The sequence below is a fragment of the Desulfuromonas svalbardensis genome (assembly GCF_055389415.1).
Genome location: NZ_AP042416.1, coordinates 1,843,171 through 2,765,916, shown reverse-complemented (window position 1 = coordinate 2,765,916; position 922,746 = coordinate 1,843,171). Strand labels below are relative to the sequence as shown.

General features: G+C 44.4%; 801 protein-coding genes, 11 tRNA genes, 1 other RNA gene, 7 pseudogenes, 2 riboswitches and 1 other annotated feature (2 of these 823 cut by a window edge). Of the genes and pseudogenes, 428 read left to right on the top strand and 392 right to left on the bottom strand.

The window, feature by feature from the left end; genetic code table 11:
- From miaA to ACZ5KY_RS12395, 13 genes are all read left to right on the top strand, one after another.
- Nucleotides 1-301, top strand: the 3' end of a protein-coding gene (miaA, locus tag ACZ5KY_RS12455) for a tRNA (adenosine(37)-N6)-dimethylallyltransferase MiaA (protein WP_464244218.1). The gene continues 629 nt to the left of window position 1, outside the view; only the last 301 of its 930 coding nucleotides appear in the window; the start codon falls outside the window, past its left edge; its stop codon occupies nt 299-301.
- 19 nt (nt 302-320) lie between these two features.
- Nucleotides 321-554, top strand: coding sequence for an RNA chaperone Hfq (hfq, locus tag ACZ5KY_RS12450; protein ID WP_464244217.1), 234 nt, complete (start codon nt 321-323; stop codon nt 552-554).
- 84 nt (nt 555-638) lie between these two features.
- Nucleotides 639-1,931: a DUF512 domain-containing protein gene (locus tag ACZ5KY_RS12445; RefSeq protein WP_464244216.1), complete on the top strand. Its 1,293-nt coding sequence runs from the start codon at nt 639-641 to the stop codon at nt 1,929-1,931.
- Nucleotides 1,932-1,965: 34 nt separating this feature from the next.
- Nucleotides 1,966-2,748, top strand: coding sequence for a tetratricopeptide repeat protein (locus ACZ5KY_RS12440; RefSeq protein WP_464244215.1), 783 nt, complete (start codon nt 1,966-1,968; stop codon nt 2,746-2,748).
- Nucleotides 2,749-2,752: 4 nt separating this feature from the next.
- Nucleotides 2,753-3,085 carry a CxxCxxCC domain-containing protein gene (locus ACZ5KY_RS12435; RefSeq protein ID WP_464244214.1) on the top strand — a complete coding sequence of 111 codons (333 nt, stop codon included), beginning with the start codon at nt 2,753-2,755 and terminating at the stop codon, nt 3,083-3,085.
- An 89-nt stretch (nt 3,086-3,174) separates the two neighbouring features.
- Nucleotides 3,175-5,535 (top strand): AsmA family protein, encoded by a 2,361-nt coding sequence (locus tag ACZ5KY_RS12430; protein WP_464244213.1) that lies wholly within the window; start codon nt 3,175-3,177, stop codon nt 5,533-5,535.
- Nucleotides 5,536-5,573: 38 nt separating this feature from the next.
- Entirely contained in the window at nt 5,574-5,897 is a 324-nt protein-coding gene (locus ACZ5KY_RS12425; protein ID WP_464244212.1) for a PilZ domain-containing protein, read from the top strand.
- Between the two features lie 231 nt (nt 5,898-6,128).
- Nucleotides 6,129-6,896, top strand: a complete 768-nt coding sequence (locus ACZ5KY_RS12420) for a TlyA family RNA methyltransferase (RefSeq protein ID WP_464244211.1) — start codon at nt 6,129-6,131, stop codon at nt 6,894-6,896.
- Nucleotides 6,893-8,017: a metallophosphoesterase family protein gene (locus ACZ5KY_RS12415; RefSeq protein ID WP_464244210.1), complete on the top strand. Its 1,125-nt coding sequence runs from the start codon at nt 6,893-6,895 to the stop codon at nt 8,015-8,017. The genes ACZ5KY_RS12420 and ACZ5KY_RS12415 overlap by 4 nt, the downstream gene beginning before the upstream one ends.
- A complete protein-coding gene (locus ACZ5KY_RS12410; RefSeq protein ID WP_464244209.1) occupies nt 8,014-10,224 on the top strand; it encodes an ATP-binding protein in 2,211 nt (736 codons plus the stop codon). The genes ACZ5KY_RS12415 and ACZ5KY_RS12410 overlap by 4 nt, the downstream gene beginning before the upstream one ends.
- Complete coding sequence (locus tag ACZ5KY_RS12405; RefSeq protein WP_464244669.1) at nt 10,202-10,546, top strand: histidine triad nucleotide-binding protein; 345 nt, start codon at nt 10,202-10,204, stop codon at nt 10,544-10,546. The genes ACZ5KY_RS12410 and ACZ5KY_RS12405 overlap by 23 nt, the downstream gene beginning before the upstream one ends.
- Before the next feature lie 63 nt (nt 10,547-10,609).
- Nucleotides 10,610-12,058: an HD domain-containing protein gene (locus tag ACZ5KY_RS12400; protein WP_464244208.1), complete on the top strand. Its 1,449-nt coding sequence runs from the start codon at nt 10,610-10,612 to the stop codon at nt 12,056-12,058.
- Nucleotides 12,048-13,085, top strand: a complete 1,038-nt coding sequence (locus ACZ5KY_RS12395) for a polysaccharide deacetylase family protein (RefSeq protein WP_464244207.1) — start codon at nt 12,048-12,050, stop codon at nt 13,083-13,085. Before ACZ5KY_RS12400 ends, ACZ5KY_RS12395 begins: the two co-directional genes overlap by 11 nt.
- Here ACZ5KY_RS12395 and ACZ5KY_RS12390 read toward each other — a convergent pair whose 3' ends face one another.
- Nucleotides 13,086-14,051, bottom strand: a complete 966-nt coding sequence (locus tag ACZ5KY_RS12390; protein WP_464244206.1) for a glucosaminidase domain-containing protein — start codon at nt 14,049-14,051, stop codon at nt 13,086-13,088. It abuts the gene before it with no gap.
- Nucleotides 14,052-14,418: 367 nt separating this feature from the next.
- Between ACZ5KY_RS12390 and pheA the strand changes: the two genes are divergently transcribed.
- The 12 genes from pheA to ACZ5KY_RS12330 all read left to right on the top strand — a co-directional run bounded on the left by pheA (nt 14,419) and on the right by ACZ5KY_RS12330 (nt 25,318).
- On the top strand, nt 14,419-15,489 hold the full coding sequence (pheA, locus tag ACZ5KY_RS12385; RefSeq protein WP_464244205.1) for a prephenate dehydratase: 1,071 nt from the start codon (nt 14,419-14,421) through the stop codon (nt 15,487-15,489).
- A 9-nt stretch (nt 15,490-15,498) separates the two neighbouring features.
- On the top strand, nt 15,499-16,389 hold the full coding sequence (locus ACZ5KY_RS12380; RefSeq protein WP_464244204.1) for a prephenate dehydrogenase: 891 nt from the start codon (nt 15,499-15,501) through the stop codon (nt 16,387-16,389).
- Nucleotides 16,390-16,392: 3 nt separating this feature from the next.
- Nucleotides 16,393-17,688, top strand: a complete 1,296-nt coding sequence (aroA, locus tag ACZ5KY_RS12375; protein ID WP_464244203.1) for a 3-phosphoshikimate 1-carboxyvinyltransferase — start codon at nt 16,393-16,395, stop codon at nt 17,686-17,688.
- Between the two features lie 11 nt (nt 17,689-17,699).
- The gene (cmk, locus tag ACZ5KY_RS12370) at nt 17,700-18,371 is read left to right on the top strand and encodes a (d)CMP kinase (RefSeq protein WP_464244202.1); all 672 of its coding nucleotides are present in this window, start codon (nt 17,700-17,702) and stop codon (nt 18,369-18,371) included.
- Between the two features lie 52 nt (nt 18,372-18,423).
- Nucleotides 18,424-19,263, top strand: a complete 840-nt coding sequence (ispH, locus tag ACZ5KY_RS12365) for a 4-hydroxy-3-methylbut-2-enyl diphosphate reductase (RefSeq protein WP_464244668.1) — start codon at nt 18,424-18,426, stop codon at nt 19,261-19,263.
- A 100-nt stretch (nt 19,264-19,363) separates the two neighbouring features.
- Nucleotides 19,364-21,109 carry a 30S ribosomal protein S1 gene (locus ACZ5KY_RS12360; protein ID WP_464244201.1) on the top strand — a complete coding sequence of 582 codons (1,746 nt, stop codon included), beginning with the start codon at nt 19,364-19,366 and terminating at the stop codon, nt 21,107-21,109.
- A gap of 178 nt (nt 21,110-21,287) precedes the next feature.
- Nucleotides 21,288-22,064, top strand: coding sequence for a signal peptide peptidase SppA (sppA, locus tag ACZ5KY_RS12355; RefSeq protein ID WP_464244200.1), 777 nt, complete (start codon nt 21,288-21,290; stop codon nt 22,062-22,064).
- A gap of 10 nt (nt 22,065-22,074) precedes the next feature.
- Nucleotides 22,075-22,356 carry an integration host factor subunit beta gene (locus ACZ5KY_RS12350; protein WP_464244199.1) on the top strand — a complete coding sequence of 94 codons (282 nt, stop codon included), beginning with the start codon at nt 22,075-22,077 and terminating at the stop codon, nt 22,354-22,356.
- 9 nt (nt 22,357-22,365) lie between these two features.
- Entirely contained in the window at nt 22,366-22,755 is a 390-nt protein-coding gene (locus tag ACZ5KY_RS12345) for a hotdog domain-containing protein (RefSeq protein WP_464244198.1), read from the top strand.
- 235 nt (nt 22,756-22,990) lie between these two features.
- The gene (locus tag ACZ5KY_RS12340; RefSeq protein WP_464244197.1) at nt 22,991-23,944 is read left to right on the top strand and encodes an RluA family pseudouridine synthase; all 954 of its coding nucleotides are present in this window, start codon (nt 22,991-22,993) and stop codon (nt 23,942-23,944) included.
- Nucleotides 23,925-24,704 (top strand): prolipoprotein diacylglyceryl transferase, encoded by a 780-nt coding sequence (gene lgt, locus ACZ5KY_RS12335; RefSeq protein WP_464244667.1) that lies wholly within the window; start codon nt 23,925-23,927, stop codon nt 24,702-24,704. The genes ACZ5KY_RS12340 and lgt overlap by 20 nt, the downstream gene beginning before the upstream one ends.
- Nucleotides 24,701-25,318, top strand: a complete 618-nt coding sequence (locus ACZ5KY_RS12330; RefSeq protein ID WP_464244196.1) for an HAD family hydrolase — start codon at nt 24,701-24,703, stop codon at nt 25,316-25,318. The genes lgt and ACZ5KY_RS12330 overlap by 4 nt, the downstream gene beginning before the upstream one ends.
- Before the next feature lie 13 nt (nt 25,319-25,331).
- Here ACZ5KY_RS12330 and ACZ5KY_RS12325 read toward each other — a convergent pair whose 3' ends face one another.
- From ACZ5KY_RS12325 to ACZ5KY_RS12295, 7 genes are all read right to left on the bottom strand, one after another.
- Nucleotides 25,332-25,769, bottom strand: coding sequence for an ATP-binding protein (locus ACZ5KY_RS12325; protein ID WP_464244195.1), 438 nt, complete (start codon nt 25,767-25,769; stop codon nt 25,332-25,334).
- Between the two features lie 76 nt (nt 25,770-25,845).
- On the bottom strand, nt 25,846-26,181 hold the full coding sequence (locus ACZ5KY_RS12320; protein WP_464244194.1) for an STAS domain-containing protein: 336 nt from the start codon (nt 26,179-26,181) through the stop codon (nt 25,846-25,848).
- Between the two features lie 36 nt (nt 26,182-26,217).
- Nucleotides 26,218-29,427, bottom strand: coding sequence for a sodium:solute symporter family transporter (locus tag ACZ5KY_RS12315; RefSeq protein WP_464244193.1), 3,210 nt, complete (start codon nt 29,425-29,427; stop codon nt 26,218-26,220).
- Entirely contained in the window at nt 29,427-29,663 is a 237-nt protein-coding gene (locus ACZ5KY_RS12310) for a hypothetical protein (RefSeq protein WP_464244192.1), read from the bottom strand. The genes ACZ5KY_RS12315 and ACZ5KY_RS12310 overlap by 1 nt, the downstream gene beginning before the upstream one ends.
- 488 nt (nt 29,664-30,151) lie before the next feature.
- Complete coding sequence (locus ACZ5KY_RS12305; RefSeq protein WP_464244191.1) at nt 30,152-30,592, bottom strand: response regulator receiver protein; 441 nt, start codon at nt 30,590-30,592, stop codon at nt 30,152-30,154.
- Nucleotides 30,593-30,671: 79 nt separating this feature from the next.
- Nucleotides 30,672-30,905 (bottom strand): hypothetical protein, encoded by a 234-nt coding sequence (locus tag ACZ5KY_RS12300; RefSeq protein WP_464244190.1) that lies wholly within the window; start codon nt 30,903-30,905, stop codon nt 30,672-30,674.
- A 60-nt stretch (nt 30,906-30,965) separates the two neighbouring features.
- The gene (locus ACZ5KY_RS12295; protein WP_464244189.1) at nt 30,966-31,178 is read right to left on the bottom strand and encodes a hypothetical protein; all 213 of its coding nucleotides are present in this window, start codon (nt 31,176-31,178) and stop codon (nt 30,966-30,968) included.
- 1,000 nt (nt 31,179-32,178) lie between these two features.
- Between ACZ5KY_RS12295 and ACZ5KY_RS12290 the strand changes: the two genes are divergently transcribed.
- Nucleotides 32,179-32,376: a cold-shock protein gene (locus tag ACZ5KY_RS12290; protein ID WP_464244188.1), complete on the top strand. Its 198-nt coding sequence runs from the start codon at nt 32,179-32,181 to the stop codon at nt 32,374-32,376.
- A 442-nt stretch (nt 32,377-32,818) separates the two neighbouring features.
- On the opposite strand, the gene ACZ5KY_RS12285 is transcribed toward ACZ5KY_RS12290, so the two are convergent.
- The 6 genes from ACZ5KY_RS12285 to gap (ACZ5KY_RS12260) all read right to left on the bottom strand — a co-directional run bounded on the left by ACZ5KY_RS12285 (nt 32,819) and on the right by gap (ACZ5KY_RS12260) (nt 37,035).
- Entirely contained in the window at nt 32,819-33,097 is a 279-nt protein-coding gene (locus ACZ5KY_RS12285) for a phage integrase central domain-containing protein (RefSeq protein WP_464244666.1), read from the bottom strand.
- Between the two features lie 285 nt (nt 33,098-33,382).
- Nucleotides 33,383-33,469, bottom strand: a tRNA-Leu gene (locus tag ACZ5KY_RS12280).
- A 68-nt stretch (nt 33,470-33,537) separates the two neighbouring features.
- Nucleotides 33,538-33,849, bottom strand: a complete 312-nt coding sequence (gene secG / locus ACZ5KY_RS12275; protein ID WP_464244187.1) for a preprotein translocase subunit SecG — start codon at nt 33,847-33,849, stop codon at nt 33,538-33,540.
- 152 nt (nt 33,850-34,001) lie between these two features.
- On the bottom strand, nt 34,002-34,778 hold the full coding sequence (tpiA, locus tag ACZ5KY_RS12270) for a triose-phosphate isomerase (RefSeq protein ID WP_464244186.1): 777 nt from the start codon (nt 34,776-34,778) through the stop codon (nt 34,002-34,004).
- A 7-nt stretch (nt 34,779-34,785) separates the two neighbouring features.
- Nucleotides 34,786-35,991: a phosphoglycerate kinase gene (locus tag ACZ5KY_RS12265; protein ID WP_464244185.1), complete on the bottom strand. Its 1,206-nt coding sequence runs from the start codon at nt 35,989-35,991 to the stop codon at nt 34,786-34,788.
- Nucleotides 35,992-36,033: 42 nt separating this feature from the next.
- Nucleotides 36,034-37,035, bottom strand: a complete 1,002-nt coding sequence (gap, locus tag ACZ5KY_RS12260; RefSeq protein WP_464244184.1) for a type I glyceraldehyde-3-phosphate dehydrogenase — start codon at nt 37,033-37,035, stop codon at nt 36,034-36,036.
- A 520-nt stretch (nt 37,036-37,555) separates the two neighbouring features.
- Between gap (ACZ5KY_RS12260) and ACZ5KY_RS12255 the strand changes: the two genes are divergently transcribed.
- The 6 genes from ACZ5KY_RS12255 (at nt 37,556) to ACZ5KY_RS12230 (ending at nt 45,009) form a co-directional block, all read left to right on the top strand.
- Entirely contained in the window at nt 37,556-38,329 is a 774-nt protein-coding gene (locus ACZ5KY_RS12255; RefSeq protein ID WP_464244183.1) for an MBL fold metallo-hydrolase, read from the top strand.
- Between the two features lie 90 nt (nt 38,330-38,419).
- Nucleotides 38,420-41,413, top strand: a complete 2,994-nt coding sequence (locus tag ACZ5KY_RS12250) for an AIR synthase-related protein (RefSeq protein ID WP_464244182.1) — start codon at nt 38,420-38,422, stop codon at nt 41,411-41,413.
- Nucleotide 41,414: 1 nt separating this feature from the next.
- Nucleotides 41,415-42,239 carry a phosphoribosylformylglycinamidine synthase subunit PurQ gene (locus ACZ5KY_RS12245; protein ID WP_464244181.1) on the top strand — a complete coding sequence of 275 codons (825 nt, stop codon included), beginning with the start codon at nt 41,415-41,417 and terminating at the stop codon, nt 42,237-42,239.
- 33 nt (nt 42,240-42,272) lie between these two features.
- Nucleotides 42,273-43,685, top strand: coding sequence for an amidophosphoribosyltransferase (gene purF / locus ACZ5KY_RS12240; protein WP_464244180.1), 1,413 nt, complete (start codon nt 42,273-42,275; stop codon nt 43,683-43,685).
- Nucleotides 43,686-43,707: 22 nt separating this feature from the next.
- Entirely contained in the window at nt 43,708-44,265 is a 558-nt protein-coding gene (pyrE, locus tag ACZ5KY_RS12235; protein ID WP_464244179.1) for an orotate phosphoribosyltransferase, read from the top strand.
- 63 nt (nt 44,266-44,328) lie between these two features.
- Entirely contained in the window at nt 44,329-45,009 is a 681-nt protein-coding gene (locus ACZ5KY_RS12230) for a GIN domain-containing protein (RefSeq protein ID WP_464244178.1), read from the top strand.
- A gap of 66 nt (nt 45,010-45,075) precedes the next feature.
- Here the strand turns inward: ACZ5KY_RS12230 and ACZ5KY_RS12225 are convergent, their stop codons facing one another.
- The 8 genes from ACZ5KY_RS12225 to tmk all read right to left on the bottom strand — a co-directional run bounded on the left by ACZ5KY_RS12225 (nt 45,076) and on the right by tmk (nt 53,861).
- On the bottom strand, nt 45,076-45,510 hold the full coding sequence (locus tag ACZ5KY_RS12225; RefSeq protein ID WP_464244177.1) for a hypothetical protein: 435 nt from the start codon (nt 45,508-45,510) through the stop codon (nt 45,076-45,078).
- Nucleotides 45,511-45,618: 108 nt separating this feature from the next.
- Nucleotides 45,619-46,554, bottom strand: a complete 936-nt coding sequence (hflC, locus tag ACZ5KY_RS12220; RefSeq protein WP_464244176.1) for a protease modulator HflC — start codon at nt 46,552-46,554, stop codon at nt 45,619-45,621.
- Complete coding sequence (hflK, locus tag ACZ5KY_RS12215; RefSeq protein WP_464244175.1) at nt 46,551-47,582, bottom strand: FtsH protease activity modulator HflK; 1,032 nt, start codon at nt 47,580-47,582, stop codon at nt 46,551-46,553. The genes hflC and hflK overlap by 4 nt, the downstream gene beginning before the upstream one ends.
- A gap of 41 nt (nt 47,583-47,623) precedes the next feature.
- Nucleotides 47,624-49,003, bottom strand: coding sequence for a TatD family hydrolase (locus ACZ5KY_RS12210; protein ID WP_464244174.1), 1,380 nt, complete (start codon nt 49,001-49,003; stop codon nt 47,624-47,626).
- Nucleotides 49,004-49,089: 86 nt separating this feature from the next.
- Nucleotides 49,090-50,619 carry a methionine--tRNA ligase gene (metG, locus tag ACZ5KY_RS12205; protein WP_464244173.1) on the bottom strand — a complete coding sequence of 510 codons (1,530 nt, stop codon included), beginning with the start codon at nt 50,617-50,619 and terminating at the stop codon, nt 49,090-49,092.
- 11 nt (nt 50,620-50,630) lie between these two features.
- Nucleotides 50,631-52,016: a PSP1 domain-containing protein gene (locus ACZ5KY_RS12200; RefSeq protein WP_464244172.1), complete on the bottom strand. Its 1,386-nt coding sequence runs from the start codon at nt 52,014-52,016 to the stop codon at nt 50,631-50,633.
- Between the two features lie 208 nt (nt 52,017-52,224).
- Nucleotides 52,225-53,190, bottom strand: a complete 966-nt coding sequence (gene holB, locus ACZ5KY_RS12195; protein ID WP_464244171.1) for a DNA polymerase III subunit delta' — start codon at nt 53,188-53,190, stop codon at nt 52,225-52,227.
- Between the two features lie 5 nt (nt 53,191-53,195).
- Complete coding sequence (gene tmk, locus ACZ5KY_RS12190; protein WP_464244170.1) at nt 53,196-53,861, bottom strand: dTMP kinase; 666 nt, start codon at nt 53,859-53,861, stop codon at nt 53,196-53,198.
- A gap of 255 nt (nt 53,862-54,116) precedes the next feature.
- Between tmk and rnc the strand changes: the two genes are divergently transcribed.
- From rnc to holA, 8 genes are all read left to right on the top strand, one after another.
- The gene (gene rnc / locus ACZ5KY_RS12185; protein WP_464244169.1) at nt 54,117-54,836 is read left to right on the top strand and encodes a ribonuclease III; all 720 of its coding nucleotides are present in this window, start codon (nt 54,117-54,119) and stop codon (nt 54,834-54,836) included.
- 26 nt (nt 54,837-54,862) lie between these two features.
- Entirely contained in the window at nt 54,863-55,786 is a 924-nt protein-coding gene (gene era / locus ACZ5KY_RS12180; protein WP_464244168.1) for a GTPase Era, read from the top strand.
- Nucleotides 55,787-55,828: 42 nt separating this feature from the next.
- The gene (der, locus tag ACZ5KY_RS12175; protein ID WP_464244167.1) at nt 55,829-57,142 is read left to right on the top strand and encodes a ribosome biogenesis GTPase Der; all 1,314 of its coding nucleotides are present in this window, start codon (nt 55,829-55,831) and stop codon (nt 57,140-57,142) included.
- A gap of 58 nt (nt 57,143-57,200) precedes the next feature.
- Complete coding sequence (locus ACZ5KY_RS12170) at nt 57,201-57,578, top strand: response regulator transcription factor (RefSeq protein WP_464244665.1); 378 nt, start codon at nt 57,201-57,203, stop codon at nt 57,576-57,578.
- Between the two features lie 125 nt (nt 57,579-57,703).
- Nucleotides 57,704-57,922, top strand: a complete 219-nt coding sequence (infA, locus tag ACZ5KY_RS12165) for a translation initiation factor IF-1 (protein WP_464244166.1) — start codon at nt 57,704-57,706, stop codon at nt 57,920-57,922.
- Between the two features lie 165 nt (nt 57,923-58,087).
- Nucleotides 58,088-60,640 carry a leucine--tRNA ligase gene (gene leuS, locus ACZ5KY_RS12160; RefSeq protein WP_464244165.1) on the top strand — a complete coding sequence of 851 codons (2,553 nt, stop codon included), beginning with the start codon at nt 58,088-58,090 and terminating at the stop codon, nt 60,638-60,640.
- Nucleotides 60,637-61,152 carry an LPS-assembly lipoprotein LptE gene (locus ACZ5KY_RS12155; protein ID WP_464244164.1) on the top strand — a complete coding sequence of 172 codons (516 nt, stop codon included), beginning with the start codon at nt 60,637-60,639 and terminating at the stop codon, nt 61,150-61,152. The genes leuS and ACZ5KY_RS12155 overlap by 4 nt, the downstream gene beginning before the upstream one ends.
- A gap of 11 nt (nt 61,153-61,163) precedes the next feature.
- Entirely contained in the window at nt 61,164-62,159 is a 996-nt protein-coding gene (gene holA / locus ACZ5KY_RS12150) for a DNA polymerase III subunit delta (protein WP_464244163.1), read from the top strand.
- Between the two features lie 56 nt (nt 62,160-62,215).
- Here holA and rpsT read toward each other — a convergent pair whose 3' ends face one another.
- A complete protein-coding gene (gene rpsT, locus ACZ5KY_RS12145) occupies nt 62,216-62,479 on the bottom strand; it encodes a 30S ribosomal protein S20 (RefSeq protein ID WP_464244162.1) in 264 nt (87 codons plus the stop codon).
- 201 nt (nt 62,480-62,680) lie between these two features.
- Between rpsT and murJ the strand changes: the two genes are divergently transcribed.
- Nucleotides 62,681-64,243: a murein biosynthesis integral membrane protein MurJ gene (gene murJ / locus ACZ5KY_RS12140; protein ID WP_464244161.1), complete on the top strand. Its 1,563-nt coding sequence runs from the start codon at nt 62,681-62,683 to the stop codon at nt 64,241-64,243.
- Between the two features lie 21 nt (nt 64,244-64,264).
- Here murJ and ACZ5KY_RS12135 read toward each other — a convergent pair whose 3' ends face one another.
- Together ACZ5KY_RS12135 and ACZ5KY_RS12130 are read right to left on the bottom strand one after the other, a co-directional pair.
- Nucleotides 64,265-64,744, bottom strand: coding sequence for a tRNA (cytidine(34)-2'-O)-methyltransferase (locus tag ACZ5KY_RS12135; RefSeq protein ID WP_464244160.1), 480 nt, complete (start codon nt 64,742-64,744; stop codon nt 64,265-64,267).
- On the bottom strand, nt 64,741-65,640 hold the full coding sequence (locus tag ACZ5KY_RS12130; protein ID WP_464244159.1) for a lysophospholipid acyltransferase family protein: 900 nt from the start codon (nt 65,638-65,640) through the stop codon (nt 64,741-64,743). Before ACZ5KY_RS12130 ends, ACZ5KY_RS12135 begins: the two co-directional genes overlap by 4 nt.
- A 130-nt stretch (nt 65,641-65,770) precedes the next feature.
- Between ACZ5KY_RS12130 and ACZ5KY_RS12125 the strand changes: the two genes are divergently transcribed.
- Nucleotides 65,771-67,213 (top strand): Rqc2 family fibronectin-binding protein, encoded by a 1,443-nt coding sequence (locus ACZ5KY_RS12125; protein WP_464244158.1) that lies wholly within the window; start codon nt 65,771-65,773, stop codon nt 67,211-67,213.
- Nucleotides 67,214-67,307: 94 nt separating this feature from the next.
- Here the strand turns inward: ACZ5KY_RS12125 and hcp are convergent, their stop codons facing one another.
- Nucleotides 67,308-68,936 (bottom strand): hydroxylamine reductase, encoded by a 1,629-nt coding sequence (gene hcp, locus ACZ5KY_RS12120; protein ID WP_464244664.1) that lies wholly within the window; start codon nt 68,934-68,936, stop codon nt 67,308-67,310.
- A 223-nt stretch (nt 68,937-69,159) separates the two neighbouring features.
- Here hcp and ACZ5KY_RS12115 point away from each other — a divergent pair.
- The 3 genes from ACZ5KY_RS12115 (at nt 69,160) to ACZ5KY_RS12105 (ending at nt 69,828) form a co-directional block, all read left to right on the top strand.
- A tRNA-Leu gene (locus ACZ5KY_RS12115) sits at nt 69,160-69,246 on the top strand.
- Between the two features lie 119 nt (nt 69,247-69,365).
- Nucleotides 69,366-69,677, top strand: coding sequence for an MTH1187 family thiamine-binding protein (locus tag ACZ5KY_RS12110; RefSeq protein WP_464244157.1), 312 nt, complete (start codon nt 69,366-69,368; stop codon nt 69,675-69,677).
- 77 nt (nt 69,678-69,754) lie between these two features.
- A tRNA-Cys gene (locus tag ACZ5KY_RS12105) sits at nt 69,755-69,828 on the top strand.
- 95 nt (nt 69,829-69,923) lie between these two features.
- Here the strand turns inward: ACZ5KY_RS12105 and ACZ5KY_RS12100 are convergent.
- Nucleotides 69,924-72,284, bottom strand: coding sequence for a putative bifunctional diguanylate cyclase/phosphodiesterase (locus ACZ5KY_RS12100; RefSeq protein WP_464244156.1), 2,361 nt, complete (start codon nt 72,282-72,284; stop codon nt 69,924-69,926).
- A 214-nt stretch (nt 72,285-72,498) separates the two neighbouring features.
- Here ACZ5KY_RS12100 and ACZ5KY_RS12095 point away from each other — a divergent pair, with 214 nt between their 5' ends.
- From ACZ5KY_RS12095 to ACZ5KY_RS12075, 5 genes are all read left to right on the top strand, one after another.
- On the top strand, nt 72,499-73,317 hold the full coding sequence (locus tag ACZ5KY_RS12095; RefSeq protein WP_464244155.1) for a sulfite exporter TauE/SafE family protein: 819 nt from the start codon (nt 72,499-72,501) through the stop codon (nt 73,315-73,317).
- A 26-nt stretch (nt 73,318-73,343) separates the two neighbouring features.
- Nucleotides 73,344-74,159: an AmmeMemoRadiSam system protein B gene (amrB, locus tag ACZ5KY_RS12090; RefSeq protein WP_464244154.1), complete on the top strand. Its 816-nt coding sequence runs from the start codon at nt 73,344-73,346 to the stop codon at nt 74,157-74,159.
- A 125-nt stretch (nt 74,160-74,284) separates the two neighbouring features.
- On the top strand, nt 74,285-75,679 hold the full coding sequence (gene gltX, locus ACZ5KY_RS12085; RefSeq protein WP_464244153.1) for a glutamate--tRNA ligase: 1,395 nt from the start codon (nt 74,285-74,287) through the stop codon (nt 75,677-75,679).
- A 97-nt stretch (nt 75,680-75,776) separates the two neighbouring features.
- A complete protein-coding gene (locus ACZ5KY_RS12080; protein WP_464244152.1) occupies nt 75,777-76,133 on the top strand; it encodes a translation initiation factor Sui1 in 357 nt (118 codons plus the stop codon).
- Nucleotides 76,134-76,160: 27 nt separating this feature from the next.
- A complete protein-coding gene (locus ACZ5KY_RS12075) occupies nt 76,161-77,414 on the top strand; it encodes a BaiN/RdsA family NAD(P)/FAD-dependent oxidoreductase (RefSeq protein ID WP_464244151.1) in 1,254 nt (417 codons plus the stop codon).
- A 34-nt stretch (nt 77,415-77,448) separates the two neighbouring features.
- Here ACZ5KY_RS12075 and ACZ5KY_RS12070 read toward each other — a convergent pair whose 3' ends face one another.
- Entirely contained in the window at nt 77,449-77,967 is a 519-nt protein-coding gene (locus ACZ5KY_RS12070) for a hypothetical protein (protein ID WP_464244150.1), read from the bottom strand.
- Nucleotides 77,968-78,056: 89 nt separating this feature from the next.
- Here ACZ5KY_RS12070 and ACZ5KY_RS12065 point away from each other — a divergent pair, with 89 nt between their 5' ends.
- On the top strand, nt 78,057-78,290 hold the full coding sequence (locus ACZ5KY_RS12065) for a hypothetical protein (protein WP_464244149.1): 234 nt from the start codon (nt 78,057-78,059) through the stop codon (nt 78,288-78,290).
- Nucleotides 78,291-78,361: 71 nt separating this feature from the next.
- Here the strand turns inward: ACZ5KY_RS12065 and ACZ5KY_RS12060 are convergent, their stop codons facing one another.
- From ACZ5KY_RS12060 to ACZ5KY_RS12050, 3 genes are all read right to left on the bottom strand, one after another.
- Nucleotides 78,362-79,084, bottom strand: coding sequence for a hypothetical protein (locus tag ACZ5KY_RS12060; protein WP_464244148.1), 723 nt, complete (start codon nt 79,082-79,084; stop codon nt 78,362-78,364).
- Nucleotides 79,085-79,163: 79 nt separating this feature from the next.
- Complete coding sequence (locus ACZ5KY_RS12055) at nt 79,164-85,994, bottom strand: beta-ketoacyl synthase N-terminal-like domain-containing protein (RefSeq protein WP_464244147.1); 6,831 nt, start codon at nt 85,992-85,994, stop codon at nt 79,164-79,166.
- 105 nt (nt 85,995-86,099) lie between these two features.
- A complete protein-coding gene (locus ACZ5KY_RS12050; RefSeq protein WP_464244146.1) occupies nt 86,100-87,245 on the bottom strand; it encodes a TlpA disulfide reductase family protein in 1,146 nt (381 codons plus the stop codon).
- Nucleotides 87,246-87,420: 175 nt separating this feature from the next.
- Between ACZ5KY_RS12050 and tpx the strand changes: the two genes are divergently transcribed.
- Both tpx and ACZ5KY_RS12040 read left to right on the top strand, forming a co-directional pair.
- Complete coding sequence (gene tpx / locus ACZ5KY_RS12045) at nt 87,421-87,939, top strand: thiol peroxidase (RefSeq protein ID WP_464244145.1); 519 nt, start codon at nt 87,421-87,423, stop codon at nt 87,937-87,939.
- A 79-nt stretch (nt 87,940-88,018) separates the two neighbouring features.
- A tRNA-Val gene (locus ACZ5KY_RS12040) sits at nt 88,019-88,094 on the top strand.
- 629 nt (nt 88,095-88,723) lie between these two features.
- Here ACZ5KY_RS12040 and ACZ5KY_RS12035 read toward each other — a convergent pair.
- Nucleotides 88,724-88,870, bottom strand: coding sequence for a hypothetical protein (locus ACZ5KY_RS12035; RefSeq protein WP_464244144.1), 147 nt, complete (start codon nt 88,868-88,870; stop codon nt 88,724-88,726).
- Between the two features lie 718 nt (nt 88,871-89,588).
- On the opposite strand from ACZ5KY_RS12035, the gene ACZ5KY_RS12030 reads away from it, so the two are divergent.
- The 27 genes from ACZ5KY_RS12030 (at nt 89,589) to ACZ5KY_RS11900 (ending at nt 125,935) form a co-directional block, all read left to right on the top strand.
- Nucleotides 89,589-90,284, top strand: a complete 696-nt coding sequence (locus ACZ5KY_RS12030) for a PEP-CTERM/exosortase system-associated acyltransferase (protein ID WP_464244143.1) — start codon at nt 89,589-89,591, stop codon at nt 90,282-90,284.
- A 54-nt stretch (nt 90,285-90,338) separates the two neighbouring features.
- Nucleotides 90,339-92,984 (top strand): XrtA/PEP-CTERM system TPR-repeat protein PrsT, encoded by a 2,646-nt coding sequence (prsT, locus tag ACZ5KY_RS12025; RefSeq protein ID WP_464244142.1) that lies wholly within the window; start codon nt 90,339-90,341, stop codon nt 92,982-92,984.
- Between the two features lie 20 nt (nt 92,985-93,004).
- Nucleotides 93,005-94,366: a TIGR03013 family XrtA/PEP-CTERM system glycosyltransferase gene (locus tag ACZ5KY_RS12020; RefSeq protein WP_464244141.1), complete on the top strand. Its 1,362-nt coding sequence runs from the start codon at nt 93,005-93,007 to the stop codon at nt 94,364-94,366.
- Nucleotides 94,367-95,194, top strand: a complete 828-nt coding sequence (locus ACZ5KY_RS12015; RefSeq protein ID WP_464244140.1) for a polysaccharide biosynthesis/export family protein — start codon at nt 94,367-94,369, stop codon at nt 95,192-95,194.
- 64 nt (nt 95,195-95,258) lie between these two features.
- Nucleotides 95,259-96,863 (top strand): XrtA system polysaccharide chain length determinant, encoded by a 1,605-nt coding sequence (locus ACZ5KY_RS12010; RefSeq protein ID WP_464244139.1) that lies wholly within the window; start codon nt 95,259-95,261, stop codon nt 96,861-96,863.
- A gap of 13 nt (nt 96,864-96,876) precedes the next feature.
- Nucleotides 96,877-97,752 carry an XrtA-associated tyrosine autokinase gene (locus tag ACZ5KY_RS12005; RefSeq protein WP_464244138.1) on the top strand — a complete coding sequence of 292 codons (876 nt, stop codon included), beginning with the start codon at nt 96,877-96,879 and terminating at the stop codon, nt 97,750-97,752.
- A 21-nt stretch (nt 97,753-97,773) separates the two neighbouring features.
- On the top strand, nt 97,774-99,024 hold the full coding sequence (locus ACZ5KY_RS12000; RefSeq protein ID WP_464244137.1) for a TIGR03016 family PEP-CTERM system-associated outer membrane protein: 1,251 nt from the start codon (nt 97,774-97,776) through the stop codon (nt 99,022-99,024).
- A gap of 51 nt (nt 99,025-99,075) precedes the next feature.
- Nucleotides 99,076-100,128, top strand: coding sequence for an XrtA/PEP-CTERM system-associated ATPase (locus ACZ5KY_RS11995; RefSeq protein ID WP_464244136.1), 1,053 nt, complete (start codon nt 99,076-99,078; stop codon nt 100,126-100,128).
- Entirely contained in the window at nt 100,125-101,039 is a 915-nt protein-coding gene (locus ACZ5KY_RS11990; RefSeq protein ID WP_464244135.1) for an XrtA system polysaccharide deacetylase, read from the top strand. The genes ACZ5KY_RS11995 and ACZ5KY_RS11990 overlap by 4 nt, the downstream gene beginning before the upstream one ends.
- Nucleotides 101,040-101,199: 160 nt before the next feature.
- Nucleotides 101,200-102,252 carry a FemAB family XrtA/PEP-CTERM system-associated protein gene (locus ACZ5KY_RS11985; RefSeq protein WP_464244134.1) on the top strand — a complete coding sequence of 351 codons (1,053 nt, stop codon included), beginning with the start codon at nt 101,200-101,202 and terminating at the stop codon, nt 102,250-102,252.
- Entirely contained in the window at nt 102,249-103,472 is a 1,224-nt protein-coding gene (locus ACZ5KY_RS11980) for a TIGR03087 family PEP-CTERM/XrtA system glycosyltransferase (protein WP_464244133.1), read from the top strand. Before ACZ5KY_RS11985 ends, ACZ5KY_RS11980 begins: the two co-directional genes overlap by 4 nt.
- 60 nt (nt 103,473-103,532) lie before the next feature.
- Nucleotides 103,533-104,780, top strand: a complete 1,248-nt coding sequence (locus ACZ5KY_RS11975; protein ID WP_464244132.1) for a TIGR04063 family PEP-CTERM/XrtA system glycosyltransferase — start codon at nt 103,533-103,535, stop codon at nt 104,778-104,780.
- The gene (locus ACZ5KY_RS11970; protein ID WP_464244131.1) at nt 104,777-105,937 is read left to right on the top strand and encodes a glycosyltransferase; all 1,161 of its coding nucleotides are present in this window, start codon (nt 104,777-104,779) and stop codon (nt 105,935-105,937) included. Before ACZ5KY_RS11975 ends, ACZ5KY_RS11970 begins: the two co-directional genes overlap by 4 nt.
- A gap of 76 nt (nt 105,938-106,013) precedes the next feature.
- The gene (locus ACZ5KY_RS11965) at nt 106,014-107,258 is read left to right on the top strand and encodes a carboxylate--amine ligase (protein WP_464244130.1); all 1,245 of its coding nucleotides are present in this window, start codon (nt 106,014-106,016) and stop codon (nt 107,256-107,258) included.
- 35 nt (nt 107,259-107,293) lie between these two features.
- On the top strand, nt 107,294-108,301 hold the full coding sequence (locus ACZ5KY_RS11960; RefSeq protein WP_464244129.1) for a polysaccharide deacetylase family protein: 1,008 nt from the start codon (nt 107,294-107,296) through the stop codon (nt 108,299-108,301).
- A gap of 56 nt (nt 108,302-108,357) precedes the next feature.
- The gene (locus ACZ5KY_RS11955; protein WP_464244128.1) at nt 108,358-109,737 is read left to right on the top strand and encodes a phenylacetate--CoA ligase family protein; all 1,380 of its coding nucleotides are present in this window, start codon (nt 108,358-108,360) and stop codon (nt 109,735-109,737) included.
- 21 nt (nt 109,738-109,758) lie between these two features.
- Nucleotides 109,759-111,819: a hypothetical protein gene (locus tag ACZ5KY_RS11950; RefSeq protein WP_464244127.1), complete on the top strand. Its 2,061-nt coding sequence runs from the start codon at nt 109,759-109,761 to the stop codon at nt 111,817-111,819.
- A gap of 186 nt (nt 111,820-112,005) precedes the next feature.
- Nucleotides 112,006-112,782, top strand: a complete 777-nt coding sequence (locus tag ACZ5KY_RS11945; protein WP_464244663.1) for a M55 family metallopeptidase — start codon at nt 112,006-112,008, stop codon at nt 112,780-112,782.
- A 91-nt stretch (nt 112,783-112,873) separates the two neighbouring features.
- The gene (locus tag ACZ5KY_RS11940) at nt 112,874-114,424 is read left to right on the top strand and encodes an oligosaccharide flippase family protein (protein ID WP_464244126.1); all 1,551 of its coding nucleotides are present in this window, start codon (nt 112,874-112,876) and stop codon (nt 114,422-114,424) included.
- Nucleotides 114,425-114,497: 73 nt separating this feature from the next.
- On the top strand, nt 114,498-116,378 hold the full coding sequence (locus ACZ5KY_RS11935; protein WP_464244125.1) for an asparagine synthetase B family protein: 1,881 nt from the start codon (nt 114,498-114,500) through the stop codon (nt 116,376-116,378).
- A gap of 2 nt (nt 116,379-116,380) precedes the next feature.
- Complete coding sequence (locus ACZ5KY_RS11930) at nt 116,381-117,898, top strand: hypothetical protein (protein WP_464244124.1); 1,518 nt, start codon at nt 116,381-116,383, stop codon at nt 117,896-117,898.
- A gap of 56 nt (nt 117,899-117,954) precedes the next feature.
- A complete protein-coding gene (locus ACZ5KY_RS11925) occupies nt 117,955-119,730 on the top strand; it encodes an asparagine synthase-related protein (RefSeq protein WP_464244123.1) in 1,776 nt (591 codons plus the stop codon).
- Nucleotides 119,731-119,820: 90 nt separating this feature from the next.
- Nucleotides 119,821-121,098 (top strand): glycosyltransferase family 4 protein, encoded by a 1,278-nt coding sequence (locus ACZ5KY_RS11920; RefSeq protein WP_464244122.1) that lies wholly within the window; start codon nt 119,821-119,823, stop codon nt 121,096-121,098.
- A 9-nt stretch (nt 121,099-121,107) separates the two neighbouring features.
- Entirely contained in the window at nt 121,108-122,553 is a 1,446-nt protein-coding gene (locus tag ACZ5KY_RS11915) for an asparagine synthase-related protein (RefSeq protein WP_464244121.1), read from the top strand.
- A 249-nt stretch (nt 122,554-122,802) separates the two neighbouring features.
- Entirely contained in the window at nt 122,803-124,185 is a 1,383-nt protein-coding gene (locus tag ACZ5KY_RS11910) for an O-antigen ligase family protein (RefSeq protein WP_464244120.1), read from the top strand.
- Complete coding sequence (locus ACZ5KY_RS11905) at nt 124,172-125,287, top strand: glycosyltransferase (RefSeq protein WP_464244119.1); 1,116 nt, start codon at nt 124,172-124,174, stop codon at nt 125,285-125,287. Before ACZ5KY_RS11910 ends, ACZ5KY_RS11905 begins: the two co-directional genes overlap by 14 nt.
- A 66-nt stretch (nt 125,288-125,353) precedes the next feature.
- Entirely contained in the window at nt 125,354-125,935 is a 582-nt protein-coding gene (locus ACZ5KY_RS11900; RefSeq protein WP_464244118.1) for a tetratricopeptide repeat protein, read from the top strand.
- A gap of 50 nt (nt 125,936-125,985) precedes the next feature.
- Here ACZ5KY_RS11900 and ACZ5KY_RS11895 read toward each other — a convergent pair whose 3' ends face one another.
- Complete coding sequence (locus ACZ5KY_RS11895) at nt 125,986-127,086, bottom strand: CapA family protein (protein WP_464244117.1); 1,101 nt, start codon at nt 127,084-127,086, stop codon at nt 125,986-125,988.
- Entirely contained in the window at nt 127,064-128,392 is a 1,329-nt protein-coding gene (locus ACZ5KY_RS11890; RefSeq protein WP_464244116.1) for a VanZ family protein, read from the bottom strand. Before ACZ5KY_RS11890 ends, ACZ5KY_RS11895 begins: the two co-directional genes overlap by 23 nt.
- Nucleotides 128,393-128,617: 225 nt before the next feature.
- On the opposite strand from ACZ5KY_RS11890, the gene wecB reads away from it, so the two are divergent.
- The 8 genes from wecB (at nt 128,618) to ACZ5KY_RS11850 (ending at nt 138,316) form a co-directional block, all read left to right on the top strand.
- Entirely contained in the window at nt 128,618-129,727 is a 1,110-nt protein-coding gene (gene wecB, locus ACZ5KY_RS11885; RefSeq protein ID WP_464244115.1) for a non-hydrolyzing UDP-N-acetylglucosamine 2-epimerase, read from the top strand.
- A gap of 30 nt (nt 129,728-129,757) precedes the next feature.
- On the top strand, nt 129,758-130,594 hold the full coding sequence (xrtA, locus tag ACZ5KY_RS11880) for an exosortase A (protein WP_464244114.1): 837 nt from the start codon (nt 129,758-129,760) through the stop codon (nt 130,592-130,594).
- Complete coding sequence (locus ACZ5KY_RS11875) at nt 130,591-131,220, top strand: exosortase C-terminal domain/associated protein EpsI (RefSeq protein WP_464244113.1); 630 nt, start codon at nt 130,591-130,593, stop codon at nt 131,218-131,220. The genes xrtA and ACZ5KY_RS11875 overlap by 4 nt, the downstream gene beginning before the upstream one ends.
- A 252-nt stretch (nt 131,221-131,472) precedes the next feature.
- Nucleotides 131,473-133,581 carry an XrtA/PEP-CTERM system histidine kinase PrsK gene (gene prsK / locus ACZ5KY_RS11870; protein ID WP_464244112.1) on the top strand — a complete coding sequence of 703 codons (2,109 nt, stop codon included), beginning with the start codon at nt 131,473-131,475 and terminating at the stop codon, nt 133,579-133,581.
- Nucleotides 133,566-134,948: a PEP-CTERM-box response regulator transcription factor gene (prsR, locus tag ACZ5KY_RS11865; protein ID WP_464244111.1), complete on the top strand. Its 1,383-nt coding sequence runs from the start codon at nt 133,566-133,568 to the stop codon at nt 134,946-134,948. Before prsK ends, prsR begins: the two co-directional genes overlap by 16 nt.
- Nucleotides 134,945-135,670 (top strand): tyrosine-protein phosphatase, encoded by a 726-nt coding sequence (locus ACZ5KY_RS11860; RefSeq protein ID WP_464244110.1) that lies wholly within the window; start codon nt 134,945-134,947, stop codon nt 135,668-135,670. The genes prsR and ACZ5KY_RS11860 overlap by 4 nt, the downstream gene beginning before the upstream one ends.
- A 100-nt stretch (nt 135,671-135,770) precedes the next feature.
- Nucleotides 135,771-137,087 carry a nucleotide sugar dehydrogenase gene (locus ACZ5KY_RS11855; RefSeq protein WP_464244109.1) on the top strand — a complete coding sequence of 439 codons (1,317 nt, stop codon included), beginning with the start codon at nt 135,771-135,773 and terminating at the stop codon, nt 137,085-137,087.
- Nucleotides 137,088-137,290: 203 nt separating this feature from the next.
- Nucleotides 137,291-138,316 (top strand): SDR family oxidoreductase, encoded by a 1,026-nt coding sequence (locus ACZ5KY_RS11850; protein ID WP_464244662.1) that lies wholly within the window; start codon nt 137,291-137,293, stop codon nt 138,314-138,316.
- 60 nt (nt 138,317-138,376) lie between these two features.
- On the opposite strand, the pseudogene ACZ5KY_RS11845 reads toward ACZ5KY_RS11850, so the two are convergent.
- Nucleotides 138,377-138,505: pseudogene (locus ACZ5KY_RS11845) on the bottom strand (IS3 family transposase); the annotation flags it as partial.
- A gap of 349 nt (nt 138,506-138,854) precedes the next feature.
- Between ACZ5KY_RS11845 and ACZ5KY_RS11840 the strand changes: the two are divergent.
- Nucleotides 138,855-139,919, top strand: coding sequence for a PEP-CTERM sorting domain-containing protein (locus ACZ5KY_RS11840; RefSeq protein ID WP_464244108.1), 1,065 nt, complete (start codon nt 138,855-138,857; stop codon nt 139,917-139,919).
- A 101-nt stretch (nt 139,920-140,020) separates the two neighbouring features.
- Here ACZ5KY_RS11840 and ACZ5KY_RS11835 read toward each other — a convergent pair whose 3' ends face one another.
- Nucleotides 140,021-140,722, bottom strand: coding sequence for a CAAX prenyl protease-related protein (locus ACZ5KY_RS11835; protein ID WP_464244107.1), 702 nt, complete (start codon nt 140,720-140,722; stop codon nt 140,021-140,023).
- Between the two features lie 398 nt (nt 140,723-141,120).
- On the opposite strand from ACZ5KY_RS11835, the gene ACZ5KY_RS11830 reads away from it, so the two are divergent.
- From ACZ5KY_RS11830 to ACZ5KY_RS11805, 6 genes are all read left to right on the top strand, one after another.
- Nucleotides 141,121-141,846 carry a PEP-CTERM/exosortase system-associated acyltransferase gene (locus tag ACZ5KY_RS11830; RefSeq protein ID WP_464244106.1) on the top strand — a complete coding sequence of 242 codons (726 nt, stop codon included), beginning with the start codon at nt 141,121-141,123 and terminating at the stop codon, nt 141,844-141,846.
- On the top strand, nt 141,833-142,714 hold the full coding sequence (locus ACZ5KY_RS11825; RefSeq protein ID WP_464244105.1) for a ThiF family adenylyltransferase: 882 nt from the start codon (nt 141,833-141,835) through the stop codon (nt 142,712-142,714). Before ACZ5KY_RS11830 ends, ACZ5KY_RS11825 begins: the two co-directional genes overlap by 14 nt.
- The gene (locus ACZ5KY_RS11820; protein WP_464244104.1) at nt 142,714-143,493 is read left to right on the top strand and encodes an outer membrane lipoprotein-sorting protein; all 780 of its coding nucleotides are present in this window, start codon (nt 142,714-142,716) and stop codon (nt 143,491-143,493) included. The genes ACZ5KY_RS11825 and ACZ5KY_RS11820 overlap by 1 nt, the downstream gene beginning before the upstream one ends.
- Nucleotides 143,494-143,497: 4 nt before the next feature.
- Nucleotides 143,498-145,066, top strand: a complete 1,569-nt coding sequence (locus ACZ5KY_RS11815; RefSeq protein ID WP_464244103.1) for a DUF1302 family protein — start codon at nt 143,498-143,500, stop codon at nt 145,064-145,066.
- Between the two features lie 76 nt (nt 145,067-145,142).
- Nucleotides 145,143-147,434, top strand: coding sequence for an efflux RND transporter permease subunit (locus ACZ5KY_RS11810; protein WP_464244102.1), 2,292 nt, complete (start codon nt 145,143-145,145; stop codon nt 147,432-147,434).
- Nucleotides 147,435-147,460: 26 nt separating this feature from the next.
- Nucleotides 147,461-148,525: a nitroreductase family protein gene (locus ACZ5KY_RS11805; RefSeq protein WP_464244101.1), complete on the top strand. Its 1,065-nt coding sequence runs from the start codon at nt 147,461-147,463 to the stop codon at nt 148,523-148,525.
- Between the two features lie 102 nt (nt 148,526-148,627).
- On the opposite strand, the gene ACZ5KY_RS11800 is transcribed toward ACZ5KY_RS11805, so the two are convergent.
- Nucleotides 148,628-149,374, bottom strand: coding sequence for a PEP-CTERM sorting domain-containing protein (locus ACZ5KY_RS11800; protein WP_464244100.1), 747 nt, complete (start codon nt 149,372-149,374; stop codon nt 148,628-148,630).
- Nucleotides 149,375-150,066: 692 nt separating this feature from the next.
- Between ACZ5KY_RS11800 and ACZ5KY_RS11795 the strand changes: the two genes are divergently transcribed.
- The 3 genes from ACZ5KY_RS11795 to ACZ5KY_RS11785 all read left to right on the top strand — a co-directional run bounded on the left by ACZ5KY_RS11795 (nt 150,067) and on the right by ACZ5KY_RS11785 (nt 152,932).
- A complete protein-coding gene (locus ACZ5KY_RS11795; RefSeq protein ID WP_464244099.1) occupies nt 150,067-150,270 on the top strand; it encodes a GSU3473 family protein in 204 nt (67 codons plus the stop codon).
- Between the two features lie 447 nt (nt 150,271-150,717).
- Complete coding sequence (locus tag ACZ5KY_RS11790; protein WP_464244098.1) at nt 150,718-152,169, top strand: mannose-1-phosphate guanylyltransferase/mannose-6-phosphate isomerase; 1,452 nt, start codon at nt 150,718-150,720, stop codon at nt 152,167-152,169.
- A gap of 448 nt (nt 152,170-152,617) precedes the next feature.
- Complete coding sequence (locus ACZ5KY_RS11785; protein ID WP_464244097.1) at nt 152,618-152,932, top strand: hypothetical protein; 315 nt, start codon at nt 152,618-152,620, stop codon at nt 152,930-152,932.
- Between the two features lie 175 nt (nt 152,933-153,107).
- On the opposite strand, the gene ACZ5KY_RS11780 is transcribed toward ACZ5KY_RS11785, so the two are convergent.
- From ACZ5KY_RS11780 to ACZ5KY_RS11770, 3 genes are read right to left on the bottom strand one after another with little or no spacing between them, the layout of a single operon-like run.
- Nucleotides 153,108-153,620 carry a tetratricopeptide repeat protein gene (locus ACZ5KY_RS11780; RefSeq protein ID WP_464244096.1) on the bottom strand — a complete coding sequence of 171 codons (513 nt, stop codon included), beginning with the start codon at nt 153,618-153,620 and terminating at the stop codon, nt 153,108-153,110.
- A 36-nt stretch (nt 153,621-153,656) separates the two neighbouring features.
- Nucleotides 153,657-154,466 carry a ParB/RepB/Spo0J family partition protein gene (locus ACZ5KY_RS11775; RefSeq protein ID WP_464244095.1) on the bottom strand — a complete coding sequence of 270 codons (810 nt, stop codon included), beginning with the start codon at nt 154,464-154,466 and terminating at the stop codon, nt 153,657-153,659.
- Nucleotides 154,467-154,493: 27 nt separating this feature from the next.
- Nucleotides 154,494-155,144, bottom strand: coding sequence for a CAAX prenyl protease-related protein (locus ACZ5KY_RS11770; protein WP_464244094.1), 651 nt, complete (start codon nt 155,142-155,144; stop codon nt 154,494-154,496).
- 454 nt (nt 155,145-155,598) lie between these two features.
- Here ACZ5KY_RS11770 and ACZ5KY_RS11765 point away from each other — a divergent pair, with 454 nt between their 5' ends.
- From ACZ5KY_RS11765 to ACZ5KY_RS11735, 7 genes are all read left to right on the top strand, one after another.
- The gene (locus ACZ5KY_RS11765) at nt 155,599-155,937 is read left to right on the top strand and encodes a P-II family nitrogen regulator (RefSeq protein WP_464244093.1); all 339 of its coding nucleotides are present in this window, start codon (nt 155,599-155,601) and stop codon (nt 155,935-155,937) included.
- Nucleotides 155,938-156,022: 85 nt separating this feature from the next.
- A complete protein-coding gene (gene glnA / locus ACZ5KY_RS11760; RefSeq protein WP_464244092.1) occupies nt 156,023-157,432 on the top strand; it encodes a type I glutamate--ammonia ligase in 1,410 nt (469 codons plus the stop codon).
- A gap of 123 nt (nt 157,433-157,555) precedes the next feature.
- Complete coding sequence (locus ACZ5KY_RS11755; RefSeq protein ID WP_464244091.1) at nt 157,556-158,062, top strand: metallophosphoesterase family protein; 507 nt, start codon at nt 157,556-157,558, stop codon at nt 158,060-158,062.
- A 79-nt stretch (nt 158,063-158,141) separates the two neighbouring features.
- On the top strand, nt 158,142-158,633 hold the full coding sequence (locus tag ACZ5KY_RS11750) for a LapA family protein (protein ID WP_464244090.1): 492 nt from the start codon (nt 158,142-158,144) through the stop codon (nt 158,631-158,633).
- A gap of 29 nt (nt 158,634-158,662) precedes the next feature.
- Nucleotides 158,663-159,292: a MotA/TolQ/ExbB proton channel family protein gene (locus ACZ5KY_RS11745; protein WP_464244089.1), complete on the top strand. Its 630-nt coding sequence runs from the start codon at nt 158,663-158,665 to the stop codon at nt 159,290-159,292.
- A 35-nt stretch (nt 159,293-159,327) separates the two neighbouring features.
- Complete coding sequence (locus ACZ5KY_RS11740) at nt 159,328-159,741, top strand: ExbD/TolR family protein (RefSeq protein ID WP_464244088.1); 414 nt, start codon at nt 159,328-159,330, stop codon at nt 159,739-159,741.
- Nucleotides 159,742-159,786: 45 nt separating this feature from the next.
- Nucleotides 159,787-160,875 (top strand): 6-phosphofructokinase, encoded by a 1,089-nt coding sequence (locus ACZ5KY_RS11735; RefSeq protein WP_464244087.1) that lies wholly within the window; start codon nt 159,787-159,789, stop codon nt 160,873-160,875.
- On the opposite strand, the gene ACZ5KY_RS11730 is transcribed toward ACZ5KY_RS11735, so the two are convergent.
- Nucleotides 160,852-161,823: a cation diffusion facilitator family transporter gene (locus ACZ5KY_RS11730; protein ID WP_464244086.1), complete on the bottom strand. Its 972-nt coding sequence runs from the start codon at nt 161,821-161,823 to the stop codon at nt 160,852-160,854. The two genes, ACZ5KY_RS11735 and ACZ5KY_RS11730, sit on opposite strands and share 24 nt — an antisense overlap.
- Nucleotides 161,824-161,837: 14 nt before the next feature.
- Complete coding sequence (locus tag ACZ5KY_RS11725; protein ID WP_464244085.1) at nt 161,838-162,323, bottom strand: hypothetical protein; 486 nt, start codon at nt 162,321-162,323, stop codon at nt 161,838-161,840.
- 87 nt (nt 162,324-162,410) lie between these two features.
- Between ACZ5KY_RS11725 and ACZ5KY_RS11720 the strand changes: the two genes are divergently transcribed.
- From ACZ5KY_RS11720 to ACZ5KY_RS11710, 3 genes are read left to right on the top strand one after another with little or no spacing between them, the layout of a single operon-like run.
- Entirely contained in the window at nt 162,411-162,590 is a 180-nt protein-coding gene (locus ACZ5KY_RS11720; RefSeq protein WP_464244084.1) for a DNA gyrase inhibitor YacG, read from the top strand.
- A 32-nt stretch (nt 162,591-162,622) separates the two neighbouring features.
- Nucleotides 162,623-162,994: a 6-carboxytetrahydropterin synthase QueD gene (gene queD, locus ACZ5KY_RS11715; RefSeq protein ID WP_464244083.1), complete on the top strand. Its 372-nt coding sequence runs from the start codon at nt 162,623-162,625 to the stop codon at nt 162,992-162,994.
- 49 nt (nt 162,995-163,043) lie between these two features.
- Nucleotides 163,044-163,727 (top strand): 7-carboxy-7-deazaguanine synthase QueE, encoded by a 684-nt coding sequence (locus ACZ5KY_RS11710; RefSeq protein WP_464244082.1) that lies wholly within the window; start codon nt 163,044-163,046, stop codon nt 163,725-163,727.
- 18 nt (nt 163,728-163,745) lie between these two features.
- On the opposite strand, the gene coaD is transcribed toward ACZ5KY_RS11710, so the two are convergent.
- From coaD to yhbY, 3 genes are read right to left on the bottom strand one after another with little or no spacing between them, the layout of a single operon-like run.
- Complete coding sequence (gene coaD / locus ACZ5KY_RS11705) at nt 163,746-164,228, bottom strand: pantetheine-phosphate adenylyltransferase (RefSeq protein WP_464244081.1); 483 nt, start codon at nt 164,226-164,228, stop codon at nt 163,746-163,748.
- 15 nt (nt 164,229-164,243) lie between these two features.
- Nucleotides 164,244-164,807, bottom strand: coding sequence for a 16S rRNA (guanine(966)-N(2))-methyltransferase RsmD (gene rsmD, locus ACZ5KY_RS11700; RefSeq protein ID WP_464244080.1), 564 nt, complete (start codon nt 164,805-164,807; stop codon nt 164,244-164,246).
- A 12-nt stretch (nt 164,808-164,819) separates the two neighbouring features.
- On the bottom strand, nt 164,820-165,128 hold the full coding sequence (yhbY, locus tag ACZ5KY_RS11695; RefSeq protein WP_464244079.1) for a ribosome assembly RNA-binding protein YhbY: 309 nt from the start codon (nt 165,126-165,128) through the stop codon (nt 164,820-164,822).
- Between the two features lie 206 nt (nt 165,129-165,334).
- Here yhbY and ACZ5KY_RS11690 point away from each other — a divergent pair, with 206 nt between their 5' ends.
- The 4 genes from ACZ5KY_RS11690 (at nt 165,335) to ACZ5KY_RS11675 (ending at nt 169,647) form a co-directional block, all read left to right on the top strand.
- Nucleotides 165,335-166,480: an acetoin utilization protein AcuC gene (locus ACZ5KY_RS11690; RefSeq protein ID WP_464244078.1), complete on the top strand. Its 1,146-nt coding sequence runs from the start codon at nt 165,335-165,337 to the stop codon at nt 166,478-166,480.
- Between the two features lies 1 nt (nt 166,481).
- Nucleotides 166,482-167,327, top strand: a complete 846-nt coding sequence (locus tag ACZ5KY_RS11685) for a hypothetical protein (protein ID WP_464244077.1) — start codon at nt 166,482-166,484, stop codon at nt 167,325-167,327.
- Nucleotides 167,328-167,518: 191 nt separating this feature from the next.
- A complete protein-coding gene (locus ACZ5KY_RS11680) occupies nt 167,519-168,805 on the top strand; it encodes an OmpP1/FadL family transporter (protein WP_464244076.1) in 1,287 nt (428 codons plus the stop codon).
- Between the two features lie 80 nt (nt 168,806-168,885).
- The gene (locus tag ACZ5KY_RS11675; RefSeq protein ID WP_464244075.1) at nt 168,886-169,647 is read left to right on the top strand and encodes an RNA methyltransferase; all 762 of its coding nucleotides are present in this window, start codon (nt 168,886-168,888) and stop codon (nt 169,645-169,647) included.
- Here the strand turns inward: ACZ5KY_RS11675 and ACZ5KY_RS11670 are convergent.
- Nucleotides 169,644-170,819: a multidrug effflux MFS transporter gene (locus ACZ5KY_RS11670; RefSeq protein ID WP_464244074.1), complete on the bottom strand. Its 1,176-nt coding sequence runs from the start codon at nt 170,817-170,819 to the stop codon at nt 169,644-169,646. The two genes, ACZ5KY_RS11675 and ACZ5KY_RS11670, sit on opposite strands and share 4 nt — an antisense overlap.
- 707 nt (nt 170,820-171,526) lie before the next feature.
- Between ACZ5KY_RS11670 and ACZ5KY_RS11665 the strand changes: the two genes are divergently transcribed.
- The 3 genes from ACZ5KY_RS11665 to ACZ5KY_RS11655 all read left to right on the top strand — a co-directional run bounded on the left by ACZ5KY_RS11665 (nt 171,527) and on the right by ACZ5KY_RS11655 (nt 173,085).
- Nucleotides 171,527-172,102: a cupin domain-containing protein gene (locus ACZ5KY_RS11665; RefSeq protein WP_464244073.1), complete on the top strand. Its 576-nt coding sequence runs from the start codon at nt 171,527-171,529 to the stop codon at nt 172,100-172,102.
- Between the two features lie 10 nt (nt 172,103-172,112).
- Nucleotides 172,113-172,679 carry a helix-turn-helix domain-containing protein gene (locus ACZ5KY_RS11660; protein WP_464244072.1) on the top strand — a complete coding sequence of 189 codons (567 nt, stop codon included), beginning with the start codon at nt 172,113-172,115 and terminating at the stop codon, nt 172,677-172,679.
- A 130-nt stretch (nt 172,680-172,809) separates the two neighbouring features.
- Nucleotides 172,810-173,085, top strand: coding sequence for an HU family DNA-binding protein (locus ACZ5KY_RS11655; protein ID WP_464244071.1), 276 nt, complete (start codon nt 172,810-172,812; stop codon nt 173,083-173,085).
- A gap of 51 nt (nt 173,086-173,136) precedes the next feature.
- Here ACZ5KY_RS11655 and ACZ5KY_RS11650 read toward each other — a convergent pair whose 3' ends face one another.
- The 3 genes from ACZ5KY_RS11650 to ACZ5KY_RS11640 are packed head-to-tail and all read right to left on the bottom strand — an operon-like array spanning nt 173,137 to nt 176,006.
- A complete protein-coding gene (locus ACZ5KY_RS11650; protein ID WP_464244070.1) occupies nt 173,137-174,285 on the bottom strand; it encodes a beta-ketoacyl-ACP synthase III in 1,149 nt (382 codons plus the stop codon).
- 8 nt (nt 174,286-174,293) lie between these two features.
- The gene (locus ACZ5KY_RS11645; protein WP_464244069.1) at nt 174,294-175,601 is read right to left on the bottom strand and encodes a B12-binding domain-containing radical SAM protein; all 1,308 of its coding nucleotides are present in this window, start codon (nt 175,599-175,601) and stop codon (nt 174,294-174,296) included.
- Nucleotides 175,602-175,604: 3 nt separating this feature from the next.
- Entirely contained in the window at nt 175,605-176,006 is a 402-nt protein-coding gene (locus tag ACZ5KY_RS11640) for a pyridoxamine 5'-phosphate oxidase family protein (protein ID WP_464244068.1), read from the bottom strand.
- A gap of 123 nt (nt 176,007-176,129) precedes the next feature.
- Here ACZ5KY_RS11640 and ACZ5KY_RS11635 point away from each other — a divergent pair, with 123 nt between their 5' ends.
- Entirely contained in the window at nt 176,130-176,549 is a 420-nt protein-coding gene (locus ACZ5KY_RS11635; protein ID WP_464244067.1) for an acyl-CoA thioesterase, read from the top strand.
- An 89-nt stretch (nt 176,550-176,638) separates the two neighbouring features.
- Here the strand turns inward: ACZ5KY_RS11635 and ACZ5KY_RS11630 are convergent, their stop codons facing one another.
- Nucleotides 176,639-178,864 carry a vitamin B12-dependent ribonucleotide reductase gene (locus tag ACZ5KY_RS11630; RefSeq protein WP_464244066.1) on the bottom strand — a complete coding sequence of 742 codons (2,226 nt, stop codon included), beginning with the start codon at nt 178,862-178,864 and terminating at the stop codon, nt 176,639-176,641.
- Between the two features lie 246 nt (nt 178,865-179,110).
- Between ACZ5KY_RS11630 and ACZ5KY_RS11625 the strand changes: the two genes are divergently transcribed.
- The 9 genes from ACZ5KY_RS11625 (at nt 179,111) to ACZ5KY_RS11585 (ending at nt 187,064) form a co-directional block, all read left to right on the top strand.
- Nucleotides 179,111-180,292: an aminotransferase class V-fold PLP-dependent enzyme gene (locus ACZ5KY_RS11625; RefSeq protein ID WP_464244065.1), complete on the top strand. Its 1,182-nt coding sequence runs from the start codon at nt 179,111-179,113 to the stop codon at nt 180,290-180,292.
- 27 nt (nt 180,293-180,319) lie between these two features.
- On the top strand, nt 180,320-181,642 hold the full coding sequence (locus ACZ5KY_RS11620) for a PhoH family protein (RefSeq protein WP_464244064.1): 1,323 nt from the start codon (nt 180,320-180,322) through the stop codon (nt 181,640-181,642).
- Between the two features lie 27 nt (nt 181,643-181,669).
- Nucleotides 181,670-182,713 carry a tRNA (adenosine(37)-N6)-threonylcarbamoyltransferase complex transferase subunit TsaD gene (gene tsaD / locus ACZ5KY_RS11615; protein WP_464244063.1) on the top strand — a complete coding sequence of 348 codons (1,044 nt, stop codon included), beginning with the start codon at nt 181,670-181,672 and terminating at the stop codon, nt 182,711-182,713.
- A 6-nt stretch (nt 182,714-182,719) separates the two neighbouring features.
- Nucleotides 182,720-183,211, top strand: coding sequence for a DUF2062 domain-containing protein (locus ACZ5KY_RS11610; protein WP_464244062.1), 492 nt, complete (start codon nt 182,720-182,722; stop codon nt 183,209-183,211).
- Nucleotides 183,208-184,023, top strand: coding sequence for a 16S rRNA (adenine(1518)-N(6)/adenine(1519)-N(6))-dimethyltransferase RsmA (gene rsmA / locus ACZ5KY_RS11605; protein ID WP_464244061.1), 816 nt, complete (start codon nt 183,208-183,210; stop codon nt 184,021-184,023). Before ACZ5KY_RS11610 ends, rsmA begins: the two co-directional genes overlap by 4 nt.
- Nucleotides 184,024-184,033: 10 nt before the next feature.
- The gene (locus ACZ5KY_RS11600) at nt 184,034-184,927 is read left to right on the top strand and encodes a peptidylprolyl isomerase (RefSeq protein WP_464244060.1); all 894 of its coding nucleotides are present in this window, start codon (nt 184,034-184,036) and stop codon (nt 184,925-184,927) included.
- Between the two features lie 154 nt (nt 184,928-185,081).
- Nucleotides 185,082-186,386: a tRNA nucleotidyltransferase/poly(A) polymerase family protein gene (locus ACZ5KY_RS11595; protein WP_464244059.1), complete on the top strand. Its 1,305-nt coding sequence runs from the start codon at nt 185,082-185,084 to the stop codon at nt 186,384-186,386.
- Nucleotides 186,387-186,424: 38 nt separating this feature from the next.
- Nucleotides 186,425-186,499, top strand: a tRNA-Gly gene (locus tag ACZ5KY_RS11590).
- A 109-nt stretch (nt 186,500-186,608) separates the two neighbouring features.
- A complete protein-coding gene (locus ACZ5KY_RS11585) occupies nt 186,609-187,064 on the top strand; it encodes a DUF4124 domain-containing protein (protein WP_464244058.1) in 456 nt (151 codons plus the stop codon).
- A gap of 109 nt (nt 187,065-187,173) precedes the next feature.
- Here the strand turns inward: ACZ5KY_RS11585 and ACZ5KY_RS11580 are convergent, their stop codons facing one another.
- Nucleotides 187,174-187,365, bottom strand: a complete 192-nt coding sequence (locus tag ACZ5KY_RS11580) for a YqaE/Pmp3 family membrane protein (RefSeq protein WP_464244057.1) — start codon at nt 187,363-187,365, stop codon at nt 187,174-187,176.
- A gap of 574 nt (nt 187,366-187,939) precedes the next feature.
- Here ACZ5KY_RS11580 and ACZ5KY_RS11575 point away from each other — a divergent pair.
- Entirely contained in the window at nt 187,940-188,704 is a 765-nt protein-coding gene (locus tag ACZ5KY_RS11575) for a porin family protein (RefSeq protein WP_464244056.1), read from the top strand.
- Nucleotides 188,705-188,708: 4 nt separating this feature from the next.
- Here the strand turns inward: ACZ5KY_RS11575 and ald are convergent, their stop codons facing one another.
- The 3 genes from ald to ACZ5KY_RS11560 form a co-directional block, all read right to left on the bottom strand.
- Nucleotides 188,709-189,833, bottom strand: coding sequence for an alanine dehydrogenase (gene ald / locus ACZ5KY_RS11570; RefSeq protein WP_464244055.1), 1,125 nt, complete (start codon nt 189,831-189,833; stop codon nt 188,709-188,711).
- Between the two features lie 157 nt (nt 189,834-189,990).
- A complete protein-coding gene (gene msrA, locus ACZ5KY_RS11565) occupies nt 189,991-190,581 on the bottom strand; it encodes a peptide-methionine (S)-S-oxide reductase MsrA (RefSeq protein ID WP_464244054.1) in 591 nt (196 codons plus the stop codon).
- 23 nt (nt 190,582-190,604) lie between these two features.
- Nucleotides 190,605-191,198 carry a MarC family protein gene (locus tag ACZ5KY_RS11560; protein ID WP_464244053.1) on the bottom strand — a complete coding sequence of 198 codons (594 nt, stop codon included), beginning with the start codon at nt 191,196-191,198 and terminating at the stop codon, nt 190,605-190,607.
- Nucleotides 191,199-191,546: 348 nt separating this feature from the next.
- Here ACZ5KY_RS11560 and ACZ5KY_RS11555 point away from each other — a divergent pair, with 348 nt between their 5' ends.
- From ACZ5KY_RS11555 to ACZ5KY_RS11540, 4 genes are read left to right on the top strand one after another with little or no spacing between them, the layout of a single operon-like run.
- Nucleotides 191,547-192,680: a M20 family metallopeptidase gene (locus ACZ5KY_RS11555; RefSeq protein ID WP_464244052.1), complete on the top strand. Its 1,134-nt coding sequence runs from the start codon at nt 191,547-191,549 to the stop codon at nt 192,678-192,680.
- Nucleotides 192,625-193,536 (top strand): ATP-grasp domain-containing protein, encoded by a 912-nt coding sequence (locus ACZ5KY_RS11550; RefSeq protein ID WP_464244051.1) that lies wholly within the window; start codon nt 192,625-192,627, stop codon nt 193,534-193,536. Before ACZ5KY_RS11555 ends, ACZ5KY_RS11550 begins: the two co-directional genes overlap by 56 nt.
- Entirely contained in the window at nt 193,527-194,849 is a 1,323-nt protein-coding gene (locus tag ACZ5KY_RS11545; RefSeq protein WP_464244050.1) for an ATP-grasp domain-containing protein, read from the top strand. Before ACZ5KY_RS11550 ends, ACZ5KY_RS11545 begins: the two co-directional genes overlap by 10 nt.
- Before the next feature lie 23 nt (nt 194,850-194,872).
- On the top strand, nt 194,873-197,464 hold the full coding sequence (locus ACZ5KY_RS11540) for a M14 family zinc carboxypeptidase (protein ID WP_464244049.1): 2,592 nt from the start codon (nt 194,873-194,875) through the stop codon (nt 197,462-197,464).
- Nucleotides 197,465-197,597: 133 nt separating this feature from the next.
- Here ACZ5KY_RS11540 and ACZ5KY_RS11535 read toward each other — a convergent pair whose 3' ends face one another.
- The 16 genes from ACZ5KY_RS11535 to ACZ5KY_RS11460 all read right to left on the bottom strand — a co-directional run bounded on the left by ACZ5KY_RS11535 (nt 197,598) and on the right by ACZ5KY_RS11460 (nt 209,185).
- Complete coding sequence (locus ACZ5KY_RS11535) at nt 197,598-198,080, bottom strand: hypothetical protein (protein ID WP_464244048.1); 483 nt, start codon at nt 198,078-198,080, stop codon at nt 197,598-197,600.
- Between the two features lie 393 nt (nt 198,081-198,473).
- Nucleotides 198,474-199,625, bottom strand: a complete 1,152-nt coding sequence (locus tag ACZ5KY_RS11530) for an ammonium transporter (RefSeq protein ID WP_464244047.1) — start codon at nt 199,623-199,625, stop codon at nt 198,474-198,476.
- Nucleotides 199,626-200,138: 513 nt separating this feature from the next.
- Nucleotides 200,139-201,050 (bottom strand): glycine betaine ABC transporter substrate-binding protein, encoded by a 912-nt coding sequence (locus ACZ5KY_RS11525; RefSeq protein ID WP_464244046.1) that lies wholly within the window; start codon nt 201,048-201,050, stop codon nt 200,139-200,141.
- A 453-nt stretch (nt 201,051-201,503) separates the two neighbouring features.
- Complete coding sequence (locus ACZ5KY_RS11520; RefSeq protein ID WP_464244045.1) at nt 201,504-201,833, bottom strand: DMT family transporter; 330 nt, start codon at nt 201,831-201,833, stop codon at nt 201,504-201,506.
- A gap of 747 nt (nt 201,834-202,580) precedes the next feature.
- Nucleotides 202,581-202,760, bottom strand: coding sequence for a hypothetical protein (locus ACZ5KY_RS11515; protein WP_464244044.1), 180 nt, complete (start codon nt 202,758-202,760; stop codon nt 202,581-202,583).
- Between the two features lie 277 nt (nt 202,761-203,037).
- The gene (locus ACZ5KY_RS11510; RefSeq protein ID WP_464244043.1) at nt 203,038-203,472 is read right to left on the bottom strand and encodes a DUF3465 domain-containing protein; all 435 of its coding nucleotides are present in this window, start codon (nt 203,470-203,472) and stop codon (nt 203,038-203,040) included.
- A 148-nt stretch (nt 203,473-203,620) separates the two neighbouring features.
- A complete protein-coding gene (locus ACZ5KY_RS11505; RefSeq protein ID WP_464244042.1) occupies nt 203,621-203,902 on the bottom strand; it encodes a hypothetical protein in 282 nt (93 codons plus the stop codon).
- A 53-nt stretch (nt 203,903-203,955) separates the two neighbouring features.
- Nucleotides 203,956-204,399, bottom strand: a complete 444-nt coding sequence (locus tag ACZ5KY_RS11500) for a hypothetical protein (protein ID WP_464244041.1) — start codon at nt 204,397-204,399, stop codon at nt 203,956-203,958.
- Between the two features lie 125 nt (nt 204,400-204,524).
- Nucleotides 204,525-204,929, bottom strand: a complete 405-nt coding sequence (locus tag ACZ5KY_RS11495; protein WP_464244040.1) for a hypothetical protein — start codon at nt 204,927-204,929, stop codon at nt 204,525-204,527.
- Nucleotides 204,930-205,032: 103 nt separating this feature from the next.
- On the bottom strand, nt 205,033-205,437 hold the full coding sequence (locus tag ACZ5KY_RS11490; protein ID WP_464244039.1) for a DUF1294 domain-containing protein: 405 nt from the start codon (nt 205,435-205,437) through the stop codon (nt 205,033-205,035).
- Nucleotides 205,438-205,539: 102 nt separating this feature from the next.
- A complete protein-coding gene (locus ACZ5KY_RS11485) occupies nt 205,540-205,791 on the bottom strand; it encodes a GlsB/YeaQ/YmgE family stress response membrane protein (RefSeq protein ID WP_464244038.1) in 252 nt (83 codons plus the stop codon).
- A gap of 95 nt (nt 205,792-205,886) precedes the next feature.
- Entirely contained in the window at nt 205,887-206,588 is a 702-nt protein-coding gene (aqpZ, locus tag ACZ5KY_RS11480) for an aquaporin Z (RefSeq protein WP_464244037.1), read from the bottom strand.
- Between the two features lie 145 nt (nt 206,589-206,733).
- Nucleotides 206,734-207,090 carry a TM2 domain-containing protein gene (locus tag ACZ5KY_RS11475; protein WP_464244036.1) on the bottom strand — a complete coding sequence of 119 codons (357 nt, stop codon included), beginning with the start codon at nt 207,088-207,090 and terminating at the stop codon, nt 206,734-206,736.
- A 543-nt stretch (nt 207,091-207,633) separates the two neighbouring features.
- Complete coding sequence (locus ACZ5KY_RS11470; protein WP_464244035.1) at nt 207,634-208,020, bottom strand: hypothetical protein; 387 nt, start codon at nt 208,018-208,020, stop codon at nt 207,634-207,636.
- 148 nt (nt 208,021-208,168) lie between these two features.
- A complete protein-coding gene (locus ACZ5KY_RS11465; protein ID WP_464244034.1) occupies nt 208,169-208,516 on the bottom strand; it encodes a n-acetylglutamate synthase in 348 nt (115 codons plus the stop codon).
- Between the two features lie 123 nt (nt 208,517-208,639).
- On the bottom strand, nt 208,640-209,185 hold the full coding sequence (locus ACZ5KY_RS11460) for a hypothetical protein (protein ID WP_464244033.1): 546 nt from the start codon (nt 209,183-209,185) through the stop codon (nt 208,640-208,642).
- 747 nt (nt 209,186-209,932) lie between these two features.
- Here ACZ5KY_RS11460 and fabG (ACZ5KY_RS11455) point away from each other — a divergent pair.
- The 47 genes from fabG (ACZ5KY_RS11455) (at nt 209,933) to ACZ5KY_RS11225 (ending at nt 257,507) form a co-directional block, all read left to right on the top strand.
- The gene (gene fabG, locus ACZ5KY_RS11455) at nt 209,933-210,667 is read left to right on the top strand and encodes a 3-oxoacyl-ACP reductase FabG (protein ID WP_464244032.1); all 735 of its coding nucleotides are present in this window, start codon (nt 209,933-209,935) and stop codon (nt 210,665-210,667) included.
- Nucleotides 210,668-210,776: 109 nt separating this feature from the next.
- Entirely contained in the window at nt 210,777-211,022 is a 246-nt protein-coding gene (locus ACZ5KY_RS11450; RefSeq protein WP_464244031.1) for a hypothetical protein, read from the top strand.
- Between the two features lie 586 nt (nt 211,023-211,608).
- Entirely contained in the window at nt 211,609-212,850 is a 1,242-nt protein-coding gene (locus tag ACZ5KY_RS11445) for a beta-ketoacyl-[acyl-carrier-protein] synthase family protein (RefSeq protein ID WP_464244030.1), read from the top strand.
- Complete coding sequence (locus tag ACZ5KY_RS11440; RefSeq protein ID WP_464244029.1) at nt 212,851-214,359, top strand: phytoene desaturase family protein; 1,509 nt, start codon at nt 212,851-212,853, stop codon at nt 214,357-214,359.
- A complete protein-coding gene (locus ACZ5KY_RS11435) occupies nt 214,338-215,639 on the top strand; it encodes a beta-ketoacyl-[acyl-carrier-protein] synthase family protein (RefSeq protein ID WP_464244028.1) in 1,302 nt (433 codons plus the stop codon). The genes ACZ5KY_RS11440 and ACZ5KY_RS11435 overlap by 22 nt, the downstream gene beginning before the upstream one ends.
- Nucleotides 215,632-215,886 (top strand): phosphopantetheine-binding protein, encoded by a 255-nt coding sequence (locus ACZ5KY_RS11430; protein WP_464244027.1) that lies wholly within the window; start codon nt 215,632-215,634, stop codon nt 215,884-215,886. Before ACZ5KY_RS11435 ends, ACZ5KY_RS11430 begins: the two co-directional genes overlap by 8 nt.
- A gap of 16 nt (nt 215,887-215,902) precedes the next feature.
- Nucleotides 215,903-216,682, top strand: a complete 780-nt coding sequence (locus tag ACZ5KY_RS11425; RefSeq protein ID WP_464244026.1) for a lysophospholipid acyltransferase family protein — start codon at nt 215,903-215,905, stop codon at nt 216,680-216,682.
- A gap of 3 nt (nt 216,683-216,685) precedes the next feature.
- Nucleotides 216,686-217,990 carry a phenylacetate--CoA ligase family protein gene (locus tag ACZ5KY_RS11420; RefSeq protein ID WP_464244025.1) on the top strand — a complete coding sequence of 435 codons (1,305 nt, stop codon included), beginning with the start codon at nt 216,686-216,688 and terminating at the stop codon, nt 217,988-217,990.
- A gap of 22 nt (nt 217,991-218,012) precedes the next feature.
- Nucleotides 218,013-219,605, top strand: coding sequence for an HAL/PAL/TAL family ammonia-lyase (locus ACZ5KY_RS11415; protein WP_464244024.1), 1,593 nt, complete (start codon nt 218,013-218,015; stop codon nt 219,603-219,605).
- 1 nt (nt 219,606) lies between these two features.
- The gene (locus tag ACZ5KY_RS11410; RefSeq protein WP_464244023.1) at nt 219,607-220,086 is read left to right on the top strand and encodes a hotdog family protein; all 480 of its coding nucleotides are present in this window, start codon (nt 219,607-219,609) and stop codon (nt 220,084-220,086) included.
- Nucleotides 220,074-220,721 carry a LolA family protein gene (locus ACZ5KY_RS11405; protein WP_464244022.1) on the top strand — a complete coding sequence of 216 codons (648 nt, stop codon included), beginning with the start codon at nt 220,074-220,076 and terminating at the stop codon, nt 220,719-220,721. Before ACZ5KY_RS11410 ends, ACZ5KY_RS11405 begins: the two co-directional genes overlap by 13 nt.
- Nucleotides 220,722-223,136, top strand: a complete 2,415-nt coding sequence (locus ACZ5KY_RS11400) for an MMPL family transporter (protein WP_464244021.1) — start codon at nt 220,722-220,724, stop codon at nt 223,134-223,136.
- A complete protein-coding gene (locus ACZ5KY_RS11395) occupies nt 223,133-223,849 on the top strand; it encodes a hypothetical protein (protein WP_464244020.1) in 717 nt (238 codons plus the stop codon). The genes ACZ5KY_RS11400 and ACZ5KY_RS11395 overlap by 4 nt, the downstream gene beginning before the upstream one ends.
- Nucleotides 223,846-224,226 (top strand): ApeI family dehydratase, encoded by a 381-nt coding sequence (locus ACZ5KY_RS11390; protein ID WP_464244019.1) that lies wholly within the window; start codon nt 223,846-223,848, stop codon nt 224,224-224,226. Before ACZ5KY_RS11395 ends, ACZ5KY_RS11390 begins: the two co-directional genes overlap by 4 nt.
- Nucleotides 224,223-224,681 (top strand): acyl-CoA thioesterase, encoded by a 459-nt coding sequence (locus ACZ5KY_RS11385; protein WP_464244018.1) that lies wholly within the window; start codon nt 224,223-224,225, stop codon nt 224,679-224,681. Before ACZ5KY_RS11390 ends, ACZ5KY_RS11385 begins: the two co-directional genes overlap by 4 nt.
- The gene (locus tag ACZ5KY_RS11380) at nt 224,681-225,820 is read left to right on the top strand and encodes a beta-ketoacyl-[acyl-carrier-protein] synthase family protein (protein ID WP_464244017.1); all 1,140 of its coding nucleotides are present in this window, start codon (nt 224,681-224,683) and stop codon (nt 225,818-225,820) included. The genes ACZ5KY_RS11385 and ACZ5KY_RS11380 overlap by 1 nt, the downstream gene beginning before the upstream one ends.
- Nucleotides 225,817-226,515, top strand: coding sequence for a beta-ketoacyl synthase N-terminal-like domain-containing protein (locus ACZ5KY_RS11375; protein ID WP_464244016.1), 699 nt, complete (start codon nt 225,817-225,819; stop codon nt 226,513-226,515). The genes ACZ5KY_RS11380 and ACZ5KY_RS11375 overlap by 4 nt, the downstream gene beginning before the upstream one ends.
- A 36-nt stretch (nt 226,516-226,551) precedes the next feature.
- Nucleotides 226,552-227,820 carry a B12-binding domain-containing radical SAM protein gene (locus ACZ5KY_RS11370; RefSeq protein WP_464244014.1) on the top strand — a complete coding sequence of 423 codons (1,269 nt, stop codon included), beginning with the start codon at nt 226,552-226,554 and terminating at the stop codon, nt 227,818-227,820.
- Complete coding sequence (locus ACZ5KY_RS11365) at nt 227,820-229,199, top strand: lipid biosynthesis B12-binding/radical SAM protein (protein ID WP_464244013.1); 1,380 nt, start codon at nt 227,820-227,822, stop codon at nt 229,197-229,199. The genes ACZ5KY_RS11370 and ACZ5KY_RS11365 overlap by 1 nt, the downstream gene beginning before the upstream one ends.
- Nucleotides 229,192-230,667 carry a B12-binding domain-containing radical SAM protein gene (locus tag ACZ5KY_RS11360; protein ID WP_464244012.1) on the top strand — a complete coding sequence of 492 codons (1,476 nt, stop codon included), beginning with the start codon at nt 229,192-229,194 and terminating at the stop codon, nt 230,665-230,667. Before ACZ5KY_RS11365 ends, ACZ5KY_RS11360 begins: the two co-directional genes overlap by 8 nt.
- Nucleotides 230,654-231,850, top strand: coding sequence for a DUF2062 domain-containing protein (locus tag ACZ5KY_RS11355; RefSeq protein WP_464244011.1), 1,197 nt, complete (start codon nt 230,654-230,656; stop codon nt 231,848-231,850). The genes ACZ5KY_RS11360 and ACZ5KY_RS11355 overlap by 14 nt, the downstream gene beginning before the upstream one ends.
- A complete protein-coding gene (locus tag ACZ5KY_RS11350; protein WP_464244010.1) occupies nt 231,847-232,752 on the top strand; it encodes an LpxL/LpxP family acyltransferase in 906 nt (301 codons plus the stop codon). Before ACZ5KY_RS11355 ends, ACZ5KY_RS11350 begins: the two co-directional genes overlap by 4 nt.
- Nucleotides 232,753-232,791: 39 nt before the next feature.
- Nucleotides 232,792-233,046 carry a phosphopantetheine-binding protein gene (locus ACZ5KY_RS11345; protein ID WP_464244009.1) on the top strand — a complete coding sequence of 85 codons (255 nt, stop codon included), beginning with the start codon at nt 232,792-232,794 and terminating at the stop codon, nt 233,044-233,046.
- 1 nt (nt 233,047) lies between these two features.
- The gene (locus tag ACZ5KY_RS11340) at nt 233,048-234,238 is read left to right on the top strand and encodes a beta-ketoacyl-[acyl-carrier-protein] synthase family protein (RefSeq protein WP_464244008.1); all 1,191 of its coding nucleotides are present in this window, start codon (nt 233,048-233,050) and stop codon (nt 234,236-234,238) included.
- Nucleotides 234,235-235,341, top strand: coding sequence for a beta-ketoacyl synthase N-terminal-like domain-containing protein (locus tag ACZ5KY_RS11335; protein ID WP_464244007.1), 1,107 nt, complete (start codon nt 234,235-234,237; stop codon nt 235,339-235,341). The genes ACZ5KY_RS11340 and ACZ5KY_RS11335 overlap by 4 nt, the downstream gene beginning before the upstream one ends.
- A complete protein-coding gene (locus ACZ5KY_RS11330; RefSeq protein ID WP_464244006.1) occupies nt 235,334-235,768 on the top strand; it encodes a DarG family dialkylresorcinol biosynthesis protein in 435 nt (144 codons plus the stop codon). The genes ACZ5KY_RS11335 and ACZ5KY_RS11330 overlap by 8 nt, the downstream gene beginning before the upstream one ends.
- A 32-nt stretch (nt 235,769-235,800) precedes the next feature.
- A complete protein-coding gene (gene darH / locus ACZ5KY_RS11325) occupies nt 235,801-236,850 on the top strand; it encodes a BtrH-related acyltransferase DarH (protein WP_464244005.1) in 1,050 nt (349 codons plus the stop codon).
- Nucleotides 236,847-237,596 (top strand): ABC transporter ATP-binding protein, encoded by a 750-nt coding sequence (locus ACZ5KY_RS11320; RefSeq protein WP_464244004.1) that lies wholly within the window; start codon nt 236,847-236,849, stop codon nt 237,594-237,596. The genes darH and ACZ5KY_RS11320 overlap by 4 nt, the downstream gene beginning before the upstream one ends.
- The gene (locus tag ACZ5KY_RS11315) at nt 237,597-238,940 is read left to right on the top strand and encodes an ABC transporter permease (RefSeq protein ID WP_464244003.1); all 1,344 of its coding nucleotides are present in this window, start codon (nt 237,597-237,599) and stop codon (nt 238,938-238,940) included.
- Nucleotides 238,941-238,969: 29 nt separating this feature from the next.
- A complete protein-coding gene (locus ACZ5KY_RS11310; RefSeq protein WP_464244002.1) occupies nt 238,970-239,236 on the top strand; it encodes a phosphopantetheine-binding protein in 267 nt (88 codons plus the stop codon).
- Between the two features lie 304 nt (nt 239,237-239,540).
- A complete protein-coding gene (locus ACZ5KY_RS11305; protein ID WP_464244001.1) occupies nt 239,541-241,229 on the top strand; it encodes a Na/Pi cotransporter family protein in 1,689 nt (562 codons plus the stop codon).
- A 282-nt stretch (nt 241,230-241,511) separates the two neighbouring features.
- Nucleotides 241,512-243,290: an indolepyruvate ferredoxin oxidoreductase subunit alpha gene (iorA, locus tag ACZ5KY_RS11300; protein ID WP_464244000.1), complete on the top strand. Its 1,779-nt coding sequence runs from the start codon at nt 241,512-241,514 to the stop codon at nt 243,288-243,290.
- The gene (locus tag ACZ5KY_RS11295; RefSeq protein ID WP_464243999.1) at nt 243,283-243,858 is read left to right on the top strand and encodes an indolepyruvate oxidoreductase subunit beta; all 576 of its coding nucleotides are present in this window, start codon (nt 243,283-243,285) and stop codon (nt 243,856-243,858) included. Before iorA ends, ACZ5KY_RS11295 begins: the two co-directional genes overlap by 8 nt.
- Nucleotides 243,859-243,886: 28 nt before the next feature.
- Nucleotides 243,887-245,182, top strand: a complete 1,296-nt coding sequence (locus ACZ5KY_RS11290; protein WP_464243998.1) for a phenylacetate--CoA ligase family protein — start codon at nt 243,887-243,889, stop codon at nt 245,180-245,182.
- Between the two features lie 36 nt (nt 245,183-245,218).
- On the top strand, nt 245,219-245,650 hold the full coding sequence (locus ACZ5KY_RS11285) for an ACT domain-containing protein (RefSeq protein ID WP_464243997.1): 432 nt from the start codon (nt 245,219-245,221) through the stop codon (nt 245,648-245,650).
- A gap of 23 nt (nt 245,651-245,673) precedes the next feature.
- Nucleotides 245,674-246,993 carry a phenylacetate--CoA ligase family protein gene (locus ACZ5KY_RS11280; RefSeq protein ID WP_464243996.1) on the top strand — a complete coding sequence of 440 codons (1,320 nt, stop codon included), beginning with the start codon at nt 245,674-245,676 and terminating at the stop codon, nt 246,991-246,993.
- Nucleotides 246,994-247,048: 55 nt separating this feature from the next.
- Nucleotides 247,049-247,125, top strand: a tRNA-Pro gene (locus ACZ5KY_RS11275).
- Between the two features lie 146 nt (nt 247,126-247,271).
- Nucleotides 247,272-248,030: a M48 family metallopeptidase gene (locus tag ACZ5KY_RS11270; protein ID WP_464243995.1), complete on the top strand. Its 759-nt coding sequence runs from the start codon at nt 247,272-247,274 to the stop codon at nt 248,028-248,030.
- A gap of 23 nt (nt 248,031-248,053) precedes the next feature.
- The gene (locus tag ACZ5KY_RS11265; RefSeq protein WP_464243994.1) at nt 248,054-248,803 is read left to right on the top strand and encodes a DUF4197 domain-containing protein; all 750 of its coding nucleotides are present in this window, start codon (nt 248,054-248,056) and stop codon (nt 248,801-248,803) included.
- 211 nt (nt 248,804-249,014) lie between these two features.
- A complete protein-coding gene (locus ACZ5KY_RS11260) occupies nt 249,015-249,383 on the top strand; it encodes a response regulator (protein WP_464243993.1) in 369 nt (122 codons plus the stop codon).
- Nucleotides 249,383-249,919, top strand: a complete 537-nt coding sequence (locus tag ACZ5KY_RS11255; RefSeq protein ID WP_464243992.1) for a hypothetical protein — start codon at nt 249,383-249,385, stop codon at nt 249,917-249,919. The genes ACZ5KY_RS11260 and ACZ5KY_RS11255 overlap by 1 nt, the downstream gene beginning before the upstream one ends.
- 49 nt (nt 249,920-249,968) lie before the next feature.
- Nucleotides 249,969-250,850, top strand: a complete 882-nt coding sequence (locus ACZ5KY_RS11250; protein WP_464243991.1) for a c-type heme family protein — start codon at nt 249,969-249,971, stop codon at nt 250,848-250,850.
- 34 nt (nt 250,851-250,884) lie between these two features.
- Complete coding sequence (locus ACZ5KY_RS11245; RefSeq protein ID WP_464243990.1) at nt 250,885-252,180, top strand: response regulator; 1,296 nt, start codon at nt 250,885-250,887, stop codon at nt 252,178-252,180.
- A gap of 39 nt (nt 252,181-252,219) precedes the next feature.
- Nucleotides 252,220-253,047 carry a chemotaxis protein CheW gene (locus ACZ5KY_RS11240; RefSeq protein ID WP_464243989.1) on the top strand — a complete coding sequence of 276 codons (828 nt, stop codon included), beginning with the start codon at nt 252,220-252,222 and terminating at the stop codon, nt 253,045-253,047.
- Nucleotides 253,047-255,293 carry a hybrid sensor histidine kinase/response regulator gene (locus tag ACZ5KY_RS11235; protein ID WP_464243988.1) on the top strand — a complete coding sequence of 749 codons (2,247 nt, stop codon included), beginning with the start codon at nt 253,047-253,049 and terminating at the stop codon, nt 255,291-255,293. The genes ACZ5KY_RS11240 and ACZ5KY_RS11235 overlap by 1 nt, the downstream gene beginning before the upstream one ends.
- Before the next feature lie 38 nt (nt 255,294-255,331).
- Nucleotides 255,332-257,155 carry a methyl-accepting chemotaxis protein gene (locus ACZ5KY_RS11230; RefSeq protein ID WP_464243987.1) on the top strand — a complete coding sequence of 608 codons (1,824 nt, stop codon included), beginning with the start codon at nt 255,332-255,334 and terminating at the stop codon, nt 257,153-257,155.
- A 28-nt stretch (nt 257,156-257,183) separates the two neighbouring features.
- The gene (locus tag ACZ5KY_RS11225; RefSeq protein WP_464243986.1) at nt 257,184-257,507 is read left to right on the top strand and encodes a c-type cytochrome; all 324 of its coding nucleotides are present in this window, start codon (nt 257,184-257,186) and stop codon (nt 257,505-257,507) included.
- A gap of 76 nt (nt 257,508-257,583) precedes the next feature.
- Here ACZ5KY_RS11225 and ACZ5KY_RS11220 read toward each other — a convergent pair whose 3' ends face one another.
- Entirely contained in the window at nt 257,584-259,440 is a 1,857-nt protein-coding gene (locus ACZ5KY_RS11220) for an AMP-dependent synthetase/ligase (RefSeq protein WP_464243985.1), read from the bottom strand.
- 257 nt (nt 259,441-259,697) lie between these two features.
- Here ACZ5KY_RS11220 and ACZ5KY_RS11215 point away from each other — a divergent pair.
- From ACZ5KY_RS11215 to ACZ5KY_RS11150, 14 genes are all read left to right on the top strand, one after another.
- Nucleotides 259,698-259,772 (top strand) — tRNA-Val (locus tag ACZ5KY_RS11215).
- A gap of 72 nt (nt 259,773-259,844) precedes the next feature.
- Entirely contained in the window at nt 259,845-261,761 is a 1,917-nt protein-coding gene (gene thrS, locus ACZ5KY_RS11210) for a threonine--tRNA ligase (RefSeq protein ID WP_464243984.1), read from the top strand.
- An 11-nt stretch (nt 261,762-261,772) separates the two neighbouring features.
- On the top strand, nt 261,773-262,288 hold the full coding sequence (gene infC, locus ACZ5KY_RS11205; protein ID WP_464244661.1) for a translation initiation factor IF-3: 516 nt from the start codon (nt 261,773-261,775) through the stop codon (nt 262,286-262,288).
- Between the two features lie 55 nt (nt 262,289-262,343).
- Nucleotides 262,344-262,541: a 50S ribosomal protein L35 gene (gene rpmI, locus ACZ5KY_RS11200; protein WP_464243983.1), complete on the top strand. Its 198-nt coding sequence runs from the start codon at nt 262,344-262,346 to the stop codon at nt 262,539-262,541.
- Between the two features lie 122 nt (nt 262,542-262,663).
- Nucleotides 262,664-263,020 carry a 50S ribosomal protein L20 gene (rplT, locus tag ACZ5KY_RS11195; RefSeq protein WP_464243982.1) on the top strand — a complete coding sequence of 119 codons (357 nt, stop codon included), beginning with the start codon at nt 262,664-262,666 and terminating at the stop codon, nt 263,018-263,020.
- Between the two features lie 165 nt (nt 263,021-263,185).
- Nucleotides 263,186-264,202: a phenylalanine--tRNA ligase subunit alpha gene (gene pheS / locus ACZ5KY_RS11190; RefSeq protein WP_464243981.1), complete on the top strand. Its 1,017-nt coding sequence runs from the start codon at nt 263,186-263,188 to the stop codon at nt 264,200-264,202.
- Between the two features lie 87 nt (nt 264,203-264,289).
- Complete coding sequence (gene pheT / locus ACZ5KY_RS11185; protein ID WP_464243980.1) at nt 264,290-266,707, top strand: phenylalanine--tRNA ligase subunit beta; 2,418 nt, start codon at nt 264,290-264,292, stop codon at nt 266,705-266,707.
- A gap of 80 nt (nt 266,708-266,787) precedes the next feature.
- Complete coding sequence (locus ACZ5KY_RS11180; RefSeq protein ID WP_464243979.1) at nt 266,788-267,069, top strand: integration host factor subunit alpha; 282 nt, start codon at nt 266,788-266,790, stop codon at nt 267,067-267,069.
- 27 nt (nt 267,070-267,096) lie between these two features.
- The gene (locus ACZ5KY_RS11175; RefSeq protein WP_464243978.1) at nt 267,097-267,438 is read left to right on the top strand and encodes a MerR family transcriptional regulator; all 342 of its coding nucleotides are present in this window, start codon (nt 267,097-267,099) and stop codon (nt 267,436-267,438) included.
- Nucleotides 267,439-267,469: 31 nt separating this feature from the next.
- The gene (locus tag ACZ5KY_RS11170; protein ID WP_464243977.1) at nt 267,470-268,123 is read left to right on the top strand and encodes a protein-L-isoaspartate(D-aspartate) O-methyltransferase; all 654 of its coding nucleotides are present in this window, start codon (nt 267,470-267,472) and stop codon (nt 268,121-268,123) included.
- Nucleotides 268,117-268,713, top strand: coding sequence for a YqaA family protein (locus ACZ5KY_RS11165; protein ID WP_464243976.1), 597 nt, complete (start codon nt 268,117-268,119; stop codon nt 268,711-268,713). Before ACZ5KY_RS11170 ends, ACZ5KY_RS11165 begins: the two co-directional genes overlap by 7 nt.
- Nucleotides 268,714-268,738: 25 nt before the next feature.
- Complete coding sequence (locus ACZ5KY_RS11160) at nt 268,739-269,473, top strand: peptidoglycan DD-metalloendopeptidase family protein (RefSeq protein WP_464243975.1); 735 nt, start codon at nt 268,739-268,741, stop codon at nt 269,471-269,473.
- Between the two features lie 72 nt (nt 269,474-269,545).
- A complete protein-coding gene (locus ACZ5KY_RS11155; RefSeq protein ID WP_464243974.1) occupies nt 269,546-270,406 on the top strand; it encodes a sigma-70 family RNA polymerase sigma factor in 861 nt (286 codons plus the stop codon).
- Between the two features lie 38 nt (nt 270,407-270,444).
- Nucleotides 270,445-270,960, top strand: coding sequence for an adenine phosphoribosyltransferase (locus ACZ5KY_RS11150; RefSeq protein ID WP_464243973.1), 516 nt, complete (start codon nt 270,445-270,447; stop codon nt 270,958-270,960).
- A 71-nt stretch (nt 270,961-271,031) separates the two neighbouring features.
- On the opposite strand, the gene ACZ5KY_RS11145 is transcribed toward ACZ5KY_RS11150, so the two are convergent.
- A tRNA-Arg gene (locus ACZ5KY_RS11145) sits at nt 271,032-271,108 on the bottom strand.
- Nucleotides 271,109-271,212: 104 nt separating this feature from the next.
- Between ACZ5KY_RS11145 and ACZ5KY_RS11140 the strand changes: the two genes are divergently transcribed.
- From ACZ5KY_RS11140 to ACZ5KY_RS11130, 3 genes are read left to right on the top strand one after another with little or no spacing between them, the layout of a single operon-like run.
- Complete coding sequence (locus tag ACZ5KY_RS11140) at nt 271,213-271,704, top strand: YehS family protein (RefSeq protein WP_464243972.1); 492 nt, start codon at nt 271,213-271,215, stop codon at nt 271,702-271,704.
- Nucleotides 271,697-272,149 (top strand): PaaI family thioesterase, encoded by a 453-nt coding sequence (locus tag ACZ5KY_RS11135; protein WP_464243971.1) that lies wholly within the window; start codon nt 271,697-271,699, stop codon nt 272,147-272,149. The genes ACZ5KY_RS11140 and ACZ5KY_RS11135 overlap by 8 nt, the downstream gene beginning before the upstream one ends.
- Complete coding sequence (locus tag ACZ5KY_RS11130; protein WP_464243970.1) at nt 272,146-273,645, top strand: DNA recombination protein RmuC; 1,500 nt, start codon at nt 272,146-272,148, stop codon at nt 273,643-273,645. The genes ACZ5KY_RS11135 and ACZ5KY_RS11130 overlap by 4 nt, the downstream gene beginning before the upstream one ends.
- Before the next feature lie 12 nt (nt 273,646-273,657).
- Here the strand turns inward: ACZ5KY_RS11130 and ACZ5KY_RS11125 are convergent, their stop codons facing one another.
- From ACZ5KY_RS11125 to ACZ5KY_RS11095, 7 genes are all read right to left on the bottom strand, one after another.
- Nucleotides 273,658-274,245 (bottom strand): LURP-one-related family protein, encoded by a 588-nt coding sequence (locus ACZ5KY_RS11125; protein WP_464243969.1) that lies wholly within the window; start codon nt 274,243-274,245, stop codon nt 273,658-273,660.
- A gap of 46 nt (nt 274,246-274,291) precedes the next feature.
- Nucleotides 274,292-275,143 carry a damage-control phosphatase ARMT1 family protein gene (locus tag ACZ5KY_RS11120; RefSeq protein WP_464243968.1) on the bottom strand — a complete coding sequence of 284 codons (852 nt, stop codon included), beginning with the start codon at nt 275,141-275,143 and terminating at the stop codon, nt 274,292-274,294.
- Nucleotides 275,144-275,223: 80 nt separating this feature from the next.
- Entirely contained in the window at nt 275,224-281,886 is a 6,663-nt protein-coding gene (locus ACZ5KY_RS11115) for an SDR family NAD(P)-dependent oxidoreductase (protein WP_464244660.1), read from the bottom strand.
- A 52-nt stretch (nt 281,887-281,938) separates the two neighbouring features.
- Nucleotides 281,939-283,591: a PfaD family polyunsaturated fatty acid/polyketide biosynthesis protein gene (locus tag ACZ5KY_RS11110; protein ID WP_464243967.1), complete on the bottom strand. Its 1,653-nt coding sequence runs from the start codon at nt 283,589-283,591 to the stop codon at nt 281,939-281,941.
- Between the two features lie 165 nt (nt 283,592-283,756).
- Nucleotides 283,757-284,305 (bottom strand): NADH peroxidase, encoded by a 549-nt coding sequence (locus ACZ5KY_RS11105; protein WP_464243966.1) that lies wholly within the window; start codon nt 284,303-284,305, stop codon nt 283,757-283,759.
- 106 nt (nt 284,306-284,411) lie between these two features.
- A complete protein-coding gene (locus tag ACZ5KY_RS11100; protein WP_464243965.1) occupies nt 284,412-284,786 on the bottom strand; it encodes a protein-export chaperone SecB in 375 nt (124 codons plus the stop codon).
- A 105-nt stretch (nt 284,787-284,891) separates the two neighbouring features.
- A complete protein-coding gene (locus ACZ5KY_RS11095) occupies nt 284,892-285,155 on the bottom strand; it encodes a hypothetical protein (protein ID WP_464243964.1) in 264 nt (87 codons plus the stop codon).
- Between the two features lie 150 nt (nt 285,156-285,305).
- On the opposite strand from ACZ5KY_RS11095, the gene lepA reads away from it, so the two are divergent.
- The 10 genes from lepA to mutM all read left to right on the top strand — a co-directional run bounded on the left by lepA (nt 285,306) and on the right by mutM (nt 299,358).
- On the top strand, nt 285,306-287,105 hold the full coding sequence (lepA, locus tag ACZ5KY_RS11090) for a translation elongation factor 4 (protein ID WP_464243963.1): 1,800 nt from the start codon (nt 285,306-285,308) through the stop codon (nt 287,103-287,105).
- A 5-nt stretch (nt 287,106-287,110) separates the two neighbouring features.
- Entirely contained in the window at nt 287,111-287,785 is a 675-nt protein-coding gene (gene lepB / locus ACZ5KY_RS11085; RefSeq protein ID WP_464243962.1) for a signal peptidase I, read from the top strand.
- Between the two features lie 146 nt (nt 287,786-287,931).
- Nucleotides 287,932-290,547, top strand: coding sequence for a DNA mismatch repair protein MutS (gene mutS, locus ACZ5KY_RS11080; protein ID WP_464243961.1), 2,616 nt, complete (start codon nt 287,932-287,934; stop codon nt 290,545-290,547).
- A gap of 23 nt (nt 290,548-290,570) precedes the next feature.
- Entirely contained in the window at nt 290,571-292,301 is a 1,731-nt protein-coding gene (locus tag ACZ5KY_RS11075; RefSeq protein ID WP_464243960.1) for an N-acetylmuramoyl-L-alanine amidase, read from the top strand.
- A gap of 3 nt (nt 292,302-292,304) precedes the next feature.
- Nucleotides 292,305-294,986: a [protein-PII] uridylyltransferase gene (gene glnD, locus ACZ5KY_RS11070; RefSeq protein ID WP_464243959.1), complete on the top strand. Its 2,682-nt coding sequence runs from the start codon at nt 292,305-292,307 to the stop codon at nt 294,984-294,986.
- Nucleotides 294,979-295,893, top strand: coding sequence for a site-specific tyrosine recombinase XerD (gene xerD, locus ACZ5KY_RS11065; protein WP_464243958.1), 915 nt, complete (start codon nt 294,979-294,981; stop codon nt 295,891-295,893). The genes glnD and xerD overlap by 8 nt, the downstream gene beginning before the upstream one ends.
- A 35-nt stretch (nt 295,894-295,928) precedes the next feature.
- Complete coding sequence (locus ACZ5KY_RS11060; protein WP_464243957.1) at nt 295,929-297,149, top strand: cofactor-independent phosphoglycerate mutase; 1,221 nt, start codon at nt 295,929-295,931, stop codon at nt 297,147-297,149.
- A 15-nt stretch (nt 297,150-297,164) separates the two neighbouring features.
- Nucleotides 297,165-297,998, top strand: coding sequence for an ABC transporter permease (locus ACZ5KY_RS11055; RefSeq protein ID WP_464243956.1), 834 nt, complete (start codon nt 297,165-297,167; stop codon nt 297,996-297,998).
- The gene (locus tag ACZ5KY_RS11050) at nt 297,995-298,522 is read left to right on the top strand and encodes a YchJ family metal-binding protein (RefSeq protein WP_464243955.1); all 528 of its coding nucleotides are present in this window, start codon (nt 297,995-297,997) and stop codon (nt 298,520-298,522) included. The genes ACZ5KY_RS11055 and ACZ5KY_RS11050 overlap by 4 nt, the downstream gene beginning before the upstream one ends.
- Nucleotides 298,523-298,533: 11 nt before the next feature.
- Entirely contained in the window at nt 298,534-299,358 is an 825-nt protein-coding gene (mutM, locus tag ACZ5KY_RS11045) for a bifunctional DNA-formamidopyrimidine glycosylase/DNA-(apurinic or apyrimidinic site) lyase (protein WP_464243954.1), read from the top strand.
- An 8-nt stretch (nt 299,359-299,366) separates the two neighbouring features.
- On the opposite strand, the gene ACZ5KY_RS11040 is transcribed toward mutM, so the two are convergent.
- Nucleotides 299,367-299,831: a type IV pilin protein gene (locus ACZ5KY_RS11040; RefSeq protein WP_464243953.1), complete on the bottom strand. Its 465-nt coding sequence runs from the start codon at nt 299,829-299,831 to the stop codon at nt 299,367-299,369.
- Nucleotides 299,818-300,375, bottom strand: coding sequence for a hypothetical protein (locus tag ACZ5KY_RS11035; protein ID WP_464243952.1), 558 nt, complete (start codon nt 300,373-300,375; stop codon nt 299,818-299,820). Before ACZ5KY_RS11035 ends, ACZ5KY_RS11040 begins: the two co-directional genes overlap by 14 nt.
- A 299-nt stretch (nt 300,376-300,674) precedes the next feature.
- Here ACZ5KY_RS11035 and pyrR point away from each other — a divergent pair, with 299 nt between their 5' ends.
- The 10 genes from pyrR (at nt 300,675) to ACZ5KY_RS10985 (ending at nt 313,889) form a co-directional block, all read left to right on the top strand.
- On the top strand, nt 300,675-301,211 hold the full coding sequence (gene pyrR, locus ACZ5KY_RS11030) for a bifunctional pyr operon transcriptional regulator/uracil phosphoribosyltransferase PyrR (protein ID WP_464243951.1): 537 nt from the start codon (nt 300,675-300,677) through the stop codon (nt 301,209-301,211).
- Between the two features lie 63 nt (nt 301,212-301,274).
- Nucleotides 301,275-302,207 carry an aspartate carbamoyltransferase catalytic subunit gene (locus ACZ5KY_RS11025; RefSeq protein WP_464243950.1) on the top strand — a complete coding sequence of 311 codons (933 nt, stop codon included), beginning with the start codon at nt 301,275-301,277 and terminating at the stop codon, nt 302,205-302,207.
- A gap of 60 nt (nt 302,208-302,267) precedes the next feature.
- Nucleotides 302,268-303,545: a dihydroorotase gene (locus ACZ5KY_RS11020; protein ID WP_464243949.1), complete on the top strand. Its 1,278-nt coding sequence runs from the start codon at nt 302,268-302,270 to the stop codon at nt 303,543-303,545.
- Nucleotides 303,546-303,602: 57 nt separating this feature from the next.
- On the top strand, nt 303,603-304,733 hold the full coding sequence (gene carA, locus ACZ5KY_RS11015) for a glutamine-hydrolyzing carbamoyl-phosphate synthase small subunit (protein WP_464243948.1): 1,131 nt from the start codon (nt 303,603-303,605) through the stop codon (nt 304,731-304,733).
- Nucleotides 304,734-304,743: 10 nt separating this feature from the next.
- Nucleotides 304,744-307,995 carry a carbamoyl-phosphate synthase large subunit gene (carB, locus tag ACZ5KY_RS11010; protein ID WP_464243947.1) on the top strand — a complete coding sequence of 1,084 codons (3,252 nt, stop codon included), beginning with the start codon at nt 304,744-304,746 and terminating at the stop codon, nt 307,993-307,995.
- Between the two features lie 93 nt (nt 307,996-308,088).
- A complete protein-coding gene (greA, locus tag ACZ5KY_RS11005) occupies nt 308,089-308,565 on the top strand; it encodes a transcription elongation factor GreA (RefSeq protein ID WP_464243946.1) in 477 nt (158 codons plus the stop codon).
- A 13-nt stretch (nt 308,566-308,578) separates the two neighbouring features.
- The gene (locus ACZ5KY_RS11000; RefSeq protein ID WP_464243945.1) at nt 308,579-308,782 is read left to right on the top strand and encodes a DUF1858 domain-containing protein; all 204 of its coding nucleotides are present in this window, start codon (nt 308,579-308,581) and stop codon (nt 308,780-308,782) included.
- A gap of 21 nt (nt 308,783-308,803) precedes the next feature.
- Nucleotides 308,804-310,924 (top strand): ATP-dependent DNA helicase RecG, encoded by a 2,121-nt coding sequence (gene recG / locus ACZ5KY_RS10995; RefSeq protein ID WP_464243944.1) that lies wholly within the window; start codon nt 308,804-308,806, stop codon nt 310,922-310,924.
- 20 nt (nt 310,925-310,944) lie between these two features.
- Nucleotides 310,945-312,180, top strand: a complete 1,236-nt coding sequence (locus ACZ5KY_RS10990) for an allantoate amidohydrolase (RefSeq protein WP_464243943.1) — start codon at nt 310,945-310,947, stop codon at nt 312,178-312,180.
- Between the two features lie 164 nt (nt 312,181-312,344).
- Nucleotides 312,345-313,889, top strand: a complete 1,545-nt coding sequence (locus ACZ5KY_RS10985) for a sensor domain-containing diguanylate cyclase (RefSeq protein WP_464243942.1) — start codon at nt 312,345-312,347, stop codon at nt 313,887-313,889.
- 26 nt (nt 313,890-313,915) lie between these two features.
- On the opposite strand, the gene ACZ5KY_RS10980 is transcribed toward ACZ5KY_RS10985, so the two are convergent.
- From ACZ5KY_RS10980 to ACZ5KY_RS10960, 5 genes are all read right to left on the bottom strand, one after another.
- Nucleotides 313,916-314,344 (bottom strand): bacteriohemerythrin, encoded by a 429-nt coding sequence (locus tag ACZ5KY_RS10980; RefSeq protein WP_464243941.1) that lies wholly within the window; start codon nt 314,342-314,344, stop codon nt 313,916-313,918.
- A 28-nt stretch (nt 314,345-314,372) separates the two neighbouring features.
- On the bottom strand, nt 314,373-315,878 hold the full coding sequence (locus tag ACZ5KY_RS10975; protein ID WP_464243940.1) for a dihydrolipoyl dehydrogenase family protein: 1,506 nt from the start codon (nt 315,876-315,878) through the stop codon (nt 314,373-314,375).
- A 50-nt stretch (nt 315,879-315,928) separates the two neighbouring features.
- Nucleotides 315,929-316,489 (bottom strand): methyltransferase family protein, encoded by a 561-nt coding sequence (locus tag ACZ5KY_RS10970; RefSeq protein WP_464243939.1) that lies wholly within the window; start codon nt 316,487-316,489, stop codon nt 315,929-315,931.
- A gap of 35 nt (nt 316,490-316,524) precedes the next feature.
- On the bottom strand, nt 316,525-316,902 hold the full coding sequence (locus ACZ5KY_RS10965; protein ID WP_464243938.1) for a DUF423 domain-containing protein: 378 nt from the start codon (nt 316,900-316,902) through the stop codon (nt 316,525-316,527).
- An 82-nt stretch (nt 316,903-316,984) separates the two neighbouring features.
- A complete protein-coding gene (locus tag ACZ5KY_RS10960) occupies nt 316,985-317,392 on the bottom strand; it encodes an LEA/WHy family protein (RefSeq protein ID WP_464243937.1) in 408 nt (135 codons plus the stop codon).
- 246 nt (nt 317,393-317,638) lie between these two features.
- Here ACZ5KY_RS10960 and ACZ5KY_RS10955 point away from each other — a divergent pair, with 246 nt between their 5' ends.
- A complete protein-coding gene (locus ACZ5KY_RS10955; RefSeq protein ID WP_464243936.1) occupies nt 317,639-318,193 on the top strand; it encodes a hypothetical protein in 555 nt (184 codons plus the stop codon).
- 6 nt (nt 318,194-318,199) lie between these two features.
- Nucleotides 318,200-319,363 carry a methyltransferase gene (locus ACZ5KY_RS10950; protein ID WP_464243935.1) on the top strand — a complete coding sequence of 388 codons (1,164 nt, stop codon included), beginning with the start codon at nt 318,200-318,202 and terminating at the stop codon, nt 319,361-319,363.
- A 17-nt stretch (nt 319,364-319,380) separates the two neighbouring features.
- Here the strand turns inward: ACZ5KY_RS10950 and ACZ5KY_RS10945 are convergent, their stop codons facing one another.
- The 3 genes from ACZ5KY_RS10945 to ACZ5KY_RS10935 all read right to left on the bottom strand — a co-directional run bounded on the left by ACZ5KY_RS10945 (nt 319,381) and on the right by ACZ5KY_RS10935 (nt 321,406).
- Entirely contained in the window at nt 319,381-320,301 is a 921-nt protein-coding gene (locus tag ACZ5KY_RS10945) for an MBL fold metallo-hydrolase (protein WP_464243934.1), read from the bottom strand.
- A gap of 18 nt (nt 320,302-320,319) precedes the next feature.
- Complete coding sequence (gene trhA, locus ACZ5KY_RS10940; RefSeq protein WP_464243933.1) at nt 320,320-320,976, bottom strand: PAQR family membrane homeostasis protein TrhA; 657 nt, start codon at nt 320,974-320,976, stop codon at nt 320,320-320,322.
- 85 nt (nt 320,977-321,061) lie between these two features.
- Entirely contained in the window at nt 321,062-321,406 is a 345-nt protein-coding gene (locus ACZ5KY_RS10935; RefSeq protein ID WP_464243932.1) for a hypothetical protein, read from the bottom strand.
- A 250-nt stretch (nt 321,407-321,656) separates the two neighbouring features.
- Here ACZ5KY_RS10935 and ACZ5KY_RS10930 point away from each other — a divergent pair, with 250 nt between their 5' ends.
- Nucleotides 321,657-324,239 (top strand): amino acid permease, encoded by a 2,583-nt coding sequence (locus tag ACZ5KY_RS10930; protein ID WP_464243931.1) that lies wholly within the window; start codon nt 321,657-321,659, stop codon nt 324,237-324,239.
- Here the strand turns inward: ACZ5KY_RS10930 and ACZ5KY_RS10925 are convergent.
- The gene (locus tag ACZ5KY_RS10925; protein ID WP_464243930.1) at nt 324,236-324,739 is read right to left on the bottom strand and encodes an MgtC/SapB family protein; all 504 of its coding nucleotides are present in this window, start codon (nt 324,737-324,739) and stop codon (nt 324,236-324,238) included. The two genes, ACZ5KY_RS10930 and ACZ5KY_RS10925, sit on opposite strands and share 4 nt — an antisense overlap.
- Nucleotides 324,740-325,019: 280 nt before the next feature.
- Here ACZ5KY_RS10925 and gdhA (ACZ5KY_RS10920) point away from each other — a divergent pair, with 280 nt between their 5' ends.
- Together gdhA (ACZ5KY_RS10920) and ACZ5KY_RS10915 are read left to right on the top strand one after the other, a co-directional pair.
- A complete protein-coding gene (gene gdhA / locus ACZ5KY_RS10920; protein WP_464243929.1) occupies nt 325,020-326,366 on the top strand; it encodes an NADP-specific glutamate dehydrogenase in 1,347 nt (448 codons plus the stop codon).
- 21 nt (nt 326,367-326,387) lie between these two features.
- Nucleotides 326,388-326,855 carry a PaaI family thioesterase gene (locus tag ACZ5KY_RS10915; RefSeq protein WP_464243928.1) on the top strand — a complete coding sequence of 156 codons (468 nt, stop codon included), beginning with the start codon at nt 326,388-326,390 and terminating at the stop codon, nt 326,853-326,855.
- 51 nt (nt 326,856-326,906) lie between these two features.
- Here ACZ5KY_RS10915 and ACZ5KY_RS10910 read toward each other — a convergent pair whose 3' ends face one another.
- Both ACZ5KY_RS10910 and ACZ5KY_RS10905 read right to left on the bottom strand, forming a co-directional pair.
- Nucleotides 326,907-327,335 carry a DUF4079 family protein gene (locus tag ACZ5KY_RS10910; protein ID WP_464243927.1) on the bottom strand — a complete coding sequence of 143 codons (429 nt, stop codon included), beginning with the start codon at nt 327,333-327,335 and terminating at the stop codon, nt 326,907-326,909.
- A gap of 106 nt (nt 327,336-327,441) precedes the next feature.
- Nucleotides 327,442-329,937 carry a mechanosensitive ion channel domain-containing protein gene (locus tag ACZ5KY_RS10905; RefSeq protein WP_464243926.1) on the bottom strand — a complete coding sequence of 832 codons (2,496 nt, stop codon included), beginning with the start codon at nt 329,935-329,937 and terminating at the stop codon, nt 327,442-327,444.
- 250 nt (nt 329,938-330,187) lie between these two features.
- Here ACZ5KY_RS10905 and ACZ5KY_RS10900 point away from each other — a divergent pair, with 250 nt between their 5' ends.
- Entirely contained in the window at nt 330,188-330,853 is a 666-nt protein-coding gene (locus ACZ5KY_RS10900) for a DUF3313 domain-containing protein (protein WP_464243925.1), read from the top strand.
- A 75-nt stretch (nt 330,854-330,928) separates the two neighbouring features.
- Here ACZ5KY_RS10900 and ACZ5KY_RS10895 read toward each other — a convergent pair whose 3' ends face one another.
- Together ACZ5KY_RS10895 and ACZ5KY_RS10890 are read right to left on the bottom strand one after the other, a co-directional pair.
- Nucleotides 330,929-332,560: an RNA-binding domain-containing protein gene (locus ACZ5KY_RS10895; RefSeq protein WP_464243924.1), complete on the bottom strand. Its 1,632-nt coding sequence runs from the start codon at nt 332,558-332,560 to the stop codon at nt 330,929-330,931.
- 8 nt (nt 332,561-332,568) lie between these two features.
- Nucleotides 332,569-334,476 (bottom strand): PP2C family protein-serine/threonine phosphatase, encoded by a 1,908-nt coding sequence (locus tag ACZ5KY_RS10890; RefSeq protein ID WP_464243923.1) that lies wholly within the window; start codon nt 334,474-334,476, stop codon nt 332,569-332,571.
- Between the two features lie 372 nt (nt 334,477-334,848).
- On the opposite strand from ACZ5KY_RS10890, the gene ACZ5KY_RS10885 reads away from it, so the two are divergent.
- From ACZ5KY_RS10885 to ACZ5KY_RS10855, 7 genes are all read left to right on the top strand, one after another.
- Nucleotides 334,849-336,480 carry an efflux transporter outer membrane subunit gene (locus tag ACZ5KY_RS10885; protein WP_464244659.1) on the top strand — a complete coding sequence of 544 codons (1,632 nt, stop codon included), beginning with the start codon at nt 334,849-334,851 and terminating at the stop codon, nt 336,478-336,480.
- Nucleotides 336,481-336,552: 72 nt separating this feature from the next.
- Nucleotides 336,553-337,656: an efflux RND transporter periplasmic adaptor subunit gene (locus tag ACZ5KY_RS10880; protein WP_464243922.1), complete on the top strand. Its 1,104-nt coding sequence runs from the start codon at nt 336,553-336,555 to the stop codon at nt 337,654-337,656.
- Between the two features lie 21 nt (nt 337,657-337,677).
- Nucleotides 337,678-340,782, top strand: a complete 3,105-nt coding sequence (locus tag ACZ5KY_RS10875) for an efflux RND transporter permease subunit (protein WP_464243921.1) — start codon at nt 337,678-337,680, stop codon at nt 340,780-340,782.
- 132 nt (nt 340,783-340,914) lie between these two features.
- A complete protein-coding gene (locus tag ACZ5KY_RS10870; RefSeq protein ID WP_464243920.1) occupies nt 340,915-341,586 on the top strand; it encodes a potassium channel family protein in 672 nt (223 codons plus the stop codon).
- A gap of 62 nt (nt 341,587-341,648) precedes the next feature.
- On the top strand, nt 341,649-342,908 hold the full coding sequence (locus ACZ5KY_RS10865; protein ID WP_464243919.1) for a hypothetical protein: 1,260 nt from the start codon (nt 341,649-341,651) through the stop codon (nt 342,906-342,908).
- 588 nt (nt 342,909-343,496) lie between these two features.
- The gene (locus tag ACZ5KY_RS10860) at nt 343,497-344,288 is read left to right on the top strand and encodes a TOBE domain-containing protein (protein WP_464243918.1); all 792 of its coding nucleotides are present in this window, start codon (nt 343,497-343,499) and stop codon (nt 344,286-344,288) included.
- A 36-nt stretch (nt 344,289-344,324) separates the two neighbouring features.
- A complete protein-coding gene (locus ACZ5KY_RS10855) occupies nt 344,325-345,686 on the top strand; it encodes an MFS transporter (RefSeq protein WP_464243917.1) in 1,362 nt (453 codons plus the stop codon).
- A gap of 31 nt (nt 345,687-345,717) precedes the next feature.
- Here the strand turns inward: ACZ5KY_RS10855 and ACZ5KY_RS10850 are convergent, their stop codons facing one another.
- Both ACZ5KY_RS10850 and ACZ5KY_RS10845 read right to left on the bottom strand, forming a co-directional pair.
- Complete coding sequence (locus tag ACZ5KY_RS10850) at nt 345,718-346,329, bottom strand: transposase (protein ID WP_464243916.1); 612 nt, start codon at nt 346,327-346,329, stop codon at nt 345,718-345,720.
- 61 nt (nt 346,330-346,390) lie between these two features.
- Nucleotides 346,391-347,464, bottom strand: coding sequence for a PTS sugar transporter subunit IIC (locus ACZ5KY_RS10845; RefSeq protein ID WP_464243915.1), 1,074 nt, complete (start codon nt 347,462-347,464; stop codon nt 346,391-346,393).
- A 480-nt stretch (nt 347,465-347,944) separates the two neighbouring features.
- Between ACZ5KY_RS10845 and ACZ5KY_RS10840 the strand changes: the two genes are divergently transcribed.
- The 6 genes from ACZ5KY_RS10840 (at nt 347,945) to ACZ5KY_RS10815 (ending at nt 357,758) form a co-directional block, all read left to right on the top strand.
- The gene (locus tag ACZ5KY_RS10840; protein WP_464243914.1) at nt 347,945-348,508 is read left to right on the top strand and encodes a TetR/AcrR family transcriptional regulator; all 564 of its coding nucleotides are present in this window, start codon (nt 347,945-347,947) and stop codon (nt 348,506-348,508) included.
- A 508-nt stretch (nt 348,509-349,016) separates the two neighbouring features.
- Nucleotides 349,017-350,519, top strand: a complete 1,503-nt coding sequence (locus ACZ5KY_RS10835) for a methyl-accepting chemotaxis protein (RefSeq protein WP_464243913.1) — start codon at nt 349,017-349,019, stop codon at nt 350,517-350,519.
- A gap of 455 nt (nt 350,520-350,974) precedes the next feature.
- Nucleotides 350,975-352,390: a Wadjet anti-phage system protein JetA family protein gene (locus ACZ5KY_RS10830; RefSeq protein WP_464243912.1), complete on the top strand. Its 1,416-nt coding sequence runs from the start codon at nt 350,975-350,977 to the stop codon at nt 352,388-352,390.
- 2 nt (nt 352,391-352,392) lie between these two features.
- Nucleotides 352,393-352,944: a DUF4194 domain-containing protein gene (locus ACZ5KY_RS10825; RefSeq protein ID WP_464243911.1), complete on the top strand. Its 552-nt coding sequence runs from the start codon at nt 352,393-352,395 to the stop codon at nt 352,942-352,944.
- Between the two features lie 133 nt (nt 352,945-353,077).
- Entirely contained in the window at nt 353,078-356,527 is a 3,450-nt protein-coding gene (locus tag ACZ5KY_RS10820; RefSeq protein ID WP_464243910.1) for an SbcC/MukB-like Walker B domain-containing protein, read from the top strand.
- Nucleotide 356,528: 1 nt separating this feature from the next.
- A complete protein-coding gene (locus tag ACZ5KY_RS10815; RefSeq protein ID WP_464243909.1) occupies nt 356,529-357,758 on the top strand; it encodes a Wadjet anti-phage system protein JetD domain-containing protein in 1,230 nt (409 codons plus the stop codon).
- 522 nt (nt 357,759-358,280) lie between these two features.
- On the opposite strand, the gene ACZ5KY_RS10810 is transcribed toward ACZ5KY_RS10815, so the two are convergent.
- The 13 genes from ACZ5KY_RS10810 to ACZ5KY_RS10750 all read right to left on the bottom strand — a co-directional run bounded on the left by ACZ5KY_RS10810 (nt 358,281) and on the right by ACZ5KY_RS10750 (nt 374,655).
- Complete coding sequence (locus tag ACZ5KY_RS10810) at nt 358,281-359,381, bottom strand: DUF2971 domain-containing protein (protein ID WP_464243908.1); 1,101 nt, start codon at nt 359,379-359,381, stop codon at nt 358,281-358,283.
- 199 nt (nt 359,382-359,580) lie between these two features.
- The gene (locus tag ACZ5KY_RS10805) at nt 359,581-360,759 is read right to left on the bottom strand and encodes a DUF6602 domain-containing protein (RefSeq protein ID WP_464243907.1); all 1,179 of its coding nucleotides are present in this window, start codon (nt 360,757-360,759) and stop codon (nt 359,581-359,583) included.
- 193 nt (nt 360,760-360,952) lie between these two features.
- Nucleotides 360,953-361,516, bottom strand: a complete 564-nt coding sequence (locus ACZ5KY_RS10800; protein WP_464243906.1) for a hypothetical protein — start codon at nt 361,514-361,516, stop codon at nt 360,953-360,955.
- A 20-nt stretch (nt 361,517-361,536) separates the two neighbouring features.
- Nucleotides 361,537-362,424 carry a DUF4747 family protein gene (locus tag ACZ5KY_RS10795; protein WP_464243905.1) on the bottom strand — a complete coding sequence of 296 codons (888 nt, stop codon included), beginning with the start codon at nt 362,422-362,424 and terminating at the stop codon, nt 361,537-361,539.
- 609 nt (nt 362,425-363,033) lie between these two features.
- Complete coding sequence (locus ACZ5KY_RS10790) at nt 363,034-364,164, bottom strand: nuclease-related domain-containing protein (RefSeq protein WP_464243904.1); 1,131 nt, start codon at nt 364,162-364,164, stop codon at nt 363,034-363,036.
- A 507-nt stretch (nt 364,165-364,671) separates the two neighbouring features.
- Nucleotides 364,672-365,023, bottom strand: a transfer-messenger RNA (tmRNA) gene (ssrA, locus tag ACZ5KY_RS10785).
- 78 nt (nt 365,024-365,101) lie between these two features.
- Nucleotides 365,102-365,554, bottom strand: coding sequence for an SsrA-binding protein SmpB (gene smpB / locus ACZ5KY_RS10780; RefSeq protein ID WP_464243903.1), 453 nt, complete (start codon nt 365,552-365,554; stop codon nt 365,102-365,104).
- Between the two features lie 30 nt (nt 365,555-365,584).
- Complete coding sequence (locus ACZ5KY_RS10775) at nt 365,585-366,118, bottom strand: SoxR reducing system RseC family protein (RefSeq protein WP_464243902.1); 534 nt, start codon at nt 366,116-366,118, stop codon at nt 365,585-365,587.
- A gap of 14 nt (nt 366,119-366,132) precedes the next feature.
- On the bottom strand, nt 366,133-367,434 hold the full coding sequence (locus ACZ5KY_RS10770) for an amidohydrolase family protein (protein ID WP_464243901.1): 1,302 nt from the start codon (nt 367,432-367,434) through the stop codon (nt 366,133-366,135).
- Between the two features lie 3 nt (nt 367,435-367,437).
- Entirely contained in the window at nt 367,438-368,289 is an 852-nt protein-coding gene (panC, locus tag ACZ5KY_RS10765; RefSeq protein ID WP_464243900.1) for a pantoate--beta-alanine ligase, read from the bottom strand.
- A 173-nt stretch (nt 368,290-368,462) separates the two neighbouring features.
- Nucleotides 368,463-369,278: a 3-methyl-2-oxobutanoate hydroxymethyltransferase gene (gene panB, locus ACZ5KY_RS10760; RefSeq protein ID WP_464243899.1), complete on the bottom strand. Its 816-nt coding sequence runs from the start codon at nt 369,276-369,278 to the stop codon at nt 368,463-368,465.
- 185 nt (nt 369,279-369,463) lie between these two features.
- Entirely contained in the window at nt 369,464-374,203 is a 4,740-nt protein-coding gene (locus ACZ5KY_RS10755; protein WP_464243898.1) for an NAD-glutamate dehydrogenase domain-containing protein, read from the bottom strand.
- Between the two features lie 374 nt (nt 374,204-374,577).
- Nucleotides 374,578-374,655: transfer RNA gene (locus tag ACZ5KY_RS10750), tRNA-Glu, on the bottom strand.
- A gap of 257 nt (nt 374,656-374,912) precedes the next feature.
- Between ACZ5KY_RS10750 and ACZ5KY_RS10745 the strand changes: the two genes are divergently transcribed.
- Nucleotides 374,913-375,287, top strand: coding sequence for a PilZ domain-containing protein (locus ACZ5KY_RS10745; protein ID WP_464243897.1), 375 nt, complete (start codon nt 374,913-374,915; stop codon nt 375,285-375,287).
- An 83-nt stretch (nt 375,288-375,370) separates the two neighbouring features.
- On the opposite strand, the gene ACZ5KY_RS10740 is transcribed toward ACZ5KY_RS10745, so the two are convergent.
- Nucleotides 375,371-376,180 (bottom strand): hypothetical protein, encoded by an 810-nt coding sequence (locus ACZ5KY_RS10740; RefSeq protein WP_464243896.1) that lies wholly within the window; start codon nt 376,178-376,180, stop codon nt 375,371-375,373.
- 188 nt (nt 376,181-376,368) lie between these two features.
- On the opposite strand from ACZ5KY_RS10740, the gene ACZ5KY_RS10735 reads away from it, so the two are divergent.
- From ACZ5KY_RS10735 to ACZ5KY_RS10710, 6 genes are all read left to right on the top strand, one after another.
- On the top strand, nt 376,369-376,785 hold the full coding sequence (locus ACZ5KY_RS10735) for a hypothetical protein (RefSeq protein ID WP_464243895.1): 417 nt from the start codon (nt 376,369-376,371) through the stop codon (nt 376,783-376,785).
- Nucleotides 376,775-377,818: a 3-oxoacyl-ACP synthase III gene (locus tag ACZ5KY_RS10730; protein WP_464243894.1), complete on the top strand. Its 1,044-nt coding sequence runs from the start codon at nt 376,775-376,777 to the stop codon at nt 377,816-377,818. Before ACZ5KY_RS10735 ends, ACZ5KY_RS10730 begins: the two co-directional genes overlap by 11 nt.
- A complete protein-coding gene (locus ACZ5KY_RS10725; protein WP_464243893.1) occupies nt 377,812-378,702 on the top strand; it encodes an alpha/beta fold hydrolase in 891 nt (296 codons plus the stop codon). Before ACZ5KY_RS10730 ends, ACZ5KY_RS10725 begins: the two co-directional genes overlap by 7 nt.
- Nucleotides 378,703-378,706: 4 nt before the next feature.
- On the top strand, nt 378,707-380,374 hold the full coding sequence (locus ACZ5KY_RS10720; RefSeq protein ID WP_464243892.1) for a fatty acid CoA ligase family protein: 1,668 nt from the start codon (nt 378,707-378,709) through the stop codon (nt 380,372-380,374).
- On the top strand, nt 380,371-381,375 hold the full coding sequence (locus tag ACZ5KY_RS10715) for an NAD-dependent epimerase/dehydratase family protein (RefSeq protein WP_464243891.1): 1,005 nt from the start codon (nt 380,371-380,373) through the stop codon (nt 381,373-381,375). The genes ACZ5KY_RS10720 and ACZ5KY_RS10715 overlap by 4 nt, the downstream gene beginning before the upstream one ends.
- A 225-nt stretch (nt 381,376-381,600) precedes the next feature.
- Nucleotides 381,601-381,819, top strand: a complete 219-nt coding sequence (locus ACZ5KY_RS10710; RefSeq protein WP_464243890.1) for a DUF2835 family protein — start codon at nt 381,601-381,603, stop codon at nt 381,817-381,819.
- A gap of 156 nt (nt 381,820-381,975) precedes the next feature.
- Here ACZ5KY_RS10710 and ACZ5KY_RS10705 read toward each other — a convergent pair whose 3' ends face one another.
- Both ACZ5KY_RS10705 and ACZ5KY_RS10700 read right to left on the bottom strand, forming a co-directional pair.
- On the bottom strand, nt 381,976-383,262 hold the full coding sequence (locus ACZ5KY_RS10705; protein ID WP_464243889.1) for a hypothetical protein: 1,287 nt from the start codon (nt 383,260-383,262) through the stop codon (nt 381,976-381,978).
- Nucleotides 383,263-383,289: 27 nt separating this feature from the next.
- Nucleotides 383,290-384,684: a sigma-54-dependent transcriptional regulator gene (locus ACZ5KY_RS10700; protein WP_464243888.1), complete on the bottom strand. Its 1,395-nt coding sequence runs from the start codon at nt 384,682-384,684 to the stop codon at nt 383,290-383,292.
- Nucleotides 384,685-385,063: 379 nt separating this feature from the next.
- On the opposite strand from ACZ5KY_RS10700, the gene ACZ5KY_RS10695 reads away from it, so the two are divergent.
- The 18 genes from ACZ5KY_RS10695 (at nt 385,064) to ACZ5KY_RS10610 (ending at nt 407,778) form a co-directional block, all read left to right on the top strand.
- A complete protein-coding gene (locus tag ACZ5KY_RS10695; RefSeq protein ID WP_464243887.1) occupies nt 385,064-386,056 on the top strand; it encodes a 6-bladed beta-propeller in 993 nt (330 codons plus the stop codon).
- A 77-nt stretch (nt 386,057-386,133) separates the two neighbouring features.
- Nucleotides 386,134-386,913 carry a cytochrome c3 family protein gene (locus tag ACZ5KY_RS10690; protein ID WP_464243886.1) on the top strand — a complete coding sequence of 260 codons (780 nt, stop codon included), beginning with the start codon at nt 386,134-386,136 and terminating at the stop codon, nt 386,911-386,913.
- Between the two features lie 54 nt (nt 386,914-386,967).
- A complete protein-coding gene (locus ACZ5KY_RS10685; RefSeq protein WP_464243885.1) occupies nt 386,968-387,858 on the top strand; it encodes a cytochrome C in 891 nt (296 codons plus the stop codon).
- A 78-nt stretch (nt 387,859-387,936) separates the two neighbouring features.
- Nucleotides 387,937-389,955 carry a hypothetical protein gene (locus tag ACZ5KY_RS10680; protein WP_464243884.1) on the top strand — a complete coding sequence of 673 codons (2,019 nt, stop codon included), beginning with the start codon at nt 387,937-387,939 and terminating at the stop codon, nt 389,953-389,955.
- A 106-nt stretch (nt 389,956-390,061) separates the two neighbouring features.
- Nucleotides 390,062-390,631, top strand: a complete 570-nt coding sequence (locus ACZ5KY_RS10675; RefSeq protein ID WP_464243883.1) for a hypothetical protein — start codon at nt 390,062-390,064, stop codon at nt 390,629-390,631.
- Nucleotides 390,632-390,635: 4 nt separating this feature from the next.
- Complete coding sequence (locus ACZ5KY_RS10670) at nt 390,636-392,123, top strand: hypothetical protein (RefSeq protein WP_464243882.1); 1,488 nt, start codon at nt 390,636-390,638, stop codon at nt 392,121-392,123.
- 1 nt (nt 392,124) lies between these two features.
- Nucleotides 392,125-392,733, top strand: coding sequence for a hypothetical protein (locus ACZ5KY_RS10665; RefSeq protein ID WP_464243881.1), 609 nt, complete (start codon nt 392,125-392,127; stop codon nt 392,731-392,733).
- Nucleotides 392,715-394,337, top strand: a complete 1,623-nt coding sequence (locus ACZ5KY_RS10660) for a peptidyl-prolyl cis-trans isomerase (RefSeq protein WP_464243880.1) — start codon at nt 392,715-392,717, stop codon at nt 394,335-394,337. Before ACZ5KY_RS10665 ends, ACZ5KY_RS10660 begins: the two co-directional genes overlap by 19 nt.
- A gap of 2 nt (nt 394,338-394,339) precedes the next feature.
- Complete coding sequence (locus tag ACZ5KY_RS10655) at nt 394,340-396,268, top strand: cytochrome c3 family protein (protein WP_464243879.1); 1,929 nt, start codon at nt 394,340-394,342, stop codon at nt 396,266-396,268.
- Nucleotides 396,265-397,440, top strand: coding sequence for a cytochrome c3 family protein (locus tag ACZ5KY_RS10650; RefSeq protein WP_464243878.1), 1,176 nt, complete (start codon nt 396,265-396,267; stop codon nt 397,438-397,440). Before ACZ5KY_RS10655 ends, ACZ5KY_RS10650 begins: the two co-directional genes overlap by 4 nt.
- A 31-nt stretch (nt 397,441-397,471) precedes the next feature.
- Nucleotides 397,472-398,374 carry an NHL repeat-containing protein gene (locus tag ACZ5KY_RS10645; RefSeq protein WP_464243877.1) on the top strand — a complete coding sequence of 301 codons (903 nt, stop codon included), beginning with the start codon at nt 397,472-397,474 and terminating at the stop codon, nt 398,372-398,374.
- Between the two features lie 14 nt (nt 398,375-398,388).
- Nucleotides 398,389-399,507, top strand: coding sequence for a cytochrome c3 family protein (locus ACZ5KY_RS10640; RefSeq protein ID WP_464243876.1), 1,119 nt, complete (start codon nt 398,389-398,391; stop codon nt 399,505-399,507).
- A gap of 25 nt (nt 399,508-399,532) precedes the next feature.
- Nucleotides 399,533-400,924, top strand: a complete 1,392-nt coding sequence (locus ACZ5KY_RS10635) for a YncE family protein (RefSeq protein WP_464243875.1) — start codon at nt 399,533-399,535, stop codon at nt 400,922-400,924.
- Nucleotides 400,925-400,926: 2 nt separating this feature from the next.
- Complete coding sequence (locus tag ACZ5KY_RS10630; RefSeq protein WP_464243874.1) at nt 400,927-402,117, top strand: cytochrome c3 family protein; 1,191 nt, start codon at nt 400,927-400,929, stop codon at nt 402,115-402,117.
- A 17-nt stretch (nt 402,118-402,134) separates the two neighbouring features.
- Complete coding sequence (locus tag ACZ5KY_RS10625) at nt 402,135-402,707, top strand: methyl-accepting chemotaxis protein (protein WP_464243873.1); 573 nt, start codon at nt 402,135-402,137, stop codon at nt 402,705-402,707.
- Between the two features lie 218 nt (nt 402,708-402,925).
- Nucleotides 402,926-404,176 carry a cytochrome c3 family protein gene (locus tag ACZ5KY_RS10620; protein ID WP_464243872.1) on the top strand — a complete coding sequence of 417 codons (1,251 nt, stop codon included), beginning with the start codon at nt 402,926-402,928 and terminating at the stop codon, nt 404,174-404,176.
- Nucleotides 404,177-404,279: 103 nt separating this feature from the next.
- Nucleotides 404,280-405,401: a PAS domain-containing protein gene (locus tag ACZ5KY_RS10615; protein ID WP_464243871.1), complete on the top strand. Its 1,122-nt coding sequence runs from the start codon at nt 404,280-404,282 to the stop codon at nt 405,399-405,401.
- A 259-nt stretch (nt 405,402-405,660) separates the two neighbouring features.
- Nucleotides 405,661-407,778 carry a CHASE4 domain-containing protein gene (locus tag ACZ5KY_RS10610; protein WP_464243870.1) on the top strand — a complete coding sequence of 706 codons (2,118 nt, stop codon included), beginning with the start codon at nt 405,661-405,663 and terminating at the stop codon, nt 407,776-407,778.
- A 7-nt stretch (nt 407,779-407,785) separates the two neighbouring features.
- Here the strand turns inward: ACZ5KY_RS10610 and ACZ5KY_RS10605 are convergent, their stop codons facing one another.
- Nucleotides 407,786-408,742: a class I SAM-dependent methyltransferase gene (locus ACZ5KY_RS10605; RefSeq protein WP_464243869.1), complete on the bottom strand. Its 957-nt coding sequence runs from the start codon at nt 408,740-408,742 to the stop codon at nt 407,786-407,788.
- A 119-nt stretch (nt 408,743-408,861) separates the two neighbouring features.
- Here ACZ5KY_RS10605 and ACZ5KY_RS10600 point away from each other — a divergent pair, with 119 nt between their 5' ends.
- Nucleotides 408,862-410,412: a B12-binding domain-containing radical SAM protein gene (locus ACZ5KY_RS10600; protein ID WP_464244658.1), complete on the top strand. Its 1,551-nt coding sequence runs from the start codon at nt 408,862-408,864 to the stop codon at nt 410,410-410,412.
- Here the strand turns inward: ACZ5KY_RS10600 and ACZ5KY_RS10595 are convergent.
- The 7 genes from ACZ5KY_RS10595 to ACZ5KY_RS10565 all read right to left on the bottom strand — a co-directional run bounded on the left by ACZ5KY_RS10595 (nt 410,409) and on the right by ACZ5KY_RS10565 (nt 416,921).
- Nucleotides 410,409-410,669, bottom strand: coding sequence for a hypothetical protein (locus ACZ5KY_RS10595; RefSeq protein ID WP_464243868.1), 261 nt, complete (start codon nt 410,667-410,669; stop codon nt 410,409-410,411). The two genes, ACZ5KY_RS10600 and ACZ5KY_RS10595, sit on opposite strands and share 4 nt — an antisense overlap.
- Complete coding sequence (locus ACZ5KY_RS10590; RefSeq protein ID WP_464243867.1) at nt 410,659-413,079, bottom strand: TRAP transporter fused permease subunit; 2,421 nt, start codon at nt 413,077-413,079, stop codon at nt 410,659-410,661. The genes ACZ5KY_RS10595 and ACZ5KY_RS10590 overlap by 11 nt, the downstream gene beginning before the upstream one ends.
- A 107-nt stretch (nt 413,080-413,186) precedes the next feature.
- Nucleotides 413,187-414,170 carry a TAXI family TRAP transporter solute-binding subunit gene (locus ACZ5KY_RS10585; protein ID WP_464243866.1) on the bottom strand — a complete coding sequence of 328 codons (984 nt, stop codon included), beginning with the start codon at nt 414,168-414,170 and terminating at the stop codon, nt 413,187-413,189.
- Nucleotides 414,171-414,793: 623 nt separating this feature from the next.
- On the bottom strand, nt 414,794-415,342 hold the full coding sequence (locus ACZ5KY_RS10580; RefSeq protein WP_464243865.1) for a SprT family zinc-dependent metalloprotease: 549 nt from the start codon (nt 415,340-415,342) through the stop codon (nt 414,794-414,796).
- A gap of 2 nt (nt 415,343-415,344) precedes the next feature.
- The gene (locus ACZ5KY_RS10575; RefSeq protein ID WP_464243864.1) at nt 415,345-415,974 is read right to left on the bottom strand and encodes a 3'-5' exonuclease; all 630 of its coding nucleotides are present in this window, start codon (nt 415,972-415,974) and stop codon (nt 415,345-415,347) included.
- A 116-nt stretch (nt 415,975-416,090) separates the two neighbouring features.
- Entirely contained in the window at nt 416,091-416,291 is a 201-nt protein-coding gene (locus tag ACZ5KY_RS10570; RefSeq protein WP_464243863.1) for a cold-shock protein, read from the bottom strand.
- Nucleotides 416,292-416,441: 150 nt separating this feature from the next.
- Nucleotides 416,442-416,921 (bottom strand): transcription elongation factor GreAB, encoded by a 480-nt coding sequence (locus ACZ5KY_RS10565; protein WP_464243862.1) that lies wholly within the window; start codon nt 416,919-416,921, stop codon nt 416,442-416,444.
- Nucleotides 416,922-417,041: 120 nt separating this feature from the next.
- Between ACZ5KY_RS10565 and ACZ5KY_RS10560 the strand changes: the two genes are divergently transcribed.
- Nucleotides 417,042-417,524, top strand: a complete 483-nt coding sequence (locus ACZ5KY_RS10560) for an FKBP-type peptidyl-prolyl cis-trans isomerase (RefSeq protein WP_464243861.1) — start codon at nt 417,042-417,044, stop codon at nt 417,522-417,524.
- An 83-nt stretch (nt 417,525-417,607) separates the two neighbouring features.
- Here the strand turns inward: ACZ5KY_RS10560 and ACZ5KY_RS10555 are convergent, their stop codons facing one another.
- Nucleotides 417,608-418,252 (bottom strand): YiaD family glycine zipper/OmpA-like lipoprotein, encoded by a 645-nt coding sequence (locus ACZ5KY_RS10555; RefSeq protein ID WP_464243860.1) that lies wholly within the window; start codon nt 418,250-418,252, stop codon nt 417,608-417,610.
- A gap of 230 nt (nt 418,253-418,482) precedes the next feature.
- On the opposite strand from ACZ5KY_RS10555, the gene ACZ5KY_RS10550 reads away from it, so the two are divergent.
- From ACZ5KY_RS10550 to ACZ5KY_RS10540, 3 genes are all read left to right on the top strand, one after another.
- Nucleotides 418,483-418,557, top strand: a tRNA-Gly gene (locus ACZ5KY_RS10550).
- Nucleotides 418,558-418,635: 78 nt separating this feature from the next.
- Complete coding sequence (locus tag ACZ5KY_RS10545; RefSeq protein ID WP_464243858.1) at nt 418,636-418,848, top strand: VF530 family protein; 213 nt, start codon at nt 418,636-418,638, stop codon at nt 418,846-418,848.
- A gap of 55 nt (nt 418,849-418,903) precedes the next feature.
- Nucleotides 418,904-419,173, top strand: a complete 270-nt coding sequence (locus tag ACZ5KY_RS10540) for a CxxCxxCC domain-containing protein (protein ID WP_464243857.1) — start codon at nt 418,904-418,906, stop codon at nt 419,171-419,173.
- A 24-nt stretch (nt 419,174-419,197) separates the two neighbouring features.
- Here ACZ5KY_RS10540 and ACZ5KY_RS10535 read toward each other — a convergent pair whose 3' ends face one another.
- Both ACZ5KY_RS10535 and rpsA read right to left on the bottom strand, forming a co-directional pair.
- The gene (locus tag ACZ5KY_RS10535) at nt 419,198-420,595 is read right to left on the bottom strand and encodes a DEAD/DEAH box helicase (protein ID WP_464243856.1); all 1,398 of its coding nucleotides are present in this window, start codon (nt 420,593-420,595) and stop codon (nt 419,198-419,200) included.
- Between the two features lie 43 nt (nt 420,596-420,638).
- Nucleotides 420,639-421,829, bottom strand: a complete 1,191-nt coding sequence (rpsA, locus tag ACZ5KY_RS10530; RefSeq protein WP_464243855.1) for a 30S ribosomal protein S1 — start codon at nt 421,827-421,829, stop codon at nt 420,639-420,641.
- 164 nt (nt 421,830-421,993) lie between these two features.
- On the opposite strand from rpsA, the gene ACZ5KY_RS10525 reads away from it, so the two are divergent.
- Complete coding sequence (locus ACZ5KY_RS10525) at nt 421,994-422,638, top strand: GDSL-type esterase/lipase family protein (RefSeq protein ID WP_464243854.1); 645 nt, start codon at nt 421,994-421,996, stop codon at nt 422,636-422,638.
- Nucleotides 422,639-422,669: 31 nt separating this feature from the next.
- Here the strand turns inward: ACZ5KY_RS10525 and ACZ5KY_RS10520 are convergent, their stop codons facing one another.
- Nucleotides 422,670-424,628 carry a CHASE4 domain-containing protein gene (locus ACZ5KY_RS10520; RefSeq protein WP_464243853.1) on the bottom strand — a complete coding sequence of 653 codons (1,959 nt, stop codon included), beginning with the start codon at nt 424,626-424,628 and terminating at the stop codon, nt 422,670-422,672.
- Nucleotides 424,629-425,309: 681 nt separating this feature from the next.
- Here ACZ5KY_RS10520 and ACZ5KY_RS10515 point away from each other — a divergent pair.
- Nucleotides 425,310-426,485 carry an ATP-grasp domain-containing protein gene (locus tag ACZ5KY_RS10515; RefSeq protein WP_464243852.1) on the top strand — a complete coding sequence of 392 codons (1,176 nt, stop codon included), beginning with the start codon at nt 425,310-425,312 and terminating at the stop codon, nt 426,483-426,485.
- Nucleotides 426,486-426,565: 80 nt separating this feature from the next.
- Here ACZ5KY_RS10515 and mtaB read toward each other — a convergent pair whose 3' ends face one another.
- From mtaB to ACZ5KY_RS10460, 11 genes are all read right to left on the bottom strand, one after another.
- Nucleotides 426,566-427,867 (bottom strand): tRNA (N(6)-L-threonylcarbamoyladenosine(37)-C(2))-methylthiotransferase MtaB, encoded by a 1,302-nt coding sequence (mtaB, locus tag ACZ5KY_RS10510; RefSeq protein WP_464243851.1) that lies wholly within the window; start codon nt 427,865-427,867, stop codon nt 426,566-426,568.
- Nucleotides 427,864-428,895, bottom strand: a complete 1,032-nt coding sequence (gene mnmA, locus ACZ5KY_RS10505) for a tRNA 2-thiouridine(34) synthase MnmA (RefSeq protein ID WP_464243850.1) — start codon at nt 428,893-428,895, stop codon at nt 427,864-427,866. The genes mtaB and mnmA overlap by 4 nt, the downstream gene beginning before the upstream one ends.
- A gap of 96 nt (nt 428,896-428,991) precedes the next feature.
- Nucleotides 428,992-430,677 carry a cysteine desulfurase NifS gene (gene nifS, locus ACZ5KY_RS10500; RefSeq protein ID WP_464243849.1) on the bottom strand — a complete coding sequence of 562 codons (1,686 nt, stop codon included), beginning with the start codon at nt 430,675-430,677 and terminating at the stop codon, nt 428,992-428,994.
- Nucleotide 430,678: 1 nt separating this feature from the next.
- On the bottom strand, nt 430,679-431,389 hold the full coding sequence (cysE, locus tag ACZ5KY_RS10495) for a serine O-acetyltransferase (protein WP_464244657.1): 711 nt from the start codon (nt 431,387-431,389) through the stop codon (nt 430,679-430,681).
- Between the two features lie 130 nt (nt 431,390-431,519).
- The gene (gene ilvA, locus ACZ5KY_RS10490; protein ID WP_464243848.1) at nt 431,520-433,037 is read right to left on the bottom strand and encodes a threonine ammonia-lyase, biosynthetic; all 1,518 of its coding nucleotides are present in this window, start codon (nt 433,035-433,037) and stop codon (nt 431,520-431,522) included.
- A 124-nt stretch (nt 433,038-433,161) separates the two neighbouring features.
- On the bottom strand, nt 433,162-434,958 hold the full coding sequence (locus ACZ5KY_RS10485) for a methyl-accepting chemotaxis protein (protein ID WP_464243847.1): 1,797 nt from the start codon (nt 434,956-434,958) through the stop codon (nt 433,162-433,164).
- A gap of 28 nt (nt 434,959-434,986) precedes the next feature.
- Nucleotides 434,987-435,400 carry a hypothetical protein gene (locus tag ACZ5KY_RS10480; RefSeq protein WP_464243846.1) on the bottom strand — a complete coding sequence of 138 codons (414 nt, stop codon included), beginning with the start codon at nt 435,398-435,400 and terminating at the stop codon, nt 434,987-434,989.
- A gap of 218 nt (nt 435,401-435,618) precedes the next feature.
- Nucleotides 435,619-436,119 carry a chemotaxis protein CheW gene (locus ACZ5KY_RS10475; RefSeq protein WP_464243845.1) on the bottom strand — a complete coding sequence of 167 codons (501 nt, stop codon included), beginning with the start codon at nt 436,117-436,119 and terminating at the stop codon, nt 435,619-435,621.
- 43 nt (nt 436,120-436,162) lie between these two features.
- Nucleotides 436,163-437,944, bottom strand: coding sequence for a methyl-accepting chemotaxis protein (locus tag ACZ5KY_RS10470; RefSeq protein WP_464243844.1), 1,782 nt, complete (start codon nt 437,942-437,944; stop codon nt 436,163-436,165).
- A gap of 336 nt (nt 437,945-438,280) precedes the next feature.
- Nucleotides 438,281-439,696, bottom strand: a complete 1,416-nt coding sequence (locus ACZ5KY_RS10465; RefSeq protein ID WP_464243843.1) for a sigma-54-dependent transcriptional regulator — start codon at nt 439,694-439,696, stop codon at nt 438,281-438,283.
- Nucleotides 439,693-442,602, bottom strand: a complete 2,910-nt coding sequence (locus ACZ5KY_RS10460) for a Cache 3/Cache 2 fusion domain-containing protein (protein ID WP_464243842.1) — start codon at nt 442,600-442,602, stop codon at nt 439,693-439,695. Before ACZ5KY_RS10460 ends, ACZ5KY_RS10465 begins: the two co-directional genes overlap by 4 nt.
- Before the next feature lie 198 nt (nt 442,603-442,800).
- Here ACZ5KY_RS10460 and ACZ5KY_RS10455 point away from each other — a divergent pair, with 198 nt between their 5' ends.
- The gene (locus ACZ5KY_RS10455; RefSeq protein WP_464243841.1) at nt 442,801-444,414 is read left to right on the top strand and encodes a fumarate hydratase; all 1,614 of its coding nucleotides are present in this window, start codon (nt 442,801-442,803) and stop codon (nt 444,412-444,414) included.
- A 78-nt stretch (nt 444,415-444,492) separates the two neighbouring features.
- Here ACZ5KY_RS10455 and recQ read toward each other — a convergent pair whose 3' ends face one another.
- The 20 genes from recQ to ACZ5KY_RS10355 all read right to left on the bottom strand — a co-directional run bounded on the left by recQ (nt 444,493) and on the right by ACZ5KY_RS10355 (nt 462,660).
- Entirely contained in the window at nt 444,493-446,295 is a 1,803-nt protein-coding gene (recQ, locus tag ACZ5KY_RS10450; protein ID WP_464243840.1) for a DNA helicase RecQ, read from the bottom strand.
- Nucleotides 446,296-446,417: 122 nt separating this feature from the next.
- The gene (locus ACZ5KY_RS10445) at nt 446,418-447,947 is read right to left on the bottom strand and encodes a SulP family inorganic anion transporter (RefSeq protein WP_464243839.1); all 1,530 of its coding nucleotides are present in this window, start codon (nt 447,945-447,947) and stop codon (nt 446,418-446,420) included.
- 178 nt (nt 447,948-448,125) lie between these two features.
- Nucleotides 448,126-449,436 (bottom strand): homoserine dehydrogenase, encoded by a 1,311-nt coding sequence (locus tag ACZ5KY_RS10440; RefSeq protein WP_464243838.1) that lies wholly within the window; start codon nt 449,434-449,436, stop codon nt 448,126-448,128.
- A gap of 12 nt (nt 449,437-449,448) precedes the next feature.
- Nucleotides 449,449-449,913 carry a transcription antitermination factor NusB gene (gene nusB, locus ACZ5KY_RS10435; protein WP_464243837.1) on the bottom strand — a complete coding sequence of 155 codons (465 nt, stop codon included), beginning with the start codon at nt 449,911-449,913 and terminating at the stop codon, nt 449,449-449,451.
- A complete protein-coding gene (gene ribH, locus ACZ5KY_RS10430; protein WP_464243836.1) occupies nt 449,913-450,383 on the bottom strand; it encodes a 6,7-dimethyl-8-ribityllumazine synthase in 471 nt (156 codons plus the stop codon). Before ribH ends, nusB begins: the two co-directional genes overlap by 1 nt.
- Before the next feature lie 28 nt (nt 450,384-450,411).
- A complete protein-coding gene (locus ACZ5KY_RS10425) occupies nt 450,412-451,617 on the bottom strand; it encodes a bifunctional 3,4-dihydroxy-2-butanone-4-phosphate synthase/GTP cyclohydrolase II (RefSeq protein ID WP_464243835.1) in 1,206 nt (401 codons plus the stop codon).
- Between the two features lie 63 nt (nt 451,618-451,680).
- Nucleotides 451,681-452,328 (bottom strand): riboflavin synthase, encoded by a 648-nt coding sequence (locus tag ACZ5KY_RS10420; RefSeq protein WP_464243834.1) that lies wholly within the window; start codon nt 452,326-452,328, stop codon nt 451,681-451,683.
- Complete coding sequence (ribD, locus tag ACZ5KY_RS10415; protein WP_464243833.1) at nt 452,313-453,455, bottom strand: bifunctional diaminohydroxyphosphoribosylaminopyrimidine deaminase/5-amino-6-(5-phosphoribosylamino)uracil reductase RibD; 1,143 nt, start codon at nt 453,453-453,455, stop codon at nt 452,313-452,315. The genes ACZ5KY_RS10420 and ribD overlap by 16 nt, the downstream gene beginning before the upstream one ends.
- 7 nt (nt 453,456-453,462) lie before the next feature.
- Nucleotides 453,463-453,939, bottom strand: coding sequence for a transcriptional regulator NrdR (gene nrdR / locus ACZ5KY_RS10410; RefSeq protein ID WP_464243832.1), 477 nt, complete (start codon nt 453,937-453,939; stop codon nt 453,463-453,465).
- A 55-nt stretch (nt 453,940-453,994) separates the two neighbouring features.
- Nucleotides 453,995-454,441 (bottom strand): deoxycytidylate deaminase, encoded by a 447-nt coding sequence (locus tag ACZ5KY_RS10405; protein WP_464243831.1) that lies wholly within the window; start codon nt 454,439-454,441, stop codon nt 453,995-453,997.
- Between the two features lies 1 nt (nt 454,442).
- On the bottom strand, nt 454,443-455,690 hold the full coding sequence (glyA, locus tag ACZ5KY_RS10400) for a serine hydroxymethyltransferase (protein ID WP_464243830.1): 1,248 nt from the start codon (nt 455,688-455,690) through the stop codon (nt 454,443-454,445).
- A gap of 133 nt (nt 455,691-455,823) precedes the next feature.
- The gene (rpiB, locus tag ACZ5KY_RS10395; RefSeq protein ID WP_464243829.1) at nt 455,824-456,273 is read right to left on the bottom strand and encodes a ribose 5-phosphate isomerase B; all 450 of its coding nucleotides are present in this window, start codon (nt 456,271-456,273) and stop codon (nt 455,824-455,826) included.
- Nucleotides 456,274-456,283: 10 nt separating this feature from the next.
- Nucleotides 456,284-457,516, bottom strand: a complete 1,233-nt coding sequence (fabF, locus tag ACZ5KY_RS10390; protein WP_464243828.1) for a beta-ketoacyl-ACP synthase II — start codon at nt 457,514-457,516, stop codon at nt 456,284-456,286.
- A gap of 171 nt (nt 457,517-457,687) precedes the next feature.
- Nucleotides 457,688-457,921, bottom strand: a complete 234-nt coding sequence (gene acpP / locus ACZ5KY_RS10385; protein WP_464243827.1) for an acyl carrier protein — start codon at nt 457,919-457,921, stop codon at nt 457,688-457,690.
- A gap of 83 nt (nt 457,922-458,004) precedes the next feature.
- A complete protein-coding gene (fabG, locus tag ACZ5KY_RS10380) occupies nt 458,005-458,745 on the bottom strand; it encodes a 3-oxoacyl-[acyl-carrier-protein] reductase (RefSeq protein ID WP_464243826.1) in 741 nt (246 codons plus the stop codon).
- Between the two features lie 28 nt (nt 458,746-458,773).
- Nucleotides 458,774-459,688: an ACP S-malonyltransferase gene (fabD, locus tag ACZ5KY_RS10375; RefSeq protein WP_464243825.1), complete on the bottom strand. Its 915-nt coding sequence runs from the start codon at nt 459,686-459,688 to the stop codon at nt 458,774-458,776.
- 52 nt (nt 459,689-459,740) lie between these two features.
- Nucleotides 459,741-460,721 (bottom strand): beta-ketoacyl-ACP synthase III, encoded by a 981-nt coding sequence (locus tag ACZ5KY_RS10370; protein WP_464243824.1) that lies wholly within the window; start codon nt 460,719-460,721, stop codon nt 459,741-459,743.
- 31 nt (nt 460,722-460,752) lie between these two features.
- Nucleotides 460,753-461,784: a phosphate acyltransferase PlsX gene (gene plsX / locus ACZ5KY_RS10365; protein WP_464244656.1), complete on the bottom strand. Its 1,032-nt coding sequence runs from the start codon at nt 461,782-461,784 to the stop codon at nt 460,753-460,755.
- 18 nt (nt 461,785-461,802) lie between these two features.
- Nucleotides 461,803-461,982, bottom strand: coding sequence for a 50S ribosomal protein L32 (rpmF, locus tag ACZ5KY_RS10360; RefSeq protein ID WP_464243823.1), 180 nt, complete (start codon nt 461,980-461,982; stop codon nt 461,803-461,805).
- A gap of 132 nt (nt 461,983-462,114) precedes the next feature.
- Nucleotides 462,115-462,660: a YceD family protein gene (locus tag ACZ5KY_RS10355; protein ID WP_464243822.1), complete on the bottom strand. Its 546-nt coding sequence runs from the start codon at nt 462,658-462,660 to the stop codon at nt 462,115-462,117.
- 552 nt (nt 462,661-463,212) lie between these two features.
- Between ACZ5KY_RS10355 and ACZ5KY_RS10350 the strand changes: the two genes are divergently transcribed.
- Nucleotides 463,213-463,608, top strand: a complete 396-nt coding sequence (locus tag ACZ5KY_RS10350) for an FxsA family protein (RefSeq protein ID WP_464243821.1) — start codon at nt 463,213-463,215, stop codon at nt 463,606-463,608.
- An 18-nt stretch (nt 463,609-463,626) separates the two neighbouring features.
- Here ACZ5KY_RS10350 and ACZ5KY_RS10345 read toward each other — a convergent pair whose 3' ends face one another.
- The 5 genes from ACZ5KY_RS10345 to rfaD all read right to left on the bottom strand — a co-directional run bounded on the left by ACZ5KY_RS10345 (nt 463,627) and on the right by rfaD (nt 472,889).
- Nucleotides 463,627-464,253 (bottom strand): class I SAM-dependent methyltransferase, encoded by a 627-nt coding sequence (locus tag ACZ5KY_RS10345; RefSeq protein ID WP_464243820.1) that lies wholly within the window; start codon nt 464,251-464,253, stop codon nt 463,627-463,629.
- Nucleotides 464,254-464,293: 40 nt separating this feature from the next.
- Nucleotides 464,294-467,689 (bottom strand): UvrD-helicase domain-containing protein, encoded by a 3,396-nt coding sequence (locus ACZ5KY_RS10340; RefSeq protein ID WP_464243819.1) that lies wholly within the window; start codon nt 467,687-467,689, stop codon nt 464,294-464,296.
- Nucleotides 467,689-470,367, bottom strand: a complete 2,679-nt coding sequence (locus ACZ5KY_RS10335) for a PD-(D/E)XK nuclease family protein (RefSeq protein ID WP_464243818.1) — start codon at nt 470,365-470,367, stop codon at nt 467,689-467,691. Before ACZ5KY_RS10335 ends, ACZ5KY_RS10340 begins: the two co-directional genes overlap by 1 nt.
- A gap of 49 nt (nt 470,368-470,416) precedes the next feature.
- Nucleotides 470,417-471,811 carry a PQQ-dependent sugar dehydrogenase gene (locus ACZ5KY_RS10330; protein ID WP_464243817.1) on the bottom strand — a complete coding sequence of 465 codons (1,395 nt, stop codon included), beginning with the start codon at nt 471,809-471,811 and terminating at the stop codon, nt 470,417-470,419.
- A gap of 82 nt (nt 471,812-471,893) precedes the next feature.
- A complete protein-coding gene (gene rfaD / locus ACZ5KY_RS10325; protein WP_464243816.1) occupies nt 471,894-472,889 on the bottom strand; it encodes an ADP-glyceromanno-heptose 6-epimerase in 996 nt (331 codons plus the stop codon).
- A 600-nt stretch (nt 472,890-473,489) separates the two neighbouring features.
- Here rfaD and ACZ5KY_RS10320 point away from each other — a divergent pair.
- The 3 genes from ACZ5KY_RS10320 (at nt 473,490) to ACZ5KY_RS10310 (ending at nt 477,824) form a co-directional block, all read left to right on the top strand.
- Nucleotides 473,490-475,772, top strand: a complete 2,283-nt coding sequence (locus ACZ5KY_RS10320; protein WP_464243815.1) for an NADP-dependent malic enzyme — start codon at nt 473,490-473,492, stop codon at nt 475,770-475,772.
- 171 nt (nt 475,773-475,943) lie between these two features.
- Nucleotides 475,944-477,335 carry a threonine synthase gene (gene thrC / locus ACZ5KY_RS10315; RefSeq protein WP_464243814.1) on the top strand — a complete coding sequence of 464 codons (1,392 nt, stop codon included), beginning with the start codon at nt 475,944-475,946 and terminating at the stop codon, nt 477,333-477,335.
- A gap of 66 nt (nt 477,336-477,401) precedes the next feature.
- The gene (locus ACZ5KY_RS10310) at nt 477,402-477,824 is read left to right on the top strand and encodes a hypothetical protein (protein WP_464243813.1); all 423 of its coding nucleotides are present in this window, start codon (nt 477,402-477,404) and stop codon (nt 477,822-477,824) included.
- Between the two features lie 27 nt (nt 477,825-477,851).
- On the opposite strand, the gene gloB is transcribed toward ACZ5KY_RS10310, so the two are convergent.
- Both gloB and ACZ5KY_RS10300 read right to left on the bottom strand, forming a co-directional pair.
- The gene (gene gloB, locus ACZ5KY_RS10305; protein ID WP_464243812.1) at nt 477,852-478,637 is read right to left on the bottom strand and encodes a hydroxyacylglutathione hydrolase; all 786 of its coding nucleotides are present in this window, start codon (nt 478,635-478,637) and stop codon (nt 477,852-477,854) included.
- Between the two features lie 47 nt (nt 478,638-478,684).
- Nucleotides 478,685-478,963, bottom strand: a complete 279-nt coding sequence (locus tag ACZ5KY_RS10300) for a YciI family protein (RefSeq protein WP_464243811.1) — start codon at nt 478,961-478,963, stop codon at nt 478,685-478,687.
- Nucleotides 478,964-479,264: 301 nt separating this feature from the next.
- Here ACZ5KY_RS10300 and ACZ5KY_RS10295 point away from each other — a divergent pair.
- The 4 genes and pseudogenes from ACZ5KY_RS10295 to ACZ5KY_RS10280 form a co-directional block, all read left to right on the top strand.
- Nucleotides 479,265-479,426 (top strand): annotated as a pseudogene (locus ACZ5KY_RS10295) (hypothetical protein); the annotation flags it as partial.
- On the top strand, nt 479,402-479,542 hold the full coding sequence (locus ACZ5KY_RS10290) for a hypothetical protein (protein ID WP_464243810.1): 141 nt from the start codon (nt 479,402-479,404) through the stop codon (nt 479,540-479,542). The pseudogene ACZ5KY_RS10295 and the gene ACZ5KY_RS10290, both read left to right, overlap by 25 nt.
- A gap of 129 nt (nt 479,543-479,671) precedes the next feature.
- Nucleotides 479,672-480,085, top strand: a complete 414-nt coding sequence (locus tag ACZ5KY_RS10285; protein WP_464243809.1) for a transposase — start codon at nt 479,672-479,674, stop codon at nt 480,083-480,085.
- Nucleotides 480,086-480,466: 381 nt separating this feature from the next.
- On the top strand, nt 480,467-480,637 hold the full coding sequence (locus ACZ5KY_RS10280) for a hypothetical protein (protein WP_464243808.1): 171 nt from the start codon (nt 480,467-480,469) through the stop codon (nt 480,635-480,637).
- A 63-nt stretch (nt 480,638-480,700) separates the two neighbouring features.
- On the opposite strand, the gene ACZ5KY_RS10275 is transcribed toward ACZ5KY_RS10280, so the two are convergent.
- Genes ACZ5KY_RS10275 through ACZ5KY_RS10255 form a run of 5 tightly spaced genes read right to left on the bottom strand, consistent with a single transcriptional unit; the run spans nt 480,701 to nt 486,799 of the window.
- Nucleotides 480,701-481,144, bottom strand: a complete 444-nt coding sequence (locus tag ACZ5KY_RS10275; RefSeq protein WP_464243807.1) for a pilus assembly FimT family protein — start codon at nt 481,142-481,144, stop codon at nt 480,701-480,703.
- Nucleotides 481,145-481,187: 43 nt separating this feature from the next.
- Nucleotides 481,188-484,943 carry a pilus assembly protein gene (locus ACZ5KY_RS10270; RefSeq protein ID WP_464243806.1) on the bottom strand — a complete coding sequence of 1,252 codons (3,756 nt, stop codon included), beginning with the start codon at nt 484,941-484,943 and terminating at the stop codon, nt 481,188-481,190.
- 33 nt (nt 484,944-484,976) lie between these two features.
- On the bottom strand, nt 484,977-485,504 hold the full coding sequence (locus ACZ5KY_RS10265; protein WP_464243805.1) for a pilus assembly PilX family protein: 528 nt from the start codon (nt 485,502-485,504) through the stop codon (nt 484,977-484,979).
- A gap of 13 nt (nt 485,505-485,517) precedes the next feature.
- On the bottom strand, nt 485,518-486,360 hold the full coding sequence (locus tag ACZ5KY_RS10260; protein WP_464243804.1) for a PilW family protein: 843 nt from the start codon (nt 486,358-486,360) through the stop codon (nt 485,518-485,520).
- A gap of 19 nt (nt 486,361-486,379) precedes the next feature.
- Entirely contained in the window at nt 486,380-486,799 is a 420-nt protein-coding gene (locus tag ACZ5KY_RS10255; protein WP_464243803.1) for a type IV pilus modification PilV family protein, read from the bottom strand.
- 698 nt (nt 486,800-487,497) lie between these two features.
- On the opposite strand from ACZ5KY_RS10255, the gene ACZ5KY_RS10250 reads away from it, so the two are divergent.
- From ACZ5KY_RS10250 to ACZ5KY_RS10185, 14 genes are all read left to right on the top strand, one after another.
- A complete protein-coding gene (locus ACZ5KY_RS10250) occupies nt 487,498-488,445 on the top strand; it encodes a transposase (protein ID WP_464243802.1) in 948 nt (315 codons plus the stop codon).
- A 317-nt stretch (nt 488,446-488,762) separates the two neighbouring features.
- The gene (locus ACZ5KY_RS10245; RefSeq protein WP_464243801.1) at nt 488,763-489,836 is read left to right on the top strand and encodes an Ig-like domain-containing domain; all 1,074 of its coding nucleotides are present in this window, start codon (nt 488,763-488,765) and stop codon (nt 489,834-489,836) included.
- Nucleotides 489,837-489,980: 144 nt separating this feature from the next.
- Nucleotides 489,981-490,568, top strand: a complete 588-nt coding sequence (locus tag ACZ5KY_RS10240; protein WP_464243800.1) for a sulfite exporter TauE/SafE family protein — start codon at nt 489,981-489,983, stop codon at nt 490,566-490,568.
- Entirely contained in the window at nt 490,486-490,824 is a 339-nt protein-coding gene (locus ACZ5KY_RS10235; protein WP_464243799.1) for a TSUP family transporter, read from the top strand. The genes ACZ5KY_RS10240 and ACZ5KY_RS10235 overlap by 83 nt, the downstream gene beginning before the upstream one ends.
- 395 nt (nt 490,825-491,219) lie before the next feature.
- Nucleotides 491,220-492,215: a YhdH/YhfP family quinone oxidoreductase gene (locus tag ACZ5KY_RS10230; protein ID WP_464243798.1), complete on the top strand. Its 996-nt coding sequence runs from the start codon at nt 491,220-491,222 to the stop codon at nt 492,213-492,215.
- 89 nt (nt 492,216-492,304) lie between these two features.
- Complete coding sequence (locus ACZ5KY_RS10225) at nt 492,305-493,993, top strand: PAS domain S-box protein (RefSeq protein WP_464243797.1); 1,689 nt, start codon at nt 492,305-492,307, stop codon at nt 493,991-493,993.
- A 26-nt stretch (nt 493,994-494,019) separates the two neighbouring features.
- The gene (locus ACZ5KY_RS10220; RefSeq protein ID WP_464243796.1) at nt 494,020-495,435 is read left to right on the top strand and encodes a flavocytochrome c; all 1,416 of its coding nucleotides are present in this window, start codon (nt 494,020-494,022) and stop codon (nt 495,433-495,435) included.
- A gap of 353 nt (nt 495,436-495,788) precedes the next feature.
- The gene (locus ACZ5KY_RS10215) at nt 495,789-497,321 is read left to right on the top strand and encodes a flavocytochrome c (protein ID WP_464243795.1); all 1,533 of its coding nucleotides are present in this window, start codon (nt 495,789-495,791) and stop codon (nt 497,319-497,321) included.
- 28 nt (nt 497,322-497,349) lie between these two features.
- Complete coding sequence (locus ACZ5KY_RS10210) at nt 497,350-497,739, top strand: cytochrome c3 family protein (RefSeq protein ID WP_464243794.1); 390 nt, start codon at nt 497,350-497,352, stop codon at nt 497,737-497,739.
- A 72-nt stretch (nt 497,740-497,811) separates the two neighbouring features.
- Complete coding sequence (locus ACZ5KY_RS10205; RefSeq protein WP_464243793.1) at nt 497,812-497,985, top strand: Sec-independent protein translocase subunit TatA/TatB; 174 nt, start codon at nt 497,812-497,814, stop codon at nt 497,983-497,985.
- Nucleotides 497,986-498,015: 30 nt separating this feature from the next.
- A complete protein-coding gene (locus ACZ5KY_RS10200; RefSeq protein ID WP_464243792.1) occupies nt 498,016-498,261 on the top strand; it encodes a twin-arginine translocase TatA/TatE family subunit in 246 nt (81 codons plus the stop codon).
- Entirely contained in the window at nt 498,251-498,997 is a 747-nt protein-coding gene (tatC, locus tag ACZ5KY_RS10195; RefSeq protein WP_464243791.1) for a twin-arginine translocase subunit TatC, read from the top strand. Before ACZ5KY_RS10200 ends, tatC begins: the two co-directional genes overlap by 11 nt.
- Nucleotides 498,998-499,434: 437 nt before the next feature.
- The gene (locus ACZ5KY_RS10190; RefSeq protein WP_464243790.1) at nt 499,435-500,784 is read left to right on the top strand and encodes a DUF1015 domain-containing protein; all 1,350 of its coding nucleotides are present in this window, start codon (nt 499,435-499,437) and stop codon (nt 500,782-500,784) included.
- A 21-nt stretch (nt 500,785-500,805) separates the two neighbouring features.
- A complete protein-coding gene (locus ACZ5KY_RS10185; protein WP_464243789.1) occupies nt 500,806-501,198 on the top strand; it encodes a YkgJ family cysteine cluster protein in 393 nt (130 codons plus the stop codon).
- Here the strand turns inward: ACZ5KY_RS10185 and acnA are convergent, their stop codons facing one another.
- On the bottom strand, nt 501,199-503,847 hold the full coding sequence (acnA, locus tag ACZ5KY_RS10180; protein WP_464243788.1) for an aconitate hydratase AcnA: 2,649 nt from the start codon (nt 503,845-503,847) through the stop codon (nt 501,199-501,201).
- Between the two features lie 109 nt (nt 503,848-503,956).
- Here acnA and ACZ5KY_RS10175 point away from each other — a divergent pair, with 109 nt between their 5' ends.
- A complete protein-coding gene (locus tag ACZ5KY_RS10175) occupies nt 503,957-504,247 on the top strand; it encodes a J domain-containing protein (protein WP_464243787.1) in 291 nt (96 codons plus the stop codon).
- A 32-nt stretch (nt 504,248-504,279) separates the two neighbouring features.
- On the top strand, nt 504,280-504,828 hold the full coding sequence (locus ACZ5KY_RS10170) for a Tll0287-like domain-containing protein (protein WP_464243786.1): 549 nt from the start codon (nt 504,280-504,282) through the stop codon (nt 504,826-504,828).
- On the opposite strand, the gene ACZ5KY_RS10165 is transcribed toward ACZ5KY_RS10170, so the two are convergent.
- The 30 genes from ACZ5KY_RS10165 to rpsB all read right to left on the bottom strand — a co-directional run bounded on the left by ACZ5KY_RS10165 (nt 504,825) and on the right by rpsB (nt 536,049).
- The gene (locus tag ACZ5KY_RS10165) at nt 504,825-506,459 is read right to left on the bottom strand and encodes an ABC-F family ATP-binding cassette domain-containing protein (RefSeq protein WP_464243785.1); all 1,635 of its coding nucleotides are present in this window, start codon (nt 506,457-506,459) and stop codon (nt 504,825-504,827) included. The genes ACZ5KY_RS10170 and ACZ5KY_RS10165 overlap by 4 nt on opposite strands.
- A 45-nt stretch (nt 506,460-506,504) precedes the next feature.
- Complete coding sequence (locus ACZ5KY_RS10160; RefSeq protein WP_464243784.1) at nt 506,505-507,374, bottom strand: precorrin-2 dehydrogenase/sirohydrochlorin ferrochelatase family protein; 870 nt, start codon at nt 507,372-507,374, stop codon at nt 506,505-506,507.
- 85 nt (nt 507,375-507,459) lie between these two features.
- Entirely contained in the window at nt 507,460-508,302 is an 843-nt protein-coding gene (locus tag ACZ5KY_RS10155) for an HDOD domain-containing protein (RefSeq protein WP_464243783.1), read from the bottom strand.
- Nucleotides 508,303-508,326: 24 nt separating this feature from the next.
- Entirely contained in the window at nt 508,327-510,162 is a 1,836-nt protein-coding gene (locus tag ACZ5KY_RS10150; protein ID WP_464243782.1) for a methyl-accepting chemotaxis protein, read from the bottom strand.
- A 72-nt stretch (nt 510,163-510,234) separates the two neighbouring features.
- The gene (locus ACZ5KY_RS10145) at nt 510,235-510,735 is read right to left on the bottom strand and encodes a chemotaxis protein CheW (RefSeq protein ID WP_464243781.1); all 501 of its coding nucleotides are present in this window, start codon (nt 510,733-510,735) and stop codon (nt 510,235-510,237) included.
- A 147-nt stretch (nt 510,736-510,882) separates the two neighbouring features.
- Nucleotides 510,883-511,920, bottom strand: coding sequence for an N-acetyl-gamma-glutamyl-phosphate reductase (gene argC / locus ACZ5KY_RS10140; protein ID WP_464244655.1), 1,038 nt, complete (start codon nt 511,918-511,920; stop codon nt 510,883-510,885).
- A gap of 79 nt (nt 511,921-511,999) precedes the next feature.
- On the bottom strand, nt 512,000-512,392 hold the full coding sequence (gene rpsI / locus ACZ5KY_RS10135; RefSeq protein ID WP_464243780.1) for a 30S ribosomal protein S9: 393 nt from the start codon (nt 512,390-512,392) through the stop codon (nt 512,000-512,002).
- Nucleotides 512,393-512,416: 24 nt separating this feature from the next.
- Nucleotides 512,417-512,845 carry a 50S ribosomal protein L13 gene (gene rplM / locus ACZ5KY_RS10130; RefSeq protein ID WP_464243779.1) on the bottom strand — a complete coding sequence of 143 codons (429 nt, stop codon included), beginning with the start codon at nt 512,843-512,845 and terminating at the stop codon, nt 512,417-512,419.
- 91 nt (nt 512,846-512,936) lie between these two features.
- Entirely contained in the window at nt 512,937-513,683 is a 747-nt protein-coding gene (gene truA, locus ACZ5KY_RS10125; protein ID WP_464243778.1) for a tRNA pseudouridine(38-40) synthase TruA, read from the bottom strand.
- A 43-nt stretch (nt 513,684-513,726) separates the two neighbouring features.
- Complete coding sequence (locus ACZ5KY_RS10120; protein ID WP_464243777.1) at nt 513,727-514,737, bottom strand: aspartate-semialdehyde dehydrogenase; 1,011 nt, start codon at nt 514,735-514,737, stop codon at nt 513,727-513,729.
- A 93-nt stretch (nt 514,738-514,830) separates the two neighbouring features.
- Complete coding sequence (gene asd, locus ACZ5KY_RS10115; protein WP_464243776.1) at nt 514,831-515,928, bottom strand: aspartate-semialdehyde dehydrogenase; 1,098 nt, start codon at nt 515,926-515,928, stop codon at nt 514,831-514,833.
- 44 nt (nt 515,929-515,972) lie between these two features.
- A complete protein-coding gene (gene leuB, locus ACZ5KY_RS10110; RefSeq protein WP_464243775.1) occupies nt 515,973-517,064 on the bottom strand; it encodes a 3-isopropylmalate dehydrogenase in 1,092 nt (363 codons plus the stop codon).
- A gap of 267 nt (nt 517,065-517,331) precedes the next feature.
- Nucleotides 517,332-517,862, bottom strand: coding sequence for a 3-isopropylmalate dehydratase small subunit (locus ACZ5KY_RS10105; RefSeq protein WP_464243774.1), 531 nt, complete (start codon nt 517,860-517,862; stop codon nt 517,332-517,334).
- Between the two features lie 23 nt (nt 517,863-517,885).
- Nucleotides 517,886-519,166, bottom strand: coding sequence for a 3-isopropylmalate dehydratase large subunit (locus tag ACZ5KY_RS10100; protein WP_464243773.1), 1,281 nt, complete (start codon nt 519,164-519,166; stop codon nt 517,886-517,888).
- 154 nt (nt 519,167-519,320) lie between these two features.
- A complete protein-coding gene (locus tag ACZ5KY_RS10095) occupies nt 519,321-520,859 on the bottom strand; it encodes a 2-isopropylmalate synthase (RefSeq protein ID WP_464243772.1) in 1,539 nt (512 codons plus the stop codon).
- A gap of 179 nt (nt 520,860-521,038) precedes the next feature.
- Nucleotides 521,039-521,265, bottom strand: a binding site (T-box leader).
- 101 nt (nt 521,266-521,366) lie between these two features.
- Complete coding sequence (gene pssA / locus ACZ5KY_RS10090) at nt 521,367-522,125, bottom strand: CDP-diacylglycerol--serine O-phosphatidyltransferase (RefSeq protein WP_464243771.1); 759 nt, start codon at nt 522,123-522,125, stop codon at nt 521,367-521,369.
- Nucleotides 522,122-522,766: a phosphatidylserine decarboxylase family protein gene (locus ACZ5KY_RS10085; RefSeq protein WP_464243770.1), complete on the bottom strand. Its 645-nt coding sequence runs from the start codon at nt 522,764-522,766 to the stop codon at nt 522,122-522,124. The genes pssA and ACZ5KY_RS10085 overlap by 4 nt, the downstream gene beginning before the upstream one ends.
- 175 nt (nt 522,767-522,941) lie before the next feature.
- Nucleotides 522,942-523,439, bottom strand: coding sequence for an acetolactate synthase small subunit (ilvN, locus tag ACZ5KY_RS10080; protein WP_464243769.1), 498 nt, complete (start codon nt 523,437-523,439; stop codon nt 522,942-522,944).
- A gap of 119 nt (nt 523,440-523,558) precedes the next feature.
- Nucleotides 523,559-525,253, bottom strand: a complete 1,695-nt coding sequence (gene ilvB, locus ACZ5KY_RS10075) for a biosynthetic-type acetolactate synthase large subunit (protein WP_464243768.1) — start codon at nt 525,251-525,253, stop codon at nt 523,559-523,561.
- Between the two features lie 72 nt (nt 525,254-525,325).
- Nucleotides 525,326-527,176 (bottom strand): dihydroxy-acid dehydratase, encoded by a 1,851-nt coding sequence (gene ilvD, locus ACZ5KY_RS10070; protein WP_464243767.1) that lies wholly within the window; start codon nt 527,174-527,176, stop codon nt 525,326-525,328.
- 179 nt (nt 527,177-527,355) lie between these two features.
- Complete coding sequence (locus ACZ5KY_RS10065; RefSeq protein WP_464243766.1) at nt 527,356-527,568, bottom strand: DUF465 domain-containing protein; 213 nt, start codon at nt 527,566-527,568, stop codon at nt 527,356-527,358.
- 231 nt (nt 527,569-527,799) lie between these two features.
- Entirely contained in the window at nt 527,800-528,504 is a 705-nt protein-coding gene (gene tsaB / locus ACZ5KY_RS10060) for a tRNA (adenosine(37)-N6)-threonylcarbamoyltransferase complex dimerization subunit type 1 TsaB (RefSeq protein ID WP_464243765.1), read from the bottom strand.
- A complete protein-coding gene (rseP, locus tag ACZ5KY_RS10055) occupies nt 528,504-529,817 on the bottom strand; it encodes an RIP metalloprotease RseP (protein ID WP_464243764.1) in 1,314 nt (437 codons plus the stop codon). The genes tsaB and rseP overlap by 1 nt, the downstream gene beginning before the upstream one ends.
- A 14-nt stretch (nt 529,818-529,831) precedes the next feature.
- Nucleotides 529,832-531,007, bottom strand: a complete 1,176-nt coding sequence (locus ACZ5KY_RS10050) for a 1-deoxy-D-xylulose-5-phosphate reductoisomerase (RefSeq protein WP_464243763.1) — start codon at nt 531,005-531,007, stop codon at nt 529,832-529,834.
- Entirely contained in the window at nt 531,007-531,765 is a 759-nt protein-coding gene (locus ACZ5KY_RS10045; protein WP_464243762.1) for a phosphatidate cytidylyltransferase, read from the bottom strand. Before ACZ5KY_RS10045 ends, ACZ5KY_RS10050 begins: the two co-directional genes overlap by 1 nt.
- A 40-nt stretch (nt 531,766-531,805) precedes the next feature.
- On the bottom strand, nt 531,806-532,561 hold the full coding sequence (locus ACZ5KY_RS10040) for an isoprenyl transferase (RefSeq protein WP_464243761.1): 756 nt from the start codon (nt 532,559-532,561) through the stop codon (nt 531,806-531,808).
- A 228-nt stretch (nt 532,562-532,789) separates the two neighbouring features.
- Nucleotides 532,790-533,347: a ribosome recycling factor gene (frr, locus tag ACZ5KY_RS10035; protein ID WP_464243760.1), complete on the bottom strand. Its 558-nt coding sequence runs from the start codon at nt 533,345-533,347 to the stop codon at nt 532,790-532,792.
- A 4-nt stretch (nt 533,348-533,351) separates the two neighbouring features.
- A complete protein-coding gene (gene pyrH / locus ACZ5KY_RS10030; RefSeq protein WP_464243759.1) occupies nt 533,352-534,077 on the bottom strand; it encodes a UMP kinase in 726 nt (241 codons plus the stop codon).
- A 24-nt stretch (nt 534,078-534,101) separates the two neighbouring features.
- Complete coding sequence (gene tsf, locus ACZ5KY_RS10025; RefSeq protein WP_464243758.1) at nt 534,102-535,013, bottom strand: translation elongation factor Ts; 912 nt, start codon at nt 535,011-535,013, stop codon at nt 534,102-534,104.
- Between the two features lie 133 nt (nt 535,014-535,146).
- Complete coding sequence (gene rpsB / locus ACZ5KY_RS10020; RefSeq protein WP_464243757.1) at nt 535,147-536,049, bottom strand: 30S ribosomal protein S2; 903 nt, start codon at nt 536,047-536,049, stop codon at nt 535,147-535,149.
- 215 nt (nt 536,050-536,264) lie between these two features.
- Between rpsB and lptF the strand changes: the two genes are divergently transcribed.
- Together lptF and lptG are read left to right on the top strand one after the other, a co-directional pair.
- Nucleotides 536,265-537,446 carry an LPS export ABC transporter permease LptF gene (gene lptF / locus ACZ5KY_RS10015; protein WP_464243756.1) on the top strand — a complete coding sequence of 394 codons (1,182 nt, stop codon included), beginning with the start codon at nt 536,265-536,267 and terminating at the stop codon, nt 537,444-537,446.
- A 4-nt stretch (nt 537,447-537,450) separates the two neighbouring features.
- Complete coding sequence (gene lptG / locus ACZ5KY_RS10010) at nt 537,451-538,533, top strand: LPS export ABC transporter permease LptG (RefSeq protein WP_464243755.1); 1,083 nt, start codon at nt 537,451-537,453, stop codon at nt 538,531-538,533.
- Nucleotides 538,534-538,551: 18 nt separating this feature from the next.
- Here the strand turns inward: lptG and recJ are convergent, their stop codons facing one another.
- From recJ to ACZ5KY_RS09965, 9 genes are all read right to left on the bottom strand, one after another.
- Entirely contained in the window at nt 538,552-540,276 is a 1,725-nt protein-coding gene (recJ, locus tag ACZ5KY_RS10005) for a single-stranded-DNA-specific exonuclease RecJ (RefSeq protein WP_464243754.1), read from the bottom strand.
- 72 nt (nt 540,277-540,348) lie between these two features.
- Nucleotides 540,349-540,924: a tetratricopeptide repeat protein gene (locus tag ACZ5KY_RS10000; RefSeq protein ID WP_464243753.1), complete on the bottom strand. Its 576-nt coding sequence runs from the start codon at nt 540,922-540,924 to the stop codon at nt 540,349-540,351.
- Nucleotides 540,925-540,949: 25 nt separating this feature from the next.
- Entirely contained in the window at nt 540,950-541,864 is a 915-nt protein-coding gene (gene secF, locus ACZ5KY_RS09995) for a protein translocase subunit SecF (RefSeq protein ID WP_464243752.1), read from the bottom strand.
- A gap of 9 nt (nt 541,865-541,873) precedes the next feature.
- A complete protein-coding gene (secD, locus tag ACZ5KY_RS09990) occupies nt 541,874-543,472 on the bottom strand; it encodes a protein translocase subunit SecD (RefSeq protein WP_464243751.1) in 1,599 nt (532 codons plus the stop codon).
- 77 nt (nt 543,473-543,549) lie between these two features.
- A complete protein-coding gene (gene yajC, locus ACZ5KY_RS09985; RefSeq protein WP_464243750.1) occupies nt 543,550-543,861 on the bottom strand; it encodes a preprotein translocase subunit YajC in 312 nt (103 codons plus the stop codon).
- 87 nt (nt 543,862-543,948) lie between these two features.
- Nucleotides 543,949-545,079, bottom strand: a complete 1,131-nt coding sequence (tgt, locus tag ACZ5KY_RS09980) for a tRNA guanosine(34) transglycosylase Tgt (RefSeq protein WP_464243749.1) — start codon at nt 545,077-545,079, stop codon at nt 543,949-543,951.
- Between the two features lie 13 nt (nt 545,080-545,092).
- Nucleotides 545,093-546,184, bottom strand: a complete 1,092-nt coding sequence (gene queA / locus ACZ5KY_RS09975; RefSeq protein ID WP_464243748.1) for a tRNA preQ1(34) S-adenosylmethionine ribosyltransferase-isomerase QueA — start codon at nt 546,182-546,184, stop codon at nt 545,093-545,095.
- A gap of 60 nt (nt 546,185-546,244) precedes the next feature.
- Entirely contained in the window at nt 546,245-546,439 is a 195-nt protein-coding gene (locus ACZ5KY_RS09970) for a DUF2065 domain-containing protein (protein ID WP_464243747.1), read from the bottom strand.
- Nucleotides 546,440-546,519: 80 nt separating this feature from the next.
- Nucleotides 546,520-547,824, bottom strand: a complete 1,305-nt coding sequence (locus ACZ5KY_RS09965; RefSeq protein ID WP_464244654.1) for an aminotransferase class I/II-fold pyridoxal phosphate-dependent enzyme — start codon at nt 547,822-547,824, stop codon at nt 546,520-546,522.
- A 192-nt stretch (nt 547,825-548,016) separates the two neighbouring features.
- Between ACZ5KY_RS09965 and ACZ5KY_RS09960 the strand changes: the two genes are divergently transcribed.
- Nucleotides 548,017-548,919 (top strand): AEC family transporter, encoded by a 903-nt coding sequence (locus ACZ5KY_RS09960; RefSeq protein WP_464243746.1) that lies wholly within the window; start codon nt 548,017-548,019, stop codon nt 548,917-548,919.
- Nucleotide 548,920: 1 nt separating this feature from the next.
- On the opposite strand, the gene ACZ5KY_RS09955 is transcribed toward ACZ5KY_RS09960, so the two are convergent.
- The 12 genes from ACZ5KY_RS09955 to ACZ5KY_RS09900 all read right to left on the bottom strand — a co-directional run bounded on the left by ACZ5KY_RS09955 (nt 548,921) and on the right by ACZ5KY_RS09900 (nt 559,570).
- Entirely contained in the window at nt 548,921-550,192 is a 1,272-nt protein-coding gene (locus ACZ5KY_RS09955; RefSeq protein WP_464243745.1) for a TRAP transporter large permease, read from the bottom strand.
- Complete coding sequence (locus tag ACZ5KY_RS09950) at nt 550,186-550,689, bottom strand: TRAP transporter small permease (protein WP_464243744.1); 504 nt, start codon at nt 550,687-550,689, stop codon at nt 550,186-550,188. The genes ACZ5KY_RS09955 and ACZ5KY_RS09950 overlap by 7 nt, the downstream gene beginning before the upstream one ends.
- A gap of 6 nt (nt 550,690-550,695) precedes the next feature.
- Nucleotides 550,696-551,706, bottom strand: coding sequence for a TRAP transporter substrate-binding protein (locus ACZ5KY_RS09945; RefSeq protein ID WP_464243743.1), 1,011 nt, complete (start codon nt 551,704-551,706; stop codon nt 550,696-550,698).
- A gap of 22 nt (nt 551,707-551,728) precedes the next feature.
- Nucleotides 551,729-552,565, bottom strand: a complete 837-nt coding sequence (locus ACZ5KY_RS09940) for a TRAP transporter TatT component family protein (RefSeq protein ID WP_464243742.1) — start codon at nt 552,563-552,565, stop codon at nt 551,729-551,731.
- A 141-nt stretch (nt 552,566-552,706) separates the two neighbouring features.
- Complete coding sequence (locus ACZ5KY_RS09935; RefSeq protein ID WP_464243741.1) at nt 552,707-553,390, bottom strand: 4'-phosphopantetheinyl transferase family protein; 684 nt, start codon at nt 553,388-553,390, stop codon at nt 552,707-552,709.
- 181 nt (nt 553,391-553,571) lie between these two features.
- Entirely contained in the window at nt 553,572-554,015 is a 444-nt protein-coding gene (locus tag ACZ5KY_RS09930) for a YaiI/YqxD family protein (RefSeq protein ID WP_464243740.1), read from the bottom strand.
- Between the two features lie 36 nt (nt 554,016-554,051).
- A complete protein-coding gene (locus tag ACZ5KY_RS09925; RefSeq protein ID WP_464243739.1) occupies nt 554,052-554,531 on the bottom strand; it encodes an alpha/beta hydrolase in 480 nt (159 codons plus the stop codon).
- A gap of 26 nt (nt 554,532-554,557) precedes the next feature.
- Complete coding sequence (locus ACZ5KY_RS09920) at nt 554,558-554,908, bottom strand: DsrE family protein (RefSeq protein WP_464243738.1); 351 nt, start codon at nt 554,906-554,908, stop codon at nt 554,558-554,560.
- 41 nt (nt 554,909-554,949) lie between these two features.
- Entirely contained in the window at nt 554,950-556,044 is a 1,095-nt protein-coding gene (locus ACZ5KY_RS09915; RefSeq protein WP_464243737.1) for an AAA family ATPase, read from the bottom strand.
- 552 nt (nt 556,045-556,596) lie between these two features.
- Nucleotides 556,597-557,154, bottom strand: coding sequence for a YfiR family protein (locus ACZ5KY_RS09910; RefSeq protein WP_464243736.1), 558 nt, complete (start codon nt 557,152-557,154; stop codon nt 556,597-556,599).
- 17 nt (nt 557,155-557,171) lie between these two features.
- Nucleotides 557,172-559,241 carry a TonB-dependent receptor plug domain-containing protein gene (locus ACZ5KY_RS09905; protein WP_464243735.1) on the bottom strand — a complete coding sequence of 690 codons (2,070 nt, stop codon included), beginning with the start codon at nt 559,239-559,241 and terminating at the stop codon, nt 557,172-557,174.
- 107 nt (nt 559,242-559,348) lie between these two features.
- The gene (locus tag ACZ5KY_RS09900) at nt 559,349-559,570 is read right to left on the bottom strand and encodes a hypothetical protein (protein ID WP_464243734.1); all 222 of its coding nucleotides are present in this window, start codon (nt 559,568-559,570) and stop codon (nt 559,349-559,351) included.
- A gap of 48 nt (nt 559,571-559,618) precedes the next feature.
- On the opposite strand from ACZ5KY_RS09900, the pseudogene ACZ5KY_RS09895 reads away from it, so the two are divergent.
- From ACZ5KY_RS09895 to ACZ5KY_RS09880, 4 genes and pseudogenes are all read left to right on the top strand, one after another.
- Nucleotides 559,619-559,711: pseudogene (locus ACZ5KY_RS09895) on the top strand (transposase); the annotation flags it as partial.
- Between the two features lie 87 nt (nt 559,712-559,798).
- Nucleotides 559,799-559,996 carry a transposase gene (locus ACZ5KY_RS09890; RefSeq protein ID WP_464243733.1) on the top strand — a complete coding sequence of 66 codons (198 nt, stop codon included), beginning with the start codon at nt 559,799-559,801 and terminating at the stop codon, nt 559,994-559,996.
- An 805-nt stretch (nt 559,997-560,801) separates the two neighbouring features.
- On the top strand, nt 560,802-560,990 hold the full coding sequence (locus ACZ5KY_RS09885; RefSeq protein ID WP_464243732.1) for a hypothetical protein: 189 nt from the start codon (nt 560,802-560,804) through the stop codon (nt 560,988-560,990).
- A 264-nt stretch (nt 560,991-561,254) separates the two neighbouring features.
- Nucleotides 561,255-561,383 carry a hypothetical protein gene (locus ACZ5KY_RS09880; RefSeq protein ID WP_464243731.1) on the top strand — a complete coding sequence of 43 codons (129 nt, stop codon included), beginning with the start codon at nt 561,255-561,257 and terminating at the stop codon, nt 561,381-561,383.
- A gap of 284 nt (nt 561,384-561,667) precedes the next feature.
- Here the strand turns inward: ACZ5KY_RS09880 and ACZ5KY_RS09875 are convergent, their stop codons facing one another.
- Nucleotides 561,668-562,171 carry a BCAM0308 family protein gene (locus ACZ5KY_RS09875; protein ID WP_464243730.1) on the bottom strand — a complete coding sequence of 168 codons (504 nt, stop codon included), beginning with the start codon at nt 562,169-562,171 and terminating at the stop codon, nt 561,668-561,670.
- A gap of 177 nt (nt 562,172-562,348) precedes the next feature.
- Here ACZ5KY_RS09875 and ACZ5KY_RS09870 point away from each other — a divergent pair, with 177 nt between their 5' ends.
- The 26 genes from ACZ5KY_RS09870 (at nt 562,349) to ACZ5KY_RS09745 (ending at nt 593,375) form a co-directional block, all read left to right on the top strand.
- Nucleotides 562,349-563,209 (top strand): EamA family transporter, encoded by an 861-nt coding sequence (locus ACZ5KY_RS09870; protein ID WP_464243729.1) that lies wholly within the window; start codon nt 562,349-562,351, stop codon nt 563,207-563,209.
- 183 nt (nt 563,210-563,392) lie between these two features.
- Nucleotides 563,393-564,682: an Hsp70 family protein gene (locus tag ACZ5KY_RS09865; RefSeq protein WP_464243728.1), complete on the top strand. Its 1,290-nt coding sequence runs from the start codon at nt 563,393-563,395 to the stop codon at nt 564,680-564,682.
- A gap of 219 nt (nt 564,683-564,901) precedes the next feature.
- Nucleotides 564,902-565,591 carry a DUF1722 domain-containing protein gene (locus ACZ5KY_RS09860; RefSeq protein WP_464243727.1) on the top strand — a complete coding sequence of 230 codons (690 nt, stop codon included), beginning with the start codon at nt 564,902-564,904 and terminating at the stop codon, nt 565,589-565,591.
- Between the two features lie 84 nt (nt 565,592-565,675).
- Nucleotides 565,676-566,779, top strand: coding sequence for a DNA polymerase IV (gene dinB, locus ACZ5KY_RS09855; RefSeq protein WP_464243726.1), 1,104 nt, complete (start codon nt 565,676-565,678; stop codon nt 566,777-566,779).
- Nucleotides 566,780-566,998: 219 nt separating this feature from the next.
- Complete coding sequence (locus ACZ5KY_RS09850; protein WP_464243725.1) at nt 566,999-567,727, top strand: hypothetical protein; 729 nt, start codon at nt 566,999-567,001, stop codon at nt 567,725-567,727.
- A gap of 448 nt (nt 567,728-568,175) precedes the next feature.
- Nucleotides 568,176-569,156: a cache domain-containing protein gene (locus tag ACZ5KY_RS09845; protein ID WP_464243724.1), complete on the top strand. Its 981-nt coding sequence runs from the start codon at nt 568,176-568,178 to the stop codon at nt 569,154-569,156.
- Nucleotides 569,157-569,231: 75 nt separating this feature from the next.
- On the top strand, nt 569,232-570,929 hold the full coding sequence (locus ACZ5KY_RS09840; protein WP_464243723.1) for a sensor domain-containing protein: 1,698 nt from the start codon (nt 569,232-569,234) through the stop codon (nt 570,927-570,929).
- A 327-nt stretch (nt 570,930-571,256) separates the two neighbouring features.
- The gene (locus ACZ5KY_RS09835; protein WP_464243722.1) at nt 571,257-573,233 is read left to right on the top strand and encodes a sigma-54-dependent Fis family transcriptional regulator; all 1,977 of its coding nucleotides are present in this window, start codon (nt 571,257-571,259) and stop codon (nt 573,231-573,233) included.
- Between the two features lie 482 nt (nt 573,234-573,715).
- Entirely contained in the window at nt 573,716-574,474 is a 759-nt protein-coding gene (locus tag ACZ5KY_RS09830; RefSeq protein WP_464243721.1) for a TorF family putative porin, read from the top strand.
- A gap of 83 nt (nt 574,475-574,557) precedes the next feature.
- Nucleotides 574,558-575,679: an ABC transporter substrate-binding protein gene (locus ACZ5KY_RS09825; RefSeq protein WP_464243720.1), complete on the top strand. Its 1,122-nt coding sequence runs from the start codon at nt 574,558-574,560 to the stop codon at nt 575,677-575,679.
- A 110-nt stretch (nt 575,680-575,789) separates the two neighbouring features.
- A complete protein-coding gene (gene eutB / locus ACZ5KY_RS09820; RefSeq protein WP_464243719.1) occupies nt 575,790-578,048 on the top strand; it encodes an ethanolamine ammonia-lyase subunit EutB in 2,259 nt (752 codons plus the stop codon).
- 194 nt (nt 578,049-578,242) lie between these two features.
- The gene (locus ACZ5KY_RS09815) at nt 578,243-579,052 is read left to right on the top strand and encodes a hypothetical protein (protein ID WP_464243718.1); all 810 of its coding nucleotides are present in this window, start codon (nt 578,243-578,245) and stop codon (nt 579,050-579,052) included.
- A gap of 2 nt (nt 579,053-579,054) precedes the next feature.
- Entirely contained in the window at nt 579,055-579,831 is a 777-nt protein-coding gene (locus ACZ5KY_RS09810) for an ABC transporter ATP-binding protein (RefSeq protein WP_464243717.1), read from the top strand.
- Complete coding sequence (locus tag ACZ5KY_RS09805; protein ID WP_464243716.1) at nt 579,800-580,861, top strand: ABC transporter substrate-binding protein; 1,062 nt, start codon at nt 579,800-579,802, stop codon at nt 580,859-580,861. The genes ACZ5KY_RS09810 and ACZ5KY_RS09805 overlap by 32 nt, the downstream gene beginning before the upstream one ends.
- Nucleotides 580,851-581,906, top strand: a complete 1,056-nt coding sequence (locus ACZ5KY_RS09800) for a FecCD family ABC transporter permease (protein WP_464243715.1) — start codon at nt 580,851-580,853, stop codon at nt 581,904-581,906. Before ACZ5KY_RS09805 ends, ACZ5KY_RS09800 begins: the two co-directional genes overlap by 11 nt.
- An 88-nt stretch (nt 581,907-581,994) precedes the next feature.
- A complete protein-coding gene (locus ACZ5KY_RS09795; RefSeq protein ID WP_464243714.1) occupies nt 581,995-583,053 on the top strand; it encodes an AAA family ATPase in 1,059 nt (352 codons plus the stop codon).
- A gap of 17 nt (nt 583,054-583,070) precedes the next feature.
- Nucleotides 583,071-583,937 carry a DUF58 domain-containing protein gene (locus ACZ5KY_RS09790; protein ID WP_464243713.1) on the top strand — a complete coding sequence of 289 codons (867 nt, stop codon included), beginning with the start codon at nt 583,071-583,073 and terminating at the stop codon, nt 583,935-583,937.
- 34 nt (nt 583,938-583,971) lie between these two features.
- Nucleotides 583,972-585,675 carry a hypothetical protein gene (locus ACZ5KY_RS09785; protein ID WP_464243712.1) on the top strand — a complete coding sequence of 568 codons (1,704 nt, stop codon included), beginning with the start codon at nt 583,972-583,974 and terminating at the stop codon, nt 585,673-585,675.
- Nucleotides 585,675-586,784: a vWA domain-containing protein gene (locus tag ACZ5KY_RS09780; protein ID WP_464243711.1), complete on the top strand. Its 1,110-nt coding sequence runs from the start codon at nt 585,675-585,677 to the stop codon at nt 586,782-586,784. The genes ACZ5KY_RS09785 and ACZ5KY_RS09780 overlap by 1 nt, the downstream gene beginning before the upstream one ends.
- Before the next feature lie 29 nt (nt 586,785-586,813).
- Nucleotides 586,814-587,617 carry a hypothetical protein gene (locus tag ACZ5KY_RS09775; RefSeq protein ID WP_464243710.1) on the top strand — a complete coding sequence of 268 codons (804 nt, stop codon included), beginning with the start codon at nt 586,814-586,816 and terminating at the stop codon, nt 587,615-587,617.
- A gap of 12 nt (nt 587,618-587,629) precedes the next feature.
- Complete coding sequence (locus ACZ5KY_RS09770; RefSeq protein ID WP_464243709.1) at nt 587,630-588,637, top strand: VWA domain-containing protein; 1,008 nt, start codon at nt 587,630-587,632, stop codon at nt 588,635-588,637.
- 445 nt (nt 588,638-589,082) lie between these two features.
- Nucleotides 589,083-590,813, top strand: a complete 1,731-nt coding sequence (locus tag ACZ5KY_RS09765) for an aldehyde ferredoxin oxidoreductase family protein (RefSeq protein WP_464243708.1) — start codon at nt 589,083-589,085, stop codon at nt 590,811-590,813.
- 79 nt (nt 590,814-590,892) lie between these two features.
- A complete protein-coding gene (locus ACZ5KY_RS09760; protein ID WP_464243707.1) occupies nt 590,893-591,120 on the top strand; it encodes a MoaD/ThiS family protein in 228 nt (75 codons plus the stop codon).
- A 1-nt stretch (nt 591,121) separates the two neighbouring features.
- Nucleotides 591,122-591,940, top strand: a complete 819-nt coding sequence (locus tag ACZ5KY_RS09755) for a HesA/MoeB/ThiF family protein (RefSeq protein WP_464243706.1) — start codon at nt 591,122-591,124, stop codon at nt 591,938-591,940.
- 61 nt (nt 591,941-592,001) lie between these two features.
- Nucleotides 592,002-592,982, top strand: coding sequence for a GTP 3',8-cyclase MoaA (gene moaA, locus ACZ5KY_RS09750; protein WP_464243705.1), 981 nt, complete (start codon nt 592,002-592,004; stop codon nt 592,980-592,982).
- Nucleotides 592,983-593,009: 27 nt separating this feature from the next.
- Nucleotides 593,010-593,375 carry a molybdenum cofactor biosynthesis protein MoaE gene (locus ACZ5KY_RS09745; protein ID WP_464243704.1) on the top strand — a complete coding sequence of 122 codons (366 nt, stop codon included), beginning with the start codon at nt 593,010-593,012 and terminating at the stop codon, nt 593,373-593,375.
- Nucleotides 593,376-593,567: 192 nt separating this feature from the next.
- Here ACZ5KY_RS09745 and ACZ5KY_RS09740 read toward each other — a convergent pair whose 3' ends face one another.
- The 7 genes from ACZ5KY_RS09740 to citC are packed head-to-tail and all read right to left on the bottom strand — an operon-like array spanning nt 593,568 to nt 599,024.
- Nucleotides 593,568-594,407: a triphosphoribosyl-dephospho-CoA synthase gene (locus ACZ5KY_RS09740; RefSeq protein WP_464243703.1), complete on the bottom strand. Its 840-nt coding sequence runs from the start codon at nt 594,405-594,407 to the stop codon at nt 593,568-593,570.
- Nucleotides 594,349-594,894: a citrate lyase holo-[acyl-carrier protein] synthase gene (gene citX / locus ACZ5KY_RS09735; protein WP_464243702.1), complete on the bottom strand. Its 546-nt coding sequence runs from the start codon at nt 594,892-594,894 to the stop codon at nt 594,349-594,351. The genes ACZ5KY_RS09740 and citX overlap by 59 nt, the downstream gene beginning before the upstream one ends.
- Entirely contained in the window at nt 594,824-596,362 is a 1,539-nt protein-coding gene (gene citF / locus ACZ5KY_RS09730; RefSeq protein WP_464243701.1) for a citrate lyase subunit alpha, read from the bottom strand. Before citF ends, citX begins: the two co-directional genes overlap by 71 nt.
- Nucleotides 596,349-597,275, bottom strand: a complete 927-nt coding sequence (locus ACZ5KY_RS09725; RefSeq protein ID WP_464243700.1) for an HpcH/HpaI aldolase/citrate lyase family protein — start codon at nt 597,273-597,275, stop codon at nt 596,349-596,351. Before ACZ5KY_RS09725 ends, citF begins: the two co-directional genes overlap by 14 nt.
- Nucleotides 597,268-597,747 (bottom strand): PPC domain-containing DNA-binding protein, encoded by a 480-nt coding sequence (locus ACZ5KY_RS09720; protein WP_464243699.1) that lies wholly within the window; start codon nt 597,745-597,747, stop codon nt 597,268-597,270. The genes ACZ5KY_RS09725 and ACZ5KY_RS09720 overlap by 8 nt, the downstream gene beginning before the upstream one ends.
- Complete coding sequence (gene citD, locus ACZ5KY_RS09715) at nt 597,748-598,011, bottom strand: citrate lyase acyl carrier protein (protein ID WP_464243698.1); 264 nt, start codon at nt 598,009-598,011, stop codon at nt 597,748-597,750. It lies immediately after the preceding gene.
- Entirely contained in the window at nt 598,011-599,024 is a 1,014-nt protein-coding gene (gene citC / locus ACZ5KY_RS09710) for a [citrate (pro-3S)-lyase] ligase (protein ID WP_464243697.1), read from the bottom strand. The genes citD and citC overlap by 1 nt, the downstream gene beginning before the upstream one ends.
- Nucleotides 599,025-599,567: 543 nt before the next feature.
- Between citC and ACZ5KY_RS09705 the strand changes: the two genes are divergently transcribed.
- Nucleotides 599,568-600,905 (top strand): aldehyde dehydrogenase family protein, encoded by a 1,338-nt coding sequence (locus ACZ5KY_RS09705; RefSeq protein WP_464243696.1) that lies wholly within the window; start codon nt 599,568-599,570, stop codon nt 600,903-600,905.
- Between the two features lie 90 nt (nt 600,906-600,995).
- On the opposite strand, the gene ACZ5KY_RS09700 is transcribed toward ACZ5KY_RS09705, so the two are convergent.
- Entirely contained in the window at nt 600,996-601,238 is a 243-nt protein-coding gene (locus tag ACZ5KY_RS09700; RefSeq protein ID WP_464243695.1) for a DUF6868 family protein, read from the bottom strand.
- 475 nt (nt 601,239-601,713) lie between these two features.
- On the opposite strand from ACZ5KY_RS09700, the gene ACZ5KY_RS09695 reads away from it, so the two are divergent.
- Genes ACZ5KY_RS09695 through ACZ5KY_RS09685 form a run of 3 tightly spaced genes read left to right on the top strand, consistent with a single transcriptional unit; the run spans nt 601,714 to nt 603,055 of the window.
- Nucleotides 601,714-602,211: a DsrE family protein gene (locus ACZ5KY_RS09695; RefSeq protein WP_464243694.1), complete on the top strand. Its 498-nt coding sequence runs from the start codon at nt 601,714-601,716 to the stop codon at nt 602,209-602,211.
- 41 nt (nt 602,212-602,252) lie between these two features.
- Nucleotides 602,253-602,750 (top strand): DsrE family protein, encoded by a 498-nt coding sequence (locus ACZ5KY_RS09690; protein ID WP_464243693.1) that lies wholly within the window; start codon nt 602,253-602,255, stop codon nt 602,748-602,750.
- A gap of 44 nt (nt 602,751-602,794) precedes the next feature.
- Nucleotides 602,795-603,055, top strand: a complete 261-nt coding sequence (locus ACZ5KY_RS09685) for a GGDEF domain-containing protein (RefSeq protein WP_464243692.1) — start codon at nt 602,795-602,797, stop codon at nt 603,053-603,055.
- Nucleotides 603,056-603,210: 155 nt separating this feature from the next.
- On the opposite strand, the gene ACZ5KY_RS09680 is transcribed toward ACZ5KY_RS09685, so the two are convergent.
- The 3 genes from ACZ5KY_RS09680 to ACZ5KY_RS09670 form a co-directional block, all read right to left on the bottom strand.
- Nucleotides 603,211-603,645 carry a hypothetical protein gene (locus tag ACZ5KY_RS09680; protein ID WP_464243691.1) on the bottom strand — a complete coding sequence of 145 codons (435 nt, stop codon included), beginning with the start codon at nt 603,643-603,645 and terminating at the stop codon, nt 603,211-603,213.
- Nucleotides 603,646-603,810: 165 nt separating this feature from the next.
- Nucleotides 603,811-605,535, bottom strand: coding sequence for a hypothetical protein (locus ACZ5KY_RS09675; protein WP_464243690.1), 1,725 nt, complete (start codon nt 605,533-605,535; stop codon nt 603,811-603,813).
- 125 nt (nt 605,536-605,660) lie between these two features.
- On the bottom strand, nt 605,661-606,545 hold the full coding sequence (locus ACZ5KY_RS09670) for a LysR family transcriptional regulator (protein ID WP_464243689.1): 885 nt from the start codon (nt 606,543-606,545) through the stop codon (nt 605,661-605,663).
- Nucleotides 606,546-606,669: 124 nt separating this feature from the next.
- Here ACZ5KY_RS09670 and ACZ5KY_RS09665 point away from each other — a divergent pair, with 124 nt between their 5' ends.
- From ACZ5KY_RS09665 to ablB, 6 genes are all read left to right on the top strand, one after another.
- The gene (locus tag ACZ5KY_RS09665; protein WP_464243688.1) at nt 606,670-607,602 is read left to right on the top strand and encodes a YeiH family protein; all 933 of its coding nucleotides are present in this window, start codon (nt 606,670-606,672) and stop codon (nt 607,600-607,602) included.
- A gap of 138 nt (nt 607,603-607,740) precedes the next feature.
- Nucleotides 607,741-608,094, top strand: coding sequence for a VanZ family protein (locus tag ACZ5KY_RS09660; RefSeq protein ID WP_464243687.1), 354 nt, complete (start codon nt 607,741-607,743; stop codon nt 608,092-608,094).
- 147 nt (nt 608,095-608,241) lie between these two features.
- A complete protein-coding gene (locus ACZ5KY_RS09655) occupies nt 608,242-608,796 on the top strand; it encodes a MarR family winged helix-turn-helix transcriptional regulator (protein WP_464243686.1) in 555 nt (184 codons plus the stop codon).
- Nucleotides 608,797-608,926: 130 nt separating this feature from the next.
- Nucleotides 608,927-609,085 (top strand): hypothetical protein, encoded by a 159-nt coding sequence (locus tag ACZ5KY_RS09650; RefSeq protein WP_464243685.1) that lies wholly within the window; start codon nt 608,927-608,929, stop codon nt 609,083-609,085.
- A gap of 21 nt (nt 609,086-609,106) precedes the next feature.
- Nucleotides 609,107-610,426: a lysine 2,3-aminomutase gene (gene kamA, locus ACZ5KY_RS09645; protein ID WP_464243684.1), complete on the top strand. Its 1,320-nt coding sequence runs from the start codon at nt 609,107-609,109 to the stop codon at nt 610,424-610,426.
- Nucleotides 610,416-611,270 (top strand): putative beta-lysine N-acetyltransferase, encoded by an 855-nt coding sequence (gene ablB, locus ACZ5KY_RS09640; RefSeq protein ID WP_464243683.1) that lies wholly within the window; start codon nt 610,416-610,418, stop codon nt 611,268-611,270. Before kamA ends, ablB begins: the two co-directional genes overlap by 11 nt.
- A 331-nt stretch (nt 611,271-611,601) precedes the next feature.
- Here ablB and ACZ5KY_RS09635 read toward each other — a convergent pair whose 3' ends face one another.
- Together ACZ5KY_RS09635 and ACZ5KY_RS09630 are read right to left on the bottom strand one after the other, a co-directional pair.
- Nucleotides 611,602-612,567: a DUF808 domain-containing protein gene (locus tag ACZ5KY_RS09635; protein ID WP_464243682.1), complete on the bottom strand. Its 966-nt coding sequence runs from the start codon at nt 612,565-612,567 to the stop codon at nt 611,602-611,604.
- A 61-nt stretch (nt 612,568-612,628) separates the two neighbouring features.
- Nucleotides 612,629-613,204 (bottom strand): DUF2284 domain-containing protein, encoded by a 576-nt coding sequence (locus tag ACZ5KY_RS09630; RefSeq protein WP_464243681.1) that lies wholly within the window; start codon nt 613,202-613,204, stop codon nt 612,629-612,631.
- Between the two features lie 646 nt (nt 613,205-613,850).
- On the opposite strand from ACZ5KY_RS09630, the gene ACZ5KY_RS09625 reads away from it, so the two are divergent.
- Nucleotides 613,851-615,491 (top strand): hypothetical protein, encoded by a 1,641-nt coding sequence (locus ACZ5KY_RS09625; protein ID WP_464243680.1) that lies wholly within the window; start codon nt 613,851-613,853, stop codon nt 615,489-615,491.
- 128 nt (nt 615,492-615,619) lie between these two features.
- On the opposite strand, the gene ACZ5KY_RS09620 is transcribed toward ACZ5KY_RS09625, so the two are convergent.
- The 3 genes from ACZ5KY_RS09620 to ACZ5KY_RS09610 are packed head-to-tail and all read right to left on the bottom strand — an operon-like array spanning nt 615,620 to nt 618,616.
- Complete coding sequence (locus tag ACZ5KY_RS09620; RefSeq protein ID WP_464243679.1) at nt 615,620-616,894, bottom strand: phosphatidylglycerol lysyltransferase domain-containing protein; 1,275 nt, start codon at nt 616,892-616,894, stop codon at nt 615,620-615,622.
- Nucleotides 616,895-616,936: 42 nt separating this feature from the next.
- On the bottom strand, nt 616,937-617,686 hold the full coding sequence (locus tag ACZ5KY_RS09615) for a lysophospholipid acyltransferase family protein (RefSeq protein ID WP_464243678.1): 750 nt from the start codon (nt 617,684-617,686) through the stop codon (nt 616,937-616,939).
- 36 nt (nt 617,687-617,722) lie between these two features.
- Nucleotides 617,723-618,616: a CPBP family intramembrane glutamic endopeptidase gene (locus ACZ5KY_RS09610; protein WP_464243677.1), complete on the bottom strand. Its 894-nt coding sequence runs from the start codon at nt 618,614-618,616 to the stop codon at nt 617,723-617,725.
- Nucleotides 618,617-619,944: 1,328 nt separating this feature from the next.
- Here ACZ5KY_RS09610 and ACZ5KY_RS09605 point away from each other — a divergent pair.
- From ACZ5KY_RS09605 to ACZ5KY_RS09595, 3 genes are all read left to right on the top strand, one after another.
- On the top strand, nt 619,945-620,211 hold the full coding sequence (locus ACZ5KY_RS09605) for a DUF211 domain-containing protein (RefSeq protein ID WP_464243676.1): 267 nt from the start codon (nt 619,945-619,947) through the stop codon (nt 620,209-620,211).
- Nucleotides 620,212-620,309: 98 nt separating this feature from the next.
- Nucleotides 620,310-620,900 carry a VIT1/CCC1 transporter family protein gene (locus ACZ5KY_RS09600; RefSeq protein WP_464243675.1) on the top strand — a complete coding sequence of 197 codons (591 nt, stop codon included), beginning with the start codon at nt 620,310-620,312 and terminating at the stop codon, nt 620,898-620,900.
- A 348-nt stretch (nt 620,901-621,248) separates the two neighbouring features.
- Entirely contained in the window at nt 621,249-621,656 is a 408-nt protein-coding gene (locus ACZ5KY_RS09595; RefSeq protein ID WP_464243674.1) for an exosortase system-associated protein, TIGR04073 family, read from the top strand.
- A gap of 268 nt (nt 621,657-621,924) precedes the next feature.
- Here the strand turns inward: ACZ5KY_RS09595 and ACZ5KY_RS09590 are convergent, their stop codons facing one another.
- The 7 genes from ACZ5KY_RS09590 to ACZ5KY_RS09560 form a co-directional block, all read right to left on the bottom strand.
- The gene (locus ACZ5KY_RS09590) at nt 621,925-622,323 is read right to left on the bottom strand and encodes a hypothetical protein (protein WP_464243673.1); all 399 of its coding nucleotides are present in this window, start codon (nt 622,321-622,323) and stop codon (nt 621,925-621,927) included.
- Nucleotides 622,324-622,415: 92 nt separating this feature from the next.
- The gene (locus tag ACZ5KY_RS09585; protein WP_464243672.1) at nt 622,416-623,609 is read right to left on the bottom strand and encodes an ImmA/IrrE family metallo-endopeptidase; all 1,194 of its coding nucleotides are present in this window, start codon (nt 623,607-623,609) and stop codon (nt 622,416-622,418) included.
- 9 nt (nt 623,610-623,618) lie between these two features.
- Entirely contained in the window at nt 623,619-623,957 is a 339-nt protein-coding gene (locus ACZ5KY_RS09580) for a type II toxin-antitoxin system HigB family toxin (RefSeq protein WP_464243671.1), read from the bottom strand.
- Nucleotides 623,958-624,089: 132 nt separating this feature from the next.
- On the bottom strand, nt 624,090-627,200 hold the full coding sequence (locus ACZ5KY_RS09575) for an efflux RND transporter permease subunit (protein WP_464243670.1): 3,111 nt from the start codon (nt 627,198-627,200) through the stop codon (nt 624,090-624,092).
- Between the two features lie 12 nt (nt 627,201-627,212).
- Nucleotides 627,213-628,856, bottom strand: coding sequence for an efflux RND transporter periplasmic adaptor subunit (locus ACZ5KY_RS09570; protein WP_464243668.1), 1,644 nt, complete (start codon nt 628,854-628,856; stop codon nt 627,213-627,215).
- A 4-nt stretch (nt 628,857-628,860) separates the two neighbouring features.
- A complete protein-coding gene (locus ACZ5KY_RS09565; RefSeq protein ID WP_464243667.1) occupies nt 628,861-630,207 on the bottom strand; it encodes a TolC family protein in 1,347 nt (448 codons plus the stop codon).
- Between the two features lie 77 nt (nt 630,208-630,284).
- Nucleotides 630,285-630,710, bottom strand: coding sequence for a hypothetical protein (locus ACZ5KY_RS09560; protein WP_464243666.1), 426 nt, complete (start codon nt 630,708-630,710; stop codon nt 630,285-630,287).
- A gap of 323 nt (nt 630,711-631,033) precedes the next feature.
- Nucleotides 631,034-631,175: riboswitch (cobalamin riboswitch) on the top strand.
- A 103-nt stretch (nt 631,176-631,278) separates the two neighbouring features.
- Here ACZ5KY_RS09560 and cobC point away from each other — a divergent pair.
- From cobC to cobA, 21 genes are all read left to right on the top strand, one after another.
- The gene (gene cobC / locus ACZ5KY_RS09555; protein WP_464243665.1) at nt 631,279-631,872 is read left to right on the top strand and encodes an alpha-ribazole phosphatase; all 594 of its coding nucleotides are present in this window, start codon (nt 631,279-631,281) and stop codon (nt 631,870-631,872) included.
- Nucleotides 631,865-632,431, top strand: coding sequence for a bifunctional adenosylcobinamide kinase/adenosylcobinamide-phosphate guanylyltransferase (cobU, locus tag ACZ5KY_RS09550; RefSeq protein ID WP_464243664.1), 567 nt, complete (start codon nt 631,865-631,867; stop codon nt 632,429-632,431). Before cobC ends, cobU begins: the two co-directional genes overlap by 8 nt.
- The gene (cobT, locus tag ACZ5KY_RS09545; RefSeq protein ID WP_464243663.1) at nt 632,428-633,510 is read left to right on the top strand and encodes a nicotinate-nucleotide--dimethylbenzimidazole phosphoribosyltransferase; all 1,083 of its coding nucleotides are present in this window, start codon (nt 632,428-632,430) and stop codon (nt 633,508-633,510) included. Before cobU ends, cobT begins: the two co-directional genes overlap by 4 nt.
- A gap of 42 nt (nt 633,511-633,552) precedes the next feature.
- Nucleotides 633,553-634,860 (top strand): phosphomethylpyrimidine synthase ThiC, encoded by a 1,308-nt coding sequence (thiC, locus tag ACZ5KY_RS09540; protein WP_464243662.1) that lies wholly within the window; start codon nt 633,553-633,555, stop codon nt 634,858-634,860.
- A gap of 1,219 nt (nt 634,861-636,079) precedes the next feature.
- On the top strand, nt 636,080-636,838 hold the full coding sequence (gene cobS, locus ACZ5KY_RS09535; protein ID WP_464243661.1) for an adenosylcobinamide-GDP ribazoletransferase: 759 nt from the start codon (nt 636,080-636,082) through the stop codon (nt 636,836-636,838).
- Nucleotides 636,835-639,444 carry a cobyric acid synthase gene (locus ACZ5KY_RS09530; protein WP_464243660.1) on the top strand — a complete coding sequence of 870 codons (2,610 nt, stop codon included), beginning with the start codon at nt 636,835-636,837 and terminating at the stop codon, nt 639,442-639,444. The genes cobS and ACZ5KY_RS09530 overlap by 4 nt, the downstream gene beginning before the upstream one ends.
- A complete protein-coding gene (gene cbiB, locus ACZ5KY_RS09525) occupies nt 639,441-640,397 on the top strand; it encodes an adenosylcobinamide-phosphate synthase CbiB (protein WP_464243659.1) in 957 nt (318 codons plus the stop codon). Before ACZ5KY_RS09530 ends, cbiB begins: the two co-directional genes overlap by 4 nt.
- Nucleotides 640,398-641,031: 634 nt before the next feature.
- A complete protein-coding gene (locus tag ACZ5KY_RS09520; RefSeq protein WP_464243658.1) occupies nt 641,032-641,703 on the top strand; it encodes a precorrin-8X methylmutase in 672 nt (223 codons plus the stop codon).
- A gap of 3 nt (nt 641,704-641,706) precedes the next feature.
- Nucleotides 641,707-642,564 (top strand): sirohydrochlorin cobaltochelatase, encoded by an 858-nt coding sequence (locus ACZ5KY_RS09515; RefSeq protein WP_464243657.1) that lies wholly within the window; start codon nt 641,707-641,709, stop codon nt 642,562-642,564.
- A gap of 7 nt (nt 642,565-642,571) precedes the next feature.
- On the top strand, nt 642,572-643,813 hold the full coding sequence (locus ACZ5KY_RS09510) for a nucleoside recognition protein (protein WP_464243656.1): 1,242 nt from the start codon (nt 642,572-642,574) through the stop codon (nt 643,811-643,813).
- Between the two features lie 62 nt (nt 643,814-643,875).
- Nucleotides 643,876-644,634: a precorrin-2 C(20)-methyltransferase gene (gene cobI, locus ACZ5KY_RS09505; protein WP_464243655.1), complete on the top strand. Its 759-nt coding sequence runs from the start codon at nt 643,876-643,878 to the stop codon at nt 644,632-644,634.
- A gap of 4 nt (nt 644,635-644,638) precedes the next feature.
- On the top strand, nt 644,639-645,709 hold the full coding sequence (gene cbiD, locus ACZ5KY_RS09500) for a cobalt-precorrin-5B (C(1))-methyltransferase CbiD (RefSeq protein WP_464243654.1): 1,071 nt from the start codon (nt 644,639-644,641) through the stop codon (nt 645,707-645,709).
- Entirely contained in the window at nt 645,700-646,365 is a 666-nt protein-coding gene (gene cbiE / locus ACZ5KY_RS09495) for a precorrin-6y C5,15-methyltransferase (decarboxylating) subunit CbiE (protein WP_464243653.1), read from the top strand. The genes cbiD and cbiE overlap by 10 nt, the downstream gene beginning before the upstream one ends.
- Nucleotides 646,362-647,081, top strand: coding sequence for a precorrin-2 C(20)-methyltransferase (gene cobI / locus ACZ5KY_RS09490; protein WP_464243652.1), 720 nt, complete (start codon nt 646,362-646,364; stop codon nt 647,079-647,081). The genes cbiE and cobI (ACZ5KY_RS09490) overlap by 4 nt, the downstream gene beginning before the upstream one ends.
- A gap of 1,726 nt (nt 647,082-648,807) precedes the next feature.
- Nucleotides 648,808-649,326 (top strand): cob(I)yrinic acid a,c-diamide adenosyltransferase, encoded by a 519-nt coding sequence (locus tag ACZ5KY_RS09485; protein WP_464243651.1) that lies wholly within the window; start codon nt 648,808-648,810, stop codon nt 649,324-649,326.
- The gene (locus ACZ5KY_RS09480) at nt 649,323-650,756 is read left to right on the top strand and encodes a cobyrinate a,c-diamide synthase (protein ID WP_464243650.1); all 1,434 of its coding nucleotides are present in this window, start codon (nt 649,323-649,325) and stop codon (nt 650,754-650,756) included. The genes ACZ5KY_RS09485 and ACZ5KY_RS09480 overlap by 4 nt, the downstream gene beginning before the upstream one ends.
- A 1,196-nt stretch (nt 650,757-651,952) precedes the next feature.
- Nucleotides 651,953-652,735, top strand: a complete 783-nt coding sequence (gene cobM / locus ACZ5KY_RS09475; RefSeq protein ID WP_464243649.1) for a precorrin-4 C(11)-methyltransferase — start codon at nt 651,953-651,955, stop codon at nt 652,733-652,735.
- A complete protein-coding gene (locus ACZ5KY_RS09470) occupies nt 652,735-653,514 on the top strand; it encodes a cobalamin biosynthesis protein (RefSeq protein WP_464243648.1) in 780 nt (259 codons plus the stop codon). The genes cobM and ACZ5KY_RS09470 overlap by 1 nt, the downstream gene beginning before the upstream one ends.
- The gene (gene cobJ / locus ACZ5KY_RS09465) at nt 653,436-654,224 is read left to right on the top strand and encodes a precorrin-3B C(17)-methyltransferase (protein WP_464244653.1); all 789 of its coding nucleotides are present in this window, start codon (nt 653,436-653,438) and stop codon (nt 654,222-654,224) included. Before ACZ5KY_RS09470 ends, cobJ begins: the two co-directional genes overlap by 79 nt.
- The gene (cobK, locus tag ACZ5KY_RS09460; RefSeq protein WP_464243647.1) at nt 654,221-655,036 is read left to right on the top strand and encodes a precorrin-6A reductase; all 816 of its coding nucleotides are present in this window, start codon (nt 654,221-654,223) and stop codon (nt 655,034-655,036) included. Before cobJ ends, cobK begins: the two co-directional genes overlap by 4 nt.
- Nucleotides 655,037-655,094: 58 nt before the next feature.
- Nucleotides 655,095-656,645 carry a uroporphyrinogen-III C-methyltransferase gene (cobA, locus tag ACZ5KY_RS09455; RefSeq protein WP_464243646.1) on the top strand — a complete coding sequence of 517 codons (1,551 nt, stop codon included), beginning with the start codon at nt 655,095-655,097 and terminating at the stop codon, nt 656,643-656,645.
- Nucleotides 656,646-657,234: 589 nt separating this feature from the next.
- On the opposite strand, the gene ACZ5KY_RS09450 is transcribed toward cobA, so the two are convergent.
- The 7 genes from ACZ5KY_RS09450 to ACZ5KY_RS09420 form a co-directional block, all read right to left on the bottom strand.
- Nucleotides 657,235-658,293, bottom strand: coding sequence for a hypothetical protein (locus ACZ5KY_RS09450; protein ID WP_464243645.1), 1,059 nt, complete (start codon nt 658,291-658,293; stop codon nt 657,235-657,237).
- Between the two features lie 304 nt (nt 658,294-658,597).
- The gene (locus ACZ5KY_RS09445; RefSeq protein ID WP_464243644.1) at nt 658,598-662,863 is read right to left on the bottom strand and encodes an NACHT domain-containing protein; all 4,266 of its coding nucleotides are present in this window, start codon (nt 662,861-662,863) and stop codon (nt 658,598-658,600) included.
- A gap of 616 nt (nt 662,864-663,479) precedes the next feature.
- Nucleotides 663,480-664,766 carry an IS110 family RNA-guided transposase gene (locus tag ACZ5KY_RS09440; RefSeq protein ID WP_464243272.1) on the bottom strand — a complete coding sequence of 429 codons (1,287 nt, stop codon included), beginning with the start codon at nt 664,764-664,766 and terminating at the stop codon, nt 663,480-663,482.
- 757 nt (nt 664,767-665,523) lie between these two features.
- Nucleotides 665,524-666,810: an IS110 family RNA-guided transposase gene (locus ACZ5KY_RS09435; RefSeq protein WP_464243272.1), complete on the bottom strand. Its 1,287-nt coding sequence runs from the start codon at nt 666,808-666,810 to the stop codon at nt 665,524-665,526.
- A gap of 438 nt (nt 666,811-667,248) precedes the next feature.
- Nucleotides 667,249-667,911 carry a cytochrome c biogenesis CcdA family protein gene (locus ACZ5KY_RS09430; protein WP_464243643.1) on the bottom strand — a complete coding sequence of 221 codons (663 nt, stop codon included), beginning with the start codon at nt 667,909-667,911 and terminating at the stop codon, nt 667,249-667,251.
- A gap of 1 nt (nt 667,912) precedes the next feature.
- Nucleotides 667,913-668,332, bottom strand: a complete 420-nt coding sequence (locus ACZ5KY_RS09425) for a thioredoxin family protein (protein ID WP_464243642.1) — start codon at nt 668,330-668,332, stop codon at nt 667,913-667,915.
- Between the two features lie 451 nt (nt 668,333-668,783).
- Nucleotides 668,784-669,746 (bottom strand): esterase/lipase family protein, encoded by a 963-nt coding sequence (locus ACZ5KY_RS09420; protein ID WP_464243641.1) that lies wholly within the window; start codon nt 669,744-669,746, stop codon nt 668,784-668,786.
- A 365-nt stretch (nt 669,747-670,111) separates the two neighbouring features.
- Here ACZ5KY_RS09420 and ACZ5KY_RS09415 point away from each other — a divergent pair, with 365 nt between their 5' ends.
- The 3 genes from ACZ5KY_RS09415 (at nt 670,112) to ACZ5KY_RS09405 (ending at nt 673,454) form a co-directional block, all read left to right on the top strand.
- The gene (locus ACZ5KY_RS09415; RefSeq protein ID WP_464243640.1) at nt 670,112-671,023 is read left to right on the top strand and encodes a lipopolysaccharide kinase InaA family protein; all 912 of its coding nucleotides are present in this window, start codon (nt 670,112-670,114) and stop codon (nt 671,021-671,023) included.
- A gap of 592 nt (nt 671,024-671,615) precedes the next feature.
- Nucleotides 671,616-672,023, top strand: coding sequence for a tRNA (N6-threonylcarbamoyladenosine(37)-N6)-methyltransferase TrmO (tsaA, locus tag ACZ5KY_RS09410; protein ID WP_464243639.1), 408 nt, complete (start codon nt 671,616-671,618; stop codon nt 672,021-672,023).
- 144 nt (nt 672,024-672,167) lie between these two features.
- Nucleotides 672,168-673,454: an IS110 family RNA-guided transposase gene (locus tag ACZ5KY_RS09405; RefSeq protein ID WP_464243272.1), complete on the top strand. Its 1,287-nt coding sequence runs from the start codon at nt 672,168-672,170 to the stop codon at nt 673,452-673,454.
- Between the two features lie 352 nt (nt 673,455-673,806).
- Here ACZ5KY_RS09405 and ftsH read toward each other — a convergent pair whose 3' ends face one another.
- The 3 genes from ftsH to ACZ5KY_RS09390 form a co-directional block, all read right to left on the bottom strand.
- Entirely contained in the window at nt 673,807-675,687 is a 1,881-nt protein-coding gene (ftsH, locus tag ACZ5KY_RS09400) for an ATP-dependent zinc metalloprotease FtsH (RefSeq protein WP_464243638.1), read from the bottom strand.
- A gap of 585 nt (nt 675,688-676,272) precedes the next feature.
- Nucleotides 676,273-676,674 (bottom strand): TIGR04076 family protein, encoded by a 402-nt coding sequence (locus tag ACZ5KY_RS09395; RefSeq protein ID WP_464243637.1) that lies wholly within the window; start codon nt 676,672-676,674, stop codon nt 676,273-676,275.
- Between the two features lie 172 nt (nt 676,675-676,846).
- On the bottom strand, nt 676,847-677,689 hold the full coding sequence (locus tag ACZ5KY_RS09390) for an RNA polymerase sigma factor (RefSeq protein ID WP_464243636.1): 843 nt from the start codon (nt 677,687-677,689) through the stop codon (nt 676,847-676,849).
- Between the two features lie 554 nt (nt 677,690-678,243).
- Between ACZ5KY_RS09390 and ACZ5KY_RS09385 the strand changes: the two are divergent.
- Both ACZ5KY_RS09385 and ACZ5KY_RS09380 read left to right on the top strand, forming a co-directional pair.
- Nucleotides 678,244-678,693 (top strand): annotated as a pseudogene (locus tag ACZ5KY_RS09385) (hypothetical protein); the annotation flags it as partial.
- Entirely contained in the window at nt 678,682-680,115 is a 1,434-nt protein-coding gene (locus ACZ5KY_RS09380; RefSeq protein WP_464244652.1) for an RHS repeat domain-containing protein, read from the top strand. The pseudogene ACZ5KY_RS09385 and the gene ACZ5KY_RS09380, both read left to right, overlap by 12 nt.
- Nucleotides 680,116-680,830: 715 nt before the next feature.
- Here ACZ5KY_RS09380 and ACZ5KY_RS09375 read toward each other — a convergent pair.
- Nucleotides 680,831-682,117: an IS110 family RNA-guided transposase gene (locus ACZ5KY_RS09375; protein WP_464243272.1), complete on the bottom strand. Its 1,287-nt coding sequence runs from the start codon at nt 682,115-682,117 to the stop codon at nt 680,831-680,833.
- Between the two features lie 172 nt (nt 682,118-682,289).
- Here ACZ5KY_RS09375 and ACZ5KY_RS09370 point away from each other — a divergent pair, with 172 nt between their 5' ends.
- The 4 genes from ACZ5KY_RS09370 (at nt 682,290) to ACZ5KY_RS09355 (ending at nt 685,730) form a co-directional block, all read left to right on the top strand.
- Nucleotides 682,290-682,712, top strand: a complete 423-nt coding sequence (locus ACZ5KY_RS09370) for a transposase (protein ID WP_464243635.1) — start codon at nt 682,290-682,292, stop codon at nt 682,710-682,712.
- A gap of 132 nt (nt 682,713-682,844) precedes the next feature.
- Entirely contained in the window at nt 682,845-683,282 is a 438-nt protein-coding gene (locus ACZ5KY_RS09365) for a hypothetical protein (RefSeq protein ID WP_464243634.1), read from the top strand.
- Nucleotides 683,283-683,529: 247 nt separating this feature from the next.
- Complete coding sequence (locus tag ACZ5KY_RS09360; RefSeq protein ID WP_464243633.1) at nt 683,530-684,807, top strand: Fic family protein; 1,278 nt, start codon at nt 683,530-683,532, stop codon at nt 684,805-684,807.
- 608 nt (nt 684,808-685,415) lie between these two features.
- A complete protein-coding gene (locus ACZ5KY_RS09355; RefSeq protein WP_464243632.1) occupies nt 685,416-685,730 on the top strand; it encodes a hypothetical protein in 315 nt (104 codons plus the stop codon).
- Nucleotides 685,731-686,037: 307 nt separating this feature from the next.
- On the opposite strand, the gene ACZ5KY_RS09350 is transcribed toward ACZ5KY_RS09355, so the two are convergent.
- Complete coding sequence (locus ACZ5KY_RS09350) at nt 686,038-687,780, bottom strand: SLC13 family permease (protein WP_464243631.1); 1,743 nt, start codon at nt 687,778-687,780, stop codon at nt 686,038-686,040.
- 185 nt (nt 687,781-687,965) lie between these two features.
- On the opposite strand from ACZ5KY_RS09350, the gene ACZ5KY_RS09345 reads away from it, so the two are divergent.
- Both ACZ5KY_RS09345 and ACZ5KY_RS09340 read left to right on the top strand, forming a co-directional pair.
- A complete protein-coding gene (locus tag ACZ5KY_RS09345) occupies nt 687,966-688,121 on the top strand; it encodes a hypothetical protein (RefSeq protein WP_464243630.1) in 156 nt (51 codons plus the stop codon).
- A 247-nt stretch (nt 688,122-688,368) separates the two neighbouring features.
- Nucleotides 688,369-691,596 carry a PAS domain S-box protein gene (locus ACZ5KY_RS09340; RefSeq protein ID WP_464243629.1) on the top strand — a complete coding sequence of 1,076 codons (3,228 nt, stop codon included), beginning with the start codon at nt 688,369-688,371 and terminating at the stop codon, nt 691,594-691,596.
- Between the two features lie 100 nt (nt 691,597-691,696).
- On the opposite strand, the gene ACZ5KY_RS09335 is transcribed toward ACZ5KY_RS09340, so the two are convergent.
- The 3 genes from ACZ5KY_RS09335 to ACZ5KY_RS09325 all read right to left on the bottom strand — a co-directional run bounded on the left by ACZ5KY_RS09335 (nt 691,697) and on the right by ACZ5KY_RS09325 (nt 695,884).
- On the bottom strand, nt 691,697-692,374 hold the full coding sequence (locus tag ACZ5KY_RS09335; protein WP_464243628.1) for a spermine/spermidine synthase domain-containing protein: 678 nt from the start codon (nt 692,372-692,374) through the stop codon (nt 691,697-691,699).
- 378 nt (nt 692,375-692,752) lie between these two features.
- Nucleotides 692,753-693,070, bottom strand: a complete 318-nt coding sequence (locus ACZ5KY_RS09330) for a cupin domain-containing protein (RefSeq protein WP_464243627.1) — start codon at nt 693,068-693,070, stop codon at nt 692,753-692,755.
- Between the two features lie 183 nt (nt 693,071-693,253).
- On the bottom strand, nt 693,254-695,884 hold the full coding sequence (locus ACZ5KY_RS09325; RefSeq protein WP_464243626.1) for a c-type cytochrome: 2,631 nt from the start codon (nt 695,882-695,884) through the stop codon (nt 693,254-693,256).
- 733 nt (nt 695,885-696,617) lie between these two features.
- On the opposite strand from ACZ5KY_RS09325, the gene ccsA reads away from it, so the two are divergent.
- From ccsA to ACZ5KY_RS09300, 5 genes are all read left to right on the top strand, one after another.
- Nucleotides 696,618-697,415 carry a cytochrome c biogenesis protein CcsA gene (gene ccsA, locus ACZ5KY_RS09320; protein WP_464243625.1) on the top strand — a complete coding sequence of 266 codons (798 nt, stop codon included), beginning with the start codon at nt 696,618-696,620 and terminating at the stop codon, nt 697,413-697,415.
- Nucleotides 697,416-697,433: 18 nt separating this feature from the next.
- Nucleotides 697,434-698,474 (top strand): cytochrome c biogenesis ResB family protein, encoded by a 1,041-nt coding sequence (locus ACZ5KY_RS09315; protein WP_464243624.1) that lies wholly within the window; start codon nt 697,434-697,436, stop codon nt 698,472-698,474.
- Between the two features lie 404 nt (nt 698,475-698,878).
- Complete coding sequence (locus tag ACZ5KY_RS09310) at nt 698,879-709,315, top strand: beta strand repeat-containing protein (RefSeq protein ID WP_464243623.1); 10,437 nt, start codon at nt 698,879-698,881, stop codon at nt 709,313-709,315.
- 26 nt (nt 709,316-709,341) lie between these two features.
- On the top strand, nt 709,342-709,596 hold the full coding sequence (locus tag ACZ5KY_RS09305; RefSeq protein WP_464243622.1) for a hypothetical protein: 255 nt from the start codon (nt 709,342-709,344) through the stop codon (nt 709,594-709,596).
- 199 nt (nt 709,597-709,795) lie between these two features.
- On the top strand, nt 709,796-710,098 hold the full coding sequence (locus tag ACZ5KY_RS09300; RefSeq protein WP_464243621.1) for a hypothetical protein: 303 nt from the start codon (nt 709,796-709,798) through the stop codon (nt 710,096-710,098).
- A gap of 44 nt (nt 710,099-710,142) precedes the next feature.
- On the opposite strand, the gene ACZ5KY_RS09295 is transcribed toward ACZ5KY_RS09300, so the two are convergent.
- A complete protein-coding gene (locus ACZ5KY_RS09295) occupies nt 710,143-710,547 on the bottom strand; it encodes a UPF0158 family protein (protein WP_464243620.1) in 405 nt (134 codons plus the stop codon).
- Between the two features lie 693 nt (nt 710,548-711,240).
- Between ACZ5KY_RS09295 and ACZ5KY_RS09290 the strand changes: the two genes are divergently transcribed.
- The 5 genes from ACZ5KY_RS09290 (at nt 711,241) to ACZ5KY_RS09270 (ending at nt 717,400) form a co-directional block, all read left to right on the top strand.
- Entirely contained in the window at nt 711,241-712,029 is a 789-nt protein-coding gene (locus tag ACZ5KY_RS09290; protein ID WP_464243619.1) for a hypothetical protein, read from the top strand.
- Between the two features lie 229 nt (nt 712,030-712,258).
- Nucleotides 712,259-713,071 (top strand): polysaccharide deacetylase family protein, encoded by an 813-nt coding sequence (locus tag ACZ5KY_RS09285; RefSeq protein ID WP_464243618.1) that lies wholly within the window; start codon nt 712,259-712,261, stop codon nt 713,069-713,071.
- A 429-nt stretch (nt 713,072-713,500) separates the two neighbouring features.
- Nucleotides 713,501-714,280, top strand: coding sequence for a hypothetical protein (locus ACZ5KY_RS09280; protein ID WP_464243617.1), 780 nt, complete (start codon nt 713,501-713,503; stop codon nt 714,278-714,280).
- Nucleotides 714,281-714,430: 150 nt separating this feature from the next.
- Nucleotides 714,431-715,210, top strand: coding sequence for a hypothetical protein (locus ACZ5KY_RS09275; protein ID WP_464243616.1), 780 nt, complete (start codon nt 714,431-714,433; stop codon nt 715,208-715,210).
- A gap of 108 nt (nt 715,211-715,318) precedes the next feature.
- On the top strand, nt 715,319-717,400 hold the full coding sequence (locus ACZ5KY_RS09270) for a M3 family metallopeptidase (RefSeq protein ID WP_464243615.1): 2,082 nt from the start codon (nt 715,319-715,321) through the stop codon (nt 717,398-717,400).
- Nucleotides 717,401-717,493: 93 nt separating this feature from the next.
- On the opposite strand, the gene ACZ5KY_RS09265 is transcribed toward ACZ5KY_RS09270, so the two are convergent.
- Both ACZ5KY_RS09265 and ACZ5KY_RS09260 read right to left on the bottom strand, forming a co-directional pair.
- The gene (locus ACZ5KY_RS09265) at nt 717,494-719,407 is read right to left on the bottom strand and encodes a TRAP transporter permease (protein ID WP_464243614.1); all 1,914 of its coding nucleotides are present in this window, start codon (nt 719,405-719,407) and stop codon (nt 717,494-717,496) included.
- Nucleotides 719,408-719,464: 57 nt separating this feature from the next.
- On the bottom strand, nt 719,465-720,487 hold the full coding sequence (locus ACZ5KY_RS09260; protein WP_464243613.1) for a TAXI family TRAP transporter solute-binding subunit: 1,023 nt from the start codon (nt 720,485-720,487) through the stop codon (nt 719,465-719,467).
- Nucleotides 720,488-720,761: 274 nt separating this feature from the next.
- Between ACZ5KY_RS09260 and ACZ5KY_RS09255 the strand changes: the two genes are divergently transcribed.
- Together ACZ5KY_RS09255 and budA are read left to right on the top strand one after the other, a co-directional pair.
- Complete coding sequence (locus ACZ5KY_RS09255) at nt 720,762-722,147, top strand: sodium:solute symporter family protein (RefSeq protein ID WP_464243612.1); 1,386 nt, start codon at nt 720,762-720,764, stop codon at nt 722,145-722,147.
- Between the two features lie 42 nt (nt 722,148-722,189).
- Nucleotides 722,190-722,966: an acetolactate decarboxylase gene (budA, locus tag ACZ5KY_RS09250; RefSeq protein ID WP_464243611.1), complete on the top strand. Its 777-nt coding sequence runs from the start codon at nt 722,190-722,192 to the stop codon at nt 722,964-722,966.
- A gap of 1 nt (nt 722,967) precedes the next feature.
- On the opposite strand, the gene codB is transcribed toward budA, so the two are convergent.
- The gene (gene codB, locus ACZ5KY_RS09245) at nt 722,968-724,236 is read right to left on the bottom strand and encodes a cytosine permease (RefSeq protein ID WP_464243610.1); all 1,269 of its coding nucleotides are present in this window, start codon (nt 724,234-724,236) and stop codon (nt 722,968-722,970) included.
- Between the two features lie 264 nt (nt 724,237-724,500).
- Here codB and ACZ5KY_RS09240 point away from each other — a divergent pair, with 264 nt between their 5' ends.
- The 9 genes from ACZ5KY_RS09240 to ACZ5KY_RS09200 all read left to right on the top strand — a co-directional run bounded on the left by ACZ5KY_RS09240 (nt 724,501) and on the right by ACZ5KY_RS09200 (nt 735,991).
- On the top strand, nt 724,501-726,315 hold the full coding sequence (locus ACZ5KY_RS09240; RefSeq protein WP_464243609.1) for a bifunctional metallophosphatase/5'-nucleotidase: 1,815 nt from the start codon (nt 724,501-724,503) through the stop codon (nt 726,313-726,315).
- Between the two features lie 117 nt (nt 726,316-726,432).
- Nucleotides 726,433-727,671: a NupC/NupG family nucleoside CNT transporter gene (locus tag ACZ5KY_RS09235; RefSeq protein WP_464243608.1), complete on the top strand. Its 1,239-nt coding sequence runs from the start codon at nt 726,433-726,435 to the stop codon at nt 727,669-727,671.
- A 19-nt stretch (nt 727,672-727,690) separates the two neighbouring features.
- Entirely contained in the window at nt 727,691-728,254 is a 564-nt protein-coding gene (locus ACZ5KY_RS09230) for a nucleoside deaminase (protein WP_464243607.1), read from the top strand.
- Nucleotides 728,255-728,290: 36 nt separating this feature from the next.
- Nucleotides 728,291-728,752 carry a cupin domain-containing protein gene (locus ACZ5KY_RS09225; protein WP_464243606.1) on the top strand — a complete coding sequence of 154 codons (462 nt, stop codon included), beginning with the start codon at nt 728,291-728,293 and terminating at the stop codon, nt 728,750-728,752.
- Nucleotides 728,753-728,786: 34 nt separating this feature from the next.
- Nucleotides 728,787-729,224: a nucleoside deaminase gene (locus ACZ5KY_RS09220; protein WP_464243605.1), complete on the top strand. Its 438-nt coding sequence runs from the start codon at nt 728,787-728,789 to the stop codon at nt 729,222-729,224.
- 188 nt (nt 729,225-729,412) lie between these two features.
- Nucleotides 729,413-733,519 (top strand): response regulator, encoded by a 4,107-nt coding sequence (locus ACZ5KY_RS09215; protein WP_464243604.1) that lies wholly within the window; start codon nt 729,413-729,415, stop codon nt 733,517-733,519.
- A gap of 1 nt (nt 733,520) precedes the next feature.
- A complete protein-coding gene (locus ACZ5KY_RS09210; RefSeq protein WP_464243603.1) occupies nt 733,521-734,363 on the top strand; it encodes a CheR family methyltransferase in 843 nt (280 codons plus the stop codon).
- A gap of 58 nt (nt 734,364-734,421) precedes the next feature.
- Nucleotides 734,422-735,003, top strand: coding sequence for a chemotaxis protein CheB (locus ACZ5KY_RS09205; protein WP_464243602.1), 582 nt, complete (start codon nt 734,422-734,424; stop codon nt 735,001-735,003).
- A 4-nt stretch (nt 735,004-735,007) separates the two neighbouring features.
- Nucleotides 735,008-735,991, top strand: a complete 984-nt coding sequence (locus ACZ5KY_RS09200; RefSeq protein WP_464243601.1) for a GGDEF domain-containing response regulator — start codon at nt 735,008-735,010, stop codon at nt 735,989-735,991.
- A 257-nt stretch (nt 735,992-736,248) separates the two neighbouring features.
- On the opposite strand, the gene ACZ5KY_RS09195 is transcribed toward ACZ5KY_RS09200, so the two are convergent.
- Nucleotides 736,249-739,890: an autotransporter family protein gene (locus tag ACZ5KY_RS09195; RefSeq protein WP_464243600.1), complete on the bottom strand. Its 3,642-nt coding sequence runs from the start codon at nt 739,888-739,890 to the stop codon at nt 736,249-736,251.
- A 184-nt stretch (nt 739,891-740,074) separates the two neighbouring features.
- On the opposite strand from ACZ5KY_RS09195, the gene ACZ5KY_RS09190 reads away from it, so the two are divergent.
- The 3 genes from ACZ5KY_RS09190 to ACZ5KY_RS09180 all read left to right on the top strand — a co-directional run bounded on the left by ACZ5KY_RS09190 (nt 740,075) and on the right by ACZ5KY_RS09180 (nt 741,872).
- Nucleotides 740,075-740,434: a hypothetical protein gene (locus tag ACZ5KY_RS09190; protein WP_464243599.1), complete on the top strand. Its 360-nt coding sequence runs from the start codon at nt 740,075-740,077 to the stop codon at nt 740,432-740,434.
- Between the two features lie 78 nt (nt 740,435-740,512).
- Nucleotides 740,513-740,674, top strand: a complete 162-nt coding sequence (locus tag ACZ5KY_RS09185) for a hypothetical protein (RefSeq protein ID WP_464243598.1) — start codon at nt 740,513-740,515, stop codon at nt 740,672-740,674.
- A 172-nt stretch (nt 740,675-740,846) separates the two neighbouring features.
- On the top strand, nt 740,847-741,872 hold the full coding sequence (locus ACZ5KY_RS09180; RefSeq protein WP_464243597.1) for a GGDEF domain-containing protein: 1,026 nt from the start codon (nt 740,847-740,849) through the stop codon (nt 741,870-741,872).
- Between the two features lie 163 nt (nt 741,873-742,035).
- On the opposite strand, the gene ACZ5KY_RS09175 is transcribed toward ACZ5KY_RS09180, so the two are convergent.
- A complete protein-coding gene (locus ACZ5KY_RS09175) occupies nt 742,036-742,677 on the bottom strand; it encodes a TetR family transcriptional regulator C-terminal domain-containing protein (RefSeq protein ID WP_464243596.1) in 642 nt (213 codons plus the stop codon).
- 128 nt (nt 742,678-742,805) lie between these two features.
- On the opposite strand from ACZ5KY_RS09175, the gene ACZ5KY_RS09170 reads away from it, so the two are divergent.
- Both ACZ5KY_RS09170 and ACZ5KY_RS09165 read left to right on the top strand, forming a co-directional pair.
- Complete coding sequence (locus ACZ5KY_RS09170) at nt 742,806-743,774, top strand: DMT family transporter (RefSeq protein ID WP_464243595.1); 969 nt, start codon at nt 742,806-742,808, stop codon at nt 743,772-743,774.
- A 69-nt stretch (nt 743,775-743,843) separates the two neighbouring features.
- Nucleotides 743,844-745,079, top strand: coding sequence for a cytochrome c3 family protein (locus tag ACZ5KY_RS09165; RefSeq protein WP_464243594.1), 1,236 nt, complete (start codon nt 743,844-743,846; stop codon nt 745,077-745,079).
- A gap of 382 nt (nt 745,080-745,461) precedes the next feature.
- Here ACZ5KY_RS09165 and ACZ5KY_RS09160 read toward each other — a convergent pair whose 3' ends face one another.
- From ACZ5KY_RS09160 to rsxA, 7 genes are all read right to left on the bottom strand, one after another.
- Complete coding sequence (locus tag ACZ5KY_RS09160; RefSeq protein ID WP_464243593.1) at nt 745,462-747,399, bottom strand: sensor domain-containing diguanylate cyclase; 1,938 nt, start codon at nt 747,397-747,399, stop codon at nt 745,462-745,464.
- 839 nt (nt 747,400-748,238) lie between these two features.
- Nucleotides 748,239-748,832, bottom strand: a complete 594-nt coding sequence (gene rsxE, locus ACZ5KY_RS09155) for an electron transport complex subunit RsxE (RefSeq protein ID WP_464243592.1) — start codon at nt 748,830-748,832, stop codon at nt 748,239-748,241.
- A complete protein-coding gene (locus ACZ5KY_RS09150; protein WP_464243591.1) occupies nt 748,829-749,434 on the bottom strand; it encodes an RnfABCDGE type electron transport complex subunit G in 606 nt (201 codons plus the stop codon). Before ACZ5KY_RS09150 ends, rsxE begins: the two co-directional genes overlap by 4 nt.
- Nucleotides 749,435-749,447: 13 nt before the next feature.
- Nucleotides 749,448-750,437: an RnfABCDGE type electron transport complex subunit D gene (locus ACZ5KY_RS09145; protein WP_464243590.1), complete on the bottom strand. Its 990-nt coding sequence runs from the start codon at nt 750,435-750,437 to the stop codon at nt 749,448-749,450.
- 1 nt (nt 750,438) lies between these two features.
- A complete protein-coding gene (gene rsxC, locus ACZ5KY_RS09140) occupies nt 750,439-751,755 on the bottom strand; it encodes an electron transport complex subunit RsxC (protein WP_464243589.1) in 1,317 nt (438 codons plus the stop codon).
- Nucleotides 751,755-752,693 (bottom strand): RnfABCDGE type electron transport complex subunit B, encoded by a 939-nt coding sequence (locus ACZ5KY_RS09135; RefSeq protein ID WP_464243588.1) that lies wholly within the window; start codon nt 752,691-752,693, stop codon nt 751,755-751,757. The genes rsxC and ACZ5KY_RS09135 overlap by 1 nt, the downstream gene beginning before the upstream one ends.
- 216 nt (nt 752,694-752,909) lie before the next feature.
- Nucleotides 752,910-753,491 (bottom strand): electron transport complex subunit RsxA, encoded by a 582-nt coding sequence (gene rsxA / locus ACZ5KY_RS09130; RefSeq protein WP_464243587.1) that lies wholly within the window; start codon nt 753,489-753,491, stop codon nt 752,910-752,912.
- Between the two features lie 452 nt (nt 753,492-753,943).
- Here rsxA and ACZ5KY_RS09125 point away from each other — a divergent pair, with 452 nt between their 5' ends.
- Nucleotides 753,944-754,441 carry a hypothetical protein gene (locus ACZ5KY_RS09125; protein WP_464243586.1) on the top strand — a complete coding sequence of 166 codons (498 nt, stop codon included), beginning with the start codon at nt 753,944-753,946 and terminating at the stop codon, nt 754,439-754,441.
- A gap of 191 nt (nt 754,442-754,632) precedes the next feature.
- Here ACZ5KY_RS09125 and ACZ5KY_RS09120 read toward each other — a convergent pair whose 3' ends face one another.
- Nucleotides 754,633-756,207 (bottom strand): HDOD domain-containing protein, encoded by a 1,575-nt coding sequence (locus tag ACZ5KY_RS09120; protein WP_464243585.1) that lies wholly within the window; start codon nt 756,205-756,207, stop codon nt 754,633-754,635.
- A gap of 509 nt (nt 756,208-756,716) precedes the next feature.
- Here ACZ5KY_RS09120 and gdhA (ACZ5KY_RS09115) point away from each other — a divergent pair.
- The 6 genes from gdhA (ACZ5KY_RS09115) to ACZ5KY_RS09090 all read left to right on the top strand — a co-directional run bounded on the left by gdhA (ACZ5KY_RS09115) (nt 756,717) and on the right by ACZ5KY_RS09090 (nt 765,754).
- On the top strand, nt 756,717-758,066 hold the full coding sequence (gdhA, locus tag ACZ5KY_RS09115) for an NADP-specific glutamate dehydrogenase (protein WP_464243584.1): 1,350 nt from the start codon (nt 756,717-756,719) through the stop codon (nt 758,064-758,066).
- A 448-nt stretch (nt 758,067-758,514) separates the two neighbouring features.
- Nucleotides 758,515-760,128, top strand: coding sequence for a DUF3300 domain-containing protein (locus ACZ5KY_RS09110; protein ID WP_464243583.1), 1,614 nt, complete (start codon nt 758,515-758,517; stop codon nt 760,126-760,128).
- Between the two features lie 40 nt (nt 760,129-760,168).
- A complete protein-coding gene (locus tag ACZ5KY_RS09105; RefSeq protein WP_464243582.1) occupies nt 760,169-761,161 on the top strand; it encodes a DUF2950 domain-containing protein in 993 nt (330 codons plus the stop codon).
- 433 nt (nt 761,162-761,594) lie between these two features.
- Nucleotides 761,595-762,962 (top strand): methyl-accepting chemotaxis protein, encoded by a 1,368-nt coding sequence (locus tag ACZ5KY_RS09100; protein WP_464243581.1) that lies wholly within the window; start codon nt 761,595-761,597, stop codon nt 762,960-762,962.
- Between the two features lie 155 nt (nt 762,963-763,117).
- On the top strand, nt 763,118-763,699 hold the full coding sequence (locus tag ACZ5KY_RS09095) for a TetR/AcrR family transcriptional regulator (protein WP_464243580.1): 582 nt from the start codon (nt 763,118-763,120) through the stop codon (nt 763,697-763,699).
- Nucleotides 763,700-764,614: 915 nt separating this feature from the next.
- Nucleotides 764,615-765,754 (top strand): IS30 family transposase, encoded by a 1,140-nt coding sequence (locus ACZ5KY_RS09090; protein ID WP_464243579.1) that lies wholly within the window; start codon nt 764,615-764,617, stop codon nt 765,752-765,754.
- Nucleotides 765,755-766,137: 383 nt separating this feature from the next.
- On the opposite strand, the gene ACZ5KY_RS09085 is transcribed toward ACZ5KY_RS09090, so the two are convergent.
- The 18 genes from ACZ5KY_RS09085 to ACZ5KY_RS09000 form a co-directional block, all read right to left on the bottom strand.
- On the bottom strand, nt 766,138-766,479 hold the full coding sequence (locus ACZ5KY_RS09085; protein WP_464243578.1) for a YkgJ family cysteine cluster protein: 342 nt from the start codon (nt 766,477-766,479) through the stop codon (nt 766,138-766,140).
- A 1,029-nt stretch (nt 766,480-767,508) separates the two neighbouring features.
- Entirely contained in the window at nt 767,509-768,528 is a 1,020-nt protein-coding gene (locus ACZ5KY_RS09080) for a BsuBI/PstI family type II restriction endonuclease (RefSeq protein WP_464243577.1), read from the bottom strand.
- Nucleotides 768,521-769,522 carry a DNA cytosine methyltransferase gene (locus ACZ5KY_RS09075; RefSeq protein WP_464243576.1) on the bottom strand — a complete coding sequence of 334 codons (1,002 nt, stop codon included), beginning with the start codon at nt 769,520-769,522 and terminating at the stop codon, nt 768,521-768,523. The genes ACZ5KY_RS09080 and ACZ5KY_RS09075 overlap by 8 nt, the downstream gene beginning before the upstream one ends.
- Before the next feature lie 283 nt (nt 769,523-769,805).
- Nucleotides 769,806-769,880, bottom strand: a tRNA-Gly gene (locus ACZ5KY_RS09070).
- A 78-nt stretch (nt 769,881-769,958) separates the two neighbouring features.
- Nucleotides 769,959-771,368 carry a sodium:solute symporter family protein gene (locus ACZ5KY_RS09065; RefSeq protein ID WP_464243575.1) on the bottom strand — a complete coding sequence of 470 codons (1,410 nt, stop codon included), beginning with the start codon at nt 771,366-771,368 and terminating at the stop codon, nt 769,959-769,961.
- 187 nt (nt 771,369-771,555) lie between these two features.
- Nucleotides 771,556-772,839, bottom strand: coding sequence for a glutamate-1-semialdehyde 2,1-aminomutase (gene hemL / locus ACZ5KY_RS09060; RefSeq protein ID WP_464243574.1), 1,284 nt, complete (start codon nt 772,837-772,839; stop codon nt 771,556-771,558).
- Nucleotides 772,840-772,914: 75 nt separating this feature from the next.
- Nucleotides 772,915-774,003 (bottom strand): type I glyceraldehyde-3-phosphate dehydrogenase, encoded by a 1,089-nt coding sequence (gap, locus tag ACZ5KY_RS09055; RefSeq protein WP_464243573.1) that lies wholly within the window; start codon nt 774,001-774,003, stop codon nt 772,915-772,917.
- Between the two features lie 119 nt (nt 774,004-774,122).
- The gene (locus tag ACZ5KY_RS09050) at nt 774,123-774,275 is read right to left on the bottom strand and encodes a plasmid mobilization protein (protein WP_464243572.1); all 153 of its coding nucleotides are present in this window, start codon (nt 774,273-774,275) and stop codon (nt 774,123-774,125) included.
- Between the two features lie 14 nt (nt 774,276-774,289).
- Nucleotides 774,290-774,613 (bottom strand): carboxymuconolactone decarboxylase family protein, encoded by a 324-nt coding sequence (locus ACZ5KY_RS09045; protein WP_464243571.1) that lies wholly within the window; start codon nt 774,611-774,613, stop codon nt 774,290-774,292.
- An 87-nt stretch (nt 774,614-774,700) separates the two neighbouring features.
- Nucleotides 774,701-776,545: an aldehyde ferredoxin oxidoreductase C-terminal domain-containing protein gene (locus ACZ5KY_RS09040; protein ID WP_464243570.1), complete on the bottom strand. Its 1,845-nt coding sequence runs from the start codon at nt 776,543-776,545 to the stop codon at nt 774,701-774,703.
- A gap of 168 nt (nt 776,546-776,713) precedes the next feature.
- Nucleotides 776,714-776,938, bottom strand: coding sequence for a MoaD/ThiS family protein (locus ACZ5KY_RS09035; RefSeq protein ID WP_464243569.1), 225 nt, complete (start codon nt 776,936-776,938; stop codon nt 776,714-776,716).
- Nucleotides 776,939-777,029: 91 nt separating this feature from the next.
- Complete coding sequence (locus tag ACZ5KY_RS09030; RefSeq protein WP_464243568.1) at nt 777,030-780,053, bottom strand: NAD-glutamate dehydrogenase domain-containing protein; 3,024 nt, start codon at nt 780,051-780,053, stop codon at nt 777,030-777,032.
- Between the two features lie 639 nt (nt 780,054-780,692).
- Complete coding sequence (locus ACZ5KY_RS09025; RefSeq protein WP_464243567.1) at nt 780,693-782,453, bottom strand: sigma-54 interaction domain-containing protein; 1,761 nt, start codon at nt 782,451-782,453, stop codon at nt 780,693-780,695.
- 655 nt (nt 782,454-783,108) lie between these two features.
- Entirely contained in the window at nt 783,109-784,602 is a 1,494-nt protein-coding gene (locus tag ACZ5KY_RS09020; protein WP_464243566.1) for a Na+/H+ antiporter NhaC family protein, read from the bottom strand.
- Between the two features lie 196 nt (nt 784,603-784,798).
- The gene (locus ACZ5KY_RS09015) at nt 784,799-785,524 is read right to left on the bottom strand and encodes a TorF family putative porin (protein WP_464243565.1); all 726 of its coding nucleotides are present in this window, start codon (nt 785,522-785,524) and stop codon (nt 784,799-784,801) included.
- A gap of 32 nt (nt 785,525-785,556) precedes the next feature.
- A complete protein-coding gene (locus ACZ5KY_RS09010; protein ID WP_464243564.1) occupies nt 785,557-786,084 on the bottom strand; it encodes a 4Fe-4S dicluster domain-containing protein in 528 nt (175 codons plus the stop codon).
- An 18-nt stretch (nt 786,085-786,102) separates the two neighbouring features.
- Complete coding sequence (locus ACZ5KY_RS09005) at nt 786,103-787,866, bottom strand: aldehyde ferredoxin oxidoreductase family protein (protein ID WP_464243563.1); 1,764 nt, start codon at nt 787,864-787,866, stop codon at nt 786,103-786,105.
- Nucleotides 787,867-787,942: 76 nt separating this feature from the next.
- Complete coding sequence (locus ACZ5KY_RS09000) at nt 787,943-789,307, bottom strand: putrescine aminotransferase (protein WP_464243562.1); 1,365 nt, start codon at nt 789,305-789,307, stop codon at nt 787,943-787,945.
- 1,088 nt (nt 789,308-790,395) lie between these two features.
- Here ACZ5KY_RS09000 and ACZ5KY_RS08995 point away from each other — a divergent pair.
- The 3 genes from ACZ5KY_RS08995 (at nt 790,396) to ACZ5KY_RS08985 (ending at nt 793,697) form a co-directional block, all read left to right on the top strand.
- Entirely contained in the window at nt 790,396-790,662 is a 267-nt protein-coding gene (locus tag ACZ5KY_RS08995; protein WP_464243561.1) for a hypothetical protein, read from the top strand.
- A gap of 337 nt (nt 790,663-790,999) precedes the next feature.
- Nucleotides 791,000-792,340 carry a 4-aminobutyrate--2-oxoglutarate transaminase gene (gabT, locus tag ACZ5KY_RS08990; protein ID WP_464243560.1) on the top strand — a complete coding sequence of 447 codons (1,341 nt, stop codon included), beginning with the start codon at nt 791,000-791,002 and terminating at the stop codon, nt 792,338-792,340.
- 166 nt (nt 792,341-792,506) lie between these two features.
- Entirely contained in the window at nt 792,507-793,697 is a 1,191-nt protein-coding gene (locus ACZ5KY_RS08985; protein ID WP_464243559.1) for a sigma-54 interaction domain-containing protein, read from the top strand.
- Nucleotides 793,698-793,946: 249 nt separating this feature from the next.
- Here the strand turns inward: ACZ5KY_RS08985 and pgsA are convergent, their stop codons facing one another.
- Nucleotides 793,947-794,534, bottom strand: a complete 588-nt coding sequence (gene pgsA, locus ACZ5KY_RS08980) for a CDP-diacylglycerol--glycerol-3-phosphate 3-phosphatidyltransferase (protein WP_464243558.1) — start codon at nt 794,532-794,534, stop codon at nt 793,947-793,949.
- Nucleotides 794,535-795,131, bottom strand: coding sequence for a transglycosylase SLT domain-containing protein (locus ACZ5KY_RS08975; RefSeq protein ID WP_464243557.1), 597 nt, complete (start codon nt 795,129-795,131; stop codon nt 794,535-794,537).
- Nucleotides 795,132-795,303: 172 nt separating this feature from the next.
- On the opposite strand from ACZ5KY_RS08975, the gene nadB reads away from it, so the two are divergent.
- From nadB to ACZ5KY_RS08950, 5 genes are all read left to right on the top strand, one after another.
- Nucleotides 795,304-796,902: an L-aspartate oxidase gene (gene nadB, locus ACZ5KY_RS08970; protein ID WP_464243556.1), complete on the top strand. Its 1,599-nt coding sequence runs from the start codon at nt 795,304-795,306 to the stop codon at nt 796,900-796,902.
- A 25-nt stretch (nt 796,903-796,927) separates the two neighbouring features.
- Nucleotides 796,928-797,200, top strand: coding sequence for a chorismate mutase (locus ACZ5KY_RS08965; RefSeq protein ID WP_464243555.1), 273 nt, complete (start codon nt 796,928-796,930; stop codon nt 797,198-797,200).
- A 2-nt stretch (nt 797,201-797,202) separates the two neighbouring features.
- Nucleotides 797,203-797,412: a hypothetical protein gene (locus tag ACZ5KY_RS08960; RefSeq protein WP_464243554.1), complete on the top strand. Its 210-nt coding sequence runs from the start codon at nt 797,203-797,205 to the stop codon at nt 797,410-797,412.
- Between the two features lie 107 nt (nt 797,413-797,519).
- Nucleotides 797,520-797,948, top strand: coding sequence for a thioredoxin family protein (locus ACZ5KY_RS08955; RefSeq protein WP_464243553.1), 429 nt, complete (start codon nt 797,520-797,522; stop codon nt 797,946-797,948).
- Nucleotides 797,948-798,649: a cytochrome c biogenesis CcdA family protein gene (locus ACZ5KY_RS08950; protein WP_464243552.1), complete on the top strand. Its 702-nt coding sequence runs from the start codon at nt 797,948-797,950 to the stop codon at nt 798,647-798,649. The genes ACZ5KY_RS08955 and ACZ5KY_RS08950 overlap by 1 nt, the downstream gene beginning before the upstream one ends.
- Nucleotides 798,650-798,678: 29 nt before the next feature.
- Here ACZ5KY_RS08950 and ACZ5KY_RS08945 read toward each other — a convergent pair whose 3' ends face one another.
- The 3 genes and pseudogenes from ACZ5KY_RS08945 to ACZ5KY_RS08935 form a co-directional block, all read right to left on the bottom strand.
- Nucleotides 798,679-799,065 (bottom strand): DUF302 domain-containing protein, encoded by a 387-nt coding sequence (locus ACZ5KY_RS08945; protein WP_464243551.1) that lies wholly within the window; start codon nt 799,063-799,065, stop codon nt 798,679-798,681.
- 82 nt (nt 799,066-799,147) lie between these two features.
- Nucleotides 799,148-799,321 (bottom strand): annotated as a pseudogene (locus tag ACZ5KY_RS08940) (SelT/SelW/SelH family protein); the annotation flags it as partial.
- Nucleotides 799,322-799,482: 161 nt separating this feature from the next.
- Nucleotides 799,483-801,855 carry a multicopper oxidase domain-containing protein gene (locus ACZ5KY_RS08935; RefSeq protein ID WP_464243550.1) on the bottom strand — a complete coding sequence of 791 codons (2,373 nt, stop codon included), beginning with the start codon at nt 801,853-801,855 and terminating at the stop codon, nt 799,483-799,485.
- 200 nt (nt 801,856-802,055) lie between these two features.
- Between ACZ5KY_RS08935 and ACZ5KY_RS08930 the strand changes: the two genes are divergently transcribed.
- The 3 genes from ACZ5KY_RS08930 (at nt 802,056) to ACZ5KY_RS08920 (ending at nt 805,084) form a co-directional block, all read left to right on the top strand.
- Nucleotides 802,056-802,643 (top strand): DUF2238 domain-containing protein, encoded by a 588-nt coding sequence (locus ACZ5KY_RS08930; protein WP_464243549.1) that lies wholly within the window; start codon nt 802,056-802,058, stop codon nt 802,641-802,643.
- 34 nt (nt 802,644-802,677) lie between these two features.
- Nucleotides 802,678-803,511: a nitroreductase family protein gene (locus ACZ5KY_RS08925; protein WP_464243548.1), complete on the top strand. Its 834-nt coding sequence runs from the start codon at nt 802,678-802,680 to the stop codon at nt 803,509-803,511.
- Between the two features lie 742 nt (nt 803,512-804,253).
- Nucleotides 804,254-805,084, top strand: coding sequence for a nitroreductase family protein (locus ACZ5KY_RS08920; protein ID WP_464243547.1), 831 nt, complete (start codon nt 804,254-804,256; stop codon nt 805,082-805,084).
- A 243-nt stretch (nt 805,085-805,327) separates the two neighbouring features.
- Here the strand turns inward: ACZ5KY_RS08920 and ACZ5KY_RS08915 are convergent, their stop codons facing one another.
- The 4 genes from ACZ5KY_RS08915 to ACZ5KY_RS08900 all read right to left on the bottom strand — a co-directional run bounded on the left by ACZ5KY_RS08915 (nt 805,328) and on the right by ACZ5KY_RS08900 (nt 811,622).
- The gene (locus ACZ5KY_RS08915; protein ID WP_464243546.1) at nt 805,328-807,649 is read right to left on the bottom strand and encodes a putative bifunctional diguanylate cyclase/phosphodiesterase; all 2,322 of its coding nucleotides are present in this window, start codon (nt 807,647-807,649) and stop codon (nt 805,328-805,330) included.
- A gap of 502 nt (nt 807,650-808,151) precedes the next feature.
- On the bottom strand, nt 808,152-808,592 hold the full coding sequence (locus tag ACZ5KY_RS08910; protein ID WP_464243545.1) for a CBS domain-containing protein: 441 nt from the start codon (nt 808,590-808,592) through the stop codon (nt 808,152-808,154).
- Entirely contained in the window at nt 808,582-809,805 is a 1,224-nt protein-coding gene (locus ACZ5KY_RS08905) for a cation:proton antiporter (protein WP_464243544.1), read from the bottom strand. Before ACZ5KY_RS08905 ends, ACZ5KY_RS08910 begins: the two co-directional genes overlap by 11 nt.
- Nucleotides 809,806-810,143: 338 nt before the next feature.
- Nucleotides 810,144-811,622: a protein adenylyltransferase SelO gene (locus ACZ5KY_RS08900; protein WP_464243543.1), complete on the bottom strand. Its 1,479-nt coding sequence runs from the start codon at nt 811,620-811,622 to the stop codon at nt 810,144-810,146.
- 374 nt (nt 811,623-811,996) lie between these two features.
- Between ACZ5KY_RS08900 and upp the strand changes: the two genes are divergently transcribed.
- Together upp and ACZ5KY_RS08890 are read left to right on the top strand one after the other, a co-directional pair.
- Complete coding sequence (gene upp, locus ACZ5KY_RS08895) at nt 811,997-812,623, top strand: uracil phosphoribosyltransferase (RefSeq protein WP_464243542.1); 627 nt, start codon at nt 811,997-811,999, stop codon at nt 812,621-812,623.
- A 188-nt stretch (nt 812,624-812,811) separates the two neighbouring features.
- Nucleotides 812,812-814,068, top strand: coding sequence for a uracil-xanthine permease family protein (locus ACZ5KY_RS08890; RefSeq protein ID WP_464243541.1), 1,257 nt, complete (start codon nt 812,812-812,814; stop codon nt 814,066-814,068).
- 11 nt (nt 814,069-814,079) lie between these two features.
- On the opposite strand, the gene ACZ5KY_RS08885 is transcribed toward ACZ5KY_RS08890, so the two are convergent.
- Complete coding sequence (locus ACZ5KY_RS08885) at nt 814,080-814,655, bottom strand: pentapeptide repeat-containing protein (protein WP_464243540.1); 576 nt, start codon at nt 814,653-814,655, stop codon at nt 814,080-814,082.
- A 695-nt stretch (nt 814,656-815,350) separates the two neighbouring features.
- Here ACZ5KY_RS08885 and ACZ5KY_RS08880 point away from each other — a divergent pair.
- On the top strand, nt 815,351-816,553 hold the full coding sequence (locus ACZ5KY_RS08880) for a DUF2846 domain-containing protein (protein ID WP_464243539.1): 1,203 nt from the start codon (nt 815,351-815,353) through the stop codon (nt 816,551-816,553).
- 1,472 nt (nt 816,554-818,025) lie between these two features.
- On the opposite strand, the gene ACZ5KY_RS08875 is transcribed toward ACZ5KY_RS08880, so the two are convergent.
- From ACZ5KY_RS08875 to ACZ5KY_RS08850, 6 genes are all read right to left on the bottom strand, one after another.
- Nucleotides 818,026-818,355 (bottom strand): hypothetical protein, encoded by a 330-nt coding sequence (locus ACZ5KY_RS08875; RefSeq protein WP_464243538.1) that lies wholly within the window; start codon nt 818,353-818,355, stop codon nt 818,026-818,028.
- A 743-nt stretch (nt 818,356-819,098) separates the two neighbouring features.
- Nucleotides 819,099-819,836 carry a TorF family putative porin gene (locus ACZ5KY_RS08870; RefSeq protein WP_464243537.1) on the bottom strand — a complete coding sequence of 246 codons (738 nt, stop codon included), beginning with the start codon at nt 819,834-819,836 and terminating at the stop codon, nt 819,099-819,101.
- 125 nt (nt 819,837-819,961) lie between these two features.
- On the bottom strand, nt 819,962-821,272 hold the full coding sequence (locus ACZ5KY_RS08865; protein ID WP_464243536.1) for an ammonium transporter: 1,311 nt from the start codon (nt 821,270-821,272) through the stop codon (nt 819,962-819,964).
- Nucleotides 821,273-821,328: 56 nt separating this feature from the next.
- Nucleotides 821,329-821,667, bottom strand: coding sequence for a P-II family nitrogen regulator (locus ACZ5KY_RS08860; RefSeq protein WP_464243535.1), 339 nt, complete (start codon nt 821,665-821,667; stop codon nt 821,329-821,331).
- Nucleotides 821,668-822,054: 387 nt separating this feature from the next.
- Nucleotides 822,055-823,638: an ATP-binding protein gene (locus ACZ5KY_RS08855; protein ID WP_464243534.1), complete on the bottom strand. Its 1,584-nt coding sequence runs from the start codon at nt 823,636-823,638 to the stop codon at nt 822,055-822,057.
- 86 nt (nt 823,639-823,724) lie between these two features.
- Complete coding sequence (locus ACZ5KY_RS08850; protein ID WP_464243533.1) at nt 823,725-824,288, bottom strand: ANTAR domain-containing response regulator; 564 nt, start codon at nt 824,286-824,288, stop codon at nt 823,725-823,727.
- Between the two features lie 231 nt (nt 824,289-824,519).
- Here ACZ5KY_RS08850 and ACZ5KY_RS08845 point away from each other — a divergent pair, with 231 nt between their 5' ends.
- Nucleotides 824,520-825,341: a potassium channel family protein gene (locus ACZ5KY_RS08845; protein WP_464243532.1), complete on the top strand. Its 822-nt coding sequence runs from the start codon at nt 824,520-824,522 to the stop codon at nt 825,339-825,341.
- 44 nt (nt 825,342-825,385) lie between these two features.
- Nucleotides 825,386-826,135, top strand: a complete 750-nt coding sequence (locus tag ACZ5KY_RS08840) for a cytochrome c biogenesis CcdA family protein (protein WP_464243531.1) — start codon at nt 825,386-825,388, stop codon at nt 826,133-826,135.
- A gap of 90 nt (nt 826,136-826,225) precedes the next feature.
- Here the strand turns inward: ACZ5KY_RS08840 and ACZ5KY_RS08835 are convergent, their stop codons facing one another.
- The 25 genes from ACZ5KY_RS08835 to ACZ5KY_RS08715 all read right to left on the bottom strand — a co-directional run bounded on the left by ACZ5KY_RS08835 (nt 826,226) and on the right by ACZ5KY_RS08715 (nt 849,276).
- Nucleotides 826,226-827,422 (bottom strand): FprA family A-type flavoprotein, encoded by a 1,197-nt coding sequence (locus ACZ5KY_RS08835; RefSeq protein ID WP_464243530.1) that lies wholly within the window; start codon nt 827,420-827,422, stop codon nt 826,226-826,228.
- Nucleotides 827,419-828,483 (bottom strand): hypothetical protein, encoded by a 1,065-nt coding sequence (locus tag ACZ5KY_RS08830; RefSeq protein WP_464243529.1) that lies wholly within the window; start codon nt 828,481-828,483, stop codon nt 827,419-827,421. The genes ACZ5KY_RS08835 and ACZ5KY_RS08830 overlap by 4 nt, the downstream gene beginning before the upstream one ends.
- Complete coding sequence (locus tag ACZ5KY_RS08825) at nt 828,480-830,228, bottom strand: cytochrome ubiquinol oxidase subunit I (protein ID WP_464243528.1); 1,749 nt, start codon at nt 830,226-830,228, stop codon at nt 828,480-828,482. The genes ACZ5KY_RS08830 and ACZ5KY_RS08825 overlap by 4 nt, the downstream gene beginning before the upstream one ends.
- A 131-nt stretch (nt 830,229-830,359) precedes the next feature.
- Nucleotides 830,360-830,740, bottom strand: coding sequence for a hypothetical protein (locus ACZ5KY_RS08820; RefSeq protein ID WP_464243527.1), 381 nt, complete (start codon nt 830,738-830,740; stop codon nt 830,360-830,362).
- Nucleotides 830,741-830,755: 15 nt separating this feature from the next.
- Nucleotides 830,756-831,370 (bottom strand): L-threonylcarbamoyladenylate synthase, encoded by a 615-nt coding sequence (locus ACZ5KY_RS08815; protein ID WP_464243526.1) that lies wholly within the window; start codon nt 831,368-831,370, stop codon nt 830,756-830,758.
- Nucleotides 831,367-831,651, bottom strand: a complete 285-nt coding sequence (locus ACZ5KY_RS08810; RefSeq protein ID WP_464243525.1) for a YbeD family protein — start codon at nt 831,649-831,651, stop codon at nt 831,367-831,369. The genes ACZ5KY_RS08815 and ACZ5KY_RS08810 overlap by 4 nt, the downstream gene beginning before the upstream one ends.
- Nucleotides 831,639-832,103: a dUTP diphosphatase gene (dut, locus tag ACZ5KY_RS08805; protein WP_464243524.1), complete on the bottom strand. Its 465-nt coding sequence runs from the start codon at nt 832,101-832,103 to the stop codon at nt 831,639-831,641. The genes ACZ5KY_RS08810 and dut overlap by 13 nt, the downstream gene beginning before the upstream one ends.
- Before the next feature lie 233 nt (nt 832,104-832,336).
- Nucleotides 832,337-834,433, bottom strand: a complete 2,097-nt coding sequence (gene pnp, locus ACZ5KY_RS08800; protein WP_464243523.1) for a polyribonucleotide nucleotidyltransferase — start codon at nt 834,431-834,433, stop codon at nt 832,337-832,339.
- Between the two features lie 212 nt (nt 834,434-834,645).
- Nucleotides 834,646-834,912, bottom strand: a complete 267-nt coding sequence (gene rpsO, locus ACZ5KY_RS08795) for a 30S ribosomal protein S15 (RefSeq protein WP_464243522.1) — start codon at nt 834,910-834,912, stop codon at nt 834,646-834,648.
- A gap of 116 nt (nt 834,913-835,028) precedes the next feature.
- Nucleotides 835,029-835,928, bottom strand: coding sequence for a tRNA pseudouridine(55) synthase TruB (gene truB, locus ACZ5KY_RS08790; protein ID WP_464243521.1), 900 nt, complete (start codon nt 835,926-835,928; stop codon nt 835,029-835,031).
- 5 nt (nt 835,929-835,933) lie between these two features.
- Nucleotides 835,934-836,893: a DHH family phosphoesterase gene (locus ACZ5KY_RS08785; protein ID WP_464243520.1), complete on the bottom strand. Its 960-nt coding sequence runs from the start codon at nt 836,891-836,893 to the stop codon at nt 835,934-835,936.
- Complete coding sequence (rbfA, locus tag ACZ5KY_RS08780) at nt 836,883-837,239, bottom strand: 30S ribosome-binding factor RbfA (RefSeq protein WP_464243519.1); 357 nt, start codon at nt 837,237-837,239, stop codon at nt 836,883-836,885. Before rbfA ends, ACZ5KY_RS08785 begins: the two co-directional genes overlap by 11 nt.
- A 127-nt stretch (nt 837,240-837,366) precedes the next feature.
- Nucleotides 837,367-840,228 carry a translation initiation factor IF-2 gene (infB, locus tag ACZ5KY_RS08775; RefSeq protein ID WP_464243518.1) on the bottom strand — a complete coding sequence of 954 codons (2,862 nt, stop codon included), beginning with the start codon at nt 840,226-840,228 and terminating at the stop codon, nt 837,367-837,369.
- The gene (locus ACZ5KY_RS08770; protein WP_464243517.1) at nt 840,228-840,824 is read right to left on the bottom strand and encodes a DUF448 domain-containing protein; all 597 of its coding nucleotides are present in this window, start codon (nt 840,822-840,824) and stop codon (nt 840,228-840,230) included. Before ACZ5KY_RS08770 ends, infB begins: the two co-directional genes overlap by 1 nt.
- A gap of 30 nt (nt 840,825-840,854) precedes the next feature.
- Nucleotides 840,855-842,135: a transcription termination factor NusA gene (gene nusA / locus ACZ5KY_RS08765; RefSeq protein WP_464243516.1), complete on the bottom strand. Its 1,281-nt coding sequence runs from the start codon at nt 842,133-842,135 to the stop codon at nt 840,855-840,857.
- A gap of 94 nt (nt 842,136-842,229) precedes the next feature.
- Complete coding sequence (locus ACZ5KY_RS08760) at nt 842,230-842,718, bottom strand: LSm family protein (protein ID WP_464243515.1); 489 nt, start codon at nt 842,716-842,718, stop codon at nt 842,230-842,232.
- Between the two features lie 142 nt (nt 842,719-842,860).
- Nucleotides 842,861-844,162, bottom strand: coding sequence for a class I SAM-dependent RNA methyltransferase (locus ACZ5KY_RS08755; protein ID WP_464243514.1), 1,302 nt, complete (start codon nt 844,160-844,162; stop codon nt 842,861-842,863).
- Nucleotides 844,159-844,485, bottom strand: coding sequence for a hypothetical protein (locus ACZ5KY_RS08750; RefSeq protein ID WP_464243513.1), 327 nt, complete (start codon nt 844,483-844,485; stop codon nt 844,159-844,161). The genes ACZ5KY_RS08755 and ACZ5KY_RS08750 overlap by 4 nt, the downstream gene beginning before the upstream one ends.
- Nucleotides 844,485-845,318 carry an RNA methyltransferase gene (locus ACZ5KY_RS08745; RefSeq protein WP_464243512.1) on the bottom strand — a complete coding sequence of 278 codons (834 nt, stop codon included), beginning with the start codon at nt 845,316-845,318 and terminating at the stop codon, nt 844,485-844,487. Before ACZ5KY_RS08745 ends, ACZ5KY_RS08750 begins: the two co-directional genes overlap by 1 nt.
- Entirely contained in the window at nt 845,311-846,075 is a 765-nt protein-coding gene (locus tag ACZ5KY_RS08740) for an RsmE family RNA methyltransferase (protein ID WP_464243511.1), read from the bottom strand. The genes ACZ5KY_RS08745 and ACZ5KY_RS08740 overlap by 8 nt, the downstream gene beginning before the upstream one ends.
- A complete protein-coding gene (locus ACZ5KY_RS08735; protein WP_464243510.1) occupies nt 846,056-846,472 on the bottom strand; it encodes a DNA polymerase III subunit chi in 417 nt (138 codons plus the stop codon). The genes ACZ5KY_RS08740 and ACZ5KY_RS08735 overlap by 20 nt, the downstream gene beginning before the upstream one ends.
- 133 nt (nt 846,473-846,605) lie before the next feature.
- Nucleotides 846,606-847,160 (bottom strand): 2-oxoacid:acceptor oxidoreductase family protein, encoded by a 555-nt coding sequence (locus ACZ5KY_RS08730; RefSeq protein ID WP_464243509.1) that lies wholly within the window; start codon nt 847,158-847,160, stop codon nt 846,606-846,608.
- A gap of 57 nt (nt 847,161-847,217) precedes the next feature.
- Complete coding sequence (locus ACZ5KY_RS08725) at nt 847,218-847,958, bottom strand: thiamine pyrophosphate-dependent enzyme (RefSeq protein WP_464244651.1); 741 nt, start codon at nt 847,956-847,958, stop codon at nt 847,218-847,220.
- A 14-nt stretch (nt 847,959-847,972) separates the two neighbouring features.
- Nucleotides 847,973-849,037, bottom strand: coding sequence for a 3-methyl-2-oxobutanoate dehydrogenase subunit VorB (locus tag ACZ5KY_RS08720; RefSeq protein WP_464243508.1), 1,065 nt, complete (start codon nt 849,035-849,037; stop codon nt 847,973-847,975).
- A gap of 17 nt (nt 849,038-849,054) precedes the next feature.
- The gene (locus tag ACZ5KY_RS08715; protein ID WP_464243507.1) at nt 849,055-849,276 is read right to left on the bottom strand and encodes a 4Fe-4S dicluster domain-containing protein; all 222 of its coding nucleotides are present in this window, start codon (nt 849,274-849,276) and stop codon (nt 849,055-849,057) included.
- Nucleotides 849,277-849,540: 264 nt separating this feature from the next.
- On the opposite strand from ACZ5KY_RS08715, the gene ACZ5KY_RS08710 reads away from it, so the two are divergent.
- Entirely contained in the window at nt 849,541-850,326 is a 786-nt protein-coding gene (locus ACZ5KY_RS08710; protein WP_464243506.1) for an acyl-CoA dehydratase activase, read from the top strand.
- A gap of 16 nt (nt 850,327-850,342) precedes the next feature.
- Nucleotides 850,343-851,491, top strand: coding sequence for a double-cubane-cluster-containing anaerobic reductase (locus ACZ5KY_RS08705; protein ID WP_464243505.1), 1,149 nt, complete (start codon nt 850,343-850,345; stop codon nt 851,489-851,491).
- Between the two features lie 383 nt (nt 851,492-851,874).
- Here ACZ5KY_RS08705 and ACZ5KY_RS08700 read toward each other — a convergent pair whose 3' ends face one another.
- From ACZ5KY_RS08700 to ACZ5KY_RS08655, 10 genes are all read right to left on the bottom strand, one after another.
- Nucleotides 851,875-853,749, bottom strand: coding sequence for a TonB-dependent receptor plug domain-containing protein (locus ACZ5KY_RS08700; protein WP_464243504.1), 1,875 nt, complete (start codon nt 853,747-853,749; stop codon nt 851,875-851,877).
- Nucleotides 853,750-853,870: 121 nt separating this feature from the next.
- Nucleotides 853,871-854,054: riboswitch (cobalamin riboswitch) on the bottom strand.
- Nucleotides 854,055-854,249: 195 nt separating this feature from the next.
- Nucleotides 854,250-854,828: a rubrerythrin gene (gene rbr / locus ACZ5KY_RS08695; protein WP_464243503.1), complete on the bottom strand. Its 579-nt coding sequence runs from the start codon at nt 854,826-854,828 to the stop codon at nt 854,250-854,252.
- Nucleotides 854,829-854,887: 59 nt separating this feature from the next.
- On the bottom strand, nt 854,888-856,345 hold the full coding sequence (locus ACZ5KY_RS08690; protein ID WP_464243502.1) for a catalase: 1,458 nt from the start codon (nt 856,343-856,345) through the stop codon (nt 854,888-854,890).
- Between the two features lie 145 nt (nt 856,346-856,490).
- Nucleotides 856,491-856,928, bottom strand: coding sequence for a Fur family transcriptional regulator (locus ACZ5KY_RS08685; protein WP_464243501.1), 438 nt, complete (start codon nt 856,926-856,928; stop codon nt 856,491-856,493).
- A gap of 118 nt (nt 856,929-857,046) precedes the next feature.
- Nucleotides 857,047-857,250: a 2-hydroxymuconate tautomerase family protein gene (locus ACZ5KY_RS08680; protein ID WP_464243500.1), complete on the bottom strand. Its 204-nt coding sequence runs from the start codon at nt 857,248-857,250 to the stop codon at nt 857,047-857,049.
- Between the two features lie 228 nt (nt 857,251-857,478).
- Entirely contained in the window at nt 857,479-858,186 is a 708-nt protein-coding gene (locus ACZ5KY_RS08675) for a hypothetical protein (RefSeq protein ID WP_464243499.1), read from the bottom strand.
- A gap of 118 nt (nt 858,187-858,304) precedes the next feature.
- Complete coding sequence (locus ACZ5KY_RS08670) at nt 858,305-859,678, bottom strand: alginate export family protein (RefSeq protein ID WP_464243498.1); 1,374 nt, start codon at nt 859,676-859,678, stop codon at nt 858,305-858,307.
- A gap of 184 nt (nt 859,679-859,862) precedes the next feature.
- Nucleotides 859,863-861,335: a cytochrome c3 family protein gene (locus ACZ5KY_RS08665; protein ID WP_464243497.1), complete on the bottom strand. Its 1,473-nt coding sequence runs from the start codon at nt 861,333-861,335 to the stop codon at nt 859,863-859,865.
- A 381-nt stretch (nt 861,336-861,716) separates the two neighbouring features.
- Complete coding sequence (locus ACZ5KY_RS08660; protein ID WP_464243496.1) at nt 861,717-862,979, bottom strand: acetate/propionate family kinase; 1,263 nt, start codon at nt 862,977-862,979, stop codon at nt 861,717-861,719.
- A 115-nt stretch (nt 862,980-863,094) separates the two neighbouring features.
- Nucleotides 863,095-863,982 (bottom strand): AraC family transcriptional regulator, encoded by an 888-nt coding sequence (locus ACZ5KY_RS08655; protein ID WP_464243495.1) that lies wholly within the window; start codon nt 863,980-863,982, stop codon nt 863,095-863,097.
- A gap of 215 nt (nt 863,983-864,197) precedes the next feature.
- Between ACZ5KY_RS08655 and ACZ5KY_RS08650 the strand changes: the two genes are divergently transcribed.
- Nucleotides 864,198-865,370 (top strand): iron-containing alcohol dehydrogenase, encoded by a 1,173-nt coding sequence (locus ACZ5KY_RS08650; protein ID WP_464243494.1) that lies wholly within the window; start codon nt 864,198-864,200, stop codon nt 865,368-865,370.
- A gap of 69 nt (nt 865,371-865,439) precedes the next feature.
- Here ACZ5KY_RS08650 and ACZ5KY_RS08645 read toward each other — a convergent pair whose 3' ends face one another.
- The gene (locus tag ACZ5KY_RS08645) at nt 865,440-865,811 is read right to left on the bottom strand and encodes a winged helix-turn-helix transcriptional regulator (RefSeq protein WP_464243493.1); all 372 of its coding nucleotides are present in this window, start codon (nt 865,809-865,811) and stop codon (nt 865,440-865,442) included.
- Between the two features lie 190 nt (nt 865,812-866,001).
- Here ACZ5KY_RS08645 and ACZ5KY_RS08640 point away from each other — a divergent pair, with 190 nt between their 5' ends.
- Together ACZ5KY_RS08640 and ACZ5KY_RS08635 are read left to right on the top strand one after the other, a co-directional pair.
- Nucleotides 866,002-867,102 carry an NADH:flavin oxidoreductase gene (locus tag ACZ5KY_RS08640; RefSeq protein WP_464243492.1) on the top strand — a complete coding sequence of 367 codons (1,101 nt, stop codon included), beginning with the start codon at nt 866,002-866,004 and terminating at the stop codon, nt 867,100-867,102.
- Nucleotides 867,103-867,105: 3 nt separating this feature from the next.
- Nucleotides 867,106-867,396 (top strand): putative quinol monooxygenase, encoded by a 291-nt coding sequence (locus ACZ5KY_RS08635; protein WP_464243491.1) that lies wholly within the window; start codon nt 867,106-867,108, stop codon nt 867,394-867,396.
- A 192-nt stretch (nt 867,397-867,588) separates the two neighbouring features.
- Here the strand turns inward: ACZ5KY_RS08635 and thiE are convergent, their stop codons facing one another.
- Nucleotides 867,589-868,215 (bottom strand): thiamine phosphate synthase, encoded by a 627-nt coding sequence (gene thiE, locus ACZ5KY_RS08630; protein ID WP_464243490.1) that lies wholly within the window; start codon nt 868,213-868,215, stop codon nt 867,589-867,591.
- 8 nt (nt 868,216-868,223) lie between these two features.
- Entirely contained in the window at nt 868,224-869,021 is a 798-nt protein-coding gene (thiM, locus tag ACZ5KY_RS08625) for a hydroxyethylthiazole kinase (RefSeq protein ID WP_464243489.1), read from the bottom strand.
- A gap of 422 nt (nt 869,022-869,443) precedes the next feature.
- Here thiM and ACZ5KY_RS08620 point away from each other — a divergent pair.
- Nucleotides 869,444-869,608: pseudogene (locus ACZ5KY_RS08620) on the top strand (putative quinol monooxygenase); the annotation flags it as partial.
- A 183-nt stretch (nt 869,609-869,791) separates the two neighbouring features.
- Here the strand turns inward: ACZ5KY_RS08620 and ACZ5KY_RS08615 are convergent.
- The 6 genes and pseudogenes from ACZ5KY_RS08615 to ACZ5KY_RS08590 all read right to left on the bottom strand — a co-directional run bounded on the left by ACZ5KY_RS08615 (nt 869,792) and on the right by ACZ5KY_RS08590 (nt 874,647).
- Nucleotides 869,792-870,079, bottom strand: coding sequence for a DUF503 domain-containing protein (locus ACZ5KY_RS08615; protein WP_464243488.1), 288 nt, complete (start codon nt 870,077-870,079; stop codon nt 869,792-869,794).
- A 315-nt stretch (nt 870,080-870,394) separates the two neighbouring features.
- Nucleotides 870,395-870,541 (bottom strand): annotated as a pseudogene (locus tag ACZ5KY_RS08610) (transposase); the annotation flags it as partial.
- 193 nt (nt 870,542-870,734) lie between these two features.
- Nucleotides 870,735-871,958, bottom strand: a complete 1,224-nt coding sequence (locus ACZ5KY_RS08605) for a CynX/NimT family MFS transporter (RefSeq protein ID WP_464243487.1) — start codon at nt 871,956-871,958, stop codon at nt 870,735-870,737.
- Nucleotides 871,900-873,056, bottom strand: a protein-coding gene (locus tag ACZ5KY_RS08600; protein WP_464242671.1) for an IS3 family transposase whose coding sequence is annotated in 2 segments (ribosomal slippage) — nt 871,900-872,807 and nt 872,807-873,056 — 1,158 coding nt in all. Because the reading frame shifts where the segments join, the coding sequence is not laid out codon by codon here. Before ACZ5KY_RS08600 ends, ACZ5KY_RS08605 begins: the two co-directional genes overlap by 59 nt.
- A 110-nt stretch (nt 873,057-873,166) precedes the next feature.
- Entirely contained in the window at nt 873,167-873,826 is a 660-nt protein-coding gene (locus ACZ5KY_RS08595; RefSeq protein ID WP_464243486.1) for a FadR/GntR family transcriptional regulator, read from the bottom strand.
- Nucleotides 873,827-873,945: 119 nt separating this feature from the next.
- Complete coding sequence (locus ACZ5KY_RS08590) at nt 873,946-874,647, bottom strand: START domain-containing protein (protein ID WP_464243485.1); 702 nt, start codon at nt 874,645-874,647, stop codon at nt 873,946-873,948.
- A gap of 844 nt (nt 874,648-875,491) precedes the next feature.
- On the opposite strand from ACZ5KY_RS08590, the gene ACZ5KY_RS08585 reads away from it, so the two are divergent.
- The 3 genes from ACZ5KY_RS08585 to ACZ5KY_RS08575 all read left to right on the top strand — a co-directional run bounded on the left by ACZ5KY_RS08585 (nt 875,492) and on the right by ACZ5KY_RS08575 (nt 877,788).
- The gene (locus ACZ5KY_RS08585) at nt 875,492-875,692 is read left to right on the top strand and encodes a hypothetical protein (protein WP_464243484.1); all 201 of its coding nucleotides are present in this window, start codon (nt 875,492-875,494) and stop codon (nt 875,690-875,692) included.
- A gap of 150 nt (nt 875,693-875,842) precedes the next feature.
- Complete coding sequence (locus ACZ5KY_RS08580) at nt 875,843-876,265, top strand: choice-of-anchor F family protein (protein WP_464244650.1); 423 nt, start codon at nt 875,843-875,845, stop codon at nt 876,263-876,265.
- 197 nt (nt 876,266-876,462) lie between these two features.
- The gene (locus ACZ5KY_RS08575; RefSeq protein ID WP_464243483.1) at nt 876,463-877,788 is read left to right on the top strand and encodes an anaerobic C4-dicarboxylate transporter; all 1,326 of its coding nucleotides are present in this window, start codon (nt 876,463-876,465) and stop codon (nt 877,786-877,788) included.
- Nucleotides 877,789-877,851: 63 nt separating this feature from the next.
- Here the strand turns inward: ACZ5KY_RS08575 and ACZ5KY_RS08570 are convergent, their stop codons facing one another.
- The 21 genes from ACZ5KY_RS08570 to ACZ5KY_RS08470 all read right to left on the bottom strand — a co-directional run bounded on the left by ACZ5KY_RS08570 (nt 877,852) and on the right by ACZ5KY_RS08470 (nt 903,624).
- Nucleotides 877,852-878,559, bottom strand: a complete 708-nt coding sequence (locus ACZ5KY_RS08570; RefSeq protein WP_464243482.1) for a response regulator — start codon at nt 878,557-878,559, stop codon at nt 877,852-877,854.
- Nucleotides 878,556-880,211: an ATP-binding protein gene (locus tag ACZ5KY_RS08565; RefSeq protein WP_464243481.1), complete on the bottom strand. Its 1,656-nt coding sequence runs from the start codon at nt 880,209-880,211 to the stop codon at nt 878,556-878,558. The genes ACZ5KY_RS08570 and ACZ5KY_RS08565 overlap by 4 nt, the downstream gene beginning before the upstream one ends.
- 22 nt (nt 880,212-880,233) lie before the next feature.
- A complete protein-coding gene (locus tag ACZ5KY_RS08560) occupies nt 880,234-881,451 on the bottom strand; it encodes a GGDEF domain-containing protein (protein ID WP_464243480.1) in 1,218 nt (405 codons plus the stop codon).
- 133 nt (nt 881,452-881,584) lie between these two features.
- Nucleotides 881,585-882,451: a thiamine pyrophosphate-dependent enzyme gene (locus tag ACZ5KY_RS08555; protein WP_464243479.1), complete on the bottom strand. Its 867-nt coding sequence runs from the start codon at nt 882,449-882,451 to the stop codon at nt 881,585-881,587.
- Nucleotides 882,448-884,154 (bottom strand): 2-oxoacid:acceptor oxidoreductase subunit alpha, encoded by a 1,707-nt coding sequence (locus ACZ5KY_RS08550; protein ID WP_464243478.1) that lies wholly within the window; start codon nt 884,152-884,154, stop codon nt 882,448-882,450. Before ACZ5KY_RS08550 ends, ACZ5KY_RS08555 begins: the two co-directional genes overlap by 4 nt.
- Nucleotides 884,155-884,248: 94 nt before the next feature.
- Nucleotides 884,249-884,449 (bottom strand): DUF362 domain-containing protein, encoded by a 201-nt coding sequence (locus tag ACZ5KY_RS08545; protein ID WP_464243477.1) that lies wholly within the window; start codon nt 884,447-884,449, stop codon nt 884,249-884,251.
- A gap of 283 nt (nt 884,450-884,732) precedes the next feature.
- Complete coding sequence (locus ACZ5KY_RS08540) at nt 884,733-886,772, bottom strand: bifunctional diguanylate cyclase/phosphodiesterase (RefSeq protein ID WP_464243476.1); 2,040 nt, start codon at nt 886,770-886,772, stop codon at nt 884,733-884,735.
- Nucleotides 886,772-887,344: a YfiR family protein gene (locus tag ACZ5KY_RS08535; RefSeq protein WP_464243475.1), complete on the bottom strand. Its 573-nt coding sequence runs from the start codon at nt 887,342-887,344 to the stop codon at nt 886,772-886,774. Before ACZ5KY_RS08535 ends, ACZ5KY_RS08540 begins: the two co-directional genes overlap by 1 nt.
- Nucleotides 887,345-887,394: 50 nt before the next feature.
- Nucleotides 887,395-889,407: a TonB-dependent receptor plug domain-containing protein gene (locus ACZ5KY_RS08530; protein ID WP_464243474.1), complete on the bottom strand. Its 2,013-nt coding sequence runs from the start codon at nt 889,405-889,407 to the stop codon at nt 887,395-887,397.
- A 374-nt stretch (nt 889,408-889,781) separates the two neighbouring features.
- Complete coding sequence (locus tag ACZ5KY_RS08525; protein WP_464243473.1) at nt 889,782-890,987, bottom strand: porin; 1,206 nt, start codon at nt 890,985-890,987, stop codon at nt 889,782-889,784.
- 397 nt (nt 890,988-891,384) lie between these two features.
- Nucleotides 891,385-891,726, bottom strand: coding sequence for a DUF6172 family protein (locus ACZ5KY_RS08520; protein WP_464243472.1), 342 nt, complete (start codon nt 891,724-891,726; stop codon nt 891,385-891,387).
- A gap of 173 nt (nt 891,727-891,899) precedes the next feature.
- Nucleotides 891,900-893,153 carry a M48 family metallopeptidase gene (locus ACZ5KY_RS08515; RefSeq protein ID WP_464243471.1) on the bottom strand — a complete coding sequence of 418 codons (1,254 nt, stop codon included), beginning with the start codon at nt 893,151-893,153 and terminating at the stop codon, nt 891,900-891,902.
- A gap of 92 nt (nt 893,154-893,245) precedes the next feature.
- Nucleotides 893,246-894,607, bottom strand: coding sequence for a type II toxin-antitoxin system HipA family toxin YjjJ (gene yjjJ / locus ACZ5KY_RS08510; RefSeq protein WP_464243470.1), 1,362 nt, complete (start codon nt 894,605-894,607; stop codon nt 893,246-893,248).
- 222 nt (nt 894,608-894,829) lie between these two features.
- Nucleotides 894,830-895,063, bottom strand: coding sequence for a hypothetical protein (locus ACZ5KY_RS08505; protein WP_464243469.1), 234 nt, complete (start codon nt 895,061-895,063; stop codon nt 894,830-894,832).
- A 114-nt stretch (nt 895,064-895,177) separates the two neighbouring features.
- On the bottom strand, nt 895,178-896,056 hold the full coding sequence (locus ACZ5KY_RS08500) for a hypothetical protein (protein ID WP_464243468.1): 879 nt from the start codon (nt 896,054-896,056) through the stop codon (nt 895,178-895,180).
- A gap of 110 nt (nt 896,057-896,166) precedes the next feature.
- On the bottom strand, nt 896,167-896,733 hold the full coding sequence (locus tag ACZ5KY_RS08495) for a hypothetical protein (protein ID WP_464243467.1): 567 nt from the start codon (nt 896,731-896,733) through the stop codon (nt 896,167-896,169).
- Nucleotides 896,734-898,132: 1,399 nt separating this feature from the next.
- Nucleotides 898,133-898,609, bottom strand: a complete 477-nt coding sequence (locus ACZ5KY_RS08490; RefSeq protein WP_464243466.1) for a MaoC family dehydratase — start codon at nt 898,607-898,609, stop codon at nt 898,133-898,135.
- Nucleotides 898,610-898,617: 8 nt separating this feature from the next.
- Complete coding sequence (locus ACZ5KY_RS08485) at nt 898,618-899,592, bottom strand: ABC transporter permease (RefSeq protein ID WP_464243465.1); 975 nt, start codon at nt 899,590-899,592, stop codon at nt 898,618-898,620.
- A gap of 8 nt (nt 899,593-899,600) precedes the next feature.
- Entirely contained in the window at nt 899,601-901,226 is a 1,626-nt protein-coding gene (locus tag ACZ5KY_RS08480; protein WP_464243464.1) for a peptide-binding protein, read from the bottom strand.
- A complete protein-coding gene (locus ACZ5KY_RS08475; RefSeq protein ID WP_464243463.1) occupies nt 901,223-902,002 on the bottom strand; it encodes a hypothetical protein in 780 nt (259 codons plus the stop codon). Before ACZ5KY_RS08475 ends, ACZ5KY_RS08480 begins: the two co-directional genes overlap by 4 nt.
- Nucleotides 901,999-903,624 (bottom strand): tetratricopeptide repeat protein, encoded by a 1,626-nt coding sequence (locus ACZ5KY_RS08470; protein WP_464243462.1) that lies wholly within the window; start codon nt 903,622-903,624, stop codon nt 901,999-902,001. Before ACZ5KY_RS08470 ends, ACZ5KY_RS08475 begins: the two co-directional genes overlap by 4 nt.
- A gap of 574 nt (nt 903,625-904,198) precedes the next feature.
- On the opposite strand from ACZ5KY_RS08470, the gene ACZ5KY_RS08465 reads away from it, so the two are divergent.
- A complete protein-coding gene (locus tag ACZ5KY_RS08465; protein ID WP_464243461.1) occupies nt 904,199-905,395 on the top strand; it encodes a pyridoxal phosphate-dependent aminotransferase in 1,197 nt (398 codons plus the stop codon).
- 99 nt (nt 905,396-905,494) lie between these two features.
- On the opposite strand, the gene ahcY is transcribed toward ACZ5KY_RS08465, so the two are convergent.
- From ahcY to ACZ5KY_RS08360, 21 genes are all read right to left on the bottom strand, one after another.
- Complete coding sequence (gene ahcY, locus ACZ5KY_RS08460; protein WP_464243460.1) at nt 905,495-906,925, bottom strand: adenosylhomocysteinase; 1,431 nt, start codon at nt 906,923-906,925, stop codon at nt 905,495-905,497.
- Nucleotides 906,922-908,022, bottom strand: coding sequence for a TIGR04283 family arsenosugar biosynthesis glycosyltransferase (locus ACZ5KY_RS08455; protein WP_464243459.1), 1,101 nt, complete (start codon nt 908,020-908,022; stop codon nt 906,922-906,924). Before ACZ5KY_RS08455 ends, ahcY begins: the two co-directional genes overlap by 4 nt.
- A gap of 96 nt (nt 908,023-908,118) precedes the next feature.
- Entirely contained in the window at nt 908,119-909,288 is a 1,170-nt protein-coding gene (metK, locus tag ACZ5KY_RS08450) for a methionine adenosyltransferase (RefSeq protein ID WP_464243458.1), read from the bottom strand.
- Between the two features lie 205 nt (nt 909,289-909,493).
- Nucleotides 909,494-911,284, bottom strand: coding sequence for a phosphoenolpyruvate--protein phosphotransferase (ptsP, locus tag ACZ5KY_RS08445; protein ID WP_464243457.1), 1,791 nt, complete (start codon nt 911,282-911,284; stop codon nt 909,494-909,496).
- Complete coding sequence (locus ACZ5KY_RS08440) at nt 911,262-911,528, bottom strand: HPr family phosphocarrier protein (protein WP_464243456.1); 267 nt, start codon at nt 911,526-911,528, stop codon at nt 911,262-911,264. The genes ptsP and ACZ5KY_RS08440 overlap by 23 nt, the downstream gene beginning before the upstream one ends.
- A 40-nt stretch (nt 911,529-911,568) precedes the next feature.
- On the bottom strand, nt 911,569-912,333 hold the full coding sequence (locus ACZ5KY_RS08435; protein ID WP_464243455.1) for a PTS system mannose/fructose/sorbose family transporter subunit IID: 765 nt from the start codon (nt 912,331-912,333) through the stop codon (nt 911,569-911,571).
- A complete protein-coding gene (locus tag ACZ5KY_RS08430; protein ID WP_464243454.1) occupies nt 912,333-913,034 on the bottom strand; it encodes a PTS sugar transporter subunit IIC in 702 nt (233 codons plus the stop codon). The genes ACZ5KY_RS08435 and ACZ5KY_RS08430 overlap by 1 nt, the downstream gene beginning before the upstream one ends.
- A 1-nt stretch (nt 913,035) precedes the next feature.
- On the bottom strand, nt 913,036-913,515 hold the full coding sequence (locus tag ACZ5KY_RS08425; protein WP_464243453.1) for a PTS sugar transporter subunit IIB: 480 nt from the start codon (nt 913,513-913,515) through the stop codon (nt 913,036-913,038).
- Nucleotides 913,515-913,925 carry a PTS sugar transporter subunit IIA gene (locus ACZ5KY_RS08420; RefSeq protein WP_464243452.1) on the bottom strand — a complete coding sequence of 137 codons (411 nt, stop codon included), beginning with the start codon at nt 913,923-913,925 and terminating at the stop codon, nt 913,515-913,517. Before ACZ5KY_RS08420 ends, ACZ5KY_RS08425 begins: the two co-directional genes overlap by 1 nt.
- Nucleotides 913,922-914,785 carry an RNase adapter RapZ gene (gene rapZ / locus ACZ5KY_RS08415; RefSeq protein ID WP_464243451.1) on the bottom strand — a complete coding sequence of 288 codons (864 nt, stop codon included), beginning with the start codon at nt 914,783-914,785 and terminating at the stop codon, nt 913,922-913,924. Before rapZ ends, ACZ5KY_RS08420 begins: the two co-directional genes overlap by 4 nt.
- Nucleotides 914,786-914,788: 3 nt before the next feature.
- A complete protein-coding gene (hprK, locus tag ACZ5KY_RS08410; protein ID WP_464243450.1) occupies nt 914,789-915,763 on the bottom strand; it encodes an HPr(Ser) kinase/phosphatase in 975 nt (324 codons plus the stop codon).
- Between the two features lie 45 nt (nt 915,764-915,808).
- Nucleotides 915,809-916,267: a PTS sugar transporter subunit IIA gene (locus tag ACZ5KY_RS08405; protein ID WP_464243449.1), complete on the bottom strand. Its 459-nt coding sequence runs from the start codon at nt 916,265-916,267 to the stop codon at nt 915,809-915,811.
- A gap of 57 nt (nt 916,268-916,324) precedes the next feature.
- Nucleotides 916,325-916,873, bottom strand: a complete 549-nt coding sequence (gene hpf / locus ACZ5KY_RS08400; RefSeq protein ID WP_464243448.1) for a ribosome hibernation-promoting factor, HPF/YfiA family — start codon at nt 916,871-916,873, stop codon at nt 916,325-916,327.
- A gap of 30 nt (nt 916,874-916,903) precedes the next feature.
- On the bottom strand, nt 916,904-918,352 hold the full coding sequence (gene rpoN, locus ACZ5KY_RS08395; protein ID WP_464243447.1) for an RNA polymerase factor sigma-54: 1,449 nt from the start codon (nt 918,350-918,352) through the stop codon (nt 916,904-916,906).
- Nucleotides 918,353-918,430: 78 nt separating this feature from the next.
- Nucleotides 918,431-919,159 (bottom strand): LPS export ABC transporter ATP-binding protein, encoded by a 729-nt coding sequence (gene lptB / locus ACZ5KY_RS08390; protein ID WP_464243446.1) that lies wholly within the window; start codon nt 919,157-919,159, stop codon nt 918,431-918,433.
- On the bottom strand, nt 919,156-919,641 hold the full coding sequence (gene lptA / locus ACZ5KY_RS08385) for a lipopolysaccharide transport periplasmic protein LptA (protein ID WP_464243445.1): 486 nt from the start codon (nt 919,639-919,641) through the stop codon (nt 919,156-919,158). Before lptA ends, lptB begins: the two co-directional genes overlap by 4 nt.
- On the bottom strand, nt 919,641-920,231 hold the full coding sequence (gene lptC, locus ACZ5KY_RS08380) for an LPS export ABC transporter periplasmic protein LptC (RefSeq protein WP_464243444.1): 591 nt from the start codon (nt 920,229-920,231) through the stop codon (nt 919,641-919,643). The genes lptA and lptC overlap by 1 nt, the downstream gene beginning before the upstream one ends.
- Nucleotides 920,232-920,279: 48 nt before the next feature.
- Nucleotides 920,280-920,795: a KdsC family phosphatase gene (locus tag ACZ5KY_RS08375; RefSeq protein WP_464243443.1), complete on the bottom strand. Its 516-nt coding sequence runs from the start codon at nt 920,793-920,795 to the stop codon at nt 920,280-920,282.
- Nucleotides 920,792-921,772 carry a KpsF/GutQ family sugar-phosphate isomerase gene (locus ACZ5KY_RS08370; RefSeq protein ID WP_464243442.1) on the bottom strand — a complete coding sequence of 327 codons (981 nt, stop codon included), beginning with the start codon at nt 921,770-921,772 and terminating at the stop codon, nt 920,792-920,794. Before ACZ5KY_RS08370 ends, ACZ5KY_RS08375 begins: the two co-directional genes overlap by 4 nt.
- Nucleotides 921,769-922,593 carry a 3-deoxy-8-phosphooctulonate synthase gene (gene kdsA, locus ACZ5KY_RS08365; RefSeq protein ID WP_464243441.1) on the bottom strand — a complete coding sequence of 275 codons (825 nt, stop codon included), beginning with the start codon at nt 922,591-922,593 and terminating at the stop codon, nt 921,769-921,771. Before kdsA ends, ACZ5KY_RS08370 begins: the two co-directional genes overlap by 4 nt.
- Nucleotides 922,590-922,746, bottom strand: partial view of a CTP synthase gene (locus ACZ5KY_RS08360; protein WP_464243440.1) — the final stretch only. It continues 1,451 nt past the right edge of the window; the window shows 157 of its 1,608 coding nt (coding positions 1,452-1,608); its start codon lies off the right edge, out of view; it ends in the stop codon at nt 922,590-922,592. Before ACZ5KY_RS08360 ends, kdsA begins: the two co-directional genes overlap by 4 nt.

The following is a 922,746-nucleotide window of genomic DNA, read 5'->3' as shown; positions in this document are numbered from 1 at the left end:
AAATCATCGAGTCAATGCGATGGTGACATCAGGTCTTATTGAAGAGACTCAGCAATTGCTTGCTAGAGGATATGGTGCAGATTTAAAATCAATGAAGACGATTGGTTATCGGCAGATTGTGGCTCATCTGTGTGAAGGGTTATCCCTCGATGACGCAATTAGTTGGATACAGCGGGATTCTAGACGTTATGCAAAACGTCAGATGACGTGGTTCCGTAAAGATAAATCGGTAAATTGGGTTGATTACAACGATGATTTTGTTAGTATTTTGAAATGGATTGATAGATTTTTATTTAATTGAAATGAAGGAGTAAGGGAATATGGCGAAAACACCATTTAACATTCAAGATCAATATCTCAATCAGGCACGTAAGGAACGCGTAAAGATCAATGTTGTTATGATGTCTGGTGAACAACTGCAGGGTTATATCAAATCATTTGATAATTTTTGTGTTCTTATCGAAGGTGGAAGTGATTTTCTACTTTATAAACATGCAATTTCTACCATAACGTCAGCTGACGGTCTGTTTAAATTACATGGCGGGCGCGATTAGCGGTCTGATTCATAACAAATATTTATTGCACATAACAGGTCCTCGGCTGAAATTCAGTGGGGACCTGTCTTTTTTAGGATTATTATGCTTGAAATTGAAGCCGTTACACCCGGTAGTATTGCTGAAGAGCTAGATCTTGAAGCGGGTGATTCAGTCGTGTCGATAAATGGTGAGTCCATCTCTGATCAAATTGATTATCAATTACAAGCTCATGGTGAAGAGTTTGTGATTGATATAGTTAAAAGAGATGGTGAATTATGGGAACTCGATTTTGAGCGCGATGAAGATGATCCGATCGGTCTCGAATTTGCTCATCCACAACCGCGGCAATGTTCGAATAATTGTCAATTTTGCTTTGTTCGTCAGTTACCTAAGGGGTTAAGGAAAAGCTTATACGTTCGTGATGACGATTATCGGTTTTCGTATCTGTATGGAGCCTATATCAGTTTAACGAATTTGACAGAAGAAGATATTACACGCATTCTGAAACAAAAATTGTCGCCACTGTATGTTTCTATTCATGCAACAGATGTTAAAAAACGCAGTGAATTACTAGGTCGTGAACTTCCCCCTGTGTTACCGATACTGCAACGTTTGATTGATGGTGGTATTCAGCTTCATACTCAGATTGTGCTCTGTCCTCAGCATAATGATCATGATTATTTAGACCAAAGTATTGATGATTTGGTTCATCTTTATCCAGGTGTGTTATCTTTAGCTATTGTTCCTGTTGGTTTAACTGGGTACCGTGAAGGGCTTGCTCCTTTACGTGCTTTTACAACGACAGAAGCTCGTGACGTACTGATCACAATTCATGAATATCAAGTGATTTTTATGCAGAAGTATGGCACCCGTTTTGTTTTTGCAGCGGATGAGTTGTACCTCAAGTCAGAAACTCCATTTCCCCCTCTTGAGTCATATGAAGATCTTGCTTTGCTTGAAAATGGGGTGGGGTTGGTTCCGTTATTTCGTCGTGATAGCATTGATGTTGTCAACGAAGCAGGTAGTTTTAAAGGCCTCACCGCAACCCTCGTAACGGGTGTTTCTTCTCTTGCTGAAGTTGAACAATTTGTCGCAGCTCTGAATGAAAAAACTGGGGCTGAATTGCAGGTGAAGGTGATCTCTAACCATTTTTTTGGTGGAGATGTGACGGTTACAGGACTCCTGGCTGGTTGTGATATTGTTGACCAATTGTCTGGTATTAAGCTTGGGGCAGCACTTATTTTGCCTGATGTGATCTGTCGTGAAGGTGATGAAGTTCTGCTAGACGATATGAGTTTGGAGCAGATTTCTGATCGACTCAATGTTGATATCGCTAAAGTTCCTGCCTCACCGTGGGGAGTGTTGGAGTTTCTTGAATGTTTAGCACAGTCCTAGTTGGGGGTGTGCATCGGTTGATGGAGAGGTAAGAATGGAATCAGCAGCACAAGTTATAGATCGTTCAATATTATTGTTAGAACGCGGAGAGTCAAATTCGGCAGTGAAACACTTAACAACTGCATATAGTAGTTATCCAGAAAATGATGAAATTTTGGTGTTACTCACTGAAGCTTTATCGGAAACGGGTCGTTCTAAACAGGCTCTTGACCTTTTATTGAAGCGTTCGGCAGCTGATAGCGTTAGTGATGATGTGTTGTTTGCTCTTGGAGATGAGTATTTTGCTGCCAATGAATTTGGACAAGCGCAGTCCTATTACAAGCAATTGCTTCTACGTACTGATGCTGCAGCGGAAGCATGGGTCCGGATCGGTTTGATCTTGGTTGCTGAGGGGGAGAATGAAGAAGCAAAAATTTGTTTTCTGAAATCACTAGACCTTGATGATGATACATTGAGTGCGCTCAATTCGTTGGGTGACCTTGCACTTGAAGCGGATGATCTTAACGAGGCAAAAAGTTGGTTTCATCGCGCCCTAAAAGTTGATGGTGAGGATCCTGAGGCTGCGAGTAATTTAGCCGAAGTATATTATGATGAAGGTGATTTGGAGCAATCTAAATTATTTGCACAGCAGTCTATTCAGTTTGATCCATGTTTTGCACCGGCATGGTTAACGCTTGGCTATGTTGCTTTTGACAGTGATGATGAAGATCAGGTTCGTCATTGTTTTAAGAAGTTTTTAGAACTAGAACATAGTGACGCAGCAGCGGATATTATTGTTGAAGTTAAAGCGGTTTTGACGGCGTTGAAAGATTCTTAACAGTATGTTTGTTGACAAAAACGGGTATGAAGAATGGGAAAAGAGATGCCGGCGTTGCGGTCAATGTTGTTATGAAAAGATTGAGTACCGGGGTAAATATTATCTCACCGATATTCCATGTAAGTATTTGAATGAAAAAATAAATTTATGCCAGATCTATCCACAGCGGTGTCAATTGAAAGATGGTTGTGTCGCACTTACTCCTGAAATTGTTAAAATGGGTGTGTTGCCACAGCAGTGTGCTTATGTCGAATTTATGAAATCATACACTGGTCCCCTAAGTTGGCAAAGTTTGCCTGCCAACATACTTAAATCATTCAAACGCGATCATGAATAAAAAATCAGCGGAATCTTGCTATTATATTAGACATTTGGCATAATTAAATCCTTCTATATAGTTTAGTTTGAACTGGAAAGTGAGGGGAGATGCCAACCAAGGTTCGTCGATATGTGAGTCTTTTTGTTCTTGGATCTTTCCTTGTTTTGATTACTTTGTTTGTTTTGGCACGTCTTGTCATTACACCTGAACGTATAAAAACTGTTTTTGTTCCTGTTGTTGAACGTTATTTTCACTGTGATATAAATCTTGAATCGGTTGATGTAAGTCTCTTTTCAGGTGTATCTCTGTCCAATCTTGAATTGCTGAATAACGTTGATGGTGCAATGATTCTTGCCGCCGATAAAGTCGTTTTACGTTATCAGATCTTACCATTGTTTGTTCAGCGGATTGTCATTGATGAAATTCGTTTGGAACATCCACGTGTTAATGTTGAACGCTATCCGGGTGGTAGCATTAATCTCTACGATTTCTTTACTCAAAAAAGAACAGCGGAAGAACATGCTTCTTTTGCTGATGATCTTCCTTCAGATATGAATATTCTTATCTCTCATCTGTATATTCAGCGAGGAGAGGTGTTGTTTAAAGATTACAGCTTTGGTTCGGCTCCCCATCGATACAAATTGACCGATTTTGATCTTCACTTAACCAATTTCTCCCTTAATAATGATTTTTCTTTTGAATTATGGGGCAAGATTAACGATGCCCCGGTTGATGCCGAAGGAACTGTTAACTTAAATCAACAACGCTACGATCTCGATTTTGTTATTGATCATCTAGAGATGGTTCCGTTTCAACCTTATTATCGCAGTGAGATCAATGGTCGTATTGATGACTTAATTCTTAGTATGGATGCTCGTCTTAATATTGATCGTAATTCACTTGCTTCGACGGGTGATCTTCAGCTTCGGCAACTTGATTATTCCTCAGCAACGTATTCTGATCTCTCCATACAGGCTAAGGAAGTTGATCTTGAGTTTGATGTTTTATTCAGTCAACAGCAGAAGATGACAATTAAAAAACTTCATTTAGATTATGATGGTATGCAAGCTAATATTGATGGTGATTTGGCCATTGTGGAAGAAACTCCTGATATTGATCTTCATGTTACCATACCGAAATTGTCACTTAGGAAAAGTCACGCGCTATTACCTCGCGACTTTGCTACGTCCTTTTCGGGTTATGATATTGCTGGCGATGTTAACCTTGATCTTGTATTACGTGGCCATAGTTTCGACTTTAAAAAAATTATTCAGCAATCAACAATAACTCTAGATTCTGTTCAAGCAAGTATTGATAATCTTCGTCCTTCGATTACAGGGACAATTAAGACCTCTGGTGATACATTTGTTGCAGATGATTTATCCCTTGTTTTGGGTGATAATACTCTTCATCTCAACTTAGTAAGCAACGATATTTGGGCTCTCCGGCCAATGATTGAAGTTGAGGTTGGCGCAGAAACTTTTGATTTTAACACCACCACAACTCGGTTACGTTCTGACTTTGGTGAGGCAGGGAATCGTACCGAAGATTTTACATTAACATCGCGTGAGTTGACTGAACCTAGTGCTGTAAAGTTACCCTTTGATGTCGTTGGAGCGTTATCAATTGATAGTGTTAAAGTGGGAAATATTGATTATTCCACTTTGAAAAGTCAGTTTTCTTTGCGCAACAATATCTTTCAGTATGATTCACTCTCGTGTGCTGTTGCTGACGGTACGCTTGATTCAAGTGGTCACGTTGATCTGACGCAACAAGGTTATGCTTATGGTGGACATGTAACGGGCCGTGGTCTACAGCTAGAAGGGTTGTCGAAAGCCTTCGACACAAGCATGATGGGTTCTGTTTCTGGAGTTTTAGCTGTTTCTGTTGATTACAGTGGTGCTGGAACGCAAAAGCTCCGTGTTCAACAGAATCTTTCCGGTTCTGGTACCTTTGAAATTGAAAATGGTGATATGTCTGGTACTGCGTTGATGGATGAGCTGTCGGTTTTTTTTGGTCTTTCTGAATTTCAAATTTTCCGTTTTTCTGAAGGGCGTGGAACCTTTAAACTTAAGACAGGTGGACAGATTCATTACGATGCTCAATTTCTTGGCAGTCGTTCACGGATTCATCCTAAGGGGACATGGCAGTATCGTGGAGCTTTGGCGGCGCAAGTGGCGGTTTATTTATCCCCTGAATTGGCTGCAGAGTTGGGTTCTAACCCTCAATTAATCCCATATTTACAGGAGCGTGACGGTTGGAGCCTTGTGCCCCTGTCTGTCACTGGGAGCTTAGATGCGCCCCATGTCAATATCAATATCGAGAAAGCCAGTGGTTCTGTTTTGCAGCATGTTGGCGATGTTGTTATTGATGAGCTGAAAGAGCGTGTTGAAGGTGAGGCTGATCTCTCGACAGGCAATGCTGAGGTCGAATTGATTGAATCGGTTGAGGGGCTATTGGATAAATAGTTTGGTTTTAGCTACCCAAATAATGGAGATATAGAATTATGGTTGATAAACGTAGAAAGTTGAGGATTACTAAAAGAATTCGGGTCATGTATGGTCCAGAATTTCCGTCTAAGGTTGGCTTTACTTCTGATATCTCTGAATCTGGTTTGTGTCTTAAGTCGTTTGTCGTTTTTAAGCCAGGCACGGTATTGCTTCTAGAAATTGAAGCGCCGAGTGGTGAATTAATTCGACTTGAAGGTCGTGTCCATTGGGCACGGAAAGTTCCGCCTAACCTTCTACGTAAGGTGAAACACGCTGGAATGGGCGTTAAAATCATTAATTTCACTAATGGTCGTGAAGTTTTTTTAAGTCTTTTCCGTTGAATCGTGAATAATCCGTGTGTTTCTGCCTGCCATGATAATTTTCTTTCTATTACTATTTCAATATATCAAAATAATACCCCCCCTCTCGCTTAATTAACCACACTACGAATACATTAATTAACATTCTACCGTTGTGACCTGTTGCTGGTTATAGCTTAGCTGTGCTATTTTATTCTGGATTATACGTCGGTTATCTTTTATTTTTCTCTTTATAAATGAAGTTTTTAATATATGTCACCATTCAAAGAACGCTTAGATAAGTTGTTGGTTGATCGCGGATTATGTTTATCACGTGAACGAGCTCGGGCCATGATTATGGCTGGTAAAGTTCTTGTTTTCGATCGTGTGATTGATAAAGCTGGGACTAAAGTTGATTGTGAAGCCGAGATCCGTTTGCGCGGCGCGGATATCCCCTATGTTTCTCGTGGTGGGTTAAAGCTTGCTGGTGGTTTAGCAGCATTCACGTTAGACGTTGTTGGTCGTATTGCTATTGATGTTGGTGCTTCAACGGGTGGCTTTACAGATTGTCTGTTGCAGCAGGGTGTTAAAAAAGTTTATGCGGTTGATGTTGGCTACGGTCAATTGGCTTGGAAGTTACGAGAAGATGAGCGTGTTATTAATCTTGAACGGACAAATATTCGTGATTTGACTGTTGAACAACTTGATGAACGGCCAAGCTTAGCTGTAATCGATGCATCATTTATCTCTCTTGACAAGGTGTTGCCACCAACATTGTCTCTCCTAGATGTTAATAGTGACATTGTTGCTTTGATTAAGCCACAATTTGAAGTGGGTAAGGGGATGGTTGGTAAGGGGGGGGTTGTTCGTGACCCGAATCAACACAATGAGGTCATTGAAAAGATAAAAATATTAGCTGAGAAGCTAGGTTGTCGGGTCGGATCTGTTGCAGATAGTTCTCTATTGGGGCCAAAAGGCAATCGAGAGTTTCTTATTCATCTTATATATCGTAGTGATATTACCGAGATTATAACGAAGTGATAAAGATTTTACATACATCAGATATTGATCTAGGTGCATTGCCTTCCTTTGCCAATGACTTTAGTGACAAGCATCATCATCACCGACTGGCGACATTTAATGCTCTCATTGACTTAGCTCTTGAGCGTCAGGTCGACCTTTTTGTTGTTTTAGATCATTTGTTTTTTGGTGCAAACCCTGATTCTGAATGGCTTGATGCAGTACAGGCTGGACTGCTACGGCTTGAGGAGCAGGGAATTACAGTTTTACTCTATCGTGGAAACAATGATGCGGTTGGCGAACAGGTTGTCGATGGTTTGGAGCGTTATTACGTTTCACAAAACGGGACTACACCAATAGAGCTGGTTATTGGTGCTGAAACGGTCAATCTGCATCTTTTGAATCTGCCGCTATCAAGTGAGACGACACCATCAAGTACGATACCATGTGAATCGCTGGTTTCTTATCGTATTGGTATCTTGTTAAAGGCTGTTTCAGGTGCAAATTTCTCAAACCCGTACTATGATTTTTTGATTCATCATAAAGAATCAATTCAAGCTTTAAATCATCATTATGTTGCCGTAGGGTGTCGTCACCCCTCTGAATTGGTGGATGATGGTAAAGTTCTTGCTTTTTGCCCAGGTTCGCCACAGGCAGTCGATTTTTCGGAAAAAGGGCCTCGGTACTGTGCGCTCGTTATTTTGGATCAACACCGGGTCGAAGTTGAAAAAATTGAAATACAACAATCATTGTTTGATTATGCCTGCATTGATATCTCTGAGTATTTCGATGAAAGGGATATTTGTGCTGCGGTGGTTGCTCTGGCTCAGGAAGGCCTAGTCTTACAGGTCGAACTAATTGGTCATATCGAATATCCATTAACGCTGAGTCGCATTGTGAGCCAATGTCAAAATATGTTTACCTATTTGGACATTGTTGACCATACCTCATTGCTTAATAGCCGTTATTTGAAATCAATGGCAAAAGAAAATACAGTACGAGGAAAGTTGGCACAAAGATTTATAGCTATGAATGCAAGTACCAATGATGTTGATCAGCAGAGGATTTATGAACTTGCATTACGTGATCTTTTGCACCGGTTTAACGCAGTTCAAGGCGAAAATAGTGGGGCAGGATTATGATTCTTCGCAGCCTCGAATTGAAAAATTTCGGCTTATTTAACGACAAATCCTACGAATTTCGTCGCGGTATGAATCTAGTCATTGGCCCCAATGAAGCTGGTAAGTCGACAATGATGGAATCAGTTCCTGCGATCCTCTTTGGTTGTAATGAAAAAAAACGGTTTCAGCCTTGGGGGCAAAGTGAACCAACCTGTGCAGCCTTGATTTTAGAGAATCAGCGGAATAATGTTTTAATCGAGCGTAATATTAATAACGATCATGTCGAGTTAAGGCAATCTGATGACATGTATCAACAGCAAGATCATTTTATTGCTACGGTTGCAGTAGGAGAACACTCGCCGCAGCAATTAGAGTATCGCGAGTATTTAGCTAAGACGTTAGGGATTCACGATGAAATGCTTTTTCGTGCGTCATTATTTGTTGGTCAAGGAGATTTCCCTTCCAGTGCTAAACAGATTGAACAGCAAATAAGGATTCTCTTGTCGGGCTTTATTCACGGTGACTGTGATCTCGTTCGGCAATCACTTCAGGATGATTATCTGGCCATTACATGTGAAGATCCATGGAATGGTTTAAAGGCATCGCCACGTGAACTTGATGTCGTAAATGAGTTGTTGAGTGATCTTGATGTAAAACGTGAACAAATAAATCAGTGGTTGCTTGAATCAAAACAGGTGAAACAGCAGATCGTTGAACTTGAACAAAATCTAGACCGCGATCGAAGTGATTATGAAAGTGGTATTGAGTATTTAGTTTGGATTCAGCAACAGTGGGACGATGATGGTTCTGCGCATAAAACTACCGTAAGTTTATCTGATTCTGGTGACAGTGGAAATGATAACCACCCATTGATTACTGAATGCAAGCAGTTAGAAAAAACATTAACAGATGCTGGGTTGCCGGCTGAAATACCTGAAGATTTACCTCGCTTACTCTCTAGTGCTGATGATATTCGTTGTGATTTAATTTCCCTTCAGCAGGAGGTAACTCCATTTCGTAAAGAGTTAATGGAGACCTCTTTACCATGTTGGAAAAAGTCTCTCCTTGCTACCTTGGTACCACTGCTTGTTATCGTCGTTTTATGGGATTTTTCTCCTGATAAACACACACTCTTTATTGCACTGTTTAGTCTCCTTTGTGTGGCATTGTGGGGATCATTTTTATTCCGTTACCGGCAACAGCGGTTGACACAATTACTGGTTCAAGAAAAAATAGATCAGGTGGAATTAAAACGCACTGAGGACCGCTCACGTTTAGAAGCTCTCGATGAAGAATTCGAAAGCCATGGTTTATCAAGTTCAGCAATTGAACTTGTTAAAATGAAAAAGATACTCGAAGCGCATGAACATATATTAGTTCGATTAAGTGAAATTCGCTATCAACTTCATCAAGGCGTTACGGCTGACACGAGTGTCGCCAATACCTCCGGTATGTCAGATTGTGGTGAACAGGAGGAATGTTGTGATGTGCGCCATTTAACACCTAGCGATATTCCTGAGGCGGAGGCGAAACTTGCTGATCTGAAAAACACGATACATAGTGATGAAGCTGAATTACTTTCTTTGCTTCGCACAGGAGCAGTGTTGCAATGCCGCATAGATGACTGTGGTAAATTAGATGTAAGTGAGGTGCAACTTCGAACTCGTGTTGCTGAACTTGAGGAAAAAAAGCAAGTTTTGAGTTGTGCTAATCAGGTTTTAAATGAAGCAATTGAAGAATTTCATAGAGTAAACTTAACGAAATTAGAAAAAGAGATGGGATGCTATTTAAGTAAAGCAACCCTTGGTAAGTACCGTAGTGTGAAGATACATGATGATTTTTCAGTCTCCCTAGCAGGCATTGGTCGGAGTAGTGATTGGGTTCCTTTATCAAGTCTAAGTCGTGGTACCATTGATGTTGCTTGTCTTGCTATTCGTTTATCGGTAACCAGATATATAACTCACAACGAATATTTGCCTTTTTTTCTAGATGATGCTCTGGTTAATTTGGATTCTTCACGGCTAGTCGATACCATTGATGCGTTGGAACGAATGAGTGAAGATCATCAAATTATTATGTTTACCCACGATGAACGGTTGTATAAATTAGCAGGAAGGCGTCTCTGGCATGTGATCTCGCTTGGTGAACAACCAAAGCGAAAGACGAAGAAACGAAAGGAAAACCGTGATTATGGAAATGAACTTGGTGGACAGCTGTCTCTTTTGTAAAATCATCAGAGGTGAAATTCCTGCAGAAATTGTTTATGACGACGATAAGGTTCTTGTGTTTAAAGATATTGATCCACAGGCTCCAGTTCATCTACTGATCATTCCCCGCAACCATATATCTCGAATTAATGATATTGGGCTCGATGATGCCTTGCTTATCGGTCATATCCACCTTGTTGCCGTTGAACTGGCAAAGAAATTTACCATTAGTGACTCAGGCTTTCGCTTAGTAAATAATTGTAATGACGATGGGGGACAAGCTGTTGATCACCTCCATTTCCATCTGCTTGGTGGCAGAAAAATGCAATGGCCACCAGGTTAAAATGTTCGCTACGTTGAGTTGTTTATTCGTCCAGTTTACTGTTGTGTAATGAGGTAATAGATCATGTTGTGTGATGAAAATAATCGAAAAATGCAAAAGTTGATGGATGAAATTTCAGAGCTTTTGGTTACACATCATGGAGGCGGTTTTTCCGACGATGCCCTTGAAAACGGCATTATTAAGTTGAACGGGGCTTTTAAATTAGCTAAAGAATCTCATTCTGCACAAGTTAGAAAGTCTGGTGAACCTTATTTGTTTCACCCTCTTAGGGTCTCTCATCTCGCCGCACGACACTGGATGGGGTTTTCCTCTATTATTGCAGCATTACTGCATGATGTTGTTGAAGATACTCCCGTTACTATTGAGGAAGTAGAGGATGAATTCGGTACTGAAGTGGCTTTGTTGGTTAAAGGGCTGACAAAGGTTGAAGATTCAGAACTCAGTCGTGAAGCGCTTAAAGAAGAGACTTATCGTAATCAGATCTTGATGGCGATAAAAGATATTCGTGTCTTGTGTTTGAAGTTCTGGGATAGAATCGATAATTTGCGTACTATTGATGCATTAAAACCACAAAAGCAAGCCTTGATCGCCGATGAAACACGTAAGGTATATATTCCGCTAGCGCGCCATTTAGGCATGGGAAAAGTTGCCGATGAACTCGATGCCCTGTCACTGTCGGTCCTTTATCCTCGCCGAGCATCTCGATACCGCCGAATCCTGGAAGAGGTTAAGCGTCGCTCTGAACCTGCGTTAAAACAACTTCGTTTGGATATTGTGACCGAATTTAGCCGTCACAAGTTGAATATTGTTTTGAACGATACATGGAGATCATTTTCCCTAGAAGGAACCCAACGGGTTACGCGCGGCGTAAGTGCTCTTTATACGCTCGATATTCTTGTTGATTCATCTATGGATGCTTATATGGCTCTAGGTTTGATTCACCGTCTGTATTGTCCGATTACTGGTAAATTACGTGATCATCTCAATGCACCATCTCAGCACGGTTATCAGGCGATTAAAACGACAATTCAGGCAGGAGAGTATCGTTTGCGAGTGCGAATCACGACACGAAAACTTGATCGATTTAATCAGTCTGGAGTTTTAGCACCTGGTTTTGAATTTAGAAAAGAGAACTTTGATGGCTTGATGCGCAGTCTCTTAGATGGTGAATCTGTCTTTGATGTGGATCGTTTGCGTCTGGCGTCGGCCACGATTCAGGTTTATACACCAAATGGTGATTCAAGAATGCTTCCTGAGGGAAGTTGTGCCCTAGATTTCGCTTTTGAAATTCATGAGGACCTTGGTCTCTACGCATATCGAGCACGAATTAATGGTCAAACTCGGTTACTCAAGACATCGTTGATGGATGGCGATCAGGTTAAAATAGAGAAAGTTTCATCACTGGCAGTGTTGCCAAAATGGTTAGACTGGGCGATTACACCCAAAGCCCGTAATTCAATTAGACGATGTTTGAGAACTAATTTTAGGGAAAATAAGAGTGATGAAGACTAGAACTTTATTGATAGGTTTGTGGTGTTTGCTGTTGATGATTTCGAGCATCAGTTACGGTTGGGCGGCCCAGCATGCAAGTGTTTTTGTTTATCACCGTTTTGGTGATTCCCGTTATCCGTCTACTAATATTGAACTCCCAGTATTTAAGCAACAACTGGAGTATTTAAAGCAGAACCACTATGTTGTTTTACCTTTAGGTGACATTGTTGATCGGCTCAAACGTGGTGAAGAACTACCCAATAAGTGTGTTGCCATTACTGTGGATGATGGTTATTTAACCTTTTTGACTGGTGCAATACCATTACTCAAACAGTATGGTTTTCCATCAACGCTCTTTATCAATACCGATTCTGTTGGCGGTAAGAGTTATTTAAGTTGGGCACAATTGCGACAACTACATCAAGAGGGTGTTGAAATCGGTAACCATTCAGCATCACACCCCTATTTTGTTTCCACAGAGGTGAATGAGCCTCTTACTTGGTATGCTAATTCGCTCGCTGATATAACAAAGGCTTCGGATGCTTTTTCTGATCACCTTGACTTTAAACCGCAGCTGTTTGCCTATCCCTATGGTGAGTATTCGCCACAACTTGAACACTTAGTTGAAAAGTTAGGCTTTAAGGCAGCGGTAGCCCAGCAGTCTGGTGCCATGACAAAAGATTTATCCTTTTATAGTTTACCTCGATTTCCCATGGGTGGGCCATTCGCCACGTTTAATGGTTTTAAAAGTAAGTTGTCCATGTTGCCAATGCCCGTGATTGTACAGCAGCCTAAAGGCCCTGTAGTGCAGGAACAAAATCCACCGGAATTAACGTTTGCGTTGCAGCATCAAGAGATTGATTTGAACAGCTTACGCTGCTATGTACAGGGGCAGGATCCCGTTTCTGTTGAAGAGATTGACGGCGGTCTGTTCCGAGTCGTAGCAAAACAGCCGCTGGGTGGCAGGCGTAATAAATATACAATTACGGCGCAAAGCCGTGATGGTCGTTCCTGGTATTGGTTTAGTCATTTGTGGGTCAGGCCATAATCAAAGATAATCATGGATTCTGCGATGGTCAGCCGAAATTTTCTTTGACGGTTTACGAATTGAAGCATCAGCAACAAATGCCACTTTATTTCTTAGTTCAAGTTGCGCCAGTTGAGACAATTGATTGTAATTGATCATTGTTTGTATCTCAGTAACGTACGCGTCACGTCGTGTGGAGTAGCTCAATAAGCCTTCCGCTAAATAGAAGCCCTGTAGTGGCTGTTGTTTGCTGCGCATCGTTTCACGGGATGCGCGTAGCCCGGAATAAGCATTATGAGTGTTTAAGTTGTTGATGTAAGATTGTATTGAATCGCTTAATGACGAAAACTTTTTGACTTCATATGTTTCCCCTGCAGGCCGACCTTTTGGCACGATGCCTGTCCCTGGGGTAAATGTCCATTCGCCAAAAATATTATTCGCTTGTTGCGCAAAGCGTGACGTGCCGTATGCGGATTCATTTGCTGCCTGAGCTAAAACTAAAGCAGTTGGTATCATGTCAACGCGACTTAATAGCTGTTTACGGTGCTCGCTATTGTTTAGTGGGTCGTGGCTAAAGCGATACTCTTTCATTAAACGCTTAATCCAGTCTTTGTTGCGAGTAGAGAGAGTTTGCTCTTTGTCATATTGGGCGAGTAATTGTTTTAACTGTTCGCGTTGTTGGAGTACTTTTTCGTTTTGTGTTAATACCATTGGCAGTAAACTGAGGAAAAATAAGTGTTTTTTTTGTTTTACATTGGGCACAGTTGATAAATCAGCAGGGAAGTTGTGCACTGTAATGTCGGGAACGCCCTGGTCCAGTGTCGTCCACCTGTAGTCTAGTTGGTCAAATACCAGCTGAATTTGTGAATATGAAGTAGGTTTAACGGTTTGCGGATGATTTGCTGATGTTGAATCCTGAATATTGCAACCACAGAGAAGCATTGTGAATAAGCAGATCATTACTTGTAAACGTTGTGAGTATGTCATGGTCTTCAACTTTATTTTAGGTTGTAACAAGGCAGTGTTTTACCTGTTATATGGGTGCCGATTTCAAAGCGAATTAAGATATCATAAGTTTTCTTTTAATGCAACATGTTGAATGTCCGTCATAATTCGTTTGATCTGATTACTAACAATATGTCTCAAAATGTAGCGTGGACTGTCTTTAAGTGTGGGATAGATTTGACAGTATGAAACATTGTTTTGGTGCTTAGATTGCAATTCTTCGACTGATAGGGTAAATTCACGCCTTTGTATCTTTAGAAATTGTTCGACAACGATGAAATGATAGTTCCTACTGCTTTAACGTAAGCATGTCGATATATCTCAGTTTAGATGAACAGGAGAAGGTGTGATGTCAGATGAATTAAAGCCATTACGTGAGAAAATTGATACTCTCGATGATCAAATTCTTGATCTTCTCAATGAGCGAGCTCAGGTTGTTATCGATGTAGGTAAAACCAAGAAAAATAACAAAAAATCTTTTTACGTTCCAAGCCGTGAACAGGCAATTTATGAGCGGCTAAGGAGTCAAAGCCCGGGACCTTTTCCCGTCGATGCTATTCAGCGGGTTTTTAGAGAGATTATTTCTGCCTCACTTTCTCTTGAACAACCAATGAAGGTCGCTTTTCTTGGGCCACAAGCAACCTTTACCCATGTTGCGGCTATGCAGCAATTTGGATTGTCTGCTCAACTTATTCCACAAAAGAGTATTCCCGCTGTTTTTGAAGAGGTAGCACGTGGTCGTGCTTCTTATGGGGTTGTTCCTGTTGAGAATTCTAATGAGGGGGTTGTGACCCATACGTTGGATATGTTTATGGAGTCTGAGCTGAAAATCAATGCAGAGATTTTACAAGAGATCTCGCATGATCTGCTGTCAATGTCCGCCAATATGGCCGATATTGAACGCGTCTATTCTCATCCTCAGGCGCTAGCCCAGTGCCGAAAGTGGCTGGATGAAAATTTGCCAGATGTTCCGTTGATTGATGTAGCCAGCACTGCTGCTGCTGCACAACTTGCTGCTGGAGATCGAAGTGCTGCGGCAATTGCCAGTGCGATGGCGGGGGCTCAGTATGACCTGCGCCAAGTCAAAGCTAATATTGCTGATAATTCGAGTAACTTTACCCGTTTTCTCGTTATCAGTAACCAATTGCCTGAGCCTGGTGAGCGTGACAAGACCAGTATCATGTTTTGTATTAAAGATGAGCCCGGTATTTTGTTAAGAATGTTGGAACCTTTCAGTCAGCGTGGAATTAATCTCTCTAAAATTGAGAGTCGACCGTTAAAGAAAAGGGCTTGGGAGTATATTTTCTTTCTTGATATTGAAGGTCATATTGAAAACGAAAATGTCCATGATGCCGTGGAACAACTCGCCAATTATTGCCAATTTATTAAGGTTTTGGGTTCCTACCCGAAGACTATATGAGTTTAAGTCATGTCTGATATGATTGTAAAAAGTATAGCGATTATTGGCGTTGGATTGATCGGTGGTTCTTTTGCTTTGGCCTTAAAGAAATCCAAAGCGGTTGAAACAATTTTTGGTTGGGATGCCAATCATGAAAACCTAGCGCTAGCTGAGAAGCTTGGTATTATCGATAGTGCGAGCCTAAGTCTTGCTGACGCGGTAAAAGATGCTGATGTTGTCCTGTTAGCTGTTCCTGTTGGCAGCATGCAAGTCGTTGCTCGTTCCGTTTTGACTCATATGAAATCGGGTAGTATTTTGACCGATACGGGTAGTGTTAAACAAACCGTTGTTGATTCCCTCGAACCTTTGGCGATTGATTCCAATGTTCTTTTTGTCGGAGGACACCCCATTTCAGGTACCGAGCGTAGTGGTGCTGCTGCGGCATTTAAAGAGCTCTATCAAGATAAAAGGTGTATTTTAACACCGACACCTAATACCAATAGCACTGCACTGGCAATTGTCGAACGACTTTGGTGTGCTGTGGGGTCTGACGTGGTTAAGATGGATGTTGTCAAGCACGATCGCATTCTTGCGGCGATAAGCCATCTACCTCATATGATAGCTTATTCGTTAGTGAACTCTGTAAGCTCTTATGATCGTTATCCTGAAAATATTCTCGATTTTTCTGCTGGAGGATTTCGTGATTTTACTCGAATCGCATCATCCGATCCTGTGATGTGGCGAGATATAGCACTGACTAATCGTGAATCTTTGCTTGAGATGATTACCCAGTTTGAACAGTTTCTAGCTGAGTTAAAGCAGGATATCGACCAGGGTGATATGGAGCGCTTGTTTACGTTTTTTCAGCAATCGAAAATTAGTCGCGATGCGATTTTACACCCTGATCCAAAGGAACAGTAAGTTATGACTTTACAATCAAAAGTTGTTACGTCCAGCCAAGGTTTGCGTGGGGAGATAACTGTCCCAGGTGATAAGTCTATTTCACATCGCTCTATTATGTTTGGTGCTTTGGCACAAGGTAAAACCCATGTAACTGGGTTTCTTCAAGGTGAAGATAATCTGTCTACATTGAACGCCTTTAAGTCGATGGGGGTCACGATTGATCAACATAGCAACGGTGAATTAACAATTCATGGCTGTGGATTGCACGGTTTGAAGGAACCGTCAGATGTTTTAGATTGTGGTAACTCGGGCACAACGATTCGATTAATGTCGGGGTTGTTGGCTGGACAATCATTTTTTTCAGTATTAACTGGTGATCAGTATTTACGTAAGCGGCCTATGGGACGAGTGGTTAACCCTTTAGCGCAAATGGGGGCTAAAATTTCAGGTCGTGAAAATGGTCAATGTGCTCCACTCGCAATTCAGGGCCAAGCTTTAACTGCAATTGATTACACTTCTCCTGTGGCAAGTGCTCAGGTTAAGTCAGCGATTTTATTAGCGGGTTTATATGCCGACGGTGTGACTACCGTTAACGAGCCTCATTTGTCACGTGATCACTCTGAACGTATGTTGCGCCATTTTGGTGTTGAGGTGAACTCTTTTCCGGGTGGAGCTTCTGTTGCAGGGGGGCAAACTCTGCAAGCGCAAGATCTTTTAGTTCCGGGTGATATCTCGTCTGCTGCGTTTTTCATGGTGGCGGCGTTGATTGTACCGAATTCAGAGTTACTCATTCGCAATGTGGGCATCAATCCAAGCCGCTCGGGAATTATTGATATTTTACAAGCGATGAATGGTTCTGTTGAGTTGGTTGATCAACGTGAGATGGCGGGAGAACCTGTTGCTGACATCCTCGTCAAAAGTAGTCAACTTAAAGGGATTGAAATTGGCGGTGAATTTGTACCGCGCGCCATTGACGAATTTCCTGTTATCAGTATTGCGGCTGCTTGCGCAGAGGGGACAACCGTTTTTCGCGATGCTCGTGAGTTGCGTGTTAAAGAGACGGATCGAATTGCGGCAATGGAGACTGTCTTACGTGTGTTGGGTGTGTGCGTTGAAAGCCATGATGATGGCATGACGATTCAAGGCTGTGAGCAATTCAGTGGTGGCCGAGTGAACTCTTGTGGCGATCACCGCATTGCTATGAGCTCAGCAATCGCCGCATTACGTGCTAAAGAGTCTCTCACCATCGATGACACTCAGTGTACGGCAACCTCGTTCCCAATTTTTTGGGATTTACTCGATCAAACGAGAGTTTAAATTAAATATTTATGTCAAAAAATCTTATCATAGCAATTGATGGCCCTTCGGGAGCAGGCAAGAGCACATTGAGCCGTTTGCTTTCAGGGCGATTGAATTATATCAATATTGACACGGGCGCAATGTATCGTACCGTTGCTCTTGCAGTAGATCGTGCAGGTATTGATCTGGGGGATCGTTACGCTTTAGATCAATTGTGTCAAAGTTTAGATATCCATTTTAAACGCGATGGTGAAACTGAGACAGTATGGCTTGGTGACGAAGATGTTTCTACTTTGATTCGCACTCCTGAAATGAGCTTACTGACTTCACGGGTTTCAGCCTGTCGAGAAGTGCGTGCAGCGATGCTGACCTTGCAGCGTCAAATGGGTGAGGATGGTGGCGTTGTTTTGGAAGGTCGTGATATTGGCAGCGTCGTATTTCCGAATGCTCAGGTGAAGTTTTATCTTAGTGCCAGTGCGCAGGCGCGCGGGACACGACGTTACGACGAACTACGCCAAAATGGAGTAGAGGTCGACTTGAAACAGACTATCGCTGAAGTGATTCAACGTGATGTTGCGGATACCAGTCGCGAAAATGCACCACTGATTCAAGCGGATGATGCGATTGTTGTTGATTCAACCTCAATGTCGATTGATCAGGTTCTTGAATTTATGCTGGCAAAAATCGAGGGACACCTATAGCTCTAGCTTATAGCTGAATGGGTGTTGGCTGAACAACATAGGAAGTGCAGTGATGGAAATTGTTCTCGCTAATAGCGCAGGGTTTTGTTTTGGGGTGAAACGCGCGGTAAATATGGCCTTTAAGGCCGCAGATGCCTCTGAGAGAATTTGTTCTCTTGGCCCACTCATTCATTCACCGCAACTAGTTGAAAAACTAGAGGATGAAGGGATTCAAGTTGTTCACTCTGTTGATGAGATGACCGATGAAACGGTGATTATTCGTTCTCATGGAATAACGCGCAGTGAAGAAGATTCACTGACCCAACAAAAACTTACCGTTGTCGATGCGACGTGCCCATTTGTTAAAAAAGCGCAACAGTACGCGGCCCTTTTAGGTGAGGGGGGGTATACCGTTGTTATTGTCGGTGAGCAAGAGCATCCCGAGGTTCAGGGGATTGTTTCCTATGTTGGTGATGCTCAAACCTCAGTCGTTGCAAATGCTGAAGAAGCGCAAAAAATTCCAGGGCAAAAGAAAATGGGCTTAGTCGCTCAAACAACACAATCTTTTGAAAATTTTAGTGAAATTGCCGATATTTTGCTGGCTAAATGCAAAGAGCTGCGCGTGTTTAATACCATTTGTGATGCAACAGTCGTAAGGCAAAATGAGGCACGGGAAATTGCTCGTCGTGTCGATGTCATGCTTGTCCTCGGTGGTCGCAATAGTGCAAATACCACGCGTTTAGCTCAGATCTGTTCTGAAATTCAACCGAAAACATATCATATTGAAACAGCAGCTGGCATTGATCCACAATGGGTAGTTGGTTTGACTTCAATTGGGATTACGGCTGGAGCATCGACACCAGAGTGGATAATTCGCGAAGTAATGGAAAGACTGCGGGAAATCGCAAAATAATGTTTGTTTTTTTTATCGTCTGTGCTACGGTTCGGCTCCACGGCTCGGACTGTGGGCGTCTTAAGTGCTAGACGTAATTTTCTAGGGGGTACTTTGGTTAATGTCTGAAAACAACGAAACAAGTAACGAAGATGAGCTCGAATTTATGCAAGATGAATTCGGAGCAGAGTTTGACGAAGAGTTTGACGCTGAGAGCTTCGAAGAGATGTTCGAAAACAGCGCACAAGGAAACTTGGCTGTTGGCGATGTAGTTGAAGGCACAGTTGTTCAGGTTAATCCTGATTCAGTTGTCGTTGACGTAGGCTACAAATCTGAAGGGGTTATCCCTTTGTCTGAATTTTCTGTCGATGGCTCGTCTGTAGAATTGAATATCGGTGACAAAATTGATGTTCTCTTTGAGCGTGCTGAGAATGAAAGTGGCCTTATCGGGCTTTCAAAAGAAAAAGCAGACCGTCAGAAGGTCTGGAATGCGCTTGAAGAAGATGCGGTTGTTGAAGGTCGCATTGTTTCACGCATTAAAGGTGGTCTTTCTGTTGATATCGGTGTTAATGCATTCCTGCCCGGTTCACAGGTTGATTTACGCCCAGTTCGTAACCTTGATAAACTCATTGGTGAAACTTTTGAGTTCAAGATTATTAAACTTAATAAGCGTCGCGGAAATATCGTACTTTCCCGTCGTGTGTTGCTAGAAAATGAGCGTGAAAGCCAACGTTCTGATACACTCAAAACTCTCGAAGAAAATCAGATTGTTGAAGGTGTTGTGAAGAACTTGACTGATTACGGTGCATTTATTGATCTAGGCGGCATCGATGGTTTGTTACATATTACTGATATGTCATGGGGTCGTGTTTCCCATCCTTCCGATATTCTCGCGGTAGGTGATAGTATCAGTGTTAAGGTTCTCAAGTTTGACCGTGAAAAAGAGCGTGTCAGCTTAGGCCTCAAGCAAATCACTCCTGATCCTTGGTTAAGTGTTCAGGAAAAATATCCAGCTAAGGACCGTGTAACAGGTAAGGTAGTAAGCCTGACTGATTACGGTGCATTTATTGAACTTGAAGAGGGCGTTGAAGGCCTGATTCACGTTTCAGAGATGAGCTGGACAAAACGTATCAAGCATCCAAACAAGATTCTTTCGATTGGTGATGAAGTCGAAACAATCGTTCTAGCTATGGATACTGATAATCGTCGCATCTCTTTAGGTTTGAAGCAAGTTGAGCCTAATCCATGGGAAGTGATCGGTGAGAAGTTCCCTGCTGGTACAATTATCGAAGGTCAAGTTAAGAACATTACTGACTTTGGTATCTTTGTTGGTGTTGATGAAGGCATTGACGGCCTTGTCCATATTTCAGATCTTTCTTGGACAAAGCGCATCAAGCATCCTTCTGAACTGTACAAAAAAGGTGATCTCGTTAAGGCTGTTGTTTTGAATATCGATCGCGACAATGAGCGTTTCTCGCTTGGTGTTAAGCAGTTGAGTCAAGATCCTTGGCAGATTATCCCTGAGCAATATGCACCAGGCACTATCATTCGCGGTAAGGTAACTTCTGTGACTGAGTTCGGCATCTTCCTTGAGGTTGAAGAGGGTGTTGAAGGTCTGATTCATGTTTCAGAGATCAGCAAAGACAAAGTTGATTCACCAAAAGATTTCGCTAAAATTGGTGAAGAACTCGAAGCTGTTGTTCTGCATGTAGATACAAATGAGCATAAAATTGCTTTATCAATCAAGCACTTGTCTGAACGTAAAGAGAAGGCTGAAGTTGATGCATTTATTGGTGCTCAGAAAAAAGCAACATCAAGCTTAGGTGACCTACTTCAAGGTGCATTTGGTAGTTCTGACCAAGAATAGTTAATCCTTTGTTCTAATCAGCCCCTGCTATATTTGTAGCAGGGGCTTTTTTGTCAGGTTTATGATGAAAAAACGACCATTTATAATTGCACTCTTAGTCTTATTGTTTATTTTTTCTGCTTTTGTCGGACTGATGAAGTTTCCATCTATATTGACTTCGGGTGCTACTTCGTTTTCGATGGGTAACAAAGTTGGTGTTATTGAGCTTCGTGGCGCGATTACAGATTCTAAGAACACTATTGAACAGTTGATTGTTTTTGCTACGGACGATTCGATTAAGGCAATTGTGCTCCGTGTAGATTCTCCTGGTGGTGGTGTTGGTCCATCTCAAGAGATTTATTCAGAGGTTGCTCGAATCACTCAAGATAAACCTATTATTGTTTCAATGGGTTCTGTCGCTGCATCGGGTGGTTATTACGTTGCTGCTCCAGCAAATAAGATTTACGCAAATCCTGGCACGATTACGGGTAGTATTGGTGTCATCATGGAGTTTACTAACGTTTTAGACTTGATGGATAAAATTGGGCTTAAAACACGCGTTGTTAAGAGTGGAACTCATAAAGATATAGGTTCATCTGTGCGTGATATGACTTCAGAAGAGCAAGCATTGCTCCAGGGGTTAATCGATGATGTTCATTCGCAGTTTGTTGCCGCAGTGAGTGAAGGTCGTGATCTCTCTGAAGGGGAAGTTCGTAAGCTTGCAGATGGACGAATTTTTACAGGTAGACAAGCGCTACAGGTAGGGTTAATTGATGAACTGGGTGGTTTAAGGGTTGCCATTACAGAGGCTGCTCGACAGGGTGGAATCGTTGGTGAACCAAACATTGTTTACCCCGAAGAACCATCGGTCAGTTTAATTGATTATTTTGTTGGAACGACACTTTCTAAGGTGGAACAATACATGATGACAAACCATACATCGGGTTTGCAAGTGATGTGGTCACCAGCCAACTAAGGGTATTTATATGACTAAAAGTCAGTTGATTGAAAAGTTAATGGATGAAGATTCTCAGTTGAATAAAAAAGAATCTGAGCTAATTGTGAATACGATTTTTGATAGTATTAGTAATGCTTTGGTTCGTGGCGATCGTGTTGAAATTAGAGGGTTTGGATCCTTTTCGATTCGCGAGCGCGAAGCACGTCAAGCTCGCAATCCTAAAAGTGGTAATTTGATTGATATACCTTCAAAAAAGACCCCCTTCTTTAAAACGGGTAAAGAGTTGCGTGAACGCGTAGATATCTGCTAGGGAGTCATTATGACTATTAGCTCAAATACACACTTAAGTATCTCTTCTGAGCTTGTTGGTGAAATTCAACAGCTTCAACAAGGTCAATCAGTCATTAAACTCGTAACGTTACCTTCTATGGTTGCTGATGACTTCGGATTGGTACACGGAGGTTTTATCTTTGGCCTTGCAGATTATGCTGCAATGCTTGCGGTGAATGAACCCACTGTGGTACTCGGCTCCGCTGATTCACGCTTTATTGCACCAGTTAAGGCCGGTGATGCACCCATCGCAACTGCGATTGTTATTGAACAGAAGGGTAAAAAATATACTGTTGAATGCATGGTTAAGGTTAATGATAAACCCGTTTATTCGGGGACATTCACCTGCTTTGTTGTCGATAAGCATGTATTGAGTTAACTATCATATGCGATAGTATTGATTAAGGCCTCATGTGAACGATGAGGCCTTTTTACGTTTGTCAGGCTGACGAACTTCACATGGACCTACTGCGAAAAAGCCTGACTTGGTCCATATTCCCGACAATTTTCGACAAATAGGCCAGCTATTCGCTCTCAAATTCTCGAAAATCTGGACTCAAGCAGTCTATTTCTCGCTACGGCCTGTCAAGTCCGACAGCCTGCTAGGTTTCTAAATGGATGTTGCTAAACATAAAAATATAGTGATACGTCTTACCGTTTCAAGTCAAGTTCAGCGTATCGATCAAACTATTTCAGATCAATGTCATGAGTTGTCACCAACATTGACACGAAAGATCATTGATGTTGGCGGTGTTCATCTTAATGGCCGACGAGTGCGAATGTGTAACTTGTCTGTAGGTGAAGGCGATAAAATTGAAATATTTATTGATGGATTAGAACTTAAATACTATCGTCTTTCTGATAAAGATATTATCTATCAAGATGATTATATCATTACCATCAATAAGCCAACGCAGATTGATTCACAACCCACCCCAGCACGTTATAAGGGAACTCTTTATGAGGCGTTGTTGCTGTGGCTGCAAGATCCTTTTCGCTTACATTTGAAGCCAACCCTAGGTATGGTACAACGATTGGATCGTGATACTTCAGGTGTTATGATTTTTTCAATTCACCAACGTGCTCATAAAGCGTTGACAGCTCTTTTTACCCAACGTCAGGCAAAAAAAAAATATTTAGCATTGGTGTGTGGTCAATTAGCCGACGACGAGGGTGAATTCACTTCCACACTGGCTAGAAATAGAGCTACCAATAAGATGAAAACGGTTGAAAAGGGCGGTAAACTTGCTATAACACGCTATTGTTCGTTACATCGATTTGAAAAATTTACTTTGGTTGAGGTCGATATTCCAACCGGTCGAATGCATCAGATTCGTGTCCATTTCTCCGAGGCAGGTCATCCACTAGTTGGTGATGATCGTTATGGTTATGATGCCTCGATTCTTGATGTTGCCGTGACTCGAACGATGCTACATTCATGGGAGCTCGAATGTGACCACCCTGTTACAAAAAAGAAAATGAATTTCAAAGTTTCTCCTCCTCACGATTTCATGCAGCTTCTTACTCTTTTAGGATGGCAAGGTCATGTTGACTTATCCTCACATTGATTCCATAGCTTTTCAGGTAGGTCCCCTAGCAGTTCGGTGGTACGGTTTGATGTATCTGTTCGGATTTATGTGTGCTTACCTTTTAATTTTACGTTTAACAAAAAAAAGTGAGCTTAATATTAATTCTGATACTGTCGCCGATTTGCTTTTCTCTTGTGTATTGGGTGTTGTTTTAGGCGGTCGAATTGGTTATACCCTGTTTTACAATTTGAATTACTATTGGCATCATCCTATCGAAGTCTTTTATGTTTGGCAGGGTGGTATGAGCTTTCATGGTGGGTTGCTCGGCGTTATTGTTGCTGCGTCGTTGTTTTGTCGTAAGCGCCAACTTCCGATGGGCAAGCTTGCTGATATTCTTGTGATTTCATCTTGCTGTGGTTTGTTTTTTGGTCGTATAGGTAACTTTATTAATGGCGAACTGTGGGGTAGGGTGTCAGATGTCCCTTGGGCAATGATTTTTCCTGGTGCAGGGCCGTATCCTCGTCATCCTAGTCAACTTTATGAGGCTCTTCTTGAGGGGCCTATTTTGTTGATAATTTTGTTACTGATCAATCGTCAGCGTTTTAAACCGTGGACAGTCTTTTTCTCCTTTATCTCTTGCTATGCTTTGTTTCGGTTTATTGTTGAATTTTTCCGCCAGCCTGATGCGCACCTTGGAATTTTATCAACGGGTGTCACCATGGGGCAGATGCTCTCGTTACCCATGTTAGTGGTTGGAGTAGTCGGAGCTATACTCCTTAATCGAAAGAGGTCACTGTGATAGGGAAGATAAGGGCAGTTGTATTTGATTGTGATGGGGTGATGTTTGATAGTCAGCAAGCTAATCTGGCATTTTATAATCAAATTTTTCGACACTTTGGTGTTGCAGATGTAACTCCTGATCAGCATGAGCGAGTAAAGGTATGTCATACTGCTTCAAGTCCTCAGGTTTTTGAGATTCTGTTAGGTCCTGAGCGCATTGATGAAGCGATCACTTACGCCACGACTGTAGACTATTCACAATTTATTCCTCAATTGCTGCCTGAGCCAGGTCTTTTGACTGTTCTTGAACGGTTAGCTGTGAGTTATCCACTAGCGATAGCGACAAACCGTGGCTCAAGTATGGTTAAAATACTCGAATACTTTAACCTGAGCCATTATTTCACCCATGTTGTAACACATCTTGATGTTGAACGACCTAAACCAAATCCTGATATACTCTTTGAGGCTGCTAAACGGTTAGGACATTCACCTGATAATCTTCTTTTTATCGGTGATTCAGAGTTTGACAAACAAGCAGCACAGGGATCAGGGTGCCAGTTTGTGTCATATAAGTGGGATGGTGGGGTGAGAATTGGTCACCATCTAGACTTATTGAAACTTTTGAATGTTTAGAATAGCTGTTGTTTTAGGAACTGATGTCCAGTTCAAAAGATTTATTCATCTCTAAAACATGACCATGATCGCATCGAGTATAACTGACACTATCCATCAAACTATGAATTAAGAATATTCCTCGTCCGTGATCTTTTGTCGGGTCAGGTTCAATAATGTTGACTTCACGAATATCAAACCCTTGTCCTTGATCGTAAACTTTTATACAAAGATTGTTTTGCGAAACATTAATTGTAATGTGTACTTCTTTGTTAGGATCATTTTGATTTGCATGCTTGATCGCATTCGCCATCGCTTCTGTTAAAACAAGATTAATATGATATGCAAGCTCATCACGGTTGTCTTTAAAATTTTTAAGTGTGTAAGCAATATCTTCCCCGATCTTGCCAATGAGGCCGAGGTATCGAGTTTGATTAGGGACTTTGATGTCCATCTCAAGCTGATTTTTCATGATCTATACTCCTGTTGTCAGCTGCAGTGGCGGACGAAATGACCACGTGGTACTTATACCGCCCTAAGAGGTTTTTCTAGTAGCTTGCTTGTGCGTCGTCTGAGTTTGGGAAGATTTCAAAAACTCGATGCAGTCGCGTTAATTCAAACATCGATTTCACTTGTGTTTGAAGACCACACAGTTTAAGAACTCCTTCGCGAGAACTGGCATTCTTAAAACCTGAGACGAGTGCACCTAAACCTGATGAATCAATGAAACGTACTTGCGCAAGATCAATGATGATTTTTACTTTACCCTCTTCAAAAAGGGTTAGAAGTTGTACTTTTAATTCATTACTATTGTGAGCATCTAAGCGTTCTTCTACAATTTTCAATGTAACAATCTCTCCATGTTCTTCCATAATGACATTCATGCTTACTCTCCTTGTGTTAAACTTTCTAATTGTATTTTATTCGTCAATTTTCAAAACAACCATGGTGACATCATCGTTAAAATGTCTTCTTCCTTGAAACATACGCGCTAAACTCATTGTTTGGTCAATAATTTCCTGCGCACTAAGTGATGCGTTCTCTAGAATAGCATTTTTCAACTGATCCATACCAAACAACTCTTCATTGTTGTTCTCAGCTTCAACAATACCATCGGTATACATGACGAGAATATCACCAGGATAAAGTTGGCAGTGTTGCTCCTCAAACGTAACGTCCGTTTGAATCCCAAGTATTAGCCCTTCAGCATCGAGTTCTTCAAATGATTTATCGTGGTGACGTAATATGAGTGGATGGTTATGTCCAGCATTACCGTAAGTAATTTGATTCTTTTCTAAATCATATTGTAGATAAAACATTGTAATAAACAATTCTGCTTTACTTAAATCGTCATGTAAAAATCGATTTAAAGCATCGAGAATTGAAGTTGGTGAGGGGAGTTGTCTTGCTCGAGCTTGAATAAAAGTTCGTGCTTCGGCCATAAGTAGTGCCGCACCAATGTTGTGGCCCGAAACATCAGCAACAATAATATCAAACTCTGGCGGTTGGATGATGAAATCATAGTAATCACCACCGATCTGTTTCGCTGGAACACAAATTGCTGCAATATCGTGTTTTGCCAACTCTGGCATTTTTCCGGGCAATAAACCAAGTTGAATCGATTCGGCAATGTGTAACTCTTTTTCCTGTTCACTGGCCTCAATTAACTGCATTGTTTGATTGGCATTGCGCCAGGCAATGCCGATTTGAGCTGCTAGGTTTTTATAAAGTTCAATAAATTCGCTCGTATAAATACCCTTAGCGTAGCGTGAATAAGACGAAAGAACTCCGATAGGTTGACCCTCTACCGTTATTGGTGCATGGGCAAAAGATTTAATCCCTTCCTTGCGGATAATCTCCATTGATACTGGCTTGTCAATGCAGTCTGAATCGTTGGCAAGTACGACTTTGTTATGAATATATGTTGTGCCGATACAGGTTTCTTCATTGATCTCTCTGTTCGCATGAGATAAAAAGTCGGTATCAATACCCTTGAAATTTCGGACATCTAGCGTATTAGCTTGATCGTTATAGATTCGGATGGCGCATAAGTCGAAGCGAAATTGTCGATAAAGAAGATCAAGGATATTATCGAAAATAGAATCCAAGTCTGATCCGCTAGAAACGGTATGGGCCGCTTCATAAAGAACCGTAAGTTGTTCACGACTTGCATCACGGCTTAAGCTAACTGTACCAAAGATGTTGAATACATCTTCCATTTTACTGCCACGGGCTGAAAGATAGTTTTCAATAATAATGCGAGCTGCCGCTGCGCCAACAGAAGCCGCTAATGTTTTCTCAGTGAAAAGCTTTAAATCTGGTATTTCAAATTCTGACAAGCTTCCTTTTTCATCAATTGCTCTATCGCCTAAATAGCCAGAAATCGCTGAATTTGCCTGTTTTTCACCAATAAATTTAGTCATTAAATCGACAAATTCCATGATGGTTGGTGCTTTACTTATGCGTGTTCTGTTTTGTGGGGTTTGTTTCCATGTTGATACTTCAACAAAACGTAGTGCTTGGTCTGCTTCACTCGCCGAAGGTGTCGTAATAATTGAAATAGTGAGAAATGATCCAAGGTTGAAAAATAAGGTCCAAAATAGTGAATGGGACCAAATATCTAAGGTGTTTAAATAAAACAGAGCGGTTGGGCGGAGACTTTCAATTCCAAATGGCCCTTCTGTGATAACACTTAACGAAATCCATCCCGTATCAACAAATGTTGGCACAATGAGGGTGTAAAACCACAGTACAAAACCTAAGATAAGGCCAACGGCAGCACCACGGTGAGTGGCTCGATTCCAATATAATCCACCCAGTAAAGCAGGAGCAAATTGAGTTGCCGCCATGAATGAGATCAAGCCGATGTTGATAAGGGCTGCCGATTCACCCAGTGTCCGATAATAAAAATAACCAAGGTAAATAATTGAAACGATTGCTACGCGTTTAATGTTAAGCAGTAATCCAGAAATGTCGGCCATTTTAAAATTACAACGTAAGATAATTGGCATGACCAGATTATTTAATACCATGGTTGCCGAGGCAACAGCCTCAAGCATGACCATCCCTGCTGCAGCAGAAAAACCACCAATGAACACCATTACAGCAAGAGCATGCTGGCCCGAGGCAAGGGGCAAGCTTAATACGTAGTAATCAGCAAGGGTTGTATCACCATTGAACGTAATGATGCCACCAAGAGCAATGGGTAAAACAAACAGATTCAATAGAAACAAATAGGCAGGAAATGCCCACATGGCAGTTTTAATGTGATTAGGATCTGAATTTTCGATGACCATTACATGAAATTGTCGGGGTAAAAACATGATCGCCATCATCGACATGAACGTCATCGAGAACCAACGTGTTCCACTACCACATTCGGCTGGAATAAGGAGTAGGTGTTGTTTTTCAGGAAAGCGCGCTGAAAATTGACTGAAAATATCGATAAATCCGTCAAAGAGTCCATAGGTAACAAAGATTCCAATGGCTAGAAAGGCAAAGAGTTTAACAATAGATTCTAGCGCCACAACTGCCATGAGTCCTTCATGGTGTTCCGTGCTGTCGAGCCGCATGGCACCAAAAAGAATGCAAAATACGGCCAATATAAGAGCGACAATGAATGTTGTATCAATAAACTGTGGCCCAAACGGCACGATAGATTGTATCGGTGATGAGGCTTTTTCTGGTAACCCTGCTAATATATTGAAGGTATAAGCGATTGCTTTTAACTGTAGCGCGATATAGGGGACAATACCTAACACCGCAAAAATAGTGACGATGCTACCAAGGTAGGTCGATTTACCGTAGCGACTCGAAATGAAGTCGGCAATACTGACAATGTTTTGCTGTTTGCTGATTATGATAATTTTTCGCAGTAAAAACCACCAAGAAAAACAGATCAATGTTGGGCCAAGGTAGATGGTCAAAAAATCTAAACCAGAGGTTGCAGCACGTCCTACGCTGCCATAGTAGGTCCATGATGTACAATATACAGCAAGTGTAAGCGAATAGATGTGCGGGTTTGAAACAATACTACGGCCTGCTTTTCGCCTCTTGAGTGCATAGAATGCAAAGGAAAAAAGGATGGCAAAGTAGATAATGGTTGTGACGCTTATTTGTTGCAAGGACATCAGTCAACCCCCGAACTGTGATCAGAATCATTATCTTCAATGGTGCGGGTAAAAATGTAAATGACAGCAATAGAAATCGGCCAGCCGAAGAACAGGTAGATAACGAGTAGGGGGACCCCTAGGAATGTTTCTACTCGATTGAAAATTTGTAGAAATGGAAAGTTGAGCATGACAACGCCAAGGAAGAAAAAAATCAACCAAATTTGCCGTTGTTGAGTTGTGGATTCATTCGACATAACACCTCCAAACTCTTGCACTATCTTGATTAGCCACAGTATAAGGTACAATGTTCGGGGTGTCGATAGCTGTATACGGATTGTTGTAAATTAAATGGTTTGATTCTTAAGGAGGAGTGGGGTGTTTGTCTTTGAGTTGATTTAAATTGATCGTAATCTCGACCTGTCTGCTGTGACTCGAAAGCGTAAACACAGAAAAACTTGTGTAAACATGGCCTTTTTTGTGTATGTAACGTTTGGTTTCGAAGGCGAGTTTCGAATGTTGGGCCGTAAGTAACTTAAGTTGTTTTTGTTGGTTTTAATCCTCCGGCGATGATCTCCACGGAACGGAAGGATGGTCAGTCCTTCTTGGATATTTTGTTCTGCCTATATCGCCATGACTGGATTTTAAAAAGTATCGATCCAGTATGAAGCGTAGATTGAAAAAAACGGCAACCTATTGGAGGTCGCCGCACAATTCATTGCAAAATATTTAAGTCTATCAAAAACTACCCTGCCCCAAACACTGGAGCCAATCGTTGCCATATCCCTTGTGACCGTTTCAGGCTGGCCTCTTTGCCACACTGTAGGGCCAATTGTAATTCCTGAACATCTTCCTGGTCATGAGGTTCCAAAGCATGATAAAAGATTCCCGCCGCCCGTGCTTGACGTAAAAAACCTTCTGAAGCCGAATCGGCGAGCAAGATGATTTTGATATTCTTCTGTAGATGACGAAAGATCGGGATCACGTCAAGGACGTTACTGCCATCAAAGGTGGCACCAACAATCAAGATTGCCGGTTTTTGCTGACGCAACACCTCGATCGACTCAGACACACTGTTAACCTGATAGGGGGTGCAGTCAGCATTACGCACCGCATTATGTAATAACGATGACGATGATGATGACGTATCATGTTCCGTATTGTAAGCAATCATGACTGGGAACATAGCGCTCCTCCTATCTTAAAAGAACCCCCTTGGTCAACATTTTGTCTGCTGACCAAAGGAGGATAGTTAACGATTGTTCTTAGTTACTTTTTTGCTCGGCAACCTCTTTTGGGCTGGCAACCGCTTTAACAATACCCATCATAACCATCACTGCAGGAACCAGTTGCGCTACCACGATCAGAGCACAAAAACCGAGGAAAGCCCAGACGATGAACCCGCTGTTGTCAACACGGCCTGCTGTTGAAGCCAAAGCAGGAGAAGAAGCGAGAAGAGTAAACAGAGCGGTTAAGGTGATGTTTTTAAGAGCTTTCATGGTTGTGGTCCCTTTCAAATTGTTTAAAAAAATATGAGTATGAATCGTTCAATCAAATAATTAGTGGTTTTCAGCGTGACCAAATACACCCTTGATCATTCCAAATCCCATAATAAAAGCTGGAATCAGTTGGGCTACAACGATCAAGCCGCAGAAGCCAAGGAACAACCATGTGATCAAACCACTGTTTTCACCCTGTTGACCTGCGAATGCTGGAGCTGCAGTAAGAGCGAGAAGTAACAGGCTTGTGGTAATCTTAGTAAGTGATTTCATGGCGTCCTCCGAAATATGTGTTTTTGATGCTTCGTTGTTGCGTTCTTGTCTTTCTTATATAGCGAGAGTTGTGCCAAGAAATGATTTGTCGATAAATAAAAAGATAACTAGCTGATATTGTACAGTTTTTTATGGGGTTCGTGAGCAGGTCTAGTCAGTGGTGAGTGTGATAAACGTATGAAAAAATTATTCAGAAGATTATAAGAAAGAGGACAAATAAAGAGTGGAAAAAGAGGAAAGCTCAATTTTATCAGTAGGTTAAGCAGTAATAGATAAAATATACGCTAAATATATTTTACATATTCATTTTATGTACAGGGATGCTCCATAGTAAATATCGGTCAATCGATCCAGTTACTCAAGCTTTCAGCATAATATCAGGCTGTGTGGCAATAACACCGATCATATAATCTCGATTGTTCCTCAATTTTAAATTCTTCTGGATACCGTTTACTGCTCAAAGTGTTGAACATATCAGTTATTGTGATTATTTCACTATCAGGTGTCTGCAATACTAGGGGTGTCCAGTTTTCTTCACCAAATTGTTGTACTGAAATTCGACTAAACAGACATTGTCGGCCTTGGTCACGTTTGAAAAGTATTCAGATAGATATGCGACCTTTATTGATACAATATTTGATATACCGATCGATAGAACGTGCTAGCTGAAAACAGCATCAGGTAATAGTACTGTGGTTTTAAGTTTTCTTCCCGCATCTATTTACACCATCTATACATTCTTAATCACAGCAGAGAAGCCTAAGCTGGCAACGAATTGACATAATTTTCAGAAGTTGAAAACAAGATTGCATTAATTTTGCTGTCTGTGGTATAAGTATCAAATATATGTTTGTGCAGAGATAATTTGTTAGACGAGATTTGTAATTAATCAGTCACGAATATGCTATGTAAACCTCTTTCGGTTTCGTGGTTTTTTATTTTTACGTAGATATGGTTTGCACAACAAAAAGCATTCCCGCAGGGGAGCATGGAGTTTAAAATGGCTGAAGGTACAGTAAAGTGGTTCAATGATGCAAAAGGTTTTGGTTTTATCGAGCAAGAGAGTGGAGATGATTTGTTCGTTCATCATTCTGAAATCCAAGGCGAGGGCTTTAAATCTCTAGCCGAGGGAGACCGTGTAATTTTTGATATTACTCAAGGTCAAAAAGGTCCTCAAGCATCAAATGTCCGCAAATAAATAGAAAAAGTTTCTAAATCGCTGACAACTCAAGAGCCCTACGGTTTATCCGTAGGGCTCTTTTGCGTTTAGTTCAATGGCTCAATCGTAACATCGAAGATATTAGATGGTTCGCATCTCAATTGTCATAAAAATGAGATGAAGTCTCGACAGGGACGTCGTCTACAAATCCATCCCCTAACTTCGTCTAAGGCCTGCCATTTCCTCCCGCTTCATGTTGCTAAGTTCTTACAATCGAGTACCTCCGATTTCGGGATCGGTAGCGCGGGAGATTTTCTCACGTAGTGAACTATTGATTTTGCTGGAGAAGAAATAGCGATGATGATCGCTAACAAGCGCCGTATCTAGGTTTTCATGTTTTGCGGGTTAGTAGCCTGGTATCCATTACTTGATTGAGAAGTTTATGGATACAGACAATGCTAAAGCTGAGGTGTTGTCAGGTTCAATATGGATGGCTACAGACATCACGTTGCAACGCTGATTTAGGGCGGTGGGCGTTATCGAGTGAGCGCATTGATACTCGTTCAAGGGTCGCGTCAATATCGTTAGCTGTGAGGTCGCTCAGGGCGTTATCGCTAATAAGTTGATAGAGGTCAAGCTCCATGCGGCGCATTAAGCGCTCGCCGTGTTTCTCGGACCAGTTGGGTCGTTGCTCTTGATGCCACGCGATTGCGACGGCTTTAAATGTTTGAGCTTGATCGTGATGAGATTTTTTATCGATAGATGGGGCGATGTCTTGAGCGAGGAGGGCTCGTTCTTGCTATGCTTGGTTCGTGCATCGCGCAGCCTAACGTCAGGATGCTTGCCGGGGCTAAGGTTTTTGGTTTACCGTCAAAGCGATAATGATACCGCTATAAATTGCCGCCAGCAGGGGTGATGAGGAGGTACGGCCCTTTGCCGTCGGTAATTGTATGTTTCGCCTGTTACAGGCTAACGACTATGAAAACAAAAAAGCCCTTGAAAATCAAGGGCTTTGTTTGTGTATGTTACGTATGTTGTTTTCGTTTGGTGCCGAAGGCGAGAATCGAACTCGCACGACGGTTAAGTCACACGCCCCTCAAGCGTGCGTGTCTACCAGTTCCACCACTTCGGCATTAACGAAATGCATTTATACGTATTGAAGCGCTACATGTCAATAGTGAATTGACGTAAGTTTCGCTTTTATTCTGCTGCTGCAGGAGCTGGGGCTTGTTCCTGAGTTTGTACTGCTTGAACTTGGTCAGGCATGAGGCTATCAGAGCCTGGCTTACCGTAAAAATAGGTAAGGGATAGGCTGGTAAGCATGAAAATAAATGCTGCACTTGTTGTCAGCTTGCTCATGAAACTGCGACCACCTGAAGCACCAAATACGGTCTGGCTTGCGCCACCACCAAATGAAGCACCGGCATCAGCACCTTTGCCTGCTTGCAGCAAAACGATAACGATCAGGGCAATACAAACAATAACGTGTAGTGTTAGTAGAAAAGTAACCATTTGTTGCGGTTTCTCCTAGTTTTGCTTTGATTCAGAGAATCAAGGTCTATGGTTCAATGATTATTTTTTGCTGTACCAAATAACAGCGCTGAAATATAGCATAGGTTTATCAGTATTGCCAAGAGCTGATTTCTTGTTTTAGTTTCATGATGTTAGTTTTGTACCACTTTTAGTGGTTTCGGGTAGTTAGCAATGGCGATAAAGTCACTTGCCGTCAAACTAGCACCGCCAACTAATGCTCCATCAATGTCTGCTTCGGCCATCAGTTCACCAATGTTGCTTGGTTTAACACTGCCGCCATAAATGATACGGGTAGCTTCAGCGATCTCATGGCTAAATAAGCCACTGAGTAGGCCTCGAATAAAAGCATGAACCTCAGCGGCTTCTTCACTTGTTGCCGTTTTCCCAGTGCCAATGGCCCAGATAGGTTCGTAAGCAATGACAAGCTTCTCTGCTTGCGCTGGGGTGATCTCATTGAGTGCCAGACTGAGTTGACTGGTGATTACGTCGAACATTTCATTGCTTTCGCGTTGCTTTAAGGTTTCGCCAAGGCAAACAATCGCGGTTAAGCCAGAGTTGATCGCGGCATGGGTTTTGGCATTAACAAAGTTGTCGGTTTCCCCGAAAAATTGGCGACGTTCAGAGTGGCCGAGGATGACATAACTGCATCCTGCATCGGCGAGGAGTGGTGCCGAAACTTCCCCTGTGAATGCACCTGAGTCAACACAGTGACAGTTTTGTCCTGCTACTTGAATGGAGCTTGAGGCACAAATCTGTGTGACGCTTGCAAGTGCTGTAAAAACGGGCGCAATGACAATATCGGTGTTCGTTGTATTGCCAAGCTCTGCTTTTAAGTCCTCAGCGAGTTGAGTTGCTTCGGCGATGGTGTTATTTAGTTTCCAGTTTCCTGCAATAAGTGGCTTACGCATTTTATATTTATTCTCCTGACACATTCTTGTCGGTTAAGGCGGCGATTCCGGGAAGGATTTTACCTTCTAAAAATTCGAGTGAAGCTCCACCTCCGGTCGAAATATGAGTCATCTTGTCGTTTAGTCCTGCTTTGTTGACGGCAGCAACGGAGTCTCCTCCGCCAATGATTGAAATTGCTGTTGACTCTGCGAGAGCTTCGGCAACGGTAAATGTTCCTTTGGCAAAGGTTGGGAATTCAAACACGCCCATAGGGCCGTTCCAGACGACGGTGGCGGCAGAACTCATCACTTCAGCATACCGTTGGGCTGTTTTAGGGCCAATATCAAGCGCCATGTGGTCTGCGGGGAAGTTGTCATTATTGCAACAGCTTGGAGTCGCATCTTTCGAAAACTGTTTTGCAATAATATGATCTTCTGGCAGTAGTAGGTCGACACCCTGATCTTTAGCTTTTTTAAGCAATGATAATGCTAGCTCAAGTTGATCTTCTTCAACAAGGGATGTTCCAATGCAGTAACCCTGTGCCTTAAGGAAGGTATAGGCCATTCCACCACCGATAAGGAGTGAGTCGACCTTATCAATGAGTTTGTTGATGACAGTAATTTTATCACTGACTTTTGCACCACCGAGCACGGCGACGAAGGGTCGTTTTGGTGTGTCGAGTGCTTTACCAAGATATTGTAACTCTTTGGCCATTAAATAACCTGCTGCCGCACTCGCAACGTATTGGGTGATCCCTTCGGTTGATGCGTGGGCGCGATGCGCCGTGCCAAAAGCATCGTTAACATAAATGTCTGCGAGTTTTGCTAGCTTTTCACTGAACTGTGGATCGTTTTTTTCTTCTTGTTGATGAAAGCGAACATTTTCTAGCAAGATCACATCACCATTGTTCATTAAGTCAATCAACGCTTCAACTTCACTGCCAATACATTCTGTTGCCATGGTGACAGGCTGTTGTAGTAATTTTGAGAGAAAGGGTGCAATAGGAGCTAGGCTCAAGCTGGCAACATTTTTACCCTTAGGGCGGCCCAAGTGTGATGCAAGGATAAGTTTTCCACCTTGAGCTAAGATATAACGAATAGTTGGTAACGCTGCAATAATGCGTGTGTCGTCGGTAATGTTTTGTTCGTCATCTAAGGGGACGTTGAAGTCTACACGACAAAAAATTCGTTTACCTTGAAGGTCGAGATCACTAATGGAGATTTTGTTGAGCATTACTGACTCCTATTTGTAACAAAATTCATAAGGTGTTGGTTTTTAGCCTTTAGCGATCAGTGCAATGAGATCGACAATCCGTTCAGAATAACCCCATTCATTGTCGTACCATAACAATACCTTTACTAAGGTACCATCAATAACGTTGGTGGAAAGGGCATCAAAAATAACTGAAGATGAATCACCGTTGAAGTCACAGGAAACCAAGGGTTCATCGCTGTATTTAAGGACGCCGATAAGCTTTGAATTGGCGGCATTACGCATTGTTTGATTTATCTCATCTACCGACGTGGCTTTTTTTGTCACTATCACAAGATCGATGAGTGAGACATTAGGTGTTGGTACGCGGATAGATAGACCTGTTAGTTTACCTTGTAGTTCAGGGATAACGATACCAACAGCTTTGGTTGCGCCTGTTGTGGTTGGAATCATTGACAACGAAGCTGCACGACTACGACGCAGATCTGCGTGGGGTAGGTCGAGAATCTTCTGATCATTGGTGTAGGAGTGGACTGTTGTCATGCTGCCGTGAACAATGCCAAACTCTTCGTTAATGAGCTTAGCAACAGGTGCTAGGCAATTCGTGGTACATGATGCATTGGAGATGATGTGGTGTTGGTCTGGATCATAATCAGAGAAGTTGACCCCTTTAACCACTGTAATGTCCGAGTTTTTCCCAGGTGCGCTAATTACGACTTTTTTCGCGCCCGCTTCGAGATGTTTGGCTGCTTGTTCACGCTCACGAAATAGTCCTGTAGATTCAAGGACAATATCAATCCCCAGTTCTTTCCATGGTAAGTTGATAGGATCTTTTTCACAGGTAACTTTGATCTGCGACCCATTAACAATTATGTGCTGATCATCTGAATCAACATTGGCAGAAAAAGTACCGTGAACCGAGTCATATTTAAGCAGGTGAGCCATTGTTGCAGCATCGGTTAAGTCGTTGATCGCAACTATATCAAATTCAGTATTGCCCAGTGCTGCCCTGAGCACGTTGCGGCCAATGCGTCCAAAACCGTTAATAGCAACCTTTATAGCCATGGTGGTTCTCCTTAATGACAATTACATTACAATTTGAGCGATAGGTTCATAAATAGGTGTTTACAGGTGTTGCAATTATTCCCAACACCCCGGAATCATATAAAGTTGGATAATTTTCGTCAAGAAACTTAATCAGTTTATAATGATTTGGCTGCCGATCTGTGGAATTATTCAATTAAATTAAGGAATTATTGCTTGATTTTCCTTGATTGATAGGTTGCTTTTCAGGTATACCCTGAGCAAATTTAATCTATGCTTTTATATGGATTTGTCCTAAGTTAAATTTAGCCATTAGGCGCCTCGACCTAGCAGTCTGTCTGACTTGACGGGCCGTAGCGAGAAATAGACTGTTTGAGACTAGATTTTCGAGAGGTTGAGAGCGAATAGCTGGTCTATTTGTCGAAAATAATCGGGAATATGGGCCAAATCAGGTTGTTTCGCAGTAGGTTTATGTTACGTTTGACAGTCTGCTAAAGCTTTGTTTGAGGTTATATTACTACTCGTTCACTGGGGAATTTTGTTGCGTATTTGTCAATTGGCCAGTGGGAGTAAAGGGAACTCAATCTATATAGAAACTGAAAAGACCCGTATCCTCGTTGATGCTGGTCTTTCTGCGTTGCAGATCAGTAAGCGCTTGGCCGAGATAGGGGTCGCCGCTGAAACACTCAGCGCTGTTTTTGTGACTCATGAGCATTCAGATCATAGTCGAGGCCTTGGACCGTTATCACGACGCTATGATTTACCCATTTATCTTCATTGCGATACACATGAAGCGTTACCTAAAATTGGTTCGATATCGGAACGATTTTTTGAGATCGGTGAATCCTTCACATTTCAAGATGTTGAAGTGATACCGTTTCCGATTACTCATGATGCGATTGCGCCCGTTGGTTTTACCTTTGAAAGTGGTGAAGGTAAGATCGGTGTCGCAACGGATTTGGGTATTGCGACACGATTGGTTCAGAATCGTCTGCGTCAATGTAGTGCGTTGGTGCTAGAGACGAACCATGATGAAGAGATGTTGCGCGATGGACCTTATCCTTGGGAACTAAAGCAGCGTATCCGCAGTCATCATGGCCATTTATCAAACAACGAAGGTGCAGCTTTGTTTGATGAAGTGAAGTGGGCAGGGTTGCAGGCTGTTTTTTTAGCTCATTTGAGTGAAACAAACAATACTCCTCAGCTTGCACAACAGAGTATCGAGTCGGTATTGTCGCGCCAGAACGTTTGCCAACCACAACTTATTGTTGGCGAGCCCAAGCACGTGAGTCAGTGTTTTGATTTGGGTGTTTAAGTGCGTTTATAAAAGTAACCGCTTAATTCATAGATTCATTATTTGATATGTACGTAGGTTCGAAATTCACTTCCTTGTTAAGGAGAAATTATGGCCAGCAGGACTGCCAGTAGAATTGTCGTCGCTCTAAAAGACGGTGTTCGTGATGCCCGTGGTGAACGGGTTCGTCGTGAAATTCTAGAGTATCTCAAGATTAAACTCGATAGTGTTCGCACCATCGACATCTATACCGTTGATAGCGATTTGAGTGATGACGAGCTACTTGCCGCCGCTCAGGGGCCATTTAGTGACCCGGTTATTCAACAGTTTACCATCAATCAGCCCCTTGCTGATGATTTTGATCTACTGATTGAAGTTGGTTTTCGCCCTGGGGTAACAGATAATGCAGGTCGGACTGCTCGTGAAGCCATTCAGTATTTGACGGGTCGCTGCTTTGCCGATGAAGAAGGTGTTTATACTTCGGTACAGTATCTGCTCAAAGGTGATCTGGATAAGGCGACTGCTGAAAAAATTGCTGCCGATTTCCTTGCTAATGGCCTGATTCAGCGCTGGAGCATAGTTGGTCGTGATGAGTTTGATGTCAGCAAAGGGTTACCTGCTCAACCACCACGCGTTGTTAGTAGTGCAATACCTGAGATTCGTGAGATTAATTTAGAGGTCAGTGATAAAGAGCTGATGCAGATTAGCCGCGATGGCATGTTGGCGCTAAATCTCGAAGAGATGCTAGAGATCAAAGCGTTTATCGCTGATCCTGAAGTGCAAAAAAAACGTGCTGCTGCGGGAGTGACTAGTCAGCTGACTGATGCTGAGCTTGAAGCTCTCGCTCAAACATGGAGTGAGCACTGTAAGCATAAGATCTTCTCAGCGAAGATCAATTATGAAGATGAAACAGGGGAGAAAGAGACCATCGATTCTCTGTTTAAGACATTTATCGTTGGCGCAACCAGAGATATCCGCGCTGCAAAAGGCGATAAAGATATCTGCCTATCTGTATTTAAAGATAATGCAGGAGTTGTCAAGTTTACCGACGACTGGAGTATGGTCTACAAAGTAGAAACCCATAATTCACCCAGTGCTCTCGATCCTTACGGCGGAGCATTGACAGGTATTGTTGGTTGTAATCGTGATCCGTTTGGTACGGGTCGTGGTGCTCGTCTTATCTTTAATACCGATGTCTTTTGTTTTGCATCACCATTTTATGATAAGCCACTACCTCCGCGCTTACTTCATCCACGGCGTATTTTTGATGGCGTGGTCGAGGGTGTCGAGCACGGTGGCAACAAGAGTGGTATTCCAACCGTGAATGGTTCATTGGTTTTTGATGATCGTTTTGCTGGTAAGCCTTTGGTTTATTGCGGCTGTGCGGCATTGATGCCTGCTCAACTTCATGGTCGTCCAGGCCACGAAAAGAAGGCTGAAGTTGGTGACCATATTGTGATGGTTGGTGGTCGTGTTGGTAAAGATGGTATCCACGGTGCAACGTTTTCATCCGAAGAACTAAACGAAGATTCACCAGTAACAGCGGTACAGATTGGTGATCCAATCACCCAACGGCGCATGTTCGATTTTCTTCTCATTACCCGTGATCGTGGTTTATACAGCGCGATTACAGATAATGGTGCGGGTGGATTATCGTCATCTGTAGGTGAGATGGCTGAAGATACCGGTGGTTTCGAAATGCACCTTGATCGAATTCCGCTAAAATATGCAGGACTACAGCCGTGGGAGATTTTGATCTCTGAAGCGCAAGAGCGGATGACCATCGCGGTGCCGCCTGAACATTTAGAAGAGTTTTTAGCGCTATCTCGTGAGATGGATGTTGAATCGACGGATTTAGGTACCTTTACCGATTCAGGTTACTACCACTGCCTGTACGAAGGTAAATCAGCAACTTATTTACCGATGGAGTTTTTGCATGAGGGGACACCTCAAATGCAAATTCCTGCCAAGTGGGAAATTAAGACCCATGCCGAGCCTACTATCGATGAGTTACCAAGTGCTGCTGCTGCACTGGAAACGTTGCTCGGTAGTTTAAATGTGTGCTCTAAAGAATGTGTTGTTCGTCGTTTTGATCACGAAGTTCAAGGCGCAACGGTACAAAAACCACTCACAGGTGTCGATAATGACGGTCCAGCCGATGGTTCCGTAGTGCGACCACTGTTTGATTCCTTTGCCGGTATTTCAACTGCACATGGTATCTGTCCCCGTTACAGCGACATTGATACCTACCACATGATGGCTTGTGCTATTGATGAGTCGTTACGTAACTATGTTTCTGTTGGTGGTAATGTTGATCATGTTGCTGGGCTTGATAACTTCTGCTGGTGTGATCCTGTCGAAAGTGACCGGACTCCAGACGGACAATATAAAGCAGCTCAACTGGTTCGAGCCAACAAGGCATTGTACGATTACTGTCTTGCGTTCGGTGTGCCACTGATCTCTGGTAAAGATTCGATGAAGAATGACTATCAGATTGGTGATACAAAAATCTCCATTCCGCCTACCGTACTGTTCTCGGTCATCGGAAAAGTTGAAGATATTCGCAAGACCATCAGTATGGACGTTAAGCGTGCTGGGGATAAAGTTTATCTGCTCGGTGAAACAAAAGCTGAATTGGGTGCATCAGAACTCTTTACTCAATTAGGCTTTGTTGGTAATGCCGTGCCAACTGTCGATGCACCAACGGCGTTGCTACGTTATCGCAGCCTAAATCGTGCCCAGCAGGGGTGTTTGATCGCATCGTGTCATGACCTCTCCGATGGTGGCTTAGGTGTTGCCGCAGCCGAAACAGCCTTTGCCGGTGGTTTTGGTGTTCAAATTGATCTACGTCAGGTTCGTTGCCAAGGCAATTTAAGTGATATTGAAATCTTATATTCTGAATCACAAAGTCGTTTACTGGTCACCGTTTCTGAAGAGAATGCTGCGGAGTTCGAAAAGTTGTTTGCTGGTCAACAAGTGAGTTTACTTGGTGAAGTGACCGCTAAACCATCATTGCAGGTGACCGGAATAGACGGTACCGTCATTATTGACCGAGAAAATTCAGTCTTAAAAGAAGCTTGGCAAGCACCTTTGAGGGAGATGTAATATGACACAACAAGTTCGGGCAATTGTCATTTCTGGTAACGGAACTAACTGCGAACGCGAAGTTGCCAATGCATGTTTGTTGGCTGGAGCTGATGTCGCCGATATTGTACATATCTCACGTCTACTCGCTGGTGAAGTGAACCTTAACGACTACCATTTCCTCAATTTCGCTGGTGGCTTTCTCGATGGTGATGACCTCGGTAGTGCCAAAGCGGGCGCTAATCGCCTGCGGCATGCCGCTGTTACCAATAGTGAACAAACCCTTGCTGATCAAATCCTTGAGTTTGTTGCTTCAGGAAAATTGGTGATGGGTGTGTGTAATGGCTTCCAATTAATGGTCAAGATGGGCTTGTTGCCAGCACTCGACGGTGATCAGCGTCAAAACACAACCTTGACCTTTAATGACGGTGGTCGTTTTGAAGATCGCTGGACGTATCTCAAGGTCGATACCGATTCCCCGTGTGTTTTCACCCGAGGCCTTGAAGGGATTTATCTTCCTGTTCGTCATGGTGAAGGAAAATTTGTTACTGAGTCGGATACATTATTGCAACAGCTTGAAGACCAACACCTCAGTGTCTTAAAATATTGTGAAGCGGATTACCAAAATACTACGATGGAATATCCACTCAACCCTAACGGCTCCACAGCAGCAATTGCAGGTCTTTGTGACCAGACAGGGCGTATCTTCGGCTTAATGCCACACCCTGAGGCCTATGTCCATCGTACCCACCATCCACGGTGGACACGAGAAGAACTTCCAGAAGAGGGTATGGGCTTATGGCTATACCAAAATGCAATCACGTTCATTCGCGAGAATTTGCTTTAGTAAGTAAAAAATCCTTAGGGAGAGAAGAGCTTTATGTTGGATAAGTTTGAAGATGAATGTGGTGTTTTTGGAATCTATGGTCACCCTGAAGCGGCCAACCTAACTTACCTTGGCCTGTATGCGTTACAGCATCGTGGTCAAGAAAGTTGTGGCATTGTTGCCTCCGATGGCACTGCTTTACGTGCTTACCGTAAAATGGGGTTAGTTTCCGATGCGTTCAAAAACAACGCTGTATTTGATCAATTACCGGGTAGAAATGCCATTGGTCATGTGCGCTATTCAACTGCTGGCGGCAACGATATAAAAAACTGTCAGCCAATTATGGTTGATTATGTTCGTGGCAGTATTGCTGTGGCGCACAACGGTAACCTTGTTAACGCTCAAGAGTTGCGGAATGAATTAGAGCGCTTGGGATCAATCTTCTCAACGATAGCTGATACTGAAGTCATTATTCACCTGTTGGCGCGTGCTCAAAGCGACAGTTTGGCCGATCGAGTTATTGATGCTTTAAAGCGAGTACGTGGTGCCTATAGTTTGGTCTTTTTGACCGAAACTCGCATGGTTGCCGTACGCGATCCAAACGGTTTTAGACCGCTTATCTTAGGTATTGTTGACGGTGCTTATGTTGTGGCATCTGAAACCTGCGCCCTCGATCTGATCGAAGCAGAATTTGTTCGTGAGCTTGATCCTGGTGAGATGATCGTTGTTGATAAAGATGGGCTCCATTCATACCATCCTTTTGAAGTAGTAAAACCTTCACCATGTATCTTTGAATATGTTTATTTTGCACGTCCTGACAGCACAATCTTTGGTCGCGAAGTGTATGGTGTGCGTAAAGAGTCTGGTAGGCAGTTGGCGCGTGAATATCCTGTTGAAGCCGATGTGGTTGTCGCCATCCCTGATTCAGGAGTTCCAGCCGCCATCGGTTACGCGGAGGAATCTGGTATTCCGTTTGAGCTAGGGTTGATTCGTAACCATTATGTTGGGCGTACTTTTATTGAGCCACAACAATCCATTCGTCACTTCGGTGTTAAAATTAAACTTAACCCTGTTCGAGGAGTGATTGAAGGAAAACGAGTGGTCGTGGTTGATGATTCCGTCGTCCGCGGAACAACAGCACGTAAGATCATTAAAATGATTCGTAATGCTGGTGCTAAGGAAGTCCATTTAAGGATCTCTAGCCCACCAACCAGTCACCCTTGTTATTACGGTATAGACACGCCGACACGTACCGAGCTGATTGCTTCATCGCATAGCATTGAAGAAATTAATCGTTATGTGACCTCAGATACTTTGGGTTACCTTTCACAAGAGGGACTCCATAAGGCGACGGGTGGTTGTGATGGTGGCAGCTGTGAAGGGCAATTCTGTACCGCATGTTTCAGTGGCGACTATCCGGTCAAGTTTCCCCGTTTGAAGTCGGATAAGCAGCTCGGACTTTTTTAGAACAGATTTAAGGAGTGATGTAATGATAGATCAAGAACGTGCAGAATTGATGGAAATTATTCGCGAATTGTCCTATGAACAACGAGAAGTCACCCTCGCATCGGGCCGTAAAAGCAATTTTTATTTTGATGGCAAACAGACAACTCTTCACCCACGTGGATCCGTTCTCGTTGGCCGCGCTTTCTATGCTGCTTTGAAAAACTTTTCTGATGACGTTGACGGTGTTGGTGGTTTAACCCTCGGTGCTGATCCGATTGCTACGGCAACATCAATGATTAGTTCTCTTGAAGGTGAAGCTGTACCTGCTTTTATTATCCGTAAGGAGCCTAAAGGTCATGGTACTGGACAGTGGCTTGAAGGTCGCAAAAATGTACCTCCCGGATCAAAAGTTGTCATTGTTGAAGATGTTGTCACAACAGGTGGCTCATCTATAAAAGCGATTGAGCGTGCTGAAGCTGAAGGTCTGGTTGTCCTTGGTGTGATTACGCTGGTTGACCGCGAAGAGGGTGGACGTGAGGCCTTTGAGGAATTGAATGTTCCCTTTTTTGCTATTTTTACCAAAACTCAAGTCGCTGGGTAAACACTTATTTTGTTTAGGTTGGTTAGTTTTTTTGGACCAAACGCCATAATAAGGGATTCGCTGATGACACAGGTTAATGCTAAACGACAATCTCTGACGATTGTAATAGCTATAGCATTTAGCATGGTTCTCTTTTTTTATTCATTTGGTCATTGTGAATGTTACGAAGGGGATGGCGATACGGCCCAAGTGTCGCGAACACTGAATGTTTTTGATAAAATAAAGGTGGACGGAGCCTATACCGTTACTGTTAAACGAGGCGAGTTAGCTCAATGTTTGTTGCGGGGTGATAGAAATTTATTATACCGTGTTATGACTCAGGTTGAGAATGGCCAACTGATGATTCGCAATGATGGTTCATTAAGGATGAAGCAACCTTTGGAAATTGAACTCCAATTGCCAAAATTGATTGAGTTTTCTGCAAATGGGGCTCATGAAATCACGATTGTTGGAATAGAAGAGGACGTTTTTTCGCTTATTCTTAATGGCGCAAACCTTGCGAAGGTTACCGGTCAAGTTGGCGCATTACAGTTGCAGCTTGATGGTTCGTCAATTTTACAAGGTGAGAATTTACACGCATCCTCTATTGATATCGTGGCGACGGGAACTACTTTGGCACAGGTTAGTGTTGAGAATTCGTTAACGGTTAAAGCGACAGGTATTTCAGATGTAATCTATTCTGGCGAACCTTCATCTGTTGTTGTTGAATTGTCGGGACTGGCAGAACTGACCACTGATAAGTAAATATTTTTATGAAATTTAAAGGGGGAGGGTGTGAGTCAACAGACTATTGTTGAGCATCCTCCTTTTTTATTGGTGTACACCGGTATTTAAAAATTCACTTTCAAGCCGCCACCCTTGTTCTGTTTTGAGCATTACATACTTTTTATGATAAGAAAGACGGTCGCCTGCCTTAAATTGACCATATTGTAACAATTGGCCCATGAGCTTAAAACTCGATTCAATAGCTCCAATCGGTGATTCAGCAGCTTCTTGACCAATCTCCTCAGAAATTGATTCTAAACTTTTTCGAAAAACAAGATCATAGCTCACTTCAGCAATATATCGGCCATCTGATTGCATAAGACCATTGATTTTCTTGAAATTTTTAAATAGAAATATTTTTTCGCCACCATCTTTCAACGCAACTTTAGCTATCTGTATTTTTATTTCAGCGTCATTTGGTGCAGAGTTGCAGGCTGTTAAGCCGAAGACCAAGAGGCATATGAGCAAGATGTTTCGCATAAGATCCTTTCAATTATCGGTTTTTTGTTGGCGCTAAAAAAAGGGTGATGTCAATTACTTAAAATGTAAAGGCGGTGCATGATTGCACCGCCTTTTGGGTGTCGATTGCTACTTTTTAAGCGTTGTTTGTTGTAGATAATTAAAGTAGTCATTGTCTGTCGATAAAATAAGTCGACTGTTTTGACCAATTGTTTTCTGGTATGACTCAAGGGTTCTTAGGAAACGGTAAAAATCAGGTTCTTGATTGTAGGCTGCAGCATAAATTGCGGTCGCTTCTGCATCAGCATTACCGCGAACCTCTTCAGCCAAACGATACGATTCTGAACTGATTTTCTTCAATTCTTTTTGCATCTGGCCAAGGATATCCGCTTTTTCTCCTTCCCCTTCGGAGCGATACTGAGCAGCCACTTTGTTACGCTCAGAGATCATCCGCTCATAGACCCGCTTTCGAACTTGTTCAACGTAGTTGATCCGTTTGAATTGAATATCGATGAGTTCTATCCCATATTCAGGAGAACTTAATTGTGCTTGGGCTAATAGGTCATCTAACACTCGGTCGCGACCGACGAGTTCACGGTCTAAACTTGATGCAGCATCATCTGCGGCATTGTCTTGTTGATCCGTTGGTTCTTGATAATCATCGCCACGAACAAGTTCAGTCAGTAGGTGTCCTGAAACGGCATCTCTCACAACGGAGTCAATAATATCATCGAGCCGGCTTTGGGCACCACGTTCGGTTGCCACGGTTGTGAAAAATAGCAGGGGATCGACAATCCGCCAGCGTGCTGTGGTATCAACCCAAATATATTTTTTATCACTCGTCGGAATTTGATTCGGATCCGCGTCCCAATTCAAAATTTGCTTGGAGAAGCGGTTCACATCTTGAATCACTGGAATTTTAAAGTGAATGCCAGCAGTGTAAATTTTGCCAACCGGTTTACCGAACTCTGTAACAAGAGCTTGTTCCGCTTCGTTAACGACAAAAAAAGCACTTTGCCCGATGAGAATTATCAGGACAATGATTGGTAGAATCAATCTTTTCATCGTGCACCTCCAGTCACAACATCTTTACGCAGTGGCAAGAGGGGTAATACTCCTGCATTCTTGCTATCAATGACATAGAGTTCTTCGATCTGAGGTAGAACTTTATCCATGGTTTCTAAGAATAATCTTTGTCGTGTTACTTCAGGTGATTTTTTGTACTCGGTGACCATGGCATTAAAGCGCTCGGCTTCACCACGGGCACGGTTTACCCGTTGCAATGCATAACCTTCCGCTTCAAGAATGCGACTGCTGGCAACGCCTCGAGCTTTAGGAACTTCACGGTTGTATTGTTCGCGTGCTTGAAAAATGAGACTCTCTTTTTGTTGTTCCGCTTCGTTAACTTCGTTAAAAGCTGCTTTAACTTGTTCTGGTGGATTAACATCTTGGAATTTGACGGTTACAATTCGAATGCCGATATCGTAACTATTTAAGATATCTTGTAGGCCATCTTCAACTTTGAGTGCTAAATCCGCACGCTCAGTGGTCAACACTTGCGCGACATTTGAGTTGCCAATCACTCGGCGCACGACAGCTTCAGAGAGATCACGGATCGTTGCTCTTGGATCAGCGATATTAAAGAGAAACTTTTCAGGGTCAATGATTTGATATTGAACAATCCATTCTACATCACTGACATTCAAATCGCCGGTAAGGGTCAACGATTCTTCGCTAAAATTTTGGGTGCTGTAGTTACTCCGTATGCCTGCATTCTCTGTGCGGAAGCCGAACTCCTCCTTGAGTACGCGGCCTGTTTTAACAAGATAAACTTGGTCGATCCCAAACGGTAGCTTCATATGTAGCCCAGGTGCTGCTGTGCCAATTGATTTACCCAAGCGTAGTAAGACACCTGTCTCTTCGGTGTCAACCTCATAAAAAGCACTTTTACCGCCAATAAGTAACAATACAGCGACAACAATGAGGATAATTAATTTTTTTGGCGGGCCACCGTTACTTTTAATCTTTTTTGCCGCCAAGCGAAATGCTTGTTCGAGGGGATCCTGTCGAGGTTCCCATGGACTTTGTGACATAAAGTGTACTCCTTGTTATGTGAATGAATGTACGTTCTGTATTAACCGACCTCATTATAAATACGTTGTCTAAATTCAACCCCGAGTTCGGTTGCAATCTGCTCACAGGCTTCAATGTCAATACCAGGAACTGTAACGGCAGAAGCAATGACCTCCGGGATATACCGTGGAGCTAAGCGGATAAACTCTTTAACCGCTGCATAACTGTCAGGGCCATAACTAGATTGGCAAATTTGTTGGTAGTGTTGAGCATCTGGAGCATTGAGTGATATTGAAACTTCATCAATCAAACCCTCTAGTTCAGGTAAAATATTACGTTGATGGACAAGGTTCGCTTGACCATCAGTATTAATGCGAACAATGGTGTTTTGTTTTTTTAGCCAAGTTGATAGCTGCTTAATGAGATCTAAACGTAGTAGTGGCTCACCGTAACCACAAAAGACAACTTCTTCATAGAGAGTTGGGTCACCTATCGCTGCAATGACCTCCTCAAAATCAGGTTCATGATCAAGTTTTAGTTGATGACCTTTGACGTTGAAATCACGAAATTTGGCACAGAAGGTACAGCTGTTGGTGCAACGGTTGGTGATGTTCAAATACAGCGAATTGCGAATTCGGTAGGCAATTTTGCTCGCTTGGTCAACCTGACCAACACCGAATAGCTTATGAGCATTTAAACTTGTTATTCGCGCGATATCAGTTAGCGTTAGTCCTTTGATCTCAGCAATTTTTTCTGCTGTTTTAACGACATACGCTGGCTCATTGCGCTTTCCACGCCAACTTTGTGGAGCAAGGTAAGGGCAGTCGGTTTCAACGAGAATATGTTCGGTAGGAATTTGACGAATGATCTCTCTTATCTCTTCGTTTTTTGGATAGGTAATTGTTCCTGTAAACGACAGATAAAAACCCATATCAATGCAGCGCTTTGCCATCGCTAGGTCACCGCTAAAACAGTGAAGGACTCCGCCTAATTTTTGCGCATTTTCTTCATCTAATATTTGCATGACATCATCATGAGCTTCACGATCGTGAACGACAATCGGCAAATTACACTGATGTGCCAGTTGAATCTGTTGGCGAAATGCACGATGTTGTTGGTCATGAGGACAACGGTTACGATAGTAATCAAGGCCAATCTCACCAATTGCGACCACTTTTTTTTCTTGTGCAAGAAGGCCGAGTTTTATGAGTGTTTCTGGTGTTAGTTGCGCTGCATCATGAGGATGAACCCCTACTGTTGCATAGAGATTCGGGTGAGTATGACTCAGGTCAACGCTGGCTTGTGAGCTTTCAAGGTCACAGCCAACCGTTATAATGGTTTCAACACCATGATCTTTGGCGTTTTTGATAACGGTATTGAGGTCATCTTTGAAACGTTCACCATCTAGGTGTGCGTGGGTATCTATGAGAGTCGGGGACATGCTGTACTCCTGAAAATAATAAGGACGCCATCGCGTCCTTATTATTTATCGTGTATTTATATTTCTTCAAATTCAATTTTGCCGAACTATTCTTCAATACGTGGGAACATTGGTGCGGCTTTTTCGATGGTGACGCCGGCTTTTAATCCGCCCCATTGGTCTTGATTGTTTAATGCTAAATTTTGTCCATCTTGACCAAGAATATTAAGAATTTGTGTCGCTGTATCAGGCATAAATGGGCCGACGAGCAGGCCAACAATTCGAATTCCTTCTAGTAAATTATACATTACCCCGCCGAGTTGTTCCTTTTTGTCCGCATCTTTTGCTAGAGCCCATGGTGCCGTATCATCGATATATTTGTTGGCACTGCGAATAAGTTCCCAAATACTCAGTAATGATTTATTGAAGGCTAAATCATTCATCTGCTTGTCAATAATATCAATTTTCTCAGGAAATTGATTGATGAAATTCTGATCAAATTCGGTTGCTTCACAAGGCTCAGGCAATACTCCGTTAAAATATTTGCTGAGCATCGCTGTGGTTCGGCTGACTAAGTTACCTAGGTCATTAGCTAAGTCAGAATTGATGCGATGCACCAAAGATGTGTGTGAAAAGTCTCCATCAAGACCAAAAGGAACTTCACGCAGCAAAAAATAGCGGATAGGGTCTACACCATATTTATCAATCAACATATTGGGTTCGACGACATTCTGCATGCTTTTACTCATTTTTTTTCCTTCAACTGTCCACCAGCCGTGAGCAAAAACTTTTTCAGGTAACGGTAATCCGGCGGCCATAAGGAAGGTCGGCCAGTAAACGGTATGGAAACGTAGAATATCCTTACCAATAACATGAACGCTTGCTGGCCAAAATTCAGCAAATTTCCCCTCTTTATCATCTGGGTAGCCTAAGGCGGTAATATAGTTATTAAGTGCATCAAACCATACGTAGACCACATGTTTATCGTTGTTGGGTACAGGAATACCCCATGAAAAACTTGTTCGTGAAATGGATAGGTCACGGAGTCCTTCACGGATGAAACTCAACACTTCATTGCGCCGCGAACGGGGTTGAATGAATTCTGGATTATTTTCGATATGGTCAAGTAATTGTTGCTGGTATTTACTCATGCGGAAGAAGTAAGACTCTTCCTTCAGCTTATCGGTAGGGCGACCACAATCGGGACAGCAGCCGTCAATCAGATTTGTTTCAGTCCAAAATGTTTCGCATGGTGTGCAGTACCAGTCCTCATAGGAGCCGAGGTAGATATCGCCAGTAGCTTCAATTTCAGAGAATATTTTTTGAACACCTTCTTTATGGCGCTGCTGTGTGGTGCGAATAAAGTCAGTATTGTTGATGTTGAGTTTTTCCCATAGGGCAGCAAAGCGTTGCATGACGCGGTCAGCAAGTTCTATAGGAGTTTCGCTGTTTGCTAATGCTGCTTTTTCAACTTTTTGTCCATGTTCATCTGTACCCGTTAGGAAAAAGACATCGTATCCACGAGCTTTTTTATAGCGTGCCAAAACGTCACAAGCGAGAGTTGTATAAGCGTGACCAATATGTGGAACATCATTGACATAATAAATAGGGGTAGTGATGTAAAATTTCTTGTTCATGGATGCTCCTGCTATGGTTTACGTGGTGGCCGACGACGGTTGCGGCTACGACGTTTAATTGATTTTGTTTCTCCATTTTCATCGAGTGCTGGTTGAGCACCTTCTTGATTAAGCTGTGTTGAACCTGTTTTCTCTTGTCCTTGGTCGCGGTTTTGATTTCTTTCTGTTGGTGACTGAGGCTTTTTGTTTGTCCGTTGTCTTTGCGGGCGCTGTGGTCTTTGTGGCCGATCTGTTTGGCCATCCTGAACGTGTTGCCCATCTTTTTGGGGACGTGTAGGACGTTGAGCTGCTGTAGGTTTGTTATCTACCGCAGCTTTAGCTGGACGAGTATTTGCAGGTTTATTGCGATTGGGCCGTTGTTGACGCGGCTCGTTCGTTTTACCCGCAGCATTTTCCTCATGGGACTTCGTCCCTTTTTGTGCACGATTAGGTCGATTGTCGCCCCTGGTTTGACTTTTAGGATTGTTTCTTGATGTTTTTGGGTTTCCTGATGAGCGCTTATCGTCACTTTTCGTAGCGTTCGATTCAGTTTGGCCGGATTTTGCTTGAGGGCACTTACAGCTGGATAGTTTACTCATCGGGATGTTGGTGATCACTTTCCCTTCAGAACGTACTGTCACTGTTTGTGCTAGTGTTTGTGATGAAAGAACTTCTGCAGCTTTACCTTCAACAGAAACTTTTGTTCCTTGCTTAGGTAAATTTTTAGACATCGTGCAGTAGTTTTCATATTCATAGCCTAGACAACACAAAAGACGACCACATTGGCCCGAAATCTTGGTTGGATTAAGTGCCAGCCCTTGCTGCTTAGCCATTCGAACCGAAACAGGGTGGAAGTCTGTTAGAAAGGTACAACAGCAGAGTTCGCGGCCACAGATTCCAATACCGCCGATTAATTTCGCTTCGTCACGCACACCAATTTGGCGCATCTCAATACGCGTGTGAAAATATTGGGCGAGATCTTTAACGAGTTCACGGAAATCAACACGACCATCTGCCGTAAAATAAAAAATTATTTTAGAACCATCAAAGAGATATTCGGCTTTGACGAGTTTCATGGGCATTTTTCGTTGGCGAATGCGCGCGAAACAATAATCGAGCGCTTCATTCTCCTTCGATGCACTAATTCGCGCCATGTTGATATCGGATTCAGTTGCGATGCGAAGAACTTTTTTTAAATCTGAAGGGAGCTCCGATTTTTGGACAATACGTGCCTCACGAACGATTGTTCCGAGCGCACGGCCTCGTGTTGTTTCAACAACAACTTCGTCGTTTAAGGCGAAATCCTGATCGTTAGTGTCAAAATCGTATTGTTTTCCAGCCGAACGAAATTTTACGGTAACGAGAGTTTTTCTCTCATCGTTCTCTGGTGTTTCAAGTGTTATATTTTCTGTTGTCATAGCGTATTAGTTCGCTTTGTATTGAATAGAATAATGTTGTGTGAAAAAGTGCGTTTTTATAGATACTACACACTGTCAAATAATACAGGTCTTATCTGACCATAATGGATAATTGTTTAATCTAACGTATTCATTGCTGACAGGCAACGTCTTAGTGGCTGCCTATGGTTTTTCTTTGAATGTCGTAGTTTTATATGTATGGACGACGTTAATCCGTTAAGCGTGTCAGTAGAACTTCGAGTGCTAGTTGTCGGTTAACGTTGCGTAGGAAATGTTTTTGACATTCTAGAATTGCAGTCAACTTTCTCTGGATAGAGAGATGAGTTTCTTTTTCAGCTTGTTTACGTAGGTGGTGTTCCATGTCTATGTTGGTCATAAGTGTTGGAGACGCTTGGTGGACGAGGAGAAATAGGTCACGGTAGCAACTTAGTAGGATCCAAATTAAGTCATCGTGCTGTTCTTTGTCTGCCGCAAGCTTTTCGGCAAACTCAAGCATTGGTACAATGCTTGCTGAGGAAAGGGCAGTGATTGTTTTGAAGATGTCGATCCGTTGTTGAAGGAAAAACTCTCGGTCACTACCGAGGGCTTTTTTGAGGCTTCCTTCAGAGAGGGCGGCAATGATCTGACTTTCACCTTCATCGATATTTTGATCAATTAGAATGGTGCTGATTAGGGTTTGGTCTAGCCGTGCAAATGGCAGCTTTTGACAGCGTGAGCGAATTGTTTCCATCACCTTGTCTGGGTGAGCACTGATGAGGATTAGCAAAACGTCTACTCTTGGTTCCTCTAACGTTTTGAGTAGGGCGTTGCCCGCCGCAGGGTTAAGCTTCTCAGCATCATCGATTAAGCAGATACGGCGAGGTGCTTCTAGGGGCGGGTGGGACAACTCTGTTTGCAGTTGGCGTATTTGTTCAATCTTTATTTGAGCACCGTCTGGCTCAATAATGTGGAGATCGGGGTGATTATTATGGGCTAAGCGCTGGCACGCGGCACATGTGCCACATCCTGATTGTTGGTCGCAAAATATTAACCGTGCGAGTGCCGTTGCCATGAGTCGCTTACCAATTCCTTCAGCTCCGGTAAAGAGATACGCATGGGCAAGTCGCTTCGATGTCCACGCTTGTGCCAACTGTTTTTTTTGACGATCATGGCCGAGTATGTTGATAAAGGGCATCGTGGTTATTTAACGCTTAGACGAGTGTTTAAGAGGGGAAGCAGGGTTGAAGAAATACGGTGATATACTTCATCAAAATCTCCCGTTGCATCTATGACTTTAATTCGATCGCTTTGTTGTTGGCTAAATAGCAGGTACGCATCGCGAATGCGTTGATGAAATTTAAGAGATTCTTGTTCAAATCGGTCTTCGTCCAGTGTTTCACTCTGGGCGTTGCGGTTGCGAGCGCGTCCGAGTCCATCCTGCACAGGTAGATCAAGCAGTAGTGTTACATCGGGGGTAGTCCCCTGACAGGCGTAGTGGTTGAGTTGATTGATGATTTCCAGATCAAGATGTCGACCATAGCCCTGATAGGCTAACGTGGCATCACAAAAACGATCACATAGAACAATTTTGCCTTGATCCAGGGCAGGGCGAACCACTTGAGACATGTGTTGGGCACGGGCTGCCGTATAGAGGAGGAGCTCGGTCTCTGGCACCATTGAATCGTTTTTTGAGTCAAGAAGAATAGATCGAATTTTATCTGAAATTTGACATCCCCCCGGTTCACGGGTAACAACAATGTCAAGGTTCTGTTGCCGTAAGGCTTCAGCCAGGCGGGTGATTTGAGTTGTTTTCCCACATCCTTCAATCCCTTCAAAGGTGACGAATAGTCCAGTATTTTCTTCCATGTTTTCCTCTTGAATCTATATTTTGATAGCCTGTTTCTGTTAGGGCAAGGCATGGCATCGTATGATGTCAGATGAAGTTAACGTAGTGTCTTTGAGATTTGTTCACCTATTATAGTGACGGAAACGTCTGACGCAAGGGAAATCAAGCACAGGTTAAGTGTTGTTGTCATGTTAACATGCCATTGCTTTGCTGGTGGAAATCGCGTAGTATTATATGTTTGGTGTTGTTTTTGAAGGATGTCACGGAGAATTCTCGTGGATTATGAAAAATTATTAGATGCGTTGCAGCAACGTATCGGTTATCAGTTTCAAGCAATTGAGCTATTAAACAATGCGTTGACTCATAAATCATTTGCAAATGAGCAATTACGTGATCCCACTGCGTGTAATGAACGTAAAGAGTTTTTGGGTGATGCCGTTTTAGATTTAGTTATGGCCGATGTATTGTACCATAATTATCCAGAGCTTCCAGAAGGTGAATTGTCTCGCATTCGATCTGAGTTAGTTAGTGCTACGGCATTAGCACGAGTTGCTCGTCATTTGAATTTGGGGAGCTGTTTGCGTTTAGGCCGAGGTGAATATAAAAGCGGTGGTCAAGATAAGGATAACTTGCTTGCGGATGCACTGGAGGCTGTTTTTGGTGCAATATTCCTCGATTCCGGATGGGGGTCAGCTCGAAGCGTCCTTGATGCACTGTTTCAGGGTGGTGTGGTTCAGGTCGCTGGGCGTAAATCGCAGGATTTTAAGACACGTTTTCAAGAACTGGCACAGGCTCGTTATTCGCAAGCGCCAATTTATGACTTAGTTGAGGTCACGGGGCCGGATCATCAACGTGAATATACAGTTTCTGTCGTGTGTGATGGACAACTTCTTGGACAGGGGCACGGTAGTAGTAAAAAAGCTGCTCAGCAGCAAGCCGCACGTGTGGCACTTATTGCGCTAGAGGTCGAAATGCCCTCAAGCGAAATATTGTAAATATTAATAGATGAAGATCATCATGCATGGTCAACGGAGAACTAGATAGCGTGGAAGTAACTAAAGAATTTAAATCAGGTTTTGTATCGATCATTGGTCGTCCTAATGTAGGAAAATCGACGTTACTTAATCAGATCCTTGGACAAAAAATTGCTATAACAGCGAACAAACCACAGACAACGAGAAATCGTATTCTTGGTATCCATACCACCAACGATGCCCAAGTGTTGTTCCTTGATACCCCTGGTATTCATAAAGCGACAGGCAAGCTTAATAAATATATGGTTGACCAGGCCCTATCTGCATGTCGTGGGGTTGATGCGGTTCTTTTTTTAGTTGAGGCCACAGACCGAGTTGGCGGTGGCGATGATTATATTCTCGACCTACTCGCTCAGAGTGAATTGCCGATTTATTTGGTGATAAATAAGGTTGATTTGGTAGCAAAAGACAAATTGTTGCCGTTAATCCAGGCGTACTCAGAGCGCTTTAAGTTTCAGGAGATCATCCCAGCAGCAGCAGCGACAGGAGAAGGGGTTGAGCGCATTACCTCCTTAGTGACTCAATGTCTGCCTACTGGACCGATGTACTATCCAGAAGATATGGTTACTGATTTGCCCGAGCGCTTTATTGTCGCAGAGATGATACGAGAACAAATTCTACATCGGATTCACCAAGAGGTTCCCTATGGTGTTGCGGTGCAGGTCGAAACGTTTGAAGAGCGGCCAGGGAAAAATCTCGTCGCAATTCAGGCTGTTATTTATGTCGGTCGCGATGCTCATAAACGTATTTTGGTTGGCAAGGGCGGTAGTATGATTCGAACCCTTGGCCAAGAATCGCGGCGTGAAATTGAAACCTTTTTAGGTACACGTGTTTTTCTTGAGCTATTTATTAAAGTAAAGAAAAACTGGATGGATTCAGATCGCATGATGCGCGAGTTTGGTTACGAGTAGGTCGATTGCACTCCAAAAAAAATAAGGAAAATGGTGAAATAAATGTCCGTTGTTGCAATTGTTGGCCGGCCAAATGTCGGCAAATCGACCCTGTTTAATCGAATTATCGGTCAGCGAAAAGCGATCGTAGAAGATTTCCCCGGTGTTACTCGTGATCGTAATTATGCAGATGTAACGCGCTACACAACACCTTTTACATTGATTGATACCGGTGGATTTGAGCCGGTCAGTGAAGAGCGAATGTTAGTCCAAATGCGTGAACAGTCACAGTTAGCTATCGAAGAAGCTGATGTGATTTTATTTGTTCTGGATGCGCGTGAAGGGCTCACTCCTTCAGATCAAGAAGTTGCTGGAATGTTGCGTCGTATTAAGAAGCCAATCTTTTTTGTCGTTAACAAGGTTGATGGTGAGCGTCAGGAAGAGGAGGCTATTGAGTTTTATGGCTTAGGGATCGAAGAATATTTTCCTGTTTCGGCCGAACATGGACGCGGTATCAGCGATCTGATGGATCAGGTTGTTGGTCTTCTTCCGCCAGCTTTTGTCGATGATCCGGCAAGTGGTGAAGTTCGTTTAGCTGTTATTGGTCGTCCTAATGTGGGCAAATCATCCATTGTTAATAAAATGCTCGGTTATGATCGTGTTGTTGCTAACCCGGTAGCGGGGACTACACGCGATAGCATTGACACTCCCTTTATATACAATACAAAGCCCTATACCTTGATTGATACAGCTGGGATTCGACGCAAGGGACGCGTAAGCCAAAAGTTAGAAAAATATTCGATCATTCAGGCATTAAAAGGGATGGATCGTGCTCATGTTGTCCTGCTTGTTATTGATGCGGAAGAGGGGATAACCGAACAAGATTTAACCATTGCAGGATATGCGTTTGATCGGGGCCGTGCTATTATTCTGGTGGTCAACAAATGGGATACAGTGATTAAAGATAATCACACCTTGAAAAAATTTACCGAAGAAGTTCGGATGCAGTTCAAATTTCTCCCTTTTGCGCCGGTAATGTTTGTTTCGGCTTTAACGGGACAACGCGTTGGTAAGATTATGGACACTGTTGAGGATGTTGCCGAGCACTTTAATCGTAAGGTGAGTACGTCGCAATTGAATCAGGTGATGAATGCTGCTGAGATGGGCCATCAACCCGCTCTTTACCATGGGAAACGGGTTAAGTTTTTCTATATTACCCAAACGGCTGTGCGGCCACCAACTTTTACTATTTTTGTTAATAAAGAAAAAGGGGTTCACTTTTCTTATCGTCGCTATATGGCGAATAAAATTCGAGAACCGTTTAAGTTTACCGGTTGTCCAATAAGAATTAATTACCGCGATCGCGAAAGAAGATGATTTAGGTTATGGGGTAGTTGTTTTGGGGTTGTTGCCATCCAATTAGCTAGGAGCTGCTATCATGAGTAAAAAGGTTTTGATTGTTGAGGACGAGGAAAGTTTGTTGAAGTTAGCGACGATTCTTATCACCTCACAAGGCCATGAAGTGATTGCTGTCTCTTCTGGGGCACAGGCTCTTGATGCTCTAGCAAAGGAGCGAGTTGATCTTGTTCTGCTGGATGTCATGTTGCCTGAACTCGATGGATTTGAAGTGTGTCGGCGGATTAAGCAAGCATCAGAAACAAAATCGTTGCCAGTTATTATGCTCACGGCGAAGAAAAATCAAGTTGACCTTGATCTCGGTGATGAGGTTGGTGCCGATTGGTATATAACAAAACCTTTTAAGTCAGCGAATGTTATTGAAACGGTTGAGCGGTTTCTTAATGCCAACAATTAGTACTTAGCTTTGCTAACGTTGTGTTTCGTTGACAAAAGTTGTTGTTTGGTGGTATATCCCATGCGACATTGAAGGTCACGTAACTTAATTTTTTACCTATATTTACATTTACACTGGAGGTTCTTTTGTCCAAGGAAGAAGCAATTGAAGTTGAGGGTACTGTCATTGAGCCGTTACCCAATGCCATGTTCCGCGTTAAGCTAGATAATGATCATGTCGTTCTTGCTCATATCTCTGGGAAAATGCGTAAGTTTTATATTCGTATTCTCCCTGGTGACCGAGTTACGGTCGAGTTGTCACCTTATGATCTAACACGTGGTCGCATTACTTATCGCGAAAAATAATGTAGCTGCACCCATTTAACGTACAAAAGATATTCTCCTTGTCGAGCCAATCAATACTGATTGGCTCAACACGTTGTGTATATAAAAAAGGCAAACCGGCTGTTGGCCGGTTTTTTCATTTTGAGTGCTTGAAGCTTACGATGATTTATACTGTATGGAGGCACCATGGAAGAACGTTATGACCCTATTGCCATTGAATTAGCGTGGCAAAAATCGTGGAATGATTCAAAAAGATTCTCTGTTTCTGAGCAATCAGAAAAAGAGAAATACTATCTCCTAGAAATGTTTCCATACCCCTCTGGGCGAATTCATATGGGTCATGTACGTAACTATTCCATTGGTGACGTGGTTGCCCGTTTTAAGCGTCTTCAAGGTTTTAACGTTCTACATCCAATGGGTTGGGATGCTTTCGGTATGCCCGCAGAAAATGCTGCGATTCAACACGGAATTCATCCCGCTAAATGGACCGTAGAAAACATTGCTAACATGCGTCTTCAATTGAAGCGGATGGGCTTATCCTACGATTGGGATCGTGAATTTGCTACCTGTGATGTCGATTATTATAAATGGGAACAGCAGATCTTTTTAAAGATGCTTGAAAAAGGTTTGGCCTACAAAAAAAGCTCGACAGTTAACTGGTGCCCCGAGTGTCAAACTGTCTTAGCCAATGAGCAAGTTGAAGATGATGGTTGCTGGCGTTGTAGCACTCCAGTTGTCGATAAAGAGTTAGATCAGTGGTTTTTCAAAATCACTGAATACGCCGAAGAACTACTCGATTATACTGACAAATTACCCGGTTGGCCTGAGTCGGTGTTGACCATGCAACGTAATTGGATCGGTCGTAGTATTGGTTGTGAAATTGAGTTCCCGCTTGAAAAGACCCTTGAGAAAATCAAGGTGTTTACGACCCGCCAAGATACTTTGTATGGTGCGACTTTTATGAGTTTAGCTCCAGAGCATCCTAAAGCGCTTGAGTTGACAACCGATGACCGTCGGGCTGACGTTGAAGCATTTATTGCTAAGGTTCGTAGTCAGGACAAAAAGAAGCGTACGAGCGAAGATTATGAAAAAGAAGGTGTCTTTACCGGGGCGTATTGTATTAACCCTGTGACGCGTTGCAAAATGCCGATCTTTCTCGCAAACTTTGTTCTGATGGATTATGGAACTGGCGCTGTTATGGCGGTTCCAACACACGATCAACGTGATTTTGAATTTGCTAAGAAGTATGATCTGGATATGGTGGTTGTTATTCAACCCAAAGATCAGATTCTCGATCCAGAATCCATGACAGAAGCATGGACGGGTTGTGGTTTAATGATTAATTCTGACCGATTTGATGGTCAGGAGAATGACGCCGCTAAAGAGGGTATTGCTGATTATCTCGCTACTGAAGGGATTGGTGACAAAACCGTCAATTACCGTATCCGTGATTGGGGCGTTTCGCGCCAACGTTATTGGGGTAACCCGATCCCTGTCATGTACTGTGATCAATGTGGCGTGGTTCCTGTCCCTGAAAAAGATCTTCCAGTTGTTTTACCAACAGATGTCGTGTTTACAGGAGAGGGTGGTAGCCCCCTTGAAAAACATAAAGAATTTTATTCCGTAACGTGTCCTCAATGTGGTCAAGCTGCACGACGTGAGACAGATACCTTTGATACGTTTGTACAAAGTTCTTGGTATTTTGCCCGTTATGCTTGCCCTAATTTCGCTTCAGGACCCATTGACCGCGCTGCCGCTGAATATTGGCTGCCTGTAGATCAATATATCGGTGGTGTAGAGCACGCGGTAATGCATCTTCTTTATGCTCGCTTCTTTACCAAAGTGATGCGTGATCTTGGTTATATGAATGTCGATGAGCCATTCACTAACTTGTTAACACAAGGGATGGTATGTAAAGAGACACAGTCGTGCCCAGAACACGGCTGGTTGTATCCTGAAGATGTTGTAGATGGTAAATGTGTTAAGTGCCAACAGCCAGCGACAATTGGTCGTACTGAAAAGATGAGTAAGTCGAAGATGAATGTGGTTGATCCCGATCATCTTATCGCCAAATATGGTGCTGATACCGCTCGCTTGTTCTCGCTATTTGCTGCACCACCTGAAAAAGATCTTGAGTGGAATGAGCAAAGTGTAGAAGGTTGTTATCGTTTCTTAAATCGCGTATGGCGCGCTGTTTACGATAATCATGCTTTGATTAGTAGCCATCCTGAGGTGGAAACCGAGGGAGAAGCGCGCAACTTACGTCGGATGACACATCGTACCATTAAAAAAGTCACTGAAGATATCGATGGTCGGTTCCACTTCAACACTGCGATCTCGGCGGTTATGGAGTTGGTCAATGCGATTTATGTTTTTGAAGCCAAAAATAAATATCCGGGTGCATTATGTGAAGCACTAGAGACGGTTGTAAAGCTCTTGGCTCCATTCGTACCGCATATCACTGAGGAATTATGGCTTAGCATGGGTAACACGACTGATCTTGAAACTGTCGGTTGGCCAGCTCATGATGAAAAGGCTCTTGTTGAAGACGAAAATTTAATCGTCATTCAAGTAAATGGTAAAGTTCGTGCTAAAATTACGGTGCCTGCAACTGCCGATAAGGCAACGGTTGAAGCTGCCGCCTTGGCTGATGAAACTATTGTGCGTCAGATTGCAGATAAAACGGTACGCAAGGTGATTGTCGTTCCCGGTAAACTTGTAAACGTGGTGGTGGGATGAAAAAATTAACGCTTGGTTTGTGTCTAGTTGTTTTGACGTTATTGTCAGCCTGTGGGTATCATATTTCTGGTCGTGGTGAAAACTTGCCGGATGATATTCAGAGTATTTTCGTGGTGCCGTTTACGAATAAGACAACGGAACCATTTATTGAAAATCAACTGACCAATGAGGTACGCGATCAGTTCTCTCGTCGTCGTACCTTAGAAGTGGTTGCCGATGAAGAGTTGGCAGATACCATCATGTCAGGTGTCATAACGAGTTATCGCACCCGTTCTGTTTCGTATGATGAAAATGACGATATCACCGAATATCGTGTCGCGATGACGGTTGACGCTAAACTTGTGCGAACCAACGGTGAAGATGTGATCTGGCAGGGTGTTGTAACATGGCAGGAAGAGTTTTTTGCCAGTGATGACCGTGCTGAACAAGATTATCGCGAAACAGAAACTCAGGAGGATGTGAGTCGTCGTTTAGCACAAGAGGTCTATAACCGTCTTACCGATAATTTTTAGTTGCGGATATTATGACACCAATCGAACTTCATAAAGCGATTACAGCAAAGAAGCTTCCCTCCTTAATTTATTTATATGGTGAGGAAGCTTTTCTGTTGGATGAAAGCCTCAATCGTTTGATTACAGCTGTCGTTGATGAGAGTGCGCGTGATTTTAACTTTCTGGTTGTTTCTGGTAAGGATGTTGACCCGACAAGCTTAATGGATACGGCACGCACTTTCCCTGTGTTTGCTTCGCAACGAATGATTGTTGTTAAGCAGGCTCAACAGCTCTCAGCGGCACAACTTGAAATATTGAGCCATTATATTGCTAATCCGGTTCCAGAGTGCTGCGTGGTGTTTTGTGCTGATAAAATTGATAAGCGGAAAAAGTTTTTTCAGACATTCAAAAAAAAGGGTGAATTAGTTGAGTTTAAGCCCCTTTACGCAAATAAAATTCCAGCATTTGTTCGTGACCGTGTTCGTCAGATGGATAAACAGTTCAGTGAGGATGGCCTTGAATTGTTCTGTAAGCGAGTTGGAACAAATTTAAGTGAAATTATCACTGAACTAAACAAGGTCTGTAGCTATTGTGGTGATGCTCGGTTAATTGATTCACCCGATGTTGCTGCGGTTGTCTCCGATGCGCGTATTGATAGTGTCTTTGATTTAACCGATGCGATTGGCGAAAAGGATTTATCACGCACCTTGGTGCTTTTAGAGCGCCTTCAAGAAGAGGGTGAGGCGCCCTTGAAGATTCTTGCAATGATCACTCGTCATTTTCGTCAATTATGGAAAACTCGCTCTTTACTAGAGCAAAATGCTTCGCAGCAAGATATTGCACGAACCGTAAAGATTAATCCTTATTTTGTGCAGCAGATAGTTCGTCAATCTAAAAAATTCAGTTTAACCCATTATCCACCTGCCTTTGAGCTGTTTATCCGCCTAGATTTAGCACTTAAGTCTAGCGGGGCGCATCCGCAAGCTTTGCTGCAACAAATGGCGATGGATCTGGTTCGGTTGTCATAAAACAAAAAAAAGGAGCCAAAGGCTCCTTTTTTATTTTATCAATTTAGTTGTTCGATTTAGCCTAGAGTGTTAACTAGCTTTGTCAAACGACCAATTTTACGACTTGCTGTAGATTTATGGATAACACCTTTAGTTGAAACTTTGTCAATAAAAGGGACCGCTTTAGTTAAGGCAGCTGTTGCTGCTTCTTTGTTGCCTTCGGCAACAGCTAAACGAACAGCTTTAACGTGATTACGCATTGCAGTACGAGTTTGAACGTTGCGAGTATTGCGAATGATGTTTTGCTTGTTACGTTTAATTGCAGACTTGTGATTTGCCATTGTTTTTCTCCGTTGTATGTTAAATGTTTAGTATCTATTTTGTTAGTGCGAAACAGGTTATATCATCGTCATCGTGTTAAGTCAAACTTAGCTTTTCCTAATTGTTCTGCGTATATGTCTGTTATTGCAGAACTTATTATCAATATTGGATGTATTAAAATAAAATAATCCCTATTGTGCTCATTATGGTGCGAGAAAAGAATGTCAGATCGTAAAAAAATAACTGCTGCTGCTGCAGTATTGAGTAGCGCAACGTTAATGAGTCGCTTTGCGGGCCTAGCACGCGATATCGTTATTGCGTCTATTTTTGGTGCAGGATTTGGTAGTGATGCTTTTTTTATGGCGTTTACTATTCCGAATTTGTTGCGCCGTTTTTTTGCTGAGGGTTCATTGACCGCGGCTTTTGTGCCGACCTTTACGCAGGTTCGCGATCAACAAGGGGAGATCGAAGCACAGCGCATTGTCAGGATTTGCTGGAGTTTGCTTCTAGTTGTAATGATCGCAGTGACCGTGTGTGGGATGTTTGCTTCACCGTGGCTCGTTAAAATGATTGGTGGTGGATTTTCGAGCGTACCGGGTAAAATTGAATTAACCATCCATCTGACACGTTTGATGTTTCCCTATATCTTTTTTGTCAGTTTATTATCGTTACTAACGGGTGTGTTAAATGTTTATGGACATTATTTTATCCCTGCCTTTTCACCGTTAATTCTTAATCTCTCAATGATCATTGGTGCGGTGGTATTGCATCAACAGTTAGCCATTCCTGTAGAGTCCCTTGCTTGGGGGGTTCTTATCGGTGGCTTTTTGCAGTTAATGATGACGTTACCCGTTATGCGTCGTTACGGTTTTAATCTCAAGTTGTGTTTCCAGTGGCGAGATGCAGTCGTGCAACGGATTGCCCGTCTGATGATTCCAGGTATTTTCGGTGTAGCGATATATCAAATCAATGTTGTGGTAACACGTTTATTATCATCGTTTCTGGAACAGGGAAGTGTTTCTTATCTTTACTATGGTCAGAGATTGTTCGAGTTCCCTCAAGGGATTTTCGTTGTCTCACTTGCTCAAGCTGTTCTGCCAACCATGAGTCGTCAAGCTGCACAGGGGCAAATGGATGAGGTCAAGAAATCGTTACGATATGCCTTAAGTTTAATTGTCTTAATTACGGTTCCTGCTGCGGCAGGGTTAGTTGTTTGTGCAAGTCCGATCTATAGTCAATTATTCATGAATGGTGCATTTAGTTTTACCGATGTGAATCAAACCGCCTTAGCTCTTGCAGCCTACGCACCGGGGTTGTTATTCGTTGGTATTAGTCGGGTTGTTGTGCCGACGTTTTATGCTATGAATGATACCAAAACACCTGTTTGGGTATCGTTTTGGACACTTATCGTCAATGTCGCCTTGGGCTTAATTTTGATGAATTATTATCAACATATTGGTTTAGCGTTTGCCCTGACACTTTCATCTATATTTAACGCGATTGTTTTGCTGTATATATTGCAGCGTCGTCTCGGTGGGATGGCTCTCGGTAGCATAGCTGTGATCTGCGGCAAGGTACTTGTGGCAACGGCAGTTATGGCCAGCATTGTCCATTATGTTTTAGCTTGGGGACATTGGCAGCTCGGTTTAACGGCTGCCAATCTTTGCATCCTTATTGGGGCGATCTGCTGTGGAATGATCGCCTACTTGATCTGTTGTTACCTTGTTAAGATAAAAGAGGTTCACGACGTTGTTGCTTTAGTTAAAAAGCGACTCAATCGCTAAGTTCTATTATGTATTGAGCTGTTATTCGCCATCAAGTGCGCCAATCTGACGTAACGCTTCATACAAGACAATTCCTGCTGAGGTTGATAGGTTTAAACTTCGCACTGCTGTCCCAGATAATGGGATACGCAGACAAAAATCAGGATTATCTTTGAGTAACTCCTTTGGCAGTCCCTTGGTCTCCTTACCAAAAACAATAAAGTCATTGGCTGTAAAATCGGCCTGCGTATAGGATTTTTTGGCTGTCTTTGTTGTGTACCACCAACGCCCATCGGGAAAGGATTGCTGCAATTGATCTAAACTGTCCCAGCGATGAAGTGAAACGTGGGGCCAGTAGTCTAATCCAGCTCTTTTTAAGTAGCGATCATCAAGAGAGAAACCTAGTTTGCCAACAAGGTGCAAGTGGGTTCCCGTTCCTGCGCATAACCGAGCAATGTTCCCAGTATTAGGGGGGATTTCTGGCTCAACAAGTACAATGTTAAATGGGGGGGTAGAGATCATTTTTTTTCGGCCGATTTCCGCCAGCGGCGATGAACCCAAAACCATTGGGTTGGATGTTTGCGAACAGCTTCTTCGATGATGTCAGTAAGTTTCTGAGTGCACTGTTGAATCGATTCAGGGGATGATTTTTCAGTGAAAACTTGTGGCTTCTCAATGACGACCCGATAGCTAAAATCATCATTTCGATAAATGAAAATAGGGACAATTGGTGTTTTATTTTTTAGTGCAATTTGAGGAATGATAGGCGTTGCGTAAGCTGGGCGATTAAAGAAATTTACAATGACCGCTTGTTTTTTTGATATGTGCTGATCAAGTAATAGACCGACAAAATGGTTGTTTGCCAATGATTTTATGATTCGTCGCGCCCCTTTTTTACTATCAATGCAGTGTGCACCATTTGCTTCTCTTTGTTTTAGGAAAAATTGATCAACATAAGGATTACGAATTGTTTTAGCAACAAAATCACATGAAAAGCCAAGTTTTTGGATAACAAAAGATCCTATTTCCCAAAATCCGATGTGGGCCGACAATAAGAACGCACCCGAGTTGTTTTCCTTTAGTTGATCAAGGTGTTCTTGTCCTTCAATGGTAAAGTTTTCTTCAAGGTCTTGCTGTGTGCTAAATTTATCGAGACGCAGCATCTCCATGCCGCTGATTCCTAAGTGCTCAAAGTTAAGTCGAATTTGTTGTTTGATCCACACCTTGTCTTGATCAGGATAGGCACGTTGAAGATTGTCAAAAGCTGTTTTTACCCGTTTCGGTTGCACGAATTGACTTAATCGACCTAACACACGGCCTAATTTAAGGGCCGGTATGCGTGGTAAGGTGCGAGCAATTGCCGCAAGAGTGAAAAAGGGAATTGCTTCAATAATATTGATTAGTTTTTGTTTTTGCATGATACCCTTTATTGAAAATTGAATTGCGGGATACTAGCATGGTCAAATTGTTTCAGGCAAGAGTACTAACATGCTCTTTTAAATAACATTGTGATGTGCCTGTAATTAAAAGTGTTTTTGGAGATTAATGATGGATTATCTTTTTCTACAGACCCTTGTCGCTCAGTTGCAGTCACAATTGCAAGGTTCTCTGATCAACAAAGTATATCAACCTGATCGTGATCTGTTAATTTTAAAATTATGGAATGGTCGAATTGAACAACGGCTACTTATTGGTGTCGGTGGTATTGGACCGAGAATCCATTTAACGACAGAGAGTCATCGCAACCCCATGCGCCCGCCACGATTTTGTCAATTGCTTCGTGCAAGGCTAAAGCGACTCGTGCGCATTGAGATAGATCCTGCGGATCGAATTGTACGACTGAGTTTTGTTGGACCTGAAGATGAATGTTATATTTTGGTTGCTGAACTGTTTGGTCGTGAAGGGAATGTCATTCTAATTGATCACAATAATAATGTGGTCGATAGTCTCTTTCGCACTAAGAAGGACTGTGTCCGCCCATTAATTGTTGGTCAGCCGTATGTTTCACCTGAACTTCGTGACGGAACTCAATTTGCGCGCAGCACTGACTTTGTTCCACCACAGGGTGATGTGGCCGAGTGGCCTAATCTTTCATTGCTAGCTGAACAACATTTCGATGGGATTGCCGCTGCCATACACCATAAACATGGCGTTGATGGACATGCCGCTCTGCGGAAGGCCGTTTCGACGGCATTGAAGCGATTAAATAAGCGACTCAAGCATATAGATCAACAAATTGATCAGTGTCTTAATTGTGAAGAGGAAAAACAGTCGGGTGATTTGCTTCTGGCAAATCTTCATGTAATGAAGCGTGGTATGGAAGTAGTTGAAGTGCTCGATTACTACCAAGACCCGCCAATCATGACCACCCTTGCACTGCTACCTGCAAAAACACCACAGGAGAATGCCGCACTCTATTTCAAGAGGTATCGAAAAGGGAAGCGTGGACTCGATCATTGCCAACGTCGACTTGAGCAAACACAGATGGAAATTGAGAGTTTAGAACAGATCTCTCAGCAGCTTGATGATCAGGTAACTAGCGCTGATAGTGATATGATTCGTGAAGAGCTGATTGAATCAGGCTGGTATAAACCCGCGACGGCTTTACAACGTGACACGCGCCATCAAAAAGCTGTGACATTGGTCAACCGTGTCCAGTCACCAAATGGTTGGGAAATTGTTTGGGGACGAAATAATAAAACCAACGATTATGTGTCAAAAACACTTTTGAAGTCGCGCGATCTTTGGTTCCACGCACACAAAATACCGGGTTGTCATCTGGTTATTAAAAGTGATGGTGCCGACGTGCCAATGGAGGATCAGCTATTTGCTGCGTCACTGTGCGCTGCCCATTCGCGAGCAGCGAAGGATACTCGAGTGGATGTTATGGTAACGGAAGGTAAGCATGTTAAACGGATCAAAGGGGCGCCATTAGGATTGGTGCGCGTTGAAACGTATCGGGTATTGCAGGTTGTGCCAGTTAATAACTGATATGAAATGGTTGATATTCGTTGTTAAAGGAACAAAAAGTGGTTCGGGTGTTGTTGCCCCGAACCACTTTTTTTGCTTGTGAACGATCAAGCTGTTAACTCAACATTTTTGCCATATCGCTATCGACATCACCAATGGGGGTAAGGTTGAAGTTTTCAACCAAGAAGTTAAGCACATTTGGTGAAATAAACGCCGGTAGCGACGGGCCGATTCTCATATCCTTGAGACCGAGTGACAGCAGTGACAGTAAAACAACTACTGCTTTCTGCTCGTACCACGATAGTACAATAGATAGCGGCAGGTCGTTAATCTCGCACTCGAATGCTTCTGCTAGAGCCTCTGCAATCTTAATCACTGAATAAGCATCGTTACACTGGCCAACATCGAGCAAACGTGGGATACCGTCGATATCCCCTAAATCTAGTTTATTAAAGCGATACTTACCGCAGGCTAAGGTTAGGATGATCGTGTCCTGAGGAAGCTTTTGAGCAAGCTGGGTGTAGTAGTCGCGACCTGACATGGCACCATCGCAGCCACCGATGACAAAAAAGCGCTTTATCGCCCCCGACTTTACTCCGGCGATCACTTTGTCAGCGAGGCCAAGAACGGCATGGTGACCACAGCCAGTGAGAATCTCTTTGACAGGGTTTTCAATAAAACCATCGCATTCAAGAGCTTTCTCAATCACCTCTGAAAAATCCCAACTATCGATATGCTTCACACCCGGCCAGCGGACTCGGCCCCAGGTGAACAGCCGGTCCTGATAAACATCGCCCGGACGTTGAATGCAATTGGTGTTAAAGATCATTGCCCCGTGAAAGTAGGGGAACTCTTTTTGTTGGTCCTGCCATGCACCACCATAGTTGGCAACGAGATGCGGGTATTTTTTTAAACCAGGATAGCCATGAGCTGGGAGCATTTCAACGTGGGTGTAGATGTTGATCCCTTTACCTTCGGTTTGCTTAAGTAGCTCTTCGAGCATTTTAAGATCGTGGCCGGAGACCAAAATTGCTTTTCCCGCCTTTGTGCCAATACTTACCGGTGTAGGAACTGGAGGTTGGTAGGCATCGCAATGAGCTTTGTTAAGTAGCCCAGAGGTCTTGATATTCATCTGACCACATTCCATTGCCAATCCAATGTAGTCGGTCAGGCTAAGGGAGTCATCTACCATTGCCGCAAGAGCTTTGTGGAAGAACGCATAGATGTCATTATCATCTTGACCGAGGATGTGGGCATGGTCAGCGTAAGCGGCCATCCCTTTGCAGCCATACAATAATGTGTCGCGCATAGATTGAATATCTGGGTCAACCTCAGGATTAAGAACAGGGTGAAGTTTACCTTGATTAATCATGTTAGCTGTAGATGTTGCTAGTTCCCAGTCTAGAGCAGCAGCGGGGACCCCCTCAGGTTGGCTCGTACCAGTCTTATCGAAAAGCATTTTAGCTCGATCACGCATGGCAACTGTTTTTTGCACAACTTTAGCGAGGTTCTCCGTGTCAAAGTCGACATTTGTCACCGTGGTAAAGAGTCCCTCAATCATGTGTATATCGATCTCATTGTCTGCGGCACCTTGCTGACGTGCCAGATCAGCCCAAAACGCCATCCCTTTGAGTCCCCAGACTATCAGGTCTTGCAGGGCTGAAGCCTCAGGTGTTTTACCGCATACGCCCATCGTGGTGCAGGCAGTTCCTCTGGAAGTTTGTTCACACTGGTAGCAAAACATTTCCTGTTCCATTTGTGACTCCTTTTAAGATGGGCAGTGTAAATTGGGGTGGGGTGACTGTTGTTATGTAATTACAAACATTATTTCACTCTAACAGCAAAGGTAAGGTTGTCAAACTTGGCTGGCGGTCAAATATAAACGTACAAAGGGTCGTAATTGATTGCAGTTGTCGAAATTATGTTTGCAATTCATGAGTCCGTTTGATATAAATCCACCACTTCAAGCCGAAGTGGTGGAATTGGTAGACACGCATGATTCAGGTTCATGTGCTTGAAAGGGCATGGGAGTTCGAGTCTCCCCTTCGGCACCAATATTTAAAAGGGCTGCAAACAACTGTTTGCAGCCCTTTTTTATTTACCTTGGTATGAATTAAGCTATGATGGCATCATTGTATGCTCAGCGTTTAATTTTTTGTTTATGGGGGGTCATATGGCCGTTGTACAAATTAGTTGCACGCCAATTGGTGAAGGTACTGGTGGGATTTCAAAGTTTGTTGCTGGATGTTTGAAGTTAGTCGAACAGTCTGGTTTGAAGTACCAATTAACTCCCATGGGAACGATTCTCGAAGGGGATTTGGATGCTATTTTTTCTCTGGTTCAACAGATGCATGAATCACCCTTTAATGCTGGGGCACAGCGGGTCTCTACGTTGATTAAAATCGACGATCGGCGCGATAAAGAACACACTATGGATAGTAAACTTCGTTCTGTTGCGAATCAGCTAGGTAAAGAGAATAATTGATACTTTTATCTTGACAGTGCAGGGCCCAATTTGATACCAATAGCGGGCCTTGACGAGAGGAATTAATACAACGTCATGGCCCCGTCGCCAAGTGGTAAGGCAGAGGCCTGCAAAGCCTTTATCCCCAGTTCGAATCTGGGCGGGGCCTCCAAATAAAAAAGGGTTAGCGATTTATCGCTAACCCTTTTTCTTTTCTGTTTTCCCGTTACAGTTCACTATTATGAATCCGCAGCTACGGGCAATAATCTATTCGTCTAAAATGGTCTCAATTTGGTTTGAAACAGGGTTCCTTTGGTCTTTTAAGTTGTTGAGAAGTGTACTAATCTCATCCGCAGGTACAGGCATACTATATAAATATCCCTGAACTTCATCGCATTGATGCTCTTTTAAAAATGCCATCTGACCTAATGTTTCAACCCCTTCACCAATAATATTCAAGTTAAGCGTTTTGCCCATTTGAATAATTGAAGCAGTAATTGCCGCATACTTTTCACTTTGTTCAACATCTAAAATAAATGATCGATCTATCTTGAGTGAGTGCACAGGGAAGCGCTTTAGGTAGGCTAATGATGAGTACCCGGTACCGAAGTCATCAATTGATAGGTGGATGCCTAGTTTGCGTATCTCTTTTAAAATTGAGCTAGCAGCATCAGGGTTTTGCATCAAAACAGATTCAGTAACTTCGACCTCTAATAATTCTGGATCAAGCCCTGTTGAAGCTAAAACATTTTTGAGTTGCCCAACTAGTTCTCTGTTTTGTAATTGATGACCTGATACATTGACGGCAACTCGGATAGGGGGAAGTCCTTGTTGTTGCCATTTTTGGCTCTGAGTACAGGCTTCATAAAGAACCCATTCCGTCAAATCACCAATAACACCTGATTCCTCAGCCATCGGAATAAAATCACCTGGGGCGACTTGACCAAGGGTGGGATGATTCCAGCGCAGTAGTACTTCAACAGAGTTAAAGCGTCCTGTTTTAATTTTCACTTTGGGTTGGTAATGAAGTTTGAGTTCCTTTTTGTTAAGAGCTTGGTGTAGACCGTTAATCATCAGCAGACGATTTTTTATATCGTTGTTCATTTCATCACTGTAGAACGTGACATTGTTGCCACCCTGAGTTTTAACGCTGTACATGGCATTACTGGATTTGTTAATCATCTCTTCGACGGTTGCAGCATCTCTAGGATAGATGCTTAGTCCAATACTTGCCGTAATGAAAATTTCGTGATTGTCGATTGTAAGAGGTGCGGCCAGTCGTTTTCTAAGTTTTGCGATTACTTGATTAACCGCATCGGGGCCATCAATATTAACCAGTAAAACGACAAATTGATTGCCGGCTAAACGTCCTACAATATCAGTCTCACGAACAGAATTGAGCAATCGTTGACTAAATGTATGTAAAAGGGTATCGCCACTTTCGATACTAAGAGTCTCGTTGATCACTTTAAGGTGATCAACTGAAACGATAGCCAGGGCAATTTGTTGATGTGATCGTCGAGCCATTAGGGTTAAATGTTTGGCTTTTTCCGTGAACCCGTGGCGATTGATTAGATCTGTCAGTCGGTCATGATTAGCAATGTGGTGAAGTTGTTGCTCGCTTTCAATCTGTTTTGAAAGATCACGACAAATCGCCCAATGAAGAGGGTCGCGACCCTTTGTATCACTACTGATACGACAATCTACGTGTACTGTTTCACCTGAACGGGTACGTAAATGGAAAATTGCTGGGTCAAATGTTTCCCCAACACCGAGTAGGCACGTTTTTCTACCCCACAGAGCGAGGTCGTCAGAGTGAATGATGTGCTCAATGGAGTGCACCTCTTTACTGTCCTCAATACTAAGACGCACCCTAGCAGATTTATTCATGAATTGAATTTTGTTTGATTCATCAAAGGCAATGATCAGGTCTTGAGCGTTCTCCATGAAACGGTGTAAACGGTTTTCTTTGATGAAAACTTCCTGTGATTCTTGGCGTATTATTTTGTTAAAATAATATCCTAAGATTGTGGCAGTAATATTTAAAATAGTTACCCATAACCATAATAATGTTAAATAGCTGCCGTTATGCTTGTAATGTGAATAAAAAATATTGAGATCTATAGAGGTCAAAACATCGTGGTATCCAGCCCACAATACTGAGCCAAAAAGCAAACTACTCAACCCAACTGTTAGTGCCATATAGCGTCGTAATGTGAGGAGAAAAGATGATTCGAGTGCGACGATTAAATATATCTGCCATAACCAACTGGAGCCTCCTCCTGTTTGATGGATTAGAATCGTTGCAAAAATCAGGTCAGCACAGATTTGAACCCCTCGTAAATAAGCAGCTCGGTGTGTACGAGAATTGATCAGTTGAGATAGGAAGTTGAACAAAATGATGGATAGAATTGTACCAGAGAGACTTTTTATTTGAATGGTCGATAAATGCTGATCTGGTGCGGTATAATGCAAAAATACGGCAGAAAATAAGCCATAGATTGTGATCATTAATAGTATTAACCAGCGCACCTTAATAATGAGTTGTATTCGTTGCCATTGATTTGAAAAAGATACAGGTTTAGCATCAAACTGTTTAAAGTTACCTTCCTTGCTAAAGCTTGTCATTGAATGTGTTTTTCCATTTCCGTATGTTAATCTGTGGAGTTTGTATCATTAGGATGCTGGCTTGATGTCAACTCTAGTCGCTGAATATTTTAATTTATGCTACATAATGTGAAGTTGTTTGTAAATAGTTATTGTGTTTTGAATGGGGCAAGAATGTGCAAAGAGTCGTTGCTTTTGTTCGATAATGGTTCGTGTTGAAGTGGAGAATATTCTTTTGGAGTTTCTGACTTTTGAATTATTGATTAGCTTTATTGTTTTTGGTTGCTGTGCCGGAGGTTTAGCCGGGCTTTTGGGGATTGGTGGCGGTGTTATTTTAGTTCCGTTGCTTATGTGGCGTTTTCAGCTTGCTGGTTTTGATCCGCAATATATTGTTCATTGTGCTTTTGCGACAAGTTTAGCCATTATCATTCCAACTGCTGTGAGTAATACCATTGGTCATCATAGACAGGGAAATGTCAGGCGGAATCATGTCCTTTATTTAGCTTTGGGTGCAGTCGTTGGTGCCTGCGTTGGCGCATTTTGCGCATCATTGTTGACTGGTCCTGTGTTGACATTAGCATTTGGAGTGATGCAAATGGCCGTTGCCATTAAACTCCTGACCGGTGCGTCAAAACCTTCTAGCGATGCACTACGAGATCAGGCTGTGCTATTGCTATTCGTTGGCTTTATCGGTGGCACTTTTTCCTCTTTTTTTGGTGTGGGTGGTGGAGTGATTGCCGTTCCGCTTATGGTGATTCTCTTACATTTTCCTATCCATCTTGCGGTAGGGAATTCTACTGCCTTAATTGTTATGTCATCGTTAATCGGAACCTGTGCCTATATTTTTATGGGTTGGCAGATCAAAACAATCGAAGAAGGTTTTTTAGGGTTTGTTTATTTTCCTGCGGTTTTACTCGTCGTCCCTTTCTCTATATTTGGAGCACGAATCGGAGTTCGTATCGGACAATTTTGTTCCCATGCTAAAATGGTTAAGGTGTTTTCTGTGTTATTGATTTGTGTTGGTGTTAAAATGATCTGGTCCTCTTTTGCGTAATAACTAAAATTATGGAGGGGTGTACGATGCATGAATTGGATGAACGTAAACCTGTTGTTGCGGGACAGTTTTATCCCGATAACCCACAACTTCTGCGAACTCAAATTGATGGTTTTCTTACTGACAGTCAGTCTTGTAAACCAGCTCTTGGTTTGATGGCTCCCCACGCAGGGTATCTCTATTCTGGATCGATTGCTGGCGCAACATTTTCCACTGTTGAAATACCCGATAGCGTTATTTTGATTGGCCCGAATCATCAAGGGGTCGGGGAACCTTGTGGGGTTTATTCAAGTGGGTCGTGGCAAACTCCTCTTGGTTCAGTGTTTGTTGATAACGAGTTAGCTGAAACCATTATCGACAGTGATCCACTGTTTGTTGCCGACACAGTTTCCCATTGTTACGAACATTCGCTTGAAGTGATGTTGCCATTTCTGAGTGTTTTAAATCCTCAGGTTAAGATCGTTCCGATTAGTTTGCGTCCTCATCCTTATCATTTGCTCGAACAATTGGCTCATGCCTTGGGCCGTGTTATCACGGCGACTAAACAGTCGGTATTAATTGTGGCTAGTTCAGACATGACCCACTATGAATCTGTTGATCATGCCGCTAAGAAAGACTCTTACGCACTCGATGCAGTCCTTAATTTGAATGCTAAAGAACTCTACCAACGGGTAACAAACTCACACATAACTATGTGTGGAATGCCTGCGGTAGCGGTGATGTTATTAGCAACGAAATTAATTGGTGCGCAACATGCCGAATTGATCCGCTATGGTCATTCTGGTGAAGTGACGGAGGATCAAACAAACGTCGTTGGCTATGCTGGCGTCGTTGTTCGTTAATAGTCAATTTGGTAGACAGTTTATAAAAACAATTACTTCTTGTTACCCACCCCTGTTTGCAGTATAAAACCAAGGTCGTCATCGTGACGGCGCACTTTGCTATTTGCTTAATGGAGAAGAGATAAATGTCCGATTTACGTGTCCGTTTTGCCCCAAGTCCCACTGGCTATTTGCATATCGGTGGTGCTCGCACTGCTTTGTTTAATTACCTTCTCGCACGCAAAGAGCAGGGCACGTATATTTTACGGATTGAAGATACCGATGTGGAACGCTCAACGCAGGAATCAGTTGATGCTATTTTACAGGCGATGGATTGGTTGGGCCTATCTTACGATGAGGGTCCATTTTATCAAACGGAACGTTTTGATCTATACAAGCAGAAGGTTCAACAGTTGCTTGATGAAGGCAAAGCCTACAAGTGTTATTGCACTGCTGATGAGTTGACACAGAAGCGTGAAGCAGCCATGGCTCGCGGAGATAAACCTCAATATGATGGAACCTGTCGTGACCTTGCACCACGCGAGGATGATGCTCCCTATGTGATCCGTTTTAAATCGCAACGTGATGGTGCCACCAGCTTTAACGATCGAATTAAGGGAACCATCACCTTTGAGAATAAAGAGCTTGATGATATGATCATCCAGCGTACCGATGGCACGCCAACCTACAATTTTGTGGTGGTTATCGATGATGCTGAAATGGGTTTGACGCAAGTGATTCGCGGTGACGATCATGTTAATAATACACCTCGTCAAATACAAATATATAATGCCCTTGGTTATCCATTACCTGAGTTTGCTCATGTGCCAATGATTCTCGGTGCTGATAAAAAACGGTTATCAAAGCGGCATGGCGCTACCTCGGTAATGGATTATCGTGTAATGGGCTTCCTGCCTGAAGCGATGGTTAATTACTTAGTGCGCCTCGGTTGGTCGTGTGGCGATGAAGAGATCTTCTCAATGGACGATCTGATCGAAAAGTTTAGCCTTGATAATGTTGGCCGTTCCGCCGGTGTTTTTAATCCTGAAAAACTTTTATGGCTTAACGAGCATTATATTAAAACAGGTGATCCTCAACGTTTAGGTACGTTGTTAAAAGAGTATCTCGAAAAAGACGGTATTCAGGTTTCTGCTGATATTGATTGTGCCGAAGTGGTGAAATCTCTCCAAGATCGTAGTAAGACGATGGTAGAGATGGCTGAAAAAGCAGCATTCTATTTTTCTGACTCCCTCGTGTTTGATGAAAAAGCCCAAGCTAAATTTATTACTGTTGAGCAAAAAGAGGCTTTTCAATCGTTACGGTGCCAATTAAGCCAGTGCCCATTCACCTTAGAAGGTGTAGAGGTGGCATTTAAGGCTGTCCTTGAAGAAACAGGGCTTAAGTTTGGCAAGGTTGGTCAGCCGACACGTGTGGCTCTCTCTGGTGGTACCAGCGCACCTGGTATTTTTGAGGTGATGCTTGTCCTTGGTCGCGATCGTTGTCTTACCCGGTTAGATAACGTTTTGGCTATGATCGGTTAAATTTTCTAGTTTTCAATGTCTTATTACGCCGCCTACAATTGTGGGCGGCGTTTTTGTCTGTACCGATTTACATCTGAATAGTGGAGGTACTGTCATCATGAAAAAAGGGGATGCTCGCTTAGTTTATTCATGCGACCAGGGGGAAATGTGCCCCCAGTGTCAGAAACCAATAGCTCAGTGCAGTTGTAAAAAGAAATCAGTACCTGTTCCTAAAGATTCAGTGGTGCGGGTAGGGCGTGAAACCAAGGGACGTAAGGGCAAGGGGGTAACTCTTGTTACTGGAATTCCTTTAGCTGAAGCCGAATTGAAGGTTTATGCGCAAAGCTTAAAGAAAAAATGTGGCAGTGGTGGCACGCTCAAACAAGGTACCATTGAAATTCAAGGCGATCACCGTGATACATTGATCCCCCTTTTATTAAAAGAGGGCTGGGTTGTTAAGCGAACAGGTGGTTAACACCTCGCAAAATTTAAGGAATTTATGATGGAAAAGCGCAAAGTGATCGTTGTTGGTGCAGGTGCTGCGGGAATGATGGCTGCAGGTCAAGCGGCACTAGCAGGTGCTGAAACGGTATTGTTGGAGAAAATGAGACGTCCTGGGTTAAAGCTGGCGATAACAGGTAAGGGGCGGTGCAATCTTACAAACATTGCTGAAATACCAGAATTTATAAGTCACTTTGGTAAAAACGGTCGTTTTTTGCGTCAATGTTTTCATCAGTTTTTTAATACTGAATTGACACAGTTTTTTGAAGAAAAAGGGTTGCCACTCACCAAGGAACGTGGCGGAAGAATATTTCCTACTCGTGGTAAGGCTCAAGAAGTTGTTGCGCTGTTTGTAGCTTGGTTGATAAAATGTGGAGTTCGTACTCAATATAATTGTTCAATTACCCGCTTATTAGTTGCCGATGGTCGAGTGTGCGGCGTTGTGTGTAATGGCAAAGAGATTCATGCCGATGCTGTCATTTTAGCAACGGGTGGAGCATGCTATCCGGCGACAGGGTCAACTGGCGATGGCTATCCTATGAGTGAGATGGTTGGTCACAGTATCGTCGATGTACGCCCAGCTCTCGTTCCTCTCGTTACCGCAGGAGCAGTTACGTCAAGCATGGCTGACCTCAATTTACGCAATATTGGTGTAAGGTTAATCGTCGATGGCAAGAAAAAAGAGGATGCCTTTGGTGAACTGGTCTTTAGCGCCTTCGGTGTTACAGGACCTGTTATCTTAACTCTTAGTGGCGTTGCTGTGGATGCTTTACGTGCTGATAAAAAGGTTGAATTACTGCTTGATCTAAAGCCCGCACTGGATGATAAAAAACTCGATGCGAGATTGCTACGTGATTTTTCTAAGCGCGACAAAGAGCCCTTAACCAGTATTTTACGTGGACTATTACCTCGTGAGATGATTCCCGTATGCCTTGATATGACAGGTGTCGCAGGAGATCGTTTAGGTCATAGCGTTTCAGCGGTTGAACGCAAAAAAATACGTTTGTGGCTGAAGAGCTTTCCACTGACAGTTACTGGATATCGACCAATGAAAGAGGCTATTGTTACGGCAGGTGGTGTGAGCGTAAAAGAGGTTGATCCACGCACTATGGAATCACGCAAGGTAGCAGGGCTGTATTTAGTTGGTGAATTACTCGATATCCAAGCCAATACGGGTGGCTATAACTTACAAGCAGCCTTTTCAACAGGATGGCTAGCAGGTAGAAGTGCCAGCGCAGTTGTTATGGTTGAATAAATAGTATTTCAGTTTGAATGGGTAGGGGGCGAACTTAATGGACCTCTTGTTTCGCGTACCATTTGGTTACTTTTTCCAGTAAATCTTTATAAAGTCGAATTTCACTCATCTCTATTCCTCCCGCTTGTGACGATGTCTGGACTTGTTGCACACCTTCAGGGAGTCCACCATATTCTTGTTGGCAGCAGGCGTTAATAAGAGTGTTAATTCGCCATAAAAATCCATTACTGCCCTCGATTGCTTGTATCTTTTGCAGTATTTCGTATGTGACGCGGGTTTCAATCTCTTTTTGATAACGCAATGCATGAAATACGAAAATTATCGATAATATAAAAAGAATATAAACAACTCCAATACCGAATCCTTTGAGATACGGTACAAGTTCAGCGAGGAACAGTACAAAACCAATGATGAAAAATGAACCTGCAAGAAATAATGATCGGTAAGTGTGTTTTGCTTGCTGATGCATGACTATATCATAGTCAATCTCGTTGAGATTAATATGGGTTGCAAGTTCTATATAGTGTGTCTCAGTTTCATTGAGATTTAACATAATGTTCCTAAAAATTGACAGTAATCGCTAAAGTTCGTTAGACTCTTCGATATGTTATGAATTGTTGTGAACTATTAAATGAGGTTGCTATGAAATGTTACTCTGTTGTTGCTGTGATTATGTTGGTCGTTCTTGTTTATGCCTTCTCTGCGTTAGTACCGTTACCATGGTACCTGTATCTTATTTTTGTAGCGATTTTTATTATCGTTTATCTCGGTGATAAGTTCTCTTGCCAGTTTATGAAAATACCTCATCTCTTTCGTCGAAGCCTCTGCCAGAATAAGAAACATAAAGATGGAAAGTTAGGTGGTAAACGTATCTGATGTTGTATGTAAAATTACCGCTAGAAAAGCTGGTTAACGAGCCTTTCTAGCGGTTTATTTAAAATCTAAGATTAACGCTGATGACATGCTCGGCACTTTGTTGGGCCAGTTTTTTCATCGGCATGACATTTACGACAGAGTGCGTGAAACTCTTTTTTTGTTTTTTCAATTTTCCCCGGTGGTGTCGTTGGGTGACAGACATCACAACTATACATCTCAACATGCTGACTGTGGGGAACGAATACATCGCCAAATTCGTTTTGTAGGCTCAGTGTCAAAATAGAAGTTGTAGGCAAAGATGTGTCCACTTCTGCGATCTCGGTTACAACACTCTCTACTTGATCCATTGCACTTACAATCACTTCAGGTGAAGCAGTATCACAACCTTCTGTGGTAGTCATTGGACAATCAGGTGTTCCAGCTTTATCGCAACTTTGTGCAGCAGCTTTTGGACAATCAGGTGTTCCAGCTTTATCGCAACCTTGAGCCGCAGCCTTTAGACAATCAGGTGTTCCAGCTTTATCGCAACTTTGTGCAGCAGCTTTTGGGCAGTCAGGGGTTCCAGCCTTTGGACAACCGTTCACTGCCATCGTGGCGCACTCTTCTGGAGTTGAATTGCATTCTTCGTTGGTCATAGGGCAATTTGCGGAGGCTGTAGACTCTTCTGGAACTGAGACACTGATTGTTAATGCCTTACTAAGTGATGCATCGTGTTGATCTTGTGGCGTTTCGTTCGATCCACATGCGGATAGTGACACTATTAATACTGAGAGGATTACGAGATAACGGTACATTTCTTTCTCCTGTAGTCAATGTGTAATGATTTGTTAAATCAGTATGTTATCGTTCAGAGTTAATGTTAAATATTGATTTTTACTGAATCATCTTCAAGCCGAATTGATTCATTTGGTAAATCAATTTCCCATCAACACTTAAATATCCATTGGCAACAATCGATTTATTTTGATCATCAATTTTAGTCACAACAGCCTCAATGGTGACGAGCTGGTTGGCAGGGATAATCTGACCACGATACATCCAATTGTGCTTTAAGTTCAAGGTGATTGGCTCAAAGTGGGTCATTTCAGAGGACCCCCAACGCTCAATCGCGATATATTTAAGCAGTTGTTGGTAGGATTCTAGTCCTAAAGAACCCGGGCAAACAGGATCTTGGTAAAAGTGTGCTTCAAAGAACCACTCTTTAGGATTCACTTTTTTTGTTCCGCGGATAAATCCTAATCCATCAGGACCTCCATTGGCAACGTACAGGGCAATATCATCAACCATGTGTAGCTTTTGTTTGGGATACGGAGCATGCATCGGATAAGGGCAACTGATTGCGTTATCGATCTCCTCGATGCTTGGTTGGTATTGTTTCGCATCACGGATACCAATTTGATTCGAAAGAGCCTGCTCAGTAAAGAAACCGAACACCGTATCACCTTGATAAACTGGGCCCTGAGCATCGCAGACACAAAAGTCGTAACTCTGGATAATCATGCCACCACTACTTGAAACACGAGTCAGTTTGACCGTTGTTGTTAAGGTGCCACTGCCAGGTGTGACCGCACGATGTTGTACGGCTTTTCCATCCAGATTACGGAAACACAGATCGATGTCGCTGGTGAGTGCTGAACCAACAAATGCAGCCATCCAGCCACAGGGTTGAAGAGCAATCTCTAGCAATACGCTGAATGGCATGTAGGGGTGACGTTCTGCATCAAAATACCATCCATCTTTTGGAACGTCATATTGAGCTTCGACGGTTCCACCCGCCACCATTTTCCACGCCTCAGCCTGAATATCAGTAACGCGATCAAGAAATTGAAAAGGTGGTCGTGGTAGTCGTGCTAAACGACGTCCCTGATCAAAGATGCGGTAGGGTTCACCAAAAGCATCGGATGGATTACCACTCGAATAAGCGAGAATACTGTCGTAATCGTACAGAGCGGGTTTAGCAGTGGTCGCTGTCGCAGTGGATGTATTAACTATGTTCGTGGCGACAGAACGTGATTGCCAGCGTGAAATCAATTTTTCACGAGTTAAACCACTGATTTGTACCGACATGTCAATGATCTCAACAATTGGCTTACCATCTGCGTACATCAAGGCATCTACGATGGCGAATGGTTCAGGGTGATAGCCTAACTCTTTGATGGTGACTTCGTAGGTGACTGTTTGAGTTTTTTCTGTCACCTGACCACGGCATTTAAGTTGACTGTCGATTCCCGGTACTGGCTCCCAAGCCGCTTCCCCTTTTTCGCTCACCCAACCCATACGCATTAAATAGATACGTAATGTATGCAGGCAGCATTCGTACATTAATGTGCCTGGCATCACGTTATCATCGCAGAAATGACAGGTAAGGAACCAATCGTCTGGGTGAATATCCATCTCAGCACGAACCTGACCTAAGCCAAAGCGTCCAGCTCCAGGGAGGATGGCGGTAACGCGATCAACCAGTTCCATGTGTCCACTGGGGAGCGTATAGGGTGTCTGGACTTGAAGTGGCTCAAACAGCGGGCCAAAGCATTGTGTGAGTTGTCCTTGACGCAATGCGCTCACCTGTTGGGCGTTGTAGTGCTCTTCAACCATCGGCACAAAGTCGATCCAGTCACTCGGTCGCTTACCTTGCTTGGGCATCAGGTCAAATTTTGTATGGATAATCCCTTTACCCGCATCAAGTTCCTCTTGGGTAAAGAAACCGGCACAGCCGTCGCGCATAGTCATCAGTGGAACACCGTTAACGGTACTGTCAAATTGAAAGCGAAACAGCCATGTGTCGCCTTGACGGAAAAACCGTTCAATGCGGATATCGTAGCGAATAATGTCGCCGGGTTGTGGCAGAGCACTATGGAATTTAACGACAGCATCAAGCAGGCGATAGACGGCCTTCCCTTTACTGTGAAAATCGATCCCAAGATATCCCGATAGGAACAGGTCAGCTTGTCCCGCCTCAACAGCAACACAGGTTGGAATACGACCCCCATCGAGATACCATCGGTCAGAGGTCACATCGTGTTCGGTGATGATGCGACCGTGACTCATGGAACATGGTTCGCCTTCAACGCTCATGATCCGGTCGACCAACATCAATGGTTCATCAGGTAAACGGACGCGGGTAGGGTATTGATCGATCTCAGCGAATTTAGGCCCCAAAACGTTTGCAATGGAGCCAATTGCAAACTCCATGCAACGTTCTCGGTCGAACGCAACAGGTTCGGTCGGCATCACTGGAACTACTGGTGTCGTAATGGCTGGTTGCACTGGTTTTGTCGTAGAATGGGGTAGGTGGCCCAGCAACTCTTTTTGCAGGGCGATATTACGCTCCATCAGTTGTCTGATGTTATCTGAAAGCTGTAAAAATTGATCATGCGCAGCATTGTGATGTTGTTGTGTGACCTGCATCGTTTGCATAAGGGGATCACGCAACGGTTGCGGCGTAACTTCAGTGACCTGTTGAGCTTGTATCGGGCTCGGCTCAGGGATGTCGAAGGAGTTAGGGCTCGGCTTTGGTGTTTCAGGCAGCGTAAACTGAGGCTGACCATTGTGTAGGCAGATCGGCTTAAAGCTAGAGTCCGAAGGAGCTTGAGGTGTCGACTCAACATAAAGCGGCGCTGGATCACACGCAATTCCTTCAGAGATTAATTGGCCGACAAGTCGCGCTAACGTTGTGACGGCAGACTGTCCCTCGATGCACGTTGGTCGTACAACATGAGGACGGTCACCAAGAATTCGTGAGATCATGCGGCTACATGAGTTGCCGCTGCCTGTTTCGACGAAAATGCGTACGCCATCATCGTAAGCGTTGTTAATCACTCGTGTGAAATCGATGGTATCCGTTGCCTGAGCAAGAATCGCATCGGCGCAGCGCTCAGTGCTTGGGGTGTAAACGTGTCCTGATGCACAACTATAAAAACGGATTCCACTTGGAACCGTGGTCGGAAATAGGTGCAGATCCCGATAGGGTTTACTGACGATGGTCGGTACGGGGCAGTGCACCGTGGTGACACCGTGTAGTTCGATAAAAGGAGTACTTAATTGATTAACGATATCCATAACAGCGGAGCGGTTGCCGCCAATGATGCACTCTTCTGGGGTATTAACAATAAGTAGGTAAACCTGCTCTTTACCGTCTAACGCTTTCCGAACCGTTTCAGCACACACGGGAACAATGCCTAAACACCAATCAATCGGCATCTCATCACTGAACCCCCACAGTTTACGTGCTGCATGGCATGGCCCGGCGAGATCGGTGGTGAAAAGTGATGAGGCTTCGATCCGTTCCAGCATCTCATCGCGTTGATTCCACGCCTTAAGTGAAAACAGACTGGATGATTCGCCCAAACTGTAGCCGATAGCTGCTTGTGGCTTAATGCCCAAGCTTTGTGCCGTATCACTTAACGCGGTACACAGTGCTACATGAGCGATGATCATCGCATTATGATCATCTTCAATTTTCTCACGCGAAACATTCGACCAAAAAATATGTGGTTGATATTGATCTTTTAAACGCAAGTTTTGTCGATGTTGTGCTTCGAAAATTGCCGGATATTGACGGCCAAGCTGTTGTCCCATCGCTGGAAAATGGTTTCCTGATCCTGAAAAAACAAAGGCGACTTCACTTTTGCCATCGTTTGCATGACCGATAGGATGAGGTGCATAAAAAACTTTATCGCGTGCGCAAGCGGGTAGGGTTGCACCACCGCGGCCGTCTAATCTTTGCTCTGAGTTGTTTTGTAGATGTTGGGTCGCAAAAAAGATCTGTTGTTGCAACTCTTTCTGGTGTTCACAAATAAATGACAGTGCAAGACACGGTGACTTAGGGTGGTGGCACTCTTTGGCCCAGCTTGATTCCTGTTGGACAAAATCATCGTCAATCTTGCGGTTCAAAAATGTTGTTAGCGCTTTGAGCTGTTGCTGTAACTGTTCTGCCGTGTGACCAAAACAATTAAATAGATGACTATGTTCTTCACGTGCAGGGAAACGGCTGGGTAGCGGAGTCTTCTCGCTACTCCATTGGCTCAAAAGAGTCTGGTTGCACATTCCCCCTGTGCCAAAACTGCTGATTAAGGCGCGCCGAGGTCCAACCTGTCGATTGTGTAGCCAATATTGATTGGTGGCTTGATCAGGATGAGCGGTTGTCGAGGTGTTGGGTAGCACACAGTGATGCAAGGCGAGAGCTGCTTGGACAATTGAAACCAAGCTGCTGGCTTCACCGCTATGACCTAACGTGCCACTACTGTTGGCAATGTGACAATCAGGTGCAACATGTTTTTCGAGTGTCTGTTGATAAGCTTTAACGCGATGTTTTGGTGCGCTGATATCAACATAGCCAATAGCGTCACCAGTGATCGTGTTCTGAGAATAGAGGTGTTTAATGCCACGTTCTACGGCATCGTCAGCAACATCGAGCAAGTTGGGGCTAGCGTTGGTGGTGCTGGTGGTTGCATCAATGAGAGCATAGATAGTATCGCCATCCTTCTCAGCAGCAGAAAGAGGCTTTAATATGAGGGCACAGGCTCCTTCAGCAATGGCGTCGTGTCGGCCAAGTTTGTGTTGACTGAGCTGTGCGCGGAGATCACCCGGCATATCCACGGAACCAACAATTGCCTGATGTATCTCACCTTTGCGTAGGGCAGAAACAGCCGTATGTAGGGCTTGAATTCCTGAGTTTTCCTCACTAGCGAGAGTATAGCTTGGCCCACCAACTTTAAATTCACGTGCAATTCGACTAGCGACAACGCTGCCAAGTGCCCCCATCGTACGGTTGGCGGTAAGGGGCGTACTGATGGCATCTTGTAACTGTTGTTGCCATTGTTCAAGTTGTTGATCGTCAAGATCAAGTTGTTGATCTTTGGCCCATTGTTTAACTTTATTCGGCATGTCCCAACGTAGGCTAAAGCTTGTGGCATTCAGATCCAGACCGTTGCCAATAAAAACACCACTGTGGGTGTGATCAGCTTTTGATAAACCAGAATTCTCAAGCGCGGCTGCTGCACTTTGCAGCATTAGGGCTTGTCGAGGGAGCATCTCTTTTAATTCCGTTGGTGGAATCCTGAATTTCCCCGGTGCGATCTTGACCTGATTGAGGTAGTGGCCTCGAAACTGGCTGGAACCAACCTCCCGCTTAAACCACCGGCTTTGTGATGCTTGATACCACGTTGCTGGCGTGTCAAACGCAAGGGGCGGAGTGTTGCCGAGAATGTGTTGGCGAAACTCTGTTAGAGACGACCATTTACCCAGTTGGATATCCATGCCGATGATAGCAATCGGTTCAACATCATTGATGGTGTTATTATTAAAGGGTAGTTCAACTTGGCTGCTAGTTCTGGTGTTGGCTGTTGGTTGCTCTGTACACTCTTCGAGTAACAAGTGAGCATTGATACCACCAAAGCCAAATGCACTGACTGCGGCACGGCGAGGACGATCAGCGGGAGCGTCCCACTGGCGAGCCTTATTGAGCACTTGAAAAGGACTGCTTTCCATCCCAAGTTGAGCGGATGAATGCTCAAAACCTGCTGTTGGTGGCAAGGTTTTATTCTTTAAGGCTAGAATTGTTTTAATCACAGCAGCGGAGCCGGCTGCTGTGAGAAGATGGCCAATGTTAGATTTAACCGAACCTAAAACACACGAGTGGTCTTTTGTCGAGTCGGCCCAAAGTTGTTTTAAACTGTCAAATTCGACCGCATCGCCTACAGGTGTTCCCGTTGCATGGCACTCAATATGGTCAATCTCTTCTGGCTTCCAGCCTGCTTGTTGATAGGCCGAACGCATGGCTCGCAGTTGCCCCTCAGACATCGGTGCTAAAAGGCTGCCACCAATATCATTAGATAAACCGATGCCGGCAATTTCAGCGTAGATATGGTCACCATCGCGGCGCGCGTCTTCAGTACGCTTTAACAGCATTATTCCAGCACCTTCGCCAACCACTAAACCGTTACCGCTGTGATTAAATGGCGAACAAACACCTGTCGGTGATAGGGCATGGAGTTGTGAAAAACCCATTTGAGTATATTGCGAATCAGGACGTGCTACGCCACCGGTGAGCATGGCATCAGCGCGACCAGATTGTAATTCATCGACGGCCAGTTTGATCGCATAAAGTGACGAAGCACAGGCGGCATCGAGGGTAAAACAGCGGCCACCAAGCCCGAGAGCCTTTGCCAGTACAGCGGCAGGTAATCCCGTCATGAAACGGTTAATTGGGGCTGTTTTGTCGCACGGAAGTTCAGTAGCTGATAGCTGCTCGTCAAATGTTCTACCAAGATACTCTTGTGCTAGTTGCGATGTTGTTTCACTTGGCAACGCTAAATTGCCGATGATAACACCCATCCGATCATGATTAACGCTGCCCAGTTTGGAGTCTTCGTATGCTTGACACCCTGCATGGAGAAGCAATTGAAAGATGGGGTCGAGGCTTTGAACCGTTTTAGCGTCAATTTTTAATTTGCTATAAGGAAGTTCAGCTTCTGCACTGTCGACAAAACAGCCACGTTTAGAATAAACACAGTCTATTTTACCTTCAGAACGATGATAAACATCTTCTACTGGAAGGCGCCAGCGACCCACGGGCGGGGTACTTGAGGTGCAATGAGCCGCTTCAATGATTTTCCAAAATTCGGATACATTGGCTGCTTGGGGGAAAATACCACCAATTCCAACAATTGAGATAGAGGGTGCTGTTTTATTTTGTTTGTACATGGGGATCCAAAAAAAGCCAGTTAATGAATATAGTAGCAAAGGGGTGAATTTACGCTGCAAACCCTGCTTTATACTACAAAATAGCGCCGAATAAAACCACTCAATCTATTTGAGATGATTGTTCAACTCAAGCATCTCCATTAATATTTCACCTTGAGAAATGCTGTCGTAAATTATAGAGGTAGACATTGTTGCAGAGGTGATTGCATCAATGTCGGGATTAAATGGTTGTGGGTACTTCAGGTTGCGGCCAATGAGTTGTTTTTTCAGTTTTTTCATATCTTCGACATTCCATGACACATTGCCTTTTTTGGTAATATCCAAAGGTACAATATCTATAATCTCACCAATTTCGTTAAAGATGTAGATGAGTTTGACATCGTGGCACACGTCACATACGGGGGTGCGATTAACTACATGTGCATACAGTATCTTTGACTGTTTATCTTTGAAAATACGCGCCTTGTAGACATGGTCAAATGAGTCAAGGTTGATCGGTGTGAAACTAGTGACGCGACCCAGTTGACGGAATGCATGGTAGGCCTGATCCTTAAGTGCTTCGGTAGAATCTGGTTCAGGTTCTGGTGGTTGTTCCGCTATTTTTTCTTGAACAAACTCACTCATCTCATCTTCAGTCATCTCCATAATGTCAACTAACTGAGAATAAATTTTACGATATCTGTGGTTGGTGCCACTGTGCGTTGCACAAACAACTCCAGTTGAATGATCATCGGCATTTGACTGTCTTTGGCGAACAAATACTGAGAAAGGGGAGACCTTGCCGCCAATTGTTCGCCATATTGTAAAATTTGTGTCGGCAAATACTGGAAATGGAATGTTGTGGGTTGATTTAAAGGTGTTCACTTCGCTCGCTAAGTTACCAACAGCGATAGCAATTATTTTGATTTTTTCTCTATTCTCTCGATGTTTTTCAATACGAGCGTAGAGCTTATTATAACTTGGAGCTTGCTCAATACAGTGGGGACAGTGAACGTTGAAAAATTCAATCAATAACACCTCGGCTTTAATTTGACTCGGAGTAAATGGTTGTCCTGCTTCGATACCGAGGTAAGTTGAGTCACTAACTGAGTCAGGCGCTGGAAGGATGATTTCAGGAAAAGTATCTCCCGAACGAATCACTCTTTTATTTAATGCAAATGCCGATGTGTTGAGTACTGTTAAGATAAGAAGAGAAAGTATCACATTGGTCACTGTTATCTTTATGTCAGAAAGATCTGCATTATTTTTCATAGTATACTGTTCTCCTTACGATGCTAAATGATGATTTTTAATACTCTAACATGATGTTTTTTTTTAAGCGATTTCAGATTGCAACTTGACAAAGGAAAGTTTTCGGTTAGAATGGTGACTAAATTGGTTATATATGAATCGTGAGTACTTAAACATAACTTTGAGGGGAATCGAAATGTCTGAAAAAAGAACTGGTGTCATCACATTTAAGGGAAATGGTGTAACTCTTGTTGGTCCTGACGTAAAGGTTGGTTCAAGTGCACCAGAATTTACTGTAGTAGACAATGGCCTGCAGCCTGTGACGTTGGCAACGGCGACTGGCAAAGTACAGTTGATTGCGGTTGTGCCGTCGATTGATACCGGTGTTTGCGATACGATGACACGTAAGTTTAATCAAGATGCTGCATCACTTCCCGAAGAGGTTGCTGTCTACACGATTAGTCTAGATCTGCCTTTTGCCCAGTCACGCTGGTGCGGTAATGCAGGGATTGAACGTGTTCAAACATTGTCAGACTACCAAGAGCGTTCTTTTGGCTTAGCATATGGGTTATTGATTGATGAGTTGAAGCTGTTGGCTCGTGCCGTTTACGTCATTGATCAGCAGGGAAAAGTCGCTTATCGTGAAATCGTTACTGAAGTGACTGCAGAGCCAGATTATGAAGCTGCTTTGAATGCCGTTAAGGCTCTACTGTAGGTTCGGTATTTATTTTTTACAATGTCGAATTTAAATATTGACAGTACCAATGGAAATTGATAAAAACACCTCACTGTTTGGGCGAATAGCTCAGCTGGGAGAGCATCGGTCTTACACACCGAGGGTCACAGGTTCGAGCCCTGTTTCGCCCACCAAACAATTCAAAGGGTTAGCTGATATTTCAGCTAACCCTTTTTTGGTTGTGCCCAAACGGTGCCCACCCTTTTTTGGGTCTACACCAAAGAACTTCTTGCTACTTTCTCAATACATTGAATAGCAAAAGATTCTAAAATTACAGCAATCTGTAGAGCTATATGTGCTGACTCTTCTTCCCTTTCATTTTTCTCTTTATGTCTAGTAACCAACCAATTATAGAATTGATTAATATCGTTGTAACGACTCCTGTACCAAATACAAGTTGCATCACTTCACTCCCTGTAACTTGCCGATACTCCCCCTTAAAACAACCCAGCCTGATGACCTTTACTCTCTTGCTTAAAGCCATCCCAGTTGCCATAAATTAGTTCAGTGCAGTCGCTTCGTTTAGCGGCACCACCGACAGTGTATTAATAAGCTACTTCGACCACTGCCAAATCCTTTAGTAGTTCGCGGATCTCGGGGTGAGCGTTGATGCTGATGATCATTTTGCCTTTAATTGACTTAGATAACATTGCTGATTTCTCATATTCTGACCATGAGAACTCTACTGCGTATCCTTCCGTTGGCAATAGGGAGGGTCGCAATAAAAGAGGGTATGAGGTCTGTCGTATTTCTACACTACTTTTTACCATGACAGATGTTCGATTGTTGTGCTGGCTAATCGGTAGTGAGCATCGGCTAAATCTTGTTCAAGGGTAAATATATTTAACCGTGGTCTGCTGGTTGTTGCTGTGCCAAAACTTTGGCCGTCTATTTCATCAGCTGAATTCAATATCACGTAGTTCCTATCTGGTCGTTAATTCATCCTCAGGTAACCATTCCACCAGTTCTTCTATTTTTCATCCAAAAAATAAACAAATTTTTCCCAAATTTCCGATCGTTGTATTCGTCTCTTTTGGGTTGGTTATACGCGATAAGGTTGATAAGTGAATGCTATTTTCTTGCGCAATTTCACACTTTAACTCTATGGAGGTACTTATGGGAATTTGTCTAACAACAGACGAATTGGCTTCAATATTACATTACGAATCTCGTTATATCCGCAGTGCTCTAAAGAGCACATAGGGTTATCAAAGGGATTCATTACATCCGTCCGTTTGGGCGGCGAAGATTCTTTATATTTGGGCTGCTATTGAAAAAAAAATGGTTAAAGCTACTGTGAAGCAAAAGCCAACCATTCCAATGGCTAATGGAGGTATCTGTTCTAAGTAGAATCCTAGGTCAAACAAACTGGGGGGGGGGTACTTATGACTTGAATTCAGGCCTGACTAATTATTTGACTGGCAATTTTTTTTTGGACTGATGTTTAAAATAATTCTCTGTATTTTCAATGAGGTAGTCAATTTAACCAATAAATTTAAAAACATGTTCAGTCCAGTTTCCATTAATAAAGTTGCGGTATCGACTTTAGTTGCTAACCTTATTAGACACAGCTTAAGATCGTGCTGACGGTTATGATTATTCATAGATTATATTGTGTGGGAATAATTATGGTTCATTTTAGCTTTGAGAGGGTGAATAGAGATGATCCGCGGATGGAGGAACTGTTCCGTTTACGTTATCGAGTCTATTGCACAGAGTGTGGTTTTGAGACGGATGAAGATCATCCTGATGGTCTTGAGTTTGACGAATATGATCAGTACGCCAAACATTTTTGCGCTGTCGTTGTGGAAACAGGCCAGATTATTGGCACTGTACGTATTGTTTTAAATTCCCATCTAGGTCTACCAATTAATAAACATTGTGTCATTGATGATGAAAAACTTTTTTCTGGTGATCCTAAAAAGATTGGTGAGATTTCCCGTTTGGCGATCAGTAAAGAATTTAGACGGCGTGAAATCGATAAGGCTATCTACGCACAACGTGATGTCGATCGGGGTGATATAAAGCGTTTGCATAAAGAACGGCGCGCATTTGAGGGTCTTATTGTGGCTGGACTTTATCAGTGTGTTTATCATGAAAGCGTTGCGTTGGGGTTAACCCATTGGTATGCCGTCATGGCTAAGGGACTGTGTGGACTGTTGAGGCGATGGGGAATTTCTTGGGTGAGAGTTGGTGAACAGGTTGAATATCATGGTCTTCGTGGCCCCTATATGGCGGTAATTGTTGAAATCGAGGAACAGGTATCCAGTCTTAACCCTCTTCTGTTGAAAAAACCGCTGGGTTGGGTAGATCGCTTATTTTGAACGCCAATCTTATAGTTTATTTGAGTTAAATTAAACGGAGAATTTATGTCTTTTATGACAAATACACTCAAATTAGTAATTGTTTTACTGCTCCTTGTTGGCTGTCAGGAACAAAGTAAAGAAGTTCTGGTTCATGATGGCATGGAGATGGTGACACAAGGTAACTCGTTGGGAGCCATCGTCCTTTTTAGTAATGCTCTAGATAAAGACCCCAATTATATCACTGCTCGTCATCAGCTTGGTTTGGCTTATCACCAGAGCGGTAAGCTCGAAAAGTCTGAAAGGGAGCTGCAAAAAGTTCGCTTGCAAAGTCCTGATAATGGAGTGGTTTTGTTAGATATCGCTTCTCTATATTTTGATATGCGTAAAATTGACGACGCTGAAGTGACAATTAGTCAGTTCTTAAAGAAACATTCTAAAAGCACAAGATCTCAAGAGTATCTTGGTCGTATACTTGATACACGCGGTGATTTAAATGGTGCTGAACTTCTTTTCGATGAAGCCATTGAGCTTGACGGAAAAAATATTGATGCACGATTGGCTCTGGCACAGAATTATATGAAACAGGGTCGGAATAGTGATGCCCGTGTGTTGTTGATTGAAGCGACTGAAGATTTTCCGAAAAGAAAAGATGCGTATTATATGTTAGCCGCTCTTGAGATGCATGAAGGGCGTAATGTTGACGCTTTGAAGGCATTTCAGCAAGTGGTAATTATTGATGCAAATGATGTCGGTGCATTGTCTATGGCCGGTATGCTGGCTCTTAATATGGGAAATAGTGCAGAAGCCCAGCGAGCTGTTGATGAAATGTCCAAGCGGTTTCCAGAGCATCCATTAACATCGCGGCTGATTGGAATGGTTGCCTATACCCTTGGCGATTTTGAAAACTCCACCGTTAAATTACGCATCTCTTTAAGAGAGATGCCTGATCTGATTAGTTACTACTGCCTCGGTTTGGCCGAGTATAAATTGGGTCACTTTGAATTGGCTTTAAGTCAGTTTAGAAACGTTCTTGATATCTATCCTGGCCATAGTCAAGCTCGGCTGATGAGTGGATTGACCTTGCTGCGACAAAATCGTTTAGACGATTGTATTCGTCAGATCACTCAGGTTTTGGCACAGAATGATAAGATTGCTATGGCGCATAACGTGGTTGGTAATGCTTACCTTGCCAAAGGTGAGTTTGATAAAGCCATGAGTCACATTGACCGAGCAATCGAGCTTGATCCGGGACTTGCGGATGCACATATAAAAAAAGGGTTATTTAACCTATCTAACGGGAATAATGCGGGTGCTGAAATCGAACTGGAAATGGCTGTGGCCGCAGCACCAGATTCGTTAAATAATCGCTTATTGCTTGCTTCACTTAATTTACGCCAACAGAATTATCGCAATGCTCTTGAGATACTGCAAGAGGGGTTAGACGGTAGTGAGCAGGATGCACTGTTATATAATTATATGGCAGCCGCATATATGGCGCAGAAACAGGTAACTGAAGCAATTGACGCCCTGAGCAGGGCGAAGCAGATTAAACCGGACTATCTCACACCCTATTTTAACTTGGTCAACTATTATTTATCTAACCAGCAGCGTGATAAGGCAATTGAAGAATATCGATCTATTCTCAAAATTTCCCCAGAAAATGTCAAAGCATTAATTTCATTAGCCGTATTGCAAGAGATTGACGGCGATGCTCAAGCGGCAAGTGCTGGTTATGAGGCCGCTCGCAATACAGCTGCCCCTGAAGGATTTTTGGCTTTAGCTGCGTATTTGTCGCGCAGCAACCAGCCTGATGAGGCCGCTAGAGTTGTCAAGGCCGCATATCTCGCACACCCAAAACACCCTGCTATTCTTGAAACTCATGGTAAGTTTTTGCTTAAAAAACAAGATTATGCCAATGCCGTAAAAATATTTAAATCTTTGAGTAACGTCAATCCAGATACAGGCTCACTGTTGTTGGCCGAAACGTGGCTAGCTAGCGGTGAGCGAGATAGGGCCGTGGCTGTGGCCCAAAAGCTGATTGATGAGCGGCCAGAAACCGTTGACGGTTATATGTTGAAAGCTGCAATTTATCAGCGCTTGGGAGAGGTTCAACTTGCAGAGGATGCGCTAAAACAAGGTATCGGATCTGTTAAGGATGCTCCAGTTCTTTCTTTGGCCCTTGGTAAAATTTATTCCAGAAATCAGAACACTACTCAGGCGTTGGCAACCTTCTCTGCTCTTCACAATGACTACCCAGAGTTTGTCCCAGGCATCTTTGCTCTCGGTGCCTATTATGATCATCAAGGAGATAAGCGCAAGGCTGTCGAGCTTTATCGTGAATCTTTGGCTAAAGATGAGAACTACACCGCTGCTTTGAATAATTTGGCTTATCTTTATTCTGATAATTATGGCTCAACTGAAGAGGGCCTCTTGTTAGCAATTAAGGCTTTTCGTAACGAACCTGGAAACCCTGGAATTCTCGATACTCTCGGATTGGCACTGTTGAAGAATTTACGCTATGAAGAGGCCGTCAATGTGTTGAATAAGGCTGTAGCAATGTTGCCAAAGGTTGCCATGGTTCATCTTCACCATGGGCAGGCGTTATTAGCTGCAGGGAAAACTGATGAGGCCCATGATGCGCTGGAACAGGCTGCCGATTTAGGTTTTGGGCCAGAAGTTGTTCAAGCGCAGCGACTACTTAAGGATATTGAACGCTAGATTAACGGACGGATGATGCGATGCGAAAACTGACTTCATTTATTATCTTCGTTGACCTGGCACTCGCTGCTGTTGCGTTGGTGCTCGGCAATTTGATTCGTTTCGATGGTGTTTGCACTGTCGCGACGGTATCTGGTTCCTTCGGTCTGCGCTTGCTGGCATTTGTATTGATTGTTGTGTTTTCATCCTATTTTTGTGAAATGTACCGCTGGGATGAGCCCCATGATAAGTATGATTTAGCTGCACGAATTGCTGTCGCTATTATGCTGGCTTTTTTTATCCTCTCTGCATCCTACTACCTTTTTCCTATCGCGATGATTAGTCGTGGTGTGTTGTCTTATTCGTTGCTATTTTTTGGTGGTCTACAGTTTATCGTTCATCTTGGGTTTATGTCTTTGATGAAACGACCGAACTTCGCAACACGCATACTTATTCTTGGTGCTGGCCCCTTGGCGGAATCGGTTGAAGAATTTTTGCAATTGCATACAGGAACCTACTCTCTTGCTGGATTTGTCCGCCTTGAAAAGGGCCTGTGCACCGTTTCAGATGACAAGATTATTGGCACGGATGATGATATTAATTCATTGATCAAACAGCATGGGATCGGTCGACTCGTCGTGGCGGTAACTGAGCGTCGCGGTGTGTTGCCAGTTCAAAATTTATTGCGCTGCAAATTTAGCGGTGTTGACATCATTGATGCCGCTAGCTTTTGTGAGGACACCACGCGCAAGTTGCCTGTCGAAAACATAAACCCAAGTTGGTTCATTTATTCGGATGGTTTTCGTATCACCCCTTTTTATCATTTCATCAAACGGACGTTAGATATCACCCTTTCAATCGTTGGTATGATTCTTTTGCTACCTGTTTGGCCTATTGTTGCCCTCCTTGTTCGTTACGATTCAGCCGGCCCGGTTTTTTATCGTCAAATTCGCGTCGGCGAACGGGAGGTCCCCTTTACGATCTACAAGTTTCGTACGATGCGGCAGGATGCAGAGAAAGAAACTGGAGCTGTCTGGGCAAGTGAAAATGACGTGCGTATTACTAAAATCGGCAAGTTTTTACGTAAAACTCGATTGGATGAATTCCCTCAGTTCTATAACGTTCTGAAAGGGGATATGAGTCTGGTTGGTCCGCGTCCTGAACGACCAGAGTTTGTCGAACAACTAAACGACAAAGTTCCCTATTACACCGCACGCCATTTCATGAAACCCGGAGTCACAGGGTGGGCACAAATTTGCTATCCCTATGGTGCTTCGGATGACGATGCACTGGAAAAGCTACGTTATGACCTTTATTACATTAAAAACTACACCATTCTCTTTGATTTTCTCATCATTCTGGAGACAATCAAGGTCGTACTCTTTGGTCGAGGAGGTAGATAAATGAAACGAATGCTCTTGTGTCTGTGTGTGTTAGGGCTGTTTTTCGTGAGTGTTGCTTGGAGTACAGATTATGTCATTGGTGATGGTGATACCTTGACTGTCGCTGTCTGGGGTGTCCCTGAACTGAGTGGTAGCGTCATTGTTCGCCCCGATGGGAAAATTACTTTACCGGCTGCCGGTGATGTCGTCGCTACCGATTTTACCCCGAGTCAATTAGGTCAAGAATTGACCCGCATCCTCGGAGATTACGTTAAGACCCCCATTGTGACTGTTACGGTGATGGGGATAACCAATAACCGCATCTATATCTCGGGTAGTGGGGTGCCGTCACAGGTTATTATTTTACCTGGGCGCACCACCCTTTTTAAACTTATGTGTGGGGTTGCAGGCATTGTTAATGCCGATTTGCAACGAGCTTCACTCATGCGTGACGGTAAAAAGTTGGATGTCGATATCTATGACCTTTTTATTGACGGTAACATTGAGTCGGACGTTAATCTGATGTCCGACGATATCCTGCTTTTCCCTAGCAACGAGCTGAATAAAGTTTATGTCGTCGGTGCAGTCAATACCCCTCAGGCGATCATGTATCGTGATGGCTTGCGAATCCTCGATGTCATTCTTGAATCGGGTGGTTTTACCAAATTTGCTAAAGCCAGCGCGGTATTGATTCTGCGTAAAAAATTCGATGAACAGGGCAATGAGTTAAGTGATGATCGCGTGCGTATTAAACTTAATTTGGATGACTTGATGAATGATGGAGAGTTGGAGCACAACATTACTCTTCAGCGCGGAGATTATGTTCTGGTCCGAGAAGGGATGTTTTGAGTGTTATTTTTAACGGCTGAATGTCTAACGGTGAATTTTAACATCTATATATGACAGGTGTTCAATGGACTCTACAACGATTCAGGTAAAAAAATATCTTCATCTACTTTATTGCCGACGCTATATCTTTGTGATTGTTGCGACGACAACAGCAGTGTTGATTGTTTTCGGTAGTTTTTTTTCTGTCAAACAGTATGAGGCAGAAAGCACGGTTTTCATCGAAGCAAATGTATTGAATAGGCTGATGAAAGGGCTAACCGTGTCACCGTCGATGGATGATCGCATTCGAGTCCTGCGTTATCATATGCTCAGCAGAGATATTATCTCGCGTGTTTTGAAAAAGTTGGATAAGGATGTCGTGGCCGGTAGTACTGAGGCTTTTGAAGGCTTGGTTCGCTATTGTCGAGAAACAACAATAATCAATATTAAAGGGAAAGATCTTTTCTTTGTTTCCTTTTTGAATTCAGATCCTCAGTTTGCCAAAGATTATATTAATACCTTGGTGACAACTTACGTTGAAGAAAACATATCAGCTAAACGTAAAGAATCTTTTGGTGCTGGAAACTTTCTTGCTGAACAGGTTGATTTTTATAAAAAAAAGCTAGATAGGCTTGAAAGTGACATTAATAATTATCGTCGAAAAACAGGAATATTTTCTACTGTAACCGAGGAATCAATTTTTGATGAGATCAAAGACAGTGATCTCAAAATCAAAGGTATAAAAGTTCAAATCAATGAGTTGATCGCTAGGATTAAAGCCATGAACGAACAGTTGGTCGTGATGGAATCTATGGAGGATTCAAATGGCAGTTCATTTGATAACTTGATGGGGGGATCAAACGATGAGATGCGGATCGATGCGTTAATGGATCATCTACAAGATATGTTGCTTGTCTACAACGATCAATATCCAGGCGTAATCAAGATTAAGGAACAGATATCTGAGCTTGAGAAACGTCAAATGTTGGCGCCCGATGAAATAGTCGTTGATACAGAGGGGGCCTATAATCCATTTGAAAATCCTATATTTGTCGATTTGAAAATGCGCTTGAATACCACTCAGTCCGATCTTAAGGCATTACAGGCTCAGGAGAGTGAATTACAAGAACAGATTAATCGTAATAAGCACATTTTGGAAAACTTTCCTCAGGATAAAAAGATTCTGGCTGACATGGAGCGCGAACGCAATATGAATCGAAATGTGTATGAAACGTTGATTGCACGTGTCGGGATTGCTGAGGTGTCAAAACAGATGGAAGTGGCAGATAAAGCGACAACATTTCGAATTCTTGATCCAGCAATTTTACCAACTTTTCCGGTGGGAACCAAGCGTTTAATGAAGATGATTTTGGGTCTTTTTGTCGGCATTGGTGCGGGAGTTGGTGCTGTGGTGCTGCGGGATAAGTTGGATGATACCGTCAAAGACGCCGATGCAATTAGAGCTCTAGGAATAACGGTATTGGCAGAAATCCCTCTTATGTACAACGACGAAGAAAGACAACGAGATAAAAAAAAGGATCGCTTCGTTTATTCCTATGCGGGGATCTGTCTCTTTTTCATCGTCACTATGATTGGTCACGATCTGCTTGGAATGACGTTGTTGGATAGTTTTATCGCCAACACTCAGCTCGATACGCTGGTTTCTGACCTTGTACAGCGTTTACACTAGAAGGGATTGAAATATGAGTCGCATCGAAAAAGCCATCGAATTGGCAGCGAAAAATCGCGAATCGGCAGTTTCTGTCTCACCAGAGGAGATGACCACTGAGTCATTAGCCTCAGGTTTTGAACCATGTCAAGATGGGGACGATGAACCATCCAACCATTATAACGCCGACCATGAAATTTTCGCTACAGTGCCGTTTCCGATTGTGCGTAATCCCTTTCTTGTTACGGCTAACGGTAAGACTGATTCAACTTCGGAGCTGTATCGCAAACTTAAATCGGCCATCGTTAAACTTGCACAGTTAGAACGTTTTGATAAATCGTTGATGGTTACCAGTGCCATTGGTGGTGAGGGTAAAACTCTTACCGCTTTAAATCTTGCGATCACTTTGGCACAAGAATTTGATCATACAGTGCTACTGATTGAGGCCGATATTCGTCGCCCTACCATTCTAAAGTATTTGGAAATGGAGTCATCAGCAGGGCTGACTGATTGTGCCTTAGACGGCCTTGATGTTAGCGAAGTGCTGGTCAAAACGGGTATTGGGAAACTGTCAGTTCTTCCTGCTGGGCGTATGGTCTCGAACCCTGTAGAGCTCTTCTCCTCTGACCGCATGCAGAATTTGCTTGTTGAAATTAAGAACCGCTACCCTGACCGTTATGTGATTGTCGACACCACACCATTGTTGCCTTTTGCCGAACCTCAGTTTATCGCCAGTGTCGTTGGTGGGGTGCTGTTCGTTGTTAGGGAGGGATATACCTCAATGGACAAAGTGACTCGCGCTCTTAGCCTACTGAAAAATTATAACTTACTTGGTGTCGTCTGTAATGGTGTGAACCAGATTCACAGTGGCGGCAAGAATGGTTATTACGGATATTACGGTTATAAGTAAGCCGTTCGGAAGGGGATTCATATGAATAATGTGAAGATCATTTTTGCTCTGTTGATCGTCAGTATGTTGTTGTCATCGGTGGCTTGGGGGGAGCTTCATATTGTTCCAACGTTGTCTCTACGCGAAGAATATAACGATAATATATTTTTAGAACGTGATAAGGAGAGTGACTTTATTACGTTTGTTCAACCGTCTTTGTTGTTCGATTGGAACACCAAACTCTTTGATTTGTCACTTGATCTTGGTCTTGTTTATGAGAAATACCTGCACCATAGCGATGAGGATGACCTTCGCCCCAGCTCAGGTTCGCAACTGGAATCGATTTTTAGCTTGTATCGTGATGTGCTTTTTTTGCGCGTATCAGATACCTACGAGCGCGTACCGATTGATGATAGTGAAAAAGGGGGGGTGGGGAATCAGTTAGTTAACCTTACCGATAGTAATCGACTCATGGTCAACCCTTACTTATTGTTTAAACCCTTACGTACTCTGCAAGCTCGTTTTGACTATAAATATGAAAATATTTGGTATCAGGATGATGCTGGTGATGATGCAGAATATCACCATTATATCGCAACACTCACTCAAGAATTAAGTCCCCGAATTAGTGCTAACCTTGGTGGTGGCTACACTCAGTATCGCCCTCGAAATGCTAGCCAATCATTGTTAGATGATAGCGGTGAACAGGAATATGATCGCAGTTATATCAGCCTCGGTTTGCTTTGGCAGATCAACGAACGACTCGCTATGCGTGGTGAAGTTGGCTCCACTTGGTTGGATTACGAATTTAGTGAGGATTATGATTCCCCTATGTATGGTGCTCAGATCGACTATCAACTCTCACGTGTTTTCACCCTCGGTGCCGCTTATCGGGATGATATTTCAGCGAGTGTCGAGGAAGGTGCAAAGCACGATCAGAAATATTCAGCTTATTTGAGCTACTCTGATCGATCTACCGTCAAGCTTGGGATCTTCCAGAGTCGTGATAAATACCTTGAGACTGATAGGCGAGATGATTCATGGGGGGTGACTCTGAACGGTGAAACTCCTTTGACCAATAAAAAAGGGTTGATCTGGCTTTTGAGCTATACCGATTACGAAGAACAGGATCTGCGTGATTATGATCGCATTGGCGGTCGCATTGAATTTTATCACCAGCTGCGAACTGGCCGATTATCTTGCGGTTATACCTATAACCGCAGTAATTCGAGTCTAAATGATGAGGACTACAACAATAATATTGTTTTTATTCAGCTCGCATTGACGTGGTAGTGAAAACAGGTTTTCCAACTTTTTAATCAAACTCAAATCATGGATTTGTAGATGTATGAAACTTATTTTGGTCTCAACACTAAACCTTTTGAACTGGTGCCTAACCCACTGTTTTTATTTAACAGTCATTCACATAAAAAGGCGATCAGTTATTTGCAGTACGGTTTGCAGGAGCGAGTTGGTTTCATTCTGTTAGCTGGGGAAGTTGGTTCAGGTAAAACTACGATTATTCGTGACATTATTAAGAACCTTGATGAGGACATTGTATTATCGCAAGTCATTAACACCAGTGGTACAGCCACCGATATTTTGGCGATGATTAACGATGATTTTGGCCTCGTCGTCGAAGGCAAAGACAAGGTGGCCCTTCTGCGTGATCTCAATGATTACCTTGTTACTCTCTATTCTGCTGGCAAACGGGCGGTGATCATCATTGATGAAGCTCAAAATCTTTCACCAGTAGTCCTTGAGGAGGTTCGTCTTCTCTCAAATCTCGAAGCAGAAAATGCAAAGTTGGTGCAAATTATTCTCGTCGGCCAGCCTGAGTTACAAAAGATTATAACGCAACCCGAACTGCGGCAATTGCGCCAGCGTATCAGTATCCATTGTCAGCTTGAACCGTTAACTAGAGAAGAAACAGAGGACTATGTCTATCATCGTTTGGCTACGGCGGGAAATCGTACTGCGGTAAGTTGGCATGAAGGAACATTTGATAGCCTTTACGCCTATAGCGGCGGAATCCCACGCTTGCTCAATGTGTTTTGTGATTTTGCATTATTGTGTGCCTTCGTAGAGAAAACTCGTGAGCTAACGGTGGAGATGATCAACGAGGTTATTGGTGATCTCTCTTGGAAACAGCAACAACCCGTAGCCGATAGAGGATGTGAAAAGAATAACGATGGCGATGACTGGGTTGTTCGCCACCTTGATGGTCAACAGAAACTATTGCAGCAGTTGTTAGACCAAAATAAACAGAATACTCAGTGTCTAGATGTTGGCTTATCGCGAATTCATCGCCAGTTAAATCAGTTGCTTGTGGCTGTTAATCAAGTGGGGGATTTGTCCCGCAAAAAGGGATCATTGCGCAACGGAGGCAATAGATGAGAAATCCTGTTTTGAATAGTGATGAGACTGTTCAGGTCAATATGCTGAGCATTGATGTTGAGGATTACTTTCAGGTCTCCGCATTTGAAGATGTCTCACCACCAGATAAATGGGATAACTTTGAGTCACGCGTGGTTGCGAATACTGAGCGTATTCTTCAGGTGTTGGAGAGTGCGGATGTTCGCGCGACCTTTTTTGTCCTCGGATGGGTTGCTAAGCGTTGTCCCGACCTTGTTCGTAAAATTGCTGGCGCGGGGCATGAAGTGGCAAGCCATGGTTATGGTCATCAGCGCGTTGGTCATCTCGAACGTGCTGAGTTTCGTCATGATATCCAACAATCGAAACAGATCCTTGAAGATTTGGTCGGTTGTGAAGTCCTTGGTTATCGTGCGCCAAGTTATTCTATTTCGCAACAAACTCCTTGGGCATTCGATGAGTTGTTGGAGGCTGGTTATAGCTATGATTCGAGCATTTTCCCGGTCAAACACGACTTTTATGGCATGTCAGAATGGCCACGTTTTGCTGGATTAGCGGTAAAGGGGATAACTGGTCAGTGGCAGCCAGCTAAACCAGACCAACTCAATTCAGAGCAACAAGCTCTGATGGAGTTACCTATAACGACTCTGCGTCTAGCGGGGAAAAATTTACCGATCTCTGGTGGTGGTTATTTCCGTTTGCTTCCTTATACGATGAGTCGATGGGGGTTGAAGAGAATAAATCGCGTTGATCGCCAACCGTTTGTTTTTTATCTACATCCGTGGGAGTTCGATCCAAATCAACCTCGGATGATTGGCGCTCGGGTGAAGAGTCGTTTTCGCCATTATCTCAATCTGCATAAAACCGAAAGTCGCTTTAAACGGCTATTGGAAGATTTTCAGTTCGTTCCGATTCGCAAAGGCTTGGAATTGTAACGAGTCGCCATCACCTTTGATTGGTCAGAGCGTATATGGCTGTAAGCGTTGAATCCACTCATCTTTTGTGATTGAGCGCTCTTTGGGTAAGACAACTGACTGTAAAACAGAGGCGGTGATCGTTGAAATGATCATACCTTTACAACAAGGTTGAATAACCATGGAAATTCGACTTGCTACCGATACGGATAAAAATGCGTGGGATACCTATGTGTTGCAGCATCCAGATGGTCTAGCGTATCAATTATACGCATGGCGTCTGGCCGTTAAGCAAGCATACGGATATGAGGCCCATTATCTGTTGGCTGAAAAGGATCACCGCATTTGTGGTGTGTTGCCCTTGGTGGATTTTAGAATTCCGTTTTTTGGGACGAAGCTGATTTCGCTTCCATACTGTGATGCTGGTGGGATTCTCGCAGATTCTGATGATATTGAACTCCAGCTGTTGGATGCTGTTTTAGATTTAACCAAACAAACTGGTATGAAATGTCAGATTCGTTCAACACAGCCTTTGTCAATTGGTCGTGAGAATACAACCGACAAAGTTCGCATGCTTTTGACGCTTCCGGAAAATTCTGATGTGTTTTTGGCGAATCTTAGATCTAAATTGCGTAATAAAATTAAAAAACCATTGAAACATGGCTATCGGGTCGAAATTGGTTCTTCAGGGTTGATAGAACCATTTTATTCGATCTTTGCTAAAAATATGCATGAGCTTGGATCTCCAGTTCATGGTCGAAATTGGATTGAAGCCATTGTCTCTGAATATGGTGAAAAGGTTCGGATTGGCGTTGTTTTTACTCCCGATAGAATACCTGTGGCAGCGGGAATGATTCTACTCCATCCAACGACTGTTTCAAATCCATGGGCTTCATCGTTGCGTGAGTACAGTCATATGAAACCCAATATGTTGTTATATTCGACTCTTTTATCTTTTGCTGCTGATAATGGATATCACCAGTTTGATTTTGGTAGATCTTCACTCGGAGGGGGTACCTACCTGTTCAAAGAGCAGTGGGGAGCACAACCCAGTAAATTGTATTGGTATGACGATATCTCTAACGACTGTTTGGCGAAAAAGATAGATCCAGCAAAGAATTGCCCTAGCGATCATAACGGATACAGGTCGATGGCAGTACAACTCTGGCAGAAGTTTCCTGTATCCAGTGCAAATTGGCTTGGACCTCGAATAAGGAAATATATTTCGTTATGAAAAAGGATCTTTTATTTATCGTACATCGCATTCCGTTCCCCCCTGATAAAGGGGATAAAATTCGTACGTATCACATGCTGCGATATTTGGCTGAGCGTTATCGGGTGACGGTGGTCTGTATGGTCGATGATCCTGATGATCTCCAGCATATCGAGACATTACGGACTTTAGTCCATCACGTTCATTATCGTGTCAGGACGACAAAGATGATGAAATTGTGGGCCCTTAGCGCTCTATTTACTGGCAAGCCTTTTACCTTACAGTGCTTTTATTCCAAAGGCCTACAACGGGAGATCGACACTTATTTGGATCAATATGATCCTGTGTCAATACTCTGTTTTTGTTCCTCTTCAGCCGAATATATTTTTCGATCACGCCATAGCTTAGAAACGTTACAACAAAAAGTATTGCTCAATGATTTAATCGATGTTGATTCTAAAAAATGGGGCGACTATGCAGAAAAACATCGTGGGTTGATGCACTGGATCTATCGTCGTGAAGAAAAACTGTTGTTACCTTGTGAGCAACGCATTGTCGATTCTTTTGATCGAACTTTTTTAGTGAGTGAAGCTGAAAAAAAGATTCTATCTTCACAATTTTGCGTGGATAAGGTTGAAGCGATCTCAAATGGCGTTGATCTCGACTATTTTTCGCCATCGAATGTTTCGAATGCGCAGTACCCGACGGCCCCGTGCAAACTTGTTTTTACTGGAGCGATGGATTATTGGCCGAATGTGGAAGGGGCGGTTTGGTTCGCTGAAAAGGTATTTCCCCTAGTAAAAAAAGAATTTTCTGACGCGGTGTTTTGTGTTGCGGGAAGAAACCCAACAGCTGCCGTTCTGGAGCTAAAAAAGATCACTGGCATTGAGGTGACTGGAACCGTTGCCGATATGCGCAATCATCTGTCTACGGCGACCATTTGCGTTGTACCGTTGTTGATCGCCCGTGGCATTCAAAACAAAGTACTAGAGGGGATGGCGATGCAGAAGCCGGTTGTTGCGACAACGGGCGCTGCCACTGGGATTAAAGCCATTGATGGCGAGGAGATTGTTGTCGCTGACGATGAAATGACCATGGCGCAGGAGATTATTTCCCTGCTCAAGGATGAAGTAAGACAACGACGCCTTGGTGATAAGGCTAGAGCCTATGTAGAACGGGAACACTCTTGGGGGTCACACCTTTGTCGGTTAACTGAGTTGATCGAGAAGGGTAACGTCTAGTTTTGTTTTAATCATTAAGTCTAATTCAGCATGAATAATATTTGTAAAGGGAGTTGTTGAATGACGAAAATTCTCCATATCCTCGATCACAGTCTTCCGCTTCACAGCGGTTATACCTTCCGTAGTCAAAACCTTTTTCGTGAGCAACAAAAAATGGGTTTTGATCCTGTTATTTTAACTTCTCCTAAACATGAAGAAAATTTGTGTGATGAATGCCCTGAAAAAGAGGAGATCAATCATTTCACTTATTATCGTAGCGGTGTTTCTCGGCGTATCCCTGTTCCGTTGATGAGTGAGGTGTGGTTGATGATTGTTTTGTATCAACGCCTTCTTCACGTAGCACAACTTGAAAAACCAGATATTATCCATGCCCATTCGCCGATTCTCAATGCTATTCCAGCACTTTTAATTGGTCGAAAACTTAAGATTCCAGTGGTCTATGAAATTCGTGCTTTTTGGGAAGATGCCGCAGTCGATCATGGTACGACCAGCGAAGGTTCGTTACGTTATAAATTGACGAAAAAGGGTGAAACCTTCGTGTGTAATAAGGTCGATCATGTCGCCATTCTTTGTAATGGCTTAAAAGATGATCTGGTTCAGCGCGGTATTCCCGTGGCAAAGATCACCGCTGTTTTTAATGGCGTTAACCCCGACGATTTTCGACCCTGTGCCGTTGATGATGAATATTTGCGTGAGTGGGGGCTGGCGGGTAAGAAAGTGGTTGGCTTTATCGGTTCTTTTTATCGCTACGAAGGGCTCGATCTGTTGGTCAAAGCGTTTAAACAAGTCGCTGAACAGATGGACGATACGGTACTGCTCCTCGTCGGTGGTGGTGAGATGGAGGGGGAGTTGCATGCCCTTATTGCCAGCCTAGGTTTATCTGATCGCGTTATTATGCCAGGTCGAATTCCCCATGAGCGAGTTCCCGGCGCTTATGCGATGATCGATGTTTTGGCTTATCCACGTCATTCCATGCGTCTGACAGAATTGGTAACCCCCCTTAAGCCTCTAGAGGCGATGGCGATGGGAAAGGTGTTGGTCGCGAGCGATGTTGGTGGGCATAAAGAGCTGATCACAGATGGTGAAACTGGGGTTCTGTTTAAAGCTGGTGATGAGGTGGCGCTTGCTAATTCGTTGGTTGATCTATTGAGCGATCAAGCTAAGTGTGATTGTTTACAGAAGCACGCCATGGGTTGGGTGAAAGAGCAGCATAGTTGGGGAAAAACCACTCAAGTTTATCGCGAGATTTACGCTGATATTTCTGGCAATCTTTCCCATGATTCTGATGAATCGGGTATCTGCCGATGAAAGTTCTCTCCTTTTCATACTGTTTTCCCAGTGAATCGAACCCAACATGGGGGATGTTTGTCTATCAACGTTTAGCGGCGTTACGGGAGCTGGAAAATCTCAAAGTCTGTTCACCTGTACCGTGGTTTCCAGTATTGAAATCCAATGTTGGTGAACCGAATTCCCAACAATGGCAACGGTTGGACGTTTATCGACCCCGTTTTTTTTATTTTCCTGGCGTGTTTAAAAATACCGATGCGTCCTTTTACGCACGCGGATTAACAGGGTGGCTGAAAGAACTCTGTATGACGTGGCTGCCCGATGTTCTTGATGCCCATTTTGTCTGGCCAGACGGCGTTGGTGTGGCGTTATTAGCGCAACAGCTTGGCATTCCGTATGTGATCACCTTGCGCGGTAAACTGTATGAATGCCTCAAGGTGCCTGCACAAACTCGCCAATGCGCTCAGGCGTTACAGGGTGCTGCTGCTGTGATCAGTGTTTCATCACGCATGGCTAAAGAGGCTGAGATGTTAGGTGTGGACCCGCAACGTTTGCATGTCATTGTTAATGGGGTAGACCGCAATCATTTCAGGCCACGAGATAAGAGAGTTTGTCGTAATCAGTTGGGGCTGCCGCAGGAGGGGAAATTATTGGTGACGGTTGCTCACCTTGGGCATCGCAAAGGCCATCATGAAATGATCCAAGCACTTGCAGGACTCGCTAATGATGTTACGCTTATTATAGTTGGTGGTGAGGCTCAAGGTGGAACGATTGACGGATTACAGGATCTTGCTCGTAATTTTGGCGTTGAAGATCAACTGATATTAACTGGGCCACAGCCCTACGCTAAAATTCCACTCTATTTTTCTGCTGCCGATGCCAGTGTATTAGCTTCATATCGAGAAGGCTGTCCGAATGCTGTGCTTGAAAGCCTTGCCTCGGGTACGCCTGTTATCGCAACAGATGTCGGTGCGGTGGCAGATATCTTGCCGCACAGTGTAGGACGTATTGTGCCAGCTGAAAAAGTGGAACCCTTACGTGATGCGATTACTGATGTGCTTAATCAACAATGGAATGCAGAGTCAATTGTTTGTGCCAGTGGTGTTAAAAGTTGGTTTCACGTTGCCCAAGAGGTTCAGAATGTATTTAAAGGATTAGACCTACCGAACGATAGTTAGCTGTTACCTCGTGATGATCTTGTGTTGATTAACTCTGTTTATGACAAACACGTGAATGAGAGGGGATGTATCAGGTATGAAGCAAGTTAAATCAATTAACCATAAACGTTGTCAAACTGATCGTAACCGACGTGTGCTTGCCATTGTTGGCGACACGCAAGTTGGACTGTGGGTAGTACGGAGTTTGGCACGTAATGGTTTAGAGGTTCATGCCATCGTGAATACTGGTCATGGTCAGTCGGCACACAGCCGTTATTCAACAAGTGCGTGGTTGTTAGATAATAATCCCTCCTTGCCAGGTTTTGCTGACGAAATTCTTCAACTCGCCAACCAACTTGATGTTGGCTCCATTATGCCCGTTTCAGAGGGGTTTCATAATGGTTTGATCTCTATTCGTGATCGCCTTGATCTCGCGAATATCCATCTTTTTTCTCCGAGTCGTGAGACTTTCGATAAAGCGACGGATAAAGATTATGTTCATCAACTGTGTTTAGAACTCAATATCCCTGTCGCTAAAGGGATGTGCCTCGATGAACTCATGGAGAAGGGCCCAGAATTAACGCTAACGTATCCATTGGTGTTACGTACCCGAAAACAGAATGTACGCTCGGGGAAAGTTCCCGTAAAAGCGGCTTATGCACGAAACCTTCAGGAGTTGTTGAACTGGCATCGTCAGTTTGAAAGTTTTGCCAATAATGTTCTTGTGCAGGAATATCATCCCGGTGCTGAAGAGCATGTGCAAATACTGATGCACGATGGTGAGATGTTTATGACTGGCGATTATATCGGTGAACATCATATGCCGCTGGCTGGTGGTGTTACCGTACAGCGGGTCAGTTGTCATCATCAAGAGGTGATCGATGATACGGTCAAAATCTTGAAGGCTCTTAACTGGCAAGGAATTGCTGGAGTTCAGTTCCATTTTGACCCTGAAACGGGTCGTTATATTTTTCTCGAAATCAATCCACGCTTTAGTGGTGGATTGCCCACCGTTGTCATGGCTGGATTTGAAGCTCCGTTTAATCTTTGGCAAAGCCATTTTGAACCAGAACATTTATGTCGAACCCCTTATCAGCTTGGATTACGTTCCCGAATTTTAGGTGGTGATGCCAATTGGTTTTTGGGCCAGTTGCGTCAGGATGAATTACCGCCCGGGCAACAACATCTAAGCAAAATTAAAGCCGCGTTGACCCTGCTATGGCACTGTGGCCCGTGGACCAAAGATGATTCATTTATGCTGGTTGATTTAAAACCATTTCTTGTCGATTTTAAGCAAATGTTAAAAAAACTTGGAGCACGTGGACACGAGATTGTTAACTGAGTCGCTATTAAGCTGAATAGAATAAATGGGGTGCTATGAAGCCCGGTATTTTTATTACATTTGATGTTGAGTGCAGCATGGGGGGCGCATGGAATGATCCGTCAATTCGTCCAATTCCGCCCCGCTTGGGGATGATGGGCGAATATGGGCCAAATCAGTTTGGTGTTCCACTCATCTGTGACGTTCTAAAACGGTCAGATCTTAAGGCCACATTTTTTCTTGAGCCGTTCAATGAAGATCTTGGTTATCCACATGAGACCGAACCGGTCGCCCGTTTTTTGACGAATCACGGGCAGGATGTTCAACTTCATATTCATCCTAACCATGTTCATTATGGCCAGTACCTTCGCGGTGAGCCTTATCAACGAACCGATCAGATGGCCGATTTAAGTCGTGATCAACAAAAAGAGGTTATTGTTGCTGGCGCTGATCTTTTAGAGTCGTGGACGGGTTCGCGACCGATCGCTTTTCGCGCTGGAAATATGGGCGCATCAGAAGAGACCTTAGCCGCTCTTATCGATGCAGGCCTTTGGATCGACAGTAGTTATACCTTTCCCTATGTCGGTGGCCAGTGCCGTTTTATGGAGCGAGAACATTATAATGGTTCGAAGTGGTATGGCGATGTTTTGGAGGTTGCTTTGTCGGCGTATCAACAACCTAATATCCCCGGTCTCCATCCTGCAAAGCCTGTCGACCTGATGGGGTCTTCATTTGAAGAATGTCGCGATGCGGTGAAAATGATTTGTGATGCAGGTGGTGATGCCGTGGTGATTTTACACAGCTTTAGCCTGTTTAAGGTGCGTGATAAACAATACAACAACGGTAAGTTGAATAACGTGGTGTTACGTCGTTTTGAAAAATTTTGTCAGTGGCTTGATGATAACCGAACAGAATATCCCTCAAGAACGTTTACCGAGTTGGGCCAACTTGTTCGTGACAAAAAATACCAACCTAAAGCGGTGCCACCGTGCCGAATCAATAAGCCTGTTCGCGCATTAACGAGGAAGTTTGTTCAAGGGATCAACAATTTTTATTGGTTTTAGATCCCTTGAACTGCCGTTGAAACTTTTGGGTCTATGGATTTTATTGAGAGGTTTTTATGCACTCTATCATCGCCAGAAATATTTTCCATCTACAAGAGAACCTTCTCGGTCGTCCGAGTTTTAAAATTCTTGACGAATTGCTCACGTCTGAAACTCAGTCACAGGAGCAGATGCGGCAATTGCAGCTCGGGCGATTACAGCAAACGATCCGTTCAGCCTATATCCATAGCCCCTATTGGTATCAATTGATGAAGTCGGCACAGATCCTTCCCGCGTCCATCACCTCACTTGATGACCTGAAGCGCTTCCCCTTGTTAACGAAAGATACCATTCGTACTCAACGTGAAAAAATGGTTTGGAAGGGGGCAGGCAAACGGATTCAATTGGTTCGTACCAGTGGATCCACCAATGAAGCCCTCGAATTCTACACCTCGTCGACCCGTGAAGCACACATCAATGCCGCCCGTATGCGGGGGCATCAATGGCTTGGTGTTCGCCGTGGGGAAAAAGAACTCTACTACTGGGGCTCACCTATTGAACTGAATAAGCAGGATCGAATTAAACGGGTGCGTGATTGGTTGATTAATGATGGCCTGACTAATGGCTTCGAAGTGACCTCAGAGCGCCTGAAAGGTTATTACGATCAGTGGCAGGCGTGGCAACCGAAATGTATGTTTGGTTACCCAAGCACCCTTGCTCTGACGGTGACGATGGCAGAATCTTTGGGGCTCGATTTGAAACGGTTGAATCAGCGTGGTCTTGAGGTGATTGTGACCACCAGTGAGATGCTTTCTGATGTCGATCGTCAATTGATATCCAATGGCTTTGGTGTGCCAGTTTACGATTCTTATGGTTTGCGTGAGGCTGGTTTGATTGGTCATGAATGCAAGCATGGCACGATGCACTGTATGGATGAACAGGTACTTCTTGAAACGATCGATCCCGTGACCCTTAAACCGACTGACGGTGAAGGGGAACTGGTGGTGACGAATCTTGTTAGCCCAGCTTTTCCAATCATCCGTTACCGTACTGGCGATATCGTCACCCTGTCGAATCGTTCATGTGATTGTGGCAGAAATCTTTCCTCAATAAAGATAAGTGGTGGTCGCGCTGTTGAGTTCATTGTGACCAAAGCGGGGAAATGGGTGGTTGGTTATTCATTTATCTATATTGCTCGTTCGGTCAAAGGGATTGTCAAATTTCAAGTGGTACAGGAAGAGATTGGCACCATTCTCATTCGCCTTGTCGTCAACGATCAGTTTCCGCCTGATGGTCTCAATCAGGTTAAGGAAAAAGCCGCCCAGCGCCTTGGTGGTGATGACCACATTGACGTTGAATTGGTTGAAGAGATCAAGCCAGCGAAATCTGGAAAATATCGCCCTGTCATCAGTAAGGTTGCTGAAGCGTTGTATCAGGACAGAAATTTTGAAGTGTAGCAACTAAAAGGTTGAGATTTTATGAGTGTGCGTTTTCAACGACATATCTTCGCCGTAAACTTTATGCTGCTGTTGTTTTTTGTCGGGTTTTATCCCGCAAACAGTTGGTGCGCCATTGAACCGTCGCAAGTGTTAGTTCTTTACAACGCTGACTGGACGGAAGATCTGCCACTGACTGAAACAGGGCAGGATTCAAAAGAGATTGCCGATTATTATGTACGTATGCATACTGATCCCAATAGTGGTGAAAAACCCTATATTCTTGGGCTTAGTTGTCAGCATGGGATTAAAGTTATTGACGAAGTTTGTCATTTAAATCAGCACCATTTACAGGAGAACAGTGACGATAATCGAGCTGGCGTTGAATTAATTAAACGGCGTTGGTTGGTTGATTCCGCAACTCTTGAAAGTGAACTTATAGATAGTCGTTTAGTAGAATTTACGCTACCAGGTGGCTCAGATGATTGGAATGTTGAAACACTTCAACTTTGGCTCGAACCAGAGAGTGGTTCCAGACTTATCATAGTGAAAGACGGTTTAATCGAGGTATCTGGTCAGGTAAGCGGTAACTACGGTAACGATTGGACCATACGTTTGAACGCAAGGTCCTTTTCCGCTGGCAGAGTAAAGGTTCAAGCCTCCTGTGAAACAGTTGATGGTAAAAAGTCGACATGGGCGACAATCTATACCGACATTGATAATGTGACGTTCAGTCGCACCGGCAGTGATGGGCGACGCGACGATCAAAACTACCGTGAAGATATCGAATTACCACTTAAGGCTTTTCTTGAAAATCCCGACAATTCACGTCCTGATGGTACCTTACTTAAAGATCATATCCTTTTTATTGTTGTCGCCTATGGCCTGCCACGAACGGCCACTTCCCCCTATGGTATTGCCTGCGGAGTTACCGAAAAGCTGAATGATTTTGGGTCAATTATCGATTTTGGTCAACGTCTTCAGCTCCTTTATTATGATGTCGAAAAGGTGATGGGTGTGCAACCAAAACCATATCGATTTGTGGCTAAGGGACCGTTTACCCCATTTTTCTTTCGAGCACCACAAGCGTGGCCTCTCTTTGGTAAAGCAAATCCGTTTGTCCATCGGCAATTGTATCAGAATGACAAAAAATCATTTGTAAATTTGCAAGATCCACCGCTGTTTAGCCAACAAAATAGAAGAAAAGATAGCGATCATCATTTATATTTTGTCATGCGTATTGATGCACCTGATCCATTACAAGCACGTGGTTTGATTGATCGTGCGGTCTATGCGTCAAAGTTCGCTGGCCCGCAAATGGGAATGTCATCAGAGGTGTCACAAGCGCAACAAAAAAAACAAGTTGGTAAATCTAAAGTTGGCCAGTGGCTTTGGCAAAAGGGTTTTCACCACCTTTATAATACTGGCAGAAGTAAATGCTCCTTAGAGCTTTTCCATTTAGCACCATCTGAAACCTACTTTAATCGTGACCCTGTCTATCTCCCCGGAGGGATAGGGGGAACAGTGATTTCGCACAATGGTTGGAATCGGGGTGAAATGTTGCACGATCTATCACGTGGTGTAACAGCAACGATTGGTGCCGCTAGAGTTTATAGTGGCGCCCCGCATATTCATAATAAAAGTTGGTGGGATGATGAAATTCTCTATCCATATCTAATTCAAGGTAGAAGCCTCGGTGAAGTTTTTTTGATGAATCAAGTCCACCTCGGGTGGATTGCAACGTTCGTTGGTGATCCGCTTTATCGCTTGCCGATCATTCCTGTTAATGATGTTTCAGTACCTATGTTTGATGAGACTTTGGCTGTTCGTGTTTGGACTAAAAAGGGTGAAAACAATGAAAAAGAGGCTTGGTTGATGGTCAACCTTGTCAGCACTCCTGATGTCCCAGAAACAGCTCAGTTACGAGCTAAACTGGCTGATGTAAATACTGTTGTTTGTCCGACTTTTGAATCACAACCTTACGGATATTTGGGGCTAGTTACTGAGGTTTGTGGCCGGACTTGGCAGTTGGAGCTCATTGATCCATATGGAAATCGTTGTGTGAGGGATGTGTTAATTCAGTGCGACAACAGTACTCATTAAATTGGCTTTTCGTGGATAGTGACTGATGTTGTACGAAATAATTCAAAAATTAGGTTAAAGCCCTTTTAATAGTTTGATTATCGGTTAGCTTTAATAGAACAGGATAATTTTTTTATGGTGGCACCACAGCTATTGATTTTAAGAATGATTTATTTATTGAATTGGTAAGGTGGGAATTTGAAATTTATGATCGCGGTTGACTGTGAAGGTGCTGCCTGTGTTGTCGGTGAACCGGGGAGATCACTTAGCCATTCGAATAACATGGTGTTTGCGAGGGAGCAAGCGACCCGTGAGACGAATGCCGCTGTTCGAGCCCTTTTTGATGTCGGTGCCGAAAAGGTTGTTGTTTGGGACAGTCATGGAGATGGTGCAAATATTCTCTTTGATCAATTAGACCAACGCTGCGAAATACTACTAGGGGTGGGGTTTAATCGTCGCTTCCCTGAGCTTGATGAAACCTATTCTGGGGTATTGATGATCGGTTATCACGCCATGTCAGGAACCGCAAATGGGGTTCTAGCGCACACTTACAGCTCCGATGCTTATCATGCTATTCGCGTCAATGGTATAGAGGTTGGTGAGATTGCACTTGATGCGGCGGTGGCTGGTGAACTAAATGTGCCGCTTATTTTTGTCGCCAGCGATGATAAGGGCTGTGCAGAAGCAACCCAATTTATACCTTGGGTTAAAACAGTAGAGACTAAAAGAGGTTTGGGGCGTCATTGTGCCTTTAGCAAACATCCACAGGTCGTTGAAAAACAGATCTATGAAACGGTGTGCTTAGCGGTTGATGCGCTGACTGAGATGAAGCCCTTTCTGTTTAACAATCCAATACAGATTGAGATTGAATTTGAACAATTTATCCAACTAATCAAGGCGCGAATTCGTCGGCCAAGGTGGCGTTTGTCAGGAATGAAAACGCTCAGATCTTTGTTGCCGAATATGCTGGAATGGAAATGTTGATAAAGGATGAACAGGTCGTTTTGTGGACGTTTAAGTTCTGAAAGAATTGAATTTTTGACCTCATGAAAAGCATCAGGAAACCAAATTTATAATGACTAGTGCAAAAGTTATTACACGTAATCTGTTTGCCAACTGGATTGGCCATGGAAGTAACCTTGTGGTTATGTTCTTCCTGTCGCCGTTTATTGTCCACACTCTGGGAGCCACTCAGTATGGTATTTGGCAAATTTTAACCGTTTTAACTGGCTATATGGGGATTCTCGATCTGGGAGTTAGGGCAAGTACTGGACGATATATTATCCTTTATCTTGGCAAGAAAGATTTTGATAAAGTCGACGAAACGATTCGTACTGGCTTGGGGATGTATACCGCTATTGGCGGATTGATTTTGTTTTCGGGGTGCATTCTTGGAGCATTTTTCCCCGTATTTTTTCCTTCGGTGCCGCAGGACTACCGTTTAACTGTGGCCATACTTTTGCCAGTTTTAGCGGTAAATATCTGGATTTCAGCTGTTCGCACTGTACTCTCAAGTGTGTTGTCAGCCCATGACCGTTTTGATCTTGCACGTGGTTCAGATTTGGTGATGCTGGCGGTAAGGACCCTTGGGACGATTTTCGCTTTGATTTGGGGTTTTGGTCTGGTGGGACTGGCTGTGGCAGTTATTGGCTGTAACATTGTTGGTTTAGTCATTAATTTTTTTCTGGCTCGACGCGTTCATCATGGCCTGTGTTTATGGCCACTGTTATTTAAGCGGGAGCGCATTAGTGAACTGTATCGATATGGCCTCGGGGCTTTCGCTATCGCTATTTGTGGCAAGATCATTGGCCAAACCGACTTAATCCTTGTTGGCAATTTGATCAACCTTGAGGCGGTTGCCATATACAGTGTTGGGGCGATGTTGCTCTATTACTCCGACACTCTTCTGGGTCAGATTACCACGACCCTGTTCCCCCCACTGCAAAGGGCGATCGCATCGGGTGAGATGGATTCGGCACGCCGACTTGTTTTTAGACAGGTTCGTTTATCCATGGTTTTAGGCCTGCTAATGTATGTCGGTTATTTAGTTTTTTGTGAGTCTTTTATAAAATTGTGGATGTTTCATCCCGATGTTTTTCCTCTTAAGGCAGTGAATACTGCGGCACAGGTGATGGCGATACTTTCCTGTTCCAAATTGTTGACTCTGTTTGGTTTTGGTAGCAGGACGGTTCTCGCAGCAACGGGGCATATTGGTTTTGCGGCCAAAATGACGGTTGTTGAGTCACTCACGAATTTAGTGCTTTCCGTTGTTTTTGTCGTTGTTTTCGACCTTGGTCTTGCTGGAGTAGCCTTAGGTACTCTGGTTGCTCGTCTTTTAACCACTACGGCCGTATTGCCGCTGTATGCGTGTAAGAAAATGGGGATAAATATTTGGTATTTTATCTCTGATATTGGTGGGCGAGGGGTTGTTGCAGGAATGTGTTTTTTCGTGGCGGCATTGAGTGTCCAGCGACTCTTACCGAGTAGCAATTGGCTGGAATTTTTTATACAGGTTGCCATCGCGGTGGTGTTGTATTGCCCAATCGCTCTTTTGTTTCTTGTGCCGAGTGATGATAGGAAAATTATCTTCGGTAAATTTCGAAGTACTGCTGAGGGGAATTTTTGAAGCAATAAAGTTGTCTCGGTTTTTGTTTTTATAGGGATGCCATATTTTATAAAAAGAGGTGGAGGTTCTTTGTATGAAGATAGCCGCTTGTTTCTCTAATTCGTCCGTTGATTGTCGCAATGCTGTTGCTAGTATGGCTCGCTCCATGAGCCTTACTGATGATCAACTGGCTGAAGTCACCGTTGTCTCTGGTGGTGCTATCGGTTATGTCACGGGCACCGAACTCTTTTCTGCAATCCCACTTCAGAGAAAAAACAAACATGGGAATATCCTATTACTAAGTGGTGTTCCGATTTATCTGGATGGCTGCCTTAATACAAAACTGGATGAGGTGTTATCGGGTGATTATCATCATGCGGCTCGGGAACTACAATCTTTGGATGGTGCCTTTGTTGCGCTTTTTTGGGATGCTGAAAACAATACACTGGTGATCGTCAATGATTGTCTTGGCATTCAGCCCCACTACATTTTTAGCAATAACGATGTGGTGGTGTTGGCTACCGAGTTAAAGGCTTTTCCCGCCAGTGGCTTTGTTGATGTCGAACTGGATACGGTGGGATGGGGGGCTTTTGTTTCCCTTGGTTTTAATATTGGCGACCACACTCAACTAGCAGGCGTACGACTTGTCGATGCCGCAACTGTAATGGTCATCGATGCAAAGACTGGTTCTATTGATGCTAATCAATATTGGTCTCTCCCTAAACCTCGGCCTGAAATGACTCTGGAAGATGTTGATATCCCAGAGATGTTGCGAATCCTCCAGCGTGAGATCGAATGTTATGCAGAGCATTCTCGTCAGGGAACTGTTTTACTCAGTGGCGGGTTTGATTCCCGCCTTATTCTGACCCTACTCAAACGGCTCAATATTGATTGTAAGGCGATGACGTTAGAGCACCCAGAGTTTGGTTTTGGTATTGATGGCAAAATCGCGCTGCGAATTGCTGAAAAGTTAAACTGTCACGATGTTTCTCGCGTTTATCCCGCTAAAAATTATTATTCATCGCCAGAATATCTTCGCTACCTCGTCATGGAGGAAGTTTCCATCCCGAGTATGCTCCTGTATATGAGCACTAACGTTTCTGCGGCACTTAAGCCAGAGATGAAAGCGGTATGGGAAGGTTTAGGCCCTGGGTTTGCCTTTGCAGCATCTTATCCTGTCGCCGGTGGTTTCACCCCCTATCTTAAAGATCGATGTAACGACCGAGATTCACTACACTGGCAAGCGGTCTTTTCCATTTTTTCTCCAGCAATTGGCCAGAAAATGTATGAGGACTTTCAACAGAAACTTACCTCTGAGATGGGTAAGTTTACTGATGATGATTTTGGTACGGCCCGCTTTCAGATGAACACCCAGATGAGGCGTTATCTCGCGCCAAGCCCTACGACTGTTTATACCAATACTGTTTTGCCTTTTACTCCAGGGCTGAGCAAAGACCTATGGAATCTGGCTGGAGAAATTCCTCTCAGTGTGACAGCCGATATGAAATTATATCTCCACCTTTACAAGCATTACCTCCCTGAAGCGATAACTGTACCCATCTGTTCCGGTGGTAAGTTGCTGAGCCGTAAATCCTTTTCGCCTGAACTTTGGCTTCGGGAGCACTATAACTCGCTCGGACACAAGTGTCGTTATTATTGGCATCGTTTACCTCGAGTACCTGTAGCAGGGCCATTACTCGAAAAATGGGGACTAGTTTCACCTTCCACTCGTGAACACAATGCAATGCTCGACATGGTGGTTAGCATGGTTTCACCAGATCATCCTGATCTTAATTCTGATGCGGTAAGAACGTTGCAGCAGGCGGTTGCTCCATATAGTTGGGAGACGCGGTTAGCCCGTCGAATGTTGTTTTATTGGCAAACATGGCGCTGGGTAATGGAGGGGACGTTGACGACCTCAAATGCAGAGACTTTTCTTACACAGAATATCTCTCGTGAAGATGTGGGTAATTAAAGATGAAATTAAATCTAAAACCTGTAGCTAAATGGCCAAAGCTTGCCTGGGTTGCACGATTTACCCCGTTAATCGACACCATTACCGTTTTTCATGGACCCTACGTTGAAGCGAATGATCAATGGTGTGTCGAGGCTGTTTGGGCTGGTGATTATACTCATGGAGATTTCGATAAAACCGATCTGATCTTTGGTAGTGGTATCCGCTGTCGTGAGAATCATGTTTTTTTTGTCAGCTCTGGCACGACCTTAGATCGCCTGTGGCACTATCGTCGTGGTGATATATGGTATGTCGCCAATTCGTTCCCAGCGCTTTTGGCGACGGCAGGTATATCAATTGACGCACTGCCTAGCTCTTGCGTTCGAAATATCGATTCAATTATGCGCGGAGTTGCCGATTATGAACGGCAAATGCCGTGCGATGATGGCGATCTCTCAGTCGTTTATTTTAATAATCTATTATGGGATGGAAAGCAGTTGAGTGAGGTCGATAAGGTCGATACCGCGCCAACTTTTGACTGCTATGAAACTTATTCAAATTATCTGCTGAACAGTGCCGATACCTTGGCTGAAAATATGTACGCGCCTGAGCGTTCAAATCGTATTACACCCTTAGTTACTGTTTCTAAAGGATATGATTCCTCAGCTGCAGCCGTTATTTCACGTCGTGTTGGCTGTAAACAGGCGGTAACGCTCAAGCAGTCAACAAGTATCTGGCGCGGGTCAGATTCTGGCGAAGAGGTGGCACGTGCGCTTGGTTTAGAGTGTGCTAGCTACAACCGCACTGCCAATATTTATCCTCTCGAACAGACCATTTGGTCCGTTTCAGGACGGGCAGGAATTCTCAATTGGACTCTGTTTGATTATCCTGAACCGCTGAGTCTTTTTTTTACTGCGCCATACGGTGACAAGATGTGGAGTCGTACCCGTTGGAGTCGCCGTGATCCTTTTGTTTTTACTGGTCTTTCCCTTGGTGGACTTGGTGAGTTTCGTCTTTTTAAGGGGATATTTCATTGTCCACTCCCCTTTTTTGGGATGCGCCATCTCGAAGAGCTGTGGGATATAACCGCTTCTGAAGAAATGAAGCCATGGTCGATCGAAGGGGATTACGATCGACCGATTCCGCGTAGATTAGTTGAGGAGGCTGGTGTTCCACGTGCTGCATTCGGTCAGCGAAAAAAGAATACTTCGCATGACGAGGCATTGCTCTGGCCCTATTCACCAGATGCTGTGGCATCGTTTCAACGCTTTTTGATCGCACAGGGAGTGCCGCCATCAAGGCGAGCGCTTATATGGCTGCGGCGCCATGGTGCTAACCTTGCTCACCTTGTTGAGGCCAACTTGCCTCGGTCTCTTACGCAAACGGTACGGCGGCGACGTAAAGACGCTATGTCCACATCTGCTGAGCTTCTGTTTCGATGGTCCAATAGTGAGCTGAGTCAAACATATGGGGCTGCACTCGTTGAATCACTTCCTGACTTTATAGCTGAAGCAGATCCTCAGGATACTGTTGAGAAGTGATCTGATCCGTTGAGAGATGTTCACGTTGAAAATTTATTATTGATGAGGTTGTCTGTATGTCAAAGATTTGTGGCTTGATTTCAGAAAATCACAGTGACCAGCTCGCAACGATGTTTGAATCGATGTACGAGACATCGTGGCAATCATGCTACCAACGTAAAGATACTCAGTTGAGTCATGTGGCAGGGTTAGGTCATTTTGGCATTGGTGCTGTCAATCGACAGCACCAACCCCTTATTGATGCCGAAACCACTGTCTCAGCTGTTTTCTGTGGCAAAATCTTTGATTATGACGCTGAGCGCCGATCTCTTGCTGAACTGGGAGCTGTCTTCCAATATCAATGCAATGACGGTGAGTTTTTACGTTCCTTGGTGACCCGTAGGGATATTTCAGAACTTCGGAATGTAAATGGGATTTTCTCACTGGCGGTGTGGAACCCTTTAGAGCATCAATTGCTATTGACTGGAGACCGCTACGGTTTTCGGCCGCTATATTATTATCACGACAAGCAGCACGGAATGTTGGCTTTTGCTTCCGATTTGAGCGCTATTTTGGCGACCGAGTTACCCACTCTCAAGGTAAATTGGCGTGCCGTCAACTCGTTTCTTCATCTTGGTCATACCCTTGGCAATGAAACCTTATTTGAAGGAATTTATCGATTACAGCCAGCGGAAGTCTTAGTTTTTCAAAACAACAGTGTGCACCTCTCTCGGTACTGGAGTCCGAAGGAGGTGGTTGTTCGAGAGGAGATGACACTGGATGAGGCGATTGATGGTTGTATTGATCTGTTTCGCCAATCGATTCAGCGTCGTATTCAGGCAGTAGATTCAGAGCACATGCTGCTATTAAGTGGCGGCCAGGATTCACGTCATATTGCTGCAGAACTTAAACATCAAGGTCTAGATTTTACCGCTTATACGACGACTGGGTTTAAACCCTCCGTTGAAGATAAGGTTCTGGCAAAAGATTTGGCTGATACTCTTGGCATTCCCCATGTTTTTGTTCCGCTGCCCAAAGAGGGATTTTTAAGTCGCTATTGGCCTCGTGCTCACGACCAAGTTGATTATGAGGTGGATCTTCACGAATGGATTTTGCCATTGGTTGACGCACTGCCAAGTAAACCGCATATCAATTTTGATGGCATTCTCGGTGATGTTTGTTTGGCCTCTGTCTATTTGAACCATCAAGATTATCAACTTGCTAGAAGTGGTCAACTTAATCAGTTGGTTCGCGGTTTAGTAGATCGGGAACATTGGCCACCGATATTTCACCCCTCCATTACGAAGCATCTTGATCGTGAGGTTCTCTATGATTCGCTTAGGGAACAATTTCAGCAATTTGAAGGTCATCCTAACTTGATCAGCTTAACCTATATGACGATGCGCACAACACGAGCGATCAGTTTGTTTGCCTTTAAAATGGTTTTGCCTAAAGCTGAGAGTTTTTATCCTTTTGCTGATAATGACTTCTTTGATTTCGCTATGAGTATCCCGCCAGAACTGAAATTAGACGGTAAATTGCACCGGATGATTTTAGACCGAGCGTATCCCGAATTGCGCACTGTTTTAACGACAAAAGAGATCAATCGTGGCGATTACCACCTCGACGAGATCAATTACCTTAGACAGAAACGCCAGTATTTATATCAGGGTCTAAGGCAGATGGCGCAGGGGAAATTATGGATCTATAACCGCCGCAAGGCACTTCCTCGTATTCTTAAAGACATTGGTAAAGTATCTATTGGTCGCGACGATAAATTCTTCCTTTGCAACCCAGCTAATGCGGTGATGAGTGAATGGTTTGATCGCTACTTTCCCGATGGCGTGGAATAAGGATCGTTTAAAAACGTTTATTGGTGGATTAAAGTAAAGCGTTGAACACTCAAATCTAGATTGTCGACAGAAGAGGAGAGTCTTGTGAAAATGAAAATATTGCACATATCGGCCTTGCCAGTTTGGCCTCTCCAGGGAAAAGGGGGGATGCCTTCGCTGCGAGAAACACTGTGTGGTCATGTACGGGGTGGGCACGAGGTATTACTTGTTTTGCCACAATATAATATCATTGGTGATCATGCTAACTTCGTGACTGTCCGCGATGATGAGGGCTACAACGTTATCCTGATGCCATGCCGATGGGCCCCTGCTCTTGCCATGGTGCGTCGTTTTGCGCGACGGTTAGGGGGAGGGAAAGAACTTCCTTATCTGTTGCGTTGGCTGCTTAATTTGACCTTATGTTTGTTTTTGACCCTGAGTTTGACCCTTACTGCACTTCGGTTGCGTTTTGTTGAAAAGCGTCATTTCGATCTGGTCTATGCGCACAATCAATATGCATCCTTAGCTGGTTGGATGTTAGGTAAACTTTTTAGTGCGCCGAACGTTACCCGCCTCTACGGAACCTTCTTAGCTGATTTAATCAAAAAACCACTCGTTTGGTTACGTTATCCCGTTGCCTCAGCCGGTTATCTTGTTCCCCATTCATTATTGATCTGTGCCAACGACGGTACCAGGGGAGATGAGGTTGCTGACAAATTAAACATTGATATGTCAAAATTTCGCTTTTGGCAAAACGGTGTAGACCTGCCAACTCAGCCACCGAATACCACTCGTTCTGACATTGTCAAAAGTTTTGGCAGCATTGGGTTAAGAGAAGAGTGCACATGGATTATCACCTGTTCGAGATTGAGTTACTGGAAGCGTATTGATCGTATGCTTCATGCATTGAAATCTGTTTGTGAAAAAGGGTGTGATTGTCAGCTTTTAGTCGCGGGCGATGGCCCTGAACGTGAACGTTTAACTAAGCTTTCAATAGAGCTTGGTGTTGCTGAGAATGTAATCTGGCTTGGTGCGGTTCAACATGATCAGATCTGGGAATTGATGAACGTTGCCGATGTGTTCATGATTACCAATGACGTTACGAACCGCTGCAACCCGCTTTATGAAGCGATGTCTGCCGCATTACCCATTGTCTCAGTCAGTGATCCCTCCACCGCCGATCTCCTTAACCATGGCGATAACGCTCTGTTGGCTGATAAGGAAGACTTCAAAACTTTGGCTGATAATTTGTATCTGGTTTGTCAGGATACTTCTTTAGCTTCAAACCTACGCTTGGCACAACAATCATACTCAGAGTCTTTTAGGTCTTGGACTGAAAGAATGGAAACTGAAGTGATAGAACTCGAACGTCTTGTGATGGATTCATAGGGGGCGACAATGAAAAAAATGGGAAAAAATGACGTCATTCGCAGCCGAAACTTTGGCGGCGTAAGTCCATATTATTTTACCGATGAATCAGGGTCAACGTTCGTTGCAGATAATTTTACTGAGATTGTACCGAACATTCATGAACATCAAAGAGTTATTGATCCAGTCGCTGTATTGGAATTGTTCTGCTTCAATTATGTTTTGGGTGATCGGACGATATTGAAAAATCTTTATCGGATGCCATGGCATTCCGAGTTGTCTTCCAATGGTGAGGTGTTACGGAAAAACCCGATAAGACATGGGTATGTATTACAAGAACCCAAAGATATCGCCACTGACTTGATCTCTTGCCTTAAAAAAGAACTTCTCACTTATATCAATGGACGAAATAAGGTGTTTTTGCTCCTGTCAGGAGGATTTGACAGCAGAATATCAGCGGGTGTTTTAAAAGAAATTGAGAAAGAGAACAACTTAGAAGTGATTGCTCTGACTTGGGGCGATAAAGATTCAAGAGATGTGGTGTACAGCTCTGAAATTGCAAAAATAATGGAATGGCAATGGATTCACCTTGAATATAGTGCTGATGATTTGTGGAACAATATGGAGATTGCCAGTACTTGGGGTGGTGGAGAGGTTGCTGCCGTCCATTACCACGCGATGGATAAAATCAAGACGGTCGTGGATCACTCGGATTTAATTATCGCTTCAAGTTGGGGAGATAGTATCGGTCGTGCGGAGTTTAGTGGGAAACATTTACCCCGATTATCACGGCCGAAAATCGAAAACAAACATTTCTTGGTCAAAAGATCCATTGCTAACGATTGTATGCAAGCAGCACAAAATGATATGGCACTCGCTTGGGCTTCTGAACCAGATCAATCAGAAACCATAATGAATGAACTTCACATGCAAGAGAATTATATGCGGAGAATGATTGGGCATGCCATGAATTATTTAGGTAATTTTTGTACTGTCGAGCAATCGTTTACAGCAGATGAAACCGTTGCCAAAATGTGGTCTCTAAACCCAGTGTGTCGAACAAATGGGGTCTATTTTGAAGTGTTTAAGAGACTTAATCATCAATTGTATGATTTTCCGTGGGCAAGAACGGGTATCGCTCCAAGTGGTCGAATTGACGAAAGACCATTTTTGAAGAAAAAATATCATTCGTGGGGTGCGTGGATGAGGACAGACCTGAAGCCACAACTTAAAGGTCTTATTCTCGATGGTGGTTTGAAAAATTTAGGCATATTCAATATGGGACAAGTCGAATCCGTTTTTAGTTTATGGACGAAAGAGAGTTTAGACTCCTTAAATTACAATGAAACCATCTTGAAACTCGGCTTAATGGAGATGGTGCGGAGAAATTACCATGTAAAACATGTCGGTGATGTGACCACTTTGTCAGATAGGGTTTTTTCGAAGGCCTATTATTGTGCAAAGAAATATCGTTAATTTAGTTGTGGTGTGATTTACATTCTTAAATTCTTATGTATCCTTAATGTTAGCGGGCTGTCGAACCTTACAAGAACCCACTGTGAAACAATAGAAATTGGCCCATATTCCCGTCCATTTTCGACAAATAGATTCACTCTTCGCTCTCAATGGTCGAAAATCTGGTTTCAAGCCAACTGTTTTGCTACGGCTCGTTAAGCCGACAGACTGTTCGTCATTCTCATTATTGAATTGATAGAAAGTTGAGCTATGTCATTGAGGACTCTGGGATTTTCTTTATTGTTCCTATATTTTGCTGGTGGTGCACTGATCAACCCACTTCTTGGTATTCTTGGTTACATGGTGCACTACATCATTGGGCCAGAAAAACAATGGTGGCATGCCCCATTGAACCCCCTTGGTATCCGTTACTCCCTGATGTTTGCTGCACTAACGGCGGTAAGTATCGTATTAAATCGGCATAAATTAAGATTCAAAAAATTGTTTGTTCGGCAAGAGGTATTAGCATTAATGCTACTGTTTCTGATTTGGGTTCTTACCTTATTAAATCCCGAAACGGTTAATCGTTATGCCTTTACAGATCACCCTTCGATCAAACTAACAAAAGTGATGATCTTTTGTTTAATGATGACGCACGTAGTGACGACACCTAAGAACTTAGATAAGGTTTTATGGCTTTTTGTTTTGTGCGCTTTGCTTTTGGGTCTTCAAGCCTATGGAATTCCCCGTAGTGCTTTTGTTGGTGGGCGGTTAGATGGCAGAGTTGGTGGTTCTGATTTTCTTGATTCAAATGCTCTGGCTGCATTTATGGTGGCATCAACAGTAATAACCGGTACGGTTCTTATGCGCTCTGCGTGGGCAGGCAAGATTTTATGTGCTCTTTCCGCCATTTTCTCCATGAACACGATCGTTTTGTGTCGCAGCCGAGGAGCTGTTTTGGCCTTGGTCGGTGCTGGGCTTGCTATTATTCTCGGTGCGCCGCGTCATCTTAGGTCGCGGTTGGTCGTTGCTATGGTCATCGCTATGGTTGGGATGATGTACGTGTCTGATGCTCAATTCTTGCATCGTATAGCCAGTATATCTAAGCATGCAGGGGCTGTTGTGGCTGGAGCAGAAGCAAGTGATCGTTCCACCATGATGCGTATCGAAGCATGGCGGGGGGGCATTCAGATGTTTAAAGATCACCCTCTTGGTGTGGGGCCAGGAAATTTTAACCAATATATCGGTTTATATTCATCAGATATTCAAGGGCTATCGCCCCATAGTACCTATATTCAGGTTATAGCAGAACTTGGATTGTTGGGGTTGATTCTACTCTTGGCCCTTTTTGCTAATGCATTGTTGACGATCTTAAAAGTTTTACGTACTTCAAATGAATTACCTGATGCAGATCGCTCAATTTTACAGTGGTCATGTTGTGGCTTAGGCGCTGTTATTGTTGGATATGCCACCTGTGGACTGACCGCCCACCTGATGTATTATGAAGCTTTCTGGTGGTTTCTTTTATTGCCGAGCTGTTTGGAACGGGCCAGTGAGAATGCCCACGAAGATGCACTTCTTTTATCGACCGCCCCTGAGGTATTGGTCGATGAATTCACAGCAAATAATTGGCAGGAAAATGATGACATATAAACAAAATAGGGAAATTCACGTATTGCATGTTGTGCCAGGTCTTGGTGCTGGAGGTATGGAATTGGCTATGGCGAGGGTCATTACTGGGTTACATAATGATGGATTTAGGCATTCTATTGCCTGCCTGAAAGGTGAGGCAGATATTGCTGGTCATCTGCCTAGCGAAACTAAAATTCATTATTTTCATAGCCGACCCAACGAGCCTCAACTGCCCTTTAGACTGGCAAAACTGGTGCGAGAGATCCAACCAGATGTCATTCATTCGCGTAATTGGGGAGCTTGGCCCGAGATGTGTTTAGCTCGTTTGTTCGCTACTTGGCCGCCTGTCCCTTTTATCTTCAGTTTTCATGGCCTTGGCAAAGCTGGATATATGCCTTGGCGGCGGCGGGTGGCATCTAAGGCGATGGTGCATTGTACGACGCAACTCTTTACTGTTAGTCGACAGTCGCGAGATTTGATGGTGGCACATTGGGGTTGGCCAAAAAGTCGTACTGCCGTTATTCCCAATGGTGTTGATACCTCGAAATTTTTCCCTGTCAAGAAACCTCACAACGCTAAACTCATGATCGGTTCGGTAGGGAACTTGAGAACAGTCAAAAATCACGCTCTCATCATCAACGCTTGTGCCAGACTTGTGCAAGAGGGGGTCGATTTAGAAATCCACATTGCAGGTGAGGGCAATCAGCGAGAACCATTGACACAACTGGCTGCAACGCTAGGTTTGTCTGATCGACTTTTTCTCTTAGGGAAAATAACTGAAATTCCAGAGTTTTTGAATAAACTCGATATATTTGTACTCTCCAGTGACTCTGAACAACACCCGAATGCGTTGAATGAAGCGATGGCTTGTGGTGTTTCTTCAATTGCTACACGAGTTGGTTGTGTTGACGACCTTTTAGATGGTGGCCGATGGGGTAAAATTATTGAACCAGCGGATGTGGATGGACTTGTCAGCTCGATTCGTGAGCTAGCTAACGATGAATTTCTTCGGCAGAATTTCGCTGATTTAGGACTAAAACAGGTTCGGGACTCTTACAGCCTCGAAGTGATGCTCAAGCATTACAAGCAGCTATATCAACAAACCGCCGTAAAAGATGCATAATGTTTTTTACATGTAACGTCATTTAACAGTTATTTTTATGAAGAATTTTGTTACAGAGGAATTGATGTGATTCTTGAAAATAAAAAATTCAATTATAATTTAAATGAGCTTCTTTTCTATCTGTCGATAGTTTTAATACTATTATGTGCAGTTCCTGTTAAAGCACAACAGACTAGTCGAGCCTTGAGGTGTTATCAGTATTCACAAGAATTGATAAAACAGCAAAAATATTCAGATGCTGATGTGTTTTTAACTCAAGGGATTACGAAATACCCAAGGTCAGAAAAATTATTACTTTTGCGGGCAACAAATAGAGCCAATAATTTAGGGAAAATTCACGAAGCGATCAATGACTATAGCCTTATCCTGAGGATGAATCCTAAAAACTATAAAATTTTTTTTAGAAGAGGTGTCTGGTTATACAAATTAGGCCAATATGCTCTTGCTTTGAAAGATTTTAATAGAACGATCTCTCTTAAACCTAAATATAGCAAGGCGTATCTGGAACGGGCAAAAGTCTACGCACTTTGGGGTGATCACAAAAGGGCGAAAATGGATCTAAATATTTTGGTTAAAATCAATCCGTCATACAAAAAAGCAGCGGATATACTTTATTCAAAAATTATTCAAGGTCGACGTGATCTGTAACCTGAGTGTTATCAATCTCTTGGTTTTTATCGTAGATTGAATGGTTTGATTCAATTTGCCCCATTTATCCCCTGTGAAAATAATTTTATAAGCTTGCGAAAATGTCCAGACCGAATACGGCGAATTTTTGTCCATTGGAGTTGAGAAAGAATTGGTTTAATGGTGCGAACGAGAAAGGCTTCTCGTTGGTAGTTGCGAGGTGTGACTCCGTGGGCTAGCCGATGGTTCACATTGGTGAGACAACGGTCGCCCCAGCCTGATTTTTCGACAATAAGGGTCGCTCCGTTATTAAAAATAGGAATTTGTTGAGTGCTTAGGAGGCTGTGTTTATCAAATTCTGCAACGAGAATACAACCGGTGCGCTCAAAACGATTCCAGTTTAGCGCATCACCGTTCTGCCAATAAACGGGATTAGCGAAAAAGTTTCCTAGAGAATAAACGATAGAAGCATTGCGATATTGTTCTAAACCTTGGAGAACGTGGGGGTGGTGTCCCGCCACCATAACGGCCCCAGCATCAATGAATGCGTGAGATTGTTCTATTTGTTTCATTGAGGGGATGCGAAAACGCTCATCACCCCAATGTGGAGTAACGATGACATGGTCATACTGTTTTTCTAACTCCGTAATTTGCTGACATAGCTCAGCTTGATCCAATTTTGCAACACCACTTGATTCCTTGTTCGCAAATTGATTCATACCGCTTGACGGATCGACTGCCGCGATAAATGCCACAGTTACCCCATTGATTTCAAACGTCGCTGCTTTTGAAGCTTCATGATAGTTTAATCCAGCACCAAAGTATGGAATGGCTAAGTCATTTAGTCGTTCGGTGAGTTGCTTAAACCCTTCATCCTTGCCGTCGAAACAATGGTTGTTACCGAGTGTAACTAAGTTGATGCCACTGCCCTTGATACTTTTAATTTGCTCAACAGAGCTGAATACACGGGGTTCTGTCTTAACATTGTCTTCGCTTGGCAGGGTGCATTCGAGATTGGCCAAGACAATGTCGGCGTCAGCAAAAATATCTAGTATCTCATCTGATAGCGTTTCAAGTCCTCGTTGCGGTTCATTACTATCTGGCTTTGCTGTGAGTAGCAGGTCACCAACGACTGCAATCTTGATTCGTTTATTTAATTTTTGAAAAGTCATATCTCAATGTGTCATTTCTTGGAATTTTAGTTCCTAAGTATCCACCTATCATGAAGCAATAAATATCGGTCATTGATGGGGTTCTGTTGATCAGGAAAAGTTGTCCACCTTCTTGAAGTACTCCGATTATTACGCCTGTTATCAAGGCAAAATAAATTTTATTTTTATGACTATCGAAGATGTCATAACGTAACCGTAACAGGTAAATCAAAATTCCTGACAAGGTGATGTTCTGCACAAAAAGACGGGCGTGCTCCATGGTTGCTCCCATTGCATAATGATAAAGTGGGAGCAGTTCTTTTAGGCTGTCCGGCAGTTTTTGTTTTACTGATTGCAATTCCCAGTGAAAATTGAACGGGGTCCAGCCAAGGTAAAGCATATAGCTAATAATGGAGAGTATGGCTAAGTTTAAAATGGTTTTTCTAGAGATGCGTGTGATCACAATCGGGCCAGTTATGACAAGCAAAAAAGAGCCTACATTGCTTGAAATTATGTTGGCTATGTTGATAGTCCGGGTTGCGATCATTGGCTTCATCAGTTCCATACACAGTGCTAAAAGAGCGGTCATACAAGCGATTTTAACCCAGCGGCGCTGATGCTGTTGCGCCCCATTCCAAAAAGATAGCATTAAGCTGAGCAGGTGAAACGTTTGCATCTTAACCATGACCCACCAATGCCATGGATGCTGAGAAAAACCATCGAGTAAATCAAAATGTGATCGTTTTAGACTTCGCCAAATTTGAGATAGCTTAATTGTTGGTAGAAAGGGTGACAGGGTATCAGCAAACAGCAGCATGATAAGGAGCAAGGTAAAGATATCGAGAGGCCAATGCTGCCATCGATCTGTTAACCATGTTGCTGCGCGGTAAAAATATTTTTGACCAAAGATGATGCCAGATAAAGCTCCGACCAATCCGCTAGTACTGTTTAATAGCCAATCTGAGGCACTCGGTACCCTGTTTACAATAAACGTTTGTAAACATTCAATTCCAAGACTTAACCCCCCACAAACAATGAGCACGATAAAGATTGTTGTCTTACGTGAAGTTCTGTTTGTCAGCGTGATATGTGTCGCGAGCAGAAAACCCAATGGTATGTACAAGGCTAAGTTACTGACAAAATCCGAACCGCTTATTCTTCTATGGGAATTAAATGGCCAGTCTGACCAAAAATCACGTTGAAATGTATGTTCAAGATTGATTGATTCAACCCAAGTAAACGGCATCAGGCTGGCATAAATTAGCAGGGCGCTATAAAGCAGGATTAATATAATCAGAAATCTGCTATTTGAGGTCGTTTCCTGCATAGCGTAAATACTTCTTCCTTGGCTGTATGGGGAAATATGAATTTATCATATTGAAAGGATCTTAACAATAATCACGATTGATATCTCCCTTTTGTTACCGTGAGACCACATGTTTAACGATTGAGATCGTCCTGCGCCACTTGTGGATCAAATATTGTTTGGTATACTTTTATTTCATTAAATTAATGTTTCTGATGTCTCGATTGAATTGCCATGGAGGGGTTTTTGAAAATTATCAATGTTGTTGGTGCTCGCCCAAATTTTATGAAAATGGCTCCGATTATCGAGGCTATGAATCAATATCCCGATAAAATTGAACACACGTTAGTCCATACAGGACAGCACTATGATGAAAAAATGAGTCAATCATTTTTTGTCGATCTTGGTATGCCTAAGCCGGATATTAATCTTGAAGTTGGTTCTGGTTCTCATGCTGAGCAGACAGCTAAAATTATGATCGAATTCGAGAAAGTTTGCCTGCAACAGATGCCTGATTTAGTGGTTGTTGTTGGTGATGTGAATTCAACTATGGCGTGTACAATTACGGCGAAAAAACTTGGGATTAAAGTTGCTCATGTCGAAGCGGGGTTACGCTCACGAGATATGTCAATGCCTGAGGAGATCAATCGTTTGTGTACCGATGTCCTCTGTGACTACCTTTTTACGACCGATCACTTTGCTGACGAGAATTTGTCGGCTGAAGGTGTGAGTAACGATAAGGTTTTTTTTGTGGGCAATGTCATGATTGATACGCTTATGAAGCATCGCGCTATGGCAGCTGAGTCTACATATGGTGAGAAGTTAGGATTACAGCGTGGAGAATATGCCACTTTAACCATGCATCGTCCTGGAAATGTCGACAACAAGCAGGTATTACAAGGGATACTTGAAGCGTTAAAAGAGATTTCTCACCGTTTACCCATCGTTTTTCCGATCCATCCAAGAACAAGAAAAATGGCAGAACAGTTCGGGTTATCGGATTTTTTCACTAATGGTGAAAAGATTGAAGGGATCTGGATAACGGAGCCTTTAGGGTATCTCGATTTTCTTAATTTGAATATGAATGCCAAATTGGTCCTTACCGATAGTGGTGGATTGCAAGAGGAGACCACTGTCCTCGGAATCCCCTGTATTACAATGCGACCCAATACTGAGCGGCCAATCACCTGTGAGGTTGGCTCCAACATTATGGTTGGCAACAGTAAGGAAAAGATTTTAAGCGCAGCATTTGATGTTTTAGATGGTCATGAGGCACAGGGTGGTATTCCTGAAAAATGGGATGGAAAATCTGCCAAACGTATCATTAACGTATTGATCGATTCCTTTGAAAATTAAGAGGTTTTGTTGACGCTCCGGAGGATATAGATGCTGCATGATTATCTACAGGAAAATCGCTGGCACCTATTAGCGTTACTGCCGTTACTGGTATTGACCTATTGGTCCGTTGTACCGGATATGGTGTCCGATTGGAATAATGACCCCAATTATTCTCATGGATTTTTAGTGCCAGTGGTGTCTGTTTATATGGTGTGGCAAAAATGGCCCGAATTGAAACAATTAAAAGTTAATCCATCCAGTGCTGGTTTGGTCCTTGTGTTGGGTAGTTTAATGTTATTGATTTTTGGCTTTGCAGGGACTGAATATTTCACCATGCGGTCATCCTTGGTTTTTTTGTTGGCTGGCATCATCTTATTTTGGTTCGGGTGGGTAATCTTTAAGCAGCTATTGCTCCCCGTGGCGTTTCTCCTGTTTATGGTACCGCTTCCATATATTATTTACGATGCCATGGCTTTCCCTCTCAAACTGTTAGTGGCAAAATTTTCAGTTGTAGCTCTTAAGCTTTGCGGTGTTTCCGTCTTGAGAGAGGGTAATATCATTATGTTTCCGCAAACAGTGCTGGAAGTTGCTGATGCGTGCAGTGGTTTACGTTCGCTGATGTCTCTTTTAGCACTGGCTGTCGCCTATGCCGTGTTTTCCCATACCTCGACAATTAAACGTGTTGTGATCATCTTGTCGGCAATTCCAATCGCGATTGCGACAAATATGTTTCGAGTGATCGTAACCGGTATCCTAGCCCAGTTTTACGGTGCCGCTGCAGCTCAAGGGTTTTTCCATGAATTTGCCGGAATGACTGTTTTTGCAATTGCGATGGTTCTCCTTTTTTTACTCGGCGCGCTTTTGAATAGGGTTCGGTCGTTATGAAAAAGTTTCGATTTTATCTCGTATATATCGCGTTAGCATGTGCGGCGTTCTTTATTTCGTTTCATAAAGATATCTATGAACCCGTTGCAAAACCTCTTTCTGAGATTCCACAGAGTATTGCTAAATGGTCGATGGTTGATGAAGCACGTTTTAGTGAAGCAGTACTCCAACAACTGCGACCTACAGATTATCTTTATCGAGTCTATGCGGCTGACAACCAGAATTCTGTTTCACTTTATCTGGGCTATCACGGTGGCGGCCCGGAAAGTGGATCGATTCATTCACCAAAACATTGTCTTCCCGGGAGTGGTTGGTTGATGATCTCAGAACAGATAAAAACGTTCACAGTTGGTGCTGGTGATCTCCCTATTGTTGAAGCTATTTATCAGAAAGACGGACAACGAGAATTGTTTTTATATTGGTTTCAGGTGAAGGGAAAAGTTTTAACAAACGAATATCGATTGAAGTTCGCAGAAATTTCAAATTCAATTTTCTATAATCGTCGTGATTCGGCATTTATTCGAATATCAGTGCCGCATCGCGAAGGTGATGTCACTGCATCAAAATTAGGGGAAATGTTTTTTAAGGATTTTTATCCATATATTAAAGAAGTGTTACCACAGTAGTTACAGGTGTTTGTCTCGCAGGCTGTCGGACTTGACGGGCCGTAGCGAGAGATAGACGACTTAAGACCAGATTTTCGAGAATTTGAGAGCGAATAGTTGGCCTATTTGTCGAAAATTATCGGGAATATGGGCCAAGTCAGGCTAGTTCGCAGTAGGTCCATGTTAAATCCGACAGTCTGCTAGTGAAGTTATGTTGTTCTTGATTGATCTGTGTAGTGAACTTTAACCAGTGTATTTTGAGGCACTTTATTTATGGTGCAATTGACACTCTCTCTCTTTTCAATCGTTGCAGTTTTGCTGTATGTCGGGATTTTGTTGTTTCGAAAACAGTGGCGTGTGTCTCTTTTCGCTCAAATTATTGGTTTGGTTGCCTGTCTTGTTCTTGAATTTTGTGATTTGAAGGCCTTACTCGAACCTGAATTGCTTTTGGATTGGAAACAATTTGCCTTGGTGACTGAGGCGTGTTTGCCATTTTTCTGGTTACTCTTTGCATTGACTTTTGCGCGAGAGGGAGGGTGGCAGGGGCTATCAAAAACGTTACGAATTTTGTTGTTGATCAGCCCTGTGTTTATCCTCGTTTCTACTGTACCCATATCTGAGGTCTTTTATTCTCCAGATTTCGGTGACGAAAAACTCCTTTTCCTCGGCTCATGGGGGTACTTTTTTTATGTGACGCTTGTCGCTGCATTGGTCCTGATTCTTTTTTTAATGGAGCAAACGCTAAGGTCTTTATCGCGTCCAGATCGTTGGCGCGTCAAGTTTGAAGTGATTGGTGTCGGTGTATTGTTGGTGGTATTGGTGATTTACTATAGCCAATCGTTATTTTACCGATCCCTTGATATGAACCTTTTACCCGTGCGTTCGCTTAGTTTGCTACTTGGTGTCGCCCTTATGGCTTACAGCCGATTTCGTCGTGGAGAAGTTGAGGTGCGTATCCGGGTTTCCCGTGATATTGCCTATCGTTCAGTTGTCATATTAGCCATGGGTTTCTATTTAGTTGTGCTTGGTTTGTTTGGTGCAGGGATTCGTTACATTAATTTCGTTGGCCACCGAGTTTTTTTTGTTTCATTGGCTGTTGCATTAGGGGTTTTTTTTGTCATCATTTTACTGTCTGGACGAATACGACGTTGTATTCGGGTCTTTTTGCATAAAAATTTTTATCAGCACAAATATGACTACCGCAAAGAATGGAGCGAGTTTACCGCAAAGTTGGAGTCGGCAAAAAGTCGTGAAACTTTAGAACAGGGGATTCTTGATTTTTTTGCAGACACCTTTTTCTTGCAAGGGGCGGCCCTTTTTTTACGTGATCAAGAGAGTGGTCAGTATTACTGTTCTGCGTCGTTTGAAAATAAGATCAGGACTCTTCCCCTGACAGCCGATCATCCACTACTGGCAAAAATGTGTGATTGTGATTGGGTTGTTGAACTCAATGAAGGTGATGCAGCATTGTTGAAAGGAGATTGGGCACAATTAAGTCAAATGAAGTGCTCCTTTCTTGTGCCATTACGTTTTGAGCAAAGCCTTGAAGGCTTCATCGCACTTGGAAGTCGTAATTATGCGAAGGAAGCATTGACCTATGAGGACTTTGATCTGATGAAAATTTTAGCCCATCAGACGATTAGCGTATTGCTGAGCCGAAAGCTTTATACGGATCTACTCGTTGCGAATGAAATGGCCGTTATCGGCCGTGTATCAACATTTGTTATCCATGATTTAAAGAACTTAGTCTCTGGTTTGGCAATGGTGGTTGATAATTCACGCGATTATATTGATGACCCTGAATTTCGTGTCGATATGTTCGAGACTCTCGAAAATACGGTAGAGAACATGAAGGGGATGATTAGTCGCTTGCAGAATGTTAAGCAACAACCGCAACTAGAGATGAACAATATTGACTTATTTGAAGTCGCTAAGTCAGCGATCAACTCCTGTGGAAATGGTGAGGTGGTCCTATCTGGTGATACGGTGCAGATACGTGGTGATAAGTCTGAAGTTCGAGGGGTGTTACTCAATCTTTTACATAATGCTCGAGAAGCCTCGGCAGTAGGACAACCGATTGCTGTTGAAGTAGGTCGCAATGGCTTAGCTTTTGTGAGGGTTGCTGATAGTGGCAAAGGGATGAGTGCGGATTTTATTGAACATCGTTTATTCAAGCCCTTTGAAACGACAAAAAAACAAGGGGTAGGAATTGGGTTGTATCAGTGTCAGCAAATAATTAAAGCTCACGGTGGGCGAATTGATGTTCAAAGTTCACGTGGTAAAGGATCGATTTTTACCGTTTGGTTACCGTTAACGCAAAATGATAGTGATGAGAGAGCTGATGCCAATTCGGAAAAGAGGGCCGAGTGGAAAAATTGTTGATCGTTGATGATAGCCCCGAAATTCGTAAGCAGCTTAAATGGGGACTAGGTAAACAATATAAGGTGTTGCTCGCAGAGGATGTTACTGAGGCTGTGAAGCTTTTTGACGTTCATTGTCCAAAAGTGATGACGATAGATTTAGGGCTGCCACCTGATGTCGATGGCGCAACAGAGGGGTTGCGCTGTTTGGAGAAAATACTTGCCAAGCGCCCAGAGACGAAGGTTATTGTTTTGTCTGGCAATGAGGACCGAGTTAATGCTCTCAAGGCGGTGCAACTTGGTGCCTATGATTTTTATCGTAAACCGATCGACCTTGCTGAGCTAAAGATCATTCTAGAACGTGCATTTCATCTTACATCCCTCGAAGCCGAAAATCGCCAATTGCAGAAGACGACATCACGCCAACAAGGGGTGATGAGTGGTATTTTTGGTCACTGCCCAGAGATGGAGAAAGTTTTTACCACGATTCGCAAGGTGGCCTCAGCCGATATCCCAATCATGGTTCTGGGAGAAAATGGCACCGGTAAGGAGTTGGTTGCAAGGGCGATTCACGACCTGAGCTTACGTAAAAATGGACCCTTTATCCCCATAAATTGTGGAGCGATACCGGAGAATCTACTCGAAGCCGAACTTTTTGGTCATGAAAAAGGGGCTTTTACCGGAGCTGCTGCCCGTGTTCAGGGGAAGGTTGAATTTGCCCATGGTGGAACACTATTTCTCGATGAAATTGGCGAGTTGCCGTTGCTCCTTCAGGTGAAGCTGTTGCGATTTTTTCAGGAAAAGACGATTCAACGAGTAGGGGGACGTGAAGATATTGAAATTGATGCCCGTATTGTCGCTGCCACCAACGTTAATATCGAAGAGGCGATTGCTGACGGACGCTTTCGTGAGGATCTTTATTATCGCATCAGTGTGATCTCTCTTGGCTTACCACCATTACGCGAACGAAGAGACGATATTCGACTGTTGGCTAATCTTTTTCTTGGCCGTTATTCCAGTGATTTTGGCAAGAAAATTAGGGGATTTAGTCCTGCGGCAGAACAGGCTATGAATAGTTACCTTTGGCCTGGAAATGTTCGTGAACTGGAGAACAAGATTAAACGCGCAATCCTGATGGCTGATAGTTCAATTTTGAATCCAACCGATCTTGGTTTTGTTGTCAGTAAGCAAGAAGAGGTCGATACCCTCGATGACAAAAGCGTGATGACTCTTAAGGAGGGGAGGGATCGACTTGAGCGGAACATGCTGCTCGTAGCTTTAAAACGTCATGATGGTGTTGTGGTAAAGGCGGCGGAAGAACTCGATGTCAGTCGGCCGACGTTTTACGACTTGATGAAAAAACACGCATTACCAAAGGTTCACAAATGATTGATTATCATTGCCATATATTACCGGGATTAGATGATGGTTGTCGTGATATCGATGAAGCTGTAGAGATGGCCATTCTACTCGTTGACGCTGGATTTACATGTGTCCATTGTACGCCACATTGCATTAGCGGTTTATTCGATTACCCTGTTGAGCTGATTAAAGATGCCGTATGTGGTTTACAGGATGTCCTAAATGATGCTGGGATCCCACTACGGCTTAAAGTCGGAATGGAGTACTACGTGGATGAATTGTTTTTCGATCGTCTCGAAAATCCACTGACCCTCGGTGACTCCAATCTGTTGTTGTTTGAAATTTCTCCAACGGCTAGTTTTAATTTACTAAAAGAGGCTATTTTTCAAATTAGACGCCGGGGATTTATCCCATTATTGGCCCATCCTGAGCGTTACCCCACGATGATGCCTGGTAGAAAGTCTGCGGGTTTTCTACGACGTTTTATCTACAATTCAAAGTCTACTGATACGCTATTTTCTGAAGAATTCCCCCCGATAGTGAAAGAAATTATCGACATGGGATGTTTACTCCAAGGGAATTTCGGTAGTTTTAGCGGAGTATACGGACAGGAGGTGCAGCGCGTCGCGAATTTGCATCAAAAACAGGATCATTATAAATACTTTGGTAGTGATGGCCATCGTGTCCGGCAATTGAGAAAGTCTTTGTGCGGAATAGAGCAGGTGTGGCAGTTCGACAATATAGCGTAAATCAAATAGAGATTAGTACTATGAATACCCACGTGGGAGGAGTTGTCATTACTTTTCGGCTACAAATTGACGTATTTAACATCAAAAGGGGAGATCTATCATGGTTACTGTGGAGAAAATTCTATCGAAAGAGGCAAAAATAGCTGTTGTCGGTCTAGGTTATGTTGGGCTACCGCTTGCTGTAGCTTTTAGTAAATATTGTTACACCATTGGGTTCGACATCGACAAACGTAAGGTAGAGCAACTCGAAAATAACCACGATACGACGGGGGAAGTGAGTAATGAACAGCTGTCTGAAAGCTGTATTCACTATATAACCGATGCCAGTCGGTTGTCAGAGGCAACTTTTTTCATTGTTACCGTTCCCACACCCATTGATATTAATAATAACCCTGATCTTACACCAGTACGCTCTTCGTCAATTACTATCGGCAAACATCTGCGCGCAGGCAGTATTGTTGTTTACGAATCAACGGTTTACCCTGGTGTTACTGAAGAAGTTTGCGTCCCCTTGTTGGAAGAATATTCGGGCCTTAAGTGTGGAAGTGATTTCACCGTTGGTTATTCGCCCGAACGGATTAACCCCGGCGATAAAGTTCATACCGTTGACAAGATCACCAAGGTTGTTTCTGGGCAAGATGATATAACACTGGAAACGGTTGCTAAGGTTTACGAATTGGTTGTTCATGCCGGTGTTTATCGAGCGAGTTCGATTCAGGTTGCCGAAGCCGCTAAAGTGATCGAGAATACTCAGCGTGACCTCAATATCGCCTTGATGAATGAGCTATCCATTATCTTTGATAAACTCAACATTTCGACCACAGATGTTCTGGCTGCAGCAGGAACTAAATGGAACTTTCTTCCCTTTACTCCCGGATTGGTTGGTGGCCACTGCATCGGGGTAGATCCTTATTATCTGACCCATAAAGCTGAGCAAATTGGCTATCATCCGCAGGTTATTCTGGCTGGTCGTCGGATTAATGATGGTATGGGCAAGTATGTGGCAGAGAACACCGTGAAGAAGATGATTCAAGTTGGAAAAATGGTAAAAGGAGCCAGAGTTTTGGTCTTAGGGTTAACATTTAAAGAGAATGTCCCAGATATTCGCAATACCAAGGTGATTGATGTTATTAACGAACTAAAAGATTACGATGTTGAGGTCATTGTTCATGACCCTGTTGCTGATCCTGCTGAGGCACAACATGAGTATGGTATTCAGCTTACAGAATTGACCGATGTTGGTTTGGTCGATGCGATTGTTTTGGCCGTGGCGCATAATGATTATAAGAAAATGACATTGCAGGAACTCAAGTCCTTTTGTGACCAAAGAAAAGGCAACAGTGTGTTGATTGACGTTAAGGGCGCTGTTGAACCACAAAAAGCAAAAGAACTTGGTTTTGTTTATTGGTCACTATAGTCATTTTGTAATGCTAGCAGTCTGTCGGGCTTGACGGGCCGTAGCGAGAAACAGCTGGCTTGAGACCAGATTTTCGACCATTTGAGAGCGAATAGTGAGCCTATTTGTCGAAAATGGACGGTAATATGGGCCAAGTCCAGCTGATTCGTAGCAGGTTCTTGTCAAGTCCGACAGCCTGCTAGTTATTTTTGTGAGTGAACATGATGATAGAAAACTATATTCAACGTAAAAAAGAACTTCAATCGAGTCCAAAAATATGGCTGGTAACAGGTTGTGCTGGTTTTATTGGCTCTAACCTTATCGAGCAGTTGTTGCTTCTTGATCAAAGGGTTGTTGGTTTAGATAATTTTTCAACTGGCTATCAACACAACCTTGATGAGGTTGAGCGTTTAGTTTCTGTGGCGCAGTGGCAACGATTCTCTTTCGTTGAAGGTGATATTTGCGATCTCTCACGTTGTAAGCAAGTCTGTGAAGGGGTCGATTATGTATTACATCAAGCTGCGCTTGGCTCTGTGCCACGATCTATCAGTGATCCAATCATTACAAATCAAAACAACATTAGTGGTTTTCTTAATATGTTAGTTGCCGCTCGTGATGCAAACGTTGAAAGTTTTACTTACGCATCTTCAAGTGCTATTTATGGTGACCACCCCGGATTACCCAAGGTTGAAGATGACATTGGTACACCACTTTCACCTTACGCGATCACTAAATACGTTGATGAACTCTATGCGAGGGTTTTTGCTGATAACTATGGGTTCAAATCGATTGGTTTGCGTTACTTTAATGTGTTCGGTAAACGACAGGATCCTCAAGGAGCCTATGCTGCAGTGATTCCGAAGTGGATCGATGCGATGATCACAAAATCTCCTATTTTTATTAATGGTGATGGTGATACGAGTCGTGATTTTTGTTTTGTTGATAATGCAGTTCAGGCCAATCTGTTGGCTGCTTTAGCTGATGGTGAAGCAAAAAATCAGGCATATAATGTTGCTTTTGGCGGTCGAACGTCTCTCAATGATCTTTATGATATCTTAAAATCATCATTGGCACGCCACGGTACGAATTACACTCAACAGCCGGTCTATCGAGAGTTTCGCTCAGGCGATGTGAGACATTCTCAGGCGGATATCAGTAAGGCAAAGCGTCTTTTTGGTTATGATCCGAAACATTCTGTTACTGAGGGGATCGTGAAGACAATGAGATGGTATTACAAAGAAAAGGGGTAAGACGCTCATAGCGATTGTTATTATAATTTGTCCCGTCCTAAAATAGATTGACGGGTTTTACTAAGCCACCTCCACCTTGGAGGTGGCTTTTTTATGTACTTCTTCTTGAGTTTTCATATTAAGGCTCAAGTGTGGCCTTATACGATTATAAGTCTCGACTGATTCTTTGACCAAACATTTCAATTCATTCGGTAATCCCCCTGTAAAGAAAATCGACAAATGAGTCGGAATGGTAAACAGATCAATAGACATATTAAATACCAAGCTTAGATTGTCATTTAGAGCATGGCGTGCCAGTGGTGTGGAAATGATAGCAAGGATAACTGTGCCAGACATTGGTAGTTGCCTGATATTTAACAGTTATATGTTGATTGTCAGCAGTAGAGGGTATAAAGGAAGTAGCATTATTTTCCACATACAGCCTGTTTGTCCGCTACTGCCAAATGGTGGAATGTTTTTTGCAGAGTTAGTGTATTAAGGTTCCCAGATGGAGCCCCATCAATGTTAGCTGGCTGAATGATATAGGGGAGGTACTGTTATGAAAAAAATTCTACTCATGACCTTGTTGTTTTTCTTTTTAACTGGCAACCTGTTTGCACTGCAGTTGCCGCCTGCATTTCCTGATCCTGGCTTGTTCCCGGGTACCGCTATACCCACCGCTATACAATATGGCGATTTTTATTCCTACTCCCTGCCGTTACTTGATTATATGGATAACGGAGTTCCATACAGTGCCTCTGATGACTGGTATGTCGGATCTCCGAATCCTCAGAGTGATGCAATTATCATTTACACTAACGCAAATGATATTAACGAAATTAACCCTGCAGGGATGGATCAGGCTTATGATGCTCCGACTGAATCATTGGACAATTCATCGTATTATATGACACAGGCAGATGACCCTTCTTATCCGAATGGCAACCAGGCCTATACTTTTTCTGAAGAGTTTCTCGGCGACAGCGAAGAGTATTGGGATTCTACCCTGTCATCATTAACAACTTTTCTTGATGGCTCGGATCTGACTTTCTTTTTCAATAATAACCAGAAAGGCAGCACCGATATCGACGGGAATCCTCTGCAGAACCTCTTTGGTTGGGGTCAGGTGCAGATAAGTGATAGTAACAATCAGGCCCCAACAATCTATTTTGATTTTACCGACGTAAATACAGGTAACGATGTGACCCAGTATGCCAATACCTCTGGCGCTGGACCTGAGAATCCTTATGTGTCATACGGTGATCCAGGCAGCTTTGTTCTTTCCGGTGGAGACCTGTGTGTCAGTGCCGATGGCACCACAATTCACCCTGGCCCGTGCACCGTAGGTGAGACAGTCCTAGACCACAATCTGGGATTTAACACCGCAGCTTATGCCCTCAATTCACCCGAACTAGATGCGTTTCTGGCTAATTGGACCATCGGTTCGCTATACGATACATTCAGTGTGGATATGAGTCTGGAATTTTTAAACGATGGTCCGGAACAGTTGTTTATTTTGAGAACAACCGCTGAGGATCACCAGGTTGTGCCCGAACCGTCCACATTTATCCTTCTTGGTAGTGGTCTTATTGGTCTTGTTTGGTTTGGTCGAAAGCGTAAATAAAACTAGCGGATTTAATACTAAATTTTGAGGCGGGGTCATATGACCCCGCCTTTTTTGTTGAAACCCGTTCCTTTTTTAATTTTAGTTGTTTTAATATTTAATTACCAAAATTGCCATTGTCCAGTTTCTAGTACGTAAATGCCCAAAGCTAGATTCGCTACCGCATGGCTAAGGATACATTGGGCAATACTTCGAGTGCGGTAGAGGAGCAAATTGAAGAGTGCCCCTGCCATCATGCCGGCAATAATTAGATGGTGTTCGAGACCGAAGAGTACGGTTGTTGCGATGAAGGAAAACCAGGTGAAACGTCCGATGGCAACCTTTGTGAACTCCTGATCGATGATATAGCGAAGTAAAAAGGATCGCCAGAATAGTTCCTCCATGATGGGTACGATCACTACCGCACCAGCAAGGCGTACAATAATCATCGCCAAGCGGATTTGATTGTCTTCCATAATCCTAGGATCGAAGCCATTGGGATTTCCTTGAGTTGTGAAGATCCCATCCAGATTAATCCATAAAACAAAAATTATCAGACCCGATAAAAGACTTAACAGAGTGTGTCGCCACTTTTTGAGATCTGAAAGTTTAATCTCATTGTAGTGGCTAGCCAGCACGGTCAGTGTTAACCCGACAACAATCACCTTGATTGGATAGAGGTAAAGTAAATGACCCTCATTGATAGTGATTAGGTTTTTTTCCAATAGAAAGCGTGCTGCTCCTTCAACGGCAATGAATCCCATGAACAGGGCAAATGGTAAAATGCGTATCCAACTGGTGGAGCGATAATTTCTCTTTTCCATGATGTTAGTTACGCCTCCATTGCTTTGATCGAACAATTAGTTATGTGTATGCGATGCGTTGTTACTATTTATGCGTACGTCTTTGACGTTGGTGAAATCTTATTATATTAAATCATGTTTAATTGTCAACGTGAGTGCAAGTGAAAAGCTGAGTAACGAAGATTGATAACAGAACTGTCGAAATATTTTACAGTCAATCGTCTGGTGATAAGCCGAGGACTTAAGTAGCTGAATATAGAACATTTGTTGATGGTATGAAAATTGCTTTATTATAATTAAGTGTTGATTTTTTAGCCATTAATAAGTCGTAAGTTTGGTTGATGATTGAGCGATATTAAGAATATGCTACGCTTTATCTTAACTATTGAATCTGTAGATTTCTTTTGTAAGGAGAACCTATGGACACCATTGAATTTAAAAAAATTAAACAAAATGATGCCTCGTATGTGGACGTTTTAGCATTAAGGTATAAAGTTTATTGTGATGAGCGTGGTTTTGAGCGACCCAGTGATCACTTGAATGGCCTTGAGACGGATCAATATGATGCGCATTCTATCCATTTTGCTGCAATTGTAAAACATACTCAGCAGGTGGTAGGTACCGTTCGGTTGATTCTATATTCGGGGAAAGGCTTCCCTGTCGAGAATTTTTTTGTGTTGACGAACAACCATACCAATTTGAAACGGGAAAAGATGGGTGAGCTTTCACGTCTGGCTCTTTCCCGCATTTATCACGATCAATTTCAGGATAATTCGCATGTTCGATTAAAACTTAACCGGAGTAAAGTGCTCAACGGACTTTTTCATTGTGTTGCTAAAGAGTGTGTTGAACTGGGTATTTCGCATCTATATGCCGCGATGGCAAAGGGGTTATTTGTTTTGTTGGCTCGTCAGAAGGTGACCTTCTTACCAATTGGTCCCGAAAAAGATCATCACGGTTTACGTGCCCCATTTCTTGGTACGGTTAAAGATATTATTAACCAAAATCCCGCTTTTCTTCGGGGCTGTGATGAACAGGTAAAAAATTACGCCCTTGCAACAAGGGTTCGCACGATGGCAGAGGTGTTTAGGTTACGATATACGCGTCAAATAAAGAAAGTAGGTAGCGAGTATGGTCGCATCTGATCTGTTGATTAATAATGAATTTTCCAGAAACATTGGTTTGCTCAGTATCGATCAACAGCGTCAACTGTTGAATTCTCGCGTTGCTGTTGTCGGTGCTGGTGGCGTTGGTGGTTTACATATTCTGACGTTGGCTCGTTTAGGTGTTGGCGCATTTCATATTGCTGATCCTGATACCTTCGAAGCGGCTAATATTAGTCGTCAGTTTGGTGCCTCACAAAAAACTCTGGGCCGTAATAAGGCCGTCGTTCTGGCCGAAATGGTTCAGGATATTAATCCTCACGCTGAGGTTGTCATTTTTTCCGAAGGGATCAGCGCGGATAATGCCGATAAATTTCTTGCTAACTGTCAGGTGCTCGTCGATGGTATTGATTTTTTTGCTTTAGAGGTTCGTCGTCTCCTTTTTTGTCGAGCCCGCGAGAAAGGGATCTATGCAATCACCTGTGCGCCACTCGGCTTTGGTAGTACCCTCCAGGTTTTTGCTCCAAATGGAATGAGTTTCGACGAATATTTTGCCACCAGTGATAAGCTTACTTTTACACAAAATCTAGCAGCATTTGCCGCAGGATTAGCTCCTAGCCCATACCACATCACTTACATGGATCTCGATAAAGTTGATATCAAAAATCAAAAGGGTCCTGCTGTTGCCCCTGCCTGTACGTTGGCTGCATCGTTATTATCAACTGAAGTCGTGAAGATCATCACCGGTTCTCAAAAAGTTCGTGCTGTACCCCATTATATTCAGATCGATATGTATCGGCGTAAACTTAAAAAAAGCTATTTGTTATGGGGAGGTAAAAATCCGCTGCAACGGTTCAAAACATGGATGATTTATCGCCAATTTTGTAAACGATTGGAGGATCATCAGTGATGAAAAAACGCCATATTGCTATTTTTATTCATCTGTTGTTCAGTTTCATGTTCGCAACACAAGGCAGTGCTGCACCGCTACTTCCTGATGAGGTTGCTTGGCATGTTTATCATCGCGACGTCGGTCGTGATATGCACATGGTTGGCTCTATGGAGCTGATTAGTGCTAGAGGACAGAAACGGTTGCGTGAGTATATGAGCTTACGGCTAGATCATCAGGACGGTCGTAAGGTGATGATCCGCTTTACTGCCCCAGCTGATATCGCTGGAACGAGTTTTTTGGTGATAGAGACAGATGGATCACAGAACACAGAACAACATCTTTATTTTCCAGCACTAAAAAGAACACGGCGAATTGTGACCAGCCAACAGGGGCGAAGCTTTGTCAATTCTGATTTTACCTATGAAGATATGCAGCGACAGCCATTGGAAAACTGGACCTATCAACTCGATGCTCCGAGTGAATATTTAGGGCGATGTTGCTATGTGTTGATTAGCGAGCCACGTCCTTCTACCGATACGCAATACTCACGTATCATTTCATTGATTGATGTAGAGACTTTTACGCCATTAAAGATCGATTTTTATGACGATAAAAATCGTTACAGCAAGAGGTATCAGGTTGGAAAACTCGCACTAATTGATGGAATCATTACTGAGATGGAGGTGACTATGGAAGATCTGTTGTCAGCGCATACGACCAATTTAGTAACGAAGCAAGTTCGTTACAACAGTAATTTGCCCGATACGTTGTTTACGATTCGAAATCTAGAGCAATAACATCATGAAAAATCGCCATTTTGACAGAAAATTGTTGTCACCATTAGGTCTTTTGTTTTTAAGCCTGTGGTTATTGATTTTGCCTGCCTCACTGGGATTTTGTGCGGAGTTTCTCACAGTAGATACCATTTATACTCCAGACCAAACTATCCCTGATAATGACGAACATATTTCAGCGTTAAGCGTTGGCGGTCAAGAATCCTCTCCGTTTTTTTGTGATCAACCGTCAGAGACGATACAACTGCTAGGATTTTCAGATTTGGCGATGGCTCCAGTAAGAGCATTGGCCGTCGGCGGCCAAATTGTTGGTTTTGCTGCCTATGATCTTAAAAATGAATCCTACGAAGATCAAAGGTTGAGTCGTTTACGCAGTCGATTACACGTTCAGCACGATAGCCGTTTACAGCAGGGACTAAAATTACAAGGAAGGGTTGCGCTTGAGTGGGATCTCTTGGATAGCGACAATAGCTACGTCGGCAGCGACAATGATCTTAATCTGTATGAAGCCTACCTCAAGCTCCGTGGGGATAGTTGGGATTTTTCTCTTGGTCGCCAGCGTGTAAGGTGGGGGAAAAGTGATCAACTCTCTCCTCTCGATAGCATCAATCCGGATGATATGCGTCAGTTTATAACGATTGACCTAGAAGAACGGAAAATCCCCTCATGGTTAGCTCGGTTGCGATTCCATGGGTCAAAGTTCAGTATCGAATCGATCTTTATGCCGTGGTTTGAAAAATCTGAATTGGATTATTTTGATTCAGATTGGGCTTTGTATCGAAATTTACGACAAACGATTGCCCAGAATCCACACTTGCCGCAGTCGATCAAAGACTATGCACTCGGCCTTGGTGTCAATGAACATGAACCGTCAGATTCACTTGGCAACGGCTCAGTTGCGGTGCGGTTATCGTGGCAAGCCTCTCGGAGCGATTTTGCCTTGAGTTATCGCTATGGCTGGGAATCTCTACCAACAATTCGTAGTTTCCCAGTAAAAAATATCATTTTTTCAGGTGATCCACAGAGTCGTCCAACTGATTTCCTGAGCAGTGCTGATCTTAGCGATGAAGCGGTCGATGCTCACTATAAGCGGCAACAAATTGTTGGTTTTGAATGGGAAACTGTTTTTGATTTAATCGGTTTTCGTGGTGAAGTTGCTTATTTCGACCATGTCTCCTTACTTAGTTCTGATTTAACCTCAATCAGTAAAGAGGTGGTGCATGCCGTAGTTGGGATCGATTACACCAGTGTCGATGAATGGTATTTCAATCTGCAAACCTCCTGGTACCGTATCCTTTCTTATGAAGGTCGTATCCTCTATTTTGATCAAGATAACGTGTCACTGCTTGGTGAAGTGAGTAAAACGCTTTGGCGTGGCAATCTCGAATTGTCAACACGGTACAATTATACCCTCTCCGATGGTGGTTATTACCTCCAACCCGCAGCAACATTGAAATATTTCGCCAATATTGAATGTGAAGTTGGGGTGATGGTCTTCGGTGGTGATGGTGAGACAATGCTGGGTTCGCATGATCAGGCTGACCAGTTTTATGCAAAGGTTAAGTTGACCTTTTAATGGAAAACTTAAGCCATTTGTTTCGTGATATACGGTGTAAAGATCTTGTCTGTTGTCGAAAATACAGGTGGGTTTTATGATCAAGAGACTTGTTGGTAAAAATTGTGATCTTATCTTTCGTCGGCCATTTTGGTATCTATCAGCGCTCTTTTTTCTGACGCTTTTCTTTGGCTATTTCTACGTTACCCTACCGATAGAAACTTCTGTTGAATCATTGATCATCGATAATGATCCTGACCTTGTTTTTTACGAAAAGTATAAAGAGCAATTCGGTGAAGATGAAGTTTTGGTTATTGGTTTTTCCGCCGAAGATGTTTTTGATCCACAAGTTGTTCGTTTTATCATAGAACAAACGGCTCGATTAGAAGAGCTTGATGGCGTCGTCGATGTCTTAAGCTTAACGAACGTAGAAGATTTTGTTGGCTCAGAATATGACTTCATCGTCCAGCCCCTTGTCGCAGAGCCTCCCCGTAACGAGCAACAAAAAGATGCACTATTACAGCGTGCTCTGGCGAGTAGTTTAGTTCGAGATAACTTGTTCAATCGTTCGTCAACAGCGGCGTTATTTCTTGTGCGCCCTGATAGTCGACCCGAAAACCCTGCCTTTGATCAACAATTTGTCCAAAGTATTGAAGAAATTTTTCGTACTCTTGATCCCCCTTGGGGTAATTTTGAATATCATATTGCAGGATGGCTGGCGACGGATGTAAATTTAAGTCGCTTTATGACTCGTGATTTAATGGTCTTTATGCCATTAACCTTCACCTTACTGATTGTTTTTGTCAGTGTTGCGTTACGTAATCGGTGGTCGATCCTTTTGGCAATGATTAACATCAGCGTCTGTCTGATTTGGACTCTGGCTTTTCTAAACCTGATCGGTGGAGCAATTAGCCCGATTACATCGATTCTACCTCCGCTGATCATGGCGCTTGCTGTCTCAGATAGTATCCATATCTTCAATGAATTTCTTAAACGGGATAGAAGTCAATTGCCGTTGATAGATGTCATGAAGGACACGTTAGTTGCTCTTTCAGTGCCGTGTTTTTTGACGAGCTTTACAACCGCTATTGGATTTGCATCTTTAGCTGTAAGTGATGTTCCTCCAATCCGCTTTTTCGGGCTAGCAGCGGCAGGTGGGATGATGGCTGAATTTGTCCTGTCGATGACGCTAGTTCCATTAGGCCTTTATTTTTTGCGTAATAAAATCGGTCTAAAAACACCCTCCGTTAAACACACCTCAATATTACATAATAGACTTGAACGGTTTGCTCGCAGGGTCCCTGAGCACCGTGCATTGATTTTGTTCACGACTTCTATATTGATTTTGATTTCGATTGTTGGTGCTTTGCGGATCAATGTTGAAACGAACTTGCTTGAATATTTTAAAAAAGAGAGTTTTGTTTATCAAGATTCAAGGTTTATTGATCTTCAACTCGGAGGGGTTGAAACCCTTGAAATATCGCTTCAATCTTCAGAGCCAGATCTGATATTAGAACCACAAGCCTTAGAACTTTTACAAAATATTGAAGATTATTTGCAACGGCAACCTATTGTTAGTCAGGTTACGTCGATCGGTAATTTTTTACGGGAGATGAATAAGGCCTTTCACCAAGAGGATAAAGCCTATTTCCGCTTGCCAGACAATCGCGCCATGGCTGCTCAATATCTACTCTTATATGACGGTGATGAAATTGATAACTTTATCGATTCTCAACGAAGTTGGGCGCGAATTTCTGCCAGGATTACCGAGCATAGCTCAAGTGCTGTTGAGCAATATATCAACAGTACGCAGCGTTATCTTGATGAAATCACCTCTGGCACACCTTATCAAGCGAGGGTCACAGGTAAAACATTGATCGCGAATAAGTTGATCAGTTTTATTGTTAATAGCCAAGTTCAGAGCTTATCGCTGGCCTTTTTATTGATATTTATTTTGATGTTTGCGATTTTCCGTTCATTCAAACTTGGCGTGCTGGCTATGGTTCCCAATATTCTACCGATCCTTTTTAACTTTGCAATTATGGGGTTTTGTGGAATCCCTTTAAATAGTGCCACGGCGATCATTGCCGCTGTTGCGATTGGTATTGCCGTCGACGATACCATTCACTTTATTTGTGAATATCAGGATCAGCGCAATAATAATCACTCCGTTAATCAAGCCGTACAGCAGGCTATCATTATTAAGGGCTCGCCGATCATTACAACTTCTCTGATCATGACGGGTGGCTTTGGCATCTTACTTTTTGCCAGTTTTGTCCCAACCATTCAATTTGGCTTTTTGAGTGCGTTGATTATGCTTTTTGCTGTAGTCAGTGATCTATTCGTATTGCCAGGATTACTACTGAAGTTTGATCACAAAGTGGAATAAAGAACTTTTATTTATGAGGTGTTTCAATGGACTTACGACTGCAAACCATTTTGCAACACGCTATTATGGCGCCATCCGGTGATAATTGTCAGCCATGGAAGTTTTTAGTTAAAGATATGGTGATCGATTTGTATAATGTTCCAGACCGCGACACCTCCCTATACAATCTTAAACAGCGAGCTTCATTGATCTCTCATGGCGCGTTACTCGAAAATATTCACATCGCGGCACCGCACGTAGGGCTACGCAGTAACGTTGACCTTTTTCCTGATCCTGAGAAACCAGATCATGTTGCTCGTATTGATTTTACAGAGGTTGAGACAAGAGAGGAGCCATCACCGTACTTCCAAGTGATTTCAGAACGACACACCAACCGAGAAAAATATTTACCAGTCAACATCTCCGACAACCAAATCAAGGTGTGGCAAGAGCTTGCTCAACGTGATGGAGAAAAAATCTGGCTGTGTTGTCAAAAAAAACAGATTGCTGATCTTGCCAGTCTGCTCTCTTTGAATGATCGTCTGGTCTTTGAAGTACCCGAACTGCATCGTTTCCTATTTGAGCAAATTCGCTGGAGTGATAACGATGCGATTAAAACGGGTGACGGTCTTGATATTAAGACTTTGGGACTCAATGCAATGGATAAGGTAGCTTTTCACTTTTTAAAGCATCATGGCTTGGTTGCCGCACTGAATAAAGTTGGTTTCTCAAGAATTATACAGATGAAGGCAGGGCAATTACTCAAGACAGCATCAGCCATCGTCATTCTAGCCATACCAAGTTCAACACCACAGGACTATGTGCAGGGGGGCCAATTGTGGCAACGTTTACTCTTGCAGTTTGCCAGTGAGGGTTTAACCGCACAGCCTATTGCAGGTCTGGCGTGCCTAATGCAAGCCGCAGATGAGGGTTTATTAGCTGGCAAGGTATCTAAAGTGCAACGTGATCTGTTAAACCAGACAAGGGGTGAACTTTTAAAGATCGCCGGTTGTGATCAATCGGTACCACTTCTTGCTATGTTTCGAATTGGTAAGGGGGCTCAGGTTACCCGCGCATTGAGAATGCCATTGGAAACATTTCTTTTAAATTAACCATAGGTTAATTTCTCCCTCTTTTTGCACTGTATTTTCGTGACTCACAGACAAAGGGCGAGCCCTCTGGCTCGCCCTTTGTTTCATTCATTTTTTCACCCACTATGCTTGATTTTTTTTACGCCGAGCCATGAAACCAAGACCGAGTAAACCACCACCAAGAAGGAGGAAGGTTGAAGGCTCAGGAACAACCGCTACACGGAATTGACCATTGTTAGAGATAATTAGATCCTGAATATTACCAACCACATCTTCGGTAACAAGAGACGCGTTTGTTGTCGCAAAACCGAGGACGAATTGAATTGGACTGATGGTCGACAAATCGGTTCCTACATTATCAAACCACACGGCAGTAGTGAGTGCTGTCGATTCAAAAATAGTCGTAATAATACCGTTAGGCACCGCTTGACCATCCAATGATGCATAACCATCAAGTAGATTAAAAGTACCAAGTGTTTCTGCCGTTGCTGCAGTAGGAGTGAAGAACATCTCTAGTGTGCCAGTATCAAAAATAAGGTCTCCGCCCGCGGTCCCACTACCAGTACCGACGAATTCTGCACTCAATACGCCATCAAAAGGCCATGTCGTAGTTACAAAAGCAGGTGATAAATAGGTAGGACTTATAAAACTTGCTGTCTCTGTAAAAGTAAAATTAGTCGCATCGGAATAAGTGTTAGTAACAAAGGTTGTTCCAACAGTGTCAAACAGTTCTCCAATGACGGGTGCGGTTACACCCCCAGCGCCATCAGCGTCTAATTGCCAGTCTTGAAGAAATGACAATGCGTTCGCGTTTCCTACACCTAGGGTGCAGACGGCTAAGATGGATAGGGCAGTAATAAGATTTTTCATTTTGTTCTCCTTTTCGGCTGGGTCGAATCTGATGTCGACCGTTGATGTGCAAAACTTCCTAGTGTTTTACTAGTAAGCATCTGCAAATCTCTTGCCAACTTGTAAGTGACTGTATTTATGCATCTTTTTTTCTGTTTCATGAGGGTTTAGCTTTAGTGTTAGATATCTCGACGCCCACTGTTGATGGCAAAGACAGAGGGATTGTTGTGAATATTACTGAGAAATGTGACAGCTTATTCAGTGTATAATTCGCCATTAATACAATGAATTATTCAATTTTGATGGATTCACTTAACTTTGTTGTTTTCAGGTTTACCCAATGTTTGACAAGGTGGGTATGTTGTTTAGTCGGAAGAGTGTTCCTTCGCAGGTAGATATTTGATCACGCTATTGTTATCTAAAGGCTACATTTAGACACCTGATGCGATGTCGGGCGTTAAAGTGGTAATCCTGATTTTTATGCTAACAGTGACTGGACACAGCTCAACCGAAAGTAAAAGATTATTCAATCTAAGCAATAACATTTTTTCGGTGTAAGAGTTATCGACATTAGCCGTTGAATGTATTGAAAGCACGCGAATAAAATTTAAAAAACTCGAAATAACAAGGTATTATAATTGTTGGTCTGGTTTGTGCTTAATACAAATCAAAGGCATTATTTTTATACTTAATACCGTCATAGGGGGTGTGAGATGATTATACGCATTCAAAGAGTGGATGGTTTGTATGATATGGTTAAACCACAGGCCTTGGATAGAATGTTGAAGGAGGGAAGTCTTAAACGTTTTATGCGTTCTGTTGGTTGGGTAACCGTTGCGAATGATGCCATTCGCACACATACACGTGACAACTATCATTACGCAGGGCCAGAACGCAGGCTGCCACGAGCTTCTTAACGTATGTTTTTCGAAAAACATCGGTAACAATTTTATTGATAACGATTGTTTGTTCGGGGTTAGAACAATGTGTAGATATACGTAAAATTCTGCTCTGGTCAGTTTTAATCTATGATTCCACTCTTAGAATTGCCCCTTCTATCAGACTAACGGACTTCACATCGATCTACTGCGAAATAGCCTGACTTGGCGCATATTTCCGATAATTTTCGACAAATATGCCAGCTATTCTCTCTCAAATTCTCGAAAATCTGGTCTCACACAGTCTATCTCTCACTACGGCCCATCTCATCAACAGCCTGCTAGCCAGTTACAAAATCATTCCATAAGTTTGGCCAATGTAATAATATTTGTTTTTTGTGGTAAAATAAAAAAGCTTTAAGTGTTGTTTTTTATTTTAAATTTGCTCTCTCGCCCTTTTTGAATTCATCTGTTTCAGGAGTTTGTATGATCATTCCAGTCATTCTTTCGGGTGGAGCCGGAACTCGACTTTGGCCGTTATCACGCGAAGAATATCCTAAGCAATTATTGCCCTTAAATAGTGAGTTGACCATGCTGCAGGAGACAGCAGAACGGTTGAAGGGGGTGAGTCATGTTGCCCGCCCAATGGTGGTCTGTAATGAATCACATCGTTTTATGGTCGCCGAACAGATGCGAATGATCGGTTTTGATGGTATTGAGATCATTTTGGAGCCTTGTGGTCGCAATACCGCCCCAGCTGTTGCCATTGCCGCAATGCAAGCGATGGCCGAAGATGAGGATCCCGTTTTACTGGTGCTGCCAGCTGACCACCTTATTCAACAAGTTGATGCTTTTCAGCAAGTGGTGGCTCATGGTTATCACATCGCTCAGCAGGGTAAGTTAGTTACTTTTGGTGTCGTTGCGGATAAGCCTGAAACGGGCTACGGCTACATTAAGGCCGGTGATGAGATCCGTTCAAATGATCTCGTCTTTGTCGATGAAACCCCTAGAATATCACACCAAACTTCTTTTAAAATAGAACGTTTTGTCGAAAAACCTGACGTCGAAACGGCACAATCTTATCTTCTTGAGGGTGATTATCTCTGGAATAGTGGCATGTTTATGTTTAAAGCTTCCAGATATTTATCGGAGTTGGCAAAATACAATCCTGAAATATTCACAGCGTGCCGACGTGCTCATGGATCCATTCAGCGAGACCTTGATTTTTTACGCCTTGATGCTGACCTGTTTTCTGTCTGTCCCAGCGATTCTATCGATTATGCTGTCATGGAAAAAACAAAAGATGCTGTTGTGCTACCACTCGATGCGGGTTGGAACGATATTGGGTCGTGGTCAGCATTGTGGGAGGTTGGTGAACAATGTTCCTCTGGCAATGTTACACATGGTGATGTTTTAACAACACAGACTCAAAATTGTTACCTGCATTCTGAGAGTCGTTTAATTGCCGGGGTTGGTATCGAAAATTTAGTCGTTGTTGAGACTGCCGATGCTGTTTTGGTCGCCAATAAAGATCGCGTGCAAGAGGTTAAAGAGATTGTTCATCAGCTTAAACAGCAACAACGTGGTGAAGCTTTGCTGCATCGTCGCGTTAATCGTCCTTGGGGGGCCTATACCTGTGTTGACAGTTCACAGCGTTTTCAAGTTAAGCGTATAACGGTGAATCCCGGTGCGAGCTTATCCCTGCAACTCCATCATCATCGAGCTGAGCACTGGATCGTTGTGAGTGGCACGGCGAGAGTCACGTGCGGAGAAAAAATATCTCTTGTGAGTGAAAATGAGTCAATTTATATCCCCATTGGTATGGCGCATCGTCTTGAAAATCCTGGAATTTTACCGTTGGATTTAATTGAAGTGCAATCGGGTAGTTATCTGGGGGAGGATGATATTGTTCGGCTGGACGATGAGTATGGGAGATAGTCACTAGATTGTCGTGATCTATGATATGATGCACTCAAAATTTGATTATGCTGCACGTTCAGCATGAAGAACTTCTAAATATATGGACAAGTTTCAGGCCTTACATGTAAGGTAATTCTGTTATTCAGAGCTATATCAGTAGGACTGTTTGTGGAAATATATAAAAAAGCATGTAGATTAAGTTATACTGAAGGTCGAAATTAGGTAATCTGAAAATTAGAATTATAAATGAAAATACATTGAGATTTGTAAGGTAGAGAGGGTTTTGTCGGCAGAAATCTGTCTAGCTCTTATTTATCAGATGTTTAAGTATTATAGTGAGTCGTTACTACCGTCTATGTTTTGTGGTGAAATTGGCCTTACCCACCAAACATTCACGGGAGATTGCACATCGCAGTCTCCCGTTTTTTATTGTCAATTTTTGGTTAGTGAATCGTAGGGGAGAGTTATGGCTAGACTTTATTGTCAACAATGTGGAATTCCATTGCCGCGTCGCGCAAAGCAATGCCTTCAATGCGAAACGATGGTTGAACAAAACATTGCGTTATCGGAAAAAGAACCCAAACGATTCATTGAATGGGTCGCGATCTGCTGTGTTGCCAGTAGCTGTATGGTCTTTATTGTTGCTCTTGGCTTAACACGTCTATTTCAGGATGGTGGCATGGCTATCGGTGCCGGGTCATTCGCGTCGATTGTTATGAGCGTTTACTGGGTAGGCAAGCAAGATGCGCTTAAGAGTCGCGACGATTCAACCACGCGCTGATTGTTGGATGGCGTAGTAGGAAAAAACGTCCTACTGGGCCGAGGGTAGCAAGGCTGAAAAAGAGACCTAAACGTACTTGGTTGAATTGATTTAGTAACAGAAATACCCCGCCCATTAGGGCGAGGATGTAGATTCCAGTACAACTCCAAAGTATATTTTTCCTGTTTAATTTCATCTAGTTTTGCCATCGTTGGATGTAAGCAAGGCTGTCTGTTGCTAATTCATTATCGGGAGAAAGTTCAACCGCTTGCTGTAGCAGTGAAAGAGCATGATCTTTGTGTTGATTCATTGCCTCGATATCGCCAGCTTGATAGGCTTCAATGGCTTTATCAAAAACAATTTTTGCAAGATTGTTGTATGCGAGAGATGCTTGTTCCTGCCATGTGCCACCCATAACGATCGTGGTTTTAGTTTCCTTAATTATCTCAAGACCTGTTGTTGTCTCTTCCCAAGCGCGATCTGGATTATTCTTTTTAATATAAATTAAACCTAAATTTATGTGTGCTTCTGCAAGTTTTGGGTTCTTTTTTAGTGCTTCTTCAAAGAGTTGTTGTGCGAGATCTAATTTGTCGAAACGTTCCGCTTCTATCCCTTTGTTAAATTCATTTTCACCGGGATCAGTCGTGCTACATCCAGTGCTGAAGAGAAGCGGGAGAATAAGGAGTAGGCTTAGAAATAGTGTTCGCATGTCAGTGGCCAATCTAATCTAGGATTAAAGATTCAATTAAAATTTAAATTCAAGACTTTCTTGTTCGATATTTTTTTGCGGTGCGTGTTTTTTTAAGCGTGTTTCAATTTGCTTTTTAAGGTCTTTAAGTTGTGTTTCAACAGTTGACTTCTCTTCGTCAGTATTGAATCCGAGTTCATACATTTGATCTAATTTACATGTTAATTGCTTGATCGCTGATTGAATGGCAACACCGGGGGCGGTGGTACGAGGTTTTCTGGCGACCTTGCGTACTTCGCCACGGGTAAGTCCACGCTCCTTATACTTTTGATATAAGGCCATCATAGTTTGTGGTTTTCTTTTCTTGGCAACTTCAACCAGGATCCCCCGTGGGACAAGATTGTTACAGCGGCATTCATTTTTAATTTCTTTGGGTAGTCGGTTCAGCGACAGAATTTCTGAAATGGTTGATTTTGCTTTTCCTAATTTACTCGGTAGGTCTTTTTGACAGCAAATTTTTTCATCAATTAAACGCTGAATCGCTTCCGATTCTTCAATAGGGGAAAGGTTTTCACGAACGATATTTTCAATGATGGCTATTTCTAGGCTTGCATGCTGTTTGAAAATAGCAGGTATTGTTTTTAACCCTGCTAGCTTAGCCGCTCGATACCGTCGTTCACCTGAAATTAGAATCAAAGTCTGATCTGTGGTGAGGGTGAACAATACAGGCTGTAGAATTCCGTGTGATTGAATTGTTTCCTTCAACTCATCCAAAGCACCTTCAGCAAAATACTTACGGGGTTGGTTAGGATCAGGACTTAACAGTTCAAGCGGGACTTCATACAGTTTGTCTTGTTCGTAGCTCATACATATCCTGTAGCGAATTTGCTTAATTTATAATATCTGATAACCATATAAAATACAGTAAAGTGTTAATGCAGTACTGGAAAGCATATTAGCGACTATACAGCAGCGAAGGTTTTTCTGCCAGACTATCAATGTATTTTGAATAATACATGTGAGGGCTATTGGAATTGTATAGCTTGTTGGTAGTGTTGTTAGGGCAATGACAACAACGAATGAGAAAAACTGAAATTGTCCTATCGCCACTGACTTAAAATCTTGCTCGATAAGATATCGCAACATAAATGACCGCCAAAATAATTCTGACATAATAGGCACGACAAAGGATGCACCAAAGCTGATAAGGCCAATAACAGAAACCTTTAAGAGTAAAGGCCACTGTTCTGGGATGGTGTGGGCTGGTAGTCTAATCCATTCATAGTTGATGCAGATGAGCCAAGTGGCAACCGAAATGATTCCAGCGAGTAATGATATGATAAGTTGGCTGTTCGTTAGTTTAGCCATAAGGTCAGTGTAGAATGTGCTGCGCCAGGCCCAAAGTAATCCCGCTGTTGAAAATATTTTCGCAAGATAGATGTGGAAATACCAGTTTGGTAGGTATCTAGCCGCTTCTGATAGAGCAAAAAAGAGTAGGAAAGGCGCAACATAGCAAAACCAGTTTTTAGTATAAAATCGACTCATTTGATTCTTTCAAAAAGAGAGTTAGATAAATAAATTATTAACATTGTAATGTGTTTTACGTTTCGTTGTTTGACAGGTCAAGGGCTAATGCTGCTGTTTTATACGAAGCAGTTCACCCTCATTTGTTATAGTGATTAGGGTTACCCCTTGTCGTGGTAGGTTGAAAGCATGCTACTGAGTAAAAAATGTGCAAATTTGTTTCGGTTATTGATTAAAAGCTAGGCACCTCTAGTTTGTTTTGTTTGTGAAAATGAATTTATTTGTTTGGTGAAATTTATAACATACTGATTTATTAGCTGAAAAATTGTCGATCAATTTATTCTACATGTGTGGCAAGGTTATTGCTATACATCCTTACTGGTAGATAATTTAAATGATTGATTTTTTCATTGATGTTTTAAATATAAAGTAAGCTTTGTTGTAGCCCGTTATTATTACATGGAGGATTTTGTCTATGAAAAAAGTAGAAGCGATAATCAAACCTTTTAAGCTCGATGAGGTTAAGGAAGCTTTAAGTGATATTGGGATTCAGGGTATTACAGTAAGTGAAGTAAAGGGGTTCGGTCGTCAAAAAGGGCACACTGAGCTTTATCGTGGTGCTGAATATGTTGTTGATTTTATTCCAAAAATTAAAATGGAAATTATTGTTTCTGACGATGTTGTTGCTAAAGTTGTTGAGCAAATTGCTGAAGCAGCTAAAACAGGTCGAATCGGTGACGGTAAAATTTTTGTTACATCAGTGGAAGAGGTTGTTCGTATTCGTACCGGTGAAACAGGTGATGATGCATTGTAGGTAACTTAGCTAATTTATAGTTAGAATTATCCCTCATGTGTGGCAATGCGAACACGCATAAAAATCATTCAAGGAGATCAAATTAATGAATCCAACAGAAGTTGTTCAGTTTGCAAAAGATAACAATGTGAAGATGATCGATTACAAATTTCTCGATTTTATCGGAATTTGGCAGCACTTTACCACTCCAATTTCAGAATTTGATGAGGATACTTTTGAAGAAGGAATCGGTTTTGACGGTTCCTCAATTCGTGGATGGCAGCCTATTCACAACAGTGATATGCTGCTGATTCCTGTTCCTCATACAGCTAAAATCGATCCATTTCCTAAGGCAACTACACTTAGCCTGATTTGTAACATCATTGATCCAATTACTCGTGAAGGTTACTCACGTGACCCACGTTTTATTGCTTCTAAGGCTGAAGCGTACCTGACATCAACAGGTATTGGCGACACCGCATTCTTTGGCCCTGAGCCAGAGTTCTTCATTTTTGATGATGTTCGTTTTGAGTCGACATGTAACCAGTCTTTTTATGCGGTTGATTCAATTGAAGGTCGTTGGAATACAGGTCGTGACGAGTATCCTAACTTAGGTTATAAGCCACGCCATAAAGAGGGCTATTTCCCTGTTGCTCCAACCGATTCTAGTATTGACCTGCGTAACGAGATGGTTGAAGTGCTACAAAGCGTTGGTATGCGTATTGAAGCTTCTCACCACGAAGTTGCTTCAGGTGGTCAGTGTGAAATCGACATGCGTTTTGATTCCCTTGTAAGCATGGGTGATACCGTTCAGTGGTTCAAGTACATCATCAAGAACGTTGCGGTACGTAATGGCAAAACGGTTACTTTCATGCCTAAGCCAATTTATGGTGATAACGGTTCTGGTATGCACGTTCACTCATCTATCTGGAAAGACGGCGTGAACTTGTTTGCTGGTGACGGATATGGTGGTTTATCTAAGATGGCTATGTACTACATCGGTGGAATCATGAAGCACGCTAAAGCGCTTTGTGCCTTTACTAATCCAAGTACTAACTCTTACAAGCGTTTGGTTCCAGGGTATGAAGCTCCAGTTAATTTGGCCTATTCAAACCGTAACCGTTCTGCATCATTGCGCATTCCTGTAACAAATACAGCGGAATCCAAGCGTGTTGAGTACCGTACTCCTGATCCTTCTTGTAACGGCTACTTGTGCTTTGCTGCATTATTGATGGCGGGTCTTGATGGTATCGAAAACAAAATCGATCCAGGCCAGCCTCTTGACAAAGATATCTACGGTTTGTCTCCTGAGGAACTTAAAGATATCCCATGTGTTGCAAAATCACTTGAGGATGCATTGGAATGCCTACAGGCAGATCATGACTTCTTGTTGAAAGGTGATGTCTTTACTCCTGACGTAATTGAGAAGTGGATTGAGTATAAAATGGAAGCGGAAGTAAATCCAGTTCGTATGCGTCCAGTTCCAGAAGAGTTCAACCTTTACTACGACATCTAATCACAGTTTGTTCTTTTCAATACTGAAATTGTGAATTTAAGGCCCCTGAAGATGATTCAGGGGCCTTTTTTTATGTTATTATTGTGACTGAATTTTATTTTATGATTTGTGAAGGTGATGAGTATGGTAAAGCAAATTAAAGTTGGGGTTCTTTCCGATACCCACTTTCATTCAATTTCAGAAGGTGTAGACTTTATTCAGCATCTGTTGGAACACCATTTCTCCGATGTTGATGCCATATTGCATGCGGGTGATTTAGTTCATCCTGATGTACCGTTTTTGTTCGGTGAGGTGCCATTTTTTTGTGTGCGGGGCAATATGGATTCTGTAGATTTGAATGCCCCTGAGCACAGAGTGGTTGAACTTGCGGGGTATCGAATTGGTTTAATTCATGGTTGGGGTGATGCTGAAGACCTTGAGGAACGATTGTTGGAGCACTGTCAGCCTACTGAGTTAGACTGTCTGGTCTATGGTCATAGTCATTTGCCTGTCTGTCATACGGTTGATTCAATTTTAGTTATGAATCCGGGGAGTGCAACAGATCGTCGCCGCGCCCCTTGGCACTCTGTCGGCATGCTTTATGTTGGTGAAGGAATTCGTGGAGAGATTATCAATATTGACGTTGAATGATAAATCGTCTAACGTCAGTTCGTTGTTTGATGTTATTTAATTATGAGATCTGAAGATGAAATTTTAGAGGAGAATTATTATGAAATTTGTGAAAATAATATTTGCTTTATTGCTTGTTGCGGTACTGTTTAAGTTCAATTTGGACAACAAGGAGAGTATGAGTGTAGTCCTTTATCACTACACATCGCCTCTTATCCCAGCTGGTCTTCTATTGATGACCACTTTTGTGCTTGGGATGATTGCTGCTTCCTTTGGTAGTACTCTGAAAATTATTCAATTGAAGCGACAAATTGGTAAGCTTCAGCCCGTTTCTGATCAGAAAAGCGCCCCGAAGAAAAAGAAAAAAGATAAAAAAAATAAGGGTGATGACGATGTGAAACAGGATAACGTAGCTGAACCTCAAGCGTGCTGTGACCCAGCACCGGCACCTGTACCAACTCCGCTAACAGAGGAGGCGGTAACCGATGCAATTTATGAAGATGACGTTGTTGAGGCTGACCCTGCGCCGGATGTGATCGAGTTACCACTAGATTCGGCACCACAACCACATAATGATGAAAAAAAAGAATAACATTTTAGTTTATAGGAGTTTTCCCCCACATGGTTAATGGAACATTGCTTGATATATTCTATAAGGGTGGTCCCCTTATGTATCCAATTTTTCTATGTTCAATTCTGGCTTTTGCTATTTTTTTTGAACGGGTATGGACCTATTGGGGCATCCAACGCGGAGCAACATACCTGACCCTTGAGATCGAAACATTGGTGCGGAAAAATCACGTCGTTGAAGCCTTAGCTATTTGTCAAAGCCGCCGAACCATGATGTCGAGTATCTTTGTTGTGGCTCTTAATGCTGCTGGATTGCCTCGTGATCAAGTTAAGACACTCGTTGAGGAGGTTGGCTCACGCCATGGTGCCAGCTTAGATCGCTACCTAGGATTGCTAGGTACTATTGCAACCATCTCGCCACTATTAGGCTTACTTGGCACTGTTCTCGGTATGATCCGTGCTTTTACTCAACTATCGATTGAAGGTGTTGGTTCGCCTGCGACACTTGGTGGCGGAATTTCTGAAGCCTTGATCACAACTGCAACGGGCCTCGCTGTCGCTATCCCCACTATTTTGTTACATAAATATCTTACCAGTCGCTCAGATTCGCTGAGTAATCAAGTTGAGATTTATGCCATGCAAATGGTTGATCTCGTTTCAGCTGAGCAGCATATATCGTAATCGCAGTTTCTTTTCGGCCTGTTTAGGATGAGTAGATGTCATTTAAACGAAAAAATAGAGAAGAGGTTCGTGTTGAACTAACGTCGATGGTTGATGTTGTGTTCTTGTTGCTAATCTTTTTCATGATTTCAACCACGTTTGTAGAATCTCAAGGGATCGTTGTTGCTTTGCCATCGGCAAACTCTGAGAAAATTCAAAAAGCGCCGGAGGAAGTTAAAATTTATCTGGAAAAATCAGGTCGAATCCATCTTGATGATCATTTAATCTCTTTTTCTGATCTCGAAGCCCACCTTGCTGGTTATGCAGACCGTGCAGCGACAACGACTTTTATATTGTTGGCAGATAAAAAAGCACAACATGGTCGAGTTGTTGAATTGATGGATGCTGCGCGACAGGCGGGTTTTCAAAAGTTGGCTATTGCGACCGATCCAAATGCCAAACCAAAGTAATTTTAATACGTTTTAATTCAACATCAGGTTTTATTTGGAGGACTTATGTCGAAAACTATTGCGATTTTAACCGGTGGTGGAGACTGCCCTGGGCTTAATGCGGTCATTCGTGGCGTCGTTCGTTCGGCCTCGCAAAAAAAATGGCGTATTTTGGGGATTGAAGATGGTTTTGATGGTCTAATTTCCAATCGAGCTGTGCGTGAATTAGATTCTGATTCTGTTCGTGGTATTTTACAGCGTGGTGGTACCATTTTAGGTACCAGTAATCATGGCGATCCTCTTCATTACCCCGTTGAAAAAAATGGCCAGATTCAGCGTGTTGACATGTCTGGTGTGGTAATTGAGAATTTTAACCGACTTGGTGCGGACGCACTCATTGCTGTTGGCGGAGATGGAACGCTAAAAATTGCACAACATCTGTATCAGCGAGGCCTCAATGTTGTTGGTATTCCAAAAACCATCGACAATGATTTAAAGTCAACGGATGTAACGTTTGGCTATAACAGTGCTGTTGGCGTTGTAACTGAAGCTCTTGATCGTTTGCATACCACAGCTGAGAGCCATCATCGCGTGATGGTTGTGGAGGTGATGGGGCGTGATGCGGGTTGGATCGCTTTAGAGTCAGGTATTGCTGGTGGTGCTGATGTGATTTTATTACCGGAAATTCCGTATTCAATTGAGCATGTCTGCCATGCGATTAATGAGCGTCGTGATCGTGGTGGCCGTTTCTCTATTGTGGTGGTAGCGGAAGGTGCATTTCCACAACAGGGTGAAAAAGTCGTTAAGGTTGGTACTGGGTTAAGTCGTAGCGGTGTTGAACGTTTAGGTGGCATTGGTCAGCATGTTGCTGAACAGATTGCTGATTGTACTGAGATGGAAGTGCGTACTGTAGTTCTAGGGCACCTTCAGCGTGGTGGTTCACCTTCACCTTTTGATCGGATTCTTGGTTCACGCTTTGGCGTTAAAGCCGTTGATCTCATTGAGCAGGGTCAGTTTGGCCAAATGGTTTCCCTGCGCGGTCGCAACGTGGTTGCAACGACGATTGCTGATGCGGTTGGTTCATTGAATACTGTTGATCCTCAAGGAGAGTTGGCCGAAGCAGCGGAAAAACTAGGCATTATGTTGGGGCGTTGATGTCTCACTCTCTAATGCTTGTTGTTTCATCTCGGCTTTATTTTTAGATCGAGCACAGTGTCCACATCGAGGGCAACCGGTACATTCGGTTGGTTCAAGGTGGATGGTCACATCCGCATTTTTGATACAGTCCTTAATCTCTTTTTCAATTCTATCGGCACTGTCGTGCGCCTCTTCGATTGTTTTAAAGCGGCAAAAAGTGAGATGGAAATCAATCATTTTAAGTTTGCCACTACGTCGTGTCCGCAAGTTGTGGTAACCAGTGATTTCACTTTCATTGTTAATGATGCACTCAGTGATCTCTCTACGTTGCTCTTCGGGTAGTCCCGCATCAAGGAAATCATTCATGCTCCCTTTTAAGAGTTCAAAAGCAGCATATAAGATATAACAACCAACACCTATTGATAGAACAGGGTCAACCCAGTTCCAACCCAGTAGACGCACGCCAACAAGTCCAATGAGCAAAATTGCATTGCTGTAGACATCAGTAGCATAGTGGAGTGCATCAGCTTGAAGAGCTGTTGAGTCTGTTTTGATTCCGACTTTTTTTAAATAGCGACTGAGTAACCATGAAACCAAACTGCTAAATGCGAGAACAGCAATGCCAATATCTAGGTGTTTCAGTTCATTGCTGCCGTGTTGTAAGCGATGAATTGATTCACTGAGAATAAATAGACCTGATGCGGCAATCAGTAGGCTTTGTAGCAGTGTTGCTGCGGTTTCAAATTTGCCGTGACCATAGGGGTGGTCATCATCGGCTGGTTTGTTGGCTTGTCGCAATGCCAGCAGGTTGCCAAAGGACATGATGATATCAAGCAGTGAGTCTGCTGCCGATGAGAGCAGCGCCATTGAGCCTGTAGCAAAGCCAGTAATCACCTTAATGATGGCCAAGCTTATTGCTGTGGATATTGCAATTTTTGCTGCTCTAACACGCACCTTTGAATCCATTTTACACAATCTCCCTAGTCAATAATTGGCAAAGGGCAGGCTTGGCACCATGCAGCATATCCGTCATCGGTAATCTGCCAAAATTGATCAATGCGACCATTGTAAAGTTCTAAATCAGCTGTTTCTGTTTGAATCTGTTCGCTTAAAATTTGAGAGACGTGTCCATTTTGGTATAAGTAAGCGTAGAATACAGCCACACCTTGAAGGATCGTAGCTAATTCTTTTATATTCGGTTCTAAGTTTTTTATGATATACCAGTGACCTGCAAATTGTCGGACACAGCATGGGTCGATAGTAAAGAGATTCATGTAGCGGTCAGCAATGATAAAATCGCGTAAGAAGTAATCCGCACCATTGGCAAGTTGTCCCCCTTCTAGGGGGTCAATACCCTCTTGCAATAGTTGTTGGTGGAATTGTTTTAAAAGTTCAGAACAGCGACCGTCAACGGCAATTTCTGAATCAAGATCGGTAACGGTAAATTGATTTTGTTGCAAAGTCATATTTTGTCTTTCCTAGTGTGTGAAAAATGTGACAGGTTATAACATGGTTCTGTCATTGTACAGTGTCAAATTTGAAAGGAGAATAGGGTGGTTGTTGAGTTAAGATGCCCACAGTGTAAAGCGCTATGTCGATGGGAAGATAACCGTTGGCGCCCTTTTTGTTCCGAGCGTTGCCGTCTTATAGATCTTGGTTCGTGGATCGATGAAGATTACCGTGTCGCAGGGAAAAAGCCGATGGAAATGAATGTCGATGAGATGGAAAATTAACCATAATTTGAATAAATAAATGGAGAGTAATTATGTATAGTTTAAAGATTTGTACCAGTTTTGCCGCAGCCCACAACTTGATTAATTATGATGGTGATTGTGAAAATTTACACGGACACAACTGGAAAGTTGAGGTGACGGTTAAGGCTAAAGAGCTTGATAAATCAGGGCTTGGTATTGATTTTAAAGTTCTTAAGGCTAAAACGAAGGAGTTATTGGGGACTCTTGATCATAAATATTTGAATGAAATTGAACCTTTTATTGAAAACAGTCCTTCATCTGAAAATATCTCCCGTTACCTCTTTGAAAAGCTCGAAACTATTTTGAATAACGGTAATGTTACCGTACATGAGGTTAATGTATGGGAATCAGATAAAGCTTGTGCGAGCTACTCACGTGACTAAGTTACCATTGATAGAGATGTTTTCCTCTGTACAGGGGGAAGGCCCGCTTGTGGGGAGAAGGCAAATTTTTATACGGTTAGCCGGTTGCAACCTTGCGTGTAATTATTGCGACACCCCGTTTGCGCCGACTGCCTCGTGTAACGTTGAAACGGCACCAGGTTCTGAAACCTTTACCCAATGGGATAACCCCATTGATGTGCAACAGGTGGTGGATTGTGTGCAGGGTTGGTTAGAAGATTTGCCGCAAGCACACCATTCCTTTTCTATTACAGGTGGTGAACCATTACTGCATTTTGATGCGCTCACTCAATGGTTGCCGAAACTGTCGCAATTATTACCGATCCAACTCGAAACTAACGGAACCTTGACGGAATCACTACGATCCGTGTTGCCATGGTTACGTTGGGTTGTTATGGACTTTAAGCTTGAGTCGCAGACGGGTGAACCGACGCCGTGGAATGATCATCGCCAGTTTTTGCAACTGGCATCGCAGGTCAATTGTTGTGTCAAGATAGTTGTTGGCGCTGAAACGCCGATTGAAGAACTACAGCGTGCGGTTGATATCGTTGCAGATGTGGCTCGGCATGTTCCCGTTATTTTGCAGCCGAGGACAATCGATGGCAGCTGTTCTGTTTCAGGTACACAGCTCATTGCGTGGCAAGGGGTTCTTTCTCGTACTGGACTGGATGTGCGGATTATCCCGCAAACACACTGTTATTTAGCGGTGTTATGATGGTGGTAACATTTAAGGTTAGCTGAATTTTTCAGCTAACTTTTTTTGTACGAATTCTGGTACAAATTCATCAATGGGGCCGTTTAGTGAGGCGATCTCTTTGACGATGGATGAACTAAGATATCCGTAGCGCAAAGAGGTCATTAAAAAAACGGTTTCAATTTGATCGTGAATCGTACGATTTAGCTGAGCCAGTTGAAATTCATACTCAAAGTCTGATACCGCACGTAATCCACGTAAGATAACCTGAGCGCCCTTATTTTCCACATAGTTGATAAGTAACCCTTCGATCACATCAACTTGTATCCGTGGATCGTTTCCAACAGCTTCTTTAATCATTTCGACCCGTTCTTCAGCGGAGAATAGACTGTTTTTTGATGCGTTTTTAGCGACAGCAACAATGACCGTATCAAATGTTTTGAGACCTCGCTGGATAATGTCGAGATGACCATTGGTGATGGGGTCAAACGAACCAGGACAAACAGCAATACGGTTATTCATAATCTCATTCTCCCGTTAAGCGGATTCAGTACGACTATAGAGGTAAATTGAAGTGGCGCCATAATGGCGCACATCGTGTTGTTCATAGCATTTAATATGTTGGGGGATCTTTGTGTTGCGTTGTTCCTCAGCGAAAATAATGCCGTCAGGGGCTAATAGATTATGTTCAGCCACTAACTCAATTATTTGTGGAATCAACTCTTTACCGTAAGGTGGATCCATGAAAATGAGATCAAATTGTTGCCCTTTAAGGCTTGATAGTGCTTTTTGTGCACTTTGATGAATAATACGGGTGTTTTTTTCAAGGCGGCAACGGGTACGGTTGGTTTGAATGAGCTGTTTCGCTTGCTGCCCTTGATCAACGAAAATGACGCTTGCAGCACCACGACTCATCGCCTCAAGACCCATCGCACCACTACCAGCAAAAACATCGAGAATACGTTTTTGACTAAAGTGACCTAAACGGCTGGTCAAAATACTAAAGATAGCCCCACGTACACGATCACTTGTAGGACGGATTTCTGCTCCGTCGAAGGTCGCTAGTTGTGTGCCGCGGGCACTACCGCTTATGATCCGCACTGCCCGTAAACCCTATTGTTTCGATTTTGGCAAGGTGATCAACGCTTTTTCAGAGCTACGAAACAAAAGGATTGTTCGGCCCAAAATTTGCGCAATGGCTGCCTCACAGCGTTCTGAAAGAATACTGGCAACATCCTTACGATCCATAATGCAGCCCTCTTGCAGTTTAATCTTGATGAGTTCATGTTGCTCTAACGCTTCATCTACAGAGCTGACTAAGCCATCTGTGATGGCATCTTTACCGACAAGAACGACGGGTTGCAAGTGGTGGCCGAGGCCGCGTAGGTGGCGTGCTTGTTTTCCTGATAATTGTTGTGACACGTATTGGTGCTCCTTAAAATAGTTAGTGCAAGGTAAATGCATGTTTCTGTACTATTATTACACAGGTGTGAAAATAGATCGAAACGCCATCTTTATACCTGTTGTACACTTAAATAGCAATTATCCAATTATATTGACGCTGCAAGGTGAGATGCGTAAAACTAACGTGAAAAAGGTTTACACCATACGGAGTCAAAATTTAATTCATGACCGATCAATTTGCGCTTATATATTCTAGCCGTTTTAGTGATTATTCCTATGGCGAATGTCATCCATTTAAGGTGGATCGCTACCGGCTTACCTATGAATTGATGCAACAATACCAGTTGCTTACACCCTCTCATGTGAAGCAAGTGGAATGTCCTGTGGCATCAGAAGAGATGTTGCAAGATTTTCACCGTCAGGATTACCTTGATACACTTAAGTTGTTCAGCATGGATGATGAGGACCATGCCAATTTTTTCTACGGCCTTGGTGATATCGAAAATCCTGTGTTTAAAGGTTTGTATGATTGGTCGCGTTTGATGTGTGGTGGCACCATTGAAGCCGTACGGCAAGTCGTTGAAGAGGGGTGTCGAGCTTCATTTAGCATGGCTGGTGGTTGGCACCATGCTCACAGTGCGCGTGCTTCAGGGTTTAGTTACCTCAATGATGCCGTTGTTGCTATTGCGCAATTGTTGAAACAAGGTAAACGCGTAGTTTATGTTGATATTGATGCCCACCACGGTGATGGTGTTCAGCAAGCATTTTACGACAATGACCAAGTGTTGACGATATCGATCCATGAGAACGGCAAAGACTTTTATCCTTATTCAGGTTTTGTTGATGAGGTAGGAACAGGGCAGGGTTACGGTTACTCTGTTAATATCCCATTGGTTCCCCATTCCGATGATCTGATTTTCGAACAAGCCTTTACGCGGACGATTCTTCCCTTAATTAAGGGGTTTTCTCCCGATGTGTTGGTCACTCAAATGGGAGCCGACCCGCTGCGAACTGACCCCTTAACACGTCTTGAATGTACGACAGCATTTATGGAATTTGCTGGACGTGGTTTTCTCGAAACAGGAATTCCTTGGGTGGCGATTGGTGGCGGCGGCTATGACCGCTTAAATGTTGCCAGGGCATGGACACTGCTGTGGTCAACGATGATTGGCGTACCCGTTGAGGATGAAATACCAGCCTCTTTTAAGAAGACAATGATAGCGCTAGACGAGAAGTGTGACTGGTTGCGCGATCCACCACATATGGCGGCACCCGATGACTTTAGTCGCGCCCAACAATCGTTAGAGAAAAATATTTCAATTATTGAACGGCAGATTTTTCCATTATTGAATCTTAGCGCACGGGGTTAATATGGCACAGACTGGTACGACACATCTGCTTGATCCTGACGGTTTGCCACTGTTCTCCATTAAAGAGATTAATGAGTTGACTCAAGCTCAGAAGGAATCAATATACTCAACCATTGTCCCTACGATGATTTTTGAACAGTATGGTTTTGATCGTCAAACGTTCACCGCACCGAGAAAGTCGTTAACGTTGAGTGCAAATCGAATCCAGTTTATCTGTCCGCAAGGTCTTGGGTTGCTTCGTATCGAAGTTAGACGGGATGCTGAAGATCAAGATTGTCTTTTCTTTGTTGAAGTTGCCGATACCCCATATCATCAGATTGAGCTATCATTTTGTCTGATCAACGATCCCGATTCGCCTCGGTTTAATATTGATTATGATGAGCATGGACGTGAAAACTCGTTTGCCACTGTGCGACGTAATATTCCCGAAGAGATCAAGGCGATGAACGCGGGATTATCTCCCAATCAGGTGCGGGGTGGATTGAAAGCATTCAAAGACTTCTTTGTCCAATTTGAAAAATTTGTTGCATCACTGGGAATTGAGATGATCATTGCTGAGCCTTTGTCCTATAGTAACGCCGTCCGTTATGAGAATTATGGATTTGATTATATTACGGGGAAACAATTAATGCTTTGGATCGATCGCGAATTTCAGCCCGGCGGAGTTCTCACCGCCCGGTTAGATGGTTCGACCCCTTTTCGTCAACAAGGGCTGGAGTCGACAGTGCGTGGTCGCAGTTGGGCCATTCATGATGGAATTCTAGACCAACCGTGGGATGATATAAAAATTTATAAAACGGTTGGTCAACATGCTGGGATTAATACTGTTGTAACATCGATATACTGATTATTCTGGGAGGAAAGAAATGGCATATTTAGGTGATATTTTTTTTATTGTACTGATTTGTGGCGTAATTTGGGGTGCAATCTACTTGAGTAAACGTTCGCAAAAACCACCAAATTAATCTTCATTATTTTATGCTTGCTTGAAGTGGGCTCTCCTAGGCATAATAACCGTCATTTTAATGATAAAGGAGAATGGATTTGAAGAGTAGATTAGCTGTTGTTGTGTTGATGGTACTGTTGGTGCCAACGATTGTATTTGGCGCTGGATTTCATATCCGTGAGCAGGGTGCAAAGGCGATGGGGATGGCCAATGCGTTTGTTGCTCAGGCGGATGACCCTTCTGCTGTGTTTTACAACCCTGCTGGAATTGCATTTCAAAGTGGTACACAGGTAAGTCTCGGTGTCACGGTTATTAATGTGCCTGAAACTGAGTTTAAAGGTGAAACTGAGCTTGGTGGGACAATTATTGAAGTTGACACTAAAGCCCGCAAGGATGTTTTTTTCCCACCCAATTTTTATGCGACTTTTTCTGAAGAGGATTCTCCTTGGGCTTTTGGTATTGGAATAGGTTCACTCTATCCACTAGCAAAACGATGGGATAATTCAAGTCCATTTAGGGATGAAATCAAAGAAATTGCGATCAAGCCCATCAATGTTAATCCCACGATTGCTTATCGTTTTGATTCCCTTAATTTGTCAATTGGAGCTGGTCTCGATTATACCTATGCTCAGGTTTGGTTAGAAAAGGATACTTTTGCTGGTCCTTTTGGGCATATTGCATCAACTGAAATTGAGGGTGATGGAGATGGTTGGGGTTATAATTTCGGTGTTCTTTGGAAACCTATCAATTCCCTCAGTGTCGCAGTAGCATATCGTAGTGAAGTTGAATTAGACATTGAGGGTGATGCTGATTTTCTCGTTACTCCGACAGGGCAAGCTGTTATAGGTGGGAAACTAGGTGTTGAACCTGCTCTCATTCCTGTTACTGCATCATCAGATGCTTCAACTGAGATTACATTGCCAGATACTTGGAGCTTTGGTGTAGCTTGGCATCCAACTGATCGTCTTACGATTGAATGTGATGCCGATTATTTTGGCTGGAGTTCTTACGATGAATTGGATATTGATCTAGGTCCTCGAAGTCCACTAGGTGACAGCCCTTCCGCTGCCAAGGAATGGAATGATGTTTGGGCGTACCGTGTGGGTGCTCAGTATGCTGTAACTGAAAAGATTGATCTGCGAGTTGGTTACGCTCGTGATAATTCTCCTGTTCCTGAGTCAACAATGGGTCCGGAACTACCTGATTCCGATCGTAATAACTACACCTTTGGAATTGGCTATCATACTGAACGCGCTGTCATCGATTTTGCTTATATGTGGGTAGATTTTGATGATCGTAAAGTTGATAATGAAATCCAGTCAGGTGAGTACGAAAGTGCTGCCCACTTGGTTGCTGCAAACTTGACCTATTTCTTTTAATTGGTTAAGAGCTATATGATGTACAAAAGGGTGCCCAATTGGGGCACCCTTTTTATTTAAATTGAAGAAGGTGTCAGGTTATGTCGATGATTGATTTATCTAAGTTTGCGATTGTGTTGGTTGCACCACGTCAACCGGGTAATATTGGTGCCGTGTGCCGTGCTATGGCTAATTTTGGTGTGACTGACCTGCGCTTGGTGACCCCATGTGATCGTTTTCATCCTGAAGCGGTAAAGTTTGCTGTGGATGCAAAACTGCTATTAGGTCAAGCAACGTTACATGAAACGTTGAGTGATGCTGTGGCAGATTTAACCATGACTGTTGCTTTGACGCGTCGCTGTGGTCGTTTGAGAGGAGAATTGCATCCAATTGCTGCAATTCAACCCTTAATTACAACCCTGCCAGAGCAAAGCCGTATCGGACTTGTTTTTGGCCGTGAAGATTGTGGTTTGAGCACTGAAGAGGTTGCTCAGTGTTCTCACGCCGCAACCATTCCTACATCGGGTGTGCTTGGGTCTAAAGGGTCACTTAACCTAGCTCAGGCTGTAGTGGTGACCTTGTATGAGATGAGTTGTGAGCGCACTTATGAAATGCCTGAGAGTGTTGACTCTGTGCAGCCTCTGCCATCGCAGAACGATACCGATGCGCTGATGAATCAAGTCGATCAATTGGTTGATCTGGTTGGCTATACCAATCCGAGTCGTCCTGAGGTATTTAGTGGTATGTTGCGTAGCCTATTAGCTAAAGCAAGACCTAATATTAAAGAACTTAATATGTTACGTGGTGTTGTTGAGCAATTATCGCAAAGTGTTCAAGGGTGGCCAGGTCGGCGGCGCGGTTAAGCGTTGCTTTGTTTTGATGTGAATCTTTTCTCAACCAGTAACCAAAATGCCAGTGTTGTAATGCCTACTGTTGAGGCAATGATGCCAATGGTGAAAATCTTGTCTGACCAGTTTAGTGAGATAAGCCACATAGCAAAAGCACCAACGAGAAAAAATATGAAAACGAGTAAAGACGATGCCGCACCAGCATACTGATCCACTTGCTCCAAAACTAGATTGTTACTTGGTGGTCGGCTGATTCCAAGGGAAAATGTAACAATAGCCATGGGCAATGCGAGGGACCAAGCTCCAATGTCGAAGCGCATAATCATGAAAAGTCCGCCGACAGCTATCCCTGTAAAACCTAACGTCATTACATGAATTAATCCATGCTTCTTAAGCAGCCGCGTACACAGTAATGACCCTGCCATATACGCTCCTGCGTTAATAGCATAGAAAAAGCCGAAGCGTTGCTCCGTTAGGCCAAGTTTTGTTATGTAGATATCAGCTGATCCTGCAATGAATGCAAAGTGCGGTAGGGCGACAAGTGATACCATTATAGCGTAGTAAATATAACGTTTGTTACGGAGTAGTTTAATGTAGATTTTTGCGGTATCCATCGCACTTAAGGCTGAAGGCTCTTGAAGGGTCTCCTTCATCATCAATACACCTACCCACGAAATCATAGCGATAACGGCTTGCGCAACAAATATCCAGCGCCATGAACACCAAATCATAATCCAGCTACCTATCATGGGTGATATGGCTGGAGCCAAGGCCATTGTTACTCCCATCCAAGCTAATATTCGTGTCCGTTCTGTTGCAGTATAAATATCTTTGGTGATCGCTAGCGCTAGAGCCGCTGCTGCTGCAGCACCCGAAGCCTGGAGTATTCGGGCAATTATTAGAGTTGTTACATTGTCAGCTAGGGCGCACAAAATTGAGGAGATAATGAATATACTTATTCCTATAATGAGTGGCCGTCTTCTTCCGAAGCGATCAGAAATCGGGCCATAAATTAATAGCGAAAAACAATAACTGATAAAGAAAGAAATAAGCGTTAAGTTTATGACTGCTAAAGGTTGATGCCAAACCCTTTGTAGGTGGGGAATTGCTGGCAAGTACATGTCCGTTGCTAAGGGTGGGAACGTGGAAAGTAAGGCTAGCAATATGAAAATACGAGATTTAGACATCGAAGTGGCAATCAATTAAGTTAGAAAACAGGAATTCACAGTAACGGTTGAATGAGAAAGGCATCTTCGCAGAAAACGATCGGTGGTGTCATGTAGTTTTTTTGCGAGAAGGTTAAAAGGGGGGAGTGAAGATAAAAAAATAGCCCCGGGCTAAGGAGGAGAAAGCGCCGAGGCTCAAATGAAGTAAGGTATTTCTTTGTTTTTAAACTTACCTATTAACATTTGCACGGTGTATGCCGTATTTGTTGATATTGCTGATAAAATCATTTTTTATGTAAAAATTGATATTTTTGAAGGAAATTTAGTGTTTCCCCCACGTGTTAGCGTTCCATTAATCGTATTATAGCCCCTATCGTGTACTTCTCAAGAGGGGGATATGTGGAAATCGTTGATATTTAAATGAGTTTAAGTCTAATGACGTATTTTGATAGTTAAAACCCTGAATGAATATTCTGTTATATTAATAATAGTATTAATGAATATTTAAAGTGACTTTTTTCGGAATATCACATTTAGGCAGTCATTTTAAATTATGGTTTGATATCGAGGTATTGGTATAGATCAATAAATGGGGCCCCGTTTAATGGGGTTAGATAGTGTTGTTAGGTGCGGATGTCGATACGGCTACAATGTTTTAATAGTTGTGATTGACAGTATTTGGGGCGAATGGTAAAACAACATTCTATTGCTATTGAAAGGGAGCTGTGATGGTTAAGGAACTAATTGGTAAAAAGCTTAAGAAGATGCGGCTAAATAACGATATGACGATCGAGGGCTTAGCGAATAAGTCTCACGTATCATCTAATATGATTTCGCGTATTGAACGAGGGCTTACAACACCATCCGTTGAAATTTTGATGAAGTTAGCGACCTCTTTTGGCATGAGTATCAGTTATTTTGTTGAGGAGGCAGAAAAGGGTTCGACAGTTGTTTATACCCCGAAAGGAAAAGGGGAACCCATTTTCTTTTTCGAAGATAAACACCAAATTGTTAGCTTGACTCAGGGGTTGCGTGATCCTGGTTTTACTGTTTTCCATGATACGCTTGAACCTGGTTGTAATAGTGGTGAAGGTGACATGGTTCATGCCGGTGAGGAATTTGCGATGGTCCATGAGGGTCAAATGCAACTTATCATTGAGGGTGAGAGTTATCTGCTATCCGTAGGTGATTCAATCTCATTTAAAGCAAATCTTCCCCATCGCTGGGTTAATACCTTTGATGGACAAACTTTGGTGATGTGGGTAGTTTCTCCGGCCCCAAGTGTCGCTCAGCAACAAGCATGAGGAGCAAGCGATGAAATTACGCAAAATTATTGGTAAAAAACTTAAGTCGATTCGTCTTGGTAGTGATTTAACTATTCAGCAACTTGCAACCAGCTCTGGTGTTTCATCTAATATGATCTCACGAGTTGAAAGAGGTTTAACCATTCCTTCCGTCTCGATATTGATGAAGCTGGCGACGGTTTTTGATAAAAGTGTAGATTACTTTGTTGAAGAAGTGAGCACGACCCATGAGGTTGTTTTTTCGACGTCAGGACAGCGCGACGCGACAGTTTATGAAGACAGTTCAAATATGCTGACTGAATCATTTACATCAGGATTGCGGGATCCTCAGTTTACGGCATTTTATTGCACGGTACCACCAGGTGGTAAAAGTGGTGTTGCGGCAATGCATCATCCCGGTGATGAGTTGATTTACTTACTTGAAGGGCAGCTGACGGTTGAGATTGTCGATGAAGTATATACGTTAAATCCAGGTGATAGCTTATCCTTTAAATCACATCTTCCCCATTCTTGGATTAATAGTGGCGATAACGAAGCTAAGGTTGTATGGACACTCTCCCCTTTTACCGTTATTTAAATAACAAATTCGCATAGATCACGTATTGACACATCCTGCTAATACTGTATGTTTAATTAGGTTAATAATTATATTTCGGCGTTTTATTTAAGATTCTGTTTTTATGGTCCCGCACGTTGTTGGAGGTTCTATGAATAAATCTGAGTTGATTGAAGCGTTATCATTGCAGCAAGACCTGACGTACAAAAAGGCTGAGGAAATTATTAATCTCATGTTTGATACCATGACTGAAGAGTTGATTAATGGTGGACGCATAGAGATACGCGGATTTGGCAGCTTTGTTGTAAAGGATTATAAGTCTTATGTCGGACGTAATCCAAAAACAGGCGAAGCCATTCAGGTTAAGACTAAAAAGCTTCCATTTTTCAAGGTTGGTAAAGAATTACGTGAGCGTGTTGATGGCTGAGTAGAGTTTCTCGGGCCAGCATTATTTCAACAGACGTTTTTCATCGGTGTTCTATACGACTGTAAGAAGCATATAGCAGATCGAAAAACGGCCACTTTCTGGAATGAAACAGAGGATTTTGTCTCCTTTGTTTAGTTTGTCAGAATGAAAGAGTTCTTCTAGCATAATATATATGGACGCTGAACCAGTGTTTCCCTTGGTGGCCAAATTTGTAAACCACCGCTCAAATGGGATGTGAAATCCTTTTTCATCCATTCTTTGGTAAAGCCTATCCCTAAAATAATCTGAAGAGTAGTGGGGAACAAACCATGTGATCTCTTCCGCTTTAATTCCCCGTTTGCTGGCAATAGGTATTAATGCACGGTCTACTGCCGTAGGGATAATTTTCTCATTGAGAAGTTTAACATCCTGTTTAACCAGAAAAGCTTTTTCATCGACAGCTTGTTGAAGCGATGGAAATGAACGCCAGCCTTTTATCTCCCCTGTTTCAGTTTTAACCGCTCCAGCATACATACAGGTTTCAAGTTCATGTGCGCTAGAGAGTTGATCGATCCATTCCACCTTTAGTGAATGGCCCACCTCTGATGGTTTTGGGCTGATAAATGCGGCCCCGGCGCCATCTGATAACATCCAGCGTAAAAAATCGGCATCAAATGAGAGCGACGGTTGATTTTGAAGCTCCTCTGAACGTTTCTGATCAACCTGCCCACACATGGAGGCACGCATGAAGGTGGAAGATAATTCTGAACCTGTTGCGACAGCATTTTTTGACTCACCAAGTGCGACCTGCATACAAGCATGCTTTAATGCCGTGACTCCACAAATGCAGATGCCTGCCGTTGAAACTACTTCACAAGGGCCGCATGCAAGTTCACCGTGTACCATTGATGCATGACCCGGCATGATCTGATCCGCCGATGAAGTGCCGCAACACAAACATTCGATTTCATCTAATTTGAAGTCGGCAGTAGGGCGTAGCATGCGAACCGCTTCAGCGGTCAATTCAGCATTGCTGTGAGTAAGTTCAAAGGTGTCAGGGTTGATCGCATAATAACGTTGTAAGATTTTATTGTTACGTAGAATGATACGACGTGTTCGTGACGGAATATTGTCAACTAACCCTAAGATTCTCTCCATTTCGATGTTACTAATGGCAGAATTAGGTAGAAAGGCGGAGATGTCAGTAATGTAGGCTTCCATGTTTGTTCCTAAATTTTTGCTTTGTTATGACATGAACGCATTAAGTCAGAATAGCGACTGTAGAAACGTTTTTCAGTTAACCGTGTAGGGGTTACCGCATTGGTCAAAGTATAGAAATCAAGATTGTGTTCACATATTTGATGCTTCATATCCGCATACAATTCAGTCCCGGGTAGCGGGGTTAGAATGGTTAACATGGGGAGATCGATTTGATGTGAGGTAATATAATTTTCAAGTTGATCAAAATCAGCTTCATCATAATCTGGATCAACAATAAAGTCACCCACAACAGTGATGCCCAATTGATTTAGGATTCGAAGTGCTTCTGTATTTAGCGCTGTGGTTCCCTCTTTGTTCATGGCCGTAAGGCGTTTATCACTGATCTCTTCAAAGCCGATCACCACTGAACGCAGGCCAATTTTTTTCCACTCTTCTAATAGCTCAGGATGGCGAACAACGGTGTCGGCACGAACATCAATAAGAAACTGTTTAGTAATCCCTGCATCTTCAATTGAGCGGCAGAGTTGCCGTGCGTGGCTAATAGAGCCAAAGGTGTTGGCATCAACGAGTCGAACAAAAGGAACATCGTCAAGACATTGCAGATCACGCACCACATTTTTGTTACTTTGACACAGGTATTGGCCACCAGCTTGACCCGCAATCGAACAAAAAGAGCAGCGGTAAGGGCAGCCATAGGCGGTGACAACATAGCCCATGTGCACCTGTAAGTTGGGTAGGAAATAACTGTCGCGGTATTGAGAGGTTAAATCGTATCGTGGTGCTCTGGCGTGGGAATAATCCTTAGATTTAAATTTCCTTGCTATCCATGTTAATGGTTGTTGAGCCGATGTTTTAGCGACCCCAGCAATATCTGGTACAGCGAGCTGCTGACCTGTTGACTGACTAAGCATCGTTACGAGTTCAGCCAGTGAGTGTTGTCCTAAGCCGATAACAATATAATCGAACATACTCTGATTGAAAAAATCAGGGTCGTTGCTGGCGTGAATGCCACCAACAATGGTTATGATGTTACCGTGTTGTTTGACCTGATGTGCTAAGGCAACGACGGCGTTCGCTTCACAGGTCATCGCCGTAAATGCAACAATGTCTGGCTTGAACTCTACTAGAGTGTCGCTGAAGCTGTGTGGTTCAGCTTTCAGATCAATAATTTTTACTTCGTGACCATCTAAGTAGCTGGCTAATACTTCCAAACCAAGAGGTTCACCGCGAAATATTTGCTTAAGAGAATCAAGACCGTAGCGCTCTTCAGGGATACTTCGACCGCTATTAGGTGGATTTACGAGAAGAATATTCATGAGTTAATTTGACATGTCAAGAAGAGGGCGTGTTTCGTAAACAGAAAATCGTACGGCAGCAACCATCATTTTTGCGGCTTGATTGCCAGCCGTCTGTTTGATTTCGGCTACTCGTTGATCTTTGAGTGCACCATCATAGAGGATCTCTTCTAGCTTAAGGTAGAGTCTGATCCCTTGCCAGGCTGGTAGGAAATCAGCTTCCTTAAAGGCGATGAAAACCGCTTGAGGATTTTTCTGTAAATTTTGCAACGAGCGATTGTCACCTAATGCTAAAATTAGTTGGTTGTCGTCTGACGTAATAGCCGAACCAATCACAGCACAATTGGGCATTCCATTGCTATCTGCTGTAGATAGGATTCCAACTTGTTTGGGGTCAGAGATGAATTTTGCATAGTCGAAGGACATGGTAACCTTGTCGCATATTTGGTTTATTGCATATCGAAGTTGTAGTGTTTTGTAATATAAATACCCATGCCATGCAATGACAATTAATAATTCAGGACATTTTCTATATTGTGGAGATCGTTAATGATGGAACACCGTACACAAATTCGCGTTCGTTATGCTGAAACAGATGCTCAGGGGATTGTTCACCACGCTGTTTATCCCGTTTGGTTCGAAGAGGGGAGATCTGATTTTTTACGCAAAGTCGGTGTCGCTTATAGTCAGTGGGAACAGCAGGGTTATTTTGTTGTGGTTGTTGACTTAACCAGCCGTTATGCCAAACCAGCCTACTATGAAGACAACTTGACGGTTGTTACCTGTTTAAAGAGGTTCAGAAAACGGTTGATGGAGTTTAGCTATTGCGTTGTGGACGAAATGGGTACGAAGATCGCTCATGGTACAACGCGCCACCTTATAATGGATAAAAAGGGCAAGCCAAGTGCGCTCTCAAGCGATTTTTATCAGCAGATTCAACATAAAATGGCCGAAAGTACGGAGCAATAAAAAAGCAGGAAGGTTGCCCTTCCTGCTTTTGTGTTTTATCGGAGTGTTAAACCGATATAAAATCAGTTTTTTTGCTTACAGTTGAAACGTTAAGCACATTCAGAGTAGCCACAAGAGTGACAGACACTGCAACCACCTTCGTGCTCAACTGGGCCGCCACATTCTGGACATGCGCCACCGCCAGCAATATGTTGTTGGCACTCTTCATCTTCTGTTTGCATGTGCATTTGGATCGCTTTTGCTAATGCATCGGCGCAAGAGGTGATCCGGTTCGCGCCAAAACCAGCTGGTTTATGACATGAAATTCCCACCAATTGCTTAACCGTTTGCCGTGCTTGTACGCCACTTCGCCAAGCCATGGATACCAAACGACCTAAGGCTTCACATTGTGATGCCGCACAACCGCCAGCTTTACCCATAGTGGTAAAGACTTCGAACAAACCATGTGGATCTTCGTTGATCGTAATATACAGCGGGCCGCATCCTGTTTCCATCTGGTATGTGGCACCGTTTAGTGTCCGTGGCCGATCCCGCTTTCTACCACCTTTTTTATTTTCCATCGGAATAGCTACTTCTGATCCATCATCCGACTTCTTGACTGACAACACTTGATGGTCACGCGAACCATCACGGTAGATTGTTACTCCTTTACAGCCACTTTGATACGCAAGTTGGTACACGTTGGCGACATCGTCACGGGTGGCACCATTGCAAAAGTTGACTGTTTTAGAAACCGCATTATCTGTGTGTTGTTGAAATGCCGCTTGCATACGGATATGGTCTTCAGGGGTGATGTCGTGCGCGGTAACAAAGACACGACGAACATCTTCAGGGATTTGATCAAAGTCTGCAATCGTCCCTTTTTCAGCGATCAGTTTCATGAGTTCTAGAGAGTAAAAACCACGCTCTTTGGCAATCTTTTCAAATAATGGATTTACTTCAACGAGAATGTCATCATCCATCACTTGGCGAACATAAGATACCGCAAAAAGTGGTTCGACACCGCTTGAACTATTGGCGATGATCGAAATTGTTCCCGTTGGCGCAATGGTGGTGCACGTCGCATTACGGATCTCTGGCTCGTGACGGGTGTCGAATGCGCTCCCTTTAAAATTAGGAAATGCGCCTCGATCTTTGGCTAATTGTCGTGAGGCAGCATGAGATTCATCATTGATGAATTTCATCACTTTGGCACCGAGGTCGGTTGCTTCTTGTTCACGATAGGAGATGCTTAACAAGATGAGCATGTCAGCCCAGCCCATGATACCGAGACCAATTTTACGGTTGGCCAAAGTCATCTCAGTGATTTCAGGGATGGGGTAGTTGTTCGCTTGAATTACATTGTCAAGAAAACGAGTTGCACGCTGAACGGTTAATTTGAGCTTATCCCAATCCACTTGGCCGTTTTTGATCATTTTAGAAAGATTGATCGAGCCGAGATTACACGATTCGTAAGGCAACAACGGTTGCTCACCGCATGGATTGGTACTTTCAAACTCACCAATATGTGGTGTTGGGTTGTCACGATTTAAGCGATCAAGGAAAATTATTCCAGGCTCACCGTTGCTCCAAGCCATATCAACGATGTGATCAAAGACCTTTGCAGCAGACATGCGGTTGCACACTTCTCCTGTACGTGGGCTGAGAATGTCGTACTCGCTGTCGGTTTTAACTGCCTCCATAAAGGATTCCGTCATACCAACTGAGATATTGAAGTTTGTTAGTACAGTTTGATCCCGTTTGCACATGATGAAATCCATGATATCAGGATGATCAACACGTAAGATACCCATGTTTGCACCGCGACGGGTTCCACCTTGCTTGATGGTTTCAGTTGCCGCATCAAACACTTTCATGAATGATAGTGGCCCTGACGAAACACCTTTAGTTGACATCACAACATCATTAGCGGGGCGGATACGGCTAAATGAGAAGCCTGTACCGCCTCCACTTTTATGGATCAAAGCGGTATTTTTGATTGCTTCGAAAATACTTTCCATTGAATCTTCAACAGGGAGTACAAAGCAGGCTGATAGTTGACCCAATTCGCGCCCAGCATTCATCAATGTTGGTGAGTTTGGTAGAAATTCAAGGTTGGCCATCATGTCGTAAAAATCGGCAGATACTTTTTTAACATCCGCTTTGGCATCAAATTCAGTTTCGGCGCCTGCGATGGCTAGAGCAACACGTTCAAACATGTTTGCTGGAGTTTCTAAAACGTTCCCTTTTTCGTCACGCTTCAAATAGCGACGTTCGAGGACAGTTAGGGCATTTTTAGTGAGGGGTAGAGCGGTATTCTTCATACTTTTTGACATCTGCGTGTCCTTTTTAAGAGGGGAACCTTTCACTACATTGTGTGTGAGACTGAATTTAGAACACAATATATCGTGGCTGTCAACGTAGTTAATGTCCGAATTGTTGTACTCGATCTATCGTGTAATGAAATGAAGTTGCCTAAACCTAAGCAGGGTGGTAGTTTCAGAAAAATATGGAAAATTTTTGTCATGTAATTTTATTTTTGGCATCTTATTTGCCTCAATTCTTCAAATTTGGAACACACCATGTCATGTGAGTCTGGCGAAAAAAATGTTATTTATTTAGATAATGCAGCGACCTCTTTCCCCAAACCTGAATCAGTTTATCTTGCCCAAGATCATATCTCCCGTACATGTTGTGCTAACCCCGGCCGTGGAGGTCATTATTTAGCCCATCAAGCAGCTAAAATCGTTCTGACAGCTCGGTTGGACCTAGCCAGATTTTTTAATATTCGTGATTGTGCCCAAATCGCCTTTACCTCCAATGCCACTGAAGCCATCAATGTTGCTTTGTTCGGGTTGTTACAGCCGGGAGATCGCGTTGTAACGACCAGTATGGAACACAATGCTGTGTCGCGACCATTATATGAACTTCAGCAACGTGGCGTTGAGGTTGTGAAAGTGCAGGCCGATCACTACGGTCGTGTCACTCTCGAAGACATTCAGGCGGCTTGTCTTGTTTCAACACAACTTGTTGTCTTAAGTCACTGTTCCAACGTAACGGGGACGGTGCAGCCGATTAATGAAATTGGTCCTTGGTGTCGTCAGCAGGGAATCACCTTTATGGTCGATGCCGCTCAAAGTGCTGGAGTGTTTCCCCTCGATGTTGAGGCGATGGCCATTGACCTCCTTGCTGCTCCGGGACATAAGTCGTTAATGGGGCCGCAAGGGGTTGGTTTTTTGTACGTCGACGAACAAATACACCTTAAGCCGCTTAAATATGGTGGGACGGGCACGTTTTCAAGCCAACTATCGCAGCCTGAACAGATGCCAGAACATCTTGAATGTGGTACATTAAATACGCCTGCCTTGGCGGCACTTAGTGCTGGCATCCATTTTGTTGAACAGGTTGGTGTGACCGTTATTTGCGAGCATGAGCAAAAATTGTCGAATCGTTTACGCCAAGGGTTGGCTTTGATTGATACGGTTACCCTGTATGGCCCTGTTGAGGCCGAAGGCAGTGTTGTTTCCTTCAATATTGATCAAAGAGATCCTGCCGAAGTGGGTTTTTTACTGGATCATTATTATAATATCGGCGCACGGGTTGGTTTACACTGCTCTCCTGACGCTCATCGCACCATCGGATCGTTTCCTCAGGGGACGATTCGTATCAGTCCAGGTTATTTTAATACGCAAGAAGAGATTGATTGTTTGTTAACTGCAATAACTGAAATTATTGGTGACTCTTCGTCTGTACCATCTGTTTGATTCATTGACTCCAACTGGTGAGGTATTATGATTAAAAAGTTTATCCTTGATACCAATGTGTTGTTACATGACCCTCAAGCTTATCTTAAATTTCAAGATAACGACGTCTATATTCCCATTACAGTGATTGAAGAGATCGATACCTTTAAGAAAGATCTGAATGAAATTGGCCGTAATGCGCGTCAGGTGTCGCGGATGCTGGACAAACTACGCACCAACGGTAGGCTGACGGACGGTATTGCACTTGAAAATGGCGGTACTCTTACTGTCGTTCTTCTTTCGCGAGATCAAGTTGAAAACTTGCCGCCTGAATTACAGATCGATCGCGCAGACAATAAAATTCTATCGGTAGCGTTGGGGTTGAAAAAAGAATTTGATTGTCAAATTATCTTTGTTACCAAAGATACCAACTTACGAATCAAAGCTGATGCATTAGGACTGGTTGCTCAGGATTACGAAAACGATAAAGTTTCCATTGATGAACTCTATACGGGTACATGTGAACGTATTGTTGCAGCGAATGTTGTCGATTATTTTTATGGTCAAGGTTTCCTTGATGAGGATGAGGAAACTACTTTATTGCCGAATCAATGCATCACCTTGGTTGATGAAGGGAATCTTTCTCATACTGCCCTAGCACGTTACGATGCCGTAATGAAGAGGTTGCAACCACTGGTAAAAATTCCAAAAGAGGGGATATGGGGACTGCAAGCGCGTAACCGTGAACAGCAGTTTGCTCTTGACCTGTTGTTAGATCCTGCCGTTCAAGTTGTGACCTTAGTGGGTAAGGCGGGCACAGGTAAAACTCTGTTAGCCATCGCTGCGGGCTTGCAAAAGTCTGCTGATGATCGCAAATACAGCCGCCTTCTGGTGTCACGGCCGGTATTTCCTATGGGCCGCGACCTTGGTTTTCTCCCCGGCGATGTCGAGGAGAAGTTGGCTCCGTGGATGCAACCTATTTTTGACAATGTTGAACTGCTTCTTGGTGCCGTAGAGGAACGTGGTACGCGTAAGCGTGGATATCGTGAATTGGTTGATATGGGTATTCTGGAGATTGAGCCACTTACCTACATTCGTGGCCGCTCGATCCCTAATCAATATATGATTGTCGATGAAGCACAAAACTTGACACCACACGAGATTAAAACCATTATCACTCGCGCTGGTGAGGGGACAAAAATCGTTTTAACGGGCGATCCTTACCAAATTGATAATCCATATGTCGATGCCTCAAGTAATGGTTTGACGTATACCGTAGAAAAATTTAAGGGGCAGTCGATCTCTGGTCATGTTACCTTGTCGCACGGTGAACGTTCTGGTTTGGCAGAACTTGCCGCTAACTTGCTTTAACATCTCAATAATATAAAAAAATAACTGATGCTAATACTTACTATTGAATCCTCTTGTGATGAAACCTCAGCGGCCGTTGTTCGCGATGGCCGTGAGGTTTTAAGCAATATTATTGCCTCTCAGGTTGATCTCCATGCCTGTTACGGTGGTGTGGTGCCTGAACTTGCGGCCCGTAAACACCTTGAGGCCTGTCCCGTTGTTATCGAACAGGCGTTGCAACAAGCGAACGTTGAGCTGTCTGAGATAGAAGGGATTGCTGTCACCGCTGGCCCCGGACTGATTGGTGCACTTCTTGTTGGCATGTCCAATGCCAAGGCGATGGCCTATGCGCTGGGAGTTCCACTGGTTGGCGTCCACCACATCGAAGGCCACATTCTGGCACCTTTTTTAGAGCACCAAATTGAATTTCCTTATCTCGCTCTGGCCGTTTCTGGCGGACACACCCACCTGTATCGTGTTGAGGGTATTGGTCAGTATCAGATCATTGGTCAAACATTGGATGATGCCGCAGGAGAAGCCTTTGATAAGGTCGCTAAAATGTCAGGGTTAACCTATCCCGGTGGTGCTCTAATTGACCGTCTGGCTCAAGAAGGCGATCCGAAGCATTTTAATTTCCCTCGGCCCATGTTGCACCGGCCTGGTTTCGATTTTAGCTTCAGTGGCATCAAAACGTCGGTGCTGAACCAAATAAAAAAACTTGAGCATCCACTTGAAGAGCAAACGCTGAAACATCTTGCCGCCAGTTTTCAAGAAGCAGTTGTCGATGTTCTGAGCCGTAAAACATTTAAAGCTGCTCAAGAACAAGGCTTAACGCGCATTGTTGTTGCGGGTGGTGTTGCGTGTAATAGTGGCCTGCGCCAACGCTTTAAAAAATTCGGTTGTGATAAAAATATTGATGTATTTTTCCCCTCGCCACTATTATGTGCCGATAATGCAGCGATGCTAGCCGTTGCGGGTGATGAATACTTGCGCCGCGGTTTATCCTCGCCGCTTGATTTGAACGCTCGGGCCAACTGGCCACTTGACACTGTCGACAGCCCATTGCAGTCAGACAGCCAATCAAAACGGTAGAACACTATGTGGCGTCGATGGGGACTTATCCGACAATCTAAATTGCTTGTGTTGCGTTTGTTGCGTTTACGCGCACAGCCCGACGAAATTGCCAAAGGGTTTGCTCTGGGAATTTTTATCGGCATGACACCAACCTTTGGTTTTCAAATGTTGATTGCGTTCTTTGTTGCCATGCTTTTAGGGCAGAATAAGATCGCAGCCACCATAGGTGTCTGGATCAGTAATCCGATCACAGCGCCATTAATCTATGCTGCTGAATACGAAACAGGGCGCTTTCTTCTCGATATGGAACACATCCATTTCCCCCATCAGGTCACATCTGATTCCATTGCTGAACTCGGTTACAATCTGATGATTCCCATGTGCTTAGGCAGTGTTGTCTTCGGCTTACTTCTTGGAGCTGTCTCCTATGCTGTGGTGTTGAGGATGGTTCCAAGCCTTAAAACACTGCGTATCTCCCGTTGGCCTCGTCCCTTTAAGAGAGTAAAACATCAATGAGTACACTTCATCGGCCACGTAAACGGTTTGGCCAAAATTTTTTAATTGATCAAAATGTTATCAATCATATTATTGCCGCAGCTGAACTTTCTCCAAGTGATCATGTCCTTGAGATTGGTCCAGGGCAGGGGGCCTTAACTCACAAAATGTTGCCGTTGGTTCAACGTCTTGATTTGATCGAAATTGATCGTGATTTAGCGCAACAATTCACAGATAACGGTGACGAAAAGCTTAACGTCCATGTTGGTGATGCCCTTAAAATCGATTGGAATCAAATACTAAACCAGTCCGATTATAAGTTAGTCGCCAACTTGCCTTACAATATTTCCAGTCAAGTATTGTTTAAGATGATCACTCACCGTCAGCTTATTTCTCGCATGATACTGATGTTTCAGAAAGAAGTTGGTGACCGCCTCAGGGCGCAGCCCGGCTCAAAAGAGTATGGCTCCTTGACAGTATTGTGTCAGATATGGTTCGATATTAGCCGCGTTACGCTGGTCCCCCCCAGTGCTTTCAAGCCACCACCAAAGGTGATGTCCGAAGTACTGCGTTTTGATCGCCGTGAAACGCCGCGAGTTGAAGTTGAAGATGATGCTTTTTTCCGTCGTGTCGTCAAAGCTTCCTTTGCGCAACGGCGTAAAACGTTGCGCAATTGTCTTTGCGCTGCGGGTTTTAGTGCCGAGGTGGTTGACATTACGGCAGAAGATGCACAACTTGATATGAAGCGACGAGGGGAAACCCTCTCGATTACAGAATTTGCACATCTTGCAAAACAATTACAATGTGTTGAACAACGATATTTAACCAATTAAGGAGAGTCACGTGTCAGAACAAACAATTACCGTTAACGGAACACCCATCAGCCATTTTGATTTTATTAATGCGATCCAAAGCTATTCAATGGAGATGTTTCGTAAAACTGCTGAGCAGTTGACCGACGAAGAAACAGAGCAAGTACAAGAGGTTGCTGTTGAACGCATTATTGCCCGTGAATTGATTTTTCAACAAGCGATGGAAGAAGGCGTTATTGCTGACGATGATAAAATCAAGCAAGAGACTGTAAAAGTGATGAGCAATTTCCCAAGCCCTGAGGAGTTTTACGCAACCTTAGAAAAGGCTGGTATTGATAGAGATTGTTACTACCGGATGATCCGTCAAGACCTCTCTGTGAATATGATGACCGATAAAAAGGCCAGCGATGCTGATGAGCCAACGGATGAAGTAGTTCAAGCATTCTATGATGCCAACCCTGAAAAAATGCGTAAGCCATCACAGGTTCGTGCAAGTCATATCCTCATCAAGGCAACCGATGATGAAAGTGGTGAGGCAAAAGAGAAGATTGAAAAGATTCAAAAACAATTGCAAGCTGAAGAGTCAAGCTTTGGTGCATTAGCCCAAGAGCACTCTGCTTGCCCAAGTAGTGCCAAAGGTGGCGATCTTGGTTTCTTCGGCCCAGGTTCAATGGTTAAGGAATTTGATTCTGTTGCATTTGCATTAAAAACTGGCGAAACCAGTGATATTGTAAAAACGCCATTTGGTTATCACCTTATCCAAGTGACTGATCGTCAAGATGAGCAATCATTAAGCGTTGATGAAATCAAGCCACAAATCTCTGCATTCCTAAAAGAGCAAGAGGGTGCAAAGCTCCTTCACGCTTGGGTTGAAGAGCTTAAAACCAACGCTGAAATCAATTTCAGCGAACCTGCTGCTGAATAAATTAATGGTCTTAGATGGCTAAGCATAAACTTCGTCCCCCAAGGCGTGGTGGTTGTTCAAGGGTGACGTCATACCTGTTGTATGTCGAAGTCTTGAACAAACGCTGCTACGCTGGTGGGCGGACTTTCTGCGACGCCATATTCATTATGGATATATGGATAAATTAGAGACGTTGATATTTTCTCAACATAAAAACGAACTCGGCCTGCTTGCCAAATTGGCGGCAGCCGAGTCGCACCCCCTTTATCTTGTCGGTGGTTGTCTTCGCGACCACCTTCTCAAACGCGACAGCGCCGATTATGATTTTGTTTGTGCTGTTGACCCAAGCCATATCGCCAAAGCCTTCGCCAAACAGATCAACGGCCATTGGTTTTACCTTGATAAACAACGTGGCTACAGTCGTGTTGTCATGCGTGATGCAGCCAAACTTCAATTTGACTTTGCCCCGTTTCGTGGCCCTTCACTCGAAATTGATCTCGCTTTACGTGACTTTACTATCAATGCGATGGCGTTATCGTTAGTGATTCCCCTCGATGCTTCGGCTTTGATAGATCCCCTTAACGGCCAACGCGATCTCGCTGCTCATCAATTACGGATGTGTAGTGATACTGTTATTGCCGCCGATCCGCTACGAATCCTGAAAGGGATACGCCACTGTGCCCAGTTGAACCTTGTTGTCGATGATGCAACACAACAGCAATTTGTTGCCCATTCTCCAATGCTGAAACAGGTCGCTGGAGAACGGATATGCAGTGAATTAAGTCAGATTTTTGCAGCGGTAAACAGTGAGTCTGCACTCAAAATATTTGTTGAATGTGGTGTCGCTGAAGCGTTGACGTTGTCGTGTGATAGCGCTCGAATTGTTGAGTGTTGTCGTGCTATTGATCACAGGATGCAGCAGTTTAAACAGCAACAGGAGGATTGTTCTTTGCAGCAATTAAACCTTCAGGGTGGTGATGGTTTTACTGTTGCTGGGTTGATAGCTTTTATCGCTATTCTAAGGTGTTGTTCTGTGAATGGTGATAAACTAGATGAGCTTTTAAGGCGGCTTCATTTTGAAAAACGTGTTGCTCAATTGCTCCGTTTTTTCCTAAATACCACCGCAGCAGAATTCGATAAATACCATCAGTTAAACTGTGCTGATCGCGGTAAGTTATTGTGGTTGCAACAGCACCATGCGCCATTACCTCAAGCACTTATTTTTTGCCAATTGCTTAGTGGCGGCGATATGGATACGCAACACTTGTTAGCGTTGCAGAACCTCTGTCAACAAACTCAAAACAATGGTCGAATTCGACCATTGCTGACAACTGATCGCATTCAGAAACTGGCTCCTTACTGTCACGGGCGACAGCTAGGTCAGTGTTTTAAAGCTCTCGAACTAGCTGAGATCAGTGGCACGGTAACGAACGCGATTGAGGCCGAAAGTTATCTTGTTAAATGGTGTGAATCCAATTGACAACCATAGCTACTGTTACATATACTCCATCACCTATTGCGGGAATAACTCAGTGGTAGAGTGTCACCTTCCCAAGGTGAAGGTCGCGAGTTCGAATCTCGTTTCCCGCTCCATAAAAAAAACAGGCATTTCGGTTAATTCTGAATGCCTTTTTTTGTATCTTTTTCAATCATTAGGTACCTTTAAAGGTGGCTTTTGTTTTTTCTTTTGGGGGGGAAGAGTATGCGTTTCATTACTTTCTTTGTATTATTATTGTTGTTTCAAACAGTTGCCTTAAGTGCCAGTTTATATAAATGGCGTGATTCCTCGGGGGTTTTGCATATAACGGATACTGCACCACCTTCAACTGCACAAGATATTTCTGGTGGTACTTATGACAAGAAAAAACAGACTGCATTTGACCGCCAACAAGCTGAAAGGCAAAATATTTATTATGATCAACTTGCCCAGAATAATTATCGTGAAACGCATCGTCAAAGGGTAGTTACTGAATACAATGAACATGTAGACGATTTTCAAGATCGTCGATATGAACAAAGAAAAGCATACCTTGAATCCCAAATTTATAAATATAATCGAGCAATAAATATTCAGGATCCAAAGAAAACACGGGACTATTATCGTCAGCAACGGGATCATTATAAAGAGCAGTTGAGAATACTTAAAAAACATCATTGATATGTGCGGTGACACTAAAAAAAAACAGGCACTTAGCTTAAATGCTAAGTGCCTTTTTTTTTTGTTTTTCGATAATGGGATTCATTGTTTCGGCTCTCTCATTGCTTCCTTAATTATTTCCAAGTGAAGCCTCAATCTTCTTATCCGTTTTGTACTGACTTAATGCATACACAGACCATATCGCTGCTGGAATCCAACCGATTAAAGTGATTTGCAGTATTAAGCAGATGATGCCAGCAAAAGGGCGACCAATGGTGAAAAATTGAAACCATGGCAGTATTATTGCCAAAAGTAAACGCATGGTGGACTCCTTATTATGTGAGTTTTTGCTTTATTTTAAAGTAAACGACAGATCAATCACGACATAATAGTTGAGCTTGATTTGCAAGTCAATCCTGTGACAATTTGCGTCTAAACTTTGCTAAAAGTGTGGTGATTAAACCATGGTCTGTGGCTTTAACGCCTCAATAATGCGTTAATTTTTCGTAGTAAAAAGTTCATTCAGAAACAATAATCAAACTAATTTGGTACCTATTTAATTGGTTTTTAATCCTAAATGATCAGAAAGTGTACTTCATTATGAATTAATAACCTTTGTTTTCCTTGCAATAGGCTGAATTTATAACAAATCATGACGGCATCTATTTTTCTTATGATCGACCCCTTTAATAATTTATGTACAAAAGTTTATTGGAATAGGTCTCTCGTTTTTGTGCTGTGCTGCTCATTTGTAGTGTTGGTATGTAGGTTGCAACATATATGGTGAGTGTGTCGTTAATAAAGTGACTATAAAACAACACGTTATCCATTTCTTGTTGTGCTGATTAAAAGAACAATCAAAACAAAACTCTGCCTGAACTAAAACGGGAGGTTCCATGTCGATCTGTTTGCGTTTCCTTTTTCTTGCTTTGATCATGTTGTTTGTTACTACGCCTGTATTGGCTGATGAAATGTTATCGATCAAGGCTGGCTATCAATTGTTAGAACCTGAGGGATCTATTGCTGTGAGTGATCATGGCTTTAGTTCAAAGCTCGATGTTGATAACGATATACACCTTGATGACAGTGAAGAGTTGCTCGCTGAGGTTGCTTTACAATTAGGTGATTCACGCCTGACTTTCTCCTATCTACCCATTGAATTTTCTGGTTCAGGTAGCATCCCATTTACTGGCAGCTACAATGGTCAAGCGTTCAATATTGGCGACCATGTATCAAGTCGAATTAAGTTAGACCTGTACGATGCTGGTTATACCTATTATCTGATTAATATGGATGATGCTCCAACGCGTTTTCAACTGGGCATTGAGTTGTCGGTGAAGGTTGCTGATCTTGAAGTCGAATTTACTGATTCAACTACAGGATTAGATGAGAGTGATTCGCTATTGGTGCCGTTGCCAACATTGGGCATTCGGAGTCGTATTGCTCTTGCTGATTTAGTTGGCATTAGTTTACGTGCAGGCTATTTTGAATACGATGATAATAGTATTTTTGATGCTGATATCCAATTGGAGTATTCACCAATTCCTAATGCCGGAATTTTTGTAGGTTATCGCTTTTTTGACTTAGATGTTGATGAGCAAGACCTGTACGTTAGTCTTGAAATTTCAGGTCCTTATGCCGGTCTGTTAGTCCGATTTTAGATCTTTAATAGCCGTTTAATAATGCTTGTTTTGCTGTTATCGCTGTCAAACTGTGTGCTGCTGCCACAGCGGGATTGCATAAGAGCCCTTGATGGACATTTAGCCCGTGTAAAAAGCCAGCATCATCGTTAAGGCTCTGCTGTAGACCACGATTCGCCAGTTGGATGATATAGGGTAGGGTGCGGCTTGTTAACGCTAAGGTACTTGTTCGTGCCACCGCCGCCGGAATATTGGTGACCGCATAATGGATAACACCGGCATGAAGGTAGCTTGGCGCGTCATGGCTGGTTGCCTGAATGGTTTCAATACAGCCACCTTGATCAATCGATACATCCACAATAACGCTCCCCGCTTTCATTTTCTCGACCTGATCCGCCGTGACCAGTTGCGGCGCCTTTGCTCCCGCTACCAACACTGCACCAATGAGTAAATCCGCCTCTCGTACAGCCGTAGAGATAAGCTCTGGTGTTGCGAGGAGGGTTTGAATCCGATTACCATAACGGCGATCAAGTGCTTCGAGCTTATGGGGGCTACGGTTGATAATAGTGACATCAGCACCCATACCGACGGCTATCTTTAGGGCATTTTCGCCCACGGTTCCAGCGCCAAGAATGACCACTTTACCCCGTTCCACCCCAGGAGCACCAGACAGTAGTACACCACGGCCGCCATGCTCTTTTTGCAATAAATTTGCCCCGATTTGTGTCGCCATTCGGCCCGCAATTAAGCTCATCGGTTGTAATAGTGGTAGTCCTCCGTCGTCATCTTTCACCGTTTCATAGCCAATGGCACTGACTCTTCGATCTAAAAGTTGCTGTGTTAGTTTGGGCAGTGCCGCCAAATGTAAGTAGGTAAATAATATTTGTCCTGCTTGCAACATCTCAATTTCGGTTGGTTGTGGTTCTTTTACTTTCACAATGAGTTCAGCCTCGGCAAACAACCGTTGAGTGTCCGTTTCGATCCTTGCCCCAGCAGCGATGTAGTCGTCATCCCTCATATCGATGCCGATCCCGGCATGGTGCTCCACCACCACCTCATGTCCCTCTTTTATCAGCGCTGCAACACCGAGAGGAGTCATGGCCACGCGATATTCATGATTTTTGATCTCTTTGGCAATGGCAATTTTCATAATGCCTCACATGATAATGTTTGGATGGTCATAATTGATAAGGTAAGAATAGCGCGACGTTGAAACAAGTCAAAGCATAGCTGCACGATTTGTTGGTCATAGGATGAAATGGGGCGTTAAGGTGGGTAATCGTATTGTTGTCATGACGGTACAGGTGTTAATGGCTGGCGTGCTCTCCCCATATAGCTTTTAAGCGTTGATCACGACCGCAATTCCAACGATAGAAGTTGTAACGAACTGGATTGTTTTTAGCATAGTCCTGATGATAACTCTCATCGCCAGCAATGGGATAAAAGGTTGAACTGTTAAGAATTGGGGTGACAATCTTTTTATCGGGAAACATCAAAGCTATCTGTGCTTTCGACCCTTGGGCAATCTGGCGTTGTTGAGGTGAATCAACAAATATAGCACTTAAATAGCTTGGCCCCTTGTCGCAGAACTGTCCTCTAGCATCAAACGGATCGATATTGACCCAATAGTGATCAAGGAGTTGTTGATAGCTTATTAGAGTTGAATCGTAAGAGATCTCCACCGCTTCGTAGTGACCGCTGTGATTGCCGCTGTAGGTTGGGCTTTTTAAAGAACCACCGGTAAAACCAGAAATAACATCCGTTACGCCCGCCAGTTTTTCAAAATCAGATTCCATACACCAGAAACAACCGCCCGCCAAAATAGTTTTATCAGCGAATGCTGTTGTTGACATGAGAAGTAACAGGGAAACATAGGTGAAAATTAGTTTTATTTTCATCATACTCCTCATTGTTCGATTTTTTATAAAAGGAAGCCACGAATACCGGTAAACACAATCTGAGCGGCAATAGCGGTAACAAACAAACCGGTCATCTTTTGTAAGATGGCCAGTGAGCGCTTACTTAGTAGATGTTGTAGCCGACCCGATGATAACAGAATCAAACCGATACTTAGAGCTGCACCAGCCAATGCCGTACAGAACTCCAATAGCTCAAGGTTGCTCTTTGGTTCGGCACCCATCACCATTAACACCCCAATTACACCCGGACCAACAGTGATCGGCAGTGCTAGCGGTACAACAGCAATATCGCTGGTTTCTGGCGTGCTATCGACGGTTGGCCGACCATTTACCATAGTGATGCCACTGAGAAATAATACCGCACCAGCACCGATTCGGAAAGCATCAAGGGTGATACCAAACAGAGCAAAGATATACTTACCGAAAAAGAACACACAAAAACAGCTGATCAATACGGCAATCGTGACCTTAACGGCGGTTCTTCGCACCTCTTGACTGCTGAGTTCATTGGTTAGGGCAATGAACGAAGACAGCACGAAAAATGGTGTCATGATAAACAACAGTTTTAGGTAATCATTGATAAATGTCGTCCACATGCTGAGCTCCATAGTCTTAAGAGATAGGTGAGTGCGTGTTCTTTTCAAGTCGAAAGTGTAAGTAACTTTACCATGTTTTACAATGGCTCTTTCTTTTTGGTACCTGTTTTTTCGTTGATAAAATCTTTAACTTAATTGTATCTCTAAAATATTTCAGACATTTGCAGCCGAATAGCGTGCAGATACGTTGCCAGTTAACGAATGTAGTTGCCATCAGATACAATCCTGTCATCAACACCCAATATCTAATTTTAATCCAATTTTTTCATTCGTTCTATTGACATTGGATAAGTCTAAATTATCGTTAAACATATGACGATGCTAACTCGATTAAAAAAGCTCGTAGAAATGAACTCTTATACGGCTAATAAGTCTGGTGTTGATGCCGTAGGGCAGCAGTTCGAATCTTGGTTAAGGCCGTTGGGATTTCATTGCCAGCAATTTGTTCGCCATCACCTTGGTGATCACCTGTTGTTGACGACACCGCGAGTCGACGGTGAAAGAATTTTATTGCTCGGTCATCTGGATACCGTTTTCGTAGCGGGAACATTTGACTGTTACCGTCAGGATGATCGTTGGGTTTACGGCCCGGGCGTCTGCGATATGAAAGGTGGCCTGATTGTCGCCATCGAAGCGTTGGAACAGGTGTTTAATCATCACGGTGCATTGAGCAATATCGATTTTTTATTGGTTAGCGACGAGGAGACTGGCAGCGATGATTCTAAGGCGCTGACGCAACGATTGGCACCAGACTATCACTATTGTTTTGTGCTTGAGGCTGCAGGTCAGAATATGGAGTTGGTTACAGCTCGCAAAGGGGTTGGCACCTTCACTTTGGAGATCACTGGTCGCAAGGCTCATTCCGGCACAGCTATGGAGCAAGGGATCGATGCTAATCGTGAAGCGGCGGAAAAATTACTCAGTCTTTGCGCTCTAAGTGATGTTGAGCAGGGCACGACGGTGAATGTTGGTATGATTACTGGTGGTACGGGTGCCAATACGGTGTCGGGGGCGTCGTCGTTGCTGTTTGAAATTCGTTTTGCTAGTCATGCTGAAAAGGTGCGACTGCTCACGGCCATTGAAAAGTTGCTGACCACCAGTGTTATACCGGGCACCATCTTGCATTTGAGCGGCTTGATTCAGCGCGATGTGATGGAAGAGACCAGCCAGCAACTGTGTCTATTGCGGCGGCTTGGTCAAATCAGCGGTCAAAAGTTGGCGTCTGAACACCGTGGTGGGGTCAGTGATGCCAATTTAACTGCCCAGATGGGGGTTGTAACCTTAGATGGTTTTGGCCCCTTTGGCGATGGCGATCACACTTTGAATGAACGGGCATTGATTGCAAGTTTTACTTCGAGAATCGACTTATTGGTTAAGATCCTAAATTATCAACAGCAGCGACGTAACCTTGATGTGGAGAATGATGATGGAACGGATGATCGGGTTGTGGATGTACCAGAATTGCGGCGGAAACAAGATTGAAGAGCAAATAGTTGACCAGTTAAATGAGCGGGGAATTGGGACAGTTCGGGGGCTAGACCTTCGTTATTCTAAAGCGACCGGGCAAGGGATCGAGTGCAAAGGGACGCGGATTGATGAATTGGACCTGTTCTTTTCCTACAATGCTGGCGAGCAGACGGATTATCAGGTGTATATGTACGAGTACATCAATGACTTTACCCCTACGATAAATAATTTTCGTTCTTTCAAGCTGGCTGAAGATAAATTCAAAACCAATTCATTACTCAATAAATATGGGATAAAAACAGCAGATTTTTGCCTGTGTAATAAAGAGAATCCTGAAGAGCTTGAGCAGGTCTTTGCTGAGCACGGCACTCTGGTGTTTAAGCCCGTTGATGGTTGGGGAGGTACCAGAGTCACCAAGATCGATAGTTTTGACCAATTGAGTTCGCTGAAACCTCATCTCGATCCTGAAGAGTATAAATATTACTATGTTGAGCGTTATATCGACTATGACGGCAGCGATTTTCGCGTTGATCTCGTCAACGGTGAATTTGTTGGTTGTTATGGGCGTAAAGCACGTGAGGGCGATTGGCGAACGAATGTGACATCGGGTGGTAGTGTATTCTTGCGCGAACCCATCCCTGAAGTGGTTACTCTGGCACGTCAGGCTGCGTTAGTCACCGGCTTGGAGATCGCCGGTGTTGATATCGTCTATGATCGAAAAAATGAAGAATACCTCGTTATCGAAGTCAATGGTCTTCCTGCTTTTGCGACCCCAGAGCAGGAACAGTCTGGGATCGATTTCAATTCACGTAAAATTGCTAAAATTGTCGAATGTATTGATCACATTACAGGGGAGAACTCATGTCAGTAGAAACTTTGCCACGGCTGGGGTTTTTGTACCTCGATTATGTGATGCGTTTTTTCAATGAGTCTAACTTTAAAGGCTGGCCAGACCGGATAGAACATGTGGTCTATCACTGGGGCAATGATGGCCAGAGATTTGTCGATGAGGTGAAACGAAAAAAGATCGACGTGTTGGTCGGTAATATCCCGGCAACGGCCTATGAACCGTTTAAACAGATCAAAAAACAGCTGCCCGATGTCCGTTTTGTTCCGTCAGTTGAAAGCCAGTTCACCAATAAATCGAAGGAAAATGTCACGCGCTTTTGCTCCAAGTTTAAACTTGGTCACCCCCATACCGAGATCTTTTACGATCGTGAACAGGGGCTGAACTATCTTAAAACCTGTTCCTATCCGCGGATCATAAAGCGCTCCTATGGCCCGTCAAATTATGGCGGTTATTTTGTTCATAAGGTTGATAATGCTACGCAGGCACTAGCATTGATGAAGAAAAAACGCTATCTGCCGATCTATGTTCAGGAGTGTATTCCACTGACAAAAGATATTCGAGTGATGTTGATTGGCCATAAACCCGTGTGCGCATTCTGGCGGATTGCTGGCGACAATCAGTGGATCACCAACACCTCTCAAGGGGGGTCGATGAGCTATGACAATGTGCCTATGGGGGCACTGGAGTTGGCAGTGAGCGCTTCCAAAGCCGCTAAGGCTGAATACTTTGCCTGCGACATCGCTGAATATGGCGATGACTATAGCATTTTGGAGTGTGCGACAGCTTTTGCCGCCTTCTCTTATATTCGTGACTGGATTGGTCAATATCTGATGTGGGATCTGTCTGGTGGCCGTTTTGCCAAGCCGCATGTTCCGCTGTTTAGCTGGGAAGAACTGGGCAAAATTAAACCTGAACTGTTGCGCTGCTTGCGCCATATCGGCTTTAGTCGTTACCACCCCTCGGCAGATGGCGCGTTGTACAGTAACGATCTGCATGGCGAACTGTTCCAGATGGAGCGTACCGCTACCAGTTACGAGGGTGATATCCCACCTACGTTGATTGATCAGGATCAAAGTCTTCCTCAGGCGGTGCTTGAACAGGCACAGCAAGGGGAGTCCACCGAACCGGAAATTCTTGATCTTAAGGCGCGCGAACTCTCAGAAATCACCTTGACTGACCTTTTGGCACTTCAGGGGATGAGTGAGAAGATGGCAGAGATGGTCTGGGCGGATATGGTTGCTCAACCCACGGTTGAGTTTGCCGAACTCGCAGCAGTGTCAACCATCGAAGCATCATTATTACGCTGCTGGCAGCAACAGCTCCGTTTGAGCTGAGGGGGGAGGCGGACATCAAACAATTGTATCGCTCATACGAAGAGGCGGTAACCTTCCTCGATCATCTCGCGCAGAGCTATCCCGATCTCGTTCGGGTGGAATCCATTGGTACAAGTTGGGAACAGCGTGAAATTAAGCTGATCACCCTAAGCTTGGATGTTCGTACTGCCGATGACAAACCCGCTCTGTTTTACACAGGTACCATCCATGCTCGGGAATGGATCGGAGTCGAACTAGCTCTCGATTTCGCGAAATATGTCGTGGAGAACATCAGCTTTGATCCTTGGGTTAAAGAGCTGTTGCGCTATTCCACCGTTTATATGGTTCCCTGCGTCAATCCTGATGGACTGGAATATTCGCGCAATTACTTTTCATTTTGGCGAAAAAATCGCCGTCAAAATGCTGACGGATCTTACGGGGTCGATCTTAATCGTAATTTTCCCGTTGGATTTTCAAAAAGTAACAAAACTTATTCAGAAATTTATCCCGGTCCGCAGCCATTTTCAGAGCCTGAAACTCAAGCGCTAAGGGATTTTGTAGTAAGTCATCCGAATATCTCCATCGCTTTAGATTATCACTCGCAGGGGAATGTGTTTTTCCCCGCCCACGACTTTCGTCATGAAGATACCATCGATACCACCGATATGAATGTGTTGTGCGCCAATATGGCCGAGAGTATCCGCAAAGTGAGTAATCGAGAATATGGGATTCATCAGGGCAAACCGCCGACATCGTTAATCAGCGGCAGCGGGCGCGAGTTTTACCATTCTCACGGCATGCTTGCTAGTGTTGTCGAAGTGGGAACCCGCAATATCTCAGACTATCTCGATGATATGAGCGAGCATATAAAGGAACATATTGATGCCTTATTGACGGCGATCAACGAAGTTCCAAACTATGCAAAAGATAATCCGTTACCGCGTGTTTCGGGGTTGATGCTTGAGACTGTCAGTAGTTTTGAGGTTAGCTTCTCATGGGAGTATGAAACAGATTGCACTGTCTATTTCGAAGTTTATCGCAATACACGCCCAAAGGGCTTTTGTAAGCGGGCTAACCGAGTTGGAATCACTAAAATTTGTTCGTTTAGTGATGACAACCTGCAAAGTACCACTGAGTATTATTACTATATCCGAGCTGTCGATAAAGAGACCAAAGTCAAGTCGGCATTTGCACCGATATTGCGGGTTAAAACACTGTTAAACGATGATGAACTCAGTCGTATTTACTATCCTATTGCGGCGCAAACAGGTTATGTCGCCGAGCGGCTGGAGAACAACCGCGAACATTTCGGCCAGAATTCGTTATATGTTGGGGTCGATGAGGTCAAAGGGATCAGTTATGCCATCCTTAACTTTTCGTTAGCGACCATCCCCAAAAACGCCATCATCAAATCTGCCGTGGTGTCGCTGTATCCCATCAATCGCGTGTTAACGACCATCGAAAAATACGGGGAATGGAGCATCGCCATGATCGATCCTGACAGCATTGACGATATGGCTGAGTTTGTCCAGCTTGATCAGGTCGAGATTCTCCATTATGTCGGTCGACCGACTACCTCTGACCAACTGACTCAGGGGATATGGCGAAATTGGAAATTCTCTCAGTTTGAATGTCGAACATTACAGGAACAGATTGTTCAGGAGCGCGCTTGCTTTCGTGTTGAGGGGCCCAAGGAACTCAAAGCCGGACGCAGCAAGCAGATGATGCAGTGGGATATCGGTTATGGTCGTGATGGCTCGGGCCTCAACTATCGGCCAAAACTGGAGATCGTCTATACCATCGAACCGGTTAGGGTTGAACTCTATCCTAAAACAATCTTCAGCCTGTCACATCAGCAGGTACTTGAAGATGAAATTATTTGCGGTTGTGATGTTAACGGTAAGAAAGTCTACAGCGTACTGGAGTTTGATATCTCCTCTTTGCCCGCTTTTGATTACAGTGTCATTGTTAGTGCTAACCTGTGGTTGAATGCCACCAAGGTTTACTTTAAGGAAAATCTCCGTTTTCATCTGGAGTTTATAGAAGAAACACCACGAGAGTATGGCGTGATTCACGAAAGAATCGTTATCGAAAATATTGGCTACGATGTGAGTAGTCAGGGCTTAAAAAGTAAAAATGGTCAGCAATTTTATTTTGATAAATATTCGCTATTGGAACTGGCCCACAGGCAAAAACAAAAGCGCAATGTCACCTTATTGTTGCGGCCGACATCATCTGAGCATGTGATCAAAGATAAACTGGTTGAGTGGTGCTCTAAGGAATCTAACTTAGCTCCTCGGCTAGTGATCGAATACCTCCCTAAACGGCGCAATCCTGTCGCGCCCATTAATGATTTACGCTATAGCATTGACAATGAAAGAATTCGCATCGATTGGAACAATCCCGACGATATAGATTTTCGCGGTGTGAAGGTCGTTAAAAATAACTTCCGGCCACCATTATCACCATTTGATGGGGTGAAGATATATGCAGGAATTGATAATTACACCTATGACAGTTTTGGTGCTCTCGATCTATGTAAATATTTTGCAGTTTTCACCTATGATGATGTGCCGAACTATTCGAAGCCAGTGATTGTTAAGTATTGCGATCAAAGAAAATTAAATCGCAAATAGGTTGAAATAGGTGGTTAGTAATTGGTGAGTGGGCGATGAGGTATTGTCATGGGAGTTACTCCACTGTGTCATCAACGTCCACTTCTATTTTCTCTTACTAAAAAGGGGCGGTAGCTATTGCGGCAGATTGATACTAATCAGCAGCGAGCTTATCGAGTAGCAGGATCAGATCTCGACGAACGGATTCATGGCTGTACTCATCGTCGGGATTAGCAGCCTGACCAGAGCGTTGAAACAGCGGCCGGTGCTGATACAGTTCTCCCCAGCGCACATCGACCTGGCGCACAAATTCATGTAACGCATAATCACTGGACAGAGTCGCCTCGATCATCTCCCGCAGCGCATTGCCGGGCTGTTGCAGATGGCGTTCCACCAGCAACTTGTTCCCTCGCAAGCGCTGGCATAATATCGACTTCAGTGCCCCAGATGGATCCGGAGTCTGCTGGTTAATCCAGTGCGTCAACGCGGTGATGGCCTGCTGTTGCTGAGAAATAGGAGATTCCCCCTTCATTAGGCCACTTCCTGCTCGGCCAATGGCCCCAGCCATGCTGAATTTTTGCTGCAAACGTATTTCACGTTGTATCTCATCGGTGCTGGGATCCTGTTCGTTGCTCATCTGGTGCTCCATACGGCTTTTTTAATAGCGGAATAGGTTGGTGTTAAGAACGAAGGTTATTTCGGAGTCTGACATAGGATTTAAGCGTTGGGTAGCATATTTTGAACTGAGCCACTGCCTCGAAGAACGTATCCAACAATTAGGGCAGGTATTGAAATGCAACATTCCTAGGGCAATCTAAGCATGTCACGACCACTCGTCGGATTCTTTTCGTTGATGTTGGTGACATAGAATGTCCCCTTGGTGTTTCTCAGTGGGTCATTCGTAGAAGGGCCGACACCTTTCATTGCAAAGTGTCGGCCCATTTTGGTGTGTATTCAGTGCAATTAAGAAAAAGGTTACAGGTTCACCGGTGAAACTTTTTATGTTGTATCTGCGGTGATAAAATTGCGGTTATAGCTCAAATTCCTCTGCATCATCGTAAGGTGCAGTTCTTCTGCCCAGCAAAGCAATAATTTTTCCAGTAACGAAACCTGTAACAATTGCTACCAGAATCGTAATGCCGATACCGGCTAGCTGGTTACTTTTGTTGATACCATCGACAATGAAAATAGCAGCGAGTCCACCAAACAGTCCAGGCAGGCCGTGTAGATTCATAACACCACAGGTGTCAATCCCTTTAATGAACTTTTCGACTTTTCCTTGCAACACCGCAAACCCAAAGGTCGATAGTCCACCAGCAATGATGCCGATAGCAAAAGCTTGAGGCCAACTAGCAAGATCACAGGTAGAACCAATCGCGACACCACCAGCCAGTGCAGCATTGGCGATATCTGCTGCGTCGATTTTGCCACGTAAATAAATGCTGGCAAAGTAGGTCGCAATGGTTGCGCCGCAAAGGGCAAGTATCACGTTGATTGCAGTATGCGGTATCAGCTCTGGGGCAACTAAAGCCGAGCAAAAGCTTGGCCAGAACAACCAGAGGATCATACTACCGAGCAATGAAAAACGATCACTGGTATCGTCCGCTTCTATTGGTATATCAATCTCTTTTGGTGTGGTCATGGTCATGATCACACCCAGGCCGAATATTGCGCCGAAAGCATGAATGACGACCGATCCGCCCATATCAACAAAACTACCGTGAGCGATTAAACCAAAACCGTGATCAAGAATAATCCATTCGTTAAATGCATAACAGGGAACGAACAGGAGGCCGAGGAGAATGTATTGCCCCATTTTTAATCTGCCAAGAGGGGCTCCCGCACAAATGAGCAGGCTTGCTGCAGCAAATTCAGCAAGAATCAAGCTGTCAATTTCAGAACCTGAACCGCCTAGAATGCCTAAACTATCTTTCAAAATATAAAGGGGCAGCGCGACACTTACTAAAAGATACGTTGCCGTTACCGCTGAACGGCCATATTTCTTGACGAACACCATCAGAAAGCCGAAACCCGCCAACAACATTGCCATGATATGAATCGCACGATTATATTTTTGTACTTCAACTACATGTCCCAATTCCGTAGTATTTCCAATACTTACAAACAAGAAGATACTTATAAATGCCAGAAATAACTTTAAGTGGAAGTTGGTCTTGTTCATGATATGGACTGTCTCCTTGGTTCAATTGAGGGGCTATATACATAACAATTGGCAACCTGATACGTGTCAGATAAAACCCTTTGTTTGACGAAACTTAAATAGTTCGCAGAATCTGCATCAGATATCAGGGAGCCCATTAAGTCAATAAAAACCCTTGTAGTCCAAGGCAAGTATATTCTGGAAAAGATGTACATGGAAAGGTAGATATGTACATAGATGTAATGTAGGAGTGTCGGACATAACCATAATTTGATGATCAACCAATGATTTTTGTTAGTGAGGTGGTGGGTTGGTAATGAGCTATTGTAATGCAACTGGTGATATTCAGAGAAGCCTTTGGATTTTTAGCAGGGGGGGGATTCAGAGGTTTTAAATCGTTCGTCACTCCCGCGAAGGCGGGAGTGACGAAACTTATTTGTTGCTAGTGGGTGCTTAGTGCTAATCAGGACGTATTTTGTCCACCAAGGTCAAACGGTGACTTGCGCACTCATTTCTCGCACCCAGATTTTTCGTTTAAAATTCTGCTCGTATGGCTTCAATGGCAGGTTTTCCTTCTGGACCCTTGACCCCTTCAAGCCAGATGGCTACGGTGTCGAGGTTTGCGGAAATCCAGTCCTTGGCAACTTTCTCAGGCTCGATGTTCTCGCGGCTGAATGAATAGATCCACTGACTTTCAGTCGCATTTGAAACCGAGAAGTGCTGCAGTAATTTATATACTTCGGGAAACTGTACTGAGAAGTCCTTATTGACAACGGTGTTGATAGCTGGCTCGTTGACGAATCTCTCTGTCCCCGGTACACCCTCTAAGTACTTGATGTCATAAACGGAGTTCATATAGTGGGGACCCCAGCAGCCAAAAGTGACCCATTCTTGTTGTTTTATCTTCGAACCGACCTCCATCAACATGGCCGGCAAGTTGCTACCGATCTGTTCCCAATCCTTCAGTCCAGCGATATCCTGATCCATGATCTTTTCCATCGCGGTGTGCATGCCAGAACCAACTTCAATATTGTAAATAGTCCTATCGAACTTGTCGGCATGCAGATCGAGGTCAGCAAAAGAATGGACACCGGCATCCCAGACATACGTAGGGACGCAGAGACTAGTTTTGGAATCACTCTGGTTTGTGGCGACTTTAACAAGTTCCCCCGACTCAATCAGAGGATCGACCATATCGTTATGGTGGGGAACCCAGGCGGCCAGCATAACTTCCATTTCGCCGCTGATCATCGCATTGTAGATTATGCTTGGTCCGACCTCTAACTGTTTTGTTTTGTAGTCAAGAGTCTCCAAAATCTGTGTAATTACAGCAGTCTTGACTGTTACACCTGGCCAAGGAGGAACGCCGAACCGGATGGTTTGGCTAGCGTATGCTGCCGATGATAAAAATGTCAAAGCGATCAGTAATGAAATAATCTTTTTCAATTGTAATTCCTTTTTAATTTTTCGAGAGAGAAGTTAACACAAAATGAGGCTGGTCTTCAAATGCAACATTCCTATGGAAGTCTAGGCATGCATCGACCACTAGTCGAGTTACTTAAGCTAAATTATTGAAATACAAGATCTGATTCCAATGATTGTTCAGTAACTTAAAATAATTCATAAACGATACGTTTGATATTAAAGAATCAATAAAACCCTTGTAATACCAGTTATGTATATCCTAGAGATGATATGAGTGAAATGGTAAAGACATATATACATGAATAGGGGAGGAACCCGTCATCTATATAATTTGATGGTAGAACTCAATGACTTTGCGTTTCCGAGTTATCTATTATTATAATGGGAGTTTGCCCAATGTGTCAACAGTACCCCCTTGCTTTTTTTAAATTTAGCGCAGAAGATTTTCTGGACGCGTTGATTTAGTTATTAGATTTAATGGCTTGTAGTCTTAGAAAAGATGTTTATCACTACCACACCCGCTACGATTAAGCCCATTCCTAAAACTGCGGGAAGATCAGGTATTTCCTTGTATAGAAATGCGCTTATAATTGTGACTAAAACGATACCGATTCCCGACCAAATCGCATATGTAATACCAACCGGTATCGTTCTTAATACGTACGTCAAAAAATAAAAAGACATTCCATACCCAATAATAACGATAGTACTGGGGATAAGTTTAGTGAATTCTTCTGATGCCTTTAATGCACTCGTGGCGATGACTTCGGAAGTGATTGCAATTGCAAGATATAAGTAAGCCATTTTATTCTTTCTAAAATCTAAAGATTCATGATAACCGGCCGCATCGCGAGTTTGAGTGACTCTGTGCAATTTGGTTTTTTTGAATTTGCACAAAAATTAATAGGGAGGAATGTCTTAAAATGCAACATTCATATGGCAACCAAAACATGTCACGACCACGAGTCGAATCAATTTTAAGCTGAAATATTGTAATTCAAAATCTGACTTCAAGGGTTTTTATCTCCCCATACTATTGAGTCTTGGTTTCGTGGCAAATCAGCTCTGTGTTGTTAATAAGGCGGTGGGTTATGGGCTATTGTAATGGAAGCTTGTCCACTGTGTTTAACACGACCCTCTTTTCATTACGTAACACAGATATTGTTTTGATGTGGTGGAGTAGGGTGGTTGTTCGAATATAAGTTTGAGAAGGCGCGATCTAACGAGCTATAAAAATAGCTCGTTAGTACGACCGTTTTATTGGATAATACTTAGTCTGTAATCTAAGGTGAGGCAACCCACGATGTTATGTAATGTCTTTGTGATTATGGGGGTGTTGCCATCGTCATTACTTGTTCTTTTCGGCCTTCTTGATTTTTTTCGCTTCCTTTTTCTCTTTTGAAGTTTTAGCAGGTTCCTTCTTGTCTGACTTTTTGCTATCCATTCCTTTGCCCATTGTCTTGCTCCTTTAGCTATGCAGTGATGGTACGAACGATCTATCAAGGGATGATATCACGCATTGATCAGCCAAAGGAGTTATTCGTTTTTTCCCTAAACCTTAAGCTCTATCCACGCATAGTAGCTGGCCCCGATAAATCCAACAGAAAAAAGCAGTAAGAAAAAAGCAATCGCACCAAAAGTCCAAGCCTGTGGGTAGAAGTTTTTCTGATAGCAGAGGCAGGCAATATAACTACAGAGCAGGCACAGAGGTATGGCGAGAATGATCATCATGGGGAAGTTATCGCAGAAATAAACTTATATAGATAGAAATATAATGAGTGACCCCAATCATTGTTCCGTAACCTCAAATAGGTCACAAATAACTATGTCAGATATCAAAGAACCTATTCTTATATCCCCAGAGTAATCACCAACTCTTGATTCTCGACAATGACATTTTTTAGCACCATTCTGGCAGGCGTGACCGCGTTCCTCTTTGACCGAGCAGGTGCCTTTTCGAGAACAACAACCGCTACCTTTCATCTGCTTTTATTGATGTGCTATATGGTTACTGATAAACGACACCTTTATGTTTTAGCCACCCATTCTCATGATGACCATCAGGATCGTGATGCGTCCAGTGCAACACACCACCTTTCGAATTCCATTCATATTCACCGCTAAAATCAACAGTGTCACCTTCACGTAACGAGTTAATTCTGGTTGCTAAGTCTATGTTGTGAGCAATCAGCAGTGTCTGACCCGTTGAAAGCTTAAGGATAAATCTTTGATGTTTGCTGCCTTTATTGTCATCGGAAAGATTGCGTATAACGACGCCAGAACCGCTTACCTGTATGTCGCTTTGCTGGTCCTGAAATGCATTGGTGATTTGTTCGTCGCACGATATTTTTTGCTGCGGGTAGGGTTGTATCGATGAGGAATTGTTTTCAAAAAATCCATACAGGGCAAGGCCGACAATTACGACTATAAGTAATTTTTTCATATTAAACCTCGACTGTCCCTCAAGTAAATTTGAGCCATATAACGTTTTTGATCACCGGCGGCAGGCTGACATATGCATACCAGCAAATTATTCGAATTAAATAGCAGCCGTATATTCCATCTGAGTTGATTTGTTAGGCGTGTCTACCCTACATAAAACCATTGATATACTGGCACCATTCTGGGCTATTGCGACCTGGGACGTTTGGGTTTCCTCGGATGCCTAGCTTAAACTCGATTACAGACTTCCATTCATCTGAACCAATATCTGGTCCGTGCCCCATACCATCACCTGTAGGGATAGATGACTCCACGGCACGATACCAAGGTTCAGTACATAACTCCTGTGTTTCGGCTTGAATAGTCTGGCTCTGACACGCTGTCAGAACGAACAGTGAAGACGACAGGAGAAAAATTAGCCGTTTATTCATGGTTTAATCGCCTAACGTTTTTGATAAGGTGCGGCGGCTTTTTGCCGTCGCTCTTAATTTTTTTGTTGAGCGACAATTTTCAAAATAGTTTCACGCTTTATTGTAAATGACCCATAAATATCAATGTCGGCATCATATTTTTCTTGGTTATCAGCTACGAAGTTGATGTCACTAATGTAGTTTTGGAACCTACCATCAAAGTCATTCCAATCTTCTTTTACCTTAAATTCTATTAAGCCAAGAAAGCAACTTGCACCATCACTATCACCAACTGACTTCTCTGACCTGAGATATTTGATATATGCCTGAAGGTAAAATAAAAATGGAACCTTAGGCATATACATTAAATCTTCTTGATAGAAAATTGCATTCTCTTCAAATTGGTTCACAGCCTGTTGTAAGGACCTTCCGAAGAAATTTTTATATGCATACCCGTCATCAAGCTCTGACTCAGGCCCAACTGGTAGCCAATCATTAGCATTTGGAATTGAATTCATAAAGTAGTCTAACGTTTTTGATAACCGGCGGCAGCCTGACTTACGCATACCACCAAATTATTCGAAATAAATAGCAGACGTATTTTTCGTCTGGTTGATTTTATTGTTGGCCGCCGTGTTCGGAATCAATGGGCTTTTTGTGTAAGAGAAAAAAGCTCACCAAGAGAGAGGTTCTCGTTCCAAATAGATTCAAAATTTAAACCGGTTTTTTGTTCTATACTGACTGCGAGAGTTTCAATCTCCAAGGCGTCACCTGTCCACTTATGTGGGTTCAATGCGTTGTAAATATCGAGAATTTTATCTTCTGGGTTTAGTTTCAATTGGTCCATATCGTTGATGGCAAATGACTCTATGAAATCAGAAAGAAAACTTCGTATTTCCTCTTTAGAAGCACTTGGAAATGCTAGATGCCAGTTTTTTCCTTGGCAGCGACGATTGTGATATCGCTCAGGTAGCCTGCCGCCCAAAAGACAAGCCAGGATAACGATGGCTAAAATAATAAGGCAAATTGTGATGATAGCGACATTCATGCTCTATGGCACCCAACGTTTTTGATAACCGGCGGAGACCAAAGGTTTTCGCCCCACTAAATTATTCGAATTAAATAGCAGCCGTATCTTCCGTCCGGTTGATTTATTGGTTAGCCATTTTCATTACATTGGCTATCAATGATTGTAATGTTTCAGCACCTTCCGGCGTGTATAGATAAATGAACCCGCCGAAATTCAGCGTAACAGTTGCCCAAAATATTGTGCGGAAAGGCTGTTTTATTGTTTTATGTCGTAGCTTTTGTTGTGCAACGAGTGCTCCTGGCCACCCTCCAACCAATGACAGTAAATGTAGTGTGTTTTCAGGGGTACGTTGTTCCCCCTTTGTTGCCGCTGATTTGTCTATGGCATACCATATGAAAGTCACCACGCTGGCCACAATGTAGAGAACGAGAATTTCAAAAGGTATTTTTTCGATAAAAACTGACGTCGCTACGATAGAGAGAAAACAAGTTGCGATAGCAAATGACAATGTACCTTTAGTAAGCATTTTCAATCTCTTTGTGATGGCTAACGTCGCAAATCACCAGCGGCGTAAAGCAGAACGTAGCGTCGCTTTACGCCGACCGAGTGAATTTGACTTGTTAGGTTGTTATGTCTTTTTGATAATCCCGACAATAAATAGAAGCAAGGCAGCACCAGCTGTTGCTGTTATGATTGAACCGATCAATCCTCCTGCCGAGATGCCAAGCAAGCCAAATACAAAACCACCCAATACTGCGCCGATTACACCGACGACGATATTTCCGAGCAGACCAAAGCCACCACCTTTCATCAAGGTTCCAGCCAACCAACCTGCCACGGCACCAATTGCTAAAAATATCAATATCCCTGTTAAGTCCATAATTTCACCTCTCCTGTTAAAAAATATACTTGGATTTACCGCAACCTAACGCCTTGCTCACCGCCAACTGTATCGAGTCCGAGTGAAGCAACTTGTTAGGCATTACTATCAGATTCAAACCACCGATAAACAACTCCAGCTAAAATGGCTCCAACAACAGGTGCAATCCAAAACAACCATAGTTGAGACATTGCCCAATCCCCCTGAAATATTGCAACGCCAGTGCTTCTAGCTGGATTGACTGATGTATTCGTAATAGGGATGCTTATAAGGTGAATAAGAGTAAGACCGAGACCAATAGCTATCGGAGCAAAACCTTGTGGTGCACGTTTATCTGTCGCACCTAAGATAATTATTAGAAACATAAATGTCATAACTATCTCAGTCACTAATGCAGCAATCAGGCTGTATCCGCCAGGTGAATGCTCACCATAACCATTTGATGCAAAGCCAGCTGTGACATCGAAACCCGCTTGACCAGTAGCAATAACATATAGTATCGCTGCCCCAGCAAGACCGCCTGCTACCTGAGCAACAATATAAGGCCCAAGTTCAGAGATTGAAAATCTTCCGCTCGACCAAAGTCCAACCGAGACGGCTGGATTGAGGTGGCAACCAGATATATGACCAATAGCAAAGGCCATTGTTAATACAGTAAGTCCGAAAGCTAAAGAAACGCCTAAGAGACCTATGCCAACATCTGGGAATGCGGCGGCAAGGACAGCGCTACCACATCCCCCAAGCACAAGCCAAAATGTTCCAATAAATTCTGCACCTAGTTTTTTTGATAATGTCATTTTTTACTCCTTTACTCCTTTGTTGAAACTTCTATTACTTGATATGCCTAACGTTTTTGATAACCGGCGGTAGACTAATTTAAGCATACCACCAAATTATTCGAATTAAATAGCAGACGTATTTTTCGTCCGGTTTATTAGTTTGTTAGGCTTGGCCATATCTTTGATTAAATATCTCATCGCTCATAGTGAGGTATAAAATAAACTCTATAAAAGAGATGATCGCTGGTATAAATGTCCAGAACAAAAGCAAATAAACGATACCTTGACCCATTTGACCAAGGTAGAATTTGTGCGCTCCGAACCCACCTAGGAAAAAAGCAAATAGTGCTGCTGCTACTCTACTTTTTCCATTAGCAGTTACGGGCCCAAGGTTAATTGTTGCAGGTTGTGCCATTTGTCTAACGCCACATTTAGGGCAAATTTCCGCTTTTGCTTTTATTGTTTCGCCGCAATCACTGCAAAATTTCTCATCAATTCCCTTAACAGCAACTTCACTCATTTTTTCCCCTTTGATTTATTTTTTGATTGCCTAACGTTTTTGATAACGGGCGGCGTGCTGACTTATGCGCACCACCAAATTATTCGGATTAAGTAGCAGACGTATATTCCGTCCGGGTTATTTGTTTGTTAGCTGTGTTTTTCATCTAGTTGTTTTGCCATGTAAAAGTAAAAAATACCTGCAAAAATAGAAGCAATTATTGGCGGAAAATATGCAAACAAAATATTTTGATTGAGTTTCCTAAATGAATAGAGGGCTAGATAAACTATAGCTATTTCTAGAGCTAGTGTAGTTAGAAGTAGTAACCAATAAGGAGCTAGGCCTGCTTTCCTACGGTTGTAGTTTATTGTCGTTGGTACAAACCAAATACAGCCATATAAGAAAACTAGTAATACTAAATGTAGGATTCCTTCCATTATTGCCCTTATCTTTAATTGCAGCTAACGGTTCATGATAACCGGCGGCGACGCGAACTTGCGTGACCCACCGCAATTTGGTTTTCAATTTTGAAGATACGTATTTCCGTCCGCGTTGATTGGATGGTTATGCGTCTTCTATTAATATGAGGCTAAAGTCAGAGTTTTCAAATTGGTCTAATGTTAAACTTTCAAGAATATTGTCTTGATTAATATCGTATCCAAGTCCCCTGAAATGCTTTGCATGTTTGGTGGGAATTGTTGTGCCGCGTGAACCATCATGACCACTGCCGTCAATATTTACGGAGTATAGTTCTTTGCCACCACCTTTGGGTTTGGCGTAGACGTGCGCGTGTTTGATTGTTTTTTTTTCAGTACTGCCCGTATCTTGGCGATATGATGATTTGCTACCAGGCACTAATTTATAATTTTCATGCTCGAAAAGTAGGACTTGTTCCAGAAGTAAATCTTCCTGAGTATCTATTTCATCCAAAAATATTTTAAATCTACCCACTGATTCCCTCATTTCTTTACGCCTAACGTTTTTGATAACCGGCGGCAGGCTGACTTACGCATACCACCAAATTATTCGGATTAAGTAGCAGCCGTATATTCCGTCCGGTTGATTTGATTGTTGTACGGCTTTTTCGTACCCGCAAAAGTTACGGAATAAACTCTTCAATAATTGAATTCCCTTTTGAAAAGTCACCGCTTGTCCATTCCCAAGCTTCGTAGAGCCGAACACGGCCGTCAGGCAATATTTCTGGTTTTGATTCACATTTGCCTGTCATGATTTCTGCTTTTGAATTTATATGGTTGTATCTCAGTTCAAGTGAACCACACGGCTTAATTTGGGCGACCAATGTTCCAAGTTTGATTGGACCACCTTTGTAAGTGGCCCAAATGTTGTTTTCAACTTGCCGATAATGGAAGATGGTTTCTTGATCTACTTCCCCAGTTCCAGAATTGCTGATTGACTTGAAATAACGATTATCGAAATTTATTGTCATTTTTCTCTTTCAGTTCCTTGACGTACAACGTTTTTGATAACCGGCGGCAGGCTAGCGTATGCAAACCACCAAATTATTCGAATTAAATAGCAGACGTATATTCCGTCCGCGTTTATTTTATTGTTAGGTGCCTTTTCCACTGCAAGTTTCAGTAGAAATAATAATTGTTGTCAACAGGCCACCTTCTTTTCCATAGTAGTTGTAGTGATATGAAATCCCGTGTTCGTAATGTTTTTTCATCTTTTCACTTCCGCACTGAATACTCATTATTTGACTTGTTAATGTCTCTTTAACTTTGTCTTTGGTCAGTGGGTCTATTAGATAATCAATAAGGGTAAAATTTAAACTCACTATTCTCCCCGCAACAGATACACTGTCGGCCCTTGTTTCAGCGTTGATCATTACTGGAAGGTTCTTGTTTTTCTCTTTTGCAGATTCAAGTAGTTGTGCCTCAACGGTGGGTGGTTTTTCTTTTGTGAAAAAATTAAGTGACATATTACCGCCAACAACAATTAGCCCAATCCCAAGGAACAGATAAAAGGCTTTGGCAAGTTTTGAATGTTTTTTTTGGATTATTGCAACAATGAGGCTGATTAGTGCAATAATTCCCGCAAGGATGAGGCTAATACCGATAAGCAGGATAAATATTTGATTGATTGCTTGGTGCATTATTTCTTTCCTTTTTTGAAACCTAACAGTGTGTTAGACAGAAATAAATCCGCCTAACACCATATTGAAGGATTCTGTCTAGTAAAATATGTTTTTATAATTAACTTACTATTAATAACGCCAGATAATACAGCGGCGACCGTTGTTGGGCAAGATAAAAGTACTGATATGGTTGTTAGGACTTGAGGCCGCTGGCTCACTGTTGATTGACATAATAAAGTCAAGCAATCTTTGGCCGTTGAAATGTAATTCGGTATGAAAAGTTTATGCTGTACTGCGGTTTTGGTGGTCGTTTTATCAGTATGTTGAGTGGTTGGTTTTATGTGTTAGACAGAAAAAAATAAGTGGAAACACTGGCATCTTGCCTAGATAGTCGGTGATATGCAGATTTAGTTTTTAGGCTGAAAACAGTGCCGGTAAACCACCTGCGCACTGGTGGCATTGCTTAATGGCTCGTGTGTATTTGCTTCACAGGTGAAGTTTAACTGATCCCCGTTCGGGAACGTTTCGTCGCCGTTATATTTGCAGAAGGATATTATGCTTTAGAGCCTTTGGATTCTCTTGATTTATAAGCCTAATGTAATCGACGTGATTGCTGTTCGTTAATGGTGCTGCTCAGGGCTAATTAGGTTGTCACAAGATCCACTTTTCTATATAATTCTATGTTTGTTTATTGACTCAAGTTTTCGTGTCACGAAACAATTTTTTGATGAATTCATCATGATCTTTAAGGAGATTTAAAATAGTATGACATCACAAACAAAAATTGCGCTGGTAACAGGTGGCAGTAAAGGGATTGGCGCTGCGATAGCTTTGGCGTTAGCAAACTCTGGTTTTGATATTTGGTTGAATTACCGCAGTGATGATGCCGCAGCTTCGGTTGTGAAGCAGCAAATTGAGGCGGCTGGTTCAACGTGCGTATTGCTACCGTTTGATGTCGCTGATATGGATCAAACCGAAGCGGCCCTTAAACCATTACTGGAAGATGATGTGCCGTTTGCCATTGTCAATAACGCTGGCTTCGCCCGTGACACACTGCTGGCAATGATGGCTGATAATGAGTGGAACGATGTCCTCAATGTTCACCTCGGTGGTTTTTTCAATGTCACCCGTACCGTGCTGCCACAGATGATGCGCAAGCGTAAGGGACGCATTGTTAATATTGTTTCGACCTCGGGGCAAACAGGGGTGGCGGGGCAGGTCAACTATTCGACCGCGAAGGCGGGGCTGATTGGTGCGACACGCTCACTTGCTGCTGAAGTGGCTAAACGAAAGATATTGGTCAATGCCGTTTCGCCAGGGTTTATTGAAACTGAGATGATTGAGGATCTTCCTTTAGAGCATATTCTGCCCATGATTCCCCTTGGCCGTGTTGGTAAAGCCGAAGAGGTGGCTAATGTGGTTGATTTTTTATGTTCTGATAAGTCGAGTTATATTACTGGTCAGGTATTTTCGGTTAATGGTGGCGCGTGTATGACGTAGGGGGTTGTGTTTTTTTTGGTTGTAAACTTTGCTTATGATTCGATATGTAAGATGTGTTTTGACTGTGGTGGGATCGGATCAACAAAGTTCCATACGATAATAACAAACAATGGCTGAAGTAATTCGGGGTTGCGCCCCCGACCGTCGCCATACTTTTAGCGTCATCCAAAAGTATGCAAAACATGACCCCGTGATTGTCTGGCCCTACGGGTTCCCTCACTACAGTCGCTTACAGCACAGCGTACCAAAAAACTCGCTACGCTCAGACAGTTTTGGTACAAGCGGCTCTGCTGACGCTCTTTTCATTCGGCGGCGGCAAATGGGGGAACATGGTGCGAAAGAAACAAATAGTTAAGCAGGTACCACGGAAAAAGTAGAGGGCCATACTTTATCAATAACCTCTATACCTTGATAACAAAGTTGAACCGATTTGGAGGTCGAGAGGCCGACGAACCGCGCTGACATATAAGAGGGAAACAGATTCATTGTAAGTGGAATGCGGCCCGCTGCAAGCGTGAACTTTAAGGCCATTTTTTGCTTACTTTTTGCTGGCCTTGGAAAAAAGTACGTCGGCTGCGGGACGAGACTCGCGAACTTGACTTTAGGGTTTAAATGTAGTGGTCTCTGATCAATAAAGCTCTACTGACAATAACAAGCTATGGCTGAAGTAATTCGGGGTTGCGCCCCCGACCGTCGCCATACTTTTAGCGTCATCCAAAAGTATGCAAAACATGACCCCGTGATTGTCTGGCCCTGCGGGTTCCCTCACTGCAGTCGCTTACAGCAGAGCGTGCCAAAAAACTCGCTGCGCTCAGACAGTTTTGTCACAAGCGGCTCTGCTGACGCTTTTTGCGTTCGGCGGCGACAAATAGGGGAACTTTGGTGCATAACGGACAAAAACAATGCTTTTCAATAATTCATAACGGAAAGAATTTACATTTATGACACTCAATCGTGTTGCCATAACAGGAGTCGGCATCATCTCATGCCTAGGCTGTGACACATCAACCGTTACTGAAGCTTTACGTGAAGGTCGTTCAGGAATTGTCGTTGACCCACAACGAACGGAGCTGGGCTTTCGTAGTCCATTAACGGGGCAAATTAATGGTTTCGATGAGAAGAAAGTGTTAGGCCGTAAAGAGCGTAAAAGTATGCCGTTGTTTGCCGTGCAAGCATATGCCTCAGCACGTGAAGCGTTAATGATGGCTGGCCTTGATGATGAGGCGATACGCAACCCTGCTACCGGACTGATCTACGGCTGTGATTCAAGTTGCCTCGCGGCGATTGAACAAGTTGATCTATTACGTGAACGAGGTGAGACTAAGTCTATTGGTAGTGGGCAAATTTTCCGTTCTATGAATTCAAACATTACCATGAATTTGAACACGTTACTCGGTACTCAGGGAGCGTGCTGGACGTTAAGCTCAGCCTGTTCGAGTGGCGGTCACGCCATTGGTCAAGCAGCGGATTTGATCGCTTTAGGGCGCCAAAAACGGATGATTTGCGGTGGTGCACAGGAGATCAATTGGCAGTCGATGTGTAGCTTTGATGGTTTGGGAGCTTTTTCAACTAACACCGATGATCCTGCTGGAGCGTGTCGGCCTTTTGATGCCAACCGCGATGGCTTAGTGCCCAGTGGTGGTGCGGCTACGGTAATTTTAGAAGATTATGCGTTGGCTCAAGAGCGCGGGGCAACCATTTTAGGTGAGGTGCTCTCGTATGCTTTTTCATCTGATGGCGAAAACCTGTCGGTGCCAAGCCGTGGCGGATTACAGCGAGCGATGAATGAGGCGTTGACACGGGCCAACCTCGCGCCGACAGATATTGATTACCTATGTGCTCATGCGACAGCAACTCCTGCTGGCGATGGTGCTGAGGCGGATAATATTAAAGCGGTATTTGGCCGCGCCGATGCGGGTCATGCGGTGCCGTGGGTGTCATCGCTTAAATCGATGACGGGCCATGAATTGTGGATGTCGGGTGCTTCGCAGGTGGTGTACACCACTTTAATGGCTCAGGGCGGATTTATCGCAGCGAACCGCAATTTTACCAGCCCCGATGAGCACTCGGAAGGGTTGAAGATTGTCACCTCAACTTTAGACCAAGCTCCTGAAGTGGTGCTGTGTAACTCCGCTGGCTTTGGCGGTACGAACTCGTGCCTTGTCTTACGGATGGGCGCTTAAATGTACGATGCGGTTGTTGTTGGTTCAGGTGTGAGTGGACTGACCAATGCATTGCTTTTGGCTCGTGCGGGCCAGCGTGTTGCGGTGGTCGAGCGGGCGAAACACTGTGCGCCGCTACTGCGTGGCTTTGAGCGTTGGGGGGTGCAGTTTGATACCGGCTTTCACTATGCTGGCGCGCTGGCCGATGGCGAAGGGTTACAACGGTTTTTTAACCTCCTCGGTCTGAATCGTCACCTTGAAATTGAACCGATGCGTTCGAGTGGTTTTGATCGACTCCTTACCGCTGACGACGGTTTTAGTTACGATTTCCCCGTTGGTCCTGACGAGATCGTGCGCACTCTGTGCGATAAATTTCCCAATGAGCGCAGCGCAATCAGCCGCTTTATCGCCGATACGTTGCAGGTCAGTGATCATCTGCCATATATCAATCCGACCACGCCAGTTGATCAACTATCGGCTTTTGACCGCGCTCATGATATTAGTTTGAAGGATTATTTAGCAGGCTTAACAGCCAACCCGATGTTGCGTCGTTTGTTGTCGCTCCATTGTTTGCTGCATGGTGTTGCGCCAGATCGGGTGCCGTTCCGTTTTCACGCCAGTGTCATCGGCCCCTATTTTCGTTCGGCTTCAACCATCGTTGGTGGTGGCTTAGCGTTGGCGAACGCCTTTGAATGTTGTTTAAGTGAGGCTGGAGTCGATCTGATTTGCGATGCTGAGGTGAATCAAATTCTATTATCTTCTAATGAAGGTGTTGAAGGGGTTGAACTCTGTGACGGCACAGTGATACACTCCCGAACCGTTATCAGTACGATTCATCCACGTTACACGTTACAGTGTCTACCTGAGCGAGTATTTAGACCCATTTATCGTAAGCGCTTAAGTGGTTTAAATGAAAGTATGTCAGCATGCGTCTTGTTTGCCCGCTGCCGTCAACCGCTTGAGGTGCTACGTGGCCGCAACGTGTATCTGTTGCCAGCGACATCGCCTCCGATACAACAGCAACAACAGGATTGCAGAGGACCCGAGGGTGAAAATATCCTTTATGTGACGGCAGCCAGCGCCACTTCTGGCGCCGATTGTGGCGGGTTTATGGTGATTGCACCCACCGCAGCGGCTCAGTTTTCGCAGTGGCAGGGGAGTCAATTCGGCCAGCGTCCCGATTCGTATAATGCGTATAAAAAACAGATTACCGCTCAAATGATCGCGCAATTACAACAATTACAGCCTGAGTTGACCGCCCAGATGGATCGTTACCAGTTAGCGACGCCGTTGACATTACGCGACTATATGCATAGCCCTGATGGCGCATTGTATGGGGTGCAACATCAGGTGGATCAGTATCCGTTACAGGCCATCACGCGCATCAAAGGTCTTTACCTTTCAGGCCAAGCACTTGTGGCTCCGGGGGTGATGGGTGCGATGATTAGTGGTTTTAATACCTGTGGAACTATTTTGGGTCATGACCGATTAGTGGGAGAATTGAAACAGTGCCATCAAACGATTCAGTAAAATCTTCAACAGTACCATCGGCACCATCGGCACCATCGCCATCAATCCTGCCTCGTCGCGTTGTGATTACCGGCATGGGAGCTGTTTCCCCTTTTGGCCCCACGGTGACGGAACTTGAACAGGGGTTGCGCGCGGGTGAAAGTGCCGTGCGTTACCACCAAGAGATGACCGAAGTTCAGGGCTTACGTAGTCTGGTTGCGGCGAAGGTAATTGGGATCGATCCCAAGCGGATTGCCCGCAAGCACCGCCGTTCCATGTCTAATATGTCGATCTATGCCGCACTGGCCACTCAGGAAGCGCTGTCTCAGGCTGATGTCGATGTTGAGATGTGCCGTTCGGGGCGTCTTGGGGTGTCGCTCGGTTCCACCGTTGCCAGTACTAAGGTTTCGCAGGAATTTTTTGAAGATTATTTACGCGATCACAGTTTAGAGCGGATGAAAACAACGCTGTTCTTTCAATTGATGAACCATAGCTGTGCCGCCAATGTCGCGCAAACGTATGAGATAAATGGCCGGATTTTAGCCCCCTCGGCGGCGTGTGCAACGGGTAGTCAAGCAATTGGTTATGGTTATGAGATGATCGTTGCCGGGCATCAGGATCTGATGCTGTGTGGCGGTGCGGATGAACTTCATCCTCTCACGACAGCCACCTTTGATGTCATGCATGCCGCATCAACGGGTTACAATGATACGCCGCAATTGACACCCCGACCATTTGATAGCCAACGCGATGGCATGGTGTGTGGTGAAGGCAGTGGGGTATTGCTGCTTGAATCACTGGAATCTGCTCAGGCGCGTGGGGCGGCCATTCATGGAGAAGTGATCGGCTTTGCTACCTTGTCCGACTCAACCAGCATTGCCAACCCTAATGCCAGTGTGATGGCGGAATGTATGCGCCAAGCGTTAGTTAACGCAGAAATTGACGCTAATGCGGTGGATTATATCAATGCCCACGCTACGGCAACGGCGCAGGGTGATATCGCTGAAAGCCAAGCGATTGCCGAGGTGTTTGGTGCTAGTGCAACGGTCAGTAGTTTAAAGGGTCATTTAGGCCATACTATGGCTGCCAGTGGCGCATTGGAAACCATTGCCACCGTCGGTATGTTGCGCGATGGACATCTTGTGCCAACACTACACTTAGATCAGATTGACCCTCAGTGTGCCGACCTCAACTATATTCGTCAGCCACAACAAAAAAATATTCAGATTGCACTTAAAAATAATTTTGCCCTTGGAGGGGTCAACACCTCTCTCATATTAAGGAGGTACACCAGTGACTGAGCAAGAGATGATCACGATCATTAATGACGCTTTGGTTGAAGAGTTTGAATTGGATGCGGATGAGATGCAGCCCGAGTTGTCCATTTATGATGATCTTGGTTTAGATAGCCTCGATACCGTTGATATGGTGATCGTCCTTGAGGGGGCATTTAAATTCAAAATCCGTGAAGAGGCTGAGATTAAAGAGATTCGAACTCTGGGCGATATTCATGGATTTGTACAACGTAAACTCGAATCAGAAAAATAGTTAGCGGAAAACACTGATGAACAGCGAACAGATCAAAATAATAGCCATGAACGTATGGGTGTATGGACTACTGGTATTGCTCACAATAGTTGGCATCCTATTGACACCACCAGTCGGAGTGTACTTTTTCCTCCGTCATGGCTGGAACACGCCGCGTATTATCCGCCATATTATCTGGTTGTACGGTAAGGGCTGGTTGGCGATTATCAGTCCATTTGTGTCGTTTGAACGTCTAGGTCTTAGCGATGCGGAGGTTCCCGATAATTGTATCTTTGTGATCAACCATCTGTCGTTTTTTGATACCTATTTCATGGGTTCTTTACCTCAAAGTGATATCACCTTTGCGGTGCGTTCGTGGCCATTTAAAATGTTTTGGTATCGGTTTTTTATGCAATTGGCCAATTACCTTGAAGTGGAAGACCTGTCGTGGGAGCAAACGCTCGTTAAGGGCAATGTGGTGCTGAAACAGGGTGGGGCGGTATTGTTTTTCCCTGAAGGACATCGTAGCCGCACCGGTAAAATTCAGCGCTTTTATTCCGGCGCCTTTCACTTGGCGGTACAGAGCGGTTGCCCTGTTGTGCCACTGTGTATCATTGGAACCGATGAACTGTTGCCCCCAGGGCGCCGTTTTCTTAAGCCTGCTACGGTGAGGTTGAAAATTCTCCCCGTTGTTGAGGTGGCTGACTATCAACATGAAGGTGGTCATCGCCAGTTACGTAAAGACGTTAAAGCGATGATGGTCGCAGAACTTGATCAGATGTTGGCTGCTAATGGCACAGACAGCGAGGGGTGTTAAACGATGGAGTTAACCTATTTTTCTAGCGATAATCCGCAGCAGATACGTTTGTGCCAAGACCAGTTGTTGCGCGATCATGTGCGCTATCTCCTTGCACGCTCCCCTTTTTATCAGCAGATGTTTCAGCGCCTTGATCTCACTGCGGAAGATATCAATGGCTATGATGATCTGGTGAAACTGCCCACGACCACCAAGGCTGACCTTGAGGGGCGTGAAAATGATTTTTTAGCGGTTAATGACAGCCGAATTGCCGATATCTGTCTCACATCTGGTACGACAGGGGTTCCTGTCTCTTTTTACCAAACCAGTTTGGATCTGGATCGCCTTGCTCTCAATGAAGAGATCGCTTTTCGTACTGCCGGAATTCGTCGTGAGGATCGAGTGTTGATCGCCGTCGCTATTGATCGTTGCTTTATGGCGGGAATGGCTTATTTTCTCGGCCTCAAACAAATTGGTGCCACAGCCATTCGCGGCGGTTCAAGCTCGGTGGCGGTGGTGGCGCAATTAGTCCAACGGTTTCGCCCTACGGCTATTGTCGGAGTGCCAACTTTCTTTTTGGCCCTCGCGCAACGGTTACAGGATAACGGTATTGATCCCGCTTCGTGTGGCATTAAGCGCTTGATCTGTATTGGTGAGCCAGTACGTCAGCACGATCTGTCGTTGTCGGTGTTAGGCCAACGGTTATTTGACTGTTGGCAGGCACAAGTGTTTGGAACCTATGCCAGTACTGAGATGGCCACCACTCTCAGCGACTGTTCGCGCGGTCAAGGTGGTCACTTACCGCCTGAGTTGATGATGGTTGAAGTGCTTGACAATGACGGTCAACGGGTCACCGATGGTGGTCCCGGTGAGGTGGTCGCCACGCCGCTACAGGTAACAGGTATGCCACTACTACGCTTTCGTACCGGAGATATTGCCTGTCTTTATACCGAACCATGTCGCTGTGGTTTAACCAGTCAGCGTATTGGACCCATTCTGGGGCGTAAAAACCAAATGCTTAAATACCGTGGCACGACGGTTTATCCCCCGGCGATCAGTGCGGTGTTGCAGGAGATCGAGGCGGTTACGGCCTACTATATTGAAGTGTATGATGATTTTGCCTTGTCCGATCGCATTAAAGTGGTTGTCGCTTGTCAGGATGATTCGATCAATTGTGATCAGATTGCCGAGCGCATCTCGGCGCGAATTCGAGTGAAACCTGAGGTCGAAATCGCTGATTTAGATGCGGTACGGCGTAAAATTACCAGTGAAGATAAACGGAAACCAGTTCTATTTTTTGATCATCGCACGAAATCGGTGTGTTGTTAATTTGCAATGAAGGGTGTTTGATATGTCTACAAATAAAACAGTTGTCTTAACGGGGAGTGATCTCACTGTCGAACAGATTATTGCCGTGGGTGTTGGTGATCTCAATGTTGAGCTCGATGAACAGGCGTTACAGCGCTGCCGTGAAAGTCGTGAATTTTTAGAGAATGCGGTGGAGAAAAAACATATTATCTATGGCGTCAATACCTCTTTTGGCCCCATGTGTAACAAAATTATCGACAACAATGCTCTTGAAGCGTTGCAGGTTAATTTGATTCGCAGCCATGCCGCCGGTTTAGGCGACCCGTTAAAGCCCTATGTTGCTCAAGCGGTGATGTTGATTCGATTAAACACCCTTGTTAAGGGCTACAGTGGTGTTCGTTATGAACTGCTTGAATTTATGCAGTGGATGATCAATAACGACATCGCTCCATATATCCCTGAATGCGGTAGTGTTGGCGCATCGGGGGACTTGATCCACCTCGCTCATCTTGGTTTAGGTATTATTGGTGAGGGTAATGTCTATTACCAAGACACGTTACGCCCCGCGGCAGAGGTGTTTGCCGAGTTAGGTCGTACGCCTATTCGCTTGAGTTACAAAGAGGGAATTGCGTTGATGAACGGCACCAGTGCCATGACGGCGTTGGCGGCCTTTGCCATTTATGGGGCTAAAAAGTTGCTACGTGTCAGTTATGTCACCGGTGCTTTTGGTATCGAGCTGTTCGGTGGTATTGATGATGCATTTGATGTTGATCTTCACGATGTGAAACCTCATCCCGGTCAGTTGGAGACGGCACAAACCATTCGTAACCTTTATCAAGGCTCGACTAACATCACCCAGCGCGAAGATATGCACGATCAGATTCGTGGTCAACATCAAGATGGCTTAGTGTTTGAAACCACTATTAATGTGCAAGATGTTTATTCAATCCGTTGCACACCACAGGTGTTGGCTCCAGTCACCGAGATGATTGCCGCAGCAACTCGCACGGTTGAAATCGAAGCCAACTCATCGAATGACAATCCGATTATCATTCCGAAGAAAAAGAAGATCATTCATGGGGGCAATTTCCATGGCCAAAGTATTGGTTTTACCATGGATGCATTGTGTATCAGTTTATCGACGTTATGCAATCTGTCGGAGCGCCGGCTTAATAAAATACTCGATAAAAACCTCAACGAGGGTTTGCCCGAGCATTTGATCCCCGGCACCTTGGGTTTAACCATGGGCTTTATGGGCGCGCAATATCTAGCCACCTCAACGACGGCTGAAAACAGACAGCTCGCTAATCCGGTGAGTACCAACAGTATCTCGTGCAACGCCTCCAATCAGGATGTGGTTAGTATGGGAACCGTTGCCGCACGTAAAGCGTTCCGTTTGGTGAGTAATGCCAAGCATATTTTAACCATGGAAGTGTTGGCCGACCTACAAGCTTTTTCGTTCCGTAATGCTGCGGGCCTTGGCGGTGGCACAGCGAAAATTTATGCGTTACTCAATAAAGATTTCGAAGTGTATGACAACACTCGTGTGTTTCACGATGATTTGGTGAAGTTGCGCAAGACGTTGTTCTCAAGTCAAATATTTGATGATCTGACCCAATACTGGCAGACAAAATAAGATGCCAAACGAGACACCATCATTGCCGCCAACATTGCCGCCAACATTGCCGCCAACATTGCCGCCAACATTGCCGATATCGGCACTCACGCTTCTACCACATCGGCCACCGATGATCCTTGTCGATCAGTTGGTCGAGTTTGGCGCAGGGCAGGGTCGTGTTTGTGCGACCATTGGTGCAAACGATCTGTTTGTAACCCCAGATGGTACGCTGGAGGCGGTTGCTCTCATCGAGTTGGTCGCTCAAAGTTATGCCACCATCAAGGGCTATGATGATCTGATCAATCAAAATTTAGTGCAGCGCGGATTTTTGGTCGGCAGTCGCACCTTTAAAGTGTTGCGTTGCCCCAGTGTTGGTGAGTCGTTAATGATTAATATTACCACCACTGCTGAGTTGGATAGCTTTTCGGTGATCGATGGTGTCATACGGGTTGGTGATGAAGTGATTGCTCAGGGGAGTGTTAAATTATGGTTACCCTAAAATGGTGTCTAACGCTGCTAGTGTGTATCAGTGTCACCTTGCCGTCTGCTGGGTTGGCGACTGAAGGTGCTTTGAGTCCTCAAGTGACGCAACGATTAGCCGCAGCAGCGCAGCAGGTGCAAACATTACACAGTGACTTTGTACAAGAAAAGTATCTCAGTATGTTTGAAGAGAAACTGACCTCAACGGGAGTGTTTTACTATCAAAAACCTGATCAGCTGCGTTGGGAATTGATTGAGCCTGTTGGCTCAGGGTTTGTCATTACTGGTGATTCAGGGCAGCGCTGGCATCAACGCATAGAAGGTAGTGAATCGTTTAAGCTCGATCAAGATCCTGCTATGTCACTGATTGCAGAACAATTGTTTGCCTGGGCGAAAGCCGATTTAGCATGGATCGAAAAAAACTATACCATCACCGTATTAAGTGAGCAGCCGATACAACTTAAGCTGGTTCCCCTTGAGGTTGCGGCGCAGTTTCTCAGTCATTTAGTGATCACTTTTAACGATAGTGATCGCTATGTTATCGCTGTTGAAATACACGAAACTGACGGTGATTCAACTCGAATCAACTTTAACAACTCTGTGGTAAATAGCGAAATTAACAGCACTGTTTTTACCGACAGGTGTTTGAAGTAAATGTTCGCGACTCTGTATGATCTGTTTGCTAAACGCTCTGGCTGGTTATTGGTTGGCTATGCTGTTTTTGCGGTATTGAGTGTGAGCTGTTTTCTCTTTATTCAGCAAAGTGAAAACATTGAATCGTTATTACCTGATACGGCAGGAACCGAAGTTCGTCGAGATTTCAATTGGCTGCAAAAAGCGCCCTTTGCTCGTAAGGTTTTAATTGATCTTCATGCTCAACCTGAAGTGACCGCCGAGAAATTAAAGAAAACAGCGACGTCATTACACGCTGCGGTGAGCCCTTATTTTACTAAGGTATTGAGTGGCCCACCGTTGGAAGTGCAACATGATCTGCCGGCGTTATTGTTACAGGCGTTGCCAAACCTAGTCACTGAAAATGATTTAGCGCTGATTGAACAGCGATTACAGCAGCACAGTATTCGTCAACAATTAACCCAGCTGCGAGAACAACTCTTTACCCCACAGGGGTGGATGACCAAGCAGCAGATGCAACGCGATCCCTTAGCGTTGTGGCAGATTAGTGCCGGTCATTTGCGCCATTTAAATCCGATGGCGCATTCGGATCAACAGCAGCGCGATTTTGTTAGTCGTGATGGACGTCATCGTCTGATTGTCGCTGACACCGACATTGCCATTGGTGATGTGATCGCTGGCGGTAAATTGATTGATCAGGTGCAGCAAAGTATTGAACTTCACGTGCCAGCGGGGATTACTGCCACGGTAGTAAGTGGCCACCAATATACGATTGCCAATGCGCGCACCATTCAGCGTGATTTACGAGTGGTCCTCGGCGTATCAACCGTTGCCATCTTACTGATTTTTATTTTAGCGCTGCGCAGTTGGCGTGCGTTGTTTGTGTTTATGTTGCCCGCTTCGGTATTGGGTTTTTCAGCGGCAGCGGTGTCGTTGTTTTTCCCGACGGTATCGGGAATCACCATTGGCTTTGGTGCGGTTTTGCTCGGCATAACGGTAGATTTTACCCTGCATGTGTATTTCTCATTGCGCCACAGTGGTCAGCCTCAACACCAATTACGCCGCTTAACCCCGCCGTTGATTGGTGGGGCGTTAACCAGCTTTTTAGCCTTTAGTGTGTTACTGGCGTCATCGTTACCCGGTCAGCGTCAATTAGCCGTTTTTTCTATGACGGCGATCACGCTGGCAGCGTTGTTGGCCTTGGTCGTTATGCCGCATTTGTGCGGCAACCGAAGGGGCGAATCGAATGATGGGTCATGTGGTGAGTCGAAGCAATTGCCGCAACGAGGCAAGAGTGCCATTGTTATCTGGTGTGCGGTGATGCTGTTGTGTGGCGTGGCTGCACCGCAGCTTCAGTTTGACGGTGATATGCGCAGTTTAAGTGTATCGACTCCGGCATTGCGGGCGGGGGAGCAACAGTTACAACAGGTTTGGGGCAATATGCGTAGTAGCGCGTTGGTGTTTGCCCGTGGTGAAACCCTTGATGAGGCTCTCGCGGTTAACGATGAGATCTATCGTTTGGTGGCGGGCCAACAAAGTGTTGCAGAACCTGAAGCAGCACCGCATCTCGTCAGTTTGGCGAGTATTTTACCGTCGGCGCAGCAGCAGCAACACAGTCGCACGTTGTGGAACGCTTTTTGGCAAAAGCACCAACAGGTGTTTATCGAACGGTTGCAGCATGAGGGCACAGAGATGGGTTTTTCATCTTCTGCGTTTAAGCCTTTTACCTCTTGGCTCAATCAGCCGATCACTGGTGTTGATCTTAATTTTTGGCAGCAAGCTGGCTTTATCGATGCCATGAGCGGTTTGATGATTGATGACGATTCGATCTCAACCACCGGTGGGTGCGGGGTGGCATTAATCTCGTTGATTGATGAGGCTGAATTGACACCGCAGTTGCTACAGCAGTTGCGTGACGTTGGCGATACCATTGTCATTGCTCAAGGGATTTTTCGTCAGCAATTGAGTCAGGCATTAGCGCACGATTTTATCCGTTTTATCATCATGGCTCTGGTGGTTGTGGTGCTGGTGTTGGTTGTTTGGTATCGGTGTCTTTCGTCGGTGCTGTTAGCATTGTTGCCTGTTGGCAGCGGTATGCTTTTTATGTTTGGCGCAATGGGCTGGTTTGGGTTAAGTTTCAACCTCTTTAATGTGATTGCTGCGATTCTAATTATTGGCTTAGGTGTCGATTACGGCATCTTTATGCTTAGTCGTTGCGATGGTAGTGGCTGCCAACAATCTGAACATGCGGTGTTGGTGTCAGCGTTAACCACCTTGGCCGGTTTTGGTTCATTGGTGTTGGCGCAACATCCAGCCATGCACTCTATTGGGGTGACGGTATTGTTTGGTATTAGCGCCGCGGTGTTGACGGCATTGTACGTTGTGCCAGCGTTGTACCAACGCTTAAACCCTGGGCAACGCTGTGGTGAGAGATGATGACACGATGTGAATGTGTATGTAAATTGCCATGGAGATTAAAATGGCGGTTGTTAAACCTGTCGCTGATGCTGGTAGGGTGCGTGCTACTGTTTGGTTGTGCTACGTATCCCTTTGAACGCCATCAGCCACAACCGCTCCCGGTGTTGACAGCACAGCAATTGGTCGATAATTGGTGGTTAGCACCCGGACACCGTTATTTATGCCGTCATAGTGGCTTGCTCGAAGTGTTTATGCGCAAGGTGCCCCTTGAGGGGGTGGTGAAAATTGACACCACTGAACAAACGGCTCGTCTCGTTGCTATGGACACCATGGGCGTTAAATTGTTTGATCTTTTTGTGACCAAGCACAGCCATCAACTGAACTATTTATTACCGATGTTGGAGGAACACCCACAGTTACCAAAAATGGTGGCCCAGAGTTTGCGTGCTATCTTTTTACACCCGAATCCATCGCCTCAAGATCGGTTGATCCGCCGTGAGCGTCGCAGTGTCTTGGTGTCGGCAGATGTTGATGGTAGTTCATTCGAATTTATTGGCATGCCAGTGCGGTTAAACCGCAAAGTGGTGGACTCGACGGCGAACAGTTGGAACGTGGAATATAATCAATATCGCGATCAAAACGGTCTTTGGGCACCAACGGGTATTGTGTTAACGGATGTCAGCGGTTTTCGCCTAACGTTATGGATTCAAGAGATAAGAGAGTTGCAATGAGTCAGATTCGAAATGCCTTGTTACAGTGCCAAACTTCTGCCGCAACGCTGGCTGAGGGTGTGGTGTGCCAACGTTATTGTTTACCTGCTGATTTTGTCGGTTTTGACGGCCACTTTCCCGGTTATCCGATTGTGCCGGCGGTGGTGCAAATTTTGATGGCGCAAATTGTTGCTGAACAGCATCTCGGTTTGCAGCTGTCAATTGGCGCGATTGATCGGTCGAAGTTTCACCGCCAACTTAAGCCTCTCGATGTGATTGATGCGTATTGTCAATCTAAAGTGGTGCGTGGTAAGGCGGTGATTGACTGTCAGCTCAAGATTGATGATGAGGTGGTGGCGGCATTTTGGTTGGTGGTGAATGGCGAGGAGCAAAAATGAAAAAACGCTGGTTCCCAAAGGTTGAACATGCGCCCGAACCGCTGAGCCTTATCGTCGAACGTCAGGTTCGCTTTGAAGAGGTCGATGCCATTGGCATTGTTTGGCACGGACGTTATCCAAGTTATTTTGAAGATGCGCGAACCGCGTTGAGTGCTCAATATGGTCTTGGTTATATGGATTTCCATGCTAAAGGGGTGATTGCACCGATTAAGCAGATGCATATTGATTATCGCCTGCCATTGCGCTTTGAAGACAATTTTACCATTGAGGGGCGCTGGCATTGGAGTGAAGCGGCTCGCCTTAATTTTGAATTTATTTTACGCAATCAGCAGCAGCAAATTGTGACAACGGGCTACTCGGTGCAGATGATGTTAGACCATGATTCAAATATTTTGGTGGTTCCACCCACCTTTTATCAGCAATTTCTCCAACGCTGGAAAGAGGGCAAGCTGTGATGAATCGATCCGTACATATTACCGATTACGCATTAGTCACTGGTTTAGGCTGTGATCTTAAAACGGTGTGGTCGCGTTTGCTCGCTGGTGACAGCGCTATTCGACCTGTCGATCATTTTAAAACCACCAATTATCTGGCGAAGAGCGCAGCGTTGGTGGATGATTTGCCGTATGAGTCAGGCGGATCTCGACTATATCCGATGCTGGAGCAGTTGATAGAGCAACTCGATTGCGTTCCGCAAAGTGCGCGTTTGATTACCGCAACCACCAAGGGTGCGATTGATCTACTCGAAAACGAGTGTCAGCAACAGGGTCAGGTTAGTGATGCGGCAGCCGTTGTGCCCAGCGCTATGACCCGTTGGCTTTCTCACCAACTGGATATCGATGACAACGGTATCAATATCAATGCCGCCTGTGCTTCATCGACGTTAGCGATTGCTCGTGGTGCTGGGCTGATCGCTCATGGTGCTGCCGAGGTGGTCGTTGTTTGTTGTGCGGATATTGTCAGTGAATTTGTTTTGTCAGGCTTCTCTGCGTTGCAGGCGCTTTCTGATCAACCGAGTCGGCCCTTTGATGTCGATAGAAACGGTCTCACCCTCGGTGAGGGTGCTGCGGCGGTGGTGCTGATGAGTGAAGAAGCGGCAGAGCGTTATCATCGCGTTAAGCACGCTGAAGTGTGTGGCTGGGGGGCTGCGAATGATGCCAATCATATTACCGCCCCTGCACGCGATGGCTGTGGTTTGATTCAGACCGTTGAGCAAACCTTGAATCGTGCCCAAGTGAAAGCGGATGAGGTCTCGGCAATCAGTGCTCACGGTACTGGCACTGTCTATAATGACATGATGGAACTCACCGCCTTTAAGGCTGTTTTCGGGGAACGTTTGTTACCGATCTCATCGATAAAGGGTGCATTGGGTCATACCCTCGGTGCTGCGGGTGGTATTGAGGTTGTGCTCGGCATTGCCAGTTTGAATGACCAACTGGTACCACCAACTTGTGGCTGTGTTAACCCTGAACCGCTTGGCGCAGGGCAAATCAGTGCCTCAGCGCAACCGTTTAGTGGCGATCTGTTGCTGTCGACAAATTCGGGGTTTGGTGGTGTCAACGCGGCACTATTGTTACGTCGGGGGCAGCTATGATGAATTGTTGCGTGCGTGGTTTTGGTTGGGTCGCGGTTGATGGCCTTGGCGAAGGAAAGTCTGGTACGTTTCATGGTTTTAGTGCTGGCGAACTTGCCCCAGTAACACGACAAGATCTGTTTGACCGTCCGGATCGTCGTTTTGGCCGCATGGACCCGTTTTCGAAACTCGGTTTGGCTGCGATCACCTTTGCGTTACGCGATGCCGGATTAGAACAGTGGCAAGAGAAGCGGTCTGTCGGTATTTTAGCCGATACGTTCAGTGGTTGTTTCCAAACGGATTGTGACTACTTTAATACCGTGATTCCCGATGAGGGTGTTTTTGCCAGTCCGCAACTTTTTGCTTACACGCTGTCGAACACTTTTTTGGGCGAGGCGGCGTTGCGTTTTGGCCTGACGGGTAATTGCCAAGTTGTCAACTGTTGCAATGATGACGGTTTGTCGGTACTTCATCAAGCCATACAGTCGATCCATTGGGGCGAAGATGAACGGGTCGTTGTCGGCTTTTGCGATCAGAGTTCACGAGGCCAATTAAAGGCTCCTGGGGCATTATTTATGGTGCTTGAAGCGGCCGCTGAGTGCGAGAACCTAGAGAGCAAGCAACTAAGCTGTGATGAGAACGGAACACTCTGTTGTCATGGAAAATTGATCCATTGTCTCAATGATTTGATCAACGAACTAACTACTACTAAATAATATAAAGAAACAAAACTGATAAGGAGAGCACCCTCAATGAGAATGAAACTGGTTTATCCACGCTGGGCTAAATTGGAACGTCAAACTGAATTTCACTTGCCACCGCATGGCCCCGTTGTGTTTGCTGCAACGTTACCTGATGAAGTGGATGTAAGCTTTATTGATGAGAACGTGCAGACTCTCGACTTCGCTGAATCGACCGACCTGGTTGCCTTATCGGTGATGTTGACCTGCCAATTACCACGTGCCTTTGAAATCGCTGACGAGTATCGCGAGCGTGGCATTCCTGTCATGTTTGGTGGTATTGCCGTCATGTTGCATGCTGAAGAGGTTCAAGAACATGCCGATTGCGTATTCCTTGGTGAGACCGAAGGGCGTATGCAAGCAGTTGTCGATGACTTCAATAATGGTTGTCTGAAGAAGGTGTACAACTTTATGCACCAGCATCCACCGATTGAACTGGTGGGTACCGCACGACGTGAAATTTTAGACCGTGACCTCTATAACTACCGTGGCGTGCAGATGCTCGATTTGGTGCATACCTCACGTGGCTGTAAGTTTAAGTGTTTCCCTTGCTGTACCGGTTATCTCGGTGGGCAGCAGTTTCGTCCCCGTCCTATCGAGAAGGTGATCGCAGAGCTGGAAGCGATCCCAAATAATCGGTTGTTTATTGTCGATAATTCGATGGCGCAGGATAAACAGTGGTTACTCGAACTGTTTGCGGCCATGAAGCCGCTAAAGAAAAAATGGGTATCTCATCCATTGTTGGATGACGATGACGTGCTGAAAGCTGCCGCTGATGCAGGGGCTTGGTATGTTTATCAAGCGGTATTCAATACCTCTGATGTGATTCGTGACCGCGTTAAGCGTCTGAAGGATCATGGTATTGGTGTTGAGGGGACCATTCTTCTCGGCACCGATGAGCAAAGTGAAAGTGATATCCGCCATCTGGTTGATTTTTTGATGGAGATCGAACTGGACGTGGCGGAATTTACCATCATGACCCCTTTCTTGAAGTCACCGTTACGGGCACAAATGGAAAAAGAAAACCGTATCCTGTCTAATAATTGGGCTAATTATACCGCTGATAAAGTGGTGTTCCAACCTAAGCAGATGACACCCGATAAACTGCAAGAGTTGTTTAACTATGCATGGGATACCTTTAATGCTGATGGTGGTTATCAGTTGAAAATGGGTAAGCTATTTAAGCAGGTCATTACCCGTGAGATCGAAGATGGTACCTATCGTCGTTATGACACCAAGCGTCGTCGTCGTTTTGATGCGAAGGATGCGGGAGCTAAATAATGAGCCGCGTGTTTATTCTGTCGAGCAATGTAGCCCAAGACCCGTACCCGGTGTATCCGCTCGGAATGGCGATCATTGCTTCAGTACTTGAAGAGCAGGGCCATGAGGTGAAGCAGTATGATTTTCTCGTTCACGAGCAATCATATCCAGCATTAGCTGAATCGTTGTCCACCTATCAACCCGATTTCGTTTTGATGTCATTACGCAATATCGATAATGTTGATTCTTTTAGTTCTGATGATAACTGGTATCTGGCCGATGCTCGTAAACTGGTGACAGAGATCAAAACCCGTGTTGCCGTTCCGGTAATTATCGGGGGCCCAGCGTTTTCGATCATGCCGGAAAAAATTCTCGCCTATATTGGTGCTGATTACGGTGTGGTTGGTGAGGGGGAGCAGGTTGTCGGCCCTTTAATCGCGGCATTAGAGCGCGGTGAAACGATTGAAACTCTTCATAGTACGCCACACCCTTTGACGGGTAGTCAGATGGTAGGGCCAACATTAGTGCCCGAGTATGTCGACTTTTATCAACATAAAAGCGGCATGATTAATCTCCAAACTAAACGTGGCTGTCCGTTTCGTTGTGTTTATTGTACCTACCCGGGATTGGAAGGTAATTGTTTCCGGCCGCGGGAAGTGGGTGCGGTTGTGGATGATATTGAACGGATGCAGCGTGATTATGGCACCAATCATCTATTTTTCACCGATTCCATCTTTAACGATAGCCAAGGACATCACCTTGAATTAGCCGAGGAGATAATTCGGCGCGAGGTCGGTATTCAGTGGTGTTCATTTTTTCGTCCGCAAGGGATTACCGCCGAAAGCTTAGCACTTCTCAAACGTTCAGGGTTGTACGCGATGGAGATGGGAACCGATGCGGGTTGTGATCGCACTATGGCAGGGATCAATAAGTGCTTTACCTTCGAAGAGGTGCTCCGGTGTCACAAACTGACTGTTGAGGCCGAAATCCCTAGTGCTCATTTTATTATGTTCGGTGGCCCGAATGAAACGCCAGATACGATTCGTGAAGGGTTGAAAAATATCGAACAACTCGATCACAGTGTGGTGTTTGCCTTTTCGGGGATTCGTATCCTGCCTAAATCAACATTGCTGGAGCGTGCTGTGGCGGATGGTGTTGTGCCTGCGGATGTAGATCTACTGAAGCCGGTCTATTACCTTTCGCCTGATATCGATCAAGAGTGGATGAATCAAGAGATTTTCAACTCCTTTTCGGGTCGTAGAGATCGAATTTTCCCGCCATCGGCTGGTCAAGAACAGATGGCAATGATGAACAACTTTGGTTTTAAAGGTATTTTATGGGACCAAATGGTCTCCTTCGGTAATGCACCCAAACGTAAGAGAGCCCGTCGTAATGGTTAAACGTCCACGTATCTTACTTGTACATCCGCTTGGTTATGCCAGTGATCGCGCTGGTGGTGATGTGTCGCGCTTGGCGAACATTATGCCACCCCTCGGTTTGGCGGCTATTGCTGCCTACCTGTTGGAACGTGATGTCGATGTGGATATTATCGACTGCTATGCTTTTCCCGATTCAGACCAGCGTATTATTGATTATGTTCGTACCCATAAACCGGCATGGCTTGGATTAAGCTGTACCACGTCGAGTTTTCTCGATGGTGTTCGAATCGCACAACTCGCCAAGGGCGAATTTCCTGAAATTCAGGCGGTGGTCGGTGGCGCACATGCGTCAGCGTTAAAAGAACAGTTGTTGGATGATTATAAAGATCTTGATGCGTTGATTGTCGGTGAAGGGGAGGAGAGTATGTTCCAACTGCTCTCGACCGAAGCTGCGCAATGGCCGAGTGTCGCGGGTGTTGTTTGCCGTGATTCATCTGGTCGCGCAACCTTTAGCGGCTACCGTAGTCCAGCACTCGACTTAGATAGCCTGCCGTTTCCCGCTTATGACAAATTGACCGGTTTTCCCGAAGCGTATCAGTTGCCTATTTTTAATTACCCTAAGGCTCCTAATACCAGCTGTATTTCGAGTCGTGGTTGCCCATATGCCTGTAGTTATTGCGATCGGTCGGTGTTTCAGCGTACGTTCCGTTTTAATTCGGCTGAGTATCTTTATGCTCACATGAAGTTTTTGCGTGAAAAATACGATATACGTCACATCAATTTTTACGATGATCAGTTTACTTTTCATCGTCAGCGGGTGCTCGATGTCACGCAGATGATGATTGATAAGCCGCTTGGTATGACCTTTAATTGCGCTATTCGTGCCGAGCACGTTGATGATGAGTTGATCGGCCAAATGAAAAAGGCCGGTTGCTGGATGATGAGTTTGGGCATTGAGACGGGTGATCCCGACCTACTGGCTCAGCATCGGCAAAATCCCGACTTGGATATGCTCGCCGACACCATTCGATTAATCAAAAAGCATGGCATTCGGGTCAAGGGTTTGATGATGGTCGGCTTGCCGGGTGAAACCGAGCAGAGTATCCGCCGCAGTATGGATTACATTTTCAAGCTGCCGATTGATGACCTCAATGTCGCTAAATTTACCCCATTCCCGGGTTCACCGCTGTATGAGAATATCCATGAGCTGGGTACTTTTACCGAGGATTGGGCGAAGATGGATTGCATGGGCTTTCAATTTGTCACTCATGGGATGACTGAAGAGAAGCTCGAATCATTGTTTGCTGATTTTTACCGTGCTCATTTTCACCGTCCTGAAGTGTTGTGGGGTTATGTGGCCATGCTGTGGAAATCGCCCCATAGTTGGTATCGGTTTGCTAAAAACCTAACAGGTTTTCTATCGTTTATTAAACGTGGCAAGCGTATCAGTGATGAAAAACCAGCTGGTGGAGGTGATGGTGGCTCCTAACGCAGGCTTCAATAACGAACAGATTCTGGTCGTGGTGCCACTCTATAATCATAGTGGCACGGTTCACGATGTCGTACAGCGTTGTTTGAAACAGCATCAACATGTTGTGGTGGTTGATGACGGCAGCAGTGATGGTGGCGCGCAAAATGTTGCCGACTTACCTGTTGTGCTGCTAAGTCATGAGAAAAATCGTGGCAAAGGGGAGGCAATTTTAACGGCTGCCGACTACGCCCGTGATCATGGCTTTAGTCATGTGGTTACCATTGACGCTGATGCACAACATCATCCTGAGGATTTGCCGCTATTTTTTGCCGCAATTGAGGCTGAACCGTTAGCTATTTATGTAGGTTTACGCGATTTCAATAGCGCAAACATTCCTAAAAGTTCCCGCTTTGGCCGTCAGTTTTCCAACTTTTGGTTGCGGGTTGAAACAGGTTGCAAACTCGGTGATGTGCAAAGTGGTTATCGTGCTTATCCATTGCAAGTACTCGATCACCTGACCTTTACCGATCATCGTTATTCTTTTGAAGTAGAAGTTTTGGTTAAGGCATGTTGGGCGGGTGTTCCCTTACGTGATGTACCGATTCAGGTCTATTATGCCCCAGGTCTTGAGCGAATCTCTCATTTTGACAAGGTTAGAGATAACATGAGGTTAGCATGGTTAAACAACCGATTATGCTTACGTTCTATTGCTCCGTGGCCACATAAAAGGTTAGTGAAGATAAAGCAGTCACCGTTCTCGTGGCGTCACCCGTTACGGTCATTACGTAACTTGCTGGCACAAGATATTTCACCCTCTAAGTTGGGGTTGGCGATGGCTATCGGTCTGCTATTGGGCACATTGCCGCTCATAGCTTGTCACACGGTGGTCACGTTGTTTGCCGCTGGCTTTATTGGCGTTAACCGCTATGTCGCAGTGGCAGCAGGGAATTTATGTATGCCGCCATTGGTTCCCGCCTTATGCATTGAGGTTGGTTATTATTTGCGTAATGGTGAATGGCTTACAGAGATAAGCTTTCAAACCCTTGGTACACAGTGTCTCGATCGCATTTATGAATGGTTTCTTGGCTCGTTGTTTCTCGGGCCGTTATTTGCCTTGATCGGCTGGGTCGTGGTGTATGGCTTAACGCGTTGGATGCAACAACGTGCTTGGCAACCTTCGACATCGGAGGATGTATCGTGAAACATCAGGCTTCTGAAAAGCAGCTTGGTTCAGCTTGGGGACTTCGGGCTTTTTACTTGCTCATTCGTTTAGGCGGGCGTAAAGCGGCCTATGCATTACTCACTGTTGTTTGTGCGTTTTATGTGCTGTTTTGGCCTCAGGTTCGGCGCAGTTGTAACCCGTATCTCGCGCATCGATTTCCAAAATCGAGTGGCTTTACTCGCTTGTGGCAACAGTATAAAATGGTGATTTCCTTTGGCCAAGTGATGGTGGATCGCGCCATTGTTAGCACCTTAGGGGCCGATCAAATTAGTGTGAGTCTTGAGGGTCGCGAGCAACTGCTTAGCATTCGTGATCAAAAGCGTGGCATGATTTTGTTGATGTCACATGTTGGTTGTTGGCAGTTAGCGATGTCGGCCATGGGCGCTCTCGACGAGCCAATTCATATGCTGATGCATGGCCACGCCAGTTCATTTGAACGGCAGGATTATGAAAAAGACAACGGTGAGGTGAAGCAGGAATCACCGTATCGTGTTATCGACCCACAAGGTTATCTTGGTGGTGCTTTTGAGATGCTCGCGGTGTTGAAACAGGGGGGGATTCTATCGGTGATGGGCGATCGTGTTCCTGATCATGAGAAAAATCGCGTCAATGTTCCATTTTTAGGCCAGCAGGTTGCTTTACCGATGAGTGCCTACCATTTGGCGTCATCGACGGGTGCACCTCTTGTTGTGCTTACCAGTCGTAAATGTGATGAAAAACATTATGTGATGGTGGTGGCCGATGTGATTGAGGTGCCTGAAGGGTTAGGGCGAAAACCCGAGGCATTCACAGCTTACGCCCAGCGTTATGCGACAACTTTGGAAAAATATTGTCAGAATAATCCCTACCAATTTTTTAATTTTTTTGATATGTGGAACTAATTTTTAGTGTTAAATCAACAAACTGACAGGAGAAAATCAATGACATTGAAAGAACAAATTAAGCAAATTTTGATTGAAGACCTAAATCTTGAAGATATTACTGCTGAAGAGATTGCCGATGATGAGCCGTTGTTTGGTGAGGGCTTAGGTCTTGACTCTCTTGATGCGGTTGAGCTTGCCGTATTGGTGCAAAAAAACTTTGGTGTTGAAATCAAGGATATGGAAGAGGGCCGACCTGCGCTGCAATCGGTACAAGCGTTAGCTCAATTTATCGAAGACAAGCAAGGAAAGTAGGATGTCTAAGTCTGTTTGCGTAAGTGGCATAGGCTGTTTGTGTGCAGCGGGAGATACCCTCGCTGAGGCGGTAACGTCGATGATGGCTGGTGAGCGTCACGCTGGTGATCCATCGCTGTTTAAGTCGAGCCAGCCACAACTTTTTCCTGTTTTTGCGGTACGTAGTGTTGTACCTAAAACCGCGGAAGATGTTTTTTTACGCACCAGTCAATTGGCGTTAAATGCGGCAAAGCAGGCGGTTGATCAGTCACAGTGGGATCTGAGTGAACTGCGTAAATTGAAAGTTGGCGTGTGTGTCGGCACAACTGTTGGTTGTAGCATGGATGTCGAATTGTTCTATGGTGACTATCGTAATGGCCAAAATCCTGAAATGCTTGCCATCGACTGTTTCCGTCATAGTAACCCTGCTACGGTCATTAGCCGTCATTTTGGTTTCAATGGCCCCTGTCAAACGATTGTTAATGCCTGCTCGTCAGGAACGGATGCGATCGGTATGGGCGCGATGTGGATCGAGAATGGTCTGTGTGATGTGGTTCTTGCTGGCGGAGCGGATGAGCTGTGTCGTACCACCTATAACGGCTTTGCCTCGTTGCAAATCAACGCTTCGGTGTTGAGCCGTCCTTTTTCTGCCGATCGCTGTGGGTTAAATCTTGGTGAGGGCGCAGCCGTTTTAGTTCTTGAATCGGATGCAGTGCGTCAGAAGCGGCAACATGTTGTTGCTCAAGGTTATGTTCTTGGCTATGGCAGTGGTACCGATGGTTGGCATTTAACGGCCCCTCATCCCGAAGGGCGCGGTTTGAAACAAGCTCTTCAGGAAGCCTTCGATGGCAGTGGTGTCGAGCCCGATCAACTTGCTTTTGTTAATACCCACGGTACGGGAACTAAGGATAATGATCGTGTTGAAAGTCTGGTGCTCGCTGAAGTGTTACCGACGACACCATTTCATTCAACCAAAGGCTATACCGGTCACACATTAGGGGCTGCGGGTGCTATTGAAGCCGCATTTTGCCTCGCTTTTTTGCGCCATCGACAGATTCCCGCTAGTGCTGGCTTTACTGGCCAAGATCCAGAGTTTAGCGTAACACCGGTGTTGGAAAACAGTACTGTTACTGGCGATGTCGCCTTATCTGAATCATTGGCCTTCGGTGGTAATAATGCCGTCCTTATTTTGGGCAGAGGAGAGGTGGCATGACACGCTTAAAACAGCCACTGGCGATTCAAGGGATTGGTTGCGTTGGCGGATTTGGCAGTGGCAATGATCAGTTTGTCAGTGCTTTAAAAGCTGGTCATACGAATGCAACAACTGTAGAGCTCAACCACCCGACAGGGCAGCACACTCTGCCTGCATTGTTGGCCAACACCGATCGTTTAACTGATTTTGTTCCACGTCGTTCATTGCGTCGCATTGATCATTTTTCGCGCATGGCTCTTCTTGGTGGCTACTTAGCCATTGAAGATGCCGGGATTGCTGTTGAAGACTGTGGCCGCATTGGGATTATTGTTGCCAGCGGTTATGGTGCTGCGAATACCACCTTTAATTTTCTTGAATCGATCCTTGATGACGGTGATAGCTGTGCCTCACCAACAAATTTTTCGAACTCTGTCCACAATGTTTCCGCGGCCTATTTATCGATGCAATTGCAAGCACTCGGCCCTAACTTAACCATTAGTCAGTTTGACATGTCGATTAACGCAGCGCTCCATAATGCTGCGTGTTGGTTAGCGCAGGGGCGTGTTGATACGGTGCTTGTTGGCGGTGTTGATGAACATAGTTCATTGCTTAATTACTGTTATCAGCGCTATTTTACCGTTGCTGATGCTTCTGATGCTATTGAACAGATAGATCCATTTGATTTTGGCCGCCAAAGTGCGGTGGTAGGTGAAGGAGCCGCGTTTTTGGTGCTCAGTCGGCATGCAGATAAATCTAAATATGGTTTTATCGATGGCCTCGATGCCGGTGATCTGAATCAGCGCAATGCAGAGATCGACAGTGATATTCTTCTTGTCGGTGCCGATGGACATCAAGCATACGGCGCGATGTATGAACAATGGCCTGCCGTGCAGTCGCTGCTTAATTGCACACCGTGCTATGGCAGTCTACCCGTTGGTCAAGCCTTTGATTTGGCTGCGGCAGGGCTGATGTTGCGTGAGCAAAGCTGCTATGGTATTGCGCGTCAGCAACCTGTTGGTTGCTCGGCTCAGAGTTCTTTTGAGTCGATTACGTCACTTAAGTGTACGGCGAACAATCAATTTAGTTTAGTCCGTTTGTCTCGACATGGGGGTGACGATGCGTGAACAGGATGTTCCGCAAGATATTGGCGTATTGGAAGAGAATCGGGTGGTCGCCTATGCTGTTGATGAAGAGGGTCACTACTGTTTAACGACAACAGCAGGCTGGGATCCTGTTAACGAAGCTAATCGTATGGCATGGGACGACATTAAAGAGCAATTGGATGAGGTTCGAGTGAAAATCGAGTCTGGTACGTCCAGCGTTCTAGCCTACTATATGACCCGTGCCCAAATGGATCGATCATTGCTGGCCAGTTATTCAGGGTTCTCTACGTGGCGAGTGTGGCGTCATTTGAAACCCGGACCATTTAAAAAGATGAGTGCTGAAGATCATCAAACATATGCCAATCTTTTTCGTATTCCAGTCGTGCAACTGTCTCAGTTACCAGAAACAGATTCGCTTCCAACTGAAGCGACAACGGAACCACTTTAGTCAATTACCGAATTCGAACGGAGAGTAACAGCGTGATAGATCAAGATTTCCCTCACCAACAATCGGCACATTGTGAAACCGGTGCAGCTGCCACCTTGCTTCGTCAGGCAGGATTATCCTTATCTGAAGCGATGGTGTTTGGCATCGGCGGTGGGCTATTCTTCGGCTATGTCCCTTTTGTTAAGCTCAATGGCTTTCCGTTGACGACATACCGCTGTCGGCCCGGCGGTATTTTTAGCCGTTTGACCAAGAGTTTGCACTGTGAGGTAAAGCAAAAAAAATTCCGCAACAAAGAGCAGTCGATGGATGAACTCGATCAGATGCTCGAACAAGGGTTAGTCGTTGGTTTGCAAACCAGTGTGTTTTGGCTCCCTTATATCCCCCCCGCATTACGCTTTCATTTCAATGCACACAATCTCATTGTGGTGGACAAGCAAGAACAACGCTATTTGATCAGTGATCCCGTTATGCCAGATCTCGTTTGGTGCGATAGAGAGGATCTTATTAATGCCCGTTTCGCTCAAGGGGCCCTGGCGCCAAAAGGTCGTTGTTATACTCTCCATTCGCCTAAGGTGTCGGATTTACGCCAGCCTGTTTTAAAGGGGATTCGTACTGTGTGTCGCGACATGTTGGCACCGATTCCTATTGGTGGTGTGCGTGGCTTGCGATTTATGGCGCGTAGTATGCGCAGCTGGCAAAAGAAATATGGTAAACGTCGTTCATTGTCATGCTTAGCCCAGTTAATACGGATGCAAGAGGAGATTGGTACTGGTGGGGCTGGATTTCGTTTTATTTATGCCGCTTTTTTACAGGAAGCGGCAGCGCTATTTGATGAACCTCAGCTTGAACAATTAGCCCAACGACTCACTCTTATAGGTGATCAATGGCGCGAGTTTGCTTTGCAGGCTACCCGTTGTTGCAAGGGTCGTGGTGAGGTGACCTTTGACGGCTTGGCACAGATGATTGAGTCCAATGCTGATGCCGAGGAACAGTTTTTCCGTGAATTACGTCAACTTGGGCGGCAGCTTGAGCGCCAACTCGGTCGCAATCTCGAAAAATCTATTCAGGCAGTGAACCGTTGAGTCCTCAACCGCTATTGCGCGCTGAAGCGCTCGTTAAGCGTTATTCTGGCATGAGCCAGCCCGCAGTTAAGTCCTTTGACTTCGAGCTGCAACGTGGTGAGGTTGTCGGACTTCTTGGGCCAAACGGGGCAGGGAAAACGACTACCATTTCCATGCTTTCCACCCTCATTCGTCCCGATTCAGGCCAGCTCTCTGTTTTGGCAAAGGATGCCATCGCGTCGCCACAGTCTGTTCGTTTCAGCTTGGGAGTGGTGCCCCAGGAGCTTGCTCTGTATCCAACGTTGACCTTGCGCGAAAATCTAACCTTTTGGGGCCGCCTCTATGGAGTTTGTGGCTCATTGTTAAAGCAGAGAATTCGGGAATGTAGTGATTTTGTTGCGTTAACAGAGGTGTTAGATCAAGCCATTGACACCTATTCTGGCGGGATGAAGCGTCGTGCGAACCTCGCTGCGAGTATTCTTCACCAACCTGAACTATTATTCCTCGATGAGCCGACGGTCGGGATTGACGCTCAGTCTCGTCACCAAATTTTGAATAACTTGCGTCAATTGAACCAAGATGGCATGACTATGGTTTACACGACTCATTACATGGAAGAGGTCCATCAGCTGTGTTCAAGGGTGATCATTGTCGATGCTGGTGAGATCGTAACTCAGGGTGATGTCAGTCAATTACTCAGTCACCATGAGTGTACCCACCTTGAAGAACTTTTTTTAAAACTCACCGGCAATCAATTGCGAGATTAAATGAATCCCTCAGCGTACGTGAATTTCTTTAATCAATTTCTAGCGGTATTCATCAAGGAGTTGCATCTGTTGCGTCGTGACAGAGGAGGGCTTGCTGTTCTCTTTATCATGCCTGTTGCCTTAGTGCTTATCGTCTGCTTGGTTCAGGATAATATTTTAAAGGTAAGTGGTGCGACCACCGTCAAAATGGTGTTAGTTGATCATGATCAGGGCACTATTGGCCAAGCTTTTATTGAACAGTTGGACGTTACGGGTAGTTTCGATATCAGTGTTTTTGATAAGGAGATGAGCTTTGAACACGCAAAAGAGATGGTCAGCGCCGGAGTTTGGCAGGTTGGTATTTATATTCCTGATGATACTTCTATTCATCTAAAAGAGGTGATTGACCTTCAGATTAAATCGTCACTGCGTGCTGAAATAGATGGCTCTAGCGCTGCGGATTTGTCTCATGTCTCAATGGACTATTTTTTTGATCCAGCTGTTCAGGGGGGCTTACAGGCAGGAATACGTGGTTTGTTGACTCAATTGGTGGCACGTGAAACCCTTAAACTTAAAATGGCGGCCTTTCAAACATGGTTGCCTAAACAAATTGAACGACATGTGAGCAACGAACTGGGGCCGATGTTTGGCCAAGTGTTAGCACAGAAACCGTTTGCGCTCCATTTTCCTTCTGACGAAACATCCTTATTTCAAGCAGTGCAAATAAATGCCAAAGATGTTGTCGTTACGCCAACTTCCATTCAACATAATGTTCCAGCGTGGTCTCTGTTTGGTATCTTTTTTATCATCCTGCCTTTGTCTGGGGTGATTTTACAAGAGCGAGAGCAGGGGGTGTTTACCCGTTTGCTTTTGGTGCCAGGGCAACAATTTGGTTTATTGTTTGGCCGCCTATTCGCCTATTTGTCTCTCAATATGGTGCAGTTTAGCTTGATGTTGCTGATTGGTTTTTTTGTTTTACCATTGCTCGGTACCGATGTGTTGCAGTTGAATGGTAAAGGATTATCGTTCTTTATTGTGGCATTGTGTTCGGGCTTAGCGGCGTGTGGGTTTGGATTATTGTTGGGTGTTATTGCCAAGAGTCATCAGCAAGCTACTCTGACAGCAGCAGTTGCTATTGTTATCTCTGCGGCACTTGGTGGTATTATGGTTCCTGTTTATATGATGCCTGCTCTAATGCAATCGTTAAGCGTTGTATCGCCTTTAGGTTGGGGGTTGGAAGCCTTTCAGATTTTATTATTGCGAGGGGGGACATTACACGATATCTTGCCGCAACTATGTGCCCTGTTACTTTGCTTCGCTCTATGTATTTTGATTTCATGGCGGAAATTACGTCATCTGAAGTAGTCGTTATTTATTGAAGGAGTTTGTTAGCGATGGATCAAGAACCGATTTATCAAGAACTGCAAAATGTTATTACTGAAGCATGTCATATTTATGAAGATATTCCTGATACCATTGATCCTGATAGTGCGCTTATTGGCCCAGATTCACCCTTAGGATTAGATTCGTTGGATGCGGTTGAGATCGTCGTTGCGATTCAAAAACACTACGATGTTCGTATTGGAGGGCAGCAGTCTGGTCGGGAGGCTCTTGAGTCTTTACGCGCCCTCGCTAACTATATTAAATCGAATCCCTTATAGCGTCGATATCCCTTAATGTTGAGCCATTAAATAGCGCTCTCATTAATTGAAAGTATGAGCTGAAATTTGGTCGCACATAATTAAAAGCAATAGTCTTAACGGTCAGTTGTTTTGTTATTGTCAAATGGTTCTACCTCAGCTATATTCGCTTCGATTTTCATCTGAATCATATAGGTTATTTACCGTCTCCTAATATGATGTTGGTTTTGGAGTTGGTACTAGTTACTCGTTGCACAAAAATACTGGTGGTTTTATATCACCGCTTGTCGTTTAGTAACGATAGGCATCCTCTGGGAGGTCAGATATGTCGGTTCTATTTAGCCAGCAACTGATATTTGGGTTGGTGGGTGGTCTTGGTTTGTTCCTGTTTGGCATGAAAATCATGTCGGAGGGCCTACAAAAGATTGCTGGTGACCGGATGCGTAAGATCCTTGCAGCTCTAACGAATAATCGTTACATGGCTGCTTTTATTGGATTAGCGGTTACGGCAATCATTCAATCTTCCAGTGCGACAACGGTTATGGTTGTCGGCTTTGTTAATGCGGGACTGATGTCGTTGATTCAGGCCATTGGTGTTGTGCTTGGAGCCAATGTCGGAACAACCGTTACCGCCCAGTTGATCGCTTTTAAAATCACCAAGTTTGCTTTGCCCGCCATCGGTATTGGTGTTGGCTTGAAAATGTTCTCGAAGCGTAAAGATTTGGTTTATATCGGCGAAATCATCCTTGGCTTTGGTATTTTGTTCTATGGTCTCTCGGTGATGAAAGAGGCCTTTGACCCAGTTAAAACGAGTAGCGAGTTTCGCCATATCTTCACTTTGGTTGGCGACAACCATCTTCTTGCTGTCGCTGTCGGTGCGTTACTAACTGTTATCGTTCAGAGTAGTAGTGCCACCATCGGTATTACTCTTGCTTTAGCAACGAGTGGTTTGGTGAGCTTTGAAGGCAGTATGGCTTTAATCTTAGGTGAAAACATTGGTACAACCATTACGGCAAATCTTGCCGCAATCGGTACCAACATTGCGGCACGCCGTACCGCATTTTCCCACTTTTTGTTTAACTTCCTCGGTGTGGCCTACATGCTGATATTCTTTCCGTATTTTATTCAGTTTATCTCATGGTTGACACCCGGCGATGCGGACTTTGTTGTCACTACTCAACAGCAGGCGACCTCTCTTGGTGTCTCCATTGGTGACAAGCCTTATATCGCCCGCCACATTGCGAATACTCATACCCTGTTCAATATCCTGAATGTTATTATCTTTTTGCCAATCATTGGATTGCTTGCCAAGCTTTCTACTCGAATTATTCAAGGTGAAGATACCGAGATTGAATACAGTTTAAAATACATTGATAGTCGAGTCCTCAACACTCCGCCCTTAGCATTAAGTCAAGCGCGATTAGAAGCGAACCGCATGGCGATACTCTGTGTTGAATGTTTGGATGATACGTTGAAGTTTATTCAAACTAAAGACACAAAACTGCTTGATGGTTTGAATAAAAAAGAGGATTTGATCGATCTGTTGCAACGTCAGATTCTTGATTTTCTTGTTGCGATTTCTCAACGGCCTATTTCACAGGAAGTTTCAAAAGAGATCTCTTCGTTGATGCATATGGTCAATGACCTGGAAAAGGTTGGCGATTACTGTGAAAACTTGTGGGGACTTGGTGAACGTAAAATTGATGAGAAAATTAAGTTCTCAGATATGGCGAATGCCGAATTTGAAGATCTTGCTGGGAAAACACGTGATTTTCTCGCTTTTATTCAATCTGCTCTAGAACGGCAAGATGTTAGCATTCAGGAAAAAGCTCAATTTATGGAGAATCAGATTAATGCTTTGGAGGAGAGTCTCCGTCTTAATCATATTTCACGTTTGAATACTGGTGAATGTTCTGTAACTCCAGGTTTGATTTTTATCGATATGCTCCACAATTGTGAAAAGATCGGTGACCATACCCACAGCGTTACACGAGCACTGCTAGGGAAAAAATAGTCACCTGTCGTTTAGTTATTGAATTAGTAGTAATTGACTGACACTTCATCAACACTAAGGTGCCATATAATCGGGTTGATAGTTTTGTCAGATATTTGATGAAATTATCAGCCCGAATTTGTATTTATACTCCGAGTATATTGTCAATGGATTGTGCCATAAATTGACAAGCGTAGTTCGCTTCACTATAGTTATCGATTAGACCGCATAGTGTGTCCTGTTTTTTTGATCACATAGTATTCATAGACAATCATAGAGCATTTTAAATATTGAGAGGTATTGATGAGTAAAGAGATCATGTCAGGCAATGAAGCCATTGCACGTGGGGCTTTTGAGGCAGGGGTTAAGGTTGCTGTCGCTTATCCCGGCACGCCAAGTACTGAAATTTTAGAAAACACACGTAACTATAGCAGTATTGATTCATCGTGGGCACCCAATGAGAAGGTGGCTCTTGAGGTTGGTATTGGTGCTTGTTTTGGTGGCGCTCGTAGTTTGGTTACTATGAAACATGTAGGTGTTAATGTTGCTGCAGACCCTCTTTTCACCTTGTCTTATACTGGCGTTCGCGCTGGTTTAGTCTTAGCTGTTGCCGACGATCCAGAACTCCATTCATCGCAGAACGAGCAAGATAGTCGTCACTATGCCCGTGCTGCAAAGATGCCGATGTTTGAACCCTCGGATAGCCAAGAGGCGCTAGACTTTACTCGCTTGGCCTTTGAGGTCAGTGAGCAGTTTGATACGCCAATTTTCTTGCGCACAACAACACGGATTGCTCACTCTAAGTCGATTGTTGAGTCGGGCGAACCTGTTACGGATCTGCCAGAACCAAGTCTTAAAAGTGATCCGGCAAAATTTGTTATGTTGCCGGGTAATGCGCGTCAACGTCATCACGTTGTCGAAGCGGAACTGCTTAAGATGGCCGAATGGTCAGCGACTCAACCATTCAACCGTATTGAAGAACGCAGCACTGAAGTGGGTGTGATCACTGGTGGGGTATCGTATCAATATGCTCGTGAAGCGTTGCCCGACGCTTCGGTACTAAAGTTGGGTCTGGTTTATCCGTTGCCGACATCATTAATTCGTGAGTTTGCTGCACGCTTTAAAACCCTCTATGTCATCGAAGAGCTTGAGCCGTTCATTGAGGATCAAGTGCGAGCGATGGGCATTGATGTCATTGGCAAAGACTGTTTCCCCATTTGTGGTGAATTAACTCCTGGCCGAGTGACTAGTGCCATTACTGGTGAATCCATCCCCGTAGCGCACGAAACAAAGATTAAGCTGCCAAATCGTCCCCCTAACATGTGCCCAGGTTGCCCACATCGTGGTGTTTTCTACACGTTGAAGCGCTTGAAAGCGTTTGTTACCGGTGATATCGGCTGTTATACCCTTGGTTTTATGCCACCTTTGTCAGCCATGGACACCTGTATTTGTATGGGTGCAAGTGTTGGTAATGCGACAGGTTTAAATAAAGTTCTTACGGGCCCAGATAAGCAAAAAGTTGTCGGTGTCATTGGTGATTCAACCTTCCTCCATACGGGCATTAATGGCCTGATGGATATGGTTTACAATAACTCTACGGCAACGTTGATTATTCTCGATAACAGCATCACTGCTATGACAGGTCGTCAAGAGAACCCTTCCTCTGGCTTTACCCTTAATGGTGAAAAAAGTAAAAAGATCGATTTAGAGCTATTGTGTCGCAGTGTTGGTGTTGAGCATGTGCGTAAGGTTAATCCTTGGGATCTTGATGCAACACGAGCCGTCATCAAAGAGGAGATGGAGCGCGAAGCACCTTCTGTTGTCATAACTGAGGCACCGTGTATCTTAATCAAGCGTGATGTTGGTCAACGTAAAACACCTCTTATGATTGATCCGGATAAGTGTACCGGCTGTAAGGCATGCCTTAAAATTGGTTGTCCAGCGATTGAGTGGCAACCTGATGAAGGTGAACGCGGTAAGGCTGCTGTTAACGAACTACTGTGTGTCGGTTGTACAATCTGTGAACAATTGTGTAAATTTGATGCCTATAAATTGGTAGGTAGTGAGGTGAAAAATGGCTAGCGTGACAAATGTACTTTTAGCAGGTGTTGGTGGGCAAGGGATTCTTCTGGCAAGTGAAGTGTTGTCTGAAGTGTTAATGCTTGCTGGATATGATGTGAAAAAGAATGAAATTCACGGTATGTCACAACGAGGCGGAAGTGTTACATCGCATGTTCGTTTTGGCGAAAAAGTTGACTCACCTATCATTCCTGAAGGTGAAGCAGATATTCTTTTTGGTTTTGAATTGCTTGAAACGTATCGTTATTTGCCATTATTAAAAGAAAACGGCAAGATTGTTGTTAACCGTCACCGCATTATGCCGCCCTCAGTGGCTACAGGCTTGGAGCGTTACCCTGAGCAACTGGAAGAGTTGATCGTTTCTGCGGTTAATGAAAGTCTTGTTGTTGATGGCCTCGAGTTAGCTATGAAGGCAGGCAACCCTCGTACGGTCAATACCGTTCTACTTGGTGCGCTATCCAATATGCTTGATATTGATGAGAACTTATGGCAGCAAGCATTAACTAAAATGGTTCCTAGCAAGTTTTTAGCTGAAAACTTGAAAGCCTTTGAGTTGGGTCGCGCTCAATAGTTTAATTGATTGGGTAAAGGGGTGTTTAATGATTTGGAATGATGACTTCGAAACATTGCCGCGTGAGGCAATTGAGGCGTTGCAATTCAAGCGTTTAAAGCAAACGCTTGAGCGTGTTTACGCAACGGTTCCGTTTTATAAGAATAGTTTTAAACAGGCAGGGTTAACGCCAGCAGATATCCGTTCGCTTGATGACTTACGCAAATTGCCATTTACCTATAAACAGGATATGCGTGATAATTATCCGTATGGATTGTTTGCTGTTCCTCTAGATCAAATTGTTCGGATTCATGCATCATCTGGAACAACGGGTAAACCGACTGTCGTTGGCTATACTAAGCGAGATATTGATATGTGGTCTGAGTTGATGGCCAGGTCATTCGCTGCTGCTGGAGCAACAAGTACCGATTTAATCCATAACTCATACGGTTATGGATTGTTTACTGGTGGCTTAGGGGCTCATTACGGTGCAGAACGGCTTGGTGCCTCGGTTATTCCGATGTCGGGCGGTAACACCCAAAAACAGATGTTGATCATGAAAGATTTTGGTTCAACGGTGATCACCTGTACCCCATCGTATAGTCTCTACCTTGCAGAAGCACTGGAGGAAGAGGGCATTGATCCCAGTGAGTTAAGATTACGCATCGGGATCCTTGGCGCAGAACCCTGGAGTGAGGCAATGCGCACCGAAATTGAAGCGAAACTTGGTATCAAAGCCATTGATATCTATGGCCTCTCTGAGATCCTTGGACCTGGTGTTGCTATCGAGTGCATTGAAGCTCAAAATGGTCTGCATATTTGGGAAGATCACTTTATTCCTGAGATCATTGATCCCGCTACGGGCGAAGTGTTGCCTTACGGTGAAAAAGGGGAGCTGGTCATTACTACGATCACAAAAGAGGGGATACCGATGATTCGCTATCGTACTCGTGATATCACTCGAATATTGCCTGAACCTTGTATTTGTGGTCGTACTCATGTTCGGTTAGAACGCTTAAGTGGTCGTACTGATGACATGTTGATTATTCGTGGTGTCAATGTGTTCCCATCGCAAATTGAGAGTGTTTTGTGTAATATTGACGGTGTTGAACCACATTATCAGCTTATTGTTGATCGTGATGGCAACCTTGACACACTTGAAGTTCAAGTTGAGGTCAACGAACAGGTCTTTTCTGATGAGATCAAAGTGATGCAGGCTTTGAATAATGAAATCAGGAAGCAAATTAAAGACCTCCTTGGTATCACATGCAAAATTCGTTTAGTTGAGCCAAAAACCATCACTCGAAGTGAAGGTAAGGCTCAGCGGGTTATTGATCGTCGTTAGACGAAATTTTATGCTCTAATACAATTGGGGGAAGTGATGAAAGTAGAACAAATCTCAATTTTTATCGAGAATAAGTCCGGACGCTTAGCGGAAGTAACGCAGGCTCTCGGTGATAGTAACATCAATATTCGAGCCCTGTCTTTAGCGGACACCTCAGATTTTGGTATTTTACGTTTGATTGTTGATAAAACAGATATTGCGAAAGATGCCTTAAAAGAGCGTGGTTTTACTGTTAACAAAACAGTTGTTGTTGCGGTTGAAGTTCCGGACCATCCAGCTGGATTAGCGAGTATTCTAACCATCCTTGATACGGGTACGGTTAATGTTGAATATATGTACGCCTTTGTCGAGCGGTGTGGTGGCAATGCGGTGATCATTTTCAGATTTGATGACCCAGAAGCAGCTATTGATATTTTGACAAAAAATAACATTAATGTTCTCGAAGGGGAGCGGGTTTACAATATGTAACCTGCCGTTGCGGAAGCGGATCAATGAAACAATCAGCCACTACAGCTATATGGGACCGAGATAACGAATGTATGCCCCGTGAACAATTGGAAGCACTTCAATTGGAACGGCTGCAACAAACGTTGGAACGGGTCAACTTACACGTCCCTTGTTATAAAAATAAGTTTTCAGCTCTGGAAATCTCACCGAGTGATGTCAAAACTCTTAATGATTTAGCCAAGCTTCCTTTTACAACCAAGGAAGATCTGCGCTTGAACTATCCGTATGGAATGTTTGCTGTTCCCATGCGTGATGTCGTTCGTATTCATTCTTCATCTGGTACGACAGGTAAACCTACCGTTGTTGGTTATACGCGTAACGATCTAAATACGTGGACGCAGCTCGCTGCTCGGTTTATGACCGCTGCTGGAGTCACCCCTGATGATATTGTCCATATCGCCTTTGGTTATGGCTTGTTTACCGGTGCGTTCGGTCTTCACTATGGTGCTGAGGAGATTGGTGCATCGGTCATCCCCATGTCCAGTGGTAATACCGACAAGCAGATTATGATCATGCAAGACTATCTCTCTAGTGCGTTAGTTTGTACGCCATCTTATGCGTTGACACTTGCTGACCGCATGGAAAAGCAGGGGATTGATCCTCACCGGTTATCTCTCAAGGTTGGATTGTTTGGCGGCGAGCCGTGGAGCGAGGAGATGAGACATGAAATTGAAAAGCGTCTTGGTGTTGTTGCAACCGATAACTATGGTCTTTCTGAAGTGATGGGGCCAGGTGTTGCCGGTGAATGTCAACATCAGTGCGGCATGCATATATTTGAAGATCATTTTATTGCTGAAATTATTGATCCTGAAACGGGTGAGGTGTTGCCACATGGTTCTATTGGTGAGTTAGTGCTAACAAGCATCACCAAGGAAGCGTTCCCAATTATCCGTTATCGTACACGTGACATTACCCGTCTTGATTATGATACCTGTGCCTGTGGTCGAACCCATGTTCGAATGATGAAAACAATGGGTCGCTCTGATGATATGTTGATCATCAAAGGGGTTAACGTCTTTCCAACTCAAATCGAGGAAGTACTGTTTCAGGTTGAAGGCTGTGAACCACATTATCAACTCGTTGTTGAGCGTACTGGTACGATGGATACTCTCGAAGTTCACGTTGAGGTTAACGAGCGAATCTTCTTTGATGAGATGAAGAAACAGCATGCTTTTGTTGATAAACTAGAAAAAAAGTTATTGTCGACACTTGGCGTTGGTGCACGGGTAAAATTGGTTGAACCTTCATCGATTACGCGACATGAAGGAAAAGCAAAAAGGGTGATTGATAAACGTCAAGCGTGAGATAATTCACTTGACTTCAATAGGTAAATACTAGACAATCCGCTTCGTTGTTTGTCGGGGCGTAGCGCAGCCTGGTAGCGCACGTGCATGGGGTGCACGGGGTCGGAGGTTCAAATCCTCTCGCCCCGACCATAAATAACGAAATTTCACGGGGAGTTGACATTGATTGTCAGCTCCCCGTTTTTTTTTGTGAAATAATTTCGATCATTTTGTTCAATTTTTGCTAGAATCACAAGGTTGAAACATTTCAATCTACAATTGCTCTTATGGAGATCCCAATGAAGTACGTAATTACACTAGGTCTATTGTTTATATCCGTATTTTCTTTATCTGGCTGTGCTGCTGATGGCTCATTTGATACCCAAAAAGCGTTGTCTGTTGGTGGTGGAGTATATCAAGCAACAACTTTATCAGAGCAAAATGTTAAGCAGACCGCGACTCTTGCCGCTGTCGAATTAGATAAGCAAACGCCTGTTGCTTCACAGACAAATCCCTATACTCTTCGCTTAAAAAACATGACAAAAAATATTCAGCAATACGATGGTCTTACCTTGAATTTCAAGGTCTATCTAGCTGATGATGTGAATGCCTTTGCTATGGCTGACGGTACCGTACGTGTTTATTCTGGAATTTTAGATGCCATGCCTGATGATCAAGTCTTTGCTGTAATTGGTCATGAAATTGGCCACGTTAAGTTGAAACACAGCTATAACCAAATGCGTGAAAACATCATTTCCGATACAGCCTTTCAAGCCGCAGCGGCCGTAAATGGAACCGTTTCATCCCTCACATCATCTCAAATAGGTCAAATTGGCAAAGCTGCAGTTCAAGCTCACTTTTCTCAATCAGACGAATTGGAAGCGGATCGCTATGCCGTCAAAATGTTGGCTTCACTTAAAAAAGATCCACGTGCCATGAAGAGGGCAATTGTAACACTCGAAAAATTGCATGGTTCAGGTGGTGGTTTTTTAAGCTCACACCCATCAAATCCTAAGCGAATTGAGCGAATTGAAGAAGCTATCACTGATTTACGTTAGGAAAATTTTAATTGGAGGGTGCTATGATTTATTCCTGCCTTTGTTTATATTGTCGGATTTTTGCTGTATTTGCGTTACTGTCACTTGCTTCATGTGTTGATGTACAAAATAACTCGCAAATAAGTGGTATTTTAAGTTCTTTAGGTACAGTCTCTGGCTCAGGGGAACTGGATGAGTCAACTGTTGCGTCAGGGTTACGACAAGCTCTTGAGGTCGGCAGTTCAAGGGCCACTGCGTTAGCTTCCAGTACGGATGGTTTTCTTGCTAATAATCAGATTAGGATCCCACTTCCTGAGAAACTACAAGGAGTTGCTGACACACTGCGTACTGTTGGCTTAGGATCACAAGTGGATCTGTTTGAGGTTAAGATGAATCGCGCCGCTGAGGCTGCAGCTTCTGAAGCAAAACCTGTATTTGTCAGCGCCGTTAAAGAGATGACTCTTACTGATGCGATGGGGATTCTCGGGGGCTCAGATACGGCAGCAACCGATTATTTTCGTTCTAAAACATCTCTGACATTACAAAAGAAATTTAAACCCGTTGTTCGTAGTAAAATGCAAGAAGTTGGGGTGTATGGACTGTATAATCAGCTTATCTCAACCTATAACTCCCTTCCTTTGGTTGAAAAAACTAACTTTGACCTTGAGGATTATTTAACAACTAAAACACAGGATGGATTATTCTCTTTGTTGGCCAATGAAGAAAAAAGCATTCGTAACAATCCTTCGGCACGCACAACAGAGTTATTAAAACAAGTATTTTCACGTCGTTAGTTTGTTTATATTGTCCAGTGTTAACGCTACCCCTTACGTTATTTCGCCTAATGAAGTTGTAGCCCTTAATGCTGTCTTTTACTTTTTGTTCCGTATCAGGTTGATTTGTTCCTGTTATGCGCTCCGTGAGTAGATTTTCTTAAGTTGGTCTATTCTTTGCTTACAGTATACTGAGTTGAAACAGGCTCAATACCATTTATTGGGAGATATTATGGCTAAAATTTTAGTTGCAGATGATAGTAAAACAGAGATGGCTTTTTTGTTGAGCGCTCTTAACGGCACAGGGCACGACATTGTAACAGCTGTCGATGGTGTAGAAGCTGAAGCAAAAGCTAAGGCGGAGCCTTTTGATCTCATTATACTTGATGTGGTTATGCCAAATAAGAATGGTTTTCAGGTGTGCCGTTCCCTTAAACGGGATCCTGATTTCAAGGATATCCCTATTATTCTGACAACGTCTAAGTCTGGTGATAGTGATAAGTTTTGGGGCAAAAAACAAGGGGCAGATGAATATATTACCAAGCCTTATGAGCCCGTTGAGATCCTTATCGCAGTTAAGAAATATCTTGGAGGCGCTTAGTGGATATAGCTTCTGTTTTTAAACGTTATGCAATGGAAGGGACAGGTCAGTTAGCACTTAAATTTGCTGATTTGCCACATCTTTGTAAAATTGCTATCGAAGATGGTGAAGCTGTTTTTATTAAATTAGGGCTCCTGTCTCCTGAGGAAACCCTGGAAATCATTCGCGATAAAACCCTTTTGGAAGCAAATTTCATTCAGGGTTTTAAGACACGTAAACGGTTACCACAACCTATTACTGATCAGTTGATTGGTTTCGAATCAGAAGCTTCTAAATCTTCCCATACGTCAACAACTGAAGCGTCATCTATCTCTTCTGGACGGTTTGTCTCACCACAAAATATCTCTATCATGATTAATCACTATATCGACATTGTTGGCCCATTAGGTGTTGTTATGATGGAAAACTATTTGAAAGCACTTGGTTATATTCAAGGCCAAGAGATGGATTCTAATAGTTACAATGAATTACTAGATAAATGTCTGATAGATTTGCCCGATGCTACAAGGGCTGAGTTCATCATAAAGCACAAATAAAGTATGTTTTGGTTCGTTTTATCTGATTTTATAAAATTTAGGGGGCTAAATGTTAAAAAATATGTCAATTCGTAAGCGGATTGTTGTGATGTTAGCAGTTGTCTATGTCATATCACTCGTTCTAGTTGTGGCTGGCGGCAGTTATTTCTTAAAGCGTGATGTTATTCGTGAAGCACAACAAAAAACAGATCTTTTTGCTTCTGTTATGTCGAATTCAGCACGGTATTTACATAATGTCATTCGACCTAAAGCAGAGGAACTTGTTCCTGAAGATGCGTACTTTCCTGAGGGAGGCGTCGGTGTCTTGATGCTTACCGAAGTCGCTCGCTATATACAGGAAGATTATCCGGAATATATTTTCCGCTTTGCGTCTCCAAATCCACTGAATCCTGAAAGTCTTTCTAGTGAGTTAGAAGATCAGGTTATTAATGCTTTTGAAGAGGGTGAATATGAAACATGGAAAGGATTTGCTATGCGTGATGGTATTGAATTCTATGCCGTGGCAAAACCTTTAGTTGCTGGATCGAATTGTATCGGTTGTCATGATACTCCTGAGGTTGCGCACCCTAGTCAAGTTGAACAATATGGGACTCGTTCAGGTTATGGATACCTTGAAGGTGATGTCGTAGGGGCACGTTTTATTTATGTTCCTATTGCTGTCATCCAACAACAGGCTATGAAAAGGATCGCATATTTTTCTGGAGCCTTTAGTATCTTCTTTTTACTTGTTCTTTTTGCTGTTGACCGTTTTGTTGTCAGTAGTGTTGTGAAACCTATTGAGCATATTGTTGAAGTTGCAGAAGAAATTAGTCGTGGAAAACTTGAATGTGAGTTTGATGTGAAAACAAACGATGAAATAAAGTTGCTCGCTGATGCCTTTGATCGCATGAAGGTTTCATTGGCTAAAGCAATGGATATTTTGCGCCAGTAGTTGTTTGAATATATACATTTGGTGAGGGACTGAAATGACAATAGCAAACAATAAAATTCTAGTAGTTGATGATTCACCAACCGTACGCCGACTTGTTGAACTCGTTTTGACACAGAGTGGTTACGAGGTTATTTGTGCTGAAGATGGCGAACAAGGTCTCGTAATGGCTAGAGAACATGTTCCGGCTGCGGTACTTGTTGATTTTGTTATGCCACGCATGAATGGACATATGTTTTGTAAGGCTCTTCGTGAAGATGAAAACCTTAAGGATATTCCTATTATCCTCATTTCATCTAAAAGTGAAGTGGTTGGTCAGGCGTTTGAAGAAAGTTTTGGTATTGTCCATTTTTTCACAAAGCCTTTTGAGCCTGAAGATTTAATCGAAAAAGTCAATGAAGTGATGAACCCCGTTGTAGAAGATGTGATTGAAGTCAGTGACTCAAGCACACCAACACCATCAGGGTCTCTTTCTTCGATTGACAATGTCGATCAATTCCTCGATTCGATTAATGATCGTTTTGATAAAGTAGTACGTAAGTATTTCCAGAAAGATTTTCCTGTTCTGATGAAAAATGTTATGGCTGACACCTTGCGAGAATCAGGCTTGGTTAAGCATCAAACATTAATTATGACAGGTGACTTAACTCGGATGTCATTGCCTGAAGTCCTTTGCTTTTGCTCTTCGACACGTCAATCTGGACGCTTATCAATTTTTTCTGATGACACATTCGCCGAAATCTTCATTGAATCTGGTGCCTTTGTGTTTGCCACGGCAAGTCAGAAAGGTAAGCATAAATTTCTCACCGATCTAATTTGTCAAGATAATCGCTTTGTTTGCGATCAGCAAAGTTTACAGAAAGTTGTTGAAGAGGCCCGGTCAAAAAATATTCCTATCGGCCGAGCTCTTGTTGACCAAGGTATTATCTCTGATGCCGATTTAATGTTTTACTTAAAGCAACATGCTCAAGATGCTCTTGATACAGCTCTTTCAACCCATACAGGGAATTTCTTCCTCGAAAAAGATGATCTACCCTTTAACTTAGAAGACATTAAATTTCGCATCCCAATGTATACCGTATTGTTGAAAGGTGTGCGAGGTCAGCAATTAATGTCAACCTTCTTAGATGATTCATTGATTATCACTCGTATGCCCCAGTGTGCTGAGGCAGCACAGCAAGGTATTCTTGAAGATGATGAACAGGGCCTTATGTTGCTTCTCGATGGCGCTCGAACATTAAAAGATGTTTGTCAGGAAAGCTCACTCGAAGAAAGTGCGGTTCGGTGTGCGTGTCAGGTGCTTTATCAATCTGGTCTGGCGACGATTAAATGATAATTCACAGGGACTTACCCTGTAAGTAAGGATAATTAAATGGCAGGTCTTCAGGACAGCTTGCTTCCAATATTTATCGAAGAGACTGAAGAGGGCTTATCGCTTATCCAAAATTTAATTTTGGCTGAAAATGATATAGCCATTTCAGCTGAAGTGTTGGAGGAAGCGAGACGTGCAGCCCATACAATTAAGGGTACTGCAGCACTCGTAAAGCGTATGAGTTCAAGTGCGATTGCGAAGGTACTTGAAGAGTTTCTCGATGGTTTTAATGTTGCGGGAGATACTTTATCAAAAGACGATACAGATAAAGTTCGACAATGGCACTTACAATTAGTTGCGTTACTTCAGTACGCACGTGACGGACAACCAGAACCCGAAGAAAATTCACAAGAATCTTCATCAGGTAGGGATTTTGATCATCATGTAGATGGTGCGTACGGCGATGACTTGATTAATGATTTTGCCTTGCCATTTATGATGAAACTTCATCAAGCAAATGAGGCCTTAGATGAAACAGTAAAGCCTGTTTGTTGTCGCTTTTACCTCGGTGGGCGACAATATTATATCTCAATAGAAGATGTTGTTGAGATTACTGAAAGTCAAGAGATCACTTTTTTACCGTATGGGCCTGCGTATATTTCAGGATTAATTAGTTTACGTGGTGATGTGATCCCTGTAATTGACCTTGCGGCATTAGAGGAGCGAAATAACACGTTTCCTAATCCTTATTTTTTAGTTGTTGTTCGTTGTGGCTCTGATCTTATGGCTTTCGTGAGTGATTCCCTGCCAAATCTTAATATCAAGACAGCGGGTCATAGAATTGATGTGAGTACGTTTTTGGAGCAACACAGCGTAAAGGGTTCATAATGGCGATACCTGAATCAGCAAGAGAAATTTTTTACGAAGAAGCTGATGAACACCTGGGGATATTGGAGGCAGGTTTACTCCAATTGGAAGAGGGTGATTCATCTGATGTCGAAATTGAGCTTGTCGATAAACTTTTTCGCTCTGCTCACACTCTTAAGGGTGCATCTGCATTACTCAAATATAATACGATTAGTGAGATTGCCCACGAATTAGAAAACCTGCTTGAGAGTTTCAAAGCTCAAACAATTGAGATGACGCCACCGTTGCTAGATGCCATGTTGTCAGCGCTTGATACCATGCGTAATCTTTTACAAATGACGCATCTTCCTGACTATGAGAAGAAATCTATTCTTTATGGTCTTCAAGCGTGTCAGATGCTCCAATCTGCGCAATCTGGAGAGTACAGTGAAGTCTCTTCAGGACTAGCTGAAGTCGGAACTCCTCAGCAATTTAGCAATAGTGTTAAGGTTGGCGTTGATAAAATTGATGATTTGATGAATATCATCGGAGAAATGACGATCACCAAAACCCACCTTCTTGAGCAGCTTGGCTCTTTCGAAACAATGAAAGAGGAGATCGACTTTGCTCGTGAGCGTTTGATTCGAGAGGTTGCAGGATTTTCCGATCGTTATGAATATACAAATCCTGAAGAAAATTCCGAGGAAAACAGTGAGTCTATTATTTCAGACTTTGAAGAGCTGGAATTTGACCGCTATGATGAATTAAATCTGTTTTCGCGTAAGCTGCAAGAAATTAGTAATGATATCAATGAAGCTGTTATTTCTATCCGAAGTTTTTTTGGTGAAGTGAGTGTCGACGTTGAATCCATCGACCGTATGACTTCTGAGATGAAAGAACGTTTTTCTGAGATTCGGACCTTGCCTGTTGACCATCTGTACCAACGTTTTAAAAGATCAATTCGTAACCTTTCTCGTGATGCAAATAAACAAGTTGATTTGCGTTTAGAGGGTGGTGATACACGTTTAGGTCGCACGATTATTGATGGTCTCTTTGATCCTTTATTGCATGTCCTGCGTAACGCCGTGGCTCACGGTATAGAAGATCCTGAACAACGTCGTTTATTAGATAAACCCGAGGCCGGGACAATTAGGATTTCGACTGTCCGCCGAGGTAATTTTGCCACCATTACTATTTCTGATGACGGTGGGGGCTTAAACTTTGATTCAATCAGAAAAAAAGCATTGGAACTAGGTTGGATTAAAGACGACGATAAAATTGAACGTCAACAATATGTCGATATGATTTTCCGTCCAGGATTTAGTACTAAAACTGAGGTCGATGACACATCTGGCCGTGGTGTCGGTATGGACGTTGTCCTTGATCGGCTCTCGGACTTAAACGGGACGATTGATGTTAAAACAACAGCGGGGCAGGGGACAGAATTCATACTTCAAATCCCTCTTTCCCTCATTATTATCAATGTAATTCAGTTCCGTCTTGCTAAGCAATTATTCGTTCTGCCTTCCTCTCTTATTGAGGAAATACAAGAAGTTGGTACGCTACAAATTGTCGATGACCATGTTGTTAGGCAGGGTGAAAATTACCGTATTGTAGATTTGAATGCTAAATTCAACCTTCCTGCGAGTGACAAAACACGGCAGTGCGTACTTTTTGTGCGGACGTTGGGTTCACGGTTAGGTTTGATGGTCGAAGAGATTGTCAGTCAAGAAGACACAGTTATCCGACCATTCGGGAAATTGCTCTATGATATGCCGTGTTTTTCAGGAACCAGTGTTTCGGGTGGCGGTGCTGTCCGTCTTGTCCTTAATCCAGCTCGTTTAATGCAGGTGGTTGATCGTGAGTTGACCCATGTTAACGTTGACACAGCAACTGCTGCTGTCGCTCAAGGACCCCGACCACGTGTTTTGGTTGTTGATGATTCGTTGAGTGTTCGTAAGTATGCGTCTCTTCTTCTTGAGGCAAACGGTGTTGAAGTGCTAACGGCAATCAACGGACAGGATGCGCTAACTGTTTTGGAAGATGAGTGTGTTGATCTGGTTCTAAGTGATCTTGAAATGCCTGTTATGCACGGTTATGAATTATTGACCGAGATAAAACGCCGAGCGACATTAAAGAATATTCCAGTTGTAATAATTACATCACGATCAGGAAAGCAGCATCAAGAAAAAGCGTTTAGTCTTGGTGCGGCCGGTTATTTAGTTAAGCCATTTGATGAAGATGCACTCGTTAATGTAATTCGTGAACACACACTTTATACACTATAAAAGCTGTCGGTTTTGACATCAGGGGAGGCCGTTCCATTATGGCAAAAAAAGTAGCAAATATTTTAAGCATTAAAAAGATTACTGGGCGAAGTGTTACGACATTATCGCTACTTGTTCTGATCGTTATTGGTCTGTGTGTTGCGACGTATGTTTACTTAACGCAACAAGCACAACAGTATACTGAGCAGAATGTATCATTTTTGAATAAAACGCATCAATTAACACGGAGTATGTCTCATCTTCAAGTCCTTGAAGGGAGTATGACGGTTGCCGCATTAAACGGTCAAGTTGACGTTACTGAGATGCGTTCTGAAAAAATATTAGACCATCTTTCCTCTATGGCAGATCTGATGGATGAGTTTCTAGAGATGACGGCACAGAGTCGTCACGAAATCAAGAAGGTGTCTAATATCACCTATGAAATTTTCGCTGATATTTCTGTTGAGATTGAAGAGCTCTCGGATAGTTTGATTGATGGTGGCAACATCACTTCAAGCCTTGCAACGTATGCTAAATTTAATCAGGATGTTTCTGAATTTAATTCAAACATTGTTCAATTACAAAAGCTTTATTCAAATGTGATCACTCAGCAATTACGATTGACAGATCAAAACCAAATGTTTTATGGCGCAATAGCTGCTTGTATTGTTTTACTTATCCTTTTTGTTGTATTTGCAAAACGTTGGAATAACCGACTTGTTATTTCACTGTCACAGCTTCGTGGCGGTATTGAAAAAGTAAATGATGGTGACTTTTCTGAAGTTATTTTGACTGCTAATGATGAAATTGGCGCGACTACAGTGCTGTTCAATGAAATGGTCGAACGTTATAAGGATGCGATTATTGCAGAGTCTGAGCGAGAAGAAACTCAGAAAAATCTCATCGGTTTCCTTGAGGTCGTTAGTGAGGCTGCTGATGGTGACTTGACGATGAAGGCACCTGTTACGGCTGATGCTTTTGGTTCAATTGCTGATGCATACAATCTTATGGTTGAATGCTTATCCGATCTTTTGATGGATACCAAGCTTAATGCTAATAACGTTGGTGAGCAATCTCGTCGATTGATTCAAATCTTTGAGGACATGGAGATGGGTGCAGAAACGCAGTCGTCCCAGGTCGAACTAGCGACTCAGATTGTCCAACGCTCTGAAATTGCAGCGAAAGAGATTTCTGAGAAAGCTATGCTTGCCCAGCAGACTTCAAGCCTTGTTGATGAGGTTACTGGTAAGGGTAGTGAGCTTGTCTCAAATAACATTGAAGGGATGCAGTTAATTCGTGTAACGGTTCAGGTCATTAATAAGAAGATGAAGTCGTTATCTGAGCGACTTCTTGAGATTGGTACAATTTCCCAGCTTATTTCAGAAATCGCAACTCGGACAACTATCCTAGCGATGAATGCCTCAATCGAAGCATCAAGAGCTGGTGAACAAGGTCGTGGTTTTCTGGTTATCTCTGATGAGATCAAGCGACTTGCCGACAAATCAACAGAAGCGACAAAGCAGATTAGTGGTGTTGTTAAGTCGATTCAAAGTGAAGCGAATGAAGTAACCGCATCACTTGAAGAGGAAACAAAAACAGTTGAGAGGCAAGCGAAGCTAGCACAAGATACTGGACAATCTTTCACTGAAATCCAGAAAGCAATCAACCAATCTAAGTCTGTTGTTACCGAGATTAGTAGTTTGTCAAACCAACAGTTAGAGATGACGCGTAATGTTGAGTCATCCATGAAAAAAGTATCCGAAATTTCTGAGTTGACTTTGCAGCAAGTTAAAAATTCAGCTGCGATTACAACAGGCCTAACGGAACAGTCGTCTGAACTTCTTAATTCAGTTGATACCTTCCGTTTGCCGGAAGATCAGTAATTTAACCCTTACATAGGAGCAATCTGATATGAAAAAAGTTTTATCGGTTCTCGTCAGTGTTTTACTGGTGATTTCATTTTCAAGCACTGTTATGGCTGCTGGAAATTGGAGAAAAGGGAAGAAGAGTTTTAAGGCTGAATGTATGAACTGCCATAAGCGTGGCGGTGAAGCTAAGCGTCTTAAAATTAACAAGAAAACCAAAGCAGGGTGGACTAAGTTTTTCAGTTCTGGCTATGAGGCTGATCATGCGGCACTATGGAATAAGTTGACCGATGAACAAAGAGAGCATCTGATTAAGTATTTCCATAAATACGCAAAAGATGACAAGGCTACTCATCTTGGTTGTGGTTAAGTTATCGTAAATAAAATTACAAAAAAAACCCGCTTCTAGCGGGTTTTTTTTGTATCAAATACTTTAATTTATTTACTCACTCACTCGCACTTACGTCAGCTTCAACAGCAAAACGTTTAATCTTACGTGTTGTTGTTTTTGGGAATTCATCATCACGAATAATGAATTTCTTAACTCGCTTGTAGTCCGCTAACTGTTTACCAATCGTCAATACTTCTTGGCGAATGAGGGCTTCAATCTCTTTTATGTCCAAAGGTTGACCGCCTTGGTCTTGGGTGTGACAATCAATCATCTCTTGATCTGGATATATTTGAGCATGAACTTCTTCAGCGGCAGGGCCAACCTTGTGACCATAAACCATGACTTCTTGAATGAATGGGCTGCTTAGAAGTTCATTCTCGATTTCTTCAGGGTAAACATTTTTGCCATTAGGGGTCACAATTAAGTTTTTAACACGACCACAAATACTTAAATACCCATCTGCATCAAACTTCCCCATATCACCAGTATGATACCAGCCCTCGGTAAGAACTTCGTTTGTTGCCACTTCGTTTTTATAGTAGCCCTTCATTACGTTAGGTCCTTTGCAGAGAATCTCGCCGATACCCTCATCGTTTTCATCTTTAATTTTGACCTGAACCGAGGGGAGAGGTTTGCCAACCGTACCTATTCTCGTTCCGCCGGGTTGTTCTGCAGTAATGACAGGTGATGTTTCTGTAATTCCGTAGCCTTGGTATATTATTGTACCAAATTCTTTAAATTTAGCGGTAACGACTGGATCAAGAGCAGCACCGCCACTAACAAAGGTTGTCCCCGCACCAAGAGATTCACGGATTTTCTTCTCAACTACTTTACGCGCTATTGGCAGTGAATAGAGAGTCTTAGATATTTTCTTACTGTTGATATTGCGCATGATTCTATCAAGGAATATTCGATATACTGCAGGAACCCCAAGGAGGAAAGTTGGTTTAACTTCAGTTAGATTTTCTCCGAGTTTTTTCAGTGATTCGGCAAAGGAGACCGTTCCGCCGAGGGTGAGTGGCAGCAGAATTCCACATACCTGTTCAAAAATATGGTTGATTGGTAAAAACGATAGTGTGTGAATAGAATCATTCAATTGAAAATGTGGGATTAAGTCTTTTATGTTTGATGTGATGTTACCGTGGGTAAGAATCGCACCCTTAGAGCGTCCTGTTGTTCCCGATGTATATAGAATGATAGCTATGTCTTCAGGTGTAATGTCAACGGGATCGGGCAGACAATTTCCAACAAAGGATTTATAGGGAATTAGAACGTTTTTCTTTCGCGCTTCCTTGATCATGTTTGCGGTTGGCGAAAACAGATCAGGATTATCATCACTGGTAACATCTTCTGTTGTCATGAGATTGTGCGCTCGATTTGCTAACGCTTCGAGTGAGGCTGCTTTGTCGCGCGGAATTTTTAATTCATGAACAAGTTGGTGCCACTCAGTGATTAGGTCACCAATAATCGTAAATGCTTCTGAACTCTTTGGGAAGAGATCGTCACTGTTATCCATTACAATGATGTGGGCAAGCTTTGGTAATCCAGCCTTAAGCTCTAAAAGTGTTTCAACATAGGCTTGAGTGGTAAATATGGTGACAATATCACTGTCGCGCAAAACATGGCGTAATTCGTTTTGCTTTAGTTCTTTATCAATTGGGACAGCAACAGATCCTGTCTTGAGGATTGCAAAATAAGCTATAAGCCATCGGTTAGATGAGGGGGATAATAACGCAACATTGCTTTCTGGCTTAATATTAAGTTGTTGTATGCCTGTTGCAGCGAGATCAGAATCACGCCAAAGATCAGAGTAAGATAAACTCGTCCATCTTTTTTTCCGTTTTTCACGTAACGCAATTCGATTTGGGTGATTCTGACAGCTTAATTTAAGCAACTCTATAATGGTACTCAATGGCTACCCCGTAGGTTATAATGTGATGGTTAGTAATTTTGATACTGAAGATGCAGAACATAAATTTATAGTTGTCGTGCCAGCTTTAGCAAGAACTAAATACTAATTATGGTTTGATTGTTGTTTTTTGTTTGATGCCGAGTGATTAAATGCATAATTAGTCGAGTCTCTCTATTTTGATTTCAACGTAAAGCAGCATAAATATAGGGGTTGACAGGGTAATTCCTTTTCGGTATAACACATCTGTCGCAACACATAGGCACGTAGCTCAGTGGGAGAGCACCACCCTGACACGGTGGGGGTCGGCGGTTCGATACCGCCCGTGCCTACCATTTATAAATTGCTGTATGTTTAAGATTTAAAGGCATCCCGAGGATGCCTTTTTGCGTATATGGAGCTTAGTTATGGCGAACATTACAATAGAATTGCCTGATGGATCTAAACGTGAATACGAATCTGGGGTTTCCTGTTTGGAAATTGCCCAATCCATTGGTGAGGGGTTGGCACGGCAAACCGTTGCAGCTCGAATTAATGGTGAACTTTTCGATGCGACACAATCCGTTGAATCTGATGCAAAGGTTGAACTTATTACACTGTCTAGCCCTGAAGGGTTAGACGTTTATCGCCATACTACTGCACACTTAATGGCTCATGCCGTGAAAGAAATTTACGGTAAGGATGTTCAGGTCACAATTGGTCCATCTATTCAGAATGGCTTTTATTACGATTTCCATTGTGAAACTCATACGTTTACCCCTGAGGATTTTGATGAAATCGAATCCCGTATGAAAGAATTGATCAAGAAAAACCTCCCTATTGAGCGTTCCGAAATGGATACCGCTGATGCCATCGCTTTTTTTAAAGAGATGGGTGAAAATTTTAAGGTCGAATTAATTGAAGACCTTGGTGTTGAGTCAGTTTCTATATATCGTCAGGGTGACTTTGCTGACCTGTGCCGTGGTCCTCATTTGCCATCTACTGGAAGAATTAAGGCTTTTAAGCTCACTAGTGTTGCTGGTGCTTATTGGCGTGGAGATGAAAACCGTGAGATGCTACAGCGTATATACGCAACGGCATTCCCTGATAAAAAGCAACTTAAAGCACACCTTGCTCGCTTAGAAGAGGCACGAAAGCGTGACCATCGCAAGCTTGGTCGCGAACTCGATCTGTTCTCCTTCAGTGAAGAAGCTGGAGCTGGGCTTGTTATTTGGCACCCAAAGGGTGCTATGTTGCGAACAATTCTAGAAGACTTTGAACGCCGTGAGCATTTACGTCGTGGTTACGATTTGGTTCAAGGACCTCAAATTCTCCGAACTGACCTGTGGAAGACATCGGGTCATTATGAGAATTATCGCGAGAATATGTACTTCACTGAGGTTGAGGGGCAGGGTTTTGGTTTAAAGCCAATGAACTGTCTTGCTCACATGCTGATCTATAAGAGCAAGCTACGCTCTTATCGCGATCTCCCTCAGCGATATTTCGAATTAGGCACAGTGCATCGTCATGAAAAATCGGGTGTATTGCACGGCTTGACCCGCGTCCGAGGCTTTACACAGGATGATGCTCACATCCTCTGTGCTCCCGAGCAATTGGACGATGAGATTAAAAGTGTTCTCCGTTTTGTTCAAGATGTCATGGCTATTTTCGATTTTGAGTTTGAAATGGAACTTTCTACTCGACCAGAAAAGTCGATCGGCAGTGATCAGGATTGGGACAGTGCTACCACTGCATTGCGGAATTCCTTAGAAGATTCTGGCCTGCCATATGACATTAATGAAGGTGATGGCGCATTTTATGGGCCGAAGATCGATATTAAGCTGAAGGACGCCCTTGACAGGTATTGGCAATGTGCTACTATTCAGTGCGATTTTACCTTACCTGAACGTTTTGAGCTGAACTATATTGGCTCAGATGGCGAAAAACACCGTCCAGTTATGGTTCATCGAGTTATCCTTGGCTCTATCGAGCGTTTTATTGGTATTCTCATTGAGCATTATGCAGGTTTGTTTCCATTGTGGATTTCACCTGTGCAAGCAATCGTGATAAATGTAACGGATAATCAGTTAGATTATGCAAAACAGGTAACCGCTGATCTTCTTGATGCAGGTATTCGAGTACAGTCCGATTTGCGTAATGAAAAACTTGGTTTCAAAATTCGCGAAGCTCAAATGCAGAAGATTCCATATATGTTGGTGATCGGCGATAAAGAGATGGAAAGCTCCACACTGACTCCTAGATTTAGGACTGGTGATAATCTTCAAGCGATGACCGTGGATCAGTTTAGTCAGTTTGTTTTGGAAGAATGTAAAAAATATAATTAGGAGGTGGCACCATAGCTAAGCAAGAAACAAATATTAATCGTGCAATTCGTGCGAAAGAGGTACGTGTTGTAGACGATGCTGGTGAGCAGCTAGGTGTCATGCTTTTGCAGGATGCGTTATCGGCTGCTGTTGATCGCGGACTTGATCTGGTGGAAGTTTCACCATCGGCCAAGCCACCTGTGTGCCGTATCATGGATTACGGTAAATTTAAATATCAGCAACAGAAACGTGTCGCTGAAGCTAAAAAGAAAACCGCACGTGTTGAGCTTAAGGAAGTGAAGTTACGGCCTAAGACCGAAATTCATGACTTTAAGGTTAAAGTGAAGAATGTGCGACGTTTTCTTGACGCTGGCAACAAGGTTAAAGTAACAATCATGTTCCGTGGTCGTGAGGTAACTCACCCCGAATTTGGTCGTGACCTATTGAAACGCGTTGCTGAAGACGTGAAAGATATTGGTGTCGTTGAGTTTTTTCCAAGTATGCAAGGTCGTTTTATGCATATGGTAATGGCTCCCATTAAAAAGTAGAAATGTCATACCTTGTGGATGGCAGCATAAAAAAGAGAAATGAAGGAGATTGGGAATGCCCAAGATTAAAACTAACCGTGGTGCTGCAAAGCGCTTTCGTAAGACAGGTACAGGTAAGATTAGCCGTAATAAAGCGTTTACTAGTCATATTTTGACCAAGAAAACTACCAAACGTAAGCGTGATCTGCGTAAAGGTGCGATTGTTTGTTCAGCAGATCATAAAAATATCAGTTGCCTGATTCCTTACATGTAAGGTTCCTGCAACTCGGCTTTAAGTCCGAGAACTGTGGGGAATTTTGTCTCCCCCTTCAGATCCGGCAATGTAGATATTGTTAATAATATTTGCATTTATTTTAACATTGTAAGGAGAACAAGATGCCGAGAGTAAAAAGAGGTTTTAAAGCGAGACGTAGACGTAATAAAGTATTAAAGCTTGCAAAAGGTTACCGTGGCGCACGGAGTAAATTATTTCGTAGTGCAACTGAAGCGGTTGACCGGGCTTTAAATTACGCCTATCGTGATCGTCGTGTTAAAAAGCGTGATTTCCGTGCACTTTGGATCGCTCGTATTAATGCGGCAGCACGTTTAGACGGAGTAAGCTATAGCCGTCTTATCTTTGGTTTGAAAAAAGCTGAAATTGCACTTGACCGGAAAGTTTTGGCTGAAATTGCCGTAACTGACCCTGCAGCATTCAGTGCTGTGGTTGAAAAAGTAAAAGTTCACATTCAGTAGGAACACCAAAAGAGATGAGGTTCTTCCTCATCTCTTTTTTTATGTTTAATTTCACTTGTTTTATAAAGTGTGAATATTATTTTACAATGATTTGTTGATGGAAGCCTTATGGCTTCCATCACTTGTTTATAGCACGTGCTTTATTGCGTGGTGTTAGGGGTCGTTATGAAGGAAAAACTTGAATTGATGCTGGCTTCAGCTAATGAAGCTATGAATAATGCTACCGATGAAGCGACGCTTCAGGAAATTCGTGTCAGCTATTTAGGCAAGAAGGGGCAACTAACATCAATCATGAAGGGCATGGGTAGTCTTTCTAACGAGGAAAGACCGATTGTTGGTGCTGTTGCTAACCGTGTCAAAGATCAAGTCTCTAAGACGTTTGAAGAACAATTGAAAAGTTTGAAGTCAAGCGTTATGGCGTCACGCCTTTCTCACGAGAAGATTGATGTTACATTGCCTGGACGCATCAAAAATCATGGTACTAAGCATCCCGTAACACTCGTAACTGAAGAGCTGATTGAAATTTTTTCATCATTGGGTTTTTGTGTTGCTGAAGGACCAGAAGTAGAGCAAGATTTTTATAATTTTGAAGCACTTAACATCCCTAAAGATCATCCTGCTCGTGACATGCAAGATACTTTCTATATAAATGATGATGTGGTGTTAAGAACGCATACTTCACCCGTTCAGATTCGATCGATGCTTAAACAAAAGCCACCTTTACGTATTATTGCTCCTGGTACGGTCTACCGTCGTGACTCAGACATAACTCATAGTCCCATGTTTCATCAAATTGAAGGTTTTATGGTTGATGAAAACATCACATTTGGTGATTTGAAAGGGATACTGACAACTTTTATCCATGAATGTTTTGGCAAGAAAGTTGGGGTTAGATTTAGACCATCATTCTTCCCGTTTACTGAGCCAAGTGCAGAAGTGGATATCCAATGTGTTATTTGTGGTGGAAAAGGGTGTCGTGTTTGTAAGAATTCAGGCTGGTTAGAAATACTTGGTAGTGGAATGATTGATCCTGAAGTATTTAAATCGGTTGAGTATGACTCTGAGCGATATAGTGGTTTCGCCTTTGGTATGGGGCTAGAACGCATCGCGATGCTAAAATATGGCGTGAATGATTTACGTTTGTTTTTCGAAAATGATGTTCGATTTTTACGCCAATTTTAAATGTGCTTATTGATACATTAAGCCATGAGTCTGTCTCCCGTAACTCGATTGTGTTTGAGTTAATGCAATAATAAAGGAACTATGTAAATGATTGTCACCTATAACTGGCTAAAAGAATTTGTTGATTTTGATCTCGATTCTGACCAACTTTCACATCAGCTAACGATGGCAGGTCTCGAAGTTGATTTTATGGAAAAGCTTGGTGCGAGCCTCGACTCTGTTATTGTTGCAAAACTCGATTCTGTTGAGCCTCACCCTGAAGCAGATCGTTTAACATTGTGTCAGGTTAATACGGGTAGCGATGTGATTCCTGTCGTTTGTGGTGCAACAAACCATAAAAGTGGTGATTTGATTGCTCTGGCGCAGGTTGGCTCAGTTTTACCAGGTGATTTTAAAATCAAAAAATCTAAAATTCGTGGTGCTGAATCACGAGGAATGCTTTGTTCTGAAAAAGAATTAGGTTTAGCAGAAGAAGCTGAAGGGATTTTGATATTACCTCAAGATTTAGTCTTGGGAACCCCTGTTTTTAATGCGCTAGGCTTGAAAGATGTTCGTTACGAAATTGGATTAACTCCTAATAGGGCTGATTGTCTAAGTGTTGCTGGAGTAGCCCGTGAGGTTGGAGCTTTTGTTAATAATAAGATCCAGCTGCCAACCTCTGGTTTAATTCAAGAAGGTGATACGTCTATTGATTCTAAAACTTCGGTAACGATCGAAGACCCGACAGGCTGTCCACGTTATATGGCCCGCTTGATTGAAGGGGTAACCATCGCACCATCACCGAAATGGTTGGTTCAGCGTCTCGAATCTATCGGTATGCGTTCAATCAACAATGTTGTCGATGTCACCAATTATGTCCTGATGGAACTCGGTCACCCTTTACATGCTTTTGATTTTAATCAACTGCGCGGCAAAAAGATTGTTGTTAAGCGTGCTGATGAAGGAAGTGAGTTTGTAACTCTCGATGAACAAAAACGCCAATTAAAATCTAGCGATATAGTTATTTGTGACAGTGAAGGTCCTGTAGCGTTAGCTGGTGTCATGGGTGGTGAAAATTCTGAAGTCCAAGATACTACCGTCGACATCTTACTTGAAAGCGCATATTTTGATCCTATTTCGGTAAGGAGAACAAGTAAACGCTTAGGTATTCACACTGAAGCGTCGCATCGATTTGAACGTGGAGCTGATGTTGACATTGTTGCAATTGCGTTGGACCGTGCAATATCACTGATTCAGGAGCTCGCTGGTGGAATTGTTGCTGCGGGACACATTGATAATTACCCTCAACCTTTATTCAAGCGTAAGGTGTCGATTACCCTTACTCGTACGAATAAACTACTTGGTTTGAATTTAGGTCTTAATGATATTGAATTACTATTGAATTCAATTGAACTGGATACCGAACATTCAGATGTTAATGGCGAAAAGGCTCTTGTTGCGACAATCCCTATGTCACGACACGATTTGGAACGGGAAGTTGATTTAATTGAAGAGATTGCCCGCCTAAATGGTTATGACAATATTCCTGTTACTATGCCTATTAGTCGCGTTGTACGTAGAGCAAAAGATAAACGTCAGTTGATGACTCGCTCGTTACGTGATGCAATGGTGACACAAGGATTTAGTGAAATTATTAATTATTCCTTCACTTCACCGTCAGTATGGAATAAAATCAATCTCAGTGACGATGATGCACGAAGAAATACGATTAAAGTACTGAATCCGCTAACTGAAGAGCAATCAATAATGCGAACGAGTCTGGTTCCTGCAATGCTTGAAACTGTTGCTAGAAATCTTTCATATCGTAGTAATGATCTAAGTTTATTTGAGCTTCGTCCTGTGTTTGCCGTTCAAGAGCAGGAGGTGCAACCAATTGAATCTCTTCGTCTTTGTGCAGCAATAACAGGTAAGAGAGAGATAGAGGGTTGGTCTCAATCTGATGCAAATGTTGATTATTATGATTTGAAAGGTACTGTTGAATCGGTGTGCCAACAGTTGAATGTCTCATCTCTACGAGCTGAGCTTGACGGACAACAACCGTATTTGCACCCAGGAAAGTCGTGTCGTCTTTTTCATGATAAAGTTTTGCTCGGTGTTATGGGTGAGTTACATCCACAAGTTCAAGAAAATTACGATATTGATCAGCCTGTATATCTGGTAGATCTTGATGTTTCAGCACTCCAAACAACAAAAAAGATTGAGAAATCGTTCAAGCCGATTTCTCGTTTTCCCGATAGCTATCGAGACAGTGCATTTTTGTTTGATGAAGATGTTAGTTCACAACAGGTGTTTGAGGTCCTTTCAAAGGTAAAAGTGAAAAATCTGGATGACGTAACCCTTTTTGACATGTACAGTGGCAAAGGTGTTCCTGAAGGTAAAAAAAGTTTAGCAATCAGGGTTCGTTACCTTTCGATGGATAAGACATTTACTGATGATGAGATTAATGTAATGCATGCTAAGATAGTAAAGTCTTTACAGAAAAATTTAGGAGCTGAGATCAGATAGCTCTTGCGGCGTTAAAATGGCTGTGTTATAAACCGTTTAAAATCAACGTTCTATCTAAGTTATTAAGCTATGGAGGTATTATGACAAAAGCGGATCTTGTGGAAAATGTATATTATAAGACAGGATTTTCTAAGAAGGAGTCCGCTGAAATTGTCGAATCGGTCTTTGAGTTAATCAAAGATACCCTCGAAGGTGGCGATAAAATAAAAATTGCAGGTTTTGGTAACTTTGTTGTGAAGCAAAAAGCAACGAGAAGAGGCCGGAACCCACAGACAGGTGAAGAGATTGAGATTAGTTCACGTAAGATCTTGACCTTTAAGCCCAGCCAAGTTTTGAAAGTTGCAATCAACGAGGAGGACTAACCGTCCTCCTCGTTAGTTTATATCCCTATGAATATAGAGATTCCCGATAAGCTATTTTTTAAAATAGGTGAGGTTGCATCGATTACAGGTGTTAAACCTCATGTTCTGCGTTATTGGGAATCTGAATTCGGTAATTTTTCCCCTTCTAAAAGTCGAACTAAACAGCGTCAATATCAAAAAAAAGATATTGAGCTAGTCTTGACTTTAAAAGATCTTCTTTACAATCAAGGCTTTACAATAGCTGGGGCCCGTAAAGCGGTTCGTTTATCAAAAAAAAATCAGAATTCAAAGAAGTCATCCCAAAGTGACCATGAACTTTTATTAGATGTGCGTGAAGAATTGCGTGCATTACGTTCGTTTCTAAATTAATTTCTAAAACCCTTTGCAGAAATGATGAACGATGGATTATTCAAATGCACGCCGTCGTATGGTTGCGAAGCATGTTGTTGCCCGTGGAATCACCGATAAGAAGATCATTAGTGTAATGGAAGAGGTTCCACGCCATCAATTTGTAGAGGAAGCCCTGCAAAGTCAAGCTTATACAGATTATGCTTTGCCCATTGGTGAAAAGCAGACGATCTCGCAACCTTTTATCGTTGCTGCGATGACTGAAGCCCTTACTTTAAAGCAAGATGATCGAGTCTTGGAAGTTGGTACAGGATCAGGTTATCAGGCTGCGATTTTATCTAGGTTGGTATCTCACGTATTTAGTGTTGAACGGATCGTAAGTTTAGCACGAAGAGCACGTCGAATTTTAGATAGTATTCACTATTCAAATGTACACATTCATGTCTCTGATGGAAGTTGTGGGTGGGCTGAACAAGGTCCCTTTGATGCAATTATTGTTACCGCAGGAGCACCTGAGGTGCCGCAGGATTACCTAGATCAGCTTACGATTGGTGGTCGGCTAGTTATTCCTGTTGGAAATGGGAATTCACAGGTGCTAAAACGTATCATTCGGACTGCTGATCAGACTTTTTCTGAAGAGGATCTTCTTAATTGTCGGTTTGTTCCATTGATTGGTGAACACGGTTGGAGTGAAAAAGGGTGTTAAAAGCTTTTCGACACCTATACGATTGGGTCCTCCACTGGGCAAAAACACCTTTTGCTGTACCAGCGCTTTTTTTTCTAGCCGTCGCTGAATCTTCTTTTTTCCCGATCCCTCCAGATGTTTTACTTTTAGCATTGGGACTGTCACTGCCATTAAAAGCCTTTCGTTTTGCAGCCATCTGTACACTTGGTTCAGTTTTGGGTGGCATTGCAGGTTACGGCATAGGCTATAGCCTTTGGGAACTAAGTTCTGCTTGGTTTTATCAATGGATTCCGGGTTTTACTCCCGATGGTTTCAATTCCATTCAAGCACTCTTTGTCCAGTATGATTTTTGGTTCGTGTTTGTGGCCGGGTTTACGCCTATTCCATATAAAATCATTACAATTGGTGCTGGAGTTTTTAACGTTAGTTTTCCTGTCTTCGTTATTGCTTCTGCGGTGAGCCGTGGCATGCGCTTTTATCTCATTGCGCTGATAGTTTATCGATATGGAGATCAAGCACGAAAAATCATTGATAAAAATTTTAATGTTATAACGTCGCTATTTGCTTTATTATTAACAGGTGGTTTTTTAGTGGTTCGTTTTATTCTTTGATTGAAACTATTCATGGAAGTTGTGGATGATTCGAATAATTTATTTTTTTGTCATTTTACTCATCATTTCACAAGTTGGTTGCGCACCCAGAGGTGTTCACCATGTTGTTCAGCCGGGTCAAACTCTTTACCGAATCAGTAAAACTTATCACGTTCCTGTCGAGCGAATTATTTCATCAAACAGAATTAAAGATTCTTCAAAAATCAAGGTCGGACAACCATTATGGATTCCAGGCGTTAGTCGTACACGAACGGTATCTGTTGTCCCTAATCCCTCAGTTAAGAAACACGTTGCAACGGTAACTCCAAGAAAAAAAATTAGTCCTACCAAAGCGGCTCCTGTTACTTCAGCAATTAAAAAATCACTGCCCACAGTCCCTCCCAAAAAAGGTCAGTTATTGTGGCCGATAAAAGGGACGGTTGTAACAGTTTTCAACTTGAACAGTCGAACTCCAAGTAAGGGGATTGATATCTCTGCAAATGTCGGATCTCGTGTTAACAGTGCTGCTGCAGGGAAGGTTATATATAGTGGTAATGGTATTTCTGGTTATGGTCATGTTGTTATCATCGAACACGATCATTCTCTATTTACCGTATATGGCTATAATAAAAAAAATCTCGTTGCATCTGGTGCTTATGTTAATTCAGGCCAACACATTGCTCTTGTTGGTGTCCCTCCTGGAAAAAATCAAGGGTGTGTACATTTTGAAGTTAGGCGAAATAAAAAAGCTGTTAATCCAGCTTTATACTTGCCGAAATGATATTCTTTTAATAGGTTGATCTAACCACAAGATTGTTAGGACAGTAATATTTGCCAACGATAGGGTTAATGTATGAGCAAAGTTATTGCAAAAAAAACAAAGAATAGTGTTGTGTCTGGTAGCGATGATGCCATAAAATATTATCTTAAAGACATTCAGAAATCACAACTTCTTACCGCTGATGAAGAACGAAATATCGCACTGAAAATTGAAACAGGGGATGATCTGGCTCGCTCAAAAATGATTGAGTCTAACTTGCGACTGGTGGTCAAAATTTCAAAAAGGTACATGAACCGTGGTTTGCCTTTTCTTGATTTGATTGAAGAGGGCAACATGGGACTCATTAAGGCTGTTGAAAGATTTAAGGTCAGTAAAGAGTGCCGATTCTCAACGTATGCAACGTGGTGGATTAGACAATCAATTGAAAGGGCATTGGTCAATCAAAGTCGAACGATTCGTCTTCCTGTTCATATCGCTGAAAATATGAATAGAATGCTCAAGGCAACGCGTGAATCTCTAAAACAGTTGAATCGTGAACCTTCAGATGCTGATATTGCTGATGTTATGGGTAGTAATGTCGACGAGGTTCGTCGATTGCAACTCTTGCTAAGAAAAACGTATTCGATAGAACATCCGTTAGGAGATGATGAAGGTTATTCTTTGATGAACACGTTAGAAGATACCTCTGCTGTCACACCGACAGATCTAATTGAAAACAAAGATAAATATGTTTTTGTGAAACAATGGCTAGAGCAATTAAAGGAAAATGAACGCGAGATTTTGACCTTACGTTTTGGTTTAGATGATCGTGAACCTGAAACGCTTGAAACTATTGGTAAACGTTTTGGTGTGACCCGTGAACGAATTCGTCAAATTGAAGTAAAAAGTTTAGAAAAATTACGTACTATTATGCGCACCGAGAGTGATAATTAGTCTCGCGATATTTATCAGTAAATTAATATGGAGTAAACGTGGACGATTTAAGGAACATTATTCGTGACATCCCTGATTTCCCTAAAAAAGGAATTGTATTCAAAGATATTACAACACTTCTTTCAGATGGAAAAAGTTTTCACCGCATGATCGATCTGATTGCCCATCGTTACTTAGATAAAAAAATTGATACGATTGTTGGTGTTGAAGCGCGTGGATTTATTTTAGGGGCTGCTTTAGCGTATAAACTAGGTGTTGGTGTTACGTTAGTACGAAAGCCGGGTAAATTGCCTTATAAAACAATTCAAAAGACCTATGATCTTGAGTACGGCACAGATACATTGGAGATCCATGAAGATGCGTTTGCCCCTGGAGCTCGTGTGTTGATTGCGGATGATTTGTTGGCGACAGGTGGAACGGTCTCTGCTGTTATCGATCTTGTCAATGAGCTAGGTGCCGAAGTTGTTGAGTGTGCATTTTTAGCGGAACTTGATTTTTTAGAGGGGCGAAAGCGGTTACCCGAAAACAAGGTGTTTAGCTTACTTAATTTTTAAACAAACACGTTGTAGTCAAAGGTCGTACAAAAAAAGCACTTAGTGGTTGTCCACTAAGTGCTTGATTATTTTGGCGGCCCCGACTGGAGTCGAACCAGTGGCCTATCGCTTAGGAGGCGACCGCTCTATCCATCTGAGCTACGGGGCCAAGGTTGTTAGTTATAGCTCAATCTACACAATTGAATCAAGTAGTTTGTCTATCATTGATAAATATGTATTTATCAACGCACCTTTAACATACAAGTAGAGATTATGACATATAATGATATTTTACGCCGTTTTCGTTATGCGGTAGATTTGAGTAATTCGGTTATTTTAGAATGCTTCAAGCTAGCGAATCAAAGCGTATCTCAAGAACAGCTGCACCGTTTTTTTAAGCGTGAAAAAGAGTCAGGTTATCTGGAGCTTTCGGCTGAGTTGATGAATTCTTTTTTTGATGGTCTAATCATTTTTACTCGTGGCAAAAAAGAAAATGAATCTCATCTTGAGCAACAGCGTCAAGTACCACTAAATAACAATGTTATTCTAAAAAAAATACGTATAGCGCTTGAATTGCGTGAAGACGATATGTTGAACCTTTTAGATACCGCTGATTTTACAATTTCACGTTCTGAGCTTAGTGCATTGTTTCGTAAAAAGGGGCATAAAAACTACAAAGAATGCGGAGACCAGCTGTTAAGAAACTTTATTAATGGTTTGACACAGCACAATCGAATTAAACAAAATAAGGTTGATAATGGCTAATCACTCTCCTTATTTAGGTCCTCATTGCGTTCAGTTGAAGCAATGGATTGAGTGTGCCCCATTCGAAAAGCAATTAGGGATAGAGATCATCTGCGCCCAAAAAGGTCAGGCGGTTTTAACCATGCCGTTTCGTGCTGAATTTGCTAATGGTGGTAATTTGCTTCATGGTGGAGCCTTAGTAAGTCTCGCTGACACCGCAGCAGTTATGGCTATAAAAAGTATGCTTTCTCCTGGGACACATTTTGGAACTATAGATATGAATGTTGATTTCCATCATCCTGTCGTTAGGGGTATGGTTACTGCCCGTAGTGAAATCAATCAGATTGAGGAACGATTATGGCACTCATCAGTTACTATCGAAGATGAAAAAAAGCGCATTGCTATGACTATGAATGCCACATTTAAGATCTCAAAACGTCCAATTCAACCTTGTGAGCCAAGATGATTTTTGAAGTACTAAACCAATTGTCTTCTCTTGGCTTTGTATACCATGTTGCAATTCTGTTCATTGTCTTTATTGTTATGTTGTCCATTTACCTTGCCTTTAATCTGCGGCACAAAAACCATCTATTAAACCTTCATTTGCATGAACGAGATGAAGCCTTGGCACAATTACTTCTTTTGCTTGATGTTGAGAATGAGCTGAATGTTTCAAACGAATCTATAGAACAGCAGCAGGTGCAAATCCAAAATTTGCGTATTGATCATGTTCGACAACAAGAAGCAAACAATTACCTTGAAAAAGCGCTCGAGTTATCTCAACAACGTGCCAGTGAACTCACTGATCTACGTGCTCAATTAATGATCAAGCAGTGTGAAATTGCGACATTGTCAACTCGGTTAGACGAACAGAAACATCAGAATGAGGAAAAGATTCAACTGCTTAGTGATGCGAAAAACACAATGGCGGAGCAGTTCAAAGGCCTAGCGAATGAAATATTTGAAGCTAAAGAACGCCGTTTTTCAGAACAAAGTAGTCAGCAAATCCAGAGTATTCTTAACCCCTTTCGTGATCAATTACACGATTTCAAAAATAAGGTTGATGAGGTCTATGTTAGTGATGTTCGCGATAGATCATCCTTGAAACAAGAGTTAAGTCACCTACGTCAACTCAATATTGAGATGAACCGTGAGGCTGTCAATTTGACGCGTGCTTTGAAAGGTGACAATAAGACTCAAGGTAATTGGGGGGAGCTTGTTTTACAACGTGTTCTGGAACAGTCAGGCTTAAGAGCTGGAATAGAATATGATGCTCAAGGGGCATTTCGAGATGCGGATAATCGACTATTAAAACCAGACGTTATTGTTCATTTGCCTGAGAATAAAAATGTGATTATTGATTCGAAGGTGTCTCTAGTGGCTTATGAACGATATTGTAACGAGGAAGACACAAGTCTTCGCGATCAAGCCCTACAGCAACACGTGTTGGCGGTTAAACAGCACATTACAACATTGAGTGCAAAAGATTATTCGAGTTTGGTCGGCGTGAACTCACTTGATTTTGTTCTACTATTTATGCCTATTGAATCAGCATTTATGGTTGCTTTTCAGGCTGATGATTCTTTGTTTAATCATGCTTTTGAGCGACGCATTGTCGTTGTTGCCCCAACAACTTTGCTTGCGACATTACGTACAATTGAAAATATTTGGCGCTATGAAAGACAGAACAACAATGCTCAGGTTATTGCTGAACGTGCTGGAGCAATTTATGACAAGTTACGGGGCTTTGTTGATGACATGGAAAAACTTGGTCTACAGTTGGCAACTGTAGAGAGTACATATGCAATGGCGATGACAAAATTAACCCAAGGTCGAGGTAATCTTATCAGCCAAGCTAATCGTTTTGTTGAACTTGGTGTTAAAGTACGAAAGCCGCTATCTAAAACAATTTTGGAGAAATCAGAATTAGAAGCGACTTTCGATGGTGAACTGGACCAGTAAATAGGTGAACTTTTATTCTTTTAGTACCATATCAATGCACATCACTGCGGCCACAATAAGTTGGCGCGCGACATCATCTTCAGCAACACTATCTGAGATTTTCAGGACATAGTTATCGGCACTGGTGAACATCTCTTTACCAATTCCTGCCCATTTTTTTGCTACATGAGCCATCTCAATTTCACCATTTGAAAACTTAAAATCCCATCCTGTCCATTTTCCTTTTAACTGACATACTGCGGACTCGTTGGCATCAAAGACGGTAAAGGCGCCACCGATAGAGAACAGCTTTTGCTTGAACATTCCAATTAATTGGTCATGTTCGTCAAACACCTCCACTTTAGACAAAAAAATGGAAATACCTCTTTTGACTCGAATTAATTGTCCCCCTTCGGGTGTTTTAATTTTAACATCAAAAGGTGTCATTCTTTTGTAATCAGTAAAACGCAACATCTTAGTGAAAATGCCGAGTTGGTCTTCACGACATTCCATCATAATTTGACCTGATTCTGGATCGTAAATATCATAGTTATTTGCCGCTTTAAACATACCGACATGTTCTTTAACCAGATATACGTTGTGATTAAGAGCTGCGTTCATTATTGTCCCTTCCTTCTGGGTGGATGACCTTTGAATTTACGCTATGTCAATCTCTATGGTAGAGAATCGAGCTGCCGATTTCGCAACCAATATTATTTGCAACAACACTGCATTTTACTTTTAATAAAAAGAAGATATTTCCCTCTACATCACTGAGCGTTTCATAGTTGCCTTGTCCTTTAGCAATGATGAGGTCAGCATGCTGAAACTTCTCATGAAACTCATTACTACAATACTTCAACAAGGTCCCAGGGGAGTCATCTCCATTGTCAATCACTGGAACAAGCTCTGTTATTCCAGCTTGTTCTGCATCGGCCATTAAAGCGTCATTTAGGATGGGGCCACCACGAACGACGAAGGTAGTTTTTTCTAAGGGTAATTGGTGAAGTAATAATTTATCGAGAACAATCTCTCCAGCATTATCTCCTAAATATAAAATTGATTCTGCTTGATCAATGGCGTTTACAAATTGATCGGTATCGCCAATAAGCGGGACATGAAGACCTTGTTCTAAAGCATTCAAGGCCTGTTGCTCAGACAAGTCATGATAGACACCATGGTCAATACTGTTGCCTGCTATCGCTAAAAGAATTGCAGATTTAAAGGGGTCATCTGATAACAGCATATTTTGTTCAAGTTGTGGGAGCAACTGTAACGCTAAGTTTTGGTCGCGTTTTTTTTCATCACTAAAGGGATCAGCATTGCCACTTATTTCTCGAATCATTCGATGAATAGTTCGGGCCATTTCGGGAGGAGAGAGGTCGAAATCTATGCGACTCATATGTTGTAAAACAGTGCGTAGAATTTTTTCAGAATCATTGCTATCAAGATTGGCCTTCCCTAAGGCACTAATGGTTTGTTTTACAAAACAGGGAATACAGTCATGGTATGTTATCATTCGTTGTTTCCATTTAAAAAAAACCCTGCTGAATAAGCAGGGCTTTTATGTGAGAAATGATACCGCATAAACAGTACTAATTATTTATGTAACTTATTGTTATAAAATGCCTGTTGCAACCCTTCAGTCATCGTACATTCATAGCCATCAATACGGGCTATCAATTGTCTACTTTGACCATCAATAAAGTCGATATTTGCCGTTGCGCTATGATTGTTTACTTTCGTCACACGGCATTGAATTCGCGTTGAGCCAACAGGAAAGTGTTCACAAAATTGACGATACTCAGAAATAAACGATGGTAATGAACCAAGTTTTTTTTGTGAGAAGCTCCAAAGTATCATCATTTGGAAGCTGCTATCTAGGGCCTGAGGATCAGCTAACCATTGATTTCTTAGTGGATTATTCATCCACTTTGAAGGCATCGGAGCAACATTTGACAGGGCGATAATCCCTTCGATATTGTTGCCGACTACATGAGTTAATCCTTGTAACGACGGCCCATGAAATAGTTTTCCCGATGAATAAATTTCATCCTTAGAGTTAATTTCACCACCATCAATCACCAGTGGCTCCATACTTGGTCTTTGTGGCGGTAGGGTGGTGGTTAAAACAATATCAGCACTTGTGTAAATGCTGCCATCAGCTGCGTTGCAAATACTCATGGGAACAATAAACTGGCCATCGCTGTTTTCAACTCTGCCGCAACGGAGATCAACCTCAATGGGTGTTTTATGATCGAGAAGAAGTCCTTTTTTGACTCTTAAATTATTGAAACCATGAAAAATAAGGCCTGGTTGATTATGTAATGCTCCTTGAGCTAGCCATTCAACGAGTATTGCCATTGGCACAACAGCGTTGCCGTTAATGACATGATCCTCTAAAAATGGCATCGAATTGATATTTACATTCAAATGATACACTGAGGTGCTGAGTTGAGTAGGATCAGCTTCGTGTGGTACTTCAACCGTGGCGATTGGTTTTGCGCTTGAAGGGTCGCCTTCACCACCAAGAATAACCACTTCAACATGATCATCACAATGGGCGAGTTCTTTTAATAAATAGTCGGCACCACACTGTAAGTCAATAACGTCTATCCCCTCAGCTGCAAAGATTTTCTTAAGTGCTGGAGTCACCATGCCACCATCCCAAGGTCCCCAATTTATCGAAACAATACGACAATCTTGCCGTTGTCGGGCAAGGGCTTGAGCTGTCTTGTTTAATACTTCGTTGGCAACCGCGTAATCCACTTGCCCTGTTCGACCAAAGCGTCCTGTTGAAGAGGAAAATAGGGCAATAAAGGTGAGTGGGTCGGCGTGAGTTGCTTGAAGCAGAGCTTGTAATCCGCCAACTTTTGTCGAGTAGACAAGATCAAACTGTTCTAGGGTTTTGTCTTCAATCATTCTGTCAGCAAGGACACCAGCACCATGAATAATTCCACGAACCGTACCAAATTCACGTACTTGTTGAATGATCTCATTCACGGCTTGTTCATCGCGAATATCGACACTGCGATAGATGACCTTTGACCCAGTTGCTTCAAGGCGCTGGATGTTGTCGAGAAGTTCACGATTATTCAGTGCACTCTGACATGCATCATTTAATTGACGAGGCTTCAAGGGGTGATCTGCGTGTGCCATTATGGCTTTTTTCACTTCAGCTTCATTTTTTGCAGAACAAAGCCAATCTGGCTCCGCTTCAGGTAGTTCACTTCGACCCAAGAGGAGCAGGGTGGGCTGACCTGATTGCGCTATGGTATGGGCAACCTCTGCTGTTACACCTCGTGCACCACCACTGATTACGATAATATCCGTTGCAGATAAATTGAGAGTTGAATCGGATTGAGGTAAATTTTCCTGATGTAATACCAAGGTCATTCTACCCGATTTGTTTGCTGCAACTTCTAAAGGTCCAACACACAGGAGTTCTTCGATGATTGCATCAACCTGTTGGTTTTCTTCTAAATCAATACCAAGGTCAAGAGCTTTGCAGTGAATATCTGGCCATTCATGGTGTGCTGTTTTGCTAATACCCGCTAAACCGCCAGAAAGTGGATCAATAATCGGCGCTTGTCGATTGAACCCACACATTCCATCTAGATGAGATACCGTCATTAAGCAGCTGTCGGCGCTTGAACTATTGTTCTTTAACGCATTCGCACAGCGTTGTACTAGAGAAAATGCATCCCTTATAAATTGGCTATCTGTGCCAAACTGCGGTGATAATACAACTAAGGCAGTAAGGCTTTCGGGCGTTACCGAGTGGCTTGGGCTAACAAGCTCAGCTTTAAACCCACGCAGATTGAGTTGATTGACAACTTCAATTGATAGCGACGAACAATCATCAACGACCCAAATCGGTGCTTTCTTATGCAGTGATACGCTAGCTCGATTTGCTTCGACCTCTTGAAGTGAAATCACTTGTCGATGTAATTTAGCTTCTGACGATGGAGACGGTGCAACGATCGCTGTTACTGTCTGTGCGGTGTTTGATTCCGTCGTTACCGATTTTCCATCCATCGCTTCAACAATTTGGCGCAGCGTTTGTAAACTGCCAAGTTGTTCAGGTTGTAATGCCGGTAGTTCAGGTAGTTTCTCTTGAATAGCCGATAAGATCTCTACACGTTTAATTGAGTCAATACCAAGGTCGGCATCGAGACTCATATCAAGTTCAAGCATCTCTTGCGGGTAGCCCGTCTTTTCGGCAACTACTTCGAGTAATGTTACCGAAACATCAGCGCTTGCAGTAGCCATGGTTGAAGCAGCTACCGCTGTTGCCGTAATGGGAACGCTACCCATTGCTTCAACAATTTGGCGCAGCGTTTGTAAACTGCCAAGTTGTTCAGGTTGTAATGCCGGCAGTTCAGGTAGTTTCTCTTGAATAGCCGATAAGATCTCTACACGTTTAATTGAGTCAATACCAAGGTCGGCATCGAGACTCATATCAAGTTCAAGCATCTCTTGCGGATAGCCCGTCTTTTCGGCAACTACTTCGAGTAATGTTACCGAAACATCAGCGCTTGCAGTAGCCATGGTTGAAGCAGCTACTGCTGTTGCCGTAATGGGAACGCTACCCATTGCTTCAACAATTTGACGTAATGTTTGTAAACTGCCAAGTTGTTCAGGTTGTAATGCCGGCAGTTCAGGTAGTTTCTCCTGAATGGCCGATAAGATCTCTACACGTTTAATTGAGTCAATACCAAGGTCGGCATCGAGACTCATATCAAGTTCAAGCATCTCTTGCGGATAGCCCGTTTTTTCGGCAACTACTTCGAGTAATGTTGCCGAAACATCAGCGCTTGCAGTAGCCATGGTTGAAGCAGCTACCGCTGTTGTCGTAATGGGAACGCTACCCATTGCTTCAACAATTTGGCGTAAAGTTTGTAAACTGCCAAGTTGTTCAGGTTGTAATGCCGGCAGTTCAGGTAGTTTCTCTTGAATAGCCGACAAGATCTCTACACGTTTAATTGAGTCAATACCAAGGTCGGCATCGAGACTCATATCAAGTTCAAGCATCTCTTGCGGATAGCCCGTTTTTTCGGCAACTACTTCGAGTAATGTTGCTGACACATCGATGCTAACAGTTTGAACAGCGGAAACAACAGGAGCTTTAATTGGTTGGACAATGACTTTTTCTTGAACCGTTGCTGCGCTGGTAATTGTTGGAAGCACAAGTGACGTTGGTGTCGCGACTCCCATCTGATGGTCCATTAACGAACGCATGGTTTGTACCGCTGCGGCTTGACCCTCAAGGAACTGATTGTGTAGCTTTGCGGTATCTTCCTGCATCCGTTGCAAAACAAGCATATTGTCTTGTAGTGCACGTAATGAATCCGCTGATGCTGTTGGGGTAGCGGCGGGTGTTGGTGCTGCCGTAACCTGAGCTACTGGTTTAGGTAGCGTGTTGGCATCAACTAAGTTTCGTTTGCTATCAGGTCGATCCGGTGCTTTTTTTCGGTAGTTCGCACCCGTAAGAGTCACTGTCATACGTGGAGCAGGGGATTCAGGTTGACTCAGCTCACGGAGGGCATACTCACTATCCCAATTTTGCAGTTGGATAGGATAGCCGATGGCCGCTAACTGAATTAACAAACGAGCTAAATCGTTTAAGCCTGAACGCTTGCCATTCGATGAGTCTAAAGCGATGGCTTGCGCCTCTTTACCCTTAAGGATTTTGCCAACCATTCCAGTTAGACGTGCGCCAGGGCCGACCTCAACAAAGGTCGTAATTCCTGAAGCATACATCTGCTCAATCTGCTGAACAAATTCAACAGGGCTGGCAATTTGATCGGCGAGCAACGAACGGATTGCATCACTATTATCAGGGTAAGGTGCTGCTGTTTTATTTGCATAGACCGGTGCATCTGCTGGCTTAACCTCAACGTCATTAAGCGCCGCAAGAAATGGTTCAGATGCCGATGCAACAAGCTTACTATGAAATGCTGCTGCAACATCTAAGGCCACGCAACGTAAACCACGCTCTTTACACAATTGCGTAGCACGCTCAATTTCACTACGTGAGCCAGAAAGAACACCCTGACTGGGAGTGTTACGGTTGGCGAGAACAAGATCAAGCTTTTCTTCGGCTAAAAGTTGTTCAATTTTATCCAACGATGATGAGACAGCGAGCATCGTTCCCTTATCGCTGCCATCTCCAGCCATCAATTCACCGCGTAATTGAGATAACCGGAATAGATCTTCACTGCTATAGCAACCCGCTGCACAGAGAGCGGTTAATTCACCATAACTGTGTCCACCCCATGCGTTTGCTGTAATTCCGTAGCTTTTAATATAGTTCCACGCACCAAGACTCACTGCTCCAATTGCAGGTTGAGCCACTTGTGTCGCCTGAAGTTTTTTTATTGCTGCAGATTGATCATCATCAGAATAAACAGAATGGGGATAAATTAATTGATTTAAACCATTCTCAATATTAAGAGTATTGTCAGCCGTATTGAGTGTGTTTAGAAATTGTGGTGCGTGGCAGGCTAAATCAACCAGCATTTGTGGATATTGAGCACCCTGACCAGGAAAAAGGACCGCAAGTTTTCCACTCTGAGCACTATTGCCATACCAGATTCCTGTTGGCGTATTTGCCAATACTTTATCGCTTGTTACTAACTTTTGAGCATTGGCTATTGTCGCGTTAAGTTCTTTGGCCGATTCTACGACAAATAGAATTCGTTGTGGGTCTGTTGAATTGAAGTCGACACGACTTTGAGCCGCAAATCTCTTAAGTTTTTCCGCAGATATGTCCGTAGGGATTTGTTGTAATTGCTGCTGTAGTGAATTTTTATCTGCACCACTTAATGCAATAATCTGTGGGGCAGTACTCCAGTCACAACTGATCGATTCGCTGTTATGTTCCTCAAGAACACAATGGAAATTGCTACCACCAAAGCCAAAAGCACTTACTGCCGCCCGACGAGGATGATCAGGGCTTGATAGCCATGGTCTCATTTTAGTATTAACATAAAATGGGCTGTTACCAGTGGTGATCACCTCTTGTGGCTGATCAACATTGATAGTTGGTGGCAACACTTTACTGTGCAACGCAAGGGCTGTTTTGATTAAACCCGCTGAACCCGCTGACGCTTTGGTATGACCGATTTGTGACTTAACTGACCCCAGAGCGCACCAGGGTGTTCCATCGCTCTCACCATATACTTCGCGTAGGGCAGTTATTTCCGTCGCATCACCAACTTTAGTGCCTGTCCCATGAGCTTCAACCAAACTGACTGATTTTGGGTCAATACCCGCTTGCTGGTAAGCGTCACAAAGAGTTCGTTTTTGACCATCGGCGCTAGGCTCGTAAATAGCGCCTTTTTTGCCATCACTTCCGGTACCAATACCACGAATCACAGCATAGATTTGGTCATTATCACGTTCGGCATCGTCAAGGCGTTTAAGGACAACAAGTCCAAGCCCTTCACCTATTAACGTGCCATCGGAATGGCTATCAAAAGGGCGAATAATATTTGATGGTGATAGGGCAGGGGTTTTGCTGAAACAGGTGTACATAAAGATATCATTGAAGGTGTCAACACCACCAGTAATGACCATGTCGCTACGGCCACACGAAAGTTCCATAGCGGCCATATGTACCGCACTCAAAGAACTGCCACATGCCGCATCAATGACACTGTTTGTGCCACCTAGATCAAATTGTTTACTAATTCTACCGGCGACAACATTCCCTAGCAAGCCAGGGAATGAATTCTCTTGCCACGGCACATAGCTATCGGCAATACGCTCAACAACGTCTTGAGCGACATCGTCAGGAATTCCGGCTCCTTTTAATGCCTTGCGCCAAGCAGGATGACTTAATCGCGCGCCAAGGGGGATCACCATCTCCAGAGCGCCTGTTACGCCGAGCAGTACGCTCACTCTGTCGCGGGCAAAATCGCTAGCAGGATCGTAGCCGGCATCCTTAAGGGCTTCACGTGCGGCAACTAAACCTAACAGTTGTGAGGTGTCAATGGCTTCAAGGATATTGGGCTGGATACTGAACTCAAGAGGATTAAACTCAATGGGATCAAGAAATCCACCACGCTTGCCATACGTATGATCAGGTCGTTTTGGATCTGGGTCATAATGATCTGCAACGCGCCAATGAGATTCAGGGATGTCGCTAATACTATCGACACCACCTTTTATATTAGCCCAAAAGGAATCTTTATTTTCAGCTTGTGGAAAAAGACAGCCAATGCCAACGATAGCAAGCGGTGTTGCGAGTGCTGTCATATTGTTATTATTGGTTACGGTCTCTTTAGATGTGTTGTTCTTTGCACCCGAATTAGTCACGCAGGTACTCCTTGATTTTGTCTATGGTTAGAGGGGCAAAAGATAGTTCATTTGAATTGAAAGTTATACCGTAACGGCGCAGTTCGTTGGCGCGAGTAAGGACTGCAGCACCAAAAAGGATATTCAAATTGACACATACCACATTACGCTGATCCGTTTGTTGTAAAAAAGTATCATGGGTCCATTCATTAAATGCACCCATCGCTGGGCCACACCACACTTGAAAGTCCATTTTTCGCCCAGCATCACCAGCATTCGCCCAGTGAGTCGCCTGACCTAAGTAAGATCTAAAAACCAAGGCCATGAGATGCTTTGGATCACGTTCTGCTCGCTCAACTTGGCGCGGGTCACGTTGTAAGAAAAATTCGCGGGTTTCTGTCCAGATATCGGCAAGTGGGGCACGGAAAAAAGTTTTTTCAAGTTTTTCTTTTTCATCCGTAGGAATTTCATCAAGACTGTTATAGCGACGGTAAATGTCATACAGCTTGATCGCTCTCATTGAAAACATGGTTCCACGCTTAAGTACTTGAACATCAACGCCCATTTCAAACATGTCAGCGGCAGGGGCCATAGCCACATCTGCTTGACGAGTTTCAGCGAGCATATCTCGTACCATATCAGAGGTGCCTGATTCAGTGCAGGCTTGATTAACTGTTCCTGTCACTAAATAAGCAGCACCCATTGCAATAGCAGCCGCAGCGGAGTGTGGCGTAGCAATTCCACCAGCTAAGCCAATACGGGGTGGTGTTGCATATTGATATTGTTGTTGTAACCGATCACGTAAAGAACAGATTGTTGGAAACAGCGAAAGAGTTGGCCGGTTGTCGGTATGCCCACCCGAATCAGCTTCAGCAGTAACATCTTCTGCCATAGGAATTTGACGGGCTAGCTCCGCTTGTTTTTCAGTGATGATCCGTTGATCAAGGAGCTTTTTAAGCATTTTTTCTGGTGGTGGTGATAAGAAATGCTTGGCAACCTCTTCTCGGGAGATCTTAGCGATGATCCGGTTTGGGGTAATAATTTCACCACTATCATTTTGATGAATACCATGAAGGCGATATCGGACGACATCAATGCTCAATGTTAAAAACGCAGAAGCCTCAATGAGGTGGACATTGTTTTTGATATAAAGATCAACCAATGATCGCTCAAGGTTCGTTTCGTTTGGACTATGGATTAAATTAACACCATAAGGACCCTCAGGTAATGCTTTTTGTATTCGGATGATTGTCTCTTCAACGGTGTCTAACGTTAAGCCTGCAGCACCAAAGAAACCGAGCATACCTGCTCGTCCCATCTCTATAACAATTTCAGCCGAGGAGATCCCCTTTGCCATCGACCCTGCAACCATAGGGTAGCGCAATCCATGTGTGTCCATGAAGGTGGTATCGCCACACCGCTTTAACATAAGTGGTGCTGTGTAGCCAACCAGTGCCTTTTTAGATGTGTCGGTATCAGAATCAATCTGAATCGTGCCAGTTGTCTGGTAATTTAACGCGCCGTCATGTTGAGTGACATAAACAGGAGAGTGGATCTGCGAAAGTGCCTGTTGAATTGTCAATGAAGTAGGTGGAGAGCTGTCCTGTGAACAGGGGAGCCAAGAGCCAATTCTTGATGCTTTGTTGAGAGGCAAGTTTTGAGCCATGATTATCGATGCCATTCCATTGAAATTAATCGTTAATAGTTGAACTGTTGCCGATTGAGCACAAACGACAATTATGCCATTTTCCGACCTCTAAGGCAAAAAAAAACGCAGCCCAAAATGGGCAGCGTTTTTTTTACTAACGATCTCTTATGTCAAAAGAGCTATTTATGCAAAAAATCGCTTCAGCAAGCCTTGGAATGCTTGACCATGACGCGCTTCATCTTTACACATTTCATGAACCGTGTCATGGATTGCGTCAAGGTTAAGTTCTTTAGCGCGTGTAGCAATCTTCTTCTTGCCAGCACAAGCACCATTTTCTGCTTGAACACGAAGTTCAAGGTTTGTTTTTGTGTCTGCACCAACAACGTCACCGAGAAGCTCAGCAAACTTGCAGGCATGCTCTGCTTCTTCCCAAGCGATACGCTTGTAAGCTTCTGCAATTTCAGGGTAGCCTTCACGGTCAGCTTGGCGGCTCATTGCTAGATACATACCAACTTCAGTACACTCGCCAGTAAAGTTTGCGCGTAAACCTTCAACGATTTCTGCGTCAACGTCCTTAGCAACACCAATGCGATGCTCATCAGCCCAAACAAGCTCAGCAGAGTCATCTTGTAGTTCAAACTTATCTGGTCCAACGCCACATTGTGGGCAGCTATCTGGAGCAGTATCGCCTTCATGTACATAACCACAAACAGTGCAAATCCATTTTTTCATTTTAGTTTTCTCCTGAAGAAAGGTGATAAATAACTTTTTTGGTTATATATAGCGGGTCGGTTTTTGTCAACAAATTTTTAAAATAGATCAACACGCAGCGCTATTGCTAATGAAGCGTATGAATATTTTCTGTCGTGGCTTGCTGTTTAAATACCTGAGCAAAGTTTATTTGAGGAATGTGGAGCGGGGGAAAGCCGGCGCGACGGGTAATGTCAGCGACTACTTCACGTAAGTAGGGGAACATTACCATTGAACAGTGACTATTGCAGAGATTGTCCAGTTCATCTTCACGAAACGTTCGACCAAGTTCAAAAAGTCCAGCGCCTTCAAGGTCAATAGAAAATGGTGCTGTTTTGTCATTGAAAATAATCGTAAGGAAAACTTTGAGGCGTTGCCCACCGAGTTCATGACGAATCTTAAATTCTGTACGAATCTTTGCTTGGCCCTGATTTTTGAACTGTGCATTAAGGGCGAAGTTCAATTTTGATATGCGGAAATCTACAAATGTTAATTCAGTTAAAGGATTCATTTGTTGAAAATAGCACTGCAAAACAAACTGTGCAAGCAGATCATGTGTCAGGATTGATTAAAGAGTGACTGAATCGCGCTGTTCATTTATAAAATAAATAGCAGGAACAAGACTACTGGCTTCCTGAGTTAATGATGAAGAATTGTTTTTGCCAAAGAAGTTAGCCGCAGCAAAAGATAAGCTAGTAACCGTTATTAAGATCAACACAATGGCTACTATGTTTTCTGTGAAATGTTTAAAGCGGTTACTTGTATAGGGTTGGCGTAACACAGATGTCGATTTGTGAGGATTAATCTGTGGGTTATCATGACGCTTATCCATGCTATAATACGCTCCTGTAATGACATTTGTTGTTGATTTAGCTCTTATCGGTTCGAATAGCTCGAAAGATTAGGTTTATTTCTTTACAAAAAAAACGAATCTGACTAGTCTTACACGCCCTAAAAAATGTTGTATTATTATGAGGACTCAATGAATCAAAAAATGATCCGAAATTTTTCCATTATCGCACACATTGATCATGGAAAGTCGACCCTTGCTGATCGCCTACTCGAAGAGACGGGAACCCTCTCTGACCGTGAAAAAACAGATCAATTTCTCGATAAAATGGATATTGAACGAGAGCGCGGAATTACTATTAAGGCTCAAGCTGTATGTTTGAAATATAAAGCTGATGATGGCCAAGACTACATACTTAACTTAATTGACACGCCTGGACATGTGGATTTCACCTATGAGGTGAGTCGTTCTCTCACCGCATGTGAAGGTGCATTGCTGGTCGTTGATGCCTCACAGGGTGTTGAAGCTCAAACTCTTGCCAATGTTTATCTTGCTTTAGATGAAGAATTGGAGATTTTCCCAGTACTAAACAAAATTGACCTCCCTGGTGCTGAACCTGAGCGGGTAAAAGAGGAGATTGAAGAGATCATTGGACTCGATACCTCTGATGCGATTGTTGCTAGCGCCAAAGCAGGTATTGGCATTCACGATATTCTTGAACGAGTCGTGTCGCGTGTCCCAGCCCCAACAGGAGACCCTGATGCACCGCTAAAGGCATTGATTTTCGATTCTTGGTATGACACTTATCAAGGCGTTATCGTCATGATCCGTGTCATTGATGGTGAGTTGAAAAAAGGGGATAAAATCGAATTGATGGCCAGCAAGGGCACTTATGAAGTCCTCAAGGTTGGCGTCTTTTCTCCTGGACCTGTACCACGTGGGTCCCTTAATGCTGGTGAAGTTGGTTTTATGATTGCCGGTATTAAAGTTGTTCAAGATGCTAAAGTGGGTGATACCATCACTCATTTACACCGTAAAGCTGCTGAGGCTCTTCCTGGATTCCAAGAGGTTTTGCCAATGGTATTCTCAGGTCTGTATCCAATTGATACCAGCGAATATGAGATGTTACGCGATGCTCTAGAGAAGCTTCAACTCAACGATGCCTCAATCAGTTATGAGCCTGAAAGCTCTATGGCTCTTGGCTTTGGTTTCCGCTGTGGTTTTTTAGGTCTTCTCCATATGGAGATTATACAGGAACGTCTTGAGCGTGAATTCAATATTGACCTCATTACCACGGCACCAACGGTTGTTTACGAAGTCACAACCGTTAAAGGCGAAATGCTTCTTGTCGACAGCGCAAACAAATTACCTGAAGTACAATTTATTGAAAAAATAGAAGAACCATTTATTTTAGCGTCAATCCATGTGCCAAATGAATTTGTTGGTTCAATTTTAGCGCTATGCGAAGAGAAACGGGGCGTTCAACGGGAGATAAAATACTTAACCGAAACACGGGTTATGATTGTTTATGAACTGCCGTTAAATGAGATTGTTATGGATTTTTATGACCGTCTAAAATCTATCTCACGAGGTTACGCTTCGCTAGATTATGAACATCTTGATTATCGACCGAGTAAATTGGTTCGTATGAATGTTATGATTAATGGTGAAGTGGTTGATGCTTTGTCACTTATTGTACATAATGACAAAGCTCAATCTCTTGGCAGGGGACTTGTTTCTAAGATGAAAGAGTTTATTCCTCGGCAGCAATTTGTCGTTGCTATCCAAGCTGCTGTTGGTGGAAAAATTATCGCCAGAGAGACCGTAAAGGCACTTCGTAAGGATGTTACTGCAAAATGTTACGGTGGTGATATTAGTCGTAAGCGTAAATTGCTGGAGAAACAAAAAGCGGGTAAAAAGCGCATGAAGCAAATTGGTAGCGTTGAGCTTCCTCAGCAAGCGTTCTTGGCAATCCTTAAATTAAATGATTAGGAAATATGAGTCAACATACTGAAATAACAAAAAAACTTATCGTTAAAAAACCTTGGTATCGTGAGTATGCTGAAGCATTGTTTGTCGCTGCAATCTTGGCATTAATCATTCGAACTTTTGTTGTTCAAGCCTTTAAAATACCCTCTGGATCTATGGAAGACACCCTTCTTATTGGGGATCATTTATTGGTATGTAAGTTTATTTATGGAACAGATCTTCCATTTATGGACCAATTCGTCTTTCCCCTTACTGATCCAAAACGTGGAGATGTTATCGTCTTTGAGTTTCCCGAAGATGAGGGCAAACCGTGGTTACAACGGCGTGATTTTATTAAAAGAGTCGTCGGTATCCCTGGTGATGTCGTTGAAGTTCGTAATAAAAAAGTTTATGTAAACGGTGAGCATCAAATGTTAGCCCAAGAGATTCATAAAGAATCAACATTAATATTGCCCGGTAGCGCGATGTCCCCGCAAGATTATCGCGATTTCATGCCAGCGGTAACCGTTCCTGCTAACAGCTATTTTGTAATGGGTGACAACCGCGACCGTTCCTATGATAGTCGTTTTTGGGGGTTTGTTGATCGTTCAAAGATCAAAGGTAAGGCCTTTATTAAATATTGGTCGTGGGATCATGAAAAAACATTTCCGCGTTTTAACCGCATTGGTCGGTTAATCAAGTAACCCAATATTGAATATTGATCTTCTTAGGTCATGTTGTTTTGGAACATAATAGGTTGTGGTTTTCAATTAAGCCACAGCCTGTTTTTATATCGTGATGATTGCGATATCTATCCAAAAAATAAATCTTTTTGTTTCGTGAGGTTGTAATGGCAACGCCAACTCCGATGATGCGTCAATATTTAGAAATTAAGAGCCAGCATCCTGATTCCATTCTTTTTTTTCGCCTTGGTGATTTTTATGAAATGTTTCTTGATGATGCAGTGACGGCATCGAAGGTTCTTGATATTACATTGACTTCGCGTAACAAAGGTTCAGCAGATGAAATCCCCCTGTGTGGTATCCCGTACCATAGCGCTCAACCCTATATTGCCAAACTTGTTGAACAGGGCCATAAGGTTGCAGTATGTGAACAAGTTGAAGACCCTAAAGAGGTAAAAGGGATCGTTCGGCGTGAAGTTGTGCGTATTGTGACTCCAGGCATGGTCATGGAAAATGTCCTTCTTACTCCCGATGAAAACAATTACCTGTTAGTTATTTCACGTTCTGATACTGGATTCGGCGTGTCGACACTCGATATTTCCACGGGTGAGTTTCGTGTCATGCAAGGACAAGACATTGGCGATGTCCGACGTGAAATATCAAGTGTTAATCCTCGTGAGATTCTGGTCAATGAACAAGATAAAGAGTGGCTGATTGGCGAGCTTGATGGTTTTATCCAAAATCGATCCCTCAATACGTTGCCAGAATGGGCATATGAGTATGAAGATGCCCAGCGACGATTAATTCGTTTCTTTAAAGCCGACTCCCTTGATTCGTTTGGCTGTCAAAACCAACCCGATGCGGTTTGTGCCGCTGGTGCCGCGCTGTACTATATTGAAGAAACCCAAAAATCAACTGTTGAACATATACGGACTCTCAGTACCTACCATGTTAGTGATTACATGGTTCTCGATGATGCCACACGACGAAATCTTGAGCTGACAGCAACCCTCGTCGATGGGAAACGTCAAGGTTCTTTGCTTGGTGCGCTAGATAAGACGGTTACGGCGATGGGTGGGCGTAAATTACGGCACTGGATCAACCATCCACTTTTAGACTGCCTGAATATCTCTGAGCGACATTCACTTGTTGCTGAACTGGTACAGGCACCTCTGTTGCGTGAAGATCTGCGTGAGAGCCTTGATGGCGTTTATGACCTTGAGCGCTTGACCGCTCGTATTTCTATGGCAAGTGCTAATGCCAAGGATTTAGTTGCCCTCAATTTGTCCCTCGAACGTTTGCCAAACTTATTAAATCAGCTTGAACTTCTGACCTCGCCCCTTGGTCAACAACTCCATCACGATATTGATCCGTTGCAGGATGTAGCCGAACTCATTGGACATTCAATTGCTGATAACCCACCCTTTGTTATCCGTGAGGGCGGGCTTATTCGGGATGGTTATCTCGAAGAACTTGATGAATTACGGTCGATCAGTCGTGAAGGGAAGGGCTGGATTGCTCGATTAGAAAAAACGGAACGTGAACAAACAGGAATTACAACTCTCAAGGTGCGCTATAATCGTGTCTTTGGTTACTTTATAGAAGTACCACGAACACAAGTGGCTAAAATACCCGAATCCTATGAACGCAAACAAACATTAGCTAATTCTGAACGCTATTTTACGCCCCAGTTAAAAGAGTATGAAGATAAGGTTCTAGGCGCAGAAGAAAAACTGACGACTCTTGAGTACGAAATATTTCAAACTATTCGCGCACAAGTGAGTCTGCAATCTTCTCGTATCCAAGCGACGGCGGAGGCACTTGCCAGCCTTGACGTATTGGTGAGCTTTGCCATGATTGCCCATGAACGTAATTACGTTGTGCCCGTTATGGACGATGGAACGCTGTTGGACATAGTAGAGGGTCGTCATCCTGTTATTGAGTGCATGAACCTTTCAGAGCGTTTTATCGCTAACGATGTTCATCTTGATACTGTATCTGATCAACTATTGATTATTACCGGCCCCAATATGGCAGGTAAATCAACATTTATGCGTCAAGTGGCCCTTATTACACTTATGGCGCAAATCGGCTCATTGATTCCGGCAAAATCTGCTCACATTGGTGTTGTTGATCGTATTTTTACTCGAGTTGGTGCCAGTGATAATTTAGCTCGTGGACAATCAACTTTTATGGTTGAGATGAGCGAAACGGCACACATTTTAAATCATGCAACACCACGAAGCCTGATCATTCTAGATGAGATCGGTCGTGGGACATCAACCTTCGATGGTGTTAGTATTGCGTGGGCGGTGGCCGAATATTTGCATGATTATGAACATGTTGCTGCTAAAACATTGTTTGCGACCCATTACCACGAGCTAACGGAACTCGCTACAACCCGCGATAGGATAGAGAACTTCAACATCGCGGTACGTGAATGGAATGATCAGATTGTCTTTTTACGCAAGATCGTCCCAGGCGGAACAAGTCATTCTTATGGTATTCAGGTCGGTCGTTTGGCGGGGTTACCTGATGAAGTGATCACTCGTGCTAAGGAGGTACTTAGCAACCTTGAGCAAGGAGAATTTTCATGCGAAGGGCAACCTCGGTTAGCGAAATCGCGAAAAAACCCATCCTCTTGCACTGATAAAGAGGCACAACTGTCGCTTTTTACAGGTACAAATGATCCCTTACGTCAGCGACTTTTAAAGACAGACTTAAATACGATTACCCCAATTGAAGCACTCAATCTGGTGGATGAACTGAAAAAACTCCTCTAACTAACGGAATGATGAGTCCATATATGTCACGTATTTTTCGATACTGCCTACTTTTAGCCATTGTACTTGGTGTTTGTTCCACATCAATAGAAGCTAAACTAACTCCCGATGGGGAATATCAGTCGGCACGTAACGCCTATGTTGCCCTGACTAAAGACACTAACAAACAACAATATCGTCACCATTGGGATAAGGTTCTCCATAAATTACAACGATTTGCAGAGCGTTACCCCTCACACAACAAAGCGCCATCGGCTTATTATCTTTTAGGTAAAGCTTGTTCGGGGCTTCATAGCGTTTCTCTAGCAAAGCAAGATGCCCAGAGAGCGGTACACTTCTTCAATATCCTCTCAACACGGTACACGAAAAGTTCATTAGCTGACGATGCGCTCTACCTACAGGCCGAAATTGAATATTCAACCCTAAATAATCCAGACAATGCACGTCAATGTTGTGAACTAATTCTTCATCAATATCCACAAGGTGACAGAACCAAAAAAGCTCGTTTGTTGATGAAAAAACTTCCTACCCCATTGAGAAAAACATTTGCAGTTGAAGCTGTTGAGCAGACACAACGATCATTGCCCACTCAGGTCACAGGTATTCGCCACTGGACCGATAATAACCATACCCGTGTTGTGATCGAATTAAATCATCAGACCCAATTTAAGGTCAACACATTGCCTCCGAGTCAAAATGATAACAGTTCAGCTCGCCTGTATCTTGATCTTCTTGGGGCGACAAAAGCGTCATCACTGGCTAATTCTTATCCAGTAAATCAAGGTGTCGTTAAAAAAATAAGGGTAGGAATAAATCGGAAAAGTATCCGTGTGGTCTGCGACTTAAGTGAGCTAACACGTTACGCCGTTCTTGAGTTACAAAATCCTCCGCGTATTGTGATTGATATTGCGCGAGAAAAAGGGGCTGTGCTTACGACGAACCAGCCTCAATTAGAATCGACACCACAGGTGGGCCAACAAGATATTACAACGGTTTTATCGCAGGTCCCTGAATCTCAGCCTATGCGTATCCATCTTCCTGATGTTGCAACGAAGTCGAAAGGGACATTACGTATTGTTGTTGATGCTGGACACGGGGGCAAAGATCCTGGTGCCGTCGGACCAAATCGTCTTTATGAAAAAGATGTTGTCCTTAAATTAGCGAAGAAACTCGCTTCACGTTTAAGAAGTAGTTTGGGTTGCGAAGTCCTTTTGACCAGAGATCGAGATGTTTACATCCCTCTTCGACAGCGAACTGCTTATGCCAATGAGGTCGATGCTGATTTGTTTATTTCGATCCATGCTAATGCGAGCATCAATAAGAAAATATTTGGCATTGAAACCTTTTACCTCAATTTCTCTAAAAACGATAAGGCCATTGCTGTTGCTGCTCGCGAGAATGGCATGAGCATAAAAGAGATGGGAGATCTAGAACTCATTCTCTTTGATATGATGGCCAATGCAAAAATAAACGAATCCAGCCGGTTAGCAACAGAGATTCAAACATCTTTGATCTCATCATTAAGTAGGCGATATTCTGATGTTAAAGATATGGGGGTTCGTCAAGGGCCGTTTCATGTTCTCCTTGGGGCAACAATGCCTTCTGTGCTCGTTGAAGTGGCTTTTATAAGCAACAAAATGGAGGCAAAACGTCTTAATAGTAGTGTCTATCGAGATCGGGCCGCTGAAGCGATTGTAACAGGAGTTAAAAAGTATCTCCGTTCACAAAATCTCTTAGCTGAAGTGGAGAATTGATTCGTGTTTTCAATTGACAACGATACCCTTAATAAAACCATAACCGAAGCCCGTTTAGAACTTAATTTTGACAAGAACCGGGCTGTTTTTTTAGAACACGCGAGTGACTTTTTATCATCCCATCAAAACGTGATTCAGACTCAGCATCAAAATGGGGCTTCAGGAACTCAAACAGTTAAAAGCTTAACGCATTTAACCGACTCGTTGATTGCAATGTTGTATGAATTTTGCACTGTCGATCTCACCTCTCAGGTGCCGTGTACACTTATCGCTATCGGAGGCTATGGTCGAGCTGAGATGAACCCGCGCTCCGATATTGATCTGATGTTTTATGTTAATGACCCTGATAGCACTTTCATTCTCAAGCTATCAGAGCGGATGCTTTATCTCTTATGGGACCTAGGCTTAGAAGTCGGTCACAGTGTCCGCAATGAATCCTCTTGTATCGATATTTCCAGCAAGGATTTAACGGCTTGCACTTCGTTGTTAGATTCACGCTATATTTATGGCGACCACGAACTGTATGAAGATTATTCGCAGCGTGTTGTTCCACTTATTGTTAAAAACAACAGTCGTCATTTTATTCGCGATAAAATGATCGAGCATAGTAATTGTATCGAAAAATATGGCTCGTCAGTCTATTTGCTGGAACCAAATATTAAAGAGGGGGAAGGTGGGTTACGTGATCTCCATACGACTCTTTGGATTTCAAAAGTTAAGTATAAGGTTGACTCGTTAAGAGGGCTTGTCATTAAAGGTATTATAAATGAGCAAGAGGAGAAAGAGTTTCTAACCTCTCTCGATTACTTATGGCGTATTCGCAACGAGCTTCACTACCTGTCGCCACGTAAAAATGAACAACTACACTTTGAGCAGCAAGAATTGATTGCCCAATTCCTTGGTTATAAAGACACCAAGAAATCATTGGCTGTAGAACAGTTCATGAAAGATTATTACGAAGCTGCGACCTGTGTAGAACACTTGACATCGACCCTTATTTCACGAGCAGTAAACCGTGGAAATGATGATCACGGATTGGTTGGTTATTTACGCCGCAGAAACATTGAAGAAGGTTTCTTTGCTCTGCGAGGTGAACTTCACTTGGTTAACGATAACTTGTTTAGTGAATCACCAGAAATGATGATGAAAGCATTTCAACTGATTCAACGCCAACGAATCAAAATGAGTTTGAAGGTTAAAACTGAGATCCGTCTTAACCTACACCGTGTCAATGATCGTTTTCGTCGCTCTAGAATTGTGAATGATACATTTCTTGACATCCTTCGTTATAAAAAAGGTGTTTATGATATCTTGTCATTAATGCATCATCTCCTTTTCTTAAATCATTACCTTCCTGAATTTAAAAGAATTTATTGCCAAGTTCAGCATGACGCCTACCATATTTACACCGTTGATACTCACACTCTTTTTGCTGTAAAAGAGATCGATCGACTATGGCAAGGGCTATACGAGGAAAAAAAACAACTACTAACTCGCATATCAAATGAAATTGAAAAGCCTGAATTGATCATTTTGGCTGTCATGCTGCACGATATTGGTAAAGGGGAGGGGCATAATCATTGCGAAAAAGGTGCCGCAATGATTCCAACTATTTCGCGGCGAATGGGGTTGGGTAAAGAGGATACTAAGCGTCTTGAATTCCTTGTTTTAAACCATCTACAAATGGCTCATACTTCTCAGCGGCGCGATCTCAATGATCCTCATTTGATCTCGCAATTTTCACAAAAAATGTCGAGTAGTGAAAACCTCAAAATGCTCTATTTGTTGACCTTTAGTGACATCAAGGCGGTTGGTCCAGATGTCTGGTCAGAATGGAAAGGGTTTTTGCTACAAGAATTGTACGAAAAGAGTTACACCGTTCTTGAAAGGGGAAATTTTATTGCAGACAAGTCGTCGGATAAAATTCGCCGAATTGTCCGTAACGTTGTGGAACTTCTTAGTGACGAATATCAACCAAAAGAGATTCGTGAATGTTTACGCAATTTTTCTACCCGTTATCTCATGTCATATAGCTCTGTTGAAATTGCGTTGCACGTTAAGGTGATACTCGCCCGTAAAAATGACACTATGGCTATGCGGGTTATTCATAATCATGAAAAAAGTTTTACCGAAGTGATCATCTCGACTGTTGATATCCCAGCTTTGTTTACCAACATTGCCGGTGTGATGGCATCAAATAAGGTGAATATTCTCGGTGCGCAAATATTTACGCAAAAAAATGGCATTGCTGTAGATATTTTGCAGGTTGGAGTTGATGGAAACATCTACGACGATGAAAGAAAATGGAAGACTATTGAGAATAACCTCAATGCTGTACTTGAAGGACGAGAATTTGTTGAAAACTTGGTAACTAAGAGTGAGAGTTCACTGCTTGATCTTTCGCACAATGTGCCAACTAGCGCTCCATGCGTTGACATTGATAATGATGTCTCATACGAATATACTGTCATTGATATTACGACTAAGGACAAAGTTGGTTTATTGTATCAAATGACGAATAGCTTTAAAGACTTTGGCTTATATATTGGAGTTTCAAAAATCACAACAAAGGGTGATCGCGCAGGTGACACTTTTTATGTGCAAGATATTTTTGGTCACAAATTGTTAGACAGTGCTAAATGTGATGAACTAAAGCGAACGCTATTGGAAGAACTCAGTGAGTAATCAACTTGAGAATACCAGCGATCTATTCCTCAATTATCTAACGATTGAGCGGGGCTTTGCCACCAATACTCTCGAATCGTACTCGCGAGACCTTTTTCAGTATCTCGATTTTTTAAGTAATCAATCAATTTCAACATTCGAACGGATTACTCAGCGACACGTTATTGCTTTTTTTAGCCATTTGAAAAGTCTAGGCGTAGGGGTTCGAAGTCGAGCTCGGATTTTGTCATCCTTGCGTGGATTTCATAAGTTTTCGATCAATGAAGGGATTGTCAATCACAATCCTTTAAGCCATATTGAAACTCCGAAAATTTTAAAGACCTTACCTGACACATTGAGTGTCGAAGAGGTGGATACACTTTTAGATCTATTAGATGATGGACAACCATTAACAAGACGTGATAAAGCCATGCTAGAATTGCTTTATGCTACAGGCTTACGTGTCTCGGAACTTATCAGTTTACGTCATGCTGACCTGCATTTAACCAGTGGTTATTTGCGCACTTTTGGTAAGGGAAGTAAACAACGCATTGTACCTGTCGGTGAGGTAGCGATTGAATGTCTTATTTTTTATATGGAGCATTCTCGGCCGATACTTGCCCAGCCTAAAACGGTAAACAAAGAGGACAGTGGTTATGTTTTCTTAAACCGTTCAGGCAATGGCTTGACACGTCAAGGGTTCTGGAAGATGATAAAACGTCGTGCAATTCAGGCGGGAATCACTAAGAAGGTAACTCCACATACATTACGACACTCATTTGCAACTCACCTTCTTGAAAATGGTGCTGATTTACGTGTTGTGCAAACACTATTAGGTCATACGGATATTACAACTACACAAATTTATACCCATGTATCACGGGAACATATTAAAAAAGTCCACAAACAATTTCACCCTCGTCGTTAACTTGAGGGCTGTATTATCTTTTCAATGAGGAATTTATGAAGTATTTGGTACTACTTGGTGACGGGATGGCTGACGAGCCACTTGAAGAGCTTGAAGGTAAAACTCCCCTAGATTACGCTAAAACTCCAAACATGGATCGTTTAGCAGTTCATGGACAGCTAGGGTTAGTTGAAACCGTTCCTGAGGGGTTCCATCCTGGCAGCGATGTGGCAAATCTCACCGTTTTTGGCTATGATACATCACGTTGTTATACAGGACGATCGCCCTTGGAGGCCGCCAGTATGGGGGTTAATCTTGGGCCAAATGATGTTGCGTTTAGACTGAATCTTGTAGATATTGTCTATAATTATGGCAAGTTATATATGTCTGATTTCTCTGCTGGGCATATTAGTACTGAAGAGGGAACGCGTATTATCGAAACCCTACAGCAAGAACTAGGGGACGATAACTTTGAATTTCATGCGGGAGTATCTTATCGCCATCTTTTAGTTTGGCGTAACGGTAAAGATACCATGTCATTTACCCCTCCGCATGACATTATCGATCAAAGCATTGAAGAGTATTTACCAAAAGGTGAGGGTGCTGAAGTGCTGGCAGACTTGATCAACTCGGCGCAAATGCTCCTTAGTAATCATCCGGTAAATGTTCAACGGCGCACAGAGGGAAAAGCCTTGGCCAATTCCATTTGGTTGTGGGGGCATGGGCGTGCACCGCAAATGGAAACATATAAAGACAAATATGGATTAACAGGTGCCGTTATTTCAGCTGTCGACCTCATCAAAGGGATCGGTATTTACGCTGGACTTGATATCATTGATGTACCTGGTGCCACGGGATACCTCGATACAAACTATGTTGGCAAAGCTAATGCTGCCATTGAAACACTAAAAGATCATGATTTTGTTTATGTCCATGTTGAAGCTCCCGATGAAGCAGGACATCTTGGTGACTTAAAAGAAAAGATCACTGCAATTGAGCGCTTCGATGAAGAAGTTGTCGGAACCATTCTAAAGTCAATCGATCAACTCGGTGATTGGCGGATGCTGGTTCTTCCCGACCATCCAACACCTGTTGCGTTGCGTACCCACACAAAAGATCCTGTACCTTATATTTTGTGCACAGCAAATAACCTCGCAGAGACCAACACAACAATGGGTCAAGGTCTTGGCTATTGCGAAAAAGACGCAAAAAGTACAGGGATTAAGTGTGACCTTGGCCATACGCTCTTAACTCAGTTGCTCGAACAAAACAATTAGCACAGGGATTGCTGTATGGCTCGCACAGACTTTTGGCACCGAATTTTACATAACAAAATGGCCCTCGCTGGTGGTTTGATGGTGTGTCTGATGTTTGTTCTCGCTATCATGGCACCTATCATTGCACCGGATCCTGGTTTTGTCGATATTTCACGCCAGCTTGAACCACCAAGTGTTGCTTCATGGCTCGGTACTGACGACCTTGGAAGAGATGTATTCTCACGCATCGCCTATGGCGCAAGAATTTCCTTGCTAGTCGGTTTTGTTGCGGTAGGGATTGCAACGGCAGTGGGGATTGTTTTGGGTGCGATTGCTGGTTACTATGGTGGCTGGGTCGATATTATCGTTATGCGATTTGTTGATATCATGCTCTGCTTTCCATCTTTCTTTTTAATTCTTGCCGTTATTGCTTTTTTAGAACCATCTATTTGGAATATTATGATCATTATTGGTCTAACTGGATGGATGGGTGTTGCTCGGTTGGTACGAGCTGAGTTTTTATCATTACGTGAACGAGAATTTGTTTTGGCGATCCGTTCACTCGGTGCAAGCGATGCTCGGATCATTTTACGACACATTTTACCCAATGCTCTTTCACCAGTACTCGTGTCCGCTGCTCTCGGTATTGCAGGAGCGATCTTAACCGAGAGCGCATTATCTTTCCTCGGCATTGGCGTGCAGCCACCAACCCCTTCATGGGGTAACATGCTGATAGCTGGCAAACAAACACTTGGTACCGCCTGGTGGCTCTCTGTTTTTCCTGGTCTGGCTATATTGATTACGGTCTTAGGCTATAATTTGCTTGGGGAAGGGGTGCGTGACGCCCTTGATCCACGTATTAATAAATGAAAGAACTCTTGACGATGCAACTCGGACGCAACGACCTGTGCCACTGTGGCAGTGGTAAAAAATATAAAAAATGTTGTTTGAATCCCAAGATACAAACCATCGTTCAACCGACACATTTAAATCTATCTCCAGCCAAACTCGTTGAAGCACGTGTGTCTGCATTTAGAAATAACAATTTTGGTTTTATATTTGATACCTTTCACCCCGATTCAAATTTCAGGATTCAATTTCCAAAAAGAGTTGAATATATCAATTATGGACTGTCAACACTTGACAGTGACTACAGTATTGAAACGTGCAAGATATTAATTGAAGAGATAGAAGAACAGCGCGCTCGTGTTTTGTTTTATCTCAAAGTTTCCTATCAAGGAAATCACGACGAGTATTTTGAATTGTCAGAATTTCTACCTGTTGAAGGTTCATGGCTTTACATGCAAAGTCATAAGTTGCCCTGCTCAGAATTTAAAGATTCGCATGAGAAAATTACGATGGATCATGTTGAACAAGGTGGGATCAGTTTTTAGGATGTCTAGAGATGCCTGAACTACCGGAAGTAGAAACAGTAAAAAGGGGATTGCAAGATCTTCTTGTTGGGCAAACTGTCCTGTCTGTTCATATTTATCAGGGTAAGTTACGCTACCCTGTCCCTAGCCAACTCCCCGAACTTCTCGCTCAACATAAAATTATTCACTTTGAGCGACGAGCAAAATATTTATTGTTAACCATCGAGAGTGGTACGGTCCTTATTCATCTTGGCATGTCAGGAACGTTACGCTGGCTCAAGCAAAATGAACCACCTGAAAAACATGATCATGTAGATTTTTTATTTGAGAATGGTGGTTGTCTCCGTTTTCACGATCCGCGCAGATTTGGGCTTATACTATGGCATCCGGGTCAAAATCCACACTCCCATCGTCTCCTCAACGCCCTTGGCCCTGAACCTTTAACAACTGATTTTAATAGCCGCTATATTTATGACCTCACTAGAAATAAACGCCGCGCTATCAAAACGTTTTTAATGGATAATCATGTTGTGGTCGGAGTTGGTAATATTTATGCCAATGAGGCTTTGTTCCAAGCTAAAATTCATCCACAGCAAAAAGTTGGTGAATTATCGCTTGAAGCGTATGAGGCATTGGTGCGAATTGTCAAAGAGGTTTTGTTGAGGGCGATTAAGGCGGGAGGGACAACGCTGCAAGACTTTGTCAATGGACACGGAGCACCAGGCTATTTTCAGCAACAATTATTTGTCTATGGTAGGGAAGGGCAGCCTTGTTTGACGTGTGAAACAGTGATTGTAAATAAGAAGATCGGGCAAAGATCCACTTTTTATTGCCCCGATTGTCAGCAATTAAAATAAGTGGCTTTTTATATCGCATCTGGCCGCAATGGGTAAATATTTGTCTCTGATATAATGCCCCCAGAATTATCAACTGTTCTTGAGTATGTATATGTATCTAAAACACCATCCTGATCAGCATCCATATGTGTTTCAACAGTTACTGTATAATGTTTTATGGGATCAGATTCACCACCATTGGATGAGATGCTCCATTCTTGATTTAAAGATATTGGAATATCCATATCAAGACCAGGAACAGTGATTTTAGAGGTGTCTGAAATGGTTGAGTTCAAAGGGAAATAGTGCTGATAGTCCGTCCAGTAAACCTCTTGCGCTAAACGTATCTGTCGTAATGTACTGATAACAGTAACTTTCTTTGCCTTATCTCTATATCCTCTATAGTTAGGTATAGCAATTGCTGCGAGAATTCCAATTATTGTCACGACAGTTAGAAGTTCGATCAAGGTATAACCATCGTTATTGTTCATCATCATTTGCTCCAACTTGATTAAGTGGTGTGGGACCAATGATCTCTAACTCGTAAGATTCATTGCTTTGCTTCACATACTTAAATGTTTTAAATGCCTTATCTAGCCCTTTTGGTACATATTGGGGTGATATTTCATTTAAGGTTAAGGGGAGCCGCTCCATTTCTGCCGCATATTTGTAGATACCAATTGTAATTAATGCTTTGGCCGCATAGAGATCTTTTGAATAATCGACAACGATACTTTGAATAGGTTCTGGCTGGTTAATGCTCATAAGCCATTGGGTGAAAATGAAAATGATGATCGCAACAATTAAAATCAAAACACCATTTTTCTTCTTTTTGGCTATTATTTTATTTCGTTCTATTTCATATTCTTCATCACGTCGTTTTTTTGAAATTTTCTCCGCGATTATGACCTCTCTTTTAGTTGTCCGTACAACACAGTCACCACAAAGAAGTTTACCTCCTTCTTCAATGACACATTGTTCGAGAATTGAACTCCCACACTCTTCACACTCTAGATATTTTTCTTTTTCCAAATCCATGAGTAACCTTCGCAAAAGTTAATGATTATTTTAATAATAGTATATCTATCGGTCTCGTCAATAAATTACTTTTAACGAGACTTTTTCTTGACTTTAAGTCGTCTATTTCGTTATTGTTACTAAAATTTTCACCCTTTTAAGTGAATCCGAGAGGTTTGCAAAGGTTATAGTTGTGATTGTAAATAAACGTACCACTCAAAACATCTACTCAAGTACCTTTTTGCCTATACCCTATAGGTGGAAAGGTATTTTTTTGTTTAAACGCCGTGTCCCTTTGACAACCCCACAAGGAGTCTATAATGAGTTCTCTTGAAACCATCCTCCTCGATTCAAATGCAATAATACGTGCGATAACGCGAATTGCTCATGAGATTCTTGAAAAAAACAATGGTTGTACGAATTTGGTGCTGATCGGTATTCGTTCTGGCGGTGACCATTTGGCTCAAATGTTACGCCAGCGTATTTTTGAGATTGAAGGCATTGAGATTAAGCAGGGAGCTGTGGATGTCACGATGTACCGTGACGATATATCCAACGGAGTTGTTCGGCCCATTGGTAAAACCGATATCCCTTTTGCGCTCGATAATTGTCATGTCATTCTCGTTGACGAAGTTATCTATACTGGCCGAACGATACGTGCCGCAATGGATGCACTGATGGATATTGGACGCCCCAGCAGTATTCAACTAGCCGTATTGATTGATCGTGGTCACCGCGAGCTTCCTATTCGGCCAGACTTTGTTGGCCGCAATGTTCCATCATCACGGGAAGAGAAGATCGAAGTGGTTTTTGATGATACTCAGTACCCAACAAAAGTTCGTTTAGTCAAACCATAAGGTTTGTGTCGTAAAGACGCACACACAACATATGCAATACAGTGATCAAAAAGGGGACAGGACATGACATTTGCACATAAGCACATCATCGGCACCCAGCAGTTATCAAAAGAGGATATTGAACTGATCCTCAAAACGGCAGAAAGCTTTAAAGAGGTCAATCAACGCGAAATTAAAAAAGTACCGACCCTTCGTGGTAAGACAATTGTCAATCTGTTCTATGAAAATAGCACACGAACTCGTACTTCATTTGAGTTGGCCGGCAAACGGATGTCTGCTGACACCATCAATATTTCAGCGTCAGGGTCCTCGGTAACAAAAGGGGAGACCCTTGAAGATACTGCTAAAAACATTGAAGCGATGAATGCGGATGTCATTGTTATGCGTCACTCCTGTTCAGGTGCTCCGGATTATTTAGCTAAACGTCTAACGAAGTGTTCAGTTATTAATGCTGGTGACGGTTTTCACGAACATCCAAGTCAAGCCTTGCTTGATCTTATGACCATCAAGGAGCACAAAGGTGAAATTGACGGATTAACCGTTGCCATCATTGGTGATATTGCTCGTAGTCGTGTGGCACGTTCTGACCTTTACGCACTTAAAACAATGGGAGCTACTGTTCGATTAGCGGGTCCCGCAACCATGCTACCTCCAGGGCTCGAAGAGATGGGCGCAGAAGTGTACACCGACATCAATAAAGCCATTAAAGATGCTGATGTGGTGATTATGCTTCGCATTCAAATGGAACGAGAAGGTGGTAATACCCTTATGCCGACCCTGCGTGAGTATGCACAGTTCTTTGCGCTTAATACTGAGAATATCAAGTTGGCCAAGTCAGATGCTATTGTCATGCATCCTGGACCTCTTAACCGTGGCGTTGAAATCTCATCATATGTTGCTGACGGCAATCAAAATGTTATTCTTGACCAGGTTGAGAACGGTGTCGCAATCAGAATGGCACTTTTATACTTGTTAGCCGGCGGATCAGAAGAATAAAGCGTCTGCGAAGTAATAATTTATTCGAGTTAGTGCTATTCACACGTAAAGAGGTTTGACATGAAAATATTAATCAAAAATGGTCGCGTAATCGATCCATCACAAAAGATTGATTCTAATTTAGATATCTTGATTGAAGAGGGCTGCATTGCGCAACTCGACAACAATATTGACCCACTTGGTATGGATGAAGTTATTGATGCCGATGGCTTGTTGGTGACGCCTGGATTGATTGATATCCATGTGCATTTGCGTGATCCAGGCTATGAATATAAAGAAGATATTGTTACTGGCACACGTTCTGCAGCTGCGGGTGGTTTCACCTCGCTGGCATGCATGCCAAACACAAATCCTGTCAATGACAACAAGGCTCTCACCGCCTACATGATCAACAAAGGGATTACCGAGGGTAGTGCTAACGTCTACCCTATTTGCACCATTACTAAATCGCAAAAGGGTAAATCACTCGTCGAGATGGGTGATTTAAAGCAAGCGGGTTGCGTTGGTTTTTCTGATGATGGACTCAATGTTGATTGCGGTGAAGTTGTACGACGGGCAATGGAGTATGCGAGCGGATTCGACATGCCTATCATTGCTCACGCTGAAGATGAAGCGATTAAAGCGGGCGGAGTCATGAATGAGGGCCGTGTGTCAACCGAACTAGGTCTGGTTGGGAATACGTGGGTTGCTGAAGCGGTTACAATCTCACGTGACCTGATGTTAGCTGAACTAACCGGTGCACGGTTACATGTTTGCCACATCTCAACACGTCGTGCCGTTGAACTGATCCGTGAAGCAAAGAAAAAAGGGGTTCGCGTTACCTGTGAGGTCACTCCACACCACTTCACACTCACTGAAGAAGCCGTTCGAGGCTATGATGTTAACGCAAAGATGGGACCACCTTTACGCACCTCTGATGACAGAGCGGCCATGAAAGAAGGTTTGGCAGATGGAACCATTGACGCGATAGCGACTGATCACGCGCCACATCATATCGACGATAAGAATGTAGAGTTTAACGTTGCAGCAAACGGCTTGGTTGGTCTGGAAACAGCACTTCCATTAACATTGCGACTGGTTGAAGAGGGCGTGCTGACACTCAGTGAAGCGATTCATTGCCTCACAGCTAAACCGGCACAGGTACTCAATCTCCCGCGTGGAACACTGAAGGTGGGGGCTCCTGCCGACATTGCCATTATTGACCCCGACTTGCAGTGGACGGTTGATACAAAGACGTTGCACTCTAAAGCCCACAATACACCATTTCAGGGTTGTGAAATGATAGGGGCGGCGATGCTAACATTGAGAGATGGAAAAACAACTTTCGAACGTAATTAATACACTAATAGTTCATAACAACACGAACATTCAACACGAATAGGAGTACACCAGAGCATGAAAGCAATTCTGGCTCTAGCAGATGGCAGAGTTTTTCACGGCCAACATATTGGATCTGAAGGTGAAACCTTCGGTGAGGTCGTTTTCAACACCAGTTTAAGCGGATATCAAGAGATTCTTACCGATCCATCCTATTGTGGTGAGATCGTTACCATGACCTATCCCCTTATCGGTAACTGCGGGATCAATTCCGAAGATGTGGAGTCCGAGCGTCCTCACCTTTCAGGACTAGTGGTAAAAGAGTGCAGTGAGTACCCCAGTAACTGGCGCTCAGAAATGACGCTTAACGAGTATTTGAAAATCAACAACATTGTTGGAATTCAAGGCATTGATACTCGTGCCTTAGTCAAGCATATTCGAGATCATGGTGCTCAAACAGGAGTTATCTCCTCAACTGACCTTGATGTTGACAGTTTGGTTGCTAAAGCAAAACAAGCTCCTACTATTGTCGGTCGCGACCTTGTCAAAGAGGTAACAACTGATAAAGCCTACAGTTGGACAGAATCTCTTTGGGACCTAAAAGAGGGGTATCAATCTAATTCTGCTACGCCACAATATAAGGTTGTTGCTTACGATTTTGGTATTAAGCGTAATATCTTACGTAACCTTGTTGCTGCAAACTGTGAGGTCACGGTTGTTCCCGCAACCATGCCAGCAGATGAAGTTCTTAAAATGAATCCAGATGGAGTCTTTTTAAGTAATGGTCCCGGTGATCCCGAACCAATTGAGTATGCTCAAGAGAATATTCGCCAACTTCTCGGCAAGGTTCCGCTGTTTGGTATCTGCTTAGGCCATCAACTTCTATCCATTGCTCTGGGTGGTAAAACGTATAAATTGAAGTTTGGTCATCGTGGTGGCAACCAACCGGTGCAGCAACTGTGCAACAAAAAAATTGAAATCACATCACAAAATCATGGCTTTGCCGTGGATGCAAGCACCCTTGGTGCGGATGTGAATGTTACTCATGTCAACTTAAATGATGACACTGTCGAGGGTATTAGCCATAGTGCATCTGCAGCATTTTCTGTGCAATATCATCCTGAAGCTTCACCTGGGCCACATGATGCACATTATCTATTTGGTCGCTTTATAGAGATGATGGATAACTTCAAGAAAAACGTGAACTAAGGAAACCTAAATGCCTAAACGTACAGATATAAAAAAGATATTAATTATTGGAGCAGGTCCAATTGTTATCGGTCAAGCATGTGAGTTTGACTACTCAGGAACCCAAGCTTGTAAAGCTCTTAAGGATGAAGGATATGAGGTTGTTTTACTTAACTCAAATCCTGCAACAATCATGACCGATCCTGACTTTGCCGACAGGACCTATATTGAACCAGTCACACCTGCGGTTCTTACTAAGATTATCGAAAAAGAGCGGCCAGATGCTGTCTTGCCAACCCTTGGTGGCCAAACAGCACTCAATGTTGCGGTAGCTGTGGCCAAAGACGGTACCCTTGAGAAATATGGTGTCGAACTTATTGGTGCTAAGTTGCCCGCTATTGAAAAAGCAGAAGATCGTACGCTTTTTAAACAAGCCATGGCCAACATTGGTGTTGACGTACCTCGCTCAGGTTTAGCACACAACTATGAAGAAGCGATGGTCGTCGTTGAAGATATCGGTTACCCCGCAATAATTCGCCCTTCATTTACCCTTGGTGGCACGGGTGGCGGCATCGCTTACAATCGCGAAGAATTCGAAAAAATGGCGGTAACAGGCATTGATGCTTCACCAACTGATGAGATTCTTATTGAGGAATCAATCATTGGCTGGAAAGAGTATGAGCTTGAGGTGATGCGCGATCTTGCTGATAACGTGGTCATTATTTGTTCTATTGAAAACTTTGATGCGATGGGCGTTCATACGGGTGATTCCATCACTGTTGCACCAGCGCAAACGCTTACAGATAAAGAGTACCAAATTCTTCGCGATGTTTCTCTTAAGATTATTCGTGAGATCGGCGTTGAAACAGGGGGGTCAAACATCCAGTTTGGTATCAACCCCAAGGATGGTCGACTCGTTGTTATTGAGATGAATCCACGCGTTTCTCGTTCTTCAGCTTTGGCGTCAAAAGCAACGGGTTTCCCCATTGCGAAAATTGCTGCGAAACTGTCCATTGGTTACACTCTTGATGAAATCAAGAACGATATTACTCGTGAAACCTACGCAGCATTTGAGCCTTCAATTGACTATGTTGTTACTAAGATTCCTCGATTCACTTTCGAAAAATTCCCGAGCACTGACCCAACTCTGACTACCCAGATGAAATCAGTCGGTGAAGCGATGGCAATTGGTCGTACGTTCAAAGAGAGTTTTCAAAAAGCTCTGCGCTCCATGGAGATCGACTCGGATGGCTTCGAAAGTCGTCTTTTTGACGGCCCAAGTGATTACAAGCGTCCCCTTAGTGAACTCGAAATAGAAGAAATTCGCGAAAAATTGCGCGTTCCTAACTCGGACCGCGTTTGGTACCTTGGCGATGCATTGCGTATTGGGATGCCTATTGAAGAAATTTACAAAATCAGTGGATTTGATCCCTGGTTTGTATTTAACATCCAGCAGATCATCAATAAAGAGTTTGAGCTCTACGCCGCTAAAGAGGACGTTCTTTCTGCCTCAGAAGCAGGACTTGAGCTTTTACTTTCTGCTAAGAAGATGGGTTTCTCTGACCGCCGCTTAGCTGTTCTTCTCGAATGTTGTGCGAGCGATGTCCGCGCATTGCGCCACAATAACGATATTCGACCTGTTTACAAACGTGTCGACACCTGCGCGGCAGAGTTTGAAGCATTCACTCCGTACATGTATTCAACCTACGAAGAAGAGTGTGAAGCAGATCCAACCGACAAGAAAAAAATTATGATTCTTGGCGGCGGACCAAACCGTATTGGTCAAGGGATTGAGTTTGATTATTGCTGTGTACATGGTGCTTTTGCCCTCAGCGAAGACGGCTATGAAACCATCATGGTTAACTGTAATCCCGAAACGGTATCAACCGATTATGACACCTCAGATCGCCTTTATTTTGAACCACTGACATTTGAAGATGTGTTGGAAATTGTTGAAGTTGAAAAACCAGTCGGTGTAATTGTACAATTTGGTGGACAAACACCTCTTAAGCTTGCCGTTGCCCTTGAAGAAGCTGGAGTCCCTATTATTGGTACGTGCCCTGATGCCATTGACCGTGCTGAGGATCGTGAGCGATTTAAGGAATTGCTTAACAAATTAGATCTTAAACAACCAGAAAATGGCTTAGCACGTTCTTTTGAGGAAGCAGAAATTATTGCTGAAAGAATTGGCTACCCAGTTGTAGTACGTCCTTCCTATGTTTTAGGTGGTCGTGCTATGGAAATCGTTTATGGGATCGAACAATTACGCAACTATATGAAATTTGCGGTTAAAGCGTCCCCTGAGCATCCAATACTCATCGACAAGTTTCTCGACAATGCGATTGAGATGGATGTAGATGCCCTATGTGATGGAACAGATGTCGTCATTGGTGGTATTATGCAGCACATCGAAGAAGCGGGAATTCACTCTGGTGATTCAGCATGCTCATTGCCCCCATATTCTTTATCCGATGAACTTGTAGTAGAGGTGAGGCGACAAACGATCGCTTTAGCACTTGAGTTAGGCGTTATCGGCTTAATGAATATTCAATTTGCCGTGAAAGAAGGGGAGGTTTTCCTCATTGAAGTCAATCCTCGTGCGAGTCGTACCTCACCGTTTGTGTCCAAAGCAACGGGACGTCCTCTGGCGAAAATTGCCGCGCGACTCATGGGTGGTAAGACACTTAAAGAGCTCGGTATTGAGGGTGATGTGGTACCAAAGCATGTTGCGGTTAAGGAATCGGTATTCCCTTTCGCTAAATTCCCTGGCGTTGATACCCTTCTTGGGCCTGAGATGAAATCCACGGGTGAAGTTATGGGTCTCGACATGGACTTTGGTAAGGCTTTTGCTAAAGCCCAACTTGGCGCTGGTGTGATTCTACCCTTGGCAGGTAAAGTTTTCATCAGTGTTAAAGAGAGCGATAAGCCTCGTGCTGTTCTCATTGCCCAAAAACTTGTTGATGCTGGCTTTACTATTATTGCAACCAGCGGAACCGCCGCAACCCTTCAGCAACATGGTATTGCCGTTGAACAAGTCAACAAGGTCAAAGAGGGGCGGCCTCACTGTGTTGATGCCATTAAGAATGGTGATGTCGCAATGGTTTTCAATACAACATTTGGTCCGTTATCCATTGCGGATTCATTTTCTATTCGTCGTTCGGCATTGATGCATAGCGTTGCCTATTTCACGACAGCAACGGGAATGGATGCCGCAGTAGACGGTATCATGGCAATGCAACGAGAAAACCTTGACCCCGTCGCTCTACAAGAGTATGATTTCTAAACTCTAAAACAGTAAGCACAGTCTAATAAAAACTTCAACCGTTGCGGGTAGTAACTCTACCCGCAACTTTTCTTTTTTTGAAAAGGAAAATCAATGTCTCAATCTGTCCCTATGACACCCGAATGTTATCAGCGCCTACAAGAGGAATTGAAAACAAAAGTTCGCGTGGAGCGTCCGAAGGTTGTTCAAGATATTGCAGAAGCACGCGCTCATGGTGATCTCTCGGAAAACGCAGAATATGATGCGGCAAAAGACCGACAAGGCCACATTGAAGGTAGAATTCTCTATCTTAATGATAAAATAGCTCGAGCTGAAGTCATTGACCCAAAGACCATGGTATCTGATAAAATTGTCTTTGGTGCAACAGTAACATTATTTGATATCGATCAAGAAGATGAAGTGGTCTATCAAATTGTTGGTGAGGACGAAGCTGACATTAAAAAAGGGAAAATCTCAGTCACTTCTCCAGTAGGAAAAGCGCTTATTGGTCACACCTTTGATGATGAAGTGCGGATCAATGTTCCTTCTGGGATAAAAATTTATGAAGTTTTAGACCTCAAATATATTTAAGGTTTAATTGGTTATGATTGAAAAAAACACCAAGATGACTGAAGTTTTGAAGATGCACCCCAATTCTGTTCACGTTCTGGCAGAATTTGGTTTGTCCTGCTCAACCTGCTCAGGTGCTCGCCATGAATCAGTTCAACAGGGTGCGATCAATCATGGTTTAGATGTTAATGACTTACTCGAAAAACTTAACGCCTTATTGATAAACCATGAAAAATAACCTCGCAATCTGACAAAACGGATGACAAATCTGCAATCACATAGCGTCAAACTACAAGCCCCTTTAAGTACGCTTAAAGGGGTTGGTCCAAGTCTCACACAAAAGCTAACTCGCCTCAATTTATACACCATTGAAGACCTCCTGTATTTCTTGCCTCATCGTTACGAAGACCGACGTGAAATTAAAATCATTGCCAAACTTCCCGTGAATGAAGTTTCTGTGTTTAAGGGGATCATTCGCAGTGCCGATGAAGTTCAAGTTGGCCGAGGTAAAAAAAGAGTTTTTGAAGTTCTTGTAGAAGATGACAGTGGTCAAATCCTTCTTAAGTGGTTCCATTATCGACGTGATTGGATGAAACGTCGCTACCAGCATGGGGCAAATATTATAGTCGTAGGGGAGGTAAAGTTTTTTTCCTCTCATCGCGAAGTCCTTCATCCTGAAGTTGAATTTTATGCAGGTGGTGATCTCCCGAGCAGTCAGTGTCGTATTTTACCTGTCTACCCCTTAACTGAAGGGTTGAGTCAGAAACAGATGCGCAAATTCTGTCAAGAAGCAGTCTCGCGTTACGCCGAATATGTAACCACACACATCCCACTTGAATTGATCCAAAAACACCAATTGCTCTCAATTGCTGATGCGCTACTTCAGATTCACTGTCCACCGCAACAAAGTGATTTTCATCAATTACAATCAGGGCAAAGCATTGCCCGAAAAACACTTGTCTATGATGAATTTTTCTACCTACAACTCGGGTTAGCGCTACGACAAAAAGGGACACAGCTTCAGCAAGGTAAAGCTTTTTCAGTTTCACACCGATACACCAAGCCTCTTGTAACTATGCTACCCTTTCGTTTGACGGCGGCCCAACGTCGGGTACTGGGCGAAATTAAGCTCGACATGATGGCACCGCATCCGATGAATAGACTTATTCAGGGGGATGTTGGCAGCGGCAAAACAATTGTTGCCTTGTTGTCGTGTCTTATCGCTATTGAGAACGAAACTCAAGCAGCTGTTGTCGCACCAACAGAAATTTTAGCCGAACAACACTTTAATCAATTTGAAACGTGGATGAATTCGCTCGGCCTAAAGGTTGCGCTACTGACAGGTTCAACCACTAAAGTTGACCGGCAACAGATCCTCAATGAACTTGAAAGTGGGGATCTAAATCTAATTGTTGGTACTCATGCGCTATTGCAACCGAGTGTTTTGTTTCACAACCTTGGATTAGCTATCATTGATGAGCAACATCGATTTGGCGTGCAACAACGAAATGAATTACGCAAAAAGGGAGATCATCCTGATGTGTTGGTGATGACCGCCACACCGATCCCTCGAACCCTATCTATGACACTTTATGGTGATTTATCGCTATCGGTCATTGATGAACTGCCCCCCGGACGTTCTCCAATTAAGACTCGTGTTACCAGTGACAGTAAAAGACTCGCTATTATTGACTTTGTCCGTAAGCAGCTCGACATGGGACAGCAAGCCTATTTTGTCTATCCTTTAGTTGAAGAGAGTGAGAAACTAGACCTTAAAGCTGCGACCGAAGCCCTTGAGCTGCTTCAACATGAGCTCGGTGGTCACTACCGACTCGCATTACTTCACGGCCGTCTCCCTGCGCAGGATAAAGAGCGGATCATGCAACAGTACAAGCAGCATCAAATTGATCTGCTTGTTGCGACAACGGTTATTGAGGTGGGTATTGACGTTCCCAACGCTTCACTGATGGTCATCGAGCATGCTGAACGGTTTGGTTTAGCGCAACTCCACCAATTGAGAGGACGGGTAGGCCGCGGCACCGCTCAAAGCTACTGTATTCTTATCCGTTCAGCGCATTGCAGCCAAGAAGGGCGACAACGTCTTGACGTGATGCAGCAAAGCAATGACGGTTTTCATATCGCTGAAGCCGACCTGCAACAACGGGGACCTGGAGAGTTTCTTGGTACCAAGCAGGCAGGTTTAACCGATTTCCGTGTCGGCAACTTGCTGCGCGATGCTCAGTTGCTCGAACTGGCTCGAAACGATGCATTTCAACTTGTTGAACAACCAAGTTTTTTAGATAAAACAGAATATGTTCTGATGCGACAAACATTAACGCAACGCTGGGGCAAACGACTTGAGCTTGCCAGTGTCGGCTAAACATAAAAATTGAGGCAAATGTGAATAGTGATCGTTTTCAAGAAAATTTTTGCTCTATTGCACAATTTGGAATCCAGAAAAATGGTGGCGTAACACGTCTAGCATTCAGTAGAGAAGATATGGATGCGAGAAACTTTCTCATTGAAGCTATGCGTAGTGCCCGTTTGCAAGTCAGCATTGACCCGATTGGTAACATTCGTGGACGAAGAGCTGGTTTAGACCCTAGCTTGTCTCCAGTGATGATCGGTTCCCATCTTGATACCGTACCAGATGGTGGCCACTACGACGGTGTTGTTGGCATTCTTGCTGCCCTTGAGGTGATTTCATCCCTCAATGATTTAGAGATAGAAACGCAACGCCCTATAGAGATCATAAATTTTGCAGCTGAAGAGTCGAGCCGCTTTGGTATGGCGACCATTGGCAGTAAAGCGATCACAGGTAAAATTAAACAATCAGACTTAACAAAACTGATTGACAATAACGGCGAGAGTCTCCACTCAGTGCTCTCTAAAGCTGGGCAATCGCTAGATGATTTGCCTAACTCAACACTGACAGCCTCATCAGTCCATGCCTACCTTGAACTTCATATAGAACAAGGCCCAGTACTAGAAAATAAAGAGTTAAATGTTGGAATTGTCACCGATATCGCTGCACCAACTCGCTTTAAGGTGAAGCTCATCGGTCGCAGCGATCATTCTGGAAATACACCAATGGATATGCGTCGTGATGCTTTAGCTGGTGCAGCTGAAATAGTTCTTGCTGTTGAGCAACTCACAACACGTGGCGGAGAAAATACAGTCGGTACCGTCGGCGAGCTAAATGTTCATCCTGGCGCCATGAACGTTATCCCAGGACAGGTCGAATTAAGCATTGATATTCGCGACACAAATCTAGAGGATAAAAACTTGGTAGTTCAAGAGTTGAAGCAACGCTTAAACAGTATTGCTAAAACACGACAACTTGAAATTACAGTTACGGCTATATGCAATGATACTCCCGTTAAGCTAAGCGAGGAGATCGCTGGTAAGCTTTCATGTCATGCGACAAAACTTGGACTTAGCTATCTCACTATGCCAAGCGGCGCAGGACATGATGCCATGCATTTTGCTCCTATTGTACCAACTGGTTTAATTTTCATTCCAAGTATTCAAGGCATTAGCCACAATCCAAACGAAAAGAGCACCATGTTTGATATTGTTAACGGTACAGAACTTTTATTTAATATCGTCAAGGAATTAGCAACGAGTACCAGCTAACATTTCACATTTAAAACAGATCCGCTTCAAAGTTTACATAATATCCATTATGCGACATTACGTGCGGGGTCTCGCATATATCTTGTTCTGAAAGTTATACGTGTAAAGCTATGTTGTGATATGATATTTATCGTGATAAATGGATATGACTAAGGAGATAAACAATGACCCCCGAAGAAGTGCTTGAGATTGTATTAAATTCAGACGAGTTGCCAACACTATCGACTGTTGCATCACGACTTATTTCGATTACAGCTGAAGAAGATACGACAATTTCAGACATTGCTTCTTTAATCTCAAAGGACATCTCTCTTTCCGCTAAAATTTTAAAAGTGGTCAACTCATCCTTTTACAGTTTTCCGCAACAAATCGGCACCATTCAGCAAGCTTCATCCATCCTAGGAACCAATGCAGTTCGAAGTTTAGTACTATCATTTTCGTTCTTGAAACCGGATCAGCAAAGTAAAGACGGTTTTGATTACGCCATATTTTGGGAAAAGTCACTTTTTGAAGCCGTTGCTTCGCGCATGCTGATGACTGCTGTTGAAGCTGAAGACTCAGAAGAAGGATTTGTCGCGGGATTACTGCAAAACCTGGGTGTATTAATTTTAGCCCGCGCTTTTCCTGCTGAATATAAGACAGTCGATCAACGCGTTTTTGAGGATGATGTTGATCGCTGCAGTGCTGAAAAAATGGCTCTCGGTACAGATCACACCTTTATCGCCAGTGAAGTAGTCAAAAAATGGGGTTTCCCAACCTCATTAATCGAACCTTTACGCTTTCATCATGAACCACACAAGCTCAAAACAACAGATGCAAAACTTAAGCAGATCACCGAGATTGTGTCATTGGCTGGAATTTTATCAACGGTCTATATGGCAAAAAAACCAGATGAAGTGGTGTCGCGATTTAAACTTCAAGCTAAACGTCGTTTGTCTATTACAGATAAAAAGCTAGAGGATTTTCTCGACCGTGTCCATACTGAAGTTGAAGAAACCGCTAAATTTTTCGACATGACAATTAAAAATCAAAAGTCTGTTGCCGAAGTCTTACAAATAGCTAACGCTGAACTGAGTGTGTTAAATCTTAGTTATGAACAAATGAACCGCTCGCTGGTTGAAAAAACAGTGGCGCTTGAGATGTTGACTGTAGAGTTAGAAAAGAAGAATAAAATCCTTGAAAAACTTGCCAATGTCGATGGCTTAACCGAAGCCTACAATCATCGATATTTTCAAAATTTTCTTGATCGTGAAATTAAACGTGCCGATAGAAATACTTATACCTTGAGTGTTGTTATGATTGATATTGATCATTTCAAGAAATTTAACGACACTTATGGTCACCAGATTGGTGATTACATTTTGCGTCAGTTTTCAGATATTGCTCGCGAAACCTTGCGTGAATACGACCTGTTCGCCCGTTATGGTGGCGAAGAATTTGTTATGGTACTGCCTGAGACAAACGCAACGGATGCAGAAACTGTCGCCGAAAAACTCCGTAGTATTATTGCCTCACATTCCTTTGAAAACGAACTTGAGACGTATCACATCACAGCCAGTTTCGGTGTCGCCGATATGACACCCTCTGAAGATCAGTTCAGTAAGAGTGATTTGATCGGCTTTGCCGACGATGCTCTCTATAGCGCCAAAAAGAAAGGTCGCAACCGTGTCGGTATTTATGCAGGGAAAAAGAAATGGTTTAATCGCTAACGATTAAGCCATTGATATCACCATCCTTAGATTTTGGGTGGACCACAATCATAGACACTGTGTTGCAGTAAAAAAGCACAAAACTTTTTATCAGTTTCGACGATATGTTCAAGCAACCATTCACGTAAAAAACTCATCAGCTCTGGCGACAGCCCTGTTTTTCCAGAACTTACCTGTTGTTGAAAATCAATGATTCGATTTTTGAGTAGAATATGGGCCTGTTTATGCTCTACAATTTCAGGATACTTGTATTTATCCATATATAATTGTTCGTGCTCAAAATGTTTTTTTGTGTACTCAACAAGGATAGCCAACAGCTCATTTATGGCATCATCACCTCTTTTCTCCCGTAATGCCGAATAGAGATCATTAATCACCCCAACCAATGCATGATGTTCATCATCAAAAGTGGCAATACCCACCTCATAACATTTCTTCCATTCAATGACAGCCATCAATCCTCCTTCGTTTTTCGTTACAAGATTAAGCGCAATCAGTATAACCAGTTTGTGGGTTCCAGCATTTAACTCGCATAAATTGAGGAAAAGCATGTGCCTTATAAATTGATTTACCAATCAACAACCTCAAGCACTCTTGTGTCGTTTCAGAAACACTCGGATGTGGATAAACAGAACGTAACACATCAGCAGCGCCCTTATCATGATCCATGAAATGAGCAATCGACATAACAATATTCGAAACTTGCGGCCCCGCGGCCCTCATGCCAAGGATCTTCATATCGGCATCATCGGTCACCATGATCTTAATAAAGCCCTTGGTGGAGCGCATAGCAATCGGTCGACTCATGATCTCATTGGTCATATAGGCGACCCGATAATTTAACCCATTTTTCTGACATTGCTGCTCACTTAAGCCAACCGTTGCAACCGATGGATTCAAAAACATGATCGCCGACATGTTACGATAATTAAGATGGAACGTCGCATGGCCAAACATCACCTTTGCTGCCATACGAGCTTCCATTTCAGCAATATTAACAAGGTTTGGATGACATGTTGCGTCACCACAAGCAAAGATATTGCCATCAACACGACATTCGTCTGTTGTAGTTAAAAAACCATTGTCAGTTACATCAATGCCTATTTTATCGAGGTCAAGATATTGTAGGTTCGGCCGCCGACCAACAGAAATTAATACTGTATCCACTTCGACAATTTCACTATTGCCGCTTGGGTAATCAAGTATGACCTCTAAATGGTCGGGCTTCTTAACAATGTCTTTTAGTGAGGCTTCTTGATGTAAAAACACACCATCCTGTTCTAAACGTTTTTGGACAAAGCAACTGACATCCGTATCTTCATAAGGCAGGACACACTTTTTATGATCAACCAAATGAACTTGTGTTTGATCAAAGTTTGAGAAAATTGTGGCGTATTCACAACCTACAACTCCGGCTCCAACAACCAACAAACGTTTAGGGAATTCTTTGAGTGATAACACACCATTTGAATCTAATATGCGCTTCTGATCTGTCATAATGCCAGGATACGCTCGAGGACGACTTCCCGTCGCTATCAGAAAATTTTTAGCTCGAACTGTTTGCACTTCGCCTGATTCGTTACGTACACTGATTGATTTGCGGTCTAAAAAAGAAGCCCAACCTGAAATAAAGGTGATCGACCCCTCCCCTTGCCAACGACGTGGCGAGAAAGTCTCAAGTTGTGACAACATCTGATATTGCCGTTCTTTAACAGCCTGATTAACCGTCCCCATAACCTGCTCAAAATCAACCGTAATGTTATCAACCTTATAACCACGATCACTCCGTGCAGCGACATCGTAATCCTTTGACAACTCCCACATGGTTTTTGAAGCTAATGCGCCCCATTTGACTCCAGCGCCACCAATTTCAGCAACCTCAATAATGCAGACGTGTTTGCCAAAATCAAACGCACGCATTGCACCAGCAAACCCGCCAGGCCCACAGCCAAGAACACATAGATCATATTCTGTTTTCAATTCAGACATTGCATTCACTCCGTAGGGTCATTCATGAAAATATAAAAAAGCATTTTTAGTTAAAAAATAAAGGGTAAAAACATTTTAGAACTTCGTTTATATTCAACATATTGTGGACCAAAAAATTTAATATTTTCGGTTTCCTCCACCTTCGCTGTTAAATACAGACACAAACTAACAAAGACAACGGCCCCTATTGTATCGACTGAGATCTGCTTAAAAAAAGCTCCCCATGCGAGCAACAAAAGTGATGTATACATCGGGTGTCGAATGTGGCGGTATAAACCATCTTGTACGAGGTGTTGAGTATTTTCAAAGGTCAAGTTTTCAGGGTTAGCATGCCGTGTCAGATTCCCCCCTAATGTTCGTAATATATTCAATCCACGCACAACTAATATGATTGATAAAAATAAACACAACCATGATAAGCATTGAAGCAAAGAAAAGGGCTGCTTGAACCATACAGGGTGATTTTTTAGGACTAAAAACGCAATACCTTCAAAAGCAAAAAAACGATAGAAACCATGAGAACGGGGATTAAGAAGGGCGCGCCGTGACACAACGACGAAAAAGAGGGTTAATATAAAAAATATAATGGTTCGAATGATAAGTGAATCCACCTGGTAAGTCCTTTTATTCGGTCGTTAACAGTTGTTTAGTAGTCACTAAAATCACGAGCAGATAAACCAAATAAAATCCACCCCCACAAAAATGCAACACCACCAATAGGGGTAATGATACCCAATATACGTATTTCAGTTAACACCAAGGCATATAAACTTCCTGAAAAAAGGAGTATGCCAACAAACAACAAAAAACCAGCAGTCCGTACACGGCGGACATCAGGCCAAAGTTTAATAGATAAAGCAATAATCAAAAGAGCCAGCGCATGATACATCTGATAATCAACCGCTTTTTCCCATGTCACCAGCAATTCTGGTGTCACCTTATAACGTAATCCATGAGCACCAAACGCACCAAGCGCAACCGAAATAAACGCATTAAGACTACCAAGTACGATAAAGACTTTCATACGGCTCCCCAAACAGTTACTTTAGATATATAAAGAATTACAGATAAAAATCATGATTGAAACACCAAGTTGTTTCAATCAATTAACGAGTTAGTGACATTAACGAAATTTCGCCCTCTTTTATTACTTTTAAACGAGGTCGCAATGCACCGACATCAAGCTTGACGTTGATTTCATATTTAAAATGGTCGCGCTGCTGTTGGCTTAAATCGGTGAGCAGACGCAAGCTGTTAATGATATTCGCAGACGCTTCAAGAGTAACATCCCCTTCACCGTATGCTGCAATAACGGGTAGTTGATTGGAAACGCCTTCCAAGATTCGGTGACCCTCAATCTCAATTATGTAGTGAAGTCCATCAAGTTCAAGCGCTTGACGATTAGGGTTGATTACGTGCAAACCAATTTCAAAGCGCGGTGCGATCCCTTGTGTGGGCAACGCTTTAAATGTTGTGACATGCACCGAGGGTGTTTCATAGTCAGAATGAAACATGGTACAACCTGACAAGAATAAAGAAAAAACTAAAGTTATTCGCACAATCAGACGATAAGTCATGGTGTATCCTTTGCGAAATCGACAAACTGTTTGTCACAATGAGAGATTAAAGCCATTGACCAACAGTGACGTTTTTATAAATATGTCAGTGATTATACCTGATTATGGAAAATCAGGGGCAGAAAAGGACACCAAAATCATTTGTCCATAAATCAATAACACTCACCACGGAGGGAGAGCGTCATGATTGACTCCATCGGAACATCTTCAATTGAAAACTTCAAAGCTGAAGCACGGCAGTTGTTGGAACAAAAAGTCCAAAAACAAAATCCAAAAACAGACGAAACAACACAGACAGATAAAGTAACCCTTGGTAATCAGCCCATAGATGCGGGAACCTACACGGCGGCAGTTAAAGATGCTGAACTGGGGTCAACATTCACCCTGCTTCGTGACCTGTTTGCAGCAAATTTAAAGGAACAAGGCGTTGCCACACTTGTTGTCACAGGCGATGGTGACATCAACCTTAATTCCTTAACACCTGAAGAAGCAACTGAACTCGTTAGTGATGACGGTTACTTTGGTGTTGAAAATACCGCACAGCGTATTTTTGATTTTGCTGTTGGTATGGCGGGTAATGATCCATCACGTCTTGATGCTATCGTATCGGGTATTGCTGATGGATTTGCGCAGGCTGAAGAAGCTTGGGGTGGAACGCTACCTGAAATTTCTTACGCAACAAAAGATGCAATTCAAACCATGCTACAAGACTGGAGCGGCCAAGAGGTCGGACTTTAACAACTGATGACAGAACAACTTAAAATTAATGGTGCAACGTTTGACTTAAACCGCTACCCCCTTCGCAACAACGATCCACTACGCGCTTGGGATGCAGCAGATGAATATATATTAGACCATTTATTTGACAATCAACTTCTAGACAGTGAACAACGGGTGTTAATTGTTAATGATAGCTTTGGGGCACTAGCAGTGCCCCTTTCGCACTTTTCACCAGACATTTTTGGTGACTCATATCTTTCGCAGCAAAGTATCCAACAAAACAGCTTACATAATATTGGTGACAAGCACACTGTTTCGTTTATTGACAGCACTGAAATACTTAATTCTGTGTATGATATTATCCTCTTTAAGTTACCGAAAAACCAAGCATTGCTCGAGGATCAACTTTACAGAATTAAAAAACATATTACTGCTGAAACGATCATCATCGCAGCAGGTATGGTTAAAACTGTTCATCGATCAACACTTCAACTTTTTGAATCAATCATTGGTCCAACAACAACATCTTTAGCGCGTAAAAAAGCGCGGCTTGTTTTTTCACACGTTGATACATCACTTAAAGGTGACACAACACCCTACCCTAAATCATATCAACTTGATGACTACAACATCACGGTGGTTAATCATGCTAATGTTTTTTCACGGCAAAAGTTAGATATTGGTACCCGCTTTTTCCTAGAGAATATGCCTAGTAATTCCAACGTCAAAGATGTCATTGATTTAGGCTGTGGCAATGGTTTACTCGGAGTGGTTTATGCGTTGAAAAACCCAGGGGCGAAACTGAAGTTTGTCGATGAATCGTATATGGCTGTTGCTTCGGCGCGCACGAACTATGAACATGCGATAGATACATGTGACAATGGTGAAAAAGGCTCTGCCGAGTTTTTGGTCACCGACTGCCTAACTAACTTTGAAACAAACTCAATTGATCTCACCTTAAACAACCCTCCGTTTCATCAAAACACCGCTGTAGGTGATCATGTCGCATGGCAGATGTTCACGGAATCAAAAAAGATTCTCCGCAACAATGGAGAACTTTGGGTGATTGGAAATCGTCATTTAGGCTACCACACGAAGCTTAAACGCTTATTTGGTAACTGTGAAACCGTTGCCAGTAATCAGAAGTTTGTTTTATTGAAAGCTCGTAAGCGATCTTCACATCACTAATGTGGAGATTTCTACGATTACGAAGTGCGTAACGTACGCTGTTGTTCTGGTGTCAAATTGTCAAAGTAATCGATCATGCCGCGTAGCGAGTTACCCATGAAATAGCGTTCGCGCGCATAGAGGTCAGCATCCAATTGATCAATATTCTTAAACACCTCATCGCGCTCTATCAACCAATCATAAATGGCCTGCTGACGTGTTTTATGATCACACGCTGCTGTTGCCGCTACTGCTTGTACCCATAAGATAAGTTGCTGACGACCAATCTCTAAATAGCGCACGGCAGGTTCCACCAAACCGTGATGGGCAATGATTAAGTAACGTGGGTTTAAGCCGATCATGCGGTCGATTGAATCGATCGCGACATCTTGCATAAATCTTGGTGGCGTCGCAGGGCGCATATAAATACCATCTTCAATCTCGCCATGAACACCACAAATTTCACCACCAATCAACAAATCGTCATATTTAAAGCACAGGTGATGCGCAGCGTGACCTGGTGTTTTGTGGACCTCTATTCCTGTGTCACCGACCCGCTCTGTAAAAGAGATCTTATCGCTAGGTATCGGAATAATTTCACCATAAGTCTCTGCCATCTCACCAAGGACTTGTAACGAGCCTTGCCACAATTTTTCAGGGGAGATCATATGACGAATGCCATCAGGGTGGCAGATCACCTGTGCCATTGGATAATACTTTAGCAATTCCCCTGTTCCGCCAGCGTGATCAATGTGGATATGGGTCAGTAAGATATAATCGAGCTTCTTAACCCCCTTTTCACGTAAACCGTTGACCAACACTGGAATGGTTGATAGCGGACCCGGATCTACAAGAACGGTAAAATCATCTTCAACAAGTAACCACGAACTGATGAAGCGACGAAATCCTTCGAGTGTAGATTGATCTAAGTCGAAACAATGAAGATGATCGATATTCATATTTTCCCACCTACGATTTTAAACAGATAAATTGACTGGAACCACATAAAACATGACACAACAAAAATGGAGCACACTACCAGAAAGAACAAACAGATGCCAAATAGCATGATGATATGGGAGAGAACGCCACAAATAAAAACCAATGCCACCTGTGTAAGCCAACCCACCTAAGAACAACAACAATAACCCGCCATCAGGTAATGCAGCAAAAAGTGGTTTAGCTGCCACGACCATGGCCCATCCCATTGACACATATAGACCAATCGATATTTTCTTTTTATGCCGCAGGTGGCTTAACTCGACGACCACTCCAGCCGCAGCTAGAGCCCAAACAATGCCAAATAGCCACCATCCCCATGAACCACGTAGTGTAATTAAGGTGAAAGGCGTATAGGTTCCAGCAATAAGTAAGAGAATGCCCACATGATCAAAGGTCCTCAATATTGCTTTTATTCGTGGTTGATGAATACAGTGATATAGCGTCGAAGAGCTATAAAGGAAAATTAACGACACACCAAAAATAATGTAACTTACAGTATCTAAATCACCGACACTAACTGACACCAAAAAATATAAACCTAGAATGGCTAACACAATGCCAATCGCATGAGTCACGCCGTTAACAATCTCTTCACAAGCACTATAACGAGCCGAGCCAATTCGTCCATTCATGGTGATATTTCCTCACAACAATGTGAATAACAATGAATCAGCATAGCTCTATTTATTTGATCATGGGGTAAAAGAAAGGTAAAAACTACCGAGTTAGAGTTTTAATCAAATCTACTTCTCCCTGCCGACCTAAGGCGATCAATGCAGCTGTTGCACTCTCAACGTATTCCTTTGCATCGCCCGTTAAACAACCAAAGATAAAACGAGCTAAGTCGGCTTGTGCCGCTGCGCTCTTTTCTTTTGACGAGCGTTTTTTACCATTTTTGATCCATAGTTCATCGGCCCGATTCTGATGAAAATCACGTGCTTGACCAATTAGGTCAATACGCTGATCTAACGGTAAAACTTTTTTCGTTTTAAACGCAACCAACAGCTGCTCTGGGTAGCCATCCTGAATTATTTCAATAATTCGTAGTAGTTTGTTTTTCATGCTGATCTCATCTATTAATAGGTTTCAGTTCACCCCGACGTTACCTTGTTTTTCAATATACGAAACAGACGACGCGAAATTTTAATTCGAAGTAAATAACTGATTATACCTTATGCCTTCTATACTAAGATACCGATTATTTACACAATTATTTAGCTACAAAAACCAAACATTGCACAATCGCATCCGTTGGATAATATAAAGGTAAAGAATCAAGTTATTGCACTGCTCGTTATAGGATGAGGATAAAATGACAAACGATACCGCCAATACGCCACAAGATACTGCTGAGGTTGAAGATAAAACGAAGCTAGGGACGTTTGCTGGTGTTTTCACTCCGAGCATTCTAACCATCCTTGGCATTATCTTGTTTATGCGTTTAGGCTATATCGTTGGTGCCGCAGGGTTACGTCAAACCCTACTAATTCTCCTTATTGCCAACGTTATTTCGGTTTTAACCAGCATTTCTCTCTCTGCTATTGCCACCAATTTGACTATTCGTGGCGGTGGTGATTACTACCTTATCTCGCGCACTCTCGGCTTCGAATTTGGTGGCGCACTAGGGGTAGTGTTGTTTTTAGCGCAATCTATATCAATCGGTTTTTACTGTATCGGATTTGGTGAAGTCTCGGCTAGCATGTTTGGACTCGAAGGGATGTCAGCTCAAATTATTGCTGCAATCGCGATTGGAGGATTATTTATTCTGGCGTGGCAAGGGGCCGATTTGGCCACCCGTTTTCAATATGGCGTAATGGTGATTCTGTGTTTAGCCCTACTTTCTTTCTTTGTCGGTGGCTTCATCCATTGGGATAGTAGCCTGCTCCACATTAATTGGGACCCTGCACCGCAACAGCCCAGTTTTTGGATCTTGTTTGCCGTCTTTTTTCCTGCGGTAACCGGATTCACCCAAGGTGTAAGCATGTCGGGCGATTTACGTAACCCGGGTAAGAGCCTGCCGTTGGGAACCTTTCTCGCTGTGGGGATCTCCATTCTGGTCTATTTTGCGGCAGCGATCATTTTTGCCAGCAACCTGTCACGCGAAATATTGATCAACGACTACCAGTCTATGAACCATGTTGCCATATTCTCCTTTCTCATTACCGTAGGTGTTTTTGCCGCCACTCTCTCCTCGGCGATGGCCTCATTTTTGGGAGCACCGCGTATCCTTCAGGCGTTAGCTGCCGACAAAGTGTTCCCGCTATTGAATCCATTTGCAACAGGAGTTGGCCAAGCTAATAATCCCCAGCGAGCAGTATTACTTTCTGCTGCCATTGCCTTACTAACCATCAGTCTCGGTAACCTCAACGTCATTGCAAGCGTTGTCGCCATGTTTTTTCTTATCTCATACGGATTGCTTAACTACGCCACCTACTTCGAAGCACGAGCCGCTAGTCCATCGTTTCGTCCACGCTTTAAGTGGTTTCACCAGCGTACCAGTTTAGCTGGAGCAGTGATCTGCCTTATCGCTATGCTGGCAATTGATTGGAAAGCTGGCTCATTGGCCGTGGCCGTTATGTTCATCCTCTATCAATATTTAAAAGCCACAGCACGGCAAAGTCGCTGGGCCGATAGTCGGCGCTCCTACCACCTACAACAAGTCCAAGAGCATCTACTTAATGTATCAGAGGAATTAGAACATTCACGCGACTGGCGACCTCAAGTGCTCGCCTATTCTGACAACCAAGAGCGTCGCCAACGCCTGTTGATATTTTCATCGTGGCTCGTCGGTAACAGTGGCTTAACCACGTTAGTGAGAATCCTTGATGGTCATAACGCACAACAGACTCGCCTTAAACACGAAGTTGAAAAGGAGCTTTATCAAGATATTGCTAATAGTGGTGTTCAGGCCTTTCCGCTTGTAATCAATGCGCCATCGTTCGAAATCGGCAACCCACTGTTATTACAATCATTTGGTATTGGCCCGTTACGGGCAAACACCATTGTCCTCAACCACCACAGTGCCGACACTCAACACTTTTTCAGCGAACAACTTAAAAGTTTCAGTAAAAACATGCGTGTGGCACTGCGTCTAGGCTACAATCTTGTATTGCTTGATGCCCAAGAGAAAGACTGGTTAATCCTCGATGAGCAACCAGAAGATGAACGGCGCATTGATATTTGGTATCACCCAAGTAACAGCGGAGCATTAATGCTGCTATTGGGCCACCTAATAACTCGCTCGCCATTTTGGCAACACGCTACACTACGAGTGTATATGGCACAGCAAAATGATAACGACGAAGCCTCACAAGAGACCTTAACGCACGAACTCATGCAATCACGTATTGATGCTAAAGGGGTTATTGTTCAAGACTTCAATACGGCAACGATTTACCAACACTCAGGTGATGCCAGCCTTACGCTGTTGCCGTTGATTTTAAAGGAGGGGAAAATTGTCGATTCTGCTGGTCATACCACCGATAACTTGCAAGAAAAACCATCACGCACTGCCTTGATTTACGCCGCCCAACAATTTGACCTTGATGCCGAACCTGAAGCGGGCGCAGCAGGACTGTTAGCCGAAGCTGAAGATTCATTTCAGTCAGCACAACAACGCGTTGAAAAAATTGATAAAGAGTTAGCAGGATTTGATAGCCAGCTAGAGGAGATATTAAACCAGCTATTAACCTCTCGACTGAATGGCGATGAGGATGGTGAAAAAAAATCATATAAAGAGTTAGCAACAATACGCCAACAACGCGATAAGGCAACTCGGTGTTCAGCAAAAGCTGAAGCAAAACTCGAACTCGAAGAACACCAACTTGAACAATTACGTGAAGAATACCATCTCAATGAACCAGAAGTTGCCACAAACCACGATAAGGCTGATTAATCATCCAAATTATTTTTTTTCGCCAGCCTCTTCTTGCGTTCTCGATACTGCGCATGAGCACCACGGGTAAAGAGCAACGAGCGTGACTCTAAAATGCCTACGCCAAACAAAATTCCAATGACAACAATCGCCATTTTTATTGCTACCAGTGCACCAACAACAGCAATACACACACCAAGAGCAGCCAGCGACCAAATCGTTGCTGCTGAGGTCACTCCGACCACAACACCATCTCGAGTCAACATCACCCCAGCACCTAAAAAACCAACTCCCGTCACCACCGAACCAATAATACGTGAAGGATCAGCCGCTTCGTTACTGACAACTTGGGCAATCATCACAAACATGTAGGTACCCAAAATAATTAAAGAGGAGGTTCGTATTCCCACAGGTTTGCCGCGCATTTGACGCTCCAAGCCGATGATAAAGCCGCAAAAAAGGGCTGCACCAATTGAGCTCCAGCTAAATGGATATACGGAAACTATTTCTTGTATCGTCATAAATCATAACTCCTCGCTTTACCGATCTTGTCTGTGACCAACAGTTAACAACTGTATTTATAATACTATGGACGCAAGTCAATTTGGATATTTGTTTTTTCGTGGCAAGCAGTGACACCCTCGCCAGATAAGGTACACTTGAGTCAACCCACAACAATAAGCACGAATAAGCCTCATATTTCACAACAAATATAATAAATCGACAACCATTACTCTACCTTATTTCTGTGAACAGGAAGTGCGCTAGAAGTCACCCTATTAACAAGCACAGGAGGTTATTATGGCCTACCACGATTTATCATTGCGCCATTTCATGCGCGGCCTAACCAAACGCAGTCAAGGACAAACAGAGTTTCATCAGGCGGTGTATGAAGTGGCTCGTTCGGTGCTGCCGTATATTCTTGATCACCCTAAATATCAGAATGACAGCATCATCCAGCGCATGACTGAGCCGGACCGTACGATTATCTTTAGGGTTGTTTGGGAAGATGACCTCGGTAACACTCGGGTAAACCGTGGTTACCGAGTCCAATTCAACAATGCTATCGGCCCCTACAAAGGGGGCTTGCGTTTCCACCCTTCGGTCAATCTGAGTATTCTCAAGTTTCTCGGCTTTGAGCAGACGTTTAAAAACAGTCTGACCACCCTGCCGATTGGAGCCGGTAAAGGTGGTAGTGACTTTAATCCCAAGGGGAAATCAGACCGTGAAGTGATGCGTTTTTGCCAAGCCTTTATGACTGAACTTGAGCTGTATATCGGTGATCACTGCGACATCCCCGCTGGTGATATCGGCGTTGGTGCTCGTGAAATTAGCTATCTTTTTGGTCAGTATAAACGCCTCAGCCATCAGTTTACCGGTGTATTAACAGGTAAAGCACTGGAGTTCGGCGGTAGCTTGATTCGCACTGAAGCTACTGGCTACGGTGCCGCTTACTTTATGGATGAGATGTTGCGACAACACGATCGTACTCTACAGGATCAACGCTGTGTACTGTCAGGTTCTGGCAATGTCGCCCTTTACTGTGCTTGGAAACTGGTACAACTGGGCGCTAAAGTGTTGACCCTGTCCGATTCATCAGGATTTATCTACGACAAAGAGGGATTAAGTTTAGAAAAGTTGACCGAAATTATTCAACTCAAAACCAAACAGCGAGGTCGACTACACGAGTATGCGGAACAAAGAGGCTGTGACTATCAGGCTGGTAAACGACCGTGGACAGTTGCTGCTGATCTGGTGATACCCTGTGCAACGCAAAATGAACTAAACCTCGATGATGCTCAACGACTGATCAGCAACGGTTGCCAAGCGGTGGTCGAAGGAGCTAATATGCCGACGACAGCGGAAGCGATTCAGGCATTTAAGACAGCCAACGTGTTGTTTGCGCCAGGTAAAGCATCCAATGCTGGCGGTGTTGCCATCTCCGGTCTGGAGATGACCCAGAACAGTATTCGGCTGTCGTGGGGAGAAGACGAATTGGAACTGCGCTTACGTCAAATCATGCGCGACATTCACCGCAAATGTGTCGATCATGGCGACGACAATGGCCGCACCGACTATATTAAAGGGGCAAATATAGCTGGATTTATCAAAGTTGCAGATGCGATGCTCGCCTATGGCATTATGTGATCACAACGGAAACGACACTCAATGACATCATCAACGACTATTGACTTAACACAACTCCTCATCGATCATCTTAAAGAACTCAATCTGCCACTGTTGATTCCGCCACCAGTGATTGCCGTTACTCAGGGTGAAGTATTAGCCTTCGATGCTGAACAGGCGACACTAACCATTCGTTTTCCGATTCTTCCTGAACACCTCAACCCTTATGGCACACTACAAGGTGGCATGATTGCCGCTGCCATCGACAACACTATCGGACCGTTGAGCATGTTGGTCGCTCCACCCAACTTCACCCGCCAACTCGAACTCAAATATCGTTATCCGATCCGTCCCGAAATGGGATCGTTCATCATTGTTGGCAAATTAGTTGAACAAGATAAGCGGCAACTTATCTTTGAAGCGCGGGTCTATGATGATCAGCAGCGTGAGTTGGTACGCGCCAAAGCCAAGCATTGGATCGTTGACCACACGCAGATAGCGGATGATTGATGACAGCGCTATCAATCTGATAATGAACCTCTAAAGTGACGAGCAACGAAGCTATAGTCCTGCTGTATGTATCAAATAGACGCCAACTCCTGTATAAATCTGTAACAAAGCAAGCAGTAACATAACGCTATTTAATCCGGCATGAACAAGAGGGAGTATTGTTCGCTTTTTCTTCTTTCTATCCATGTAAACACCGGATGCCAGAGAAAAAACGATAAAGGGAATCATCAATAGTCCTATTTTTGCGTGCAACCCCGAGGCTATATAACCATACCAACCTGATTTAACAACAATTGTCCCGCCGACAAAACCAAACAGCCAGATGATTGTTGCCGCAATGCCTAAACGAACATGCAGCTTCCATTTGAAACGGGACTCCTGTTTTAAATGGGCAAAGCGAAACCTTGAAACACCCAACTTTAAAACATAAAACGCAATTAAAACTGCTATGAATTGAACGATTGGATGAATAAAAAACATTGAATCCTACCTCCTTACAGGGTCAGTTTAAATTTCGAGCAGTCCTTAAATCGAAGTATTTGCAATGACCTCTTTGACGTTGGCTTAAAGCCTGAACTCACTGCAGTTAGAGTTCTGGATTTTGTACGATACCTTCATCCGTTCCATCGTGTTGAGGTTCTGCCGCCGACTTTCCATCCTGAAGAGTTAACATGTGCGACCACAAATCCGGATCAAGTGACCGGATGTGAAGATCGCGCTGTGGGAAAGGTATCTCAATCCCCTCAGCAGCAAAACGTTTGTAGATAGCGACACACAATTCGCTTTTGACTTCAACGCTTTGATCATAGTTTGCCAGCCAAACGCGCAATTGGAAGTCGAGTGAACTGTCACCAAAGTTAACAAATAGCGGCGAGGGTTTTGGATAACTTAAAACCGAAGGATGAGCCTCGGCCTCTTCTCTGAGAATTTCGAGAATCTGTTCCATATCTTCACCGTAGGCAGTACCGATATTGATTACGAGGCGGGACTGAGAATTACTGAGGCTGAGATTGGTTACCTTTTCCGAAATGAGTTGACTGTTGGGGACGATAATTTCGGCCTTACTATACATTTCGACAACCGTAGCTCGCATCCCAATTTTACGGACAATAGCCCATTCTCCATCAAGGACAATACGGTCGCCAAGTTTAACCGGACGCTCAAATAGTAAAATCAAACCACTGAGAAAGTTATTAACAATATTCTGCAAGCCGAAGCCGATACCGATGCCTAATGCACCAATAATAACGGTAAAGTTTTTCATGCCGACACCTGCCACACCGAGTGTAAACAGCAGTCCACATGAAATAATTACATAGTGGAGCAGTGTTTTAATTGAGTCGCGTACACCGCTATCGATATAACGTGGACCAATGACTTCGACATCAAATAGTGATCGCAACAACCACGATAAAGTGTAAGCAAGGTACATCACCACCACTATCATCACCAGGGTATCCAGAGTCAGTTGAATTTCACCGACGGAAAAACCGAGTCCTTTAAGGGCGAGCCACGCCGTCGTTACACTATCGCTCCCTGCCCATATTTGTCCCATATACAGAATGCCGTAGACATACAGTAACCCTTTAAGGATGTTGTTAATCCGTGCTCCAAGTCGCTGGCCAAAGATACGAAAGAATTGCCAGCGAACAATCAAGTGGTGGTTGACGAGAAAATCGATACCACCGCGAGCCAGTCGCATCACCATCGAAATCATCAACAATAGAAAAACGGTTTTAATCGATGAATCGATAAGTCGAGACGACAGCGTGCTATAACCACCGAGCTGAGCGGTCAGCGACACCAACAACAAAACCATGCCAGTGCGCAAGCTGAAAATCAGCTGCCAGGCATCGCAATTTTTACGGCAAAGAGAATAGATTCTGAACAATAGCGGTATGCCCGCTAAGGACAGAAATATCATATACAGCCGATACAGTGGCAACGGTAAGCCAATCACTTGAAATAGCATTGACACCAGATATATTGTTGCTAACAACCACACCACTAGGGCATGGCGACGAGCCGGTACCGTATCGGCAACCAGAATGCTAGCACTGAGCACGCTAATGACAAGTAGATAGAACGTCCAGGACAGCGGAGGAACTTTGTAGATGGGACTCAGAGTAGTAAAAGTAACAAATAGGCCCGTCGCCCACGGGTGGCGAAAAAGCACGTTCCATTGCGATGCTTCGTTTTTTTCGCTACGCCGACGGCGCAGACTGACACCGAGTGCTAGCGCCACGCTTAATTGCAGTGCCGTCACCCACCAGAAGTCATTGATATATATATATCCAGATCTCCATTGAACCAAATCGATGTTATCTAGAAATTGTTGTGATGTCTCAGGTGTAAACTGCTGATAGAACTCTAGGCTGAACAGCGAACGTGCGGTTTTTTTAAAAATCTGTCCTCGCAGGATGTTCAAGGAATTATTGACCAACCGCAGACTGCTTTGATTGGTTTCTTGTACGTTAAGAACCTGCTGCTGGACGCTGATCAGTGAGTTGCCAGTTTCATTAATGATGTTCAGTAGCTCATCGCACTGCCTAACTGAGCTAGCAAACTCTTCATCTGAGAACTCTGTCTGTTTCGTGGACAGAAATGACTTCCATTGCTCCCAAAAAGTTTGCCGCTGTTGCCATTGGCTTCGCAGTTCTTCAATAAGAGTCAAGGAGGCTGAAATCTCATCAAAAATATCTGTCAGGCTGGTGACCTGACTGCTGAGGTTTTTTTTAATTTCCAGTAGCCGTTCAAAGTTCCAGCTGGCGGGGTCACCAAGTTCCTTAAGTCGTTCATCAAGGACGGTTTGGCGTGTTAAACCTTTTTCAAGATTAACACTTATTTGCCTGTGATCGGACAGATCAGCCAGTTGATTTTTGGTGGTACTAATATCACTACCAAGAGTGGCACGAAGGGAAATCACCTCTGAAACACCAGGAAACGCAGGCGCTGTGATTACACCATTGTCACCATTGACACTAGTGTCTGTTCTTGGGGTGGGTTCATCGGCACATAAAGGTATTGACGGTAGCGCAAGGAATGTCCATATCAGCAGGATGAAACAGCATATGTTTCGCATATGAAACTCCAAGCTAGGGCAAGAATTTAATTGTTTTATTTATTATAGCCTCTCCATCTTTGTTTGCAATTCAGACTGATTCTGAATATGTGAACTATCGGCCTGCAAGCATTAGTATGGGCAAATAAAATAATCGTTGTAAGCCTTGTCAAGTGATATTGATTTGCTAGAGTATTAAGGGGGGCAAGTTAAACATCGCCAAACCTGAATCTTAAGCCTCTGATCTTATCGCGAAAAAGGAGAATTTTTTATGATGATGCATAAGTTAATACCCGTTTTAGTCCTCTGTACACTGTTGATAGGTTGCGCATCTGGTGGTATGAAAGATGTTAGGAAAAGTGGATTTATTGATGACTATTCGATGCTGAAACCAGGGGGGGATGATCGTGCCGCGCTGGTGTATATCAACCCAGATGTTGATTTTAAGCCTTACACCAAAATTATGTTTGAGCGCGTTACCGTTATGTTGAGTGCAGATGCTGACTATAAAGGGATCGACCCAGCGCTATTTAGTGAACTGACCGATTATTACCAAAATGCACTGATTGACGCAGTGAGAACGGGTTATAAGGTCGTCGATCAACCAGGACCCGGAGTATTAAGAGTGCGGGTAGCCATCACCGATATCAAACCGGGTAAACCTGTTTCCAATACGTTATCGTCAATTATCCCAGTTGGAATTGTTGTTGCCGGCGTAACAAAGGCGGCCAGTGGTGATAACTTAGGTACTGGCGAAGCAGCAACAGAGATAGTGGTTGTCGATTCACTCAGTGGTGAGCAACTTGCTGCAGCTGTTGACCGTCGTCAAGGTGGTAAGTCAATGTTCCGAGGTAAATGGACTGACACCAAACAGGCATTTGATCACTGGGCAAAGCGATTCCGTCAACGCCTAGATGAGGCACATAACGTTCGTTAATTCCGAGTGTTAATCATCGATCTAAAAGGCCATCTACTCGCATGAGCAGATGGCCTTTTGTTGTGGACTTCGCGACTATTGATCTGTTGTTTTGCTGTGTTTCAAATAGTTCAATAGCTTGCTACCCGTTAACTTTGTACTAGATGGCCCACTACGGATGTAAAATTCTTCGTCGTTCTTATTTTTTAAAAAGATCGGCATCTGTGACTTTTCGCATTGAACAACAATGATCTGTTTTCCCTCACAGCTAACGATATCCATGTGAATATAACGTGAATATTCCAGTCCGATATGCTGATTAATCAGATTTTTAAAATGGAGATGGCACTTATCCTCGTTGGCGAAATTGTCGTTATTAAGGCCGAGAATCTGTCCATCATCGGCAACACCAATAAGTAATATTCCACCTTGGCTATTAAGATATGCGACCACTGCTTTGAGCCACGCCAGTTCAATCCCCTTGTCTGGCTTGTTCTCTTTAAGATTCTGGCGCATGGTCGACTTGAATTCCATCCGACCACCCTCTCCTTGCTCAATCATTGATGGCAATAGACCTTCAAGTTGAGTTGTATCTTCAATGATCGCATGAAGTTTTCTCAATCGTTGACTATGACGCCTGACCATTTGTACGATGCCCCAGCCGCCACCAAAAAGCACAAGAACCAGCAGAATAATAGTTAGGGTGTTTTGTTTTCTTACATCACCAAGAAAGTCGGTTTCAGGAATGACAATCCCAGCCCAAAACAATGGCTGGCTGCGCTCACCAAGAGGTTTAAATCCTGCCCACCACCTTTGATTGTTGACCCGTACAGAAAATGGCTTTGATGAAAGAGGTTGATTGTGCCAAAGCGATGCGGCCTCGGCAATTACCGTGTTTTCTAGCTTCGATGACGGAAGAAATATCTGTTCTTTTATTGTGGTTGATGGGGCGGTGTTCTGTTCGTCTTGCGGTAAAAAAACATCTCCGTTGTTGGTGAGAATAAAAGTTAGTCCATTATCTGTGGTTTTAATGTTTGAAATGATTCTATATAAATCTATAAGTTGGATGTCAAAAGCTGCGATATAATTGATTTCGTTATCGTTTGGATGTTGCCATTGAATGGCCCCAGTTAATATCGGCTGTTGGTTAAACTCAAAAAAATGTGGTTCTGACCACAACGGCTGATCAGCTCCATTGCTGAGAATGTTTTGGTACCACCTTTCTGTTCGTAGATCATCCCCCTCTTCGCTCCACCATTGCTCTTTAAGTTCTCCAGAATGTTGCCAGCGTTGCCATTTTTGTCGAGGTCCCCATTGTGAAAGATTAACGGTGCGGGTTAACCATTGATTGTTTTGGCGGATGAGCAGGAAATCGGTGCCCGTTGATGCGATGAGATGAAATGAATTGCTTAGCGGCAATTGTTCCATGATGGGAATAAGTAGAGCCGTCAATCTTTTGGCTTCAAGCGGAATCGATTGCGAAGAGGACGAAAGGTCTCTCATTCCCCATTCTTTCAATATTTTTAAACTCTTATTGAAAGGCTGGAGACTATTATTAATATCCGTCGCGACCTTTTGTGTTGCATGGGAAATAATTGTCGTTGAATATTCTTTGCGACGGATATCGCTCACATAGGTTGTTAACATGACAATAAAACCAGCCATTATCAAGGCAACGATCAACAGATTATGGAGCAGGCGTAATTGTGCAGGCTGGAGAGATTTCATCGATAGTCTCACTTTGCTTTCAAGATGATCAGGGTCAAGTCGTCCTCTTTCGGTGCATCACCGCGAAACATTTCTACTCTTTCCAGCAGTTTAGAGGTGATCACTGTGGCAGACTTATCGGCTAACTCCTGCAACAATTGACTGACTAGCTCGGCACCAAACATTTCCCCTGCTGAATTGATCGTTTCCCAGATGCCATCGGTTCCGATGGCCAGAATATCACCACAGCTCAGGGAATCCTTATGGATAGGGCTAAAGTCAACATCTGCCATGACCCCCAATGGTATTGTTGTTGCGGGTAATTCTTCAACCAAACCTGTGGCAGATCGATAAAGAAATATCGGTCCATGTCCTGCCGAAAGCCAATGGATGCTCTGGTTGCTGGGATCAAGCAGGCCAAAGAACAGCGTCATGAGGCGGGTATCACCGACATCTTTTTCCAGAAAATTGTTCATACTGGAAAAAAGAGTTTCCAGATTCTCCTCACCATTGGTAATGGCCGAGTGTAAAATTCCAGCGGAAGCGGCCATCAGCAATGCAGCACCAATGCCATGGCCCACCACATCACCAACAACTAATCCCCATTTTCCAGAGTTTGTTTGAATGAAATCGTAGTAATCACCGCCAGTTTCATCGCAGTAATCCAGAGCACAAGCCAGCTCAAAGTTATCCAACTCTGGCGGCTGAACAGGCAGAATTAACTGCTGAATATCCTTGGCAATAGCGAGGGACTGCTTAATCTGTTGTCGTTCTTTGAGTTGCGGTCCGATGCGATTGAAAGCAGAACCAAGTTCTTCAAATTCATCGCTGCTACGGATATAGACTTGAGTCGAAAAATCACCTTGAGATAATTGTTCTGCGGCATCCGCAAGTTGGGACAGAGGCTTAGTGACAGCACGAGAGCGGAAAAATGCCGTGATAAGTACCGACAGCAACACAAGAACACTGAGAAGCGCAGTAAGCTTCAGGCCGTGGATGAATTGACGTTCGACATAATTGGATGCCTGCTGTGCTGGCAGCGTAACGAGATGACGTGGGATAATTAATAGCGGAAACGCTTGATCTGTTATGACACCCGCATAGAACCAAATAGATTCTTGACCATTGAAATCAAGCGTCTGTACGCTAGAACTATTTTGGCGCATCTTGCTGAGCAGTGAATTAAATTGTGTTGTAGATGCAACATCATTAAAAATTTGTTGAGCACTTAACGCTGTTATCTGCTGCGCATCGGCAGAAACAATCTCAAAAACGACGTTCAATGTATTGTTTTCTTGGACTGAATACGGCGAATTTTTGACAATAAATAAGCGACCATACTCATCCCACGGTGCTGGCAATTGCCAATCATTGAACAATTGTTGGTAGTTCAGAGCAAAGGCCGTGACGCCGGCAAACTCACCTTTTCCAGAATAAAGGGGTTTAGCAACGATTAATTGTAATTGAGAATCCACCAAGTGAAGTCGCCACTGTAAATCTTGATTTTGTTTTGCCAACTGGTACCAGATAACTTCATCGTTGATTGGCTGCAAATCGGTTGGGAACAAAGATTTGACCCCAGAAGTCAGCACCGTCGCCTGCCAAAGAAAAAGTTCAGGCCTTTGGCGTTGTACACGTAAATAAGCTGGCGATAGATCAATTAGTTTTGCGGGCTCATTGAGTAGATGTTCTACCTCTCGAACTTGCGCTTCCAAAGACTGCAAAACAAATGCTTTATCACGATCTAATAACATAGATTGTTGCTGGACTATGGTTTGTAACTGTGTCGTGGAACTTTTTTCTAACACTTCACGTGTTTGCGTCGTCAACTGATTGCTTATTTTCGTTATTATCGTGCGATGAATCAGACCATTTATCAGCAAGGGTACTAACGCCAGAACAATCAACAAAATGAGCAATTTCTTACGAAAGTTCATGGTTTCAATCCTTTGCTGAGAATGATGGTTGCTAGTTGATGAACAATGCTCCCCACTTTAAATTATCCCACCTGAGTCGAGCTAACACCGCCACTCTCCTCTTTTTTTCTTTAAATAACAAAAGCATGATCGGTCACACCAACTTAACAATAATTGTACAACATCATGCTCTTTACACCAGTTGATGGAGACGATTGCTTATTAATATTACAATAAACCTAGATTTATATTTATCAATCATGGTCGATCGGTTGACGAAAGCACATTATGTGTAATCATTTAAAAGATACTAAACTTCTTCCGATTTATAGTCGGAACGATTTTTTCACCTAGCTGTAACGTACTTTATTGCGGAGGAAATCTTTTGTGAAAATGACCTATCACCGCGCTTGTAATGTGTATGTTTCGAATGACGGATCATTGAAGAAGTCACACTGCTCTTTGTTCTGTCTATTGTTTCTTACCCTCTTCCTCAGTGGCTGCGCAATGGTTGGTCCAGACTTTATCACGCCACCAGCACCCCTCTCTGATGCTTGGGCCACGGAAGAGTCTGAAAGACTGACTGTCAACGATGAACAATCGAATGAATGGTGGTTGGCATTTAACGATCCAGTGCTTAATGCACTGGTTGAACACGCATATCAGCAAAACCTCGATCTACAGATTTCTGGGCTACGTATTCTCGAAGCTCGGGCCAAGCTCGGTATCTCTACGGGCAATCTATATCCACAGCAGCAGACTCTAGGAACAACATTTGGTGCGAGTGGTGCATCCGAAAACGCTGCGAATACTATTGCAGGCGATCTCAATTACACCACTGGTTCTATGGGCTTTGATGCTGCGTGGGAACTCGATTTCTGGGGTAAATTCAGACGTGGTGTACAAGCCGCTGATGCCACACTGCTAGCGAGCATCGCCGATTATGACAGTTTTCTGGTCAGTCTTACTGCCGAGGTAGCCCGCACTTACATTCTGATTCGTACTTTGGAAGAAAGAATCAACTATTCACAGGCAAATATCGCGATTCAGAATCGCTCACGGCAGATCACTCAAACACGTTTTGATGGTGGCTTAGTGACGGAACTGGATGTGCAACAGGCACGCAATCTGTTGGCTAATACCCAGGCTGTCATTCCTGTATTTCAAGCTTCATTGCGTCAGGCGAAAAACGGTTTGGCGATACTCCTCGGTATTCCACCGCAGCAGGTTGATGCTGTGATCACCACCTCTGGTGTCATTCCAAAGGTCCCCGCTTCGGTAGCAGTTGGCATACCTGCCGAGTTGTTACGGCGGCGACCAGATGTGCGTCAAGCTGAGCTACAGGCCCTGGCTCAAAGTTCGTTAGTCGGAGTAGCGAAGGCCGATCTGTTTCCTCATTTCACCCTGCTCGGCTCAGTCGGTTTACGTGCCAGTGATAGTCCGTTGACCCGTCAAGGCGGCAGTAACCTTGGTGATCTGTTCGCTAGCGACAGTGTTGAATATTTTGCTGGTCCTGCAATCAGTTGGGACATCTTTAATTATGGCCGAATCAAGAACCAAGTACGTGTTCAAGATGCTCGACTACAGCAATTGTTGATCAACTATCAAAATACCGTATTGCGTGCTGCACGAGATGTCGAAGATTCATTAGCTGGTTTAGTTAATGATCGTCAGCAGATAATTTATCTAAATCAGGCAGTTAATGCCTCACAACGCTCAGTCGATTTATCTATGTTGCAATACCGCGAAGGATTGGTTGATTTTCAGCGGGTGCTTGAAGCTCAACGTGGTTTAAGTGATGCTCAGGATCGTCTAACGGAAACACGTGGTTCTGTGGCGTTAAATATGGTCGGAGTGTACAAAGCTCTTGGTGGTGGTTGGCAGATCCGAAATGGTCAAGATTTTGTTACGTCGGCTGCCCGCCAGCAAATGTCTGAACGAACGGATTGGGGTGATCTCCTCAATGATCAGGACATTGCAACTAAAGAAAACGTTGACTCCTCATGGCAATCCCCTGCTTGGTAAAGTTGATTGTGTTGGTTATCGCCTTAGTACCAGACGGTTTCGCACACCCCTAAATAAACGATAGGTGGGACAATGAAAAAAGGACGACTACTCATTATGCTCCTGCTGCCATTAACCTTATTGGTTGGTTGCACAGAGGAAGAAGTTAAAGAGGTTCAGATTCGACCAATTAAGGCCGTACAAATTGGTGGCATTGAAGTGTTTACCGGCCGTTGGTTCCCCGGCAAAGCGAAAGCCTCTCAGGAGGCTAATCTTGCCTTTCGAGTGTCAGGCACCCTGACAGCTTTCCCAGTTAATGTGGGAGACGAGATTGAACAAGGTAGCCTGTTGGCGCGGTTAGATCCACGTGATTACCAAGTGGAACTCGAAAACTCTCAAGCACAATTACGCAAGGTACAGGCAGCACTTAATCTTGCCCAAACAGAGTTTAAACGGGTTGAGAATATCCGACTACAAGATCCTGGTGCGGTGAGTCAATCAATGGTGGATACGCGCCGCAGTGAAATGATGAGCGCTAAAGCACAGTTGGGTTCAGCTCGGTCCGCTGTAACACGTGCTCAGGATAATCTTAATTATTCCATTCTCAATGCCCCATTCAAAGGAACTGTCGTTGAGAAATTCGTTGAGAAATTTGAGGATGTGAAAGCTAAAGAGCAGATTGTTCGTTTGGTCGATAGCCGTCGCATTGAATTTACCGTCCAAATTCCAGAAAGCATGATGGTTCACGCCACGAAAGTGAAAAAGGCTTTCGTTGTCTTTGATGTCAATAGTGACATCGAAGTTCCAGCTGAAATTAAGGAGATAGGAAGAGAAGCATCACAAACTACTCGAACTTATCCAGTCACACTAATCATGGATCAGCCCAAAGATTTCAAGATCCTCCCTGGGATGGCAGGCAAGGCGCGTGGCGATCGTGAATCCGTTGCAAACATTGCGCGTCAGGAACAGGCCGAAGTGGTTGAGATCCCAGTTGGCGCTGTTTTTTCCGATCAGGGAAATGGTTCTTTTGTCTGGGTGATTGATCGTACCACTCACACGGTAACTCGACGCCAACTAGAGATCGGCGATCTGACCGATAACGGTATTTTGGTTAAAGGGTTAAAAAATGGAGAATGGATTGCAACAGCCGGTGTCAATACTCTGGTTGAAGGCCAGCAGATCCGTATTATTGAGTAACCGCGTGTCGGAGGTAATATCGTGAATCTTGCTAAAATTGCCATAGAAAAAAAAGCGGTCTCCTACTTCGTGACGTTCCTATTGGTCGTTGCGGGGATTGCCAGTTTCTTCTCCTTGGGTCAACTCGAAGATCCAGCATTTAGTATCAAAACTGCCGTTATTGTAACGACCTATCCCGGTGCGACGGCTGAAGAAGTTGAACTAGAAGTCACCGATCGAATTGAACTGGCGCTTCAGCAACTTAAACAGATCGATTACGTTAAATCGTTCTCTGCACCAGGTTATTCGCAGATATGGGTCAACATCAAGACCGACTACTGGGCCGATCGCTTACCACAAGTATGGGATGAGATGCGGCGTAAAGTTCGCGATATCGAAGAGTCATTGCCGCCGGGTGCCAACCGACCGATCATTAACGATGATTTTGGCGATGTCTATGGCTTAGTACTGGCCTTGACTGGTGATGGTTTTTCTTATGCTGAAATGGAAGATGCCGTCAAAGGGTTAAAGAAGGAACTCAGTCTGGTTGAAGGGATCGCCAGAGTTGAATTCTGGGGCGTACAGAAAAAAGTAATCTACCTAGAAGCTTCAGAAAACCAGCTTTCACAAGTTGGTATAACCGATATGAGTTTGATTCAAACACTGCAAAAACAGAATATTGTTGTCGATGCTGGTAGCGTTAATCTACTCGATAAGCGAGTTCGAGTTGCCCCAACTGGCCAATATCAATCTCCTGAGGATATTGGCGAGGTTGCCATTATTCCATCATTGATCGATAGCTTACAGAACTTGGGACAAGGCAAGGCTCCGATACAAACGGACGAACTGATCCGTGTTCGTGATCTCGGAACCGTCAGCCGCGGCTATCAAGATCCACCACGCCAATTAATGCGTTTAAATGGACAGCCGGCCATCGCAATTTCGCTGACAAATATTCCAGGTGTTAATGTCGTCGATGTCGGTAAGGCCGTTGATACCCGTTTAGAAGAGTTGGTTGCCGAATTGCCGGTTGGCCTTGAGTTAGAAAAAGTCCACTGGATGTCTGATGTTGTTGATGAGTCAATCTCTGGTTTCTTTGTCAGTTTAGCCGAGGCTGTTGGCATCGTATTACTGGTGTTGGCACTGTCAATGGGCTGGCGGATGGGATTACTCATCGGTGCCGATCTGCTACTGACCATTCTCGGCACCTTTATTGTCATGGCGATGCTGGGATTTGATCTGCAACGGATGTCCCTCGGTGCGTTAGTTATTGCCTTGGGCATGATGGTTGATAATTCGATTGTCGTTGCGGATAGCTTTGTGATGTTGCGTCAGCAGGGCAAAAGTAAGGAGGATGCCGCTATTGAGGCATCTGGAAAACCAGCGATGCCGTTATTGGGCGCAACGGTTGTTGCGGTGATGGCCTTTTATCCCATTGGCGGATCAACGGACAGTACCGGTGAGTACTGCCAGTCACTGTTCATGGTGGTCGGGATCTCATTGATGATCAGTTGGTTGATATCCATGACTCTGACACCGATCAAATGTATCGACATGCTACCTGATCCGAAAAACGAAGGTGAAGGTCAAGATGCCTACGGTGGCAAGCTATTTGTTCTATTCCGTTATTGGTTGGAAAAAATGATCCGTTATCGGTTGCTGTTCATGGGCAGCATGCTGGGATTGTTAGTGGCTTCAGTGCTGGGTTTCGGTTTTGTTGAGCAGTTGTTCTTTCCCGATTCGTCAATGAACAAGTTTATGATCGATTTCTACAATCCCCAGGGAACACGGATTGAGGCCACCTCCGAGCGACTGGTCAAGCTGGAGGAGTATTTACAGCAGGATGAGCGAGTGGAGGCCGTCGCAAGTTTTATCGGCTCTGGTCCGCCCCGCTTCTATCTACCGGTTGAGCCGGAAAAAAGCAATCCGGCCTATGGTCAGTTGATCGTCAATGTTAAAAATATGAGTGATATTAATCCGTTACTCAAAGAGCTTGATCCGTGGACTAAGGAAAACTACCCCGATTCGCTGGTGATGTTGCGTAAGTTTGCGGTTGGCCCGGGTCAGACCTGGAAATTTCAAGCACGAATCAGTGGCCCTGCCAATGCTGACATTGATATCTTGCGCAGTCAGGCAGACAAAGTATTAAAGATCTTGCGCGATGAACCACTTATCGGTGCGATTGAGACTGATTGGCGACAAAAAGTTCCGCGTCTGGTGCCAGTCTATAATCAGGAACGCGGTCGTTGGGCCGGTGTTTCACGCGAGGATCTGGCTAATACCACTAAGCGTGCTTATGACGGCCGAAGTGTCGGACTTTTTCGTGAAAATGATGAGTTGATTCCGATTATTCTGCGTCATCCTAAACAAGATCGAACCAGTCTCGGCTCATTTGATGTACTACAAATTCAACCGGCAATGTCCACGTCAACGGTTCCAATGGCTCAAGTTACTGATGATGTAACCGTCGACTGGGAAGAACAATTGCTATGGCGCCGTGATCGGCGGCGAACCATCACCATTCAAGCTAATCCAGTTTTAGGAGCAACGCTGCCTACGGTGATGGTCAACATTAAACAGCAAGTCGAGAACATCGATCTACCCCCAGGCTATGAATTTAATTGGGGCGGTGAAACTGAAGATCAAGCTAAGTCTCAGGAAGCACTGCTCCCAGGGTTCGTACCAGCTTTCGCTGTTATCTTATTTATCATCATTGCCCTGTTCAATGCCTTCCGGCCGCCGCTGGTGATCCTGTGCACCATCCCTTTTGCGTTGATCGGCATTACTGGTGGCCTGCTTGGCTTCGGCGCACCGTTCGGCTTTATGGCGCTACTTGGTGCTATGAGTTTAGCGGGGATGATGATCAAGAACGCCATTGTGTTACTCGATGAGGTCAATGCCAATCTGACCTTGGGTAGATCGCCATACGATGCAGTGGTTGAAGCCGCCGTGGCTCGCCTACGTCCAGTTGTCCTGGCTGCCGCTACCACCGTACTCGGTGTCGTTCCACTGCTACAAGATGTGTTCTGGTTTGGCATGGCAGTGACCATTATGGCGGGTCTGACAATTGGTACTTTCTTGACCATGTTTGTGGTGCCAGTGCTGTACTGTCTGTTTTTCAAGGTCCCTTCATCAAGCGTAAAGTGACGTTATTAAGGTTGTTTATCCACTCTGCCGATTAATTTTGACAGTCTGAATTAAAAAGGAACCATAGACCCTTCAAACCTATGATCTATGGTTCTTTTTCAAGTGCAGGGTTTCGACAATACGAGGAAACTAATGGCGAACATCACCGCACATCGTTTTACCTATCTATTGATCACTCTTGTCGTGATGATCGCCGTTGCGCCAGTGCTAAATGATTTCACATTTCTACGTATCGCCTTTGATTTGGCGTTATTAATGATCCTTATTGCTGGTCTTTTTGTTGTCAGTCAGCACAAGATCCTACCGTGGTTCGCGGCGCTATTGGCCATCCCGATGCTAATATCTATTTGGTTGCGTTATTTTGATCAAGTTTGGCCTGTAATCGATCTAGTCGGTAAAGTTTCTGGAATTTTCTATTTTGCAACCATTGCCGCAGCAATTATCACCTTCGTTTTCCGTACACACAGGGTGACTTGGGAGCTAATCTCCGCTGCGCTGGTTGGCTACCTGCTGCTCGGCACCATGTGGGGCTTCTGTTATGCGGTCATCGAACTTATTCAATCAGGATCTTTTCAAGTAACTCAATGTGCCGCTGGCTGTAAAGACACGGGTTTTTTCTACTATAGTTTCATCACCCTAACGACCGTTGGTTATGGCGATATAACCCCATTGACAGGTGTTTCCCGTTCTTTTTCAATGTTGGAAGGGATTGTTGGTCAATGTTACATGGCCGTTTTAGTTGCTCGACTGGTTGGACTCCACGTTGCTGAGGCCGGGCAGAAGTCAAGTCACGACAACTGTTAATCGTCATTCTATGAAAGGGAGGTTTCGTGCTGTCTACACTTATATCCATAAGGTCTTGCCGTTTGACAGTGCTTTGTATTGCTATCAGTTTACTTAGTGGCTGTGCCGGATTCGGTCGAGGCGTAACAGAAGCTTTACTTGGCGACAATGGTAAAGAAACTGATAGCCGCCAGTGCGCTATACGTGGTCGTCCTTTTGATGGTCTCAATCACTACCTTGCTCAACAAACTCCGCCTACCGCCGATGATGCAGGACGTACCCTCATGGTGTTGATGGTTCATGGCATTGGGTCTCACCAGCCTGGCTACGCAACTCGTCTTGCCGAAAACCTTGCGCGTTCTCTTTCTCTTAATCGTACCCAAGAAAAGTTCAAAGAGTTTCAGCTGATTCATCCCGATTATCCAGGGGAGACATTAGGCACGCTTCGAGTTAGTGCCTTCTTAAATGCCGATGACAGCCAAGAGATGAATTTTTTCGAGTTGACTTGGGATCCGATTGTCGAAGAGGAAAAACAAACCATCAGTTTTGATAATTCAGGTGAATATGCTTTTCGTCGTACCACCATCAATAATACCCTCAAGCTCTTCGTCAACGAAACCGTGCCCGATGTGTTGATGTACAATGGCCAGTTTCGCGAGCGGGCTCAAATTTCAGTCACTCAGGCCATCTGTCATATGATGAGCGATAACTGGGACAGTCTGCCGGAAAATGGTGAGAGCTTTTGTGATCCAACCAGTGCAAACAACCTTGATCGATTGCAGGATGACTTTGTTTTTATCACCCACAGTTTAGGCAGTAGAATCACTGCCGATGCCCTCCAGCGCATTGCCACACTGGCGCAAAAAATTCCAGCTTTAGCCGATAAGTTTGAGCTATTACAGAACAAGCGTTTCAACGTGTTTATGCTTTCGAATCAGCTGCCGTTACTGCAACTTGGTCAGGAAAAACCAGAAATTACTGGCCAGATTGGCAACATTTGTACAGCTAGTGGCGCGCGCTATAACGAGCGGTTGTTCAAGGAGACCCAGTTTGTTGCCTTCAGTGATCCGAACGATTTGTTTAGTTATGCGATTCCGCCTAAGTTTATGGATGAGTATATGGACTCGCGCCTTTGTCCATCGTTGACCAACGTCATCCTCAATATTGCCCCAATTACTAGCCTGCTCGGAATGGGTGAATTTGCCAATCCGATAAAGGCGCATACCAGTTACGATAATGATGAGCGGGTGTTGGGCTTACTCACCAGAGGAATCGGTAACGATGATGTTGATCCGTTGGTTAAAGAACGTTGCGAATGGCTGGAAGCGATTCCAGATTTGTAGGAAAGAAGCTTGCTTTCGTGTTGTTCGACAACCATATGCCTTTTTTCAAAAGTCATGTTTGGCCCCAGCGTAACGGTACTAAATTACTAGCAGGCTGAACAGCAAAAGTAAAATAAGTCACAGACAAAGATATGCAATAAGGTCATCTGTACACGCAGGTGGCCTTTTTATCTGTAACTTATGTTTCGTAGCCACCAACTAACAGCAAACTTATCTAAACCGTAATATCTAGAAATCGCTCTATAATATTTTTTCAATACCTTACTCCGTTTATTTCATGTCTATCTTCTATCGGCAGTGAGACCCTTGCAGTCCTATTTTGAATGACATAGACTAGCAGCCTGTCGGACTTAACATGGATCTACTGCGAAATAGCCTGACTTGGCCCATATTGCTGATAATTTTCGACAAATCGCCAGCTATTTGCTCTAAAATTCACGAGATCTGGTCTTAAACAGTCTATTTCTCGCTACGGCCCGTCAAGTTCGACAGACTGCTAGCATTATTGAATACCCTTTTCCATTAATCTTTCCGCCAGTTATTTATAAATAATGATTTTAAATAAATACATTTCAAAAGGAAAAACAGATGACTGATACAGGTTCGCTGAGTGGAACACTTTGGTTAAACAAAGACACCCATAACTATTTAAGTAGTAAACGAATTGGCCTACTTGAACAGATTGAGCAGACAGGCTCACTGACTAAGGCCGCAAAACTTGCTGGCATGAGCTACAAAAGCGCCTGGGATGCGTTATCAACGATGAATAACCTTGCCGACCACCCTTTGACCAATGCTGCAACCGGTGGCCGTGAAGGTGGTGGTACGCAACTAACAGAAGCTGGTAGCCGCGCAGTACAACTGTACCGCACGATTGAAGCTGAACATGCCCGTGTTTTGGAAAAAATGGCCGGCAAATACTCTGATTACGATCAGTTAGTGTTGGTGCTACAGAGACTAGCAATGCGCACCAGTGCTCGCAATAACCTACGCGGTGAGGTGGTGAATATTGATATGCGCGGACTTCTCACCTCCTTGAAGATACAGTTGCCCTCTGGCTTGATTGTTCAGTCGGTAATTACGAGTGACAGTGCCTTTAGTTTAGTGATCCAAAAGGGTCAACAGGTGTTTGCTTTAATCAAGGCTCCATGTATGGTCCTTGCACCTAAACCACTCAGTGGCTACGACAATATTTTTCAGGGAACAATTGTCAAGATGACTCAGGATGATAGCATGGTTGAGCTTGAGATTGAGCTCGCTGGAGGGGAACAATTAAGTGCCGTGGTTGAGAAAAAAACCTTAGAGGGTTGCGATTTAAGCATTGGAGCACAAATGGTCGCTCATGTGGCAGCATCTCAGGTGTTAATTGGGGTGGAATAGCCACTCACGTCAATTTGGAGTGTCCTTCATTATATTATGATCAACCGCTTTAAAACCGAACCTTTCACCCAGCCAAACATCCGGCTATTTATCGCCTTTCGTGTGTTTTACAACGCACGATTTTACTACCCAGTATTCACCATACTGTTCCTTGATTTTGGCCTAACCTTGGAACAGTTCACGCTGCTTAACGTGGTATGGGCGATGACCATCGTTTTACTTGAAGTGCCATCTGGAGCACTGGCTGACCTGTTCGGCCGCCGCCGCTTATTGATTGCCACCTCGGTATTGATGATTGCTGAACTAGCCCTGATCAGCTTTGCTCCGAGTACGAGACCAGAGTGGATCTTCTACCTTTTTTTAGCTAATCGTGTCCTTAGTGGTGCATCGGAAGCTATGGGTAGTGGTGCCGATGAAGCGTTGGCCTACGACACCCTGGTTGCTACAAATCAAGCAGAACTCTGGCCGCAAGTGCTCGATGTGCTACTTAAAGTGCAACAGGTTGGCTTTGTTGTTGCCATGACACTAGGTGCGCTGGCCTATGACTCAGCTCTACTCAACAAGATTTCAACCTGGTTTGGTGCCAATTTGCAACTCTCAGTGCAAGACACCATGCGCTTCCCCTTATTATTGACACTCGCATCGGCCATCGTAGCGCTGGGAATAACGTTAAAAATGGTGGAACCACCAAGTTCTAACCCAATAGAACGACAAGGGGTCTTCGCCACAGCTTTTAGCACCACACGACTGATCATTGACAGCGCTCGCTGGATCTGGCACACCCCGTTTGCCTTAGCAATCATCCTGTTTACCATGTTGTTTGACCACATTATCCGCCTGCTATTGACGTTAAATAGCCAATATTATCGGATCATCGCCATTCCAGAAGCGTTATTCGGTGTGATCGGTTCATCCATGTCGGTGATGGCGTATTTCATCCCAACACTAGCCGTATATGCCGCAGTCCGCTTCCGCCCCACTACCAACTTAGTTCTGATGAGTATCGCGATGATGATCGGCTGCACCACCTTTGCTTGGACTATCCCCTGGTATGGTGTTGTGCCTATGGCATTAATATTCATGGTGTTTATGTTCAACATGTACTTTGGTAGCCACTACCTGAACAAGATCACCCCATCGGCCATGCGCGCTACAGTCCTCAGTTTTCGCGGGCTCAGCTTCAATCTGGCTTATGCCGGCATCAGTCTGGCGTACACCGCAGGCTATGCCTATTACAAACAACACCCAACTCAACCACTTGTCGCAGAAGCTCTAGAGCACGCCACATTTATAACGATATCACAGCAGTTTGTTTTGTATTTTGTAGTTCTATTCGTAATGATCAGCTCGATTGTCGGAGTCGCTCAGTGGCGTAAAAATCATGAGAATTCCTCTTGATTTTTACAATCTGAAGAAGTGTCACTATTTATCAGCGAAAACGATTGTTCACCATTGTCACAAATGCCTCATCACCAAGCGGTAATCCACTCTTCTCGTAAGCATAAAACATATCTGCTTCGCTATCAGGTCGCGGCACAGCAAGAAACTCCTGCCAACTCATTTTTACACGATTCAAAAGCGGTTGAACCCGCACTAAATCATCATCACAACCATTGATATGTGCCTGAGCGCTACACCAGCGCCACTGTTCTGGTTGGTCAACATACTCCCGTTTCAAAGCATTGATCTCGATATATCGGGCGCAGGTGAGCAGGTAATGTTGATCAAGCAAGTGCGAGGAATAACGTCCCTGCCAAAACGCGCCAGTGTTTCCTGTTCGCTGGTTAATATATTTACTGTAGCGACCATGGGCGACACGTAGACAGTTGGACAAGGCGTTTTGATCTTTAGGAATTGCAATCAGGTGGACATGATCGGGCATCAGACTGTAGGCCAGAATATCGATCTGATACTGTCGACAACACTCTGCCATGATATTTAGATAAACTACATAATCATCCTCGATTAGAAACGTCTGTCGACCGTTTAAGCCGCGTTGCACAACATGGTGAGGTAAATTAGGGACAATGATTCGTTTCATTCACGTTTAGGGCAGTCTTGCCCATCCTTTTCTTTATTAGGGATTGGACCCCAGTGGTGCGTTAGGGATCCAGACGCATATCTCCCGGTTTGATCCATCCAATACGTCGTAACCATTCGGAGACGACCAGGGCAATCGTAGCAGGTAAAATAAAATGAATAAGGGCGATTTTTATGAAAAGTGACACAGGACTCTCGAACCCAATCATGGTGTTCCACGTCATGATCTGGCCCACAAGGCCTGAGGTCCCCATACCGCCACCGCTGGGATTATTTTCCATGGCAAAGAGCACAGTGGCGATAGGGCCAGTAATGGCACTGGCCACGATGGCTGGAATCCATATTTTCGGATTTTTAACGATATTGGGCATCTGGAGCATCGAGGTTCCCAATCCCTGAGCCAACAAGCCATTGATCTTGTTTTCACGGTAGCTGGCCACAGCAAACCCTACCATCTGTGCGGCGCATCCGGCAGTGGCAGCCCCTGCCGCAAGGCCTTTGAGTCCTAAGATAATTGAGATCGCCGCAGAGCTGATAGGCAGGGTGAGAAAAATCCCCATAAAGACGGAGATGAGAATCCCCATGCTAAAGGGCTGCTGCTGTGTAGCAAAAAGGATAATATCGCCCAGGTAGGTCATGAATGTTCCGATGGGTGGGCCGATAAAAATGGCAACCAGCCCGCCGCTGATCAGAGTCACCAGAGGCGTGATGACAATATCGAGCCGAGTCTTGCCGAATACTAGCCGCCCTACCTCAATCCCAACCAAGGTAGCGATAAACGCACCCAAAGGCTCGCCCGGTCCGGCAAGATGAACCGCCCTTCCCACTAAAACGCTACCACTGAGAATCTTACCAGCATACGCCCCAAACATCCCCGTCACCGCCGAGGCATAAATAATCAGGTTCGGAGCTTTGAGTTTGTGGGCGACACCCACCCCAATACCTGCTCCAGTTGTAACCAGAGCGATACTCCCAATTTGAAGCAGCATCGCTCCGAGAGATCCACCAATCCCTGCCCCAATCTGCTTGATGATGAGGCCGACAATAAGGGTCGAGAAAAGACCGAGAGCCATACCACTCAGTCCGTCAATTAAATATCGGTTGATAAATCGTCGCAACAAACTTAACTGTGGCATAAAGCAGTACTCTCTCCTATGAAAGCTGATATGGAAATCGTTATCCCGTCGGCAAGAACGCTAGAATTGGCTCGCGCGAGCGGGATTAAACCAAGCTATCCTATCAAAAATTATGAAATCCCCTTGAATCAGAAACATGTTTTCGTCCACAAAATTGAGTAGCGAAAAAATGCAACACCATTTTTTACCACACCCTTCTGACAAACCTGCAATGATCTTTTTGAAGATCCAAATACTTGACGAAAAAGAAAAAATAATAACGTGCATGAATAGTTTTAAAAGGAGTTATCCATGGAAATTGTGATCAAGTATAAAGCAAAGAGAGAAGTTGAGAAAATGGTTCAATGAAATATGACAAAATATTCAGTATGTAAGTATAAAAGTAAATTGTTCTATTTAAAGATTCAACAAATCCATTCCTTGACTTTGTTCAAAGAGATACCTAGGCTGACTAATCAGTCGACACAACTAGGAGGGATCATGAAAAGAGAAAAACGTGAACAAATATTAGACTCCGCATTGGAGCTCTTCGCAGAGCAAGGCTTCCGCGGCACACCTACAGCAGATATTGCAAAACATGCTGGTGTTGCCACAGGAACACTGTTTCACCACTTTAAAACCAAAGAAGACCTTATTAACAGCCTATATGAGCATATAAAGTCAAAAATGGCAGAAAATATTCTCCTGCCCCTCGAAGACAATACTGGTTTGCGCGATAAAATCCACGATATATTGCTTGGTCACGTTTCTTGGGCACTAAACAACAATCAAGAATATCGCTTCATCAAGTACTGTGAAGCATCTCCCTACATCAGTGAACAACTGAGGGCGGAATGTGAGTCAAAGTTTCGTCCCCTTATCACTCTATTTGAACAAGCAAGCACAGACGGTGTAATAAAATCACTCCCCATAGAGTTGATATTAAGTCTGGTAAGCGGAACAATGGATGGTTTTATCCGCTACTTAACAAACAATCCAGAAGAAGCTGGAAACAAAGATATTTGGGAACAAGCCTATTCAGCAGCTTGGGATATGATTCGATAATTTTTTCCGCGCGCACTAGACTGACTAGTCGATCTAGCGTGTACGAAGGAAGATATATACTTAAGGCATTAGACTGACTAGTCGGTCTAATGCCAGCGCAATGAATAAGAGTTGTCCTACTGTCCTTGCCACTGGCATCGAATTTATCCTCTTTACGCCAAAGATTGGAACTGTAATCGATTTATTACCACATCAAGAATTGTCTCTCTCCTTGAGTACCTATCCGGTAATTAATACACTATATGCTTGACAGTTACCCCTTAAACACATTAAAAGAATTAGTGAAATTAACAAATTAGACTCCTTATACTCAAACAAGTTCGGAGCCATCATTTTGCACCCTTCTCATTCAACAAATTTCCTTCCTACAAGCCAGAATGCCCACCTCGCTATGGCATTTCCATAACGCCATTAATCCCATGTTGTAATAACACAGTCATCTCGTACTAAATCGTAAGTTACATCTTCCATATGCCCACTTTATTTGGGCTATGTCTTGGAGTATGCAATGAAAAGTATTCGTACCTTTTTTTTGGTGATTCTATGCAGTATTAGTCTTGTTTCGGCCCTAAGCAGTGCCGTCATCGTTTTCTCCCAGTATTCCAGCTATATTGACAACACCATTGAAACACAACTGAGAAGTGGACTAAAACTTTCTTCAAGTCAGCTTGATTTAGCCGCCATGAAAGATCATATCGCTGGTGGCAAGGTAACCAGTCCAGCTTATATCGCTAACCTAACCTGTTTGCAGAACATTGCCGAAGCTTACAACTATGGTTCCATCTACACCCTACAACGACAAGCGAATGGCTCCTTCAGGTTCATTCTCGATTCAGAAAACTTGGGCAACACAGAAGATCCAGATTTTTTACTTGATTACGATGACGCTCCGCCAGAACTAGAACTAGCATTTACAAGCAAAAGCACGATCATTTCAGAGCCCTACACCGATGACTGGGGTAGCCATATTTCAGCATTTTCACCAATTTTAAATAATGGTGAAGCGATCGGTGTTGTGGCGCTTGATTACGATCTTGATATGATTGATGCACTCTACTTTAGTGCTTACCGTAGTAGCGGCTTGGCCATTAGTATCACCATGCTGGTGACTGCATTGATCAGCCTACTGCTCGCTAAAGGGATAAGCACCCCACTACAAAAAACAGTCGTCATGATTAAACGCCTCGGTAGCGGAGATCTCAACGCACGGTTGGAACTAACACGTAAAGATGAAATTGGTCAGATGGCTGATGCCATCAACGCAATGAGTGACCGGCTCAGCGAAGTTGTCAACGACGTCACGACAGTATCAACTCAGGTTGCATCAGGAAGTCAGGAACTGTCTGCCAGCTCAGAACAGTTGTCTGCGGGTGCTACCGAACAAGCTGCGGCAGCTGAAGAAGCCTCTTCATCTATGGAGCAGATGGCAGCCAATATTCGCCAGAATGCGGACAATGCCCAACAGACTGAAAAAATTGCCCTCACCAGCGCCGACAACACCAAAGATGGTGCACAGGCGGTAAGCCAAACAGTCAGTGCCATGAAAGAGATTGCGGGTAAGATTACGATCATCGAAGAGATCTCACGTCAGACTAATCTACTCGCCCTGAATGCAGCAATTGAGGCGGCCAGAGCTGGTGAGCACGGCAAAGGCTTTGCCGTTGTTGCCTCTGAAGTGCGCAAGTTGGCCGAACGAAGCCAACGTGCAGCTGCAGAGATCAGTGATCTGTCGGTCAACAGTGTTAACATCGCTGAAACCGCGGGGGAACTACTCACGAAGATGGTTCCAGATATTCAAAAAACAGCAGAATTAGTCCAAGAAATTGCGGCGGCTAGCAAAGAGCAAGATACGGGTGCAGATCAAGTCAATAAAGCCATTCAACAACTTGATCAGGTCATTCAGCAGAATGCCTCGGCATCTGAAGAGATGGCCTCAACCTCAGAACAACTCAACGCTCAGGCGGATCAGCTACAACAAAGCATCGCTTTCTTCAGTACTAGAAACCTCTAGAACAAAACGAACAAGGACCGCAGCCTATTCTGGTTGCGGTCCTTGTTGGATTCGTCTGATTTCTATTGGTAGACTGTACTGAATTACAATTTTTGTCCTGATTCGTATCAATCTTCTATCGTGTTTTCCCGAACCCTCAACGTCCCCAATTTGCAGCCGCCTTCGTGTTGTCCGACTGCAATTTATACATCCCGGCTCTCCTCAACTACCGGTCATCTAGCACAATATGGCTCATACGGCTAAATACAACAACCGGGGCTGCATTGTGGTGTTATCGCCACGAGACAAGAAGAATTCACAAATATTTTACTAATTGCGATGCAAGGATATTTAACTTATATTTATGGGGAGGATTGCTTGATGTACACCGTAACCAGATGAACATCCCCTCTCTGCTTTTACAAACAAAACTATGATAAATTCCACCACCCTTCACTAAAGAAAGCGGATGAACTGTGATTTTCGGCAGACTGCACGACAACATCTTCTCGCCACTTGCGGGAAAGAACCGCCATATTTACGAAAAAGTGATTTTAGCGATCATGCCGGTTATCCTCGATAGCGACGATGCCGACATGATCTTTCCGCCCAAGCCCCTTGTTCTCTCAACAATCTATCAATTACTCGATGACATTGAACGACTTGAATGGTGCGCTGAAGACGAGGAAGAGATACAAGAAAAAGGTTCCACCCTCTCCATCTGCGCGAACCAGATTTACCATCGGCTCAAGAACACGGGATGGATTGAGGAGGAAGACGACGGATTCAATAAGCTCGTTGTTATGCCACCAGACGTTGCGATGTTCGTTCTCGCCTTACAAAACATCAAAAAAGCCGAAAAAAAGAACTATGGCGGTACGGTCATTGGAATCCTGAACAATATCGAAAAGGCGTGCAGTGATCCGATAGGCCGTGGCTATGGTTTGGTAATGGCCACTGAAGAAACACAGGCATTCATTGCCCATATTAGTCAGATCGTCCACGGCTTACGCAATTTACAGAAGCAGATACTTGACACACGGAACCCAAAAGAGATTTTGGAAGTGTTTTATGTAGATTTTGTCGACAAGATCCTTATTGCTGATTACAAGACCCTCCAAGCTGGTAACAATCCGTTTCGTTATCGCTCAAAGATCATTGATGCCCTGCAACAGCTGAACTACGATGATGAGACAAAGCGGCAATTATGCACGGTGTATGAAGAACAGCTACAAATTACTTATGCTGAAGCCGTTCAAAAGGTTGATCACGATATCAGCTACATCATCAGTGCCTTTAGTTCCATCGACAGACGGCTCCGACGCGTAGACAGGTTTCGCGCTCAACTTGAAAACAGAGTAGCGGAAACAGTGCGCTATGTTGATAAAACACTGCCTGGCATACGACATCGCATTGCGGGGGTACTTTCAGGCGTAGGCTCTAAGATAGAAGTCGATCCCGATTGGTATTCCGACTCTGCTGTCCCCTGCCAGTTACAATTCAATCGTATGATCTCTCAGTCAAGCGCATGGGCCCCGCCGAAAAAACGCGAACCTGTTGCCGTTGAAGTTTTCGCAGAGAAAAAGGTCAGTGAAACAGCACGGCAGGCCAACGTACAGATGCGTGAGTTTCAGAAGAGACGTAAAATTTCACCTGTGGCCATTGCTGACTACATTGAGCGTCACCTTGGCAACAACGACAGCATCCAAGCCAATCAGTTCAGCATTCGCAGTGTTGAGGACTATGTGGCCTTTTGCCATATCGTCAACTTGCGATACCTCAAGGGGGGCGCTCACATTGCAGCACGGTACACCATCACCCGTCACGATCAACTGATTGAAAACGACATGGTAAAAACGCAAGATTTTACCGTAACGCGAAAGAAGCGATAATCATGGAAAAATCCGATAAAGATACCCTACGCGTAGCGGCCACTATTTTACTGGAAAAACAGTTCCTCTATCTGTCCAACCAAAGTGAGCGCAAGCACTATCTCACGATTGCAGGTGAAACCAGTTACTTTGAAAACCTCTTTGAGCAATTAAGCCGCAGCGTATTCATAGATCGTAATTTAGGCTACGTCGCTCTACTGCCAAACCCGGGTGCGAAAAGTATCAGCCTGAAGCAAGACGAAACTCTGATGCTGTTATGTTTGCGCCTTATCTATGAAGAAGGGATCGAGAACTTTGCCGCCACCGAAGGGGCCGTTACCGTTTCCAGTGACAAAGTGATTGACCGTTACACCACGGAAACGCGGATTGAACAACCAAACTTAACGCGCTTCAGGGAGATTATGGTGCTGTTGAAACGCCACGGCATCGCCTCTGCAAAAAAAGAGAGCGAAGGCAAGAACATGGTGATCACAATTCGCCCTGCGATACGCCACGTTGTTAACGATGATTATATCGTGCAGCTGGAAGAGCTGGTCGTAGAAGAGAGTGATTAGAGGTCGCGATTGCATCACTTTCTGATTCTGTTCCCCTTTTTACGAATAGTTATCATCATGGTGCGCCCGCCTCTTCGAGAGTGTGCATGAAGTTTTCTCTGTTTCAGCGAACCGAAAGATAAAAGGACCTAAATTGAAATCCTTATCGAAAATAATATTGGTCAACTGGTACTTGCTTGATGGTGTAGAGCTCGAGATCAAAGGGAACACCGCCATCGTAGGCCCGAACGGATCGGGTAAGTCCTCCATCCTCGATGCAGTGCAAACCGTCCTTGCTGGCCGCGACCGCAACAAACTGAATCTGAACGCTGGTGCCAGCGGCAAAGGTAAACGGAGCGTGCACGAGTATTGCTTAGGTGTACTCTCTAATGCCGCAGGGCAAAACGTCTACTTTCGTAAAACGGCACATACTCACATTGCCCTTGTTTTCCACGATGACGTAACGAATACCCATACCACCGTCGGCATTTCAATGACCGCCTCGACATCCCTCCATGAAGAAAACGTCGAGGGACGGTTTGTGGTACCAGGAATGAACGCCAGCCTTAGCGACTTCGTGCGCCATACCAGCAATGACTGCCGCAGTGCTATTCCGTGGGTTGAAGTTAAGTCCACCATTGATCGGCTCCACCCACAGGTGATCTACTATCCTGGTAATAATGCCTTCCGCTTTGTCAGTGAGTTATTGACTCAGCTCAGTGAAGATCCAGGCTGTCCAATGATCGACACAGATCAATTTTTAAGAAACCTACAAAACGCCATCGCTTTTGTTCCGATCGGTGACCCAACCATGTTCGTGCGCGACTTCATCCTTCAGAACAATGATCTCTCCATTGATGATCTACGTGGAGCCATGAAGAATTATGAGGAGATGAACGCAAAGCATCAACAGGTCAGTGAGCGAATCGACGACTTAACCCAGATCGAGGCGTTATGCAAAAAGGTAAAAACTCATCAGAGAAATATTGCGTACTTCAGACTGATAAGCCTATGGAGCAACAAAGAGCACCACATTGAACTCAGTGAGCCGATCAACACTGAGATTGAAGATATCGAACAGCACCAAATTGACTGTGCTGATGCAATCAAAGAGTTCGACGAGAAACTCGAACAGTTTCGCAACCAACTGAACGAAGCCAAAAACGAATTAGCTAACTCCACTGTGAAGTCGCGGATCACCGCCCTTCAGCAAAAAAAGGACGTCAGCCGAAGGACAGAGGAGTTGTCTCAAAAGGAACTCGATACAACGCGTAACGAGATATCTGAACTATTGCGCTGTAACAGTCATTTCGCTTTATTGCCACCTGAGCTTGTATCCAGTCATCAAGCTCTTACAGATCACGTCAATCAGGAAGACGCACTATTAGATCAACTGTGGCCAACTCAGCCGCAGCAAGTGGATTACGCCATTGATAGTTTTGTTGGCCTTGAACAGCAGACGCGCAATCTTCGTAGTGACAAACAAGCTCGCTACATCACCAATAAAGATCGGTTAGAAACAGAGATAGGGAGTGTGCTTAGCCATCTAACGCAATTACGTGCAGGCAAGTCACCTCTTTCACACGACACCCTAGCAATGGTTGCTATCCTCAAAAATAATAACATTGAGTCCCGCCCCCTATGTGATCTGTGCGATGTAACAGATGAAGGCTGGCGCTTAACCATTGAAGGTATTTTAAAGGGCAACCGTGAGGCGTTGATTGTTGATAGCAAGGATGCTCACGAAGCAGTACGGATATACAGACAGAACAAACGAGATTGCCCTAAAGCCAAGGTGATTGATACCACGAAGACGAAACGCTGGATTAACAAGGTATCGGCAAACACGTTGGCAACGATTATGAGTACAGAAGATGAAGACGTGCGTGCGTTCATCAATCGGCAACTGGGTAATATTGAGATGGTCGAAACGGAAAAGGAGCTGTTGGCAACCAATCGTGGGGCCACGGCAGATGGGATGTTTTACAATGGGGGCGTTACATCCTCCATCGAACGTCCCCGTCCCTACCCTATCCTTGGCCGTGAGAGTCAAGCTCTGCTCTTAGAACAACTTGAAAAGGAACTGGAACAACTGCAACAAGAGTTTAACGATACGGATCTGGTGAGTAAAAACCTTAACGCAGTTGAGGAGGTGATCCGTTCCTTCGTCAATTTCTGTGACCGCCGCCTCCAGAGCGTTGAAAAAACAAAAAAAGAGCGTGAAGAAGCTCACTTAAAAACATCGCAGATAGATCGTGAGATAGCAGAACTCGAACAGAACCAAGACACAACGCTGCAATCGCGCATTGGACAGCTTGAAGGTGTCGTTGCACAATTAAAAACCGACACGGACGCACAGCAAAAAAAACAAATAGACTTGGCTCAATTGCTCGGCAGGAAAACAGGCGATTACGCCGCACTGCAAACAAAGATAACCACCTATGAGGTGCAAGAAAAAGAGCTCACCGGGCAACCAATGTGGAACACCGAAGGTTGGGATTTTGCAGATGTGACCGATCGTTTTCTAAAACTCCAAGAACAGTTCAATGCCGATCACCAACTAGTTATATCTCATTGTTTCAAAAAACAGCAGACCCTTGCGGCACAACTGGACAACGAAGAGAGTGCGGTTTATCAGCAAACATGGAAGCACCAGTCGCAATATGCCACCATTGGGGGCGTATCGAGCTTTGCTGAAAACGACAAGCCTGATTTTGATGAACTTTATGCGCGTATTGCCAGCGACAAACAAAAGCTCATTGATACCAGCCTTGCCGAATATGCTGCGAAGTCAAGGCAGGCACTACACGACGCTGAATTCACCTTCAGGTCGCAGTTTATCTTTAAGATCAAGGAAAGCATCGACAAAGTAAAAAGTCAGCTTAGTGAGCTCAATCGTACACTGAAGAAAATCACATTCCACGGTGAACGATACACCTTCAAATGGTCGTATAACCCTGAGTATAAAAACATCGTCAAACTGTTTGATGCCATTGATGACAACCCGAACTTCAGCTTGTCGGGGTTGTTTGACCCAAGTAATGACCCCACCTCCCCCCACTATGACGCAATACAGGAGATCAACGGGGCGTTGAAGGATTCACAGCAAAGCTCGCGGTTGGAAGATTATCGCTCCTATTTTGTTTTCGACATCGAAATGCACTCCCAAGATGGCGAGTTGAAATCCAATATGCGAAACCGTATTGCCAAAGGTTCAGGGGGCGAAGGCCAAAGTCCTTATTACGTTGCCATTGGTGCGGCTCTAGCATCAACGTACCGGCTACGCAACACCTCTGAAGGGGTGAAAGGTGGAATGCACCTAATTATGTTTGATGAAGCGTTCTCAAAGCTCGACGTTGAGAACTGTGGCAACTGTTTAAATTTCTTACAGGACATCAACCTTCAGGTGTTGCTTGGTGCGCCCGATGAGAAGCACACCATCCTTTCTGCTTCGATGGATACCATCATCAATATCTACCGTGAAGAACAGGCGATTGATATTAGCATTGAATATCCGACTAAAGCCGCGCACGCATTACTGCAGCAAGACAATCCGACGATTAATAAGCCCGCTTTTGATTCAAACGCTACAACAGGGGCATAATATGGGAAATACTGCTGCTTCAGCTTTACTTTTGCGTCTATTTGAATCGTGGCAAAAAAGTGATAACAAGGATCAAACCTTTTCACGGCCGATTACGAAAAAGATGGCGAAAGAGTATTTTTCAACTACAACATTTCATGGCAAGGAACAACTCCATGCACGGCTTAGAACCGCTGAAGACAACGGCTGCATAACTTTAACGTGGATTAAACACGCCACCAATAAGGCTTTGGAAAGAATAACCCTTAAAGATCCCATAAAGCTGGCAGCATTTTTAGATGTGCCGTTAGCGTCTGAACAAGCAGCTGATGCACGAAAGCTCATTGAGAAACATGTACAGACTAAATTCGAATGGATTGCTGCGATAAAAGAGGATCTACTTCTTGCATGGCACTATGGAAAATCATTGCATGGATTAGGTGTTGCGGATGTGACAAAGGCAATCAGTGTATTGAACGCTCTCGATGCCGTCAGTCAAGGATGTCATCGCGGCCACGACCTACGATCCTTCAGCGTGACCTACCTTGGTAACTCAAAAACCATGGAATCTATAAAGGGTATTTTTAGAACGCTTTGGCAACATCACCATGGGGGCGACCTCGAAGCTCAAGAGTTATACGAGTCTCTTGGCTTGGTAAAGTTTGCCCAGCCCGTCTTCTTACAAGCTCAATGTACCGTTAAACTCAACAACACTCAGATCGATTGCTGCAACGTCAAGCCGTATATTGGTTTGGCACCACAGTCCATCAACAACATTGAGTTTGCCGCGCCCCCGCGTTATGTGCTGACCATCGAGAATCTTGCTTCATTTAATCGCTACTGTAATGAGATCGCAGATGGTGGGCTTATCCTATATAGCAATGGCTTCCCCTCCCCTGACTTTGGTGACTTAATTCGCTTACTGCATCACAAGTTTGACTCAACCGTTCCCTTTTACCATTGGGGCGATGTTGACCTGGGTGGACTGCGTATTTTTTGTCATATTCAGAGTTTTTTACTCGGTGGCGATACCGCACGAACATTGCGTCCCCACTTGATGAATAAAAAATTCATCGAAGCACATGGCCGGCCACAACTTAAATTGCGCCGGTTACAATTTGATACGGTCGTAGATAGATGTCCTCAAACCAAAGAAATTGTTGATGCGATATTTGAAACTGAAAACCCTTTGGTACTTGAACAAGAAATTTTATCGCCTATTTCACCCAAGCAAAACAAAGAAATATTGTGAAAAACATTTATAATTTAAAAATTGGCGAGTTCAACCTCTAATACTAGACCATACGCAATACAATCCTTCGCATCACGCTCTTTCCTGCGGAGGCGCCCCTCCGCTCGCTGCGCTTCGATTCCAACCTTAAACAAATAAAAAAGCCCTGCAACTCATTTGAGTCGCAGGGCTTTTTGTTGTTTATTTGTAGGGCGGGCATTGACCGCCAAATGGTGGTTGAGTGGGTATTCAAAATTTGGGATATTTTCAGCAATTCCTTGTTTTACAAGTTTGATTATTCACTTTTAAACTGGGTCGTATCCCTAGTTTTATCCTGTTTGTGGCAGCGCTAGGATATGTGACAGACTTGACCGGAAATATGATGACGGTTTGCTCTCTTGCCATAGTAGTTCATCCCTTAAAGCACTAGTTTCTACCACAAAAAGGTGCTTCTAAGTCTATTCTTAACTCTTATTTGGAACATATTCATCGACACATCAACAAGTTAGCTTGGTCCGACCCCATGTGCATTGCAGTAGTTTATTACTTTCTAAGTGGCACAATTGATTTTCTAACTGAAACGTCACTTAATCCATTTTCTGATAAAAGCTCCAGTATCCCCTGTTCTAATAATTCATCGTTTTCTGGCCCAATTACAATTTCTTCAATTTTCAATGGAAAACTATGTTCTTCAGTAAACGAAATAGCAGTCGAAGGCACATAAGGTACTATTTTCCCATTAGCAACTCTAAAAGATTTTGGAGGTGTCGAAAAACCCAAAGCACCTAATACGTCAGGGTCATCAATATAAGCAAGACGAAACTCACTTTCACTTTTGAACGCTGGGTTTTTAAAGAAAGTGATAAAATCTAACAAGCGAGCATTCTTATGATAGAGATCAGGGACATGCTTTAACCTGCCTTCTTCCATGTCGACAACAAAAGCATTAATCAGGTGATTTAAACAAATGTTAACTATTTTTGCTTGGATGAGAGGGTCATATTCCACATTCCGGAATAGCCCACTTTCAACATGCGAAGAAAGATCTTTAACAGGAAACCCTATAGCTACAGGGCCATACGCTCGCCACTGACTTAAACTGTCCCCATCAGAAGAAAATGAAGTGATGCATACGCGATTAGGAGTCTTTTTTATTTTATTTTTCCATTCAACTAGAAGGTCCTTCACATGTGGCTGGATATCGTTCTCAAGCATTTTGTTTAGTGAATCAGATAATAAACTAATACCATAACTTAGTTCTTGACGATCATTCAAATATCCATAATCAGTCATCCAGACTGACCTATTTTCAATAATACCTATGAGTCCCTCTAGAGAGGTATAGTGATAAACAGTATCTGGATTATTACTTGGAACAAGATTGTGCCGGCGGGCTTCATTCCAAACAACTGCGGGGACAGAGAACCAATTGGGAAGCTTTATTTTATCCCAACTATAATAGTCACCCAAGGGTGATTTCCATTCTCTCCGAACAAATTTAAGTTTATGTTTCCCAAATGAAACACCTTCAAATTCGTTTTCTTCGATACTATTTTTACAACCGGGCCATGCACAAGGTAAACCTAAAATACTTCCATGAACTTCACAGATTTTTTGTGTAAAATTTATATTAATTTGACGCATTGCCAGTATCTACCTCTAAAGAATTAAAACTGTCGAAACACTCGGAATACCTAACAGTAAAATACACATTTCTGCCTATCGCAATAATAGATCACAACTTCCGCCCCAACGTATCGGATCCACTCAAGCGGGTTCTATTTCACCAAAGTTGAGGGCTGCAGCGAGTATATTTATTTGCAGACAGCAACTCGTTAAACCATTATGTAGACATAAGTTCATCAACTGTATAGTCCTGATTGTCTACAAAATCTTCTTCCCTTAAAGAGCCGCAATCTACGGCATAAATGTTATTGTTTATTTCAACGGAAAAAGGTTGATAGGTTGAAGCATCACCGACAGGCTGTCCTTGCTTATTGCTCGTAATTTCGCCACTAAGCATTGGGGCTTTATTGAAGGGATTATATTCATAAACTATTGATTCTAAATCACCCAGTTGCTCGGCCCCTTGAGGAACCGTACCAAACACATTAACCAAATGATCTTTATATGAAACAGGCTTAGCAGCCTCTACTATTCTAGCAATAGCTTTTGCTGTTAGCTTTTTGACAACAGTTTCTCCACCAGTGATCGGGGTAAGCATTAACTTGTCATGTCTACGAACCTTATACTTACCTTCAATTTTAGGCATGTCAAAATACTCTTGAAGGTTCAGACTCTTTAGTTGAATAGAGTTTAATTCATCTAACAACTGCATATACAACCTGAGAAGTGTATGGCGGCCAGTTTTTCTTAAGCTACATAAATCATCTATATCTTCAGGCAAAACATATTTATTGAATTCACCTCTTAATTTGCCTCGTGGACCTATTAGCCCCATCCCAATCACGGCAACAAAATCAGGCCTAAGCGTAATATCGTCAATCTGAGAATCTAACTCTTTTAATTGTTTTGAAATTGCTTCCATGCTTCTATTTGAGCCATAAGCAACAATGGCTGTTACTGGAGTTACTGGGGCCATCCCCAATGACATGCCAGAATTAGGGTTATGAGAGAAATTACACTTGGGTAGCATTCTTTTGAATTTAACAATATTTTCATAGGCATCTTGAAGTTCTGAACTATCAAGATTTGATTTCATGCTAATTGCACCATAAACGCTTTCAGCGGGATAAACGGAATGGGAGGATGACTTGATAAATAGCGGACAATGGTCATTGTCAAATATAACAATATCTAATTCACCACTAACGTCGTTTTGTGAGCTTATAACTTCACCTCTCCCGGTACCATACTTACGAGGTAAATAGTCTGCAAGAAAACCACGGAAAGCACCCTCTCGGAGATCACCCTTACCACCGTGATGCTTCACTTGAGCCGATTTATTAAACTCAGCAATTAGCTGAATGCTTATTGACTCAAATACTTTATGCAGATCCATAGAATTATCCTTGTGGGTTAACAGTGAAAGAGATAGGAGCACACATTCTGTCTGTCGCAGTAATAGATCACAACTTCCGCCCCAACGTAACGGACTTACTAAAGCGGATTATATTTCAGCAAAGGCAAGTGAGTTGCTGGGCAGAACGGGGCTGTTAAGAGTTTGATGGGCTAAGTGAGAGTGAGAGTGAGCGCTATAAGGAAGTGTTTTCAGCGGCTTTTTCCTTTTTCTTGTTTTGATGTGTCATCCAATCATCAAACAGGTTAGACAACCTCAGTACACTCATTGCCGCAGCAACAGCAGTTAGGATTGAATAGGTAAAAGTCAGAAGCCCGACGAAAGCAAATAACCCTGATTTTGCTTGCCATGCGGTACCGATCAAAGCAAATAGTATTGCCAGAACTTGAACAAGTATGAAATGAACAAAGGTGGCGTTAATCGCCATGAAGCCAGAATGCTCTTCATCCTCACCGCGACCGGCAAGCAGACCAAGAAAACGCTCATTCCCAAAAGCAAGAAGAATTGCGTACCCGCCTAAGGTGAAACCCAGCAAATCAGGAAGTGACGAAAGAGAAATTTCGTACCATGTTGTCGTGTGGGTTTTGCTTAAAAGCGGGATCGACAATAAAGAGACAATAAATGCCACAAATAGGTAAGGTGATTGAATTAAACTCCAAAAACCGCCATAGGCGTTCCAGTAAATAGAAAAGCCTTTTTGAACCCCTTTAAATTGTTTTGTAAACTTCCGATATGGCATAACAGCCTCAATGGTAAATGTTATTTCCCGCCCAACCAATCACGGATATTTTCTAGCATTTCCGATGCCTTGTAAAGGAAAACCTCACGTTGAGTCTCGATGTCGGGATCATAGTAATAACGCTTTCTCAAAGGATGCTCTTTAGTTGATCTTTTTACTGGTGTGCCCTCAAAATCGCTTCCTTCACCCTTTACGACACCATTAGATGCCGCGACCCTTGCGAGCATTTTTGTTTCGTCTGAAGGGGCAAGATCAATACCTTTCAGGCCAGTTTCGTAAACATCGGCATTTTCAGCATTCATCCTTTCATAACAAGTATGTTCAAAGTTTTCAAAAGGATCATCAGGGTTCGGTTTCGTTATTGTCATATCGAGGCGTTTGAGAGTGTGGATCGAGAATATCTCTTTAAGACTTTCTACCGATGGCTCCAGAATGACCGTAACTTCACCATATTTTTTTACAATTTTTTCATGCTCAAACAAACTTTTAAAAAATTTCAAAACGATGCTTGGGCCGACGGTGTTGCCATCGCTGCTGGTCTCAAAAAAAAGTCTATGCCCAACAGGGTAAAAAACATACCTGAAATTTTCCATGTTAGGTTTTAAGTGATCGGGAATATTTACCTCATTAACATCGACCTGCTCTGCTTTTTTATTGTTCTTGGTGTTGAACCAAGGCTTTTCAGGGTCAATTTGAAGGAACTTACTGATGTAACCGGTATAACCGTCTAGAGGGTTCCCTTTATTTATTACAAAATGAGTACCTAGAACACCATAGTAATCTGAGCGCATACAAGTGACTTGTTGAAGCTTAAAGGTGTCTCTAAGTAACGCAACATAGAGTTCAGGTTTGTGTGGTTGTAACTTTATATTTAAAGCACTTATCTCAATTTTTTTTGGTCTGGCCATACTTTCCCCCATTTAAAAACATCATTAAATTGCAACATCACTATTCACCACTTCTTCTTTTTGCCACCGTCATATTCCTTAGTTCGATTGTTTTTGCTGATCGCAACCTTTGGACAACGTACTGTTTTGCTTTTTGAGCAAGAGCTTTGATCGCTGGTCGCTTGTCCCGCATTTCTGGTGTGTCAATGCCAGCTATTCGTATTCCAACCCTCTCGCCTATGATTTCAGGCCAACCTGAAATCGTACACCGGAAGGTGTCACCAGCGTCTACGATGGTGACTTCGTCAACAAAAGTTGAACCGAAGTTTTTGTCGTTAATACCTGCAAAAGCTGGCAACGTGAAAGAACAGGAACCCCAAAGGGGACGTTGCTGTCACAGTGGACTAACTACCATTACAATAGCTCATCACCCACCCACACCTCACTGACAACACGGTGCCGCTATGCCACTAAACCCTCTTTCTTGTTTTCTTTAGCACTTATTACCGCCAATCTTTCAACTTTTCAACGAACCATAACGGTTGGATACTAGCTACTGACAACGCAGAAAGACCAGAACCACCAACATACAAATTACCAATACCCTCTATTTCCACCAATCCATTTGCTCTACACAGTTTTCTGGCACGTCGGGCACAGGGTCTTAAATCTACCGAGTTTTTTTCGATTAAAGCGACAGTAAGCGACAACTTTTGAGCTGACGACTGCTGTACATTTTTCGCACGTCCCTGTCCCCTTTTCGGCCGGTTGAGCAGATTCTGTGTCCATCACATTAGACTTGCCGACTTCGCGCTGACATTGCTGGCATAAAATTTTATGACCACCAAGTTTAGTACGGTTAAAACGGCAGTAATAAACGACCTTTGAAGCGACATCGACACCGCATTTATCACAGCGGTCAGGGTTTGGTTCTGGTTTAGTTGAGTTTTGCGCCGTGATTGCTGCGGGGCGCTCATATTCTACTAGAGTTTCCTGTACGGTAGTGACATCTGGAGTTGAATCGGGCTGGGCAGTAATGCCAAACTTGGCGCGGTAATCTACCGCTATAGGACGATGGAGCTTTGCGATAGATTGAGAAAACTTTTTGAGTGTATCCTTGCCGACTATCTTAGCCACCCGGCCAAAGACCAAGCCTACCGAGGCTTCATCGAAGCTTTTAAAAATCGTGGCGCTAAACTGATCGGACTTGATGACATTTTTTGTGTTGTACTTTTTTTCAGCTGCCCGGTCAATTCTGGAGGTTGGAGACATCAACACGAAAGGATGGAATGTTGTCGGGATAGTGCGGCCCAAACGGGATGGCGCTAAGCCTCTATCTTTAACCGCTTTTTCGAGGACCCTGATATGCCGATTATTTTGTTCGATAGGCGATTCAATCCCCGTATATCCCTTACCCGACCACACATTAAATTCACCATGGTCGTTTATTTTTACCCCATAAGAAAAATTCTTTGTTTCCAAAACATAAATCTCAAGGTATCGGTTGATCAATAGATGGTCAATTTGGGCAATGCGGCCTTCATGTTCAATGCGCAAGTCATGGATTATTCCCCAGTTCTCGCTATTTCCCCACTCAAAATCGAGAAAATAAGCACTGGTTTTTTCCCCACGCACCCCGGCGGCAAACATCTTAATCTCTCTATCTACAAGAAAGCGCTGCTTAGCTGATAAGGATATTTTTTTCAACTCATCAAGACGATGTAAAACATCTTTCGAATCATCCTTTTCTTTTATGATCAATTTACCTTCTCCTCATTCACTTACAATTACAACACCGCAGAATTAAGTAGATTCTGATAAAGCTAACTTTTCGATTTTTGGACCAAACTTGGCAGTACAGATTTTCTGACCATTCGGCGGGCGCGTGGCAACATCAACAGCTTGTCAATCAGGCTCAACTCCCGTACGGAAACCGTCAACCGAATATAAGCACCAAAAAAGAAATTAACTGCAAAGAATTAAAATAGCCAAACAAGATGATCATACTAAATTCAAAGTTAATACGAGTCAACGTTTCTATTAGATATCTAGCAATCAGTGATGATCTCTTGAAGAAACTAGGCAGAAATTAGGGACATCCATGATAAGTAAGGTCAATAATCAAACTTGAACATTGATTAAAACAAGGCAATGCTGAAAATGCCCCAATTTGACACCCTCTCAAACATCATTTGGCGGACAATGCCCGCCCTACAAATAAACAACAAAAAAGCCCTGCAACTCAAATGAGTTACAGGGCTTTTTGTTTGGTGGAGGCGGCGGGAATCGAACCCGCGTCCGAAAATCTTTCACACAAGGCGTCTACATATATAGTCTGTGATTTAAGTTTAACTCAATGTGGCCCCCACAGACAGGCTCACACACCAAGCGATTCTATTTAAGTCTCATTGTTGAACCATAGACGAGAACAACAACCAGCCTACTAAATTGACGTCACTAGAAACCCGTAGGCACTGTTACTAGCGACGTAGCAGACTATGCTGCTAGTGCGTACGAAACGTCAGTATCGGCGTTTTTATATAATGGGCTTTTTTACGGAGCCTGCCCACTCCGACATGCAACCTTAGCTTCCAATCCCCGTCGAAACCTTGGCGCCCCCTTTATCTAAATTCAGGCTTAAGTTTAACGGTTTTACCTATTATAACATAAGACAACGATCAATGATAATTCTGTTATTCTAACGATTCTCTTTTAGTATTTTAGCCATTTCACGTGTGGCTTGTTTCTGTTTGAGGCTCTCGCGTTTATCGTGCATTTTTTTACCGCGCCCTACCCCTATTTCAATTTTGACTAGACTATTTTTGAAATAGATTTTCGTTGGTACCAGGGATAACCCTCGTTCGTCAACTTTACGCGCCAGCTTTTCGATCTCTAGCTTGTGTAATAACAACTTACGCATGCGAGTGGGTTCATGATTTCCGGTATTCCCCTGCTCGTATGGACTGATATTCATATTATTGAGGAACAACTCACCTTTTATAATACGGCAAAACGATTCCTTAATGGTGACGTTACCAAGGCGCAATGACTTCACTTCGGTGCCAAGCAGCATGATCCCTGCTTCATAGACATCGTCGATAAAGTATTCGTGGTACGCTTTTTTATTGGTGGCGATTATTTTAATGCCCATAATGAACCATATTTTCTATTTTGCGAGTGATTACTGTAATGATGGTTTATCAGCAGTATCAATAATTTCTATAATCTTTGCCAATGAATCTTGTACAACGGCTTGGCGGCCAAAACGCAATACGCCCATGGTGCCAACCATAAATGCACAACCTATCAATAATGACAGTAATGCCGCAGGAATACCAACAGCAATGAGAGTGGCGATAAAATAACCGACTGCTAGGCCAAGTGCAAGCATGATAAATGAAATAACGTATAAAAATGATTGTGAGTCGACAATTCCAGCGCTGGTTTCAATTTCAACGCGCACGGTATCGCCTACACGGGCGTAAGGGATATTGTCGGCAAAAATACGTCGTTTGCCCGCACTACCACCATCACTTCCATCTCCTCCAGTACAGCAGCCACCTGAGGCACCACAACCTGAACAGCCATCGCCCTCTTCGCGTATTACAACGGCAATCCGTTTCTCGCGGAGTTCGCTGACAACACCGATCTCTTCGAGGGTCGTTTGATACTCAAATAATTGTTTTATTGATGGTGTTTGCTTGCTGTTTAGCATGGTTCCCCCCTCATTTATTTTATTGTTTCGCTAACAATATAGCGCGACACGCCATCAACAACAAGCTGTTGCACCTCGTCACTGCGTTGTGCTTGACATAAAAATGGGTAGAGGTGGTTGAGTTCGGGTAAGGAGCTAGGTTGTATCACCTGAAACGATGCGGGTGCGCCCACGGTCAGTTGCCCCTCTTGCGTTTGAGCTCCATAGAGTGCTTGAGCACCGCCACGGGTACACATGTGCAGCAACTGTTGAGGATCAAGATCACCGTTGAACCAATTGAGGGCAAAGGCCATCTCATGCCAGAGCGATAGGGAATCATTGCTAGCCAAACTATCGGTACCAAGAGCTAAGGGAACCCCAGCCTGAAGGTACTGCGCGGCAGGTGCCACACCGACGTTTAATTTGGCGTTAGATCGAGGACACAACACCATGCTACAACCTGCTGCACTGACCTGTTGAATCTCATCTGCATTCAAATGAACCCCATGAACCAACACATTACTGTCAGTTAAGCCACCCACCTGCTGTAACAGCTGTAAGGGGCGCACATTACGGGCTTCAGGGAGATATTGATGCCAATCAACAAAGGGATACATCTGCTCTGCAATGGAGCCGCTGCTGTTACAGGTAAAGGCCACCTCATCCGCAGATTCGGCAATATGGATCGTGGTGCGCAACTGTTTCGCTGTACTCACACGATAACTGTGCTTCAACAGCTCACCACTGAGGGTGTAGGGGGAATGCGGCGCCGCACCCCAATGAGAATTGGGCCATATCTGGCAGCACTGTTCCACCTGTAGCAGTTGTTGATTGACCCGATCAGGGTCTTGACCTATTACCTCGATAAAACTACGGCCATCTAGGTGTTTCGCTGCCAGTTCCGTTAAGGCCGATACCGAGATGATATCGCCACATTGTCCTGTACCGCTGGCAAGGGTTTGATCGAGTCCTGCTTGCCATGAATCTTGATAGGCTTGGAGGTTGAACCCGAGATTCTTTTTGATCTCAATAAGGCGGATAATCCAATCGGTAAAACTTGAATGTTCATCCAGCTCAACAAAACCAGGGTTATTATGTTGCCATTGATCGGCCCATTGAGGGTAATGGCTCAGTTCAAGATGGGTATGGGCGTTGATAAATGCGGGCAAAAGGATCGCGTCACCATAATCGTGCTGACGACACAGTGGGTAGCGTGCTTCGAGATCAGACGCAGTGCCTATGGCTACAATGGTGCCATTTTCAACAACGAGTGCGCCCTGCTCCAGCGGTGCTGTTGTCACCGGAACCAGATAACGGCAACGGTATAGGGTCATCATCGGCTACACATCCTGCAACAGATAATGGTTATCAATTAGGCGCACCGCGCCAAAACGGACAGCAAGAAGTACAACGGCGTGCTGATCAACGGTATCCATATCAGCGAGTGTCTGATCGTGACAGATTTGGATATAATCGATCTGAGCATCGGCTTCAGATTCGATCCGTTGTCGTGCGTAATCAATTAATTGTGCTGCCGACACCTCACCACTTTTCGCCCGTGCGATTAGCTGACGAATGCTATCAATTAACGATAATCCTTGTTGACGTAACTCAGCAGTCAGGTTGGTATTGCGTGAGCTCATGGCTAAACCATCGCTCTCGCGAACAATCGGCATGCCGAACACCTGAACAGGCATATTCAAATCGCGCACCATCTGTTGAATGACCACCAATTGCTGAAAGTCTTTCATGCCAAAAAAGGCTTGATGGGGCTGAACGATGTTGAACAATTTACTGACCACAGTGGTAACGCCATCAAAATGACCTGGCCGGCTGGCACCACACAGGTAATCGGTCAGTCCATCAATATGGATGGTTGTCGCATAACGTTGAGGGTACATTTGATCAGCAGTCGGGGCAAAAATCAGATCGACACCTGCCGAGTTAGCTAACTCAGCATCGCGGGATAAATCACGCGGATAGCTGTCAAAATCTTCCCCTTGACCAAACTGGGTCGGATTAACAAAAATCGACAACACCAACAGATCGCAGCGCCTGCGACCCTCGTGCATTAACGACAGGTGGCCTTCATGCAAAAATCCCATCGTAGGTACAAAGCCGATGGTTTTACCTTGCTTGCGAGCGGCTAAGGCTAACTCTTGCATCTCTTTAACGGTAGTGATGATCTCCACGGTGCCCCCTAGCAGGCTGTCGGACTTGACGGTCCGTAGCGAGAAATAGACTGATTGAGTCCAGATTTTTGAGAATTTGAGAGCGAATAGTTGACCTATTTGTCGAGAATTGTCGGAAATATGGGCCAAGTCAGGCTTTTTCGCAGTAGGTCCATGTGAAGTCCGACGGTCTGCTAACGAAAGGTATGTTCATCGGAGGGAAAGTCCCCCGAACGAACATCGTCAACATAGCCCTTAATCGCTTCACGAATGATCGGTGCGAGGTCGGCATACACCTTAACAAACTTGGGCGAATACTTTTCGCACAAGCCAAGAATATCGTGAATAACCAACACCTGACCGGAACAATCGACCCCAGCACCAATACCGATGGTCGGGATGGATAATGCTTCGGTGATCTGTTTGGCGAGATCGGCGGGAATCCCTTCTAAAACAATAGCGAAGGCTCCTGCGGCCTCGACAGCTTTAGCATCGGCCATAAGTTGTCGCGCCTGTTCCTCTTTACGACCCTGAACTTTATAGCCACCCATGCGATGGATGGATTGTGGTGTTAAGCCGATATGACCGACCACTGGAATATCCATTGCCACAATTGCGGCAATGGTGGTTTCCATGTTAACACCACCTTCAAGTTTTACAGCATGAGCACCGGCATCCTTAATCAAACGACCAGCATTGACACAGGCATCGCGCACATCGATTTGATAGGAAAGAAACGGCATGTCAGCGATTACAAACGCGCCTTGTGTTCCGCGCATAACCGCTTTGGTATGATAGACCATCTCATCCATCGTCACCGGTAGCGTATTGTCATAGCCTGCTACCACACAACCCACCGAATCGCCAACGAGGATCATGTCGATCCCCTCTTGATCCATCAGTCGTGCGAAGGGGAAATCGTAAGCGGTTAGTACGGTAATCTTTTCGCCATTGCCGTGCATATTTTGAATATCGAGTACGGTTTTTTGTTTGGTCTTTTGATTTGTCATAGTTTTAATCCATAATAAAAAGACCTTTCAGGTGGGAACTGAAAGGTCGATTAAGCGAAACAGTGTTGGGGGTATAAAGCTCTACACCCCCTGTTTGCCGCCCTTTAACAACCCGTTAGGCTATAACATGGCGGCGATTATTCAGTCCAGATATTTTTAGCAATAAAATGATTAATCTGTCGAACTTAACACAGTGTTTGCAACTGTTCTATGACCACCATATAGGGGTGGAACGTTGCAGTTGTTTGATCATGAATTTGTTCCGATAGCCGCTTATAGCGCTGATAGTTTTTGCGCTCAGAAGCGAGTAAGGCATCGAAGTTACCATCATAATTTTGCAGTACTTTTTGAACAATAGAAAACAGAATGAAATTAAAGCGTGTAATCAACATATGCTGCGTCATACGATCCCAGCGATCACGTTGTGGAACCTGATGTACCAATGCCAACAAGCTATCAATAGCAAGGGTTGCTTGTACTTCATTTAGGGTAAGTGCTACAGGATGCAGTTCATAGTCGGAACCTTGCAACAACGATACGAGTGGTAGCAAGTTGTCAAGATGACCAAGAGTCGCTATTTTGAATGCGACCTGCTCAGGCAGGCCAATCGCCTGTAGTTCAGCACTGCGATCCTGACACTGTTGCCACTGCTCACTATCTAGCACACTGCTCAATAACTTGAGAAAACCGTCTAAGTTTTGCTGCAAGGTTTCGATAAATACTGGCTGGAGCAATTCAAGATTATGACTAAAGGCCCAATCGCACATATTGGCAATACACTGTTCAACATCAAGTAAAAGTTGGTACTGAATGGTGCTGGCGATGTGATTATCACCCGCGTAAATCTGCTGACGTATTTCATCGGCACCAATTACATGTGAAAAATGGGCATGGGCTTCAGCTGCCTTAGGTAACGAGACATCGTAGCGTCGGGCGATACGAAAGCAGAAGGTTGATCCCGCTTGATCCACTACATTGTTGGTGATCATGGTAGCAATGATTTCACGCCGCAGCGGATGCTCGGCAAGTTGCTGTTTAAATTGCTGCTGGATCGGTTGCGGAAAATAACGATCTAACATCAGCGATGCACCGTTTGCCCCCAGTTCAGCATCATCTAATAATGCTTGATAGAGTTGCATCTTACTATAGGCCATCAAAATAGCGAGTTCGGGCCGCACATAACCATGCTTACGATTCATCACCTCTTTACTGGTCGGCAACGCTTCACTTTGACGGTTGAGTAAGCCAATGGCAACTAATCGCGCTGAAAGGTCAGAAAATAGCTCGCGGTCTTGATCGTTACGCAACTGATCAAGACTTAAACACATGCTTTGCTCGTAGTTATTAACCAGCACCGCATCACATACATCATCGGTTACGGCACCGAGAAGTTGATCTCTTTCTTCACCATCAGCAACATGCTTTTCTTCCATAAGATGCTGCATAAAAATCTTCAGATTGACTTCATGGTCAGAGCAATCGACGCCAGCTGAGTTATCGACGGCATCGGTATTGATACGTCCACCGTTAAGAGCAAATTCAATGCGCGCCAGTTGGGTCATACCAAGATTACCACCCTCACCGATCACTTTGGCGCGAAGTTGATTACCGTTAATTCTCAGAGCATCGTTAGCACGATCACCGGCATCTTCATTTTTTTCAGTTGAAGACTTCACATAAGTTCCGATACCACCATTCCATAGCAGATCAACTTCGGCTTTAAGTAACAACTGAATCAAGCTGTCGCCATCAAGGGTGTCGTAGCGGACGCCTAACCAATCCTTGATCTCTGTAGACAATGGGATCTCTTTAGCGTGACGGTCAAATATTCCACCCCCTTGCGAAATAAGGGTGGTATCGAAATCGCTCCATGATGACCGCGGCAGATCGAATAACCGCTGCCGTTCAGGGAATGTTTTCGCTGGATCAGGGGTTGGATCGAGGAAGATATGGAGATGATTAAACGCTGCTTTTAAGCAGATCTGCTCAGACAACAACATCCCATTGCCAAACACATCACCGCTCATATCGCCAATACCAACCACACTAAATGGTTCACTTTGGATATCGATGCCCATTTCACGGAAATGGCGCTGCACGCAGACCCAGGCCCCGCGAGCTGTAATGCCGAGCTCTTTATGATCGTAACCACGTGAACCACCACTGGCAAAGCCATCACCGAGCCAGAAGTTATATTCAGCACTAATACCATTAGCGGTATCGGGCAAGTGGGCGGTCCCTTTGTCGGCGGCAACGACAAGGTAGGGATCATCCTCATCGTAACGGATCACATCAATAGCGGGGACGATCTTGCCAGCGATACGATTATCAGTTAAATCGAGTAAACCACGCATGAGGGTTTGATAGGCTCGCTTTGACAGTGCTAAGCCCTGTTCACGATCGGTGTAGCTTTGCTTAATGACAAAACCACCTTTTGAACCAACGGGAACAATCAAAGCATTTTTAGTCATTTGGGTTTTCATCAACCCCAACACTTCGGTTCTAAAATCATCGGGACGATCCGACCAACGAATTCCACCACGGGCGACCATGCCACCACGCAAGTGAATCCCCTCCATTGAAGCATTATGGACATACACTTCATAGAGTGGGCGTGGCACGGGCATTTCGTTGATACCGATGGCACTAATTTTAAAAGAGAAAAAATAATCAGCGCACTCTTTACGTTTAAAAAAGTTGGTACGAACAGTTGAATCGATCAAATTAAAGATGGTGCGTAAAATGCGATCTTCATTGACATTCTCAACCTCTTGCAACGCATCAATCAGCTCTAAACGTGCGGGGAATAACGCCTGTTCCTCACGCACGGTTGGATCAATCCACTCATTGTTAGGTAAAAAACGAGCTTCAAAATAACGATACAGGGCAATGACAGAACGTGGATTGTTGATCAGAGCAAAGGCGACTGTTTTTTTCGTGAAGGGTGATCCTAATTGAAAGTAATAATTACGATAACCACGGAAGATATCAATTTGCTGCCAATCTAAACCTGTTTTGATTAATAAACGATTGAGGTAATCGTTCTCTGCCAAGCCACCACGCAATGCTTCAAGAGACTGTATTAAACGGGACTTGATGCGTAATAAGCTTTCCCCCTCTGCCGCTTCATTGAGAACACCAAAACTCTTAATGTAAAGGTCATGTCCATCAATATTCAGAGTGAAGTCTACTTCATCAATAATCGTCAAATCAAGATTCACCAAGATCGGCATCATCTCATTGAGATAGCTTTGCTCCATACTGAAAAATTGCAAACGACATGAGGGCTTAGCGCCACCCAATGGCCCCCACATCTCAACCTGCTCCACTGACGTAGCAAGAAGTGATTCAAGCTGTAAGATATCTCTGGCGCAAAAACGGGGATGAATACGGGCACGGTAATCGTCACAAAACGCATCATGGTAACGCCGCCACAGTTCAAGTCCACGTTCCGATCCATGTTCACGCACTAAGATGATTCTCAGTTTTTGATGCCAACTTCGCATCAGCGATGTGAGAGTTTGACTTAACGCATCGAGATCGGTGAGCTTGACATCGAGAGTGCGATTAATATTGACCTGTATAATATAGTGATCACTGCCAAACTGAAGAACGCGGGTGGTTAGGCTATCGGCCTTAAAATGATTGGAAAGATGTGTTTCCACTTTTTTAAAGTCGGCATTTGGGCTCAAATCACGCGGAATCATCAATAACAAGGAGAGACTACTGAGTTCATTATCTAGCGGGATAATACGAATACTCGCGTGATTATAAAAGAGTAACGACTTGACAATCTCATCGAGTTGATTTTCGGAGAGAAAGAAAAGTTCAGTTTTGGGAAACGTTGCTAACAGTTCCTGAATCTTCCGGTAATTATAGCTTTCATTTGCAATCTGTAAGCGATCTAGAGATCGACATATTTTGTCGCGTAACGGTACAATTTTCAACGAAGAATCTCGCTGTGAAGCAGGATGATAAAGCCCTAAAATGATATGCTCTACCGCACGGTGATCTTCACCATCGCCAACTTCTTGACGAAGATAGATCGCAGTATAGGTTTCATCACGCCAAACAGAACTATAGGTATTCGTTTCGTCAACAACCATACGGCTTTCACGCATTAAGCATGAACGTGTATCAGAATCGCAAACATTAACACTTTGAGGCTTCAGGTGAAATAGACGTTGCGGGTCATCGCTCAGACCGAGTGATTCACTGTCAACGACCTCAAAATGGGTATTGTCGCCCTGTTCCTTTAATTTGAGCTGGCGATAACTTAATGGGGTGAAATTATCATCAATCAACCACTGCCAAAAATGGCTATGCCCTGCTTCATCGGCTAAGGGCTTCAGTTGATCTAAACGGTCCATTAATTTTGCACTGTCACAATTAAGCTGTTGAACCTGTGAGAAGAGATCATTTAAAGCCAGCAAACGATCAGGGCGGCAAGAACCTAATTCTACCTGAATAATCATTACCGATTCGTTGGCATAATTTTGAGTTGAATCTTTAATTTGATAAATCTTCTGCTGTTCACGGCTAACATTCAAACTCAAGTGGGTGATCACACTCCAATCGATCTGCTCTCTTTTTAAAAAAAGGAGTAATGAATCAAATAAAAATGGAGCATCAGCGCAGGAACAAACAAGAACAGCGCAATTTTGATCCGCAAATTCGAGATAACTGGCACAGGATGATTCCTGACGCTGATCTATTAACGTATATGTTTTGACAAGAAAATCGGTCAATTGCTCTGAATCAAGTTCAATAAGACATTCAGGAACAGAATGAAGAGAGAAGATATTAACAAAAGATAAAGCCGAAGTAGCCTGATTTGACTCGAAACGTGAGGTGACTGAATCATGGATTTCAGCTAAGTGATCTTGAAATGACTGGACGACGTTGTGCAGACTTGAACTTTCCACTGTTTTCCTAGCCCCCAAATAGAAGTACACATAAAAACAAGAAATGATTTGAGCAGGCTGTCGGACTTCACATGGACCTACTGCAAAATAGCCTCTCTTGGCTCATATCCCCGATAATTATCGACAAATAGGCCAGCTATTCGCTCTCAAAATTTCGAAGATCTGATCTCAAGCAGTCTATTTTTCGCTACGGCCCGTCAAGTCCGACAGCCTGCTAGCAAATTCACTAATGATATTAGAGGAGTATTAAAGTATTAGCAAGCATCGGGCGGGATTGAAGTAACAAAAACGTATACAGCGTTGTAAGAAAGGCAAAAAAAAACGAAGCAACAATTAAGTTACTTCGTTTTAAAAACCTAAAGAGGTTTTAAAGGTGGTACGCCCAAGGGGATTCGAACCCCTGTCGCCGCCGTGAAAGGGCGGTGTCCTGGACCAGGCTAGACGATGAGCGCATATATTTAAAAATACTGCTTTTTTGTATCGTCATCAACTTTCGGTGCGCCTTGAAAGTGAGCAGATAATAGTGAACAACCTCGCGAAGGTCAAGACAAAAATAACAAAAAAATGAGTTTTTTTCCAAAGCTACGCTAACCCCCTAAATAATAGACAAATACTCGTGATAGACAGGTGGCAACAGTTGCGATATTGTACTTAAGAGATATGGATTTTAGTTATTTTGCCCTCAAAATAAATAAAGGGAGTTTATCCAATGGCTGAAAAAAGACATTATGAACGTGTCAATTTTGTTGAGCAAGCTCAGGTTCACTGTGGTGACAATAGTTATCCTTGTATGGTTATCGATATTTCACTCAAGGGTTCGCTGCTTGAATTTCCTCAACTGAGTGTGCCACAACTGTGTACAGATCAAAAATGTGAGATATCACTTCATCTAGCGGGCAGTGAAATCATCCTACGCTTTGAAGCAATAGCAACGCACACTCACCTTCACACTATTGGTTTTCAATTTAAAAGCATGCCCCCTGAGAGCATGACTCATCTACGTCGATTACTTGAACTTAATACAGGTGACCCTGAAGAGATTGACCGCGAGCTCAATTACATGATGAAGCAATTCATCCATTAAGATTTAGCTAAACACAAAATCGTCGGACAGTGCCCGACCTACATGAGATGTTGTGGGTTGGGCATTATTCACGGATACGCAATCTAACCACCCCACCCCGCCTGTTTAATCCGCTCAGTAAGTTGTTCAGCAGACAAGGCTGAATCACTTTGCCCTGTTACAGCGATCCCTGCATGAGCCAATGATTGCGGTTGCCAACTCGCATCAAAAGTTCCATCTGTCGACGCATTAACCATCAACTGAGGTATTTTCTTACCTTCTAACAAGTCATAAAGATCATTAAAATCGACCTCAGCGCCTACCACCTCGCAACCTGCCGCTAGAGCAACATGAAGAATTTGGCAACACTGCACCTGCTCGGGTGGATAGCCCCACTCCCAAAACACATTGACGGGCCAAAAACGCCAGGTAGTTTCACCTTGAAAGGTTATTGGTGCGGCAAAACACAATACGACGCTGGCTTCGTAAACAGATTCATCAATTTCAATCCCTTCAGGCTTGACCACATAAAGACGTAATGCTGGGTACTGTTGCAATTGTTGCTGAATAAAATCAACACTCGCACCGACATTATTATGAAAGGTCAAACAGGGATACATGGATTCATCATCCCCTTTAAGCCACCCTTTCTGGACACCAAACAGCTCATTCGCCCACCCCAGTTGTTGCTCAGCGGTTAAGGGTATCAATTCTGCACTTAAATTGCTTTGCGTCAATACCGTGCGCCAGCGTTGTGAATCTAGAGCTATAGCCATAGAGGGTTCTTCCTTTATCATTTGGCTTTCATCTTGTTGAGATATTTTGTTGCTGAAGCGGTAATACAGGTAACTACCGACTGCAGCGATGAAACATAAGGCTAATGCGCCCCAAACAGCGTAAGCAATCCATTGCATGGTAAATAACCTCTTTCTATAGAGAATGATTTATTTATAAGGTTTTGAGCTGGGGATAAACCTACCAAATGGAACCCTAATCAGCAATGGATTTTTCGGTAATTCCCTTGCACCAGTGCGCACTTTCTGACACTATGCAGCGCGACCGATTACGTTTCAAATTGATTCATTGTACAGGAGTATTTCCCATGTTGGTAAATCGTGACCAAAAGGCTGTTTTTCTATTGGCGCACATAGTTTTACGCAACAATAAACTCTCAATTCCAGCTTTGCTCAGCGGTCAAGCGATCCATTATAAAAAAGGATCACACCCTGACATGTTAGATTGGGCAATTAAGTACATTCAGTGCTATCCTGCTGACCATTTTGATCAAGAGCTACTTCACCATATGCATCTTGATCCGGGATATCAATGGACCCCAGAACAAACGCGCCGCGTAAGTGTTGGGGTTAAATCGTTTTATGCTAAACTTACTGATTCAAGACACTATGCAATAGGCCTTAGATGGCTCAACTCGGGTGGGCGTACAATTATTGAGAATTATACCATTGCTCAATACGCACCTCCTCTCACCACCAGCACAAAGATTGAAGATGAAATATAACAACGTATATATAAATAGCATCAATTACGAACTTCCCCCAGTCGTGGTCAGTTCAGCGGAGTTGGAGCAACAACTCGAACCGCTCTACAAGGCTCTTCATATCACACCAGGGCAATTACAAGCTCTGACAGGGATTCGTGAACGGCGCTGGTGGCAACCAAACACTCCCTTATCGCAAGGTGCTGCGGCCGCTGGACGCAAAGCTCTTGCGGCTGGCAACGTTACGGCCAAAGATATTGGTGCCATTGTTTACACAGGAGTGTGCCGCGAGCTATTTGAACCTGCAACCGCTTGTCGAGTCGCTGACCAACTTGGTATTCAGGGCGAAGTGATGATCAATGACATCAGCAATGCGTGCCTTGGTGCACTGAATGGCATTTTAGACATTGCCAATCGCATTGAATTAGGACAAATTCGCGCTGGTTTAGTGGTCTCATGTGAAAGTGCACGGGAACTCAACGAAACGACGATTCGTCGCATGTTAGATGAAAAAAACATGGGCTACTTTGCTCGTTCTATTGCCACTTTGACGGGAGGCTCAGGTGCTGTAGCAGTACTGCTGACCGACAACTCTTTTTCTAGCCCCGAGAGTCACCGTTTAGTAGGTGGCGTATCCATGGCACAACCTCAACATCACGAACTATGTCGATGGGGAGTTGAACCCCACGGTCAAGATCAAATGCGCCAGTTCATGAACACCGATGCCGTTGCTGTCATGCAACACGGTGTAGCCCTTGGCAAGCAAACATGGCAGTTGTTTCAAAACACCTTAAATTGGACCACAGAAAAAATTGATCGGGTAATTTGCCATCAAGTAGGGTCGGCTCATCAAAGCGCTATTTTAAAGGAGCTGGACATTCCCCAAGAGAAAGATTTTAGCACCTTCCCTTTCCTCGGCAACATCGGCACAGTATCGCTACCAATTACTGCCGCAATTGCTGCTGAACGCGCCGCACTAAAAGTTGGAGACAATGTTGCGATGTTGGGAATTGGAAGTGGCCTAAACTGTATGATGCTAGGAGTTGAATGGTGAAACGTTTATTACCTTTTCAGGGAAATTATTTTAATTTGGATGGTGACATTCGTTACCACTATTTAGATGAAGGTCAAGGCGAGCCGGTTGTCATGCTACACGGCAATCCAAGCTGGAGTTATTATTATCGCAACCTAGCTCAAGCGCTGTGCACAACACATCGCGTTATAGTGCCTGATCATATCGGCTGTGGTTTATCCGATAAGCCTGACGACTCGCGCTACACCTACACCCTGACCAATCGGGTCGCGAACCTTGAGCAACTGCTTGAATCCCTCGACATTAAAGAGAAGATCACCCTCGTTGTTCACGATTGGGGTGGCATGATCGGCATGGCGTACGCGACTAAATATCCTGAACGGATTAAAAAACTGGTGATCCTCAATACGGGAGCATTTCACCTACCAACAGACAAGCCGCTACCGCTCAGCTTGAAAATCTGCCGTGATACAGCAGTGGGATCTTTTCTTATTCGCGCGGGCAATGCGTTTAGTTTCATCGCCTCATGGGTCGGTTGTAAAATGAACCCTATGCCTCGCGCATTACGTTGTGCTTATACCGCACCCTATAATAATTGGAAAAATCGCATCGCGACGTTACGTTTTGTCCAAGATATCCCCCTTGCCCCTTCCGACCCTGCTTATGCCGAAGTAAGCCGCGTCGAATCAAAACTGTCAACGTTAGCCGACAAACCAATGCTGATCTGTTGGGGTGAAAAAGATTTTGTTTTTGATCGCCATTTTTTAACGCAATGGAAACAAAACTTCCCCAATGCTGATGTTCATACCTGGCGCAACGGTGGTCATTATATTCTTGAAGATGCGAGTGACGAAGTGATCCCAATGGTGTGCGATTTTATCCGCCAAACACCCATAACGGAATAAATTCATGTCCAGCTTTGATCTGAGCCAAAATATTGCCCAACACTTGGTGCAACGTGCCAAAGAACGACCTTATGCCGCAGCCGTAATTTTTCCGCAAGGTCGAGACAGCTCAGGTCAAGTCAGCTACACCCACTATACCTATCGCCAACTTGATGATGAGAGCAACCGTATCGCCTATGCCCTGAAACAACACGGGTTACAGGCTGGACAGCGGTCGGTGTTAATGGTGAAGCCTAGCCTCCACTTTTTTGCCATCACGTTTGCACTGTTTAAGCTCGGTGCGACCCCTATCCTTATCGATCCGGGGATGGGAATCAAAAATATTAAAACCTGCCTCCATGAGGCACAACCTGAAATCTTCATCGGTATTCCCAAAGCACAGGTTGCACGCAAATTAATGGGCTGGGGTAAGCAGTCGCTACACACCTGCATCACCACAGGTATGGCGTGGTTGCCCGACACTATCAGCTTAAACAATTTAGTCAACGGCACCCCTAAAGTCTGCCCCTTCGACTGCCATCTACCAGAACAATCAGAGATTGCTGCCATTCTGTTCACTAGCGGTAGCACTGGCGTACCCAAGGGGGCAATTTACACCCATCAAAACTTTAATGCTCAAATTGATGCACTACAGAACCTTTACGCTATTAAGCCGGGGGAGATCGACCTATGCACCTTCCCACTGTTTGCATTGTTTGCACCAGCTCTTGGAATGACAGCGGTTATTCCCGATATGGATGCCACTAAACCGGCACAGGTAAATCCCGATCGAATTTTTGAAACCATCGATGATTTTGGTGTCACTAATATGTTTGGCTCACCAGCGTTGTTGCGCCGTGTTGCGGGACAAGGGGTACAGCAAAACAAAAAGCTCCCCACCTTAAAGCGAGTTATCTCAGCAGGGGCACCCGTTCCAGCAACGGTGCTAGAACAATTCAGCACCATGCTCAACGACGATGCAAATATTTACACCCCATATGGCGCGACTGAATCGCTCCCGGTATGCTCTATAGATAGTGACACCATCCTGAATCAAACGCGTGAGTTGACCGATACAGGTCATGGCATTTGCGTTGGCCAACCGGTAGCAAACCTTGAGGTGAAGATCATTGCAATTGATGATCAACCTATAGAGAGATGGTACGACCAGCTTGAAGTGGCTAATGGCGAGATTGGTGAAATATGTGTTCGGGGCAATCAAGTGACACAGGGCTATTTTAATCGACCAGAATCAAATCTGTTATCAAAAATTCAGGCTGAGAATAACGGGTTCTATCACCGCATGGGTGATGTCGGATACCGTGACGACAAAGGCAATATTTGGTTTTGTGGACGTAAGACACACCGTGTGCACACAGCAAAAGAAACGTTATTTACCATCCCCTGTGAAGCGGTATTTAATACCCACCCACAGGTGTACCGTACGGCACTTGTTGGCGTTGGCAATCCAGGAGAGCAACACGCGATCCTGTGTGTTGAACTGCTGGCTAAACACGACAGTGCTCAGACGGATAAAATCATTGCTGAGCTGAAGCAAATTCAACAAAAGTTTCTCCACACTCAATCGATTGAGAAATTTTACATCCACCCTGCTTTCCCTGTTGATATCCGCCATAATGCTAAAATCTTTCGAGAGAAGTTGGCTGTGTGGGTAGAGAAAAAAATATCATGAAAGCGTTAGTCACAGGTGGTGGTGGTTTTCTCGGTTTTGCCATCGTTAAAATGTTACGCCAACAAGGGGCACAGGTTCACACCCTCGCTCGAAATTACTATGCAAAGCTTGAATCTCTTGAGATAACTCAACACCTTGGCGACCTCGCCTGCTATGCCGACGTTGAACGTGCCGCGACAGAGTGTGACGTGGTATTCCATGTGGCAGCCAAAGCAGGTATTTGGGGCGATTATGACGATTACTATCAGGCCAATGTAACAGGCACAGAAAACGTAATTAAAGCCTGCCGTTTATTAGGTATCCAAAAATTGGTTTACACCAGTTCACCAAGTGTGGTGTTTGATGGCACGTCAATGGAAGGTTTGGACGAATCACTCCCCTATCCGCAGCAATACGAAACTGCCTACCCAGAAACTAAAGCCATTGCAGAACGAGCAGTGATAGCAGCGAACGATCAACAGTTGGCGACAGTATCTCTAAGGCCACACCTAATTTGGGGACCTGAAGATAACCATCTTACTCCTCGCATTATTGAACGTGGTGGTGCAGGGAAATTACGCCGAATTGGTAAACAAGACCACAAAGTAGACTGTATTTTTGTCGACAATGCCGCCCATGCCCATCTGTTAGCAGCCGAGAAACTATCTATCGACTCCAACATTGCAGGGAAATGTTATTTTATTTCTCAAGATGATCCCCGCAACTTATGGGATATCGTCAATGGCATTCTCGCCACAGCAAATATTGCTCCAGTGACAAAGACAATTCCATTTCGAATCGCATACTCAATTGGCTGGCTACTTGAGACCGTTTATAAAAGGTTAAAAAGAGAGCAAGAACCACCGATGACTCGCTTTTTAGCACGTGAACTTTCGACAGGTCATTGGTTTAATATGAACGCGGCAAAAAACGAGTTAGGCTACACCCCTTTGGTAAGCATTGAAGAGGGATTTATTCAACTAAAAAACTGGCAAATAAACAGTAAAAAGCAAAAAAAATAGATTGACATCGGAATAAAGGAAACAGGCCTCACCTACCGACCAATCTGTATACCATAATAGGTAACTACCTGTTTTTATAAGAACAATAGCGACTGCCTATTTTTTATGCAATATGTAAAATAGACCTATATTCAAGCATGTTAGCGCATTGTTAAGCCAGTTTTCCCGAAGTTATCCACAGCTCCTGTGGACAGAAAAACAAATCATTTGAACAGGCAAAAAGCGATGAACAAAATCACTTTCTCAATCAAAATTTCGTCTGAGGAATACCTCAAATCGTATCAAATAAGTGGCTGCTTAGTGTCGATTGTCGCCGATGATGGTCGCCGCTTGAAACTACCCGCCAAGCACCTGCGCCCCTACCTCACCCATACAGGAATTCTCGGTCGGTTTGAACTAACGTTTGATGGTTGTTCACTTGTGAGCTTAAAACAGTTAGCTTAAATCTTTTGAAGCTTGACGCGATAATGTGGTTAACTATTTTCTTCTACGGTTGAAGACGATCGGGATATTTCACAGCAAATAAACCGTAGCATTAAACTTTCAACTCGGAGGCAGCATTGATTGCAACCGATGCAATTCTGACATAGAACAGAGTTTTTAAAAGGTTTTATAGATATCTTTTGAAGCGCCATGAAAATGACATAAAGAGCAATCCCTAAGCTTTGGGTCACTGTTATTGATGCAATTACCTTGGTTGTTTACACAAAAATGGCATTCTATGCAATCTAGTACATTCTGATATTCGTGATGAATATTCTGTAAGGCGTTAGCATCCGACGCGACATGGCAACATGAGCACAGATTATCCCATTGATTTTCAGAGTTTGTTAGCATAACGCTGTTGCCATTAACACTTGTTCTTATAAGGTAAATATTTGAAGAACCATGCGGTTCATGACAATCTAGGCACGACAAGGAATATGTCCCCAAACTGGTGTCTAAAAAAGGGGATACAACCTCTGCCTGAGTAGGTCGGTTATTAGCTGCGGAACCACCACCATGCTGCTCTAAAGACCAATCAAAGGCCCTAAGATTACGACCAAGGGCATCACTCCAGATTTCATCATTGCTGATATTATGACAGTCGATGCAGAAGGTGTTGTAGTTTGGAGTTTTTGCGGCCTGTGTCGCAGCATCAAACCCACCGTCAGGCTCCAATCCTCCACCCACTCTGTTAGGAGGCTGGTAAGAGCTCGGCATGCGTTCATCAAGATCATCACCATATAGTTCATAATGGTCTGTTGGTCTTGAAAGCGCAGTAAATAGTGGATTTCCAATATTCGACGAATTGGAGTTCGCTTTTGCTAAATGGGGATTGTGACATGCACTGCAAGGCGTTGCACCGGAAGGGACATCAAATCCGATATTACCGCTAACTAGAGTGTTGATATCGTTGAGATTATGATAGGATCCAGTCAATGATCCCGCACCTAAGTTTAACGCCGCCATAATTGAGCTAGCATCAGCTGTTACTGCTCCGCCAAAAGTCGCACTATAGTTATTGTTGGTAATTGTATTTAAATTCTCCGATCCACCATGGCAGGTTAGGCACGCGGTTTCTGTATCGGAGTAGGTGCCTACAGTTGGAGAAACGGGTAAGGCGTCGGACAACAATAAAAATCCACTTGCCCCTTCTGGTGAAATTGGTTCCGGCTCATCCCCATCGATCGAAGCGTGTTGCTCATGGCAATGTGCACAGTTGCCCATTGCGTAGGTAGTCTCAAAAGCGTCTCGAAGAACGCCATTACCAATGTAACCATCATGTGCAGTAATACCATCACCACCATGAGCTGAACTTGAATAATTTACTTCAGCAAAAGATGAAACACTTAAGATAAAAAATAAAACAACCATCGAGCTGATATGGAAAGCTATAATTTTCACGCGATCTCTTCCCCGTTAGAAAATTTATTACAGTTCAAATTTTTTCATCCGATACCGAATCGTATCCCGGCTCATACCCAAACAGTTCGCTGCTTTAGTTTGATTACCATTATAGCGTTCAAGCGCCTGTTGAATCAAAACCTTTTCCACCTCTTCTAAGGTAATTCCAGCTGCGGGAAGATTAATTTCGATACCACCATTTCCATCACTTTCAACTTGAGGAAGTGGATTTAAGTCAACAGCATGATGTCGAATTTCAGGTGGTAGAAATTGAGGGGAAAGCAATGGTGCGCTATCCAACATCATCATCCGCTCCAGAGTGTTTCGTAACTCACGAACATTTCCTGGCCAATGATAACTTTTCAAATACTCGATGGTCTCAATAGCAATGCCTTGAACTTTTTTGCCATATTCACTGTTCAAGCGGCCAATAAAATATTCAACAAGGCTGGTAATACAATCAATTCGGTCACGTAACGGTGGCAAAATAATACACATCACGTTTAAGCGATAATAAAGATCGCCGCGAAACAATCCCTCCTCTACTAGTTTCGGTAAGTCTTGGTTGGTTGCCGCAACAATCCGAACATTTGCATCTAAGCTTTCGCGGCCACCGACTCGGCGATAACGGCGCGTTTCGATCACTTTAAGAATTTTAGTTTGCATAGACAACGGCATGTCGCCAATCTCATCGAGAAAAACAGTACCCCCTTCAGCACACTCGAAGATCCCCTCCTCACGTTGTGAGGCATCGGTATAGGCCCCTTTTTCATGACCAAACAACTCATTTTCAAGCAAATTATCAGGAATTGCCGCACAGTTAACATCGATAAAGGGCGCTTCAGAACGGGAGCTATGATTATGAATCGCCCGGGCAACCAATTCTTTACCTGTACCACTCTCTCCTAACACCAGAATCGTTTTGCAATCACTTTCAGCACAAACCTTTGTCATCTTGAACATCTCAATCATTTTTTCAGATGAACCGACAAGTTGATCAAAATCATTATTGCGCCGCAAAATCATTTTTGCAGTATTGGTTTGTTTTTTCAATTTACGCTTATCAAATATTTGTTTAACGCGATGCTCAATTACTTCAAGGTTAAACGGTTTACCAATATATTCATCCGCACCACGTTTTAACGATTCAACCGTCGATTCAAGATCAGCATTGGCCGTAATCATGATCACCATCAACTGATCATCAACTTGCTTAAATTCCTGAAGCAACTCCATACCATTGGCATCGGGTAAAGCAATATCAAGCAAGACCATTTCGGGTTGAAAAGTCATGAAGCATTCTCTTGCCTCTCGACCATTTGCTGCTGACGCAACGAGATAACCAGCTTCTTCAAGCATGTCAACCAACGACCAGTTGATCAGTTTCTCATCATCGACAACTAAAACTTTTCCCTGCTTCATATATCCACTTTCTCCCGTTTGCTTTTCCATACGATTACGTAAAACGACAAAAATGTTTACGCGATGAATTGGTTCCATTGTTGCAAAAGTCAGTGTGTATCTTAATCACCCTCTTTGCTGTGCAAAAAACTAACCATAACGGTTGAAGCTTTTTTTTTAGTTGCCACATCAACAAATAAAAAGGTGATTCCCTCACAAAAACAAAGAGTCGGGCTTGCTAACACAGCGATGCATCATGCCCTAGAAGAGACAATAAATTGACATATATTGACAGGTTGCAAAACACAAATAGGGTGATAAACCACAACATTTCTCGCCCAAAGTGGGGCAAATGCCCCACAGAAAAACATTACTCCGATAACGTACAGGGTGCAAGAGGATGATAAAAACTATTTTGCAAAATAAATATTTAAAAAAAATTATCCCCTTGTTCACTATTTTTTTGCTAGGTGGCGCACTTTTTCAACCAACAATTTGTTTATCAAAACCAACAAAAATGACAGTCAAACTTCAGTCAATTTTAGAAGTTGATCAAAATGAGAAACACCTCGCTTACCCAACAGGTTTATATTTTGATGAATCTACTGAGGAAACGTATGTCACTGATGCTGGCAATGGCCAATTTGTCATTTACAACAGCAATGGTTATCCCATCAATAATCTTGGACAAGGTAGAGATCTAACTCGAATTACAAGCTGTACCATTATTGATGACCTGCTTTATGTCTGTTGCACCAACGATCAGAAACACCCCTCAGGAGTCATCAAGGTTCTCAACAAGGCTTTTTTTACAGAACAAGAGATCGTTTTGTCACAAACGAACCATAATCTAACCAATTTCATAGCAAAGCAAATTGTTACGGGCATCACTAATCGACGCTATATCATCCAAAGTTCACAAAAGTTTGTCAGTGTCTTTGATACAAATTGGTTATTCATTGACAAAATAATTCCTCGTGAAAAGCGCCTTGGCATCATGGAACCCGCAACAATTGACGCAATAACCACGGGTAAGAACGGCAATCTTTATCTACTTAGTGAAGAGCGTGGGCGTGTTTTTGTTTACAACAGCAATGAAGAGTTTCAATTTAGTTTTGGTGAAAAAGGGGGCGATGTTGGCAAATTATCACGGCCCCGTGCCATTGCTATTGATGACAAGAACCAACGAATCTATGTCTGTGATTATTTGCGCCACGCTGTCCTTGCTTATAACACTGAGGGGAAATATCTATTTGAAATAGGCAGCAAGGGCAACTTGCCGGGAGAACTACTCTACCCCGGCGCTGTCACAGTAGATCATCAAGGGCGGTTATTTGTTGCCGACACATTCAATCATCGTGTTCAAGTATTTTCAATTACACCAGAGACTTAACAGCTAATAGTTCATTATTCACCGTAAGGACCAGAGCGTCCGTTACGGATTTTATTCAATTGTATTAGGAGGAAAAAATGGAGAGATTTACGTTAGCACTTATCGGTAGTATCGCACTGCTGATTTGCTTCACAACAGGTGTAAGCGCTGCACCACCTATTGTGATAGATGATTGCATCAAATGTCATGATCAGATTGTTGATCAGGTATCCACCCGCGGCGGACTACATGCATCAGAGATCACCTGTCAAGACTGCCACCTTGAACACCCCCCCAAAGGGACCAATGCAATTCCTGAGTGTAGTATGTGCCATGCTGCCGATGATAAGGCGCACTACACTATTGAAAATTGTCAATCCTGCCACAATCCACACTCACCACTTGAAATAGATCTTGGTAATGCTGAGGTGGTCAAGCCAGTATGTGTAACATGTCACGACAATGAGGGAACTCAACTTGTTGAATATCAAAGCATGCATAGCGGCTTAGATTGCAACGAATGTCACCTTGAGCACGGCCAGTTCCTCGCGTGTATGGAGTGTCATGAGCCGCATACTGAAGAGATGGTCTACAACGACTGCACCACCTGCCATAAACCACATATGCCAACAGTTGTGAAATACCCTGAAACCATTCCATCATCGTTCTGTTCAGGCTGCCACAGCACTGAAACAGAGGTCTTGATGGCGAACCAAACCCTACATCATGATCTCACCTGTGCTTACTGCCACAAAACACAGCACAAAATGATTCCACAATGCACAACATGCCATGGTGCACCTCACGATAGAAATCTTCACAGTAAGTTCCCGAACTGTCTTGATTGCCATATCGATCCACATGGTCTTGAAAAATAAACGACATGTAAGAACCATATAAACACGTTATATCTTTAATCAAAGAGGAGCATTATGAAAGAACTTAAAAAAACGTTATCCATACTAGGGATGTTCGTCCTAGTTGCGACGGTATGGGGTTGTGTTGAACCCTCTACAACTTCTATCGTTACATCAACAGCCGAAGCACGTACCGTTAAAAGCGATGGTGAGGTTTCAACTAATCCTTATGAAAATCAAGTGGTTCAGCTCACAACACTTGATTGTGCTAAATGTCACTACTCTGTTTTCACCACCATTCGCGACAAAGGCGGCAAACACCAACTAGAGTGCCAGTTCTGTCACGAAACTTTCCACACCTACCGTCCCGGTAAGGATTGGAAGCAAGAGGTTCCTGATTGCACAAACTGTCATGGTGAGATACATGGGGCTGCTTTCTTAGAGTGTTTAAGCTGTCACGGTAATGCCCATGCACCGATTGCTGGGTTAACCAACATGACAACTCTGGAAAAAGATTGCGCGAATTGCCATACCGCACAAAAATCAGAGATCACAACCTTCCCAAGTGCTCACGGCATGATTAGCTGTAGCGACTGTCACCACACTCAGCACGGCAATATTCCTAGTTGTGTTGAATGTCACGAAGAGCCACACACTGAATTTGTTGACAACACGGGTTGTATGGGTTGCCACCCTGTTCACAGCCCAACACAAATCAGTTACAGCGATGACACACCAAACTCCTCGTGCCAAGGTTGTCACGAAGAGATCACTAATCACCTCGTTAGCACAACGAAGAAACATGCGACATTACAGTGCGCATTCTGCCACACGAAAACGCACGGCACGGTTCAACAGTGTCAAGAATGCCATGGTTTACCACACAGTCAGGCAATGCTATCAAAATTCAATGGCTGCCTCGATTGCCACGGTGATCCGCACGCTTTGGTTTTCCCCGGGGAATAATTCACTCATGGCGCAGGCCATTAAAAATCAGCCTGTGGTGTTAGGAATAACTACCAAGTGACAACCAGTAGAAAGCACATGAAATATGTAACCATAGCAGGGGTAATTTTATCCCTGCTATGGTTGTTTGTCCCAAACTCAAATGCCACAGGACTACGTCTCAATGGTAATTGGAGCACTCCGTTCGGTGACAATGACGGTCCTTGGAACCTCGGCCAAAGCTACAACTTATCCATAGGTCATGACTTTACATCGGCGATAAAAATGAGTGGAAATTTTCGCTATTCAACCAATGAGCGTCAGGGGTTTGACAAAACAGAAACCATGTCACCAACACTGTCGCTAGGTTTAACCAATGATCTATTTAGGCTCAGTATTAACGGAACACAGAATCAACGTTGGAGTGGAGATTCTCCCAAAGACACAACAACGACGTGGAACAGCACCATCGCTTCCAACTTAACGGATAAAAAATGGCCTAAACTACGTTTAAGCTATGGTGAATCGAACGCAACAAACGACGCTTCACCAAGGTCACAAGATACCGAAAATAAGAACTTCAGCACCAGTATGGATTATAATTGGAACTTCCTACAACTGGTGTACAACTATCGAAACAGTCAGAGCATCGATCATATCACTCAGCGGGAAACCGACAGTCAAAACCATTCATCAAACATTCAAATTGCTAAAAGTATATGGGACAATAAAATATCCTTTAGTGGTTCTTATCAATATAGTAAATCAACCTCAACTACTTCATTAACAAGTAATAGAGGAGGTTCCGTAGTTCTAGACATCCCCTCTTCGGGGGCCTTTGCTGGTCTTGACTCAACTCCCGAAACGGATACATTACCAAGCGTACAACAACTCAATGATGGCAACACGGTCACTCCCACAACGATTGGCCTGCCCGATATATTTAATCAGTTAAACGTTGCGCTACAAATTAATTTTAATCCTACGAATCGCCTACAAGTTCATTTTGACCGCCTACTGAGCACCATAACTCAACAAAGGCTACACTGGACTCTTTATACAAGTATTGACGGCAACAACTGGACATTACACTCTGAAATACCCACCATTGATTTTATTGATGATAATGACCAAACCTATGCACTACTAAGTGTAGCAACCGAGATTAGAACTGCCCGTTATATTAAAACAGTGATAACGACAGATGTCGGTTATGACGATGCATTTCTCACTGAAATCATTGCGCAGCAGAGCGTACTACTCACAGATCAAAAAACAGAATTATCTACATCGAATGAAACACAACAGAGCCAAGCAAGCATCCACTATCGACCTTGGGAAAAGATTCAAATTGGCTATTCTTTTAGTCAAAACAAAAACACTCCTAGTAATGGAGCTGTTTCAACGCAAAAGACGCACTCAATTAATGGCCATATTGATTGGAATCGTTATTTCTCTTTATCACTCAATATGGGAGAAAGTACCGACATCGTTGAAGGACTAGCTGAAAACCGTAGTCAATCTTACTCATTTTCATATTTAACCTCCCCTATTGATAGCGTTAATTTTTCGATCAATGGAACACGTAGCAATCAATTTGAAGATGATTCAAAAACTCAAACATCCGATTCAATTAGCAGCAATGTTACTGCAATCATTATCCCAGACTTAACGTCGAGTATCTCCTATATATGGTCTAAGAGCACCAATTACAGCAGTGAATTGGTCGCAACAAACAGCAGTTACACATTTAACCTTATGGCACGTATCAGTTCGCGTTTAAATATTTCGTACTACCTCTCTCAACAGGAAAGTATGACACACCGACTTTCGCTGTCATATCGTCCCTCTGATCTTATATCAACAACGTTAAGTGTTATGAAAGCAGAAGAAGCAACCTCCTATTCCACAGCCATACACTGGCGTATCACACCAAAAATTCAAAACAACCTCAGCTATAACCTAACCACAGCTGATAGCGATATATCACACAATGCAACTTACAACTTGAGTTGGAATATCAGTCAACATCTCAGTGTTAGACAAAACATGAAATGGAGTCAATCTCAGGATGAGAACACATGGTCAGGACTACTAAGCCTTAGCTACAATATTTAGCGGTATATTTTTTGCAGAGTTACAAAGATGCTAGTAATTTAAGTTGCATTAAATTCACGATTAGACTTGAAGTTCAAATTTATATACGTGAGATGAGGAGATCGCTGTGACAAAGTACTTCGTTTTAATTTTAACTGTTGTCATCCTATTATGTGGTTGTGCGCAAACGGGACACCATTATACCAGTCAGGCCATTGGCTTAGGTTACATTCAAAACATAGCCGTACTACCATTGGAGAACTTCACCAACAATAAAGGTCTAGAGAAACGCACACGCGAACTTCTTATTACCCGCATATTAGGTCGGGACCTCTACCATGTCGTTGAAAAAGGCTCCCTCTATCATTTTTTACAAGATGAAGTACGATCAAAAGAAAAAGCTCTTATCGATCAACGATCAGCAAAGAAGTTGGCCCGTGAGTTTAATATTGAAGCCTATATCGTCGGCTCAATCGATGAATATACTCTTGAACGCAATGGCTCCTACTCCTACCCTGTGATCGCCATAACCTTACGGATGGTCGACATCAAAACAGGACAAGTGATCTGGCAAGCAAGCAATAATGATAGTGGCTACAGTACTGCTGGCCGCCTATTTGGGCTAACGGCAGATGACACCACAACGGTACTCTTTCGCCTTATCGACAAGACCCTCGATACACTGAGTGAAGGTTAACATTATGGTTAATTGGTCACACCATAAACTAGCAATAATGATTGTTGCTTTGCTGTTTCAAGCAACAACGTTCGCCCATGCTTATTCGATTGCCATTCTACCTGTGGCTGATTTGAGTAAGGGACGTAATGGTGTTGATCTACAGATAACCTCTCAACTGACGCAACAACTAACTAACCAAAAATTTTCAATTATTGATAACCAAAAAGTGATGACGTTTATGGTTGAGCACTCGATTCGTCGTTGCGGTGAACTCGACACACTCACCTGTCGAACCATGGCTAACAGCTTAAGTTGCGACACCATCCTTGTTACCACAATTCTCGGCAACCAATCGGAATTAAGTCTCGTCACAACCCTTTACGATGGAAAAACAGGTCAAGGAATTTGGAGCACTCTTATCACCCGCCATTTGAACGATGATCAACCATTATTTGGGGTTGGAAAACTTGTCGATTTTTTTGAAGTCAAGCAGCAACTATGTAATGAACTATGTTCATCCCTAGAATCAAAAGCAACCACAGTTCCTGAAATATCCTCTGAGCTCGTTCATGATTATCGCGTTACTGAAGTTCAAATAACTCCAGAGTTAGTACGTGGCGGCAGCAAACTCCATTGCCGTCTTAAAATACAATTTTTCGATCAAGCCCCTGAGTACCTCCAATTAACCACAGGAGATCAGACCGTTATTCTGCAACGCAACACTACGCAGCATGTTTACGAGGGAATTCTTCATGCCTTAGCGTCAGACGGTTCCCATTCGGTAAATCTGAAAATATACTGGAATCCCTCACATCAAGAGACAGTTGCTGAAGTGTCGACATATCAGGTGGCTAATACTCCATCTGAACTTGCAATGAGAACCTGTTCAGGACTTGAACTAGGTGATATGTATGCATTTAGTGGTTCAGTCAAACTGATTCCAATCATGGATCCAGTCAGACCTATTGATTGTTGGCAATTAACAATCAACAATGAAGACGGTAAAAATGTGGTTTCAGAAAAGCATAACACTCCATTGCCGAGCAAATTACAATGGCGCGGGATTGATAACAACCGCCGCCGGCTCGAAATAGGCCGCTATGAAATGGTGCTAAAAGTTTGGGATCTCGCCGGAAACCTCTCAGAGGTGAGCTCAACATTGTATTTACAACCAAAAGAGACCGAGCTAGTCAGTATCAGCCAAAAATTTAATAGTGATAGTCATCAAATTGAATTACTACCAGCAAAAAACATCATGATCCCGATTGAACACTGGGCCATTACCCTTGAAACAGATGCTGGAGTGATTGTTTATTCGACTCAAGGAGAGCATCTCCCCGCGTTGGTCGATCTACCGCCACAGTTAAACTACGATAAATTAAGTTGTAGTGTTCGCGTATTAGATCAATTAGGAAACCACTCATTGATAACAGGAACTCGTTTTCAAGTTGATCATACCAATGAGATGCTCGCTCAACGCAGTCATCTAAACTGGAGTGCTGATTTTTAATATGTCACGAAATATGTGGATAAGACGAATAGCCATTATCGCGATATTATTTCAATGCTCGTGTGGCATCAAACCATTAACAACAACTGTTTCCTCAGGGAATCAAGTTGCGATAAAACACATTGCGGTACTCCCTTTTTCTGGAGTAGATAAGCAACCTCTTCTAGAGGTTATGGCAACACGCGTCGGCCAAACGATTTTACATAACTACGGGTTCAATATAACCAACGAAGGTGACATAAGAATATATCTGCAACGAAAACAACTCTTCATGTCACAGTTAACCACAACTGGTGACCCAACAATGTATGCAGAGTTAGCTAAAGAACACCACATTGATGCCCTCGTTATCGGTAAAATCATAATGGTTGAATACGAAAAAATTCAGGGTGACACCTTGCCTGTTGTCTGCCTTGAATTAAGACTGCTCGAAGCAAAAACAGGTCGTTTATTGGCGAGTTCATTTCTAAAGCGGCATGGCGAAGAGTACCGTACCGCATTACGTTTTGGCGTCGTCCGTACCAGTACCGAATTGATTCAAATCATTCTCACTGAAATCATTGAAGATTGGCACACTAAAGGAGCACTCTCTTGGCCCAACGTATCGTAAAAAAAACGGCATTTTGTATTTTTCTCGTCATGACTTTTTGTTGTACCAATGCGTTTTCCTTTTGGGGAGAAGAAGCCCCATTGGTAACGGTCAATTCTGTCGAATATCAGACACAAGACTATCTCGACTGGTGGCAAGAGTGGCGCGAAGGGCCCGACTTACCCGAATCACCTGAAGAATATATCGACTGGATTCTTTTATCTACAGAAGCGAAACAGATGCAACTCCAAGATCAACCACTATACAAAAAAAAGGTTGAGGTTTTTCTTAAGGTTCGTGCGCTGATGTTATTAAAACAGGAGAGTGTAACTGATAAAACAAAGTGGCCAGACGAGGATCAGTTAAAGCAGATTTACCAGACCGACTACACCCCGATTTGGCAACTCAGAACGGTAACTTTTCAGGATCGGTTGCAGCTGGATGCCTTTATGGCAAAAATACAGACTACCGATGAGGTTGAAACTGAAACACTACTTGCCGAGTTAACTGAACAATTTGGCAATGCCGTTTTATCTTCTTCCGTATCAGAGCGACAAGCAAAGCTACCACAAGAGATCAGTGCACTTGTCAATGATAAGAAAGATCAGCAATTTACTGCGCCTTATCTTTGGAATAACACTTGGCAAATCATCGAAATTCTCGGATTCAGTGATGGTTCCGATGAAGATTTTGCAACCCAAAGAGATGCTATTCATCACCACTATATTAAGCAACAGCAGTCGCGCTTAACTGCAGAACTATTAAAGGAACTTATTGAAAAATATCAGGTAGAGATTGACGAAAAGATTATCAGATCGATCACTTATGATAAGGTGGCTGACGAATATGCTGATCAGATTGTACTCTCTTTCCTGGGATATAAGATTACAGCGACTGAATTACACCGTGTCGCGGTAAAGCAATATCAATCATATTCCGGATATGAAGCGAATGGAGTTAAATTTGAGGAAGTGATCGTACGTGTATTAAATGATATCATTTCGCAAAACCTCACCAATGCTGAAGCTCTAGACCGTCACTACGAGCTTAAGAGACCGTTCAAGCCAACCTATGATTTTTATTGCAACAACCGCTTAATTAAAGAGCTTGAACAGAAGCTAATTATTCCTCATGTAACAGTGAGTGAACAAGAGCAACGAGCAGCCTACGAACAACAAAAAAAAGAGTTTGCCGAGCCAGAGTTAATCAAAATACTGCGTGTTGAAACAAGTGATCGAGATCTTGCGTTGAGGTTGAATGAAAAGTTACGCCAAGGCGTACCGTTTAAAACTGCACTATTGCCCTTATCGCCAAATGGTTTTAACCCAGAAACTCAACCACTGCAAAACTATAGTGAGCCCATTCAACAACGGATTTCGAGCTTAGCACCAGGAAAATCAACCATGATTGAGAACGATGGAAGCTATGTTTTTATCCACTTTATTCAGTCTGAACACCAACAATTCGTCTCATTTGATGAAGTCAAAGAGATTTTTGCCTCACAACTCAAACAGCAAAAGTTTTCCCAATTACGCCAAGATCTGGTTCAGAAACTACGTCAACTCTCGACTATTGAGGTTAATGAGCAGCAATGGCAACGTTGTCTTAATCAGTTGAAAGGATAAGAATGAAAATAAATAAATTACTTTATGGTGGGTTGAGTGTCGTACTCGCATTGAGTTTAAATTGTTGTATTGCGACCAAAAAACCAACGAAAAGTCTCGTCAAAGATTGTTTGGAGTGCCATCAGGAATTGAATCATTACACGATTGGGATCGTTATTCATGAGCCATTAAAACAAGGAAAATGCCAGAGTTGCCACCGCAACCATGGACTCATAGGAGGAACGTATCTCAAAGAACCTGTTGAAACGCTTTGTCTTAAATGTCATCAAGACCAGAGCACTCAACTCATTGCACCCGTAGTTCACTCACCGGTCAAAGAGGGGCAATGTGATCAATGCCACGATCCGCACAATAGCTCAAATGAATCCTTACTGTTAGAGGCCTCACCACAACTGTGCTTTAACTGTCATGATGAAAAACCGTTCACCCTTAAAGTAAGTCATGCTCCAGTTGTCTCAGGGTGTAATACCTGCCACGCAACTCACCGCAGTGCTGAAACAGCCTTATTGTTGCAACCAGCAGATCAACAGTGTCTGAGTTGCCATAATAACATCCAACAAATGAGCGCATCGCACGCTGGTTTTCCAGTCGAAAGCCGCTGTAATGATTGCCATCTAGTTCATTCTTCCGATGTAGATCACCTGTTGCGGCGATCAATTCATAAACCAACACAGCGACTTGAATGTGCTCAATGTCACGAAAAAAGTGACGATAATCCTTTTACTTTAAAACATGATGGCGAGGCACTTTGCCTTGAGTGTCATAACAGTGAAAAATTTCTTTCTTCAACGATGGGTCTCCACACACCCGTTGCTGAAGGTGACTGTTTCTCCTGCCATAATCCACATGCCAGTGACCATCCTACGTTGCTTAGTCGCTCAGAAAAGACTCTCTGTTTAGAGTGCCATGAACAACAAATGGATAAAACGAGCCAACATGCCGTCTATCAAACAGGTGAATGCCTCGCTTGTCACAATGGTCATCAGAGTTCAAACAGCTTGCCTGCACTACTCAAACAAGAACAAAACAGTTTATGCCAGCAGTGTCATGACACCGCAACACAACAACTAAAATTTGCTCATGATCCCGTGAAAAACCAACAGTGTTCAACCTGTCACCTGCCCCACAACAGCGACAATAAAACGTTACTCACCCGACCGCAGCAGGACCTGTGTTTAAGCTGTCACGATAGTATGAGGTCGCAGCTCGCAAAAGCGAACTTACACGCTCCTGTTGTAACGGGAAACTGTTCTGGGTGCCATCAGCCACACGGTAGTAACACCGCTCAAATACTTAAAGCTCAAGGTGCTGAATTATGTTCGAGTTGTCACTCAGCTCTTGTCAATACAATGACTAACGACATAGGACACCAACCATTTATGGCGGGAAACTGCCGAACCTGTCACCAACCGCATGCAAGTGATCACCCAAACTTAGCACCACAAGCCAACAATGGCGTTTGCTTTGAATGCCATCAACAGTTAAATAAACTGGAAGCGATACAACATCAACCTTTTGAGAAAAACAACTGCACTGCATGCCATTCACCACACAGCAGCGATCAAAAACATCACTTACTTCAACAGCGACCACAGTTGTGCCTTAACTGTCATGAGATCGATCACTATTGGAGCCAAGGTAGCGCCCATGAGCCAGCACGACAAGGTGAATGTAACCGCTGCCACATGGCCCACAGTTCAATGCAAGAAAACCTACTTTCTGTGCCAGGAAATCAGCTATGCCAACAATGTCACCAGCAAACGACGCAGGAATTAGCCATTCATCATGGCGGAATAGCTCCTGGGCCTGATAGTTGCCTCCAATGCCACGATAGTCATGGCGGCCCAGATCAAACACTGACGTTTCCAATCAAACATGAACCTTTTGCACAACAGCAATGTTCAACCTGCCATCAAGAGGTTTCACCATGAAAATAATACAAATTTTTATCGTAACCGCATTGATCGTTGGCCTGTTTTCTGGAGCGTGTCATGCTTCAGACCAGTGCTTTAGTTGTCATGATGAATCATTATTTGAACAACCATACACCCACGCGCCTGTCGCAAAGAACAACTGCGTTGCTTGCCATAATCCCCATCTCGCCAAACACGAAGGATTATTGCATCAAAAAGGTAGTGCCTTATGTTTTGGTTGTCATACAACGTGGGTTGAACAACAAAACAAGGTTAGCTACCCGCATCAACCTGTTGAAAAGGGCAACTGTAACGCCTGTCACGATCCTCATGGCTCGCAAAATGCTGCACTATTAAAGCAATCCATGGCCGCTCTTTGTCTGAGTTGTCATAGTGATACTGATCAAAAAAGTGGCACCATACACCAACCCTTTGCACAAGGACAATGCACAGCATGCCATACTCCACACGGCAGTAACCGTTATGCGTTACTCAAAGGTGATGGAACGTCACTGTGTTTAGGGTGTCACACGAACCAGACCAAATTACGTAAAAAACATCTTAATCGTCAAGTCGACCAAATGGACTGCCTCGAATGTCATAATCCTCACCACTCTAAAGGCGCAGGGTTAATTCGAGAGAACACCCATGAACCCTTTACCTCGGGGAAATGTTCAACCTGTCACAATCAACAAAAGGGGATTGAACTATGCCTTTCTTGTCATCCTCAAGTAATGCAATCATTTAATCAGCCGATCAACCATGTCACAAGCGATACCGAACACTCTTTTTGTTTCAACTGCCACACTCCACACGCCAGCCAGCAAAAAGGGTTAATTCTCGGATCTCCGGGAGAAGCGTGTCGAAAATGTCATGGGGGTAAATTTGAACGCCGGAATAAGTCACTTCATGTTCATCCTAACGCTCAGCAATGTGTTGATTGCCACCAACTACACGGATCAAACAAACCGGCCATGCTTAAACAGGACAGCGAGAAAGCCTGCTTAAACTGTCATGAAAATCATAGTAATTTCAGCCATCCAACGGGGGATGACGCCCCGGACCCACGTAACGGTCAGCCGATGAATTGTATTTCATGTCATGACCCATGTAATGGCACCATGTTTAAATACAATTTACGCGGCACAAGTGACAAAGGTCTCTGTATTCAGTGTCATGCTGGCTATTGATATGCGTAAATCATTATTTAAGGGATACATTATGAAATATTCGATCAAACAGCGGCTGAGTCTGTTAATTTTTGCCATAATGACTCCCCTCATTTTAGCAGCGACCGCACACGCTTCACAGCCTGTATGGAACAGCCAATTCGTTTTCCCTGAACCACAGCAAATTATTGCGCCACTGTGGGCAACCGTTGACCATGAACGGCAGCGTTATTACGTTGTCGATACACAACACGGTCAAATTGTCTCTTTCGATAATACGGGGAAACAACTCTCCACCTTTAATGCCAACGCCATGTTAAAGAAACCTGTGGCCATGTGTTTTACAAGGCCGGGTAAAATGTGGGTCGTTGAACGCGAAACAAATGAACTGCTTTATATAGATCTAGAGTCCAAAAAAGTACGACAGTTCACCCTTAAAGATATGCAAGGCAAGCCACTTTTTATCGATCATATTGCAACGGACTCACAGTGGCAACTTTACGTTTCAGACCGACACAGTGGTAAAGTATTCGCTCTCGATGACAATCTAAATATTGTTACCACATTTACGGCGACAGACAATGGTCAGCTGATTGATTTTAAAGTTACCCCATCAGGGTTGTGGGCGCTTGACGGGATAAATCAGTGCGTTTTTCAATTCTCCCTCAACGGCGACTTAAAACGAAAAGTGGACCTCAACACTCAACTTGATCGCCCTGTGTCGCTGGCACTCAACAATAAAAATCAAATATTTATCCTTGATCGACCACAGGCAAAAATTGTTGTTTTCAACATCAACGGAGACATCCTCTACACGTTTGGCCAAAAAGGATATCGCCGTGGACAGCTAAATTACCCCAATCAAATTCTATTTGATTGGCAACAACGGCTGTGTGTTGTTAATCAAGGCAATGATCGTATTGAGATATTCACTCAGTTAAGCAATAAAAAATAGATGGAGATTTACCGATGAAAGCCAATCAAATACGGCAATTATCATCAATTAAATACAGGTTCTCTTTTGCTCTGATTTTTTTGCTTTGTTGTGGTATTGCGCAGGCAAAAGTGAAGGGGCATTGTTCCACGTGCCATACCATGCACAACAGTGAAAATGGCAGCGTTCTAATCAGTGGTGGAACGAATCAAGCACTGTTACGTCAAGACTGTGTGGGTTGTCATACTGGTGATAACAGCGACAGCGATGGTGGTCATATTGGGGAAGGTGGAACCCCTTTCGTACACTACACCGATGATGTCGATAATTACGGAATATGGGGGATCACTGGAACTACCTTAGCGGGTGGAACTTTTCACTTTATCGATTCCGATGGTAACACAGGACACAATGTTACTGGGATCGACATCAGTGGTGGCCCTGGGATTATCCCTCCAGGATACAACACCGGCGAAACCCTTGGCATCGCTGATGCTGCAGGTGACATCCCGGGTGATGGAGCGTGGTCAGAGAATGATCAAGTAACCTGTGCTGGAACATACGGATGTCATGGTAATCACGATACCAGCAACGAGTTCGAAGCCGTTCATGGTGGACACCATCAAGGGGTTAATGGTGGTGCAATCGATCCATCTCCAGATTCAAATACCACCCCTGCAGCTGGCTATCGTATGTTAGTCGGTATTGCCGGCTATGAAGATAGTGACTGGGAGTATCAACCAGACAGCAGTCATCATAACCAATATTACGGTAGCACAACACCAGGACAACAATCGGATCCATCGACAATCAACTATTTATGCGCACAATGCCACGGTCAATTTCACAGTCCTGTAACAAATTTAAGTAATGAGGTCGGTGGCAGTTCACCTTGGTTACGCCACCCAACAGAATATTCCATGAAGGAGACGGGAGAGTATGCGAACTATAGTGAATATCTTCCGGCAACACCTTTAGCGAGTACTGAAATCAGTGCTATCGTTTCAACCGTTACCTTTGTCAATGACACGATTGTCAGCTGCATCTCCTGTCACCGCGCACATGGGTCCCCTTATTACAAATCAATGCGCTGGGATTATGCAGGAGATTCCAGTGGTGGCCTATGTGTCAATTGCCACTCGTCAAAGAATTAACACTAAACGCCCCATCAAGGTAAACATGAAACGATATATCAAAAAAACGTATTACCTATTATTACTGATTATTGCTGGATGTACCACTCCACATAAACAGTCACTCAACGCACCGCCACCCCTGCCCTCATCGGGTGGAATAGTATCTATTTATTTGAATGTTGACCAACCAATGCAACAGAATCAAATTTCATTTGATCAACTAGAGCTATGCTCAGATTCAGTATGGTATCCAGTTATCAGTACAGAAAATACTCGACCAACGAATGCCATTAAGCAAAAGCTCCTTGCAATAGATTCAATTCCAACAGGTCTTATTAATAAAATTCGGTTTAAAGTTGAAATAATTGATCATGAAGGAGAGAGAGTTCTTTCTCAGCACTCAGAACTCTCTCTCACTGAACCGTTTGAACTGCGCAAAGGGAGTAGCCATTGCTTGTTTCTGCATGGTCAATTACGTTTGGCACACCCCAATACCCCCATGCAAACTTGGTTAACTGTTTCACCACAAAGGGCTCCGCTCACTGATGAGCTTTTGTATATTCTTTGCCCTGAAATACACAGTATTTATCTCGCCCGAATGGATCAATATCGAATTATTGGTTCTTATGCCCTTGAGGGAAATGTGGTCGAGATGAAACTTGATGCGAAAAATCGACTATTATATTTACTCGATAAAAAGAACCTATTGATTCATCGTTTTGATACAACGACCCAACTCATAACAGACCGTATTCCGTTACCGTTGACAGAATCACCACAAGGACTAGAAATATCAGCGAATGGTGACACTCTGTTTGTCACCGATCCAAGAAACCGACAGTTACTAGCAATCAGCACCTACAACGGCACACGAATAAATAACATCACAATTGGTTATGATCCAACACGTCCCCATTTTTTCACCCATAACAATATTGACTATTTAGCTATTATATCAAAAGCAGACCAACAACTGATCGTACTTAATGCCACTGATTTAACCCGACTCTATAGCGTTGCAGCGGGACAATCGCCGCAAGATGTCATCTACGCTGATCACTCATTATTTGTAACGGATGCGTTTAATCGGCAAATACTTCAATTTGAACCAGAAACAGGTCAAATCAGCGCTAAAATATCAACAAACGGTTCCCCTCACAGATTTGCAGTCGATAGGCTTAATCAAAACATATTGGTCACATTACAAGATCAACACGCGGTGACATTTCTCCCTTTTGGTCAACAGATGACAGTTCGAAAAGCTCCCTGTGGTGCTGTCCCTGGTGATCTTCAAATTTCAAACAATAGACAATTGCTCTTTGTAGCCAACCAAACAGAGAATAAAATCACCGTCCTCGACCTACTTTCTCAACAACAAATATCAACTTTAGACATTGGTTCAACACCAACGGTCCTTGTTATTCAGGAGCCGTAACAATGTGGATTAAACAGCCTGTTTTTATACGATTATTGTTTATAACAACGCTCCTGTTCTTCTGCTTAAACTCTCAACAGGTGCATGCACAACTGTCCCCTTGCCTAAGCTGCCATCAAGAAACTAAAGAGATCGCGACAGAACAGTATTATATCCACCGGCCCGTCCAAGAGGAACGTTGCCATATCTGCCACGATAACAATGCAGAAGAACAATTGCCGACTCAGCACAACGAAAGCAGTACACAGGTTATTGTTGAAACTGACGAAAAAAAGATGGAATGGTTAGCAGAAAGCTTTGTCGAAAACACGCATCAAGTGGCTCTGTTACCAGCCGATATAGCAGGAAAGCCATTAACAATTAAGGTGTGGTATCGAAATCGTCATAAAGAGGTAACTGAATTTCAATGCCCTGACATTGAGACACTTCAACAAAAAAAAAGCACGATAACACCAGCGATTCATCAGCTACACCTTCATGACTACAACGATTTACTGTTATCTAGAGCCACCCTCAGCTGGAGAACAACGACGCCATGTCAATGTCGATTAACATACCGCTATACGGGCCATGAATACACCAAGCTAGAGGATGATTTTTATGCTCTTGAACACACCCTTGAAATTCGTAATTTTAGTGAAACCTCAACTGAAGTAAAAGTCCTGTGTTACGACACCACCCAGCAGCAAATAAATACTGAGTTTTTCCCCTTAAACACCTTACCTTTGATTGCCTCAGAGAATGAACAATTACCACTATTCGGTTCCGAAGGGTTCACCCCCCTATTTAAACAGATCGGTGATTTAATCGAATTATCGATCACCACCACACAACCAGCAACACTTGCAATAGGACGAATTGAACAACTTAAAAAGCCAGAACCTTTGCAGCCAAGACCAAAATCACAGCAAATTGTCCCTGTTAAAGAAAATGACCACATTGAACTCACGAACAGGGAACAGCTAAACACCAAAATATGCTTTAAATGTCACAGAAGCACCGTTGAAGGCGCATCGCACCCAATAAATGTTTTACCACCACCGGGGATGATTATTCCGCCAGAATATCCACTTCTTAAAAATGGTCGAATGACGTGCATGACCTGTCATCAGCATCACAGCAGTAACAATGAAGACAGGATTCTCAAAGGTGGTAAAAAAGAGCTCTGTACCGGCTGTCACACTAATTACTAAAGAAAAGGTAAAACGAGATGGTTGCTAAAAAATTCAAACGTAAGCTATTAAACCTTCACGTCAAACATCAATTACAAATTTGGCTCATGGTCCGAATTGGTGGCATTATCATCTTAACCGCTATCATTTCGGCTCTGGTTTTATATGGTTATGCACGCCAAGAAACAGTTAACAGTTTTTACGATGCCCATATTAAAATTAGGCGGCTAAGCGACCTACTTATTCCAGTTGTTTTAGCGGGTAGTGCTGTTAGCCTCGTTAGTGGAGCACTATTGGCTATTTTTTTACCACAAAAACTTGCTGGACCGCTTTACCACATTGAAAAAGATCTCAAATTAATCCAACAAGGTGACTTGACCGTTCGCATCCATCTACGCAGCAACGATACCTTACATATTTTTGCACAACAGATTAATGAAACTATCAATCACTTAGATCAGCACCTGAGTCATATCCAGCACTTAAATGATGAGATTCAACAATCATCAAAAATTTCTGATAACGAATTAACACAACAACTCACCCAGCTTAATGATCACCTCGCTACACTCAAAACAACACATTCTAACGAAAGAATATCCAAAGATTAGCTGGGTGGTATTCCCCAGTGGGTGGGGGAATCCCCCCACCTACTTCATTTAATCAAAAAAACCTTCACGATGACCACCATAACTACCTGATATCACAAAGATAAATATTTCATTGAAACTGGCAGGATAATTGCTATTACAGTAATAAGAAATGATCATTCTATTTATAAGGATGATTAATAACACATAGATCGCTGCCACGATCAACGGAGGTTTCAATGAAAAATACGCTTATTCTCACATCAATTCTATTCATGGTTCTAATATCAGGCACTGCCTTTGCAAACATAGAAGGTGCATGCGCAGGCTGCCACACAATGCATAATAGTCAAGGTGGAAACCCGCTATTAGATAGTGAGGGGGTCGCAACTTCGACAAATTCATCGCTTCTAAAACAAGATTGCGTTGGTTGCCATACCGGAACAAATACCACATTAGGAAAAACTCCATTCGTAACTGACACTGGCGATGTAGCCTACGGTCCTGATTATACCTATGGTGAAACAGATTCCGGAACAAGTGAAGTAATTGTCAATGGAACCGGTGTGGCATTAGGTACACTTGCTGGAGGGACATTCAAATATGTCAATGGGGATCACAGCACAGGTCATAATGTCTCAGGTCTTGACATTACAGATGCACCAATAGGTCAAGAACCACCAGGTTGGATCGATGGATGGGGAACCTCAAATATTGGTAATGCTTGGAGCTCAAATCAACTTACATGTGCAGGAACGTATGGCTGCCATGGAGATCACTCCAAACTAGATAGTTTTGAATCGGTTCGCGGTGCTCATCATGGAGATGATAGCATTATTGACGGTAGCTCAATAACAAACAGTTTTCGATTTCTGGACGGTATCATCGGTTACGAAGATGCTGACTGGGAGTTTACGGTAAGTTCTACTGATCATAATCAATATTACGGTGTGGGAAACACACTTAGGTCGGAAGTTATAACAGAACCGACCTTAGGTGCTGCTGGAAAAGGGGAAGGTATCAGCACCTTCTGTGGAACCTGCCATGCCAATTTCCATACAGGAAATACTACTACTGAAAGTGATTACATTCTCTATGATGCAGATGGAGCTCTTGGATCCGATGCCGCGATTGGTACCTCACCATGGCTACGCCATCCAACAGATTATGCTCTAGCAACTGCGGGATCTGAGTATTTGGAATATGGTGACATTTCAGGAACCGTTGGTACTTACAATGTTATTGTCCCCGTTGCAACATCTGCTAAAAATGGCAATGTTGTTGATACAATGGTTTCAACAGGGATCAAAAGTGATGCAACAAAGTCAATTATCACATGTTTATCTTGTCATCGCGCACATGGCTCTCCTTACGCTGACCTTTTAAGATGGGATTACTCTAAAATCACAGCTGGTTTCAACTCTTCACCTACTGCAGCTGGTAACCCAACACATAAGGGCTGTTTTGTTTGTCACACCACAAAAGATTAATCAATAGATGTCCGAATAAAAGCGTCTGATATTCTCAGGCGCTTTTATTTTCACCACCACCTTAGCCAAACATAATGATTTTACATTTAATGGAGGGTTCGTAATGCAGCCTGCATCTCGAATATTTTTTACTATTCTTAGCTGTATGGCAATACTGACAACAGTCATTGGCTATTCAACATTGCTAATCAATAATCAATTATCCATCGAAGCCTCCTACCTTTTTATGCCCGCAGGACTCACATCAGCAGCCTTAGCTTCACTCTACCTAGCGCTTTACTTACGTACAAATGCATCGTGCCGCAACGAAAATAAAGACCAACTATTGATAAATGAGTTGATCACTCAAGCGCAGGATTTAATTCAAGTTCTTGACCCTAAAGGAAACATTCTATTTGTTAACGATTCGTGGCTAGAAACATTGGGCTATAGCCAAAATGAAGCATCGCGAATGAATATTTTTGATATTATCGCGGATGATTGTAAGAGTGGCTGCCAAACGAACTTAGAAGAGCTGCTAAACAGTCGTGGTAAAGGTCGTTTTGAAGTCACGTATAATACACGCAATGGCCAAGGAATAGATCTAGAGGGTAATTGCTGTATCAGTTATAAAAATGGCAAACCGCATATGGTAAGAGGTATTTTTCGCGATATTAGTCAGCGCCGTGAACAAGATAAAAAAATAATTAAAATGGCATATTTCGATATGCTGACAAACCTACCCAATCGCTACCTTCTGAACGACCGATTGTCTCAAGCGATGCATCAAGCTCGTCGTTACCATCAATTGGCGGGATTGGTCTATATTGATATCGATAAATTCAAATCTATTAACGACAACTATGGTCACAAAATTGGTGATATCTTACTGCAAAAATGTGCTCGTCGACTCAAGGATTGTTTACGTGAAAACGATACGGTATCGCGTATAGGTGGTGACGAATTTTTACTGATTTTGACGGGGATAAAGTCACGAGATGACATCCCTAAAATTGTTGAGAAAGTTCGTATTTCGCTGGCGGCACCATACATCATCAACAATTTACGTTTAAGTTCTTCAGTGAGTTTAGGGACGGCAATCTACCCTCTTAATGGTGTTGATCAAGAAGCACTTTTAAACCAAGCCGACGAGGCCATGTATTTAGCAAAAGAACATGGTGGCAATCGTCATTGCTTTTACGATGAAAAGATAACCCATAAAACGAAAATTTTGCGTTTAGCTTAGAAGTCTGTTGAACCTAACATGGACCTACTGTGAAATGGCCTGACTTGGCCCATATTCCCGACAATTTTCGACAAATAAGCAGCCATTAGCTCGAAAATTCTTTAAAATCTGATATCAAGGAGTCTATTTCTCGCTACGGCCCGTCAAGCCCGACAGCCGGTTAGCTTAATTCTTTGTTGTTGCCGTAGTGTCATTTAAAATAACATGGTAAATTGATCTATTAATTTTGTGATTTTGAACACTCTTGCAGGAAACAACAATGACATTACGCATAAAAATCCTTTTAATGTTATTTGCGACTCTTAGCATCTATGGCATTATCGACTATGGGTTCCACAGAAAGTTCATAAACCCTTCCTTTCTTGACCAAGAAAAAGTTCAAGGGAACGAACACATCGTTCATACTATGGCCACCATTAATTTTGAAACAAGAGGCCTCGACATCCTCTGTCGTGATTGGGCCTCTTGGGATGACAGTTATGCCTTTATTCAATCACAGGGAAAAGATCTCGCCTTTATTCGATCAAACCTCGGACAAGTATCCTTCAAAAACAACAAACTACGTGTCATCTATTTTTTAGATAATTCTGGTCATGTCATCTGGAAGGGAACTAAAGACCAACAGCCGTTTCTATTACCTGATTCAGAATGGAATTCTGCCAATCCACTCCTTGCTGATGACGAGCTTTATTCGGGTTTTCACATGACTGATGAAGGTCCGCTACTGTTGGTATCAAGACCAATTATGGATAGCGAAGAGACTCTTGAGCCCAACGGCCATTTGATTATGGGACGTTTACTTCAAGGCGAAACAATCAATAAACTAATTGATCATCTTCACGGTAGTGTTAAATTTCACCCTGTCGAGAGGCGTGACGATCTCAGCGTAAGCGATATTAGCTATCTGAAAAAAACGAGTAGGCCGTTATTTAAACCGGTTGGTACCAATCTCAATATTTTTAAATTAATGAAGGATATTCACGGTAAACCTAGCTTTATTCTTCAACTGACAACCGACCGTAGCATGATTCTTCACGGTTTACAGATGATCACCTACAATGCCTTATCAAATGTATTATCTGGTTTTATAACCATTGGTATTTTTATACTTTTCCTTCGTAATAATGTCATTAAACCCATTACTCACCTCACCTCACATGTTAACACCATCAACACTGCGGATGATCTGTCAATCTTTCCACTCAAAACACCTAAAAGTGATGAAATAGGAATTTTATGGCAGGGATTTAACCAAATGGTTCAGCGCTTACAACGGGATCGGTTGCGTCGGTTAGCTGCTGAAGAGTCTCAAAAAAGTAATCAAAAACGGATTCAAACTATTCTCGATACTGCCCCTGATGGCATCATTACCGTCGATAGAGATGGGATCATCGAAAGCTTGAATACCGCTGCAGCCCGAATGTTTCACTATACGGTCGATGGTCTTGAAGGGGAGTCAATCGCAAAACTTACCCAAAGTGACTATGGTGAACAGATTATCTCAGTATTACGTAACTATCCTGAAACGGGTCACTACAAGTGTTTTGATTGTGGTTGTGAGATGCCCGGCAAACTATTTGATGGCAATGAACTCCCCGTGCATATGAGAGCAAGTTCCGTTAAAATTGGGGGAGAAACGTTATTTGTTTGGATTATTCGTGATATCTCTGAACTTAAAAAAATGAACAAAAAGGTTGAGCAAAGTAAGCGGCTGGCAGCGATTGGGGAGATGGGCGCTTCGATTGCTCATGAGATTCGCAACCCCCTTGCAGGAATTAGCGGCGCAGCTCAAATGCTTCTTAAAGGAGCCAAAGGTGATCCTCGTCAAGTTAATATCCTGCAAGAGATTAATGTCCTGATTGACCGCATTGAAAACACAGTGAGTCAAATGCTTGATTATTCACGATCTTGGACACCAAATAAAACTGATATAGCACCACTTCAACTGATTCGTGAAATCTGCATTGAAGCGCAAACAAATTCTAATTTCAATGAAATATCATTCGAATTTTCAGGCAATGATGTCACCACTATTCCACTTGATAAGGATTTAATCCGCCAAGTATTGTGGAACATGTTCACAAATGCTGCTGAATCTATGCCTAACGGTGGAACGATCCATAATCACATCTGTGTTAATGACCGCATTTTTATGATATCGATTCGCGATGAAGGTCAAGGAATGAGCGAAGAAACAACCGCAAAGTTGTTTACCCCTTTTTACACGACTAAGATCTATGGAACAGGTTTAGGCCTGCCCATCTGCCAAAGAATCATAGAAGCTCATCACGGTAGCATTCAAATTGAAAGTGAACTGAATGTAGGGACAACGATCACCTTAAGACTGCCTATTACAGACAGCAAAACAGAACAATAAGCCGCCACTACAATTGAATTAATCTTATTGCAGTTTCTCCATAACGGTCACCATCTGGAAAATCATCATTATGATCATTAGGGCTGAATTTCGTTATGTCCTTAGCATGAGGGAAATACTCTTCGATTAAGGCATCTAGGCTCTCGGCAGGTCGAACGGGCCCGTTCATACAGAGCAATAGTTCCCCATGCGGTTTAACCAGCTCAACCACCCTCTTCAGCAGTTTTGGCCAATGCTGTTGAGCATTAAAGCTTTTCCCCTGACTAGAGGGTGGGTCGCAAATAATTAGATCATACGGCCCAAGTTTACGCAGTTTACTTTGACTTTTGAAGCACTCCATAGCCAGAAAACTGGTGGAACGTAAATCAAGTTGATTGATTTGATGGTTGTGTCTGCCGATCTCTAGTGCGCCCCGGTTCATGTCGAGATTAACGACATGCTCAGCACCACCTGCAAGAGCCGCAACGGAGAAGCTACACGTATAGGAAAACAGATTCAGCACCCTCTTTCCATGTGACCGTTGTCGAACCAATTGCCGCCCAATAGCCATATCGGGGAAAAAACCGATGTTTTGACTATGATCAAAATGAAGTTGATATTTTAATCCGCCCTCCTCAGCTTCATGACGATTCGGCACCTCTCCCCACACGATCTGATTCGAGCCATTGGAGCGCTCACGGCTCTGAACGACAATTCCCCCAACGGTGTCTGAAAGTTGTGACAACAACAATTGAACCACTGATTCAATCCAGTAGTCACTTCTTTCGGCATATAAATAGATCATTACAATGGGAGGATAGATGTCAATAATCACATCTTTTAGTCCACAAAAACAGCCACCTCGGCCATGAAACAATCGCCGAATCTGACCATTATGTGGTAAATGACGGGCTACTTCTTGCTCTAACACCATTAATTGCCGTGCTTCGTCTGCTGTGCAAATTTTATTCAACGGTTCCAACACATAACACTCCTACAAAAAAGCCATTATTCTTGCTAGTCTAATACGGTACATGCTACCACCATAAATACATAAAGTATTTTTACAGCACTACAACGTATCGGAAACAATTTATGTCTCATATTTTACTGATTTATCCACCCGCAACTAAACCATGTGAACCACCCGCTGGAGTTGCCAAACTGTGTGGTACGCTACGCGGACATAATATTTCATGTAACATTATTGACGCAAACCTTGAAGGTTTACTTTACCTTGTAAATCATCCACCAAAAGCTGAAGACACATGGACAAAAAGAGCGTGTAAAAACAGCCAAAAGCACCTCGAATCACTGCGTACGCCAACGCTTTATAAAAATAAAGATCGTTACCATCGAGCCATCTCAGACATCAATCGTGTTCTCGATATGTCGGCGCGTCCCTACAAAACAAAACTTTCACTGGGAAATTACCATGAAGAGAACAGATCTCCCGTCAATTTTTCGGATCTCCAATGGTCGGCATCGCACCCTGACCAAAATGTATTCTTTCCCTATTTTTCACTCCGATTACATGAACTTATAGCAGAGGGCAACCCACAACATATCGGTTTTTCCCTAAACTTTCTCAATCAGGCAGCAACGACTTTTGCCATGATCGGCTTTTTAAAGAAACACTACCCAAACATTTCAATTGTACTTGGGGGTGGATTAATCACATCATGGTCACGCAGTCATTACTGGAAAAATTTCAAAAATGAGCACCCAAACTTTGACCAACTTGTTGATCTCATCATTGATGGCCCAGGTGAAACTGCATTACTAAATTATGTAGCCCAGTGCGACTCAACCAATCTTTTTCCTCCTGACTACAGTGACCTTGCGTTAACTGACTACTTTTCTCCAGGGATTATCCTCCCTTATGCGGCATCAAGTGGATGTTACTGGAACCGCTGTAATTTTTGCCCTGAACGCGCGGAAGGAACCCCTTATAAGCCGATTAAAACAGCGACAGTACTTACTGAACTTTCACAACTTGTCGAACACTACCAACCACGGCTTATCCATCTACTCGATAATGCAATGAGCCCTGCACATTTAAGTGAACTTGTGAAAAGCCCTGATGCACTCAGCAACACGCAATGGTATGGCTTTACACGAATCAGTCAACAATTGTGTGATTTAGAGTTCTGCAGAGGGTTAAAACAATCAGGCTGTATCATGCTTAAACTTGGAATTGAATCTGGGGATCAGGATGTTTTAAATGCAATGGATAAAGGGGTGACGGTTGAATTAACAGGACGGGTCCTTGAAACGTTGCAACAAGCTGGGATCGCGACCTACGTTTACCTGCTTTTTGGCACACCGACAGAAACAGAAGAAAAGGCACGAAAAACATTAAGTTTCACACGTCAATACGCTCATTGCATCAATTTTTTAAATTTAGCTATTTTCAATTTACCACTAAGTAGTACAGATTCATCGATGTTAAAAAAGCAGCAATTTTATTCTGCCGATCTAAGCTTATACACTGACTTCGATCATCCTCTTGGCTGGAACCGGCGTGAAATACGCCAATTTCTTGATCAAGAATTTAAACGTGACCCTGCTATCGCTCAAATTTTACGTAACGATCCGCCCCTTTTCACATCAAACCATGCCGCGTTCTTTGTTACTGAAAAGGTACCACGTTAAATTTTATCTTCTGGGATTTGAGGCAAACGATCAAGAGCCGAAATATAACGTTCTAAATCAAATACTTCGCCGTTTTTCATCACATCAAAAACTTCAGAGAGAACAACACAGCCAATTAATTCTTTGGACGCTTTGGGAGTAAAACCTTCGTTTATTAAGCGGACCAGCGTCTTACCTGTTTCTGGAGGATCATTCATTTCTACTTGTGTTTCAACGACCTCTAAAGTTGCCAACTGTATGCGTGGATCAATTTCCATGTACAAACTCCTCCTGTGAATTTTTCTTACGTTGTAACAACCAAACACATCCAACTAAACACATACCCGTGGCATCTGTTATAAAAGTTGGCCAATAGAGTAGCAATGTCGCAGCTGCTAACAACAGCCATTCTGGGATGGTAGTCTTTCGAATCCAATACATCATAGTTAACGATGAAAAGGCTATTGTACCTAGAAAAGCTGAAAACATACTGGAAAACACCCCAAACCCAGTGACAGGGATTTCTGCTGACAAAACAGGATCACCCTCTTCGATCATACCACCGACATTGACATTAACCGCTTCGATTACCCCTTCTTTTTCTGATTTAATTAAGTGAGTACCCAATTCAGTGCGGAGCTCAAACAAGGTATCGCCAACAGAGAAGTGATCACCTGCTTCGACATCAACCCGCGTGACATCAGCAAAAAAAGACTCATCAGGTAATGGTCCCATGGTTATGTTAGTTGGTTTTCCCTGAAATAAGATAGCAGGAGTAAAGGCAAACAACAATGGCATAACATATAATAGTTTCGCGAACTTAAACGAAGTCCACCCTGTTTTCCACGGATCAGCCCCAGCAATAGCAGCTCCTGCATAGGCTGCAACACATACGGGGGGAGTAATGTTAGAATCCTGACTAAACCAATAAACGATCATGTGGGCAGCTAAAACGGGGACACCCATCTCAACCAAAGGAGGTACAGCCAATACAGCGGTAATCAAATAAGCTGCTGTTACAGGAACTCCCATCCCCAAAACTAAAGAAGCTAATGCAACAAGAAGTACTGCCGCTAATAAGTTTCCTTGAGCCAAAGAAATAATTATGTCTGAAAACTTAAGGCCAACACCTGTAAGAGAAATCGTTCCAACAATGATACCAATAACACCCAATGTCGCACCAATAATGAGGGTATTGTTCGCACCGGTAAGAATAGCAGCCCATATCTCTTTTATCCCCATTCGCGTCTCTTTACGAAACCAACTAATCACTACGCAGGAGATCGTAGCCCAAAATGCAGAAAAACCAGGGGATCGGCCCATTATCATCAATACCGTTATAATGACTAACGGTGATGCGAAATACCATTCGCGTTTTAAAACAATTCTCCAATTTTCATACTCTTCTCCTTCAACACCATCCAAGCCATGTTTTTTTGCTTCAAAATGGATCATACAGAAAACAGAGAAAAAATAGAGCAATGCTGGAAACACAGCAATCATCATAATCGTCGAATATGAGGTGTTGGTCAGTTCTGCCATTAAAAAACCACCAGCACCCATTATAGGCGGCAAAAACATACCTCCTATTGAAGCGGCGGGCTCTATAGCTCCTGCTACGTGCGGCTTAAACCCAGCCTTCTTCATAAGTGGAATCGTAAAGGCACCTGTCGATACAGTGTTAGCAATTGCTGAACCGGAAACGGAACCAAATAATGCAGAGGCCATAACAGCAACTTTAGCTGGGCCCCCCGTTGAATTACCAGCAATAGCGAGAGGTAAATCAATAAAAAACTTCCCTGCACCTGATTTATGTAAAAAAGCGCCAAAAAATATAAACAAAATCACATAAGTTGCTAAGACATTGGCCATAACGCCAAACACACCATTTGGAGTTAAGAACAAAAAGGTACACAGACGCTCAAAACCAAAACCGCGATGGGCAATCACCTCAGGAAAAAGTGGACCAAAATAACCATAAACGAGCATTCCAAGGCCAATAAATGTCATGGCCCAACCAAGAACACGGCGACACACTTCTAGCGATAGTAAAATACCCACAACAGAAACGAGTGCATCAAGTTCATTTTCTGCTCCAGCGCGATAATTTAAATTTTCGAATTCAGAGATCCAATAATACACCACTAAAGCCGATGTTATGGCATACATGATATCGGACAATACGGGGTTATTATCCCAACGAGTACGGAGAAATTTATCCGATTTTTGCACCACTATGGTAATGACAATGATTGCGATTAGTAGCGGCCACAAACGTAGAAGAGACTGGAAAGACGCAGCAAAACCATGTTGAGAGTATTGATCAAAGACATGATGGATTCGTTGATGAAATGCTGCAGTATTCTCATAAAATAAGACCACAGCTACCGTTGCAGTAAAGATAGTACTAATCAATAAAGAGAGAGCAATCTGGATTCGTTGACGACCTGCGGGATAAAGAAGAAAGACGAGAACATAGGTTGCGAAAACATATACCCCACGATGATATTGTGTTGCAACGGTTGAGAGTCCTGCCGTGTAAAGATAGAACAAAACCATTGATGCGCCCAGTGATGCCACCAACCATCTCCATGCTCCAGTTGGTGAGCGGTGACTTTTTGCATCCTTCTCCATCAACTCTTTGAGGTCTAGGTCCTCATCTATCGCCACCGCTGGTTGGTCACTCATCTACACCTCCACATTATATTAAATGGTCAAATAGCGGAGTCATAATTAACTCCGCTATTTGCATTACACATCAGTGATTCTTTAGCTTAGCGTTACAAACGCCTCAATTATTTTTGATCTTCAGTAAGAGTCAAACCATTCTCGATCCAAAACTTTGCAGCTCCAGGACTGACTGGGGTAACGATGCCATTTAAAGCACCTTGAATTGACATAGCCCTAGCTGTGCTCTTTACTTTAACGAGATAAGATAAACCTTTAGGTGAAAAGATATCTTTTACAGCATTATAAACATCCTGCTCATTTAATTGATGACTTGATATCCACAAGGCAGAATCTTGAAATGTTTCGATATTGTAATCAACACCACTGTATGTCCCCGCAGGAATAGTTACTGCGCTGTAAAATGGATATTCTGCAAAGAATCCAGCAGCTTTACCAGCATCAACGGTTGAGATAACCTTAACACTATTACTTGCTGCAGCCTGGATAACTGAGGAATTTGGAAAGCCAGCAAACACCCACATAGCATCAATTAAGTGGTCACCAATTGCTGAAGCAGCCTTACTGTAACCGATAAACTCAACATCCATCTTATCCCACAATCCAATTGATGTGAAATAACGTTGCGCTGCCGCAGCAGCACCTGACCCAGCACCACCAACAGCAACACGTTTACCTTCGAGGTCACTCACCTGGTTGATGCCACTATTTTCCAACACAACAAGGTGTGCTGGTGCACCATAAAGATACGCAATGGTCTCAACGTTGGTGTACTGACGAGTGTCCTTAGGTAAACGGCCATTTCTAGCTAAGTACGTGTCACCAGAGTATGCAATACCAAAATCAGCATCACCTGAATTTACCCGACGGACGTTTTCTACCGAACCAGCTGAGGCCATATTTGAAACTTCAACATTTTCTAAATCTTTCGATAATCGCGAAGACATGCCATTAGAAAAATATTGAAACGTTCCACCATCAGGACCTCCTGAAAAAGCTAAACGTGTTTTACCTGCCATTGCTGGGCTAGCAAACATAAAGGCTACAACCGCTAATAAGCACAAAAATAGAATTCTTTTAAATTTCCCCATAATACCCCTCCTCATAAGGATGTACTGAATGACTAAAGTACCTATCAACATTGACAAACACGCTCGTCATTATCAATAAACAACTCAACATCTAATGTTTAAGAATATCTCAATCTTAGCAAGGGATCAACCTTAAACAACAGAAATATAATACCGTTCTAAATTGAACGATAATTCTATAGCGTGCAATGACAATGATTGCAGATTGAAATTTACGATGTAAGCACGTAGTATGCTCAACTTGATCATGATGAATTATTGACCAGCATATACGCTAAGAACTGAGAGACATCGATATGGAAAAGAAAGTCAGTCGAGTTGAACTAGAATATGGATTACGATCTCTGCGCCGCAAAAGGATGTTCTTGTGGGTTATGATTGGCATCTATCTACCCATGATATGGGTCGTCATTGACATATCGGGATCAGATAAGACAACAGGTATCTTCTTTGCTTTTTGGCTGGTATTCGTAACGATAGCAGCTAATGTGACCGCCTTTGCCCGCTGTCCCAGCTGTAAAAATCTTTTTCATATGAACGGCGTATTCCCAATGTATTTCAGAAACTGCCTACATTGTGGACTACATATTAGTGGAGAGGACAATAAGAATAAGTTTGAGTGATCACACAGGTTTCAGAGAGGAACCACACTGCTTGTGCAAATAGGTACGATTTCGGTTTAAACGTCGAATTCGATAAAAAGATTCACCACAACCGCTACAAACAGCAACAAGTTTTTTTCGTTGCTGATGTTGTTGAGCCAAACGTTCACTTTTCGCTGTTCGACAAGGCGAGGTTCCCAAGGCGATCGCCCAAAACGTCCACCCTGACCGATGAGCACCACGATATGACCGCCCTGAAAATGAGACGAGATGATCAATAAGATGAGCAATTTCATGTAAAAAAGTTTGAACAAGCAATTCAGGCTCTTGATCAAATTGCAATCGAATACAGCATGGCATGCCGTAACGTGAGACATAACAACCTAAAGTAGTTGTCGACCGGCTCCTAACAACAGGAACCTGTGCTATCTGAATCAAAATTTTCTCTGCTAAGTCCGTTTGTTCTCGACTAATCACCTCACAGACACGTTCCCATATATCAAATTGTATTGACCATGTTTCGACGGTTTGCGCCGCAAGAAAAAGATCGGAACGTTCAGTTACAGCCATCACTAGAAACCGTATTTTTCGAAATAAGAGTCAACTTTTTTTGGTGAAATTCGCCCTAGACCACAGAGAAGGGAAAAAGGAATTTCGCTCAACGAATATTTCTCTTTCAGATCAGCTTCCATCATCAACCATAGATAGGCTGTCATTTCAGCATCGGCTAGAGCACGGTGATACGTGCCAGTTGTCGGTAAATCTTTATAATTTACCAACGTTGCCAATTTATGATTGGGAGCCTGAGGATAAACACGTCGCGACACCAGCATTGAACAACCAAAAGTTAAAGGACGCCCACAACCAATGTGCAACAACTCAGCCTCTAAAAATTTTTGATCAAAAGAGGCATTATGCGCAACCAGAAAATCATCACCTATAAAGGTAGAAAAGTTCTCCATCACAACATCAATTGACTCAGCAGAGCACACCATCTCATTGGTGATTCCAGTCAAGTCGGTTATAAAGTCATCTAAAAAAACATTTGGGTTCGCCAAACTTTGAAATCGATCAATAATGCGACCTTCTTTTAATCGCACAGCACCAACCTCAATGACTCGTGCCCCTTTTGCTGGTGACATTCCAGATGTTTCAAAATCAAGGACAACCGTAGCGCGTGATGAATCGATGGGACGGATCATAACAATTACTCATTTATTTCAATCTGAATCACTGATGCATGGATTAAAAACAAAAAAACCCACGTTACCGTGGGTTTTTTTGTTACTTCAAATTATGTACAGCAAAAATTGTTAAACTATTGCTTTACAACATTTGCTGCTTGAGGACCTTTTTGGCCATCAGTGATCTCAAAGCTGACGCGATCGCCTTCAGCAAGAGATTTGAAACCGTCGCCCTGAATTTCTGAAAAATGAATAAACACGTCTGGGCCATTGTCCTGCTCGATAAAACCAAAACCCTTAGCGTCATTAAACCACTTAACTGTACCTTCTGCCATTTTACTGCTCCTTTTGTTTCCGTAACGGAAAAACATTGTCTGTTGTGTCATCCACATAATCGTGATGCCACTGTTTTTTAAATTGCTTCGAAGATATAACATGCTTTTTCATAGCAGTGCAAGTTTTTTATTCACAACTAAATATAACCATTAATATATGGATACAATTTCAAATTCAAGATCACCTTCTCGCCCCAAAGTAACAATATCCCCCAACTGCTTACCAAATAACGCTTTGCACAGCGGTGACTCCATTGTTACGACAAAAATTTCAATTTGATCCAATGGAATTTTTAATCCTCCCGCATCAGGACCAATAAATAACTGTCGTGTTGTTTCATCCTCATATTCAATGCCAACGAGAGCTGTCATAGCAACATATTGCTGATCACTAAAGTCACGTACGGATAGTTTTTTATAATTATCGATAGATCTCCGTAGCTGTTGAGCCCGATTAGCATGTCCCTGAGCAATATAAGACGACTCAAGGCTTAATGTGTCGTATTTGTTGTCGGGCTGCGTTTCATCATTGGTAGAGGCCTGATGGGCAACCCTCGCTGCTGACATGGACAATTCAAGGTCAGATTCAAGACGTTCAATAATTAATTTGATCAATTTATTCTTATTCATGTTGGTATCAATTCTCTTCGAAATAATTCACTTCTTTTTACTAGACTCAAGCCATCGAGCACCGTAACATAATCGCCAGAACTTACTTTACATACAAACACAAGCTGAAGGGAACACCTTATGTCACAAGCTAAAAAGGGAGATCGTGTAAGTATCCATTTTATTGGTCGCCTACAGGATGGTACGATGTTTGACTCAACTCATGAAATGGAGTCATCAGAAAGCGATTCAAGTGAAAATGAGGAACATAGCGTTGAGCCTGGCCCCGTTGAATTACTCATCGGTGACAATGAGTTTTTCACACAAATAGAAGATGGTATCATCGGTATGAATGTTGGCGACAAAAAATCAGTCGCGATACCTGCTGAAGATGCATTTGGTGAGCACGATGATGAAAACATCTTCTCTCTCACCCTTGACCAAATCCCTGAAGACTTCAAACCTGTCGTTGGTGAAGAACTGGAGTTAACATCTGATGAAAACGATGAAAGCGAAGTGGTTACAGTCATCGCCATCTCCGACACTGAAATCACCTTTGATGCCAACCATCCATTTACAGGTCAAAATTTAACTTACGAAATCGAATTACTTGAGATTTTGTAAAAACTATTGGCAACAACTAAAAAAGCCCTTCGATTAACATCGAAGGGCTTTTTTAGTTCTATACGCTAGATATAAATAGTAATTTAAATTGGTGTAATTTTAAGCGTTACACGACGATTCAATTGACGACCATAAGAATCTGAGTTATCAGCAATTGGCGAACTTTCACCAAAACCAACGGTTGTAATGCGACTACTCATTACGCCATTTTGTTGTAGAATATTTTTCACAGCATTGGCGCGACGCTCGGACAAAACCTGATTTAATTCTTCACTGCCCGTACTGTCTGTGTGACCAGACACAATAATAGTTGTCTTATCGTACTGAGTCAGTACAGTAGCAAGGCGTGCAACATCATTTTGGGCTTCATAACGTAAATTAAAAGAACCTACGTCAAATTGATTATCAGAACGAAATGTTACATACAGCAAATCGCCTTCCCGCTCGATATTTACCCCTTCAACAGATGCCAATGCATCGCGCATCGCTTGCTCCTGTTGATCCATATAGTAGCCAATCCCTGCACCAGTACCACCACCTACGGCGGCACCAATTCCAGCGCCAATCAATGTTGCTTCGGTATCGCCACCTGCAGCTTGACCAATCAAGGCCCCCGTAATGGCTCCAGCCGCAGCACCAATCCCAGCTCCTTTTTGAGTTCGATTCATCGGTTGGCTACACCCTGACAATAGAACACATAAAAACAAACTCAACACTACTTTCCCCATACAACTACTCCTCTTTAATATGATTAATTACATTCGCTTTAATTATAGGCATCTACCGAAAGAACGCAAGGGCGATATTGAAACAATACGTACCAGAATCAACTCATATTTAATATTTCCACAACTTTCGACATATTTTCAAAAAAGGAATTGACTTCAGATAATCGTTTTGTTAGAACTAACTCCGCTGCGAGACACAACACGTGCAGCACGCATAAATAACACATTATGCGGGAATAACTCAGTGGTAGAGTGCAACCTTGCCAAGGTTGACGTCGCGAGTTCGAATCTCGTTTCCCGCTCCATTCATAGAAAGCCTGATCTGTTTAGATCAGGCTTTTTTTATTGTTAGTCATTTCAATTGCAACAAAGGCCTCCATATCATGAATCAACACCACGACCTACTTCACGGGATCACCCTAGAACTAGTAGTCACCTTTCTCGTTGACCATTATGGCTGGAAAGAACTCGGACAAATTATCCCGATTCAATGTTTCAATAACGACCCATCTATTAAGTCGAGTCTAAAATTCCTACGTAGAACACCATGGGCACGGAAAAAAGTGGAAGACCTCTACGTCTCAACGGTTGAATAATGCCTTCACACCATAGATCACTGCCCCACCTACGCCACACTAACAGAATAAGATCATGACTCAACAGGAATGGGAAGATCTTTGCAATCGCTGTGGTTTGTGTTGCTTTGAAAAGAAAATTGATGAAAACAATCGTGTCATAACGACTCGCGTAGCGTGCCGATACTTAGATCTTTTTAGTCGTGAATGTAAGGTCTACCACAAACGCTTTGAGGTTGGTGAGGAGTGTCAAAAGCTCACCCCCGAGGTGGTTGCAAAGGTCAACTGGCTTCCTGATGAATGTGCCTACAAGGTCTTTTCAATGAAGCAAAAAAACAAAACGTAAGATTTTAGGATCAACATCATCTGATTAACGCCGCCGGCCTTTCGAGTTGGAGGAGAGTGCTCTTTTCGATGGGGTATTACGATCCTGGCCAGCCTCAGAATGCTTTCCTCTGCGCCCATTAGTATCTGTCTTATTTGTTTTCTTAGCGCCAGATTTCTTGCCATCACGAGAGGGCCTTGACGTTCTTTTCTGCAATGAATCTTCGACCACCCGTCCATCAATAACCTTCGGCTTCACCTTTTTTGGCTTCTTGGGCCGTAGTGTACGTAAAACACTTACAGGGACACCCATGGTTGGGGGGAAATCTGGATCAATTTCACGCGGCAATATTCTGCCTATTAAGCTTTCGACAGCACAAAGAAAGTCCACGTCATCAGCACTCACAAAAGAGATCGCCCGCCCTTCACAACCCGCACGTCCCGTTCGACCAATTCGGTGGATATAATCTGCTGCAACCTTTGGTAAATCAAAATTGACAACATACGATAAACCAGAGATATCGATACCACGAGCAGCAACGTCAGTAGCAACCATCACCCTGACCCGTTTTAATTTAAATTGTGACAAGGCACGCGATCGTGCACTTTGGCTCTTATCACCATGAATCACCGCCGCTGAAACGCCATCTTTTTCCAACAATAAAGCAAGACGATCTGCTCCTTTTTTTGTACGTGTAAAGATAAGAGCCTGCTCCCAGCCTTTATTGCGAATAAGATGGCTTAAGAGGGTACTTTTCTTGCCCTTATCGACTTCATATACCCACTGGTTGACCTTTGCAGCCGTCGTATTGCGCGGATTGACTTCTATTTCTACTGGATGATGAAGTAATCCAGCACCAAGGGCTCGTATCGCATCTGAAAACGTGGCGGAATAGAGTAGCGTTTGACGGCGACAAGGGAACAGCGAAAAGAGTTGATCCATCTCTTCACTGAAGCCTAAATCAAGCATTCGATCCGCTTCATCGAGAACAAGGGTCTCTAGTTGATCAAACTTAACAGCATTCTGCTGGTAAAGATCAAGTAGGCGTCCCGGAGTAGCAACTAAAAAATCAAGCCCACCACGTAATTTCATCATTTGCGGATTGATCTTTACCCCACCATAAACAACACCTGTTTTCACTGAAAGGTATTTTCCATAGTGGGTAATATTATCAGCAACCTGAATGGCCAGTTCGCGCGTAGGGGTTAATACGAGTACCCGCACCCGGTTCGCCGACACCGGCCGCCCTGCAACGGTTCGTTGCAATAATGGCAAGGCAAAACTCGCAGTTTTACCCGTACCTGTTTGGGCAGTTGCCATCACATCCTGACCAGCAAGAACAGGTGGAATCCCTTTGCTTTGTATCGGCGTGGGGCTGGTGTAATTGGACTCCTTAATCGCGCGTAACAACGGCTCAATAAGACCAAATGATGTGAATGCCATAAAAACTAATCCTTGAAAACAATAACTAAAACGTCAATACAACTTATTTCTTATTACGATTCTTTTGACTTGCCTTAAATAGATCACCCAAAGAACCCATACCTGCTGTAGACGGCGTTTCAGACCATGATTTTTCGGTCACGACCTCTTCAGCGCCTGCTGGGACCAATGAAATACGACGTTGTTCACTATCTACTTTCTCCACGGTAACAGACAACTCTTGACCAACAGTTAGAACCTCACGTGGGTGGTTGATTCTCTTCCCCTCACCTAAACGTGAAATATGAACTAAGCCATCAATCCCCTCTTCTAGGGTTACGAACGCACCAAATTGAGCGAGTCGAGAAACCTTACCCATTAACTGTCGACCAATTGGAAAGTTAACCGTCGCAGTTGTCCACGGATCAGCCAGCGTATCGCGTAAGCTAAATGAGAACTTATTCTCAGCCCAATCAATGCGCTTAACGATCAACTCCAATTGTTGTCCAACGGTTAACAGCTCTGACAAATCTTCAACACGGCTATAAGATACTTCAGAGATCGGCAACAGACCTTCAACACCACCAATATCAACAAAAGCACCAAAGTCACGAACGGAGGTCACCTCACCGTTAACACGATCCCCCTCTTTTAGGGTTTGCTTCAATTCATCCTGCTTGCTTTGACGTTCCAGTTCAAGGAGTTCACGCCGCGATACAACAACATTACGGCCTTGCTCACTATACTGACTAATTTTAACAGGGAATGATTGGCCAATTAACTCTTCAGGGTTATCTTGACGACGCAATGCAATTTGCGAATAAGGGCAAAAAGATCTAACATTGCCGGGCAGCATAATCTCATAACCACCCTTAATCTCTTTTTCAACGCGACCATCTACAGGAATACCGCTACGCCATGCTTCTTCAAGTTGTGCAGCACCATGACTTCCGCCACCAATACTGAGAGTAAAACGCATCTCACCGCCAGCACGCGACATAAAATAAGCTGAGAGTTTATCGCCAACAGCAACGGTTACCTCACCAGATTCGTCCTGCAACTCTCTGACATCAAGGACACCTTCGCCCTTTTGACCAACATCTAAGAACACCCAATCCTTACCAATTTGCAAAACGGTTGCCAGAGTTTTTTTACCAATCTCAAGCCGAGTCGTCTCACCCATACTTTCTTCAAGCATCGCGGCAAAATCTTCGTTATCCAGTTCTTCTTCAAAATCTAAGTTTTCATCGTTCATGCTAGACATCCTTACGTTATAGGGTCAAATATGGTAGATAAATAGAATTAATTTGGATCATAACAAGCAATAAATTCAATGGCGCATATCATAACATGTTCAGCGGAATTTTCATTGTGCTTTTAATCCTGACAATCTTAAGTTCTAGAGAAGGAAATAGTATTGTGACAAAAAAAAACTTCGAACTCGTCACCCCACCCTGCACCACTCTGCTCCTATTTACCTTCTTGATAATTGTTGCCTTAACGTTAACGAGCTGCGAACAACGCACGATATCGAAAATTCCTAAAAATGGGATTATTTTAGCTTTTGGAGACAGTTTAACTGTGGGGATAGGAACTGCACATACAACCAATTACCCAACTGTATTGGCTAAGCTGAGTGGTCGTACAGTAATTAATTCGGGAGTATCAGGTGAAGTCACAGCACAAGGATTATTACGGTTACCTGAGATGATCGCACAAACAGATCCCCAGTTAATTGTTTTACTTGAAGGCGGGAATGACATTCTGCGTAACACAGCCCATAGGCGGATAAAATCAAACCTTGCAGCGATGATTGAAACTGCTCAGGAAAACCAGATAGAGGTTGTATTGATTGGTGTTCCAGCAAAAAATATCTTATTTACCGTTGCACCATTTTACAAGGAACTTGCTGACGAGTATTCGCTTGTTTATGCAGAGGATCTTTTGAGCAACTTACTACGCAACCCACGTTATAAATCAGATGCTATCCACCTCAATCAACAAGGCTATCGTATTTTAGCGGAATCGATCCATGAATTATTGTTATCGCGTGGAGCACTATGATAGCAGAACACAAAATTGGGAATAAAACGGATTAACAGAGAACAACGTCCGAGCTATTCACTTCTGATTTACGACTACGATTCGATTGCACCAAAACCAGTGCGAATAATTCAGCCAATTGCTCTACAGCTTGTACCTCTTTTTTAGAATAGCCATCGTCTTTATTGGCTAATGCAACTTGACCAATTACCTGGCCACCGTAGGTCACAGGAACCGCCATAAAATGTTTAATCCCCTTTGTTACCCCTGCCGCAAGATGCTCAACATGCAACTTTTCAAGGGAATTAAAAAAAACTCCTCCAGTACTATCATAGACGGCATGAAGCAATGAACCACGTCCTGTTGCCAAAGCAAAGATTGTTCTAAACCCCTCTTTGACCTCTAAATCATCGAACAGCTGTGTTGAGCTCCACAACACCTGCTGATCATTACACAATCGTTCAGCAACAAAGCCCTCACTACTCCCTGTCAAGTTGCGTGCATATTCTAAAAGCTCATCAGCAACCTGTATTTCATTTTTACCGTATTGTAGTATTGATTGAGATAATAATGCTAATCGACTATTTAAAGCAACTTCCCACTTGAGAGCTTCCTCAAAATGCTTACGCTCAGTCACATCTTCAAAGCATTCAATACCGCCCGCTATCTCACCATGTTCATCACGAAGATAGTCAGCATTTTTACTAATTGTTAACACCGAACCATTTTTATGCCGAATGGTACACTCACGACCTGTGATTGGTTTTTGTTGTCCACTATCAAATAAACCACAATGTTCCTGACAGGGGGCCTTAGCAAACAAAAAGCAGCTGCTGCCAATCATTTCAGTTGCAGAATAACCGGTAATCAATTCAGCGCGGTTATTCCAACTGGTAATAACCTTATCGAGATCAACCGTAAAAATAGCGCTCGGAACCACTCGTTTAATCAAATCACTCTTTTCACGGGTAAAATTTTGATGAACCCGACTCTCTTCAAGGTCTGTCAATAGCAACCTAAACTCTTGCACAAGACCCCCCATCTCACCAGAGTTCAGTAGAGAGACAGGGAACACGGTGTCACCACTGTGACGAAAATGATAAATAGCGCTAGTGAGTTGTTTAAAAGGTTGCATGACCATATGCCGAACCGTTGTCCCCATAAACAGAGCCAACAGCATAATTGAAACCAGTGCTAAGCTCGAGGCGTACACCATCGTTGTTCGGGTATGCATGTAGAGATTACGTGACAAATGAACTTGGAGTAACACCGCTGCTTGATGTTCAAGATCTGAAAGTGTAGTAAAGGCATCAAGCCGTTCGTTAGATACTTCATCAATGTAAACGGGAACATCTGCCGTAATTTTTTCTAAAATGTGCCGCTGACCGCCACCCGCAATAGAAACTAAATCAATATCAAGTCGATTACGGCGGGCTAAACTATTGATATATGAACTATCAAGGGGGCGACAAAATAGAATCATCCCAAAAGATTGACCACTTCCATCACTTTTTTTTATGGAGCGGACCGCTACCATCTGCAAGCCATCATCACTTTGAAATAATCCACCTAGAGAACGATTATAATTCTCACCGTAGATCTTCAAAACATTACCGTACATTGTATCAATTAGAGGTCGCTGCGTTTGCGCGACAAGGTCGTACCGTTTTCCATAGAGTAACGAACCTGTCAGATCATAAATACCAACATAACTCAAATGATTATCAATCAACATTTGATCGATATAATTACTTTCAATATATGCAGGATCAGCTGTCTGAATATAATCACAACTATCATCCCAATTGGCATAATCCATTGTAAAGGTGTTAAGGGTATCAATTTCACGATCAATACTTGAGACAAGTCGCTGAACATGATGTGTTGCTTCTTGGTGTTCCAGAAGCACATAACCAGGTAGTACAAAATATGCATATGATAGAAATGCGACAGCTACAGTGATCAACATAAAGACAGCGTAAGCGATCAATAAACGTGTTTTTAAATTCAACTTAGATCTCATAGCGCGAATGACTTTCTCAAGAAACGGACAAATAGCACAGTGCAAAGAGGTTATCCTTCTTTTATACAGCAATAAAGATACCAATACCTATTTTAAGACGAAGGGCAAACAACTAACTATCTAAAATAATAGAAGTTATCAACAAAACAAAGTGTATATTTTTTTCATACTAGACATCAATAAAACCAACCAGCACCAGAGTGATTTCCCCCAACTGTGTATTAAATTGTCCTACTATGGGTCTTACCCCTTAGTGGATGAGATAGATGACAAGAAAGGTAAGGTGCTGAATTAAGCTAAATAGCTAATTGTCTCTGTAGTGTTGCAATAAAAAAACTAGCAATGAATCTCTTGGACAACATCACTCATTATTGCTAGAAGTAATCGACTACCTGTCAATGAATAGCTTACTATCCTTAACTCAACAGGCGAACAACATGACACTTTATGATCAACTTGGAGGCGCAACCGCTGTGGATGCTTCCGTAACAATGAAAGCCGGAATAATTGATGTAGTGGTCGGCTATTCTTAATCGCTATAAGCGATATTTAGTGAAGAGTTGCAGGTCACGACAATCAAAACCATTTGAGATACTCACATCCACTAATGAAACCAAAGAACCAACTCGTTGATTGTTTATGCGTTGAGAAAACACAAAAGGAAACATCATGTTTTTAGTTGATAAACCCTATATTTCTGACATTTTAAAAACCACAATTAAGAACTGCACGATTCAAGTGGTTGGCACTGAGATCGCTCATCAGTTAGATCTATACAAGGGAACTAAAATTCTCAGCGAAGCACAAGCCATCACATCAGCCCAACAGCACGACAACCCACAGCTTTATTTAACCTCAGAAAATTCAATCAACTGGATTGCTCAACATTTATCTTCGACAACGCTACCAGATAAAATAAACATGTTTAAAGACAAGTTGAGATTTAGGCAGTTGATATCACCCCTTTATCCAAACTTTTATTTTAAAGGAGTCGATATCAACGAGATAAAACAACTTGATTTTGATGCGATTCCAACACCATTTATCATAAAGCCCAGTGTTGGTTTCTTCAGTATGGGTGTCTACAAGATTACCAATCGCGATGAGTGGAACCGCAGTGTTGAGTTGATTTTTGCTGAAATCGAACAAGTGAAAAATCTTTACCCTCTCGAAGTACTTGATACGCGATCTTTTATCATCGAAGAGTGTATTGAAGGTGATGAATATGCCGTTGATGCCTACTTCGACTCAGAAGGAAAGCCAACGATTTTAGGGATATTTAAACACACCTTTGCATCGCAGCAGGATGTCAGTGATCGCGTTTATACAACCTCCAAAGAGATTATTGAACACAACCTCGAAGATTTCACCCAATTCATCACTAAAATTGGTCAATTGTCTGACGTTAAAAACTTTCCGATCCATCTTGAATTACGACGCCGGCCAGATGGTATAATTCTGCCAATTGAGGTCAACCCCATGCGCTTTGGTGGCTGGTGTACGACAGCTGACACCACATTTCTCTCTTATGGATTCAACCCCTACGACTATTATTTTTCGCAAAAGAAACCTGATTGGAGCGAGATACTCACAGGCAAAGAGGGCAAGCTTTTTAGTATTGTTGTATTAGATAATTCAACGGGAGTTAATGGCAAAGATATTGTCTCATTTGATTATGATCAATTGCTGCAAAAATTTGAAAACCCAATGGAACTGAGAAAGATTGATTATCGAAGTTATCCCGTCTTTGGTTTTTTAATCACCGAAACACGGGCCGACAACTTTGCCGAACTTAAATACATTTTGGACTCAAACTTAACCGAATTTATCACCACAGTAAATTGAGCCTTAACCTAATAAAATCAGCACCGCCCCAATACAAACACATCGGGGCGGAGCTAATTCACACTATTTCAAGCTTAAGGTCAGACATGCTTACCTGTTAAGCCATCTCCGTCAACACCACCAATCAAGACCTTGACACATTTCCCCGCAAGGGGCAGTTCTGACTTAAAAGAAACCGATACATATTCATCACTCAAGCCCTTACATCGCACTCCACCAGTGCTATTTTCAACGACAACTTCGACGACCTTATCAAGAAAACGCTTAATATAATGTTGTTTTTTAAGCTCACCTAAATGACGCAATTGTGTAGCTCTATCCTTAGCAATGGATGGATCGATATGATCTTTCATCTTTTCAGCTGCAGTTCCGGGACGCTTACTGTATGGAAAAACATGCAAATAATGGATCGGTAGTCGATCAATCAACTCAATGGATTGTTGATGCTCCTCATCCGTTTCACCGGGAAAGCCAACAATAAGATCAATGCCAATTGAGATTTCAGGCGATCTTTCATAAATGTTCTGTAAGCAACGGTAAAAATCCTGTCCAGTATAATGACGATTCATGCGCGTTAACACCGTATCAGACCCCGACTGTAAAGGAATATGAAGGTGTGAACAGACCCGTTTAGATTGACAAACAAGTTCCACCAATTCATCGGATAATTCTTGTGGCTCGATAGAACCTAAACGGAGCCGATGAAGCGATGTTTGGTCTAGGATTGTTTTTACAAGTGAGGTCAACGTGAGGTCCACGCCACATTCACTTTGCAGATCTTTGCCATAGTTACCAATATGGATACCCGTCAGAACAACTTCCTGATAGCCATTTTTGATCAAGGTCTTAATCTGATCGACCACTTCCACCACCGCAACAGAACGACTACGACCTCGTGCAAACGGAATAATACAATAGGAACAGAAAGCATTACAGCCACTCTGTATTTGGACAAAGGCTCGACTATGTTCAAAAAATGACGCAATTTTCAAATTAGGACAATGACTCGCCTGAGCAATATCACCCACCTGAACCTTAGCCCCCTCACCGTTGAGCAACGACAAGAAGTTCTCTTTTTCCATGTTGCCAATAACCAGATCAACACCAGGAAGTTCAGCTAATTTTTGTGGTTGAACTTGAGCGTAACAGCCAGTGGCAACAATTCGACACGCTGGATTAAACCGCCGAGCGCGACGTACCAATTTACGCGATTGAGCGTCCGTTGCCGATGTCACGGTACAGGTATTGATCACGACCAGATGAGCGCCCTGTTCAAAAGGTGCGAGGTGGTAGCCATCCTGAATCAATAACTCTTCGATTGCTGCCGATTCAAACTGATTGGCTTTACAGCCGAGTGTAACAACACATGCTGACTTGATCACTGAATCCATCCTCCACCAATCACAGCATCTTCTTGATAGAATACAGCTGACTGACCCGGTGTAACACCAATTTGCGGTTGATCAAAAACAACGCGCACCGTGTTCTGATCATCCGTATAAACAGTAGCCAGTGCTTCATTGTGGCGGTAGCGAATTCGACAATCGACTCGAAGTTTACTTTCCACTGGAAGCTGAGACCAGACAACATCGTTAACGACCAACTCCGTTGTTTTAAGGAACTGCTTCTCACCCACAACAACCTGATTTTTAGTGACATCAATCGACACGACATACAAGGGTTCACTCCAGCCAATACCCAGCCCTTTCCGTTGGCCAATCGTGTAACGATACGTACCGCTGTGACGACCCAAGACTTTTCCATTAACATGGATAATATTACCGCCCTGTGGCAACGTTAATGCCTGTTTTCTTAAGAAATTGACATAATCGTTATCTGGGATAAAGCAAACATCTTGACTCTCTGCATTATGCCGCGCTGAAAGGTTAAGTCGTTGAGCAATCTCCTTAACCTGCTCCTTAGTCGTGTCTTCCAAAGGAAACATCACCCGTTTTAATTGCTCAGCCGTCAAAGTAAAAAGGAAATAACTTTGATCTTTTTTAAGATCATGACCCCGGCGCAACACCGGAACATCACCAGAGTAGTCAATGCGCGCATAATGGCCAGTAGCCAGAAAATCAGCGCCAAGTTCATCTGCGACCTGTAAAAGATAGCCAAACTTCATGTGTCGATTGCACAAAATGCACGGATTGGGAGTGCGGCCATTCAAGTATTCATCGCAAAAATTTTGCACAATGACCCGGTTAAACTCATCTCGACAATCAAGGCTGTGAAATTCAATTCCTAACTCGTTAGCAACCTGACGGGCATCCTCATCACTCGACTCATGCTCAACTCCTGATAACAAACGCATATGCACACCAATGACTTCATAGCCTTGTTCAAGAAGTAATGCTGCAGTTACTGCAGAATCAACACCACCACTTAAAGCAACCATCACCTTTTTCATAAACGATCCTTAAACTGTCAAAGGCATCCACCGTTAAGATGAATGCCTTGATAAAAAACTATGACACGATAAACATTGAATCTCCCGCCATCTAAATCAATGGTGACCAATACAACATTCAACGTAAGGGCAATCCTCAAGATCGACTCCGGAAGAAAGCATAGGGCTCATTTCACGCAATTTCAACACAATAGACGGCAAAACCTCTAGCAACCTATCAACTTCTTCAGAGGTGTTTTGATCACCAAAACTAAAGCGTAAGCATGAATTAAGCAGCCATTCATCGACGGCCATAGCAGTCAAAACATGAGAATGTCCATCACTGCCAGCGGTACAAGCCGAACCAGACGAGGCCGCGATACCATACATATCAAGATGCAAAAGCAGCCCCTCTCCTTCGATAAATGAAAATCCAAGGTTCAACGTGTTCGGTAAACGTGATTCCATATGGCCATTAATAGTCACATCTTCAACCTGTTCCATAATGCCTGACTGAAGTCGGTCACGAAGTTGTTGCAACTTTTCCACTCGCTGGAAAAAATCTTGCCCAGCCAACTCACACGCTTTCCCCATGGCAACAATACCTGCCACATTGTGTGTTCCGGCCCGCAAACTCCGCTCTTGATGTCCACCATGAATATGAGACGTCAGTGACGTACCACGACGAACAAATAGTGCACCAACACCTTTGGGAGCACCAATTTTATGACCTGACATCACTAAAAAATCAACAGGGCATTTTTGCATATCTATTTCGACTTTGCCTAATGCTTGAACGGCATCCGTATGAAATTGAACTTTATGCCGTTGCGCTATTTCAGCAATCTGTTGAATTGGAAAAATAGTGCCGGTCTCATTATTCGCCCACATCACCGAAATCAAGACCGTTTTTGGAGTAATCGCCTGTTCAAGTTGATCAAGATCAATCATCCCACGCGAATCAACAGGCAGGTAAGTGACTGCCCCACCCCGTTCTTCAAAATAACGACAGGTATCCAGTACTGCGGGGTGTTCAACAACAGTGGTAATCACATGATTACCCTGCTGGCGTAACGCATCACAGCTACCTAGTACAGCTAGATTGTCGCCCTCACTGCCACTGGCGGTGAAGATAATCTCTTCGGGCTGAGCATTAATCAATTGTGCGACCTGCTGTCGCGCCTCTTCGATAGCCCCTTTCACGGCACTACCCGCCCAATGGACACTCGAAGGATTACCAAAAAGAGTTTGATAATAAGGGAGAAAAGACTCAAGCACTTCGGCTGCAACCGGAGTGGTTGCATTGTTATCAAAATATATCTTGTCCAACTTCCAATCCTCCAAGACCATCATTTTTTCTTGGCTAACATTTACGTTATCACGACTCGCAATAAGGAGTTGTGCATCGTTGGTTAAATCCTCGATCGAAATAGCAGAAAAATAACCACGAATATGTTGAGTAAGGCCAGCCCAAACAGAATGAGTCAAACACTCCTCTTCACAAGCACATTGGCCCATATCATCCATACAGGATACGGGAACTAACGTTTCTTCTACACTATCAATGATTTGATCAAGTGAAATTTGTGATGCAGGAACTGCTAACGCGTAGCCACCACCGGGTCCACGAGAACTAACAACTAACTTTCCACGGCGTAGTTTAGCAAATAATTGCTCAAGATAGGTCAAGGAGATATTCTCACTACGGGCAATTTCTCGAATTGATATCGGTGACCCTTTATGGTCCAGACTTAAACGAACCATCGCTCGTACAGCGTACTGAGACTTCGTAGAAAGACGCATTTTAGCCCTCCTTCGAACAAGGTTGACAATCCTTCAACTGACATTGCAACAATTCATGTTCCTGTTGCAGTTGATTCAGTTGTGTTTCGACCTTGCGTATGTGTTCAAACAAACAACTAATCGCTTGAGCTTGTGGATCTGGTAGATGGCCATGCTCTAAGTCGAAGCGGTGTTGTTTAAACTGTTCCTGACGCTCCTCTTCACTTAGAACCATGCGCCCAGGTACGCCCACAACAGTCGCTTGATCTGGAACCTCTTTCACAACAACAGAGTTTGATCCAATCTTACTACCAGAACCAACAGTAAAGGGTCCAAGTATTTTTGCTCCTGAACCGATCACCACATTATCACCTAAAGTGGGATGACGTTTCTCTTTCGCCCAAGAGGTTCCCCCCAAGGTCACACCGTGATAGAGAGTACAGTTATCACCAATCTCAGCAGTTTCACCAATCACAACTCCCATGCCATGATCAATAAAAAAACCACGACCAATCTTGGCACCAGGGTGGATCTCAATTCCCGTTAGAAATCGACTTAACTGAGAAACGCAACGAGCAATAAAAAAACAATTCAACTGCCATAATTTATGGGCAAAGCGGTGCAGCTGTAAGGCATGAAATCCCGGATAACAAACAATCACTTCAAGGGTAGATCGAGCAGCTGGATCACGTTGAAAAACAGCCTGAATGTCTTCACGAAAGGTTTTAAGCAAAATATCTCTCCCCATAGTTGACCCTAATTGATCTTTTACTACAGATATCATTCCAGACTATTCCTGTCAACTATTAAGCCTTCAATACACATAGCTTTAGTGGTTCATTGTAGCAAATAAAACCCTAACATTAACCACCCTGTAAAAAACGTCTATAAGCCGGATTGTTGGTTTCATCAACATGGTAGTACCCCAAAGCATCAAGAAAATCGTTCAAATCTCCATGCTGGTTTTCTGGCAACTCTAAACCAATCAGAACTCGACCAAAATCGCCACCTTGTGCTCGATAGTGAAAAAGAGAAATATTCCAATTGGACCCCATCGCGGCTAAAAAGCGAGTCAAAGCACCGGGTCGTTCTGGAAACCAGAAGCGATACAGAAACTCCCCTTCAACTTGACGAGAATGACCGCCGACCATATAACGGATATGGGTCTTAGCTAGATCATTATCCGTCATATCTAAGCAATTATATTTTTCACCGCTCAGTGAATTCGAAAACTCTTCGCGCTCTTGACTACCTTTGACAGACAGACCGACAAAAATATATGCTTCCTTGCGGTCGGAGAGACGGTAATTAAATTCAGTAATATTTCGACCTTCTAGAAAAGTAGTACAAAAATGTCGTAATGCACCAGGTTGTTCTGGAATCGATACGGCATAAAGGGCCTCTTTCTTTTCACCGATTTGCGTGCGTTCAGCAACAAATCGTAATCGATCGAAATTCATATTAGCACCTGAATTCACCGCGACAAGATGCTGTCCATGAAGATCGTTTTGCTGCACATATTTTTTCATTCCAGCAACAGCCAAGGCTCCTGCTGGTTCAACGATTGATCGGGTTTCCTGATAAATCGTTTTGATCCCACTACATATCTCATCCGTTGAAACTTGAACCATGTCGTCCACATATTGGCGACAGAGTTCAAAGGTACGCTTACCAACTTCACGAACCGCAACACCATCAGCAAAAATCCCGACTGAATCGAGCTTAATGCGTGAGCCAAATGCTAACGATCGTGACATGGCGTCACTATCCTTGGGTTCGACACCGATAATCTTCACATCAGGACATACAGCCTTAATAAAACTCGCAATTCCTGCAATCAGCCCACCACCACCGACAGGAACAAAAATAGCATCGAGGCGACCAGCACTTTGGCGTAAAATTTCATCAGCAACGGTTCCCTGCCCTGCAATGACATAATCATCATCAAACGGATGGATAAACACACGCCCCGTTTGCTTTATCAACGTGGCACAATATTCAGCGGCCTCTGAGTAATTATCTCCATATAAAACAACCTCAGCGCCATAACTACGAACAGCTGAAGTCTTTATTGCTGGCGTTGTCGCTGGCATCACAATAACCGCACTGGTTCCCACTTTCTGAGCCGAAAAAGCAACCCCTTGAGCATGGTTACCCGCTGAGGCAGCAATAACACCACGTATTTTTTCTTCGTCACTGAGTTGAGCAATCCGATTGTACGCACCACGAATCTTAAAAGAGAACACGGGCTGCAGATCTTCCCTCTTCAACCACACGTGATTGTCTAGCTGTTTTGACAAACCCGTAGCAGCTTCAAGGGGGGTCTCTTCAGCAGCATCATAAACACGGGAGGTTAAAATCATTTTCAATATATTTTGCACAACAAAACCCTTTCGTAAAAAACAGTGATTTGAGTTCTACCATGTCATTCTTATGTGGTCAAACATACAAAAGGAGCGACCCGAGGGCCGCTCCTTTTAAAACATCATGTTGTCAATTAACACCTTAGAATTTACCAAACTCGTCATCATCTAAAGAAATTGATACGGGTTCAGAATCCCACCCCATAGGCGCACGTTGTTGTCTCACCACTGGAGTCTCGTACGTTGGCTGTGGTCTAAACTGGGCAGAACTTGCCCCACCCTGCTTGAGAACGAACCTTGCCAACATTTGGCGCAATTGATCCGCCTGACTTGATAACTCTTCTGCGGCGGCAGCACCCTCTTCAGCACTAGCAGTATTCTGCTGTGTCACTTGGTCAATTTGGCTTAAACCAATTGTTACCTGTTGAATCCCTTGAGCTTGCTCAGACCCTGAAGCGGCGATTTCAGTCACCAAGTCAGACACTTTGACAATACTTTCAAGAATTTCTTTAAATCCTTCAGCAGTGCGATCTGCAATCGTCGCACCATTCGCTGCCTTCTTGACTGAACCTTCGATCAATTGAGCCGTTTCACTTGCAGCCTTAGCACTGCGGGCTGCTAAATTACGAACCTCTTCAGCAACAACCGCAAATCCTTTACCATGCTGACCGGCACGTGCCGCCTCAACTGCCGCGTTTAAGGCAAGTAAATTAGTTTGAAAAGCAATTTCGTCAATAACTTTAATGATTTTAGCAATATCTTTCCCTGAATCGCTAATATCACTCATAGCACTAATCATCTCTTCCATATTACTGCTACCACTATCCGCTGCCGCACTGGCCTGACTTGCAAGTTGGCTGGCCTGATGCGCACCATCAGCACTTTGACTTGTTTGACTTGAGAGCTCTTGCATTGAGGCCGCAATCTCTTCAAGTGAGCTTGCCGACTCAGTTGCTCCTTGCGACAACGATTGACTTGAATCAGAAACCTCTGTTGAACCCGAAGCAATTTGCTCACCAGCCATCTGCACTTGGGACATAATTTCATTCATGTCCTCACCGAGTCGTTTCAATGCACCACGGATCTCATCTTGATCGCTATGGGGAGTTACATCGAAAGCAAGGTTACCTTGAGCAAGTTTTTGCAGTGATGCGACAATATCATTTTGCAAGCTATCGGCAAATTTATCCATTGTGTTCGCCATTTGGCCAACTTCATCTTTTTGATTTAAATGCATCCGTTTTGCAAGTTCACCATTTTCCAAGTGAGTGAGCATGTCAACCGCATGATTTAATGGAATTGAAATACCCCGTGAAACAAAGACAACCAATACAATTGCAAACAAAATCACCAGACTCAACACAACCATAACGGCATAAAACACTGCATCCGTTTCTGCTTGAATATCATCAAGATAAAGACCCGCACCAACGATCCAGCCCCAATCAGACTGAATCTTCACGAATGAAATTTTATCAACAGGGGCAGAGACACCAGGTTTATTCCATTGGTAATCAACATACCCTTGACCTTCTTGTTTCGCAACGCGTGACATCTCAACAAAAAGAGCCTTACCATTTGGATCAACTGTAGAACTTAAATTTTTACCATCCAATTCTGGCTTTATTGGATGCATCACCATCGCTGAATTAATATCCTGAATCCAAAAGTAATTACTGTCATCGAAACGGGTATGGCTCACAGCCGACTTAGCCGCTTTTTGTGCCTGTTCACGCGTCATCTGTCCACTTTTTTCTAACGACACATAATGGTCAATAACACCCCAAACACCTTCGACCGTGTGCTGGATCTCAACTTTTTTCGCATTATTGAGATTATCTTTCAGCTTAAGGTAGACCCAGCCAATAGTAAGACTAAAAGCAATAATTAATGCAAAACTTAATACGAAAATTTTCTGAGATACTCTTAAATTTTTCATTGGGTCCCCTTTTTCAATAACGAACAACTCAATTAATTGCCCCCTTACAACTAAAGCAACTATATGACGTTTCAATATAATTAATTAACAGTTCTGACGAACAAAAGTCTATCGTATCGTTTAACTGACTGATAATTTGTTGCTGCTCAGTTTCATCAATCTCTCTGCCAGCAACAATTAGTTGCACAGTTTTTCTTAAATTTTTAATCATTTCTAAATATCGTGTTGCAGACAATCGCTCTGGCTTACTTTCACCAAGCGAAAAATAATCAACAACTAAAATCAGATCATAATAATTTTCATTTCTTTCTGAATTTTTAAGATAGTTTACAGCATCAGGGAGAACTTCAATGACCGTCACATCCCATCCAGCTAAATGAAGTAAAAAACCAACCACCTTGAGTCGTTCAGGTAATGCCGCAGTTATAATGACTTTTCGCATCTCATCATCCTAACTATATATATCTATAATGATAAGTCTAATTGAATACAACCTGTAAATCAATAAAACTAAACCAATAGTAACGGTGAGACTGCTAAGATATTGAAATCGTAAACAGCTCAGTCACAAACCATATCAAAACCAATTCTACTATATTCAACAAAGGACCAGTCCCGTAAAGAATTCAATTGGCTGTTCTAAAAAAGTTGGTCACGACATTAATCATTAGTTTCTGACGCAACCGCATAATTGTTCACTAAGCGAGCGACATCTAAAAGAATCTTCACATCTGCACCAATTTTCCCTAGTCCTTTTATATACCTATCATCTGATTTTGTAGGTGGAGCACCCTCTATTTTATTTTCTGCAATTTCCACCACTTCATTAACTCGGTCAACCAACAACCCAACAGTAAGGTCATCGACAGTCACAACAATGACGCACGTCCGATCATCATAGGTTCTTTGCTCCATATTAAAGCGTAACCGAACATCCATAACCGAGATAACCTTGCCACGCAAATTAATAACTCCACGGATATAATCGGGCATATCAGGTACTTCCGTTATTTTTTGAATCCCAACAATTTCAATCACATCGCAAATATCAATACCAAAATCTTCTTGGCCAATTTGAAATGTTAAGAACAGATCTTTTTGAGCATTTTCTGTACCAAAGTGTTCATCTTTCATCAAATTTTCAGCAGCATTTCCATTCATACTAACCTCCTCAACAATCGATTACGACACACATTTAAATTTATTACACCTCTCGCCAACCAATTGTATTGGTGCGTTGAACCGCACGATATTCTGGTTGAACAACATGACGAGTGACATCAGTGTTAGCAATAGATTCACGGTAAACATTGTTTGTGTTTGATGATTGTTTAAGGACAAATTTACTCAACATTTGGCGTAATTGGTCGGCCTGACTGGATAGTTCTTCAGCTGCAGCAGCACCCTCTTCAGCACTCGCTGTATTTTGTTGTGTTACTTGATCAATTTGACTTAAACCTACGGTGACCTGTTGAATACCTTGGGCCTGCTCATTACTCGATGCGGCTATTTCACTTACCAAATCAGTTACTTTAACAATGCGTTCCACGATTTCTGTAAAACCAGCAGCAGTACGGTCAGCAATAGTGACTCCAATTTGTGCTTTCTTTACCGAACCTTCAATCAATTCGGCTGTTTCACTCGCTGCTTTTGCGCTACGGGCTGCCAAATTACGTACCTCTTCAGCAACAACCGCAAAACCTTTACCGTGTTGCCCTGCTCGAGCAGCCTCAACCGCAGCATTCAATGCAAGCAGGTTCGTTTGAAAAGCAATTTCATCAATAACCTTAATAATTTTGGCGATGTCTTGACCTGATGAACTTATGTCCCCCATAGCGCTAATCATCTCTTGCATACTGGTATTGCCACTATCCGCAGCCACTTTTGCTTGATCCGCTAAAACACTGGCTTGATTAGCCCCTTCAGCACTTTGTCGAGTTTGACTCGAAAGTTCTTGCATGGATGCAGAAATTTCTTCAAGTGAACTTGCTGATTCGGTTGCCCCTTGAGACAACGATTGACTCGAATCTGAAACTTCTGTTGATCCCGAGGCGATCTGCTCACCAGCCATTTGAACTTGTGACATAATATCGTTCATGTCATTGCCAAGACTTTTCAATGCGCCCCGAATTTCATCTTTTTCACTATGAGGAATGACTTCAAAATCAAGATCACCCTGTGATAACTTATTTAATGACGCAACAATATCGTTTTGCAAACTATCAGCAAATCGATCCATAGTTACAGCCATCGTCCCAATCTCATCTTGTTGTTTAAGTTCCATCCGTGAACTAAGTTGACCATTTTCAAGATTGGACAACATATCAACCGCTTGATTAAGTGGTTTAGATATTCCACGAGAGACAAAGAGGATTAAAGCAACGGCAAAGAAAATAACGCCACCAACTACAGCCAGTACGGCGTAAAAAATAGCATTCAGTTCTGCTTGAATATCATCAAGGTAAAGACCTGCACCAACGATCCAGCCCCAATCAGACTGAACCTTAACAAATGAAATCTTATCAACAGGATTCGCAACACCAGTTTTATTCCATTGATAGTCAACATAACCTTGGCCTTGTTGCTCTGCTATCTGTGACATTGCAAGAATATATGCCTTACCATTAGGATCAACTGACGACGTCAAATTTTCACCTTCCAGTTCAGGCTTTAAAGGGTGCATAACCATCACGGAATTAACGTTTTGAATCCAAAAATAGTTTCCATCAGCAAATCGTGTATGACGGACAGCATCTTTAGCAGCAGATTGTGCTGCGTCCTGAGTCATCTCTCCACTTTTTGCCAAACTTGCATAATGATCAATAACCCCCCACACACCTTCAACTGTATGCTTAATTTCAACTTGCTTCGCATGACTCAAATTTACTTTCAACCGAGAATAAACCCAACCAATTGTTAAGCTAAAAGCAATAACCAATGTGAAACTAAGTACAAAAATTTTGTGGGAAACTTTTAGATTCTTCATAGCACCTCCTGTGAATTGAATCGCTCTTAACGTTATCCTCAACATAATTCTGTAAAGCAAAACTCATACAAACGTTATGATCAGCATAAGACCTTTGTTTTATTAAGAGCATGAGTTATGCCAACAACATGAAGTGTACATAACTGGCTAATATTACAGGAGTTTCACTCGGGAGAGAGTATGGATACTTATGGAAAAGGTTATGCATAAACGCATAGTAAATTGCTCAGAGAGGTATTGAAATCGTGACAAGGTGAGTCTGGACGGGAGTTTGCCAAAAACTATAACTGACTAGAAATTATAACAAATGTCATAACGATAATAGACGGGATATTTTTAGTTTTTTTTCAATCGGCGGCTCAATGCTGGTTGTGAGATTCCCAACATACGGGCAGCAATGGATTGATTACCTTGTGCACGGTTCATCGCTTCACCAATGAGTTGTGATGCGACAATTTCAAGCGTTGGTAATTTCCCAGGAAATGAAAGCGATGTATCGCCGACTTCTGCTACCGCAACCTGACTGGCACTACATTGTTCATTGAAGCCAATGGCGTTACGAAACACTTCCATTGATAAGATCCCTTGAGAGTATTGACTCAATGCATCGAAAATAATTGCCCTAAACTCCCGTATATTTCCGGGAAAATGGTAGGTATTTAATAACGTAAGTAGTTGGGGTGGACACGTTGGCACTTTCTTCCCCATACTTTCAGCTGCTAATTTTAAAAAACAGTTCAACAACAGCGGGATATCTTCACGCCGTTCACGTAATGGTGGCAAATTAACCATATGGGTACATAATCGATAATAGAGATCTTTACGAAAGGTCCCTTCTGCCTGTTTTTGAATTAAATCACAATTAGTCGCACACACCACACGTGCTTCAACTCGACGCGGGGTATCGCTACCAAGAGGATAATATTCCCGTTCTTGTAGTAATCGAAGTAATTTAATTTGAGCAGTCAGTGGCAGGTCACCGATTTCATCTAAAAATACAACGCCCCCATTGGCTCTGGCAATCATCCCCTCGCGATTACGCTCTGCTCCTGTAAAGGCACCTCGAACATGACCAAACAGGGTATCACTAAAAGCATTATCATCAAGACCTGCAACATTAACAGCTACCCACGGTCCTTCAGGAGTACTTAATTGATGAATTGCCTTTGCAATGAGTTCTTTACCGACGCCAGACTCTCCAGTAATCAAAACAGGTTCAGGACTTAATGAAACCGCTTCAAGATATTTAAAAATGGAATGCATGATCGGACTGCATGTTACAATATTTTCGAACACTTCAGGGTATTCAAGTTCAGCTGATAAAAGACCAGATTTAAGAATCTTCAACTCACGTTGCAGCTCTTGTTGATGCAACAACCGTTTCAAACCTACTAGCAAATGGCTAATCTCTGTTGTTTTAGTAAAGTAATCACTAGCACCGAGCTTCATACATTTAACAGCAATATCAAGTTGATTTAATCCGCTCAACACGACTACAGGGACTTCGGGATAATCCTGAGTGATTAACGGTAGTAATTGCTCCCCTGTTGGTGGCGGCATGGTCATATCTATGATAATCATACTAACAGCTTGCTGCTGTAATAGATTCATCACCTGATCACTATGCTGACAACAGATAACATTATTAATTCCAGCATTGTATTCGAGAGTAAAATAAAAACTCTCTAACCATTGCAGCTCGTCATCAACAAGCAAAATGGGTAAAGAAGGGTATGGTTGTGGCGTCATCATTTACTCTCCTTAACGCAAGGCAACGAAACAACAATCGTTGTCCCTATGTTAACAGTGCTTTCAATTTTTAAAAATCCAGAATGTTCCTCAATAATACGTGAAGAGATCGACATCCCTAGCCCGGTCCCCCCTGTTTCACGTTTTGTAGTAAAAAATGGATTTGTCACTTTAATCAAATCCTCTTCTTTGATGCCCGCACCTTGATCAAAAACCTCCAGTTCAACCATCTCTTTTTCTGCATTGAATCGTGTCGTAATAATAATCTTGTTATCAACACAAGTAAGGGCCTGACACGCATTCATGATGAGATTGACAATCACTTGTTCGATTCGCTGAGCAGAACCATGAAACGGAGGAATTGTTTCATCATAATGGATTTCAAAATGACGTGTTTCCTTCTTAATCGTGTTGTTTGTTAAGCGAACTGCAACGGCTAAGACATGATTTAGATCAACGGACTGACGCTGCTGGTCATCCCCCTCATCGCGAACAAAGTTTTTCAAGTCGTCAACAATAAACTTTATCCGCTGACTGCCATCAATGATACGGTCAGGTAATCGCTGTAATGTATCGCGTAAGCGACTGTAAGGTAAGCGTCCAAGTTGGAAATCACCATGTTGTTGTGCATAATCATCAAATAATGGCAAAGCAGCAGCAACGATCTCTTTTAAGATTGGCGCACTATGCATAATCACACCATTAGGATTATTAATTTCATGAGCAACTCCCGCAGCAAGTTCCCCCAAAGAGGCCAAACGGGCTGAACGCATTGTCTCTTCTTTTAATATCACCGATTCACTAATGTCACTGGCAACCTCAATGACATTAATAACATTACCAAGACTATCAAATTGAGGAAAAGCCTTAACCCCCCACTTTGTTCCATCGGGAGAAGCTATTTTAGCTGATTGCATTTCACCCGTTGCGAAACAATCGCGTACGGGGCACTCTTTACACATTTCAATATTTTTATTCCAGAGTGTATAACAGGCTCTCTGTGGAATTTTGGCATCACGTAAATTCCAGCGCCGTTGACCATGATTACTCCAACGAATCCGCATATCTGGGCCAATGACTGAAATAACATCCTGTATACCATCAAGAATGGACTTAAATTCAGAAGATAAAAGTTTATATTCCTCTTCACGCTCTTCAAGTTGGCGCTGAACCTGTTTTAAGGGGGAGATATTTTCATGAATGACAATGATACTATCAACACAATCTTTAGTATTGTACATTGGGGCGGCAGAAACAAGTAAATCTAAGCACTTACCCTCTTTAGTAAACTGTTGAGTCTCTTTTGCATGAACAATAATTCCATTTATAACAAGATTGCGATTCGATTCAAACTCTTCAAGGAACTCACTGTGCACTAAAGGGTAGCCTTTACCCAGAACCTCATCCGCGCTCCAACCAAAGATCCTCTCGGCACTAGGATTCCATAGCATGACGAGACCATCTAGATCGAGGACAATAATAGACAATGGTGCCTCGTTTATCACCGTTTTCAATGTTGTAACAGTTTGCTGTAATTCATCTTCAATAGTGCGCCGCGCATTGATCTCACGATCCAATTGATCACGCGAAGTCGTTACTTGCCGTAAGTTTTTCACCATCAGATTAAAAGATTCGTATAACTGGCCTAATTCATACCCCTTTGCTGGCTCAAGCTGGAACTCAAACTCACCACGACCAACTTCCTGAAATGCTGTAACAGCTTGTTCAAGAGGTTTTGAGATGCCACCCGCTAACCGATAGCCAATAAATAAAGCAAAAACAAACCAAATAAATGCAACGGCACACACTAAGCCTAAGGTTCTGTTTAACATAAGATCAAGACGAGATTGTGCTGAACCAAGATATTTGGGACTATAGACAACACCGATCACCCAATCCCAAGGTTCAAAGTAATAATAGGCCATTACGGTATCGTGTTGTATGGAATGATCATGTGATATTGGGTCAATATCACGAACCACTGTGACCACATTGGATTGTGGCAAAAAATTCATTTTAGTAAATGATTCAAAAAAATCTTTTACATATTTATCCTGCTCAACATTATGTTGTTCCGTTTCTTCCACATGTGAATGCTTACCAACAAATTTACGCCCAGTTCCCGCACCAACAGATTCCAACATGAAGATATGGCTATCATCACCCAATGCGACATTATCAATGGCATCAAATAATGCAACAAAATCGGATTGTCGCTCACCAACGTAAAGCATACCAACAATCTCACTTTTGTTGCTGTTATACAGTGGCATGTACGCGGTATTGTACCAATCTGTCACCACATAGGCGCGACCAACAAACACTTCGCCCGCTAAAACCTGACTAATAACCGGATCAACGTTGCCATCGGGGTGAATGGCTGGGATAAAAGTCCCTGCAGCAGAGTCACCCGTAGCACTTGGCACCGTTGAAGAGACGCGCAACATATCTCCAGAACGGTTCATTCGTTGAAATAACGTGCAAGTCACACCTAGAATTTTTGACACATTACGGATGAAATCATCTGTATTATTTTTTTCATCACCACTTGGGCTCTGCAACACAAAGTGTGGTAACCGTAGCTGTTGAACAGAAAGATCATATTGATTCATCGCGTCCCATTTTCGCAACGGGACTTCACCAACCAACAAACCTGAACGTTCCATCAGTGCATAAACCGCATTAAGATCATGAATGAGGCGTTGTTCAACTTCAGTCTGCAACGCTTCAATCATCAGGTAGGTGTTATAGACACCTTTTTCTGCATCATCAATACCAAGGAGTACAAGCTCCTTCTCAACTTCAACTTCTACATTACCGAGTTGAATAAAGATGACAGATGTAATAGAGATGGTCGTCAACAGAACAAGGATCAATGCCAACATGGCTATTCGTGAATGAATCTTCATCTTATCACCAAGGCAAAAGGTTAAGATCTTCAATCTACCTGTTTTAATGGAACATCTCAATGGTACGGCGAATAAAAAACGTGTGAACTATCGACAACTGTATACAGTTTACTTTATACTGCGTTGATTATTGAGACGCGGCAGAGCAATCTGTTTTTTTATCCCATTAAGTGTGCAATGTTTTTAAGGAGAGAAACGATGTCAGAATTTAAGTATCAAGATCCATTCCCACTTGGAAAAGACGATACCGAGTATCGTCTATTGACCGCAGACCATGTTAGCACTGCACAGTTCGACGGTCAGGAGGTACTCAAAGTTGCCCCTGAAGCGCTGGCATTTTTATCCAATGAAGCCTTTCGTGAAGTAAACTTTTTACTGCGCCCTGCTCACAACGAGAAAGTGGCACAAATTCTCACCGATCCAGAAGCTTCAGACAATGACCGTGGTGTTGCGATGGCAATGCTTCAAAATGCTGTTGTTGCAGCTAAATTTGAACTCCCTTTTTGCCAAGATACAGGTACGGCATCAATCTTAGGCAAAAAAGGCCAAAGCGTTTGGACTGGCTGTAATGACGCTGAGCAACTTTCAGCTGGGGTTTACAAAACATATACTGAAGAGAACCTGCGTTACTCTCAAAATGCACCGATTAACATGTACGATGAGGTCAATACCAAGTGTAACCTCCCCGCACAGATTGATCTGATGGCCACTGAAGGCAATGAGTATAAGTTTCTATTCGTTGTTAAGGGTGGCGGCAGTGCGAACAAGAGTTATCTCTACCAAGAGACGAAAGCAACCATCAACAAGAACACATTAGTTGACTGGCTTGTTGCAAAGATGAAGTCTCTCGGAACAGCAGCTTGCCCCCCTTACCACATTGCATTTTGCATTGGTGGCACGAGTGCTGAAACCTGCCTCAAGACAGCTAAACTTGCTTCAGCTGGCTACCTTGACAAGCTGCCAAGTGAAGGCAACGAAGGCGGTCAATCTTTCCGTGATCTAGAGTTAGAAAAAGAACTCGAGCAACGCGCTCAAGAGTTGGGCATTGGTGCTCAGTTCGGTGGTAAGTATTTTGCTCACGACATTAAGGTCGTTCGTTCAAGTCGCCACGGTGCTTCTTGCCCAATCGGTATTTCTGTATCATGTTCTGCTGACCGTAACATTAAGGCAAAAATCAACAAAGACGGTATCTGGCTTGAGAAGATGGACAACAATCCAGCTCGCTTAATGCCTGAAGGCTCACGCGGTTCACGTCCTAGTGTCGTAAGCATTGACCTCAATCAGCCGATGAAAGAGATTCTCGCTGAACTATCTAAGTACCCAACCAAGACACAACTATCCTTAAACGGAACCATTGTTGTTGGTCGTGATATTGCTCACGCTAAATTTAAAGAGATCATTGAACGTGGCGAAGAGCTGCCACAATATCTCATGGATTACCCCATCTACTATGCTGGTCCAGCTAAGACTCCAGCAGGCAAAGCCTCTGGTTCATTTGGACCTACGACAGCAGCCCGTATGGATCCATATGTAGATATGCTTCAGTCTCGTGGCGCATCGATGATCATGATCGCTAAAGGTAACCGTTCACAACAAGTGACCGACTCCTGTGATAAGCATGGCGGTTTCTATCTTGGTTCTATCGGTGGTCCTGCGGCAGCACTTGCTGAGTACAATATCAAGAAGGTTGAATGTCTTGATTTTGAAGAACTCGGAATGGAAGCCGTTTGGAAAATTGAAGTGGTTGACTTCCCTGCCTTTATCCTTGTTGATGATAAAGGTAACGACTTCTTTAAAGAGCTTGGTTTTTAATCTCGCTTTTCCAGAAGAGTAACAAAAAAAAGCCAGAGCAATCGCTCTGGCTTTTTTATTTCAAAGAAACCTTTACAATCAGTCATCTCCAGAACAAAACTCATGTATCTCATCAATAAACAATTGACCATATTTCTCAAACTTATGCTTACCGACACCATTAATTGCCAACATCGCTTGTTCGTGAGAAGGGAGATAAAAAGCCATCTCAATTAAACTGGCATCACTGAAAACAACAAACGGTGGAACATTGCTATCATCGGCAACGCGCTTGCGTAAACCTCTCAAACGTTGAAATAATGCGTCGTTATAATCGAGATCAATCGCCCTCTTCTTAACAGGCTTTTTAGTTATATTTTTAATTCGTGGCCGCGCAAGTTCCAAGGTCTGCTTGCCAACAAGAACGGAGCGTGATAATTCCGTTAACTTTAAAACAGAATAATTGGCAACATCTTGATAAAGAAAACCTAAATGAACCAACTGACGGATCAAACTGCTCCAAGCATCCTGAGTTTTATCTGCGCCAATAGCAAAGGTACTTAATTGATCGTGATGAAGCTCTTTCATTCGCTTGTTTTGCGACCCACGTAAGACATCAATCACATGCTTAGCACCAAATCGTTGACCAACACGAAAGACACAAGACAACACCTTCTGTGCATCCTGTGTTGCATCATACCGATCGGGAGGATTCAGGCACATGTCACAATTGCCGCAATCTTCGACGGTTTTCTCACCAAAATAACCCAACAAGGCTCGTCGACGACATGTGAGCGGTTCAGCATAACTCACCATCGCATTTAATTTATGGATTTCAATACGATTCTGATCAAGATTATTCCCCTTCTCAATCAAACCACGAGCGATGGCAATATCACCATAGCCAAACAGCAACAGTCCTTCAGCGGCTAAACCATCACGACCCGCTCGGCCTGTTTCCTGATAATAACTCTCAATATTTTTCGGCAGATCATAATGAACAACAAAGCGCACGTTTGACTTATCAATACCCATCCCAAACGCCACAGTAGCGACAACAATCTGAATATCATCGCGCAAGAAATCTTCTTGAACATGTTGCCTGACGCTATCAGCTAGACCAGCATGATACGCAGCAGCACGGTACCCTTGCAAAACTAATTTAGCGGTAATCTCTTCAACACGCTTACGACTCAGAGCATAAACAATACCGCATTCATCATTGTGCTGTTCTAAAAATTTCACCAACTGAAGTTGCGGTTTTTGTTTGTCAATGACTGTATAGCGAATATTGGGACGATCAAAACCAGTTATAAAAACAGCAGCCTGAGTAAGGTTGAGCCGTGCAAGAATATCTTGCCGCGTTTGTGGATCGGCAGTAGCTGTCAGTGCAATAAGAGGAACTTGGGGGAAGTGCTGGCGAAACTGGCCCAGTTGGACATATTCAGGACGGAAGTCGTGCCCCCACTGCGAAACACAGTGTGCCTCATCAACAGCGATAAGCGCTAAAGGAATATCACGCAACCGTTCGATAAAAGCGGCACTCATGAGTCGTTCAGGAGAAACATAGATTAAATCAAGATCATCGCTATGCAAACGAGCCAAAACCTGCCGGGCTTCTTCTGCCTTTAACGATGAATTATAATACGCAGCGCGAACACCATTGGCATTAAGCGCGTCAACTTGATCCTTCATAAGAGAGATCAAGGGGGAAACAATGATCGCAACACCACTGCGATGCAAGGCTGGGATCTGATAACATAATGATTTACCACCACCTGTTGGCATTAGGACGAAAGCATCTTCGCCAGCAATCAGCGTTTCAATAATTTTCTGCTGATCAGGGCGAAACTCCCGATAGCCAAAAACCTTCTGCAGGGTTTGTTGTGGTGAATCTGTCAAGGTAATGCCTTATTAAGTGCGTTAACCATCTTATGTCATCGCTGCAAAGATCAACATTATGCAGCGAACAACATCACTGTAAAACAAAAAAAACGCCACAAGGGCGCTTTTAATGTTCAATATTAACCAAGTTCGTCTGTAGCAACATGATATTGCGGATCACCAACCTGCTCGACAACAACCATCTTACCCGCAGTACTTAACAGGTCACGGCACTCTGAGCTTAAGAAGGTCATACAAAGTGTTTTACCTTGAGCTTGATATCGTTCACCCAAGCTGTTAAGCGCTTCAAGTCCAGAATGATCACATACGCGAGATTCTTGAAAATCAATCACAACAGTATCTGGATCTGTTTGAGGCTTAAATATTTTATGAAAGCTATGAACAGAGCCAAAAAATAATGGTCCAGACAAGTGGTAAACTTTACGTTGTTGGTCATCAGTGCTTGAGGTCGCTTTAATTTCCTTGGCACTATTCCATGCATAAACAAGCGCAGAAACAATAACACCTACAGCGACAGCAATAGCTAAGTCAGTAGCAACGGTAACCGCAGAAACAAGAATAAGAACAAGCGCATCACTTCTTGGGATACGATTCAAAATACGAAGACTTGACCATGCAAAGGTGCCAATAACGACCATAAACATAACACCAATCAGAGCAGCAATCGGTATCATTTCAATTAAACCAGAGGCAAAAACAATGAAAAACAACAAGAATAATGCTGCACTAATTCCAGACAATCGGCCACGGCCACCTGAATTAACATTAATCATACTCTGACCGATCATCGCACAGCCTCCCATGCCACCAAAAAAACCAGTCACAACATTGGCAAGACCTTGGCCTATACATTCACGATTACCACGACCACGTGTTTCGGTAATTTCATCAATAAGAGTCATGGTCATCAACGACTCAATGAGTCCAATTGCCGCCAGAATAATCGAGTATGGTAAAATAACTTTGATCATCTCTAGATCAAAGCTAACTTGAGGAACATGAAAAGTCGGTAATCCACCGGCAAGAGAAGCCATATCGCCAACAAGTTTTGTTTGTAAATCAAAGCCCATAACAACAGCTGTTACGACAACAATCGCTACCAATGAAGAAGGAACTGCACGGGTAAGCTTTGGTAAGAAATAGCTGATTGCCATCGTCATCACAACTAAACCAACTAATAAATATAAACTACTACCTTGGAGCCATTGCATATTGCCTGCGGCATCTTTAATTTTAAATTGACCGAGTTGAGCAAGGAAGATAATGATAGCAAGACCGTTAACAAAGCCAAGCATAACGGGATGGGGGATAAGTCGGACAAACTTTCCAATCTTGAAAACCCCTGCACTAATTTGAATAATCCCCATCAGCACGACGGTAGCAAACAGATATTCAATGCCATGGCGGGCAACGAGATCAACCATAACAACGGCCAGTGCACCTGTCGCTCCAGAGATCATACCAGGACGACCTCCAGCTACGGAAGTAATAAGACCAACGATAAAGGCTGCATACATACCTACCAATGGTGGCACACCAGCAACAAAAGCAAAGGCTACGGCTTCAGGTACCAACGCCAAGGAGACAGTTAGACCTGATAAAAGATCGTTTTTATAACAAGCAGTTTTACGAACGAAAAGCTGAAACATGAAAGTCCTTCGGGGAGTAAAGAATTAAAAAAACGCTGACAATAGGTGTTCTACCACAAAGGACAAGAACTAATTTTGACAGTATAATAAGAATATTCTAAATAAAAGATGGTTCGATAAAAAGCAAAAAAGCGCCGCACCGCGACGCTTCTTCACTACATTTTAAGACAAATCAGACTTAGGCGAGGTCATTCTCCATACGAATAAAGAGACTTTGCTCTTTTATTGAATCTAATGCATCAATTTCGTCTAACGCATGCTGAATATCACACTCTTTAGCATCATGAGTCAGCATAACGATGGGAACACAACCACCCAATTGTTGTTCAGGCTGTACCATTGACCGGATGCTAATATTTGACTCACCAAGTACTGTTGAAATTTGGGCGAGCACTCCAGGACAATCTTCAACCATGAAGCGGATATAGTAATGACAAGAGATATCTGAGATCTCACGAATAGGTAACGTAATGATTTTTTCTGTCTGGTAGCCTAAAGTTGGTGTCATCGTTTGGCTGCCACTGGTAATGGAACGTGACAAGCTAATGACATCTCCCAAAACAGCACTTGCCGTTGCATCCATTCCTGCACCACTACCATTCAACATCACAGGGCCGACAAAATCACCTTGAAGACGGACAGCATTCAATACACCCTTAACATCTGAGAGTGGATAACTATCAGGAATCATTGTTGGATGAACACGAGCTTCAATAACACCATCCACTTTTTTTCCAATGGCGAGCAACTTAATCTGATAGCCAAATTGACGCGCATAGTGGATATCTAATGAAGTGATTCGTGTAATACCCTCAGTGTATATCTTATCAAAATCAACCCATGTACCGAAGCACATCGAAATCAAAATTGATAATTTATGTGCGGTATCAATCCCTTCAACATCAAAAGTTGGATCAGCTTCAGCGTAACCTAACTTTTGTGCATCAGACAACACAGCACCAAAATCCTCACCCTCTTCTGTCATACGAGTCAGGATATAATTACATGTACCATTAAGAATACCTGAGACATCACTAAACTCATTGCCACCCAAGTTTTCCCGTATGGAGGCCAAAACAGGAATACCACCGCCAACAGCAGCTTCAAGCAAAATACTTACACCGTTTTTATCGGCAATCTGTAGAAGTTCTTCACCATGAATTGCCATAAGAGCTTTGTTGGCTGTGACAACATGCTTACCATGCTCTAAAGCTTTAATGACAAAAGTTCGAGCAGGCTCGTAACCACCGATAAGTTCAATAACAATATCAATATCAGGATTGGTCAGAACACTATTTGCATCATTGATTAAAACACCTTCGTCGAGAACAACACCGCGATCAGTTGTCACATCAAGGTCGGCAATCGATGCTAAAACAAGTTTTGCACCAAGACGCTGGGAGATTAGTTCAGTGTTTTGTTGAAACATTCTCACAACACCAGTACCAATCGTACCAAAACCGAGTAACCCTACTTTTATCTCTTTCATCTCACCCTCAGTCTAAGAATTAGTTTTAACTTGTTTAGCTACTTTATCGAGCACACCGTTTAGGAAAGATGGCGTATCTTTTGTCCCGTAGCGTTTTGCAATCTCGATGGCTTCATTGATGACCACCCCAGCAGGGGTTTGAGGCATCGACATCAACTCGTAACTCGCCATGCGCATCAGGGATAAATCTAAACGAGGCATACGATCAAGAGCCCAGTTTTTCGATGTTGAAATCAACACCTTATCGATCTCTTCAAGATTTTCGTAAACACCAGTAACTAACTGCTCAGTGAATTCAATAACATCAGCAGGCAGAGAGCTGTCAACTTCCTCTGGTTCGCCTAAGACATCGGCACTAAAACGAAAATTCAGCCAGAAATCACTCAGTACTTTCTCAAGAGGCTCTTCCTGATCATAGAGGCTATACAACACTTTTACGGCATACTCACGCCCGTTACGTCGTGACCCGAGGCTCATCAGTTAAGACTCTTAAAAAGGTTAACCATCTCAATGGCGGTCGTTGCAGCTTCAAAACCTTTATTGCCAGCTTTAGTCCCTGCTCTTTCGATCGCTTGCTCGATAGTATCTGTTGTTAACACACCAAATGCAACCGGTACACCTGTAGCAAGACTTACCGATGCCACCCCTTTTGTTACTTCATTGCTCACATAATCGAAATGAGGAGTTGCACCACGAATAACAGCGCCAAGACAGATGATCGAGTCATACTTCTTTACACCTGTAGCTAGTTTTTGAGTTGCAAGAGGAATTTCAAAAGCACCTGGAACTCTGACGACATCAATGTCTGCATCATTTGCACCATGTCGAACTAAAGCATCAATAGCACCTTCAACAAGGCGCTCACCGATAAAGCTATTAAAACGTCCAACCACGATAGCCACTTTATGTCCCGTAGCATCAAGTTGACCTGATATATTATTTACCATGTTTTAAACTCCTAACTATTTATTGTAATTAAAGATTTTCTAGCAAATGACCCATTTTTTCTTTTTTAGTTTTCAAATAGCGCTCATTGACTTTATTCGCTGACATCTCAATTGAAACACGTTCGACAACTTTTAAGCCGTACCCTTCTAAACCGATAATCTTTTTTGGATTATTGGTCATCAGACGGATATTCTTTAAACCAAGATCAGCTAAAATTTGAGCACCAATACCGTAATCACGAAGATCTGCTTTAAACCCAAGGGCTTCATTGGCCTCAACAGTGTCATGACCACAATCTTGTAAAGCATAGGCCTTGATCTTATTCACTAGACCGATACCTCGGCCCTCTTGACGCATATAAACAACGACACCTGCACCAGCTGCATCAATTTGAGCCATCGCAGCTTGAAGTTGCTGACCGCAATCACAGCGTTGTGAACCAAAGACATCACCTGTTAAACATTCAGAGTGAACACGTACCAAAACAGGGGTCTCTGAATTGATATCACCTTTGATCAAGGCAATATGCAGTGCTTCATCGACATCATTTTCATAGACAATCGTTTTAAAATCACCGCCGAAATAGCTAGGGATGTTCGTTTCTGCTGCGCGATGCACTAAAAGCTCTTTACGCATTCGATACTCTACAAGGTCAGCGACTGAGACTATTTTCAGATCATGCTTTTTAGCAAACTTTGTCAAATCAGGCATGCGAGACATGGTGCCATCATCATTCATCACTTCACAAATGACTCCGGCAGGTTTAAGCCCTGCAAGACGAGCCAGATCGACGGAACCCTCGGTTTGTCCTGTACGAACTAAGACACCACCCTTACGTGCTCGCAAAGGAAAAATGTGACCAGGACGGGCTAAATCAGCAGCGGTAGAATCATCAGCAACGGCCACACGAATGGTCTGTGCTCGATCGGCTGCGGAGATACCCGTTGTCACACCACGCTTCGCTTCAATCGAAACAGTAAAACCAGTGCCAAATGATGACGTATTATCTGAAACCATCATCGGTAGATCTAGAAAATCGGCACGATCTTCAGTTAAAGAGAGACAGATCAATCCACGACCCTCTTTAGCCATGAAGTTTATCGCTTCAGCAGTAACCATTTCAGCGGCCATGGTCAAATCGCCTTCATTTTCACGATCTTCATCATCAACCAAAATCACCATTTTACCTTGGCGCATATCCTCTAAAGCTGCTTCAATTTTAGCTATTGGCACAATCTAAACCCTTTCATGACCAGCAATATTAATGTGCTGGGAAACGATAGAATACTATTAGAATTAAACAAACCCATTTTGAGCAAGATGCTCCATGGTCAATGATCCAGTTGAAGGTGTAGTGCGAGCCGTCATCAACTTTTCAACATAACGAGCGATAATATCCGTTTCAATGTTTACCTTACAACCAATTTTAATATTATTGAGTGTCGTTTTAACCAAACTATGCGGAATAATCGACACACTAAAGGTCTCTTGAGTAACTAAATTCACCGTTAAACTCACACCATCGATGGTGATTGAACCCTTCTCAACAATGTAACGTAGCGTATTTTCAGCAGCACGAAAAGTGAAGAGTGTCGCATTTCCATCATCCTGACGACTGATAACTACGGCGGTATCATCAACATGTCCACTAACTAAATGTCCACCCAAACGATCCGACAAACGCAATGCCCTCTCTAAATTAACCGATGAAGAGGGCGATACTTGCGCAAGGCTGGAACTCGACAAGGTTTCAGGTGAGACATCAGCAACAAATGACCCACTACCTAACTCTACTACAGTGAGACAGATTCCGTTAACGGCAATACTGTCGCCAAGAGCCACTTCGCTTAAGGGTATTTGAGTTAAAATCTCAAGACGAGCACCACCATTACTCTGACGCAATGACCGTACCGTGCCAACATCTTCAATTAGACCGGTAAACATGTAACAACCTCACCTTCAAGTAAAATATCATTACCGAAGTTCTGAGTTCTAACTTCTGTTAATTCAAGTGCATCAGACAGCTTAGTCACACCTGTACCAGCAAACAACCCTTTAGCATCATTACCACCAATCAATTTTGGTGCTAAATAGATCATAACGCGATCGATCAACTTTTCAGCAAAAAGAGAACGATTTAAAATAGCGCCACCTTCAACAAGAACACTTTGGATCTTTTGCTCACCAAGCCGATTCAACAGGGCTTCAAGTTCAACTTGATTATTCTTAGTTGGTAAGACAAGTACTTCTACTGTAGAGTTTGCTCTTAATTGTTCAATTTTTTTATGGCTTGCCTGTTCTGTTGTCGCAATGACCGTTTTAGCTAATGAATCAAGGTGTAGAATGGTTGCATCTAACGGAATCCGTAACTGCGAATCAACCACAACTCGAATTGGATCTCGGCCACCATGCGACAATCGGGTCGTTAAGCGAGGATTATCATTCAAGACAGTACCGATACCCACCATGATAGCGTCAACGCGATCACGTACGTGATGAACATGTTGACGGCTTTTCTCATTGGTGATCCATTGTGAATCACCCGAAGACGTTGCTAAAAAACCATCTAAAGTTAATCCGGCTTTAAGTATCACCAACGGTTTACCCGTCGTAATATGTTTCACAAAAGGGGCCAAAAGGTGCCGACACTCTTGCTCACAGACACCGACAGTAACCTCAATACCAGCTGATCTTAAACGTTCGAGCCCTCGGCCACTCACCAAAGGATTGGGATCTTCAACGCCAACAAATACCCGAGATATTTGAGCGGCAATAATCGCTTCGCAACAAGGACCAGTTTTACCCTGATGTGAACAAGGTTCAAGGGTGACATAAATATCAGCACCTTTACACAACTCGCCAGCATCACGTAGTGCAAAAATTTCAGCATGAGGTTGACCCGCCTTGGGATGAAACCCGCGACCAACAACTTTGCCATCAACTACCACAACAGAACCAACCGCAGGATTCGGAGCGGTCCGCCCCACCCCCCGTCGTGCTAATTCAAGAGCTTGGCGCATAAAGGCAGAATGGCAACACTCATCGTGATCATTATTAGAAGATAAAAACAAGGTTAAATTATTCCTTAGGCAAACTTGGAGTTTGGCCGCCGAGAATATCCTTCAACTCTTTCATAAACTCGTTAATATCTTTGAACTGACGATAAACAGAAGCAAAACGGACATAAGCTACCTCATCAAGATCATGAAGTGCTTGCATTACGACCTCACCCACACGACTTGCAGGAATCTCACGCTCTGGACTCTCTTGAAACGACAGTTCCATCTGGTCGACAATTTTTTCTATCGTCGCGATTGAAACTGGGCGTTTTTCACATGCCCGTTGCATCCCACCAATGATTTTTTGGCGATCAAAAGGTTCCCGACGACCATCCTTTTTAATGACTAAAGGGAGAGTATCTTCAATTCGCTCATAAGTCGTAAATCGACGATCACACTCGGAACATTCACGCCGACGACGAATATTATTACCCTCTTTTCCTAAACGAGAATCCACAACACGTGTATCGATACAGGTGCAAAAAGGGCATTTCATAGTTATGACTTTCACTTAAGCAAATAATAAGTACGAACTATTTCTTACATAAATTCTATGTAGTACAGGTAGATATCGAGATGCCTGACTCATCAAGAATTGATGATGCCAGCTCGTCTGGATAACCATCTAAATAAATAATTTTCTTAATTCCGGCATTAATCAACATTTTCGCGCAAATAACACAGGGTGCATTGGTACAATACAGGGTGCTATCAGCAATATTAACCCCGTGCTTAGCAGCCTGAATAATGGCATTTTGTTCTGCATGCAAACCACGGCAGAGTTCGTGCCGTTCCCCCGAAGGGATATTCAACTGCTCACGCAAGCAACCGGTTTCACTACAGTGACGAATACCAGAAGGTGTTCCATTATAACCAGTGGTAAGAACATTTTTATCTTTAACAATGACAGCACCTACTTTGCGGCGCAGACAGGTTGAGCGACTGGCCACCAAGCAAGCAATATCCATAAAATATTTTTCCCACGATGGGCGGTCCACGTTATTTTAACCGATCCGCATACAGAGGGAACTGTAAGCACAACTCCTTAACTTCTGCACGAATTGTTGCCAAAGCATCTTCATTTTCTAAATTATTCAAAGCACGATCAATCCACTCAGCAACCTTAGCCATCTCGACCTCTTTTAAGCCACGAGTTGTCGTTGCGGGTGTACCAATACGAAAACCACTGGTGACAAAGGGGGAACGAGTATCAAAAGGAACCGCATTTTTATTAACTGTAATGCCCGCTTTTTCTAAAGCAGCTTCAGCTACCTTACCCGTTGTTTCCGTGCCACTGAGGTCGACAAGAATCAAATGATTATCAGTACCACCTGAGACAAGATTGTAACCACGCTCAAGCAATCCCGCAGCAAGAGCTTTGGCATTTTTAACAACTTGTTGAGCGTATGTTTTAAATTCTGGCGCAAGAGCTTCTCTAAAAGAAACCGCTTTTGCAGCAATGGCATGCATTAATGGACCACCTTGACAACCTGGAAAAATACTACTATTGATTTTCTTAGCATATTCTTCACGGCACAAGATCATACCACCACGTGGGCCACGCAAGGTTTTGTGAGTCGTCGTTGTTACAAATTCAGCGTAAGGAACTGGATTTGGATGCTCTCCAGCTGCAACAAGTCCAGCAATGTGAGCCATATCAACCATGATCGGTGCGCCAACTTTGTCGGCAATTTGACGAAATGCTTCAAAATCAATAGTGCGAGGATATGCACTTGCGCCAACTACAATCAACTTAGGTTTATGCTCTAATGCCAACGATTCAACTTCATCGTAGTCAATCGTACCAGTCTCTTTTTTTACCCCATAAGGAATAATATTATATAGCTTACCTGAAAAGTTTACCGGTGAACCATGAGTTAAATGACCACCATGAGCCAGATTCATACCTAAGACCGTATCGCCAGGTTGGCACGCTGTAAAATAAACAGCCATATTTGCTTGAGAACCTGAATGGGGTTGAACATTCGCATGTTCTGCACCAAACAGCTCTTTCGCACGATCAATTGCCAGCTGCTCAGCAACATCAACAACTTCACAGCCACCATAATAACGCTTACCGGGATAACCTTCCGCATATTTATTGGTTAACACGGACCCTTGAGCCTCAAGAACAGCTTCACTAACAAAGTTTTCCGATGCAATAAACTCGAGATTATATTCTTGACGCTCTGTTTCATTGATAATGTTTTGAGCGATTTCTGGATCAACTTGAGCTAGGTTCTTCATAGAAACCTCCGATGTCGTAATAGTCTAAATTAAGGTAAATAATTAATACACATCATCTATCACAATATATGTATCAATTCTATCTAAGTAAAAATAATGGGTAGACACAAGTGTCTACCCATTTATAGTGTAACTATTTGTCTGAATTGTCCCCTGAACTAAGTTGGATAATTTTATTCAGCCGGTTTTGGTGTCGCCCACCTTCAAACTGACCATTAAGCCACACATCAACCATGCGACACGCTAATTCAGGTTTTAAAACACGACCACCAAGAACGAGGATATTAGCGTTGTTATGTTCACGAGCCATTTGAGCGGTAAACTCATCATGAACCAACGCGGCACGAACACCTGAGAATTTATTGGCAGCAATCGACATGCCTATCCCAGTTCCACACACCAGTATTCCCTCTTTTTCATCACCATTAGAAATCGGAGTTGCTACAAGAGCGGCATAATCTGGGTAATCAACCGAATCATCGGCATGAACACCGAGATCATTCACTTCAACACCGCGTGACTGGAGAAACTTAACGATAATCTGCTTCAGTTCTAATCCACCATGATCACTGGCAATCAACATATCATTAAACCTATATCTTTTTAAAAAGTAGCGTAGCGTTTGTGCCACCAAAACCTAATGAATTTGACATCGCAACATTTACCTCAACTTGACGCGCAGTATTTGGGACATAATCAAGATCACATTCGGGTGAAGCTTCATCGAGATTTATTGTTGGCGGAATAACACCTGTTTCCATCGCCTTCAAACAATATACAGCTTCCAGAGCACCCGCTGCACCAAGTGCATGGCCTGTCATACCTTTAGTTGAACTAATCATCACTTTATTAGCGTGATCACCTAATGCTGCCTTAATGGCCATTGTTTCGTACATGTCATTAAAAGGGGTCGATGTGCCATGAGCATTAATATAGTCGATCTCATCAATATTAATACCAGAATTATTCAATGCCATTTTCATACAACGTGCAGCACCTTCACCACCGGGAGCTGGAGCGGTAAGATGATACGCATCAGAAGTGAGACCATAACCACAGATTTCACCGTAAATTTTAGCACCACGTTTAACGGCAGTTTCATAATCTTCTAGAATAACAATACCTGCGCCCTCACCCATAACAAAACCATCACGGTCTTTATCAAAAGGGCGACTTGCCGCCGTAGGATCATCATTGCGAGTTGAAAGAGCCTTCATTACACAGAATCCTGAAATACCGAGAGGTGTAATGGTTGACTCTGTACCACCAGCGATCATCGCATCCGCATCGCCACGCTTAATCATATGGTAAGCATCACCAATAGAGTGAGTTCCCGTTGCACAAGCAGACACAGATGAAAGATTGGGCCCCTTAGCGCCATAACGGATTGAAATTTGCCCTGGCGCAAGGTTAATAATCAACATAGGGATAAAGAAAGGGGAAACACGCTTGTATCCGCTTTTATTCAACACATCATGGTATTTTTCAATAGCAGGTAAACCACCCAAACCAGAACCGACAAGGACTCCAACTCGTTCTGCATTTTCATCAGTGATTTGAAGGCCAGAATCTTCCATAGCCATATCCGCAGCAGCTAAAGAGTACTGAATAAAGAGATCCATCTTCTTGACATCTTTTTTGGGCATAAACTGTGTTGGATCAAAATCTTTAACTTCACCAGCAATCTGTGCAGGAAGCTCTGAAGCATCAAAGCGCGTGATTAAATCAATGCCAGATTTTCCTTCAGTCAAAGCAGACCAGTTTTTTTCAACGCCAGTCCCTAATGAAGAAACCGCACCAACACCCGTCACAACAACTCTACGCATGATAATGTCCTTTAAATTAATGAGTTAGCAGGATAACTTTGAAGGTTAACTTCAAAACCATTCCAGAATCCAGTCAACAACTGGATTCTGGAATAATAAAACAATATTTAAAACAGAAGGAGGACTACATAGTGACATGTAAATCCTCCTTCACGTTTGTTTATACAAAGATCAAGAATTGCTGCTGACGTATGTTACTGCGTCTTTTACTGTTTGAATTTTTTCAGCATCTTCATCAGAAATCTCAATATCAAATTCTTCTTCAAGAGCCATTACAAGCTCTACAGTGTCAAGAGAATCAGCACCAAGGTCGTCCATAAATGAAGCTTCTGAAGTCACTTGATCTGCCTCTACACCTAGTTGTTCTGCAACAATTTTTTGTACTCTATCTTCGGTTGATGCCATGATGTTTCCTCCGTGAATGTGTTAACAGCATAGTAGCTGAAGTGTTTGGTGCCATTGTCCCCAATAAGGATTTTGACAAGTAATTACATATACATACCGCCATTTACTGACAGTTCATGACCGGTAATATAACCAGCCTGATCGGAAGCTAAAAAAGCAACAGCTGCCGCAACATCTTCTGGTGAGCCGAATCGACCTAATGGAATTTGAGCCGACATCTCACTACGAACTTTTTCTGGTAACTCTGAAGTCATATCCGTTTCTATAAACCCTGGTGCTACCGCATTGACAGTAATATTTCGACGCGATAATTCACGAGCATTTGAACGCGTCAAACCCATTAAGCCGCCCTTGCTGGCACAATAATTAGCTTGACCGATATTACCCATTTGACCAACCACTGAAGTGATATTGATAATTCGTCCATAACGCTGCTTAGACATAACTTTGGCGACCGCCTGAGTACAAATAAAAGCACCTTTAAGGTTAATGTCAAGGACAGTATCCCAATCATCTTCCTTCATTCGTGCCATCAACGTATCACGTGTAATTCCAGCATTATTGACCAAAATATCAATTTGACCAAAAGCTTCTTGCGCTGCAGAAACCATCTTTGCAACATCAGCAGATTGACCAACATCAGCTTGAACAGAAATAGCATCACCACCCAGCTGTTTAATTTGAGCAACAAGATCTGCTGTGTCTTCAGCCTTACGACTTACTGCAACAATTTTTGCCCCGCAGGAAGCTAGATGCTCCGCAATATTGCGGCCAATCCCTCTTGAAGCACCTGTAACAATAGCAACTCGATTCGTTAGCACCATCTTTAAAACTCCTTAACAGGTTAATACGTTACAGTGCCTGCAAAGAGGCAATACTTTCAACATTAGCAACAGGTATTTTACGCTCAATACGGCGAATTAACCCACTCAGAACTTTACCTGGACCAATTTCAATAAAGCGATCAACACCGTTATCTAACATGTATCGAACTGATTCATCCCAACGCACAGGTGCACTGACTTGAGATATTAATAATTCCTTGATACGAGAACTATCGCTGTTAACCGCAGCCTCAACGTTGGTTACAACAGGTATATCAATATTCGATAGAGTAATCGCATCCAACACTGACTTGAGCTGCTCACCAGCTGGGACCATCAGGGCGCAGTGAAATGGAGCACTCACAGGAAGGAGCATAGCCTTTCTAACGCCATTTTCCTTCGCTAAGGCAATCACTCGATCAACAGCAGTGGTGTGACCGGCAATAACAATTTGCCCTGGGCTGTTGAAATTCGCTGCCGAGACAATCTCACCTTGCTGTGCTTGAACACATAACTCTTGCAAAAGTTCTGCATCAATACCCAAAACAGCGGCCATAGCACCGGTACCAACAGGCACAGATTGTTGCATAAATGTTCCGCGCTGACGAACCGTATAGACAGCATCCTTAAACGCCATAGCACCTGATGCAACAAGTGCAGAATACTCACCAAGTGAATGTCCTGCTACAAAGTCTGGCTTCAGGTCGGTTTCGTGCTCTAAGACACGTAATGCTGCAATACTCATCGTCAAAATAGCCGGCTGAGTATTAGCGGTTAACTTAAGATCTTCGTCTGGGCCCTCAAAACACATCTTTGTCAGGTCAAAACCAAGCGTATCGTTTGCCTCTTCAAAAATATGACGAGCAACTGAAAAGTTTTCTGCTAACTCTTTTCCCATTCCCGCATGTTGAGCGCCTTGCCCAGGAAATACAAATGCTAACATTGATAATACCTTTTTCAATCAAACAACTTGTTACAGTTGAATATTAATTTACTTACCAGCGCAGGAGACAAGCACCCCATGTAAAGCCACCACCAAATGCATCAAAAACGAGAATATCCCCCTCGTTCAAGAGTCCTTTGCGATTCGCTTCATCAAGAGCAATAGGGATAGACGCGCCAGAGGTATTTCCACACTTATCGACATTGACATACATTTGGTCATCACGGAGTTTTAAACGCTTTTTAACAGCATCTAGAATTCGGCGATTGGCCTGATGAGGGAAAAGCAATTTCACATCATCTGTAGTCATATTGTTTTTATCAAGAGCTTCAACGGCAACATCGTAAAGTGAACGAACGGCCATCTTGTAAACTTCATTGCCTGCCATATGCAAGAAAGGGAGGCGCTGCTCAATCCCTGAAACTGTTGCTGGATGTTTTGCACCAAAACCAGGTTGATACAATAACTCCCAATATGAACCATCAGAATGGAGATGCGTGGATAAGATTCCGTGATCACCATCTTGAGCTTCAAGGACTACGGCGCCAGCACCATCACCAAACAAGATACAGGTATTGCGATCTTCCCAATCAATAATACGACTAAGAATTTCTGCGCCAATAACTAAAGCACGTTTAGCACTGCCAGCTTGCAAGTATTGAGTTGCAGAGGTTAACGCATAAACAAAACCACTACACGCAGCGGAGACATCCCATGCTGCAGCATTAACAGCACCAAGCTTATCTTGTACAAGACATGCCGTGGAAGGCCAAGGGAAATCACCAGTGATTGTTCCAACAATAACAAGATCAATTTCATCAGCCGTAACTCCGGCCATATCCATAGCTCGTTGTGCTGCAATCACTGCAAGATCAGAGGTCATTTCATTCTCTGCTGCAATTCGTCGCTCTTCAATACCGGTGCGTGCTGAGATCCAATCATTTGTGGTATCGACCATTTTTTCAAGATCGAAATTCGTCAACACTTTTTCTGGCAAATAGGAACCAGTACCTATGATCCTTGCTTTTTTCACTGCGTATCCCCTTAATTTATTTCAATCGCAATCAAACAGTTCCAAGTGAAGGACTGTCGATACTTTCAAGAGGCTTTAAACTGTTCAATTGCTGTACCAGCTCAGAAATCATCTCTTTATCGACGCTATTAGCAGCTTGACCAATAGCATTGGTCAGTGCTTTGACATTAGAACCACCGTGACAGATGATGCTTGTTTCTTGAATCCCAAGCAATGGGGCACCACCATACTCAGCATAATCGACTTTTTTCTTAAAAGCACGAAATGCTGGCCGCGCCAACAGGTAACCCATCTTTGCTAAAAAGCGCGACTTCAACTCCTTTTGCAACATCTGACCAATTGAATCAGCCAAACCTTCTGACACCTTCAATACTACATTGCCAACAAACCCATCACACACGACAACATCTACAACACCACTATAAATATCACGTCCCTCAACATAACCTATATAGTTAAATGGATACTTCTGGAGCCGCAGATGGGTTTCTCTCGTTAGTTCATTACCTTTTTTCTCTTCAGCACCATTAGACAACAAGCCTATACGTGGTGCATTCTTTCCCATAAGGTGACGAGCATAAACATCTCCCATGACGGCAAAATGTTCAAGGTGGATGGCTTTACAGTCTACATTTCCGCCAACATCTAAAATGAGCGTCTGCCCTTCAAGATTTGGCATTATTGTCGCGATTGCAGGTCGTTCTATGCCTTTAATTCTTTTGGCAACAAACATTCCTGCAGCCATTGTTGCACCAGAGTTACCAGCACTCACAACAGCCTGCGCATCACCAGCCTTCACTACATCGTATGCAACGCGAATCGACGAATCTTTTTTCCGCCGTATCGCATCAGAAGCCGAATCATGCATACCTACGACTTCAGATGCGTGATGAATACTGATATGTAAACCTGTGACATCAAATTTAGATAACTCGCTGGTGATCCGAGCCGAATCACCAACAAGAACAATTGACATACCCCATTTACGTGCAGCAGCAACAGCACCCTCTACCTCAACGGCAGGAGCATTATCGGTACCCATGGCATCAACTGCGACAACAATTGATTTCATCAAAGAAACCTAGTCCTCAGTTCCGAGAACGTTACGGTCTTTATAAAAACCACAGCTACCACAAGCACGGTGAGGTTGCTTAGGCTCATCACACTGAGGGCAAGTTGACAAACCTGGTGCGGTCAATGAATCATGAGCACGACGCATATCACGTCTTGATTTTGAAGTCTTTTTCTTTGGCACTGCCATGGACTGAATCTCCTTATTCTGTATCTATTTTAAAATGTGGCGCCATTGATTATTTATCAACAATGATCATGGCTATATATTGCTATTGATGACCCAGCATCAATAACCGAACAAAAGTAAACCGATTTGACTCTATTTTTCAACCTTAAAATCTTTAAGCGCAGCAAAGTTAATACTTACCTTTGCATCTGCACAATTACATTGTGCGTTATTGAGGTTAACACCACACTCCAAACACAAGCCCTTACACTGCTCATCACAGAGTGGATGATCGGGTAAAAGCAGAAGAACTTGTTGCTGAATCTCCTCCGTAATGTCAATACAACCTTCGGTGAACAATTCTAGTCCCATTTCAGCAGCAGACAGTTCAAGCTCTTCACCATCATCACCAGAAACCTGTGGTAATTCATCCACATAAGTCTGATGAAAACTTCCATTAATCTTTCGTTGAGTTGGAGCCAGGCATCGCTTACAGGGTATCCCAACCTCGGTAGCAATACGCCCCTGGATCTCAACCATGCCGCTAATCTTGTGAACACTTAACGTCACAGCAACAGGTGAAATAAAAGTACACACACCACCCTTTTCCAAATCCGCTAACGCGGAAAAATGTGATGCAGGTTCTTCAATTACTATTTCCGCACCACACTCTTTAATTTCACTTACTTGTAATTGCATTGTATGAACCTAAGATTAGAGAAAGCGGCCAGTATAGTTATTGCCTTCTTTTTGTCAAGTTAAAACCCGTGATTAAATCAACAAACAGCACCTTGATAAATAACAAAAAGTAATTAACATATAAGCAAGATTATATCGAACGAAATCAATACTAACGTATGACGACAATAATATGAGGAATCTTCTTTGATCATCTACATTAAATTCATCAGCAAAACAACACCATTGCAGCATGCCAAAAACGGCAAAATCAACAATAAAAAAACGGATATCTGTTAGATATATCCCTTGACAAATAAAAACTGACACATTTCAGGGTACTTAGCATTTTACGCACAAAAACTGTTGATAACCTGTTAGTAAAGCTGTTAATGATGTCCTTGATTCAGCGTCAAAATCACCTCTCATCATTTTGCACATTTTTTAGGCAACATTATTAACTCTATAATTTCAGGCAGTTAACTAGATTTGATGATTTCATTTTGAAAATCGTATGATTCAGTACCCTAGAGGGTATATTTAAATTAAATTCCACACACTAAAGAGGTAGAAATGTTCATAAGACTCCTAATACTCTTCACTTCCATCCCAATCGTTGAAATCTACGTACTTTTAGAGGCTGGTGAACTCATTGGCTTATGGCCAACAATTAGTTTAATATTTTTGACTGGTATTGCAGGAGCTTACCTAGCACGCACCCAAGGCAGTGATACTGCTAAAAAAATTCAAGTTGCTCTACAAAAGGGTGAAATGCCGACAGAAGAACTATTGGATGGTGCTATGATTTTAGCTGGAGGGATCACCCTCTTAACACCAGGCTTCGTTACAGACCTAATTGGCTTCAGCCTCTTGCTACCTGTGACACGTATCCTAATTAAGGAAATAACGAGAAAGTGGCTCAAGCGAATGGTAGACACAGGTCAAGTTCATATCCAGTACCGCCAATAAAGGAAACTTATTATTTGATTATTCTTTATAGGCCCATACAAGAAAAACTGGATATGTGTGCTGTTCCAATCCTCGCTGCTTAACAATACGATGAACAATAACTGACTGTGCGTTCATTAACCCCATTTCGTGAAGTTGAGCAATGAGCGCTACAGGATCAACACCATGATGTTCAACGCCTTGATCGCTATCGTGAAAGCTGCCATCTTCCATAGCCAGATCAGCAAGAGCAATGACACCACCTGTTTTTAGTCCGGCAACAAAAGCTTTTAGAGTTGAATCAATATCACCAACATGATGCAGCACCATTGAACTGAATATGAGGTCATAATTTTCGGGACAAAGAGATGGAATCGTGGTGCCATTATGACGAGTGGTGATATTATCAACATTGGCAGCCAGAGCTTTTTCCTCAACAACGGTTAGCATACCAGTAGCATTATCCATTGCCGTCACATGCTTTAGCTGTTGGCACAAATGAAATGTGACCAATCCTGTTCCACTGCCAAAGTCAAGTGCTTCCATTTGTCGATTTAATGATATTTTTTCTTTAATTGCCGATGCAACTGCTTCAGCAAGTTCAACCCGTTGCGGTTTTTCATCCCATGTTTTCGCTACTGCACTAAAATTCTTTCTGTTTGCCATTCCACACTCCATTCACCGTAATTCAATATTGAAACACAGATCAAAACAACTCACCTTGACCTGGACGACATTGCGGACCCACATCCCGCATCTCACACCAACCTGCAAACGCGGGAAAGTAAAGTGCGCAACGACAAGGATGCATTGGATCAAACTGTTCTAAGAATAGAACATACTGATTCAACTGCTCACAATAACGCTGACACTGATCATCATAGAAAGCAGACTCAGACTGATGAGCTAATGGTTTTGAAGTCTTATAATCAATAATCCAACGCACACCTTGATCGACAAAAGTTCGATCAACAATAAGGTTAATCAGCTTACCTTGATCGTAACCTGTCAATGCCAGTTCACACTCAGCCTGTTCATGATGAGTAAGTATCCATTGCCCGCGCTCACTGCTAAGTGTGCGCTCCAACATTACTATAATATGTTCGACCGCATCAGCAATTGCCTGCTCATCAAGCCCTTGCGCGCTCAGTTGCGCAGCAACTAATGGTGAACACATTCTGACACCATCTCGCGTTACGCTATCACGTCCTTGCTTCGCTAAGCGCTCCAGCCAACTGTGCGTTATGGTACCAATAATAGCGGCGTTACGATTCTCGGATAAAGGTGTCCGGCCAACATGGACACGTTGCCCTAACTCTCCCTTACTTAATGCCTCCAGTGCCCCACTAAGCTCTTCACAGCGTTCAACAACTGTCGCTTGTGGTAATCGATGCAAAAGATTGTGTACATCTCTTTGAGGACGAAAATCTAGCGCTTCAATTCCATCAAAGTGAGACTCAACAGCTGGCCATAATTTTTCCAGTAGCGAGCCTTTTGCTGGCCGTGGCACATCATCTTGATTGAAGTCAGCATGGCCAGAAAGATAAAGATGGCGTTTCGCCCTCGTCACGGCAACATATAGCAACCGAGCAACCTCATACGTTGATTTTTCCTGTTCAACCCTACCCAACAAATCATATATCGGATCATCTTCGGAATCACCACGGGCCGTAATCGGCGCCAAGAGCAAGCCACATTCAGGGTGTTCCTGCCAACGCAAAAGAGTCTTCTCTTCACCACGTGGACGACGACCAAGACCCGGTAAAATGACATGATCGAATTCGAGTCCTTTAGATTTATGAATCGTCATCACCTGAACACGACAGTCGTTCAGTGTTTCATTGACTGAAAAAAGACCATCAAGCTCTTCATCGAGCTGCTCAAAGCTCTGTAAGTCGCCTCCGCAATCTAGCTTATCCAATAACAGAAACAGTTGTTCAACGTCGCGACATGCCGCCTTGCTATAACAATCAGGGCCTTGCAACGCCAACCATGTTTCTTCAATCATTTCACGTAAAGGACAACGGCCCCGTTTCTCTATCGCTTGCAGCAACGGTTCACGTAGCGCACGCACTCGCAACTGACCATCTTCTGAAAGTTGGGCCAACAGCGCATCATCGCTGATCATTTCGAGTATTGATAAACCGTTTTGACCCTGAAAAAATATTAGATCGGCAAGCCGAACACCACACCATGGGGCACGCAATACGGTCATCCAGCTTAAATGATCGGCACGATGCAACAGCGCCCGAACCAACGCCACCAAATCAGATATCACTGGGCGACTGGCTAAGGGGTCGACATTTTGCGCCTGATAAAGGATACCGGCATCACGTAACGCAGCTAAAATACAGCGTAAATGGGGCCGAGAACGGACAAGGATCGCGATATTTTGCTCTTCTGATTGTTGGAGGAGCTGCTGAATTAAGGTACATAGCTCCTCCCCCTCCCTTTCATCATCCCGCCCCCGTTGAGCAAACACCTGCACGGCATCGCCAGCGGCACATGGAAGCACAGGTTGCGCAGGTGCGTAACAAACCGCACCAGTGCCAGAATCTTCACGTTGCGGAAGAATGGTTGGGAACCAGCGATTTACCCAGTCAACAAGCCCTTGCTGAGAACGGAAGTTAGCGCTCAATTGCAGTGGTTGCAAAGGATAGTCTTCTACACCGCTGGCAGTTGCTTGCAAAAACAAGCCAACCTCCGCTTCCCTAAAGCGATAGATCGACTGCATCGGGTCGCCAACAACAAACAAGCTACGCCCCTCATCAATTTGCCAACCTGAAATCAATGTTTTTAACAAATCGAACTGTAACCACGATGTGTCCTGAAACTCATCGATCAAAATATGTTGCACTTGATGATCTAACATCAACAGTTGTTCGGTGGGATTACCGCTATCCACCAAAGCCTGACGCGCCTTGAGGGCGATTTCAACGAAATCAACTTCACCCTTACGACTAAACGCCAACCACAGCTGTGCCACCGCTTGCGGTAGTAAGGTGAACAGAGCCTCCAGGATCAACCATTGCTGCTGAGAGTACTGGGGGGCAGGTAAGGACCGCACAACAGCCCACAGATCAACACTAAAGCCCTCATCACGCAATGCTTGCAGCAGAGCCACCATCCGTTTTTTCATCGACACAAACGGCTCTTTTGTTCCCGCTGGAAAACCGCCATTTTTATCACACCGTTTTCGCCACTGGCCATCCGCGGTTAGCAACAGATCAGCAAACCCTTGCCACACATGGAGATGTTCAGGTGAGGCATCGGGAAACGATTCAATCTGGGCTAGCGCACACAGTGGTTTTTCTGGTTTTGGGCAATGTTGCGCGGCAAAAGAACCAAGAACCAACAACTCTTGCTGCAACACAGGGTCAAGGGTGTCCCGTAATTTTTCTAGTGAACCGGACACAATATGCGCCAAGCCCTTTTCAAGCTGCTGACGCTGCTGCCCAGCATCGCCTAGCAAGTGACGCAGCCATTGATCGCGCCGTGACAATAGCTGTATCAGCAACTGCTCTAAAATATCTGCACGATTGTCTAAATGGATCAATAATTGACGTACCGCATCATTAACAACCTCGGTGTCATGGTGTAAATGGATCACCTCAGCCACCGCTTCACGATAAAGCTGAGTCGGCATGGCACTGACTTGTGGTAAGCCACCCATGCGTGTCAGCCACGGCATTCTGCGAATTAAGGCGGCATTAAAACTGTCAATGGTTTGAATTTGAAGTTGATCAGGATGATGTAAAAGATGCCAACCAAGCTCACGATCTCGTTCCAATACCGCACAGGCGAGTTGTCGTGTTTGTCTTTGGTGATCCGCCTCTTCAACAATCCCCTCATTACCGTCGAGGAATTGTTGCCCTTGTTTTAGTGCCAACAGAACGCGCTGACGCATTTCGGCAGCCGCCTTACGGGTAAAAGTGATGGCTAAAATCTCATCGGGTCGCTCAACTCGACCAAGCAAAGCCAACAGCCGCTGAATTAACAGTTCGGTTTTACCCGATCCTGCTGGGGCGCGAACGATGCACGACAACTCTGGGTCGACAGCTTGATGACGTTGGTCTAAATCTGACAATTCTAGCGCAGCCATCAGCAGCTCTCCTCACGCTCAGCAATTCGACACAGCCGCGCTAAATCACAAAACTGACAAGCGCTTTTTGCAACAGGACTCACTTCAGCCTGCGCATTAGAAAAATCATGTGCTAATTGATCTAACTGGCGATCCCAATCATCGAGCAAAGCAGGCCAATCATCAATACCGCGCTTAACCGCAGCGCTCTTAGCAACAGACTTAACCCGTGGCATCACATCATCGTCAGCAGCAACCCCCTTTAACGCACATTCACCCGAGCGAATTTGAGCAAACACCACCGCAACAATTTGCTGCTGATGCTGATCAATCCCCTTCAATGCGTAGATAGGCAACTGTGGTTCGAGCAACGACTCACCAATCAGATCACTATTTTTAACCATACCGCTCTTATAATCAATCACCACACAGCCACTGTTATCATCTAAACAATCAACGCGATCAGGCACCGCCATTAACAATAGCGGACCAACCTGCACCTGTTGCCGCTGTTCAACGGCAACAACGGTAAAAGGTTTACGCGGACGTTCAAAACAACTGATCCATTCAAACAATAGTGTTGTTAAACGAGTCATCTCAAGCGGCAGCAACTCCTTAGCTTGATCATTCAACCGTGCCTGGCCTAATACCTCGCCAGTTAAGTTTTCGAGGCATTGCGTCAGGTCATCATCTGTCATTGAACACAGCTGCTGATGCGACGTCACCTCACCCCAAAACCGTTCACACACTTTATGAATTAAATCACCACGAACACGATTATCAATCCCCGTTTGCGGCGTTTCTAAAGCACGCACCTTTAATTGATGGTGGGCATAGGCGCGAAAAGGACACAACGCTTGATCTTTCAACACACTGGTGCCGCCTGAAACCTCGTAAGGTTGATCAGCTACAACCAACTTACGGCCCACTTCATCACAAAGTGATTCCAGCGTTACTTCCGTACCTTGATCATCACACTCCAATGCCGTTATTTCATCCTGTTGCTGACTCGTTAAACAGTGAATATTAGCGGGGATAAAAGGACTCGGTGAAAACGACACTACACCATCACCAGCAGGGTGACTCAAGACCACCTGCGCAGCTGAGCGACTCAATCGATCAATTGTCAACTGCGCATAGCGATGTTCGTGCTCAATACTCGAATGGGGCATTTGGAAATGACGTTGCACTACCGTAGGGATGAAGGGGTTATGTTGCACTCGCCCTGGCAAGACTTGATCTGTGAGGCCCGTCACCCAAATGGCATCAAAATGGAGACCAGCTGTTTCGAGAATCCCGGTCACATGCAGACGGTCATCTTGCGCTTTGGGCTGAAACAATTGCTCTGTGGCGAGCTTACGCAACATCGTTAATGCCGTTGAGCGATTCGTATCACCATGAACGACATTCAATGCGGCTAGAGCGGGCACCAATTTATCTCGCCACGCTGACAATGCTTGAAAGTCATCACTCGTTAAAGATCGATCACCCGGCCAACCCAACTGATTTAAGAGCTGATTAAATTGATCGCCCCATTTGACCAGTGATTGATTCCGTGACTTCTTATTATCATTGTCCAGCAAGGTAACACATTGAACAAACGAGTTATTACCATCCCCCTGCTTACGGCACACCTTGAGTAACGATGACAACGTTATCTCACGGATATTTTGCCGCCGCAGCCACGACTCTAACTGAGCACGAGAATTCGCGTCGGTAGTTCCGCCCGCTAACCAGGGCGAACGCAAGAGATAACTTAATGTTTCAAAATCGACAGAGTATCCAACACCCAACAATGTCAAAGCCGTCGCAACCATCCCTTGTTTAGCCAACGGTCGACCCAATGAGATATTAAACGATTGAATAGGAACACGTTCAGGAAAAAGTGAACGAGCCAATTCACGACAAAAAATCCGTTCAACGGTATTTTGCAACCGCGCCAGATCGGGAACCACCACCGCAACTCGTTCCGCACCGCGCTCTAGTTGCTGCCGTGCCCAACACGCTGCAACAGTAAGTTCCTCGCGCTCATCTTGACCCGAAAAACGTTCAATTTTGATGTTTTCTGAAGGACGAGGCGCTTCAACCTCAACACGACAACCTAGCTTGACAAATTGATCCTGTAACCGCTGCTGACTACCAGTAAATTCATCAAACCCGATAAACACTGCTATCGATGGCGCAACCACCCGTCCCTGATCGAGCAACGTGATCACATGATCAGTCAGAGCGGCACCATCTAGCCAGCCCCGCTGCTGACAGCGGTGCAAATAAGCAGTTTGCCAACGTAAGAAGGCATGATGTTCGGCCGACAGCAACGCCGCAACCTGATAATGACTTGAATCATTCAAACATTGCGCATCCACCACCAGTCGGTGCGCCTGAGCAACCAAACGGGTTGTCGCTTGAATCTGCATTAAATCTAATTGTTGCTTTAAAAGATCGGCACGAACAACCTGTTGCCACAGACAATCAGACTGAGCAGGATTGAGTAAATTACCCTCTTGGCCAACGTCAGCTAACCGACAGCTTAACCAGGTATCGAGAGTTAAAACCTCCGGCCGTTTCCACACCGTAGCGCCACACTCTTTTTGATACAGAGCATAACCATCTAACAGTGTTCGAGCCAGCCTACGGTTAACCGTAAACAGTGTTGCACCCGCTGCCACAGCCTGAAAAATAGATTTATAAGCACTCAAAATAGTTCACACTTCACAACAACGAACATAAGCTAACCCATTATTTTAATTATTCAAATGAAACTCTATAAACACATCCGGCGCGTTGATCTGTAACATAAAGGGCTCCGTCAGAACCAACAACACAATCCGTCGGCTCCCCCCATGGTTCCCCTTCAACACTCCAGCCCGAAACAAGATCAACGCCCCAACCAAGAATTCTACCTTCAGCTGAAAGCGGTACTCCCATTAGTCGAAACCCTTGCTGACGCTTACCATAATTTGCCCCTTGCAACACCATGTATAACATTGACTGATAAAGGGACGGACCCTTTATTTGATCACCAAAAGCCAACCCTCGTGGTGAACTATTGGCGGGTAGCTGTAAAATTGAAGGTTGAGTAGAACGACAAATTTCTGGCGTACCAAGCTCAGCGTCAGGTAATCGATCACCATAACAAAATGGCCAGCCATAATCACCATCAGCAACAAGCACATTCAGCTCATCAGGGTGAACATAAAAACCAAGCGATTCAGGACCATCATCGGTTGCCCAAATTGAACCACTCTTAGGGTGTACCGCTAACCCCTGACAATCGTACAACCCTGTCGCATGCAGTGCCATATCGCCATTACCCGTCAAACGGAGCACAGAAGCGCGCTGCCAACTTTCATCACCCATCTCAGCACCAACAGAGAGGTAGAGCTGTTGATCAGCTCCAACAATCAAAGCGTGTGCCCAGTGATGCTCTGCAACAGGGAGTTGATCATTAATTACCTGTTGGCGTTCTGATTCAAAATCGCCATCAGTATCATGCAGTGCAAGCAAACGTGAAGCGGTCGCAACATACAAGATACCCTCTTTAAAGGCCAAGCCACTCGGGCGATCGAGTCCTGAAGCAACAACGTGTGTCACGTCAGAAACACCATCGTTATCTTTATCAATCAAGGCAAGCACTTGACCAACCTTCGGTACACTAACAAACAGTACGCCTTGTTCATCAACCGCAAGGGCATAAGGTCGATTTAGCCCCGTCGCGAACAAACTCACAGAAACGCCATTAGCAACTTCAAGCGCCCGCTCACTATGATTCCATCCCTGCTGCAATGGTGCCGGAACCTCTAACGGTTGCAGCGTTATCGGCAACACCTGTTTACGAAGTTGACGATAACCATCATCACGCTTTGCCACCTCATTGAAGGCGCGTAAAACAGAAAGTCTAACGAGGGGTGGCCAAACATTAACAACCACGGCATTGGCAGATAAAACTGAGATTGGAATGGCCAACAGCAGCGCCCCTCGACCACAATGTTTGGCAACGAGAGCTACCCCTCCTCCAATCATAAACGTTGAAAGAAACCACAGGAGGCTGTTAGAAAAAGATAAAAAGGGGATCGCCATTGTAATGAACACCCCTATTGACAGCAGTAACGTCAACAAAGCGAAGCGGATGATTATTTTCAAGACATTGACTCCTCTACGACACAAAAAGGGCCCCTTACATAAGAAGCCCTTTCGGTCATTCATGCAGCTATAATCGCTAAATTTAATCGCCTAAATGATGATTAGGAACCAAATAGTTCACCACGTAATCACAAACAGAATCAGTCAATGAACGTTGTTTACCATCATATCCTGTTGCGCGTAATTTACTCACATCGGAGCAGGTGTAATACTGATACTTATCCCGTAATGAATCGGGCATCTCAACATATTCAATATTAACCTCTTTATCCAAAGCTGCAAATATAGCAGTCGCTAAAGCATTCCATGAATTAGCCCCGTCACTACCAATGTTGTATATTCCATTAGCATCGGGATTTTTCAGAAAATAAAGTGCCATATCAACAACATCTTTGACATAAACAAAATCACGCATCTGTTCACCATCGCCATATTCTGGAATATACGACTTAAACAAACCAATTTTGCCTGTCTCTAAAATTTGACGATAGGCCTTAATCACCAAAGAACTCATGTCACCTTTATGATATTCATTTGGACCAAAGACATTAAAGAACTTAAGGCCAACAATTTTATCGAGTATTCCCTCTTGCAGCGCCCATTGATCAAACATCTGCTTAGAATAGCCATACATGTTTAAGGGTCGCAATTGATTCAGTGCAGCTTCATCATCCTTAAAGCCCTGAGCACCATCACCATAAGTAGCGGCACTGGATGCATAGATAAATCGAGCATCACTATGAAGGGCCAACAACGCCATTTGCTTCGTATATTCAAAATTATTATGCACTAGATATCGCGCATCAAGTTCCGTTGTTGCCGAACATGCCCCCATATGGATTATGGCCTCTAAGCCATCCTCACCGAGGTCAAAATAATCGTGAAGTTGATCTGAAACAACCAGCTCCATAAAATCGTCTTTTTCAATATAATCGGCATAACTCAGCGGAGCTAAGTTCTTCCATTTTTCACTATGGCCGAGTGAATCAACAATCAAAATATCTTTACGACCCATTTTATTGAGCTGCCAAACCATTGCACTGCCAATAAATCCTGCACCACCCGTTACAATAATCACGATTTTAAATCCTTTATATATGTGGGGAACTATTTTATTACTCAAAAATAAACAGAATAATAGCACTTTCATTGGATACGAGTAAACCTGTCTCACCACTTCTCGACAACTTATTTTATTTTCACCACTTTACATATCAAACCAGAAAACAGAAAAAAACAAACGCCGTTTGTTTACTTATGTAAACATAAAATTCACTTTTAATAAAAATGTTAGTTTTATAACTTTCAGTTTGCCATTAAAAATCTATTGCCACACAGAATGAAATTGAGTCAACTAACCAAAACAACATAGACTAATCACCCTATACCACCGATGTTAATCCTTGCTAAAAACAGCATTAAATTGGCGATAAAGTGAAAAACCAAACACCTGTTAAACATGGTTACATTTGGCCGATTACGCTTGACAACTTTCCATACACAAGTCTATGTTATTTTTTTACCGTAACTAAAACATTTACACATGAAACAGCAGTACAAAACGTTTCCTCGCAATCGTTTCTAAAAAGTCACTTTAGATTGGTTGGTAAACGTAACTTACTTGTCGCACTTTGATTCCCCTGTTTTTATCCAGACTAAAACCGAAAGGAACATTTACATGTCTAAAAAGCAAGATGCACTCGATTACCACAGCATGGGTCGCAAAGGAAAAATTGAAGTTATCGCCTCAAAACCTTGTGACACAAGCCGTGACCTATCACTCGCTTACAGCCCGGGGGTTGCTGAACCCTGTCTTGAAATTGAGAAAGACCCAAAAACTGCTTATGAATACACCGCAAAAGGCAACCTTGTTGCCGTTGTTTCAAACGGTAGTGCTGTTCTAGGCCTTGGTAATATTGGCGCACTAGCTGGCAAACCAGTTATGGAGGGTAAAGGAGTTCTCTTTAAACGCTTTGCCGATGTTGATGTATTTGACATAGAACTCGACACTCAAGATCCTGATGATATTATTCGCACCGTGCAACTTCTTGAACCAACTTTCGGTGGCATTAATCTTGAGGATATTAAAGCTCCAGAATGTTTCTATATTGAAGAAACACTTAAAGAAACCATGAATATTCCCGTATTTCACGATGATCAACATGGTACTGCCATCATCGCCAATGCGGGGCTACTAAATGCCCTCGAAATCATTAAAAAAGATATTACAAAAATTAAGATTGTCGTCAACGGTGCTGGTGCAGCAGGGATTGCCTGTGCACAGATGGCCCTAACCCTCGGTGCAAAACTTGAGAACATGATCGCTTGCGACAGCAAAGGGGTCATCTATAAAGGCCGCACCGAAGGGATGAATGAGTATAAGGCTCGCCTAGCAACAGACTCCGAAGCCCGTACTCTTGCTGAAGCAATGGTTGATGCCGATGTCTTTTTCGGCGTTTCAGCAAAGGATGCTGTAACACCAGAGATGGTTGAATCAATGGCCAAAGATCCCGTCATTTTTGCCATGGCGAACCCTGATCCAGAGATTCTCCCTCCCGACGCAATGAAAGTTCGCAGCGATGCCATTGTTGGTACAGGACGCAGTGACTTCCCTAATCAGGTTAATAATGTTCTCTGCTTCCCATTTTTGTTCCGTGGCGCATTAGATACTCACGCTACAGCTATCAATGATGAGATGAAGATGGCCGCGGTTAAAGCGCTGGCGAATCTCGCCAAAGAAGATGTGCCTGATTCGGTTGTCAAAGCGTATGGCAACACCAAGTTTTCATTTGGTCGTGACTATTTGATTCCTAAACCCTTTGATCCACGGGTATTACTACATGTTGCACCAGCGGTTGCTCAAGCAGCCATTGATAGCGGTGTGGCAACACGTGACATCGGTTGTATCGATAAATACACCGAAGCACTTGAAGCACTACAAGGTCGCTCCAAAGAGGTCATGCGTACCCTGATCAATAAGGCGAAGTCAGATCGTAAGCGGGTTGTCTTCCCTGAGGGTGACAATGAAAAGATCCTGCGTGCCACACAAATTTTAATTGATGAAAAGATCGCCATCCCCATCTTGCTTGGCCCTGAGGATAAGATCAAAAACATGATCAAAACCCTTGGCCTTGATCTACATGGTGTGCAGATCATCGACACTAAAGGTAGCCCGAAGCATAATGAATATGCACAAGAGCTGTTCCGCCTTCGTCAACGTAAAGGGGTCACCCTTGCTGAAGCGAGTCGTACTATTTGTCGCGAGCGCAACTATTATGGTGCCATGATGGTTCGCATGGGTGATGCTGATGCGATGCTTTCAGGTGTTAACCACCATTACCCAGAAACCATTCGCCCAGCCCTTGAAGTGATTGGCAAGCAACCTTCTGTCAGTGGTGTCCACGGCCTCTACATGATGGTGTTTAAAAAAGAGGTGGTTTTCTGTGCTGACACCACGGTAACCATTGACCCAACAGCGGAAGAACTTGCTGAAACAGCAATACTTGCTGCGGCAAAAGCACGTCAATTCAATGTTGAACCACGCATTGCCATGCTGTCATTTGCTAACTTTGGCAGTGCCATCCACCCCTTTACAACCAAAGTTAAAAAAGCCACAGCACTTGTTAAAGAGTGGGCACCAGCACTCATTGTTGAAGGTGAAATGCAAGCCAATGTTGCTCTTGACCCTGAATTAACTGAGCAGCAATATCCATTTTCACAGCTTAAAGGCAATGCAAATGTACTAATTTTCCCTGACCTCAACTCAGGCAACATCTCCTACAAGTTGTTAAGCAAATTAGGTGGTGCTGAAGCGGTTGGTCCGATCCTCATGGGAATGAAAAAACCTGTTCATATTTTACAGCGCGGTGATGAAGTTAACGATATTGTCAACATGGCAGCGGTTGCTGTCGTTGATGCTCAGGAAGCTTTCGATCAAGAGATTAATAACGGCTTCCATTAATCTTTACCATCGTTAAACAGACCGAACTAAGACGGGGGAACCAATTGGTTCCCCCGTCTTTTTATCCGCTATAAAAAACCATCCTACTTCACACGCAACGCCCTCTTTTCATCTATGCACAATCCTGATATAGTTAACGTTTATTTGACACATCAATGGAGACTTAAAACCATGCGCTATATGAGTACTCGCGGCCAGGTTCGCGACATATCCTTTAAAGATGCGGTAATGATGGGCCTTGCTACCGATGGTGGTTTATTATTGCCAGAACACATACCAACAGTAAGTGCCGACGATCTAATCCGTTTTTCAACCATGAGTTACGCAGAGATTGCCTTCAATATTATCTCCAGGTTCACTGGTGATGATTTTGATAGCGCTGACCTGCGCGAGCTGATCGACCGCTCTTATGCGACCTTTGATCACCCCGATGTCACGCCTGTCGTTAAAAAAGATGGCGTTTATATTCTTGAACTATTTCATGGCCCTACTCTTGCTTTCAAGGATGTTGCGTTACAATTTCTCGGCAACCTGTTTGAATACCTGCTTGAAGAGCGTGACCAAAAGATGAACATTCTTGGTGCAACTTCGGGCGATACGGGTAGTGCCGCCATTTATGGTGTACGTGGCAAAGAAAAAATCAACATCTTCATCATGCACCCACACGGCAAGGTATCACCCATTCAAGAACTTCAGATGACCACCGTCACCGACGCCAACGTCTTTAATCTTGCTATTCGTGGCACATTTGATGACGGCCAACGCATCATTAAAGAGGCCTTTGGTGATCTTGATTTCAAATCGGAATACTCCCTCGGTGCGGTTAACTCGATCAACTGGGCACGTGTTTTAGCGCAAATCGTTTACTACTTTTATGCCTACAGTCGTGTGCAACCAGAAACCGAGAGTAAACTGATCGACTTCTCGGTACCAACTGGAAACTTTGGCGATATATTTGCTGGTTACATGGCAAAAAGGATGGGACTCCCTATTGGCAAACTCATTCTTGCCACCAACGAGAACAACATCCTATCCCGCTTTGTCCTTGATGGTGACTACTCCGTCGGCAACGTCGTTGAAACCCTATCGCCATCGATGGATATTCAAATTGCAAGCAACTTCGAGCGATATCTATTTTATCTTCTCGATGAAGATAGTGAATCACTCAAGGCATTGATGGAGAGCTTCTCCGGCAGCAACAGCTTACAGTTTGACGAACAACTGCAAGCGAAGGTTCGACAAGACTTTGCATCGTTGACAGTCAACAAGGCAGAGACCCTTGATCAAATCACTAAATTTTATCAGGCGACTGAATATGTGCTCGACCCACACACCGCTGTTGGAGTGAAGGCAGGGCAAGAACTGAGCGATCCCGATATTCCTGTAGTGTGCTTGGCCACCGCCCACCCTGCAAAATTTGGTGAAGCGGTACAACAGGCGATCGGTCAGCCTCCACAGATGCCAGCATCGTTAGAAGGGATTGAGCAACGTGAACGACGCTGCGATCTCATCGATGCCGATACGGAACAGATTAAAGCCTACCTTGTAGAGCGAGCACACTAACTAAAGAAAAAGCCCTCAACTAAATTGTCGAGGGCTTTTTATTATCAATAAAAGGATTATCCCACCATGCCTTATCAACATAAAATTTTCCTAGTAATGATTTTCTCCACATTAATGTTATCGGCGTGCCAATCTGAGCACGAAACATCAACACCACAACCCGTTGAAGTAGAAGAACCTGCTTCCTCAACTGAGGAACACCCTGCGTTAACAGAACAATCAACACTACCAATTAAACAGCCAGCAGTTCAGATCACTACGCCACCCATTAATTTAGACGTGACACAACAATCCCTTAAACAATTGTATAACGAAGAAGATCAAGAGATTACAGCAGACGCACCCGTGCGGATAACGAAACAGTCCGATGGCGCACAGAAAACAGAGATTAGTGGTGGAGTTTTACTCGATGAACAGGGAAGCATGATGAATGACGGCGTCGATAATATCGATGGAGCCGAAGTGAAGATTAGCGTACCACTTCACTAAGAAGCGGTACGCAATATCATTGATGGTCTAATAACGATTTTTTCGTTTACGCAGTTCAGTGAACACCTCTAACTCTGAATTTTCTTCCATCTTCAAAGCCTTGCGCAACGCGCAATCATTGGTGCGTAAAAATGAATTGGTCGTTAACTCTTCTGCCAACCGAACAGGAATTGTCGCCTCATCACGTTCACGTTGCAACTGGACGGCACGCAACTTGTTGCGCACAACAACTGAATTCGGTTCAACATATTCGGCAAAGCGATAATTGTCTAACGTGTATTCATGGCCACAATAAAGAAGTGTTTCAGGTGGCAATGATTTAAGGCGCTGGAGCGAATCAAACAGCTGCTCCATTGTACCCTCAAAAACACGTCCACAACCACCCGAGAACAGCGCATCTCCACTAAACAGCGCACCAGGAAAACTATCATCAGCGGGGATATAATAACTACAATCCGCTGTCGTATGCCCCGGCGTATAAACAACTTGTATCGCGCCACTGTCCTGAGAAACCGATGAACAATCAAGCTGTGACAACGTTTCTTCATTCGTTAAAACAACATCAACAACAGGAATCCGTTTATCAGCACCAATGATGGTACAACCCGTAACACGCTTTAATTCCTCATTGCCTTGGCAATGATCCTGATGCATATGGGTATTCAAAATCGCTGACAACGTACAGCCATGTTGTTCGATATACTGTAAAACAGGCTGAGCATCACCTGGGTCAACAACAACCGTTGAGCCACCCAAGTGAATAACATAACAATAATTATCTTGATTGGTTGGTAGCATCTGAACTTGTATCATTACAGTGACCTCCCATATTGAACGAAGAATGAAGCGCTTAAAATAGTTTATGCAGGTAACACTTTTTTCCAGGTACTAATGGTCACGTTTTCAAACAAACCCGCCTTAGCATAAGGATCGTTTGCAGCAAACGTTTCAGCTTCTTCACGGCATTCTATATCAAGAATCACAACCGAACCATTCATATTGCCCTCATCATCAAGAGTTGGCCCCGCTGCATTGAGCTTTTCGCCAAAACTCTTTAAATACTCAACATGAGCAGGACGGTTTTCCATACGAACGTCTAAATGGTTTTTCTTGTCGATACAATGAACAACATACAACATGATTATTTACTCCAATTTTATGATTTCTTGTGAACTCGTTACCCTAGCAAGTGTTAAGAATAATCTATCCGAGTAAGATTGTCCAAGATTCATCACGTAAGGCAAAGTACCCAGCTATTCAATTCGTAATGGTCACGCCATATAAATTCACCTCGCACTACAGGTTAGTCAACAGCAGACTTGACCCCCTTTCTATGCTGAATATCTGATTCGTAACAATGAGCAGTTTGTTTATGCTTCTAATGTTGCAGTCAAACATAACCGATCATTACTAGATGGTCATTGAGATAAAAACGACACCAAAGATGCTACAAACATTGCCGATCTCATCGGTCAAAGTCGTTGTCAATATTACGATCTAGCTGCTAATGACATCAGAGAGTTACGCAGTCTCCTTGCGTATCGTAATAAGCTTAAAAAACAGAAAACGGCTTACGAATGCGTATCCGCAACAATCTGCTAGCCCAATACTTTCCTGAACTCGATAAACAGATGCCATCGGGAGGTCAAGATGGTTTGATCCTCGATATCATCGCTAAAGACTTTGATCCAGTACATATTGCAAAAAACACCATTTGAAACTTTTCGCCAGCAATACAAGCTATCACGGCGCCACCTTCGCTATGAAAAACGGCTACGCACCATATGGGAACAAAGCCAACAATCTGTCGGTTGCTTCCTCCCCGAGCTGCTGCATGGGAGGGACAGATGATTGTCGATCAGCTCTACCATACCAGACAGATCAAACATGACTTAGAGGAGCAACTTAAACACATTGGAGAAACGTTCTCATCATATCGATGTATTATAACCATCCCCGGCTTTGGGCCAATCATCTCAGCAATGCCCCTTGGTGCGATTAGCGATGCCCATCGCTTTACCAACCGCAAACAAGTATTACGCCTTGCAGGACTTGATTTAAGTGCATCACGCAGTGAAAAAACAAGCAACAGTGTCGTACCCGTAATCTCTAAACAGGGCAAAGCCACATTAAGCTATGGGTTATATCAAGCAGCCCTGATTGCCAGTTACCAAGATGAAACCATCAGAAACTACTTTACACGACTACTCAAAGGGCGAGAACTAGAACGCGCATTAAAACCAAAATGCGAATCAAATTAGCCGCAAAACGTTTTATCGTCGCGTGGACAATGATGAAACGAAGTCTTCGATTCTAGATATTTCAAGGTATAACACCACCTTCGAAATAGCCATTAGCGAGATGAGTCCGATCAACAACGTTGAGGCATAAAGACCTCGGGCGGGACAAACACGGACATCTCACTGGAGTCTTGAAGATTGATAAGGAATGATGAGGCGGCCGCGCTCCCATTGAGGACGGGGGATGCCGGATATTTGTAACGATCAAACTCAAGGTTCGCCAAGTTGTGAGACTAACGCCACGTGTTGATATAGCAGGAGTGGTTCGTTCAAAATAGGGATGGATATTTAACTAACTTATTTTACAGTAGGGATTATTTTAGTTGACGTTGGTCATATAGAATGGCCCCTAGGCTTTCCAAAAAATTTGGTGAAGCCGTACAGCAAGCCATCGGTCAGCCTCCACAGATGCCAGCATCGTTAGAAGGGATTGAACAACGTGAACGACGCTGCGATCTCATCGATGCCGATACGGAACAGATTAAAGCCTACCTTGTAGAGCGAGCACACTAACAAACCAAACAAAAATGCCCTCAACTGATGTTGAGGGCATTTTTGTTTCAAAACATCTATCGGTTACAAACGTGCAAGACCTGTCGCAGTAGAATCGATTCGTACAACAAGGTCATCACGACCATTAACACGAACATATATCTCAGTATCACACGACCCCTGTGGACGAAATTTCACAACAAATGTTCCACCAGTTTTCCACGCTACGCCAACACCATCACTATCGCGTGCTTCAATTGGTGATGTAACTGGAAACGATTTCCCTTCTAAAGAGTACGAAGTTGAGTAACGCTGATTGCCGATATCAATTGTTACGCTTCGTTCCCGACTATCAGCAACGGCTTGACTTCGTGCATGACGCAAAACAGACAAAACATTACGAGCAACCTCTTTGTGTTGTATACTCTCTCGCCAACCGCGTGTTGCTGGAATAGCAATCGCCATTAAAACACCCATAATACTGATGACAATAACGAGTTCAATAAGGGTAAACCCCTGTTTATTCATGTAGTGTTCCTTCTGTATATACCTATTACACACAACCCAATTATCACCACTTCATCCAGTACACTGGAAACACGGGATCAATTGTCTGAACAGCCCCAGAATTAAAGAAACCGCCACCACGACCAACCATGATTGACACTGCCCCCGTATTGTTGACGATAATCAAAGGTTCTGACGATATTCCATCACCAACGTTGATATAACGATCGGGCCTTTCGAGGACTTCGACATCTCCATTTTCATCAGTTGTGTCGTTTCCATCATACAGGTTAAAAACGGCCTCCCCAGTCTGTGCATTAACAGCGTAGAGTCTAGCCGGACCAAGAGCTCCAAGACACGGATCATAATCATCACTTAGCTCATCAATAACAGCAGGTGTATAGGTTGAAAAAAGAAGAATATTGCTAAATACCTTAGGCACAGCAAGCACTTTTTCCCCCGCGTGCTCATCAAACTTTATATACCAACCATAATAGGTTGTATCTCCAACCGTGTAAGGAGGAGTCAATTTACTTAAAGTATTGTCTAGAACTGCTTGGGCAGGGTTATTTTGCAACAAGTTCTCTGTAACATCAACCAAGTTAGTTTCATTAAGGGTACTACTGTAATTCCACAAGTCATCACCACCTTGTCGATCTCTGACCACATAAAAGCGATCAACAACGGCAGTATTGAGTGGATGTTCGCGATCACCAGTACCGAAATAAATAAAGGTATCTTCGCCACTAATTGTCGCGGTAGGTTTATAAAATGACTTACGGCCGACATCCAACTGACCATCGACATTAGCGTTAAAAATACGAGTTGCTGTCCAATTAGATTCAACTCTATCTTCAATATTAAAACGCCACAATTGACCACCCGTATCACCGATATAAATATGGTCAGTAAAACCATCGCTATCGCGATCGACAACTAAAGGATCACTGGGCACGCTAAAAGTCATATTATTAGAATCAACAACTGGATGCCCCCAAAGGATTGAACCAGAGCCGGTAAAAGAGAGCTCTCCTGTCGATGGCAAAGAGGCAACCTCAACAACAAACAGCCCACGCCCACGTGGAGAGTATGGGGCCCCATCACCTTCACTGGTAACAGCATCAGCACCAGATTCAGCGTTCGAAGTAATTGTCGACGAACTTGTGGTCGTTGGGAATGTTTGGGTTGCACCAAAACGCAGATCTTCGTTGGTATCATATCCCGCACCCAATACAGCGACGATCTTAGTAACAGGATCATCATCTGTTCCTGAGCGTATTTTTGTCAAACGCGGCAAGCTCCATGTTTGGCCTAATTCATCCGCATCTGTGGTTTCACTATTAATCTGCCATAAAAAAGTAGGGACTTCTGGATCAGTCACATCCAAAGCAAAATATGACCCATATGAAGGAGAAGGAGATAGTGCTGAATCTGCAATTGTGCTAAGACCGCCCCCTCTCCTCATGCCACAAATCAATATCGCTTTATCGTCCGCATCACTTGAATCTGAAGGTAAAATTGTTCCGTCACCATCTTTATCGTAAACATAGATGACAGGTGCATTATCAACAAAATAGACATGCTGATCGGTGCCATGAATATACTTTAAGTTTGGCAACAGATCAGGAGGAATAAAGGACCACGCCTCTTCTCCTGTCGCATCATTAAAAGCATGCAGCATACCGTCGTTACTACCAACAAAAATATAGGCTTTATTGATTTCAGGATCAGCTTCATTCGCATCAGTAACTTCATAATGACTATAGTTCAACACCACAGGTTTAGAGTGCATAATGTCACCGAGTATCCAACGACGTTTAGCCGATGTATCTGTGGAAAAATCGGCATAAGAATCATAACCGCTAATATATTTGATAAGATTATCGCGCTCATCTTCATCTACATCCAATACCGCTGAAGTCGACTCAGAAAAGCTTATTAAAGGATAACCTTCGTCTACTTCACCTTCGTCTACTTCGTCTTCTGCACCCAACCAAGTATAGATTTTACGATCAGAGATATCCCTCTCAAGGAGCTTTTCACCAACGCCCCCTAAATTAACCTCGCCACCGTCCATTGAGGTCTCCCAGTACGATCGCACGGTTGGGTTACCATCTTTATCAACCAAAAAATAACCATCCAACTGACGATTAGTTGTGTCATCAGGATAAACATATGTGGCATTAATAACTGTGTCGTTAATATCAAACCCTTTTATTCTACTGTCATACCCTAATCCAAATTTTTTAAGGTTTCCATACCAAGGCTCATCGTTCATCGGTTTAAAGAACCCCAGATAAATTCGTTGTCCACTGTACGCTCGATTATCAGGACTTGCAGGAACAACAGGAGCAACAAAAGAGGAATTTTCCTGTAAAATGCCGCCAACAATATCGATCAATGCTTCAATCAACTCTTGATTGTTTTTGATATTATAATACTTACCGTTGCCATGAAACTCATCGGTAGCAAACTCAAGTCGCTGCACATAGGGTGTCATTAATTGAATAATATGGGTATTAACTTTAGATTGATAACCATCGATTTCCAAATCAAGACTGTCATACATCAGCTTAGAAACATCATCGACAAGACCTAAATTACCATCACCATCGACATCACCAACCTTAGTTTGTGTTTGTGCGTTGTTGCCGGCACTACCCGTTGTCAATACAACCAGATGGTTTCCTTGACACCAATGTTCTATCGGTGTGGGATAGGAAACCTTATCACTTGAGATACCAGCAGAACTGCCAGACTCACCGATCCAATACAGATTAGCATCCCAGAAGGATTCATTTACTGGCTGTGTATTACCATTAACAAGGTCAGAAAGTTGATCTAATCCATCAATAAGTAGTTGATAATTGTCATCACCATTAATATCAAAAGGGCCTGCTTCAAGAACTGGCTCAATAATCGCTCCACCATGATTATTATCGCCAAATGTCATTAACCCCATGTTAGCTTTATCGCGTACTTGATCAAAAACAACCGTCTTCATCTGGTATTGAACCATCTCAAGGACAGTACCTAACGCCTCCCATGTGACATCACCATCATGCACAATTGTGCCAGAAACAGGACCATCGGGTAACACTTCAGGGTTCCAGTTAGGTTCTTCAGCACCAGGATCGCCAGCTATCTCAATGCACTTAAAATTCAGATCGTAACCACTAGGACTCACGACAACGCCCAATCGTAGATCTGGAGAGAGCGCCAACCAATCAGTCCTACTTATAGGATCTTGAGAATTGTTTAAATAATTCCTAAAATTTCCTGTGAAATAATTTTCCCATTGATTTTCATTATTCGGGCAATCACCCTGTGGGCCTAATGCCCCATACCAAAAGCCGTTTTGCTCCAAGGCGTAACGAGGATGGATCTCACCCGAAACATCATCATAACCATCACCGATAGCATAATCATCTTTATAACTACCATCAAAATCCTCTGGATCATATGAACCTTGCACATCAACAATTTTACTGCACTCTACCTCATCAACCGTAAATTTTGTCTCTTGATAATTTGTAATATTTGCATTAGCTACATTACGTAAATACACACGATCACTTTGAAAAATCTCAGCATCGTCATCCAATAAAGCCGAATAGTCTACAGTTGCGTCATAAGGCTCCTGACTTCCCAGTGCCTTCATTGCTCCGCTATTATCAATCAGAAACATGATATTAGGACGAACCCCCGAAGCATCTCCACTATAAACAGCAGCATCTCCTCCATAATAATCTGGATACGCACAGCAAGCTGTCGCACTTGCAAATACCAATAGAACAATTAAAGAATAATATTTATTCATTATCAAATCCCTTTTATCGATGCAATCGACTTTTTAAAATACATGCCCAGCGCGATTGACAAACAACTTTTCAATTCTCGCGCTACTTCGACCATGAGCTGTTGCCTCAACTTCAACTCGATAATATGCAGCACTACCTTCGGCATCTTCATGGTCACCAGTACGATAGATATTACCCTGATATGCATCAGTACTTGTTCCGCTCATCATCGCGGTAGGCATTGTTCCTGTGTATGCGGCGATATTATTACGACCATCACCCGCAAGAACTGCTCCATCGGGCATCGCCGCATTCAAAACCATATCAGCCGATAAATCGGTCGCAACGCGATCATTTAAGGCTTTTTGTGCCGCATACTCGACAGCCAATTCTGCAGCAACAAAGGCTTCACTTGCAACACGATGGTTCGATGTAATTTGCAACTCGGTATTTGTTGTATCGAGAGCCAATGCACCAAGCAAACTCATAATAACCAGCATAGACAAGGTCAAGATGAGCGCAACACCTCTCTCATTGTCTATGCACCGAATAATATATTTATATTCCTTAAAAGATTTCACTCTTAATTCCCCCCTACATGTTTCGTACTTTAGCGACAGTCTGAAGCTGCCTTACTTTATTTTTACCGATCCGATTATCTTCAGTTTTAGCCGAAACAACTATTTGAACAGATTGAATCTGATCTAAATCAGCAGAACTATCAGCACCAAAACTATCAAGATAGGTTAGCTCTACTTCTGTAATATTTGATGCAACAGTTGCAGCGGCTGCACCATTAATGCTGCGCTGCAATAACAACATAGCAGCATCATCACTTTCGGGATCATCAACCAGCTGATAAGCAATCAATACGGGGAAAGTAGTGTCTTCAGTCACTACCCGCAACAACATATCTCGCGAACTAATTGCCACTGCTGCACCTGCAACACTTACCGTCAGAGTATCACCTGCGACACCGGCTACTACAACTGTCACAGTACCAGCAACAGCAAGAGTAATAGGATTAACCACCATAATTTCGTCACCATCGATAAACCCAGCACCCATCTGAGCATCAACAGTAATATCACCTTGTCCACCGCCATTTATTGTTAACGTAGACATTGATCGAGCATAGGATCCTGTTGAAACTGGAGCATTAAAAGTGAATGGACCTCCTGTTGATAAAATTGCAGGAGCGCTAACGATCGCACCACTTACCGTTGGCACTAAAAATCCCGCCATGCGAATATCAATCACTAGATTATCGAGAGCAACACGTAAGTTCTGCTGCGCATCAACCACCTCTTCTGAAGTTAATGCGGTGTCCTGCGTGTTTAAATACAGACTATAAACAGACATCATCACAAGGCCCATAATGGCAGCCACCATCAACAATTCAATAAGGGTAAATCCTTTATCACCTAATCGTTTCATTCAATTTTCCCGTATAAACTTAAAAAGTACGTTTCATGGCAGTTTTAGTCAGCGTACGAGTATTGGAAGCCACCACAACTGAGATCTGAGATACACCTGCAATTGGTTGATTTGGCACAATAGTATAGGTAGCACTAAGAGTGCCTCCACCAGCAAGTTCCCATTGAGCGGGCGTATCAGGAAGCTGAAAATTTTCTGGCCACGCTACATCATTAACAGCCATACTAAGTAAAGGATCATCACCAGATCTCGCCCACAATTGTTCAATCAAGCCATCACTTAAATCTGTAACGGTAGTTAAAGAATGCGCTGTGGAATTACCTCGTATTGCTGTCACTTGCATGCCCGCTAATGCTAACAATCCAATAGCAAAAATCGTTAGAGCGATAAGTAATTCAATAAGGCTAAAGCCTTGGTTATTATCAAAATGAACTTTCATCGATACCCCATTATTGGGTTAGAGAATAAAAACCAATGTTAGTTATTATTTACATGCAATTTCCACACCACAGGAACTCAAAACGGCTTGTTTTCCTACCCCTGCTCAGAAGTGGAAATAATCACTTTAATTACAAGCGATTACGCTAATCAGGTTGTTGGAATAAATAGGCTCATTCAACACACAATAAGAAGCGCATCTTAACCACTCGAAAAAAAGTCGCCGCTCGACATTTTTGTCGAATGCCGGTAAAAAATGTCGAGTAGTCAAAATGACAAATCTTTATGATATATTGAATTAAGTAGTAAAGTTCCAACAATCACTCTAGATATATCTAAATATAATTTTAACAGCAAATGAGGAAATGTCGATGCGTACTAGAAGTTATAAGATACTATTTGTCATTGCATTGATCCTACCACCACTTTCTCTGTGGTTCAAACAATGATAAAGGCAACCCCAGAGAGGACGTTGGCAACCCAAGAGGGGACGTTGTTGACATGCTCAACTTACATAAACCCTCCATACCATCAACAAAAGGAGCCACCATGCCACGCCAACCAAGACTCGACAGCCCAGGGTTACTTCATCATGTTATTTTTCGAGGTATAGCAACCCCAGATGGGACGTTGTTGACACGCTCAACTTACTGCATTACAATACTCAAACCCTCCATACCATCAACAAAAGGAGCCACCATGCCACGCCAACCAAGACTCGACAGCCCAGGGTTACTGCATCATGTTATTTTTCGTGGTATTGAAAAGTTCTTGATTGTTAAAGATGATACCGATCGCCTTGATTTTGTTGCTCGGTTAAATCGGTTAGCGATTGAGTGCAGTATTGAGGTTTATGCATGGGCATTGATGGATAACCATGCTCACTTGTTGGTACGTAGTAATCATTATGGTTTGTCGCGTTTTATGCGGCGGCTATTAACGGGCCATGCGATTCGGTTTAATTTGCGTCACCATCGTCACGGCCATCTATTTCAGAACCGTTACAAGTCATTTGTATGTGATGATGAGTGTTATTTTTTGGAGTTAGTGCGCTATATCCACCTCAACCCTGTTAGGGCGGGAATTGTTGATGACATTGAAGCGCTAAACTCTTACCCGTGGTGTGGCCATGCGACGCTGGTTGAGGGCAACAAAAAGAGTTGGCAAGCGTGCGATGAGGTGCTGCTCCATTTTAGTAAGAAACGTAAGATAGCGATCAGAAAGTATCAACAGTTTATGATCGAAGGTTTAGATCAAGGAGAACGACCAGAGCTAGTTGGTGGTGGTTTGCGTCGCTCGCAGGGAGAACAAGCAGGCGGTAAAGATCAATCTGAACTTTTTGATAGTCGGATATTGGGAAATGGTGAATTTGTTGAGCAGGTTTTACGTCATCAGGATGAAGATTTAGCCCCCACCTCACCGCAGGAAAAACAACGGTTAGCGGATGAATATATTGAACTGATTTGTACTCAATATTCAATTACATCAGAGGAGTTATGTTCTGGGAGTAAGCGCCGCATTGTATCCATTGCACGTAGAGAGATCACCCAAAAGCTAGTACGGAGTCACGGGATGACGCCGACAACGGTGGCACGAATACTATGTGTTTCGACTTCGGCTATTTGTAAGATTTTGGAGCGGAACTAATGATACATTGATTTGGAAACAATCCTGTCCACTGTGTCAACAACGTCCCCTAGGCTTTCCCGGTATGAATTCGCGTACGAGGATCCGCTGGCCTATGATCCCATGCAGGAAGCTGTGTAAAATTATATCCGGACATGTGTTGCCAGATTAATTATGCCTGATATGATTAAGAAATATAAATATCAAGTTCTCCAACACACTACAATAATGACATCTAATCAATAATTAACATATAAATGAATATTAATTTGTTTTATTGTAGGTGGATTTCTATTTCAGGGACTCCACATTTTTTGCTTTCTCTTAAGGGGGTAAATGTGAAACGTTTAATTATTTTGGTGGCGTATTCTTTCTCTGTTTTGGCTTTATTCGCATGTGGTGGCGGAGGTGGAGGTGGCGATGATGCCATCGTTGTTCCACCAGTGAAGGTTGTTGACACAGTGGAGGTTGCTGACACAGTGGCCCCATATGTCCTCTCCACAATTCCGGAGTTTAACAACACGTCGGTGGCAATCAACCGCGCCATCACAGTCACGTTCAATGAGCCCATCGCACCTGCCACGATCACATTGTACTCCATCCTAGTGGACGATGAGTACGGGAATGCTATCGTCGGTGCTGTTGAATACGATGAATCTAGCCTAACCGCAACCTTTATCCCCGACTCCTACCTTGTTTTCGGGGATACATATGTTGCCACGGTCACCACTGATATTGAGGATTTATCGGGTAATACGCTGGTCGAAGATTATATTTGGCAATTCACCACCAGCGATGCGGATTTAATAGCCCCCGATGTCCTGAGCCACTATCCTGCTGTAAACGCAAACTCAGTCGCACTTAACACTGCTATTGCGGTCACATTCAATGAGCCGATTGATCCTTTCACGATCAACGCGCAGGCATTGACACTCAACGGGACAGCCCCGGTGGATGGAACCGTTACGTATGTTGGCACAACAGCCCTGTTCAAGCCAACCGCCAACCTCATGGCCGGTACTGTTTATACAGCCTCGGTGGCGGGAACCATCAAGGATTTGGCAGGGAACGATCTAGAAACAACGGTGGAATGGAAGTTTACAACAGGAAATCAAGCTGATGTGATAGGCCCGCTAGTACTGTCAGTTTCTCCCCCGAAGGGCGAAGACGATGTGCCGATCACTTCATTGATGCAAGTAAACTTCGATGAATCGATTACACCCTTCGAGTTTGGCCTCATTGACGGCATACCGGTCACCGTCACATTCAATAACGACTTTACTACCGCGACCCTAAAGCCAACCGCAGGGCTACGCTCCGGAGTGACCTATTCTGCGCTGATATACGTATCGGATATGGCAGGGATCTTGATGGATGGACCATTTGTCTGGGAATTCTCAATGGCCCCTTAGAGCGGTCATCCACCAAAACTTAGCAACTGTTTTAGGTGAACGCTACTTTTTGTTTTGCGCCAATAACCCTGACCGGTCAGAGTTATTGACTTGACCGGTCGAGTGTTACTTCAGGCATTCCTCTTCTCGAATTAGAGAGGAGGAATGCCTAGTAAACACATCACTCAAAGACAGGAAACAATAAAAGGGATCAGATCATCGGTTGGCTTATATTTGCGGCAAAGTAAGCTTCGCGAATTCATTGTTGACCTGAAGGAAAATAAGAAAATGACCGAGGGATTGCTGCTTTGCTTGCTGACACTTGTTGCATCTGGAATCGGTACGGCAACAGGATTCGGCACATCAACAATCATGATGCCTGTGCTGGCACTATTTGTACCGATTCCTATAGCATTACTTTTCGTTGGCATTATCCACCTGTGTGGTGATGTGTGGAAAGTCATTTTATTCAAAACGGGATTTGACTGGAAGCTTATTCTTGGGTTCGGCCTTTCCGGCATTATCGCCAGCTTCCTTGGTGCGTCACTCTCGCTCCAGGTCTCAGGCCTACCTTTCCCAAAAATTCTTGGTGTATTCTTGATTCTTTACGTCATGTTTCTTTTTCTGAGGCACGATTGGTCCCTGCCAAAGACCCAGGGCACCACCGTCTGTGGGGGGGGTGCTTTCCGGTTTGTTCGCAGGTTTCTTTGGTGTAGGCGGAGCGGTTCGAGGTGCTTTTCTTGCCGCATTTAATCTTCCGAAAGAAGTCTATGTTTTCACATCCGGCTTGATCGCATTATTCATCGATGTCACCCGTGTATCACGCTACGCTTGGGGAGGCACACGAATGGAAACTGACTTGCTGTATGCTTTGATTGTGTGTGTTCCCATATCTTTTGTGGGGGCGTATTTGGCAAAAAAGTTTTTGAGCAGAATGCCCCAGAAATTTTTCCGTGTGTTTGTGGGGTTCTTTCTTGCCCTAGTCGGAGTAATGTTGCTGGTACAGTGATAAAATAGAAAAAATGCCTCCCAGTCAGTTGATCGGAACGGTTAGTCCTGCGGCCTATCAGCCCTTCACTTCTAATGTTAGATTTCAGAAATAAGGAGTTAAGGGATCATGTCTACCGTTGGCCAACCTCAGCCTCTACCTTAAATCAACACACTTATAAAAACACATAACTTATCAATATTACACATTAGTATACTAAACAATACTACCATACTTAATTGTAGGTACTTACTTTTTTAAAACTATTATGCAAAGCTATCATATCAATCAAGAATTCATATGAATTTGTTACTGTGCAGCAAAAACAATGGTTCAAATAACTTTAGTTGCCAAACACAGATTACCTTTTACACTTAATTAGACAATTAACCAACATCAACACCAAGGAGACAATGATGAGTCCCACGTTATTTAAAGCGATGATTGTTGAACAACCTGAACCGAAGAAATTTACTCGTACCATTGGCGAAAAAGCGATTGCTGACCTTCCTGAAGGCGATCTCCTGGTTAAGGTGCATTACTCATCGTTGAACTTTAAGGATGCCCTGTCCGCTACGGGAAACCCAGGGGTTACGCGCAAATTCCCCCATACACCCGGTATTGATGCTGCGGGTGAAGTGGTTCAATGTGACAGTGATGCTTTTGCCATTGGCGACAAGGTGATTGTCACCAGTTATGACCTCGGTATGGGCACCTCAGGTGGCTACGGTGAATATATTCGCGTACCTTCTAAGTGGGCGCTCAAACTTCCTGAAGGTTTATCGCTACGCGAGAGTATGATCTACGGTACGGCTGGTTTTACGGCGGCACTTTCAGTGTTACGCTTGGAACAAGGCGGCGTTAAGCCCAGTGATGGCGATGTGCTTGTCATTGGTGCAACGGGCGGGGTTGGTAGCATCGCGGTGTCGATCCTAGCGCAAGCCGGCTACCGCGTTGTAGCGGCGACTGGTAAGCCTGAGCAGGCTCAGTTCCTCACTGACTTAGGCGCAGCTGAGGTCATCAGCCGCGATGAGTTGATGAAGGGGGCTGATCGGCCGATGATGAAAGAGCGTTGGGCTGGTGTTGTCGATGTTGCCGGTGGTGAGCCTCTGGCAGCGGCGATTAAGTCAACCCGCTATGGTGGTGTTGTAACCTGCTGTGGCTTGGTGGCTTCGATGGAGTTGAACCTCAACGTGTTCCCATTCATCTTGCGTGGTGTCAGCCTCATTGGTATCGACTCGGCGGAATGCCCGATGAGCTACCGTATTCAAACATGGGCACGATTAGCGAGTGACTGGAAACTGAAGAACTTGGAAGAAACCGTTACCGAAGTGTCACTGGATGAGCTTGAAGATAAGATTAGTGCGATCCTCAAAGGAAAACTCAGCGGTCGCACCTTGGTAAAAATTTAACACGATACGACTAACGAGGGTGCAGTTCGCTGCACCCTCAGCTAACAATCAGCTAAAGAAAGTTACATTCATCCTACTTGGACAAATATATGATGATTGATGACATTCTCGAACAACTTGATGATCAGTTAGATAATTATCTAGAGTTGTGGACCCACCATTTGCAACAGTCCAGCTATTATGAGTCGATCTTTGTTGGTCACAGCGATTCGAGACAGGCCTTTCACACCCTTCTCGCTACACTGAAACCGCTTGAGTCACTCGATAGGTCACCAACACATCAACGGACCAGTCAAACTGAATTTTTTGTCACGTTAGCGCACCAGCAAAGAGCAAGCGGAATGACCACCGAGATGTGTATCATCTGCTTTAAGGCGATGCGTCTGGCCATTGAAGACCTCATTGAAGCGGTGATCATTGCCGACCACATCAAGTTTAAAGCATTGCGACTGCTTCAACGCCAAACTGACAGGATTGAGACAGCAATCGTTGGCAAAGAATGCCATGACGATATAGATCAACAGACACGAGACCTTCAACGGGTTAACCGCCAATTAACACGTGAAAAAAACACCTACGAAAGTATTTTTTCCGCGACATCGAATCTTGTTTTAGTAACAGATAATGCAGGAATAATTATCGAGGCCAACCCGGAAGCCTTAGTGTTTTTCTCTGGCCAGCAACTTATTGGCCAGTTTTGCGGCAACATTCTTGATCTGCCAAGTGACACCCTTGATGAACTGCTACAGCAAATCACCCCAAATCAGGTGCATGAGATAACTCTTACCCGCGATCATTTTTCGCAAGTTTTCAATTTACAAGCCCTGCCTTTATCCAAGAATCCGCTATCAAATCAAGGGATCATGCTACTGCTTAACGACATCACCTGCATGGTTGATCACCGTCAAGCAATGGAACGGCGCGTGAGCGAACGAACACGTGCGCTTGCCAATTCGGAAAAAATGCTTGATGCGATCTTTCAGTCCGTTGGTAAAGGAATTTTACTTATCGATAGCGATCGAGAGATTGTTAAGGCCAACCAGCAAGCGAGTGTAATCTTTGGCATCCCCCTTGAAATTTTGATTGGCACGACGTTTAGCTCCTTGACGGATGATGCAGGATGCAACAAACTTGCTGCATTAAGGGAGAACCTCATTGAGGGTCAACGTCGCCATGTTGAGGTGACCAGTGTGTATGTCGATGGAAAAACCTTCCCCTGCGAAATCACCATGACTCGAATGGACCTCGACAATCAAAAATTTTGGCCAGTGATCGTTCGCGACACCAGCGAACAATTGGCCCTTGAATCAACACTACGTGATGAGAAACTCCAGACCGAAGAGATGAATGTTACCTTGCGTAATGTGCTTAAGAGTATTGAGAGTGACCGTCAACAGTTCGAACAAAATTTAACGCACAGAATTCGTACAGGGTTATTACCCGGACTCGAAAAGGTTCGTCACGAAAAAGATGACCAGGTTAACACCATCTACCTTGATCTCATCAAGGCGCAATTAATTGCATTAACAACCGACTTTGAGACAGAACTGGATGCCGACTTACTTAAATTAAGTAAAGGTGAGTTAAAAATTTGTCGCTTCATCAAAGCTGGTTTAACAGGTAAAGAGATTTGTGATGCGATGAATCTTTCATTCGAAACGATTCAAACTCATCGTAAAAACATCCGTAAAAAACTCTGCTTGCGCGGTAAAGATGTCAATCTGCATACATTTTTAATCAACCGCAATTGCGACCTTGGCGCTACAGACGGCAACTAAAATGATTTTCCAGAATGGATTCTATTATGACGACTAACAACCCCCGTTGGGACGAAGAATATGACGTTGTGATTATTGGCTCTGGCTTTGCTGGTTTATCCGCAGCAATTGAAGCACAGCAAGCGGGCGCCAAAACGATTGTGCTGGAAAAAATGCGCATACCGGGCGGAAACTCGGCAATTAGCGGTGGTTTACTGGCGGTCGCAAATTCAGAGTTGCAACGCAAAGAGGGGATTACCGATTCTGCCGAACAAATGCTCGAAGATATGATGCAAGCGGGTATGCAGCTTAACCACAAAGAGCTCGCACGCATGGTTGCTGAACAATCAGCGGCAGTTCTAAACTGGACGATAGACACCCTTGGGGTGAAATATAAAGAATCCCTCAATCACCTTGGTGGCCACTGCGTCCCGCGTACCTATATCACCGACACCAGTACCGGCTCTGGCATTATTCAGCCCTTGCTAGCTAAGTGCCGCGAACTTGAAATACCCGTACAGATGCAAACCCTGCTCAACCAACTTCTTACTGATAGAACAGGTCGAATTGACGGAGTTGAGGTACGCTGTGATTACGTTTTTCCGCAACAAGACTCTGGTCAGTTAAAACGGATCCGCGCCCGCAAAGCAGTGGTTATGGCTACGGGTGGTTTCGGCCGCGATATCAATTTTCGCATGACCCAAGATCCACGTTTAAACGAAAGTATCGACAGTACGAACCAGATGGGTGCTACAGCTGAAGGCTTACTCTCAGCATTACGGGTTGGCGCGACTCCTATTCACTTATCGTGGATTCAACTTGGGCCATGGGCATCATTCCACGAGAAGGGTTGGGGGGTAGGCTCCATGTTCACCCTGCTTGCTGGTTTTCCATATGGAATTATGGTGGATGCCAACACAGGAAAACGCTTTGTCAACGAACTCTCTGATCGTAAATTACGCACCGATGCCATGCTGTATCACGATCGCATTCCTGTTGCCATTGTTGATAGCCTTGGCGTGATAAAAGCCACAACTCTCGATAAATGTCTTAAGCAGGGAGTGGTCAAAGAGTTTTCCTCTATCGAAGAGTTAGCCGCAGCGGACAATATTCCTCTGCCAGCGCTACGCGAAACACTGGAGCGTTACCACTTATCGCTAGCTCGTGGCCGCGATGGTGAATTCGGTAAACAACTGAGCAATGACCTCAAACCCATTGAAAACCCACCGTTCTACTCGATCCGTCTGCTACCAAAAGTGCACCACTGCATGGGTGGCGTACAAATCAACGAGCAGGCTCAAGTATTGTCAATCAGCAACCAACAACCGATCCCCGGCCTCTATGCTGCGGGTGAAATCACTGGCGGAATTCATGGTGCGAGCCGTCTCGGCAGTAATGCGATTGTCGACTGCTTAGTGTTTGGCCGCATTGCTGGCCAACACGCTGCAGCGGAACAACCATAATTACATCAAATACCAATAAGGTGCCGATTAAACCATCGCCCAACATGTTGGAACAAGTCAGCCCTCTCCTTTGATCACAAAATAAAACCTAGAAACAGTCACTTTCATTGATCGGGTAGTCGTTTTTACCCGATTAAACCCCGATACCTGCCCTAGCCTTCCCAGGCAAATCTGCTACGATTTATTCAACAATAAATTTGATAAATAACTGGTGCCCAGCTCAACATACAATTCACAAACGTATCACCGTTATGAAATCATTTTCCACACGAGGCCACACTTCAGGCGGATCGTCCTGAAATGGCGCTACCCACCCCAACAACGGGGTGACAACCACATTCTGGGAGGTTCGTATGAAAGAGAAAAAGAGCCAACAAGCAGATCGTCGCAAGTTTCTGGTCGGTATGGGTGTTGCTGGTGCAGCAGTCACGTTAGCTGGCCCTGCTATGGCCATAACATCATGTAAAAGTGATGTCCGCTGGGATCAGGAACATGAGTTGGTGATCATCGGTTCCGGTTTTGCCGGACTAGCCGCTGCAATTCAGGCCAAGCGACTTGGTGCCAAAGATGTTGTCATTTATGACAAAATGCCAGTATTCGGTGGCAACTCTGCTTTTAACGGTGGTCTGTTCGCAGTTCCTGGTTCGCCGCTGCAGAAAAAAGAAGGTGTTAAAGACTCACCGGCTCAGATGGTCGCCGATCAGGCCAAAGCAGGCCGTGGTGTGGCAGACAAGGTGCTGCTGGAGCATGTTGCCAAGCATGCTGGCGAAGCCTTCCAGATTACCCTGGATGCCGGTTCCGAATATTTCCCCTACCTGCAGCAACTTGGTGGTCACTCGGCACCGAGAACCTATCAGACTACTGTCGCCTGTGGCGCTGGGATTACCCAACCGCTGGTTCGAGAATGCCAGAGACTTGGCGTGCGCATGGTCAACCGCGCTAAATTTGACAGCTTGATTTTTGACGACAAAGGCAAAGTTGTCGGTGCCAAAATTCTTAAAGGACACTACGTCGGTCGCGGCAAAGAGGGCTCACCAATCAATGTCCGTTCCGCACGCGGTGTGTTGGTCGCTACTGGCGGTTTCGCCCTTAATGTCGGTTTGCGCAGTGCTCAGGATCCAACCCTGACCGCAGAAGTCGGTTCGACGAACGTTGCGGGCGCCGCCACCGGTGAAGCACTACTGGAACTGTTTGATGTCGGTGCGGTGCCAGTACATATGGCCCACATCCAGACCGGTCCCTGGGCCTCCGCTGATGAGGACGGCTTCGGTTACGTCTCCAACTACTCGATCTATAACTTCGCTCACTCGATTTCGGTCTACCCGAAAACCGGCATGCGTTTTATGAACGAGATAGCTGACCGCAAAACCCGTTCCGACGCCCAGTTGACCTGTCGCGACGATAACGGCAAGCCGCTGCCACCGGTTACCATCACCAGCTATGAGCACGCCAAGGCACACCCAAGCATGAAGAAGGTTCTCAAGTACGGTGTTGGCTGGAAGTTCGATACCGTGGAAGAGCTGGCCAAGCACTTCAATATCCCGCTCAAGGCGTTGAAGAAGCAGATCGCTGAATATAATAGCTATGTCAAGTCCGGTGTTGACGAGCAGTTCGGCAAGCCGATGGGCAAGGCCAAGGGCAAGTACCTCAAGGCTCCTTTTGTCACCGTTCGCAACTGGCCAAAAGTTCACTACTGCCAAGGTGGCGCCAAGATCAATGTCAATGCGGAAGTTATCGATTCAACCACTTGGAAACCGATCCCCGGTCTGTTCGCAGCCGGCGAAGTTGCTGGTGGTATGCACGGTGTCAGCCGCCTCGGTAGCTGTTCGATCCCTGACTGCATGGTCATGGGGATGACCGCCGCCAAAACCATGATGAAAGCCTAATGACCTCAGATAATAATAAGGAGACGTTATGAAAGTATATGCAAAAGTGATGATGTTCACAGTGCTGGTCTTATTTATCGCTAGTACCAGCATAGCAGGCGAAACCCTAAAGCAGTTTAAGGATATTAAGGGTCGCTCGTTCCACGCTGATTTTTACGATGGCAAATCGTGCGATGCATGCCATAGCAACAAAAAACCATTGAACTTTCCAGCAGACGATGCCTGCTTGGAATGCCACGATCTCGACGACTTAGCTGAAGCAACAGCGCGGCCAGCCGATGAGACATGGCAAAACCCGCACAACAATATGCACTACGGCAAAGACACTCCATGCATGGAGTGTCATGCTGAGCATGAATCAAGTAAACCGATGTGCGCTGGCTGTCACAGCTTTAAATACCCAAAATATAAGCACTAAAACTGTTTGAAAACGGCCCAGCATTTTCGCTGGGCCGCTACCAACAAACTCATCACTGAAAGGGACAACATTATGTTCGGATTAGGCGGGCAAGAACTATTAATCATCCTCGCAATTGTTACCGTTTTATTTGGCGCAAAAAAACTTCCTCAACTTGGCAGTTCATTGGCCAAAGGGATTACCAATTTCAAAAGTGGCATCAATGATGAAAAAAAAGAGAAAGAGCTTGATGCTCCTGAAGCGTAGTTGTCTCCATCATGAAAGAGGGGTAAGCATATGTTTGGAATAGGGATGCCAGAATTACTACTTGTTCTTGGCCTAGCATTGATTGTCATCGGCCCACAAAAAATGCCAGCGATTGCTAAGTCGCTAGGACGCGGTTTAAACGAATTCCGTCGTGCGACTCAAGAGATCAAAAACACCATTGATGTGAGCAGCTACATGGAACAATCTGACGAAACAGATTCAGCAGCAAAAACGGATTCGACATCACAATCATCGGTAAAAACAGATGTCAGTTGACCCCTTCCCATTTGGCAGCCACCTTGAAGAACTGCGTAAGCGGTTGGTGATCGCTTTCATCGCTTGGCTCGCTACGTTTTTTGGCTGTTACAGTCAATCAGAGACGTTGTTTAAGTATATTTCTCAACCAGTGCAGGCAGCTCTGCCAGCTGACAGCCATCTGGTATTTATCCATGCCACAGAACCGTTCTTTACCTACCTTAAGTTAAGTGCCGTAGCTGGATTAGTACTAGCGCTACCAATTATTTTATGGCAGTTGTGGTCCTTCACATCACCGGCACTCTACAAAGGTGAAAAAAAGTTAGCGCTGCCCTTTGTGATCGTCAGCTGTTTGTGTTTTGCCAGCGGCAGTTACTTCGGTTTCAACTGGGTTTTCCCGCAAATATTCACCTTTTTAATCACCTTTGGTACTGGATCCGCGGGAATGGGCGGCGAGATTAACGCCATGCTCTCCATGGCGGGCTACCTCGCTATGGCAACCCAATTATTGATGGCTTTTGGTCTGGTATTCGAGTTACCAATCGTCATCTTCTTTCTAGTACGCCTCGGCGTTGTTGACTATAAATGGTTAGTCAAGCAACGCAAATATGCATTGTTGGTCGGTTTTGTCATGGGAGCCATGCTCACACCACCCGATATTTTTTCACAAACGGCAATCGCTCTCCCTTTTATCGTCCTCTATGAGGTTGGCATACTTGTCGCGCGTTTATTTGCAAAAAAAACCGAGCAAGAATAATAGCCTGAATCGGAGTAAATAGATTTCACCATGAGATCGTTACTCTGTGTTCAAGTTCTATCAAAAGTCGCATAATTTAATAGATGATTCAGAACATTTCTCATCCCTATCAAAGAGTTGATCGACAACTACATACCGCTAAGGTAATAAAGTAAGAGCGTGCCCCTCCCCAAACAGGTCATTTGATTTACAAAAACCAAATTCACACTACACAACAGATTAAATATTCTGTATTGTAACGAGTTGATTGCCCTAAGGGAGCCACACAACTCTAACTCTTTATGTGCAGAGATTTATGACTTTCAACTCTTAAATCAAACATTACGCTGGCTACGGGTGGCCTATTCGTAACGTCTTTTATCGTACAAAGCGTATCAACACACGCCTAACATAATTTATTCCAAACATTCACATAGTCACGAAGGGAATCAACTCTCATGAATTTTGATCACATTGGTTTACAGGTGCCTCGCATTTTACTCCCGAAGCAAGGGACCGACATGCAATCTTGGTCGATTATTGCGTGTGATCAATACACGTCTGATCGTGAATACTGGCAGCGCCTTGAACAAAAAACATCAGGAGTGGCCTCGACGCTCAATCTTATTTTCCCTGAAGTAAACCTCGACGATGACGATTGCGAAGAACGCATTGCCGGTATCAATTCTGCCATGGAGAGTTATTTATCTGACGGTAGTCTTGTTGAGCAAGCACCAGCGTTCATTTTGCTAAACCGTAAAACGGCTGAGGTTGAATCTCGCAAGGGATTGATCGTTGCTCTTGATCTTGAAAAATATGACTACAATAAGGGGGCTAAAAGCCTTATTCGTGCAACAGAGGGAACCATTCTTGACCGCCTACCGCCTCGTATTAAGGTACGCAAGAATGCCCCGATTGAACTGCCGCACATTATGGTTCTTATTGATGACCCGAAAAAAACAGTCATCGAACCTCTATTTGATCAAACCCTTGAAACAGTCTACGACTTTGAATTGATGGAAAATGGCGGCCACCTCACAGGTTATCGCATTGATCAACCTGAGTTGATTAGCCAGATCACGACGGCCCTTGAAACATTAGCAGACAAGGAAAGTTATCAACAAAAATACAATGTTGATGAAGATGTCATGCTCTATGCAATGGGCGATGGCAACCACTCATTCGCAACAGCGAAAGCGATTTGGCAGCAATTAAAAGATGATGTCGATTCAGGTGAGATTACGTTGACGCACGACGAGTTAATGGCCCACCCTGCCCGCTTTGCTCTCGTTGAGCTGGTTAACGTTCACGATGAGGGATTGGAGTTTGAAGCGATCCATCGGGTAATGTTTTCTATTGAAGAGGACAACTTCCTCAACGAGATGAAGAATTACTTTTCAGCGCAAAACATGACGTTCAGCTTTACTGCTTACGCAAATTTAGCTGAGGCCGAGAAAAATATCACCATTAACGATGCACAGCACAGTTTCCCATGTACCATAGCTGGCAAGCATGGCGTCTGTTGTATTGATAAGCCAAAGTACACACTGGTTGTTGCCACGTTACAGGATTTCCTTGATCACTACCTTGAAAAACATAGCAGTAGTCGTATCGACTATATTCATGGCGATCAAAGCGTTACCGATCTTGGTGCGCAGAAAAACTGCGCAGGTTTTTATCTGCCGGCTATCTCAAAGCATGATCTATTTAAAACAATTGTGCTCGATGGAGCATTACCCCGCAAAACATTTTCAATGGGTGAAGCAGATGAGAAACGTTTCTATCTCGAATGTCGTCGCATAAAATAACACTTTAATCGGGTCACTATCATGGCAAAAAAACTTCCGCTCCATTCAGACATCGACGAAACAGCTACTTGGGCAAAATACTCCGCCAAGCTATGCCAGAGTTGCCACGCGACCTGCTGCACTCTACCTGTAGAGGTTCATCTAAGTGATTTAGTACGGATAGGTGTTGTCAGCGAATTTGAAATCAATGACCCGATTAAGAAGATTGCCAAGAGGCTTAAAAAGGATGGTATTATTGAGCACTTAAGCTACAAGAGTGAACTCTTTACATTAACTCGCATGGCCAACGACGACTGCGTATATCTCGACACACGCAGCCGCCGTTGCACCATTTACGAGTTGCGACCTAACACCTGTCGCAACCATCCACAAATTGGCCCGCTACCTGGATTTTGTCCCTATCAACCAAAATAATTATTTATCGGCCAATAATTGTTTTAAAACGTAGCGTAAGATTCCACCACTTCGATATGCCTTCAACTCCTCTTCGGTATCGAGGCGGCAGAGCAGATCGACCTGTTTCGATTCACCATTTGCAAAAATAATTTTCATCACGATTTGACATTTTGGCGTCAAGTTTTCCCCTAAACCATGAATAGAGATCGTTTCTTCGCCCGTCAATCCAAGCTTCTTGCGATTAACACCTGGCATAAATTGCAACGGCAACACCCCCATACCCAAAAGGTTTGAACGGTGAATGCGCTCAAAACTTTCTGTAATCACTGCTCGTACCCCCTGTAGCAATGTTCCCTTGGCGGCCCAATCACGGCTAGAACCCGTACCGTACTCTTTGCCGGCAACAATAACGAGCGGAACCTGGTGCTGCTGATAATGCATAGCAGCCGTATAGATCGGTTCGATTTCATTGCTCAGTAATTGCCGCGTATAACCACCAACAATTTCAGGTGTCATTTCATTTTGAATACGGATATTTGCAAAGGTACCCCGCATCATCACTTCATGGTTACCACGCCGGGATCCATAAGAGTTGAAATCTTGCTGAGAAATTTTAAGCTGCTGTAAGTAATCACCAGCGGGACTATTGGGAGCAATTGAGCCAGCTGGAGAGATGTGGTCTGTTGTAATCGAATCACCCAATAAAGCAAGAATCCGAGCATTAACCACATCATCCTGAACGTTTGGTTGGGTGAAAAAACTAGGCTGACGGATATAGGTCGAATCCACATCCCATGAATAGAGTTCAGTTTGTTCAACCTCAAGCTGTTGCCACAACGTATCGCCGGTAAACACGTCGGCATAACGGACTTTAAACATCTGGCGACTCACCTCAGCAACTGCGGCAGAGATTTCATCATTTGATGGCCACAAGTCACGCAGGTAGACGGATACACCATCCGCATCTGTTCCAAGTGGTTCACTATCGAGATTAATACGAACGGTACCTGCCAAAGCATAGGCGACAACAAGAGGCGGAGAGCCAAGCCAGCTCGACTTAACTTCAGGATGGATACGCCCTTCAAAATTCCGATTACCCGATAAAACCGCGCATACATTAAGATCACCCTGAGCAATGGCAGCCGAAACGGTTAGTGGCAATGGCCCAGAATTACCAATGCAGGTTGTACAACCATAACCCACTAAATTGAAACCAAGCAAATCAAGAAAAGGTTGAACTCCTGCCTTGGCAAGGTAATCGGTAACAACTTTTGAACCGGGGGCAAGAGATGTCTTAACCCACGGTTTTGTTGTCAATCCACGATTTACTGCATTTTTAGCGAGCAAACCAGCACAAAGCATCACCGCAGGATTTGATGTATTAGTACACGATGTAATGGCTGCGATAACCACATCACCATGATTAAGAAGTGGTCCATCCCCTTCTAATGCAATCCCCTCATCTCGTGTAGCTTCGGGTTGGCTATTAATTAATGCTTGGTCGAAGACCTGACAGCTATCAACCATATCGAGGCGATCTTGTGGTCGTTTTGGTCCAGCGATACTGGCAACCACCTGTGAAAGATCAACAACGACATGATCACTAAATTCAGGTGATAGGGTATGCGCATCCCGCCATAATCCTTGAGCGCGGCAATAAGCTTCGACAATCGCTATATGTTCTTCCGTACGACCACTGAGGTGAAGATAATCGAGAGTTCGCTGATCGACGGGAAAAAAACCACAGGTTGCGCCATACTCAGGAGCCATATTAGCAATCGTTGCCCGATCAGCAAGGGGTAAGCAGTCGAGACCAGAACCATAAAATTCTACAAACTTACCGACAACTCCGAGCTTACGTAAACGCTGGGTCACAGTAAGTACAAGATCTGTGGCGGTAATTCCCTCACCAAGCTTGCCATCCAAGCGTACACCCACAACATCAGGGATCAACATTGAGATGGGTTGACCTAACATTGCAGCTTCCGCTTCAATACCTCCAACGCCCCACCCAAGAACAGCAAGCCCATTGATCATCGTTGTATGGCTATCTGTGCCAACTAAGGTGTCTGGGGAAAGCAATGGCGTATCGCCTTGGTCATCAAGATGTACGACAGAGGCAAGGTATTCGAGGTTGACCTGATGGCAGATGCCAGTGCCTGGTGGCACGACTCTTAAATTTTCAAATGCATTTTTACCCCAATGTAAAAAACGATACCGTTCCTTATTACGTTCCATTTCAATTTGAACATTTCCATCAAAGGATTGCTCTTGAGCAAAACTTTCAACAGTGACAGAATGATCAATGACTAAATCAACAGGAATAAGTGGGTTAATGATGGAGGGATCACCACCTGCACTCGCAACGGCATCGCGCATAGCAGCTAAATCGACGAGTGCTGGCACTCCGGTAAAATCTTGCATGAGAACCCGAGTCGGTCGCCACGAAATCTCTTGATTTTCTTGCTGCGGTTGCCAATTCATCAACGGTTCAATCTCTTGCTTAGTCGTTGAAAAACGTAATGAATTTTCGAGTAAAACCTTGATAGAAATTGGTAAACAAGAAATATCAACCGAAAAATAATTCGCAGCTTTTGTTAAACTGTAATATAAATAATTTTTACCCTGAACACACAAACTTGAAGGCTTAACAACACGTTCAGACATAATATCTCCCATTACAATGATGTAGACGCTTAACTCGAAAACGACAACCAAATCAATATTATTAAGACTATGTCATATAAAATGAAAATCAAATATAATTAGGTGATTCATGACGTATAAAGAACTAGAAAAGGCATTGCAACTATTCGACATTGCAACACGCGCAAGCCTTACCGAGATTAAAGCAAAACACAAATTATTAGTAAAAAAATATCATCCTGACAAGGGCTGTAATGATCCTGAAAAAATCCAACAGATCAATGCGGCATATCAGGTTTTACTGACGTATTGTTCTAATTACCGTTTTTCATTTGACCGTAATGAGTTTATGGAACAGTGCCCTGAAGAGCGTTTGCGTGACCAATTCTCAAATGATTCCTTCTGGGGAAAAGAAAAATAAAATTCTGATCGAGATTAGCTGTGGAGGAATCAATGCATTATATTGTGATCGTTACGATAAGCCTTTTACTTTGCACCAACGCATCAGCCCAGAATTGTTGCACTCAAAACAATTCCGCAGAACAAGACCATGCCGAACAAGTGGTCACGCTGTTTCAGCAACAGCTAAAAAAAGAATTAATACAAGGGCTTATGAATAGTCCCATTGATGCTATTTCTGTTTGTCAGATAAGAGCACCACAAATTGCTGCTAAATTGTCGACAGATGGGGTGACCGTCGGTCGCGCGAGTAACAAACCACGTAATGACAAGGCAGTAACACCACAATGGGTGCTACCATACCTTGAAAAATATCGTCATTTGTCACAAGAGAACGCGGTTCCAATGCACGTTGAAATCGACAGCACTAGAATTGGTTATGTAAAGCCAATCAGGATACAAACACCATGCTTAACCTGCCATGGTGACCATATTGACAAACCATTACAGCAAAAAATCAATCAGCTGTACCCTAACGACCAAGCAGTGAATTACAAAAAAGGGGAATTTCGTGGCGTATTTTGGGTTGAAACGCAGCTTTAGGCTGCCGATGAACCCACCCCACTCTTTTCTAAATAGTAACCGTAATCACCTTCATAACTTCGCAGTTCACCGTGGTCAACTTCAAAAACGCGATTCACTAAGCTGCGGAGGAAATGGCGGTCATGACTTACCAAAACGACAGTTCCGTTAAATCGTTTTAGGGTCTTAAGAAGGATCTCTCTCGATTGAATATCAAGATGATTGGTTGGCTCATCAAGAATTAAGACATTGACCGGACGCGCTAATAACGTTGCAAGCACGAGACGGCTCTTCTCCCCACCTGACAGGGTTGAAACCTTTTTATCAACATCATCACCTTGAAACAAAAAGGCCGCACAGAGGTTACGAATAGCACCAATAGAGTCTTGTGGCATCACCTGTTGTACTGTTTCAAATACCGTTTTCTTTAAATCTAAGAGTTCGGTCGCATGTTGACTAAAATAACCAATATCAACATTGGCTCCAATATTTACCTTGCCCTCCGTTGCCGGTGTTTGTTCAGCCAGCACTTTCAAAAAGGTCGACTTACCGGCACCGTTTACACCAACGACTGCAATCTTTTCGTGTCGACGAACTAATCCTGTTGCATGACTAAAGACCTTCTTATCATCACCATCTTCACTGGGCCACGTTTTGGTTAAATCATCAAATGCCACAACATTATCGCCACTACGTGGTGGATCTTGAAATTCAAACTTCACCGACTTTTGCTCAGCAGGTATAATTATTCGTTCTATTTTTTCAAGTTTTTTTACCCGAGATTGCACTTGAGCAGCATGGGAAGCTCTGGCAGCAAAACGGGCGATAAACTCTTCATCTTTTGCCAACATATCTTGCTGACGTTTGTAACTAGACAACAGTTGTTCGCGTCTAATTTCACGCTCACGTAAATAGTAATCATAATTACCTGAATAGGTCGTAATGTTTTGATCAGCCACTTCAATGATACGTGACACCAACCGGTTCATAAAGTCACGGTCGTGACTGGTCATCAACACAGCCCCTTTATATTCAGTAGACAGCCACTCTTCGAGCCAAACAATCGATTCAACATCAAGGTGGTTCGTCGGCTCATCGAGTAATAATACATCAGGATTCAGAGTCAAAATCTTTGCCAATGCAATCCTCATTTTCCAACCACCACTGAATGATTCCACTGGTCGAGAATAATCTGCTGCTCCAATTCCTAAACCGGTCAATACTGATTTAGCTCGTGTTTCAAGGTCATAGCCACCACGATGCTCATATTCGGCCTGAGTATCGCCATAGCGCTCTAAAAGGTTAGCAAGTGCATCATCATCCATCGGCTCGCACATTTGAGCTTCCATAATGCACACCTGTTCACCAAGCTTCATCACCTCACTTGAAGCAGAAACAACTTCAGCGAGTGCACTCTGGCCACTCATATCACCAACATCTTGAGAAAAGTAACCAATGACAGCCTTTTTAGCACAAGAGATTTCACCATCGTCAAGTGATTCTTCACCGGTAATTAAACGAAAAATAGTGGATTTACCCGCACCATTAGGACCAACCAGGCCACAACGTGTACTAGGTAGGATTTGTAATTTTGCGCGTTTAAATAAAATTTGAGAACCATATTGCTTACTGATATTTGTCAGATGAATCATTCTGTAGCCTTATATTCAAATAATTGATTTAATTAATAGGTGCTCTTATTGCTTAACAATGATTTCAAAACTCACGCCATCGTTTTTCAGGTAACAAGAAAGTCTTTCACATTGATCTGAAAAATGTACTCCCGAACGAATTAACACAGCGATTGTTTCACCACGTTGGCAATATTCTTTAAGGAGTACGTAAACCGTTTCAGCATCAAAACAGTTATTTAGATTTTCAATTTTCACATACTCAATTTCATGTTGACTCGAATCAGTGCTAACAGAAAAATGCTGGGCATTGGATTCAGACAAGACAACACTAAATCTTGTTAGTTGAGGATACTTAAATAGTATCTCCAAGTCCTGTGCGACATCATCACACTCAATAAAGAAAACATGAGAAAAAAGTGTTAACAACTGGTTTCGTGCCGCACTAGGATCGATATGACCTTGTTGCCGTTTACGTTTCGTCTCTTCTACTAAATTTTCTAGTTCAAGCGGTAAAAGTGCATCAATCTTATCACGAACAACTTGACCAATCGTTGGACTTGCCCCATCCGTTGAAACGGCAACCTTCAATGATCCGTAGCGTAACAATGATGAAAAATAAAAATTACACTGGTCAGGTTGATCAACACGATTGACTAATATATACCGTTTGCGTATGACCTCTTGTAATAAGCTCCCCACCTCATCACAACCCGTAGCATCGACAATAATGTTGTATGTGTGAAAATCATTAAATTCAATATTTTTAGTGACCTTGTTAACATCAAGGTCATTAAATTGAGAACAATAACTCAGGGCAATCATCGAAAACTTTATCTTATTTCGATATAAAACAGTGGCTTTTTGCAAGGCGATAGCCCCACCACCGAGCACGAGGATAGTTGGTGTTTTTAGTAAAATAGGGATGGTGGACATAATCACCTCTAAAATATAAATTTAATTTCGACAATAAAAAAGGGCCAATAGGCCCTTATTTATTGATCATATTTTTCTTTAATAACTACGACATAAAGGAATCTCGGTTTTCATCAAATACGTCTTGAAATTCCTCTTGTATTGCTTCAATAACCGTCGGAGTAATCACCAACTTCTGAGCACTTTGGGTTTGTCCAAGATCATACTCATCATTACTTTCACGATGACCAATCCCTAACTTAAAGCACAGATTTGATGCTAAACTAACCACCGAAGACAGATCAGACACTTCAGATCCTTCCGCTTCCTCCAGATTGTTTTGGAAACAAACAGAATCGACTAACAGCGGAGCAATTTTCCATGAGTGAAGTACCGCAGCACCAACCGTTGTATATGGGACAGCAAACACTTCTAACTCAAGCGTTGAATAGTCACCTGCGCCATTATAAACTGCTTCAACAAGCTCACGATAACGTTCTGGCTCATTATTATTACGAATTATTTTGCCCAAATTGCTAAATAAACCTGCGAGAAAGGCTTCTTCAGGATTTGACACTTTGAGTTTAGAACTCAAATATCTAGACGCTAAAGCACATCCCACAGATTCTTCCCATAACATCTTTTCAAGTAAGCCATACGACTTATTCACACTACTCATACTAGAAGCCAATACAAGACTTCGAACGGTTCGCTCACCCAGCAAAACCAACGCATTTTGCAATGTCGTAATCTGACGAGAAACGCCATACATAGACGAGTTCGCAATTTTCAACATGCGTGCTGATACGGCTGCATCAAGTGAGATAGTGTTGGCAAGTTGCTTAATTGACATCTCAGGGTCTTGCAAAAGCTCCAATACTTTTACTGCAACAATTGGCATTGGAGGCAGATCACCCATTTCACTAATAATTTCACTATAATTTTGCATTAATTTCTTATCCAAAATTTAAAATTAAAACTTACCAAATTCTGAATCATCAAGAGCAATTTGCTCTACAGGTGATGAAGATCTCCCTCCCCAACCTGAAGTTGAGCCAGAATTCACGGAAGGTGTTCGTTGTGAAAATGAAGGGGTTTGTGGTGGCAACTTAAAGGACCCATCATTCTTCAAAACAAACTTTGTTAATATATCCTCAAGTTGAGCTGCTTGGCTAGATAATTCTTCCGCAGCGGCAGCACCCTCCTCAGCGTTGGCAGTATTTTGCTGTGTTACCTCATCGATTTTACTAATACCATCATTTATCTGAGTGATCCCTTGGGCCTGTTCTGAACTTGAAGCTGAAATTTCTCCGACAAGGTCATTTACTTTTTGAATCTCTTCAACTATTGAACTGAATGCCTCCGCAGTATTGTCCGCTATTTCAGCACCATACTCAGCCTTACTTACTGAACTTTCAATCAAAGCTGCTGTTTCCTGGGCCGCTTTGGCACTCCGAGCTGCTAAATTCCGTACCTCTTCAGCAACGACAGCAAACCCTTTACCATGTTGCCCAGCACGCGCAGCTTCAACCGCAGCATTCAAGGCAAGGAGATTTGTTTGAAATGCAATTTCATCAATTACTTTAATAATTTTAGAAATATTCAATCCCGACTCATTTATATCAGCCATAGCGGTAACCATTTGACGCATTTGAGTGTTACCATGATCAGCTGCAGAACGGGCTTGTGATGCTAAAGTGTTTGCTTGTTGTGAATTTTCAGCATTCGTGCGTGTCTGTGAAGACAATTCATTCATTGAGGCTGAAATTTCCTCAAGTGAACTCGCAGAATCCGTTGCACCTTCAGAGAGTGATTGACTGGCATCAGAAACTTGCGATGCACCAGAAGCAATCTGAGTACCTCCCATCTGGACCCGAATCATCACTTCATTGAGGTCATCACACACTTTTTTTAATGCAATGCGCAAGGAATCATGCTGATCACGAGGGTTCAGTTCAAAGGAAAGATCACCTTGAGCTAACTTTTGCAAAGAGACCAAAACATCATGTTGTAGAAAATCGGCAAAACGATCAATAGTCTGACCGATATGGCCAATCTCATCATTACGTACTATATTCAACCGGCCGTCTAACCGGCCACTAGCCATATTGTCAAACATCTCTTCAATGACAACCAGTGGCTTTCGCACAAGAGAACCTAGAACCCAATAAATAATAATTTGAGCAATCAATACACCAACAATAGCAGTTAAAAGCATTGTTTTAATGCCTTGATTAATTCCACTTTCGAGGTTTTTCTCAACAACCATCATTGTATCGGTTAAGCTGGTAAGATCGTACTTAAGATAAAGAATTCCTCCAAGATCACCGATATTGTTATCTTCATGACAGTCAAGGCAACTCGCCTCATAAATTTGCGATCTCGTCAAAACTAGATGGCCATCAATTTCATGTACGGAAATATTACCACTGCGATCACGTTGAGACTCTTGAAAAATAGCATTGTCTAAAGAGCTACCAATATTTGATTCAAAACTCGAATAATTGATGGAACCTTGTGGCCCCAACATACCAACTTCAGATACATTTTGCACGGTCGCTAAATCAGTGAGTAATTCACCAAACAGGTCCATATCTCCAGTTTCAACAGAGCCACTTGTACCAACGACCAAGCTCTGAAAAATACTATTCGCTTGTTGATGAGCTGCTTCAGTTAAAAGTTTTTTCTCATCATCAGCTTGGCTATGTAATAAGTGTGATGTTTGGGTAATAATGATGACAGTTGCTGTTCCCATTACGGCAACTAAAACGATCAACAATATGGTTGCTACCTTCTTTTGAATACTCATCTATCCCCCTCATAAATAAAGGCTGATTCCCAAATGAATGGAAATCAACCTATTTATTAATTGTTCTATATTCTATAGTTCGATTTGCTCTAGATCTGAATCATAGAGAAGCTTACCAACGTTAAGCAAAATCTTAACACGGTCACCCATTTTCCCCATACCTTCAATATATTCAGTACTATTGCCGGCATTAGTTCTTGGTGGTGGCTCAATATTCTGTGGTGGGATATCGGCAACTTCATTCACCTTATCAACAACTAGGCCAACCGATGTTGTATTGAGTTGCACAACGATAATACAGGTACGCTCATCATAGTCACGAGGGGGTAAATTAAACCGTGCGCGTACATCCATTACAGGAATAACTTTACCTCGAAGATTAATAACACCCTTAATAAAACATGGCATATCGGGGACTTCAGTAATACGTTGAATTCCAATAATTTCAGTTACAAAGCGAATCTCGATGCCATAATCTTCATCGCCCATATGAAAAGTAAGATACTTTCCCTCTTGGGTATCTTCGTTACCTGATTCAAGCTCGGTAAAACTTGGTTTAGCAACCTCAGCCATAACTCAACTCCTTTTATAGACGATAAAAATAACAGTAATAACGAATTAGTTGTTTATCAAATCAATGAATATACTAGCGTAATCCTCAAATCATGTACACCCTAATCTAGGGTCATAAAAACATTAAATGAACAATTTCATTACACACTAAGGAAACAACGGAACAACGCACAGTCCCATCTCCTCAGGAAGGCCTAGCATTATGTTCATATTTTGGATTGCCTGCCCCGCAGCTCCCTTAACGAGATTATCGATTGCTGAAACAACAATAACCCGTTGAGTTCTCTCATCAACAGCAAAGCCAACATCAGCGTAATTACTCCCCTTTACGTAAGCGATATTTGGTAGATGTCCTTTTGGCAACACCCGAACAAATTTTTCACCTTGATAAAAGGTTTCATACATCTCTTGCAATGACAACGGATCTATTGCTTGGGAGAGGCCTGCATAGCAGGTTGACAAAATCCCACGACTCACAGGCAACAAGTGAGGAGTGAAATTAACCACGACTTCTTCACCAGCCAAGCCTGAAAGTGTTTGTTCTATTTCCGGAGTATGGCGATGACTGGCAATGCTATACGCTTTAAATCCTTCATTAACCTCACAAAACAGACTCCCTGTTTTAGCTTCACGACCAGCACCGCTTGTTCCTGACTTACTATCAATAATCAATGTACGGTGATCAATAATAGAGTGCTTCAAAAGGGGCGCCAATGCCAAGGCAATGCTGGTGGGGTAGCAACCAGGATTGGCAACTAAGCGTGCAGTTTTGATCCGTTTTCGCCCTAATTCTGGCAATCCATAAACAGCTTCGGGAAGAAGTTCAGGACTCGAATGAGGTTGATACCACTGCTCATAAACGGAGACATCTTGCAGACGATAATCGGCCGATAAATCAACAACACGGCAGCCGTGATTAAGAAAGTCAGGAACAACGTTCATGGCTGTCTTGTGTGGCAATGCAGTAAAAATAAAATCAGCTGTAGCGGATATTGTTTCAACATCAACGGGCTCACACGACAATGAAACAACTCCAGCAAGAGTTGGAAACACTGTCGAGATTTCTTCACCGTCATATTGCCTTGAGGTAATATGAGTTATTTCAACTTCAGGATGCAGAGCAAGTAAACGAATTAACTCTAACCCCGTATATCCACTGGCTCCAACAACAGCAACCTTGACCACATTAACCTCCAAAAATAAAAAGAGGGGAACCATACGGTTCCCCTCTTGTGTAACAGATATTGGTCGTACAGTGTAATGATTAACGCTTTGAGAACTGGAAGCTACGACGTGCACCAGCACGGCCATATTTCTTACGCTCTTTAATGCGGCTATCACGTGTGACAAAGCCAGCTTTTTTAAGAACACCGCGTAGACTTACATCATACGCAAGAAGTGCCTTAGTAATGCCGTGCTTAATCGCACCAGCTTGTCCAGAGGGTCCACCACCACATACATTTACAAAGATATCAAATTTACCAACATTCTCTGTCAATTCTAGCGGTTGACGAATAATCATCTTGGACGTTTCACGACCAAAAAAATCGTTATAATCTTTCTTATTGACAGTAATATTACCTGTACCAGCCTGCATCCAAAGACGAGCGATAGAGGTTTTTCTTTTGCCAGTGGCGCAATATCGTTGTTCAGCCATTTTAAATCATTCTCCTTAAGTAAACTAAATATCGAGTACTTTGGGCTGTTGAGCTGCATTCTGATGCTCGCTGCCGGCATAGACCTTCAATTTTTTCAGCATTTGACGACCCAATTTATTTTTGGGAAGCATACCACGCACGGCCTTAATCACCAATTCTTCTGGTTTTTTTGCCTGCAAATTATCAGCATTAATCGAACGGATACCACCGGGATAACCCGTGTGATGATAATACATCTTAGCCGCGCGCTTATTACCAGTCAAAACCAGCTTCTCTGCATTGACAACAACGACATAATCGCCTGTATCAACACTAGGAGTATAAATGGCTTTGTGCTTGCCTCGTAGAGTTCTTGCGATTTCAGTGGCAACACGTCCTAAGACTTTGCCTTCCATATCAACCAAGAACCAATCTCTTTTAACTTCCGATGCTTTTGCAACTTTCGTACTCATCTCAATCCTCTCAATTATGTAAATTCTGCGTAGCTTTACGGGGCCCACAGAGCGCAAAACATAAACGATCCCTCGCCTACAGTCAAGCATTTTACATATTTTTTTCGTACCACACGTTCATCAAACATAATCCACACGCTGGAGCAGTGCGTCCCGCATTTTTCCGTTCACCACTTTCAAGTAAAGTCTGGATACTTTTTGAATCGATTCGACCACTGCCCACATCAATTAAAGTTCCAACCAGAACGCGAACCATATTCTTTAAAAAGCCACTACCCTTAACATTGAAAATCAGAAAATCGTCAGATTCAATCACCTCAAACGCATAAATCTCTCGGGTTGTTGTTTTAGCAACGCAAGTGCTTGACCTGAATGCGCTAAAGTCGTGCCGACCAACAAAAGATTTCGCGGCAACAATCATTGATTCACGATCTAGCTCCATCGAAACATGCCACGATGTATTTCGCTGCAAAGGTGAACGGATCTTGCCCCGATAAATTTTATACTGATACCACTTCCCTACGGCATCAAAGCGTGCATGAAATTGTTCAGCAACAATTTCTGCAGACCGTACAGATATATCCTCGGCCAAAAAACGATTCACTCCTTCACGATACGCCGATAGCGGCAAGAGATTCTCTGTATCAAAATGGGCTCGCATACCTATCGAATGAACCCCTGCATCAGTACGACCAGAAGAGTAAATCCTTACAAGGGTGCCAACGACTCTTCCAAGAGCTGCTTCAACACGTTCCTGTATCGTATCGGCATTCGGCTGAACCTGCCAACCGCCGTAACGAGTTCCATCATATTCAATTGTAAGGCAAATTCGTGTCATAACAGACTAATACTTCACAATACGTTGCAAGAAAGAAACGATACTACAGATACTTAGAGCCCAAAAGTTCAGCAATTTGTACAACATTAGTCGCCGACCCTTGACGTAAATTATCTGCCGCGACCCACATATTTAGTGCCTTGTCACACGATTCGTCAGAGCGAATTCTACCAACATAAATTGAATCTTGACCCGAAACATCAATCGGCATCGGATACTCAACATCACTAACATTATCTACAAGTTCAACATCAGCCATTCCATCAAACAACTCACGTGCTTTTGCCACACTTATTGTCTCTTTAGTCTCGACGTTGACAGATTGGCACAGACCGTAAAATACCGGAACGCGAACGGCAGTCGCGGTCACTCTGAGGTTTTCCACAGCCAACACTTTTCGCACTTCACGCACCAAGCCGGTTTCAGCATCTGTATAGCCACTGCTTTCAAAATCACCAACATGAGGCAGGCAGTTGAAACCAACTTGGTGTGGGTATAATTTATCCTTAACGGGTCGACCATTTAACAGTTCACCACATTGGTTCCTTAACTCATCTACACCCTGTTGACCATTTTCAGATACCGGCTGATATGTTGAGACAATGACGCGCTCAAGAGCACTAAAGTCAGACAACGCCTTCAATGCCAATGATAACTGCAGCGATGAACTTGCTGGGCTCGCAATAATTCTCTTAGTGCGATACCCACTCGCCGCCTCACCATTAACGCTCGGCACAACCAGCGGCACAGCATCGTCCATACGCCAAGCTGTCGATGTATCAATACAAATTGCTCCAGCTGCTGCTGCGACAGGACAAAACTTTTCGCTTATTAAGTCCGTAGCGCAAAAGAAAGCAATATCAACACCAGTAAACGAATCTTGACCCAATAATTGAACAGGTACCGATTCGTCATTGAATTCAACAAATTCGCCAACCGAACGTTCCGAAGCCAAAAGACGAATTTCCTGAACCGGAAACTTTCTTTCTTCAAGCACTTCGATAATTTGTCGCCCAACAGCGCCAGTGGCGCCTACTACGGCCAGTGTGTACATAGTGCTCTTACTCCTCTATCAAACAAGAAAGAGTGCAGCGGGGATCTCCCCACTGCACTCTATTTTCAACCGCATAGAAACAGCTTTACGAAACTATTTCTCACGCAACAATTGCAACATTCTACGTAAGGGCTCTGCCGCGCCCCAAAGCAATTGATCGCCACAGGTAAATGCTGACAAATACTCAGGGCCCATTCTCATCTTACGAACACGCCCAACAGGGACAGTGAGCGTTCCTGAAATGGCTGCCGGGGTAAGGTGCGCCAATGTTTCCTCTTTAGTATTGGCAACAAGCTTAACCCATTGGTTATCATTTGCAATCAACTGCTCAATCTCCTCAATAGGGAGATCCTTATTGAGCTTGATCGTCAAAGCCTGACTATGACAGCGCATAGAACCGATTCGCACACAAATTCCATCAACAGGAATTTCTTGATCTGCTGCGAGAATCTTATTTGTTTCAGCATGCCCCTTCCACTCTTCCCGACTTTGGCCATCCTCAACTTCACGATCAATCCAAGGCAAAACACTGCCAGCCAAAGCATAACCAAATTCACTGTGCGGCAAAGAATCACCACGAAGTGTTTCAGTTACTTTTTTATCAATATCAAGAATGGCTGAAGACGGATCAGAAAGCAATTCACTGACAGAGCCCTGAAGGACACCCATCTGACTTAAAAGCTCGCGCATATTTGGTGCTCCAGCTCCCGAAGCAGCTTGATACGTCATGGATGAAACCCATTCAACTAAGCCTGCACGAAAAAGCCCACCAATAGCCATCAACATCAAACTCACCGTACAATTACCACCGATGAAATCTTTTTGACCGTTTTCAAGTGCTGCATCGATCACGTCACGGTTAACAGGATCAAGAATGATTACAGCATCCGACTGCATGCGCAGCGAACTTGCCGCATCAATCCAATAACCATTCCAGCCAGCTTTACGTAATTCAGGATGTACAGCGTTAGTATAATCACCACCCTGACAGGTAACAATCACATCCAGCTTTTTCAGTTCATTGATATCCTTTGCATCACGCAAAACACCCGCGTCCATTGGAGCAGGGATACCCACTTGAGATGTTGAGAAAAATACTGGTTCGATACCAGAAAAATCATCTTCCTCTTGCATCCGTTGCAACAAAACCGAACCAACCATGCCACGCCAACCGACAAAACCGACTTTCATTCTTTTGATCCTTTATTCGAAATTAAAATTTGACTATATAATGGTTACAGAGCTGCGATGATCGCATCGCCCATCCCACTGGTATTAACCTTCTTCTCACCTTCTGTACCTTGGAAAATATCGCCAGTACGGTAGCCATCATTCAACACTTTCTCAACCGCTTTATCAATCGCATCGGCAGCATCTGTCATAGCAAAAGAGTAGCGTAACATCATTGATGTTGAAAGAATCTGAGCGATTGGGTTGGCAATTCCCTGACCAGCAATATCAGGAGCACTACCACCTGAAGGCTCGTACATACCAAAAGTTCCCTCAGCTAAAGAAGCCGAAGGGAGCATACCAAGAGAACCTGTCAACATTGCAGCTTCATCAGAGATAATGTCGCCAAACATGTTACCGCACAACATAACATCAAACTGCTTAGGCCAGCGAACCAACTGCATCGCGGCATTATCAACATACATATGTGACAATTCAACATCAGCGTAATCTTTGGAAACGCGCTCTACCACTTCGCGCCATAGCACTGAAGTTGAAAGAACATTGGCTTTATCAATACTACACACTTTGCTGCCCCGCTTACGCGCCACATCAAAAGCGACACGTGTAATTCTTTCGATCTCAGGCTCAGTATAAAGCATGGTATCAAAACCACGACGCACACCGTCCACCTCATCAACCCCTTTAGGATCAGCAAAATAGATACCACCTGTTAGTTCACGAACAACTAAGATATTAAAGCCACCCTCAATAACACTCTCCTTGAGGGAAGAGCTGCCGATCAAAGCAGGGAAGATGATGGCTGGACGTAAATTACAGAACAGACCAAAAATTTTACGTAATGGCAACAGAGCGCCACGTTCTGGCTGCTCATCTGGAGGTAATGATTCCCATTTCGGACCACCGACACTACCAAATAAAATTGCATCGGATTTCTTGCAGAGTTCGACGGTTGTTTCGGGAAGTGCTTTTCCCTCATTATCAATTCCTGCACCACCAACATTTGCCATCGACTTATTGAAAACAACGCCAAACTTATTTTCAATAGCGCCAAGAACCTTCAATGCCTCAGTCATTACTTCAGGACCAATGCCATCCCCAGGAAGCACTGCAATATTAAAACTCTTTTCAGCCACGGTAACCCTCCTCAAAACTAAAATTAATGTAACAAATCTGCCACAGTTCACACGACCAAGCAGATGAATTTGCAAAACAATGAGTGGCACTATAGAAATCTGCGCCAATAAATGTCAAACAATTTTCCACCCAACTAGAACCGCACCCCCAACATGAGCCAACAACGACACATCGTCTGAGCCAAAAACGACACAATAGCTCAAATATTCAAATAAGAAAGGCCGGAATAAACCGGCCCCTCAAATACAATCAATCATAGCTGCGAATTAATAACGCTCATCTGCAAATTCGACCCAGCCACCAGCCTTAACAAGAGCCATATCAAATTCTGAAACGCCAAAGCTAATTTGGATCTTTTTATCACCTGAACTGGCGTTGATCGTTTGCGATTCAAGCTCAACAGCGATATCAACAGTCCCAAGCTCAGTAAGTGCGAAAAGCTGATCAATATCAGATTTAGGCAACTCAATGGCTAACATTCCGCCATTGAACATATTCTGACGGAAAATACGGGCATAACTTTCTGCAATAACCGTATGAACATCGTTCACTTCAAACACCCATGGTGCGTGTTCACGAGATGAACCACAACCAAAGTTTTGCCGTGACACAACAACACGCGCATCTTTCAATGCTTGGCCCTGAGGATCAAAGCCGTCCAACTTAAGATCTTCCAAAAGGTACGGCTTCAGGGCCTCCTTGGTCACTTCAGTTAGATACTTTGCTGGAATAATCTCATCGGTATTAATGTCGGAGCGGTCTAGAAAGATCGTCGCGCCTTTAAATATTTTTTTCATATCTGCGATTTCCTCTCTAAAAATTATAAACTACGTGCATCTGTGATAACACCTGTAACAGCTGATGCCGCGGCAGTCGCTGGACTCATAAGGTGAACCATGCCACCCTTACCCATACGACCATTGAAGTTACGATTACTCGTCGAAGCACACACTTCATCATTAGCTAAAACACCATTGCTCATACCCAAACAAGCTCCACAGGTTGGATTCGTAACGCAAAACCCAGCTTCCATAAAGATTTGAATAATTCCTTCAGCCATTGCATCACTAAAGATTTTTGGTGTTGCCGGAGAAACAATACCACGTACAGTATCGGCAACACGGCGACCTTTTAAGATTGCCGCAGCAACACGTAAATCTTCAATTCGGCCATTGGTACAGGTGCCAATATAAACTTGATCAATACGCGTGCCAGCCAACTCAGAGACAGGCTTAACACAATCTGGTTTATAGCCGAATGTTACCTGAGGAGCTAGGTTGGAAATATCAAATTCCAATACTTGATCATAGTTGGCATCAGCATCAGAATGCCACTTTAGGTAATCGGCAACAGCTTCTTCTTTTGTCGCATACTGATCTTGAATAAACGGCCATAAGTAATCAACTGTGACATGGTCTGGCATACAGATACCACTGGTACCACCCGCTTCAATCGCCATATTACATAACGTCATTCGTGCTTCCATGCTCATGTCATCAACAACAGAACCGGCAAATTCAATAACACGATCCGTTGCGCCATTAACACCAAGCTGACTAATCACATAAAGAACAACATCTTTGGCATACACACCATCAGACAAATCACCGACCAGATTTACCCGAATCGTTGCTGGCTCGCGAAAGGCACAAACGCCTTTTAATATACCAACTTCAAGGTCAGTTGTTCCAACACCGGCGGCAAACGCACCAAATGCACCGTGAGTACAGGTGTGACTGTCACCCATTATGACAGTGAAACCAGGTTGGATATAACCTTTTTCAGGAAATAATGCATGACAAACACCATTGTGGCCAACATCAAAAAAGTCTTTAAGGTCATGACGACGAGCCCAATCACGTAGCATTTTTGCTTGCAAGGCAGTTTTGCTATCCTTTGATGGGGTAACGTGATCAACAACAGCCTTAATCTTAGTTTTGTCAAAGACACGGTCTTTTCCACGCCACTCTAGATCGGCAATCGCTACTGGGGTTGTAATCTCATGACACAGCACGCGATCAAGCGATAAAACTTTTGTGCCCTCAAAAGGCTCATCACGTAGATGGCTTTCAAATATTTTTTCTGAAATCGTCTTGCCCATAAAACTCTCCTTTTTCAATCAATACATACAATAAGCAGTTATCACTATACCGATAAACAGCAAATTCATCTCGTTATTTGTTGCACACCATACAGCAAAACGGGACGCCTGAACAGCGTCCCGTCTACCGGGCTGGTTAATGATCTCGTATCAATTAAAGATCGACAGGTGTTCTTTTCTGCAATGAGGCAATCTTATTCAAAGCATTGATATAAGCTTTTGCCGCAGCGACAATAATGTCAGGATGTGCCCCTTGCCCAAGCTGCTCACGGCCATCCAACTCAAGACGAACAGTACACTCGCCCTGCGCATCGGTTCCACCAGTTATCGCCCCGACAGAAAAATGAAGTAAATGGACATCGGTACCAACAAGTTCCTTTACTGCCTTAAAGGTCGCATCGACAGGACCGTCACCCATAACGGCTGTCTTTTTCACTTCGCCATCGACCTCCATTTGCACTGTGGCAGTCGGAGCAGCAAATGAACCAGATGAAACATTCATCTCCATCAATTTAAATCTTTCAGGAACACGAATAATCTCATCAGCAATAATGGCTTCCAAATCTTCATCGAAGATCTCTTTTTTCATATCAGCAAGGGCCTTAAAGCGAACAAACGCCTTCTGAAGATCTTCCTTGCTAAGGGCATAGCCTAAGTCACCTAACCGTTTATTAAATGCATGACGACCTGAGTGCTTGCCCAAAACAAGTTTATTCTTCGTCAAGCCAATAGATTCTGGCGTCATGATCTCATAGGTTGTTTTCTCCATCAACATACCGTGTTGATGGATACCAGCCTCATGAGCAAAGGCATTGGCACCAACAATTGCCTTATTTGGCTGTACAACAATGCCAGTAATGGTGGTCAACAAACGACTTGTTGAATAAATATGTTCGGTAACAATTCCTGTTGAATACGGCATCAAGTCTTGCCGAGTACGCAGCGCCATGACAACTTCTTCAAGGGAACAATTGCCAGCTCGTTCGCCAATACCGTTAACGGTACACTCAACCTGACCAGCCCCAGCGCTCACAGCGGCCAATGAATTGGCCACCGCGAGACCTAGATCATTATGACAATGGACTGAGATGACGGCTTTATCAATATTAGGCACATTTTCTTTAAGATACGTGATGATGGCATAATACTCTGAAGGCATTGTATAGCCTACGGTATCAGGGATATTAACGGTTGTGGCACCCGCCTCAATCACTGCCTCAATCACACGAGCCAAAAACGGTAACCGTGTACGCACAGCATCTTCTGCTGAAAACTCAACGTTTGCTGTATAACTTGCCGCTCTCGTTACGGCCTTAACTGCCGTATCAACAACTTCGTCTTCTGTCATCCTCAACTTGTGCTTCATATGAATATCACTGGTAGCAATAAACGTATGAATTCGGCCACGATCTCCTGCATACTTGAGAGCCTCCCAAGCACGATCAATATCTTGATCGTTAGCACGGCAAAGACCCGCAATCTGAGGTCCCTTGATCATTTGAGCAATTTTTTTAACTGCTTCAAAGTCACCAATTGAAGCGATAGGAAAACCTGCTTCCATGACATCAACATTCATTTTTTCAAGTTGAAAAGCGATGCGTAATTTTTCATCGATGGTCATACTCGCACCGGGCGACTGTTCCCCATCACGTAAGGTTGTATCAAAAATAATAACTTTGTTTGTATCAGACATAAAACCCTCCAAAAAGTTTATGCTCCGCAACCAAAATAGTGCTGGAACAATTTTTTATTTTACCATATTGCGACAATAAGACTAGACCACCTAGGTCAGATTCCACAGCACTACTCCTTTCACTTCAGTTGCGGATTAAATACGTGCGACATAAAAAAACAGGCCTCCACCCCCAATAGTTCAGGGGCGAAGGCCTGTTGAATACTCCGCGGTACCACCCTGTTTCAGCTCCATCAAAAAATTAGAGCCCTCAAAAACATCCCTTAACGCAGGCTCACGACAATAGTTACTTAGGTTCACTATTGCAGTTCCAAGGCGAGTTCAGCTTTTACCTGTACTGACTTGCACCAACCGTCAGCTCTCTCAACAGGAATCAAAGCTTACTACTCCTCTTCATCACTTTTATTTAACTTACGACAACATAAACACAGCCAACAAAGCTAAGTCAATTAAACAGTCACATCGAAATAGTGTTCGATGTGTTTTTTCGTTCAAAATAGAATTAGTTTAGGCCTCTGAAACTTTTTCCTGTTTTCGCTTACGCAAATAGGCCACCAGCGCAATGACAGGACTAAACATAATATAACTCAAAAATATTAAGAAGAACATCAGCTCTGGCTGAGCAACAATGACGATAATTAACACGACTGACAAAACAAGCATGCCAAACGGACGTCTTTTAAATAATTCAGGGTCTTTAAATGAATAGTACGGAACATTACTTACCATCAATATTGCAAGACAGTAGATCAATATCAATACGGACACCATGCGAATCGTACCAGACCCACCCAAGTGGTAAAAGAGCAGAACACAAGCACCAACCATACTTGCCGCAGCAGGAATCGGTAGGCCGATAAAGTGCTTCGAACCAACGGTTTCAACCTGAACATTAAAACGTGCCAAACGCAACGCCCCACACACAACATAAAGAAATGCTGCCAACCAACCAAGCTTACCAAATGGCTGTAATGCCCACGAATACATTAAGATCCCCGGAGCCACACCAAAAGAAACAAGGTCAGCCAAGGAATCATACTCGACACCAAACTGACTGGTTGTGTTAGTCATTCGGGCAACTTTACCATCTAAAGCATCAAGCACAGCAGAGATAAAGATAAACCAAGCTGCAATATCGTATCGACCATTCATGCTTGAAACAATGCCATAAAAACCAGCGAACAAGCTTCCAGATGTTACGAGGTTCGGCAGGATATAAACGCCTTTTTTCAGGCTTTCTCTACGTTCTTGTGGACTTTTTCTCATACGAGACGACCTAATACGGTTTCTCCAGCGACACAACGATCACCGAGTTTAATATCTGTAACTGCATCTTTAGGTAGATACACATCTACTCTTGAACCAAAACGGATTAAGCCATACCGTTGACCACGCTCTAACAAGTCACCAACGACAGGATACGTGACAATACGACGAGCAATCAGTCCTGCAATTTGCACAACCAATAGTTTTTTGCCAGCAGCGGTCTCAATCACCATGCCACCTTGCTCGTTTTCAATGCTTGCCTTATCCAATGCAGCATTAACAAATTGACCCTTGTTGTAAAATTGATCGACAACCTTACCTGAACAAGGAACGCGGTTCACATGAACGTTAAAAACGGACATAAAAACACTTATTTTCAATACTTGCTCGTTTAGAAAACGATCTTCTTGAACCAAGTCAATAAAGACAACTTTTCCATCGGCTGGTGAGATGACAAGGTCATCACCCTGAGGAACAGTCCTGTCTGGATTACGAAAAAAGTAAACGGCAAACAATGTCAGTGCCAGAAAAACAATGGCAAGAAAGCTCCACTCCAACAAGGCAAACACAACTGTAATAAAAGCAAAAAGGCCAATAAAAGGGTAACCTTCTACCGCAATAGGTTGATTCTTGTTTCGCATCGCATTGCACCTGTTGAAATGAGGAAAAGAAAGATAGGGGATAAAAGCTCATCCCCTATCACGTTCACAATTTAATACTCGTTGGTATATCACAGTAAAGGCTGGCTAAAAACATCTATTTTTTCAAACAGAAATTGATATATAGAACAAGCTCAGCACCTACTCACTAAAGGAACTATTCAGCACTCTTCCATGCTTTAGCACCCCGACCTAAAACAATAGGGCCAGAACGAACAAGTTCTTTAAGCCCAAGAGGCCGTAGCAATTCGATCAAAGCATTCAACTTTTCAGGGGTCCCTGTAGCTTCAACCGAATAAGAACGAGGAGTTACATCAACAACCTTGGCACGAAAGATATCAACAATGCGTAACACTTCAGCTCGTGATTCAGCTTCAGCAGTAACCTTAACCATCAACATCTCACGTTCAACATAGTCCTGTTCGGTAAAATCAATAACCTTAATGACATCAATCAGTTTATTAAGTTGCTTACTCACCTGCTCCAAAATCCGATCATCACCACTGGTAACAATGGTCATACGCGAAATCGTTGGATCAAGAGTTGGAGCCACTGACAAACTATCAATATTAAATCCGCGCCCTGAGAACAATCCAGAAACCCGCGGCAACACACCGAACTCATTTTCAACTAAAACTGATATTGTATGCTTCATACAACACTCTCCTTAGGGGAGTCAAAAAACAGCTTTGCCACTTCAAAACAGCCCCTGATAAACTTATAATCACTCAAAATGGGTCAAAACAGCCACTTCAAACTCCGAAGTAAATACCGTTAAACCAAAACCATCTCATTCAAGCCAGCACCAGCAGGAACCATTGGCAGCACATTTTCTTCACGAGCTACCTTAAATTCCATGATGACAGGACCAGGAGTTTCTAGGCCCTTTTTAATCATCTCTTCAACCTCTTCAGGTTTCGTAGCGCGGAAGCCCGTTGCACCATAAGCTTCAGCTAACTTAACGAAATCGATGGGTAATTCCATGCAAGTTTGACTATAGCGCTTATCAAAAAACAACTGTTGCCACTGACGAACCATACCGAGAAAGTTATTGTTCAAAATAACAATTTTGACTGGTAAACGGTACTGAACCAGTGTCGCAAGTTCTTGCGAGTTCATTTGAAATGATCCATCACCTGAAATATCAATGACCTGACGCTCAGGGAAAGCCACTTGCGCGCCCAAAGCTGCGGGCAAACCAAAGCCCATGGTCCCTAAGCCACCCGAGGTAACAAAGGTACGAGGCTGAATAAAATCAAAGAACTGCGCCGTCCACATCTGGTGCTGACCAACTTCAGTGGTAATAATAGCATCGTCATCTGTCAGTTCACGCAGTTTTTCGATGACAAACTGTGGTTTGATGGTTGTCTTAGTTTGCTTATAAGACATTGGGTGTTGTTCTTTCCATTGAACAATCTGATCACGCCACCCCTGTGTTGCCTCAACAACCTCAGACAGTTCTTCACGTTTTTCTTGTAAGCCCTCATTGAGCCGAGGTAAAACATCCTGCAACATGCCAACCAAAGGAAGGTCAACACGAACATTTTTCTTGATGGATGTTGGATCAATATCAACATGGATGATTTTTGCATGGGGAGCAAATGTAGCAATTTTACCCGTAACTCGATCATCAAACCGTGCACCAAGAGCGATGAGTAGATCAGAGTCGGTTACTGCCATATTGGCATAGAACGTCCCATGCATACCGAGCATACCAACAGATAATGGATGGGTTTGTGGGAAGCTCGCCATCCCCATCAATGTTGTTGTCACGGGTGCTTGAATCATTTCAGCAAACGCCAACAGATCCTCAGAAACATCGGCAAGCGTCGCTCCACCACCAACATAAAGAATAGGCTTGCGCGCTTCCAAAATCATCTGAATAGCTTTCTTCAGTTGGCGAGGATTGGCGATAATCGTCGGCTTGTAGCCGCGCAATTCAACGGTTTCAGGATATTCAAAAATCGCTGAATCCATCTGAACATCTTTAGGTAGATCAACCAGAACAGGGCCTGGACGTCCAGTTCGAGCAATATAAAATGCTTGCTTCATAATTCTGGCAAGATCTTTAACGTCGCGTACTAAATAGTTATGCTTAGTGACAGGACGAGTTATACCAATCATATCAGCTTCTTGAAACGCATCGTTACCGATCAAAGGGGTGGGTACCTGACCACAAATGATAACCATTGGAATTGAATCCATATAAGCTGTGGCGATACCAGTGACGGTATTGGTTGCACCGGGGCCACTCGTTGCGATAGCGACACCCACCTCACCGGTAACTCGAGCATAGGCATCTGCCGCATGAACAGCTGCTTGCTCATGACGATTCAAAATGTGATTAATTGGAGAATCCATCAAATCATCATAAATGTTAATAACCGTACCGCCGGGATAACCAAAAACGGTTTCAACCCCTTCCAAACGCAGGCATTCAAGTAAAATCTGAGATCCTGTTTTTTTCACCGTTCACCCTCCTCCTCCAGAACTAAAACTGGATTATCGCAATTAAAAATTATAACGAATCAAAACGTAAAATTACTTTTTAAGTTGATCAATATCGCGTACTGCGCCACGAGAAGCACTTGTTGTGGTTGCTGCATAAGTTTGCAACGCCCGACTGACCTCACGCTGACGTGATTTTGGCTGCCAAGCCTTATCCCCTTTTGCCAGCATCGCGGTACGACGTTGATCAAGCTCTTGATCACTCACATCAACCCGAAGAACACGATTCGGGATATCAATCACGACTATGTCGCCGTTTTCAACTAAAGCCATAGTGCCGCCCTCTGCCGATTCAGGGGAAACATGACCAATTGACAGCCCTGAAGTTCCACCTGAAAAGCGACCATCCGTCACTAAAGCACAGCTTTTACCTAAGCCCTTGGACTTTAAATAGCTGGTTGGATAAAGCATCTCTTGCATACCAGGTCCACCTTTTGGACCTTCGTAGCGGATCAGTACCACATCACCCGCTTTAACTTGATCGCCAAGAATACCATCAATGGCCTCATCCTGACTCTCAAAAATGCGTGCTGGCCCAGTAAAGGTCCAAACTGACTCATCAACTCCAGCCGTTTTTACAATGCAGCCCTCTGGAGCCAAGTTGCCATAGAGAACAGCTAAACCACCATCTTGACTGTAAGCATCTTTCTGCTGACGGATACAACCCGCCTCACGGTCAAGATCGAGATCGTCCCACAGCGTTTCTTGGGCAAAAGGTTGCAAACATGTTTTGCGTCCTGGTGCTGCAAGATAGCGTCTACGCACTTGAGGATCACTTGAACCAATCACATCCCACTGATCAATCGCCTCGCCCATTGTTGTAGAATGTACGGTTGGTAGATTGCGATGAATCAGACCAGCGCGATCTAGCTCTGCGAGTATTGCGAAAATCCCTCCAGCTCGATGAACATCTTCCATATGGTAATGTTGAACGGCAGGAGCAACCTTGCACAGGTTCGGGGTTGACAAAGAAAGTCGGTTAATATCTTCCATGGTAAAATCGACACCCGCTTCCCGAGCAACAGCAAGGAGATGCAATACGGTATTGGTTGAACCACCCATTGCAATATCAAGACGCATCGCATTTTCGAATGCATCCTTTGTTGCAATAGATTGCGGCAAAACAGTGGAGTCACCTTTTTCGTACCACCGTTTAGTTAAATCAACAATGCGCTGACCGGCTTCTATAAACAACTCTTTGCGATACGCATGTGTTGCCAACAAACTACCGTTGCCAGGTAAACTCATCCCCAATGCTTCCGTCAAACAGTTCATCGAATTTGCAGTAAACATGCCTGAGCAGGAACCACAGGTTGGGCAAGATTTGTCCTCATAAGCTTGAACTGTTTCATCAGCCATTGCCGGATCTGCCGCAGCGACCATGGCATCAACCAAATCTAAAGCCACCTCTTTACCACCAATACGAGCATGGCCGGCCTCCATTGGACCGCCTGTGACGAAAATAGTAGGGATATTAAGGCGCATAGAAGCCATCAACATACCCGGTGTGACTTTATCACAATTTGAGATACACACTAAAGCATCAACACAATGAGCATTAGCCATATACTCAACGGTATCTGCAATCAACTCACGCGATGGCAGACTGTACAGCATGCCATTGTGACCCATTGCAATACCATCGCAAATAGCCATGGTATTAAACTCTTTGGCAATACCGCCATGTTGCTGAATCTCTTCAGCAACAAGTTGACCTAAATCTTTCAGGTGGGCATGCCCTGGAACAAACTGAGTAAAAGAGTTAACGACAGCAATAATGGGCTTACCAAAATCTGTACTTTTAACACCAGTTGCTTGCCATAAGGCGCGTGCGCCAGCCATATTTCGACCTTGAACAGATTGAGCGGAACGGTAATTTGACATCATTTACACCATTTTAAATCAAAAATTAATTTCACCATTGGGCAGATATTGAGCACCTTCAAAATACCGCCTCAACAAACTTATATTTACTATAAATAAACACCCTCAAGATGTACAAAAAGGGCTTGAGAAATTCTCAAGCCCTTTAAGTCTATCAAAAATCGCAAAATGGATAAACGCTACAAAGCGCTAATAAACTGCTCCATTTCATCCTTACCTGACAATTTCATTTTTTGAATTTTCTTTCTCTCTGTTTCCTGCTCAGTTGTTAAGAAAGTAAGATCGTCCAGCCGTTGCAATTGCTTTTCAAGCAACTGGTGTTCTTCGTATAGCTTACGGAAGCGAGGATCATTTTCACTAAGACTACACATAACATCCTGACTTACATCCATTGAACACCTCCTAAAAAAGGTTCACATAGCAATTTACAACCTATTGTACACCACACGACAACACTCAAATAAATCACCAGAGTGTATCAAAACAGATTAGACCAAATTCTCGATAAATGTCAACATCCTGAATATGACAGGTTATTGATCATTCAATACTCAATAATCTCACTCAATATAAAGCTAAAATCAACAATCGTATTTATCGATACAAACAGTCGCGTAAAAACATCACTGTTTTTGCTTTTGAAGCTCTGCATCTGACAAGCGTACATAACTTGGTTGCAAAGAGCGAGCTTCGACGGATAACGCATTACCACCCATTGCTGTAACAAGTAGCCCCGCAGCACTGGCCCTTGGCACATCATTCACAGCCGTTGACAAAAGAGCCTGATCCAACATTACTTCAGCAATAAGGCTTTGGTATAGCGTGGCGCCATTTCCAACAAAATAACTGCGCTTCTGAATCGACAGTAACAACTCTTTCGGAGTAATCACCTGCTCTAAGCCCTGAAGTACAGGAATACTATCACTCCATTCATAACAGGCTGCATAGACCTCTTGCTTGCGAGCATCAATCAAGGCCACAACGGGAAGGTCTGATGGACCATTTGCATAAGCGATCACCTGCAATGATGACACAGGATAAATTGGTAGTAAAAGTGCCTGAGCTAACCCTTGAACCGTCGCTAAACCAACACGCAAGCCGGTAAAAGACCCTGGACCACTAACAACAACCAAGCCACTCAAATCAGACAATGACACATCAACTTCTTCGAGTAACTCATGAACATATCTCATCAGATAATCGGAATGACTGCGTTTTTGCACCTGAATCAAATGTTCAGCAATGATTGATCCTTCACGAACTAAAGCCACACTTCCTGCAGGCGTTGAACTATCAAAACAGAGAAATAATTGCTGAGTGCTATCCATTACAAAAAGATCCGGACAATATCGTTATAAAAAGCCAAAATCATTAACATCAATAATAAACCAAGCCCTACCTGCTGCAACACTTCTCGCGATCGCAACGATAAAGGCTTGCGCCACAGCAATTCAACAAAGTTAAAAAACAGGTGTCCACCATCTAGGACAGGAATGGGCAACAGATTCAATATGCCTAATTGAATGCTTAAAAAAGACAGCACTGTTAAAATAGTACTTAATCCTGTCTGTACGGCCTGTCCAGCAATCTGCATCACCATGATCGGACCACCGATATTGTTAGCAGGAACATGACCCGAAACCATCTTCTGCAAGAAAACAAGTGTCAATTCGACCAGTTCAAAGGTTCGCTCAAAGCCAATCTTTGTAGCAGAGATTAAACCATAACGTTTCATTTCATAGCGTTGCAAAGGGGTAATACCAACCAACCACATCTCATGCTCATCATCAAACTTAGGAGCCACAGCCACAGTCAAAAGAGCCTCGTCACGTTGAATTTCGAACTGGCCTTCATCGCCCGCTAGTTCTTGAATAACGGTATGAAGTTCATACCAAGATCCTATATGCGTCGAGTTGATACGAACGATCTGATCCCCTTCTTGCAACCCAGCTATTTCCCCGGGCATCTTAGGACTTAACGTACCAATAACGGCGTCTTGATAAGGAAGCAACCCAAGAGACTGCAGCCCTTCCAAGCTGGTATTTTCAGCAGGAACAGCTAACGTCAACTGCTCCCCGTTGCGCTCAACATTCATTTGAAGATCAGAGCCAACAGAAGGAATTAAAGCTTTATCCGTTTCAGTCCAACTGGCAACAGCAGCGCCATTGACAGTAAGAATACAATCACCAGCGATAAAACCAGCTCGTTGAGCATCGGAGTCAGAAACAACATAACCCACGCAAGGCGATTGATCTAAAAAAATTGGGACGTTCACCCCAACCATGTAGGCGATTGGTAGTAGTAACAATGGCAGGACTAAATTCATGGCTGGACCAGCCGCAACAATTGCCATGCGACGAGGCAACGACTTTCTGGAAAAAGAGCGCTGCAGGTCCTCTTCACTTAGGTCAGTTTCATCATCCGCGACGCCCTCACCAAGCATTTGTACATAACCACCTAAAGGGATTAGGCAGATGAGGTATTCGGTTTCACCCCAAGTTTTGCTTACTAATCGAGGACCAAAGCCTAACGAAAACTTTAATACTTTAACGCCAGCGAGTTTTGCGACGCAAAAATGACCTAGTTCATGAATAAAAACAAGGACACCCAACATAAGAATGCCTGATATTACTGTTACCATTTTGCCTCCTCAGGCTACTTAGTGCATTTCATCGAACCAAGTTTTCCAATTAATTCATAGGACATCATACGAGCTCGTTCGTCAATGCCAATCACGTCTTCAACACTATCTACACATTGATAAGGTGTGCGATTAAGCACCTCCTCAATCAACGTTGGTATATCTAAAAAACGGATACGATCATTAAGCAAGCAATCTACCGCCACCTCATTTGCCGCGTTTAAAACAACAGGGGCTGAGCCTCCTTGTTCAAGAGCTTGGTAGGCCAGCTTTAAACAAGGAAATAACTCAAGGTCAGGACGGCTAAAAGTTAGGTCTGATAGAGCACACAAATCAAGGGCTGGTAACTGTAACGGAAGACGCTCAGGCCATGATAACGCGTAAGCAATCGGTGTTTTCATATCAGGAATCCCCATTTGAGCGATCACTGTACCGTCGACATATTCGACCATTGAATGGACAATGCTCTGTGGATGAACATGAACATCGATATGCTGAGCCTCGATATCGAACAACCACCGTGCTTCGATCACCTCAAGTCCCTTGTTCATCATTGTGGCAGAATCGATCGATATTTTCTTTCCCATAGTCCAGTTCGGATGTGACAAAGCTTGCGCTACGGTGACCTGCTCTAACTGTTGCCGTGAAAAGGTGCGAAATGGCCCACCTGATGCAGTAAGAATCAATTTACGGACATCAGTTAGACGATGCCCCGCTAACGACTGATGGATGGCACAGTGTTCACTGTCAACAGGGAGAAGCTTCACACCGTTGCTGCGGACAGAATCCATAACGAGAGATCCAGCCATCACCAAAGTTTCTTTATTAGCCAGAGCGATATCCTTCCCCGCACCAATTGCAGCAAGAGTTGGAACAAGCCCAGCAGCACCGACAATCGCTGACACAACCATCGCAACATCAGAGTGCGTTGCACATTGACTGGCACCCTCTTCACCAGAGAGTATTTCAACCTTCACGTCACCAAGCAACGACTTTAAGCGCACAACATCATCAGCAGAAACAACAGAAACGCACTGTGGTTTAAAACGACGAACTTGCTCAGCGAGCAGAGCTAAATTACTCCCAGCACTCAACGAAACAATTGAATAACGCTCAGGAAATTCAGCAACTACATCAAGAGTGCTTACCCCAATAGAGCCTGTCGAGCCAAGAATCGATAACGCCTTCATCAATGAAAGGTTCCTGAAGTGAAATATAAATAGGCGTACACTGCAGGAAAAGAAAATAAGAGACTATCAATTCGATCAAGCATTCCGCCATGCCCTGGAAAGATCGTTCCTGAGTCTTTAATGTTTGCATAGCGCTTGATCATGGACTCAAAAAGGTCACCCAGTTGACCGATACTACCAGCCAAAATGCCCACAATGAGACAATCAACCCAGCTTGACTGTGGCAATAACCAAAGATGAGCTGCCAAGGCTGCCAATACCGACCCCAATAATCCACCGATCGCACCCTCAATACTTTTTTTCGGACTGATCGCAGGATAAAGACGATGTTTACCAAAGGCGGTGCCAACAAAATATGCACAGGAATCACATATCATGGTCATAACCAGTACCAACAACACCCACAAGCTACCATGTTCGAGTTTATGCAGGAGCACCAAAGGGCTGAGTAAAATAGGAATATATACCCAACCCAAAGTAAGAAGGCCAACTTCCGAAATAACCGTATTGATATCCTGATAGCGCCAGAGAAAGTAAAGAGCAAAACCCATAAATAGAAGTCCAGCAACGGGGACAATCATTTGCGGGAAATAGGAATTCACCAGAACGAGTGGAACTCCTACAGCTACAGCAAACAGTTTGACCCTGCTCCGTTCTGGGGTGAATACCATGCTATAAAATTCCCACAAAGCAACCACGGCTACCCCACAAACAACCGCAGTAAACCACGGTGTAGAAACGGCTAGCGTAAAAAACAATACAATAGGTAGCGCAATTAAGGCGGTAATAATTCGTTGTTTAATGGGAGGCCTCCTCTAGAGACTCATTTTGATGTTGTTTAGATGACAGGGCTGATGAAACACCGCCAAAACGACGACAGCGTCTGGAATAATCTGCAAATGCCGCGTGCAACTGTGAAGCATCAAATTCTGGCCAATAACAGGAACAAAAATAAAGTTCAGTATACGCCAGTTGCCATAATAAAAAGTTACTGATCCTCATCTCGCCACTGGTACGAATCAACAGATCAGGATCAGGCAATTGTGCGGTATCTAAATAATCGGAAAATTGTTGTTCAGTGAGCTGAGAGGCATCAATCAAACCCGACCTATCATCCTCAACGAGACGTTGTACTCCACGAAGTATCTCATTACGGGAGCCATAGGAAAGTGCAAGAGTCAATGTCATTCCTGTGTTTGTCGACGTGACGGACATAGAATGGCTAAGTGACTCACCAATTTTCTCTGGAAGTTTTGACAGATCACCAATAACGTGAAAACGAATTTGTTGATCCTGTAAAAGAGCTAATTCGGACGATAAATATTGACCGAGAAGTCCCATCAGGGCCTCGACTTCCCCCTCTGGCCGGCACCAATTCTCCGAACTAAAAGCATAAAGAGTTAAATATTCGATTCCTAATTTCGAGCACTCTTGAACAGTGTCTCTTACCGTTAACACACCCCGCTGATGACCTGCGACACGCGGGAGGCCTTTCGATTGGGCCCAACGACCATTACCATCCATAATTATGGCTACATGTTTAGGTAACACCATTCGTAATATTCCTACTGATTTATATAAGTGACATCCCTTGCCGATGATTGTTCAATATAAACAAACAGCAAGTTATCGTTAAGTTTAAAATTGAAACACAGATTTTAAGTGGCTGGAAAAATAAAGTATACTAAAAAATTCACCCTTACCAGCATCGTGAGCACTATAAAATAAAAAAAGGGGACCCTATAATGGATCCCCTCAAAATCACAACAGAGATGACGGTAATTATACTTCCATCAACTCCCGCTCTTTATCTGCAACAACTTCTTCACTTCTCTTAACATAAGAATCGGTGAGATCCTGACAGTTCTTCTCACTGCGCTTCAAATCGTCTTCAGTAATCTCTTTATCTTTTTCAAGTTTTTTAAGTGCTTCATTGGCATCGCGACGAGCACTGCGAATACTTATTTTAGCATCTTCGCACTTAGTCTTAACAAGCTTAACCATCTCCTTACGACGATCCTCTGTCAAAGGTGGAATATTGATGCGAATCAATTCACCATCAGATGATGGTGTTAAGCCAAGATCAGACTTATAGATCGCTTTTTCAATTTCGGGAAGAAGTGTTTTCTCCCACGGTTGAATTGTAATTAAACGCGCCTCAGGAACTGCCAACGTTGCAACTGAAGACAGCGGTGAAGGCGTTCCATAATAATCAACACGAACACTATCAAGCAAAGAGATAGAAGCGCGGCCTGTACGTGCCTTACTCAGTTCACGGCGAAGTGCTTCAATTGCCTTTACCATCAACTGTTCTGCTTTATCAAGCGTGTCCTTAATCATAGCATTATTCTCCTTTGACGACTGTACCGATTGATTCCCCCATAACGACCTTCACTATGTTGCCCGGCTGGGTCATATTGAAAACGATAATGGGGAGGTCATTATCCATGCACAATGATGTAGCTGTTGCATCCATCACTTGTAACCCTTTTTGTAGCACATCTAAGTATGTCAATGAATCAAACTTGACCGCGGTAGGATCTTTAGCTGGATCAGCATTATAGACACCATCAACCTTGGTAGCCTTAAGAATAACTTCAGCGCCAATTTCCATTGCTCGTAGGCTCGCTGCGGTATCGGTCGTAAAATATGGATTACCCGTTCCGGCAGCAAAGATGACGACACGACCTTTTTCAAGATGACGTACGGCACGGCGGCGGATATAAGGCTCAGCAATTTCACGCATTTCAATTGCCGATTGAACACGAGTTTTAACGCCAACAGTTTCTAGAGCATCTTGCAAAGCAAGGCTATTCATTACTGTTGCCAACATCCCCATATAATCCGCACTAGCTCGATCCATACCGGCTGAAGATGCTGCTAACCCACGAAAGATATTACCACCACCGATCACCAAAGAGACTTGGACACCTAATGCTACAACATCACTAATCTCACCAGCAATTCCGGTAATTATCTCTGGGTCGATACCATAGCCATTATCACCAGCTAAGGCTTCACCACTGAGCTTGAGTAATATCTTACGATATGCGGGTTTAGCAGCAGTCATAGTCATCCTACTTTCTATATATAATTATTTAGTAAGTGAAGCAACCTCAGCAGCGAAATCGTCAACACGTTTTTCAATACCCTCACCAAGCATGTAACGAGTATATCCGGTCAATGTCACTTCAGAACCGATCTCTTTGCCTAGATTCTCCAGAACCTTATTGATCTTTTGATCAGGATCAATCACAAATGATTGCTCGATCAGGCAGATCTCACCAAAGAACTTATTGATTTGACCAGCGATAATCTTGTCAACAATATTCTCAGGCTTGCCACTCTCAAGAGCTTTAGCACGCATGATATCTTTTTCTTTTGCTACAACATCAGCAGGAACCTCATCACGACACAAGTACTGTGGTGAAGCTGCAGCGACATGCATTGCCAATTGACGTGCAGTGGTTGCAACAGCATCGTTAGGCTTTTCAGTTGTCAGTTCAAGAACAACACCAATTTTACCGCCACCATGAACATAAGATTCAACAACACCAGTCGTTACTGCATGACGAGCAAAACGACGAATATTGATGTTCTCACCAATTGTTGCAATTTGATGAGTCAATTCTTCTGCAACAGTGCGACCTGTGTTAGGAAATGCTTCTTGTTGTAGCGCATCCATGTCAACAGGAGCTGCTTCAGCAACAACCTGAGCAACACCAGCAGCAAAACCACAAAATTCAGCGTTCTTAGCAACAAAGTCTGTTTCAGCGTTAACTTCAACAATTACACCAACTGTGTCAGAACCAGCCGCTGCGATAGAACCTTCAGCAGCAACACGGCTAGACTTTTTAGCCGCAGCAGACAAACCTTTTTTACGCAAGAAATCAACAGCATCGTCGATATTACCGTCAGTTTCAACTAATGCCTTTTTGCAATCCATCATCCCTGCGCCAGTTTTGCCACGAAGCTCAGCAACCATTGAAGCTGTAATTTTAGCCATGATCTTTATCTCCCTACCTGCTCATCCGTAAATGAGCCATTGTCATTTATTCAAATCAAAAGTGAACCACTGTAAACGCGAAAAAAGCGACCAGCAAAGTGGTCGCTTTTAACCTTACAATGAACTCGCCGTATTAAGCCTCTTTAGGTGCAGCCTCAACTTTAGGTGCATCCTCAACCTTAGGTGCAGCCTCAACTTTAGGTGCAGCCTCAACTTTAGGTGCAGCCTCAACTTTAGGTGCAGCCTCAACTTTAGGTGCAGCCTCAACTTTAGGTGCAGCCTCAACCTTAGGTGCAGCCTCAACTTTAGGTGCTACGTCAGCACCCTCGTTATCAGTTGCCAATGCCGCTTCACGAGCTTGAGTTCCCTCAAGTGTCGCTTCAGCCATGCTTGAAACAAAGAGACGGATCGCACGAATCGCATCATCATTACCGGGGATAATGTGATCAATTTCGTCAGGATCGCAGTTAGTATCAACGACAGCAACAACAGGAATACCAAGCTTCTTCGCTTCGCAAACTGCAATCGCTTCTTTTTTTGGATCGATTACGAACATTGCACCAGGAAGTTTTGTCATCCCCTTGATACCACCAAGGTTTTTCTCAAGCTTAACTCTTTGACGCTCAAGTTGGAGACACTCTTTTTTAGTCAACAATTCAAAGGTTCCATCTTCGGCCATCGCTTCAATTTTCTTGAGACGATCGATGCTGCCTTTAATTGTAGCAAAGTTTGTCAGCATGCCACCTAACCAGCGGTTGTTAACAAAAAATTGGCCAGAACGTAGTGCTTCTTCACGAATCGTGTCTTGAGCTTGTTTTTTTGTGCCAACAAAAAGGATGCTATCGCCATTCTCAGCAACACCTTTAATGAAGTTACAAGCAGAACGGAAATAGCGAACCGTTTTTTGTAGATCAATAATATAGATCCCGTTACGAGCACCAAAAATATAAGGCTTCATTTTTGGGTTCCAACGCTTGGTCTGGTGACCGAAGTGTACACCCGCTTCGAGCAGTTGTTTCATAGTAATCTTAGGCATTTTTCTTTCCTCTCACTGTGGTTAATCGTCCGCTCCCAATATTAAGCATGCTATACCGTCGTAATCCACCCAATGTGGACACCACACTTCGGCACATGGGAACGTGTGTCATTGTTGACATATGGCGCCTTGATAACATAGCCCCATAGGCTTCGCAAGGAAAAAGAAAGCAGCGGTTTACATTTACATACGATCTGTACTACCATCCGCCCGTTATGACATCTTATCGAATTAAAAAATATATAGCCCGCGAAGTAATAACCCCCTTTATTTTGGGGATTATTCTCTTTACATTCGTTCTCTTACTTAGCCGCTTATTAAAGCTAATTGAACTGATTGTAGATAAAGGCGTACCGTTTACAGAAATTTTCAGTGTCTTTGCATCGTTAATGCCCTCTTTTTTTGTCATCACGGTGCCACTATCATTTCTATTGGCGATCATCATTGCATTTGGTCGTCTATCCGCTGACAGTGAAATTGTTGCCATGAAGGCGGCAGGGTTAAGCTTATACCACCTCGCCCAACCCGTAATCATTCTCTCACTCTTTGTTTGTTTATTTACTGCGGGTTTGACCCTTTACGGTGAGCCCTATGGTCGTGCCAACTTGCGCAAACAGTTAATTGACATGGCGTACAGTAAAGCAACCGTTGCCATCACCCCACAAATATTCAATGAAGAGATTGACGGATTGGTTCTTTACGCTAATAACGTCGAACCTAAGACAGGCCAATTATCAGGTGTATTTATCTCAGATAATCGCATGGGAGAAACACCATCGGTCATTACGGCCCGTCAAGGCTTGATCTATCCAGACAAAGAGGGTGGTAAACTGTTGATGCACCTGGAACAAGGTTCCATTCATCGACTTCAACAACAAAAAGATAAAGACAGCTATCAACTTGTTCATTTTGACCGTTACGACATCAACCTGTCTCTTTCTGATCAATCGAGTAAGGGGAACGTGAAAGCCCTTAAGGCGCAAGAGATGACCACAGCACAATTATTAGAACGGATAGAACAGCCCGACGAAGAAAAAAAATTAGACTATACAGTCGAGCTTTTAGAGAGAACCATTTTACCTTTGTCACCACTTATTTTTTCACTTATCGCCATACCGCTAGGAATTCGCTCCCATCGCTCGAACAAAGGTGGTGGTTTTGCTGTTGCGCTATTTGTTTTCTTAACCTATTACCTGTTACTTTCAATGAGTAAAACAATGGTCATAGAAAATGGATGGCCACTTCTCGTCACCATGTTGAGTCCCACTGTTGTGTTCTTTTTGTTCAGCATGAGTCTGCTATATTTCGCAGCCAAAGAACAAGAGTTACCAGGGCATCAGTTGGTGACAAGGGTTATGGACAAAATAATAGTTCGCTATTTTTCTGGGAAAAAATAATTCTGTGACACTTATCAATCGCTACATACTCAGTACATTTATAAAAATCACCAGTTTATCCCTTGCAGCATTTGTCGGGATATATCTATTGGTAGATTTTTTTGAAAAAGTGGATGACTTCCTTGAACACCAAGCTGCGGCACAGTACTACTTCACATATTTCGCCTGTAAAACACCGCTCATCATCTCTCAAGTACTACCTTTAACAATTTTGATGGGTGTTTTTCTTACATTGGGTGGCTTAACCAAGAGCAACGAGCTGACGGCCATTCGCGCTGGCGGAATCAGTCTTTTTAAAATCATCACCCCACTACTCGTCGCTGCAACGGTCCTCTCTGGAGTAAACTTTGCCATCAATGAATATCTGGTGCCAGCAGGAACCCAGACTGCAAATCATATTTTACGAACAGAGGTTAAAGGCAAGACAACCACTCTGACGAAACGTGATAATGTCTGGTTTAGAGACAATGACGCGCTTTACCATATCGATCTAGTTATCGCCGATAAGAAACAACTTCACGGTGTAAGCATGTATCAATTCGATCAACAATTACAGATCACCAACAGAATTGATGCCGTTGATGTGATTTACCGTGACGAAAGTTGGAGATCAACCTCTGCCACAGTACGTCAATTTTCAACAACAACTCGCCAGCTAACTGCTGAAAACATCAGCACAGATTTACTTCTTCCATTAAGTAAGACACCCGAAGACTTTGGCACCAGTACAGGAAAGAATGAAGAGCTTAATTTTTCTCAACTACGCCACCTGAGCCGTCGCATGAAAAAAGAGGGTTTAGATGTAACCCGTTACCGAGTTGATATGTTTTCGCGCCTAGCAACCCCGTTAGCGTGTCTTATTATGGCCTTTGTCGCGATCCCTTTTGCATTACAAAAAAGCCGTAATGTTAATTTGGCCCTTGGTATCTCAATTAGTGTCCTTATTGGCGTGGCATTCTTCATTGTTCAATCAACGCTCATTGCTTTAGGCTACTCAGGTACACTGCCACCATTTATTGCAGCATGGTCAGCTAACATCATCTTTTTGCTATTTGGCCTATTCCTTATCCTATCGACTCGTGATTAACAATGTAGAGTGAATCCCCTAGTGAGAGCCGCTGCAGACAAAATCCTTTATTTGCAATTGTAACGTCTCACGGCCACGCCAACAGTTTAGCGATAGAGTAAACAGTATATCAACAGGTTCACTGAGCTCAGCGAAACGTTCTGCAAGGCCAAAAGCGATACACGGATGGCTATAGCCATCTTGCTGAACCGACATACGCACATGCTTATCAGCCACAACGGATGCCTTTTGTGCCCGCACACCACGACACACCAACAACGGCTCAGGATTACCATTACCAAAGGGTGCGAGTGCCTGAATCTCATCATATAACGTTCGTTCAATATCCTCGAGTAACACCTCTGCATCATAATGGCGAACAGGGATCATATCCTCTTCGGCCAATTCACGTTGAGCATACTGCTCAAATACAGCAGAAAACAATTCTATCGAGGCCTGATCAATTGATAACCCCGCAGCATATTGATGACCACCATAACCGAGCAGATGTTGCCCACAGTGTTGAAACCCTTTAAAAAGATGAAAACCGCGTATGGAACGAGCTGAACCTTTACCACAACCATTATCCAGTGCGATCAACACTACTGGACGGTGAAATCGTTCAACCAATCGACTCGCGACAATGCCAATCACCCCAGCATGCCAACGCGAATCAGCTAATACAATCGTCCGCTGTTCATCTAGAAGTTCGTTAGTAACTCGCTCTAGCGCTTGTTCTAAGACCTGACGTTCAATAGTTTGTCGTTGACCATTGAAGCCATTTAGCGCTTCAGCTAAACAATTGGCATGGTGCTCTTCACGACTGAGCAGCAACTCAACACCCAAGGCAGCATCTTCCAAACGCCCCGCAGCGTTGAGCCGAGGGCCCAATTTGAAACCAACAACACCAGCACTCATCCGTTGAACATCGGCAACACCCTTAAGAGCTTTCACCCCTATTCGCTCGCCACGGTCCAACAAGCGCAATCCAGCCTGTACTAACACTCGATTAACGCCATGCAACGGCACAAGGTCAGCAATCGTACCCATGGCCACTAAATCGAGTAGATAGCGAATATCAGGTTCAGGTTTGGGACATTGCCCTAACTGACGAAGACGGCTACGTAGGGCGATCATCAGCATAAATGCAACACCAACCCCAGCTAAACGCTTATCAGGATAGTGGCAATCAGGCAAGTGAGGGTCGATACAAGAGAGGGCAACGGGTAAGGTGTCTAACGGTTGATGATGATCTGTGATGATTAAATCGATATCTAATTTAGAAGCAAGTGCGGCTTCATCAATGGCGGTAATACCACAATCAACAGACACCAACAAGGCGACGTTATCTTCACCAGCTTGACGGATCGCTTGTTCTGACAAGCCATAGCCATCCCGCATCCGCAATGGGATATGGTAGTCAACCTCAGCACCGAAAAGCGTCAAGGCTTCAACAAGCATCGCTGTACCAGTAATGCCATCGACATCGTAATCGCCATGAACGGCAATCCGCTCGCCTGTTTCAATCGCAATAACGAGACGTGAGACAGCCTGTTCCATCCCCGCAAGCAGGAAGGGATCGGGCAACGATGTCAATGATCCGGTTAAAAAAGAGCTGGCTTCATCACAGCTTGCAATGCCGCGTAAGGCCAACAGATGACACACCAGCGGGGAACGTTGTAAGGTTGCCGTCCACGCTGTGACATCAACACCATCAGCAATCGTTCTCTCCGACCATCGTTGCTTTAGAACTGGTTGCATCATTCCCCCTACACCAAACAAAATAAGGCCGGAAAACCGGCCTTATTTTAATCATCTGTCATGTAAACTACTGGATCAATTTGGAAGCCGTGTATCAACACCAACACGCATTTGATCAAGTTCTCTTTGAACGCTCTCGGCACTTTCCCCCTGAGGATCACGTTGCAGATAACGAGTCCATGCATCGATAGCTTTGGGAGAATCATTTAGATCATAACGATAAACAATACCGAGATTATACAAACTATGAATATGATTCGGATCAACATCGGCCGCATGTCTGAAATTTTCAACAGCACGATCAAACCAACCTAATCGACGAAACATCACCCCTTGATCCGTAAGAAGATCAGCATCATTGGGATGTAACTCTAACGCTTTACTGTAGGCCTTAACAGCCTCCATAGGCTGGTTGGCATCAAAATGGTGGTGCGCTAATTGAACCCAAGCGTTAAAGTTATTTGGTTCTTTTGCAACGAGGCTATTGAGAAGATCAAGCTGACCGTTGTTAGGTATTGTTTGCTGAGCCGAAACCGCTTGCCCTGTGACCTGAACCGTCTGATTTTTCTTGGCATCACCAATCACTAAACCTACGAGCAGTCCAGCAACGAATGCAACACCAGCGATCAACCATAATTCTTTATTTTTCATCAGCGTGACCTCTCATTGTCAGTCTCTATTGTGCCGAAGGAGATTTATTTTTACGTGAATCCCACAAAATCAGTAAAGGGCTCGCCACAAAGATCGAAGAGTAAGTTCCGACCAAGACGCCAATCAACAATGCAAAAGCAAAGTTGTGGATCACGCCACCACCAAAAATAAACAGCGCTAATACAACCAGCAATGTCGTCGTTGAGGTAAGAATGGTACGAGACAGTGTTTCATTAATACTGCGGTTTACCGTAAAGGCAAATCCAGAATCGATGTGCTTGCCCATGTTTTCACGGATACGGTCATAAACAATAATCGTATCGTTCAATGAGTAACCAATAATCGCCAAAAAAGCCGCAATAATTGGCAAATCGATCTCTTTACCAAACAACGAGAAAGCACCCAATGTAAGCAGTACATCGTGTAACAAAGCAACAATCGCACCGACTGCGAAACGGAATTCAAAACGCCAGGTAACATAGACCAGAATACCGATCATTGCGTAGAGAATTGCCATAACGCCCTGTGTGCGTAACTCTTCACCAACTTGCGGGCCAACCATCTCAATACGGCGCATATCAACATTTTCAGCACCATAATGTTCACCAAGAGATTGCAAAATCTTGCCACGTAATCCCTGTAGGTCCGTCTCAGTTTCTTGAGTACGAATCAAAAACTCATTGGGCTCATCACCAAATTGCTGCACAGTCGCTGCAGTTAATGGCTCAGGGATCAATACCTTTTTAATTTGTTCTGCTGTTGTATTTTCAGCAAACTGTAGTTGCACAAGTGTTCCACCAGCAAAATCAACACCGTAATTTGGTCCGCCTTTAACGACAAGGGAAACCATCCCAACGAGGATCAGGATTGCTGAAAGAATAAAGGCTACATTTCGTTTACCAATAAAATCTATATTGACATCAGGTTTAATAAGCTGCATCAAAATCTCCTAGATACTCAACTTTTTGACCTGACGGCCATCAAGGAATAGATCAAAAATCAATCGAGATACGAATATTGCGGTAAACATAGAAGCGATGATTCCCACCGATAACGTTACAGCAAAGCCTTTAACTGGCCCAGTACCAAACTGGAACAATACGAGAGCCGCAATAAGCGTGGTGACATTCGCATCAATAATCGTAATAAATGCCTTAGCAAATCCAGAATCAATCGCAACTCGTGCCGATTTACCATGACGAAGTTCTTCACGAACACGCTCAAAGATAAGCACGTTTGCATCAACAGCCATACCAACCGTTAACACGATCCCTGCTAGACCGGGTAAGGTTAAGGTTGCCTTGAACATTGATAACATTGCCATGATGAAAAACAAGTTAAGCAACAACGCGACATTCGCAACCAATCCTGCGCCACGGTAATAGACAAGCATCATCAAAACAACAAGAGCTGCTCCAATCAACACAGAGTTTATGCCGCGATCGATCGAATCATGTCCCAAAGAGGGTCCAACGGTCCGGTCTTCGAGGATCTTAACAGGAGCTGGCAACGAACCTGCGCGAAGGATAATCGCTAAATCTGTTGCTTCTTGCTCAGAAAACGAACCACTAATTTGAGCACTACCACCCGAGATACGCTCACGGATATTTGGAGCAGAATAGATGGTATCATCAAGAACAATCGCCATCCGCTTACCAACATTCGCTGCAGTAACCTGATCAAAACGTTGTGCGCCGACAGCATTAAAATCAATGGCAACATACGGCTCGTTAAAACGGGTATCAATACGTACCTGAGCATCAGCCAGCAAATCACCTGTTAAAGCTGTTTTTTCAAACACCACTAAAGGGATCTCGGTGACAACATTGGTACGTGGATCAACACGACGCTCATAAAGGAGCTTTCTCCCTGCGGGCAATACCCCCAGAACAGCTTGCTCAGGGTCCACAGACTCATCAACCATGTTGAATTCAAGTCGCGCTGTTTTACCCAACAGATCAATAGCACGTTGTGGATCTTTAACACCGGGTAATTGAATAAGAATTCGGTTATCCGATTGACGTTGCAATACAGGCTCACTGACACCAAATTGGTCAACACGATTACGCATTGTTTCAAGAGCTTGACGAACAGCGTAGTCCTTAATGTTGCTAATTTCGCTATCACTAAAACGGTAATTTTTCTGAATATAACCACCGTCTGTACCTAATGTCATCGGTTCAAGGGAAGAAAATTTTTCCTGAATCAATGCATCTACTTCAGCACCAGCTTCAGCATCATAAACAGTGATCGCCATACGATCACCATCAAGGCGCTCAATCCGCTTGAAGATCACATCCTCATCTCGTAATAACGATTCAGTTTGATCTACAACGCTGTCAAGACGACTTTCAACGGCTTTATCGACCTCAACACCCAAAACAAGGTGCATACCACCTTGAAGGTCCAATCCTAAATGGATTGGATCGAATGCTTCTTGCCACCAGTTTGGCAAACTGTCTTTCATAAACGTCGGAGCCAGTGAGCCCACCGAGATAATCAGACAAAAAAGAACCAGCAATCCGCGCAATTTAATGCTGTTCGACATACCGATATCTACTCCCTTTGACCAAGTTACAGATAAGAGAAAAGCCCACGTTGTGTGGGCTTTTCATAGGATATAAACTATGCTTCTTCTTTTGTTGCAGTAACAGAAGCACGATTTAATTTAACTTTAACACCTTTGTCGATCTCAATCGTGACGACGTTCTCTTGAACCGTTACAATACGACCGTGAAGACCACCAGCAGTAACAACTTGATCACCTGATGTCAGTGCATCAAGCAACTGACGATGTTGTTTTGCGCGCTTCTGTTGAGGACGAATCAGCAATAAGTAAAAAATTGCAAACATGATCACCAACATGATGATCCCCTCGTAGCCTTGCTTACCACCAGCTGCAGCTTGACCTGCCATTGCGTATGCTTCTGAAACCATTTTCAAATTCTCCTTTTATGGTGATTGTGTCATTACGACAAATAAAAACTAACTTAATCTAAGCTACATCTTATAGCGCGTTGCGCTCTAACTTTCAAGTTCTACACCACTTTGGCGCTTTTGGTAAAACTCTTTATAAAAAGTGCTAAAATTACCGTCACTAATGGCTTCACGCATTTGTGCCATCAGCGTGACATAATAATGAAGATTGTGGGTAGTATTCAAAACTGACGATAAAATCTCATTACTTTGATACAGATGGCGCAAATATGCACGACTGTAGTTGCGACACACATAACAATCACAATCGGGATCTATCGGTAATGGATCATCAATATAGCGTGCCTGTTTGATACTGATTTTACCAAAGCTGGTAAAAAGAACGCCATTTCGAGCATTGCGCGTCGGCATAACACAGTCAAACATGTCAACACCACGACGCACACCCTCAATCAAATTCTCCGGGGTACCAACGCCCATGACATAGCGAGGTCGATCTTGCGGAAGGTGCGGCAAGGTGTAATCCATCACCTCATACATCACTTCAGCCTTCTCACCCACCGATAAGCCACCAATCGCGTAACCATCAAAACCGATGTCAATGAGATCTTCAGCACTTTTACGTCGCAAATCCTCATGCATACCGCCTTGAACGATACCAAATAAGGCACTGCCATCATCGCGCTGGTGCGCTTCTTTACAACGTTGCGCCCAACGCATCGAACGCTCAGTAGAATCGATTACGTACTCACGCGTGGCCGGGTAGGCAATACACTCATCAAAAACCATGATGATATCGGAACCTAAAGCTTGCTGAATTTCAATCGACGACTCAGGGGTAATGACCTGCTTGGAACCATCGAGATGCGATTGAAAGCGCACCCCTTGTTCATCAATTTTACACAACTTGCCCAGACTAAAAACCTGAAAGCCACCGCTATCAGTAAGAATAGGCCCAGACCAGTTCATAAACGTGTGCAAGCCACCGAGCTTTTTCACCAGCTCATGCCCTGGACGTAAAAAAAGGTGATAGGTATTACCGAGAATGATTTGAGCGCCCAGATCATGCAACGTCTCTGGCATCATCGCCTTAACTGTCCCCTGGGTACCCACGGGCATAAAAACAGGTGTTTCAATCACACCATGTGCAGTATGGAGTCGGCCACGACGCGCTGAACTATCGGGATCAGTCGCAAGCAGATCAAAAGGTATTGCCATAAACGTAAGCCTCTTATTGTTGAATCGGATCAGCGCTGACACTCTGGTCTTCAGGTTGACCATTGGCTTGATCATTGATGATAAACATACAATCACCATAACTAAAAAAGCGGTATTTTTCTGCAACCGCTTGCTTGTAAGCGTTAAGGATAAAGTCGCGGCCCGCAAGAGCACTGACAAGCATTAACAAGGTCGATTGCGGGAGATGAAAATTTGTCACCAATGCATCGACAATGCGAAAGCGGTAACCAGGATAAATAAAAATATCCGTCATCCCTTCGCCAGCCTGCAAACATCCTTCGTCATCAACAGCAAACTCTAAAGTCCTCGCCGCAGTGGTACCCAACGCAACCACCCTTCGCCCCTCCTGTTTCGCATCGTTAACCACTTGCGCCGTTGATTCAGGTACATGATAACACTCGGCATGCATCTGGTGATCAGTGACTTTATTCACACGAATCGGTAAAAACGTTCCCAAACCGACATGCAATGTTAGCGGGCAAATCGTCACCCCTTTGGCCTGTAACCGTTCAACCACTTCAGGGGTAAAATGAAGCCCAGCGGTCGGAGCAGCAACAGCTCCTGCGTGTGTAGCAAAGGTCGTTTGATAGCGCTCACGATCTTCTTGATCTGGATCACGGGTGATATAAGGTGGCAATGGCAACTTACCCACCTCATCAAGCAACGCTAAAAAATCACCATCATAATCAAAACGGATATGACGATAGCCTGATTCACCACCGACAATGACGGTTGCATTTAATTTCCCAGCAAGAAGCAACTTTGTACCGGGTCGAGGATTTTTAGATGACTTGGTCAAACATAGCCAGCACTCACCGGGTAGATCAAGCTTTCGTACTAAAAACACTTCGACCTTACCACCACTCTCTTTATGACCAAGAAGGCGCGCAGGGATAACCCGAGTATTATTAACAACCAAAACATCGCCTGATTGAAAATGATCCTCAATTTGACAAAATTGATCGGACACAATCGTTTGCTGTTGTGGATCAACCACCATCAACCGCGAGGCATCACGTTGCTCCGTCGGGTATTGAGCAATCAATTCTTCTGGTAACTCATAATCAAAATCAGTTACGTACATAATTCAATCATCAAATCCGTTGCTGGTGTTTATTACATCGACCGACTGTGGTCAATACGTTTAAAAGTTAGAATTGATCGCCAAATAAACGGTCGCCAAACCACTTAACATCAACAACAACCCCAAAATACGTAAGACTCGCTCTGGAACGGGTAACATTTGTAGCAGCATCCGTTTAAAACCTTGAGGAGATAAAAACCAGGGCATCCCCTCAACGATCAAAACAACTCCTACAACACAGAGAAAAAACTTCATTCAAACTCCAATCTTTGCACAACCACAAAAAAACCCGTCGAGAGCCGACGGGCTTTTTTTCACAATGTCATAAAAAGTGGTTAGCTAAGATCTTTAACAGCTGCATATATCAGGTCAAACAACTCTTTAATATCTTCTTCAGCAATACACGAGAAGGCAACGCGAAGATCTGTTTTACCAATCGAGATTGCACCAACGCCATACTTATCGAGAAGATGAACGCGCAATGCCTCAGCACCAACGTTCTTCACCTTTAAACACATGAAGTAACCAGAGTTAAAAGGATAGTAATCCCAAGCTTCAGCGTACTTAGCATCCTTAAGAACTTCTTTAACCTTCAGCGCACGACCTTTCATCACTGCAAACTTTTCAGCTTTTTGAGCTGGATACTGATCAGAGCTCAATGCATCAAGAACAAAGGTTTGGCCGGGGTGAGGACAGTTGGAGATCGTTGCACGAATGATCCCCATAGTCTTCTTTTCCAACGCCGTAATCACGTTAGGATTCGCTTCTTTATTACCATCAGCAAAGGTGATAAACCCTGTACGGAAGCCCCAAACATATTCCTCTTTGGTCGCACCATCAAGCTTAACGGCGAGAATCCGTGGATGTAGATTTGCCAATTTGCCGTACAACGATTCCTTCATCGAGTCTTCATAAAACAGACCAAAGTAAGCATCATCGGTAATAGCAACAACATTACAACCGTCCTCAGCAACTTCTTGAATCGCCGCAACAATTGCATCACCCTCTTCAACTGATGGTGTGTAACCACTTGGGTTATTCGGGAAGTTTAGTAGGACAACGGCTTTCCCTTTTTCAGCGGCCACGTTTTGCAACTCAGCCTTAAAAGCGGGTACGTTAAAACCACCATCTACGGTAAATGTTGGGTATTTTTTGATCACCGCACCACAACGAGTGGTGAAAGTAATATTATAATTACCCCACATCATATCAGGGAGAACCATATGGTCACCCTTGTCGATAAACATATCGGCAACAATAGATAAACCGTGAGTCAGCGCGTTGGTGACGATAGGATTGCTAAACTCTTTACCCACCATACTAGGATTCTCACGCAACATCTTTTCGCGCCAGATGGCACGTAACTCAGGCTTACCTGCAGGGGGAGCGTACGGGAAGATATCTTTCGGATCGAACTCACTCAATTTATCTTGAATGCACTGTAGATACATGGGACCACCATTTTCAGTGGCAATACCAATCGTGGCATTGAAGCGGTGCGCCTTATCTTTAGCCTCGGCAGACTGCGTCAAAATACCTTTTGGGAAAAATAGGTTTTTACCCAAGTCCGATAACATTTCAAGGACATGCGGATTTCCTTCCGCTAACATTTCATTTAATTCTTGAGCCAGTGGATTCATCATGAGGTCTATCCTCCCAGAGTGAAATAACATCCAGCAGCGACTCGCTGCTGCATTTAAAAACAAAATGTGATTAAATCAAGATTTTCGCACTCTTGTCAATGAAATTTGCATCGCAAATATTGACAATATTTTAACAATCAACCTAAGTTCCATCCTGACATTAACGCCTTATGGCAGAATTGAATCACCATGCTATTCATAGATATCATCGTTCCAGTTTTCATCATCATTGGCTGTGGCTGGGGGCTGGGACGTTTTTTCAAGGTTGATCAAGCACCACTCGCCACCAGTTCACTCTACTTATTCGCACCAGCGCTGGTGCTGAGTGCCCTGTTAAAACACCCCATAAATAGCGAACATGCATTCGACGTATTATTATTTATGGTGATTTATATCGTCATCATGCTGCTATTGGCAAAAATCACCTGCCGTATCATGACAATTGATGAATCATGCAAACCAGCTTTCACATTATCCACCGCCATGATGAATATCGGTAACTTTGGTTTACCTCTGAGCTACTTTGCCTTTGGTGAACAAGGGGTTCCCATTGCGGTACTGATTTTTGTTTTATTCAACTTACCATTGGGCAGTTTAGCGATTGTTATTGCCCAAGGTAAAGAAGCAAAACTATCAACAGCGATTACCAACAGTTTAAAAATCCCCATTTTCCATGCGGTGATCATCGCCCTAATCTTCAATATGTTTCACATCGAGTTGCCACTATTCCTACTGCGTCCCCTCGACCTCATTGGTCAAGTCGCCGTTCCACTAATGTTGGTCATTTTGGGCATACAGATCAGTAAGACACAATGGATCATCCCTATCCGATTCATGACAGCTGCCTGCACACTGAGATTAGTCATTGCCCCCGTTGTCGCGTGGGGAACCTGTCACATACTTCATATTGATGGTTTATACCGTGATATATTAATTTTACAAACCAGTACACCATCGGCAGTGCTGCCACTGCTCTACGCATTACGTTTCAATACCCGCCCCGACCTTGTAGCATCAACGATAATGGTGACGACACTTTTGAGCGCCGCCAGCTTAACCGTTCTGCTCTACCTCCTGCCGTTTTTACCCTAAGTTACAAAAGGATCATCGACAGTTGCGGTACATACGTGATCACGGCAACACAAAACAGTAAGATCAGTAAAAATGGCCATGTTGCGCGGTACAACTGCGTGATTGGACGATTAAAGCGGTAACTTGCGATGAACAGATTCATACCAACGGGTGGTGTGAGATAGCCAATCTGCATATTGGCCAAAAAGATAATACCGAGATGGACAGGATGGATGCCATAGCCGACAGCCACAGGGAGAATAAGTGGTACAACAAGCACCAATGCCGAGAAGATATCAAGAACCGCCCCCAGCATCAGTAAAAACAGATTGAGCAACAACAGGAACGTAAGTCGATCACTGACAGTATTCTGCACAAATTGAAACAAACGTTCAGGCATTCCACTATCAATCATGGCATTGGTGGATGCCATCGACACCCCTAAGATAATTAAAATTCCACCGACGAGCACCATCGAGCGATGCATCACCTCAGGAAGTTTTCTCAACGGGATCTCGCGTAAAATCAACACTTCAACAACAAACACATAACAGGCCGTTACCGCAGCCGCTTCCGATACCGCGAAATAGCCACTGTAGATTCCACCTAGTACAACAAACGGTAAAGGTAGCTCCCACACCGCTTCGCGTAACGCCTTGCCCACTTTAAGCCACGAAAATTCTGACAATGGCCGCCGACGTTGACGATTAATCCAACAACTCCAACCGCCCAAAGCAATCAACATCAATAATCCGGGGAAAATTCCTGCTAAAAACAGCTGATCAATCGAAACAGAAGGGCCAACATTGAGTTGCTGCGCAACAATGCCGTATAAAATTAACGGCAGTGAGGGGGCAAACAAAAGGCCTAAACTACCCGAAGTGGTCACTAAACCTAACGAGTAATTTTCACTATATCCCCCTTCACGCAGAGCGGGGTAAAGCAGGGCACCAAGTGCAACAATCGTGACACCTGAAGCACCAGTAAAAGCAGTAAAAAAGGCGCAAACGGCCAAAGAGACAATCGCTAATCCACCCGGCATCCAACCGATAAGGGTTTGGGTTAAATGGACTAAACGGCTGGGTGCTTTGCTTTCGCTGAGAACATAACCAGCAAAGGTAAACAATGGTATCGCCAGCAATACTGGCATCTCAGCGATGCGATAAAACTCAATCGACACCACAGCCAGATCAATTTCAGCCTGATAGAAACCCCACATTGCCCCCGATGCGATGACCACAAACAGTGGCACACCCATCAGTGCCATAATCCCCAACACTGCAATGATTAACATGGAGAGCCCTCCGCGGTATCATTCTGTTCAGGAGGCCAAACACATAACAACACGTAACGCCATGAAATAAGGAAAAAACCAACCGGCAAAACAATTTGAAACCACCACGCAGGATAGGAGCCGAGCAGCAGGCTATCAAACTCGATCTCCATTAGCACAAAACGCGCAGAAGCCCAGCTTAACGCACCACATGCCACGGCGGTTATCAGGTACACCACACGCTTTAATCGCGTTTGCCACTGCGGTGACAACAGGTTGATCAACAGATCCATACGAATGTGATGATCATTACGACTGGCAATGATAGAACCAAACATCGTCAGCCAGAGCACCAGCAAGCGGAGCAATTCATCGGTCCAGACAAACCCATTACCAAACAGATTACGTTGGACAATCTGCCACACGGCTAGCACGATCATCGCGCCAAGCAATGTTGCCAGAATGAGGTCTTCTACACGACTAAAGAATCGTCCTAATGCGAGAATAAAGGGTTTCATGCGTCGTTATTTAGTCTCAACTTGCCCACAGCGGTAACACTGCAAATAGGATTGTATTTGCTCATAGATTTCAGGAGAGTAAAGTCCCTGCGCTGCCATCTTATGAGCCTCTTGTTGCGCCACTTCACTCCAGCGCTCATATTCACCATCAAGAGGTTGAACAATCGTTAAACCCTGCGTTTGTAACGCTTGAATGGCATTATTATTATCAATAGAATTTTGTTGGTCAAAGTTGCGATACATGGCACTTAGTACATCACGCATCACTGTTTGATCTTCTGACGACAAACGATTAAAACCGCGCTTATCAATCACCAGCGAACCATAGACATAGGCCAGTGGCATCGGAGTGATATAATTCACTCGCGTGTACCATTGAAATGCCAACGCACCGAGCGGGGATGTTCCAACGACTTCAACTAAGCCAGTTTGCAATCCAGTCAATACATCCGATAACGGCAACGTCACAGGAGCTAATCCGAGAGATTCCATCACCGCATAGCTAACTCGGTCACCCTCAGGAACCCAAACTTTAAGCCCCTTCATGTCAGCAACACCATGAATCGGCGATTGACTCATCAAGTTAGCATAACCACCTGAAGCAAAACCGAAACTAACAAACCCCTTACTCTCAAGAAGTTGGATGAAAACGGGGTCCATCTTCTGGCGTAATAAATTCATCTCGGCATCAGATTCAGTCAATAGCGGTAAACCGTAAAGCAACATATCGGGTGAAATTTGGCTCAAGCCACCGCCGGTAAAAGCGCCACCATGCAACTGACCAACACGCATTTTACGCAACACGCTTTTCTCGTTGCCCATTACGCCGCCGCCATAAAACTTCAACTGCACCCGCCCCGCTGTTTGCTCCTTAATCGTGAGTCCAGCCGCACGCATCTGTTGCATCCACTGCGAACCTTCAGGGGCAATGGTTGCAATCTTAAACGTCACCGCAAAACCGCTAACAGGCAGAGACAACACAACACAACATAACAGATAACAAAAAATTCTCGGCATCCACTTCACTCCCGAAATATGATTAAAAATATTCTTCAGCACTTAATATCAGTTGTTCTGCTTCGTCTTGCGCCAAGGTGTTCATTAAGGTTAAACCTTCAACCTTTGGATTAGCGTTGCGCACCTCAAATAGCAGTCTATCGTGCAATTCACGATCATAAACCAAGCGCGCATAATAGCGTGCATAAGCCACTTTAACACTTAAATCTTTTCCACCAGTTAAATCTAAAGCACGTTCAAAACACATTCGTGCTTGGTCGGGTTTGCCACCTAACGACGGTGGTCTTAAACTATACAACATCCCCAAATATAACCAAGGACGACCATTCTCATACGATTCATCTAATTCAATAATACGCTGAAGAGCCAACTCAATCTTTGGCACTGCCGCAACAACATTCCAATCATCGCGATGCGCTTGCGCCCACACCAGCCAACTGGTAGTCATAGCAAAAAGCTCAGGCAATTCATCGTCATCGATCTCTTGTAAACTATTTTTAAATGCGGCGTAAGGTTGGCTCACCAAAGCGCAACCATCGGAATCTTCTTCACACAGCGCTCGTTGACCATAATCAAAGGCGCGTGTTGATAAGCGCTGTGACCGCACGGGATCGTCGACAAATGCCGCAGCGTAAACCGTGTACAGGTTCGCCCCCATGCGTAACCAATCGCTATCGTCAGGGTCGCCCTCAATTAAGCTATCAACCAACAATAAATAGGCCGGCGCCCCCGCTTTAACCAATTCAGGATCATCTTGATTCATCAATGCCTGACTCAAGTTTGAACCGATGTTCGAAATACCACAGCCACTCAATAAAAGAACAGCAACCAGTAAAAACAGTGAGATGATACGTACCATCAGAAGCCCCCTTAACCTGCCATCATTAAATCAACACCCGTTTAAACGTCGAGATTATAGCTCGTTTGTTAAAAAACAACGAATGTTTTACCATAAATTTACATTGGCCATTTTTTTAACGACTTATCACTCCATATTTATTTAGATAGCAGTATCAGGAAGATCACAACGTGGATGAAGATGAATTTCGCATTGATTATAAGGGGTCGCTACACAGCACAAGTAAGCACTGTGAATGTCTAGCGCATGCAAAGCATAGTGATCTTGATTCATAGTGATCCGCTCAGACGAGCAGATCATTTTTCTAAAATCAAAGCCGAGGCCCACCCCTTTAGCTTTCGCAGCACTCTCCTTAGCAACCCACAGTTGCAATAATGCCTGCGAAGGATCATCGGCCTGATGAAATGATTCAATCTGTTGCGGGGTCATACAAATGGTAAAATGATCGGGTTCGAGAGAACGCGACAGTTCAACATCTACGCCAACCTTGCCATGGTGGCTAATAGCACACACCACCGCACCACCTGAATGGGAAATATTAAAATCAGCTGCACCCCCAATATAGGGTCGCCCGCAGTCATCGACCTCAAGACGTTCAAGGCAATCGGTCCCCTCACCGCGTTCAATCATCGCCTCAAGAAGGAGCAATTTAGCGAGTAAAGCCATGTGTTGATCTTGCCAACGGCGAAAGCGCAGCACCTTATCCTGTAATCGCTGCGGCAATCGTTGCAACTGTTTGAACCAATCTGTTTCTGACCACGGTTTACCAACGAATCCATAATAAACATCGATCACCTCTACGGGATGATCCAATAAATCATTCATAATAAATACCCTGAAATGAGCTTAATTAATGTTTATGGGCTCGAAAAAATGAATTAGATGGCTAAGCAAAAACTTCGTCCCCCAAGGCGTAGTGGTTGTTCAAGGGTGAAGGCATACCTGTTGTATGTCGAAATCTTGAACAAACGCTGTAACGCTGGTGGGCGGATTTTCTGCGACGCCATCAGTGTTGAGCTAAAAAACGATCAAGTTGATTGGCAAACACCTGCTTGTCTTTGGCACTAAAGGCTGCTGGGCCACCTGTTTCAACGCCACAACCGCGCAATTCGTCCATCATATTACGCACCGACAGTCGCTCCTGAATGTTTTCAGTCGAGTAAAATTCGCCACGCGGATTTAAAGCATGACCACCCTTTTCAATCACCGCTGCGGCCAGCGGAATATCCGCCGTAATCACCAGATCCTCGGGGACCAGAAGCTCAACAATTTTATCATCAGCCACGTCAAAACCTGCGCCTACGACTACCGAATCGATATAAGCCGACGGCGGACTCTTCAGCGGTTGATTAGCCACCAGCGTTAACTGCACCTGTTTACGGTTTGCAGCGCGGTACAATATCTCCTTGATGACACGCGGACACGCATCAGCATCGACCCATATATGCATGAAACTAAAATCTCCAATATTAAGAATATGTACAGATTAAGCGTGAAATTGAGCCTTGAGTTTCATCTCAAAAACTAGGCGAATAATTAACGCCAGGCTATCGTTCAAACGGTGACCATCGTCGACCTCGACCAGCGGCGCGCCAAAAGAACGACTGCTTTCAATCGGCACCACATCATCACTGAGTCCATGAATAATCACCGTTTCAGGCAAGCCCTCCGCAGTAAGAGATTCAGCAAACTCGGTATGAAGAGCTGGCGCACACAAAACTAAGCCCTTAACCCGTGGGTCTTCGCGCTGTAACAACAACGCCATCAAGCCGCCAGCACTGGAGCCAACAACTAAAAATGGTCCAGCTTGATCCTTAAGTGCCTGCTTGATAATCGTCAACCGCTGCTGTGGGTCTTTAACACCCTCGCAATCCGGTGAAATCACCTCGCCAAACATCTTCTTTAACGCCTGATATTTTGATCCGTGCGGGCCTGTTTCTAACCCGTGCAAAAAAACAATCTTCATCCGTCACTCCCCAACTTCACCCAAACTTAAAAGGTAATCACCTGATAACCTTGATCAATATACGCCGACATACTCGGGTGGCCCGTCATTTCGTTATTCACGGGTAAACCCTGCGCCTCCACCCCTTCAAGAGCACCCAATTTTGCTGCACACGCCATACAAACACAATCAATTAAACCCTGCTGTTTAACCTGCGCGTAAAGTTCGGCAAAGGGTGCGCCCTCGTCATTCATCTCGTTAACAAGGATCGTTGCACCGCCCTCAATCACCACTTTTACGTCATAGCCTTTTTTATTCATATCGAGAGCATTTAACAACACATGAACAAAACACATCGCTTCGCCGTTAAAGGCAAACAAAACCACTTTTTGAGACATACACCCTCCAATTTAAACATTCATTCCATAACAAAAAAACATCAATCCAACATTGAATCAATGGCATCAAAATCAAGCTCAACGTCAGCAAGATGACGTATCAAATCAATCTTCTCGGTATCCTCAGCACTAATTTTAGACACATCACTGGTAATCCGAGTAAACGACTCGGTATTGGTCAATTCAGTGCGGATATAAGGGAGATGACTGTCATTAACAATTTTAAAAGTGATCGGTGAAACAGCGGACTTCCCCGCAATCACCATGCCAGCAATTTTCTCGCGAAATTCAGGTAGATGATACAACGATGCCAACATCACCATCAACTCATCGCGGCTACTATGCACCAGCAACAGCGTCGAATCTTCGAGCAGATCAGCTACGCGTTGCGCCGAGGCTGAACCCAGTTGAACATTATGAACAATACGGTGCAATTCATCATCATTACCCTGTAAGGAACTACCGAGAATCGAACTGATCCGCTTCAATGTTGGATTAGCAAGAATAGGTGAATAGTTAAAGCCACCCTCAATTTCCATCTCATGATCAGCAAACGCCTTGCGTAAGTAATGGAGTGTGGTATCGCGCTTAGACGCCAACAATTTATTCACCAGCAACATCCGCACTGGAACACCCACCTGCTCGAACGCACACAAATTGAGGCTAATAGAATCAACCGCCCGACCAATCCCCCCCTCTGCCACCATCATGACTGGCGCATCGAGTTGTTTGGCGATTTGAGCATTATTGTAACCAACAACCGAGCCAACACCCGCGTGCCCTGCCCCTTCAATAACAATAAAATCGCACACCTCTTCCATGCGCCGACAAGCCGCGACCATCTGCTCACCAAACAGTTCGGGGGCGATCTCACCATCCAAAAACTGGCGAGTCGTCTCAGGGTACAACGGCACAGGAGACATATCGCGAATGTCATCCTCAAGGTTAAACACTTGCGCCATTAACACGGCATCTTTATCTGCCTTACAGCCACGAAAATCGACCAACTTAGGGCCAAGCGGCTTAATAAAGCCAACACGCTTATACTTCTTGGCCGCCCGATGAAGTAATGATAAACACACCGTAGATTTACCGCAATTTTGCCCTGTTGCCGCAACAAAAATTTTCTTTGCCATAACCTCACCTCAATTCAATAAAAAACATAAAAACGCCAATACCTCAGCAAAGTGAACCCTGTACTCAATGTGACTAACACCCCTTTTTGTAAAGATTGAGTGAACAGCGTTTTGTGGGAGTTGTCAAGGAGGAGTCAGTCCTAATGATAGAAAAGATGATCTTGCCATGTGTTGTGGGATTGTTGATAGGGAAACGGTTGAAATTAAACTTTATTTATTTACAGCAAGACACAAGTGACTGATTGAACAGATCAACCTTTGACGAGTTTTCCGTATTTAGCCGACAATATCGTGACATATGGAAAACATGAAAAACGTCAAATACGGGAATTTCTTCCACATTATGGCCCCAATAGCTCAATAAGAGGAAAATTGTCCATTGCGATAGAACGTAACAACTGGAATTTTCCACATAACACTAATGTTGAACAATGCATGAATTACCTTCACCAAGGTAAACAAATGTCAAACTAAGAAGTTTGTCAAAAGATACAGGGCACCAGAAAGCATAGAGAACAAAATCTATTTCAATTCAAAATTCTTGTATAATAATCAGATATTAGACTTGGAGTCTTCAGGAAACAATGTAGCGATTTGCAGTAATTTTGAACTCACCTGTAAGTTCTGCTTGCGCATGATATCGAAATTAACGTGTAGTTTTATCCTCCTCTGCTTCAATTCCAATGACACGCCACCACCATTTCGACAAAAATCTTGAGTATCACCTACTGTTAAAATGGGGCGCCCAGTAACACGCTTAAACATCAACAATGTATGCGCGCAACACTCCCCTTCGATATACAACAGATCACAGTGAGGACTGGCCACACCATCACCAATGATAACGACAGGTACACTACCACGTATGGTCTCTCCTTCGAGAGCAACAGATAATTCGGCAGCAAAACGTGGGTTGCCGCAGATGTAAAACGTAAACGGATCTTCAGAAAAATTTCGTCCGCTGGCAGGCCAGCTAATAAAATGGGTAAGATTTAGAAGAAAAACAGCCTTAACCTGTAATTCAGAAAACACAGGCCGAGTGTTAGCCGATGCTGAAGAGGCCAACAAGAGCAACACGATAAATAAAACAAGTACAAGTCTCCGGATCATAACCATCTCGCCTCGTCTCAATATCGCCAACTAAGCTGAGTGTAAAAAGTACGGGGCACCACATTATCGTCAGAACCAACCACGGTCGGCACTTCTATATGCTTATTATCAAGCAGGTTCATTCCGTGAAAACTCAATTCAATGCTTTGTGTCATTTGCCATGCCAAGCGTAAATCAAATCGCCAATAATCAGGGACATCACCCTCATTGGTTTCACTGGTGTAATAAACAAAGCTATCGAGTAAAACATCATGAGCAAGATTCATCGACGAGTGGAGTGTAAATTGATGCTCAGGGTCATCCTCTTCTGCTGACTCCCCTAACGGATCCATATCGGATCCACTGGAATGGAGTAATAATTTTAGCCAGCTATAGCTAGCGGTTATATTCCACCAGTCGTTGAGATCATAACGAGCCCAAGCTTCAAAACCGTAGCCCTCGCCACCCATTTTATTATCAACATTAAAAGGTTGAAAAACAATTGCACCATCAGACCCCATAACGATAGATGCCACCCCCGGTTCTTGGGTTCGAAGTTGACTATAATCATTAAAAAATAACGACATATCAACATAAATCTGATCTGAAACCTGACCACGATAGCCTAGTTCGTAAGCCACCATCTCTTCAGACTCATAACGGTCATTTCCAAACATCTTTGCGTTTAATGTCACAGGGACAAGACGATCTGGGCCTAGCAGACCAACAGCAGCAGATGACACCGTTGAGGACACACTACCGACAGTTACAACCATATCATGTTCGGCTCTGGTCGGAGTACGTACCGCGCGAGATACCGCCCCCCACACAGAATGACGAGGGGTAACATTCCACAAGGCACGTACACTGGGTTGCCATTCTGAACCCGTATAATCGTTTCTTTCGTACTTAGCACCAAACGTCAGTAAAAGTCGTTCATTAAACAAAGCCAATTGGTCTTGAGCAAACAAATTATATAATTCATCATCCCGTGAATCAGGAACCAGGGTCGTTACAATCCCAGCAGACGTTTTATCGCAGCTATAGCGATAACCACCACCCCAGACAACAGATTGCAACGCTCCCAATTTAAATTGATGATTGACATCTATATCCACGGTCTGACGTAACTCTTCAAGATAAAGATCTTTGCGATCCGTTAGATCATAGTATGCTTGCAGAGACAGTGAAGATTCACTACTAAGCTTCTTTTCCCAACGGCCTAAGAGGTTCCCCCCTTTATCACGAATTTTAGTCGCACCCTGGCGATTTTCAGTTGCTCCAAACTTTGACAACCGACGAGCATCGCCTTGATAGAGATCACCCTGATAAAGATCTCCTTGTAAGGTAAAACTCTGATCTGTGGCAGCGGCATAATCCATCCTGAAACCACCGCGATCAACGCGTCCGTCCTTAATTAAAGCTGAATCCTCCAAGGCTTTATAAGGCTTAAGTTCGTGTCTTTTCACATAAAGCCGATAATTTACTTTTGAATTTATGCTGCCACCGAAACGGGCCTGAGCTAATACTCGTTCATAGTTACCACTACCAACGGTTACCAATGCACCGGTGGTATCTGCACTTGATTTAGTGATAATGTTGATTACGCCATTAACAGCATTCGCCCCCCAAGTACTGGAACCTGGGCCACGAATCACCTCAATACGCTCAATATCCTCAATTAATGTGTCCTGAACATCCCAATAAACACCGGAAAATAATGGAGAATAGACGGACCGACCATCGATAAGAACTAAGAGTTTATTGGCAAAAACATTTTTAAAACCACGACTAGAAACCATGGAGTTATAATTGTCGATATCGGCGACATAAACACCGGGAACAGAACGTAACAGTTCAGGAATACTCCGATAACCGCTACGTGCGATCTCCTCCTGAGTCAAAACATAAATAGCCGCTGCGGTGTTCATCACCTTTTCAGATTTTTTGGAAACTGATGTCACCTCAACTTCCATCAAGTTTTCCAAACTCAACTGCTTCAGATAAGTCAAACTATCCATCTGAGCACTAGCCAAGCTCAAAACAGGCATGAGCAAAACAGCACTCAACGCTGAAACCACAAGGCGTAAAAAACGAAAATGAACCATATACCAGATCCCTACCCAAAAACATCGTATCAATTAACCAACGTGAACGACCACCACCATTAACCTTACACGCCTCACATTTGCATCATTTAGGCAATCTACACCACCTAGCTATCCGAAACAATAAAGATAACTACAAAAAGCAGTAAAAGAACTTTTTCTAAAAATTGTACATAACGACAAATATTTTTCCATCCCATCCATATCAAGGGACAGAAGGGGCAACCATTAGCAGCATCAATCCCTACGACGACTATCACGGTCAATGATCCACGAAGAGTAGAACCTAGCAGCCGAAACTGTTCCAATCGGTCCAGTTTATCCAACATAAAGGCCTCCTGTTTTGTGGGGTTGATTTTATTGTTAACAGAAGAGGCGATCGATATCATGCTACGACAATTGAATCTGGTGAGCATTTACAGCGCTGTCTGGTGTATATCGATTTCAATATGGTGAGAAACGGTAAAGTGATAAAAGCGCTTCACCGTCGACGACTTTACAATAGATACCGATAAGCAACGCTGCACTTGCCCCGCGGGCAAAGAACTATGGCTTAAATGCGCTCAAGCAAGAATAACCAGCGACATATTTACAGCATGCGACTCGGGATCGTAGAACCCGTCTTCGGCCATATTAACGATGCCATAGGAATTAAACGGATCACCCTAAGAGGCAAGAAGAAAGTCAACGGACAATGGCAATTGATACACATGCGGCACAATCTGACAAAAGTGCACCGATATGGCTTAACATAGTAAGGAAATAGCAGGAATAACAGCTAAACAAAGAGATTATTCGATAAATTGAGACATTCACTCAATGAAAAAGTAATCATTTCAATAAATATAAGATTGAGGCTTTAGAGCTGCTCACTTGGTGGGTTTTTCTACAGCCTCGTTAGGCTTAAAGAGGGTGCATCGTGCCACTTACTCCAATCCATATGGGGCCCGGAATATTAATTAAGGCGTTACTGCAAAGTAGCTTAACAATGGTTATTGCGTATTACACCATCCATCAACATTCAAATTTCTTGGCGAGTGGTATTTCTAAGTGCGTTTATTGGTAGCTTCAGTCATGTTTTCCTAGATGGTTTGATGCATTCAGATGTTCAACCGTTTTATACTGCAACATTATCCAACGTATTTTTAAGCTTGGTGTCTGTGGGTTTGCTTCATAAATACTGTAGATACGCAGGTTTATTGGGTGTAGCGAGTTACTATTATATTCAATGGTAGAGAAAAAATTCTTAAGCAAAACCATTGCCTTTAGATCTTGAAAGGCAACATTTCATGGGAATCTAATCGTGCAACAAACACGTGTCGATATGTTTCAACAAAACATGAAAAATCAAGCCCCCCTACCCATTGTGCGACCATTAACTTTATGAATTCACAATTTGTTCGTATCAATTAATACGTAATTGATACTATTATGGTTATTGGTGCGGTGAACTCAAGTTCGGCAAACCATCAGTACGATTCGAACCCAGTTCTCCAGCCCTAAGGCTGAACTGATATATTTCTGATATCTAATACTTCAAAATCAAAAAGAGAGACTTCGATGGCAAGAACTAACTACGCATTCGATAAACGACAGAAAGATCTTGCGAAAAAGCAAAAAAAAGAAGAGAAACGTCTGAAAAAATTAGCCACAAAGACGGATGAGTTCGGTAATGAAATTGGTGAAGAACTCAGTGATGAAGTCGACTCTGAGAATGCACCTGAGGAAGAAGTTCAAAATAACGACTAAGAGATAACTTTAGTACACCAATGGTGACGGTTCCAGCCAAAGCCATGTGGGTCTAGGTTTTAATTTGAAACTGTTTTTGGCGCAATGAGGTGCAAAGATGAATATCCCTGAGACAAACGGGTTCTTTTTCATACGTGCAGGTACATCTTACACCTCAGCAGCTAGAACCAGGCCAAACGGCAACGGGTCGCATGGTAGCAGCGACAGCAACGGACAATAGCCAATTGTCGACAGATACCGTCACGCTTTCTGAGTAAGCAGACAATGAAACTACGCGCCAAGGATGACGAGGCTTCTATTGAGAAGGTTAAGGCGTTAGAGAGTCAACTAGCACAGTTGAATACACAATTGATGGAATTAACCAGTCAAAAGTTGAAGATGGTTGACGGCTAGAACCCCAAAGGGGAACGTTATTGACACACTCAACTAACACTCTTATCTTACTGAAATCAAACACACTTAATAATAAAATATTGAGTAATAGTGAATTTTCATACAGATTTCACCTCAGAATAAACCTGAAGTACCTGTTGCTACGCTACAAAAGTAACACCATTTAAAAAAGCGCCTGCGAAGAGAGTTTCGCAAGCGCCGTTAGTTGGATGTGTTGAGAGATGATGCTAGATTAGTACAAACACCAACCATGCGAGATCTTGAAACGAAACGGCGACCAATGTTTAACGTTTCCAGTTTATCCGACAGATACGATTATCTTCGCCACGTTGTACCTGCAGCTCACCTTGGTGGGCTTTGTGCACTGCCCGTCCGAGATGCTCGGCAAGTTTTTCCTCCGTTGTTTCAATCACCAGACAGTTGTCACGTTTTTCCAGACAGATCATACGTTCTAATGGATTCTTGGCGCGCGCTTTGGCCTCTTCATTTTTGAGCAAACGACAGATCTCATCTTCATGCTGCCACAGATAGTCACCACGCAGCACTACCACGCCTTCATAATAGCCCTCCTGTATTTTTAAACAAGCGGGACACTGCATCTCAGGCGCGTTGTCGACCTTGGCAAAGGTCTTTTCTGCTAGATACCACCGCTTGTTGCGATACTGAGCATGGCAAGTCGAACAGAAAGCGCCATCCGCATATTGTTGCCGATTAGCGTAAGGATCATTGCTGGTTTGAGCCCGACCGCGCTTGTCGCTGGTACCAAATTTTCCAACATCTTTATTCATGATACTCCCTCCCTTCGGCAGATTTATTCTGCAATGGTAAGTATATCACTTGGTAAAAGATCGGCATCCAATTGCACCTACTTTTAATAATTAAGGTATAAACTGGGGGTATCCATGCTAAGTAAAGTGAATGAAACAACCCTAGATCCTTAAACTAACTGAGAAAAATATCCCATTATGAATACTTGGTATTTTTACAGCTTGATGGCTTTGGTCCTTTTAGGAACCCAGCGTTTCCTTTATAAAGTGACAGCTGAGCGCGGCTACAGTTCGGGATTAACAACAGCGGTATTTATGGCGACTGTCTGCGTATTGAGTACGGCTGCATACGTTGTTTCTGGCGTAACTACCGTCAACTATGCAGTGCTCATCGGCCTTGCTCTGGTTAATAGCTGTGCCTTTGCCATCACTACCATCTCAAATATCGAGGCCTTGCGCCACCTGCCCACCTCAATCACTTTCCCCCTCACCCGCTTAAGCCTAGTCGTGGTTATTCTTGTTTCAGTGGTTTATTTCGGTGAACAGCTATCTAATCAACAATGGCTTGGAGTTCTACTTGGCTTTGGTGTTGTTTTCCTGATGGCGAAAGAGGTAAAACAGGACACTTCACCACAGGGAAACAGCCGTTATGGATTATTCTTTGTCGGTGTCTGTATCCTCTGTGGGGCGATCGCTTCGATCTCCAGTAAGGTGGCGGCAGTCTCGACCAACACCGCCGGCTTCATGGCAGTAACCTATCTATTTGCAACTATCTTTTCGCTGTTGATCAATAAAAAGTGGCCGGGAAAAACCTCAGCCACAAGTAAAAAAGGGATGATCCTGATCGGAATTTTGATGGGTATCCTCAACTTCTTTGGCTTTTATGCCTTTTTAACGGCACTAGCCAGCGGCCCATTATCATCCATTGCCTTGATTACCAGCATGCATTTTGTTATCGCCATCATCCTATCGTTCGTGATCTATCACGAAAAAATTACCCTGCGTCGCAGCATGGCACTGGCCTTAACACTGTTAGCCGTTTTTTTAATGAAATCTTGAGTGCCCTCTTATAACTCTATTGCCCTGCTCAAGATTACGTTGTTGACCAACAGAAACAACTCTTCGCATTGGAGTATTTTTACTTGCTTTCCCCCACCCGAATCCCTTAAAACCATCAGTCTTGTTTTTCTTATTCTGTTCGTCCTGAAAAGGTCGAACTATGAACATTTATAAATGGTTGTAATGATGGATTTAAAAATTGTATTTGGCATCGACTTTGGTACGACCAATTCAGCACTTTCAGTTTACCGTAACGGTGGCGTTGAGATGGTAGAAGTTGATGACACGATCAGTGGTGATCGGGTAAGTAATTTGATGCGTTCTGTTCTTTATTTTAGTGAAGAGAAAGAGATTTTCACCGGAAGTGAGGCGATTCGACAGTATGTTGGCGATGGTGCTGAGGGCCGCTTTATGCAGTCGATCAAGACTTTTCTTCCCAATCGTAGTTTTCAAAACACCGAGATTTTCGGTGCGCGCTACGGCATTGATGACTTGGTAGCGATCATCCTCAAAAAGTTAAAGGCTCGCGGCGAGGCACACGTCGGGTATAGCGTGGATAGTGTAGTACTCGGTCGACCCGTAGTATTTTCCACCGATGCCGAGAAGGATGCCATTGCCGAGCAACGGCTAGAAAAGGCCGCGCGTAAAGCTGGCTTTAAACATATATGGTTTCAATATGAACCAGTGGCGGCGGCACTGACTTATGAAGAGACCTTATCTGCGGGTCAAGAGCGTACCGTGTTCATCGGCGATTTTGGCGGTGGCACCTCAGATTTTACCGTAATTCGTGTTAAGGGAGGTGCGTTTGATCGCAGTGACCGCCGCAGTGACGTGCTGTCGTTAGGCGGCGTGTATGTGGCGGGTGACAAGTTCGATTCACAGATCATGTGGGATAAGGTCGCGCACTATTTTGGCCGTTACGCCCGTTATCAACCGATGGGGAAACGGGTGTGGCACGATATTCCAACCACACTTATCAAAACTCTTTGTCAGTGGCACCGTATTCCACTATTACGCGCCCGCGACACTCGTGAGTTGATCCGCGTGTTGAAACGGACGACGGACAACCGCCCCGCTTTGGAATATCTGGAAAACATTATTGAGGATAATTTTGGCTTTGCACTGTTTCAGGCCATCGAAAAAGCGAAGTGTGAACTTTCAGGGTGTGATCAATCGACGATCCGTTTCAATGAGTGTGATTTGTCCATTGCCGAGCCAATTAACAAGAGCGAGTTTGAAACTCTCAATAGCGAAAATTTTCAGCAGATTGAACGCTGCATTGATGAGGTGATCGTTCAATCGGGTCTAACAGCAGCACAAATTGATGCGGTTTCACTAACGGGCGGTACGTCAAAGATTCCCTATATTCAGAACTTGTTCGTCGAGCGTTTTGGTCAAAATAAATCAGAAAACCACAATGCCTTCACCAGCGTAGCTCATGGGCTGGGATCGAGTGTGCCGCTGTTTGTTTAATGGCTTCTTGATTGATGTTTGAGGACCAGATGATGGCTGAATGGGACGAATGAATTATTGCGTGATGTTCTCTTTAGTCCGTAAGCATAGATAACTCTGTTGACGAATGCGCTACCCCCCCATTAGACTACTTCAATCATCTAGACGACGAAACGATCGAAGTTACGCTAAACTCGTATCGCCGCCAACGTCATCAACCGTTATGGGTAAACGAGGCTTATGAGAATTTGGGATATCAATCCGGGTTACCTTAATCGCCAAAGTTTGCTCGGTGAGCATCGAGAGCTGCATGGCATTGTTTCGATCATTGTGAATGGCAAAAAAGGTTATTCAAAGCATCCTGAAACAATACGTTGGGTTGGTTACGGCTGGGCGCTCAAACAACGCCATAATGAATTAGCCAGTGAAATGGCATTAAGAGGCTTCACCGATAGAACGCCTGTGACAACCGAATCAAATCACGACATTTGGCCCATGACGTACATTGATGCTCCCCATGTGCAATTTTCATTACTTAAAGAGAAGTATATCGATAAAGAGATGGGTCGCATACCACTGCCGAAAAACGAGCAGGAGCTATGGAGTCACCATAAATACTCGGTACTGGCTCGTGACCCAAGTACATATAAGCAGATCGGTCACTGTGTATCCAATCAAGAAATTGGCTTTGCTGAGCTGTCTCTGACACTGGTAAAAATATTAAGAACACGTCCTAGTGATGGTGGTGCCCGAAATGCGATTCAACACATGTGGGGCCATGTGAGAGCCAAGAACGAGCAGAATAATTGTGCTATTGAAACGTGGCCGCTACTCACGTTGCTTGACACGGTCCAGAAGAGTGCCATGGAAACGAACGAACCCTATTTAACAAAATCAACAGCATTAAGTGAATTGATGACTTGGTTATAAAGCACCATTCTAACGATTATCTTTTTCGATTACATTAAAATCAGTAGCATTTACTCACGCGCATCAATCCCGTATCATCGACCCATGAGTGATCAACGTAAAATCATCCACGTCGACATGGACGCTTTTTTCGCGGCGGTGGAACAACGCGACAACCCCGAATTACGTGGCAAACCGGTGATTGTTGGCGGAGATCCAAATTCGCGCGGCGTTGTCGCGACCTGCTCCTATGAAGCGCGAAAGTTTGGTATTCATTCGGCTATGGCGGCATCGAAGGCCTATCGCTTATGTCCGCAGGCGGTGTTTGTTCGTCCCCACTTTGATGCCTACCGCGCTGTATCGCAACAGATTCGAGCTATTTTTGCCGATTATACTGAGCTGATTGAACCCCTCTCTCTCGACGAAGCGTTCCTCGATGTATCAACCAACAAAACGTTTTCTGGCTCTGCGACCTTGATTGCCCAACAGATTTTACAGCGCATTCATCAACAGACAGGCCTGACAGCCTCGGCGGGGGTCTCATATAACAAATTTCTAGCTAAAGTTGCTTCGGACTGCAATAAGCCCCATGGCCTAACGGTGATCACACCTCAGCAAGCGGACACTTTTATTTCCCAATTACCAATTCGTCGTTTTTTTGGTGTAGGCAAGGTAACAGAAAAAAAGATGCAATCCCTCGGCATTGAAACAGGTGCTGACTTACGCAACTACAATCGCCTTGAATTGCAGCAATTATTTGGTAAAAGTGGCGATTACTACTACCATATTTCACGCGGGATAGACCTGCGCCCAGTGACCCCCAACCGCATTCGCAAATCGATTGGCAAAGAGACCACCCTTCAGGAAGATATTGATGACTGTGACCTGATGTTGGAGATTCTAAACAGTCTCGCCCTGCGGATAGAAGCCATTGCCGCCAATTACAACACCCGTGCTGGAACAGTGACCCTTAAACTCAAGTTTGCCGATTTTCGTCAAATCACCCTGAGTCACAGCCCGCCACAGACAGTTAACGATGCCGATGCAATTATGGCGATTATCACCCCACTACTCCAAAATTCTGATGCGGGTCAAGACAAAGTTAGACTGCTGGGAATTACTCTGTCAAATCTCGATCTCGAAAAACATCTCCCACCATCACAGCAACTTCTCCTCCCTTTCGATGAGGATCTGAATGTTGCCATCTAAATTATCCCCTGCATGACATTAACACCTCAACCAACGCTGCACTTACCACTTGTGCTTACAATATTCCCCCATTAGGTATCCCTTTTTACTCGTCCAGCAACATCTTAATGAGGACGATATTTCCCACATTAAAGATCCTGTGCAAAGCTGCCGATAAGATAGAAACAGTGAGTTTTTCCACCCAAAAACGATTAAGACAACCTATCAAAGGTGGGAGTTATGGCCAAACGTATTGACAGCAATAATTTTAAGGGAATCAAACCAATCATCGCGTATCAGCGCATTGCCGAGAGATACCACCCGTTCGACGAACGTCGACAACAACCCGTCAAAAAGCGGCCCACTGGCGAAGAACACTACACACGCCGTTTTGTTGCCATGCGCAACCTAATTGACAGCTTGAAACAAGACCATGAGATTCAACGCATTGACTACATCAGCGCAGAACAGGAGATCAAAACTCTAGGGCTGAAAACCATCACCAAAAGCTTGCCACCACTGTTATCCGAGTTGGGCTTGTCGAATAACGCCATAAAAAACATTATCAGTCTTATTGAAGAGCAAACGCCATTCTTGCAGCTGAGAAATAGATCGTCTATCTCTCAGCTCGACCGTTCTTTATATCCAAATATTGGCAACGGCTTGCAGGTTTTGAACTTAGACCTGCCTGATCTGTCACCGCCAATGTTTGACTTTTCCTGTGTAATGTTGGTGGAGCGATGCCAGAACGGGCCGATCGCTTCAACACTCGACAATCTCTATCTAACCATTAACAGTCTGGACAAATTAAAGCCACACGCACCACGACAGCAAAGTTTCCAATTAACACTGTCCATCTCGTCAGGTGTTATTGAGTTGGACCAGGAGGGCCGTAGAGCTTTTTTGTATCAAAGAGCTGACAAATCATTCGGCCTCTATGCTGATAAACAGATTAATCTGGAGATCTGATCGTGTGACACGATATAGATGCGACCAATTTATTTGGCTTACGACTAAAATCTGCACTGATACAACACATCCTTCTGAGTAATTTCAAAATCATTTCCACACAAAGGCACTAAGCCACAAAGAAAGATTTTATAACAATATTGTATGAATTTGATTCTCTTGGTGTCTTTGTGACTCTATATGAGACGGTTTATCTTTTATTTTAGATACTGTTACTCTTATGAAAATTCACCCTCAAGGGTGTGGGTCGTCAATCAATGAAGATCTCGGACTTTAACTCCATCAAACAGTACCCTTACCGCTATGTGCCGCCGAGAAACACCACTCCTTCAATCCATAATTTGAACGTCCATCACTTTAGTTAGAAAATATACTGGTGTTTGCCTTGTTGTTTTTGCACAAAACAGGTATCTTTTTAATCTTGTTTTTTTCAATGATGTGAGACCCAATGCGACCTCTTCTCCGAATTACTACCATTAATCTAATTGCCACAGTGCTAACCTGTACATTTTTAGCGGTGAGTATCGGCTACTACCTTATTCTTGAACCGCTAACGGTGATGGAAAAGAACGTTCAACGCGTTCAAACACGTTACGTTGACCAACAAAAACAACTAATTCAAGAGAATGTAACCCGAGTTGTGCAGCATATTGAAGTACGTCGCCAAGCACACCTAGATGAAATAAAAGATAACCTCAAAGATAAAATCATACTGGTACAGAGTATGAGTACATCACTCTCTCAACTCAATCTTCCGCGTCAGCGTCATATCAGCCAACTCTTATGTACATTGAATGCGATACCGAGCCATTCAGATTCATTCCAACTTATTGATTCTGAACAGCGCGTTATTCAAAGTAACTTTTTTAACAACTCGGGTACTAAATTAAGCATTTCACCACCACTACCCATAGTTGATTCAGAACTGCTCCCGATTGTTGAACGCAGTCGACTATCAACTGAAGTTCAATGGCAAGAGCCAGAGACATCAAACGTTGGTCAAAATAGTCAATCAATTCTCAGTGTGGCAACATATTTACCACGGGTTGATTGTGTTATTATTGTCAGCACTGATTTTAACCAAGCCACCCGCCAGTTACAAAGAAACCTGTTAAAAGAACTTGCACAGGAACGCTTCGGTACGAAAGATTATGGCTACTACTATATCGTAGGCAAAAAAAACAAAATGGCCATGAATGCTTTTTATGAGCCACCATTTCATGACGATCTCTCTTCACTGAATCTGTCCCGCGATAATGAAGTACTCGCGCAGGAACTTAAGCGAGTATCACAACGAAATGGTGCCGATTTTCATAACTACGAGTACCACAACCCAACGTGTGATGGTGACATTGAGGAAAAGCTCGCCTATGTCGCGTACTACGCGCCGTGGGACTGGACCATTGGCACAGGTTTCTACCTTGATTAGCATAAGCAACAACTGAGTGAGGGAATTGCGGCAGCAAATAAAGAGTCACGTGACAAGGTTCGTCGTGGATTGTGGTTGCTGGTCGTCAACTTGCTGTTTGGATTAATGGTGGCGTTATATATCAATCGCCATATCCGTCAACTTGAAAAAAATCGTCATGAAAAAATGCATGAGCTACATCAATATAAAAAGTTGCTCGACCTATCCTGCATGGTCTCCAAAGGTGACCTAAAAGGCCATATTACCTACACCAATAAGTCGTTCCAAAATGTGACGGGCTATACTGCTGAAGAGATGTTGGGCAAACCGCACAATTTATTTCGGCATCCGAGTACACCGAAAAAAGTGTTCAAAGAGCTGTGGGATACCATTCAGGCTGGAGGGGTGTGGCGTGGCGCATCGAAAAATTTCGGCAAGGGTAGTAAAGCATTCTATACCCAACAAGTGATTATGCCAATCACCGATGATAACGGATCGACTCTTGAGTATATTGCTGCTCGATACGATATTACCGAGTTGCTGGAAAAACGGGAACAGTTACAACTGGCATTTTCTACCGATACCTTAACGGCATTGGGCAGTCGCTTAAAATTGATGAACGATATCGAACATGCAACAGAAATACAGTGCCTTGCCCTGATTGATATGGATAGTTTTCATGGTGCAAATAAAGTGTATGGTACCGAGGTTGGCGATCAGCTTTTGAAGCATATTGGCGAAGCGTTATCGCTATTTTTTGGCGGTTCTCAAGCAATGCTCTATCGCCTTAATGCCGATATATTTGGTGTACTAACACCAGAAGACATTCAACTTCACACAAAGATTAGTGAGTTTTTCGAGCAGTTTTCACAGCTAAAATTTCAGCTCGACGATGAGTTTTTAACTGAAATCCCCATATCGTTGACAGCTGGAATCGCCTGCAATCAGAACAACTTATTGACTTGTGCTGATATTGCCATCAAGGAGGCCAAGAAACAAGCAAGACAGGTGTTAATCTATGATATCGAATTGGCTAATAGCGATGAGTACAAGCAGAAAATGTACTGGATTAATTCGGTTCAACAGGCGCTTGTCGATGGTCGACTGGTCGCATATTATCAACCGATTGTTGATCTTTCCACGGGCAAGACATGTAAATTTGAAACACTCATGCGCTTAATTGATACCGACGGCAAGCCTATTCCACCAGGTCTGTTTTTGCCTATCTTGAAACAGACCCATTTTTACGTCTACATGACTCATGCCATGATCGAGCAAGCCTGCTCCTTCTTTAAAGACAAAAAATACTTATTTTCGATCAACTTTACCGTTGATGACTTGTTACGCAAAGAAACCGTACAAATGATTGTTGATACCGCACAGCTATATAATGTGCTTGATCGTTTAGTTTTAGAGGTCGTCGAAACCGAAAACATCCAGAATTACGACCAGGCGTTAGCGACAATTGAATACTTGAAAGATCTTGGTTGCCAAATATCCATTGATGATTTTGGCAGTGGCTATTCTAACTTCTCATACCTTACGCAAGTCAAAGCTGACATCATTAAAATCGATGGTAGCCTCGTTCAAGCGATCAATAAGGATGACCGTACCCGTGAGTTAATTACATCCATTGTCCAGTTTGCTCATCGTTCACAAATGAAAGTTGTGGCCGAGTTTATTGACAGCGAGGAGATTGCCGCTGCCGTAACCGCAATTGGCTGTGATTATGGTCAAGGCTATTACTATAGCCCCCCCATACCCCAACATCTGGTGGAAAACTGTCCTGATTAGGCACAAACCTTCACCAACGACCGCCCTTTTCTATTGAGACAACTCAACAAATAGATCAACCACAGCTTTAATACCTAGTATTGGCACAAATCATATTAACCAAGTTTGTGTTTAATAATTTACGACGTGACAACAGTCAGTTAGCTAAAAGTCCGTCCACCATCAGGCTGTACACTTCTTTCTTTTCCATTCTATATCTCACTAACCAATTGTAAATAAAGAGGAAGAAAATTAGTTGAGACAATTAGTCTGATTTGTATTATAATGAGAAAAAGAATGACCATTCTAGAATCACTAATTGTTTGGTTGCTTAGAAAGAGGACTGCTATGACATCAGAGAATCTGCAAGTGATGCGCAAAACATGGGCTGAATATGCTAACCGTAGTTTGGTTGATCCTGAGAATATTCGCCCGTATGTCGCTAGTTCGTGGCAGCGTTGCCGTAAACTGAATGTCGACCCATATTGTGATCGACAATTCATCATCAGCCCTAAAGACCTTAAACAACGTATGACACAGTTTAAGGATCTCATTACAGTTGCTTTGCCGACAATGAAGAATATTTACAACTTTGTACGTGAGTCAGGCTTTAAAGTCGTTCTCGCTGATGAAGAAGGTTATGTGCTGTCAATTATGGGCGACCATGAAGATTTAGGTGATGTGAATGACAAGCAGATGTGCGCTGGTGCAAATTGGAGCGAATCGTACAAAGGAACCAATGCAATCGGAACCTGTTTAGTCGAACGCCGCCCTATACATATCCACGCTGTAGAACATTTCTGTGAAACAAATCATTTGATGACCTGTTCAGCCGCGCCTATTTTTGATCCCAATGGACAATTAATTGGTGTATTGAATATGACAGGTGAGTATCACCACGCCAACGATCATACGTTGGGCATGGTGGTCGCTGGCGCCAATGCAATCGAAAACCAGTTCCGTTTGCATCGTGCAAATCATAAGCTTTTTTCAGCCTATAAATATTCTGAAACAATTATCAATACCATGTCTGAAGGCTTAATGACTGTCGACACCAAGGGTATTGTTACCCAGTTGAATAACGCGGCAGCGCTTTTGGTTGACACAACGTCGAGTGATGCGATCGGTTGCCACGTTAGTCAAATCCTAAGTAAGGCAACACCAGTTTTAGAGCTGTTAAGTACTGGTACTAGTTATGAAAATCAAGAAGTAATCTTTGAAAAAAATCAGCGTAAATTTTACAGCTCAGGTCGACTACTTTACGACGATTTCAGCAATTGCATTGGTGCAGTAGCGGTATTTAAAAATTACCAAAAGGGCACCAAGAATCAACCACGCAGGGTCGTTATTCCGCTCCCTGCACGTTATATGGTCGATGATATTATTGGAAACTGTCCGCTGATAAAAGAAACAAAGCGACGCGCTAAGATCGCATCAGCAAGTCCTTCAACGGTGCTACTCTGTGGTGAAAGTGGCACGGGAAAGGAGATGTTTGCGCAGAGCATTCATACTCTTGGCCCACGACGTGATAAACCATTTGTTGCCATCAACTGTAGTGCAACGCCTGAAACCTTAATTGAAAGCGAGTTATTTGGTTATGTAGATGGGGCTTTTACTGGCGCAGCAAAAGGTGGAAAAGCTGGCAAATTTGAAATGGCAGACGGCGGCACACTGTTTCTTGATGAAATTGGTGACATGCCGATGTACACCCAAGTAAAGCTCTTACGGGTGATTCAGGAACGAAAAGTGTCTCGTATCGGTTCGTCGACCGAAATTCCAGTTAATATCCGTATTCTTGCGGCAACTCATAAAGATCTTAAAAAAGAGATGGCGGCAGGGAATTTTCGTGAAGACCTTTATTATCGTTTAAATGTCATTTTGTTACAAATTCCACCACTGCGAAAACGGTTAGATGATCTTCCAATACTCGTTGAATCACTTGTTGAGAAACTATCGACTCGTTTGGGGCGTCGTGACATTAAAATTAATGAGACATTTTTGCGAGCGTGCCATGCTCACCCGTGGCCAGGCAATATTCGTGAGCTAGAAAATGCCTTAGAGCGCGCCCTTAATATGGTTGATGAAGATGGCATATTAACTCCAGAACTGATGGAATTAGAGTGTAGTGTTCCTGAAGAGGGTAACGTAAGTTCAGGCCTCGTTCGTCCCCTTAAAGATATGGAGAAAGACTTACTGATTCAAGCTCTGGAGAAATCCGAAGGCAATATCGTTCAAGCATCGCAAATGCTCGGTATTAGTCGTAATACGATCTACCGAAAGATTAAAGAATTTGATTTAGATATTGCTCGTGTGATCTGTGGCTAAAAGTCATTTCCAACAACAAATTTAATCAAATTAGATCAAAACTCTTATTTGGGGCATGAACATTTTGTTCATGCCCCAAATTCGTTCGACACCCCAACCTATTAACTTTCCATCTAAATCTAGATATTTTCGTACTTCGTCCATCCCCATATCTTGGAATGGGTCTTGCTCCAATCTAATACAGCTGTTTCAAAACCGAACATCACATCTCCCATACTATTTTCACACATCACAATATAGTAATAAATCAATATCGGTATCGTATACATCCGTTTTTTGGGCGTTTACGTGACAATCGGAATTACTACGCTATACTTTGGCATGTTCCGTGCTGAATAGACGTTAAAGATAATGTAATTGCACCAGTACTAATTATGACTCTGATAAAAATCACGAAGCACGAAATACGTTGTAACAACGGTGTTACACGGATTTAGTAATCTAGATAACTCAGGAGGTAACAAAGTATGGGAGGTAATTGGATGAAGAAAATTGCACTGATGTTGTTGATGGTAGTTGGTTTAAGCGGAACTGCTTTTGCTGGCGATAAGTTTAGTCTTGATGTGGGTGTTGATTATTCCAGCCGTTATATCTGGCGTGGTATGGATCTAATCTCTGACGACAATGGTGCTGTTCAGCCTTGGGTAGATGCTGGTGTTTCGCTGACCGACAAATTGTCAGTACACTACCTGTTCTGGGCAGATTACCGCTTAGTCGATGGTGATTATGATTTTGGTGATGATAACACTTGGGATGAGTTTGACCACGTTGGTTACCTCACATATGACCTCAATGATACGCTGAGTTTAGAACTTGGTTACATCTACTACTATCTGCCTGCTAATGGCTGGGACGATGGTTTTACTGATCAAGAGTTTTATGGTGGTATCAGTGCCGCGTTGAACGACTATCTATCAACAAGCCTTTATGTTTACTACAACTTTGATAACGATTCAAATGATGGCATCTATGCCAAGCTGGCATTTGATGGCGCAAAGTCTTTGACCGAAACTGCTGAGTTGTTTGGCAGTATTGGCGTTGGCTACATGGACTACGACAATAATTTTGATTCTGGTTTTGCAGATCTGCCTATGTCAGTTGGCGTTTCAGTTGACCTCGGTCATGGCGTTGGTATGTATGTATCTGCCAACTACAGTGTGGCCCTTGATGCACTGCGTGATAACGACCTCAACGACGAGAACGAAGCTTGGGTCATGTCAGGCCTATCATTCTCTATGTAAACTAGATTTGTTACGTAGCGCCGAGGACGTTCCTCGGCGCTACGTTTCTGTTCCCTGCAATGACTCAGAAAAGGAGTATCAGAATGCGTAAACTCTTAAAAATTGCAGCCTTGACAATCAGTGCAGCGTTATTAGCTGCTCCGGTTTTTGCCATGTCAAAGGCTCCAGAAGAAGCTCCTGCTCCTTTTGGTGGTGAAGTACTAAAAATTAATTGCTGGGCTGGTTATGCTGCACCTTATGCTGATGCATTTAAAGCACTCGTTAAAGAAAAGTTCGATGTTGAGGTAATGCTAGAGATCACCAACCCAACCGATCAGGATGAGTTTTATCTCGCAGCAAAAAATGGCACAGCCGACCTCATTTCTCCACCGTACGAGTTGCCTAAAAAACCACAGTTTTATGGCTTCGATACAGCGAACCCACTATTTCAAACAGTGAACCCAGCTAACATTCCTAATATGAAGAAGTTGTTACCTGTGTTCCTCGAAGACACCACACCAATCTATGCGGGCCAACGCTATGGTGTGCCTTACAATTGCGGTCCTTACGGCTTGGCATACAATGCTGATGTCGTTAAGAGCACCCCAAATAGTTGGAACGTGTTGTGGGAGCCTCAATACAAAGGTTTGTACACAGCGAACAACAATTTTCCTATGGTTAACGTTTGGATCACTGCGTTATCACTGGGTTACAGCTACGATGAGATCTTTGATATTGATAAGCTAGATCGAGCTAAGATTCAAACCAAACTGAACGTGCTTGGTCTGAACGCTAAGACACTTTGGGACGGCGCCGCAGATCCTAAAGGTTTTCCAACTCTATCTTTAGCTACTACCTGGGGTTTTGCAGCGCAACAAGCAAACAGTGATGGTGGTAACTGGTTAATTGCTACACCTAAAGAGGGCGGTACGGCTTGGGTTGATGCATGGTATATCACCAGCGCCGCTGAAGGGATGACTAAACGACTTGCTGAAGAGTGGATCAATTTCATGCTTGAACCAGAGCAGCAAGCTGATGTGGTTAAAAGCCAAGGGGTTAGCCCTGCGGTAGTAAGCGTTGGCGATCTATTAAACGCTAACGAAAAAGCAATGTTCCATGTAGGCGATAACGAGTACTTCAAAACGGTTGCTCTGTGGCGCGTTATGAGCCCAGAGACTGAAAAAGCATTTAACGAGATGTGGGAAACGGCGACCAAAGGTCGTTAGGCGGTTATTTTAATCAGCCGGGGATCGCGGATCCTCCGTTTCTAGTATTACAGATCGCAAGGTAGGGAAAGACCGCAATCCTACCCTATAACCTCAAGGAGGTAGAACCAATGGTAAAGATATCTAGACTAGCAATTGGCGGAGCAATGAGCCTAGTACTGCTCGTAGCTGGCTTTGCTGGTGCCGTTTCCATCCCGACTATTAAGGCGGGCGAAGATGTGGGTCAATATGTGACGCGCACCAAAGGCACATTGGATTACACACTTTATAAGCAAATTGTTGGTGCAGCGAATGCATTTAAAGAAGGCGATGAGACGATTGGTGTCGCCGCTGACAACGAGCTTTCTCGTGAGAATGCCCGTAAGTTGCTCGCTAACACAAAAATCAGCTTTATTCACGATAGCGTGATGTTTGAAGATGGCGTGCAAAAGTTGATTTGGGACACGATTGATCTCGCTCAGTATCAACAAGTAAAAGGCTGGACCATTGGTGAGCTGAAAACATTCCTACTCTCCAGCGACGAAGCAGCAATTAAAAGCATCATGTACGGCCTTGATAGTGATGCCATTGGTTGCGTTGTTAAGTTGATGTCCAACCAAGAGCTTATTTCTCTGGGTCAAAAGATCTCTGTTGCCCTACCCGGCAGTAATCTCGGCGCAAAAGGTTATTTAGGTGCTCGTATTCAGCCTAACTCACCAACCGATGATCCTCTTGATATCAAATGGCAAGTTCTTAATGCTTGGGCTTTCGCTGTAGGCGACCAAGTTTTAGGTACGAACCCAGTTGATAGTACTGAAGAATCTGTACTTAAGGTTGAGCTACAACTTAAAGATATGCTGACTACCTTTGGTCTTGAAAAAGATATGCCATGGTGTGTTCTGGCGCATATCGACGTTCAAGCTGCAGTTGAAAAAAGCCATCCTGGTTCAACCGCTCTATGGTTTCAATCTCTTGCTGGTACCGAAAGTGCTAACAAGACTTTTGACCTAACAATCCAAGGGATGATCGATTACGCCAAGGGGCGTAAAGGTCAATATGGTCTGTACTTTGAAACAGGTCAAGGCGCTGACTTCACAAACGGTCATGGCCACGGTTTCGACATGGTTGTTCACGAATCACGCAAGTACGGTTTTGCTCGCGCTCTCAAGCAGTATGTTGCTGCGGGTCAAACTGAAGGGAATGGCGCTTGGGTTCACCTCAATGACGTTGCCGGCTTCATCGGTCCTGAGGTATTTAAAACTCGTGAGCAGCTTGTTCGTTGCTGCCTCGAAGATATCGCTATGGGTAAATTGCACGGCCTGAACTTAGGTCTCGATATCTGCTCAACTTTGCACATGCCTGTAACATTGGATGATCTCGCTTGGTGTCAAGATCAGATTGCTCCAGCGAACCCAGCTTACTTGATGGCACTGCCTACTCGTAACGATCCAATGCTTAGCTACTTGACAACTCAGTACCAAGATCATGTTCGTTTACGTGAGCAGTTTGACTTTAAAGTAAATGATCCAATTTGGGACTTTTTCAAAAAGATTCAAGTGATTGATGCTGATGGCAAGCCTACTGAGCACTTTGGCGACATTAAGTGGGTCTACTATCAGTTCCAACTGGCTAAAGGTGATACCCGCAGCCAACAAGCTATCTTTGCTGAAGCACAGACTGAAATCGACACAGTATTAAGCCATGGTGTTGATTTAGCTATGGGTTACGGTGAAAACATTTGGGACCTTAATCCTGAGTTGGATAAAGAAGTTCACGCTGTTTACGATGATGCTAAGGTGAGCCTATGGACAGAAATGTCTGAAGACTTCATCGCTTCAATCCCTAATTCTGTATCGATCAAGACTACTGTTCACGATCGTGAAGATTACATCGCTGCTCCATCAAAAGGTGAAATCCTCAGCACAGAAGCCGTTGCAACTCTCGGTAAGCTCCGCAACAGCTGGGGCAACAACTCTCCTGATGTTGTCTTTGTTATCTCTGATGGCTTGAACTCTAAAGCTGTTATGGATGAAGGTCACTTGACACCATACCTTCAAGAGATGCGTAAGCTTCTCAAGAACGCAGGTTTTAGCGTTGCTAAGGAAAACATTGTTATCACCGGTGGCCGTGTACGTGCAGGTTATCAGGTTGGCGAGAATATTTTCACTAACTGCGGTGATGCCGGTATGGTTGTTCACATAATTGGTGAGCGTCCAGGTTCTGGTCACCACGCATTCTCTGCCTATGTTGCTATGGGTGGTGAAAAAGTTTGGTGTAATCCTGGCGAAATGGATCACGACTCAGTGAAAGTTGTTTCTGGTATCTCTAACACAGGTTTGGATCCTAAGGATGCTGCCCGTGAAACCGTATCACTGATGAAAAAAATGTAAATCGTTCCAAAGACTTTGGTCAGCCGAAGGTTCTCTTCGGCTGACCAAAGGTTCTAATAAAAAGAAACAATTGGCCCTACCCTCATTTCTGCTCACTAGGAGTTTGTCGGACATTGCAGTTGCTGACTGCACTATTCAACAGTCTCGTAGATGAATTAACCGTCTTCTTTATCTCGCGCAAGGAAGGTTTATTTATGTCAGAGACCTCTGCTGGTTCTTCCTCTCCACAACCTGCACGACTGTCCTTAACAGGTGATCTCGTGCACAAAATTCAGCTATGGTTTCACGCCTTGGCAACCGTTCCCTATTATCGCTACGGTGAAATGGGAACGTTACTGTTCAACATCGCTAAGAGTATCCTCGAAGGGGCGATTCTTTACAGCATGTTCAGTATGGCTGAGAGCCAATATAAAGTTGCCGCTATCATGGGCGTACTCACCAAGTACATCTACCCAGCGATTGTGGTGATTAGTAATGCCCGTATTTCGAGTTTTATTGATCATATTGAAAAAATTACTAACCGCTTTATTCAGTTGCGTAGTTTAGTGCGCGGCATGGTGTTTGTGGCCTTTGGTGAATCCCTAGGAATCCTATTTTTAGTTCTGTGCTATCCACCAATATTCGAGCATTTTTTTAGTGGCAACAGCTATGGTAAATATGTTTTGATCCTGCTCTACCTCCTCCATCACGTGTGCAGCGGTGCGGCTCAAATTGTTGAAGGTCGGCTGTGGTTTAAATTGATCGAAATCAAGCTACGCAATCAATCACAAACTCGCCTCGCACAAAACTTTTGGGGTATTCATGCCATGTCACAGAATATCCATCTAGTGACGAGTATGGTAATGTTGTGGGGAACCACGGCAATTTCTGGCTTGTCGGGTGTTGAATTGGATGGTCCGCTCATGTTCACCATTGTTGGTGCGGCATTTGTTGTGGCATTACCAGCTAAGTTTACGTTACCGCTAGCTTGGCGGTTGCGATTGCGCCAGCAGGAGCTGAGTTAATTATGAACGATTCCATCGTTCAGATCCGTAATTTGTGTTATAGCATTGGCTCCAAACAGATCTTGAACACTATCAACGCTGATTTTGCAGCAGGGCAAATACATGGCATTGTCGGCCCCAATGGTGCAGGAAAATCGACACTAATGCGGACAATCTGTCGGATTTGGGAAGCTAACAGCGGAACAGTTCACATAGCAGGTCGAGATCAACGGCAAATAAACCGTCGTAAGTTAAGTCAACTGGTTACACTAGTACCACAGGAATCACGGGTCGATTTCTCAATTCGTGTATTCGATTTTGTCTCGATGGGCCGCCATCCCCATCTTAACCGACTACAATGGTTACAAAGTCACGATATTGAGATCATTAATCAAGCCTTGCGTGTAACGGATACGGAACATTTTCGTGATCGGTATATCAATCAACTTTCTGGTGGTGAAAGCCAACTGGTTAGTATCGCACGGGCCTTAGTGACTGAAGCACCTATCATTTTACTCGATGAACCAACCAGCGCACTGGATATCCAGCACAAGTTGCAAATCATGGAACTGTTAGGTCTGCTCAAAAAACAGGGCAAGACCATCTTGATGAACATCCACGATCTTGACTTAGCTCGCCGCCATTGCGACACCTTGACGATGCTGCGCCAAGGTCAACTATACTATCAGGGCTGTGCCGAACAGGCATTTAGCTCAGAACATATTCGGGAGGTCTTCAATGTCGAAGTTGAGGAGAGTACAACGGCACATGGCGTTTCATTGCTATTTTATACACAATAAAGGGTTGTTTGTTGGCTTGTGCCTATTGATTGTTTTACTCGGCGGATTGCCATCATCAACCATGGCGGCAATCGCGGCTAGCACTGCCCCCGATTTCCCAATTAATATGGAACAACTCTTAGCTGACTTGAGCACTGCACATCAGCCCGAACCCATTGTTCATCAATATCCTCGTTCATTGGAGTATCACCATCAACGTTGGAACGTTCTCGATGATAGTCTGACCAACGAACAGATTACCCTCACAATCGATCACAAACCACAGCGTATCATCCCCCATGCTGTTGGACTGACTGAGGTGTTGTGGGCAATCACAGAGCATGAACGGATCGCTTCAGTTCACGAAAGTTGTCGGAACAAAAGTTACTCGTTTTTAGCTGATCAACTGTCGGATTCTGTGCCAACCTACGGCCGCGAAGATACTGAAATTGTGATCGGATTGTGTCCTGATTTGGTGTTGACCACCTATTATTCATCTCCTTCGTTTAAAAACCGACTGACGTTGTCGCACATCCCATTTATTGAGATGGGTTTTTTTGGTGATATACCCTCAATCGTGCGTCAGATCAATTTCATTGGTAAGTTGGTTGATGCCGAAGCCAGCGCTGGGCATTTAGTGACAACTATGCAAAACAGTGTCGCGAAGATTCAAGAGATCGTCAAACAGCGCCTAGACGGAAAACCATTGCGAGTGCTCTATTATGATCGGATGGGATTTGTTGCTGGCAAAAATAGCACCTTTGATTCGTTGTGCAACACCCTAGGGATCGAAAACGTGGCAACACAAAATGGCATCAAATTTTTTAAGCAAATTGGTTATGAAACCGTACTCATGTGGGATCCCGATATTATCATTATTCCTGAAGACAGTGGTCTCGATGAACACTTACTGGGTCAGCCGATTCTTGCTACCGCCAAGGCGGTGCGTAATAAAAATATCCGCACTATCCCTAGTGTCTATTTAATGGCTTCTTCCCAGTACACCGTTGCAAGTCTCAATTACCTTGGAGGAGTCCTCTATGAAAAGTAGCCGTTTCTGGCAATATGAACGGCTACGGACAGTGATTGCGCTCTTAGTGGTGATCGCGGTTCTGGGGTTCGGTGTTGTGTTATCTGTAACCATTGGACCATGGGAAATCTCACTCGCTAAAATCGGTCACATTGCATTTGAAATGCTTTTGGGGGCACCTGCTTCGAGCAACGATCCATCAACGGCGATCATCTGGTATGGACGAATTCCGCGTACCCTTACCGGCGTACTAGTTGGATTTTCCCTCGGCTGTGCTGGGGCTATCATGCAGGGTATTTTCAAAAACCCAATGGCCAGCCCTGGAATTATCGGTACCAGTTCTGGCGCTGCACTCGGTGCCGTATTAGCCATATATTTGGGCCTGGCCTCGGGGAGTATCTATGTGGTGCCGTTATTTTCAGTGGCAATGGCATTTCTGTCGCTGCTAGTAGTGCTCGCAATTGCTACCACAGGCGGGCTCACTTCCCGTTACACACTGTTACTAGGTGGAATCGCATTTAACGCTATATTTACTGCGATGACCTCGGTGGTGATTATCTTATCCACTGAACAGTTCGATATGGCGCGTAAAGTAGTGAGCTGGTTGATGGGCGATTTAAACAACCGCTCATGGGAACATGTGCTGATCATTTCTGTAATAGCAGTGGTTGCCCTACTCGGTTCGCTGCTGTTTGCTCGAGATCTGAACATCATCATGGTGAGTGAAGAGCAGGCGCGTAATTTTGGTGTTAACGTTGGCCTGTCACGTAATTTTCTACTGTTTTTTTCAGCTCTGCTTACCGGTGGGGCCATTGCCGTAGCAGGTGGCATTGGTTTTGTCGGCTTGATTGCCCCACATATGATGCGCAGCTTCGTTGGTTCCGACAACCGGATTTTGTTGCCAGCATCGGGCTTACTCGGAGCAGTGATGGTAGTTTATGCGGATTGCTTGGTGCGAATTGTCGCCAGTGGTGGTTTACGAATCGGGGTATTAACCGCCCTGCTTGGTGGACCATTTTTCCTCTATTTGATCATTCGTGACCGGAAGAAGTTTATCTATTTTTAGCAAACCGTGCGGATTGTTCGCAACGTGGCGAACCTGCATATAGACCGAAGTTGAAGCGGTCGACTTAAATGGTGAAGGGTGAAATTTGATGTCAGAGATACAACCTCATCAATCAGAACAACTGGAAACGCCAGCGGCAATGTATTACACCCAGCTGGAACAGATTCGTCAACAGATTGCGACGGTAATTGTCGGTCAGAAACCGATGGTGGAAGCGATGCTGTGCGCCATGCTATCGCGTGGTCATATTCTACTTGAAGGAGTTCCCGGCTTAGCAAAAAGTTTGGCCGTAGCAACCTTTTCTCGAACCATCGGTGGCGATTATCACCGCATTCAATTTACCCCCGATAAACTACCCAGCGATGTCACCGGTACCATGGTCTACGATGAAAGCCAGAATAACTTTGTTTTTCATGCTGGTCCTGTGTTTTGTAATATCTTACTTGCCGATGAGATCAATCGGGCCTCACCTAAAGTTCAATCGGCACTACTCGAAGCGATGCAGGAACAAGCAGTAAGTGTCGATAGCGATAACTATCCCCTACCTGATCTGTTTATGGTACTGGCAACCCAGAACCCTGTTGAGCAGTTAGGAACGTACCCTCTTTCTGAGGCTCAGCTTGATCGTTTCATGGCCAAAATAACCATCACCTACCCTCAGTCACACCACGAAGAGGCGCTATTAACCATCCGTGGGCAAGGAGTTCAGGCTGGCGAACAGTCGTTAGAGGAGATCCTGCAACCAGAACAAGCAGTACTCATTCAAAACTATGTTGCCAAGCACATTCAACTCTCTGAAGAGGTAATTCGCTACATTTTAACCATCTGCCAGCGCACACGTCCTGAAAACAGTACGGCTCCTGCCATGGTGTCACGTTATGTACAGGTCGGTAATTCGCCACGTGCAGCGGAGCATTTGGTTGCTTACTGCAAAAGTTACGCATTTCTTCATCGCCGCAGCTATGTCAATTTTGATGATGTCGATGCGTGTATTATTCCAGTACTCGGTCATCGTCTGGTGTTAAGCGATGCCGCTATTCTTGAGGGAGTATGTGAAAGCGATATCCTTCAAGCAGTTGTGGCAACGGTTTCTCCCTTCGCTGTAGCTAATGAGATTGATCACTCCAATCGTTCAAGTGTTCACTAACCGTTAGCGGGGCAAAGATGAAGCCAAAATATCTTCTCAACCTGCAGCTAAAATATCCACCGCGTGAAGAAACCAGTGGTGATTGGTCAGGACTAAATAAGGGGGTTGGCTACGAGCTGTGGTCGCTACGCCCCTATGAAAGTGGCGATAGTTTTCGTCATATAGATTGGAAAGCACGGGCGCGTACTGGCAACCTATATGTTCGCGAATTTGCTCGCGACGCTGCCTACACACTCATGCTGATCTGTGATATCAGTCCATCGATGCAACTAGGTGGCAAACGAGAGATGCAGCGTGACATTGCTATCTCAATGGCTCAAGCGGCAATACAGGAGAACAATCGCTGTGGCCTCTTGTTGTACGCACAGGGAGTGGAGCATTACCTCCCACCTAGTGCCGATCCGCGGCAGGTTCAGCGCATTGCCAAAAAATTATCGACAAAGCACTGTGCTGAGGTACGCCGCACCTGCTTGCGGCCAGCACTACAGTTTATGAAACAGAAACTGCCCAGTTGTCTCGGCATTATTTTATCCGACTTCCAGCACAATTTAGATGAATTACTAGGGGTCACTGAAGCAACGGGCCGGCAAAAAATTCCCGCTCACGAGTTAGTGGCACTCCATCTCCTCAGTGGAGTCGAGGTTAACCATCAAGGTTTTCGTGGTGGTCAGTTTTCAATTAAAGATGTAGAAAGCGGCCAGACATGTTCTATCGACCTCAATCGCTGGCGCGATTATGACCGCTTACAGCAGCAACATCGACAGCAGACGGCACAGAATTTAGATCACAGCGGAGTCAGTTCGTTGCTAATCGACGTGAGCGCAGGAGATGTTCAAAAAAAGATCAACAATCTATTTGTTCGCCGAGTCGCCTCAAGGCGCTAAGCGAATTATTTATTCACGATGACGGAGAAACACTATGGACGCTCTGATCCATTTTATCTCAATGACACGCTTCAAAACCGTTACTGGCCTCACCAACTTGAAGCACAACGGCAAGAACATCGGCAAGCATGGTGCCATTTTCATTGGCTGTTTGGTGCTAAGTGTTGCCATATTCTGCGGTTTAGCCACAGCAGCAACTTCGCTGTGTAAGCAACCAACCCCACCTTCACAAATATCTCCACCATCATCTCTAGTCGCGCAAAGCAATCAGCTGCGTCACGTATGGCAGGAGAATCTGGCTGAACTATGGTTTTATGATGATGAGGGCCAACCGGTGGTTCCAACCATTGACAACAACTGGCTAGCCGTACGCTTCACAGCAGTATTTGCGACAGGCAGTGACATGCCAGAGGTGATGCTCGAATTTAACCAACGCTACGGCGAAGCATTAGTCGATGTCATTTACAATCCAGCCCATCCAGACCTAGGCCTTTACCGTTTTAAAGAGACCCATCGTAATGGGGTGATCAACACGATTCTCGCTAGTGACGATTCGACGATTCGCTATATTTTTCCAGCCTTGATCATAGAAGGACAACCTCAGATTCTCGGTGAACGGATCAGTGTGCGTTGGAAAAGTCAGATTCGCCCTCAACGGCGTCAGCAACTACTTCAATCTGTAGGTGCAATTGATTATTCCGAAGACTTAACGGGCCGCGAAGAGGTCATTCAAATTAATCCCTGCCAAATATCGACGTGGAAAGCAGCCAATCGCCTAGCAGAAGATGTTCAGGTGGTGCGCGCAACCCCTGAACTTCTAGCAGTCGAAGCGCCAATCACTGTGAACTTCAGCCTCACCAGTCAGGGTGCTGTCGCTGGTGCAGCGATACCATTCAGCCTCGATATCCATTTTAACGATAATGTAAGGATCGAACTCGGAACTCTAGCCAACCTCAACCTGAAACCAGCACAGGTTTTCCGCAATCTGTTTGCTATTGAGTACGATACACCGCTCAGTGCTATCGACATCCGCCGCAGTCCAATTCAACTTCGTGGTCGATTATATCTTTACGCTAGTGGCGAATTTGAGTTGCCGAGTATCCCTGTTTTTTACCGTAATGAAAGCAGCGATGCCAGCAAAGTTCACCGTATCAATACCCCAGCAATTAGCGTGCGCATGGCAGCACTGGTTCCTGAAGCTGAAGGGGACTACCGCCTTCAAGTACCGGTTCAATTAGATCAGCTGGTTGCGTCTAAAAATGATTCACAACCACCTCGCTCTACTCTGTGGCGAGCGCTGATCGCGATGGTGCTGTTTATTGCCGGTATGGGTGTGATATTGAGGCGACAATGGCAACATCGCCAACAGCAACCACAAACATTAGCGGTTGAAACAACAGCATTACAGCAGTTGCAACAGACACTTGAGCTGCCACAGTCATTAGCACGAGTTGGTCAGGCGCTGCGTTATTATCTAATCGACTGGGCTGGTGCTGAGGGTCTCACCACAGGTGGAGGCAGCCAACTATTTTTCGATAAATTACAGCCCTTTATCAACCCCGAATATCAGTCACAGATTGAACAGACACTTCAACTTCTCGATAACTCTTTGGCGCGCACGGTTGGCGAGATCGAAACGAATGAACGACTCGAACAGGTTGCACAATTAACGTTGACCCTTGAAAAACATCGCTCAATTGAGTCACTCAACCGTCACAGCACAGTGCCTAATCCGTAATGTTTACGTCGTTGGAACTGACATACCCTTGGGCATTTCTGCTGCTAGGGCTGCTGCCATTGATTGTGCTTGCAGGCCTTCGCTGGCGCGAAACGATACCGTTTTCACGCGTCGACAGTCGATTTGAAACGATCGCTCCAACATCAATGGTTCGCCATTACGAAACCCTGCTGTTTGCGACGGCGTATCTGTGTTTGGTGTTAAGCATCGTCGATATCAGTTATGCCCGTCAGGAAGTTGAAGAGTTTATCGAGTCGAAGTGGATCTTCCTCACCTTGGACATGTCTGGTTCGATGAAACGACCAATCAACCGTTTCTCCGAACAAACTCTCGACGATTTGGCACTCGATGGCATTGAAAGTTTTATCGATATTCGTGGTGTTGAGGACTACATTGGACTGGTAGCGTTTTCCAGCACACCGAAACTGTTAGCACCGTTGACATTTGATCGCCGCCTACTACGCAAGAAAATAGAACTGTTGCGGCGCAAAAACCACACTCCTATCTACCGTCAGCTCACCTCTGGTGGTGGCACCAATGCTTCGGAAGCGGTGTGGCTAGCGTTATCAGCGTTCTTTTCCATGCTACCAGAGAAAAGTCGCCTAAGTCTGGACGAAATTTCCGCCTTACGTAACTTTCTTCTCGGTGCACCAGGCGGACTGCTCGACGTGCCAGACAAGCTGCACCAGCAACAATTTGGTACAGGAAAGGCAGTGATTCTTTTTACCGATGGCCGCATCGAACCGACGTTACGCGCTCATAAACGTAAGGGCAAGGTTCCCAACCTCGTTAATGTAATTGAGTTGATGAAGGCTCTCGGTATCCGCTTCTACATCATCTCTGTTGGCGGTGAAGTGGATACAGCCGTTCAGCGCGCCATGGACGATGTTGGTCGTGATGTTGGCCGCATTTTTGTTACTGCGAAATCGCTTCAGCAACAAACGATTCACGAGGTCTATCAGGAGATCGATAATCTCGAAAGCAACCACAATCTGACCCGAGTCACTCAGGTGGCCCGTTCCACACGACCATTTTTTGCCCTTGCAGGCTGGTTGCTGGTTTTAATCCATGTTCTATTACGTAACGTGCCACCGTTACGCCGGCTCTAAATTGTCGTCACAGAAACAAAGGTGAAATTATGACTAAACTGATATCAACGAACAAAAACAGATCGGCAGTGTACTCTGCCCTATTCTGGCTATTTATGTCCGCCTGTTTGGTGGTCGCTATCGATGGTGCCATTAGTTATCAGCGAGCGAGCCAGCGCCATGAAAAAGAACAACAGTTTTATCAGCAAATGGCACGGGTTCAGCAGCAAGGACAGAGTGTCGAACTCTCTGAGTTGACCCTGTTGCAACAGCGGGCACAACACCTCCAATTAACGGTGCCATCGCTTGATTACCTTATTCTCTACGGCCAATGGTTAGAGGCCTTAACCCATTTCGACAGATTAGCTGCTGGTGCGGAAAACCGTTATGTTGCGAGCGATCTCGATAGCCAGCGTAACGATGTTCATCAATCACTACTGCAACTACGCGCTACCTGCGATAAGCAATTGCGCTACGGCGAAGGTCGCCAATCTGAGAACAATTACCAGCATTGGCCAATCTATAATTTACGCGGTGCGGTGTCGGTGATGATGGCATATAGCTTGATCGAATTTTCACATGATAGTGAGAAAAGCCGAACGTTCCTCGCTGATGCAGTGGAAGATTTTAAGCAGTCGATCCGCAGTGTTGATGAAAGTGCTGTGATGCCGGCTCAACGAATGATCCCACGCTGGAATTTAGAACTGATTGTTGGCGCGGGAGAATCGGTGGTTGTCGGTCGGCAACTTGGTGGCGATTCGGTAGATGAGATGCGCGGACAACTTCAAGCCGTTGTGCCAAATGTCGGCGGTTATTCACCAGGGGCGCCACTCGAAACTCGGGTACGTAAATAAACGGATGATGTGATGAAGTGGACACAACCTGCATACCTGTTATTGCTGCTCGCATTACCAGTAGTATTGCTGCTCACCATCGTGACAGAACGCTACTGGCAGCGTATTCGTGTGCTTTGGGCTGGACAACGAGCGCGATTACACTGGCGCAGTCAATTGCGTATAGCACTGGTCGCAATGCTATTTGTTGTGTTACCGCTAGCGTTAGCAGGTTTGACTGTTCCTGCTATGGCACCGCAAAGTATTCAGGAACGGATGACGCTGGTGATCGGCCTCGATGTGAGCAAATCGATGCTAGCCGAAGATGTACTTGAATCCCCTGAGCCGCAGCGTCTCGCCAATCGTTTGAACCTAGGTCGTTCATTCATCAATAATCTTCTCAATGAACTGGAAAATGAACGAGTCGGATTGTTCTTCTTTGCTCGGAATGGAATCGAGATGGTTCCACCCACACGCGACCATGGTTTTATCCGTTATATCCTCCGTCATACCGATATGGGTCGTCTCACAGATTCAGGGAGTGACCTTGTCGCGGCACTAACAACAGCTGATACCATGATGGGTGATGACAGCTTTCAGGGCAATGAAGCAGTGGTGCTTATTACCGATGGTGAAGATACTGAAAACTCACTTGAACAATTAATGAACCACCTTCAATCACCGAATACCAAGCGACGGCCAGTCTATAGCGTGCGCATTGGTAGCGATGAATCGGTTCTTATCCCGATCCGTAAACCGGGGATTCCCAGCATTGAAGGATTCTACACCGATGAACAGGGTCTTACTTTGCAAACCCGAGCGAGTGACTCACTATTACAACACATTACAGCGTTAACCCAAGGAACGAACTGGCATTATCGCAGCGACACCAGCAGAGTAGCTCAACAGGTCGTAGATCAGATCATGCAACAAGCTCAAGAATCAGATACAGCAGTTGTTTCAACACTAGGCGGGCTAGGCCTCAGTAGCCTGTTTTTGATGTTTGGTCTGGCTCTTTATTCTCTCTATATGATGCTCTAGCAGGCTGTTGAACTTTACCAGAACCTACGGCTCGTCAAGCCCGACAGACTGCTAGTTAAACGCTTCAACGTATAGATCCCCCCATGTTAAACGGTGAATCTAGGTTCATTACTGCGACAGTTGTTTCATAATAGAACACATGTTTTTACTGCCAGACAAAAGTGAACCCTTTTATTGCTATGCAATAAAACAATGAATAATCAACACGTTGTATACACCATGTCGCTTAAAAGTTTCCCTATTGTAGTGATTGGTATGATCATTGCGATAACAGATTATGCGTCATCGTTAACATAAAACGGTGATTAATTACTTCGAATATAACTCCTATCCTACCGAGGATGTCCTCAATAGAGATGGCTGCATTTAGACCTGAAATCGTGCAACCTCTTTTTGGTGAGGAGTTTTTGTAATGATGTGCATAACTAAGAAACGGAGAGAAACCATGGATAAAATTTTCCGCGTCAACATGACTGACCTGACCACCACTACTGAAGAGGTTCCCGCTGAATGGGTAGGCCTAGGAGGTAGAGCACTCACTTCTACGATTGTTGCGAGTGAAGTTATTCCCACTTGCCATGCGTTAGGTCCCAATAACAAATTGGTTTTCGCTCCAGGCCTACTTAGCGGTACTGCTGCGGCCCAATCTGGACGGATGTCCTGTGGTGCAAAAAGTCCACTAACGGGCGGTATTAAAGAGAGCAACTCCGGTGGTACAACGGCTCAGCAATTTGCTCGTATGGAAATTAAAGCGCTGATCATTGAAGGTCTACCAAAAGAAGATAAATTTTATAGCCTGCACGTGACAAAAGACGGTGTCACAATTACTGAAGAATCTGAACTGATCGGTAAAGGTAACTTTGCTGTCATTGAAGATCAAATGGCTAAAAAAGGTAATAAGGTCGGCGTCATGACCATCGGTATCGCCGGTGAATTGAAAATGGCTGCCGCTAACATTTCAGTTAAAGATCCCGATGGTAAAATCCGTAGTCACGGTCGTGGTGGCATGGGTGCGGTAATGGGCTCTAAAAAAATAAAATATATCACTGTCGACGCTGAAGGTTGCGGCCCGCTTCAACTCGCTGACGCAGATAAATTTAAAGCGGCGTCACGTGTCTTTGCTAAATCAATAATGGACCACCCTGTCGCAGGTGAAGGGTTGGGCACTTATGGAACCAATGTCTTAGTCAATATCCTCAATGAAGCTGGTGGTTTGCCAACCAAAAACTTTAGGTATGGCCAGTTCGACGATCACGACAAAATTAGCGGCGAAACCATGCATGACACCATTGTTGCACGAGGTGGAAAACCAAAGCATGGTTGTCATAAAGGGTGTATCATTCAATGTTCACAGGTATATAACGATAAAGATGGCAACTATGTTACATCTGGCTTCGAATATGAAACCATTTGGGGTATGGGTGCGAACTGTTGTATCAATGACCTTGATGCCATTGCTGAAGCGGATGGCTTGATGGACGATATCGGCCTAGATTCCATTGAAACAGTCGTTATGTTTGGCGTAGCAATGGAAGCTGGAATTCTCGAGTTTGGCGATGCCCAAGGTATCCTGCGCCTGTTACGTGAAGAAATTGGTAAAGGGACTCCTCTAGGGCGTATCCTTGGTAGCGGTACCGGTATTGTTGGTAAAGTTTACGGCGTAACGCGTGTACCCGTGGTTAAGAATCAGGGCATCCCAGCTTACGACCCACGTAGCGTTAAAGGAATTGGAATCACCTACGCCACAAGTACCATGGGTGCTGACCACACCGCTGGTTACACCATTGCCACCAACATTCTCGGTATCGGTGGTCATGTTGATCCATTATCGAAAGTTGGTCAGGTTGAATTATCACGCAATTTACAAATTGCCACCGCAGCAATCGACTCAACAGGAATGTGCGTATTTATCGCCTTCCCAGCGTTAGATATCCCTGAGTGCTTACCAGCACTGATTGATATGATTAACGCCCGTTTCGGTTGTGAGCTCTCTGGTGATGATGTGACTGCATTGGGCAAAAGCATTTTGAAACTTGAGCATCAGTTCAACCTTGACGCCGGCCTCTCAAGTAAGGATGATCGTTTACCAGAATTTTTTAAGAGCGACCCAGTATCACCACACAATGCAGTATGGGATTTTACTGACGCTGAAATCGACGAATTCTGGAACTTCTAAACAAACACTTTGTTACCGGGTGCATTCCTCCCCTCCTTGGGTGCACCCGGATTTTTTAAAAACCACTATCGGAGTTGTTATGATTTCAGTAACCGTTAAACTGTTTGCCCAATTTCGCAATGATCGTTTTAAAATTGAGCAACGCGACTATGCTGAGCCCATATCGACCCGACACATTATGGATGAACTCGGAATTCCCGCTGATGAGCTTGGCGTACTGATGATCAATGGTCGGCATGCCGAACTAGATCAACTCCTCACAGAGGGTGATTCTGTTGGAATTTTCCCACTGGTTGGAGGTGGTTAGAATGTCAGAAGTTGACCTATGGATCGCAGCCAAAGCGCGCAATGGCCTCCTCCACTGGGCAGATCAAGTGGCAGCAGCTGACACCTTCAACACCAGCGTCGCCGCCGTTGAAGGCCTAACCCTGAAGCAAGGGATCTTACCAGCACGCTATCAACGTAACCGTAACCTACTCTCCTGTGAGGATCAGTACCGTTTGTTTGCAAGCCATGTTGTTGTTATTGGCTGTGGCGGTCTTGGTGGGCATGTTATTGAAGGGTTGGCACGCCTTGGCGTTGGCCACCTCACCATCATCGATCCCGATATTTTCGAAGAACACAATCTCAATCGTCAAACATTTTGTACCATCAACAATCTAGGACGCAGCAAGGCTGAAGTCACTGCTGAACGAGTTGCAGAATTAAATCCCGCAGTAACAATTTCATCACATGTCCTCGCTTTTTCTTCCAATAATGGCAATATGCTGCTATCTGGTGCGGATATTGTTGTTGATGCTCTCGACAGTATCATTGTCCGCCTTGAACTATCAGCTACATGTCGAGAACTTCGCGTACCGTTGGTTCATGGCGCTATCGGCGGCTGGTCTGGTCAGGTGACGTCACAGTTACCAGGTGACAACAGTCTCGAAACTCTTTATTTTGGCAAAGAGAATCATGCGGGCGTAGAGAAAGAGATGGGTAACCCCTCTTTTACTCCAGCATTGGTAGCGGCCCTTCAGGTAACTGAAACAACCAAGATTTTACTTAACATCGGTGACCCTCTTAGTCGCCGGTTGTTAACTATCGACCTTTTCGATATGGAATTTGTTGAAATAAAAATCTGATTAATACACAGCCGGTTCTCAACTCTTCATTTTTTCTATCCCCATATCATGGCGAATTAATATGGAACAGCCCCTTGTTGATCGATATCAACGCAAAATAAATTATCTACGCCTTTCGGTAACGGATCGGTGTAATTTTCGCTGTGTTTACTGCATGCCCGCTGAGGGAATTGCTCAATGTAGCCATCAGAAAATTTTGAGTTACGAAAAATTTTACTCCATTGCCCAAGCTGCAGTCGCCCTTGGTATTGAGAAGATCCGCCTTACCGGGGGTGAGCCGTTGATTCGTAAAGGTATTTTGCCGTTCATGCAACGGTTAAACGATCTAGACGGCCTTAAACAGCTTGTTGTTACCACCAATGGTTTCAATCTTCTCCAAACAGCCAAACCGCTCTGTGATTTAGGGATCAATTATTTAAATGTTAGCTTAGATTCCTTGAAAGAAGATCGATTTGAACGGATCACCCGAATTGGTGCGTTAAAACCTGTATGGGATGGTCTTGTCCTTGCTGATACATTGGGAATCCCTCTCAAGGTCAATATGGTGGTGATGAGGGGCATTAACGATGATGAAATTGCCGACTTCGCAGCACTGACATTGAAATACAACTGGTCGGTACGCTTTATCGAATATATGCCCAATTCAGACGGTAGCAAGCATGAACGAGGACTAAGTGCCGAAGAGATCTATCAACGAATAAACAGACTCTACCCCCTCGAAGAGATCAGCCATCGCCAACTAGCAGGACCCGCTACAAACTATCGAATGAAAGGGGCGAAGGGAACCATTGGTATCATCTCCGCACTTTCATGTTCGTTTTGTTCCTCGTGTAACCGCCTACGTGTTAGCTCGACTGGAATTCTACGAAATTGCTTGTTTTCAGATCAAGAAACTGATTTAAATCCCTACCTCGATCGAGGTGATTTAGCAGGTCTCAAAGAAGCGATTATTGCTAATGTCGATCAAAAGCCAGAGCAACACAATGTGAGCTGGAACAAGAGTGATCTGCCTAACCTACACATGTCAAAAATTGGCGGTTAAACCGACCAAATAGAAAGAGAGTACACAATGGATATATCCAAAACGATTGCAGAACTAAAAAAAGATCCCGAATTTGCTAACAATGTCGGAATGGTGTTGGCTCATAATGGCATTGTTCGCGGCTGGTCCCGCGCCGATGGTGCAAATGTGTGCCAAATGGAGGTTGCTTCCGATCTCGTAAAAATCGAGCAAATCCGTCAAGAGATTGAAAATATGGAAGGAATATTCAAGGTAGTCGTTGAAGCTCGTTCTGGTATCATGCTACCTGGTGACGATGTATTATTTATTATCGTTGCTGGAGATATTCGTGAAAATGTCAAGCCTGCCCTCGCCCTTATGTTGGATCGAGTCAAAGCTGAAGGGGTGAGTAAGAAAGAAGTATGTAGCGATTAGCGACCCATACCTTCTGTGCGAATTTTCGTAAGAGTAACGGTAGGATGCCGGTGAACGAAGTGAACCGCATCTTTGAGGGTGCCGACGAACAAAAGCGATGCGGTTCGGTTCCCTCACCGCATCCTACATAGATTATTTTCACTATATGATTTCGGGTACTTAAGTTTAAGTTACTCTGAAGATATCATAACGCTAGGACACATCACAAACACCTGTAACAATTAATTCATAGAGCGCAAAAGTTAATGCCATCAGATCGGCCACACCACCCATCGTTAGGTTCATCTCCTGATACAGAGCGTTACGTTGGCGCAACCACAAGATGACATCAACACCATCATTGAGGCACTTTTCAAGATATGCCCCATCCGTTTGAATCTGCTTAATGCCCGCGCTACCACAGCGGTGATAGCTAGTGGTATCCTCTGTGACTTGCATCAGTCCAGCCATCATCATAAATGCTGCTCGTTGCGGTTCACCATGAATCATGGCATGGTGGTAAATCGGTAAAGCGTAATCAAACACCGCCGGTAAACCTTGCAGACATTCATCAATAATACCACCAGTAGCATAACGCTGGCGTACAGCTTGACCATGGGATGATTCAAGTTGATGGTTAAAGTAGATTTGAGCGAGCTGAACGATTTCAGCTCTCACATCTCTCTGATTGCGCGCCGCAAGAAGTGTTAAACCACTGAGGAAGATATAACCGCGATGGGTGTTGCTCCCGCACTGCTGGTGCATCCGCTGTTCAGCGGCAATTCCGATCCGCTTAAGGTCCATCATCTCCAGCGTTGGTACTTTAAGCTGTAACAGCTCGCGATAAAACGTATCGAGTAAACTAACCGAGTGCTGCATAATCTCAAAACTAAGATCAGGGTGCGAGCCGCTATTATCCCGATCAACCAATCCTGGTTTGGGTGTTAATTGCAGCTCGGTTCGTGCACCGCCACAAAAAGCCCGTGCTAAGGCATTAGTTGATAAAGGTGGATAATCGTTGCAGTGCAGATCGAACGATAGCGTCTGATTCATGATTTCCTGTCCTCATACATTCCACAGCGGGTCGCTCACAGAGTAGACACCTACGCGCCTTAAACCCTAAATCACCGCGCCCCAGCTGATCACCATCATTAGTGTAGATATCAACATCCAATAGTCGCGCTGCAGGCGTTTGCTCCTCTATCTTCACTGCCAACTCTTTGCAGCGTTGCGGCGGCAAATCACAGACAAACAACATAAAGAGTCCTGCAGTATCACGACTGGCCACTACGCAGTGTGCACCTGTTTTCATCTCAACACATTTACGTCCCCATGCCATCAACGCTTCGCCCCCGGCCGGAAGTTTATCTGGGCCGGGGATATTCAACGCCATCATGATCACCGTATTATGCTCAGTATTGATAAAAGAGTTCAGTTTTAGCTGACGCAAATCACGTGCAGCGAGCAGATCACTCTTTAACTCGGCGGACACTGTCAATAATGGTTCCGTCGCGATATTCGATAACAGCAACGATATCATCTTCAAACTCCAATGGTTTGGGGATGCCAGTCATGGCAACAATCTCTTGCTGCAACTCTCGAATATCCTTCACCGGCAATTTACGCTTTATCAGCTCTTTTTTCAGTTCAGGGTGCTTATCATTCACTGCAATACCGCGCTCGGTCACAATGACATCAACGGTTTCCCCAGGGGTGGTAATGGTGGTCACAGCATCACGTACGATGGGCAACCGGCCACGAATAGAGGGGACAGTAATGATCGATAATTTAGCCCCAGCAGCGGTATCGCTATGGCCGCCGGTATTATGCAATAAGTAGCCGTTCGACTCTGTATTGACATTGACATTAAAATCAACATCAACTTCCGTTGCACCAAGAATAACGGTATCGAGTTGATTCACCACCGCACCATTATTAAATGGATTAGCGTACATATCGGCGCTGATCTCCAAATGCTTCATATTGCGGCCGATCGACTTGACCGCCTCAAGATCAAAACACTGCACATCAAATAGCGTATCAAATAGCCCTTGTTCGAGCATATCAACAAAATAACTGGTGATACCGCCACTGCCAAAGCTACCCTTTACTCCTGCGGCAATCATCTTCCTACGCACATTATCGGCCACAGCAAGGCTGGTGCCGCCGCTACCGGTTTGAAACGAGAAACCATCTTTTATTAAACCTGCGGTTTCAATCACCTCACTGGCATATTTAGCAATCATCAGCCCAACGGGATCTTTGGTAACACGGGTGGTGGTCGAAACAATCTTGCTCGGATCGCCTAGCTTTTCCACCTTTACGACATAATCCACCTGAGTTTGTGCAATCGATATTGGCGATACAGGGTAATCATGCAGATTATCGGTCACTGCAATCACACAATGGGCATATTCAGCATCAAGATGAGCATAACCGAGGGAGCCACAGGCCGAAGGACCGTAGTAGCCATTCATATTGCCATACCGATCACACTGCGGTGCGGCAATGAATGCCACATCGACTTTTACTTCACCCGTTGACATGGCCCGAGCACGGCCACCATGGGTACGGACAATGATTGGACAACTGATTTCACCCTTGCTCGCCATCTCGCCAATTAAGCCATTCACGCCACACTCAAAGCCACGGATGGTGCCACTCTTGATATACGGGATCAACTCCGCGTGCACCGGATGGATCGAAGATGAAGCGATGGTGATATCGCGAATGTTGAGTGAATCGATCACCCGCACCACCATGTTCAACAACATGTCGCCATTACGCAGATGGTGATGCGTTGAGATGCACATGCCATCTTTTAATCCCGAGGCGATGATGGCATCTTTAAGACTGGCCAACACCTTGTTAAAACCGGGATTCACACGACGCAATGTGCGACTGGCACGCTGACCTGTTGGTTGCAAGGAAAACGGATCGCAATATGGACGCCGTGGTTGGTTATTAAAGATTTCAGGGACTAACCGCCCTAGACTATTTCGCACCATAAATCACCTCATCATCCAGCTCGTAATCAAGTAAACCTTGAGAAACGGCGGTTTTAATCACTCGGGCAGCACGCTTGACCACTGGTGCATCGATCATTTTACCATTGAGGGCAATAACACCCGTACCCATCTCACGAGCGCGAATAATTGCTTCGATCACCTCTTTAGCGTATTCGATCTCTTTTGGTTTTGGGGCAAACACCTCATGAACCACATCAACTTGACGCGGATTAACCAACGATTTACCGGTAAAACCAAGGCGCTTGACTAACTCCACCTCGGTGCGAAAACTATCCATATCGCCAACATCAGCAAAAATGGTGTCCACCGCCTGAATACCGGCTGCTTTAGCTGCCCACAACACCCGCGTGCGGGCGCTGAACAGCTCATCACCTTTTTTAGTTCGTTCTATCTCCATGTCGGCGGTAAAGTCCTCGGCACCAAACGCCAACGCAATTACTCGCGATGAGCAGCGGGCAATTTTGATGCAGTTAATCACCCCCATAGCGCTTTCAATGGAGGGAATAATCTTAAACGTGCCAATCTCCACCCCTAACATCTCTTCCATTTCGGTCAACATGGTATCGAGACGCTCGACAATCTCTGGAGTATCGGCTTTGGGGAGCCGGATTCCGTCAGGTAGTGATGGCAACACACTCAACAAGTCGCCGTACCCCCATTCGGTATCCAAAGCATTTATGCGAATAAATACCTCTTTGTTACGATTCTTATAGGAGGCGACAAACTTACTCACCAAACTCCGAGCAGCATCTTTTTCATTCAGCGGCACCGCATCTTCAAGGTCAATAAAGACAGTATCGCAGTTAAACACAGGAATATTCTGCAACATCGACGGCATATTTCCTGGCACGTATAGTAATGAACGGCGTAAACTCAGGACAGGATCACTCATCATTGTCCCCCAAATAGAAGGTTGAAATTCCACCACTTTTTGACTGATGACGTTCAACGACACCAGTCACAGTGAATTCTTCAATCATAATTTCGCAACTGGCAAATACCCGCGCATCAAACAGATGCCCGCCCAGTACCTCGCCCGTTGATTTTGATATCAAGATATGCAGATGACAATCACTCTCGCCCTTATCATCTGGGACAATATTGCCCTCTAAGTCCAACATCTCAAAAGGACCATCGAGATCATGAATATTCATACGTGGCGGGGTGATGGGGAGTTTTGCTCCGGCCTTAATACCACGGATACGGACGTTGGTGACCGAACCAACAGCCGATGAGATCACCGCATTTTTAACTCCAGTTTCCTCAGCAAAGTTTAATAGCTTTTCAACCAGCTTTTCACCGGGAGATATTTTGAGTAAAAAACGGCGCCCTGTTGAGCACTCTTTATACCAAGCGTTATCCATTTATCCCTCCATTGATCGCCGTACGGCGGTCTCAATACGTGCATCAATCGCATAATCCAGCGCACCGCGATCACTCACCCGAATCAATCCTTGGGTGACCTCTAAAGTGGCCAGTTGCTGTTCGATCCGTTGGCGAATCAAGTGCTCAAACTGCTTGATTACCGTCGATTCAATCTCAATAATTAACTGATCTGCGGGCTCAACAAAAACCATCATATCGCTTGATTGCATGGTACCTGCTCTCGCTTTTGATTGAATCTCCATCAGTGCCTCCTAAATTCAGATTCTAAATGAACCTGCTTTGAAAATTTGTTTGAAGTTAAAAAGTTAAGCGTCGATTCTGGCACCAGTTGTGACAAGGTATCAAAAGAGTGCTTCATCAATAATTGACGAACCTGTGACGCGCTAATCGCTCCTTGATCCGATTCGATCCGAGCAAATTGACACAACTCAATCTGATATTGAGGTAACTGCTCATGCAACGCGGCGTTGTAGGCACGGGTTGTCGCACAATAAGGTTCAAAACCAACAAAACGGTGCTTAATTGAAAAAGCTGGTGCTAAGTAGCGACCAAACAGTTGAATATCGATCTGCACCTGTTGCTCTCTGCCAAGGGTACTATTATTAAGAAAATAATCGGGAAAGGTAACGTGACTGATCGCGTAAGGCCCAGTGGGCAACACGCTGACATTCTTCAAGTGAGCAACCCCTTTCTTTACCAGATCAAAACGAACATCAAAGGGGAAACTGGAGCGGTTTTCCTCCACCACAAATACATACAACCAATCGACAATCGCCGCAGCTGATTCGATCAAATAACGATGACCAAGGGTGAACGGATTACAGTTAACCACCACCCCACCATTATCTCCCACTCGCTGTAACGGTGCATGCTGTTGTAGATATCGATTGATACCACTGCCATATTCCAATAAGGCAACATGTTCACTGGTACACAACAAGTGAAAATTAAGAGCAGTGAAACTGTGATATTGAGATGGTTTGGTATATACGAAGAAATTTTCGATCCCCGCTTGATAGCCGCGTGAGATTAAAGCGTTAATAAGTTCAGAAAACAACTCGCTACTCTGATGTTGCGCATCCACAGCAATCATCTTAAGTAATGCTCCCTGACGACTTCCCGTCGCCAGCAATCGGCCTTGCTGATCCTTTATTCCAAGCACTTCATCCGCGTCAGACTCAAAGCTCAATCCAGAGCACTTCAACATAGCGGCGACCTGCTGTAAATCGTGTGGGCTGGATAAAGATTGTGGCATCAGCTGTCTCCTTGGCAAAAAGGTACACATGTTGTTCACGCCTTCTTAACTCTGCAACAAATTTGCCAAGTGTCAAATATTTTGCATCAAAACTAATCGACATAAGCATATATATCCCTAAAAACAGCACGTTAACAAACCCCAGCCAAACAATAAAACATCTCAATTAATTTAAATACACGATATTGACCACATCAAATAAAGAAGACAACTCAACAACTGTCCTAACATGCAACACACTGTGCTGTTAAATGTGATGAACGGTACAAAAAGGCCCGCTATATCAACTTACGCTGTATATCATTAAACAAAACAACCGATCTAACATCCAACAATTCCACACCCGGCTGTTCCACATTGACACAATTGAGCTTGGATCCTTTCGCCTAAAGAAAACCGTAACAAAGCAAAATATCAACATAAAAACAACCACATAGACTGTATACGTCATGATTGGCACACTTCTTCCTTATCTCTATCTGTAATTTTAGAATCACAACACATTCCCATAGCACTTAAACCAAGACTTTGCTGGAGGTACTCATGGTAGAAGAAAAAATCAATAAGATGATCGCTAAAGCACAAATAGCTTTAGCTCAATTTAAGAAGCTCAATCAAGAACAGACCGACGCGATTTGCGAGGCCATTGCTAAAGTGGTTGAAAACAATAAAGAGTCGTTAGCAGAAATGGCTGTGAACGAAACAGGTATGGGCAATGTGGCCGATAAAACCATCAAAAACTACTTTGGTTCTGCCGTAGTATGGAACGACATGAAGGACAGTAAGACTGTTGGTATCGTTAAAGACGAAAATGACATTATCGAGATTGCTGAACCCTTTGGTGTTGTCGCCGCTGTCACACCAACCACCAACCCAACCTCAACAGTGTGCTTTAAAGTATTGTCTGCCTTGAAGGGTCGCAATACGGTGGTCTTTGGTTTTCATCCGCGCGCGCAAAAATGTTGCGAAACAACCGCTCAACTATGTCTCGATGCTGCCACGGCTGCCGGAGCCCCTGCTGACTGCATTCAATGGATCACTGAGCCTTCGATTGAAGCTACTAACGCTTTAATGACCAACAATGGCGTTGACGTTATTCTGGCTACTGGCGGCGGTGCAATGGTCGCTGCGGCCTACAGTTCAGGAAATCCTGCTTACGGCGTAGGCGCCGGTGGTTGCCCTGTGTATGTTGCTAGCGATGCAGACATTGATCAAGCAATGGAAGATGTGATTCTATCGAAAACCTTCGATAACGGTGTCGTGTGCGCTTCTGAGCAAAATTTGATTTTTGATGATGCCGATGTGGCTGCAAAAGCTGTCGCTAAATTGCAAGAGATTGGTGCTCACCTCGTGAACGCTGAGGAAAAATTAAAACTCGAAAAATTATACTTTGGTGACTGCCAAGTTGTTTCAGGTGCTGTTGTGGGTCAGTCAGCAATTAAGATTGCTGAAATGGCCGACTTTACCGTTGCTGAATCAACCCGCGCTCTACTGATTGGTCCTTTACAAGGCACGCAAGCCGTTGAACCGATGAGTCGTGAAAAACTCTCACCAAGCCTTGGCTATTTTATTGTTGATGGTAAAGATGCCGCCATTGATCTGTGTGCTGAACTCCTCACCAATAGTGGCGCAGGTCATACCGCAGGAATCCACTCAGCCAGTGAAGAATTATGCCTTGAATTCGCTCAGCGTGTTGACGCCAATCGCATCACCTTCAACTCACCCACTAGCCACGGTGCCATCGGTGGGTTGTACAATGTTTTAATCCCTTCGTTAACTCTCGGTTGTGGTTCACACGGTAACAATATCACCACCGACAATATTAGCTTCAGAAACCTCATCAGCATCAAGCGTGCTGCACGACGAGTTACACAGGGGTAAATAAAATCCACAACTATTTTGCTCCAAACAAAAAGAGGACGCTGAAATTCAGCGTCCTCTTTTTGTTGAATTATAAAAGTACCTACTCACTCATCCGATAATCAGCAGAGCGATATAGGGCACAAGGTTTAAAACAATCACTACAATTTTGAAAAGCCCAAGAAACGAGTAGAAAAGCACACCAAAGCTTTCTCTCGAAAGATCAAACCATCGACACTGTGTTCGATACACCAGATCAGAAGCAAATACATACACCGCAAACCAAAAGGTCAACAGCGATACGTTGATGATCGTGCACCACATAAAGAAACGTGTCAGCATTTGAATATCCATGGTTATCCTTTCTTTCAAGTGGGTAACTAACGGCAATAGCAAAAGCGCGCATCTGCAACTCCATTTGGAGTAAATAAACCTTCACTACCTGTCTAACTCTTGATAAATCGAACTTTGAATGAGCATAGAAAGTGTAACGAAAAAAGTCCAAGAGTAAAGAATAGCTCATCATTTCAATAACCAAAAACATTGAAAACAACTACCATCATAATATTTTTGGAGCGAATAATTGATTAGTAAATAGACCAGACAGCCAGTCCACTCTGTCACAATATCCCCTTGACCTTCCTACCACCAACAAGCAGTTTTCAATAGATTACACATGAAATTTAAACAACAAAATTAACGAAAAAAACACTTGCGGAGCAATCACATTAACTATATATTCCGAAACAACGATCACCGAACGATCATTCGTTCTGCTTCTTGATTCCAATTATTTTCAAGGAATCTGACACCCAAAAAAGGAGAAATCATGAAAAATCGTATCAACATCATCACCCTACTTATTGCTTTCAGCCTAGCCTTTACCTGCCTGACAGCATCAGCCTTTGCTGAAGTAGCTGCGCCAAATGACAGCGTTGCCCTCGCCGGTCTGGAAGGTGAAGGTAAGATTCTGTTCGATATCAATCTTAGTGTGGCTTCAAGCCTGCCCCTCTATCTCGGTGTCATCCAACAAACCTATGATGGCCTCTTAGCTCAGGATGTCACACCCGACTTCGTTATTGCCTTTCGTGGCATGGCGGTAAACTTTATCACCAACGTAGCCGCTAACGACGAACTTAAAGCACAAATCACTGCACTCGCAGCACTTCCCAACATTCGCCTTGAGGCTTGCTCCATTGCAACAGGTCTATTTGGCGTCGATAATGCCGAAATTCTGGATGAAATCACCGTGGTTGGTAACACCTTTATTTCAGCTGCTGGTTTTGGTAGCAGCACCAAGGGTTACGCGACAATTCCCATCATGTAACCGTCGCCCTTCGTACCCTTATGACTGTAAAGGAATTTGCCATGGATAAAATATCTAGAATTTTTCTGATCGCCTGCCTATTCGGTATGGTGCTATTGACCGCGGGTTGCGGTAGCGACTCCTCTTCTCACTCAACAACAACTGAGCCGAACGATAAGGTCGCTCTGGCTGGAGAAACAACCGGCAAACTGTTTTTCGATATCAATCTGGCCGATGCTGATACACTGGCACTCTACTTTGATGTCATCAGCCAAACCTACGACGGCCTTGAAGATCAAGGCGTCGAACCGATGTTCGTCATCGCCTTTCGCGGCATGGCGGTCACCTTAATTGACGACACAGCCACTGACACCACCAAAGCGTTGGTAACTACGCTAGCGGCACTGCCCAATGTACGCCTTGAAGCCTGTTCGGTAGCAACGGCTATTTTTGGTGTGGATAATGCGACAATACTCCCTGAGATTGTGGTTGTCGGGAATACGTTTATTTCAGCGTTGGGTTTTCAAGCTGTTGGATATGCACCGATTTTGATTCAGTAGTTTACTATTGCTCTATAGCTTTAAAAAAGCGCCATGCATATTTTATGCATGGCGCTTTTTTATTTTTCAGCTTAGGTATGCTGGCTCAAACGACGACACAAAGGATTCGATCAACGGATTATGCTTTTCGTATGGGTGGTGAAGAATTCATCTTAGTCCTCAAAGGAGCTTCCTCTTCCGTTGCAAATGAACAAGCAGAGTTCATCCGTAAAAAGTTTGAACAAATGGAATTTGAGCTTGAGGGGAAAACAATAAATGTTACTGCAAGTTTTGGCGTAGCGACTTTGATCCACCGTTCGAAATAACGTACGACCAAATGCTTAAAATTGTTGATCAGAGAATGTATTCAGCTAAAAAATCTGGACGTAATCAGGTTTGTGGTTCTTAGGATCTAAGATATGTTGTTTCGGATTGAAATGTTGCAAAACAAAACTTGACTCACAGGTATTATATGGAAGGCTCAGGGTTCAGTTACAACAATCCTTATCCTGCGATCAGGATCAGAGAAATCAGTTTCACTCACTTCACTCACCAACGTAAAGTTGTTGCCATATTGCGCCTGCGTTTCTCCTATTTTATGTGCAGTTAAATAGCAGACAGCACCACCAAAAACAACCCCAGGCTCACGAAACGGAATGAAACTCCGTTTTTGTATGCAGTCAACACTCGCAATATCGGGTGAATGGGTAAGAATTGCTGGATACCAGCCCCACCATCCCGGGAAACCATTCCCTATTGCCAAAACTTCCTTACTTTCTCCTACAGACATATAAATTGTTGGTGGGCTCGTCGTTTCGTCAAGCAAAGAGAGATAGCTGTGTCTGGTACCAGCACAGCCACCAAGAAGTAACGTTATCATTAACACCAAGAAGTGAACTTTGCGTTTAAACACCATGTTTCGCTAACCCTTTGTGTTGAACGAACTGTTTGAGTTCTACCGCATTCATTGAATGTAAGACAATAACGTCCTAGATGACCATAAACAAGCTAAGAAGCGCCGTTTGAGACATCGTTGCTTAGGCGTTTTGTTAAATAGTTGACCACTACAAACAGCCTAATTTCACTGAAACCGATAAACCTCTTCACCAACCTTGAAAGACTGATACCTCTGATCCACCGCTTGATACGGTTCATTTCTAAGTTTTTCAATCAACTCTTGGCGGCGTGTTTTCCCCATCGAGGGTCCGAAAGCCCCCTGCTTTACCCACTCACCATTATCAACTTGAACATAAAGCTGGGGTGCGCTCCAGTCTTCATCCATATCAAAGAAGATCAACTCTTCATGGGCATCGCGGTTGAGATCGATTGCCAGAACATAGCAGGTTGTTCTGCGGCAGTGTTCTGCACCTAATGCATCAATAAACGTTTCTGGAACAATGGTGCTGCCATCAATCGATTCGATCATCACATGATCTGCTAACGGCTGATTCTCCGTGTTATTTTTCCACTGATAATAACTTTGCGCCGCATCTACGGCTAAGATATGACCATGAATTTCAGCCTGCAATGGATTCTCAGGGGGAAGTTCTCTTAACTGTTGTAGATACATGTGACCGGGAATTCCTAACTTAAACTTTAAGGCACCAAAATCAAAATCAGCAGTCGATATATTCTGACTAATGAGCCGTTGATATTGATCTTTTGCACTCCACGCCATGGGATTCATGAGCGGACTATGGATCAGAATAATCAGAACAGAAATGAGTAATGCAATATAGATATTACCCTGCCTTATTGATCCCATCCACATCTGTGAACGTCGAAAAACGGCCACGGAATAAGCGAAGCTGTAGCACAGGGCAACAACGACCAATACCATCAAAAAGAAACGGTTTGGTGTTACACCATACTGAGAGATCCTCAGGTAAACAGAATAGATGGTAATGGCCGCGTAAACAGGCATACTAAGAGTTGCTATTTCTACAAGTCTCGACAATCCGCCACGGTAAGGCGCAATCGATCCATCTTGAAATATGCCATTAATAAATAGGATATTGGCACCCAACAAACACAGGAGAATGGGGGTTGAATACCCTGTATCCCAAATGGGTTGCAGACCCGTAAACGGTAAGCTGAGAACAAAAAGGATGGTAATAACAGCACTAAGGGGCATCAGGAAATAGCATAAAGAGAGAGCAATTTTCCGCAGCGCGCCAATAATGTTTTCATGAACCAGTGCCATACGAATACCCAGAGACAAAACTACTGGCAAGGAGATGAAAATGAATAATGGGCTAAAAAACAGATCCTTAAACAACAGGATACCCACCATCTTGAACAACATAGCCCACAAAACAATCAACAACCAAAAAGCAACGGTCAACATCGCTGCAACCAACAACACAAAAAAGTTGTCCCAGCTATGTCGATAGAGATCGGTATAGTTATAGTGTCCGTTTTTCCGCTCAGTCCACGCTTGAACAAATGGAATCAGAATATAGGCCAACAGGATGGAGCAAAGTGACCAACTAACCAATAAAATCTCCGCCCCGTTATCAGATGAGCGCGGCAAGTCGGGCATCTGATAGATGAGCCAGACAGACACCAAGGTAAAGACAGCGCCAAGGATAAGGGCCAGAAAAAGCACCTGACGATTGAAACGATCACCTAAGGTCAATTGCAACGTCAACCCGATCACCGCAAAAGCCGTCATCGTCCCAAAAACTAAAGATGCCGCAAGTTGACTCTCATCTGGCCAAAAGGAAAACCCCGCCCAAGCCACGCCACCTTGAAGAAAGCCGATCAAAATATAAATTGATAAATTGTTTTTTGCAGAAAATTGCATGATGCAAGCCCTCAAGGATGTGTTGCGGTTATTAAATTTGAATACTCTGAATTAAATCAGTTAGTCATTCGCCACATGTTACCTAAAACAAGGCGAACTCAGAAATACTTTCTCGACTCCAAATCTCATTCATTACTGAAAAGGCACTCGCAAAAAGTCTGAAACAATATCGAACGATAATGTTCCTCTTTGGTTAAAAGGATTAGTTCACGCTTGAGGTTCAAGCATGTTGAAATTTCAACCAGCCAACCATGGTCGAGTTCACGCTGAACGGCTATACGCGAAAGACAAGCACATCCCGCTCCCGCCTCCACGGCTTTTTTGATCGCTTCGGTATGGCCCAGCTCCATGGCAACAGTGTAGTTTATCTGCTGCTCCTGCAACGCTGCCTCAAAAACATCTCGGGTTCCCGAACCATGTTCACGTACAATCCATGCAACCTGTTGAAGTTGTTCGGGTCCAAGCCTTGTTTCTTGCGTCCACGGGTGATGAGGGCCAGTCACAATAACCAGCTCATCATCGCGCCATTTATTCGCTGTCAAGGTCAGGTTCATCTGAAAGCCTTCGCTAAGCCCCAGATCAAGGTCGCCACGGATCACCCCAGCTTCAATCTGCGAAGCGTTGCCAACCTGTAGTAAAACTTTGGCTTCGGGATATCGCTGCGAGAATAAAGTGATGAGCCTAGGCATCAGGTAGTTACCGATGGTGGTGCTCGCACCGACATGTAAAATTCCGTACGGCTTGCGCAATGATTCAACAAGGAACATCTCGATCTCTTGGTGCCTCCGTTGCAGCGTACCCACCATAGGTAATAGCTGACGCCCCCTGTCGTTAAGGTGTAGCCGTTTCCCTTGCCGATTGAACAGTGGCGCATCAGAATAGCGCTCCAATTCGCTCAAGGCCATGCTGACTGCCGACTGAGTCAGCTGCATTTCGCCCGCAGCACGCGTGACATTCTCCAGTTCAGCGACCTTAGCAAATATCTGTAATTGTCTGAGTGTAATAGCCATTTCCATCCTATATCAGTAAAATTGAACTTTATCATCATTATTATGAAATTTTACTTGTGTATTTAGCGAGCTATACTGACTCAAAATTAAGCGTCAAGTCCGAAAGCCTGCTAGGAGTTAGTCGATGCAATTTGAAGTTATCCGAAAAACATGTTTTGTGATTTGTTTGCTACTTTGTTTTATGCCGTGGATGGATGCGGCGTATGCACTGCTGTTAGGGGTTATTTTAAGTATGACCTTCGGCAACCCCTGGCCAAAACAGGCAGCATTATCTAGCAAAAACTTGTTACAGGTATCGGTTATTGGCCTTGGTTTTGGACTAAGCTTGGGAGAAATTTGGACGACAGGTCGCGAGTCGATCATCTATACCTTTGTCGGCATCTGTTTTACGCTGCTGCTCGGTACGCTGCTGGGTCGCCTGTTTAAGGTTGAAAAAACAACAGCCGCGTTGATCGCTTTTGGTACGGCGATCTGCGGTGGTAGCGCCATTGCCGCCCTGGCTCCAGTACTTAAGGCTGAAGATGATGAAATCGCCGTATCTCTGGCGACAGTTTTCACCCTAAATGCGGTTGCTCTGTTCCTGTTTCCAATGGTCGGTCATCTATTACACCTTAACCAGACAATTTTCGGGACCTGGGCCGGGATGGCAATTCATGACACAAGCAGTGTCGTTGGAGCAGCATCAGTTTATGGAGCCAAAGCACTCGCTGTCGGAACAACCGTTAAATTATCTCGAGCGTTGTGGATTACTCCCATCGTTCTGGTGGTTTCCTGGCGAAACCGTTCAACCGGAAAAAAGGCGTTCCCGTGGTTTATTATCGGTTTTATCCTCGCTGCGGCCATCAGTACTCTGGTTCCACAGTTTGCGACACAATGGCATTGGTTGGCACGAATTGCCAAACAGCTGTTGATCGTGACCCTGTTTCTTATCGGTGCGGGCTTAAGCAGGGAACTGTTAAGAAAGGTCGGGGTGCGTCCATTGTTGCAGGGGGTGACTCTGTGGTTGTTGGTTGGTAGCTTGACCTTGCTTGCCCTAAAATTGTTTGGCATCGCCTGATTTAGTCAGTCGTTATCTCGTATGTGTAGAGAGGGGAAGGAGTTGCCATATTTCGCTAACCCTTTCTGTTGTAAAACGGTTTATAATAACCAGTGACCTGAACGGATTTCGTGTGAACCATATGGAAGAGTTGATGGAATGACTAGTTTATTGATTATTATTCAGCGTTATTGGCAATTGATCACCGTGCTAACCCTTGTGACGATTACAACATTGTCACTATGGCCAGTGGCAACTCTACCTGCGTTTCCCGGCAGCGACAAAACACACCACTTTATCGCCTATACCGCGTTAATGTTTCCGGTCGCATTACGTAAACCACGCTACTGGCTGTTGATCGGAATATTTTTTATTACCTGGAGTGGAATGATTGAATTGATACAGCCGTATGTGAACCGTTACGGAGAATGGCTGGATATGGCTGCAAATACCGGTGGGATTACCGTTGGTCTTTTAGCAGGAATATTGACAAAAACGCGACGTATCGTCTGAAACGACAACACAACGTGCTTGTAAGCTATTGATTTCCTTTTTATTCACCTGTTCAACAAGATTAAACACCAGAAGGTACTTGTCTAATCGGATTTGTGCCTTTATGCTACTGGCCAGTAAAAATCAATTTTTTTCAAAGAGGTTCCCGTGCAGGAATTAGTTCCAGATAAAAATATTATTACAGATCCAGAAGTTCCGCAAAAAAGCTATGATTTGAGGATCTTACAATCGTTGCGACGGATTATTCGTGCTGTTGACATCCACTCGCACCGCTTGTCAACGCAACATAAAATTACCGGCCCTCAACTGGCCTGTCTCCTTACGATAAAAGAAGATAGCCCTGTGACCAGTGCCAATCTGGCTAAAAAGGTCTACTTAAGTCCCAGTACAGTGGTGGGCATAATTGACCGTTTAGAAGAAAAGAAGTTTATTGAACGAAAACGTGACAGCAAAGATCGCCGCCAAGTCTATATCTCTATCACAACAGCGGGGAGCCAATTGATTGAAGCGGCCCCCTCATTATTGCAAGACATTCTGTCTTCTGCACTGATGGAACTTCCAGAAACAGAGCAGGTTTCAATTACCTTAACTTTGGAAAAATTGGTCGACCTGATGGAAGCCCGCCACATAGGGGCTGCGCCACTGTTGGAAACGGGTTCTATCTCATCAGAAAAGTTCCCAGAAATTCCCTCACAAAAATAATCCCCCACCGCCCATCTTTCTCCACACCTTGACAGTATAGTTGTTTTTTGACACAATGGTTCGTGTTCAAACTATTCGCCTTAAAACAATTAGACCAATCATCTTTTTTACAGCGACATAGTGAAACCCAATGAGTCACCTTATGGCTGGTATGCCTAAGTACTTATTAACCCGTGATTGCATGACCAAAATCACCAATCCACGACAAAACCTCATTACCAATATTTACATTATTTCTGATCCTGCACCCGCATATGCGTTGTGTGTTTGTCTTGTGTGGGCGATCTAGGAGCTGCAAAAAACTAAATCTATGAGTATTTATTCAAGTGAACAACAACAAATTGCCGAACATTTAAGTCACAATGATGAAGTTGCCCTATCCAAGTGGACCGATTGGCGCTGGCAGCTGAAACATTCCATTACCAAAATTGAAACGTTTGAGAAGTTGCTTGGGATCAACTTTGATGAGAACGAACGGCGCAAAATAGCACTGACCATTAAAAAATTTCCCCTTTCAATTACTCCGTACTATCTCTCCCTCATAGACCGCAGCAATTTCCGCAATGACCCCGTGTTTCGCCAGGCCTTCCCCGACCCACAGGAGCTAGTGATTGAGAAATGCGACATGGCTGATCCGCTCGCTGAGGAACGGGATAGTCCGGCTCCTGGCATAACACACCGTTACCCAGATCGGGTGTTGTTCCATATCAGCAATGTATGTGGTATGTACTGCCGCCATTGTACCCGCAAGCGCAAAGTCGGTGATATAAACTCCATTCTTGAACCTGAGCAGATCCGCCTTGGACTTGATTATATCCGTGCCACCCCCGAAGTGAGAGATGTCCTCCTTTCGGGTGGTGATCCTCTCATGCTTAATGATGCCTACCTCGACTGGATTCTCACCGAGCTGCGCCAGATTGAGCATGTACAGGTGATCCGTATTGGCTCGCGCATGCCAGTAGTGCTCCCTTATCGGATCACTGATGATCTGGTTAACATGCTGAAAAAACATCAACCGCTATGGCTGAATACTCACTTCAACCATCCGCGTGAGATCACCAGCTCGTCGAAAAAAGCTCTACGCAAATTAGCAGACGCTGGTATCCCCCTCGGTAATCAATCGGTACTACTCGCAGGTATTAACGATTGCCCGCGGATTATCAAATCTCTCGTTCACAAACTGGTGGCCAACCGGGTGCGTCCTTACTACCTCTACCAATGTGACCTGTCAGAAGGGCTGTCCCACTTACGTACCCCAGTTGGTAAAGGGATAGAGATCATGGAAAGTCTGATTGGTCATACCAGTGGCTTTTCGGTACCGACCTACGTCATAGATGCTCCAGGCGGCGGTGGCAAGATTCCGCTGACCCCCAACTATCTGATTTCACTCTCGACCAATAAAGTTGTGTTGCGCAACTACGAGGGGGTACTTGCAACCTATCAGGAGCCGAATAGCTACAAACAAAATTTTTGTGATCGAAATTGCAGTGATTGTCAACTTGAATTGACACTGGAGGATGGCGAAGAGACCGATGCCACAGGCATTGAAATGTTGCTCGCCGACAGCGATGAAACCATCAGTCTCACCCCAGCCGATACGTTACGAATGGAGCGCAGAGATGAGCGCTGATCCGATCGAAAATTTTTCCAGTTCAGTTCTACAACATGGCCCAGAAAATGATCGGGTTTATCTGATGAAGCTAGAAAGTTCAGAGGTGGCACAGGTGATAAGCCATATTAACAGCCTAGCAGCAACACACCGCTATTCTAAAGCTTTTGTCAAAATACCTGCTTCAGTTCACAGTATATTCGTAGAAGATGGATACAGCGTAGAAGCAAAGATTCCGACTCTGTTTAATGGTAAGGAAGATGGTTTGTTCATGGCGCGTTACTACCAGAAAGACCGCCAGACAGACCACAATGCTGATCGGGTCAAAGAGGTTCTCACTGCAGCCGAACTAAAGTCTGACCGGGAGCATGTGGTTGCTCTGCCTGAAGGTTGTATGCTGCAGTTAGCGCGCCCAGAGCACTGCAATGAAATGGCGGAACTGTATCGGCTAACATTTGCCAGCTACCCTTTTCCCATCCAAGACCCAGAATATCTGGCGACAACCATGGCAGAAAACGTTCTCTATGCGGGCATCTGGAAAGACTCTAGGTTACTGGCTGTGGCTTCTGCGGAGATTGATTACGCCAACAGTAATGCCGAGTTGACTGATTTTGCAACCGATCCAGAGTGGCGCGGTCATGGTCTGGCAAATTTACTTCTCCAACATTTAGAAATAAAACTGCACCATCTTGATATCAAGACAGGTTACACCATCGCCCGCGCTACCTCGTACGGTATGAATATTTGCTTTGCTCAGAACGGTTATCAGTTCAGTGGCACTCTGGTGAACAATACGCAGATAAGTGGCAGTCTAGAGAGTATGAATGTATGGCACAAATCGCTAAAAAAGCTCAGTAACGAATAATCACGAGTGTTGCCAAATTCGTGGATTGAGGGCTGAACTTATACGGGACTGGCTGTGGTAGCGAGTTGAGTGGTTTGCTAAAGTCACAGCCATCAAGACTTGTTGTGGCAGGCGAGGCTTGATACCTCCTTTTTTCTTCATAGATATAAAACGCAACAAAGCCGATTCGGATGCCTCCCCAAATCGGCTTTGTTGCGTTTTGATAATCAATCTGCAATCAGGTTCGCCCGTTTATCCAGCCTGCTCCCATTACTCCCTTGGTTATACAGATAGACCAGACAGACAGCCCACTCTGTCAACAACGGACTATTGACCTTCCCCAGATTCTAGTTTAGTGCTTCGCTCTACCCCAAAAGCGCTTAGCCAAAATTGGCGCGATCACTTTGGTGCCGATTGGCAACAGCGCCAGCCCCAACGCCAGCCCGAACAGACCGTCCATTGTGGCTTTGGCGCTCCATTGCGCAAGGTCGGTAACCTGCTGCGGCACGGCATGACCCACCACAGCGGCCCAATCGTAGATATGGTGGCCTAGCCAGCCATAGCCCAGCTCTTCAAACCCATGAATCACAATGCTGCCACCTACCCACAGCATCGCTGCGGTGCCAACGATCATCAACAGAGCCAACACCCTCGGCATCGAATGAACAATGCCACGACCCATTGCGCGCACCATGCCAATCTGCCCTTTGTTGGACATCAACAAACCCAGATCATCCGCCTTGACGATTAACGCCACACTGCCATAAACCAATGCCGTGATCCCTACTCCGACAACAGCCAAAATCGCCGCTTCCATCCAAAAGGTGTTTTCGGGGATCGCCGCAAGGGCAATGGTCATAATCTCAGCCGAGAGGATAAAATCGGTCTTGATCGCCCCCGCCACTTTGGCCTCTTCCAAATGCGCTGGGTTGCCCTCGGCTAAATCTTCGCCGTGTGACTGCGACGGAATGATCACGTGCTTCACTTTTTCAGCGCCCTCAAAACACAAATAGGCCCCGCCAAGCATCAACAACGGTGAAATCGCCCACGGGGCAAAACTCGAAAGTGCCAAGCCAGCAGGCAGCAGAAAAACCAACTTATTTTTGATCGACCCCAAGGCGATACGCCCAACAATGGGTAATTCGCGGCTAGCGTCAAACCCCTGCACATATTTAGGGGTCACCGCAGCATCGTCAATCAACGCGCCAGCGGCCTTTGATCCTGCCTTCGCAGCTTGGCCAATCACATCATCCACCGATGCTGCTGCAACCTTTGCAATAGCTGCCACATCATCTAACAGGGCCAGTAAACCGCTCATCTCATACCTTTCGCATGTTAATCACAATGCCTGTATCTCTGGGAGCAAGGCGCTTCGTCTTTTATTCTTTCCGACCTAACAACACCAAGCCAACCAACAGCCCCATGGCACCATCTTTCGCCTTGCTCTGCTTTGTCACTTTATCAATCGGCCAGCCTAGAGTTTCGCATAGAGCAAAAATATTGATCCCTACCCCCGATACCGATGGCCGTGCCCACTGCGGAAAACGGCAGATGCCATCCTCTTGCAACAACTGACACTCTTGACTTGAACTACAAAACAGCCGCTTACATGACCCGCCAGCAAAGGCAGCAGCCTTAAAACCCAACAATTGTGCCTGCTTTTCCAGTTGCGCTACCGCTATATGAAGCTGACGGGCAATAGGTAGCTGGTCATCACTCTGCAACACGGCCACGGACACATCACGTTTAACCACCAACACGTCTTGATAGTCGATCAAACCTGCGCTGAATTCGCTGCTACTCATGCCATGCGGCGGACAATGGGCAGACAATCCATAAGCTTCACAATCTCGACAATAGTTTGCGAGGCTTGGGTCGACTTCAAGCTGATCGATGGACAGAATTTGAGCGTCGTCCATTTTAAGCGCCAATGCTTTATCAATAAGTTGTCTCATAAGCCTATTTTACTCCGATGTTTTTATCCAGACAAGTATATCCGTTGCAAGCTAAATGGGATCAGGTCTTGGGGTGCAATATTTTCAATATGAATCGTAGAAATAGTGTAATTACGACTTGCCCCACTAACCAAAAAAGGGACATCCCCCTGCTCCATCGAGGCTGTCCCAATCTTTTGCGGTGGAGACCACTTTCACTGTATTTACAGATAAGGAATGTCTCTAGTTTTCCATAAAACTTTGCTTATTTTTTCATGGTGTGGAGTGTGATATGCACGATCAGATTCCTTATAACAGGTTTTTTAGCTATCAAAAGGTGCGTTTAAAACAAAAAACTACGTTTTTTTTTGCCCTTAATTGTTTTAATTTTAGCTAGTTGTCTTGGTCCGACCCCGTTCAAAAAATAATCAGACACTTATACTTGATGCAGATTTGAACTATTAACATTAGCGAAACTAATAATTATATTTCTATATAATTAGTTTCAACAAAGTATGATGCATAATTATTTTTTCCTCACAAGAGAATACAAGAAAAACAAACAACTCATCTCATTTAATTTTTAGAATCAACAATAAAAAAAAGTCCTACTGAGGCACGTTTATACAGGAAGAAAATATTCATTCTAAACCCTAGGGAGAGAAGCATGTCTAAATTGAACAAACTGTATCGAGTATTTTTGGCAATAACGGTATTGGCAACAGTGACGTTACTTTTTGCGTGTGGTAATGGTGGCAGCTCAAGCACATCGCCCACTACGAATACGAGTTCTACTGAAGCTGAGCTCGTTGATGAAGATTACCCTTACCTTGCCGTGAGTAAAACGGTTGCTTCAATGGCTGAAACCGTTGTCAAAGTCGCTGGTGACGAGAATGACCTGTTAACCATTACGATTCCAAAACTGCCATTTGGTCAAGCAGAAGATATCATTGTTGAATTTGAATTGACCTACAGAGGAACAGATCCGTTACCTGAAATATCTATTAATAAGGATATCGAATTCGACACAGCCGTTACCTTAGAGTTTAGATCTGACAGGTTGACAGAAGACAGTTATGTATTTGTCTTTCATGGAGAAACACAAGACTATCTTGTGCCATTTGAACAAAATGGAAATATCTATACGGCCAAACTACTTCATTTTAGCGAATATGGATTTCAGCAGACACCAACTGTCGATTCCTTAACTACTGATATCGAAGCAGGTATTCATGAACTTAATAGCTACACTGGTAATGGTGGCCTGTATGCCCTAAATAAGTCACTAATTCAAGATCTTATAGCTAAAATTAATGCTTTAGAAAAGATTGAACCCGCACTCGATCATAATTATTGGACGCTTATTTACGCCATCATTGATAGGGTTGTCAGTGATTGGCTAGATATGATGCAGATTAAGCAGGTCACTTTTTGGGATGGATACTGTGTTCATCCTGACTTTATTGAATTCATTACACAATTAGTTCAGACTATGACCGAAATTGAATTAATGGGGGCACGTGATATCAGTTCTAGAGTCAATGCTGAAGTTGTCTATCGTATGGATGGCGCCTACGCCGAGTGGAAGAACATGACTCCTCCTACACCCTGCGATATTGTAAATGTTAAAAAATATATACTTTGTGGAGTCAAATTTGCGACTGAGATGGAACTGTCGGGGACAGGCGACGATGCCATGATCGCTACTATCACAAGTACTATAGACCAATATACAGACAGTGTTATCGCAAATGCATCGTGTAGTGATGTTGCCTGTCTCGAATACTATATTTCAATCCAATCTGATCTTGCCTTAAACGGCTACGAAGACAGAACAGCTCAATTGCAGGCAAAACTAGAAGAGATTAGGCAGAAAATTGAAAATGGTGAGTGTGATGGTAACCTGTGGAATTTCACTGTTGTCTATTCAGGTCCTTATGGCGGTGGAACCGTTACTTCAACCGATGTTGATATTGATTTTGATGTTAGCGCTGACCCCAGTGGAACTAAAGTTTATGCAATAGCGGACAGTACCTGTTCTGGCTCTCTCCATGGCTGCGGAGAGTTCTTTATCTACAATGACAATATTGTTAATCCAGGTTCCATGTGGGTTAATTTCAATTCTATGATAACTCAGGCACCGACGATTGAAGGGGAAGTAACATCGCTTGAAATGGTCTATGGTAATAATGGTCTTGTTTGCGATGGCCATATCCCAAGCGGCTTTGGTCCAGATTCTGGTGTAACAACATGGACATATTCGAATAGTGCTGCTTCATGCACATTCACATTGACACCAGTGGAGTAAGACCCTTTTTACACTGACTAAAACCATAGAAAGGGAGCTTCGGTTCCCTTTCTATTTTTTACCACCAGCAAGAACAGACACCAGTCAACACCATCCCGTTGACTTTCCCTTTAATATGGGGAGTGACCCTAGTTTTCCACTGACACGATGTGTTCGTCTAACGAAGAATCCAAAATGTCATCCTCAGACAGACTCTTAGGAGTTTCATCTGTCACAACCTCTTTTATGCCTCCCGAAATAAGCGTCGTTAAATTGGTGCAACATTGAGTCAGCGCCAAACCTCCGGGAGAGACCAGGTATTTCGGCCGCCACTGGGGATCAAATTTTTCTTTATATTGCCGCAGTCCTTGGAAATTGTAAAAACGCTCCCCGTGTTTGAAGACAAAGGCGCCGAGACGATTCCACAAAGGCGCCATAGCCTGATTCTCAAGGCCTGAAAATGGCACCATACCTAAGTTGAACCAGCGGTATTCCCGCTCTTTGCCCCACAGCATCATGCAAATAAATAAATACTCCATCACGCCATTTTCGGCGACATCGGGCTGATAACGCATCATATCAATGGACAACTCCTCCATTTGCACACCAGCCCATAACGTGGCAAATGCCTCAATTCGTCCATTTCGAATCACCACAGCCATTGGGCAGCGGCTGATATAATCCGCTTGAAAAAAACCGAGGGAAAACCCTTTTTCCTTGGTACGTTTCTCTGCCAGCCAGGCATCGGAAATGTTTTGCAGCTCGTCAAAATGGGCTGCCACTGATTCCGGTTGCAGCACCTCAAAGCGATAACCCTCTTTTTCAAGTTTTCGTTTGGTGTAGCGCAGTTTTTTGCGGGAGCTGCCCTCCAGTGAAAAGGTTGTCAGCAAAACGCGAGCTTCTTCCCCCAGCTTAAATAAAGAAAGTCCCAAATCCTGATACAGATGCAGGTGTTCAGGATCGGTCGCATAAAAGACTGTCCTGCCGCCGTAACGGTTAGATAGTTCACGAAACTTCCAGATGAGCTCGGGCCAGCGCAACTCGGGGCCGACGGGGTCTCCCATGGCAATCCAGCTGCGGCCTTCCACCGCATACATGATAAAGGCATCGCCCTGGGGACTGAACAAAAAACGCTTATCACCCAACAAGGCCAGGTTGGCAGACGCTTTAACTGAATTACGGACAATGATAGAGGCTTTTTCAAGTTCCTCCTGGCCGGATTCTGTCGGTTCAGGTGATGCCGGCCGCAACAGACGCGCTGCTGCGAAAAACAGTAAAACGGCACCCAGCATAAACGCCGCAACAGCAAGCACCTGAGGAACCATCGGCGAGACCCGCTGGTCAAAGAATTGAACGAAAGCAACCACCCACTGTCTAGTGCGCAGGATCTCCGCGTTATGTGAAAATAATCCTCGAAATATCAATTAGATGTCACCTGTTATTATTTCATCACTGCGCTTTAAATTTTACGTAGCGTCGGATGAGAGTATTGGGTTCAAGGTTTTCTCAATCATCGTTCGCGCCGTATCCATAAGCTGCGTACAATCTCGAGATTGAAGCCCTTCTGTTTCTATGGCGGGCAGAACCGTCATGGAAAGGGATGCATTAGGTGGCAATATCAATTTACCATTGGGCATGGAATTAGCCGTTCCATAGATGGCGATGGGAAGAATGGCCACCCCTTTTTTAATAGCGAGTTTAAAAGCACCACTTTGGAATTGTGCCAGCTCTCCCGTTTTGCTCCTGGTTCCTTCGGGAAAAAACATCACCGACATGTCATCGTTAAGCCAAGCGCCCGCTTTTCGATAAACATGAAGGATGCTGGTCGAACTGCCACGAACGAGTTTTATGTGCTTTGCCAAAGACATACACCAGCCAAGAAAGGGAATACGAAACAGTGAATCCTTGGCAATCCATTTATATTGCATGCGAGTTTGATACAAAATAATAATGTCCGCGATGGACTGGTGGTTGGCAACAATGACATAGGTTCGATTTTTATCAATGTGTTCAAGCCCGTGGATATCGACTTTCCAGAACGGATTCATGCGAAGAACCGCGTCCGACCACCAGAAGCATTGACGATGTGAAAATTTTCGTTTTTTGTCAGTGAAAAATGTTACGCCAGAAACGAAGAGCATGACAAAAAAAAGAAGTACCGTCATCAAAGAGATGTAACCCCAAATAAACGCAGATATGAAAATTTGCTCCAACATAAAATAACCAATTTCAACAAGTGACTGTGATAGATCTCATATATCGAGAAGATAATTCCAAAACCCAAGAAAATAAGTAAGGTATCCCATCAAAAAGTGGGAGATGCAAACGCCTACCAGTGTTCTACTTTTGACGTATACGAGCCCCCAGTAAATCCCAAATAGAAAACTGGCTATTGCTATTGCGACAGACAATTCTATATGTACCAATCCAAAGAGAATAGCTGCTGTAATAATAGACCATATTTTTGCCCGTGGTCCTGCCAAAACATGTTCAATGACCGTTTGAGCCACCCCTCTTGCCAAAAACTCTTGTACTACAACTACTGGAAAATATAATAAATCCAACATATTAAATTCTAGATCATAGAACAGTGGACCACCTAATCCATTCACACCATTCTTGATGCATAAATATTTCACCACAATAAGTGCAATACATATGGTTATGGTGCTTGGCAGCATGGTTTTTATTGACTTCATGGCACCGTGAAATGTAAATCCAAAAAAAGTGAGCGGAAACTTACTTTTTTTAACAATCACCAAACACGTTACAATAAAGATCAATTCTACAACTCTTGGAGCATACTCAGACTCATAGTTCGCTGCGTTGGCGATAAACAGCAAGAAAATATATAAGCTAATTGAGAGAAACAACCCGACAAATATGGTTGAAAATAATTCCCGTTTTTCATTCAGCTCAACCAAGTCTCTATTCTTCGACTGCAAATCATTAATGGTGCTATTTAGCACCAACTCATTTACTTCAAGTTTCACTGTCATAAGGCCAAGAGACTCTACAAAATTTGTATCCTCAACGGAAAGGCCTTCATCTCTGAGAACGTTATCAAGACTTTCACCTTGAGAATAGTCGCCATGAGTAATGCCTGAGATGATACGTCCTAGTTTATTTAGCAATGTTGTATTCATATGGAATCACCGTGTAACAGAACAGATCATAATATTGAAAGAAAAGGATTCGTTTGCAGCAAAACATGAGTCAACGCGCAGTTCATGCGCCTCAATTTCTCAATGCCTCTATATAAAAAATCCATAAAAAAAGTAGCGACTATTTCTTTCCTTTGAGCGTTCTTATATTGATGTAGTTTTCATCGTTTACGAGCTCAAATTTCTGACAGTTAAAGTAGGTCAACTGCTCATTACTATAAGGAAATCGACCACAGTTAAAAAAACGCCAGAAAAGAGTTCCGTAGCTCAAACATTGATGTTGCGAGCTATCATAAAAACAACATTCAGTTATGACGTTGCAACAGTTTGAGCACCCTCCACACGTATCTTCAGGGTGTTCCCAATCTTTGGCTAGGCGAACTATTTTAGGATCTGGAGAATCCATAGGTGGTGCTGTTAGAGGAAGATGAAACAGGTTGCGGACGCTATCCGTAAAGATTACCGATTTGAGATATGAGCTGGAATAATGATAATACTTACGAAAATAAGAATGATACTTCCAAAAACGCAGGTCGCCAAAAAAGAAATAGGACGTATATGGCCCGATAACATAGATAAAACATCCAAAGGTCAGTATATTAACGACAACAATCAAGTAATTGAATAGACGAAATGAGGCCCATCTTAATTCTGTAAATGTCATATGAGGATCATCTCTTTATGGGACAAGTTGACAATGCAATTGTATTAATAATTCAAAACAGAATAGTTAAAAGAGAACTCACAGGTTATACCTCTTTGTGTTAAAAATTACCAGACTTGAAAAAAATACGGGATGCCGAAGAACGATAAAGCCGGTGATAAATTCGCTACTACTCCGGCCATGCGACGGACAGTGGGCAGACTACCCACTTCTAGTTGAGCAATACAGCCTAAGGCAAACAAGCAAGAATGCCCCCTTAATCAACTTAGATATAAATATAAAAAGCCGATTCGGATACCTCCCCGAATCGGCTTTGTTGCGATTTGATAATCAATCTGTAATCGGGGTAGCCCGCTTATCCAGCCTGTCTCCATTACACCTTTGGTTACACAGATAGACCAAACAGCCAGTCCACCCTGTCAACAACGGCCCCTTGACCTTCCCTCAAAACTCTGGAGCGTGACGATTCTTTTATCCTGCGTGAAGCTTCAGATCATTTCCCTGCTAAAAAGGTGCTATTAAACACTGAAAACAGCTATTATTTACAAATAAACTGTGTAGAATTAAGTTAATAGTTTGGTACGACCCTGAGAATAACAGCTTGTCTGTTGACTTTACTTAACGATGATTACTTTTGGAAAACACAATGACAAAAACACGCAAACTAGTACTTGATGTACTTAAACCACATCAACCAAATGCACTAGATTTTTCATCAGCATTGGCTAGCCTCGGACCAGATTACGTTGTGAAATTAATTGTTTCCGAAGTTGACAAACAAACAGAAGGTACAATCTTGACTATCGAAGGTTCTGATATAAGATTTGATGACATTAAAGCAGCTATCGAAAAAATGGGCGCATCGGTTCATAGTATTGATGAAGTTGAAGTGCATAGTGCGAAGACAACATGATTTTTTCTATACGTTAAAAGTTTAACGAATACTCCTCAAACAAGTGCCTCTCCGACCGCTAGTTGTCAAATTTCTTTTAGCTTTCGAGGCTGCCCTATATGCTTTTAAATAATAAAAAACACTTTACGTTACATCTACGTCGTTCCTGGAGTATTGCACGACGATATATGGTCACCAACGGCTTTGATGGTGTATTGACCATGCTGGGCATGTTGACGGGTTTTTATACAACGAGGATGACTGAGCTATCGGTAGCAATCAGTGCCTGTTTGGGGGCAGCAACTGCTTTGTTTATAAGTGGAATAAGTAGTGCATACCTGAGCGAGAAGGCAGAGCGAGAAAAAGAATTACGTGAATTAGAACAAGCCTTGGTGATCGATCTAAAACGGAGTGATTACGGGCAAGCAAGTCGCTATTTGCCAATTTTAGTGGCTCTAGTTAACGGTTTATCGCCGTTGCTGCTAGCACTTATTATATTGTTGCCTTTGTTGCTTGCAGATGAAATACAGGCATTATCTACGACATCACCTTTCATAATCTCTATTGCTGTTGGTTTTTTATGTGTGTTTTTCCTTGGAATATTTATAGGTAAAATTAGCAAAACTTTTTGGTTATGGTCTGGATTGAGGACATTGATAATCGCTGTAGTAACGGTGGTAATTATTCTGTTCTTTGGCCGTTCGATTTAGATCTACAGAAAAGAGATCACCCATTAAAAGGCTGTTGTCAATAGCACAAACGTACCCCGTAAGCATTGATTACATAGACAACCCGACAGCCAGTCCACCCTGTTAACAACGTCCCCTTAATCTTCTCAGTCCCTATAAAGCAATCAAGCAAGAACGTTATATATGACTCACGCTTTATAATGAACCATAATGACTTAAAATAAATTGACTAATACTAATCATGGCGGTATGTTCAGTTGTTCTTGTCGATCAAATAAATGGTTTTAAACTGTTTGTGCTTTCAAGAGGATTACCATTTTAAATTTGTTTGTAAATAATAGTGTTTTATTGATTCCTAGGGTGGTGACTATGCTAAAGATCATGAAGACTTTGTTTTGTTTATTATTCGTTTTATTCCTACTGTGTCCTTCTGCTTATTCACAGAGATATCAAGAGGATGGTCGTGAGTATGTCGATGAGGTTGTTGCTCCTGAAGGCTATCTTGAGGAATCATCATATAAATTGGTGCGTGGGGTTGCTAATGTTGTTACGTGCCCAGGTGAATTTCCAAAGCAGATAATTGTAACAATTCGTGACCGTGGCCCTATGGGGATTCTTCTTGGTCCGCTTAAAGGTGTGGGTATGTTGGGCTTGCGTGGGTTCGCAGGTTTTTGCGAGGTAGCAACTTTTCCTTTGCCAAACACAATAGATGGGGACTTCTCAGCAGTGCTGAAACCAGAATTTGTTTGGACACCATCAGCTCAAATTCATCACTAGATAACCTATGTAATTCCTTCCTTTGTTTATAAGGGCAAAGTTTTACGCATAATGGTAAGAGTTTAAACCATGAACTGGTAAACTGTCAGGAGTAGAGGACGAGTGTCTTCTTGAGAAAATAATGTAGAGGCTGTGGGCGTAACTGCTCGCAGCCTTTTTACGTTGGGGATTATTTTAGTTGACGTTAGTGATATAGAATGACCCTTGCTCCCAAAGATTCTGATCTCATCAGTCTCGAAAACCGTTTGGCAATACACCAACCGCAAAACTAACTAGCGTCCATCAATTCTTGAAATTTTAAATAAATATTCAATAAACTCTTAGAAATTGATGGTTCACGAATTGTTTGATTTATAAAAAGATCATGAAAATCTCGATTTCTCCCTATATAAACAGGAGATAAACCATCGGAAAATTGGTCTGAAGTGATATCAACTATTATTTCATTTATTTCCAACCATGCATGACGAGCTAGTGGTCTTTTGCCACTTACCGATTTAATACCTACACACCCCTTTTCATTTAACCACCGTGCAAGCATGTCACTAGTATTGCCACAACACCCCCTTGGAAAACTGCTGAATAATGAACCGCTAAGTTCACTATGGTTTTCTTCCATTACTTTACGAGCTTTTTTGATTTCATTTTTCCATCTAAGTTCATTCACATGTCACCAAATGAGAAGTTCAATTTTTTCGTCTTTTATAATAGAAAATTGGCTATAAGTTTATGGTTCAATCTATTTACCTCATCAACCTTTCAAAATTCATACTCAGCAAACTGCTCCCTAACCTGCCCTCGACCAACAAGATTATGAAACAACCTATAGTTATTCTTAGCCTTTTGAATTCGGCCAGCAACAATTGCTGGGCTAATACCGCGTTCATAAGCAATACATGCCACCAATTGCTTTGAAGGGTGATCTAGCTGGCCTTGAAATATTTCGTTCGGCAGCAGTGCTTCTGAAGCAAAAACATTGGCCTCCTCTTCGAGGGGATCACTATCAATCACAGCGTCAAGATCATCATAAAAGCTATCTTGTTCTTGATTTAGGTGCAGCTTTACGTGAGCTAATTCATGCAAAAGAGTAAACCAAAAGTTATCAATCCGATCATGGCGCAGTGTGAGAACAATCACTGGGGTGCCATCGGGTAGCAGCATAGACGCACCATCTAAATGTGTTTTGTTGAAATGTTTTACGGTTAAGAAATGAATTCCATAATTATTCAAATACTCCACAACCATAGCTGGGCCGTGTTCAAGAGCACTTAACTTCACCAAACCTTGCACCACTTCATCGGTTAAATCTTCTGCTACAAATGATCGATTCAATTTCCTACTTGAAACTTTATGATAAACCCCAGCACGCAATGCCAATAAAGCATAAGGATCTTTCTCCCCACCCTGCCCTCTGCGGCAAATGACTGGTGAAAGTTCTACAGATTCAAGATAAGGACGCACCAACTCTTCGGCACGATTGTGTGCCTCTTTTAGAGTCCCTGCAAAACGTAACCAACCACGCTTTATCATTTCATTGACAGGGAATTTCTCCCATTCAATGGATGGGTCTTCAATGGTGAGAGCAGGTGCAAATTCTTGCAACATCACCTCGGCTGGAATACCTAAACCGTGATGTAGTGCGCGAGCTTGTTTTAAGGTTAACTCTCGCTTGCCATTTAAAATTTCTGACACCCGACTCTTACTGCCAATAAAGGGAACCAAATCTTGATTTTTCAACCCTGCCTGTTCCATACGAAACTTGATGGCTGACACAGGGTCAGGTAGCTCAATTTTGTAATGCTCACTCTCATACGTTTTGATCAACAAAGCCAACACATCAAGGCGATCAGCCTCAGATGAATCGGGCAAAGGATCACGTTCAAGAAGTTGATCCAACTCTTCGAGGGCAGCGTCGTAGGCTTGTTCTGTTTTAATAATTTTTAGTCCGTCCATAATGCCACCTCAATAATCTTGAAAACGTAAATGTTTTTTCTTTTCCATCTCTGCCGTGTAGCGGGCATGGGTTCCAAACCACTTAATGCGTACAATGCGCCGTGCATAGTCAACTTTGACCACCAACCGATAGTGTTTACCCTTGATATTAAAAACCACAACATTATCTTCAAGAAAACTAGCTGAAGCGTAGCGTTTCTTTATATCCATAGAATCAGCCCATTCAGCAGAGACTGTTTCATGATACCAAGCTCTCAACGGATCAGCAGCGTCTCGGCTTTTCTTGATATATTGATCAAGATATTTCAATGCAATGACGTTCATACAAAAAAGTATAAACGTTCCCATTTATTTGTCAATAAATAGTTCCACAAAACAAAATATTTAAATTGTTCACCACAAACAAAAATGGCGCAAAACATGAAAATCATGCTTCGCGCCATTATCAGTTCAACCACTATTTATAACGAGTTAAAGCGACTAACTCTCCACCTCTTCAACCTTGCCACTCTTACGCCCATTCACCATCAAATACAACGCCGGCAACACAAACAAGGTCAACAACGTCGAAGTAAGCACCCCACCAACAACCACACTCGCCAGTGGTCGCTGCACTTCGGCACCCACACCTAATGACAACGCCATAGGGAGGAAACCAACGGCATCGGTGATAGCTGTTGCCAGCACGGGAACAAGGCGCTGTTTGGCAGCGACAATGACCGCCTCTTGCAAGGCTAGGCCCTCGGCCACTTGATTACGAATGGCTGAGATCAATACTTGGCCATTGAGCACGGCAATACCTGAAAGTGCTATAAAGCCGATGGCGGCACTAACACTAAAGGGGATACCGCGCCCGTAAAGGACGACAACACCACCGATGGCAGCCATGGGGATTCCGGTGTAGATAATCAGCACATCACTCAATCGCTTGAGGCTGAAATAGAGCAGAATAAAGATCAGCAACAGGGTGATTGGAACCACCACTGCGAGGCGTTGTTGTGAGCGTTGGAGGTTCTCAAACTGACCGCCCCACTCCATCACATACCCTTCAGGAAGGAGTACGCCGTTGGTCACTTTTTCCTGCGCTTCGGCAACGAAGGTAGCAATATCGCGACCACTGACGTTCACTTGCACTTTAATCAAGCGCCGGCCCCACTCGCGGTTGATGGTCGATGGACGATCCACAACAGTTAAGCTGGCAAGCTCTTTCAGCGGCAGTACGGCACCGGTGCGCGTTGGAATAAGGGTGTTACCGAGGGCAACAACATCGTGACGTTGGGTATCGGGTAAACGGAGCACCAGTGGGAACGAACGCTCCCCTTCGTACACTTGACCGACGCGCGGTGTACCGATGGCGCTGATCATATCGAGCACATCTTTGGCGGCAACGCCATAACGAGCCAGTACTGGACGGTCGATCTCAATTTGCAGCGTTGGCTGACCGGTGATCTGCTCAACGGCAACATCTGCTGCGCCATCAATTCCGTTCAAGACATGCTCAACCTGCTCGCCGAGTTGTACCAGTTGATCAAAGTTATCGCCGTAAATTTTAATGCCGACATCACCACGAATACCCGAGATCATCTCATTGACGCGTAAGGCAATCGGTTGAGTCAACACGCTACGGATACCAGGCAACCCTTCAAGGGCTGCGGCCACCTGTTGCGATAATTGTTCTTGATTCTCTGCTTTGCTCCACTGCTCTTTGGGATACAGAGCGAGGAACATATCGGTCAATTCGGTTCCCATCGGGTCGGTTGCCACCTCAGCACTACCGATACGACTCCACACCGTGCGCACCTCGTCGGGAAATTCATCGATCAATAATTGTTCGATACGAGTGTTGTAAGCGATGGACTCTTCGATAGAAACACCCGCCAAACGCACCAGACTCACCACCAGTGAGCCTTCGGACATTTTAGGCAAGAACTCCCCACCAAGGCGAGTCGATAGCCCAAGCGTGCCGATAAGGGCAACGATTACCACACCGATGAACAGTTTACGCCACGCTAAAACGGTTGTTAAGGCGCTGGAGTAGATCCGCTTTAAGCCAGCATCGACCACATTTTTACGAATGTTGATCTTTTTGGGCAGAAAGGCATACGACAACACCGGTGTCAGGAACACCGCGATTAGCAAGGCACCAAACAGGGCAACGATAAAGGTCAAAGCCATGGGGCTGAACATTTTACCCTCGATCCCCTCAAGGGTAAGAACGGGGATAAATACCAGCATGATGATGATCATACCGAAGATGATGGGTCGCAACACTTCACGGCTTGATTCAAGGATGACTTCTAAACGCTCTGCAGTGGTTAATGTGCGCTGAAGTTCAATCTGACGTGCGGTAAGGCGGCGCAGGTTGGCTTCGGTCATCACCACTGAACCATCGACCAAAATACCGAAGTCAATCGCTCCTAGGGACAATAGACTGGCGGTAATGCCTAACGATTGCATACCGAGGGCGGCAAACAACATCGCCATGGGGATGGTGGCGGCAACCAGCAGACCCGCACGTAAATTACCTAATAGTAAAAACAGCACCGCGATAACCAAAATGGCTCCGGCGAGCAAGTTATGCTCGACGGTTTGAATCACTTGATCGATCAACTCGGTGCGGTCGTAAACTGTTTCTAAAATGACATCATCAGGCAAGGCCGTAGCGACGGTGTTCAGCGCTTCTTTGAGAGCCATGGTGACATCGCGGCTGTTCTCGCCCATCAACATAAAACCAAGGCCGAGCACTGCTTCACCACGACCACCCGCCGAAACGGCTCCACGGCGAATTTCGTGATCGATGGTCACTTCAGCAACATCGCCAACGCGGATGGGAACGCCATCGACAGCGGTGATGACAACGGCAGCGATCTCATCAATGGAACCAACGCGGCCCAACCCATGCACCAGCAAGGTTTGCCCACCGGTGATAACCTGACCACCACCAACGTTGGCGTTATTCTCTTGCAGCGCCGTGGCAACATCGTCGTAGGTCAAGGCGTACTTGACCAACAAATTCGGTTCAACAATAACGTGATATTGCTTCTCTTTACCGCCCCACGAATTGACTTCGGCCACACCTGGCACTTTGCGTAACTGCGGCTTGACCACCCAATCGTGCAGGGTGCGTAGTTCGGCTAAATCACGCTTAGGATTATCGGAACGTAAAACGTAGTGGAACACCTCGCCTAGCCCAGTAGAGATCGGCCCTAACTCGGGGCGACCAATACCATCGGGAAGTTCAACCCCTGCCAAACGTTCCATAATCAACTGGCGTGAATCGAGAATCGCCATCTCATCTTCAAAAATTGCCACCACTTGTGACAAACCAAATTTTGAGATAGAACGAACATGGATCAAGCCCGGCAAGCCTGAAATGGCCAGCTCAACGGGTAACGACAGTTGTTTTTCAATCTCCTCAGGTCCCAAAGCCGGAGCGATGGTGTTGATCTGCACCTGAACGGGTGTGGTATCGGGAAAGGCATCAACAGGTAGATTAAGCAGTGCCACTGTACCCGCAGCAAATGCTACAGCGAACAGTAACCCCACCACCAACCGATTACGCAGGACGGATTCAATGAGTTTATCTAACATAGTCGTCCCCCCTTAATGGTCGGCACAGGAAGCACCAAGGCGCGCCTTGAGTAATTCAGACTTCAGCGCATAACCTTGATTCACCACGACGGCATCACCCAACTTCAAGCCATCAACAGCAACCAAACCACCCTTACGAGCGCCAACAACAACGCGACGCACCTCAAAGAGGTCAGCCTGTTGTTGAGCAACAAAAACAAAGGGTTGATCGTCGATCATTTGAATCGCGTCGGCTGAAATCGCCAACTGACCTGTTGATACCGCGCTGGTTAACTCGACATCGCCATACATTCCTGCCCGTAAACGATGGTTCGGATTAGCCACTTCAGCCAGAGCCGTTAAGGTACGGCTACGGCTATCAACCTCAGAGCCGATGTAGAACAGGTTGCCGCGAAAGATTTGATTCGGTAAACCACGGAATGTTGCCTCAATAGGCGCGCCATCATTCAGGGTGTGAATCTGTGATTCGGGCAGTGACAGCTCAATCCACAACGTATCGAGATCGGCCATAGTCAACAATGATCCTTCAGGAGCCACATGCTCACCAAGGGCGGTGGTTAATTCAGTCACGGTGCCAGCAAATGGCGCACGCAGTTGAACCAATGCACTGGGCTCACGCCGCGCTAACAGGCTATCGATCTCTTGATTTGTTAAACCAAAGTTTTTCAACTGCTGACGATATTTATCAACGGTGCTACGCGCACTGCGGTGATCGGCACTGGCTTGTTGTAACTCACGCTGCGAGGTGATCCCTTTATGGTACAGCGCTTCTTCACGCTCAGCACGAGCCTGTTGTTGCTCGGCTTGGGCGCTGGCACTAAGGAGTTCAGCCATCAATTCAGCCAATTCTGGCATGGCCACAGAGACCAACACTTGGCCCTTTTTGACCTGACTACCAGGACGCACGTGAACTTCACGCACCACACCACTACTCAAAGGGGTTATTTTAGCGAGGCGATTACGATTAAACGCCACCTGACCGGGAAACGCCTTACCTGAACCACTGACAGCCGCGACAGGCTTTGCCGTAGCAATACCGGTTTTAGCGGCCACTTCATCATCAAACAAGCGCACCAACATCCCTTTACCACAGGCGAGATCGGTGATGTGTCCGGCTTGGCAGAGGGCATCTTCGCTCTCTAACATATCGTGCTCTGAACAAAACTCATTCGGATCAACAGCATGGCCGTGACCGGCATGGGCATCAGCCGCTTCGTCAGCGTGGGCGTCTTTGCGTTCGCTGGCACAGGCCGTCGCACAATCGTCCTCGTCTTCGTCATGGTGCTCTACTTCAGACTCATCATGCCCATCATGATCGTCATCGTGACCTTCATGTTGGTCGGCACGCTCAACAGCGTGGTCGTCGCCATGACCGCTGGCACAAGCTGTTGCGCAATCGTCCTCGTCTTCATCATCGTGATGCTCTGCCTCTTCCTCTGCATGGCCAAAAGAATCGTCAGCGTGGTCATGACCGGCATGATCATCTTCGACAACAAACAAATCTTCAACGGACTCATCGGCATGACTGGCATGATCGTGACCGGCATGGGGATCAGTGGTTTGGGCTAAACCATTAAGAGGTAATAGCATTACAGCAATCAATGCGATAAAAACCGTCAGGGTGGTAAACGGTGATTTATGGGTAATTTTATTCATAGATTTATCCTCTATCCACAGTAAACTCGCTACCTAACAGGCGACCAAGTTCACTAAATTGTTGATGATAACGGGTCAACGCTTCGATATAGCGATCTTCACTATCGAATAACTTCCCTTGAGCGTCGAGCACCTCAATGACACCAAATTTCCCTTGGCCGTAACCGTAAGATAACGCTTCGAACACGGCTTGAGCGGCTGGGATGAGATCAGAGGTTAAGGCCTCAATCTCTTGGCGAATGAGCTGCGCACTACGATAGGTGGTGAACACCTGTTGCCGCTGTTGCTGACGGAGCGCATGGCCTTCGGCATCAACCTGAGAAACGCGAAGGTTCGCCGCAGCAATCCCCTGCTGATTACGATCAAACAATGCCAGTGGCATACTTAAGCCGGCGAGCAATGCCATGTCGTCATTCGTACTATCTCTCTTTAAACCGACTTCAAAGGTAACGTTGCTGATCCGATTGGCGCGTTGCAAAGCCAATTCGGCCTGAGCCAACTGCTGTTGCCGTTGGCGTAAGAGTAACAACGGTGATTTATCAAGCTGTTGTTCAATTGCATCCCATGTTGGCAACGCTGGCATCACGCGTAAATTACCCTCAACTTCGGTGAAATCCACCACTGAACTTTGCCAGCTACTGGCTAAAACCATGCGGCTATTATCTAAGGTAGCAATAGCTTGCTGATAACGGATTTGGGCTTGCGTAGCCAACGACTTAAAGCGTAACGCTTCGATGGGGGCTTTTTTTCCTGCAAGCACCCCTTCGTTGACAATCGCCAACACCTCGGCAGCTTGGCTGAGTTGATTTTGCGCCAACACCAACTGCTTTTGTGCCACTAAAATCGCGACAAAACGCTGCGATGTGGTGCTGATAAGGTTGGAGCGCGTGACCGCTAACTGTTGCTCGGCCACCAAACGTTGCTGTTCAGCCAGCTGTTGTCGCCGTGCGCGCTTACCGCCTAGCTCCACCAATTGACTCACAGACAGGGTTGATTGCATGGCATCAGTATCAGAATAGACACCACTACCAGCAAACTCTTCAAATTCAACGGCGAGTTCAGGATTCGGTCGCACAGCAAACTGCTGCCCTTCCGCCTCCGTTGCTAAGAGTGCATGGTGTTGTGCTTGCAGTTGTTGATTTTCCGTAAGCATCCGCTGTAGAGCATCTGCTAGGGTCAAAGGACTTAATTGATCAGTTGGTTGCTGCTGCGTTGCATTGGTTTGCGTTGTCTCAACATCGGACATCACCTCAGACGTTACGGCGCGGTTTTCCACGGCGAAAGAAGGTGATACGACGGTACAACACATCACAACACACGCAACAAAAGTAAACTTAGCCTGTACAGGCATAGTTGTACCTCCGCTTTAGGGGTAAACAGTTAATTTTATAGGTAAACCTTAAGGGATAAACAGGGGGTGTTGTTCGCTTAGTTCAGCATGACAATGGTGCGGTGGTGGAGAATTTGATCACGGATGCGTGGCACAAAATCTGCGATAACGCTCTGTGGTTGTAATGGCAAGGAGGTCAAACGGAAAAACGACTCATCAACAGATGGAGCCATGACAAGCGCGTCGAGTGACATTAAAACATCACGCAACCGATTCGAAGCGTAACTACTGCTGGGCAGCAGATCTAAACAAGGACCACAATGATCAACGGAAACCTCACTGCTCAACACATCATGCTCTGATTTATGCTCTTCACAACATGAATCATGCGCTTGCTCAAGAACAGTGTGACCATCAATACCAAAACACCACACGTAACTAGCGCCACTGGTCTGACCAACCAGCAGGATCAGTATAAAACTGAAGATAGAAACAAGATGTCTGAAGCGAGTATTTTTAATCATCAGATTATCTTATTCGATTGTGACCTTTTTAAGCAATGATAAAAAGCAACAGCTCTGCTTGATTCAGCAAAAATTTCTCCATTAAATCTGAGAGCCATCAGCGATATTTCAGCAATTCCACATAAAAAAGAACATCTGTACCATTTTGAAACGCCACCTTGTTAACATCTGACTTAAAAAAGTAATCATAAAAAACCTTCTAAACAGCTATTTAAAGGTTTTTTATATAGCGTAAACACTTTTGGTTCACCCTTTGCATTACTCCACAATGTCACTTATACAATTCATTTGTGCCGTTATGAAAAAACTAACAACACAATTGTGTTTCTTTTGTTATAGTTGGCAGATATAGAAATAAATCGGAATCGTGGAAGACGGTGTAAATCCGTTACGGACCCGCCACTGTAATCGTTAGTCATACGGACTAACGTAAGTCAGATACATGGCCGATTAATTTGTTCGCTTGTCTCCGTGGTATGAGATGACAGAGCAAACGCGTGGATTAAATACGGAATCCCCGCAACCTTTTAAAAAGGTTGCGGGGATTTTTTTGTTTGGGGGGACTTCATTGAAACAAAAACAGATCACTCTCATTCGCCATGGTGCCCTAGAGTCAGATCTCGATGGTTGCTATGTCGGCCATTTAGATGTGCCGCTAAGTAACAAAGGACAATCGCAGGCGAGAAAGCTTGCTGAACGTCTAACAGATCAACCCATTGACACAATATGGTGCAGCCCGTCATTGCGTGCTCAACAAACCGTAGCTCCAATTACCGAACGATTAGCACGATCCTGCACCATCAAGGTTCAGCTGAACGAGGTGAATTTCGGTCGTTGGGAGGGATTGACCTTTAAAGAGATCTGCTCAACTGATCCTGATTTGGTTGATCAATGGGCAACATTTTTCGATGATTTTTGTTTTCCCGAAGGTGAATCACAACACGATTTTCAACATCGGATTACAGAGATTGCCGAACAGATCCATAACCATTCTGGCCACCTTGCCTTGGTGACTCATGGCGGGGTGATTCGAGCCTTACTGTGTCACTTGCTCGGTTTTGAAAAACACGATTACTTAAAGTTCGAGATCAGCAGAGGCTCATTTGCAACACTAACAATACAAGACCAACAGGCTGTTTTAACAGGGCTTTACAATGACTAATAATTCTAAAAACAACATACTATATATCAGTGGTGGCAGCCGTAGCGGTAAGAGTCGCTACGCCGAACAACGCGCCGAAACCTTAGCGGGAAAGCGCAGCTATATTGCCACCTGCCCCATTATAGATGCCGAAATGGATGGCCGAATCGCCTTACATCAGCAACGCCGCGAAGGGAAAGGTTGGCTGACCGTTGAGGAGCCGTTAGATTTAGCTCAAGCCTTAACAGACACCGCCGACAGTGCGGTCGTTCTCGTTGATTGTCTTACCCTATGGATCAACAATCTTCTTTACGAGGCTGATTGCCGAGATCAAACCATAACTGAAGATCACATCGTTCACTCCTGCCAACAGGTTATCGAAGCCTGCAAGGCAGGGGATCGAACCATTATTTTTGTTACCAATGAACTGGGGATGGGCATTGTTCCAGCCGATGCTATCTCACGCCTCTACCGCGATTTAGTTGGTCGCTGCAATCAAACTCTTGCTGCTCAGGCAGATGAAGTGGTGTTGATGGTTTCAGGCTTACCACTTTTTTTAAAGGAGAACTCACCATCATGACACGGCTAAACCAATCGTTGCTCGATACAACTATTAATCAGATTACTCCCAGTGATGCGGCCATGCGCCAAACAGCTCACGAGCGCTTAACTCAACTCGCCATCCCTCACTGGGCGCTGGGTCAAATGATGGACCTTGCCGAAGATTTAGCGGCAATGACCAGCAGCATGCAACCGACGGTCAAACGCAAATCGATTGCGGTGATGGCCGGCGATCACGGCATTGTTGCCGCAGGGGTGAGTAAGTTCCCCCAAGCCGTTACCGTTGAGATGGTGCGTAACTTTGTCAACGAAGCAGCCAGCATTAACGCCTTAGCGCGCCAAGTTGGTGCCAAGGTAGTTGTGGTTGATGCAGGGGTTGCTGGCGACTTAAGTGAACTCGATGCCAGTGGTAAAATCATCAACAAAAAAGTGGCACTCGGTACGGCTAACTTTGCTGAAGGGCCAGCCATGAGTCGCGAGCAAGCGATTCAATCGATTGAAGCAGGAATAGAGGTCGCGCAGCAACTGGCTACAACAACCGACCTCTTTGGTACTGGCGATATGGGCATTGGTAACACCAGTCCATCCAGTGCCATCATCGCCACCTTGTGTCAGCGCACCATTGCCGATGTTACGGGGCGCGGAACAGGACTAGACGATACCCAGCTCAACGCAAAAATTGCCACTCTCGAAAAAGCACTAGAGCTCAACCAACCGAACCCAAACGATGGCTTAGATATTTTAGCTAAAGTTGGCGGCTTTGAAATTGGTGCCATTGCCGGACTTATTCTTGGTGCCGCCGCACAAAAGAAACCGGTAGTAATTGACGGCATCATCTCCACCGCTGGTGCACTCATCGCCGCCAGTCTGTGCCCAGCCAGTAAAGATTACATGATTGCGGGTCACCGCAGTGTTGAACAAGGTCACCATATCGCTTTAGCGCACCTCAACAAACAACCATTGCTCGATTTACAATTACGCCTTGGCGAAGGAACAGGTGGTGCAATTGCCATGAACCTTGTCGAAGCCGCAGTGTCAATCTTAACCGAAGTTGCCACCTTTGAAGAGGCCGCAGTTAGTCAGCCTCAAAACATTTAAACGTCTTACCCGCTATTTTAGCGCTAAAAGGAGAAACATCACATGCTCACTCAAGTTGAACAAGCTGTAAAAGGGACGATTAGCCCACAGATGGTAGCCGTGGCTAAAGATGAAGGCTTCACGCCTGAATACATCCGCGACATGGTTGCCGCAGGCAAGATCGTTATCCCTTACAACACCATCAGCAAGCCGAAAGCTGTTGGTATTGGTAAAGGTCTACGTACCAAAGTGAACGCTTCCATCGGCACTTCGTCCGATATCATCGATTACGCTGCTGAAGTTCGTAAAGCGAAAATTGCTCAAGAAGCAGGTACCGATACGCTGATGGAACTATCTGTCGGCGGTAATTTGGATCGTGTTCGCCGTGAAGTGATCGCCGCAGTCGATGTCCCTGTTGGTAACGTACCTTTGTATCAAGCTTTTTGTGAAGCCGCTAAAAATCGCGGTGGTGCCGACAATCTTGATCCCGAAGAGTTGTTCGACCTCATCGAGAAACAATGTGCTGACGGCTTGGCATTTATGGCGGTTCACTGTGGTATCAACCGTTACACCATTGAGCGCTTGCGCAAGCAAAACTACCGCTACGGTGGTCTGGTTTCCAAAGGCGGCACCACCATGGTGTCGTGGATGGAAAAGAACAACAAAGAGAACCCACTCTATGAGCACTTTGACCGCGTCATCGACATCTTGAAAAAATATGATGTTTGCCTGTCTCTCGGTAACGGCCTACGTGCTGGCGCCATTCACGACAGCCACGACCGCGCGCAAATGCAAGAGTTGATCATCAACTGTGAGCTGGCGCAAATCGGCCGCGAAATGGGTTGCCAAATGCTCGTCGAAGGCCCAGGTCACATGCCACTCGACGAAGTTGAAGCCAACATCATCGTTCAAAAGCGGATGAGTAACGAAGCCCCCTACTACATGCTCGGACCTATCACCACAGATATTGTTCCAGGTTTCGATCACATCAGTTCGGCAATTGGTTCGGCACAATCGGCCCGTTACGGTGCCGACTTGATCTGCTACATCACCCCAGCTGAGCACTTGGCCCTGCCAAACGAAGAAGATGTACGCATGGGTGTTCACGCGGCCCGCGTTGCCACCTACATTGGCGACATGAACAAGTACCCTGAAAAAGGCCGCGAGCGTGATAAGCAGATGAGTAAAGCGCGTCGTGACCTCGAATGGGACAAGCAGTTTGAGTTGGCATTGATTCCTGAAGAAGCGAAGAAGATTCGTGCTTCTCGCGTACCAGAAGATGAAGAGACCTGCACCATGTGTGGTGAGTTTTGTGCTGCTAAGGGTAGTGATAAATTGTTCAAGAAGGATTTAGCTGGCGATAAACTTTAATTTTTCCTCGTTATTATCGTGTGGAACACGAAATAATTGTGTTCCACACGATCAGAGCAAACACGTTCCACGGAAAAAGTAGAGAGCCACACTGTATCAATAACCTCTATACCTTGCTAACGAAGTTGAACCGATTTGGAGGTCGAGAGGCCGACGAACCGCGCTGATTGGCAAGAGGGAAAAAGACTCATTGTCGGTAGAGTACGGCCCGCTGCAAGCGTGAACTTTAAGGCCATTTTTTGCGTACTTTTTTTTGGCCAGTAAAAAAAGTACGTCGGCTGCGGGACGAGACCCGCGAACTTGAACTTAAGGTATTGATTTCAAATGTAGTGGAACCAGATCAACAAAGTTCACAGGGTAACAACAAATAACGGCTGAAGTAATTCGGGGTTGCGCCCCCGACCGTCGCCATACTTTTAGCGTCATCCAAAAGTATGCAAAACATGACCCCGTGATTGTCTGGCCCTGCGGGTTCCCTCACTGCAGTCGCTTACAGCACAGCGTGCCAAAAAACTCGCTACGCTCAAACAGTTTTGGCACAACCGGCTCTGCTGACGCTCTTTACGTTCGGCGGCGACAAATGGGGGAACATGGTGCAAAAGAAATAAAGATAGAACAGATTCCACGGAAAAAGTAGAGAGGCACACTGCATCAAATATCTCTATACCAGATCAACGAAAGAACACCGATTTGGAGGTCGAGAGGCCGACGAACCGCGCTGATTGGCAAGAGGGAAAAAGACTCATTGTAGGTTAAGTGCGGCCCGCTGCAGGCGTGAACTTCAAGGCCATTTTTTACTTACTTTTTTGGGGCCTTGCAAAAAAGTACGTCGGCTGCGGGACGAGACCCGCGAACGTGAACTTAAAGGTTTAAAAGGGTGTGGAATTTGATCAACATTGAACGACGAATAATAACAATCATTGGCTGAAGTAAACTGGGGTTGCGCCCCCAGACCTCGCCTCACTTTTTGCGCCATCAAAAAGTAAGCAAAAAATGGCCCCGTGATTGTCTGGCCCTGCGGGTTCCCTCACTGCAGTCGCTTACAGCACAGCGTGCCAAAAAACTCGCTGCGCTCAGACAGTTTTGGCACAAGCGGCTCTGCTGACGCTCTTTTCGTTCGGCGGCGACAAATTGGGGAACAGTGGTAAAAAACGCAAATAAAAAACAAGCACAACAAAGACCACAACACAACTTATTAACCTTGTATTCGAGAGCAACTATGAAACCATTTTTTGCCGCGTTAAGCTTCCTCACAATCCTCCGCATTCCTCATACATGGTGCGGTGACGAACGGGCCATTGCCCGCAGCCTGACATGGTTCCCACTGGTCGGGTTGATGATTGGTGGTTTGATGGCTGGTCTCGATAACGTGTTGTGTTGGTTATTCCCCGGCACGTTGGTGCCAAGCGCTCTGCTGGTGATCGCTATGATCGCTATCTCTGGCGGATTACATCTTGACGGTGTCGCCGATAGTGCTGATGCGTTTATGAGTTCACGCGACCGTGAGCGGATGCTTGAGATCATGAAGGACAGCCTTGTTGGACCAATGGGGGCATTGACGATTAGCGCATTGTTGCTCCTCAAGTTTTCAGCGCTGGCCTCGTTACCTGAAGCGTGGCGCTTTCCAGTGATCGTGCTCATGCCTCTAGCTGGGCGTATGGCACTGGTGGTGAAGACCATCAGCCTGCCCTATGCTCGTTCTACAGGTGGCTTGGCCACCCTCACCCATTCCGACAGTAAACCGTGGCAAGGGGTCGTTGCCTTTGCCTTGTTAGCAGCTGTCGCGCTGCTACTTTTGGGCTGGTCGGGACTATGGGTTGCCCTGATGTCACTGGTGACAACGGCGCTATTTGCCCGCTACTGCCACGGCAAGATTGGCGGCCTAACGGGTGACACTCTGGGTGCGGCGTGCGAACTGGTTGAATTGATCCCCGTGCTCACCGTTTTGGTGTGCCTGCAACAAGGAGTTTTAGTATGAGCTCAGGTATCGATTTAGGAGAAAACTCAGTAAACCAGCCTCAACATCAACACGGTGGCAACCTCAATCAACTGAGCCAACGCTCTGGGATCGCCAAGGATAAATTGATCGATTTTTCCGCCAATATCAATCCACTTGGTCCACCAGAATGGCTGCGTCCACTGATCAGCGCCACCATCAGTGATCTGGTTCATTATCCCGATCCTGATTGCACCGAACTGATCGCTGCTCTGGCCAAACAGAATGATGTTGCTAGCGATCAAATTCTGGTCGGTAACGGTGCGACAGAATTGCTCCACCTGCTCCCACGTGTATTAGGAAAAAGTCGCGTACTGGTGCCCGTACCCTCATATTCTGACTATGAAGATCCAGCGCTGCTCAATGGCCTGGATGTTACTTTGCTACCGCTACGCGCTGAAGATCAGTTCCGTCTCAACCTGACCGAGCTAGAGTCGATGCTGCAACCGGATCAACTGGTGTTGCTCGGCCAACCGAACAACCCCACCGGTTACACTTTGGCCGCGCAACCCTTGCGGCTGATGGCTCAGCAACATCCACAGACCACTTTTGTCATCGATGAATCGTTTATTGATTTTACCGATGGCAGTCAAAGTTTGCGTATCGACCGTCCTGACAACGTCATCATTATACAATCAATGACCAAGGCCTATGCCATCCCGGGATTACGCCTCGGCTATGCCATTGCCAACGTTGAAATCGTCGCTAACGTTCGCCGTCAACTGCCAAACTGGACCGTCAACACCCTCGCTCAACGGGTCGGTACTCAAGCAGTACAGGATCAAGAATACCTGCAACGTAGCCGCACTTTTATTGACCACCAACGTGAGCAATTGCAACAAGCGCTCAGTGGTCTACCCGGCCTTACCGTCTACCCCGGTGAAGCCAACTTTTTGCTGCTACGCCTCGATCATAAAAAACTCGATGCCCAGCAGCTCGCTGAGAAGACCCTGCAACAAGGAATTGCTATCCGCGTCTGTGATAACTTCCACAACCTTGATGGCAATTACTTCCGTGTTGCTGTGCGCACCGAAGTCGAACAACAACAGCTGTGCCGAGTATTAAAAGAGATTCTCTGCCCACGAATGGTGGCTCCGCAACGCAAAAAAACTCCGGCCATCATGTTCCAAGGCACTAGCTCTAACGCTGGAAAAAGTGTGTTGACCGCGGCGCTGTGCCGAATCATGTATCAGGACGGCTACAATGTCGCCCCGTTCAAAGCCCAGAATATGTCGCTCAATTCGTTCGTTACCCCGAGCGGTGGCGAAATGGGTCGCGCTCAAGTGGTTCAGGCTCAGGCCAGCCGACTTGATGCCGATGTGCGGATGAACCCCGTACTGCTCAAGCCCAACAGCGATACCGGATCACAGATTATCGTTTGCGGTAAGGCCATCGGCAACATGCATTTCCGTGCGTACGCCAAAGAGCGCCAAAAAATCTTCGAAACCGTTAAAGCGACCTACGACGATTTATCCAGCGAGCATGAAGTGATGGTTCTCGAAGGGGCAGGCAGCCCAGCGGAGGTCAACCTCAAGGCAGGCGATATCGTCAATATGAACATGGCACGTTATGCCGAAGCCCCGGTATTACTGGTTGGTGATATCGACCGTGGTGGCGTATTCGCTTCATTTGTCGGCACCATGGAAGTACTCAATGAGGTGGAACGTGCTCAGGTAGCTGGGTTTGTCATCAACCGTTTTCGCGGTGATGCCACCCTACTCGATGATGCCATCGAGTACACCTACCAACACACTGGCAAGCCAGTACTCGGAACGGTACCCTACTTAAGAGGACTCGGCTTACCAGAGGAAGACTCGGTGTCTTTTAAGGAGGGCGGTATTCATCAAGGCCCTGCTCCTAGTGATCGGATTGACATTGCCGTGCTCGACATGCCCCATATCTCCAACTTTACCGACTTTGACGCGCTGAGTATCGAACCCGATCTTCATGTGCGGGTGGTCCATCAGCTCAACGAACTTGGTCAACCCGATGCGGTGATCATCCCCGGCAGCAAAAATGTCCTCGGCGATCTGCGTTACTTGCGCGAAAGTGGTATCGCTGAACGGATCATGGAACTGGCCCATGACGATGCCTGTGAAATCATCGGTATTTGCGGCGGCTTCCAAATTCTAGGTCAACAGATTAGCGATCCACACGGAATCGAATCAGATGGCAACAGTCTTCACGGCCTTGGTTTACTGCCTGTCGATACCGTGCTCGCCGAACAAAAAACCACCATTCAAACCCGTAGCCGCCATATCCCTTCGGGCCATGAGCTATTGGGTTACGAGATCCACCACGGCCAGACCCCTGCACAAGGATTAACCCCCATCGCTCACAACCGTGATGGCGAATTGATCGGCGGCAGTGTCAACGACGGTCGTATCTGGGGCACCTATTTGCACGGTGTATTTGATGCCGATGGTTTCCGCCGTTGGTTTATTGATGGCTTACGCAGTAAACGTGGCTGGTCAACAGACGGTAAAATTCGCGCCAGCTATGATCTAGAACCTGCATTTGATCGTCTCGCCGACACCGTACGCGAAGCCCTCGACATGAAAGCGATCTACCGGAGTATCGGCCTATGATCCCACTGCCATTACAAATATTGATTGCAGTTGGTCTCGATGCTCTGTGCGGTGATCCTCGCTGGCTACCGCATCCTGTTCAGGCGATTGCCAAACTCGCACTGAGCCTTGAGGAACCGCTGCGCCGAACCATCAGTAATCCTAAATATGCAGGGATTGTTGCCATGATTGCAGTGGTTGGTGGTACGGCAGGCAGTTGCGCCGCTTTGTTGTGGATCACAACCATGATCCACCCTGTACTTGGTGATCTGGTCGCTATTTTTATTCTTTATACCACCCTCGCTGCACGCGACCTCAGCCGTCATGCGCGAGCCGTTGAGCAACCATTAAGCAAAGGCGATAACTCGCAAGCACGCCAGCAAGTGGCGATGCTCGTTGGCCGTGATACCGATCAACTGGGCGAATCTGAGATCACTCGCGCGACCGTAGAAAGTGTCGCCGAGAACACCGTTGATGGCGTCACCGCTCCACTTTTGTTCGCTTTGTTCGGCGGGCCGATCGCAGCAATGGCCTACAAAGCGATCAACACCCTCGACTCAACCTTCGGCTACAAAAACGAGCGTTACCTCCATTTTGGTTGGGCCTCAGCACGACTCGACGATGTGGCAAATTTTATCCCAGCACGAATAAGCGCCCTCCTCGTTCCCGTAGCGGCCAAACTTCTCAAGCTCGATGCCAAACAAGCATGGGCCATTATGAAAAGAGACCGCCACAACCACCCCAGCCCCAACGGTGGCCAGATTGAAGCCGCCATGGCAGGAGCGATGAACGTGCGATTGGGTGGCGAGAATAGTTATTTTGGCAAGAGTTCGTTTCGTCCCTATATGGGGGATAGCAATCAGACTCTTTGTGCGCGACATATTGGTGAAGTGATTCGGTTGATGTGGGTGACTTCGGCGTTGGTTGGTGGTGTTGGGATAATTTGCTGGGCGTTATTTCAATTTGTGATGTAATCACCCTACAAAATGACTACTAAATAGTTAAACAGGTACCACGAAAAAAGTAGAGAGGCACACTGAATCAATAACCTCTATACCTTGATAACGAAGTTGAACCAATTTGGAGGTCGAGAGGCCGACGAACCGCGCTGATTGGCAAGAGGGAAAAAGACTCATTGTTGGTAGAGTACGGCCCGCTGCAAGCGTGAACTTTAAGGCCATTTTTTGCTTACTTTTTGCTGGCCTTGGAAAAAAGTACGTCGCAGTGTGAGGGCGAGACCTCACGAACTTGAACTCAGATTTAAAGGTTATGGAATTTAATAAACAAAGCACCACAGATAATAACAATCATCGGCTGAAGTAATTCGGGGTTGCGCCCGATGGTATTTACTTGGCGTCGCCATACTTTTAGCGTCATCCAAAAGTATGCAAAACATGACCCCGTGATTGTCTGGCCCTGCGGGTTCCCTCACTGCAGTCGCTTACAGCAAAGCGTGCCAAAAAACTCGCTGCGCTCAGACAGTTTTGGCACAAGCGGCTCTGCTGACGCTCTTTGCGTTCGGCGGCGACAAATGGGGGAACAGTGCTAGAGAAAACAACGACAAACAACGAACCAATAATAGTAACCAATAAAATAAAGGAACACATTATGTCGAAACCACTCATTTACAACCTTTACGAAAACCCCGTCAGCGGCCCTGAAATCGAAGTCCGCTCCTTTGCCGCCATCGACGCTGAAGGAGATCGTTCCAACTACAACGACGATCAATGGGAAGTTGTCCGCCGCTTAATCCACACCAGCGCTGACTTTGCTTTAGCTGAACTCACCCAGTTCAGTGACGACGCATTCACCTCGTGCGCTGCCGCTCTCAAAGCTGGCGCTACCATCTATTCCGATAGCAACATGATCCGCTCTGGAATTTCCGTGGCGCGTTTACAGGCGATCAACCCGAGCTACACCCGCGAGAGCATCCTTTGTCACGTTGCCGACGAAGATATTGCTGCGAAAGCGAAAGAGACCGGCCTACCACGCTCGTTATTTGCCGTGCAAAAAGCCAAACAGCACCTTCACGGCAGTATCGTATTGATCGGCAATGCTCCTGTTGCCCTACTTGAACTCAACCGTTTGGCAATGGAGGAAGGGATTCGACCTGCATTGGTGATCGGTATGCCCGTTGGCTTTATCCACGTCCTTGAGAGCAAAGAAGAGTTACTCACCACCGGACTCCCTTACGTTGTCATGGATGGTCGCCGCGGTGGTAGCCCACTGGCTGTGGCCTGTCTTCATGCCATGTGCAGCGTTGCTGGCCGAGGAGAATAACCTATGCGCAATCGATTGATAACCCTCATAGGTATCGGGGTACTGCTCATGACTTTATCGACACCAGCGTTCGCTCAAACAACGGCTGTGGATCGTGCGACTAAACCAGCTTTGGTATTGGTAGCCTTTGGCACTTCGGTAGCGAAAGCGCAAACCGTTTTTGATTTTATCGATCAACAGGCTCGCCAACGTTACGCGGATTATGATCTGCGCTGGGCCTTTACTTCGCAATTCATCATCAACAAACTCAAAAAACAGGGGCAGATCACCTACAACGTTGATGAAGCGATCGAACAACTGCGCAACGAAGGCTACACCAAGGTGGTTTTTCAAAGCCTTCATGTGGTGCCAGGGCAAGAATATCGCTCCGTTATCGAAGCGGATACCAGCGGACTAACAGTAACCTTTGGTGATGCCTTACTCAGTAGCGATGACGATATGGCTGCGGTCATTGAAGCCTTAAAGCCATCGATTGATGACACAGAACCTACGGTTGTTGTGGCTCATGGTAACGATCACCACCCTGAATTTAATGTACAACTCGACGCCTTTGCGGCAAAGATCGAAGCCCACTATCCACAATTGGTGGTTGCCAGTGTTGAAGGGACTCCCGGCATTGCGCCACTCGATAAGATCAAGGCACTCAATCCGACCTGCGTCAATTTTGTGCCACTGATGATTGTCGCCGGCGATCACATCATGAACGATGTTCTCGGTGAAGAGGCCGATAGCTGGAAAAATATTATCGCCGCGCCACAACATCGCAGCACGCCGTCATTGGGCTGGAACAAACAAATTTTAAACATCTACTTTAATCATCTAGATCGGGCATTAGCCGAACTAGAGAAACACAAAGGCTAAGTTGAACATGCGGCTTATTTTCACCATAATCGTGTTGATCTTGCTGAGCCTAACGGCAATTGACGCGCTCGCAACCGACACCACGCCTTCGGCTATGGGTGGAACGCCCTCGGCTGCGGCCAGTGCGTCAATAGCGGTCGAAACCACCTCGGCGCAAGAGAGCACGCCCGCCACCAGCGAGCTGCGGGGATCAAAACGCTTCAGCCCTGAGGGGGTAACAGGCAAGACCTTGGTTGCCGAGCGTAAAAAGGTGAAAAGCAGTTCCGACTACACCAAGTGGAAACGCCACCTCCCTTTTTGGCCACGTAAAGGTTTGATGCTGCTGGAGCTGGTGATATTTATCAGCGCCGGAGTACTCATTGGTCAGATGCTCGAAGTATCGGGCTGCGTCAATCTGTTATCAGTATTGACTCTGCCGTTGACAGGCCTCGGCAAGCTATCCCGCGAGGCAGGGCCAGCGTTTCTGATGGCCTTTCAATCTGGGGCGATCGCCAACAGTATGTTGGTGTCGCAACGCGATAGTGGTCAGCTCGACAACCGCGAACTCTACACCTCGGTGTATGTGGTATCGGCACTGTCGCTATTTGCTCACTTGCCAACCTTTGTGGTTCCCATTGGTATCGCTTTTGGCTGGGAAGCCACCATTGCGCTGTTTGGCGTGCGCTTTGCCGCCATCGCCATCCAAATTGTACTGACTCTATTACTCAGCCGCTTCGTTGTTCGACGCCTTAACATCGGCCAACAACGCAGTGTCAAAGAGCAAATTACGCCAGTACTCGAAAGTCGTCGCAAGAAAGGCAAATTCTGGCCGACGATTTGGAAGCGATCACGCAAAACCTTAACGCGGCTGATCATCTACCTCATCCCAACCTTTATTCTGATGGCTGGGCTGGAATATTACGGTGCCTTCAAATGGCTCGCTACCGAGATGCCGCAACTGTTCACCTTCTCGTTTTTACCACCACAGTCACTGGTGGTGATTCCGGCTCAAGCGTTGAGTCTCTATAACGGCGCCATCGCCGCGGCAAACTTTGTCGATTCGGGATCGATGACGGTTCATCAAGCGGTGATTATCATTCTGTTTGGCTCAATGGTGACAGCGCCAATACGCACCCTGCGTCATGCACTACCGACCTATGTAGCCATTCTCGGCGCTCGCCCCGGACTCATTATGGCCGTCAGCGCGCAAGTATTTCGCATGATGTTTTTACTGCTGTGTACCAGCATCTTGATGATGTACTGGATGTAATTTGGACTCACTGAGCCACGTTTAAACATAAAAATTTGACCTTATTCTACGAAGGATTCGTTATGACTGCATCCGCTTCACTGACAACACAACCCGCACAAGCTGGCCACTTTTATGCCGTTGGCATCGGCCCCGGCTCCCCCGACCTGTTAACGTTACGGGCGGCGCGGTTGGTCGAACAATGCGATGTCATCCTCTCGCCACAAGCACGGAATTCGGCCAAGAGTTTAGCCCTTGAAGCGGTACGGCCGTTTCTTGATCAACAAGAGATTCTGGTCAATAATTACCCCATGGAACGTAACGATAAAAAAACGCGTGAGCGCTGGCAACTGCTGGCACAGGATGTGGCCAAACGCTGTGCCGCAGGGCAATCAGTGGTACAAGTCACTCTTGGTGATCCCCTTATTTTCGCCACCAGTTCCTACCTATTACAAGGTCTGGCCGAACTGATGCCAGCAGATAAGTTACATGTAGTTCCTGGGATCAGCGCTTTCCAAACCACCGCCAGCCGCTTTGCTGAAGCCCTGACCTTGCAGGAGGATCGACTCACGCTGATGTCGGCCACTAATCTTGATGCCGTAGAGGAAGCTCTCGATCACTGCGAAACACTGGTGTTGTACAAGGCTGGTAGCTGTATTGAGGCGTTAATGGAGCGCTTACGCCAACGCAATCTTCTTAGTTGCGCTAAGTTAGTAAGCTGCGGCGAACAAGGAGATCATGAGTTGGTGGTTGATGATTTGAGTCAATGGAAAATGACGCCACTGAACTACATGACCACCATGATCATCAAAATTGGCAATCGTCCTTGGCAGGAAGACTAACGAAATGGCTCAAGAACTTAAAAGTGGGATCACCACGGGAAGCTGTGCAGCGCTAGCGGCAAAAGCTGCGGCATTGCTGCTATTCAACCAGCACAGAGTGGACGATGTTGAGATCTCACTGCCCGACAACAGTCAACTTTGCTGGCCGATTGAATCGGTACGGGGTATTGATAACACGGCGACAGCCAGCATCATTAAAGATGCAGGTGATGACCCTGATGTCACCCATGGCGCACGAATTTGTGTCACCGTTGAAACGCAAGTTGAATCTGACAGCAACGAGATCATTTTTCGCGCTGGTGAAGGGGTTGGAACCGTCACCCTCGCTGGGTTGGCCATTGGTGTTGGTGAAGCCGCCATTAATCCTGTCCCCCGTGACATGATCAGCGCAGCGATCCGTGATGTCACTCCTTGTGGTGCCATTGTCACCGTAGCGGTAGAGGGTGGCCGAGCTTTAGCAGAAAAAACGTTCAACCCTAAGTTGGGCATCAAGGGCGGGATCTCCATTATTGGTACCACAGGCCGCGTTCGTCCATTTAGTGCTCCAGCGCTACGTGAATCGCTCAAATGTGCTCTTGAAGTGTGCGTTGCTGCCATCACCCGTGCTCCAGTATTTGTGCCGGGCAATATGGGACGAAAAGCAGCCCATCACTATTTCAAGTTACGCGAACAACAAGTGGTTGAAATAAGCAACGAATGGGGCTTTATGCTCGAACAAGCCATGCAACACCCATTTGATCAACTGCTGATTGTCGGCCATCCCGGCAAGCTAGGTAAACTGGCGATTCGCCAATGGCAAACTCACTCAGCTCAATCCGATAGCGCAGTGCCTTTTATCTGCACCCTGGCCAGCCAAATAGTTGATCGCCCGATTGCCGAATGCAACACCGTCGAGGAGCTATTTATGGGGATATTAACCGAGCAAGAACGGGGCAAGGTCGCCGATCAACTTGCAGCTGAGATCGGTCACGCCATTGTCGATACCTTTAATTCGAGCTGGCATCCAACCGTGGTGTTAATCAACCTCAAAGGGGAGATGATCGGTCACGCAGGGGAGCTACGCTCATGGAAATAATTACCACAAATCAACAGAACTCGCGCATCACCATTGCTGGCTGCGGCCCCGGTCATGCCGATTACATCACCGCAGCGGTGCACAGTGCTGTGGCTCAGGCCGAAGTGGTTGTCGGAGCAAAGCACTTATTGGAACTTCTGATGCCATCGATAACAGCAACAGCGATAAAAATCGCGGTCGGTGCCGATATTCAAGCCGCACTGGATACAATGGAAAGCTATGCAACACAACAAATTGTGGTGTTGGTTTCCGGCGATACCGGGCTGTTTAGTTTAGCGCGCAGTGTACAAAATCACTTTGGTCAGCAGCACTGCCAGCTGATCCCCGGCATCAGCTCGATTCAGATTGCCTGTGCGCGCCTTGCCATCGATTGGAACGACCTACGCATTCTTAGTGCTCATGGCCGCGAGCCGCAGTTTGAGATCAATGAACTGCGCCAGTGGCATAAAATTGCCCTGCTCGCAGGAACCAGCAAAGCAACCCATTTCGCTGCCGACCTTCTCGATCAACTCGGCAATGATTACCGCGCCATCGCTTGCGAAAACTTAACCTGGCAAACGGAGCAGATTCGTTCTTTGACCGCTGAAGAGCTCCGCACCACAACCCTCGCTTCGCGCACCATCGTTTTGTTGCTCTCTGAGGAGGCTTGCTCATGACCACAACTGTCGGAACATTTTATGGCGTGGGTGTCGGCCCCGGTGATCCAGAACTGTTAACGCTCAAAGCCGTGCGCCTGCTCCAAAATAGCCCGTGCATTTATGTGCCAAGTTCACGACTGAGCACACAGGACTATGTTGCCGAAGTGGTGAACCATTACGCCAGTGACAGCTGTCAAATTGTAGACGTCAACTTTTCATTGGCCGAAAACGCCGAGCAACGGCAGGCACACTGGCAGCAAACAGCCAAAGAGATCGCCGTGAGGCTAAAAAATGGTCAGGATGTGGTGTTCGTCACCCTAGGTGATGCCCTGCTCTACTCAACCTACATCTACCTGATTCGCGCGCTACAAAATGTGATGGCCGATGCAACCATTGAAACAGTACCGGGAATCAGTGCCTTTAGCTTCACTGCCGCATTGACCAATACGCCCCTCGGCGAAGGGCTCAAGCCGCTAACCGTGATTCCGTCGGCGAATGACATAGAGCAGATCAAGCAACTCATCACTCAAGGCAATACCGTGGTGTTGATGAAAATTGGCCGCCATCTGAACACCATTATTGCCGCACTGGATGAGGTAAACGCCATAGATCGCAGCGTGTTCGTTTCCCGCGCGGGTTTGCCAGATCAACGTATAGAGCTGGACTTGAATCAGTTGCGTGAGGCGCCAAAAGGGACAGGAAATTTAGCGGTAATTATTGTTCAAGGTTTTTAGAAGATTGTGGGTTGTGATCGACAAGGTTCTACGGAAAAAGTAGAGAGCCACAACGAATCAATAACCTCTATACCTTGATAACGAAGTTGAACCGATTTGGAGGTCGAGAGGCCGACGAACCGCGCTGAATGGTAAGAGGGAAAAAGAATCATTGTAGGCGGGTTTGCGGCCCGCTGCAGGCGTGAACTTTAAGGCCATTTTTTGCTTACTTTTTGCTGGCCTTGGAAAAAAGTACGTCGCAGTGTGAGGGCGAGACCTCACGAACTTGAACTAAAGGTTTAGAGGTTTGTGGAACTTGATCGACAAAGTTCCACTGATAATAACAATCATAGGCTGAGGTAAACTGGGGTTGCGCCCCCAGACCTCGCCTACCTTTTTGCGCCATAAAAAAGGTAGCAAAAAATGGCCCCGTGATTGTCTGGCCCTGCGGGTTCCCTCACTTCAGTCGCTTACAACGAGGAAACCGCTAAAACTCGCTGCGCTCAAACAGTTAGCGGTAAAACCTCCTCGTTGACGCTCATTGCGTTCGGCTGCGGCAAATGGGGGAACATGGTGCGAAAGAAATATAGATAAAACAGATTCCACGAAAAAAGTAGAGAGGCACACAGCACCAACAACCTCTATACCTTGATAACGAAGTTGAACCAATTTGGAGGTCGAGAGGCCGACGAACCGCGCTGATATGTAAGAGGGAAAAAGACTCATTGTAAGTGGAGTGCGGCCCGCTGCAGGCGTGAACTTTAAGGCCATTTTTTGCTTACTTTTTAGTGGCCTTGCAAAAAAGTACGTCGGCTGCGGGACGAAACCCGCGAACTGGATCGTAAGGTTTGGTTTTGACAATGGTGGAACCAGACCAACAAAGCACCACGGATAATAACAATCATAGGCTGAAGTAAACTGGGGTTGCGCCCCCAGACCACGCCTCACTTTTTGCGCCATCAAAAAGTAAGCAAAAAATGGCCCCGTGATTGTCTGGCCCTGCGGGTTCCCTCACTGCAGTCGCTTACAACGAGGAAACCGCTAAAACTCGCTACGCTCAGACAGTTAGCGGTAAATCCTCCTCGCTGACGCTCTTTGCGTTCGGCTGCGGCAAATGGGGGAACAGAGTGCGAAAGAAATATAGATAGAACAGATTCCACGAAAAAAGTAGAGAGGCACACAGCACCAACAACCTCTATACCTTGCTAACGAAGTTGAACCAATTTGGAGGTCGAGAGGCCGACGAACCGCGCTGACATGTAAGAGGGAAAAGGATTCATTGTAGGTGGAATACGGCCCGCTGCAGGCGTGAACTTTAAGGCCATTTTTTGCTTACTTTTTGCTGGCCTTGGAAAAAAGTACGTCGGCTGCGGGACGAAACCCGCGAACTGGATCGTAAGGTTTGGTTTTGACAATGGTGGAACCAGACCAACAAAGCACCACGGATAATAACAATCATAGGCTGAAGTAAACTGGGGTTGCGCCCCCAGACCACGCCTCACTTTTTGCGCCATCAAAAAGTAAGCAAAAAATGGCCCCGTGATTGTCTGGCCCTGCGGGTTCCCTCACTGCAGTCGCTTACAACGAGGAAACCGCTAAAACTCGCTACGCTCAGACAGTTAGCGGTAAATCCTCCTCGCTGACGCTCTTTGCGTTCGGCTGCGACAAATGGGGGAACTTTGGTACATAACGGAAGTAAAAACAAACAACACGAGAAAAACAAAACACGATCAAAAGAGGTGCAACCATGAACAAAAACATCCTCATATTCACCGGCAACGGCAAAGGAAAATCAACCTCCTCCTTTGGTATGGCTCTACGCGCCGCAGGTCACAATCACCGGATAATTATTATCCAGTTTATGAAAAAAGATTCCGACGTTGGCGAACTCGTCAGTTTAAAAAAACTCGGAATTGAGATCATCCAAACGGGTCTTGGATTTGTACCAAAAAAAGAGAACCCTCGCTTTGCTGACCACGTAAAAGCGGCTCAAAAAGGCTTTGAGCTGGCTCAGCAAGCATTGAACAGTGGTGATTATGACTTGATTATTCTCGATGAAATTTGCGGTGCTATCGCTAAAGAGTTGCTTGATGAAGAAGATGTTATTGCTGCCTTAGCTCAAGCACCAGAGCCGATCAATATTGTTCTCACTGGCCGTTATGCTTCGGCTGCATTGATCGATATCGCTGATACCGTCAGTGAAATTAATCCGATAAAACATGCTTTCGATCAAGGGATTCCAGCGCGTGAGGGGGTAGAATTTTGAGTTCAACTCCGTGTCTCGTTATCGGTGGCGCTCACAGTAGCGTCGGAAAATCATCCGTGACCCTAGCGCTTATCGCCGCACTGCGACAGCGCGGTCTCACGGTGCAAACCTTTAAAGTTGGGCCCGATTACCTCGACCCTAGCCATCATAGTCGTGTTTCAGGACGACCTTGTTATAACCTTGATGGCTGGATGTGTAACGAGGAGTATGTGCAACACCTATTTCACCGTCACTGCGCCGATGCCGATATTGCCATCGTCGAAGGGGTGATGGGCTTGTTCGATGGCAGTAGCCCGACGACATTACAAGGGAGCACCGCTCAAATTGCCACATGGTTGAATGCCGCAGTATTGCTGGTGGTAAAAGCCCACGGCATGTCGCGCAGTTTAGCGGCGCTGGTCAAAGGGTTTGCCACATTTGAAGAGGATGTCGAAATCACAGCGGTGATCGCTAACATGTGCGGCTCAGCGAGTCACGGTCAACTTCTCGCCAAAGCCCTCGAAGGAGCGAACTTACCTCCTTTGATTGGAGCCATTCCGCGCGGCGCATTGCCCCAGTTACCAAGTCGCCATTTAGGCTTGATCTCAGCAGATGAAACGGATTGGACAGACGCCCTTATTGACCAATTAGCGGCCAGTGCCAATGACTATTTAGATCTCGATCAGCTATTAATTCAAGCATCACACTGCGCAGAGAAACAGAGTCAATTCGTACAGGATGGAACTGAAGACACCACAAAAGCTCAGAGTCCAACAGGACTACGCATCGCCATCGCCCGTGATGCTGCATTCCAATTTTACTATCATGATCTGTTCAAAGCTTTAGAGCAGCGTGGCGTTGAGCTGTGTTTCTTTTCACCATTAGAAGACGATGCATTACCACACCAATGCGATGCACTCTACCTCGGTGGTGGCTACCCTGAAACCCATGCTCAAACGTTAGCGAGCAACAGCACTATGTTGCAATCCATTCGCGCATTCTGCATGAGTGATCGCCCTGTTTATGCCGAATGTGGTGGATTGATCTACCTAAGTAAAGGGGTTGAAAGCGAACAGAAACGCTTTAGATTTGTCGGCATTCTCCCCTGCTGGGCGCGCATGCTCGATAAACGTAAAGCACTTGGTTATGTTGAAGTGACACTGCAAACACCATCACTATTTGGTGACTGTGGCACAACAATACGTGGTCACGAATTTCACTACTCTGAACTGTGTAGCGACCCCATCGCCACCAATGGGGTCGATGGCTGGCACGCCGCGTATCGAGTAAGGCAAAACCGTTCGGGGAACTGTCACGATGAGGGGTATCAAAAGGGCAATGTGCTTGCCAGTTATGCGCACCTTCATTTGGCCTCGCGGCCGGAAGTGGTGGATGCGTGGATTGATAAAATTTTGCAGGTTAAGAAGAGGATTGAACAGAGTGGTATCTGATCAATAATGTTTTGCGCGATAATAACAAACTAAGGCTGAAGTAAACTGGGGTTGCGCCCCCAGACCTCGCCTCACTTTTTGCGCCATCAAAAAGTAAGCAAAAAATGGCCCCGTGATTGTCTGGCCCTGCGGGTTCCCTCGCTGCAGTCGCTTACAACGAGGAAACCGCTAAAACTCGCTACGCTCAGACAGTTAGCGGTAAAGCATCCTCGTTGACGCTCTTTGCGTTCGGCGGCGACAAATTGGGGAACATGGTGCTAGAAAACAGAAACAGAACGAACACCTGTACCACGGAAAAAGTAGAAAGGCACACTGAACCAATAACCTCTATACCTTGATAACGAAGTTGAACCAATTTGGAGGTCGAGAGGCCGACGAACCGCGCTGACATGTAAGAGGGAAACAGATTCATTGTAAGTGGAATGCGGCCCGCTGCAAGCGTGAACTTTAAGGCCATTTTTTGCTTACTTTTTGCTGGCCTTAGAAAAAAGTACGTCGCAGTGTGAGGGCGAGACCTCACGAACTTGAACTTGGTTTTGATTTCAAGTGTAGTGGGGTTTGATCAACATTGAACAACGGATAACAACAATCATAGGCTGAAGTAAACTGGGGTTGCGCCCCCAGACCTCGCCATACTTTTAGCGTCATCCAAAAGTATGCAAAACATGACCCCGTGATTGTCTGGCCCTGCGGGTTCCCTCACTGCAGTCGCTTACAGCAGAGCGTGCCAAAAAACTCGCTGCGCTCAAACAGTTTTGGCACAAGCGGCTCTGCTGACGCTCTTTGCGTTCGGCGGCGACAAATGGGGGAACATGGTGCTAGAAAACAGAAACAGAACGAACACCTGTACCACGGAAAAAATAGAGAGGCACACTGAACCAATAACCTCTATACCTTGATAACGAAATTGAACCAATTTGGAGGTCGAGAGGCCGACGAACCGCGCTGACATGTAAGAGGGAAAAAGAATCATTATAGGTAGAGTACGGCCCGCTGCAAGCGTGAACTTTAAGGCCATTTTTTGCTTACTTTTTGCTGGCCTTGGAAAAAAGTACGTCGCAGTGTGAGGGCGAGACCTCACGAACTTGAACCTAAGGTTTAAAAAGACAAAAACGGTGGACAATGCCCACCCTACACAACACACGACAACGATAAAGAAACAAACAACTCATATAAATAGTAATAGGAGAAAAAACATGAAAGTAATCTTCGTCGGCGCTGGCCCAGGCAACCCAGAGCTCCTCACAGTAAAAGCCCATAAACTTTTGAGCAACTGCCAAATCTGCGTTTACGCCGGTTCACTGGTCAGCCCTGAAGTGGTCAACCTTGTTCCTGATAATTGCGAACTTCACGACTCGGCGTCGATGACGTTGGAGCAAATTGAGGTGGTGTTTGTTAAAGGGCAGAAAAACGATGTTGACGTGATTCGCCTGCATACCGGTGATCCATCCATCTATGGCGCGATTCGCGAGCAGATGAATATCCTTGATCGCCTTGGTATTGAATATGAAGTGATCCCCGGTGTTAGTTCTTTTCAGGCTGCTGCGGCGGCACTCAAAACAGAATTGACGGCTCCTGAGATTTCTCAAACCATCATTCTCAGCCGCACCTCGGGTCGTACGCCAATGCCTGAGATGCAGGAACTAGAGCATTTAGCCCGCACCGAATCGACGTTATGTCTGTTTTTATCGGTGCATAAATTGGCCATTGTTGCCGAAGAACTTTCACAATATTACGGCAGCGATTGCCCGATTGGTGTTATCTTCCGCGCCAGTTGGCCCGATGAACTGATTATTGAGGGAACCCTAGCCGATATTGCGCCAAAAGTCGTTGAGGCTGGCATCACCAAAACAGCGATGATCATTGTCGGTCAGGCCTTAGCGCGTGATCTGCCGGTATCAAAACTGTATCATCGTCACTTTACTCATGGCTACCGCACTGCGGAGGCTGACGACACCTCAACAACGGATGCAAACTAATGGCAACAGCGGTCATCACTTTTTCACCACAGGGCCTTATCGTCATGCAGCAAATTGCTGCGGCGATGGAGGTGGATCAATACCTCCATCACTTGATCGATGCGCCTGAAGGGGTAACCTCATTTGAACGAGTTTACGCCCTGACTGAGGAGATCTTCCAACAGTACAGTGGCTTGGTTTATATCGCTCCGTGTGGCGTGGTGGTGCGAGCCATTGCCCCACTGGTGCAACATAAACTCAAAGACCCTGCTGTGGTGTGTTTGGATGTTGGCGCTCGCCATGCCATGAGTGTGTTAAGTGGTCACGAAGGTGGTGCTAACGATCTGGCGATTGCCGTTGGCAACATAACGGGCGCTGAGCCAGTGATCTCCACCACCACTGAGGCGGTAAAAGACCTGATTGTTGGTATCGGTTGTCGGCGCGGTAAACCAGCGGATGAGATTCACGCCGCCCTGACCGCAGCCCTTGATCAAGTGCAGATGCCCATTGAACGGGTGCGCTACCTGGCTACCGCCGATGTGAAAGCCGATGAGGCGGGTTTGATCGAAGTCAGCGAAGCGTTAAACATTCCGCTACGCATTATTGATTCGGACTGGATTCGCATGAGCACCTTGCCCTTTAGCCATTCCGACTTTGTTGAACAAAACGTTAATCTACCTGCGGTGAGTGAACCCGCAGCTCTACTTTCTGGACGGAGGACATCATTAATACTACCGAAAACGGCCTACAACGGCATAACGATAGCGATTGCCAAGGAAAACTGTACCTCGTTGGCATAGGTCCTGGCAGCATTCAAGATCGTACCCCGCGGGCAACAGAAGCGATTTTGAACAGTGATGTCGTGGTCGGTTATGGCCCTTATATCGACTCCATTGCTGATCTGATTAGTAACCAGCACACCGTCACCTCAGGGATGATGAAAGAGGCCGAGCGCTGCCGTTCAGCGATTGATGCCGCTAAAGAGGGCAAAATTGTCTCGCTCATCTCATCAGGTGATGCAGGGATGTACGGTATGGCGGGTCTGGCCATTGAGATGGCCGCAGCCGATGGCGATACCATCGACATGGAAGTGATCCCCGGTGTCACGGCAGCCAATTCAGCCGCGGCTCTCATGGGTGCGCCACTGATGCTCGACTCAGCAACCATTAGCTTAAGTGATCTGCTCGTACCGTGGGAGATGATTCTCAAGCGCCTTGAAGCCGTAGCTTCGGCGGACATGGTGGTCTCTCTGTATAATCCCCGCAGTAAAAAGCGCATTATGCAGTTAGAGGAAGCGGCTCGAATCTTTCGCGCCAATCGCCCCGGCACCACACCAGTAGGCATTGCCACAGCGGTTGGTGCGGCAGATGAGCATCTGGTATTGACCGATCTCGACCATATGTTTGATCACCAAATCGGCATGCGTTCAATGGTAATTATCGGCAATTCAACCACCTGTATTCTTAATGGCCGCATGGTGACACCGCGCGGGTACTATAGTAAACGATGACACCAACGCCACCTACCGAACCACAGCAACGGCCAAAGGTGTTGTTGCTTGGCGGCACCAGTGAAACAGCACCCTTAGCTCTGCAACTGGTTGATGCGGGCTATCAGGTGTTTGTCTCCACTGCTACCGATGCCCAGTTAGCGGTCGGTGATCATCCCGCTATTAGCAGGCGCTGCGGTCGTTTGAACGCTGACGATATGGCTCACTTGGTTGCACAACAAGCCATTGTTGCCGTGGTGGATGCCACCCATCCCTACGCGACGGAAGTTCATCAGGTTGCCCGACAAGTTGCCGATGCGTGTCAGCGCCCCTATTTGCGTTATCAGCGTCAAGGGTTGCTCGATCAACACCAAGGTTGGGTCGGAGTAAAGGATCATCAACAGGCAGCACAACGAGCTTGTGCTGAGGGTAAACCGATACTACTGACAACGGGATCGCGTCATTTAGATCCTTACGTTGCCGAAGCAACACGGTGTAACATTCCACTGTTTGCCCGGGTGCTTAATCACCCTGAATCACTTGCCGCCTGTGACGCAGCAAAACTGGAACCAGCCAGCCGTATTTTAGGCCGCGGGCCGTTTAGTTTAGAACAAAACCGTGAATTAATTCGTCAGCATCACATTGGCGTTGTCGTCACAAAAGATAGTGGCAATGCAGGTGGCGTGTTGGAAAAATTGACCGCTACGCAACTTGAGAACTGTCTGTTAATTGTTGTCCAACGCCCCGAAGAGGATGATCGTCATCGGTTTAGTGACATGACGATTTTAATCACAGCGCTGAATGAGCAACTTATGGGCGATGAAGTGCGATGATTCTGTTAAACATTAACTTAAACAACCATTATGATGCAGTCCTACACAGGAGTGTAAAATGGAGTACAAAATGAACGATAAAACTCAGGTTTACCTCGTCGGCGCTGGCCCAGGCGATACCGGATTGATCACCGTAAAAGGGCTACAGTGCTTACAAAAAGCCGATGTGGTGCTCTACGATAAATTATCCAATCCAGCCTTTTTGCAGGAAACGCCGGCCACGGCTGAACTGATCTATGTGGGGAAAATTAAAAACCACCACTCCATGGCTCAGGAGGAGATCAATAAATTATTAGTCAGTAAAGCGAACGAGGGCAAGGTTGTCGTGCGCCTCAAAGGCGGTGATCCGTACATCTTTGGTCGCGGCGGCGAAGAGGCATTGCAATTAGCTGAGGATGGAATCCGTTTCGAAGTGATCCCCGGCATCACCTCGGGCTTTGCCGCATCCACCTATGCAGGCATTCCCCTCACCCATCGCGACTTTACCACTAATGTCAGTTTGATTACTGGTCACGTGAAAACCAGCAAAAATCAATTCATCGACATCAATTGGCCCGCATTAGCAACCAACAAGGGAACCCTTGTTTTCTATATGGGCCTAAGTAATATCGATTCGATTTGCGAGCAACTGATGCTTCATGGTCGCGCGGAAGACACCCCCGTAGCCGTCATCAGTCGTGCGACGACGGCCAACCAACAAACGGTGGTTGCCACCCTCAAGGATGCACCGCAACGAGTCATTGAATGTAACGTTAAACCTCCCGCATTGATCATTGTCGGCGAAGTGGTATCACTGCGCCAGCAACTACGCTGGTTTGATACCAAGCCACTGTTTGGTCAACGTATTTTGATCCCCCATACTCAGGCAGGTTCAACAAAGCTCAGCGATCAACTAAAAGATTTAGGTGCTGAAACCATCCGTATCAAGGTGCTCGAAGACCTCGAACCTGCCAGTTGGCACACGCTTGATCAAGCCATTGAGCAACTGGCCCAATTTAACCTGCTGGTTCTCAAAACCCCTTCCTGTGTCGATGGCTTATGGCAACGGTTGAAAGCTGCCAACAAAGATACACGCGCCCTCGCCCACCTCACCATTGTTAGCTGCGGCTGTAAAACAAGCCAAGCGTTGCGCAATAAAGGGATTGAGGCCGATCAGGTGATTAACGCTGAGGAACTTAAAGACGGTGGTGCATTAATCAATACGCTGGCGCAACAACAGGCCAACGGAGTACGAATTCTGTGCCCAACAGCGGATGATGACACCAGCACCGTATTGCAAACACTCCAGCAGGCTGGGGCAATCATCGATCAGCCTGCCGCCTATGCAACGCGGTGTACAACAACCCATCGTGACTATTTAATCGAGTTACTCAAAGCGGAGCAAGTGACATCCTTATGCCTCACATCTGCGGCAAGCACTACCGCTTTGGCTGAGCTTCTCGGCAGTGAAACACCGCTGTTGTCAGCATTGCACACCGTTGCTATGGGGCCAGCCACCGAACACGCGGCACAGCAATGCGCTATTAGTGTAGATACGTGCTCAGATCACCCCACTAGCGCTGCGGTTGTTGCATCATTACTAGATAATAGTGAAAAGGATAACGGATAACTGGTTACACAAAAAAGGGCAGAACCTGTGAGTTCTGCCCTTTATAATTGTTTTAATATCAATCAATTAGCTTGATCAGACCTCATCCATACTAGGCAGTTAATATTCCTTAAAGTTGCCTTTTTTACCCTAAAATGGTGTATTTAAGAGCAAAAAACATGCTTATTCATCTCTTAATTGTTGTCATTTCAGTAGCTTGACTTAGTCCGACCCCATTGCTAAATTCGTTGTATTTCTCCCCAAATCGGCTTTGTTGTGTTTTGGTTTTTGTAAGAAATATTGCAATTCAAGACCTGCCCACAAGCCACCTTTAAAGCGAAAGTGTTATTGAATATTTATAACTAAATCCATCATCTATTGTCCTATGGATATAATTCCCCTCGTTAATTGGCTGTGTTTATATGCAGATACGCAATGTCGCGGATAGAATTAAAAACATAAGTATGGAGGAAAACATGAACAAATTTATCGTATCTACAGGAAGACCTCATAATGGTCCTAGCACTACCGGTAATCCTTCTGGTGGTGGCCGAGGGAATAACAGGCCAGGCGGAAAATAGACCGGAATGACGGTTACAGATAATTGTTTCTAAATCGCGGGCTTTATCTGTAGCCGTTTCCTGTTGTGGATGTAAAGAGATTGGTATGTGTTGGAAACGTTAAAAGAAGTATGTTTCGAAGTCGTATGAGGTCTAGATTCTTTGATGATTTGATCGAGGAATAACGCGCCCCCAAACACCTCAGTTGCAAAATAAACATAACTGTTAGGTGATACTTCATGTTTCTGTTGTTGGCTTAATCCAGCATATAGTCCCTTGGCCCACCTTGAGATTTTTTCAAAGGTCACCGGGTGTCCTTTTTCGACGTGGAGATAGTAGTGCATTTCCCAAGTTTCTTTTGATAGGGGGGGTAAGTCAGGCGCGATGTCAGCATCGTCAGCATCTCCGTATTCCTCTATCATTAGGCTGACAAATTTTTGTTTGTTTACGGCTAAACCTTCCAGCCAGAGTTTTAGAAGGTTGTGAGAGGTAAGTCTGTTTGTTTCTTGTGTAACGCACTGCCCTAAAAGAGACGTCTTGTAGTGTTCATTAGTAGAAAGATATTCTGCTTCAAAATGCGAAAGTAGGAAAAGTAAGCTCTGCAATAAAACACGAGTTATGTGGTTTCTCAGCTCATTTAGATCTATTGAATCCATAATTTTTTTACTTAGGGTCGAACCTTCTGGAAAGTAAAGAGGGATAATGCTTTCAGTAAGGTAGTTTTTATATTTTTCGAATCGTTTGGCTTTTGATTTCTCTTTTTCAATTGTTTGGTAAAAATTTAAATCACTGTTTGCAAGGCTTTTTAGTAATTCAAAACTTTTCGGGACTATTTCAAAACCAGCTTTTTGTTGCTCATCTATAAAATAAATCCAAGAATGTGTCTTAGCTAAAAATTCATTATCTATTGATCCGTTAATCGGGTAATTGTTCAGAAATTTACGAGAGAGTTTACAGACCATACTTTCTGGGAATTTATTATTTTTTATATAGCGGCGAATAGTGCGAGGATCGATATCTCCCGCTGATGCAAGTGCTTCGTGTACCTGCCCTTTGTAATTAATTTTCAATATATCAAAAACATCAACAATGGTTATCATGAGAAACATGCAGTTGGTATTCCCTCCATTTGCAGTTATGGAAAAAGCAATTGGGTCAGGTCTTGAAATGCAACATTCCTATGGAAATTTAAGAACTACACGACCACTAGTCGGGTTATTTCGAACTGAAATATTGTAATTCAAGACCTGACCCTAATGACTCGCACAGGCTCTGCCCTTTATATTTATTGCTGCGATTTTAAATACATAAGTAGCAAAATGGGACTGTTCCCAGCTTCATCAGCAGCTGTCCCGATCTTTTGTGGCGAGAGACTACTTGTGTGTTTAATCTGGGAACTATCGCTAGTTTCTTCTAGCCTTTTCCTTTAATCAGAGTTGTATTTACTAAACCGTCAACGTTATTTTCTCCATCCAAGTAATAAGCTCCACTAATATCTAATCGACCCTGAAAATCATCTCCACGGCTTAAGCCACCAATAATGTTTTTCTCGCCTAAAACAGTCCAAACAATCTTCAGGTTATGTTTTTGAAGAAATTGAATAAAAGTTTTCTTTTTTACCAAAAGATAACGGTTTGATTCATTGTAAACAGATGGCGAGTAACATACTACTTGGCTATTTTGATCAGTAAATTCGCCTACCTTCTCAGAAGGGGTCAACTCCATATTGTCATAAATAAATTTAGATGGCTTCAATATATTAAATGACCCTTCGATTGAATTGTCAGTTTCTTTTTCCCATGAATAAATACTTGCTGTTAGCGTTACATCACAGATGGGATTATCATTATCTTTATCGGTAATTTTATGGTGTTCAAGCCCACCATAGTAGTAATTATTGAAATATTTAAAAGCTGGTGACCAATAAAATTCCCGTTCAAACACCTGATATCTATTAGACGTTTCAGGCATCCAACGGCCCATAAAATCTTGAACAGTTGCCCAATCAATGAATTTTTCACTATCATCTTCCGCAACCAAATAGCTTCTAATATGATACCAAATTCTTTTATGGGGTTGCTCCCATCTGTCTTGCCCCAGCAATTTAGGTTCAGCCCATTCCGGATATGCTTCAAGAACTAACCACTCGTTATTTTCTTCATCAATAACATTGATTAAGTTTGGACTATTAGGTAAATCATCCAAGTCATTTAACCAATCATTATGGCTTAAGCTCCAATTATTATGTGTTTCTTTCGACCACCAGTGTTTGGTTTGACGATCATCATCCACTTTTACAGTCTTCCGTAAAGGCATTGAGGGGTCTATATCCCTAGCGTAAGGCTGCCATGTACCCTCATATGGTTCAATTTCATCATCGCTCCAGTTTCTTTCTGACTTCATGACACAATTATCGGAAACTCTAGCTAAAATTTCGTGTAAAGCAATCCACTGATATTTTTTACCTATTCGCTCATGAGTAGAATCGCGACCTCTTCCTGTACCGATATTCCTATCGAATTTCCCATGTAGTTTTGCGTTATACCCATATTTTTCAAAAATCCAATCAACTGCGATGTTACTCATTTCATCTGGATTAACTTTCCAAGCACTCAATGCGGATTGAAAAGTATATCGGCCAAAATCCCCATAACGACAAATCCCTCGCCCATACTCAGTTGTCATAGAGCTTAAGATGCTATCTTGAGAAGATAAATAGTCATTTTCTTTATCAAATTTCACTTTATATTTGGCATCAATTTCTTCATTCGAAGGTGCAACTTTAGTTAACTTACTTCGATAAGGTGGGCGTGCTTTTTCTATCTCTATACCAAAATCACCAAATGTATAATATGTATAATATGTATATTCGATAACACCACGCGCATAATCTCTCAACAAAACATGTGGATATATTTCTTCATCTTTCGTATTAAAAATAGTTCTAAAGATATATTTTGATAGATCTTTGAGTTTACGATTGTCCTTTGTAGTAAGGGCACAACCATAAGCTACAGCAAACAAACGCTCATAAACATAAGGATCATTGACACCTTCAAATTCCATAAGCAATTCAATTAAAATATCGATATCATTTTTCAGCAGGCAAACCAGTGCTTTAGTTGCTTCATCGCGCAAAAGCCGATTGGTGCTAGTTAAAAACCAAGCTATTGCTATAGATGATAATTTTTTAGATTTGTTTGAAATATGAGATTTATCACAATTGCTCCACGACCAATCAATTAGTCGCTTAATGGCATTATTATCGTAATAATGGTCCTTTAAAAAAATCGTCCACCACCCATCTCTTTCAGCTAACGATTTTTCAAATAAGTTTCGGTGTAAAAAAGAACTGTTGAAATAATGTTCAGGATTAGAACAAACAGAAATAATTGTTTCCAAGAATAGTTTTTCAGTTGCACGATAAGAAAAAACATTTGAATTGATATACTTGATCAGGTCATCATCGACCGTGTTTATTTTTCTCCAGAGCAAACTCTGAACAAAACTATCCACTACTGGATATTCATTTTTGACATGGGGAGCAAAGTAAAAAAACTCTTTTCCTGTTAATTCTGGCAATTGAATTGATAAAGCATCAAGTAGGCCTTTGTTTTGGTAGCAAAGGGTTCTATCTTTAAATAGATTGAATAAAATACCATTTTGTTGAAATTCACTTTCTATATTATTATGAGCAGCAAGTAAAAATTTTGCTGCCATGTGATCTTCAAATCTCTCATACGAAAGATATATACCCTCTTGATATTCATCTATCTCAGCAATCCAAAATACATTCTTGGAAAATACACCTTCAGAGATTAAGCTATCCAATAGGCCTGATTTAATATCAAACTCTTTCGATAGTTTATTTAGTATAACGAAAGCGTTTTCGTATGAAATAAATCCAGTGCAGTTATTAACTTTCGTCGAAATTATTGCATTTATTGCCTTTTCAACAATGTTAATATTCCTTGGGTAATTAAACTTTCTTGGCTGGGATAGATGTTGATTCACACTATTCACGAAGAAGCCTATTATGTCGCTAATGCCCTGAAATCCATCTGGAATCCGTGAGTAGCCAGATCTACTCAACCCTTCGCAAAAGAGCAATAAAAATAGTGGGTTTTGAAATTCTGGATGCAATAAAGGGATAGAAGGAAGCTCAATTCCAAAATTATTAAAAAACAATTTTGAAGCTTCGTATTCATTATCTGAGAATCCATAGTGGGTACATCTAGTAATAATTTCATTGGGTAACAGTTCGTTTGAAACTAATAACTCAGAATACGAAGACCGCACAGAAATAACTAGCCCAAGCCACGGGAAAGCCTTGAGAGAATGAATGAAACCTCTTATATGTTCAGGCCAAAAGTACTTACCCTTACCTTCATTGATGGCATCAATAAAGATAATTAGCCTTTGTCTGCTTGTTTCTGCTTTTGAGTTTAACGCACCAAAAAACACCTTAAATGAGCAAGCAATATCTAGCTTTTTCTTTATTTGCGACCAGGGGTCTTCCTCTGTAACAAAATGCTGCCCTAATAACAAAAGGCTATAAGCACCCGTTTCATTTCTTTTAGTTGTAACATCAGCGAGTAAATGAGATTTTCCCACACCAGCTTCACCATCTAAAATCAAGTAAGGGTTGTTTATTAAAGCTACTGCTTCACTGCTGAATACGCGCTCAGCATCATATATAGCGCGTTGTAATTCATTTACAGTGTTTATATCTGACCCGTATTTTTGATATCTAATATGCGACTTAGTTTGCGAATCTTTTAATTTATGTTCTTCAGCCAAATAAAAATCATATATTTCACTTGCAATATCAGTAACTTCATTAAGCAATAGAATGAATGGTTCAGTCTGTATTATCTCAATGCCACCAAACTCAAGTTTAAGAAATAAAGTTCTTAGACCTTCTAAGGCTTTTACTAACCTGTTTTTTTCACCATTTGACGTTGGTGCGCTCTTCAGTAGTTTATCACCATAAATAAGGAGACAATCAAGTTGCTGATGTATTAGCGCTTTTAACTTTTCATCTCTAGATATACCGTCAAATACCTTAGCTACTGCTACATCAACATTTAAATTATCATAATAATTAGGTGTATATCTCTTTCCAAGATCTGCGATGGATTGCTGGCTATTAGCCAGGAACCACTCATCAGTAAACTCCTCCTTATTAAACCAAAAAAAAGTTAACCCTTGATTTTCAGGTTGACTCAATCTAGCTATTAAATCCGAACTCCACCAAGCCAAGAACTCTACTTTTAAGCCTTTAACTGAAGCCCATTCTTCCCATTTCTCAACTCGATTATTCCATTTATCTAGCATAGATTTTTGACCAGTAATTCTGGCGTCTGGCGGATCGTTTGGAATTGCGATGTAGAATTTCTCAAGATTTGGATGTTTGTCTAATACAGTGCGTACTGACTTATCTATTTGGCCCCATTGACTCTCATCAAGGCTTGCTGTGAAAAATTTGGCCTGCCACGCCCACTCAGCACCATTTCCCAGAATCCAAAAACACTCTACACCAGCATCAGGTTTCCCTTTTCGAACAAACTTCTTTTTATCGGGAATACTTTCATTACGTGCAAGCTGACATACTAGTTCTTCAAATCCTTCGTTTTGCGAATTATCTAAGGTTCGGATATTGTTCCAATTAATTGCCATCTTTTCTTCCATTTTCAGTAATAAGATTAGTTAAATGTTGGGAATTAATGACTTAGGATAATTAAAGGGGATGTAGTGGTCTGACTATCAATTCAGCTAAACAACTACTCAAGAATTCTGAACTAAATATTGCGACACAATATGAGGCAAACACGATTTATCCACTAAATTCCGAGCATAAACCTCAACTCCACATTCAATTAGTAAACGAATTTAACGATCAAAAAACCGAGCTTATCTGTATCGACATCAATAATCAAGCTCTTACAAATTCTAATTAAATAAAGTGGATCCAAAAGGGGACATTCTATATCACCAACGTCAACTAAAATAATCCCCACTGCAAAATCAGCAAGTTAAACATGTCGCCCAATTTTGAACGTACCACTGCTGCTATTTCAACACTTGGCGTTAGTCTCACAACTTGGCGAACCTTGAGTTTAATCGTTACAAATATCCGGCATCCCCCGTCCTCAATGGGAGCGGGGCCGCCTCATCATTCCTTATCCAATCTTCAAGATTCCAGTGAGAGGTCCCTGTTTGTCCCGCCCGAGGTCTTTATGCCTCAACGTTCTTGATCGGACTCGTCTCGCCAATGGCTATTTCGAAGGTGGTTTTATACCTTGAAATGGCCAGAATCAAACACTTCGTTTCGCTTCATCATTGTCCATGCCACGATAAGCAGTTTTGCGGCTAATTTGATTCGCATTTTAGTTTTAATGCCGCGTTCTAGTTCTCGCCCTTTGAGTAGTCGGGTAAAGTAGTTTCTGATAGTTTCATCTTGGTAACTGGCAATCAGGGCTGCTTGATATAACCCGTAGCGTAATGCGGCTTTGCCCTGTTTTGAAATTACGGGTACAGCACTGTTGCTTGTTTTACCACTGCGTGATGCGCTTAAATCTAACCCTGCGAGCCGTAACACCTGCTTGCGACTGGTAAAGCGATGGGCATCGCTAATAGCACCAAGGGTCATTGCTGAGATGATTGGCCCAAAGCCAGGGATGGTTATAATGCAGCGGTATGATGAGAACTTCTCTCCAACGTATTTAAGTTGTTGCTCTAAGTCGTGCTTGATCTGTCTGGTATGATGGAGCTGATCAACCATCATCTGTCCTTCCCATGCGGCAGATTCGGGGAGGAAGCAACCGATAGATTGCTGACTTTGTTCCCAAATGGTGCGTAACCGTTTTTCATAGGTAATGGGTCGCCGTGATAGTTTGTATTGTTGGCGAAATGTTTCAAATGGTGTTGCAGCAATATGCGTTGGATCAAAGTCTTTAGCGATAATATCGAGGATCAAACCATCTTGACCGCCTTGAGGCATCTGTTTATCGAGTTCAGGAAAGTATTGAGCTAACAGGTTGTTGCGGATACGCATCCGCAAGCTGTGCTCCTGCTTTTTAAGCTTATTGCGATAAGCGAGGAGACTGCGTAACTCTCTGATGTCATTAGCGGCGAGATCATAGTATTGACAGCGGCTTTGACCGATTAGATCAGCAATGTTCGCAGCATCTTTAGTGTCGTTTTTATCCCAACGACCATCTAAGAGTGATCGGTTATGCTTTACCGCAACATTAGAAACATAAACAACCTGCTCATTGTTACGGATCAGATATTCAGCAAGTGGTTTATGGTAAGAGGCCGTAGGTTCAACACCATACACACACTGCTCTAAAGCATGTCTTGCTACTAAACTACTCGCCATGCCGCGAAGCTTTTGAAACCCTTCAAGATCATTATCAAAAATCAGCCTCTTGTGCAGAGTTTTACCGTTGGCATCACCGAAAAAGGCATGATGGCTACTTTTAGCAACATCAATCCCAACAACCAGAATTGATTTTGATCCACGAATGGTAGAGCGTAGTTGCCGAAACTGTTCCAATCTGTCCAGTTTATCCAACATAAAAGCCTCCTGTTTTGTGGGGTTTGCTTTTATTGTTAGCAGAAAGAACGACCAAAAACAGGCTATTGCTTTTTTATTAATTCGCTTAACTTCCAGGAAGTTAGCTTTGATCGTGAGTCATATATAACGTTCTTGCTTTATTGCTTTTAGAGCATAAATTGCCCCGTTCTCTTGGCGAGCAATTCAGGTTCTACCATCGGTTTTGTAGATGACGGATCACCCCACCACCGCTGCGGTTGTTGCATCACTGCTAAAGCAATAGTGAAAAGGATAGCGGATAACTGATTGCACAAAAAAGGGCAGAACCCTCAGGTTCTGCCCTTTATAATTGTTTTAATATCAATCAATTAGCTTGATCAAGCAGGATAAGGGGCTGGTCTTCGGTTGACTTATGTTTGAATCAATCGAGGCACCCATTGGTTATTCATTGTGACCAAAAGGGGACATTCTATATCACCAACGTCAACTAAAATAATCCCCACTGCAAAATCAGCAAGTTAAACATGTCGCCCAATTTTGAACGTACCACTGCTGCTATTTCAACACTTGGCGTTAGTCTCACAACTTGGCGAACCTTGAGTTTAATCGTTACAAATATCCGGCATCCCCCGTCCTCAATGGGAGCGGGGCCGCCTCATCATTCCTTATCCAATCTTCAAGATTCCAGTGAGAGGTCCCTGTTTGTCCCGCCCGAGGTCTTTATGCCTCAACGTTCTTGATCGGACTCGTCTCGCCAATGGCTATTTCGAAGGTGGTTTTATACCTTGAAATGGCCAGAATCAAACACTTCGTTTCGCTTCATCATTGTCCATGCCACGATAAGCAGTTTTGCGGCTAATTTGATTCGCATTTTAGTTTTAATGCCGCGTTCTAGTTCTCGCCCTTTGAGTAGTCGGGTAAAGTAGTTTCTGATAGTTTCATCTTGGTAACTGGCAATCAGGGCTGCTTGATATAACCCGTAGCGTAATGCGGCTTTGCCCTGTTTTGAAATTACGGGTACAGCACTGTTGCTTGTTTTACCACTGCGTGATGCGCTTAAATCTAACCCTGCGAGCCGTAACACCTGCTTGCGACTGGTAAAGCGATGGGCATCGCTAATAGCACCAAGGGTCATTGCTGAGATGATTGGCCCAAAGCCAGGGATGGTTATAATGCAGCGGTATGATGAGAACTTCTCTCCAACGTATTTAAGTTGTTGCTCTAAGTCGTGCTTGATCTGTCTGGTATGATGGAGCTGATCAACCATCATCTGTCCTTCCCATGCGGCAGATTCGGGGAGGAAGCAACCGATAGATTGCTGACTTTGTTCCCAAATGGTGCGTAACCGTTTTTCATAGGTAATGGGTCGCCGTGATAGTTTGTATTGTTGGCGAAATGTTTCAAATGGTGTTGCAGCAATATGCGTTGGATCAAAGTCTTTAGCGATAATATCGAGGATCAAACCATCTTGACCGCCTTGAGGCATCTGTTTATCGAGTTCAGGAAAGTATTGAGCTAACAGGTTGTTGCGGATACGCATCCGCAAGCTGTGCTCCTGCTTTTTAAGCTTATTGCGATAAGCGAGGAGACTGCGTAACTCTCTGATGTCATTAGCGGCGAGATCATAGTATTGACAGCGGCTTTGACCGATTAGATCAGCAATGTTCGCAGCATCTTTAGTGTCGTTTTTATCCCAACGACCATCTAAGAGTGATCGGTTATGCTTTACCGCAACATTAGAAACATAAACAACCTGCTCATTGTTACGGATCAGATATTCAGCAAGTGGTTTATGGTAAGAGGCCGTAGGTTCAACACCATACACACACTGCTCTAAAGCATGTCTTGCTACTAAACTACTCGCCATGCCGCGAAGCTTTTGAAACCCTTCAAGATCATTATCAAAAATCAGCCTCTTGTGCAGAGTTTTACCGTTGGCATCACCGAAAAAGGCATGATGGCTACTTTTAGCAACATCAATCCCAACAACCAGAATTGATTTTGATCCACGAATGGTAGAGCGTAGTTGCCGAAACTGTTCCAATCTGTCCAGTTTATCCAACATAAAAGCCTCCTGTTTTGTGGGGTTTGCTTTTATTGTTAGCAGAAAGAACGACCAAAAACAGGCTATTGCTTTTTTATTAATTCGCTTAACTTCCAGGAAGTTAGCTTTGATCGTGAGTCATATATAACGTTCTTGCTTTATTGCTTTTAGAGCATAAATTGCCCCGTTCTCTTGGCGAGCAATTCAGGTTCTACCATCGGTTTTGTAGATGACGGATCACCCCACCACCGCTGCGGTTGTTGCATCACTGCTAAAGCAATAGTGAAAAGGATAGCGGATAACTGATTGCACAAAAAAGGGCAGAACCCTCAGGTTCTGCCCTTTATAATTGTTTTAATATCAATCAATTAGCTTGATCAAGCAGGATAAGGGGCTGGTCTTCGGTTGACTTATGTTTGAATCAATCGAGGCACCCATTGGTTATTCATTGGATGCCAGTTAAAAGGCGCTACCGATAGTCAGCATTCCTGACGTGAGGATAAAAACACCAAAACTGATCAAAAGGATACCGCTGACGAGTCGAATAACGACAGGATGACGATTGATGGCGCGTATCCGTTGTCGTGCCGACTGCGAAGCATAGCCGGCCAACAACATCGGAATGGCGAAGCCAAGCGAATAGAAAGCCAACAGGATCAGCCCAGTTGAAAGTTTGCCGTCCTTTGCGACCAAGGCCAAAACGCCGGAAAGCATCGGTCCGACACAGGGAATCCATACTAAGCCAAGGGTTAGCCCCATCATCAGCCCAGACCAGCGGCCTTTACTTCGTGTCTGAATATTGCTTAAAAAGTTCATCTTTTTAAACAGGTTGATGTCGAACAGCATCAGCAGGCCAAACGTAATAACCACTACTGCGGCAACTTTTTCCATCACTGGCATCAGGCTGGCGACAGCTCCACCAAAGATAGAACTAATTGCACCCATGGTCATAAAGCTAACGCTCAAGCCAAGAACGATAAGTAATGGGCGCAACTTGTGGTCTTCTTCGGTGCCAGCAACAATAATAGGGACAACTGGCAGTACGCAGGGTGAAGCAATACTGACGAGTCCGGCAAAGACTGCCATGGCCAACGATGTTAAGGAGAGGTCTATAGTTTCCATTTTAGTCTTGTGGAATAAATGTTAGAAGTTCACGAATCGATTCAGCGGGACGAACACCGGCTGATAATCGCTTGATTTCATTACCCACAGCATCAGTAAGCACAATGGATGGCAAGCCGCGAATACCGTAGGTGTAAAAGATACTACGTTGATCGGGGATATCCGTTCTTACATAGGTAACGGTAACCTTCCCTTCAAGTTCTTCGGCCATATCGGACAAAATAGAATCTTGCATGCGACAGGGTGCGCCTTGAGGATTGATAAAGAACATCAGTTGGGCGGAGGATGCCTGCTGTGTATTAGCAGCCGGTGCTGTTGTTTCAATAGCTGTAACTGGAGCTGATGAAGATGGTAGCGCGGACTGTTCACTGCAACCATATAGTGTAAACAGGCACAGCAGTGAAGCTAATATTTTAAACATGAAGAAACCTTTCTATCGGCAGTTAAGATCAACTAAACACAATCGAACCTTTATATATGGTTTTTTAAATATACATGTCAAGATCATTCGCCATCCATGCATGCACTGGTCGTAATTAATCATTGCTCGATAAAGAGAGATAAAGGGGGCAGATCTGCGGTTGACTTATGTTTGATGGAGACAAATGGGACGTTGTTGACGGAGACAAATGGGACGTTGTTGACGTAGTGGACTAACCGAAGCAAAGAGGTCAGGTCTTGAAATACAACATTCCTATGGGAAATTAAGAATGCCACGACCACTAGCCAGATTATTTCGAGCTGAAATATTGCAATTCAACACCTGCCCCTATTGACTCTTTTACGTTTCGTTGTTGTGTGACGGCCAGCCAGCAAGAAGACGGGACTGCGACAACTTCTAACTGGCCATGCGGATGTTATTGTCAAAGCGTTCAGGGAGAAAATACATAAAGTTTTTCAAGTAATTTTTGCAGCTCTACATGTAATTCGGGTTTTGTCGGAGCAAGTATCCCTTCCTGTTGAAGTATGGCAATCAACTTTTGTGGGGGTTCAATTGCGTTTCCAACAATCTCAACGTGCCCGGCCTTTATTTCCCGAGAGGTTAGCCCCGTCGCGTTATCAATCGCAGGAAAATATTGTTCAGAGAGACTGAAAACAAAATCATCCTCAACGCAGTCCCCATTTTCATCTCGCTGTCGACAGCTACCTAGCTCGTCAGTTGAAATTTTAAGATAACTTCGAACCTGTGGACTCAAAGTTCCTGGCGCCTGAATAAATTCTGAAAATTTGGTAATTTCAAACCATTTATCCCCGGTTACAATCTTGCAAATTGGCACAGTCAACCCCAGACTTAATACCCGTCCCAATACTGAACCGCAATGACTTGCAGCAGAGACACCTGCAAATGGCGCCGATATGGTGACCAGACGAAAATTTAAAGCTGGGTTAGATCCAGATTGTGGATGCTCAGAAACCAGTGCCTTACGGGACAGTAAGCCACCCTGACTATGCCCGATAACCGTAATATCAGGATTTTTCATCTGCCGAGAGACAGAATCTAATGCACGTGACAACTTCTCAGAACTGACGCTGAGACTATCACGGTCGTTATAACTGAAACATACGGATTGCTGGCCATGAAAGGCGAAGACTTCGGCAAGTGCCCGAAAGTTCCCAGCAGAACCTCGACAGCCATGAACCAGGACGGTGACAGGTTGTTCTAGATTCAGATCCAAGGTCTGATTTAGCTCGTCAGTACAGGGCCCCAACCCCGCAATGGACACGCCGGACTCGTGAGACACCAAAGGAACTTCTCGAGACACATTTGAACCAGTACAACCAGAGATCAATCCCAAAAATGCCAGAAAAAAGAACACTGCACATGATGGTTTCATAGAAAACGCCCTTCTTGAAGTACCCGAAACAGCATTGGATAGATTGAATTATTTATAATATTAGCTATAAGTAGACTATATGAAAGCAACGGGATCAGGTCTTAAAATACAACATTCCTATAGAAATTTAAAAATGACACGACCACTAGTTGGGTTATTTCGAGCTAAAATATTGCAATTCAAGACCTGATGACAGGTTTGCACGATTGGGCAAAAAAGGTGATATAATCAAAAAGGCGGAAGATATGATCGTCCCCATTGTAGTTCATCGTGGCTGATCTGAATGGTTTCGTGTTAACGGCTATTTTGCTCTGGCAAGTTTTCATAACTCACGAAACTTCAAACTTCAACATTAAGTGAGGAACATGCCAAATTGTATTTGGAAAGCATTAAGAGGAGGAACAGCCCCGAAGGGGCTACGTTGTCTCAACACTCATCGTATCGTAATTCACTCTAGCTATATGGAGCTGCTTAAGTCAGCTGATCTTAACAGTATTCAGGGGGTGCTGCGCAGTAAATTGGGTGAATCAATCACCAAAGAGAGCAAAAAAGAGAAGAACTCTGTCACGCGCATCGAGATTACTCTCGAAGGGGAAACCAGAATTTTCTACCTGAAGATATACAGGAATCACTTCTTTAAAGAGATATGTGCGCGAGCCTTTCGAGGCTCTATGATTGGTCGATCTATGGTTCGTACGGAATACGAAAACCTTGAGCGACTTGCCAAGTGCGGTCTACGCACCCCTCAGTGGGTCGCCTACGGAGACCACCGTTTCGCTGGCGGAGTCATCAACGCGTTCATTATTACCGAAGAGATCCCAAATGCGAGGGGTGTCGATTACCTCATTCACACATGGTTCGCACAGCAAAGCTCAGAGGATCGTAAACATAAGACCACCGAACTCATTCAAGAAATGGCAAAGACGGTCAAACTGATGCATTCTCACGGTTTCGAGCATCACGACCTGTTCTTTCGCAACATGATGGTCTCTGATCAGAACATGTCGAAACTCTACGTGATGGATGCACCTCGCGGTTATTTCTGTCCAAAGTTTATCATAAGAAAACGCCGAGCTATTGACTTGGCCACTCTGGATTCTGCCGCCACCCAGGCATTTACACGCAGCCAGCGTATGCGCTTCATGCTTCTATATCTAGGGTGCGATCGCTTAGATGAACAAGGAAAACAACTTGTCAGAAAAGTGTTGTCCATCAGCGACCCCATGCGTGAACGCCAGATAAAGCGGTTAGAGCGCAGTATCACAGCCAACAAGTAGTACATAAAGGGTCAAGTAGTACATAAAGGAAGAGCTAAAGGGGTCAGGTCTACGGTTGACTTATGTTTAATGAAGATTGCACTTATTGCTTGAATTCGCGTGTACGCACGGATCACCCCACCACCGCTGCGGTTGTTTCAACGTTGCCAAATAAGAAAGAGCTAAAGGGGTCAGGTCTACGGTTAACTTATGTTTAATGAAGATTGCACTTATTGCTTGAATTCGCGTGTACGCACGGATCACCCCACCACCGCTGCGGTTGTTGCACCACTGCTAAAGCAATAGTGAAAAATATAACAGATAGCTGATTACACAAAAAAGGGCAGAACCCACTGGTTCTGCCCTTTATAATTGTTTTAATGTCAATCAGTTAGCTTGGTCAGACCCCATAGGTATCTTTTAGTTTTTGCACCTGTTCAACATCCGTTCGCCTTTTTTACAGATTAATTGCATAATAGTATCCAGCTTAAAGATCAAGCGACAAACATTTCAAAGGGAATAGACTGATCACGATCTACCAATCTTAAGACACCTAATATGAATCAGAGCGACACCATGAAAGATCAACATTAAGTGTTGAGGAATGGCTAAAATGAAACCTGAACTTACCTTTATTGGCACGATAACGACACCTTACGCATCTATTGAAGAGTGTCCAAGAAACATTCAATCAACAGGTCCGTTATGCCAAATCACATTATACGATGAGTATCAAGAAGGACTAGTAGGGCTTGAGGCAGGGCAGCTTATTCTGGTTCTATATTGGCTGGAAAACGCAGAGAGAACTGTAAAACATAAAAAAACAAGAAAAGATAACGGGATTAAGGGAACATTTGCTTTGCGCTCACCTCATCGGCCTAACCCCATTGGAGCTGCCGAATTATCCATTGAGAAAATTGAAGCTGGCAAAATTACTGTCAAAGGGCTGGACTGCCTCAACAACACCCAGCTCATTGATATAAAACCTGCCATGCATCAAGACGTTACATCACCCGATTAACAACAATGGACAAAACGTTATATATGACTCACGATCAAAGCTAACTTCCTGGAAGTTAAGCGAATTAATAAAAAAGCAATAGCCTGTTTTTGGTCGTTCTTTCTGCTAACAATAAAAGCAAACCCCACAAAACAGGAGGCTTTTATGTTGGATAAACTGGACAGATTGGAACAGTTTCGGCAACTACGCTCTACCATTCGTGGATCAAAATCAATTCTGGTTGTTGGGATTGATGTTGCTAAAAGTAGCCATCATGCCTTTTTCGGTGATGCCAACGGTAAAACTCTGCACAAGAGGCTGATTTTTGATAATGATCTTGAAGGGTTTCAAAAGCTTCGCGGCATGGCGAGTAGTTTAGTAGCAAGACATGCTTTAGAGCAGTGTGTGTATGGTGTTGAACCTACGGCCTCTTACCATAAACCACTTGCTGAATATCTGATCCGTAACAATGAGCAGGTTGTTTATGTTTCTAATGTTGCGGTAAAGCATAACCGATCACTCTTAGATGGTCGTTGGGATAAAAACGACACTAAAGATGCTGCGAACATTGCTGATCTAATCGGTCAAAGCCGCTGTCAATACTATGATCTCGCCGCTAATGACATCAGAGAGTTACGCAGTCTCCTCGCTTATCGCAATAAGCTTAAAAAGCAGGAGCACAGCTTGCGGATGCGTATCCGCAACAACCTGTTAGCTCAATACTTTCCTGAACTCGATAAACAGATGCCTCAAGGCGGTCAAGATGGTTTGATCCTCGATATTATCGCTAAAGACTTTGATCCAACGCATATTGCTGCAACACCATTTGAAACATTTCGCCAACAATACAAACTATCACGGCGACCCATTACCTATGAAAAACGGTTACGCACCATTTGGGAACAAAGTCAGCAATCTATCGGTTGCTTCCTCCCCGAATCTGCCGCATGGGAAGGACAGATGATGGTTGATCAGCTCCATCATACCAGACAGATCAAGCACGACTTAGAGCAACAACTTAAATACGTTGGAGAGAAGTTCTCATCATACCGCTGCATTATAACCATCCCTGGCTTTGGGCCAATCATCTCAGCAATGACCCTTGGTGCTATTAGCGATGCCCATCGCTTTACCAGTCGCAAGCAGGTGTTACGGCTCGCAGGGTTAGATTTAAGCGCATCACGCAGTGGTAAAACAAGCAACAGTGCTGTACCCGTAATTTCAAAACAGGGCAAAGCCGCATTACGCTACGGGTTATATCAAGCAGCCCTGATTGCCAGTTACCAAGATGAAACTATCAGAAACTACTTTACCCGACTACTCAAAGGGCGAGAACTAGAACGCGGCATTAAAACTAAAATGCGAATCAAATTAGCCGCAAAACTGCTTATCGTGGCATGGACAATGATGAAGCGAAACGAAGTGTTTGATTCTGGCCATTTCAAGGTATAAAACCACCTTCGAAATAGCCATTGGCGAGACGAGTCCGATCAAGAACGTTGAGGCATAAAGACCTCGGGCGGGACAAACAGGGACCTCTCACTGGAATCTTGAAGATTGGATAAGGAATGATGAGGCGGCCCCGCTCCCATTGAGGACGGGGGATGCCGGATATTTGTAACGATTAAACTCAAGGTTCGCCAAGTTGTGAGACTAACGCCAAGTGTTGAAATAGCAGCAGTGGTACGTTCAAAATTGGGCGACATGTTTAACTTGCTGATTTTGCAGTGGGGATTATTTTAGTTGACGTTGGTGATATAGAATGTCCCCCTGCCTTGCCGTTGTTAGCAGAATCTTCTTTATTTTAATCTTTGTGCTTTAGAATTTCTTCAATCATGTGAATATCTAACGTTTCTTTGTTAAGTAGCTCTTCAACTAATTGATTTAGATCTTCACGGTGATCTAATAAAATAGCAAACGTTGTTTTTTCGGCTTCTTTTATTATTCTGTGAATTTCCTGATCAATTTTTGTGGCGGTTTCTTCACTAAAATCTTTTTCTTGTTGTATTTCGTAACCTAGAAAAGGATGTTCGGAGCCGACCTTAAAATGAATTGGGCCAATGGCGTCGCTCATGCCCCATTGGGTCACCATCATTTTTGCAAGGTGCGTCGCTTGTTCTAAATCATTGGATGCGCCTGAACTGGTATCATCCAACACGATTTTTTCGCCTACGCGTCCGCCGAGCATGACTGATAGCCGTGTTTCTAAATAAGTTTGCGTGTAATTGTGTCGGTCTTCAACGGGGAGTTGTTCTGTTACTCCTAATGCTCGGCCGCGTGGAATAATGGAAACTTGTCGAAGCGGATCACTATTGGGTAAAAATAAAGCGGCGATGGCGTGGCCGCTTTCGTGAACGGCGGTTCTTTTTCTTTCTGATGGATTTAATAAATCTTTTCGCTCGCTTCCCATAATGATTTTGTCATGGGCTTGATTGAAATCATCTTTTGTTACGATGTCGGCTTTTTTTCTTGCTGCGGAGAGTGCGGCTTCATTCACTAAGTTGGCGAGGTCTGCCCCAGAAAACCCAACGGTCATGCTGGCTAATTCTTTGTAATCAAAATCTAAAGCAATGGGTACTTTACGAGTATGTACTTTTAGGATTTCTATTCTTGCGTTTTGTAGTGGTAATTCTAACGTCACTTTTCTATCGAATCTTCCGGGTCTTAATAGTGCGGGGTCTAACACATCGGGGCGATTTGTTGCGGCTAAAACTACAACGGCTTCATCAACTGAGAATCCGTCCATCTCGGCGAGAATTTGATTGAGTGTTTGTTCTCTTTCGTCATTGCCACCGCCTAGGCCTGTGCCGCGAACACGACCAACGGAATCAATTTCATCGACAAAAATGAGCGCGGGAGCTTTATCTCTTGCTTCTTTGAACAGATCTCGAACACGAGAGGCACCAATGCCAACAAACATTTCGATAAATTCTGAACCGCTAATACTAAAGAAAGGAACACCCGCTTCGTGAGCTGTGGCTTTGGCGAGCATGGTTTTACCTGTCCCCGGTGGGCCCATTAATAAAATACCCCGTGGCATTCTTGCGCCAAGCTTTTGAAATTCATCAGGGTTTTTTAAATAATCAATGATTTCTTGAAGGTCTTGTTTGGCTCCCTCTACGCCTGCGACATCGTCATAACCAATTTCATTGTCTTTGGTTTCGAACAGCTTCGCCTTGGACTTTGAGATGCCCATAAAACCATCTTTTCCACCGCCACCCAATCTTTGTTGCAGCATTCGGCTTGAGTAGAGAAAAAAAGCGAGGATTAACAACCAAGGAACAATACCTATCAAAATGGTAAGCCATTGCGGATCAGCAGAAGACTTTGCTGAAATATCGACTCCTTTTATTTCGAGCAGCGGTAGTAACTCTGTGTCTGGTGTGGAGGGTATAACGGTATGGAATATTTTTGGTTTATCTACCCCTGCATCGCTATAGTTACCGTAGATTTGATCGCCTCTGAAAGAGATGGACGACACTTGATTGGAAATGACTGCCTTTTTAAAATCTGTATATGAAATCTCTGGCGTTTTGGAACCAGAAAGACTAGAAAAAATCGAAAAAACAGCAAAGATCATCATCATCCACATTAACGTGTGAGCATCAAAAGGATGCGGTGTTTTCTGTGGTGTTGATTCTGAATTTTTAGTCGTGTTGTTATTATCGTCTTTGCTGTTTGTCATATCGTCTCGGTTTTGGGTTGATTCGTTCACTGTGGATTTAAATCTAAGTGTTGGTCTGGGTAGACGCGGACCAAATTGAGTCACCAATTTTGCTAAATAACGACTCAATGATTGAGAACTAAATATTGCTATATAATAAGAGGTAAACACGATTTGTCCATCAACGCCCAAGCATAAAACCCAATACACCCTTCAATTGCTAAACAAATTAAACGATTAACATAATCAAGACTATCCTATCTTCCTTAACAATCAAGAACTTATCAATACCGAAAAAATGACACGATGCAGTAACTGTAAAGGGGTCAGGTCTGCGGTTGACCTATGTTTGATGTAGATGACGGATCACCCCACCACCGCTGCGGTTGTTGCACCATTACTAAAAAGATAACGGATAACTGGTTACACAAAAAAGGGCAGAACCCGCAGGTTCTGCCCTTTTATATATTGCTGAGATTTTAAATACATAGCTAGCAAAAATGGGACTGTCCCCAGCTTCATCGGGGGCTGTCCCGATCTTTTGCGGCGAGAGACTACTTATACGAATTAATCTGGGTAGTGTCCCTAGTTTCTCTCTATATTAACCTATCCTTTTACTCGCCTCAATTCAACCTGGACCCGATTTTTAGGGTTCGGGCAATCCCATACTTGGACATCGGGGTCTGAGCCAATTGGTACAGAGCCACCAAATTGAAGTGTCTGTACCCATCCATGAATATTTTTGTAAAAATTCCCACAAAATTCGCCGCACTTGTGGGTGCTCAACTCGAACTCATCACCAGGTTTCATCCCGATAGTACAATCCCCCTGAGTGCTAAGCACTTTTGCAACCACTTTGCTACCGATTGGTGGATAATTGATTTCAGCCATTTGAAGCTTCCCTGTTTGGTTTGGGGTCAACTGCTGGGCTATTACACTGGATGCGGCGGCAACGGTACCGATGCCGATGCCGACAAGACCAAGCTTGGTAAATTCACGTCTGTCCATATTTAGTTTCCTCCATTAGCAATTTTATATTACTGCTCCATGCAGCGATATATTTGGATTTTGTGGATGGCGAAATGTCGGGCGACGGCCAGCAATAGATCCATTTTTAAGATTAAAGGAAGAATAAGGCCAGCCTGAAGCCAAACGGCTATCCACTTCTCTGAGTGGGGTGTTATTCACTAAAAACTTGGTATTTCCCCGAATCGATCAAACCTCTCACAATATGAGAAAACGAATCGGGAGACTTATATTCTGGATAACGGCGAAACATTTCAACAGTACGATCGATTTCAGACAGTTCTCTCAAATGAGCAATCACTTCTACTCTGCCTTTCGCAGCTACTTCTTGTTTAACAATAGTTTTCTTTCCCGCGATTGCCTGACCCTGCTCCAAGTTTTTTGCGGCATGTCTATGGCACCTGCAGGCATTATTTTTATTGACCAAACCGCAGTGTTTCTCCATAAATTCCTGCACGCGCTTTCTGCCACGGGAAAGGCGTGTGCGGAACGCCTCGGGTGTAATGCCCAGGATAAAGGCGCCCTCTTTGCTGGTAACGTCGTATGAGTCGCCGAGGATAACGGCAATTCGCACTTCCCTTTCTAGGCATGTCAGAACGGCCTGCATGCAGTCGAACCTGACTTCCTCCAACAGGACATCCCTTTCCGGACCTGAAACAGTTAGGGAGGGCGTATTGTTGGTTACGTCAGTGCTCATTTCTTCTATCGAGTCGAACGTTATCTTCATGCGTGCACTTTTTTTTCGCGTTGTTAATAGATGATTACAGGAGACTCTATATACCCAGGTGGTGAAAGCACTCTCTTCCCGAAAGTCACTCAAATGCGTGATCACTTTGATCAAAATCTCCTGTGCCTCATCTTCAGCATCTTCCGGGTGGCGCAACATCCGTAATGCCAACCCGTAAATTTTTCCCTGAATGCAACCAACAACCGTTTCGAGCGCCTGTCGATTCCCATTTTTAGCCTGCCTGACATGATGTTCCAGATCTGAACCCATTTGCTTACCTTTCGATTGTGACTGTTTCTATTTAGACTGTTAAAATCAAAAAGTGTGACATGGAAAAATGAAAAATATTAGATAATGAAAGTTTTGCCAGCGTAAAGGGTTCCTGAATTCAAGTCGGAAGACAAAGGGGACGTTGTTGACGTGGTGGACCAAATATCAATTTGGCTAAACAACTACTCAATGATTCCGAACTAAATATGGTTACATAATAAGAGGTAAACACGATTTATCCACCTACTCCCGAGCACACACCTCGATACTACATTCAATGGCTAAACGAATTTAACAATCAACAAACCAAGCTAACTGTATTCACCTTAATAATCAAGCACTTATCAATACAAAAAAATTACACGATGCAGTAACTAAACTGCTATTAAGTCTTGATTGTCATGGCATATTAGCTCCCCGTTGTTAGTGATATGGTAGATCAATCATGGAACCGTAATGAGTTAGTCCACTGTGTCATCAACGTCCCCTAAAAGTCCGACAAGCGCGACAATCTACTCAGCTTAAGTGATGCCAACAGCAACACCACCACGTTTCGTTACGATCTAACCGGTCGTAAACTTGAAGAGATCCGCCCCATGGGGCAAAACAGCCGTTACAGCTACGACCATAACGGCTTGGTTAAAACCATCACCGATGCCAAGGGGCAAATCACCACCTATAACTACGATGCAGCCAACCATCTATCAAATGTGGTCTATCACGATGGTACTCAAGACAGCTTCACCTACGATTCGCTGGGTAACCTTATCGGCTACACCGGCGCCGATGGCGTTAGCGGGGTGTTGGAATATGATGCTTTAAATCGCAAAATTGCTGAAACGGTCAACTACGGTTCCTTCACTAAAAGCTTTCAGTACAGCTACGATGCCTATGGCAACAAGGATAGCTACACCAGTGCAAACGATATCGTTCACAGCTACGCTCACGACTTAAGTGGTCGAGTGACCGCCATGAGTGTCGATGGTCAAACCATCAATTTAAGCTACAACAAAACCCGTTTAGCCCAAATTAATTACCCCAATGGTGTCACCACCAACTACAGTTACAATGGCAATGATTGGCTCTCTAATCTCAACACCAGTGGCCCTAACGGCACACTACTGCAACGTGACTACAGCTTTGACGGTACCGGCAATATCACCAACGCCGTCAGCACTCAAGGTTCAACAAACTACACCTACGACCCAACTAATCAACTCACCGAGGCCGATCACCCTGCGGCAACAGCTCTAAGTGACGAAACATACAGCTATGATCCCGTTGGCAATCGCCTTAACGCTAACGACATTAGCGGTCTGATCAGTTACAATACCAATAATGAGTTGATTGGTCACAGTACAGCCCAATACCAGTACGACACCAACGGCAATACCGTACAAAAAACTGAAAACGGTCAAGTCACGACCTATAATTACAACAGCCGTAATCGACTCGCTGCCATTCACCTAGCCGATGGCCGTTTAGTCAGCTACCGTTATGACCCCTTTGGTCGCCGCATTAGCAAAAGCGTGGCGGGCACCACCACCAGTTATGCCTATACCGATGAAGGGCTAGTCGGTGAGTACGATGCGAACGGTAATTGGCAAAAGAGTTATGGCTGGAAACCGAACGGTTTATGGGGTACTGATCCAGTTTATCAGCGCACCCCAACGGGTTTGTATTACTATCACAACGACCACCTCGGTACGCCGCAGCGTTTAAGTGATAACACTGGCGCCATTGTATGGAGTGCGGGGTACGCAGCGTTTGGTCGTGCGACGGTTGATCCGTTTCTAACCGCTGTGGAAAACAATCTGCGCTTTGCGGGTCAATACTTTGACCAAGAGAGTGGCTTGCATTATAATTATCAGCGCTTTTATGATCCAAAGGCGGGACGATATACGCAGGTTGATCCGATTGGATTCTTTGCGGGGGATGTGAATCTTTTTCGGTATGTTTACCAAAATCCTATTATGAATTTTGACTCAAACGGACTTTGGGTTGTTGGGTATGGGGGTTCTGCCGGTATAGGTTTCATGGGCGCAGTAGATATATCTGGTGGTGGTGTTGTGGATGGGCATGGCTCCTTGGCTGCTATTGGAACGGTAACAGGGTCGGCTGGTTTACAAACAACTGCTGGTGCTGGGGCTACAGTTTATTTTTCTTTTGCTGATAAAGTTGGGGACTTAAATGGGCCATCGTTTGATATAAATATTCGTCTTGGGATAAGTATATCTTTTTCAATACCAATCGACTATGAAACTGGAAAAATTAATTTAAAAAACACATTACTAAGTGTTGACTATATGCCCTCACCACTAAACCTTGGTTTTGGTTTTGGTCCAGGTGGAACAATAATTTTATGGGAAAATAAAGCCCCACTATATTTAATTAATTTACTACGTAAACAAAGGGGATGTAATTAAAATGAAATGCCTTGATTGCGGGAAAAAATTTCGATTTATTGACTTCTTTTTATTACAGATGAACATTCCTATATCGTTAAAATGTTACAAATGCAAAGTTTTAACAAGACTTAAATACAGCGAGTATCTATTCGCACTTTTGGTATCACTTACAGTATCTATGCTCTTTTTTTTAGGTATCCCAAATCTATTAATTTTTCTCTTTGCAGACTCCGACATTACATTACTGGGACTTGTTTCTATAATTTTGTCACCATACTTATATTTTAAAATATACAGAGTAATAATATATAAAGCGTACCTAAAAAATCATTCACCTACTCGAAATACCTAAAAGAGAAACCCAAAGGGGACGGAAACCCTAAGGGGACATTCTATATCACCAATGGAAACCAAAGGGGACATTCTATATCACCAACGTCAACTAAAATAATCCCCACTGCAAAATCAGCAAGTTAAACATGTCGCCCAATTTTGAACGTACCACTGCTGCTATTTCAACACTTGGCGTTAGTCTCACAACTTGGCGAACCTTGAGTTTAATCGTTACAAATATCCGGCATCCCCCGTCCTCAATGGGAGCGGGGCCGCCTCATCATTCCTTATCCAATCTTCAAGATTCCAGTGAGAGGTCCCTGTTTGTCCCGCCCGAGGTCTTTATGCCTCAACGTTCTTGATCGGACTCGTCTCGCCAATGGCTATTTCGAAGGTGGTTTTATACCTTGAAATGGCCAGAATCAAACACTTCGTTTCGCTTCATCATTGTCCATGCCACGATAAGCAGTTTTGCGGCTAATTTGATTCGCATTTTAGTTTTAATGCCGCGTTCTAGTTCTCGCCCTTTGAGTAGTCGGGTAAAGTAGTTTCTGATAGTTTCATCTTGGTAACTGGCAATCAGGGCTGCTTGATATAACCCGTAGCGTAATGCGGCTTTGCCCTGTTTTGAAATTACGGGTACAGCACTGTTGCTTGTTTTACCACTGCGTGATGCGCTTAAATCTAACCCTGCGAGCCGTAACACCTGCTTGCGACTGGTAAAGCGATGGGCATCGCTAATAGCACCAAGGGTCATTGCTGAGATGATTGGCCCAAAGCCAGGGATGGTTATAATGCAGCGGTATGATGAGAACTTCTCTCCAACGTATTTAAGTTGTTGCTCTAAGTCGTGCTTGATCTGTCTGGTATGATGGAGCTGATCAACCATCATCTGTCCTTCCCATGCGGCAGATTCGGGGAGGAAGCAACCGATAGATTGCTGACTTTGTTCCCAAATGGTGCGTAACCGTTTTTCATAGGTAATGGGTCGCCGTGATAGTTTGTATTGTTGGCGAAATGTTTCAAATGGTGTTGCAGCAATATGCGTTGGATCAAAGTCTTTAGCGATAATATCGAGGATCAAACCATCTTGACCGCCTTGAGGCATCTGTTTATCGAGTTCAGGAAAGTATTGAGCTAACAGGTTGTTGCGGATACGCATCCGCAAGCTGTGCTCCTGCTTTTTAAGCTTATTGCGATAAGCGAGGAGACTGCGTAACTCTCTGATGTCATTAGCGGCGAGATCATAGTATTGACAGCGGCTTTGACCGATTAGATCAGCAATGTTCGCAGCATCTTTAGTGTCGTTTTTATCCCAACGACCATCTAAGAGTGATCGGTTATGCTTTACCGCAACATTAGAAACATAAACAACCTGCTCATTGTTACGGATCAGATATTCAGCAAGTGGTTTATGGTAAGAGGCCGTAGGTTCAACACCATACACACACTGCTCTAAAGCATGTCTTGCTACTAAACTACTCGCCATGCCGCGAAGCTTTTGAAACCCTTCAAGATCATTATCAAAAATCAGCCTCTTGTGCAGAGTTTTACCGTTGGCATCACCGAAAAAGGCATGATGGCTACTTTTAGCAACATCAATCCCAACAACCAGAATTGATTTTGATCCACGAATGGTAGAGCGTAGTTGCCGAAACTGTTCCAATCTGTCCAGTTTATCCAACATAAAAGCCTCCTGTTTTGTGGGGTTTGCTTTTATTGTTAGCAGAAAGAACGACCAAAAACAGGCTATTGCTTTTTTATTAATTCGCTTAACTTCCAGGAAGTTAGCTTTGATCGTGAGTCATATATAACGTTCTTGCTTTATTGCTTTTAGAGCTTAAACGGTAATCACTGACATGCCTAGACAACCTCGCCTCGATATTCCAGATCTCGTTCATCATGTCATTGTACGTGGTATTAAGTGTGACAAAATATTTCGTGATGACGATGATCGTAACAACTTTCTGCAACGGTTTCACACCTTGCTGACGGAAACAGATACGATCTGTTACGCTTGGGCGTTGATTCCGAACCATTGTCATTTACTCTTGCGTCCTCGCGGGGTTCCCCTCTCCAGCTTTATGCGCCGTTTACTAACAGGGTATGCTGTCACACATAATAAACGGCACAACCGTAACGGCCACTTGTTTCAGAACCGCTATAAGTCAATTATATGCGAAGAGGATACCTATCTTCTGGAACTAATTCGCTATATCCACCTCAACCCATTAAGGGCACATCTTGTCGCTGACATGGATTCTCTTGATCGGTATCCGTAGTGTGGCCATGCTGAGATTCTGGGTAAACGGCCAAGTTGTGGGCTGGATGTTGACAATGTGCTCGCACTCTTCGGCACAAAAGCAAAAGCAGCGAGACTAAAATATCATCAATTCATAGTGGATGGCATAGAGATGGGCAAGCGACCTGAACTTATGGGTGGCGGTTTACGACGCAGCCAGATTCTTAGCCAGTCTAGCGATGAAAATATTGACTTTGATGATCGTATTCTGGGTAGCGGTGAGTTTGTGACAGAGCTACGAGATAAAGGCTTGCTGAGCGATAATCGCCCCACTTTAATCAGCCTGTCACAACTTCAACATTTCATTGAGGAACGTTATCAACTTGATAAAGATGAAATGATGCGACGAGGGAGATTGAACGTCGTATTTGAAGCACGCTGTGTTTACTGTTACTGTGCAGTACGGCAGTTACAGTACCCTGCTGCAGGAATCGCCCGTTATCTTAAAATTGGCCCCCCTGCTGTTTCGCGTTCGATACGAAAAGGTGGAAAGTTCGTTGATGCTGATCACGCATTGAGCGAGTGGATAGTTCAGATGTTAAAGCAATAAAGCAAGAACGTCACCTTGTTTCCCTTGCAACCGAGTAAGCGTAGCCGAAGGTGGATAATTTTGTCAAGACGGTGAAAATTTATTCAAAGATATGGTTGTTTTCTCTACCAAAAGGTTTCACGTCTAACAATCGTTATTGCCGACAGTTCACAACCATGGTACAAACCTAAGTACTACCAGTGGACATTTACAACAAAATATTTACCATAAGTATTTGTTTTCAATAACTAATAACTGGACAAAACCTATGACAAAAACACAAACATTTACCCCAGATAAAAATGGTTATTTAAAAGTTGAAACACATAGATCAGGCCCTTTTATTTTTCAAATTGGCTTGGACCTTAACAAGCTAAGTGTTCCCTTGCAGCGTGCAGATGAGGCCTACACTCGTTTTGCCAGCACACCCATGATGAGAGATATTGTTAACGAACTTGAGCAAGCGACACTTGTGACCTCTGTACATAGCACTAACACCATTGAAGGTGGCGAGCTTGATAGCAATGAAACTGAATCAGCAATAAATTTATCCCCTGAAGAGGTTAAAACCGAAGCCGAAAGGCGTGTTACAAACTTAAGAGATGCCTACAATACTGCTAAGAGTTTTGCAGAATATTTTTTTAAAACACAGCTAAATGCCGAACAACAAGATCAAGCAGCTAGCCAAGGAAACTTGAGAATACCGATCACAGAACAGTTGATATTAGATCTCCATAGTCAAATAACCGATGGATTAACGCATGAAGACAATATCCCTGGCACCTACAGAAACAACCCAAAACACAGAAAGACTCAAGTAAGTGACATTGAACACGGTGGTGTGTACACACCACCAAAATGCCTTGAAGACGTAAAGACCTTAATCCGTGCGTATATTGCATGGGCAAACAGCGACCCAGTTATGGATTTACCGCCACTTTTGCGAGCCCCATTGCTTCATTATTATTTCGAACTTATTCACCCCTTTTGGGATGGGAATGGACGAACAGGTCGGGTCATTGAAGCCCTAACATTGCAATGTGCAAAATATAACTATGCGCCTTACGCTGTTTCTAAATATTATTTAGAAAATCTTGATATTTATTTCTCTCTTTTCAACAGATGTAGAAAATTTTCTAAAGACAAAGTGACAGAATACCCAAATACAGAGTTTGTTGAATTTCATCTTCATGGAATTTTAAGTACAATAAACAGACTCCACGACAGAGCAAACAAAATAATATCTGCTATATTATATTCGTCACAAATTAATATTCTGTTTTCACAAAAAAGGATCAATTCCAGACAGTACACAATACTCAATCAGCTTCCGTCAAATAAAGAGTATTGGATTATTAAAGATTTAAATGTGGAACCTTGGTACCAAACATTATATTTAGACCTAACAAACAGAACGAGAAAAAGGGATCTGGAAAAACTGGTAGAACTGGACATTATTAAAATAATTGATGGTAAAAAAATTGAAATATTATTTGCAATACCTGAAATAATACTATCTACGCACCCATCAACAGCGCCTTACTAAACGAAACAAGCATGGCAAGGGAATACCTTCGCCCTCTCGATCACGAAACTTCTCAACCGAATCAACAAACAACCGTAATCCACGCCCACTACCAAGAAAATATCCCTCAACATCACCACGGTGATAGAGGTTAGGAAGACAAAGGGGACGGGAAGACAAAGGGGACGTTGTTGACGTGGTGGACCAAATATCAATTTGGCTAAACAACTACTCAATGATTCCGAACTAAATATGGCTACATAATAAGAGGTAAACACGATTTATCCACCTACTCCCGAGCACACACCTCGATACTACATTCAATGGCTAAACGAATTTAACAATCAACAAATCAAGCTAACTGTATTCACCTTAATAATCAAGCACTTATCAATACAAAAAAATTACACGATACAGTAACTAAACTGCTATTAAGTCTTGATTGTCATGGCATATTAGCTCCCCGTTGTTAGTGATATGGTAGATCAATCATGGAACCGTAATGAGTTAGTCCACTGTGTCATCAACGTCCCCTAAAAGTCACTAAAAGTCACACCTGAATCATCACACGTTCTGTACAGTCTAAATGTTTATATGTTTTTGCCATAACAACACTTTAACTCCTCAAAGTGTTGCACTTCAATCCTGAATTCGGCCTGGAATTAAGTGGCCCAACCCAAGAGAAAAAAAACATTTGGTATGTTGTTAAACAGGGAGCACCACAACTGTTACTGACCGCCGGTTTTACGCCCCAACGATTCACGCCACGGTACAAGAGCTACAGTCAACTGACCATCAATCGCGATCCCGGCGCTCCTTTGGCTGCGGCAGGCGGCATAGCTATGGCGTTAGGTGTTTTGATCAGCCTACTCTCTTTTTATGCCAAACGGTCTCGCAATGGCCACACATTTGCAATAGGGCAGGTAAGAACATTTCCTGCTTAATAAATTAAAAACGTAGTTCCTGCTGCAAGAAATTCCAAAAAAATCAAGAAATCATGCGATTTCAATCTACATTTTTCACAAAAAAGGCAGAACCCACGGGTTCTGCCTTTTTTGTATATTACTGCGATCCAACATCAGCACATCAATTTAATCTGGAGAGCGTACATCGTTTTATAAAACACGTTTTATTCTACATGGGTAGCAAAAATGGAATTGTCATCAACTTCATGGATGTCCCAATCTTTTGCAGCGAGTCACCATTTATGTGATTAAACTGGTGCCTAGTTTCTCTTGGCGCAAAAGTCTCTTATTGGATCAATTGCGCCCATATTGGAATTTCACCGATGACAATATCAAAAACGGGGATTACCAAGAAATAGGTTACTGCCACGGTGAGAATAATGCCGAGAAGGTTCAGACCAAGTCCACTTGTAACCATCTGTGGAATAGTGACATAACCAGAACCAAAGACGATTGCATTGGGTGGGGTAGCAACCGGCATACTGAAAGCGCAGGACGAAGTGATGGCTGCAGGGATGACTAGAAGTAGTGGGTTTTGACCAAGCCCGATGGCGACAGCAGAGAGGATCGGCATAGACATGGCTGCTGTGGCAGTATTCGATGTCATTTCTGTAAGTGTAATAATGAGAATAGTTACGGCCAGAACCATGACCATCGGTGGTGCGTCTCCTAAAAGACCGACTTGACTACCGATCCAGTCTGCCAATTTTGTATGTTGAACGCCTGAAGCCATGGACAGTCCGCCACCAAATAGCATCAACACGCCCCAGGGCATCTTTGATGCCCAATGCCAATTCATGACGAATTCATTTTTACGCAAGTTAATCGGAATGGCGAATAGGATTAGGGCCCCAACCATGGCGATTGATGCATCGGTGAGCATGCTTGGATCGGGAAAGAGAAATCCGAGCTGTTTGCGGAAAATCCAGCCAAGAGCTGTGAGTGTAAAGACCAGGGCTGTCCAACGTTCTCCGGTACTTAATGGCCCCATATCCTTTAGTTCCTGATTGATTAGGTCTCGGCCCCCAGGAACTCTTTTTAGCTTCATCGGGTTTGCTACGCGAGTCAACCAGAGCCAACAAAGGGGGAGCATAATAACGACCAGAGGAACCCCAACCTTCATCCAATTAACAAAGGTGATTTCGTATCCATAGGTCTTCTGTAAGTAGCCAGCCAGGACGGTGTTGGGTGGTGAACCTATTAAAGTAGCTATCCCTCCAATCGTCGCACCATAGGCGATACCCAGCATAAGATTGAGGCCAAAAGCAAATTTTTCAGGTGAAAAATCAATCTGGCTGTCGAGACCTTCCTTTTTTCCTTCGTCGATGACGTGGGAGGTGATTGCTAGCCCAATAGGGAGCATCATGACAGCGGTTGCGGTATTAGAGACAAAGGCAGAGAGCATGGCAGTAGAAACCATAAACCCTAAAATCAGTCGATTTGGCGCAAATCCGACAATTTTTATGATGTTCATGGCGACACGCCGATGAAGGTTCCAGCGTTGCATTGCTAGGGCGATGATAAAGCCCCCCATGAAAAGATATATCAGGTGGCTAGAGTAAGGTGCAGTCGCCTGCTTTATGTGCATGATTCCCATTGGTGGGAACAGCGCGATTGGTAATAATGAGGTGGCAGGGATGGGGATTGATTCACACATCCACCAGCATGCCATGAGGAGTGCGACCGCAGCCATTTTTTGTGCATTAGGAGCCATGCCGGAGGGGAGCGGCATGAAGAAAACGAGAAAGAAAAGCAATGGTCCTACGACCAGTCCGACCTTCTGTCGCCTCGTGTACTCCCGAGGCTCCTCTTCATCGACTCCTCCTGGACCGGGTTTAAGTCGTTGCCGGTGCTCAGCAGGAGCATCTACAATCTCATCGGCGAGATCAACATCTTTTTCTTGTCGGGACTCGCTCAAACTGAGGCTTTTTTTCTTTAAATTTTCCAGAAGGGGTTGGGGGCGAAAAAGAAACAAGCTCTTGGTTTCATCGTGCATTTGCCACAAACGATCCCATAATATTGTCACCATAGTCATTCTACTCCCAAATAATAGATAAGTGAAAAACTTAAGGAAAAGCATAACAGAGAATTAGGGGATGAAAAGCTTAAGGTGGAAAAGCATATGGAGTTGGCGAGTTAGAGCAAGGATCAATTGTTCTGCGGCAATAAAGGGGTCACAATAAAGAATAAAGGGGTCAGGTCTACGGTTGACTTATGTTTAATGCAGATTGCACTTATTGCTTAATTCGCGAGTACGCACGAATCACCCCACCACCGCTACGATTGTTGCATCGTGGTAAAACTCAACGGCTAATCAGCACCTCAAAAATCAAAAAGGCCAGTTCTGAATCAGCAGAACTGGCCTTTTAGGCATTAAAACTATCGGTAAATTTCACTTAGGAAAACAACTGGGATCAGGTCTTGAAATGCAACAGTCCTATAGAAGTCTAAGCATGCCACGTTCACTGAACGGCTTGTTTTAAACTAAAAACATTGTAATTCAATACCTGATCCCAATATTGTGTTCATTATGATAATATCGGCGAGTCCTGTTTAATATCAAAAAACGCACGACATTCAGTTACATAGTTTGTCATCTATGCTAGGGAGATTATCCATGCCAACCCCCGAACCACAATCACCTGAACTCTCTTTAGCTCTTAAAGGGGCAAAATCTGGAATTTGGGATTGGCATATACCTGAAGAGTTAGTCTTTTTTGGTCCAAATTATTATCGGATTGCGGGATACGAACCCGATGAATTCCCCTCTAATTTTGAAGAATGGGAGAAGCGAGTTCATCCTGACGATATTGCTGCGATTAAAAAGGAGATTCAGCAATATATCGCGGGGGAATTAGACCACTTCACTGTTGAATTTAGATTCAAGACCAAATCGGGTAGCTGGATGTGGATTCTGGGGCAAGGTGAAATTACAGAATGGGATGAAGCCGGCAACCCAAAACGTTTTATCGGACTCCATATTGATATTTCTCAAAGCAAAATAACTGAACAATCCTATCAGCAAGAGAGAGCCTTTAACACCAGCCTAGTTGATACGGCACAGATGATTATCTTGTTATTGGATACCGAAGGCCGCATCAGCCGGATAAATCCTTATATGGAGACAATCACCGGCTACAAGGAAGCTGAAGTCAAAGGTAAGGACTGGTTTGATACTTTTTTACCCGCGGCCAACCATACAGAAATCCGTGCAATGTTTAAAAAAGCTATTGTGGACATTGATGTTAGCGGAGAAGCTAATCTCATTGTGACCAAGGATGGGCGAGAGCTTATGATTGAGTGGTACAATAAGACACTCAAAGGCATTGATGGCGCCATTATCGGGCTGCTTTCTTTCGGAATAGACATAGCTGAACGCATACAAGCTGAGCAGGAATTAAAGAAGAGTGAGTATCGGTTTAAAAACCTTTCCAGTCTGACCTTTGAAGGAATTATTATTCATAATAAAGGGATCGTTAAAGATACCAACAGTTCACTTGCTAAAATGTTTGGTTATACACAACATGAAATGATCGGCAAGAATGGAGTAGAGCTATTAATTACAAATGAGTCTCGCTCAACAGTCTATGAAAACATAAATAAAAATGTTGCTACCCCCTACGAGGTGATGGGGATAAAAAAGTGTGGCACACACTTTCCTGTTGAAATTCATTCTAGGGATATCATAACTGACACTGACAATTTTCGAGTCACAGCAATAAGGGATATCACGGTACGTAAGCAAGCCGAAAAGAAATTGCAAGACAGTGAACTTAAATTTAAGCTATTTGTTGATAATACTCAGGACTGGGAATCTTGGACCGACCCTGAAGGAAATTATATTTACGTCTCCCCATCTTGTGAACGGATCACCGGTTATACCCCCCATGATTTCAGTACAAACCCAAAATTATTTTTTGATCTGATTCAACCTGAGTACACAGAGATTGTTCAGCAGCATTTTAGTGATAAACATAAACACAAACATAAACAGCAAGCACCAACCCATTCTCTGGTCTTCCCTATTGTTACCAAAGCAGGAGAAGAGCGCTGGATAGACCATCATTGCAGTCCTGTCTATGATGAACAAGGTCATTATGTGGGTCGACGAGGTAGTAATCGAGATATCAGTGCCCGCAAAAAGGCTGAGTCGGCACTATCTAGAAGTGAAGCTAAACTAACCAGTGTTTTGCGTTCAGCCCCAGTTGGCATCGGCCAGGTTGCAAACCGGGTTTTCATTTTTGTTAACGACCAGTTTGCTACAATGCTCGGATATACTAAGGATGAATTGATTGGCGAAAAATCGCGCATTGTTTACCACAATGATGAAGAGTTCGAGAAAGTTGGAGAATATAAATATCAGCAAATCCAGAAAGAAGGAACCGGCAGTATTGAAACCATCATGCGCAAGAAAGATGGAACCTCGATCGATGTTTTTTTGAGTTCGACGCCGGTGAATCAAGAGGATTTAAGTCAAGGGGTGACATTTTCAGCCTTAGACATCACCGAGAGGAAGCACGCGGATAACATCATCCACAAAATGGCGTACTATGACTCCCTTACAGGGCTTCCCAATCGGTTGTTATTCCTTAATCGTTTAGAACAAAGCATGAAAGTGTCTGAGAGGAAGGGGAAACAGATTGCCGTACTGCTCATTGACCTTGATCGTTTCAAGAATATTAACGATTCTTTGGGGCATCATGTTGGCGATGAACTGTTGATCTATGTCGCGCGACTCATCGAAAGTTGCGTTCGTGACATGGATACGGTGGCACGACTCTCGGGGGACGAATTTGCCATTATCGTTGAGGATCCAGAGCGTTGTGAGAAAATTTCTATTGTAGCTCAGCGCATACTCGATGCTTTCTTGGCTCCAATTATGCTCAGTGAGCATCAGACGTATAGTTCATGTAGTATTGGGATCACTGTTTATCCTCAGGACGCAACTGAGGGTGAAGTTCTGTTGAAAAATGCCGATATTGCCATGTATGAGGCTAAAAGCAAGGGGAGTGGTCGCTACCATTTTTATGCCAAAGAGATGGATGGCATCGCTTTACGGCGTCACGAACTTGAAAACGGCATCCATTGCGCCCTGATTAATGATGAATTTTTCCTCTGCTATCAGCCACAGGTCAATCTTGAAACTGGAAAAATCACGTGCCTTGAAGCCCTCATCCGTTGGCAAGATCCCATAAAGGGATTGGTTTCTCCTGGGGAATTTATCCCCCTAGCAGAGGAAACCGCGCTGATCCTGATGATTGATAACTGGGTATTACATCAGGCGTGCCGACAATGTCGGACGTGGTTAGATAGTGGCTATTCAGAAATAAAAGTTGCGATAAATGTTTCTGGATTGCAGTTTAAACAACCTGATTTTGTTGAGTTGATTGATAAAGTTCTATTAGAATCTGGACTTCCAGCGGACTGTTTGGAACTGGAGCTGACGGAAGGTCATCTGATGGATAATATCGAAACAACTATCAACACATTAATGAAACTCAAAGACCGTGGTGTTAGCTTGGCTATAGACGATTTCGGCACGGGTTACTCTTCACTAAGCTACCTTAAAAACTTTCCGATTGATCGTGTAAAAATTGACCAATCGTTTGTGCGAAGTTTGCCAGGTGACGACAGTGATATTGCCATTATAGGGGCGATTGTTGCTTTGGCTCAAAGCCTCGATATGAAAGTGATCGCCGAAGGAGTTGAAACACTCGAGCAACTTGAAATTCTTAAAAACAAAAACTGTTTGGAGGTGCAGGGTTATTTCTTTAGTCGCCCTTGCCGCTTTGATGATCTTAAGCAACTTCTTGACGAGCCGGCACCTTTTCATGAATATATTTAGTGAAGCCATTGGGGTCAGGTCTTGAAAAGAAATATTCTATGGCATGCTGACCACTCGTTGGGTTCTTTTGAGCTGAAAGATTGCCTAGCAGCCTGTCGGATTAAGGGCCACGCTCAGCGAGCCAGATCATATGTAATTCGCCTTCATTGTTGTGCGCCCGCACTCGGTGCTGACTGACCTTGTAGCCGACCTTGCGTAGCCGTTCCTTGAATTTTCGATCGGCTCTGGCCGACCATACCGCCAGAATCCCCCGGGGACGCAGCGCTTCGTAGGCCGTGGTCAGACCATCCATCGAATATAGCCAGTCATTCTTCTTACGGGTTAAGCCCTCGGGACCATTATCGACATCAAGCATGATGGCATCATACGCCTGACGTTCAGCACGCAGAACCTTAGCGACATCGCCGACGCGGACACTCGTCCGTTCGTCGTGGAGGGGATAACCGGCATGCTCTCCTAGGGGACCACGGTTCCATTCCACCACCGCTGGCACCAACTCCCCCACCACCGCTTGGGCATTACTGCCCAGATTCTTTAACGATGCCGCGAGGGTAAAGCCCATCCCCAAGCCACCGATCAACACCCGTGGATCAGGACGTGAGGCCACTTTGCGACAGGCCAGTTCTGCCAGCGCAACTTCAGACGCGTAAGCACCAGTACTCATCAACACACCGCCGCCAACAATATTGATCGAGAATTCAGTATCTCGTTGAAAGAGCTGAAGTTCACCACCGTTGCCGGGGATCTGTGCCGTATCAAGGAGTGTCCAACATTTCATTAGTCTGTCTCTCAGTTGAGCAAGGGGCCAAGGGGGGTAAATAGAATAGTCACAGTGAATCTCATACTTGGCGAGAAGACGCAAGAAGATAGCGCACAATGGTACTGTTCGGGGTTAAAGCTTAACCACAGTCGATGGTGGCGAGTTGATCCATCAGCCATTGACCAGAAAGTGTGAAAGAAACGAATAGCCAACCACCGCTGCGATTGTGGCAGCACTGATGAAAATAGCCAAAACCAAATTACGGATAACTATAAAGAGAAACTAAAAAGCCAGTTCTGATTAGTCAGAGCTGGCTTTTGAATCATTGCAAATATATGCTAAATCTTTCTTAGTCACGATATCAATACCCTTTTTTTATCGGTAAATTTCACTCCTCTACGATTTAATCATCGTCAGCACCATCTTAAAATTTTTGGTCGCTTTTAAGCCGTGAGGCTCATTGGCTGGCATAATGATCATCTCGCCCTGTGTCAGGGTATAGAGGGTGTCAGAGATGGTGATTTCGACTTCACCATCGACAACGGTGACCATCGCATCAAATGGCGCACTGTGCGTGCTGAGCTCTTGACCTTGCCCGAAAGCAAACAAGGTAACGGTAGCGGTATCTTTTTTGATCAGTGTTTTGCTGACCACTGCATCGGCTTGATAATCAACGAGTTCAGTCAAAGTATGGATTTGCGATAAGGTTGTCATGATTAGCTCCTTGTGGGGGTGAGGTCATTGAGGTAAACCTTATCGTGATTTTACTAGAAAACCCTTGATGCAAATCAAGGTTACAGCAATTACTTGGCTCAGCAAGATCATTTTAGGTGGGACAAACACAACGGGGAGAGCAAAAAGCCCTCCCCGTTGTGGCAAGAATAGATATTTAGTGAACTACCAGTTCTCAGAACCGTGACATTGGATACTTGAACATGTCTGGCCATTGTAACTGCCTGTCGCTGTCGAACTACCACCAACGGTTGTCGCTGGATCGGTGCCGAAACTGGCAGTGGCTAAGTCGGCAAAGTGACCGGGACTCAGTTTGCTCGTACTGTGGCAAGCGTTACAGTTGTAGCCTTTATCTCTGACATGCTTGTCGTGCTTACCAGAATCGTAACTATTGAACTCTCCCGTACCAGAGCTATGGCAAGATTGGCACTGCGTATCCACCACTAGGCTGCCACTATCCCAGTCTGGAGTAGTCTGACCACCATGACAGCTAATATTCGAACAGGTGCCATCACCGTTGTCGCTGGCAAAACTATTTTTAGCATTATAGCTGCTGGCAAACGCTAACTCAAGTTGACCATTGTGTTCGGCACCGGCATGACAAGAGCTGCAATCGACACCGGCCAATGCATTGTGAACCACGTGTGAACCCGTTGTAGGAGGTTGATCATGACAGGCCGTGCAATCACTATAATCTGGCCCTGTTGCCACCGCTTCATACTGATCGACAAAGATACCGAGTTCGGTTTCCTCTTCACTGCTAAGAGTGATGCCTTGATGGCCTGCGGTAAGCTTAGGCCCAATGATGGTGCTGCGGCTAGCCAAATCTGTTGCAAAACCATCGGCATCGTAACCGTTGACGCTATGGCACGCGGCACAGTTGTCATCGTACACAGTTTGACCGCTAACAGGTGTCGGTTCAGGTGTTGGAATTGGATCAGGAACCGGCGGAGTTGCGACGTTAGCATTGGCCCAATCTACGAGCGCTGCCAGTTCAGTGGTGGTGAAGCTGAGGCCTTGATGACCGGCATCAATTTTAAGGGTAATTCCGGCACCGTTGCCACCGATATCGCCGGCAAAGCCACTGGTATCGTAATCACCTAAGCTGTGACAACTGGCGCAATTGGCATCAAATAGTTCTTGGCCAGTCAGTGGAATTGGATCTGGGTCAGGTACTGGTACGGGATCAGGTGTCGGCGCAACAGGGAGAGAATCAGCTATGGCGGTGATCTCCTCGGCTGTTAACACCAAGGAACCCATGCCGCCGCTATTCAGATCAATCGCCTCTTGAATGGCCACATCACTGCGATCAACAATATCGTTATTGTTCATCTGACCATGACACGCTTGGCACTCACTCTCATACAGAGCGGTCCCATCGGGTACTGGAACAGGATCAGGCGTAGGATCGGGTGTTGGAGTTGGATCAGGAGTTGGTACGGTGACGGTATTGTTAACAACCCACACCGTCACAGCTGAAACTTCATCGCTGGTCAGTACAACGCCACGATGACCGGCATTTATTTTTGCCGTAAGAATTGATCCGCTACCAGATAGATCCGGTGATCCCTGAGTATCGTAATCTCCTAAGCTATGGCACCCTGCGCACTGATTATCATACAATGCTTGGCCATCAGCCGGAGTTGGATCTGGAACAGGTGTTGGATCGGGGGTTGGGTCAGTCGGTACTACGCTATCGACATAACTGACCAACGCTTGCAATTCATTGCTAGCCAGATTGATCCCCATATGCCCCTGAGTGATTTTAGTATTGGCCAACGAACCATCATTGCTCAAGTCCATTTCACCACTGCTATTGACAGTGTGACAACTTGCGCAGTTGGCGGCAAACACGACGGCTCCATCAACGGTAACAGGTGGCACCACATCGACACGGTGCTCATATTCAGTCATTGCAGCCGTATCAAGGTTTGTTTGTGCTCCAGCAACCGCGTTATCAATAATCGTTGGATCAATGTTATCGAGTGAGGGCTGTTCCTTAATCAAGGCGACAATGGTCTGAACGGCGCTAACCATCGGTTTAATGACATCATCGAATAACAACGGTTGGTCATTGCCGCCCATCATGGTTGCATCGTGTGCCAACTGGTTAAAGTAAGTTTCGTTAAAGAGGTCCTGATTGACAGCCACCAATTCATCAAGAAGGGATGAGATTCCCTGACTATTTAAATCAGCACTGTCCAGTCCAAAATCATTATGCGCTTCCATCAGATTGTTGATCGCCATGTTGGCGTGCAGAAGTTTAAGTTTCTGGTCGGTAACCTGCGAAGATTGCCCCATTAGCGGTGCAACGGGATCAGCATACAGATTGTTGGCAGTCAAACCAGTGATCCCTGCATCACTTAAAACCTGAAGCAATTCTTGCTCAGAAACACCATTAGCAAGAATCGTCGTCAGTGGTGAAATAATTAAACCATCGGCGTCAGAAACAACAACTCGGCGCAACATCCCTTGATAAGGAGTTCCTTGATGAAGTCCTTTACGACCGATTTTCATGGAAATGGTAGAGCCTGGGGTAATGGATTTAGAAAAGGTGAATTGACCCTGATTATTTGAAGGGGTTGATTCTCGTTGCAAAACAGTCACACCATCGGCTGCAACCTCTTCAAACACGGCACCGACAATATATGGATCAACTGCAGTGCCGGTAAAACTTCCTGAATCATCAGCCGGCGCTGTTGTACTGCTAGATCCGCCACCGTCACCACCACATGCCGTCATTAGCATGGAAAGTAAGAGACAGATTAATCCTAAAATAATTCTTTTTTCTCGCATAGATACTCCTTTTGCTCAAAGGTCTTTTCGACCAACTTTTTTATCGGTCATATTGCCGAATTTATGCTCACGCGATAAAACACATTAACGACCCAACGCAATTCATTAAGGCCATCGCTATATAGTATCTATGCAATTCAAGGGCCACTTTTTATCGGCCATCTTCTAGTGAATTAATTGTAATCCATTGAAATTAGGTCGTTTTTTATTTATTACCGATTGAGGTTGTAATTACTGGGAGTTAAGTTCGATTTTGTGATGAAATTGCCAGGGGGATAAATAAGACTATTAGGACGAAATACTTAAACTAGACACATTACTGTAGCCACATCGCTTTTTAAACACAGTCCTTGTTGTCATTTTGCACACCTTGTACGGTAACCATCAACTAACAATATTTCACATAGCCGATCATTTTGTACAACTCAAGAAGGGTCGATTTCTGATGAAAATGTCACATTATGACGGGTATTGTTACGGCTGTATCTAGATCATATTTTTCACAAAAAAGGCAGAACCTACGGGTTCTGCCCTTGTCTATATATTACTGCGATCCAACAACGATATATATGACTCACGCAGCAGGGGTTCAGATAAACCAAGGTTATGAAATTACATTGTAAAACTCTCTTTACAGGTTTATAAATTATCTAGAAGTTTCCCACTTGCCACGGACAGAATAAAACCCTGCCCCACAAAGAAATAATGCCTCATCGTTCGAAGGAAGCAACAGATGGATATTAACGCACTTCTTCTCAATGGATGCTTTGCTCTGTATTGCATTAGCGTTTCACTGTATATAGCACACGCATGCCTACGCTGGCCAAGGCTACATCAGCTAGCCCTCGGCACGGTACTTCTTGCGTTTGGCTTCCAAAGCCTCAGTCTCGGGTTACGTTGGTTTGCCGCTGGCTACTTACCGGTTACGAATCTATTCTCAACCCTCTTTTTCTTTAGTTGGGCTCTCGCCGCAACCTACGTGTATTTTGAACTGCGCTACCGCCTCGCCTCCGCAGGCCTGTTTGTCATGGTGCTTAACCTACTCCTTCTGTACATCGCCCTGCCACGAGACCCAAGCCCCCCCGCGCTGATTCCAATGCTTGATACGCCGCTGTTCACGCTGCATATCGTCTTTTCTTTTCTCGGCTATGCCCTGTTTGCCATGGCCTTCTCTTTGGCGGTACTCTATCTCATTCAGCGCAAAACATCGGCCCTACCACTGCCATCGAGCAACCTGCTAAAACAGCTCAACGAAGAAGCTATTTTCCTTGGTTTTTGCTTCTTTACTCTCAGCATGCTTCTCGGTAGTTACTGGGCTTATGTCGCTTGGGGATATTATTTTTCTTGGAATATTAAAGCACTATGGTCAGCATTGATCTGGTTATATTTTGCTGGCATGTGCCACGCTAAATTTATCCGCCCTTGGCAAGGGACCGGCTATGCATGGCTCTCTATTTTAGGGTTTGCTCTGGTGCTCTTTACCTACTTAGGGATTGGCCTGCTGATGAAAAGTAGCCATCCTCTCGCATAATACCGTCAGGAAACAAAAATGTTTCGTCAATTATGGAAAATCTGCTGCTCTGCCAAGGTCACCATTATCCTCACCAGTGCAACAACCTTTATCGCTATTTTCGGTTCAACACAAATAATGAACAACCCACGGCTGTTTAATACAATGGACAGCAAACCCCTACTAGAATGGTGGCACGGGTACATGCCTCACGCCAACTCCTATAGCGTATGGATTCCCCTGTGCAGCGTACTCATCGGACTATTATGCTTGAATACCCTATGCTGTTTTATTGATTGGCTCGGTCACCTAAAGAGTCGTTGGAAAAAGGGGGGGGAATATCTCATCCATATCGGTTTTATACTCGTGGTCATCGCGTACGGCTGGGGAAGTATTTACGGCATGCGCAGCAGCAATAACAGTATTGCAGAAGGTGAAGTGATCGCCCTACCCTCACAGAGTGGTTACTTTTTGCGCCTGAACAGTTTTCAGCCGCAACTTGCCCCCTCGGGCCGCCCCGTTGATATGCTGAGCAACGTAACACTGCTCAAAGGGGATCAAGAGTTAAAAACAACAACCGTTCGCTTCAATCATCCGTTAACCCATGGTGACCTCATCATACTGCCAGGATCGTACAGCCAACAGGCGATTGGCTTTCGTTGTTCCCTCAACCAACAGCACGTTGAACTTAAAAAAGGGAGCACACATGTTCTGCCATCAGGATCACGCTTAAATGTTCTGGAATTTCATCCCGATATTCAGCAAATAGGAAGAGATACAGCGGCCAATACGCCATTACGAAATCCTGCTTTTTTACTGGAATTAAGTGACTCAACAAAAGAGAAAAAAAATATTTGGTATATTATGAAACAGGGAGCACCACAACCGTTACTAGCCGCCGGTTTTGCCCCCCAACGCTTAACGCCACTGTACAAAAACTACAGTCAACTAACCATCAATCGCGATCCCGGCGCTCCTTTGGCTGCGGCAGGCGGCATCGCGATGGTGTTAGGTGTTTTGATCAGCCTACGCTCTTTTTATGCCAAACGCTCCCGCAATAGCGTCACACATTTGCAATAGCCAGGTAAGCACATTTGCTGCTTAAGAAATTTAAAGCGCGGTTTCAATCTACATAGGCAACAAAAATGGGATAGTCCCCTTCATCCATGGAACTGCAGTACGTTCGTCCACTACGGTAACAACGTTATATATGACTCACGATCAAAGATAACTCCCCAGGACCATCCCCCCCGAATGAGAGCTTTCGACTTGTTTGTCTTCTGCCATTATTGTATGTTTACTAATTAGTCACACCTTCACCGTCTTCGATAATTAAGATCCACACATTTCTCTAGTTCAGAACAAAAAGTTAATAAACAGAGAACAAAAGACCACAACCAAAAACACGTACACAGCGGTATATATTAATGACGGGAAAAACCAGCAACTATATGTTTAATCTCATTGCTAAAAGGGACACCAAGATGAATCGAATAAAAACAACAACAAACAACACCTCCACGTTTCCCTCACGTCGAAGCAGTGCCACCCCCTTTAAACAATTAAAAATACATTCAAAGTTCTATAGCAGCCTGAACAAGCTGGCAATGCTCTGCCTTCTGGTCATCAGCTTTCTGTTTATCTCTGGCAATCATACTTTTGCCATGGGGGCAACCACTGAAAATTATGATGGTGCAGGTTCATCAGAGGGTGAAGTTCTGGCAAACGGAACCACACCATTTAATTTCAACGGATTTACATATCAGATAATTACAGTGAGTGGTGCTGTAGCAAGTACGGATATACTCTATACTCAGACATGGGGAAATGTGGGGTCAGCTGCGATCTCAGCTGCAGGTGACTTTGGTGCTCTGATCACTGTATTTAAAATTACAAAAACAGATAGCAGTGTTTTTGACACCTCAAGCCTATGGATGTCATCTGTGGGTCAGGCCTTCACCGTTACCGGCTACAATAACAATATCACCACGGGGCAATCAGTTAACGTTGCAGCCGATTTTAGGGACAGCAAAACCCTTGATTTTGTCGGCGTAGATGAACTTCGCTTTGAAGGGCCTGAAATAGTCGTTGATTTCGATGACCTTACTTACACCTTAGCTCCCGCCAACGCTACCCCAACACCTACAGCACCAAGTGCTCCAAGCGTAACTGAAGATGACACAAATGTTGCTTTGAACAATGACATTGATGTAGCGGATTCTGATGGAGACGATCAGACTCTTACATTTACGATAACTGGAGGAACGCTTGTTATCGGAACTTCAGGCATTACCTTTGGTGGTAGCGGTAACGGTTCGGCAAGTTATACAGCAGCAGGCACATTGGCTGAAATTAATACAGCTCTGGATGCAGCAACTTTTACACCCACAGCCAATCTAAGTGGCACCAATGCTGCTACAATTTCATTTGCCACCAACGACGGAACTGTGTCTTCCAGTGCGGCATCAGTTAGTTTTGACATAGCTGCCGTAAATGATGAGCCTACATTAACTGCAACGGGAACCAACCCTACATTTACTGAGGATGGCAGTGCAGCCGTTGTATTTAATAGCGCTTTCGCTTCTACAATTGAAAGTGGACAGACCCTCTCTGCTCTTACAATTACGATTACCAATGTGAACAATGGCTCCAGTGAAATTCTTAATGTAGACGGTACAGCTATTGTTCTTACACATGGAACTTCTGATACCACTGCATCCAATTCGCTTAGTTATAGTGTTTCGGTTGTTGGTACGACTGCAACTATCAGCCTAAGTGGAGGAACGCTAAGTACTTCTTCCTTGCAGACCCTTATCAATACTATTTCCTACCAGAACAATAGCAATACGCCAAACACATCAAACAGGGTGGTGACCCTTACCAGTTTAACTGATAGTGGTGGAACGGCGAATAGCGGAGATGATACCGCCGCGCTTGCTGTGGCCTCAACCGTAACAGTGATTGCTGCCAATGATGCGCCCTCCATTTCGATAAACGGCTCTACTTTAGCCTACACCGAAGATAATGCAGCCATTCAAATTGATCCAACAGCAACGGTTTATGATGTCGACGGGGATACCGATTGGAATGGCGGACAAATCGCTCTCGAAATCCAAGCAAATGATGAGGCTGCTGACGAAATCAGTATTAGTGATACAGATGGTGATGGAATAACAATAACCATTAGTGGATCCGATATATTTGCAAATGGCACCGACATCGGTAATTTAAGTCACAATGGAGGAGTTGTGACAGGAGCAGCCCAACTGGGTATTTTTTTTATTTCTAATGCGAGCAATGCCATTGTGCAGGAGGTGTTTCAGTCCCTACGCTACAGAAATACTTCTGACAATCCAGGGACTGGCAACCGATTAATAGTCATTGCCGCTTTTGATGCAAATAGTGTTGCTGATACAGTTAGCCGTACAATCAGTGTTACCAGTCTTGACAATGACGCGCCGACCATCACTACAAACAATGCTCTCAACATCAATGAGGGAGCAACCGCTTCCATTAGTGCAGCCTCCCACTTAAGTGCTGCTGATGTCGATGATGATGACGCAACATTGGTTTTTACAATAACCACCAATACTTTGAATGGTGCCTTGAAAAAATCTGGCACCACTCTGGAGCAGAATGACACTTTTACACAGGCCGATCTTACTGCCGGCAATATGAGCTATGTTCACGATGGCACAAATACTGACAGTGACAGTTTTATCTTTAAAGTTTCCGATAACAACAGTAATGAGCTGACCAATCAGACATTTTCCTTTGTTGTAACAACTCATACTCAAACCGCCTCACTGGCGTTACCAGCTAGTTCATCAACAGATAACAGTGACCTGAATGTTGATTTCACCCTTCCCGAAGCTGCAAGCCCCGGTACGCTTAAAATGACCTTTAGCCGAACAGGAGGCACTGCCGACGCGAATTCACCACATATACTCACCTTTGCTACCGGATTTGAATCAGCTGATCAGCATACAACCACACTAGATGGCACAGATCTGTCTTCAAATGCCAATGTCGAAAGTGTAAACACTGACGGCAATGATGCCCTTGTTGATGGCGCCACCTACTCTGTTAAACTGGAGTATCAGGATGAAGTCCTGAGTGCAGCTGCGTCGATAACATCTACCAGTTTTCACTATGAGAATATAACTCAGCTGCCCACGCTGTTATCGCCAGCAACAGGCTCAAGCGACAATGCTTCGCTGGCAATCGACTTTACCCTACCAGAGGCGGCAAGCCCTGGGACTGCCAAGATGACTTTTACCCGTACAGGTGGAACTGCTGACCCGAATGCACCACATATACTTACTTTTGCTGCTGGGTTTGAAACAGCTGCTCAGCACATAGCGACACTTAATGGATCGGATCTATCTTCGGATGCCAATGTCGCCAGTGTAAATACTGATGGCAATGATACCCTTGTTGATGGCGCCATCTACTCTGTTAGGCTGGAGTATCAGGATGAAATCCTGAATGCAGCTGCCTCGATAACATCTACCAGTTTTCACTATGACAACATAACTAAGCAGCCCACACTGGCATCGCCAGCAACCAGTTCAAGCGACAATGCTTCCCTGGCCGTTGACTTTACCCTACCAGAGCCGGCAAGCCCTGGGACTGCCAAGATGACTTTTACCCGTACAGGTGGAGCTGCCGACCCGAATTCACCACATATACTCACTTTTGCTGCCGGATTTGAAACGGCTGCTCAGCATATAGCTACACTTAATGGATCGGATCTATCCTCGAATGGCAATGTCACAAGTGTAAGCAGTGATGCCAATGATGCTCTTGTAGAAGGTGCCATCTACAGTGTTAAGTTGGAGTATCAGGATGCTGTAGACAATCCGCCGTCTTCATACACAAATACCGGTTTCACCTATGATCTTAACTATCCGGCAACTATAACGACTCAAGCTGTATCTTCCATTTCAACCACAACAGCCACAGGCAATGGAAATATTACAGATCTCGGCTATCCCAACCCTACCCAACATGGCGTTTGCTGGAATACCACTGGGTCTCCGACGACAGCAGACAGTAACACAAAGCTAGGGGCCGCTTCGTCAACTGGGGCTTCTACCTCTAACATTACCGGCTTAACTCCTGGAACAACCTACTATGTCAGGGCTTATGCAACCAATTCTGTAGGTACAAGTTATGCTTCGCAAGTGAGTTTCACAACGGGTGTTCCATCTATTGCCTTCAACACAACAAATTCAAACAACACGGAAGCCCTTATCGGTGCTGATTTACAGGTTGAGCTTTCGGCAATAAGTAGTTCAACTGTTACCGTTGACTATACGGTAACAGGTACCGCAGCGGGAAGCGGAACCGATTACACTCTGGCAAACGGTACATTAACCATTGCTGCCGGTGAGACCAATGGCAACATCACCATTGCAAGTATTGTTGATGACACGTTGGATGAGAACAATGAAACCGTCATTGTAACGCTGTCAAACCCAACCAATGCAACGCTGGGCACAAACAAGGTACATACCTATACAATCAATGACAACGATGCCACTCCAACGGTCACATTCACATCGGCATCACAATCAAGTGTTGGGGAATCAGGGGCCCTGACCCTGACTGCCCAACTCTCAGCTGCTAGTAGCCGAGATATCACAGTGCCATTCACTGTTAGCGCTGCGAGTAGCGCCACCGTCGGCACCGACTATGCTATCTCTTCCAGTCCGATAACCATTCCCACCGGATCAACAACCGCAAATATCACAATTACAATCGCTGCTGATGCCCTTGACGAGGACAACGAAACCATCATCATCAATATGGGCACACCGGTCAATGCGACCCAGGGCGCAACAACCAGTCATACTGCAACGATTACCGATGACGATATAGCCAGTTTTGCCGTAACGCAAACGGCAGGCAGTACTCTGGTTGCCGAATCGGCCAGCACCGACACATTTACGGTAGTTCTAAACGCACAACCCGCTTCAAATGTGGTGTTCAACATCGGCAGCGACGACACGGGTGAAGCCACTGTAGATAAAGCCACATTGACGTTTACGGCAACCAACTGGAACACCCCGCAGACCGTCACGGTTATCGGAGTTGATGATGATTTGGTCGACGGTGATCAGACCGCAAGCGTAACAATTGCGGTTAATGACGCCGCCAGCGATGATGTTTTTGATACACTGGCAACTCAAACAGTAACGGTTACGACAACAGATAACGATGTCGCCGGTTTTACCGTAATTCAGACGGCAGGCAGTACTCTGGTTGCCGAATCGGCCAGCACCGACACATTTACGGTAGTTCTGAACAAACAACCCGCTTCAAATGTGGTGTTCAACATCGGCAGCGACGACACGGGTGAAGCCACTGTAGATAAAGCCACATTGACGTTTACGGCAACCAACTGGAACACCCCGCAGACCGTCACGGTTATCGGAGTTGATGATGATTTGGTCGACGGTGATCAGACCGCAAGCGTAACAATTGCGGTTAATGACGCCGCCAGCGATGATGTTTTTGATACACTGGCAACTCAAACAGTAACGGTTACGACAACAGATAACGATGTCGCCGGTTTTACCGTAATTCAGACGGCAGGCAGTACTCTGGTTGCCGAATCGGCCAGCACCGACACATTTACGGTAGTTCTAAACGCACAACCCGCTTCAAATGTGGTGTTCAACATCGGCAGCGACGACACGGGTGAAGCCACTGTAGATAAAGCCACATTGACGTTTACGACAACCAACTGGAACACCCCGCAGACCGTCACGGTTATCGGCGTTGATGATGATTTGGTCGACGGTGATCAGACCGCAAGCGTAACAATTGCGGTTAATGACGCCGCCAGCGATGATGTTTTTGATACACTGGCAACTCAAACAGTAACGGTTACGACAACAGATAACGATGTCGCCGGTTTTACCGTAATTCAGACGGCAGGCAGTACTCTGGTTGCCGAATCGGCCAGCACCGACACATTTACGGTAGTTCTGAACACACAACCCGCTTCAAATGTGGTGTTCAACATCGGCAGCGACGACACGGGTGAAGCCACTGTAGATAAAGCCACATTGACGTTTACGACAACCAACTGGAACACCCCGCAGACCGTCACGGTTATCGGCGTTGATGATGATTTGGTCGACGGTGATCAGACCGCAAGCGTAACAATTGCGGTTAATGACGCCGCCAGCGATGATGTTTTTGATACACTGGCAACTCAAACAGTAACGGTTACGACAACAGATAACGATGTCGCCGGTTTTACCGTAATTCAGACGGCAGGCAGTACTCTGGTTGCCGAATCGGCCAGCACCGACACATTTACGGTAGTTCTGAACACACAACCCGCTTCAAATGTGGTGTTCAACATCGGCAGCGACGACACGGGTGAAGCCACTGTAGATAAAGCCACATTGACGTTTACGACAACCAACTGGAACACCCCGCAGACCGTTACCGTCACCGGAGTTGATGATGATTTGGTCGACGGTGATCAGACCGCAAGCGTAACAATTGCGGTTAATGACGCCGCCAGCGATGATGTTTTTGATACACTGGCAACTCAAACAGTAACGGTTACGACAACCGATAACGATGTCGCCGGTTTTACCGTAACGCAAACGGCAGGCAGTACTCTGGTTGCCGAATCGGCCAGCACCGACACATTTACGGTAGTTCTAAACACACAACCCGCTTCAAATGTGGTGTTCAACATCGGCAGCGACGACACGGGTGAAGCCACTGTAGATAAAGCCACATTGACGTTTACGACAACCAACTGGAACACCCCGCAGACCGTTACCGTCACCGGAGTTGATGATGATTTGGTCGACGGTGATCAGACCGCAAGCGTAACAATTGCGGTTAATGACGCCGCCAGCGATGATGTTTTTGATGCTCTGGCTAATAAAACGGTCAGTGTCGTCACCACAGATAACGATGTCGCCGGTTTTACCGTAATTCAGACGGCAGGCAGTACTCTGGTTGCCGAATCGGCCAGCACCGACACATTTACGGTAGTTCTGAACAAACAACCCGCTTCAAATGTGGTGTTCAACATCGGCAGCGACGACACGGGTGAAGCCACTGTAGATAAAGCCACATTGACGTTTACGACAACCAACTGGAACACCCCGCAGACCGTCACGGTTATCGGCGTTGATGATGATTTGGTCGACGGTGATCAGACCGCAAGCGTAACAATTGCGGTTAATGACGCCGCCAGCGATGATGTTTTTGATGCTCTGGCTAATAAAACGGTCAGTGTCGTCACCACAGATAACGATGTCGCCGGTTTTACCGTAATTCAGACGGCAGGCAGTACTCTGGTTGCCGAATCGGCCAGCACCGACACATTTACGGTAGTTCTGAACAAACAACCCGCTTCAAATGTGGTGTTCAACATCGGCAGCGACGACACGGGTGAAGCCACTGTAGATAAAGCCACATTGACGTTTACGACAACCAACTGGAACACCCCACAGACCGTTACCGTCACCGGCGTTGATGATGATTTGGTCGACGGTGATCAGACCGCAAGCGTAACAATTGCGGTTAATGACGCCGCCAGCGATGATGTTTTTGATACACTGGCAACTCAAACAGTAACGGTTACGACAACAGATAACGATGTCGCCGGTTTTACCGTAATTCAGACGGCAGGCAGTACTCTGGTTGCCGAATCGGCCAGCACCGACACATTTACGGTAGTTCTAAACGCACAACCCGCTTCAAATGTGGTGTTCAACATCGGCAGCGACGACACGGGTGAAGCCACTGTAGATAAAGCCACATTGACGTTTACGGCAACCAACTGGAACACCCCGCAGACCGTCACGGTTATCGGCGTTGATGATGATTTGGTCGACGGTGATCAGACCGCAAGCGTAACAATTGCGGTTAATGACGCCGCCAGCGATGATGTTTTTGATGCTCTGGCTAATAAAACGGTCAGTGTCGTCACCACAGATAACGATGTCGCCGGTTTTACCGTAATTCAGACGGCAGGCAGTACTCTGGTTGCCGAATCGGCCAGCACCGACACATTTACGGTAGTTCTAAACGCACAACCCGCTTCAAATGTGGTGTTCAACATCGGCAGCGACGACACGGGTGAAGCCACTGTAGATAAAGCCACATTGACGTTTACGGCAACCAACTGGAACACCCCGCAGAACGTCACGGTTATCGGCGTTGATGATGATTTGGTCGACGGTGATCAGACCGCAAGCGTAACAATTGCGGTTAATGACGCCGCCAGCGATGATGTTTTTGATGCTCTGGCTAATAAAACGGTCAGTGTCGTCACCACAGATAACGATGTCGCCGGTTTTACCGTAATTCAAACGGCAGGCAGTACTCTGGTTGCCGAATCGGCCAGCACCGACACATTTACGGTAGTTCTGAACGCACAACCCGCTTCAAATGTGGTGTTCAACATCGGCAGCGACGACACGGGTGAAGCCACTGTAGATAAAGCCACATTGACGTTTACGACAACCAACTGGAACACCCCGCAGACCGTCACGGTTATCGGCGTTGATGATGATTTGGTCGACGGTGATCAGACCGCAAGCGTAACAATTGCGGTTAATGACGCCGCCAGCAATGATAATTTTGATGCTCTGGCAACTCAAACTGTAACGGTTACGACAATCGATAACGATGTCGCCGGTTTTACCATCAGCGAGTCTGGTGGCACGACTGAGGTCTCAGAATTAGCCACCACCGACACGTTCACACTGGTGTTGGATTCGAGACCATCCAGCAATGTGGTACTGACAATTACCGGCCACGATGCTAGCGAAATTATCGCAGCACCAGCACTGGTGACCTTTACTGCCGCCAACTGGAACCGCCTGCAAACAGTTACCGTGACGGGGGTGGATGACGATGAGATCGATGGTATTAAGATTACGACAGTAACGGTTGCCGTTCAGGATACGGTAAGCGACGCTGCATTTGATCCATTGGCGGACCAAACCATTAGCGTTGTGAACCGCGACAATGATGCGGCGTTGGTGGTGGCCAGTCCCATTGCTGATGTGGCCGTGGTTGACAATATCGGCAATACCACCATTAATCTCAGCAGCACCTTCGAAAACCCCAATGACAGTACCGCGTCGATTGTTAAATCCGTTTTCGCCAATTCCAACTCTTCATTGGTGACAGCGTCCATCAGCGGCGACACCCTGACCCTGAGCTATAAGACCGATCAACTTGGCGCGGCAACCATCACCGTACGCGCTACCTCCAATGGTAAAAGCGTTGATGACAGCTTCGACGTCACCGTTCAAACGTTGCAAGAGATGACCTTCGAGAAGATACAACAGTACGCTGCGACATCCGATGCCTCGCTGCTGACGGTGGCAGAACTGGTAACTGCTGGGATGGTTGAGGTCGATATCGCTAACCTTTCCGCCTATAAACAGGCCATCAGTGCTCAGACTGAGATCGCCGATCTGGCAACATTGCAGACGCTGATCTATCAGGTCAACGCCATGGAGCGGATCAAAAACTATGCCCTGAGTTCCGATGCTTCGCCATTGACCATTGATGAGCTGATCAGCGCCGGCGTACATGGGTCAATTGCTGAACATTTGGACATCTATCAGCAGGAGATTGCTGCGTTGGAGTCGCTGACCGATCTAGCGGCACTACAGGCGTTAATTGATCAGGTCCATGCTCTAGTGACCATTCAAGGCTATGTCGAGCAAGTCGATGCCGCTGAGATGAAGCTGGCCGAGCTGCAACTCACCGGCACAGAGGATCTTTACTTTTACAACCTACCCGCGTATCGCCTTTCCATCGAATTAACCGATAACATCGACAGCCTGCTGGCGTTACAAGAGCTGATCGCCGCCGCCAACTTGGCCAGTGCTCTCGATCAGGGTGCGGCCGCTGTAACTTTGCCCGCTATCGTTGATGAAGATGACATGCTCGATCAACTCAAGGAGGATGAAGGTTACAGCATGCCTGTCGCCGATGATGAGGGCGATGAGCAACAGGTTGTGCTCTGTTCGCAACTACCTACCTATGAAAGCGTCGATCAAGATAGCGAAGAGGGACGGATAACTTTTACCAACACCTTTGATGGATCACAACTATCGACGGTGATTGATGAACAGGGTTTTATCGAGCAACAGGTGCAGACCGCCGACGGCAGCGAAAGCGGTGTGGCCAGCATGTGGCTGGATATCCTCGCCCAAACCAGCGCAGTTGGCGTCATGACCCTACAGGCCACCATCCCCTATACGGACAGTTACGGGGTAACCATCCCTCTGGAGATCACCACCACCCTGCAACCGACGGGCATGTTACAGGCACAGGTTCAACGCAATCCGACCTATGGCGAATCAACCACATCGACCCTAGTCAGCGAAGGGTTCAACGGCGGCGCGGTGATTCAGGCCGATGGTTCGCTGTTGATGATGCTTGAAACGGCCCTTAGTGGCAACCAGGTCAGCGCCACCGGCCATGTTGACACCGCTGGTCGTGTTGATGGCATCGTCGTTCAGGGCGGTGTCGAAACGCATGTCAACTCGCTACTCCCCGGCAGCGATGTCACTGTCCTCGACGATGGTTGGCTGCAGTTGCGTTCCGTTCGGGTTATCGATTTTACCGCCGTCAGTGTTCATGGCGACCAGTATGACAACTTATACTATGCCGACGACACAGAGCATAGGGTGCTCTACGCCAACGCCGACATTACAGAGCAAGGGGTATTATGGACCGGTTTCACCATTATCCATAACGGATATCTGGAACAGCAATACGACACCTTGGCGACGACAGCCGACAGCGGTTTCAGTAACAGTTTCCCGGCCCAGTCCAGCGCCACCATCACCACTGCGGACAACGGTGATCCACGCCTGACTATCACCACAACCCTGCAAGTGCCACTGCAATTTTAGACTTAGTTTATGACAGGAGAAAATAGATGAAATACCTACTAATAATGATTAGCGCCGCACTGTTGATTACGGGTTGCAGTGATGGCTCCAGCAGCAGCGATGTTGCCGCGCCCACCACGAAGACCTTAATCGCCGGTGAGTGCACTGACGTCCAGGATGGTGACACGCTGGAAGAACTTGAAGCGGGAACCGTAATTGAGATAACTCATGATCTGGATGGCAGCCGCACGGCCTGTGTCATAAGCGGCGAAGCACTGCTGACCTTTGGCTCAGATAATTAGTGACAATTTTTCACCTTGAGTACATAGAATAAAGGGGGACAGTCTTACGCCCTGTCCCCCTTTTTCAACTTGAATCACCTTAACCGCCAACTATTCCGGACTGTTCCCCCGTCTAGACTGATCATGACGACAGCAGAAAATGAACCATATAGAACGAACAATTATCCTTAATAAAAACAACAAAACTCGGGAAACGACGATGAATAGTAAATGGGCAAAAATACGCAAGCTTTATAGTGCATTCGCCATTGATGGACGTAAAGGTAAGTCGTTGGTTGAACTTTTATGGGATCAGGCAACACAATTAAAAATATGCGACCCACAGCTTGAGAAATCTTTTGTCAAAGCATACACAACGGGCAACATGGTGGATGTGGAATATGCTAAAGAACTCTTTCATACATACCTAAAGAAGCTGCCACAATCACAGCTTGCGGGGGTTGATCCACATACAATTTTCCAAGATACTGGTGATGATTCCCGCCATCATCCGATCATCTAGTAAAGATACCTAGTGGTTTATTCTCTGGCCAGCTTGTTGCCCCCTCAGATGGAGAGGCCCTTATCCTGACACCATTTGCGTAGCAGCTCTTCGATCCGCTGTTCTTCGTAGAGATGCCAGAAGTCGAGCAGTTGCAGGCTGCGCATCAAAGCCTTCACATTGCGAAAGGCCCCGGAACGGGAAAAGATCGCCTTTACCTGAGGCACCTCCGATTGAGCGTGAGTATTGAAAAACTCAAGTATCAGCCCCTTGCCCGGATCGAGATCCTGCCTGCTGGGGATGAGGAGATAGTCGCTGTCGTTTTCAAACTCGGCTGGAATCCTGTCGAACTCAGATTTAACCGATTCAAGAAACACCTTCCCTGTGCCCCGGTGGACCATCGCCCTGCGGTCGCCTGGTTGGCCTTCGCTGATGTAGTTAAAAGCGTCTTCTATCTTATCGTAGGACATGCTGGCTCCTTTAAGTGAATTTTTGCTGATTGGTTCCGTAGCGTGAAACCTACCACGTTTCGAAAATTTCTGAGGAAAAAGAGGGCAAAGAAAACGAGGAGGCTGTGTGAGAATAAGGGCCGAAGCGAATGTTGTATTTCAAGACCTACCCCACTGTATGCATATGCCAAACGCTCCCGCAATAGCCACACACATTTGCAATAACAATGCCTCCTCTTTTAAGGCAGTTAAGTGCCTGCTGAAAGGTTGCATCGATGGTTTACATCAACCCCTTTGTGCTACTGGATGGCGCGGCGGAAGTGCGGTTACCACCCGACTCAACCATAATCACCGCAGCAATGATTTCACGCGGGATTTTAAACTTAGTCTGGCTGCTTCAACGATCGACTGATATAGATTGAGTACTTTATGTCACTCGCCACAGACCTGAATGCCACTCAGTTCATGGATAACATGCTGACGAGGGATGTCTCGTTGTTGTCTTGCCACACTCTCGTTATCGTTGACGTGAATGATTTTTCAAAACATTTTCGAATTCGTTCGAGATTAACGATATCACCTTTTTAATTGACTCAATCTGGCGACCATTATTTAATGTAAACGTAATTTTTATCAACATTTTCACAGCACAATTATTTAAATTGACCTTACCACATGGACTATTGTCTTAACTGAAGAAGAGGACGACGCATAATGGCTGCCAAGGTATGGATGCTGTTTGAAAGTGGTGCGGCTGCGGAGGTGATACTTTCTGCCCACCTTACCCCGGAGGGCAATAGCCGTCCCATCGAAGCCTATTTAACCCTCGAATGTGACCGCAGCTTTTCACCGGCGGCCTTGCGCGGTGCTGAAACAGCCTACACTTGGGCACAAGAAAAACTCTTCCATCTGTCACCACAAATCATCAGTTACGACCTGCTAGGCCTACCAAATAATCGCGGAGTGACTGGCGAGAGTGGTGGCCTCGCTTTTGCTATTGCTTTAGCAACCCACCTCTACGGAGACAACAACCTGCCAATCGCTGCCACAGGTGAAATTATTTCCAGCACTGAGGGTGGCCCCATTACTGCGATTCAGGAGATCAACGCGAAGCTTAAAGTCGCTACAGATCAGTTACCCGCTGGTGGATTGGTCTTTTACCCAAAAGAGAATGAATTCGAAGTATCGACCAAAGTGCAACAACAAGCACTCAGTAAAGGATTGACTCTGTATGCCGTTGAATCAGTCGAGCAAGCACTCTATATTCTTTTTCCAGAAGCCAATCAAATCAGTCCGCATAAAGCTCTAAAGCCTTGGCATATCCTCATTTTACTGGCCCTAATATCGATTCTCAGTTCAGCCTTATTTTCTAACGATAAGAGATCAGAGCGACATCAAACACAGCAAATCGATGAGCCTCAATCCATTATTTCTGAGGAAGTGGTTCCCGTTGCACCTGAAGACATTGACATTGAACCTAAGGTGGTTCCCGTTATAAAATAGTAGTTCAGCACAGTCCTAATTACCTCTTAGTGACGCTCACGTAATAACAAAGGCCGCACTCTTCAATGAAAGATGCGACCTTTATTGTTCAACGATGAACCCTTTACAATGTTTATTAAAACCGTTGAGCGGTTTATGACCACTTGCTTACAATATTTGATACCATCAAACCTTAATTGATAAATAAAGCGTCTCTCCTGCATTCCAGATCCTTTCATAAAGGCTACCCGTGACTGTTAAAAATAAAATTGTTGCTGTTTTGTTCTTTGCTCTTTTTACCCTGACATTGAGCAGCTCTCTCCATGCTGACAATCATGTTGATGATGTGTATCTTGGTGTTAAGCAGAGAATTGTTGATACATATAAAAATGTGGTACCGCAACAGTGGGGAGAAACAGTAACGGGCGTTAAAACCCATATTGATACGCACGACAAGATTATTGCCCTGACTTTTGACGCCTGCGGCAGCAAGCATGGAATGCAGCATGATACAAAAATTACCGATTTTTTGATCAAAGAACAGATTCCGGCGACGCTTTTTATCAATGCACGCTGGATTGAACCCAACATGGCGGCGTTTAAACGTTTGAGTGCTAATCCTCTTTTTGAAATTGGCAATCATGGTTATCAACACCGGCCCGCCTCGGTGAATGGACGCTCTGTTTACGGTATAACGGGGACAAGCTCGGTTGCCACATTGGTGGATGAAATTGAGTTAAATGCGCAAAAGATCGAAGCACTAACAGGGGAAAGGCCCCTTTTTTACCGCTCAGGTACGGCTTTCTATGACGAGTATGCCGTACAAATCACCCAAGAATTAGGCTCTGAAGTGGCGGGATTTTCTGTTCTTGGTGACGCTGGAGCAACCTATTCTCGCCACCAGGTCAAACAAGCTCTGTTGTCAGCAACCGCTGGCGATATTGTGATACTTCACATGAATCACCCTGAAAGTGACACGGCTGAAGGGTTGATTGATGCCATACCTGAACTTAAACGTCGTGGCTTCCGCTTTATTCAGCTTTCTGACATCCCACTATTATAACAACAGCCTGTTGTTAGCCTGAAAACATCTCAGTACCAGTAAGCACCTATCCCTTTTCAATCACGTGCAAACAATAATTCAATCTTACTAAATTAATTTAGTTACCATAAGCATTACATATCTGGTATCGTTTGCGACACATCGGCTAGTTAATGAGCAAGGTCGATAACATTACAGTCCATAACTATCATTAAATCTCTGCCAACAGAAAGCAGCCGATGATCAAGCGATCCATAATCTGTAGTTAATATACAGCTAGAAACCGACCAACTATTAATTGAACTCGATCAAAAACTTGCTGAGATATTAGCAGTTCAAATTCCGACGCATCACGGTCAAAGTGGGTCGATGTTGGAATCGCCGGCCATATTTAGTTAAACAATTATTTATGATGTAAAAACCTGACATTGAAAGTGGGAGAATGAACGTATGAAGAAAACACTCGGATTAATGGTAACTATCTTAGCCGTATTCCTTAGTTCAAACGTTTTTGCCATGGATATAGGAGTCATGGGACAATCACAAAGCAAGTACAGCGCGGAGCTGATTTACGAAAGCTTTGAGAGAGATACAGAACAAGATATTTCATTCTCCTCAGAAAAATTCACAGGCACACAAGATGAACACCGCATTATTGCGCGGTTGAAATTTTCACCTCAAAGAAACTGGGCACTGACTCTCGATGCTGGAGCAACAGATGCTGAAGCTTCTGAAGGCTTCGCGCCCCTCTTCGGCTTAGGTGGACACGTGGTTGTTTACGAACATAACGGTTTCTATACCTCTCTTTTCGCCAAAGCAACCTATGCCTTCGATATCGACTACAAAGACTACGATATCTACAATTTTGACGGTGATATTTTAACAGAAAGCTACAAACAAAGTGAAGAGTACTTCGAATACGGTGTTGGCGTACAACTCGGTAAAGACTGGATACCCTGTTCAGGTGCTCGCATCACCTACTATACTGGAGCAATCGCCTCTTTTGTAGATGGCTCAGCTGAGGCCTCAGCTGATTATACTCTTACCATCGACGGCAGTACAAAAACGGCTTCTCGAAAAGATGACGGCATAGAGATGGAAGAGGTACATCCCGTGCAATTTTTTGCTGGAATTGAAGCAACGCTAACACAATATGAGATTGGTATCCGTGCTGAAAGTCGTTTTTATGATCGCACCAGTTTCTCTGTTGGTGTGTTTAAAAACTTCTAAGCACGGCTTAATTTAATAGGCCAGCTAAGAGTTCGTTAACAGTGCGGCAGTAAAACTGTCAGAATAGCGTGTTAACCATATTTCGTTCTATATTCGTTGAGTAATTTTTATGCTGTGAACAACTAACACAGAGATTGGAGAACAAACGTTATGAACAAAGCACTCAGATTCATTGTTATCACCTTCTTCGTCTGTCTTGCCTCAAATAGTTTTGCTATGGATATCGGCGTAATGCGCACGATGGATTCGTCATACTCTTTGGAGGTATTTTGCGAGAACTTTGAACGGGACGTAAACGCTAAGGATGCCCTATCAGGTGCCGCCTACGATGGCATACAAGATGAAAAACGGACGATTGCCCGATTTAGATACTCGCCACGAAAAAACTGGGGTATCACATTTGAAGCAGGTGCAACAGATTCTGAATATTCTGATGGCTACGCACCAATATTTGGTTTAGGTAGTCATGTTGTTGTGTACGAAAAAAACGGTTTTTATGCTACCGTTTTCGGCAAAGCGACCTACGCCTACGACATCGAATATAAACAAAAATCGATCTTTAATTTTGAAGATTTTCATGCCGAAGCTAGATATACAATGACCGAAGAGTACTGGGAATATGGTGCGGGATTTCAACTAGGCAATGATTGGGCCCCCTGTTCAGGAACACGTATAACAGGTTACACTGGGGCAATGGCCTCATTTATCAGCGCTGAACAAGAAGCGAAAATTGACTACACCTTCACGACCCCCCTTGGTAGTACTTCATTCTCAGAAAAAACGGACGTTGGTGATTTTGAAGAAGATCAACCATTCATGTTTTTTGCTGGCATTGAAGCAACGCTAACACAATATGAGATCGGCATCCGTGCTGAAAGTCGTTTTTATGACCGCACCAGTTTCTCTGTTGGTGTGTTTAAGAACTTCTAAGCACGACCTGCAGACCACAGTAGAAGTTCTGATCGGAAACGGATTCCGATCAGAACTTCTTCTGGACATCGAGTCACACAGATCTCGATCCCCTCACGGATGACATTCATGATTAAAAAATTAACAACGATATTATTCTTCACGAGTTGCCTATTTTTATTTGGCTGTGATAGCAATCATTCTCAGCCTGAGTCAAATCAAGAACTAGTGGTTGTTAACAACCTTACCTTTCCTAACACTGCTGCTGAACTTAATCAGCAAACAGAAACCGTTCTGATCGAGCTTACGCAGGACATTGCAAGCATTGAATCCAACCCTTCACCTTCATTTTCAACAACTATTGTTCCCCTTAATGATCTGCGGTGTCGCCTTTCTGATGCTATCGATATAGCCCAGATACTATTTTTAACCTCGCCGGTAGAAGAATTACGCGATGCTGGGCTTGATAGCCTTCTACAGTTTGAAGACATTGGAACAGTGATTTATCAAAACCAAGCCCTGTTTCAAGCCGTGGAATGGGTTGCAACAAATTCGCCTCTCATCTCTGGTGAACAACATTCCCTACTAAAGATATTAAAAACAAAGTTTGTTCAAAATGGTGCACAGCTCAACGATGCAGATCGAACTCTTTTTGCCAAGCAAGATAGTCGCATAAAACTTCTCTGTCGGCAGTTTGAAAGCAATGTTTACTCGACCAGCGACCAGACAATCTCTTTTAGCGCAGAACAGCTGCAGGGTGTTCCTGAAGAATTTCTTGAACAATTTTGTCAGGATGCAGACGGTAACTATCTGATGATAGTGAACAGCTACAATCACTACATACTGATAACAACCTATGCCGAACTCGAAACCAGCCGTAAAACAGCTTTTTCTGCCTCCCATGAGGTCGGTAAAGAGTACAATCCTCAACTATTGGAAGAGATTGTCCAGCTGCGCACTAAAAATGCCAACCTGTTGGGTTTTGACAGCCATGCAGATTTTAAGCTCTCAACTCGAATGGTTGGTTCGACAGCTGACGCCTTAGAATTTTTAACCCATTTATCGGACATAACGGCAGAGCCATTTAGTGCTGAGTTGAATCAGTTGCAACAACTAAAGAGAGAACACACGGCCAACCCAGAAGCGATCATTAACAACTGGGATATTAACTATTATCAACAACTACGTGACAGCGTAACGTTAACCGCTGAACCACTATTTACCCCAACATTTACTATGGCAGACTCACTGCACGGGCTGTTTAATCTTTGCGAGACCATATTCACTATTCAAATAGTAGAACAACAACCAGAGCAGAATGCTATTTGGCAACAAGATGTCCAATACTACCTTGTGGAAGATGGCTCAAGTGGTCAGGTTTTAGGCAGTTTTTATCTTGATCTCTACCCCAGAGACAACAAGTACAGCTGGTTCGCTACCACGACTTTGGTCCGCGGCAACACCTATGCCGACAACACGCGCCAACTCCCTGCCGCTGCCATTATTTGCAATTTTCCTCAAGCCACACCAGATCAACTTGCCCCCCTATCACGCGAAGATGTTGAAATCTTGTTTCACGAATTTGGCCACCTCCTCCATTTCATCCTTTATCAAGGGAGCTATGGCTACCTGGGTGGCTTTGATGTACCGCTTGACTTTGTTGAAGTTCCCTCAACATTGTTGCAACAAGCAACCAGTGATCCGGATGTTTTATTGACAATGACAACCAACGATCAAAAGGTCAGTCCCGATGTGTTGCGTAAAAAAATAGAAGATTATCTAATTTCAAAACCAACGATCTCTCCAACACAGATCAGGTACAAACTTGCAAAGAGCCTGTTTGACCTCACCCTTCACAACAATTTCAGCTCAGAAGACAGTATTGATACTGTGGAGCTCGACAGACAAATAATGAGGGATGAGTACTTGCCGTATCCTGAGGGGAGTGCATTTAGTACACGTTTCACCCACCTTGTTGCGGGCTATGATAGCGGCTTTTACGGCTACCTGTGGTCAGCATCAATCGTTGCAGATTTGGTCTCTGTTTTTAATGACTCAGCCGATGGATTTTATGATCCAGCTATCGGGCTTAAATTACGCCAAGAGATTTTTGCCCCTGGCGCTTCGCGAGATGTGAATGAGTCGGTCCGCCAATTTCTAGGTCGAGATTGGAACACCGATGCCTACATGCAAAAAATTGATGAATTGTAGATAGTAACTCTTTACACAAAAAACCCCGTCAAACATAGCTTTGACGGGGTTTTTCTGTTTCTTAATCATTCAACCAATACTCAGTGCTGCCAGCTAACACCGCCTACCCTTCTGAATTAAACTCAAACCAACAAACAGCATTAAACCAGCACCATTGGTGATGGTGCTCGGCCAGAACATCAAGAATGTGACCGCGCCAAATCCGAGCCGAATCGGCCAACTGGCTAGGCGAAAAAAATATCCTTCAGAAAGGATAGCAAAAGCGAGAAGACCGAGGGTGCCACTCGCCGCTGCAGCCGCCACCTGTAAAACGGTGCCTTCAAACAAAATGGGCGTGTAGATAAACAGCAGCGGGATCAAGTACAACCCCTTGGCCAACTTCCACGCCTCCATCCCCGTTTTAAGCGGTGGACTACCGGCAATACCTGCAGCGGAATAAGCGGCAAGGCACACTGGCGGTGTGACATTGGCATCTTGACTGTACCAAAAAATCAGCATATGGGCTGCAATCAAACTAACGCCCATCAACTGCAACGCTGGAGCGACCAACACGGCGAGAACAATGTAGGACGCGGTAACGGGCAAGCCCATACCGAGGATCAATGAAGCCAGAGCAACGAGAATGATCGAAATAAATAGATTACCGCCGGATATCTCAATAATCAGCGAAGAGAAAGTGATCCCCATCCCCGTCATCAACACAATACCGATGACGATTCCGGAACAGAGTAAAATGGCTCCAGTGGAAACCATATTTTTTGCGCCAAGATAGAGCGCGTCAGCGATATCGGCAAAGCCCATGCGCGTTTCCTTGCGTAACCAACTGGCGGCGACAACACTCACCGTGGCTATACTGGCAGCGTAGGTTGGGGTAAAACCAACGATCAACAGAGTGATTAGTAAACCGATGGGCAGCAAAAAGTGCCACCCCTCTTTAAGCACTTCACCGAGCTTAGGGATATCGTCATCATCAACGGCTTTCAAACCCAATTTGCGAGCTCGCAGATGAACAAAAAAGAGCACCGAAGTGAAATACATCAGCGCAGGAAGTGTCGCCAAGGCGATGATTTTCAGGTAAGAGATCTGGGTCCATTGCGACATGATAAAGGCACCAGCACCCATAATCGGTGGCATCAATTGTCCACCCGTTGAGGCTGCGGCTTCAACACCACCAGCAAAGTGAGCAGGGAACCCTGTCCGTTTCATTAGCGGTATAGTTAACGATCCTGTACCAACGGTATTGGCTACGGCACTCCCCGAAATACTACCCATAAAACCACTGGTGATGACCGCCATTTTCGCTGGGCCACCGACCCGTTTGCCAATCAACGACATGGCTAACTTGAGGATAAAATCCCCCGCACCCGATTGCAGTAGAAAGGCACCAAAGAGGATAAACAAAAAGACGAAGGTCGAGGAGATGGTGGCGATACTGCCGAAGATGCCGTCGGGAGCAAAATACATCCGATACAATAGACGCTCAATGCTAACACCGCGAAAGTTAAACAATCCCGGCAACCACTTGCCGATAAAGGTCGCGTAGCTCAAGAACAGGATCGATAGTGCCGGAATCAACCAACCGGTACAGCGGCGCGTCAACTCCAACAACAACACGATCGCCAAACCGCCAAAGATCAGGTCACGTAGGATCGGCACCTCATTGCGAGCATGGAGCGCATCTTCAAACAGAATTAGGTAAAATCCAGCGACGCAACCAAGAATAGCAAGAAAGAAATCGAGCCCCAAGGTTTGCTGATGATTTTTTCGCGACAATGGATAGAGGATAAAACCAAGAAAGAGGACGAAGGTAAAATGTAAGGCATTGCGCTGGATCTCAGGCATCACCCCAAAGGTATTAAACCACAGGTGCACCAACGACATGATGATCGCTACCACGTACACCAACTTGGCTGGAAAAGCGGACAGCTTGCGCTGCACCGACAGTGCTTCGCCGAGATCCGCTTCTAACCCTTGATCGTGTTGTCCATTGCTATTTTCCTGCGCCATATCTGTCCCTATATTTTTTTAAACGTCCCTATTCATTTAATCTTTAATCACAACGTGTTAGTGGGCAATGAGTTGGGCCGGAATCTGTAAACCCATCTCACGGTAATACTTGATCGCTCCGGGATGCAGTGGCATCGACAGACCAGTCATGGCGTTCTGAAGTGACATTACATTGGTTGCCTTGTGACTGTTACGCAAAAATGGGAGGTTTTCATAGATTGTTTTGGTGATTTTATAGACGGTATCTTCCGATAGCGCGTTGCTAACGACCAATAGATTGGGTTGAGCTATGGTATTAATCGCTGTTTTCTGGCCAGGATAGGTATCAACAGGAATGACAAAACGGGTCCAAATATTGTAAAAACTATTGATCTTCTCCAGTTGCTGATCGGTAAAATTAAGCACCGTCGCTTTATCCCCCATTGAGGCATACATCTGGGTGATTGCTGACGCTGGTGGTCCAGCTGGAATATTTGCTCCAACGATCCGATTATCCATCATCGCCTGAACTGAAGGGGTGTAGCCGAGGTATTCAGTGTCAAAATCTTGATCGGGAGAAATACTTAGCGCGTTGAGGATCGTACGACCCGACCCAGCAGAACCACTACCGCGCTTACCGATGGAAAATCGTTCATCTAAACCCTTTAAATCGGCTACGGTGCCAGTTTTAGCATATTTTGATAACACCGCGAAATGCTCGACATTTTGCCAAAGCATGGTGATTGCCGACATCTCTTTCATCGGCCTGCCCTCGTAGGAGCCTTTGCCATTGAACGCTTGAGCGGCATAGAGACCCTGAATGATGGCCAAATCACATTCGTTATTTTTCAGCATCTGAATATTTTCGCCAGAACCTGCTGAATTGATCGCGGTGGCGGTAATGTTATTGGTTTTCGCCAACTTAACAGTGATCAGAGTGCCAACAGCCACTCCAACAGGGTAAAACGTGCCACCCGTCGTCGCTGTGGCGATGATCAATGATTGCCGTTGTGTTGATGCCTGAACGGGTACCCCGCTAAATAACAGCATTGCACTGATCAGCAACAACGATACGACACTCATCTGTTTAATTTGAAACATAATGGTCTCCTCAAAGCATAAATATTTTTAAGTGTTATGAGTCATTCTTTACACTCACATTTTTAATATTATTGCATACTTTAATGTACATCCCTCATTGTTTTTTCTCTAAGAAAAATGTATAGATACTACATCTGGTAGCCATACGAGGCTGTTTATAAATAAACGTTCGGCCAATGAGCCACGTGTACAATTGTTAACCATGGTCCCGTATGCAGCTAACTGACCATTTATGAAAATCCCTCTTAACGATTCATCTCTATGGAGTCCCTACATGCTTGAATTGACCACCTTTGATCAAGTCATCATCATCAGTTATCTTGCCTGCGTATTAGGTCTTGGCGTTTGGGCAGGCCGACGGGTTAAGGGATTAGAAGAGTACGCCGTTGCAGGACGTAACTACAATGCACTGATTATTGCAGCCACCCTCTCTGCTTCGTTTATCGGTGGCGGATTTACCATGGGTAACGCCGAAAAGGTGTTTACCATTGGTATCGTTAATATTGTCGTTCTGTGGGGTTTCAGTCTCAAGGAGATCCTCGTTGCTAAATATATTGCCCCGAATGCAGGTCGTTTCCCCAACGCGATCTCGGTCGGCGATGTCATGGAGGTCGATTACGGCAAAACAGGCAAAGTGATCACCGGCATTTTTTCGGTGCTGTTGTGTGCGGGTATTCTCGGCGCGCAGATCGGTGGCATGGGCTATCTGTTTAATCTGTTCCTCGGTCTCTCGGTACCAACGGGCATCATGGTCGGTATGGGGATCATCATTATTTATGACACCATCGGTGGCATGCGGGCGGTAGTGGCAACAGATGTACTACAATTTGTCGTGTTATCGATTGGTATGCCTCTGGCTCTCATTATGGGCATCTACCACCTCGGTGGTATTGAGCAAACCCTCGCGCCTATCCCTGACAGCCACTTTTCACTATTCAGCAATATCACCCCGATTCAGTTCGGTTCGCTGTTTCTCACATTTTTACTCGGTGAGACTCTGGTTCCTCCCTATGTTCGCCGGCTGTTTATCTGTCAGGATGTGAAACAACTCAGTCGCGGGACAATGTGGAGTGGCCTCTATTCCATCCCATTTTTTGCTATTTCTGGCGCTATTGGCATCGTCGCACTATCGATGAAGCCGGACTTGAACCCTAATCTAGCCATCCCCTATGTCGTGCAATCATCACTCCCTATCGGGATACGTGGGCTCGTTATTGCTGGAATTATTGCGGTGGTCATGTCATCGGCTGACTCATTCCTCAACAGTGCGTCAGTGGCCTTTGTCAACGATATCGTCAACCCGTTGCGCAAAGAGAAACTCAGCGACCGCAAAGGGTTAATTTGGGCCCGCTATGCCACATTGATTACTGGTACGCTGGCTATTGTTTTCGCAATTCGCATTCAAAGTCTGCTCGATATTCTGATCTATGCGTACAACTTCTGGTCACCGATTATTCTCGTGCCTTTGGCGGCCACCCTACTCGGTGTCAAATCATCAAAGCTCGCTTTTTTGTGCGGTGCAGTCGCTGGTATCATCGGTATATTCATTTGGAATCGGCTACTCGGCACGCCAGGTGGCTTTGACGGTATGGTGATCGGCGTATTCGCTAACTTTATCGTCTTCAGTTTAGTGAATCGATTCAGCAAAACAAACCAGTAATAAAACTTAAATTAAAACGATAACAAAGATAGGATTCGTATTGTGAAACGCTTAATCGTTGCAACACTGATCATCGCTCTGAGTTTAACAACCATCGTTACCACTACAGCAACGGCCGGCGAAGAACTGTATCAGGTCTCAACCATTGATGCGTTACTTGCAGGTTTATACGATGGCGTTATCCCCATAAGCACCCTCAAACAGCAGGGGAATTTTGGCATCGGCACCTTCGACAGTCTTGATGGGGAGATGATCGTTGTGGAGGGGCAAGTGTTTCGAGTGTCGGCCGATGGTCGTGCGAGCCTCGTCGCCGATGATGAAACGACCCCTTTTGCAAGTGTCACTCATTTTGATACTGAACAACAACTGCAGCTGGCATCAGAAACGACGCTAGACAGCTTAAAAAAAGAGATCGCCAAGGCGGGTCTATCGCCAAATCTTTTTCACGCCTTCTATCTTAAGGGCAGCTTTAACACGGTTTCCACCCGAAGTGTGCCGCGCCAAGTCAAACCCTATTCACCACTGGTGGAGGTGGTAAAAAGTCAGCCATTGTTCGATTTTGAGCAGGTTGAGGGAGTGATGGTGGGATTTTATTGTCCCGCTTATGTCAAAGGGATCAATGTTCCGGGCTATCATCTCCATTTTCTTCGCGCCGATAAGAGTGCGGGCGGCCATGTTCTGGGCTTTAGTACCAATCACGTAACGCTGGCCATCGACACCTTGTCCAGCTTTGCCCTCCAGCTACCCACAACGCAAGAGTTTGCTGAGGTTGATTTAAAGCGTGATCGCCAACATGAATTAAAGAAGGTGGAGCAATAACCTACGGCTTTACAATCAGCCGTTCAAACAATAGATAAATAAGCGCTGCGGCAATCAGACCATTAATCGGTGCAATTCCCGGTAACCAATGAGCTGCAATAACGCCCCCTGCCCACGCTGAAAAGGCCGACAAACGAAGCCCATTTGCTGATAGCTTGAGTTGCTGCTCACCCTTATCGTGATGACGATGATGGAGAAAGTAGTCGGTGATAATAATCGCCCCAATGGGGGGTAAACAGGAACTAAGCAAGGTCAGAAAGCCGACAAAATGGTGATACAGAAACAGCGAAAAAAGAGACCCTAAAGCGCCATTGAAAATCACCAGCTTTTTTTTCGACAGACCCGTAATGTTTGACAAGGCCAGCCCCGAAGCATAAAGGGCGCTATCGTTGGTGGTCCAAATGTTAAGACCAAGGACAACCACTGCGGGGATAATAAGACCTTGTAATAACATCACTTCTGAAATATCGGCTTGCCGATAAACCGAAGCGCCCACTGCTCCAAAGACAAACATTAACGAATTACCGACAAAAAATGCCACCACCGTGGTCGAAACAGCAATCGTACTCGAGCGCGAAAAGCGGATAAAATCTGGCGTCAACGTACCACCGCTGATAAAGGAGCCAACGCATAACGTCAAGGCGAGGGAAAAATCCATCGCTGAATCAGGAACAATCGCCAATAACGAATGAAGACCACCTGCCGTGGTTACAGCCCGCTCGACGGAGAAGAACCCTAATCCCGCAATGGCGGGGACAGCGACAAAACTCAGAGCGGTTAAGGCACGGATACCAAAATAGGCGGTCAACGTCATTAATGCACCCGCGCCCGCTATCAACACGTACAGGTTGACCCCCGTCAACTTCTGAATGGGCAGGGCAAACATGGTAATGCCAACACCAAACCAGCCGACCTGCGTGCTACCCAATAACAGCGATGGCAACCACGACCCTTTGATACCAAAGGAGCTGCGGGCCAGCAGATGGGTCGATAATCCCGTTTTGGCGGCGATATAAGCTAAGGTTCCAGTATAGAGGCCAAGGATCAAGTTACCACCTAGCACCGCTAGCGCAAAATGTTGTGCGTCAAGACTGGTACCCAAACGACCACCAGTCCACATGCTGGCCGAGAAAAAAGTGAACCCCATCATGACAATCAACATCGGCCAAAAGCCTCGGCGATGCTGTTCTGGCACAGATTGTAAGGCAAAATCAGCGGTTGCGTGGTTGCTGTCAGTTTGCGTCATCCGTTGTTGGTCCTTTAGCCTCATTTATCGACCATTAGGCCGTTATAAATACAATACATCGGCATGAATAAAGCGATGATTTACATACAGTGCAAATACAAACGATCATACCACTAACGGTATTTCAGGTCATGATCTGAATTCTGGCCAACACACGATTACTGCTTTTAAGCACACATGTTTTCAACATATAGATTGATGATTTTAATTGTGATGTTATATAGTTATCCGCGTCGACAAGAGTTTATTGAATCACGAAAAAACCTCACACTGGTGGGAGAACAACACGTGCAACATCGAACATATCCGATTCTTTTTTTAAGACACTATTTCGCTATCACGGCGAAACTGATAATGGCTCTTGTCGTAACGTTATGGTTCGTAAGTTGTGGCAGCAACTCATCTTCAGATAAAACAACCATCACCCTTCTCCACACCAATGATACCCACAGTCACCTTGAAAGTTTTACTCCGTTTGGCGAACCAGAACAAGGCGGCGTAGCACGAAGAAAAACCGTGATCGAAGCCGTCCGTGATGAAGTGGGGCCAGACCAAGTATTACTTGTTGATGCGGGTGATTTCTGTCAAGGAACCACATTTTATAATGCTTGGCAGGGCTCTGCCGACATCATGGCACTCAACGCCTTAGGCTACGATGTTGTCACTCTGGGTAATCACGAATTTGATCGTGGCCCAATTGCCCTCGCCCGTGCCATCGATGGCGAGGCAATCGACATTGCTTGCAGCAGTTACCCTACCGAACCATTACGCGTTCCTATTGTCTCTACCAATTTAGATTACAGCGCTGAACCTTCATTATTCGGTAAAATTCAACGCAGTATTGTTGTCGAAAAAAGTGGTGAGCAGATCGCGGTTCTTGGCGTGATCACCCCGCTACTCGGCGATATCTCTTTATGCGGCTCAACCATAGCGGTGGACAACTATCTAACGAGCATTCAAGCAGAGATCGACCTATTGACCGACCAGGGAATTAATAAAATTATCCTGCTTTCCCACGCGGGCTACGATGTCGATATTACCATGACCACCCAGCTTTCAGGGGTTGACGTGGTGGTTTGTGGTCACGATCACCCTCTTCTGCTGGCCGAATCCGCCTACAGCGATGGCGCACCATTGCAGTATTTAGCCGAGAAAGTTGTCGCTGATTACCCGAGTCTCAGCAGTGACGCACAAGGTAACAGGGTGCTGCTTGTTGGCGCATACGAATGGGGCAAACTATTAGGCCGTCTCGATGTCACCTTTGATCGAGCAGGTCACATTATCGATTGGGCAGGTGAGCCGATTGCAATGAACGCTGAGATTAATGCCGACAGCGAGCTAACTGAACAAGTAGCCAACTATAAAGAGCCGATCACTGAATTCAGCTCCGTTATCATTGGTGAGGCAGGTGTGTATTTCAACGGTGACCGTAATCCCGGAGTACGCAGTCAAGAGATGCCGCTGGGTAATTTGGTGAGCGATGCCGTACTCAAAGTGGGTGCCACCTACGATAGCGCTGTTGCGTCCATCATCAACAGCGGCGGTCTCCGCTCTAGCCTCCCCCTCGATATTAATCCGGATACCAATTTGCCACCCTACGCGATAACCTTTGGCGATGCCATGTCAGCGCTACCGTTTGGCAACACCATTAGTACCATCGATGTCACCGGTTACGAGCTTGTCAGCGCCTTAGATAACGGCCTGACGTGGGCCTTTGACTACGAGACCATGGCCACCCGATCATCTGGTGCCTTCCCGCAGATTTCAGGGTTACAACTCACCTATTGCTCCGCCACTGTTGAAGATATGCATCAAGGCGTTGTGCTGCCTACGCCTTGCCCCGCGGCCCTTATTCCTGGTGGTGTCGTCACCTCACTACAGGTTGCTGACGCAGCCGTTAATTTTGCATCGACCTATCGCATTGCAACAAACAATTTTCTCGCCAATGGTGGTGACTACTACCTGTCGTTACAACAAGCGTGCAAGCGCCCCGATGGCTACTGCGTTGATAGCGGCATTCTCGCTTTGGATGCTGTAATCAATGAATTTGATACCTTAGAACCCGTTGTTCGATTTGATGAGGATAGAATTGTTGCCGAGTGATTTTCGGGCGATGTACGCTAAACTCACTTACCACGCGGGGATTGACAACTCGAACGATTTGCACCTGAAACATAAAAACATTATTAATCATCTTTTCTATCACTGTGAGTTAAACATATGGTTTTACAAAGTCTATTAGGGCTAGTTGTCTTTATTTTTTTAGCATGGCTATTCAGCGAAAACCGCCGCAAGTTTCCTGTAAAACTGGTGCTCATCGGTGTCGGATTGCAATTTTTGTTAGCGGCAATATTCTTTAAAATCCCCCTTTTTCAAAAACTTTTTCTGCTGTTAAATCAGGTCGTCATCGCGCTAGAACAATCAACGCAAGCTGGCACCAGCATGGTTTTTGGCTATCTCGGTGGCGGACAACTGCCGTTTGTGGAACCCTTTGCTGGCAGTGCTTATATTTTAGCCTTTCGCGGCCTACCGATGGTGTTGTTGATCAGTGCCCTGTCGTCTCTGCTGTTTTATTGGCGCATCCTGCCCCGTATCGTTAACGGTGTATCCCATCTGCTACAAAAAACACTTGGTATTGGTGGCGCTGAAGGGGTCGGTGTCGCCGCCAACATCTTTGTCGGCATGATTGAAGCTCCCCTGCTCATCCGCCCTTATCTGCTCCATATCAGCCGCAGTGAACTTTTCACCCTCATGACCTGTGGCATGGCAACCATTGCTGGCACAATGATGGCCTTATATGCATCCATTCTGAGTGCTGTGATCCCTGATATTATTGGTCATATCCTCACGGCATCGCTGATTAGTGCGCCAGCGGCCATTGTTATTGCTAAAATCATGATCCCTGAAACAGAAGAGAAAACAGATGGTCAATGGAAAGTTGATAGCAACATCCGTAGTAGTATGGATGCCATTGTCCAAGGAACGGTTCAAGGGATACAGTTGCTGATCAATATCATCGCTATGATCATTGTCATGGTGGCCCTTGTCCACCTGTGTAATATGATTCTAGGGCTTATCCCCAGCGCCAACGGACCAATCAGCTTACAGCAAATTATGGGTGTACTGCTTGCTCCAGCAACATGGCTTATGGGTATCCCGTGGCATGAAGCTCAGACCGCTGGGGAACTGTTTGGTACCAAGACCATCATTAACGAATTTATCGCCTACATCAACATGGCTCAACTGCCAACAGGAGCACTGAGCGACCGCAGTTTACGCATCATGAGTTATGCTCTATGTGGTTTTGCAAACCCTGGCAGTGTCGGAATTATGATCGGTGGATTACGAGCCATGGCTCCAGAAAGAGGGCATGAGATTGTCTCACTCGGCATTAGATCGCTACTCGCTGGAACCTTAGCAACAAGCATGACAGCAACGGTCGCCAGCCTGCTTCTTTAACACACTGAAGGGATCAATCATGCACCAGACAGAGTTCCAGTTACGCTTACCTGATTGGCTTATTCAGCATCTCGATAAACCGCTGCCACCACTCACCAGCGATCAGCGAAAAATGGCGTGGGTTATTGATTTGTCGCGACAGAATATTGCTAACGATGGCGGCCCGTTTGCCGCTGCGGTGTTTGAGCGCTCAACGGGACAACTTATTTCTGCCGGTGTCAATCTTGTCGTTCCGACCAATTGTTCGGTGATGCACGCTGAAATCGTTGCCATTATCATGGCTCAACAACAAATTGAACACTATCTCCTTGAAGCAACAGAGGAGAAAAACTATGAACTATTTAGCACAACTGAACCCTGTGCCATGTGTATGGGGGCGATCCCTTGGGCGGGAATTTCTCGTTTAGTGTGTGGTGCCCGCGATGAGGATGCTCGAAAGATCGGTTTCAACGAAGGAGATAAACCTGATGATTGGGTGAAAAAATTCAGCCAACGCAACATCAGCGTTGTTCGAGACCTATGTCGCCTTGAAGCCGCTCACGTGTTAGAGCAATACGGTCAACAGCACGGAACGCTCTATTAATCGCAATATGGTGAAAAACAGTTAGGAGAGACATCAATGGAAGAACTCATAGCGCGCTACGGCTTAATTCCGCACCCCGAGGGCGGCTTTTACAAAGAGGTGTACCGTTCGCCACAAACGGTTGTATCCAATGCCGTACAGAGCGAAAGACAAGCGGTCACCCATATCTATTTTTTACTCACCAAAGGGCAAGTCAGCCGCTTTCATAAAGTGTGTCACGACGAGATCTGGAACTTCTATGAAGGCTCACCTCTTCGCCTGCTAACCCTCCATGATGGAAAAATTGCCGAGCAACGTCTCGGTTCTGACTCCGGCGACTATGTCGCAATTATCCAAGGGGGATCGTATCAGGCCGCTGAATCAACAGGCAACTATACCTTGGTTGGCTGTAGTGTTGCTCCGGGTTTTGATTTTAATGATTTCAGCTTTTTAAGAGATGATTCGCAGCAGCTGGAGATGATAGCGAATAATTCTTTAGAATTAAAACGCTTCATTTAAATAATTTGAGTTGATTTCAAAGATGGGAGATACGATGGATATTTTTTTGGCTGCGGCCATCGACGAAGCAAAAAAAGGGTTAAACGAGGGCGGAATCCCTATTGGCTCGGTGCTTGTTATTGACAATAAGATTGTTGGCCGAGGCCATAATCGCCGGGTGCAGAAAAGTAGCGCAATCCTACACGCTGAGATGGACTGCCTTGAAAATGCGGGCCGGTTGACGAGCCAAGACTACCAACGTGCGACCCTCTACTCAACCCTCTCACCGTGCGATATGTGTAGCGGTGCCGTACTTCTATATGGAATACCAAACGTTATCATCGGCGAAAACCAAACCTTTAAAGGCCCTGAAGAATACTTGAAATCGCGAGGAGTAGAAGTCTCAATTATCAATAACTCTGAGTGCATCGACTTGATGCAATCCTTTATCGAAGCTCAGCCGCAACTATGGAATGAAGATATTGGTGTGTAACGATTCTCTGTTAAAACAGACGCTAGGGCACCATCCAACCTCAAGTGCAACGAGGAGACCGATTGAATCATAAGGTTTTCAGCACGTTACAACTTAAATCAGATCTAACAAAAAGTAACTTGAATGCGACAATGGAAAATCGTTAAAATATCAGGTTAATGATAATTTAAATTCGCATTGGAGCTTAAATGATTCGTCTCTCTGATTTTCGCATTCAGCCCAAACTGATCCTCTTCTTTTTGTTGACTGGGATCATTCCTCTGGTCGTTGTTGGTATTCTTAGCAACAAAGTAGCGACCGATGCTCTACTGAAAAAATCATTCGCTGAATTAAGTGCCATCCAGAATATCCGCAAAGATCAAATTGAAAGTTTTTTCGACAATTTATTGGCTAACAGTAGAATTTTAGCCGAATCCAATCGTATCCATGAATTAGTCGTACGACTAAAAGATCATGATGATCGAACCTCCGAAAATCAAAACCGTCTGTTAAAAATTAATTCACAACACTACCATCAACTCATTGCCCCCTACATAGGTTCACTTAAAAATTACACAAACACCTATAACTACTACGATCTATTCATCATCGATGCAAAACAGGGTGATGTTTTACTAACAGTTAGTGGTGAAGACGATCTAGGCTCAAACCTCACTCACGGTATCTACCGTGACAGTGGCTTAGCTAAGGCGTGGCGTGCAGTAGTTGAAACTGGTGACACGGCTTTAATCGATTTTGCCCCCTACAAACCCAGTGGCGGTATCGAAGCAATGTTTATCGCTCAACCCATTCGTGATCAACAACAGAATATCATCGGCGTGCTGGCCATTCAGATTAGCACAGAGCTGGTGACCAACATTGTTGATTCACGTCAGGGAATGGGCAACACAGGTGAATCGTACCTTATCGGTATTGTTGACGGTACGTATGAGGCTCGCAGCAACCTTAGAACGAATAACCTAAAGAAATTTGTTGTCGGTTATAGCCACGATACGGTTTTAAACTACTGGAAGGATGCGGATAATGCGGGTGTTTCAGGTGGTCAAGGAACCTATCTCGATAGCACTAATAACGCAGTTCTTGTTACCTATAATAAGTTAAAGCTACAAAACTTGGACTGGATGCTAATCTCCAAGATTGACGAACATGAAGTAACCGAACCAATTCGTAACGGCTACCGGATCACTTTCATCGTTTCAAGTGTTCTACTGGCATTAATCTGTTTCTTTTCCTGGATACTTTCGCGCACTTTGACTCGCCCACTTATCGAAGATATGCGTTTTGCTCAAGCAATCTCTAGTGGAGACCTCTCCGCGAGCCTAAACATCAATCAAAAAGATGAGTTCGGTGATCTCGCCCGAGCCTTGAACTCTATGGCCAGCAATCTCCAAGAACTTGACTGGCTCAAAAACGGCAAGGAGAACCTGAACGACCAGCTGCGCGGTGAAGATCAAACCAATGAGTTAGCAAAAAAATTCATCTCTTTTGTCACCAAACATATGAATGCCCAACTCGGAGCACTCTATTTAAACAACAACGAAGTGCTGGAGCTACAAGGAAGCTATGCTTTCACGGACCGCAAAGGCAACTTCAACCGTGTTGTCATGGGTGAAGGGATGGTTGGTCAAGCTGCATTAGAGAATCAAACGATCATTTTCAGCGGGATCAACGACGAGGCTCCAGCCATTAATTACGGCGCGGGAGAAACAATTCCCCAGCATTACATGGCGATCCCCATCTCTTTTGAAGGTGTTCTGGTCGGAGTCATGCTGCTCGGCTCAACACAACCATTTACTAAACTACAAAAACGTTTCATTGAGCAAAACATGGAGAATGTAGCGATTTTATTTAATGCCGCCAAATCACGGCAAACAATCAATCGCTTATTAGAACAAGCGCAACAACAACAAGAAGAGCTAAGCGTTACCAACAAAGAGTTAGAAGAGCAATCTAACGCTCTACGCGAATCCGAAGCAGAACTTCAGGCTCAACAAGAAGAACTACGCGTCACCAATGAGGAGTTAGAGGAACAAACTAAAGTACTCAAACGCTCAGAATCAGACCTTCAAGCCCAACAAGAAGAACTACGCGTCACCAATGAAGAGCTAGAAGAGCGGACCAACGCTCTTGAAGAGCAGAAAGAAGCGATCCACACCAAGAATGAAGATTTAATCAAAGCGCAGGAGATCGTCAAACAGAAAGCCCATGATCTGGAAATTGCCAGCAAGTACAAGTCAGAATTTCTTGCCAACATGTCGCACGAGTTGCGTACACCGCTCAATAGCATTCTGATTTTATCGCAGCTCTTTGCCAACAACAAAAAGGGTAACTTAAGTAGCAAGCAGGTCGAGTCAGCACAAGCCATTCACTCCTCCGGTTCTGATCTGCTGTCATTGATCAACGAGATTCTCGATCTGTCCAAAGTTGAAGCCGGAAAAATTGAGTTGATGCTTGAAAACATCCAGCTTAATCATCTGATTGAAAACCTCAAACGTATCTTTGACAACGTTGCCAGCGAAAAAGGGCTTACCTTTAACATTGAACTCGCCGATAACCTGCCCGCGCAGATTTTGAGCGACGACCAACGCTTACAACAGGTTTTACGCAACCTGCTGTCCAACGCCTTCAAATTTACCCACCAAGGCAACGTCAATTTAAAAATTGCCCGACCAACAGCAGAACAACTCAGCAACAGCCCGTTGAACGCAGAAAACAGCATCGCCTTTGCCGTCATAGACGAAGGGATCGGAATCCCTCAAGAGAAACAAAATGCGATATTCCAAGCCTTCCAACAAGCCGATGGCAGTACCAGCCGCAACTATGGTGGCACAGGACTCGGACTGTCGATCTCCAAAGAGTTATCGCGACTGCTCGGTGGTAGTATCCATCTCGAAAGCATTGAGGGTCAAGGTAGCACCTTTAGCGTGGTTATTCCTGAACAACATCAACCGCATGCTTCTGATGACGCCGAAGAAAAAATCGCTAAGATTTTTGACAAAAGCACAACCACAACCGCCCCTCAGGTTCCAGAACAACAGAGTACACCACAACCAAGCATCGAAAAAACACCACCACCCACCAATAGTCAATACGTTGAAGATGATCGAAAATTGATCGAACCATCATCAAAAAGCCTGCTGATCATTGAAGATGACCGCAACTTTGCTGAAATCATGTGTAACTTTGGTCGCGAGCGCGGTTTCAAATGCGTTGTTGCTGAAGATGGGGAAACAGGCCTCCATTTTGCTGACTACTACCAACCAAGCGCGATTATTCTTGATATTGGCCTGCCAGGCATTGATGGCTGGACAGTAATGGAACGCTTGAAAGATAATTCAGCGCTGCGCCATATTCCAGTCCATTTCATGTCAGCCAGTGACAGCTCTCTTGACGCTATGCGCATGGGAGCCATCGGCTATTTGAGTAAGCCAGTGAGCATGGAAAAAGTTGAAGAAGCATTTAGTACCATTGAAGAGATCGTTGAGAAACCAGTTCGAAGATTACTATTAGTTGAAGACGATAAGATACAACAAGAATGTATTATTCAGCTGATCGGTAATGGCGATGTTGATACCCACGCTGTTTCTAGTGGCCAACAAGCCTACAAAGAGCTGGAAAAAGGCGGTTACGACTGCATGATTCTTGACCTTGGCTTAAATGACATGACTGGCTTCGAACTGCTGGAGATGATCCGCCAAAGTGACAGCATTGCCCGTATTCCGGTCATCATCTACACTGGACGCGACTTAACCCGCGATGAAGAGAAACAGCTTAATCACTACGCCGAAAGCATCATCATCAAAGGGGTAAAATCACCCGAACGACTACTTGATGAATCAGCACTGTTCCTGCACCGCATTGAAGCCAACCTACCAGAAGAAAAACGCAACATGCTCAAACTGGTCCATGACAAAGAAACGCTTCTCAATAACAAAACGGTACTGCTGGTTGATGACGACATGCGCAATGTCTTTGCCCTGTCGAGTGTCCTTGAAGAACGCGGCATGGAGATTATCATTGCAAAAAATGGTGCCGAAAGCCTTGAACAATTGGAAAAACACCCCGAGATTGATGTTGTGCTGATGGACATCATGATGCCGGTGATGGACGGTTACGAAGCGATGCGTAAAATCCGTCAACAACGTAAATTTGCCAAGCTTCCGGTCCTTGCCCTCACCGCCAAAGCGATGAAGGGTGACCGGAGTAAATGTATCGAGGCCGGTGCCAACGACTATCTGGCTAAACCGGTCAACACTGATAAACTCATCTCAATGCTAAGAGTCTGGTTATACTGATATGAACACTCATCCATCATGTGAAGACGAGCAACTAGAGGTGCGCTTACTACTCGAAGCGATCTTCCTTAAATATGGCTACGATTTCAGAAACTACGCTTCGGCCCACACCAAGCGTCGGCTTGAGCATCGCCGCAGTTTAGATGGCATGGCCACCTTTGCTGAAATGCAGCATCGTCTGCTGTATGACGAGGCATTTTTCAACAAACTGTTACTCGATTTATCAATCAACGTCACCGAGATGTTTCGTGACCCGTGGTTCTACGAAAAAGTGCGTGAAGTTGTCATCCCGCACCTGCAGACCTACCCTTACCTAAAAGTTTGGCATGCGGGCTGCTCAGCGGGCCAAGAGGTCTATTCAATGGGCATTTTGCTTAAAGAAGAAGGACTTAAAAATCGGGTTCAGATCTACGCCACAGACTTTAACGAATTAATCCTGCAAAAAGCCAAAGACGGCATCTATCCGATGGATGTAGTGCGTGAGTACACAGCAAACTATCAGAAATCTGGCGGAAAACGATCTTTCTCTGACTATTACACTGCTGATTACGATAATGTTGTCATGAAACAATCACTTAGAGATCAAGTACTCTTTTCGTCGCACAACCTAGTCACCGACGGTGTGTTCGGCGAGATGAACATGATCTGCTGCCGCAATGTGCTGATCTACTTTAACCGTGAACTTCAAGATAAAGTTCTCAAGTTATTTTATGATAGCCTGTGCCCAGGAGGGTTTCTCTGCCTAGGTTCAAAGGAGAACATTAAATTTTCGGAGGTTTCCGACAATTTTGAAACGGTTTCAGAACGGGAAAAAATCTATCGAAAAAAGCGCCTTGATGTCTAAAACGGTCAATGTTTAAGTGAATAATGAAATGAAGTTATTGTGAACTGGGGGGGACACAATGAATAATGAGAACAACTACGAAGCAATCGTTATTGGCGTTTCAGCTGGAGGGCTCAGCGCCTTAGAAACAATCTTCAAAGATCTCGATGCTGAGTTTTGTCTTCCAATACTGATTGTTCAGCACCTCAGCGCCAGTTCTGAAAACTATTTACCGGTTCACTTTGGCACCCGCTATCCACAAAATTTCAAGGAAGCTGACGACAAAGAGAAGATCGAGAGCGGTACGATATATTTTGCACCACCGAACTATCACTTACTGGTGGAGTGTGACCATCATTTGGCATTGTCAGCGAGTGACCGGGTTAATTTCTCTCGGCCATCTATTGATGTATTATTCGAAAGCGCGGCAGATGTCTTTGCTGACAAATTAATCGGAGTCATCCTTACTGGAGCCAATTCAGATGGTGCAAACGGACTCGAAAAAATCAAACGCTATGGCGGTTTAACCATCGTTCAAGACCCTAAAACAGCCGAGTCTGAGCCGATGCCAACCGCAGCAATTAATGCCACAAATGTTGATCACGTTCTGCCATTAGAACAGATCGGAAATTTTCTTAATTCACTGAACAGGGTAAATTAAACAAATGAAACCCGCAAAGATATTGATTGTAGATGATCGCCCAGAGAACCTCCTCACCCTTGAAGGACTACTCGAAGACCTCCATGTCGAACCTATCAGAGCTCTTAGCGGTGAAGAAGCGCTGGCTGCAACTCTCGATCACGATTTTGCATTAGTGCTACTTGATGTCCAAATGCCAAATATGGACGGTTATGAAGTCGCCGAGTTAATGCGTGGCAACAAAAAAACCCGCCATATTCCGATCATTTTCGTTACGGCCACTCTCAACGCCGAGGCCCATATATTCAGAGGATACCAATCGGGGGCCGTTGACTATCTTGCAAAACCTTTTAACCCGATGGTGTTAAACAGTAAAGTCGGTGTTTTTATCGAACTGTTTCAACAAAAAGCGGCCCTTGAAGAAAAAACGATCGAATTTGATCGAAAACTGGTGGAACTTGAAGAACTGCAACAACAACTCGAAGAAACCAATGAGCAGTTACTCTTACTCTCAACCACCGACGGCCTGACTGGACTATATAATCGCCGCCGGTTTGACGAGTTATGCGGTGAAGAATGGAGCCGCTGCCAGCGCAATAACCACTCACTATCGATGTTGGTCCTCGATATCGACTACTTCAAGGTTTACAACGATACCTATGGTCACTCTGCCGGGGACGAATGTCTAAGAGCCGTTGCTACCACCCTGGCAAACTCATTACTGCGCGATATCGACAATGTTGCCCGAATCGGTGGTGAAGAATTTGCCGTTATTCTTCCTAACGCCGACCTTGAAGGTGCCAGATTAGTCGCTGAAAGAATTCGTAAAGCGGTCGCAGCATTAAAGCTTGAGCTCAGCGTTTCCACCGGCCTTACAATCAGTATCGGTGTCGCTTCGATGATTCCAAACAGTGAAAACAGCATCAAACAATTGTTCTCCTCTGCCGACACTGCACTCTACACGGCTAAAGACCAAGGTCGTAACCGCTGCTGTTTAGCGACCAACTGAGTAAAAACCCCATTTTCATCTTACGGTAATCAAACGCCAGCATGAAAAGAGAAATGGTTAATCACCATTTAACAGACCTTTAAACTCGGGGATAAAGCTCGAAATAAAAGCCAGTCACCCATTATCAGCATTCTCTGCATCAAGGCACCACGGTGAACTCAGATAATTGAGAAAAAAACATCACATTCTAAATAAAAGCCCCGCCAGACTTTGAGTCTGGCGGGGCTTTTATTTTGTAACGATCCTGTTAATACAATTTAGAACTCAAAGCGAACTTTACCGGTAAAGCTATGCGCGTCGAAGTCTTGACGACCTGAATAGTCATAACCTAAACGCAGGCTGACGTTTTGCTCACCGATACTGGCGATGGTAAGTGCCGCACCAAGGTCCCAACTGGTTTCAGCAGGCTCAACCCCTTTGGTGACAAAGGCGGTACTGCCACCAACAAAATTGGCAGTACTAACGATACGATCATTTTCTAAATCGTAGTTCACCATAGCGCTCACTTCAGGCGTAATGCTTCCCCAATTGCGTTGGAACTCTTTTTGGACCTGAGCACCAAGCCCTGCGGTACAAACGCTGTAATCCTGTGAGTCAACATGAAGAGCGAGACTGCCACTACCGGTTTCGCTGTAGCTATCGTACTCCTTAACGGAGTACTGCATGGCCAGTAATGGATTAATCTGCCAACCTTGTTGGTTAAACTTCAGCCCCATCTCAACCTTAGCGTTGTAACTTTCGCTGTCGTAATCGCTTTGGTACACATCGCTACCAACATTGCGACTGCCATCGACGCTACCGATTCCAGCTGAAACAGTTGCTTCACCATACCATGCGCCACCGTCGTAACTGCCATACAGGCTGAACAGGTTATCGCTCATATCAAAGTCGGCACTGTTGTCGTCAGCGTCAGCATCGGTAGTACCGCGGGTATAAGCGAAACCGAAAACGATATCGCCAAATTCATGGTCAAGTCCGATAGTAAGGCCAGTGGTATCAGCGTCAAAACCGCTGGTACCATCGCGTTGATCTTGTTCTGTTTCGCTAAAGCGGATGCTAAACCACATGCCACTGTTGGCAACCACCTGATCGCCGCTGTTAAGGCCCATCAGCGCGCCAAGGCGATTACCAATATTGAAGCTTGAAGTGCCAAGGGTTTGACTCATACCAGCAACAAATGCACCACTAACGTTGGGGGTCCACTCGTCTGGATCCGTTGCAAGGGTGAATTTTTCATCAGCCATAGCGGCATGAAATGCCGCAGTAGCATTGGTTGACAGTCCAGCGTGTTCAGGGGTCAGCAATTGCGCTTTAACGATCAGATGATCGTCATCTGAAGCATCATCCCAGCTTAATCTCAACAGCGATGATTGGTCTTGCGAGGTTAAGTTTAGTTGCTCTAGATCCCAGTCACCATCTTGTGCAATCAACAACGTTTGACTGACAGCTTCACCATAAGTGCTAAACGGGATATAATCGGTTGAGTTAATTTGAAAGGTTGTTCCCGGATCAAGCGTTGCACTGGTTAAGTAATAATAGGAACCAAAATCAGGGAGAAACGCTGAAGAACTCAACTCTACCTGCAATAGCCCCGTTGATTCGTTATGCAACTCACCGGCCATGATTGCGCCAGCAATGGTTCCTTGATTATTAATTTTCCCATCACCCATGAAGCCTAAAATTGCAATATCACCGCTAATTGAAGAACTCGAATCAATATTAACTTCTACATCTCCCATCATCAGTACAGCGGCACTTATTTCACTGTATTCATCGTTGACCACATAACTCACCCGACTACCGTTACGCAGATCAACACGATAAGCGCCCGTGTGATCGAAATTAATGGCTAAAACAGCAGCAGAAAGGAATCCCCCAGGGGCCTCAACATCAACACTTGAGTTGTCTAAGATCAGTGCATCACCACTCGTCGACCAAGCAGCGATCCCCATAACACTAGTTTCAGGTATCTCTTCAGAATTGGTGGTTATCGCCTGCGCTGAAACCCTTACCGCAGAATCATGCAGTTGCAAAGAAGGCTCGCTATCATCGTTAACACTATCGAGATTGTACAGCATGATTCCAGAAGCACTGGCCCCACTATCATGTTCGGACTGTGCCGTAACTGAAACATCAACGCTTGAGTTGTATAGAATCAGTGCCTGACCACTTACATCCTCAGCATTGATTCCTGAAGCAAAAGCGAGTGCTTTCCCATCAGAACCGGTGCTTGTCGCCTGTGCGGAAACCTTCACAGCAGAATCATACAGTTGCAAAGCTGCCGCGCCATCATCTTGCACATTATCGATATTCTGCATCAAGATTCCAGAGACATAGACCTCGCTATCACCATCGGACTGCGCTGTAGCCGCAACGTTTACCGTTGAATTATGCAATAAGGCTGCGGTTGTAGATTGTCGATCTTCATTTAAAGGGTTGGGGTCAATGACAATACCACTGAGCATATATTGATCATAGAAGTCAGTGTCGTCATCCTTGTCAGCCGTATTTCCCCTACCAATGGTCGCGCTGCTGTCACCGTCAGTTGACTGAGCCGTTGCTGTTGCCGTGACATTAATATTTGCATCAACCACGTTCAGTGCTGCACTTTCATAATCAAACAGGGCGATGGCACTTGGCACGCCACCATTGCCAAAATCAATAATGGCACTGGCGTCGCCGCCGCCCGACTGAGTCGCGCTTGCTGTCATTTCGGCGATAATATTCGAATCGTTTATATCAATGCTAATCTCTTTGCTAGCTTCTGCCGATAGCGTTGATGCCACAGCAACAGCGTTAGCGGTCTCATCATCAACACGCTGTTCGGCTGCAGTTGCTACAGCGGTAAGGACCGATTTTTCAGCAATGGTAATAGCACTGTGCTCTAATTCAATGGCAAGCGCACCCGCTGCGGCATCTGATCCACTCGCATGGGATAGAATCGAGGCACCATCGGTGCAATCAAATGAAAAGCTGCTGCCAGCAAGACCACTCTGCGCGAGAACTCCTACGGCGATAGCATCACTATCAAAACCTTGAGCGGTTGCAATACTGGAAATTTCCGACTGACCGTCAACATTAAACACAATCTGGTTATTATCGAGAAAGCCAACCGCATAACTACCAGCATTCGATTGGTCACCCTCTAGGTTGGTCGCCACTTCGATTTTTGAGACAGACATCAGATCGATCTCAAGCTGGTCACTGTCCCTCGAAAAAAAACCACCACTGTCAGCGCTGGCTTGAGTCCCTGTTATGGTGTTAGTGACCTGCAACTGTGAATTTTCCTCAAGCAAAACGGATAAGTCCGTCACAGAGAAGACTTGGATACCAGAGACCCACTGATCCGCCTCAAGAATCTCATCATTTTGCGTTGCCATAAGCGTCGAACTCGTTTCAACCATGGAACCATTCTCTAAGCGAATCGACGCCACATCAGCATGGCTAACCTCAATCCCGATCGCGGAATTCCCCCTATCCAGTATGCCCTGTGTGTTAACCGTAATGGAGGAGCTATTATCCAGCGCCACTTCTGCCGTCGTAATGTTACTAAGAATAACGCCATATAAGTTCAGAGCAGAATCATCACTGTCACCAAAAAGATGAACCGAAGACCCTTGATCAAGATTCACGCTACCGGTAACACCCTCACCTAGTGACTCAAACAATACGCCAATAGTATAGGGGGACTCACTACTCCATTCCGATTCAAGGAGGCTCGCATCATCCAACTGTAGCGGGTTACCCAAATCGGATAACGGCGGATAGGTTTCATTGTTGTTCGGTCCCGCATAAACGATGCTCGCATCAGACGTTAGCGAACCAGCAAAAACCAAACTTGCAGGTAAAATAACTGTCGCCATAACTAATAAAAAACAACCAAATCCTCTTTTCACCATCCTTAACCTCCGAATTATTCAAAGACATAAAACTTCAAAGCAGCATAAAATCTCTTCTACCTACCTGAACCAGATTTTAATGTATATCATTTATAGTATAAAATCATTCACATTTGTTTAACTAGCTGCCATTAAATACAGATATCTCATAAGCAGGTCAAATGCTCACAATGGAGGTCATGTCATGAACATTTCAAGCACTCACGCAAGCCAAGGTGCCGCGTATGCACAACAAGCGGCAAAGCCTAAGTTCACACCTGTCCCCCCTTTTACCACAACAGGAGCAGACACCGTCACGCTGTCAGCAGAAGGGCGAGAGATGTATCGTCCCGGCTCCAAAGTGATGATGCTAGGTGATCACCCGGTCATCGTTGCTCCTGACGATAAAGGCAACTATCCGACTCAGGAGAACCTTGAAGAAGACTGGAACCAGCTTGCCCACATCCCCCAATCAGCTCAGGACTTAATCCCTCATGCGTCAGTGGTTATCGAAGACGGTTTAACCATTGATCCAGAACGTGAAGCAGCCTACGAAGCATTATAACCGCAACAGCGGCAAGACCGCGAGGAATATACGCACACGCTGATCGGCGCATTTAGAGATGAGCATGAAAGCCGCAACATGACCTTTATGGACGACGAAGAGCAAACTAAAACCGACGTTGCACTGCGCAATGAGATCGACCAGTCACTGCGCGAACGACTGTGGGCCGATCCACGCGCTGTCGAGTTGATGAAAGAGTTTGATATTTCAAATGGTCCTGTTTCGGAATCAATCACTTAAACGCTCAAGCACGCTTAAGTACACTGCAATAAAATAGCCCCCCCAAAGAGCAATAAATCTTAATCAGGCTACCCTGTTACTTAATCTAAATATGTGTTATGTCAATCAGATCAATTAGTATTTTACACATACAGAATTTTTGATGCTTTCCCAAAAAGAACAGGAACAAACTATGGCCAACGCTCCACGATTCCTCGAAAAGCTTGTTAATATGACAGCTACCCATGATTTAGAACTTATGGAGTACAGCCTGTTGAAAACACTTGAGGAATTCATTCAGCCACAGGAACTGCTCATCTTAAAATTTGATAGGAATGACGTTGCAAACTATCAATTGACGTTAAAAAAAGACAAATATGAAATTGTTTGGGAAGATATCGAAATAGCGGATGAAATTCAGGCTTGTATTGAAAATGTCAGTCGAACCAAACAGCCCCTTAGTCGCAAACTCGATTCCGACACATTAATAACTGTTTGGCATATTGTTCAACTAAAGTCGCAGAAAGTTTTCCTCGTCACGACAACAAAAGACAGATTGAACACCTTAGATACGCATATGATTAATGGCCTACTGGGGATCTACCGCAATTTCTATGCAGTACTCAGTGATTCTCAACTGGACATGCTGACAGGGCTACCCAACAGGAAAACATTCGATGAAACCATAAATAAAATATCTCAAAACCGACCTCTGGCGACAGAAAATGTGCCAAGAAATCGAAGAGCCGAACTAAACGGAGGAGATGCCAAATTCTGGCTCGGAATGGCTGACATCGATAAATTTAAGCGAATCAACGATAATTGGGGCCACCTTTATGGCGACGAAGTACTCCTGTTAACCTCACAGCTGATGCAGGCCCATTTCAGGGAAAATGACTACATGTTCCGCTTCGGTGGCGAAGAGTTTGTCATTATTCTCAGCGCCCCAACGGAAGAAAAAGCCTTGATGGCCTTTGAGCGCTTCCGTGTTGCAATGGAAGAGTATCCGTTTCCACAAGTCGGTCAAGTCACGCTGAGTATCGGTGTCATAAAAATGGATCCCACCATATTTACTGCCACCCTGTTAGATCAGGCAGACAAAGCTCTGTACTATGCAAAGAATAATGGCCGTAATCAAATCTGTAATTATGGCGAACTTCTCGAAAAGGGACTGGTCGAGGAAAAAGAGATTATTTCAGGAGATATCGAATTTTTTTGATGCCACCTTTATGCTGAAGAGTTGTCATTGATAGACAATTAATAGAACAACAAATGCCCACGATTTTCACATCGTAGGCATTTTTTATATTTTGTTACAACTCAACTAAAAAGGGGCAGAACCGCGAGGTTCTGCCCTTTCGATATCTTACAAAACGAAATGGTTAATCACCATTTAACAGAGATTTAAACTCGGGAAAAAAACTCGAAAGAAAAGCCAGACACGCCTTTACAGCATTTTCTGGATCAAGGCAGCCCGGTGAAATCAGATAGTTCAGCCAAAAACCATCAATCATGGATGTCAAAGTAACTGAAATTTCCCTAAGACTCATGCCATTGACAGTCTCTGCATCAGGTGATAATTGGCGCAACACTCCCGCCACCTCGGCCTCATACTCACGGTCAATACTGGCACAAATTTCCAAATAAGTTTGCCGCTGCGGGGCCACGCCCCAAAATGCCATCCACACCGCGATTTTGCGATGATCGGCAATCGGTGGCGTCAACAGCGTTTCAATCAGGATACGTAATCGCTGTACTGGACTTTCATCAATATCAGCCACTGCACTGCGCCATGCTCGTTCATGCTCTTGATAGAGCATGCGGAGCACCTCAAGCATCAACTGCTCTTTGGTTTCAAAGTGATAATTACTAATCCCTCGCGATAATCCAGTACGCTGTGCCACTTTGCCCAGAGTTACTCCTGATAGTCCTTGTTCAGCAATCAGATCAATGGTGGCATCCAAAAGTTTTTGCCGAGTAACTTGTTTCTGCTCAGCACGACTAAGGGGTGGTGATATTGACATAGCTTCAGCTCCAGAGAGAATACGAATTTAGTAAGGGGTTGACACTATCACTGAACAGCTGTACAGTCAAAACAGTTTCACTGTATGAACGTTCAGCCAGCAATATTCATAAAACAGGAAGGTTTAAAATGAAGTCCACCCACAGTACTACCACCAACGCCACCATCGGCGTAATATTCATATGTTTAATATGGGGCGTCGAATTTGTTCTGATCCATAATGCCATTCAATTTCTGGAGCCACACAGTTTTAACGCATTACGCTTTGGTCTCGCGGCCCTCGCGCTGGCCTTATATTTAGGGGGCAAGACCCTTTTACCATCGGCTAAGGCAACGACCCAGCCACCGGCGGCTTCACTGAACCGAATGCTTATCTTCCGTGGAGCGATTCTTGGATTAATACTCTATCTCGCTTTCACTTTGCAAACCTTTGGCTTGATGTACACCAGCGTCTCTAATAGTGGTTTCATCACCAGTCTCAACATCACTCTAGTTCCAGTGTTTGCGTTTGTACTGCTGAAAGATCGCCCCCACTGGTTAACCATAGGTGGTGTTACCATCGCCACGTTAGGGCTTTACTTTTTAACCTCCGGTGGCGATGCGCCATTTAACCTTGGCGACGGATTAACCTTTCTCTGTGCCATCATGTTTGCCTTGCACATCATCTTCACTGGCAAACACAGCCGCAACCATGCCACGTTACCGTTAACAGTGGTTCAGCTGTCAACAGTCACTTTTCTCAGTCTATTTTCGGCTATAATTTTTGAGGATTGGCGACAGATGCTCAACATCAATTTGCTGCGTGAACCAACACTATTGTTTGCTATCGTCTTTGTCGCCTTTTTAGGAACTGCTGTCGCCATTATTGTGCAAACCAAAGCCCAAAGCTATCTCAGCGCCACCCGTGTGGCATTGATCTTTGCCTTGGAGCCACTATTTGCCGCCGTTTCCGCTTATCTAGTGTTAGGGGAAACCCTACCCGCTGCTGCCGGATTCGGTGCAGTGATGATCCTCTGCGGCGTGATTTTGGCGCAACTTCCGCCATCAACGGTGGATGAAGCAACAATAAAAGAGACAAACACTGTCACCGAAAGCTAAATTGACACCTCTTGGTTGGAAGTACCGGTCCTGAGCCCGTCGGTCCGTATAGGAATTCCATCAGTTTATGTGGCCGGCAACTGCACGCATTGCCATGGACAACACAGTAGCATTGACAACGACGAACCAATTCCTGTCAATAATGGACCATCTCCTTTTGCACTGTTTGCCCCCACCTTCAACACCACCAAAACTATTGGGCCATATGATCAAAGTGATCTATTCTGTTTCTATTGTCATACCGACATTGACAGCTATCAAGTCGGCAGCGGTTCTATGGTTAACAACGACTATGCTGAAACCTTTGCCGGTGCCATCGTCGGCCCGACCAGTATCATGGGCCAATTCAATAAAGTCGAGACCGGTGGATCCAACCACAATCTCTATGATCTGTGGCTGTACATGAAAGAGCACCCGGAGTTCGGCGCCAAGAACGGCGGCTGGTTCACCGAAGACTCTGCCCCCTGCACCGCTTGTCATAATCCTCATTTAGCGCGTCGAAACAAAGAACACCTGACCGATTTTGGCTATGCCACCATCTCTCGACCAACAGACCACTTTGATCAATGGGGTGATGACGAATTTGAACAGATAAGTGACTACTCGTCGATCTATCAGGCACCCTTTTACGCCTATGTCGGTAATCACCCCACCGATGTCAATACCGCCACCTACGAGCCGGCCAGCGTGGAACGGGCCAGAGCCGATGGCCAACTGACTCCCGACTACAACGACTTTTGCCTCGACTGCCACAAAGAATCCATTTACAGCAACAACGAATACCGGAACCTAAGTATCATCGATTGGAATACCGAACGTCATGGCATTCCCAACGCTGTTAGTGTTATGAGCCGCACCCCATATGGTCAAGGAGGTGGTTACGTGTTGTCATGTCTGGACTGTCATGAAGCCCATGGTTCGCCCAACAAACTACTGATCCGCCGCTCCATTAACGGGGTCACCGTCGGTGCCATCGGCGTCACCGAAGGTGACCGCGGAAATCAATGTCGCCAGTGTCACATGGACGATGAATCCTACAAAGATGCTGGATATGATAGTATGGGTGGAATTAACAAATGGAAATATCCCCATCACGGTCGGACTCAAGGAGCTAGCCCCTACAGTGCACAAGAATCATATGTTTCGGGCTGCGGTTGCCACAACTATGATGGCTCTCACTCAGCACCCGACCCGATCCCCTGCGAAATCTGCCATTATCACGGCTCGTTCGTGCCAAACCCAGCGGGAGCATACCCATCAGATCTCACGCCGAAGAACATACCGTACTACCGCAAGATGTTTTAAAACAAAAAGCCCCGGCAAACGAATGCCGGGGCTTTTTTGTCTCTGAATATTTACCAGCTTAAGTCCGAGCCAGATCTCGGTAGCGGATGCGATGCAGTTGATCGGCATCACGCCCGAGACGCTTATGGCGATCATCGTCATATTCACAAATTGAATAAAGATTGGCATTCGTGGTGACTCGCAGAAGGTATCTACTAGTTTAACTCGGCAGCAGGTCAAGTTAACGTTTGAAGCGGGTCACCAATCATGTGATTTAATCTGCGGATTATCACTAATTCTATTATGAAACAACCAGCCATGATTACAGCAAGTTACGATATCAAGTTGAGCTAGTAAACAATGTTATATATGACTTACTGTCAACTTAAAATCTCATGCCAGCCTACGCTCTACGCCGTCGCTTATCCTGATACATTCTGGCATCAGCAACCAACATCGCGCCTTCCAGCGCGTTGCTGTCTGAAGCCGTTACCATTCCGATGGAAAGACCCAACTCCAAGCCGAGACCAGCAGTATTATGTTTATTTTCAAGGTTTCGCAGTCGCTGCAGGGCGCTGTTCGCCGCCGCCTCATCTGAACCGGCCATCAGTACGGCGAATTCGTCACCACCGATACGAGCCACCACATCATCAACGCGAAAAGATTCTAGCAACACACTGGCCGCCTGCTGAATCAACTGGTCTCCGACCACATGACCCTGCTCATCGTTAATAGGTTTAAGCTGATCAATATCGGCAATAACCAAACTCACTGGGAAATGGCGCCCACTGACAAGCCGGGCTAATTCGTCATCGAAGTAACCGCGGTTATACAGCCCAGTTAAGCTGTCGCGAGTACTTAGATGACGTAATTGTTCTTCAGCCTTCTTGCGTACTGAAATGTCTGTATTACTACCACGCAGGCCAAGATAGTCACCTTTTTCAGAAAAGATCGGCTGGCAGAAATGGCTGAGCCAGCACACCTCGCCATTTTTAGTTATGATACGAAAATCTAGCGATGGTGGCGCCTTTCCCTGATTTGATTCAGATAAATGCTGCTGCCACAGCTCACGATCTTCGGGGTGAACCAACTTGTCAGAATGGTCACCAAACACCATAAGCTCCGCAGAGGTGTAACCGGTAATCTTAGTCGCTGCGGGAGAAATATAGAGCATCTTTCCCTCGGCTGATTTCCAGAAAACCCAGTTATTCGACCAATCGGCGAGAGTCTGATACAACTCCTGGCTTTTGGACAGTTGCGACTCTCGAAATTCAAGCACACCCATCAGAGAATTAAAACTCTCCGCCAGCGCTCCAATCTCATCCCGGGTACAGATCTTCACCCTTTCATGGTGACCCTGTCCACCCGTTATCTCCTTCAGTTGACGGGTCAATGAAAGCAGTGGCACGATCAGTTGCCACATCGCCAGCCACATAATCGTAACAGCAACGAGCCCACCACAGACAACGATCATCCAGGCCCAACGTTCGGCGCTACGAATGGGAGCAAGCACTTCATCGACGGGGTAGTTGGCCGCTAGCAACCAATTAACATTACGTAGTCGCTTAAAAGCAGACAGGGTGCGCAAGCCACGCGAGGTGACGGTTTCTCCCGCGCCTTCGAATCCTTCCAACGCCAGATCAAACAGTTTGTTAGCCCCCACCGGCACATCCTGTTGCATGATTCGTGAACGATCCGGATGCACAACAATAGTACGATCATCGGTGAAGAGATAGAAATAGCCAGTCTGTCCCACCTTGGCATCGATAAGAAAGCCGAGTAAATTATCACCGAGCAAATCAAGACTACCAGCAAAGATGCCCAGCAATTGACCCTGAGAGTCGACAATAGGAACAGTCAGAACAACAAACGGATGGTTATGGTCTTGAGTAGTAATAAGCGGGTCAGAAATATAGGGCGCACGAGTTGCTATGGTTTTTTCAATATAGGGCCGATAAGACAGATCAAGACCCGTTCGGCTCGGTTTATTGCGGGTTTCGGCAATAACTTTACCGTCTGCAGTAAAAATAGCTAAACCGTTATCAAGCAGATCAAGAAGACCATGACGTTGTTCTAAATTAGCAAGTGCCCGCTTCGGATCGCTAAGCAGATCTGAAGAGATCCCCTTGGCCGCTGCTATGACTACCGACTGGGTTGAAAGGATTTTCCGATCAAGCTCTTCAACGAGCAACGAAACGGTGGTAAACAGTTGACCTTCAATAGAAGAGATATACTGATGCTTGAAATAGCGGAGAGCAAGGCTCGTTACCATTGGCATGAAAACTAAAAAAACCAAGAATGAGCAAAGAGCAATTTTGCTTTTTAAACTTATTATTTTCATACACCTCCAGCAACAAGGGTCTAATGGAAAGAGTATATATCCTTCAACATTAATGAAGTTCCTCCAGCAAGACAAGTTTTTTCATGATCACCTGAATACAAGACTAACCGCCTCGACACAGTTGTCCAGCCCAAGAGAAGATTCAGAAGGTCAAAGGGTGAATTCACCGTTCTTATTTATATTCTTAAGAACTGAATTAAACTCGTGAGGTCTCGCCCTCACACTGCGACACTCTTTCTTAACCAAACCTTAAATAAAGGGTACAAAAAATGAACTTCTACCCTGCGGCACAACACTAGGCTAACCGACAATGAGTTTTTTCCCACTTGCGGTATCGCGGCGGTTCGTCGGCCCCTCGACCTCCAAATCGGTGATACTTCGTTGATCTGGCAGTGGGGATTTGGCTCATCGTGGCTCTCCACTTTTGCAGTGGGACATAAATTGTTAAATTAATGGGTTAGCGTAACAACCATCAAGGTTTGTTGTGGTAGGCGAGACTTGATAAACCTCCTTTCTTCCTAGATATAAAATAAACAAAGCCGATTCGGATACCTCCCCGAATCGGCTTTGTTGCGTTTTATCGATGCATGAGTAAATAGTAGGCTTAACCTTTCTGTTTACAAGAAACTGCAAAACATCCCGAATGGCATGAAGTATTCGGATATTATTACACTAAGATAGAGATTCAAGTTCAGCTAGGCGACAACGTCCTCTTAAGGTTTACTTAAAGTTTAAAGGGGTCATTCTACAACATCTCCACATCAATTTAATTTGGAGAGCCTCCATCGGTTTTCAAAACAAGATTATTCTACATTGCTAGAGAAAATAGAACGTGACAATCAAACCTTACGATCTGCGATCTTGTTCAACGCCGCTAACAGTAATCCCAAAGTAATGAACGCACCTGGAGGGAGAATCATCAGCAATATCGGTGGATAACTGACACCAAAAATTGGGAAACCGAGGATGGCTCCTGAACCGAACAATTCGCGAATCGCACCGAGGGTAAACAGAGCGAGGGTAAAGCCGATCCCCATTCCGGCGCCATCGAAAATGGAATCGAGCACCGGATTTTTTGAGGCAAACCCTTCGGCGCGACCAAGGATCAGGCAATTGACCACGATCAGCGGGATAAAGATCCCCAAGGCCTGATAGAGATCGTACACCCATGCTTCCATCCCCAACTGCACCACCGTCACAAAGGTAGCGATGATGATGGTAAATGCCGGAATGCGTACCTCTGACGGAATCATCTTACGCATCGTTGAAACGACGATGTTGGAGCAGATCAGCACGAAGGTGGTAGCTAGCCCCATCCCTAAGCCATTTTCGGCACTGGTAGTAACCGCCAAAATCGGACACATGCCCAGCACCAGCTTGAATACCGGATTTTTATCCCATATCCCCTTATTGAATTCAGCAACTAAACTCATGATGACTCCCATTGTGCTGTAACAATCTGCTCACGATGCTGATGGAAAAAATCGAGGCCCCGTTTAACCGCTCCGACAATAGCCCGTGGCGAGATGGTTGCACCGGTGATCTGATCGATCTCACCGCCATCTTTTTTAACCCGCCAGTCGGTGTTATCGAGGCCACGGTCGCGAAACAAATCCTTGAACCATGGGTCACTGATTTTGCTCCCCAAACCGGGCGTTTCAGCGTGGGCCAAAATCTCAATGGCCACAATACGCTCAGCGGTATCGAGACCAACCATCACCTCGATATTGCCACTATAGCCATCCGGTGCGATCACTTTGAAAGCAATACCAACCAACTGATCACCGCGGCGGGCGCGAAAAAAGGTACACTGAACTGGGTTGCCCTTTTTATCCGTGCCGTTTTGCAAAACGACAACATCTTTATCCGGGCTGTTATCGAACTGCGGCAGCACTGCAGAGATCGCTTTGAGTTGCTGTAGGGTTCGTTGCTTGGCGATGGGCTCGCGGGTGACGCTTTCCATCAGCGATAACAACATACCGGCACTGGCAGCAACCACAGTCAGGGTGATCAGCAAACGACTAAATTCCTTCATATCGGTATTCTCTCTAGGCTTTGTGCAAAACGTGCCCGAAAACCTTGGGCCGCGTATAACGATCAATCAACGGCGTGGCACCATTCATCAGCAAAATGGCGAATGACACCCCCTCTGGATAACCACCAAACAACCGAATTAATACGGTGATCACACCGCAGCCGACACCAAAGATCAACATGCCATTACGGGTGATAGGGGTGGTCACCATGTCAGTGGCCATAAAAAAGACACCGAGTAACAGCCCCCCCGTCAATAGATGAAACAGCGGATCGGGATAGCGTTGACTGTCGATGAGCCACATCAAACCACCAAAGACAACAACACTGCCGAGGTAACTGACTGGAATTTCCCATGTAATCACTTTTTTCATAAACAGATACGCAGCACCGAGCAAGATCGCTAGAGCTGATACCTCCCCCAAAGAACCAGCCATGTTACCGATAAAATAGTCACCAAAACCGCTGTACGCTAAGGGGGGTAGTTGCCCCGTGAGCATCACCGCTGTTTTCATCTCACCCAGTGGTGTTGCCGCGGCAATCGCATCGACTCCCCTACCAATGGGGTTCGCTGCTGTCCAACTGGTCATCTGTACCGGAAACGAAATCAACAGTACAACCCGAGCGACCAAAGCCGGATTAAACGGGTTGTGACCGAGTCCACCGAACACCTGTTTGCCAATGGTTACGGCAATAAGCGCCCCGAACAATGCCAACCACCAAGGTGAAGAGGCAGGCAAGTTAAGAGCCAGCAAAATACCGGTGAGTGCCGCACTACCGTCGCGAATAGTTACTGGCTGTTGTGACAATAAACAGCACAGAGCTTCTGCGGCCAAACACCCTGCGACACACAGCAGCAGAACCACCAGCGCATCAAGTCCGAAGTAGTACACCGAAACCGCGCAGGCAGGAAGCAGGGCATAGATGACACTGCGCATAATTGCACCGGTAGACTCGCCGCTGTGGATATGGGGAGACGATGACATATAGAGTTGAGGGTCCACGCTAGGATCTCCTTTGTTTGGCTAAAATTCCAGCTTTGCCATAGCGCAAGTTCTGCACCAGAGGGCGATTGGCCGGGCACTGAAAGGTGCAGCAGCCACACTCCATACAGTCGTGGGCACAATAGTCTTCGGCCTCATCAAAACGACCCAAAATGGCGTAGGAAGCGATGGTTGCGGGGAGCAGATGCAACGGACAGGCGGTGACACATCGTCCACAACGGATACAGGTACTCACCTCAATGTGGGGCAGATCCTGATGACCGAACAATAGCAGTCCCGAGGTGCCACGGATTGCGGGAGCCGCCAAGGACAACTGACTTTGCCCCATCATAGGCCCCCCCATGATGATCTTATCTAGCTCATATTTAATACCGCCACACTGCTGCACCAAGAACTGCATGGGCGTACCGATTCGCACCAGCAGGTTCTTAGCTTCGACAACCGCTGGGCCACTAATGGTGATAACTCGTTCCACCAGAGGATGGCCGAGACGGATGGCATCGCTCACCGCTGCGACGGTTGAAACATTCTGCACCACAACACCGATATCCATCGGTAGCCCACCACTGGGAACCTCTCGCTTGAGCACAGCATCGATCAGTTGTTTTTCTGCTCCTTGAGGGTATTTGACCTCCAGAGACTGAACATCAATGTCATGCGCTGCCGCAGCCTTGGTCATGCAGTCGATGGCATCGGGCTTATTGTTCTCAATACCAACAATGGCCCGCTTGACACCGAGAACCCGGCGCAAAATATTAATCCCATCGATAATTTTTTCACTATGCTCCAGCATCATGCGGTGATCAGCAGTAAGATACGATTCACACTCAACGCCATTGATTATCAGGGTATCGATCGGTTTATCTTCGGGAGGAGACAGCTTGACATGGGTCGGAAAGGTTGCCCCGCCCATACCAACAATACCAGCAGCCTTAATCCGCTGACGAAGCTCATCACTGTTCCAATGTGCGACTTCAAGCCCTTCAAGGGATGGGTCCCAGCGATCCTCTCCATCGACCTCAATCACAATGGCGGGTAGCCATTTGCCAGAAGAGTGCGGCCGCGGTTCAATGGCGATTACTTTACCAGAGGTTGCAGCATGGATCGGCACCGACACAAAAGCCGTCGCATTCGCGATAGTTTGTCCCTTGAATACCTGATCACCAACACGAACGATCTCTGCTGCCGATGCGCCAATATGTTGTGATAACGGAATGATCAACTGCTCAGGTAACGGACACACCTCAATGGGTTTAGCGGCGGAATAATGTTTACAATCGGCGGGATGCACCCCACCGAAAAAAGTTTTTTGCTTCATCAGTGCAGATCCTTTCCTGCCCGTGTTGGTGTTGGTGTTGGTGTTGGTGTTGGTGTTGGTGTTGGTGTTGGTGCTGGTTCTGGTGCTGGTGCTGGTTCTGGTGCTGGTGCTGTCGGTTGCGATGCTGGTTTAAATTTACTGCCATCAGGGTAGGCACTGTCAAAATCGAGGATGCAGTTTTTCGGACATTTATCAATCGCCACAGCGGCATCCTCATCGTGAGCGTAATCCACCTGAGCAAGAAATTGATCAATCTTGAATGCTTCTGGTGCCGTTTTTTTACAAATATTGCACCCGATACAGCCTATTTCGCAGTACTTGCGCACCACACCACCCTTATCGTGACTATTGCACAACACATGAACCGTTGCCGAGGCTGGGGTCATACGGATCACCAAGCGCGGACAAGCGGGCACGCACTGTCCGCAACCGGTACAGAGCTCGCGACTGATTATGGCGAGCCCGTCTGCCGTTATTTCAATTGCATCAAACGGACAAGCCTTAACGCACGAACCCAAACCAAGACAACCACCTTGGCACTGCTTCGGGCCACCGGCAATGTTGTTGGCCGCATTACAGTCATGCATTCCAGCGTAGATATATTTTTGGGTGGAATTACTCCGATCACCCTGACACATCACCACCGCGATCACAGGTTCAGTTGCCTGTTCTTCTATCCCCATGATTCGGGCAATATCAGCGACAACCTTGCTACCACCAGGAGGACATAGATTGATTGGTGCCTCCCCTTTCGCCACCGCCCCAGCATAGGCAGAACAGCCGGCATACCCACACGCTCCACAATTAACTCCAGGAAGAACTTCGTTAACCGCTAATTCTCTGGCGTCAACTTCAACAGCAAATTTTTTGGAGGCCCACCCCAGAGCAATCGCTGCTACCAATCCGATCTGCCCTAGTCCCAAAACTGCAGTAAGCATTTTCACCTCACCTGAAATAATAAAAAACTGTCGTTACTCAGTATAATCTGTCGACCAATCAACTTTTGATGGGCTTGCAAAAACAAATAAAGATGGCTAAGCAAAAAATTTGTCCCCCAAGGCGTAGTGGTTGTTCAAGGGTGAAGGCATACATGTTGTATGTCAAAGTCTTGAACAAACGCTGCAACGCAGGTGGGCGGACTTTTTGAGACGCCATCAACCTTTAACCAGACCTGAAAATCCCATAAAAGCCAGTGAGAGAAGTCCAGCTGTTATCAGCGCAATGGGGACGCCCTGAAAACTCTTAGGAACTTGGCTCAACTCCAAACGTTCACGCAATCCGGCAAACAACCACATGGCCAAAGTGAAGCCAAGCCCAGCCCCCAGTGAGAACACAAACGATTCGAGCAAGGTGTAACTTTTTTGTATATTCAGTACCGCAACACCCAGAACGGCACAGTTGGTGGTCATCAACGGCAGAAAAATTCCCAGCGACTGATAGAGTTTCGGACTAGTCTTGTGAAGAATGATCTCCACCATCTGCACCAACGACGCGATGATCAGAACAAATGCAGTGGTTTGTAGATACTCAATTTCAAGGGGAATCAACACCTTGTATTGAAAAAACCACGTCACTACCGAAGCGATGGACATTACGACAATCACCGCCATTCCCATGCCCAAAGAGGTGTCAACTTTTTTGGACACCCCCATAAACGGACAGGCACCAAGAAAACGGGCCAGAACAAAATTGTTCACAAATACAGTACTGACAAGAATAAGTAGAAGCTCAACCATAATAAGCCTTCATTCCTCGGAATCATTAACAGACGAAAGAATCGTAGTGATTCTCCACTGACCATTATGCTTTACAATAAGTCGTAACATTGCACTTGATATGCCAACAACAAAACAATTATATCTTTTGTGGTAAATTGTGCGAAATAAATCTATTGCCTCGGCTCTGTTAAGCATTAAAGGCATCTGCCACGTGTGTTCTGCGAATGCTTTGCATAAAGTTGAAATTATTTTAAAGTTATAAAAACGTCTCTCGCTTACCGTTAAACATCATGAAATTCGCACCTAATTAATCCTAGCAGGTTATTCCTGTTTCGGTATCATTGTGCGGTATTTCTTCATCTATCTTGTTATCTGGTAGGATATACGGTAAAGATTGAAGTTGATTAGTTATGCTAAGCTCTACAGGTGTGTACCTTACTTGACAGGATCTATTGACAAAGGAGACAAGGATGAAGGAGCGCTTTACCAACAATGGTTGCTGGATTTATCCAAAAGACTCATCAAGCAAAACAGCACAATCCTCCGAATCGTACGAACCATATATCGCCACAACAGCGTACTGCCCCAATGGATGCAATTTGCTCAATGGTGAGCATACGTTTCAAGGCACCAACGGAATCCATTTAAAATTTAAGGTACAAGGACAGGAAGGTGAGATGGTTATATCTGCTATTGAAGGTGACCATTCCGTGCTGCGATTGTCCGGTGAGTGTGCTGACGGGGAAAGGATTGAACTGTTTTGCCCCCATTGTGATGTTGCTCTGGAAAAACTGACCAACTGCCATTGCACTGAGCACGCCTCAATGGTGTTTATTGGTGCAACACCAAAGCTTGATTTTACCAGAGGGGTTGCTTTATGTAATGTCTGTGGCTGTCACGAGGGTGTTGTGGTCGCTAAAAACGCCGTGCGCAAGTTGCATCTGTCAACGCCAGATTTTCCGCACTGACCATCTGAGCACAGTGCTCTGGCACCACTTCACCAAATCAATTAAAGTACAGCACCACAAGATACACCCCATATGTGAGCACAACGAACGGGCAGTTGCACCGTTCTGCAACACCCCCCTGAGAACAGCCCCTAGGGTTTTCTGTTCTTCAAATTCCAACAAGTTAATCGGATAAGTGATGCGTCCATGAGTCATATATAACGTTCTTGCTTGATCGCCAACGCCGCCTGATTGCGCAAAGTTTTAATGGCATTCAATTGTTGGGTAGTTAACTCTTCAACTGTGTCGTTATGTCCCGCATAAATCAATCCAATACACTTCCTGTTGACCACAATTGGGTACAAGACAAAACTGGGTGAAAAAATTGCGCCGCGAAACCACTCTGGCTTCAAATCTCGAATATGGGTGTCCGAGATATTGGGGATATAGAGGTCACTCCCGTCAAGGATCGAGGTGCTAAACAGATCTGGTTCCTCACTATCAATCGTGAACGAAAACCCTTTTAAGAAGTTTTTGAGGCTTGACCCAAGGGAAAATCGTGCTTTCATTTGTTCAATTTTCGAATCCTTGAAAAAGATAATCACCTTATCAAAACCGATTCCGCGGTAGATGGTTTCAAGGATCATGGTCAGTATTTCGTCGAGAGAGGCATCTTCCAACATCACATTGGTGATCTCTTGAATCCCGCCAATGAGACTTTCATTGCGCTCCTCAGCGGTTGAATTGTTGGTTAATTGTGGAATCGGAGTGTCGATGATTTGTAGCTTTACAAGATTCGATCGTGTTGAATTGATTGAGTCTTCATCTGTCAGCGTGTCATCTGGATCGAGGTTGTTAAATGTTCGCTTATCCATATTCGATACATCATCACTATTCAGCCGTAACACATCTGAAAACTTTTTTATCTCAATCAGTGCGCTATCCATCATAGCGATGATTGTTTCCTGTGGCAGAGGGTAGAGTTCTCGATATTTACGCAGTAGAACGGAGAGATGACGCAACCGTTGAGTCGGAGGCACGTTCATCGAGATATCACATAACTCATTCGCAAAGGCAGAAATCCCCTGATTATGAGTGATGCTATTGTCCTTGCGCGCGAGTTCATCAGCCTCAGGGGGGGTCATACTTAAGACAAGGTCTTCTGGCAAGCACCACTCTTTAGCAATGCCAACACCAAGGGTGGTAAACGTCTTACCGATGGCTTGAACCATCGCACGCTCGTCCGAACCGTTTTTTTGTAGAAATACCAGGTAGTTTTGATATTCATCCGGGAAATAATACATCGTAAGCAAACGGCCAAAGTTATGAAACATGGCACCAAGGAAATATTTTTCCGCCTCAGCGCATTTATAGTATTTTGCGAGATCACGGGCTAGAATCCCACTTAAAAATGATGACAGAATTCCCTCTTTAATATAATGGGATGACGCCTTGTCTTGAAGTTGTTCGAAGAAAATCAATCCCGTCGCGGTGAGGTGGACCTGTTCAAAGCCTAACAGAACAACGGCGCGTGAAATCGTCGATATCTTTCCTGAAAAGTCACCAAACATCGCCGAGTTGGCCACCTTTAACAGTCTACTGCTCAGTGAATAATCTTTTAAGATTAAGGCCGCAAGTTCGTTCGCTGAAGACCTACTCGAGGTAACCGCCTTAGAATTGATCGCTATAATATGTTGAGAAACGGCGGGAAAGTTACTTTGGTTCTGCATCTTGTCGATCAATCTTTCAACTGTGATCAATGATTGCGGATGTGTTTCGTCGCTCATTCACAACCCCCTGTGTTTTAAAGTTGGAAAATTAAAAAGAAATTGGGAATATTAAGGTATCGTTACTCAATACGCTCAAGTGAGTGTCAAATTGCCAAACATTGGGCACTTATTTAATATGGCATGATAATATCATGACTCATTTTGATTTGTTGTTAAATTGCAAGAAAAAGGGGACGTTGATTATACAGAACTGCCCACTTGGTTTTTCTCAGGATGTAACCTTTACACTGTGAGTACTTTTCTGAATCATCAGAGTACTTACTATTGTTACAGACTGAGCAGTGAGCCCTTCTTCTTTGATTTCCTCGTGGCTCAATCACGTCAAACAAGACTGTTGAACCAGCTACTTGCAAACTAAAAACACAACGTACACACCTATGGCACGCTTAATGCTTAACATGACAACCTTCGTTACTATGTCTATTGATTTATTGCAGTTGGTTGCAATGACGTTATTTTTTGCTGACATATAAATCAACTTAATTGAAAGTTAAAAGGAGAGCCTGATGTCATTAACTATTGATGAAAAAGTAGCCCCTATTTATCAAGAAGTCCTCAATCGTAACCCTGGCGAGGTGGAATTCCATCAAGCAGTACTCGAAGTACTTGAGTCTCTTGGACCCGTTTTGGTTAAGTATCCAAAGTTTGCTAAACATAAAATTATTCAACGCCTTTGCGAGCCTGAGCGCCAAATTATTTTTCGCGTTCCATGGGTTGATGATAAAAATCAGGTGCAAATTAACCGTGGCTTCCGCGTTGAGTTCAATAGCTCATTAGGTCCCTATAAAGGCGGTCTGCGTTTCCACCCTTCCGTTTATCTTGGTATTGTTAAATTTCTCGGTTTTGAGCAAATCTTTAAGAATGCTTTGACTGGTCTACCTATCGGTGGCGGTAAAGGTGGTTCTGACTTTAATCCTAAAGGTCGTTCAGACGGCGAAGTGATGCGTTTTTGCCAAAGCTTCATGACGGAGCTTTATCGTCACATTGGCGAGCACACTGACGTACCTGCCGGAGATATCGGTGTTGGTGGTCGTGAAATCGGTTACCTTTTCGGTCAATACAAGCGTATTACCAACCGTTGGGAAGCTGGCGTACTGACTGGTAAAGGTCTAGCTTGGGGCGGTTCTTTGGTTCGTACTGAGGCAACAGGCTACGGTTCAGCATTCTTCGTTGACGAGATGCTAAAAGTTCGTAACGACAGCTTCGAAGGTAAAAAGTGTGTTGTTTCAGGTTCAGGTAACGTTTCAATCTACACCACTCAGAAGATCAATCAACTCGGCGGCAAAGTTGTGGCAAACTCTGATTCAGGCGGTTACATCTACCATGAAAGCGGGATCGATCTTGATCTTGTTAAGCAGATCAAAGAGGTCGATCGTGGTCGTATCAGTGATTATGTCAATTATCACAAAGATGCGAAGTATGTTGCAGCTGGTAACATTTGGGAAGTTCCTTGCGACGTGGCGATGCCATCTGCAACCCAAAATGAGATCAACGGTAAAGATGCGAAGATGTTGGTTGAGAACGGTTGTATTGCCGTTGGTGAAGGTGCAAACATGCCGACAACTCCAGAGGGTGTAAAAATCTTCTTGGATGCTAAAATCGCATACGGTCCCGGTAAAGCAGCAAATGCTGGCGGTGTTGCAACTTCTGCTCTAGAGATGCAACAAAATGCGTGTCGTGATTCTTGGTCTTTCGATTACACCGAGGAGCGCCTACAGAAAATCATGCAAAACATTCATCAAACTTGCTTCGAGACAGCTGAAGAGTTTGGTACTCCTGGTAACTATGTTAACGGTGCAAACTGCGCTGGTTTCATCAAGGTTGCTAAGGCGATGGTCGCAATGGGTATTATCTAGACCCTTTTGCTTCATTGTGAATAATAAAAAGCCCGGGGAAACCCGGGCTTTTTTTGTGTCTAAAAAATGTGACCTTGTCTCGTTATCGTGTTTGGAGAGTCAGAGCAGTTTATACCTCAATATCCGCTATCAACAGGAGCGGCTAGTTAAGTTTGACCACTTTCCTATAGCGACCACAGCCTGCCCACCCCCCTGATTCACCGGCCCCTTTAATTCATCAGGGCCTCGCCCAGCAATAAATACGTTATCGCAACAATTAAAATATCATCGTACAAGTAACAATTCCATCTGACTCTGCTATAGTTTTTTTAATTATGAGTATAATACTTTCATAATTTCAATAGTTGTCAAAGGCTATTTTATCCGCCGGAAATCGCCAGCGATAATTTATCACCATACGCTATCAACGGGTAAAGATACCGCGTTAGGTCGTTTTTTGGAGGTAACTATGAAAACAACAATTACTAGGAACATCGTCAGATTGACGATCGTTCTTATTTTCTCAACCTGCCTTAGCATTAATCCGCAGTACGTTCATGGTCAAGATAGTGTGACTGTTACCCCCTCTGAGAAATACACCATCGAAGAACTCACTCAGATGTTAGCACCGATTGCGCTCTATCCTGACGCTCTTCTGTCGCAGATTTTAATGGCATCAACCTATCCCATTGAAGTAATTGAGGCGGATCGCTGGATTAGATTAAATTCGAGATTAACCGGCAACGCCCTCGATACCGCACTCTTAAATAAAGACTGGGATCCAAGCGTCAAGGCCATCAGTCACTTTCCGTCAACTCTGGCGGTAATGAGTGAACAAATCACCAAAACCACCAACCTTGGCAACGCCTTTCTAGTTCAAGAGGCTGAGGTCTTAGATGTCATCCAGCACCTGCGAGATCAAGCGTACTCCCAAGGCAATCTACATAGCACGTCAGAGCAGAATGTAATTATCAAAAAAGAGATCATCATTATTGAACCAGTACGGCCAAAGATTATCTACATCCCCAATTATGACCCCTATTATGTCTACGGAACATGGTGGTATCCGAACTATCGGCCTTATTACTGGGGACCATCAAGGGGTCATCTTGGCATCAGCATCTCTTTCTGGCCCGGCACATCTTTCAACTTCGCATTTGGAGGCTGGAGCTATTTCGACTGGAACCGTCGCTATATTCATATTGATTCATATAAACGGCCAAGATTTGTTAGAGCTAACTGGTACCGATCATCTGGTCGCTGGCAGCACGCTCCCAGACATCGACGTGGAGTCGCCTACCGAGATAAATATACGGCGCGAAAGTATGGCCAAACTCGCCACCGCTCTACAGATTTACGCCACGAAAGCCGCGGGTATATCAATGAACGCCAGCGTGTTCAGCGCTCAGACAGAACCGATCGAAAGCGCAGCAGAGTAAACCCAACACCGAAGACTGTTGATCGCCAAAGACAACAAGCTGTTCGCGACTCCCAACAGCAAAGCAATGTGCAGATTCAGCAACAGCAACGACGCGTTCGTGACTTGCAACAGCAACATCAACAACGGATTCGAGACTTGCAACAGCGACAACCTGTTCGTGAATCGCAACAGCAACAACGTGTTCGCGAATCACGACAGCAACAACCTAATCGTGATTTACAACAGCAACAGCGTGTTCGCGAAACGCGACAGCAACAACCTAATCGTGATTTACAACAGCAACAGCGTGTTCGCGAATCACGACAGCAACAACCTAATCGTGATTTACAACAGCAACAGCGTGTTCGCGAATCACGACAGCAACAACCTAATCGTGATTTACAACAGCAACAGCGTGTTCGCGAATTACGACAACAACAACCTAATCGTGATTTACAACAGCAACCGCGTGTTCGTGAATCACGACAGCAACAACAGACGACAATTAGAATAGACAGCACTAGGACTCATCGCAAAGCAGCAAAACAGCAACGAGGAGACAGTGCTTTTAATCAAATCCGCGATGGTAATGTCGAACGGCGATCAAGTAAACGTGGTCACTCAAGTAGACAGGAAATCATAAAAAGACAACAAGAACAGTGATGATCTCTTCCGCAAAGTGCGGTGAATTGGAGAATTAGGCGTGAAATCATTCAAACAAACAAAAACACACCGACGACAATTAAACGAATCACAATCATTACTTGTACGTTTTTTGCCAGCACTGTTAGCCCTACTCTGTGTCATCTTCGTTTTAATTACCGTCAAGCATTGGAGCACGTCAGCAGGCAATGGGCAAAAAAATTACTTATCGGCCCAAGGCGCTGTTGATGACTTGATATCAGCGCTGAGAAACAAAAACGACGCAGAATTGTTAAACATCCTTGGTCCCGATTCAACAGAGTTAATTTTTTCTGGCGACGCAGTGACTGACCAGCGGGGCAAAACACGATTTTTATCCGCATACGGACAAAAGAACAGTCTTACCACTGTAAACAAAAACAAGGTGATCCTCATTGTCGGCAACAGAGATTACCCTTTTCCACTCCCCATCGTACAGCAACGAGAGGGCTGGTTCTTTGACACCCGAGCCGGAAAGGAAGAGATCCTAAATCGACGCATTGGCCGAAACGAACTACACACCATTGAGGTGATGCGAACCTATACCGATGCTCAACGAGAATACGCGTGTTTGATCCGAAATGACGGTGTGGCAGCGTTTGCCCAGAACCTTGCCAGCAGTGAGGGCACCACAGATGGTTTGTATTGGCAACAACGCGAGGGTGAACATGAAAGTCCCCTCGGTTCACTCATCGCTAAGGCAAGCGCAAAAGGCTATAACCTCGATCAAGACAATGCCTTTTCGGACCCTTTTTATGGCTATTTCTACAAAATAATTAAGGCGCAAGGCGAACATGCCACAGGTGGCGCTTTTGATTATATTGTTGATGGAAAAATGATCCTCGGATTCGCTTTAATCGCTTATCCCGCTAAGTACGATTCCTCTGGGATCATGACCTTTATCATCAACCAGCAAGGCCAGATTTACGAAAAGGATTTTGGCAAACAGACCAGCATGTTGGCGGCTGAAATAATGACCTTTGATCCAGATAATAGCTGGAAACAATACGAATAATTTGGCGCATTACGGATCGTTATTGAATTGCATTTTCCATAAAGAGATCAAAAAAAGCCCACTCCGTTTCACTTTAAGACGCAGTGGGCTTTTATATTTAGGTTAAACAGTCGAGGTTGTCTTAGCATAGCAAAATTAATGACAGCATAAAGAAATAACGTCCCAAATGGTTACTAGTTTTATAGTTTCAAATCTATTATTGACAAATAATATGAGAGAGGATTAAATAGCCCCCGAATGAACATTCACTCAGAGGTATCTGGCCCTCTCATCTCCTGCCATAATCACTGTGATTCTGCGCAAACGAGTTCGATTCAGGCCGAAAACTTGGAACTGTCCAGCCGAATGTATCTCAAAGGGCACTTCCATACCGAACGCCATTAGGCGGGCTGGAAACACCACAGCACAGACTCGAACGAAGGGAAAATCACCAATGAAAATCACCAATCTGAGCATCGACAAACAACTATACGGCCTGTTATTTATTATCGCTTCTCTTTTTACTGTGATCCTTTATGTTAGCTACAATGAAATCCAGACTCGGCAAACCAGTATCAGATCAATACAACAGGATTTATCTGCGGTATCGTCACAACAACCTGCTGAAATCAGCGACCACCTACAATCGGCTACACTCGAATACCGCAACTCAGAAATAAAACACAAAAATCTGCACGCGGTTGTCATACCCCTGATCACAGTTTGCTCAGTACTGGCTCTTCTGCTGTCGCTGTACGTCATACGCGGGATCATCTTTCCAGTAAAACGCGCCCTCCAATATCTTAATAACCTTGGCAGCGGCAATCTTGATGACCGCATGCGACTGGAGCGCAAGGATGAACTCGGAACGTTGACGAGAGGGATGGACTCATTCATGGACAATCTAATGGCCGAAGTGATTCCCGCCTTCCAAAATCTGGCCAATGGCAACTTCACCTTTGAAGCAGAAGGGATCATCGGTGATGATCTCAAAAAAACCAATGCCGCCCTCAACGATTGGATGCTCCAAATCCGCAGCGGTAGCCAGCAGATCGCCAGCGGCTCAACACAGCTATCTGATGTCAGTGTCAGTCTGTCACAAGGAGCAACCGAACAGGCGAGCTCTCTTGAAGAGATTAGTAGTTCAGTTATGGAACTGGCCTCCCGTACCAAGGAGAATGCCGACAATGCAGCACTAGCTGACGCGCTCTCCGGTGAAGCTCGGGCTGCAGCAGAAAGCGGCAACGAAAAGATGGCGGAAATGGTCGAGGCCATGGGCGAGATCAATTCCTCAAGTCAGAATATCTCAAAAATAATCAAGGTGATCGACGAAATCGCCTTTCAGACCAACCTACTTGCTCTTAATGCCGCAGTGGAAGCGGCTCGGGCCGGCCAGCACGGCAAAGGGTTCGCCGTTGTCGCCGAAGAAGTACGTAACTTAGCAGCACGAAGCGCCAAAGCGGCTAGCGAAACGTCCACCTTAATCGAAGGCTCGGTGGCAAAAGTTTCCGCTGGTGCAGAGATCGCCGACTCCACCGCCGCCGCTCTCACCGATATCGTATCGGGAGCGGGTAAAGTCAACGATTTGATCGCGGAGATCGCCTCGTCGTCAAAAGAACAGTCCACAGGAATCGACCAGATCAACCAGGGGCTAGCGCAGATCGATCAAGTAACTCAACAGACAACGGCCATCGCCGAGGAAAGCGCTGCTGCTGCGGAGGAACTTTCGAGCCAAGCGGACCAAATGCAACAGATGCTTGAACGCTTCAAACTTAAAGAACTTCCAGCCCAGAGTATCGGTCAAACAATGATGATCGGCTGAGAAAACAGCTCCGCACCATACAGCTTTAGGGCCAGCTGTACATGCAGCTGGCCCTAGAATATTTAAACAGTCGCGCAACCATCACTTAAAAACAACACGGGTAACGGTTCAACGCATTTTATGATTTGTAATGAATAGAAATTTTAGAGGATAAATTGAAGACGATCAAAATGGAGAAGAGAAAACAGCTGATAGTTCAAAGTGCTCGAAAGCTATTTGCTGACAAAGGCTTTGACGCCGTATCAATTGTAGATATCGTTGCGCTGTCTGGCGTTAGCACCGGTGCCATCTACAACCATTATGGTAGCAAATCGGCATTAGCGCGACAAGTGTACAAAGATTCAGCCCAGGAGTTCCAAGAATTGCTTACAGTGAGAATGCAAGGCAAAGAGACAACTTACGCTAAGCTGAATACTGTCGCCGAACTATTGCTGGAGCTGTCTAAAGCAAATCGTTCCCTAATTGAATACCTCTTTTTATCCAACCAAGCAGTGATCCCAAGAGAATATAGTCCCGTACTCGGAACCCCATCGAGTTGCCTGCTGTGCCAGATTTTTGAAGAAGGGATTGTCCGCGGCGATGTGCGCAGCGGCGATCCTGCTACCAAGGCCGTCGCATTCTGGGGGGTTGTACTTATGTACATCGAGATTTTGCTCTCGGATTTTTTAAATCACCCCCTGCGGCATGAACCCTCACTACAGATTATGCAGCGAGCCTGGAGTGCAGCCGAACCATAGGCTGTTTTACCTCAGTCGGAAACGGATAATCAACCCTGTTGAGTTAGCGTGCTAGAAGTTTCCCCAACACCTCTGCATGACCACACCAAGGGTATTGATCCAGCGTTGTCATATCTGGCACCAGCTTTGCCCTGGGTGGGTTTAGATGGATATTGCGGATTAACGTACAATGACACGGTGAACAAGATCAGGAATATCGAGTCGAGGTTGGCCATATAGAATGCCCCCCATGATTTCACTATGGTTTCAAATGCATTAATCAACAGCAGAAATGACCCTTTTTCCTATTTAAATTCTCAAAAACTAAATCAAGGTCGTGAGGTCTCGCCCTCACACTGCGACACCCTTTCTTTGCAAGGCCACAAATAAAGGGTGCAAAGAAATGGCCTTAAAGTTCACGCCTGCAGCGGGCCGCACTCTACCTACAATGAGTCCTTTTCCCACTTGCATTTCAAGGCAGTTCGTCGGCCTCTCGACCTCCAAATCGGTGATACTTCGTTGATCTGGCATTGAGGATTTTGGTTCAGGGTGGCTCTCCACTTTTGAAGTGGAACATAAATTGTAAAATTTAAAGGAATAGCGTTATCACGGTGGAGCACTCCAGTGGTTAGTGACCACTTAGCAGTAGATGAACAATCCGTAGGTCGGGCATTTCCCGACAGCCCTTGATTCTTTAGCACCACCCTCCCCCATTTGCCGCAGCCGAACGCAATGAGCGTCAGCAGAGCCGCTTGTGCCAAAACTGTCTGAGCACAGCGAGTTTTTTGGCACGCTCTGCTGTAAGCGATTGAAGTGAGGGAACCCGAAGGGCAAGACAATTGCGGGTCATGTTTTGCATACTTTTGGATGAGATGGATTCAACTGGTCATTGCAACACACCAAATAAACCTTTTATAATGCAAGGGGAATGGTGTCATGCAAAATAAAGATCAAATGAAGGATTCAAAGAAATCCACTATCTGGGAGATGTGGAAAAATGGAAGCCCAATGGTTCAGATAGCTCGCTCAATCAATAAGCCCCCTGCAACAGTATTTTTGTTTCTTCGTTATCACGGAGGGATTAAACCGCGTCAGCGCACAAGAAATATTTCCTCGCTATCATTCGAGGATCGTGAGGAAATATCTAGAGGGCTAGCTGCAAACAAAAGCATTCGTTCAATTGCTTTTCTCTTGAACCGTAGTCCATCAACGATCAGTCGTGAGATTAGTAGAAATGGTGGTTCATCTAGATATAGAGCGTCAGAGGCAGATAAAGCCGCTTGGAAACGTGCTAAACGGCCTAAGCAGTATGCTCTGGCAGAAAACCTCAAACTTAAGGGAATAGTCACTAAAAAGCTTGAGGAGAATTGGTCTCCAGAGCAAATTTCAGGTTGGTTGAAATTAACCTACCCAGCAGATAAGAGCCTTCATGTGTCACACGAAACTATCTACAAAAGCTTGTTTATCCAAACGCGCGGATTATTTCGAAAAGAGATGCGGAATCATTTACGAACTAAACGGAAATTTCGGCATTCCAAGAATCTAAAAGTTGCACCTCGTGGACAAATTGTTGATGGGATTTCAATCAGTGAAAGGCCTGCAAGTATTGAAGATCGTGCAATACCTGGGCACTGGGAAGGTGATCTTATCTGTGGATCAAAGAATAGCTATATAGCGACCGTTGTTGAGCGCAAATCTCGCTTTACGCTCTTGGTGAAGGTCAATGGAAAAGACACCAAAAATGTTGTGGCAGCACTATCTAAGCAGATGAAAAAACTCCCTCAGCACTTACAGCAAAGCCTTACTTGGGATCGTGGAGCAGAAATGACTTCCCATCGAGAGTTTTCTGTAGCAACCAATATGGATGTTTATTTCTGTGACCCAAGAAGTCCTTGGCAACGGGGAACAAATGAGAATACAAATGGCTTACTAAGGCAGTACTTCCCTAAAGGAAGTTGTTTATCGATATATTCTCAAACTGAACTGGACAAGGTCGCTACAAAATTAAATAATCGACCAAGGAAAACACTTGGATTTAAAACACCAGCTGATGAGTTGGGGGTGATGTTGCAGTGACCGGTTGAATCCGTCGACACTAAAAGTATGGAGAGGTCTGGGGGCGCAACCCCAGTTTACTTTAGCCAATGAGTATTATTATCGACTGAGGAATGTAGATCACACCCACAAAAGAGAAGATCAAGCACCCCCACACTGCGCTTCTGCACACCACCATTACGTGCATCATCAATCAAACAAATACGGGTCTAACCGTGGTGCCACAAAGAGTGCTTTGTTAAAGTAACACCCATCAAGGCTTGTTGTGGCAGGCGAGACTTGATAAACCTCCTTTCTTCCTAGATATAAAATAAACAAAGCCGATTCGGATGCCTCCCCGAATCGGCTTTGTTGCGTTTAATAAATGAAATAGTCAACAGCAGACTTGACCCTTCTGCTTACTTTTATCCCTTCCTATTTATATCGCACGTTTCATTCTGTTTTTTGTTTGATGGGTAATCCCTACAGATCTTTGGTCTAGCTTCATATACCAGACAAAGATATGTGCCTTCATCTCTATTCAGGAAGATACAATCTCCATTTTCTTTGAATTTCAAAAAACGCCCTTCCCCCTCTGTTGCTAGCGGATAGGTAAACATACTAAAATGGAGTCCGGTGAAGTCTTCTATTCTTTCAATCTCACGTTGAGACAACCTTACAAAGGCAACGTGCCTGCAACATGTCGCACATTCCCTGCATGTTTTATACGTTATAGTACCTGTCAGGTGTTTCTTGTCCAAATACATCCCCCTATGGTTGAGCTAATAGTGTTGATAACTGGCGGCAACGAACTGTTCGCAACCAATCAAATCATTCGAATTAAATAGCAGACGTATTTTCCATCCATGGTGCGGTTATAACTTGAATCCACCAAAACATAAAGGCCTGATCCAACCGGATCAGGCCTTTATTCTAGGAAGTCAAAGGGGCCATTCTACAACACCTACACATCAATTTAATTTTGAGAGCATCCAACGTTCTTTAAAACAAGTTTTATGCTACATGGGTAGCAAAAATGGGACTGTCCCGAGCTTCATCAGGGGCTGTCTCAATCTTTTGCTGTTATATCTTAAAATCTTAATTTATTTAGCAGCAAGGTGAGTCAACCGAAGACTTGACCCCTTTGCTCAAATGGAGTCCGGTGAAGTCTTCTATTCTTTCAATCTCACGTTGAGACAACCTTACAAAGGCAACGTGCCTGCAACATGTCGCACATTCCCTGCATGTTTTATAAGTTACAGTACCTGTCAGGTGTTTTTTGTCCAAATACATACCCCTATGGTTGAGCTAATATTGTTGACAACAGGCGGCAACGAACTGTTCGCAACCAATCAAATCATTCGAATAAAATAGCAGACGTATTTTCCATCCATGGTGCGGTTATAACTTGAATCCACCAAAACATAAAGGCCTGATCCAACCGGATCAGGCCTTTATTCTAGGAAGTCAAAGGGGCCATTCTACAACACCTACACATCAATTTAATTTTGAGAGCATCCAACGTTCTTTAAAACAAGTTGTATGCTACATGGGTAGCAAAAATGGGACTGTCCCGAGCTTCATCGGGGGCTGTCTCAATCTTTTGCTGTTATATCTTAAAATCTTAATTTATTTAGCATCAAGGTGAGTCAACCGAAGACTTGCCCCCTTTGCTCCTCCTAGTTATAAATAAAGCCGATTCGGATGCCTCCCCGAATCGGCTTTGTTACGTTTAATCAATGCATTAATCAACAGCAAACGCGACTATTTTCTTCGTTGCTTGTGTGCTGACCTTCCTATAGATTTGGTGATTGTAAATGAGGGCCTAAAAAACGATCCCCGTTGAAATGAATCAAATGTTCAGGACTGTCAGCAAGCCAAACTTCAGTTTCCCAAGCGATTTGTGGCATCCATTTAGAAAAATCTTTTTTGGATAAAAATGCGGTCACAAAAACAACACCATAAGTACAATTTTTAAGTACAGTTCGTTGTAGCTCTATACATCTTTCTGGGTTTAGTGGATTAGAAGAGTGGACCGCTTCTATCAAGTAAACCCACTGTTTTTCATCACTAAAGGCTATAATATCTGGCAGCATACCCCTGTCTTGTACATCTAGACCAATCTCACTCATTCGATCAGCATATTTATGTAGTTGTTTCTCAGAAGTGTCACCAATATACAGAACTGTTGCGCCATAGCCGTAAATAGGTAAAAATTTATCTATGATTTCTTTTTGAATTAAGTTGTGAGGTCCGTCATCCAAATTTATAACAACAGCATCGTTGATTTTTACCTGTAATTTAGTTTTTTCTCTTTTGCCAACGAATTTATCAATATAGTCCTGATCAAGCTCAAACGTGTTTTTCATTGTTTCCCACGTGTCTGAGTTGTAGTGCTTAATTAATTCAGCGAACTCATTTGATATTGCATATCCACGCGTCCCATCATTGTTGTCCGCTTCTGGGTTTTTAGCACTTTTAACAATTAATCCCATCCCAACAAGCCGAATGAGATCTTTCCTTCTTATGTCATCATAACTGCCTTCGCTTATTGATTCTTCGAAGGACTTATTGATAAACCTTATGATTTGACGTGTTCCTAATATATGATCAGTAGAAATTGATGAGACCTTTGACCATTGATTACGGGTTGTTATTGAGCATAACGCCAAGAAAGACATAGACATTTTCTCTAATCGCCGGGGAGTAAGGTCATCAACAGGGACTCCAACTGCCTCAATAATTCTTAATCCATCATGAATTAAAGACTTTACGGTCGCTGATTTTTTAAGTGCAATTTTTTTTAAATCAACCATTTAACAGCTCCAACTGTCTACCTTTAAGGTTATGAACTTCACCATCCAAGAGGTATGATTTTATGCTAGTTGCAATATGGTATGCCATCATTGGTGGTACGGCATTGCCGACTTGATTGAATTGTGAGGTTTCTGGACCAATAAAGGAGTACCAGTCTGGAAAACTTTGCAGCCTAGCCCCCTCTCTAACGGTTAAACGTTTTCTTCTTCCATCGGGCAATTTAACTCGGAGCATATCGCCAGTAGCACCAGCAAGATTACGGCAAGTTACAGTTCTTGATGGTTTGTTCATGTATAAATCTCTTGGGTTTATGCATTTGGATGCTTTCTCATATCTAGCAACATATTCATCCTGATTTTTCGTGAGGAGCTTACTATCGCCAGTGAGTTCGTATGCGATGTCACTAATAGCATCGCCCACAGTAAATTTTTTAAGCGCATGAGAAGGTAAATAAAACCCTCCCTTATGGCCAACAACAACTAAACGTTCCCTGTTTTGAGGAACCTCATAATTTACGGATTTAAGCAATTCATAGCTGATTACATAGCCCAGATCTTTTAATTTAAAGAGTATCTCATTTAAGTAATTCTTGTTTCGATACATCATGCCTCTTACATTTTCAAAGAGCCAGAGTTTGGGTTGTACTTTTCTTACGGCACTGATAAATGCAGGAAAACCATCTCGCGAGTCATCTAAGCCATTTTGATTGCCACCAACGCTAAATGGTTGGCATGGTGGACCGCCAATAATAATATCAGCATTAGGGTAAACGGTATCAACCGTTAGAATTTCTTCTTTGCAAGTACCATTTAAGTTTGTGTTGTATGTTTTTACTGCATCAGAATTCATCTCATAGCCTAGAGTCTCAAATCCTGCTGCTTCAAATCCTAACGCAAGACCTCCACAGCCTGCAAATAAGTCAAGAGCCTTAAGTCCACTTTCTGTAGCATTATCAGGCTGCAAGAGTTCTAGTTTTTTTAAATAATCAGACATGTTTTAGCCATCATTAGGTTTTTAATGTTGTTTGTAACAAATAGTCGCAAGGACAGGTTTTGGACAGAATTGATTTAACAATAATAACTCAATCAATAGTGAGAGTTGTTTTACATCTTCCCTTTTCAGGGCATTAAGTTCAACTACCACCATATATCGAAGTTAGTTTTTAAGCAAGAAAGCGTACTTTTAGAACAACGATAAACAAACCGGCTCTACCTCAGAAAAAATGAGCATAAACAAAAAAAGGCCTGATCCAGAAGGATCAGGCCTTTTTCTATAATGGAGCGGGAAACGAGATTCGAACTCGCGACGTCAACCTTGGCAAGGTTGCACTCTACCACTGAGTTATTCCCGCAAAATGCTGCGTTTGGTGTGTCGTTGAAGCGAGATAAGTTATAGCGAAAGGGACCGATGAAGTCAAACCTTTTTTCCATTATTTTTGACTGTTATCGGTTTTTTTTACGATCTTCATTTTAGTGGTCGATACAGACAGGATTAGTCCCCCACCCAGCAACGCCAATGACACCCCTAAACCGAGGTAAAGTGGCGGAATGATATCGACTTTAAGTAAACCAGCAATCACCACACACACCGGCGCAATAAATATTGATAACGCCCCTGCGCGTCGTAGACCACCTTTAGGCAGCAATACGGCAAATAACAGTGGAAAGCATAGGGTTGCCCCACGTAAGCCCATAGAGAGGAAGCTCCACTCCATAATCGCTGAACCGAGGTTGACCAACAACAGCATAAACGCACCGGCAACCACAGCCGTGGTCATTAGGCGGCGCAAGTTATGGTCACTCACGCCTTTGAGTTGCCGTGAACCAATGACATCGACCCGTAAGGTTGTCGCCACACCGAGGGCCAAACCTGCCGCAGTGCCGACAGCGGCAATCAATAGCGTGGCAAAGGCCAACCCAGCCAAGGCGGGTGGAAACTGATCGAGAATAAAGGTTGGTAACGCTAGGGCACTTTGCATATCGGGCATGGTACGGCGCATATACAGACCGACAACAACGCCGAACAGACCGAGGGGCGGAATGAGTACCGCACTGAGTAACGCTCCAGAGCGGGCGCTACTGGTGCTACGCGCTGAGAACACCGCCTGTAAGTACGTTTGAGTGGAGATAACGCCGACCAGCATTGAGAACAGATCAGACAAACCCTCTTTAACACCGTAGCCAAACAAGCTAAACCACGGATTAGCATCTAAAGCGCCACGATAACCTGCCCAGCCGCCACCATGGCTGTAGGCCAGCCAACCAGCAGTGAGCATAGTTAAGTAGATCAAACACATTTTAACCAAGCCGAGCAGCCCTGCCCCACGCATACCGCCGAAGGTGAAGATGGCGACCATGATCGATGCCAGTAATGCGCTCCACACCAGCGACAAACCAAACAGCGCGGCGAGGATGGCACCACAGGCTAACAGTTGAGCGACAATTTGGATAAACATCCCCAAGGCGGAGAATAGGCTAGCGACAACGCGCGCTCGATCACCGTGATGGAGAGAGATAAACTGAGGGATGGTTTCAATATGGGCATGGCGCAGAGGTACGGCTAAAAACAGACCGAGAAACAGGCAGGCAATACCAGCACCGAGAGTAAACCACCACGCCGATAGCCCGTACATAAAAGCCAATTGAGCGGTACCGATGGTCGAGGCTCCACCAACCAGTGTGCCCGTAATGGCCCCTGACACATGCCAGGGGCCACTACGGCGTCCACCTAATGAAAAATCGCGGCTACCGGCCTTCGATTGACCGCTAAACGCTAACACCACCATTGCCAACAGAGTGACAGCAAAGGTGATGAGAAAGTACGGGTTGCTCTGCATCATAAATGGACGACTCCGAAAATCATCTCAGGTCAGTCCCGAGGGGTTAATCAAATCATAGGATAGCTAAGCAAAAATTTCGTCCTACAAGGCATCGTGTTTTTTCAGGGGTGAAGGCATACTAAGTGTATGTCAAGGTCCTGAAAAAATGCAGCAACGCAGTAGGCGGGATTTTTTGCGACGCCATCATCTATAAAGAAGCAAGAACCTTGTGCGCTGCTTCAATGGTGCGATCAAGATCTTCCTTGCTATGAGCACCACTCATGAAGCTACTTTCCAACTGTGCTGGCCCGAGGTAGATCCCCTCATTGAGCATACCGTGGAAGTAACGGCCAAACACGTCATTATCGCTGTTCAAGGCGGTAGCGAAATCGGTCACGGGGCCATCGTTGAAGTAGAGGCAGAACATCCCCCCTACCCGCTGGAGGCAAGTAGGAACCGAGGCAACCGAAGCCGCTTCGCGCAGACCTTTTTCAAGATAAGCACTCTTCTCTTCAATCTGATCATAGAAGCCCTCTTCACCGATCAACTTCAATGTAGCGATACCAGCACTCATCGCCAATGGATTACCCGACAGCGTGCCAGCTTGATAGATCGCACCATTTGGCGACAGTTGATCCATCAGGTCAGCTCGACCACCAAAGGCACCGACGGGTAGGCCGCCACCGATAATTTTACCAAAGGTAACCAGATCACCATAAACGCCGAATCGTTTTTGCGCGCCGCCATAACCAACACGGAAACCGGTCATCACTTCGTCCATGATCAGCAAAATACCATGCTCATTACACAGATAACGCAACCCTTCAAGGAACCCATTCTCCGGTGGGATACAACCCATGTTACCAGCAATGGGCTCGACGATAATACACGCCAACTCGCTGCCATACTCATCAGTGAGAGCCTTAACGCTTCTAAGGTCGTTGTAAAGGGCGGTTAAGGTGTGGCGAGCAAAGTCAGCAGGAACACCAGGAGATGTTGGCTCACCGAGAGTCGCTAAACCGCTGCCAGCCTTAACGAGGAGGCTATCGGAATGACCATGGTAACAGCCTTCAAACTTGAGAATTTTATCACGACCTGTTGCACCACGCGCTAAACGAATGGCACTCATGGTTGCTTCGGTTCCTGAGGAGACCATACGCACTTTATCAACATTGGGAATGGCGCGGCAGACCAGTTCAGCCAGCTCGATCTCTGACGCAGTTGGTGCGCCAAACGATGCCCCTTTTGCCGCAGTCTGTTGAATCGCTTCTACCACCTTAGGGTGGCAGTGACCGAGGATCATTGGCCCCCAAGAACCAACGTAGTCGATAAAACCATTGCCGTCGGCATCGTAGACCTTAGAACCTTTAGCATGATCGATAAACAGTGGTTGGCCACCAACAGAGTTGAACGCACGAACGGGGCTGTTAACGCCACCGGGAATAACTTTTTTAGCTTGTTCAAACATTGATATTGATTGTTGATGCTGCATTGATCCTCCAATTTTAAGATATGTTGTTTACTATTCTAAATTAACCTAATTATCAACAAAGAACCCCGCAAGGGGCTAACCACAGCTATGCAAGCGACAATCATCTTCCCAACGTCGACCACGCACCATGGCTACCGCTTTGAGATGAGTCTCTCTTGCCTGTTCCATGGCGGCAATGTATTCAACGAGATCGGTTAGACGGTTAGAATAACCCCACTCATTGTCATACCAGGCGATCACTCGTACCATATTGCCCTCCATCACCGACGTCGATAACGAATCAACGGTTGCCGAAGAGGGATCACCAAGATAATCGCGCGATACCAGTGGTAGATCACAGTACGACATCACCCCTTTTAAGGGACCATCCGCCGCACTTTTCAAGGCACTATTCACCTCGCTAGCCGTCGTTGAGTGTTTCGTTTCAACGACCAGATCAATCAACGAAACGTTCGGTACGGGAACCCGAACCGCCATGCCACTGAGTTTATTTTCCAGCTCAGGCAACACTAGAGCCACCGCTTTAGCAGCACCAGTGGTAGTAGGAATAAGCGATTCCCCTGCGGCACGGCCACGGCGCAGATCTTTATTGGGCAGATCATGAATCGATTGACCATTGGTGTACGAATGGACGGTGTTCATCATCCCTTTAACAATACCGAACTTTTCCAGCAACACCTTAGCCACCGGTGCTAAGCAGTTGGTGGTACAGGAAGCATTGGAAACAATGCGATGCTGGTCGGACTGATAGTCGCTCTCATTGATCCCCATGCAAACAGTGATATCGGCACCCTGACCAGGAGCACTAATCACCACCCGCTTGGCACCAGCATCGAGATGTTTTTGAGCCTGCGAACGATCGGTGAAACAGCCCGTCGCTTCGACAACAATATCGACCCGATAGATCGCCCACGGCAGCTTGGCGGGATCGTTAACATTGAGTACTGGAATACGCAGGCCATTGACGGTTAAGGCATCACAGTCCGCATCAACGGGCTGGTCAAAACGACCATGTACCGAGTCAAACTTAAGCAGATGAGCCAATGTCTCGGCATCAGCCAAATCGTTAATCGCCACAATCTCAATCTCTGCACTCTTTGCCGCGGCGCGGAAAAAACTGCGCCCAATACGACCAAAACCATTTATTGCAACACGAATCGCCATTACATAACCCTTTTATTGAGCAGGCTGATCTACAGCAGTAGATCATCATCGACATAAAAATCAAACATCAAGCCACGTGTACTCCATCGTTAAGCACAACGCAGTAAACACTCAGCCCCTTAGGATTGAGTGCTGCTTAAAATCTGGAGATTCTTGCGCACCAGTTGTGACACACTCAGGCCGCCGCGCTGCGCTTGAGTATGAATTTGCTCGCGCTCTTCATCACTAACGCGGAACGAAATAACATGCCCATTTCTCTGTTTGAATTTCACCTTCGACTCCTATCTTATGAGGGGCAATCACAATCGGTTTTACCATCTACAATATCTTGCCAGTCGCTGAGCACATCGTGTGTCCAGCAATCATCGGCTCCGGCTGCCTCGCGCATGGTCAAAGCGAGAATGTAACTCAACTCCTGAACATTGGCTCCGGCATCTAACGCACCTTTAAAATGCTTGAGTACGCACGGCTTTGAGCGGCCCTTAATCGACAGAGCAAAACAGATAAATTGATAGGTCTTTTCGTCAATGGTGCGTTTTTCCTCGTACAGGGCATCCTGCGCATCAAGGGTGGCTGTAAACTCAGGGAAAAATTCTGCCAATAATCTCATGGTCTCTCCAAAAGGGGGATGAGCACAACAACTACAACGTTGGAGGCAGCACGAAGCAACACCTCCAACGGTTAAGTTTTCCAGTTGCTACGACTTTTTAAGGATACCTTCTAACTGTGGCTCAAACACGGCCCAAACCTGCTTTTGCAGCTCATCAAACCACTCGGGTGTCGTAATATGAGGTAGTTGAATATTGGGATTGGGTGATTTAAACACCTCACCGGGCAAGGTAAACTCTTCTTTGCTGTAACCTTGACGCAGCTCTAAGGCCAAACCGCGCAAGAAGGCGCGATGGACCGAGGCACGAATATCTTCTTCAGAGATCTGTAGCCCTAACTCACTATCGAGACAAGCGGTGACAAAATCGGTGGCGATACCGCGACCGATATCAAAGAACTTACACAGGCCGATCATATCGAAACCGACAATCTGCAACTTACTTTCGGTGATCCCTTTTACCCACGATTCCACATCGGACTTACCTTCGCGGGTCAACATGCCGTAAGTTCCCATCGACATATGGCCGCCGGCAATCGCCCAAGCATAACCGGGGTTGGTTTCCGGTTGGTAAGCTGGCAGTTCCAGACCTTTAACATGGTAGGCATAATCAGGCTCACCTAGACCATGAGACAGGCGCATTGAACCTTTGCCAATTTCAGGGCAGCGACCTTCACCAGCATCGATAATCATTTCGCAGATTTTTTCGAACTCGCCAAAGGTGGCACCGTTAAGAATCGGTGTTTCAGGGTGGCGCTCGTTATACGACAACACATAAGAAACAGTAACTCCGAGGGAGATAGAGTCCATACCGTAGTTGTCACCGAGCTGAACCAGCCGCGCCGCTTGACCACCTTCATGGATACCTACGTTGGTGCCGAGCAGGTTGAGAGGCTCGTAGTCAAACTTAGCGATAAATTCACCGCGTGTGCCATCGTCATTTTTATGGGAAATATTGTTGTGACAGGTGATACCGCAACGGTAGCAAGCCTGTGACTCGATAAAGTAATCCTTCTCAACATTTTCACGGAACAGTTTTTCGGGAATGTCATTGCCTTGTGGCCGGAAGTTATTCACCGGAACGGCATGGAACGTCTGCATAACATCGTAAGCAGCCCATGTACCACCGCCGCCGCCGCGTTTGATCGGCTGCAAACGCGCTGCACCACCACCGGTAACAACCTGACGGTTGACCTGCTTAACCTCTTTAGTCAGTGGTGTTTTGCGATCGGTACTCTGCGCCACCAACGCCATGATATTTTTGTAGCCCATCAGGCTACCCATACCACCACGGCCAGCAAAACGGCATTTATCTTCACCTGACTTGAGTTGGTTTTCAGTACTCAGTGCCACAGCGCCCATATAGTTGTTTTCCCAATTTTCACCGGCTTGACCGATACTGGCAAAATGGCAATCAGGATATTCTTTATACAGCACCATCATCTTGTCGTGAGTCGATAGCCCTACCAGATGGGCACCATCTTTGATCTCAACTTGAGGGCCGTTTTCCGACTCACGGATAATGACGTAAATGGGTTTATCAGAACGATTTTCAAATACCAGCTCGTCAAGGCCAGTCCACTTAAATTTAGCGCCGAACTTACCACTGCCCGTTGACCACATGGCCGCCGGTAATCCCTTGAGGGAACCCTTAATTGGGCTATAACCGGAAAAGTAGGTGCGCATCCCGGTCATGGCGGTACTCCCTGTGAGCAGACCGGTATTAACGATCAGTGGGTTTTCATCACAATAGGCATTATCGATCTGACGCTCAGCCAGATCTTGAAACGAGCGGCCAAAGCCACCCAATACGTCTTCAAGGTTGCGACAAGGAACCTCTTCAAACTGCTGAACACCGTTGGTTAAATCAACGGTGCAGCGTGTATACAAAACAGATTGTGGCTCTTGTGCAGGCTTATTTGTCAAAAATTTCATTATGTTCCTTCTCCAATAGTTATTGGCACTATTTTGTAATCTGACACGGCTGAACGTGCAGCCGCATTGAATGATGGTCTTCAGCGTAGAAATGCTGATGCCCAGTGGTCGATGCAGTTAATCCTGTCACTTTATCTGCACTAGCCACTACCCATCAACCACCAATCGCTAACCTCCACCAAGAATGGGCAAAAGTGAAACAGTGTCTTCATGTTGAACCTCATGCTCCAAGGTAGCATGGAGGCCATTAATCAACACAATACCGAGGATACGACGCGGAATTTTAAACTGTTCAATCAACTCAATAATCTTTGTCCCTTCAGGAACTTCATGGACCAGCTCCTTAAAGCGTTCCAAGCGTAATGCGCCGATCAGTTTGATTTTTATTTGCATCGTTATCCTCCTTGGTGCTTCGGTTTATCATAAATAGAACAGACTCCGCAAGCCACTGTTTGTACAGGGCTTGCGGAGTCTCGGTTAGGGTTTATGCTGCGGTCATCCGCGCCAGATGGCTTTCAATCAACTCACCAAAGGCGTCTTGCTCATTGCTGTGATAGACCATGGACGACGCAATCTCACTGGCGAGAATGGCGTACTTGATCTTGACCGGCAAATGGTCAATCCGCTTACGGAAGCGCGCATTATCGCTGATGATCTTCGGCAGATGCTGAAGAATTGCCTTGCGATAGAGCAACTTATCGCACAGCTCAGGATTACTTTGGAAGTAATTGAACAAACGCGCGTAGTGACCGTTGATCTCGTGACTAATCTGATCAGAGATCTCGGTAAACAATACCGACTCACCCAGCTCATCGCGACGCTTAAAGATCAGCTCCGCTTCGTCCTTCGCACGACGATTAAGGATCGAGATTACATCGGCAACGTAGGCCTCTTTATGGGACAAGAACTCACGATTAGTCAGCATCAAGTTGGCGATAATCTCATACGACGATGAAATAACTCCACACTTATTGGCTGAAGAGTCGCGCATGATAATCACGCCCTGCTTCTGCAACGCCACTCGTGCTGGCGGTGTGATGAAGGAGTTCGCCCCTTCAACAATCAGCTTGGCACTGGTCTCGCCATCGGCATCGAAGAAACGCTCGTAATTATCTATGTCGAGGGTCTCTGGGCGACCACCGGCAGGGATAAACAGATCGGTCTTGACGGTGAACATTAGGCTGTTGTACTCGCGATAAAACTCATCGTTGGTGATCCACTGTTCGCGAACACCGTCGTCATCGCAGACAACTTTTTTAAACAACTCACGCAGACCATCGCGACGAGTTTGACCACGGTAGAGGATGAACCCGCCGGGATGTAATGCATTCGGATCGTAGCCTTCAATATCCTCTTTGAGGAGAACATTCGCCAACGCCTCATGATCGGCACCTTCAGGATCGAACATGGCACCGGTACCATCAACAATCAGGCGAATACTGACTTTCGGGCAACGGTCCAACATCAATGCCATAGCGTTACCAGCAACATCACCGTTAGGCCCGCCAGTCAGCTTGACGCTGAAAGGTTGGCTATGCATGTCGATGCCCATTTTCGCCATCGCCACTTCGGCACAACGAACCACACCGATGGAGGTGACACCATATTCCTTATGGTTAATGCCGACCTCTTTACTCGACATAATACCGCTGCCGAGCAGATAACCGCGTTTAACGGCTTGACGCGCAACCAACTCAACCATGCTGTCGTGCATGTTTTCGTCAGGGCCAAGTTCAATCGGCTCATCTTCACCATAATAATCGACCACGCGTGGGTCTTTGGCGCGACCATTTTCTGTGACATAGATGTCAAAGAAGGCGTTGATGAAACCGAATTGTAATTTATATAGACGCGCGATCACCGCGTCTTGACTCTGCTCACCACCGGCATCGAGTACGGTAACCATCTTGGAACCACCCTCGTAGATATCTTTGTTTTTCAAATGCTGAGTGTGGGCGAGAACATAGTTCTCACGGAAGATGGTATTGGCTGCGGTGACATAGTCGTCGCGACCTTGAGTGATCAGGGTACGCCAACCGCCACGAGCAATATCAGAGAAGCCAATGTGGAAACCAGCACCAAAGCGACCGTGGAAGAAGGTAACGCGGAACGGACGCTCAGCGGGAAGATCACAGGTGTACTCTTCGCCCAACTCATCGAGATACTTTGGATCGAGGCGGAACGCCAGAGCGTGCTTCTCGCTGACAAAGAAGTTTGTTTTCAATGTATTACGAATAAATATCAGCGCACAGCGGAAGATTTTTCGGCGGAATTCATCAAGGAAACGTCGACCGGTATTGTACTGCTCAATCATTTGCTCGGTTAGCAGCAACTGCTCCTGATAGTTTTTCTCACGCTCATCAATTTCTGGCTGTAAGCGGGTCCGAAACAACTTAACCAGTTGCAACGAAATATTGTGATGGTTATGGAAAGCCCGAGTGATCCCTTCGAGATCGAAACTATCTGGATGGGTATGGGCCATATTAGTGTGGCAGAAGCAGATCATGGCACTAACAAACGACGCATCGGTTCCAGTAGCCAAACCAGTGGAGACCAACTCGCGGTAGGTCTGTGAACAGGAACGGAGAATCTGCGTATTGTACAGCTCCTTTTGTAGCCGACGGAACAGCTGAGAATCACGCGCAACCGGTTTACCTTCGGCCGTCTTGACATAAAAGGTCGATAGGAAATAGGGATGAACACCGTTACTCAGAGTCAGACAGTAAGCACGATCAATGGTAACATTGAAGCGCTTAAACACTTCAACCACCTGCGGCAAGAAGCCTCGTTCAGGGGGGTTACCAACACCGAAGAACAACCGCGAGCCCTGACCACGATCTGGCCCGTCGACATCGTCAGTCGGTTCGGAATCTAGGTAGATCCCATCGTGTTCTATACATTGCTGGTACAACCATAGAATTTGAGCAACGCGCCGTGGTGGAGAATTAAGAATATAGTCGCTATTATTCAACCAAACTATCGACATCAATTTATTGCGCTGGTCATGGTCAAATTCGGGATAATTCTTTTTTATCGCTTCAGTAATTTGATGTTTAACACTGGTGGGAATTTTTGGTGCCGGGGCCGACGCGATTTCGTCGTTTGTTTTACGGTCGAACTCAAACTTCTGAACTTCAAGTGAATGTTCGCAGCCAGGTAATACAACACGTGACTCGGAAAAGTCAGCATAAGAGACCTGACGATTCTGAATATGGTTCAGGGTTTCATAAAGGGTTCCCGGCTTATTTAGACACGCCAAGATAAGAGTTTTTTTACGATCAGCAAGAATCATCCTTCGATTTTCCACCATCCCCTGTAAACCGTATGCCAACATGGCCACCGCTTCAGCTTCGTTTTTCATAGTGATGAAAAAGTAGGGATGCATATTACTGTGTAGCCAGTCGAGATTTGCATCAAGATGTTGCGATTTCTCTTTTGCTGCCTGACAAAATTCTACCCCCTGAGGGTCCACATCTTCGTCAACAGCCAGATTGTCCGATACACTCATTTTGCTGTTCTCCTTATTGAATTTAACCATAGAACCACACAAGCAGTTCCAGAGCGGATCGCATGACACTATTCTCACCATCACACAACCGCCTTCATGAAAACAAACGACAACCACCCCACTTACCCCATCCAACTGATACCGAACCATCGGCTCAAATAGATGAGACTGCCTATGAGATGGAGTGACACATTGACTTAGTGTAAACAGCATAAGTTGTGCCAGCTGGAGCAAAAAAAGGGGCACAAGACAAAGATTATCGCTGCAATGGTGCCACTCAAAACACAACAAGATACAAACCACTTGTTTATTCAATTAGTTAGCCAGATAAATAGCTGCGAAGAAGTGAAATTCAAGGCAAGATTTCGTCGGAAATACCGCTAAATTGTCGCACAATTCGGGAAGGATATTGGACGTTGCACTGAGAAGAGGAATTTTAAACTGAAAAGCGGATGCATTACTGCATCCGCCTAGCAACCTGTCTAGCTTGACGGGCCGTAGCGAGAAAAAAACTGCTTGAAACTAGATTTTGAGAATTTGAGCGCGAATAGCTCCGCTATTTGTCGAAAACATGCGGAGAAATGAACCGTTCAGACGGTTTCGCAGTAGGCTCTTGTATTCTGGGACAGCCTACTAGGACTAACGAATACCATAGCGCTTAAGTTTGCGGGCAACGGTGGACTGATTCACCCCCAAGGCTTCAGCAACCCGATACTGATTACCATGCTCTTCCATGGACTCGATCAGAATGGAACGCTCAAAACTATCGATGGCCTGCTGCAGCGTCATCTGCTCGCTGCGTAATGGTCCATGGGTAATGTTGCTGACAATATTCTGAGGTAGGTCTTGGATATCAATCACTTCACCATCTGCCATCACCAGCATTCGCTCGCAAATATTCATCAACTGGCGCACATTACCCGGCCATTCGTAAGCTAAAAGCGCTTCCATAGCGGCATGAGTGACCCGCTTCTTCATCCCATTCTTGGCGCTAAACATGTCAATATAGTGCTGAACGAGCGGCAAGATACAATCACGACGCTCTTTAAGTGACGGGATGTGCAGCGGGATAACGTTCAAGCGGTAATAGAGGTCGAGGCGAAATAATTTGTCCTCCACCATCTTTTCGAGATTGCCGTGGGTCGCCGCAACAATCCGCACATTGACGGTTTTCGACTTTGTTGCACCGAGTCGCATCACCTCGCCATCTTCAAGAAAACGTAGCAATTTCACCTGTGAAGCAAGCGGCAACTCAGCGATCTCATCGAGGAAAAGAATGCCGCCATCAGCCAATTCAATATGACCGGGCTTAGCCGACTGAGCTCCGGTGAAAGCCCCTTTTTCGTGGCCGAATAACTCGGATTCAATGAGGGTTTCAGGAATAGCGCCACAGTTGATTTTGATCAACGGCTTTTTGCTGCGCCGCGAATGAACATGGATCAAATCAGCAAACAAGCCCTTACCTACCCCCGATTCACCGAGGATCAGCACCGATGAGTCAGCCTGACTGACCTTAAGAGCCTGATTGAGCGCGCGCACCATAGCGGGGCTTTTAGCCACCACCTTGGTCGAGGCCAGTTCCGCCTGTTGCATCTCCAGAATCTGACACTGGAACTGCGAGTTAATAGCCGATTGCTCATCTAACTGACGCTGCATCTTATCACTCTCGGTAATATCGCGCTCACTCACCACCACCTTAGCAATCTCACCATGATCATCGAAGATCGGTGTGCCAACATTGAGTACTCGCCGGCCCTCGTTGGTGGTGCGCATAAAGTTGACCACCTCACCCTTTTCAATCACCTCAAGCGATGCCGAACGATCGATCACCCCCTCCAACACCAGATCTACCATGTTGCGGCCGATCATCTCTTCGGCCACCACATTGTTAATTCGAGCCGATGCGGGGTTGATTCGAATGACATTCGCTTGACCATCACAGATCCACAACCCCTCGTAACAGGAATCAACAATCTCCGACAGTTCACGAGATAACTCCCTAAACCTACGCATTTTTCTGGCAATAGCACCGAGTTCAGTATTCTCAGAAAACACGCAAATAACGCCAAGAATATGTTCGCCACTAAGGATTGGACTTAAGGTAACATGGAACCGTTGTCCCTCTTTTTCGACCATCAGCTCTGCACGCGGCTGGCGATCATTCAAGGTCTGGAGTATCTCATTCCACAACTCAGGAAAATGTTCCGCAACGGAATGTCCTGGGTGAATATCGAGGTTTTGACGGATCACCCGGTCACTGAGCAATACCCTACCATCATTATCGACTGACATTACGCCATCACCCATAACATTATTCTGGGTGCGATTAAACGCATCCTGATGTTGTAGGCGATCACCTCGTTGCTCAGGAAGTACACTCATGTTCATTGGTCCAGCCATAATTAGTTCCTAGTTTGAAATGGATTTATCCCAGCATCTTGCAGCCACGCATCCAAATAATGCACTAAAGCATCCTGAAATGCAAATAGGAATCTTTTCATGTATACTCTTTGAAAACTGTTGACCTTTGAGGTCTCAATAGGTCGAAAAAGATAAATAAATAATAGCGAAAAAGATAAAAACAGAAAAACTGTTAAAAAATAAGCCAGAAATTAACAACAAAACAGATCAGCTACGTTTTGGCCTAAAAATGTAGCGAGAAACTTCCCGGTTAGCACTAATCTTCCGCCTGAATCAAAAAGATCGTCTCTCCCGCGAAGGCGGAAGTCCTGAAGCTCAGGTAAAACCTCTGGATACCTATTTTCGCGGGCATGACGGTACAAGACAAGTACCCAATGAAGAAGATTGATACTTCTGAGTAACTTAAACTTTAAGTACCAGAAATCACACAGTGTGGAAATAATCTATGTAGGATGCGGTGAGGGAACCGAACCGCAGGGTGTGGGTCGCTAATCAGCGATAAATTTTAAACACCATACAAAGTTTGTCGACTAGAAAAGCAGAACGTGTTTCTGACAAACAAAAAAAGCGGCGCAACATCGGTTCCCCGTATTGCGCCGCTCTTTTCAAACTTAACTACCGTAACAACAAACTGTTACATGTAACCAACGATCAAGAAGCCAATCGCGGTGAAAAACGCACCCAGGAAGCCGTAAGGCATCTGAGTAACCGCGTGACGGTAGTTATCGCAACCTGAAGCGGCCGAGCTAAGAATGGTCGCATCAGAGTAGAAGCAGATGTGACTACCCCATACACCAGCAGAACATACGGCACCAACAGCAACATATGGATCAGCACCAACGGCCACAGCCAAGGGGACAGCAATAGGAATAGCGATGGCATACATGCCCCAGCTTAATCCCATGATGAACTCGGTAATGCCGAGAACGATAAACAGCACCAGTGGCAGCAGTTCAGGCGTCATGATTTTTGTAGCACTATCGATGACATAAGTTAAGAAACCTACTTGCTCATTGATGTCAGCGAACGTAAAGGCCAAAACAACCATGACTAGCGGGAAGAGCATATTCTTAACACCAGCGATCACGGCGTCAAAGAACTCCTCAGGTCCCATGATCCCTTGAGGGATATAGAGCAGGAACGTAAAGGCGAGCGTACAGATAACACCCATCTGCATGTCGACATCAAAGTAGATGGTGGAGCAGATCAAAAACAAGATAGGCAAGAAGAAGTTCATGATCTTTGGATTATTCGGAACTGAAAACTTCTCACCAGCATGAATATCGATCTTTTCTGAGCCGGGTGGTGCAAGAATACCTTCGTTCTGAGCACGCTCATCAGCTTTTTTCATCGGACCAAAAATTGGAATAATTCCCAAGATCACCAAGGGCACAATTAGCAGTGCGATCCAGCCGTAAAAGTTATACGGAATGGTGTGCATGAAATACTTGAGACCTTCACCTTCGGGAGCCGCACCGGATTGTTCAAGTAAACTAGCGATATAAACCGCCCACGTTGAGATGGGGATTAACACGCAAACTGGAGCTGCGGTAGAGTCAACAATGTAAGCCAACTGCTCACGCGATACTTTATGCTTATCGGTGATAGGGGCCATACACGAACCAACAGTCAATGAGTTAAGGTAGTCATCGATAAAGATGATAACGCCAAGAAACCACGTCCACAGCAAGGTGCTTCGACGGGTTTTAGCGCGTTTAGAAACCCAAACACCAAAGGCCGCAGCACCACCGCCACGCTCGATGAGAGCAATGATACTACCCATCAGACCACAGACAATGAACAGCCACTGAGTATCACCATCGGTGAGAACATTAATCAATGTATCGTTGGCATGAGAGAAGAATTCAAGCTTGTAGGCCATAATGAAACCCATTAATGATGCGAGGGTCAGGCCTTCAAGGATTCGTTTGGTATAAAAAATAAATGCTAATAGGAAAATTGACGGTATCGCCGTAAGAAAGCCGAATTCAGCGGTATCGTTTGGCACCATGAAGGCTACTAAAATAAAAATAGCAGACAAGATGGTATATTCGATCATAGTGCGCTTCAGAGAAGTCTTAGTGATTTCTTCTGAACCTTCTGCAATGATGTCCCATGTGTCACTCATAAAAATATCCCTTTGTTTTAGACACTCTCGGATCGTTCAATACAGCAGTACTGTGTAATCCGACAACGCCTCAGCAGTATCTATTAAAGTGGGCAAACTTTATGTTTTAGCTTAATGATAGGACTTCCGGGAAGTATCCGCTAACAGCATGCTGCCAACAGATACACCCCGAAGAACCTATCGTTATTGTGGCAACTTAAAAAGCCAACAACACCGAAACACCAAAGTAAGTCTCATCATCAATTAGATCATCAGCCTTGTCGCTGAGAGGAATCGAATAACGAATCATAGGTGTAAGGAAAATCTGCTCATGGATAGCATAGTCAACAGCGACACTGAGCTCGCCATTATGGAACGCACTGTAATCACCAACAGCAAAATCGCTATGTTGATTATAGCTTGCTTCAGCACCAAGTAAAAGCTCTGCTTGCTCAGAAAGGGTGAAACCATGCTCAACAGTTAACGTATAGAAAAGACCCTCTTCTTCAGCTTCATCCCAATCCCAATAAGTGGTCAAGGTTGGACTAAGCAGGGTATTTAGGCCCAGAGCAAGATAAAGCTCATGGGTATCATCAAAACCATCGACAGCATACAATACGTCACCAACGCTAACACTAAGCAGCTCATTGACATCAAATGAATAGTCAAGAATCAAGTCAGTCTCGTTAACTTTGTTGGTATCTTGGTCCCAGTTACCCCAATAACTCAAGGTAAAGCCGTTAAAGCTGAGATCAATACCACCACTGATAACAAAATCAGAATCAGGTGATAGATCTAATCCACGCCATAAATACATACTTTCTACAACAGCGTAGGCATCGCCTTCAACTTCGATTTGCGCGGCAGTGGCTGGTGCCACAAACAGGGCTGCTGCAACCAACAAGGTCGCCATGGCAGCCGAAACTCTCCTTACACATTTCATACAGCATTTTCTCCTTCTTCGTACTTGGTTAACTAACCTGATTCACCTCTAGCTTCAACTAAAAGCGCTCGTCCTAGGTTGTCCCTCTTCTCTGAGGGGAGACCTTCTAAGGTCCGTTGTTTCATCTGCTTTGCCTTAATCTTAAGAAGATCTTTGCGAGCCTCTTCAAATGTCAAAGCCCCTGGTGCGCACTCTTTGACGCAGGCAGGATCGCCGCCACAGTAGTCACACTTGTAGGGAATTATCGCCGCATCCATCTCAACCATTCCATAAGGACAGGCTTCAACACAGGCGCCACAGGACTGACATAATTCTTTATCAATAACGACAACACCATCTTCATTGCGTGAAAAGGCACCCGCTGGGCACGCGTCCATACAATGGGCTTTCGGACACTGAAAACAGATACTTGGCGCCGAAAAGCCTTGATGAGCGTAATTATTGATCCGCAACCGTGCCGCCGAAGGGGCAAAGCTGCCAGTTTTCACCGCTGAGCACACAGTTGTGCAACGATTACACCCGGTACATAAATCGGGATTGGCAAACAATAGTTTTGACATGGTTTTTACCTCTCCATCCTAAAGCTGATTAAGCCCGAGTTCGTCCAACTTCGCTTGACTCGGTACACCTTTTTCATCCCAGCCACGCAGCTTATAGTAGGTCTGTAGTGCAACATCAAAATCATCAGAGCAGAACACCTTGCCAGCGTTAGGCCCATTTTTTAATGGCTTCTTAAGAATCTTTTCTGGTAACGAATCATCGTCGATGGTTAAACCTGCTTTGAGATTAAACAACCGCGATAAGTTCCATACCCGTTCTCCAGCTTGATCCAGCTCTTCAGCGGTAACGGTCTCACCTAGGCCGGCCGCTAGCAGTTCAGCGGTAATCTTGGTATCAATGGTGCCCCAGAAATCGCAGTAGCACATCGACCACTTGATACCGTTGAAGTTCTGAGAATCGACCACCTCTTGTGCGAGGGCATCAAGATCAAAGGGAGTTTCTGAAAAAATTGGGAAGGCACGTAAGTGACACGCACCACGCTCACTGGTGGCATAGGCTAGCCCCATACCATAGTTGCCGCGCGGCTCATAAGCGGGCATCTCCAGGCCTTTAACTTCCATGGACATGTCTGCGGAGTCATACTTTTCAGCTAACCTCTTAGCCCCTAGGGCGAGATCGCGGCCACGCTCGGTAGAGAGCAGTGCAATTTCTTCAACAAGCTTGAGATATTCAACTTTATCGCCAAAACGAATACCAAAATCATGACGACCACTCTCGGTCATCTCCATAGCCATACTGACGGTGCTGCCGCAACTCATAGTATCGAGACCTAGATCATCACAGACACGATTGAATTTAATTACCGCTTCGAGGTCATGTATGTCGCAATTTGATCCGCCTAGACATAAAGTTTCATACTCTGGCCCCTCAACCTCAGCATCACCAACTCGGGTGAATTTGCCACAGGCTAACGGACAGGAAGAGCACGCACGGTCAGCGATTTTAGCTTCTTTAATAGCGTCGGAGTTAAGGAGTTCTTTCTTTTCATCGATTCCACCCGTGTAGTTCTTAGTCGGATGAATTCCCAACTCATTGGTAGCATCGACAAGAACTGCGGTACCATCGGTCTGTGCCCACAGATTATCTTCAGTAAGCAGGTTGTTATGCTTGTGGTAACTGATGCGGTCGATAAAGGTCTTCATGTCGGCAACATCAACACTGCCAGTACCACGACACACCACACCTTTAAGATTTTTTGAACCAAACAAGGCTCCCGTGCCACCACGGCCAAACTGACGATAGGACTCAGAACCGATCATGCTGTACGTGATCAGTCTTTCACCTGCTGGGCCAATAGCCAGACATTTGGCATCAACATCACCAACAGCATGTTCCATCGCTTGCTCTGTTTCGAAAATACCTTTACCCATCAAGTGGGTCGCATCTTCAAGAGTCACCTGATCGTTAACAATCTTCAGGTACACTGGAGTTTTCGCAGCACCTTTAATGATCAGACCGTCATAACCAGCATATTTAAGTTCGGGACCAAACGCGCCACCGACATTACTCTGAAAAATAGTACCGGTATGGGGAGATTTAGATACCATAGCCAAACGAGAAGTCAGCGGTACCAGCGTACCCGACAAAGGGCCAGTCATAATGACGATAGGGTTTTCTGCGGCAAGCGGATCGATCTTCGCATCGACCATGTCGGTGTAGTAGCGCAATGCCAATCCCCAACTACCCCAGTACTGACGAATCCACTCTTTTTTGAGAGGCTGCGTCGAAACAGTCTGGTTGCCCAGGTCGACAATAAGCATTTTTCCTGCGTACAAATTCATAACGTGCTCCATTCACATCGCGATAGTGATACAAAAACGGGCATCGGCTTAACGCCGATGCCCGTCGATGGGTCATCTATTTAATGCTCTTGAAAGTGTCTTCAAGGCGGTTGAGAACTTCGTCAACCAATGCATCAGGAATATTTAGAGCTGGCTCAATACGGATTGCTTTCGCGTTGGTCAGCGTACCAGCAGTTAAGACTTGGCGCTTGAACAGACCCGAAGCAACATCGTAACCGATCTCGTCAGTCGCGAACTCCATACCGATCAACAGACCCTTACCGCGGTAGCCAGAAAGGACTGCAGGGTACTTCTTCTGCAACTCGCCAAGTTTAGACATGATGTACTCGCCCTTACGCTTGGCTTGACCTGGTAGGTCTTCGCTAATCATAACGTCGATATAAGCCAGTGCTGCAGAACATGCGACTGGATTACCACCTGTTGTTGAGGTGTGCATGAATGGGTTTGGCTCCATCACTTTCCAGATCTTTGGAGAAGCAATAAATGCCGACATCGGTACAACGCCGCCGCCTAGAGCTTTACCCAGACACATAATGTCAGGAGTAACGTTCCAGTTATCAACGCCGAAGATCTCACCAGTACGACCGAGACCTGTTTGAACTTCGTCAGCGATCAACAGCACGCCGTAGCGATCACAGATTTCGCGAACACGTGGCCAGTAATCGTCAGGAGGAACAACCGCACCAGCTTCACCTTGAATAGGCTCAGCGATGAATGCCGCGATCTGGTCACCAACTTGTTCACAGATTGCAAGTTGCTGCTCTAGCGCATCGGCATCACCAAATGGCACGTGGCGAGTATTACCTAGAAGAGGCATCAATGGCTCACGGTAGCAAGCCTTACCCATCAGAGACAAAGCACCGAGAGTCTTACCGTGGAAACCAGCGGTCGTCGCAATAAAACCACTCTTACCAGTGTAAAATTTAGCCAGCTTCATAGCGCCCTCAACAGCTTCAGTACCACTGTTGATGAAGAACATGTACTGGAGATCACCTGGTGTTAGGTAGCCGAGAACTTTGGCGAGGTGAGCACGAAGAGGGTCAAGCATCTCTTGGCTGTACTGTGGGCTGCGGTCGATCTGAGCCTTAACAGATTTAACAATTTTAGGGTGACGGATACCAGCAGAGTAGATACCGAAACCACCAAGGACGTCGATGAATTCACGACCCAAAGCATCTGTCATCATAGAACCTTGACCGGTCCACTCAGTCAGGGCAAAATCACCAGCTTCAGTAACTGACTTACGATACTCAAGGAAACCTTTGTTGATATGGTTACCGAAGTTTTCCGTTGTTTCTTTAGCAATTTGCTCGCGCTCTGCCATAGTAACTTGATCATCAGGACGGGAGATCAACTCTACCATGCGAGATGCTTCACTTTGGGCATACTGGATATCTCTCAACTCTTTACGCTCACTCATGGTTCTCGTTTCCTTTCGTTTTCCGGTTTTGTAGGGACACAGAAATTGGTCCAACAGTGAATAACTCAAAATCTGAATGCTAAAGGCCATGATTTACACGATGGCACAAATCCCAATAGGACCAGACATCACATCTGATATTGGGTTGATTTGTTTTGGCTGACAGCAACACGAAAGTTTTGACATCAACAGCGTGATACCTGCGCAACTAGCAAGGCAGCCAACGAACGTTTCATTTCAAACCATATTTTATATACGCTTGCCGCGTACATAATCTTATTAGGCTATAGAGCAGGAGCTATGCCAGATAAAAAAAACGGCCCCAAAGGACCGTCCATCACCCACCACCCTCACCCTGGAAGAACACAGCACGACAACAGTAATCCCGTTTTAAGCGCCGACATATCGTATACTTGCACGTGATCAAAACATCACACGCCAGTCAACCGAAGTTTTTTATTAAAACCCACACAGGTTTAAAATTGCCTAAAAACAGCACCACAAGCGACGCTCCCACTTGATGCAGTATTGCATCCGCCAACTAAGACACCCCACCCCGACTTCAACTTTCACTCAAAACAAGCCCATAACGCTGATTGGGTCACCACAATCCCTTCATCAATAATATAATTATGTTTTATAGAAGCAAACGACAACAACCAACATGATTGGTGTTTATTTTCCGGCTAAAAGTTCTTCAACTCAGAGCAATTCAACACGCAAACAATACGTTTACTGCATCTTTCCACCAACAGATACACCCCCTAAAGTCTCAACCCCCAACAGTTCGTCACCACCAAAGAGCTCTACCAATGAGCATCGGATGCACTGATGCATCAAAAATGCAGCAAAGCATCAACTTTGCCATAATTACAAACTCGGTTATGGGGTAGAGGATTGTTTAAAATTGTCCGCTTTATCGACAGCTTAGATCGTAGAAATAAGCACAATCGCTCATTTGGCACATTCCTTGATGAATAGCCAATGAAGTTGATCGCGGCAAAACCAATTTCAGAGCCATAGCGATAGCAACAACTGTCCGAATGTTTCAACATTGCTGGGCACGCTATTTTTATCAGGAGGAGCTTGTGGCAAACAGCTTATTCAACGATTGGCTCGTCAATGAAGACCACCATCTGAGTATTCACAGTGCCGTTAAAATCAGCTGGATCAACAACGGTTATTCCTATCAGGGCACTGGTCGCATTGCTTCACTCAATACCCATGAAGCGACAGTAATCCTGACAGCGATCAACGATCAGAACGACTATGGCAAGCGTTATCATGTTGGCAATCGTATCAGTGTTCCCCGCTACCATGATCAAACTCGATGGTCAGAGACCATTCCAGCGTAAGACCTCTCTAGCCGACATTGAGCTAATTTCAACAAATGTTGCACAGACTAAGTTCAAAAACACGATCATAAATTGTTCGTCATTCCATCCTCGACCGAACACCAATTTTTTTGGTGATGTGGTCACCTGGTGATGCGGTGACAGCGTGCTACACCATAAAGAAACACAATTTTTTCAGGCCCATCAATCTGGTTGACCTGAAGTGCATGATCCATCATCTAGCGTCACCCTGCCCGGCTTCGGCCTGCATGACAGGAGCGCCACAGATCTCATCATGTGTGCCTAGGTGTCATAGGTTTAATCAACCTATTTAACAGAACAAACAGGAGAACAAACAATGTTAACGGGCAACGAACAGCCAAATATCGGCAAAGAGCAATGTGAAAAAACAAAAACTCTACTGCAAAAGAAACAACAATTTGTCGCGAATGGCATCTCTGCATCCACGCCAATCTTTATTGACCAAGCTAAGGGAGCTATCATTCGTGATATCGATGGTAATGACTACATCGACTTTTACGGTGGTATCGGCGTAATTAATGCTGGTCACTGCCCACAGGCAGTCGTTGACAGCATCAAAGAGCAGGCGGAAAAACTGCTGCACAGTTGCTTTATGATTGGCATGTACGAGCCATACGTTGCGCTGGCGGAAAAATTAACTCAAATCACTCCTGGCGACCACGCCAAGAAAGCAATGTTTGTTAACAGTGGCGCTGAAGCCGTTGAAAACGCGATCAAAATTGCGAAGGCTCACACGGGTCGTCCTAGTGTTATCGCTTTCGAAGGTGGTTTCCACGGTCGCACATTGCTCACCATGACCCTGACCAGCAAAGTCAAGCCATACAAATTTGAGTGTGGTCCATTTGCCCCAGAAGTTTACAAAGCGCCAGCAGCCTACTGCTACCGCTGCGCATTCAAATCGACCTACCCCGAGTGTGGCATGCACTGCCTAGAGAACTTCGAGCGTTTCTTTATCTCTGAAGTAGCTCCAGAAAGTGTTGCGGCAATGATCATTGAACCGATTCAGGGCGAAGGTGGCTTTATTGTTCCACCGAAGGAGTTCTTGCAGGGTTTGAAAGCGCTGTGTGAAGAGCACGGCATTGTCTTTATTGCCGATGAAGTTCAGAGCGGATTCGCGCGTACCGGCAAGATGTTTGCTGTTGACCATTTTGATGTCGTCCCTGACTTGATGACCTTGGCCAAAGGGATCGCTTCGGGAATGCCGTTAAGTGCTGTCGTTGGTAAAGCTGAGATTATGGATGCAGCGACACCGGGACGTATCGGCGGTACCTATGGCGGCAACCCAGTATCCTGCGCTGCGGCACTCGCCACGATTGAAAACATGGAGCAAGACGATCTATGTCAACGCGCCACCGAAGTTGGTGACAAAATGATCGCCAAGCTCAAGGAACTGCAACAGCGGTTCCCACGCATTGGTGATATACGTGGCCTCGGTTCAATGGTCGCACTAGAACTCGTTAAAGATCCTGAGACCCGCAAACCAGATAAAGAAGCGGCAGCAGCAATCATCAAGACCTGCTTTGATAACGGTCTAATAACAATGGGCGCTGGGATCTTCGGCAATGTCATCCGTTTTTTACCACCAGTTGTTATCACTGATGAGCAACTTGAAACCGCATTGAACATCTTTGAAAAAGCTGTTGAGGCGACGTTATAAATCGTCTCCATTGTTAATGCTAAGACGAAGTGCAGCAGGTAGAACTTTAATGCCATACGATACCTGCTGCACTTCAATAATGTCATTTTAACAATTCCTCAGCGCGGACAAACCATGGTGCTTCACCATCGCGTTTATCACCCTTAAATTGCAGCTAGGAATCAAAATGAGCTATCCTGAAGGGACGAAACGGACTGAACGACTCGATCATATCGTGTCCATACCACCACTCCAAGGAAGCGCATCAAATCAGCCATTTCTAGGTTCACGTCGCTGTAATGAACTGACCTCACTCGATAGCAATGCTCCCCATAACGTCGTTCACTCTCGGAAGCACCATCATTCGCTGGGAGACCGCTCTGGTGCACTGCACCCTCTCCCCCCTGCGGAGCCACAACGAACTCAATTAAGCGCTCGATACCAACTCGACGATCTACTCGGCAACAGCGACGCGATGGAACACTGTCGCAAGATGGCCAATATCGCCGCAGGAAGCCCTTCAACAGTTCTGATTCATGGCGAAAGTGGCACCGGAAAAGAATTACTAGCCCAAGGGATCCACAACGCTAGCGATCGCTGCCAGCAACCATTTGTTGCTATCAATTGCGCTGCTCTTTCCGAAACTCTGCTTGAAAGTGAACTGTTTGGCTATGTCAATGGTGCTTTTACTGGAGCAAAAAAAGGGGGACAAGTTGGCAAGGTGGAAGTCGCTAACGGTGGCACATTGTTTCTCGATGAAATTGGCGACATGCCGCTGGCGATGCAGGTCAAAATGTTGCGGATGTTACAGGAACGCAGTATCAGCCGAGTTGGTTGTAATGAAGTGATCGATGTCGATCTTCGCATCATCGCCGCCACCCATAAAGATCTTAGCAAGGAGATCAAAGCGGGTAATTTCCGCCGCGACCTCTACTATCGTCTCAATGTTCTTCCAATCACCATTGCACCATTGCGAGAACGGCTGGACGACCTCAAACCATTAGTGTTTCATCTGGTGGATAAGTTTAATCAACGGCTCAACAAGCAAGTCTGTCTTGAGCCATCGTTCGTCGCTGCCTGCCGTAACCACCACTGGCCAGGAAATGTGCGCGAACTGGAAAACATCATCGAGCGGGCGATCAACCTCACAGCTAACGGCGATTCGCTGAACAAAGATGCCCTGATCGTTGACCTCATAGAACTCACAACTGACACGGAACAGATCGGCGGCGTACTACCACTCAAACAGATCGAACTGGAGATGATCACCCGTGCGTTAACAACAGCCCGAGGCAACATCCTTCACGCATCGGGTCTGCTCGGCATCAGCCGCAACACCATCTATCGCAAGATCAAAGAACACGATATCGTGCTTTAACGTTATTCCCCGAAACGATTCAGCGTGATTAACTCGCAACAAAAACGATCCCTTGTAATTAAGCCGTCACTGGCCTCTCCCAGTGGCGGCTATTTTTTTATGAGCCTTACCATTCAGAACAAATAATCACAATATAGTTGAGTAAAGATTTAAATATGGAGTGAAGTCTAGCGGGCTGGAACGAACAGTGAGACGGGTTGTTAATCCCTTCATTAACATGAAGGGATTAACTCAGAGGTTGTGTAATGATTAACGGGTGAGGACCCGAAAGAATTTATACAGATAATCGCCACCCGACCACATGGTCAGAGCAAATGAGATGTAAAAGAAGAAACTGCCGACAAACTGCATATTAACGTGAAAAAGCTCCCAGCGCAGACCGAAGAACCAGTAATAATCGTAATGCAGCAATAAGGCGATGATGGCAACCATTTGAAAAATGGTTTTGTATTTACCCAGATCACTGGCAGAGATCACAATCCCTTCAGAGGATGCGACAGAGCGTAGCCCGGTAACCAACGTCTCACGAGCGATAATCAGGAACACCGCCCACGCTGGAACACGACCAAGGGGAATCAACATAATTAAAGCTGCCATAACAATCAGCTTATCCGCTAAGGGGTCGAGAAACTTGCCCATCACAGTAACAATTTCCCACTTACGCGCCAGATAGCCGTCGAGCCAATCGGTCACCGAGGCGACAGAAAATATCAGTGCCGCCCAAAAGCCCATCTCACGCGAGTCGGAAAATAGTAGGGCAACCACGACAGGAACACTGGCAATGCGACAGAAAGTTAAAATATTAGGTAAATTATAAAGTTTATGTGTACGAAGCATTTAAGAACCGCCTTGACGATATTGTTGTTGATAAAGTTTCACTTTTTTTACGTACGATTGTGTTTCAGGATACGGTGGAATTCCATTATACCGTTCTACCGTTGAAGGGCCAGCATTATATGCAGCTAAAGCAAGATCTAGATTGCCATTAAACCGACTCAACATCCAGCGTAAATATTTTGTACCACCAGCAATATTTGATGAGGGGTCAAAAGGATCATTTATTTTAAGATCCTTGATCGTGCCTGGATGCAGTTGCATAAGACCGATAGCACCTTTTCCTGAAACAGCTTGACTGTTAAAGTTACTTTCAGCTTTGACAACGGCGCGAACAAGGTCTGCATCGAGATCATTTTTTTGAGCATAGTGTTTAATCAGCTGCATAACAGAGACTGGAGTGTGCGCCGCATCACCTGTTTCAGCCTGATAGTAGAGATACTGTGACACCACAGGAACATTACTATAATGAACACGTCCACGTTGATCTACGTATTTATAAACAGCTGCAGACGAAATTCCAGTACTAAAGATAAATAGAACAAAAAAGAATAAAAGAACACGATCTAAGTGCGTCAACAACGCCCCTTTTCCGTTCATTACCCCGTCCCAGCAATCAACCAATGTTATAATCAACCGTTTTCCTTTCGTTATATCGTGGCAAAAGCTTGACAGGATACGGTTCTGCACCAATAATGTTTATCCTAAAATCGAATCGAGCTAAATATTAAATGTTCCCATGTAATTTTATTCTATCCGTCAGAGGACTGCAATGAAGATCACATCAGATTTCTTAATTATTGGTAGCGGTATTGCTGGTTTATCATTCGCGTTAAAGGTAGCCGATAAAAAAACGGTTGCCATCATTACTAAGCGAGAACTTCACGAGACATCGACCCATTATGCTCAGGGGGGGATTGCCACCGTTTTTTCTGAAGAGGATTCTTTTGAATCTCATGCTGAAGATACCATGGTGGCCGGTGCATACCTTTCGGATCGAGAAATTGTTGACCTTGTTGTTAAAGGTGGCCCGAAGGCGATTCAAGACCTCATCGAGTTCGGTACTGATTTTACCCGCAATAGCGACGGTGAATACGATTTAACTCGCGAAGGGGGGCACAGCCATCGCCGTATCCTCCATGCTTCCGACATCACAGGGCGTGAAATTGAGCGCGCCCTTGCTGAGGCAGTTCGCAACCACCCGAATATTACCATTTATGAATATCATTGTGCGGTCGATCTCATTACCGAAGCCAAAGTCAAGAATCGGCGCTTGCCACAAAACCGCTGCCTTGGCGCTTACGTGCTTGATAGCAACAGCAATGAAGTGAGCACCTTTGGTGCTCAAGTAACTGTCCTCGCGACAGGCGGAGCGGGCAAAGTCTACCTCTATACATCAAACCCCGATATTGCTTCTGGTGATGGAGTGGCTATGGCTTACCGTGCTGGAGCGGCCATTGCCAACATGGAATTTATGCAATTCCACCCCACCACCCTTTATCACCCACATGCGAAATCCTTTTTGATCTCAGAAGCGGTTCGTGGCGAAGGGGCAGTATTAAAGTGTTCTGACGGTACTGCTTTCATGGAAAAATATCACCCTCTAAAAGATTTAGCACCGCGAGATATTGTCGCCCGCGCCATTGATAATGAGATGAAAAGCAACGGTGACGATTGTGTTTTCCTCGATATGACTCACAAAGGGGCTGACTACATCAAAGAGCGTTTCCCCAATATCTACGAAACATTATTGAAATACGGCATTGATATGTCGCAACAACCAATACCTGTTGTTCCTGCAGCGCACTATCTGTGTGGCGGCATCAAAGTCGATAGCCACGGACAAACAGAGATCAAGAATTTATTTGCCATTGGCGAGGTTTCTTGCACCGGCCTACATGGTGCCAATCGCCTCGCTAGTAACAGCTTATTAGAGGGTGCAGTATTCGGTGAACGCGCCGCAATGCGTTCCCTTAAAAATATACAATCAGAAATTCCAGAATTCCCAATCGTCGCACCATGGGATTGCGGCAGCGCAATCAATAGTGATGAAGAGGTGGTGGTCACCCATAACTGGGATGAGATTCGCCTGTGCATGTGGAACTATGTTGGCATTGTTCGCTCTGATAAACGCCTGACCCGTGCCTTGAGACGCATCACGATGATTCAAGAGGAGATTTCGGACTACTACTGGGATTTTTACATCACCAGCGATCTTCTCGAACTACGTAACCTTGCCACGGTTGCCGAACTCATTATCCGCTGTGCGTTAGACCGTAAGGAGAGTCGCGGCCTACATTACACCATCGACCACCTTGAAACAGACGACATTCACTGTAAAAAAGATACCGTCATTCGCAAAACGTTTTAGTCATAAAGAAATCAAGGAGCCCATTGTGACAATTGATGATGTTCGTGAAGAGATTGACCGGCTCGATAATGAGTTACTGGCGATTTTTAACCGCCGTGCAGATATGGCCCTCAAAATTGGTCATCTGAAAAAAGATTTAGGTTTGCCTATCTATGATCCAAGTCGTGAAAAACGAATTTTCACTAAGATGGAAGCCCTTAATCCTGGCCCATTGGATAACAGCGCCATTAAGCGCTTATTTGAGCGAGTTATTGATGAATCACGAACACTTGAGCGAATCAAAACAAAGGGGCTATAATTATGCTTGTTGTTATAAAAAAACAGGTCAGTGAAACCGACCTTGATCAAGTCAAACAGTATTTAATCGAGCAAGACTTCGATTTCCACCAATCGACAGGAACCAATCGCACCATTTTAGGGGTGATTGGCGATACGCAACAATTTGACACTACCCACCTCGAAGCAATGCCTGGGGTGCATGTGGTGTTTAAAATACCTGCAGAAGAGTAAATGAATTAAGGGTGACGCCAATAACGGTCACCCTTTTTTTCTGCGCACCAACCGTTCGATGTAAAAATTCCCCCATATGGGTATTTCCCTTGTTATCAAGTAGCGATATGGCTAAACTAGTGCAACATAACGATCAGATCTCAACAAACCATTCCCCACACCACTTAGGCTTTATTATGAAGGTTACAAAAGCATTACAAATTTTGATTGTTACCCTCCTGATGAGCACCAATTGCTACGCCATCAACCTGCCGAAACTCGTTGATGTCGGAGCCGACAAGTGCATCCCGTGTATCAAAATGGCCCCTATTCTCGATAACCTTAGAGAGGATTTTGCGGGTCAATTGGATGTGGTATTTGTCGATGCATGGAAAAATCGTCAACAGGCCGCGACCTATGCCGTGCGCTTAATTCCGACTCAGATCTTTTATTCAGAAGATGGAACAGAGCTTTATCGGCATAGCGGTTTCTTTGGCCGTCAAGATATCCTCAATAAATGGCAAGAATTGGGCTATGAATTGAGTAAAAAAGACTGATGATTGAACAGATTCTAACCACGATGAGTCAGGCGGTTTATGCGGCCCCAGCCATTGCTCTTGCCGCATCTGCGGGCTGGGGAGTTCTGAGCATCCTACTTTCACCGTGCCACCTAGCAAGCATCCCGCTGATTGTTGGTTTCATCAATGGTCAAGGACAGATGAGTACCCGACGCGCTTTTATTATTTCAAACATGTTCGCCATTGGCATACTGTTATCCATAGCCGTCATCGGTGTATTAACAGCGCTGGCAGGTCGGATGATGGGCGATCTCGGTGCTTATGGCAACTGGTTGGTTGCCGCAATTTTCATGCTATTTGGCCTCCACCTCTTAGGCCTTATTCCAATGCCGTGGTCAGGTCCAGGAAACATCAATATGGGTCGCAAGGGTCTTTTTGCCGCCTTCAGTCTTGGCTTGATCTTTGGTGTTGCCTTAGGTCCTTGCACCTTTGCATTTATGGGACCCGTTCTTGGGGTAGCCTTTGCCGAAGCGAATAACAGCCTAACCTATGCCACATTACTACTATTAGCCTACGGTTTCGGCCACTGTGCAGTGATTGTATTTGCCGGAACCTTCACCGAAAAAGTTCAACACTACCTACACTGGAGTGAAAACTCATCTGGCACTTTATGGCTCAAACGTATCTGCGGTATTCTCGTCATCGCCGGTGGTTTCTGGCTCCTCTATACCGCCAACTAAAGTTCAGACCACTCGACTAACACTTCTCATTACAGTGCTGCAATCACCTGCCGTAATTTTTGCTGCACCTGTGTTGCAATTGGTGCCAAAGCAGGATTGTCGACCGCTTGCATTGATGCCATAGGATCTACAGCCGACACCTCAATCATACCGCCATCCAGTTCACGCACAATCACATTACAAGGCAACATCGTGCCAATTTTAGGTTCAGCCTGTAACGCTTGGTAAGCAAAATGTGGATTGCAGGCTCCCAGAATTTTATAGCGATTAACATCGACATCAATTTTTTTCTTCAATGTCGCCTGAACATCAATTTCGGTTAAAATGCCAAACCCCTGTTCTTTCAGTTGCGCCGTAACCCGCTCCTCGGCCTCGGCAAAAGAAACATCCAAGATTGCACTAAAATGGTAGCTCATACACCCCTCCAAAAATTTTCATCACAATAAATATCTATATAAAAAAAGCCCTCTCGTTCCGAACAAACAAGGGGCTCACAGACTATAACGCGCCAATTTGTTGACAGAGTTTTTCTTCATCAGGAAATTTCCCTGTCACTTTTTTTGAATAGATCAAGGTACCATTTACAACGACCTCAAACACGCCCCCCGATGATGGGATCAATGAGATTTCAGCTTCAAACTGTTGTGTCAACTTCTCTGCCAAACTGGCAGCTTTAGGTTGGTAATCTCACTGAGTACAATATTCAATCGTTACATTCATCGTGATCTCCCAAAGTTAATTAATACACTGTATTACCAAATTTGCTTATGTGTAAGATAACTAAAAAATAATAATATTCAATATTAATTCGGTCTTCTCATCGTATAATGGCATTAAAAACGAACCTGAAAGCCACCGCCCCAATGATAATCAGAGTGCCATTGGCCACGTAACGAAACACCTTTTGTCAGCAGATAAGAGGCTCCGACAACGGATTCCCATTCACCGCTGGTCTCGTATTGCACTAAGCCATCAATGGATAAGCGCGGAGTCAACTCAAAAGATCGGCTCACTTCGGCGCGGACTTCGCCGTCACTGCCGACAAACAACTGACTTTCTAAATTGAATGGTAACAGGTAGTGCAGACCAATCACTGCCCGCTCCTTTTCAATTGCATCGCCAATATTTACCCCAGCAAACAGGGAAAAAAACCGATTCAGATAACGATCCCACGTCAGCAGAGCTTCCCACTCAGAGCCATCTACGTGCTGCCAACCGAGATCCCACTCGGCATGGAAGGTATTACGACTGTCGCTAGCAGTGAGTTGCCCCTCAAGCATGTTGTTCAAAAGTTCAACCTGACCCCAAAAGTACCATGAATCGCTATATAGCTGCGGCCTGATTGCGGCGACCTCGTCAGTAAGAATAAAGTTCTCATAATGGACAACTCGCGCCATACCGCTCTTCATGTGGTAGAGAAGATGGCAGTGGAAGAACCAATCACCCACCTCGTTCGCTTTAAACTCAATGACCGTGGTCGACATCGGGGCAACATTGACGGTGTGCTTAAGGGGAGCGAAATCACCTTGACCGTTAATGACACGGAAAAAATGACCATGCAGATGCATCGGATGATGCATCATAGTGCGGTTAATCATAATAAAACGCACCACTTCCCCTTCATTGATCTTAATCGCATCACTTTCTGCCAACGGTCTGTTATTGAGAAACCATACGTAACGCTCCATGTCGCCATCAAGAGTCAAGCGAACTTCACGAATCGGCAGGTCGGTAGTCAAAGCGGTAGCGTGTGGTGAGCGGAGCTTGTGATAGAGAGGCCACGGCCGACGAGCATCCATGCCATCGACAGCCAACGATTCAGCACGTGCAACGTCGGCAGCCATCGGGTAGAAATTGCTGGTAAACGGTTTACCACTCGCTTCACCAGTCATGAGCAGAGAATGATCAACACCAGAGCGATCCCCCATGTTGCCCATCATTCCAGCATGGTCCATGTTACTCATCTCAGTCGCATCAACATTAGCAGCATTGTTCATCATCATCTGCTGACCGCTATGGCCCACCTTATGGTCCATCTGTCCCGCCATCGCACTGCCGGAGTGATCCATCGTCACCATTGGCATAGCGGCCATACCGGGTTGATCAAACATCCCCGCATTGACAGCGCGATCATTCATCCCCATGCTCCCTGCTGGGGTTAACGCAAAAAGCTGCGACCAACTCATTGTCCCCATTTTATGATACAGATTCGGTGGCGGAATACTCGGCGCAGAATACCGCGCCCCCGAACCGAGCCAGACTGAAGCGAAGCCAGAACCATCATGAGCGGTAGCTCGTAGTTCATACGCACCATCAGCGGGAACATGAACAACAACATCATACGTTTCAGCAATAGCGATCAAAAAACGTTGTTCATCAATGGCTTCCACAGGTTGACCATCCGCTGAAATGATGGTCATCGGTCCGCCAGAAAACTGTAAATAGAAGTTTGTTCCCGCACCACCATTAACAAATCGAAGTCGAACCATCTGCCCACTAGTGTCGTTCATTTCAAGCTGCGGTTGACCATTGACCAAAAACCGATCATAAGAGATATCGGCAATATCCATCGCTGGCATTCGTTGCAGCTCACGACTAAAATAGTGACCGAACTGCCCCAACTTTGCCGCGCCAAGAATGCTTTGCGCACTGCCCTTTTCGAGTGTCATCCAATCACTACCCCGTTTGAGGGTTCGCAGCACTTCGTGCGGATCAACATCTGTCCAATCTGAGAGCATCACCACCCGATCAAGCGGAGCTACAACAGAGACTTCTCGCGGCAGGATTTTTATCGCGCCGTACACGCCCCTCTGCTCTTGTAAACTGGTATGGGAGTGATACCAATAAGTACCACTTTGGCGGATAGGGAATTCGTAGGTGAACGTCGTATTTGGAGCAATGGGTGGAAAACTAATCAGCGGCACACCATCCATTTCTGGCGGTACCAGCATTCCATGCCAATGAATAGAGCTATCGACCGACATCGCATTATGGACACGAATACGGGCGACATCTCCCTCAATAAAATCCAACACAGGTCCTGGGATTTTGCCATTAATCGTCATCGCACTAACAGGTTTACCACTGTAGTTAACCGTGTTTGTATCGATGGTTAGATCGTATTCAACGATTACCGCACCACACCACGTAGGAATAACTATCGATATAATCAACAGCAGCAAAAACATATAGTTATTCTTCACCATTAGCATTCTCCTCTAAAACAGTAGGTCAATACCACTTCTTAAAAGCATATCATATTGATTTCAAAAGCAAATAATGGCCAAAGAAAGTATCACACAGAGCATTCATTTCAAAAAAATGATGATTTCACTGGCGATTAATTTGATAAACAGTCTACATCACGTATTATTAAACAATACCTACATAACTGGGGGGATAATTTATGCCTAACAAACGTCTGCTATTTTACTCCTACATTGTCATCTGGGGATTGCTCGCTATCGCCCCACGTTATCGCGACGATTGGTTGCTCGAAAACATTTTAGTGTTTATCGGTGTCCCCTTGGTGATCTACCTCGACCGCCGTTTTTCATTTTCACCCCTTGCCGCGTTGTGCCTGTTTATCTTTCTATCTTTACACGCCGTCGGCTCCCATTACACCTATTCCGAAACACCGCTGTTTACGTTGTTAAGTACAATCAGCCACCTTGAGCGTAATCATTTCGACCGTATCGTTCATTTCCTTTTTGGCTTTTTACTGTTTGTGCCACTGCTGGATCTATTTCGCCACCTTGCCGCTTCAGCGCGGCTACGCTTAGTGGTGACAGTACTAGTGTTGTTCTGTTCCTCTGGAATTTACGAGATACTCGAATGGTTGGCGTCCGAAATCACCCATCCAGAACTAGGGATCGCTTTTCTCGGCACACAAGGAGATGTTTGGGATGCTCAAAAAGATATGGTTCTCGCCCATATTGGCAGCCTATTAGCCTTACTGCTGTGGCATAAGCGGGCACGAATTGAGGCGGGATAAATCACTACTCCATCACACATAAAGGATCAACGCTATGTTGAAGTTCACAGTCAATAAACAAAGATGTATCCACTGTGGTCTATGCCAGAAGGATTGTATTGCCAGAATCATCACCTTAATCGACGGCACGCCAACAATCGCTGACGAAGACGAAAAAAAATGCCTTAAATGTCAGCATTGTTTAGCGGTTTGCCCTAAAGCTGCTATCTCGATTTTTGGCATCAACCCCGATGATCACCGCCCCCTTAAAGGGAATTTACCCGAACCATTTCAACTGGAAACATTGATTTGTGGTCGCCGTGCAATTCGCCATTATCGCGACAAAAATGTTGATCCTGCCCTGATTCAACATCTGCTTGATGTTGCCAGCCATGCCGCATCAGGATTCAACAGCAGACAGGTGTTATTTACCGTTGTAGCCGACCAACAGATGATGGCAAAACTGCGCGATAAAGTCATAGCGGGCCTCGATGACCTCATTCAAGCTGATTTACTTGTCGACGACCAACTCTCACTCAAAAAATCTGTTCAATTATGGCAACAGAAGAAAATCGACGTCCTATTTCGTGGTGCACCACATCTGCTCATCGCATCAGCCCCACGCGACTGTGCCACCCCCAAGGAAGATTGTATCATTGCCCTGACCACCTTTGAACTGTACGCGCAATGCCTTGGTATCGGAACGCTATGGGACGGCTTTGCTTACGAGGCAATCAATAACCACTTGCCCGAAATTAAACAAACACTACGCATCCCGGACAATCACATGATTGGCTATATGATGGCCTTTGGTTATCCTGCGGTGAAACATCAGCGCACGGTGCATCATGGAGCGGCGCATATGGTGCGGGTGGATTGGTTAGAATGAATGAAGTCTGTTTTCTATATTTCTTTAAAACCTCAAAACTTAGATCAAATTCGCGTGAGCAAATACCTTAAATTGTTTGCCTGATTTTTATTTAGCAGTTCACTCCCCCATTTGTCGCCGCCGAACGCAATGAGCGTCAGCAGGGCCGTTTGTGCCAAAACTGTCTGAGCGCAGCGAGTTTTTTGGCACGCTCTGCTGTAAGCGATTGAAGTGAGGGAAACCGCAGGGCCAGACAATCAGGGGCCATTTTTTGCTTACTTTTTGATGGCGCAAAAAGTGAGGCGAGGTCTGGGGGCGCAACCCCAGTTCTGTTCAGCCACTATTTGTTATTGATAACAAATTGGCGTTGATCAGATCAACGCAACAATCACACCCTGAAATGATTAAGTATAGCAACCACACCCCATACTGTGCATCTACACATGGTTGCCATGTGGTTCATCAATCAAACAAATACGGATCTAACCGTAGTCGGTTTAAAAGTACTTTGTTAAAGTAACAACCATCAAGGCTTGTTGTGGCAGGCGAGACTTGATAAACCTCCTTTCTTCCTAGTTATAAATAAAACAAAGCCGATTCGGACGCCTCCTCCGAATCGGCTTTGTTGCGTTTTATGCAAAGATCAGTCACTATTCTATCGGTCTATCTCTTCGGCACACTTACCCCATGTTGCCGTGGCATAAACACTGACAAAAAATGATTAAATACATAACTGCGTTATTAAAAACAAAGGGAAAACTCTATGTTATCGTTCACCATCAATGAGCAAAAATGTACCCATTGCGGATTATGCGTTAAAGATTGCCCCGTTAATATCATCTCTCTAGCTGACGGCATTCCAACCATTGCCGCAGAAAAAGAGGTCAACTGCATAAAGTGTCAACACTGTCTAGCCATCTGCCCTACGGCAGCATTGTCGATCTTAGGCATCAATCCCGACGACTGCCAAGTGCTCGACGGTCATTTACCCGAACCAGCGCAACTTGAAACATTGATTCGTGGCCGACGCTCCGTTCGCCACTATCGCGATGAAAATGTTGCCCCGCAAACCATCCAACAACTGCTCAATGTAGCGGGTCAAGCCGCGACTGGAGTCAACTCACGCCAAGTCCTCTTTACTGTTGTCGATGACAAACTAATGATGGCAAAACTACGTGATAAAGTGATGGCGAAACTCGACCACCTCGTGCAAACCAATGCCCTACCCGACAATCGCAAGTTCTTCGAAAAGTTTGTTCTGTTGTGGAAAGAGAAGAAGATAGACACCCTGTTTCGCGGTGCACCGCATCTTGTTATCGCTTCAACACCACGTGAATGCCCCACCCCGAAAGCCGATGGGATCATCGCTCTCACCACCTTAGAACTGTACGCACAAAACCTTGGTGTGGGTACCGTATGGGATGGTTTTGCTCAATGGACGATCAATGATCTACTACCCGAGCTTAGAGAGACGTTACGAATTCCTGAAAATCATGTCATTGGCTATATGATGGCATTTGGTTATCCTGCGGTGACGTATCAGCGGACGGTTGAGCATGGTGAGGCGCATGTGACGCGGGTGGATTGGTTGTAGTTTCACACTGTGCAATTGCACATTATAACCATGTGGGTCACCAATCAAACAAATACGGCTCTTACGGTGGTCGATCATCACTCGCTTTGCTAGAGTAACACCCATCAAGGCTTGTTGTGGCAGGCGAGACTTGGTAAACCTCCTTTCTTCCTAGATATAAAATAAACAAAGCCGATTCGGATGCCTCCCCGAATCGGCTTTGTTGCGTTTTATAAAAGATTCCCAACTGTTGTCGCAATCTAGCTAGATACCCGTCGACAACGTTTCACTGCTCACAACAGCTGGGGCATATGTTTTCCCATCAAGCAAGACCTTTGCAAGATCTGCTGATGAAAGTGGTTTACTAAACAGAAAACCTTGAATCGCATCACAATGACAATCAACAAGACACTGATACTGCTCCCATGACTCAACCCCCTCAGCAATCGCACTAATACCAAGACTGTGCGCAATACCAATGACACTATTGGCAACAGATGCTGCGGTTTTATCCAAGGCAACATCAATAATGAAAGAACGATCAATTTTAAGACAATCAATGGGAAAACGGCGTAAATAATTCAAACTCGAATAGCCCGTACCAAAATCATCAAGACTCAATGAAAAGCCAAGTTCTTTTAACTGAACCAACGTTTGAACAACCTTATCAGGATCTTGCATCACCATGCTTTCCGTCAACTCTAAATCAATCCAGTGAGGTTCTACTTTCTCTTCAGCTACAATTAACTGGATTTTTTCGACAAAATCTGGCTGCTGAAACTGTCGTGCCGAAAGATTGACCCCGATCTTTATTGGTGGTACCCCCTCCGCCTGCCACGCTTTAAACTGACGACATGCCTCACGCAAAACCCAAGACCCTAATGGAATAATCAGACCCGTCTCTTCGGCAAGTGGAATAAAACTCCCTGGTGAGATCATCCCTTTGTTTGGATGCTGCCAGCGCACTAACGCTTCACAACCTTCAATCCTGCCAGTCTCAATCTTAACTTTAGGTTGATAGTGAAGGACAAACTCATCCTTTGCTAACGCTTGGCGCAGATCTGCCTCCAGTTCGAGGGTTTGATGAGCCTTAGAATCCATCTCCGTCGAACAGAGCACAAAGCCATCCCCGCCTTGTTTTTTTGACTGATACATCGCTGCATCAGCATGGCGAATAAGATCTTCACTACTCTGGCCATCTCGTGGATACACACTCGCCCCGACACTTGTAGTGATCCGAAGTTCTCGATCACCTAATTTGAACGGTTTATCAAACGTATTTAAAATCTTCTGCGCCATCATCAACACATCAGCGATCTCGGTCATATCGGCTAAAACAATGGCGAACTCATCACCGCCGAGCCGAGATAAGGTGTCACCAGGAAGGATACAGGATGTCAAACGATCAGAAACCTCCAACAAGACATCATCCCCCTGACTATGCCCCAAACTATCGTTGATCACCTTAAAACGATCGAGATCAAGAAGAAATACTGCAATCTGTTTCCCAGAGCGTTCGGCATAAAGGATGCTTTGTTGAATACGATCATCGAGCAGCACACGATTAGCTAGGCCAGTAAGTGCATCATGATTTGATTGATGTTCAAGCTGCTGTTGATATTTCTTGCGCAGGCTAATATCACGAACAAAAGCCACATGATGTTCGTGATTGTTGCAAACACATTGGCTGGACGAAACTTCGACAGGAAAAGATGAACCATCTTTGCGTTGATGCCAAGTCTCAAAGACCAACTTCTCGTTATTTTTCATGTTCGACCACCAAATAGCCCAACGCTCGCGAGGGAATGCGGGATCAACCTCCCATAGATACAAATGTTTCAATTCTTCTTCTGAATAGCCGAGTGAATGACACGCCTGATCGTTAACAAAAAGAAATTGGCCCTCTTTGTTGAGCCAAAAAACAGCTTCTGAAGCCTGCTCAATCGAAAACTTAAAAAGTCTAAGACTCTCTTCTACCATCACTTTTTCAGTGATATCCTGAACAAGAACCATCGCCCCAGTCTTATCTCCTTTATCTGAAGTAAGTGGAAACGACGAATAGAGGATTGTTTTGAAACTGCCATCGCCACAAGCTATCTCAATCTTTTCGCCAACAGAGGTTTCACCTTTGTTGAGGGCACGAGCCAAGCCCCACTCTTTGGCAGTGAGGGGGTGGCCACTATCAGCCCAACAGCCATGAACTTTAGTATAATCTTCAACACCAAAATCCTTCAACAGACACTGAGCAGCAGGATTACGATCAACGGTTTTTCCATCCAGACCAACAACCCAAATCCCCATCGGTATGGTTTCAATAACCTTACGATAAAGAACTTCGCCATGCCGAATGCGCTTAATGGCATTACGTAACAAAACAAAGAGCAGCAACGCCGTGAGTAGAACAAAACCACTCCCCTTACATGTTTGAAATTTAGCCTGCGACTGAAGGTCAAGCCCCAGCGCTAACAACAAATTATCAGAGAGATAAATGTATAAGAAAGAGATGACAGCATAGGTGACGGAAATTCCCCACGCTGTTCGGAGAAACGAAAAAATAACAAGACCATTCGAATTACGATGTCGCACTCATTCACCTCACACGCTCAACAACTGTTAAAATAATCCATTAGACTTGAAGCGACATTCTGAGCCAAAAGTAAAAAATTTCACTGCCAACATACACTACATTGACGATCATAAGATCCCTAGAGAAAAGTGCCATGTTCCGTCCTCCAGATCACTTCAAAAGTATACATCCTTCGCACCAGAACACAATCTACGCTGTGCATCTACACATTGCACCCATGTGGATCATCAACCAAATAAATACGGCTCTTACGGTGGTCGATCATCACTCGATTTGTTAGAGTAACAACCATCAAGGCTTGTTGTGGCAGGCGAGACTTGATAAACCTCCTTTCTTCCTAGATATAAATAAACAAAGCCGATTCGGATGCCTCCCCGAATCGGCTTTGTTGCGTTTTATCGATATAATTTCCACCAATCCGAAATTCATGACGGGTCTACCGTTAAACTCTAAGACCGGCGAGTCGCAGTAGGTACCTATTAAGCCCGACAACCCTCTAAATTATAATCCATCATACTTAAGAAGATCGATTACGGTTATATCAGCCAAAATACGACCTTCGCTGTCAACCACCGCAATCTCTTTTGCTCCGGTCTTGGCCATACGTTTGAGAATAACATCAACACTTTCCTCGGCCGAAGCTGTTATATTTCCATTACTCATGAGATCTGAGGCTTTTTTTACGGTTATTCTTCGTAATATATCTCGTGGATGTATCTTATCTTCATAATGATAAGGATATAGATGCCTCATCAGTGAACCAAGTGTAATGACACCAAGGAGTTTTTTTCGTTCATCAACAACATAGACGAGCCGTGAATGTGGGAAGTTGACAGCGACCTGAACAACTTCGTTGATATCACTACTTTCATTGACACAAGGCAGTTTCCGCTCCTTGATGTGTTGCATCACCTCTTGTATTTTCATCCGTTTACCTTTCACGACTGCTCTCTCCTGCCTGTGTAATTGCCCATTTTACCAGTGGCGGTGAAATCAACTCATTTAGGATAATCGATACCAACATTGAACTCAGTAATATGTCAAAAATCTCTGTTGGCAATATAGGCTTAGCAAGAAATATAAGTCCCAAGGACAACCCAGCCTGCGGTAAAAGTGCGATACCAAGGTTATTGTATATCAGGGGCGAAGCTTTAGAAATCTTGCCGCCAATAAAGGTGCCACCAAGCTTACCGATGAATCGACCGACCAGCAGGATGATGCCTAAGAGAGCCGATGTAGCAAATACTTTAGTATCAAAATGGGCTGCGGCAAGAGTAAAGAACAAACAAAAAATTGTTTCCTCAACAATGTCCACTTGATGGAATAAATCATCCGCATGTTTGACTTTATTGATAATAACAAATCCCATAACCATATTTGCCAGAAGTGGGGAAAAGCTGAAATGATTCGATAACCCACTAACCAGTAAGATTGCACCAAAAGTGAGCATGAGATTGGTCTCAGGACGCTGGGATGGTTTAACAAAATGCTTAAAAATATGTCCCCCGACAAAACCAACCGATATCGCACCGGCAATAGTTATAATACCTTGCACAATGAGCGAACTGTCTGCAGAGGCAAACAACAATTGACTGGCAATGGTGATCGAACCGGAAAATATAATAATACTCAATGCATCATCTAATGCGACAACACCAAGTAAGGTTGTTGTTAGAGGACCTTTGGCCCGTAGTTCATGGATGACCGCCATTGTTGCAGCGGGAGCAGTAGCAACTGAAATGGCTCCGAGGATAAGAAGGACAGAAAGAAATGTGTTGCCATCATTGGTGAGTAAAGGGGGTAGAAACGGTGCTAACAAATAAACAGCCAAACAGGTACAGATAAAGGCGCCAAGCCCCTGAGTTAGATTGATCCATAAAATTTCTCTTTTCAGTCCCCAAATCCGAGAGATCAGAAGACTTCCTCCTATGGAATAGGCGATGAAAGCCAGTGCAATTTCTGATGTGAAAATAAAAAGGTTATCAATTTGTTGATAAGAGATGATACCGCTGATTGAGGGAGAGAAGACTAAACCGGTTGCGATATATCCGCTTATCCGAGGCAAATGAAGAAAATTGGCGACTCTACCGCCGAAATATCCAGCAACTAAAATAAGACCAAGAATGAACAGAGGTTGAAAGGTAGGAAGTGACATATTGAATTCTCATAAATTTCACCCTCACGATTTATAAGGGTAAAATTCTTCTGTGGGTTAACTCACTTAACGAAAATCATGTCATATTCTCAAACAAAACCGTAGTGATAAGAGGTAGCTATGAGCTGCAGAGGTCACAGGCAGGCAATTAGAGGTTATCATAGGAATGTTGTAATTCAAGGATTGTTCTGGCAGCCGAGACTTGATAAACCTCCTTTGTTCATAGTTATAAATAAACAAAGCCGATTCGGAGGCCTCCCCGAATCGGCTTTGTTGCGTTTTATGCTGTAAATTTCAATCATTTGAAACCCTGTGGTGCGTTAAGATCAAAGCTAACATCAGGTTCCGCAAAACGTGTGATAGCCCCTATCTCCATCACTCGGTGGGTCTTGAAACTCAGATGTTTGTGCCAACTCGGCATAAGGAGAGCGAAGAACCTGAAGAAATTTATCGGCTAATGCTGTCTTGCCACTGCGTTCACACTCTTTAATCACCTCTTCAATATGATGATTCCTGGGGATCACGACAGGGTTATGTTGACGCATCAATTTTTGAACATCTTGACCAACTTCATTTTGCTCGCTTAATCGAGTTTGCCAACGATCAAAACACTCGCCAAGTTCCTGTTTCATTTGTGCTGCCGCATCGTTAGACAGTAAAGATTTTGTAAGCAGATCAAACGTAACCGTATAATCCAAATGTTTATCCTTGAGCCGGTTCAAAACAGCAACAATAAGATTCTTATCCTCCTGCTTATAAGAGATCAGGCCAAGCTTCTTAGCCATCATCTCCATATACGTGTTTTCATAGCGCTTAGGCAACTCGGCAAGGATAGGTGCGAGCTGAGCTTGTGCTTTAATACTATCGCTATTGATGAGCGGCAACAGGCACTCAACAAATCGAGCCATATTCCAGTGTAAAATTTTAGGCTGATTACCAAAGGCATAGCGGCCCAGTGAATCAATTGAACTATAAACGGTTTGTGGATCATAGGTCCCCATCATCGCACACGGGCCATAGTCAATTGTTTCCCCAGACAGGGCGGTATTATCGGTATTCATAACACCGTGAATAAAACCGACCCGCATCCATTCAACAACTAATTGAATCTGCCTGTCGATCACCCTATCAATAAACGCAAGATATTGATCCGGCCCCCCATGCTGCCCCCCATGCTGCCCCTCGTGCTGCAACTCGGGATAATGACGCTCTATGGTGTAATGGCACAGAGCCTTGACAGCGTCATAATCACCACGAGCAGCAAAATATTCAAATGTACCGACCCGTATATGACTTGAAGCAACTCGCGTCACCACCGCCCCCGGTAATGGCGTGTCACGATAAACGTTTTCACCCGTGGTAACAACGGCCAAACAACGTGTTGTCGGCACACCTAACGCGTGCATCGCCTCGCTCATAATGAACTCACGCACCGCTGGACCAATAGCGCAGCGGCCATCTCCTCCTCGGGAAAATGTGGTGCGGCCAGAACCTTTAAGCTGAACATCCCATCTTTGACCGCAGCGATCTAACACTTCGCCAAGAAGATGCGCTCGTCCGTCGCCGAGTTGCGGGACAAAATGGCCAAATTGATGTCCAGCATACGCTGCGGCAATAGGTTCTGATCCGGGGAGGAGGTGATTTCCTGAAAACGTTTGTGCCAAAGCAACGGGGTCATTGGTCAATACAGTTGGAATCATGAGTTGTTCAGCGAGGCTAGAATTCCAGAGCAGGAGATGAGGGTTCTCAACGGCAGTGGGTTCTGTTCTTTGGTAGAAACGCTCGTCTAACTGTGTATAGGAATTTGAGAATTTCATTTTGATAACCTTTCACAGGTATTTGTTTTTATGGTTAATTTAGTAACGATTAGAAGGTTACCACATTATACAATCTGGAGGCTTTAAAGCTATGATCAAGTTCGCGGGTTTCGTCCCGCAGACGACGTACTTTTTTGGCGGAATAGCTTTACCGCGGCGAAGCACTCCAGTGGTCGATGACCACTTAGTACAACAAAATCAGGACACACTTTGCTTACTTTTAGATAATAAAAAAAGGATAGCAACATGACCATTGATGCATGAAAGAACTTTATCTTGATCCCACAGAGTGGGGCAGCTAAAGTGTCGCGTTAACAACAATTTTAAGTCGATCCATTGTGAGATGGAATCATCGTCATAACCAAGGAGCCATCATGCCAGTCCATGAAGTAAAACATCCCCTAATTCAACACAAACTAGGCCGTCTACGCGTTGCTGATGTGAGTACGAAAAACTTTCGCGAACTGTCCTCTGAGGTGGCCCGCCTCTTAACATACGAAGCGACCAAAGACCTCGAAACATGTCATCAAACCATCGATGGCTGGAACGGTCCGGTAGAAGTTGAGCAGATTAAGGGGAAAAAGATCACTGTAGTACCGATTTTGCGTGCCGGCCTGGGGATGATGAATGGCGTTCTCGATCTCATCCCGAGTGCGCGGGTGAGTGTTGTCGGTTTATATCGTGATGAAGAGACTTTAGAACCGGTCACTTACTACCAGAAGATGGCGAGCAACATGTCGGAACGGATGGCACTGATTGTCGATCCAATGCTAGCCACCGGTGGTAGTTTGATTGCCGCCATTGACATGTTAAAAGAATCGGGTTGCACACAGATTAAGGGCTTGTTTCTGGTCGCAGCTCCAGAAGGCTTGAAGGCTCTCGAAGAAAAGCACCCCGAAGTTGATATCTACGTGGCGGCCATTGATGAAAAACTCAACGAAAATGGCTATATCATTCCAGGCCTCGGTGATGCCGGGGATAAAATTTTTGGTACAAAATAGATCCTCACATGCTCACCTAAAGATGGTCTCGTAAAAACAATTAGATGGCTAAGAAAAAACTTCGTACCCCAAGGCGCAGTAGTTGTTCAAGGGGGAAGGCATACATGTTGTATGTCGAAGTCTTGAACAAACGCAGCAACGCAGGTCGGCGGACTTTTTGAGACGCCATCACCTAAAGGATGATCGCGATGTCTAAAGAAAATAGTGGGCCGGAATATGCCTTTCGTCTGCGTGATGCCGTCATCGGTGGTCAAATGCTATTTGTCGCCTTTGGCGCATTGGTTATGGTGCCGCTACTTACCGGCCTGAACTCTAATGTTGCACTGTTTACCGCCGGAGTTGGTACGCTGCTATTTCAACTGGTGACGAAGCGACAGGTACCGGTATTCCTCGCCTCATCCTTCGCGTTTATCGGCCCTATCAGCTACGGCACGGCAACCTGGGGCGTTGCAACCACCATGGGAAGCTTAGCAGTGGCCGGATTGGCCTACGTGGCCCTCAGCGCCCTGATAAAAATACGCGGCATTGCCTTTATCGAACGCTTATTACCACCGATAGTTACTGGGCCGGTGATCATGGTGATCGGTCTGACTCTGGCGCCACTAGCGGTAGGCATGGCCTATGGTCGCGATGGCAATGGCATTGCGGTCATTCCGCAAAACACCGCACTAATCGTCTCAGGAATTGCCCTGCTGGTGACAGTCTTTGTCACCCTGCGCGGTAAAGGGCTGTTGCGGTTATTGCCCATCTTGTGTGGGGTCACCTGTAGTTACCTCGCTGCTCTGTACTTTGACTTGGTCAATTTTCAAGTAGTAATCGATGCACCATGGTTTGCCATCCCTCAGTTTACTGCACCACAGTTTCAACTCAGCGCTATTCTGTATATGTTACCCGTGATGATTGCCCCAGCGATTGAGCACTTTGGCGATATTCTTGCCATCGGCTCGGTAACTGGACAAGATTACCTCGAAAAGCCGGGTGTCCATCGCACCATTCTCGGTGACGGTATAGCGACTTCAATAGCGGCACTACTTGGTGGCCCACCGAATACTACCTATTCTGAGGTGACTGGAGCTGTGGCTCTCACCCGTATCACCAACCCCGGCATTATGACGTGGGCAGCGTTGGTGGCAATCTGTCTGGCCTTTGTCGGTAAAATCGGCGCTGTACTGCAAACCGTTCCAGTACCTGTTATGGGCGGTATCATGGTGTTGCTGTTCGGCAGTATCGCCGTGGTTGGTTTAAACACTCTGGTCCGATCCGGTGATGATCTGCTCAAGCCACGTAATATGGTTATTGTCTCTTTAGTGCTGATATCGGGTCTCGGTGGCATGGAGTTGGATATAGGGCTAGTTGCACTGAGTGGCGTCAGTTTGGCTGGCGTACTGGGTGTTGTGCTGAATGTTGTTTTACCGCGAGCGGTGAATGTTGAAGATCGGGTTTAATCAACGATTGATTAATCCAAAACGATATCAAGCCCAGAAAGTAATGAAATAACTTCAGGAGTAGAAAATCTGGTTTTTTTTAGAAGATTATATGCAGGGTTAATGTCGTAATTAATTGCGTTTCGAAGATCTGCTCGCGTTAAGTTTGTTTTTGAAAAACGACTATTGAGAAAATCTGTTGTCGTGAGATCTCCCTTGGTCAAATTTGCCTCAGTGAAGTCAACCTCTCTTGAACTGCAATTTTTTATTATTATTTGTGAAATGTTTAAATTGAAAAAAGATGATGAGTCAATGGTACAAGAGTGAAAATTAACACTAAGTGGTATTGCCGCCTCCGACCAATTAATACCAATTGCCTTGCTATTTTTAAAGTCAACATCAACAAAAGAACAATACTTAGGGATGATTAGGCTAAGATTGCATTCTGTAAATACACAATCTTCAAATCGGCATTTTCTAAATGTTGTTCTCGAAAAATTACATTCAATAAAGCGACAACAATAAAATTCGGTATCAATGATTTCTGCGTCATTCAATTGTATATTTTTAAATTCTAGCCCCTCATTGTAGCTGTTGAAATACTCCATCCGATACCTTGCTCCTCCTGAAATAACGTAATCTTTACTTTTGTTGAAATGATCGCTTTTCGTTGAATGTACAATTCCGAATCGTAGGTCGGGCATTGTCCGGCAACTGTTAGCGTGGTGTTTCTCACTAGTGATTATTTAACACAAAACTCCCCCATTTGCAGCACCCGAACGCAATGAACGACAGTAAGCGATTGAAGAAAGGGGCCCCGAAAAATAAGACAATTGCGCCCCCCGCTTTACTTCAACCAATGATTGTTATTACCAGCCATACAATGCAGATCAGATTCCGCACACTCAAATTCACAACAACCACACTCCACACTGCGTATCTGCACATCATAACCATGTGGATCATCAATCAAACAAATACGGCTCTTACGGTGGTTGAACAAAAATCACTTTGCTAAAGTAACACCCATCAAGGCTTGTTGTGGTAGGCGAGACTTGATAAACCTCCTTACTTCCTAGATATAAAATAAACAAAGCCGATTCGGATGCCTCCCCGAATCGGCTTTGTTGCGTTTTATCGATATATTAGTCACTAGCAGACTGGCCCCCTTTTTTTCTAAATACAATGAGTCTCCTCATTTTGGCATTGGCAACACGTTGACTAAATCCTTCGCGCACCGTAGAGTTAGCGTCGTTGTGAAAATATTTATTTGTAGATGAAGCCCTCTTAGCTAGGAGTTCCAATGTTCGCAAAGATTAAACTGTTTATTCTTGTAGTTGTCCTGCTGTCCGTTACCTTGATTTCTGGCTGCCTGACAACTGGCCGTGGACCACAATTTACCCGATCTGTGGCACCAGACACTGACAAAGCGGTTATTTATGTTTACCGGACCCGCGGGGTGATGACGGCAGGGACGAATCCTGGTGTAAAACTAAATGATACCTCAGTGGTAAAAATGTTGTTTGAACTCAGCTATTTCCCAATCTCCGTTAAACCTGGAACTTACACCTTTACCCCGAAACAGTTTGGCATTTTTAAAACCACACCAGCGACAGTCAATGCCAAGTCCGGACAAGTTTACTTTGTGCGGCTGAAAGTGATGGTCGGCCATCTTAGATTTGAACAGGTCAATCCTGATGAGGCGCGAGCCGATATGGCAACCTGTTACCGTATCGCTCCCAATTTAAAAGTCGATTCACGTGTGCTGGTCGGTACAACAACAGCCGTAGAAAATCCACCAACCACCAAGTTGGCAATGTCTACTCCGCAAGAAGAACAGACGCAGGCAACTCAAATGCAGGCAAAACAGACGCCCCCACCACTGGTGAAGGTTGCCCAGCTCAAGGTTAAATCATCACCAACTACAGCTCGAATCCGCATCCTGAATATTAAACCAAAATTTAAGCAGGGCATTGAACTTAAGGCGGGCCGCTACCATGTTGAGGTAACAGCTCCCGGCCATATCAAGTATCTGGAGTGGATCTCCCTGAAGGCGGGAGAAACGCGGACATTACGGATGACTCTGAAGAAAGAGAAGCCAGCACCAGCGGTTGCTCGAACCGCTGCACCAGTCGCCGTTGCAAAGCCGAGTAAAAAGGTTGTAACACCACTTAAAGCTCCGGCAAATGCCAGCGCCGAAGAGAAGCGCTATGCAGCAATGTTTGCTTCGGCCTCATCGGTCGATATCCGTAATGCAGCAAAGAACTTATATCATCACTATCGTGATAGTGCCTATATGGCTAGCGCTGCTGAGCAGTGCCTGTTGCAGAACTATAATAACAAAGCGGCGGATAACATTCATAGCGATGCCATGGCCTGGTTGTGTAAGGCATTGGCTAGCACTGGCGATCAACGCTTCGCCGCGACCTTAGGCACCGTTGCCGAGACGGCAAGTAGTCGTAAAATTCGTCGCTATGCCGAGAAAAGCCTCAGTCAATTACGTTAGGTCGTCAAGGGTCAGAGAGATTAGCTTTGCTGTTGGCAGATCATGATGTGGTTCTATTTTTTGACAGGAGAAGAGTGTTGATCAGGTCCACACTGTGCAATTGCACATGATAACCATGTGGATCATCAATCAAACAAATACGGCTCTTACGGTGGTCGATCAAAACTCGCTTTGTTAAAGTAACAACCATCAAGGCTTGTTGTGGCAGGCGAGACTTGATAAACCTCCTTTCTTCCTAGATATAAAATAAACAAAGCCGATTCGGATACCTCCCCGAATCGGCTTTGTTGCGTTTTATGGATATTTACTTTTCATTTTCAAAAACTAGGTCAAGTTCGCGGTTTCGCCCCGCAGCAGTACCTAGATCACTCTTTAAAACCTCAAAGCAAAGATCAAGTTCGCGAGGTCTCGCCCTCCCCCTGCGACACTCTTTCTTTGCAAGGCCCCAAAGAAAGGGTGCAAAGAAATGGCCTTAAAATCTTGCCCTACGGGATGACCCTAACCTAACCGACAATGAGTCTGTTTCCCACTTGCGCTAGCTTGGCGGTTCGTCGGCCTCTCGACCTCCAAATCGGTGTAACTTCGTTGATCTGGCATAGAGGGATTTGGTTCAGGGTGGCTCTCAACTTTTGAAGTGGAACATGAATTGTTACATGTGAGGAAATAGCTGTAGCGCGGCGTAGCACTCATGTGGTCGGTGACCACTTAGCAGTGGATGAACAATCCGTAGGTCGGGCATTGTCCGACGTTTTTTTAATGTTATCTAGCACCAACCTCCCCCACTTGGCGCAGCCGAACGCAATGAGCGTCAGCAGAGCCGCTTGTGCCAAAACTGTTTGAGCGTAGCGAGTTTTTTGGCACGCTCTGCTGTAAGCGATTGGAGTGAGGGAACCCGAAGGGCAAGGCAACTGCGGGGCATGTTTTGCATACTTTTGGATGCGATTGATTCAACTGGTCATTGCAACACGCCAAGTAAACACCATCGGGCGCAACCCCGCTTAGTTGAGCAAATGTTCGTTATTATCCACATCTCCGAATTGATCACATCACACAGGCTCTAATTGACACTCCACACTGCGCTTCTACACATCACCATTACGTGGATCATCAATCAAACAAATACGGCTATAACCGTGGTCGAACGACAACCGTTTCGGTAGAGTAACAACCATCAAGGCTTGTTGTGGCAGGCGAGACTTGATAAATCTCCTTTCTTCCTAGATACAAATAAATAAAGCCGATTCGGATGCCTCCCCGAATCGGCTTTGTTGTGTTTAATAGGTTTATTAATCAGTAGAGGGTTTGCAGCCTTCGCTGGTTATCCCTTAAACATATTGCACTTCAAGACCTAACCATTTTTTTAATAACGTTTTTTGATAACCGGCGGCAGACTGACTTTCGCACACCACCAAATTATTCGGATTAAGTAGCAGACGTATCTTCCGTCCGGTTGATTTTATGGTTGGGCATTATTATTTTATGTCGGTGGGGTTGATTAAAATATTTCCGCCAGCATCTAAATTTTCAACATTTTCTGCGTGTATTAGATCCATATCGCCAATCCCTACATTGTTTGTTAGGGTTATGTTTTTTCCCCCGATGATTTTGATTGCTGTAGGTCGTTGTTTTTCTAATTCTACCTGAATAGTTGAAGGTTGCGTGCCAACTTCTTTATTGTATTGCTTACCAATTAGCCACCAACTACCACCGAAAAAAGTTGCACCAACAATAGAAGCGACAATCAATGAGAAAATTGGAAATGGAGCCCCTATCTCACCATATAAAGTTTTCAATAAATCCATTTTTATATCGTCCTTTTTTTGCCCAACAGCGTGTTAGCCAGAATATATCCAACATTATTCTACCTAATACCATATCAATAGATTCTTTCTATTAACCTGAAACTTAAACAATAAACACAGGCTAATAAACTCAGCCACACACTACCGACACAGAACTAATATTGTCAAGGGAATCAATTAAAACAAAAAAGGAATGATGGTTCTGGATAGGGTATAAACTCAACACGAATCAAAAGCAAAAAATCCTTCCCGTTACCACTTTCAGCACCAACAAGAAGCCCTCTAAATTTACCCCAGAAATGCGTTGTTATTACTCGAATCATCAATGTAGTTGCGTAACAAACCCATCAGCTTGGCAGAATTTTTTCCACACTAAATCCCTTTACAACTCACATAGCGATCACTCTTTTTATCAATCTTCACCATGACAACCCCCCCTAAAAACAAGAATTCCCTAGCCGAAAACCTTAATATTATCCATGAACTAATTACATCGACGAAAAACCACAAGACGCAACTAACAACAGGTAATAACATCAAAATAGCTCCCATTATCCAGACCGTTAGACCAACTTTCGTGAAGTCGTTTCGAGATTAATTTTCCAATTAAATTAACCACCAACTAGCCTAAAAGACCTTTAAATTCATTCCCCCCTAAATATAAAAGGCCGCCAACCAAACTGGTTGACGGCCCTATTTCCACAAACGCCTACTGCCGAGCAGCAGGAATCTATCAAACCATTTTAGAAGCTGAAAGCAACAGACATCGCTGTCGCCATTTCAGAATCGATGGCATCACGGGCTTCATCACTTAGACCTTCAGAGAAGATAAATGAAGCACCAATACTAATCGCCTCAGTCACTGTGAAATCGAGACCTGCACTCAACTCATAGTCATGGAATTCATCGTAGTCACCAACGGCGTAATCACTTGATTGATTGTAACTTGCTAGAGCGCCAAGGCTTAGACTTAATGCTTCAGTCAACGCGATATCGTGACCAACAGCTAGGGTGTAAAAGAGACCTGTTTCATCAGCCGCATCCCAATCGTAGTAGACGGTAAATGCAGGACTAAGAATCGTATTTAGAGAGAGGGCAAGATAAAGCTCATTGGTATCATCTAGATCCCCGTCGAGTTGATAGAAGATATTACCAACACTGATGGCAACGAGGTCACTTAGGTCAGTGCTGTAATCGATTATGATATCTGTCTCAGTTGACTCACCAGATTGTAAGCCTTCGCCTACATCGGTACCAAGTTGCAGATTATTCCAGTAGCTGAAAGTGAAGTTCCCCGCCGAGATATCCATACCACCTTGAGCAACGGCTTCGCTGCCGCTCAGATCAAAACCACGCCATAAGTACTTATCGCTTACGCCAGCATACACATCACCTGAAACCTCAACTGCTGCTGAAGCTGTTGAACAGAGTCCAACGAGAAGTAGACTAAAACCAATAAGAATAGCATTACATTTTTTCATATTTACTCTCCATTTTTCTTAGTTAATGATTTCATAAATAGTTAGCAAGAAATCTGTGGCAGTTAAGATATTTTTTAAGTTCCCCTTCCCTACCCCATGTCAGGGAAGGGGAACTTAATTGACGACTACTTGGTGTTGACGTGTTGGAAGTCTGGGTAGGCTTCCATACCGATCTCAGCGATATCAAGGCCACGGAACTCATCTTCTTCGTCACAACGGATACCGATGGTGAATTTCAGAGTTAACCAAACAATAGAACTGGTGATGATGACAAAGGCACCGATTGAAACAACACCGATCAACTGAGTAACAAAGCTGGTTCCCTCGGCACAGAATGGGACCGCCAAGGTGCCCCAAATACCGCAGACTAAGTGAACAGACAATGCGCCGACGACATCATCAATTTTAAGCTTGTCAAAGAATGGGATAGCGTAGACAACCAATACACCACCGACAGCACCGATAAGAATTGCCGCCCCCGGTGAAGGAGCAGCAGGGCTTGCTGTGATACTTACCAAACCTGCCAACGCGCCGTTAAGAGCCATGGTAACGTCAGTCTTTTTGTACATCAATTGTACGGCGATCATTGAGGCGATCATGCCGCCACAGGCTGCAAGGTTGGTATTGATATAAACGTTTCCTTGCTCGATTGCTGATGATGCAACACCTAATGCTAAGGCACTACCACCGTTGAAACCGAACCACCCCATCCACAGAATAAAACTACCGAGCGTTGCCATGGGGATGTTTGAACCGGGGATTGGGTTAACACGACCATCGCGACCATACTTACCTTTACGGGCACCAAGAATAATAGCGCCTGTGAGTGCCGCCCAGCCACCAACAGAGTGAACCAGCGTTGAACCTGCATAGTCAGAGAAACCCATCTCAGCTAACCAACCGCCACCCCAAACCCATGAACCTTGAATTGGGTAGATCAAACCGGTAAGGGCCACGCAGAACAGTAGGAACGACCACAGTTTGATCCGCTCAGCAACACAACCTGAAACAACGGAACAGGCTGCACCACAAAATACCATCTGGAAAAACCAGTCAGAGCCTGAAGAGTAGCCGGCTGAATAATCGCCTGCTAGGGCAGCCACATCATCAGGAGCCCACACGGCAAAGCTACCCATGAAGCCACCATCGACATTCATGTACATGAGGTTGTAACCGACCACATAAAACAAAATGCCAGCGATACCGAAAAGTGAAATATTCTTTAAGCAAATCGTTGCAACGTTCTTTGAGCGAACTAAACCTGCTTCGAGCATGGCAAAACCTGCTGCCATCCACATGACCAAAACACCACTGATCAGAAAGGAAAAAGTGTTGAGGATATAAGTCAGTTCTGAAACGGCTTCTTCTTCAGCAAAGGCCAAGGCCGGTAGCGCGAGCAGTACGACTGCTAATGCGATAAATTTCAATTTCTTCATTGTTTGATCTCCTATCTTCAAATTAATCTCAATTGGTCTAGATAAAGTCGTTCAGATTACAGTGAATCGTCAGCTGTTTCGCCAGTTCGAATCCGTACAGATTCTTCCACAGCCATAACAAAGATTTTGCCATCGCCAATGCGGCCCGTGCAGGCTGCTTTTCGAATACCACTGACGAGATCAGCAACCTGATCATCTGCGACAACGAGTTCAATTTTAACTTTAGGGATAAAATCGATCTGGTATTCAGCACCGCGATAGAGTTCGCTGTGCCCTTTTTGGCGACCGAATCCTCGTACTTCACTGACTGTCATGCCTGCGATACCGAGATCGGTAATCACATTTTTAACGTCATCGAGCTTGAACGGCTTAATGATGCATTCAATTTTTTTCATATCCTGGTTCTCCTGTTGCAGATTAAAAACAAAAAGGCGCCCTGACCTCATTACTGAGGGTCAGAGCGCCTTTGCTCTAGCCTAATCTCGTCTACAACGCCATTGTTGCGACAGGATAAATTGTACTTAAATTTTTATGATACCCTTTGCACTAAGGTTTCAATCCAGTGCAAGGTGAACTCTTTTTATCATCTCTCTTTATTATTGGTTACGTCTGTAGATATTGCATACGATGTGCCAAGATCTTATTATTTTACGAGAACGCATTATATAAGGCTTCAGCGCACTTTCTGAAAATGAGAAGATAGGTTCTCAAGCCAAAACTGCTTAAATCTAATACACAGACCGATAAGTACTGACTAGTTAATAAGCAGTACGGAGTCAACACTATCGTGAATGGTATGGTAGTTGAATGATAAAGCGGCTGCCAACGCCTTGAGTTGAATCAAAGGTTATGGACCCTTGATGATCTTGAATAATTTTTCGGCACAGATAAAGACCAAGCCCCGTTCCTTCACCTTCAGGTTTTGTAGTGTAAAAAGGCTCAAATATTTTTTCTTTAATCGATTCCTCAACACCACTGCCGGTATCAGAGATAATGATCTCAACACTGTAATCCTCACAGATGGTTTCCAGTGTCAACGTACCTGCTGATGACATGGCTTGCACAGCGTTCATAATAAGATTGATCACCACCTGTTTTAATTGATTTCCATCAGCTAAGATATCTGCGCCATCGGCGTATTTTTTAACCACCTTATGTTCATTACGTTCGATTTGATAACCGATCAATGTAAGAACTTGATCAAGAATTTCGTTGACGTTGACAGTGGTTTTATCCATACCACCACTGCGGGAAAAACCAAGAAGCCCACCCGTAAGCGCCTGCAACCGCTCCACTTCACTATCTACCCGTTGTAGCAATTCAATATGAAAATCGGGTTGATCCTCTTCGCGTAAGAGCAGTTGGGTGGCATAAGCAATAACTGCGAGAGGATTATTGATCTCATGGGCGATACCACTACTTAAACGGCCTATTTCAGCTAACTTTTCTGCCTGAACCATTTGATCGAGCAGACCTTTAAATTCAGTAATATCCTCAACAACAATCACCACACCTGTCGTTGTACTGCCATCTTTCAAGGGACTTAAACGCCTTTTTTGAACCCGCCGCTCCCCTTTAAGGTTGTAATGAATCAATTGAACCTTTTCGGCCTGACCTGTTTTCAAAACAAGATTGAGACGATCATCAAAGCCCTCTTCAGCCAAAACCGGAAAAAGCGTTAACAGAGGCCGACCGAGTACCTGATCCTCTGTCATACGACTTACTTTTTCCATACGGTTATTCCACGACGTGATGCACAAGTTGGCATCTAAGGTATAAATACCAAGGTTTGTGCTCTGCAAAATACGATCATTGAATTGATGTAACTCACGATAACGTTGCTTCAATTGGGTCGTACGAGTATAGAGCCGAGCGTTTTCAATGGCGATGGCCGCTTGCGTGGCAACGGTAAGTAATGCCTCGGCATCATGTTGCCCAAAGGCGTTAAATCGAGGACTTTCTACGTTAAACACGCCAATAACATGATCGCGTGCAATCAACGGCACGCATAAGGCACTGTTGGCACCAGCAATCCCTTCGATATAATCTAGATGTTCACGAATATTGTTGATCAATAACGGCTTTCCGCTGGCGGCAACAGTTCCCATCACCCCTTGTCCAACATGTATTTTCTGCTGCTGTGCCGAGGGGGGATAACCATAGGATGCGGCAAGTTCCAACTCTGAGCCATCTTCAGTCAATAAACGGATAATCGCATTATCAAAATGAAAAACATCTTCAGCAATTTGTAAAATTTTATTTAAAAGTTTCGGCTGTGAGGTCATGGATATCAGTTCATTACCAATTGCATGATAAGCTCGTAACAGACGTTTTTGCTGTGTTTCATCGTTTATGATATCAACCACCTATCTGTACCTCCACCTCATACTGACCACCAATAACCATCACTTCAAGAAATTACATTAATTCACTTCAAGCACTGATATAATGATTACTCAGCCATCATCAAAATAGCCTCAGCGACCTCTTTGAGTGTTTTTCGCTTACTCATGGCCAACTTCTGTATTTTGCGGTACGCATCAGGTTCATTTAACCCTGTGCCCATCAGTACCCCTTTAGCTTTATCGACCAATTTACGTGTTTCAAGGGTATCTTCAAGCTTTTGCACTTGATCACGCAACGTTGTTGCAGCCATAAATTGATGCATGGCCAATTCTACGGCAGGAAACAACTGCTCATCACGAAAAGGTTTCAATAAATAGTTCATTACCCCCGCTTCACGGGCTTGATTTACAGTCTCTGAATCAGCATTACCGGTGAGCAATACAATCGGCGCAGGAGCCTCAATGCCTATTTTTTTTGCAGCGGTGATGCCATTCATGACAGGCATTGTTACGTCCATAACAATCAACACAGGCTTATGAGCCACGGCAAGTAGCACAGCTTGTTGGCCATTCTCGGCTTCAAGTATTTGATCAAAACCATAGTTCTGTAATAGTTCTAACACTTTACAACGGATTAATGGTTCATCATCAACAACAAGTGCAACCTTCATTTGTAACTCCTCAAGTGAATTTCATTGATTCGTGCTACATAAATTGACATGCACATCATTGTGCAACCAGTTGTTAGAGTAACGGATTGCATAACTAATGCCGAATTAGTTAAAAGAGTGCTTTGCATGCGATAATTGAATTATGACTCTGCTCTGTTTCAATCGTTTTTTTTATGGTATTTAACCATCGTACTTGTCTCTATCAATACCTATACTCTGGGAATAACTTCGATGAAAAACACAACACCCCAGCAACTGCGTAACGCCTTAATAACCCTGATCGCCGTGATCGTACTTAGCACAGTCTATTTTATGGTTGCTGAAGATCTCAGTTATGGTGAAGCGATCTATTTCAGTATCGTCACCATGTCCAGCGTAGGGTACGGCGACATACTGCCGCAAACACTGGCTGGCCGAGTAGGAGCCGTTTTCTTTATTGTATTTGGTGCCATCACCTTCTTGGTTGTTGTGGCGCAAGCGACAGAGATGATGCTCAATCGCCGAGAAGATGAGCACAAACGGAGGAAACTTCACATCCTGGTTGGCCTGTTTTTTGATGAAACAGGCAATCAATTGCTACAGCACTTAGTCAACCATCTACCTAGTGACTCGTATGAAAAAAAACGGTTTGAGTTTAATTCACAATGGGAAACTCAAAACTTTATTGCTTTAAAAGAGTATACTAAAGAACTTTCACTTGTCTTGGCAGATGCAGATGTGGTGATGGCCAAGATGGCTCAACAACTACCCCACAATAAACCGTTATTGGTACGGCTGCTTGAGAACCCAGCAGTATTGGAACATGGCGAATTTTCAGAAATGTTATTGGCCGTATTTCACTTTGAGCAGGAGCTCAGCTATCGCAATGACTTTCATCTTTTACCACAATCAGATCTAAACCACTTGTCTGGCGATGCTGACCGTGTTTATTGTTTATTACTAACACAATGGCTTGACTATCTTCAGCATTTGCGACAGGATTATCCTTATCTATATTCGTTGCAAGTACGTGTTAATCCGTTTAAAGTTGATAGAACCATCATCGTCGATTAAAGACCAAGATACTAACATCACTCTGAGCCTATAAAAAGGAGCCTATGTTTAACGAAGCGGCTAACATCACTTACTGGATCGCCTTTAGTGCAGGACTATTGTCCTTTTTTTCGCCTTGCGTTCTCCCCCTCATCCCGTCATTTATTACCTACATAACGGGTATTTCTTTCGGAGATTTAAAACAAGATCATCAAAGTTCAAAAGTGCGACTACAGGTTGCAAGTCATAGCTTCGCTTTTGTTTTAGGCTTTAGTTCTGTGTTTATTGCTCTGGGGGCGATTGCAGGGCTGGCTTCATTTTCTGTGCAAACAGCGATGGAGGAAGGTCTTGTTTGGTTACAACGCGGCGGCGGTGTGATGGTGTTTCTGTTTGGTATTCATATGACAGGATTATTTCACTTTGGTGTCCTGTTAGGAGATAAACGGGTCACCATTCGCAACAAACCCAGCGGATACCTAGGTAGCTACTTAGTTGGTCTTGCTTTTGCTGCCGGATGGACACCCTGTATCGGTCCTATCCTAGGAGCAATCCTTGCTCTTGCTGCGGGGACATCGAGTGACACCATGCACGGCATTGCCCTATTGAGTGTATATTCAGCAGGTTTGGGTATTCCATTCATGCTCTCGGGTTTGCTATTCCACAGTTTTCTTGGTTTTTTCAATCGCTTCAAAAAACATATCCGAATTATGGAGATCCTAACAGGAGTCATGATGATTATTGTCGGTACTCTGTTGTTCTTTAACCTTTTCGCCGATCTATCCTACTACTTGTATATGATCCTCCCCCTCGGCTAACAGCGACCCTGTAACCGATTCTGAATAGATAAAGGCCAGTTCTCATAGAGAACTGGCCTTTATATTATCTACTGACCAACGGTACTCTGTTTAGTTTGACAAAGAATCGACCAAAGAGTCCGCCAAACTAAGGCATTTTTTAATATCTTCTGGCGTTGGTGAAAATTGCCAGCGCACGCCCTCTCCTGCAAGTTTATAGCGTTGGCCAACAAGGCGTTGCTCAATGAGATTAACCGCCTCACCGCTCCAGCCAAAGGCTCCATAAACGATTGCAACCTTATTCTTAGGTGTCACCGCTGACAGCAGGCGTAATGCCTGCCACACAGGAGGCCCGGCATCACGATTAATCGTCGCCGCTGCGACAACCAGCGCATCACATTGCTCAAGCTCACGCATAAACTGTTCTTCATCGAGAGTTATTGCCGCCAAACGAACCACACAACAGTCACGTTGTTCGAGGTACTGGGTCACCCGATCGCCCATTGCCCTTACGGTGCCATGAGGCGAATGCTCAAGCATCAGAATACGCTTACCGTTGGTCGCCTCAACCTCTTGCGACCAACTTTGGTAATTATCGACTAGTCCTGCAATCCCTTGGCGATAGATTGGTCCATGTGAAGGACAAACCATCTGAATAGATGTGTCTGAAAGTTTCACCAGTGCACTGCGAACGTTGGATTTAAATGGACGGATAATGGTATCGAAATAAATCTTGAAATCGACACTAATGTCAGCAGGAAGCTCATCACAAAAAATACGATTATCTTTGGGACAATGGTGCGCACCAAAAGCATCACAGGAGAAGAGTATTTCATCTTCAACGAGATAGGTGAACATGGTATCGGGCCAATGCAAAAAAGGGACAACCATAAACTGCAAGGTACGACCACCGAGATCAAGCTCCTCACCGTCTTTAATGGAGCGCGAGTTGATCGGCTTATTGATCTGCTCTTGCAAAAACTTTTCACCTGAACGTGATGCAAGCACCTGAATTTTAGGGTTCAACTCCAGCATCCGTTCAATACTGCCTGAATGGTCATGTTCGGTATGGTTTGACACAATAAAGTCAATGTCGGCAACGGAACAAACCTCTTCGATTCTCTCGATAAATTCATCAAAGAAATGCTCATCGACGGTATCGATCAACACGGTTTTATTCTCACCCTGAATTAAAAAGGAGTTATAAGTTGTCCCACTTTCCGTCGGGTATAACTCATCAAACACCTCTAAATCTTTATCATAAGCGCCGACCCAATGTACCCCTTCAGCTACTTTAATTGCTTTCATGATGCACTCTCATCGGTGTTCAAGGTTACTTTAACCATCCATGCAATTAACGCTAAGCCAATGACTAAGGTCACAACAAATAAAATCAATGGCGAGTAGTCTACGTTCGATTCAACAGTCTGTGTGACATACGTTTTTGCTAAATAAGCTTCACGAACAAATGCACGCATGAAAGTCATCAAATAAACCAGAACAACCGTTAATCCAGCACTAGCAACAAGTTTTTTCTTCCATGAGGTAATAAGAACCATAATTACCACCACGAGAGCGACAATAAAGACCGCTGAGGCTAATGGACTGCGGCCCATAAAGATCTTCATAATGTCGACTGGCAATGACAACAAAAACCAGATTCCTGCAACAAGTTGAGCACAGGTTGCCACAAAGAATAAACGCATACCCGCGTTCAGTCCGAGTGATGCAACGTCGACATCATTTTTGACCCATAAGCGACTTAAACACGCAACGGCGAGTCCACCTACGGCTGCAGCACCGATCATCATATGGAGATAACGAGGATACAAGGTTGCCTCGTTTAGATTCAGGTATGCACCACCTGAGTGAGTAAAGTAGGCTTTCCATGCCTCGGGATCGAGCATAAGGGTCATATTATTGGTGAAAACAAAACCAACACAACCGATCAGCACAATCACTAAGCCTAAGACAGGTAACCCTTTACGCCCCAGTGACCAGAATTTAAAGTCGTAGAGATAAGCGCCGAAGTAGACAACCAGTAATACGGGAATAATCGACAGCCAGAAAACACCAATTATCACCGAGCTAGAATAGATGTAATGACCAAAAATCACTTGAGCGAAAAGCAATGGGGCTACGCCAAGATTAATGGTAAATGCAATGAGTAACGGCAACGCCTTTGCCAATTGATAAGCAAGTCGCTCCGATACTGGATCTTTTCGCCAATGTGACCAAAAAGCGATCAGGGCAGAACCAATCATTGCGTTCATAAAAAGAAGGTGGAGTGGAAATGTCAACAGTAGCAATGCATCGAAATAACCACGGGACATCGGGAGTTGATCGGGAGTTGGAACGAGTGAAATCATTGCGTTCCTCCTTTTACTTTAGTCACAATAAAGGTACTTACAGCCTTTAATTCAGTTTCGGTACCACTAAAATTATCCATGCTTGAATTGAGAGAACTCAAGTTAAGCAACCCTTCCATCACTTGCGATTCGGAAAGTTCTGCCGCCCAATCGTAAACAATATCAAGGTCATGACACATGGTGCAATCATCACTCAACATGGCGCCAGCATCAATGACCGCTTCACCTTCAGGAGCTGAAGTTCCTGTAAGTAACGCAACAAGAGCATTTAATTGTTCAGCGCTGCCGCTGAAGTCTTCCATTGAACTATCAATTTGGCTCAATGTTAACAACCCTTGGCTTACCTCAGCTACGCTCATGCCATCGGCCCAATCAACGACTAAATCGGCGCCATGGCACATGGTGCACTCATCATCGAGAATTTGTTGACCGACATTGCCACCAGTTGTCGCTAAAGCTGTAATTTCCTTGCCATGCAACGTGCCAACAAGGTACGCAGCAAGGGCTCTTTTCTCAATATCTGAACCAATAAAAGGTGGCATAAATGCGCGCTTTTCATGCATCACGCCTAGATATTTCACCATGCCATTGAACGTACTATTAGCGGTACGGATACGGATATCATTGTTCACCCCATCAAGGGTATGACAGGCATAACATTGGAACTTAAACAGTTCGGCACCCGCTTGCTCAAGGTTGGATTCATCAACTTGTGTTACGGTACTCCATTTCGATTGCGCTAAGAAGCCGTTATTTAATTCAGCAACGCGGGCAACGGGGATACCGTTTGAATAGCGTTGTTGGCTAATCACGTAAGGACGCCGACCTGCTTCTCGAATCCACTCAAATGATCCCATCATCGAAATCGCGCACGCTGCGACAACAAAGGCCGTAATCAGGTTATGCAGTTTTGGCTGCCATAATGTACAAATGGTCACCAAAATAATAAAGGCCGCTGTAGCAAATGCGCCGACTTTTATTGAGTTAGCGATCGTTGGCGAAACACTGACAATCTCTTGAGCCATGGGTGGTAATACTTTGAGATACCAATAGCCAGTTGGTATTGCCACAGCAGTGGAGATCAAACACCAAAGCGATGTATAGCGGGTCATTTTATGGCGAAATGCTTCGGAGTCGATAAAAACAGTGGTGAAGAAAGCAAACACGCCAGCGATCAGTGTCGCAATAGCAAAGCGGAACCATAATGATGGCCAGAATGTTGGATTGAAGAAACCCGACCAAAAATTATGGTCGTTGATCCACTCGCCAGGGGTGAGCATAAAGCCGATGATACCATTGATCAAAAACAGGCTTAACCAAGCGGCTGCAAAGTAGATCCAACCCACCTTGATATGGTTGCGTTCATCCATGGTGTTAAATTTATAGTAATAAACAAGTAATGCGATAATTTCGACGAGAAACCAAACCCACTCTGCGGCCCAGCCAAAAACAAATGTGTGGATCAATTCAGAGGTAGCGTCGGGTTGAATGAGGCCAATGGTAAACCAGATACCAACACCAGTCACTCCACCATAAACCATGGAGACCAGCATAAAAAATTTGGAGTGCTTTTTTACAAACTCCAACATTTGGTAATCATTTTCACGTCGAGCTTTGATCTCGGTCACAACGAGATATAACCCGCCGCCTACAGCCATGTGAGAGATAAAAACGTGAGTAATCGCAATGATTGCCATCAACATACCTCCCCCAATTTCAGGGAGAAACCAAACTGGATAATTCATAAGCCATCCTTTTGTAAATAATTAAAGATGCGCAATTAGTAACCAATTTAGTAATAAAATGCAAGACCTTATCGCTTAAAAGAATTATTGCTAAAAATGGTATAAAAAATCAGGGGCATGAGATGAAGTGTTCAACAACCACAGCCACAATTATGACATAACTCACTACCGCCATCGGGAACAATGCTTTCAGGGGAAAAGGCGACACGGCGTACACCACGTTTTACATCAGCGAGAAGGTTGGTATCAGGGCTGGGGCCAATAAACTGGCCAAGGCATAAACTACTAAAACCATCTTGCGGGGAACGAACACGGATACTATTTAACAGATCGCCATAACCGTTAATACGCAGGGTGATATTGGGTTCTAAACAAAATTCGAAATTAACGCCACACGGAGAGAGTTCTCGATTTAATTCATCAAAAAAAGGCGCTAACGCGGCTTCATCAAAAGGGTATTTCCATTCGCCAGCAAATTCGCGATCATAAAAAACAACGGTAATAGTTTTCACATACACTCCATAGTTTTAAAGCTGATGAATCCAATCCGTTGCACCACAACCTTGGCGCAAAACTTCAACTTTATCGTTACATAAGCTGATCACTGTCGATGGATCGCCATATAGAAGGCCACCATCAACAACCATATCAAGCATGTTACCCCAATCTTGCTCAATATAACTGGGGTCTTGATAGGTTTCATCACCAGAGACATTAGCGCTTGTCGTTACAAGAGGATGACCAAGTTGACGAACAATTTCTGTGACAATTTCATTATCAGGTATGCGAATACCAACGGTGCGCTGTTTGGTGGTTACCAGGTCGGGGACAATACGCGTGGCATCGAGAACAAAGGTATATGGACCGGGGAGATGACGCTTCATAATTTTAAAAGCGAGGTTACTCACCTGTGCATATTGAGAAATTTCTGACAGATCGGAACAGATAAAGGAGAACGGTTTACGCGGATCACGTTGTTTGATCTGATGGATCTTTTTAATCCCCTTTTTATTGAAGATATCGCAACCAACACCATAAATTGTATCAGTAGGATAAGCAATCACTCCACCTTTATTTAAACAGCCAACGACTTGATTAATGAGTCGAGCTTGCGGATTATCGGGATTAATTGAGATCATCATAATAAGTATTTCAATCCCTCTATACACTGTAATGCCGTATAGATCCGCTGGCGCTGTTCATCATTGTGCAAATAAGTAACCACCGTAACGCAAAGATATGTTCCCTTACTGCTGGGTCGATGCTTCATCGCATCAAGGGAGATCGGCAGTACATTATTAATCGCCTCGTGGACGAGCATGGCAAAATTATCATCAGGGTGCGATGAGCCAAATGCTTTAAAAAGGTACTCACACGGATATTCTTGCAATGTTTCACTTTGATTACTCTCTAAGACTTGCATGTCTCACCTTCCCGTCCAGTATGACCAAAACCACCACAATCTCTTGCTGTAACATCAAGAGACTCAACCTGTTCAAGTTTCACTTGCACTATTGGAGCTATCACCATTTGCGCTACGCGTTCACCGTCTGCAATGACCACTTTCTTTTGACCATGATTAATCACAATCAGCTTAATTTCACCTCGGTAATCGGCATCAATCGTCCCCGGAGAATTAACGAGGGTGATCCCATCACGTAAAGCCAAACCAGAGCGAGGTCGAATTTGCGCCTCATAGCCCTCAGGCAATGCCAGAGCTAGACCTGTCGGAATCAAACACCGCTCACCTGGCTGCAACGAGACAGGCTGATCAAGCACAGCGCACAGGTCTAATCCTGCGGCAAGAGAACTCATATAGCGTGGAATACGCGCTGATGGATGAAGTTTTTTCAACGATACAACAACGTCACTCATGCTTATCCTTATCCCCTCCCCTTTCAGTTTAAAAGAGAGGGTTTACTTATAGTAATTACCATTTTTCATTTTGCAATGTTTCTTCTCTTTCGTCAACAGTCGCAATAACATTGACTGTGCCGTAAACAAAAAAGTGCCAAAAAGAAAAGTCCCTGTCATCCTCCATGGAGGGTGACAGGGACTCTAATTTCGATCCAGCTTATTCGAGGTTTCCCTCGAAAAAAAGTTGAATATTATACCTCTTCGAGAGTTTGACCAAGTGCCTCTTTACGCGACAATTTGATTTTACCCTGACGATCAACACCGATACACTTAACAAGAACTTTATCGCCCTCGTTTAGGATATCCGTTACGTTAGATACGCGCTCTTTAGCCAGCTCACTAACATGAACAAGACCATCAGTACCTGAGAAGATCTCAACAAATGCGCCGAAATCCATAATCTTTTTAACGGTACCGTTATAAAGCTTACCAACCTCTGGAGACTGGGTAAGCTCTTTGATCATACGTGCAGCTTCTTTTGCCGCAGCACCATCACTAGATGAAATATTGATACGACCATCATCCTCGATATCAATGCCACAACCAGTCGCTTCGATAATACCGCGAATAGTTTTACCACCAGCACCAATAACAGTACGAACTTGGTCAGACTTAACGTGAACAGTTGTGATACGAGGTGCGTATGGAGAAAGGTCATCACGAGTTGAATCGATCGCCTTAGCCATCTCACCAAGGATATGTAAACGACCCTCTTTAGCTTGCGCAAGAGCCTTTTGCATGATGTCGCGTGTAACGCCATCAATTTTAATATCCATTTGCAGGGCAGCAACACCGTTGCTAGTACCTGTAACTTTAAAGTCCATATCACCAAGATGATCTTCATCACCAAGGATGTCAGAAAGGATGGCAATATCATCACCCTCTTTGATCAGACCCATTGCGATACCAGCAACAGCATCCTTAACAGGAACACCCGCATCCATCAATGCCATTGAAGCACCACAAACCGAAGCCATGGACGATGAACCGTTGGACTCAAGTACTTCTGAAACCAAACGCAATGTGTATGGGAAGTCATCAAAGTCAGGCATGATTTTAGAAGCTGAACGCTCAGCAAGCATACCGTGACCAATCTCACGACGACCTGGGAATAAACGCATGCTGGTTTCACCAACACAGAATGGAGGGAAGTTGTAATGTAACATAAACTTCTTGAACGCCATCCCTTGGATGTTATCCATACGTTGATCATCACTTGCAGTACCAAGTGTAGTCGTTACCAATGCCTGTGTTTCACCACGGGTAAAGAGTGCACTACCATGAGCACGTGGCAACAGACCAACTTCACAGCTGATAGGACGAACAGTGTTCATCTCGCGGCCATCAATACGGATACGGTCTTTAGTAACCATTTGACGTACAACTTTTTTCTCAACGCTGCCCATAATTGCTGAGATCTCGCCAGAACGACCTTCATAGGCCTCAGCGAGTTGCTCTTGAACATCATTGCGAATCTCTTTAAGAGCGGCATAACGCTCCTGCTTGGCACGAATCACAACGGCCTTCAGGACACGATCTTTCACTAAATCGACAATTTTTGCTTCGAGTTCAGCATCAACCTCAGCAACAACAAACTCACGCTTAACTGTACCAACAAGCTCAGCAAGCTTTGTCTGCATTTCGATCAATGGTTGAAGCGCATTGTGGCCGAAGAATACTGCCTCAAGCATATCATCTTCACTGATCAGGTCTGCTTCACCCTCAACCATCATAACTGCGTGTGCAGAACCAGCAACTATAATATCGATGTCACTTAGTTCCTGCTGCTCAAGTGTTGGGTTAGCAATAAATGCACCCTCAACACGACCAACACGAACACCAGCGATTGGACCACAGAATGGAATATCAGAAATTGTCACAGCAGCAGAAGCTGCAAGGATCGCCAAAGTATCAGGATCGTTAACACAATCAGCTGAAACAACCTGTGGGATAATCTGAGTTTCGAACAGGTATCCTTTAGGAAACAACGGACGCATTGGACGGTCGATGAGACGACAAATTAAAGTCTCACGCTCCGTTGAACCACGCTCACGACGGAAGAAAGAACCAGGGATTTTACCACTGGCATAAAACTTCTCTTGATAGTTGACTGTGAGTGGGAAGAAATCTTGCCCTGGACGGATGCTATGTCCTGAAACTACAGTACAGAGTACTTTTGTTTCGCCATAAGTTATAACAACAGCGCCATCAGCTTGACGGGCCATTTTACCTGTTTCGATTGTTAAGGGTTGACCATTAAATTCAACCTCAACTTTTTGATAAGCCATTTAAAGCTCTCCTATTGGTTGCATTCCTAAATGAAATGCCCTTGTTACGATTATTTTGTTCAAAAAATTTAAACAAAAAAAAAGGCTACAGGAGGTTGGCCTGCAAGAACAACCGACCCTTGTTGATCAGGTTAGGTATTCTCCCCGGACATCCTCCAAAGCCACCTTAAATCAAAAAGCAGCAACTCTTGAAAAAGAGCTGCTGCCATTTGCTAACGACGAATTCCCAACCGTGCGATAATTGAACGGTAACGCTCAATATCAGTTTTGATAAGATAGTCGAGTAAGCGACGACGCTTACCAACAATCTTCAACAAACCGCGACGGGAATGATGATCTTTTTTATGGCTACGGAAGTGATCTGTTAGATACGTAATACGCTCGGTCAAAAGGGCAATTTGCACCTCAGAAGAACCAGTATCGCCATCTTTGCCTTGAAATTCTTTGATAATCTCTTGTTTTTTTTCTGTAGCAAGCACTTGTGCTATCTCCTTTTGAACTCATCTAAAAACGAAGTTCAGTTTTCTGGTTTAGAATATTAAATACTGTCAGTTCTTAACACATCTAAACAGCCCTGTAAAGATCAAAGAGCAGTCTAGATCCCGCTAGGAAATACTTTCAGCAACTTAAAATCGCCTCTTGATTCTAACTCATGCTCTGGATCATAGCTAGCAATAGCCATCAATTTTTCACCATCCATCAACACGACTTGTTGTTGCGCCTGAAGATCAACAGCGCTATTCAAATCTTCAATACGTGGAGGGATCCCCTCACGCAACCGATCTCGACCACTGGTTGCAACCTGAACCTCCTCAAAGCCACTTAATGCTGAACGTGGAGATAACAACTCAAAATCACCTTGAATGATCGAATCCAAGGATAGAGCCATTGACTCATCAAAGGGCCCACTACGAACACGACGTAAACTCGTCATGCAAGCACCACAACCAAGTTCTTGACCTATGTCATGGCATAAGGTTCTGATATAAGTTCCCTTTGTACAATCAACATAGATCGTAACTTCAGAACCATCAATAGATTCAACATCGAAGCGTGTTATCGTAATCTTACGCTTTTGCCGTTCAACTTCAATACCTTGACGAGCTAATCGATAAAGAGGAACGCCATTTTGCTTCAACGCTGAAAACATCGGCGGAACTTGCTCGATCTCACCAATATAGTGGGAGCAGACTTCGCGAATCTGTTCAGCGGTGATTTGATCTGTCGGATGTTCACTGACCACTTGACCTGTTATATCTTGTGAATCGGTCACACGCCCAAGACGAAATGTCGCCCGATAACCTTTATCGGTCGCAACAAGATACTCAATCAACCGTGTACAACTGCCAACACCAACCAAAAGAAGCCCAGTGGCTAACGGATCCAACGTACCCGCATGACCAACACGTTTCACATCACAGGCACGACGAACTTTTTGCACAACGGTATGCGACGTTATCCCCTGTGGCTTATCGATGATTAATAGACCATCCATCGTCTCTAAACCATCTCAGCTAGCAACTGATCGATGCGCTTAAAAGTATCCTGCATCACATCATCAATACAACCAGACAGTTCAGCACCAGCAGCATTGTGGTGGCCACCGCCACCGAGTTCTCGTGCCAAGGCACCTACATCAATGGTCCCTTTTGAGCGCATACCAAGCTTAAATGATGTCGAAGTGATTTCACGGAAAAACAATGCAACCTCAACTCCATTAATGGAGCGGGGGTAATTAACAAAGCTATCGGCAAATTCAGCACCAACGCCAACCTGATCAAGCATCTGCTGAGTGACATATATAGCAGAACATCGGCCACATGGAGAAACTTGAATAGTATTTAAAGCAAGACCGAGCAATTGCAAACGCTCAACTTCTTGACTCTCATATAAGCCACCCGCCACATGCCATGGATCAACACCCGCATCAATCATTTCACCAGCAATGGCAAACGCTTCACCATTCGAATTTGAATAACGAAACGAACCCGTATCAGATAAAATTGCAGTATAAATACACGTTGCAACATCCTTTGAAATCGGGTGACCTAATTCTTTAATCACCCGATATAGAATCGCAGCAGTTGCGCTAGCATTTGTATCGAGGTAATAAATATCACCAAAGTCTTCTGAAAAAGGATGATGATCAACATTAATCAACGTTTTACACATTGGCCGTACTTCTAATTGAGCACGACGAAGTTCACCAACATCCAACACAAAAACAACGTCGAAAGAACGACCCATTTCGATGTTGGTCACTACATGCTCAGAACCCGGCAAAAAATTGAATTTCTCGGGAACACCATCAATATTAAATGCAGTTGCCTCTTTACCCATCTCATTCAAAGCATTAACCAGCGCGAGAGTTGACCCCATCGCATCACCGTCAGGGCCTTCATGGGCTAAGACCAGAAACGTCTGGCCATTTTTAATCGCTTCAACTGTTTTACTCAGCATCGTTACCAGTCTCAATTTTGCGAATAATTGATTCAATATGATTACCGTAAGCAATCGATTTATCATATTTAAACAATAATTCAGGTACGTGACGTAACTTTATGCGCTTACCAAGTTCACGACGTAGATAAGCACTAGCACTTTCAAGTCCTTTTTGTGTTTCCTCACTGTCAGATTCTTCCCCCATAACAGTAAAGTAAACACGAGCCATGCGCAGATCAGAGGTCACATCTACCGACATAATGGTAACAAAACCAACACGAGGGTCACGCAAACCACGCAGAATAATATCGGAAAGTTCCTTCTGGATTAATTCACCAACTCGTACTGAACGTTGACTTGCCACGGGTATATCCTCTTCAAAAAATGTGTCAAAAATCTATAAATTGATTTAATCAATATGGACCTGAACTAAAACTGCCAGTGATGCCGACTACACGGCTCCACTGGCAGAAAAGTATTTCCATCATAGCTTATAGTTCTGTTTTAAACTCTTCCATCTCGTAGGCTTCAATCACATCGCCCACTTTAATGTCATTGTACTTTTCAAGGCCAACACCGCACTCGTAACCGGTTGCAACCTCTTTCGCATCATCCTTGAAACGCTTAAGGGAACTAAGAATACCTTCCCAAACTACGATACTATCACGGACCAAACGAACCTTAGCATTGCGAGTGACCTTGCCATCGAGCACCATACAACCTGCGATGGTACCAACTTTTGACACACTAAAGGTATCACGTACTTCAACACGACCTAGATGTTTCTCACGCAATGTCGGCGCAAGCAAACCTTCCATCGCATCACGAATATCGTTAACTGCGTCATAAATGATGCTGTAGAGGCGAATATCAACACCCTCTTTTTCAGCCAGTTGCGCTGCTTTTGCTTCAGGACGAACGCTAAAGCCGATAATAATTGCATCGGATGCCGAAGCAAGAGAGACATCACTTTCAGTGATACCACCAACACCCGTATGAACAACAGTCAAACGACAATTTGCGGTGGTCAACTTACTCAGAGTGTCCTTCACGGCCTCAACAGAACCCTGAACGTCAGCCTTAACAATAACTTTAAGCTCTTCGACGTTGCCCTCTTGAATACGTGCATACAGTTGCTCTAATGACAAGCGACTGTTTTGCGCTAACTCAGCTTCACGAAGCTTATGTTGGCGATGCATTGCAACCTCTTTCGCCGTCTTCTCATTTTCCAAGGCATGCAGATTATCACCAGCATCAGGAACACCTTGCAATCCAGTAACCTCAACAGGAACCGAAGGACCAGCTTCAGTCACTTTAATACCGAGATCATTGATCATGGTACGAACGCGGCCGAAATGCAAGCCGGCTACAATAGGATCGCCAATACGAAGCGTACCGTCTTGTACCAGTACCGTCGCAACTGCACCACGGCCTTTATCGAGACGTGCCTCAACGATAGTTCCTCGACCACGTTTTGTTGGATCAGCTTTTAATTCTAGAACTTCTGATTGCAACAAAACCATCTCTAACAGTTGATCTAAGTTGGTTTGTTTCTTGGCAGAAACCTCAACAAAGATCGTATCACCACCCCATTTTTCAGGAACCATCTCAAACTCAGTCAGTTCTTGCATAACGCGGTCAGTATTAGCACCCTCTTTATCGATTTTATTGACGGCGACGATAATCGGAACACCAGCAGCCTTAGAGTGACTAATTGCTTCCTTAGTCTGTGGCATAACACCATCATCAGCAGCAACAACAAGGATAACAATATCCGTTACTTTTGCACCACGTGAACGCATGGCAGTAAAAGCTTCATGACCAGGAGTATCGAGGAAACAGATCGTTTTATCATTGATCTGAACATCGTATGCACCAATGTGTTGAGTAATTCCACCAGCTTCACCGTCAGCAATATTTGCTTTACGGATCGCATCCAACAAACTTGTCTTACCATGGTCAACGTGACCCATGATTGTGACAACAGGAGGACGTTCTACAGCATTCGTTGACACTTCTTCTTCGTCAATTTTAATATCATCTGAACTTAAGATACTAATTTCATCAAAGGCAACGTTTTCAACTTCATAATTGAAATCCGAAGCAAGAATAGAAGCACTCTCAAAATCAAGAGGATGGTTAATGGTAACCATCGAGCCTTGACGCATGAGTTCACGAATTAGATCATTCGCTTTAACACCCATCCGTTTCGCTAGTTCACCAACGGTGATCGCATTACTAATGCGAATCACACGCTTAATCGCTTTAGGAATTGTAATTTCTGTCTTCTTAGAAACTTTAGGTTGCTTTTTACCACGACGACCACGGCCACCACGATCAGGCTCAAAGACCTCCATCTGGTTACGACGACGACGTTGATTGCCATCACTAGCTGGTGCTGCACCTGCACCAGCATAATCGCCCCCTTTGGCGCCCTTCTTTTTCTTACGATTAGCACGCTGATCACGACCCGCGTCGCCAACAGGAGCTTCAGGAGTCATCGCTGGTCGGCCAGAAACTGGCCGAGCTGGAGCACCTGGTCTCGTTGACGCACCAGGTCTCGTTGATGCACCAGGTCTCGCTGGAACACCAGGTCTCGCTGGAGCACCAGGTCTCGCTGGGGCACCAGATCTCGCTGGAGCACCGGGTCTCGCTGAACCTGGTTGCGGCTTACGTGTCTGTGGCTTACGACCTCGTGCGTCGCCGCGTAATGCGGATTGTGGCAATTCAACGCGGCCTAAAATTTTAGCACCACCACTGGTTGGCTTTGTTACCTCTTTAGCTTCAGCAGCAGTGGAAACAATTGCAGCAACATTTCGCGTTGCAGCTTTACGTTTCGGTGCTGGGGCAGCTGGTACTTCAGCAACAGCTTCCTTAACAACTTCAGATTTTGGTGTCTCTGCCTGTACCGATTCAACCTCAGGAGCTTCTGCAACAACAGCAGGTTCAGATTCAACCTCCTTGGCAGGAGCAACTTTATCGACGACTGGCTCAACCGCAGTTTCAACAACAGCAGGAGATTCGTCTACAGTCTCTTCGGCCGTTGCCTGCACAACAGGAGCGACCTCTTCAACAACGGCTGGCTCTTCAGCGACAACCTCTTCAACAACTGGCTGAGGAGGTTCAACTTTACGACGACGACGAATCAGTCCAGTATTCACACGTTCTTCGTCGAAAGATACGGGGGGGGTCTCGGCTGATGCCTTCATCTTATCCAATGAACGTACAGCCTCTTCATCAACAACACTCATATGACTTTTAGCCTCAATTCCTGCTTGTTGCAAACGTTCGAGCAGTTCTTTATTTTCAACGCCCATTTGCTGTGCCAGTTCGTATATTCTAATTTTCGCCATCAGAGTTCCCCCATTACATACGTATATCGTTGCAGCTCTTGATTTAATGATTGCGCCAAAGGACTTTTCATCAAAGCCAACACACTTCGCTCCGATAAGCCTAACGCTTGCCCTATTGCCGCTTTATCAAAACACTCAATCAGTGGCACCCCAGCACGTGCAGCCCGTTGTCGTACTTTCGAACCAACACCTTCCGAGACATCTTTCGCCATCAGAACCCATGCAATATCACGAGGGTTTCGAAGCGAAGCAATGACTAATTGGCTACCACTACTCACCAAATCAGCCTTGCGTGCCATCCCAATCAGATTTAATACACGAGCGGTCACTTGCTCTTGTATTGAACTAATCAATTGTTCTGCATCAACATTGAGTTGAGTGTTTTTTAAAGACCGTGTAAACGCTTTGCGTTGCACAGCTTGAGTAATACATTTTCTATTCAAACAAGTATAGCTTCCGCGACCAGGAAGTTTATGCCGATAATCAACCAGCAAACTACCATCGGGTGCTGAAACATACCGAACAAGTGTCTCTTGCGCTTCTGTTGCGCGGCAAGCGATACAAGTTCTTAAAACCTTATGTGTTTCTTTTACCAAAGAGACTTACTCCACTTGATCCATCACGGATTATTCATCTACAACATCAACTTCGACATCAACTTCGACATCAACTTCGCCATCAGCTTCGACATCAGCTTCGCCATCAGCTTCGACATCAGCTTCGACATCAGCTTCGACATCAGCTTCGACATCAGCTTCGACATCATCAACAACAGCACTATTCTCTTCTATCGCCTCGGCGACATCATCTTCAACTTCAGCTGGTGAAGCTTCTTCTGCTTCGTCACCAGTAATGAGATCTTCTTGCTCAATCTCAGCAGCCCGAGTCTCACTTTTAATATCGATTTTCCAACCGATCAAACGAGCAGCTAAACGAACATTTTGACCCTTCTTACCAATCGCCAAAGACAGCTGGTCGTCAGGAACAACAATCTCCATCGCTTGACCATCATTGTCAACATATACACGCGAAACGTCCGCAGGTGCTAATGCTGAACAAGCAAAGCGTGCCATGTCATGGCTCCAAGGGATAATGTCAATTTTTTCGCCGCGCAATTCTGAAACAACATTTTGCACACGTGAACCACGCATGCCAACACATGCACCTACTGGGTCGACATCAGGATCATGCGAAACAACAGCAATCTTAGCACGACTACCGGGCTCACGAGAACAGGCAATGATCTCAACGATTCCCTCTGCAATTTCAGGAACTTCCGTTTTAAACAATTCAATCACCAAGCTTGGATGGGTACGCGACATGATAATCTGCGGGCCCTTCGGTGACATCTTAACTTCAGCGATATAAGCGCGAACACGATCAGACTGACGGTAATTCTCACGAGGAACCTGCTCGCGATGAGGAAGTAAAGCTTCAGCGCGACCAAGATCAATAATCAGATCTCCACGCTCATAACGGCGAACAATACCGTTTACTAACTCACCAACACGATCCTTGAATTCTTTGTAAATCCCTTCACGTTCTGCTTCACGTACTTTTTGAATAATAACCTGTTTTGCAGTTTGCGCCGCAATACGACTAAAAGTACCAGAGTCCATCTTCATACCAAGGGAATCACCACACTCAACCTCAGCATCAATCTCCTGAGCTTCTCTGAGATCGATCTCTTTGTAGGAGTCTTGAACATCGTCTACAACGGTAACAAACTCAAATAATTCGACTTCACCTTGATCATTATTGTAATGAGCTTCAAGTTCGCGTGTATTGCGATACTTTTTATTTGCAGCGGAAAGAACAGCAGACTCCAACGCCTCAACTAACACAGAACGCTCTACGCCTTTATCTTTTACCACTTGATCAATGACGTGGTTGAGATTCGCAACCATTATAAATCTCCTATACTTTTCTATTCCTGACACATTCAGGCAACGGAAGTATCAGCGATGTAGACAGCTCACCTTGATACCGATTTATTTATTATTAAAACTGAGGTTCGATATTAACTTTTGCAATATCAGCCTGAGCAATTTCTACACGACCTTCGGGCTGGTCCTGTTGATCAACAATAACCTTACCTTGCTCTAAGCCAATCAACTCACCAACAAATGTCTTGCGCAGACAACCACGTCCATCAGGATCAAGGGCCACAAGTGTTTTCACTCGGACAATCTCCCCTTTAAAACGTTCAAAGTCTGCATCTTTTTTTATAATTCGGTCCATCCCAGGAGATGAGACCTCAAGTCGATAAACGACTTTGATCACTTCTTCAACATCAAGGACAGCACTCAATTCACGACTAAATGCAGCACACTGGTCGAGATTAATGCCACCGACCTTATCAAGATAAAAGCGTAATAACCACTCAGAACCCATTTGTTGATATTCAAGATCGACTAATTCAAGACCCTGCTCATCTAAAATAGGATCAGCAATCAACATAACCTGCGCTATTGTTTGTTCAAATACCATCTACGAACCCTGTAAAAACAAAAAAAGTGAGCTAAAAGCTCACTTCCCAAATGAATGAAAAGGTTTAAATCCCGCATTATTTAGCATGCTGGAATAAAAATAACAAGTAAAAAGTCTACAGCCAACATACAGAATCAGAGAACTAAAGGTCACAGTCTCGCGAAGTTATCTGCCGTAACACGGCAAGCACTTCTGTGTGTGCCGTCTGCGGAAACATATCAATCGGCTGTATTGATTCCAGATGATAACCACCATCAATCAATACAGTCAAATCACGTAACAATGTTTGCTGATCACAAGAAACATAAACAATCGATCTCGGCGTCAATTTCAATAGCGGAACTAGAGCCTCCTTCGCTCCGGCACGAGGCGGATCGAGAACAACAACATCAACTTTTTCTGACATTGACTCCATAAACCGCTCAACACGACAACTATGAAACACCACATTTTCACAACCCGCAACGGCAGCGTTCTTTTCAGCTGAAGCAATTGAGGGTGCATAACCTTCCACACCGATCACGTGCTTGGCTCGACGAGCAAGCGGTAACGAGAAATTACCCATACCACAATACAGATCAAGTACGGTATCGTCATCACAAAGCTGAGCTTCGCGTAACACCATTTCAACGAGATGGCGATTCTGCATTAAGTTAATTTGAGCAAACCCGCCAACTCCATAAGTTAATGTGATCGCCGGAGTATCCACCCCAATCGACACTCCAACCTCGCCGCGAATCTGCTGTATGTGTTCCGAGCGTTCATCTAGAGCAAAAAATGAACCATCAATGTATTCAGAATTTTCGCACAACCACTGAGCAAAGCAATCGAATTTATTCCCTTTAAAATGGATCACAATCCGAGGCATTCCCACATCGCCGACAGCGACATCAATTTGAATCACCTGCCGAGCGTAGACACTGCCATCAAACAACTGACGAAGTGGCGAGATAAGGCGCTCGATACGTGGATCAACCACGAGGCAGCAGGCAACATCGACAACACTGTGGCTCGCGCGACGATAAAACCCCAGCAGGAATCTATCTGCGCTGACACTACACTTAAATTGAACACGACTTCGGTAGCCCATCTGTTGTGGGCTCTTAACCAGCGGTTTTACCACAGCCGAATCAACATCTAATTGATGGTCACAATTTTCGCGAAATAGGCGTTCTTTCCAGCCACATTGGTCTTCATAGGAGAGTTGTTGCCAATCGCAACCACCACACTCTGAAAAATGTTGGCACGGCGGCTCTACACGCTCCGGAGAAGACTGAACCACTTCAAGCAACCGCCCCTTAGCATAACGCTTTTTTTCTACAGTCAACTGGCAACGCACCTGATCACCCGGGATAGCACCACTAACAAATACCGCCTTACCATCTAAGCGACCTAAACCATCGCCACCATGCGTTAGGGTCGTTATGTCAACAATGACACTCATTTCAGACCTGGCAGCAGGATACTCTTGCGCGTTTTAGACGATTTGAGGAACTTCTTCTCAAAGTTCTCGCTGGCCATGTATGTCATTGTTCCTTGACGAAACGAGTTAAGTAGCTGTTCTTGAACAGATTTTACATCCGCGCTACTCACTCCCATACGCTCAAGAGTTTGAAATTTATGGCCCTGAGCAAACTCTTCGCTGGCGAAACGCAACTCAACCTCAATACAAACTCGATGGTAATCACCATAATAGCGATTTGTCACATCATTAAAGTTAATCTGTACACCATTCGCCAGTTGTTCACTTGATAACAGTTCGCTCATCAGTTGTCCTCACCATGATCACAGTCACGGTCCCGCTCTTTATCAGGATCAATAGCCTTAAGTTGTTCTTCATCTAATTGGTTATATAACCACCCAATACGACGCCAAAGTCCTTGCATGACACGAACATCACGTTCCATCAAACCAGCGCGACCAAAAATGCGGCGATAGGTGCGTAGAATATGGTCTGGGTTGCTAACATCGAGATACTCAATGTTAGTCAAAGCTTTACGCATGCGGCCAAACATATTTTCAAGTTCAGCTGTGCTCGCCAAAACTCCTTCGCCATAGGATGTTTTTTGCCCCGCAGTAATCACCTTAGACAGCTCATATAAACACAACGATACCGCCTGAGCCAAGTTCATCGACGGAAATTCATCGCTCGTTGGTATGGTGATAAAGCGCTGACACAGATCCAACTCTTCAGTGAGCAGACCACGATCCTCACGACCAAACACTAACGCTGAAGCCACCGAACTACCAAGGTTAGATAGGTAGTTTGCCGCACCATCAGGAGACAAAAAATCATCGCGATAACGACCAAAACGGCGAGTAGTGCCAAGGGAATACTGACGATCACTCAGCGCTTCAGCCAAGGTGTCATACACACGCGCTGATTCCAGTAACTCCCCCGCCTTAACCGCCATCTTACGGGCATCCTCACTGAGGTGATCAGTTTGAGGATTCACTAAGCGCAAGTCGGTAAAACCAAAATTGGCCATCGCCCGACAAACAGAACCGATATTTAATGGCCCCTGTGGCTCAACGAGTACAATAGCAATATGATGACGATCATCGCGCCGAGGCGTTTGATCTACAATTGAATCAGGCATAATCTCCTACTATATGTTGAACCAATGTCGCCGCAACAATAGCTGCCGTTTCGGTCCGTAAAATTCTATTTCCTAGTGCTACCGGCACCACACCATGCTGCTGTGCACATTCCACCTCTTGGCGATCAAAACCACCCTCAGGGCCAACAACAATGGCAATACGGGTTGGCCGACTACTACCGACACCATCAGCAAGAGACCAACCGCTGCTCTGTTCATCGAGCAGAATCTTTACATCCCACGCTGAAAACTCAGCGTAAAGGTTATCCCACTGTTGCACGGGTGCAAGTTCTGGCAATAATCCGCGCCGGCATTGCTTGGCAGCGTTCAATATCACTTCAGACCAACGATGCGACTCCTGCTGCCCCGCATCGCGCTCTCCTAATGGCACTGAGTGCTGACTGATAAATGGCACAATGCGCGTTACGCCGATCTCGGTTAACTTTTGCAACACCAACTCAAAACACTCTTTGCTCGGCAAGGCTTGAAACACGCAAATCTCAATCGCAGACTCGGGCACACCAATGGCTTCAAAGGGGAGAATTGTTGCCCCCTCATCGTCCAACTGACAAATCCGTGCACGAAACCAACGCTGATTGCAATCACACAGCGAAACAGCGTCACCAACCTGCGGCAACCATAACGCTAACGCCTGACGCGCTGAATCATTGATGGCAGTTTCTTGCCCTAACACCAACGAGGTATCAACGCAAATCACGCTTTTCTGACCACCATCATTACCGCATTCGAAGTTCACAACCTACCCCTTGCCACTGTGCGTAGCGTTTTCGTGCCGCGTCACGCAGTGCGTCATCATAGGTTTCAGCAAAATCGATCACATGCTCAAACTGGCGCATAAACTCTGGGGTACAGGGTGAGGCGGCAATCAGCACTTGTGCCCTATTGGGGTTACGCTGCTGCGTACCAATAGCAATCGCCTCTTCATGGCATTCCACGGCACCATTGTCCCAAACATGCGGCAAAAACGAATGACGATCATATGTCCACATAAACCGATCAAGGGTTAACGCTTGGTTGTCATCAACGACAATGATCAGTACCCGTTTACCTTGATGATAAAACTCTGAAGCCAATTCGCATAAATGCTTGGCTTTTTCAGGCTTATCGAGTTTAACAAATTCAACAATGGGCACAATATTTCTCCATAGTTCTACAAAATCCACTCAACGTAAAAAAGGCCAAGCATACGCTCGGCCTTTTTATACCGCTGAAATTGATACAAGTCCAGCTTTTGAACACAGGAGTCATCTCAATAACAGATGAACGTTAACGAGCAAAAGCTTGACGACAGAATTCTGCGCCAGCTTCCAAGGCTTGATGGTTCATGGGCAAAAAGCGATGGTTACGCTCTGGAAGCACCTCTTTCAACGCCTCTTTGAGTGAATCAACGGAAACAACCTTGCTGTACTCAACATACGCCCCAAGTACAATCATATTCACCATACGGGAATTACCAATCTCCAAAGCCATCTCGTTGGCGGGGATCAACAATCGTTTAATATCATTGCGCCGTGAGCCATCATCGTCAATCAAGGATGAATTAATCAAAGCAAACCCACCACTGCGAACATGACTATAGTATTTTTCCATCGACAACGGGTTCAATAACAACGCCGCTTCTGGTTCGCCAACAACGGGAGAACCAACACTTTTATCTGACATCACGATGGTGCACGTTGCCGCGCCACCCCGTTTTTCAACACCATAAGCGGGAAAATAAGATGCCTGATTCCCCTCTAAAATTGTGGCATACGCCAACAAATTACCGATCAACAAAATTCCTTGGCCGCCAAATCCAGCCATATAAACATCATGATTCATACCTTCACCAACCCTTTGTGACAACGTGCTTCTAAATCAAGTGGAACGCAACAATGATTACTCTGTTGCATCCTTATAAACACCAAGTGGGAAATAAGGGATCATCTCATCGGCAACCCGCTCATTGGCCTGTAACGGAGTCATACCCCAGTTTGTCGGACACGTTGCCAACACTTCAACAAACGCAAAGCCTTGACCATCCAATTGTGTTTTAAAGGCTTTACGGATCGCCTTGCCCGCCTGTAGCACATGCTTAGGAGTATCCACAGCAACACGCACAGAGTAGGCAGTCCCCTCTAAACCAGACAGCAATTCTGCCATGCGGATCGGATAGCCATCAGTGTTGACATTACGCCCCTCTGGTGAGGTCGAAGTCTTCTGCCCGGGTAGAGACGTTGGTGCCATCTGGCCACCTGTCATACCGTAGGTGGTGTTATTGACAAAGATAACCGTTAACTTTTCGCCACGGTTAGCGGTATGAATAATTTCACTGGTGCCGATAGCAGCAAGGTCACCATCGCCTTGATAGGTAAACACCGGACGGTTGGGATGAACACGTTTTGCACCCGTTGCCACAGCCGGAGCGCGGCCATGTGGTGCTTCAATGACATCAATATCAAAATAACCATACAGGAAAACACTGCAGCCCACCGATGCCACACCGATCGTTTGATCTTTGATGCCAAAATAATCCAGCGCGTCCGCAACCAAGCGATGGACGGTTCCATGCTGGCAACCCGGACAATAATGGGTTTGAACGTCCTTCAATGAATCAGGACGGGAAAATACTTTTTTCATCTCTGTCGTCATCATCAAGCCTCGTAATGGGTGCGAATCTGGTCAAGGAACTCTTCAGGTGTTGGCAACGAACCAGCACCCGGAGCGCGGCCATAAAAGGACACATCCGTTCCCGGTACCGACAAGCGAACATCTTCCACCATTTGACCATTGTTCAGCTCAAAGCACAGCACCTTTTGTCCAGCACTGGTATGCTTTTTAAAGGCTCCCTTTGGGAAAGGGAACAGCGTGATTGGACGTAATAAGCCAACCTTCATACCCTGCTCACGAGCCAAGCGAACAGCTGTTTTAGCGATCCGCGCGGTACTACCATAGGCCGTTACCACGAACTCGGCATCGTCAAGTTCCACACCTTCGTAGCGCACCTCTTTGGCTTGCATCACTGCGTACTTTGCATGCAAACGATTGTTGTGTGCTTCCAGCTCACCATCACCCAAATAGAGTGACTTGACAACCTTCTGCTCACCCGCTTTACCATCACCGATCAAAGCCCAATCTTTCACTTCAAGATCATCTGGAGCAACATACGGGAGAGGCGTTAAGCCCTCTTTCATTTGGCCAATCACCGCATCAGCTAAAATCATCGCTGGTACGCGATAACGATCGGACAGATCAAACGCCAGCATGGCCATATCGTACATCTCTTGTACTGAATCAGGTGCGAGAACGATGATGTGGTAACCACCATGACCGCCCCCTTTAACCGATTGAAAATAGTCCGCTTGAGAGGCATCAATACCGCCAAGGCCTGGACCTGAACGACAGATATTAACAATCAAGCCTGGGCATTCACTGCCAGCCATGTAGGAGATCCCCTCTTGTTTCAAAGAGATTCCGGGGCTTGAAGATGAGGTCATTGCCCGAGCGCCACTCGCACTTGCGCCAAGCAACATATTGATCGATGCGATTTCGCTCTCCGCTTGAATAAATTGGCCACCAAGCTTAGGCATTTCACGCGCTATATACTCGGGAATATCACTCTGAGGAGTGATCGGATAACCGAAATAGTACCGACAGCCCGCTTCCAGAGCGCCCATCGCTACCGCTTCGTTTCCTTTTACAAATAATCTTTTAGTCAAGCCTTCCTCCATAACACTTATTTAACTCCCTTAAATACCTCAATGGCCACATCTGGGCACATCTGGGCACATAGCGTACAACCCGTACAGCGCTCTAGATCTGCAAGGCTGATCACTGCGGGGAGGTATCCTTGTTTATTCAGCTCTTTACTCATTTTTATCAAGTTCTGGGGACAAGCTACTGTACACAAAGCACAGCCCTTACACCGCAGCTCGTCGATCACAATCTTATTTGCCACGTCTATTTCCTATCATTGAAGTTAATGGAACGATTTAAATACACCTAAATAATTGAACACAATTTTTCATCATACCAAACTCAACAAATGATCGTCAAACAGATTTAATTCACCAGCTATTCTCTAGCACAACCCATCAGAAAAACTAATCTCATTGAAGAAAAGTATCAGGATTTCCATTTTGACTTCCCACCACCACGTTACGTACAGTGCCACAATCACGAACCACTACGATTATAAACCTGTAAAAACCTCAGGAAAATCATGAAGCAGATCAGCGTCGGTATCGATATTGGCTCAACGGCCACCAAAGCAGTGCTACTCATCAACGGCACAATCACGGAACAAGTTATTATCCCCAGCGGTTGGGACCCAAAGCAAGCGGGACGAAATGCCTATGATGCCCTACTCGAAAAAGGTCAACTGGTTGAGCAACAGGTGCAAGCTGTGGTCGCGACAGGGTATGGGCGCATCACCCTGCCCTTTGCTGACCGCCGCGTAACAGAAGTCACCTGCCACGCTCGGGGCGCAGAACATATGGTTACGGGGAGCCGTTTGGTCATCGATATCGGTGGCCAAGATAGTAAAGTGATCGCCCTTGATGGCTGTGGTCATGTAACCGATTTTATCATGAATGACAAATGCGCTGCTGGTACAGGCCGATTTCTGCAAGTGATGGCTGGCGTACTTGATTTAACGCTGGATGAGCTGGGTGAATTGGCATTGATTTCACAGCCCGCAACCATCAGTAGTATGTGTACGGTGTTTGCTGAATCTGAGGTGATCGGACTGCTCGCTCGCGGAGCCGAAAAAGGGGCTATTGCAGCGGGTGTTATCGACTCCATTGCCAAACGTCTGCCCACCCTCGTCGGCCGCATGCCAAGCAGTGAATATATCACCTTTACGGGTGGACTCGCCAGCAACACAGCCATCTGCCAGCGGATAGAACAAAGCCTTAATATCCCTTTACGTGTTCCCGAATTTCCTCAACTGGCTGGTGCCATTGGTGCAGCCCTTATCGGCAATGATATGACCAAAAAACACATCTAGCATAAGGAATTTATCGATGAAATCATCCACCTATCAACAACTTGAATCACTGCGTGAAAATAACGTTATAGCCTTAAAAAAGGCCAAAGAGGCAGGACAACATATCGTTGGTATGTACTGTCTATATTCACCCGCCGAACTAATTGTAGCAGCGGGAGCATCGCCAGTGATGCTGTGCGGCACAAGCCAAAAACCGATCCCCATCGCCGAACAAAGTTTACCACGCAACCTGTGCCCACTGATTAAATCAAGCTACGGGTTTGCCGCAACCGACACCTGCCCATTTTTTTATTTTTCAGATTTCATCGTCGCTGAAACTACCTGCGATGGCAAAAAAAAGATGTACGAATTGATGGAGGAGTTCAAACCAGTTCACCTGTTACAGCTACCCCAAATTCAAGACAAAGAAACAGCGCTAAACTACTGGTTATCTGAACTCAACCTTTTAAAAGAGAAACTGGAACAGACCTTCAATGTTGAGATCACTGAGCAAAAACTGCGTGATGCCATTGAACTTCTTAACGATGAGCGACGAAGCCTTAAAGCGTTGCAAGATGTCTGTCGACATAAACCCGCGCCGATTAGCGGCATCGAAATGCTCACAGTTCTTCACAACCGTGGGTTTGCCCTCGATAAGCGCGCCACAATTAAACTCGTTGATCAACTGACTAGCGAACTGAACCAGCGCGCAAAGGAAGGCATATCAACCCTTGCGGCCGATGCACCTCGCATTTTATTAACAGGCGTACCAGTGGGGCTCGGTTCGGAAAAAGTGGTGAGGATCATTGAGGAGTCAGGTGGTCAGGTGGTGTGTTTTGAAAGCTGTGGCGCTTATAAAAAAGTGGAGCCTGTACGTCAAAGCGAAGACCCTTTGCGTGATATTGCACAATGCTATCTCGCCATCCCTTGCTCGTGCATGTCACCCAACACCGGCCGCTGCGACCTCGTGACAAATTTAGCAAGAGAGTTTCAAGTTGATGGTGTCATCGACCTGACTTGGCAAGCTTGTCACACCTACAACATTGAATCATTCAGCCTGCGCAAGCATATGCAACAGGAGGTAAACTTACCCTTTTTGCAAATTGAAACCGACTACTCTGAATCCGATAGTGAACAGCTTAAATTACGACTTGAAGCATTTCTGGAACTACTCGCAGCTCAGTAAAACAATCGTAACTTAAAGATTGATTTCGCCAGGATAAGTTGACCACAGATAACCAAGGCCAACACAGGCTAACGTTAACAGCAGAAGAAACACGGCTAACAGGCCCACAACCAAGCATTGCTGGTATTTTTTCTTCCGATAAAAGTTAAATGACAAATAGAAAAATAACACGCAAAATGGAGCTGAGAAGATAAACAACATAGGGGGCACAGTCCTCATTCTCCCGAAATTGGGAGGCGGAAACGTTATAAATGATTCGCCACCAGAGTTCAAGCCTCATGGTGCGCTAGAAATACACAAGACACCGTCCACCTACAAACAGCCCTCCCTGTAACCATCAGTGGAGGGCTGTTTCTAACGCGCAATAGGATTATTGCAAACAATCAATACTGTATTTCGTAACCAATCTTAATCACCCGCCTTAAGCCGTAATAACGTGAAATCGTGCTCCCTCCAGTGATCATCTCTTCGTCAAAAACATTATCAACAGTAAATGTCGCTGAACCAACAGGCAGCTTAACTTTCGTATAGAGATTAACCGTCAACTGACTATCTAAATCATCTTCGCGATCATTTTGATTAATCGCATCACAATTCACAGTAACCACTTCCCCTAAGTAATTTATGCCAAAAGCTGTTTGTACTCGCGGTCCAACCTGATTTTCATCACCGTTTTCATCATCTGCAATCGGATTGGCAACAAACCCACGCGCCGAAAGAGTGATATTTTTCAACCGATTGTCTTGACCATCAAATGGAAAGAAGGTCGCATCCCACTCCACCCCTTTATTTTCGTAATCAACGGAATTGTAATAACTATTCATACCGTCTGGACGCGTATAAGAGATAATTTTCTCCTCAAATTTCATCAAAAACAACGCAACACGTAATCGAATAAAGCGATGATCGTATTTTATTCCAGCTTCATAGGTCCAGCCCTCTTCAGGATTCAGGTCTGGATTTCCAACACGGGTATCGGTCTTATAATATTGGTCATTAAAACTCGGTGCACGAAACGCTTTACCCGCATTAGCAAAGAGGTTTAAAGCTGGGTTGACTCGACATATTGCTCCTGCGCTGGGTAAAAATCGGCTGTAATCACGTGCACCATCGGCGGCATCCACCAGCTGTTCACGCGCACCAACATTAAACACTAAACATTCAAGAAACTCCCGTTTCACCTGCCAAAATAACGCGCTATCATCCCGATAATGACGACCATATGAGTAATCATAATCTGCAACACGACGAATCACATCGCCACCGACAGTGTGCTGAAAAGATAACGCATCAAAACGGTAATCGGTGCTGAGGCCGTAATTGTAAGTACGCCGCTTTTCTTCAGGTTTTTCTGGTGAGGTCTGCTCTTTTACTAGACGATCAAAGGAGTAGAACCCTTTGATTTTAAAATGGTCGGCTTCATAGCGAATATTGGTGAAGTGTTTATCCTGATTTTGATCATAAATAATTGAGCTTTTGGTTGGGCTATCGTATCGGCGTGTAAAACCCGTTTCTATCCGGCTATACAGATAATTGATAAACAGATGTTCACTCGGTTGATAATTGAGGCTTAGCGAAGAGTGATCCGTCCCCTCCATGTCGTAAGTGTAGCCCTTAGTTGATGAAAGCTTACGGTAGATGGTATCAATACCATCCAAGCGCTGATAACTCAGCCCCATATTTAGTTGATTACTGACAAAACCTAACTGATGGTTTTGATAACCCTCTTCACCGAATTCAACACGCGCATACGGCGAAAAATTACCTGCAGTCTTTTTGGTAATGATGTTAATGACGCCTGTCATCGCATCAGCACCATATAATGTTGATGCGGCACCACTTAACACTTCAACACGCTCTACTTGATCAATACTAATGGCGTTTAAATCGTAGCTTCCACCCGAGGCACTTTGAATTGGCACACCGTTAATCAAAACCAACTCGCCATCCTCTAAGCCGCGAATACTCACTTCGCTTTTCATCCCCATACGGCTAACACCGAGAGGAGCTAGCGACTTATACGATAAACTACCTACCCGTTTTAGAGCATCAACGAGGTTATTCCCCCCAGTTTCGATCAATTGCTCTGCTGTTGCCACGGTGATAAACCGCGATGACTGCTTCTCTTGCACAGGATAGCGTTCCGCTGTCACCACCATCTGCTCCAAATTATACGTCGTTAGTTCAGTCTGCCCCCAAGCCACCGTTGCCGTCAAAATTAATACAACCGTTAATACACACCATTTCAATCTAACCATTTTACACTCCTACCATCTACCAATGATCTGGGCGCAAAAAAACCCAGACCGAATAATATCGACCTGGGATCTCCCTTTTCCATCCACAAGACTTAAACACGCATCCCTGCCTAGGGCTAAACGCATCACGATACCTCAGACAGGTCTTCTGACTTCTAGATCAACCTACTTGCTGCGTCTTCCCGCCCAAATTTGGCAGTGACATTAAGCAGCGTTCGTCCCTAGTTACAGCGGCGGGCCCGTCCCTGATTTACACAGGGTTCCCTATTAAGCTCATTTCGAGCATCTGAAATAGTTTGTATGTATTTACAATGTTTTATACTAAATGATTAAACCACTACTTTTTACCAAGATTCTACCAATGAGTCAAACAAGGAAACAAATAACTAAACAACATTACCTGTGTATCACAATCCCTACTCTGCACAATAAAGCCCTCCACTTATCAACAGTGAAGGGCTTTTAAATTGAAACAATTGACTTAATACCTTGGTAGAAAACTACCAGTTTTCACCAAGAATTTCGAAATGTGCTTGAGGATGAATACACGCTGGGCACAACTCTAATGCCTCAGGACCAGTGTGAAGATATCCGCAATTACGGCAACGCCATGTCACAGTCTCCTCACGCTTGAACACCACACCGTTGTCAATATTAGCCAACAGATCACGGTAACGCTTCTCATGTTGCTTTTCAGCCACACTAATAGCCTCCCATGCTTCAGCAATGTCGACAAAACCCTCTTTACGAGCAACCGCAGCAAAAGCTGGATACAACTCAGTGTGTTCCTCTTCCTCACCGTTGGCCGCCGCAAGAAGATTTTCAGCTGTTGTGGCAAGTTTTCCTGCTGGATAGGTTGCGGTAATCTCCAGATCGCCACCCTCTAAAAACTTAAAGAAACGCTTCGCATGCTCCTTCTCTTGTGCAGCGGTCTCTTCAAAAACATCCGCAATCTGAACAAAACCCTCTTTTTTAGCAATACTAGCAAAATAAGTATAACGGTTACGAGCCTGACTTTCCCCCGCAAACGATTTAAGTAGATTTTTCTCTGTTTCAGTCCCTTGAACACTTTTTGACATGATCATTCTCCTTTTAAATTGCATGATTTACACGACCCATTGTCGCTATTAAAATATACCTATGATTGAATTTCGTCCATGGTCAAATTCATCTCTTTTGCAACACCTTCACCATAAGCAGTATCCGCTTGATAACAATGCTTAGCATGGCGCACTTTTATCTGTCGTGGTGCATCGCCCATGGCTCGGGCGGTATTGCCAAATAACGCCTGCTGCTGCGCCATTGTCATCAAACGAAACAGATTACCCGGTTGACTAAAATGATCGTCGTTATCTTCATAATGATTCCAATGGGCGGCATCACCTTCAAGTTTAAGCGGTGGTTCGGTAAAATCGCGTTGTTCTTGCCATTCACCATAGCTATTGGGTTCATAGCCCAATGTACTACCATGGTTACCATCCACACGCATCGCTCCATCACGATGATAACTATGGAACGGGCAGCGAGGTTTGTTGACCGGGATGAGATGATGATTCACACCGAGGCGATAGCGTTGAGCATCGCCGTAGGAGAATAAGCGCCCTTGCAACATTTTATCCGGTGAGAATCCAATCCCAGGAACAATATTTGTTGGATTAAACGCCGCTTGCTCGACATCAGCAAAATAGTTATCAGGGTTACGGTTCAGTTCAAAAGTGCCGACATCCATCAATGGGAAATCAGAGTGTGGCCATACTTTGGTCAAATCAAAGGGGTTGAATTGACACGCATCCGCCTGCTCTTCAGTCATCACCTGAATCTGCATCTTCCAACCTGGATACTTACCTGCTTCAATACTCTCATACAGATCACGCTGATTGCTTTCACGATCTTTACCAACAATGGCTTCCGCTTCGGCATCCGTTAAGCACTCGATCCCTTGCTGAGTTTTAAAATGAAACTTAACCCAATAACGTTTTTGATCCGCACTAATGAGGCTATAGGTGTGACTACCATAACCGTTCATATGTCGATACGAACGTGGAAGTCCGCGCTCACTCATGGTGATGGTTACTTGATGCAACGCCTCCGGTAGTAGCGTCCAGAAGTCCCAATTATTATGCGGACTGCGTAAATTAGTCCGTGGATCGCGCTTAACAACATGGTTCAAGTCAGGAAATTTTAGGGGATCCTTCAAAAAGAACACCGGTGTGTTGTTGCCCACTAAATCCCAATTGCCCTCTTCAGTGTAATATTTCATGGCGAAACCACGAATATCACGCTCAGCATCGGCCGCACCACGCTCACCCGCTACAGTTGAAAAACGGACAAACATCTCTGTCTGCTTGCCAACCTGAGAAAAAATCTTCGCTTTCGAGTACTGGGTAATATCGTGAGTAACGGTAAACGTACCGAATGCTCCAGAACCCTTCGCATGCATACGCCGTTCAGGAATCACTTCACGATCAAAACTTGCCAATTTTTCCTGAAACCACACATCTTGCATCAACAGTGGCCCACGTGGCCCCGCTGTCATGACATGATTATTGTCTGAAACAGGCGCACCAGCATTCGTCGTCAACTTCTTTTTGTCCATGATCCCCTCCTCGATTGATTAAAGATATACTTTATTGAGTATTGCAATTTTAAGCTCACTGTCAACTTCATGCCCTGGCCCATAAAGCAATAACAAATACTTCTTAGTAATAATTCTTACTAGTGGTGCAAAAAAAAAGCACTTACTATCCTTCTAAGCACTTTTCACACACACCATAAACAACAACACTGGCTTGTTCAAACTTGCCCCACTTATTTATCTCTTCTGGCAGAGAGGCTTGATCAACCAACTGCCATTGAAAATCAATAATATGATTACATTGACGACAAATCAGATGATGATGACGCATATGCTGTACCTCAAATCGGGCCTGACTCTCTACGGTTTCAACCTTATGGATCAAATCATAATTGATTAATGTCGTCAGCGTGCGATACACCGTGTCTAATGATAGGGTTGGCATACGCACAATAAGCCGCTGGTGCAAGGTCTCTGCAGTAGGGTGATCCTTTGACTCAGCTAACTCTTTGAAAATTTCCAAACGTTGCTGAGTTACACGTAAATCTTTCTTACGGCAAATCTCTTGAAAAAGTTCCATATGGTTGGCATGTGCTGAGTTCATTCCCTGACCTCTATTGTCAAAACCCTGTTAGTAATGTTTCCTATATAGGAAAAGTACGCTTTCACTCGTCGAGTGTCAACACATAATTTACGTGCAAAGGATTCACAAAAGAAAAAAGTTACTTTTCTCCCTTACGCCGTACGGTAATACTCTCGCCGCCAATCCCCCAATTATCGGTATCCACCTCTTCAATCACCACAACGGTTGTTGCTGGATTTTTACCTAAAACGTCCACCAATAACTGAGTGGCGCCTTTGATTAATTCGGCTTTTTGCTCGGCAGTCGCCCCTTCACGGGTGATCTTAATATTGATAAAAGGCATCACATTTCTCCCAAAACATTAGTCATTAAATTCACCATCTAAATCGGTACACAGGGCAAAGACAAAGATTCAGATCCCATTAGTACGGCCATAGTAGCGTCTCAAAGAGGGGAGAACAAATAAAAAGGCATAAATTAGTACAACGCCTCAGCACTGTTTTACTAAAGCAATTCAAGTCTTTATAAAACATGGATAGATTTTATAGCAAACGATCCATCCAGAAGATTGCTACTTATGTAACAACCGCTTAAATTGCTCTGGAAGCTGTTTAACATTAAGTTGAGATTGATTCACCAGCTCACCCCAACTACGACCATCGGTGATCACCTGAGAAAGCAGAGATTCCGCACTTTGTGAAGATGTATCACGGATCGCCACCAACAGCAGCACCATTTTATTGGTCGCACTACTCTGACGCAACCGTTGCAAGACATCTGGGCGGTACAACCCCTGTTCAACAAGAATTTGATCGACAATCAACTGATCTAGGTGAAACGGAACATCTTCTGTCGATGCAGCCTGCGCAACATCAACTCGTATCGCATCGTTAAATGGACGACCTAGAATCGTTTCATCCAGCGCTAACTGATCAACAATCGAGCGCCAACTTTCATCATTATCCCGACGAGACAACAATTGATCCACTGCGATTCCGCTTTTCTCTGCGAGCCAATAGCTTAACCACAACTCTTCAGCAGTCATCCCCTTCTGTTTTTTTATCACCACCGATTTTTTACTGATATCAAAGCGTGCGGCAAAAAATGAGTTTTGCGCAGTGGCGAGAAAGTAATCGTCGGCAGCATGAGGTTTTTGGCTATCAAAACTGCGGTCGCGAAAACAGTGACAATTAATCGTTGGTTTTGCCAAAGTCACCATGGGTGTCAATAACACAAACAGGGCAACACAAATGGATAAAGAACGCATTGATTGACGCATTATAAACCTCCCGAGAAAAGTACATGTCCTCGCTGGAACGAATAAGTTTGAAACAATAAATCGGGTCGCCATTTTCAGGCGACCCGATTAGGCACAGATAACAAACGTGGGGTTGCGCCTAGAAGTACAAAAATGCGCTAATTTCGACCAGTTTCATATCTTGGTCACCACCGGTGTATTCCTCGCCAGCCGTCTTAGGGGTTGCCCAAGCGAACACAGCACTAATCCACAGGTTATCAGTCACACCATAATCAGCATAGAGGTTAACTTCTTGAGCAAAATGATCATCACTCAAGTCTTGACCGAAGAGGTTCTCTTCATCGAGAACAAAATCGTAGTAGATCGCGCCAACATTTAACCCTTCAAAAGGTACCATGTCGAGCTTAACCATGTGAGTTTTTTGATTACTGTTGAACAGGTAATACTCGCCAACAATCTCACCAAGGTAGTGATTTCCCCAACCGCGTAACGCACTATAGAATAGCGGGTCGAAGTTCTCGTAGTCGCCGTCGCCACCATCAGCAACCTCTAAAGCACCATCTTCATCGCCGCTGAAAAATGCGTATTTATAAGTCAACGTTGGGCTCCAAGGTAGTGCCGCAAACGTGTAGCCCGCCTCTGCATAATAAGCATTCGCATCAACGCTTTGACGGTCTCCCTCAGTTTGTTGCACGTACTCAGCCGCTAAAAACAGGTTTTCAACGCCAGCACTACCCTGAGCACGAACACTGTAGGTATCCATCCCTTTGCGATTACCATAGAAGTTACCCTCTTTAGCATCGTCAACAGTGATGTATGATACGCCAACAGTTCCCAGATCTTCACTGACATACTCAACATTTACCCCGTATAACTCAGTGTCACCATAATCAAGGTCAGACATCAGATAGAACACATCGGTATGCACCGCGCCCATATCCGCTTTAGCAATCGCTGTTTTCTTGAAAGACTTGCGCGGTGCCATCCAATAGCAACCATAGGTACTATCAAACTCACCATCAGCAATCAAAAAACCATCACCAATACTAAAATCTTGCTCACCAACAGAGAGATCAAGGGTATCAATTCCAATACCAGCGAGCACAGTGGTATTGACACCGATATAGGCTTGCTCAGACTCCCAGCCATCTGAACTATCGGTCGTGAATCCTGCGATATCGCCATCACCGTAAGTCGAAGAAGCGACAATACTCAAACCACCATAGATTGTACCGAAAGTATCGTTGCTATAGGAAGCGTTCAATACAGGTTTGGCGTACATCTCGTACCAACCAACGGAACCCTCACCATCGTAATCATCCATATCAGCGCGATAAACGCCATTACCAAAACCAGCGTTATCGGATGAAAAAACACCCAGCCCCAATTCCATATCGAGACTCGACGAAAATCCACCCTTCTCATATAGAGAGAATGCCTCAGCAGATGTCGCACCGATCATGCATGTGCATGCTACCAGTGCTACACAAAACGTCTTCATTATTGCTCGCATTGCCTACCTCCAAGTGTTGTGTTCTTTTTCGACAACCATTTAGTGTAATGACCGTAAAAACGAATACTCTTTATCAGCATTGAGTTACTCATCAACCACCGTTCGATTCAACGAGCTTGCTTCGCCACATTCACTATGCAGCGAAGCAAGACGCATCGATCAAATCAGCGTTGAGTTTAGTATGTTAATGCTTGGGCAACCGCTCAGCAGGAACGGCCCACTTTATTTCGCTCAACGGATCATTACCACCGAGATCAAGATCGCCCTTTTTAAGGAACATCTCTAGGTTGCCGTTGTGGCAGTTATCGCACATGCTGCCACTGGCTTTAGCCGCATCGGATACCAGTGGATTACGTGCGACAAAGTGCGCCGCAAATGATGTCCACATCGATTTTGTTTCTGGGTTGGTGGTGTCGACAACGGGGGCACCATCGCCGAATACGCCATCGCCCATACCAGCGTGATTAAGTGTTGTCAGTTTACTGTGCACATCACCAGGAATGGATAGTCCTAACGTCACATTGAGATCATCGGGATCACCACTGCCCCAGGCACCAACAAATTCTGGCTTTTCACCATCGTGACAACCAAAGCAGTTGGCATAAGGCTGGGTATGACACGAAACACATTCCATTTGAGCCACGTGATCCACCCCTTTTACTGGATGATCGACCACTTTATCGTCATGACATTGAGCACAACGCACTTTCACCACATCACGCTTCATGTTTGGTTCAATCAAGCCAACTTCAGTGGTATCAGGGCCCTTGTAATACAATTTCCCTTCGCTCATCTCACTTAAAGGACGGCCGTGATACTCAATAGCATCGGTATGGCAATCGGTACAGCTCATATCCGCATCCGTGGCATGAACGTCTACTTCTAGATGATACTCAGAGTTTTCGTAATGACACACGTTACAGGTTTTCTCGTTGGAAGGCTTTTTAGTGAATTGGTGACTATTGAGCAGACCACCGCCAGCAATATTTGGCTGACTTACATGACATTGACCACAAGTGGCATGGCAGGTGTTACAACCCATATATGGCTCTGGATCATAAAAAATATCATCAAACGTTTTCTGCGCATTGGGAGTTTGTGCCAAACGATCGCACAACCCTTTTGCTACGCCGTTCATGGTGAAGTGCAACGATGATTTAAAATCATCAACCATCCCTTGACCGTGACAACTGGCACACACTTGACCGCCATCAGCCGTCGGATCGGTTGCAAGAGCAGTATGCCACGCAGGAGTTAATGCTTGCTGACCTTCAGCAACATCCTTATGACAAGCCAAACATCCCTGCTCGCCATGAACTCCCATCAGTTCAACATCGACAAACAGTTGTGCAGCAAGCAACTCAGCCGTTACCGGCTCTTCCTCTTCCCCTGCAACCTCTTCTTCAGCCGCGTGAGGATCGTGTTGTGCAACAGCATTAGCCGCCTCAAGCGCTAAAAACTGTTCGCGGTTCGCCTGCAAGAATGCCTTGTTACCATGACACACAAGACAGCTCGCACCCAGTTCGACCTCCGAACTCGATAACGCTTCTGACGCTGCAAGCGCAGGACTGGCATTATTGTCGTTCAGGATGCAGCCAGCAATGCCGCCCCCAACCACAACAACCAATGCTGCCAAGCAAAAAAATGATCTCTTCATGGTACCTCCCGTTTCCTTAGTCTGATATGGTTCCGACCTTTCAAAGGGTCGGGCTATTGCTTTCAAGCCTGCACCTGTGCAGGCTGAAACACACACTGAAAGCACTGGCACATTAATTTGCGCCGATCCTCATTAACCATAAAGGAACAAGCCAGAAGAGAGATATAGGGAGAACCCCTAAAACGAAACAACAAACCCCTTGTATTGATGGAGGAAAAACTCCAAAGAGAAAGGGGGGTAAGGCGTGACTCACCTCTAACTACCTAAAGATATACAAAAAAAGGATTGATTTATCGCTAAGCAATAGATCAATCCCCTTACATTCATTATTGGTATTTTAACAGCAGATCTAGGAGGACAGTTGTTTCTCCTTAACCATCATCAGGGCGTAAAGCTATACTCTTGACACCACGGTTCATGACAGTTGTCGGCACAAACGAAAGCCGTATCTTCAGCGTAAACCCTCGCTTCGTGTGTTGGAATCACCCATACCTGGATTGGCGAATCATCATGACTGATCCGTTCAGGAACATCGGATAGCCCCGCCTTGGCATTACGCTGTTGATCTAAAACAACACCAAAACACTCTAACCCCGCTAAAAATTCACACCGCGTTGCAACCTCTAGTTCCCCCTGGCCCGTACTAAAAACAATCGCATCACAGCCACCTAGGGCGGCAAGGTAGGAGCCTATAGACTTCTTCAATCCATAACTTTCCATTGCCATCGCCAATTTGGCTCGGCTCTGTCCTTCGAGGCTTTTTTCAAGCACATCTCGCCGACCACGACACTGGCCAACAATCCCCACTAGGCCACTTTTTTCATTCAAGATCTCTTCTACCTGTTGCGCACTGAGTTCCTGCCAGTCCATAATAAAACCGGGGATTCCGGGGTCAACCGTGCCGCTACGTCGTGTCTGCATCGTGCCATCAACGGGGGTAAATCCCATACTGCAATCAACGGACCTGCCATCGGCAATCGCACAAAGTGAAATCCCCAACTCCATGTGAATGGTGATCAAACGACACTGATCAATAGGCTTTTCCATCAACGTCGCCACACAGCGTGACAGATACAAGTGGGAGGAGCCGTGAAAACCATAACGTCGCACCGCGTGTTTTTCGTACCACTCATAGGGTAAAGGATAGATATAGGCAGACGACGGCATAGTCTGATGAAAGGCAGTGTCAAAAATGGCAACATGCACCAATGAGGGCAATAGTGCCATCGCTGCCACAATCCCTTCACGATTCGGACGATTATATTTCGGTGCCAAGCGCTCCAATTGGTGAATTTTTTCAAGAACCTGATCATCAATAGCAACAGACTGACGAAACAGTTCACCACCATGCACGACACGATGCCCAACCGCCGTAATCGTCCACGAAGTTGGCGTAGAAAACCCGCGCTTCTGCCCCGAACTCGCTAACAGTTTCAAAACATAATCAATTGCACTATGCAGATCGTCTAAAATGTGCGATGTCACCACGTGACGCTGTGGTTGAATATGGTCGCAGGTTAACTCAGCATGACAACCACAACCAATCCCCGTCACAGTACCCCAAGCCAACTGACTAAAATGTTCCGCATCAAACAAAAAATATTCAAGTGAATTCTGTCGACAACTCAATGTTAAGATTGCCATAGTTGTTATTCTCCGAAGCTGCAAACAACTTTATGAAACCCAAATTCTTCACCACTGTTGAGAATTGAGGTTTCATAAATAGTTATTTAGTTATTTTTACAGTAATAAATGGAACCTATTGGCGTATTTCTCTCACTATTTCCGTCGGACTCTGACCAAAATAACGTTTAAACTCGCGACTAAATTGTGATGCGCTTTCGTAGCCCACCTTATTGGCAGCAACATAAGATTTCATCTTATGTTGGACGATAAAATCACGCGCCTTAGTCAAACGAATCTTTTTCAGATATTGAAGAGGCGAATCAGATGTTATCTCTTTAAATGCTCGATGAAATGCTGAACTGCTCATGCAAGCCTGTTGTGCCATAGATTCAATATCCAAGGGTGTGGCGTAATCACGTTGAATCAATTTTAACACTCGGGCTATACGGGCAAAGTGACCATTGTGAGCCGCTAACGCATAAAGGACGGGAGCCTGCTTACCTTTCAAGGTTCGAAAGAGAATTTCACGCATCAGATCAGAACCCATAATCTGAGTTTCGGTTTCCGACTGCAAACATTTGAGTAAACGAGCTAAGGCATCACTCATCTCAGGGTCCAAAGGCGCTGGACCAATACCGAGATGGAGGTCACTATTGTTTTGTACACTGTGTTCATGGTTCGGCCCGAGCTGGCCAATCAGTTCATGAAGCACGACTAAATCGACATCGATATAGAAACCGAGCAAGGGTTGTTCTGGCGTTGCAAAGGTGGCACATTCAAATGGCATGGTCACCGAAGTCACCAGATAGTTATTTGGATCATAGGGAAAAGAACGATCCCCCAAATAACCAACCTTATTGCCCTGCACAACAATGCAGATCCCAGGATCATAGATCATCGGACTACGCGGCAAGGACTGCAGCGACTTAAAGAAACGCACACCAGGCAATAGAGATTCAGAAATCCCCTGTGGCAGGTCAAAATGGTTCATCAATGTACTCAACTCATTCAAAGCTACCATCAACCACAGTTCTCCGTTCCCACAGATAAACACGATTAGACAAGAATATCATCTATTAATGCCGTAAAGGTACATCACCCAGCAGGAATAGGCAAGCAATTAGCAGGAACAGGTATTTGCACTTTTGACCGTTGTTGTTAGACTCTGATTCAAGAATAACAAAACTCTTATCGTCTAAATATGTGACAACAACATTCCTAAGAGAGGAAATACTAATGCTAAATTTTAATTTTTACAATCCCACCAATATCCTGTTCGGCAAAGGACAAACCAGTGAGCTGAACAACCTAGTACCAAAAAACGCCAAAGTGCTCATCACTTACGGCGGTGGCAGTGTTATTAAAAATGGGATTTTGGAAAAAATTAAAACCGAACTCGCAAAATCTCCACGCAAAATTATAGAATTTGGCGGAATTGAACCAAATCCGAAATTTCAAACCTTGATGAAAGCCGTAACAATGGTGCGCAACGAAAAGGTTGATTTTCTGTTGGCGGTTGGTGGTGGCTCGGTGATGGACGGCAGCAAGTTTATCGCTCTAGCAGCTGATGCGAAAAACTTCATCGGCAAAGAGGAGCAACTGATGTCTTATGGTTTTCAACCTGTACCGGTAGAAAGTGCTATCCCCTTAGGCACCGTAGTCACCTTGCCAGCAACAGGTTCCGAGATGAATTGCGGCGCTGTCGTCAGCCATGGTGAGGATAAACTACCAGTATTCAGTCCCCACATTTTCCCTAAATTTTCTATTCTAGATCCCGACTTCACCGTCACATTACCAGCAACACAAGTGGCTAACGGCGTGGTAGACACCTTTATCCATACGGTTGAACAATATGTCACCTACCCAGTCAACGCCCGTTTTCAAGATCGCACGTCAGAGGGTATCCTCCAAACACTCGTCGAAATTGGACAGAAAACAGTAAACAACCCCAACGACAGTGATGAGCGCGCTAATTTGGTGTGGTGCTCAACGATGGCTCTAAATGGATTAATTGGTGCTGGAGTTCCTCAGGACTGGTCTGTCCATATGATCGGTCATGAAATCACGGCGATATTCGGCCTCGACCACGCCAAGAGTCTCGCTATCGTTCTCCCTGCCATGTGGCGTGTTCGTCGTCAGGAGAAAAAAGAGAAATTACTCCAATACGCCGAGCGCGTCTGGAATATAACCTCAGGTGATGAGAATGAGAGAATTGATTTGGCGATCTGCAAAACCGAAGATTTTTTTCACAGCCTCGGCATGAAAACCCACCTTAGCGATTACGATATCGATGAGCAAGGGATTGAAAAAATCATTCAAGGGTTGGAGAAACACGGAATGACGGCCTTATCTGAACAGCAAGACATCACCCCGGATATCTCCCGGACTGTTTTGCAACACGCACTATAGGCACACAGCTAAAATTCGGGGGTGTCCTCTACCGTAGCGGACGCCCCTAAAAAGTACCTACCGAACCAATTAAACAGTTGTTTCGGCCAACACGTTTTCGCAACGGTAACCCTCGGCCCATTCACACATCTGATTCAAAATAGGCATGACACTATGCCCCTTATCAGTCAGCGAATATTCAACTTTTGGCGGAACCTGCGCGTACACTTCACGATGCACTAAACCGTCGCGTTCTAACTCACGCAGTTGCTGAGTGAGCATTTTACGCGTTGTCGCTGAAAATTGGCGTTGCAGCTGTGAAAAGCGCATCGTTTCAATAGCCAAATGCCACAGAATAGATGTTTTCCATTTACCACCGATAACGGCCAACGTCACATCGATGCCACACTTATAGGTTTTATCGCGAAACAAATAACATTCTTGTGGTTGAGTTGTGTCCATAATCAATACTCCGAGCAATTCAACAGTACCTTTATATACCCTGACGTACCCTTTTGGGTACTACGTATAAAAAAAGTACGTAATTGACGATATGTCTCCTATGGTCGATAGTAGCTCAAAAGTAGTTAGTAACGCAACGATTGATGAACCTCTGATATTCATCAATTTCCCAACAAGGAGTAAACATATAATGGCTAAAATTTTTGAACCAACCGCAATTGGTCGCATGGCGTTAAAAAACCGCCTCATTCGCAGTGCTACATGGGAAAATATGGCCGACGATAAAGGTCACATGACCGACAAACTGTTTAAGGTTTATGAAGACCTCGCCAAAGGCGGCGTTGGCATGATTTTAACAGGCTACGCCTTTGTTGTAGAAGAGGAACAACCCAATCCCGGTATGATGGGAATTTATGACGATAGCTTTATCGCTGAATACCAGCAACTCACCACCATGGTGCATCAGCATAACAGCCGCATTGTCGCTCAAATCGCCTATGGTGGTTCGCAAACGGGTTACCCCGCCGAAGGTCGCTTGATCTGGGGGCCATCCGCCGTGGCCGACTTAGCCACAAAGGTGGTACCAACAGAGATGACACAGGATGATATAAACACCCTCGTCCACGCCTTTGGTGCTGCCGCCAAACGCGCTAAAGAAGCGGGCTTTGATGGCGTACAGATGCATGGCGCACACGGCTATCTATTAAGCCAATTTTTGAGTCCCCATTACAATCGCCGAAGTGATCATTATGGTGGCAGTATTGAAAATCGGGCGAGAATTTTCATTGAAGTCTATGAGCAGATTCGCCAACAGGTCGGTGATGACTATCCGGTATTGATCAAAATAAATGCGGAAGATTATTTTGAAGATGGGGCAGTTTTTGATGACTGTCGTTATGTGTGTCATCAATTAGCGCAGCGCGGGATCGATGCCATCGAAATCAGTGCTGGCACATTCGCTTCAGGAGAAAAGATTCCCGCACGAGCCAAAATAAATACCCCAGAAAAAGAAGCCTACCATGCCCAGTATGCTATACAATTAGCCAACGAATTGGATATACCAATTATTACCGTCGGTGGACTGCGTAGCCCTGAGGTGATCGAACAACTGTTAGCAACCAGCCGTGTCGCGCTATTTTCATTATCACGGCCATTATTAACAGAACCCGATCTGCCCAACCGCTGGCAAGCAGGTGATCGTCAACGAGCCAAATGCGTCTCCTGTAACGGCTGCTTACAAAACCGTCCCGGCGGTAACGTATGTATCCTCAATATTAAAAAAGGAAATTAAAAAATGTCTGAAGTAATTGTCATCGCAACCATCATCGCCAAAGAGAACGCTATCGATACAGTAAAAGCTGAACTCCTCAAACTGGTCGAAGCCACCCTTAAAGAGCAAGGCTGCAATAGCTACCTGCTCCACTGTGATCAAAACTCCCCCGCGACCTTTGTCTTTTACGAAAATTGGGCCAGTGCTGAGCATCTGCAAAGCCATATGGAAACAGAACATTTCACCCAATGTTTGGCTACCATTGAAGAGTTAACCGAAGATACAGTTATTCAGGAATTGACTCAACTCGCTTAACGAAAAATGCCGATTCGGATATTCCGAATCGGCATTTAGACTTTCAACCAGAGTGAAACAACTGCGGTGGCAATGATTTAACCAGCCGCCATTGCTTGGACTCGATTTCGGCATGCCATAAATCATAATTCTTCGGTATGTTCAGCCTTAATCCCTTTTTAACCACCACTAATTCTTCCAACTATATCCTGCCTATTTCACGTGCAGTTTACTTAATTGCTGGGCTGCTTGGAGCGGATCAACGGCCGAACAAATGGCAGAAACGACCGCAACACCGTCGGCCCCCGCCTCAAGAACACTCGGAATATTGCCGATATGGAGGCCACCAATCGCCACGAGTCGATGGCGAGATATCTGGCGAATTCTGCCGACACCCTTAAGCCCGAGTTGTTGCGTTAGTTCACTTTTGGTCGGAGTCACGAAAACAGGACTTAATCCCAGATAATCAACATCCAAATCTTCAGCTTCAAGTGCATGAGCCTCAGACTCGACGGAAAGACCGATAATTGCATCGGGCCCCAACAACCGACGCGCATCACCATAAGGCATGTCACTCTGGCCAATATGAACACCGTCAGCACCGATAGCCAAGGCAATGTCAATCCGGTCGTTGATAAGAAGTGGAATCGCTGTGGGTTTCAACACCGCCATAATGGCACGGCCAAACTCAATGAAATCTCTCGTTGGGCATTCCTTTTCGCGCAACTGTACAATAGAAACACCCCCCTGAACTGCCGCCTGAACGATATCGATGAGATCTCGTCCACGGCACAACTCGCGATCGGTGACCAAATGCAGATCTAAATTTAACTGTTTCATTTTGACTCCTAGTGTCGCCAATACGATTCAATCTGTTCATTGGTTAGGTTGTAAAATGCATCAATGAGGTGAACCTGTAGGGTTCCCGGCCCTGCAGATTTCTCCGCAGCAATTTCGCCACAAATACCCATGACTGACATGGCATGGGTTGCCGCGGCAAGGGCATTGTCATTGACCGCACAAAAGGCACCGACCAGCGCCGTAGCTGTGCAGCCGAGGCCAGTAACCTTCGGCATCATCGGGTTGCCGTTACGAACCTGAAGTTTGTTATTCCCATCTGTGATCAGGTCAACAGCTCCACTGACGGTAACCACACACCCATATTTCTGTGCCAACGCGAAAGCAGCACTTTCAGCGTCACTCTCTGCCGCCGAGCTATCGACCCCTTTGGTCTGCACGCTACTACCAGCCAGAGCCATAATTTCGGAGGCGTTCCCTCTGATCACGGTCGGGGCAATCTGATCAATCAAAGTGAGGCAAGACTGGGTTCGAAAAGCTGTTGCACCGGCGCCAACCGGATCGAAAACGATCGGAATCCCCTTACCCTTTGCTGCTGTCATCGCCAGCGACATGGCATCAACCCACTGCCGATTGAGGGTGCCAATGTTGATGACCAGTGCCGCAGAAAGTGCTGCCATCTCTGCCACTTCTTCAGCCGCATGGGCCATAACCGGTGAAGCACCGATAGCGAGCAGCGCATTGGCAGTATTATTCATTACGACAAAGTTGGTAACATTATGCACAAGCGGTGCATTATCCCGTATTTTTTGCAGATCATTACATAGATTTTGAACAGTTAATTTCATGTGAATCCTATCTGGAAATTTTAAGTTAGTTCAACAGCCCTGACCCAGCACTCACAACAGTTTAAGATAGAGACTTTAACACCAAAATCGATTCAGCTTGTTTAAATTCAGGTCAAAAGAGACCCGCGAAATCATCACCACTTACCTTTACAGCAGAATCATTTTTATTTTGCCGCTCTTTAACGATAACACCCAACTCATAGTCTTTATTTTCTCCATCAACAACGCATAGGTATCAGCAGAGATCAAATATGTCGTTAATTTATTGTGTTCTAAATATAGACCTGAAAAATATTCATGCAAGATAGTTATTTATGATGAGTTTTGCCACGCTAGGAAATTAAACGTCTTATATGAATTCTCCGAACTCCTCAAATTGTTAAAGCCACCTGTAAAAAGAACGATTCAATAGCTATCGGCTCCACTGGGATCAAAACACCCCCGCCACCTTTGTCTTTTACGAAAATTGGGCCAATGCTGCGCATCTGCAAAACCAGATGGAAACAGAACATTTCACTCAATATTTGGATACGATTGAAGATCTAACAGAAGAAACAGTTATTAAGGAATTGTCTCAGCTAGCTTAATGAACAAGGCCGATTCGGAATATCCAAATCGGCCTTTTAAATTTTATCACTACATAAGTCAACCGCCGACCTGACCCTTTTATATTGCAACTGCCAGATAAGAACTTGCCATCGTACCACCCATGACCATGAATATCTCACTATCACACTCGGTCGTTTACTTTTTCCTGCTTAGCATGGCCGTTAGAGATGAATGATCTCTATTTGAAAGTCCGCAATCTGCGCCAGGCCAATTTCCTCAACAGAATTCAACACTTTATCAACTTTTGAATTCACGACCCTTGAATCGTTGCCAACTAGTGCAAATCCGATTTCAGCCAACAAATAGCTGTCATTATAGTCAGTTTCCGCAATGGATATGTTGAACTTATTGCCAATCCGGCTAATGATAGATTTAACTATACTGCGCTTTTCCTTCAGGGAATTGATGCCATAAAGTTGAAATTTTATTTTTCCTGCTCCGATCACCATGCGGACACCATCAATATTTCCTTTGATAAGAATTCGTTTTCCAGTCGAAAAGTACAACCGCCAAAAACAGCAGACGGCGGCTCTAGTGGCGGACAAAGCTATCTGTTAATTCCACACAGTTTATTGGCAAATAATAGCTGTTTTTAGCGTTTACAAGCTCCGTTTCAGGGCGTAAATGACTGTTGTATGCAACTGAAGCTTCACGCAGGATAAAAGAATCGTCACGTTCCAGAGTTTTGCGCCCAAAAAGATCCACGGTGAAGTTGGTTGTTTCTATCAACTATAAACTGTTGTCCACCAACTGCAACACCTTCCATGATAGAGATCATGCCATAAGGCACCTTTACCCTTTTTCCTGCTATTGAACTCCTGTGCTGTTCTCCCCGCAATTAACTGAAGACTGTTTGGGATAACATCTTTATCGCCGTCGACAATAAGCAGATGGATATGGTTTGAAATAACCCAAAACAAGAATCTGAAGCTTGTAGCATTGCAGATGGAAACAGAACATTTCACTATACGATTTAAGATCTAACAGAAGAAACAATTATCCAGAAATAGACTCAACGTGCTTAACGAACAAGGCCGATTCGGAATATCCAAATCGGCCTTTTGAATTTTATCACTACATAAGTCAACCGCAGACCTCCCCCCTTTATACAAGCCTGTCCCTTCCCGCCTTGAGAACAAAGAAGAAAAGGAGAATATTGCAGGCGACAAGAATAAGAATAGGTATATCCCACGACCCAGTTATTTCGTAGACGACTCCCAACAGGATTGGCCCTACCGCCGCAAAAAGATAACCCGCCGACTGAGCCATACCTGAGAGTTCTGCTGCCCGCAGAGCATGCGGAGTACGCAGAGAGATAAAGGCAATGGCCAAACTAATGCAACCGCCTTGGCCAATACTGAGAAGGATTATAGAACAGATAAAGACAGGCTTTGTGGTCGCATAAAAGAGAAGCAACATGCCAACAAGATAGATCGTAGCCTTAACGGTACCAATGAGCCTCTGGTTTTTAAATTTATCGGCAATAATCGGAATCACAAAGGTTGCCGGCAGACCCACCAGTTGAAAGGCAAGGGCCATTGTCCCGGCAAAATGACTGCCCATACCCCTTGCCGTAAGTATCGAGGGAAGCCAGGCAACCAAGGAGTAAAAAAGCAGAGATTGAATTCCCATAAAGAGGGTTACCCACCAAGCCACGGGCGAAGTCCAAATAGATTTTCCGACAGAGAGCGCGCTAGTTCTATTAGGGGTATCTCGATCACCATCTGCCTTTTTAAGCTGAGGAAGCCAGATAATCATAGTGAAAATAACCAGCATGGCCCAAACGGCAAGACCATGTCGCCAACCAACACCATAGCTAGAAGCTAACGGCACACTTAGCCCGGCTCCTACTGCTGCAAATACACACATACTGGTGGTATAGATACTGGTTAGTCTGCCAACATGGGTTGAGAATTTTTTCTTTATTATCGCGGGGATAAGGACATTGCCTATGGCAATCCCCAAGCCCATCAGAGCGGTACCGACAAAGAGTCCAAAAAAATTGGTATAGGACCGAATCAACTCCCCTAAAAGGATAAGAACAAGTCCAAAGAGCATGGTGTATCCAGAGCCGAATCTCTTGCTTATCTTAGAAACAAAGGGCGAAAAGAGAGCAAATGCCAGCAGAGGAAGAGTGGTGATAAATCCAGCCTGAACATTATTAAGGCCCAGATCTTCCATGATAAGATCAATAATAGGGCCAACAGCGGTAATGGGAGCCCGAAGATTAAAGGCTATAAAAATAATACCTATGACCAGGATGTAGTGGTCAACTAATTTCGGACAGTACGTTAGGTTCTTTTTCTGCAACAGCTGGTGCAAGCCCATCATTTCTCTGATGTGGCCGTTGCCAGTTGTAGTAATCCATCAAGTATTTACCAATGTCTTTCTTTGCTTCGCTGAAGCTCAAATAACCTTTTGATGGCATCCATTCACTTTTGTAGCTACGAAATACGCGTTCCATTGGGGCATTGTCCCAACAATTTCCTCGCCGACTCATGCTTTGCTTTATCTGGTAACGCCATAATCTCTGACGAAAGGTTTTGCTGCTGTATTGGCTGCCTTGATCTGAGTGGAACATCACACCCTGTGGTTTTCCTCGTAGTTGATATGCATGATCAAGTGCTGCAATGGCTAAATCAGCATCGACTTTTTCAGATACACTCCAACCAACAACTCGGCGCCTACAAAGATCCAAAACGACGGCAAGATACATCCATCGTCCGTGTGCCCAAATATAGGTAATATCGCCGCACCATAATTGATTCGGTCGTTTCACATCGAACTGACGGTCTAAATGATTCGGTATGTCTGGTCGCTCCACCTTTGCTACTTTGTATGCGGGTGGTTTGGGTTGTTTACTAACTAAACCGGCTTCCTTCATCAAGCGACGAACTTTAAACCGACCAATGATTTCACCCTGTTCACGTAATTTGGTGACGATGCTCCGACTGCCCGCTGATTGGCGACTGGCATTGAATATTTCCGTTGCTTTGGCTCGAAGACGTAACCTTGTAATATCTATCCTTGTTCGTCGCTGTAGATGATCATAGTAGCTTGAACGTGGTACTGAAAATAGTGCGCAAAGTTTGCGAACATTGCTATGCTCTCTTAATTGGGTGATCAACCTGAACGTTTTATATCGTCCGACATCAAGAGAGCGGTAGCCTTTTTTAGTATCATTTTATCGGTCTCTAACTCTTTGATTCGTTTTTCCAGTTGTTGAATACGTTGCTGCTCTGGCGTTAACGCTGCAGCTTTAGGAGTTCCGCCACCATATTCTTGTTCGAGTTGGTTAACCCAACGGCTGATGGCGGTAGTACCAACATCCATCGCACGGCTGGCTTCAGTAACAGAGTAGCCCTCATTGATAACCAAGTTGGCGGCTTCTCGTTTAAACTCTTTCGTAAATGATCGTCTTCCCATAGCTATGAACACTCCTTGTTGATGGCTCAATATACCACCTTAAGTTGTGTCCGGCTTTAGTAGACCACTTCAGGACAACACGAGGGGAAAATATTTTTTTCATTGTGCCTCTAGTGGATGGCAAGAATTTGATCAAGAAGGTTAACTGCTTGCCTGCCGTCTCTGTCTTCAATCGCCTGAAAAAGTTCTTTATGGAGCACAGAGAATTCCTCATCTTGTTTATGTCCAAGACAGACCTTTTGCGCAACAGCATTACTGATAAACTTAGAGATCGAGCTGTAGAGATCGTAAAGGATTGTGTTTCCAGCAGCCTTGGCAATTGCCAGGTGAAATTCGATATCTGTCTGGCCATACTCTTCTGAGGAACTGTGAGCAGAGTTCCTCGCTAACAGAGCCCTCTCAATACGGACAAGATCTGCCGCGGTGCGCCTTTTAGCGGCAAGCTGAACAATTTCCCGCTCGATTACAAGACGGGCCTCATCCACCTCACTCTGCCGAGAGCCACTTAAGCGACTAAAGATATTACCCTCAAACCTCCCAGTGGAAACAACATAGGTGCCATCTCCCTGACGTGACTCAAGAACACCCGCCTGAATCAGTGATTGAATCGCCTCCCGTATGGTATTTCTGCTAACAGCAAATTGCCGGACAAGATCGGGTTCCGAGGGAATCTTATCTCCAAGCTTAAGATCACCACTTTGAATATGTTCCTCTATCTGCTGAGATATCTGCTTCGGCAGGGAGTGTTTTATGGGGCGTGCTAGTTTCACACATTCTCTCCTTATAGGCTTTGCACTTGTCCAATGTTTGGACAAGCAAGAATATCTATGGAGAATGGACAAGTCAATGGATACTTCAAGCAGGTAAACGGGAGTAAGCAGAATCAATCCTATCCCTTAACCAACCCCCGATACCTCGGCGTCTCCAACTCATCCCCCTGCCGAACGCGCAACTGTAACGCCTGAATAAACCGCACGGGCCACTTCTCTTGAATAATGGTCTTTACAAAGGGGGGAATCCAACCACCGAACTCACCTGAAAAGGTGAAGGTCACGCGGCTACGGTTTTCATCGAGAGGGATAATTTCGAAATCGAGGACGGCGACATCGACGAGGACATGATCATCACTTGCATGCCGTTTTTGTTGGGAGTTGTTCGCCGAAAAAATGACGCGGTCAGCGTGATAGTTTACGGTGCCAACAAGGAGAAATTCGCGGTCCCAGAACGGCCACGGGGTGGTGTAATACTCACTAAACTCGAACTGATTTGCCGATAACTCAGTGTGTACTTTGCTACGTTTTAGTTTGGGCGCCCACTGACTTTTGTGCTCAGCATCCACCATCGCCATAACAATCTGTTCAACAGTGGCATCAACGGTGGCAATGGCTTTGAATGGCAAATAGCCTTCAACCATGGTTTCAGCACGATACAGTGCTACGCCTTCGTCATTTTTTAGATACTGCCATGTATCGTTGCTACCATTAGCCAATAGTGGGCAAAGTACGGTAAAGAGCGTAACAGTAACGATCAACAGGATACAATGGGCTATTTGCACCATGGAGCGTATAGCTGAAAAATTTGACTGTTGCATGATTTTGACCCTCAATACCTTTTTATGGGCGGGGGAAGTCCCCCTTAAAATTATCACGATAGAGTGAACTCACACAATCACCGCAAGTGATTGTATACGCACAAAACAGCCATATTTTAACAATATCTTATCTTTTCGGCTAGTTATCGCACATGGCACACTATCTGCTTTATGTGATATGTCTCGTGAATTCCACGTAATGATTATTCGATTTAATTTAGTGAAATTTCAAGTTGATAGAATGGCCGATATTTTTAACATTCTATACTTTTGACTCAAACCTGTTCCTGTTTACGAATAATCAGTTCAACAATGTTATTGGTTTTTCTATGTTATGCGCCCCCTGCTACGCTGTAGTAGGGGGCATTTTATTATCTACCACCTCATCATCGTATTAATCAGGATCAATCACCAACGACAACGCGAATAAATCTCCTCACCAAAACAGCACATAATTTTCGCTGCCAACTACACGGTTTTATGACGGGAGTGAAAACCGTTGTTAACCTTCACCACGGCTTGACCGTCTAATGATTGAAACCCTAAAACTCATTAGGGTAAATCACCCTTAATTTATCATACTAGAGTCAACTCACACAATATTACTTGCATCACTGCGTGTATACGCACTTGACACAATCCCCATTACCCTAATGCTCTTAGTTAGTTATCACACGTGGCACAATATCTTCCAGATGTGCCATGCTTCGTGAAATCGTTTCAATGATTTTTCAAGGCAAAAATCTTCATCGTCCTCTGCTAGGTACTTATTATCTTTTTTTTGTAAGAAAAGAGGGAAATTATGTTTTAAGTTTCAAAACGTTTTACTTTAGGCTGCGCGCTAATGCTTGTGGCTTTCGCACTCAACGCTAACGCAGCAACAGTTCAAGGCTGGAACACCAATGAGGTTGTCACCGACTCGGCTCCGTATATTGAGTCTGAGAGTTATTACAGCACATTTATGATCCAAACGGCTCAATGGAGGATTTTGGTGGCGTCACGTGAAAAGAACGCGACACCCAAACACCTCGACTCAGCGTTGTAAATAACGATGAAGTTGATGGCACTAACTGTATTATGTGTGCTGGATTCAACCCTTACAATTTTCAGTTAAATAGTGCAGCGATCCATTTCAATCAAGTAAACGGTTCAAGCTTTACAGTACTAATAATCAACCGTTTACCTTAAATATAATATTACAGCAAGCGATGACAATACTTATCGTGTGTTGCAAAAACACAGTGACTATGCCCCAACTCGCTGGCAAGATTTCACCCTTGAGCTTGGATTTTTGATGGCTGATGAAACATTTGTCGCTTCTACATCTGACGATGGCCTGAGTTTTTCAGAGAGTAAAGGTAATACATACACTCAGCCTATAAGTGCCGAAAAAGTTCGCGACCGCGATCTTTCAGCATTATTTTCACAAGGGCTGTTTGGTGCACCAGATAAAAAACATCCTGAAAGTGGCTATTTCAATCCTAACGTTCGAGCCACTTTTGCTATGACCGTTGATGAAGATGTGATCATAAGCCAAGGAATTTCAGCCGGATTTTTATTATCAATCGCCATCCCCACATCTCATACGAACTTTTTAATAATCATCTCTACTCTCTGATTAAAACCAACCGTGAACAAAATAAACAAAATAAACATTAAAAACAAAAAAACCTTTAATTCCAGAAACTTCCAATTTTAATCTCTGTGTTTATTATAGAATCGTAGCGTGAAAAAACATCACGATGCGCTTCTTTTAACACCCACATGTGTCACTGCGGTGACCCGTTTTCTTCATCTGGAGAGGGGAGATTAGCCATGCTCTACGTCCAGTTTTCGTTCTTACTATTGATGCTGTATATGGGAAGCCGTTACGGTGGAATCGGTCTTGGAGTTGTTTCAGGTATCGGCCTCGTGGTTGAAGTATTTATTTTTCAAATGCCACCAACGTCGCCACCGATCACGGTCATGCTGATCATTATGGCGGTTGTTACCTGTGCCTCGATTCTTGAAGCGGCGGGTGGCCTCAAGTATATGTTGCAGATCGCTGAACGAGTTCTACGAGCCAACCCGAAACGCGTTTCAATTTTGGGACCACTGGTCACCTATACCATGACTTTTATGCTCGGTACAGGTCATGCGGTTTACTCGGTGATGCCAATCATCGGTGATGTAGCACTTAAAAACAAAATCCGCCCTGAACGACCAATGGCTGCATCGTCGATCGCTGCGCAACTCGGTATCACCGCTAGCCCAATCTCGGCAGCAGTGGTCTACTATCTCTCTCAACTCACCCCTTTAGAGGGCAGTATCACTCTGTTATCAATCCTGAGTGTTACCATTCCTGCTACCCTAATTGGTTTGTTTGCGATGTCACTGTACAGTATCCGCCGTGGTGTCGAACTTGAAGATGATCCAGAATACCAGCGCCGCATGCAAGACCCCATCTTGCGTAAGCGAATTGAAGAGACCACAGCGACCACTCTCGACGAAACACTACCAAATTCGGCCAAGCATTCGGTTTTCCTATTCGGTCTGGCTTTAGTCACCATTGTTATCATCGCCATGTTCCCTGAAATTCGCACTATTGGCGAGAGCACGAAAGCCATTAAGATGTCGGTCATTATTCAGATGATGATGTTGGCATTCGGTGGTTTAATTCTCCTTGTTACAAAAACTAAAGCATCGAAAGTTCCTGAAGGGGTTGTTTTCAAATCGGGCATGGTTGCAGCGATTGCTATTTTCGGTATTGCGTGGATGAGTGACACCTACTTTAAATTTGCTCTGCCTAGCTTTAAATCGGAAATCATCGACATGGTGCAAACGTCCCCTTGGACCTTTGCCTTAGCGATGTTTATTGTCTCGATAGTGGTCAACAGTCAGGCTGCAACATGCCGCATGATGCTCCCTGTTGCCTTAGGGATCGGTCTATCGCCAGCGCTGGTCATCGGCATTATGCCAGCCTGCTACGGTTACTTCTTTATCCCCAAATATCCATCGGATATCGCTACCTGTAACTTTGATATTTCGGGCACAACGAGGATTGATAAGTACTACTTCTATCACAGTTTCATGATACCGGGGTTGATTGCGGTGATCACCGCCTGCCTCATCGGTTATCCGTTGGCTAAAATACTAATTTAGCACGGAAACAAATCTGCTTTAAACAACAAAGGCTCGCCATCGAAACGATGGCGAGCCTTTGCGTTAACCTTCACTGCGTGGCGAAAAATAGCGCCGCTCGGGCCGACCAACACTGCCATAGACCACATCGGCTCGTAGCTCACCAGTCGTGATAAGGTATTCAAGATAACGACGAGCAGTGGAACGACTGGCACCGATACTGGTCCCCACCTCCTCAGCACTTAACCCCGCCGCTGCCTGAGGATCGTGATCGTGAAACACTTGCTGCACTTTACCGAGGGTTAACAGGTCAATCCCTTTCGGCACCCCACTGTTATCAACATTAGTCGTGGTCACATGACCATGACGGAGCTGATCGATCTCGGCTTGATTCAACTTAGTTACCCCGCTTAACTGGCCACGATAGCGCTGAAAGTTATGCAGCGCCTCTTCAAAGCGTTTAAACATCACCGGCTTGACCAAGTAATCGAACCCCCCCGCTTGCAACGCTTGTTGAATGGAGGTCACCTCTTTGGCGGCGGTGATGAGCACCACATCAACCTGTTGCCCTTGACCACGCAATTGATGGAGCAGATCCATGCCGTTGCCATCAGGAAGATAGAGATCAAGTAACAGCAGATCGGGCGATAACAGCTCAGCCATTTCCTGCGCTTCGGCTAAACTTAATGCCATCCCTACCACTTCAAAGCCAGTGATCTTCTCAACAAAACGGCAGTGTAGTTCGGCAATACGAGGGTCATCTTCTATAATGAGTACCCGCAATGGTGTCATGATCGTTCCCCTCGTTGAGGTTTTTTTGGCAAACTCAAGGTAAACAGCGCCCCGCCTAAATCACCGGTAGATATGGTCAGATCCCCCGCTAACTGCTTGACATAGCGACGCACCAAATACAGACCGACACCGTGGGCGTGATTTAGGTCATGCTCGGCAGGTTTACTGGTGTATCCTTGCTGAAAAATGGCCTCCTGTAATTCTACGCCAACACCTGCGCCTGAATCTTCGATCTCAAAGATCAAATCATGACCGATATCGGTCATAAACAACTGAACACACGCTGGCCGTTGGCCATACGCAACCGCTGCTTCAAGGGCATTATCAATAAGATTACCAACTATCGTCGCTAACTTATCAAAATTATAGTCAGCAGGGATATCAGCCATCGAGCTTTCCGGATCAAGTAAGAATTCCACTTTCATCTCGTTGGCACGGTTGAATTTACCCATGATTATAGCGGCTAACGTGGTATGAGGGACAGCTTGAGATAAAAACTGAATCAGGCTTTGTAGCCCTGAGGCTTCGTGACTCACCAACTCCAACGCTTCATCATAGGCTTCGATTTGGAGTAAGCCACCGAGCATGTGCAATTTATTTGAATACTCGTGGGCCTGAACACGCAGCATCTCAGTAAATTCTTGGCTTTGACGCAACTGCTGTTGTAAGCGCGTTAGGTCATCGACACGGCGAAAACTGGCGACCATACCAGCATCAGATAATTCATGGACAATTGGCACACTAGTGAACAGCAGTTCTTGACCATCAACGGTAATTTCACGCAACGATTGTTCAGCACCGGGTTGCAACAACGGTAAAAACTCGCTGTGGTCAAAGACCTCATCCACCTTTTTACCGAGAACCTGCTGTTGTGGCTCAAAATGAAAATGTTCCAGTGCTGCTTGGTTGATGAGGCGAATTTCACCATGGCCGTCAACGGCGATAATACCGGCTCGAATTGACTCAAGAATCGCTTGGCGCTCCAAATACAACGATGAGATCTCGCGTGGCTCAAGCCCTAATGTTTGCCGTTTAACATAGTGAGCAATGGCAGATGCACCGAGCATTGCTACCAGCAATAGCATGAATATCAAGGTCGCTGGCTCACGCTGATAACCGTGAACGGTATCGGCAATATCCTGTTGTAAGTAGCCAACAGCAACAAAACCGATAATCTGCTCATCGCTGGAATAAACTGGAACAATACCGCGTAACGAATGGCCGAGGCTTCCTGTTGCTTGCGACAGGTAGGAACGACCTGTGGTCAAAGCATCCCGCTCATCGCCACCACTAAAAAGTTGACCAATTTTTTCGTGATTGGGGTGCGAAAGACGACGACTTTGACGGTCAGCAACAACAATGAATTCAGCACCGGTTTTCAGGCGCACTGCCTCGGCGAGTTGTTGCACCTGAGGTTGTAAGCTGGAATCGGTTAATGCTGTTACAACCACCGGCATGACGGCGACGGTGTGGGCAATATCGAGAGCACGTTTACCGATTTGATCCTGCGAAATCGCTCCGATAAAGGTGGTAAAAATAGCGCCGCTGATCAGTAGCTGCAAAAAAACAACCAGTGACACGAGGATCAACATCTGCCCCTGAAGAGACTTCGGTTGAAACCTCAATGCGCTAAGCCTAACCCGTTGCCCCATTCAAACCTCCATCAACAAAACATTAACAAATCTGATTCCGACCACTATTTTTCGCCCGATACAGAGCGGTATCGGCTTGTTTAACAACCTGAACAGCCGTCTGTTTACGCTCACGATGTTCAGCCACCCCCATGCTCACCGTCACCTTTAAAGTCTTTGGTTTAGTGCTCTGCCTAGCGATATTTTCAGGTTTTTTCTTTGGCCGTGGTTTACTACGTAGGGAAAAATCAGAGCGCGAAATATTGATTCGCAGCTCTTCTAAATGGGGCAGTACATCATCGCGCTTCTTACCCGAAAACACCAGAGTGAACTCTTCACCGCCATAGCGAAATGCCTTGCCGCCCCCCTTAACATTTGCCAAGCAACCAGCCACCATTTTAAGAACTTGATCACCGATATCGTGTCCGTGAGTATCGTTAACCCGTTTGAAATGGTCGATATCGACCATTGCTAACGTGTAGCAACCTGACAAACGTTGCAGATATTCATTGAGTGCGCGTCGACTACCTAAGCCAGTTAGTTCATCGCGAAAAGCCATTGAATGCGAGGCTTCGAGCAGGGCAACAATCAGGATCAACACAGCGGTGGCACTGTAAAATAGAGCTTCATCTCCCATCACTCGTTGAGCAAGGAAAACACTTATCAACATCCACACTTGAGCTCCCCGCTCCATGCTTGGCCGCCAAAACAGGGCGACTAAAAGAGATAAAAACACCGCGACAAATGTTGTCATAGCGAGCGGTAGCATCGTGCCAAGGGGGAACTGAGGTACGAAATCGAACAACGGATGACAAAACGGATTCATCCGTACAACGTCCCAACTTTGCGATGGATAAAAGTGGTAGGCAAGCCACACAAGCCCGCCCTGACCAGTAATAATGATCAATCGAATTATGGTGGTAACCGACAGCAGATGACGCTCAGATGAAAATGCCAACCACAGCAAGTTTAACGGTAAAATAATGGAGATCAGCGCTAGCGAAAACGTGGTCAAGTGTGGTGGTAAAAGTTCAACGAGCTGTGGCTGGCTTAACGTTAAAACGAATAGTATCAACAGCAGACGTGATCGTTGATAACGACAGCCGAGTAACACTCCTAACGCTAATACCACATAGGGCCAAAGTAGGAGAAATGTTTGCAAAAGTTCAGACTGTGCTGTCCAGTTCCACACAGCCATAGACAACAAAAAAACCAAGCTGCCGGGAACCATTAAGCAGGTGATGATTCGACGACTATTCATAAATATACAGTTCGATTTTTAAGCGCATTAGAGTTATTTTTCATTTTTCAACAATACCCAAGTTGATCACTGAGTGTCAAACGCTACGATAAAAATTCATCAATAAAACCCTTGGGTAATGGTGATGAGTATATTACTTTTTACTATCTAATAACTGCTGCAACGCATCGCGATTAACACGCCGTTGCCACAGGGGCGTATCGTCGTTGAGATAGCTAGGAAGTTGCTCCTCAAAGGTTTTTTTGTCGCTGCTACGATACAGCACACCAATCGGATACTGATCGACATTGAGAGCCAGTACCAAGGCAGCGGCTTGATCGCTGCAATCATGATTTTCAATCCTCTGACAATGCTCTGCATACCAGGCGTAGGTATTGAGCTTATTGAAGGTAACGCAGGGTTGAAATATTTCAACAATAGCGAGTCCGTTATGCTCAACTGCCTGCCGTAACACATCAACGGTCAACGCCTTATCACCAATAAAACTCCGCGCGACGAAAGAGGCATTTTGTGCAATAGCGATCGCCATCGCATTGAGCGGTTCAGCGCAGACTCCGCGTGGTTGGGTCGTCGTTTTCATCCCCTGCAACGTGGTTGGCGACCCCTGCCCTTTGGTTAATCCGTAGATCTGGTTGTTATGGATAATGACAGTAATGTTGGGATTACGCCTTAGCGCATGGAGAAAGTGGTTGCCCCCTTCGGCATACATGTCACCATCGCCGCCGACAGCCAAAACAGTAAGGTGGGGATTGGCCGCTTTCACCCCCGTTGCAATGGGGATGGCCCGACCGTGTAGAGTATGAAAACCGTTACTGTTGATGTAATGGGGCAACTTCCCAGCTTGACCAATACCACTAATAATAGCGGTCTGTTGTGGTGTCAGTTGCAAGGCAGTCAACGTTTCTTTTATGGCACTGAGAATGCCGAAATCACCACAACCCGGACACCATGAGATCTCTTGAGAGCCGGGGCGACTCGAATCAAAGGGACTGGTTTTCATGATGACAATCCTTTCAAAAGTTCAGTGAGTCGTTGGTTGATCTGTTCAGTGGAGAAAACACGACCATCGTATTTCAGGATACGGTGATCGATGGTGCAACAATAATCACGTTGGAGCAGGTCGGCAAATTGACCGCTAAAATTTTGCTCAATGGTGATGATCGTTTGTGCTTGAGCTAACGATGCTGAGACACTTTTGGGTAGTGGATAAAGCTGACTAAAATGGAGCAACGCCAGCCGTGGATCATTCAACTCCTCAACGGCCTGTCTAATATTGGCAAAAGTGGAACCCCAGCCAATAACTAAAATAGAGTAGTCAGCCGCACCCACCAGCTCCGGCTCAAGGGCTTCATCAACCATTTGAATGTACTTTGCCATCCGCTTTTCGGGCATCTGTTTACTGAGGTCAAGAGCCTCAGTGGTATCGCCATACTCATCGTGTTCATTGCCGTTAGCCAACACAATACCTTGGCCCCAGTTTGGGATGCCGCGTGGCGATAGCCCACTCAGGGTTAGCGCATAACGGCGATAATCGGCGGTTGTTTCGGTGATGGTTGGCTCCACAGCTTGCGGTAATGACACGCTGGCGCTGCAATAGTAGGTATCGACAAAGTATTGATCGGTGAGAATAAAGGCGGGCGTCTGAAAACGCTCGGCCATCGTAAACGCTCGGGCGCTAAGGGCAATGCCTTGTTCGATGGTACTCGGCGCGAAGATAGTGCGTGGGAAATCACCATGACCAGCATAAAGAACCAGATTCAGATCACCCTGCGCACTGCGCGTTGGTAATCCCGTTGCTGGGCCGGGCCGTTGAGCGAGATGGATCACCAGCGGTGTTTCTGACATGCCAGCGAGGCTAACCATCTCCTCCATCAAGGCAAAACCACCACCCGAAGTGGTGACTAAGCCACACCCACCAGCATACCAACAGCCAACCGAGGCAGAGACAGCAGCAAGTTCATCTTCAAACTGTTCCACTGCAAGGCCAAAGGTTTCGGCATGCTGAATCAAAAAATTCGCCACCCCAGTTGACGGTGACATGGGATAAAATGACAAGGCATTACAGCCCGCACTTAACGCCCCCAGAGCTACCGCTTCACTGCCATTTAGAATATGGTGATCCATCACAATCGAATTGGCAACAAGGGGGAACTGCCACTGGTGCAGCTTTTTCAGCTTCAAACCTTGCTGAGTGCCATGCTCTAACGCTTCCAAATTGGCAGCAATAATCTTCTCAGCCTTATCAGAAAACTCTTGGCGAATTAATGACCCTAACAGAGTAAATTCAAGTCCGAAAAGAGCAGCAACCAATCCAGCACAGAGGGTATTGATCTGTTTAGCGTGAGTTTGTTTCACTTCATCACTCTGCCACAGCAGCGGGAACACGCTCTTAGTTATCATCTGCGCTGAGAGTACCTCAGTATTACCCAGTACAATTGAATTGGAGTTCAAACGATCGCCCACCCAATCAACAACCCCCGCTGTAAATGGCAATAGAATGTCGATCCGCTCGCTATAACTTCGAATGGGTTGAGAACCAACGCTGAGGGTTATGGTATTAATTCCACCACGAACTCGCGACATATACTCTTTGGTTGCATAGGTATGATAACCAGAGGCCTTAAACGCTTTGACTAACACGCTTTCGACGGTATTGATCCCCTGCCCTGCTTGACCACCAAGAACAAGATTATAACGTGGCATGATTTCTCCTTAGAATATGCATCTAAGAATTTTATCATAAATTGGTGACATTGCTTGTGAGGAGGGGAGGTAGCACAGATATAACGCTATTGGATCAGGGGGCAAGAACGATTGCGTGACGCGGGCACTTTGAAACACAAGCACCGCACAATGTGCATTTTTTATAGACAATTTTCGCTGTTTTTTTACCATAGCCACCAGGAAACTCGCTGATTAATTGGATCGCTGTTTTACGACAGCTTGGTAGGCATTGACCACATCCTGTACATTTTTTTTTGATGATTATTCTGCTCATAAGCGATACCACTTGATTGATAATTAAATTAGAACACAGCTGAATTCGTCTCGCCAGCAGCTAATTGTATGACAGTACAGTGAACCTTTGCCTGTTGTTAATCAAAACAATACGGATGTGTCTGTGATGATGATCCATTTGAGACCGTAGAGTATAACTCATCAAGGCATGTTATGGCAGGCGAGACTTAATTTTTTCCATTCTTAATAAAAAACAACACCGATTAGGATCCCCCCTCGATTCGGCGTAGCTTTGTTTACATTTAATCAGGTCATGAAAAGAATTAGTCATCCTCAGCTTGAAGCAACAGCGTATATTCTTCTGCTGATATTGGGCGAGAAAAGTAGTACCCCTGTCCATAATGACAATCAAGATTACGTAAAAAATCAAGCTGCTCCTCAGTTTCAATCCCCTCAGCGATAACATCAACCTTTAGCGCCAACGCCATAGAGATAATTGCCTGAGTAATCGCCGCATCATCTTCGTCGCAAAGAACATCACGAACAAACGAGCGATCAATTTTAAGCTTACTCAAGGGAAAGCGCTTAAGATAACTTAGGGACGAATATCCTGTACCAAAATCATCAAGAGCAATCGCTACCCCCATCGCGCTTAAACGATCCATCACCAAGATCGCTTCTTCAATATCTGTCATGATCATTGTTTCAGTTACTTCAATTTCTAAACATGTTGGCGGTAATCCTGAATCGTGAAGAGCCTTTTCAACCTCGGTGATTAAATCAGAGGTAAAAAACTGCCGCGGTGAAACATTCACAGCAACCCTGAACGGCTCAGAATATAAAGATCGCCATTTCATCCCTTGAACGCACGCTTGTTGCAACACCCACCGTCCTATCGGAACAATTTGGCCGTTTTCTTCAGCGATCGGAATAAACTCAACCGGTGAAATGTCTTGACCATCAACCTTCCAACGTAACAGTGCTTCGCAACCGCACATTTTGCGAGTTTTCAAATCATACTGCGGCTGATAATGGAGGGTAAATTCATTGCGTTCGATTGCTCCGTAAAGCTTATTGTCCAGATTAAAACGACTGCTTAGTTGTGATGTCATCTCGGGGAAATAGCGATGTGAAGCGTCCCTACCACTATTTTTAGCGTGATACATAGCGACATCGGCATACTTAATCAGCTGATCAGGGGTTTGACCATTTTGAGGAAAACAGGAGATACCAATACTTGGGGTGATCACTATACGACGCCCCTGCAGTTCAACGGGAGTTTTTATCGCCCTCGTCACCTTGCCCATGACATACTCAATCGCGTACATCTTGACATTATCTAACATAATAACAAACTCATCACCGCCAAAGCGAGCAACGGTATCATCTTCTCGCAAAGCACCATGAAGCTGGGTTGCAACAGCCTTTAGCAACAGGTCACCAACATCATGCCCCATAGTATCGTTAATGTTTTTAAAGCGATCTAAATCGATAAATAGCACCGCAAGAGCACTGTTATTGCGTCGCGCGCGTGCTAGCCCCTTATGGAGGCGATCATAAAATAGGGTTCGGTTTGGCAGCCCCGTCAGAGAATCATGAGTCGCGAGAAAACGTAAGTTCTCTTTTTGATCCTTAAGGAGATTATCTTGATCTTCAATCCGCTCAAGCATTGTGTTAAAGCCATGGCAGAGTTTGCCCACCTCATCGCTGGTTGTACTTTTTACCCGTAACGAAAAATCATTATAGTGCGCAACATCACCCATCGTCGTAATCAGGCGATGAATCGGCAGCGTAATGTGACGTTGAAAACGGCTGGACAACAACAAGGTAACCAAAAGGGCAAAACTATATATGACAGCAAGGAACAAAATAAAACGACTTTGCGCCTCTTGCACATCAGAAAAATCTGAAACAATTAGAAACGCTCCAATTGTCTCATGATCCAAAATGATCGGCGTTTTTAAAGAGAACAATTGCGACTTTGTTGTCAACATCGCGTCAGTTAATTTGTTTGGATAGACAAATGAGGTTAACAATTCAGGTTTTATCCCTGCAGAGAGATAACTTGCAAAAACATCACCATGTTTATTTAACACTGACGCAGCTAACACTGTTGGCTTAGCCTCAAGAGAACAGAGCAATTGCTGAGCACCATTTGTATCATCAAAAGCAAGGGCGGCAGTACAGGTATCACTGTAAATCTCACTCAAAGTCTTTAGCTCAATCGTGGCCTGCTGCTTAATAACCTGCTGTTGATGAACATAATAAGCGATAGAGACAAGCAACAATGACAACGCGGTAGTGATCACAATGATCCCGTTAAGTTTATGCCTAAGGGGCAGATTTCGAATAAAAGATTTCATCAGCCCCCATCCCCAATCACTTCAAGAGCCATAGAATAGACCTTATAGCTTAATTTAAGACCTTGTTTCTCAATCGCGCCTCGATTAATGATAAAGCTGATTTTATCCTGCTGCTTTACCAGCTCAATACAGCCTCCTTGTCGCGCAAATCCAGATACATCACCAATAGTTAACACTGGTCGACCAGTAACATCATCTAGCACACGACTAAATTGTTCCATTTTTTGAAAGGTGACAAAAACGACTTGCCAATTCAGCACATCATGACAATCAATATCGTTACAGTACGTTAAAATGATAGGCCGCCCTGCGACACTTTCTTTCTCTAACGGCAATAACGCATCTCCAAAATAATTTGGCCCTGCTATCCCCAGTAGCAACGGACTATGGTCACTAAGTAATCCGTCATTTGGCCAACGGGTAAATTTAATAAAGTTATACATAAAGGCCGCTTTAAGAGGGTATTCGCGGCTTTCAAAACGTTCTGCTGCCATGGTTTGAACGGGAATCGCGCACAGCAATCCGCTCAATAGCACAAACAACGTAATGATTATAAAACCTTTATTTCTCAAGAGAATCCCCTGTGTGTGTCAACAGAACTAAAACTTTCAACGCAACCCCCTTAAAATTGATAATGAAGTCGCAATATCGCTCCACGCTCACTGCGAGATGAAATCACACTTGAAAGTTCTGAGTGGATCTCTTTTTTATCGTCATGAAATAAATTCTGACCAATCAATTCGATATGACACGCTGAATTAACATGCCAGTCGACTCGCAGTTGTAAATCCCAACATTCATCAATATCTTGCGCCTCCATGCCATCGGTATAGGTCAGCCAACAATCTGCCTGAAATTGAGAGCTAATATCCCAACGCGATTGCAGCGATACCTGATGTTGAGAATATCGCTCGGGATAAGCGACCTCCATTACATCAGGCTCTCTGAGCTTCATATCGAGAAAATTATATGCCAGCAGCAGCTTCCATTCCGGGAGAACACGCCAATCGGCCGCGAGTTCTGCACCATAGCTTCGACCATCAAAATTATTATTAGCGCCATAACTGATTAAAAAAACAGGCTGACCATCAAATATATCTACTGATGCAGACTGCAATGTCCCTCCTTGCAAATTATCGTAGTCATGAATAAATAAAGCGAGGTCAAGAGAGAGGGAATCGTTCAACACATAACGTGAGCCGAGTTCCCAAGCGATAAGATCTTCGGCATCAATGTCGTGATCCCCCTCAAGTGTTATCACCTGAGCAAGGGGCAGTGTTAATGACGGTGGATCGATAGAGACAATCATATTTCCATGTTGCTCAACATGGGACGGCGTTCGCACGGCGCGAGACACTGCCCCCCATAAGGACCAATACGGATTCGCCTGCCACAATAAACGCAGGTTCGGTTGTAACTCCCAACCCGTCACCTCGTTGTACTCACATTTGCCTCCCAGAGTCAGGGTAATATCATCTGACAACGAGTAATCATCTTGCGCAAAAAAACTAAACAGGTGAGCCCGACGGTGATGAGATGAGATATTTATTTGCCCTTGACGTGAGCGATAATAATCTAAACTTAAATCGACATTGCCACCCCACGTTAGCCGGTGCGTATCCATCAATCGAAGACTGTGCTGAAGGTCAAGGTTAAACTTTTGGATTTTCTGTTCATAAAGCCATTCATGCCGCGAGGAGTAATCGTAAGAGAACTGAATATCGAGATTCGAATCGGCATTAATAAAACGACTATAGCGGCTACGAATATGACCACCACGCAGATCAGCTTCATCCGTTAGGGCTTTAATGTAAGGCGGGAAAATATCCATTTTATTGTAGGTCGACGATTGTTCAATCTGATAATAACTGGCTGACGTTTGCACAGCATAATCATTGCCTTGAACATCCCAGCGCAGACCGAAACGACCTTGCTCGGTGTTGCGATCGGCACCGGTTCCTTCTAATGGGCCTTGATCTCTTACCAACCCTCGTGCAGAGAGCCTCAGCGCACTATTATCGCTAGGCTGTGTCGTATGCTGAACACTTGCCCCACCACGCTCCTCTGTGCCAAGCCAAGCCATAACCTCGGTGCCTTGACTCGTTAGAGCTGACTGGGTAATGATATTAATCACACCATTAACTGCGTTAGCTCCCCACAACGCTGCCCCCGGACCTCTTACCACCTCAATGCGCTCGATCTCTTCAATTGAGACATCGAGTGCGTCCCAATAGGTTCCGGAAAAGGTCGGAGTATAGACGCTACGGCCATCAATCATAACAAGCAGTTTATTCGCGGTCAGTCCGTTAAATCCCCGAACCGTCACAGCCCAGCGATTCGCATCAATCTGTGCAACATGCACCCCAGGAACCATCCGCAATACCTCTGGAACTGTAGAAGCACCACTTCTGCGGATATCATCACGACTAATCACCGATATTGCGGCAGGGGTCTCCATAAGGCGTGTTGGTGTTTTACTCGCTGAAGTAACCTGTACTTGGAGTAAATCTTCAAAGCGAAGGTCAAACAGATTTTCTGCTAAAACGTTAGTCGAACACAAGGGTGAGATAAGCATCACTAGTGCAAAAAGTACCACGCGGGAGACAACGAACCTCAATAAACCACCTCTTATCATGTGCACCACCCTATGTTTTCAATAACTAAGAAAAATAAATTAAACTAATCTTATTTGGTAAAGTATAAAGGCAACATTCCAAATGTCAACGGCCAGCGCCTATCGGTATGGAGTACAATCGAGATTAAATCAATTTGGTGTATGAACTAAAAGAGGCAGACAGGACATTCACAATGATACTTCAGCCATTGAGATAGAATTTAGTGCGCGATCAAGCTTGTAGAATAATTAATAAGGTCGTTCAATAAAGGCGAAACCATTAATCCATAGTGTCGTAATGATTACTCCCCCTTCTTGCTCATTCAATAAACAACAACGCCGATTCGAATAGATCCGAATCGGCGTTGTTGCGTTTAATCTGACATATTAATTGACTACCACATGAAAAAGGTGCCAACGCTGACAAAATCGACATTTTGACTTTGACCACCAAACCAGGTGTTCTCAGCCTGACTGTATTCAGCGACCAACTTAAAGTGGTCATTCAAATCATGATAGACACCAAAAGTCAGCATGTTTTGCTCTTCAAGTTCTGCCACACCACCGCCACTACGAACGGTTTCTTCAATCGAAGTTTCATCAATCTCATTACAACCGTAAGCCACACCAAATTTGGTTTTATTGTAGGTATAACTCAGTTGCGCGATGTAGCCCTGACTATCGCGCTCATCACCAGCAGGGTCAAGAGAATCGGTATCAAGCATCAACGTTGAACCAAGGGCCTGACCATCAAAACCAGACAGAACGAGTTCGGCACCTTTGAAACCAATTGCCACACCACCAGCAACACCATTGGCTTCCACTTCTTTACCTGTTTCTTCAAATTCAGCATTTTGATACAAACCACTGAGCCATGTTTTAACACTCAGACCACTAAAATCAGCGGTGTAACTTGCCTCTGACTCAAAACGGGGCGCCTTGGTGACACCTGCCTCAATACCAGATGATGCGATCACACTCGGATCATAAATTCCAACAGCTAACTTACAGCCATAGCGCGTTGGTGTGGTATAGCGAATTTGGGCATTGTATTGCGGGTAGATATAACCGTAACCGATATTGCCCAGAGTCGTTCCACCACCAGAGATAGCACTCACACCAGTACCCATCAAGGTCATGCCATTCAATGTGTTTTGGCCTTGAAACAAGCTCAAGGTTTTACCGAGCAAAAACTGACCAAACGTTCCATCAACGGTAAAGTAAATTTCACGTAAGTCGATCTGAGTACCAAAACTGTTTTTTGTATTGGCATTTTGCGGGTTTGGATAAAAGCCAATGCGTGCGCCCATATCTAAGCCATTAATCGTCGGTGCTTTGATATTAAAGGCCAACACCCCCGGCAAAAATCCCGAACGTAAACGGAATGAATCATTGCCATCCCCCAAGGTGATGCCGTTATTGACATTATCAGGGCGCTTATCTCCCGATGAGGTCACAGCAAACAAGTTGACCATACCGTCAGTGCTAAACTCCCAGCCCTGATCAGTACTTACTACGACTATCTCAGCCTGACTCGCTACAGGTGCAAAACAGATTAACACGGCAAAACTACAGACAATCCCCAAAAACTTTTTAAACATAATCTCTCCCAACAAGTAAAAAAATACGACTCATCCCATTGATAAAAATTGCAATGAAGGACATATCGTATGAAAATAAAACGACGTTTAAATCGCATTAAACCTGTTGGGTTCTTAGCTATGATCGTGCCAACACGTAAAAGTGACAGTAAGTGGTCAAAATTGTATGTACTTTGAATTACTACTTATGAACTTAAGGTAATAGCGATACATTACGGTACAATGCTTACCGCTATACAGATACACATAGAGCCAATTTGATACATGAGTTTGCATGTCAAACTGGAGGATATTTAGAACAAAAAAAGGCCTGATCAAATGATCAGGCCTCTTAAATAGTAATGGATCTCAGAACAGAAGAAATCGATACTCCCGTTACAAAGTGTTGTTCGCTACTTTACTCTTCATCGCTGCTTGGAGCAATATCCTCTTCAACCACTTCCTTAATCACCCGTGGCTTTTTAGTACGAATCCCTGATTTAACCAAAATCTCTAAATAAAAAGATTCAAGGCCATTCGCTTCAGCTTGAGAGATATATTTATTAATTTCAGAGAGGTGAATCTCTTCACTCGTCGCTTCATCGGCGCCATAACGGCAATCAAAGTCCCAAAAATCGATATCATCGGGCAATTTTTTATTCCGCTCACGCTTAATATATTTTTTCACTTCGTGCTTAATTGCTTCAACACGACGTGGCACTGGCAATTTCGGATGAGTAATTTGAAACGTTTTTTTCATAGTGGTTCCTATTGAGTAATAATACTTTTAACAGAAAAAATCTTTGACACATGACATGATAACATCAAGTCACTTTTTTTGACATTGTTTCGTGACTACCAATTTAAACGATGCCATATGATTACCGTCCTGCTTCAAGGACGAGTGATACCGTTGTGCAATCAACGTCAGTGCTACGCCACGTCATCGTCACATTCAAATTGAGCCATTGCCACCAATCTCTGATGTAAACTGGGGTGGGAATAGTGAAAAAACACATACGCAGGATGCGGCGTTAAATTGCTCAGGTGGTTGACCGAGAGCTTTTTTAATGCATTCCCTAATGCCGCACCATCAAAGTGCGTACAGGCGAAAGCATCGGCCTGATACTCGTTTTTACGCGACCAGTGGTTCATCAGTAAACCCGTCAATAATGAAACGGGACTATAAAGCATACCGAAAGCCACCAAACCAATATGGAACACCGCTGTTTCAACACCTAGGGCTTGCGAAAACACCGCCTGACCTAAAAATAACGACAACAGGTAGAACATGACCCCCATTTGCAACAGAGAGATCACGACCCCTTGCAGGGTGTGTTTCTTCTTGTAATGGCCAATCTCATGTGCCAACACAGCCACCACTTCTTCTGTAGAAAGATCATTGATCAGCGTATCAAACAGCACAATCCGTTTCTTGCTACCTAGGCCAGTAAAATACGCGTTGGCTTTAGTCGAGCGCTTGGAACCATCGAGCACAAAAATATCTTTTACTGAAAAATCGACTTTGCCCGCAAAGGTCTCAATGGCTGTTTTTAACTCGCCATCTTCCAATTCGGTTTGTTTATTAAACAGTGGAACAATTAGGTTCGAATAGAACATGACAAAAAACAGACTAATTCCGCCCATTAATCCCCATGCGTAGAGCCAAAACTGGTCAGTGGTACGATAATAAAACCACGTGATCAAAAACAGCACGACACCACCGAGCACAGCCATCAACAACCAGCCTTTGATTTTATCCATGACAAACAGCTTGCCAGTGATTTTGTTGAAGCCAAAACGCTCTTCGATAACGAAGGTTTGATACAGTTGAAACGGTAGACTGATAAGATCTTGAGCCAGCATCATCAGGCCAAAAAAGATCAGCGGTTGCAGTAATACATTATCAGTTATGCCTGCGGTAAAAACGTGCAGCTTGGCAAACCCTGTTAACGATAAAAAGACCAGCAACACGACTAAACTGAACGTTGAAGTCAGTAGTGAAAAACGGGTATTTGTCTTTTGATACAACTGCTGTTTGTCATACTTTTGTTGATCGTACAACCCTTCAAGAACTGCTGGGATAGCTTGGCCCATGCGGCTGGCGTTGAGCCAATCGAGTGCGCGTTCAAGGACATAGTCGAAAATCAGGATCGCGATGATGAGTTTGTATAGTGTAGTTTCCATAGGGGGTGTTGTACCAGAATGTGGGTGAGTTACAAAGGTGAAAACGATGACATAGGTCTATTCAGTAATCGATACCGTGATAGGTAAAATACTTACGCAATCAACTGTGGCCGACGTTTACCCGTTGTACCCTTCAGCCCCTGCCCTACATGAAACGTGGCAATGGATTTAAAACTGGCTGAGATTTCTTGATGATTGACAACTTTTTGCCAAAATACGTGCGCCCATTGTTTGGCATCGTCCCAATATGGCAACAGTTCAGGAGGCACTGGACGGGGCTGGTAATGACGCTCGACGATCTCCCCAGACGGTGCTGGTCGGTAAAACATGGGCAGCATGTCGTAAGCAGGACATAGCCCAAAACAGTCTGAAGACTGAGTGAAAAACGAGATATTGCCAAAATGTTGATCGGTATTGGCGATAAGAAGACCAAAAGCTTCCTGCCAAAAAATACTTTCCATATCTTTGGTGTTAATTTTTTTATCGTCATGCAGCTGTTGAGCGGCACGGTGCCAGTTGTCACGTTCACCGCCGACAAATTCACTATCAAGAATGCCAAGAGAACATATACCACGGCGGCCAAATAGATCGCTTCGATCAAAACGTTCCACTTCAAGAAATGAGCGGGAACCAAACGTAAAATACTGTGAGGTTGCAGCACAATGACCGGACTCAGACATCGTCTGGAGAGCTAAATGCTCACAAAGAATCAGGTCGGCCCAGCGTTGCCCTTCCATAGTTTCCCGCGCAGGAGAAAACTTTACCAGAACGTTGGCAATGGCTGGAGTACGTAGCTGAATACAAAACTTAGGTTGTTCGCCACCGGCAGATGATCCCGGAGGGTCTCCAGCTAAAGCGCGCTCAGCAAGAATGGGATAAAGGGTTTCTCTCTGAGTTGAATGGGGTATATCGTCCTCACCCTTTTCACCAAGAAGGAACCGATTCAGAGCCTCTTTACCAACCACCAGATCACCAGGAAGATCTGACCCTGCTTGTGCGAGAGCTTGCAAAAGATGATCATTTGACCAGTCGGATAATCGTGGTGGCAACATGATGTGGCTACAGTGTTCCGCAAAGGCCCGGCCAAGAAATCCTTCTGGTCGCAAGTTTTCTATAAACCACGGCAGATGTCTCATCAAACCACTGTGTCCAACACTCCCATTCCAGTAATATTCACCATTGAGTAAGGAATATAAGATACCAATTTTTCGCGAAGAGCCTTCGCCGTTAACTTGATACACAGGTAGCTCAGATCCGATCACACTCAAAGGACGGGCTATGGCATAAAGCGTAGAACGACCCGCACCTAAAGAACTAATAGTTCTTCTATTTCGATTGATCGCACGCGACAGCGTCGGCTGGCTGATCTGCAAAGTTTGCCGCAGAGCTTTAGGCGTTTTAGCCCCAGATAACAATGCTGCTCTAAGTTGTTCATCCTGAGAATTTATGGACACCTGATTTCCCCTTCAAGCCTGTGAATACATGAATGAATACCAGAATACACAGAAAGAACTTTAAAATCAAATGTTTGTAACAATTACAGGATAGAAGAGTGAATACAAAATGAATTGAAATTGTCATTTATGTTGAGTGGTAGGAGGTATCTATTTGATTTAACAGGGGGAGCCCGTCATCTAAATAATCCGATGCTAGACCCCATGATTTTTCTGTCTATTTTACTTGATTCGTTCTTTGATTTTTCCTGAAGCCTTGCGCATCTCTTCGTTAGACGACTCTGAGGTCACCTGAGACAGTTCGTATTCATTGCCCTTTTCAGCTTGCTGCATTATGAATACCGTATCACACCCTTCGAGCATTACCTTGGCAGGTTTTCCTGATTTCAGCACTGCTTCTAACTCTTTTTGAGTATCAGGCTCTAACGGAATTATTGAGCTATTTGATGTCTTCATTTAATCTTCCTATATTAGCGATACTTGAATTACATAGACACATAACGCCAGCCGTAACCGGTGTATTTGTAGTGAGCAAAGTGAACGAAAAATGCGTCCGATTTGACGGCATTGTTATGCATTTTCCCTATATATGGTTTGCAATCTCTTGTATAGTTCGTTGCTGAGATCTCTATACCCCTCTTCGTTAGGCAAGTACTTTAATGCCCGGTGATGCCCAAGATCTGAGGGGATGTCATCAAGAGACTGCGTTATTGGAATGACGATTTTTCCTAAAGTATGAGCAATCCCCGTTTCATACATCACGTTTGGATTTCTGCCGCTAAAATCTACGACTACAGCCTTTGCACAATAGATTATGTCGAATATGTCTTGAATAAATGTGGAGTTATCCCAAATGCTGTCTGCTCTCACGCACTCTAAACCCATGTGATCGGCTACGCGCTCTATAGCAGTATAGGTGCTGGAGAATGAGGCGTTAAATGGCATCATTACAGAGATTAGCTTTGGATTCTGAGGTTTGTTGGGGACATTAAATACGCTCGGCTTGAAAGTTACTAGCTTTTCGGTAGGAACCTCGGAGTGAGCGGTTGACACAAACTCACCATGTGTGGGTGCAAGATTTATAAGTCCATTGGGTTGCGTGGTTATGGTCAAGTCATAAGTTTTAAGACAAGCGAGTACTGCCTCAATAGCCTTACCTCGATCGACTTTCTCATCAAACAGGAAATGATCTGGGTGGAGCAGATATTCAATTACTTTCACCATTTCTGCAGAGGGCATATTTGTATTCGGCTGTTTCTTTGCACTTAACTCCTTCAGGGCATCATTTACCCAATGCCTCCGCGTTGAGCCATCGTGAACATAATCCAGATCAAGACCAATAAAAAAACGAGTCAAATTTGAAGAGCTGCGATAAGGAAAATAGTCGAATGGTTTATCTCCACATATCATTTCAGCTATCTTCATTAATCCTGCAACGCCAATTTCCATTTAGTCCTCAGTTCTTTTCGTGCATAACGTTTTTAATAACGGGCGGCGTGCTGACTTATGCGCACCATCAAATTATTCGGATTAAGTAGCAGACGTAACTTCCGTCCGGTTTATTTGATGGTTAGGTTCCTTTTCGTGCTACCCACATGGACTGTGACACCAAGATTTTTGACTTGTCCCTTGCCCTTTTTGTTGCTGTAATAAAACTGTTCCGACTCAAACTTTAGAGACCAGTAACAATCTTTTCGAAGTTCTAAATGTCCAACATTTGCTCTTTGTAGTAGTTGCCCAACATTCCTACCTTCGTTATGTGTAAAAGTTGTTCCTGTTGTTTCATTTAATACGTTTAAATTTTTATAAAATTCAGTGATTCTAGGATAAGTTAAAACAAAAGCAGGGTTAATCTTTTCTTCAAAAATTGACTGCTTGTAGGTTATTGCTTGCCACGCTATTTTTGTCCCGTTTTTATGACTTTCTTTAACATTGGGTGATTTGACTTCGATTCCTACCCAAAAATCTTCAAAGCCGTTTTCAAGTAAGTGCTGTTTCGGATATATGAGAAAGTCGATTTTGACTTTTTCTCCAGTAACAATATGTACTCCTTCGACTTCCTCCCTAATAATAAAATCTGGAGACAAGTAATGGCGTACTTTTGTTTTCAGTGCCTCTTCATTCATTCGAAACCTAACATTGGTGATAAGTGGAAAACTTTTCCGTATTTGTCATTTTCAATATTTTCAAGTTATCAGGATATTATCAGCTAAACATGAAAAAGTTAGCATTGATTTATCTGGTTAAACAGTAATGCTAGCCTCATCAGCCAGGTAAGTTTGGCTTAATTTCAAACGTCTCACTATCAACAATCCTACAACTCTTGTCAAGCCCACCTTTGTATCTATTCCCTTAACTCCACGGACACGGTTAGACCAACCCCTGTTTGACTGACGTTCTACATGGTGTGGGTAAGTAAAAGCGAAGTGTGTAACGTAATAAATTAAATAAACAAGGTTGCGGCAAATGGGGAGTTTGGTGATTAAATAATCAATGGCGAGAAACACAACGTCAAAAACTGTCGGACAATGCCCGACCTACAAATTTCCAACACTGCTAAGTGGTCACCGACCACTGGAGTAACCCTGCATGGCACGTGACTCGCAAAATAAAACAATTCAGGTGCCACTTGAAAACTTGAAAGCCACCCTGAACCAAAATCCTCTATGCCAGATCAACGAAGTTACACCGATTTGGAGGTCGAGAGGCCGACGAACCGCCAAGGGTGCGCAAGTGGGAAAAAGACCCATTGTCGGTTAGGCTAGGGTCATCCCGCAGGGCAGAAGGCCATTTCTTTGCACCCTTTCTTTGGGGCCTTGCAAAGAAAGAGTGTCGCAGTGTGAGGGCGAGACCTCACGAACTTGAACTTGATATTTGAAGGTTGTGGAGCCTGATCAACATTAAACGACGGATAATAACAATCAACAGATTAACTAAGCGGGGTTGCGCCCCCGCGCGTCGCCATACTTTTAGCGTCATCCAAACGTACGCAAAACATGACCCGCAATTGTCTTGCCCTGCGGGTTCCCTCACTGCAATCGCTACCACCGAGAAACACGTAAAAACTCGCTGCGCTCAGACAGTTTACGGGTAACCGTTCTCGTTGACGCTCATTGCACTCGGCTGCGGCAAATGGGGGAATTTAGAGATAAATAACATACATTTCTAACTGCTAAGTGGTCACCGACCACTGGAGTAACCCTGCGTAGCACGTAACTCGCAAAATGAAACAATTCAGGTGCCACTTGAAAACTTGAGAGCCACTCTGAACCAAAATCCTCTATGCCAGATCAACGAAGTAGCACCGATTTGGAGGTCGAGAGGCCGACGAACCGCGATGATATGTAAGAGGGAAAAAGATTCATTGTCGGTTAGGTTGGGGTCATCCCGCAGGGCAAGATTTTAAAAGGCCATTTCTTTGCACACTTGCTTTGGGGCCTTGCAAAGAAAGTGTGTCGCAGTGTGAGGGCGAGACCTCACGAACTTGATTTAGATTTTGACTATTTAAAAAAGACTAAAAAGTAACTATGAATACAACCGAGCAATATATTCAGCAACACAGGCGGGTTTATCCTTCCCCTCAATCTCAACAGTCAGCAAATAAATAATCTCAACAGCATCACCAACCTGCTTAACCTGCTGCGGAACCGTAACAGCACGAATCATAGAACCACAAATAACCGGCGCTGGAAAACGCACCTTATTTAACCCATAATTCACCCGCATTTTCATACCCGGATAATTTTTCATAAAAAAATCAGGATGGTTACTTTCCGTTAAAAACGGCAACATAGAGAGCGTTAGATAACCGTGCGCCACAGTAGCACCGTAAGGTGATTCTTTGGCGGCACGTTCTGGATCAGTATGAATCCACTGAACATCACCAGTCACTTCAGCAAAGTTGTTAATGCGTTCTTGGGTGATCTCCACCCACGGCCCAGTATGAATCACTTTACCGAGAGTCTCTTCATACATGCTGATCAATTTCTGAACACCCATCATTCACTCCCCTACTTATTCCGAATCCGCGGATCAGCTAACGCATAACCAACATCAGCCAGCATATTACCAATCAAAGTCAAAAAGGCGCCAATAACCAGAATCCCCATAATCAGCGGATAATCGCGCATCATAACGCCATCATAAAATAGCTTCCCCATCCCAGGAATAGCGAAAATACTTTCAAATATAACGCTACCGCCAATGAGACCAGGAACAGATAGACCAAGGATGGTGATGAGGGGCAACAAGGCGTTACGCAGTGCGTGCTTGCCAATCACCGTCCACTCACTTAACCCTTTAGCGCGAGCGGTAAGAATATAATCCTGCTGAATCACTTCGAGCATGTTGGAACGCATGTAACGCGAAAAGCCAGCAAGGCCACCAAAGGCGGAGACCATGACGGGTAACATCAAGTGATGAATGACATCCCATATCTGTTCACCACGAGTCAGGTATTCGTAACCGAGAGACTTGATGCCTGAGATGGGGAACCAGCCAAGGTAAACACCCATGTAGTCCATCAACAGCAATGCCAACCAAAATGACGGCGTGGCGAAGCCGATAAAGACGAACAGCGTTGTCCAGCGATCAAACATTGAGTTGCGCCTTGTGGCCGATAAAATCCCTATCGGGATGGCAAACACCAGAATGAGGGCGATGGACAACACGTTGATAAGAATAGTGATGGGTAAACGCTCGACAATTTTATCCCACACCGGGCGGCGATCTTGTGAGAAAGAGGTGCCAAAATCGAGTTTGGCGATCCGTTTAACCCATAAGCCATATTGCACGACAAGGGGCTGATCGAGACCGTATTGGGCGCGTAAACGATTTTTAAGCTCGATCCCTGCTTCGGGGTTGAGATCGGTTTGCATGTCAGTCGGTTCACCGGGGGCCAGATGGATCACCACAAAAGAGATCAAGGTGATCCCCAATAGCAGCGGGATCATCATCAACAGTCGTTTGGTGAGATATAAAATCATGGGTGATCCTATCGCTTATATTTCTGTTCGGCTGTGGGTACATACCAGCGGATAAAGTTATGCATAATACCGCTTGGCGCTTCTTCAACACCACGAAACCGTTTCGCAACTACCGGTAGTGATTCAGGAACAAACAAAAAAGTGTACGGTTGCTCTTCGGCTAAAATCTGCTGAAATTCATCGTAGATCACCTTACGCTCAGCTTGATCAATCGAGCGCCGGCCGAGTTCGAGCAGATCATCGACGCGCTGATTTTTGAAGCCGATAAAGTTCAGCTCACCGGGGTTGGTTTTACTTGAATGCCAGACGTTATAACCATCAGGATCAATTGGGACGGTCCAGCCCATGATCGTCGCATCAAAATTACTTGGGTTGATAAACTCTTTCAAAAATGAGGCCCACTCGATCACCCGTAACTTAACCTTCACGCCAACCTGTTGAAAGCGGCGTTGAATAATTTCGCCCGATTTTATCCGCTGGTCGTTGCCCTGATTGGTGACAATAGTGAAGCTCAAGTCAACGCCATCTTTTTCACGCACGCCGTCGCCATCCACATCGACCCACCCTGCTTCGGTCAACAATTCCGCAGCTTTTTGTGGGTTATAATCATAGTGTTTCACATTGGGATTGTGCGGCCAACTACCCGGCTTATAGGGCCCAGTAGCCGCCGTGCCTAAGCCCATCAACACGCCATCGACCAACTCCTGCTTATTGATGGCGTAGGTCAACGCTTGACGGACACGTTTATCCTGAAACATCGGCCTATTTAGGTTATAGCCTAAATAGGTATAAGCAAATGCCGGATAACGGTAGCGATTAAAGCGGCGCTTAAAACCAGGGGCATCGGTTTGACGGGCATATTGGAGCGGTGTTAAGCCCATCTGATCGAGGCCGCCCGATTGCAGCTCTAAAAACATGGTGGTGAGATCGGGAATCACCCGATAGACAATACGCTTGATGTTGGGAGCGCCTTCAAAATAGTTTTCATTGCGCTCTAGCACAATCTTCTCGCCGGGTAGCCACTCAATAAAACGGTACGGCCCTGTGCCGATAGGAGCGCGAGCCAGTGGTGTGCTATCGAGATCGGCCCCTTCGAGCAGATGCTTAGGATGGATCGCCATCCCCCAACTAATAAGGGCTGAAGCGAGGGGTTTATCGTAGCGAACAATAAAGGTATATGGATCGGGTGCGCTGGCTTCCACCACCTGCTTATAGCGTTCAGAATAGGCGGTAGGCGTGTTGGGATCGATCAGGAGTTGATAGGTGAACAACACATCGGCAGAGGTCAATGGCGCTCCGTCATGCCATGTCACACCGTGACGCAAGTGAAAGGTGATGGTCAAACCGTCGTCAGATATCTGCCACGACTCGGCCAACTCACCCTCAAAGTTCAGGTCTTTATCGTAGCGAATTAAGCCGTTGTAAACCTGCGCGGCAACCGTTGACGAGGTGCTATCGGAAGAGAGCATCGGCAATAAGTTACTGGCATCGCCAATGGTTCCCATAATGATGGTGTCGCCAACGACGGCAGATCCATCGCTATTTTCATCACTATAGAGCGTTTCATGCTGCTGACGACATGCAGGCAGCAGGCACAGCAAACACAGGACAACAGCGATACGGATCAGATTCACAGGGTCTCCTCACTCTGGGAAAGGGAGCGGCTCAAAGTATTCTCTGGCAGCAGTAAGTCAAATTGTTGTTTTAACAGGGTCGGATTGAGCTCTAACTCTTCAAATTTCACCACAACGCCAATGTCATTCATTGGTGCCTGTAGCTCTAGTTGCTGTGGATAGTTATCATCACCAACATAGGGGCCATATTTAACGTGATAAACGGTCGTGTTATTGACACTATAAAGAAGATCAACCACCCGCTTGCCATCAAATTCAACCCGATAGTCCACTCCAGCAGCGATGGAAAAAATAAGCCCTTTTCCCCATGCCGTTACGTGTGCTGTTTCAAGAACACCAAGCGGCATTTTGCCCAAAAGAAGCGCGACCAGATCGGTTATCGGCAATGGTAGCCCAGTAAAGCGTTGTATATTGTCAAGGGTTGGCATACCAAAATAGTGGGTTTGGTCACGCGGAACATAGGCGTTTAATTGTGGCCCATTGACGGACAGCTGAACCAACAATTGACCAAAAAAATTGATCATATCAACTCGTAGTCGATTAGGCGTTGCAACAAGCAATGCCTGTGTCGTCGACCAACTCTTGGAGTTTTGAGTCATCTTGACTTGCACGAGGGCACTTAAACTCTGATGCTGATACTGGCGCGCCTGAATCCATTGCAACATTTCTGCATTATCGACCACTGGGGTCGTCGGTTGCGGCGGCTGTTTCATGCAACTGGATAACACACACAGCAGTACGATAAAAACGAAACGATGGTGCGTGGATAAATTCATGGTTGAATCTCTTTCAATTTTATAGCAACCGATTCGGTATCAGGCGCTTGGTCTAAAATTCCACGATAGATTTCACCCGCCAAATGATTTAGCCCCAAAACCTGATAGGTATCAGCAAGATGCTCTTGAATATGCAAGTCGTCGGGTGTTTCTTCAACGGCTTGCTCTAAAATTGTACGTGCTTGATCATATTGGCCGAGTTTATAGTAGACCCACCCTAAGGTATCGAGAGTGGCTCCATCAGAACTGCCATGCTCTTGTGTTTGGACAGCCACAGCCTTTAAAGACATCTCTAACGCTTCATCAAGTTTTTTTCCTGCTTCAGCGTAAGTATAAGCCAAATGATTCAGAGCGCCTGCATGATCATTTTGCAAAATGAGGGTCTGCCGCATCGCCTCTTCCATCAACACCAATTCATCATATTGTTGATAATAAACACCTAAAGCAAAATAGAGCGAAGCATTTTCTGGATACTCCTCAATCCCCCACTGTATGGCTTCGAGAACCTGCTGTTTTAATTGCTGGTAATGGTAAAACAAAGCCAATTGCAGGTAAGCCTGCGGTTGCGCATTCAATCGCCCTTGACCACTGTGTTTCAGCAACGTTTCGAGGGTCGAGGCGGCGTGGCCATACTGACCGAGCTGTGCGTACACCTGACTTAAATGCTCAAAGGCTTGGTATTGTAGCGCAACAGGTTCCTCAACTCGTTGATAAAAAGCAATGGATTCTTGCCACTTTTGTTGCTGCTCTAGGCTAAAAGCGAGCCAATAATACAGTTGTGATGCCGGTTGCTGCGACACAGCGAGTCGGAAAACAACTTCGGCTTGCGACCACTTTTCAGCTTCAAAATAGATCAATCCCCGTTTACTGAGTGCATCAGCATCTAACGGATCGTTAGCGAGCAGGCGATCTAAGACGATATCGGCTTCATCGTTGCGCTGATGTTGCAGTAAGAATGCAGAGATCAAGTGATCGAAATAAAAATGATCGCCCGTTGCCTCGCGCCCCTGCTGATAGGTGTGCAGCGCCTCGTCGAACTGTTTGCGTTTCTCTAGCAATTGACCCAACAACACATAGGCCCGACGATGGTCAGGATAAAGAGTAATCACTTTACGATAGCCCTCATCAGCCAGCAACCACTCCCCTTGCAAGCGGTGAAGTCGGGCGAACTCCATTAAACCCATTAAAGCTTCGGGTTGGCGCTGGAGGTACTGATTCAAAATTGCAGTTGCTTGAGCAAAGTCATTATTTTGAAGGTGCAAACGGGTCAAATGAATGTACAGTTCATCCATATCGGGATTCTGCTGTAACACACGATGGAACAGAGTCATCGCCCGAGCGACATCTTCAGTACTGCCACGACTGTGCAACAGATCAGCGAGTAGCAATTGTGATGTTAAGTCATCGGGACTGTAGTTAAGAGCTATTATCAACAGTGGATACGCTTGCTCACTTTTACCATGATCTAAATAGAGCGAAGCCTGCGCCGAATAGAGATACACCGCGTCGGGGTCAGCTGCAATCGCTCGATCAAGCGCGACATGCGCCAAATCAACTTCACCATCGGCAACCAGAAGTCGGGCTTGGATATAATCGGAATAGCTGTGCGAGTTTTGTACCACAGGGGCTGAGGTTGAAGGTAGCTGAGGGGGCCTTGATTGAACACCAGAGGAGAGACAGCTCGTTAGCAACCCCAAACTGACAAGGATTACAAAGGTATGTAGAAGAGTAAACGTAATGTTTGTGAGCAGTTTAAGCATCAACAATCAGTGACTTTCATACGAGTTTGGACCACTAAACAATGGCATCATCAGATGAGAAAAAAAACATCTTATTATTGACGCTAACACAGTTCCCAATTGAGGTCAATTTGATCGAATGAAGCCCTTTATCCTTGACCGTAAACGTCACCGTGGTTAGACTCGCAACGGATAAATTATCGCAATTTAAAATTGGATTAGCCTTGTTCGTGCCCCTCTCTGAACTCAAAAGAGCAGGTTTAGCGGCTGAAACAATACAATATTGATGATCTCGCAAAAACAAATTAGATGGCTAAGCAAAAATTTCGTTCCCCAAGGCGTAGTGTTTATTCATGGGAGAAGACATACGTGCTGTATGTCGAACTCTTGAATAAACGCTGCAACGCAGGTGGGCGGACTTTTTGCGACGCCAACAATATTAAAAAAGGAGCTTTTTATGGCTATCTCAACCAAGATCCAGAACTGCATCGAGCAATCCTCTTGGATTCGAAAAATGTTTGAACAAGGGGCACAGCTTCGCGAGAAGTTTGGTGCTGAAAATGTCTATGATTTTACCATTGGTAATCCATCCGTTGAACCACCGCAAGCGTTTCGCGATGAGCTTAAAAAGATTGCCAATAGTCCTGAGCTGGGCATGCATCGCTATATGAGTAATGCTGGTTATGATGAAACCCGTGCTGCTGTGGCTGAATTTTTATCGCAACGGAGTAACCTCAATGTTGGTGCAGGGCAAGTGATTATGACCTGCGGTGCGGGCGGTGCGTTAAATGTCGTATTAAAAACGATTTTAAACGCAGATGAAGAGGTGATCATCCTCGCGCCGTACTTTGTTGAGTATAAGTTTTATATCGATAACCATGCGGGAAAATCAACGGTTGTTGAAACGAATCCTGACAATTTTCAACTTGATCTTGTTGCGATTGAGCAGGCGATTAATGCCAACACCAAGGCGATTATTGTCAACTCACCGAACAACCCCACTGGGGTGATCTACCCTGCTGAAGATTTGAGCGCACTCAATGAGTTGTTGCAACGCAAGCAACAGGAGCTTAACTCAACAATCTATGTGATCTCCGATGAGCCGTATGCACGCTTGTCTTACGACAACCTCGATGTCCCATGCATTTTCAATTGTATTGATAACTCAATCATCGTGACATCGCACTCGAAAGATTTGGCTCTACCGGGTGAGCGGATCGGTTATCTGGCCATTAATCCAGCCATGTGTGATGGCCAATTGTTCATGGACGGTGCTGTTTTTAGTAATCGCGTACTCGGGTTTGTTAATGCCCCAGCTCTCGCGCAACGATTGGTGACAAAACTACAACATGCCAGTGTTGATATTAGCGAGTATGAAGAGAAGAGAGATCTTTTTTATCAGGAGCTTACCGCCCTTGGCTTTGAAGTGGTTAAACCGCAAGGTGGGTTCTATCTGTTCCCTAAATCACCCCTAGCCGATGACGTTGACTTTGTTCAACGTGCGCAGGAATACAATATCCTCTTGGTTCCCGGCAAAGGCTTTGGTGCACCAGGTTATTTCCGTATTGCCTACTGCATTGACAAAGAGATGATTGAGCGCAGCTTACCAGCGTGGAAAAAACTGGCTGAAGATGTTGGTCTACAACCAAAATAGACCGTAATCAAAACGTATTAAACCAACAAAAGCCCGTATCAAAATGATACGGGCTTTTGTTTTTAACTCAATCGTTCAATCGCTTACAAACGCAGCGAATTAATAACGGTAATGCTCGGGCTTATACGGCCCTTCGATCTGTAGGTCGAGATAATCGGCCTGCTTTTGACTCAGTGTTGTCAGTTTAGCACCCAACTTACCAAGATGAAGCATGGCAACTTTTTCATCCAAAATCTTCGGTAAAACATAGACTTTATTTTCATACTGATCATTATTCTGCCACAGCTCAATTTGTGCTAACACTTGATTGGCAAAGCTGTTACTCATAACGAAACTTGGATGACCTGTTGCACAACCGAGGTTAACCAAACGACCACGGGCAAGAATTGTCACCCGCTTACCGTCTGGCCACTCAATTTGATCCACCTGTGGTTTAATTTCATGCACAGTCAATCCAGGATCATTAAATACTGATTCAACCTGAATCTCTGAGTCAAAATGACCAATGTTACACACGATGCACTCATGCTTCATTTTGTTCATGTGTTCGCGGGTGATCACATCAACATTACCTGTGGTGGTTACAAAAATATCACCCCACTCACACGCCTCGTCCATATCGACAACGTTCAACCCTTCCATGCAGGCTTGCAAGGCACAAATTGGATCAATTTCAGTAACAGAAACCATTGCTCCCATGCCGCGAAATGCTTGAGCACAGCCTTTACCAACATCACCGTAACCCAACACCACACATTTTTTGCCAGCAATCATGACATCGGTTGCGCGCTTGATGCCATCGAGCAATGACTCACGGCAGCCATAGAGGTTATCAAACTTACTCTTGGTGACCGAATCGTTGACGTTAAATGCTGGGAACATCAACGTGTTATCACGTGCCATCTGATACAGACGGTGAACCCCAGTTGTTGTCTCTTCACTGACACCAATCAGGTTTTTCGTCAACTTGCGCCAGAAGGAACCATCCTCACCGAGGGTGCGATTCAATAGAGTATCTACGATACGAATTTCTTCGTGATCGTTACAAATCTCAGGGAGTGTTCCTGTTTTCTCAAACTCAATCTCACGTTCCACGCCACGATGAACCATCAGGGTTGCATCGCCGCCATCATCGAGAATCAAAGTTGGACCTTCGGGGAAAGACAATGTCTTCTTAGTATATTCCCAATACTCCTCAAGAGTTTCCCCTTTAATGGCAAAAACTGGAACGCCTATTTCAGCAATAGCTGCGGCAGCATGGTCTTGTGTCGAATAGATATTACAACTAGCCCAACGGACATCAGCACCTAAGGCAACCAATGTTTCGACCAACACCGCAGTTTGGATGGTCATGTGAAGTGAACCCGAAATACGCGCACCGGCCAAGGGTTGACTCGCGCGATACTCTTCACGAATAGACACCAAACCGGGCATCTCAGTTTCAGCGATCGTGATCTCTTTACGGCCCCAATCAGCCAAGCTGAGATCTTTTACAATGCTTTCAACACTTACCTTCGATACGCTACTCATACATGCTCCTTAGGAAATTGACGCTGCTTACCCTTGCGCTGAACCAACCAGCTTAGCGGCAAACAGAGATAAAATAGATAAAACAAAAACCAACTTAATACAGCGAAAAAAGTATAAATTATAGAATAAGTCAACAGCGATGCAACACGACGATCATGGAACGATAAGATCGCCCGACGCTGACCACAGTCTAACAATGGAATCGCCCAACTGGTTGCATAAATCACCAACCAAAAATGGTGAGCAATCTCGCGGCCACAACCATACCAGAAACAACCATAGCGCGTCAGCGACATTCGGTGCAATAACGCTGCGAACGACGATAAAGTTGAGCCACGGTCACCAGCGTGATAACCACCACTTAATGCAGCGCTAGATGACAGCAGGTGGCCAAATCCTGCACCAGAAACAATAAGCATCAGACCATTACGAATCACTCGCTGTAAGCGACCCTCGTGTTGATAGCGTCGATTTGAGGTAAAGATCACCTGTGGCAGTAACACCCATCGTCCAAGCTGAGCTAGCTGTTCGACAAACAGCACATCTTCAAGAATAACGATATCATCGCTAAAACCACCGATCTCGTGCCACAACTTTTTTGAGAGTAACATTCCCTGATCGCCATAAATCGTTCCGGATCGGTTTAGTTGTGATTTTTCACTGAGATAACGGTAAAAGCGGGTGTGACAACCCGAACCGCTAAACTGCAACGTGAAATGAGCGGCAATCGATGTTGATGGAGACTCAGATTCTAATTCATCAAAACAGTTGAGTGCATCCTGTAAAAGTGTCGTTTGTTGCCAAAAGCTATCGGCGTGAAGAAATAACAACCGTTCCGAGTTAGCGACACCGGCACCTTGATTCATCTGCCGACCACGACCATGATCTCCTGAAAGAACAGTAACCTGATGACAACTACTGCGAACATAGTTTTCCAGTAGTGATAATGACTTATCTTCAGAACCACCATCGCAAAAAATCACTTCGCAACACAAACCTGTCTGTGCTTCGAGGGAATCAAAAAGGTGTGGCAGAGTTTGCTCCTCATTGAGGAGTGGGATAATAATTGAGAGGTCAGGGATTAAAACGGTAGACATAAGGCAGGCTAGACCAATAGAGGAAATATTACGGTACAACCAGAACAAAATAGGGCGACCCTCAGGCCGCCCTATTGCATATCAAATCAATTGAATTTAAAGTCCTGCACGACTACGCAATGACGCAATACGATCTGTTTTTTCCCAGGTGAAATCAGCCAACTCACGACCAAAATGACCATAAGCTGCCGTTTGACGATAAATGGGACGCAACAAATCTAACGTTTCAATAATTGCCGCAGGACGCAGGTCGAACTCTTCAGCAACAATACGAGCAATTTGTTCTGAAGAAATTTTCCCCGTACCAAAGGCGTTGACCATAACCGATACCGGCTCAGCGACACCGATCGCGTAGGCAATCTGAACTTCACACTTATCAGCAAGGCCAGCAGCAACAATGTTTTTTGCCACATAACGCCCCATATACGATGCACTACGGTCGACTTTTGAAGGGTCTTTACCAGAGAAAGCACCGCCACCATGGGAGCCTTGGCCGCCATAAGTATCAACAATAATTTTGCGCCCCGTTAGGCCACAGTCACCGACAGGGCCACCAATAACAAAGCGACCTGTTGGGTTGATAAAATACTTTGTTTTCGCATCGAGCAAATTAGCTGGAAGAACTTTCTTTACCACCTCTTCCATCAACGCTTCTTCAATCTGTTGATGTGTAACATCGGGGTTGTGTTGGGTAGATAAAACAACCGCATCAATACGTACCGGCTTATCATCAACATACTCAATAGAGACTTGAGATTTGCTGTCAGGGCGAAGAAAATCAATCACATTACTTTTGCGTACCGCCGCTAATTGTTGCGTCAAATGATGAGCAAAAACAATCGGCATTGGCATCAATTGAGCGGTATCATTACACGCATAACCAAACATTAAGCCTTGGTCGCCAGCGCCTTGATCTTTAAACATCCCCTCACCAGCTGTTACCCCTTGAGAGATATCTGGAGATTGACGATCAAGTGACGTTAGCACAGCACAGGTGTTCGCATCAAAACCAACATCAGAACCAACGTAACCAATGTCACGAATCGTTTGACGAACGATCTCAGAATAATCAATTTGAGCATGGGTGGTAATTTCACCAGCCAGTACTGCCATGCCAGTGGTAATCATCGTTTCACAAGCGACACGAGCATATTTATCCTGTGCTAAAATAGCATCAAGAATTGAATCAGAAATCTGATCAGCCATTTTATCTGGATGGCCCTCACTCACAGATTCGGAAGTAAACATAAAGTCGGTCATTGGCATTGCGATATCCCTTTCTATTGTGACACGGTATAAACTTAAAATTTGTATGGAGTGCTATTCTCACCAAGAGAGTTAGCGTCAATCTCAAATCAGCGGTATTAATAACGCAGCAAGCCAAACAATATAAATCATAACGGGTTTGGCATCAATTGAATAATCAGTTTAAAAAAGATTGAAATGAATCCATAGCGTGTTTAACTCGCGATTAGATACCAAAATTACCCTCATCTTCAGAATGGGGGAAATAGTACTTCACCTTGGCGCTGACAAGCTCGGAGACTTCAGCGGCGGTAGATAATTGTAGAATTTGCTCAAGGAGTTGGTCACCGTTAACACTGTCCCACTGCTGTAATAATTTTTTCACTTGAGAAATCCCGCTGCTATTCATCGATAACTCACTGTAGCCCATAGCCAACAGCAAGGCGCTGAAAATAGGTTCTGAAGCCATTTCTCCGCAAATACAGGCAGGAATCCCTGCGTCCCGTGCCGCCTTGGCGACACAATTTAACGCACGCAGAATTGCAGGATGCATTGGTTCGTAGAGATAAGCGACATGCTCATTACCACGATCAACAACCAAGCAATACTGGATCAAATCGTTGCTTCCCACTGAGAAAAAATCGACCTCTTTGGCAAGCAAGTCAGCTAATAATACTGCCGACGGTGTTTCAATCATAATACCAATGGCTATTTTTTCATCAAAGGCAATTCCTTCACACCGTAACTCAGCCATCACTTCATTAAGAATAGCCTTACACGAGTGCACTTCAGAAACACCGCTAATCATCGGAAACAACAACCGCACGGTACCCAGAGCGGAGGCCCTTAAAATCGCCCGAAGTTGAATGCGAAAGAGCTTTTGTTCGCGCAACGAGAGTCGAATAGAACGCAGCCCCATCGCTGGATTAGCTTCATCCTTTAAGCAAATATTAGATACGAATTTATCGCCACCGACATCTAAGGTACGAATGGTTACCGGATGTGGATCAACCTGTTGGATAATCCGCCGATATTCATTAAATTGATCCTCTTCGGATGGCGGTTGTTGCCGCGCCATATACATGAACTCGGTTCGCAGTAAGCCAATCCCTGTTGCACCGTTGTGAATTGCAAGCTCTGCCTCTTCGGGAAACTCGATATTTGCTTTAAGTTTTACCGTTTTACCATCACGTGTTTGAGCTGGAAGTTCACAATATTCATGTAACTGTTCTTGATACAGTTGATAGCGTTGCTGCTTTTCAAGATAGGTGGTTAAGGTCACTGGGCAGGGGTTAAAAATAACACAACCACTACAGCCATCAACAATCACCATGCACGATGATGACACCTGCTCGGTCACATTCTCTAAACCAATCACCGCAGGAATCCCTAATGAACGCGCCAAAATAGCCGTATGCGATGTCCGCCCACCTAAATCGGTAATAAAACCAATCACCTGTTTTTTATCCATCTGCAACGTGTCCGCTGGAGATAAATCGTGGGCGACAATGACTGATTTTTTATCGAGATCGTGAACAGACTGTTGAACTTTTCCACGCAAATTACGTAGAACTCGCTCACCCACAAGTTCAATATCTGAACCTCGTTCACGCAAATATTCATCTTCAATCGAATCAAAGGTCTGGCGAAACTGATTAAGAACCCTTTTCAAAGCTCCCTGCGCATTAAGATGCTTATCCCGGATAAGAGATTTTGTGCTATCCAGCAACATCTGATCATTTAAAATCAATAACTGAGTATCAATAATATAAAAATGCTCAGAGCGTGATGTCAGGGACAGAGTTTTTTGCACATCAAGAAGTTGTTGCTTGCCCTGCTCGACAGCAGCCTCAAACTTATCGATTTGAGGTTCCACCTCATTTTCCGCAATGGTATATTCAACAACGGAAACACGTTGGCGGTCGAGAAGAAACACTTCACCAATCGAAATCCCCGGCGATGCGGCAACTCCGTAGCGATAAAAATTTTCGTTACTAGTCTTCACCGAATTTGTCATTGATTATTTTTCCAATGGCACTCATAGCCTCATCAGCATCATCACCTTCGGTCCGAACACGAATCAACGTCCCTTGCGGCGCGGCTAACATTAAAATACCCATGATACTTTTACCGTTCACCTCAAAATCATCTTTTTCAACAAAGACTTCTGCTGAAAACTTACCCGCAATCTGGACAAATTGTGCTGCCGCGCGAGCATGTAAGCCCAATCTATTAATAATCTCAAATTCTTCTATGGCCATATCTGTTTGGTATCCTATACAAATAATATTTAATAACGTTCTACAAAAGAAGCTTATCTACTGCTGTGACACCAACAATCATGCCAATTAAAACAACAGTCAATGGGACACCTTTACGTAGACAGATCACCGTTAAAAACAGAGTCACAATGACAACAAAGCTTCCAACAAGCGACCACATAAGGTCAACCTGGTGTTGATGAGTCAGGATGGCACAAAGCCCTCCTGCCACGACAACGGTACAGCGCTTTAAAACGACAGCAACATCAGCAAGCCTCCAGCGCTGAATCAGTAACACCACTGAGGCACCATGATGATAACCAAGCCAAACACCAACGACACGAACTATCCCAGCTGGGAGGTTAAACAAAATAATTAAAATCAGCGGTGACCACCAATAACCGTAGACCGCAAAACACACCGCAAGAACAGAAAGTAACGGCCGAATACCACCCCAAAACAACCCATCACCAACGGCAGCGATAGGAGCCATCACCACATCGGGATACGCATGTGCTTCAATCGCCACCTGCTCTCCGCGACAGGTTTCAGTTTCAATACAGAGGGTCGCAGCGGCAATCGTCGGGGCCAAAAAAGTGTTGGTATTGAAATACCTCAAGTAACCTTTAAGAATCGGTGAAACGCGCTCTTTACCATAGAGGTGAGTTAAGTGAGGCAACAGAACCACACACCAACCAAGACCTTGAAACTGTTTATAATTCCAGCTCGATTGCAAAAAAAGGCAACGACACGACAAACAAAAAAGTCGCCATTTTGTCAAATGCGGGGGGGACGTTTTATCCATCACAAGACTTCTAACAACATAAAGGTTAGAAAAAAACCGCCAATAAATAACGAAGCAGTATGTTTAACTTGCATCACGACTAAGACTGAAGCGATCCCTACCAGTGGGAAGATTGTAACAAGCCCTTCGACATGGACAGGAAATAAAGACAACAAGGGCGGCATATATTTCACTCCAGCCCAAAGTGCAGCGCTCCCGCCTACGACAATAAATAACAGCGATAACAACGCAGCACAGGAGAAAACAACCAGTCCTGCATAGTGATTGATCACCAAAGGACGAGTATTCGAACGTTCGAGACCTCTTAATGCATTAGAAAACAAACGCTCGTTCAGATGCCTTGCCCACACATCCCAACATTTCCCGACTTCGGCCAGAATCACCACAAGGATAACAATAAAAATAATCAAAGCGTAAAGATGGTCGGTAATTTGAGGGGCAAACAGTTTAACGAGAACCACGGCGCCAATAGCCGCTTGCGTGTCATCGGGGGCAATCGTAGCACCAACAGGTAAACGCATTAACCATAGTAACTCAAGCATAATACCAATTTGCAAAGCTGGAACAAAGATTCCCAACACATAACCAGCAATACATGAGCAAACCAACGGACGTGACAACATGGTTTGTGCTAAAGCTGTGCGATCTAACCCCGACAGGATCGACACAACAACAATCATTATCCATTGAGTTGTGACCATACTACGCCTTTAATTCTCGACAATGACAATCCCAGTGTAATTTACGATCGGTTGGAATACATTGAGCACAGATATCGACCCCTAATTCTGCAAGCTGTTCGAGATCGTCAAGATCATCACAATCCGCATAGAGGGTTTGTGAAATACAACATTTTTGCGGGCCAACATGCATATTGCCCAAATTTAAAATCGAAAAATGAAATCCACCCCGATAAGCTTTTAATGCATCCGCTGGGGTTGCAAAGAGCACCAATACCTTGGAGTCACTACTGAGCGGTGAAGCCTCAAACTGTTCGTGGCTATAGACGTCAACTCGAACCGTTTTAGGAACCACTGCAAGCATCAACAGCTTACGGAAAGAATCATTTGCGATCTCATCATCAACAACAATAATAGTATCGGCTTGAACATGAGGGAGCCACGCTTCAAGCACCTGCCCATGAATTAAGCGATTATCAACACGAACCAAGACGAGTGACATTATCTCCTCACTCCTTGAAGAAGTTCACTAGTCATAATAATATTTTTCTGCCCGTAACCTGTTAAATAGGTGGTGAGATCCCCTAGAGTCATGGTATCTCGACTGCTAGAAAACTTGATAAGAATAGGTAAATTAACACCATTAATCACTTCAACATGGTCTTTTTTTAGCAAGCGAGCGCTGATATTCGACGGGGTTCCACCAAACATATCGGTCATAATCAGCACTCCGTCACCGTCACCATTAACCTGATTAACCGCGTCCTGTAATTCAGCATAGAAAGCTTCAATATCCACACCACGACCAACGGAATGACACCGTACGTGGCAGAGAGGGCCAACAATGGTTTCGGCAGCCTTTAAAAGTGCTGTGGCAAGTCCGGCATGAGTCACCAGAATCAGTCCGATCATCCCTCCTCCTTTACTAGGTCTCGATGGAATCGTTTAACATTATGGGTTTTTATAATCATTGAATAAAGTGCTTCAACGATTGCGACACTACGGTGATGTCCCCCTGTACAGCCGATTGAAACAGTCAAATAACTTTTCCCCTCCAAACGGTACTGCGGCAACAAGAATTCGAGCCATGAAGCCGTTTTATCCAGAAACTCCTGACAAACGGGCTGTCCCAAGACATAATCGCTGACAGGTTGGTCCTGTCCACATAGCGGGCGTAACGATTCAACATAGTGCGGATTGGGTAGAAATCGGACATCAATGACCAAATCGGATTCTAAAGGTACGCCATAACGAAAACCAAAAGATTGTAACCGGACGGTAAGGGGAACTGAGTTTTCACTTGAACCGTTCAGTTGCAAGAGCACACTGGCTTTAAGCTGGTGCACCGATAGCTCGGTGGTATCAAACACCACGGTTGAAGCGTCGCGAATATGATGTAACATCACCCTTTCACTAGCAATCGCGGCGGCGATATTGCTGTATGAAGCGAGAGGATGTCGACGGCGAGTCGTGGAATAACGTCGAATTAAAGCATCATCCGTCGCATCAAAGTAATAAATTTCAAGTTGATGTCCCGCTGCACTCACAACATCAAACACGGACAAATCAGTTGAAATAAAACCAGGGTTTCTCGCATCTACCACCAGGGCGATACCTTGACCAGCAAGAGCTTTAAAACCTTTTTGTTCTAGTAGTTGTGGCAAAAGGGACAGGGGGAAATTATCAATGACATAATAACCCTCATCTTCTAACACTTGCGCAGCTGTTGACTTCCCCGAGCCTGATAATCCAGTAATAACAATAAAACGCACTATTTACTCCAAGTCATCGCCAATGATTACATGAGAACGAAGTCGAGCCACTTCAGCCATCCTCTTCTCAAGACGATCTTGGAACTCACGTGCACTATTATAACCCATCTCTTTCAATAACTGGTTCCGTGCAGCCACCTCTAAAATCGACGAGATATTGCGTCCTGGACAAACGGGGATTTTGAGCAATGGGATCTTAATTCCAAGCAATTCGTAATGTTGTTCGTCAAGACCAAGACGGTCATAATTTGCTCCATCTTCCCATTTTAGCAACTCAATCGTCACATCAATTTTTTTCCGTTCACGTATCGCTGAAACACCAAACAAGTGCTTGATATTAATAATGCCGAGCCCGCGAATCTCCATATGGTAATGCAATAGATCACTCCCCTCACCAAACAAGACGGAAGGAAGTTTTGTCCGAACTTTCACCACGTCATCTGCCACAAGACGATGACCGCGCAAAACCAGATCCAGAGCACACTCACTTTTCCCAATGCCACTTTTACCGATAAGTAAAACACCGACGCCAAAAACATCGACGAGAACACCATGAACCGTTGTTGCAGGTAAAAGTCGCTCTTCAAGAAATTTACTAATCAAGGAGATAAAGGCAGAACTCTGCATTTGAGTTCTTAAAATTGGGATATTATACTTGGTTGTTTTTTCAATTAAGATGGGCGGAGGTTCTTGTCCCTTGGTAATAATAAAGCAGCAAAAGCCAAGAGTACAGAGTCCTTCGACATTTTCGGCAGCAACCTGAGGATCTAAGCCTTCAAGGTAGCTAAGTTCCGTTGAACCAAGGATCTGCAATCGGGTTGGATGAAGATAACTCAAATGACCCGCTAATGCTAAGCCGGGCTTCTGAATACGGTGCGATTCAATCGTTTTATCGAGCCCCTCTGTACCAGAAAGAATTTCTAGATCAAGCCCAGTATCTTGCTCTTCCAGTAATTCTCTAACACTTAACTGAGCCATATCTACCACCAATCAGTGTTGAAGGCCTCACAATCAAACAGGCAACTAAACGGATTCTTTTTCCTGAATAATCTGATAAATATCGTCTGCTGTACCTGCAGTGAGAAGCTGCTCACGAACATCCTGATCTTTTAAAAGCTTCGAAATTCGTGCTAACGTCTTCAGATGTATACTGATCGAATCTTCTGGTGCGAGTAACAGAAAAAACAGGTGAGCAGGTTTTCCGTCCATTGAATCAAAGTCAACGCCAGCCTTACTGCGGCCAAAAGAGAGGATTAGCTGATCAATATCTTTGAGTTTACCATGAGGAATCGCAACGCCTTCTCCAATTCCCGTACTACCCAGACGCTCGCGCTCACGTAATACAGTCAGGACCTCGTTACGATTCAGTCCTGGTGCTGAACGCAATAGCACATCCGTCATTTCAGCTAACACGTTATCTTTTGTTGTCGACTTAATTTCAGCCTCAACAGATTCAGAATTTAACAGTTCAACAATATTCATAGTGATTCGATCTTAAAACAGCGTGGAGAACAGGCCTCCACGCTGACATTTATAAGGTTAACCTTCTGGAACAATCAAACCATAGTTACCATCTTTACGACGGTAAATAACATTTACTTGCTCAGTAGTATCATCACTGAAGACCAAAAAGTCTTTATGCAATAAATCCATTTGCATAACCGCTTCATCAACTGACATTGGCTTGAGTGAAAAGCTATGTGAACGAATCACTTGAGGATCAACATCCTCAACATCGACACTAGCCGCTTCAAAGATGGTCTTGGTGATATTTCTCTCTTTACCTTTACGCGCAGTATGGCTTTTCAATTTCTCTTTATAGCGCTTAAGTTGACGCTCAAGCTTATCGACAACAGCATCAATCGCTGCATACATGTCATCAATCACTTCAGCAGAGGCTTTAATTGTTACCCCTTTAGCTATCAAAGTAACCACTGTTTTGTGACGAATTTTTTTCTCGACGTTCAAACTTACCTGAGCATCAATGGGTTCTTCAATATATTTCGTAAGGCGCGCTAGTTTTTCTTCTACATAGGTACGGACAGGCTCACTCGTATCCATATGACGAAATGAAACAGAAATATTCATGGAGTCTCCTTTTAGGTTAAATACGGACGATTAAAAAAGACGCTTGCGGACTGTTGATGATCCAATTCCCAACATCTCTCTATATTTAGTTACCGTACGTCGAGCAATATCAATTCCACATTCGTGGAGCATATTAACAATCTTCTGATCAGAATAAGGCTTTTTTTCATTTTCTTCAGCTATTATTTCCTTAATCCTGTTTTTTACACTTTCCGATGCGATCGAATCGCCACCAGTCGTACCTATTCCACTATTAAAAAAGAACTTAAGTTCTAGCAATCCCTGAGAAGTCTGAACGTATTTATTCGTGGTAACGCGGCTGATCGTCGATTCGTGCATCTCAATATCATCCGCAACATCACGCAAGACCAAGGGCTTTAAATAACTGATCCCATGATCAAAAAACTCCCGCTGAAACTTAACAATGCTTTCAGTTACTTTAAAAATAGTACGTTGCCGTTGATGAATACTCTTAATTAGCCACATCGCGCCACGCATTTTTTCTTGAATATATTCGCTGGTTTCGGAGTCAACCTTTTTACCTGATAATGCATTTGAATAATAGGAGCTGATACGTAAGTTCGCTAGACCATCTTCATTGAGCGATACCACATACTCGCCATTCATCTTACGCACGAAGATATCTGGGGTGATATACTGAACATCAGATTCGGTATATTTACTACCGGGTCGAGGATCAAGAGTTGCTAAAAAACGGGCAGCATCGAATACGTCATCAACATTTACCTTACATTGTTTGGCGATATTCGAATAGCGTCGTTCTTCAAGTTCTTTAGAAAAGTCTGTGATCAATTGATAGGAAAGTGACTCTTTTAAGCCTAGAGAATCCATTTGCAGAGCTAAGCATTCCTGAAGTGTCCGTGCAGCAATTCCGGCAGGATCAAATTTCTGAACTTCAAACAAGACACTTTCAATGACACTCATGTCCGCGCCAGTTTGCTCCATCACATCACTTAATTCGGCAACTAAGTAACCTTCATCGTTAATATTGCCAATAATGACGGCTGCGATCTCTTTTTGGTGCTCATCAAGGGACGAAACATTTAGCTGCCACATTAAATGGTCGGACAACGTATCTTTAGGTGTCAGCAGGTTCTCGTATGAGGGTTGATCATCATCACTGTAGTTTTCACTCGCTGAACCACCTTGAGAAAACCCCTGTAAATAGGTTTGCCAGTCATCGATTTGCGCCAGACCGTCAGCTTCAGTAACCTCTTGTGTTTTTTCACTGTCCGAAGCTAAAACAACTTCTGTTTCGGGCGATACATCAGGTTCTGATTGACGAACTTCGTCGTCAGGTGGTGTTTCTTCGAGTATTGGATTTTCCTCAAGCTCTTGATTGACAACCTCTTCGAGTTCAACACGAGACAATTGCAATAGCTTGATCGCTTGTTGCAACTGTGGTGTCATCACCAATTGCTGAGTTAGTTTAAGTTGTTGGCGTAATTCCAGTGCCATCCAAGACCCTACCAAATAAGTTTATAATCGTGACGTTTAAGGCAATTTCTAATTATTCTATTACGTTCACCATTTTTTTTATAGTCGGAAATCTTCTCCGAGATAAATTTCACGTGCAATAGTACTTTGAATAATGTGTTCTGGCGTTCCCTGTTCCAATATTTCACCACTATTAAGGATATATGCACTATCACAAACCCCAAGTGTTTCACGAACATTGTGATCGGAGATCAGAACCCCAATCCCACGGTCCTTTAACTCAATGATAATCTTTTGGATATCAATCACCGCTAAAGGGTCAATACCTGCAAAGGGTTCATCAAGTAAAATAAATCGGGGATCAATGACCAAAGCACGTGCAATTTCAGTCCGCCGTCGTTCTCCACCCGATAAAGCATAACCAGGAGATTTTGCAACATGACCTAAACGAAAATCATCGAGCAATTCAGTTAAGCGGTGTTGACGCTGTTTCGCATCAGCAACATGATATTCAAGAATCGCGAGCAAATTTTGCTCTACAGTGAGCTTACGAAACACTGATGACTCTTGAGGTAAGTAAGCAACTCCAGCAGCAGCGCGCTGGTACATCGGCCAATTAGTAACCTCTTGTTCATCGAGATAAACGGCTCCAGCTTCTGGCTTTACTAAGCCAACCATCATGTAAAAAGAGGTCGTTTTACCCGCACCGTTCGGCCCCAGCAAACCAACAACCTGTCCAGATTCAACACGGAGATCTACTCCCTGAACGACACGTCGTCCTTTATAGGACTTCTGTAGCCCTTGTGCATTCAGGACATGTTGGCTCACTTCGTTTCCTCACCAGGGATGAATACTGCCTTCACACGACGCTTGCTACTGCCTTCAACAATACTTCGATTGTCATTCAAATAAACAATGATCCGCTCACCTTCGACGGTATTATCCCCCTGTACCACACGTGGCTGGTCAGATAAAACAATACGACCTTCTTGATGATAAAAGATCGCTTTGCCACCCGTTGCGATGCGATTTAGTTGAACAATACGAACATCACCTTCAGCAATCACAGTTTCGATCTGACGTTTTTCACCCTTAATATAGGAGACAGTCATCGTTTGAGCATAGATGAATACTTCGCCCTGTTGAGCTTGAACATCACCCTTAAAGACAAAAACACCCGCCTGATCATCTGCATCAAGTTGCTCCGAAGTGATTTTAACAGGTTGATTACTATCATGGTTCATCTCAGGTTCAGCTGCGTAGGACCAAGAGGCTAAAAACATTAAAAGTGTTACCAAGAGTATACGCACTATTGCTCCCTCTTAACAGGTTGCGGTAAATAAACGGCTGTCACATTTTCCTTAATAAGAAATGTTCCGTGGGCAAGATCGACCTCGAGACCACGACCGGTAATGTCAAGCTGTTGTGAGGTAATCCTCACAGTATCATCCGACACGACAACACCGTCATCAGACGCTTGGCCGTGAAAAGTGACGGACTCGCTTTCAAACTGGTAGCCATTTCCAGTTGTAATAATCACATTACCACGAACGCTTACATCACGTGTATTTAGATTCGCACGGCCTGTTTTAGACGTTAAATGAACGTCACCCGCTTCACCTTGATTAAAAACATCCAAACGAACATTTTCCATGATGGTGATATCTTCAGTTAAATCGTGTTCCGCAGAATCAGCATTAAGCGTCCATTGCGCGATGCCAGCCTCTGTTTCAGTATAACTGAATTCACGTAAAGCAACATCAGCTTCAACGACAATTCCTTCAATCACATCAGCGACCGTAGGTGCCCTATCATAAAAGACGACACGGACGATCAATACTGAACAAAAAACAATCACGACCGAGATCAATAAGTAACGCAGACGTTCTCTAGTGATCATAGGACAACCAAAGAGAACTCAATCGTGTTGAAACTGTTAACATTGACATTAAAAATATCGACTTGTAACTTCATCCCACTGCCCCGATTGACGTAACAACAAATCACAAATTTCACGAACCGCACCACAACCGCCCGCCAAAGTCGTAATATAATCGACATAAGGCTTAATATCACTCACGGCATCGGCAACAGTAAAGGAACAACCGACACGACGCAAAACGGGCAAATCGATAAGATCGTCACCTGCGTAAGCCACCTGGCTATCTTCTAGACCCGTTTTAGCAAGAATCTCTTCATACGGAATCATCTTATTTTTCGCCCCTTGATAGACGAATTCGATCCCTAATTCTTTAGCGCGATGGGCGACAACGTTTGACTCACGACCGGTAATAATACCAACTTTAAAACCTGCTCGCTGGAGCATTTTCAAACCATGGCCATCACGGACATGGAACGCTTTACTCTCAATACCGTTATTGTCATAAATGATCCGACCATCCGTTAAAATTCCGTCGACATCAAGTAATAATAGCTTGATATTTTCTATCAATTTTTTTTTCATACCACACCCGCCTTGAGGAGATCATGAAGGTGGACAATGCCAATGGGGGTCGAATCTTCTTCATGTTCAAAAACAAACAGTGATGTCACCGAAAACTCTTCCATTAACTTGACTGCTTTTGCTGCAAGATTATGCCGTAAAACCCGCTTTGGATGGTGACTCATCACCTCAACAATAGAAAGTTGCAAAGAATCGACAGTTCCCTCTAAACAGCGCCGTAAATCGCCATCAGTAAAAACACCAACGAGGCCATTAGAGTGATCAACAACTCCTGTAATTCCCAGTTTTTTGTCAGTTATTTCAAACAGAGCTTCCTTTACCGTTGTCTGTTGTGAAACCAATGGGATCTCTTGATCTTGGTGCATCAGGTCTTCAACACGGAGTAACAAACGCTTACCCAATGCTCCACCAGGATGAAACAGAGCAAAATCTTCAGCACGAAAATTTTTCTTTTGTAACAATGCTACCGATAAGGCATCACCCATTGCAAGAGTAACAGTTGTACTCGCCGTTGGGGCAAGGCCAAGGGGACACGCCTCTTGAGCAACAGACACATCGAGGGAAACATCACCAGCTCGCGCCAAAGTACTTTCAGGATTGCCGCTCATTGAGATCAATTGAAGACCCATCCGCTTAATAACAGGAAGGATACGAATGATCTCCTCAGTTTCACCTGAGTTCGATACAGCAATAACCACATCACCCTTCATCAACATCCCAAGATCACCATGAATCCCTTCGGCTGGATGAAGAAAAAATGAAGGTGTCCCAGTTGAAGCCATGGTCGATGTGATCTTTTGACAGATCAGCCCCGACTTACCCATGCCCGTGATAACGAGACGGCCCGAACAGCCACTAATCATCTCAACAGCTTGATAAAAGGAATCATCAATTCGGTCACGTAATGCAATGACGGCATCCGCTTCAATGGTCAACGTGTTGTGTGCACTCTCTAAAACTTCGTTTTTTGTGCTCATAGTCCCTTCACCACTGCATCGATCTCTAATAGGGGTTGTAACATGGATTTCAAGTCTTTTAAGTAAAGTGAATTTGGCCCATCACAGCGTGCGCACTCAGGATCTTCATGAACTTCAAGAAAAAGTCCATCAATCACTGACGCCACAGCGGCACGTGACAAAGAGGCAACATACTCCCTTTGCCCAGCTGAACAGCCATCCGCACCACCTGGTAATTGAACCGCATGAGTGGCATCAAAAACAACGGGATAACCCAACTCACGCATAATTCCAAAAGAACGCATATCGACAACAAGATTATTGTAACCAAAAGTGGTACCGCGTTCAGTCAAAATCACCTGCTGATTTTCAGTTGATACCACTTTACCGATGGCGTGTTTCATATCCCATGGTGCTTGGAACTGACCTTTTTTGATATTTACCACTTTACCGCTACGTCCTGCGGCAACCAAAAGGTCCGTTTGTCGGCATAAAAATGCGGGAATTTGCAGAATATCGAGAACTTGAGCGGCAGCTTCAACCTGAGTTACATCGTGTACATCGGAAACAACGGGAACCTGAAACTGCTCTTTAATATGGGCTAACATCTCAAGTCCAGCATCAAGGCCTGGTCCACGAAACGAATCAACTGATGTTCGATTAGCCTTATCGTACGAGGCTTTAAAAATAAATCCGATACCCAGTTCATCAGTGAGCTTCTTAAGAAACTCAGCGATACGACATGTCGTATCAAGGTCTTCAAGAACACACGGACCAGCAATCAATGAAAAAGGGTGCTGTCCGCCAAATTTTGCGTTACCAACACTCACTTCTGAAATCATTTTGACCTCTTTGCTTGTTTCATGCAGGCACCGACAAAAGACTCAAACAATGGATGTGGTGCCATTGGCCGAGAACGGAACTCTGGATGGAACTGACAGGCAAGAAACCATGCATGATCTGAAATCTCAACGATCTCAACTAAATCATTTTCT

Excerpts from the sequence above, each read along its gene's own strand:
- ACZ5KY_RS08540 (WP_464243476.1), bottom strand. The coding sequence starts at position 886,772 with ATGAAATCTTTTATTCGAAATCTGCCCCTTAGGCATAAACTTAACGGG.
- ACZ5KY_RS09280 (WP_464243617.1), top strand. The coding sequence starts at position 713,501 with ATGAAGAAAACACTCGGATTAATGGTAACTATCTTAGCCGTATTCCTT.
- ACZ5KY_RS09920 (WP_464243738.1), bottom strand. The coding sequence starts at position 554,908 with ATGTCTCAAAAAGTGGTTTTGTTTGCCTTTAACGGCGAAGCGATGTGT.
- ACZ5KY_RS08935 (WP_464243550.1), bottom strand. The coding sequence starts at position 801,855 with ATGGTGAAGAATAACTATATGTTTTTGCTGCTGTTGATTATATCGATA.
- ACZ5KY_RS11465 (WP_464244034.1), bottom strand. The coding sequence starts at position 208,516 with ATGACAATAAATTTCGATAATCGTTATTTCAAGTCAATCAGCAATTCT.
- ACZ5KY_RS11520 (WP_464244045.1), bottom strand. The coding sequence starts at position 201,833 with ATGGCTTACTTATATCTTGCAATTGCAATCACTTCCGAAGTCATCGCC.
- ACZ5KY_RS10535 (WP_464243856.1), bottom strand. The coding sequence starts at position 420,595 with ATGGCATTCACATCATTTGGTCTTATTGAGCCGTTGTTACGCGCGATT.
- ACZ5KY_RS09800 (WP_464243715.1), top strand. The coding sequence starts at position 580,851 with ATGAAAAGTAGCCGTTTCTGGCAATATGAACGGCTACGGACAGTGATT.
- ACZ5KY_RS11945 (WP_464244663.1), top strand. The coding sequence starts at position 112,006 with ATGATCGCGGTTGACTGTGAAGGTGCTGCCTGTGTTGTCGGTGAACCG.
- ACZ5KY_RS11245 (WP_464243990.1), top strand. The coding sequence starts at position 250,885 with ATGACAATAGCAAACAATAAAATTCTAGTAGTTGATGATTCACCAACC.
- ACZ5KY_RS09125 (WP_464243586.1), top strand. The coding sequence starts at position 753,944 with ATGAAGGAGCGCTTTACCAACAATGGTTGCTGGATTTATCCAAAAGAC.
- ACZ5KY_RS10860 (WP_464243918.1), top strand. The coding sequence starts at position 343,497 with ATGACTGATACAGGTTCGCTGAGTGGAACACTTTGGTTAAACAAAGAC.
- ACZ5KY_RS10575 (WP_464243864.1), bottom strand. The coding sequence starts at position 415,974 with ATGATCCGTCCCATCGATTCATCACGCGCTACGGTTGTCCTTGATTTT.
- ACZ5KY_RS10610 (WP_464243870.1), top strand. The coding sequence starts at position 405,661 with ATGACATTACGCATAAAAATCCTTTTAATGTTATTTGCGACTCTTAGC.
- rpsB (WP_464243757.1), bottom strand. The coding sequence starts at position 536,049 with ATGCCTAAGATTACTATGAAACAACTGCTCGAAGCGGGTGTACACTTC.
- ACZ5KY_RS11555 (WP_464244052.1), top strand. The coding sequence starts at position 191,547 with ATGAACTCTTATACGGCTAATAAGTCTGGTGTTGATGCCGTAGGGCAG.
- carB (WP_464243947.1), top strand. The coding sequence starts at position 304,744 with ATGCCTAAACGTACAGATATAAAAAAGATATTAATTATTGGAGCAGGT.
- recG (WP_464243944.1), top strand. The coding sequence starts at position 308,804 with ATGACAAATCTGCAATCACATAGCGTCAAACTACAAGCCCCTTTAAGT.
- ACZ5KY_RS09110 (WP_464243583.1), top strand. The coding sequence starts at position 758,515 with ATGAAAACAACAATTACTAGGAACATCGTCAGATTGACGATCGTTCTT.
- rpsI (WP_464243780.1), bottom strand. The coding sequence starts at position 512,392 with ATGGCTGAACAACGATATTGCGCCACTGGCAAAAGAAAAACCTCTATC.
- fabF (WP_464243828.1), bottom strand. The coding sequence starts at position 457,516 with ATGCGTAGAGTTGTTGTGACGGGTGTTGGTGCGGTTTCTTCATTAGGG.
- ACZ5KY_RS09080 (WP_464243577.1), bottom strand. The coding sequence starts at position 768,528 with ATGGTTGATTTAAAAAAAATTGCACTTAAAAAATCAGCGACCGTAAAG.
- rpmF (WP_464243823.1), bottom strand. The coding sequence starts at position 461,982 with ATGGCAGTGCCAAAGAAAAAGACTTCAAAATCAAGACGTGATATGCGT.
- ACZ5KY_RS09330 (WP_464243627.1), bottom strand. The coding sequence starts at position 693,070 with ATGACAACCTTATCGCAAATCCATACTTTGACTGAACTCGTTGATTAT.
- ACZ5KY_RS10960 (WP_464243937.1), bottom strand. The coding sequence starts at position 317,392 with ATGTTTCATTCTGACTATGAAACACCCTCGGTGCATGTCACAACATTT.
- ACZ5KY_RS08880 (WP_464243539.1), top strand. The coding sequence starts at position 815,351 with ATGTTCGCAAAGATTAAACTGTTTATTCTTGTAGTTGTCCTGCTGTCC.
- tsf (WP_464243758.1), bottom strand. The coding sequence starts at position 535,013 with ATGGCTAAAATTACAGCTTCAATGGTTGCTGAGCTTCGTGGCAAAACT.
- ACZ5KY_RS09440 (WP_464243272.1), bottom strand. The coding sequence starts at position 664,766 with ATGTTGGATAAACTGGACAGATTGGAACAGTTTCGGCAACTACGCTCT.
- ACZ5KY_RS11235 (WP_464243988.1), top strand. The coding sequence starts at position 253,047 with ATGGCGATACCTGAATCAGCAAGAGAAATTTTTTACGAAGAAGCTGAT.
- ACZ5KY_RS10685 (WP_464243885.1), top strand. The coding sequence starts at position 386,968 with ATGAAAGAACTTAAAAAAACGTTATCCATACTAGGGATGTTCGTCCTA.
- ACZ5KY_RS11625 (WP_464244065.1), top strand. The coding sequence starts at position 179,111 with ATGTCATGTGAGTCTGGCGAAAAAAATGTTATTTATTTAGATAATGCA.
- rsxC (WP_464243589.1), bottom strand. The coding sequence starts at position 751,755 with ATGAAGCAAAAAACTTTTTTCGGTGGGGTGCATCCCGCCGATTGTAAA.
- ACZ5KY_RS12420 (WP_464244211.1), top strand. The coding sequence starts at position 6,129 with ATGTCACCATTCAAAGAACGCTTAGATAAGTTGTTGGTTGATCGCGGA.
- ACZ5KY_RS11285 (WP_464243997.1), top strand. The coding sequence starts at position 245,219 with ATGAAAGTAGAACAAATCTCAATTTTTATCGAGAATAAGTCCGGACGC.
- ACZ5KY_RS08515 (WP_464243471.1), bottom strand. The coding sequence starts at position 893,153 with ATGGAAACTACACTATACAAACTCATCATCGCGATCCTGATTTTCGAC.
- ACZ5KY_RS09660 (WP_464243687.1), top strand. The coding sequence starts at position 607,741 with ATGACTAGTTTATTGATTATTATTCAGCGTTATTGGCAATTGATCACC.
- ACZ5KY_RS11905 (WP_464244119.1), top strand. The coding sequence starts at position 124,172 with ATGATGACATATAAACAAAATAGGGAAATTCACGTATTGCATGTTGTG.
- holA (WP_464244163.1), top strand. The coding sequence starts at position 61,164 with ATGACACCAATCGAACTTCATAAAGCGATTACAGCAAAGAAGCTTCCC.
- glyA (WP_464243830.1), bottom strand. The coding sequence starts at position 455,690 with ATGAAGAACCTAGCTCAAGTTGATCCAGAAATCGCTCAAAACATTATC.
- ACZ5KY_RS09075 (WP_464243576.1), bottom strand. The coding sequence starts at position 769,522 with ATGTCTGATTATTTAAAAAAACTAGAACTCTTGCAGCCTGATAATGCT.
- ACZ5KY_RS09930 (WP_464243740.1), bottom strand. The coding sequence starts at position 554,015 with ATGCATATATGGGTCGATGCTGATGCGTGTCCGCGTGTCATCAAGGAG.
- truB (WP_464243521.1), bottom strand. The coding sequence starts at position 835,928 with ATGGATGGTCTATTAATCATCGATAAGCCACAGGGGATAACGTCGCAT.
- ACZ5KY_RS10210 (WP_464243794.1), top strand. The coding sequence starts at position 497,350 with ATGAAAGTATATGCAAAAGTGATGATGTTCACAGTGCTGGTCTTATTT.
- ACZ5KY_RS09885 (WP_464243732.1), top strand. The coding sequence starts at position 560,802 with ATGGCAAGAACTAACTACGCATTCGATAAACGACAGAAAGATCTTGCG.
- rsxA (WP_464243587.1), bottom strand. The coding sequence starts at position 753,491 with ATGGTTGAGCTTCTACTTATTCTTGTCAGTACTGTATTTGTGAACAAT.
- ACZ5KY_RS09235 (WP_464243608.1), top strand. The coding sequence starts at position 726,433 with ATGGTTTTACAAAGTCTATTAGGGCTAGTTGTCTTTATTTTTTTAGCA.
- ACZ5KY_RS09925 (WP_464243739.1), bottom strand. The coding sequence starts at position 554,531 with ATGAAGATTGTTTTTTTGCACGGGTTAGAAACAGGCCCGCACGGATCA.
- pheA (WP_464244205.1), top strand. The coding sequence starts at position 14,419 with ATGTCAGATGAATTAAAGCCATTACGTGAGAAAATTGATACTCTCGAT.
- ACZ5KY_RS12055 (WP_464244147.1), bottom strand. The coding sequence starts at position 85,994 with ATGTACAAACAAAATAAAACAGCACCCTCTATCTCAATTGTTGGAATT.
- ACZ5KY_RS09180 (WP_464243597.1), top strand. The coding sequence starts at position 740,847 with ATGGCCAACGCTCCACGATTCCTCGAAAAGCTTGTTAATATGACAGCT.
- ACZ5KY_RS10485 (WP_464243847.1), bottom strand. The coding sequence starts at position 434,958 with ATGAAAAATTTAAGAGTATCTCAGAAAATTTTCGTATTAAGTTTTGCA.
- ACZ5KY_RS09960 (WP_464243746.1), top strand. The coding sequence starts at position 548,017 with ATGCTATTCATAGATATCATCGTTCCAGTTTTCATCATCATTGGCTGT.
- ACZ5KY_RS09595 (WP_464243674.1), top strand. The coding sequence starts at position 621,249 with ATGCTAAAGATCATGAAGACTTTGTTTTGTTTATTATTCGTTTTATTC.
- ACZ5KY_RS11860 (WP_464244110.1), top strand. The coding sequence starts at position 134,945 with ATGATTGATTATCATTGCCATATATTACCGGGATTAGATGATGGTTGT.
- ACZ5KY_RS11290 (WP_464243998.1), top strand. The coding sequence starts at position 243,887 with ATGATTTGGAATGATGACTTCGAAACATTGCCGCGTGAGGCAATTGAG.
- ACZ5KY_RS09200 (WP_464243601.1), top strand. The coding sequence starts at position 735,008 with ATGAAACCCGCAAAGATATTGATTGTAGATGATCGCCCAGAGAACCTC.
- ACZ5KY_RS10290 (WP_464243810.1), top strand. The coding sequence starts at position 479,402 with ATGCGTATCCGCAACAATCTGCTAGCCCAATACTTTCCTGAACTCGAT.
- ACZ5KY_RS09680 (WP_464243691.1), bottom strand. The coding sequence starts at position 603,645 with ATGGTGTTTAAACGCAAAGTTCACTTCTTGGTGTTAATGATAACGTTA.
- ACZ5KY_RS11115 (WP_464244660.1), bottom strand. The coding sequence starts at position 281,886 with ATGACAGCACTCGCAACACCGCTTGCTATCGTTGGCATTGGCTGTCTT.
- ACZ5KY_RS09370 (WP_464243635.1), top strand. The coding sequence starts at position 682,290 with ATGCCTAGACAACCTCGCCTCGATATTCCAGATCTCGTTCATCATGTC.
- ACZ5KY_RS09390 (WP_464243636.1), bottom strand. The coding sequence starts at position 677,689 with ATGGGTTCAGATCTGGAACATCATGTCAGGCAGGCTAAAAATGGGAAT.
- ACZ5KY_RS10280 (WP_464243808.1), top strand. The coding sequence starts at position 480,467 with ATGGCCCCTAGGCTTTCCAAAAAATTTGGTGAAGCCGTACAGCAAGCC.
- ACZ5KY_RS10715 (WP_464243891.1), top strand. The coding sequence starts at position 380,371 with ATGAAAGCGTTAGTCACAGGTGGTGGTGGTTTTCTCGGTTTTGCCATC.
- dinB (WP_464243726.1), top strand. The coding sequence starts at position 565,676 with ATGAGTGATCAACGTAAAATCATCCACGTCGACATGGACGCTTTTTTC.
- ACZ5KY_RS08675 (WP_464243499.1), bottom strand. The coding sequence starts at position 858,186 with ATGCGTCAATCAATGCGTTCTTTATCCATTTGTGTTGCCCTGTTTGTG.
- ACZ5KY_RS10985 (WP_464243942.1), top strand. The coding sequence starts at position 312,345 with ATGACCCCCGAAGAAGTGCTTGAGATTGTATTAAATTCAGACGAGTTG.
- ACZ5KY_RS11440 (WP_464244029.1), top strand. The coding sequence starts at position 212,851 with ATGTACGATGCGGTTGTTGTTGGTTCAGGTGTGAGTGGACTGACCAAT.
- ACZ5KY_RS11155 (WP_464243974.1), top strand. The coding sequence starts at position 269,546 with ATGAGCAAAGTTATTGCAAAAAAAACAAAGAATAGTGTTGTGTCTGGT.
- ACZ5KY_RS09830 (WP_464243721.1), top strand. The coding sequence starts at position 573,716 with ATGAAGAAAATTGCACTGATGTTGTTGATGGTAGTTGGTTTAAGCGGA.
- thiE (WP_464243490.1), bottom strand. The coding sequence starts at position 868,215 with ATGAAACAGTTAAATTTAGATCTGCATTTGGTCACCGATCGCGAGTTG.
- ACZ5KY_RS08565 (WP_464243481.1), bottom strand. The coding sequence starts at position 880,211 with ATGGGGCAACGGGTTAGGCTTAGCGCATTGAGGTTTCAACCGAAGTCT.
- ACZ5KY_RS10980 (WP_464243941.1), bottom strand. The coding sequence starts at position 314,344 with ATGGCTGTCATTGAATGGAAGAAATGTTATGAGGTGGGTATTGCCACT.
- ACZ5KY_RS10570 (WP_464243863.1), bottom strand. The coding sequence starts at position 416,291 with ATGGCAGAAGGTACAGTTAAGTGGTTTAATGACGCTAAGGGTTTTGGT.
- ACZ5KY_RS11785 (WP_464244097.1), top strand. The coding sequence starts at position 152,618 with ATGGCTAGACTTTATTGTCAACAATGTGGAATTCCATTGCCGCGTCGC.
- frr (WP_464243760.1), bottom strand. The coding sequence starts at position 533,347 with ATGATTAAGGACACGCTTGATAAAGCAGAACAGTTGATGGTAAAGGCA.
- ACZ5KY_RS09260 (WP_464243613.1), bottom strand. The coding sequence starts at position 720,487 with ATGTTTCAAATTAAACAGATGAGTGTCGTATCGTTGTTGCTGATCAGT.
- ACZ5KY_RS12075 (WP_464244151.1), top strand. The coding sequence starts at position 76,161 with ATGGAAAAGCGCAAAGTGATCGTTGTTGGTGCAGGTGCTGCGGGAATG.
- ACZ5KY_RS11665 (WP_464244073.1), top strand. The coding sequence starts at position 171,527 with ATGGTTAAGGAACTAATTGGTAAAAAGCTTAAGAAGATGCGGCTAAAT.
- ACZ5KY_RS12400 (WP_464244208.1), top strand. The coding sequence starts at position 10,610 with ATGTTGTGTGATGAAAATAATCGAAAAATGCAAAAGTTGATGGATGAA.
- ACZ5KY_RS10100 (WP_464243773.1), bottom strand. The coding sequence starts at position 519,166 with ATGGGCAAGACGATTTCAGAAAAAATATTTGAAAGCCATCTACGTGAT.
- thiM (WP_464243489.1), bottom strand. The coding sequence starts at position 869,021 with ATGAAATTAACTGTTCAAAATCTATGTAATGATCTGCAAAAAATACGG.
- gap (WP_464243573.1), bottom strand. The coding sequence starts at position 774,003 with ATGGCGATTCGTGTTGCAATAAATGGTTTTGGTCGTATTGGGCGCAGT.
- ACZ5KY_RS10730 (WP_464243894.1), top strand. The coding sequence starts at position 376,775 with ATGAAATATAACAACGTATATATAAATAGCATCAATTACGAACTTCCC.
- trhA (WP_464243933.1), bottom strand. The coding sequence starts at position 320,976 with ATGAATGGACGAATTGGCTCGGCTCGTTATAGTGCTTGTGAAGAGATT.
- ACZ5KY_RS09020 (WP_464243566.1), bottom strand. The coding sequence starts at position 784,602 with ATGAGTGACACATGGGACATCATTGCAGAAGGTTCAGAAGAAATCACT.
- rpsT (WP_464244162.1), bottom strand. The coding sequence starts at position 62,479 with ATGGCAAATCACAAGTCTGCAATTAAACGTAACAAGCAAAACATCATT.
- ACZ5KY_RS09100 (WP_464243581.1), top strand. The coding sequence starts at position 761,595 with ATGAAAATCACCAATCTGAGCATCGACAAACAACTATACGGCCTGTTA.
- der (WP_464244167.1), top strand. The coding sequence starts at position 55,829 with ATGTCCGTTGTTGCAATTGTTGGCCGGCCAAATGTCGGCAAATCGACC.
- ACZ5KY_RS12395 (WP_464244207.1), top strand. The coding sequence starts at position 12,048 with ATGAAGACTAGAACTTTATTGATAGGTTTGTGGTGTTTGCTGTTGATG.
- ACZ5KY_RS09860 (WP_464243727.1), top strand. The coding sequence starts at position 564,902 with ATGAGAATTTGGGATATCAATCCGGGTTACCTTAATCGCCAAAGTTTG.
- ACZ5KY_RS09955 (WP_464243745.1), bottom strand. The coding sequence starts at position 550,192 with ATGTTAATCATTGCAGTGTTGGGGATTATGGCACTGATGGGTGTGCCA.
- ACZ5KY_RS09175 (WP_464243596.1), bottom strand. The coding sequence starts at position 742,677 with ATGTCAATATCACCACCCCTTAGTCGTGCTGAGCAGAAACAAGTTACT.
- ACZ5KY_RS09430 (WP_464243643.1), bottom strand. The coding sequence starts at position 667,911 with ATGGAAACTATAGACCTCTCCTTAACATCGTTGGCCATGGCAGTCTTT.
- ACZ5KY_RS11055 (WP_464243956.1), top strand. The coding sequence starts at position 297,165 with ATGGCTCGCACAGACTTTTGGCACCGAATTTTACATAACAAAATGGCC.
- ACZ5KY_RS11820 (WP_464244104.1), top strand. The coding sequence starts at position 142,714 with ATGAAAAAACGCCATATTGCTATTTTTATTCATCTGTTGTTCAGTTTC.
- ACZ5KY_RS11170 (WP_464243977.1), top strand. The coding sequence starts at position 267,470 with ATGGATTATTCAAATGCACGCCGTCGTATGGTTGCGAAGCATGTTGTT.
- ACZ5KY_RS11360 (WP_464244012.1), top strand. The coding sequence starts at position 229,192 with ATGGTTAAACGTCCACGTATCTTACTTGTACATCCGCTTGGTTATGCC.
- ACZ5KY_RS12010 (WP_464244139.1), top strand. The coding sequence starts at position 95,259 with ATGGACTCTACAACGATTCAGGTAAAAAAATATCTTCATCTACTTTAT.
- ACZ5KY_RS08550 (WP_464243478.1), bottom strand. The coding sequence starts at position 884,154 with ATGCCACGTTATAATCTTGTTCTTGGTGGTCAAGCAGGGCAGGGGATC.
- ACZ5KY_RS08850 (WP_464243533.1), bottom strand. The coding sequence starts at position 824,288 with ATGAAGGTTGCACTTGTTGTTGATGATGAACCATTAATCCGTTGTAAA.
- ACZ5KY_RS09040 (WP_464243570.1), bottom strand. The coding sequence starts at position 776,545 with ATGAAATTTTTGACAAATAAGCCTGCACAAGAGCCACAATCTGTTTTG.
- mutM (WP_464243954.1), top strand. The coding sequence starts at position 298,534 with ATGCCTGAACTACCGGAAGTAGAAACAGTAAAAAGGGGATTGCAAGAT.
- ACZ5KY_RS09160 (WP_464243593.1), bottom strand. The coding sequence starts at position 747,399 with ATGAAAATAATAAGTTTAAAAAGCAAAATTGCTCTTTGCTCATTCTTG.
- ACZ5KY_RS09000 (WP_464243562.1), bottom strand. The coding sequence starts at position 789,307 with ATGAGTGAGCGTAAAGAGTTGAGAGATATCCAGTATGCCCAAAGTGAA.
- ACZ5KY_RS09875 (WP_464243730.1), bottom strand. The coding sequence starts at position 562,171 with ATGAATAAAGATGTTGGAAAATTTGGTACCAGCGACAAGCGCGGTCGG.
- ACZ5KY_RS09150 (WP_464243591.1), bottom strand. The coding sequence starts at position 749,434 with ATGAAGGAATTTAGTCGTTTGCTGATCACCCTGACTGTGGTTGCTGCC.
- iorA (WP_464244000.1), top strand. The coding sequence starts at position 241,512 with ATGAGTAAAGAGATCATGTCAGGCAATGAAGCCATTGCACGTGGGGCT.
- mutS (WP_464243961.1), top strand. The coding sequence starts at position 287,932 with ATGGCAACGCCAACTCCGATGATGCGTCAATATTTAGAAATTAAGAGC.
- ACZ5KY_RS10945 (WP_464243934.1), bottom strand. The coding sequence starts at position 320,301 with ATGAATATCGATCATCTTCATTGTTTCGACTTAGATCAATCTACACTC.
- ACZ5KY_RS09485 (WP_464243651.1), top strand. The coding sequence starts at position 648,808 with ATGAACAAAAACATCCTCATATTCACCGGCAACGGCAAAGGAAAATCA.
- ACZ5KY_RS08860 (WP_464243535.1), bottom strand. The coding sequence starts at position 821,667 with ATGAAAAAAATTGAATGCATCATTAAGCCGTTCAAGCTCGATGACGTT.
- citC (WP_464243697.1), bottom strand. The coding sequence starts at position 599,024 with ATGCCACAATCTTTATCCAGCCCACACGATTTACAGCAGGTCGCCGCT.
- ACZ5KY_RS12350 (WP_464244199.1), top strand. The coding sequence starts at position 22,075 with ATGACTAAAAGTCAGTTGATTGAAAAGTTAATGGATGAAGATTCTCAG.
- rbr (WP_464243503.1), bottom strand. The coding sequence starts at position 854,828 with ATGTCAAAAAGTGTTCAAGGGACTGAAACAGAGAAAAATCTACTTAAA.
- ACZ5KY_RS09790 (WP_464243713.1), top strand. The coding sequence starts at position 583,071 with ATGAAGCCAAAATATCTTCTCAACCTGCAGCTAAAATATCCACCGCGT.
- ACZ5KY_RS11915 (WP_464244121.1), top strand. The coding sequence starts at position 121,108 with ATGAAAAAAATGGGAAAAAATGACGTCATTCGCAGCCGAAACTTTGGC.
- ACZ5KY_RS12020 (WP_464244141.1), top strand. The coding sequence starts at position 93,005 with ATGCGAAAACTGACTTCATTTATTATCTTCGTTGACCTGGCACTCGCT.
- ACZ5KY_RS11380 (WP_464244017.1), top strand. The coding sequence starts at position 224,681 with ATGAATCGATCCGTACATATTACCGATTACGCATTAGTCACTGGTTTA.
- ACZ5KY_RS10310 (WP_464243813.1), top strand. The coding sequence starts at position 477,402 with ATGCCTTATCAACATAAAATTTTCCTAGTAATGATTTTCTCCACATTA.
- ACZ5KY_RS09045 (WP_464243571.1), bottom strand. The coding sequence starts at position 774,613 with ATGAGATTATTGGCAGAATTTTTCCCTGAGTTTACAGCCACCCTTGAT.
- ACZ5KY_RS11745 (WP_464244089.1), top strand. The coding sequence starts at position 158,663 with ATGGTTAATGGAACATTGCTTGATATATTCTATAAGGGTGGTCCCCTT.
- ACZ5KY_RS11960 (WP_464244129.1), top strand. The coding sequence starts at position 107,294 with ATGAAGCCCGGTATTTTTATTACATTTGATGTTGAGTGCAGCATGGGG.
- ACZ5KY_RS08505 (WP_464243469.1), bottom strand. The coding sequence starts at position 895,063 with ATGAAGACATCAAATAGCTCAATAATTCCGTTAGAGCCTGATACTCAA.
- ACZ5KY_RS11550 (WP_464244051.1), top strand. The coding sequence starts at position 192,625 with ATGGAACGGATGATCGGGTTGTGGATGTACCAGAATTGCGGCGGAAAC.
- ACZ5KY_RS10185 (WP_464243789.1), top strand. The coding sequence starts at position 500,806 with ATGGCAAAAAAACTTCCGCTCCATTCAGACATCGACGAAACAGCTACT.
- ACZ5KY_RS10300 (WP_464243811.1), bottom strand. The coding sequence starts at position 478,963 with ATGTTGTATGTTGTTCATTGTATCGACAAGAAAAACCATTTAGACGTT.
- ACZ5KY_RS10040 (WP_464243761.1), bottom strand. The coding sequence starts at position 532,561 with ATGGTGTTACCTAAACATGTAGCCATAATTATGGATGGTAATGGTCGT.
- ACZ5KY_RS11330 (WP_464244006.1), top strand. The coding sequence starts at position 235,334 with ATGCGTGAACAGGATGTTCCGCAAGATATTGGCGTATTGGAAGAGAAT.
- rsmA (WP_464244061.1), top strand. The coding sequence starts at position 183,208 with ATGAGTACACTTCATCGGCCACGTAAACGGTTTGGCCAAAATTTTTTA.
- ACZ5KY_RS08655 (WP_464243495.1), bottom strand. The coding sequence starts at position 863,982 with ATGGTAGCTTTGAATGAGTTGAGTACATTGATGAACCATTTTGACCTG.
- ACZ5KY_RS09210 (WP_464243603.1), top strand. The coding sequence starts at position 733,521 with ATGAACACTCATCCATCATGTGAAGACGAGCAACTAGAGGTGCGCTTA.
- purF (WP_464244180.1), top strand. The coding sequence starts at position 42,273 with ATGTTGGATAAGTTTGAAGATGAATGTGGTGTTTTTGGAATCTATGGT.
- ACZ5KY_RS11855 (WP_464244109.1), top strand. The coding sequence starts at position 135,771 with ATGGTTACTGTGGAGAAAATTCTATCGAAAGAGGCAAAAATAGCTGTT.
- ACZ5KY_RS08960 (WP_464243554.1), top strand. The coding sequence starts at position 797,203 with ATGCTTGTTGTTATAAAAAAACAGGTCAGTGAAACCGACCTTGATCAA.
- ACZ5KY_RS08835 (WP_464243530.1), bottom strand. The coding sequence starts at position 827,422 with ATGAAAGCAATTAAAGTAGCTGAAGGGGTACATTGGGTCGGCGCTTAT.
- ACZ5KY_RS08785 (WP_464243520.1), bottom strand. The coding sequence starts at position 836,893 with ATGCTGAGTAAAACAGTTGAAGCGATTAAAAATGGCCAGACGTTTCTG.
- rpmI (WP_464243983.1), top strand. The coding sequence starts at position 262,344 with ATGCCCAAGATTAAAACTAACCGTGGTGCTGCAAAGCGCTTTCGTAAG.
- ACZ5KY_RS11730 (WP_464244086.1), bottom strand. The coding sequence starts at position 161,823 with ATGGATTCAAAGGTGCGTGTTAGAGCAGCAAAAATTGCAATATCCACA.
- ACZ5KY_RS08810 (WP_464243525.1), bottom strand. The coding sequence starts at position 831,651 with ATGCAAGTCTTAGAGAGTAATCAAAGTGAAACATTGCAAGAATATCCG.
- ACZ5KY_RS08530 (WP_464243474.1), bottom strand. The coding sequence starts at position 889,407 with ATGATAAGAGGTGGTTTATTGAGGTTCGTTGTCTCCCGCGTGGTACTT.
- ACZ5KY_RS09700 (WP_464243695.1), bottom strand. The coding sequence starts at position 601,238 with ATGGATATTCAAATGCTGACACGTTTCTTTATGTGGTGCACGATCATC.
- ACZ5KY_RS09195 (WP_464243600.1), bottom strand. The coding sequence starts at position 739,890 with ATGGTGAAAAGAGGATTTGGTTGTTTTTTATTAGTTATGGCGACAGTT.
- ACZ5KY_RS10345 (WP_464243820.1), bottom strand. The coding sequence starts at position 464,253 with ATGGCAAACAGAAAGAATTTTAGTGCAGTAGCGAAAACATGGGATGAA.
- ispH (WP_464244668.1), top strand. The coding sequence starts at position 18,424 with ATGGAAATTGTTCTCGCTAATAGCGCAGGGTTTTGTTTTGGGGTGAAA.
- rpiB (WP_464243829.1), bottom strand. The coding sequence starts at position 456,273 with ATGTTGATTGCCAGTGATCATGGTGGATTAGAACTGAAGCAGATTATC.
- ACZ5KY_RS12135 (WP_464244160.1), bottom strand. The coding sequence starts at position 64,744 with ATGATCTCTACCCCCCCATTTAACATTGTACTTGTTGAGCCAGAAATC.
- ilvN (WP_464243769.1), bottom strand. The coding sequence starts at position 523,439 with ATGAAGCATACAATATCAGTTTTAGTTGAAAATGAGTTCGGTGTGTTG.
- ACZ5KY_RS11305 (WP_464244001.1), top strand. The coding sequence starts at position 239,541 with ATGTCGGTTCTATTTAGCCAGCAACTGATATTTGGGTTGGTGGGTGGT.
- ACZ5KY_RS08635 (WP_464243491.1), top strand. The coding sequence starts at position 867,106 with ATGTCTGAAGTAATTGTCATCGCAACCATCATCGCCAAAGAGAACGCT.
- ACZ5KY_RS09760 (WP_464243707.1), top strand. The coding sequence starts at position 590,893 with ATGATTTCAGTAACCGTTAAACTGTTTGCCCAATTTCGCAATGATCGT.
- ACZ5KY_RS09635 (WP_464243682.1), bottom strand. The coding sequence starts at position 612,567 with ATGAGCGGTTTACTGGCCCTGTTAGATGATGTGGCAGCTATTGCAAAG.
- ACZ5KY_RS10670 (WP_464243882.1), top strand. The coding sequence starts at position 390,636 with ATGGTTAATTGGTCACACCATAAACTAGCAATAATGATTGTTGCTTTG.
- ACZ5KY_RS09880 (WP_464243731.1), top strand. The coding sequence starts at position 561,255 with ATGAAACTACGCGCCAAGGATGACGAGGCTTCTATTGAGAAGGTTAAG.
- ACZ5KY_RS11685 (WP_464244077.1), top strand. The coding sequence starts at position 166,482 with ATGGCACAGACTGGTACGACACATCTGCTTGATCCTGACGGTTTGCCA.
- secG (WP_464244187.1), bottom strand. The coding sequence starts at position 33,849 with ATGGTTACTTTTCTACTAACACTACACGTTATTGTTTGTATTGCCCTG.
- ACZ5KY_RS10275 (WP_464243807.1), bottom strand. The coding sequence starts at position 481,144 with ATGAATAAACAGGGGTTTACCCTTATTGAACTCGTTATTGTCATCAGT.
- tsaD (WP_464244063.1), top strand. The coding sequence starts at position 181,670 with ATGCTAATACTTACTATTGAATCCTCTTGTGATGAAACCTCAGCGGCC.
- secF (WP_464243752.1), bottom strand. The coding sequence starts at position 541,864 with ATGCAGCTTATTAAACCTGATGTCAATATAGATTTTATTGGTAAACGA.
- ACZ5KY_RS08455 (WP_464243459.1), bottom strand. The coding sequence starts at position 908,022 with ATGTCTACCGTTTTAATCCCTGACCTCTCAATTATTATCCCACTCCTC.
- ACZ5KY_RS09420 (WP_464243641.1), bottom strand. The coding sequence starts at position 669,746 with ATGAAACCATCATGTGCAGTGTTCTTTTTTCTGGCATTTTTGGGATTG.
- ACZ5KY_RS09765 (WP_464243708.1), top strand. The coding sequence starts at position 589,083 with ATGGATAAAATTTTCCGCGTCAACATGACTGACCTGACCACCACTACT.
- ACZ5KY_RS11390 (WP_464244019.1), top strand. The coding sequence starts at position 223,846 with ATGAGTCAGATTCGAAATGCCTTGTTACAGTGCCAAACTTCTGCCGCA.
- ACZ5KY_RS11310 (WP_464244002.1), top strand. The coding sequence starts at position 238,970 with ATGGATCAAGAACCGATTTATCAAGAACTGCAAAATGTTATTACTGAA.
- nifS (WP_464243849.1), bottom strand. The coding sequence starts at position 430,677 with ATGCGTCTTTCTACGAAGTCTCAGTACGCTGTACGAGCGATGGTTCGT.
- ACZ5KY_RS11385 (WP_464244018.1), top strand. The coding sequence starts at position 224,223 with ATGAAAAAACGCTGGTTCCCAAAGGTTGAACATGCGCCCGAACCGCTG.
- sppA (WP_464244200.1), top strand. The coding sequence starts at position 21,288 with ATGGGTAACAAAGTTGGTGTTATTGAGCTTCGTGGCGCGATTACAGAT.
- ACZ5KY_RS12080 (WP_464244152.1), top strand. The coding sequence starts at position 75,777 with ATGAAAAAAGGGGATGCTCGCTTAGTTTATTCATGCGACCAGGGGGAA.
- ACZ5KY_RS11130 (WP_464243970.1), top strand. The coding sequence starts at position 272,146 with ATGATTTTTGAAGTACTAAACCAATTGTCTTCTCTTGGCTTTGTATAC.
- ACZ5KY_RS12030 (WP_464244143.1), top strand. The coding sequence starts at position 89,589 with ATGGTTCATTTTAGCTTTGAGAGGGTGAATAGAGATGATCCGCGGATG.
- ACZ5KY_RS09685 (WP_464243692.1), top strand. The coding sequence starts at position 602,795 with ATGCATGGCGCTTTTTTATTTTTCAGCTTAGGTATGCTGGCTCAAACG.
- ACZ5KY_RS10935 (WP_464243932.1), bottom strand. The coding sequence starts at position 321,406 with ATGAAAAACAAACTACTACGAATTATTGAAATAATTCAGGATGGCTAC.
- ablB (WP_464243683.1), top strand. The coding sequence starts at position 610,416 with ATGAGCGCTGATCCGATCGAAAATTTTTCCAGTTCAGTTCTACAACAT.
- ald (WP_464244055.1), bottom strand. The coding sequence starts at position 189,833 with ATGAAAATTGCCATTGCCAAAGAGATCAAAAATCATGAATATCGCGTG.
- cbiB (WP_464243659.1), top strand. The coding sequence starts at position 639,441 with ATGATCCCACTGCCATTACAAATATTGATTGCAGTTGGTCTCGATGCT.
- ACZ5KY_RS11980 (WP_464244133.1), top strand. The coding sequence starts at position 102,249 with ATGAAAAAGGATCTTTTATTTATCGTACATCGCATTCCGTTCCCCCCT.
- ACZ5KY_RS09230 (WP_464243607.1), top strand. The coding sequence starts at position 727,691 with ATGCACCAGACAGAGTTCCAGTTACGCTTACCTGATTGGCTTATTCAG.
- ACZ5KY_RS09935 (WP_464243741.1), bottom strand. The coding sequence starts at position 553,390 with ATGAATGATTTATTGGATCATCCCGTAGAGGTGATCGATGTTTATTAT.
- ACZ5KY_RS08985 (WP_464243559.1), top strand. The coding sequence starts at position 792,507 with ATGAGCTATCCTGAAGGGACGAAACGGACTGAACGACTCGATCATATC.
- ACZ5KY_RS11410 (WP_464244023.1), top strand. The coding sequence starts at position 219,607 with ATGCCAAACGAGACACCATCATTGCCGCCAACATTGCCGCCAACATTG.
- fabG (WP_464243826.1), bottom strand. The coding sequence starts at position 458,745 with ATGGTGCTAACGAATCGAGTTGCTATTGTTACAGGTGCTTCAAGAGGG.
- ACZ5KY_RS10735 (WP_464243895.1), top strand. The coding sequence starts at position 376,369 with ATGTTGGTAAATCGTGACCAAAAGGCTGTTTTTCTATTGGCGCACATA.
- ACZ5KY_RS10225 (WP_464243797.1), top strand. The coding sequence starts at position 492,305 with ATGATGATTGATGACATTCTCGAACAACTTGATGATCAGTTAGATAAT.
- ACZ5KY_RS10930 (WP_464243931.1), top strand. The coding sequence starts at position 321,657 with ATGACAAACGATACCGCCAATACGCCACAAGATACTGCTGAGGTTGAA.
- hpf (WP_464243448.1), bottom strand. The coding sequence starts at position 916,873 with ATGAATATTTCTGTTTCATTTCGTCATATGGATACGAGTGAGCCTGTC.
- ACZ5KY_RS09205 (WP_464243602.1), top strand. The coding sequence starts at position 734,422 with ATGAATAATGAGAACAACTACGAAGCAATCGTTATTGGCGTTTCAGCT.
- ACZ5KY_RS11610 (WP_464244062.1), top strand. The coding sequence starts at position 182,720 with ATGTGGCGTCGATGGGGACTTATCCGACAATCTAAATTGCTTGTGTTG.
- ACZ5KY_RS08975 (WP_464243557.1), bottom strand. The coding sequence starts at position 795,131 with ATGAACGGAAAAGGGGCGTTGTTGACGCACTTAGATCGTGTTCTTTTA.
- ACZ5KY_RS09770 (WP_464243709.1), top strand. The coding sequence starts at position 587,630 with ATGAAGTGGACACAACCTGCATACCTGTTATTGCTGCTCGCATTACCA.
- tsaB (WP_464243765.1), bottom strand. The coding sequence starts at position 528,504 with ATGGATAGCACTCAGCAATTATTTCTCTGTTTTGATAGTTCAACGCCT.
- ACZ5KY_RS10895 (WP_464243924.1), bottom strand. The coding sequence starts at position 332,560 with ATGAAATCTCTCCAGCCTGCACAATTACGCCTGCTCCATAATCTGTTG.
- ACZ5KY_RS11400 (WP_464244021.1), top strand. The coding sequence starts at position 220,722 with ATGTTCGCGACTCTGTATGATCTGTTTGCTAAACGCTCTGGCTGGTTA.
- ACZ5KY_RS10855 (WP_464243917.1), top strand. The coding sequence starts at position 344,325 with ATGATCAACCGCTTTAAAACCGAACCTTTCACCCAGCCAAACATCCGG.
- ACZ5KY_RS12050 (WP_464244146.1), bottom strand. The coding sequence starts at position 87,245 with ATGAAAAATAATGCAGATCTTTCTGACATAAAGATAACAGTGACCAAT.
- ACZ5KY_RS11975 (WP_464244132.1), top strand. The coding sequence starts at position 103,533 with ATGACGAAAATTCTCCATATCCTCGATCACAGTCTTCCGCTTCACAGC.
- ACZ5KY_RS09865 (WP_464243728.1), top strand. The coding sequence starts at position 563,393 with ATGATGGATTTAAAAATTGTATTTGGCATCGACTTTGGTACGACCAAT.
- ACZ5KY_RS12000 (WP_464244137.1), top strand. The coding sequence starts at position 97,774 with ATGAATAATGTGAAGATCATTTTTGCTCTGTTGATCGTCAGTATGTTG.
- ACZ5KY_RS09940 (WP_464243742.1), bottom strand. The coding sequence starts at position 552,565 with ATGGTACGTATCATCTCACTGTTTTTACTGGTTGCTGTTCTTTTATTG.
- ACZ5KY_RS10240 (WP_464243800.1), top strand. The coding sequence starts at position 489,981 with ATGCCTAGTAAACACATCACTCAAAGACAGGAAACAATAAAAGGGATC.
- ACZ5KY_RS08640 (WP_464243492.1), top strand. The coding sequence starts at position 866,002 with ATGGCTAAAATTTTTGAACCAACCGCAATTGGTCGCATGGCGTTAAAA.
- pssA (WP_464243771.1), bottom strand. The coding sequence starts at position 522,125 with ATGAGAAAAAGTCCACAAGAACGTAGAGAAAGCCTGAAAAAAGGCGTT.
- ACZ5KY_RS09135 (WP_464243588.1), bottom strand. The coding sequence starts at position 752,693 with ATGCTTACTGCAGTTTTGGGACTAGGGCAGATCGGATTGGTAGCAGCG.
- ACZ5KY_RS09300 (WP_464243621.1), top strand. The coding sequence starts at position 709,796 with ATGAATAGTAAATGGGCAAAAATACGCAAGCTTTATAGTGCATTCGCC.
- ACZ5KY_RS10885 (WP_464244659.1), top strand. The coding sequence starts at position 334,849 with ATGACCTATCACCGCGCTTGTAATGTGTATGTTTCGAATGACGGATCA.
- ACZ5KY_RS11370 (WP_464244014.1), top strand. The coding sequence starts at position 226,552 with ATGAGAATGAAACTGGTTTATCCACGCTGGGCTAAATTGGAACGTCAA.
- ACZ5KY_RS08560 (WP_464243480.1), bottom strand. The coding sequence starts at position 881,451 with ATGAATAGTCGTCGAATCATCACCTGCTTAATGGTTCCCGGCAGCTTG.
- ACZ5KY_RS09520 (WP_464243658.1), top strand. The coding sequence starts at position 641,032 with ATGTCGAAACCACTCATTTACAACCTTTACGAAAACCCCGTCAGCGGC.
- ACZ5KY_RS11125 (WP_464243969.1), bottom strand. The coding sequence starts at position 274,245 with ATGAACGCAGCTCTTAATCACAACGTATATCTGGTTAAAGAACATGTC.
- ACZ5KY_RS12340 (WP_464244197.1), top strand. The coding sequence starts at position 22,991 with ATGGATGTTGCTAAACATAAAAATATAGTGATACGTCTTACCGTTTCA.
- era (WP_464244168.1), top strand. The coding sequence starts at position 54,863 with ATGGTCAACGGAGAACTAGATAGCGTGGAAGTAACTAAAGAATTTAAA.
- ACZ5KY_RS11335 (WP_464244007.1), top strand. The coding sequence starts at position 234,235 with ATGACACGCTTAAAACAGCCACTGGCGATTCAAGGGATTGGTTGCGTT.
- ACZ5KY_RS11830 (WP_464244106.1), top strand. The coding sequence starts at position 141,121 with ATGGACACCATTGAATTTAAAAAAATTAAACAAAATGATGCCTCGTAT.
- ACZ5KY_RS08405 (WP_464243449.1), bottom strand. The coding sequence starts at position 916,267 with ATGAATATTGTTGAACTGTTAAATTCTGAATCTGTTGAGGCTGAAATT.
- yajC (WP_464243750.1), bottom strand. The coding sequence starts at position 543,861 with ATGGTTTCAGAAGCATACGCAATGGCAGGTCAAGCTGCAGCTGGTGGT.
- ACZ5KY_RS11060 (WP_464243957.1), top strand. The coding sequence starts at position 295,929 with ATGAAGTATTTGGTACTACTTGGTGACGGGATGGCTGACGAGCCACTT.
- ACZ5KY_RS12345 (WP_464244198.1), top strand. The coding sequence starts at position 22,366 with ATGACTATTAGCTCAAATACACACTTAAGTATCTCTTCTGAGCTTGTT.
- rplM (WP_464243779.1), bottom strand. The coding sequence starts at position 512,845 with ATGAGTACGAAAGTTGCAAAAGCATCGGAAGTTAAAAGAGATTGGTTC.
- ACZ5KY_RS10810 (WP_464243908.1), bottom strand. The coding sequence starts at position 359,381 with ATGCGTCAAATTAATATAAATTTTACACAAAAAATCTGTGAAGTTCAT.
- ACZ5KY_RS08700 (WP_464243504.1), bottom strand. The coding sequence starts at position 853,749 with ATGGTTAGATTGAAATGGTGTGTATTAACGGTTGTATTAATTTTGACG.
- ACZ5KY_RS09515 (WP_464243657.1), top strand. The coding sequence starts at position 641,707 with ATGCGCAATCGATTGATAACCCTCATAGGTATCGGGGTACTGCTCATG.
- ACZ5KY_RS08825 (WP_464243528.1), bottom strand. The coding sequence starts at position 830,228 with ATGAATTATCCAGTTTGGTTTCTCCCTGAAATTGGGGGAGGTATGTTG.
- ACZ5KY_RS10680 (WP_464243884.1), top strand. The coding sequence starts at position 387,937 with ATGAAATATGTAACCATAGCAGGGGTAATTTTATCCCTGCTATGGTTG.
- ACZ5KY_RS11345 (WP_464244009.1), top strand. The coding sequence starts at position 232,792 with ATGACATTGAAAGAACAAATTAAGCAAATTTTGATTGAAGACCTAAAT.
- ACZ5KY_RS10665 (WP_464243881.1), top strand. The coding sequence starts at position 392,125 with ATGTCACGAAATATGTGGATAAGACGAATAGCCATTATCGCGATATTA.
- acpP (WP_464243827.1), bottom strand. The coding sequence starts at position 457,921 with ATGGCATCAACCGAAGATAGAGTACAAAAAATTGTTGCAGAACAACTA.
- ACZ5KY_RS10475 (WP_464243845.1), bottom strand. The coding sequence starts at position 436,119 with ATGAATGGAAATGCTGCTGAAAATTTGATGAAAGATGAACACTTTGGT.
- ACZ5KY_RS10890 (WP_464243923.1), bottom strand. The coding sequence starts at position 334,476 with ATGAACTTTCGTAAGAAATTGCTCATTTTGTTGATTGTTCTGGCGTTA.
- ACZ5KY_RS09670 (WP_464243689.1), bottom strand. The coding sequence starts at position 606,545 with ATGGCTATTACACTCAGACAATTACAGATATTTGCTAAGGTCGCTGAA.
- ACZ5KY_RS09695 (WP_464243694.1), top strand. The coding sequence starts at position 601,714 with ATGAAAAATCGTATCAACATCATCACCCTACTTATTGCTTTCAGCCTA.
- ACZ5KY_RS11425 (WP_464244026.1), top strand. The coding sequence starts at position 215,903 with ATGAACAGCGAACAGATCAAAATAATAGCCATGAACGTATGGGTGTAT.
- metK (WP_464243458.1), bottom strand. The coding sequence starts at position 909,288 with ATGCCAATGACCGACTTTATGTTTACTTCCGAATCTGTGAGTGAGGGC.
- ACZ5KY_RS08945 (WP_464243551.1), bottom strand. The coding sequence starts at position 799,065 with ATGAGCTACCATTTTAGTGCAATCTTGGATGTTTCTTTTGCCGAGGCC.
- ACZ5KY_RS11640 (WP_464244068.1), bottom strand. The coding sequence starts at position 176,006 with ATGTCCTTCGACTATGCAAAATTCATCTCTGACCCCAAACAAGTTGGA.
- eutB (WP_464243719.1), top strand. The coding sequence starts at position 575,790 with ATGGTAAAGATATCTAGACTAGCAATTGGCGGAGCAATGAGCCTAGTA.
- ACZ5KY_RS09015 (WP_464243565.1), bottom strand. The coding sequence starts at position 785,524 with ATGAAATGTGTAAGGAGAGTTTCGGCTGCCATGGCGACCTTGTTGGTT.
- ACZ5KY_RS11095 (WP_464243964.1), bottom strand. The coding sequence starts at position 285,155 with ATGGATAAGCGTCATGATAACCCACAGATTAATCCTCACAAATCGACA.
- ACZ5KY_RS08525 (WP_464243473.1), bottom strand. The coding sequence starts at position 890,987 with ATGTTTAAAAAGTTTTTGGGGATTGTCTGTAGTTTTGCCGTGTTAATC.
- ACZ5KY_RS08475 (WP_464243463.1), bottom strand. The coding sequence starts at position 902,002 with ATGAATTTATCCACGCACCATCGTTTCGTTTTTATCGTACTGCTGTGT.
- pnp (WP_464243523.1), bottom strand. The coding sequence starts at position 834,433 with ATGGCTTATCAAAAAGTTGAGGTTGAATTTAATGGTCAACCCTTAACA.
- ACZ5KY_RS09305 (WP_464243622.1), top strand. The coding sequence starts at position 709,342 with ATGAAATACCTACTAATAATGATTAGCGCCGCACTGTTGATTACGGGT.
- ACZ5KY_RS11895 (WP_464244117.1), bottom strand. The coding sequence starts at position 127,086 with ATGACTTTTCAAAAATTAAATAAACGAATCAAGATTGCAGTCGTTGGT.
- ACZ5KY_RS09675 (WP_464243690.1), bottom strand. The coding sequence starts at position 605,535 with ATGCAATTTTCTGCAAAAAACAATTTATCAATTTATATTTTGATCGGC.
- cobI (WP_464243652.1), top strand. The coding sequence starts at position 646,362 with ATGACCACAACTGTCGGAACATTTTATGGCGTGGGTGTCGGCCCCGGT.
- ACZ5KY_RS10440 (WP_464243838.1), bottom strand. The coding sequence starts at position 449,436 with ATGAAAGAGATAAAAGTAGGGTTACTCGGTTTTGGTACGATTGGTACT.
- ACZ5KY_RS11725 (WP_464244085.1), bottom strand. The coding sequence starts at position 162,323 with ATGACTTTGCAACAAAATCAATTTACCGTTACCGATCTTGATTCAGAA.
- ahcY (WP_464243460.1), bottom strand. The coding sequence starts at position 906,925 with ATGAGTAGCGTATCGAAGGTAAGTGTTGAAAGCATTGTAAAAGATCTC.
- ACZ5KY_RS08900 (WP_464243543.1), bottom strand. The coding sequence starts at position 811,622 with ATGAAATTCTCAAATTCCTATACACAGTTAGACGAGCGTTTCTACCAA.
- ACZ5KY_RS11795 (WP_464244099.1), top strand. The coding sequence starts at position 150,067 with ATGATTATACGCATTCAAAGAGTGGATGGTTTGTATGATATGGTTAAA.
- ACZ5KY_RS11475 (WP_464244036.1), bottom strand. The coding sequence starts at position 207,090 with ATGAGTGAAGTTGCTGTTAAGGGAATTGATGAGAAATTTTGCAGTGAT.
- ACZ5KY_RS09005 (WP_464243563.1), bottom strand. The coding sequence starts at position 787,866 with ATGAATTTGTACGCAGGAAAAATGCTTATTGTCGACCTGGGCAACCAG.
- ACZ5KY_RS08705 (WP_464243505.1), top strand. The coding sequence starts at position 850,343 with ATGAAATCATCCACCTATCAACAACTTGAATCACTGCGTGAAAATAAC.
- ACZ5KY_RS11230 (WP_464243987.1), top strand. The coding sequence starts at position 255,332 with ATGGCAAAAAAAGTAGCAAATATTTTAAGCATTAAAAAGATTACTGGG.
- thiC (WP_464243662.1), top strand. The coding sequence starts at position 633,553 with ATGCTCACTCAAGTTGAACAAGCTGTAAAAGGGACGATTAGCCCACAG.
- ACZ5KY_RS11995 (WP_464244136.1), top strand. The coding sequence starts at position 99,076 with ATGTATGAAACTTATTTTGGTCTCAACACTAAACCTTTTGAACTGGTG.
- rpoN (WP_464243447.1), bottom strand. The coding sequence starts at position 918,352 with ATGGCACTGGAATTACGCCAACAACTTAAACTAACTCAGCAATTGGTG.
- tgt (WP_464243749.1), bottom strand. The coding sequence starts at position 545,079 with ATGGCAATACCTTTTGATCTGCTTGCGACTGATCCCGATAGTTCAGCG.
- ACZ5KY_RS11280 (WP_464243996.1), top strand. The coding sequence starts at position 245,674 with ATGAAACAATCAGCCACTACAGCTATATGGGACCGAGATAACGAATGT.
- ACZ5KY_RS09720 (WP_464243699.1), bottom strand. The coding sequence starts at position 597,747 with ATGGATAACGCTTGGTATAAAGAGTGCTCAACAGGGCGCCGTTTTTTA.
- ACZ5KY_RS11110 (WP_464243967.1), bottom strand. The coding sequence starts at position 283,591 with ATGGCTCAAAACTTGCCTCTCAACAAAGCATCAAGAATTGGCTCTTGG.
- ACZ5KY_RS08545 (WP_464243477.1), bottom strand. The coding sequence starts at position 884,449 with ATGAGCAGAATAATCATCAAAAAAAAATGTACAGGATGTGGTCAATGC.
- kdsA (WP_464243441.1), bottom strand. The coding sequence starts at position 922,593 with ATGATTTCAGAAGTGAGTGTTGGTAACGCAAAATTTGGCGGACAGCAC.
- tatC (WP_464243791.1), top strand. The coding sequence starts at position 498,251 with ATGTCAGTTGACCCCTTCCCATTTGGCAGCCACCTTGAAGAACTGCGT.
- ACZ5KY_RS11630 (WP_464244066.1), bottom strand. The coding sequence starts at position 178,864 with ATGTCAAAAAGTATGAAGAATACCGCTCTACCCCTCACTAAAAATGCC.
- ACZ5KY_RS09345 (WP_464243630.1), top strand. The coding sequence starts at position 687,966 with ATGTTTAATGCAGATTGCACTTATTGCTTAATTCGCGAGTACGCACGA.
- ACZ5KY_RS11965 (WP_464244130.1), top strand. The coding sequence starts at position 106,014 with ATGAAGCAAGTTAAATCAATTAACCATAAACGTTGTCAAACTGATCGT.
- ACZ5KY_RS10625 (WP_464243873.1), top strand. The coding sequence starts at position 402,135 with ATGGTTGCTAAAAAATTCAAACGTAAGCTATTAAACCTTCACGTCAAA.
- ACZ5KY_RS09265 (WP_464243614.1), bottom strand. The coding sequence starts at position 719,407 with ATGGCGCAGGAAAATAGCAATGGACAACACGATCAAGGGTTAGAAGCG.
- ACZ5KY_RS10915 (WP_464243928.1), top strand. The coding sequence starts at position 326,388 with ATGACATCATCAACGACTATTGACTTAACACAACTCCTCATCGATCAT.
- ACZ5KY_RS11260 (WP_464243993.1), top strand. The coding sequence starts at position 249,015 with ATGGCTAAAATTTTAGTTGCAGATGATAGTAAAACAGAGATGGCTTTT.
- ACZ5KY_RS12065 (WP_464244149.1), top strand. The coding sequence starts at position 78,057 with ATGAAATGTTACTCTGTTGTTGCTGTGATTATGTTGGTCGTTCTTGTT.
- ACZ5KY_RS11765 (WP_464244093.1), top strand. The coding sequence starts at position 155,599 with ATGAAAAAAGTAGAAGCGATAATCAAACCTTTTAAGCTCGATGAGGTT.
- ACZ5KY_RS11775 (WP_464244095.1), bottom strand. The coding sequence starts at position 154,466 with ATGAGCTACGAACAAGACAAACTGTATGAAGTCCCGCTTGAACTGTTA.
- ACZ5KY_RS08685 (WP_464243501.1), bottom strand. The coding sequence starts at position 856,928 with ATGAACTCAGCACATGCCAACCATATGGAACTTTTTCAAGAGATTTGC.
- ACZ5KY_RS11505 (WP_464244042.1), bottom strand. The coding sequence starts at position 203,902 with ATGAATAAACGGCTAATTTTTCTCCTGTCGTCTTCACTGTTCGTTCTG.
- ACZ5KY_RS10800 (WP_464243906.1), bottom strand. The coding sequence starts at position 361,516 with ATGCCATATCGGAAGTTTACAAAACAATTTAAAGGGGTTCAAAAAGGC.
- ACZ5KY_RS11450 (WP_464244031.1), top strand. The coding sequence starts at position 210,777 with ATGGCTGAAGTAATTCGGGGTTGCGCCCCCGACCGTCGCCATACTTTT.
- ACZ5KY_RS09870 (WP_464243729.1), top strand. The coding sequence starts at position 562,349 with ATGAATACTTGGTATTTTTACAGCTTGATGGCTTTGGTCCTTTTAGGA.
- greA (WP_464243946.1), top strand. The coding sequence starts at position 308,089 with ATGTCTCAATCTGTCCCTATGACACCCGAATGTTATCAGCGCCTACAA.
- ACZ5KY_RS09825 (WP_464243720.1), top strand. The coding sequence starts at position 574,558 with ATGCGTAAACTCTTAAAAATTGCAGCCTTGACAATCAGTGCAGCGTTA.
- ACZ5KY_RS11510 (WP_464244043.1), bottom strand. The coding sequence starts at position 203,472 with ATGAAAAAATTACTTATAGTCGTAATTGTCGGCCTTGCCCTGTATGGA.
- glnA (WP_464244092.1), top strand. The coding sequence starts at position 156,023 with ATGAATCCAACAGAAGTTGTTCAGTTTGCAAAAGATAACAATGTGAAG.
- ACZ5KY_RS09725 (WP_464243700.1), bottom strand. The coding sequence starts at position 597,275 with ATGAGTGATCCTGTCCTGAGTTTACGCCGTTCATTACTATACGTGCCA.
- ACZ5KY_RS09625 (WP_464243680.1), top strand. The coding sequence starts at position 613,851 with ATGTCTAAATTGAACAAACTGTATCGAGTATTTTTGGCAATAACGGTA.
- ACZ5KY_RS11535 (WP_464244048.1), bottom strand. The coding sequence starts at position 198,080 with ATGAGCAACGAACAGGATCCCAGCACCGATGAGATACAACGTGAAATA.
- ACZ5KY_RS08730 (WP_464243509.1), bottom strand. The coding sequence starts at position 847,160 with ATGAATCATGATGTTTATATGGCTGGATTTGGCGGCCAAGGAATTTTG.
- ACZ5KY_RS09910 (WP_464243736.1), bottom strand. The coding sequence starts at position 557,154 with ATGATCCGGAGACTTGTACTTGTTTTATTTATCGTGTTGCTCTTGTTG.
- ACZ5KY_RS09375 (WP_464243272.1), bottom strand. The coding sequence starts at position 682,117 with ATGTTGGATAAACTGGACAGATTGGAACAGTTTCGGCAACTACGCTCT.
- ACZ5KY_RS08490 (WP_464243466.1), bottom strand. The coding sequence starts at position 898,609 with ATGATGGGTGTTCAGAAATTGATCAGCATGTATGAAGAGACTCTCGGT.
- ACZ5KY_RS09470 (WP_464243648.1), top strand. The coding sequence starts at position 652,735 with ATGGCAACAGCGGTCATCACTTTTTCACCACAGGGCCTTATCGTCATG.
- tpiA (WP_464244186.1), bottom strand. The coding sequence starts at position 34,778 with ATGCGTAAGCCACTTATTGCAGGAAACTGGAAACTAAATAACACCATC.
- prsT (WP_464244142.1), top strand. The coding sequence starts at position 90,339 with ATGACAAATACACTCAAATTAGTAATTGTTTTACTGCTCCTTGTTGGC.
- ACZ5KY_RS09665 (WP_464243688.1), top strand. The coding sequence starts at position 606,670 with ATGCAATTTGAAGTTATCCGAAAAACATGTTTTGTGATTTGTTTGCTA.
- ACZ5KY_RS08660 (WP_464243496.1), bottom strand. The coding sequence starts at position 862,979 with ATGGCAATCTTAACATTGAGTTGTCGACAGAATTCACTTGAATATTTT.
- lepA (WP_464243963.1), top strand. The coding sequence starts at position 285,306 with ATGAATCAAAAAATGATCCGAAATTTTTCCATTATCGCACACATTGAT.
- ACZ5KY_RS10460 (WP_464243842.1), bottom strand. The coding sequence starts at position 442,602 with ATGAAGATTCATTCACGAATAGCCATGTTGGCATTGATCCTTGTTCTG.
- ACZ5KY_RS12380 (WP_464244204.1), top strand. The coding sequence starts at position 15,499 with ATGTCTGATATGATTGTAAAAAGTATAGCGATTATTGGCGTTGGATTG.
- ACZ5KY_RS11990 (WP_464244135.1), top strand. The coding sequence starts at position 100,125 with ATGAGAAATCCTGTTTTGAATAGTGATGAGACTGTTCAGGTCAATATG.
- dut (WP_464243524.1), bottom strand. The coding sequence starts at position 832,103 with ATGAGTGACGTTGTTGTATCGTTGAAAAAACTTCATCCATCAGCGCGT.
- ACZ5KY_RS08495 (WP_464243467.1), bottom strand. The coding sequence starts at position 896,733 with ATGAATGAAGAGGCACTGAAAACAAAAGTACGCCATTACTTGTCTCCA.
- ACZ5KY_RS11925 (WP_464244123.1), top strand. The coding sequence starts at position 117,955 with ATGTCAAAGATTTGTGGCTTGATTTCAGAAAATCACAGTGACCAGCTC.
- ACZ5KY_RS11040 (WP_464243953.1), bottom strand. The coding sequence starts at position 299,831 with ATGATGAACAATAACGATGGTTATACCTTGATCGAACTTCTAACTGTC.
- ACZ5KY_RS09610 (WP_464243677.1), bottom strand. The coding sequence starts at position 618,616 with ATGAATACAACATTGCTAAATAAACTAGGACGTATCATCTCAGGCATT.
- infB (WP_464243518.1), bottom strand. The coding sequence starts at position 840,228 with ATGGCGAAAATTAGAATATACGAACTGGCACAGCAAATGGGCGTTGAA.
- ACZ5KY_RS11815 (WP_464244103.1), top strand. The coding sequence starts at position 143,498 with ATGAAAAATCGCCATTTTGACAGAAAATTGTTGTCACCATTAGGTCTT.
- ACZ5KY_RS12100 (WP_464244156.1), bottom strand. The coding sequence starts at position 72,284 with ATGACAAGCTTTAGCAAGGAAGGTAACTTTAAACAGTTTGATGCTAAA.
- rseP (WP_464243764.1), bottom strand. The coding sequence starts at position 529,817 with ATGGTAACAGTAATATCAGGCATTCTTATGTTGGGTGTCCTTGTTTTT.
- ACZ5KY_RS10155 (WP_464243783.1), bottom strand. The coding sequence starts at position 508,302 with ATGCAAAATTATAGTGAAATTATTAGTGAAATGGGTGATCTGCCTCCA.
- ACZ5KY_RS10825 (WP_464243911.1), top strand. The coding sequence starts at position 352,393 with ATGGAAAAATCCGATAAAGATACCCTACGCGTAGCGGCCACTATTTTA.
- ACZ5KY_RS10850 (WP_464243916.1), bottom strand. The coding sequence starts at position 346,329 with ATGAAACGAATCATTGTCCCTAATTTACCTCACCATGTTGTGCAACGC.
- ACZ5KY_RS10455 (WP_464243841.1), top strand. The coding sequence starts at position 442,801 with ATGTCAGAATTTAAGTATCAAGATCCATTCCCACTTGGAAAAGACGAT.
- ACZ5KY_RS08920 (WP_464243547.1), top strand. The coding sequence starts at position 804,254 with ATGTTATCGTTCACCATCAATGAGCAAAAATGTACCCATTGCGGATTA.
- ACZ5KY_RS10480 (WP_464243846.1), bottom strand. The coding sequence starts at position 435,400 with ATGCGAAAAGTCATTATAACTGCGGCATTACCTGAACGACTCAAGGTG.
- ACZ5KY_RS09580 (WP_464243671.1), bottom strand. The coding sequence starts at position 623,957 with ATGGGAACGTTTATACTTTTTTGTATGAACGTCATTGCATTGAAATAT.
- murJ (WP_464244161.1), top strand. The coding sequence starts at position 62,681 with ATGTCAGATCGTAAAAAAATAACTGCTGCTGCTGCAGTATTGAGTAGC.
- ACZ5KY_RS11405 (WP_464244022.1), top strand. The coding sequence starts at position 220,074 with ATGGTTACCCTAAAATGGTGTCTAACGCTGCTAGTGTGTATCAGTGTC.
- ACZ5KY_RS11890 (WP_464244116.1), bottom strand. The coding sequence starts at position 128,392 with ATGCAGGAAACGACCTCAAATAGCAGATTTCTGATTATATTAATCCTG.
- ACZ5KY_RS08840 (WP_464243531.1), top strand. The coding sequence starts at position 825,386 with ATGTTTAACGAAGCGGCTAACATCACTTACTGGATCGCCTTTAGTGCA.
- ACZ5KY_RS10805 (WP_464243907.1), bottom strand. The coding sequence starts at position 360,759 with ATGGATCTGCATAAAGTATTTGAGTCAATAAGCATTCAGCTAATTGCT.
- ACZ5KY_RS08605 (WP_464243487.1), bottom strand. The coding sequence starts at position 871,958 with ATGGGCTTGCACCAGCTGTTGCAGAAAAAGAACCTAACGTACTGTCCG.
- ACZ5KY_RS09530 (WP_464243660.1), top strand. The coding sequence starts at position 636,835 with ATGAGCTCAGGTATCGATTTAGGAGAAAACTCAGTAAACCAGCCTCAA.
- ACZ5KY_RS09065 (WP_464243575.1), bottom strand. The coding sequence starts at position 771,368 with ATGATGCAGAGCAACCCGTACTTTCTCATCACCTTTGCTGTCACTCTG.
- ACZ5KY_RS11120 (WP_464243968.1), bottom strand. The coding sequence starts at position 275,143 with ATGATAACATACCATGACTGTATTCCCTGTTTTGTAAAACAAACCATT.
- acnA (WP_464243788.1), bottom strand. The coding sequence starts at position 503,847 with ATGTCTGAACGTGTTGTTAAGCCTTCAAGTTTGTGTGTTCAGGGTAAA.
- ACZ5KY_RS08755 (WP_464243514.1), bottom strand. The coding sequence starts at position 844,162 with ATGAGTGTCATTGTTGACATAACGACCCTAACGCATGGTGGCGATGGT.
- ACZ5KY_RS10095 (WP_464243772.1), bottom strand. The coding sequence starts at position 520,859 with ATGTCTGATACAAACAAAGTTATTATTTTTGATACAACCTTACGTGAT.
- ACZ5KY_RS12445 (WP_464244216.1), top strand. The coding sequence starts at position 639 with ATGCTTGAAATTGAAGCCGTTACACCCGGTAGTATTGCTGAAGAGCTA.
- queA (WP_464243748.1), bottom strand. The coding sequence starts at position 546,184 with ATGTACGTAACTGATTTTGATTATGAGTTACCAGAAGAATTGATTGCT.
- ACZ5KY_RS09435 (WP_464243272.1), bottom strand. The coding sequence starts at position 666,810 with ATGTTGGATAAACTGGACAGATTGGAACAGTTTCGGCAACTACGCTCT.
- ACZ5KY_RS08890 (WP_464243541.1), top strand. The coding sequence starts at position 812,812 with ATGTCTAAAGAAAATAGTGGGCCGGAATATGCCTTTCGTCTGCGTGAT.
- ACZ5KY_RS12305 (WP_464244191.1), bottom strand. The coding sequence starts at position 30,592 with ATGTTCCCAGTCATGATTGCTTACAATACGGAACATGATACGTCATCA.
- pyrE (WP_464244179.1), top strand. The coding sequence starts at position 43,708 with ATGATAGATCAAGAACGTGCAGAATTGATGGAAATTATTCGCGAATTG.
- ACZ5KY_RS10900 (WP_464243925.1), top strand. The coding sequence starts at position 330,188 with ATGATGATGCATAAGTTAATACCCGTTTTAGTCCTCTGTACACTGTTG.
- ACZ5KY_RS08425 (WP_464243453.1), bottom strand. The coding sequence starts at position 913,515 with ATGTCACTCGTCTTGGTTCGTGTTGATAATCGCTTAATTCATGGGCAG.
- ACZ5KY_RS10470 (WP_464243844.1), bottom strand. The coding sequence starts at position 437,944 with ATGAAGAATCTAAAAGTTTCCCACAAAATTTTTGTACTTAGTTTCACA.
- ACZ5KY_RS09185 (WP_464243598.1), top strand. The coding sequence starts at position 740,513 with ATGACCTTTATGGACGACGAAGAGCAAACTAAAACCGACGTTGCACTG.
- lptC (WP_464243444.1), bottom strand. The coding sequence starts at position 920,231 with ATGATCACTAGAGAACGTCTGCGTTACTTATTGATCTCGGTCGTGATT.
- ACZ5KY_RS11810 (WP_464244102.1), top strand. The coding sequence starts at position 145,143 with ATGATCAAGAGACTTGTTGGTAAAAATTGTGATCTTATCTTTCGTCGG.
- ACZ5KY_RS09090 (WP_464243579.1), top strand. The coding sequence starts at position 764,615 with ATGCAAAATAAAGATCAAATGAAGGATTCAAAGAAATCCACTATCTGG.
- ACZ5KY_RS11655 (WP_464244071.1), top strand. The coding sequence starts at position 172,810 with ATGAATAAATCTGAGTTGATTGAAGCGTTATCATTGCAGCAAGACCTG.
- ACZ5KY_RS09600 (WP_464243675.1), top strand. The coding sequence starts at position 620,310 with ATGCTTTTAAATAATAAAAAACACTTTACGTTACATCTACGTCGTTCC.
- ACZ5KY_RS09010 (WP_464243564.1), bottom strand. The coding sequence starts at position 786,084 with ATGTCAAAACTATTGTTTGCCAATCCCGATTTATGTACCGGGTGTAAT.
- ACZ5KY_RS11620 (WP_464244064.1), top strand. The coding sequence starts at position 180,320 with ATGATTAAAAAGTTTATCCTTGATACCAATGTGTTGTTACATGACCCT.
- hflC (WP_464244176.1), bottom strand. The coding sequence starts at position 46,554 with ATGAAAAGATTGATTCTACCAATCATTGTCCTGATAATTCTCATCGGG.
- moaA (WP_464243705.1), top strand. The coding sequence starts at position 592,002 with ATGGAACAGCCCCTTGTTGATCGATATCAACGCAAAATAAATTATCTA.
- queD (WP_464244083.1), top strand. The coding sequence starts at position 162,623 with ATGTATAGTTTAAAGATTTGTACCAGTTTTGCCGCAGCCCACAACTTG.
- ACZ5KY_RS10795 (WP_464243905.1), bottom strand. The coding sequence starts at position 362,424 with ATGGCCAGACCAAAAAAAATTGAGATAAGTGCTTTAAATATAAAGTTA.
- ACZ5KY_RS08885 (WP_464243540.1), bottom strand. The coding sequence starts at position 814,655 with ATGGAGTATTTCAACAGCTACAATGAGGGGCTAGAATTTAAAAATATA.
- ACZ5KY_RS10700 (WP_464243888.1), bottom strand. The coding sequence starts at position 384,684 with ATGAAGCAGGGAAAAGTTTTAGTTGTCGATGATGAGAAACTGATCAAC.
- pyrH (WP_464243759.1), bottom strand. The coding sequence starts at position 534,077 with ATGACTGCTGCTAAACCCGCATATCGTAAGATATTACTCAAGCTCAGT.
- ACZ5KY_RS10545 (WP_464243858.1), top strand. The coding sequence starts at position 418,636 with ATGAATCAACACCACGACCTACTTCACGGGATCACCCTAGAACTAGTA.
- cobU (WP_464243664.1), top strand. The coding sequence starts at position 631,865 with ATGACTAATAATTCTAAAAACAACATACTATATATCAGTGGTGGCAGC.
- ACZ5KY_RS09965 (WP_464244654.1), bottom strand. The coding sequence starts at position 547,824 with ATGAATCCACTGGCTCAAGAATTAAATGAAATGTTAGCGGAAGGAAAT.
- ACZ5KY_RS09310 (WP_464243623.1), top strand. The coding sequence starts at position 698,879 with ATGAATCGAATAAAAACAACAACAAACAACACCTCCACGTTTCCCTCA.
- ACZ5KY_RS11930 (WP_464244124.1), top strand. The coding sequence starts at position 116,381 with ATGAAATTAAATCTAAAACCTGTAGCTAAATGGCCAAAGCTTGCCTGG.
- ACZ5KY_RS10770 (WP_464243901.1), bottom strand. The coding sequence starts at position 367,434 with ATGATGACCCTATACCGTTGCCGTTATCTGGTTCCGGTGACAACAGCA.
- ACZ5KY_RS11420 (WP_464244025.1), top strand. The coding sequence starts at position 216,686 with ATGGAGTTAACCTATTTTTCTAGCGATAATCCGCAGCAGATACGTTTG.
- ACZ5KY_RS10000 (WP_464243753.1), bottom strand. The coding sequence starts at position 540,924 with ATGAAAAATAAAGAATTATGGTTGATCGCTGGTGTTGCATTCGTTGCT.
- ACZ5KY_RS09220 (WP_464243605.1), top strand. The coding sequence starts at position 728,787 with ATGGATATTTTTTTGGCTGCGGCCATCGACGAAGCAAAAAAAGGGTTA.
- ACZ5KY_RS09900 (WP_464243734.1), bottom strand. The coding sequence starts at position 559,570 with ATGTTGGATAAACTGGACCGATTGGAACAGTTTCGGCTGCTAGGTTCT.
- ACZ5KY_RS11740 (WP_464244088.1), top strand. The coding sequence starts at position 159,328 with ATGTCATTTAAACGAAAAAATAGAGAAGAGGTTCGTGTTGAACTAACG.
- ACZ5KY_RS08745 (WP_464243512.1), bottom strand. The coding sequence starts at position 845,318 with ATGCCTGATTCAATTGTAGATCAAACGCCTCGGCGCGATGATCGTCAT.
- rpsA (WP_464243855.1), bottom strand. The coding sequence starts at position 421,829 with ATGAACGATGAAAACTTAGATTTTGAAGAAGAACTGGATAACGAAGAT.
- ACZ5KY_RS11955 (WP_464244128.1), top strand. The coding sequence starts at position 108,358 with ATGCACTCTATCATCGCCAGAAATATTTTCCATCTACAAGAGAACCTT.
- ACZ5KY_RS10585 (WP_464243866.1), bottom strand. The coding sequence starts at position 414,170 with ATGGGGAAATTTAAAAGAATTCTATTTTTGTGCTTATTAGCGGTTGTA.
- ACZ5KY_RS10695 (WP_464243887.1), top strand. The coding sequence starts at position 385,064 with ATGATAAAAACTATTTTGCAAAATAAATATTTAAAAAAAATTATCCCC.
- ACZ5KY_RS10640 (WP_464243876.1), top strand. The coding sequence starts at position 398,389 with ATGAAAGCCAATCAAATACGGCAATTATCATCAATTAAATACAGGTTC.
- ACZ5KY_RS11660 (WP_464244072.1), top strand. The coding sequence starts at position 172,113 with ATGAAATTACGCAAAATTATTGGTAAAAAACTTAAGTCGATTCGTCTT.
- ACZ5KY_RS10145 (WP_464243781.1), bottom strand. The coding sequence starts at position 510,735 with ATGGCTGAGGTTGCTAAACCAAGTTTTACCGAGCTTGAATCAGGTAAC.
- ACZ5KY_RS09815 (WP_464243718.1), top strand. The coding sequence starts at position 578,243 with ATGTCAGAGACCTCTGCTGGTTCTTCCTCTCCACAACCTGCACGACTG.
- ACZ5KY_RS10255 (WP_464243803.1), bottom strand. The coding sequence starts at position 486,799 with ATGAAAGTTCATTTTGATAATAACCAAGGCTTTAGCCTTATTGAATTA.
- ACZ5KY_RS11175 (WP_464243978.1), top strand. The coding sequence starts at position 267,097 with ATGAATATAGAGATTCCCGATAAGCTATTTTTTAAAATAGGTGAGGTT.
- ACZ5KY_RS12310 (WP_464244192.1), bottom strand. The coding sequence starts at position 29,663 with ATGTCGAATGAATCCACAACTCAACAACGGCAAATTTGGTTGATTTTT.
- ACZ5KY_RS09945 (WP_464243743.1), bottom strand. The coding sequence starts at position 551,706 with ATGCCGAGAATTTTTTGTTATCTGTTATGTTGTGTTGTGTTGTCTCTG.
- ACZ5KY_RS11240 (WP_464243989.1), top strand. The coding sequence starts at position 252,220 with ATGGCAGGTCTTCAGGACAGCTTGCTTCCAATATTTATCGAAGAGACT.
- rsxE (WP_464243592.1), bottom strand. The coding sequence starts at position 748,832 with ATGAGTTTAGTTGCTGAATTCAATAAGGGGATATGGGATAAAAATCCG.
- ACZ5KY_RS09270 (WP_464243615.1), top strand. The coding sequence starts at position 715,319 with ATGATTAAAAAATTAACAACGATATTATTCTTCACGAGTTGCCTATTT.
- tpx (WP_464244145.1), top strand. The coding sequence starts at position 87,421 with ATGTCTGAAAAAAGAACTGGTGTCATCACATTTAAGGGAAATGGTGTA.
- fabD (WP_464243825.1), bottom strand. The coding sequence starts at position 459,688 with ATGTTAGCATTTGTATTTCCTGGGCAAGGCGCTCAACATGCGGGAATG.
- aroA (WP_464244203.1), top strand. The coding sequence starts at position 16,393 with ATGACTTTACAATCAAAAGTTGTTACGTCCAGCCAAGGTTTGCGTGGG.
- ACZ5KY_RS09290 (WP_464243619.1), top strand. The coding sequence starts at position 711,241 with ATGGCTGCCAAGGTATGGATGCTGTTTGAAAGTGGTGCGGCTGCGGAG.
- gloB (WP_464243812.1), bottom strand. The coding sequence starts at position 478,637 with ATGATACAAGTTCAGATGCTACCAACCAATCAAGATAATTATTGTTAT.
- ACZ5KY_RS09615 (WP_464243678.1), bottom strand. The coding sequence starts at position 617,686 with ATGTTGGAGCAAATTTTCATATCTGCGTTTATTTGGGGTTACATCTCT.
- ACZ5KY_RS12130 (WP_464244159.1), bottom strand. The coding sequence starts at position 65,640 with ATGCAAAAACAAAAACTAATCAATATTATTGAAGCAATTCCCTTTTTC.
- ACZ5KY_RS09560 (WP_464243666.1), bottom strand. The coding sequence starts at position 630,710 with ATGATTAAAAATACTCGCTTCAGACATCTTGTTTCTATCTTCAGTTTT.
- ACZ5KY_RS12410 (WP_464244209.1), top strand. The coding sequence starts at position 8,014 with ATGATTCTTCGCAGCCTCGAATTGAAAAATTTCGGCTTATTTAACGAC.
- ACZ5KY_RS12290 (WP_464244188.1), top strand. The coding sequence starts at position 32,179 with ATGGCTGAAGGTACAGTAAAGTGGTTCAATGATGCAAAAGGTTTTGGT.
- ACZ5KY_RS12440 (WP_464244215.1), top strand. The coding sequence starts at position 1,966 with ATGGAATCAGCAGCACAAGTTATAGATCGTTCAATATTATTGTTAGAA.
- ACZ5KY_RS12210 (WP_464244174.1), bottom strand. The coding sequence starts at position 49,003 with ATGTCCCCGACTCTCATAGATACCCACGCACACCTAGATGGTGAACGT.
- ACZ5KY_RS10105 (WP_464243774.1), bottom strand. The coding sequence starts at position 517,862 with ATGAAAAAAATATTTAAAGGCGCGACGATCTTTCTAGACCGCTCCGAC.
- ACZ5KY_RS11920 (WP_464244122.1), top strand. The coding sequence starts at position 119,821 with ATGAAAATATTGCACATATCGGCCTTGCCAGTTTGGCCTCTCCAGGGA.
- ACZ5KY_RS08615 (WP_464243488.1), bottom strand. The coding sequence starts at position 870,079 with ATGGTGATCGGAGCAGGAAAAATAAAATTTCAACTTTATGGCATCAAT.
- ACZ5KY_RS12295 (WP_464244189.1), bottom strand. The coding sequence starts at position 31,178 with ATGAAATCACTTACTAAGATTACCACAAGCCTGTTACTTCTCGCTCTT.
- ACZ5KY_RS11935 (WP_464244125.1), top strand. The coding sequence starts at position 114,498 with ATGAAGATAGCCGCTTGTTTCTCTAATTCGTCCGTTGATTGTCGCAAT.
- ACZ5KY_RS11635 (WP_464244067.1), top strand. The coding sequence starts at position 176,130 with ATGATGGAACACCGTACACAAATTCGCGTTCGTTATGCTGAAACAGAT.
- ACZ5KY_RS10190 (WP_464243790.1), top strand. The coding sequence starts at position 499,435 with ATGAATTTTGATCACATTGGTTTACAGGTGCCTCGCATTTTACTCCCG.
- ACZ5KY_RS10925 (WP_464243930.1), bottom strand. The coding sequence starts at position 324,739 with ATGACGATACAAGAAATAGTTTCCGTATATCCATTTAGCTGGAGCTCA.
- ACZ5KY_RS11265 (WP_464243994.1), top strand. The coding sequence starts at position 248,054 with ATGATTTATTCCTGCCTTTGTTTATATTGTCGGATTTTTGCTGTATTT.
- ACZ5KY_RS09225 (WP_464243606.1), top strand. The coding sequence starts at position 728,291 with ATGGAAGAACTCATAGCGCGCTACGGCTTAATTCCGCACCCCGAGGGC.
- gdhA (WP_464243584.1), top strand. The coding sequence starts at position 756,717 with ATGTCATTAACTATTGATGAAAAAGTAGCCCCTATTTATCAAGAAGTC.
- ACZ5KY_RS10050 (WP_464243763.1), bottom strand. The coding sequence starts at position 531,007 with ATGAAGGCGTTATCGATTCTTGGCTCGACAGGCTCTATTGGGGTAAGC.
- ACZ5KY_RS11840 (WP_464244108.1), top strand. The coding sequence starts at position 138,855 with ATGAAAAAAATTCTACTCATGACCTTGTTGTTTTTCTTTTTAACTGGC.
- ACZ5KY_RS09120 (WP_464243585.1), bottom strand. The coding sequence starts at position 756,207 with ATGAGCGACGAAACACATCCGCAATCATTGATCACAGTTGAAAGATTG.
- ACZ5KY_RS08375 (WP_464243443.1), bottom strand. The coding sequence starts at position 920,795 with ATGAAAAAAAAATTGATAGAAAATATCAAGCTATTATTACTTGATGTC.
- holB (WP_464244171.1), bottom strand. The coding sequence starts at position 53,190 with ATGCCCTTTATCAACATACTCGGCCATGATCGTCAAAAAAAACAGTTG.
- hprK (WP_464243450.1), bottom strand. The coding sequence starts at position 915,763 with ATGGCTCAGTTAAGTGTTAGAGAATTACTGGAAGAGCAAGATACTGGG.
- ACZ5KY_RS10170 (WP_464243786.1), top strand. The coding sequence starts at position 504,280 with ATGCATTATATTGTGATCGTTACGATAAGCCTTTTACTTTGCACCAAC.
- ACZ5KY_RS11825 (WP_464244105.1), top strand. The coding sequence starts at position 141,833 with ATGGTCGCATCTGATCTGTTGATTAATAATGAATTTTCCAGAAACATT.
- ACZ5KY_RS12425 (WP_464244212.1), top strand. The coding sequence starts at position 5,574 with ATGGTTGATAAACGTAGAAAGTTGAGGATTACTAAAAGAATTCGGGTC.
- ACZ5KY_RS12060 (WP_464244148.1), bottom strand. The coding sequence starts at position 79,084 with ATGTACCGTTATCTCGTAATCCTCTCAGTATTAATAGTGTCACTATCC.
- ACZ5KY_RS10200 (WP_464243792.1), top strand. The coding sequence starts at position 498,016 with ATGTTTGGAATAGGGATGCCAGAATTACTACTTGTTCTTGGCCTAGCA.
- citD (WP_464243698.1), bottom strand. The coding sequence starts at position 598,011 with ATGGAGATTCAATCAAAAGCGAGAGCAGGTACCATGCAATCAAGCGAT.
- carA (WP_464243948.1), top strand. The coding sequence starts at position 303,603 with ATGAAAGCAATTCTGGCTCTAGCAGATGGCAGAGTTTTTCACGGCCAA.
- ACZ5KY_RS09215 (WP_464243604.1), top strand. The coding sequence starts at position 729,413 with ATGATTCGTCTCTCTGATTTTCGCATTCAGCCCAAACTGATCCTCTTC.
- ACZ5KY_RS11180 (WP_464243979.1), top strand. The coding sequence starts at position 266,788 with ATGACAAAAGCGGATCTTGTGGAAAATGTATATTATAAGACAGGATTT.
- ACZ5KY_RS12070 (WP_464244150.1), bottom strand. The coding sequence starts at position 77,967 with ATGTTAAATCTCAATGAAACTGAGACACACTATATAGAACTTGCAACC.
- pheT (WP_464243980.1), top strand. The coding sequence starts at position 264,290 with ATGATTGTCACCTATAACTGGCTAAAAGAATTTGTTGATTTTGATCTC.
- ACZ5KY_RS11035 (WP_464243952.1), bottom strand. The coding sequence starts at position 300,375 with ATGGATTTGGAAAAAGAAAAATATCTAGAGTGTGAAGAGTGTGGGAGT.
- ACZ5KY_RS12390 (WP_464244206.1), bottom strand. The coding sequence starts at position 14,051 with ATGACATACTCACAACGTTTACAAGTAATGATCTGCTTATTCACAATG.
- ACZ5KY_RS10775 (WP_464243902.1), bottom strand. The coding sequence starts at position 366,118 with ATGCTAAACAGCAAGCAAACACCATCAATAAAACAATTATTTGAGTAT.
- ACZ5KY_RS08420 (WP_464243452.1), bottom strand. The coding sequence starts at position 913,925 with ATGATCGGACTGATTCTGGTGACTCATGCCGGACTTGCCACAGCACTT.
- ACZ5KY_RS09835 (WP_464243722.1), top strand. The coding sequence starts at position 571,257 with ATGACATCAGAGAATCTGCAAGTGATGCGCAAAACATGGGCTGAATAT.
- ACZ5KY_RS11315 (WP_464244003.1), top strand. The coding sequence starts at position 237,597 with ATGAATCCCTCAGCGTACGTGAATTTCTTTAATCAATTTCTAGCGGTA.
- ACZ5KY_RS08865 (WP_464243536.1), bottom strand. The coding sequence starts at position 821,272 with ATGAAGAAATTGAAATTTATCGCATTAGCAGTCGTACTGCTCGCGCTA.
- ACZ5KY_RS09325 (WP_464243626.1), bottom strand. The coding sequence starts at position 695,884 with ATGCGAGAAAAAAGAATTATTTTAGGATTAATCTGTCTCTTACTTTCC.
- ACZ5KY_RS10340 (WP_464243819.1), bottom strand. The coding sequence starts at position 467,689 with ATGGCTGCGCTAGAATTGTCAGATTTAGACCAACGTCATCAAGCTGTC.
- ACZ5KY_RS09565 (WP_464243667.1), bottom strand. The coding sequence starts at position 630,207 with ATGCCTGTACAGGCTAAGTTTACTTTTGTTGCGTGTGTTGTGATGTGT.
- pheS (WP_464243981.1), top strand. The coding sequence starts at position 263,186 with ATGAAGGAAAAACTTGAATTGATGCTGGCTTCAGCTAATGAAGCTATG.
- cobS (WP_464243661.1), top strand. The coding sequence starts at position 636,080 with ATGAAACCATTTTTTGCCGCGTTAAGCTTCCTCACAATCCTCCGCATT.
- ACZ5KY_RS10720 (WP_464243892.1), top strand. The coding sequence starts at position 378,707 with ATGTCCAGCTTTGATCTGAGCCAAAATATTGCCCAACACTTGGTGCAA.
- ACZ5KY_RS08665 (WP_464243497.1), bottom strand. The coding sequence starts at position 861,335 with ATGAAGAGATCATTTTTTTGCTTGGCAGCATTGGTTGTTGTGGTTGGG.
- ACZ5KY_RS10355 (WP_464243822.1), bottom strand. The coding sequence starts at position 462,660 with ATGCAATTACAAGTAAGTGAAATTAAAGAGTGTGGTGCGGAAATAGTA.
- ACZ5KY_RS08440 (WP_464243456.1), bottom strand. The coding sequence starts at position 911,528 with ATGGCCATAGAAGAATTTGAGATTATTAATAGATTGGGCTTACATGCT.
- ACZ5KY_RS12245 (WP_464244181.1), top strand. The coding sequence starts at position 41,415 with ATGACACAACAAGTTCGGGCAATTGTCATTTCTGGTAACGGAACTAAC.
- ACZ5KY_RS09605 (WP_464243676.1), top strand. The coding sequence starts at position 619,945 with ATGACAAAAACACGCAAACTAGTACTTGATGTACTTAAACCACATCAA.
- ACZ5KY_RS09950 (WP_464243744.1), bottom strand. The coding sequence starts at position 550,689 with ATGAAACCCTTTATTCTCGCATTAGGACGATTCTTTAGTCGTGTAGAA.
- ccsA (WP_464243625.1), top strand. The coding sequence starts at position 696,618 with ATGGATATTAACGCACTTCTTCTCAATGGATGCTTTGCTCTGTATTGC.
- ACZ5KY_RS09425 (WP_464243642.1), bottom strand. The coding sequence starts at position 668,332 with ATGTTTAAAATATTAGCTTCACTGCTGTGCCTGTTTACACTATATGGT.
- ACZ5KY_RS08710 (WP_464243506.1), top strand. The coding sequence starts at position 849,541 with ATGAAGCAGATCAGCGTCGGTATCGATATTGGCTCAACGGCCACCAAA.
- ACZ5KY_RS11575 (WP_464244056.1), top strand. The coding sequence starts at position 187,940 with ATGTCGATCTGTTTGCGTTTCCTTTTTCTTGCTTTGATCATGTTGTTT.
- ACZ5KY_RS09395 (WP_464243637.1), bottom strand. The coding sequence starts at position 676,674 with ATGGACAGACGTGAATTTACCAAGCTTGGTCTTGTCGGCATCGGCATC.
- ACZ5KY_RS09415 (WP_464243640.1), top strand. The coding sequence starts at position 670,112 with ATGCCAAATTGTATTTGGAAAGCATTAAGAGGAGGAACAGCCCCGAAG.
- ACZ5KY_RS08845 (WP_464243532.1), top strand. The coding sequence starts at position 824,520 with ATGAAAAACACAACACCCCAGCAACTGCGTAACGCCTTAATAACCCTG.
- ACZ5KY_RS09445 (WP_464243644.1), bottom strand. The coding sequence starts at position 662,863 with ATGGCAATTAATTGGAACAATATCCGAACCTTAGATAATTCGCAAAAC.
- ACZ5KY_RS09450 (WP_464243645.1), bottom strand. The coding sequence starts at position 658,293 with ATGTTTCTCATGATAACCATTGTTGATGTTTTTGATATATTGAAAATT.
- ACZ5KY_RS11075 (WP_464243960.1), top strand. The coding sequence starts at position 290,571 with ATGTCACGTATTTTTCGATACTGCCTACTTTTAGCCATTGTACTTGGT.
- mnmA (WP_464243850.1), bottom strand. The coding sequence starts at position 428,895 with ATGAAAAAGGTGATGGTTGCTTTAAGTGGTGGTGTTGATTCTGCAGTA.
- ACZ5KY_RS09315 (WP_464243624.1), top strand. The coding sequence starts at position 697,434 with ATGTTTCGTCAATTATGGAAAATCTGCTGCTCTGCCAAGGTCACCATT.
- metG (WP_464244173.1), bottom strand. The coding sequence starts at position 50,619 with ATGAACAAGAAATTTTACATCACTACCCCTATTTATTATGTCAATGAT.
- ACZ5KY_RS10515 (WP_464243852.1), top strand. The coding sequence starts at position 425,310 with ATGTTTTTAGTTGATAAACCCTATATTTCTGACATTTTAAAAACCACA.
- cbiE (WP_464243653.1), top strand. The coding sequence starts at position 645,700 with ATGGAAATAATTACCACAAATCAACAGAACTCGCGCATCACCATTGCT.
- ACZ5KY_RS11790 (WP_464244098.1), top strand. The coding sequence starts at position 150,718 with ATGATCATTCCAGTCATTCTTTCGGGTGGAGCCGGAACTCGACTTTGG.
- ACZ5KY_RS09845 (WP_464243724.1), top strand. The coding sequence starts at position 568,176 with ATGCGACCTCTTCTCCGAATTACTACCATTAATCTAATTGCCACAGTG.
- ACZ5KY_RS09740 (WP_464243703.1), bottom strand. The coding sequence starts at position 594,407 with ATGAATCAGACGCTATCGTTCGATCTGCACTGCAACGATTATCCACCT.
- pgsA (WP_464243558.1), bottom strand. The coding sequence starts at position 794,534 with ATGCTTCGTACACATAAACTTTATAATTTACCTAATATTTTAACTTTC.
- ACZ5KY_RS10655 (WP_464243879.1), top strand. The coding sequence starts at position 394,340 with ATGAAAATAAATAAATTACTTTATGGTGGGTTGAGTGTCGTACTCGCA.
- ACZ5KY_RS11800 (WP_464244100.1), bottom strand. The coding sequence starts at position 149,374 with ATGAAAAATCTTATTACTGCCCTATCCATCTTAGCCGTCTGCACCCTA.
- ACZ5KY_RS12125 (WP_464244158.1), top strand. The coding sequence starts at position 65,771 with ATGGATTATCTTTTTCTACAGACCCTTGTCGCTCAGTTGCAGTCACAA.
- ACZ5KY_RS10965 (WP_464243938.1), bottom strand. The coding sequence starts at position 316,902 with ATGAAAGTCTTTATCGTACTTGGTAGTCTTAATGCGTTTATTTCGGTT.
- ACZ5KY_RS08555 (WP_464243479.1), bottom strand. The coding sequence starts at position 882,451 with ATGAAAACCAGTCCCTTTGATTCGAGTCGCCCCGGCTCTCAAGAGATC.
- ACZ5KY_RS11225 (WP_464243986.1), top strand. The coding sequence starts at position 257,184 with ATGAAAAAAGTTTTATCGGTTCTCGTCAGTGTTTTACTGGTGATTTCA.
- ACZ5KY_RS10465 (WP_464243843.1), bottom strand. The coding sequence starts at position 439,696 with ATGATGACGCCACAACCATACCCTTCTTTACCCATTTTGCTTGTTGAT.
- ACZ5KY_RS12265 (WP_464244185.1), bottom strand. The coding sequence starts at position 35,991 with ATGCTCAACAAAATCTCCATTAGTGATCTCGACCTTCAAGGTAAACGA.
- cobI (WP_464243655.1), top strand. The coding sequence starts at position 643,876 with ATGACTGCATCCGCTTCACTGACAACACAACCCGCACAAGCTGGCCAC.
- cobA (WP_464243646.1), top strand. The coding sequence starts at position 655,095 with ATGGAGTACAAAATGAACGATAAAACTCAGGTTTACCTCGTCGGCGCT.
- ACZ5KY_RS10250 (WP_464243802.1), top strand. The coding sequence starts at position 487,498 with ATGCCACGCCAACCAAGACTCGACAGCCCAGGGTTACTGCATCATGTT.
- ACZ5KY_RS12435 (WP_464244214.1), top strand. The coding sequence starts at position 2,753 with ATGTTTGTTGACAAAAACGGGTATGAAGAATGGGAAAAGAGATGCCGG.
- ACZ5KY_RS10650 (WP_464243878.1), top strand. The coding sequence starts at position 396,265 with ATGAAAATAATACAAATTTTTATCGTAACCGCATTGATCGTTGGCCTG.
- pyrR (WP_464243951.1), top strand. The coding sequence starts at position 300,675 with ATGAGTTCTCTTGAAACCATCCTCCTCGATTCAAATGCAATAATACGT.
- ACZ5KY_RS10420 (WP_464243834.1), bottom strand. The coding sequence starts at position 452,328 with ATGTTTACCGGTCTAATTGAAGATGTTGGCACGGTACGGTCATTGCGT.
- ACZ5KY_RS10085 (WP_464243770.1), bottom strand. The coding sequence starts at position 522,766 with ATGCGAAACAAGAATCAACCTATTGCGGTAGAAGGTTACCCTTTTATT.
- ACZ5KY_RS11445 (WP_464244030.1), top strand. The coding sequence starts at position 211,609 with ATGACACTCAATCGTGTTGCCATAACAGGAGTCGGCATCATCTCATGC.
- ACZ5KY_RS08830 (WP_464243529.1), bottom strand. The coding sequence starts at position 828,483 with ATGATTTCACTCGTTCCAACTCCCGATCAACTCCCGATGTCCCGTGGT.
- cbiD (WP_464243654.1), top strand. The coding sequence starts at position 644,639 with ATGGCTCAAGAACTTAAAAGTGGGATCACCACGGGAAGCTGTGCAGCG.
- fabG (WP_464244032.1), top strand. The coding sequence starts at position 209,933 with ATGACATCACAAACAAAAATTGCGCTGGTAACAGGTGGCAGTAAAGGG.
- ACZ5KY_RS10540 (WP_464243857.1), top strand. The coding sequence starts at position 418,904 with ATGACTCAACAGGAATGGGAAGATCTTTGCAATCGCTGTGGTTTGTGT.
- ACZ5KY_RS11680 (WP_464244076.1), top strand. The coding sequence starts at position 167,519 with ATGGATTTGAAGAGTAGATTAGCTGTTGTTGTGTTGATGGTACTGTTG.
- ACZ5KY_RS11670 (WP_464244074.1), bottom strand. The coding sequence starts at position 170,819 with ATGTCTAAATCTCGTATTTTCATATTGCTAGCCTTACTTTCCACGTTC.
- ACZ5KY_RS11415 (WP_464244024.1), top strand. The coding sequence starts at position 218,013 with ATGTCTACAAATAAAACAGTTGTCTTAACGGGGAGTGATCTCACTGTC.
- ACZ5KY_RS09850 (WP_464243725.1), top strand. The coding sequence starts at position 566,999 with ATGGCCAAACGTATTGACAGCAATAATTTTAAGGGAATCAAACCAATC.
- recJ (WP_464243754.1), bottom strand. The coding sequence starts at position 540,276 with ATGATGCAACCAGTTCTAAAGCAACGATGGTCGGAGAGAACGATTGCT.
- ACZ5KY_RS11940 (WP_464244126.1), top strand. The coding sequence starts at position 112,874 with ATGACTAGTGCAAAAGTTATTACACGTAATCTGTTTGCCAACTGGATT.
- ACZ5KY_RS10555 (WP_464243860.1), bottom strand. The coding sequence starts at position 418,252 with ATGGGGAAAGTAGTGTTGAGTTTGTTTTTATGTGTTCTATTGTCAGGG.
- ACZ5KY_RS08575 (WP_464243483.1), top strand. The coding sequence starts at position 876,463 with ATGCTCTACGTCCAGTTTTCGTTCTTACTATTGATGCTGTATATGGGA.
- ACZ5KY_RS11160 (WP_464243975.1), top strand. The coding sequence starts at position 268,739 with ATGATTCGAATAATTTATTTTTTTGTCATTTTACTCATCATTTCACAA.
- hcp (WP_464244664.1), bottom strand. The coding sequence starts at position 68,936 with ATGTTTTGCTACCAGTGTGAACAAACTTCCAGAGGAACTGCCTGCACC.
- ACZ5KY_RS10840 (WP_464243914.1), top strand. The coding sequence starts at position 347,945 with ATGAAAAGAGAAAAACGTGAACAAATATTAGACTCCGCATTGGAGCTC.
- cobM (WP_464243649.1), top strand. The coding sequence starts at position 651,953 with ATGAAAGTAATCTTCGTCGGCGCTGGCCCAGGCAACCCAGAGCTCCTC.
- ptsP (WP_464243457.1), bottom strand. The coding sequence starts at position 911,284 with ATGACAAATTCGGTGAAGACTAGTAACGAAAATTTTTATCGCTACGGA.
- ACZ5KY_RS08875 (WP_464243538.1), bottom strand. The coding sequence starts at position 818,355 with ATGGATTTATTGAAAACTTTATATGGTGAGATAGGGGCTCCATTTCCA.
- ACZ5KY_RS11580 (WP_464244057.1), bottom strand. The coding sequence starts at position 187,365 with ATGCGTTTACTTTTGGCAATAATACTGCCATGGTTTCAATTTTTCACC.
- ACZ5KY_RS09775 (WP_464243710.1), top strand. The coding sequence starts at position 586,814 with ATGACTAAACTGATATCAACGAACAAAAACAGATCGGCAGTGTACTCT.
- ACZ5KY_RS09190 (WP_464243599.1), top strand. The coding sequence starts at position 740,075 with ATGAACATTTCAAGCACTCACGCAAGCCAAGGTGCCGCGTATGCACAA.
- ACZ5KY_RS08725 (WP_464244651.1), bottom strand. The coding sequence starts at position 847,958 with ATGAAAAAAGTATTTTCCCGTCCTGATTCATTGAAGGACGTTCAAACC.
- ACZ5KY_RS09035 (WP_464243569.1), bottom strand. The coding sequence starts at position 776,938 with ATGCAAATAAAAATCAAACTGATCGGCGCATTACGCTTGGAACGCTTT.
- upp (WP_464243542.1), top strand. The coding sequence starts at position 811,997 with ATGCCAGTCCATGAAGTAAAACATCCCCTAATTCAACACAAACTAGGC.
- ACZ5KY_RS10160 (WP_464243784.1), bottom strand. The coding sequence starts at position 507,374 with ATGTCCACCATCCCTATTTTACTAAAAACACCAACTATCCTCGTGCTC.
- ACZ5KY_RS10710 (WP_464243890.1), top strand. The coding sequence starts at position 381,601 with ATGAACAAAATCACTTTCTCAATCAAAATTTCGTCTGAGGAATACCTC.
- thrS (WP_464243984.1), top strand. The coding sequence starts at position 259,845 with ATGGCGAACATTACAATAGAATTGCCTGATGGATCTAAACGTGAATAC.
- ACZ5KY_RS09970 (WP_464243747.1), bottom strand. The coding sequence starts at position 546,439 with ATGAAGTTTTTTCTCTGTGTTGTAGGAGTTGTTTTGATCGTTGAGGGG.
- thrC (WP_464243814.1), top strand. The coding sequence starts at position 475,944 with ATGCGCTATATGAGTACTCGCGGCCAGGTTCGCGACATATCCTTTAAA.
- truA (WP_464243778.1), bottom strand. The coding sequence starts at position 513,683 with ATGACACGAATTTGCCTTACAATTGAATATGATGGAACTCGTTACGGC.
- ACZ5KY_RS11340 (WP_464244008.1), top strand. The coding sequence starts at position 233,048 with ATGTCTAAGTCTGTTTGCGTAAGTGGCATAGGCTGTTTGTGTGCAGCG.
- ACZ5KY_RS11375 (WP_464244016.1), top strand. The coding sequence starts at position 225,817 with ATGATGAATTGTTGCGTGCGTGGTTTTGGTTGGGTCGCGGTTGATGGC.
- ACZ5KY_RS08650 (WP_464243494.1), top strand. The coding sequence starts at position 864,198 with ATGCTAAATTTTAATTTTTACAATCCCACCAATATCCTGTTCGGCAAA.
- ACZ5KY_RS11495 (WP_464244040.1), bottom strand. The coding sequence starts at position 204,929 with ATGAATGTCGCTATCATCACAATTTGCCTTATTATTTTAGCCATCGTT.
- ACZ5KY_RS08570 (WP_464243482.1), bottom strand. The coding sequence starts at position 878,559 with ATGACACCATTGCGGGTACTCATTATAGAAGATGACCCTCGTATTGCC.
- citX (WP_464243702.1), bottom strand. The coding sequence starts at position 594,894 with ATGATATCGTTGCTGTTATCGAATATCGCGACGGAACCATTATTGACA.
- ACZ5KY_RS09795 (WP_464243714.1), top strand. The coding sequence starts at position 581,995 with ATGTCAGAGATACAACCTCATCAATCAGAACAACTGGAAACGCCAGCG.
- ACZ5KY_RS09025 (WP_464243567.1), bottom strand. The coding sequence starts at position 782,453 with ATGGCTGGACCAATGAACATGAGTGTACTTCCTGAGCAACGAGGTGAT.
- ACZ5KY_RS11850 (WP_464244662.1), top strand. The coding sequence starts at position 137,291 with ATGATAGAAAACTATATTCAACGTAAAAAAGAACTTCAATCGAGTCCA.
- secD (WP_464243751.1), bottom strand. The coding sequence starts at position 543,472 with ATGTCGAACAGCATTAAATTGCGCGGATTGCTGGTTCTTTTTTGTCTG.
- ACZ5KY_RS09905 (WP_464243735.1), bottom strand. The coding sequence starts at position 559,241 with ATGGTTCATTTTCGTTTTTTACGCCTTGTGGTTTCAGCGTTGAGTGCT.
- rplT (WP_464243982.1), top strand. The coding sequence starts at position 262,664 with ATGCCGAGAGTAAAAAGAGGTTTTAAAGCGAGACGTAGACGTAATAAA.
- ACZ5KY_RS11025 (WP_464243950.1), top strand. The coding sequence starts at position 301,275 with ATGACATTTGCACATAAGCACATCATCGGCACCCAGCAGTTATCAAAA.
- leuS (WP_464244165.1), top strand. The coding sequence starts at position 58,088 with ATGGAAGAACGTTATGACCCTATTGCCATTGAATTAGCGTGGCAAAAA.
- ACZ5KY_RS10950 (WP_464243935.1), top strand. The coding sequence starts at position 318,200 with ATGACAGAACAACTTAAAATTAATGGTGCAACGTTTGACTTAAACCGC.
- ACZ5KY_RS11000 (WP_464243945.1), top strand. The coding sequence starts at position 308,579 with ATGATTGAAAAAAACACCAAGATGACTGAAGTTTTGAAGATGCACCCC.
- ACZ5KY_RS08905 (WP_464243544.1), bottom strand. The coding sequence starts at position 809,805 with ATGTCACTTCCTACCTTTCAACCTCTGTTCATTCTTGGTCTTATTTTA.
- ACZ5KY_RS11750 (WP_464244090.1), top strand. The coding sequence starts at position 158,142 with ATGAAATTTGTGAAAATAATATTTGCTTTATTGCTTGTTGCGGTACTG.
- ACZ5KY_RS10635 (WP_464243875.1), top strand. The coding sequence starts at position 399,533 with ATGAAACGATATATCAAAAAAACGTATTACCTATTATTACTGATTATT.
- ACZ5KY_RS11140 (WP_464243972.1), top strand. The coding sequence starts at position 271,213 with ATGACATATAATGATATTTTACGCCGTTTTCGTTATGCGGTAGATTTG.
- ACZ5KY_RS11875 (WP_464244113.1), top strand. The coding sequence starts at position 130,591 with ATGAAAAAGTTTCGATTTTATCTCGTATATATCGCGTTAGCATGTGCG.
- hflK (WP_464244175.1), bottom strand. The coding sequence starts at position 47,582 with ATGTCACAAAGTCCATGGGAACCTCGACAGGATCCCCTCGAACAAGCA.
- ACZ5KY_RS08370 (WP_464243442.1), bottom strand. The coding sequence starts at position 921,772 with ATGAGCACAAAAAACGAAGTTTTAGAGAGTGCACACAACACGTTGACC.
- prsK (WP_464244112.1), top strand. The coding sequence starts at position 131,473 with ATGGTGCAATTGACACTCTCTCTCTTTTCAATCGTTGCAGTTTTGCTG.
- ACZ5KY_RS10870 (WP_464243920.1), top strand. The coding sequence starts at position 340,915 with ATGGCGAACATCACCGCACATCGTTTTACCTATCTATTGATCACTCTT.
- ACZ5KY_RS11295 (WP_464243999.1), top strand. The coding sequence starts at position 243,283 with ATGGCTAGCGTGACAAATGTACTTTTAGCAGGTGTTGGTGGGCAAGGG.
- ACZ5KY_RS10725 (WP_464243893.1), top strand. The coding sequence starts at position 377,812 with ATGGTGAAACGTTTATTACCTTTTCAGGGAAATTATTTTAATTTGGAT.
- smpB (WP_464243903.1), bottom strand. The coding sequence starts at position 365,554 with ATGGGCATTAAAATAATCGCCACCAATAAAAAAGCGTACCACGAATAC.
- ACZ5KY_RS11805 (WP_464244101.1), top strand. The coding sequence starts at position 147,461 with ATGGACTTACGACTGCAAACCATTTTGCAACACGCTATTATGGCGCCA.
- ACZ5KY_RS12225 (WP_464244177.1), bottom strand. The coding sequence starts at position 45,510 with ATGCGAAACATCTTGCTCATATGCCTCTTGGTCTTCGGCTTAACAGCC.
- ACZ5KY_RS09810 (WP_464243717.1), top strand. The coding sequence starts at position 579,055 with ATGAACGATTCCATCGTTCAGATCCGTAATTTGTGTTATAGCATTGGC.
- ACZ5KY_RS12315 (WP_464244193.1), bottom strand. The coding sequence starts at position 29,427 with ATGTCCTTGCAACAAATAAGCGTCACAACCATTATCTACTTTGCCATC.
- ACZ5KY_RS12320 (WP_464244194.1), bottom strand. The coding sequence starts at position 26,181 with ATGAATGTCATTATGGAAGAACATGGAGAGATTGTTACATTGAAAATT.
- ACZ5KY_RS12430 (WP_464244213.1), top strand. The coding sequence starts at position 3,175 with ATGCCAACCAAGGTTCGTCGATATGTGAGTCTTTTTGTTCTTGGATCT.
- nrdR (WP_464243832.1), bottom strand. The coding sequence starts at position 453,939 with ATGAAATGCCCTTTTTGCACCTGTATCGATACACGTGTTGTGGATTCT.
- ACZ5KY_RS11515 (WP_464244044.1), bottom strand. The coding sequence starts at position 202,760 with ATGATGATCATTCTCGCCATACCTCTGTGCCTGCTCTGTAGTTATATT.
- asd (WP_464243776.1), bottom strand. The coding sequence starts at position 515,928 with ATGAAAGTCGGTTTTGTCGGTTGGCGTGGCATGGTTGGTTCGGTTTTG.
- ACZ5KY_RS10880 (WP_464243922.1), top strand. The coding sequence starts at position 336,553 with ATGAAAAAAGGACGACTACTCATTATGCTCCTGCTGCCATTAACCTTA.
- ACZ5KY_RS09360 (WP_464243633.1), top strand. The coding sequence starts at position 683,530 with ATGACAAAAACACAAACATTTACCCCAGATAAAAATGGTTATTTAAAA.
- ACZ5KY_RS10445 (WP_464243839.1), bottom strand. The coding sequence starts at position 447,947 with ATGTTTCAGCTTTTCGTTCGTAAAACTGCTTGTTATAAAAACGATCTT.
- ACZ5KY_RS11835 (WP_464244107.1), bottom strand. The coding sequence starts at position 140,722 with ATGGAAAAGAGAAATTATCGCTCCACCAGTTGGATACGCATTTTACCA.
- ACZ5KY_RS11485 (WP_464244038.1), bottom strand. The coding sequence starts at position 205,791 with ATGGACTTAACAGGGATATTGATATTTTTAGCAATTGGTGCCGTGGCA.
- citF (WP_464243701.1), bottom strand. The coding sequence starts at position 596,362 with ATGGTGCGAAATAGTCTAGGGCGGTTAGTCCCTGAAATCTTTAATAAC.
- ACZ5KY_RS10120 (WP_464243777.1), bottom strand. The coding sequence starts at position 514,737 with ATGTACACACTGGCCGTAGTAGGCGCCACTGGCGCTGTTGGGCGACAA.
- gabT (WP_464243560.1), top strand. The coding sequence starts at position 791,000 with ATGTTAACGGGCAACGAACAGCCAAATATCGGCAAAGAGCAATGTGAA.
- ACZ5KY_RS08430 (WP_464243454.1), bottom strand. The coding sequence starts at position 913,034 with ATGGTCACAACTCAATGGATAATGATTGTTGTTGTGTCGATCCTGTCG.
- panB (WP_464243899.1), bottom strand. The coding sequence starts at position 369,278 with ATGACAAATCAAAAGACCAAACAAAAAACCGTACTCGATATTCAAAAT.
- ACZ5KY_RS09745 (WP_464243704.1), top strand. The coding sequence starts at position 593,010 with ATGGATATATCCAAAACGATTGCAGAACTAAAAAAAGATCCCGAATTT.
- ACZ5KY_RS09915 (WP_464243737.1), bottom strand. The coding sequence starts at position 556,044 with ATGGCAAAGAAAATTTTTGTTGCGGCAACAGGGCAAAATTGCGGTAAA.
- cmk (WP_464244202.1), top strand. The coding sequence starts at position 17,700 with ATGTCAAAAAATCTTATCATAGCAATTGATGGCCCTTCGGGAGCAGGC.
- ACZ5KY_RS08590 (WP_464243485.1), bottom strand. The coding sequence starts at position 874,647 with ATGCAACAGTCAAATTTTTCAGCTATACGCTCCATGGTGCAAATAGCC.
- ACZ5KY_RS09780 (WP_464243711.1), top strand. The coding sequence starts at position 585,675 with ATGTTTACGTCGTTGGAACTGACATACCCTTGGGCATTTCTGCTGCTA.
- ACZ5KY_RS08750 (WP_464243513.1), bottom strand. The coding sequence starts at position 844,485 with ATGAGCGAACTGTTATCAAGTGAACAACTGGCGAATGGTGTACAGATT.
- ACZ5KY_RS11735 (WP_464244087.1), top strand. The coding sequence starts at position 159,787 with ATGTCGAAAACTATTGCGATTTTAACCGGTGGTGGAGACTGCCCTGGG.
- ACZ5KY_RS09295 (WP_464243620.1), bottom strand. The coding sequence starts at position 710,547 with ATGTCCTACGATAAGATAGAAGACGCTTTTAACTACATCAGCGAAGGC.
- ACZ5KY_RS10215 (WP_464243795.1), top strand. The coding sequence starts at position 495,789 with ATGAAAGAGAAAAAGAGCCAACAAGCAGATCGTCGCAAGTTTCTGGTC.
- ACZ5KY_RS08955 (WP_464243553.1), top strand. The coding sequence starts at position 797,520 with ATGGCTAAACTAGTGCAACATAACGATCAGATCTCAACAAACCATTCC.
- ACZ5KY_RS10230 (WP_464243798.1), top strand. The coding sequence starts at position 491,220 with ATGAGTCCCACGTTATTTAAAGCGATGATTGTTGAACAACCTGAACCG.
- ribH (WP_464243836.1), bottom strand. The coding sequence starts at position 450,383 with ATGGTAAATAATATATCAGGTCAACTTGATGCTACGGGACATAAAGTG.
- ACZ5KY_RS10630 (WP_464243874.1), top strand. The coding sequence starts at position 400,927 with ATGTGGATTAAACAGCCTGTTTTTATACGATTATTGTTTATAACAACG.
- gdhA (WP_464243929.1), top strand. The coding sequence starts at position 325,020 with ATGGCCTACCACGATTTATCATTGCGCCATTTCATGCGCGGCCTAACC.
- ACZ5KY_RS11270 (WP_464243995.1), top strand. The coding sequence starts at position 247,272 with ATGAAGTACGTAATTACACTAGGTCTATTGTTTATATCCGTATTTTCT.
- gltX (WP_464244153.1), top strand. The coding sequence starts at position 74,285 with ATGTCCGATTTACGTGTCCGTTTTGCCCCAAGTCCCACTGGCTATTTG.
- ACZ5KY_RS11970 (WP_464244131.1), top strand. The coding sequence starts at position 104,777 with ATGAAAGTTCTCTCCTTTTCATACTGTTTTCCCAGTGAATCGAACCCA.
- ACZ5KY_RS10565 (WP_464243862.1), bottom strand. The coding sequence starts at position 416,921 with ATGAATAAGAATAAATTGATCAAATTAATTATTGAACGTCTTGAATCT.
- ACZ5KY_RS08670 (WP_464243498.1), bottom strand. The coding sequence starts at position 859,678 with ATGCGAGCAATAATGAAGACGTTTTGTGTAGCACTGGTAGCATGCACA.
- ACZ5KY_RS08520 (WP_464243472.1), bottom strand. The coding sequence starts at position 891,726 with ATGAAAAAAACGTTTCAAATTACTCATCCGAAATTGCCAGTGCCACGT.
- ACZ5KY_RS11770 (WP_464244094.1), bottom strand. The coding sequence starts at position 155,144 with ATGAGTCGATTTTATACTAAAAACTGGTTTTGCTATGTTGCGCCTTTC.
- ACZ5KY_RS11355 (WP_464244011.1), top strand. The coding sequence starts at position 230,654 with ATGGTGGCTCCTAACGCAGGCTTCAATAACGAACAGATTCTGGTCGTG.
- ACZ5KY_RS10150 (WP_464243782.1), bottom strand. The coding sequence starts at position 510,162 with ATGAGTATTCAAAAGAAGGTAGCAACCATATTGTTGATCGTTTTAGTT.
- ACZ5KY_RS09335 (WP_464243628.1), bottom strand. The coding sequence starts at position 692,374 with ATGAAATGTTGGACACTCCTTGATACGGCACAGATCCCCGGCAACGGT.
- ACZ5KY_RS10615 (WP_464243871.1), top strand. The coding sequence starts at position 404,280 with ATGCAGCCTGCATCTCGAATATTTTTTACTATTCTTAGCTGTATGGCA.
- ACZ5KY_RS10905 (WP_464243926.1), bottom strand. The coding sequence starts at position 329,937 with ATGCGAAACATATGCTGTTTCATCCTGCTGATATGGACATTCCTTGCG.
- lptF (WP_464243756.1), top strand. The coding sequence starts at position 536,265 with ATGACATCTTATCGAATTAAAAAATATATAGCCCGCGAAGTAATAACC.
- ACZ5KY_RS10285 (WP_464243809.1), top strand. The coding sequence starts at position 479,672 with ATGATTGTCGATCAGCTCTACCATACCAGACAGATCAAACATGACTTA.
- ACZ5KY_RS11950 (WP_464244127.1), top strand. The coding sequence starts at position 109,759 with ATGAGTGTGCGTTTTCAACGACATATCTTCGCCGTAAACTTTATGCTG.
- ACZ5KY_RS08930 (WP_464243549.1), top strand. The coding sequence starts at position 802,056 with ATGCCTAACAAACGTCTGCTATTTTACTCCTACATTGTCATCTGGGGA.
- ACZ5KY_RS11105 (WP_464243966.1), bottom strand. The coding sequence starts at position 284,305 with ATGAAAAAATGGATTTGCACTGTTTGTGGTTATGTACATGAAGGCGAT.
- codB (WP_464243610.1), bottom strand. The coding sequence starts at position 724,236 with ATGAGGCTAAAGGACCAACAACGGATGACGCAAACTGACAGCAACCAC.
- tsaA (WP_464243639.1), top strand. The coding sequence starts at position 671,616 with ATGAAACCTGAACTTACCTTTATTGGCACGATAACGACACCTTACGCA.
- ACZ5KY_RS09510 (WP_464243656.1), top strand. The coding sequence starts at position 642,572 with ATGCGGCTTATTTTCACCATAATCGTGTTGATCTTGCTGAGCCTAACG.
- cobK (WP_464243647.1), top strand. The coding sequence starts at position 654,221 with ATGACACCAACGCCACCTACCGAACCACAGCAACGGCCAAAGGTGTTG.
- hfq (WP_464244217.1), top strand. The coding sequence starts at position 321 with ATGGCGAAAACACCATTTAACATTCAAGATCAATATCTCAATCAGGCA.
- ACZ5KY_RS11780 (WP_464244096.1), bottom strand. The coding sequence starts at position 153,620 with ATGCGAACACTATTTCTAAGCCTACTCCTTATTCTCCCGCTTCTCTTC.
- nusA (WP_464243516.1), bottom strand. The coding sequence starts at position 842,135 with ATGGTTGCGAATCTCAACCACGTCATTGATCAAGTGGTAAAAGATAAA.
- ilvD (WP_464243767.1), bottom strand. The coding sequence starts at position 527,176 with ATGTCAAATTACCGTTCCGCTCAATCTGTTCAAGGTCGAAATATGGCT.
- ACZ5KY_RS08925 (WP_464243548.1), top strand. The coding sequence starts at position 802,678 with ATGTTGAAGTTCACAGTCAATAAACAAAGATGTATCCACTGTGGTCTA.
- ACZ5KY_RS10955 (WP_464243936.1), top strand. The coding sequence starts at position 317,639 with ATGATTGACTCCATCGGAACATCTTCAATTGAAAACTTCAAAGCTGAA.
- ACZ5KY_RS11690 (WP_464244078.1), top strand. The coding sequence starts at position 165,335 with ATGACCGATCAATTTGCGCTTATATATTCTAGCCGTTTTAGTGATTAT.
- aqpZ (WP_464244037.1), bottom strand. The coding sequence starts at position 206,588 with ATGACATTATCAAAAAAACTAGGTGCAGAATTTATTGGAACATTTTGG.
- ACZ5KY_RS11530 (WP_464244047.1), bottom strand. The coding sequence starts at position 199,625 with ATGAACAAGACCAACTTCCACTTAAAGTTATTTCTGGCATTTATAAGT.
- ACZ5KY_RS10910 (WP_464243927.1), bottom strand. The coding sequence starts at position 327,335 with ATGTTTTTTATTCATCCAATCGTTCAATTCATAGCAGTTTTAATTGCG.
- ACZ5KY_RS12015 (WP_464244140.1), top strand. The coding sequence starts at position 94,367 with ATGAAACGAATGCTCTTGTGTCTGTGTGTGTTAGGGCTGTTTTTCGTG.
- coaD (WP_464244081.1), bottom strand. The coding sequence starts at position 164,228 with ATGAATAACCGTATTGCTGTTTGTCCTGGTTCGTTTGACCCCATCACC.
- ACZ5KY_RS10350 (WP_464243821.1), top strand. The coding sequence starts at position 463,213 with ATGTTCATAAGACTCCTAATACTCTTCACTTCCATCCCAATCGTTGAA.
- ACZ5KY_RS09585 (WP_464243672.1), bottom strand. The coding sequence starts at position 623,609 with ATGGACGGACTAAAAATTATTAAAACAGAACAAGCCTACGACGCTGCC.
- hemL (WP_464243574.1), bottom strand. The coding sequence starts at position 772,839 with ATGCAGCATCAACAATCAATATCAATGTTTGAACAAGCTAAAAAAGTT.
- ACZ5KY_RS11560 (WP_464244053.1), bottom strand. The coding sequence starts at position 191,198 with ATGTGGACGACATTTATCAATGATTACCTAAAACTGTTGTTTATCATG.
- ACZ5KY_RS09785 (WP_464243712.1), top strand. The coding sequence starts at position 583,972 with ATGGACGCTCTGATCCATTTTATCTCAATGACACGCTTCAAAACCGTT.
- ACZ5KY_RS10975 (WP_464243940.1), bottom strand. The coding sequence starts at position 315,878 with ATGTCTGAATTGAAAACAGAATATGATCTATGTGTTCTTGGCTGTGGG.
- ACZ5KY_RS08760 (WP_464243515.1), bottom strand. The coding sequence starts at position 842,718 with ATGGTATTTGAACAAACAATAGCGCAGGTTATGTTGATTGCTGATCCT.
- ACZ5KY_RS09650 (WP_464243685.1), top strand. The coding sequence starts at position 608,927 with ATGAGTCACCTTATGGCTGGTATGCCTAAGTACTTATTAACCCGTGAT.
- ACZ5KY_RS08435 (WP_464243455.1), bottom strand. The coding sequence starts at position 912,333 with ATGGATAAAACGTCCCCCCCGCATTTGACAAAATGGCGACTTTTTTGT.
- ACZ5KY_RS11675 (WP_464244075.1), top strand. The coding sequence starts at position 168,886 with ATGTCGATGATTGATTTATCTAAGTTTGCGATTGTGTTGGTTGCACCA.
- ACZ5KY_RS10590 (WP_464243867.1), bottom strand. The coding sequence starts at position 413,079 with ATGAGTGACCAACCAGCGGTGGCGATAGATGAGGACCTAGACCTCAAA.
- ACZ5KY_RS10835 (WP_464243913.1), top strand. The coding sequence starts at position 349,017 with ATGAAAAGTATTCGTACCTTTTTTTTGGTGATTCTATGCAGTATTAGT.
- ACZ5KY_RS08645 (WP_464243493.1), bottom strand. The coding sequence starts at position 865,811 with ATGGACACAACTCAACCACAAGAATGTTATTTGTTTCGCGATAAAACC.
- ACZ5KY_RS11585 (WP_464244058.1), top strand. The coding sequence starts at position 186,609 with ATGCGTTTCATTACTTTCTTTGTATTATTATTGTTGTTTCAAACAGTT.
- ACZ5KY_RS12155 (WP_464244164.1), top strand. The coding sequence starts at position 60,637 with ATGAAAAAATTAACGCTTGGTTTGTGTCTAGTTGTTTTGACGTTATTG.
- ACZ5KY_RS11755 (WP_464244091.1), top strand. The coding sequence starts at position 157,556 with ATGGTAAAGCAAATTAAAGTTGGGGTTCTTTCCGATACCCACTTTCAT.
- ACZ5KY_RS11490 (WP_464244039.1), bottom strand. The coding sequence starts at position 205,437 with ATGCTTACTAAAGGTACATTGTCATTTGCTATCGCAACTTGTTTTCTC.
- nusB (WP_464243837.1), bottom strand. The coding sequence starts at position 449,913 with ATGAGCCTCGGGTCACGACGTAACGGGCGTGAGTATGCCGTAAAAGTG.
- ACZ5KY_RS11460 (WP_464244033.1), bottom strand. The coding sequence starts at position 209,185 with ATGCACCAAGCAATCAATCAAATATTTATCCTGCTTATCGGTATTAGC.
- ACZ5KY_RS10270 (WP_464243806.1), bottom strand. The coding sequence starts at position 484,943 with ATGAATAAATATTATTCTTTAATTGTTCTATTGGTATTTGCAAGTGCG.
- ACZ5KY_RS08465 (WP_464243461.1), top strand. The coding sequence starts at position 904,199 with ATGGCTATCTCAACCAAGATCCAGAACTGCATCGAGCAATCCTCTTGG.
- ACZ5KY_RS11050 (WP_464243955.1), top strand. The coding sequence starts at position 297,995 with ATGAAAGAACTCTTGACGATGCAACTCGGACGCAACGACCTGTGCCAC.
- ACZ5KY_RS10165 (WP_464243785.1), bottom strand. The coding sequence starts at position 506,459 with ATGATTCATCTGACAAATATCAGTAAGCAATATGGTTCTCAAATTTTA.
- ACZ5KY_RS11910 (WP_464244120.1), top strand. The coding sequence starts at position 122,803 with ATGTCATTGAGGACTCTGGGATTTTCTTTATTGTTCCTATATTTTGCT.
- ACZ5KY_RS10260 (WP_464243804.1), bottom strand. The coding sequence starts at position 486,360 with ATGAAACGATTAGGTGATAAAGGATTTACCCTTATTGAATTGTTGATG.
- ACZ5KY_RS10065 (WP_464243766.1), bottom strand. The coding sequence starts at position 527,568 with ATGGATGTAAGTCAGGATGTTATGTGTAGTCTTAGTGAAAATGATCCT.
- ACZ5KY_RS09575 (WP_464243670.1), bottom strand. The coding sequence starts at position 627,200 with ATGTTAGATAAACTCATTGAATCCGTCCTGCGTAATCGGTTGGTGGTG.
- tmk (WP_464244170.1), bottom strand. The coding sequence starts at position 53,861 with ATGGAAGAAAATACTGGACTATTCGTCACCTTTGAAGGGATTGAAGGA.
- ACZ5KY_RS10595 (WP_464243868.1), bottom strand. The coding sequence starts at position 410,669 with ATGGAAATTGATCCACGCATACAGTTGGCAACTTTAGAGGTCGTTGAA.
- ACZ5KY_RS11395 (WP_464244020.1), top strand. The coding sequence starts at position 223,133 with ATGATGACACGATGTGAATGTGTATGTAAATTGCCATGGAGATTAAAA.
- ACZ5KY_RS09705 (WP_464243696.1), top strand. The coding sequence starts at position 599,568 with ATGGTAGAAGAAAAAATCAATAAGATGATCGCTAAAGCACAAATAGCT.
- ACZ5KY_RS11650 (WP_464244070.1), bottom strand. The coding sequence starts at position 174,285 with ATGGAAGCCTACATTACTGACATCTCCGCCTTTCTACCTAATTCTGCC.
- ACZ5KY_RS08690 (WP_464243502.1), bottom strand. The coding sequence starts at position 856,345 with ATGGACAAAAAGAAGTTGACGACGAATGCTGGTGCGCCTGTTTCAGAC.
- ACZ5KY_RS10205 (WP_464243793.1), top strand. The coding sequence starts at position 497,812 with ATGTTCGGATTAGGCGGGCAAGAACTATTAATCATCCTCGCAATTGTT.
- ACZ5KY_RS11135 (WP_464243971.1), top strand. The coding sequence starts at position 271,697 with ATGGCTAATCACTCTCCTTATTTAGGTCCTCATTGCGTTCAGTTGAAG.
- ACZ5KY_RS08950 (WP_464243552.1), top strand. The coding sequence starts at position 797,948 with ATGATTGAACAGATTCTAACCACGATGAGTCAGGCGGTTTATGCGGCC.
- lepB (WP_464243962.1), top strand. The coding sequence starts at position 287,111 with ATGAGTCAACATACTGAAATAACAAAAAAACTTATCGTTAAAAAACCT.
- msrA (WP_464244054.1), bottom strand. The coding sequence starts at position 190,581 with ATGAAAATAAAACTAATTTTCACCTATGTTTCCCTGTTACTTCTCATG.
- ACZ5KY_RS08680 (WP_464243500.1), bottom strand. The coding sequence starts at position 857,250 with ATGCCTTTTATCAATATTAAGATCACCCGTGAAGGGGCGACTGCCGAG.
- ACZ5KY_RS08585 (WP_464243484.1), top strand. The coding sequence starts at position 875,492 with ATGCTTGTGGCTTTCGCACTCAACGCTAACGCAGCAACAGTTCAAGGC.
- ACZ5KY_RS09170 (WP_464243595.1), top strand. The coding sequence starts at position 742,806 with ATGAAGTCCACCCACAGTACTACCACCAACGCCACCATCGGCGTAATA.
- ACZ5KY_RS10220 (WP_464243796.1), top strand. The coding sequence starts at position 494,020 with ATGACGACTAACAACCCCCGTTGGGACGAAGAATATGACGTTGTGATT.
- ACZ5KY_RS09805 (WP_464243716.1), top strand. The coding sequence starts at position 579,800 with ATGGCGTTTCATTGCTATTTTATACACAATAAAGGGTTGTTTGTTGGC.
- ACZ5KY_RS12230 (WP_464244178.1), top strand. The coding sequence starts at position 44,329 with ATGACACAGGTTAATGCTAAACGACAATCTCTGACGATTGTAATAGCT.
- ACZ5KY_RS09275 (WP_464243616.1), top strand. The coding sequence starts at position 714,431 with ATGAACAAAGCACTCAGATTCATTGTTATCACCTTCTTCGTCTGTCTT.
- ACZ5KY_RS10745 (WP_464243897.1), top strand. The coding sequence starts at position 374,913 with ATGGCTGAAAAAAGACATTATGAACGTGTCAATTTTGTTGAGCAAGCT.
- ACZ5KY_RS11500 (WP_464244041.1), bottom strand. The coding sequence starts at position 204,399 with ATGAATTCAATTCCAAATGCTAATGATTGGCTACCAGTTGGGCCTGAG.
- ACZ5KY_RS09255 (WP_464243612.1), top strand. The coding sequence starts at position 720,762 with ATGCTTGAATTGACCACCTTTGATCAAGTCATCATCATCAGTTATCTT.
- ACZ5KY_RS11985 (WP_464244134.1), top strand. The coding sequence starts at position 101,200 with ATGGAAATTCGACTTGCTACCGATACGGATAAAAATGCGTGGGATACC.
- ACZ5KY_RS11545 (WP_464244050.1), top strand. The coding sequence starts at position 193,527 with ATGTCAGTAGAAACTTTGCCACGGCTGGGGTTTTTGTACCTCGATTAT.
- kamA (WP_464243684.1), top strand. The coding sequence starts at position 609,107 with ATGAGTATTTATTCAAGTGAACAACAACAAATTGCCGAACATTTAAGT.
- ACZ5KY_RS09350 (WP_464243631.1), bottom strand. The coding sequence starts at position 687,780 with ATGGTGACAATATTATGGGATCGTTTGTGGCAAATGCACGATGAAACC.
- ACZ5KY_RS09340 (WP_464243629.1), top strand. The coding sequence starts at position 688,369 with ATGCCAACCCCCGAACCACAATCACCTGAACTCTCTTTAGCTCTTAAA.
- ACZ5KY_RS08870 (WP_464243537.1), bottom strand. The coding sequence starts at position 819,836 with ATGAAAAAATGTAATGCTATTCTTATTGGTTTTAGTCTACTTCTCGTT.
- ACZ5KY_RS12250 (WP_464244182.1), top strand. The coding sequence starts at position 38,420 with ATGGCCAGCAGGACTGCCAGTAGAATTGTCGTCGCTCTAAAAGACGGT.
- ACZ5KY_RS12200 (WP_464244172.1), bottom strand. The coding sequence starts at position 52,016 with ATGACAACAGAAAATATAACACTTGAAACACCAGAGAACGATGAGAGA.
- ACZ5KY_RS11645 (WP_464244069.1), bottom strand. The coding sequence starts at position 175,601 with ATGAATATTCTTCTCGTAAATCCACCTAATAGCGGTCGAAGTATCCCT.
- ACZ5KY_RS09405 (WP_464243272.1), top strand. The coding sequence starts at position 672,168 with ATGTTGGATAAACTGGACAGATTGGAACAGTTTCGGCAACTACGCTCT.
- gap (WP_464244184.1), bottom strand. The coding sequence starts at position 37,035 with ATGGCTATAAAGGTTGCTATTAACGGTTTTGGACGCATTGGCCGCAAC.
- ACZ5KY_RS09690 (WP_464243693.1), top strand. The coding sequence starts at position 602,253 with ATGGATAAAATATCTAGAATTTTTCTGATCGCCTGCCTATTCGGTATG.
- amrB (WP_464244154.1), top strand. The coding sequence starts at position 73,344 with ATGCATGAATTGGATGAACGTAAACCTGTTGTTGCGGGACAGTTTTAT.
- ftsH (WP_464243638.1), bottom strand. The coding sequence starts at position 675,687 with ATGACAAACAGCAAAGACGATAATAACAACACGACTAAAAATTCAGAA.
- ACZ5KY_RS11250 (WP_464243991.1), top strand. The coding sequence starts at position 249,969 with ATGTTAAAAAATATGTCAATTCGTAAGCGGATTGTTGTGATGTTAGCA.
- ACZ5KY_RS10620 (WP_464243872.1), top strand. The coding sequence starts at position 402,926 with ATGAAAAATACGCTTATTCTCACATCAATTCTATTCATGGTTCTAATA.
- ACZ5KY_RS09030 (WP_464243568.1), bottom strand. The coding sequence starts at position 780,053 with ATGAGTGTATCGGACAATCTGGCTGTTGACGAAGATGTGGACCCTCAG.
- ACZ5KY_RS08485 (WP_464243465.1), bottom strand. The coding sequence starts at position 899,592 with ATGATTTTATATCTCACCAAACGACTGTTGATGATGATCCCGCTGCTA.
- cobT (WP_464243663.1), top strand. The coding sequence starts at position 632,428 with ATGACACGGCTAAACCAATCGTTGCTCGATACAACTATTAATCAGATT.
- ACZ5KY_RS10645 (WP_464243877.1), top strand. The coding sequence starts at position 397,472 with ATGAAATATTCGATCAAACAGCGGCTGAGTCTGTTAATTTTTGCCATA.
- xrtA (WP_464244114.1), top strand. The coding sequence starts at position 129,758 with ATGCTGCATGATTATCTACAGGAAAATCGCTGGCACCTATTAGCGTTA.
- ACZ5KY_RS10560 (WP_464243861.1), top strand. The coding sequence starts at position 417,042 with ATGTCACAAGCTAAAAAGGGAGATCGTGTAAGTATCCATTTTATTGGT.
- ACZ5KY_RS12110 (WP_464244157.1), top strand. The coding sequence starts at position 69,366 with ATGGCCGTTGTACAAATTAGTTGCACGCCAATTGGTGAAGGTACTGGT.
- ACZ5KY_RS10740 (WP_464243896.1), bottom strand. The coding sequence starts at position 376,180 with ATGCAATGGATTGCTTACGCTGTTTGGGGCGCATTAGCCTTATGTTTC.
- ACZ5KY_RS11020 (WP_464243949.1), top strand. The coding sequence starts at position 302,268 with ATGAAAATATTAATCAAAAATGGTCGCGTAATCGATCCATCACAAAAG.
- ACZ5KY_RS10815 (WP_464243909.1), top strand. The coding sequence starts at position 356,529 with ATGGGAAATACTGCTGCTTCAGCTTTACTTTTGCGTCTATTTGAATCG.
- ACZ5KY_RS09365 (WP_464243634.1), top strand. The coding sequence starts at position 682,845 with ATGGGCAAGCGACCTGAACTTATGGGTGGCGGTTTACGACGCAGCCAG.
- ACZ5KY_RS09755 (WP_464243706.1), top strand. The coding sequence starts at position 591,122 with ATGTCAGAAGTTGACCTATGGATCGCAGCCAAAGCGCGCAATGGCCTC.
- ACZ5KY_RS08815 (WP_464243526.1), bottom strand. The coding sequence starts at position 831,370 with ATGATGATCTCAATTAATCCCGATAATCCGCAAGCTCGACTCATTAAT.
- ACZ5KY_RS11365 (WP_464244013.1), top strand. The coding sequence starts at position 227,820 with ATGAGCCGCGTGTTTATTCTGTCGAGCAATGTAGCCCAAGACCCGTAC.
- ACZ5KY_RS10175 (WP_464243787.1), top strand. The coding sequence starts at position 503,957 with ATGACGTATAAAGAACTAGAAAAGGCATTGCAACTATTCGACATTGCA.
- ACZ5KY_RS12360 (WP_464244201.1), top strand. The coding sequence starts at position 19,364 with ATGTCTGAAAACAACGAAACAAGTAACGAAGATGAGCTCGAATTTATG.
- ACZ5KY_RS09085 (WP_464243578.1), bottom strand. The coding sequence starts at position 766,479 with ATGTATTTGGACAAGAAACACCTGACAGGTACTATAACGTATAAAACA.
- nadB (WP_464243556.1), top strand. The coding sequence starts at position 795,304 with ATGAAGATCACATCAGATTTCTTAATTATTGGTAGCGGTATTGCTGGT.
- ACZ5KY_RS10320 (WP_464243815.1), top strand. The coding sequence starts at position 473,490 with ATGTCTAAAAAGCAAGATGCACTCGATTACCACAGCATGGGTCGCAAA.
- ACZ5KY_RS09890 (WP_464243733.1), top strand. The coding sequence starts at position 559,799 with ATGCGCTCAAGCAAGAATAACCAGCGACATATTTACAGCATGCGACTC.
- ACZ5KY_RS10845 (WP_464243915.1), bottom strand. The coding sequence starts at position 347,464 with ATGCCACAGTTAAGTTTGTTGCGACGATTTATCAACCGATATTTAATT.
- ACZ5KY_RS11595 (WP_464244059.1), top strand. The coding sequence starts at position 185,082 with ATGGATAAATTAGAGACGTTGATATTTTCTCAACATAAAAACGAACTC.
- ACZ5KY_RS10580 (WP_464243865.1), bottom strand. The coding sequence starts at position 415,342 with ATGGCTGTAACTGAACGTTCCGATCTTTTTCTTGCGGCGCAAACCGTC.
- ACZ5KY_RS12300 (WP_464244190.1), bottom strand. The coding sequence starts at position 30,905 with ATGAAAGCTCTTAAAAACATCACCTTAACCGCTCTGTTTACTCTTCTC.
- ACZ5KY_RS09570 (WP_464243668.1), bottom strand. The coding sequence starts at position 628,856 with ATGAATAAAATTACCCATAAATCACCGTTTACCACCCTGACGGTTTTT.
- ACZ5KY_RS12005 (WP_464244138.1), top strand. The coding sequence starts at position 96,877 with ATGAGTCGCATCGAAAAAGCCATCGAATTGGCAGCGAAAAATCGCGAA.
- ACZ5KY_RS08500 (WP_464243468.1), bottom strand. The coding sequence starts at position 896,056 with ATGGAAATTGGCGTTGCAGGATTAATGAAGATAGCTGAAATGATATGT.
- ACZ5KY_RS12325 (WP_464244195.1), bottom strand. The coding sequence starts at position 25,769 with ATGAAAAATCAGCTTGAGATGGACATCAAAGTCCCTAATCAAACTCGA.
- ACZ5KY_RS10690 (WP_464243886.1), top strand. The coding sequence starts at position 386,134 with ATGGAGAGATTTACGTTAGCACTTATCGGTAGTATCGCACTGCTGATT.
- ACZ5KY_RS09630 (WP_464243681.1), bottom strand. The coding sequence starts at position 613,204 with ATGAGACAACTTATTGATAAAGCATTGGCGCTTAAAATGGACGACGCT.